962 protein-coding genes, 24 tRNA genes, 3 rRNA genes, 1 other RNA gene, 4 pseudogenes, 8 riboswitches and 11 other annotated features (2 of these 1013 cut by a window edge) are annotated in these 922746 nt (G+C 41.6%); of the genes and pseudogenes, 216 read left to right on the top strand and 778 right to left on the bottom strand.

Going from position 1 to position 922746, the window contains the following annotated elements; genetic code table 11:
• From MHI60_RS15985 to MHI60_RS15930, 12 genes are all read right to left on the bottom strand, one after another.
• A protein-coding gene (locus tag MHI60_RS15985; protein WP_095408888.1) for a heptaprenyl diphosphate synthase component 1 crosses the window boundary here: on the bottom strand, nt 1-185 show its 5' portion. It extends 583 nt beyond the left edge of the window; only the first 185 of its 768 coding nucleotides appear in the window; its start codon is at nt 183-185; its stop codon lies beyond the left edge, outside the window.
• Nucleotides 186-300: 115 nt separating this feature from the next.
• Complete coding sequence (gene mtrB / locus MHI60_RS15980) at nt 301-531, bottom strand: trp RNA-binding attenuation protein MtrB (protein ID WP_008344541.1); 231 nt, start codon at nt 529-531, stop codon at nt 301-303.
• A 24-nt stretch (nt 532-555) separates the two neighbouring features.
• Complete coding sequence (gene folE, locus MHI60_RS15975) at nt 556-1125, bottom strand: GTP cyclohydrolase I FolE (protein WP_003215789.1); 570 nt, start codon at nt 1123-1125, stop codon at nt 556-558.
• Nucleotides 1126-1315: 190 nt separating this feature from the next.
• Nucleotides 1316-1594, bottom strand: a complete 279-nt coding sequence (hbs, locus tag MHI60_RS15970) for a non-specific DNA-binding protein Hbs (protein WP_003215863.1) — start codon at nt 1592-1594, stop codon at nt 1316-1318.
• Nucleotides 1595-1968: 374 nt separating this feature from the next.
• Nucleotides 1969-3447, bottom strand: coding sequence for a stage IV sporulation protein A (spoIVA, locus tag MHI60_RS15965; protein WP_008344534.1), 1479 nt, complete (start codon nt 3445-3447; stop codon nt 1969-1971).
• Nucleotides 3448-3651: 204 nt separating this feature from the next.
• Complete coding sequence (locus MHI60_RS15960; RefSeq protein WP_144484503.1) at nt 3652-4377, bottom strand: hypothetical protein; 726 nt, start codon at nt 4375-4377, stop codon at nt 3652-3654.
• An 18-nt stretch (nt 4378-4395) separates the two neighbouring features.
• Complete coding sequence (locus tag MHI60_RS15955) at nt 4396-4599, bottom strand: DUF2768 domain-containing protein (protein ID WP_034280421.1); 204 nt, start codon at nt 4597-4599, stop codon at nt 4396-4398.
• Nucleotides 4600-4865: 266 nt separating this feature from the next.
• Complete coding sequence (locus MHI60_RS15950; protein WP_095408892.1) at nt 4866-5903, bottom strand: NAD(P)H-dependent glycerol-3-phosphate dehydrogenase; 1038 nt, start codon at nt 5901-5903, stop codon at nt 4866-4868.
• A gap of 14 nt (nt 5904-5917) precedes the next feature.
• Entirely contained in the window at nt 5918-7228 is a 1311-nt protein-coding gene (gene der, locus MHI60_RS15945; protein ID WP_060697190.1) for a ribosome biogenesis GTPase Der, read from the bottom strand.
• A 159-nt stretch (nt 7229-7387) separates the two neighbouring features.
• A complete protein-coding gene (locus tag MHI60_RS15940; protein WP_008344527.1) occupies nt 7388-7582 on the bottom strand; it encodes a hypothetical protein in 195 nt (64 codons plus the stop codon).
• A gap of 6 nt (nt 7583-7588) precedes the next feature.
• Complete coding sequence (locus MHI60_RS15935) at nt 7589-8473, bottom strand: YIEGIA family protein (RefSeq protein WP_095408893.1); 885 nt, start codon at nt 8471-8473, stop codon at nt 7589-7591.
• Nucleotides 8470-9072 carry a hypothetical protein gene (locus tag MHI60_RS15930; protein WP_263639726.1) on the bottom strand — a complete coding sequence of 201 codons (603 nt, stop codon included), beginning with the start codon at nt 9070-9072 and terminating at the stop codon, nt 8470-8472. Before MHI60_RS15930 ends, MHI60_RS15935 begins: the two co-directional genes overlap by 4 nt.
• Before the next feature lie 119 nt (nt 9073-9191).
• On the opposite strand from MHI60_RS15930, the gene MHI60_RS15925 reads away from it, so the two are divergent.
• A complete protein-coding gene (locus MHI60_RS15925) occupies nt 9192-9323 on the top strand; it encodes a YpzI family protein (protein ID WP_075611569.1) in 132 nt (43 codons plus the stop codon).
• A 214-nt stretch (nt 9324-9537) separates the two neighbouring features.
• On the opposite strand, the gene fni is transcribed toward MHI60_RS15925, so the two are convergent.
• The 17 genes from fni to MHI60_RS15840 form a co-directional block, all read right to left on the bottom strand.
• Complete coding sequence (fni, locus tag MHI60_RS15920) at nt 9538-10593, bottom strand: type 2 isopentenyl-diphosphate Delta-isomerase (protein ID WP_111290431.1); 1056 nt, start codon at nt 10591-10593, stop codon at nt 9538-9540.
• A gap of 14 nt (nt 10594-10607) precedes the next feature.
• A complete protein-coding gene (gene rpsA, locus MHI60_RS15915; protein WP_041085926.1) occupies nt 10608-11759 on the bottom strand; it encodes a 30S ribosomal protein S1 in 1152 nt (383 codons plus the stop codon).
• A 223-nt stretch (nt 11760-11982) separates the two neighbouring features.
• Nucleotides 11983-12660, bottom strand: coding sequence for a (d)CMP kinase (gene cmk, locus MHI60_RS15910; RefSeq protein ID WP_095408896.1), 678 nt, complete (start codon nt 12658-12660; stop codon nt 11983-11985).
• A 71-nt stretch (nt 12661-12731) separates the two neighbouring features.
• Entirely contained in the window at nt 12732-12914 is a 183-nt protein-coding gene (locus tag MHI60_RS15905) for a DUF5359 family protein (protein ID WP_024422820.1), read from the bottom strand.
• A gap of 63 nt (nt 12915-12977) precedes the next feature.
• Nucleotides 12978-13625: a flagellar brake domain-containing protein gene (locus tag MHI60_RS15900; protein ID WP_144484506.1), complete on the bottom strand. Its 648-nt coding sequence runs from the start codon at nt 13623-13625 to the stop codon at nt 12978-12980.
• A 102-nt stretch (nt 13626-13727) separates the two neighbouring features.
• A complete protein-coding gene (ypeB, locus tag MHI60_RS15895; protein ID WP_144470985.1) occupies nt 13728-15077 on the bottom strand; it encodes a germination protein YpeB in 1350 nt (449 codons plus the stop codon).
• 16 nt (nt 15078-15093) lie between these two features.
• Nucleotides 15094-16005, bottom strand: coding sequence for a spore cortex-lytic enzyme (gene sleB, locus MHI60_RS15890; protein WP_144484509.1), 912 nt, complete (start codon nt 16003-16005; stop codon nt 15094-15096).
• Between the two features lie 133 nt (nt 16006-16138).
• The gene (gene prsW, locus MHI60_RS15885) at nt 16139-16795 is read right to left on the bottom strand and encodes a glutamic-type intramembrane protease PrsW (RefSeq protein WP_144484512.1); all 657 of its coding nucleotides are present in this window, start codon (nt 16793-16795) and stop codon (nt 16139-16141) included.
• 155 nt (nt 16796-16950) lie between these two features.
• Nucleotides 16951-17922, bottom strand: coding sequence for a YpdA family putative bacillithiol disulfide reductase (locus MHI60_RS15880; protein ID WP_342502623.1), 972 nt, complete (start codon nt 17920-17922; stop codon nt 16951-16953).
• 124 nt (nt 17923-18046) lie between these two features.
• The gene (locus MHI60_RS15875; RefSeq protein WP_007500982.1) at nt 18047-19321 is read right to left on the bottom strand and encodes a Glu/Leu/Phe/Val dehydrogenase; all 1275 of its coding nucleotides are present in this window, start codon (nt 19319-19321) and stop codon (nt 18047-18049) included.
• A gap of 196 nt (nt 19322-19517) precedes the next feature.
• Nucleotides 19518-20096 (bottom strand): genetic competence negative regulator, encoded by a 579-nt coding sequence (locus MHI60_RS15870; RefSeq protein ID WP_024428080.1) that lies wholly within the window; start codon nt 20094-20096, stop codon nt 19518-19520.
• 165 nt (nt 20097-20261) lie between these two features.
• Nucleotides 20262-21050, bottom strand: a complete 789-nt coding sequence (locus MHI60_RS15865) for a metallophosphoesterase (RefSeq protein WP_095408903.1) — start codon at nt 21048-21050, stop codon at nt 20262-20264.
• Nucleotides 21051-21137: 87 nt separating this feature from the next.
• Entirely contained in the window at nt 21138-21593 is a 456-nt protein-coding gene (locus MHI60_RS15860; RefSeq protein WP_144484518.1) for a DUF2663 family protein, read from the bottom strand.
• 64 nt (nt 21594-21657) lie between these two features.
• Nucleotides 21658-22449 carry a LysM peptidoglycan-binding domain-containing protein gene (locus MHI60_RS15855; protein WP_144484521.1) on the bottom strand — a complete coding sequence of 264 codons (792 nt, stop codon included), beginning with the start codon at nt 22447-22449 and terminating at the stop codon, nt 21658-21660.
• Entirely contained in the window at nt 22394-23035 is a 642-nt protein-coding gene (locus MHI60_RS15850) for a CPBP family intramembrane glutamic endopeptidase (RefSeq protein ID WP_144470995.1), read from the bottom strand. Before MHI60_RS15850 ends, MHI60_RS15855 begins: the two co-directional genes overlap by 56 nt.
• Nucleotides 23032-24540, bottom strand: coding sequence for an ATP-dependent DNA helicase RecQ (locus MHI60_RS15845; protein ID WP_144484524.1), 1509 nt, complete (start codon nt 24538-24540; stop codon nt 23032-23034). Before MHI60_RS15845 ends, MHI60_RS15850 begins: the two co-directional genes overlap by 4 nt.
• Nucleotides 24533-25585, bottom strand: a complete 1053-nt coding sequence (locus tag MHI60_RS15840; RefSeq protein WP_144485028.1) for a helix-turn-helix domain-containing protein — start codon at nt 25583-25585, stop codon at nt 24533-24535. Before MHI60_RS15840 ends, MHI60_RS15845 begins: the two co-directional genes overlap by 8 nt.
• A 267-nt stretch (nt 25586-25852) precedes the next feature.
• Here MHI60_RS15840 and MHI60_RS15835 point away from each other — a divergent pair, with 267 nt between their 5' ends.
• Nucleotides 25853-26101 (top strand): ferredoxin, encoded by a 249-nt coding sequence (locus tag MHI60_RS15835; RefSeq protein ID WP_003215700.1) that lies wholly within the window; start codon nt 25853-25855, stop codon nt 26099-26101.
• Nucleotides 26102-26134: 33 nt separating this feature from the next.
• On the opposite strand, the gene MHI60_RS15830 is transcribed toward MHI60_RS15835, so the two are convergent.
• Nucleotides 26135-26677 (bottom strand): ECF transporter S component, encoded by a 543-nt coding sequence (locus MHI60_RS15830; RefSeq protein WP_029708052.1) that lies wholly within the window; start codon nt 26675-26677, stop codon nt 26135-26137.
• Nucleotides 26678-26860: 183 nt separating this feature from the next.
• Nucleotides 26861-26991, bottom strand: a riboswitch (FMN riboswitch).
• Nucleotides 26992-27278: 287 nt separating this feature from the next.
• On the opposite strand from MHI60_RS15830, the gene serA reads away from it, so the two are divergent.
• The gene (serA, locus tag MHI60_RS15825; RefSeq protein WP_144470997.1) at nt 27279-28853 is read left to right on the top strand and encodes a phosphoglycerate dehydrogenase; all 1575 of its coding nucleotides are present in this window, start codon (nt 27279-27281) and stop codon (nt 28851-28853) included.
• Between the two features lie 34 nt (nt 28854-28887).
• Here the strand turns inward: serA and MHI60_RS15820 are convergent, their stop codons facing one another.
• The 15 genes from MHI60_RS15820 to MHI60_RS15750 all read right to left on the bottom strand — a co-directional run bounded on the left by MHI60_RS15820 (nt 28888) and on the right by MHI60_RS15750 (nt 42706).
• Nucleotides 28888-29535, bottom strand: coding sequence for a M23 family metallopeptidase (locus MHI60_RS15820; RefSeq protein WP_144470999.1), 648 nt, complete (start codon nt 29533-29535; stop codon nt 28888-28890).
• A gap of 103 nt (nt 29536-29638) precedes the next feature.
• Nucleotides 29639-30748 carry a sigma X negative regulator gene (locus tag MHI60_RS15815; RefSeq protein WP_144484527.1) on the bottom strand — a complete coding sequence of 370 codons (1110 nt, stop codon included), beginning with the start codon at nt 30746-30748 and terminating at the stop codon, nt 29639-29641.
• Nucleotides 30660-31268 (bottom strand): RNA polymerase sigma factor SigX, encoded by a 609-nt coding sequence (gene sigX, locus MHI60_RS15810; protein ID WP_024422837.1) that lies wholly within the window; start codon nt 31266-31268, stop codon nt 30660-30662. Before sigX ends, MHI60_RS15815 begins: the two co-directional genes overlap by 89 nt.
• Nucleotides 31269-31470: 202 nt before the next feature.
• Nucleotides 31471-33252: an ATP-binding protein gene (locus MHI60_RS15805; RefSeq protein WP_095408910.1), complete on the bottom strand. Its 1782-nt coding sequence runs from the start codon at nt 33250-33252 to the stop codon at nt 31471-31473.
• Nucleotides 33249-33971, bottom strand: coding sequence for a response regulator transcription factor (locus MHI60_RS15800; protein ID WP_003215596.1), 723 nt, complete (start codon nt 33969-33971; stop codon nt 33249-33251). Before MHI60_RS15800 ends, MHI60_RS15805 begins: the two co-directional genes overlap by 4 nt.
• 85 nt (nt 33972-34056) lie before the next feature.
• Nucleotides 34057-35235, bottom strand: coding sequence for a c-type cytochrome biogenesis protein CcsB (ccsB, locus tag MHI60_RS15795; RefSeq protein ID WP_095408912.1), 1179 nt, complete (start codon nt 35233-35235; stop codon nt 34057-34059).
• Complete coding sequence (locus tag MHI60_RS15790; RefSeq protein WP_144484530.1) at nt 35219-36898, bottom strand: cytochrome c biogenesis protein ResB; 1680 nt, start codon at nt 36896-36898, stop codon at nt 35219-35221. Before MHI60_RS15790 ends, ccsB begins: the two co-directional genes overlap by 17 nt.
• Nucleotide 36899: 1 nt before the next feature.
• On the bottom strand, nt 36900-37430 hold the full coding sequence (locus MHI60_RS15785) for a thiol-disulfide oxidoreductase ResA (protein ID WP_047204114.1): 531 nt from the start codon (nt 37428-37430) through the stop codon (nt 36900-36902).
• Nucleotides 37431-37520: 90 nt separating this feature from the next.
• Nucleotides 37521-38255, bottom strand: a complete 735-nt coding sequence (gene rluB, locus MHI60_RS15780) for a 23S rRNA pseudouridine(2605) synthase RluB (protein ID WP_024422842.1) — start codon at nt 38253-38255, stop codon at nt 37521-37523.
• A 135-nt stretch (nt 38256-38390) separates the two neighbouring features.
• Nucleotides 38391-38927 (bottom strand): spore maturation protein, encoded by a 537-nt coding sequence (locus MHI60_RS15775; protein WP_041085969.1) that lies wholly within the window; start codon nt 38925-38927, stop codon nt 38391-38393.
• A gap of 4 nt (nt 38928-38931) precedes the next feature.
• Complete coding sequence (locus tag MHI60_RS15770) at nt 38932-39519, bottom strand: nucleoside recognition domain-containing protein (protein WP_041085971.1); 588 nt, start codon at nt 39517-39519, stop codon at nt 38932-38934.
• Complete coding sequence (locus MHI60_RS15765; protein ID WP_095408916.1) at nt 39507-40658, bottom strand: D-alanyl-D-alanine carboxypeptidase family protein; 1152 nt, start codon at nt 40656-40658, stop codon at nt 39507-39509. The genes MHI60_RS15770 and MHI60_RS15765 overlap by 13 nt, the downstream gene beginning before the upstream one ends.
• Before the next feature lie 113 nt (nt 40659-40771).
• Nucleotides 40772-41251, bottom strand: coding sequence for a DUF3907 family protein (locus MHI60_RS15760; RefSeq protein WP_144484532.1), 480 nt, complete (start codon nt 41249-41251; stop codon nt 40772-40774).
• Between the two features lie 113 nt (nt 41252-41364).
• The gene (gene scpB / locus MHI60_RS15755) at nt 41365-41958 is read right to left on the bottom strand and encodes an SMC-Scp complex subunit ScpB (RefSeq protein WP_060697219.1); all 594 of its coding nucleotides are present in this window, start codon (nt 41956-41958) and stop codon (nt 41365-41367) included.
• A complete protein-coding gene (locus MHI60_RS15750) occupies nt 41948-42706 on the bottom strand; it encodes a segregation/condensation protein A (protein WP_024422848.1) in 759 nt (252 codons plus the stop codon). Before MHI60_RS15750 ends, scpB begins: the two co-directional genes overlap by 11 nt.
• 209 nt (nt 42707-42915) lie before the next feature.
• Here MHI60_RS15750 and MHI60_RS15745 point away from each other — a divergent pair, with 209 nt between their 5' ends.
• Both MHI60_RS15745 and MHI60_RS15740 read left to right on the top strand, forming a co-directional pair.
• The gene (locus MHI60_RS15745) at nt 42916-43008 is read left to right on the top strand and encodes a YjcZ family sporulation protein (RefSeq protein ID WP_012010430.1); all 93 of its coding nucleotides are present in this window, start codon (nt 42916-42918) and stop codon (nt 43006-43008) included.
• A 90-nt stretch (nt 43009-43098) separates the two neighbouring features.
• Entirely contained in the window at nt 43099-43623 is a 525-nt protein-coding gene (locus MHI60_RS15740; RefSeq protein ID WP_144484535.1) for a DUF309 domain-containing protein, read from the top strand.
• A 24-nt stretch (nt 43624-43647) separates the two neighbouring features.
• On the opposite strand, the gene MHI60_RS15735 is transcribed toward MHI60_RS15740, so the two are convergent.
• From MHI60_RS15735 to MHI60_RS15705, 7 genes and pseudogenes are all read right to left on the bottom strand, one after another.
• Nucleotides 43648-44001, bottom strand: a complete 354-nt coding sequence (locus MHI60_RS15735) for a GNAT family N-acetyltransferase (RefSeq protein ID WP_095408919.1) — start codon at nt 43999-44001, stop codon at nt 43648-43650.
• Nucleotides 44002-44114: 113 nt separating this feature from the next.
• Nucleotides 44115-44579, bottom strand: a complete 465-nt coding sequence (ribE, locus tag MHI60_RS15730) for a 6,7-dimethyl-8-ribityllumazine synthase (RefSeq protein ID WP_029706184.1) — start codon at nt 44577-44579, stop codon at nt 44115-44117.
• Nucleotides 44580-44653: 74 nt separating this feature from the next.
• Nucleotides 44654-45232: pseudogene (ribB, locus tag MHI60_RS15725) on the bottom strand (3,4-dihydroxy-2-butanone-4-phosphate synthase); the annotation flags it as partial.
• A gap of 11 nt (nt 45233-45243) precedes the next feature.
• Nucleotides 45244-45894 carry a riboflavin synthase gene (ribE, locus tag MHI60_RS15720; protein ID WP_095408921.1) on the bottom strand — a complete coding sequence of 217 codons (651 nt, stop codon included), beginning with the start codon at nt 45892-45894 and terminating at the stop codon, nt 45244-45246.
• Between the two features lie 253 nt (nt 45895-46147).
• Nucleotides 46148-46289, bottom strand: a riboswitch (FMN riboswitch).
• Between the two features lie 107 nt (nt 46290-46396).
• Entirely contained in the window at nt 46397-46741 is a 345-nt protein-coding gene (locus MHI60_RS15715; protein WP_008344451.1) for a hypothetical protein, read from the bottom strand.
• Nucleotides 46742-46970: 229 nt separating this feature from the next.
• Nucleotides 46971-47207: a DUF2164 domain-containing protein gene (locus tag MHI60_RS15710; RefSeq protein ID WP_095409372.1), complete on the bottom strand. Its 237-nt coding sequence runs from the start codon at nt 47205-47207 to the stop codon at nt 46971-46973.
• Between the two features lie 213 nt (nt 47208-47420).
• Nucleotides 47421-48002: a TetR/AcrR family transcriptional regulator gene (locus tag MHI60_RS15705; protein ID WP_144484538.1), complete on the bottom strand. Its 582-nt coding sequence runs from the start codon at nt 48000-48002 to the stop codon at nt 47421-47423.
• A gap of 292 nt (nt 48003-48294) precedes the next feature.
• Here MHI60_RS15705 and MHI60_RS15700 point away from each other — a divergent pair, with 292 nt between their 5' ends.
• Nucleotides 48295-49530, top strand: coding sequence for an MFS transporter (locus tag MHI60_RS15700; RefSeq protein WP_240193823.1), 1236 nt, complete (start codon nt 48295-48297; stop codon nt 49528-49530).
• Nucleotides 49531-49560: 30 nt separating this feature from the next.
• Here the strand turns inward: MHI60_RS15700 and MHI60_RS15695 are convergent, their stop codons facing one another.
• Nucleotides 49561-49998, bottom strand: a complete 438-nt coding sequence (locus tag MHI60_RS15695; protein ID WP_008359679.1) for a peptidylprolyl isomerase — start codon at nt 49996-49998, stop codon at nt 49561-49563.
• A 321-nt stretch (nt 49999-50319) separates the two neighbouring features.
• Between MHI60_RS15695 and MHI60_RS15690 the strand changes: the two genes are divergently transcribed.
• Entirely contained in the window at nt 50320-51204 is an 885-nt protein-coding gene (locus tag MHI60_RS15690; protein ID WP_024422856.1) for a DUF1002 domain-containing protein, read from the top strand.
• 38 nt (nt 51205-51242) lie between these two features.
• Here the strand turns inward: MHI60_RS15690 and lysA are convergent, their stop codons facing one another.
• The 23 genes from lysA to MHI60_RS15575 form a co-directional block, all read right to left on the bottom strand.
• Nucleotides 51243-52568 carry a diaminopimelate decarboxylase gene (lysA, locus tag MHI60_RS15685; RefSeq protein WP_034280367.1) on the bottom strand — a complete coding sequence of 442 codons (1326 nt, stop codon included), beginning with the start codon at nt 52566-52568 and terminating at the stop codon, nt 51243-51245.
• A 115-nt stretch (nt 52569-52683) separates the two neighbouring features.
• Nucleotides 52684-54165, bottom strand: a complete 1482-nt coding sequence (locus MHI60_RS15680; protein WP_095408924.1) for a spore germination protein — start codon at nt 54163-54165, stop codon at nt 52684-52686.
• Nucleotides 54110-54718 (bottom strand): stage V sporulation protein AE, encoded by a 609-nt coding sequence (locus tag MHI60_RS15675; protein ID WP_111290525.1) that lies wholly within the window; start codon nt 54716-54718, stop codon nt 54110-54112. Before MHI60_RS15675 ends, MHI60_RS15680 begins: the two co-directional genes overlap by 56 nt.
• A 6-nt stretch (nt 54719-54724) precedes the next feature.
• Nucleotides 54725-55075 carry a stage V sporulation protein AE gene (gene spoVAE / locus MHI60_RS15670; RefSeq protein WP_024422860.1) on the bottom strand — a complete coding sequence of 117 codons (351 nt, stop codon included), beginning with the start codon at nt 55073-55075 and terminating at the stop codon, nt 54725-54727.
• Nucleotides 55075-56091, bottom strand: a complete 1017-nt coding sequence (gene spoVAD, locus MHI60_RS15665; protein ID WP_144484544.1) for a stage V sporulation protein AD — start codon at nt 56089-56091, stop codon at nt 55075-55077. The genes spoVAE and spoVAD overlap by 1 nt, the downstream gene beginning before the upstream one ends.
• Before the next feature lie 12 nt (nt 56092-56103).
• A complete protein-coding gene (gene spoVAC, locus MHI60_RS15660; RefSeq protein ID WP_048239296.1) occupies nt 56104-56556 on the bottom strand; it encodes a stage V sporulation protein AC in 453 nt (150 codons plus the stop codon).
• Nucleotides 56557-56576: 20 nt separating this feature from the next.
• A complete protein-coding gene (locus MHI60_RS15655; RefSeq protein WP_048239295.1) occupies nt 56577-56993 on the bottom strand; it encodes a stage V sporulation protein AB in 417 nt (138 codons plus the stop codon).
• On the bottom strand, nt 56983-57603 hold the full coding sequence (locus tag MHI60_RS15650) for a stage V sporulation protein AA (protein WP_034280357.1): 621 nt from the start codon (nt 57601-57603) through the stop codon (nt 56983-56985). Before MHI60_RS15650 ends, MHI60_RS15655 begins: the two co-directional genes overlap by 11 nt.
• Before the next feature lie 114 nt (nt 57604-57717).
• Nucleotides 57718-58485, bottom strand: a complete 768-nt coding sequence (gene sigF, locus MHI60_RS15645) for an RNA polymerase sporulation sigma factor SigF (protein WP_024422864.1) — start codon at nt 58483-58485, stop codon at nt 57718-57720.
• 13 nt (nt 58486-58498) lie between these two features.
• Nucleotides 58499-58939 (bottom strand): anti-sigma F factor, encoded by a 441-nt coding sequence (gene spoIIAB, locus MHI60_RS15640; RefSeq protein ID WP_024422865.1) that lies wholly within the window; start codon nt 58937-58939, stop codon nt 58499-58501.
• Complete coding sequence (spoIIAA, locus tag MHI60_RS15635) at nt 58936-59289, bottom strand: anti-sigma F factor antagonist (protein WP_024422866.1); 354 nt, start codon at nt 59287-59289, stop codon at nt 58936-58938. The genes spoIIAB and spoIIAA overlap by 4 nt, the downstream gene beginning before the upstream one ends.
• Before the next feature lie 160 nt (nt 59290-59449).
• The gene (locus MHI60_RS15630; RefSeq protein WP_111290529.1) at nt 59450-60637 is read right to left on the bottom strand and encodes a D-alanyl-D-alanine carboxypeptidase family protein; all 1188 of its coding nucleotides are present in this window, start codon (nt 60635-60637) and stop codon (nt 59450-59452) included.
• A 125-nt stretch (nt 60638-60762) separates the two neighbouring features.
• Nucleotides 60763-61575: a purine-nucleoside phosphorylase gene (locus MHI60_RS15625; protein WP_034622381.1), complete on the bottom strand. Its 813-nt coding sequence runs from the start codon at nt 61573-61575 to the stop codon at nt 60763-60765.
• 11 nt (nt 61576-61586) lie between these two features.
• Nucleotides 61587-62771, bottom strand: coding sequence for a phosphopentomutase (gene deoB / locus MHI60_RS15620; RefSeq protein ID WP_144471021.1), 1185 nt, complete (start codon nt 62769-62771; stop codon nt 61587-61589).
• A 153-nt stretch (nt 62772-62924) separates the two neighbouring features.
• Nucleotides 62925-63815 carry a site-specific tyrosine recombinase XerD gene (gene xerD / locus MHI60_RS15615; protein WP_111290533.1) on the bottom strand — a complete coding sequence of 297 codons (891 nt, stop codon included), beginning with the start codon at nt 63813-63815 and terminating at the stop codon, nt 62925-62927.
• Nucleotides 63816-63821: 6 nt separating this feature from the next.
• Nucleotides 63822-64049, bottom strand: coding sequence for a YqzK family protein (locus MHI60_RS15610; RefSeq protein WP_003215798.1), 228 nt, complete (start codon nt 64047-64049; stop codon nt 63822-63824).
• Nucleotides 64050-64166: 117 nt separating this feature from the next.
• Complete coding sequence (gene fur / locus MHI60_RS15605) at nt 64167-64619, bottom strand: ferric iron uptake transcriptional regulator (RefSeq protein ID WP_003215577.1); 453 nt, start codon at nt 64617-64619, stop codon at nt 64167-64169.
• A 110-nt stretch (nt 64620-64729) separates the two neighbouring features.
• A complete protein-coding gene (gene spoIIM, locus MHI60_RS15600; RefSeq protein ID WP_144484547.1) occupies nt 64730-65374 on the bottom strand; it encodes a stage II sporulation protein M in 645 nt (214 codons plus the stop codon).
• Nucleotides 65375-65490: 116 nt separating this feature from the next.
• The gene (locus MHI60_RS15595) at nt 65491-66621 is read right to left on the bottom strand and encodes a S8 family peptidase (protein WP_095408932.1); all 1131 of its coding nucleotides are present in this window, start codon (nt 66619-66621) and stop codon (nt 65491-65493) included.
• Nucleotides 66622-66732: 111 nt separating this feature from the next.
• A complete protein-coding gene (locus MHI60_RS15590) occupies nt 66733-66954 on the bottom strand; it encodes a hypothetical protein (protein WP_048239288.1) in 222 nt (73 codons plus the stop codon).
• 68 nt (nt 66955-67022) lie between these two features.
• Nucleotides 67023-67475 carry a GNAT family N-acetyltransferase gene (locus MHI60_RS15585; protein ID WP_144484550.1) on the bottom strand — a complete coding sequence of 151 codons (453 nt, stop codon included), beginning with the start codon at nt 67473-67475 and terminating at the stop codon, nt 67023-67025.
• On the bottom strand, nt 67462-68643 hold the full coding sequence (locus MHI60_RS15580; RefSeq protein WP_048239286.1) for a TIGR00375 family protein: 1182 nt from the start codon (nt 68641-68643) through the stop codon (nt 67462-67464). Before MHI60_RS15580 ends, MHI60_RS15585 begins: the two co-directional genes overlap by 14 nt.
• The gene (locus MHI60_RS15575) at nt 68640-69197 is read right to left on the bottom strand and encodes an NUDIX hydrolase (RefSeq protein ID WP_095408935.1); all 558 of its coding nucleotides are present in this window, start codon (nt 69195-69197) and stop codon (nt 68640-68642) included. Before MHI60_RS15575 ends, MHI60_RS15580 begins: the two co-directional genes overlap by 4 nt.
• Before the next feature lie 168 nt (nt 69198-69365).
• Here MHI60_RS15575 and MHI60_RS15570 point away from each other — a divergent pair, with 168 nt between their 5' ends.
• Nucleotides 69366-70289 (top strand): aldo/keto reductase, encoded by a 924-nt coding sequence (locus MHI60_RS15570; protein WP_095408936.1) that lies wholly within the window; start codon nt 69366-69368, stop codon nt 70287-70289.
• A gap of 305 nt (nt 70290-70594) precedes the next feature.
• Here the strand turns inward: MHI60_RS15570 and MHI60_RS15565 are convergent, their stop codons facing one another.
• Entirely contained in the window at nt 70595-70819 is a 225-nt protein-coding gene (locus tag MHI60_RS15565) for a YqkE family protein (protein ID WP_024422881.1), read from the bottom strand.
• A gap of 123 nt (nt 70820-70942) precedes the next feature.
• Here MHI60_RS15565 and MHI60_RS15560 point away from each other — a divergent pair, with 123 nt between their 5' ends.
• Nucleotides 70943-71869 (top strand): alpha/beta hydrolase, encoded by a 927-nt coding sequence (locus MHI60_RS15560; protein WP_144484553.1) that lies wholly within the window; start codon nt 70943-70945, stop codon nt 71867-71869.
• A 26-nt stretch (nt 71870-71895) separates the two neighbouring features.
• Here the strand turns inward: MHI60_RS15560 and MHI60_RS15555 are convergent, their stop codons facing one another.
• The 5 genes from MHI60_RS15555 to MHI60_RS15535 all read right to left on the bottom strand — a co-directional run bounded on the left by MHI60_RS15555 (nt 71896) and on the right by MHI60_RS15535 (nt 75568).
• Complete coding sequence (locus MHI60_RS15555; RefSeq protein WP_024428051.1) at nt 71896-73158, bottom strand: tetratricopeptide repeat protein; 1263 nt, start codon at nt 73156-73158, stop codon at nt 71896-71898.
• Nucleotides 73159-73460: 302 nt separating this feature from the next.
• The gene (locus MHI60_RS15550) at nt 73461-73700 is read right to left on the bottom strand and encodes a YqkC family protein (protein WP_095408938.1); all 240 of its coding nucleotides are present in this window, start codon (nt 73698-73700) and stop codon (nt 73461-73463) included.
• 12 nt (nt 73701-73712) lie between these two features.
• A complete protein-coding gene (locus MHI60_RS15545) occupies nt 73713-74039 on the bottom strand; it encodes an iron-sulfur cluster biosynthesis family protein (RefSeq protein WP_024428050.1) in 327 nt (108 codons plus the stop codon).
• Between the two features lie 72 nt (nt 74040-74111).
• Nucleotides 74112-75092, bottom strand: coding sequence for a GNAT family N-acetyltransferase (locus MHI60_RS15540; RefSeq protein ID WP_144484556.1), 981 nt, complete (start codon nt 75090-75092; stop codon nt 74112-74114).
• Nucleotides 75089-75568: a GNAT family N-acetyltransferase gene (locus MHI60_RS15535; RefSeq protein ID WP_144484559.1), complete on the bottom strand. Its 480-nt coding sequence runs from the start codon at nt 75566-75568 to the stop codon at nt 75089-75091. Before MHI60_RS15535 ends, MHI60_RS15540 begins: the two co-directional genes overlap by 4 nt.
• Before the next feature lie 280 nt (nt 75569-75848).
• On the opposite strand from MHI60_RS15535, the gene MHI60_RS15530 reads away from it, so the two are divergent.
• From MHI60_RS15530 to MHI60_RS15515, 4 genes are all read left to right on the top strand, one after another.
• Nucleotides 75849-76298, top strand: a complete 450-nt coding sequence (locus MHI60_RS15530; protein WP_024422888.1) for a YfmQ family protein — start codon at nt 75849-75851, stop codon at nt 76296-76298.
• Between the two features lie 151 nt (nt 76299-76449).
• Nucleotides 76450-77682: a DNA polymerase IV gene (locus MHI60_RS15525; protein ID WP_144484562.1), complete on the top strand. Its 1233-nt coding sequence runs from the start codon at nt 76450-76452 to the stop codon at nt 77680-77682.
• A 15-nt stretch (nt 77683-77697) separates the two neighbouring features.
• A complete protein-coding gene (locus MHI60_RS15520) occupies nt 77698-78042 on the top strand; it encodes a YolD-like family protein (RefSeq protein WP_144484565.1) in 345 nt (114 codons plus the stop codon).
• A gap of 200 nt (nt 78043-78242) precedes the next feature.
• A complete protein-coding gene (locus MHI60_RS15515) occupies nt 78243-79478 on the top strand; it encodes an MFS transporter (protein ID WP_111290553.1) in 1236 nt (411 codons plus the stop codon).
• Between the two features lie 34 nt (nt 79479-79512).
• Here MHI60_RS15515 and coaA read toward each other — a convergent pair whose 3' ends face one another.
• Entirely contained in the window at nt 79513-80472 is a 960-nt protein-coding gene (gene coaA, locus MHI60_RS15510; RefSeq protein ID WP_024428044.1) for a type I pantothenate kinase, read from the bottom strand.
• 188 nt (nt 80473-80660) lie between these two features.
• Between coaA and MHI60_RS15505 the strand changes: the two genes are divergently transcribed.
• Nucleotides 80661-81989 carry a CoA-disulfide reductase gene (locus MHI60_RS15505; protein ID WP_144484568.1) on the top strand — a complete coding sequence of 443 codons (1329 nt, stop codon included), beginning with the start codon at nt 80661-80663 and terminating at the stop codon, nt 81987-81989.
• Between the two features lie 61 nt (nt 81990-82050).
• Here MHI60_RS15505 and MHI60_RS15500 read toward each other — a convergent pair whose 3' ends face one another.
• Nucleotides 82051-82827, bottom strand: a complete 777-nt coding sequence (locus tag MHI60_RS15500; RefSeq protein ID WP_144484571.1) for an SDR family oxidoreductase — start codon at nt 82825-82827, stop codon at nt 82051-82053.
• Between the two features lie 12 nt (nt 82828-82839).
• A complete protein-coding gene (locus tag MHI60_RS15495) occupies nt 82840-83790 on the bottom strand; it encodes an MBL fold metallo-hydrolase (protein ID WP_144484573.1) in 951 nt (316 codons plus the stop codon).
• A 166-nt stretch (nt 83791-83956) separates the two neighbouring features.
• Nucleotides 83957-84168, top strand: a binding site (T-box leader).
• Between the two features lie 41 nt (nt 84169-84209).
• Between MHI60_RS15495 and proC the strand changes: the two genes are divergently transcribed.
• Nucleotides 84210-85037 carry a pyrroline-5-carboxylate reductase gene (gene proC / locus MHI60_RS15490; protein ID WP_144484575.1) on the top strand — a complete coding sequence of 276 codons (828 nt, stop codon included), beginning with the start codon at nt 84210-84212 and terminating at the stop codon, nt 85035-85037.
• Between the two features lie 38 nt (nt 85038-85075).
• Here the strand turns inward: proC and MHI60_RS15485 are convergent, their stop codons facing one another.
• Nucleotides 85076-85552 (bottom strand): DinB family protein, encoded by a 477-nt coding sequence (locus MHI60_RS15485; RefSeq protein WP_144484577.1) that lies wholly within the window; start codon nt 85550-85552, stop codon nt 85076-85078.
• 130 nt (nt 85553-85682) lie between these two features.
• Nucleotides 85683-87296 carry a M20/M25/M40 family metallo-hydrolase gene (locus MHI60_RS15480; RefSeq protein WP_095408946.1) on the bottom strand — a complete coding sequence of 538 codons (1614 nt, stop codon included), beginning with the start codon at nt 87294-87296 and terminating at the stop codon, nt 85683-85685.
• 140 nt (nt 87297-87436) lie between these two features.
• Between MHI60_RS15480 and namA the strand changes: the two genes are divergently transcribed.
• On the top strand, nt 87437-88453 hold the full coding sequence (gene namA / locus MHI60_RS15475; protein WP_095408947.1) for an NADPH dehydrogenase NamA: 1017 nt from the start codon (nt 87437-87439) through the stop codon (nt 88451-88453).
• 120 nt (nt 88454-88573) lie between these two features.
• The gene (locus MHI60_RS15470) at nt 88574-89338 is read left to right on the top strand and encodes an alpha/beta hydrolase (RefSeq protein ID WP_024422899.1); all 765 of its coding nucleotides are present in this window, start codon (nt 88574-88576) and stop codon (nt 89336-89338) included.
• A gap of 46 nt (nt 89339-89384) precedes the next feature.
• Here the strand turns inward: MHI60_RS15470 and MHI60_RS15465 are convergent, their stop codons facing one another.
• Complete coding sequence (locus MHI60_RS15465; RefSeq protein ID WP_111292919.1) at nt 89385-90692, bottom strand: aminotransferase class I/II-fold pyridoxal phosphate-dependent enzyme; 1308 nt, start codon at nt 90690-90692, stop codon at nt 89385-89387.
• A 138-nt stretch (nt 90693-90830) separates the two neighbouring features.
• Nucleotides 90831-91760 carry a ribonuclease Z gene (rnz, locus tag MHI60_RS15460; RefSeq protein WP_111292920.1) on the bottom strand — a complete coding sequence of 310 codons (930 nt, stop codon included), beginning with the start codon at nt 91758-91760 and terminating at the stop codon, nt 90831-90833.
• Nucleotides 91761-91982: 222 nt separating this feature from the next.
• Between rnz and zwf the strand changes: the two genes are divergently transcribed.
• The gene (zwf, locus tag MHI60_RS15455; RefSeq protein ID WP_095408951.1) at nt 91983-93458 is read left to right on the top strand and encodes a glucose-6-phosphate dehydrogenase; all 1476 of its coding nucleotides are present in this window, start codon (nt 91983-91985) and stop codon (nt 93456-93458) included.
• A gap of 47 nt (nt 93459-93505) precedes the next feature.
• On the opposite strand, the gene MHI60_RS15450 is transcribed toward zwf, so the two are convergent.
• The 10 genes from MHI60_RS15450 to MHI60_RS15405 all read right to left on the bottom strand — a co-directional run bounded on the left by MHI60_RS15450 (nt 93506) and on the right by MHI60_RS15405 (nt 103626).
• Nucleotides 93506-94228 carry a GntR family transcriptional regulator gene (locus MHI60_RS15450; RefSeq protein WP_095408952.1) on the bottom strand — a complete coding sequence of 241 codons (723 nt, stop codon included), beginning with the start codon at nt 94226-94228 and terminating at the stop codon, nt 93506-93508.
• Nucleotides 94229-94417: 189 nt separating this feature from the next.
• Nucleotides 94418-95824, bottom strand: coding sequence for a glycoside hydrolase family 1 protein (locus tag MHI60_RS15445; RefSeq protein WP_095408953.1), 1407 nt, complete (start codon nt 95822-95824; stop codon nt 94418-94420).
• Nucleotides 95808-97154, bottom strand: coding sequence for a PTS cellobiose transporter subunit IIC (celB, locus tag MHI60_RS15440; protein WP_095408954.1), 1347 nt, complete (start codon nt 97152-97154; stop codon nt 95808-95810). The genes MHI60_RS15445 and celB overlap by 17 nt, the downstream gene beginning before the upstream one ends.
• 25 nt (nt 97155-97179) lie before the next feature.
• On the bottom strand, nt 97180-97512 hold the full coding sequence (locus MHI60_RS15435) for a PTS lactose/cellobiose transporter subunit IIA (protein WP_048239261.1): 333 nt from the start codon (nt 97510-97512) through the stop codon (nt 97180-97182).
• 3 nt (nt 97513-97515) lie between these two features.
• Nucleotides 97516-97827 carry a PTS sugar transporter subunit IIB gene (locus tag MHI60_RS15430; RefSeq protein ID WP_095408955.1) on the bottom strand — a complete coding sequence of 104 codons (312 nt, stop codon included), beginning with the start codon at nt 97825-97827 and terminating at the stop codon, nt 97516-97518.
• 141 nt (nt 97828-97968) lie between these two features.
• Nucleotides 97969-98754 carry an SDR family oxidoreductase gene (locus MHI60_RS15425; protein ID WP_095408956.1) on the bottom strand — a complete coding sequence of 262 codons (786 nt, stop codon included), beginning with the start codon at nt 98752-98754 and terminating at the stop codon, nt 97969-97971.
• A 12-nt stretch (nt 98755-98766) separates the two neighbouring features.
• Nucleotides 98767-99612: a GRP family sugar transporter gene (locus MHI60_RS15420; protein WP_162842532.1), complete on the bottom strand. Its 846-nt coding sequence runs from the start codon at nt 99610-99612 to the stop codon at nt 98767-98769.
• Nucleotides 99613-99728: 116 nt separating this feature from the next.
• Complete coding sequence (gndA, locus tag MHI60_RS15415) at nt 99729-101138, bottom strand: NADP-dependent phosphogluconate dehydrogenase (RefSeq protein ID WP_034622350.1); 1410 nt, start codon at nt 101136-101138, stop codon at nt 99729-99731.
• 98 nt (nt 101139-101236) lie between these two features.
• Entirely contained in the window at nt 101237-102481 is a 1245-nt protein-coding gene (locus MHI60_RS15410; RefSeq protein ID WP_144484579.1) for a DNA polymerase IV, read from the bottom strand.
• Between the two features lie 152 nt (nt 102482-102633).
• A complete protein-coding gene (locus MHI60_RS15405; RefSeq protein ID WP_111292288.1) occupies nt 102634-103626 on the bottom strand; it encodes a carbon-nitrogen hydrolase family protein in 993 nt (330 codons plus the stop codon).
• A 179-nt stretch (nt 103627-103805) separates the two neighbouring features.
• Between MHI60_RS15405 and MHI60_RS15400 the strand changes: the two genes are divergently transcribed.
• Together MHI60_RS15400 and MHI60_RS15395 are read left to right on the top strand one after the other, a co-directional pair.
• Complete coding sequence (locus tag MHI60_RS15400) at nt 103806-104087, top strand: hypothetical protein (RefSeq protein WP_024422910.1); 282 nt, start codon at nt 103806-103808, stop codon at nt 104085-104087.
• Between the two features lie 67 nt (nt 104088-104154).
• Entirely contained in the window at nt 104155-104934 is a 780-nt protein-coding gene (locus tag MHI60_RS15395) for a membrane protein insertase YidC (protein ID WP_048239503.1), read from the top strand.
• 36 nt (nt 104935-104970) lie between these two features.
• On the opposite strand, the gene MHI60_RS15390 is transcribed toward MHI60_RS15395, so the two are convergent.
• The 4 genes from MHI60_RS15390 to mce are packed head-to-tail and all read right to left on the bottom strand — an operon-like array spanning nt 104971 to nt 108466.
• Entirely contained in the window at nt 104971-105435 is a 465-nt protein-coding gene (locus tag MHI60_RS15390; RefSeq protein WP_034280289.1) for a chemotaxis protein CheW, read from the bottom strand.
• Between the two features lie 14 nt (nt 105436-105449).
• Nucleotides 105450-106571, bottom strand: a complete 1122-nt coding sequence (locus MHI60_RS15385; protein ID WP_111292258.1) for a tripeptidase T — start codon at nt 106569-106571, stop codon at nt 105450-105452.
• Nucleotides 106572-106587: 16 nt separating this feature from the next.
• Nucleotides 106588-108051: an acyl-CoA carboxylase subunit beta gene (locus tag MHI60_RS15380; protein WP_144484581.1), complete on the bottom strand. Its 1464-nt coding sequence runs from the start codon at nt 108049-108051 to the stop codon at nt 106588-106590.
• Nucleotides 108044-108466: a methylmalonyl-CoA epimerase gene (mce, locus tag MHI60_RS15375; protein WP_144484583.1), complete on the bottom strand. Its 423-nt coding sequence runs from the start codon at nt 108464-108466 to the stop codon at nt 108044-108046. The genes MHI60_RS15380 and mce overlap by 8 nt, the downstream gene beginning before the upstream one ends.
• A gap of 101 nt (nt 108467-108567) precedes the next feature.
• Between mce and prli42 the strand changes: the two genes are divergently transcribed.
• Nucleotides 108568-108660 (top strand): stressosome-associated protein Prli42, encoded by a 93-nt coding sequence (gene prli42 / locus MHI60_RS15370; RefSeq protein WP_149126490.1) that lies wholly within the window; start codon nt 108568-108570, stop codon nt 108658-108660.
• A 39-nt stretch (nt 108661-108699) separates the two neighbouring features.
• Here the strand turns inward: prli42 and MHI60_RS15365 are convergent, their stop codons facing one another.
• The 6 genes from MHI60_RS15365 to MHI60_RS15340 form a co-directional block, all read right to left on the bottom strand.
• Nucleotides 108700-109209: a L,D-transpeptidase gene (locus MHI60_RS15365; RefSeq protein ID WP_111292260.1), complete on the bottom strand. Its 510-nt coding sequence runs from the start codon at nt 109207-109209 to the stop codon at nt 108700-108702.
• A gap of 52 nt (nt 109210-109261) precedes the next feature.
• Nucleotides 109262-110215, bottom strand: coding sequence for an aromatic acid exporter family protein (locus MHI60_RS15360; protein WP_024422917.1), 954 nt, complete (start codon nt 110213-110215; stop codon nt 109262-109264).
• 120 nt (nt 110216-110335) lie between these two features.
• Nucleotides 110336-111058, bottom strand: coding sequence for an amino acid ABC transporter ATP-binding protein (locus MHI60_RS15355; RefSeq protein ID WP_034280282.1), 723 nt, complete (start codon nt 111056-111058; stop codon nt 110336-110338).
• Complete coding sequence (locus MHI60_RS15350) at nt 111051-111707, bottom strand: amino acid ABC transporter permease (RefSeq protein WP_003215691.1); 657 nt, start codon at nt 111705-111707, stop codon at nt 111051-111053. Before MHI60_RS15350 ends, MHI60_RS15355 begins: the two co-directional genes overlap by 8 nt.
• Nucleotides 111708-111828: 121 nt before the next feature.
• Nucleotides 111829-112593, bottom strand: a complete 765-nt coding sequence (locus MHI60_RS15345) for a transporter substrate-binding domain-containing protein (protein ID WP_144484587.1) — start codon at nt 112591-112593, stop codon at nt 111829-111831.
• Between the two features lie 195 nt (nt 112594-112788).
• The gene (locus MHI60_RS15340) at nt 112789-113226 is read right to left on the bottom strand and encodes a BrxA/BrxB family bacilliredoxin (protein ID WP_024428021.1); all 438 of its coding nucleotides are present in this window, start codon (nt 113224-113226) and stop codon (nt 112789-112791) included.
• Between the two features lie 169 nt (nt 113227-113395).
• On the opposite strand from MHI60_RS15340, the gene MHI60_RS15335 reads away from it, so the two are divergent.
• Complete coding sequence (locus MHI60_RS15335) at nt 113396-114289, top strand: YegS/Rv2252/BmrU family lipid kinase (protein ID WP_144471061.1); 894 nt, start codon at nt 113396-113398, stop codon at nt 114287-114289.
• 14 nt (nt 114290-114303) lie between these two features.
• Here the strand turns inward: MHI60_RS15335 and MHI60_RS15330 are convergent, their stop codons facing one another.
• The 9 genes from MHI60_RS15330 to MHI60_RS15290 all read right to left on the bottom strand — a co-directional run bounded on the left by MHI60_RS15330 (nt 114304) and on the right by MHI60_RS15290 (nt 124721).
• Entirely contained in the window at nt 114304-114597 is a 294-nt protein-coding gene (locus MHI60_RS15330) for a YesK-like family protein (protein WP_024428019.1), read from the bottom strand.
• 65 nt (nt 114598-114662) lie between these two features.
• Nucleotides 114663-115916: a dihydrolipoamide acetyltransferase family protein gene (locus MHI60_RS15325; RefSeq protein ID WP_144484589.1), complete on the bottom strand. Its 1254-nt coding sequence runs from the start codon at nt 115914-115916 to the stop codon at nt 114663-114665.
• Between the two features lie 19 nt (nt 115917-115935).
• Nucleotides 115936-116919: an alpha-ketoacid dehydrogenase subunit beta gene (locus MHI60_RS15320; protein ID WP_024422925.1), complete on the bottom strand. Its 984-nt coding sequence runs from the start codon at nt 116917-116919 to the stop codon at nt 115936-115938.
• Nucleotides 116920-116931: 12 nt separating this feature from the next.
• A complete protein-coding gene (locus MHI60_RS15315) occupies nt 116932-117924 on the bottom strand; it encodes a thiamine pyrophosphate-dependent dehydrogenase E1 component subunit alpha (protein ID WP_111292264.1) in 993 nt (330 codons plus the stop codon).
• Nucleotides 117925-117941: 17 nt separating this feature from the next.
• Nucleotides 117942-119366: a dihydrolipoyl dehydrogenase gene (lpdA, locus tag MHI60_RS15310; protein WP_144484591.1), complete on the bottom strand. Its 1425-nt coding sequence runs from the start codon at nt 119364-119366 to the stop codon at nt 117942-117944.
• Nucleotides 119356-120483, bottom strand: coding sequence for a butyrate kinase (gene buk, locus MHI60_RS15305; RefSeq protein ID WP_144484593.1), 1128 nt, complete (start codon nt 120481-120483; stop codon nt 119356-119358). The genes lpdA and buk overlap by 11 nt, the downstream gene beginning before the upstream one ends.
• A gap of 27 nt (nt 120484-120510) precedes the next feature.
• Nucleotides 120511-121605 carry a branched-chain amino acid dehydrogenase gene (bcd, locus tag MHI60_RS15300; RefSeq protein WP_003215658.1) on the bottom strand — a complete coding sequence of 365 codons (1095 nt, stop codon included), beginning with the start codon at nt 121603-121605 and terminating at the stop codon, nt 120511-120513.
• 26 nt (nt 121606-121631) lie between these two features.
• Nucleotides 121632-122525, bottom strand: a complete 894-nt coding sequence (gene yqiS, locus MHI60_RS15295) for a phosphate butyryltransferase (RefSeq protein WP_144484595.1) — start codon at nt 122523-122525, stop codon at nt 121632-121634.
• A 123-nt stretch (nt 122526-122648) separates the two neighbouring features.
• Nucleotides 122649-124721: a sigma-54-dependent Fis family transcriptional regulator gene (locus MHI60_RS15290; protein WP_144484597.1), complete on the bottom strand. Its 2073-nt coding sequence runs from the start codon at nt 124719-124721 to the stop codon at nt 122649-122651.
• A gap of 149 nt (nt 124722-124870) precedes the next feature.
• On the opposite strand from MHI60_RS15290, the gene MHI60_RS15285 reads away from it, so the two are divergent.
• The gene (locus MHI60_RS15285) at nt 124871-125107 is read left to right on the top strand and encodes a DUF2627 domain-containing protein (RefSeq protein WP_144484599.1); all 237 of its coding nucleotides are present in this window, start codon (nt 124871-124873) and stop codon (nt 125105-125107) included.
• Between the two features lie 36 nt (nt 125108-125143).
• On the opposite strand, the gene MHI60_RS15280 is transcribed toward MHI60_RS15285, so the two are convergent.
• The 29 genes from MHI60_RS15280 to MHI60_RS15140 all read right to left on the bottom strand — a co-directional run bounded on the left by MHI60_RS15280 (nt 125144) and on the right by MHI60_RS15140 (nt 150468).
• On the bottom strand, nt 125144-125881 hold the full coding sequence (locus MHI60_RS15280; RefSeq protein WP_048239245.1) for a glycerophosphodiester phosphodiesterase: 738 nt from the start codon (nt 125879-125881) through the stop codon (nt 125144-125146).
• 226 nt (nt 125882-126107) lie between these two features.
• Complete coding sequence (locus MHI60_RS15275) at nt 126108-127208, bottom strand: Rap family tetratricopeptide repeat protein (protein WP_144484601.1); 1101 nt, start codon at nt 127206-127208, stop codon at nt 126108-126110.
• A gap of 456 nt (nt 127209-127664) precedes the next feature.
• Entirely contained in the window at nt 127665-128468 is an 804-nt protein-coding gene (gene spo0A, locus MHI60_RS15270) for a sporulation transcription factor Spo0A (protein ID WP_024422935.1), read from the bottom strand.
• Between the two features lie 286 nt (nt 128469-128754).
• Nucleotides 128755-130032 (bottom strand): SpoIVB peptidase, encoded by a 1278-nt coding sequence (gene spoIVB / locus MHI60_RS15265; protein WP_048239243.1) that lies wholly within the window; start codon nt 130030-130032, stop codon nt 128755-128757.
• A 198-nt stretch (nt 130033-130230) separates the two neighbouring features.
• Complete coding sequence (gene recN / locus MHI60_RS15260; RefSeq protein WP_111292270.1) at nt 130231-131964, bottom strand: DNA repair protein RecN; 1734 nt, start codon at nt 131962-131964, stop codon at nt 130231-130233.
• Between the two features lie 33 nt (nt 131965-131997).
• Nucleotides 131998-132447: a transcriptional regulator ArgR gene (gene argR / locus MHI60_RS15255; protein ID WP_024422938.1), complete on the bottom strand. Its 450-nt coding sequence runs from the start codon at nt 132445-132447 to the stop codon at nt 131998-132000.
• Nucleotides 132448-132612: 165 nt separating this feature from the next.
• Entirely contained in the window at nt 132613-133467 is an 855-nt protein-coding gene (locus MHI60_RS15250; RefSeq protein WP_095408976.1) for a TlyA family RNA methyltransferase, read from the bottom strand.
• Complete coding sequence (gene dxs / locus MHI60_RS15245) at nt 133464-135365, bottom strand: 1-deoxy-D-xylulose-5-phosphate synthase (protein WP_095408977.1); 1902 nt, start codon at nt 135363-135365, stop codon at nt 133464-133466. The genes MHI60_RS15250 and dxs overlap by 4 nt, the downstream gene beginning before the upstream one ends.
• A 150-nt stretch (nt 135366-135515) precedes the next feature.
• Nucleotides 135516-136406, bottom strand: a complete 891-nt coding sequence (locus MHI60_RS15240; protein ID WP_095408978.1) for a polyprenyl synthetase family protein — start codon at nt 136404-136406, stop codon at nt 135516-135518.
• Nucleotides 136396-136656, bottom strand: a complete 261-nt coding sequence (locus MHI60_RS15235; protein WP_144484603.1) for an exodeoxyribonuclease VII small subunit — start codon at nt 136654-136656, stop codon at nt 136396-136398. The genes MHI60_RS15240 and MHI60_RS15235 overlap by 11 nt, the downstream gene beginning before the upstream one ends.
• Nucleotides 136653-137999 (bottom strand): exodeoxyribonuclease VII large subunit, encoded by a 1347-nt coding sequence (gene xseA, locus MHI60_RS15230; RefSeq protein ID WP_048239238.1) that lies wholly within the window; start codon nt 137997-137999, stop codon nt 136653-136655. The genes MHI60_RS15235 and xseA overlap by 4 nt, the downstream gene beginning before the upstream one ends.
• Before the next feature lie 70 nt (nt 138000-138069).
• Nucleotides 138070-138921 (bottom strand): bifunctional methylenetetrahydrofolate dehydrogenase/methenyltetrahydrofolate cyclohydrolase FolD, encoded by an 852-nt coding sequence (gene folD / locus MHI60_RS15225; RefSeq protein ID WP_024422943.1) that lies wholly within the window; start codon nt 138919-138921, stop codon nt 138070-138072.
• Between the two features lie 11 nt (nt 138922-138932).
• Nucleotides 138933-139328 carry a transcription antitermination factor NusB gene (gene nusB / locus MHI60_RS15220; protein WP_034661255.1) on the bottom strand — a complete coding sequence of 132 codons (396 nt, stop codon included), beginning with the start codon at nt 139326-139328 and terminating at the stop codon, nt 138933-138935.
• A 210-nt stretch (nt 139329-139538) separates the two neighbouring features.
• Entirely contained in the window at nt 139539-139946 is a 408-nt protein-coding gene (locus MHI60_RS15215) for an Asp23/Gls24 family envelope stress response protein (RefSeq protein WP_034280262.1), read from the bottom strand.
• 25 nt (nt 139947-139971) lie between these two features.
• The gene (gene accC, locus MHI60_RS15210; protein WP_144484605.1) at nt 139972-141321 is read right to left on the bottom strand and encodes an acetyl-CoA carboxylase biotin carboxylase subunit; all 1350 of its coding nucleotides are present in this window, start codon (nt 141319-141321) and stop codon (nt 139972-139974) included.
• Between the two features lie 11 nt (nt 141322-141332).
• Entirely contained in the window at nt 141333-141815 is a 483-nt protein-coding gene (gene accB, locus MHI60_RS15205) for an acetyl-CoA carboxylase biotin carboxyl carrier protein (RefSeq protein ID WP_095408980.1), read from the bottom strand.
• A gap of 195 nt (nt 141816-142010) precedes the next feature.
• The gene (locus MHI60_RS15200; protein WP_186318657.1) at nt 142011-142643 is read right to left on the bottom strand and encodes a SpoIIIAH-like family protein; all 633 of its coding nucleotides are present in this window, start codon (nt 142641-142643) and stop codon (nt 142011-142013) included.
• Nucleotides 142643-143314 (bottom strand): stage III sporulation protein AG, encoded by a 672-nt coding sequence (gene spoIIIAG, locus MHI60_RS15195; RefSeq protein ID WP_024428005.1) that lies wholly within the window; start codon nt 143312-143314, stop codon nt 142643-142645. Before spoIIIAG ends, MHI60_RS15200 begins: the two co-directional genes overlap by 1 nt.
• Nucleotides 143307-143939, bottom strand: coding sequence for a stage III sporulation protein AF (gene spoIIIAF / locus MHI60_RS15190; protein WP_144484607.1), 633 nt, complete (start codon nt 143937-143939; stop codon nt 143307-143309). Before spoIIIAF ends, spoIIIAG begins: the two co-directional genes overlap by 8 nt.
• 14 nt (nt 143940-143953) lie before the next feature.
• On the bottom strand, nt 143954-145147 hold the full coding sequence (gene spoIIIAE / locus MHI60_RS15185; protein ID WP_111292274.1) for a stage III sporulation protein AE: 1194 nt from the start codon (nt 145145-145147) through the stop codon (nt 143954-143956).
• 19 nt (nt 145148-145166) lie between these two features.
• The gene (gene spoIIIAD, locus MHI60_RS15180; protein WP_087978339.1) at nt 145167-145580 is read right to left on the bottom strand and encodes a stage III sporulation protein AD; all 414 of its coding nucleotides are present in this window, start codon (nt 145578-145580) and stop codon (nt 145167-145169) included.
• A complete protein-coding gene (gene spoIIIAC, locus MHI60_RS15175; protein WP_003153142.1) occupies nt 145577-145783 on the bottom strand; it encodes a stage III sporulation protein AC in 207 nt (68 codons plus the stop codon). Before spoIIIAC ends, spoIIIAD begins: the two co-directional genes overlap by 4 nt.
• 19 nt (nt 145784-145802) lie before the next feature.
• Complete coding sequence (gene spoIIIAB / locus MHI60_RS15170) at nt 145803-146318, bottom strand: stage III sporulation protein SpoIIIAB (protein ID WP_024428003.1); 516 nt, start codon at nt 146316-146318, stop codon at nt 145803-145805.
• Nucleotides 146312-147229, bottom strand: coding sequence for a stage III sporulation protein AA (spoIIIAA, locus tag MHI60_RS15165; RefSeq protein ID WP_095408985.1), 918 nt, complete (start codon nt 147227-147229; stop codon nt 146312-146314). The genes spoIIIAB and spoIIIAA overlap by 7 nt, the downstream gene beginning before the upstream one ends.
• A gap of 66 nt (nt 147230-147295) precedes the next feature.
• On the bottom strand, nt 147296-147577 hold the full coding sequence (locus MHI60_RS15160; RefSeq protein ID WP_024422953.1) for a YqhV family protein: 282 nt from the start codon (nt 147575-147577) through the stop codon (nt 147296-147298).
• A 170-nt stretch (nt 147578-147747) separates the two neighbouring features.
• On the bottom strand, nt 147748-148305 hold the full coding sequence (gene efp / locus MHI60_RS15155) for an elongation factor P (protein WP_024422954.1): 558 nt from the start codon (nt 148303-148305) through the stop codon (nt 147748-147750).
• A 25-nt stretch (nt 148306-148330) separates the two neighbouring features.
• Complete coding sequence (locus MHI60_RS15150; RefSeq protein WP_186318658.1) at nt 148331-149395, bottom strand: Xaa-Pro peptidase family protein; 1065 nt, start codon at nt 149393-149395, stop codon at nt 148331-148333.
• A complete protein-coding gene (gene aroQ, locus MHI60_RS15145) occupies nt 149389-149832 on the bottom strand; it encodes a type II 3-dehydroquinate dehydratase (protein ID WP_041086149.1) in 444 nt (147 codons plus the stop codon). The genes MHI60_RS15150 and aroQ overlap by 7 nt, the downstream gene beginning before the upstream one ends.
• A gap of 108 nt (nt 149833-149940) precedes the next feature.
• Entirely contained in the window at nt 149941-150468 is a 528-nt protein-coding gene (locus tag MHI60_RS15140) for a YqhR family membrane protein (RefSeq protein WP_095408987.1), read from the bottom strand.
• Between the two features lie 223 nt (nt 150469-150691).
• Here MHI60_RS15140 and MHI60_RS15135 point away from each other — a divergent pair, with 223 nt between their 5' ends.
• Together MHI60_RS15135 and MHI60_RS15130 are read left to right on the top strand one after the other, a co-directional pair.
• Nucleotides 150692-151648, top strand: a complete 957-nt coding sequence (locus MHI60_RS15135) for a DUF1385 domain-containing protein (protein WP_039179902.1) — start codon at nt 150692-150694, stop codon at nt 151646-151648.
• Nucleotides 151649-151686: 38 nt separating this feature from the next.
• Nucleotides 151687-152082, top strand: a complete 396-nt coding sequence (locus tag MHI60_RS15130) for an SA1362 family protein (RefSeq protein ID WP_048239229.1) — start codon at nt 151687-151689, stop codon at nt 152080-152082.
• Here the strand turns inward: MHI60_RS15130 and MHI60_RS15125 are convergent.
• From MHI60_RS15125 to MHI60_RS15115, 3 genes are all read right to left on the bottom strand, one after another.
• Complete coding sequence (locus MHI60_RS15125; RefSeq protein WP_095408989.1) at nt 152079-152954, bottom strand: patatin-like phospholipase family protein; 876 nt, start codon at nt 152952-152954, stop codon at nt 152079-152081. The genes MHI60_RS15130 and MHI60_RS15125 overlap by 4 nt on opposite strands.
• Before the next feature lie 104 nt (nt 152955-153058).
• A complete protein-coding gene (gene mntR / locus MHI60_RS15120; RefSeq protein WP_003215946.1) occupies nt 153059-153493 on the bottom strand; it encodes a transcriptional regulator MntR in 435 nt (144 codons plus the stop codon).
• Nucleotides 153494-153578: 85 nt separating this feature from the next.
• Nucleotides 153579-154415 carry a biotin/lipoate A/B protein ligase family protein gene (locus MHI60_RS15115; RefSeq protein WP_048239227.1) on the bottom strand — a complete coding sequence of 279 codons (837 nt, stop codon included), beginning with the start codon at nt 154413-154415 and terminating at the stop codon, nt 153579-153581.
• Nucleotides 154416-154634: 219 nt separating this feature from the next.
• Here MHI60_RS15115 and MHI60_RS15110 point away from each other — a divergent pair, with 219 nt between their 5' ends.
• A complete protein-coding gene (locus MHI60_RS15110) occupies nt 154635-155015 on the top strand; it encodes a rhodanese-like domain-containing protein (RefSeq protein WP_024422963.1) in 381 nt (126 codons plus the stop codon).
• Between the two features lie 45 nt (nt 155016-155060).
• On the opposite strand, the gene gcvPB is transcribed toward MHI60_RS15110, so the two are convergent.
• Genes gcvPB through gcvT form a run of 3 tightly spaced genes read right to left on the bottom strand, consistent with a single transcriptional unit; the run spans nt 155061 to nt 158974 of the window.
• A complete protein-coding gene (gene gcvPB, locus MHI60_RS15105; protein ID WP_144484609.1) occupies nt 155061-156521 on the bottom strand; it encodes an aminomethyl-transferring glycine dehydrogenase subunit GcvPB in 1461 nt (486 codons plus the stop codon).
• Nucleotides 156514-157860, bottom strand: coding sequence for an aminomethyl-transferring glycine dehydrogenase subunit GcvPA (gcvPA, locus tag MHI60_RS15100; RefSeq protein WP_144484610.1), 1347 nt, complete (start codon nt 157858-157860; stop codon nt 156514-156516). The genes gcvPB and gcvPA overlap by 8 nt, the downstream gene beginning before the upstream one ends.
• 16 nt (nt 157861-157876) lie before the next feature.
• Entirely contained in the window at nt 157877-158974 is a 1098-nt protein-coding gene (gcvT, locus tag MHI60_RS15095; protein ID WP_144484612.1) for a glycine cleavage system aminomethyltransferase GcvT, read from the bottom strand.
• Nucleotides 158975-159175: 201 nt separating this feature from the next.
• Nucleotides 159176-159282: riboswitch (glycine riboswitch) on the bottom strand.
• A 253-nt stretch (nt 159283-159535) separates the two neighbouring features.
• On the opposite strand from gcvT, the gene MHI60_RS15090 reads away from it, so the two are divergent.
• The 4 genes from MHI60_RS15090 (at nt 159536) to sinR (ending at nt 162734) form a co-directional block, all read left to right on the top strand.
• Nucleotides 159536-161206, top strand: coding sequence for an SNF2-related protein (locus tag MHI60_RS15090; RefSeq protein WP_144484614.1), 1671 nt, complete (start codon nt 159536-159538; stop codon nt 161204-161206).
• A gap of 14 nt (nt 161207-161220) precedes the next feature.
• The gene (locus tag MHI60_RS15085; protein WP_144484616.1) at nt 161221-162018 is read left to right on the top strand and encodes a YqhG family protein; all 798 of its coding nucleotides are present in this window, start codon (nt 161221-161223) and stop codon (nt 162016-162018) included.
• Nucleotides 162019-162200: 182 nt separating this feature from the next.
• On the top strand, nt 162201-162365 hold the full coding sequence (locus MHI60_RS15080; protein WP_095408995.1) for an anti-repressor SinI family protein: 165 nt from the start codon (nt 162201-162203) through the stop codon (nt 162363-162365).
• Between the two features lie 33 nt (nt 162366-162398).
• The gene (gene sinR / locus MHI60_RS15075) at nt 162399-162734 is read left to right on the top strand and encodes a transcriptional regulator SinR (protein WP_024422969.1); all 336 of its coding nucleotides are present in this window, start codon (nt 162399-162401) and stop codon (nt 162732-162734) included.
• A gap of 67 nt (nt 162735-162801) precedes the next feature.
• On the opposite strand, the gene MHI60_RS15070 is transcribed toward sinR, so the two are convergent.
• Genes MHI60_RS15070 through tapA form a run of 3 tightly spaced genes read right to left on the bottom strand, consistent with a single transcriptional unit; the run spans nt 162802 to nt 164809 of the window.
• Entirely contained in the window at nt 162802-163602 is an 801-nt protein-coding gene (locus MHI60_RS15070) for a TasA family protein (protein ID WP_111292280.1), read from the bottom strand.
• A gap of 54 nt (nt 163603-163656) precedes the next feature.
• Nucleotides 163657-164229 (bottom strand): signal peptidase I, encoded by a 573-nt coding sequence (locus MHI60_RS15065; RefSeq protein ID WP_144484618.1) that lies wholly within the window; start codon nt 164227-164229, stop codon nt 163657-163659.
• A gap of 52 nt (nt 164230-164281) precedes the next feature.
• Complete coding sequence (gene tapA, locus MHI60_RS15060; RefSeq protein ID WP_095408998.1) at nt 164282-164809, bottom strand: amyloid fiber anchoring/assembly protein TapA; 528 nt, start codon at nt 164807-164809, stop codon at nt 164282-164284.
• Nucleotides 164810-165108: 299 nt separating this feature from the next.
• Between tapA and MHI60_RS15055 the strand changes: the two genes are divergently transcribed.
• Nucleotides 165109-165387, top strand: coding sequence for a DUF3889 domain-containing protein (locus MHI60_RS15055; protein WP_223251017.1), 279 nt, complete (start codon nt 165109-165111; stop codon nt 165385-165387).
• A 33-nt stretch (nt 165388-165420) separates the two neighbouring features.
• On the opposite strand, the gene MHI60_RS15050 is transcribed toward MHI60_RS15055, so the two are convergent.
• The 9 genes from MHI60_RS15050 to MHI60_RS15010 form a co-directional block, all read right to left on the bottom strand.
• Complete coding sequence (locus MHI60_RS15050) at nt 165421-165615, bottom strand: YqzE family protein (RefSeq protein ID WP_024718846.1); 195 nt, start codon at nt 165613-165615, stop codon at nt 165421-165423.
• Nucleotides 165616-165674: 59 nt separating this feature from the next.
• Nucleotides 165675-166058: a competence type IV pilus minor pilin ComGG gene (gene comGG, locus MHI60_RS15045; protein WP_144484620.1), complete on the bottom strand. Its 384-nt coding sequence runs from the start codon at nt 166056-166058 to the stop codon at nt 165675-165677.
• A complete protein-coding gene (comGF, locus tag MHI60_RS15040) occupies nt 166055-166582 on the bottom strand; it encodes a competence type IV pilus minor pilin ComGF (RefSeq protein WP_186437312.1) in 528 nt (175 codons plus the stop codon). Before comGF ends, comGG begins: the two co-directional genes overlap by 4 nt.
• Nucleotides 166494-166808, bottom strand: a complete 315-nt coding sequence (gene comGE, locus MHI60_RS15035; RefSeq protein ID WP_144484624.1) for a competence type IV pilus minor pilin ComGE — start codon at nt 166806-166808, stop codon at nt 166494-166496. The genes comGF and comGE overlap by 89 nt, the downstream gene beginning before the upstream one ends.
• Nucleotides 166792-167238: a competence type IV pilus minor pilin ComGD gene (gene comGD / locus MHI60_RS15030; RefSeq protein WP_144484626.1), complete on the bottom strand. Its 447-nt coding sequence runs from the start codon at nt 167236-167238 to the stop codon at nt 166792-166794. The genes comGE and comGD overlap by 17 nt, the downstream gene beginning before the upstream one ends.
• Nucleotides 167231-167524 (bottom strand): competence type IV pilus major pilin ComGC, encoded by a 294-nt coding sequence (comGC, locus tag MHI60_RS15025; protein ID WP_144484628.1) that lies wholly within the window; start codon nt 167522-167524, stop codon nt 167231-167233. Before comGC ends, comGD begins: the two co-directional genes overlap by 8 nt.
• Before the next feature lie 16 nt (nt 167525-167540).
• The gene (gene comGB, locus MHI60_RS15020) at nt 167541-168581 is read right to left on the bottom strand and encodes a competence type IV pilus assembly protein ComGB (RefSeq protein WP_144484630.1); all 1041 of its coding nucleotides are present in this window, start codon (nt 168579-168581) and stop codon (nt 167541-167543) included.
• Nucleotides 168562-169632, bottom strand: a complete 1071-nt coding sequence (gene comGA / locus MHI60_RS15015; protein WP_111292287.1) for a competence type IV pilus ATPase ComGA — start codon at nt 169630-169632, stop codon at nt 168562-168564. The genes comGB and comGA overlap by 20 nt, the downstream gene beginning before the upstream one ends.
• Before the next feature lie 177 nt (nt 169633-169809).
• Nucleotides 169810-170685 (bottom strand): STAS domain-containing protein, encoded by an 876-nt coding sequence (locus MHI60_RS15010; RefSeq protein ID WP_144484632.1) that lies wholly within the window; start codon nt 170683-170685, stop codon nt 169810-169812.
• 97 nt (nt 170686-170782) lie between these two features.
• Between MHI60_RS15010 and MHI60_RS15005 the strand changes: the two genes are divergently transcribed.
• Nucleotides 170783-170853 (top strand) — tRNA-Gln (locus tag MHI60_RS15005).
• A 55-nt stretch (nt 170854-170908) separates the two neighbouring features.
• On the opposite strand, the gene MHI60_RS15000 is transcribed toward MHI60_RS15005, so the two are convergent.
• A complete protein-coding gene (locus MHI60_RS15000; protein WP_007501232.1) occupies nt 170909-171289 on the bottom strand; it encodes a Spx/MgsR family RNA polymerase-binding regulatory protein in 381 nt (126 codons plus the stop codon).
• Nucleotides 171290-171501: 212 nt separating this feature from the next.
• Between MHI60_RS15000 and MHI60_RS14995 the strand changes: the two genes are divergently transcribed.
• Complete coding sequence (locus MHI60_RS14995; RefSeq protein WP_003217440.1) at nt 171502-171744, top strand: DUF2626 domain-containing protein; 243 nt, start codon at nt 171502-171504, stop codon at nt 171742-171744.
• A 47-nt stretch (nt 171745-171791) separates the two neighbouring features.
• On the opposite strand, the gene MHI60_RS14990 is transcribed toward MHI60_RS14995, so the two are convergent.
• Nucleotides 171792-172430, bottom strand: a complete 639-nt coding sequence (locus MHI60_RS14990; RefSeq protein ID WP_144484634.1) for an MBL fold metallo-hydrolase — start codon at nt 172428-172430, stop codon at nt 171792-171794.
• A gap of 157 nt (nt 172431-172587) precedes the next feature.
• Here MHI60_RS14990 and MHI60_RS14985 point away from each other — a divergent pair, with 157 nt between their 5' ends.
• The gene (locus tag MHI60_RS14985; RefSeq protein ID WP_003217333.1) at nt 172588-172761 is read left to right on the top strand and encodes a DUF2759 domain-containing protein; all 174 of its coding nucleotides are present in this window, start codon (nt 172588-172590) and stop codon (nt 172759-172761) included.
• Nucleotides 172762-172984: 223 nt separating this feature from the next.
• Here the strand turns inward: MHI60_RS14985 and MHI60_RS14980 are convergent, their stop codons facing one another.
• The 11 genes from MHI60_RS14980 to rpmG form a co-directional block, all read right to left on the bottom strand.
• The gene (locus MHI60_RS14980) at nt 172985-173299 is read right to left on the bottom strand and encodes an MTH1187 family thiamine-binding protein (RefSeq protein ID WP_048238883.1); all 315 of its coding nucleotides are present in this window, start codon (nt 173297-173299) and stop codon (nt 172985-172987) included.
• A 76-nt stretch (nt 173300-173375) separates the two neighbouring features.
• Entirely contained in the window at nt 173376-174629 is a 1254-nt protein-coding gene (locus MHI60_RS14975) for an MFS transporter (RefSeq protein WP_144484636.1), read from the bottom strand.
• A gap of 155 nt (nt 174630-174784) precedes the next feature.
• Complete coding sequence (locus MHI60_RS14970; RefSeq protein ID WP_144484638.1) at nt 174785-175909, bottom strand: M14 family zinc carboxypeptidase; 1125 nt, start codon at nt 175907-175909, stop codon at nt 174785-174787.
• 85 nt (nt 175910-175994) lie between these two features.
• A complete protein-coding gene (locus MHI60_RS14965) occupies nt 175995-177914 on the bottom strand; it encodes an LTA synthase family protein (protein WP_144484640.1) in 1920 nt (639 codons plus the stop codon).
• A gap of 212 nt (nt 177915-178126) precedes the next feature.
• Complete coding sequence (locus MHI60_RS14960; protein ID WP_095409012.1) at nt 178127-179080, bottom strand: ROK family glucokinase; 954 nt, start codon at nt 179078-179080, stop codon at nt 178127-178129.
• Nucleotides 179081-179093: 13 nt separating this feature from the next.
• Entirely contained in the window at nt 179094-179297 is a 204-nt protein-coding gene (locus MHI60_RS14955) for a YqgQ family protein (RefSeq protein ID WP_144471102.1), read from the bottom strand.
• Nucleotides 179298-179367: 70 nt separating this feature from the next.
• Nucleotides 179368-180906, bottom strand: a complete 1539-nt coding sequence (locus tag MHI60_RS14950) for a rhomboid family intramembrane serine protease (protein WP_144484642.1) — start codon at nt 180904-180906, stop codon at nt 179368-179370.
• Between the two features lie 86 nt (nt 180907-180992).
• The gene (locus MHI60_RS14945; RefSeq protein ID WP_162473402.1) at nt 180993-181166 is read right to left on the bottom strand and encodes a hypothetical protein; all 174 of its coding nucleotides are present in this window, start codon (nt 181164-181166) and stop codon (nt 180993-180995) included.
• 217 nt (nt 181167-181383) lie between these two features.
• Nucleotides 181384-181659, bottom strand: a complete 276-nt coding sequence (locus MHI60_RS14940; RefSeq protein ID WP_342502622.1) for a hypothetical protein — start codon at nt 181657-181659, stop codon at nt 181384-181386.
• Between the two features lie 197 nt (nt 181660-181856).
• Nucleotides 181857-182417, bottom strand: coding sequence for a 5-formyltetrahydrofolate cyclo-ligase (locus MHI60_RS14935; protein ID WP_144484644.1), 561 nt, complete (start codon nt 182415-182417; stop codon nt 181857-181859).
• 48 nt (nt 182418-182465) lie between these two features.
• Nucleotides 182466-182615 carry a 50S ribosomal protein L33 gene (gene rpmG, locus MHI60_RS14930; RefSeq protein WP_008360061.1) on the bottom strand — a complete coding sequence of 50 codons (150 nt, stop codon included), beginning with the start codon at nt 182613-182615 and terminating at the stop codon, nt 182466-182468.
• A gap of 412 nt (nt 182616-183027) precedes the next feature.
• Between rpmG and MHI60_RS14925 the strand changes: the two genes are divergently transcribed.
• Together MHI60_RS14925 and MHI60_RS14920 are read left to right on the top strand one after the other, a co-directional pair.
• Nucleotides 183028-183375, top strand: a complete 348-nt coding sequence (locus tag MHI60_RS14925; RefSeq protein ID WP_060697348.1) for a hypothetical protein — start codon at nt 183028-183030, stop codon at nt 183373-183375.
• Nucleotides 183372-183872, top strand: a complete 501-nt coding sequence (locus MHI60_RS14920; protein ID WP_111292698.1) for an endolytic transglycosylase MltG — start codon at nt 183372-183374, stop codon at nt 183870-183872. Before MHI60_RS14925 ends, MHI60_RS14920 begins: the two co-directional genes overlap by 4 nt.
• A gap of 42 nt (nt 183873-183914) precedes the next feature.
• Here MHI60_RS14920 and pstB (MHI60_RS14915) read toward each other — a convergent pair whose 3' ends face one another.
• From pstB (MHI60_RS14915) to MHI60_RS14875, 9 genes are all read right to left on the bottom strand, one after another.
• Nucleotides 183915-184697 (bottom strand): phosphate ABC transporter ATP-binding protein PstB, encoded by a 783-nt coding sequence (gene pstB, locus MHI60_RS14915; protein WP_144484646.1) that lies wholly within the window; start codon nt 184695-184697, stop codon nt 183915-183917.
• Nucleotides 184698-184712: 15 nt separating this feature from the next.
• On the bottom strand, nt 184713-185516 hold the full coding sequence (pstB, locus tag MHI60_RS14910) for a phosphate ABC transporter ATP-binding protein PstB (RefSeq protein ID WP_170825867.1): 804 nt from the start codon (nt 185514-185516) through the stop codon (nt 184713-184715).
• A gap of 32 nt (nt 185517-185548) precedes the next feature.
• Nucleotides 185549-186433, bottom strand: a complete 885-nt coding sequence (gene pstA, locus MHI60_RS14905) for a phosphate ABC transporter permease PstA (RefSeq protein WP_025092964.1) — start codon at nt 186431-186433, stop codon at nt 185549-185551.
• Nucleotides 186433-187359, bottom strand: a complete 927-nt coding sequence (gene pstC, locus MHI60_RS14900; protein WP_144484648.1) for a phosphate ABC transporter permease subunit PstC — start codon at nt 187357-187359, stop codon at nt 186433-186435. The genes pstA and pstC overlap by 1 nt, the downstream gene beginning before the upstream one ends.
• Nucleotides 187360-187438: 79 nt before the next feature.
• The gene (locus MHI60_RS14895; protein WP_039179996.1) at nt 187439-188356 is read right to left on the bottom strand and encodes a phosphate ABC transporter substrate-binding protein; all 918 of its coding nucleotides are present in this window, start codon (nt 188354-188356) and stop codon (nt 187439-187441) included.
• A 214-nt stretch (nt 188357-188570) separates the two neighbouring features.
• Nucleotides 188571-190706: a penicillin-binding protein 2 gene (locus MHI60_RS14890; RefSeq protein ID WP_144484650.1), complete on the bottom strand. Its 2136-nt coding sequence runs from the start codon at nt 190704-190706 to the stop codon at nt 188571-188573.
• A 123-nt stretch (nt 190707-190829) separates the two neighbouring features.
• The gene (locus tag MHI60_RS14885) at nt 190830-192116 is read right to left on the bottom strand and encodes an MFS transporter (protein WP_095409022.1); all 1287 of its coding nucleotides are present in this window, start codon (nt 192114-192116) and stop codon (nt 190830-190832) included.
• Nucleotides 192117-192237: 121 nt separating this feature from the next.
• The gene (gene sodA / locus MHI60_RS14880; protein ID WP_007501264.1) at nt 192238-192846 is read right to left on the bottom strand and encodes a superoxide dismutase SodA; all 609 of its coding nucleotides are present in this window, start codon (nt 192844-192846) and stop codon (nt 192238-192240) included.
• 182 nt (nt 192847-193028) lie between these two features.
• Nucleotides 193029-193514 (bottom strand): DUF456 domain-containing protein, encoded by a 486-nt coding sequence (locus tag MHI60_RS14875; RefSeq protein WP_039180001.1) that lies wholly within the window; start codon nt 193512-193514, stop codon nt 193029-193031.
• A 145-nt stretch (nt 193515-193659) separates the two neighbouring features.
• Here MHI60_RS14875 and MHI60_RS14870 point away from each other — a divergent pair, with 145 nt between their 5' ends.
• Nucleotides 193660-194418 (top strand): DUF1189 domain-containing protein, encoded by a 759-nt coding sequence (locus tag MHI60_RS14870; protein WP_144471110.1) that lies wholly within the window; start codon nt 193660-193662, stop codon nt 194416-194418.
• 72 nt (nt 194419-194490) lie between these two features.
• Here MHI60_RS14870 and MHI60_RS14865 read toward each other — a convergent pair whose 3' ends face one another.
• Nucleotides 194491-195036, bottom strand: a complete 546-nt coding sequence (locus MHI60_RS14865) for a GNAT family protein (RefSeq protein ID WP_095409024.1) — start codon at nt 195034-195036, stop codon at nt 194491-194493.
• Nucleotides 195037-195237: 201 nt separating this feature from the next.
• Here MHI60_RS14865 and MHI60_RS14860 point away from each other — a divergent pair, with 201 nt between their 5' ends.
• Complete coding sequence (locus MHI60_RS14860) at nt 195238-195540, top strand: hypothetical protein (RefSeq protein WP_039180007.1); 303 nt, start codon at nt 195238-195240, stop codon at nt 195538-195540.
• Nucleotides 195541-195645: 105 nt separating this feature from the next.
• Nucleotides 195646-196761, top strand: coding sequence for a flavodoxin-dependent (E)-4-hydroxy-3-methylbut-2-enyl-diphosphate synthase (gene ispG / locus MHI60_RS14855; protein WP_095409025.1), 1116 nt, complete (start codon nt 195646-195648; stop codon nt 196759-196761).
• A 43-nt stretch (nt 196762-196804) separates the two neighbouring features.
• Here the strand turns inward: ispG and MHI60_RS14850 are convergent, their stop codons facing one another.
• Complete coding sequence (locus tag MHI60_RS14850) at nt 196805-197167, bottom strand: DUF308 domain-containing protein (protein ID WP_039180010.1); 363 nt, start codon at nt 197165-197167, stop codon at nt 196805-196807.
• Nucleotides 197168-197306: 139 nt separating this feature from the next.
• On the opposite strand from MHI60_RS14850, the gene MHI60_RS14845 reads away from it, so the two are divergent.
• The gene (locus MHI60_RS14845) at nt 197307-197885 is read left to right on the top strand and encodes a hypothetical protein (protein WP_144471114.1); all 579 of its coding nucleotides are present in this window, start codon (nt 197307-197309) and stop codon (nt 197883-197885) included.
• A 66-nt stretch (nt 197886-197951) separates the two neighbouring features.
• Here MHI60_RS14845 and MHI60_RS14840 read toward each other — a convergent pair whose 3' ends face one another.
• The 6 genes from MHI60_RS14840 to MHI60_RS14815 form a co-directional block, all read right to left on the bottom strand.
• Nucleotides 197952-198869, bottom strand: a complete 918-nt coding sequence (locus MHI60_RS14840) for an ROK family protein (RefSeq protein WP_144471116.1) — start codon at nt 198867-198869, stop codon at nt 197952-197954.
• A 225-nt stretch (nt 198870-199094) separates the two neighbouring features.
• Entirely contained in the window at nt 199095-199907 is an 813-nt protein-coding gene (locus MHI60_RS14835; protein ID WP_144484652.1) for a leucine-rich repeat domain-containing protein, read from the bottom strand.
• 238 nt (nt 199908-200145) lie between these two features.
• Entirely contained in the window at nt 200146-200574 is a 429-nt protein-coding gene (locus tag MHI60_RS14830; RefSeq protein WP_095409029.1) for a Fur family transcriptional regulator, read from the bottom strand.
• Entirely contained in the window at nt 200552-201412 is an 861-nt protein-coding gene (locus tag MHI60_RS14825) for a metal ABC transporter permease (protein WP_095409030.1), read from the bottom strand. Before MHI60_RS14825 ends, MHI60_RS14830 begins: the two co-directional genes overlap by 23 nt.
• On the bottom strand, nt 201412-202188 hold the full coding sequence (locus MHI60_RS14820) for a metal ABC transporter ATP-binding protein (protein WP_111292708.1): 777 nt from the start codon (nt 202186-202188) through the stop codon (nt 201412-201414). Before MHI60_RS14820 ends, MHI60_RS14825 begins: the two co-directional genes overlap by 1 nt.
• Nucleotides 202189-202323: 135 nt before the next feature.
• A complete protein-coding gene (locus tag MHI60_RS14815; RefSeq protein ID WP_095409032.1) occupies nt 202324-203205 on the bottom strand; it encodes a YitT family protein in 882 nt (293 codons plus the stop codon).
• Nucleotides 203206-203345: 140 nt separating this feature from the next.
• Between MHI60_RS14815 and MHI60_RS14810 the strand changes: the two genes are divergently transcribed.
• Nucleotides 203346-203600 carry a DUF2624 domain-containing protein gene (locus MHI60_RS14810; protein ID WP_095409033.1) on the top strand — a complete coding sequence of 85 codons (255 nt, stop codon included), beginning with the start codon at nt 203346-203348 and terminating at the stop codon, nt 203598-203600.
• Nucleotides 203601-203649: 49 nt separating this feature from the next.
• Here the strand turns inward: MHI60_RS14810 and MHI60_RS14805 are convergent, their stop codons facing one another.
• Both MHI60_RS14805 and MHI60_RS14800 read right to left on the bottom strand, forming a co-directional pair.
• Entirely contained in the window at nt 203650-204543 is an 894-nt protein-coding gene (locus tag MHI60_RS14805) for a deoxyribonuclease IV (RefSeq protein ID WP_144484654.1), read from the bottom strand.
• Nucleotides 204544-204552: 9 nt separating this feature from the next.
• On the bottom strand, nt 204553-205872 hold the full coding sequence (locus MHI60_RS14800) for a DEAD/DEAH box helicase (RefSeq protein ID WP_034280145.1): 1320 nt from the start codon (nt 205870-205872) through the stop codon (nt 204553-204555).
• Nucleotides 205873-206027: 155 nt separating this feature from the next.
• On the opposite strand from MHI60_RS14800, the gene vrrA reads away from it, so the two are divergent.
• Together vrrA and MHI60_RS14790 are read left to right on the top strand one after the other, a co-directional pair.
• Nucleotides 206028-206732, top strand: coding sequence for a VrrA/YqfQ family protein (gene vrrA, locus MHI60_RS14795; RefSeq protein ID WP_144484656.1), 705 nt, complete (start codon nt 206028-206030; stop codon nt 206730-206732).
• 157 nt (nt 206733-206889) lie between these two features.
• The gene (locus MHI60_RS14790) at nt 206890-207834 is read left to right on the top strand and encodes a 4-hydroxy-3-methylbut-2-enyl diphosphate reductase (RefSeq protein WP_342502621.1); all 945 of its coding nucleotides are present in this window, start codon (nt 206890-206892) and stop codon (nt 207832-207834) included.
• Between the two features lie 37 nt (nt 207835-207871).
• Here MHI60_RS14790 and MHI60_RS14785 read toward each other — a convergent pair whose 3' ends face one another.
• From MHI60_RS14785 to rpsU, 25 genes are all read right to left on the bottom strand, one after another.
• Nucleotides 207872-208993 carry a Nif3-like dinuclear metal center hexameric protein gene (locus MHI60_RS14785; protein ID WP_095409038.1) on the bottom strand — a complete coding sequence of 374 codons (1122 nt, stop codon included), beginning with the start codon at nt 208991-208993 and terminating at the stop codon, nt 207872-207874.
• Complete coding sequence (locus MHI60_RS14780; protein ID WP_144484658.1) at nt 208986-209702, bottom strand: tRNA (adenine(22)-N(1))-methyltransferase TrmK; 717 nt, start codon at nt 209700-209702, stop codon at nt 208986-208988. Before MHI60_RS14780 ends, MHI60_RS14785 begins: the two co-directional genes overlap by 8 nt.
• 120 nt (nt 209703-209822) lie before the next feature.
• Nucleotides 209823-210182 (bottom strand): cytochrome c550, encoded by a 360-nt coding sequence (cccA, locus tag MHI60_RS14775; protein WP_095409040.1) that lies wholly within the window; start codon nt 210180-210182, stop codon nt 209823-209825.
• Between the two features lie 301 nt (nt 210183-210483).
• Nucleotides 210484-211605: an RNA polymerase sigma factor RpoD gene (rpoD, locus tag MHI60_RS14770; RefSeq protein ID WP_008342392.1), complete on the bottom strand. Its 1122-nt coding sequence runs from the start codon at nt 211603-211605 to the stop codon at nt 210484-210486.
• A gap of 205 nt (nt 211606-211810) precedes the next feature.
• Entirely contained in the window at nt 211811-213640 is a 1830-nt protein-coding gene (gene dnaG / locus MHI60_RS14765; RefSeq protein WP_144484660.1) for a DNA primase, read from the bottom strand.
• A 33-nt stretch (nt 213641-213673) separates the two neighbouring features.
• A complete protein-coding gene (locus MHI60_RS14760; protein WP_024423016.1) occupies nt 213674-214174 on the bottom strand; it encodes a YaiI/YqxD family protein in 501 nt (166 codons plus the stop codon).
• A gap of 261 nt (nt 214175-214435) precedes the next feature.
• Nucleotides 214436-215257, bottom strand: coding sequence for a pyruvate, water dikinase regulatory protein (locus MHI60_RS14755; RefSeq protein WP_008342399.1), 822 nt, complete (start codon nt 215255-215257; stop codon nt 214436-214438).
• Nucleotides 215258-215282: 25 nt separating this feature from the next.
• Nucleotides 215283-215921 carry a helix-turn-helix transcriptional regulator gene (locus tag MHI60_RS14750; RefSeq protein ID WP_024423017.1) on the bottom strand — a complete coding sequence of 213 codons (639 nt, stop codon included), beginning with the start codon at nt 215919-215921 and terminating at the stop codon, nt 215283-215285.
• A gap of 167 nt (nt 215922-216088) precedes the next feature.
• Complete coding sequence (glyS, locus tag MHI60_RS14745; RefSeq protein WP_144484662.1) at nt 216089-218134, bottom strand: glycine--tRNA ligase subunit beta; 2046 nt, start codon at nt 218132-218134, stop codon at nt 216089-216091.
• Nucleotides 218127-219014 (bottom strand): glycine--tRNA ligase subunit alpha, encoded by an 888-nt coding sequence (glyQ, locus tag MHI60_RS14740; protein ID WP_012010611.1) that lies wholly within the window; start codon nt 219012-219014, stop codon nt 218127-218129. The genes glyS and glyQ overlap by 8 nt, the downstream gene beginning before the upstream one ends.
• A 328-nt stretch (nt 219015-219342) precedes the next feature.
• Complete coding sequence (gene recO, locus MHI60_RS14735; protein WP_095409043.1) at nt 219343-220113, bottom strand: DNA repair protein RecO; 771 nt, start codon at nt 220111-220113, stop codon at nt 219343-219345.
• Nucleotides 220114-220148: 35 nt separating this feature from the next.
• The gene (locus tag MHI60_RS14730) at nt 220149-220292 is read right to left on the bottom strand and encodes a YqzL family protein (RefSeq protein ID WP_003217288.1); all 144 of its coding nucleotides are present in this window, start codon (nt 220290-220292) and stop codon (nt 220149-220151) included.
• A gap of 148 nt (nt 220293-220440) precedes the next feature.
• On the bottom strand, nt 220441-221346 hold the full coding sequence (gene era, locus MHI60_RS14725; RefSeq protein WP_007501305.1) for a GTPase Era: 906 nt from the start codon (nt 221344-221346) through the stop codon (nt 220441-220443).
• The gene (locus MHI60_RS14720) at nt 221339-221737 is read right to left on the bottom strand and encodes a cytidine deaminase (RefSeq protein ID WP_008356263.1); all 399 of its coding nucleotides are present in this window, start codon (nt 221735-221737) and stop codon (nt 221339-221341) included. The genes era and MHI60_RS14720 overlap by 8 nt, the downstream gene beginning before the upstream one ends.
• A gap of 113 nt (nt 221738-221850) precedes the next feature.
• Entirely contained in the window at nt 221851-222237 is a 387-nt protein-coding gene (locus MHI60_RS14715; RefSeq protein WP_024423020.1) for a diacylglycerol kinase family protein, read from the bottom strand.
• Nucleotides 222215-222694, bottom strand: coding sequence for an rRNA maturation RNase YbeY (ybeY, locus tag MHI60_RS14710; protein ID WP_061408615.1), 480 nt, complete (start codon nt 222692-222694; stop codon nt 222215-222217). The genes MHI60_RS14715 and ybeY overlap by 23 nt, the downstream gene beginning before the upstream one ends.
• On the bottom strand, nt 222695-224782 hold the full coding sequence (locus MHI60_RS14705) for an HD family phosphohydrolase (protein ID WP_186318661.1): 2088 nt from the start codon (nt 224780-224782) through the stop codon (nt 222695-222697).
• Between the two features lie 138 nt (nt 224783-224920).
• Nucleotides 224921-225880 carry a PhoH family protein gene (locus MHI60_RS14700; protein WP_041118006.1) on the bottom strand — a complete coding sequence of 320 codons (960 nt, stop codon included), beginning with the start codon at nt 225878-225880 and terminating at the stop codon, nt 224921-224923.
• Nucleotides 225881-225883: 3 nt separating this feature from the next.
• The gene (yqfD, locus tag MHI60_RS14695) at nt 225884-227074 is read right to left on the bottom strand and encodes a sporulation protein YqfD (RefSeq protein WP_095409048.1); all 1191 of its coding nucleotides are present in this window, start codon (nt 227072-227074) and stop codon (nt 225884-225886) included.
• Between the two features lie 18 nt (nt 227075-227092).
• Nucleotides 227093-227374, bottom strand: a complete 282-nt coding sequence (gene yqfC / locus MHI60_RS14690; RefSeq protein WP_012010618.1) for a sporulation protein YqfC — start codon at nt 227372-227374, stop codon at nt 227093-227095.
• Nucleotides 227375-227577: 203 nt separating this feature from the next.
• Nucleotides 227578-228075 carry a hypothetical protein gene (locus MHI60_RS14685; RefSeq protein ID WP_144484664.1) on the bottom strand — a complete coding sequence of 166 codons (498 nt, stop codon included), beginning with the start codon at nt 228073-228075 and terminating at the stop codon, nt 227578-227580.
• A gap of 31 nt (nt 228076-228106) precedes the next feature.
• On the bottom strand, nt 228107-229099 hold the full coding sequence (floA, locus tag MHI60_RS14680) for a flotillin-like protein FloA (RefSeq protein ID WP_024423026.1): 993 nt from the start codon (nt 229097-229099) through the stop codon (nt 228107-228109).
• Nucleotides 229100-229126: 27 nt separating this feature from the next.
• Complete coding sequence (locus MHI60_RS14675; RefSeq protein ID WP_144484666.1) at nt 229127-230440, bottom strand: nodulation protein NfeD; 1314 nt, start codon at nt 230438-230440, stop codon at nt 229127-229129.
• Nucleotides 230441-230580: 140 nt separating this feature from the next.
• A complete protein-coding gene (locus MHI60_RS14670; protein ID WP_041086254.1) occupies nt 230581-231030 on the bottom strand; it encodes a GatB/YqeY domain-containing protein in 450 nt (149 codons plus the stop codon).
• A 14-nt stretch (nt 231031-231044) separates the two neighbouring features.
• Entirely contained in the window at nt 231045-231218 is a 174-nt protein-coding gene (rpsU, locus tag MHI60_RS14665) for a 30S ribosomal protein S21 (protein ID WP_003152957.1), read from the bottom strand.
• A gap of 182 nt (nt 231219-231400) precedes the next feature.
• On the opposite strand from rpsU, the gene MHI60_RS14660 reads away from it, so the two are divergent.
• Entirely contained in the window at nt 231401-232330 is a 930-nt protein-coding gene (locus tag MHI60_RS14660) for a Na/Pi symporter (protein ID WP_095409051.1), read from the top strand.
• 43 nt (nt 232331-232373) lie between these two features.
• Here the strand turns inward: MHI60_RS14660 and mtaB are convergent, their stop codons facing one another.
• The 12 genes from mtaB to gpr all read right to left on the bottom strand — a co-directional run bounded on the left by mtaB (nt 232374) and on the right by gpr (nt 246350).
• On the bottom strand, nt 232374-233732 hold the full coding sequence (mtaB, locus tag MHI60_RS14655) for a tRNA (N(6)-L-threonylcarbamoyladenosine(37)-C(2))-methylthiotransferase MtaB (RefSeq protein WP_073206350.1): 1359 nt from the start codon (nt 233730-233732) through the stop codon (nt 232374-232376).
• Nucleotides 233732-234502 carry a 16S rRNA (uracil(1498)-N(3))-methyltransferase gene (locus MHI60_RS14650; protein WP_126681572.1) on the bottom strand — a complete coding sequence of 257 codons (771 nt, stop codon included), beginning with the start codon at nt 234500-234502 and terminating at the stop codon, nt 233732-233734. Before MHI60_RS14650 ends, mtaB begins: the two co-directional genes overlap by 1 nt.
• 23 nt (nt 234503-234525) lie before the next feature.
• The gene (gene prmA / locus MHI60_RS14645) at nt 234526-235461 is read right to left on the bottom strand and encodes a 50S ribosomal protein L11 methyltransferase (RefSeq protein WP_048238922.1); all 936 of its coding nucleotides are present in this window, start codon (nt 235459-235461) and stop codon (nt 234526-234528) included.
• 22 nt (nt 235462-235483) lie between these two features.
• Nucleotides 235484-236617, bottom strand: coding sequence for a molecular chaperone DnaJ (gene dnaJ / locus MHI60_RS14640; RefSeq protein ID WP_024427952.1), 1134 nt, complete (start codon nt 236615-236617; stop codon nt 235484-235486).
• A 165-nt stretch (nt 236618-236782) separates the two neighbouring features.
• On the bottom strand, nt 236783-238621 hold the full coding sequence (gene dnaK, locus MHI60_RS14635; RefSeq protein ID WP_144484668.1) for a molecular chaperone DnaK: 1839 nt from the start codon (nt 238619-238621) through the stop codon (nt 236783-236785).
• 24 nt (nt 238622-238645) lie between these two features.
• On the bottom strand, nt 238646-239203 hold the full coding sequence (gene grpE / locus MHI60_RS14630) for a nucleotide exchange factor GrpE (protein WP_111291680.1): 558 nt from the start codon (nt 239201-239203) through the stop codon (nt 238646-238648).
• 63 nt (nt 239204-239266) lie between these two features.
• On the bottom strand, nt 239267-240298 hold the full coding sequence (hrcA, locus tag MHI60_RS14625; RefSeq protein ID WP_003217350.1) for a heat-inducible transcriptional repressor HrcA: 1032 nt from the start codon (nt 240296-240298) through the stop codon (nt 239267-239269).
• Nucleotides 240299-240379: 81 nt separating this feature from the next.
• Entirely contained in the window at nt 240380-241519 is a 1140-nt protein-coding gene (gene hemW / locus MHI60_RS14620) for a radical SAM family heme chaperone HemW (RefSeq protein WP_144484670.1), read from the bottom strand.
• Nucleotides 241520-241633: 114 nt separating this feature from the next.
• Complete coding sequence (lepA, locus tag MHI60_RS14615) at nt 241634-243472, bottom strand: translation elongation factor 4 (protein WP_111291682.1); 1839 nt, start codon at nt 243470-243472, stop codon at nt 241634-241636.
• A gap of 141 nt (nt 243473-243613) precedes the next feature.
• Entirely contained in the window at nt 243614-243946 is a 333-nt protein-coding gene (locus MHI60_RS14610; RefSeq protein WP_024427951.1) for a YqxA family protein, read from the bottom strand.
• Between the two features lie 13 nt (nt 243947-243959).
• Nucleotides 243960-245168, bottom strand: a complete 1209-nt coding sequence (locus MHI60_RS14605; RefSeq protein ID WP_144471137.1) for a stage II sporulation protein P — start codon at nt 245166-245168, stop codon at nt 243960-243962.
• Nucleotides 245169-245234: 66 nt separating this feature from the next.
• Nucleotides 245235-246350 (bottom strand): GPR endopeptidase, encoded by a 1116-nt coding sequence (gene gpr / locus MHI60_RS14600; protein ID WP_111291684.1) that lies wholly within the window; start codon nt 246348-246350, stop codon nt 245235-245237.
• A 198-nt stretch (nt 246351-246548) separates the two neighbouring features.
• On the opposite strand from gpr, the gene rpsT reads away from it, so the two are divergent.
• Entirely contained in the window at nt 246549-246815 is a 267-nt protein-coding gene (gene rpsT, locus MHI60_RS14595; protein ID WP_024423042.1) for a 30S ribosomal protein S20, read from the top strand.
• A 133-nt stretch (nt 246816-246948) separates the two neighbouring features.
• Here rpsT and holA read toward each other — a convergent pair whose 3' ends face one another.
• Nucleotides 246949-247968, bottom strand: a complete 1020-nt coding sequence (gene holA / locus MHI60_RS14590; RefSeq protein WP_144484672.1) for a DNA polymerase III subunit delta — start codon at nt 247966-247968, stop codon at nt 246949-246951.
• 237 nt (nt 247969-248205) lie between these two features.
• On the opposite strand from holA, the gene MHI60_RS14585 reads away from it, so the two are divergent.
• The gene (locus tag MHI60_RS14585) at nt 248206-248340 is read left to right on the top strand and encodes a YqzM family protein (protein ID WP_012010638.1); all 135 of its coding nucleotides are present in this window, start codon (nt 248206-248208) and stop codon (nt 248338-248340) included.
• A 39-nt stretch (nt 248341-248379) separates the two neighbouring features.
• Here the strand turns inward: MHI60_RS14585 and MHI60_RS14580 are convergent, their stop codons facing one another.
• The 3 genes from MHI60_RS14580 to MHI60_RS14570 all read right to left on the bottom strand — a co-directional run bounded on the left by MHI60_RS14580 (nt 248380) and on the right by MHI60_RS14570 (nt 251964).
• On the bottom strand, nt 248380-250707 hold the full coding sequence (locus MHI60_RS14580) for a DNA internalization-related competence protein ComEC/Rec2 (RefSeq protein ID WP_144485030.1): 2328 nt from the start codon (nt 250705-250707) through the stop codon (nt 248380-248382).
• Complete coding sequence (locus tag MHI60_RS14575; protein ID WP_039180075.1) at nt 250700-251269, bottom strand: ComE operon protein 2; 570 nt, start codon at nt 251267-251269, stop codon at nt 250700-250702. The genes MHI60_RS14580 and MHI60_RS14575 overlap by 8 nt, the downstream gene beginning before the upstream one ends.
• Nucleotides 251270-251334: 65 nt before the next feature.
• Nucleotides 251335-251964, bottom strand: a complete 630-nt coding sequence (locus MHI60_RS14570; RefSeq protein ID WP_144484674.1) for a helix-hairpin-helix domain-containing protein — start codon at nt 251962-251964, stop codon at nt 251335-251337.
• Nucleotides 251965-252054: 90 nt separating this feature from the next.
• Between MHI60_RS14570 and comER the strand changes: the two genes are divergently transcribed.
• Nucleotides 252055-252903, top strand: a complete 849-nt coding sequence (gene comER, locus MHI60_RS14565; RefSeq protein ID WP_024423047.1) for a late competence protein ComER — start codon at nt 252055-252057, stop codon at nt 252901-252903.
• 48 nt (nt 252904-252951) lie between these two features.
• Here the strand turns inward: comER and MHI60_RS14560 are convergent, their stop codons facing one another.
• The 8 genes from MHI60_RS14560 to MHI60_RS14525 are packed head-to-tail and all read right to left on the bottom strand — an operon-like array spanning nt 252952 to nt 257970.
• Nucleotides 252952-253695, bottom strand: a complete 744-nt coding sequence (locus MHI60_RS14560) for a class I SAM-dependent methyltransferase (protein ID WP_111291688.1) — start codon at nt 253693-253695, stop codon at nt 252952-252954.
• Nucleotides 253692-254048: a ribosome silencing factor gene (gene rsfS, locus MHI60_RS14555; protein ID WP_003217467.1), complete on the bottom strand. Its 357-nt coding sequence runs from the start codon at nt 254046-254048 to the stop codon at nt 253692-253694. Before rsfS ends, MHI60_RS14560 begins: the two co-directional genes overlap by 4 nt.
• Nucleotides 254049-254061: 13 nt before the next feature.
• Nucleotides 254062-254625 carry a bis(5'-nucleosyl)-tetraphosphatase (symmetrical) YqeK gene (gene yqeK / locus MHI60_RS14550; RefSeq protein WP_111291689.1) on the bottom strand — a complete coding sequence of 188 codons (564 nt, stop codon included), beginning with the start codon at nt 254623-254625 and terminating at the stop codon, nt 254062-254064.
• The gene (locus MHI60_RS14545) at nt 254615-255184 is read right to left on the bottom strand and encodes a nicotinate-nucleotide adenylyltransferase (protein WP_144484676.1); all 570 of its coding nucleotides are present in this window, start codon (nt 255182-255184) and stop codon (nt 254615-254617) included. The genes yqeK and MHI60_RS14545 overlap by 11 nt, the downstream gene beginning before the upstream one ends.
• 13 nt (nt 255185-255197) lie before the next feature.
• Nucleotides 255198-255488 (bottom strand): ribosome assembly RNA-binding protein YhbY, encoded by a 291-nt coding sequence (yhbY, locus tag MHI60_RS14540; RefSeq protein WP_008342507.1) that lies wholly within the window; start codon nt 255486-255488, stop codon nt 255198-255200.
• A complete protein-coding gene (gene aroE, locus MHI60_RS14535) occupies nt 255482-256324 on the bottom strand; it encodes a shikimate dehydrogenase (RefSeq protein WP_144484678.1) in 843 nt (280 codons plus the stop codon). Before aroE ends, yhbY begins: the two co-directional genes overlap by 7 nt.
• A gap of 21 nt (nt 256325-256345) precedes the next feature.
• Nucleotides 256346-257446: a ribosome biogenesis GTPase YqeH gene (yqeH, locus tag MHI60_RS14530; protein ID WP_095409067.1), complete on the bottom strand. Its 1101-nt coding sequence runs from the start codon at nt 257444-257446 to the stop codon at nt 256346-256348.
• A 2-nt stretch (nt 257447-257448) separates the two neighbouring features.
• Nucleotides 257449-257970 carry a YqeG family HAD IIIA-type phosphatase gene (locus MHI60_RS14525; protein ID WP_008356191.1) on the bottom strand — a complete coding sequence of 174 codons (522 nt, stop codon included), beginning with the start codon at nt 257968-257970 and terminating at the stop codon, nt 257449-257451.
• A 361-nt stretch (nt 257971-258331) separates the two neighbouring features.
• Between MHI60_RS14525 and MHI60_RS14520 the strand changes: the two genes are divergently transcribed.
• Nucleotides 258332-258472 (top strand): sporulation histidine kinase inhibitor Sda, encoded by a 141-nt coding sequence (locus MHI60_RS14520; RefSeq protein WP_003217327.1) that lies wholly within the window; start codon nt 258332-258334, stop codon nt 258470-258472.
• A 135-nt stretch (nt 258473-258607) separates the two neighbouring features.
• On the opposite strand, the gene MHI60_RS14515 is transcribed toward MHI60_RS14520, so the two are convergent.
• From MHI60_RS14515 to MHI60_RS14500, 4 genes are all read right to left on the bottom strand, one after another.
• Entirely contained in the window at nt 258608-258757 is a 150-nt protein-coding gene (locus MHI60_RS14515) for a hypothetical protein (protein WP_162842499.1), read from the bottom strand.
• A gap of 78 nt (nt 258758-258835) precedes the next feature.
• On the bottom strand, nt 258836-259564 hold the full coding sequence (locus MHI60_RS14510; protein WP_186437302.1) for a GDSL-type esterase/lipase family protein: 729 nt from the start codon (nt 259562-259564) through the stop codon (nt 258836-258838).
• An 84-nt stretch (nt 259565-259648) separates the two neighbouring features.
• A complete protein-coding gene (locus MHI60_RS14505) occupies nt 259649-260389 on the bottom strand; it encodes a polysaccharide deacetylase family protein (protein WP_095409069.1) in 741 nt (246 codons plus the stop codon).
• Nucleotides 260390-260557: 168 nt separating this feature from the next.
• The gene (locus MHI60_RS14500; RefSeq protein WP_144484682.1) at nt 260558-261679 is read right to left on the bottom strand and encodes a tetratricopeptide repeat protein; all 1122 of its coding nucleotides are present in this window, start codon (nt 261677-261679) and stop codon (nt 260558-260560) included.
• Between the two features lie 221 nt (nt 261680-261900).
• Here MHI60_RS14500 and sigK point away from each other — a divergent pair, with 221 nt between their 5' ends.
• Nucleotides 261901-262629 (top strand): RNA polymerase sporulation sigma factor SigK, encoded by a 729-nt coding sequence (gene sigK, locus MHI60_RS14495; protein WP_034738387.1) that lies wholly within the window; start codon nt 261901-261903, stop codon nt 262627-262629.
• Between the two features lie 66 nt (nt 262630-262695).
• On the opposite strand, the gene MHI60_RS14490 is transcribed toward sigK, so the two are convergent.
• Nucleotides 262696-263217, bottom strand: coding sequence for an Imm6 family immunity protein (locus tag MHI60_RS14490; RefSeq protein WP_144484684.1), 522 nt, complete (start codon nt 263215-263217; stop codon nt 262696-262698).
• 308 nt (nt 263218-263525) lie between these two features.
• Here MHI60_RS14490 and MHI60_RS14485 point away from each other — a divergent pair, with 308 nt between their 5' ends.
• From MHI60_RS14485 to MHI60_RS14475, 3 genes and pseudogenes are all read left to right on the top strand, one after another.
• Nucleotides 263526-264185: a hypothetical protein gene (locus MHI60_RS14485; protein ID WP_144484686.1), complete on the top strand. Its 660-nt coding sequence runs from the start codon at nt 263526-263528 to the stop codon at nt 264183-264185.
• Between the two features lie 21 nt (nt 264186-264206).
• Nucleotides 264207-264584 (top strand): annotated as a pseudogene (locus tag MHI60_RS14480) (sigma factor-like helix-turn-helix DNA-binding protein); the annotation flags it as partial.
• A gap of 609 nt (nt 264585-265193) precedes the next feature.
• Complete coding sequence (locus MHI60_RS14475) at nt 265194-265676, top strand: DinB family protein (protein ID WP_144484688.1); 483 nt, start codon at nt 265194-265196, stop codon at nt 265674-265676.
• 22 nt (nt 265677-265698) lie between these two features.
• Here the strand turns inward: MHI60_RS14475 and MHI60_RS14470 are convergent, their stop codons facing one another.
• The 8 genes from MHI60_RS14470 to MHI60_RS14435 form a co-directional block, all read right to left on the bottom strand.
• The gene (locus MHI60_RS14470) at nt 265699-265995 is read right to left on the bottom strand and encodes a DUF3986 family protein (RefSeq protein ID WP_269195369.1); all 297 of its coding nucleotides are present in this window, start codon (nt 265993-265995) and stop codon (nt 265699-265701) included.
• 9 nt (nt 265996-266004) lie between these two features.
• The gene (locus tag MHI60_RS14465; RefSeq protein WP_095409074.1) at nt 266005-266421 is read right to left on the bottom strand and encodes a hypothetical protein; all 417 of its coding nucleotides are present in this window, start codon (nt 266419-266421) and stop codon (nt 266005-266007) included.
• A 35-nt stretch (nt 266422-266456) separates the two neighbouring features.
• Nucleotides 266457-266882, bottom strand: coding sequence for an NUDIX hydrolase (locus tag MHI60_RS14460; RefSeq protein ID WP_144484690.1), 426 nt, complete (start codon nt 266880-266882; stop codon nt 266457-266459).
• A gap of 289 nt (nt 266883-267171) precedes the next feature.
• Nucleotides 267172-267363 (bottom strand): hypothetical protein, encoded by a 192-nt coding sequence (locus MHI60_RS14455; RefSeq protein ID WP_048238943.1) that lies wholly within the window; start codon nt 267361-267363, stop codon nt 267172-267174.
• A 107-nt stretch (nt 267364-267470) separates the two neighbouring features.
• Entirely contained in the window at nt 267471-268874 is a 1404-nt protein-coding gene (locus MHI60_RS14450) for a polysaccharide deacetylase family protein (RefSeq protein WP_144484694.1), read from the bottom strand.
• Nucleotides 268875-269032: 158 nt separating this feature from the next.
• Nucleotides 269033-269587 carry a delta-aminolevulinic acid dehydratase gene (locus MHI60_RS14445; protein WP_144484696.1) on the bottom strand — a complete coding sequence of 185 codons (555 nt, stop codon included), beginning with the start codon at nt 269585-269587 and terminating at the stop codon, nt 269033-269035.
• 17 nt (nt 269588-269604) lie between these two features.
• On the bottom strand, nt 269605-270171 hold the full coding sequence (locus tag MHI60_RS14440) for a GNAT family N-acetyltransferase (RefSeq protein ID WP_263639741.1): 567 nt from the start codon (nt 270169-270171) through the stop codon (nt 269605-269607).
• Between the two features lie 50 nt (nt 270172-270221).
• Nucleotides 270222-270500 carry a spore coat protein gene (locus MHI60_RS14435; protein WP_048238948.1) on the bottom strand — a complete coding sequence of 93 codons (279 nt, stop codon included), beginning with the start codon at nt 270498-270500 and terminating at the stop codon, nt 270222-270224.
• Between the two features lie 250 nt (nt 270501-270750).
• On the opposite strand from MHI60_RS14435, the gene MHI60_RS14430 reads away from it, so the two are divergent.
• Nucleotides 270751-270963, top strand: coding sequence for a hypothetical protein (locus MHI60_RS14430; protein ID WP_024427922.1), 213 nt, complete (start codon nt 270751-270753; stop codon nt 270961-270963).
• A gap of 40 nt (nt 270964-271003) precedes the next feature.
• Here MHI60_RS14430 and MHI60_RS14425 read toward each other — a convergent pair whose 3' ends face one another.
• From MHI60_RS14425 to MHI60_RS14410, 4 genes are all read right to left on the bottom strand, one after another.
• The gene (locus MHI60_RS14425; protein WP_048238949.1) at nt 271004-272344 is read right to left on the bottom strand and encodes a sugar porter family MFS transporter; all 1341 of its coding nucleotides are present in this window, start codon (nt 272342-272344) and stop codon (nt 271004-271006) included.
• Between the two features lie 81 nt (nt 272345-272425).
• On the bottom strand, nt 272426-273847 hold the full coding sequence (araA, locus tag MHI60_RS14420) for an L-arabinose isomerase (protein ID WP_144484700.1): 1422 nt from the start codon (nt 273845-273847) through the stop codon (nt 272426-272428).
• Nucleotides 273848-273864: 17 nt separating this feature from the next.
• Nucleotides 273865-274569 carry an L-ribulose-5-phosphate 4-epimerase gene (locus MHI60_RS14415; protein ID WP_111291704.1) on the bottom strand — a complete coding sequence of 235 codons (705 nt, stop codon included), beginning with the start codon at nt 274567-274569 and terminating at the stop codon, nt 273865-273867.
• The gene (locus MHI60_RS14410; protein WP_144484702.1) at nt 274563-276188 is read right to left on the bottom strand and encodes an FGGY-family carbohydrate kinase; all 1626 of its coding nucleotides are present in this window, start codon (nt 276186-276188) and stop codon (nt 274563-274565) included. The genes MHI60_RS14415 and MHI60_RS14410 overlap by 7 nt, the downstream gene beginning before the upstream one ends.
• Before the next feature lie 272 nt (nt 276189-276460).
• Here MHI60_RS14410 and MHI60_RS14405 point away from each other — a divergent pair, with 272 nt between their 5' ends.
• Complete coding sequence (locus MHI60_RS14405) at nt 276461-277561, top strand: GntR family transcriptional regulator (RefSeq protein WP_095409086.1); 1101 nt, start codon at nt 276461-276463, stop codon at nt 277559-277561.
• Between the two features lie 18 nt (nt 277562-277579).
• Here the strand turns inward: MHI60_RS14405 and MHI60_RS14400 are convergent, their stop codons facing one another.
• From MHI60_RS14400 to MHI60_RS14350, 11 genes are all read right to left on the bottom strand, one after another.
• Nucleotides 277580-278590, bottom strand: coding sequence for a serine hydrolase (locus tag MHI60_RS14400; protein ID WP_095409087.1), 1011 nt, complete (start codon nt 278588-278590; stop codon nt 277580-277582).
• A 6-nt stretch (nt 278591-278596) separates the two neighbouring features.
• Nucleotides 278597-279061, bottom strand: a complete 465-nt coding sequence (locus MHI60_RS14395) for a MarR family transcriptional regulator (protein ID WP_206762067.1) — start codon at nt 279059-279061, stop codon at nt 278597-278599.
• 85 nt (nt 279062-279146) lie between these two features.
• Nucleotides 279147-279872 carry a DsbA family oxidoreductase gene (locus tag MHI60_RS14390; protein WP_111291708.1) on the bottom strand — a complete coding sequence of 242 codons (726 nt, stop codon included), beginning with the start codon at nt 279870-279872 and terminating at the stop codon, nt 279147-279149.
• A gap of 140 nt (nt 279873-280012) precedes the next feature.
• A complete protein-coding gene (gene hxlB, locus MHI60_RS14385; protein WP_095409089.1) occupies nt 280013-280570 on the bottom strand; it encodes a 6-phospho-3-hexuloisomerase in 558 nt (185 codons plus the stop codon).
• Nucleotides 280567-281199 (bottom strand): 3-hexulose-6-phosphate synthase, encoded by a 633-nt coding sequence (gene hxlA / locus MHI60_RS14380; protein WP_024423080.1) that lies wholly within the window; start codon nt 281197-281199, stop codon nt 280567-280569. The genes hxlB and hxlA overlap by 4 nt, the downstream gene beginning before the upstream one ends.
• 247 nt (nt 281200-281446) lie before the next feature.
• A complete protein-coding gene (locus MHI60_RS14375) occupies nt 281447-281803 on the bottom strand; it encodes a winged helix-turn-helix transcriptional regulator (protein WP_012010675.1) in 357 nt (118 codons plus the stop codon).
• 75 nt (nt 281804-281878) lie between these two features.
• Complete coding sequence (locus MHI60_RS14370) at nt 281879-282748, bottom strand: alpha/beta hydrolase (RefSeq protein WP_095409090.1); 870 nt, start codon at nt 282746-282748, stop codon at nt 281879-281881.
• Between the two features lie 451 nt (nt 282749-283199).
• Nucleotides 283200-283808, bottom strand: coding sequence for a hypothetical protein (locus tag MHI60_RS14365; protein WP_061408695.1), 609 nt, complete (start codon nt 283806-283808; stop codon nt 283200-283202).
• Between the two features lie 11 nt (nt 283809-283819).
• Nucleotides 283820-290836 (bottom strand): DNRLRE domain-containing protein, encoded by a 7017-nt coding sequence (locus MHI60_RS14360; RefSeq protein ID WP_144484704.1) that lies wholly within the window; start codon nt 290834-290836, stop codon nt 283820-283822.
• Nucleotides 290837-291004: 168 nt separating this feature from the next.
• Nucleotides 291005-291748: a BPU family class D beta-lactamase gene (gene blaBPU, locus MHI60_RS14355; RefSeq protein ID WP_342502690.1), complete on the bottom strand. Its 744-nt coding sequence runs from the start codon at nt 291746-291748 to the stop codon at nt 291005-291007.
• Nucleotides 291749-291918: 170 nt separating this feature from the next.
• Entirely contained in the window at nt 291919-293082 is a 1164-nt protein-coding gene (locus tag MHI60_RS14350) for an acyl-CoA dehydrogenase family protein (protein WP_106025827.1), read from the bottom strand.
• 144 nt (nt 293083-293226) lie between these two features.
• Here MHI60_RS14350 and MHI60_RS14345 point away from each other — a divergent pair, with 144 nt between their 5' ends.
• The 4 genes from MHI60_RS14345 to MHI60_RS14330 are packed head-to-tail and all read left to right on the top strand — an operon-like array spanning nt 293227 to nt 296269.
• Nucleotides 293227-293991, top strand: a complete 765-nt coding sequence (locus MHI60_RS14345) for an amino acid ABC transporter ATP-binding protein (RefSeq protein ID WP_186437303.1) — start codon at nt 293227-293229, stop codon at nt 293989-293991.
• Nucleotides 293988-294848 (top strand): amino acid ABC transporter substrate-binding protein, encoded by an 861-nt coding sequence (locus MHI60_RS14340; RefSeq protein ID WP_144484710.1) that lies wholly within the window; start codon nt 293988-293990, stop codon nt 294846-294848. Before MHI60_RS14345 ends, MHI60_RS14340 begins: the two co-directional genes overlap by 4 nt.
• Nucleotides 294845-295543 (top strand): amino acid ABC transporter permease, encoded by a 699-nt coding sequence (locus MHI60_RS14335; protein WP_144484712.1) that lies wholly within the window; start codon nt 294845-294847, stop codon nt 295541-295543. Before MHI60_RS14340 ends, MHI60_RS14335 begins: the two co-directional genes overlap by 4 nt.
• Nucleotides 295544-295555: 12 nt before the next feature.
• Nucleotides 295556-296269 (top strand): amino acid ABC transporter permease, encoded by a 714-nt coding sequence (locus MHI60_RS14330; RefSeq protein WP_144484714.1) that lies wholly within the window; start codon nt 295556-295558, stop codon nt 296267-296269.
• A 35-nt stretch (nt 296270-296304) separates the two neighbouring features.
• Here MHI60_RS14330 and MHI60_RS14325 read toward each other — a convergent pair whose 3' ends face one another.
• The 6 genes from MHI60_RS14325 to MHI60_RS14300 all read right to left on the bottom strand — a co-directional run bounded on the left by MHI60_RS14325 (nt 296305) and on the right by MHI60_RS14300 (nt 303455).
• Nucleotides 296305-297135: a manganese catalase family protein gene (locus tag MHI60_RS14325; protein ID WP_041086351.1), complete on the bottom strand. Its 831-nt coding sequence runs from the start codon at nt 297133-297135 to the stop codon at nt 296305-296307.
• Nucleotides 297136-297261: 126 nt separating this feature from the next.
• Complete coding sequence (locus tag MHI60_RS14320; protein ID WP_017358082.1) at nt 297262-298302, bottom strand: 2,3-butanediol dehydrogenase; 1041 nt, start codon at nt 298300-298302, stop codon at nt 297262-297264.
• Nucleotides 298303-298372: 70 nt separating this feature from the next.
• Complete coding sequence (locus tag MHI60_RS14315; RefSeq protein WP_144484716.1) at nt 298373-299593, bottom strand: MFS transporter; 1221 nt, start codon at nt 299591-299593, stop codon at nt 298373-298375.
• A 53-nt stretch (nt 299594-299646) separates the two neighbouring features.
• Nucleotides 299647-299887: a binding site (T-box leader), on the bottom strand.
• 77 nt (nt 299888-299964) lie between these two features.
• A complete protein-coding gene (locus MHI60_RS14310) occupies nt 299965-300714 on the bottom strand; it encodes an SDR family oxidoreductase (RefSeq protein WP_144484718.1) in 750 nt (249 codons plus the stop codon).
• 129 nt (nt 300715-300843) lie between these two features.
• Nucleotides 300844-302007, bottom strand: coding sequence for an iron-containing alcohol dehydrogenase (locus tag MHI60_RS14305; protein WP_144471181.1), 1164 nt, complete (start codon nt 302005-302007; stop codon nt 300844-300846).
• A complete protein-coding gene (locus MHI60_RS14300; protein WP_186437314.1) occupies nt 302004-303455 on the bottom strand; it encodes an alanine/glycine:cation symporter family protein in 1452 nt (483 codons plus the stop codon). The genes MHI60_RS14305 and MHI60_RS14300 overlap by 4 nt, the downstream gene beginning before the upstream one ends.
• A gap of 139 nt (nt 303456-303594) precedes the next feature.
• Here MHI60_RS14300 and MHI60_RS14295 point away from each other — a divergent pair, with 139 nt between their 5' ends.
• Complete coding sequence (locus MHI60_RS14295; RefSeq protein WP_144484722.1) at nt 303595-304488, top strand: LysR family transcriptional regulator; 894 nt, start codon at nt 303595-303597, stop codon at nt 304486-304488.
• A gap of 135 nt (nt 304489-304623) precedes the next feature.
• On the opposite strand, the gene MHI60_RS14290 is transcribed toward MHI60_RS14295, so the two are convergent.
• From MHI60_RS14290 to MHI60_RS14265, 6 genes are all read right to left on the bottom strand, one after another.
• Complete coding sequence (locus MHI60_RS14290) at nt 304624-305742, bottom strand: ABC transporter permease (protein WP_144484724.1); 1119 nt, start codon at nt 305740-305742, stop codon at nt 304624-304626.
• Complete coding sequence (locus MHI60_RS14285; protein WP_144484726.1) at nt 305735-306901, bottom strand: ABC transporter permease; 1167 nt, start codon at nt 306899-306901, stop codon at nt 305735-305737. The genes MHI60_RS14290 and MHI60_RS14285 overlap by 8 nt, the downstream gene beginning before the upstream one ends.
• Nucleotides 306902-306920: 19 nt before the next feature.
• Nucleotides 306921-307865 (bottom strand): ABC transporter ATP-binding protein, encoded by a 945-nt coding sequence (locus tag MHI60_RS14280; protein ID WP_144484728.1) that lies wholly within the window; start codon nt 307863-307865, stop codon nt 306921-306923.
• Nucleotides 307866-308197: 332 nt separating this feature from the next.
• Complete coding sequence (locus tag MHI60_RS14275) at nt 308198-308971, bottom strand: class I SAM-dependent methyltransferase (protein WP_144484730.1); 774 nt, start codon at nt 308969-308971, stop codon at nt 308198-308200.
• 86 nt (nt 308972-309057) lie between these two features.
• The gene (gene fdhA, locus MHI60_RS14270) at nt 309058-310272 is read right to left on the bottom strand and encodes a formaldehyde dehydrogenase, glutathione-independent (RefSeq protein ID WP_342502620.1); all 1215 of its coding nucleotides are present in this window, start codon (nt 310270-310272) and stop codon (nt 309058-309060) included.
• A gap of 413 nt (nt 310273-310685) precedes the next feature.
• The gene (locus tag MHI60_RS14265) at nt 310686-311288 is read right to left on the bottom strand and encodes a class I SAM-dependent methyltransferase (RefSeq protein WP_144471537.1); all 603 of its coding nucleotides are present in this window, start codon (nt 311286-311288) and stop codon (nt 310686-310688) included.
• 317 nt (nt 311289-311605) lie between these two features.
• Between MHI60_RS14265 and MHI60_RS14260 the strand changes: the two are divergent.
• Nucleotides 311606-311680, top strand: a pseudogene (locus tag MHI60_RS14260) (YjcZ family sporulation protein); the annotation flags it as partial.
• A 43-nt stretch (nt 311681-311723) separates the two neighbouring features.
• Here the strand turns inward: MHI60_RS14260 and MHI60_RS14255 are convergent.
• The 7 genes from MHI60_RS14255 to MHI60_RS14225 all read right to left on the bottom strand — a co-directional run bounded on the left by MHI60_RS14255 (nt 311724) and on the right by MHI60_RS14225 (nt 316405).
• Nucleotides 311724-311879 carry a hypothetical protein gene (locus tag MHI60_RS14255; RefSeq protein ID WP_223251019.1) on the bottom strand — a complete coding sequence of 52 codons (156 nt, stop codon included), beginning with the start codon at nt 311877-311879 and terminating at the stop codon, nt 311724-311726.
• A gap of 166 nt (nt 311880-312045) precedes the next feature.
• Nucleotides 312046-312180 (bottom strand): YrzI family small protein, encoded by a 135-nt coding sequence (locus tag MHI60_RS14250; protein WP_065214597.1) that lies wholly within the window; start codon nt 312178-312180, stop codon nt 312046-312048.
• A gap of 451 nt (nt 312181-312631) precedes the next feature.
• A complete protein-coding gene (locus MHI60_RS14245) occupies nt 312632-312862 on the bottom strand; it encodes a YrhC family protein (RefSeq protein WP_144484734.1) in 231 nt (76 codons plus the stop codon).
• 71 nt (nt 312863-312933) lie between these two features.
• A complete protein-coding gene (locus MHI60_RS14240; protein WP_144484736.1) occupies nt 312934-314082 on the bottom strand; it encodes a bifunctional cystathionine gamma-lyase/homocysteine desulfhydrase in 1149 nt (382 codons plus the stop codon).
• Between the two features lies 1 nt (nt 314083).
• Nucleotides 314084-315007: a cysteine synthase family protein gene (locus tag MHI60_RS14235; RefSeq protein ID WP_144484738.1), complete on the bottom strand. Its 924-nt coding sequence runs from the start codon at nt 315005-315007 to the stop codon at nt 314084-314086.
• Between the two features lie 45 nt (nt 315008-315052).
• A complete protein-coding gene (gene mtnN, locus MHI60_RS14230) occupies nt 315053-315748 on the bottom strand; it encodes a 5'-methylthioadenosine/S-adenosylhomocysteine nucleosidase (RefSeq protein WP_046311886.1) in 696 nt (231 codons plus the stop codon).
• Between the two features lie 15 nt (nt 315749-315763).
• Nucleotides 315764-316405, bottom strand: a complete 642-nt coding sequence (locus MHI60_RS14225; RefSeq protein ID WP_095409108.1) for a class I SAM-dependent methyltransferase — start codon at nt 316403-316405, stop codon at nt 315764-315766.
• Nucleotides 316406-316591: 186 nt separating this feature from the next.
• Between MHI60_RS14225 and MHI60_RS14220 the strand changes: the two genes are divergently transcribed.
• Nucleotides 316592-316795, top strand: a complete 204-nt coding sequence (locus MHI60_RS14220; protein ID WP_048239190.1) for a YrzA family protein — start codon at nt 316592-316594, stop codon at nt 316793-316795.
• Nucleotides 316796-316834: 39 nt separating this feature from the next.
• Here the strand turns inward: MHI60_RS14220 and MHI60_RS14215 are convergent, their stop codons facing one another.
• The 3 genes from MHI60_RS14215 to greA all read right to left on the bottom strand — a co-directional run bounded on the left by MHI60_RS14215 (nt 316835) and on the right by greA (nt 319834).
• Nucleotides 316835-317500 (bottom strand): YrrS family protein, encoded by a 666-nt coding sequence (locus MHI60_RS14215; RefSeq protein ID WP_144484740.1) that lies wholly within the window; start codon nt 317498-317500, stop codon nt 316835-316837.
• 67 nt (nt 317501-317567) lie between these two features.
• Entirely contained in the window at nt 317568-319310 is a 1743-nt protein-coding gene (locus MHI60_RS14210) for a penicillin-binding protein 2 (RefSeq protein WP_144484742.1), read from the bottom strand.
• Nucleotides 319311-319360: 50 nt separating this feature from the next.
• Complete coding sequence (gene greA, locus MHI60_RS14205; RefSeq protein ID WP_008358505.1) at nt 319361-319834, bottom strand: transcription elongation factor GreA; 474 nt, start codon at nt 319832-319834, stop codon at nt 319361-319363.
• Between the two features lie 622 nt (nt 319835-320456).
• Between greA and MHI60_RS14200 the strand changes: the two genes are divergently transcribed.
• The gene (locus MHI60_RS14200; RefSeq protein WP_095409112.1) at nt 320457-320804 is read left to right on the top strand and encodes an Ig-like domain-containing protein; all 348 of its coding nucleotides are present in this window, start codon (nt 320457-320459) and stop codon (nt 320802-320804) included.
• 51 nt (nt 320805-320855) lie between these two features.
• On the opposite strand, the gene udk is transcribed toward MHI60_RS14200, so the two are convergent.
• The 13 genes from udk to MHI60_RS14135 form a co-directional block, all read right to left on the bottom strand.
• Nucleotides 320856-321488 (bottom strand): uridine kinase, encoded by a 633-nt coding sequence (gene udk, locus MHI60_RS14195; protein WP_024423106.1) that lies wholly within the window; start codon nt 321486-321488, stop codon nt 320856-320858.
• A gap of 7 nt (nt 321489-321495) precedes the next feature.
• Nucleotides 321496-322764: a U32 family peptidase gene (locus MHI60_RS14190; RefSeq protein ID WP_024423107.1), complete on the bottom strand. Its 1269-nt coding sequence runs from the start codon at nt 322762-322764 to the stop codon at nt 321496-321498.
• A gap of 20 nt (nt 322765-322784) precedes the next feature.
• The gene (locus tag MHI60_RS14185) at nt 322785-323714 is read right to left on the bottom strand and encodes a peptidase U32 family protein (protein ID WP_342502619.1); all 930 of its coding nucleotides are present in this window, start codon (nt 323712-323714) and stop codon (nt 322785-322787) included.
• Nucleotides 323711-324376, bottom strand: a complete 666-nt coding sequence (locus MHI60_RS14180) for an O-methyltransferase (RefSeq protein WP_039180249.1) — start codon at nt 324374-324376, stop codon at nt 323711-323713. The genes MHI60_RS14185 and MHI60_RS14180 overlap by 4 nt, the downstream gene beginning before the upstream one ends.
• A 211-nt stretch (nt 324377-324587) precedes the next feature.
• Nucleotides 324588-325670 (bottom strand): endolytic transglycosylase MltG, encoded by a 1083-nt coding sequence (gene mltG / locus MHI60_RS14175; RefSeq protein ID WP_144484746.1) that lies wholly within the window; start codon nt 325668-325670, stop codon nt 324588-324590.
• 73 nt (nt 325671-325743) lie between these two features.
• Nucleotides 325744-326832 carry an acetyl-CoA C-acyltransferase gene (locus MHI60_RS14170; protein ID WP_144484748.1) on the bottom strand — a complete coding sequence of 363 codons (1089 nt, stop codon included), beginning with the start codon at nt 326830-326832 and terminating at the stop codon, nt 325744-325746.
• Nucleotides 326820-328280, bottom strand: a complete 1461-nt coding sequence (locus MHI60_RS14165) for an acyl-CoA synthetase (RefSeq protein WP_186437315.1) — start codon at nt 328278-328280, stop codon at nt 326820-326822. The genes MHI60_RS14170 and MHI60_RS14165 overlap by 13 nt, the downstream gene beginning before the upstream one ends.
• A complete protein-coding gene (locus tag MHI60_RS14160) occupies nt 328280-328846 on the bottom strand; it encodes a biotin transporter BioY (protein ID WP_144484752.1) in 567 nt (188 codons plus the stop codon). The genes MHI60_RS14165 and MHI60_RS14160 overlap by 1 nt, the downstream gene beginning before the upstream one ends.
• Before the next feature lie 154 nt (nt 328847-329000).
• Entirely contained in the window at nt 329001-329282 is a 282-nt protein-coding gene (locus tag MHI60_RS14155) for a DUF1292 domain-containing protein (protein WP_024423112.1), read from the bottom strand.
• Between the two features lie 15 nt (nt 329283-329297).
• Nucleotides 329298-329714, bottom strand: a complete 417-nt coding sequence (gene ruvX, locus MHI60_RS14150; RefSeq protein ID WP_024423113.1) for a Holliday junction resolvase RuvX — start codon at nt 329712-329714, stop codon at nt 329298-329300.
• 3 nt (nt 329715-329717) lie between these two features.
• The gene (locus MHI60_RS14145; protein ID WP_008358522.1) at nt 329718-329984 is read right to left on the bottom strand and encodes an IreB family regulatory phosphoprotein; all 267 of its coding nucleotides are present in this window, start codon (nt 329982-329984) and stop codon (nt 329718-329720) included.
• Between the two features lie 89 nt (nt 329985-330073).
• Entirely contained in the window at nt 330074-332710 is a 2637-nt protein-coding gene (gene alaS / locus MHI60_RS14140; protein ID WP_144484754.1) for an alanine--tRNA ligase, read from the bottom strand.
• 80 nt (nt 332711-332790) lie between these two features.
• Nucleotides 332791-332998, bottom strand: a binding site (T-box leader).
• Nucleotides 332999-333042: 44 nt separating this feature from the next.
• Complete coding sequence (locus MHI60_RS14135) at nt 333043-334107, bottom strand: AI-2E family transporter (RefSeq protein WP_111292113.1); 1065 nt, start codon at nt 334105-334107, stop codon at nt 333043-333045.
• 230 nt (nt 334108-334337) lie between these two features.
• On the opposite strand from MHI60_RS14135, the gene MHI60_RS14130 reads away from it, so the two are divergent.
• The 4 genes from MHI60_RS14130 (at nt 334338) to MHI60_RS14115 (ending at nt 337286) form a co-directional block, all read left to right on the top strand.
• Entirely contained in the window at nt 334338-335066 is a 729-nt protein-coding gene (locus MHI60_RS14130; protein ID WP_048238982.1) for an amino acid ABC transporter ATP-binding protein, read from the top strand.
• 13 nt (nt 335067-335079) lie between these two features.
• On the top strand, nt 335080-335889 hold the full coding sequence (locus MHI60_RS14125) for a transporter substrate-binding domain-containing protein (protein ID WP_144484756.1): 810 nt from the start codon (nt 335080-335082) through the stop codon (nt 335887-335889).
• Between the two features lie 77 nt (nt 335890-335966).
• Nucleotides 335967-336620 carry an amino acid ABC transporter permease gene (locus tag MHI60_RS14120; protein WP_144471224.1) on the top strand — a complete coding sequence of 218 codons (654 nt, stop codon included), beginning with the start codon at nt 335967-335969 and terminating at the stop codon, nt 336618-336620.
• A gap of 15 nt (nt 336621-336635) precedes the next feature.
• Nucleotides 336636-337286 (top strand): amino acid ABC transporter permease, encoded by a 651-nt coding sequence (locus MHI60_RS14115; RefSeq protein WP_024427867.1) that lies wholly within the window; start codon nt 336636-336638, stop codon nt 337284-337286.
• Nucleotides 337287-337365: 79 nt separating this feature from the next.
• On the opposite strand, the gene MHI60_RS14110 is transcribed toward MHI60_RS14115, so the two are convergent.
• The 8 genes from MHI60_RS14110 to MHI60_RS14075 all read right to left on the bottom strand — a co-directional run bounded on the left by MHI60_RS14110 (nt 337366) and on the right by MHI60_RS14075 (nt 344226).
• A complete protein-coding gene (locus tag MHI60_RS14110; RefSeq protein WP_003216198.1) occupies nt 337366-337497 on the bottom strand; it encodes a YrzQ family protein in 132 nt (43 codons plus the stop codon).
• 20 nt (nt 337498-337517) lie between these two features.
• Complete coding sequence (locus MHI60_RS14105; RefSeq protein ID WP_003216308.1) at nt 337518-337709, bottom strand: hypothetical protein; 192 nt, start codon at nt 337707-337709, stop codon at nt 337518-337520.
• A 13-nt stretch (nt 337710-337722) separates the two neighbouring features.
• Nucleotides 337723-338241 carry a PRC-barrel domain-containing protein gene (locus MHI60_RS14100; protein WP_144484758.1) on the bottom strand — a complete coding sequence of 173 codons (519 nt, stop codon included), beginning with the start codon at nt 338239-338241 and terminating at the stop codon, nt 337723-337725.
• 73 nt (nt 338242-338314) lie between these two features.
• On the bottom strand, nt 338315-340699 hold the full coding sequence (locus MHI60_RS14095; protein WP_144484760.1) for an ATP-dependent RecD-like DNA helicase: 2385 nt from the start codon (nt 340697-340699) through the stop codon (nt 338315-338317).
• Nucleotides 340700-340718: 19 nt separating this feature from the next.
• On the bottom strand, nt 340719-341372 hold the full coding sequence (locus MHI60_RS14090) for a tetratricopeptide repeat protein (RefSeq protein ID WP_144484762.1): 654 nt from the start codon (nt 341370-341372) through the stop codon (nt 340719-340721).
• A 60-nt stretch (nt 341373-341432) separates the two neighbouring features.
• Nucleotides 341433-342551: a tRNA 2-thiouridine(34) synthase MnmA gene (gene mnmA, locus MHI60_RS14085; RefSeq protein ID WP_144484764.1), complete on the bottom strand. Its 1119-nt coding sequence runs from the start codon at nt 342549-342551 to the stop codon at nt 341433-341435.
• 94 nt (nt 342552-342645) lie between these two features.
• Nucleotides 342646-343788: a cysteine desulfurase family protein gene (locus MHI60_RS14080; RefSeq protein ID WP_144484766.1), complete on the bottom strand. Its 1143-nt coding sequence runs from the start codon at nt 343786-343788 to the stop codon at nt 342646-342648.
• An 18-nt stretch (nt 343789-343806) separates the two neighbouring features.
• Nucleotides 343807-344226, bottom strand: coding sequence for an Rrf2 family transcriptional regulator (locus MHI60_RS14075; protein WP_024423125.1), 420 nt, complete (start codon nt 344224-344226; stop codon nt 343807-343809).
• 208 nt (nt 344227-344434) lie between these two features.
• Between MHI60_RS14075 and MHI60_RS14070 the strand changes: the two genes are divergently transcribed.
• Nucleotides 344435-345700 carry a replication-associated recombination protein A gene (locus MHI60_RS14070; protein ID WP_144484768.1) on the top strand — a complete coding sequence of 422 codons (1266 nt, stop codon included), beginning with the start codon at nt 344435-344437 and terminating at the stop codon, nt 345698-345700.
• Nucleotides 345701-345733: 33 nt separating this feature from the next.
• Here the strand turns inward: MHI60_RS14070 and MHI60_RS14065 are convergent, their stop codons facing one another.
• From MHI60_RS14065 to MHI60_RS14045, 5 genes are all read right to left on the bottom strand, one after another.
• A complete protein-coding gene (locus MHI60_RS14065) occupies nt 345734-346498 on the bottom strand; it encodes a tRNA threonylcarbamoyladenosine dehydratase (protein WP_024423127.1) in 765 nt (254 codons plus the stop codon).
• Nucleotides 346499-346590: 92 nt separating this feature from the next.
• Nucleotides 346591-346771, bottom strand: a non-coding RNA gene (ssrS, locus tag MHI60_RS14060) — 6S RNA.
• 77 nt (nt 346772-346848) lie between these two features.
• Nucleotides 346849-348627 carry an aspartate--tRNA ligase gene (gene aspS / locus MHI60_RS14055; RefSeq protein WP_144484770.1) on the bottom strand — a complete coding sequence of 593 codons (1779 nt, stop codon included), beginning with the start codon at nt 348625-348627 and terminating at the stop codon, nt 346849-346851.
• Between the two features lie 18 nt (nt 348628-348645).
• Nucleotides 348646-349920: a histidine--tRNA ligase gene (gene hisS, locus MHI60_RS14050; protein WP_144484772.1), complete on the bottom strand. Its 1275-nt coding sequence runs from the start codon at nt 349918-349920 to the stop codon at nt 348646-348648.
• Between the two features lie 73 nt (nt 349921-349993).
• Nucleotides 349994-350232, bottom strand: a binding site (T-box leader).
• A gap of 58 nt (nt 350233-350290) precedes the next feature.
• The gene (locus MHI60_RS14045) at nt 350291-350461 is read right to left on the bottom strand and encodes a YrzK family protein (protein WP_003216250.1); all 171 of its coding nucleotides are present in this window, start codon (nt 350459-350461) and stop codon (nt 350291-350293) included.
• Between the two features lie 137 nt (nt 350462-350598).
• Between MHI60_RS14045 and MHI60_RS14040 the strand changes: the two genes are divergently transcribed.
• Entirely contained in the window at nt 350599-352179 is a 1581-nt protein-coding gene (locus tag MHI60_RS14040) for an SH3 domain-containing protein (RefSeq protein ID WP_144484774.1), read from the top strand.
• Nucleotides 352180-352276: 97 nt separating this feature from the next.
• Here the strand turns inward: MHI60_RS14040 and dtd are convergent, their stop codons facing one another.
• The 8 genes from dtd to MHI60_RS14000 all read right to left on the bottom strand — a co-directional run bounded on the left by dtd (nt 352277) and on the right by MHI60_RS14000 (nt 361726).
• Entirely contained in the window at nt 352277-352720 is a 444-nt protein-coding gene (dtd, locus tag MHI60_RS14035; RefSeq protein ID WP_095409179.1) for a D-aminoacyl-tRNA deacylase, read from the bottom strand.
• 18 nt (nt 352721-352738) lie between these two features.
• The gene (locus MHI60_RS14030) at nt 352739-354949 is read right to left on the bottom strand and encodes a bifunctional (p)ppGpp synthetase/guanosine-3',5'-bis(diphosphate) 3'-pyrophosphohydrolase (protein WP_047203353.1); all 2211 of its coding nucleotides are present in this window, start codon (nt 354947-354949) and stop codon (nt 352739-352741) included.
• A gap of 142 nt (nt 354950-355091) precedes the next feature.
• Nucleotides 355092-355604: an adenine phosphoribosyltransferase gene (locus MHI60_RS14025; RefSeq protein ID WP_144484776.1), complete on the bottom strand. Its 513-nt coding sequence runs from the start codon at nt 355602-355604 to the stop codon at nt 355092-355094.
• 23 nt (nt 355605-355627) lie between these two features.
• Nucleotides 355628-357952, bottom strand: coding sequence for a single-stranded-DNA-specific exonuclease RecJ (recJ, locus tag MHI60_RS14020; protein WP_144484778.1), 2325 nt, complete (start codon nt 357950-357952; stop codon nt 355628-355630).
• 81 nt (nt 357953-358033) lie between these two features.
• The gene (locus MHI60_RS14015; protein WP_144484780.1) at nt 358034-358384 is read right to left on the bottom strand and encodes a lipopolysaccharide assembly protein LapA domain-containing protein; all 351 of its coding nucleotides are present in this window, start codon (nt 358382-358384) and stop codon (nt 358034-358036) included.
• A 101-nt stretch (nt 358385-358485) separates the two neighbouring features.
• Complete coding sequence (locus MHI60_RS14010) at nt 358486-358974, bottom strand: cation:proton antiporter regulatory subunit (protein WP_041115109.1); 489 nt, start codon at nt 358972-358974, stop codon at nt 358486-358488.
• Nucleotides 358975-359159: 185 nt separating this feature from the next.
• Nucleotides 359160-361388, bottom strand: coding sequence for a protein translocase subunit SecDF (gene secDF, locus MHI60_RS14005; RefSeq protein WP_144471246.1), 2229 nt, complete (start codon nt 361386-361388; stop codon nt 359160-359162).
• Nucleotides 361389-361429: 41 nt separating this feature from the next.
• A complete protein-coding gene (locus MHI60_RS14000; RefSeq protein ID WP_003216788.1) occupies nt 361430-361726 on the bottom strand; it encodes a post-transcriptional regulator in 297 nt (98 codons plus the stop codon).
• Nucleotides 361727-361842: 116 nt separating this feature from the next.
• On the opposite strand from MHI60_RS14000, the gene spoVB reads away from it, so the two are divergent.
• Nucleotides 361843-363393, top strand: a complete 1551-nt coding sequence (gene spoVB, locus MHI60_RS13995; RefSeq protein ID WP_111292122.1) for a stage V sporulation protein B — start codon at nt 361843-361845, stop codon at nt 363391-363393.
• 1 nt (nt 363394) lies between these two features.
• On the opposite strand, the gene MHI60_RS13990 is transcribed toward spoVB, so the two are convergent.
• Complete coding sequence (locus MHI60_RS13990; protein ID WP_048238997.1) at nt 363395-364057, bottom strand: DUF421 domain-containing protein; 663 nt, start codon at nt 364055-364057, stop codon at nt 363395-363397.
• 152 nt (nt 364058-364209) lie between these two features.
• On the opposite strand from MHI60_RS13990, the gene MHI60_RS13985 reads away from it, so the two are divergent.
• Nucleotides 364210-364587: a TIGR04086 family membrane protein gene (locus MHI60_RS13985; RefSeq protein WP_048238998.1), complete on the top strand. Its 378-nt coding sequence runs from the start codon at nt 364210-364212 to the stop codon at nt 364585-364587.
• 49 nt (nt 364588-364636) lie between these two features.
• On the opposite strand, the gene yajC is transcribed toward MHI60_RS13985, so the two are convergent.
• From yajC to MHI60_RS13950, 7 genes are all read right to left on the bottom strand, one after another.
• The gene (gene yajC, locus MHI60_RS13980) at nt 364637-364903 is read right to left on the bottom strand and encodes a preprotein translocase subunit YajC (RefSeq protein WP_003216659.1); all 267 of its coding nucleotides are present in this window, start codon (nt 364901-364903) and stop codon (nt 364637-364639) included.
• Between the two features lie 47 nt (nt 364904-364950).
• Nucleotides 364951-366096, bottom strand: coding sequence for a tRNA guanosine(34) transglycosylase Tgt (gene tgt / locus MHI60_RS13975; protein WP_024423141.1), 1146 nt, complete (start codon nt 366094-366096; stop codon nt 364951-364953).
• Between the two features lie 31 nt (nt 366097-366127).
• Nucleotides 366128-367156, bottom strand: a complete 1029-nt coding sequence (queA, locus tag MHI60_RS13970) for a tRNA preQ1(34) S-adenosylmethionine ribosyltransferase-isomerase QueA (protein ID WP_144484782.1) — start codon at nt 367154-367156, stop codon at nt 366128-366130.
• A 34-nt stretch (nt 367157-367190) separates the two neighbouring features.
• A complete protein-coding gene (locus MHI60_RS13965) occupies nt 367191-367391 on the bottom strand; it encodes a DUF2905 domain-containing protein (RefSeq protein WP_144484784.1) in 201 nt (66 codons plus the stop codon).
• On the bottom strand, nt 367384-368388 hold the full coding sequence (ruvB, locus tag MHI60_RS13960; RefSeq protein WP_095409187.1) for a Holliday junction branch migration DNA helicase RuvB: 1005 nt from the start codon (nt 368386-368388) through the stop codon (nt 367384-367386). Before ruvB ends, MHI60_RS13965 begins: the two co-directional genes overlap by 8 nt.
• Before the next feature lie 11 nt (nt 368389-368399).
• Nucleotides 368400-369005, bottom strand: coding sequence for a Holliday junction branch migration protein RuvA (ruvA, locus tag MHI60_RS13955; RefSeq protein ID WP_111292124.1), 606 nt, complete (start codon nt 369003-369005; stop codon nt 368400-368402).
• A gap of 148 nt (nt 369006-369153) precedes the next feature.
• A complete protein-coding gene (locus tag MHI60_RS13950; RefSeq protein WP_073979823.1) occupies nt 369154-369654 on the bottom strand; it encodes an intercompartmental signaling factor BofC in 501 nt (166 codons plus the stop codon).
• A gap of 239 nt (nt 369655-369893) precedes the next feature.
• On the opposite strand from MHI60_RS13950, the gene MHI60_RS13945 reads away from it, so the two are divergent.
• A complete protein-coding gene (locus tag MHI60_RS13945) occupies nt 369894-370538 on the top strand; it encodes a serine/threonine protein kinase (RefSeq protein WP_034279877.1) in 645 nt (214 codons plus the stop codon).
• Between the two features lie 231 nt (nt 370539-370769).
• Here the strand turns inward: MHI60_RS13945 and MHI60_RS13940 are convergent, their stop codons facing one another.
• Nucleotides 370770-370952, bottom strand: coding sequence for a hypothetical protein (locus MHI60_RS13940; RefSeq protein WP_008342761.1), 183 nt, complete (start codon nt 370950-370952; stop codon nt 370770-370772).
• Between the two features lie 191 nt (nt 370953-371143).
• On the opposite strand from MHI60_RS13940, the gene MHI60_RS13935 reads away from it, so the two are divergent.
• Nucleotides 371144-371290 carry a hypothetical protein gene (locus tag MHI60_RS13935; protein ID WP_162842506.1) on the top strand — a complete coding sequence of 49 codons (147 nt, stop codon included), beginning with the start codon at nt 371144-371146 and terminating at the stop codon, nt 371288-371290.
• 34 nt (nt 371291-371324) lie between these two features.
• Here the strand turns inward: MHI60_RS13935 and thiC are convergent, their stop codons facing one another.
• Nucleotides 371325-373085, bottom strand: a complete 1761-nt coding sequence (gene thiC, locus MHI60_RS13930; protein ID WP_144484786.1) for a phosphomethylpyrimidine synthase ThiC — start codon at nt 373083-373085, stop codon at nt 371325-371327.
• A 126-nt stretch (nt 373086-373211) separates the two neighbouring features.
• Nucleotides 373212-373320, bottom strand: a riboswitch (TPP riboswitch).
• 238 nt (nt 373321-373558) lie between these two features.
• Here thiC and MHI60_RS13925 point away from each other — a divergent pair.
• On the top strand, nt 373559-374191 hold the full coding sequence (locus MHI60_RS13925) for a LysE family transporter (protein ID WP_095409192.1): 633 nt from the start codon (nt 373559-373561) through the stop codon (nt 374189-374191).
• Between the two features lie 46 nt (nt 374192-374237).
• Here the strand turns inward: MHI60_RS13925 and MHI60_RS13920 are convergent, their stop codons facing one another.
• The 5 genes from MHI60_RS13920 to nadB form a co-directional block, all read right to left on the bottom strand.
• Nucleotides 374238-374855, bottom strand: a complete 618-nt coding sequence (locus MHI60_RS13920; protein ID WP_095409193.1) for a YhcN/YlaJ family sporulation lipoprotein — start codon at nt 374853-374855, stop codon at nt 374238-374240.
• Nucleotides 374856-375189: 334 nt separating this feature from the next.
• Nucleotides 375190-376440 carry a SafA/ExsA family spore coat assembly protein gene (gene safA / locus MHI60_RS13915; RefSeq protein WP_095409194.1) on the bottom strand — a complete coding sequence of 417 codons (1251 nt, stop codon included), beginning with the start codon at nt 376438-376440 and terminating at the stop codon, nt 375190-375192.
• A 131-nt stretch (nt 376441-376571) separates the two neighbouring features.
• Nucleotides 376572-377681 carry a quinolinate synthase NadA gene (gene nadA, locus MHI60_RS13910; protein WP_144484790.1) on the bottom strand — a complete coding sequence of 370 codons (1110 nt, stop codon included), beginning with the start codon at nt 377679-377681 and terminating at the stop codon, nt 376572-376574.
• Nucleotides 377668-378531 carry a carboxylating nicotinate-nucleotide diphosphorylase gene (nadC, locus tag MHI60_RS13905; RefSeq protein ID WP_095409196.1) on the bottom strand — a complete coding sequence of 288 codons (864 nt, stop codon included), beginning with the start codon at nt 378529-378531 and terminating at the stop codon, nt 377668-377670. Before nadC ends, nadA begins: the two co-directional genes overlap by 14 nt.
• Nucleotides 378513-380087, bottom strand: coding sequence for an L-aspartate oxidase (gene nadB, locus MHI60_RS13900; RefSeq protein WP_144484792.1), 1575 nt, complete (start codon nt 380085-380087; stop codon nt 378513-378515). Before nadB ends, nadC begins: the two co-directional genes overlap by 19 nt.
• Nucleotides 380088-380172: 85 nt before the next feature.
• Between nadB and MHI60_RS13895 the strand changes: the two genes are divergently transcribed.
• Nucleotides 380173-381324, top strand: coding sequence for an IscS subfamily cysteine desulfurase (locus MHI60_RS13895; RefSeq protein WP_144484794.1), 1152 nt, complete (start codon nt 380173-380175; stop codon nt 381322-381324).
• 3 nt (nt 381325-381327) lie between these two features.
• Nucleotides 381328-381870: a transcription repressor NadR gene (locus tag MHI60_RS13890; RefSeq protein WP_095409199.1), complete on the top strand. Its 543-nt coding sequence runs from the start codon at nt 381328-381330 to the stop codon at nt 381868-381870.
• Nucleotides 381871-381893: 23 nt separating this feature from the next.
• Here MHI60_RS13890 and pheA read toward each other — a convergent pair whose 3' ends face one another.
• The 20 genes from pheA to MHI60_RS13790 all read right to left on the bottom strand — a co-directional run bounded on the left by pheA (nt 381894) and on the right by MHI60_RS13790 (nt 400062).
• Nucleotides 381894-382772 carry a prephenate dehydratase gene (gene pheA / locus MHI60_RS13885; RefSeq protein WP_144484796.1) on the bottom strand — a complete coding sequence of 293 codons (879 nt, stop codon included), beginning with the start codon at nt 382770-382772 and terminating at the stop codon, nt 381894-381896.
• An 18-nt stretch (nt 382773-382790) separates the two neighbouring features.
• Nucleotides 382791-383234, bottom strand: coding sequence for an ACT domain-containing protein (locus MHI60_RS13880; protein WP_008342790.1), 444 nt, complete (start codon nt 383232-383234; stop codon nt 382791-382793).
• A gap of 55 nt (nt 383235-383289) precedes the next feature.
• A complete protein-coding gene (gene obgE / locus MHI60_RS13875) occupies nt 383290-384576 on the bottom strand; it encodes a GTPase ObgE (RefSeq protein WP_039180364.1) in 1287 nt (428 codons plus the stop codon).
• Nucleotides 384577-384597: 21 nt separating this feature from the next.
• Nucleotides 384598-385191, bottom strand: coding sequence for a sporulation initiation phosphotransferase B (locus MHI60_RS13870; RefSeq protein WP_111292133.1), 594 nt, complete (start codon nt 385189-385191; stop codon nt 384598-384600).
• Between the two features lie 258 nt (nt 385192-385449).
• Nucleotides 385450-385734 carry a 50S ribosomal protein L27 gene (gene rpmA, locus MHI60_RS13865; protein WP_003216586.1) on the bottom strand — a complete coding sequence of 95 codons (285 nt, stop codon included), beginning with the start codon at nt 385732-385734 and terminating at the stop codon, nt 385450-385452.
• Nucleotides 385735-385746: 12 nt separating this feature from the next.
• Nucleotides 385747-386085 carry a ribosomal-processing cysteine protease Prp gene (locus MHI60_RS13860; protein ID WP_111292134.1) on the bottom strand — a complete coding sequence of 113 codons (339 nt, stop codon included), beginning with the start codon at nt 386083-386085 and terminating at the stop codon, nt 385747-385749.
• 14 nt (nt 386086-386099) lie between these two features.
• Nucleotides 386100-386408, bottom strand: a complete 309-nt coding sequence (gene rplU, locus MHI60_RS13855) for a 50S ribosomal protein L21 (RefSeq protein ID WP_003216781.1) — start codon at nt 386406-386408, stop codon at nt 386100-386102.
• Between the two features lie 12 nt (nt 386409-386420).
• Nucleotides 386421-386493, bottom strand: a sequence feature (ribosomal protein L21 leader region).
• Nucleotides 386494-386559: 66 nt separating this feature from the next.
• Nucleotides 386560-387429, bottom strand: coding sequence for a M50 family metallopeptidase (locus MHI60_RS13850; RefSeq protein WP_144484799.1), 870 nt, complete (start codon nt 387427-387429; stop codon nt 386560-386562).
• Nucleotides 387422-388213: a M23 family metallopeptidase gene (locus MHI60_RS13845; protein WP_095409202.1), complete on the bottom strand. Its 792-nt coding sequence runs from the start codon at nt 388211-388213 to the stop codon at nt 387422-387424. The genes MHI60_RS13850 and MHI60_RS13845 overlap by 8 nt, the downstream gene beginning before the upstream one ends.
• A 219-nt stretch (nt 388214-388432) precedes the next feature.
• Nucleotides 388433-389236 (bottom strand): septum site-determining protein MinD, encoded by an 804-nt coding sequence (gene minD, locus MHI60_RS13840; RefSeq protein WP_017358134.1) that lies wholly within the window; start codon nt 389234-389236, stop codon nt 388433-388435.
• A 2-nt stretch (nt 389237-389238) separates the two neighbouring features.
• On the bottom strand, nt 389239-389922 hold the full coding sequence (gene minC, locus MHI60_RS13835; RefSeq protein ID WP_039180377.1) for a septum site-determining protein MinC: 684 nt from the start codon (nt 389920-389922) through the stop codon (nt 389239-389241).
• 54 nt (nt 389923-389976) lie between these two features.
• Complete coding sequence (gene mreD, locus MHI60_RS13830; protein ID WP_144484801.1) at nt 389977-390495, bottom strand: rod shape-determining protein MreD; 519 nt, start codon at nt 390493-390495, stop codon at nt 389977-389979.
• Complete coding sequence (gene mreC / locus MHI60_RS13825; RefSeq protein WP_095409203.1) at nt 390492-391391, bottom strand: rod shape-determining protein MreC; 900 nt, start codon at nt 391389-391391, stop codon at nt 390492-390494. Before mreC ends, mreD begins: the two co-directional genes overlap by 4 nt.
• Nucleotides 391392-391418: 27 nt before the next feature.
• Entirely contained in the window at nt 391419-392438 is a 1020-nt protein-coding gene (locus tag MHI60_RS13820) for a rod shape-determining protein (RefSeq protein WP_007501538.1), read from the bottom strand.
• Between the two features lie 89 nt (nt 392439-392527).
• Nucleotides 392528-393202, bottom strand: coding sequence for a DNA repair protein RadC (gene radC, locus MHI60_RS13815; RefSeq protein WP_165585029.1), 675 nt, complete (start codon nt 393200-393202; stop codon nt 392528-392530).
• A 47-nt stretch (nt 393203-393249) separates the two neighbouring features.
• Nucleotides 393250-393819, bottom strand: a complete 570-nt coding sequence (locus MHI60_RS13810) for a Maf family protein (protein ID WP_144471278.1) — start codon at nt 393817-393819, stop codon at nt 393250-393252.
• A 177-nt stretch (nt 393820-393996) separates the two neighbouring features.
• Entirely contained in the window at nt 393997-395013 is a 1017-nt protein-coding gene (locus MHI60_RS13805; RefSeq protein WP_342502618.1) for an SPOR domain-containing protein, read from the bottom strand.
• A gap of 157 nt (nt 395014-395170) precedes the next feature.
• Entirely contained in the window at nt 395171-395902 is a 732-nt protein-coding gene (locus tag MHI60_RS13800; protein WP_144484804.1) for an A24 family peptidase, read from the bottom strand.
• Between the two features lie 147 nt (nt 395903-396049).
• Nucleotides 396050-397354 carry a folylpolyglutamate synthase/dihydrofolate synthase family protein gene (locus tag MHI60_RS13795; protein ID WP_144484806.1) on the bottom strand — a complete coding sequence of 435 codons (1305 nt, stop codon included), beginning with the start codon at nt 397352-397354 and terminating at the stop codon, nt 396050-396052.
• Nucleotides 397355-397419: 65 nt separating this feature from the next.
• Nucleotides 397420-400062, bottom strand: a complete 2643-nt coding sequence (locus MHI60_RS13790; protein ID WP_144484808.1) for a valine--tRNA ligase — start codon at nt 400060-400062, stop codon at nt 397420-397422.
• Nucleotides 400063-400120: 58 nt separating this feature from the next.
• Nucleotides 400121-400350, bottom strand: a binding site (T-box leader).
• Between the two features lie 168 nt (nt 400351-400518).
• Here MHI60_RS13790 and MHI60_RS13785 point away from each other — a divergent pair.
• Nucleotides 400519-400707: a hypothetical protein gene (locus MHI60_RS13785; protein ID WP_003216497.1), complete on the top strand. Its 189-nt coding sequence runs from the start codon at nt 400519-400521 to the stop codon at nt 400705-400707.
• A gap of 51 nt (nt 400708-400758) precedes the next feature.
• Here MHI60_RS13785 and ysxE read toward each other — a convergent pair whose 3' ends face one another.
• The 8 genes from ysxE to hemA all read right to left on the bottom strand — a co-directional run bounded on the left by ysxE (nt 400759) and on the right by hemA (nt 409513).
• Nucleotides 400759-401790, bottom strand: coding sequence for a spore coat protein YsxE (gene ysxE, locus MHI60_RS13780; RefSeq protein WP_095409209.1), 1032 nt, complete (start codon nt 401788-401790; stop codon nt 400759-400761).
• 37 nt (nt 401791-401827) lie between these two features.
• On the bottom strand, nt 401828-403126 hold the full coding sequence (locus MHI60_RS13775; RefSeq protein WP_144471286.1) for a LysM peptidoglycan-binding domain-containing protein: 1299 nt from the start codon (nt 403124-403126) through the stop codon (nt 401828-401830).
• Between the two features lie 135 nt (nt 403127-403261).
• Entirely contained in the window at nt 403262-404554 is a 1293-nt protein-coding gene (gene hemL, locus MHI60_RS13770; RefSeq protein ID WP_048239021.1) for a glutamate-1-semialdehyde 2,1-aminomutase, read from the bottom strand.
• A gap of 27 nt (nt 404555-404581) precedes the next feature.
• Nucleotides 404582-405550, bottom strand: a complete 969-nt coding sequence (gene hemB / locus MHI60_RS13765) for a porphobilinogen synthase (RefSeq protein ID WP_029706177.1) — start codon at nt 405548-405550, stop codon at nt 404582-404584.
• Complete coding sequence (locus tag MHI60_RS13760; protein ID WP_144484810.1) at nt 405550-406341, bottom strand: uroporphyrinogen-III synthase; 792 nt, start codon at nt 406339-406341, stop codon at nt 405550-405552. The genes hemB and MHI60_RS13760 overlap by 1 nt, the downstream gene beginning before the upstream one ends.
• Nucleotides 406338-407270, bottom strand: coding sequence for a hydroxymethylbilane synthase (gene hemC / locus MHI60_RS13755; protein ID WP_024423173.1), 933 nt, complete (start codon nt 407268-407270; stop codon nt 406338-406340). Before hemC ends, MHI60_RS13760 begins: the two co-directional genes overlap by 4 nt.
• A 37-nt stretch (nt 407271-407307) precedes the next feature.
• Nucleotides 407308-408138: a cytochrome c biogenesis protein gene (locus tag MHI60_RS13750; protein ID WP_025092450.1), complete on the bottom strand. Its 831-nt coding sequence runs from the start codon at nt 408136-408138 to the stop codon at nt 407308-407310.
• A 7-nt stretch (nt 408139-408145) separates the two neighbouring features.
• Nucleotides 408146-409513, bottom strand: a complete 1368-nt coding sequence (gene hemA, locus MHI60_RS13745; protein ID WP_024427831.1) for a glutamyl-tRNA reductase — start codon at nt 409511-409513, stop codon at nt 408146-408148.
• A 242-nt stretch (nt 409514-409755) separates the two neighbouring features.
• Here hemA and MHI60_RS13740 point away from each other — a divergent pair, with 242 nt between their 5' ends.
• Nucleotides 409756-410241 carry a hypothetical protein gene (locus MHI60_RS13740; protein WP_034279808.1) on the top strand — a complete coding sequence of 162 codons (486 nt, stop codon included), beginning with the start codon at nt 409756-409758 and terminating at the stop codon, nt 410239-410241.
• 210 nt (nt 410242-410451) lie between these two features.
• On the opposite strand, the gene yihA is transcribed toward MHI60_RS13740, so the two are convergent.
• The 14 genes from yihA to ilvE form a co-directional block, all read right to left on the bottom strand.
• A complete protein-coding gene (gene yihA / locus MHI60_RS13735; protein WP_056768031.1) occupies nt 410452-411039 on the bottom strand; it encodes a ribosome biogenesis GTP-binding protein YihA/YsxC in 588 nt (195 codons plus the stop codon).
• Nucleotides 411036-413360 carry an endopeptidase La gene (gene lon / locus MHI60_RS13730; RefSeq protein WP_056768035.1) on the bottom strand — a complete coding sequence of 775 codons (2325 nt, stop codon included), beginning with the start codon at nt 413358-413360 and terminating at the stop codon, nt 411036-411038. Before lon ends, yihA begins: the two co-directional genes overlap by 4 nt.
• A 171-nt stretch (nt 413361-413531) precedes the next feature.
• Complete coding sequence (gene lonB, locus MHI60_RS13725) at nt 413532-415193, bottom strand: ATP-dependent protease LonB (protein ID WP_056768038.1); 1662 nt, start codon at nt 415191-415193, stop codon at nt 413532-413534.
• A 137-nt stretch (nt 415194-415330) separates the two neighbouring features.
• A complete protein-coding gene (gene clpX, locus MHI60_RS13720) occupies nt 415331-416596 on the bottom strand; it encodes an ATP-dependent protease ATP-binding subunit ClpX (protein WP_024423180.1) in 1266 nt (421 codons plus the stop codon).
• Nucleotides 416597-416847: 251 nt separating this feature from the next.
• On the bottom strand, nt 416848-418122 hold the full coding sequence (tig, locus tag MHI60_RS13715) for a trigger factor (RefSeq protein ID WP_025092483.1): 1275 nt from the start codon (nt 418120-418122) through the stop codon (nt 416848-416850).
• A 240-nt stretch (nt 418123-418362) separates the two neighbouring features.
• The gene (gene ddcA, locus MHI60_RS13710) at nt 418363-419370 is read right to left on the bottom strand and encodes a DNA damage checkpoint antagonist DdcA (RefSeq protein ID WP_111292155.1); all 1008 of its coding nucleotides are present in this window, start codon (nt 419368-419370) and stop codon (nt 418363-418365) included.
• Nucleotides 419371-419495: 125 nt separating this feature from the next.
• Nucleotides 419496-420095 carry a 3-isopropylmalate dehydratase small subunit gene (gene leuD, locus MHI60_RS13705; RefSeq protein WP_024423183.1) on the bottom strand — a complete coding sequence of 200 codons (600 nt, stop codon included), beginning with the start codon at nt 420093-420095 and terminating at the stop codon, nt 419496-419498.
• Nucleotides 420096-420108: 13 nt separating this feature from the next.
• Entirely contained in the window at nt 420109-421524 is a 1416-nt protein-coding gene (gene leuC, locus MHI60_RS13700; protein WP_144484812.1) for a 3-isopropylmalate dehydratase large subunit, read from the bottom strand.
• A 40-nt stretch (nt 421525-421564) separates the two neighbouring features.
• Complete coding sequence (leuB, locus tag MHI60_RS13695; protein WP_144484814.1) at nt 421565-422662, bottom strand: 3-isopropylmalate dehydrogenase; 1098 nt, start codon at nt 422660-422662, stop codon at nt 421565-421567.
• 18 nt (nt 422663-422680) lie between these two features.
• A complete protein-coding gene (locus MHI60_RS13690) occupies nt 422681-424234 on the bottom strand; it encodes a 2-isopropylmalate synthase (protein ID WP_024423186.1) in 1554 nt (517 codons plus the stop codon).
• Nucleotides 424221-425249 (bottom strand): ketol-acid reductoisomerase, encoded by a 1029-nt coding sequence (gene ilvC, locus MHI60_RS13685; protein ID WP_024423187.1) that lies wholly within the window; start codon nt 425247-425249, stop codon nt 424221-424223. Before ilvC ends, MHI60_RS13690 begins: the two co-directional genes overlap by 14 nt.
• A 19-nt stretch (nt 425250-425268) precedes the next feature.
• Nucleotides 425269-425787, bottom strand: a complete 519-nt coding sequence (gene ilvN / locus MHI60_RS13680; protein ID WP_007501584.1) for an acetolactate synthase small subunit — start codon at nt 425785-425787, stop codon at nt 425269-425271.
• On the bottom strand, nt 425784-427508 hold the full coding sequence (gene ilvB / locus MHI60_RS13675; protein ID WP_024427826.1) for an acetolactate synthase large subunit: 1725 nt from the start codon (nt 427506-427508) through the stop codon (nt 425784-425786). The genes ilvN and ilvB overlap by 4 nt, the downstream gene beginning before the upstream one ends.
• Before the next feature lie 122 nt (nt 427509-427630).
• Nucleotides 427631-427878 (bottom strand) — a binding site (T-box leader).
• An 8-nt stretch (nt 427879-427886) separates the two neighbouring features.
• A complete protein-coding gene (gene ilvE, locus MHI60_RS13670) occupies nt 427887-428801 on the bottom strand; it encodes a branched-chain-amino-acid transaminase (protein ID WP_024427825.1) in 915 nt (304 codons plus the stop codon).
• A 433-nt stretch (nt 428802-429234) separates the two neighbouring features.
• Between ilvE and MHI60_RS13665 the strand changes: the two genes are divergently transcribed.
• Nucleotides 429235-430278, top strand: coding sequence for a lactonase family protein (locus MHI60_RS13665; protein WP_144484816.1), 1044 nt, complete (start codon nt 429235-429237; stop codon nt 430276-430278).
• A gap of 229 nt (nt 430279-430507) precedes the next feature.
• Here the strand turns inward: MHI60_RS13665 and MHI60_RS13660 are convergent, their stop codons facing one another.
• From MHI60_RS13660 to MHI60_RS13635, 6 genes are all read right to left on the bottom strand, one after another.
• Nucleotides 430508-430927, bottom strand: coding sequence for a YkvA family protein (locus tag MHI60_RS13660; RefSeq protein WP_034279788.1), 420 nt, complete (start codon nt 430925-430927; stop codon nt 430508-430510).
• 95 nt (nt 430928-431022) lie between these two features.
• Complete coding sequence (dltD, locus tag MHI60_RS13655) at nt 431023-432189, bottom strand: D-alanyl-lipoteichoic acid biosynthesis protein DltD (RefSeq protein WP_144484818.1); 1167 nt, start codon at nt 432187-432189, stop codon at nt 431023-431025.
• Nucleotides 432189-432425, bottom strand: coding sequence for a D-alanine--poly(phosphoribitol) ligase subunit 2 (gene dltC, locus MHI60_RS13650; protein ID WP_024423191.1), 237 nt, complete (start codon nt 432423-432425; stop codon nt 432189-432191). The genes dltD and dltC overlap by 1 nt, the downstream gene beginning before the upstream one ends.
• A gap of 21 nt (nt 432426-432446) precedes the next feature.
• Nucleotides 432447-433631 carry a D-alanyl-lipoteichoic acid biosynthesis protein DltB gene (gene dltB, locus MHI60_RS13645; protein ID WP_095409222.1) on the bottom strand — a complete coding sequence of 395 codons (1185 nt, stop codon included), beginning with the start codon at nt 433629-433631 and terminating at the stop codon, nt 432447-432449.
• The gene (dltA, locus tag MHI60_RS13640) at nt 433628-435133 is read right to left on the bottom strand and encodes a D-alanine--poly(phosphoribitol) ligase subunit DltA (protein WP_144484820.1); all 1506 of its coding nucleotides are present in this window, start codon (nt 435131-435133) and stop codon (nt 433628-433630) included. Before dltA ends, dltB begins: the two co-directional genes overlap by 4 nt.
• Nucleotides 435134-435147: 14 nt before the next feature.
• A complete protein-coding gene (locus MHI60_RS13635; protein WP_024427820.1) occupies nt 435148-435297 on the bottom strand; it encodes a teichoic acid D-Ala incorporation-associated protein DltX in 150 nt (49 codons plus the stop codon).
• 333 nt (nt 435298-435630) lie between these two features.
• Here MHI60_RS13635 and MHI60_RS13630 point away from each other — a divergent pair, with 333 nt between their 5' ends.
• On the top strand, nt 435631-436026 hold the full coding sequence (locus tag MHI60_RS13630; protein WP_144471305.1) for a VOC family protein: 396 nt from the start codon (nt 435631-435633) through the stop codon (nt 436024-436026).
• Nucleotides 436027-436261: 235 nt separating this feature from the next.
• Here MHI60_RS13630 and MHI60_RS13625 read toward each other — a convergent pair whose 3' ends face one another.
• The gene (locus MHI60_RS13625; protein ID WP_144484822.1) at nt 436262-436441 is read right to left on the bottom strand and encodes a hypothetical protein; all 180 of its coding nucleotides are present in this window, start codon (nt 436439-436441) and stop codon (nt 436262-436264) included.
• Nucleotides 436442-436639: 198 nt separating this feature from the next.
• Here MHI60_RS13625 and MHI60_RS13620 point away from each other — a divergent pair, with 198 nt between their 5' ends.
• From MHI60_RS13620 to MHI60_RS13610, 3 genes are all read left to right on the top strand, one after another.
• Nucleotides 436640-436828, top strand: a complete 189-nt coding sequence (locus MHI60_RS13620) for a hypothetical protein (RefSeq protein ID WP_144484824.1) — start codon at nt 436640-436642, stop codon at nt 436826-436828.
• A gap of 95 nt (nt 436829-436923) precedes the next feature.
• A complete protein-coding gene (locus MHI60_RS13615) occupies nt 436924-438486 on the top strand; it encodes a T7SS effector LXG polymorphic toxin (protein ID WP_144484826.1) in 1563 nt (520 codons plus the stop codon).
• A 16-nt stretch (nt 438487-438502) separates the two neighbouring features.
• Nucleotides 438503-438841 carry a hypothetical protein gene (locus MHI60_RS13610; protein ID WP_034621171.1) on the top strand — a complete coding sequence of 113 codons (339 nt, stop codon included), beginning with the start codon at nt 438503-438505 and terminating at the stop codon, nt 438839-438841.
• 261 nt (nt 438842-439102) lie between these two features.
• Here the strand turns inward: MHI60_RS13610 and MHI60_RS13605 are convergent, their stop codons facing one another.
• Both MHI60_RS13605 and MHI60_RS13600 read right to left on the bottom strand, forming a co-directional pair.
• Nucleotides 439103-439774 (bottom strand): hypothetical protein, encoded by a 672-nt coding sequence (locus tag MHI60_RS13605; RefSeq protein WP_144484828.1) that lies wholly within the window; start codon nt 439772-439774, stop codon nt 439103-439105.
• A 1090-nt stretch (nt 439775-440864) separates the two neighbouring features.
• Nucleotides 440865-441008 (bottom strand): hypothetical protein, encoded by a 144-nt coding sequence (locus MHI60_RS13600; RefSeq protein WP_186437318.1) that lies wholly within the window; start codon nt 441006-441008, stop codon nt 440865-440867.
• 219 nt (nt 441009-441227) lie between these two features.
• Here MHI60_RS13600 and MHI60_RS13595 point away from each other — a divergent pair, with 219 nt between their 5' ends.
• Entirely contained in the window at nt 441228-442208 is a 981-nt protein-coding gene (locus MHI60_RS13595) for an SDR family oxidoreductase (protein ID WP_144484830.1), read from the top strand.
• Between the two features lie 448 nt (nt 442209-442656).
• Here the strand turns inward: MHI60_RS13595 and MHI60_RS13590 are convergent.
• The 10 genes from MHI60_RS13590 to MHI60_RS13545 form a co-directional block, all read right to left on the bottom strand.
• Nucleotides 442657-442730, bottom strand: a tRNA-Arg gene (locus MHI60_RS13590).
• Nucleotides 442731-442850: 120 nt separating this feature from the next.
• Nucleotides 442851-443375 carry a metallophosphoesterase gene (locus MHI60_RS13585; protein WP_041086507.1) on the bottom strand — a complete coding sequence of 175 codons (525 nt, stop codon included), beginning with the start codon at nt 443373-443375 and terminating at the stop codon, nt 442851-442853.
• Nucleotides 443376-443389: 14 nt separating this feature from the next.
• A complete protein-coding gene (locus tag MHI60_RS13580) occupies nt 443390-443992 on the bottom strand; it encodes an XTP/dITP diphosphatase (RefSeq protein WP_095409231.1) in 603 nt (200 codons plus the stop codon).
• Nucleotides 443993-444002: 10 nt separating this feature from the next.
• A complete protein-coding gene (gene rph, locus MHI60_RS13575) occupies nt 444003-444731 on the bottom strand; it encodes a ribonuclease PH (RefSeq protein ID WP_065214560.1) in 729 nt (242 codons plus the stop codon).
• Nucleotides 444732-444882: 151 nt separating this feature from the next.
• The gene (locus tag MHI60_RS13570) at nt 444883-445944 is read right to left on the bottom strand and encodes a GerMN domain-containing protein (RefSeq protein ID WP_048239038.1); all 1062 of its coding nucleotides are present in this window, start codon (nt 445942-445944) and stop codon (nt 444883-444885) included.
• A gap of 101 nt (nt 445945-446045) precedes the next feature.
• Nucleotides 446046-446861, bottom strand: coding sequence for a glutamate racemase (gene racE / locus MHI60_RS13565; RefSeq protein ID WP_144484832.1), 816 nt, complete (start codon nt 446859-446861; stop codon nt 446046-446048).
• 10 nt (nt 446862-446871) lie between these two features.
• Entirely contained in the window at nt 446872-447312 is a 441-nt protein-coding gene (locus tag MHI60_RS13560; RefSeq protein ID WP_024423206.1) for a MarR family transcriptional regulator, read from the bottom strand.
• A gap of 149 nt (nt 447313-447461) precedes the next feature.
• Nucleotides 447462-447686, bottom strand: coding sequence for a spore germination transcription factor GerE (gene gerE / locus MHI60_RS13555; RefSeq protein WP_003184172.1), 225 nt, complete (start codon nt 447684-447686; stop codon nt 447462-447464).
• Nucleotides 447687-447889: 203 nt separating this feature from the next.
• Entirely contained in the window at nt 447890-449206 is a 1317-nt protein-coding gene (locus MHI60_RS13550; RefSeq protein WP_144484899.1) for a citrate:proton symporter, read from the bottom strand.
• A 153-nt stretch (nt 449207-449359) separates the two neighbouring features.
• Complete coding sequence (locus tag MHI60_RS13545) at nt 449360-450220, bottom strand: LysR family transcriptional regulator (protein WP_024423208.1); 861 nt, start codon at nt 450218-450220, stop codon at nt 449360-449362.
• 135 nt (nt 450221-450355) lie between these two features.
• Here MHI60_RS13545 and MHI60_RS13540 point away from each other — a divergent pair, with 135 nt between their 5' ends.
• The gene (locus tag MHI60_RS13540; RefSeq protein ID WP_111292407.1) at nt 450356-451486 is read left to right on the top strand and encodes a PrpF domain-containing protein; all 1131 of its coding nucleotides are present in this window, start codon (nt 450356-450358) and stop codon (nt 451484-451486) included.
• 27 nt (nt 451487-451513) lie between these two features.
• Here MHI60_RS13540 and MHI60_RS13535 read toward each other — a convergent pair whose 3' ends face one another.
• From MHI60_RS13535 to MHI60_RS13515, 5 genes are all read right to left on the bottom strand, one after another.
• Nucleotides 451514-452233 carry a biotin--[acetyl-CoA-carboxylase] ligase gene (locus MHI60_RS13535; RefSeq protein WP_048239040.1) on the bottom strand — a complete coding sequence of 240 codons (720 nt, stop codon included), beginning with the start codon at nt 452231-452233 and terminating at the stop codon, nt 451514-451516.
• A 79-nt stretch (nt 452234-452312) separates the two neighbouring features.
• Nucleotides 452313-452774: a thioesterase family protein gene (locus tag MHI60_RS13530; protein ID WP_144484900.1), complete on the bottom strand. Its 462-nt coding sequence runs from the start codon at nt 452772-452774 to the stop codon at nt 452313-452315.
• A 121-nt stretch (nt 452775-452895) separates the two neighbouring features.
• Entirely contained in the window at nt 452896-453660 is a 765-nt protein-coding gene (gene sdhB, locus MHI60_RS13525) for a succinate dehydrogenase iron-sulfur subunit (protein ID WP_047202633.1), read from the bottom strand.
• A gap of 1 nt (nt 453661) precedes the next feature.
• On the bottom strand, nt 453662-455422 hold the full coding sequence (sdhA, locus tag MHI60_RS13520; protein ID WP_039180483.1) for a succinate dehydrogenase flavoprotein subunit: 1761 nt from the start codon (nt 455420-455422) through the stop codon (nt 453662-453664).
• A gap of 37 nt (nt 455423-455459) precedes the next feature.
• The gene (locus MHI60_RS13515) at nt 455460-456068 is read right to left on the bottom strand and encodes a succinate dehydrogenase cytochrome b558 subunit (RefSeq protein WP_048239042.1); all 609 of its coding nucleotides are present in this window, start codon (nt 456066-456068) and stop codon (nt 455460-455462) included.
• Between the two features lie 283 nt (nt 456069-456351).
• Here MHI60_RS13515 and MHI60_RS13510 point away from each other — a divergent pair, with 283 nt between their 5' ends.
• Nucleotides 456352-456795, top strand: a complete 444-nt coding sequence (locus tag MHI60_RS13510) for a YslB family protein (protein WP_024423214.1) — start codon at nt 456352-456354, stop codon at nt 456793-456795.
• Between the two features lie 154 nt (nt 456796-456949).
• Here the strand turns inward: MHI60_RS13510 and MHI60_RS13505 are convergent, their stop codons facing one another.
• From MHI60_RS13505 to zapA, 15 genes are all read right to left on the bottom strand, one after another.
• Complete coding sequence (locus MHI60_RS13505; RefSeq protein WP_144471320.1) at nt 456950-458185, bottom strand: aspartate kinase; 1236 nt, start codon at nt 458183-458185, stop codon at nt 456950-456952.
• Between the two features lie 133 nt (nt 458186-458318).
• A riboswitch (Lysine riboswitch) is annotated at nt 458319-458496 on the bottom strand.
• A 61-nt stretch (nt 458497-458557) separates the two neighbouring features.
• On the bottom strand, nt 458558-460330 hold the full coding sequence (gene uvrC / locus MHI60_RS13500; protein WP_024423216.1) for an excinuclease ABC subunit UvrC: 1773 nt from the start codon (nt 460328-460330) through the stop codon (nt 458558-458560).
• Nucleotides 460331-460469: 139 nt separating this feature from the next.
• Complete coding sequence (trxA, locus tag MHI60_RS13495) at nt 460470-460784, bottom strand: thioredoxin (protein WP_007501629.1); 315 nt, start codon at nt 460782-460784, stop codon at nt 460470-460472.
• 246 nt (nt 460785-461030) lie between these two features.
• The gene (locus tag MHI60_RS13490; RefSeq protein WP_144484901.1) at nt 461031-462509 is read right to left on the bottom strand and encodes an alpha-N-arabinofuranosidase; all 1479 of its coding nucleotides are present in this window, start codon (nt 462507-462509) and stop codon (nt 461031-461033) included.
• Nucleotides 462510-462584: 75 nt separating this feature from the next.
• Nucleotides 462585-463562, bottom strand: a complete 978-nt coding sequence (locus tag MHI60_RS13485) for an electron transfer flavoprotein subunit alpha/FixB family protein (protein WP_144484902.1) — start codon at nt 463560-463562, stop codon at nt 462585-462587.
• A gap of 43 nt (nt 463563-463605) precedes the next feature.
• A complete protein-coding gene (locus tag MHI60_RS13480; protein ID WP_144484903.1) occupies nt 463606-464379 on the bottom strand; it encodes an electron transfer flavoprotein subunit beta/FixA family protein in 774 nt (257 codons plus the stop codon).
• Nucleotides 464380-464410: 31 nt separating this feature from the next.
• Nucleotides 464411-465190 carry an enoyl-CoA hydratase gene (locus MHI60_RS13475; protein WP_095409239.1) on the bottom strand — a complete coding sequence of 260 codons (780 nt, stop codon included), beginning with the start codon at nt 465188-465190 and terminating at the stop codon, nt 464411-464413.
• Between the two features lie 26 nt (nt 465191-465216).
• Complete coding sequence (locus MHI60_RS13470) at nt 465217-465801, bottom strand: TetR/AcrR family transcriptional regulator (protein WP_024423221.1); 585 nt, start codon at nt 465799-465801, stop codon at nt 465217-465219.
• A 168-nt stretch (nt 465802-465969) separates the two neighbouring features.
• Nucleotides 465970-467688, bottom strand: coding sequence for an AMP-binding protein (locus MHI60_RS13465; protein WP_095409240.1), 1719 nt, complete (start codon nt 467686-467688; stop codon nt 465970-465972).
• A gap of 99 nt (nt 467689-467787) precedes the next feature.
• On the bottom strand, nt 467788-468243 hold the full coding sequence (locus MHI60_RS13460; RefSeq protein ID WP_095409241.1) for an immunity 63 family protein: 456 nt from the start codon (nt 468241-468243) through the stop codon (nt 467788-467790).
• 161 nt (nt 468244-468404) lie between these two features.
• Entirely contained in the window at nt 468405-468809 is a 405-nt protein-coding gene (locus MHI60_RS13455; protein ID WP_008345990.1) for a DUF350 domain-containing protein, read from the bottom strand.
• Between the two features lie 14 nt (nt 468810-468823).
• Complete coding sequence (locus MHI60_RS13450; RefSeq protein ID WP_095409386.1) at nt 468824-471181, bottom strand: endonuclease MutS2; 2358 nt, start codon at nt 471179-471181, stop codon at nt 468824-468826.
• Nucleotides 471182-471202: 21 nt separating this feature from the next.
• Complete coding sequence (polX, locus tag MHI60_RS13445; RefSeq protein ID WP_144484904.1) at nt 471203-472915, bottom strand: DNA polymerase/3'-5' exonuclease PolX; 1713 nt, start codon at nt 472913-472915, stop codon at nt 471203-471205.
• Between the two features lie 114 nt (nt 472916-473029).
• Nucleotides 473030-473563 carry a CvpA family protein gene (locus tag MHI60_RS13440; RefSeq protein WP_024423226.1) on the bottom strand — a complete coding sequence of 178 codons (534 nt, stop codon included), beginning with the start codon at nt 473561-473563 and terminating at the stop codon, nt 473030-473032.
• A 7-nt stretch (nt 473564-473570) separates the two neighbouring features.
• Complete coding sequence (gene zapA / locus MHI60_RS13435) at nt 473571-473828, bottom strand: cell division protein ZapA (RefSeq protein ID WP_012010831.1); 258 nt, start codon at nt 473826-473828, stop codon at nt 473571-473573.
• Nucleotides 473829-473962: 134 nt separating this feature from the next.
• On the opposite strand from zapA, the gene rnhC reads away from it, so the two are divergent.
• Nucleotides 473963-474886: a ribonuclease HIII gene (gene rnhC / locus MHI60_RS13430; protein ID WP_144484906.1), complete on the top strand. Its 924-nt coding sequence runs from the start codon at nt 473963-473965 to the stop codon at nt 474884-474886.
• Nucleotides 474887-474922: 36 nt separating this feature from the next.
• Here the strand turns inward: rnhC and pheT are convergent, their stop codons facing one another.
• The 3 genes from pheT to MHI60_RS13415 form a co-directional block, all read right to left on the bottom strand.
• Nucleotides 474923-477337, bottom strand: coding sequence for a phenylalanine--tRNA ligase subunit beta (gene pheT / locus MHI60_RS13425; RefSeq protein WP_144484908.1), 2415 nt, complete (start codon nt 477335-477337; stop codon nt 474923-474925).
• Between the two features lie 15 nt (nt 477338-477352).
• On the bottom strand, nt 477353-478387 hold the full coding sequence (gene pheS, locus MHI60_RS13420; RefSeq protein ID WP_039180518.1) for a phenylalanine--tRNA ligase subunit alpha: 1035 nt from the start codon (nt 478385-478387) through the stop codon (nt 477353-477355).
• A gap of 376 nt (nt 478388-478763) precedes the next feature.
• On the bottom strand, nt 478764-479507 hold the full coding sequence (locus tag MHI60_RS13415) for an RNA methyltransferase (RefSeq protein ID WP_144484910.1): 744 nt from the start codon (nt 479505-479507) through the stop codon (nt 478764-478766).
• Between the two features lie 113 nt (nt 479508-479620).
• Here MHI60_RS13415 and sspI point away from each other — a divergent pair, with 113 nt between their 5' ends.
• Nucleotides 479621-479842: a small acid-soluble spore protein SspI gene (gene sspI, locus MHI60_RS13410; RefSeq protein WP_024425725.1), complete on the top strand. Its 222-nt coding sequence runs from the start codon at nt 479621-479623 to the stop codon at nt 479840-479842.
• 42 nt (nt 479843-479884) lie between these two features.
• On the opposite strand, the gene cstA is transcribed toward sspI, so the two are convergent.
• The gene (gene cstA / locus MHI60_RS13405; RefSeq protein WP_144484912.1) at nt 479885-481681 is read right to left on the bottom strand and encodes a carbon starvation protein CstA; all 1797 of its coding nucleotides are present in this window, start codon (nt 481679-481681) and stop codon (nt 479885-479887) included.
• A 347-nt stretch (nt 481682-482028) separates the two neighbouring features.
• Complete coding sequence (locus MHI60_RS13400; protein WP_024425723.1) at nt 482029-483117, bottom strand: M42 family metallopeptidase; 1089 nt, start codon at nt 483115-483117, stop codon at nt 482029-482031.
• A 179-nt stretch (nt 483118-483296) separates the two neighbouring features.
• Here MHI60_RS13400 and MHI60_RS13395 point away from each other — a divergent pair, with 179 nt between their 5' ends.
• Nucleotides 483297-483701: a hypothetical protein gene (locus tag MHI60_RS13395; protein WP_024426127.1), complete on the top strand. Its 405-nt coding sequence runs from the start codon at nt 483297-483299 to the stop codon at nt 483699-483701.
• Between the two features lie 17 nt (nt 483702-483718).
• Here MHI60_RS13395 and MHI60_RS13390 read toward each other — a convergent pair whose 3' ends face one another.
• The 8 genes from MHI60_RS13390 to MHI60_RS13355 form a co-directional block, all read right to left on the bottom strand.
• The gene (locus MHI60_RS13390) at nt 483719-483985 is read right to left on the bottom strand and encodes a DUF1294 domain-containing protein (RefSeq protein ID WP_024426128.1); all 267 of its coding nucleotides are present in this window, start codon (nt 483983-483985) and stop codon (nt 483719-483721) included.
• Between the two features lie 63 nt (nt 483986-484048).
• Entirely contained in the window at nt 484049-484408 is a 360-nt protein-coding gene (gene rplT, locus MHI60_RS13385) for a 50S ribosomal protein L20 (protein WP_003216409.1), read from the bottom strand.
• A 31-nt stretch (nt 484409-484439) separates the two neighbouring features.
• On the bottom strand, nt 484440-484640 hold the full coding sequence (gene rpmI, locus MHI60_RS13380; RefSeq protein WP_003216324.1) for a 50S ribosomal protein L35: 201 nt from the start codon (nt 484638-484640) through the stop codon (nt 484440-484442).
• 24 nt (nt 484641-484664) lie between these two features.
• Complete coding sequence (infC, locus tag MHI60_RS13375) at nt 484665-485180, bottom strand: translation initiation factor IF-3 (protein ID WP_024718649.1); 516 nt, start codon at nt 485178-485180, stop codon at nt 484665-484667.
• A 71-nt stretch (nt 485181-485251) separates the two neighbouring features.
• Nucleotides 485252-485383, bottom strand: a sequence feature (ribosomal protein L20 leader region).
• Between the two features lie 128 nt (nt 485384-485511).
• On the bottom strand, nt 485512-486207 hold the full coding sequence (gene lrgB, locus MHI60_RS13370; RefSeq protein WP_024425719.1) for an antiholin-like protein LrgB: 696 nt from the start codon (nt 486205-486207) through the stop codon (nt 485512-485514).
• Between the two features lie 14 nt (nt 486208-486221).
• Nucleotides 486222-486665, bottom strand: a complete 444-nt coding sequence (lrgA, locus tag MHI60_RS13365) for an antiholin-like murein hydrolase modulator LrgA (RefSeq protein ID WP_095409249.1) — start codon at nt 486663-486665, stop codon at nt 486222-486224.
• A 136-nt stretch (nt 486666-486801) separates the two neighbouring features.
• On the bottom strand, nt 486802-487539 hold the full coding sequence (locus MHI60_RS13360) for a LytTR family transcriptional regulator DNA-binding domain-containing protein (RefSeq protein ID WP_144484914.1): 738 nt from the start codon (nt 487537-487539) through the stop codon (nt 486802-486804).
• Nucleotides 487536-489293 (bottom strand): sensor histidine kinase, encoded by a 1758-nt coding sequence (locus MHI60_RS13355; protein ID WP_144484916.1) that lies wholly within the window; start codon nt 489291-489293, stop codon nt 487536-487538. Before MHI60_RS13355 ends, MHI60_RS13360 begins: the two co-directional genes overlap by 4 nt.
• A 176-nt stretch (nt 489294-489469) precedes the next feature.
• Here MHI60_RS13355 and MHI60_RS13350 point away from each other — a divergent pair, with 176 nt between their 5' ends.
• Nucleotides 489470-490249 (top strand): HAD family hydrolase, encoded by a 780-nt coding sequence (locus MHI60_RS13350; RefSeq protein ID WP_144484918.1) that lies wholly within the window; start codon nt 489470-489472, stop codon nt 490247-490249.
• A gap of 53 nt (nt 490250-490302) precedes the next feature.
• On the opposite strand, the gene MHI60_RS13345 is transcribed toward MHI60_RS13350, so the two are convergent.
• From MHI60_RS13345 to MHI60_RS13250, 20 genes are all read right to left on the bottom strand, one after another.
• Nucleotides 490303-491223, bottom strand: a complete 921-nt coding sequence (locus MHI60_RS13345) for a methyl-accepting chemotaxis protein (protein ID WP_144484920.1) — start codon at nt 491221-491223, stop codon at nt 490303-490305.
• 156 nt (nt 491224-491379) lie between these two features.
• Entirely contained in the window at nt 491380-493320 is a 1941-nt protein-coding gene (gene thrS, locus MHI60_RS13340) for a threonine--tRNA ligase (RefSeq protein ID WP_111292676.1), read from the bottom strand.
• A gap of 45 nt (nt 493321-493365) precedes the next feature.
• Nucleotides 493366-493613: a binding site (T-box leader), on the bottom strand.
• A gap of 43 nt (nt 493614-493656) precedes the next feature.
• Nucleotides 493657-494526 carry a putative sporulation protein YtxC gene (gene ytxC / locus MHI60_RS13335; RefSeq protein ID WP_111292677.1) on the bottom strand — a complete coding sequence of 290 codons (870 nt, stop codon included), beginning with the start codon at nt 494524-494526 and terminating at the stop codon, nt 493657-493659.
• Nucleotides 494527-494586: 60 nt separating this feature from the next.
• Nucleotides 494587-495225, bottom strand: coding sequence for a TVP38/TMEM64 family protein (locus MHI60_RS13330; protein WP_144484921.1), 639 nt, complete (start codon nt 495223-495225; stop codon nt 494587-494589).
• Nucleotides 495226-495258: 33 nt separating this feature from the next.
• Nucleotides 495259-496188: a primosomal protein DnaI gene (dnaI, locus tag MHI60_RS13325; protein WP_095409255.1), complete on the bottom strand. Its 930-nt coding sequence runs from the start codon at nt 496186-496188 to the stop codon at nt 495259-495261.
• A 16-nt stretch (nt 496189-496204) separates the two neighbouring features.
• The gene (locus MHI60_RS13320; protein WP_144485038.1) at nt 496205-497629 is read right to left on the bottom strand and encodes a replication initiation and membrane attachment family protein; all 1425 of its coding nucleotides are present in this window, start codon (nt 497627-497629) and stop codon (nt 496205-496207) included.
• Nucleotides 497630-497729: 100 nt separating this feature from the next.
• Complete coding sequence (gene nrdR / locus MHI60_RS13315) at nt 497730-498188, bottom strand: transcriptional regulator NrdR (RefSeq protein ID WP_003216720.1); 459 nt, start codon at nt 498186-498188, stop codon at nt 497730-497732.
• A 4-nt stretch (nt 498189-498192) separates the two neighbouring features.
• Nucleotides 498193-498579 carry a cytosolic protein gene (locus tag MHI60_RS13310; protein ID WP_144484923.1) on the bottom strand — a complete coding sequence of 129 codons (387 nt, stop codon included), beginning with the start codon at nt 498577-498579 and terminating at the stop codon, nt 498193-498195.
• A gap of 183 nt (nt 498580-498762) precedes the next feature.
• A complete protein-coding gene (gene speD / locus MHI60_RS13305) occupies nt 498763-499143 on the bottom strand; it encodes an adenosylmethionine decarboxylase (RefSeq protein WP_003216492.1) in 381 nt (126 codons plus the stop codon).
• A gap of 236 nt (nt 499144-499379) precedes the next feature.
• Nucleotides 499380-500402 carry a glyceraldehyde-3-phosphate dehydrogenase gene (locus tag MHI60_RS13300; protein ID WP_024425707.1) on the bottom strand — a complete coding sequence of 341 codons (1023 nt, stop codon included), beginning with the start codon at nt 500400-500402 and terminating at the stop codon, nt 499380-499382.
• 172 nt (nt 500403-500574) lie between these two features.
• The gene (coaE, locus tag MHI60_RS13295; RefSeq protein WP_144484925.1) at nt 500575-501180 is read right to left on the bottom strand and encodes a dephospho-CoA kinase; all 606 of its coding nucleotides are present in this window, start codon (nt 501178-501180) and stop codon (nt 500575-500577) included.
• 13 nt (nt 501181-501193) lie between these two features.
• The gene (gene ytaF / locus MHI60_RS13290) at nt 501194-501826 is read right to left on the bottom strand and encodes a sporulation membrane protein YtaF (protein ID WP_024425705.1); all 633 of its coding nucleotides are present in this window, start codon (nt 501824-501826) and stop codon (nt 501194-501196) included.
• A gap of 174 nt (nt 501827-502000) precedes the next feature.
• A complete protein-coding gene (gene mutM / locus MHI60_RS13285) occupies nt 502001-502834 on the bottom strand; it encodes a DNA-formamidopyrimidine glycosylase (protein WP_024426140.1) in 834 nt (277 codons plus the stop codon).
• A gap of 26 nt (nt 502835-502860) precedes the next feature.
• Nucleotides 502861-505500, bottom strand: a complete 2640-nt coding sequence (gene polA / locus MHI60_RS13280) for a DNA polymerase I (RefSeq protein WP_144484927.1) — start codon at nt 505498-505500, stop codon at nt 502861-502863.
• Between the two features lie 254 nt (nt 505501-505754).
• Nucleotides 505755-507497: an ATP-binding protein gene (locus MHI60_RS13275; RefSeq protein WP_144484929.1), complete on the bottom strand. Its 1743-nt coding sequence runs from the start codon at nt 507495-507497 to the stop codon at nt 505755-505757.
• Complete coding sequence (locus tag MHI60_RS13270) at nt 507490-508218, bottom strand: response regulator transcription factor (RefSeq protein ID WP_048239065.1); 729 nt, start codon at nt 508216-508218, stop codon at nt 507490-507492. The genes MHI60_RS13275 and MHI60_RS13270 overlap by 8 nt, the downstream gene beginning before the upstream one ends.
• 185 nt (nt 508219-508403) lie before the next feature.
• Nucleotides 508404-509342 carry a malate dehydrogenase gene (mdh, locus tag MHI60_RS13265; protein WP_008356047.1) on the bottom strand — a complete coding sequence of 313 codons (939 nt, stop codon included), beginning with the start codon at nt 509340-509342 and terminating at the stop codon, nt 508404-508406.
• 34 nt (nt 509343-509376) lie between these two features.
• Nucleotides 509377-510648 carry an NADP-dependent isocitrate dehydrogenase gene (gene icd / locus MHI60_RS13260; RefSeq protein ID WP_024424789.1) on the bottom strand — a complete coding sequence of 424 codons (1272 nt, stop codon included), beginning with the start codon at nt 510646-510648 and terminating at the stop codon, nt 509377-509379.
• Nucleotides 510649-510796: 148 nt separating this feature from the next.
• Nucleotides 510797-511915 carry a citrate synthase gene (gene citZ, locus MHI60_RS13255; protein WP_024424790.1) on the bottom strand — a complete coding sequence of 373 codons (1119 nt, stop codon included), beginning with the start codon at nt 511913-511915 and terminating at the stop codon, nt 510797-510799.
• 376 nt (nt 511916-512291) lie between these two features.
• The gene (locus MHI60_RS13250; RefSeq protein WP_007501699.1) at nt 512292-512756 is read right to left on the bottom strand and encodes a DUF441 domain-containing protein; all 465 of its coding nucleotides are present in this window, start codon (nt 512754-512756) and stop codon (nt 512292-512294) included.
• 100 nt (nt 512757-512856) lie between these two features.
• Here MHI60_RS13250 and ytvI point away from each other — a divergent pair, with 100 nt between their 5' ends.
• Nucleotides 512857-513975, top strand: coding sequence for a sporulation integral membrane protein YtvI (gene ytvI, locus MHI60_RS13245; protein WP_144471349.1), 1119 nt, complete (start codon nt 512857-512859; stop codon nt 513973-513975).
• Nucleotides 513976-514000: 25 nt separating this feature from the next.
• Here the strand turns inward: ytvI and MHI60_RS13240 are convergent, their stop codons facing one another.
• The 7 genes from MHI60_RS13240 to dnaE all read right to left on the bottom strand — a co-directional run bounded on the left by MHI60_RS13240 (nt 514001) and on the right by dnaE (nt 524428).
• Complete coding sequence (locus MHI60_RS13240) at nt 514001-514390, bottom strand: FxsA family protein (protein WP_025092259.1); 390 nt, start codon at nt 514388-514390, stop codon at nt 514001-514003.
• Between the two features lie 99 nt (nt 514391-514489).
• The gene (pyk, locus tag MHI60_RS13235; protein WP_095409262.1) at nt 514490-516250 is read right to left on the bottom strand and encodes a pyruvate kinase; all 1761 of its coding nucleotides are present in this window, start codon (nt 516248-516250) and stop codon (nt 514490-514492) included.
• Between the two features lie 27 nt (nt 516251-516277).
• Nucleotides 516278-517237 carry a 6-phosphofructokinase gene (gene pfkA, locus MHI60_RS13230; protein ID WP_041086887.1) on the bottom strand — a complete coding sequence of 320 codons (960 nt, stop codon included), beginning with the start codon at nt 517235-517237 and terminating at the stop codon, nt 516278-516280.
• Nucleotides 517238-517577: 340 nt separating this feature from the next.
• Nucleotides 517578-518555, bottom strand: coding sequence for an acetyl-CoA carboxylase carboxyl transferase subunit alpha (accA, locus tag MHI60_RS13225; RefSeq protein WP_024424795.1), 978 nt, complete (start codon nt 518553-518555; stop codon nt 517578-517580).
• Entirely contained in the window at nt 518540-519415 is an 876-nt protein-coding gene (gene accD, locus MHI60_RS13220; protein ID WP_034279640.1) for an acetyl-CoA carboxylase, carboxyltransferase subunit beta, read from the bottom strand. Before accD ends, accA begins: the two co-directional genes overlap by 16 nt.
• 303 nt (nt 519416-519718) lie before the next feature.
• Nucleotides 519719-520951: a malic enzyme-like NAD(P)-binding protein gene (locus MHI60_RS13215; RefSeq protein ID WP_095409263.1), complete on the bottom strand. Its 1233-nt coding sequence runs from the start codon at nt 520949-520951 to the stop codon at nt 519719-519721.
• A gap of 141 nt (nt 520952-521092) precedes the next feature.
• Complete coding sequence (gene dnaE, locus MHI60_RS13210; RefSeq protein WP_144484931.1) at nt 521093-524428, bottom strand: DNA polymerase III subunit alpha; 3336 nt, start codon at nt 524426-524428, stop codon at nt 521093-521095.
• Nucleotides 524429-524565: 137 nt separating this feature from the next.
• Here dnaE and MHI60_RS13205 point away from each other — a divergent pair, with 137 nt between their 5' ends.
• From MHI60_RS13205 to MHI60_RS13195, 3 genes are all read left to right on the top strand, one after another.
• A complete protein-coding gene (locus tag MHI60_RS13205; protein ID WP_024424798.1) occupies nt 524566-524907 on the top strand; it encodes a YtrH family sporulation protein in 342 nt (113 codons plus the stop codon).
• On the top strand, nt 524904-525407 hold the full coding sequence (ytrI, locus tag MHI60_RS13200) for a sporulation membrane protein YtrI (RefSeq protein WP_003216226.1): 504 nt from the start codon (nt 524904-524906) through the stop codon (nt 525405-525407). The genes MHI60_RS13205 and ytrI overlap by 4 nt, the downstream gene beginning before the upstream one ends.
• Nucleotides 525408-525515: 108 nt before the next feature.
• On the top strand, nt 525516-525701 hold the full coding sequence (locus MHI60_RS13195) for a hypothetical protein (protein WP_003216400.1): 186 nt from the start codon (nt 525516-525518) through the stop codon (nt 525699-525701).
• A gap of 51 nt (nt 525702-525752) precedes the next feature.
• On the opposite strand, the gene MHI60_RS13190 is transcribed toward MHI60_RS13195, so the two are convergent.
• Nucleotides 525753-526694 (bottom strand): bifunctional oligoribonuclease/PAP phosphatase NrnA, encoded by a 942-nt coding sequence (locus MHI60_RS13190; protein ID WP_024424800.1) that lies wholly within the window; start codon nt 526692-526694, stop codon nt 525753-525755.
• Between the two features lie 147 nt (nt 526695-526841).
• Between MHI60_RS13190 and MHI60_RS13185 the strand changes: the two genes are divergently transcribed.
• Nucleotides 526842-527144 carry a YtpI family protein gene (locus tag MHI60_RS13185; RefSeq protein ID WP_003216665.1) on the top strand — a complete coding sequence of 101 codons (303 nt, stop codon included), beginning with the start codon at nt 526842-526844 and terminating at the stop codon, nt 527142-527144.
• A gap of 36 nt (nt 527145-527180) precedes the next feature.
• Here MHI60_RS13185 and MHI60_RS13180 read toward each other — a convergent pair whose 3' ends face one another.
• The 14 genes from MHI60_RS13180 to sppA form a co-directional block, all read right to left on the bottom strand.
• Nucleotides 527181-528503 carry a CBS domain-containing protein gene (locus MHI60_RS13180; protein ID WP_034279630.1) on the bottom strand — a complete coding sequence of 441 codons (1323 nt, stop codon included), beginning with the start codon at nt 528501-528503 and terminating at the stop codon, nt 527181-527183.
• A gap of 147 nt (nt 528504-528650) precedes the next feature.
• On the bottom strand, nt 528651-529334 hold the full coding sequence (locus tag MHI60_RS13175; protein ID WP_048239072.1) for a metal-dependent hydrolase: 684 nt from the start codon (nt 529332-529334) through the stop codon (nt 528651-528653).
• A gap of 67 nt (nt 529335-529401) precedes the next feature.
• The gene (locus MHI60_RS13170; protein WP_034279624.1) at nt 529402-530157 is read right to left on the bottom strand and encodes an SDR family oxidoreductase; all 756 of its coding nucleotides are present in this window, start codon (nt 530155-530157) and stop codon (nt 529402-529404) included.
• Between the two features lie 95 nt (nt 530158-530252).
• Nucleotides 530253-531128, bottom strand: a complete 876-nt coding sequence (locus MHI60_RS13165) for a phosphotransferase (protein ID WP_144484933.1) — start codon at nt 531126-531128, stop codon at nt 530253-530255.
• 123 nt (nt 531129-531251) lie between these two features.
• Nucleotides 531252-532625 carry an argininosuccinate lyase gene (gene argH, locus MHI60_RS13160; protein ID WP_144484935.1) on the bottom strand — a complete coding sequence of 458 codons (1374 nt, stop codon included), beginning with the start codon at nt 532623-532625 and terminating at the stop codon, nt 531252-531254.
• Nucleotides 532622-533833 carry an argininosuccinate synthase gene (locus MHI60_RS13155; RefSeq protein WP_048239076.1) on the bottom strand — a complete coding sequence of 404 codons (1212 nt, stop codon included), beginning with the start codon at nt 533831-533833 and terminating at the stop codon, nt 532622-532624. Before MHI60_RS13155 ends, argH begins: the two co-directional genes overlap by 4 nt.
• Before the next feature lie 173 nt (nt 533834-534006).
• Nucleotides 534007-534522 (bottom strand): molybdenum cofactor biosynthesis protein B, encoded by a 516-nt coding sequence (locus MHI60_RS13150; protein ID WP_095409390.1) that lies wholly within the window; start codon nt 534520-534522, stop codon nt 534007-534009.
• Between the two features lie 105 nt (nt 534523-534627).
• The gene (locus tag MHI60_RS13145; RefSeq protein WP_007501728.1) at nt 534628-535812 is read right to left on the bottom strand and encodes an acetate kinase; all 1185 of its coding nucleotides are present in this window, start codon (nt 535810-535812) and stop codon (nt 534628-534630) included.
• A gap of 412 nt (nt 535813-536224) precedes the next feature.
• Entirely contained in the window at nt 536225-537199 is a 975-nt protein-coding gene (locus MHI60_RS13140; RefSeq protein WP_095409269.1) for a class I SAM-dependent methyltransferase, read from the bottom strand.
• An 88-nt stretch (nt 537200-537287) separates the two neighbouring features.
• Nucleotides 537288-537788: a thiol peroxidase gene (tpx, locus tag MHI60_RS13135; RefSeq protein ID WP_048239080.1), complete on the bottom strand. Its 501-nt coding sequence runs from the start codon at nt 537786-537788 to the stop codon at nt 537288-537290.
• Between the two features lie 112 nt (nt 537789-537900).
• On the bottom strand, nt 537901-538353 hold the full coding sequence (gene ytfJ, locus MHI60_RS13130) for a GerW family sporulation protein (protein WP_007501733.1): 453 nt from the start codon (nt 538351-538353) through the stop codon (nt 537901-537903).
• A 14-nt stretch (nt 538354-538367) separates the two neighbouring features.
• Nucleotides 538368-539075, bottom strand: coding sequence for a DUF2953 domain-containing protein (locus MHI60_RS13125; protein WP_144471357.1), 708 nt, complete (start codon nt 539073-539075; stop codon nt 538368-538370).
• Between the two features lie 98 nt (nt 539076-539173).
• The gene (locus MHI60_RS13120; protein WP_048239082.1) at nt 539174-539698 is read right to left on the bottom strand and encodes an RDD family protein; all 525 of its coding nucleotides are present in this window, start codon (nt 539696-539698) and stop codon (nt 539174-539176) included.
• A gap of 14 nt (nt 539699-539712) precedes the next feature.
• A complete protein-coding gene (gene sppA, locus MHI60_RS13115) occupies nt 539713-540714 on the bottom strand; it encodes a signal peptide peptidase SppA (RefSeq protein WP_144484937.1) in 1002 nt (333 codons plus the stop codon).
• 446 nt (nt 540715-541160) lie between these two features.
• Here sppA and MHI60_RS13110 point away from each other — a divergent pair, with 446 nt between their 5' ends.
• The 8 genes from MHI60_RS13110 (at nt 541161) to MHI60_RS13075 (ending at nt 549549) form a co-directional block, all read left to right on the top strand.
• Entirely contained in the window at nt 541161-541964 is an 804-nt protein-coding gene (locus MHI60_RS13110) for an NAD kinase (RefSeq protein ID WP_024424814.1), read from the top strand.
• A 125-nt stretch (nt 541965-542089) separates the two neighbouring features.
• On the top strand, nt 542090-543532 hold the full coding sequence (locus MHI60_RS13105; RefSeq protein WP_144484939.1) for a DEAD/DEAH box helicase: 1443 nt from the start codon (nt 542090-542092) through the stop codon (nt 543530-543532).
• Nucleotides 543533-543721: 189 nt separating this feature from the next.
• On the top strand, nt 543722-544777 hold the full coding sequence (locus MHI60_RS13100) for a fatty acid desaturase (protein ID WP_144484941.1): 1056 nt from the start codon (nt 543722-543724) through the stop codon (nt 544775-544777).
• 117 nt (nt 544778-544894) lie between these two features.
• Complete coding sequence (locus MHI60_RS13095) at nt 544895-546031, top strand: sensor histidine kinase (protein WP_095409274.1); 1137 nt, start codon at nt 544895-544897, stop codon at nt 546029-546031.
• Nucleotides 546028-546627, top strand: coding sequence for a response regulator transcription factor (locus MHI60_RS13090; RefSeq protein ID WP_095409275.1), 600 nt, complete (start codon nt 546028-546030; stop codon nt 546625-546627). Before MHI60_RS13095 ends, MHI60_RS13090 begins: the two co-directional genes overlap by 4 nt.
• 198 nt (nt 546628-546825) lie before the next feature.
• On the top strand, nt 546826-547746 hold the full coding sequence (locus MHI60_RS13085) for an iron-hydroxamate ABC transporter substrate-binding protein (RefSeq protein WP_144484943.1): 921 nt from the start codon (nt 546826-546828) through the stop codon (nt 547744-547746).
• Between the two features lie 109 nt (nt 547747-547855).
• On the top strand, nt 547856-548545 hold the full coding sequence (locus MHI60_RS13080) for a response regulator transcription factor (protein WP_144471361.1): 690 nt from the start codon (nt 547856-547858) through the stop codon (nt 548543-548545).
• The gene (locus MHI60_RS13075; RefSeq protein WP_144484945.1) at nt 548545-549549 is read left to right on the top strand and encodes a sensor histidine kinase; all 1005 of its coding nucleotides are present in this window, start codon (nt 548545-548547) and stop codon (nt 549547-549549) included. Before MHI60_RS13080 ends, MHI60_RS13075 begins: the two co-directional genes overlap by 1 nt.
• Nucleotides 549550-549610: 61 nt before the next feature.
• Here the strand turns inward: MHI60_RS13075 and MHI60_RS13070 are convergent, their stop codons facing one another.
• Nucleotides 549611-550864 carry an FtsW/RodA/SpoVE family cell cycle protein gene (locus MHI60_RS13070; protein WP_144484947.1) on the bottom strand — a complete coding sequence of 418 codons (1254 nt, stop codon included), beginning with the start codon at nt 550862-550864 and terminating at the stop codon, nt 549611-549613.
• Nucleotides 550855-551199: a PadR family transcriptional regulator gene (locus MHI60_RS13065; protein WP_144484949.1), complete on the bottom strand. Its 345-nt coding sequence runs from the start codon at nt 551197-551199 to the stop codon at nt 550855-550857. Before MHI60_RS13065 ends, MHI60_RS13070 begins: the two co-directional genes overlap by 10 nt.
• Nucleotides 551200-551527: 328 nt before the next feature.
• Here MHI60_RS13065 and MHI60_RS13060 point away from each other — a divergent pair, with 328 nt between their 5' ends.
• Nucleotides 551528-552289 (top strand): ABC transporter ATP-binding protein, encoded by a 762-nt coding sequence (locus MHI60_RS13060; protein ID WP_012010889.1) that lies wholly within the window; start codon nt 551528-551530, stop codon nt 552287-552289.
• Entirely contained in the window at nt 552279-554216 is a 1938-nt protein-coding gene (locus tag MHI60_RS13055; protein WP_144484951.1) for an ABC transporter permease, read from the top strand. The genes MHI60_RS13060 and MHI60_RS13055 overlap by 11 nt, the downstream gene beginning before the upstream one ends.
• A 38-nt stretch (nt 554217-554254) precedes the next feature.
• Here MHI60_RS13055 and MHI60_RS13050 read toward each other — a convergent pair whose 3' ends face one another.
• Both MHI60_RS13050 and MHI60_RS13045 read right to left on the bottom strand, forming a co-directional pair.
• Entirely contained in the window at nt 554255-555607 is a 1353-nt protein-coding gene (locus MHI60_RS13050; RefSeq protein ID WP_144471368.1) for an amidohydrolase family protein, read from the bottom strand.
• Nucleotides 555608-555709: 102 nt separating this feature from the next.
• Nucleotides 555710-556297 carry an NAD(P)H-dependent oxidoreductase gene (locus tag MHI60_RS13045; protein ID WP_095409283.1) on the bottom strand — a complete coding sequence of 196 codons (588 nt, stop codon included), beginning with the start codon at nt 556295-556297 and terminating at the stop codon, nt 555710-555712.
• A 116-nt stretch (nt 556298-556413) separates the two neighbouring features.
• Here MHI60_RS13045 and MHI60_RS13040 point away from each other — a divergent pair, with 116 nt between their 5' ends.
• Nucleotides 556414-556845 carry a MarR family transcriptional regulator gene (locus MHI60_RS13040; RefSeq protein ID WP_095409284.1) on the top strand — a complete coding sequence of 144 codons (432 nt, stop codon included), beginning with the start codon at nt 556414-556416 and terminating at the stop codon, nt 556843-556845.
• Between the two features lie 123 nt (nt 556846-556968).
• Here the strand turns inward: MHI60_RS13040 and MHI60_RS13035 are convergent, their stop codons facing one another.
• The 5 genes from MHI60_RS13035 to MHI60_RS13015 all read right to left on the bottom strand — a co-directional run bounded on the left by MHI60_RS13035 (nt 556969) and on the right by MHI60_RS13015 (nt 562177).
• Nucleotides 556969-557583 (bottom strand): LysE/ArgO family amino acid transporter, encoded by a 615-nt coding sequence (locus tag MHI60_RS13035; RefSeq protein WP_144484953.1) that lies wholly within the window; start codon nt 557581-557583, stop codon nt 556969-556971.
• A gap of 129 nt (nt 557584-557712) precedes the next feature.
• Nucleotides 557713-559296 carry an acyl--CoA ligase gene (locus MHI60_RS13030; protein WP_144484955.1) on the bottom strand — a complete coding sequence of 528 codons (1584 nt, stop codon included), beginning with the start codon at nt 559294-559296 and terminating at the stop codon, nt 557713-557715.
• Nucleotides 559297-559522: 226 nt separating this feature from the next.
• A complete protein-coding gene (locus MHI60_RS13025) occupies nt 559523-559735 on the bottom strand; it encodes an alpha/beta-type small acid-soluble spore protein (protein ID WP_024424829.1) in 213 nt (70 codons plus the stop codon).
• Nucleotides 559736-559824: 89 nt separating this feature from the next.
• On the bottom strand, nt 559825-561030 hold the full coding sequence (thiI, locus tag MHI60_RS13020) for a tRNA uracil 4-sulfurtransferase ThiI (protein WP_144471376.1): 1206 nt from the start codon (nt 561028-561030) through the stop codon (nt 559825-559827).
• A 4-nt stretch (nt 561031-561034) separates the two neighbouring features.
• Entirely contained in the window at nt 561035-562177 is a 1143-nt protein-coding gene (locus MHI60_RS13015) for a cysteine desulfurase family protein (protein ID WP_144484957.1), read from the bottom strand.
• 207 nt (nt 562178-562384) lie between these two features.
• Here MHI60_RS13015 and brnQ (MHI60_RS13010) point away from each other — a divergent pair, with 207 nt between their 5' ends.
• Both brnQ (MHI60_RS13010) and brnQ (MHI60_RS13005) read left to right on the top strand, forming a co-directional pair.
• Nucleotides 562385-563728 carry a branched-chain amino acid transport system II carrier protein gene (gene brnQ, locus MHI60_RS13010; RefSeq protein ID WP_144471380.1) on the top strand — a complete coding sequence of 448 codons (1344 nt, stop codon included), beginning with the start codon at nt 562385-562387 and terminating at the stop codon, nt 563726-563728.
• 211 nt (nt 563729-563939) lie between these two features.
• The gene (brnQ, locus tag MHI60_RS13005) at nt 563940-565283 is read left to right on the top strand and encodes a branched-chain amino acid transport system II carrier protein (RefSeq protein ID WP_095409290.1); all 1344 of its coding nucleotides are present in this window, start codon (nt 563940-563942) and stop codon (nt 565281-565283) included.
• 41 nt (nt 565284-565324) lie between these two features.
• Here the strand turns inward: brnQ (MHI60_RS13005) and ezrA are convergent, their stop codons facing one another.
• Complete coding sequence (gene ezrA, locus MHI60_RS13000) at nt 565325-567028, bottom strand: septation ring formation regulator EzrA (RefSeq protein ID WP_095409291.1); 1704 nt, start codon at nt 567026-567028, stop codon at nt 565325-565327.
• Between the two features lie 340 nt (nt 567029-567368).
• On the opposite strand from ezrA, the gene hisJ reads away from it, so the two are divergent.
• The gene (gene hisJ, locus MHI60_RS12995) at nt 567369-568184 is read left to right on the top strand and encodes a histidinol-phosphatase HisJ (protein WP_144484959.1); all 816 of its coding nucleotides are present in this window, start codon (nt 567369-567371) and stop codon (nt 568182-568184) included.
• Here hisJ and refZ read toward each other — a convergent pair.
• Nucleotides 568154-568819 (bottom strand): forespore capture DNA-binding protein RefZ, encoded by a 666-nt coding sequence (gene refZ / locus MHI60_RS12990; RefSeq protein WP_144484961.1) that lies wholly within the window; start codon nt 568817-568819, stop codon nt 568154-568156. The two genes, hisJ and refZ, sit on opposite strands and share 31 nt — an antisense overlap.
• A gap of 126 nt (nt 568820-568945) precedes the next feature.
• Here refZ and MHI60_RS12985 point away from each other — a divergent pair, with 126 nt between their 5' ends.
• Nucleotides 568946-569443 (top strand): GAF domain-containing protein, encoded by a 498-nt coding sequence (locus tag MHI60_RS12985; RefSeq protein WP_095409294.1) that lies wholly within the window; start codon nt 568946-568948, stop codon nt 569441-569443.
• Between the two features lie 301 nt (nt 569444-569744).
• A complete protein-coding gene (rpsD, locus tag MHI60_RS12980; RefSeq protein WP_039180654.1) occupies nt 569745-570347 on the top strand; it encodes a 30S ribosomal protein S4 in 603 nt (200 codons plus the stop codon).
• A 288-nt stretch (nt 570348-570635) separates the two neighbouring features.
• Here the strand turns inward: rpsD and MHI60_RS12975 are convergent, their stop codons facing one another.
• A complete protein-coding gene (locus MHI60_RS12975; RefSeq protein ID WP_231493310.1) occupies nt 570636-570695 on the bottom strand; it encodes a putative holin-like toxin in 60 nt (19 codons plus the stop codon).
• A gap of 311 nt (nt 570696-571006) precedes the next feature.
• Here MHI60_RS12975 and MHI60_RS12970 point away from each other — a divergent pair, with 311 nt between their 5' ends.
• On the top strand, nt 571007-571555 hold the full coding sequence (locus MHI60_RS12970; RefSeq protein ID WP_144471387.1) for a hypothetical protein: 549 nt from the start codon (nt 571007-571009) through the stop codon (nt 571553-571555).
• 50 nt (nt 571556-571605) lie between these two features.
• Here the strand turns inward: MHI60_RS12970 and MHI60_RS12965 are convergent, their stop codons facing one another.
• The 3 genes from MHI60_RS12965 to MHI60_RS12955 all read right to left on the bottom strand — a co-directional run bounded on the left by MHI60_RS12965 (nt 571606) and on the right by MHI60_RS12955 (nt 573209).
• Nucleotides 571606-572172, bottom strand: coding sequence for a cysteine hydrolase family protein (locus MHI60_RS12965; RefSeq protein WP_144484963.1), 567 nt, complete (start codon nt 572170-572172; stop codon nt 571606-571608).
• Nucleotides 572173-572251: 79 nt separating this feature from the next.
• Entirely contained in the window at nt 572252-572464 is a 213-nt protein-coding gene (locus tag MHI60_RS12960) for a hypothetical protein (RefSeq protein ID WP_144484965.1), read from the bottom strand.
• 97 nt (nt 572465-572561) lie between these two features.
• The gene (locus tag MHI60_RS12955) at nt 572562-573209 is read right to left on the bottom strand and encodes a triacylglycerol lipase (RefSeq protein ID WP_144471393.1); all 648 of its coding nucleotides are present in this window, start codon (nt 573207-573209) and stop codon (nt 572562-572564) included.
• Between the two features lie 201 nt (nt 573210-573410).
• On the opposite strand from MHI60_RS12955, the gene MHI60_RS12950 reads away from it, so the two are divergent.
• Entirely contained in the window at nt 573411-573776 is a 366-nt protein-coding gene (locus MHI60_RS12950; RefSeq protein WP_095409298.1) for an antibiotic biosynthesis monooxygenase, read from the top strand.
• Between the two features lie 89 nt (nt 573777-573865).
• On the opposite strand, the gene tyrS is transcribed toward MHI60_RS12950, so the two are convergent.
• Together tyrS and acsA are read right to left on the bottom strand one after the other, a co-directional pair.
• Nucleotides 573866-575134, bottom strand: a complete 1269-nt coding sequence (gene tyrS / locus MHI60_RS12945) for a tyrosine--tRNA ligase (RefSeq protein WP_144484967.1) — start codon at nt 575132-575134, stop codon at nt 573866-573868.
• A gap of 53 nt (nt 575135-575187) precedes the next feature.
• Nucleotides 575188-575419: a binding site (T-box leader), on the bottom strand.
• Between the two features lie 58 nt (nt 575420-575477).
• Nucleotides 575478-577202 carry an acetate--CoA ligase gene (gene acsA, locus MHI60_RS12940; RefSeq protein ID WP_144484969.1) on the bottom strand — a complete coding sequence of 575 codons (1725 nt, stop codon included), beginning with the start codon at nt 577200-577202 and terminating at the stop codon, nt 575478-575480.
• A 155-nt stretch (nt 577203-577357) separates the two neighbouring features.
• Here acsA and MHI60_RS12935 point away from each other — a divergent pair, with 155 nt between their 5' ends.
• Genes MHI60_RS12935 through MHI60_RS12925 form a run of 3 tightly spaced genes read left to right on the top strand, consistent with a single transcriptional unit; the run spans nt 577358 to nt 579827 of the window.
• A complete protein-coding gene (locus MHI60_RS12935) occupies nt 577358-577990 on the top strand; it encodes a GNAT family N-acetyltransferase (RefSeq protein WP_095409301.1) in 633 nt (210 codons plus the stop codon).
• 38 nt (nt 577991-578028) lie between these two features.
• Nucleotides 578029-578670, top strand: a complete 642-nt coding sequence (locus MHI60_RS12930; RefSeq protein WP_095409302.1) for a CBS and ACT domain-containing protein — start codon at nt 578029-578031, stop codon at nt 578668-578670.
• Nucleotides 578667-579827 (top strand): acetoin utilization protein AcuC, encoded by a 1161-nt coding sequence (locus MHI60_RS12925; RefSeq protein WP_144484971.1) that lies wholly within the window; start codon nt 578667-578669, stop codon nt 579825-579827. Before MHI60_RS12930 ends, MHI60_RS12925 begins: the two co-directional genes overlap by 4 nt.
• Nucleotides 579828-579871: 44 nt before the next feature.
• On the opposite strand, the gene ccpA is transcribed toward MHI60_RS12925, so the two are convergent.
• The 11 genes from ccpA to MHI60_RS12870 all read right to left on the bottom strand — a co-directional run bounded on the left by ccpA (nt 579872) and on the right by MHI60_RS12870 (nt 591640).
• Nucleotides 579872-580873, bottom strand: a complete 1002-nt coding sequence (gene ccpA / locus MHI60_RS12920; protein WP_048239113.1) for a catabolite control protein A — start codon at nt 580871-580873, stop codon at nt 579872-579874.
• A gap of 452 nt (nt 580874-581325) precedes the next feature.
• The gene (locus tag MHI60_RS12915; protein ID WP_024424852.1) at nt 581326-582402 is read right to left on the bottom strand and encodes a bifunctional 3-deoxy-7-phosphoheptulonate synthase/chorismate mutase; all 1077 of its coding nucleotides are present in this window, start codon (nt 582400-582402) and stop codon (nt 581326-581328) included.
• Between the two features lie 218 nt (nt 582403-582620).
• Nucleotides 582621-582944, bottom strand: coding sequence for a bacillithiol system redox-active protein YtxJ (gene ytxJ / locus MHI60_RS12910; protein WP_144484973.1), 324 nt, complete (start codon nt 582942-582944; stop codon nt 582621-582623).
• A gap of 33 nt (nt 582945-582977) precedes the next feature.
• On the bottom strand, nt 582978-583448 hold the full coding sequence (locus MHI60_RS12905; protein ID WP_048239114.1) for a YtxH domain-containing protein: 471 nt from the start codon (nt 583446-583448) through the stop codon (nt 582978-582980).
• Between the two features lie 26 nt (nt 583449-583474).
• On the bottom strand, nt 583475-583894 hold the full coding sequence (locus tag MHI60_RS12900; RefSeq protein WP_024424855.1) for a DUF948 domain-containing protein: 420 nt from the start codon (nt 583892-583894) through the stop codon (nt 583475-583477).
• A 422-nt stretch (nt 583895-584316) separates the two neighbouring features.
• On the bottom strand, nt 584317-585615 hold the full coding sequence (gene murC, locus MHI60_RS12895) for a UDP-N-acetylmuramate--L-alanine ligase (protein ID WP_095409305.1): 1299 nt from the start codon (nt 585613-585615) through the stop codon (nt 584317-584319).
• 303 nt (nt 585616-585918) lie between these two features.
• Nucleotides 585919-588654, bottom strand: a complete 2736-nt coding sequence (locus MHI60_RS12890; RefSeq protein ID WP_144484975.1) for a DNA translocase FtsK — start codon at nt 588652-588654, stop codon at nt 585919-585921.
• A 195-nt stretch (nt 588655-588849) separates the two neighbouring features.
• Nucleotides 588850-589455, bottom strand: coding sequence for a YtpR family tRNA-binding protein (gene ytpR, locus MHI60_RS12885; RefSeq protein ID WP_095409307.1), 606 nt, complete (start codon nt 589453-589455; stop codon nt 588850-588852).
• A 16-nt stretch (nt 589456-589471) separates the two neighbouring features.
• Nucleotides 589472-590284 carry a DUF1444 domain-containing protein gene (locus MHI60_RS12880; protein ID WP_076840277.1) on the bottom strand — a complete coding sequence of 271 codons (813 nt, stop codon included), beginning with the start codon at nt 590282-590284 and terminating at the stop codon, nt 589472-589474.
• 20 nt (nt 590285-590304) lie between these two features.
• On the bottom strand, nt 590305-590625 hold the full coding sequence (locus MHI60_RS12875) for a thioredoxin family protein (protein WP_024424860.1): 321 nt from the start codon (nt 590623-590625) through the stop codon (nt 590305-590307).
• Nucleotides 590612-591640 (bottom strand): PTS sugar transporter subunit IIC, encoded by a 1029-nt coding sequence (locus MHI60_RS12870; protein WP_041107289.1) that lies wholly within the window; start codon nt 591638-591640, stop codon nt 590612-590614. Before MHI60_RS12870 ends, MHI60_RS12875 begins: the two co-directional genes overlap by 14 nt.
• Nucleotides 591641-591840: 200 nt before the next feature.
• Between MHI60_RS12870 and MHI60_RS12865 the strand changes: the two genes are divergently transcribed.
• Nucleotides 591841-592287 (top strand): YtoQ family protein, encoded by a 447-nt coding sequence (locus MHI60_RS12865; protein ID WP_111291836.1) that lies wholly within the window; start codon nt 591841-591843, stop codon nt 592285-592287.
• Nucleotides 592288-592539: 252 nt separating this feature from the next.
• On the opposite strand, the gene MHI60_RS12860 is transcribed toward MHI60_RS12865, so the two are convergent.
• Nucleotides 592540-593613 carry a M42 family metallopeptidase gene (locus tag MHI60_RS12860; protein ID WP_144484979.1) on the bottom strand — a complete coding sequence of 358 codons (1074 nt, stop codon included), beginning with the start codon at nt 593611-593613 and terminating at the stop codon, nt 592540-592542.
• A 199-nt stretch (nt 593614-593812) separates the two neighbouring features.
• Here MHI60_RS12860 and MHI60_RS12855 point away from each other — a divergent pair, with 199 nt between their 5' ends.
• Nucleotides 593813-594127 carry a PepSY domain-containing protein gene (locus tag MHI60_RS12855; protein ID WP_003217759.1) on the top strand — a complete coding sequence of 105 codons (315 nt, stop codon included), beginning with the start codon at nt 593813-593815 and terminating at the stop codon, nt 594125-594127.
• 41 nt (nt 594128-594168) lie between these two features.
• Here the strand turns inward: MHI60_RS12855 and MHI60_RS12850 are convergent, their stop codons facing one another.
• The 3 genes from MHI60_RS12850 to trmB all read right to left on the bottom strand — a co-directional run bounded on the left by MHI60_RS12850 (nt 594169) and on the right by trmB (nt 597547).
• Nucleotides 594169-595812 carry an NAD-dependent malic enzyme gene (locus MHI60_RS12850; RefSeq protein ID WP_342502689.1) on the bottom strand — a complete coding sequence of 548 codons (1644 nt, stop codon included), beginning with the start codon at nt 595810-595812 and terminating at the stop codon, nt 594169-594171.
• A gap of 128 nt (nt 595813-595940) precedes the next feature.
• Complete coding sequence (locus MHI60_RS12845; RefSeq protein WP_144484983.1) at nt 595941-596789, bottom strand: MBL fold metallo-hydrolase; 849 nt, start codon at nt 596787-596789, stop codon at nt 595941-595943.
• A 116-nt stretch (nt 596790-596905) separates the two neighbouring features.
• Entirely contained in the window at nt 596906-597547 is a 642-nt protein-coding gene (trmB, locus tag MHI60_RS12840) for a tRNA (guanosine(46)-N7)-methyltransferase TrmB (RefSeq protein WP_024424866.1), read from the bottom strand.
• 188 nt (nt 597548-597735) lie between these two features.
• Between trmB and MHI60_RS12835 the strand changes: the two genes are divergently transcribed.
• A complete protein-coding gene (locus tag MHI60_RS12835; RefSeq protein WP_024424867.1) occupies nt 597736-598011 on the top strand; it encodes a YtzH-like family protein in 276 nt (91 codons plus the stop codon).
• On the opposite strand, the gene MHI60_RS12830 is transcribed toward MHI60_RS12835, so the two are convergent.
• The 4 genes from MHI60_RS12830 to thpR all read right to left on the bottom strand — a co-directional run bounded on the left by MHI60_RS12830 (nt 598008) and on the right by thpR (nt 601583).
• On the bottom strand, nt 598008-598808 hold the full coding sequence (locus tag MHI60_RS12830; protein WP_076840453.1) for a phosphotransferase family protein: 801 nt from the start codon (nt 598806-598808) through the stop codon (nt 598008-598010). The genes MHI60_RS12835 and MHI60_RS12830 overlap by 4 nt on opposite strands.
• Before the next feature lie 284 nt (nt 598809-599092).
• Nucleotides 599093-600022 (bottom strand): YegS/Rv2252/BmrU family lipid kinase, encoded by a 930-nt coding sequence (locus tag MHI60_RS12825; RefSeq protein WP_144484985.1) that lies wholly within the window; start codon nt 600020-600022, stop codon nt 599093-599095.
• Nucleotides 600023-600070: 48 nt separating this feature from the next.
• Nucleotides 600071-601006, bottom strand: a complete 936-nt coding sequence (locus MHI60_RS12820) for a hypothetical protein (protein ID WP_048239123.1) — start codon at nt 601004-601006, stop codon at nt 600071-600073.
• Nucleotides 601007-601031: 25 nt separating this feature from the next.
• The gene (thpR, locus tag MHI60_RS12815; protein WP_144484987.1) at nt 601032-601583 is read right to left on the bottom strand and encodes an RNA 2',3'-cyclic phosphodiesterase; all 552 of its coding nucleotides are present in this window, start codon (nt 601581-601583) and stop codon (nt 601032-601034) included.
• A gap of 91 nt (nt 601584-601674) precedes the next feature.
• Here thpR and cysK point away from each other — a divergent pair, with 91 nt between their 5' ends.
• Nucleotides 601675-602607, top strand: a complete 933-nt coding sequence (gene cysK / locus MHI60_RS12810) for a cysteine synthase A (protein ID WP_162842503.1) — start codon at nt 601675-601677, stop codon at nt 602605-602607.
• A 48-nt stretch (nt 602608-602655) separates the two neighbouring features.
• On the opposite strand, the gene MHI60_RS12805 is transcribed toward cysK, so the two are convergent.
• Together MHI60_RS12805 and pepV are read right to left on the bottom strand one after the other, a co-directional pair.
• Nucleotides 602656-603282, bottom strand: a complete 627-nt coding sequence (locus tag MHI60_RS12805; protein WP_111291845.1) for a Type 1 glutamine amidotransferase-like domain-containing protein — start codon at nt 603280-603282, stop codon at nt 602656-602658.
• Nucleotides 603283-603305: 23 nt separating this feature from the next.
• Complete coding sequence (gene pepV, locus MHI60_RS12800; protein ID WP_144484989.1) at nt 603306-604706, bottom strand: dipeptidase PepV; 1401 nt, start codon at nt 604704-604706, stop codon at nt 603306-603308.
• Between the two features lie 95 nt (nt 604707-604801).
• Between pepV and MHI60_RS12795 the strand changes: the two genes are divergently transcribed.
• A complete protein-coding gene (locus MHI60_RS12795) occupies nt 604802-606100 on the top strand; it encodes an NCS2 family permease (RefSeq protein ID WP_095409320.1) in 1299 nt (432 codons plus the stop codon).
• A gap of 370 nt (nt 606101-606470) precedes the next feature.
• Nucleotides 606471-606692: a DeoR family transcriptional regulator gene (locus tag MHI60_RS12790; protein ID WP_008356419.1), complete on the top strand. Its 222-nt coding sequence runs from the start codon at nt 606471-606473 to the stop codon at nt 606690-606692.
• 69 nt (nt 606693-606761) lie between these two features.
• On the opposite strand, the gene MHI60_RS12785 is transcribed toward MHI60_RS12790, so the two are convergent.
• Together MHI60_RS12785 and MHI60_RS12780 are read right to left on the bottom strand one after the other, a co-directional pair.
• Entirely contained in the window at nt 606762-607478 is a 717-nt protein-coding gene (locus MHI60_RS12785) for a pseudouridine synthase (RefSeq protein WP_144484991.1), read from the bottom strand.
• A gap of 16 nt (nt 607479-607494) precedes the next feature.
• Nucleotides 607495-609117 carry a polysaccharide biosynthesis protein gene (locus MHI60_RS12780; RefSeq protein WP_144484993.1) on the bottom strand — a complete coding sequence of 541 codons (1623 nt, stop codon included), beginning with the start codon at nt 609115-609117 and terminating at the stop codon, nt 607495-607497.
• Between the two features lie 175 nt (nt 609118-609292).
• Here MHI60_RS12780 and MHI60_RS12775 point away from each other — a divergent pair, with 175 nt between their 5' ends.
• The 4 genes from MHI60_RS12775 to MHI60_RS12760 all read left to right on the top strand — a co-directional run bounded on the left by MHI60_RS12775 (nt 609293) and on the right by MHI60_RS12760 (nt 613085).
• Complete coding sequence (locus tag MHI60_RS12775; protein ID WP_144484995.1) at nt 609293-610564, top strand: NAD(P)/FAD-dependent oxidoreductase; 1272 nt, start codon at nt 609293-609295, stop codon at nt 610562-610564.
• Nucleotides 610561-610758, top strand: coding sequence for a hypothetical protein (locus MHI60_RS12770; protein ID WP_095409324.1), 198 nt, complete (start codon nt 610561-610563; stop codon nt 610756-610758). The genes MHI60_RS12775 and MHI60_RS12770 overlap by 4 nt, the downstream gene beginning before the upstream one ends.
• Before the next feature lie 197 nt (nt 610759-610955).
• Entirely contained in the window at nt 610956-612431 is a 1476-nt protein-coding gene (locus tag MHI60_RS12765; RefSeq protein ID WP_241503561.1) for a BCCT family transporter, read from the top strand.
• Nucleotides 612432-612560: 129 nt separating this feature from the next.
• Nucleotides 612561-613085, top strand: a complete 525-nt coding sequence (locus MHI60_RS12760; RefSeq protein WP_144484997.1) for a CbrC family protein — start codon at nt 612561-612563, stop codon at nt 613083-613085.
• Between the two features lie 44 nt (nt 613086-613129).
• Here MHI60_RS12760 and MHI60_RS12755 read toward each other — a convergent pair whose 3' ends face one another.
• The 7 genes from MHI60_RS12755 to MHI60_RS12725 form a co-directional block, all read right to left on the bottom strand.
• Nucleotides 613130-613312, bottom strand: a complete 183-nt coding sequence (locus MHI60_RS12755) for a sporulation protein Cse60 (protein ID WP_024424881.1) — start codon at nt 613310-613312, stop codon at nt 613130-613132.
• A 98-nt stretch (nt 613313-613410) separates the two neighbouring features.
• Nucleotides 613411-613722: a rhodanese-like domain-containing protein gene (locus tag MHI60_RS12750; protein ID WP_024424882.1), complete on the bottom strand. Its 312-nt coding sequence runs from the start codon at nt 613720-613722 to the stop codon at nt 613411-613413.
• Between the two features lie 54 nt (nt 613723-613776).
• The gene (locus tag MHI60_RS12745) at nt 613777-614460 is read right to left on the bottom strand and encodes a YesL family protein (protein WP_144471436.1); all 684 of its coding nucleotides are present in this window, start codon (nt 614458-614460) and stop codon (nt 613777-613779) included.
• Nucleotides 614461-614484: 24 nt separating this feature from the next.
• Nucleotides 614485-615774 carry a Gfo/Idh/MocA family oxidoreductase gene (locus MHI60_RS12740; RefSeq protein ID WP_095409328.1) on the bottom strand — a complete coding sequence of 430 codons (1290 nt, stop codon included), beginning with the start codon at nt 615772-615774 and terminating at the stop codon, nt 614485-614487.
• Between the two features lie 17 nt (nt 615775-615791).
• Nucleotides 615792-616316, bottom strand: coding sequence for a lipoprotein YteS (locus tag MHI60_RS12735; protein ID WP_095409329.1), 525 nt, complete (start codon nt 616314-616316; stop codon nt 615792-615794).
• Nucleotides 616313-617425, bottom strand: coding sequence for a glycoside hydrolase family 105 protein (locus tag MHI60_RS12730; protein ID WP_144484999.1), 1113 nt, complete (start codon nt 617423-617425; stop codon nt 616313-616315). The genes MHI60_RS12735 and MHI60_RS12730 overlap by 4 nt, the downstream gene beginning before the upstream one ends.
• A gap of 18 nt (nt 617426-617443) precedes the next feature.
• On the bottom strand, nt 617444-618409 hold the full coding sequence (locus MHI60_RS12725) for a sugar ABC transporter permease (RefSeq protein WP_095409331.1): 966 nt from the start codon (nt 618407-618409) through the stop codon (nt 617444-617446).
• Between the two features lie 231 nt (nt 618410-618640).
• Between MHI60_RS12725 and MHI60_RS12720 the strand changes: the two genes are divergently transcribed.
• A complete protein-coding gene (locus MHI60_RS12720; protein WP_144485001.1) occupies nt 618641-620941 on the top strand; it encodes a helix-turn-helix domain-containing protein in 2301 nt (766 codons plus the stop codon).
• Nucleotides 620942-620979: 38 nt separating this feature from the next.
• Here MHI60_RS12720 and MHI60_RS12715 read toward each other — a convergent pair whose 3' ends face one another.
• Nucleotides 620980-621351, bottom strand: a complete 372-nt coding sequence (locus MHI60_RS12715) for a winged helix-turn-helix transcriptional regulator (protein ID WP_003217763.1) — start codon at nt 621349-621351, stop codon at nt 620980-620982.
• A 155-nt stretch (nt 621352-621506) separates the two neighbouring features.
• On the opposite strand from MHI60_RS12715, the gene MHI60_RS12710 reads away from it, so the two are divergent.
• Complete coding sequence (locus tag MHI60_RS12710; protein WP_205184217.1) at nt 621507-622694, top strand: MFS transporter; 1188 nt, start codon at nt 621507-621509, stop codon at nt 622692-622694.
• A gap of 10 nt (nt 622695-622704) precedes the next feature.
• The gene (locus MHI60_RS12705; RefSeq protein WP_186437310.1) at nt 622705-623547 is read left to right on the top strand and encodes an aldo/keto reductase; all 843 of its coding nucleotides are present in this window, start codon (nt 622705-622707) and stop codon (nt 623545-623547) included.
• Between the two features lie 45 nt (nt 623548-623592).
• Here MHI60_RS12705 and MHI60_RS12700 read toward each other — a convergent pair whose 3' ends face one another.
• The 6 genes from MHI60_RS12700 to MHI60_RS12675 all read right to left on the bottom strand — a co-directional run bounded on the left by MHI60_RS12700 (nt 623593) and on the right by MHI60_RS12675 (nt 631195).
• Nucleotides 623593-625092, bottom strand: a complete 1500-nt coding sequence (locus MHI60_RS12700; RefSeq protein ID WP_095409335.1) for an extracellular solute-binding protein — start codon at nt 625090-625092, stop codon at nt 623593-623595.
• 25 nt (nt 625093-625117) lie between these two features.
• Nucleotides 625118-625978 carry a carbohydrate ABC transporter permease gene (locus MHI60_RS12695; RefSeq protein ID WP_087976618.1) on the bottom strand — a complete coding sequence of 287 codons (861 nt, stop codon included), beginning with the start codon at nt 625976-625978 and terminating at the stop codon, nt 625118-625120.
• A gap of 219 nt (nt 625979-626197) precedes the next feature.
• Nucleotides 626198-626950, bottom strand: coding sequence for an NAD(P)-dependent oxidoreductase (locus tag MHI60_RS12690; RefSeq protein WP_144485005.1), 753 nt, complete (start codon nt 626948-626950; stop codon nt 626198-626200).
• Between the two features lie 46 nt (nt 626951-626996).
• Entirely contained in the window at nt 626997-627899 is a 903-nt protein-coding gene (locus MHI60_RS12685) for a dienelactone hydrolase family protein (protein WP_144485007.1), read from the bottom strand.
• A gap of 130 nt (nt 627900-628029) precedes the next feature.
• Nucleotides 628030-630444: a leucine--tRNA ligase gene (gene leuS / locus MHI60_RS12680; RefSeq protein WP_142945692.1), complete on the bottom strand. Its 2415-nt coding sequence runs from the start codon at nt 630442-630444 to the stop codon at nt 628030-628032.
• A gap of 97 nt (nt 630445-630541) precedes the next feature.
• Nucleotides 630542-630763: a binding site (T-box leader), on the bottom strand.
• A gap of 102 nt (nt 630764-630865) precedes the next feature.
• Nucleotides 630866-631195 carry a DUF4257 domain-containing protein gene (locus MHI60_RS12675; protein ID WP_008343006.1) on the bottom strand — a complete coding sequence of 110 codons (330 nt, stop codon included), beginning with the start codon at nt 631193-631195 and terminating at the stop codon, nt 630866-630868.
• 425 nt (nt 631196-631620) lie between these two features.
• Between MHI60_RS12675 and MHI60_RS12670 the strand changes: the two genes are divergently transcribed.
• Entirely contained in the window at nt 631621-632424 is an 804-nt protein-coding gene (locus MHI60_RS12670) for an STAS domain-containing protein (protein ID WP_048239145.1), read from the top strand.
• 87 nt (nt 632425-632511) lie between these two features.
• On the top strand, nt 632512-633210 hold the full coding sequence (locus MHI60_RS12665; RefSeq protein WP_144485008.1) for a hypothetical protein: 699 nt from the start codon (nt 632512-632514) through the stop codon (nt 633208-633210).
• Between the two features lie 66 nt (nt 633211-633276).
• On the opposite strand, the gene MHI60_RS12660 is transcribed toward MHI60_RS12665, so the two are convergent.
• The 7 genes from MHI60_RS12660 to MHI60_RS12630 all read right to left on the bottom strand — a co-directional run bounded on the left by MHI60_RS12660 (nt 633277) and on the right by MHI60_RS12630 (nt 638156).
• Nucleotides 633277-634587: an ABC transporter permease gene (locus tag MHI60_RS12660; RefSeq protein ID WP_144485010.1), complete on the bottom strand. Its 1311-nt coding sequence runs from the start codon at nt 634585-634587 to the stop codon at nt 633277-633279.
• Nucleotides 634577-635275, bottom strand: a complete 699-nt coding sequence (locus MHI60_RS12655) for an ABC transporter ATP-binding protein (RefSeq protein ID WP_095409340.1) — start codon at nt 635273-635275, stop codon at nt 634577-634579. Before MHI60_RS12655 ends, MHI60_RS12660 begins: the two co-directional genes overlap by 11 nt.
• Nucleotides 635276-635296: 21 nt before the next feature.
• Nucleotides 635297-636283 carry an ABC transporter permease subunit gene (locus MHI60_RS12650; RefSeq protein ID WP_095409341.1) on the bottom strand — a complete coding sequence of 329 codons (987 nt, stop codon included), beginning with the start codon at nt 636281-636283 and terminating at the stop codon, nt 635297-635299.
• Nucleotides 636277-637155, bottom strand: a complete 879-nt coding sequence (locus MHI60_RS12645) for an ABC transporter ATP-binding protein (RefSeq protein ID WP_048239150.1) — start codon at nt 637153-637155, stop codon at nt 636277-636279. The genes MHI60_RS12650 and MHI60_RS12645 overlap by 7 nt, the downstream gene beginning before the upstream one ends.
• Complete coding sequence (locus tag MHI60_RS12640; RefSeq protein WP_144471456.1) at nt 637148-637540, bottom strand: GntR family transcriptional regulator; 393 nt, start codon at nt 637538-637540, stop codon at nt 637148-637150. Before MHI60_RS12640 ends, MHI60_RS12645 begins: the two co-directional genes overlap by 8 nt.
• Nucleotides 637541-637557: 17 nt before the next feature.
• Nucleotides 637558-637737 carry a hypothetical protein gene (locus MHI60_RS12635; RefSeq protein ID WP_039180825.1) on the bottom strand — a complete coding sequence of 60 codons (180 nt, stop codon included), beginning with the start codon at nt 637735-637737 and terminating at the stop codon, nt 637558-637560.
• 143 nt (nt 637738-637880) lie between these two features.
• Nucleotides 637881-638156, bottom strand: a complete 276-nt coding sequence (locus tag MHI60_RS12630; protein ID WP_024424902.1) for a YtzC family protein — start codon at nt 638154-638156, stop codon at nt 637881-637883.
• 152 nt (nt 638157-638308) lie between these two features.
• Here MHI60_RS12630 and MHI60_RS12625 point away from each other — a divergent pair, with 152 nt between their 5' ends.
• Both MHI60_RS12625 and MHI60_RS12620 read left to right on the top strand, forming a co-directional pair.
• Nucleotides 638309-639274, top strand: coding sequence for a TIGR01212 family radical SAM protein (locus tag MHI60_RS12625; protein ID WP_017358356.1), 966 nt, complete (start codon nt 638309-638311; stop codon nt 639272-639274).
• Nucleotides 639271-639843, top strand: a complete 573-nt coding sequence (locus MHI60_RS12620) for a class I SAM-dependent methyltransferase (protein WP_111291867.1) — start codon at nt 639271-639273, stop codon at nt 639841-639843. The genes MHI60_RS12625 and MHI60_RS12620 overlap by 4 nt, the downstream gene beginning before the upstream one ends.
• 180 nt (nt 639844-640023) lie before the next feature.
• Here MHI60_RS12620 and MHI60_RS12615 read toward each other — a convergent pair whose 3' ends face one another.
• Nucleotides 640024-641103 (bottom strand): tetraprenyl-beta-curcumene synthase family protein, encoded by a 1080-nt coding sequence (locus MHI60_RS12615; protein ID WP_144471458.1) that lies wholly within the window; start codon nt 641101-641103, stop codon nt 640024-640026.
• A gap of 30 nt (nt 641104-641133) precedes the next feature.
• A complete protein-coding gene (locus tag MHI60_RS12610) occupies nt 641134-641913 on the bottom strand; it encodes an alpha/beta hydrolase (protein WP_024424906.1) in 780 nt (259 codons plus the stop codon).
• A gap of 45 nt (nt 641914-641958) precedes the next feature.
• Between MHI60_RS12610 and MHI60_RS12605 the strand changes: the two genes are divergently transcribed.
• A complete protein-coding gene (locus tag MHI60_RS12605; RefSeq protein ID WP_024426216.1) occupies nt 641959-642474 on the top strand; it encodes a gamma carbonic anhydrase family protein in 516 nt (171 codons plus the stop codon).
• A 142-nt stretch (nt 642475-642616) separates the two neighbouring features.
• Here MHI60_RS12605 and asnB read toward each other — a convergent pair whose 3' ends face one another.
• Nucleotides 642617-644515 carry an asparagine synthase (glutamine-hydrolyzing) gene (gene asnB / locus MHI60_RS12600; RefSeq protein WP_144471460.1) on the bottom strand — a complete coding sequence of 633 codons (1899 nt, stop codon included), beginning with the start codon at nt 644513-644515 and terminating at the stop codon, nt 642617-642619.
• A 148-nt stretch (nt 644516-644663) separates the two neighbouring features.
• The gene (gene metK, locus MHI60_RS12595) at nt 644664-645866 is read right to left on the bottom strand and encodes a methionine adenosyltransferase (protein ID WP_095409345.1); all 1203 of its coding nucleotides are present in this window, start codon (nt 645864-645866) and stop codon (nt 644664-644666) included.
• 195 nt (nt 645867-646061) lie between these two features.
• Nucleotides 646062-646196: riboswitch (SAM riboswitch) on the bottom strand.
• A 226-nt stretch (nt 646197-646422) separates the two neighbouring features.
• Here metK and pckA point away from each other — a divergent pair.
• Nucleotides 646423-648009 (top strand): phosphoenolpyruvate carboxykinase (ATP), encoded by a 1587-nt coding sequence (gene pckA / locus MHI60_RS12590; RefSeq protein ID WP_144471462.1) that lies wholly within the window; start codon nt 646423-646425, stop codon nt 648007-648009.
• Between the two features lie 43 nt (nt 648010-648052).
• On the opposite strand, the gene MHI60_RS12585 is transcribed toward pckA, so the two are convergent.
• From MHI60_RS12585 to MHI60_RS12560, 6 genes are read right to left on the bottom strand one after another with little or no spacing between them, the layout of a single operon-like run.
• The gene (locus MHI60_RS12585) at nt 648053-648295 is read right to left on the bottom strand and encodes a DUF2584 domain-containing protein (RefSeq protein ID WP_025092385.1); all 243 of its coding nucleotides are present in this window, start codon (nt 648293-648295) and stop codon (nt 648053-648055) included.
• Nucleotides 648296-648334: 39 nt separating this feature from the next.
• A complete protein-coding gene (locus tag MHI60_RS12580) occupies nt 648335-649129 on the bottom strand; it encodes a prolyl oligopeptidase family serine peptidase (RefSeq protein ID WP_095409346.1) in 795 nt (264 codons plus the stop codon).
• A gap of 26 nt (nt 649130-649155) precedes the next feature.
• Nucleotides 649156-650637 (bottom strand): phytoene desaturase family protein, encoded by a 1482-nt coding sequence (crtI, locus tag MHI60_RS12575; RefSeq protein WP_144471464.1) that lies wholly within the window; start codon nt 650635-650637, stop codon nt 649156-649158.
• Nucleotides 650634-651761 carry a glycosyltransferase gene (locus MHI60_RS12570; RefSeq protein ID WP_144471466.1) on the bottom strand — a complete coding sequence of 376 codons (1128 nt, stop codon included), beginning with the start codon at nt 651759-651761 and terminating at the stop codon, nt 650634-650636. The genes crtI and MHI60_RS12570 overlap by 4 nt, the downstream gene beginning before the upstream one ends.
• Complete coding sequence (locus MHI60_RS12565; RefSeq protein ID WP_095409349.1) at nt 651746-652495, bottom strand: lysophospholipid acyltransferase family protein; 750 nt, start codon at nt 652493-652495, stop codon at nt 651746-651748. Before MHI60_RS12565 ends, MHI60_RS12570 begins: the two co-directional genes overlap by 16 nt.
• Nucleotides 652464-653192: a carotenoid biosynthesis protein gene (locus MHI60_RS12560; protein WP_144485012.1), complete on the bottom strand. Its 729-nt coding sequence runs from the start codon at nt 653190-653192 to the stop codon at nt 652464-652466. The genes MHI60_RS12565 and MHI60_RS12560 overlap by 32 nt, the downstream gene beginning before the upstream one ends.
• A 174-nt stretch (nt 653193-653366) precedes the next feature.
• Between MHI60_RS12560 and MHI60_RS12555 the strand changes: the two genes are divergently transcribed.
• From MHI60_RS12555 to MHI60_RS12545, 3 genes are read left to right on the top strand one after another with little or no spacing between them, the layout of a single operon-like run.
• Nucleotides 653367-654368: an ABC transporter substrate-binding protein gene (locus MHI60_RS12555; protein WP_144485014.1), complete on the top strand. Its 1002-nt coding sequence runs from the start codon at nt 653367-653369 to the stop codon at nt 654366-654368.
• A gap of 15 nt (nt 654369-654383) precedes the next feature.
• Entirely contained in the window at nt 654384-655154 is a 771-nt protein-coding gene (locus tag MHI60_RS12550; protein ID WP_034279407.1) for an ABC transporter ATP-binding protein, read from the top strand.
• Nucleotides 655141-655935, top strand: coding sequence for an ABC transporter permease (locus MHI60_RS12545; RefSeq protein WP_048239164.1), 795 nt, complete (start codon nt 655141-655143; stop codon nt 655933-655935). The genes MHI60_RS12550 and MHI60_RS12545 overlap by 14 nt, the downstream gene beginning before the upstream one ends.
• Nucleotides 655936-655967: 32 nt before the next feature.
• On the opposite strand, the gene ytkD is transcribed toward MHI60_RS12545, so the two are convergent.
• Complete coding sequence (ytkD, locus tag MHI60_RS12540; protein WP_144485016.1) at nt 655968-656444, bottom strand: RNA deprotection pyrophosphohydrolase; 477 nt, start codon at nt 656442-656444, stop codon at nt 655968-655970.
• Between the two features lie 248 nt (nt 656445-656692).
• Here ytkD and MHI60_RS12535 point away from each other — a divergent pair, with 248 nt between their 5' ends.
• Nucleotides 656693-657304, top strand: coding sequence for a TerD family protein (locus MHI60_RS12535; RefSeq protein ID WP_144485018.1), 612 nt, complete (start codon nt 656693-656695; stop codon nt 657302-657304).
• A 22-nt stretch (nt 657305-657326) separates the two neighbouring features.
• Complete coding sequence (locus MHI60_RS12530; protein ID WP_144485020.1) at nt 657327-658112, top strand: AIM24 family protein; 786 nt, start codon at nt 657327-657329, stop codon at nt 658110-658112.
• Between the two features lie 28 nt (nt 658113-658140).
• On the opposite strand, the gene MHI60_RS12525 is transcribed toward MHI60_RS12530, so the two are convergent.
• The 4 genes from MHI60_RS12525 to MHI60_RS12510 all read right to left on the bottom strand — a co-directional run bounded on the left by MHI60_RS12525 (nt 658141) and on the right by MHI60_RS12510 (nt 659808).
• Nucleotides 658141-658449, bottom strand: a complete 309-nt coding sequence (locus tag MHI60_RS12525) for a hypothetical protein (protein WP_024425787.1) — start codon at nt 658447-658449, stop codon at nt 658141-658143.
• A 43-nt stretch (nt 658450-658492) separates the two neighbouring features.
• On the bottom strand, nt 658493-658897 hold the full coding sequence (locus MHI60_RS12520; RefSeq protein ID WP_075611804.1) for a phage holin family protein: 405 nt from the start codon (nt 658895-658897) through the stop codon (nt 658493-658495).
• Nucleotides 658898-659052: 155 nt separating this feature from the next.
• Nucleotides 659053-659244: a hypothetical protein gene (locus tag MHI60_RS12515; protein ID WP_024424925.1), complete on the bottom strand. Its 192-nt coding sequence runs from the start codon at nt 659242-659244 to the stop codon at nt 659053-659055.
• A 126-nt stretch (nt 659245-659370) separates the two neighbouring features.
• Nucleotides 659371-659808 carry a Dps family protein gene (locus MHI60_RS12510; protein ID WP_095409356.1) on the bottom strand — a complete coding sequence of 146 codons (438 nt, stop codon included), beginning with the start codon at nt 659806-659808 and terminating at the stop codon, nt 659371-659373.
• A 131-nt stretch (nt 659809-659939) separates the two neighbouring features.
• On the opposite strand from MHI60_RS12510, the gene ytzI reads away from it, so the two are divergent.
• Nucleotides 659940-660086 (top strand): YtzI protein, encoded by a 147-nt coding sequence (gene ytzI, locus MHI60_RS12505; protein WP_003217544.1) that lies wholly within the window; start codon nt 659940-659942, stop codon nt 660084-660086.
• Nucleotides 660087-660094: 8 nt separating this feature from the next.
• On the opposite strand, the gene MHI60_RS12500 is transcribed toward ytzI, so the two are convergent.
• Complete coding sequence (locus MHI60_RS12500; protein ID WP_144471468.1) at nt 660095-660529, bottom strand: FixH family protein; 435 nt, start codon at nt 660527-660529, stop codon at nt 660095-660097.
• Between the two features lie 117 nt (nt 660530-660646).
• On the bottom strand, nt 660647-661120 hold the full coding sequence (locus tag MHI60_RS12495; RefSeq protein WP_003217624.1) for an S-ribosylhomocysteine lyase: 474 nt from the start codon (nt 661118-661120) through the stop codon (nt 660647-660649).
• Nucleotides 661121-661246: 126 nt separating this feature from the next.
• Here MHI60_RS12495 and yidD point away from each other — a divergent pair, with 126 nt between their 5' ends.
• Nucleotides 661247-661471 carry a membrane protein insertion efficiency factor YidD gene (gene yidD, locus MHI60_RS12490; RefSeq protein WP_041107381.1) on the top strand — a complete coding sequence of 75 codons (225 nt, stop codon included), beginning with the start codon at nt 661247-661249 and terminating at the stop codon, nt 661469-661471.
• Between the two features lies 1 nt (nt 661472).
• Here the strand turns inward: yidD and MHI60_RS12485 are convergent, their stop codons facing one another.
• Nucleotides 661473-662039, bottom strand: coding sequence for a carbonic anhydrase (locus tag MHI60_RS12485; RefSeq protein WP_024424929.1), 567 nt, complete (start codon nt 662037-662039; stop codon nt 661473-661475).
• 215 nt (nt 662040-662254) lie between these two features.
• Here MHI60_RS12485 and MHI60_RS12480 point away from each other — a divergent pair, with 215 nt between their 5' ends.
• Entirely contained in the window at nt 662255-663238 is a 984-nt protein-coding gene (locus MHI60_RS12480) for a zinc ABC transporter substrate-binding protein (protein ID WP_144471470.1), read from the top strand.
• A gap of 76 nt (nt 663239-663314) precedes the next feature.
• On the opposite strand, the gene MHI60_RS12475 is transcribed toward MHI60_RS12480, so the two are convergent.
• Complete coding sequence (locus tag MHI60_RS12475) at nt 663315-663557, bottom strand: type B 50S ribosomal protein L31 (RefSeq protein WP_041086807.1); 243 nt, start codon at nt 663555-663557, stop codon at nt 663315-663317.
• A gap of 176 nt (nt 663558-663733) precedes the next feature.
• Here MHI60_RS12475 and MHI60_RS12470 point away from each other — a divergent pair, with 176 nt between their 5' ends.
• The 4 genes from MHI60_RS12470 (at nt 663734) to MHI60_RS12455 (ending at nt 666576) form a co-directional block, all read left to right on the top strand.
• A complete protein-coding gene (locus MHI60_RS12470; RefSeq protein WP_047203537.1) occupies nt 663734-665065 on the top strand; it encodes a cytochrome ubiquinol oxidase subunit I in 1332 nt (443 codons plus the stop codon).
• 22 nt (nt 665066-665087) lie between these two features.
• The gene (locus MHI60_RS12465; RefSeq protein WP_186318667.1) at nt 665088-666134 is read left to right on the top strand and encodes a cytochrome d ubiquinol oxidase subunit II; all 1047 of its coding nucleotides are present in this window, start codon (nt 665088-665090) and stop codon (nt 666132-666134) included.
• Between the two features lie 68 nt (nt 666135-666202).
• Nucleotides 666203-666361 (top strand): DUF1540 domain-containing protein, encoded by a 159-nt coding sequence (locus MHI60_RS12460; protein WP_008360682.1) that lies wholly within the window; start codon nt 666203-666205, stop codon nt 666359-666361.
• Between the two features lie 23 nt (nt 666362-666384).
• Nucleotides 666385-666576, top strand: coding sequence for a hypothetical protein (locus tag MHI60_RS12455; RefSeq protein WP_095409360.1), 192 nt, complete (start codon nt 666385-666387; stop codon nt 666574-666576).
• 114 nt (nt 666577-666690) lie between these two features.
• Here MHI60_RS12455 and menC read toward each other — a convergent pair whose 3' ends face one another.
• The 6 genes from menC to MHI60_RS12425 form a co-directional block, all read right to left on the bottom strand.
• A complete protein-coding gene (menC, locus tag MHI60_RS12450; RefSeq protein WP_095409361.1) occupies nt 666691-667815 on the bottom strand; it encodes an o-succinylbenzoate synthase in 1125 nt (374 codons plus the stop codon).
• Nucleotides 667802-669262, bottom strand: a complete 1461-nt coding sequence (locus MHI60_RS12445) for an o-succinylbenzoate--CoA ligase (protein WP_144471474.1) — start codon at nt 669260-669262, stop codon at nt 667802-667804. The genes menC and MHI60_RS12445 overlap by 14 nt, the downstream gene beginning before the upstream one ends.
• A gap of 70 nt (nt 669263-669332) precedes the next feature.
• Nucleotides 669333-670151: a 1,4-dihydroxy-2-naphthoyl-CoA synthase gene (gene menB, locus MHI60_RS12440; RefSeq protein ID WP_144471476.1), complete on the bottom strand. Its 819-nt coding sequence runs from the start codon at nt 670149-670151 to the stop codon at nt 669333-669335.
• Nucleotides 670152-670165: 14 nt separating this feature from the next.
• Complete coding sequence (menH, locus tag MHI60_RS12435; RefSeq protein ID WP_095409363.1) at nt 670166-670993, bottom strand: 2-succinyl-6-hydroxy-2,4-cyclohexadiene-1-carboxylate synthase; 828 nt, start codon at nt 670991-670993, stop codon at nt 670166-670168.
• On the bottom strand, nt 670975-672720 hold the full coding sequence (gene menD / locus MHI60_RS12430) for a 2-succinyl-5-enolpyruvyl-6-hydroxy-3-cyclohexene-1-carboxylic-acid synthase (RefSeq protein ID WP_144471478.1): 1746 nt from the start codon (nt 672718-672720) through the stop codon (nt 670975-670977). Before menD ends, menH begins: the two co-directional genes overlap by 19 nt.
• Nucleotides 672713-674131 (bottom strand): isochorismate synthase, encoded by a 1419-nt coding sequence (locus MHI60_RS12425; RefSeq protein WP_144485022.1) that lies wholly within the window; start codon nt 674129-674131, stop codon nt 672713-672715. The genes menD and MHI60_RS12425 overlap by 8 nt, the downstream gene beginning before the upstream one ends.
• 381 nt (nt 674132-674512) lie before the next feature.
• Here MHI60_RS12425 and MHI60_RS12420 point away from each other — a divergent pair, with 381 nt between their 5' ends.
• The 3 genes from MHI60_RS12420 (at nt 674513) to MHI60_RS12410 (ending at nt 676867) form a co-directional block, all read left to right on the top strand.
• The gene (locus tag MHI60_RS12420; RefSeq protein WP_144471484.1) at nt 674513-675451 is read left to right on the top strand and encodes a 1,4-dihydroxy-2-naphthoate polyprenyltransferase; all 939 of its coding nucleotides are present in this window, start codon (nt 674513-674515) and stop codon (nt 675449-675451) included.
• A 118-nt stretch (nt 675452-675569) separates the two neighbouring features.
• The gene (locus MHI60_RS12415) at nt 675570-676304 is read left to right on the top strand and encodes a TraR/DksA C4-type zinc finger protein (protein ID WP_048239181.1); all 735 of its coding nucleotides are present in this window, start codon (nt 675570-675572) and stop codon (nt 676302-676304) included.
• Nucleotides 676305-676390: 86 nt separating this feature from the next.
• Nucleotides 676391-676867 (top strand): tryptophan-rich sensory protein, encoded by a 477-nt coding sequence (locus tag MHI60_RS12410; RefSeq protein ID WP_144485024.1) that lies wholly within the window; start codon nt 676391-676393, stop codon nt 676865-676867.
• 77 nt (nt 676868-676944) lie between these two features.
• On the opposite strand, the gene MHI60_RS12405 is transcribed toward MHI60_RS12410, so the two are convergent.
• From MHI60_RS12405 to MHI60_RS12290, 24 genes are all read right to left on the bottom strand, one after another.
• A tRNA-Glu gene (locus MHI60_RS12405) sits at nt 676945-677016 on the bottom strand.
• A gap of 7 nt (nt 677017-677023) precedes the next feature.
• Nucleotides 677024-677114, bottom strand: a tRNA-Ser gene (locus MHI60_RS12400).
• Nucleotides 677115-677117: 3 nt separating this feature from the next.
• Nucleotides 677118-677192: transfer RNA gene (locus MHI60_RS12395), tRNA-Asn, on the bottom strand.
• 6 nt (nt 677193-677198) lie between these two features.
• A tRNA-Ile gene (locus MHI60_RS12390) sits at nt 677199-677275 on the bottom strand.
• A 17-nt stretch (nt 677276-677292) separates the two neighbouring features.
• Nucleotides 677293-677366 (bottom strand) — tRNA-Gly (locus MHI60_RS12385).
• Nucleotides 677367-677377: 11 nt separating this feature from the next.
• A tRNA-His gene (locus tag MHI60_RS12380) sits at nt 677378-677453 on the bottom strand.
• A gap of 27 nt (nt 677454-677480) precedes the next feature.
• Nucleotides 677481-677553 (bottom strand) — tRNA-Phe (locus MHI60_RS12375).
• Between the two features lie 18 nt (nt 677554-677571).
• Nucleotides 677572-677648 (bottom strand) — tRNA-Asp (locus MHI60_RS12370).
• Between the two features lie 4 nt (nt 677649-677652).
• Nucleotides 677653-677729, bottom strand: a tRNA-Met gene (locus MHI60_RS12365).
• 22 nt (nt 677730-677751) lie between these two features.
• A tRNA-Ser gene (locus MHI60_RS12360) sits at nt 677752-677844 on the bottom strand.
• A 7-nt stretch (nt 677845-677851) separates the two neighbouring features.
• Nucleotides 677852-677928, bottom strand: a tRNA-Ile gene (locus MHI60_RS12355).
• A 4-nt stretch (nt 677929-677932) separates the two neighbouring features.
• Nucleotides 677933-678006 (bottom strand) — tRNA-Met (locus MHI60_RS12350).
• A 25-nt stretch (nt 678007-678031) separates the two neighbouring features.
• A tRNA-Ala gene (locus MHI60_RS12345) sits at nt 678032-678104 on the bottom strand.
• Between the two features lie 8 nt (nt 678105-678112).
• Nucleotides 678113-678189, bottom strand: a tRNA-Pro gene (locus MHI60_RS12340).
• A 7-nt stretch (nt 678190-678196) separates the two neighbouring features.
• Nucleotides 678197-678273, bottom strand: a tRNA-Arg gene (locus MHI60_RS12335).
• Nucleotides 678274-678283: 10 nt separating this feature from the next.
• Nucleotides 678284-678369, bottom strand: a tRNA-Leu gene (locus MHI60_RS12330).
• Between the two features lie 12 nt (nt 678370-678381).
• A tRNA-Gly gene (locus MHI60_RS12325) sits at nt 678382-678453 on the bottom strand.
• A 30-nt stretch (nt 678454-678483) separates the two neighbouring features.
• Nucleotides 678484-678566: transfer RNA gene (locus MHI60_RS12320), tRNA-Leu, on the bottom strand.
• 8 nt (nt 678567-678574) lie between these two features.
• Nucleotides 678575-678650 (bottom strand) — tRNA-Lys (locus MHI60_RS12315).
• Nucleotides 678651-678687: 37 nt separating this feature from the next.
• Nucleotides 678688-678763, bottom strand: a tRNA-Thr gene (locus tag MHI60_RS12310).
• Nucleotides 678764-678796: 33 nt separating this feature from the next.
• Nucleotides 678797-678872: transfer RNA gene (locus MHI60_RS12305), tRNA-Val, on the bottom strand.
• A 606-nt stretch (nt 678873-679478) separates the two neighbouring features.
• Nucleotides 679479-679594 (bottom strand): 5S ribosomal RNA (gene rrf / locus MHI60_RS12300).
• A 61-nt stretch (nt 679595-679655) separates the two neighbouring features.
• A 23S ribosomal RNA gene (locus tag MHI60_RS12295) occupies nt 679656-682586 on the bottom strand.
• Between the two features lie 182 nt (nt 682587-682768).
• Nucleotides 682769-684317, bottom strand: a 16S ribosomal RNA gene (locus MHI60_RS12290).
• Together the 16S, 23S and 5S rRNA genes form the textbook arrangement of a ribosomal RNA operon.
• 436 nt (nt 684318-684753) lie before the next feature.
• A riboswitch (TPP riboswitch) is annotated at nt 684754-684856 on the top strand.
• Between the two features lie 97 nt (nt 684857-684953).
• Here MHI60_RS12290 and thiT point away from each other — a divergent pair.
• Entirely contained in the window at nt 684954-685529 is a 576-nt protein-coding gene (gene thiT, locus MHI60_RS12285; RefSeq protein ID WP_095409393.1) for an energy-coupled thiamine transporter ThiT, read from the top strand.
• A gap of 240 nt (nt 685530-685769) precedes the next feature.
• On the opposite strand, the gene MHI60_RS12280 is transcribed toward thiT, so the two are convergent.
• Nucleotides 685770-686324: a GNAT family N-acetyltransferase gene (locus MHI60_RS12280; protein WP_095409394.1), complete on the bottom strand. Its 555-nt coding sequence runs from the start codon at nt 686322-686324 to the stop codon at nt 685770-685772.
• Nucleotides 686325-686494: 170 nt separating this feature from the next.
• Here MHI60_RS12280 and MHI60_RS12275 point away from each other — a divergent pair, with 170 nt between their 5' ends.
• Genes MHI60_RS12275 through ftsW form a run of 3 tightly spaced genes read left to right on the top strand, consistent with a single transcriptional unit; the run spans nt 686495 to nt 689441 of the window.
• A complete protein-coding gene (locus tag MHI60_RS12275; RefSeq protein ID WP_111292998.1) occupies nt 686495-687133 on the top strand; it encodes a DUF1232 domain-containing protein in 639 nt (212 codons plus the stop codon).
• A gap of 14 nt (nt 687134-687147) precedes the next feature.
• Nucleotides 687148-688302, top strand: coding sequence for a rod shape-determining protein RodA (rodA, locus tag MHI60_RS12270; protein ID WP_111292999.1), 1155 nt, complete (start codon nt 687148-687150; stop codon nt 688300-688302).
• Nucleotides 688299-689441, top strand: coding sequence for a putative lipid II flippase FtsW (ftsW, locus tag MHI60_RS12265; protein ID WP_186318694.1), 1143 nt, complete (start codon nt 688299-688301; stop codon nt 689439-689441). The genes rodA and ftsW overlap by 4 nt, the downstream gene beginning before the upstream one ends.
• Nucleotides 689442-689471: 30 nt before the next feature.
• Here the strand turns inward: ftsW and MHI60_RS12260 are convergent, their stop codons facing one another.
• Both MHI60_RS12260 and MHI60_RS12255 read right to left on the bottom strand, forming a co-directional pair.
• Nucleotides 689472-691019, bottom strand: coding sequence for a flotillin family protein (locus MHI60_RS12260; RefSeq protein ID WP_144483307.1), 1548 nt, complete (start codon nt 691017-691019; stop codon nt 689472-689474).
• An 11-nt stretch (nt 691020-691030) separates the two neighbouring features.
• The gene (locus tag MHI60_RS12255; RefSeq protein ID WP_144483310.1) at nt 691031-691561 is read right to left on the bottom strand and encodes a hypothetical protein; all 531 of its coding nucleotides are present in this window, start codon (nt 691559-691561) and stop codon (nt 691031-691033) included.
• A 207-nt stretch (nt 691562-691768) separates the two neighbouring features.
• Here MHI60_RS12255 and MHI60_RS12250 point away from each other — a divergent pair, with 207 nt between their 5' ends.
• The gene (locus tag MHI60_RS12250; RefSeq protein WP_186318693.1) at nt 691769-692248 is read left to right on the top strand and encodes a DinB family protein; all 480 of its coding nucleotides are present in this window, start codon (nt 691769-691771) and stop codon (nt 692246-692248) included.
• A gap of 39 nt (nt 692249-692287) precedes the next feature.
• Here the strand turns inward: MHI60_RS12250 and MHI60_RS12245 are convergent, their stop codons facing one another.
• Nucleotides 692288-693496 carry an iron-containing alcohol dehydrogenase gene (locus MHI60_RS12245; RefSeq protein ID WP_144472330.1) on the bottom strand — a complete coding sequence of 403 codons (1209 nt, stop codon included), beginning with the start codon at nt 693494-693496 and terminating at the stop codon, nt 692288-692290.
• A 27-nt stretch (nt 693497-693523) separates the two neighbouring features.
• Nucleotides 693524-694993, bottom strand: a complete 1470-nt coding sequence (gene betB, locus MHI60_RS12240; protein WP_095409401.1) for a betaine-aldehyde dehydrogenase — start codon at nt 694991-694993, stop codon at nt 693524-693526.
• A gap of 206 nt (nt 694994-695199) precedes the next feature.
• Between betB and MHI60_RS12235 the strand changes: the two genes are divergently transcribed.
• Nucleotides 695200-695757: a GbsR/MarR family transcriptional regulator gene (locus MHI60_RS12235; protein WP_048237231.1), complete on the top strand. Its 558-nt coding sequence runs from the start codon at nt 695200-695202 to the stop codon at nt 695755-695757.
• A 72-nt stretch (nt 695758-695829) separates the two neighbouring features.
• Nucleotides 695830-695902: transfer RNA gene (locus MHI60_RS12230), tRNA-Ala, on the top strand.
• A gap of 53 nt (nt 695903-695955) precedes the next feature.
• On the opposite strand, the gene MHI60_RS12225 is transcribed toward MHI60_RS12230, so the two are convergent.
• From MHI60_RS12225 to MHI60_RS12045, 37 genes are all read right to left on the bottom strand, one after another.
• Nucleotides 695956-696138 carry a hypothetical protein gene (locus MHI60_RS12225; RefSeq protein WP_095409403.1) on the bottom strand — a complete coding sequence of 61 codons (183 nt, stop codon included), beginning with the start codon at nt 696136-696138 and terminating at the stop codon, nt 695956-695958.
• A gap of 116 nt (nt 696139-696254) precedes the next feature.
• Nucleotides 696255-697058, bottom strand: a complete 804-nt coding sequence (locus MHI60_RS12220) for an N-acetylmuramoyl-L-alanine amidase (protein ID WP_144472327.1) — start codon at nt 697056-697058, stop codon at nt 696255-696257.
• A 19-nt stretch (nt 697059-697077) separates the two neighbouring features.
• Nucleotides 697078-697341 carry a phage holin gene (locus MHI60_RS12215; protein ID WP_019743388.1) on the bottom strand — a complete coding sequence of 88 codons (264 nt, stop codon included), beginning with the start codon at nt 697339-697341 and terminating at the stop codon, nt 697078-697080.
• 12 nt (nt 697342-697353) lie between these two features.
• Complete coding sequence (locus MHI60_RS12210) at nt 697354-697566, bottom strand: BhlA/UviB family holin-like peptide (protein ID WP_039180953.1); 213 nt, start codon at nt 697564-697566, stop codon at nt 697354-697356.
• 134 nt (nt 697567-697700) lie between these two features.
• A complete protein-coding gene (locus MHI60_RS12205; RefSeq protein WP_144483313.1) occupies nt 697701-698786 on the bottom strand; it encodes a pyocin knob domain-containing protein in 1086 nt (361 codons plus the stop codon).
• Nucleotides 698787-698873: 87 nt separating this feature from the next.
• Complete coding sequence (locus MHI60_RS12200) at nt 698874-700079, bottom strand: hypothetical protein (RefSeq protein ID WP_095409407.1); 1206 nt, start codon at nt 700077-700079, stop codon at nt 698874-698876.
• 2 nt (nt 700080-700081) lie between these two features.
• Nucleotides 700082-700258, bottom strand: a complete 177-nt coding sequence (locus tag MHI60_RS12195; protein ID WP_095409408.1) for an XkdX family protein — start codon at nt 700256-700258, stop codon at nt 700082-700084.
• A complete protein-coding gene (locus MHI60_RS12190; RefSeq protein WP_144472325.1) occupies nt 700255-700584 on the bottom strand; it encodes an XkdW family protein in 330 nt (109 codons plus the stop codon). The genes MHI60_RS12195 and MHI60_RS12190 overlap by 4 nt, the downstream gene beginning before the upstream one ends.
• Nucleotides 700585-700594: 10 nt before the next feature.
• Entirely contained in the window at nt 700595-701473 is an 879-nt protein-coding gene (locus tag MHI60_RS12185) for a hypothetical protein (RefSeq protein ID WP_144472323.1), read from the bottom strand.
• Nucleotides 701474-701487: 14 nt separating this feature from the next.
• Nucleotides 701488-701871 (bottom strand): phage tail protein, encoded by a 384-nt coding sequence (locus MHI60_RS12180; RefSeq protein WP_024423249.1) that lies wholly within the window; start codon nt 701869-701871, stop codon nt 701488-701490.
• A gap of 11 nt (nt 701872-701882) precedes the next feature.
• Nucleotides 701883-702806, bottom strand: coding sequence for a YmfQ family protein (locus tag MHI60_RS12175; RefSeq protein ID WP_144483316.1), 924 nt, complete (start codon nt 702804-702806; stop codon nt 701883-701885).
• Nucleotides 702790-703839: a baseplate J/gp47 family protein gene (locus tag MHI60_RS12170; protein ID WP_144483318.1), complete on the bottom strand. Its 1050-nt coding sequence runs from the start codon at nt 703837-703839 to the stop codon at nt 702790-702792. The genes MHI60_RS12175 and MHI60_RS12170 overlap by 17 nt, the downstream gene beginning before the upstream one ends.
• Nucleotides 703832-704254, bottom strand: coding sequence for a DUF2634 domain-containing protein (locus tag MHI60_RS12165; protein ID WP_144483321.1), 423 nt, complete (start codon nt 704252-704254; stop codon nt 703832-703834). Before MHI60_RS12165 ends, MHI60_RS12170 begins: the two co-directional genes overlap by 8 nt.
• A gap of 14 nt (nt 704255-704268) precedes the next feature.
• A complete protein-coding gene (locus MHI60_RS12160) occupies nt 704269-704535 on the bottom strand; it encodes a DUF2577 family protein (protein WP_075621936.1) in 267 nt (88 codons plus the stop codon).
• The gene (locus MHI60_RS12155; protein WP_144483324.1) at nt 704532-705542 is read right to left on the bottom strand and encodes a phage portal protein; all 1011 of its coding nucleotides are present in this window, start codon (nt 705540-705542) and stop codon (nt 704532-704534) included. Before MHI60_RS12155 ends, MHI60_RS12160 begins: the two co-directional genes overlap by 4 nt.
• A gap of 12 nt (nt 705543-705554) precedes the next feature.
• Nucleotides 705555-706223 (bottom strand): LysM peptidoglycan-binding domain-containing protein, encoded by a 669-nt coding sequence (locus tag MHI60_RS12150; protein WP_144483327.1) that lies wholly within the window; start codon nt 706221-706223, stop codon nt 705555-705557.
• A complete protein-coding gene (locus MHI60_RS12145) occupies nt 706216-710298 on the bottom strand; it encodes a transglycosylase SLT domain-containing protein (RefSeq protein ID WP_144483330.1) in 4083 nt (1360 codons plus the stop codon). The genes MHI60_RS12150 and MHI60_RS12145 overlap by 8 nt, the downstream gene beginning before the upstream one ends.
• A complete protein-coding gene (locus tag MHI60_RS12140; protein ID WP_095410046.1) occupies nt 710299-710436 on the bottom strand; it encodes a hypothetical protein in 138 nt (45 codons plus the stop codon). It abuts the gene before it with no gap.
• A gap of 41 nt (nt 710437-710477) precedes the next feature.
• Nucleotides 710478-710918: a phage portal protein gene (locus MHI60_RS12135; protein WP_039180982.1), complete on the bottom strand. Its 441-nt coding sequence runs from the start codon at nt 710916-710918 to the stop codon at nt 710478-710480.
• A 526-nt stretch (nt 710919-711444) separates the two neighbouring features.
• Complete coding sequence (locus MHI60_RS12130) at nt 711445-711888, bottom strand: phage tail tube protein (RefSeq protein ID WP_024423257.1); 444 nt, start codon at nt 711886-711888, stop codon at nt 711445-711447.
• Between the two features lies 1 nt (nt 711889).
• A complete protein-coding gene (locus MHI60_RS12125; RefSeq protein ID WP_144472311.1) occupies nt 711890-713236 on the bottom strand; it encodes a phage tail sheath family protein in 1347 nt (448 codons plus the stop codon).
• Between the two features lie 3 nt (nt 713237-713239).
• Nucleotides 713240-713452: a hypothetical protein gene (locus MHI60_RS12120; RefSeq protein WP_003212736.1), complete on the bottom strand. Its 213-nt coding sequence runs from the start codon at nt 713450-713452 to the stop codon at nt 713240-713242.
• Nucleotides 713439-713894: a phage portal protein gene (locus MHI60_RS12115; RefSeq protein WP_095409417.1), complete on the bottom strand. Its 456-nt coding sequence runs from the start codon at nt 713892-713894 to the stop codon at nt 713439-713441. Before MHI60_RS12115 ends, MHI60_RS12120 begins: the two co-directional genes overlap by 14 nt.
• Before the next feature lie 4 nt (nt 713895-713898).
• Complete coding sequence (locus tag MHI60_RS12110) at nt 713899-714396, bottom strand: HK97 gp10 family phage protein (RefSeq protein ID WP_144472309.1); 498 nt, start codon at nt 714394-714396, stop codon at nt 713899-713901.
• Nucleotides 714393-714749 (bottom strand): YqbH/XkdH family protein, encoded by a 357-nt coding sequence (locus MHI60_RS12105; RefSeq protein WP_144472307.1) that lies wholly within the window; start codon nt 714747-714749, stop codon nt 714393-714395. Before MHI60_RS12105 ends, MHI60_RS12110 begins: the two co-directional genes overlap by 4 nt.
• Nucleotides 714746-715129: a DUF3199 family protein gene (locus MHI60_RS12100; protein ID WP_024423261.1), complete on the bottom strand. Its 384-nt coding sequence runs from the start codon at nt 715127-715129 to the stop codon at nt 714746-714748. The genes MHI60_RS12105 and MHI60_RS12100 overlap by 4 nt, the downstream gene beginning before the upstream one ends.
• A gap of 13 nt (nt 715130-715142) precedes the next feature.
• Nucleotides 715143-716066: a phage major capsid protein gene (locus MHI60_RS12095; protein WP_144472306.1), complete on the bottom strand. Its 924-nt coding sequence runs from the start codon at nt 716064-716066 to the stop codon at nt 715143-715145.
• Between the two features lie 23 nt (nt 716067-716089).
• Entirely contained in the window at nt 716090-717178 is a 1089-nt protein-coding gene (locus MHI60_RS12090) for an XkdF-like putative serine protease domain-containing protein (protein WP_144483333.1), read from the bottom strand.
• 38 nt (nt 717179-717216) lie between these two features.
• Nucleotides 717217-718674 carry a phage portal protein gene (locus MHI60_RS12085; RefSeq protein WP_095409422.1) on the bottom strand — a complete coding sequence of 486 codons (1458 nt, stop codon included), beginning with the start codon at nt 718672-718674 and terminating at the stop codon, nt 717217-717219.
• Nucleotides 718671-719972 (bottom strand): PBSX family phage terminase large subunit, encoded by a 1302-nt coding sequence (locus MHI60_RS12080; RefSeq protein WP_186437293.1) that lies wholly within the window; start codon nt 719970-719972, stop codon nt 718671-718673. Before MHI60_RS12080 ends, MHI60_RS12085 begins: the two co-directional genes overlap by 4 nt.
• Nucleotides 719973-719980: 8 nt before the next feature.
• On the bottom strand, nt 719981-720625 hold the full coding sequence (gene terS, locus MHI60_RS12075; RefSeq protein WP_024425907.1) for a phage terminase small subunit: 645 nt from the start codon (nt 720623-720625) through the stop codon (nt 719981-719983).
• A gap of 152 nt (nt 720626-720777) precedes the next feature.
• Nucleotides 720778-721296 carry a sigma-70 family RNA polymerase sigma factor gene (locus MHI60_RS12070; RefSeq protein ID WP_039181011.1) on the bottom strand — a complete coding sequence of 173 codons (519 nt, stop codon included), beginning with the start codon at nt 721294-721296 and terminating at the stop codon, nt 720778-720780.
• Between the two features lie 131 nt (nt 721297-721427).
• Nucleotides 721428-721634, bottom strand: a complete 207-nt coding sequence (locus MHI60_RS12065) for an XtrA/YqaO family protein (RefSeq protein ID WP_025094214.1) — start codon at nt 721632-721634, stop codon at nt 721428-721430.
• Nucleotides 721631-722032 (bottom strand): holliday junction resolvase, encoded by a 402-nt coding sequence (locus tag MHI60_RS12060; RefSeq protein WP_144472297.1) that lies wholly within the window; start codon nt 722030-722032, stop codon nt 721631-721633. The genes MHI60_RS12065 and MHI60_RS12060 overlap by 4 nt, the downstream gene beginning before the upstream one ends.
• Before the next feature lie 102 nt (nt 722033-722134).
• Nucleotides 722135-722326, bottom strand: a complete 192-nt coding sequence (locus MHI60_RS12055; RefSeq protein ID WP_223251022.1) for a hypothetical protein — start codon at nt 722324-722326, stop codon at nt 722135-722137.
• A complete protein-coding gene (locus tag MHI60_RS12050) occupies nt 722304-722456 on the bottom strand; it encodes a hypothetical protein (RefSeq protein WP_186437278.1) in 153 nt (50 codons plus the stop codon). The genes MHI60_RS12055 and MHI60_RS12050 overlap by 23 nt, the downstream gene beginning before the upstream one ends.
• Nucleotides 722453-722716, bottom strand: coding sequence for a helix-turn-helix transcriptional regulator (locus MHI60_RS12045; RefSeq protein ID WP_095409427.1), 264 nt, complete (start codon nt 722714-722716; stop codon nt 722453-722455). Before MHI60_RS12045 ends, MHI60_RS12050 begins: the two co-directional genes overlap by 4 nt.
• 159 nt (nt 722717-722875) lie before the next feature.
• Between MHI60_RS12045 and MHI60_RS12040 the strand changes: the two genes are divergently transcribed.
• The 3 genes from MHI60_RS12040 (at nt 722876) to bioB (ending at nt 724977) form a co-directional block, all read left to right on the top strand.
• A complete protein-coding gene (locus MHI60_RS12040; RefSeq protein ID WP_095409428.1) occupies nt 722876-723253 on the top strand; it encodes a helix-turn-helix transcriptional regulator in 378 nt (125 codons plus the stop codon).
• A gap of 221 nt (nt 723254-723474) precedes the next feature.
• Nucleotides 723475-723825 carry a hypothetical protein gene (locus tag MHI60_RS12035; protein WP_144483339.1) on the top strand — a complete coding sequence of 117 codons (351 nt, stop codon included), beginning with the start codon at nt 723475-723477 and terminating at the stop codon, nt 723823-723825.
• Between the two features lie 156 nt (nt 723826-723981).
• The gene (bioB, locus tag MHI60_RS12030) at nt 723982-724977 is read left to right on the top strand and encodes a biotin synthase BioB (protein ID WP_144472293.1); all 996 of its coding nucleotides are present in this window, start codon (nt 723982-723984) and stop codon (nt 724975-724977) included.
• 34 nt (nt 724978-725011) lie between these two features.
• Here bioB and MHI60_RS12025 read toward each other — a convergent pair whose 3' ends face one another.
• The 4 genes from MHI60_RS12025 to MHI60_RS12010 all read right to left on the bottom strand — a co-directional run bounded on the left by MHI60_RS12025 (nt 725012) and on the right by MHI60_RS12010 (nt 728217).
• Complete coding sequence (locus MHI60_RS12025) at nt 725012-725485, bottom strand: hypothetical protein (RefSeq protein ID WP_024423274.1); 474 nt, start codon at nt 725483-725485, stop codon at nt 725012-725014.
• A gap of 171 nt (nt 725486-725656) precedes the next feature.
• Nucleotides 725657-726490 (bottom strand): undecaprenyl-diphosphate phosphatase, encoded by an 834-nt coding sequence (locus MHI60_RS12020; RefSeq protein ID WP_039183288.1) that lies wholly within the window; start codon nt 726488-726490, stop codon nt 725657-725659.
• A 127-nt stretch (nt 726491-726617) separates the two neighbouring features.
• Nucleotides 726618-727760, bottom strand: a complete 1143-nt coding sequence (locus tag MHI60_RS12015) for an AI-2E family transporter (protein ID WP_144483342.1) — start codon at nt 727758-727760, stop codon at nt 726618-726620.
• A 73-nt stretch (nt 727761-727833) separates the two neighbouring features.
• Nucleotides 727834-728217, bottom strand: coding sequence for a DoxX family protein (locus MHI60_RS12010; protein ID WP_144483345.1), 384 nt, complete (start codon nt 728215-728217; stop codon nt 727834-727836).
• A 197-nt stretch (nt 728218-728414) separates the two neighbouring features.
• Here MHI60_RS12010 and MHI60_RS12005 point away from each other — a divergent pair, with 197 nt between their 5' ends.
• The gene (locus MHI60_RS12005; RefSeq protein WP_144483348.1) at nt 728415-729407 is read left to right on the top strand and encodes a Gfo/Idh/MocA family oxidoreductase; all 993 of its coding nucleotides are present in this window, start codon (nt 728415-728417) and stop codon (nt 729405-729407) included.
• Nucleotides 729408-729480: 73 nt separating this feature from the next.
• Here the strand turns inward: MHI60_RS12005 and MHI60_RS12000 are convergent, their stop codons facing one another.
• From MHI60_RS12000 to MHI60_RS11980, 5 genes are all read right to left on the bottom strand, one after another.
• The gene (locus MHI60_RS12000; RefSeq protein WP_144483351.1) at nt 729481-730005 is read right to left on the bottom strand and encodes a type 1 glutamine amidotransferase domain-containing protein; all 525 of its coding nucleotides are present in this window, start codon (nt 730003-730005) and stop codon (nt 729481-729483) included.
• A 90-nt stretch (nt 730006-730095) separates the two neighbouring features.
• Nucleotides 730096-732087 carry a methyl-accepting chemotaxis protein gene (locus MHI60_RS11995; protein WP_144483356.1) on the bottom strand — a complete coding sequence of 664 codons (1992 nt, stop codon included), beginning with the start codon at nt 732085-732087 and terminating at the stop codon, nt 730096-730098.
• A 164-nt stretch (nt 732088-732251) separates the two neighbouring features.
• Nucleotides 732252-734228, bottom strand: coding sequence for a methyl-accepting chemotaxis protein (locus MHI60_RS11990; RefSeq protein WP_144483359.1), 1977 nt, complete (start codon nt 734226-734228; stop codon nt 732252-732254).
• Between the two features lie 175 nt (nt 734229-734403).
• Nucleotides 734404-736395 carry a methyl-accepting chemotaxis protein gene (locus tag MHI60_RS11985; protein WP_144483362.1) on the bottom strand — a complete coding sequence of 664 codons (1992 nt, stop codon included), beginning with the start codon at nt 736393-736395 and terminating at the stop codon, nt 734404-734406.
• Nucleotides 736396-736520: 125 nt separating this feature from the next.
• Entirely contained in the window at nt 736521-738512 is a 1992-nt protein-coding gene (locus tag MHI60_RS11980; RefSeq protein ID WP_144483365.1) for a methyl-accepting chemotaxis protein, read from the bottom strand.
• A gap of 156 nt (nt 738513-738668) precedes the next feature.
• On the opposite strand from MHI60_RS11980, the gene MHI60_RS11975 reads away from it, so the two are divergent.
• Nucleotides 738669-739409, top strand: coding sequence for a protein-glutamine gamma-glutamyltransferase (locus MHI60_RS11975; RefSeq protein ID WP_095409437.1), 741 nt, complete (start codon nt 738669-738671; stop codon nt 739407-739409).
• A gap of 21 nt (nt 739410-739430) precedes the next feature.
• Here MHI60_RS11975 and MHI60_RS11970 read toward each other — a convergent pair whose 3' ends face one another.
• The 6 genes from MHI60_RS11970 to MHI60_RS11945 form a co-directional block, all read right to left on the bottom strand.
• A complete protein-coding gene (locus MHI60_RS11970; RefSeq protein ID WP_048237293.1) occupies nt 739431-739679 on the bottom strand; it encodes a hypothetical protein in 249 nt (82 codons plus the stop codon).
• A gap of 24 nt (nt 739680-739703) precedes the next feature.
• Nucleotides 739704-740735: a nitronate monooxygenase gene (locus MHI60_RS11965; protein WP_144472281.1), complete on the bottom strand. Its 1032-nt coding sequence runs from the start codon at nt 740733-740735 to the stop codon at nt 739704-739706.
• Between the two features lie 16 nt (nt 740736-740751).
• Nucleotides 740752-741153 carry a secondary thiamine-phosphate synthase enzyme YjbQ gene (locus tag MHI60_RS11960; protein WP_144483368.1) on the bottom strand — a complete coding sequence of 134 codons (402 nt, stop codon included), beginning with the start codon at nt 741151-741153 and terminating at the stop codon, nt 740752-740754.
• Between the two features lie 127 nt (nt 741154-741280).
• Nucleotides 741281-742573, bottom strand: a complete 1293-nt coding sequence (locus MHI60_RS11955) for a hemolysin family protein (protein ID WP_044332481.1) — start codon at nt 742571-742573, stop codon at nt 741281-741283.
• A gap of 48 nt (nt 742574-742621) precedes the next feature.
• Nucleotides 742622-743296 carry a zinc metallopeptidase gene (locus tag MHI60_RS11950; RefSeq protein WP_024423288.1) on the bottom strand — a complete coding sequence of 225 codons (675 nt, stop codon included), beginning with the start codon at nt 743294-743296 and terminating at the stop codon, nt 742622-742624.
• An 80-nt stretch (nt 743297-743376) separates the two neighbouring features.
• On the bottom strand, nt 743377-743601 hold the full coding sequence (locus MHI60_RS11945) for a hypothetical protein (protein ID WP_048237296.1): 225 nt from the start codon (nt 743599-743601) through the stop codon (nt 743377-743379).
• Nucleotides 743602-743727: 126 nt separating this feature from the next.
• Between MHI60_RS11945 and MHI60_RS11940 the strand changes: the two genes are divergently transcribed.
• Nucleotides 743728-744714: a potassium channel family protein gene (locus MHI60_RS11940; RefSeq protein WP_095409440.1), complete on the top strand. Its 987-nt coding sequence runs from the start codon at nt 743728-743730 to the stop codon at nt 744712-744714.
• Here MHI60_RS11940 and MHI60_RS11935 read toward each other — a convergent pair.
• The 5 genes from MHI60_RS11935 to MHI60_RS11915 form a co-directional block, all read right to left on the bottom strand.
• Nucleotides 744711-745112 carry a YugN-like family protein gene (locus MHI60_RS11935; protein ID WP_024423291.1) on the bottom strand — a complete coding sequence of 134 codons (402 nt, stop codon included), beginning with the start codon at nt 745110-745112 and terminating at the stop codon, nt 744711-744713. The two genes, MHI60_RS11940 and MHI60_RS11935, sit on opposite strands and share 4 nt — an antisense overlap.
• Before the next feature lie 29 nt (nt 745113-745141).
• Entirely contained in the window at nt 745142-745360 is a 219-nt protein-coding gene (locus tag MHI60_RS11930; protein WP_024423292.1) for a spore germination protein, read from the bottom strand.
• 112 nt (nt 745361-745472) lie between these two features.
• Entirely contained in the window at nt 745473-746828 is a 1356-nt protein-coding gene (locus tag MHI60_RS11925) for a glucose-6-phosphate isomerase (protein ID WP_144483371.1), read from the bottom strand.
• Nucleotides 746829-746954: 126 nt separating this feature from the next.
• The gene (locus MHI60_RS11920) at nt 746955-748127 is read right to left on the bottom strand and encodes an iron-containing alcohol dehydrogenase (RefSeq protein WP_144472275.1); all 1173 of its coding nucleotides are present in this window, start codon (nt 748125-748127) and stop codon (nt 746955-746957) included.
• Between the two features lie 122 nt (nt 748128-748249).
• Nucleotides 748250-749413 (bottom strand): iron-containing alcohol dehydrogenase, encoded by a 1164-nt coding sequence (locus tag MHI60_RS11915; protein WP_034282535.1) that lies wholly within the window; start codon nt 749411-749413, stop codon nt 748250-748252.
• Between the two features lie 144 nt (nt 749414-749557).
• On the opposite strand from MHI60_RS11915, the gene MHI60_RS11910 reads away from it, so the two are divergent.
• Nucleotides 749558-749794 (top strand): DUF378 domain-containing protein, encoded by a 237-nt coding sequence (locus MHI60_RS11910; RefSeq protein ID WP_003212952.1) that lies wholly within the window; start codon nt 749558-749560, stop codon nt 749792-749794.
• Nucleotides 749795-749863: 69 nt separating this feature from the next.
• On the opposite strand, the gene yugI is transcribed toward MHI60_RS11910, so the two are convergent.
• The 3 genes from yugI to MHI60_RS11895 form a co-directional block, all read right to left on the bottom strand.
• The gene (gene yugI / locus MHI60_RS11905; protein WP_095409444.1) at nt 749864-750256 is read right to left on the bottom strand and encodes a S1 domain-containing post-transcriptional regulator GSP13; all 393 of its coding nucleotides are present in this window, start codon (nt 750254-750256) and stop codon (nt 749864-749866) included.
• Nucleotides 750257-750454: 198 nt separating this feature from the next.
• Nucleotides 750455-751648 (bottom strand): aminotransferase, encoded by a 1194-nt coding sequence (locus MHI60_RS11900; protein WP_039181074.1) that lies wholly within the window; start codon nt 751646-751648, stop codon nt 750455-750457.
• On the bottom strand, nt 751649-752149 hold the full coding sequence (locus MHI60_RS11895) for an Lrp/AsnC family transcriptional regulator (RefSeq protein WP_003213765.1): 501 nt from the start codon (nt 752147-752149) through the stop codon (nt 751649-751651).
• A gap of 175 nt (nt 752150-752324) precedes the next feature.
• Between MHI60_RS11895 and MHI60_RS11890 the strand changes: the two genes are divergently transcribed.
• Nucleotides 752325-753149 carry an alpha/beta hydrolase gene (locus MHI60_RS11890; RefSeq protein ID WP_144483374.1) on the top strand — a complete coding sequence of 275 codons (825 nt, stop codon included), beginning with the start codon at nt 752325-752327 and terminating at the stop codon, nt 753147-753149.
• On the opposite strand, the gene MHI60_RS11885 is transcribed toward MHI60_RS11890, so the two are convergent.
• The gene (locus tag MHI60_RS11885) at nt 753146-753406 is read right to left on the bottom strand and encodes a DUF1871 family protein (protein ID WP_048237308.1); all 261 of its coding nucleotides are present in this window, start codon (nt 753404-753406) and stop codon (nt 753146-753148) included. The two genes, MHI60_RS11890 and MHI60_RS11885, sit on opposite strands and share 4 nt — an antisense overlap.
• 83 nt (nt 753407-753489) lie before the next feature.
• Between MHI60_RS11885 and MHI60_RS11880 the strand changes: the two genes are divergently transcribed.
• On the top strand, nt 753490-754665 hold the full coding sequence (locus tag MHI60_RS11880) for a MalY/PatB family protein (protein WP_342502617.1): 1176 nt from the start codon (nt 753490-753492) through the stop codon (nt 754663-754665).
• Nucleotides 754666-754995: 330 nt separating this feature from the next.
• Nucleotides 754996-756288 (top strand): HAMP domain-containing sensor histidine kinase, encoded by a 1293-nt coding sequence (locus MHI60_RS11875; RefSeq protein ID WP_144472271.1) that lies wholly within the window; start codon nt 754996-754998, stop codon nt 756286-756288.
• Here the strand turns inward: MHI60_RS11875 and MHI60_RS11870 are convergent, their stop codons facing one another.
• A complete protein-coding gene (locus MHI60_RS11870; RefSeq protein WP_186318691.1) occupies nt 756289-756465 on the bottom strand; it encodes a hypothetical protein in 177 nt (58 codons plus the stop codon).
• Nucleotides 756466-756556: 91 nt separating this feature from the next.
• On the opposite strand from MHI60_RS11870, the gene MHI60_RS11865 reads away from it, so the two are divergent.
• On the top strand, nt 756557-756949 hold the full coding sequence (locus tag MHI60_RS11865) for a kinase-associated lipoprotein B (protein ID WP_095409449.1): 393 nt from the start codon (nt 756557-756559) through the stop codon (nt 756947-756949).
• Here the strand turns inward: MHI60_RS11865 and kapD are convergent.
• Entirely contained in the window at nt 756946-757563 is a 618-nt protein-coding gene (kapD, locus tag MHI60_RS11860; RefSeq protein WP_095409450.1) for a 3'-5' exonuclease KapD, read from the bottom strand. The two genes, MHI60_RS11865 and kapD, sit on opposite strands and share 4 nt — an antisense overlap.
• 218 nt (nt 757564-757781) lie before the next feature.
• Here kapD and MHI60_RS11855 point away from each other — a divergent pair, with 218 nt between their 5' ends.
• From MHI60_RS11855 to MHI60_RS11845, 3 genes are all read left to right on the top strand, one after another.
• Complete coding sequence (locus MHI60_RS11855) at nt 757782-758960, top strand: MFS transporter (protein WP_242058306.1); 1179 nt, start codon at nt 757782-757784, stop codon at nt 758958-758960.
• 107 nt (nt 758961-759067) lie between these two features.
• Entirely contained in the window at nt 759068-760969 is a 1902-nt protein-coding gene (locus MHI60_RS11850) for a transglycosylase domain-containing protein (RefSeq protein WP_095409452.1), read from the top strand.
• Between the two features lie 18 nt (nt 760970-760987).
• Entirely contained in the window at nt 760988-761398 is a 411-nt protein-coding gene (locus MHI60_RS11845; RefSeq protein WP_095409453.1) for a thiol-disulfide oxidoreductase DCC family protein, read from the top strand.
• Between the two features lie 247 nt (nt 761399-761645).
• Here MHI60_RS11845 and MHI60_RS11840 read toward each other — a convergent pair whose 3' ends face one another.
• Nucleotides 761646-762203 carry a YufK family protein gene (locus tag MHI60_RS11840; protein ID WP_024423305.1) on the bottom strand — a complete coding sequence of 186 codons (558 nt, stop codon included), beginning with the start codon at nt 762201-762203 and terminating at the stop codon, nt 761646-761648.
• Between the two features lie 185 nt (nt 762204-762388).
• Between MHI60_RS11840 and malK the strand changes: the two genes are divergently transcribed.
• From malK to MHI60_RS11805, 7 genes are all read left to right on the top strand, one after another.
• Nucleotides 762389-763987 (top strand): malate sensor histidine kinase MalK, encoded by a 1599-nt coding sequence (malK, locus tag MHI60_RS11835; RefSeq protein ID WP_034622126.1) that lies wholly within the window; start codon nt 762389-762391, stop codon nt 763985-763987.
• A complete protein-coding gene (locus MHI60_RS11830) occupies nt 763980-764687 on the top strand; it encodes a response regulator (protein ID WP_095409456.1) in 708 nt (235 codons plus the stop codon). The genes malK and MHI60_RS11830 overlap by 8 nt, the downstream gene beginning before the upstream one ends.
• Nucleotides 764688-765081: 394 nt before the next feature.
• A complete protein-coding gene (locus MHI60_RS11825) occupies nt 765082-766164 on the top strand; it encodes a BMP family protein (protein ID WP_095409457.1) in 1083 nt (360 codons plus the stop codon).
• Between the two features lie 159 nt (nt 766165-766323).
• A complete protein-coding gene (locus MHI60_RS11820; protein ID WP_039181099.1) occupies nt 766324-767859 on the top strand; it encodes an ABC transporter ATP-binding protein in 1536 nt (511 codons plus the stop codon).
• Nucleotides 767852-768898 (top strand): ABC transporter permease, encoded by a 1047-nt coding sequence (locus MHI60_RS11815; RefSeq protein ID WP_095409459.1) that lies wholly within the window; start codon nt 767852-767854, stop codon nt 768896-768898. Before MHI60_RS11820 ends, MHI60_RS11815 begins: the two co-directional genes overlap by 8 nt.
• A complete protein-coding gene (locus MHI60_RS11810) occupies nt 768899-769858 on the top strand; it encodes an ABC transporter permease (protein ID WP_048237319.1) in 960 nt (319 codons plus the stop codon).
• Between the two features lie 176 nt (nt 769859-770034).
• Nucleotides 770035-771372, top strand: a complete 1338-nt coding sequence (locus MHI60_RS11805) for a 2-hydroxycarboxylate transporter family protein (protein ID WP_024425937.1) — start codon at nt 770035-770037, stop codon at nt 771370-771372.
• A gap of 74 nt (nt 771373-771446) precedes the next feature.
• Here the strand turns inward: MHI60_RS11805 and MHI60_RS11800 are convergent, their stop codons facing one another.
• Complete coding sequence (locus MHI60_RS11800; RefSeq protein WP_048237320.1) at nt 771447-771662, bottom strand: hypothetical protein; 216 nt, start codon at nt 771660-771662, stop codon at nt 771447-771449.
• A gap of 219 nt (nt 771663-771881) precedes the next feature.
• Here MHI60_RS11800 and MHI60_RS11795 point away from each other — a divergent pair, with 219 nt between their 5' ends.
• Genes MHI60_RS11795 through mnhG form a run of 7 tightly spaced genes read left to right on the top strand, consistent with a single transcriptional unit; the run spans nt 771882 to nt 777652 of the window.
• Nucleotides 771882-774287 carry a Na+/H+ antiporter subunit A gene (locus MHI60_RS11795; RefSeq protein ID WP_144483377.1) on the top strand — a complete coding sequence of 802 codons (2406 nt, stop codon included), beginning with the start codon at nt 771882-771884 and terminating at the stop codon, nt 774285-774287.
• Entirely contained in the window at nt 774284-774715 is a 432-nt protein-coding gene (locus MHI60_RS11790; protein ID WP_024423315.1) for a Na(+)/H(+) antiporter subunit B, read from the top strand. The genes MHI60_RS11795 and MHI60_RS11790 overlap by 4 nt, the downstream gene beginning before the upstream one ends.
• Nucleotides 774715-775056, top strand: coding sequence for a Na(+)/H(+) antiporter subunit C (locus MHI60_RS11785; protein ID WP_048237322.1), 342 nt, complete (start codon nt 774715-774717; stop codon nt 775054-775056). The genes MHI60_RS11790 and MHI60_RS11785 overlap by 1 nt, the downstream gene beginning before the upstream one ends.
• A complete protein-coding gene (locus MHI60_RS11780) occupies nt 775049-776527 on the top strand; it encodes a Na+/H+ antiporter subunit D (RefSeq protein ID WP_144483380.1) in 1479 nt (492 codons plus the stop codon). The genes MHI60_RS11785 and MHI60_RS11780 overlap by 8 nt, the downstream gene beginning before the upstream one ends.
• Nucleotides 776528-776533: 6 nt before the next feature.
• Nucleotides 776534-777013, top strand: coding sequence for a Na+/H+ antiporter subunit E (locus MHI60_RS11775; RefSeq protein ID WP_024425941.1), 480 nt, complete (start codon nt 776534-776536; stop codon nt 777011-777013).
• Complete coding sequence (locus MHI60_RS11770) at nt 777013-777294, top strand: Na(+)/H(+) antiporter subunit F1 (RefSeq protein WP_039181117.1); 282 nt, start codon at nt 777013-777015, stop codon at nt 777292-777294. Before MHI60_RS11775 ends, MHI60_RS11770 begins: the two co-directional genes overlap by 1 nt.
• A complete protein-coding gene (gene mnhG, locus MHI60_RS11765; RefSeq protein WP_024423320.1) occupies nt 777278-777652 on the top strand; it encodes a monovalent cation/H(+) antiporter subunit G in 375 nt (124 codons plus the stop codon). Before MHI60_RS11770 ends, mnhG begins: the two co-directional genes overlap by 17 nt.
• Nucleotides 777653-777756: 104 nt before the next feature.
• On the opposite strand, the gene MHI60_RS11760 is transcribed toward mnhG, so the two are convergent.
• The 6 genes from MHI60_RS11760 to degQ all read right to left on the bottom strand — a co-directional run bounded on the left by MHI60_RS11760 (nt 777757) and on the right by degQ (nt 782632).
• Nucleotides 777757-778146: a hotdog fold thioesterase gene (locus MHI60_RS11760; protein WP_095409463.1), complete on the bottom strand. Its 390-nt coding sequence runs from the start codon at nt 778144-778146 to the stop codon at nt 777757-777759.
• A 23-nt stretch (nt 778147-778169) separates the two neighbouring features.
• Entirely contained in the window at nt 778170-778811 is a 642-nt protein-coding gene (locus MHI60_RS11755) for a response regulator transcription factor (RefSeq protein WP_144472265.1), read from the bottom strand.
• 80 nt (nt 778812-778891) lie between these two features.
• Nucleotides 778892-781204, bottom strand: coding sequence for an ATP-binding protein (locus MHI60_RS11750; RefSeq protein WP_144483383.1), 2313 nt, complete (start codon nt 781202-781204; stop codon nt 778892-778894).
• Nucleotides 781205-781261: 57 nt separating this feature from the next.
• Nucleotides 781262-781429: a competence pheromone ComX gene (comX, locus tag MHI60_RS11745; RefSeq protein ID WP_186318690.1), complete on the bottom strand. Its 168-nt coding sequence runs from the start codon at nt 781427-781429 to the stop codon at nt 781262-781264.
• Entirely contained in the window at nt 781426-782340 is a 915-nt protein-coding gene (locus MHI60_RS11740) for a polyprenyl synthetase family protein (RefSeq protein WP_144483387.1), read from the bottom strand. The genes comX and MHI60_RS11740 overlap by 4 nt, the downstream gene beginning before the upstream one ends.
• 151 nt (nt 782341-782491) lie before the next feature.
• Nucleotides 782492-782632: a degradation enzyme regulation protein DegQ gene (gene degQ / locus MHI60_RS11735; RefSeq protein WP_003213123.1), complete on the bottom strand. Its 141-nt coding sequence runs from the start codon at nt 782630-782632 to the stop codon at nt 782492-782494.
• A gap of 505 nt (nt 782633-783137) precedes the next feature.
• Here degQ and MHI60_RS11730 point away from each other — a divergent pair.
• Nucleotides 783138-783494, top strand: a complete 357-nt coding sequence (locus MHI60_RS11730; protein WP_144483390.1) for an inner spore coat protein — start codon at nt 783138-783140, stop codon at nt 783492-783494.
• 33 nt (nt 783495-783527) lie between these two features.
• On the opposite strand, the gene MHI60_RS11725 is transcribed toward MHI60_RS11730, so the two are convergent.
• The 9 genes from MHI60_RS11725 to MHI60_RS11685 form a co-directional block, all read right to left on the bottom strand.
• Nucleotides 783528-784754: an HDOD domain-containing protein gene (locus MHI60_RS11725; protein WP_144484294.1), complete on the bottom strand. Its 1227-nt coding sequence runs from the start codon at nt 784752-784754 to the stop codon at nt 783528-783530.
• A gap of 137 nt (nt 784755-784891) precedes the next feature.
• Nucleotides 784892-786304, bottom strand: a complete 1413-nt coding sequence (locus tag MHI60_RS11720) for a nicotinate phosphoribosyltransferase (RefSeq protein WP_342502688.1) — start codon at nt 786302-786304, stop codon at nt 784892-784894.
• Between the two features lie 77 nt (nt 786305-786381).
• On the bottom strand, nt 786382-786933 hold the full coding sequence (locus tag MHI60_RS11715) for an isochorismatase family cysteine hydrolase (protein ID WP_095409470.1): 552 nt from the start codon (nt 786931-786933) through the stop codon (nt 786382-786384).
• A gap of 60 nt (nt 786934-786993) precedes the next feature.
• Nucleotides 786994-787401 carry a YueI family protein gene (locus tag MHI60_RS11710; RefSeq protein WP_144483396.1) on the bottom strand — a complete coding sequence of 136 codons (408 nt, stop codon included), beginning with the start codon at nt 787399-787401 and terminating at the stop codon, nt 786994-786996.
• Between the two features lie 27 nt (nt 787402-787428).
• A complete protein-coding gene (locus tag MHI60_RS11705) occupies nt 787429-787677 on the bottom strand; it encodes a YueH family protein (RefSeq protein ID WP_024423330.1) in 249 nt (82 codons plus the stop codon).
• Nucleotides 787678-787773: 96 nt separating this feature from the next.
• Nucleotides 787774-787995, bottom strand: a complete 222-nt coding sequence (locus tag MHI60_RS11700; protein WP_095410048.1) for a spore germination protein — start codon at nt 787993-787995, stop codon at nt 787774-787776.
• Nucleotides 787996-788093: 98 nt separating this feature from the next.
• Nucleotides 788094-788315, bottom strand: a complete 222-nt coding sequence (locus tag MHI60_RS11695) for a spore germination protein (protein WP_003213446.1) — start codon at nt 788313-788315, stop codon at nt 788094-788096.
• Between the two features lie 66 nt (nt 788316-788381).
• Nucleotides 788382-789485, bottom strand: coding sequence for an AI-2E family transporter (locus MHI60_RS11690; protein WP_095409472.1), 1104 nt, complete (start codon nt 789483-789485; stop codon nt 788382-788384).
• Between the two features lie 183 nt (nt 789486-789668).
• Nucleotides 789669-789905, bottom strand: a complete 237-nt coding sequence (locus MHI60_RS11685) for a YuzF family protein (protein ID WP_034282580.1) — start codon at nt 789903-789905, stop codon at nt 789669-789671.
• Between the two features lie 176 nt (nt 789906-790081).
• On the opposite strand from MHI60_RS11685, the gene MHI60_RS11680 reads away from it, so the two are divergent.
• Complete coding sequence (locus MHI60_RS11680) at nt 790082-791569, top strand: alpha/beta hydrolase (protein WP_263639779.1); 1488 nt, start codon at nt 790082-790084, stop codon at nt 791567-791569.
• On the opposite strand, the gene MHI60_RS11675 is transcribed toward MHI60_RS11680, so the two are convergent.
• From MHI60_RS11675 to MHI60_RS11640, 8 genes are all read right to left on the bottom strand, one after another.
• Complete coding sequence (locus MHI60_RS11675; RefSeq protein WP_024425954.1) at nt 791566-792099, bottom strand: HD domain-containing protein; 534 nt, start codon at nt 792097-792099, stop codon at nt 791566-791568. The two genes, MHI60_RS11680 and MHI60_RS11675, sit on opposite strands and share 4 nt — an antisense overlap.
• 266 nt (nt 792100-792365) lie before the next feature.
• Nucleotides 792366-793109: a (S)-benzoin forming benzil reductase gene (locus MHI60_RS11670; protein ID WP_238409565.1), complete on the bottom strand. Its 744-nt coding sequence runs from the start codon at nt 793107-793109 to the stop codon at nt 792366-792368.
• Nucleotides 793110-793208: 99 nt separating this feature from the next.
• Nucleotides 793209-793694 carry a type VII secretion protein EssA gene (gene essA, locus MHI60_RS11665; RefSeq protein WP_144472247.1) on the bottom strand — a complete coding sequence of 162 codons (486 nt, stop codon included), beginning with the start codon at nt 793692-793694 and terminating at the stop codon, nt 793209-793211.
• Nucleotides 793684-796584, bottom strand: coding sequence for a type VII secretion protein EsaA (gene esaA, locus MHI60_RS11660; protein WP_111292722.1), 2901 nt, complete (start codon nt 796582-796584; stop codon nt 793684-793686). The genes essA and esaA overlap by 11 nt, the downstream gene beginning before the upstream one ends.
• Nucleotides 796581-801056, bottom strand: a complete 4476-nt coding sequence (essC, locus tag MHI60_RS11655; RefSeq protein ID WP_144483404.1) for a type VII secretion protein EssC — start codon at nt 801054-801056, stop codon at nt 796581-796583. Before essC ends, esaA begins: the two co-directional genes overlap by 4 nt.
• A gap of 51 nt (nt 801057-801107) precedes the next feature.
• Nucleotides 801108-802421 carry a type VII secretion protein EssB gene (gene essB, locus MHI60_RS11650; protein WP_144472245.1) on the bottom strand — a complete coding sequence of 438 codons (1314 nt, stop codon included), beginning with the start codon at nt 802419-802421 and terminating at the stop codon, nt 801108-801110.
• Between the two features lie 14 nt (nt 802422-802435).
• Nucleotides 802436-802675, bottom strand: coding sequence for an EsaB/YukD family protein (locus tag MHI60_RS11645; RefSeq protein ID WP_003213579.1), 240 nt, complete (start codon nt 802673-802675; stop codon nt 802436-802438).
• Nucleotides 802676-802770: 95 nt separating this feature from the next.
• Entirely contained in the window at nt 802771-803064 is a 294-nt protein-coding gene (locus MHI60_RS11640; RefSeq protein ID WP_003213769.1) for a WXG100 family type VII secretion target, read from the bottom strand.
• Between the two features lie 406 nt (nt 803065-803470).
• Here MHI60_RS11640 and MHI60_RS11635 point away from each other — a divergent pair, with 406 nt between their 5' ends.
• The 3 genes from MHI60_RS11635 to MHI60_RS11625 all read left to right on the top strand — a co-directional run bounded on the left by MHI60_RS11635 (nt 803471) and on the right by MHI60_RS11625 (nt 806660).
• Nucleotides 803471-804700, top strand: a complete 1230-nt coding sequence (locus MHI60_RS11635) for a PucR family transcriptional regulator (RefSeq protein ID WP_048237340.1) — start codon at nt 803471-803473, stop codon at nt 804698-804700.
• Between the two features lie 110 nt (nt 804701-804810).
• Entirely contained in the window at nt 804811-805947 is a 1137-nt protein-coding gene (gene ald, locus MHI60_RS11630; protein WP_144472242.1) for an alanine dehydrogenase, read from the top strand.
• Nucleotides 805948-806063: 116 nt separating this feature from the next.
• Nucleotides 806064-806660 carry a biotin transporter BioY gene (locus MHI60_RS11625; RefSeq protein WP_095409480.1) on the top strand — a complete coding sequence of 199 codons (597 nt, stop codon included), beginning with the start codon at nt 806064-806066 and terminating at the stop codon, nt 806658-806660.
• Between the two features lie 49 nt (nt 806661-806709).
• On the opposite strand, the gene MHI60_RS11620 is transcribed toward MHI60_RS11625, so the two are convergent.
• The 3 genes from MHI60_RS11620 to MHI60_RS11610 form a co-directional block, all read right to left on the bottom strand.
• Nucleotides 806710-807486: a sporulation protein gene (locus MHI60_RS11620; RefSeq protein WP_095409481.1), complete on the bottom strand. Its 777-nt coding sequence runs from the start codon at nt 807484-807486 to the stop codon at nt 806710-806712.
• 159 nt (nt 807487-807645) lie between these two features.
• Complete coding sequence (locus tag MHI60_RS11615) at nt 807646-808974, bottom strand: Na+/H+ antiporter family protein (RefSeq protein WP_111292717.1); 1329 nt, start codon at nt 808972-808974, stop codon at nt 807646-807648.
• 141 nt (nt 808975-809115) lie between these two features.
• Entirely contained in the window at nt 809116-810606 is a 1491-nt protein-coding gene (locus MHI60_RS11610) for a leucyl aminopeptidase (RefSeq protein ID WP_142945106.1), read from the bottom strand.
• Nucleotides 810607-810930: 324 nt separating this feature from the next.
• Between MHI60_RS11610 and MHI60_RS11605 the strand changes: the two genes are divergently transcribed.
• The gene (locus MHI60_RS11605; protein WP_024423347.1) at nt 810931-811407 is read left to right on the top strand and encodes a divergent PAP2 family protein; all 477 of its coding nucleotides are present in this window, start codon (nt 810931-810933) and stop codon (nt 811405-811407) included.
• Nucleotides 811408-811447: 40 nt separating this feature from the next.
• Here MHI60_RS11605 and MHI60_RS11600 read toward each other — a convergent pair whose 3' ends face one another.
• From MHI60_RS11600 to MHI60_RS11585, 4 genes are all read right to left on the bottom strand, one after another.
• On the bottom strand, nt 811448-812092 hold the full coding sequence (locus MHI60_RS11600; protein WP_144472240.1) for a 3D domain-containing protein: 645 nt from the start codon (nt 812090-812092) through the stop codon (nt 811448-811450).
• Nucleotides 812093-812191: 99 nt separating this feature from the next.
• Nucleotides 812192-812512, bottom strand: coding sequence for a YuiB family protein (locus MHI60_RS11595; protein ID WP_024423349.1), 321 nt, complete (start codon nt 812510-812512; stop codon nt 812192-812194).
• Nucleotides 812513-812593: 81 nt separating this feature from the next.
• Nucleotides 812594-812719, bottom strand: coding sequence for a YuiA family protein (locus MHI60_RS11590; RefSeq protein ID WP_186318689.1), 126 nt, complete (start codon nt 812717-812719; stop codon nt 812594-812596).
• A 136-nt stretch (nt 812720-812855) separates the two neighbouring features.
• On the bottom strand, nt 812856-814073 hold the full coding sequence (locus MHI60_RS11585) for an NAD(P)/FAD-dependent oxidoreductase (protein ID WP_162473404.1): 1218 nt from the start codon (nt 814071-814073) through the stop codon (nt 812856-812858).
• 391 nt (nt 814074-814464) lie between these two features.
• On the opposite strand from MHI60_RS11585, the gene yumC reads away from it, so the two are divergent.
• Nucleotides 814465-815463: a ferredoxin--NADP reductase 2 gene (gene yumC / locus MHI60_RS11580; RefSeq protein WP_144472238.1), complete on the top strand. Its 999-nt coding sequence runs from the start codon at nt 814465-814467 to the stop codon at nt 815461-815463.
• A gap of 46 nt (nt 815464-815509) precedes the next feature.
• Here the strand turns inward: yumC and MHI60_RS11575 are convergent, their stop codons facing one another.
• Nucleotides 815510-815716: a hypothetical protein gene (locus tag MHI60_RS11575; RefSeq protein ID WP_024423352.1), complete on the bottom strand. Its 207-nt coding sequence runs from the start codon at nt 815714-815716 to the stop codon at nt 815510-815512.
• 244 nt (nt 815717-815960) lie between these two features.
• On the opposite strand from MHI60_RS11575, the gene MHI60_RS11570 reads away from it, so the two are divergent.
• Nucleotides 815961-816728: a MerR family transcriptional regulator gene (locus tag MHI60_RS11570; protein WP_186437279.1), complete on the top strand. Its 768-nt coding sequence runs from the start codon at nt 815961-815963 to the stop codon at nt 816726-816728.
• Nucleotides 816712-817608: a DUF2268 domain-containing protein gene (locus MHI60_RS11565; RefSeq protein WP_144483409.1), complete on the top strand. Its 897-nt coding sequence runs from the start codon at nt 816712-816714 to the stop codon at nt 817606-817608. Before MHI60_RS11570 ends, MHI60_RS11565 begins: the two co-directional genes overlap by 17 nt.
• A 144-nt stretch (nt 817609-817752) precedes the next feature.
• Here MHI60_RS11565 and MHI60_RS11560 read toward each other — a convergent pair whose 3' ends face one another.
• The 3 genes from MHI60_RS11560 to MHI60_RS11550 form a co-directional block, all read right to left on the bottom strand.
• Nucleotides 817753-818115 (bottom strand): iron-sulfur cluster assembly accessory protein, encoded by a 363-nt coding sequence (locus tag MHI60_RS11560; RefSeq protein WP_024423354.1) that lies wholly within the window; start codon nt 818113-818115, stop codon nt 817753-817755.
• Nucleotides 818116-818188: 73 nt separating this feature from the next.
• A complete protein-coding gene (gene dapF / locus MHI60_RS11555; protein ID WP_144472232.1) occupies nt 818189-819043 on the bottom strand; it encodes a diaminopimelate epimerase in 855 nt (284 codons plus the stop codon).
• 270 nt (nt 819044-819313) lie between these two features.
• Nucleotides 819314-819550: a YuzB family protein gene (locus MHI60_RS11550; protein ID WP_008346813.1), complete on the bottom strand. Its 237-nt coding sequence runs from the start codon at nt 819548-819550 to the stop codon at nt 819314-819316.
• Nucleotides 819551-819805: 255 nt separating this feature from the next.
• On the opposite strand from MHI60_RS11550, the gene MHI60_RS11545 reads away from it, so the two are divergent.
• Nucleotides 819806-820873 (top strand): NAD(P)/FAD-dependent oxidoreductase, encoded by a 1068-nt coding sequence (locus MHI60_RS11545; RefSeq protein WP_144483411.1) that lies wholly within the window; start codon nt 819806-819808, stop codon nt 820871-820873.
• 49 nt (nt 820874-820922) lie between these two features.
• Here MHI60_RS11545 and MHI60_RS11540 read toward each other — a convergent pair whose 3' ends face one another.
• Both MHI60_RS11540 and MHI60_RS11535 read right to left on the bottom strand, forming a co-directional pair.
• Nucleotides 820923-821153 carry a hypothetical protein gene (locus MHI60_RS11540; RefSeq protein ID WP_095409490.1) on the bottom strand — a complete coding sequence of 77 codons (231 nt, stop codon included), beginning with the start codon at nt 821151-821153 and terminating at the stop codon, nt 820923-820925.
• A gap of 100 nt (nt 821154-821253) precedes the next feature.
• On the bottom strand, nt 821254-821583 hold the full coding sequence (locus MHI60_RS11535) for a YuzD family protein (protein WP_048237352.1): 330 nt from the start codon (nt 821581-821583) through the stop codon (nt 821254-821256).
• A 121-nt stretch (nt 821584-821704) separates the two neighbouring features.
• Between MHI60_RS11535 and MHI60_RS11530 the strand changes: the two are divergent.
• A pseudogene (locus MHI60_RS11530) lies at nt 821705-822004 on the top strand (NifU family protein).
• Nucleotides 822005-822214: 210 nt separating this feature from the next.
• On the opposite strand, the gene MHI60_RS11525 reads toward MHI60_RS11530, so the two are convergent.
• The 6 genes from MHI60_RS11525 to yutH form a co-directional block, all read right to left on the bottom strand.
• Nucleotides 822215-824188, bottom strand: coding sequence for a S9 family peptidase (locus tag MHI60_RS11525; RefSeq protein WP_144483413.1), 1974 nt, complete (start codon nt 824186-824188; stop codon nt 822215-822217).
• A gap of 101 nt (nt 824189-824289) precedes the next feature.
• A complete protein-coding gene (thrB, locus tag MHI60_RS11520; RefSeq protein WP_039181185.1) occupies nt 824290-825222 on the bottom strand; it encodes a homoserine kinase in 933 nt (310 codons plus the stop codon).
• A complete protein-coding gene (gene thrC, locus MHI60_RS11515) occupies nt 825219-826280 on the bottom strand; it encodes a threonine synthase (RefSeq protein WP_144483416.1) in 1062 nt (353 codons plus the stop codon). Before thrC ends, thrB begins: the two co-directional genes overlap by 4 nt.
• Nucleotides 826280-827581 carry a homoserine dehydrogenase gene (locus tag MHI60_RS11510; RefSeq protein WP_095409492.1) on the bottom strand — a complete coding sequence of 434 codons (1302 nt, stop codon included), beginning with the start codon at nt 827579-827581 and terminating at the stop codon, nt 826280-826282. Before MHI60_RS11510 ends, thrC begins: the two co-directional genes overlap by 1 nt.
• A 223-nt stretch (nt 827582-827804) precedes the next feature.
• Nucleotides 827805-828773 carry a D-glycerate dehydrogenase gene (locus MHI60_RS11505; protein ID WP_095409493.1) on the bottom strand — a complete coding sequence of 323 codons (969 nt, stop codon included), beginning with the start codon at nt 828771-828773 and terminating at the stop codon, nt 827805-827807.
• Nucleotides 828774-828847: 74 nt separating this feature from the next.
• Nucleotides 828848-829870 (bottom strand): spore coat putative kinase YutH, encoded by a 1023-nt coding sequence (yutH, locus tag MHI60_RS11500; RefSeq protein WP_111292840.1) that lies wholly within the window; start codon nt 829868-829870, stop codon nt 828848-828850.
• Between the two features lie 132 nt (nt 829871-830002).
• On the opposite strand from yutH, the gene MHI60_RS11495 reads away from it, so the two are divergent.
• Nucleotides 830003-830503, top strand: a complete 501-nt coding sequence (locus MHI60_RS11495) for a phosphatidylglycerophosphatase A (RefSeq protein ID WP_025094161.1) — start codon at nt 830003-830005, stop codon at nt 830501-830503.
• Nucleotides 830504-830542: 39 nt separating this feature from the next.
• Here the strand turns inward: MHI60_RS11495 and MHI60_RS11490 are convergent, their stop codons facing one another.
• The 3 genes from MHI60_RS11490 to MHI60_RS11480 are packed head-to-tail and all read right to left on the bottom strand — an operon-like array spanning nt 830543 to nt 832064.
• Complete coding sequence (locus tag MHI60_RS11490) at nt 830543-831316, bottom strand: TIGR01457 family HAD-type hydrolase (protein WP_095410049.1); 774 nt, start codon at nt 831314-831316, stop codon at nt 830543-830545.
• A gap of 18 nt (nt 831317-831334) precedes the next feature.
• Complete coding sequence (locus MHI60_RS11485) at nt 831335-831769, bottom strand: DUF86 domain-containing protein (RefSeq protein WP_095409495.1); 435 nt, start codon at nt 831767-831769, stop codon at nt 831335-831337.
• A gap of 19 nt (nt 831770-831788) precedes the next feature.
• Nucleotides 831789-832064, bottom strand: coding sequence for a YutD family protein (locus tag MHI60_RS11480; RefSeq protein WP_024423368.1), 276 nt, complete (start codon nt 832062-832064; stop codon nt 831789-831791).
• A 120-nt stretch (nt 832065-832184) separates the two neighbouring features.
• On the opposite strand from MHI60_RS11480, the gene MHI60_RS11475 reads away from it, so the two are divergent.
• Nucleotides 832185-832820 carry a YhcN/YlaJ family sporulation lipoprotein gene (locus tag MHI60_RS11475; protein WP_111292841.1) on the top strand — a complete coding sequence of 212 codons (636 nt, stop codon included), beginning with the start codon at nt 832185-832187 and terminating at the stop codon, nt 832818-832820.
• Between the two features lie 39 nt (nt 832821-832859).
• On the opposite strand, the gene lipA is transcribed toward MHI60_RS11475, so the two are convergent.
• Nucleotides 832860-833756 (bottom strand): lipoyl synthase, encoded by an 897-nt coding sequence (gene lipA, locus MHI60_RS11470; RefSeq protein WP_008360456.1) that lies wholly within the window; start codon nt 833754-833756, stop codon nt 832860-832862.
• A 326-nt stretch (nt 833757-834082) separates the two neighbouring features.
• Between lipA and MHI60_RS11465 the strand changes: the two genes are divergently transcribed.
• On the top strand, nt 834083-835027 hold the full coding sequence (locus MHI60_RS11465; protein WP_223251044.1) for a M23 family metallopeptidase: 945 nt from the start codon (nt 834083-834085) through the stop codon (nt 835025-835027).
• A gap of 26 nt (nt 835028-835053) precedes the next feature.
• Here MHI60_RS11465 and yunB read toward each other — a convergent pair whose 3' ends face one another.
• From yunB to MHI60_RS11445, 4 genes are all read right to left on the bottom strand, one after another.
• Nucleotides 835054-835824: a sporulation protein YunB gene (yunB, locus tag MHI60_RS11460; RefSeq protein ID WP_095409498.1), complete on the bottom strand. Its 771-nt coding sequence runs from the start codon at nt 835822-835824 to the stop codon at nt 835054-835056.
• Between the two features lie 69 nt (nt 835825-835893).
• Entirely contained in the window at nt 835894-836199 is a 306-nt protein-coding gene (locus tag MHI60_RS11455) for a DUF1805 domain-containing protein (protein ID WP_144472214.1), read from the bottom strand.
• A 67-nt stretch (nt 836200-836266) separates the two neighbouring features.
• A complete protein-coding gene (locus MHI60_RS11450; protein WP_144483419.1) occupies nt 836267-837640 on the bottom strand; it encodes a bifunctional UDP-sugar hydrolase/5'-nucleotidase in 1374 nt (457 codons plus the stop codon).
• A 63-nt stretch (nt 837641-837703) separates the two neighbouring features.
• On the bottom strand, nt 837704-838555 hold the full coding sequence (locus MHI60_RS11445) for a DUF72 domain-containing protein (protein ID WP_111292844.1): 852 nt from the start codon (nt 838553-838555) through the stop codon (nt 837704-837706).
• A gap of 304 nt (nt 838556-838859) precedes the next feature.
• On the opposite strand from MHI60_RS11445, the gene MHI60_RS11440 reads away from it, so the two are divergent.
• A complete protein-coding gene (locus MHI60_RS11440; RefSeq protein WP_144483422.1) occupies nt 838860-840026 on the top strand; it encodes a helix-turn-helix domain-containing protein in 1167 nt (388 codons plus the stop codon).
• A 64-nt stretch (nt 840027-840090) separates the two neighbouring features.
• Nucleotides 840091-841248, top strand: coding sequence for an oxalate decarboxylase family bicupin (locus tag MHI60_RS11435; RefSeq protein WP_144483425.1), 1158 nt, complete (start codon nt 840091-840093; stop codon nt 841246-841248).
• 62 nt (nt 841249-841310) lie between these two features.
• Here MHI60_RS11435 and MHI60_RS11430 read toward each other — a convergent pair whose 3' ends face one another.
• From MHI60_RS11430 to MHI60_RS11420, 3 genes are all read right to left on the bottom strand, one after another.
• On the bottom strand, nt 841311-842039 hold the full coding sequence (locus MHI60_RS11430) for an NPP1 family protein (RefSeq protein WP_111292847.1): 729 nt from the start codon (nt 842037-842039) through the stop codon (nt 841311-841313).
• Between the two features lie 273 nt (nt 842040-842312).
• A complete protein-coding gene (locus tag MHI60_RS11425; protein ID WP_111292849.1) occupies nt 842313-843512 on the bottom strand; it encodes an MFS transporter in 1200 nt (399 codons plus the stop codon).
• 155 nt (nt 843513-843667) lie between these two features.
• The gene (locus MHI60_RS11420) at nt 843668-844909 is read right to left on the bottom strand and encodes an alanine--glyoxylate aminotransferase family protein (RefSeq protein ID WP_111292853.1); all 1242 of its coding nucleotides are present in this window, start codon (nt 844907-844909) and stop codon (nt 843668-843670) included.
• A gap of 169 nt (nt 844910-845078) precedes the next feature.
• Here MHI60_RS11420 and MHI60_RS11415 point away from each other — a divergent pair, with 169 nt between their 5' ends.
• Nucleotides 845079-845957, top strand: coding sequence for an endonuclease (locus MHI60_RS11415; protein ID WP_144483428.1), 879 nt, complete (start codon nt 845079-845081; stop codon nt 845955-845957).
• 14 nt (nt 845958-845971) lie between these two features.
• Here the strand turns inward: MHI60_RS11415 and MHI60_RS11410 are convergent, their stop codons facing one another.
• The 9 genes from MHI60_RS11410 to MHI60_RS11370 form a co-directional block, all read right to left on the bottom strand.
• On the bottom strand, nt 845972-846715 hold the full coding sequence (locus MHI60_RS11410; protein WP_144472202.1) for an IucA/IucC family C-terminal-domain containing protein: 744 nt from the start codon (nt 846713-846715) through the stop codon (nt 845972-845974).
• A 21-nt stretch (nt 846716-846736) separates the two neighbouring features.
• On the bottom strand, nt 846737-847774 hold the full coding sequence (locus MHI60_RS11405; RefSeq protein WP_041115765.1) for an iron ABC transporter permease: 1038 nt from the start codon (nt 847772-847774) through the stop codon (nt 846737-846739).
• Complete coding sequence (locus tag MHI60_RS11400; protein WP_048237375.1) at nt 847767-848783, bottom strand: iron ABC transporter permease; 1017 nt, start codon at nt 848781-848783, stop codon at nt 847767-847769. Before MHI60_RS11400 ends, MHI60_RS11405 begins: the two co-directional genes overlap by 8 nt.
• 73 nt (nt 848784-848856) lie before the next feature.
• Nucleotides 848857-849813 carry an iron-siderophore ABC transporter substrate-binding protein gene (locus tag MHI60_RS11395; RefSeq protein ID WP_095409506.1) on the bottom strand — a complete coding sequence of 319 codons (957 nt, stop codon included), beginning with the start codon at nt 849811-849813 and terminating at the stop codon, nt 848857-848859.
• 136 nt (nt 849814-849949) lie between these two features.
• Nucleotides 849950-850861: an alpha/beta fold hydrolase gene (locus MHI60_RS11390; RefSeq protein ID WP_240193787.1), complete on the bottom strand. Its 912-nt coding sequence runs from the start codon at nt 850859-850861 to the stop codon at nt 849950-849952.
• 64 nt (nt 850862-850925) lie between these two features.
• Nucleotides 850926-851837: an alpha/beta hydrolase gene (locus tag MHI60_RS11385; RefSeq protein ID WP_144472200.1), complete on the bottom strand. Its 912-nt coding sequence runs from the start codon at nt 851835-851837 to the stop codon at nt 850926-850928.
• A 312-nt stretch (nt 851838-852149) separates the two neighbouring features.
• A complete protein-coding gene (gene psiE / locus MHI60_RS11380; protein ID WP_024423385.1) occupies nt 852150-852578 on the bottom strand; it encodes a phosphate-starvation-inducible protein PsiE in 429 nt (142 codons plus the stop codon).
• Between the two features lie 37 nt (nt 852579-852615).
• A complete protein-coding gene (locus tag MHI60_RS11375; protein WP_144472198.1) occupies nt 852616-853923 on the bottom strand; it encodes a HAMP domain-containing sensor histidine kinase in 1308 nt (435 codons plus the stop codon).
• Nucleotides 853910-854605, bottom strand: coding sequence for a response regulator transcription factor (locus MHI60_RS11370; protein ID WP_095409509.1), 696 nt, complete (start codon nt 854603-854605; stop codon nt 853910-853912). Before MHI60_RS11370 ends, MHI60_RS11375 begins: the two co-directional genes overlap by 14 nt.
• A 250-nt stretch (nt 854606-854855) precedes the next feature.
• On the opposite strand from MHI60_RS11370, the gene MHI60_RS11365 reads away from it, so the two are divergent.
• On the top strand, nt 854856-856055 hold the full coding sequence (locus MHI60_RS11365; RefSeq protein WP_144483431.1) for a DUF418 domain-containing protein: 1200 nt from the start codon (nt 854856-854858) through the stop codon (nt 856053-856055).
• Nucleotides 856056-856129: 74 nt separating this feature from the next.
• Here MHI60_RS11365 and MHI60_RS11360 read toward each other — a convergent pair whose 3' ends face one another.
• The gene (locus MHI60_RS11360) at nt 856130-857059 is read right to left on the bottom strand and encodes a WYL domain-containing protein (protein WP_144483434.1); all 930 of its coding nucleotides are present in this window, start codon (nt 857057-857059) and stop codon (nt 856130-856132) included.
• An 82-nt stretch (nt 857060-857141) separates the two neighbouring features.
• On the opposite strand from MHI60_RS11360, the gene MHI60_RS11355 reads away from it, so the two are divergent.
• Nucleotides 857142-857786 carry an NAD(P)H-dependent oxidoreductase gene (locus MHI60_RS11355; protein ID WP_144483436.1) on the top strand — a complete coding sequence of 215 codons (645 nt, stop codon included), beginning with the start codon at nt 857142-857144 and terminating at the stop codon, nt 857784-857786.
• Nucleotides 857787-857959: 173 nt separating this feature from the next.
• Here the strand turns inward: MHI60_RS11355 and MHI60_RS11350 are convergent, their stop codons facing one another.
• The 21 genes from MHI60_RS11350 to MHI60_RS11250 form a co-directional block, all read right to left on the bottom strand.
• On the bottom strand, nt 857960-859816 hold the full coding sequence (locus MHI60_RS11350) for an alpha/beta fold hydrolase (protein ID WP_144472192.1): 1857 nt from the start codon (nt 859814-859816) through the stop codon (nt 857960-857962).
• A 57-nt stretch (nt 859817-859873) separates the two neighbouring features.
• Nucleotides 859874-860440: a TetR/AcrR family transcriptional regulator gene (locus tag MHI60_RS11345; protein ID WP_144472190.1), complete on the bottom strand. Its 567-nt coding sequence runs from the start codon at nt 860438-860440 to the stop codon at nt 859874-859876.
• A 351-nt stretch (nt 860441-860791) separates the two neighbouring features.
• The gene (gene sufB, locus MHI60_RS11340) at nt 860792-862189 is read right to left on the bottom strand and encodes a Fe-S cluster assembly protein SufB (RefSeq protein ID WP_007500362.1); all 1398 of its coding nucleotides are present in this window, start codon (nt 862187-862189) and stop codon (nt 860792-860794) included.
• 17 nt (nt 862190-862206) lie between these two features.
• The gene (gene sufU / locus MHI60_RS11335; RefSeq protein ID WP_012011181.1) at nt 862207-862653 is read right to left on the bottom strand and encodes a Fe-S cluster assembly sulfur transfer protein SufU; all 447 of its coding nucleotides are present in this window, start codon (nt 862651-862653) and stop codon (nt 862207-862209) included.
• The gene (locus tag MHI60_RS11330) at nt 862643-863863 is read right to left on the bottom strand and encodes a cysteine desulfurase (protein ID WP_144483439.1); all 1221 of its coding nucleotides are present in this window, start codon (nt 863861-863863) and stop codon (nt 862643-862645) included. The genes sufU and MHI60_RS11330 overlap by 11 nt, the downstream gene beginning before the upstream one ends.
• The gene (gene sufD / locus MHI60_RS11325) at nt 863863-865176 is read right to left on the bottom strand and encodes a Fe-S cluster assembly protein SufD (RefSeq protein ID WP_034280840.1); all 1314 of its coding nucleotides are present in this window, start codon (nt 865174-865176) and stop codon (nt 863863-863865) included. The genes MHI60_RS11330 and sufD overlap by 1 nt, the downstream gene beginning before the upstream one ends.
• Nucleotides 865177-865194: 18 nt before the next feature.
• Entirely contained in the window at nt 865195-865980 is a 786-nt protein-coding gene (sufC, locus tag MHI60_RS11320; protein ID WP_034280842.1) for a Fe-S cluster assembly ATPase SufC, read from the bottom strand.
• 210 nt (nt 865981-866190) lie between these two features.
• Nucleotides 866191-866328, bottom strand: coding sequence for a hypothetical protein (locus tag MHI60_RS11315; protein ID WP_162838476.1), 138 nt, complete (start codon nt 866326-866328; stop codon nt 866191-866193).
• A 215-nt stretch (nt 866329-866543) separates the two neighbouring features.
• On the bottom strand, nt 866544-866912 hold the full coding sequence (locus MHI60_RS11310; RefSeq protein ID WP_144483442.1) for a carboxymuconolactone decarboxylase family protein: 369 nt from the start codon (nt 866910-866912) through the stop codon (nt 866544-866546).
• A gap of 103 nt (nt 866913-867015) precedes the next feature.
• The gene (gene metQ, locus MHI60_RS11305) at nt 867016-867837 is read right to left on the bottom strand and encodes a methionine ABC transporter substrate-binding lipoprotein MetQ (RefSeq protein ID WP_048237387.1); all 822 of its coding nucleotides are present in this window, start codon (nt 867835-867837) and stop codon (nt 867016-867018) included.
• A 14-nt stretch (nt 867838-867851) separates the two neighbouring features.
• Nucleotides 867852-868520: a methionine ABC transporter permease gene (locus MHI60_RS11300; RefSeq protein ID WP_024423401.1), complete on the bottom strand. Its 669-nt coding sequence runs from the start codon at nt 868518-868520 to the stop codon at nt 867852-867854.
• Nucleotides 868513-869538: a methionine ABC transporter ATP-binding protein gene (locus MHI60_RS11295; protein ID WP_144483445.1), complete on the bottom strand. Its 1026-nt coding sequence runs from the start codon at nt 869536-869538 to the stop codon at nt 868513-868515. Before MHI60_RS11295 ends, MHI60_RS11300 begins: the two co-directional genes overlap by 8 nt.
• 154 nt (nt 869539-869692) lie before the next feature.
• Nucleotides 869693-869801, bottom strand: a riboswitch (SAM riboswitch).
• Between the two features lie 102 nt (nt 869802-869903).
• The gene (locus tag MHI60_RS11290) at nt 869904-870245 is read right to left on the bottom strand and encodes an SCP2 sterol-binding domain-containing protein (protein ID WP_024423403.1); all 342 of its coding nucleotides are present in this window, start codon (nt 870243-870245) and stop codon (nt 869904-869906) included.
• Between the two features lie 120 nt (nt 870246-870365).
• Nucleotides 870366-870668 carry a thioredoxin family protein gene (locus tag MHI60_RS11285; RefSeq protein WP_144472185.1) on the bottom strand — a complete coding sequence of 101 codons (303 nt, stop codon included), beginning with the start codon at nt 870666-870668 and terminating at the stop codon, nt 870366-870368.
• 12 nt (nt 870669-870680) lie between these two features.
• Entirely contained in the window at nt 870681-871025 is a 345-nt protein-coding gene (locus tag MHI60_RS11280) for a toprim domain-containing protein (RefSeq protein WP_034281437.1), read from the bottom strand.
• Between the two features lie 131 nt (nt 871026-871156).
• Complete coding sequence (locus MHI60_RS11275) at nt 871157-871393, bottom strand: YusG family protein (RefSeq protein ID WP_144483448.1); 237 nt, start codon at nt 871391-871393, stop codon at nt 871157-871159.
• A gap of 44 nt (nt 871394-871437) precedes the next feature.
• Nucleotides 871438-871821 carry a glycine cleavage system protein GcvH gene (gcvH, locus tag MHI60_RS11270; RefSeq protein ID WP_008347039.1) on the bottom strand — a complete coding sequence of 128 codons (384 nt, stop codon included), beginning with the start codon at nt 871819-871821 and terminating at the stop codon, nt 871438-871440.
• Nucleotides 871822-871887: 66 nt separating this feature from the next.
• Nucleotides 871888-872244, bottom strand: coding sequence for an arsenate reductase family protein (locus MHI60_RS11265; RefSeq protein ID WP_024423406.1), 357 nt, complete (start codon nt 872242-872244; stop codon nt 871888-871890).
• Between the two features lie 111 nt (nt 872245-872355).
• Nucleotides 872356-874137 carry an acyl-CoA dehydrogenase family protein gene (locus MHI60_RS11260; RefSeq protein ID WP_144483451.1) on the bottom strand — a complete coding sequence of 594 codons (1782 nt, stop codon included), beginning with the start codon at nt 874135-874137 and terminating at the stop codon, nt 872356-872358.
• A gap of 14 nt (nt 874138-874151) precedes the next feature.
• Nucleotides 874152-875327, bottom strand: coding sequence for an acetyl-CoA C-acetyltransferase (locus MHI60_RS11255; protein WP_024426007.1), 1176 nt, complete (start codon nt 875325-875327; stop codon nt 874152-874154).
• A 12-nt stretch (nt 875328-875339) separates the two neighbouring features.
• Nucleotides 875340-877727 carry a 3-hydroxyacyl-CoA dehydrogenase/enoyl-CoA hydratase family protein gene (locus tag MHI60_RS11250; protein WP_144483454.1) on the bottom strand — a complete coding sequence of 796 codons (2388 nt, stop codon included), beginning with the start codon at nt 877725-877727 and terminating at the stop codon, nt 875340-875342.
• Nucleotides 877728-877926: 199 nt separating this feature from the next.
• Between MHI60_RS11250 and MHI60_RS11245 the strand changes: the two genes are divergently transcribed.
• From MHI60_RS11245 to MHI60_RS11235, 3 genes are read left to right on the top strand one after another with little or no spacing between them, the layout of a single operon-like run.
• Nucleotides 877927-878064 carry a YuzL family protein gene (locus MHI60_RS11245; protein WP_111292652.1) on the top strand — a complete coding sequence of 46 codons (138 nt, stop codon included), beginning with the start codon at nt 877927-877929 and terminating at the stop codon, nt 878062-878064.
• 26 nt (nt 878065-878090) lie between these two features.
• The gene (locus MHI60_RS11240; protein ID WP_048237393.1) at nt 878091-878342 is read left to right on the top strand and encodes a hypothetical protein; all 252 of its coding nucleotides are present in this window, start codon (nt 878091-878093) and stop codon (nt 878340-878342) included.
• 11 nt (nt 878343-878353) lie between these two features.
• Complete coding sequence (locus MHI60_RS11235; RefSeq protein ID WP_024423410.1) at nt 878354-878701, top strand: spore coat protein; 348 nt, start codon at nt 878354-878356, stop codon at nt 878699-878701.
• 213 nt (nt 878702-878914) lie between these two features.
• On the opposite strand, the gene MHI60_RS11230 is transcribed toward MHI60_RS11235, so the two are convergent.
• From MHI60_RS11230 to MHI60_RS11220, 3 genes are all read right to left on the bottom strand, one after another.
• Nucleotides 878915-879166, bottom strand: a complete 252-nt coding sequence (locus MHI60_RS11230; protein WP_024423411.1) for a YusU family protein — start codon at nt 879164-879166, stop codon at nt 878915-878917.
• 71 nt (nt 879167-879237) lie between these two features.
• The gene (locus tag MHI60_RS11225) at nt 879238-880068 is read right to left on the bottom strand and encodes an ABC transporter ATP-binding protein (RefSeq protein ID WP_144483457.1); all 831 of its coding nucleotides are present in this window, start codon (nt 880066-880068) and stop codon (nt 879238-879240) included.
• Between the two features lie 146 nt (nt 880069-880214).
• A complete protein-coding gene (locus MHI60_RS11220) occupies nt 880215-880661 on the bottom strand; it encodes a YusW family protein (protein WP_186437280.1) in 447 nt (148 codons plus the stop codon).
• 113 nt (nt 880662-880774) lie between these two features.
• On the opposite strand from MHI60_RS11220, the gene MHI60_RS11215 reads away from it, so the two are divergent.
• Complete coding sequence (locus tag MHI60_RS11215) at nt 880775-881617, top strand: oxidoreductase (RefSeq protein ID WP_222430375.1); 843 nt, start codon at nt 880775-880777, stop codon at nt 881615-881617.
• Between the two features lie 47 nt (nt 881618-881664).
• On the opposite strand, the gene MHI60_RS11210 is transcribed toward MHI60_RS11215, so the two are convergent.
• Nucleotides 881665-883071 carry a trypsin-like peptidase domain-containing protein gene (locus MHI60_RS11210; protein ID WP_144483466.1) on the bottom strand — a complete coding sequence of 469 codons (1407 nt, stop codon included), beginning with the start codon at nt 883069-883071 and terminating at the stop codon, nt 881665-881667.
• A gap of 327 nt (nt 883072-883398) precedes the next feature.
• Here MHI60_RS11210 and MHI60_RS11205 point away from each other — a divergent pair, with 327 nt between their 5' ends.
• Both MHI60_RS11205 and MHI60_RS11200 read left to right on the top strand, forming a co-directional pair.
• Nucleotides 883399-884076, top strand: a complete 678-nt coding sequence (locus tag MHI60_RS11205) for a response regulator transcription factor (protein WP_095409528.1) — start codon at nt 883399-883401, stop codon at nt 884074-884076.
• On the top strand, nt 884073-885404 hold the full coding sequence (locus tag MHI60_RS11200; RefSeq protein ID WP_144483469.1) for a HAMP domain-containing sensor histidine kinase: 1332 nt from the start codon (nt 884073-884075) through the stop codon (nt 885402-885404). Before MHI60_RS11205 ends, MHI60_RS11200 begins: the two co-directional genes overlap by 4 nt.
• Before the next feature lie 20 nt (nt 885405-885424).
• Here the strand turns inward: MHI60_RS11200 and spxO are convergent, their stop codons facing one another.
• Nucleotides 885425-885589, bottom strand: a complete 165-nt coding sequence (gene spxO / locus MHI60_RS11195) for an anti-adapter protein SpxO (protein WP_003212782.1) — start codon at nt 885587-885589, stop codon at nt 885425-885427.
• A 192-nt stretch (nt 885590-885781) separates the two neighbouring features.
• Between spxO and MHI60_RS11190 the strand changes: the two genes are divergently transcribed.
• The gene (locus MHI60_RS11190; RefSeq protein WP_144472173.1) at nt 885782-886660 is read left to right on the top strand and encodes a TetR/AcrR family transcriptional regulator; all 879 of its coding nucleotides are present in this window, start codon (nt 885782-885784) and stop codon (nt 886658-886660) included.
• Nucleotides 886661-886681: 21 nt separating this feature from the next.
• On the opposite strand, the gene MHI60_RS11185 is transcribed toward MHI60_RS11190, so the two are convergent.
• The 3 genes from MHI60_RS11185 to MHI60_RS11175 form a co-directional block, all read right to left on the bottom strand.
• A complete protein-coding gene (locus MHI60_RS11185; protein ID WP_225315506.1) occupies nt 886682-886987 on the bottom strand; it encodes a hypothetical protein in 306 nt (101 codons plus the stop codon).
• 154 nt (nt 886988-887141) lie between these two features.
• Nucleotides 887142-888536: a class II fumarate hydratase gene (gene fumC / locus MHI60_RS11180; protein ID WP_024423418.1), complete on the bottom strand. Its 1395-nt coding sequence runs from the start codon at nt 888534-888536 to the stop codon at nt 887142-887144.
• A gap of 89 nt (nt 888537-888625) precedes the next feature.
• Nucleotides 888626-888793 (bottom strand): YvzF family protein, encoded by a 168-nt coding sequence (locus MHI60_RS11175; protein ID WP_003213147.1) that lies wholly within the window; start codon nt 888791-888793, stop codon nt 888626-888628.
• Nucleotides 888794-888905: 112 nt separating this feature from the next.
• Between MHI60_RS11175 and MHI60_RS11170 the strand changes: the two genes are divergently transcribed.
• The 4 genes from MHI60_RS11170 to MHI60_RS11155 are packed head-to-tail and all read left to right on the top strand — an operon-like array spanning nt 888906 to nt 892935.
• The gene (locus MHI60_RS11170) at nt 888906-890330 is read left to right on the top strand and encodes a spore germination protein (protein WP_095409531.1); all 1425 of its coding nucleotides are present in this window, start codon (nt 888906-888908) and stop codon (nt 890328-890330) included.
• Complete coding sequence (locus MHI60_RS11165; RefSeq protein WP_095409532.1) at nt 890317-891411, top strand: endospore germination permease; 1095 nt, start codon at nt 890317-890319, stop codon at nt 891409-891411. Before MHI60_RS11170 ends, MHI60_RS11165 begins: the two co-directional genes overlap by 14 nt.
• On the top strand, nt 891408-892529 hold the full coding sequence (locus MHI60_RS11160; RefSeq protein WP_144483472.1) for a Ger(x)C family spore germination protein: 1122 nt from the start codon (nt 891408-891410) through the stop codon (nt 892527-892529). The genes MHI60_RS11165 and MHI60_RS11160 overlap by 4 nt, the downstream gene beginning before the upstream one ends.
• Nucleotides 892530-892566: 37 nt before the next feature.
• On the top strand, nt 892567-892935 hold the full coding sequence (locus tag MHI60_RS11155; RefSeq protein ID WP_041115724.1) for a hypothetical protein: 369 nt from the start codon (nt 892567-892569) through the stop codon (nt 892933-892935).
• Between the two features lie 42 nt (nt 892936-892977).
• On the opposite strand, the gene MHI60_RS11150 is transcribed toward MHI60_RS11155, so the two are convergent.
• The 7 genes from MHI60_RS11150 to MHI60_RS11120 form a co-directional block, all read right to left on the bottom strand.
• On the bottom strand, nt 892978-893613 hold the full coding sequence (locus MHI60_RS11150) for a response regulator transcription factor (protein WP_041115722.1): 636 nt from the start codon (nt 893611-893613) through the stop codon (nt 892978-892980).
• Nucleotides 893610-894674: a two-component system sensor histidine kinase LiaS gene (liaS, locus tag MHI60_RS11145; RefSeq protein ID WP_144483475.1), complete on the bottom strand. Its 1065-nt coding sequence runs from the start codon at nt 894672-894674 to the stop codon at nt 893610-893612. Before liaS ends, MHI60_RS11150 begins: the two co-directional genes overlap by 4 nt.
• Entirely contained in the window at nt 894671-895462 is a 792-nt protein-coding gene (liaF, locus tag MHI60_RS11140) for a cell wall-active antibiotics response protein LiaF (RefSeq protein ID WP_186437281.1), read from the bottom strand. Before liaF ends, liaS begins: the two co-directional genes overlap by 4 nt.
• Nucleotides 895463-895465: 3 nt before the next feature.
• A complete protein-coding gene (locus MHI60_RS11135) occupies nt 895466-896335 on the bottom strand; it encodes a DUF4097 domain-containing protein (RefSeq protein ID WP_144483478.1) in 870 nt (289 codons plus the stop codon).
• 103 nt (nt 896336-896438) lie between these two features.
• Entirely contained in the window at nt 896439-897107 is a 669-nt protein-coding gene (locus MHI60_RS11130; RefSeq protein ID WP_095409535.1) for a PspA/IM30 family protein, read from the bottom strand.
• 15 nt (nt 897108-897122) lie between these two features.
• Nucleotides 897123-897515 carry a hypothetical protein gene (locus MHI60_RS11125; RefSeq protein ID WP_111292639.1) on the bottom strand — a complete coding sequence of 131 codons (393 nt, stop codon included), beginning with the start codon at nt 897513-897515 and terminating at the stop codon, nt 897123-897125.
• Nucleotides 897516-897681: 166 nt separating this feature from the next.
• Nucleotides 897682-898251 carry a cob(I)yrinic acid a,c-diamide adenosyltransferase gene (locus MHI60_RS11120; RefSeq protein ID WP_144483481.1) on the bottom strand — a complete coding sequence of 190 codons (570 nt, stop codon included), beginning with the start codon at nt 898249-898251 and terminating at the stop codon, nt 897682-897684.
• A 187-nt stretch (nt 898252-898438) separates the two neighbouring features.
• On the opposite strand from MHI60_RS11120, the gene MHI60_RS11115 reads away from it, so the two are divergent.
• Nucleotides 898439-899185 (top strand): SDR family NAD(P)-dependent oxidoreductase, encoded by a 747-nt coding sequence (locus tag MHI60_RS11115; protein WP_144472163.1) that lies wholly within the window; start codon nt 898439-898441, stop codon nt 899183-899185.
• Nucleotides 899186-899201: 16 nt separating this feature from the next.
• Here MHI60_RS11115 and pdxA read toward each other — a convergent pair whose 3' ends face one another.
• The 7 genes from pdxA to dapA all read right to left on the bottom strand — a co-directional run bounded on the left by pdxA (nt 899202) and on the right by dapA (nt 908222).
• The gene (gene pdxA / locus MHI60_RS11110; RefSeq protein WP_144483484.1) at nt 899202-900227 is read right to left on the bottom strand and encodes a 4-hydroxythreonine-4-phosphate dehydrogenase PdxA; all 1026 of its coding nucleotides are present in this window, start codon (nt 900225-900227) and stop codon (nt 899202-899204) included.
• On the bottom strand, nt 900203-901546 hold the full coding sequence (locus MHI60_RS11105; protein ID WP_144483487.1) for a four-carbon acid sugar kinase family protein: 1344 nt from the start codon (nt 901544-901546) through the stop codon (nt 900203-900205). Before MHI60_RS11105 ends, pdxA begins: the two co-directional genes overlap by 25 nt.
• A gap of 25 nt (nt 901547-901571) precedes the next feature.
• Nucleotides 901572-903353 carry a sigma-54-dependent transcriptional regulator gene (locus MHI60_RS11100; RefSeq protein WP_186318685.1) on the bottom strand — a complete coding sequence of 594 codons (1782 nt, stop codon included), beginning with the start codon at nt 903351-903353 and terminating at the stop codon, nt 901572-901574.
• A 146-nt stretch (nt 903354-903499) separates the two neighbouring features.
• The gene (locus MHI60_RS11095) at nt 903500-904675 is read right to left on the bottom strand and encodes an exo-alpha-sialidase (RefSeq protein WP_144472155.1); all 1176 of its coding nucleotides are present in this window, start codon (nt 904673-904675) and stop codon (nt 903500-903502) included.
• On the bottom strand, nt 904672-906078 hold the full coding sequence (locus tag MHI60_RS11090) for a sodium:solute symporter family protein (RefSeq protein WP_144472153.1): 1407 nt from the start codon (nt 906076-906078) through the stop codon (nt 904672-904674). Before MHI60_RS11090 ends, MHI60_RS11095 begins: the two co-directional genes overlap by 4 nt.
• Before the next feature lie 64 nt (nt 906079-906142).
• Nucleotides 906143-907315, bottom strand: a complete 1173-nt coding sequence (locus tag MHI60_RS11085; RefSeq protein ID WP_144472151.1) for an iron-containing alcohol dehydrogenase — start codon at nt 907313-907315, stop codon at nt 906143-906145.
• Nucleotides 907316-907322: 7 nt separating this feature from the next.
• Nucleotides 907323-908222, bottom strand: coding sequence for a 4-hydroxy-tetrahydrodipicolinate synthase (gene dapA / locus MHI60_RS11080; RefSeq protein ID WP_144483490.1), 900 nt, complete (start codon nt 908220-908222; stop codon nt 907323-907325).
• A gap of 296 nt (nt 908223-908518) precedes the next feature.
• On the opposite strand from dapA, the gene MHI60_RS11075 reads away from it, so the two are divergent.
• Nucleotides 908519-908833 (top strand): putative quinol monooxygenase, encoded by a 315-nt coding sequence (locus MHI60_RS11075; protein ID WP_144472147.1) that lies wholly within the window; start codon nt 908519-908521, stop codon nt 908831-908833.
• 166 nt (nt 908834-908999) lie between these two features.
• On the opposite strand, the gene MHI60_RS11070 is transcribed toward MHI60_RS11075, so the two are convergent.
• The 11 genes from MHI60_RS11070 to MHI60_RS11020 form a co-directional block, all read right to left on the bottom strand.
• Nucleotides 909000-910286 (bottom strand): heme ABC transporter ATP-binding protein, encoded by a 1287-nt coding sequence (locus tag MHI60_RS11070; RefSeq protein ID WP_144472145.1) that lies wholly within the window; start codon nt 910284-910286, stop codon nt 909000-909002.
• Nucleotides 910283-911341, bottom strand: coding sequence for an iron ABC transporter permease (locus MHI60_RS11065; RefSeq protein ID WP_144472143.1), 1059 nt, complete (start codon nt 911339-911341; stop codon nt 910283-910285). The genes MHI60_RS11070 and MHI60_RS11065 overlap by 4 nt, the downstream gene beginning before the upstream one ends.
• Nucleotides 911307-912257: an ABC transporter substrate-binding protein gene (locus MHI60_RS11060; RefSeq protein ID WP_144472141.1), complete on the bottom strand. Its 951-nt coding sequence runs from the start codon at nt 912255-912257 to the stop codon at nt 911307-911309. Before MHI60_RS11060 ends, MHI60_RS11065 begins: the two co-directional genes overlap by 35 nt.
• A gap of 175 nt (nt 912258-912432) precedes the next feature.
• On the bottom strand, nt 912433-913821 hold the full coding sequence (locus MHI60_RS11055) for a glycoside hydrolase family 28 protein (protein WP_144472139.1): 1389 nt from the start codon (nt 913819-913821) through the stop codon (nt 912433-912435).
• 20 nt (nt 913822-913841) lie between these two features.
• Nucleotides 913842-915335 (bottom strand): altronate dehydratase family protein, encoded by a 1494-nt coding sequence (locus MHI60_RS11050; RefSeq protein WP_144472137.1) that lies wholly within the window; start codon nt 915333-915335, stop codon nt 913842-913844.
• A complete protein-coding gene (locus MHI60_RS11045; RefSeq protein WP_144483493.1) occupies nt 915332-916789 on the bottom strand; it encodes a tagaturonate reductase in 1458 nt (485 codons plus the stop codon). Before MHI60_RS11045 ends, MHI60_RS11050 begins: the two co-directional genes overlap by 4 nt.
• 59 nt (nt 916790-916848) lie before the next feature.
• The gene (locus MHI60_RS11040; protein WP_095409547.1) at nt 916849-917859 is read right to left on the bottom strand and encodes a LacI family DNA-binding transcriptional regulator; all 1011 of its coding nucleotides are present in this window, start codon (nt 917857-917859) and stop codon (nt 916849-916851) included.
• Nucleotides 917860-917917: 58 nt separating this feature from the next.
• Nucleotides 917918-919354: a glucuronate isomerase gene (uxaC, locus tag MHI60_RS11035; protein WP_144472133.1), complete on the bottom strand. Its 1437-nt coding sequence runs from the start codon at nt 919352-919354 to the stop codon at nt 917918-917920.
• Between the two features lie 135 nt (nt 919355-919489).
• The gene (locus MHI60_RS11030) at nt 919490-921244 is read right to left on the bottom strand and encodes a HAMP domain-containing sensor histidine kinase (protein ID WP_095409549.1); all 1755 of its coding nucleotides are present in this window, start codon (nt 921242-921244) and stop codon (nt 919490-919492) included.
• Nucleotides 921245-921247: 3 nt separating this feature from the next.
• Nucleotides 921248-921970 carry a response regulator transcription factor gene (locus MHI60_RS11025; RefSeq protein WP_095409550.1) on the bottom strand — a complete coding sequence of 241 codons (723 nt, stop codon included), beginning with the start codon at nt 921968-921970 and terminating at the stop codon, nt 921248-921250.
• Nucleotides 921971-922145: 175 nt separating this feature from the next.
• Nucleotides 922146-922746, bottom strand: partial view of an ABC transporter ATP-binding protein gene (locus MHI60_RS11020; RefSeq protein ID WP_048237424.1) — the 3' portion only. The gene runs 215 nt beyond the window's last position; only the last 601 of its 816 coding nucleotides appear in the window; its start codon lies off the right edge, out of view; its stop codon occupies nt 922146-922148.

The raw sequence follows: 922746 nt of genomic DNA, 5'->3' as shown, positions 1-922746 counted from the left end.
GCCGTTAAAATATAATTTTCTTTTTTCTCTGCATCAATTTGAGCTTCATCAAACATTGCATGAAAAAGAAGGAGCTTGTCTTCATCGATGAGTGGAGCGCGTAAATGCTTCGCCAAATAAGGATGAGAAAGCTTTTTATTTAATTTTATATTTAGATTAGATAAAATTCCGTAGATGTCTTGCAAAGATATCACCCTTGTCCCAAAAATTACAGTTTCATATGTAGCCCTGCACATTGTATAGAGATTTATTATACCATATCAGCTCTCACTTTTATGCTATCAAGTGCATACAAGTTCTTTATTTCTTTGCTTCGCTTTGAATTTCGCCGAAGCTTGTTTGAATGACAGCATCGCCTCTTACTTTGATCGCTGACGTATGCTCAGTAAATTGTGCAATGATTACTTCACCTTTATCGAGCTTCTCGGAATGGTGAAATCTTGTATCAGAGCCTCTTGTTAGGCCGATGACATTTACACCATTATCAATGGCTTTAATCACCACAAAATCAGATGCTTTATTTTCACTCATTTTGTTCACCTTCCATCTATTGAATTAGTCGTTTTTAATAAAGGAAAGCACTTCTGCTCTTGCGGCTGCATCATTTGCAAATGTGCCGCGGACTGCTGAGGTTACTGTTTTAGCGCCTGGCTTTTTCACTCCGCGCATCGTCATGCACATATGCTCTGCTTCAACGACAATCATCACACCATGCGGATTAAGTGTTTCCACCATACTATCTGCAATGGTTGATGTAATGCGTTCCTGAAGCTGCGGGCGCTTTGCCACGGCTTCGACAGCTCTTGCCAGCTTACTAAGTCCTGTTACTTTTCCGCCACGCGGAATATAAGCGACATGGGCTTTCCCGTAGAAAGGTACGAGGTGGTGTTCACACATTGAATGGAAAGCAATATCTTTTACAAGAACGAGTTCTTCGTGGTCTTCACCAAAAATGGTTTTAAAATGTTCTTTTGGATCTTCATTTAATCCCGAGAACACTTCTTCATACATTTTTGCTACTCGTTTTGGGGTATCAAGAAGTCCTTCACGATCCGGATCTTCTCCGATTGCTTTTAATATATCGCGTACCGCGTGTTCGATTAATTCTTTATTTATTTCACTCATGTATTATATCCTCCAAAGGCGATTACATTTCATTCAGATTCTAGCACACTTCAGATCCTAAAAGCAAAGGAGAGCGTTCTAAACGAACCTTTTGATTCAAAAGGAAAAGCCCCTTATGAAAGGGGCTTTTCTAGACCAGTGTGAAACTGTATATGTATAACTCCTTCAACAGGATCATTACACATAACGATTATTTACCTGCCACCGCGTCTTTAAGTGCTTTACCTGGTTTGAAAGCAGGTACTTTGCTTGCAGGGATTTCGATCTCTGCACCAGTTTGTGGGTTACGTCCTTTACGAGCTGAACGCTCACGTACTTCAAAGTTACCAAAACCAATAAGTTGGATTTTGTCACCATTTTTAAGTGCATCTAAAATTGTATCAAAAACAGAATCAACTGCTTTTGTCGCGTCTTTTTTAGATAACTCGCTTGCTTCAGCAACCGCGTTAATAAGTTCTGTCTTGTTCATGCCTTTCACCTCCTCCCAAAAATATGCATTCAGTAGATTGTTATCATTTCTTCACAATTCATCTTCTTTCTATACCCTTTTTCAGAAAAAAAGAGCGTCTAGAAAGCGTTATACATGGCTTTTCATTAGAAAACAACTCTTTGAAGGAATGTTTGTCCAACAAAGTGAAGATTTTCTGTAAGTAGATTAACACATATGAAATACCATATCAAGCATTTTAAAGGGAAGAATCCTTATTCGTCAAGGATTAAGGGCACTTTTGCGAACGAATATTCCTAATTTCAACCTGAATCTGACTAATCTTTATACAATTGTCTTTTTATGACTCATTCTATACACAAAAAAAAGACCCCATCAATGAGAGGTCTCACTTGCTATAAAATAATCGCGATCAAACCGCCTGATCCTTCGTTGATGATTCTTTCAAGTGTTTCCTTCAGCTTATATCTTGCGTTTTCCGGCATGAGAGACAGCTTTGCTTGAATGCCTTCTCTAACAAGGGAGCTGAGGGAGCGGCCAAATATATCTGAATTCCAGATGGAAAGCGGATCATCTTCAAAGTCTTGCATTAAGTAGCGGACGAGCTCTTCACTTTGTTTTTCTGTTCCGATAATCGGTGCAAATTCGCTCTCTACATCTACTTTGATCATGTGAATAGATGGAGCTACCGCTTTTAATCTGACGCCGAATCTTGATCCCTGCCTAATGATTTCTGGCTCATCTAAACTCATATCTGACAATGCTGGTGCTGCAATCCCGTAACCAGTCTGCTTCACCATTTTTAATGCGTCTGATACTTGATCATACTCTGTCTTAGCATGAGCAAAATCTTGCATGAGCTCTAGTAGATGGTCTTTTCCCCTAATTTCTACACCAACGACTTCTTTTAAAATATGGTCATATAGATCATCTGGCGCATACAGGTCAATTTCTGCAATCCCCTGACCCATTTCAATTCCTGCTAAACCCGCTCTTTCGATAAAATCAAATTCACTGAATTGACCAACGACACGGTCGACATCTCTTAATCTTTTAATATCCTTTACGGTTTCCTTCACTGAATCCTGATAGCTTTCTCTCAGCCAGTGATCTTCTTTCAGCACCATCACCCAGCTTGGCAGGTTCACATTCACCTCTAGAACTGGGAATTCATATAATGCTTCACGAAGAACACTGAGTACATCTTGTTCTCTCATACTTTCTACGCTCATGGCCAGTACTGGAATATCATACTTTTGGCTAAGTTCCTGCCGCAGCGCTTCTGTTTCAGGATGATATGGCCTCACAGAGTTGATGACCATAATAAACGGCTTTCCAACCTCTTTGAGTTCATCAATCACACGTTCTTCAGATTCAATATAATCATGTCTTGGGATTTCTCCAATAGATCCATCTGTTGTAATCACAACACCTATTGTTGAATGCTCTTGAATGACCTTGCGTGTACCAATTTCCGCTGCTTCATGGAACGGAATTGGCTCTTCATACCACGGCGTATTGATCATTCTAGGGCCATTTTCATCTTCATACCCGCGCGCACCAGGGACAGTGTATCCCACACAATCGACAAGCCTGATGTTGACATCAAGACCGTCACTCACGTGAATAGATGCTGCTTGATTCGGTACAAATTTTGGCTCTGTGGTCATAATGGTTTTTCCTGCTGCGCTTTGCGGCAATTCATCCTGTGCTCTTGCACGATCTGCCTCATTATTGATATTCGGGAGCACCACGAGCTCCATAAACTTTTTAATAAACGTAGATTTCCCTGTACGAACAGCGCCAACGACTCCTAAATATATATCGCCTCCTGTTCGTTCAGCGATATCCTTGAAAATATCGACTTTTTCCAAGTGATCCCCTCCCGGACTTGCTATCCTCGTTTTCAAATTAAATACTCTATACTTCAATCAAACTGTGCTTGAAAGGTGTCTGGACAATATATGTGTATGACGTTGTCCTATTTGAATATGACACCTTTTTGTTTTGAGAGTAAGTTTAGCCATAAAAAAACCTTTCTCCTCATTTATATGCAGAGGAAAAAGGTTCATTCTTGTTTATGACGTCTTTTTTTCTAAAAAGGCAGGCTCACCTTTTTTGTTGATGGTATATGGGACAGAAAACGCGGGTACAAACGGGGTTTCCTGCCAATATACATCTTGAATGTTTTCACCTGGTTTCAGCTTTTGCTTCGTATTCTTCAAAATATGAGCAAAATCACTGCGGTAGTCTACATAGATTTCGCCGTTTGATGAAATCAGTAATGGGAGGGAATTCCCTGTCACAGGACTCATGACCGCAGGCGGCGATTTTAATCCTAGTTTTTTTTCATTTAACGTATATAAATTGGCTGATACTACTTTGCCGTATGGCGGATATGTATGTTCATCTTGATACACCTTAATCCTAAGCCGTAATTCATTGATGGTCTGCGTCATTTTGACATCAAGCAGTTTCACAGTTGGTTTTTTTTCGACGTCTGTGAGGACATAAATATATTCGCCCCCACCTTCATAAGAAGTAGACGGTACATCGTGTAAATATCTTGGTGACAAGCGCTTAAAGTCGATGACATATTTCTGATACACCGGCGTGTCTGCTTCTTTCGTTTCTATAGGCAGAAGACCATTTGTTGCTTTTTGAAATTCCTCAATCGCTGTCTGTACACTTTGCAGCTGCTCTTCGTATGGCACCCGGTTTTCAGCTTTGCGATTCTCTGGATACAGACATCCTGTTAATAAAATAAGTGCTAACAGCGTGACACTGACTTTTGCTTTGATCATCACATTCTTCCTTTTTCTTTATTCATTGACCGGTCCGCTAAAGACAACTAAAAACACAATGATACCTGATATAAGCATCAAGCTGTATGCGACGGTTGAGGCTGTTATTTTAAGAAATTTACTTTTCAGCTTAAACCTGCTGAAATAAATGGTTACTACGGCTAAAAACATGAGCCCCATTGAACCAAGCGCAAACCACATCTTGATTAAAGCAAAACTCATCGTGCCTGTCCCCCTTCAAAACGAACGAATTGTAAGCGTTTATATTTCATTCTAAACCAAAAATAAGGTAAATATCAATCATTTTTCCAATCATTCAGAAAAAAGCGCATAAAAAAACTGAAGCAAAGAGGGGGACTCTGCTTCAGTCATTGGATCGACTATTTTCCTCATTCTGTAGAGGCAAAGCTCTATTCAAACTTCATTGCTATGTTATGCAAGTCTTCCCCTTCTTGCATCCTCTACATGCCTAAGTTCAGTCTTTCCTTTTATTTTGTTTGGTTTTCAAACATGTTCACAAGGTCTTCCATCTCATGCGTTTTCACACGTGCCATCAATGATTCTACAGCATCGTCCACCTTTTTCCCTTCAAACAGGACGCCGTAAAGAGCCTCTGTAATCGGCATGCTGACCTTGTATTCTTTGGAGAGCTGATAAGCGCCTTTTGTTGTGCGGACGCCTTCGACAACCATCCCCATTTTTTCAAGCACTTCTTCGAGCTTATATCCTTTACCAAGTAAATTCCCGCAGCGCCAGTTACGTGAATGAACACTTGTACATGTCACGATCAAATCGCCAACGCCTGTTAATCCGGCAAATGTAAGGGGGTTCCCTCCCATTTTTGTGCCAAGACGTGCAATTTCAGCGAGTCCTCTAGTGATAAGCGCCGCTTTTGCATTGTCACCATATCCAAGTCCGTCTGTGATACCAGCTGCAAGAGCAATGATATTTTTCAATGCGCCGCCAATTTCCACCCCAATCACATCAGGGTTTGTGTATACTCTAAAATGATTGTTCATGAACAAATCTTGAACAAATTGAGCTGCTTCAATATTTTCTGATGAGACAGTGACAGTTGTCGGATGACGCAGACCTACTTCTTCTGCATGACTCGGCCCTGAAAGGACAACGACAGCCTCTCTTTTCTCAGATGGAACTTCTTGTTCAATCATTTGAGAAATTCGAAGAAGTGTATCTGGTTCAATTCCCTTACTGACATGAACAAACGGCACCTTCGATGAGATCAGCTCATTTGCCTGCTTTAATACCTCACGAATGGCCTTTGTTGGCACAGCAACAATAATCGCCTCTGCCCCTTCTAAAGCCTGCTTCATATCAGTTGTCGCCTGAATAGACGCTGGCAGTTCGACATTTGGCAAGTAATCATGATTTTCATGTTTCTCATTGATTTGATCAATGAGCTCTTGTCTATGTCCCCACATGTGTACATCATGATGATTATCAGCTAATACAAGCGCAAGAGCTGTTCCCCAGCTGCCTGCTCCAAGTACTGAAATTTTCTTCATCCTGCTCACCCTTTTTATTTTCTCGCTCTCGCAAATATTTTAATCGGTGTTCCTTCAAAACCAAATGCATCTCGAATACGGTTTTCTAGGAAACGCTCATAAGAAAAGTGCATAAGCTCTGGATCGTTTACAAACACAACGAAGGACGGAGGCTTAATGGCCACCTGTGTTGCATAGTAAATTTTCAAGCGCTGTCCGTTATGAGTCGGCGTTGGATTCATCGCCACCGCATCCATGATAATATCATTTAAAATATTGGTTTGAACGCGCATTGCATGGTTTTCACTCGCTGTGATAATGGACGGCATTAATGTATGAATTCTCTTCTTCGTAAGAGCTGACATAAACAAGACAGGTGCATAATCAAGAAATTGAAAATGCTCGCGGATGTTTTGTTCAAATTCCTTCATCGTACGCTCATCTTTTTCAACAGCATCCCATTTGTTCACAATGATGACAACAGCTTTACCAGCTTCGTGTGCATAGCCAGCAATTCGTTTATCCTGCTCAATAATGCCTTCCTCGCCGTCAAGTACAACAGCGACAACATCAGAACGATCAATGGCTTTTAATGCACGAAGCACACTGTATTTCTCTGTTGTTTCATATACTTTTCCTTTTTTCCTCATACCTGCTGTATCAACAATAACAAAGTCACGCTGATTGTACGTAAACATCGTATCGACAGCATCTCTTGTTGTACCAGCGATATTGCTGACAATGACGCGGTCTTCTCCGAGCATAGCATTCACTAAAGAGGATTTCCCAACGTTCGGGCGGCCAATTAAGCAGAACTGGACAACTTCTTCAGCATATTGCGTATCCGGTAAATTCTTAAAATGTTCTGCCACTGCATCAAGCAGATCACCAAGACCTAATCCGTGTGTTCCAGAAATCGGATACGGCTCGCCAAATCCGAGTGCATAAAAGTCATACACGTCGCTTCTCATTTCAGGGTTGTCCAGTTTATTGACAGCAAGTACAACTGGCTTTTTCGTGCGATATAAAATTTTTGCGACTTCTTCATCCGCAGATGTCACGCCATCTCGGCCATTCACCATAAAGATAATGACATCCGCTTCGTCCATTGCGATTTCTGCCTGATGGCGAATTTGCGCCAAGAATGGCTCATCTCCAATATCAATTCCACCAGTATCTATTAAATTAAAGTCATAATTTAACCATTCAGCAGAGCTATAGATTCGATCTCTTGTTACACCAGGTGTGTCTTCTACAATCGATATTCTTTCGCCTGCGATTCGATTAAAAATTGTAGATTTTCCAACGTTGGGCCTTCCAACAATGGCTACGACAGGTTTACCCATAGTACCCTTCCTTTCAATCCAGCCGCGATTCAATATGTTCATCATCATGTTTCAACCGGGATTTAAAATTTTCATTCAGTTTTATGAAATAAACCCTTCAAACATGAAGGGTTCAACTTATATATTATATCAATTTTTAATCAGACCACAATGAATAACTTAAAAATGTTTGACAATCAAGTAAAGATCTTCTCCAATGCCGTGTGCAATTCCGTCTAAAATGGCCTCTAAATTCATGGCATACATGTCGAGCTCTTCTTTATTTTCACAGAAAAAAACCGCTGTTCCGCCAATAACCCGCTCTTTATTTGTTGTTGCCACAGCCAATATAAATTGTTCAATGGTGTTCGCCATGTCTTATTACCTCACTTTCTTTTTAATGAAATCTGTCGGCATTCTAATGGCATTTTCTAAAATAGGCACCTCTTCTAATACACGGACAGCTAAATCTTCACGCTGCCATTGCGGTAAAATGAACACGCCAAGTGTGCCGTTATTCAGATCACGTTTTGCGAGCGGACAGAGCGATGGTTCACCAGAATCACGGTACACGCCAAGCACGTTTGATAAATCAAATAAAATCGCTTGCCGCTGTCCAAGGTTGGCAATCGTTGTAGCAGAGTTGAAATTTTTCGGCGTCAAAATAAAGCCCATCCCATGTTCTAAAATGAGTTTTTGCTTTTCAGGCAGCCCGATATTCATAATATATATATCATTCACATAAAGCCCTGCCCCATCAAAGCGAAGCTCGCCTTTTTGAATACTGACGATATCCTTTAATTGACTGCCTGACATTAATAGCTTTGCCATGAAAAAACAAAGAATACCGACCACTGTTCCAACAACAAGTGAGAAGAAAATACAGGCTGTCGTTGTAATAAGTGCAGTGAGAATCGCAATATAATTTCGACTTTCAAAGGCAATGGCAATGCCTTCTATATATGTACTGCCTCGTGAGACAAGCTCATACGAATCCATTTGGGTTAACGTATTTCTTTCCATATTTCGGACATCTCGAAATTGCGTGGCTGCCAAAGTGAGAAAAGTAATCGCCGTAAATTCCTCCTGAATCAGTGCAGGCATAATGATCGCACCTAAGCCTGACGCAATAAAACCAAGCGCAATGTGAATCACTTGTCCATGAATATACGTAGGATATTGCCGGTAATCCGTTCTTAACATGTATAGTCTGGCTGCCATCCCAAAGATGACACCAATAATCACAGGAAACGTATAGTCTGTCATGTTGATTTTGCAGCCCCTTTTACTGATTTTCTTGATGAACGGGCGTTCAAGAGCTTTTCAAGCTGATCGACACCTAATAGGAAGACCGCTCCTTGAACAACGAAGGAAAGAAAAGAGAGGTCCCCTATAACAATTGATGATGTGAGGCGGTGAATCGTCAGCGCATAAAGGGCTTCGCCGAGACATACTGACATCATCCATAGGGTGATTCGTTCCGCTAACGGCTGTCCATATGTCATACACATTAAGATCAGCAGGGAAAATACAACCCAATCCACCTTTATTATCGTGAACCAAACGGGGTCATATAATGCAAACATCATAAAAAAGGCATACGCACTCACCATTGAGCCCAATTGCATGATTCTCATGATTCGATAACTAAACTTGAATATGACGAAAGAAACACATGCATATAAAAAAGTCATCAAAAATCCCGCATTGATGCTTATATCTAAAACGGATATCATGACATGACTGAATATAATATGGACAAGTACACAGATGCCCAGCACGCTGCGCCACAAACCTTTTTCCATGATAAATGTCACCATAATCCAAATGAACCATATAGACCAATAATAGTACAATGCCTCCAACGCCTCATCACCTCAATTACATTATGGGAGAATCTCCAATTTTTAAACATGCAGATCGTTACCCGCTTTGCATGAAATAAACAAGAGGTGACACCCTAATGATTGAGGAGGGATGCATGATGGGAAAAGATAGACAGGAAAAACGTTTAAAAGCGTCAAAAAGAGTGGAATCTGACCGTGATCAATCCATTCATCATAAGGGTGCAACAACATTAGAAGGTCCAGAAAGCGCTCGAAAAAGAAATCAATAAAAAAAGGCATGTGATGATCACATGCCTTAGGTTTGTTGACAAAGGGCTAAAATGTTCTTTATTTTGGACCTTTGTCTTCTTTTCAGCGTGATAGAAAACCTTTGCAGCCCTAGGAAGGACAGTACCGGAGCGGAGCGAATTGACATTCGTGAGCACCAGCACGCAGGACTGACACCGAATGCGAGGGTTTGTCTACGCGCTGAGGCATGTGATATCACATGCCTCTCTTACTATAGTACGTTGTGTCGACGCCTCTTTCTTTGAGCCAATGACTTGTTTCCCCTGAAATCACAACCTGAGCTTGTCTCAGTTCTTCAATCGTCTTCACGCCAAGCACTGTCATCATCATCTTGATATCTTCTTGAAGATCCATGATATCAGCGATGAGGCCGCTTTCGCCTCCACTTGTCAGTGATTTTAAGAAAAATCCAGCAAGACCAGCAGCAGATGCGCCAAGAGCGATTGATTTGGTTACATCAAGAGCATCTTGAATACCTCCGGAGGCTAAAATCGTTTGATTCTGAAAGGCTGTATGTACTTCAGCAAGACTCGCTGCAGTTGGAATCCCCCATTGATCAAAATAACGAAGTGCTTTTTGGCGGCGGAGATTTTCAATTTTAGAAAAGTTCGTTCCACCAAATCCGCCTACATCAACTGCTGCAACCCCAGCATGAAATAACTTTCTTGCCGTTTCCTTGCTCATGCCAAATCCGACTTCTTTCACGACAACAGGCACACCAACTGATTCAGCGATAGCTGCAATCCGCTCAAGTGCTCCCCTAAAATCGCGATCCCCTTCAGGCATGACAATCTCTTGGATGACATTCAGGTGAATCTGGAGCATATTTGCCTCGAGCATGTCGACTGCTTCCTGAGCTTGCTTCATTGTCGCTTCACTGCCTAAATTTGCAAATACAATTCCATCCGGATTAACTTTACGAACGACTTCATATGTTCGTCTTTCTTCTTTATCTTTCAGTGCAGCCATTTGTGATCCAACTGCTACTGGGATATTGGTCTCCTTCGCTGCGATCGATAAAGAGCGGTTGATCTCATAGGTGGATTCTCCGCCCCCGCCAGTCATTGCATTGATAAAAATTGGCGAACCGAAAGTCAGTCCGCCAATTGTCGTATGTGTATCAATTTGTGATGTCGCAAGATCTGGTAAACTGGCGTGAACGAAGGAAACATCATCTAAACCTGTTGCTGCATGCTGGCCAGTGGACAACGCATGCTCAATATGCTGCTTCTTTCTTTCTGCTCGCGTCAATTTTGATCACCAAATTATTTTAGTTTATTGAGTTTATCGCCGATCAGGTCACCAAGCTGGAATCCGCTTGTGTTTTCTTCTTTCGCCTGATATTGACGATAATCCTCTTCGATTTGTTTTTCAGGATTTTCTTCTAAATCACGAATGCTTAATGAAATGCGCTCTTCGTCTTCATTCACATCAAGCACTTTCACTTTCACAGTCTGCCCTTCTTCAAGGACTTCTTGCGGCGTGCCGATATGTTTATGAGAGATTTGGGAAATATGCACAAGCCCTTCTACACCTGGCAGAATTTCAACAAATGCACCAAAGCTCACAAGACGCTGAACAGTTCCTTCAAGCACATCACCTTGTTTTACCTTTTCACCAATTTGGCTCCAAGGTCCTGGTAATGTTTCTTTAATAGATAGTGAGATACGTTCGTTATCACGATCAACAGCAAGTACTTTAACTTGGACTTCCTGTCCTTCTTCTACTACGTCAGATGGCTTTTCAACATGCGCATGGGATAGTTGAGAAATGTGAACTAATCCATCAATGCCGCCAATGTCAACAAATGCACCAAAATCAGTAAGCCGCTGCACTTTACCATCAATCACACTGCCTACTTCAAGCTTTTGCAGGAAGTCTTGCTTTTTGTCTAATTGCTCTTGCTCAACGACTGCACGGTGCGAGAGAATCACGCGATTTTTTTCGCGGTCAAGTTCTACCACGACAAGTGAGAGTGTTTTCCCTTTGTAATCTGTGAAGTCTTCTACATAGTGTGCTTCTACAAGAGATGCAGGAATAAACCCACGCACACCAATGTCAACGACAAGACCACCTTTTACAACGTCTTTTACTTCAGCTTCAAATACTTCTTTTGTTTCAAACTTTTTCTCTAGGTCTTCCCAAGCGCGGTCTGCATCAACAGCACGTTTCGATAAAATCAAAGCATCGTCTTCGACCTTTGTTACTTTAAGCTCTAACTCGTCGCCATCTTTCACGACATCTGATGCTTTTTCAACGTGAAGACTTGATAATTCACTGATTGGGATGATACCAGGTTGTTTCACATTGACGATATCTACATTGACATGCTTGTCCTCAACTTTAGAAACAATCCCTTTCACTACATCTCCAACCTCTGGTACCTGAACATCGATTTGATTCATTTCCTCTGTCATTTCGATAACCTCCTTGGTCCAAACCTACACAGCTTAGTTAAAACGACTGGGCGAATATGTGTCTTAAGCATGATGATTGCCAGCCGAATATGTATTATAGAAACATTCAAATCAATATAATTGCTTGAATGATCAATAAAAATAGTATTAGTATAAACTTCTAATAAAAGACCTTGTTTGTCAAGAGATAAACCTCTAACTTATAAAAGTTTTCTAAAATTTCTTACTGTTTCTCCACGCGGTCTGCTGCATCTAAAATTTTCCCTGCCACCTCTTCAATAGAAAGAGAAGTTGTGTCAATTTCAATGGCGTCATCCGCTTTCTTCAAAGGTGAAACTTCGCGCTCAGAATCAAGCTTATCGCGTCTTGCAATCTCTTCGATCAGCTGATCGTAATTGACATCGTAGCCTTTTTTCTGATTTTCTTCAAAGCGGCGTTTTGCTCTTTCTTCTACTGATGCAAGCAAGAAAATTTTCACTTCGGCATCTGGAAGTACGTGAGTGCCTATGTCTCTTCCATCCATAACGACGCCGCCTCGTTTGCCAAGCTCTTGCTGCCTGCGGACCATTTCTTCCCGAACAGCTCTATGCTTTGCAACAACCGATACTTGGTTGCTTACGCGGTCTGTGCGAATATCCTCTGTGACATCCGTATTGTCTAGATGGACTTTTTGACCCTCGCCTGTTGTTACGAGTTCAATGACCGTTTTTTTCAGTAATGAATCAAGTGCCTGTTCGTCTTCAAGATCTACACCTTGATTGAGTGCCGCAAGTGTAATCGCGCGGTACATAGCGCCTGTATCAATATAAATATATGATTTTTTTGCTGCGACAATTTTTGCCACAGTGCTTTTTCCTGCTGCTGCAGGACCATCAATTGCAATAGATAATTTCTTTTTCATAATACCTCTCCTTGATTGAATCTCCCTTATGAATTGTAACACGATCACCGCTCAAACGGGGGAATTTTCTATCAATCCTTCTGCTTAAACGTCTCAATCCATTCTTCAATACTCATGTTATTTACACCCTCATACTGCACGACTTTTGACAAAAAGAGTTCTCCTTTCGTCAAATGAAGTGTAATCTGAACGGTTAGCAATAAAACAAGCTGAATGAGTACCACTTTCAATAACCATCTTTCCATTGTCTTCATACAAAAAGCCTCCACGCTAGATTCTTTCCTCTCTAGTATGGAAGCTTTTTACACCCTTTATTCTTATGCTTTTTTTACACGTGTTAAAAGCTGCTGCTGGAAGCAGTATTTCATGATGTGCTGCTGGTGGTCATTTGTGATCTCAGAAAACTCCATGATCGCTCTTGTTTTCCCAGACTGTTCATCTTGATATACTCGACTCATCTCTGCAACCGCTTTTATTTTCACGGGCTCTTTCAAAGGAAGTTCAAATTCTGTGACCACTTCTCCATATTCTTTCAATGACACGCCTTCAGGAACAGCAATCGCCACGCCGCCAGCACTCATATTCACAATAAACGTTTCAAAGGCCACTTCATCCGTTTGCATGATGGTGGCTTTGACCATCGTATCCACTCTCAAGTATTCTCTTCGCTGAAGCCGGATCATTTCTTCTTTTGGCGGAATGGAAATAACAATCATCGGGATATCTTCTTTTCTTTTTCCAATGACTTCGCTTGTACATTTGTATGGAATTTGACTTTCGTCAAAAAAGAACACGGTGATTTCTGTTTGCTGGTTTAAGTAGATGGTGCGTCCCGTTTCTTTATCAGCTGGATAATTAATGCAAATATCATCGTTATTATTTTCCAAAACCTTCGATTTTGCTGTTTTCACTTCTTTGTTCTCATTGACATATTCAATTGTGATTGCATCCCCTATTTGTAACATTCCTCATCACTCTTTTCATCTGTGAAATCGTATCCTCTCCTATATTAAACCATGTCTAAAACAAAAGGAAAAGACTTATTAGCCTTTTCCTCGCTTCCTTTTTTATAGGTCTTTATATATAGGTTCTGCGTTCTTTAGTTTATCTACCCGTTCTTCTTTTCCAGTATCTGCATTAATGAACATGCGGTACGTATCGTTTTTTATCGTTCCAAGGAACTCATAGCATAGAACTTCCTCTGACATATCATTTTGCACAATCGCTAAATGAGTATCTTCGATCTTTACATGCTGATTCAATGTTTTCTTCGCTTCTTTTTGTGAGATTTTAGGCGCTTTGATGTCTCGTGTTTTATGATTCATCAAGTAGTCTTTCGCTGAAAACCCAACAACCTCGCCATCATCCAATGCGACTTTCATGCGTATACTATCTGGATAAAGCAGGACATTTTTTTGAAGAGGCACATAGGTAAATACGCCGATATTATCAAATTGTGCACTTTCATCTAAATGGAACGATTCTGTGTTAAACCCTTGCTTTTTTAAGAAGCTGAGTGCTTTTTCTGATGCATCATTTAAACTGATTTTCTGTTTTTTCACGTCACGATTCTGAAGGAGGTAGACTGGGTGTCCTCCTTTTTCAGTCAAGTCTAAGTAAAAGTTTGCATGACTGTCTGGATCAGACATCGATAAGCTGTAAACGTCACGATTGGTTTTGCTGCCGCTTTTTCTCACTTTAAAATGCTGGTTGTGGTCGGGTGTGAATTGCTGTGCAATGCGGATCGCTTCTTTTTTTGAAATCTTATCGCCTTTTAAATGATTGTAGCCTTGTGTTTCTTTTTCTGTCGACACATTTGTAGGCCCAAGATCAACATCTGCAAATGCATCTGCATTTCTCTCGACTGTTTTCAACCCGTCAATGATGGTGTTGTCGTTCTTCCGATCGCCGTCAGCGAGCGCCATCTCAACATCCATCCATTTTAAGTTTTTATTAAGTACGAGGTGCTGCACTTGTCTAAGTTCGTTTTGGATATCTGACGCTTGATCATATAGTGCTGTAATGGTTTTGTGTGTATCTTTATTTAATGGTTCATCTGATAAAGATTTGACTGATGATTTGTAGCTGAAGTCTCCGACATTCGCCAGGAATTCTTCCGTTTTATTAAACGGCATCAATGTAAGCGGGAGCTGACTGACATTGTTATGCGCTTCCGATGACATTCTCCATACATCTGCAAGTGCTGGTGAGATCGATGTTTGACTGTTCATCGCAAGTGTTGCACCCAGTTTGTCATGCAGCTGATCCACCTGATACGTTAAATCGTGGAAAGCTCTTTGGTAGTTGTTCTCAGCATGAAGCAGCACGGCGTCTTTTTCTTGATGTTCTTTATAGCCCCAGTAACCTGTTGAGATGACAGCAATTCCTAAAATAGCAATCAATATTCCTCTGATCATTTATTTACACCTCTTTTTATTCGCAGAATATATGTTTCCCGATTCGTTTAATTTGTGGTCTTCCCCAAATCCATGGACTTGTTGCTGTATCAGGATTAAAGTAATAGATCGCACTCTCAGACGGGTCCCAGCCATTGATTGCATCAAACACAGCCTTTTTGGCCGTTTCATCTGGCGACATATAAAATTGACCATCTGCTACAGCAGTAAACGCAAGCGGTTCAAAAATGACCCCTGCAATCGTATTTGGAAAGGTCGGATTGTTCAAACGGTTTAAGATGACGGCAGCGATGGCCACCTGTCCTTCATACGGCTCACCTCTTGCTTCACTGTAAACAGCTTGCGACAAGAGCTGAATGTCATTACTAGAAAAACCACCAGGCATGTTGGCTGCTGTTTGTTTCGGTGTTTGATTCCCCTGCTGGTTGCCTGACTGATTGCCAGACTTCCCAGATGATCCACTTTGACTTTTTTGATCTTCTTTTGTACCTTGAGCTGTCTTTTTTTGCGAGCTTCTTTGCGCAGGAGCCTTTGTTTGCTGATCAAGAGGCTTTCCGCCATAATGGGTAAACTGGTTCCCTTGCTGCAGCTGCTTTTGCACAAACTCTTTGTAGTATTTCGTCTTTTGAACTAATAAGTTTTTTGTTTTCTGACCTACAAGTCCATCGACCTTCTTCATGCCAAATTGGTTTTGAAAGTTGCGAACGGCCCAATACGTCCCCCAGCCATAGACGCCATCGATTTTGCCATTGTAAAAACCATTGTATTGGAGCCGCGCTTGCAGCTCGACTACATCTTCTCCTGTTGCCCCGCGCTGGATGACTTGGCTGGTGAAAGCTTCACTTTTACTCGCTGTCAAAAGTGAAGACGCAAGAAGAACGATTGAGAAGATAAGAACGATTTGTTTCATGAAACGAGCTTTATCCATATTTGATCCTCCTGTACTTTTGATGTTTGAATATATGTTTCTTCCGATCCCTATTTTTATACATTCAACACAGGAGAGAATTGGATGGAAAAGACAAAAAAACGCCCTATAAACAAAAAGGACGTTTTCCAAATTAAATTTGCACCATTTTTACCGCACGGGCTTTTTTTGCTTTCCTTAAACCAAACCACCATAAAAAAATCATAAACGGCACCATGATATATCCCCAATTTTTCATCCCTAATAGAATGAAATCATACAGGCCGTGAAACAGCACAGGGAGCGTTAAAGAAAGGAACAGCCATTTGCGCTGCTCTTTTTTATCAGAGAAGCGGGCTTTTCCGATATAAAAACCCATCACAACACCAAATAATGCGTGACTTGATACAGGTAGTAAAGCACGGGTAAATGCATATTCGACCCCATGACCGACTAAATAAAGAATATTTTCAAGTGTTGCAAAACCAAGTGAGACACTCGTTCCATACACAATCCCGTCATAGTGTTCGTCAAACTGGGCATGCGCATAAACGCTGACAATTAAAATAAACCATTTTAATGATTCTTCTAAGAAGCCCGACGTCACAAATGAAATTAAGATAGGGTTTGTTGCGATATTTTCCTCTTGAAGGACATATTGAATAAACATGGTTGGAAACACAAGTATGACACCTAGCATAAAAGATCTGATGACCATGTGAACCGGCTCATTGTCGTACTGATCTTTTAAATAAAAATAACTTAAAAGTGCGATGCCGGGAGCTAAACCTGCTGAGATGATTGCGATCATAACCAGACCTCTTTCCCTACATTATCCTTCATTATCGTACCATGATTTACCCTTTTTTTATATGACTCGAGCCCATTTTTCTAAAAATATCTTTCTATATAATCCCAATTTATATAAAAAAGAACCGAACCCCTTTGAAGGATTCAGTTCATTTTTTATCCGTTGATTCTTTTGTTGATTTCTTCTGCAATGAGTCCACCATGAAATCTTCCATTTTCGATAAAAATTTCATTGGCATTATTTCCAGCTGCAATGACTCCTGCAATGAAAATGCCTTCAACATTCGTTTCCATCGTCTGTTCATCAAATGCTGGGCGGCCTGATTCTTGGTCAATCGTGACACCCATTTTTTCTAAGAAAGAATGATCTGGATGATAGCCAGTCATGGCAAATACATAGTCACTTTTCACTCGATCCGTTTGATCTTGCTGATTTATAAAAATCACATCTTCTTCTGTGATTTCTTTCACCTGTGCGCCAAACTCCATGCGAATTGTTCCATTACGGACAAGCGCTTCAAACTCTGGTAAAATCCAAGGTTTGATGCTGGATGAATATTCAGTTCCTCTATACAGCACAGTGACTCTGCTTCCACATTTCACAAGTTCTAGCGCAGCATCCACACTGGAGTTTTTCCCGCCGATCACCGTCACATCTTTATCAAAATATGGATGTCCTTCTTTAAAATAGTGATACACGTGAGGAAGGTCTTCTCCTTTGACGTTCATATAGTTTGGATGATCATAGTAGCCAGTCGCAATGACGACGTAATCACATGAATAGTTGTCTTTTGATGTACTCACCGTAAAACGGCCATCTTGTTTTGTCACGGCGTTTACTTTTTCAAAAGCATGCACACGCAGGTTTTTTCGTCTGACGACCTCTCGGTAATAGGAAAGTGCCTGAATACGAACAGGCTTACGGTTTTCAGTAATAAAAGCGACATCACCGATTTCAAGCTTTTCACTTGTACTAAAAAAGGTTTGATGTGTTGGGTAATGATAAATACTGTTCACGACATTCCCCTTTTCAATCACAAGTGCATCAATCCCAATTTGCTTGAATGCGATGGCAGCTGATAACCCGCATGGGCCGCCTCCTATTATGATCGCTTTTTCTTGTTTCATTTGTTCCACTCCTGTCAATTCACTGCAATAACAATTGCTGGGCTGTTTGATTCTTTGTTCCATTCCATAAAAAAATCTCCTATTTAAGGATAGGAGATTTTAAGGCGCGATGCAAATAAGCCGCTTAAATCCAGCCTCTGAATCGAGAAGCTTCAGCCATTTTACGTACACCGACCATATATGCAGCAAGACGCATATCGATTCGGCGGTTTTGCGCCATTTCATAAATATTATTAAATGATTTCACCATCATATCTTCTAAACGAGTTTCAACTTCTTCTTCAGTCCAGTAGAACCCTTGGTTATTCTGAACCCATTCAAAGTAAGAAACAGTTACACCACCCGCACTCGCAAGTACGTCTGGAACAAGCAGTACACCACGATCTGAAAGAATTTTGGTTCCTTCCAGTGTCGTTGGACCATTTGCTGCTTCTACGACAATTTTGGCTTTAATGTTTGCCGCATTATCTTCTGTGATTTGGTTTTCAATGGCTGCAGGTACTAAGATATCACAATCCAGCTCAAGCAGCTCTTGGTTTGTAATTGTATCGTTAAATAGTTTAGTGACGGTTCCAAAGCTGTCACGTCGGTCAAGCAAGTAGTCAATGTCTAGACCATCTTCATCATATAATCCGCCGTATGCATCTGAAATCCCTACGATTTTTGCTCCAGCATCATACATGAATTTAGCTAAGTAGCTTCCTGCATTTCCGAATCCCTGTACGACAACACGAGCTCCGTTAATGTCAATTCCTTTTTTCTTCGCCGCTTCTTTGATGCAGATCGTCACACCTTTTGCTGTTGCAGTATCACGTCCGTGTGATCCCCCAAGAACAATTGGTTTTCCTGTAATAAATCCTGGCGAGTTAAATTCATCAATTCTAGAATATTCATCCATCATCCATGCCATAATTTGAGAGTTCGTAAACACGTCTGGTGCTGGAACATCTTTTGTTGGTCCAACGATTTGACTGATGGCGCGAACATAGCCGCGGCTTAGTTTTTCAAGCTCTCTGAATGACATTTCTCTTGGATCACAGATAATACCGCCTTTTCCTCCGCCATAAGGAAGATCCACAATTCCACATTTTAAACTCATCCAAATTGAAAGCGCTTTTACTTCTTTTTCCGTAACGTTCGGGTGGAAACGAATTCCTCCTTTTGTTGGACCGACAGCATCATTGTGCTGTGCGCGGTAACCAGTGAAAATTTTCACCGATCCATCATCCATACGTACTGGAATTTTGACCGTTAATAGACGAATTGGCTCCTTCAGCAATTCATACACTTCCTGCGGATACCCTAATTTGTCTAGCGCTTTATGTATGACGGTTTGAGTTGACTTTAAAACATCTAGCTTATCTTCTGCGTTATGAGCGGCGTTTTGATCGGCTGCCATTAAAATAAACCCCCTAGAAATCTTTCATGATCTACTGCTCCCTTTCAAGCAATAGTATACACCTTCGTACTGGTAAAGCAAAGGTAAAAAGCGTTTTTTATCAAAATAAAATATCAGCGTTTATAAATATAAAAAAGGATATAAAAAAATACTGTTGTTTCATCACAACAGTATTAAATATAATAGATAAAAGTGATTAAAAATACATTTGAATCGTTTTCACAGCATCTTCTTGCATGATCACTTTTCCATATTCTTTTAGCCGGTGAATGGTGAGTGTCGTAGGTGAACCAAACTCTGCTAAAATCGAAATGACTGTATCAGCAGATAATTCTCCAACATCATCCAGGCTGAGATAATATTGACCTTCATAATGGTAAACTGTACCCCCTAAAAGTCCAATACGACTTAAACTATGGGACAGTTGAATCACATCTTCAAACGAAGCAAATTGATAGAGCACGTGCTTGCTCTCGTCGAGCTTGACTTGCATCTCAATGTAATCTTCATCAAACTCATCATCAGCATCTTCCTGCTGACTCTTTGTGACAATGACGACCATCCCCTGCGCCTGAAGAGAAAATACTTCAACAGCAATCGGTCCATTCGCTTCAAAACCGAGCTCCTGATTCGCCTCGTTCATCATGTCTTTAAACAGCTGATGGACTTTGAACGAATCTTTCCAAAGGTCTTCTTTCGTAAGACCTCGGTCTGTCAGGTCATCTAGTGTGAGAAAAATTTTGATTTTATTATAATTCAGACGCTCCAGTCGCATAACGTTCCCTCCTGCCTCTTCTAAACACACATCATACTGTAGTATATGAGATGATGAGTCATAGGTTCTTAATTTTGTATTCAGTTTACACTGTGTCAAGACGGAAGACAAGCATGAAGCTATGCTTACGGTGACTTTTATGGAAAATATTGAGGGTGCCGCAAGTTAACGCGTTTTTAGAGGCATTAAATAGATCAGATGCGTTTCTGGTTCTGCTCCTAGACGCATTGGAATCTTTGTGGTCCCGTAGCCATTACTAATGAGAAAGAACGCACCTTTGACCTGGCCTGTTCTTCCTTTTTCATACGGACCAAATTTCCCAATTCGGATCTGTCCCCCATGCGTATGACCGCTCAGGACAAGATCGATTCCCTCTTCTTCACTCATCAAATGATGCACATCTGGATTGTGTGATAAGAGAATATTGACATCATCTTTCACAAACTCAGGCCGTATCGCTTCATAATCTGCTTTTTCAAGCCGAATATCATCAATTCCTCCGATTTTAATTCGCTGGCCTTCGAAATTCCATACAGCCGTTTCATTTTGCAAAGTCGTGACATCATATGCATGAAGAATCTCTTTAAACTTTTGCTGGTGCAGCTCATGATCATTATTTCCCCAAACAAAATAAACCGGCGCAATTCTTGATAAACGTTTCACATTTTCTTCAATCCTTGCATAGGGTACACCTTTTTCTGCTAAATCTCCGCCAATCATAATCACATCTGGCTCTTCCTGTCTGATTTCTGCTAATAAAGTGTCACTGATGAGACGTCTGTGTGTATCAGAAATAAAGAAAATGACAGCAGGCCGGTCTGATTGAAGTGCTTCTATTGTAAAGTAATGCTTTTTGATGTTGTTTTGTTTTGCCGTTTTCACCATTTTTGCCGTTACACACACACCTGTTGTAACAGCCGCAATGGCGGCAGTAAATCCGATGGCATATTTCATCACAAATGGCTCCCTTACATATCTTTCTTTCATAAGACGCTTGAATGAAAAAAGACGTTTCAACTGTTAAACGTCTTTTTTTCTCATTTATTTACTTTCATAATAGAGATTAATGTCATATTGCTTCTGCATATAGTGAAAAACCGTCTCGCGCTCTTTCCACTGATTTGACTGCGGCCATAAATCTGTGCTTTTTTGTATAATTTCACATCGAAGCCGATGATATTCATCCTCAGCCTTTTCTTCTTTTTTCTTATAGTAATAAGATGCGTAAAAAGCAAAGACCTCAGCCATGATCCAAAACAGAAAAACTTCATGACCAAGCAGTGTTGCAATCATGGATTCCGGCTGAAGCGAGCCGCCTCCTGCATTTGCCGTAATCACAAAATAAAACAAAAGAATGGCCAGCGATAGAAGGGCTGTCCATTGCCATCTTTTGCACTGCTTGGCAAAACCCTCATATTTATGCTTTCTTTTGATCAATGTTTCCATCATTTTCTGTGTCGGCTGATCCATATATCGGCTGATTGCGTGCAATGTCATCACATACACCCTGTCCCTTTTTTCTACATATGTATGTGCGTACTTCTTCAATCATGTCAGGTGATTAGTTTTCTAGTGGAATATTCAGCACTTGACCACTGTACACGCTGTTACCTTTCAAATGATTATAGGCTCTAATTTTCTCTTCACCCGAACGGTTTTTGTAATACTTCATTGAAATTCGATACAGGTTTTCCTCTGGACCAACAGTGTGCTGCACGACACGAACTGGCTTTTCTTCCTGCTGCTTTTTCTCTTCGGCTTCTTTTCGTTTTTTCTCCTCCTGCTGCTTTTGCAGGGCTAGCTGCTGCTGTTCACGCTTTTTGGCAGCTTCGGCTCTCGCGCGTTCTTTTTCTTTCGCTGCTTGTTCACGCTCTTCTTTCTCTTTAGAATCTTTTTCTTTTTTCTGCTGTTCAGCTTTTTCTTTCAATCGCTGTTTTTCTTTTTCTTCATCTTTCTTTTGCTTCTCATCATCAGACGCATCCGCTTTATCAGCATTAGAATCATTTTTCGTTTCGACAAGTGCTGACGGGACTGGGTCTGTGTCAGCACTTGATGTAGAATCAATATTATATACATCTTGATTATTATTATGGTTGATTTCCTTTGACGTGTAGTAGATCAAAAGGAAGAACACCGTGACGACGATAATAGGAAAGATAATAGCCAGTGTTGTAAACAATGGATTGCGTACCTTTTTCGTGCGCTGCTTTTTATATTCATGAAAATCTTCTCGTGTAGGAAAGTGAGAGTCATCTGAAGGCTGTACTTCTTCTTCAAAAATTTTCTCTGCATCATCGTCATGGATGTTTGTCAGCTGCTCCTTCTTTCTCTTCATTCTCGACATTTCTTCCATGTTCATCCCTCCCCCTATATTTCAAACGAATTTGACAAGCAAAGACTAAGTCAATGACAAAATGGGTCATGACAGGAACAAATAAATTCCCCGTCCACTCGTATAAAAGTCCTAAAAAAATACTAATAGAAACCACAAGGATAAACAAGAGTATTTTTGATAAGTAGCGAAAGTGAAGGAGCGCAAACACAATACTGGCAATCTCCAATCCAAATTGCTGCTGAACGATCCCTCGGAATAGAATTTCCTCTGAAAAGGCGATGAGCAGTGTTAACCAAACAATATGCGGGATGCTGCGGTTTTTGAACATTTTTTCATTTAATCCGCCATCATCATACATATGAGCAGGAAACACCTTCATGACAATCGCATCCACAATGATCACAAGCACAGCGCCGCCAATTCCATAGGTCAGTATCCGCGCATCTTGGATCTCCCAAAGGGATGTGAAATCTGTCCAATGACCGAACATAAATATGCCTAGTAAAAAAGAAATGACCAGCATCAGCAGCTGCGTGAAATACAGCTGTTCTACCACTTGTCGATCGGTTAATTTTTCGATGATCCGGCGATGTTGTTCAATCAATGCTGCGCCTCTTTTGTCAGATGAAACATACGATCCAGCACGGTCTTCCAGTGTTTCATTTCATTCAGCTCCAATGGTTGATCTTTTTTTTCATAATCAGACAGGTCAAGTCCGCAAGAAGAGCAGCAGATGCCAGAGGATGCGCTCTCCGTTTGATCAAGCTGTTCGTAAAAGTATGATAACAGAGATTGTCTAAAGCAGCTATGATCTGTGATCCGCTCCTTAAATTGCCACACTTTTCTCAGTTTTTCAGTTTGTCTGTCCTGCAATTTTTCTTTCAGTTTCATCAGGAGCACACGAGGCTCGTCAGACTGATACATCCTGTAATAATGGATCAGCATTCTTGCACGTGTCTCCTGAAGCCCTGATTCCATCAATTGTTCACGTAATTTCTTTTCATCATTTGTCTGCATTTGTGTCAGCCTGGCTAAGAAGTAATCAATTTCTGGATCATCAAAGCCTTCTGCTTGTATTAAATGCTGTTGAATATCTGCATCCTCTTCTGTATATAAAAGAATGCTCACACTATTTTCCCCGTCCCGTCCTGCTCTTCCAATTTCCTGCATAAATGCTTCAATTGACTGCGGCGGGCTCATATGAATAACAAATCGTATATCTGCTTTATCAATTCCCATTCCAAAAGCACTTGTACAACAAATGAGATCAAGCTGTCCGCTGATAAATTGCTGCTGAATAAGCATGCGGTCTCCTGCATCCATTCCGCCATGGTAATACTCTACACGCTGATGGGTTTTTTGTTTCATAAAAAGCGCCATATCTTCTGTCATTTGCCGGGTTGGGCAATAAATCAGGCCGGGGCCTTGCAGGTATTCCACAAGCTCAATGGCCCGTTTCTCTTTTGCTTCTTTCGTTTCGTGCGCTTCTTTAACTAAAGCGATGTTTGGCCGGTTGACAGAATGAATATGAAAGTCTGGATGCTGCAATCTTAACGTTTGCACGGTATCTTTAAGTGTTTGTTTCGTTGCAGTTGCCGTCAGTGCTAAGGCGACAGGTTGACCTAACGCTTCTCTCCATTCTCCCAGCTTGGAATATTCCGGACGGAAATCATGCCCCCACTCAGATATACAATGGGCTTCATCGACGACGAACAGACCAATATGCATTGATTTGAGCTGTTCTAGCAGCACCTCTGACATTAATGCCTCAGGGGCGACGAATAAAAATTTATATGATGGCAAATGCCGAATGATATGCCGTCTCTCCTGAAAAGACAATGTGCTGTTCAGCGCCGCCACTCGTTTTTCTCCACGCATTTTCATTCGTTCGACTTGGTCCTCCATAAGCGATAACAGCGGCGAAATAATGAGAACTAATCCATCTGTCATATAGCCGGGAATTTGATAGCAGATGGATTTCCCGCCGCCAGTGGGCAGCATGGCAACCGTATCTTTTTGATTCAGTACACTTTGAATAATGTCCTCTTGACCTGCTTTAAATGAGTCGTAACCAAAATATCGCATGAGCGTCTGATGAAGCTTATCCATTTGCTTTCACCATCCTTGTCAGAGCCAATCTTATTTGAAAATAAGTAAATGGATGTTCGAGTTTTTCTTTAATCAGCTTCATTTTATTTGTTTGAAGCTCCCTGGCTACTGCATGAATGGCCTGCTGCTCTTCTTCGCTCACATACGCCTCTATTGAGAAGCTTGGTTCATGTATGGACAACTCGACAATATGGTCTTCGATCGTTGCCTTTTTTAATGAACGAATGTGAGCAATCTGATCAATGTCAAAGCCTTTTTGCACAAGCTCGAGCGTTTTATGGGTAGAGGTTGTTAGCACACGTTTGAATTCAAGGTCACCTACGAGCTGCTGCATGACCTGCGCCTCACCTTTTTGGGCAGCATGAATAAAATAATGGAGGACATTCCAAAAAAGCAGGTACACATACCACACATCTTCTTTTAGCCACTCTGCCATTTGCTGATACGTACGCCCAATTCTTTCATTTGACGTCAATGAATAAACAAAAACCAGCGCCTCTTGATCACTTATATGGGTAAGGAGCTTGTCTAGTTCATGATGCAGCTCTTCTGAAAGCTTATTCTTCTCGTGATGTTGTTTTAAGAAGGACTTCGTCCAACTTTGTACGGATACATCTCTTTGTATTGGGACATATTGATGTGATCCAGCCATATGGTGAGAAAGCACTTGTACAAGTAACGAGAGCCTCATCCATAGCACCTTTGCTTTATCATGATATTTGGCACCATGAAAATAAGCAGGCATTGGTTTTTCTGAAAAATACTGGTTTAGCATATGCTGTCCTGCATCTGTAACAGTGAATGTCTCCCCTGTTTTTTTGATGTAGTGCTTTTCGTCAAGCTTTATAACAGAGCGATTCAGCTGATCCCTCGTAAACCCCGGGTAACAGCCGAAGTACTTTGAAAGCTGAAACAAACTGGCATCTTGTATAGTTTGTGATGATTTTTTTCCTTTAAAAAGATGGTAGACAGCACTTATGGAGCGTTCGCCGTTCAATTTATGTACGCTGTCCATTAACATGACATCCAAGTAATGAAGAGTCATTCGCCAAAGCACCTGTCTTCCTGACAAAATTCGAATATTTTCTCCCTTTATTTTAACAGATTTCATAGAAGAAGAAATGTTTAAACTCAATTTGTGGGGGAAAGTTATGAACAAACCCTTATGTGATAAGCATTCTCAATCACTTTACAGTTGAAATGTGAAATTAAAATCATTACAATAAGGTTTGAGGAAATTGTTTTTTATCGGTGAAACTAAAAAGGTTAGACCATTTGTTCCATCGAACAATCTGGGAGGTATTTTTTTAACATGGCAAAATATACAATTGTAGACAAAGACACATGTATTGCTTGCGGCGCATGCGGTGCAGCTGCTCCAGACATTTATGATTATGATGATGAAGGCATTGCATTTGTTACGCTTGATGACAACCAAGGGACTGTAGAAGTTCCAGAAGTACTTGAAGAAGATATGCTTGATGCATTTGAAGGATGTCCAACGGATTCAATTAAAGTTGCGGACGAATCTTTCGAGGGTGACCCGCTTAAGCATGAATAGTATAAAAGCCCCTTATGCAGGGGCTTTTTTATATTAACTATTTTGAAGTCGGCGTTTATTTTCAAACCATGGACGCATTTTTACAAAAATGAGGCTAAACACGATGGTAATGATGATGCCTTTAATAAGATTAAAAGGCAATATCCCTGCTGTTATCGTCGCCTTGAGCATATTATCCGAAAGTTGAGGCGCATTTAAAAACCATGTGTAAGCCGGCAAAAACAGGAAGTAATTTAAAATACTCATCATCACAGTCATAAGCACTGTGCCCAAGAACATAGACCATACAATTCCCTTTGCCGATTTGATTTTTTTAAAAATGAAGGCCACTGGTAAAATGAACAATACACCTGCTGTAAAGTTCGCTACTTGATCAACAGGAACACCAGACATACTGCCATGAATTAGATAATGCAGTACATTTTTTAATGCCTCAACAGCAATTCCTGCACCCGGCCCATAAATTAAAATCGCAATAATCGCTGGAATATCGCTGAAATCAATTTTCAAATATCCTGGAAGCCCAGGGAACGGGAAGTTTAATAACATTAAAACAAATGAAATACTGCTAAGCATACTGATTACAACTAAACGCTTTACTTTACTTTGATTCAATATTCTCTCTCCTTTTCGATCAAATCTTTCGAAAAGAGGATTGTTCCATTTTAGCCACAAAAAAACCGCCCTTAAAAATAGGAGCGGGGAAATTGGGCTAGACAAATAAACGTGTGAACATGAATGTTTTCAACGTTTACGAACCTCCATCTTCTCCCATCCAGACTATACTGTCGGCTTCGGAATCACACCGAATCCTGCCAAAAAGGCTCGCGGGCTTAGAGACTATGCTCATCACCGCCGGTAGGGAATTACACCCTGCCCCGAAGATTGATCATTATTCAATTCGACATCATTATATATGATATATGAGCATTTGTACAGATAAAAATCCTGAGCAAATTCATCAGTTTTAATAAATCGTAAAAAACACAAAAATTCTAATGACAAATGCGCAAAAATTGGTTATCTTTTGTTTAAAGGTGTTCATTCTTTATAAAGACACAAAGAAATGTTCGTGTTTCCTTTTTCACTTTACTGCTTTAATTTGATTGACACAGTGAAAAGGAATATGGTAAATTATCAGATATTTATGACGTTTATTTTAGGAGGAAATCTAACGATGTTTCGAGTATTAGTCTCAGATAAGATGAGCAATGATGGTCTTCTACCACTTTTAGAAGCAGATTTTGTTGAAATTGTCCAAAAAAATGTAGCAGAAGCAGAAGATGAATTACACACGTTTGATGCCTTACTTGTTAGAAGTGCCACAAAAGTAACGAAAGAGCTTTATGAAAAAATGACTTCATTAAAAATTGTCGGCCGTGCCGGTGTGGGAGTAGACAATATTGACATTGATGAAGCGACAAAACACGGCGTCATTGTGATCAATGCACCAAACGGTAATACGATCTCAACAGCTGAGCATACGTTCGCCATGATTTCATCACTTATGCGTCATATTCCGCAAGCCAATATTTCTGTCAAATCAAAAGAATGGAACAGAGGAGCATATGTTGGTGCTGAGCTTTACGGAAAATCTCTAGGGATTGTCGGCTTAGGAAGAATCGGAAGTGAAATCGCCCAGCGTGCAAGAGCATTTGGCATGACAGTCAACGTATTTGACCCATTTCTCACAAAGGAACGTGCAGAAAAAATTGGTGTCAATGCGAAATCACTGGATGAAGTACTCGAAGTATCAGATATCATTACTGTACATACGCCATTAACAAAAGAAACACGAGGACTTCTTAATAAAGAAACGATTGCAAAAACGAAAAAAGGTGTTCGCCTTGTAAACTGCGCACGCGGCGGTATTATTGACGAAGCTGACCTTCTTGAAGCTCTTGAAAGCGGTCATGTTGCAGGAGCTGCACTTGATGTATTCGAGGTAGAACCTCCAACTGATAATCCGCTAGTGGATCATCCACACGTCATTGCAACTCCGCATCTTGGTGCCTCTACAAAAGAAGCACAATTAAATGTGGCAGCGCAAGTATCTGAAGAAGTCCTTCAATTTGCAAAAGGTCTTCCTGTCATGTCATCTATTAATCTACCAGCGATGACAAAAGACGAGTTCAAAAAGATCCAGCCTTATCATCAGTTTGCAGGAAAACTTGGACGTCTTGTTTCTCAATCAATGAGAGAACCTGTAAAAGAAGTAGGCATTTCTTATGAAGGCTCTATTTCAAAACTCGAAACATCCTTTATCACAAAAAGTCTCCTGTCAGGCTTTTTAAAAGAGCGTGTTGATTCGACTGTGAATGAAGTAAATGCTGGAATGGTGGCAAAAGAACGCGGCATTAGCTTTAGTGAGAAAATTTCTTCCAGCGAATCTGGTTACGAAAACAGTATTTCTATTGAAGTCAAAGGTGATCTTTCAACCTTTACACTTAAAGCGACTTACATTCCTCATCTAGGGGAACGCGTTGTTTCTATTAATGGATTTAATATTGATTTTTATCCAGATGGACACCTAGTCTATATCCAGCATACAGATGCACCTGGTGTGATTGGAAAGGTTGGACAGATTTTAGGCGACCATGATGTCAACATCGCAACAATGCAGGTAGGACGTAAAGAAAAAGGCGGCGAAGCCATCATGATGCTTTCTTTCGACAAGCATCTTGAGGACGAAATTGTGAAAAAATTAACTGAAGTGCAGGATATTCTTTCTGTCCGCCTGATTGACCTATAAAAAACAGTGATAAACCTCATGCTTTGCATGAGGTTTATTTAGTTGAAACCATTAAACGGTCTCCTGTTCGAATGAGATGAGTCGTCAGCTCATTGATCTTTTTCAATTGTTCCACAGTCATTTCGTGCGCCTTTGCTATCGACCACAGGGTATCCCCTTTTTGAATGACATATGTATTTTTTTCATGTCCATTTACATGAAGAGCTGGCTCTTTGAAACGTTCCACTGCAATCATTTTGAGCGGATCTATCGCATCCTCTTTGCTGACTGACCAATTTCCACGATGTACCTCAAAATGTAAATGAGTGCCTCTAGAAGCTCCTGTGTTGCCAATGATGCCAATCGGCTCTCCCGCTTGTACTTGGTCACCCTTTTTCACAAAACGCTCGTGTAAATGAGCATAGACGGTTTCGTATCCATTTGGATGCTGAATAAATACAACTTCTCCATATGTAGCCGATACATACGAACGCGCGACCACACCTTTACTTGCAGCAAAAATGGATTCTCCTTCTGGCGCAGCTATATCTAATCCCTTATGCGAGCCGCCTCTTGTCCCAAACAAGTCAGTGACTTCTCCTTTCACTGGTTCCACCCATTCGTTTGTCTTCTGCGCATGGGCAAATGGCGCTAAGATCAAGAACAAAAAACAGCTGGCACCTATGAAACAATACCTTTTCATCAGTGACTCCCCTTCTTTGAGGTTCTTTTCATGACAGCTTAGTATACAGCAAGAAGGCCGTTTTCTATACATAAAAAAGAACGCAATGACTTGCTTGCGTCCTTTAACGATCTTTGATGACAACAGGATTCGGCAGAGCCGGCACCTCTATTGGTTCGTTCATTTCATATGGTCCTACTTGATCTGTTCCTGCATATTGAATGGTGACATCTGTAAAACCAAAATCTTTCGCTGTAAGCAGCAGACCTTCAATGAGTAGAGTATGATCAATTGAGTCCGTTAATTGTGCTGATGCTCCAAACGTGATGGTCACATGCTTACCTTTTGATGTCACTTCTTTAATTGGTTCTTCTTCTTTAATTAATGGTTCAAGCCCAGAATCACTCGTGCGTTTCATGGCCTCTACCGCATCTTCATAAGAAGAATAATGCGTTTTTGAGGGCACCAAAAAAGTCCCGCTCTTATTTTCTAACACGTAATAAGCTTTCTTCGTTTGTTTATCAATTGATATCGTGCCAATACTGCTTGCCCCTAATTGAAGATGAGAACCTTTGTCTGATTTGACTTCCACTTGTTTATACCTGCTCCATTTGAGCGTTTCTTTTACCATATCTTTAAATCGATTGGCTTCCTTTATCGTATCAAGGGACAAATCATTTTTTAACTGAAAAACAAGTGTATTCCCCTTTTCACGAAGGTCCACCATCTCAAGATAAGATCGAAGAGGCTTTGTCATTTCAGGCAGCTGCACCTGTTCATATGTGCTCATCATTTCCTGCAAATGGTCCTGTTCATTTTCTTTTTCAATACTAATGGGAACCACTTGAGATGTAGATTCATCTATGTATGCAACCGTCATATACTTTTGCTTATCTTCATGAGAAACAACATGCGCGGTACCATTTGTCTGTTTCACAGGCTCTAATGTAGCATTCACCTGTCCTTTGTCAGCACTTGAGTCCATTTTCATCTGTTGATGATGTTCTTGAGCAGCCGGCTGAAATAAATGAGGAGAAATTAAAAACGCCATAAATAAAACCACAACGGTTGCCACCGCTGGACCGATCCATTTGACACTTTTCTTTTTCTTCCCGCTTGCCATCAGCATCTGCTGGTATATCTGCTTAGATGAACGGTTGTCCTCCACCTTTGGAAGCTGACTTAGTAACACCTTGATTCGTTCTTCGCTCCAATCGGACCTGTTCGTTTTCATTCACTAGCTCCTCCTTCAAAAGCTCCATATGTTTTCGGAGCACTTTCAGGCCTCGGTGCTGCGTTGTTTTGACTTTGCTTTCCGAGAACTTTAGCGCCTTTGCCGTCTCCATGATTGAGTAGCCCTGGATAAACCTTAAAATGATGACAGCTCTTTGATCAATCGTACAGTGATCAAGTGCGGCATAAATTTCTTTTGTATTTTCATCCTGTACAGCCAGTTCGTCTGGGAGCAAGTCTGGGTCTTTTACATCCTGCTTATCCCAATCAAACGTGCCAAGCACCCGTTGTCTAATGGTTTGCTGTTTGCGAAACCAGTCAATCGCTACATGCCTTGCAATTGAAAACAGCCATGTTTTCTCGCTGCTTCTTCCTTCAAAAGTTTTATATGAGTGAAGTACCCGAATGTAAACCTCCTGCACGAGATCCTCTGCCTGATTTTTATCTTTAACCATATAAAATAAAAACTGGTACAAATCTTGATGGTACGAATCATATATTTTTTGAAAGGTTTCATGCATAGGAAACCCCTCCGTTCACTTATTTTTGTCGAGTGACACTTACAAAACGTTACATTACAACTTTATGACAAATATATTACAAGTTCGACAGTTTGGAAAGGGCTTTTTGTTTAACTTATCCTTAAAAATTTGAAAATAGAAAAAACACTTCATTTTCTTTCGAAAAGAAGTGTTTCTCATGTAACAAGATTCTTCGTCAAGATTAGACGAGTTCCTGCTTTTTTCTCGGAATATAGAAGGTAAAGTGAGTACCTGCCCCCGCTTTGCTGTGAGCATGTATGGAGCCTTGATGCGCCTCTACGATGTTCTTCACAATCGCAAGGCCAAGTCCAGTACCAGATCGTCCTCTTGTCCTTGCTTTATCGGCTTTATAGAAACGTTCGAAAATAAAGGGCAGATCCTCTTCGGGAATTCCGCTCCCCGAATCTTTCACATCCATTTTCAGCCCGTTCTCCACCGATTGAACCGAAAAGTGAACCTCTCCGCCCTCTGGTGTATGACGAATGGCATTATCAATGAGATTCGTAAACACTTGCTCAATCTTATCCGGGTCGAATACAAAGTACGGTTCATCCACTTGAATATCATACGTAAGGTCGATTTGTTTTTCTTTCGCAATCCCGAGAAACTTGCGGTAGATCTTCTCAGTCAACTCTTCTGTATCTGTTGATTCAAGATTAAGTGTAATATGACCTGCTTCCATTCTCGCTAGATCTAGAAGATCATTCACAAGTCGTCCCATTCGCAGTGATTCATCATAGATAATTTGCGCAATCTCTTTCTTTTCCTCTTCTGAGCCTGCGATATCATCTACAATCGCCTCGCTATACCCTTGCAGCATAGCAATTGGCGTACGAAGTTCATGACTGACATTGGCAATAAAGTCTTTTCTCAGCTTATCCAGTCTTCGTTCCTCTGTCATATCACGAAGGACCGCAACTGCTCCTCTAACGTCCTGCTGATTATAAAGCGGAGACATGAGAAGAACCCAAGTACGCCCTTGCAGTGTGACTTCGATCATTTGCTCTTTTTCTGTGCTGACAGCTGTATGAAATAGCTCGCGCGCTTCCGGCGGCAGTTCATCTCCATCTTTGATCTTCATATTTTGCTCGTAATACCATGCCTGCAAAAATCGTTCAGCAGGAGGATTCGTCATTAAGATCGTTCCATCAATATTGATGGTGATAACGCCATCTGCCATACTGCTTAAAATATTAGACAAATGTTCTTTTTCTTGATTTAAGGCTGTGATATGGAATTTAAGCTGCTTCCCCATTTGATTAAAGGCGATAGCCAGTTCTCCAATTTCATCTTGCGTTAAAATAGGAATCTTTGTATCAAATTTCCCTTTCGCCAAATCTTGAGCACCCTCTCTCATCTTTCTGAGAGGATAGGTGACACGTGTTGACAAGAAGAAAGCGAATATAGTGGTCAGTACAATGGCAATTCCGGCTGCTAAGAAGATGTAGCGCGTTGTGTGTTTCGTTGTTTGTTCTACAGCGAGGAGTGACTGAGAAAGAAAGACCATGCCTTTTTTTCCGTTCGCCTCAAATGGAACACCGACTACAATCCGTTCATCTTTTTGATTGCCTGCATCAGGTTCTGCACGTTTACTGATTTTTTTACGATCTTTCAGTGCTTGATTTAAATCGCTGTCCGCTTCAATTTGTTTCTTTGTAATTGCAGGAAGCTTCCCGTCTTTTTCAGACGAATACCACTCTAGCCCGTCCTCTTGGATGATCGCAATACTCGTCAATTTGTCAGCAAGTTCTGATGTAATTGACCTTGCAAGCGATTGATCCTCATGGCTTTCCAAAATGACCGCTACTTTGTTTGCCATTTGTGTTAAATCAGACTTTGCTTCTTCTACATGATAATTCTCAATGAACTCTAAAAGAAGCACAGTTAAAATAGATAAAACGATCAGGACGAGGAAAAGAATGGTTAACCATAGCTTTCCTACAACACTTTTCCACAGTTTCATTCAGCGCCGACCTCAAATTTGTACCCGACGCCCCATACAGTTACGATTTTTTTCGCTGCTTCTGGTGACACTTTATTCAGTTTTTCACGAAGTCGTTTGACGTGGGTATCGACTGTTCGTAAGTCTCCAAAGAACTCATATTGCCATACTTCTTTTAACAGCTTTTCTCTGTCATAAACCTTATCTGGTGTTTTTGCAAGGAAATATAAAAGCTCATATTCCTTCGGCGTGAGGCTGACTTCTTTGCCATCAGCCGTCACCCTATGGGCATCATGGTCAATAGAAAGATGAGAAAACACAAGAACATCCTTCGTGGTTGTCCCAGTATTAAGATAAGACGTTTGAGACGATCTTCTGAGCAATGCCTTTACACGTAAAACAACTTCACGCGGGCTGAAAGGTTTGACGATGTAGTCATCCGTTCCTGCCTCAAATCCTTGAACGCGGTTGGCTTCTTCTCCTTTTGCCGTCAGCATAATGATTGGAGTCGCTTTTTTGTCTCGAATTTGATTACACACCTCGATTCCATCTGTACCAGGCATCATTAAATCGAGCAAAATGAGGTCGTAATCGGTTTGAAGCCCTTTTTGAATCGCCTCATCTCCATTTTCCGCTTCATCGATTTCATAATTTTCACGTTCTAAATACATTTTTAAAAGGCGGCGAATTCTTGCCTCATCATCTACGACTAATATTTTCGTTTGAGTTGTGTGTTCCATTAGACAGTCCTCCTGCTTTCTCCGTTGTTACATTCATTTTAACAAAAAGCCGAATTGAATCATAAAAGTTGGCTTTTCCTTGTGTTTATGCGTAAGAATGAAGCCCTGCAATAACAAGGTTGACAAAGATGAGATTAAACATAATAATGGCGAAGCCGATCACAGCAAGCCAAGCCGACTTTTCGCCATGCCAGCCTCGCGACAAGCGAAGATGAAGATAGGCTGCATAAAAAAGAAACGTAATCAATGCCCATACTTCCTTCGGGTCCCAGCCCCAAAACCTAGTCCATGCAATTTGCGCCCAGATCATGGCAAAGATCAGCCCGCCTAGCGCAAATACAGGGAAACCAATCGAAACAGCTCTATACCCAATTTCATCGACTAAATCTAGGTTTACCTGTTTTACTAGCGGTTGAAGCAGTGCGCTCAGTCGTTTGCGAATGATCAATCGAATGAGTCCGTATATAATCAGACCCACGCCAAATGACCATAACACTGTATTGACCTTTCTACCTGAAAAAACAGGCGGCAGCTCAACAAACGGCTCCAAACGATCTTCCGTCACAAGCTCCCCTTTATGAGGTCCGACAAGAGCTGGCAGCTCATAGACCATCTCACTTTTTTCTTTGTTTTTATCGATCCAATTAAATGTTGCTTCATATCCTGTCATTCTAAAGATAGACGTGACAGCGATAAATGCAAGTGTGACGACAATCATAAACATGACAAGTTCTAAACCAAACGTCTTCTTCCCTGGCTTTGTTTGATCCACATGCTTTAATAAAAAGATGACACCTGCCACAAAGCTGATGGCTAAAATGGCTTGGCCAAGTGCTGCTGTTGTCACGTGAATATAAAGCCAATTACTTTGAAGTGAAGGAATCAGCGGTGAAATGTCTGATGGAAACATACTTGCATAGGCAATAATCAATAAAGCGATTGGAAGTGTGAATAAACCAAGTACAGACACTTGATACACAAAATATAAAATGATGAATGCAAGCACCAGCATCATGCCAAAAGCGGTTGTGAACTCAAATAAATTACTGACTGGTGCATGACCAGACGCGATCCATCTTGAAATAAAATAGCCCAACTGGCTCAAAAAACCGATGATGGTAAGCGTAATGCCAATGAGTGCCGCCTTATTCCTGCGCGGTCCATCTTCTTTCTTTTTTCCTTTAATGGCACCACCAAAAAAAGGAACTGCCGCTAAATAAAATAGAAAAGCTGCAAATAACAGATTTTCACTGACTGCCGCCATCTAATCCTTCCCCCTTGCTTTTGCTGATACTTGTTGTATCAGGCAGTTCTTTTTGATCTACTGGCTGTTTGATGCCACTTCCGCTCAGTAACACGTTAAGATCGGACTTTAAGCCGAACCAGTTTTTGTTTGTATGTCCTGCCACAAATACTTTTCCATCCTTTGCCGACAGCCAGATTCTTCTATGCTGCCAATACATCCCCTGCACGACACCAATCATGAAGATGATTCCGCCTACAATGAGCACCCCAAGTGTTAAATCCTTTCTAACAGTTAACCCTGTGACGTTTTTCGTTTCAACCCGATCAAACTTCATTTTATATAGATTGTTATCTGAACCCTCTACTGTCTCTTGAATGGCCACAAAGCTTTTTTCACCTTTAGGTTTTTCAGGAGAAATCATTTCAAAGACGAAAGCAGGATTATTCGGATTCCTTGTTTTTGTACTCGGCGTTCCATCATCGTCAAAATAAAAATCAGGCAGATAGCTCATCACTTTGACTTTGTAACCGCTACCAAGATCATATTCTGACTTAGGCTCCAGCAGATTAATCTTCACTGTACCGAAAGATTTTTCTGTATCTTTACGAATCAGCTGAAAGACCATTTGATCGAGTTCATTTTGTTTAAAATCCACTTGATATAATGAGAAATTGTCAAACTTGAGCGGTTCATTCACTTTGATATCGTGTTCTGTGACCTGCTTCAGCTTGGGCTTTTCACCCAATACAACTTCTCCTTCACGTTTGTATAAGACGGCATCCGTTTTATAGCTTTTCACCACTTGACCGTCACCAGCTTTTTCAATAGCATTCTCAAACACTTCTTTTTCATTCCCAGATTGATAGCGATCAATTGAAAACGCATTATTTTTCAAGAAGTATTGACCATCCGTGCCTGGAATCGGTGCGGTTTCACCTTCTCTGACCCACAGCGTTTCATCCACGTACATGCCCGGGACAAACCGGAGCATCGATCCAATGAGAAAGATGATTAATCCAATGTGATTGACGTAAGGTCCCCAGCGTGAAAAACGTCCTTTTTCGGCTAAAATATGCCCATTTTCTTCTCGCACGCGGTAACGCTTTTGTTTCATTGCTCTTATGATGCCTTCATATGTATGCTGATCTAATGTTTTGTCTGTCTCGCTGAACAGACGCTGTCTTCTCATAAAGCCTTCTTTTTTAATAACCCCTTGGTTTTTGAGTGCTCGATAAAGAGGAATAACGCGGTCGAGACTACAAATGACAAGGGAGATTCCAATTGATGCGACAAGAGTTAAAAACCACCAAGAATTATAAAGATCATGGAATCCAAGTGTGTAATACAGCTTGCCAAACGATCCATATTGCTCTTCATAATACGTGGAAGCAGATGCACCCGGCGGAATAAATCGCTCCTGCGGAAAAATCGTTCCAAGCGAAGAAGCGAGCAGTGTAATGACAATCAGCCACACACCCACTTTAACGGAAGAAAAAAAGTTCCATACTTTATCAACAATCGTTTTGTTGTATGTTTGCGAGCGCCTTGCACTGCCGTCATATCTCATATCAAGCAGCTTTGAAGAGTTTTTCTCTTTAGCCGCAATGGGATTCCCGCATGATTCACATAGAACAGTACCGATTGGATTAATATGTCCACACTCGCACTTTACCTCTTTCATTCTATGACCCCTTTGGTTTAATCAAATTCATATACTCATAGATTTGACGTTCTGTCATTGTTCCCTTTATGACTTTGATTACCTTGCCTTCAGGATTAAGCAAAAGCGTAGTTGGCAGCTGCCCAATATCATATGCCTCTGTCACTTGACGATCTTTGTCCATGGCAACAGGAAAATTCACGCCATAGGATTCCATAAAATTTTTCACGGCAATCTTGGATTCCGCAACATTGACTGCGACAATTTCCACACCGCGATCCTTGAACACTTCATATTGATTCGCCATATAAGGAAATTCTTGTTTACACGGACCACACCATGTACCCCAAAAATTAAGAAAGACACCTTTGCCTTTTAAGTCCTTTAACTCAATCCGATCCCCATCCACAGATTGAAGGACAAAGTTTGGCGCAATAGACCCTTCTTTGACTCGATCCTGTTTGGCAAATACTGAGTTATACATTGTATAACATAGTGCAGCAAGCATCACGAGGAGAATGCCCGTCCGTATGAAAAACCGTCTTTTTTTCATCTGAAGTACCCCTTCCCCATAGACATTCAGGTAAATTATAGCATTCTCCTTCTTTTGATGCTTCTTCATTTTTTGAAGTTTATGTGAAAATTAAAAAGCACTTTTCCCATGATCCGCAATTGCTCGCAGGCGCTTTACTTCATGCGGAGACAATTCTCTGCGGTCTCCTGGTCTCATACCTTCAATATGAAGGAACGAATATTGCTCTCTTTTTAGCTTTAACACATCATGTCCAATTGCTTCAAACATGCGGCGCACCTGTCTGTTTCTGCCTTCATGAATGGTTAATTGAACAATACAAGTTTGCTTTCGTTTATCAATAGAAAGCATTTTCGCACGAGCAGGTGCTGTTTTTTTATGATCTAACATGATCCCTTTTTCTAGCTTTCTAAGCAGTTCCTTTGATGGAATGCCTTTTAGCTTCGCTGCATACGTCTTATCAATTTCGTATTTCGGGTGCATGAGCTTATGGGCAAATTCCCCGTCATTTGTAATCAAAATCAAACCGCTCGTATCATAATCTAACCGGCCGATTGGATAAAGGCGCTGCGGGACATCATCAAAGAAATCTGTGACGACCTTACGTCCTTTATCATCCTCGGCAGCAGAAATGACGCCGCGCGGTTTATAAAGCATAAAGTAAACCGGTTCTTCCCTTTCAAGCTTTAATCCATTGACTTCAATTTTATCTGAAGAGCCCACCTTCACTCCGAGCTCTGTCACTGTTTGACCATTAACGGTAACTCGTCCTTCTTTAATTAATTCTTCAGCCTTTCGTCTTGAAGCGACGCCGGCATGTGCAATTACTTTCTGTAAACGTTCCATTTGTCTTTCACCTCATGTACTATCTTACTTGCTTGACTTAAAACAAACAAGCATTCGTGGAAAAATAAGCGTTTCGTCTGTCTAATTTCAGCTAAAAAACGATTTTCCATCCATGAAATACAAAAAAGCGCCTGATTAGGCGCCGCTAAATAACAAACTGACGATAATCACAGATGCAATGACACCAATGAGATCTGCTAGCAAACCTACTTTCAGCGCATCTCCCATTTTTTTAATACCGACTGCTCCAAAATAGACCGTTAAAATGTAAAGGGTGGTGTCTGTTGACCCTTGCATGACAGCTGCGAGCTGGCCAATAAAAGAATCTGGGCCATAGGTCGCTATCAAGTCAGACGTCATTCCGAGTGCAGCCGTTCCTGATATCGGGCGAATAAATGCAAGCGGCACGACTTCTGCCGGGAAACCAATCGCTGTAAAGACTGGTTTTAACAGTCCCATGACAAAATCAAGCGCACCTGACGCACGGAATATCGTAATGGCCACAAGCATACCGACTAAATAAGGAATGATTGAAAAGGCAATTTGAATGCCCTCTTTTCCTCCCTCTACAAATGTTTCATAGGTTGGTACCTTTTTAATGGTTCCCGCAATCAAAATCCCTGCGATGATCAGTGGAATCAAAGCAAGTGACAGCCAGTTAATAAATGCCACAAGATCACCCCCGCCTGCTTCTGCGATAGTGGAAATATCGATCGATGAGAATTGCACCGATTCCTGAAATGAGTGTTGCTAAAATGGTTGGTCCTACAATGTCTGTTGGCTGATCTGCCCCATACGTCATTCTTATGGCAATGACGGTGGTTGGCACTAGTGTGATAGAGGATGTGTTGACCGCTAAAAATGTAATCATAGACCGGCTTGCCTCGTTTTTTCCGCCGTTTAATGCTTTCATCTGCTCCATCGCCTTAATCCCAAGCGGTGTAGCAGCATTCCCGAGACCAAAGAAATTCGCCATGAGATTGGACAAAATATACCCCATTGCAGGATGATGAGGCGGAATATCCGGGAATAGCTTTGAAATAAAGGGCCGGCACAATTTACTAAAGAAATTTAACAGCCCTGCCTCTTCGGCAATCTTCATGAGCCCGAGCCAAAAAACGAGAACACTAATCAAACCAATCGAAATGGTGACCGCTTCTTTTGAGCCCTTAAATACAGCCTCGTTCACTTCCTGCATCGTTCCATTAAACATCGCATAGACAAGACCGATGACAGTGAGAAATACCCAAATTAGATTGACCATGAAGATCCGCCTATAGATGTCTGAAAGACAGACTTAAACATTTCTTGGAAGCTTTTTTGAGGCATGCGGTTTCGTTTATTTTCATAAAAAATCGGTAATTGCTCGATCACCTGTCCATCTAATAAAATCGTCATTTTTCCAACAACATCTGGGATGGCTTCAGCGTTTTTTTTCCATTTCTTTTTAGGGGTGAGCATTTCCGTTTCAATTTTGACAAGTTTTTTCTCATCTTCATTTAAAAAATAGTCCACATCACGCTTGATAAACGCTTTTTTTTCGTAAAAGGTCCCTTTTAATGAAGCGAGCCTTCCTTTTTCAGCAAGTACATACGTTTTGTAGTGATCAAATGCATATTCAAACATAGAGATATGATCCTTCCAGTCGTCCGGCGCATTAATGGTCACAGCGATCAGCTCAGCATCCCCTTTTGCAGCGGTTGAGACGAGTGTGCGTTTTGCAAGCTTTGTATATCCCGTTTTCCCTCCAGTTGAATATTGGTATAAGCCGGTGAGCAGCTTGTTTTTATTTTTCCAATAGCCTTCCATTGTCTTCGCTTTATAGAAAGTCGTACCGGCAATTTTTTGATATTGTTTATGCTTCATCGCGTATTTTGTTAGGATTGCCATGTCATAGGCTGATGAATAATGATTTTTATGATCATCGAGTCCGTGCGGATTTTGAAAATTCGTATTCTCCATTCCTAATTCAGCCGCCTTTTGATTCATCATAAAAATAAATCCTTCTAAGCTGCCGCCAACATGCTCTGCAATGGCAACAGCTGCATCATTTCCAGAACGCAGCATGAGCCCGTACGTCAAATCTTCTAAGCTCACCTTCTGCCCTTCCTTTAAATAAATGGATGAGCCCTCCGCTTGAATCGCACGTTTTGATACTTTAACGGTATCTTTCATTTTTCCTGATTCAATGGCTAATACAGCCGTCATAATTTTTGTAATACTGGCGATTCTTCTTTTTTCGTGCTCGTCCTTTCCAAATAGGACTCTGCCTGACTGTCCATCTATTAAAATGGCGCTTCTTGCACTCACTGATAATGAAATGTCTGCTTTGGCATGTGAGGAAAAAGGCAGTAAGAGTGTAAATAGAAGAAGGACTGCTGTTCCAATTTTTAAATAGGGCATGTTCATTCACGTCCTTGTCCGTTTTGTACAAGTGTATGCTCAGCTGAAAAAGTTATGATGCCTCGTCCATAAAAAAAAGCGCCTCTACATATAGAGGCGCTTCTTCCAGTTGCTTATACCATTTTCACTTGCTGATGAGAAGTCGTATATTCCAGCTCTTCTCTCATCGCTAAAAAGTCTTTTTCTAATAAAGAAAATAATTTTTTCATATCAGCGGATACTTCATGGTGAAAAACAATGCTGCTTTTTCCTGTATAAGCCGAACGGCTGTCTTCATACCATGTATCCTTTTTTGGCGTAAAAAATTCTTCAATACATTGATGATAAATACGGTGGAGCATCTGCTGTGCGGCTTGCTGCGGGAATGTCTGCTGCTGGCCAATTTTCCTGCAAACTGCTGCTGCATCCTCACTATACACTGCAAGCTTCCGTAATGTACTCAATATGTCACAATAATAGGCTTCCGCTTCGGGGTTAAATCGTTTCAAGCTTGATACGGTGGTTTCGTTCAGAAAACCATTCATTTCAATTGCAACCTTTGATAAAAAGACGCCTGCTTGATCAACTTGAGCCTTTACATTCATATGTGCCATTTGTTTCGTGTTTACCTTCCCCTCATGGCTTTGTCACCATTTTATCTGTCATCAAAAGATTTTAGACCTAAAATCTTTTTTATATTTTATCATACATTTTTCCTTCTTTTGAACTATTTTATGTCTTCAAATGTTTGATTGAAGTTTTCAAAAAATAGATCGGCCTCTTCTTGTACTCCGTCTGCTTCCACATTCTCTGGAAGCGGTGGTAATTCGTCTAAGGCTTTTAAACCAAATTGCTCTAAAAAAGTAGGGGTTGTCCCATAAAGAATCGCTCGCCCCGGACCATCGGCACGTCCTACTTCACAGAGCAGCGCTTTGGCTACTAAGCTATGAAGTACCCGCTCTGATTTGACTCCTCTGATCTCCTCTACCTCACTGCGTGTAATGGGCTGTTTATAAGAAACAATTGCAAGCACCTCAAGCGCTGCCTGCGACAAACCTTTGGATGGGGTTTCGACCAATTTTTTTAAATAAATACTGTATTCCTTTTTCGTCAGCAGCATATATGAATCTGCATATTCAATGAGCTCGATCCCTCGTTCTTGTTTTTGGTATTCTTCTTTTACAGCAGACATAATGTCGAGTAATACCGACTCATCTACTTCAAGAACAGACATGAGCTGTTTTCTTGTTAAGCCTTCGTCACCTGCTGCATACAGCAGCGCTTCTAAGATGGCTTTCCAATTCACGATATCAAGCGTCATGAATCGTTTCACTCCCTATGATATAAATGTCTTCAAAGTTCCCTTCCTGCTCTAGCATGATTTGATGACTTTTCATCAATTCGAGAACAGCAAGAAACGTCACGACAAGGTGTTCCTTTTGATCATGTTGAAATAGAGTCATGAAATTGGTCCGCTTTTTTGTTTTTCTTAAATGGTTCATAATCTCATTCATTTTGTCTTCAATCGGGATTTCTTGTCTTGTAATCTTTGATGGTGCTGGTTTCGTTATTTTCTTTCGATTTAATACCTTTTGGAACGCACCTAACATATCATACACCGTTACGTGTAAATTTGTGTCCTTCGCTTCTGATTCTTTTGCAAATTCGCTTAAATCACTCGGTGGTTTTGTAAAGGCATTTTGCCTTTCTTCTTCGCGTTCCTTTAGTTCTTGTGCTGCATTTTTATACTTGCGGTATTCAATTAATTTGCCAATCAGCTCTTCTCGAGGGTCTTCTTCCTCTTCGAGCAGGTCTTCATCAAACAGCTCTTCCTCTTGTTTCGGAAGAAGCATTCTGCTTTTAATACTCAGGAGGGTTGCAGCCATGACCAAATATTCGCTCGCAACATCGAGCTCAAGCTCCCTCATCGTGTGGACATATAATAAATACTGCTCCGTAATTTTAGCGACGGGAATATCATAAATATCAATTTCCAACCGGTTGATTAAATGTAAAAGCAAGTCCAAAGGACCTTCGAACGAATCTATTTTCACCTGATATTCCAGCATCTTTTTCTCACCATTTCTACTGTCTTCTAAGTACCGTTTCACCGGCTAACCTTTAGTATAAGACAGGATAAAGCTCTCGTCCAATATAATTTCGGCTATGATGCCTTAGGCAAATCGAGAAAAACTGTGGATCCGCCCATACCAATAAGGGCATTTATACATAGAATACCATTGTAATCAGAACTGATGAAAAAGGAGGCCGTATCATTATGGGAGATGGCTATAACTTCGGCGGAGGATTCGCGCTAATTGTCGTGCTTTTCATCTTGCTGATCATCGTTGGCGCGGCTTGGGTTTATTAAAGAAACAGAGCGTCCTTTTCACTAAAGGGACGCTCTTTCTTCTTTTCTTTTCGATATGTTAGACTGAGAGTGGAAAAGGAGATGACCGCTGTGTATCCTGAAGCGTACGTGGCTTTTTTACACGAATTTCATACGACAAGAGATTATTTTGAGTGTCATGAAATTTTAGAGGAATATTGGAAAGAAGATCCCCCTGAGCAGCGCAAAGAATATTGGGTCGGGCTCATTCAGCTCGCAGTTGCCTTGTATCATCAAAGACGGGGAAATGGAAAAGGAGCAAAACGGCTCATTTCTAACAGTCTTCACTCGTTAGAAGCAAATCGTTCAGTTTTATCGAATCTCGGTCTGGATGATGAGGCATTTCTGCTGCTTCTGCGAACGCTGAAAAAGAAGATGGATGAAGACATGCCCTATGAGAGTGTGATGCTGCCGATCAAAGATGAAGCACTTCTGTCTTTATGCCAAGAAATGGCCCAAAAAGAAGGACTGCTCTTTGGACAGGAAAGCAACTTATCCCATACATTTTTAATCGAAAAACATAGACTCCGTGACCGGACAGATGTATTGCTGGAACGACAAAAACAGATCGAACGTAAAAAAAGCAGAGGACTGTAGCCTCTGCTTTTACATGTGTGATATTTAATTTGTTTCACTGTGACACTTTTGAAAGAAGCCTTGCGTTAATTCATTTGGAATGAGAGTTTTGGTTTTAAATATCTCTTCCACGGCTAAAACCATTTCCTTGCCGATTCCTTGATCACGATGGGATGGATTCACACTAATATGCTCGATTTGTACTTGGTCGTCTGTTTTCAGCACACCAATAGCACCTACGATATCCTCGCCATCTTTCCATAGGAACAGCTGCCGATCTTCATCCATTTCATATGACTTCATCGTCTGCTGAAGCTGTTTGACGTCTTTCTCACCCGGCATAAAGGACAGGAGTCCCATGGCAATTTTTTCAAAAGACCTCTTGTAACGAATTAACATATATACCCCTCAATATTCAAATTATCCTAATTTCCAGCAAATGGATTATGAATCATTTGCTCATCACACATTATAAACATTTTTATACCGTTTTTAAACTCTTTTTCACTAAATTAAGAAAACGTTCGATTTAGATTCGCCATTTCAATAGCAGCTGCAGCCGATTCGCTGCCTTTATTTCCAGCTTTTGTACCAGCTCTTTCAATGGCTTGTTCAATCGATTCTGTTGTCAGTACACCAAAGATAATCGGAACCCCTGTTGACATAGCACTTTGGGCAATTCCTTTAGCCGCTTCATTACAAACGTAATCATAGTGAGTCGTTGCGCCTCGGATCACGGTTCCAAGTGTAATGACTGCATCATATTTTTTGGTTTCAGCTAATTTTTTTGCCATGTACGGAATTTCAAAAGCGCCTGGTACCCACACAACATCGATATCATCACCGTTTGCGCCGTGTCTGAGTAATGTATCTTCTGCTCCATCTAGCAGTTTACTTGTAATAAAATCATTGAATCTTGCTACGACAATTGCAAATTTTAGTCCTTCTGCTACTACATGACCTTGTATTGTATTCATATGTTGATCATCCTTTTTTGTGATTTTTATTTTGTTTCAATAGTGGCTGTTCGATGATTGTTTAAATATGTCTGTAATGCTTCTATTGTCAGCATCTTTAAATCATGCTGTTTTTGGATCTCCTTTAGTTCAGGGACGCGCGCCATTGATCCATCTGCATTCATAATTTCACATATGACACCCGCTGGCTCTGAACCTGCCAGTTTAGCAAGATCAACCGCTGCCTCTGTATGACCTGGTCTTTCTAGTACACCGCCCTCTTTTGCAATGAGCGGAAAAACATGACCTGGTCGGGCAAACTCTTCTGGTTTTGCGTCTTTATTTAACATGGAAAGCATGGTCGTGGAGCGCTCAAAAGCACTAATACCAGTCGTCGTTGTCACATGGTCGATGCTTACTGTGAATGCTGTATGGTGTGCATCCGTATTATGTTCAACCATCGGATGCAGATTCAGGTGTTTGGCGATCGACGCATCGACTGGCGTACAAATGAGGCCTCTTCCATGTAATGCCATGAAGTTAATCACTTCAGGCGTGGCATACTCAGCAAGTGCCACAAAGTCTCCTTCATTTTCTCTGTCTTCATCATCCACTACGATAATGATTTCTCCTTGTTTAAGGGCATTTACTGCCTCATCAACTGAATGATACATACAATCGCCTCCTAGAATCCGTGCTCTTTTAGAAATGATGGGGTCAATCGAGATGGCTGTTTTTCGCCTTGCTCTTTTGTTAAAAAGCGATAAATGTATTTACCGATCATGTCACACTCTATATTCACGATATCCCCCATAGATTTAGTCGGGAAAATAGTTCCTTCAAGCGTGTGAGGAATAATAGAGACTGTGACGTATGAATCTCGCAAATCGAAAATGGTCAAGCTGACACCATCTATTGCGATCGAACCCTTTTGGGTGAGCATATCTGTGAGGGTCTTGTTCATCTTCAAATCATAGTAAATGGCATTACTCTTCTTTTCTATCCGGGTAATGACAGCCGTTCCATCAACATGGCCTGAGACAAAGTGGCCGCCAAATCGTCCATTTGAGGACATGGCTCGCTCTAAATTCACTGGACTGCCTTTTGTCAGCTGATCCAGCGATGTCGCTTTGACCGTCTCTGGCATCACATCTGCCGCGAACTGTTCTTTTGTGAAGCTTGTGACTGTGAGACATACTCCATTAATGGCGATACTGTCTCCGAGATGAACATCTTCCAGCACACGGCTGCATGTAATGACAATTTCCATGGCATCTGCTGATTTTTTACTTAATGACTGGACGGTTCCGACTTCTTCAATTATCCCCGTAAACATGTGATCCTCCCTTTCTTTTCATTTGTATTTCTCACTTTTTAAAAAAGCGATGTTAGGGACATGTGATCGATTGAGCACCTTCGTCGCTTTTTATGGTCCATACAAGGTAGATGAGGGATCACCTAATAAACACTGCATGCAGTCTACTAACGAAAAAAACATACAGAAAGCCCCGGAAAAAATTCCGGGGCTTTGGCTTTTTTGCATCAGAAATAAAACTATGATCAACAAATATTTTTCGTTCATAGCTTTCTTTATCCTTCTCCCATCCAGACTTTCACTGTCGGCTTCAGCTTTTCACTGAATCAACCGTTAATAAATTAACGGGTCACGGGCTGTAAAGCATTTGCTTTATTACCGTCGGTCGGGATTTTCACCCTGCCCCGAAGGATACAATCGATATTTAGCTGTCCTTATGGGCTATTATAGCGATCCTTGTTGTTAAATGCAACAATCAAGATTTCTTCACAAAAAAAAGCCTCCTTATAGGAAAGGAGACATGTTAATTAACGACTTTTACTACTTTTATCAGTCCATCTATTCTTTTTTCATTACTAAAGTAGGCTTTAATACGATCGCCTTTTTTCAGATCGGCCACATCATCTTCAAATTTCTTTCCATTAAAAATGATTTTTGTGCCATTCTTTGCTTGACCGTAATATTCATCTCCATCAATTTTCGTAATGGTATATTCATAGATGGTGTAATCTTTATCATTATTTGTTAAGCTCTCGCCAATAGCTGTTGGCACATCTTCAATTTTCATGCCATTCATGTATAAATAACCTGCGCCTAAACAAAGCAGTAAAACAAATAAGATCGCAATTTTTAATTTAATTTTCCCCATATTTAGAACCTCCATCATCTGCACTTCGCCTATTTGTATGTTTTATTCCTTCTTTTTTTGAAATAAAACCAAAAAAGCTGATTTTCATTAATGGTTACTTATATAACGATTCAGATGGCCCTTTGGTTCCACCTCTTAATCATTACATATGATACGAATATGCGTTCTTTATTAAGGGGGTCTTTTTCCTATTTATCAGTTCGTAACACACCATACTGCAGCTTTTCGACTAGATTCTTTTTTCGAGTGCGAATAAGTCTTCCTCTAACAATTGGGACCGCTGGACAGCGATGCTGCGGCTGTCACGAACCCCTTGATTATAATAGTAGCTTCCAAGGTTTTTTGTGATAAATTCTAGTATATTGATGGCTGCTAATTCACCAATCTCTTCTTCTCGTTCTTCGGCAAAGTAACGCTGAATGGTCATCATCATTTGATTTTTTTCTTCTTTTGTGAGTGGTTTCAAAGTCTCCCCTTCTTTCTTTTCGTTTTCTTCATTTGCATCTGGATGTGCTGGCATCCCACAAATACGAATGTTTGTTCTCTTATCATATCATAAAAACAGCTTCTGTGCATGACTGCCCTATAAGAAAAAGCGTAATTTGATGTATTGGATCAAATACGCTTTCACTATGCTGTATGATTTTTTCACGGAAGCTGTCATAGCGTGTTGTCCATTTTATTTTAAAATGGATAAGATCGTCGCTACAGAATGATCTACAAATGAACGCTCTGGGCGTGACTTCATGAGGACGGTAAGCCCGATGAAAGAAACGACCAGTGTCTGTGCTAAGGCTTTCGCATTCAAGCTGCTTTCGAGCTCACCCGAGCGAATACCTTGCACAATCTTTTCTTCAAATATGACCGAAAGATACATCTGATGCTCTCTTGTCAGAATTTCAAATTTCTCTTCGTGTGGAGCAAGCTCCACTATTGTATTAATGCAAAAACAGCCTTTACTCGGACCATCTCTATATTCCTCTTCCACTACATCTGTAAATAATGTATGAAATGCTTCCTTTACAGATGGATTGTTTTGAAGTTTTGTTCGAATACGGGCTGCATGCTGCTTTGTATATTTGCGTAATGCAGCCTCAAATAATTCCTCTTTATCTCCAAAGGCTGAGTATAAGCTTGGCCGCTGTATACCCATTTTTGCAGTCAAATCGCTTAACGTTGTAGCTCTATACCCCTTTTCCCAAAAAAGCACCATTGCATCATCCAACGCTTTTTCCTCATCAAACTCACGCTGTCGAACCATCATCAATTCCTCTTTTCAATAATAAAATCATTTCACCAAAACAATTATTCATTTATTTGTAAGGATATCATTTTCTTTTTCATTACCAATCAGTACATTATAATTTTATTTTATTCATGTAAACATGTCAAACTGCCTTTCTTCTTTCAAGAAGAACACAAAATAACCGGATTAAACTCTTGACTTTAAAACATTTTGTTGGTTATCCTTAACAGGAATCATTTTATACCGATCAGTATATTATACTTTTGAGTATAAAAAGGAGAGGATGCAATGAATGGTTAAAGATAAAATGACTCCAAGAGATCATCCTGATATGAGAACTGCTCATTTACGATCAAAGATGACTCACTATATGGCACTACTTTTTGCAGCAGCGTGCGGGATGGCTGTTGCAAACATATACTTCGCACAACCGTTACTAGATTCACTGGCAGACGAGTTCGGTATCACGTATTCATCCATCGGTATTGTCATTACGATTACTCAGCTTTGTTATGCGGCGGGGCTGCTACTGATAGTACCACTTGGTGATCTGCTGAATCGACGCCGGCTCATCATAGGTCAGATGCTTTTATCTGTGCTTGCCCTCATTCTAGTCGGCATCGCTCCTATCGTCACCGTCCTATTTCTAGGATTAGCAGTGGTTGGACTGCTCGCTGTAGTCACTCAGGTACTCGTTGCGTTTGCAGCAAGTTGGGCTGCTCCAGAAGAGCGCGGCCGTATAGTCGGCTTGGTGCAAAGTGGAATCGTAATCGGCATTCTTCTCGCCCGAACCTTTGCTGGTGTATTAACCGATTTTGCTGGCTGGAGGTCTGTTTATCTTGTTTCTGCCGTCATCATGCTTATCCTGACTGGCGTATTGTTTCGAGTGCTCCCGGGTGATGACAGCAAAAGAGAGTCATTATCCTATGTTCATCTGCTTCGTTCAATGTTTATATTGTTTATACAAGAACGAATCCTGCGCATCCGCGGGATTTTGGCTCTTCTGATTTTTACCGTCTTTGGTACGTTATGGACTTCACTCGTGCTGCCTCTCAGTACCGCACCATACTCTCTTTCACATACTGCCATTGGCGCATTTGGTCTTGCTGGAGCAGCCGGAGCGTTAGGGGCTACTCGGGCTGGCATCCTTGCTGATCGAGGTTTTGGACAGTACACAACCGGTATAGCCCTTTTCCTATTATTCATTTCATGGTTTTTCATCGGTTTGACTGAACATTCACTTATTGCATTAGTTATTGGCATTATCATTCTTGACCTATCTGTGCAGGCAGTACACGTGACCAATCAGAGTATGATTTTCACAGTACGGCCTGAGGCGAGAAGCCGGCTTACTGCCGCTTACATGATTTTTTACTCCATCGGCAGTGCGACCGGTTCAATTGTTTCAACCAGTATATACGCGACCTATGGCTGGAGCGGAGTATGTCTTTTTGGTGCCTCTATCAGCGCTTTAGCCATTTTGTATTGGATCATCACCTACCGCCTAACGGAAGAACTCACAGTAGTCTCAGAAACAAAATAAAAAAACACCGCGATTAAGCGGTGTTTTAGATTAAGCATCTACAACTTCGACTTTTTCCATGCCTTGACCTTGCTCCATATCAAGTACAGCCTCGATACCAGATGTTACCTTGCCAAAAACAGTGTGAACACCGTTTAAGTGCGGCTGCGGGTCATGTACGATAAAGAATTGGCTGCCGCCTGTGTCTTTACCAGCATGCGCCATTGATAATGAACCTCTTTCGTGCTGATGTGGATTTCCTTCTGTTTCACATTTAATTGTGTAACCAGGACCACCCGTTCCATTACCGTTTGGGTCGCCGCCTTGGCTGACGAAACCCGGGATCACGCGGTGGAATTTCAATCCATCGTAGAAGCCTTCATTCGCTAATTTTTCAAAGTTTGCTACTGTACCTGGAGCAGCCTCTGGGTAAAGTTCAAACTCAATTTTCTTTCCATTCGTTAATTGTATGTATCCTTTTTTCGCCATTTTTCACATTCTCCTTTCAGGTTAAACAACGCTCATTATAGCACATTTTTGGTGATGTTAAACATCCCCTGCTCTTCGATTGTCATTTACCTCTTAACTGATGATTGATAAAATAGGGTTGCTTCATTCTTTTTTCCTAATAAAATGATATCTGACTAAATGATATGTTTTCATTTATTGGAAAAGGGACACATCTTAAAAAGAAAATTGAAACGTCGAGCCAATTTGTTACGTCTATATGATGGAGTGCACTTCATCACGTGTACTCAAAAGATGAGTTTCTCTTGAAAGAGGAACGCTTTCGACTTGAAGGAGGTCAACATGTTTAAAAAAATGATGCTTGGTATGATGGCAGCGCTCCTTTTCCTTATTGGTGCGCCAAAAGTCAGCTTAGCGGATGCAGCTGTCGGCGATGTCATCGTCACACTCGGGCAAGACTTAACTCCGGCTGATCGCCAGAAGGTGCTTGACGAGTTGAATCCACCTGAAAATGCGACAAAAATTGAAGTAACCAATAAAGAAGAGCACGAATATTTAGGAAAATACATCCCTCGTTCTTCTATCGGGACGAGAGCATTATCATCTTCATCGATCACCATTGAAAAATCAGGTACTGGTCTGACTGTGGACACACACAATATCAAGACTATTACAGATGAGATGTATTTAAATGCTTTAATGACAGCAGGTGTCAAGGATGCCAAGGTTGTCGTGACTGCGCCATTTGAAGTATCTGGTACAGCCGCACTGACAGGCTTACTAAAAGCGTATGAGGTGTCAAGTGACAAAGCCATTCCAGAAGATGTGAAGCAGGTAGCAAACGAAGAGCTTGTGACAACTTCTAAATTGGGTGACTCTATCGGGAAAGACAACGCTTCTGCCCTTATTGCAAAAATCAAAGATGACATTGCAAAAAACGGTGTCCCTAAAACCACGAAAGAAGTAGAAGAAAAAGTGGATCAGGCTGCTTCTGATTTAAACTTAAATCTGACGCAGGATCAAAAAGATCAGCTTGTCTCGCTCTTCGATAAAATGAAAAACATCAATATCGATTGGAACCAAGTAGGATCTCAAATTGATAAAGCAAAAGACAAGATTACTAAATTCATAGAATCAGATGAAGGGAAAAACCTCCTTCAAAAGATTTGGGATTTCTTTGTCTCCATTTGGAACGCGATCGTCTCTGTATTCACTGGAGGAAAATAATTCATGAAAAAAAGCTGCCTGTACACCAGGCGGCTTTTTTAAGTAGATGATTTCACTTTTGATTGATACGGTAAATCAAGTTTGACAATGTCCTCATATGTTTCACGCTCAACCACAAGCTGCGCTTCCCCGTCCTCTACAAACACAACAGCTGGGCGCGGGATGCGGTTATAGTTGTTTGACATACTATAGCCGTAAGCTCCGGTACAAAAGACAGCTAATAAATCCCCTTGTGATAACTCTGGCAGATCGATATCCCAAATAAGCATATCTCCGCTTTCACAGCATTTACCGGCAATTGAAACCGTTTGATCATGCGTTTGGCTCATTTTGTTGGCACTTGCCGCTTCATATTTCGCTTGATATAATGCCGGACGAATGTTATCACTCATTCCGCCATCTATCGCAACATAATCGCGGATTCCAGGTACATGTTTTGATGATCCGATCGTATAAAGAGTCGTCCCTGCATCTCCAACAAGAGAACGGCCTGGTTCTATCCAAATCTCCGGCATATCAAACTCATAGCGGGCCACGTTCTCTTTCACAGCTTGGATAATTTTCTCGACATATTCTGTCGCAGGAAGTGGTTCATCCTCTTCTGTATAACGAATCCCAAAGCCGCCGCCTAAGTTTAACACTGTAGAAATAAAACCAAATGATTCTCTCCATTCATCCAGCTTCAAAAAGATTTTATCTGCTGCAAGGACAAAACCAGCCGTATCAAAAATTTGTGAACCGATATGACAATGGACTCCTAAAAGCTCGATGACTTCTGATCCAAGCACTTGTTTCACCGCTTCATCTGCTTGTCCATTGTGAAGATCAAAGCCAAATTTTGAATCCTCTTGACCTGTCGTAATGTAATCATGCGTATGCGCCTCGACACCAGGCGTGATGCGGAGCAATACTTTCACTTTTTTTGACAGCTCTTGACCAAGCTGTTCAATGAGCTTCATTTCATAGAAATTATCCACAACAATACAGCCGATCCCATGCTCTAGGGCCATTTTTAATTCTTCTCTGCTTTTATTATTGCCATGGAAATGAATTTTTTCTACTGGAAATCCAGCGCAAATGGCTGTGTGAAGCTCACCTCCTGATACGACATCAAGAGATAATCCTTCTTCTTTGGCAAGCTGAAACATAGCGATGGAGGAAAATGCTTTACTCGCATATGCTACCTGCGCCGTTAGTTCTTCTTCTATAAATGCTTTTTGAAAGCTTTTTGCGCGCTCCCGTATTAAAGCCACATCATATACATAAAGTGGTGTCCCATACGTTTCAGCTAAAGAAACGGCATCAACACCACCAATTTCTAAATGACCGAGTTCATTTTGTCTGCAAGTGCCGTGTAAATACAATGTCATTCCCTCTTTCTCCGCTTCGGCTGAAAAAAGGCAGCTGCGTGAGCTGCCTTTTGCCGTGTCTCAAAGTTAAAAATACAATATCACAATCTTCAGCCACTTTCAATGAGCGTTAAGAATTTGGCGGAATTTTTGATCTGTTTTGAGGGTGAACGATGCTCGGCCTTACTTTTGAGCCAGGAACAGACGTCCGAATCAGCACTTGCCACAAAGCCTTCCCATTGAAAGGAAGGAACGGCCACATATAAGGCGTCTGCAATGAACGAATGGATGTTAAATAAATGATTAACAACGTAAAACCAATGATAAGTCCATTCAGCTTAAAGATTGCCACTAGTGCTAGGATGATGAGCCTTACAATCTTATTGGCGACACTCAGCTCATAGCTTGGCGTTGTAAAGGTACCGATCGCAGCCAGCGAGACGTATAAAATGACCTCTGGTGTAAACAAACCGACATCAATGGCGATTTGTCCAATTAAAACAGCCGCGATCAGCCCCATGGCGGTCGACAATGCGGTTGGCGTATGAATCGCTGCCATCCTTAAAAATTCCACCCCGAAATCAGCAAGGAATACTTGAAGAATGACAGGGATATGAGAAGGTTTATTAAACCCGATATAGCTTAAATTGTCAGGCAGGAGATTTGGTTCGAGGATAAAAAGAAACCAAATCGGCAAAAGAAAGGTAGAACATAAAATACCTAAAAAGCGTACCCATCTTAGGAATGTACCAACGGCCGGTGCCTGGCGGTATTCTTCTGCATGCTGAACGTGGTGAAAAATAGTGGTTGGTGTAATGATGACACTAGGGGATGTATCTGTAATGATGATGACATGCCCTTCTAATATGTGGTTAGCAGCGACATCCGGACGCTCGGTGTAACGCACTAGCGGAAAGGGATTATATCCTTGCTTAATAATAAATTCTTCAATCGTTTTATCAGACATCGTCAGCCCATCGACTTTGATTCCTGATACTTCTTTTTCTATAATATCGACAAGATCTGGGTCTGCAATATCTTCAATATAGCAAACACAGACATCCGCTTTTGAACGTTCGCCTACTTTGAGCATTTTGTATCGCAGCTTTTCATCCCGTACTCTTCTTCGAATAAGCGCTGTATTCACAATAATGTTTTCAACAAAGCCGTCCCGTGCTCCCCGGACAACCTTTTCTGTATCCGGCTCCTCAGGCATTCTGCCAGGATAGCTTCTAACATCAATGATAAATGCGTAGTTTTCACCTTCTACAACGACTGCTACAAGCCCAGACAGCACTTGATCTACTGCTTCATCCAGCGTTTCTACCTTGGAAACCTGCTGATTGACAAGGCGGTTCTCGACTACATGTGCAAGATCATCTGATTCAGGTTCGTTATCATTGATTTCGATTAGTTCTTTTAATAAGTAGATGATATACTGCGTATCACACAATCCGTTTACATAGTAAAGCTGGACTTCCTGATCGTGTATATAAATTTTCCGAACACCAAGGTCAAAGCTGAGACCCATTCCGACATTTTCCTTGAAGTAATCTTCATTTTTCTTCGGATCTCGGTACACGTTTACCTTGTCTTTCTTCATAGTAACCACTCCTTTCTAATATTAATTCCACTGCTTTCATCGTGATTGGAGATCCCTTGCTCAGATCATCTTTCCGTCCCATCTTGCCAATATCTCCAATCCCGACAACGAACGGAAGGTTGAGGGAGTCAAGGCAATACACTGTATCCCCGCTCATTTTATGGGGCTCCATTTCGGGAAGACCGTGTTTGTCGACACCATATTCTGTCAGTTCACCTTCCCGGTCAATGGAGACATGGACCTTTGTCCATTCTGCTTGATGTGTCTTGGATGCAACTGCGATCGCACCAATGACTTCAATTTCAGGATGGCGCGCCACATGTTTCATCGCCGTCTCCCCTGTTCCTTCACCTGTCAGGCCAGAATCATCAAACATCACAAAGACTGGATCATACGGCGTTTTTAAAATCATCTGGACAAGTTCAGGTCCTGTCCGCTTGCTTGGATTTCCTTTTGAGCTGGAAATACATCGCCCGCCGACGTTTTTAGCAGCAAGCTCAATGGTTTTGGCAGCATATATATCTCCGTCTGTCACTAAAATGACTTTCCGTCTTTGCCCCATATTTGGTTATCCTTTCGGTTTAAAGATAAGTGCGACAATAAATGAGAATAAAATCGCAGCTGATATTCCAGCAGAGGTTAATTCAAAAATACCGATACCGATGCCGATGAATCCATGTACATCTGCCTGATGCATTGCCCCATGAAGCAAGCTATGACCAAAGCTGACGATTGGTACGGTGGCGCCTGCACCTGCAAATTCAATAAATTTATCATAAATACCGAATCCATCTAAAATGGTACCCGCTACAACAAAAGTAGTCATGACATGTGCAGGCGTGAGTTTGAGTACATCTAGCAAAAGCTGGCCAATGACGCAAATAAGTCCGCCTGCCACAAAAGCGATAAGGTAATCCATTAGCTCTCTCCTCCTGCACGCTCAAATACGACACCGTGCGCAATGGTTGGGATGGTCTCTTTTTGCTGAACCATCATCGGGCTGAGTAACGCCCCGGTTGCCACAACGAGTACTCTTTGCAATTTCCCTGCTTTCATTTCTTGAAAGATATGACTAAATGTCACAATAGCTGAACAAGCACAGCCGCTGCCTCCAGCGAATACGTTTTGATCGGGCGTATAGATGATTAAACCGCAATCATCGTGCTTTCGCCCAAGCTGAATACCGTCTTCTTTCAGAAGATCCTTTAAGATCGGCGAACCAATGCCTGATAAATCTCCAGTCAAAATCAGATCGTAATCATCTACTGTTCTTCCTAAGTCTTCTAAATGCTGCTTGATGGTGTCTGCCGCTGCTGGTGCCATGGCCGATCCCATATCAAATGGATCTGTAATGCCAAGATCCATGACCCTGCCTACCGTTGCGCTCGTAATTTGAATGTCAGAGGCTTCTTGGCTGATAATAACGGCTCCGCTTCCTGTCACTGTACTTGTTGCTGTATCGGGCTTTTGTCCGCCGTATTCTGTCGGATTACGAAATTGGCGTTCTGCGGTCGCATTATGGCTGCTTGTCGCAGCGATGGCTCTATTTGCAAAGCCGCCATCAATGAGTGCTGACGCAATGGCAACCGATTCCATTGAGGTGGAGCATGCCCCAAACAAACAAAGGAAAGGGATCTTCAGTTCTCTTGCCACATAGTTTGCAGTGACGTTCTGATTGAGTAAATCCCCAGCCAGCAAAAGGTCAATATCGCTTTTTTGCAAATTTGCTTTTGATAAAGCACTTGATATCGCATCATCCATGAGCTTTCTTTCAGCCATTTCCCAGTTCTTTTGATCACAGTGCATTTCATCGTACGTTTTATCAATTAAATGACCAATCGGGCCTTCTTTTTCTTTCGGTCCTGCAGCGGTTCCTTCTGCATTGACATAAAGCTTGTTCTCAAATACCCAAGATTGTTTACCTGTTAGTTTCACCTTTCATTCCTCCTACGAAAACATCTTTTCCAAGACGTATCGAATGATCCCTACGACATATGCCGAAACGACACCAAATACAATGACGTTCCCAGCGAGCTTAAACATATTTGTGGCAACACCTAAAACAAGCCCTTCACTTCTATGCTCAAGGGCAGCACTTGTCATGCTGTTTGCAAAACCTGTCACTGGTACAGCCGATCCTGCTCCAGCAAACTGTCCAATTTTATCGTAAATACCGATTCCAGTTAATATAGAAGAAATTAAAATGAGGGTTGCCACCGTCGGGTTCCCTGCTGTCTTTTCGTTAAAATCAAAAAAGTGGATATAGAAATTTTGCAGCCCCTCACCTATCAGACAGATTAAGCCGCCAACTAAAAACGCCTTGATGCAGTTGAGGACATAAGGAGGTTTGGGCTGATATGTTTTCACCTTAGATGGATAGTTTTCTTTTAAACTCGACACGTGTTGTTCCCTCCAATTTCTTAAATATAAATAAGCCAATGAAATAGTGAACCAAATACCTTTCCTAAGACGATGGCCATGAGCAGCAAAACAATTTTCCCGTCCATTCCAATTCTTTTCGTTAATATAGGAAGTACATTTAATACTTCAGTAAGTGCAGCTGCAAGCATACCGACGAAGATGCCTGATAAAAGACCAACCGGCAGCGCCAGCCATTTGGTTAAATGCAGATGCATTTGACTTAAGGTGGCCCATCCGCCAACGACCGCCCCGCTAATGACAGCCGCCTCGTATCCTTGAATAAAGCGCTGCGTTTTGGTTAATTGCATTAAGCGGGGAATGATGCCAAGCACTGTAAGAAATGCCACAAATCCTGCTCCGACCGTTAAACCGCCGCCAAGTCCAACGAGGACGACAAAAAGCCATTTACCGATCATGGATATCTTTCAATGTTTCTTTATTTTCGTTGAGTGCGACATAATGATCGAGATCGAGCTGATATTTAAACATTTCCACTTCGAGCGGACTTGGTTCTTCATTTAAACGCTTTTTAAATACATGATTGAAAAACAAAATCATGCCAAAACCGAGTCCAAAACTATATGGAATTTGTAATAAATACGGATGCTCAACCGTTTTTCCAGTGATCATTTCATATAGACGGATATGAACGAGCCGCATGCTGACATCCTCGTGGAAATTCATAATGGCAAGCGCCGCTCCGACAAATAATAGGAGCCATACAAACACAAATAAAACGGGAGAAAGCTGGCGTTTGCCTGTATCAATTTCAACAATGGCTTCAGAGCCGCCAACGGTTTGAATGTCGATATCTGGCCACGTTTTTTTGATCGTTTTGACGACATGCATGATATCAAGAACGACGATGTGACGATCCTTTTTGCTGACATGATACACCGGCATTTTGCTAAGCTTTTGCACAGCAAACTCATCACCAGTGATTTGGGCGATATCTTCTAAATAAATGAGCTGATCAATACCAGTCTTGATTCGATGGCGCAGCCGAATAAAGATTTGTCCGTCCATCCAAGTCACTTCCTATACGATGGGTTAAAAATAGTATGTGGTGAAAAATGGTTCTCATACCGACAGAATTTCATTTACCGGTAATTACCACACAAAAAAAGCCAGCCGAATTGGCTAGCTGTCTTTTTGATCCATTTGCATTTGAATTTGTTTTAGAATTTTCTTTTCAAGCCGTGAGACTTGAACTTGTGAAATGCCTAGTCTTTCTGCAACCTCAGATTGTGTCTGGTCTTTATAATACCTTAAATACACAATGAGTTTTTCCCGTTCTTCTAATTCCTTGATCGCTTCTTTCAGTGCGATTTTGTCAAACCATCTTTCTTCAGAATGATCGGCAATTTGATCAAGCAATGTAATCGGATCCCCATCATTTTCATACACCGTTTCATGAATGGATGATGGGGAGCGCACCGCTTCTTGGGCAAGGACAACATCCTCAGGTGTGATATCAAGGTATTCGGCAATTTCCTGAACGGTCGGCATTCTTCCATGAGACTTAGACAATTCATCCCTTGCCCGCCGAATTTTATTTCCGAGTTCCTTTAGTGACCGGCTGACTTTGACCGTTCCATCATCTCGAATGAATCGCTGAATCTCACCAATGATCATTGGAACAGCGTACGTTGAAAACTTTACATCATATGACAAATCAAATTTATCAACAGATTTCAGCAGTCCTATACAGCCAATCTGAAACAGATCATCTGGTTCATATCCCCTATTTAAAAAGCGCTGAACAACGGACCAAACAAGACGCATGTTTTTTTCTACGAGGAGGTCTCTTGCTTGCTGATCACCGTCTTGGCTTTTTTTGATGAGCTCTTTGACTTCATCATTTGACAGCTGGGCTTTTTTTGCTTGCTTTTTTACCTCCACATCCATATGAGCAGCTCCTTTAATTACAAAGCGCTTTGCTTTTTGATAGATGCTTTGTTAAACGGATGGTCGTGCCCATTTCTGGAGATGAGTCCACCATGACATCATCCATAAAATTCTCCATGATGGTAAAGCCCATTCCAGAGCGCTCTAAGTCTGGTTTTGTGGTGAAAAGCGGCTGTCTTGCTTCCTCAAGATCTGTAATACCCATCCCTTCGTCACGGATGGTGAGGTAAACGACATGATCATCTAATGTGACATGGATATGCACCTTGCCATCTGGATTCCCATCATAGCCGTGGATGATGGAGTTTGTCACTGCCTCAGATACAACGGTCTTGATTTCTGTTAATTCATCTAAAGTCGGATCAAGCTGGGCGATAAATGCCGCGACTGTCACCCTCGCAAACGATTCATTTTGGCTTAAGGCCGAAAAAGTCAGGTTCATTTCATTTCTCATGATGCCACCCCCAATGTTTGCAAAGCCGTTTGCTCTGAAGGCTCCATACGAATGATTTTAAACAAGCCAGACATATCAAATAACCGGTTCACCGCTGGCGAGATGGCACAGACGACCATTTCCCCGCCAAGCTGCTTAATTTCTTTATATCTTCCTAAAATCACTCCGAGTCCAGAGCTGTCCATAAACGATAAATCAGCCAGATTCAGCACAATGTGGCGAATATCCTCTGTTTCCAAATAATTCGTCACCTTTTGTCTCAATGTTTCTGCGGAGTGATGATCGAGCTCTCCTGTTAACCGAATGCAAAGTACGCTCTCTTTTACTTGAAAATCAATACCAAGGCTCATTTTTTATTCCTCCTTGCTCTAATTTCGGATAAAGAGTGTTTCTCTTTTATATGAAGTAAATCCTTCACCATGACAAAACTAGTGACCATTCGTCACATTTAGATGTTCTTTTCTTTTCCTCATAGCAAAAAGACTGCCAATTACAGCAGCCTTTCGCCTTTTATTTCCATTTCACAAAATCAGCCATTGCTCGTTTGAAGAAAGTCCAAACGCCCGCTTTTTCCATTCCTTCTTTTGCTTCTACAGGGCTTTCATGCAGCACTTTTCCGTCTTTTTTCAAGACGATCGTACCAAGTTCCGTTCCTTTTGAAAATGGAGCCTTGACATCATGAGACAATTTGATTTCTTTTTTGATCTGATCCACATTTTCGCCTTTTTTCGTTAAAAGGGAGATCGGTTCAGAAGTAACGAGCTGAATGTTTTTCTTTTTCCCTTTGCTCACTTTGACCTCCGCTACATCTTGCCCTCGTTTGTAAAGCGGATGAGTCGTATATTGACTAAATGCGTAGTCCAGCATTTTGACTACCTGAGCGTTTCTGTCTTTCGGAGTGCTTGCGCCGAAGACAACCGCAATGACGCGCATGTTGCCTTTTTTAGCAGATGCAGTTAAACAGTATTTCGCTTCACCTGTAAAACCGGTTTTCACCCCATCGACTCCTGGATAAAATTTAATCAGACGGTTTGTGTTGACAAGCCAGAATTTTTTATCTGTGTTTTGCCGGAGATAGTCTTCGTAGACACCTGTGAATTTGGTGATTTGTTCATATTTCAACAGCTCTTTTGCCATTATTGCCATATCGCGAGCTGTGCTGTAATGGTCTTTTTCAGGAAGTCCTGTTGGGTTTTGAAAGACTGTTGAGTTGAGGCCAAGCTCTTTCGCCCTTTTGTTCATCTGCTCTACGAACTGTTCTTCAGATCCTGCAATATGCTCTGCCATGGCAACTGAAGCATCATTTCCTGACGCAATCGCAATGCCTTTCAGCATTTCTTTCACAGTCATTTCTTCTCCTGGTTCAAGGAAGATTTGTGAGCCTCCCATGGACGCTGCATAGTCGCTCGTTCTGACCTTGTCTGTCATTTTCAGTTTTCCCTGATCAATGGCTTCCATGATGAGAAGCATCGTCATGATTTTGGTCATACTTGCGGGTGCAAGCTTTTCATCGCTGTTTTTGTTGTAAAGTATCTTTCCCGTGTCACGTTCTATTAAGATCGCTGATTTGGCTTCGTGTGCCAATTCTGATGTTTGTTTTTCTCCTGGTTTTTCAATTTTTTCTTTTGCTGTCGCTGATGGTGAAACCATTGAGATAAGGATCATTAAAATAAACAATGCACATATATGACGTTTCAAGTGGCAGACCTCCATTATCGTAATCCTTTCTATTTTTTCCTCATACAGGCTGTTTTATTCAGAGATCGTATGATTGCAAATAAAAAAGCCTTCTGCTTGGGTAGCAGAAGGCTTCTGGACACATGCTATGAAAGTTGTTTGACGATGTCTTTTACTAAATCAAGAAAACTTGCTTTCACTTTTTCCGTTACTTCGATCACTTCATCATGAGACAGCGGCTGATCCAAAATACCAGATGCCGCATTGGAAATGCATGAAATGCCAAGCACTTTGATTCCTGCATGACGCGCAACAATGACTTCTGGAACAGTCGACATTCCTACCGCATCTGCTCCAAGTGTTCTTAGGAAACGAACTTCAGCAGGTGTTTCATATGAAGGGCCTGTCATCCCTGCATAAACCCCTTGCTGTACAGATATACCTAAACGCTGGGCTGTTTCTTCTGCAAGTGCCAGCAATTCTTTATCGTACGGTGCAGACATATCAGGGAAACGAACGCCTTGACTGTCATTTGGGCCAATTAATGGATTGGTTCCCATCATATTGATATGATCTGTGATCAGCATGAGATCTCCTGGACGGAATGACGTATTCACACCGCCAGCTGCATTTGTGACAATGCATGTTTCAATGCCAATTTCTTTCATCACACGGACAGGAAACGTCACTTGCTTCATATCATATCCTTCATAGAAATGAAAACGTCCTTGCATCGCGCAAACGACAGTGCCTTTAAGCGTTCCGATCACGAGCTGCCCTGCATGTCCCTCTACTGTTGAAACAGGAAATCCAGGAATATCTTCATATTTTATTTTGATTGGATTTTCAATCTCATCTGCTAAAATGCCAAGCCCTGATCCTAAAATCAATCCAACTGTTGGTACATATGTCGATGCTTGTTTAATGTATGCCGCCGCTTCTGAAAACTGTGCTCCCACGAGATTTCCCCCTATTTGAGTTTAGATAAAAAGCTTGTTCCGTATTTTGGCATCGCTATCTTGAAATTATCTGCAACGGTTGCCCCAAGATCAGCAAACGTTTTTGCTGTTGGCAGTTCATTTGCTTCCTGATGCTTTTTACTGTAAGCAATGAGCGGAACGTATTCTCTTGTATGGTCTGTTCCGTGATGAACCGGGTCATTTCCATGATCTGCTGTGATCACAAGAAGATCATCCTCTTTCATCAGGTCAAACACTTCAGGAAGACGTGCGTCAAATTCCTCTAGTGCTTTTCCATAACCCTCTGGATCTCTTCTATGTCCGTAAAGAGCGTCAAAATCAACAAGGTTTAAAAAGCTGAGTCCTGTAAAGTCTGTTTTAAGTGTATCGACCAGCTTGTCCATTCCATCCATGTTCGATTTTGTTCTGAGAGATGATGTGATTCCTTCGCCGTCATAAATATCAGAGATTTTTCCGATCGCAATGACATCGAGCCCATCATCTTTCAATTCATTCATGACTGTACGGTCAAATGGTTTTAACGCATAGTCATGACGGTTTGGCGTTCTAACAAATGCGCCAGGCTCTCCGACAAACGGACGAGCGATAATCCGTCCAACCATATATTTTTCATCTAATGTAAGTTCACGGGCAATTTCACAAATACGGTAAAGCTCATCTAATGGCACAACTTCTTCGTGCGCAGCAATTTGCAGCACAGAATCCGCAGATGTATAAACGATTAAATCGCCTGTTTTCATGTGCTCTTCGCCAAGCTCATCTAAAATTTCCGTACCGGACGCAGGTTTATTTCCAATAATACCTCGGCCAGTTTTTTCTTTTAATTCATTTAATAGTTCATCTGGGAATCCGTCTGGAAAGACTTTGAACGGTGTGTCTATGTAAAGACCCATGATTTCCCAGTGTCCCGTCATTGTGTCTTTACCGTTTGATGCTTCTTGCATTTTTCCATAATACGCAAGCGGTTTTTCATCCGCTGGAATTCCTTTGATTTCTTTAATATGACTCAGCCCAAGCTTCGCCATATTCGGCATATGAAGCCCGTTCATTTTTTCAGCAATATGTCCAAGTGTATCTGCACCTACATCATTAAAATCAGCAGCATCTGGTGCTTCCCCAATCCCTACTGAATCCATTACGACGAGGAAAATGCGTTTATACTGATAATCAGGCATTAAAAAGCGCCTCCTTCAATATTCTTGTCTTTTGACCTTTCAAACAGAGAGAGGTCAGACATCTCAAGTATAAACCGTTTACAAGCCAGTTGACAACCATAAACGGTGTAAACAAAAAAAAGCATGACACCCGTTCACCGTGTCATGCTTTACTTATGCCCTTGGATGGAATTTGTGATACACATCTTTCAGTCTTGTTTTCGTCACATGTGTATAAATTTGTGTTGTTGAGATATCGGCATGTCCGAGCATCTCCTGTACGGCTCTTAAGTCCGCACCGTTTTCAAGCAGGTGTGTAGCAAATGAATGTCTGAGCGTATGAGGCGTCAGTTCCTTTTGAATCCCTGCTTCGATGGCTCGTTTTTTTAAGTTCTTCCAGAAACCTTGCCGTGACATTTTTTTTCCGTGATGATTGAGAAATAGGGCATCTGACGGCTGTTTTTTTAACAGCTTGCTTCTTCCCTTTTCGATATATTCTTCAATCGCGCTTGCAGCAGCTTCACCAATTGGCACAATTCGCTCTTTTCTTCCTTTTCCAAAACAGCGGATAAAGCCCATTGTGAGGTGAACATCCGCAAGGGTCAGATCCAGCATTTCACTGACGCGAATGCCCGTTGCATATAAGAGCTCAAGCATTGCTTTGTCTCGGTAGTCAAAGGGCGTGTGCTGATTTGGTGTATCAAGCAGCTTTTCGACCTCTCCTAATGATAGAACTTTCGGTAAAGTCCGCTCTGTTTTTTGCGTTTCAATGTTCCATGACGGGTCATCCGTTGTCACTTTTTCCCGAAGCAGAAATTGATGAAAGGAACGGATCGATGATAGATGCCGTACAGACGTTTTACTCGATTTCCCTTCCTCTTTTAGCTTCTTTAAATAATGAATAATATGCAGGCGCGTGACATCGCCAATATCCGTCAGCTGTTCATGTGTCATTAAAAAAGACAAGTAGTTCTGTAAATCTCTTTTATAAGAAACAATGGTATTTTCAGAGAGTCCTCTCTCTACTGTCATAAAATGAATAAAGTCGGATAATTGATCGTTCAATGATTTCTACTCCCCGTTTTGATAAAAATAAATCAATCGGTCTTGCCAGTTGTCTTGATTCGGCTGATCCATTTCCATCACTTTAATTGCTGCACCCTCTGGTTTATCATAACGATGGTAGCTTTCATATTCTGAATTTATCCATATCATAGCATAATAGAACAGGACGGTAAAACCAGTGAACAAGATAAATACTTTCATCACTTCACCTGTTGTTTTGAGCCATTTTCGCATGATCTTCATGTCCTTTCTCACCTTCTCATTACTTCAGCATATGCCAGGTAGGACAAGGAATATACAGCGAAAATGCAAAAAACCTCTTCATCTTAAATGAAAAGGTTCCAATTCGGATTATTTGCCGGATTCATCATCATGACACCGGTGGCAGATACCATGGAATGTCAATCTATGATCCTTAATTTTAAATTTCCAGTCACGTTCAATAATCTCTTCGACATCTTCTAATAAATCATCTTCTATCTCATCGACTGTTCCGCATTCCATGCAGACAAGATGATGATGGAAGTGAGCGGCTCCTTCTTTGCGAAGATCATATCGCGAAACGCCGTCTCCAAAGTTAATTTTATCAACAACTTTCAGTTCAGTGAGCAATTCTAACGTCCGATAAACAGTAGCAAGACCAATTTCAGGAGACTTCTCTTTTACGAGGAGGTATACATCTTCTGCACTTAAATGGTCTTCTTCATTCTCAAGCAGTACTCTTACTGTTGCTTCACGCTGTGGCGTGAGCTTGTAGCTGGAAGAATGAAGCTGTTTCTTAATTCGATCAATCCTATTTTCCATTGACTTTCCCTCCTACGCCACATTACTTGATCATTATATCAAATGATGTGCTGAGAGCCAACTATAATCATTTTAAATTGATAAATAAATTGATTATTAATTAATAACGATTATAAAATAACGCCTGCCAGCTTTTTCATCAGCATGAATGATACGTACGATTCAAAAAAGGACGAAAGTGCAGCAAGCGCTAAAATCATCAGCAGAACAGATGCATATCGGCCAAACCACTGGATGGGTGCTTGACTGATGGTTTTTTTCATGAAAAGCTGTCCAATGAGACGGATGGAAAATGCAATCGCACAGGTGCCAATCACTAAATAAGCTGGAATGAGCAAAATGTTTTGCGGAAGCACCGATACGAACGAGAGAAAAAATCCACTCAGCCCCATTTGATTCACGAGAAAACCAACAGTAAACCCAACAACAATTCCTTTTAAAAAGATCATGAGAAAGATGAGCGGCAGACCAACGATGGATATTCCCAGTATCCACATAAGACCTAAATATTTCATATGATGCAGAAAGCTTTGTATAAACATTTCTTTTGATTCTGCTGCTTTCTCATTTGTCAGCTGCCCAAAAAATTGATTTAAATAATAGAATAAATCCTCTTTCTGACTGAATGTCATGCTATTGACAATGATGGCCCCGAAGATCACACCCATTAAAAAGAGTACAGAGACAAATAAATAAATCGAGAGATGATCTTTTACGTGCTGAAGAAGATGTTCCTTCCAAGACTTTTTCCGCATGTGTCTTCCTCCCAAATAGTAAGGTTACTAGATTCTATGAGAGAGATTACGAAACATGACAGTTTTATCGAAAGAAAAAAGAGAAAGCAGTCTGCTCACTGCTTTCTCTTTTTCAGTTATCGCGCGGCTTTTTGTACGTTCACAAGCCCTGCACCATAATAAAAAGGTTCTCCAAGTTTTGTTGCCGTTTTTGACAGTCTCTCACGCACTTCATCGTTTGTCAGATTCGGATGTTTTGATAGAATGACAGCCGCAGCCCCCGCTACATGCGGTGACGCCATTGACGTTCCGCTCATGTAGCCATATTCGTTATGAGGAATGGTGCTCAGCGTTGAAACGCCTGGTGCTGAGACTTCCACTTCCTCGCCAACAGATGAATCAAAGGCTCTTTGCTTTCTTTGGTCTACTGAAGCAACAGCCATCACTGAGCTGTATTTAGCCGGATAGTCAATCGTATTGAGAGATCCATAACTTCCTTCATTCCCTGCAGAAGCCACAATGAGAATCCCTTTATCATACGCTCTATCTACCGCTTCTTTCAGCGCCTCAGATTCACTTGCGCCCCCCATACTAATATTGATGACATCCATGTCATTCTCAATGGCCCATTCAATCCCTTTAATGATCCAGCTATAGTAGCCGTCACCATTTTCATCTGCCACCTTGACAGCATAGATAGAAGCCTTTGGCGCAACACCCACGACACCTACCTTATTATCTAATGCGGCAATTGTGCCTGCCACATGCGTTCCATGTTTATGCGGGTCAACAAGCGGATCAGACTCTGCCGGAACAAAGCTCACCCCGCCGGTGACATGTAAATCCTCATGTTTGCCGTCGATGCCGCTGTCAAGGACTGCTACTTTGACATTCTGTCCAGCGTATCCTTGTTTATGTACCTTTTTTGCTTTGATGCTTTTAATGCCATATGGAATAGTTTGACTGCTTGTTTTTGCTTTTTGGTCTTCCTCAATGAAGGTTACTTCTTTTGCTTCATTCAGTTTCTTTTTCGATGCCTCATTCAACGACACTTTCATCATATCTATTTTCTCTATTGATTCTTTCACATGCCCGCCAGCTTCTTCTACAAGCTGTTTTTGTGTTTTGTCTTGAACGGAAGAAGAAAAGCCGATCATGTACTCTTTTTTTGCTTGCTCCTTTGCTGAAATATCTGACGCGCCAAACATGACCGATGCCACAAGCACACTTGCCATACAAAGCCCTGCTCCAAATGACTTGACGTTCACGATACTCACTCTCCCTTTCGTTTCTTTTTGTCATTTAACTACATTTTTAGACAAAAAGAAACGACCGTTTGTCCTATTTTTTAAAATTTTTCCATTTATTTGATCTAGTTGTCATAAAAAAGCAAAATAAAAATGCTTATGATCCTCTTGATAGTGATCATAAGCATTTCGTCCTTTATGTTTCTTCATCATGTGCTGTAAGGTTTCTTGTTTTGTTTTTGTCTTTCTTTCGTGTGTGCTAAAATGCGGAATGTCTCCTCTCGACAGTTCTGGATTTCGGCTCTGCTGCCTTTGGATATGCTCTCGTTTTTTCTTTGCTTTGCTTTTTCCCATTTGGCAAAACTCCTTTCGTTGACGTTATGATACACGATGTTACATAAAAAAGATAGACGTATACACGCCTATCTTTCTGTTTTCACCATATCAAGATGCGGAATCCCATCTTCATCATAAACATGTGAGACGGCCTTGAAACCAAATGATTCGTAAAATGACTTCAGGTAGGCTTGCGCCTGTATTTTGACACTTGTTTCACCTAGTTCACTAAGCTTTTCCAAAGCCTTGATGAGCAGCATCTTTCCATACCCTTTTTTCCGGCCGGCCTGCGTCACAAGAATGCGGCCGATGGACGCCTCCTTGTACATGATCCCGTTTTGGAAAATTCGGCAATAAGCCACAATCGTGCCGCTCTCTTTTGCGATGAGATGAAGCGCTTCTTGGTCCCGGTGATCAATTTCAGGATAAGGGCATGTTTGTTCTACAACAAACACGTTGACTCTTTCCATGAGAATCAAGTAAAGATCCTCTTTTGACAATTGTTCAAACGTTTGACATGTCCATTTAATGTGACTCATGATTGATATCCACCTTACCGTATACTCCGCCTCCACCAGCGATCAGTCCCACTTCACCCTTCCTTGCTTTGATGATGTAGCCCGCTGTCTTTTCTGGCAGAACGGCTTTTAGTTCTTGTTCTGTTGCTTGATGTAGAATATTCATCTCTGTGTGAAACACGGCTTTTAGCTTCTCCAGCGTTTTGGGTCCAACACCCGGAATAAACTGAAGCGGGAGCTGATGAACATAAGGAGGTCTCGTTCCTTTTTCACTTTCTTGGTCAGCAAGCTCCTTTAAACGCTCACTCACTCCTTTTGTCATCCGGGTATGTCCGCATACGTGGCACTCTTCTTGATCTGGTGCGTGAGGTCTTACCCCGCATTTCTCGCAGGTCGTATGATAGTACTTCCCAAGCCGCGGAGCAAGTCCATAATTTCCAGTAACGGCTCTGCCATCTTTTTCTTCTAGGGCTAGCTTGAATTCTTCAAAAGAGGCATGATCCATTTTGATTTTTGTATATTCACGCGCGATTTTTCCTAAAGAATGAGCATCTGAATTCGTTAAAAAGGGATAACGGTTCAGCTCACTCAGCTGGGACGCCATTGACGTATCGCAGCTAAGTCCAAGCTCAACAGCATCAATAAGATCAGGATCAAATACTTCCGTTAAAGAAGTGTTGACGCCTTTGCCGTATAGACTTTTATGCGGCGTGAAAATATGAGCAGGAATAAACAATCCTCCCAGCTCCTTAACCTTGCGTTGAAGTGTTTTCCCATCAACATAGAGGCGCTGTGAACTCAAATGCACATTTTTCATATGAAGCGAAAGCCATGCGGAAAACTCAGACATTTTGTGTAGTGTGGGCATAAATGCAAGCACATGAATTGGACCCTTTGAATGGTCATCATTGATTTCTAATTCACTGCCTAAAAGCAGCACTGTCTGTCCAAATGATAAACCGCCGTCATTTAGTTCAGTGTACCTGCCTTCCTCTACACCTTCTATTAATTCTTCTAGGACTTCTGGAGATTGTGCATCAATCACACCAATCATCCCCATCCCTTTACTTTCTGCAGCTTCAATAAGAATTTGATCAATTGTCAGTGACCTTGCACCTGTAATTTTGACAGCTCTGCCTGTTCTTGTTCTGCCAATATGGATATGGATGTCTGCAAAAAATTCCTTCATTTTGTTGACTCAAGTACCTCTTGCAGTTGTAAGTACTGAATGGCATAGGCTGTTTTTGCATCATAAATATGCTGCTCTTCAATGAGGTGCAAGGCTTCTTCTAATGAAACTTCCATTACTTCGACAAATTCATCTTCATCCAGCTCTCTTTTTTCTTCAAGCGGAACTAGCTGATCCGCTAGATAGATGTGGACAATTTCATCTGCAAAACCAGGTGATGTATAAAAGGCCGTCAGCTTTTGAAGCTGCTGAGTTGTATATCCTGTTTCTTCTTCCAATTCTCTTAATGCTGTATGTTCCGGCTCTTCCCCTTTTTCTAGTTTTCCGGCCGGGATTTCAACGATGGATCTCTCTAGTGCTTTACGGTATTGTTTGACCAAGATGATTTTATTTTCGTCTGTACGTGCAATGACGGCTACTGCACCAGGATGTTTAATGATTTCGCGTTTGCCCTGTTTTCCATTAGGCAATTCTACATCTTCAAGAACCAAATCAATAATTTTTCCGTTGTATAATTCTTTAGACGATAATGTTTTTTCTTCAAAGTCCTTCAATTTTGTCAGCTCCTCGTTCTACTTTCACTTTTTACTTCATTTATTTTAACATAGATGATTTAAGAGAAGCGAAAAGCAAAACGCTTGCTTCAATGCGCCATTTGAAATCACCTAGCTTGAATTCCTTATTTTTTTCACTTAATGTGAAAGGATAGGAGTGTGATGGAATTGAAAAAAAGACGAATAGGCACCTCAGATCTCTTAGTGAGCGAAGCGGCATTAGGATGCATGTCTCTTGGGACTGAAAAAGAAAAAGCGCTCTCTTTATTAGATGAGGCCATTGATCTCGGAATTAACTATTTGGATACAGCCGATTTATATGATTTTGGGACAAATGAGGAAATTGTCGGAGAAGCCATTAAAAACAGACGGCAGGATTTGATTTTGGCGACAAAAGGCGGCAACCGCTTTGAAAAAGGCAAATCAGGCTGGGACTGGGATCCTTCAAAGGCGTACATAAAGGAAGCAGTAAAACAAAGCCTCAAGCGGCTTCAAACAGATTATATTGATTTATATCAATTACACGGAGGCACGATTGATGACCCCATTGATGAAACGATTGAAGCTTTTGAAGAATTAGTAGAAGAAGGGGTTATTCGTTATTATGGCATTTCATCTATCCGTCCAAATGTCATAAAAGAATATGCCAAAAAGTCGAATATCGTAAGCGTGATGATGCAATATAGTTTACTCGACCGCCGCCCAGAAGAATGGTTCTCTCTTCTTGAAGAACAAAGCATTAGTGTCGTCGCAAGAGGTCCTTTAGCGAAAGGATTATTAACTGAAAAGCCACTTTCTCAAGCAAGTGCAGCGATTCAAAAAAATGGCTATCTTCAATATTCATTTGAAGAGCTCCAGCAGATCATTCCTTCTTTAAAGAAAGTCGCTTATGACCTATCACTCACTGAACTGTCCATTCAGTACATACTGAAACATTCTGCGGTCAGTTCCGTTGTATTTGGCGCAAGCTCGGTGGATCAATTAAAAGAAAATATAACAGCAGCAAATGCACGTTCTTTAAGTGATCAAGAAATCAAAGCATTGACATATTATACAAAACCATCTGTGTATGAGGCGCACCGGTTCAAATAAGAAAAAAGATCACATCTGTGATCTCTGAGATTGTAGAAAAACTTATGTTTTTCTACAATTTTTTATTTTAGCGTATGTATGAGGCTCAACCGGCTGTGGAGAAGCCTCTATTGCACAGCTCCGTTTATGCTTTTTTTTTCTGGAGCTGATTGTAGCTTATTTGATCAGTTCATCCGAAAAATGGATTTTCTCTATTAAAAAAGAGAAGGGGGCAGAAGTGTTTTTCTTTAAGCACTTATGTTTCTGCTGTGGATCTATCTCAAAATGATGGCATGAAAAAAAGGAGTCTCATTACTCCCTTTTTTTTAGCTTTTATACTTTCTCCAGTCTAAATGGCTTTCATCTAGCAGCTCTGAAAAGCTTTTGTTTTTTTCTTTTTCTTTCTGCTGCCGAAGGAGGTCTTGTCGTTTTTGTTCTTCTCTTTTTTCTGTCTCGACGGCAAGGTTCTGCTTCATTTGAAGAAGCTGCTGTTTGACATCATCGTTTATGCCGTCCTTTAATTTCGCTTGATCTTGTTTGGTCTTTTTCATTGTGCCTCTCTCCTTTTGACTTAGTGTATCATCCGTTTTATTTTCTGAGCAAGAGGCACGCCAATCTACCAACATGTGGTATGATCATCATAGGAAAAACTTCGGAAAGGAAGAATCGGCTAGATGAAGAAATGGATCGCTATATGTGCCTTCATATTATGTCCACTCGCTGCAATCGGCATTTTTTTCACCAATAAAATGATGTATATTCGAAAATTAACGGATGAAGAGCTCATCAAACGAGAATCAGATGGAGGCCATTATCATCACGAGGAATTTCAACAGCTTAAAAAAGAGAAAGTGTGTATTCCTTCAGCATTTGGTTATGATCTCCATGGTTATTTTGTGCCGTCTTCTCAAACAACACGCACAATCGTCCTTTGCCACGGTGTTACCGTCAGTTTGATTAACTCCGTTAAGTATATGAAATTATTCCAAAAGGTCGGTTGGAATGTGATGCTTTATGATCATAGAAGACATGGGATGAGCGGCGGAAAAACCACGAGTTATGGATATTACGAAAAAGAAGATCTAGCGAAGATCGTAAAGTGGCTCAGACAAAAGCTCGGAGAAAGTGCCATTATTGGGATACACGGAGAATCAATGGGTGCAGTCACGACCTTGTTATATGCCGCAAAGCCGGAAGCAAACGCCAATTTTTACATAGCAGACTGCCCTTTTGCTTCTTTTGAGGACCAGCTTCTGTATCGATTAAAAACAGATTTTCGCCTTTCTGGGCAATGGATTCTTCCACTAAGTGATCAAGTGTTGAAATGGCGGGATGGATACCGCATCCGGCAAGTTTCCCCTCTTGATGTGATTGATCAGGTGAAAGAACCGGTACTTTTTATTCATAGCCGCCATGACGACTATATCCCCTGTGAGCAAAGTCAGCAGTTATATGCACGAAAAAAGGGTGGCAAACAGTTATTTATTGCGCCACACGGTGCGCATGCAATGTCTTTTACCGAAAATAAGGAAGCTTATGAGCAAGAAGTTCAAGCATTTCTTCAAAGGTTTGAATTGAATGAAAATAAAAGAGGAGAATGAACAGCAGTTCGTCCCCTCTTTTTGAGCTAACTTATGCGATAGTCACCACTGTTGTATGGTGTCTGCCCGCAAGCTCCATATGGCTCTCTTCCGATTGCTGCTGACTCATGACCGATAATCCTGCAGTTGCTGCCAATAAAAGAACTATCAAACTCGTTTTCATATAAATGACCCCCATTTTGAATTTTTGATATAGCTTGAATTTTCCTTTCGTAAAACCGGGTAGATACTTCAAAGAGTCCAAGCTCATTGTAATAATGAGCCGCATCAAGTGCCAATTCCTCAATATCTGGGTATAAGCGCTTGTCCTCGAGCAGGTCTAATGTATCGTCTATGATTGTTATGTCTGCATCAACGTATAATGCTTTTAAGAACTGAAATTTGCAGATGTAAATTTCATCTTCTAATTCACAGGCCTTCATAATACCTTGTTGATAGAGGGTTAACGACTCTTCTATTTGTTTTTGTTTAAACAGGATTTGTGTCAGCATAAATAGTGGGTCTAGAGAGCGATTAAGATGGGTTAAATTCTCCTTTTCAAACACTTCAATAGAGTCTTTCAGATAACGGCTTGCTTCCGCAAGGTCATTCATTTGATAATAACAGTTACCTAAGTTGAAAAGGGCCGAACCTATGACTCGAGGGTTTCCAATTGAGCGTGCTCGCTTTAGAGCATTTTTAAAGTAGGGCAATGCATGTTCATAGCATTTCAAATCATCATAGTTTGCACCAATGACAAATTCACAGTGGATGATTCTCAGCGTGTACGTTCTGTAGGCAGAATACGTATCTAACGCTTGCAAGGCATAGTGCATCGAAAAGTGGGTTTGTTTCATGTGGTAGTAAATTTCTGCTAATTTAAAGTAAAATTCTGCTCTTTCTATATCATCTGATATGAGATTGAGCTTTTTTTCTGCTGAGCGGTAATAAGCAATGGCACTTAAATAGTTTCTCTGTTCAAATTCAAACATTCCTGTGAAAAAATGAACATAATATTCAAGCATATCCGTTAATTTCGTTTGTGAATGTTCAATCGTTTCTAGCAAATTCTTAATCTCTTCATCATTCGAGGCTTTCTTTGCCGGTTCAAAATATTCAAGCATCACCTTATGGCGAAAATCCATCAGCTGGTAAAACAATAACAAGTTTTGATCCTGCTCCATCTCGAGGATTTCCTGCTCGATCTCCGCCTTCAGCTTCTCTGCTTTCATCACATGAAATCCGCAAATCTGCCTATACCATTCGTTTATTTTGATTCCAACCTGAGGCGATGACAGCTTGAGCTTCAATTCACTTTAGCACCTCCCTTCTCATATACGATACATGTTGTATTCTATCACATTTCCTCGAATGGAAGAAATATGAAAAGTCATTTTTCGCAAAGTTTTCGGTATCCCGCAATAAACGCTGCAAATGCCTATTTTTCGGCATTTATAGCTACTATTTTTTTATTTCCAGCTTGCTCATTTTGTCGAATTGTTTGTTGAAAAACGGTTTTTTTTCGCTTCAAAAGATCATTTTTCAGATTAGACAACCGTGCTGTTTGATGAGATGATGAACGCACGAAAAAAACCCTTTCGAAAAAGGGCTTTTATAATACATCTGTTACTTGTTCCATATTTTCTTTGATCCAGTTGACAGCTAATTCGAGCGTTGGAAATTCTTCTGTTTCAAATGTGACTTCATCTTGAAGAAGCCAAACGTCCTTTTTCACCGAATCCATCCCACCTATTGACCAGTGCAAAAGGCTATAGGGATGATTGTTATTTAAAAACGACACCCATGTTTTATTCTGTGCCGTATTTTGTATCACTTTTAGCTTTTGATCCACTACATTTCCACCTTACTTTACAAGTATACCCATTCTCGGGCTGAGTATTTGTTGAGGACTTTTCAACATGAGTGTGTTGGCTTTTTCATTAAAATCAATCGTCATTTCCTCGTCAAAAAAGACCTTTTGTGCTGTGTGTATGTACAGCTTAAAGAGCTGATTATGCTTGAGCTCTTCCCATTCACCTGTCCTTTCACCTGTGAGCCAAATCATTGGGACACCGCTTACCGCACAGCCGCACCCATCTGAATCATAGCGAAGAAGCAGTTCTTTTGTTTCATGCCCTGCTTGTTGTTTTGTAAGGAACGCTGCTGCTGGTTCTGTTATATGAATATACATGCCGAACATCCTTTTTTCGTTGATTGTTATATTGTAACATATCAGTCATCAATTAAACATGTTCACGCCCTGTCAGCTCTTATGTCTGATCTTTTTCTTTAACTGATCTGACCAATTGTACGCTTCTTGTTCAATTTCTTTAATGAGCCCATCTTTTCCTTTCATATAACTTGCCATATCTTCAGGATAGGCTTTTGCCAATTGACGCTTTTTATCTGCATAGGCTTTGGCACGATCAGGTGAAGCTTTTAAATAATCTCGGAACACCAAATGCCTTTTTACATCATCATGTCCAGCTTCATAGGCGTGAACGTGATGTGTTCGGTTCAAGCCGCCTTTTCTAAAAAAACGTCTTCCCTTGAGTCCATTTTCTCCGAGCGGTTCATATCCAAGCTGGCGAAACTGATGGTTACACTCATCTAAGCCGCTGATATGTTTTACCTCTAGCAAGATATCAATAATTGGCTTAGCGGCCATTCCTATGACTGACGTACTGCCAATATGGTGGCCATATATCCAGTTGTCTCCAACTATCTTTTTCAGCTTGTCATGCTCCTCTTGAAATTGTTCTGGCCAGCTCGATTGGTATTCAATCACTTCCACCTTTCGAAGCATCAAACGTTCCATTTTTGTTAACATCAGATTGTTTTCCACCTGCAAACGGTCCTTCTGTTTAAATCCTAGTTTTTCATAAAGCTTGATTGCTGGTATATTTGCTTCCGCTGTTGTGAGCTCGATTGTTTTTTGATGCTGGATAATGGATTGCATGAGCGCTGTCCCGATTCCTTGATTGACATGATGAGGGTGCACAGCTAACCGGCTGAGGATGATCCGATCGTCGTGCAATTCATATGAAGCGATCCCTATCAAATGCCCCTCTTTTTCAAATCCTATGAAAATCTCTTCTGTTTCCATTATGTCTTTAACCGTTTCTTTTAAGGGCGGTAAATCTTGATAGCCAATTTGTTCTGCCTCCCGCTGATATGCGGACAATTGGATATGTAAAATCTCTTTTGCTTGTTCTTTATTTTTTTGATTCAGTCTGATGATCATGCGTTCGCCTCCAGCTTTTTCACAAATAGCACCCGATCTTCATGAATGCCGTCGTATTCTGAAAAAACTGAAATGCCATCCACTGTTTTATCTCCCTTTTCTATCTGAAAACCGAGCTTTGTATGGTAAGCAATCGAGACTTTATTTACAGGAGCTGTAATGGCCTTAATCGTTGTTCTTCCTTCCTTTTCAGCCGCTTCATAAAACGCTTGATAGAGAATTTTGCCAATCTTTAATTTCCGGTGGTCTGGATGTACCCCAACAAAGTGAATATACGCTTCATCTGAATGCGATTGCGATAAAAAACCGACTAAGAAGCCGATCAGTTCACCTTTTTCAACAACGACAAAACTTGTTTGCTGAAAATGTTCGAAAAATAGCTTTGGCAATTTCGCGCGCAAATCTCTGCCTCCCCACCAGTTTTGAATGACGGATGTGACCGCGTAAAAATCTGACGGCTTCACTTGACGTATCATGATGGCCTCGCCCCTTTTCATTTTTAGCTGCATCTCTCTTTTTTCACAAAAAATCAACTGTTTCAATAGTCTACCTGTCTGATCAATTGTTTGTAAAGGTGATGTATCAGCCTTTTTTCCTTTCAGCTTTGTTGGTTCTTCGTCCTTTCGCCGTCATCTCCTTTTAAATCTTCACACTTATTTCAAAAAGTTCACTTTTTGTGCGAAAGATTCACTCTTTTGTTATGTTAAAATTGGTTCATATAAGAAATGTAACAAATGTTTATTGGAGATGATGATATTGGTTTGGATTGTTACTTCACTTGTTGTGTTTAGTCTTTTAAAGCTACTTGTCACTTCACTGCCTTCCGGTGTTGTTGAACGCCTTTTTAGTCGTTATGCAGTGCATGCAAAAGTAACAAGTGATCAAACAACGATGACGTTTCAAGGACGTCCACTCGATGATCAGCAAACATCTGAAATTATTCAACATTTTAATGATGCGATCTTTATTGAACGCTATTATATTTATCCTGGTGACGAAGAGCGTTTTCTTCATCCTCAGGAAGGGCCGGCGCCGCTTACTATGCAAACAAAGCTTGGCAAGCATGATGTGACCCTTTATCTGTATCATTACGATGACCACGTGGATGTGGTGCGGCAGTTTACCCATAAGCCTAAGAAAAAGCTAACGGCCTATCGTTTGCGTTCTGAGCCGCTCCAAACATCAAATAACTTAGCACATGCTTAAAATAGCTCATTTTACACAGATGAGACGAAGTGGAGACACTTCGTCTTTTTTGTATGGATTTATACTCTTCCCTTTGAATGATTTACCAGTATCAATTTCACCTTCTGACGGTTACAATAATACAGAACATACGTTCTAAGAGGTGAAAATCATGAATGAACGAGCCATTCTGCTTGTGGATATGCAGTCGTTTTATGCGTCAGTCGAAAAAGTGGAGGCTCCCCATTTGAAGGATGTGCCGCTCATCGTCTCAGGAGATCCCGAGCGGCGGAGCGGGGTTGTACTTGCGGCCTGCCCGCTCGCTAAAAAACGGGGCGTACAAAATGCATCAAGATTATGGGAAGCACAGGAGAAATGCCCTGAAGCCGTCGTCGTACGTCCACGTATGCAGCGCTACCTTGATGTCTCTGTCATGATGACAGAACTGCTTGAACAATATACAGATCTTGTCGAACCTTATTCAATTGATGAACAGTTTCTCGATATTACGGGAAGTGTGACACTACTCGGTTCGCCCCGCGAGATCGCTCAAAATATACAAACGACCATTATGAACCAGACAGGCATTTACGCACGTGTTGGCATTGGTCCTAATAAAGTGCTCGCTAAAATGGCCTGTGACCATTTTGCTAAAAAAAACAAATCTGGCATCTATGAACTTCGTGCAGACCGGGTTGCGGCTGATTTATGGCCGCTTCCGATTGGAAAATTATTTGGTGTCGGCAAACGGATGGAGCACCATTTAAAACGAATGGGCATCAGTACCATCGGGACGCTTGCTACTTATCCGTTAGACCGGCTAAAAAAACGCTGGGGAATCAACGGGGAGCTTCTGCAGCGAACAGCTTTAGGACACGATCCCTCCCCGGTCACTCTTCACACACATGATCAGCAAAAAGCGGTTGGGCATCATATGACCCTTCCCCATGATTATTCGTCTTTTGAGGACATCAAAGTCGCCATTCTTGAATTGAGTGAAGAAGTGGCAAGACGTGCGCGCTTTAAGCATTATGTTGGGCAAACGGTGTCTGTTGGCGTAAGAGGCGCTGATTTTTCTCATCCGACTGGATTTCATAGACAAATCAAGCTCCATTCACCCACACAGTACGGGACAGATATTGCAGATGCAGCCATTCAGCTATGCCAGCAGCACTGGGACGGCCAGCCCATTCGCAGTGTAGGCATTACTCTTTCACAACTGCAGCCTGACAGCCAATATCAGCTGAGTTTATTTGATCACCATTTAAAAAAAGACAGACTCAGCAAAGTATTTGATGCGATCCATATGAAGTATGGACCTGCTGCACTCTTGCACGCTTCGTCCCTAACAAGTGCAGGGCAGGCGTATCACCGCGCCGAAAAAATTGGTGGACATTACAAATAACGGAGGCGAACAGCCATGAATCCCAATAAATTAACACCCGGATACAACATCATGTGGGAATCAAGCCGAATGATGCTCCCAGAGCACCGTGAACAGCTGCTTGCTCAAAAACGGAAGAAAAAAGAATACACGTCTCCTCCACTGAGCACTGATCAGTTAGAGGAAATGAATTTTTTGATCACACAGTCGATTACAGAGGACCAAGCGATTTGCGTGACATATGCTGCAGCAGGTATGAAACAGCAGTTTTGGGGCTGGGTGAAAGCCATTCATTATGAAACGCAGCGCATAAAAATCGTCAATGATGAAGATGTTCTCCACCTGTCCTTGGAGCAAATTGTCGCGATTGATCTTGATTAAATTGTCTTTAAGTGATCGTACGAATCAGCATATCTAAAAGACATAGAAGCACCGAGAGAAAAAAACAAGATTTCGAATTTGCGTAGCCATTAAAAGCTCCTCTGCCATATGGCGGATGTCTCCTCCATCAAATTGTGTATTTAATTTGCACAATTTTTCATGTATGATTGGAACATCTTAACACTCAGGGGAGAAACAGCATGAAAAATAACTTACGTACTTTACATCCACTTAGTTGGACAATCATCATCGGTACCATATTCGGCAGAATGGCGACGTCTATGAGCATTCCTTTTTTAGCCGTTTATTTGACACAAGTCAAAGGGGCCTCAGCTTCTTCAGCTGGGTTAATCATTGCCGTCAGCTCTCTTATTGGGATCGTTGCGAGTTTTTACGGCGGCTATGTTTCTGACCGAATCGGCAGAAAAAAAGTCATGCTTCTATCCATCTTCGGTTGGTCATTTGTCTTTGTTGGCTTTGCGTTTGCAGATGCCATTTGGGTCTTCTTTCTCATGAACGCTTTAAATGGACTGTGCCGGGCACTGTTTGAACCAACGTCTAAGGCGCTCTTATCTGATGTCACCCCATCAAGTATTCGGTTGTTTGTTTTTAATTTACGGTATACGGCCATTAACATTGGTGTAATCTTCGGCCCGCTGCTTGGCTTATATCTTGGGTCATCGAAAACAACGTTTCCTTTTCTCGTCGCTGCCTTCATTTATTTGTTATACGGATTAACGCTGGCTTGGCAATTTCAGAAGCATCCAGTTGCTGCTCCAGAAAACACGAAACAAATCAGCGTCAAAAAAGCCCTTTCCATTATCCAAAAAGATACGGTCTTTAGCATCATTCTCATCGGCGTTACCTTATGTTCGTTCGGGTATTCACATTTAAGCTCAACACTGCCGCAATACTTATCAGCGTCACCTATGATTGAGGATGGTCCTAAACTGTTTGGATATCTTTTATCTTTAAATGCAGTTGTTGTGATTGTCATACAATACCCGCTCATCATGATTGCAAAGCGCTACTCCACCATTTTGTCGCTGACTACCGGGAATATTCTTCTTGCTGGCAGTTTGTTTGCCATTGCTTTTTCACAAAGTCTCGGCATGCTTGCTTTCATCATTGTCGTGTTTACAATTGGGGAAGTTCTGCTGTTTGCGATGATGGATCTTTTTGTAGACAATATTGCAAAGCCTGAAGTAAAGGGATCGTACTTTGGGGCGATGGGATTTTCTCAGCTCGGCAGCGTGGTCGGACCATTTGTCGGCGGACTGTGCATTGACTATTTTGGCGCGGCCCATCCCCTCTCCATTTTTACGGTCTTGTCGATCATCACCATCGCAGGCGTTCCGTTCTTACTCATTGGGTACTATCGTCTGAAAAAACGATCGGCAGCTGCCGTAGCTGTTAAAGTAAGTGGAGGTCATTAAAAAAAACCGCTCTCTCGTTTGAGCGGTTTTTTCTTTATACGCGGCGGATGGCGATCTCTTCCACCTTGTGCTGATCACCTTTTTTCAAAATGAGATCAGCTCGATATTTTGTCGGTAAAATATTTTGATATAAATTAGGGCGATTTACGGTATTCCAAATCGTGCTTGCCATCTGATCTGCCTCTTCATCCGTCAAATCTTTATATTGATGAAAAAAGGATTCAGGATCTTGGAAGGCTGTTTCTCTGAGCAAACGAAACCGTTCTTTATACCATGATTGAATTTGCGTTTCAGCGGCGTCTACATAAATCGAAAAATCAAAGAAATCTGATACAAACACACGCGGTTCATCCTTCAGATCATCCAGCGCTGGTGATTGGAGCACATTGATTCCTTCAATAATGACAATATCAGCATCCTCTACTGTTTCATACACCCCTTCCAGCCGGTCATAGGTCAAATGCGAATATACCGGGGCATGCACAGTTTGTTTACCTGATTTTAATTCATTTAAAAAAGACAGAAGAGCTTTGACATCATAGCTTTCCGGGAAGCCTTTCTTTTCCATCAGTCCTCGATCCTTTAATTCTTTTTGAGGATATAAAAAGCCATCTGTTGTCACAAGACTCACCTTCAGCCCATCTCCAAGCCTCGATAAAAGCGTTTCAATGATACGAGCCGTTGTGCTTTTCCCGACAGCTACACTTCCAGCAATTCCAATTAAAAAGGGGATTTTGGCATGATGCGGGTAGTTTAAAAAGGCATTCACATGCTGGTTTTTTTGTTTTTCTGCAAAGACATGTAATGTCAGAAAACGAATAAGCGGTATGTAAATATCTCGAACTTCTTCAAGCGATAAATAGTCATTTAACCCTTGCAGCGCTCTTGCTTCTTCTTCAGAAACAGATACCGGCATATATTCTCCAAGAGCTGCCCAAGCCTCTCTCGTATGGCGTGTATATAGCGTATTAAAATCTAGTCGCGTGTCACTCAAAGTCTTTCCCACCAATCTTCACTAAACTCGTAACCCAAAAAGACGATAATCCGATTGTAGCCTAAAATGAAGGCGCTGTCTTTATTTTTCAACTAAAGTTTGCTTGTTTTCCGAAAAAAAGCATTAAAATAAGGAATATGAGGGTAAATAAGAGTATTCAGTACGATAGATAGAAGGGAGCACACCAAATGAAATATGTGATGATTGGCGGAGATGCAGCAGGAATGAGCTGCGCTATGCAAATATATAGAGAGGATCCAGATGCACACATTGTTGCTTTTGAAAAAGGAGAGATTTTCTCATATGGACAGTGCGGACTCCCCTACTTGATCGGCGGTCTCATTGATCATCACAGAAAGCTGATCGCACGCAGTGCTGAAACCTTTCGTGACAAATATGGAATTGACGCCAGATGCTTGCACGAAGTGACCTCCATTGACCCAGAGCAAAAAACAGTGTCGGGTCATCATACGAAAACAAAAGAACCCTTTACAGAAAGCTATGACCGCCTCTTAATTGCGACAGGAGCAAGCCCTGTCACACTGGATTTAGACAGCCAGCCATTAGAAGGCGTACATGTATTAAAAACCATTCCACATGCGCTGTCCATTTTAGACCATTTAAAAAAGAACATCACACATGTCACGATCATTGGCGGTGGATATATTGGCCTTGAAATGGCTGAAAATTTAAAAGCGCTGGGAAAAAACGTACATATCATTCAGCGGGGAGCAACCCTCGGCCCGGGCTTTGACTCCGATATGGCAAAATACCTGAAAGAAGAGGCTGACGCCAAGGGCATTCACGTATCACTTGGAGAAACGGTACAGCAATTAGAAGGCAAGTCACATGTCACAGCTGTTATCACAGACAAACAAACCATTCAAACAGATATGGTCATCATGGCCATCGGCGTCACTCCTCAAACCTCCTTTTTACATAATACCGGAATTAAGCGGCTTCAAAATGGCGCTATTGCAGTGAATCAATACATGCAAACCAATATAAAAGACATTTATGCTGCCGGTGATTGCGCGGCGACTTATCACCGCATCAAAAAATCACTGGATTATATTCCACTCGGCACAACTGCGAATAAACAAGGGAGAATCGCAGGCTTTCATATGACAGGGACAAACCGAGCGTTTCAAGGCGTGACTGGAACAGCTGTCATGAAATTTATGGACATGACAGCGGGACGAACAGGCTTATCAGAAAAAGAAGCCGAAGAAGCGGACATTCCTTTCTCCGTCATCACTATTGATAGTACAGATCGCGCAGGGTATTACCCAGAAGCGGAGAAAATGAAAGTGAAATTGATCTACCGAAGCGATGACCATACTTTGCTTGGTGCCCAAATCATCGGGAGAAGCGGTGTAGATAAACGGATCGATGTAGTAGCGGCTGCCCTTTACCAAGAGCTGACCATAACAGATCTTGAAGATTTAGATATTAGCTATGCACCGCCTTTTAACAGTGTATGGGACCCGCTTCAGCAAGCGGCAAGACGGATATAGAAAGTGTCACAATGAAGCTTTACCTCAAAAAAGAAACCAGTTAAAACCGGTTTCTTTTTTGTTACTTTTTCATCATCGCTTTGCGTGCTGCTTTTTCAAATAAAAATGGAAACAGCTGATACAATTTGCTGCCAGCATTCATCCAGCCAGGCAGATTAATCTCTCTCTTTTTCGTCATCATGGCTGATACGACCTTCCCTGCCACCTTATCCGCACTCAGCATCATAAAATCAACGTTCTTCACATATTCACCGCTGCGGTCAGCGATGGTAAAGAAGTCTGTGGCAATTGGTCCTGGGTTGACCGTCGTCACGTGAATGCCTGAGTCTGCCAGCTCCATTCTGAGGCTGTTTGAAAATCCAAGAACGGCATGCTTTGATGCGGAATAAACAGCTGATTTGGGTGTCGCAATCTTTCCTGCTTGGGATGCGATATTGATAATATGTCCCTGCCCTCTTTGCTTCATCTCAGGGATAACCTTTTTCGTGCAGGCGATTAAGCCAAACACATTCACCTCAAACATCGACACCATTTCCTCTATGGAGGCATCTTCTACTAGATCGAATACGCCAAAGCCGGCATTGTTGACCAAAATATCGACCGGCCCCACTTCTTCATACGCGCGATCAATGTCCTCAAGCTGGCTGACATCAAGCTGAGCAATGTGACACACCCCGCCAGCACTCATAATTTTCTCTTTCACACCAGTAAGCTTGTCCACTCGTCTTGCTGAAATAATGATTTCTGCGCCTTCTTCTGCTGCCAAGTACGCCATTTTTTCACCAATGCCCCCAGATGCGCCTGTAATCCAAATTCTTTTTCCTGTCAATCGTCCCATGCGTTTCACTCCTTAGTTTGCTCTGTAATAGACGATTCCGTCTTTTTGCATTTCTTCAATTCGCCCAGCCTCTAAGAGCACATCCAGCTGCCCGACTGTCTCTGACATCGTTAAAAACAAGGCCTCTTCATACATCACAGGAAATAACTTACGGCAAAGATGAAAGGCCGTCATTTCTTTTTGTTTAAGCAGCTGATACATCGTATTTGCTCGTTTCTCTTGTTTCTTAAATCTTTCTTCAATCAATTCATGGTGGGATGTGATGAGCTGACCGTGTCCTGGATAAATCGTCTTGATTGGCAGACGCAATAACCGATTGAGTGATGCTTTATATTGAAGCAGTGATTTTTGACGTTCCTCGCCTTCATACGGTGCTTCCATTAACGGATTTGAAGAAATGGTCGTCAAAAGCAGGTCGCCTCCAATAAAATTCCCCGTTGTTTCATCTAGAAAGGAAAGATGAGACTGTGCGTGTCCGGGTGTTTCCATCACAAAGAAGTGTTCATGCCCGCTTAAACGATCACCTTCTTTTATGATCTCATCTACATGTGAAGTACAAGAATATGTATAAGATTGCTTCACCATTTTTTCACACTCATTTTGTCGAAGCGGGACACCTAACTGCTGAAAAAAAGGAATCATAAAATCCACTTGGCGCTGCTTAAACAGTGGATCCTGACTAATATATGGCTCATTTAGCTGGTGTCCGATCACACGGACAAGAGGTTTCATCAAATTTAATAGACCGACATGATCTGCATGATGATGGGTCAGCACCACCTGATCAATATCGTCTATCGATAAACGATGTTCCTTTAATTGCGTGACAAAGGCATGCTCTGCCTCTTCTGTCATCGGCCCGCAATCTACTAAGGTTACGGCCTCTCCTTTTAATACATATGCATGCACATCCCCAACGGCAAACGGCGTCGGGATGGATAATTGAATGATCTCTTCTTTCACTTTTATACGTCATCTCCTGCTTTTTGACTCATGATTGTGGGACTCAGTCTTCTTACTTCATTGTATCTTGCAAAAGGCAGACTGTCATGCGGTTTAGATGGGCAATTTTTTAACTGCCCCTATTGACATAAACTTGTCCATCGTTGCATAATGAACAACAAATATATGATGCGCGATGACAAGGATTAGTAAGCAAAATAATGATGCAAGAGAGTGAGGTCCGCCGGCTGAAAGACTTCACCATCCTCTTATTTGCTGAACCTGCCCTTTGAGCTGTTAGGCAAACCTAAACGTTTCCCGCGTTAAGGGACTAGAGCTGAGTATGCATGTTTGCATACTAATTGAGGGTGGTACCGCGAAAAACCTTTCGTCCTTTTCAGGCGAGAGGTTTTTTTATTTTCTACAAGGAGGAGCAGCTTATGAGTAAAATTGGATTTATCGGTGCAGGCTCAATGGCAGAGTCTATGATCAAAGGTTTATTAAAAAGCGGCATGATGTCGAATGAAGATATCATTGTCACAAACAAAACGAATGAAAAACGATTAGAAGAATTACAGGTACGTTATGGGATCAAAACGGATTTCGCTCGGTCCTTTATTTATGAAGAAGCGGATATTCTCGTTTTTGCCTTAAAACCGAAGGATGCAGAAAGCGGAATTTCTGAAGTCCAGCCTCATTTACATGGACAGTTAATCATTTCTATTTTAGCGGGTATTTCCATTGAAACGATTCAACACTATGCGGGCGGAAAGACTGCAGTCGTTCGTGCGATGCCAAATACATCAGCGGCGATTCAGCAGTCAGCAACAGGTATTGCCGTAAGTCATGAAGTCACAGAGGAACAAAAGAAAAAGGCCGTCGAGCTGTTTGAAACAATCGGGCATGTCACAGTATTAGATGAATCGCAGCTAAATGCTGTGACAGCCATCGCAGGCAGCGGCCCTGCCTTCATTTATCATTTGATTGAAGGAATGGAGCGAGGTGCTTCGGAACTTGGAATGGATCAAGCAACTGCGAAATTACTCATTTGCCAAATGATTGCGGGTGCCGCTAATATGCTTCAAGACAGCGGAAAAGGACCTGCCGAACTGCGCAAAGAAATTACAAGTGAAGGCGGAACAACAGAAGCCGGCCTGAACACACTGGCTGCCTATCAATTCGAAGAAGCCGTTGTCGATTGTGTTAAAACAGCGACTAAACGGGCAGCAGAATTAAACGAAATGTTTTCAACAAGTACGTATAAATGAATTTGAAAGCACCTGTTTTGATGACAGGTGCTTGTTCATTACCTCTTTGAAATGATGACTTTGATTTGGTCCAGATGATGTTGTTCATGTAAAGCGATGGTTTCAGCTAATCTTTGGACGGTCATCAATCCTTCTTCCGGATGCAGACCGAATTGTTCCCATATATCTTTTTCTAATAGCCGAAGCGTGTTGTTTCTTCTCTCTTTCATCCGTTTGATCAATGCTTTGATCTCCTCTGCGTTATACCATTCATACGCTCTTTCTCTCACATATATTTCAGGATCATACGATTGAAAAGGCGTGTGATCATCTGATATCGCCTGCTCTATCCGCTCTGTCCAGACTTCTTCTGTGTCATACAAATGCCCGGCGAGCTGCTTGATTGACCATTTCCCCTCCCCTAAAGATTGATCCAGTGTGTTATCATCACAAGCCTCCACTAGCTTCTCTAGTTCACTCATACTTTCCTGAAGCGATGTGATGATGTCTGTTTTTGTTAATTTCCCAGTTTCCATTTAATTTTCTTATCCCCCTTCAAATAAATGTAAATCTTCTTAATATCATACTCTATTCAACCAAGTGGAAGAATCGTTTATTTATAAATAGAAGCCCTATCATCAAGATAGGGCTTTTCATCACATCTACTTACTTTTTCTCTAATAAAGCATGAATCGTTGATTCTAGTAGTTCTGGCAAAATGCCAAAAGAGAACGGGACGTGCAGCCGCTCTGTCCATTTGTGCGGGTCCTTTCCTAGTGGACCTACGTTGATGACTGGAACGTAAAGGGCTTCCTTTTCTCCTTGTGGTAAAGAATAGCCTTTTTGGTAAAGCGGCATATTGGTCGTGTAATGACCTACCTCCTGCTTTTCGAGCTGCAAGTAACTTAAATCAGACAATCCCGGGAAATATTTCACTTCCTCTACTTCAAGTCCATACACCTCTTTTGCCTCTTTTTGAATCTTCTTTAATGTCGTCTGAATATGCGGATCTTCTGTTGAGGACACAGAAGGGTAAAATGGCGGACTATAAAATAGCACAATCAGCGGCCCTTCTTCCTTACAGAGTGTCGTCAGCTCCGAGACAATTTTCGTTGAAAAATCACGATCTCCAAGCTCACCTCGGTTGGCGAATGCATAGTTGACAATGCGCTCGACTTCCTGTTCACCAGAGCGTTCTGCGGCTTTTTGATACAGCTCGTGATACGTGAGAACCGTAACCCTAGTGTCTATTGGTGTAAAGTGTTTAAAGCGCTGAAAGTCAGCTGTTTTCTGCTGAAGATTGGCCTCGATTTGGTCTGCTGCTTGCTTCGCAGTTTCATAGAGAAGACCGTGCAGTTCTTCACTTGAACGTTTCATCATGAGCACATTAAATAAAGATACAGCTGTGTGAGGTGTTTGAACAGAATAGGCTTCTTTTAAGTCTTTTTGCATTAAGTTCGTTGGGGGCGGTGTTACTTCACCATCTACTTCCTCACAATAATCACTATTGAGCTCTAACAGCCTGTTTAATTCAGATACCATAAAATTCGCATTTAAGCCTGAGAAAGGCTCTCCTACATGCGTTTCGATCCCTTTACAGAAAAATCCAGCTAATACCTTTCCTATACTGCCTGTATACATATAATGATGTTCATCCCCTGGATACTTTTCAAACATGGGCTCACTGTTTAAACACGCGGTATAGTCAAGATCATGCTTTTCTTTGAGCTCCTTTAGTTTCGGCACAGCCTCAAGCATTCCTTGTGAATTCACTTCTTCATCAGGAACTGTGACGAGCAGGACATTTCCATCAAATGTTTCTGTCATCGCTCTTTCCAGCATAGAAAGCTGCACGGTGAGACCTGCTTTCATATCCATGGCCCCTCTTCCAAACAACCAGTCTCCTGAAGCAAGGTCTTCTCTTACCCTCTTTGGAAGTAGCGCACTTTTTTGCGAAAAGGAGGCCATTAACTCTTCAGGCTTGCATGCCATGTTTTGAAATTCGCCGTAATCTTCTGTATCGACTACATCAAAGTGGCTAAGAAGCAGCACGGTACGCTGGAGCGTACTGCGCTTCACAAGTGCCGTTAAATAATACCGGCCATCTTTCATCGGATGCAAAGCCAAATGATCAGGGTTCTGCTCAAAATAAGGCCGCTCCCTTAGCAAGTAATATAAATATTCCGCTAACGCGACTTCTCCTGTTGTACCTGATATGCTTTCATACTGCATAAGAGCTGTCAGGAGCTCCTTTAGTTCACTCTCTGTTTGCCATTTCATCCGTTCTCCCCCTTTGATGTCTCTATCTCTCCATTATACAAAAACGTGTATAAAAGCTATATTCTTTGAGCACCTTTTATGACGAAAGTTTGAATGGCTGTTATAATCGGCTATACAATTCCATGAGGAGGCGAAGATATTTGGAAACAAAACTCTTTTCACCTTGGACATTAAAAGGTGTTACACTGAAAAACCGCATCGTGATGTCCCCGATGTGTATGTATTCATCCTATGACCGTGATGGGAAATTACAGCCTTTCCACTTCACACATTATATTTCCCGTGCACAAGGTCAGGCTGGCCTCATCATGGTGGAAGCAAGTGCTGTTTCTCCCGAGGGAAGAATTAGTGATCAAGACCTCGGTATATGGAGCGATGAGCACATTGAAGGTTTCGCTTCATTAAACGAACAAATTAAAGCATATGGAACGAAGACAGCTATCCAGCTAGCCCATGCAGGACGTAAGGCTGAACTTGATGGAGACATTCTTGCACCGTCAAGCATCCCATTTGATGAAACATCTAAAACCCCTGTCGAGATGTCTATTGATCAAATCAAAGATACTGTTCAGGCGTTTCAGGATGCAGCTGTACGGGCAAAAAAAGCGGGCTTTGACATCATTGAAATTCATGGTGCACATGGCTATTTAATCAATGAATTTCTTTCACCGCTGGCGAACCATCGAACAGACGACTATGGCGGCTCACCAGAGAACCGTTATCGTTTCTTAAGAGAAGTCGTAGATGCAGTCAATGCCGTATGGGACGGACCTTTATTTGTCCGTGTGTCGGCTTCTGATTACACGACAAAAGGACTTGATATTGCAGATTATATTGGGATTGCCACTTGGCTCAAAGAGCAAGGTGTCGACTTAATTGATGTCAGCTCAGGTGCTGTCGTACAGGCAAAAATCAATACATTCCCCGGCTACCAAGTAACATTCGCAGAGAAAATAAAAGAAGGTGCCGGCATTCAAACAGCTGCTGTTGGTCTAATCACATCTGGTGTACAAGCAGAGGAGATTTTACGAAATCAGCGTGCGGATTTGATCTTTATTGGCAGAGAATTTTTACGGGATCCATACTTTCCAAAAACAGCTGCTCAAGAGCTCCGTACCTCCATCGAAAGCCCGCGTCAATATGATCGTGCTTGGTAAAAGCTCTTAGGAAAAAAGGTGTCTATTTTTCGAAATAGGCATCTTTTTTGTTTTTAAGAGAAACATATCTGCCTTTTGTGCCGTCTTTTAGCTAAAGAACCACTTAGAGGAGATGGAAGAATGAATTCGGCAATGATTGAAAAAATGTATCATATAGATGGACACCACTTTTATACAAAACATCGTCAAGGCAAAAGGCAAGCCACGATTATCTTTGAAGCAGGCTACGGGATTTCTAGTGATACGTGGTCGAATATGGCACGTGATATTGACCCAGAGCTTGGGGTTTTCTTATACGACCGTTTAGGAAATGGAAAGAGCAGTGAGAGCGGTGAAGGAAGAACCTTGCATGACCTCGCTGATGATTTAGATGCGCTGCTGAAAGAAGCCAATATTCAGCCGCCATTTCTTATTGTCGCTCACTCATTTGGCTCACTTGTCAGCCGGCTATGGGCAAGCCGCAGAGGAGATGATGTCATTGGCATGGTGCTGTTAGACCCAGCAAGTGAGGAGCAAGAGCAGGTGATCCTGCCGCTTTTATCAAAGGAAGAACGCACTTCATATATGGCGCAATTCACAGCAGAATGTACGCATGAGGATTTTCAGCAAATGCTAAGCACAATCAAAGAGGAGCAAACTCATTATGGGATGATGCCGCTTCTTGTCATTTCATCAGGTAAGAGCCGGTTGTTTCATCCCGCGCATGAAGCTTGGCTCAGACTTCATAAACGCATGCTGTCTTTGTCATCTCAAAGCGGATGGATTCAGGCGCAGAACAGCTCGCACTATATTCATCATGATGAACCGCATATTGTACAGCTGGCCATCTATGATGTATGGTGCGCAGCCAAACAACCTGTCTCCTATTATCAAACTGCCAATTAAAACGAAAAACTCCTTGACCTGTTATGAGTCAAGGAGTTTTTTTAATTTATACCGTTGGAGCAGATTGACTTTTTTTAGAAAGCAGCTTTTCAATGCTGACAAGCTGAACACATAATGTAAAGATGTCGATCGCTTGCTCTAGTTCTTCAAGTGCCGGGAATGTTGGTGCAATGCGAATGTTACGATCAAGCGGATCTTTTCCATATGGATATGTTGCACCTGCACCTGTCATTGTGACACCTGCTTCTTTTGCTTTTTGCACAACAGCTTTTGCACAATGATCAAGTGTATTTAAACTAATGAAATATCCACCATTTGGCTTGTGCCACTCAGCGATGTCTTTCCCGCCAAGTTTTTCGTCAAGAATGGAAAGAACGAGGTCAAATTTCGGCTTAATGATCGCTGCATGCTTTTTCATATGTTCCTTCAAGCCTTCTGGATTCTTAAAGAAACGAAGATGTCTTAGTTGATTGATTTTGTCTGGTCCGATCGTTTGAATCGAAAGCTGCTTTTGAGTGAAGCTCACATTGTCCGGGCTAGACGCCATCAGTGCAACACCTGAGCCTGGGAATGTAATTTTAGACGTAGACGCAAACATAAACACACGGTTCGGGTATCCTGCCTCTTCTACTGCCTGAAAAATATCTTTTAACGTATCAGGTGTATCCGTTAGATGGTGGACTGCATATGCATCATCCCAAAAAATACGGAAGTCGTCTGCTTTTGTTTTCATTGAAGCTAAGCGGTCAACGACCTCATCTGAATACGTAATGCCGTCTGGGTTGCTATATTTCGGTACACACCAAATGCCTTTAATCGCTTCATCTTCTGCGACCAATTTTTCTACCTGATCCATATCAGGTCCATCAGCCTTCATATCAACCGTGATCATCTCTATGTTAAATAGCTCACAAATAGCAAAGTGACGGTCATACCCTGGGCTTGGTGCAAGGAACTTTACCTTTGGCAGCTCTCCCCAAGGTGTTTTGCTGTCGCATACGCCGTGAGTCATCGCACGTGCAATGGTATCATGCATCATATTCAGGCTTGAGTTACCGCCGATGATGATTTGTTCTGGCTTTAAATTGAGTACTTCTGCAAAAAATTTCTTCGTTTCAGGAAGGCCTGTCAAGCCGCCATAGTTTCGGACATCTGTGCCATCTTCAGCTGTCATTGCATCCTTTGATGTCACAACATCGAGCATGCCCATAGACAAATCGAGCTGTTTTGGTGAAGGCTTCCCTCTAGACATGTCTAAGTGCAAGTTTTTACTTTTGTAAGTTTCATACTCATTTTGTAGTGCCACATATAAGTCATTCAATTCTGCTTCACTTAATGCTGTAAAACCGCTCATCTTTGATTGTGCCTCCCGTATTCTTCATAGTTTGATTCGTCATTTGTTTTTCTTCACCATTTTACCACTACCTGAAAAAGAGCGTCATCATAAATATCAAAAAAATCACACAACTTTTTTTGACGATTTATCCAATTTTTACAGGCTGCGTTCAATGGGGAAAGAAGAGAAATCATGTGCAGCTTCTGTCAGCGGGAATATATCGCGGGCTTCTTTCAACAGTTGTTTCAGTGCTTCTTCTCCTTGGTAACGTGCACTTATATGGGTCAAAATGAGCCTTTTTGCGCCTGCTTCCAGTGCTGTTTTCGCTGCCTGTTCTGTTGTGCTGTGATAATAATTGTAGGCTAAATCTGCATCTTCTTTACCGAATGTTGCTTCATGGACTAACACATCCGCATTTTTGGCAAGCCTTGTTATATTCTCGCACAAACGGGTATCTCCTGAAAATGCAACGATTCTCCCTTTTTTAGGGGGTTCCAAATAATCGGTTCCATCGATGATTCTTCCATCTTCGAGTGTCACGGTTTCCCCATTTTTCAACTTCTGATACAAAGGTCCAGGTTTTACACCGATTTCTTTTAGGTCTTCGGCTTTTAGTGAACCAGGCATATCTTTTTCCACAATCCGATATCCGTAAGCTGGTATTCCGTGAGAGACTCTTCTTGCTTCTACTTGAAAGGTATCATCTTCAAACACGATCCCTTCATCTATTTCTATGATATGCAGTGGATATGTCAAATGCGTTTGCGAGGCTGAAAGTGCTGCGTTCACAAAGGCCTTGATGCCCTTTGGTCCATAGATTGTCAATTCATCCTCCCCGCCTTGAAAGGATCTGCTGCCAAGAAGTCCTGGTAGGCCATATACATGATCACCGTGCATATGTGTGATAAATATTTTCTCGATCTTTCTCGGTTTAATCGTTGTATGTAAGATTTGATGCTGCGTCGCTTCTCCGCAATCAAAAAGCCACACTGCATTTCTTTCTTCTAAAAGCTTTAGCGCTGTGCAAGTGACATTTCTTGTTTTTGCAGGTATGCCTGCACCTGTTCCTAAAAAGAGCAGTTCCATTTACTTTTCCTCCTAAAGCCGGTATACAATATCTTCATTCATATAGAATACATGAAGACAAGGTAAATGTGAATTCAGCGGAATTTTTGAAAAAAGTGAAATGAGAGCAGAAAAAGTCGAATCAAATGTTTGCTTTACGAACAATGAAGCTTTAAAATAAAGAAAATGTACATACATTCTCGGTTTTTACAACAATGCTACGAATAAAGTGAGGTACTTCTCGTGAATACAGAAACTAACAACCCTAAAGCAGTCATTGTCATTTTTGGCGCAACAGGAGACCTTGCCAAACGCAAGCTCTACCCTTCTATACATAGACTTTATCATAGCGGTAAGCTAGGTGATCAATTCGCTGTTGTCGGAGTTGGACGCCGTCCGTGGTCTCATGAGGACCTCAGAGCTGTGGTAAAGGAATCTGTTTCTTCTGATGATGCAGAAGCGAAAACAGAGGAATTCATTTCACATTTCTATTATCACGATTTTGACGTATCAAGCCCTGCTTCCTATCAAGCGCTTAACACGCTTTTAACAGGCCTTGAAGATACGTACAGTATCCCAAATAACCGCATGTTCTATTTAGCCATGGCACCGGAATTCTTCGGAACGATTGCGAAGTTCCTAAAGAGTGAGGGCGTATCAGAAACAACCGGTTGGTCACGACTTGTCATTGAAAAGCCATTTGGGCATGATCTGCCAAGTGCCAAAACATTAAATGAAGAAATTCGTGATGCATTCACAGAAGATCAAATTTATCGTATTGACCACTATCTTGGTAAACAAATGGTTCAAAACATTGAGGTCATCCGCTTTGCGAATGCTATCTTTGAACCACTTTGGACAAACCGCTATATCTCAAACATTCAAATTACATCCAGTGAATCCTTAGGGGTTGAAGACCGGGCTCGATATTATGAAAATTCTGGTGCATTAAGAGATATGGTCCAAAACCATATGCTTCAAATGGTTGCCCTTTTAGCAATGGAGCCGCCAATTAAACTCAATACAGAGGAAATCCGCAGCGAAAAACGGAAAGCATTGCGCGCTCTTCGTCCTTTCTCTAAAGATGAGGTTGATCAATTCTTTGTCCGCGGACAGTATGATGCTGGTACGATGGATGGCAATGTCGTTCCTTCTTATCTGGAAGAGCAAAATGTTGATCCGAACTCAAACACAGAAACGTTTGTGGCAGGGAAACTGCTGATTGATAACTTTAGATGGGCCGGGGTGCCATTTTACATTCGTACAGGAAAACGGTTAGAAAAGAAATCTACTCAAATCGTGGTTCAATTTAAAGACATTCCAATGAACCTGTACTATGGAAACGGGAATGCCATGCATCCAAACTTACTTGTCATTCACATTCAGCCAGATGAAGGCATCACCCTTCACCTGAATGCTCGAAAGCTCGATGGCGGCACGTATGCGAAACCGATTAAGCTCGATTACCAAACAAACTATAACGACATCATGAATACACCAGAAGCCTATGAAAAGCTGATTCATGACTGCTTGCTAGGCGATGCGACAAACTTTGCTCACTGGGACGAAGTGGCACTTTCTTGGAACTTCGTTGATCCGATTTCTGAGAAATGGGCAGAAAGCAAAACATTAAAACCAAACTATCCTGCTGGTTCTATGGGACCGAAAGAAGCTGATGAGCTTCTAGAAAAAGATGGATACCATTGGTGGAACATATAAAATCAAATGAAAAAAGAGCAGTCTCCCTTGGGGGTTCTGCTCTTTTTTTAACGTCCTGTTTTCGTGATTTCAACCGTTGAAAAGTCAAATTTATCATAGCGATGATGGCTAAATGAATATTCAAATGGCTGCCCTGCGTTTAAATAAGCAACCTGTTCGACTTCAAGCACAGGATCTGTTGGGTCACACCCTAAATACTGCTGATCCAGCTGATCTGATTTAGCCGCTCTAATTTTCTTGTGCGCTCCTGCTATTTTTAAATGAAGCTGATTTGAAATGTAGCCATAGATAGAACCCAGCAGAACTTCTTCATCTATGCCCTTAATGAGATTGACAGGCATAAACGTTTTTTCTAATACATAAGGCTCTTCATCCACAAGACGGAGCCGGATGATATCATAAACAGGTGTGGTTGAGTCAATAGATAGATGGGCTGCCACCTCTTCGCTTGGAAAATGGACATCAAAATGAATGATTTGAGTCGTGACGTTTTTATCCGCCATGACTTTTGTGAACCCTTTATTTTCATGGCCTGATACATTGATTGCCCCTTGATTAAGCGCTGCCTTTACTATAAATGTACCGTGGCCTCTTTTTCTAAAGAGCAGACCTTCTGCAACGAGAAGATCGAGCGCACGTTTCATTGTCATTCTGCTGCATTGAAATTCGGCGGCAAGCGAGTTTTCATCTGGAATGGGTTGATCTTCTGGATAATATGCTGTTGCTATTCGTTTTCTGATTTCTTCTGAAATGAGTTCGTACTTCTTCATCTCACACCACCAACTGACTTGTTTTTTCATAGCGCTTTATTCTAGAAGGAAATATGGCGTTTTTTAGCCTTCCTCTCATTTTACACTAAGGGATGTGAGCTTAAAAGGTGCCAGCCATTTTTGTTTCATCCACTTACCGTCACATAAGAAAAATACTTGCTCTTTTCAAGGAAAGAGCAAGTATTTTGATTAAAAACCGTTATTCTCTGAAACTGATTGAAACCAGTATCCACTTTTCTTAATCGTTCGTTTCCCGTCTTCTTGAAGATCAACTGAGACAAATCCATAACGATTTTTATATGCATTCGACCAGGACCAGTTGTCCATAAAGGTCCATAGATGATAGCCTTTCACATTGCTTCCTTCTTGAATGGCTTGATGCACCCATTTGAGATGCTCAGAAATAAAGTCAATGCGGTAATCGTCATGAATCATTCCTTCTTCATCCTTAAACCGCTCTTCTCCTTCGACGCCCATTCCATTTTCAGAAATAAAGCATTCAATATTATCATAGTCTGTTTGGACTTTTTTCAATATATCGTAAATGCCCTTTTCATAGATTTCCCAGCCTCGATACACATTCATTTTTCTCCCCGGCATCTCAAAAGAATCAAAATAATGATTCGGCATAAATGGTGCTTGAGGATGCGGCATATGCTCTTTCGCTTTCACTCTTCTTGGCTGATAATAGTTGATGCCAAGAAGATCAATCGTATTCTCTCGAATGAGCTCAAGGTCTCCTTCTTCCATACTTGGCATAAAGCCTTCTTTCTTTAAGACTTCTACTAGTTTTTCCGGGAAATGCCCCTTCACCGCAGGATCTAAGAAGGAACGGTTAAAGAAAGCATCAGCCATCTCTGCTGCTTCTACATCGCGCGGATTCTGGCTTCGCGGGTACGAAGGGGTCAGGTTTAGGATGATGCCAATCTTACCGCCTTGCTGCAACTCTTTATAAGCCGCAATCGCCTTAGCATTTGATAAAAGTTCATGAAAACCGACCTGTACAGCTTTTTGGAAATCGACTTCGTTTGGATAATGAAAGCTATACATATATCCGCCTTCTACAGGAACAATCGGTTCGTTATGAGTAAACCATTTTTTCACCCGGTCGCCAAATAATTGGAAGCATAATGTCGCATAGCTGACATAATCGTCGACCACCTGTCTGTTTACCCAGCCGCCTTTCTCCTGCAGCGCCATTGGCATATCGAAATGGTACAGGTTTACAAACGGCTCGATATCATGTGCAATCAATTCATTGATTACATCATTGTAAAAAGATACTGCTTCTTCATTGACCGCACCTGTTCCTTCAGGTAAAAGGCGTGACCATGATATCGACAGCCGAAATGAATTGTGGCCAATTTCTTTCATGAGACGGATATCCTCTTTATATTTTCGATAAAATTGAGATGTCACGTTCGGCCCTACGCCATCAAAAAAACGAGTCGGCTCTTGTTCAAACCAATGATCCCAAATGTTCGGTCCCTTTCCATCTCCAGGGACGCTCCCTTCTGTTTGCGTTGCAGAAGCAGAAGATCCCCACCAGAAACCTTCTGGAAATGTATATGATTGTTTGTTAGTTTCCATCGACATGTATTGAGTCTCCTTCGCCTTTGATGTTTGTTTCCTTCGTTTTTTCTGTTGTCGTTATTTTTTCATTTTTCACATTCATACGGTCAATAAATTTCAGGAACGGGAACCAAATGACAAACACAATCATCAGGTTAAACAACTGAAGCAGACCGCCCGCTAGTGAATTTGTTGCCATCATTCCGCTAATAAAGATCGGCACTGTCCATGGGATATTCACACCTGTCGGGGGCGGTACAATGCCTGATGCCATCGCAAAATAAGTAATACATGTAATGACCATTGGCGCCAAAATCCACGGAATGAGAATAAGCGGGTTCATGACAATCGGTAAACCGAAGATAATCGGTTCATTGACGTTAAATAATCCTGGTCCTAAGCCAAGCTTGGCTACTTGTTTTAATTGCTTACTTTTCAGGAAAATTAAAATCGTAAACACAACAGCAAGCGTCATACCGGTTCCACCCATTCCAACCGTATAGATTTCAATAAACTGCTTGCTGATAATATTAGGAACCTCACCTGTTTTTGTGTAGCTCTCTAGGTTTTGAATGGACAATGTATTCCAAATCGGATCCATGACAGAGTTGATAATAATTTGGCCATGGAGCCCAAAGAACCACAGAATTTGTATAAAGAAAACAGCGATCAACGTCGGAATGATACCGCTTCCAAGACCGACAAGCGGCGCCTGAATGGCATGATAAATCAAATCATGCATATTTGTTTTAAAACCTTGTGTAATGATGATATTAATGAGCAAAAACGTTGTAAGTGTCAAGGTAGCCGGGATCAGTGCAGCAAAAGACTTTGCAACAGCCGGCGGAACCCCTTGCGGCATATTGATCACAAATTTCTTTTGGACAAAATAACGATAAATTTCAGCAGACAAAAAGCCTGTGATCATTCCAAGGAACATGCCCTTTGCGCCTAAACGATCGACTGGAATAACGCCTGCAATCGTTGCACCACCTTCTTGTTCTAGTAAAAACGGAGTCAGAAGCAAGAAAGAGGCTAAAGCAATCACACCGCCAAAGACAGCTTCCACATCATAGCTTTTTGATAAATAATAGCCAATCCCAAATACAACAAACACACTCATAATGCTGATGGTCGCACTCGGTGCGATATTCAGTGCAGACTGGACTCCTTCCAGTGCTGTTTGACTCATGATTTTATCTAAAAATGGCAAATTCATCAGCACAACCATAATGGAACCAAAGATGGTGAGCGGGAACGCAAGCATAAAGGCATCCCGTAATACGCCTAAATAGCGGTTGTTGTTTAATCTCCCAGCAATCGGAACCAAAATGGCACTTATTTTATCAAACATTGGTTTCCCCCCTTGTTTACACCCTTTATTGTTTAAGCGATTGGAATATCGGCAGGAGCTCTCCCACAAGCTCCTTGATGGTAATGGTCGACATTAAGTGATCTTCAGCGTGCATGAGCAGTAAGGAAAAGGATGTTGTTTCTCCTCCTGCCTCTTTCTGTACGAGTTGAAAATGGATGTCATGTGCATGCCGTAAATCTTCTTCCGCTTCCTTCATAAGAGAAAATGCCTCTTCTTCTAGACCTTCTCGATATTGTTTAAGAGCCTGAAGCAATTTGCTGCGTGCATTCCCGCTGTGTAAGATCAATTGAAAGCTCACTTGTTCCTCCGTGAGCCCTTCGAGTGTTTTCTTTTCCATCCTTTAAGATTCCCCCATCAATGTAAGTGCCTGTTCATACGCTTTTTGTCCATCGGCAAGTCCGTACGCCTGCATATCAATGACCTCTACCTCAATCCCGTATTTTGCTGCTTCTTTTTGAAGGTCTCCTTTTAAAAAGCTCATTTGCGGTCCGATTAACACAACATCCGCATTCGCCATTTCTTTTTTCGCTTGATCTTGCCCCACTGCCCAAATTTCTGCTTCGTCCCCAATTGAATCAGCGTGTGCTTTCATCTTTGTCACTAGTAAACTCGTAGACATTCCCGAACTGCATGCTAATAAAATACGTTTCATTTCTCTCACCCCATTGTTGTAATAAAAGCGCTTCCAATTAATATTATATATTTTTATTTTTAAATGTCTAGACATTTAATTTTATTTGTCTGTATTTAATATAAAAAAAGAGCGTATTTTACGCTCTTTGTCTTAATTGTCTTATCCTTTTCCTGCCTGGAACCCAGGATACTTTGTCATGCCGCCGTCTACATATAACGTCAAGCCTGTGACATAGCTGGCTTCTTTTGATGCCAGCCAGACAGCGCATGCTGCCACTTCTTCTGGCTTTCCAATATAACCGATTGGAATCAGCTCAATCACGCCTTTTTTCAAAGCTGGATCATCGAATTTCTCCGCATTAATCGGGGTATCAATGGCGCCTGGTGCAATACTGTTTACACGGATTTTTTTAGGGGCATATTCAAGCGCCAATGTTTCTGTCAAAAGCTTGGCGCCTCCTTTACTGGCTGCATAATGCACGAAATGAGGCCAAGGAATTTGCTGATGAACCGACGACATATTAATGATCGAGCCTTCTATCCCATGATCCGTCATATACTTCAGTGCATCACGGCATCCTAGAAACATACCTGTTAAATTGGTAGACATCACTTTGTTCCAATTATCCAGCGTCATTTCGGTAGAAGGCACTTCATTTTCAATGCCTGCGTTATTGATCATGACATCAAGACTGCCAAATGTATCAACGGCTTTATCAATCATTGCCCGCATATCCTCTTCTTTTGATACATCTCCCTTGATTTTCACAGCCTGTCCACCATTTTTTTGAATATCTGCAATGGTTTCATCCGGATTTTCTTTATCGGAGAAGTAATTGATCACCACATTAGCTTTTTCTTGTCCAAATCGGCGGGCCATCGCTTGACCAATCCCTGTACCTGCGCCTGTAATCAGAACTGTTTTTCCTTCTAAATCTGGATACATTCGTGTAACCTCCTATTTTGTAAAGCCTAGCAGCACACCGCCTGCAATGATCATCAAGCAGCCTGCAATGACAAAACTTTTTCTAGATGCTTTCTCTTTTAATAAGTAAATGCCGCCTAGTGTTGAGATGACAATCCCAGTTTGTGACATCGAAAAGCTGACGGCTACGCCAATTAATGGAATAGCCAAAAGCAGCCCAAGATTTCCTGTTGACCAAACAAGACCGGCAATGATATTTCTAAACGTATATTTACTAAAGGGATCCTGCTTTAAACTAATCGCTAAGGATGAAAGCAACATGCCGACGGATTGCGGGACAAGTGCAGACCAGCCATCAATATCAAACCATCTTAAAATGACGACATATCCGACGTAGCCAACGGTTGAGATAAGCAGAATGATGATTCCTTTTTTAAAATTCCCTCCATTCTCGCCGCCATTCTTTTTTTGACCGAGTGATGTCATGACAACACCTGCAATGATCAGTAAAATGGCGCAAGAACCAATGAGTATAACCGTCATCGTCTGCCATTCTTTGAAGACCATGACGCCAAATAGTGTTGTGCTCACAAGCTGCATGCCCGTTGATAAAGGAACCGCTTTAGACACACCGAGAAAAGCAACACTTGAAAGCTGATTCATTTGTCCAATACTCCAGAAGATGCCTGAAATGATGGAAACCGCGAAAATAAGCGGTGTCAGCTCTGGCATTTTGATGAAAAACGCTGCAATCGAAAATAAAAACGCACCGAGCGTAATGCCGAGGGTTTGCTGATACGCATTCCCGCCTAGTTTGACACTGATGAGAACAATACTTCCCCAAAATATCGCTGGGAGAAGTGCATATAAGATGCCCACTTCTATCCCTACTTTCTTGTCTTTTTTACATAGCATCCCTCTTTTTCGCATTTTTAGCCGAAAATATGCAAACAAAAAAACCTTACCAAAGGTAAGGTTTTTCAGTCGTTCTCTATTTATTTCATCCATTCAGTATGGAATACGCCTTCTTTATCTGTGCGCTCGTACGTATGTGCACCGAAATAGTCACGCTGTGCTTGAATTAAATTCGCTGGAAGGACAGCTGTGCGATAGCTATCAAAGTATGCAAGTGCACTTGAGAATGAAGGAACAGGAACTCCTTGTTCCACTGCAAGTGAAATGACTTTACGAAGTGATGATTGATAGTTTTGAGCAATATCCTTAAAGTATGGATCAAGCAATAGGTTTTTCAGTTCAGGATTACGGTCATATGCTTCTTTAATTTGTTGTAAGAAGGCTGCACGAATGATACATCCGCCGCGGAAGATCATCGCAATTTCACCGTATTTCAAATCCCAGTTATATTCATCAGACGCTGCTTTCATTTGCGCAAAGCCTTGTGCGTAAGAGCAGATTTTACTCATGAATAGGGCTTTTCTAACCGCTTCGATCAGCTCTTGTTTATTCTCAGCTGATTTTGCCGGCTCAGGACCTTCAATCAATTGACTTGCTTCCACACGCTCATCTTTCATTGCTGAAATGTAGCGCGCAAAAACAGACTCAGTAATGATTGGAAGCGGGACACCTAGATCAAGTGAGCTTTTGCTTGTCCATTTTCCAGTTCCTTTTTGACCAGCTTTATCTAAGATCACATCCACAAGCGGTTGGTTTGTTTCTTCATCCACTTTTGTGAAAATGTCAGCTGTAATTTCGATTAAATAGCTGTCAAGCTCGCCTTTATTCCACTCTGAGAATACTTCATGAAGCTCCCCTGCTGACAATCCAGCTACATGCTTCAAGATAAAGTATGATTCAGAGATCAATTGCATATCTCCGTACTCGATACCGTTATGAACCATTTTAACATAATGTCCTGCTCCATCTGGGCCGATATAAGTAGTACAAGGCTCGCCATCTACTTTCGCAGAGATCGCTTCTAAAATTGGTTTCACTAGCTCATGCGCTTCTTTTTGACCGCCTGGCATGATAGAAGGACCTTTTAGCGCGCCTTCTTCACCGCCGGAAACACCTGTGCCAATGAAGTGAATTCCACTTTCTGCAAGCTCTTGATTACGTCTTTGTGTATCCTTGTAATATGTATTTCCACCATCAATTAAAATGTCACCTTTCTCTAGGTGAGGAAGTAATGATTGAATGGTTGCATCTGTTGCTGCACCAGCTTTTACCATTAAAAGAATTTTACGCGGTGTTTCAAGCGACTGAACAAATTCTTCGATGCTGTATGTGCCAACAACGTTTTTTCCTTCTGCTTCTTGAAGAAACTCTTCTGTTTTGCTGCTAGATCTGTTATAAACGGATACGGAGAAACCGCGGCTTTCAATATTGAGGGCAAGGTTTTTCCCCATAACGGCTAGTCCAACCACACCGATTTGTTGTTTTGACATAATTCTGACGTCCCTTCTAACACACTATATTGATTACTGCTGAAATGATGTACCCTTTGAAATTACCACAACATCACCTCTTTTATCAAGTTTTCAGGCTAGTCATTTCCTCTTTCGTCCTGAAAAAAATCTTTATTAAAACTTGTCCCGCTTGTTTTGCTCTCTTTTTCCTTAATGGTGATCCCTCTTTGCACCAATGGTTTTCCATATTTTTCTTCCAGTCCATCTAAAATGGTTTGGAGAGGCTCTTCTTTTGCATCTTCTGTATATGAAAATAAATCAAGCTGTTTAACAGCTGCTTTTCGTTCGACAAGGTCTGTCCCTGTCACACCTAAGAGCCTCACTGGCTGGTCATTCCAATGTTTAAGGAATAACTGCTTTGCCGCTTCAAATATGTCTTCCTTTCGATCCGTTGGATTCGTAAGCATGACACTTCGCGTGATATTTTTCCAGCTTGCATACCGAATCATGATGAGCAGCCGATTCGCCATCACTTCTTTTCTCCTTAACCTTGCACTCACAGAGTGTGACAGCTTATCAATTAACGTGACAAGTTCATCTGAATCATCAGAATCATGAGGAAGAGTGGATGAATTGCCGACGGATTTAAATTCGTATATTCTTTCTGGATCCACGATGCCGTCATGTTCACCATTCGCCTTTTGCTTTAATCTCGGTCCATTAATGCCAAGCAATTCTTTTAGCGTATACTCATTCGCTTTCGCTAAGTCTTCAATGGTATGAATTCCGATTTTTTTTAATTTATCTGCCGTTTTTTGTCCAACCCCGTGCATGTCACCAGCCGGAAGCGGCCAGAGCATGTTCGGAACATCTCGTTTACGCAATATGGTGATGCCCATTGGCTTTTTCCAATTAGACGCCATTTTCGCTAAAAATTTATTCGGTGCAATGCCGATACTTGAAGGTAGCATCAGTTCCTCTACAAGCCTTGTTTGAATATCATGAGCCGTTTTTACCGCATGCTCGGCATATGGCGTATGCGTTAAATCAATATAGCCCTCGTCAATAGAGACAGGTTCGACTAAATCACTGTATTCTCTTAGTATTGTAAACATCTCTTGTGAGGAGCTGCGGTACCGGTCAAAGTTCGGGGTGCGGACAATGAGTCCCGGACATAGCCGCTTCGCCTCCCACAAGGGCATCGGGGGCCTCACACCTAGTGCTCTTGCCTCGTAGCTGCACGTCACAACAATCCCTTTACGCTCTTTTGCATTTCCGCTGATGGCTAAAGGTTTCCCTCGCAAAGAAGGATCATACGCCATTTCTACATTGGCATAAAAAGCATTCATGTCTATATGAAAAATAATATTTGACATTGGCATAACCCCATTTTCTTGACTACCTGTATTTTGATGATCAGCTGTTTTTTAATATATCAAACATGATGGATCCCTTTTACGCTCAATTATACATTGATTGATTTCATCTTTCCTCAAAAAAACCTTCTCTAAAAAAGAGAAGGTTCCACGTCCGTTTAAACTTTTTCTTCAAGTATACCATGTTGATATTGAATGTCCTCATATGTGAATACTTCATTTTTTTGATGATTTAAATGTTTCACAACAGGAGTGGGCTGCTGATTAAAATTCATACTCAAACTTTGATTAGAGTAGTGTCCAGCCGGATCAATATAATACTTGTAATCAATGACTCTTTCTACATCAATTTCAGCGTAAGCAATTCCCTCTGTTTCAGCTGGAACCATATCACTGATCGGTTCCCCGTCCGGCCCGTAAATGCACGTATGCCCGCTCTTAAATGTTTCAAAGTAATCTCTTTGCTCCTGCGTTAAACAAATCATCTCTTTCATTTCTTCCGTATATATAGATGATGTCATCAGCACAAATGTCTGTGTCGCGATAGCATAATATCTACTTGATATTTCATCATCAAAATAACCTGGCCAAGAGGCTACATGTACCTGCTCATTTTGGGCATTCATCGCCATAAGATCAAGTGGGACTTGATGCTCCCAGCACATCAATCCGCCAAGGTTTCCAATTTCAGTTTGAAACACCGGCATCATACTTCCACTTCCATCCCCCCAAATGAGTCTTTCTGCTACAGAAGCTCTCATTTTCCGATGTTTTCCTATTAAATCCCCATTAGGATTAAACCAAAGCTGAGCTAAATAGAGAGAACCGCCATCTTTTTCACTGCATGATATACAAACGTACGTTTCATTTCTCTTTGCTGCCTCACTTATTTTTTGAATGGCTAAGCTAGGGATTTCAACGGCATTTTTATATAATTCATGATAGAACTTTCTCGTATATTCTGGATGACCAATAAAAGCAAACCAAGGATAACCAGGTAAAAATGCTTCTGGGAATGCCACAAGCTTTGCACCATTTGAAGCTGCCTCGTCGATCAGTTCACATGATTTCTCAACGCTTGCTTCCAAATTTAAGTAGACAGGTGCTGCCTGCACGGCAGCTGCTCGAAACTTTGGGTAAATACTTGTCATATTCAAAACCTCCATTTCTTTTATCCCCCTCATTATAGGATAGGAAATATGAAGTTTGGATGACATTTACTATTTTATGAAAAATAAGGAATTTTATTCAATAGAGAAAACACGTGGTTCTGTTAGACATTTAACCATGTGTATAGTACACTGTGAGTAATGAAATGGATGTGATAATCATGATTATTGATACATTCAATGAAGTCTTTTTCCTTGTTGAATTCTTTACGATTATTCTTCCAGCGCTGACGGCCATCGGCATTGCGTTTTTACTAAAAGACTGCCGTATGAACGAACATCTTGGTGGACATCGTTTGGAAGAGTTGGACGCATCTTGCTTGAATCGAACAGACTTTCTGTTTATCATATATGATCGCATTACAACTTGGATTAGTAAAGTCATTCGAATGAAAAGATCATCTAATGATGATGAAGACCATTCGCTTCCTCTCACTAATTAAATTTTTTTAATCATGAGGAGGAAACGAATTGAAACGTTTATTGACTGTTTTTACGACTTTATGTTTGATGATGATTGCGTCACCTGCATTTGCAGCGAGTGCGCAAACGAATACGAGCTCTGATGGGTTTTTCCATCATTATTTTGTTCAGCCTTTTTCTGAGCTGATCATTTGGCTTGCGAACTTTTTCCATGATGATTATGGTTTATCTATTATGTTCGTCACCTTGATTGTCCGCCTGCTGATTTTCCCGCTTTTTGCGAACCAATTTAAGAAGCAAAGAGTCATGCAGGAAAAAATGGCACTGGTGAAACCACAGATTGACCAAATACAAAGCAAATTGAAGAAAACGAAAGAACCTGAAAAACAAAAAGAACTGCAAATGGAAATGATGAAAGTATATAAAGAGAACAATGTGAACCCGCTGGCAATGGGCTGTCTGCCTATGCTGATTCAAATTCCAATTGTTCTTGGCTTTTACTCAGCGATCCGCTCAACACCTGAGATCGCAACTCATACGTTCTTATGGTTTAACTTAGGACAAACCGATTTATTGGTGGCGGTCTTTGCAGGAGCTATGTATTTCTTGCAATTTTATGTCACTCAAAAATATGCGAAGCAATCAGGCACCCAGACAGAGGCTGCGCTGAAACAGGCGAAAGTGATGGGCATGATTTTCCCAATCATGATGCTATTTCTTTCAATCAATGCACCCGCTGCTCTTCCTTTATACTGGATGACAAGCGGACTATTACTCACGATTCAAACGATTATTTTAAATGTCATGTACCAAAAATCAAAAACGAAAGCTGCGGCTAACGAACAAGCCAAACCAGCTGCTGAATAAAAATAAACCCCTTATCTCTAGATAAGGGGCTTTTCATTATGCCAATTCTTCTTTCAACCGGTCTGGCAATTGATCGAGATCCTCAATTTTCCCAAGGAACTTATTTGGGTCCACTTGTAAAATCATTTTGTTTTCTCTCTCCACAACGCCGAAGAAATATTCAGAGGCCTTCGTGTTCATATGAAATGGCTTGATCTCGCTTTGCTCGATATCGATGATATCTTTTGCATCTGAGACAAGACAGCCAATCATTTGATCGTTTACTTCAAATAGCAGCACCTTGGACTGCTCGTTCACATCAAGAGGTTTTCCGTGAAGCATTACACCTGTGTCACTGACAGGAATGACCTCTCCTCTTAATGACATCAGCCCTTTAATTTCTTTTGGAAGGTTCGATACTTCTTGTAAGTAAGGGACCTTTTCAATCGAACGAATATGCTCTACACTGATGCCAAAATCCTCTTGTCCCACCTGAAAAATAATAATCTTTTGCGTGCTCACAGAGTCTCCTGCCTTTACGATGGATTTGTCGTTTCTTCGATAATGGCGAGAACCATTTCAGCTGTTTTGACTAATTCTTCAATCGGCATTTTCTCATTTTTCGTATGAATATCTTCATATCCAACAGCTAGGTTGACAGTTGGGACGCCGTTGCCTGCAATGACGTTTGCATCACTGCCTCCGCCGCTCGTCTGCAGTTCTGAAGGACGGCCAATTTTTGCTGCCGCTTTTTTCGCCACTTCTACGACTTGATCGCCGTGTGAGAATTTGAAGCCTGGATACATGATGTCAATTTGTACATCGGCACTTCCGCCCATTTCTTTAGCGGTTTTTTCAAAAGCTTCTTTCATCTTCGCTACTTGAGCTTCCATTTTTGCTGGCTCTAAAGAGCGTGCTTCCGCCAAAATATCGACTTGATCGCACACAATATTCGTTTGTGTTCCGCCTTCAAAACGGCCGATATTCGCCGTAGTTTCTTCATCAATCCGGCCAAGCGGCATGCTGGCAATTGCTTTAGATGCAATGGTAATCGCAGACACACCTTTTTCAGGCGCGACACCTGCGTGAGCTGTTTTTCCGTAAATCGTTGCGCGAACTTTCGCCTGTGTTGGTGCAGCTACGATAATCGTACCGACCTTGCCATCTGAATCAAGGGCATAGCCGTATTTCGCTGTCATCAAATTCGGATCTAACGCTTTTGCTCCAACAAGACCTGATTCCTCGCCTGCTGTGATCACAAATTCAATTGTCCCATGCGGTAAATTTTTCTCTTTCAACACACGGACCGCTTCAAACATAGCAGCAAGTCCTGTTTTATCGTCAGCGCCAAGAATCGTTGTTCCATCTGTTTTCACATAGCCGTCCTCAATGACTGGTTTTACGCCATTCCCTGGTACAACTGTATCCATATGGGAAGTAAAATAAATCGTATCTGCCTCTTGATTTCCTTCTAATGTGCAGACAAGGTTGCCTGCCCCGTGGCCTGTTACCGCTTTTGAATCGTCTTCAACTACTTTTAGACCAAGCTGCGAGAATTTTTCTTTTAGGACTTCAACAATTTTCTCTTCGTGTTTTGTTTCTGAATCAATCTGAACTAATTCTAAAAATTCGTCTAGTAAGCGTTTTTCATTGATCATGATGATGCTCCTCCTCTTATAGCGGCATGTTGCCATGCTTTTTTAACGGTCTATCTTCTTCCTTACTGCGAAGCACATCAAATGAGCGGATCAATCGCTCTCTCGTTTCAGCTGGCATGAAAATATCGTCTATCAGACCTGCCTGAGCCGCTTTCCATACACTTGGTTTGTTCATAGACTCGCGCGAAGCAGGATGAACGATTTCGTCTGCGAACGTTTTCCCCATGACATCAATTTCGGCCTCTGGCCATGCATAAACAAAGTCAGCGCCTAAGCCCTTACTATTCATCGCGACATATGCACCGCCAAACGCTTTTCTTAAAATCACAGTGATTTTTGGAACAGTTGCTTCAGCGTACGCATATAAAAGCTTTGCACCGTGGCGGATAATTCCCGCATGCTCGGCTTTCTCCCCTGGTAAAAAACCAGGAACGTCCACAAGGGTTAAGATCGGAATATGAAACGCATCGCAAAATCGAATAAACCTGGCCGCTTTATCGGCAGCGTCGAGATCAAGGCTTCCTGCCAATACCTTTGGCTGATTGGCAACAATACCAATGGAGGCTCCTTGTAATCTGGCAAAACCTGTGACAATATTTTTTGAGAAACAAGGCTGCGTTTCAAAGAATGAGTCTGGATCGGTTATCGCTGTCACCACTTGTTTGACATCATAGGTGCGTGATGGATCCTTTGGCAGGATGCTGCCTGGATCGGCGGTATCATGCTTTCGTGCTTCAGTGTGCATGACAGCCTGCTGTTTCGTTTGTATGTACGTTAAAAGAGTTCGAACTGCTTTTAACACGTCCTTCTCATCTTTCCCAGTATAGTGCACATTCCCGCTTGTCTGATGCTGAACACTTGCACCGCCAAGACGGTCAGGACAGACCGTTTCTCCTGTTGCCTTTTCTATTACTTTCGGACCAGTTAAAAACATATGAGCTGTTTGCTCTGTCATGAAGACAAAATCAGTCAATGCAGGAGAATAGACTGCACCTCCAGCACATGAGCCTAAAATAACAGATATTTGCGGGATTCGACCAGAGTACAGCACATTCCGTTTAAAAATCTGTCCGTATCCTTCTAATGATACCACACCCTCTTGAATTCTCGCACCACCTGAGTCTTTTAGACCGATGACCGGCATCTGATTTTTAGCTGCCATGTCCATTAAAGAAGCAATTTTTTTCGCATGCATTTCGCCTAAAGAGCCCCCATATACTGTTGCATCTTGAGCATATACACATACTGGCTTTCCATGAATGAGTCCCGTTCCAATGACGACACCGTCACCAACATGCTCTGACAGATCACCTGTTGCAAATGACTGAATTTCCATTAAGCTGCCCTCGTCAAGAAGTGTATGCAGCCGCTCTCGCACCGTCAGCTTTCCTTTACTTCTGTGAGCTGCTGCTCGTTTTTCGCCGCCGCCCATTAACGCTTTCTTCCGCCATTCAGACAAGTCATTGAACGATTCATTCATCGCTATATTTCTCTCCTTTCAAGGACTCGCACAATTCAAATAACACACCTGACGTTTCTTTAGGTGAAATAAATGCAATCTGCTTACCGCTGGCGCCCACCTGTGCTTTTTTTTGGAGAAGCTGCACGCCAAGGTGATCGAGACGGCTAAGATCACCCTGAATGTCACCTGATTTTAGCGCAATATGATGGAGCCCCTCTCCTCTTTTTGCTAAAAAGGTATGTAGTTTGCTGCGTGCTGATATCGGCTCAATTAATTCAATGTGCAGATCATGAAGTGAAGCGAAGGACGCTTTAATCTCCTGCTCAGGAATCTCTTGTATGTCTGAAAAATGCCAGTTAAATAGCTGATGAAGCGTTTGAGATGTTTCTTTAATAGAAAAGACGGCAATGGCAATATGATCGATTTGGTTCATCCGTTCACTTCCTTTGCTGATCACTTGTCGCATATGAAAAAACCAGATAAAATAAAGACAAGTGCGCTTGTCGCAAAAATCTTCGGTTATAGGGGTGCGATATGTCTCAAAAATTCATGAAATTTATGGTATTGCTTATGATTAGCCTGCTGTTAGTTTCTTCACTTTTAGCAGGAGCAGCAGCCTTTTTATAAGGTTTGAATAAAAAGCAGACAAGCAGGTGATTCGTGATATCAACGAATGGCCTGTTTGTCTTTGGCAAGCGTTTCAAAGGAAGCACTTGATTTTGTAATCCATACCTTGGTGCCAATTGGCAGCTGATCAAACAAAAGCTCTACATCTTGATTATGAAGTCTCACACAGCCTGCCGTGATAAATTTCCCAATCGATGTTTCGTCACTCGTTCCATGAATTCCGTAGGTTCTGCCATCTGTTCCTCGTGCATCAAATCCAATCCATCTTCGCCCTAGAGGATTATTCTTCGCACCGCCTTCAATATTTTTTCTTCTGTAATAGGGATCTTTCGCTTTGATCATAATGGTAAATTCACCTTCTGGCGTTAAATCCTCTGTTTTTCCTGTTGAAGCGGGATATACTTTTTGAATTTTCCCTTGATCAATAAAGGCCAGTTCATTCGTTTGTTTATTAATAATGACAAACGGGTCACCTGGAAGCGGGTTTTGTCCAAGCGGCCAGATAGGTGAAAGGGACATGGTCAGTACAGTATAAAATAAAAGACGCATAGGCTCCTCCTTTTTCATTAGATTGACCAATGAAGGAAGAACTCATGCGTCTCTATTCTTTCATCCCTTTAAAATAGCTTTTCAGTACTAAATATTGTTCCATTTCACCGAGGAAATGAAAGAGTGCAGCTCTTGCCTCAAATTCTTCTCGTGTTTGCGGTAGCGGAAGTGCATCGAACTCTTCTTTCATATCAATGAGACGTCTTAAAAACTTATGCGCTGTGTTCCCTGGGTGAATATGTTCGCGTAAGTCTCTAATGTATTCTGCAATGATTTGTCCATGCTCCGTTGTGACGGAAATCGACGTAATTTTGGGCAGCACACGCTCAATGATTTCAAATTGCTTTTGTCTCATATTGAAATAATGATAATACAGGTTTTCATGTCTTAATACATGGTTTTCAACATCACGGTATGCAAGAGCTTTCGCTTCTTTGATCAATTGATGTGTCTCTGGTATTTCTTTTCCTGTCCAGTCTTGTTTCCCTGTCATTAAATATTGCTCGATTTCCTCAAAGATTTTAGCAAAGTTGGCTTCAATCTGTTCGCTGTAGCGTTTGAGTTTTTTATCAACACTTGGCATATAGAGGTTCATAATGAGCGCTACCCCAACACCAATGGTAATCAGCAGCAGTTCATTCCAGATGAGATGCAGGGTAATCCCGCCAGACATGTATAAATGGAGGATGATGACTGAACTTGTGACAATCCCTTCTTTAATTCGAAGCAGAACCGTTGTCGGAATAAAGACAAGCAGCATCAAACCGATCACAAAAGGATGATACCCAATCAGATCGAAAAATAAATAAGAAAATAAAATAGCAAGACTGCATGCTGCAAAGCGGGCTCCCGATGCTAAGAGGGATCTTTTCTTTGTTACCTGAATACACAGGATCGTAATAATCCCGGCAGCTGAATAATTTTGCAAGCCAAGCAATTGTGCAATATAAATAGCGATCGCTGTTCCTAATGCTGTTTTCAGCGTTCGGTAGCCGATTTTAAACATGGTGTGATTCACTCTTTTCTGTCTTGTTTCCATTCACTTTTGTGAAATGATGAACTTTTTTTACTTTCCCCATTATAATCAAAAAAAGAAGGAGATGTTAAGTCTCCTTCTCTTATTTCTTTATAATATTTTTTGTAAGAAGTCTTGCGCACGCTGTGAAGACGGTGATTCAAAAAATTGTACAGGGTTTGCATCCTCTACTATTTTCCCATCATCCATAAAGATCACGCGGTCAGCCACTTCTTTTGCAAAGCCCATTTCATGTGTGACGATGACGAGTGTCATTCCAGATTGAGCCAGCTCTTTCATGACCTCTAATACTTCCTTGACCATTTCTGGATCTAGGGCAGACGTTGGTTCGTCAAACAGCATAATGTCTGGTGTCATCGCAAGCGCACGCGCAATCGCCACACGCTGCTTTTGACCGCCGGACAAACGGTTCGGGAAATCATCTTTTTTCTCTAAAAGCCCTACCTTTTTGAGCAGGTCTTCAGCTTGTTTGATGCTGTCTTCCTTCGATTGATTCTTTACATTCATTGGCGCATACGTGATATTTTCCAGCACAGTTTTATGCGGGAACAGATGGAAATGTTGAAACACCATTCCGATGTTCTCACGCACTTTTAGTGCATTCGTTTTTGGGTTGGTGATCTCGGTGTCCTTAATCGTAATGACACCAGAAGTCGGCTTTTCAAGTAAATTTATGCAGCGAAGGAACGTCGATTTTCCTGAACCAGATGGTCCAATGACCGCAACAACTTCCCCTTCTTTAATGGTGGTGTCGATCCCCTTTAAAACTTCGTTTTTACCAAAAGATTTTGTGAGTTTCTCTATTTTAATCATTTGATTTTAACTTCCTTTCCACCGATTTGCCGACAAAGGTGAGAACAAGCACGATGACATAATAGATAAGACCCGCAAAAATAAGCGGTTCAAGATAATTATACGTGACGGCCCCTGCTTGATAGGCTCGTCTCATGACATCGCCCAGTCCAATGACTGTTACAATCGCTGATTCTTTTGTCAGTGTAATCGTTTCATTCACAAGTGCAGGTGAAATATTTTTAAACGCCTGCGGAAGCAATAAGTCCTTCATCATTTTAGCATAAGGGATGCCTAAAGCAACGGCTGCTTCTTTTTGACCTTTATCAATGGCATTAATCCCCGCACGAATAATTTCAGATACGTATGCCGCCGAGTTGAGTGAAAATGCAGCTACAGCAGCCCAGTATTGGTCGATTTGAAACCCAAGAAGCTGAGGCAGACCAAAATAAATAATGAGCAATTGAAGCACAAGCGGTGTGCCTCGGAAAATTGACGTATAAAAATCAGCAAGCCAAATGAGCGGTTTAAACACACTAATTTTACAAAGCGTTAATAAAATTCCTAAGATAAATCCAAGAAAAAGGGATACCACTACTATAGAAAGCGTGACCTTAAGTCCTTCTAGAATAAAGGGCATCTGAGGTATTACATCTTTAAAATCCAACATGACATTCTCCTTTTATTTGCCTTCAGACGAAATCAAAAAATAAAACAGGAAAAAAGTTCAACACGAGTTGAACTTTTCAGCGCTTTCTATTTTCATGAATGACGCTGATCCTTTTCCTGACTTACTTTTCATCAGCAAACCATTTTTTAATTAACTTATCAAGTTCGCCATTATCTTTCATTTCTTTTAATGATTTATTAAATTTCGCTGTTAAGTCGCTGTTTTTCTTGAATGCAATGGCTGAACCTTCGTTTGAGCTGTTCAGTCCAAACGCTTGGAAATCTTTTTCCTTTTTCAAGTAACCAGCAGCTACTTTATCTTCAATAATTGCTGCATCAAAACGGCCTGCTTTGATCTCTTGAATGATATCAGAAATTTTATTGCGGTCTTCAACGGTTAGGTTATATTTCTTTTGCAGTCCATTTGCTTCATCCTGTTGAATAGAACCTAATTGAACGCCGACTGTTTTGTCTTTTAAATCTTTCTCTGCTTTTATACCGCTAGATTTCTTTGATACAACCAAATTTTCAGCATTATAATAAACATCAGAGAAATCAACTTGCTTTTTACGTTTTTCTGTAGGTGTCATTCCTGCAAGGACAATATCAGCTTTGTTTGTTTTAAGTGCTGATACAAGACTTGCAAAGTCCATATCTTGAATTTCTAGCTTGTAGCCATTTTTTTTCGCTAGTGCAGTTGCAAGATCTACATCAAAACCGACAATTTTATCTCCGTCTTTTGATTCAAATGGCGGATAATCTGCTGATGTCGCCATAACGAGTGTCTTGTCATCTCCTGATGCGTTTGAATTATTAGAAGAAGTTCCACAAGCTGCGAGTGCAGCTGCAAGACCAGCTGTCATAAGTATTAATAACCACTTTTTCATATGATGATGCCTCCCAGTATTTAAAATCATGTGTTGATTTGAATATTTATTCACTATAATGTATTTTAAACACTTTCTTTTTAAGATGCAATAGTATTTTGCTAAAATTATTTTGATTCTATTGTCTTATAAAACAAAAAGCAGACCGATCTAAAGACCGGACTGCTTTATATTTATTCATTCAAAAGTCACATGTTAGATTTCTTCGCAATGCTCATCGAAAGCGGCTTGTAGTTTTGACACGACTTCCATTGGCTCATGCCCTTCAATTTCATGACGTTCAACCATTTTAATGATTTTTCCATCTTTTAATAAGGCAAAAGATGGTGAAGATGGCGGGAAGCCTTCAAAGTATTCACGGGCTCTTGCCGTTGCCTCTTTGTCCTGTCCAGCAAACACTGTCAGCAATTGATCTGGACGCTTATCGTAATGAACAGAATAGCCGGCAGCTGGTCTTGCAATACCGCCTGCACAGCCGCATACTGAATTCACCATGACAAGTGCCGTTCCTTTTTTAGTCAGTGCTTCGTCTACTTCTTCAGCTGACGTGAGCTCAGTGTAGCCTGCCTGCTTAATTTCTTCTCTCGCTTGTTTCACAATATCATTCATAAATAAATTAAAATCAATATTCATGTCCGTCCACTCCTTTTGCGTACCAAAACCATTTTAACTCCATCATATCAAGGAAAACGCCTGCGGGCAAATGTGTTGTCTTTTCCTTCGCCTCTTTTTCCGAACATCGTTTATGAGCTGTCAAATTGGGGAAAAGTGATGTTAAAGAGATGAAAGGGAGAACTGCGTGATGGCACAATTCAAAAAAGCGATGCTCATTTATAATGGAAATGCTGGACAAAAAAACATGGAAAAAACACTCGGTCAAACAGTGCCTCTTCTTTCTCTACATATTGATGAACTCATTCTGAAACCAACAAAGCAGCCAAATGATGCTTATGATTTCTGCCGTCATATCGATGAGACGGTGGAATTGCTCATTATATTAGGCGGAGATGGAACCGTGCATGAATGCATGAACGGTATTGGCGGTTTAGAAAAAAGGCCCGCTGTAGCGATATTGCCAGGCGGGACATGCAATGATTTTTCTAGAACACTTGGTATTCCTCAACAAATGCAAAAAGCCGCTCAAATGATTGTAGACGGCAAAGAGAAAAAGGTCGACTTAATCAAAGCAGAAGATCGATACGTGTTAAACTTTTGGGGAATTGGGCTGATCGCAGACACGTCCAACAATATTAACGACAAGGAAAAAGCCGTACTCGGCAAAATCAGCTACTTCACTAGTGCCCTGCGCACCTTGCAGCAAACAGATCCTTTTCACGTACGTATTGAGACAGAAGAGGAAAGCTGGGAAGAGGAAGCCGTCATCGTTCTTGTCATGAATGGACATTTTATCGGTACAAATAAAATTGATTTGCCTCATGCAGCCATTGATGATGGAAAAGCAGAAATCTTAATTTGCAGAAATACGAGTTTCTCTGCTTTAAAAGAAATCTTCTCAATGAACCGGGAAGAGCTGGAGGATTTCACCGGCGATCTGTCTCTCATTCAAGCGTCCAGTATTCGTATCCACACAAAAGAGGAAATGGATGCTGATACGGATGGTGAGGTTTATATGAAGGCCCCCTCTTCTTTAGAAGTGTTAAAACAGCATTTGACCTTTATTGTTCCAGCAGAATAAAAAAATGCCCGACATCATTTTGATTCGGGCGTTTTTTTGATATAGCGTCTGTATAAATATTCAAGTGCATATCCGAGAAGTGTCCCAGCGAGAAGTGATATTCCTAAAAAGCTATTGGCTGCTCCTTTAAACCCGCCGACAATCAGCAGACAGTACACGATTTGAATGATTGAAACGATCGATATGATAAGCAGTAATCGTTCAGGATGATTGCGTGATTTAGAAATGTACCGCAGAAAAGCGAAGGCAATCGCTGTGATAAACATGAGACCAATCGTTAGAAAAGCAAAAAAATCTAGTCCAGACATATCATCGCTCCTTTCTCCTAGATGTGGAAATCCCCCTCTCATGCCGGGAGGGGGAAAATATTGTTTTAATAAACAGATGTCTGCTCGTCGATGCCTTCAAGGATTTGTTTAATTCGCTGAAGGAATCTGCCGCATACAAGACCATCTAGTACTCTGTGATCTAATGAAAGACAAAGATTGACCATGTCTCTTGCCGCAATCATTCCGTTTACTATCATTGGACGCTTCACGATCGATTCTACTTGTAAAATCGCCGCTTGCGGATAATTAATGATTCCCATTGATTGTATCGAACCAAAAGATCCCGTGTTGTTGACAGTGAAGGTACCGCCTTCCATATCACTTTGCTTGAGCGTCCCTTGTCTCACCTTAGACGCCAGCTCATGAATTTCTTTGGCGATGCCCTTAATGGTCTTTTCATCCGCATCCTTAATGACTGGAACAAAAAGCGCGTCATCTGTAGCGACAGCAATCGAAACATTGATCGCTTTCTTCTGCACAATTTTATCTCCTGCCCACATGCTGTTCATTTCAGGGAATTCCTTTAAGGCTTGAGCCACTGCTTTGACAAAGAACGCAAAGAACGTCAAGTTAAAGCCTTCTTTTGCTTTAAACTGATCCTTCAGCTGATTTCTTCTTGTCACTAGATTTGTCACATCGACTTCCATCATCGTCCATGCATGCGGAATTTCATGTTTGCTTCTCAGCATATTGGCCGCAATTGCCTGACGGATCGGCGTGACTGGCAGCTCAACATCACCAGGCATGGAAGGGACGGCAGGCGCCGCTTTTGCTTGAGATGACTGCGCAGGCTCCGGTTGAACGGCACGTTCATTGACAGGTGCTGTCTTCTCTTTGACGCCGCCGTTTTCAATGAGCTGGAGCAAATCTTTTCTAGTAATTCGGCCGCCTGCTCCCGTACCTTGAACAGCCGCTAAATCAATGCCATGCTCATCTGCTAAACGAAGAACGGCTGGAGAGTAACGTTTCTTTTGACTTTGATTCTCATTTGTTTGATCTGCTTCAGGCGCTTCGCTTTGCTTAGGTGCTTCTTCTTTTGCACTCTGCTGCTCGCTTCCTTCTACTTCAATTTCACAGAACACTTCTCCTACTTGCAGCGTCTCGCCTTCCTCAGCCGATAGCTTTGTAATCGTTCCTGTAAAAGATGACGGGACTTCTGCGTTCACTTTATCCGTCATGACTTCCGCAATCGGATCGTATTTATTCACATGATCGCCAGGTGAAACGAGCCATTTGCTAATAGTTCCTTCTGTTACACTTTCACCTAGCTGAGGCATTTTCATTTGTTCAATTGCCACTTTGAAACCCTCCTCTTTCTTAAAACGCCGCCAGCTCTCTCATTTCAGCTTCTACCTTATCCGGGTTGACCATGAAGAATTTCTCCATTGTCGGCGCATAAGGCATTGCCGGAATATCTGGTCCAGCAAGACGTTTGATTGGTGCGTCTAAATCAAATAAGCAATGCTCCGAAATGATCGCCGCAACCTCACTCATGATGCTGCCTTCTTTTGTATCTTCAGTTAACAGAAGCACTTTACCTGTTTTAGAAGCCGCTTCTATAATCGCTTCCTGATCAAGCGGGTACACTGTTCTCAAATCGAGAATATGAGCGGAAATGCCGTCTTTAGCAAGGCGGTCTGCTGCTTGCAGCGCAAAATGGACACAAAGGCCATATGTAATGACCGTGATATCATCGCCTTCACGTTTCACATCTGCTTTTCCAATCGGAAGAGTGTAATCCTCTTCAGGTACTTCTCCTTTAATCAGACGGTATGCACGTTTATGTTCAAAGAACAATACAGGATCTGGATCACGCACTGCAGCCTTTAAAAGACCTTTGACATCATAAGGTGTAGAAGGCATCACAATCTTCAAACCAGGCTGGTTAGCAAAAATGGCTTCGACCGATTGTGAATGATAAAGTGCCCCGTGTACTCCGCCCCCGTAAGGTGCGCGGATGACCATTGGACAGCTCCAATCATTATTTGAGCGGTATCTAATTTTTGCAGCCTCTGAAATGATTTGGTTGATTGCAGGCATAATGAAATCCGCAAATTGCATTTCTGCAATTGGGCGCATTCCATACATTGCTGCCCCAATACCTACACCAGCAATGGCTGATTCTGCAAGAGGTGTATCCATGACGCGCGCTTCTCCAAATTGCTCGTAAAGACCCGCTGTCGCTTTAAATACGCCGCCTTTTTTCCCGACATCCTCTCCGAGCACAAACACTTTCGGATCTCGCTCCATTTCTTCTTTCATCGCCAGTGTAATGGCGTCTATATATGACATAACAGGCATTTTTCTTCCCCCTTACTCCGCATACACGTAACGAAGTGCGCTTTCTGCATCAGCATAAGCTGCGTTTTCCGCTTCATCAGTAGCTTCGTTTACGATTTGCATGATTTCTTTTGTCATCTCTTCTTTCATTTCTGAAGTCATGACGTTTCCTTCGATTAAATACGTTTCATATTGGATGAGCGGATCTTTCTTTCTTGCTTCGAGCACTTCTTCTTTTTCTCGATAGCTTGAATCATCGTCATCACTTGAGTGCGCAGTTAAACGGTAAGAGATCGTTTCAATCAATGTCGGGCCTTCGCCTCTAGCCGCACGGTCTCTCGCTTCTTTGACAGCCGCATATACTTCAAGCGGATCATTTCCATCTACAGTGACGCCAGGCATACCATACCCAATCGCACGATCTGAAATGCGTTCACAGGCTACTTGTTTGTCATATGGCACGGAAATCGCATACTTATTGTTTTCACACATGAAAATAACAGGCAGTTTATGCACAGCAGCAAAGTTTGCGCCTTCGTGAAAATCTCCTTGGTTTGATGAGCCTTCACCGAACGTGACAAAGCTGACAAAGTTTTTCTGCTCTAATCGTCCAGCAAGGGCAATCCCCACCGCGTGAGGAACCTGCGTTGTTACAGGTGAAGAGCCGGTCACAATTCGATTTGCTTTTTGCCCAAAATGCCCTGGCATTTGTCTTCCGCCTGAGTTTGGATCGTCTTGTTTTGCGAAACCAGACATCATTAAATCTTTTGCTGTCATTCCAAAAGCAAGGACAACTCCCATATCACGATAGTAAGGTAAGACGTAATCTTCTTCTCTATTAAGAGCAAATGCAGCGCCTACTTGCTGCGCTTCCTGTCCTTGACAAGAAATGACGAATGGAATTTTCCCCGAACGGTTTAAAAGCCACATCCGTTCATCGATTTTTCTCGCTAAGAGCATTGTTCTATATATATCAATTGCTTGTTCATCTGATAATCCTAATTCCTGATGACGCATGTTACTCATCATGTTTCCCTCCTTGATTAAAAATGGATCGCCTTCCCGTCAACAGCAAGCGCTGCCTCACCAATCGCCTCTGATAAGGTCGGATGCGGGTGTATCGTCTGCCCCACTTCCCACGGGGTTGCATCAAGTACTTTGGCTAATCCAGCTTCAGATATCATATCTGTTACATGAGGACCAATCATATGAATTCCTAAAATATCATCTGTCTTTTGATCGGCAATGATTTTGACGAATCCATCAGACTCCCCGTACACAAGCGCTTTTCCAATCGCCATAAATGGAAATTTCCCTATTTTGACTTCAAAGCCCTGCTCTTTTGCCGCCTGTTCAGTGAGTCCAACACTTGCAGTTTCTGGGTGAGAGTAAACACATTTAGATACGAGCGTTTCATCGAGCGGCTTCGGATCTTTCCCAGCCATATGTTCTACAGCAATCATACCTTCGTGTGAAGCGACATGTGCCAGCTGAAGCCCGCCAATGACATCTCCTATTGCGTAAATATGCGATTCTTTCGTTTGATAATGTTCATTCACGACAATGCCTTGTTTTTCGGTTTGAATGTCCGTGTTTTCAAGACCTATGCCTTCGATATTAGGTACTCTGCCGACTGAAAGAAGAAGTTTTTCCGCTTCAAACGTCTGAATGTCTCCATCCTTTTCCGCTTGAATTGTCACGAGATTCTCCTGCTTTCCTACACTATCTGGCAGTACCTTCGCATTTGTCACAAAAGTGATGCCTTTTTTAGATAATAGTTTTTCCATTTCTTTAGAAATGTCATGATCCTCTGTTGGCAAAATGCGGTCTGCAAACTCAATCACAGTGACGTTCACACCAAAATCATTGAGCATAGACGCCCACTCGATTCCGATCACTCCGCCTCCGACAATCAGCATCGACTGTGGAAGCTCTGGCAGTTCAAGTGCATCATCTGATGTGAGGATGTGTGTTCCATCTGCTTCAAGCCCTGGCAGCACACGCGGTCTTGATCCTGTCGCGATGATGACCTGCTTTGGAATGAGCATTTCATTTTCCTCTCCATTTGCCATTTCTACGGAGATCGTTCCTGGCATTGGAGAAAAGATAGATGGGCCAAGAATACGGCCGATCCCTTCATATACATCAATTTTTCCTTGTTTCATTAAATGTTTGACGCCGCCTGCTAGTTTTTCGACGATCTCTGTTTTTCTTTTCTGCACATTGACAAATTGCAAGGCAACGCCGCCTGCCTCAACACCAAAATCAGCTGCGCGTTTGACGGTTTGATAAACTTCTGCACTTCTGAGCAGCGCTTTAGACGGAATGCAGCCTTTATGAAGACATGTTCCGCCAAGCTTTGATTTTTCTACAACTGCTGTTTTCAATCCAAGCTGTGAGGCACGGATGGCTGCCACATAGCCGCCTGTGCCTCCACCAAGAATGACGAGGTCATATTCAGTTGCCATGACTTGTCACACCTTTCTCGATCCGTTGATCATTTGGGTATTCTTTCGGTGATTCTTCTTCTTTTAAAATACGAAGCGCACCTTCTGCTAACGATTGCAGCTCATTTTCACCTGGATACACGACAACATCTGAAATCCAGTCAATATAGCCGCGAATACTTGATGTAATCTGTTTGCTATATGCAAGGCCGCCTGTTAACACAATCACGTCAACTGCTCCTTTTAAGACAGCACTCGCTGCACCGATTTCCTTGGCAATTTGATAGCTCATTGCTTCATAAATAAGCGCAGCCCGCTGATCACCTGCTTCAATCATGCGTTCCACTTTCACAGCGTCTGTCGTGCCAAGATAGCCCGCAAGTCCACCTTCACCAATAATGCGTTTGAGCATTTCCTCTTGGGTATACTCACCCGAAAAACAAAGATTTACAAGATCACCTGTCGGCAAGGTTCCCGCACGCTCGGGGCTGAAAGGACCTTCGCCATGCAGACCGTTATTGACATCGATGACTTTTCCTTTTTCATGAACACCAATGGTGATACCGCCGCCCATATGAGTAATAATCATGTTTAAATCTTCGTAACTTTTTCCAAAAGAAGCAGCTGTTTTTCTTGCGACCGCTTTTTGATTTAATGCATGAAAAATGCTTTTTCTTTCAATCGTTGGCAGCCCTGAAATACGAGCAATTGGTTTTAGTTCATCCACTACAACTGGATCGACAATAAAAGCTGGGATATTCAGGCCAAGTGCAATTTCTCTCGCGATGATTCCGCCGAGATTGGATGCGTGCTGGCCGGCATATCCTTCTTTTAGGTCTTCCACCATTTGCTCATTGACTTCATATGTGCCTCCTTCAATCGGACGAAGAAGACCGCCGCGCGCACAAACTGCATCAAACTTTGAGATGTTCATCCCCTGTTCATGCAGTGTTTTCAAAATGGTTTCTTTACGGAATGAAAATTGATCAATGATATGAGGAAACTGCTTTAATTCCTCATCTGTATGTCTAAGTGTCGTTTCAAAAATAGAACGTTCATTATGAAACACACCAATTTTTGTTGAAGTAGAGCCAGGATTAATCGTGAGAATACGCCATTCTTTTGTCAGCAAAAACAAAACCTCCGTTTCAACTCATTCTTCAAATTAGCGACGGCTTAAAATATGTTGACCATTTTGCAAGAATTGACTTCTTGATTTGCGCATTCTTTCAATTCTCTCTTCAGCCAATCGGTCTGCCGCTTTATATGTTGGAATGGCATCACGGTTTGAAATTTCAATCACACGTTCAATATTTTGATAAATGCCTTCGACTTTTTTCATCGCACGATCTGCATTATAGCCATAAAGCTCATCAGCAACGTTAATCACACCGCCTGCATTGATCACATAATCAGGAGCATATACAATCCCCATCTCATGGATAAGGTCTCCGTGATGCGTTTCTCTCAGCTGGTTATTTGCAGCACCTGCAATCACCTTTGCTTTTAACTTAGGAATGGTCACATCGTTAATGGTTGCACCAAGTGCGCACGGTGCATAAATATCACATGCTTGATCGTAAATATCGTCAGGGTCGACTGCTTTTGCGCCGAAGTCTTCAACAGCTCGCTTGACAGAGTCTTTGTTGATATCTGTGACAATGAGCTGCGCGCCTTCTTCGTGCAGATGTTTACACAGGTTGTAAGCGACATTTCCAACACCTTGGACGGCAATTGTTTTTCCTTCTAATGAATCGGTCCCAAATGCTGCTTTGGCAGCGGCTTTCATCCCTTTGTATACACCGTAAGCAGTGACTGGAGACGGATTTCCGGATGAACCAAATGCAGGAGAGATCCCTGTGACAAAATCGGTTTCTTCATGAATGAGATCCATATCTTCTACCGTTGTACCAACATCTTCCGCTGTAATATAGCGGCCATTCAGCCCTTGAATGTAACGTCCAAATGCACGGAACATTTCTTCATTTTTGTCTTTTCTCGGGTCGCCGATGATGACCGTTTTTCCGCCGCCAAGATTAAGTCCTGCTGCCGCGTTTTTATAAGTCATTCCTCTTGCTAGACGCAGTGCATCTTCAATGGCTGCTTCTTCGTTTTCATACGTCCACATTCTCGTTCCGCCTAGTGCCGGCCCAAGTGTTGTATCATGAATCGCAATAATGGCTTTTAAGCCAGACTGCTCATCCTGACAAAATACAAGCTGTTCATAATCGTATCGTTCCATATATTTAAAAAGTTCCATCGTGTTATTCCTCCTATTACTTCCGCTTAATTTGATGTACAGATGGCAAGCGCAATTGAATAAAGCTTACTTTCGGCTGAATCAGACCGGCTTGTTAAAGCAATCGGCGCCTTCGCTCCTGCCACCACAGCTCCTACCTTTGCATGTGCAAAGTAGATGAGAGATTTATAAAGAATGTTTCCTGCCTCAATTGTTGGCACAAGCAATATATCTGCATGGCCGGCTACATCACTCGTAATATTTTTATGAGAAGCTGCCGTTTGAGAAATGGCATTATCTAAAGCAAGAGGCCCATCAATCAGGCATCCAGAAATCTGCCCCCGCCGGTTCATTTGCGCAAGACTTGCCGCAGTCAAAGTTGAATCCATTGCCGGATTCACGACCTCCACCGCAGAGAGCACTGCAACCTTTGGCATGTCGTTACCGACAGATTGTGCTACTTGAACAGAATTGATCGTTATCTCCTTCAGCATATTTAAATCGGGCGCGATGTTCATCGCAGAATCCGTGACATAAATAAAGCGGTCAAAGCCCGGCACTTCGAATGCCGCAACATGTGATAGGACACTTGCCGTCCTGAGCCCATATTCTTTATTCAGTACCGCTTTTAAAAGAACGGCTGTCGGGACATGCCCCTTCATCAAAATATCTGCATGCTTCTCGCTCACTGCCTGCACGGCAATTTTGGCCGATTCTTCGGGAGAATCTGAATGAATAATATCTATCCAGTCCTCATTGATTTCATGCTGCTTCACTAGCTCCTTCAGGTTGCGTTTGTTCCCAACCAGGAGAAAGCGAGCGACCTTTCGTTCAATTGCCATCTTGATGGCATGAAGCACTTCTTCGTCTTCTGCATGAGCCACAGCCGCTGTTTTATTCTGCAGCCGGGCGGCTTTCATAATCAGATCGTCAAGCTTCATATATGCCCACCTTTCCTTGTGCTCGGTTCATGTTTTATATGCAAGTTCCGTGCCAGTTTGAAATGCAGTGAAATGAGGCAGTTCGCATGACATTCATGCAATCTTTTGCAGTTTACATGCATTTTATTGCATGCTATCTTTTGCAAGTTGATATTTATCCATTTTATAGTAAAGGTTCCGAATACTGATCCCTAACGTTTTCGCTGTTTTCGTGCGATTGAATTGATGCTTTTCAAGGGTTTGTTTAATGAGCTGCGCTTCAAATGCCTCAACAGCATCCGATAGCGTCTCTCCCTCAAATTGACTGACAGCCAGTTCCTGCTGCTCTTTTTCTTCCTGATCTTCTGACTCCATGAACGAAATATGCCCCTCATCAATCCATTCTTCTTGCGGGTTCAAAAAGATCATGGCTCGTCCAAGTACATTTTCAAGCTCTCTTACGTTCCCAGGCCACTTATATGATCGCAGTCTTTTAAGAGCCTGTTCCGTTAAGCCCCTCACGTTCCGTCCATAGTCTAAATTGATCTTTTGGATGAGGCGTTTGCTTAACGACTCAATATCTTCAAGTCGCTGTCTTAGCGGCGGGATGGAGATCGGATATCTGTTCATCCGATAATATAAGTCCTCTCTGAACTTCCCTTCCGCCATCGCTTTTTCGATATTGACATTCGTTGCCGTGATGACACGAACATCGACCGGTATAGCCTTTGTTCCGCCTACTCTTACAATTTCTTTCTCCTGCATGACGCGCAGCAGCTTCGCCTGTGTACTTGGCGTCATTTCACCAATTTCATCTAAAAAAATGCTGCCTTGGTTCGCCTCTTCAAACAGCCCTTTTTTCCCGCCGCGCCTTGCACCAGAAAACGCTCCTTCTTCATAGCCAAAAAGCTCTGACTCTAAAAGGGTCTCTGATAAGGCCGCACAGTTGACCCGTACAAAGCGATTATATTTTCGGTCACTTTCATTGTGAATGGCGTGCGCAAACAGCTCTTTTCCAGTACCTGATTCTCCTCGGAGTAAAATGGTGGCTGGCGTTTTCGCGCCTAGCTTTGCCTGCTCAAGTGCCACAAGCATTTGCTCACTTTCTCCAATGATGTCTTCAAAAGTGTACTTTGCTTCAAGTGTTCGGATGAGCTGTCTTGCTTTATTTAATTCATTCGTGAGTGATTGAATTTCTGATACGTCATGAATGACGCCGACACTGCCTTTTAAGATGCCATCAACGATGACTGGCGCTACGTTGACGATCACATCCTTTTTATTCGGCCCAACTTTCATTCTGACGCCTCGAACTGGTCTTCTTGTTTCAAGTACCTTCAAATGCATGCTTTCTCCTTCAGAAATATCTGCACCTGCTGGTTTCCCCACAACTTCTTTATCTGTTAATCCAGTCATTTTCGTATAAGCTCGGTTGATTAAGATCCCTTTTCCCTGTTCATCAACAACTGATATGGCTTCATCCGACGATTGAATGATCGCCTCCAGCATCGTTCGCACTTCTTTAAGGTTCGTTACTTCCTCCGCAAGCTCAACGGCATCTGTAATATCTTTAAAGATGGATAAAGCGCCTAGCATTCTCCCCGCGTCATCAATAATCGGCAAACGCGTTGTGACAATTTGTATTTGCTGATTCAGAAATTGTTTTTGATTAAATTCCGGCTCTCTCGATCTTAAAATGTCGGGAAGCTTTGTGTTTGGGATTACTTCTCGTATGTGGCGGCCAATCGCATCTTTTTGCGAACATCCAACCATTTTGGCCGCTGATCGATTAAATAGGACGACTTCTTCATCCATGTTTATAAAAATCATCCCGTCGTTTGTTGCATTAAAAATGCGGTCATGCTTATAGGTTTGTTCCTTTAAAATTTGAATCAGCTGCTGTTTTTCTGACATTAATTCTGATATCACGTAAGCCATCGAACTTGGAACAATGACAGCGTGCTCTGGCTTTTCTTCCATCAGTTCTTTCAGCACTGCTGAACTGCCTGTTGTTTCAATGATGATATCAATCTCATCTTTTATGTATTCTTTCCAATCCGTTGTCGTATCAATTCCATTCTTTTTCGCTTCTGCCATCCCCGGTGCCTCAAGATCAAGGTCGGCGATCGCAATGATTTGAATCGTATTTGTTTTCAGCAATGTTTCAAGCAATGCTGATCCACCCTGTCCTGCACCGACAATCAAGACTCTCTGCATCCCGTTACCCCTTTATATGAAAAAATTTGCACACCATATTTTTCCGTTGCAAAAAATTGCACAACTCTTATATTACCACGTTTTCCTTTCTTGACAAAATATTTTTTGAATTAGACAATGGAAGTAAATGACGTTTAAGGGGACATTTGATGGGGAGAATACTTGCACTAGTGATTATTTTAATACCTGGCGCGCTTGCAGCACTTGGGATTAAGCTGCTGCGTGATACTGTTTTCGGCATCATCATTGAGCCATTTCCATTTTTATGGCTGCAAGGAATTGCAGGGTTGCTATTTTTAGGGGTGGGACTTTATGTAGTGGCTGGTTTTATTTTATATAGAGACCGTAAACGAAATAAAGTAACTGCTCGCTTTAAGCAGAGATAAAACGTGAAAAAAAGACCCGCTGATAATAGCAGGTCTTTATTTCATCTCTTCTCGTATTTTCACGGCTCGATCAGGAAAATCAGTGAAAATGCCATCGACACCTAAGGAAAACATGTTTTTCATTTGCTTTTCACTATTTACTGTAAACGGCCTGATCACTTGCTGAGATGCATGGAGAGCTGACACAACCTCTTTGGTCACACCTGCACCCTTGATATTCGGATGGTAGCCTCTTGCTGGTACTGTTTTTATATACATCTCCGGCTGATGAATCACATCCATTGTGAGAACAGCTAGTTCAACATGCGGCATCAGTTTGTGAAAAAGAGCTAAACTGCCGTGATGAAACGATGAAACAAGTACACGGTCTTCTATTTGAAAATGCTCGATTTGCTTTTTTACTTTCTCCTCGATACCTGGATATCGATAAATGGAGTTTTTCAGTTCAATATTAATGATCAATGATGATTGCTGCGTCACTAGCTCTAATACTTCCTCTAAAAGCGGAATGGATACAGCACCGGTTTCTTCATAGAAAGAATGACTCGCATCTCCTGCTTTTAATTCTTCATATGTATGGTCTTTTACTAAACCTTTCATATTCGTTGTTCTGTTTAGTTTCTCATCGTGAATGACAGCAAGTCTGCCGTCTTTTGTCAGCTGAACATCCAGCTCAATTCCGTCAGCTCCCGAATGGAGTGCATGCTCGAAGGCTATCATGGTGTTTTCAGGATAGATGCCTTTAAAGCCTCTGTGTGCAAAAATTTTCGTCATAGGTCACCTCTAAATATGATGCTTCCTTTCATTATGACGTGTCTTTTTTCGTTTTTCCAGTTTGAGCACATAAAAAAACCTCTTCTGATTCGTACGAAGAGGTTGACAGATAAATTCGATCACGTAATCGCTCTGATGGCTTGCTCTGTCGTCTCTGCGTCAAGAGCAAAAAGGGAAGAAACAACTGCGACTGCTGTAACAACGGTTACACCTAACAACAACTTTTTCATAAGATAACCTCCACTTTCTTTTGAAGTATTTGTGCATCGAATTTCTTTTCAAGAAAACGAATGGCGTTTTGATAGTCATTTCGTTCCTTGAAGTATTTCGATATTTGTTCAGACAAATCCTCAAGCTCCACATATAATCTATTTTTTTCTATGTAGTCTAATTTTTCAGAGAATACGTCTGCTGCCCCACTATTCTCGCACATCAAATCCAAAATTTCAAATTTTACTATATATTCATTATTTTGGATATCACAACTATACAGAATTCCCTCTTTAATATATTCCCTCGCCTCTTGATCTCCTAGATGAACCAAGGCATTTGCCAGAACATATAAAGACTGGATGTAATAATGGCTATTATCACGGTGAATTTGAATGCCCATCCCTTTTTTGGCATAATGTGCGCTTTTTTCATAATCATGTTTTGCATAATAAAGAACCGCTAAATTGTGATAGCATTTCCCAATCAGCACTTCATTGTTAATGCGCTTACTTTTCTCAAGTGCTTCTTGATACTTTTCCTCTGCTTCATTGAATTGGAACAAATCAATACAATTACTTGCATGTAAAATCAAGCTGTCAATCGCCTGCGCTGTGTACTCTTCATGCGCTTTGAATGTATCAATGGCTTTTTTAATATGATTAATGGATATGAAATTTTGTTTCAGTTCGTAATAGACCGAAGCAACCTTATGGTGAAAAGTTCCTACTTCCAGATCTTCATTCACACGTTTTAGCCGCTGTTCTGCAATTTTGTAAAAACTGATGGCTTCATCATACTTTTTCACATATGCAGCATATTGGCCTTTGTAAAAATAAAAATAAAAATTAATAATGTCATCTGCCTTATCATCGAGCGTTCCGACACTTTTCATAATTTGATTGGCTTTTTCAATATTTCCAAGTAACATTTCATGTCTGCCGTCAACAAGCTGATAATAAAGGAGAACTTCACGGTCTTCATCTGTATTTTTTAGCAAATTCTGAATTTTCTCTTTATAGACAGCAGATTTTTCTAGGTCATTCTGAGAAATGACCCTCGTCCACTTGCTAATTTCGTTCGCTACCTCAGCAGAGTGGATTTTCAGCTTCCCCATAACCTCACCCTCTTCTTTTCATTATTATAGCATAGTAAAAGAATGTGAAAATTATTAAATTCGACAATGGGAATATTCAGTTCAAATGGCACAATCTCTAAGAAGCCAGTGACTTTAAAACGCCAATCAATCAGGTAAATAGAAATAGAACTTTCGATCTCGTTTGCTTTAATTACCAAATACATAAGACCTTTTCCTCTCATCCTTTTTCTTACGAATGAGCGTTTTCTTCTTCTATTTTGAAGACTTTACGATCAATTGGCGCAGCTGATTACCACTACTTTATGTCATTTTTATTTTATTCATGCTTTATTTTTCATTTTATTCTGAAAATAAAGATGCCCGTTTGTCCAATTTAAACATTAAAATGATTTTATCAATCTATCCAATTTTTGACAACATATTTCAAAATAAAAAAACGTCTCAATAAAGAAACGTTTTTTTATGAAAAATATACTAGCTTGCTCTATGCTCTAAACGCAGACGATCGGCTACCATGGCAATAAATTCTGAATTGGTTGGTTTCGCTTTTGACATGCTGACAGTATAACCAAAGAGTGAGGAAATGGAATCAATGTTTCCTCTGCTCCAAGCCACTTCAATGGCATGACGAATCGCTCGTTCTACCCTGCTGGCAGTCGTGTTAAATTTCTTCGCAATGTCTGGGTACAACACTTTAGTGATGCTTCCGAGAAGCTCAATGTCATTGTACACCATAGAAATCGCTTCTCTTAAGTATAAATAGCCTTTAATATGAGCGGGCACGCCAATCTCATGAATGATGGTCGTAATGCTCGCATCTAAGTTTTTACGTTTCGGTTCAGGTTTGTTACGAAGAACACTGTTTTGGATAGATGAAGAGCGATGGGTAACTTGTGTGCCGTTTCCACTGACTTGACGAATATGACCTACTAGGTTTTCCATATCAAATGGCTTTAAAATGAAATAGGATGCGCCCAAATCAACTGCTTTTTTCGTGACATCTTCTTGTCCAAATGCCGTTAGCATAATCACACTTGGCTGTTTCGTCATTTCATTGTTTTCACGGAGGCGTTCCAGTACAGCAAGACCGTCTAAATGAGGCATGATAATATCTAAGAGGAGAACGTCGGGCTCTTTATCTTTAAATAATGTCAGGCATTCCTGACCATTATACGCCACGCCAAGTACTTCCATATCTTCCTGTCCCTCAATGTACTCTGTCAACAGGCCAACAAGCTCTCGATTGTCATCAGCTACACACACTTTAATTTTCTCCACGTTCTTTCCTCCCCAATGTCGATTCCTTTAGTCTTTTGCATTTCTCTTCTGAGTGTTCAATTCGACAAAACCATGCTATCCCCTTTAAAAAACTTTAATTTTCCGAATAATAGAGCATTATCTAGCTTTTTCTACGTTTTTCTTAACGAATCGACGATTATTGCAATTTGACAACATGCTTTTTTCCATTTTGTCGAAAAATCTCTTTTTCCTTATTTTATAACATGATGGAAGAGAAAGAAAGGGTAGAAAAGAACTGCCGGAAGATTCGCGGCAGTTTGATGTTTCAGCTTGCTTTTTTGTTTTTTTGATAAAGATCGATTCCTGCTTCTGACAGCATCCATTCAATGTGTACGCCGTACCCGCTAGTCGGATCATTGACGAATACGTGTGTGACTGCTCCAATGACTTTGCCATTTTGGATGATGGGGCTTCCGCTCATTCCTTGGACGATTCCGCCCGTTTTGCTTAAAAGACGCTCATCTGTTACCTTTAATACCATTCCTTTAGTTGCTGGGAATTTCTGCGGTGTTGTGCTGACGATTTTAATATCAAACTTCTCCACTTTATCATGATCCACAACAGTTAAAATTTCTGCTGGACCTTCTTTTACTTCATTTGATAAAGCGACTGGAAGTGGTTTATCTGCTATATGATTTTCAAGCTTTTCGGTTAACGTACCAAAGATACCAAAAGGGCTGTTGCGGGAGATATCTCCTATTGTTTTTCTTTCGGAAGAGAATCTCGCCAATTTTTCTCCAGGATTACCTCCTGTGCCTTTTTCAATCGATGTCACGGTTGATCTGACAATTTCACCATTGTCGACAACAATTGGTTTTTTTGTATCCATGTCAGAAATCACATGCCCAAGGGCACCATATTTTTTAGATGAAGGTTCAAAAAAGGTCATCGTGCCGATTCCTGCTGCAGAATCACGAATGTAAAGACCAATTCGATAGATGCCTTCACTCGCATCTTTTGCGGGTGTTAATGTTGTTTGAAAGGTTTTATGATCTCTCTTTACGAGCAAACGAAGCGTTTCACCCGTTTTCCCTGCTTTCTGGATAAATGGGGTGAGGTCATTCATTTTCTCCATTTTTTGACCATTGATTTCAATGATCATATCCCCTGATTGAATGCCTGCGGCTTCACCTGGTGATTTTTTGCCGTCTGCTGTTGTGATTTGATGAAAACCTACAACGAGAACTCCTACAGAGTGGAGCTTGACGCCAATGGATTGCCCTCCAGGAATGACTTTTAATTCAGGGAGAACGTCAACTTTTGTTTTCTTAATAGGAAATCCTTTAAAATCATAAACAATTTCAGCTTTTCCCGCCTTTTGTCCTGTAATATCCAGCTGATTCTTTTTCTCTGAAAGGCTAAAGGCTGGCGAAGAAGCATTGGCTGACGCTTCAATCGATGTGTCAATCGAGTGCTTCTGTTTTTCAAATACAGCAACATTTGTTGGAATGCTGATGTACTCCTTCACTATGCTCATAAACCCTGTACTTATTAAAGAAACAAGGAGAATCACACCAATGGCTTTTCTCATCTTTTCGGGCATTCATTTTTCACTCTCCTCGCTCCTTACCCACACCAGAACACTCATGTTTTGGCTACATCTTTACTTTTGCCTTCTTCGAGAGGATTTATAACCGGCAGCTTTAGAAAATGATTGGATAAATTGATAAAAAAAAAGACGATTTTTTGGGTATATACGCGGGTTTTTAGACAACATAAAAAAAGGCAGCCGATGATTCAGCTACCCTGTTGTTTTGACATCATTTGCTTGGTGCAATAGTTCTTTTGCGTGCTGTTTTGTCAGCTCTGTCACTTCCACACCGGCAATCATCCGGCCAATTTCACTCACTTTTTCTTCATGACTTAATGGTTTGACACTTGTCAGTGTTCTGCCCGCTTTCGAGCGTTTCGAAATGAAAAGATGTGTGTCGGCCATTGCTGCTACTTGAGGCAGATGTGTAATGCAGAGCACTTGTGACCCAGCCGCTACTTTGTGAATTTTTTCGGCAATGGCCTGTGCGACTCTGCCGCTGACGCCTGTATCAACCTCATCAAAAATAATGGATGTGACGTCTTGTTTGGCTGAGAAAATACTCTTCACAGCGAGCATGACACGTGAGATTTCTCCTCCGGAGGCTACTTTCGATAAAGATTTCATCGGTTCGCCTGTATTTGTAGAAATGACAAATTGTGCTTGGTCGATTCCATTTTTTCCGAGCTGGACAGGTTTTCCGTCTAAAAGCGGACAATCTGTGCTGCCAAAAGGCGCATATCGAACAGAAAAAGCTGTGTCAAATGCTGACTTCTCCATATACAAATCCTTGAGCTCCGTTTGAATTTGCTTGGCTAGCTTTTTGGCCCATTTTTTACGCAGCTCCGAAACATTAAGTGCTTCAAGCAGAGCATCACGGCTCATCGCATCCAGTTTATTTTTGAGCGTTTGGAGGTGGCTGTCTCGATTTTGAATTTGATCTATTTCTTCTTCAATCTTCGCCGCATACTCCAAAATTTCCTCAACGGTTGTGCCGTATTTTCGTTTTAACTGCTTCATTTCATTCAGCCTGGATTCAATAAAATCAAGACGAGCCGGATCGAATTCTAATTGATCCAGCATGCTTCGCATTTGGAAGGTTGAATCCTCTAATAAGTAGTAGGAGTTCGACACTTGTTCGGATAGCTTCTTCAAATCATCGTTGATCTCAGACACCTGCTCAAGCTCGCTTGAGGACATGCCAACCCAATCAAGTCCTCCTTGTTCATTACGCAAGGCGTTATACGCGTTTTGAAGTGAGGAATAGATTTTTTCGTAGTTGCTGATTTGATGACGCTCTTCCTGAAGCCTCTCATCTTCTCCTGGCTCTAATTGCGCCGCCTCAATCTCCTCTAGCTGAAATTGCAGTAAATCTAACCGGTGCACCATTTCCTGCTCGTTCTCAGACAGCTGCCTTAGCTTTTGAGCCGTCTTCATATATTGATCATATGCTTCTTGATACTGCAAGAGAGCCGGTGCAATTTCTTCTGCCCCAAATTGATCAAGCAAATGCAGATGATTTTCATCTTCCATGAGCAGCTGGTTATCGTGCTGACCATGTATATCAAGCAAAAGCCGTCCTACTTCACGTAAAATTGAGATGGTGACAAGCTTTCCATTAATACGGCAAATGCTTTTCCCGCTGTTGTTAATATCACGGCGGAGGATCATCATTTCATCTGACGCATCAATTCCTTGCTCTTCGCAAAGAGCAAATACAGGATGATCGGCTGGTACAAGAAAAAGCCCTTCCAGCTCTGCCTTTTTTTCACCGTAGCGGACAAATTCAGAAGAACCTCTTCCTCCCACGAGAAGCGAGACAGCGTCAATCATGATGGATTTTCCAGCACCTGTTTCCCCTGTTAGGACCGTGAGTCCTTTTTCAAATGAAACCGTTAACTCTTCAATGATTGCAAAGTTTTTAATGGTTAGTTCTGCTAACACTCATTTGACACCTCTTTTAGTAAACCTGATTCTTTATAGAAGCTCTAAAATTTTGCTCGAAACTGTCTCTGTATCATCTGGGGTGCGGCAAATGATTAAAATGGTATCATCCCCGCAAATCGTTCCCATAATTTCTTCCCAATCTAAATTATCCATTAAAGCACCAATCGCCTGAGCATTACCCGGCATTGTTTTGAGAACAATCAAATGACTGGCAGCATCCATTTTAATAAATGCATCCATTAGGGATCGCTTCAGCTTTGACAGCGGGTTAAACCGCTGATCCGCAGGAAGACTGTATTTATATGTCCCATTGTTCGTCGGAACTTTCACTAAATGTAATTCTTTAATATCTCTAGAAACGGTCGCTTGTGTGATGTTATATCCATCGGCTTTCAAAATATCGACCAATTCATCTTGTGTTTCGATTTCTTGGCTTGCAATGATTTCTCTAATTTTAATATGCCTTTGACCTTTATTCATATATTAGACCCCCCTAGGCGTTTCATTCTCAGTTTGTCTTTACGTTCTATGTTATATGATGCACACTTCAAAAAACAAGCATTACGTGAGATACAGCCGATTCTCGTCTTTTGACCATGTAAAAAGGAATAATAGCGAGCTATTATTCCTTTTGTTTCAATGAGTTCATGTGTCAGCCGGCTCAGGGCTGTTTTTCTTCTCTTTCAATACGGAGTGGGCTTCCTTGACGATCTTTTCAAGTTCTGAAACCGGAAGTGCCGCATTTTCTTCTTGATCAGGATGAAGCACTAAATGAAGCAGAAATTCAATATTTCCGTCTCCTCCAGTGATAGGCGAAAATGATACAGCTTTTACATCATAGCCTTCTTTAGCAGCAAATTGATTCATCTCTTCTAGTACACCCAGGTGGACAGACGGCTCACGCACGATGCCTTTTTTCCCAACAAGCTCTCTGCCTGCTTCAAATTGAGGCTTAACGAGTGCAATACAGTCACCACCGGGAACAAGAATATGCTTTAAAGCCGGCAGAATGAGTTTAAGTGAAATAAAAGATACATCAATTGATGCCACTTCTGGCAATCCTTCAGTAAAATCAGCTGGAACTGAATGGCGGAAATTGGTGCGCTCCATGACGATGACCCTGTCATCCTGCCTTAATTTCCACGCAAGCTGATTGTAGCCAACGTCTACAGCATATGATTTGACCGCTCCATTTTGAAGAGCACAATCTGTAAATCCGCCTGTTGATGAGCCAATATCAATCAGCAATTTCCCTTCAACTGTCAGGTCAAATTCTTTGAGCGCTTTTTCGAGCTTCAACCCGCCGCGGCTTACGTATTTGAGAGGATTCCCTTTCACTGTGAGCGGTGTATCACGAGCAATTTTCTCTCCTGGTTTATCCAAACGGTTTTCATTTGAGTAAACGATCCCTGCCATGATGGCACGCTTTGCTTTCTCTCTTGTTTCCATTAGTCCTTGTTCGACTAATAAAACGTCAAGTCGTTCTTTCTTTGATGTCATGATCCAATTCCTTTTCTTGGTGCTGCAGGAAGCAGGTCACGTAAAGTCTCAGCAACCTGTGCTTTCGTCAGACCAATTTCTTCGAGCAGAGCATCAACACTTCCATGCTCAATAAATTCATCTGGGATACCCATGCGTTCTACTTTGATATGTGATGCTTTCTTGTCGTGTAGATATTCTAATACGCTGCTGCCAAACCCGCCTTGGAGCACAGCTTCTTCAATCGTTAAAATCGGAATACCTTCAGAAAGAATATCATTTAGCATTGCTTCATCAAGCGGCTTAATAAACCGGGCGTTGACGACACGAATTGATTTCCCTTCTTTTTGAAGCTCCTCAGCTGCTTGCAGCGCCATTTTAATCGTCGTACCGAATGTTAAGATCACAGCATCCTTCCCTGGACGAAGAACCTCCCAAGACCCAATCGGAATGGTTTTCAGCTGTTCATCCATTTTCACGCCCAGCCCATTTCCGCGCGGGAAACGCATGGCAATAGGACCGTCATCGTACTGAATGGCTGTATTGACCATGTGCTGACCTTCATTTTCATCCTTCGGCATCATAAGTACCATATTCGGCATATGACGCATGAAGGCAATATCAAACACGCCTTGATGCGTTTCTCCATCTGCACCGACAAGACCCGCACGGTCAATCCCGATAAATACATTGAGGTTCTGGCGGCAAATATCATGCAGCACTTGATCATAAGCTCTTTGCAGGAATGTTGAATAAATCGCTAAAAATGGCTTCATATCCTGCGTTGCAAGCCCAGCTGCCATTGTGGCTGCATGCTGCTCAGCAATCCCTACATCAAACATTCGCTCTGGAAATTCCTTTGCGAAGCCTTCAAGTTTTGAGCCAACAGGCATCGCAGGCGTGATGGCCACAATTCGATCGTCTTTCCGCGCAAGCTTTCTGACTGTTTCACTGACAAGACCACTCCATGACGGTGCAGCAGCTGCTGGTTTTACAAAATCACCTGTATCAATTTTGTATGGACCTGTGCCGTGCCAAGTCCCAATTTTATCGGATTCTGCCGGCTGATAGCCTTTTCCTTTTTTCGTGATGACATGCAGCAGGACAGGACCTTTTGTTTTCTTTGCATATTCAAGGTTTTCAAAAAGATCTTCATAAGAATGTCCATCGACAGGACCTAAGTAAGTGAATCCCATTTCCTCAAAGAACATGCCAGACACAAGTAAATATTTGAGGCTGTCTTTAATACGCTCTGCTGTGGCAGCAAGCTTTCCGCCTACAGCTGGAATCCGCTTGAATAAATATTCGAGCTCGTCTTTTACCCATTGGTATTTGCCTGCTGTGCGCAGTCTGCCAAGCATTGTGTGAATCGCACCGACGTTTGGTGCAATACTCATTTCATTATCGTTTAAGATGACGATCATATCTTTCTTTTCATCACCGATATGATTCAGAGCTTCCAGCGCCATACCTCCGGTTAATGCACCATCTCCAATAATCGGAAGGATATATTCATCTGTCCCTTTAATATCCCGCGCAGCCGCCATCCCCATTGCGCCAGATAATGAGGTTGAGCTATGGCCTGTTTCCCAAACATCATGCTCACTTTCGTTTCGTTTAGGAAAACCGCAAAGTCCTTTATATTGACGAAGTGTATCAAACTCCGCTCCTCTTCCAGTTAACAGCTTGTGAACGTAAGACTGATGTCCAACATCCCAAAGGAATTTGTCTTTCGGGCTGTCAAATACTTTATGAAGGGCAACTGTGAGTTCAACGACACCCAGGTTCGGACCGATATGCCCGCCAGAGTTAGCTAAGGACTCAATTAAAAACATGCGAATGTCAGCACTAAGCTCCTCTAATTCTGCATTTGACATTCCTTTTAGAAACGTTGGATTTTTTATTGATAAAAGATCCAATCAGGATCAACTCGCTTTCAACAAAATTTCTATCTACATATATAATGCCTTATTCCTAGGAAAACCAAGCAGGAATAAGAGTTGTCTCATCATGATAAACTGTTTACAGTTTACCACAATTGCTCGAAGACCCTCAAATCTAGGCTGTTTTTAATGATCTCTTGAGGCGATCAGATCACATAACTCATGCAGCAATTGCTGCTCTAATTCAAGATTTGAGACGATTTCTTTTGCACGTGTGATGTGCTCGTGCAGCTTTTCTTTTGCTCCTGAAAGCGTTAATAAAGAAGGATATGTCGACTTTTCATTCGCTGTATCAGAGCCGACCCGTTTTCCTATTTTTTCTTCGCTTCCTTCGAGATCTAAAATGTCATCACGGATTTGAAAAGCAATGCCGATATGATAGCTGAATTCTCTTAGTTTTTCGATATCGTCATCTGATGCTCCTGCCAGCATTGCACCTGCTGTGACGCTGAATGTGAGTAGCTTTCCTGTTTTCCGGGCGTGAATGGATTCTAGTTCAGCAAGCGGCACTTGTTTTTGCTCTGCTTCCATGTCATCAAATTGACCGCCAACCATTCCTAGTGCACCTGCTGACTTCACAAGCTCATCGATGATTCTGAGCTTTTGGTCAGCAGAGACGCTGCTAGATAGCTGCGATGTAATCAGGTGGAAGCTTTCCGTTAAAAGAGCATCTCCAGCGAGGACCGCGGTTGCTTCCCCGTATACTTTATGGTTGGTCGGCTTTCCTCTGCGAAGGTCATCATCGTCCATGCAAGGAAGGTCGTCATGTATCAATGAATACGTATGAATCATTTCTACAGCACAGCCAACCGGTATGCCATCTTCTTCGTTTTTTCCGTAGGCATGTAATAAAGCAAGAACGAGAACTGGACGAAGTCTTTTCCCTCCAGCTTCAAGAGAGTAAAGCATCGAAGATTTTAGGTCTTCTGGAATCTTCAATTCCTGGACATATGTAAATAAATAATCTTCAATGGCCTGTTTTCGTGTTGTTAAAAAATCCTGCAAATTACTTGTCACCAGCATCTGCCTCCTTCACTGAGAAAGGAGCCAGCTCACCGTCCTCTTTTAAAATGAAATCCATTTGCTTTTCAACGTGCTGTAATTTTTCATGACAAAGCTTTGAAAGTGTCATGCCTTCTTGGAAATAATGAATGGCTTGCTCAAGTGGTACATCTCCTTCTTCGAGCTTCTCAACGATCTCCTCAAGACCTTTCATCGCTTCTTCAAATGTCATTTGTTCTTCTTTTTGTTTATTTGATTCTGTCATGATGATTGCCCCTCCTTCTCAATAACCTCACAAATCAGACGTCCATCCTTCATGGTGATAGCCAGCTGATCCTTCGTATCGACTTGATTCACACTTTTAATCAGTTCATCATCTTTATAGGCTAAACTATAGCCTCTTTCCATCACTTGAAGTGGATTTAATGCATTTAGTTTACCAAGAACAGATTGGAACTGCGAATGTATTGTTTTCATTTGCACATTCATGCTGCGAACGAGCTGTTCTGTTTCATTGGCGTGGCGTTTCTTCGCCTGAAGCAGCTGCTCTTTTGGATGGAGCGGCTTCAGCCTGTATGTTTGGCGGTCTAGTTGACTGCGTTTTTGTTCAATTTGTCTCGTCAGCTGTTTTTGAAAACGGTCAAATACCAAATCGAATTGCTGCTCTTTTTGCTCCTGCAATCGTTTTGGAAAACGGAAGGCATAAGAGGATTGCAGTGCCACAAGACGGTCTTTCGCTTGTGAAGTTCGATTTTTCACAGCCCTTGTGAGCCGAATGTCAATGGATTTGATTCGTTCTATTAAATCGGCTGTGCTTGGAACAGCGAGCTCGGCTGCTCCTGTTGGTGTGGGTGCTCTCATGTCTGCAGTGAAATCACTGATCGTAAAGTCCGTTTCATGCCCCACTGCAGAAATGATTGGAATGTCTGATGCGAAGATCGCTCTTGCGACAGCTTCTTCATTAAAGGCCCAAAGTTCTTCAATCGAACCGCCTCCTCTTCCGACAATCAAGACATCACAGAGCTGTTTGTCATTTGCTTCCTTGATCCGCTCTACGATTGAACGGGTGGCATTCTCACCTTGGACTAGCGCCGGAAGCACAATGATTTTCGCCTGCTGATAGCGCCGGTTAATCGTTGTAATGACATCTCGAACAGCCGCTCCTGTTGGGGATGTAATGACACCAACAACCTCTGGATATTCAGGAATTGGTTTTTTATAGCGCGCATCAAATAAGCCTTCACTTGCCAGCTTTTTCTTCAGCTCTTCATAAGCAAGATGAAGAGCACCAACACCATCAGGCTGCATTTCTTTTGCATATAATTGATAGTTGCCGCTTGGTTCATATACTTGAATCCCGCCGCGTACAAACACTTTCATTCCGCTCTTTGGTGAAAAAGGCAGCTTTGATGCGGAACGCTGGAACATGACAGCTTGCATGCGTGCGTTTTCGTCTTTTAAGGTGAAGTACACGTGACCTCTTGAATGTATCTTCACATTGGATAACTCACCTTTGATCCAAATATCTTCTAAATGCGGATCAACATCAAATTTTCTTTTTATGTATTTTGTAAGGGCTGTGACCGTCACAAAGGCTTTTTCACTCATGACGTATTCCTCCTCTTCAAAAACGCACATTCATCCACCGGCAGCATGCAGGTGGATGAATGGATAAAGCTTATGCTAATGTACGTTTTGCTGATTTAACCGTATTGTGTGCAAGCATCGTAATCGTCATTGGACCGACTCCGCCAGGGACTGGTGTGATGTAAGAAGCTTTTTCTTTTGCTTCTTCAAAATCAACATCCCCAACAAGTTTCCCAGTGTCCAAACGATTGACTCCTACATCGATGACAATTGCGCCTTCTTTGATTTGGTCAGCTTTAATAAAGTTTGCTCGACCGACGGCAACAACTAAAATGTCCGCTTTTAACGTATGTTCTGAAATATTCGCCGTTCTTGAATGGCAGTAAGTAACCGTTGCGTTTTCATTTAACAGCAATTGTCCAACTGGTTTGCCGACAATATTGCTGCGTCCAACAACGACTACTTCTTTTCCAGAAAGACTGACACCCGTTTTGTTCAGTAATTCAACAATGCCTGCTGGTGTACAAGGAAGGAATGTATCTTCCCCAAGCAGCATTTTCCCGATATTTAATGGATGGAAACCATCCACATCTTTCTCAGGTGAAATACGTTCAATGACGGCTTTTTCAGAAATGTGTTTAGGCAGTGGAAGTTGAACAAGAATCCCGTGGAATTGATCGTTCGCATTGTACTGATCAATCAGCTGAAGCAATTCTTCTTCTGTTAAAGAAGCATCTAAATGATCAAGCTGGAAATGCATGCCCATTGCTTCTGCTGCTTTTTTCTTCCCGCGTACGTAAGAAAGTGAAGCCGGATCATCACCGATTAGAATAACGGCAAGACCAGGTGTGACTCCTTTTTGTTTTAGCTCTTCTACTTCTTTTGCTAATTGTTCACGCTTTTCTTTTGCTGTTTCTTTCCCATCGATGATTGTTGCTGTCATGTCGAATCCTCCTATTGCTGCTTTAGGTCGTTTTTAATGTTTGAAAGTACACCATTTACAAATTTCGGTGCTTTATCATCGCCGAATAATTTGGCGAGTTCAATCGCTTCATTCATTGAGACACTAAGTGGGATGTCTTCTTGATACACCATCTCGTACACAGACAGCCTTAAAATGGCTCTGTCTACGTTTGCAATACGATCGAGTTTCCAATTCACTAGATGCTGAGAGATCATGTCATCAAGCTTGTCCTTTTGTTCAAGCACACCGAAAACCAGTTCCTCGAAGAAAGGATCTGATTCTTGTTCATCCAGCGCATGTGTAATGGCCTCTTTCGGATCAATATTGCTCACATCAATTTGAAATAATGTTTGTAGCGCCTTTTCTCTTGCAGTTCTTCTTTTCATTATTTACTCCTTTAACCACTTTATCCGCTTGTCGTTAAGCCATACAGAGATCATAACATATTTTGACCGTGGTCGCACCAAGATCCATGCGAGCTGTGACGAAAAACGAATCAATCAACGCGTGACGTTATCAATATTCGGAAATTACTCAAAAATGGGCTTTAAAAAACCAAAGAGGCAATGCCTCCTTGGTTTCACTTGAACCCTTCTTTACATTTCTTGATCTACTTCAGCCTCAGGTGCTTTTGTATCAAATTGAATGCCAACGACATGAATGTTAATTTCATTAATCGTTAAGGCAGTCATGTTCAAAAGGGTTTGACGGATATTTTCTTGTACAGCAGTGGATACCTTTGGAATGGATAGGCCAAATTCAACCACACAATACACATCGATTGTGATGCCTTCATCAGAGACATCTACTTTTACACCTTTACGGTGATTTTTCTTACCAAAGCGTTCTGCTACATCAGCAGCGAAATTGCCGCGCATTTCGGCAATGCCTTCGACTTCTGAAGCGGCGATCCCAGCAATGACTTCAATCACTTCTGGTGCAATTTGCACTTTTCCCAATTGATCTTCATCAAGGTTCATTTCAAGCAAATTGTTTTCTGACACGATCATTCACCTCCGAAAGCTGTGATTATTTCATGATTTGGTATGTTTCTAAAAACTTCGTATTAAAATTACCGCTCACAAATGTTTCATGCTCGAGCAATCTAAGGTGGAATGGAATCGTTGTATAGACTCCTTCAATGACGAATTCTTGAAGCGCACGTTTCATTTTTGCAATCGCTTCTTCTCTTGTCTTACCATATGTGATCACTTTTGCAATCATGCTGTCATAATATGGCGGAATCACATAGCCCGGATAAGCGGCAGAATCAACACGTACTCCTAAACCGCCTGGCGGAAGATACATTTTAATTTCACCAGCTGAAGGCATGAAGTTTTTCTCTGGGTTCTCTGCATTGATGCGGCATTCGATCGCCCAGCCTTCATATACGACATCCTCTTGTGTAAGAGAAAGCTTCTCACCTGATGCAACCTTGATCTGTTCTTTGATCAAGTCTACACCTGTGACCATTTCTGTCACAGGATGTTCTACTTGAATACGAGTATTCATTTCCATGAAGTAGAACTTCTCTTCATTATAATCATAAATGAATTCCACTGTTCCAGCACCTGTGTATTCAACAGCTTCTGCTGCTTTTACGGCTGCTTCACCCATTTGCTCACGGATGTCTGCATTCAGTGCTGGTGATGGCGTTTCTTCAAGAAGCTTTTGCATTCTTCTTTGGATTGAGCAATCACGCTCTCCTAAATGAATCGTATTGCCATGCTGATCTGCAAGCACTTGGATTTCCACATGTCTAAAGTCTTCAATGAACTTTTCTAAATAGACACCAGGGTTCCCAAAGTTTTGCGCCGCTTCCTGCTGCGTGATGGTCACTCCGTTAATAAGCTCTTCTTCTGTACGAGCCACACGGATTCCTTTACCGCCTCCGCCTGCAGTTGCTTTAATAATCACAGGATACCCAATACTAGCTGCTGTTGAAACAGCATCATCAAGATCTTTTACAATTCCTTGAGAACCAGGAATGATCGGGACGCCTGCACTCTTCATTGTTTCTCGCGCGACATCTTTCGTTCCCATTTTGGAAATCGCTGACGCAGTTGGGCCAACAAAGATCACATTACATTCCTCGCAAAGCTCTGCGAAGTCTGCATTTTCTGCTAAAAAGCCGTATCCTGGATGGATGGCATCTGTCCCTGTTAATTTTGCTACGCTGACAATATTCGTGACATTTAAATAACTATCTTTAGAAGCAGTCGGTCCGATGCAATATGCTTCATCAGCCATTTGTACATGCAGCGCATCGCGATCCGCTTCAGAAAATACCGCAACAGTTTCAATTCCAAGCTCTTTACAAGCGCGGATAATTCTAACTGCGATTTCTCCTCTGTTTGCAATTAATAGCTTTTTAATCATGATCGTACTCCTTACTCTGCTTTCACTAGAAAGAGGGGTTGTCCGAATTCTACAAGCTGACCGTTTTCAGCTAATACTTCGACGATTTCACCTTTTACTTCTGCTTCGATTTCATTAAACAGTTTCATCGCTTCCACGATACATACAACTGAATTTTCCTTCACCTTAGAGCCTGTTGTCACGTATGGATCTGCTTCTGGTGAAGATGAAGCATAAAATGTGCCAACCATTGGGGATGTGATTTTATGCAGATTTTCAGACGCAGCTGCCTCTTGTGCAGGGGCTTCGGTCTGAGCTGGAGCTTGTGCTGTAGGAGCTTGTTGAGCTGGAGCTGCTTGGACTGGAGCCACTGGTGCTGGTGCCGCAACTTGCTGAACGACTTCTTTATTTTTTTTCAGTTTGATTTTTGCACCTTCGTTTTCGTACGTAAACTCATCGATTGTAGAGTCGTCAATTAATTTAATCAGTTCATGAATTTCTTCGATTTTTAACATGGATTTGCACCCCTATGTATGGATTTATCTTTTTATTATAGGCTAGTACTAAAAGTACATACTATAACCATCTTACAGGAGGATTTCAATGAATTCAACTACTATTGTGGTGAAGCGCCTCGCGTAAGCACCTTGGAGAGGGCGTCAAGCCGCATCAAAAAACGCCCTTTTCGGTAAAAGGGCGCCAGTTCTTTTTTATTGATTAGTCGGCTCAAAAGTGACAGCTACATTATCAAGACCTCTCATTTCTTTTGTGACCATATCAATAATATCCGCTGCTTGAGACTTTGATTTTTTATCAGAACGAACCGTGATGCTCACTTTGTCTCCTTCAGCACTTACGAGCGCATCTTTATAGCCTTTTGTTTTGATCAAGGTTTCGAGCTGACGCTCAGTTCCTTCTGCCTCACTAAGTGCGGTCATTTGATCGTATGCTTCACTTTTTTCTTGTGCCGTTGCATCGTCACTGGACACGATTTCGTTGAATTCTTCGCGCTGCTTGCTTCGTTTATCTTCAAGCTCTAGTCTGTATGTTGTAAAAAGCTCATCATCTGTTTGCTCTGACACAGCCTTTCCTTCTTCACCGCTTGTTTCGATATCCTCTTGTTTGCCGTTTGTTTCTTTGTCAGTGGATTTCTTATCTGCACCTTTTTCCGTCCCTTTATCCGTCCCTTTTTCTGTTTCAACCTTTTTCTCTTCAGTGCCTTTTGATTTCGTATCTTCTACTGTCACTGCATTTTCACCTTGTGGAGACATGATATAGTACACACTTAATACGACAACTAAACTTAGCATCGTTAATAGCCACACCGTTTGTTTTTTTAACATCATTCCGAATCCTCCTTGATTTTTTTAGGGGCAACAGCCACTCTATGGCTCGGTACATCAAGCACTCGTGTAACCGCTTCAATGATGGTTTTCTTTATTTGAACGTTGTCTACTCCTTGAGCAACAACGAGGACACCTCGAATTTCTGGCTTTTTCGTTTGAACAACAACTGGTGTTTCTTCATTACCATTTTTGATGATGACCACTTCTTCTTCTTTTGTTTGATCGGTGACACTTCGCACGCCGCCTTCTTTATCTGTTTCCTCGGTCGTTGTACTTTTATTGGATTTGTTTTTTTCAAACACTTTTAAAGAAGTTGCATCTACATTGACCACAATTGATACATCCTCAACGCCAATGATGGTCTCTAAAATTTCTTTCAGCTGATTTTCGTATTCCTGCTCTACGTCCTCAATTGAATTCTTTGGTTTACCTGAGGATGCCGGTTTGAATACCTCCTGCTCTTCTGAGGATGTTTTTTTAGATGCAGGAACCGCAGCTTGTTGTTTGCTTGATGGCGGTGACAAGATCTGACTGACTAACATGAAAGATACGCCGATAATGAATACAAGCAGCAAGTAATGGTGCTTCGTTAATTTGGGTTTTCCTTCACCTTTTTCAGGCGGCTGGAAGAATGATTTCAGCTTTTGTTTCCAGTCCTTGTTATTCATGATCTGCTGCGTCACCTCCCTCAATGTTCAGCGCGATATGCTCAGGACTCGTATTCCAAACATCAGCAAGTGCCTCTTTCACCCTCGTGATCTCTTTGCTAGAAGATCCAGCGCTTTCCTCCTTTTGCCTGGAGAGATCAATGTCCACCTTTGCCACCGTTTCTACAGCATCACCTGTGAGCGGGGAAAGAACTGCTTTGATGCGAAATTGATCCGCCTCCATATTCTGATCCAGATGCTCCTCATCAGCCAGCACTTCTACGTGTTTCATTTCATAGCTCTCCTTCTCCAGTGGCTCCTTTGCGCTTTTTTCTAGTTGGACAGCCATTTGCTTTAAAATATATGCACGCTGAGAGGCTTGTATTTCTTTTTTTTCTAAATTCATCTGATTTTTTATTTCTTCTGACTGCGCTTCTTCCTTCCCTTTCATCAATTCTGAAAAAATTTGGTCAGGATCTGCTCGAAATAAAGCAAAAATCGGATTGAGCATCACCACGATTAGCAGCAGGCTAACGACCATTTTTGCATACTTTTGCATGCTCGAATTGGGAAGCAGAAGATCAATAACAATCGCAAATAAGATAAAGAGAATAATGCTTGTGATCCATTCCGTGAGAAAGCTCAAAAGGTGTCCCCTCCTTACTTCATCATCATGGTCAGGTTACCCGCAGTAATGATGACGGTAATGCTTAAAAAGAACATGAGCGACACAACTGCAAGTGCGGCAAATATATACAGCACACTTTTTGAAATGACATCAAGACAGCTGATGATGGGTCCGCCCCCTAACGGCTGAAGGATGGCAGCCGCAAGCTTATAGATAAGGGCTAACGAAAGTACTTTAATTGCCGGGAAAGCGGCAATTGAAATCAAAATGGCGACCCCAACTAGTCCGACTGTATTTTTGAGTAAAACTGAGGCGCTGATCACGGTATCCGTCGCATCTGTAAACATTCTGCCTAGGACAGGGATGAAGTTTCCGGTAATGAATTTGGCTGTACGAAGGGCGATTCCATCAGTAACCGCCGCAGATGCACCCTGAACGGAAATGACGCCGAGAAAAACGGTTAAAAAAACGGCAAGCCCGCCAATTGCCACATTTCTTAACAGCTGAGCAAGCTGGGTGACCTTGTATTGTTCGGTTAGCGTACTAATAATGCTCAATATCGCTGATAAAAAGATGAGCGGGAGAACAACATACTGAATGAAAACACCGCTCGTGTTCATTAAAAATAAAATAACGGGATGAAAGAATCCGGCTGAGACAAGCCCGCCTGATGAAGCAATAAGCGCTAGTAAAAGAGGAATAAGAGCAAGAATAAAACTGGTCATCGTTTGAATGGCTTCTGTGGCATAGGAAATCGCCACATGAAAGCTGTTGAGTGCAATAATGATCAGCACCATATAAACAAGAGCATATGCGACTTTACTGACGGTGCTTTGTTCAAAGGCATTTTGCAAAAGCTGCAAAAGTGAACAAAAGATGGTGAGTAAAATGAGAGTACCTAGGAGCTTTCCGTTTGCAATGACCTCATGAAATAGATAATGTACAAAGGCTTTCAGCCATGTTTGGGGAGACAGCTCTTTATCGCCGTCAATCATTTCCTTCACTGTGCCCTTTTGGCTTTCTGGCAAAAAGCCGCCATACTCGTCCAATATGGTTTCCCAAAAGTCACTGATGGAATGAAGCTCAAGTGCATCAGCCTGTCCATTCGCCACTTCTTCTGCTGCTGGCTGTTCATTAGATAAAGGTTCTTTTTCTTCTGCACCTGCATGAGGAGCAATCAGCCAAAAGAAAAGCATCAATCCTATAACAGCAGTCACCCGTTTCATTGTCATCACCTCTTTTCATTTACGTCATGGACGGGATCATTCCTAAGATCGTTTCAATAATGACTGTTAAAATCGGGACTGCCATAACCAAGATGAGGATCTTGCCGCCTAGTTCTATTTTTGATGCAATGGCGCCTTGTCCAGCATCCTTTGTCAGCTGAGCGCCAAATTCCGCAATATAAGCAATACCAATGATCTTCAATATGGTTTCAACATACTTCATATTGACGCCGGCACTTGCCGCAATTTTTTCAATCATCGAGATAATGGCATAGATTTGATCAATTAAATAAAGAAAAATCACACATCCGGTAAAAACCACAAGCATAAAGGCGAAGGTTGGCTTTTGTTCTTTGACGATTAATGCTAAAAAAGTAGCGATTAAACCAAGTCCAACAATTTGTATGATTTCGATTTGTAAGCCCTCCCCTATCCTTGAAATAGAAATACGGCTTTAATCTTTTTAAACAAATCGTCTACAATGGTTGCCACCATAAACAAAATGTAGATAAACCCAAGCAGCGTCACCCACTGAGCGTACTCTTTCTTCCCCATTTGGTCTAAAATCGTATGGAGAAAGGCCACGACGATGCCTACTCCGGCAATTTGAAAAATGACGTTTACATCAACGCCCATGCTCTCGACTCCCTTCCTCTCACATCAATAAAAGAATCAGTAGTAATCCGCTTAAAAACCCAAGGCTTCTGACCATTTTTTCATTTTTTGCTTGGGCGATTTCAGCTTCTTTCTCCTCTGATTCCAAATGGCCTAAAGCAAGCTTGATATACTTTTGCTGAGAAGTGACATCATGCTGGCCAAGTGTTTCTCCAAAGTGTTTCAATGCCTCATATTCGCCTTTTTTTAATACGGTTTTTTTCCAAACATCCTCAAGACTTTCGTTCCATGCATGACGTGCAGAAAAAGTCCCCACTTTCAGCTTTTCTGCAAATTGTTCAAACAGCTGATTCACAGGAGGACCTACCTGCGCTGCAATTTGCTCTGCCGCCCGCGCTAAAGGGGTTTGGCCATACATAATTTCAGCTTCAAGAGACTGGAGAGCAAACCGCAGCTGCCGAATTTGTTTAGGTCTGTCACTATATCGTTTGGCAAACTCGAATCCTCCCCAAGTCGTAGCCGCGACAATGAAAATAGCGCCAATGAGCTTTAACACACTCCCCGCCTCCATTTCATCTCTTGGCCGTCCCCGCCGTACATCCGCCCAATCGTGCCTGGTCCATTGTTTCGATTTAATTCAACATATCGTTCAAACACACGAAGCTCCCATAACGGCTTAAATGAGGGACGTTTATATACATCTTCAAGTGAATAGCCATGAGCTGAGACGATGATGTTGACTCCGGCATGAATCGCTTCTAAAAGTGCCTCGACATCCTCACTTTTTCCGATTTCATCGACAATCATGACCTCTGGGCTCATAGACCGAATCATCATCATCAACCCTTCAGCCTTTGGACACGCATCGAGTACATCAATCCGGTGGCCAAAATGGTGCTGCGGCACCCCTCTTATACATCCGGCGATTTCAGAACGCTCATCAATAATGCCTGTTTTTCTAGGAGGAATTGTCTTTGTACCTGTACTAGCAAGACGGGCTATATCCCGGAGTAATGTTGTTTTCCCCGTTTGCGGTGGACCGATGATGAGTGTATTGTGCCAGTGTTCTTCATATAAATAAGGAAGAAAAGGAAGCGCAATCCCGATTTTTTCTTTGGCAATGCGGATGTTAAATGAAGAGATATCTCGTAACCCTTTGACGAATCCGTTTTCAACGATCACCTTTCCTGCAAGTCCCACCCGGTGTCCGCCAGATATGGTGATATAGCCCTGTTTTAGCTCTTCCTCAAGTGTGTACATGCTGTAATTGCTCAGCCTGCCTAAAAGCTGAGACGCATCTTCCCCTGTTGTGTGATAAGAAAGAAAACGTGGTTTTCCTCCTTGCATCAGTTCTATAGGACGATCCGTGCGAATGCGGATTTCTTCTATTTGCGCCCATTCTGCCTCTTTCAGCAGTCTGAGTTCTTGTCCAATCGAGTGCGGGAGAATATCCAACAAACTCCGCAACGAATTCCCCTCCTTTTTTTCTTCTCTAAAATGTATGATGTGAGCCGTTAATTATTCCAAGCCGTTTCACTTATAGATCCCAACGAGAATAAACACGACACCAATGAAAATAAACACGAGCTTGGCATAGGATAGCTGCCCGGCAATTTGATAGATTCCAATCGTCATCGTGATAATAAAAATGAGCGGCCCGATAATCGCCAATATACTATTAATGACTACCGCTTTCCGTACATCATTTGTGATTAAAATGAGGATGGCTGCCGTCAGTTCAATAGCGGCAGATAAGAACCTCATACCTGCCATTGCAGCGACTGACGGGTGTAGACCTGGGAGAAATTGTTTCATATAGAACCTCCAGCTTTTTTTACACTATATGCTTGACTAGCTGGAAGTAGTCTTGTTTTTCAGGAAGAAAGAGAGATGAATGAGAGAATTGGGAGAAGGCTTTTCTTAAGGAGTCATTTTTCCAATAAAAAAAGACTGTAAACACGAGGTTTACAGTCTTTCTTCGTTCATTACGCTCTTGAGACGTATGAGCCGTCTGATGTATTAATCACTAGTTTATCTCCTTGGTTCACAAAGAATGGAACGTTGACGATTAAACCAGTTTCAGTTTTAGCAGGTTTCGAGCCGCCTGATGTTGTGTCACCTTTAATACCAGGCTCTGTTTCTACTACTTCTAGTTCTACTGTGTTTGGAAGTTCTACTCCAAGTGTTTCAGCACCGTACATCACGATTTGAACAGACATATTTTCAAGCAAATATTTCAGTTCATCTTTAATTTGTGCTTCACTTAGTTCAAGCTGCTCATAAGAACTTGTATCCATGAAAACATGCTGATCGCCATTTGCATACAAGTATTGCATTGTTTTTGTTTCGATTTGAGCTTTTGCTACTTTTTCGCCTGCGCGGAATGTTTTTTCTTGAATGGCACCAGTACGCAGGTTACGCAGTTTCGAACGAACAAACGCTGCGCCTTTCCCTGGTTTTACGTGTTGGAAATCCACTACTCGCCAAATACCGCCGTCCACTTCAATTGTCAGGCCAGTACGAAAATCGTTTACTGAAATCATTTTGTCATCCTCCTACATTTCACCATCATAATATGATAAGTTCTTTCGGTGAGTGGGTCAATCGTTTATTGCCGTCAGCTGTCAGGACAATATCATCCTCAATTCTCACGCCGCCGACATCTGGCAAGTAAATTCCCGGCTCAACTGTGACGACCATTCCCTCTTCTAAGACGACCTCTGATCGTGAGGAAAGGCCTGGTGCTTCATGTACTTCCATACCCAGCCCGTGCCCAGTTGAATGCCCGAAGTATTGACCATAGCCATACTTTTCAATGATGTCTCGTGTGATGCGATCAGCTTCTTTTCCTGTTAAGCCTGGCTTGATTCTATCCACACCAGCGTTTTCTGCTTCTAATACGATATGATAAATTTCCTTTAGCTTGTCGCTTGGTGTTCCAACAGCAATCGTTCTTGTCATATCAGAACAATAGCCTTTATAGTAAGCACCGAAATCGAGTGTCACTAAATCACCAGATTCTATGACCTTTTCACTCGCTCTTCCGTGCGGGAGGCTTGAACGAACACCTGAGGCAACAATCATATCGAATGAAGATCCTTCAGCACCTTCTTTTCTCATGAAAAATTCAAGCTCGTTCATGACAGCAATTTCCGTCAGGCCCGGCTTGATGTAAGTGAGAATATGATCAAAGGCGTGATCTGCAATCTTCGCAGCTTCCTCTAATATCTTAATCTCTTCACTAGACTTAATCAAGCGCAACTTTTCAACTGATTCAGAGACTGGAACAAGCTCTATATCACCTGCTTTGGCTGCGTACTGCTGATATGTGGCAAATGTCATATGGTTTTGTTCAAACCCAAGGCGTTTCACTCCAAATTCCTTTGCCGTTTGGGCAGCCGTTTCCACAATGTTTCCTTTATGTTCAATGATGTCATAGCCTTTGACTTGATCCTTCGCTTGCTCTGTATAGCGGAAGTCTGTGATAAAAGCTGCCCGGTCCTTTGAAACAACTGCAAGACCGGCTGATCCGGTAAAGCTGGTCATATACTGTAAATTAAAACTGCTTGTAATGACAAGGCCATCGATCTCTAATTCACTTAAAAGTGCTCTTAGTTTTTCAAGTTTCATGATGCTGCTCCCCCTTCACTGACTAAATAGCGAATCGCCAATTTATACCCTTCTAAGCCAAGTCCAACGATTTGCCCTTGGCATACTGGAGCAAGTACAGAATGATGGCGGAATTCCTCTCTCTTATGAACATTTGAGATATGTACTTCAATGACAGATAAAGAAATACTTGCAATGGCATCTCTCAGCGCATAGCTGTAGTGGGTAAATGCACCCGGGTTAAACACGACACCATCGTACTGATCTTCTGCTTCGTGGAGCGCATCAATCAAATCCCCTTCATGATTCGATTGAAAGAACGTTAATTGAATGTTTGCTCGTTCTGCAAACTGGAACAAATCTGTCTCTAAATCGGTCAGCGTCTTACTTCCATAAACAGCAGGCTCTCTTTTGCCAAGCCTATTTAAATTGGGTCCATTCAGCACAAGAAAATGAGGCATATGAACACTCCTTCACCCTAATTTAATCTATAATGATATCTATTTCTTTTTCCTTAGAAACCTTTCGTTTCCAAAAATATTTTATCATATGAATAGGTGATTTACACTTTATTCTGTCTTTTTCCCGAGTGCCCTCGCAAGTTTCTGACTCGTCAATTCATTATATTCAAACGAAATGCTGTACCCGACAAACATGCCATATAAAATATATAGGCAAAATGTCGTGACAATGGTGCTTTGCTGCAACTCTTGTACTTGCTTTACATCTGGGAAAATGGGATTAAACACGTAAAAAACGAGCAGCCATAAAAGCCCGCCATATATCAAACCCATCCAAAAACCTTTGATCCTTTTTAAAAGCCCATAATAAATAAAGGCCGCTCCAATCGATAAAATTCCTAACAGCACAATACTGATAAAAGTGCCAAGTCCTCCCTTTTTCCAATCTCCAAGTACAAATGGCTGAAGCAGCATATTCGGACTCACCTCTGAAAAATGAAACACATGGGTCAGAAACCCGATAAAGCCCCAAAAAACACCACCGACAAAACCTGTAGCAGCTGCTCTTGCCACAAGTGATGTCGTTTGCACGGACTGATTTTTTTCTTCTTGGTTTTTCTTTTCATCACGTTTCAATTGTGAACACCTCCAGCAAGTAGTATGTCCAAAATGTCATGAAAAAAAAGGATTTCCATGCGTGAGTGTAAAATTTTTATAACAGGGTATACTGGCTAAAAAGAGGTAGATAGAATTCTAGTAGATAATCGACCTGTGCGCTAGTGATTTCCCCTCATTTCCTGTACAATAAAGGTATAAGGAAATGCATGTAAATTACAGGAAACAGGCAGGTTGATGAAATATGTCCAATCAAACAAAACCTCCAGCATATGGAGGGCAGGCAGTTGTCGAAGGTGTCATGTTCGGAGGTAAAAAGAACTATGTGACAGCGATTCGGCGAAAGGACCAGTCCATTGAGTTTTTGAAGCTTCCCCGGACCTCCAATAAACGAACCGCCTTTCTCAAGAAAATCCCCTTTGTCAGGGGTGTTGCTGCACTTGTTGAAGCAAGCGCAAACGGCAGTAAGCACTTAAACTTCTCCAGTGAGCGATATGACTTAGATCCTTCTGAAGATCACACTCTTGAAAAAGAACAAAAAGGCTCGAAATTATCCATGATCTTCGGCATTGCTGTGATCGGAGTTCTCTCTCTACTCTTTAGTAAATTTGTCTTTACACTGGTACCTGTCTTTTTAGCAGAGCTTGTGCGCCCCATCTTTTCAGGGAATTTCGCACAAATCGCAGTTGAAACATTCTTCAAATTGGTCCTTTTATTAGGCTATATTTACTTTATTTCCATGACCCCTTTAATTAAAAGAGTATTTCAATATCATGGGGCAGAACATAAAGTCATAAACTGCTATGAACAGAACCTTGACATCACAGTGGAAAATGTCCAAAAGCAATCCCGTCTGCATTATCGATGCGGCAGCAGCTTTATTTTATTCACTGTCATTGTCGGGATGTTCGTCTATTTACTCGTACCGACAGATCCTTTATGGGTGAGAGTTCTGAACCGCTTGGCGCTCATTCCGGTTGTTCTGGGCATTTCATTTGAAGTGCTTCAGCTTACGAACAAACTCCGAGAAGTGCCTGTGCTTAAAGTGCTTGGCTATCCTGGCCTTTGGCTGCAATTGCTCACAACAAAAGAACCCTCTGACGATCAAGTCGAGGTAGCCATTGCAAGTTTTAATGAACTTCTTCGTTTAGAGGAAGCGTCTCTGAAACAAGCGTCAGATTCTGCTCATCAAGTGATCTAGCTTATAAATCCGGTAAATTCCTTCGGAGGTGGACAGTTATGAATCGCCGAGTACATCCTGCTTTTACCATTATTTTCGCTTTAGGTGTTTTGGGATTTGTGTACTTACTCACAACGAACCCAGGCAGACTTGTTACCATGCTGCTATCTGTTGTGATCATTGGAGCGGCCCTATTTTTCCTATTTAGATGGCTGATGAATCGAAGAACTGGAACAGAAGGCAATCTTTATCGTAAAGCAGTCAAACAATCAAAACGTCGCTACCAGCAGCCTAAACCAAAAACGAAAAGCCAGATGAAAAATCGGGTCACTCATTTGCGAAGCGTGCCGACTGACCACAAGTCTAAGCCCGTCCTTCTCAAAAAGAAAAGCCAAACACATTTGACTGTGATTGAAGGCAAGAAAAACAAAAAGAAGAATCGCGCCTTATTTTAAAATGTCCAGCTTTTTAAAAATTGCTCGGCCTTCTGTCTGCCTAGATCGACGAGCGCCTTTTTCTTTTCTGTCATGAGTTGAAAATCAGTGGCAATGACGTGTTCTACAGGAATAAAAATAACATGACGTTCGTGTTTTGTGGCGATATGTCTTTCGTCATGAGCACCACGCATCGTTTCAAAAAGAGCGCCAAACAGTTCAAACGCATTGCGGATGGAGTGTTGAGGGCGTTCTTTTTCGTTTGGGGTTAATGTGACACCGACGAACGGTCTTTTTTTCTCTTCAGCAAACAGCCAAATTGGAAAATTGCTAAGCACTCCTCCATCTACAATGGTACAAATGCCTTTTGAAGACTTCAGTTTGACAGGTTCGAAAAAATACGGCAGGCTGCAGCTCATTCGAATGGCCCTCGCCACGGAAAACCGCTCTGGATTTAAGCCATATGAAGGAAGGTCGTCTGGCAGTACGAGGATTTTTCCATTCGTTAAATCGGACGCAACAATTTTCAGCGAATCTTTTTTGAGGTCTCCAAACACGGTGACCCCTTTTCGTTTTAGCACATCGGTCAGCCATTTTTCCAGCCGGTCTCCTTTATAAAGACCTAGACGCCAGTAAATGGATACCCACCTGAGCATTTTAAACGGGATGAATTGACATCGCCTATCAAGCAATTTGTGTTCATCCATTTCATCTAAAAGCGACCGAATTTCCTGGCTTGTAAAACCCGCTGCGATGAGTGAAGCAATGATTGCTCCTGCACTTGTACCAGCAAGGCGGACAAATTGAAATCCTCTCGCTTCAAGCGCTTCATAGGCACCTGCAAGCGCTGCCCCCTTAATGCCTCCACCTGAGAACACACCATCTATCTTCATCAAGGAGCCCCCTTTGATTTCACGCTAATAATAGTGTAGGAGCATTTGCTTTCAATTAGAACTTTAATCAAAAAGGACACCCTTAGCACAGGTGTCCTTTTTGATTAAGATTCTTGATTTGTTTGTTCGTTTTTCTTTTGAATCGCTTTCAGCTGAACAGATCGCTCATCGTTTTCTTCAAAGAATTGAACAAGATCGCCGATGCGGTCAATGCTGTTCCAGCTGAGATGATGTTCAATGCCTTCTACATCATCATAAATTTTCTCTTCATCTACACCAATGATTCTTAAAAATTGCTCTAGCAGTTCATGTCTGTATACGAGACGTTTTCCAATTTTTTTGCCTTTCGGGGTTAAAATTAGACCACGATACTTCTCATAAATGAGGTATTCATCTTTATCTAGCTTCTGAACCATTTTTGTTACAGAGGAGGGATGGACAGCGAGTGCTTCTGCAATATCAGAGACTCTGGCATATCCTTTTTCTTCTATCAGCATATAAATTTGTTCAATGTAATCTTCCATACTAGGCGTAGTCATAAAACCCCTCCATAATGCACCTTTACTTAATAATCAACCCAATTCTACACCAACGTTCATTAAAAAACAAGGAGTGTCCATCGTCTTAACGCTTGTAATTCCAATCATCTGAGGCATATTTCGTTTTGGCGAGATGATGGACAAACGCTAATTCTTCATCTGTCAGCTCATAAGGCTCAAGCTCAATATTTAATCCTTTTTCAAACCCTTTTTTAAACGCAGCACGCGCATCGTCTATCGTACATGTTCGGTCTGAGATTTCATTGATGGCAACCGCTTTGTTTTTAAAGCTTCGCTGCATCCGCTCTCTCACCCGGTCGTTTGGATATAGGAACAAATCGAACAATTTGTCCTCATCAAGGTCAATTAAAATAGATCCATGCTGGAGGATGACACCTTTTTGTCTCGTCTGAGCACTGCCCGCTACCTTTCTGCCTTCTACAACAAGCTCGTACCATGAAGGGGCATCAAAGCATACAGATGATCTTGGGTTTTTTAAGCTTTCCTTTTCTTTATCTGTACGAGGAATGGCAAAATACGCATCGAGTCCCAGCTCTTTAAAGCCCTCTAAAATGCCTTCTGAAATAACGCGGTACGCCTCTGTCACCGTCGCTGGCATTTCTGGATGTTCCTCTGACACAATCACGCTGTAGGTCAGCTCCTGATCATGAAGTACTCCCCGTCCTCCGGTTGGTCTGCGGACAAATCCAAGACCATATCGCTTGACGGCTTCTAGGTTGATTTCTTTTTCAACGTTCTGAAAATACCCAACAGATAATGTCGCCGGATCCCATCCATAAAAGCGGATAACAGGCGGGATGAGCTTCTCACTATGCCAATAAAGCAAAGCTTCGTCCATTGCCATGTTAAAGGCAGGGTCTTGGTTTCCTGAATCAATGAAACACCATTTCTCTTTTTGCATATAAAATCCCTTCTCTTTTACGTAGTCAATGTTAGATGATGGTGGTGACCACCGGTTTTCTCTCTTCATCAGTCTATCAAATAGGGACGGAATTGAAAATAATTCTTACCATTTATGATGACAAGTTTCTTATGCTTTACTATAATAGTATTTGTCTAAAACGTACCATCAGACAGGCTACTGTGCTGATGCTCAAGAAGGAGTCGAGTTGTATTGTCAATATTCAACTATATCGTCCTCTCACTTTGTGGACTTTTCGTTCTTTATTCCATCGGCAGCTACATTTATCAGCAGCGCATTATGAAAACGCTGACGGAAGAAGAATTTATTAAAGGTTACCGCAAAGCCCAGCTCATTGATGTGAGAGAGCCAAATGAGTTTGAAGGCGGACATATTTTAGGGGCAAGAAATATCCCCCTTTCCCAACTAAAGCAGCGCAAAAATGAAATACGTCCTGACAAGCCTGTTTATCTCTATTGTCAAAATAATTTCAGAAGCGGAAAAGCAGCCCAAACTTTACGTAAAAACGGCTGCCGTGAGATTTATAATTTAAAAGGCGGCTTTAAAAAATGGGGCGGCCGCATCAAAACGAAGAACTAACAAAAAAGACTCTGGGAGCATGATTTCCCCCTGAGTCTTTTTTCTTTATTTTCTTTCAAAAACGAGAACTGGATTCCGCGCGGCCTTTGTTTCGTCCATACGTTTGACAACCGTTGTATGCGGCGCTTCCTGCACCACTTCGGGATTCTCTTCTGCCTCTTTTGCAATTTGAATCATTGCTTCGATGAATGCATCAAGTGTTTCTTTTGATTCTGTTTCAGTCGGTTCAATCATGATACATTCCTCTACATTAAGCGGGAAGTATATCGTTGGCGGATGATAGCCAAAATCAAGTAATCGTTTGGCAATATCCAGTGTCCGCACACCTAATTTTTTCTGACGTTTACCTGAAAGGACAAATTCATGCTTACAGTGACGATCAAACGGCAAATCGTAATGAGCACTTAAGCGTCGCATCATATAGTTCGCATTTAACACCGCATTATCGGTTACAGCCTTTAAGCCGTCTGGACCCATAGAGCGGATGTATGCATAAGCTCTGACGTTAATGCCAAAGTTGCCATAGAACGGCTTCACGCGCCCAATTGATTCTGGACGGTCATGATCAAAATAAAAACGACCTTCCTTCTTCACAAGCACCGGCTTTGGCAAATACGGAATCAAATCCTTTTTGACGCCAACAGGACCTGAGCCAGGACCTCCGCCTCCGTGCGGGCCTGTAAAGGTTTTATGAAGATTTAAGTGGACAACGTCAAATCCCATATCTCCTGGTCTTGCTCTGCTTAAAACAGCGTTCAAGTTGGCTCCGTCATAATAAAGCTTACCGCCAGCTTCATGAACGATTTCAGCCATTTCTAAAATATTTTCTTCAAAAAGGCCGAGTGTATTCGGGTTTGTAAGCATTAAAGCTGCAGTTTCTTCATTGACAACGCGGCGTAAATCTTCTAAATCAACAAGTCCGTTTTCATCAGATGCGACGGTAATAGTTTCAAATCCAGCCACTGTCGCAGATGCCGGATTCGTTCCATGAGCAGAATCAGGCACAATGACTTTTGTACGATGATGATCTCCTCTTGCTTCATGATACGCACGGATCATCATAAGTCCCGTCCATTCGCCATGTGCTCCTGCCGCAGGCTGTAATGTCACAGCGTCCATCCCCGTAATTTCTTCAAGATGGTCACCTAGATCGTATAGTAATTCTAATGCACCTTGCACAGTGTCTGCCTCTTGCAGTGGATGGACTTGTGAGAATCCTGCAAGGCGTGCAACCTTTTCATTAATTTTTGGATTATATTTCATCGTACAAGAGCCAAGAGGATAAAATCCGGAATCGACCCCATGATTGCGTCTTGATAATGCTGTATAATGACGCATAATATCAAGCTCAGATACTTCAGGAAGCTCAGCATCCTCATTACGGATATACGTCTCATCAAATAAAGACGGGATCTCCTGTTCAGGTACATCTAAATCAGGCAGGCTGTACCCTATTCTTCCTTCTTTAGATAATTCAAAAATAAGCGGCTGATCTTGTTTATTCATGGCGATCCCCCAATTCCTTGATAAACGTATCAATTTCTTCTTTTGTTCTTAGCTCTGTCACGGCTACAAGCATGTGCTGCTGAAGCTCTGGGTAGTCTAGCCCTAAGTCGTAGCCGCCGATGATTCCTTTTTCCAGCAATCGTTTATTGGCTTCTTTCACAGGCTCCTGTAACTTGATCACAAATTCATTAAAATGAGCTCCTTCTACATCCGCCTGCAGTCCATATTTTTCTGCCTGCGTCTTGGCATAATGGGCTTTTTGCACGTTTTGATAAGCGATGTCTTTTATGCCTGTTTTCCCTAGTGCCGTCATGGCAACAGAAGCAGCTAATGCATTTAATGCTTGGTTTGAGCAAATATTTGACGTCGCTTTATCTCTTCGAATGTGCTGCTCACGCGCTTGAAGGGTCAGGACAAATCCACGAACACCATTTTCATCTTCTGTCTGCCCGACTAAACGACCTGGCACTTTTCGCATCAACTTTTTCGTCACAGCAAAATATCCGCAATGAGGTCCGCCAAATGCAGCTGGGATGCCGAACGGCTGCGCATCACCAACGACAATATCAGCCCCGAGTTTTCCAGGCGGCGTCAATAGCCCGAGTGCGAGGGGATTACCAGAGACAATGAACAGGCTTTTTCCTTTATGTGCAATAGGTTCAATGTCTTTTAACGGCTCGACTACACCAAAAAAGTTTGGATATTGCACGAGAACTGCTGCTGTATCATCGCAAACGGCCTTTTCCAATGCAGCTAGATCTGTCTGCCCTTTTTTCGCAGGTACTTCAACGACTTCAATATGCTGTCCTTTGGCGTATGTTTTCAGCACCGCTCTTGATTCAGGGTGAACCGTTTCAGAAACAACCACTTTTTTCTTCTTTGTGTGTCCCGCAGCGAGCATCGCCGCTTCAGCTAGTGCCGTCCCGCCATCGTACATCGAGGAGTTGGCCAGATCCATACCAGTCAGCTCAGCAATCATTGTTTGAAATTCAAAGATGGCTTGCAATTCACCTTGCGAAATCTCCGGCTGATAAGGTGTATACGCTGTATAAAATTCAGAGCGTGAGATAACATGATCGACAATGACAGGCTGGTAATGATCATATACACCTGCACCAAGAAACGATGCATAGGAAACTGTATCCTTATTCTTTGCAGCTAGCCGGGATAATTCCCTTACAAGCGCTGTTTCAGATGCGGCTTCTTTGATGTTGTATGCTCCTTTGAATCGAACTTTCTCTGGGATATCTGAAAAAAGCTCATCAATCGACTGAACGCCGATGACATCCAGCATTTCTTTTTGATCTTGCTCTGTTTGCGGCAAATACCTGTGCTTCATCCTCTATTCCCCCTCGTTATTTGGCTCTTTTATAAAATGGTGTTGCGACGATTTTGGCTTTTAGACGTTTTTTGCGAACTTGTACTTCAACCTCTGTTCCAAGCTCCGCCTCTGAGGTTTCAATCAAAGCAAGCCCGACATTTTTCTTTAATGTTGGGGATTGGGTACCCGTTGTGACAATCCCAACCTGCTTTTCTCCTGAAAAGACTGGATAATCTGTACGCGGAATCCCTTTATCAATCATTTCAATGCCGACAAGCTTTCGCTTCAGTCCCTCTTCTTTTTGTTTTTTGAGTGCTGCTTTTCCGATAAAATCAGCTTCTTTATCCGTTTTGATAGCAAAACCAATGCCGCCTTCTAATGGAGAGATATCCTTTGTCAGCTCCTGGCCATAAAGCGGGAGCCTTGCTTCAAATCTCAAGGTGTCACGTGCACCGAGTCCGCATGGTATTAATCCTTTTGGCTGACCTGCTTCTAATAAAGCAGTCCAAATATGGACCGCATCTTCTGACTGGCAGTAGATTTCAAAGCCGTCCTCCCCTGTGTAGCCTGTTCTGGAAACAAGCACTTCTTTACTTGCGACCTCAGCTTTTGATAAAAACGTAAATGGTTTAAGCGATGTCACCTCTTCATCCGCCACCTCTTTGATGATGTCAGCGGCAAGAGGTCCTTGAAGCGCTAGCAAGGCGGTTTGATCAGAAATATTTTTGATCAATACGTCATCCTCCCCTTGGTGCTTCAAGAGCCAATCTACATCTTTTTCGATATTTGATGCATTGATGACAAGCAAATAGTGATTCTTTTCTTTTTGGTAGACGAGCAGGTCATCTACCGTTCCGCCATCTTCATAACACATGGCTGTATATAGTGCCTTACCGTCTGTCAGCTTAGACACATCATTGGTTAATAACCTTTGTAAAAAAGGAAGGGCATCTTGACCTTTGACGTCCACCTCACCCATGTGAGACACATCAAAAAGCCCTGCTTTTGTTCGAACAGCTTCATGTTCTTCTTTAATGGAAGAAAATTGGACAGGTAATTCCCAGCCCCCGAAGTCAATGGTTTTTGCGCCAAACGTTTCATACGCATGAAAAAGCGGTGTTCGTTTCAACATCAATCGTTTCCCCCTTTTTTCTTACAGTGCAAATGCAAGCTGAATTTTCAGAAAAAAATCACAGCAAAAAAGGACAGAGCGCTCCCTTTTATCAAAAAGAAGTCTCTGTCCTTGCACCTGAAAGTTTACAGCACAACATCATTGTGCGTTTTCCCCTTTGGTGGTTTGCTAAAACCCTTAAGCAAACACTCTCCAGAGTTGCGTCCGGTAAGAGTACTTTTGCCTGAGAGATTCACTGAATCATTCAGCTTGCTCCTTCGGCGCCTGCCAGTGCAAAATAACCGCCAAGTCTCTCCCCATACCATCATCCGCTCATATTTTTCACATCTATTGGACATACTATCAAAATGGGTGACTTATTTTCTAGATCACTTACCAACATCCTACCATTAGAAATGGATGAAGAGCAACAGAAAAATCATTAACATTTTTAAAATAACCATTCGATATCGTTCGCTTTTATTCATATATCTAGTCTTTTAAAGACCTCTTAAAAAATGAAGCGTTTAAAAACAGAACAATTTTATCAGACCCTACTAGAAAGAAAGGCAGGCGACCACAATGAATATTCAAACGATTTTTGATCAGGAATGGACAAATGAATTTCAACAGCGGCTTTCAACAGACGGCCCCTGGGCGAACTGGGATATGTATCGTTTAGCGACGCAGGTTCAAAAAGTCACAGCCATTGATTCATTCGAGGGGCTGCAAGCTCCTGCGCACCTGCCTGCATTCACACCTTTAAAGCACCAGCTCGAAGTAGCCAGAAGAGTCGTAGAAGAAATGAATGGGAAAGCCATTCTAGCAGATGAAGTGGGACTTGGAAAAACCGTAGAAGCAGGACTCATTATCAAAGAATACATGATTCGTGGACTTGCCAAAAAGATTCTCATTCTCGTCCCCGCCTCTCTTGTATCTCAGTGGGTACAGGAGCTGCGGACGAAATTTTATATTGATGCTGTTGAACAAAAAAAGAGCTATGTGTGGGAGCAGTGTGACGTTGTGGTTTCTTCCATTGACACAGCCAAAAGACAGCCGCATCGAGACACGATTTTATCAATTGCCTACGATATGGTCATTATCGATGAAGCACACAAACTGAAAAACAATAAAACGAAAAACTATGAATTTGTGAGAAACCTGAATAAGAAGTTCTGCCTGCTGCTGACAGCGACACCTATTCAAAATCGGATCGGAGAAATATTTAATCTCGTTTCCCTTCTGAAGCCAGGCCACCTAGGAAATGAACATCAATTTAAAGATGTCTTTGCCAAAAAGGACTTGCAGCTTGAAGACCATGACCGATTAAAACAGCTCGTCAATAAAGTGATGATTCGAAACCGAAGACAAGACACAGGCATCGAGTGGACAAAACGGCATGTCAAAACGATTTCTATTGATTTCTCTCCGACAGAACAAGCCCTGTATGATGAAATCTGCAAGCTGAAAGAGAATCCGTCTTATACAAAGCATATGTTTTCCATTATGACCTTGGAACGAGAATGCTGTTCAAGCCGTGAGGCAGTTTATATGACGATTAAAAAAATGCAGGAAGAAGAAAAGCATATTCTCGGATCTTCTGCTATAGCGCAAATCATGGAGAAAATCAATCAAGTTGAGCAAAACTCAAAAGCGCTTGAAGTCGTCAAACTCATTCAGCAGTTAAATGAAAAGGTGATTATTTTCACCGAATACCGTGCGACACAAATTTATTTACAATGGTTTCTACAGCAAAATGGCATCAGCTCCGTTCCATTTCGGGGCGGCTTTAAGCGGGGCAAAAAAGATTGGATGAAAGATTTATTTAGAGAACGGGCGCAAGTGTTAATTGCTACAGAAGCTGGCGGCGAAGGGATCAACCTGCAGTTTTGTAACCAAATCATCAACTACGACCTCCCGTGGAACCCGATGCGTTTAGAACAGAGAATTGGACGTATTCACCGCCTTGGCCAAGAGCGAGATGTCCACATTTACAATATGTCAACGAACGGAACAGTTGAGGAGCACATTTTAAAGCTTTTATATGAAAAAATTCAGCTGTTTGAAAACGTCATAGGCGATTTAGATGATATTTTAACGAGAATTGATATTGAAGAAGTCGAAACAGAATTGCATCAAATTCTCTTCCAGCATGAACCAGGCGGAGACATGAAAAAGAAATTAAACCAGTTTGCTTCTTATTTATCTGAAGCACAAACACCACTTTTAGAAAAAAGACAGCAAGGCTCATAAAGGAGAGTTGATCAATGGAGCAGCGTGACATTCACACCTTTCTTCTCCGTTTTTTCAAGGCGAATCAATGCGACATATTAGAAGAAAGTGCAGGACATATGACCGTCCAGCTGACAATCGAAATGGATAAACTGATTATGAACCGCCCTTTTTATTGGCACTGGCTTGAAAAAACTGGCGGTGTACCTGAACCGCGGCAATTGACTTTCATCACAGATCAAAAAAAAGCAGGTGATAAGATCGAGGGTGAATTTATCCATTTCGGCTCCCCTCGGTTATTTCAAATATTTGAGGCGGTCAAAGAGCAGGGCCGTTTTATCCGGCTTTATGAACGAGTTACCCCGCTTTCAAACAACCAGATCCCACTTGAGCCATGGCTTGGTCTCAATGTAAAAATTTCTTACCTTGCAGACCGGAAGAAAGATAAGCTTTTATCATTAGGCCTTCATCTCATACGCGGAGAAGTCATTGAACAATTTCAAGAAAAGCTGGAAGCCCGCGAGCTTTCGTCTCAAATTCCCGATTATTGCTTTACGATGAGCACAATGATTAAGCCAGAGAGCGGAGTCAAACGGCTCTACAGCCTTATGGAGCATTATGCCCATGAGGAGCCGGACGACTGGGCAGTGCGAGCCGTTCAAAAATGGAAGGAAGACTCCGAACTTTTAAACCAATTTTATGAAGGGACTTCAGACACATCTGTAGAATATGAAATAGAAAGACAAGCACTCAAAACTTTATACGAACCAAAAATCAGTCTTACGATTGAAAATGGCGGACTTTTTTACTTACAGCAAAAAAGAGGAGGTTGACTGATAGTCCCCCTCCCTTTTATGTGACATACAATTTTCGATCAGTCTAAAGCTAAGTTTGTCTGTTTGTATTGGGCGGAAACATGACGCAAGCAAACTATGAGGTCTTACCACCTAAGTCTTTCCATTTCATGCGTTAAGTGCCTGAAATACATGATTCAGTATTTTAGGAGGGTATTTGTATGGAAAAGAAAACGAACAAATTAGACAGTGAATGGGTTCAATTATTACGCGAAGCTCGTAATGCAGGACTAACAGTTGAAGACGTCCGTCATTTCCTCAAATCAAATGAAAAGTCCTCTAAGTCTCCCCCTCTGGTAAGAAGTCATTCTATCAAACCTTTCTGAATGTGCTATAATATCGAAAGGAAGGTGATGACATTGATTGGCCAGCGTATTAAACAATACCGCAATGAAAAAGGCTACTCACTATCAGAACTGGCCGAAAAGGCTGGGGTAGCGAAGTCTTATTTAAGCTCAATAGAAAGAAACTTGCAAACAAACCCCTCCATTCAATTTCTTGAAAAAGTCTCCGCTGTTCTGGACGTCTCGGTTCATACACTTTTAAACGAAAAAGATGAAACCGAATACGATGGTCAATTAGATAGTGAATGGGAAAAACTAGTTCGAGATGCAATGACATCAGGGGTTTCGAAAAAGCAATTTCGTGAATTTTTAGATTATCAAATCTGGAGAAAAAAGCAAGAAGAGGAGTAAAGCGCACGTTTTAGCGCATACTCCTCCAATTGCTATGCAGACCTTGATATCAGCCTAAAGACTGGCTTTATTTTTTATCTTCGCTGTGTGCTTTTTCGTTTTCTTTCACGTAGCCTTTTTCATCCGTATGCTTTTTTGGATTGATCGTTAAACCATTCCACTGAGTCGCTTCGAAGGAAAGATCAATTTGAATCGCATCGCCTTGGTATTTATTTTGGATATAGTGACCAGCTTTATCCTTCGTCTGGTCATTGATAAATTCAATGATCATTTCCATTTTATCGTAATCAAACGGATTCTTTGGAATGCCGTCATACTCTGGAGCCACTGTTCCATCAACAGTTGCTACATTAATTTTCCCACTTTCATGTAAAAACTTCTCATCGACGGCATGACGAAGCTTTTCAAATGCGGTCTGATCCTGTTTTGACGTTAATTGATGCAAGTCAAGCAGGTTTGCATGGTCTAAAATAATGTTTTTCGGATAACCATTTCCACCTTCGGCTCCAACCGTAAGAACACTCACCTGAAACTGGCTGAGAAACTCTTCAGCTGTATTTTTACCGCCATTCTTCGCGGAAGATCCATCTATAAACTGGCTGTAATCAAGACTCATCAGCACTTGGTTTATCGCTAGTGATCCCTTATTATCAAAATGAAATTCTTTCTTGATCCGATCACCAGGTTTTAAGTTCGAAAGGTTGATGGCGCCGGAGTTCTCTTTAGCAGATAAATCCAGCTCTCCTGTCGAGTAGACCGCGTTTGCCTTTTCAATATCATTAAACGCCGCCCATGTTCCCCCGCCAATTAATGCAAGACCTAAAGCCCCTGATAATACACCTAAACGAATTGATTTCTTCATTGCCATGAATAAACCCCCTAATATATTGTTTTATTGAAACCTGATTAGGTTACAAACGATTTAAGCTTGTTCCTCTGAGATATGTACATCAGCCGTGTGTCTACGATGTTTCGCTGCGCCCACAAAATGAAAGGTTGAATAAACGAGCAGCATGACACCTGGTATAATAAGGAGCAAAGCAGTTCCAGCTGATGTCCCTGCATACGAAAGAAGCTTTCCTGCATATGGGATGTTTACTCCCATATACTGCGCAGTCACCTGATCCGCTTTTACCAGCGTGCCGTCCTGATACATATTTTTGTCACCCTTCGTCTCAAACGCTTTATTTGCTCCCTTTCCCTTCTCCCCAACAATTCGATGGGTTACATAGGACTGATCCTGTTTCGTTTGATACGTGATAATATCTCCTTTTTTGAGCTTCTCAGGTGAGGCAACCTGTTTTACGACAATCAGTGACCCAGCTGAAAATTCTGGTTCCATCGAACCTGATAATACTTGCTTCAATTGATAACCGAAGATCTGAGGTTCTCCTCCTGTTGTTCTTGATGACAACACGACAATAATAGAGGCTATCATCACCGTGAACACCATCACATAAAGAATACTCCCAGACATCTTCATCCATTTTTTCATAACCCCTTCTCCCCTTCGCCTATCTTTTTTTCACTTTAAAAGACATCTCCATTTAGGACGTCTTTTCTTGACACTTTGAGAGCACCATCGGTTTAGACCAAAAGTACGCCTGATCTGATGCGCCAAACCCTTTAGGATAATAGATTTTAAATGCATAGATTCCATTTGTTTTTGCTTTATCTGTCGTGACAGTCGCTGTTTCTTGCGACAATAGGGACTTTATGGAGCCCTTTTCAAGAATATGACCATCTTGCAATGGCTTCTGATCACTTCCCATTTTATGTAACTCCCACTTCCATTCAGAATACGCAATAGGCTGTCCACTATTTTTTAGTGTCATGCTCAGCTTTTGAGGTGCGCAGACTGTTCCTTCGATCATCGTTTGATCGATAAGCTCCAATTGACTTTGATCCCATTTTTTCGGCTGACAATGCTGATCTGTCTGTTCAAAATTTTCACATGTTTTCATGACAAAGTTTTTGTGCTCGACATCGTTAAAAGAAGCATTTGTTGGTGTCATGATGGAAGACGTCAAAATCAGACAAATGGCACAAAAGAGTACAAAGAGCGACTGTTTCATTAATCCCTTCAACTCCTTGAACAATTGTTCTTTAAAAAGAACGATTATATACAGTATAAGGAAATACCTATAAAAACCAAAACGTCAAATTAGTTCATTTTGTTCTTAAACAAGAACCATTACGAGAAAATTCTTCCATTTTCTCATTCTTTCGCCATATTCAATATTTTTTTGTGTGACATTTGTACTTCTTAAAACTTACATAAAAATGTAGGATTTGGTCAGGATAATAAGAGGTGAGGTGATGTTAAGTGAAATATGGAAAAATCATAATCATGCTCAGTTTGCTGCTGAGTCCTATGATCCTAGACGTCAAACCTGTGAATGCGAGAGGTTTGACTGCGGCAGCAGATCAATGGGAAATGCGGGCAGTCAAAGAAGCAAAAAAAAGATACCCGCTAACGCAAGTCTTATTTAAACAAAAAGTATGGGACCGCCACCGCGATAAGGAATCTGTGAAACAGTATCATATTACGTTAAAAGACCATACAAAAGAATTTGGGGTGTTTGTCACCATTTCCTATAACCCTTACTCAAACAAGGTGAATAAAGTGATTGTTGTGGAGGAATACAGCTAAAACGGCATAAAAAAACCGCCTGCTGGCGGCTTTTTACTTTCGGCGGTGTCGCTGACGTTTTTTAAGCATCATGGAGAAACCAAACGGCAGAACCCCAAATAAACGCTGTGAGAACGGTGGTTTCGTTTCCATCTTTTCTTGTTTGTGTTCCTTCCGTTCGTCACGTGGTGTATTCATATATTTAATGATTTCCTGCGTCATATATTTTACATAGTCATTTGTTTTCAAGCACAATCACCTCTTCTTTCTTCAAGTGTTACCAGAAAGAGGATGATTTTATACACTGGCTAATCAGGGTTTGCCCATCTCATGATTTCACCGGTCTGCCCATCCAGCATTAGTTCCCGCTCATCGGATAAACCATCTTTTGTTTTCACCTTCACCAAAACAAGGACAAGTTTTTTCTTTCGATCGCATTTCATCTGCTTCAGTGTCACACGGCCTTCTTCAGTATCAATATGGGTTTTCTTTTTCTCACAAATACGTTCTACTGTGCTTGCAGCTTCACTCGTCCCCACCCTAAAAAGCTGCTGTTTTTTATAAAAAGAAATCGTCAGCTCTGCACTTCTCAGCTCTTTTTGAAACCCTATCGTTATCGCTCCTAGGATCAAGAGAAAAAATAGAATCGCCGAAAGTACATGCGGATAGATAAACCCTTCCTCTCTTTTCACGATTTAGGAACCACCCCTTTATATGTGAAAAAAACGGCTTCATACACCTTACCAGATTCATCTGTGACTTTCAGGGCAGCTCTATGCTGACTCGTTCTTACGTGAAATTGTTTCACCTTATGCAATAAAGGTAGGTGTCCAGCTTGATCCGTTCGTTTTCGAAGCATCTCTTGATATGGCTCAATCGTTACCACTCGCCCTTGATCGGAAATATACTCTAACACTTTTCCTCCTTTCACCGATTTCACAGCAGCTGCGCGACTTAACTCCTCATCTAATTGCAGGACAGTCTGTTTCCACTCCATTTGAGAAAATCGATTGATATCTTCAAAAGGACGAGCTTTCTCCGCTGCTGAAAAGATCAGCACACAGCCAAAAGAAAGAAACAGAAATAGCTGCAATTGCCACAAAGCTTGTAGAAGGGTAAAAGCTTGTTCATCGGCCCACTTGCCGAAAGCATATGGTCTGCTTTTTTTGTACTTTGTATGAAACACATCCTTTCTGTTTACGCCAATTGAAAACATATGTGATCTCGCCTCTCTTCTTTTTGATGGAAGATGTTGTCCCATTTATGAACGCTTCATTCATCTGTTCATGCAAAATCTGATAAGCTTCAAGTTTGGCTCTTACTTCCTTTTTCCCCATCATGAGTTTTTCGTAGACAGGCATGAGCACAAGTGCAGCAAATAGAAAGAGATGACAAGCAAACAGCGTCTCAAACGTACTAAATCCTCTATTGTTTTTGAACATGGATTCGCCCGCTTCCTAAATAGATCGTGAGTTTATACGATTGACTGCCAAATTCGACAATGAGAGATCCACCGCTGCTTGGATGTCCGTTTGCATTAAAATAGATATCTTGCGAGAATGTAGAAGTTTTGATGCTGCCTTTTTTATGCTGATAAGAAGCAATGACTTCGTTACTCTTTTGGTCTATTACCTGATAAGATACATGCGGCGGATGGATTTCAACATGTACACGTGTTTTTTTGATAAATGCAGTATATGATGCCAATTGAAGATCTTGTTTCATGATGTTTACTTGTCTTTTGGCTTCAGCGCTCTCTATTATATTTGGGATTTTCCCTCCCATGATCGACAATAAAATCGATAAAACAAGTAAAATCAACAGCTGTTCAATCAGGGTAAAACCCTTCTCATGTAAAATTAATTTATTCATGCTTCACGTGGCCGTTTTGAATGACAATCGCTTTTCCATTAGGACAAGTTAACCCCTTTTTGACATAACCTTCTTTTTCTAATTCAGCTAAAGATGGCGTCTTCCCGTCATGCTCCAATTCATATGCCATCACTTGTGTACTGACCATTGATTTGAGCCCTTCACAGCCCTTTGCCTGAATAGCTTGGTGATGACGTGTGATATTCGGTATGGTAATGAGTAAAAGAATGGATATTACGAGCATGACAATTAACATTTCTATCAGGGTAAATCCTTTATCATTCATGTTTCTGTCCTCCTTCTTACACTTGCTCCATTAATTGATACATTGGTAAAAGAATAGATAAATACACGATGAGTATCAGAAGTGCTGTCACCCCATAAATAACCGGCTGCAGCCAAGAAATCCATTTTTCAATTTTCAGTTCTGCATTTTCTAATAGAAATTGGCTGTACGTGTACATTTCTCTTGCAAGCTTTCCGCTGGCTTCACCATGCTTGATGATGGCTGCAAAATGTTTTTCGAAAAAAGGACTCACGCTTACTTGATGTGCCATACTTTCTCCTTTTCTTAACTCATCCATCATTTGTTCACCTATTTCTTGAAGAAAAGGCAAGTAGCTTTGCTGTTTAAAAGCTTGCAAACCTTCGTACATCGATAATCCAGCCTGAAGCAGTCCGCTGAGCTGAAGAGAAAAAAGGTACGTATGCATCAGCTGCATCCCTTTATATAAAAAAGGCAGTTTACTCATCACCCTCAGTTTCTCAAGGGTCGACTTTTTCCTAAAAAACACAGCATAATATCCGGTAAGACAGATACACATACAACTAGTGATGAGCAGAAAAGCATGAAGGAATTGAAACATTCCAAACATTCCTTGAATCAGCCAAGACATGCGGGTATCCATTGATGAGTACAAAACAGAAAATTGAGGAATGATCATATTCTGAACGAGTATCAGCACGACCAGAACCGTGAAGATGAGGAAGAGCGGGTAACGTAACATGCGCTTGAATGTGTCTACTTGCCTGATTTTTTTCTCTAAAAAACGGGCGCTTTGTTCAAGAGCTCGTGCCAGGCTGCCGTGCTTCTCTGAAAAACAAAGAATAGCGATGGCTTCCCGCTGAAAATGAAGTCGCTCAAGCACAACGTAAAAAGGCTCCCCTTCAAGCAACCACTGAATACCTGGCGTTAATCGCTGCTGCTGTTTTTTTGATAACTGAATATTCACCATCGTTAATGCCTCAACCAATGTATATCCAGCTTGAATCAATTGAGCAAGTTTCGATAAGAATTCAGCTTGTTCTTTTTTAGACCAGGCTTTAGAGGCTCGCTTCTTCATAAACCCAGCGATGATATGTGCTTTTTGATAAATAACCGAGTGCCACTCCTTTCCGAATTAATCTTTGTAGTGTTTCGTATGACGAATGAGCGTATTCTCCTTTGGCCTCTTTGATACACTCACCAAGCTCCTTTCCATAAAGCAATTCAAATACATTTGTTCGTCTGTAAGGACGATTTAATTTACAGTAAAGCTGACATGTTTCCCCGCAAAAAGGGCATATAAGCTCAATTAATCGCTGGGCAGCAATCGCAACCATGGTTTGTTCGAGTTCATTCATCGTCACACCAAATTCAAGCATGCGGTAAAGGGCTCCTTTTGCATTTTTTGCATGAAGCGTACTCAATACTAAATGGCCTGTCAGTGCTGCCCTAATCGCCGTTCTAGCCGTTTCCGCATCTCTTATTTCTCCCAGCACAATCATATCTGGATCATGTCTTAAAATAGCGCGTAATCCAGCGGCATACGTGATGCCGGCTTTTTCATTCACTTGAACCTGTAACACTTCTTCATTCCTCGTTTCGACAGGGTCTTCAAGGGTAATAATATTTCGATTAAAATTCTTTTTTGCAAACTGGATTAATGAATATAGTGTTGTTGTTTTCCCTGAATTTGTTGGCCCAGTAAATAAAATGAGTCCATGCGAATGCTTCAAAAATGATAATAATCTAGTTGAGGCTTTCGGAAATAATGATAGATGTTTTATTTTCGGAACATGATCCTGCGGTAAAATTCTAATCACTAAGCTCTCATCATTCACTGTCGGCAAGGTAGACATCCGAATAAACACTTGTCCTTTTCTTAGCATCACAGCTAGTGAGCCATTTTGCGGTCTCCTTTTTTCCCCGATATCCATAGAAGATAAAAATTTAAAATGTGCAATAAGCCTCTCTCCGCTTTTTTTATCAATCGTTCGCTGCTGGATTAAATCTGAGTCAACACGGAAAGACACCGAAGCTTCCTTTTCTTTTGGCACAATATGCACATCAGAAGCCCTCATGCGGCATGCTTCTTCTAGCAGCTCTTGCCTTAAATATTCAATCCCATACAAGTGGATCACTCCTTTCTCTGACCACATTGTAGGATGGAGAAACCTGAATGACAAAAGAACATTTTATGATTTTCATAACTAATCAAGCATGAAAACCCTCAACTCGTGATGCATCACATCATTTTTTAGAAAAGAGCATATAAAAAAACCTGACTTTTACAAGTACAGGTTTTTTGGTCATGATGTGGCTTCTTGCGGCTGCTCTTCAAAGATGCGAAATCCTCTTTTTTCTAACGCTTTTGCAAGGCTATGCTCAGTATTTACTTTTGAGAAATCAATGCCGAGTTTCACTACAGTTTGAGCGATCTCTGGGCGAATGCCTGAAATAATCGTCTCAATTCCTAGCAGCTTCGCACTATCGACCACTTTAAACAACTGATAAGCGACCATCGTATCAACAACGGGAACGCCAGATATATCAATAAATAAGTGCGTTAGACGAAGTCTAGATGCCTGTTCTAGTACGGATTCCAAAATGATTTTGGCCCGATACGTATCGATTTCTCCGATCAGTGGCAAAATCCCGATTTCCTTTGATACTGGAATAACAGGGGCACTCAGTTCTTGAATCATCTCTCTTTGTGCATTCAGCTGACTGAGTGTCACGCGGTCATATTCTTCTGATAAACGCTCAATCATATCATCAAATGTAGCATGAAAGTGCTGATTCCACTGACACACATCTTGTAGCGTCACTTCAAGCTCTGTTTCTTGGGTGAATGTCTCAATTCTCGAACAGAAAATGTGGCGGAAGATCTTAAATTGTCCAATGATTTCATATAGCGGCACCTCGTGCACTGCTCGATCACGTGCAATATCAACAGACCACTTTTTCAAATGGTTTTCTACTTTGTCTGAAAGTGTCACAAGTGTTGCTGCAATGGTTTGAATAAAAGCTGTGTTCTGTTCCTTCAGCTTCATTTCCGTTTCCTCTGAAGCATGTTTAGAATATAATGAGCCTTCTTCTGTTCTTGTCTTTAGCCATTCTTCGGTCATGACAGGGGCTTCTTTTAGGATAAATTCGTATAATTGCTTAGATTTTTCACTTTTCATTTACTTCTTTCGCTCCTTTTTCACTAAAACTCGTGACATACAACTTTTATGTATAAATGACCGCAGATGGTGAACAATATCATTACACGTTTGATATTGGGCTATAGCCAAGTGGTAAGGCAATGGACTTTGACTCCGTGATCGTTGGTTCGAACCCAGCTAGCCCAGTTCAGCACAAAAACGAAGACGGCTGAAGCTTGTTTCAGCTGATCTTCGTTTTTTATTAGGAAACCGATTGATGAATCGCTTTCTTCTTTGATATTTTCATGAGTTCTCCTGGATTATAACCTACTACCAATTTATTTCCATCAATAATGATTGGTCTCCGTAGCAGTTTTGGTTTTTCAATGAGAAGCTGTAAGACCTCGTTTACTTTTAAGTCATTAATATTTAAATTTAAGCTTTTAAAAGCTTGACTTCGTGTGGCTAAAATTTCATCCATTCCTTCTGTTGTTAAAGAAAGAATCTTTTTTAATTCATCTAGAGTTGGCGTTTCTCTGAAAAGGTGACGCTCTTTAAAATCAATTTGATTCGCCTTTAACCAATGTTTTGTTTTGCGGCAAGACGTGCAGCTCGGGTATGAATAAAAAGTAATGTCACTCATTAGTCTTCCTCCTTAGGTCGTTAACCTTTTCTCTTATGGAGTAAGTACCCTCATGTATTTCGCCATAAACACTTTTTCTTCACTTTTTCAAAAAAATTTTTTCTACATTCAAATTAAATTGTTCACACGTTGTCAAAAATGTAAATGTTTACATAACAAGTGGTGATCAGCTATAATATGAATCAAAGGGGTTTTTAAGGGGAGGGAAAGAAATGAATCGCATGTTCCGCGTGCTCGGCTTTTGGACGGGTATTTTTGCTGTCATGTTCTATTTAGGACATATGAAAGATGCATCGCTGCTGTTCTTCGGTCAAACCGTTCTTTTTGTATTTTTATCCTACTTGAATTTATCCGAAAGAATGTATATTTACATTTTCGGAGCGTACTTGACGATTTTCTTTGCCGGATTTACATATTATTCGATTTTCATCATGGTTCCCGGTACCGGACATTAATTGAAAAAAGCATCTCTTTAAAAGAGATGCTTTTTTCATGCCTGCGATTAAAGAGAAAATCCATTAATAAATGGATTTTGCTCCTGCTCCGTCTGAACAGTGGTTTCCCCGCCATGTCCGCTTAAAACAAGAGTTGATTCTGGCAATGACAATAATTTATGATGGATTGATTGTAGCAGCACTTCCTGACTGCCGCCTACTAAATCTGTTCTCCCGATGCCGCCTTCAAATAGCGTGTCACCAGAAATAACAAAGCCCTCTTCCGCCGAATAGTAAGACACACTGCCAGGTGAATGCCCTGGTGTATGGAACATTTCTAATGTAAACGACCCAATTTGAAGGGTTCCTTCTGACGTAATCAATTCTTCAGCTTCTTTGACCGTAATTCCATTCCCAATCAAACGAGCTGAACCGTTTAATTCAGCGTTCGTGAGCCATTCTTTTTCATTTTCATGTACATATAGCGGCACTCCCCACTCTTCGCGTACCTCATCTGCCGCACCAATATGATCAAAATGAGCATGTGTCAATAAGACAGCAAGTGGTGTGAGCTGTTTTTCTTTTACATAGGAAATCAGCTTTTGCGCTTCACCGCCTGGATCAAAAATTAAGCATTCTCCCTGCTCGTTTTTCCAAATATATGCGTTCGCTTGTACATAGCCTAATGGAATTCTTCTCCAATTCATTTTCATCACCTACTTTATTCTTTCTTTTTTATTATGAAGGCTATTCAATAAAAATTCAAACAATCGTCAACTGGAATCTACTCGACAAGCTTTATGAAAACGGTTAAAATGAAAAGAAAGGAAATCAAGGGGATTGATGACAAAGGGGGACTTTCACATGATGCTCGTCATTATTTTTGGTCTAGTCACGATTTTAGCTGCGCTCGGCATCTATCGCTCACTAAAAAAAGTGAACGTACTTGCCATCGCTTTTGCTGGCGCTACATTTTTGGTTTTTGGATGGTTCACTGTCATGACCATCATCTATAGCGGTTATCCAACTGCACATTAAAAAGCCTGCATTTAGCAGGCTTCGGATTGTTGACAAAGGGCTAAAATGATCTTGATTTTAGCCCTTTGTCTTCTTTTCAGCGTGATAGAAAACCTTTGCAGTCTAGGAAGGACGAGCACCCGAGCGGAGCGAATTGAAACATTCGTGAGCACCGGAGCGCAGACCTGACAAAGAATGCGAGGGTTTGTCTACACGCTGAAAGCCTGCATTTAGCAGGCTTTTTTTATTGATGTAAGTGCTTATTCACGCTTTCTAATTTGCTTGTAAGCGTTGTGGTTTGATCCCGTCTGTCATCGATGCGAATATTGGTCGCTACTCGGTGCAATCCCTTTTCAAAAGGGGCTTCATGAATGCGCTGAATGACCTCAAATAAAACGGATAATTCGCCTTCAATTAACGTATTCATCGGTGTTAATTGATATTTGATTTTCCCTTCTTGTTGAAAGCCTTCTAAAATTCTTTGTACATCTGCTACATAAGCACTGACACTTGGTGTTTCAGTGCCTATCGGAATGATGGTGACGTCTGCTATAGCCATCGTTTTTCCCCTTTCAATTAAATTCTTATGTTTTCTCGTCCTCATTGTAACCTATCCTTATTCAATCATGCCATGCTCACGTTGCATTTAAGGCAGGTTTGTCTCGTTCTATTGTCAAATCCGCTCGCTCTACCTTCCCGATCTTTGTAAACAGAAGCAGGCATATACCAGAAACAGCTTCAATGATGCCGCCAGCCGCAATGACATACCCAGACCCAAATATTGTTGCCATATAGCCGCCAAGGAGGGCGCCTAACGGAATCATTAAGTAGGAAATCATGTTGATGATCGCATACACTTGCGGCTGATCCTCAGCCTTTACTGACAATTGAATCATCGTATGTTCGGGTACGTTAACTGCACTAATGGCTGCTCCTAAAGCAAAAGCTGATATAAACACAAGAGGCAACAATGCATTCATGCCTGTGATGAAAAAGGCGATTCCATCAACGATCCCAGCGCCTATAAACAGCAATCCATACCGATTCACTTTTATCTTTGTCAAAACAAATCCCATCAAAAATGCGCCTAGTGCGGTTGTGACTTTGATGAATGAATAGACGACTGGTCCACTATGTAAGTCTTCAGTTAAATAAATAACAGACAATGCTTCCCATGGTGCCGCAGCAAAGTTTGAACAAACACAAAAAATCGCTAAGGGAAACAAAATATGATGACTTCTAACAAGTGAAAAACCTCGAATTAATCTTTTGCCGTAAGATAATCCTTTTTTGGCTTTATCGATGATGACTTCTGTTTGATATGAAATCATTAGCACCAATAAAGCGGACAAGAGGTAAAGTGGAATGATCACAAGCATTGTATAACCTACTCCTACAAATGCAATCATGACACCACAAATCGTGACTGTCACAAGTCTTACTACATGACTTGCTGATTGGATCGTTGCATTTGCTTTTTGTATGAGGTCCTCATGGACAAGCTTTGGAATAATCGATACAGATGCCGGTTCATAGGAGCCTCCTGTCGCTGAATGCAGCAGCATACAGCTAATGATGAGGACTAATGGTGTGAAACCATAAAAATAACTGACCACGATCACAAGGATAATCGCTCCTCGTGTTAAATCAGCAAAACACATCCAAAATTTCAACTGATGCGGCTTCATCATAGGCGTAATAAATGGCCCAACAATTGCTTGAGGCACAAAGCTGACTGCAATAAAAAAAGCTGTTCCTATGGCCCCTTTTCCTCCTAGTACCAATAGCCACAAGATGGTGTTGAAAGATAAACTATCAGCGGTAATTTTGCACATTTTAGAAACAAATAAATAAGTAAAATTTCTTTTCCACAGGCTTTGAGCACTCAATAGTCGACATCTCCCTAAATCATATCCTTTTTTTTACATCCATATCTTTCACAATAGCTTACAAGAAGACCTTCGTCAATTACTTCAACATTGTTTTTATTGACCATAAGCAATTGATTGTTGCTCCAATATGAAAAAGCACCAGACAGGTGCTTTTAACACTTACACGCTTCCCATAAAAGCCGCTTTGTTTTTTCATAAATCGAATCAAATTGATCCATGGAAAGAGGATTTTTCCCTAGACCAAGCTCGACTGTATAGCCTTCACTATGAAATTGATAAATAAACCAATCGCGATAGCCTGCATAGCTGTCGAGATATTGGATCGGTTTGTAGCCGCTCACTTGTTCGAATCGTTTGACCGTTTCTTTTGAGATGGCTGGCTCATGGCCAAGAAAACCCCAATAGATCTCTTCTCCTTGTGTATGAAGGGCGATCAGCCGGTCAAATCGTTTTCGCAACGCAAGATTTGCCATCGCTTTCGCTTCTGGTTCTGTTAATGGCTCTCGCCCAGGATAATCACGGTATGACGGTGCCTTCGACTGATGACGATAGTACTCGATCTCCCAATAAGCAGGGAATTGATTGTTTAAATCCACCCCTCGAATATTTGCTTTCCATTCCCGGTAATCGGAATATCCACCGTTTAGCAGTGTGAATTCTTCACGATGAAGACCTAGTGACTCCGGTCCATTACGAACCAAATCCACTCCATCTGGATTGACCATTGGCACGATGGATAAAGCGGTGGTCTGCAGGATATGAACCGCTTCATAATGTCTTGCCTGCACCGGGTCAGACGCTGCTAAGCAAAGCGACTTCAGCCATTTTAATAAAACAGATGTCGTGATCCATTCATTTGCATGAAATGAGGCATTGAGATGAATAGAATGTAAATGTTGAACAGGCTCAGTTCGGATTTCATAAATAGGTGTATCAAGCACTGATTGGCCAATGACGCTGATATGAAGAAAAGGAAATACAGCTTTCAAGCGGCTCAGCTCTTCTTCTAATTGAGCGCTATCATATTCAAATGTTCCATTGATCCAATCATCGGATTGCTGCAGTCTATAAGGTGCGATAAATCTCTGTACATCACCTATCGAATCAAATACATGGACTCCTTCTGGAAGTCTATATCCCGGTAAAAGAAGCTCATCAGTGCTTGATTGATTAGATAAATGAAAAGCAGCTTTGCCAATGCCAAGCTGCTTTGCCACATCATCCTTCCCTGTTTCATGCAGCTGCCATTCAATTTTTCCAAACGACGTTGTCTTCATTTACATCCCTCCTCTCATACTATATGAGCCGTCAGGCAAAAAAAGAAAACCTCTGCTTCTAAAATAGCAAAGGTTTTCTCATCTGTTAGGACGCCTTTTTCAGCTCCGTTTCACCTTCTTTTTTGGATGGTGAATGGTCCGGGCTGTTTCGATCATAAAATCTAAGAAGATCCCCGTAAATGATTTGATCAGAGAATTGAAGCTCCTGCTTCGCTTTCTCTTCATAAGACTGACACACGTTTTTATCATCTGCTGGCTCGCCTGTTTCTTTATTGTAGCAAACACCATCTGTAAAAATGCTGTCCTTCGTAATAAAGCTTCCATCACGGAGTACTGTAAAGTCATTCGTATCTTTCGATAAAAGGTCATGACCAAATTGAATTTGTTTACTTGTATCAATTCCTAGAAGATTGAGTACAGTTGGGCGGATATCGACCTGACCGCCTACCGTATCAATTTCTTTTGGATGTTGATCTGTCACCCCTGGAATGTGTACAACAAACGGGACTTTTTGAAGCTGCACTTCTTCAAATGGCGTAATCTCTTTATTTAAGAATTGCCCCATAGCTTCGTTATGGTTTTCAGAAATTCCGTAGTGATCCCCATACAAAACAAAAATGGAATTATCGTATAAGCCAGCTTCCTTCATCTTTTTAAAGAAAAGCTTAAGGGCTTCATCTTGATAACGCACTGTAGGGAAATACTTGTTCAGCGTTTTACTCTTTGAATCATATTCATCAATGAGCTTATCTTCTTCATCTAAATCAAAAGGGAAATGGTTCGTTAATGTAATCAATCTCGTATAGAAAGGCTGCGGGATCGATTTCATTAATTCAGCGGACTGTTCAAAGAACGGACCATCTTTCAGTCCCCAGCCAACCGAATTTTCTTCATTCACATCAAATGATTTAATATCAAAGAACTTGTCGTAGCCAAAGCTATCGTAGATAAGGTCGCGGTTCCAGAAGCTTTTGTTATTCGCATGAATAACAGAAGAATGGTAGCCCTCATCCTTTAACAGCTCAGGTGTCGCTGTATACTCATTACTTGGATTTGTGAAGAACACAGCCCCTCTACCTAGTGGATAAAGAGAATTATCTACAATAAACTCTGAGTCAGATGTTTTCCCTTGACCTGTTTGGTGGTAAAAATTAGTGAAGTTATAGCTCTTCTTGATCAATTTGTTTAAAAACGGAGTAATTTCTTTCCCGTTTAATTTTTCATTGATTACGAAACTCTGTGTAGACTCAAGTGATACAAGAATGACATTTCGTCCTTTTGCTTGACCAAATGTCTTGTCATTACGGTCCGTTTGATTTGCGCTTACATAGTTTTCAATTTCAGTTAAGCTATTACTATCAGCAAGAGCTCGTTGGGCGGATTGCTTCGATTGCAATACCCCATCATAAATATGGAAGTTATATAAGCTGATATTTTTCACCAGCATCTCACGGTCAAATGAGCGAGTAAGCAGTTCTGGTCTTTCTGTTTCAGCTAAACCAAGGTTAAAGAAAAATGTAGCTGCCACAAATAAGTAATATGCCGCTCGTTCTTTTCGTGAAATTGTGACATCTGTTCTAAAGGAAGGCTGTTTTTTATAGAGCCAAATTAAAATGATGATATCAACGAACATCAGTAAATCGACTGGTTCAATTAAAGAGGTAATACTTGACCCGAGGTCACCCATATTGTTTGTTTGAAATAGGACGGGGATGGTTAGAAAATCACTATAGAATCGATAAAACACAATGTTGGCTAACAAAATGAATGTCAGGATAAAGCTTGTCACAATGATATATCGATTGCGATTTTTTTCTTTGAAAAATAAACCGATACCGAAGATAAACAAAAGAAAGCTAAGTGGATTAATAAACAGGATAAACTCCTGCATGAAATTTTCAATTTTAATATTGAAGCTAGATTTATAGATAACATAGGTTTTGACCCACATGAGCAATGTCGCAATCAGTAAAAATGAAATCGCCTTTAATCTTTTCTTTCGCATTGTAACCTCCTTATGCTAAGCACGCACCTAGGCTCTGGATATACCCTAATTATTGGTGCTTCTTGAAAAATAACTAAAGTATATCTTATCCTGTATATGATGGAAAATCAATGTCTTTTTCCTTATGACAAACTTATGAATATGCTAAACATTCAATTTCATGCCTATCTATCGCTTTTTTTAATAAAAATGACATCATTATGACTTTTTGTTCAAGACAGCCATTTGTTTTTTGCCATCCATGCACCGCCGATGACCCCTGCATCGTTTCCGAGTGATGCAATCACCACTTCGACATCGTCTGCGCAAGGCGGGAAAGCATGTTGTTTCACAATGCGCTCTACTTTACTGCGAAGAAGTTCACCTGCTTTTGAAACACCGCCGCCAATCACAATTTTTGTTGGGTTTAAAGCACTAGCAAGATTCGCTAGGACAAGTCCAAGATGTGTCGTTACTTCTTCTACGACACGCATTGCAAGATCATCTCCGTTTTCTGCCGCTTCAAATACGTTCTTTGCTGATAGCGAAGCGAGAGTGCCAAGTGAAGATGTGTGCTGCTCGGTTTCTAATTTATGCTTTGCAATCCGGACGATGCCAGTTGCGGATGCGATCGTTTCAATACAGCCTGTTCTTCCGCAGTTACACGGTGCTCCTTGGAATGGAACGGCACAAATATGGCCTATTTCTCCTCCAGCACCTGTCTCCCCTTGAACAACTTCACCGTTTACGATGATGCCGCCGCCAACCCCTGTTCCAAGTGTGACCATCAGGATATTTTTTGCGCCATCTCCTGCACCCTTCCACATTTCACCGAGTGCAGCAATATTCGCATCATTTTCAATGACAGATGGAAGCCCCGTCTCTGCCTCTAGATGATCTTTCAACGGATAGTTTGTCCAGCCCAGATTCGTTGTTTTATAGACGATTCCAGATACTTTATCAACAGGTCCAGGTGCACCCATTCCGATCCCAATAAGTGCTGATTTCGGCATACTGATCTCAACCAGTTTATGGTCAATTGATTTGGCAATATCGACTGTGATCGTCTGCCCAGATTTATCCGTAGGAATCTCCCACTTATGCTGTATTTCACCATATAGATTAATGAACGCAAGCTTAATTGTCGTACCGCCAAGATCAATACCTACAAACCAATCCCCTGTCATATGCCCTCCACCTTCACATTGTTTTTCGATTTAATTTGGCTAGTTCCATTTGAAGAATGGTCATTGCATTTGACCATTCGGCCCGGTCAATAACGCCCGATGTATACATTTCCTTCAATTCGTCTGCCATAAATTCTAATTCTACTTCACGATCTCCGAAATACACATAATTTCCAAATCTCATGAGCAGCTGCTGTACATCATATAACGTTTTCATTGTTTCCACCATTTCTTCTCATCAACAGATAGGATAAGCGTATTCATAAATGCGCTTTCAGTCAAGTCATTCAACGTGTTTGACTATTTTCGATATATTGTTTCAACTTTAAAAATTGATCATTTTGAGGATCTTGTTTTAACGCTTTCGCTAATAGATCCTCTGCTTTCGCTGTCTCTCCTTTTTCTACGTATAAAAGCGATAAATGATACAGTTTATTTGGATCATCTGGATCTTTTTCAAGCGACTTTTGTAAAAATTGAATAGCCTTATCAAGTTGGCCCTGCTGCGCTTCCGATAGTGCATAGATATGAAGTGCCTCAGCTGATGCATCTTTATCGTGCACATATTCCTCTAGTCGTTCACTTGCTTCGCTATACTTTTTCTCATCAAATAAACTTGCTGCCTCACTTGTTGCCGCTGCTTCCTTTTGATCGTCAGAATGAAACCCTGTATACAATCCAAAACCGCCAATAAAGAGCAAAGCAGCACTCGCAAGAAGCATTTTAACAGGCTGGATCTGTTTAGGCAGACGGACAGCTAATGCGGTGAAAAAACCGCCAACCAGACCGCCAAGATGCCCTGCATTATCAATACCTGATACAGTGAAGCCTATTCCAAGGTTGATGAGGATAATGACAATAATATTTGTCCCCATCGTCCGAAAGAAAAGCTTCCGGTTGGAGATGGCTAAATATAACAGTGCACCTAAACAGCCAAAGATCGCCCCTGATGCGCCGGCTGCAATTGCCGTATTAAACACAAAGCTCGCTATAGAGCCAAAAATGCCGGAAATCAAATAGATGAGCAAAAATCTTCCCGACCCATAAATTCTCTCAACAGCCGCTCCAACGGACCAAAGAGCAAAAGTATTAAAGAGTAAATGCGTCAAGCCAATATGTAAAAACATTGGTGTAATCAGGCGCCACCATTCTCCATCTAAGATCAGCACATTATTTTTAGCACCAAATGCTGTTAAAGTTGCCGTATTGGTACTACCGCCAGACAGCTCAAGTAAAAGAAACATTACTGCTTGAACAGCAATCAGCAAGTAGGTGAAAATGGGTCTGCCATTTTGAAAAACGGCCAATTCTCGTTCACGCTGCTTTTCCTGATCATCAAATGCCTGAAGTACGTTCATTTTAAGCCGCATTACATCCTCATCTGTGTCTCGCTTCGCTTCTTCTACATCAACTGCAAGAGATGTATTCAGCCATTTTTGCAGTTCGTTTACATCGTTTTGAAGCTTCTCTGCATTGAGCAGCACAGGAGTAACTGTCACCTTATTCTCTTTTTGCGGCTGACCGTTTAGGTCTTCCCAATCATCTACTGGAACATCGGTTGTAAATTGCAGCTGTAAAAGATGAAGAGATCGTTTACGCATAGCTTCTCTAAGTTGATTGATCCGATATGTTTGCTCCTCGATATCTCGAACGATCTCTTGCCTAAAATTCACATCTTTTCTATATAGACGGATGAGATCATAACCTGAGTTTCGTGGTGCTTCAAAAAATATTTCATCTTCTGGGTACGGACTTTGAATCATCTCGTATCCTTTTTGTCTTAGTTCATCAACAACTCGCCAAAATAGACTATCTATGACATTCATACATTCGCGCTCCATTTTTTACATTATTATAGCAAGAATCGTTCTTATCCGCATTTCTAAACAAAAAAATCCCGGCTTTTGCGGGATTAGAATGCTTGGCGAATAAATTTCGTCCGAAAATATGGAATTTTCATCAGCCATTTAATTAAAAAGTGACGTACTTGATTTTGGCCTAAAATTAAATTCATGAGCCGATAACGATTTTGCACGAGAACGAATGCAAACAGTGTGAACACAATGCTCCAAATCATTTTATTCATCATATTCCCTCCTATGTTCGTATCGTGGCTTAAATAGGATTTGTTTATGCATGAACCATCGTTTTTATCGCTTAAAAGGTCCCTTTCATAAGCAGGCCTTCACAATCTAATCCCTTGTTCTTTTGATTGAATATAATAGACCTCTCCGCACTTTGATTGATCATAAGAAACTTCAAATCGATGAAGGTCGATTAAGTCCTTAAACGTATGAGGCATCTTACAATTCGGCTCTAACTCCTCCACCTTGTGCGGGAAGTAACTGTCGTATGGATTTGCTTGTATGTACATATACAGCGTCTAAACCAGGGTCATGTTCGTGAATACAAATCCAAGTTTGGTATGGCTTTTCAAAGCCTTCAAGCTGTTTTAGCAGCCTATGATATAAAGCGATATAAGCTTTGATATGCTCTTTTCTTATTTTTAAGCTATTTTCCCCGACTCCAAAAAAATCAAGGTGCTTATGCCAAAAAAAAAAACCATGAATCATGATCAAGTTTTAAGTATTCACTTCCTCCCACATATTACGGAAGTATCTTTTCTTTCCACGAAATTTTTTCAAAACATATCCCCCGTCAGCTAAAATGCCTTTTAATGAAGAATGTTGATCGCTATCGTTCATATGACTTTTGATCATAAGCAAGCACTTTCACTCAACACAAAAAGCCCGTTCATACGTATAAGCAGCGGACTTTATTTTGGATATAAGGTACCTTTCTCACTGACCATGATTGAGACCGGGATGTCATGCGTTTCAGCCGGAATATGTTCAGTTTGCTGTACTGACAAACAAAGGGCAAGCGTTTCACCGTGATAGTCAACTAAGTAGCGGTCATAATAGCCGCCTCCATATCCGATACGGTAGCCTTGTCGATCGAAGCACACACCAGGCACAATGATCAAATCGATTGATTCTTTAGATGCAGCGGCCGACGCCAGAGGGTCTGGCTCTGATAGCCCAAAGTAGCGGGATATCATTTTCGTTTCCGGTGTATATTCATAAAACGTCATCTCTTTTGTTTCCGGAAAACAGGTGGGTACACATACTGTTTTTCCCTCCTGCCATGCTTTTTCAATTAGAGGCATTGTCGGTACCTCTTTTCCTCTAGACATGGTAAGTGCAATCGTATTCGCTTGTTTCCATGCTGGCAGTTGAAACAAATGCTCATGAAGTAAAGCGGTGCTTCGCTTGAATTCCTCGGCACTCATCTCGTCCAGCTTGGCTAATGTTTGAAGGCGAAGCTCTTTTTTCACACAGATCATCTCCCATCATAAAAAAACAGCAGGAAAATTCCCTGCTGCTTACTTTGTTTCACGATGTAAAGTTTGTTTTTTATCACGTGAGCAATACTTTTTGAATTCAACGCGATCTGGATTGTTTCGCTTATTCTTTTTAGTAATATAGTTACGCTCACCGCATTCAGTGCAAGCTAGAGTAATATTTACGCGCATGTTTTTCCCTCCAAACTAAAATCAATTCACATTCAGACCTAACTATAATACCACTTCTAGCTTAGGAATGCTAGAATGTTTTTTCACCAATTTCAATTTCAGTGCAATCCGTTTGCGTTCTGATCCATATCGCACGGTCATTTCATGAAAAATGGCATGCTCCCCTATAAAACGTCAATCTTTGTCGTACTGTATACATGAGAAACCCTCTTTTATTTTGACAGCGAGCAAGGTTTTCATACTCGTTTTTCATATAAAAAGAAAAAAGATGAAAAAAAGGTGATTTTTTCAGCAATTCCTTTTGAAACTAGCTTTTTTATGGTATAAAAAAGAAGGGTCGAAAACTGTCTGAAACAATCATGAAAGCTTTTATGGCTTTCAGCATTAAAATATGAATAAAAGGTGATGAAACATGGAAATTGCAATTATCGGATTGCTTGTTGTCAGTATCGTACTGATCGCATTCTCATATTTTCAAAGAGAGCCGATTAAAGAAGTCGAGCAGGAACTTGAAACACTTCAACTATCTGCAATGCAAGAAATCTATAAACTGAAAAAGAAAATGAAGGTTCTTGAAGAAGAATTGCTTGAAACAAACATCGTCGTCCGCAAACATTCAGAAATTGATCCATCTATCGCAAGACAAATCATTTCAAAGCATCAAAATGGCATGTCTCCTGAAGCCATTGCGCGCGCTGAGCATGTATCTGTAGAAGAGGTCAACATGATCATTAAAGACAACGAGAAGGTGCTTGTATGACGAAAAAAAGCATCCAAACGTTTGCGGCAGGTATGATTCTTGCAACTGGTGTTCTGGCGATCGTTTTTTTCCTCACTGGAAAAGATGAAGCGGCTGCTGATACAACAACAAAAGAAACGCTCGCAGCGAAAGTAACAGACACTGACGTGAAAAACTATTTAGACTCTAAAAAAGAAGTCTCCGTCAGCCGTGAAACATATCAGCAGCTTCTTGATTATAAAGAAAAAGCACTGAAGGCAAATGAAGACGGCGATTCTAAGAATGATAAAGAAACATCTAACAAGCCTAAAGGCAAATCGATCAAATTCGTCATTAAAAATGGGATGAGCACAAGTGATGTTTCAGACATGCTTGAAAAGGACGGAATCATCAACTCGTCTAAAGATTTTAATGATTACGTGATTGACGCCGGCTACCATAAAGAAATTCGTGCAGGCAAGTTCAATTTAAAAACAGGGATGACGTTCAAACAAATCGTCAAAGCCTTAACAAAATAACAACAAAACCCCCTGGCGGCGATGACCTCCAGGGGGTTTTTATTATCCAAATCGACCAGATATATAATCATTGGTTCTTTGATCATTTGGCTCAGAGAACATCACATTCGTATCATTGACCTCAACAAGCTCCCCCATTAAGAAGAAGGCTGTTCGGTCTGATACCCTAGCCGCTTGCTGCATGTTATGCGTCACAATGGCAATCGTGTATTTCTCTTTTAATTTCATAATCAATTCTTCAATCTTTAATGTTGAGACAGGATCAAGCGCTGATGTTGGTTCATCCATTAATAAGATGTCTGGACTTGTAGCAATGGCTCTTGCGATACAAAGACGCTGCTGCTGACCGCCAGAAAGACCTAATGCAGGCACACTTAAACGATCTTTCACTTCATCCCAAAGGGCAACATCACGAAGCGCTTTTTCAGCGATTTCTTTCAATTGCTGTTTGCTCTTCACTCCGTGAATTCTTGGCCCGTAGACGACATTATCAAAGATAGACTGAGGGAATGGGTTCCCTTTTTGAAAGACCATCCCGACGTTTTTACGCAGTTCCACTAAATCGACACGGCCTTTTAAAATATTGTCACCGTTATACATCATATCCCCGTTAATTTTCACACCTGGCACTGTTTTGACCATGAGATTTAAGGTCTTTATAAATGTTGACTTTCCGCAGCCGGACGGACCGATAATCGCCGTGACTTCATGCTCTCTAATGTCTAAATTAATATGCTTCAGTGCGTGATGCTGCCCGTACCAAAGGTTCATATCATTCACACGAAACACTTCTTTTTTGGCTGTTTCAGTTGCTACTGCATTCATCAAAATCCACCCGCCTTATCCAAATCGACCATTGATATAGTCTTCTGTTTTTTGCTGCGCAGGACGTGTAAAAATACGTTCAGTGGCATCATATTCTACTAGATCACCGTTCAGGAAAAAGGCCGTATGATCAGATACACGTAACGCTTGCTGCATGTTGTGTGTCACAATGACGATCGAATAATCATTTTTCAACTCTGATAGTAACTCTTCAATTTTTGCATTTGAGATCGGATCTAGGGCAGATGCTGGTTCATCTAATAAAAGAACGCTGGGCTTCATCGCAAGTGTACGTGCAATACAAAGGCGCTGCTGCTGGCCGCCGGATAATGACAACGCCGAGCGGTGCAGACGATCTTTGACTTCATCCCAAAGCGCCGCTTTTGTTAAGCTTTCCTCTACCGCATCATCAAGCACTGATTTTCTTTTTTCACCTGCATACTTTAACGCGTGGGTAATGTTATTGTAGATTGATTTAGGAAATGGGTTTGGTTTTTGGAAAACCATACCGATCTCTCTTCTCAAATTCACCACATTAATACGGTCATCCAAAATATTGAGCCCTTCGTACATGATCGCCCCTTCACTTCTCGCACCTGGGATCAAGTCGTTCATGCGGTTAATGCTGCGTAAAAAGGTTGATTTCCCGCAGCCGGATGGGCCAATTAATGCGGTAATTGCGTTTTTCTCTATTTCAAATGAAATGTGATTGACCGCTCTTTTTTCACCATAATAAATGCTTAAATCCTGCACCTGTAAAATCTGTTCCGCTTGAAGTGGAGCCTTTTTTGCTGCAATCTCTTTTTTTTCTGCTAGCATTTGAACCATATCCCCTTCACACCTCTCTCATATTATTTTGACGTAAGCTTCTTATGAATAAATGAACCAAGCCATCTAGCTGCTAAGTTGAATACTAAAACTGAAAGCACAAGTACGGCTGATGCACCATTTGCAATGGCCTCTGCATCTGGAATGATTCCTTGTGTATTGACGTTCCATATATGAACGGCTAATGTTTCTGCCGGTCTAAAAATATTCAGCGGTGACGTATCAGAAAATGGACTCCAGTTTGTAAAATCAAGACGCGGTGTGGTGAGCCCTGCTGTGAAAAGAAGCGCTGCTGCCTCCCCGAAGACTCTTCCAGATGCTAAAATCGCACCGGTAATAATAGAAGGAATCGCACCTGGAATCAGGACCGTCTTCACTGTATGCCATTTCGTCACACCAAGCGCTAATGATGCTTCCTTTTGATCCTTCGGTACAGAGCGAAGCGCGTCTTCTGTCACCCTAACCATCACTGGCAGGTTAAACACAGTGAGCGCAAGAGCTCCTCCGATGATCGTATAGCCCCAGCCTGTTAAATTGACAAACATGAGTAAACCAAACATACCAATGACAATGGAAGGAAGTGAAGACAGCACTTCAATACATGTGCGAATAAAATCAGTGACTTTGTTTTGAGGCGCATATTCAGCCATGTACACTCCGCCCCCGACACCAAGTGGTACTGTGATCAGCATTGTAATAAACAAAATGTAAAACGAGTTAAACAGCTGATCCCTAATGCCGCCGCCAGAGCCAATTGCACTTGAGCGAGTTGTCAAAAAGTCAAAATTTAATTCTTTTGCACCGTTGAAAATGATATAAGAAAACAAACCAACTAGGATCGCCGTGATAATGGCGGCACATAATCCAAAAACAAACGTGGCAAAACGATCGGTCATTTTGCTATTCATTAAATCTTCCTCCTAGACGACAAGTATCTGATAATGAGTATGAACATAAACGATACAACTAGAAGGACAAGCCCCATTGACCAAAGTGTATTGTTTTCAACACTTCCATACGTTGTGTGACCCATGTTTAACGTAATAATGGTTGTTAATGTACCAGCTGTATCCATAATGCTCTCTGGTAAATTACGCGTGTTTCCAATGACCATCTGAACGGCAAGGGCTTCTCCAAATGCTCTTGCCATTCCAAGAACGACTGCTGTCATTAATGTTGGAAGAGCTGCTGGTACAAGCACACGTCTAATCGTTTGCCACCTTGTAGCACCAAGTGCATACGATCCCTCACGCAAGCTTTTTGGAAGGGAAGCCATTGCATCAGTTGCAATGGATGTAACGGTTGGCAGAATCATAATAGACAGGACAATTGTTCCTGCTAATACGCTATGCCCTGAGCCGCTTGATTTGAAATGTCCGATAAACGGCACCAATACTGTAAGACCTATGAATCCGTAAACAACGGATGGAATCCCTACAAGCAATTCAATGACTGGCTGGAGAATTTTACGTCCCCATGCAGGTGCAATTTCTGTCATAAAGATCGCTCCTGCGATGCCTAGCGGCGCTGCAATAAGTGCCGATAGAAGCGTGACGGCGATCGATCCAAAGATAAAAGGAAATGCGCCGTACTCCGGGTTTTCTGCTGTTGGGTTCCAATTGATACTGGTTAAGAACTCAATTGGGCTTACACCATTTACGATGAAAGATTGTAAACCCTTAATGCCAAGGAAGATGGTGATGGCGATAGATACTGCAATCATTAAGAATGCGCAGAATTTCACCAAAACACTTCCTCTTACTTCATCCATTTGCCTATTTTTCTTCGAGCTGATCAGCCGATCGCTCGCTTCTGTATGTTCTATCTGCTTCATCTTTTTCTACACTCCTATGAATGTCATAAAAGGAAAAGTGAAATGCTCCACTTTTCCTTCATCAGCAATTCAAGACCTCTTACTTATCTGATTGTTTGCCTGCTGCGTCTCTTTCTACTTTCATATTAGAAACTGAGATGTAGCCTTGATCTTTGACGATTTCTTTTTGTACTTCGTCACTCATAAGGTAATCTAAGAATTGTTTTGCTAGACCTTCCGGCTCACCTTTTGTATAAGAGTGCTCGTATGCCCAAATTGTATATTTACCGCTTTCTACATTGCTTTCTTCTGGTTTCACACCATCAATGCTAAGCGGTGTAATTTTGTCATCTGTTAAATAAGAGAATGCTAGGTATCCAATCGCACCTGGTGTTTCTGCAATCAGCTTTTTCACTGTGTTTGAAGAATCTTCTGTGATTCCTTCTGCAGGTGTTGCACCATCAAGTGCATATTTCACAAATGTTGCACGTGTTCCTGAAGAATCAGGTCTGTTAACAAGCGTGATTTTTTGGTCTTTCCCGCCAAGCTCTTTCCAGTTTTTGATTTTACCAGTGAAGATTTTTTTCAATTCGTCCTTTGTGATGTCTTTGACACCCACTTCAGGGTTTACAGCTGCGGCCATTCCAACAACTGCTACTTTGTGGTCTTTTAAAGCTTTTGCGTCGACTCCGTCTTTCTCTTCAGCGAATACATCTGAGTTACCAATTTGTACAGATCCTTCTGAAACTTGAGAAAGTCCTGTTCCTGAACCGCCGGCTTGTACTTGAATATCGGCTTTTGGATGTTTATCCATGAATTTTTCTGCTGCCGCAAGAACTAAAGGCTGCATCGCAGATGATCCTGAGATGGTAATGGAACCTGATGCCTCATCTTTGTTTGAAGCATTTCCTTTACTGTCTTTTGAATCTCCGCTTGAGCTGCTGTTTCCGCATGCTGTGACGAATGCTAACAATGCGATAGTAAGGAAAGTAAGCAGCCATAATTTGTTCTTTTTCATTTCAAGAATACCCCCTGAATAATTTGTCCTACGAGTAATACATTAAAGGTTCTTTATTAATTTCGTTTAAATGGAATGTTAAGGTTTTGTAAATGTCGAAGTTTTGTAGAGAAATTGCGGCGTTTTTTATGAATTTTGTCAATTTATATCGGAGTTTTTGAAGAAAACGTAAAAAAACGCCCACAAAAAGTGAGCGTTTTTACCTATGAAAGGTCTAGTTATTTGTTTCTGCTTCATTTTCAATTTTGTTTTTGTTTTTCGCCTGTGTATCATTGCTTTCCTGTTTTGATTTCAGTTCAAAGTACTTGTCTAATACTTGTTCACCAATATCATTTGTAATTGGATATCGCTGGTTGTAGTCTTGATACACCCATGGCACGACAACAGAAATGGCCACTTCTGGATTATCAGCAGGCGCATACGCTACAAGAGTTGTGTTATACGTCGGTGTACCGCGCTTGCTTTTAATTGGACCGTCATAGAATGATTGAGCGGTTCCTGTTTTGCCTGCTGGATTATACTTTTTGTTGCCAAAGTTTGAATAGGCTGTCCCTCTTGGGTTCTGCATGACAAGCTTGAAGCCTTGCTGGACACGCTTGATTTCATCACTTGTCATGTCTAGCTTATTCAATACATCTGGTTTGACGGATTCCGTTACAGCTCCAATACCGCGCTGCGGATCTGGCTCTCTTACTTCTTTGACAAGCTGCGGACGTAAACGATACCCGCCATTTGCAATGGTTGAAACGTATTGCGCCATTTGCAGCGGTGTAAATGTATCATACTGTCCAATCGCATAGTCAAGTAAAAGGCCCGATTGTGTAGACGATCCTCTGTAGCCTGTTGCTTCGTTTGGCAGGTCAATACCTGTTTTAACTCCAAGGCCAAATTTACTAAAATTGTAGCGGAACGTATCAAATGCTTTCGGATCAATTGGGAGCGGCTGATTCTTACGATATTCGCTTTTCCCAATGGCGATTGCTGTTTTAAACATATACACGTTTGATGAACGCTCTAGTGCTGTTAAATCATTAATGAGTCCCATATTTTGATAGGATTTCTTTGGCGGTGACTGGGCGATATAGAGGGGTTCATCGTATTGGGTACTTCCAATATGAATAGCGCCTGTTTTATATCCAGTCAGTACCGTTGCCCCTTTTACTGCTGATCCCATCGCATATGAGGAAGTCATCGTTCCTAAAGAGTAGTCATCGAATTTGTATTTTCCGTTTTTGTTAGAAATCTGCTTACCCGCAACAGAAAGAACCTCTCCGTTTCTTGGGTCCATCATGACAACAAATGCGCGGTCAAGAAGCTCAGTTCCCCCTCTTTGTTTCGCACTTCTCAAGTTCTTTTCAATAATTTTTTCAACCGCTTTTTGCAGCTGAATATCAATTGTAAGCACAAGGTCTTTCCCGCTCTTACCTTCTGTTAACACTTTAGAGCTTGTGACATTGCCCTGTTTATCCGTTGTACTTTGTTCTTTTTCCTTTTGGCCCTGCAGGACATCTTCATATTGATATTCAAGATAGCTTTTTCCTACACGGTCATTTCGGCTGTAGCCGAGTGATAGATAATGCTCAAGAAGTGACTGCGGAAGACCTTCATCACTTGAAGACACACTACCGAGCATACTGCGGAGCAGTCCTTTATACGGATAGCTGCGTGACCAGTCTGTCGTCACATCAACACCTGGCAGCTCGTCCAAATGCTCAGAGACATAAGCAATTTCACTTGGCTTTACATCTTCATTTTTAATAAATTGAGGCGTCAGTGCATAACCTGCATCCATCTGCCTTTTAATGGCAAGCACTTGTAAATCTTTTTTCGTCAGTTGATTTAATTCCTTGTCTGTGATGCGTTTTAGCTGAAGCTCATATAGTTTATCATCAGAGACCTTATCGTCACCCTTTAATTCTGATTCCTTTTGAACAAGCTTTTTCGCTTCATTTGGATGCGTTAAGATCCAGTAATCTTTTTTGTCACGATCTGTGATTTTTTTCGTACTCACATGAATCATATCCGCTAATTTTGATGCCACTTTGAGCCGCTCTTCTTGTGAAGTCGTCGAGGTTCTCGTATATGTAATGGCATTTAGTGCTTTATTGCTGACAATCGTATTGTAGTTTCGGTCGTAAATTTTTCCGCGCGGAGCAGATGAGCTGACATTCACATCCTCTTGTTTTTCTGCCTGCTTTTTATAATCTTCTCCATTGACTATTTGCACAAACCCGAGTCTAACGACAACGCCGGTAAAAATAATAAACGCAGCTAAAAATAATAAATTCAGCCGGATCGGAAGTGTTTTGCGCCCTTCCTTCGCGTCTTTTTTGTTTTTCTTGTTTCTCATCACATCACCTTTTCTATCAAGAAAGAAATGGCACCCCTTTTTTGTGTATAAAAGGTGCCATCATCATTTTAGCGGTTTTTCTATCATTTATCTAGAAATTTGATGTTCCATTGGTAAGAAATTTTACCTTTCTCCCTTAATAAGGTTCGTGTGAGAAACTGGCTTTTGACCGTCAGCCTCTTTCATATCAGCTGTTTTTTCTTTCAAATGAATATCTTTTACAAAATAATAAATGAGGGTATGTCCCGCTCCGAGCACAACAAGAGATGCAGGGATTCCGAGCTCATCACCTAGTAAGGTGACAGACAGCAGGAACAAAACAATCGAACAAATTCGGCCAGCATTTAAAAATAGCTCTCTGACCACAATATATTCAATTCGGGCCTTTCTGGCATACCTTGCATGGCCGATGACATCATATGTTAAGGATACATAAGGAACAAGCAGGAGCGGATATCCTATTGCAATGGCTACCGCATACATCAGAAGTGAAACATAGGACAAGTGGAAGACGATTAAAAACAAGGCGCCGTATAAAATCAGCCCGCCAAGCATGATGGCCTTCTTCCGCCACTTTTTCTTAATCAAACGTGTAGCGAAGAAATATGCAAAAAACGCAACACCTGAATTCACTAAACCAAACGTCCCGAGAGCAAGCTCACTGTTTGTTGCAATAAACACGAAGACACTGATTAAGAAGACAAAGACCCCTTCACGAAGCCCTTGAAAAAAATGAGCTGTTGTAATCTTACGCCAATTCTCGTCTGCATGGCGTTCTTTCCAAATTTGTTTGATGATAAATTTGCCTTTTGACTGCCTTCTTTTAAGGAAAAAGCTCATCACAACCGCTAGTGAAAACAAAAAAAGCGATAACGTGAAAATGACTGTGTAGCCTGTATCATCCGTTAACTGAGAAATGACAATCCCCGCAATGAGAGGACCAATCATGCCGGCAGTTGAAGTAAGCACTCCGAGAAATCCATTAAAGAAGTCTCTTGTTTCAGGCTCGGTGATTTCAAAGGTGAGTACGTTAAATGCAAGCCAGTAAAAACCATAACCGATCCCAAGGACACTTCCCAATAAAACAAGCCGTGCGGCCGCTTGTTCTCCTGCCATTAAAACAATTAAATAAAAAGCGGCTAAAAAAATGACACCGAAACGAAGGACAAACGCCCGGTCTATTTTTTTAGCGAGCCGGCCAGCGAATAAAAACGTAATGGGCTGAAGCACCACAATGGCCAAGTTATAAATCGCAAGATCCGTGAATTTCCCGGACTGTTTCCATAAGTACACATTTACAAACGTATTCGAAAGCGCAATGGCAAGTGCATATAACCCGCCAATCGTGAGGAGGAGCAATAAATCTCTTGTAACATCCATGTCCCCGAACATTTTTTTTAATCTGCTCATACAATTCATTCTCCTTTTCTACACAATAGTCTGTCTCATCAAAAGGCAGATATGTAAAAAAAGGAGGGAAAATATAAAAAGACCTGCTTCTCTTGAAAGCAGGTCTTTTCGAATCAAATCATTATTTTGCTTCACTGTAAAGGCGAGCTACTTCATCCCAGTTCACAACATTCCAGAATGCTGAAATGTAATCAGGACGACGGTTTTGGTAGTTTAGGTAGTAAGCATGCTCCCAAACGTCTAGTCCTAGAATTGGCGTTTTTCCTTCAGTTAAAGGAGAATCTTGGTTTGGCGTGCTTGTGATTTCAAGTTTTCCGTTGTTCACAACAAGCCATGCCCAACCAGAACCAAAGCGTCCTGCAGCTGCTGCAGCGAAATCAGATTTGAATTTTTCAAATCCACCTAATTCTTTTTCGATTGCATCTGCAAGTTCACCAGTTGGTGCGCCGCCACCGTTTGGTGAAAGAAGCGTCCAGAATAATGAGTGGTTCGCATGTCCTCCGCCATTGTTACGTACAGCTGTACGAATGTTTTCAGGCACTGAGTTTAAGTTAGCCACTAGCTCTTCAATTGATTGATCTTCAAGAGCTGATACACCTTCGATTGCTTTGTTTAAGTTTGTTACGTATGTGTTATGGTGTTTTGTGTGGTGAATCGTCATTGTTTCCTTGTCGATATGTGGTTCTAATGCATCGTAAGCATATGGTAATTCTGGAAGTTTAAAAGCCATGGTTAAATTCCTCCTTAAAATGTATGTACTGAAATGCTTCCTTTTGTAAGTCAGCAATTCACCCTACTCAAAGAGTATCAAAAGAAACAGCTTGTTTCAACGTTATTGCTCATGTTCTGAAACATTTCAGTGTTTATTTTGTAATTAGCCCTTTTGAAAAAGTTTTAAACACCCTTTTTCAACTAGCGAAGGACATAAAATAAAAAGATGCCCAGCATCAGCGCTTGAATCAATCCTTTTGCAAAAACACCTGATACAAATCCAATTAATGAGCCTAATCCAACTTTCACACTCGTCTTCAGATCTTTTTGATGAACAAGGAGCTCAGCAATGACACTCCCGAGAAATGGACCAATAATAATTCCTGCAATGGGTATCACAAAAGGACCAGCTAATAACCCAATGGTGCTTCCCCAAATAGCTGCCTTGCTGCCGCCAAAGCGCTTTACCCCAATAAGATTTGAGACATAATCTGCCGCAAATAAGACGGCAGTAAACATGGCTTGAATAAGCCAGAACGTCAGTGTTAGCGGCTCGAAGCTAAAAAAGAAACCATATAGAATAAATCCGAGAACCATAAAGACCACACTCGGGATAATTGGATAAACAAGTCCAACAAACGCAATGATAAATGCACAGCCAATCAGTATCCAATACAGAACGTCCAAGACTGCCGCCTCCTTTTTATTTGCTGTATACATTATGCCTCATTCCCTCTATCTTAACCAGTGATGAGATGGCCATACTTGTACTTGATGGATAGACATTGATACAATATGAGAAATAGAAAAGAATGTAGGAAGTGAATGGGTATTGAACGTATTTAATCTATTGTTAAAAGGAATTTATTCACCAAAAGATATTGCTAAAGCACGGTTTACAGGGATCGGTAAAGCGATTTTATTCATTTTTATCCTCTCAATCATCGCAGCAGTTCCTCAGGGGTATCATATGAGCCAAGAAATCTCGAATGCGATGTCAGGATTTCAGCATGTGATCAAAAAAGATTTACCCGACTTTTCAATCGAAAAAGGAAAGCTTCAAGCAGATCAAAGTGAACCAATAGAAAAAGAAGAAAACGGCATCACGATCATCTTTGATCCTGCTGAAAAAATAAAAGCAAGTGAGCTTGAATCAAAGCAAACGGCTATCGCTTTATTAAAGGAAAAAGCAGTGATTGCCATTGATGGACAAACGACAGATATTCCATACCAGCTCCTTGGTGGAACACTGACAAAAGATGAACTCGCTCGGGTTACAAATCAGAACCAAGCGATTATCATCCCTGTCATCTGTGTACTGCTATATCTATCAACTGCAGCTCTCATGTTTATCAGCGCAACATTCCTTGCGATGCTTGGTACATTTATTAAACGAATGCAGCAAAAAGAGCTGTCCTTCCAAATGCTTTGGAAGCTCTCCGCTTATTCACTCACATTAACAACGGTCTTTTTCGCCATCATGAGTGCACTAAACACGCCTGTTGCAAACTCATTTTTATTAAATTGGGTCATTAACTTTATCTTTTTATATCTTGTTGTGAAAGAAATTCCTGCAAAAAAAAGCAAATGATCAATCCAACAAGGATATGTCTACACAATGAAAGCTCCCCCGACTCGGAGGAGCTTTTTATGTATGGTCATGCTAGGACTCATCAGGATGAATGATCGCAAACAAATAGTGATCCTCCCACACTCCATTAATCTTTACTTTTTTACGATTTAGTCCCTCATTTTCAAAACCTGTCTTTTCAAGTACACGAATGGAACCCTTATTACTCGGCTTTACTCCAGCCTCAATACGATGGAGATTCAACTCAAAAAAGGCATAGTCAATGATTAAACGAATGGCTTCTGTCATATATCCATTTCCGCCCTGCCTTTGATCGAGTACATACCCAAGCCATGCTCCTTCTATTGGACCTCTTACGACAGAACTTAATGAGATCGTCCCGATTAAAGCATCGGTTTCATTTAAGAAAATACCATGCATGTAAGATTCATCTTGTGCACTTCTTTGCACACCGCGCTGAATCCGTTCAATTTGACGAGGTAACGTGAAGAAATCATCTTTGACCAAAGGTGTAAATTCTTGAAAATATGAGCGATTCTCAAGCTCTAATGTTAACAGTGATTCGGCATCATTTTCTGTTAGTGTTCTCACATATATATGCTGACTAACCTTCTTCATAAAATCCCCCCCTTATTATTTTATCATAATGTCCATATGAGGTTGCTCTCCTATTTAACTACACCAGCGGGCCAAGAAGTTTTTATTACAAGGCTTACTAGAACTAACTAGATCCATCCTTTCCAGCTTTTCTCCTCTTTTTGGTTCTATCATTTCAGGACATGCATAGACTGAAGTAAACTCTTAAAAGCGGTGAGTAAAATGCGGCGAATTCTTTTTTTACTAATCAGTTTGTTTGTCCTCTTTATTATCTTTTTTGATTTAAAAAATGGAACCATTCCTGTTGAAGAAAATCCAGCCGTTCCAGCAAGTGCCCTTCAAACAGCTGAGAAAAAGACATATAAGAACGTCACTGTAAAACAAGGTGAAACAGTCCTCTCCATCGTACATACAAGCAAGCCGCTTGATGACGTCATTAAAGATTTCGAGGAGCTGAATCAAGGTGTGAAAGCGAACGAAATCAGGGCCGGCAGCACATATAAGTTTCCTGTCTATAAGAGATAAAACGTTAATTCCTTGTCATTCATACAAAGAGACTGTTACAATATGAACTGTAAAACACGACGTACACGGCAAAGGATTGCTTGTACACTAAGGAGCGATTGACAAGTGAGTGAAGTCACACATCGTACTAAAACGCGTCCCGTCAAAGTGGGACCTTTAACTATAGGTGGAAATAATGAGGTTGTCATTCAAAGTATGGCAACAACCAAAACACATGATGTCGAAGCGACAGTCGCTGAAATTAAACGTTTAGAAGAGGCAGGCTGTCAAATCGTGCGTGTCGCATGTCCAGATGAGCGTGCAGCAAATGCAATTGCGGACATTAAAAAACAAATTAACATCCCGCTTGTTGTGGATATTCATTTTGACTACAAGCTTGCACTGAAAGCGATTGAAGCAGGCGCAGACAAAATCCGAATCAATCCAGGAAACATCGGAAGAAGAGAAAAAGTAGAAGCGGTTGTCAAAGCAGCAAAAGAAAAAGGCATTCCAATTCGTATTGGCGTAAACGCTGGTTCATTAGAGAAAAAAATTCTTGATAAATACGGCTATCCAACAGCAGATGGTATGGTCGAAAGTGCACTGCATCACATTAAAATTCTAGAAGACCTAGACTTTCATGACATCATCGTCAGTATGAAAGCATCTGATGTAAACCTTGCAATTGAAGCATACGAAAAAGCGGCTAAAGCCTTTGATTATCCTCTTCACCTTGGGATTACAGAATCAGGTACGTTATTTGCAGGTACAGTCAAAAGTGCAGCTGGACTTGGCGCTATTTTGAATATGGGGATTGGTAACACACTCCGTATCTCATTAAGTGCTGACCCAGTTGAGGAAGTAAAAGTAGCACGTGAATTGTTGAAATCATTTGGTCTTGCATCAAATGCAGCAACACTGATCTCATGCCCAACCTGTGGACGAATTGAAATTGACCTCATCAGCATTGCCAATGAAGTCGAAGAATATATTTCTAAAATCAAAGCACCGATTAAAGTAGCAGTTCTCGGCTGCGCTGTTAACGGTCCTGGTGAAGCACGTGAAGCGGACATCGGAATCGCAGGCGCTAGAGGCGAAGGCTTATTGTTCCGTAAAGGTGAAATTGTTCGTAAAGTACCAGAAGAAACAATGGTCGAAGAACTGAAAAAAGAAATCGATAAAATCGCTGAAGAACATTATGCGAAAATGGAAGCTGAAAAAGAAAAACACGCGAATGCCTAACAAAAAACGCCTGACTGTGACGTCAGGCGTTTTTCTGTTCTTGTTAAAAGAACGGGGTGATAAATATGCCTAGGATGACGGAAACAATTCCGATCCCAATTGACCACGCGCCAAGCGCATGTGCTCCTTTTCTTCTTGCAATATAACCAACGACGATTGCCGCTACCCCTAATAGCACCGGCAAGACAAATAATGAGATAATCGCAATCGCGAGTGCTGTATAGCCTATCCCTTTACTGCCTGAATCGTCACCTGCATGGTCACGTCCTCGTCTATCTTCTCGATCTCTTGAAGCTTGATATGGCTCTGCAATTTCAGCAGCTGTTTCCTCTAAATAGCCATCATCATTACTAAAGTGTGTGTCGATTTCACGATCATTTCTTCTGAAATCCTCGTCTCTTTCCATGATCAATTCCCCCTTTTGGTTAATAGAAAGGAGCTTTTTTAGTATGAGCAAAAATGTCTGTTTCATGTTTGCTAAAACTTGCTGGAATTGTGAATTGATTATGTTACACTTTAAGAGTATAAAAATGAGGAGTGTGGGCATGTTACGTTTAGGAATTGATATTGATGGTACAGTGACGGCACAGGACACCTTTGTTCCCTACTTAAATGAGTCGTTCCAATGTGCCATGACACTAGATGATATGACAGAGTATGATTTGACGAAGCTTTTAAAGATTTCTCAAGAAGAATTTTGGGGCTGGATGGATCAGCACGAGCCTCTTATTTATAAACAGGCAAAGCCTGCTGAGGATGCAAAAGAGATCCTCGACCAATTGAAGCAGCAGCACAAACTGATTTATATTACAGCAAGAAGGCAGCAGCATTCGGATATTACCTACAAGTGGTTTCAAGAACATGATGTGCACTATGATGCTATTGAGCTGGTTGGCGGTCATCATAAGCTGGAAGCCGTTCAAAAGCACAAGATTGATGTATTTTTTGAAGACCATCATGGCAATGCCACAATGATTGCAAAAGAAGCTGACATCCCGGTTATTCTTTTTAACTCCCCTTATAATCAAATGCCAATTGACGACAGAATTATTCGCGTGAACAACTGGCAGGAAGCGTCTCAATGGATCAAACAATACGAACAGCGTCTGCAAACTGCTTATTAATATAACTGAGTGAGCACCGAAGCGGAACAAACCCGAGGAATAGTCTACACGCTGAAGCCGATACATTTAATGTATCGGCTTTTTTGATGGAGCAAGCTGCCCTTCTTTCATTAGAAAATGGTACAGTGCCCCCTTCATGCCTGCCTGATTCAAGTAGTAGCAAGTTTCCAGCTTCACCTGAATATTCTTCCACGCATGCAGTGTATGTAAATGTTTTTCAATGTTTTGTAATAAATCTGTTCTTGCACTTACGCCTCCGCCAATGAGGATTTTCTCTGGGTTAAGAACAGTCGCTACATTGTAAATGCCAATGGCTATTCGCTTGTACCATTGATCCACCAGCTTCTCAATGGCCGGATCATGCTTCGTCTTTTCAAAAATCTCTTGGCCGTCTATTTGAGTACTTTGCGGAATTCCTTGCTTTTCTTTATAGCTCCGAATTAATCCTGCTGTTGAAGCGCTGCTGTTGAGAGTTGTAAACTGGCCATTTTCCGTTTCTGTCAGCATCATGCCAAATTCACCACCGCGGAAGGAAGCCCCGCGCACAAGCTGACCATCAGCAAAAATACCACCGCCAACACCCGTGCCAATCGTCATACAAATAAAGCTGTCACAATCTTTCGCATTGCCGCTATATTTTTCTGCGAGAGCTGCACAGTTCGCATCATTCTCCACTTCTACACGAAGAGACGTTTTCTCTTCTAAAAGTGTTTTTACATTTTGACCATTTAAAGCGATGATGGCGCCTGCAAATTCTGTATAACCTGATTCACTGTCCACAAAGCCCGGAAGACTGATGGCGATACCGCTGACATCCTGCATCCTTTGATATTGCATGACCACATTCGCCATGGCTTCTAAAAACGGTTCAAGCTGCCGGCAGTTCGTTTCATAGTCACCGCTTGTGACCAGCTCCCCATCCTGATCCATTAATCCATGTTTTGTTCTCGTCCCGCCTACATCAAACACGACATAACACGCCACTTTTGACCCTCCCTTTACTCCAAAAGACACAAATTTCTTCAGTACCTTGTTCTCATTTTAATGAAACAGCCGCCCTTTGTAAAACGTTTTCAAAAAGACAAGAGAAATCGCAGCTCTGCGGCTAACTGATTCGGTTTTGAAGTATCAATAGAACACCATTTACCATGAAGTTCATTATCCATTACATTAGCAATAGAAAAAGCAATGGAATTGATTTTCCATTGCTTAATTTATATACTTTTCTTGGTACGCTTTAAATTGTTCTTCGTATTTTTGCAACTTTTCCCCATCAACTTTTGAATTTAATTTCGGTTTTCGTTTTCCAATCACCATCACATCTTTATCAACAATAGGACTTGATAAAAAGATGTATGGTGCAAAACGATCACACTTCGTATTTGGGAGGGTTACGGATAATCTAGCATATTCTTCTGTCGGGAATTGGTTCGAAATTTCAAGTTCCTTGAGCCCCTCTAATTCCGATATCGGCTCTAAAGACTCGTCCTTCACTTTTATATTTGATAAGCACAGATATTTTAAATTCTTGAGGTATCTTAAAGGTTGAAGAGTATTTATATTTAATGTATTCCAAATCCCGCCTGACAATTGTAACAATTCTAAACCAGTGTTTTTTTGCAAAGGGGCTATGTCATTTAACTTTGAAAAATCTGTTATGGATAAAGATTTTAAAAAAGTGTTTTTTGATAAATCCCATAAACTTTGTGCCTTTGTATTCCATTCAAGTGCCAATACCTCAACATCTTTAAGAGAACTGATGATTGATAAATCTTCTACTCTCATTTCATGCACAAAGAGCATTTTGGGATTAACTAAGCTCAAGATCGTATTGAAATCCTTTTGGTTCACTTTGTAAATCCACAATTTCGTCAGGTTAGAAAAAGATTTCAACCTTTCAATATTTTTTGTTTTTCCTGTGATTAACAACTCAGTGGAATTTTCATCTACATCGGCTAAATCATGAACAACTTCTGGTCGTGCATCATTACGAAAAATATATTCAGGGTGTTCTTTTAGCATTCTTTTACCTCCACATCTACTAATGACGGAATATCTAAATTAATTTTATCAGAATTTTGGAGTCAAAACATGATCATCGTTAGCTCCTGCCGATATTTCTAACAAGGGAAGTTAGTAAAATGCCTATATAAAAACAAATAAAAGAACTCCAATTCAAATACGAATTGGAGTTCTAATCAGCTGACTGATTTATTTTTTCCACTTTAAAACCGAACCTGTTACTCTGCGGCTGGCTGTTTTATGAATGAACTTCCTTCGGTTCGCAGGAAGGACACGTTCCGTATATTTCAAATTTATGTCCGCTAATATGATAATCCTCTAGATCGGCGTCCAGTTTGTCCATAGGGCAGGCATCGATCTCCTTTGTTTTCCCGCATTCAAGACAAATAAAGTGATGGTGATGATGGGAAAATGAACATTTAAAACGGAATAGTTTCTCTCCTGACAATTCCGTTGTTTCTAATATTCCAAGGTCTTCATATAGTGACAAGTTTCGATAAATTGTATCAAAGCTAAGACCAGGGTAGTCTTCACTTAGTGCCGTCAGCACATTTTTAGCGGTCAAGTATTTATCAGAATCAGAAAACAATTGAAGCATGTCTTCACGTTTGCTTGTATATTTGTAGCCTTTTTCCTTTAATAAATCAAGCGCTTCTTGTACGTTCATGTTGATTCCCCCTTTTGAATTTCCCAATAAAAATACATCCGATTAAAATCAAAATGGACAGCATCACAATGGTTCCGCCTGGCGCTAAATCTAGATAATAGCTTAAGATCAACCCTGCCAATACAGACAATTCACCGAACAAGATCGAAAGGAAGATCGCCTGTTTGAAGCCTTTGGCAATGCGGATACTTGCCGCAACAGGAAGTGTCATGAGCGCAGAGACAAGCAGTGTACCGACGATACGCATCGATGCCGCAATGACAAGTGCAACAACTAAGATAAAAATGAAATGAATCCATTTCGCTGAAATACCAGAAGCCTTTGCATGCTCTTCATCAAAAGAAAGTAAAAATAATTCTTTATATAAAAGCACCACAACTAACACCACAATGAGTGAGATCCCAACAACAATCCAAAGATCTAATCTTGACACCGCACTGACACTTCCGAATAAATAACTAAACAAATCTGTATTAAAACCATTTGCTAGTGAAATGAAGATAACGGAAATCCCAATACCGCCTGATAAAATAATGGGGATCGCCAGCTCCTGATAATGCTTATACACGGAACGCAGTCGCTCAATGAACAATGACCCTGCAACAGAAAAAGCCATTCCTAAGTAGAGCGGGCTTACCCCTGTCAAAAGCCCAAACTTTTTATCAAGGAATAGACTTGCGGCAATACCGGCAAGTGATACGTGACTAAGGGCATCTGCAATAAGCGAGAGCCTTCTTACGACAATAAATACACCAAGTAAGGGCGCAATAAAACCGATCAGTAACCCTGCGATAAACGCATTTTGTAAAAATTCATAATGAAAAAATGGAAATAGCATTATTCATGTCCCCCATGATGGTGATGATCGTGATGAATCACTTGAATGTCATGCCCGTAAAATTGGGATAGCGCCTGATCATCCATTGAATCAAACGCTTCCGCATCCCCATGGAAATGCAGTGTCTGATTTAAGCAAGCCACATGGGTGACTTTATCAGAAACGGTGCCAACGTCGTGTGTGACGAGAATTAAAGACATTCCTTTTTCTTTGTTCAATGTTTCGAGCAGCTGATAAAAGCCTTCTACTGTCCGCTGGTCGACCCCAACCGTGGGCTCATCCAAAATGAGCAGCTTCGGCTGACTGACAAGCGCACGGGCAATAAATGCACGCTGCTGCTGCCCGCCAGAAAGCTCACCGATGTTTTGATGCTTTAAATCCTGTATGCCAACTGAGCGAATGGCCTCTTCCACTTGCCATTTATCCTGTTTGCTCATTCGTTTAAACAAACCAATTTTCGCGGTCAGTCCGCTTGCGACGACCTCATATACAGAAGCAGGGAAACCCGTATTAAAGCTATTCGCCTTTTGAGAAACAAATCCAATTTGATCCCAGTCTCTAAATTTTGAAACAGGCGTGCCAAATAGCTTTAATTCACCTTGCTGCGGTTTTATGAGCCCAAGCAGGCATTTTAATAAGGTTGTTTTACCAGATCCATTCGGTCCAACAAGTGCTAGAAAGTTTCCTTCCTCTACTGTTAAATGAATGTGATCTATGACATTTCGCTGTCCATACGAGTACGAAATGTCCTTCATTTCAATAATTGGCTTTGCCATGAATCTTTCCACCTTCAATCAATATAAAAAGAATGATTACGATTTATACAACAAAAAGAAAATGGCTTTTGCCATTTTCTCTGTTCATACATACATTTCATTATATAAAAGAAAGATAAAAAAGTAAAATAAAAGCTAATGAATGGCTGTTTTGAACTTACCGCCTTTTGTTTCATGCGTATCCATAATCGTAATAAATGCTTGGCCATCAATTTCAAATACAATGGATTTCAGCTTTGTAATTTCAAGCCTTGTGACAACGGCGTAGATGACATCTTTTTCTTCATCTGTATAGCCGCCTTTTCCTTTCAGCTTTGTCGTTCCCCTGCCAAGTCGATGCAGAATCGCATCTGAAATTTCATCATAATAATCTGATACGATAATAACAGCTTTTGTTTCATCAAGCCCTTGAATAACAGCATCAATTGTTTTCATTGCCAAATAATATGTCATCACAGAATACATAGCCTGCTCTGGTCCGAAGACAAAGCCCGCCCAAATAAAAATGAACACATTGACGATCATGACAAACTCACCGACGGAGAAAGGAATTTTTTTCGTCAGAAGAATTCCTAAAATCTCTGTTCCATCCATTGAGCCTCCATTACGGATGACAAGTCCAACACCAAATCCAAGTAATAGCCCGCCAAATACAGTGGCTAAGATCGGCTGTGTTGTAAATGCCTCTACGTGATGAAGTGAAGATTCAATCACGGCTAAGCTGACAATCCCAATCACAGTGGAAATCAGAAAGGTTTTCCCAATATGTTTGTATCCTGATATCATAAATGGAATATTTAAAATGACAACAATCGTCGCAAAATTAATAAACGGGTTATCTGTAAAGAGATAATCCAAAATAAGCGAAATACCGATGATGCCTCCATCAATAATATTGTTTGGCACTAAAAATAATTCAATGCTGACTGCTGCACATGCAGCACCTACTAGAATCAGAAAAATTCTCAAAATAAAATGAGGCACTGATTCCTTTTTATGCTGTTTACTATTTGCCATACGTTCTCCCTTCTACACATGTTAAATTTTCAATGAACATTTTATTCACTTTACTATTTTATCATTTCACAGAATAAAATAAAATTTTTTGCACATTTTCCGTTTTCGCCCATACATTGTTACAGAGGGGAGGAATGGAATTGATTTTAATTCAAAAAATTGTCCTGCAGCGGCTCAATCAGATCACAGCAAATGATTTGTTAAGGTATGCGAAACAGTATGGCGTCAGTTTAACGTCTAATCAAGCTGCTGAGGTTGCCAAACTCATGAACGGGAAAAACATCAATATTTTTAATGATTCAGAGCGTAACCGGCTTCTTAAGCAAGTGGAAGCGATTACTTCTAAACAGACAGCACAGACTGTGAATGATCTGTTTAACCAATTTACAAGTTAGGCAAAAAAAGGGCCGCATTTAGCGGCACCTCATCATGTTGCATCCTTTTTTATTGACCCGTAATTTTATCTAGTAAGCCTTCATCAAATTGCTTTTCTTTCAGCATCGCAATTTCGAATTTGTAAGGTGGTTTTTTGTTCTTTTTATCTTCACCTACATAAGGCGTTTCTAGAATTTTCGGCACATCTTGAAGCTGGGGATGATGCACAATATAGCTCAGTGCATCGAAACCAATTTCACCAAAACCGATATTTTCATGTCGGTCTTTTCTTGCGCCTTGTACGTTTTTACTGTCATTAATATGAAGAACTTTGATTCGGTCAATGCCGACAATTCGGTCAAATTCTTCTAACACACCATCAAAGTCGCTCACAATCGGGTAACCAGCATCGTGCGTGTGACACGTATCAAAGCAGACAGAAAGAGCTTCGTTATGTGTCACTCCATCGATAATTTGAGCAAGCTCTTCAAAGCTTCTTCCGCACTCTGATCCTTTTCCTGCCATTGTTTCAAGTGCAATTTGAACCTCTTGACCTTTCACAATGACTTCGTTTAAACCTTCAATGATTTTTTGAATCCCTGCTTCTGCCCCTGCTCCGACATGCGCACCTGGGTGGAGAACAATTTGTCTTGCTCCCAGCGCTTCCGTACGCTCAATCTCAGAGCGAAGGAAGTCTACACCAAGCTCAAATGTCGCTGGATTCACCGTATTTCCAATATTGATAATATACGGAGCATGCACAACGATATCCGTCATGCCATGCTCTTTCATATGCGCTTGTCCAGCTTCAATATTCAGGTCTTCAATTTTTTTGCGGCGCGTATTTTGCGGTGCACCTGTATAAATCATAAACGTATTCGAACCATAAGAGGCAGCTTCTTGACTCGCTGCAAGAAGCATATGTTTTCCGCTCATGGATACATGTGAACCAATCTTCAACAATGTTTCCCCCTACTTTCCATTACGCTTTGACTTTCTACGTTCCTGTCTTTTGATTTTATCCATCTCACGTGTCATTTTCTTTTTATATCCAGGTTTGACGGCTTTCGGTTTTCTCACAAGACGTTTTGCTTTTTCTTCAATTTCATTTGGTGCTTTTTTACGTCTTTGACGCTTCAGACGGTCATCTGCATCTCGCCATTCGCCATGAACAATGGTTTTGTTTTCAAACACAACGCCCATTTTCTCAATTTGAATGAGTGCATCCTCATCAGCCAGTTCATAAATGGTCATAGCAATTCCAGATGAACCAGCACGAGCTGTTCTTCCAACGCGGTGCACATAAAAATCAAGATCAGATGGAAGTTCATAGTTAATCACGTGGCTGACGCCTTTAATGTCAATTCCGCGTGCTGCAAGATCAGATGCCACAATATAAGTGAACTCCAAATCTTCAATTTGTTTCATGACTTTTTTACGTTCACGCGGCGTTAATCCGCCATGGAGCACACCGATTTTCATTCCTTTTTCTTGTAAGAATGCGGCGATTTCATCAACAGTTGTTTTTGTATTGGCAAAAATGATTCCTAAATAAGGCTGTACATTCGTCACCATTTCATGAAGCAATTTTAATTTATCACGCTGTTTAGACGGAACTAAAATATGCTGAATATTTTCTGCTGTAATCCGTTTTGGTTCAACATGCGCATACTTTGGATTGTCCATATATTTTTTCAGGAAAGGCTTTAGTTTTTCCGGGATGGTTGCAGAGAACACAAGCATTTGCAGCTGTTCTGGCATTTGTGCACCAATACGGTCCACATCTTCTAAAAATCCCATATCCAGCATTAAATCCGCTTCATCAATGACAAGAGAGGTCGCTTTGTAAACATTGAGCGCCTGCTCATGAATGAGGTCAGCAATACGTCCAGGTGTGCCGACAACCAAATGCGGCTGGTTTTTTAGCTTTTGAATTGATTTCTGCTTGTCCGTTCCGCCAATATAAAGTTTTGCTTTGATCTCTTCTTCTGGAGAAGCATTCTTTAAAATCGTTTGAGCTTCTTTGAAAATTTGATTGGCTAATTCTCTTGTAGGTGCAGTAATCACCACTTGTACCTGCTCTTTGCTTGGATCAATTGAATGAATCAGCGGCAGTAAGTACGCATGAGTTTTTCCTGTTCCTGTTTGTGACTGGCCAATCACGCTTTCTCCTTTTAAAACAGCAGGGATGATTCTTTTTTGAATATCAGTCGGCTCATAAAAGCCTAGTTCATGAATAGCATCTATAATAAAAGGCTTTAATTCATATGTCGTAAATTTCGTTTCTTTCATGTTTTCACTCCTTAAGGCAATGCCTTTTTGCTCATCTCCTCATTATAGCTGATTTTCAGTAAAAAAACCATGTCCGCTTTTCCTACAGGAAACCAATTGATGCTTCCTTGCATAACCTATGAAGAGAAAGAGAATGCAGTAAGGGAGGTACAAGTATGTTAGGGCAAAGGCCTATGGGCGATTTTCAGCCGCGCCGTCCCTCACGCCGGCACCTTGGAAATGGCGGACAGCCCGGAATTTTTCAAAGAGGGCAGCAGCCTCCTATCCAACAGCCTTTTCAAGGGCAAGGCAATCCATTTCAGCAAATGATGCCTCGCTCCCCGTCTGTACAGGGAGGCGGTTTACGAGGGATGGGCGGAATTCCAGGAGGTGAGAGCCGTGCACTAGGCGGTGGTGCAGGAATTAAAGGCATGCTCGCTAAATTTCTTCCTGGCGCAGGAGGAGCTGGAGTTTCTGGAGGTGGTGCGGGATTACAAGGAATCCAGAGCTTCACAAATCCTGCGACCCTCTCAAGCATGTTAGGAAATGTTCAAAAAGTGCTCGGAATGGCGCAGCAATTTACGCCAATGATTCAGCAATACGGTCCTTTAGTGAGAAATTTGCCTGCGATGATTAAACTGTACAGCCAGCTTGGCAGTGCGGATGATGAAGAAGAAAGTGCAAATGATGCTGATGCAGAATCAACAGAGACCAGCACGGAAACAGAAGTGACCGATGAAGAAGCACAGACTGATGAAATAGAAGAAAATGAAGAGCCAGAAGACATCCTCGTCAAAAAAGCAGCACCGCACACATCATCTGCTCCTAAAGCAAAACCGAAAAAAAGATCTGGCAGCTCTGTTCCAAAACTATATGTCTAGTGATCTTTTAACGGCGAAGTGTTCACTGCGTATAACAATCTTTGATATATACGCTTACTTTGGCTATAATGGAAGCAAGAGAATGATAAAAAGCCGTTTTTTACGGCTTTTTATATTGTTCTTCTCTAGCAGCACTTCCCTACAGGAGGACGAATAAATGAATGTAATTAAAATATCGCCGCGTGGCTATTGCTATGGCGTTGTCGATGCAATGGTCATTGCTAAAAATGCCGCACTTGATAAAAACTTGCCACGCCCAATTTATATATTAGGTATGATTGTGCACAACAAACATGTCACTGATGCCTTCGAGGAAGATGGAATTTACACACTGGACGGACCAAACCGCTTAGACATTTTAAAGCAGGTTGAAAGCGGAACAGTCATTTTCACGGCTCACGGCGTTTCTCCTGAGGTTCGTCAAATCGCAGAAGAAAAAGGCCTTGTCGCCATTGATGCGACCTGTCCCGATGTAACGAAAACACACGAACTCATTTCAGAGAAAACAGCCGATGGCTATGAGATTATTTATATTGGGAAAAAGGGTCATCCTGAGCCAGAAGGAGCTGTCGGAGTAGCCCCTGATAAGGTACACCTTGTCGAAACTGAAGCCGACATTGAGGCGCTCGATTTAACATCAGAAAAACTGCTCATCACGAACCAAACGACGATGTCTCAATGGGATGTCCACGACCTGATGGAGCTGATTAAAGAGAAATACCCTCACGTTGAGTATCATCAAGAAATTTGCCTGGCGACACAGGTACGTCAAGAAGCTGTATCGCAGCAAGCTGGCCAAGCCGATTTAACCATTGTTGTCGGCGATCCAAAAAGTAATAACTCTAACCGTCTCGCACAAGTGTCAATGGAGATTGCTGGAACGCAGGCTTACCGTATTGGCGACTTAAGTGAACTCAAGCTGGAATGGCTGCAGGACGTCAAAACCGTTGCCGTTACTGCTGGTGCTTCAACACCAACACCTATTACAAAGGAAGTCATTCGTTTCTTAGAAAACTATGAACCAGATGATGAAACGACTTGGAAGATTGAACGAACAGTTCCTCTTTCTAAAATTTTACCTCGCGTCAAAACAAAGAAATAAGAAAACGTCAGAGCGGAAATGCTCTGACGTTTTTTGTTTACATAAATTGAAATGGGTTTGTGTTTGATTCAGAAACAAAGAGCTTTACGTCATATTTTTTATCCGCACATAGCGAGTGAAGCTTCGCCTTTACCCCCTCTTTCATAATCTTTTCAGCATAATGTCCTGGGTCCACAACGTTCAGCCCTAGCATCATAGCATCGTGCGCAACATGGAAATAAAGGTCTCCTGTCACATACACATCTGCACCCATTCTTTTCGCTTGATGGATGTATTTATTTCCGTCTCCGCCAAGCACCGCCACTTTTTTCACAACAGCGTCTTGGTCTCCTACAAAACGAGCACCATTCACATCTAGCTTCGTTTTCACAAATTGCGTGAAATCTCTAAGTGTCATTGGCTCATTTAGCTCTCCAATACGTCCAAGACCTTTTTGAATAGGAGGAAGGTCTGTCGTGTGTACACTATAGGCGACTTCTTCATAAGGATGTGCTTTGATCATTTCGCGAATCACTTGTTTTTCTATACTTGCTGGGAAAATGGTTTCAATCCGCACTTCTTTCACAAATTCTAATTGACCCGACTCACCAATAAACGGCTCAGCTTCTTCTGATGGCAGAAAGCTGCCTGTCCCTTCATTTGAAAACGCACAATGGCTGTAGTTGCCAATATGGCCGGCACCCGCATTTCCTAAAGCTGTCCGGATGGCCTCTTCAAATTCCTCTGGGACATACAGAGCAAGCTGTTTGATTGGATCTTCGTATGTCGGCACTAACACTCTTGTTTCTTCAAGCTCTAAGGCCTCAGCAAGCAGGTCATTGACTCCGCCATCAGCTACGTCTAAATTCGTATGTGCCACATATACCGCAATATCATGTTTGATGCATTTTTCAATGATACGTCCAGCCGGCTGATCCGTCGCTACATGTTTTAATGGACGAAAAATCGGCGGATGGTGAGCAATAATGAGATCCACTTTTCGCTCGATCGCCTCATCTACTACATTCTCTAATACATCCAAGGTGATCATCACATTGGTTACTTTTTTATTTAATGTCCCAATCTGAAGACCAATTTTATCCCCTTCCATGGCGTATGCCTTTGGCGAAAACTGTTCAAACAATTGGATGATTTCATGCCCGTTTACTGTTTTAGCCAACAGTCAAAACCTCCTTTAGCATCTTTATTTTCGCATTCAGCTCTTCAAGGCGCTCTTTGTTTTCTTCTGTCCGCGCTGCCTGCTGAATTTGACTTTCTATCTTCTCCATATGCTGAAGCTCTTGCATCCACTTGCGCCGGAAGACGTCATTTTGCTCTTTCGCAAGAAACGGGCCAACCAGCATACCTGCTTCAAGCGACATCCCTTCATAGGCTTTATTTTTGTCGCCTTTTTCTGCGATGATGATTTCGTATATTTTGCCGTCCTCTTCTAAGATGACTTCATCTAACAAATCATACCCCTCTTGATAAAGCCATAAACGAATATGATGGGCATGGATATTCGGCTGAAGAATGAGCCTCTCATGGCCTGCGAGCTTATGCCTTCCTTCATTTAGAATGCTTGCGATGAGTGCCCCGCCCATACCTGCAATCGTCACTGCATTCACTTCGCCTTTTTCAATGACTTCAAGGCCATTTCCTTTTCTGACAGATATCTGTTCATCTAATTTAAGTCTATGTACTTGCTGCTGCGCCGATTGAAGCGGTCCATCGGTAATTTCACCAGCAATGGCTTTCACTGCTTTTTGATGCAGGATCGCATAGCATGGCAAATAGGCATGGTCTGAGCCGATATCAGCGAAGACTGCCTCATCTGGTAAAAAGTCTGCGACTTTTTTTAATCGTTTCGATAAATTCATTTCATTCATACGTATCACTACTTTTCTTTAATGTTCATACTTGTCTATCTTATATAAATTATGGACTTTTTAAAAGTCGTTTTCAAATGAAAAAAGCTCTTCTTTTGAAAAAGAGCTTTTTGTGTAAGATTATTTAATTTTAGACACCCATTCCGCCATTTCATCGAGCTTTTCATTTGGAATCAGCCCGCCTGGCATCCCGTTGCCGCCTTCTTGAATTTTCTTCTTGATGTCAGCTACTTCAAGCTTGTCTCCAACACCTTTTAATGCAGGACCTGCGCCGCCTTCATAGTTTTCCCCATGACAGCTTAGACAGTTCTGTTTATACAATTCTTCCGGCGTCGCATTTGCTGTCTCTTCTTGCTTTTCCTCTTTGCCCCCAGAGGCAATTTTTTCTTCATCTTTCAGCCCCTTCATTGATAAGAAAAAAGTGAGTCCAATACCTAAAATGGCAATCAATAAAAATGGTATAAGTGGATTCCGTTTCATTTCTTTCATCCTCCCCTTTGTGAAAACCCCTTTGAGACTATGCAAACAATTCTAATTCTACTTTAATTTTACAAAAAGTAAACGAATTATGATACAAAACTTTGGTCAAGTTCACAGATTAGACAAAAATGATTCAAGATGAGAAATGAAGCCTTCAGCACATTTAGATGTATTTTTTATACATCTTTTCTCTAAGAACGTTGCAAATTCATTTGTTATTCAGTAAAATATAATCAGATTGAAAAAAGCGTTTTCATTTTTGATAAGAAAGAACGGATCTCTTTCAAGATCCGTCCGGTTTCTACTCTAAGAAGTCTTTTAATCGTTTACTTCTGCTTGGGTGTCTTAATTTACGAAGAGCTTTCGCTTCAATTTGTCGGATACGCTCTCTTGTTACGCCGAACACCTTTCCAACCTCTTCTAACGTGCGTGTTCTTCCGTCGTCTAGTCCGAAACGCAGTCTCAGCACATTTTCTTCACGGTCAGTCAGCGTGTCTAATACATCTTCAAGCTGCTCTTTTAAGAGTTCATATGCAGCGTGGTCAGATGGAGATGTCGCCTCTTGGTCTTCGATAAAATCGCCAAGATGCGAGTCATCTTCTTCACCAATAGGTGTTTCTAAAGATACAGGCTCTTGTGCAATTTTAAGAATCTCTCTTACCTTTTCTGGAGTTAAATCCATGTCTTCAGCAATTTCCTCAGGCGTTGGTTCTCTGCCTAGGTCTTGCAGAAGCTGTCTTTGAACACGGATCAATTTATTAATGGTTTCCACCATATGAACCGGGATCCGAATTGTTCTCGCCTGATCGGCAATCGCACGTGTGATCGCCTGTCTAATCCACCAAGTCGCATATGTTGAGAATTTATAACCTTTGCGGTAATCAAACTTCTCAACCGCCTTCATCAGACCCATGTTTCCTTCTTGAATCAAGTCAAGGAACAGCATACCACGACCGACATAGCGTTTCGCAATGCTGACAACAAGACGAAGGTTCGCTTCCGCTAATCTTCTTTTTGATTCCTCATCGCCCTCTTCGATCTTTTGAGCATACGTAATTTCTTCTTTAGCAGATAACAAATTGACGCGTCCGATTTCTTTTAAATACATACGAACAGGATCATTGATTTTGACACCTGGTGGTACGCTTAAATCATTCAGGTCAAATTCTTCTTCTGCTTTAGCCAGCTGCTGAACATTTGGGTCTTCTGTCTCTTCGTTTTCACTAATGAGCTCTACACCCTGTTCGCCTAAGTATTCATAGTATTCATCCATTTGGTCTGATTCAATTTCAAAGCTAGACATACGCTCTGCAATTTCTTCGTATGTTAAAACGCCCCGTTTTTTACCCGTTTCAGTGAGCTTATCTCTCACCTGTTCAAAGGTTAATTCAGTTTCGGTTTCGTGGGCTTGTTTATCAGCCATTATGGATCCCTCCTTCCAAAGCTTGCAACGAATTCTAAAGTAACTTGCGATTTACTTCCGTCCTGCTTTTCTCTCTCTATCAAACAGATGACGAAGCAAATAGGAATAAAATAAATAATGATGAAGGCAAGATGCTTGCGGTCTTATGCTCCTCCCGTAAAGGATTCATTGCCAGCCGTAAGTCCTGTCATTAATAATAGACGTATTACTTCAGCGAACGGTTCAACTGAATAATTTCTTTTGCAAGTGTTGCCGCTTTGAAGAAATCTTTTTGCCTCTCCGCTTCTGCACGTTCTAGTTCTTTTTCCTTTATCATTGACAAATTCCGATGATTCAACACTTTTTTTACATAATCACTTAATTCAGCTTCACTTAGTTCGTCTCCGACTTGAATCATCAATATATCTGTCAACAGCTGGTTCATGACATCATCTTCTATCCGGTTCATCAGGTGCTGCGGTGTTGGTTCTTTGCCTTCTTCATACAAGGCATAAATGTACGTTGCCAGCGCCCTGTGCGAATCTATATTAAATTCAATCCCGACCCTGTCAAGTACTTTGCGGATCACGTCATCGCTTTTTAACATATGAGCAAGCAGCATTCGCTCCGCATTTTCATATGCCGGCCGCAGACGCTTTCTTCTCACTTGTGTTGACAGATGTGCACGCCGTTTTTCAAGCCCGTTTTCTTCCTGCGTGCTTTTGGCTTCTTGCCGCTGCTGTTTTTCAAACAGCTCCAGTTGTTCTTTTAATGAATCAAGTGAGATCGAAAACTCCCCAGCAAGCTGTTTCATGTAAATCTCTTGTTCCAAAGAGCCGTTTAACCGGCTGATTTCTCGGAGAACCTGCTTCATATAAGTAAGACGGTCTCCTTCGTCTGATAAGTTTTTTCCTCTTCGGAAAAAATTCATCTTAAACGTCATTAATGTCACACTTGCATCTATGATGTCATTCCTAAATTTCTCGCCGCCATATTTACGAATGTAATCATCTGGATCAAGTCCATCTGGTATCATGGCAACGCGAACTTTACATCCTCTTTTTCCAAGCAAATCTGATGCTTTCATGGTCGCTTCGTATCCGGCCGTATCAGAGTCATAGCAAAGGATGATCTCTTCTACGTTCCGCCTGAGAAGCTTTACGTGCTCTTCTGTAAGAGACGTACCCATTGTTGCAACACTTTCACCGACACCTGATGTAACAGCTGAGATGACGTCTGCAAATCCTTCAAAAAGAACTGCCCGTTCGCGTTTGCGAATATGCATACGTGCGTCATGAAAGTGATAAAGCAGCTTACTTTTATGGAAAAGCGGCGTTTCAGGACTATTCATATATTTAGGCTGCTGATCACCAAGCGATCTTCCGGAAAAAGCGATGACCGTTCCATGATGATCATGAATGGGAAACATGACACGATCTCTAAAGCGGTCAAAAAAGCCTGTGCCGTTTTCACGTTGAATCAAAAGACCAGCCTTCTCCATCATCACAGGATCAAATCCTCGTTTTTCTAAAAACTTGGTCACGAAATCCCAAGAATCAAGAGCATACCCGATCTCAAACTTGGCAATTGTTTCATCCGTAAAGCCTCTGGACCGTAAATAATCGAGTGCGTTTTGACCTTCCTTTGTATTTACCAGCAAATGGTGGTAAAATTTCTTAAGAAGCTCATGGGCCTCAATCATTTTATGATCTGCAGTGTCCTCTTGCTGAGAGGAGCTAATCTGAGCATTTGCCACCTGATCAGGCAGATCAATATGGTACTTATCAGCCACATGTGAAACGGCTTCAATAAATGAGTAGCCTTCCATTTGTCTGAGGAACGAGAACACATTACCTCCTGCACCACAGCCAAAACAATGGAAGATTTGCTTATCTGCTGAAACAGAGAATGAAGGAGTATTTTCACCATGGAATGGACAAAGACCGAAGTAATTTCGACCTTGCTTTCTAAGCTGTACGTATTCTCCAATCACTTCGACAATGTCTGCGTTTTTTTGGATCTGCTCCAAAAGTTCATCTGGTATACGTTTGCTCATCCTAATAACACTCCGTCGTACATTATTCGCCTTTTAATTTAAAAATCCTTCATGATTCGACAGGATTTTTTGTAGTTGCGCCATAAATCGCTTCTTATCCTCTTCTAAAAGCTTTTTGGGACCTTTTCCGTATACACCTTTTCTTCGCTGTTTGCTAGAAACATGCCTGCGCTCCAAATCAAAATCAATTGTTTCGTTTGTGTACATTCGTCCTCTTTCAGACAGAACAATGACCTGTCTCGGAAGCAGTAAGGAGGCAAGACCAATATCTTGGGTGACGACAATATCATGTGCGGCAGCTGAGTTTGCAATGACTAAGTCCGCTGCTTCCTTATGTGTATCTACAAACCGCCAATCTTCAAGTGGAGATCTTTTGGTTTGAAAATGCTCATATGAAGCAATGAACGTCACTGGTACTTGAAATTGAGATGCGACAGAAAGGATTTCGTCTTTTACAGGACAAGCATCTGCATCGACATAAATCGTCCTCTCTTTTTTACGTTCATTCAGGTGACTAATTCTCCATCCCTCCACCTTATTCCTGCTTTAGAGAAGCAAAAAGACCATACTTTTCCCCCATAAAGCAATCAACAGTAAAACTCATTTTGTCGAAAAGTTATGTTCAGAATCACTTGACTTCTGCCAATATTAGTTTATTCGTTCTTGACTTAACTTAAACCTAAAATCAATCATTTTATCACAATTTTTTATTATAATACAAATGCAGCAAATATGCTATTGTTTTTGTTTACCCGTTTCCCACCATAGGAAAAACCCAGGAGGAGCATCCTGAGTTTATTCGGAACCTCTTTTGGTCAGCATTTGATGAATGACATTTGCCGTTTCCTCAACTGCTTTATTCGATACATCAACGACTTGGCAGTTAATACGGTCAACCACTTTTTCAAAATACTCTAGTTCCTCTTTAATCCGCTCAATGTTCGCATAAATAGCGCGATCATTTAAACCAAGAGATTTTAAACGCTCTTTGCGAATATGATTTAGTTTGTCTGGACTAATTTTCAAACCGATACATTTCTTCGGATCAACTGAAAATAACTCTTCTGGCGGATCAACTTCAGGTACAATTGGGACGTTCGCTACCTTCAGCCGTTTATGCGCCAAGTATTGAGATAATGGTGTCTTGGACGTGCGTGATACACCAATGAGTACAATATCAGCCTTTAGAATGCCTCTTGGGTCTCTGCCGTCATCGTATTTCACAGCGAACTCGATGGCTTCAACCTTTTTAAAATAGTCTTCATCTAATTGACGTACACGACCCGGCTCATGTTTCGCTTCATTTCCATATGCCGTCTCCATTTTATCAATGAGTGGACCAATGATGTCATAATAAACGACACCGTTTGCTTCTGCTTCTTCGATTAAAAATTGGCGCATTTCTGGCACAACAAGAGTAAAGCAGACGATCCCATTATCTGCTTTCGCCAATGAAATGACTTCTTTAATCGTACCAACATCCTCTACATACGGGATTCTTCTAATATTTGAATGGTCTGATGAGCCGCCATCAAATTGGCTAAGTGCCGCTTTGACCACGAGCTCTGCCGTTTCACCTACTGAATCTGATACCACAAAAATTACGCGATTACTCATAACATCCCCTCGCAGTCTTCTGTCATTAGATTATTTCGTTCTCTGATAAGCTGACAAGTATTTTCGTCATGTTTGTTTTCGTAATTCTTCCGACCACTTCAAAGCCTTTATCCGTATCTTTTATCACAGGAAGTGCATCTATTTGCTTTTCAATCAAGTGCTTCGCCACATCCATAATGAAATCTTCCTTGCGGCAAACGGTAATGTTCGGCATTCTTGTCATAATAATATGGACAGGGATAGATGGGAGCTCCTGTTTCCCTATACTTGCGCGAAGGAGGTCTTTTCTTGATAACACGCCTGTTAAAATAGAGTGATCGTCCACAACGAATAATGTGCCCACATCCTCTAAAAACATCGTACAAATCGCATCATAAACCGAAACATTCTCATGTATCACCACTGGAATGGATTGAAAGTCTTTCACTTGAAGTTTTTTCAGCTTATCTGCGAGAAGCTGCGTGCCTGTTTTTCCTGTGAAAAAGTAGCCGACCCTTGGTCTTGCTTCTAAAAAGCCTGACATTGTTAAAATGGCTAAATCCGGTCTGAGGGTCGCCCTTGTTAAGTTCAGCCGATCGGCGATATGCTCTCCAGTGATCGGACCATTCTCTTTGACAATCTGTAAAATCTGCTCTTGCCGTTTATTTAACTCGATTGTACTCACCACCTTTAAATAGAGAGAGCGAAATCTTTACTTTATGTATATCATTTTCATAACTCATCATATTATAGCGCATCTTTGTCCGAATGAAACAAAAATCCACTCAAAAACCGTGAATTAAATGAGTAAAAAACGATTGCCCTTCGGAAAAGGCAACCGTTCTTAGGTATTTATTTTACAATTAAATTGTTCATATTCGCAAATGATTGAATCACTTTGGCTAGTTTGACCATTTGTGCCAAACGATTTCGCTTCAGTTTTTCATCATCCGCATGAACCATTGTGTGATCGAAATAATGAACGATCGGTGTTTTTAACGTATCCAGCGCCTCAAGTGCCAAGCTGTATTGCCCTGCTGCTACATGTTCCCTTACAGCTTTCTCTACTTGCTGATACGCCTCAAACAGCTTTTGCTCATGTTCATTTTCAAACAGTTCAGGGTGAATCTCTGCGTCTTCCCCTTTTTTACTAATTGAAATGACGCGTCCCAATGCTTCAGCCGTTTCTTTGAAGCTTTCTTGTTTCACACTCTCTTCAAGAACAGCTGCTTTTTTGACGACTGCATATGGCTCAATATTTTCAACATCCAGCACTGCATCAACAACATCATGGCGAATATGCTCTGCTTGAAGAACATATTTTAGACGTTGCGTTAAAAATTCAATTAGAGCAGCTTCATGATCTGTCTTTACTTGAGCAAGTGCTAACAGCTCTTTAAATGAAATATTCCAATGACGGTCGAGCAGGATTTGAACGATACCACTCGCTTGTCTTCTAAGTCCATAAGGGTCTTGAGAACCCGTTGGGATCACATCAATTGAGAAGAATGAACAAATAGAGTCGAGCTTATCTGCTACGGCCACAATCGCACCAATCAAAGTGGACGGCGCATCGTCACCAGCAAAGCGCGGCATATAGTGCTCGTTAATGCTTCTTGCCACTTCTTCATGTTCACCAAGAGCTCTTGCATATTTCTCACCCATAATTCCTTGTAATTCTGGGAATTCATAGACCATTTGAGTCACAAGGTCAAACTTCGAAATACTTGCTGCCCTAGCCACACGTTTTGTTGTTTCCTCATCTGCTCCGACCTGCGCGGCTAGACGGGTTGCAATGTCTGTCACTCTCTTCAGCTTGTCGCCGATTGTTCCAAGTTTCTCATGGAATACCACTTTATCAAGCTTTTTAATATTGTCTTCAATCACTAGTTTTTCGTCTTCTTTATAGAAGAATGCAGCATCTGATAAACGCGCACGAAGTACTTTTTCATTTCCTCTTGCGACATTTTCCAGCGCCTCACTGTTTCCATTTCTGACTGTAATAAAGTGCGGCAATAATTCTCCTTGCTCATTTTTCACAGGGAAGTAGCGCTGATGCTCTTTCATTGTCGTCACCAATACTTCTTCCGGCAATGCAAGAAACTCTTCTTCAAAGGAACCAGACAGCACAGTTGGATATTCTACAAGATCGTTCACTTCTTCTAGAAGTTCAGGATCAACAGGAATGACCCAGCCTTTTTCAGTAGATAGCGCATCCAGCTGTTCAGTAATTAATTGTTTTCTTTTATCTGAGTCTGCAATCACAAATTGATCGCGCAATGTTTGTTCATAGGAAGCAGGTGAGTCAATGCTGGCTGTTGTACCAAGGAAACGGTGTCCTCTTGTCTCACGGCCGCTTTTCACCCCAGCAATTTCAACAGGTACAATCTCTTCTCCAAATAAACAAACAATCCATTTAATCGGACGGATATAGCGTAAATCCTCGCTTCCCCATCTCATGTTCTTTGGAAAGCTTAATGAAGCGGCGATCTCACCTAACGCTGGCAGAAGGTCTTTCACTTGCTTTCCTTCTTGAAACTTTTGAACATGGACATAATCCACTCCTTTGATCTCTTTGAAATAGAGATCATCTGTTGAAGCACCTTGTCCTCTAGCAAAGCCTTCAGCTGCTTTTGTCCAATTGCCTTCAGCATCTTGGGCAATCTTTTTAGCTGGGCCTTTTGCTTCTTCTTTGATGTCTTCTTGTTTTTCTGCGACACCTTTCACAAGTACAGCAAGACGTCTTGGTGAGTTGAATAAAGCAGTCTCTTCGAATGAAATATTTTGCGTTTCAAACCATGCTTTTACTTTTTCACCTAGCTGCTTTGTGCTTTCTGGCATGAAACGAGCCGGCATCTCTTCTAAGCCGATTTCTAGTAATACATCTTGTTTATTCATGAGAAGCCGCCTCCTCTTTTAGCATAGGGAATCCCAGTTTTTCGCGTTCTTCATAATAGGTTTTGGCTACTTTTCTTGCTAACTGACGCACTCTTCCGATATAACCAGTTCGCTCAGTCACAGAAATAGCGCCCTTTGCATCAAGCAGATTAAACGTATGAGAGCATTTGAGGACATAATCGTATGCTGGGTGAACAAGCCCTTTGTCCATTTGGCTATGTGCTTCTTTCTCATAGGTTGTAAATAGCTCGAACAGCATGTCAGTATTAGATGTTTCAAATGTATAAACAGAGTGCTCATATTCAGCCATTAAGAATAAATCTCTGACCGTAAATCCGTCTGTCCATTCAAGGTCGAAAACATTTTCTTTGTCCTGGATGTAAGAAGCAAGACGTTCAATACCGTATGTGATTTCAACAGAAACGGGCTTACATTCTAAGCCGCCGACTTGTTGGAAATACGTGAACTGCGTAATTTCCATCCCATCAAGCCATACTTCCCAGCCAAGTCCAGCACAGCCAAGAGATGGATTTTCCCAGTTGTCTTCTACAAAACGAATGTCATGTTTCAGCGGGTCAATGCCAAGTGCCTTCAATGATTCAAGATATAGTTCTTGAATATTGTCAGGTGATGGCTTAATGATCACTTGAAATTGATGATGCTGATACAACCTATTTGGGTTTTCTCCATATCTGCCATCAGCCGGGCGTCTTGAAGGCTCTACATATGCTACCTTCCATGGCTCAGGGCCGATGCTTCTGAGGAACGTGTATGGACTCATCGTTCCCGCACCTTTTTCTGTGTCATACGCCTGCATTAATACGCAGCCTTCATTTGACCAATGCTTTTGCAGCGTCAAAATCATGTCTTGAATATTCAATGATCGCACCTCCGTCTTTTCTACACCAACCGCTATGTATGGCGGGTGGGATTAGAACCTTGTAAGAGAACACAAAAACTCCCGTCTCTATGCTCGCAAGGTTCTTGCAAACATAGGGACGAGAGTTTTTCCCGCGGTTCCACCCTATTTGCTGGTGTCGTAGCATCCAGCCGCTTTGTTTTACGTTGCTCAAGAATGCCTTTCGTTACGCCTCCATCCTTAGCTCACACCGCCCTAAGGTCGCTTTTATGGATTTTACGTAAGTACTTCTTTCTGTCAATGCAACATATTTTATCTTAGATGATCTTACAAAAAGTCATGGGAGATGTCAACTTTTGTTTTCGTCACCCATTAGCTTTTTCATGGATTCCATCTGATTCATGAATTTTTTTGATTTTAAATAGAGGCCGGAATATTCGTCATAGTAGTGATCAAGCACTTGACGAATTTCTTGTTTCGTCTGCGGCTTCACATCGACCTGACCAAGCCTTGATAAATCAAAATAATGAAACAAACGGAGCAGCCTTGCAGCTGCAGGGGATAAGGGCAGTTTATATGGATCTTTCGAAAAACAATTTTGGCAAATGAATCCGTTATCTCTTATCGAGAAATGGAACTGCCCTTCTTTTTGACCACAGTGGACACATTGATCCAGTTCAGGCTTCATCCCCATCACTGATAACATTTTGACCTCTACGATAAATAAAATAATATCAGCATCTGTGCCTTCATTGAGATGACGCAGAGATTGAAGCAGAAGCTCAAACAAATAAGGGTTTGGCTTTTTTTCTTCTGTCCCTTTATCAAGTAATTCCGTCATATATGCAGCATAAGCGGTCAGAAATAAGTCTTCCCGAATGGTCCGCATACTTTCAATCATTTCGCCTTGCTGGAGCGTTCCAAGTCCTGTTGATGATTGGATGAGAAATGTACCGTATAAAAACGGCTGGCTTATAGCTGACAGGCGGCTGTTTGATTTTTTAGCGCCTCTTGCCATCACGCCAATTTTTCCATGTTCTCTAGTGAGCAGCGTGACAATTTTGTTTGTTTCGCCATAATCTGTTGTTCTAAGGACGATTCCTTCACTTTTAATGAGCATTTGTCTACACTCCGAGCTCTGGAGGGGGTCAAGAATTATAAGATTGGAAAATCAAATCGTGCTATTTCTTCTTCAAGTACATCGGGTCTTTCCAGGTTCTCCTTTTCTAACTCTTTGAAAAGCAGATACGTGTCAACGCTTCCTGTTTGTGAAAATACGTTCCATGTAAAATTCAACATAAAAACCCCACCTTTCTTTATTAGAAGCAGCAACGCTACATCCAACATATTAATTTTATCTTGACCAGGCTACCTCCATTTCATGATAAACAATTTTTACTAATCGAACCGCACCATTGTCAGATTTGCTGACAAATGCAGCGATTTTTTAATATTCGTCTTCTCTAAATCCGAAATCACGCAGGTGAGTGGATTTATTACGCCAGTCCTTCTGAACTTTGACCCAAAGTTCTAAATACACTTTTGAGCCTAGAAGTGCTTCAATATCTCTGCGCGCTTTTTGTCCCACTTCTTTTAATAAGCTGCCTCGTTTACCAATGACGATCCCTTTTTGCGAATCACGTTCTACGACAATGGTTGCCGCAACATGGATCTTGCCATTTTCATCTGGCTTAATCGATTCAATCGCAACCGCAATACTGTGCGGAATCTCTTCTCTCGTTAAATGCAGCACTTTTTCACGAATTAATTCAGAAATAATGAACCGCTCTGGATGATCTGTTACTTGATCTGCCGGATAAAATTGAGGGCCCTCTGGAAGATAACCTTCAATCTGCTGAAGAAGCGTATCGATATTGTTTCCTTCAAGAGCTGAAATTGGCACAATTTCCTTGAATGGATAACGCGTGCGGTATTCATCAATTAAAAGGAACAGTTCATCTGGATGAATTTGGTCAATTTTATTCACGACAAGGAACACCGGTGTAGATGTTTGCTTTAGTCGTTCAATGATGAATTCATCACCTTTGCCATAGCCTTCCTGTGCGTTGATCATAAACAAGATCAGGTCGACTTCCTTCAGTGTATTTTGAGCCACCCTCATCATAAAATCACCAAGCTTATGCTTAGGTTTATGAATCCCCGGTGTATCGATAAAGATCGTTTGTGATGTGTTTGTTGTCAGTACACCTTGCACTTTGTTTCGCGTCGTTTGGGGCTTATCACTCATAATGGCGATTTTTTGTCCAATGACACGATTAAGAAAGGTTGATTTTCCTACATTTGGTCTTCCAATAATTGATACAAATCCTGATTTGAAGCTTTCGTTAGTCATTTAAATCCTCCGGTGAAAATGCGCCTGGCAATAGTTCGTTTACTGTTGTTTCGTATATATGTCCTTTTAAGTTCGTTAGAATCACTGGCATATCAGGTGCACATAGCTCTGAAATGACCTGTCTGCATGCGCCGCACGGCGAAACAGGCCGGTCTGTATCAGCCACCACTGCTAACATTTGAAAAGATGTAATGCCTTCTGAATAGGCTTTAAAAAGTGCTGTTCTTTCCGCACAATTACACATACCATATGCTGCATTTTCAATGTTGCAGCCGCCATACACTTTTCCATCATTCGACAGTAATGCTGCACCGACTTTGAATTTAGAATAGGGTACATATGCAAAATCTCTTGCTTTGATTGCTTCTGAAATCAACTCTTGTTTGTTCATTCCTAGTTCCCACTTTCAGAAGAAATGGTACCACTGTCACATTTATATTTTACATAATTCACGTGACATTTTCACGCCCATTTCTAAAAATGTTAATAAATAGTAATATTGTTCTATTGCATGATCTTCGGTAAGAAGATGATCAATCCAATCATAACCGAAATCGCGGCGTAAACGCAAACAGCGCCTGCCGCAGCGTCCTTCGCTCTCTCTGCAAGCGGGTGCCTTTCTTCTGTCATCAGATCCACTGTATGTTCAATGGCTGTATTGACAAGTTCAAGCGCAAACATCCCCCCGCATAGAAGAAGAACGATCAGCCATTCAAATGGGTCAATGCGGAACCAAAAGCCGCAGATCACCACGATGATGGCTGCGACTGTGTGAAATCGAAAATTCCGTTCATTTAAGAAAGTTCGCCATATTCCTCTAAATGCATAGTAAAAACTCCGAAAAAAACGGGCGAGCGGCCTTCTTTTCTTACGATGATCTCGAAAGGCCATAATCATCCAAGATTTTTGTCTGTTTGGCGAACATTTCTTTTTCATCTTCTTCTGTCATATGATCAAACCCAAGCAAATGAAGGAAGCCATGAATCGTTAAGAATCCAAGCTCTCTCATAAAGGAATGTCCATATTCCTCTGCCTGCTCTTTCGTTCGATCCACACTAATGATAATGTCACCAAGTACAGGCGGGATATCATCCGCTCCAATGATTTCAATCTCCCCTTCTCCTTCTTCCTCAAGTGCAAAGGAGATTACATCTGTTGGCGCGTCTTTTCCGCGGTATTCTTTATTGATTTGATGAATCTCTTCATTCGAAACAATCGTCACTGATACTTCCGCTTGATCCTTGACCTCAAGGGCGTCTGCAGCAAACTGAAGAAGCTTTTCCACTTCTTCAAGCTGCTCTTTTGTTACTTGTCCTGTTTCATCTATTAAATCGATTAACAATGTCATTTACTTCACCTTCTGCTTCGGGGCATCTGGATATTCAATCCGAGAATGGAAAATCCCCTTTAATGTTGTACAAATCGTTTGGCTGATAATATTTAATTCTTTAAATGTCAGGTCACATTCACTAAATTGCCCGTCCTGCATTTTATCTGAAATAATGCCTTTGACAAGCTTTTCAATCCGCTCTGGATTTGGATTATGCATCGAACGAACCGCCGCTTCAACGCTGTCAGCCACCGAAATAATCGCTGCTTCTTTTGATTGCGGCTTTGGACCAGGGTAACGGAACTCTTCTTCTGTCACCTGGTCATCACGCTCTTTTGCCTTATAGTAAAAGAACTTTAAAAGTGACTTCCCGTGATGCTGTTCTGCAATGTCGACAAGCTCTTCAGGAAACTTCTTTTCTCTCAGCATATCAGCGCCATCTGTCGTATGGGCAATAATAATATTTTTACTCAGCTGAGGAGAAAGCTTGTCATGCGGATTATCAATGTTCATTTGGTTTTCAATAAAGTATTGCGGCCTTTTCGTTTTCCCAATGTCATGATAATAAGCGCCGACCCTTGCTAAAAGACCATTTGCGCCGACTGCTTCACATGCGGCATCCGCTAAATTCGCCACCATGACACTATGATGATATGTACCTGGTGTCTCGGTTAAAATCTTTTTGAGCAGCGGATGATTTGGATTGGATAATTCAATCAGTTTCATTGTGGAAAGAATACCAAACATGCTCTCAAAAACAGGCATTAACCCAATGACCAAGATAGATGATGCAAACCCTGACACAATCGCCATCATGAGGTTCACACCGATTTCAAGCCCTGATGGTGAAGAGTTTTGGATCAGTGTAATGGATAAAACCACAAGTACATTCACCAAAGCCACCAAAAGTCCGGCTTGCAATATTTTTGATCTTGCATTATGTTTTCTTAAAAATAAAATACCAGCCATCCCGCTCACAAGATAATAAGCGCAGATCACATAGTTAAAGACGCCGGTTACTCCTTGATTAAACATCATACTGCCGCAAAGAGCAAATACAAGACCGGAGAAGATCGCTAACCGCTCATTAATAAGCAGCTTGATCAGCATCGTGCCAAGTGCCACTGGTACGACATAGCCTATCGTCGTATACTTCGTTTCCTGGAAGAGGCTGAACACTTCCATGATAATTAATATAATCGTGAAAATAAGCGAGTAGAGCAGTAAAGACTTATTCTTATGGACAAGCGATTTTTTCCTCGATTCAAGGGAATGAATAATCGCTGCTAAGAAAAGGCCAATTAATATGAGAAGACCACTGACAGGCTTGAATAAATTTGAGCTATTTAACAGACCCGTGAGTTCTAATTTGCGATAAACTTCCCGGTCGATGAGCTCTCCTTCTTCAACTAAGATTTGTCCTTGCTTAATTTGCACAGGCTGAATATTGTCAGCCGCTTCCTGTCTTTTCTTCTCTGTTGCCACTGGGTCAAATACATAGTTTGGAATGATCGCAAATTCACCGATTTCTTTCGCTGCATTTAAGTATTTTGATGGAATTGAATTGTTTTTAAGCTCTGTTTTGACTTGTTTTTTCTCATCTTGTAATTTCGCTGCTGTGATTTCTTTACTCATCAGTGAATTCACCACTGTGATGATGGAATCCTTAGTAAATGAGAGATTTTCATCACTTGCCTGGAGCAGTGCTTTGATGGATTGATCCGAAACAGCCTCCTGCATATCTGTTGTGAGCTTTTCTTTGACACGCTTGACCATTTCTTGATCTGATGGCGCGTTCTCTTTATCATCAGCTGCTTTCTTCTCTTCTTTAATGGCTTCAAAGAGGGATGAGATAAGGTCTACGCGATTATCAGAATACGCTTTTTTGAGCGTATATTGATCTTCTACTTGATCTGTTGCTTCTTGTTTTTTTTCTTCTGTCGCTTCTTGATCATCAACGGTTGACGGAGAATAGATGGTCTGTTCGCTCACTGAAAATAAATCTAGGTCGAGCGATTCAGGCTTTACATGGAAGAAGAGCACCACGAATAAAATGGCTGCTAAACCAGCGTACAGCAAAACATTTAAATAACGTGAGCGCTCCATTTTCTGAGGTTCTTTTTTAGACAGCAGTCTTTTGCGCTTACTGCCTTTTTGATTCTTTCTCAAGGAAAGTACCTCCTTTTTTACTTTAAACCACGATCGAAACAAAATGACCCGATGAAGACGATCGGGTCACTCAGTTCATTTTTGCTTTTCATATGCGCCAATGATCTTCGCCACAAGCGGGTGTCTGACCACATCTGTCTGGTCTAATTCAATAAATGAGATGCCCTTGATCTCTGCAAGCATGTCCTTTGCAGCCGCAAGACCTGACTGCATGCCCTTTGGCAGATCAATTTGTGTAATATCTCCTGTAATGACCATTTTAGAGCCAAACCCAAGTCTCGTCAAAAACATTTTCATTTGAGCAGGCGTTGTATTCTGCGCTTCATCTAAAATAACAAATGCATCATCAAGCGTCCGGCCTCTCATATAGGCAAGGGGCGCTATTTCAATCACGCCGCGCTCGATTAATCGTTCCGTATGATCACTGCCAAGCACATCATGCAAGGCATCATATAGTGGTCTTAAATAAGGATCTACTTTTTCCTTTAGATCGCCTGGCAAAAAGCCAAGACTCTCTCCTGCTTCAACAGCTGGTCTTGTCAGGATAATCCGTTTTACATGTCCATTTTTCAGTGAATGGACCGCATTGACGACTGCCAAATACGTCTTCCCTGTACCAGCAGGTCCAATTCCAAAGACCAAGTCATCTTTTTTCATCGCCGCAGCATATTCCCGCTGGCCGATTGTTTTCACCCTGATCGACTTTCCTTTGGCATTTTTCGTAATTTCATCTTCATACATATTTTCAAAATAATTCAGCTTGTTCTTTTGCGCCATTTTAATGGCATAGACGACATCCCGTTCAGATATCTCAATTCCTTTACGGATGAGATGTAAAAGAGATGTGATCAAACGGCTTACTGTTTCTCTAGATGCTTCCTCACCAGAAACATACACTTTTTCTCCACGCGTAATAATGGAGACGTTCAGCTCGTTTTCCATTAGTTTCAGATAAGCATCTTGATTGCCAAATAAAGCAATCGCTTCATTTGGGCTATCCAATTTTTGTTGAATCTCAAGTAAATGTTCTGTCATTCTCTAGTCTCCCTGAACAATAGGTGTTGGTTGAACAATATCTTCTATTACTTGGTAAAGGATGATTAACTTAACTTTACCATTCCCTGTTGTCTCGTGCAAAACTTTTTCACTTTTCACCTCTCCTGTTTGACCTAGCTTCTCTTCTAATTCTTTTTTACCCATTTTAATCCCTGCTTGAACCGCTTCTTTATTTGTGTATTCTCGATTTATTTTCTCACTTTCACGTGTGATTTCCTTTTCATAAGAGAATGGGAGCTGCATGTTTAAGAAATGAAGCGGATGAATTTCTGTTTCTGTTTTTGGCTGCTTAAAATCATCCTTTTTAAAAGAAAAGCCCCAAAATGGCAGTGAGCCTCCAAATGCGGAGAGCTTGTGCTTTGTCTTCATTTTACCCGTAAAGACGTCAAAAGATGTTCGAAGAGGGACAGAAACTTCAGATCGATACCACGTTTCACCATATATTTTCGCTTTGGCTCCTACCGTTTTTTGCTGATCTTCGCTGCCAATGAGTCCAGAGACAAGCATCTGCCCTTTTTTTACATGTTCATCCACCGCGGCGAGCGGCTCCCCTTTTTCTACATACATTCTCGTGATGACAGCCTTTTTCTTGGCGACAATATGCTGTGGACTCGTGTATTTTTCTTTTTCAGGTTCATTCTTTTCCACAACTTTCATTTGAAATGTTGTGCCGTTTAGTTCAACGCCGACCCATGTGATGCTTTGAATATTGGTTGTGAGGGATTTTTGAATTTTTTCAGGCGTTCCCATTAGAAACTGAAAACGGCCTTTTTGCACCCCAATGTCGTCTAAATGCTTTCTCATTTGATGTTCAGTTTCAGGGTTGGCTCCCTTAATATCAATTTTCCATACCATGTTTGAAAGCGCCAATATCGTTACTAGAAAGCATACAATCCCAAGCGTAAATCCGATATTCTTCCTTGACCAAAGGAGTAGAAACGGAAAGCCCTTCTTTTGATGAAATGAACATGTCACGTCATGATGTCTGCGTGCTTTTCTGAAGGCATGTACATCTGATAAGCGAATAAATAAGCGCACGCTGTCTTGACGGCGGCTCACTTGAAACATTGTGATCCCCTGCCTCGTGCACTCATTGATAAGCCGCTCAATGCCGTTTCCTTTGATCTCCACTTCCACTCTGCCAATAAAATAGGCGAACCATTTATTCTTCACGCTTCTCCCCTCCGTCAGTTAAGAATCAATATAACGGACCTCATCGATTTTCCCTTCTAATAAAATCTCTTCTGGCAAAATCGTTTTAATCACAAAATCTTTCCCTGAAATAATGCATTGTCCTTGCTTGAGCATCAGCCTTACCTCTTGATCACTGAAAAGCAAAAGCCCTTTATGGTTCTCTATGTAAATATGGAGTCTGCCAACCATCGTAATACGGGGAAGATCCATCATCACGTCTGGAGGGATTTCAAGTGTTCTTGTCAGCCATGCTTTAAGTCGATTTTTTCTTTTTCCCATTCAATAAGAACCCCTTCCCACCTCATGTGTATGAGATCAAACTGAAAGATGGTGAGACTGATGAGAAAGCCTCTATATCATCCTATTCCTCAGGGGGTCATATCATGCTAATGAATCCCGTAAAACAGCCGTTTCAGCATTTTCTTTATGAAAAATCGTCATCAAGCAAAAAAAGTCCCCTTTTTTGAAGGGGACTTTCTACTTTATCTTTTATATGGCCGTTTCATTGTTCTGTGCGGCTTTTTCGCGCGCGGCTCTCCAAATACTTCTCCAAGGATCATTCCTTGAACAATTGTATCTTGGTTGAGTTTCTCAATGATTTTTGGCCTCACTTCAGCAGATGCAGCCTTTGGCCTTGTCAGCTCTCTTTCAAGCGATTGGAACTCTTTATTCAGCTCGTTTTTTCTTTCTTCCATTTCGGCAAGTGTAGCCGTATAGCGATCTTGTAAGGACTGAGAAGTTTTTTTCTTCATCCCGCCATGATCATGTACATCGCCGAAATCGTCCAGCTGATCCGTCACGACTGGATCTGGCCTTTTTTGCTTTGTTTGCTTTTGGGGCACCGGCTTACGCTGAGGAGCGGGCTTCTTTTGCTGATTCTGCTCTTCGTTCTCCTCTTGTTTGCCGATTTTCCCAAAGACGGCAGAGATGATACCGATGATAATCGCAATTAGTAGCGGATTTTCAAATAGAATGTCCAATGGGCTCCCTCCTTAAAGCGTGAGAGGATGCTTATTTGTTTTCATTATCAGATGGACCTTTTGTCATTTTACCAAATGAATCTCTCATATCCGTATCAGCATCGATATTCTTAATGTTCATGTAGTCCATGACACCAATATTGCCTTCACGTAATGCTTCAGCCATTGCAAGTGGTACTTCAGCCTCTGCTTCAACGACTTTCGCGCGCATTTCTTCAACTTTCGCACGCATCTCTTGTTCTTGTGCAACAGCCATTGCGCGTCGTTCTTCCGCTTTCGCCTGTGCGATGTTTTTGTCTGCTTCTGCTTGGTCTGTTTGAAGAATTGCCCCGATGTTCTTACCGATATCAACATCTGCGATATCAATCGAGAGAATTTCAAATGCAGTACCTGAATCTAATCCTTTACCAAGAACCGTTTGAGAAATCATATCAGGATTCTCAAGAACCTTTTTATGATTATCGGATGAACCGATTGTAGAGACAATCCCTTCACCTACACGGGCAATAATCGTTTCTTCCCCTGCACCACCGACAAGTCGGTCGATGTTTGCACGAACTGTAATACGTGCTTTTGCTTTGACTTCAATCCCGTCCATCGCAACACCAGAGATAAATGGTGTTTCAATGACTTTAGGGTTTACACTCATTTGAACTGCTTCAAGTACGTCACGGCCTGCTAGGTCGATGGCTGCACAGCGGGCAAAGTTCAATTCGATATTCGCGCGTTGAGCTGCAATTAATGCGTTCACAACTCGGTCCACGTTACCACCTGCAAGATAGTGGCTCTCCAGCTGGTTAATCGTCACATCAAGACCTGCTTTATGTGCTTTGATGAGCGGGTTGACCACTCGGTTTGGAATTACTCGGCGCAGTCTCATTCCTACAAGTGTAAAAATGCTCACTTTTACGCCAGCCGCTAGGGCAGAAATCCACAGCATCACCGGTACAAAGGTGAAAAAGATCGATAGAACAATCAAACCTGCTGCGATAATCACAAATAATAGTAAAGTAGATGGATCCATTTTATTCCTCCTCTAAAATCAGTATATCTATACTTTCCTCACGACAATGCGTGAGCCTTCCGCTTTCACAATTTTTACTTGTTCATCCTTGTCGATAAATGCACCTTCTGACACAACATCAATGCGCTCATCTCCGAATACGATCGTACCAGATGGACGAAGTGCAGTGGCTGTTACTGCGATTTGTCCAACAAGATCCTCTCTTGTTTCATTTGAGACATAACCGCTTTCTTTATTGGTTGAATCGGTTAAAATGAACTTTTTAAAGAATTTCATACGTTTCCCCAACACCTTTGTCAATAAAATAACTGCTATGATTGAAACAGCAGTGGCAATCAAGATGGAAATCGCCATTTCTGTAAAGCTTCCAGCTGCTAAAAATAAGCTGACAACGACACAGATCAGTCCAATGACACCTACGATTCCCCCTGGCAAAAACAATTCCAGAATGATGAGTGCAATCCCTGCTAAAAACAGGAACAACGTCTCATATCCTGCAAAACCTGCCACGAGATGACCATAAAAGAATAGAAGAAGCGCTGTCACTCCCATGGTGCCCGGGACCCCAAAGCCAGGAGAATAAAGCTCAACAATTAACCCTAAGCTTGCAATGGATAAAAGGATTGGAATGACAATTGGGTGCGTAAGAAAACGCGCAACCTTTTCAGCAAAGCTCACTTCATCGTATTGAACAGAAGCGTCTTGTAATTTCAGCTTCTGAAGCAAGTCATCCATATTTTTTGCTTCCCCTTCTGCATACCCGAATTGAAGCGCCCGGTCTGTATTGAAGGTGAGCAATTCTCCTTTTGGTGCACCAGCTTCTTTTGCGTCTATATCTACATCCGCCATGGCAAGAGCATACTTTGGATCACGCCCTTGCTTTTCGGCAGCATCACTCATTTCAGCAAGCCATAGAGATTCTGATTTTTGATCGGCAGCATTGCCTTCTCCATCAATGATCGCAGCAGCCCCCATTTTTCCATTCGGGGTCATATAAATTTGATCGGCATTTAATGCAAGGAATGCCCCCGCTGAGAGCGCTCTATGATTGACAAACGCTGTCACTGGGATATCGGAAGCACGAATCGTATCTGCGATTTCAAGCGCTGCATCGACAGCACCACCCGGTGTATTGATGTCGAGAATAATATGCTTCGCCCGCTCCGACTTTGCCTGCTCAAACGATCGTTCAATGAATTTAGAAAGCCCTTTTTCTACTGTATCTTCAATTGGGATAACATGAACTTTCTGATCTGCTGATTTCGCGGTCAATTGAACCCCTAATAACAAGCATATTATAAAACAACTGAAGAGAGCAATAGAAATTTTTATTTTTTTCATCTATTTGGTGATCCCTCCTCTCTTTCTTCATTTTACTGTTCCTTTACATACGTTACAAATGTATCATAGGTTTCATTTTTATATGACAGAATCATGAGGGCATAAAAAAAGTACCCTTCTAACAATAGAAGGATACTTTTTTATTGAGACAGCTGCTCGCTGACAAGTCTGTTAATGACAGCTCCATCAGCTTTACCTTTTACTTTTGGCATAATAGCGCTCATGACTTTACCCATGTCAGCCTTCGAGGAAGCACCTGTTTCAGCGATCGTTTCTTTCACGATCGTTTGCAGCTCTTCTTCAGAAAGCTGTTCAGGTAAATAAACGTCTAATATGTCAATCTCTTTTTGAACTTTATCTACTAAATCTAAGCGATTAGCTTTCGAAAATTCATGGAGGGAGTCTTTACGTTGCTTAATCTCGCGGGAAAGGACGGTTAGTTCCTCATCGCCGGTCAAACTGTCTTTCTTAAGCTTAATTGCTTCATTTTGCAGCGAAGCCTTTACCATACGAATGACAACAAGCTTGTCTTTCTCACGGTTTTTCATCATAAGCTTCATATCAGAATTTAATTGCTCAAGAAGACTCATAAAATCCACCCTCTTTAGAATTTACGTTTTCTAGCAGCTTCAGACTTTTTCTTGCGCTTTACGCTAGGCTTTTCATAAAATTCACGCTTTCTTGCTTCTTGCAATGTTCCAGTTTTGGATACACTGCGTTTAAAGCGACGAAGAGCATCTTCAAGCGATTCGTTTTTTCTAACGACCGTTTTTGACATTCTCTTTCCCTCCCTCCGAATACACCAATCGACTGCATTAAAAAAAGATATACATGCAAAACATGTACCTAGACATTATAATATAAGCCTAGTGTGAGGTCAACTAAGTGATTTGGAAATATATTTTCGTCATGAGCAGGTAGACAAGTCCATATATTCATTGGTAAGAGGAGGACTTTTCTATGATGGCGATCATTTATTTTTGTGCACTTATTTTCATTTTTTTATGGTCAATGGGTTTGCTGAGAAAAGGATTAATGGCGCTTGCATCGTCTCGTATTGAGAAATCACTTCTTCTCTTTACAGATCACCCGGTAAAAGCATTCTTGGTCAGCATTGTGTTTACAGGGGTTCTACAAAGCAGTTCTGCTTTTATGGTTATCGTCATTGGCTTTGTCAGTACTGGCATTCTCTCTTTTAAAAAATCGATCCCAATGATTCTTGGAACCAATATCGGCTCAACGTTTACGACAGAATTTATCGCCATTAAAATGGACGTGTTTATGTGGGTTTTGATCATAGCTGGTCTTGTATTTATCCTTTTTGGCAGGACATCTATTAGATATGCAGGTAAAAGTTTATTTGGACTCGGGATGATCTTTTTTTGCATACAAGGCTTCTCAAAAATTGCAGGGATGATGACAAGCCAGCCTGAGACATTGCGTTTTCTTGAAATGATGCAGCATTCAGACTGGACAGCGCTGCTTTCGGGTACCATTTTCACAGCAATAGTTCATTCGAGCTCAGTCTGTATCGGTATTTTAATGGGATTTATGAATGAGGGAACTGTGGCACTTCAGGAAGGCATCAGCTTTGTGTTAGGGTCCAATATTGGGACATGTATTACGGCGGTGATGGCTGCAATATCCGGCGGCTACGCAGCACGTCAAACGGCTTATGCACACGTCGTATTTAATGTACTCGGGGTTCTTTTATGCCTCCCGTTTCTCGCCCTAATCACAGAGGTTGTCGCCCTTCTCGCAAGCTCTCCTGCCCAGCAGATAGCGCATTTCAGCCTGCTGTTTAATGTGGCAAGCTCTCTCCTCTTCTTCCCATTCATACGCCCTTTTCACGCATTGATCTTGTGTCTCATGCCGAATCAGACAAAATAAAAGAAACCGGCTTGCCCTGTTGGCTGCCGGTTTCTTTTATCTATTATGAGGTCATTCTCACTTTGTCTGGCTGCACATCATCGCTGATGCGAACGAATTGTCCTTCGTTATAAGGATAGCCCGCTTTCGTAATTTTCACTTTGACCAGACGTCCGATCATGTCCTCTGTTCCTTCGAAAACAACCTTCATATAGTTATCGGTATAACCAACATAAAGATTGTGGTTTCCTTCTTGTTCTTTGAAGGATTCTTCCGGAATAATCTCTAGCACATCACCCTCATATGCTGATGCATACTCTTTCGCAAGCTGGTCAGATAGAGCGATCAAACGGTGGACACGTTCGTTTTTCACATTTTCATCCACTTGATCTTCCATTCTTGCAGCTGGGGTACCTGTACGTTTGCTGTAAGGGAATACGTGAAGCTCAGAGAATTGATGGTCTTTGACAAAATTGTACGTTTCCAAGAACTCTTCTTCTGTTTCCCCGGGGAATCCAACGATCACATCAGAGGTGACAGCAAGTCCTGGCAATGCTTTTTTCAGCTTTGTTAAACGCTCTGCAAAGAATTCCATCGTATATTTACGGCGCATTCTTTTTAGCACAGTATTTGAACCAGATTGAAGCGGAATGTGTAAGTGTCTGACAATTTTATCTGACTGATCAAGCACTTCAATCACTTCATCTGTAATTTGACTTGCTTCAATAGATGAAATACGGATTCGTTTTAAGCCAATGACACGTTTGTCTAATTCTTTTAGAAGCTTTGCAAAGTTATAATCCTTTAAGTCTTCTCCGTATCCGCCTGTGTGAATACCTGTAAGCACAATTTCTTTATAGCCCGCATCAACAAGCTGCTGCGCTTGATTGATGACCTCTTCTGGATCACGAGAACGAAGAAGTCCGCGCGCCCAAGGAATAATGCAGAATGTACAGAAATTGTTACAGCCTTCTTGGATTTTTAATGAAGCGCGCGTTCTGTCTGTGAAGGCAGGAACATCAAGTTCTTCAAATACACGTGCTTTCATGATATTGCCAACCCCGTTGATCGGCTGTCTTTCTCTGCGGTATTCTTCAATATACCCTAGTAATTTATGTCTGTCCTGTGTTCCAACCACAATATCAACACCAGGAATCGCCATGATTTCTGCTGGAGACGTTTGCGCATAGCAGCCTGTTACACAAATGACACCATCCGGGTTATGACGAATGGCTCTTCTAATGACTTGGCGGCTTTTCTTATCGCCTGTATTCGTGACCGTACATGTATTAATGACATATACGTCTGCTTTTGATTCATACTCTTTTCTTTCATAGCCAGCTTCTTTAAACAGCTGCCAGATCGCCTCAGTTTCATAGTGATTGACCTTACAGCCAAGTGTATGGAACGCTACTGTTCCCATCATGATTCACCTCTTAATAACTCTGTTTGATAAGATATAGCAGAAAGCGCATATAAAGGAGCAGTTTCCGTTCTTAAAATGCGTGGTCCAAGCCCGCAAATGACTGCACCAAGCGTTTCAAGCTCTTCAATCTCCTTTTCTGCCAAACCGCCTTCAGGCCCAAAAACCACTAGCAAGGTTTGTCCGCCTTTCATCTGTTGAAGCACAGTTTGAAAACGGCTTTGCTCTCCTTCTTTCGATGATTCCTCGTATGCAACGACACATTTATCGAATTCACCAGCTAATTGCGTCAGCTCTTTAAACGTTGATACTGAATAAACACGCGGAATGATATTCCGGTAGGACTGCTCGGCTGCTTCTTTCGCGATTTTCTCCCAGCGCTCTCGTTTTTTATGTGACTTTTTTTGGTCAAGCTTTGTAATAGAACGAGCCGCTTGAAACGGAATAAAAGCACTTGCACCAAGCTCTGTGCCTTTTTGGATAATGAGCTCAAGCTTATCTCCTTTTGGAAGACCGCTTGCAATCGTCACCCTAATCGGAAGTTCTCTGTCCTGATTTGTCCAGCTTTCAAGGTGACAAATCACTTCTTCCTTTGTTATTGTATCAATTTTACTGAGCGCTTCAAAGCCGTCTGTCGTTAAACAAAGGATTTCCTGCCCTGCTTTCATCCGCATGACATTGGAAAGATGATGTACATCTTCACCTTTTATAACGATGGCTCCCTTTGCGGTCACTTCTTCTTTCGTGAGGTCGATAAAATATCGTTGCATACGTGTCCTGACACCTACTCGCTTTATTTTTTCGCTATAATGCTGACCCAATCTTCCATTGACAGCACTTCAACAATATCAAAACCTGCTTCTTCTAATGCTGTTTTGACTTGTAATTTCTTTTGTCCAATGATGCCTGATGTAATGAAATAGCCATCTTTCTTCAATAGGTCATAGGCTTGATCTGTAAAGCGCAAAATCACTTCTGCCAAAATGTTGGCGACAATCACATCACGCTCACCTGAAATCCCATCAAGCAAGTTGTTTTGTTTGACCGTCACTTGTTCACTTACACCATTTAATTCGATGTTTTGCTTCGCACTTTCTACCGCAACGGTGTCGAGATCAAAGGCTTGAATGTCCTTTGCACCAAGCATCGCTGCTGCCACACTTAAAATTCCAGAGCCTGTTCCAACATCAATCACCGTATCGTTTTCCTTCACATAGCGCTCAAGCGCCTGAATGCAAAGGACGGTTGTTGGATGCGTACCTGTTCCAAACGCCATTCCAGGGTCCATTTCAATAATCAGTTCATCAGAATGAACCGGTGTATATTCTTCCCACGTTGGAACGATGGTAAATTTTTCAGAGATTTTCACAGGATGATAGTATTTCTTCCATGCGGTGGCCCATTCTTCTTCATTTACTTCACAAATTGACAGCGTATTGCGTCCAAGGTCAATATCGTATAGAAGAAGGTTGTTGATGGCTTCTTTGATCTCATCTACCGTTTCCATCAAAAAGCTGTTCATTGGAAGATAGGCTTTGACAATGACACCTTCCTCCGGATAGTCATTCGGATCGAGCTGGTAGATCTCACCGTATACATTTTCACGTTCCTTGACTAAATCAAGCGGGTCCTCAATCACGACACCACTTGCACCTGCTTCATGCAAAATATTGGTGATTGGTTCCACCGCTTCATTTGTTGTATGGACGCTAATTTCTGACCACTTCAATACTACCAACTCCTTATCCGTCTTACTCGCCTTTAAATGCGCGTTTTACCTTATCGAAGAAGCTCATTTCTTGTTCGTCCGGTTTATTTCCGCTCACTTCAGCAAATTTTCTAATGATATCTTTTTGATTGTCTGTTAAATTTGTCGGTGTGACAACACGTACAACGATATGCTGATCGCCTTGGCCGTAGCCGCGTACATTTTTCACGCCTTTACCTTTGAGTCTAAACTTCGTGCCAGTTTGAGTGCCAGCAGGAACTTTTAATTTTACTTTTCCGTGTAATGTCGGCACTTCAATTTCGTCACCTAATGCAGCTTGGGCAAAGGTGAGCGGCATCTCGCAGTAAATGTCATCTCCATCACGTTCGAAGAATTCATGTGCACGCACATGGAACACAACGAATAGATCGCCTGGAGGGCCTCCATTTACACCTGGTTCTCCTTGACCAGACACTCTGAGCTGCTGGCCATCATCAACACCTGCAGGGATCGTCACGTTAATTTTCTTACGCTTACGCACTTTGCCAGATCCGCCGCATGTTGAACATTTATGATCAATTTGTTTCCCTGTTCCGCTGCAGTAGTTACATACTCTGCGGTTGACCACTTTACCAAATGGGGTTGACTGCTCAACATTTAATTGACCAGAACCGCCGCAATGTGAGCAGGTTTTCGCCTGCGTCCCAGGCTTCGCACCTGATCCATGACATGTTTCACACGATTCTTCACGAGGGATTTCAATCGTTGCTTCTTTTCCAAATGCCGCTTCTTCAAATGAAAGCGTCATTGTATATTGCAGGTCCGCTCCTTGGCGCGGGGCATTTGGATCTCTTCTTCTCGCTCCGCCGCCAAAAATACTAGAGAAGATGTCATCAAAGCCGCCGAAGCCGCCAAAGTCTCCGCCGCCGCCAAAACCGCCGCCGCCAAAGCCTTGGTTTGGATCGGTATGACCGAACTGGTCATAATGCGAACGTTTTTGATCATCAGAAAGGGTTTCATAGGCTTCTTTTACTTCTTTGAATTTCTCATCTGAGCCAGCTTCTTTATTAATATCAGGGTGATACTTTTTTGAAAGCTTGCGGTATGCCTTTTTGATTTCGTCCTTTGAGGCGCTCTTACTTACGCCAAGCACTTCATAGTAATCACGCTTACTCATCTCTTCACACTCCCGATTTTCTCACATAAATACGATTGTATCATTTTGATTTAACCTTTTTCAATTCCTTTCATCGTTGAAAAGAAAAAAAGTCAAAGCCAAGAGATCCTGACTTTGACTTTCTGACGAGTACGTTTCAGCAGTCTTTTTCAAAAGTAAAGGTGATTATTTTTTCTCTTGATCGTCGTTTACTTCTTCGTATTCTGCATCCACTACATTGTCATCTGCTTTTTGAGCACCTTCAGCGCCTTCTTGCTGAGCTTGTGCTTGTTTTGCAGCTTCTTCATAGAGCTTTGTCGTTAATTCTTGAACGATTGTTTGCAGCTCATCTTTTTTCGCTTTGATGTCTTCAAACTCGCCTTTTTCGATCGCAGCTTTTAGCGCATCTTTTGCCTCGTTTGCTTTTTTCACTTGCTCTTCATCGATTTTGCCTTCTAGATCTTTTAATGTTTTTTCAGTTGTAAACACTAATTGATCTGCTTCGTTGCGCACTTCGATTTCTTCTTTTTTCTTCGCATCTGCTTCAGCATTTTCTTCAGCTTCTTTTACCATTTTTTCGATCTCATCATCAGAAAGACCTGAAGAAGATTTGATTGTGATGTTTTGCTCTTTGCCTGTACCCATATCTTTCGCACGTACGTTGACAATACCGTTTTTATCGATATCAAAAGATACTTCAATTTGCGGTACGCCGCGTGGTGCTGGCGGGATATCAGTCAATTGGAAGCGGCCTAATGTTTTGTTATCTGCAGCCATTGGGCGCTCACCTTGTAAGACATGGATGTCTACAGCTGTTTGGTTGTCAGCAGCCGTTGAGAATACTTGAGATTTACTTGTTGGAATTGTTGTATTGCGTTCAATCAGCTTCGTGAATACGCCGCCCATTGTTTCAATTCCTAAAGAAAGTGGTGTTACGTCAAGAAGAACAACGTCTTTGACATCCCCTGTGATGACTCCACCTTGGATCGCTGCACCAAGTGCAACTACTTCATCCGGGTTTACACCTTTATGAGGCTCTTTGCCTGTTTCTTTTTTGATTGCTTCTTGTACTGCAGGAATACGAGTTGATCCACCTACAAGGATGACTTTATCAATCTCGCTAGCAGATAAACCAGCATCTTTTAGTGATTGACGTACAGGTGTCATTGTGCGCTCTACAAGATCTGCAGAAAGCTCTTCGAATTTAGCACGCGTTAACGTTAATTCAAGGTGAAGAGGTCCTGCTTCTCCAGCTGTGATAAATGGCAGTGAGATTTGTGTAGAAGATACACCTGAAAGATCTTTTTTCGCTTTTTCAGCAGCATCTTTTAAACGCTGAAGCGCCATTTTATCTTTAGAAAGATCAATGCCATTTTCTTTTTTGAATTCAGCCACTAGGTGATCAATGATGACTTGGTCAAAATCGTCTCCACCTAGACGGTTGTCCCCAGCAGTTGAGCGCACTTCAAAGACGCCGTCTCCAAGTTCAAGAACTGATACGTCAAATGTACCGCCGCCAAGGTCGTATACAAGAATTGTTTGATCTTCATCTGTTTTATCTAAACCATATGCAAGTGCAGCTGCTGTTGGTTCGTTGATGATACGTTCTACTTCAAGACCAGCAATTTTACCAGCATCTTTCGTAGCTTGACGTTCTGCATCGTTGAAGTAAGCAGGAACTGTGATAACAGCTTTTGTTACTTCTTCGCCAAGATAGCCTTCAGCGTAAGATTTAAGGTGCTGAAGAATAATCGCAGAGATTTCCTGCGGGGTATAGTTCTTGCCTTCAACTTCTACTTTATAATCTGTACCCATATGTCTTTTAACAGACATGATCGTGTTCGGGTTTGTAATTGATTGACGTTTTGCTACTTCACCCACTTGGCGCTCTCCGTTTTTAAAAGCGACAACAGATGGTGTTGTACGTGCTCCTTCAGCGTTTGCAATGACTTTTGGCTCGCCGCCTTCAAGTACTGCAACACATGAGTTTGTTGTTCCTAAGTCAATCCCAATGATTTTACTCATATTCGATGACCTCCCATTATGTAGTTATTGATTTACTTTTACCATTGATGGACGAATAACTCGGTCTTTGAGTTTATAGCCCTTTTGCAATTCTTCTACAACGATATTTGAATCGTAGTTTTCATCTTCAACTTGCATGACGGCTTGATGAAGGTTTGGATCGAACTCTTTGCCGACAGCTTCAATTGGTTCTACGCCTTCATTTTTCAACGCATCTACCAGCTGGCGGTAAACCATTTGCATTCCTTCTAACAAACTTTTCGTCTGCTCATTGTCTGGATCAATTCCAAGCGCTCTTTCAAAGTTATCAAGAGCTGGGAGAAGATCACTGACAACATGTTGAGAACGATATTTTTGCACGGTCTCCACTTCAGTTCGAGCACGGCGTTTATAGTTTTCAAAATCTGCTTGAACACGCAGAATTTTGTTTTCTTTTTCATCTAGAAGCTGCTGCAATTCATCGATTTTTTCTTGGAAGGCAGACTGTTCATCATGTGTTACTTCCTCAGTATCTGCTTGAACTGCTTCTTCTTGTGCTTCAACCTCTGCTTCATGCTCAGGTGTTTGTTTTTCTTCTGACATTGTGTTCACCTCCCTCAAAAGATTCAAAAATACGAAGGGGCTGTGCCCCTATCTTTTATCACCCTACTCATCATACAAATTGGAAAGTGCGTTTGACAAGTCTTTTGATACATGATGCAAGAGACTGACAACCCTGCCATAATCCATACGGGTTGGACCGATGACGGCAATGGAGCCGAGTGATTTTTGATCAATCGAATAAGTAGCTGTGATTAAGCTGCAGTTCTCCATCGCTTCCAAATTGTTTTCTGAACCGATTTTAATGGTGATTCCTTGCTGATTTGGATGAAACAGCTGCATGACATCATTCTTTTGCTCAATAAGCATCATAAGTGAACGGATGCGGTCAATGTCATGAAACTCCGGCTGATTCAACATATTAATCTTCCCGCCAAAGAAAAGTTTTGATTCATTTTGAGTCGATGTAAATGTATTGCCGAGCGCATCTAAAATATGATCATAATCTTTTAAATGCGTACGAAGAAGCATGACAACTTCTTTATACATTCTGTCCTTCAGCTGATCCATCGGAACTCCGGCTAGGCGGCTGTTTAAAATATTCATCAGCTTCTCAATATCGGAGACATCGAGGTGCTCAGAGAAGGTAATGGTTTTGTTTTCAACATGTCCGCTGTCTGTAATCATGATCGCCACTGCTTTGTTTGGCTGAACAGGGACAAGCTGAATTTGCTTTAATCGATTTTCACTTAGCTTTGGACCAAGCACAATCGATGTATAATTTGTGAGATCTGATAAAATTTCCGCCGATTTTTGAACTGTCTTTTCCAGCTCAAAAATTTTCTCCTGAAAGGCCGACTGGATGAGCACAAGCTCTTTAGACGACAGTTTTCGCGGAGAGAGCAAATGATCTACATAATAACGATATCCTTTTTCTGAAGGAATTCTTCCTGATGAAGAATGGGTCTTTTCGATAAAACCAAGTTCCTCCAAATCAGCCATTTCGTTTCTAATCGTCGCAGAGCTGAATGTGATGTCCTCTTTTTTAGAAAGAGTCCTTGATCCAACTGGCTGCGCCGAACGAATAAAGTCATTAATGATGACTTGCAGAATCAAAAGCTGACGATTTGTTAACATCATCATCACCCCTGTTAGCACTCTCTTTCAACGAGTGCTAATTGTATAAACAAAATTACCAAACTCAAATTAAAATGTCAATTATAACTCACCGAGAAACGCTTGAAATACTTCATTTCCTAACAATTTTCCTTTTCTTGTTAAACGAATCCCATTGTCAACTTTTACAATGAGGCCTTTTTCTTCTAAATCTTCAAGAACAGTGGAAAAAAGTGCTTCTGGCGCAGCACCATATTTCGCTTGGAAATCGGCACTTTTCACCCCTTCAATCTTTCGAAGGCCTAAAAACATTTCTTCTTCTATCTGCTCTTCTTTTGTGACCTGGTGTGTTTCCTTATACGGGAACCCTGTTTGGTCAATCAGCTCCAAATAATGTTTCACCGGCCCTGCGTTCACATTTCGGATGCCATCTACATACCCGTGTGCACCTGCACCAAAACCGAAGTAATCTTCATTGCTCCAATAGGTTAGGTTATGCTGGCTCTCAAAGCCAGGTTTGGCGTAATTACTAATCTCGTACTGCTTTAATCCATGGCTCTCCATTTCATCCATCACAAGCTCATACATTTCAGCCTCACGTTCTTGCGGCGGTAAATGAAGTTTTCCTTTTTGCATTAAGTTGTAAAAAACGGTTTTCGGCTCGACGATGAGTGAGTAAACCGAATAATGCTCTGCCCCCAGCGAGAATGCCGTCTCAAGTGAATTCATCACATGATGCTTTTCTTGATGCGGCAAGCCAAACATGAGATCGAGGCTGATATTGTCAAATCCAACCGCTCTAGCTCGCTCAAACGACGTAAGGACATCCTTCTTTTGATGAACTCGTCCGATTTTTTTGAGTAAATCGTCTTCAAAGGTTTGAACGCCAAAGCTCAGCCTATTCACACCGGCTGCCTTTAGCACTTGCAGTTTCTCAAGAGATAATTCGTCTGGATTTGCTTCTACTGCAAATTCAATCAGGTTTTTTGTCGGCTTTAATACGCGGTGAATGCTGTTCATGAGCTTGTCTAACTGGCTGACAGTCAGTGATGTCGGGGTTCCCCCGCCAATAAAAATCGTCTTTAGTTCCTGCTCGCCTTTTTGCTCGATCGTGTGCTGCATCTCTTTTTCAAGAGCCGCTAAGTATTCATCGACTGGCTGCGTTTTAATGAAAAATTTATTGAAATCACAATAGTGGCAAATGTGCTCACAAAATGGAATGTGAATGTATGCTGCTTTCATTTGATGACACCTTCTTTACAGGTAAAGAGCCGCAGTTTATCGCTGCGGCGCCTTTGTTTGTTTTCGACTATAAACGTCAAGGCGGACATTGTAAAGCAGGTTGCCTTGAGGATGTTATTTTTTCGGTGTGCTGTCGTCCATCTTCAGCACGGCCATAAATGCTTCTTGCGGGACTTCAACAGAGCCCACTTGCTTCATGCGCTTTTTCCCTTCTTTTTGCTTCTCAAGAAGCTTTCTTTTCCGGGAAATATCTCCGCCATAACATTTAGCAAGTACATTTTTACGCATCGCTTTAATGGTGGAACGAGCAACGATTTTTTGACCGATTGCTGCTTGAATCGGTACTTCAAAGTGCTGGCGAGGAATCAGTTCTTTTAGCTTTTCTACGATGATCTTGCCTCGTTCATATGCGTAATCGCGGTGAACGATAAAGGAAAGGGCATCGATTTTTTCGCCATTCAGCATGATATCCATCTTCACCAGCGTAGATGGACGGTAGCCAATCAGCTCATAATCAAAGGACGCATAGCCTTTTGTGCTGGACTTTAGCTGATCAAAGAATTCGTATACGATCTCTGCCAAAGGAATTTCGTACACAATGCTCACGCGGTTCGCATCAAGATACTGCATATCAATGAAATGTCCGCGCTTTCCTTGGCAAAGCTCCATCACAGAGCCTACATAATCATTCGGCACCATCATTGTTGCTTTTACGTAAGGTTCTTCAATTCGCTCAATCTTTTGCGGATCAGGCAGATTGGACGGGTTATCTACGACGATTTTTTCTCCATCTGTCATATACACATCGTAAATAACACTTGGTGCTGTCGTAATCAGATCAATTTTAAATTCACGTTCAATCCGTTCTTGGATGATTTCCATATGAAGCATTCCAAGGAACCCGCAACGGAAACCGAAGCCAAGTGCTTGGGATGTCTCTGCCTCATATTGAAGTGAAGAATCATTAAGTTCAAGCTTTTCTAATGCTTCACGTAAATCGTTGTATTTCGCTGTATCAATTGGATAAAGTCCGCAGTACACCATTGGGTTTAGCTTTCTGTATCCTGGCAGTGCTTCTTTCGCAGGGTTCTCCGCACTAGTGATCGTATCCCCCACACGTGTATCACCGACATTTTTAATCGCAGCGGTTAGGTAGCCAACATCTCCAACGGTGAGTTCGTCTGTTGGCATGGCTTTTGGTGTGAAAACGCCGACTTCAAGCACTTCAAATTCTTTACCCGTCGCCATCATTTTAATTTTCTGACCAGGTTTGACGGTTCCTTCAACAATTCGTATGTACGCAATAACGCCGCGATACGCATCGTAGAGAGAATCAAAAATAAGGGCTTGAAGTGGTGCTTCTGGATCTCCAGCGGGAGCTGGCACCTTTTCAACGATTTGTTCTAAAATATCCTCGATTCCAATACCCGCCTTAGCAGAGGTGAGAACAGCTTCAGACGCATCCAACCCGATGACATCTTCAATTTCTTCTCTTACACGCTCAGGCTCTGCACTTGGCAGATCGATTTTATTGATAATCGGAAGAATTTCTAAGTTGTTATCAAGAGCTAAATAAACGTTCGCAAGTGTCTGTGCTTCAATTCCTTGTGCTGCATCTACTACGAGAATCGCACCCTCACAGGCAGCTAGGCTTCGAGATACCTCATAGGTGAAGTCGACATGCCCTGGTGTATCAATCAGGTGCATGATATATTCTTCTCCATCCTTCGCCTTATACTTCAGCTGGACAGAGTTTAATTTAATCGTTATGCCGCGTTCACGCTCTAAATCCATGGAATCAAGCAATTGTTCTTTCATTTCCCGTTGAGTAATCGCCGCTGTTTTTTCCAAAATACGGTCCGCCAATGTGGATTTCCCATGGTCAATATGGGCGATAATGGAGAAATTTCGAATTCTTGATTGCCGTTCTAATCGTTTTTCTTTATCTGTCACAATCTATCACTCCTACTATAAAACGCGGGTTGCGCTAGGTTAGATTATATCAATAGGGCTGTAAAGATTCAATCGAAATCAAGAAAAGCCGCTCATCGGTCAGCGGCTTTGATCAAAAGAGTGATATCTCATGAAATTCGTTTATTTCCCATTCACCCAATCATAAAGAGAACGGGCTGCATGTGTCATGCCATCAGACAGGGCTTTTCCTGCCTTGGAAAAGGCATTAAAGCCCTCTATTTCCTCGAGCTGCTTCTGTTTTTCGGCAAGATCCTTTTCTGTAACAGCCGTTCCTAAGATAGAAGCTTCCTTTTCTTCATCGTCGTTCATTTGAATGGAGAAAGCCCCTTTTAATTGCGGATCATGGTAACCCTTCATTTGCAGCATGCCATTATTCGCTTGCTGCATTCCTAAAAAGACACCAAACAGCAAGACCAATCCTAAAATAATGGTTTTTCCAATAAATGAGCCCATATCCGTCACCACCTTAAGAGCGTTTTTTTTCATCCTTTGCTTTGCCATCCACCTTTTCCGCGTCCCAGAAAATGTCGCTGAACACATCAGCTGCTGCATTGGATGCATTTCTTAATTCTTCCATATTATTGTCCACTCCGCCAAATTCTAAAAGAAGGGCTTTGTCGGATAAATCTTGATTATAGATTCCATTATCGCCAATTTCTCCTTTGGCAAACACACCGACACTAAGACCTTTATATTTTTTCTCCATCAAATGGTGGAACTCTGTCGCAAGCTTCAAGTTTTTCTCATAGCTTTGATTCTTCTTCCCAACAACAAACGCAATTCTCGCATATTTCTTCCCTTTGATTTCGACAGTCGTATCTTTCTTTCTTCTAGAGTCCCGGTGAATATCAATTAAATAATCGAGGTCATCATTTTTCGCTATGGCTTCTTTCACGACCAATCTTGATTCATTATAAGACTGCGGATACTTTAATCCTTTTTTCACCAGCCTTTTTTCAATTTCGGTTTTGTCGACTGTATTGCCGATTCCTTGCTGATCAAGTGCTTTTCCAAACATGTCGCCGACAAGGGTGACATTCACTTTTGAGTGCCGTGCATTATTTGGATTCGTTTCTCCTTTTAAAAAAGGTAAATATGATTCCGTGTTATGTGTGTGATAAATGTACACAGCTTTTCGTTTTCCTGTTGACCGGTCCGGTTCTTTGGCAGGCTTTTTCGGTGTATCATCATCGAGCTTGTCCAGCTCAGCCAAATTTGCTTCTTTTTCATCTTGGATCACTTCACTAGGCGGCGGCGATTCCATTGGCATATTGGTATAGTCTGTTCCTTCACCCGCTAAGATGATTTTTGTATCAAAATGTTCAAAGCCTGGGAGTTCTCTTCCTAGGAAACTGCGCGGGTCTTCTAAATTAATACTGGTTGCAAGCTTCAGTGACAGCCCAGAGAAATGAAATCCTTTTTGATCTTTTGGGACTGCTGAGGCGAAATATTGATTTTCCATGCCCATTAATGTGGCAAAAAATGCGCCAGAGAGCTCATCTGCTACACCATATAACGAGGCTTGCGGCCTCAGCTCGGGTTTTAAAGAGGTCAAAGCCCCTGACATCACAAACACCACAACAAGAGAGGCAATAAATAAGAAAATGCTTTTTACTACTTTCGTTCCATTAATCGCAACGACCAACTGTCGAGGACGGCGGGGTCTTTTTTTCATGATTTACTCCCTCCAGCACGCTTTCTAGTAATTACACTATGAGCGAGCTAGAGAAAGTAGAACCGATTAATGATTATATGAACCCATGTTATCTTGCGTGATTTTTTGATGAAGCGCTGTGTTTAATCCGTTGGCAAGTACGTTTGCCATATCATCAATGAATGTATCTACTTCCTTAGGCGTGACCATTAAATTTTGCCCCAGCGGCGCAAGCACTTCGTGGATCAGCTGCCTTTTCTCTTCTTCAGGAAGGGTTCCTACGATGCCTAAGAATGATTGACGCATTTCCTCATCTGGCAAGTCTTCTTCGTTAAGCACTTTTTTCTTCCCGAATGTCAAACCAGCCGGCACAAGAGAGCGGGATGGTCTATCATCTTTTAGTTCTCTACCAAAATGCTTTAAGACATAATCAATTGTGTCACTTGCAATGGTTACTGCATCCACCACTGTCGGAACACCAATCGCAATCACTGGAATTCCCAATGTTTCTTTGCTTAATTCTTTTCGCTTATTCCCTACACCAGAACCGGGATGGATACCTGTATCAGAAATTTGAATGGTTGTATTCACTCGTTCCACCGCTCGAGCAGCAAGGGCATCGACCGCAATGACAAAATCAGGCTTAGACCGCTCAATCACGCCTTGGATAATGTCACTTGTTTCTATACCGGTCAGTCCCATCACCCCTGGAGACAAAGAGGAAACCGGGCGATAGCCTTCCTGAACATTTTCCGGCTGCAATTCAAAGAGATGGCGGGTCACAAGCAGGTTTTCAACTGTGAGAGGACCTAGTGCATCTGGCGTGACATTCCAGTTTCCCAGTCCTACTACAAGACAGCTTGCATCAGCCTGAATGCCTCGGTCTTTTAAAAACTGAGCAAAATGATGGGCAAAGACTTCGACGACTTTTTCTTGCATCTCAGAATCTTTCTCCCGAATGCCTTGTGCCTCAAACGTCAAGTATGTCCCTGCCTTTTTGCCGGTCAGCTCCTCCCCTTCTTTCGTGATTTCCACAGTACGTATGCGGATGCCTTGCTCTTCTTTTTCCTTTTCGACAATCCCTTGGATCCCGTCCTTTTTGACGACATTCGGATCGTTCTCTTGTTCTAGTATCTCTTTTGTTTCAACAGCGAGGTCTGTCCGGATTTGATAAACGCTTAAATCGAGTTTCTGTTTCTCCATAAAAAGACTCCTTCCACCAAGTAATTAACAGTAGTCTTTCCATCTCTTTAAAGAAACATTCGAGCACGTCATCAATGAAAAATACTTTACATTTATATTGCATTCTAAAGGTGTGTTTGATAGAATACAATTTGTTCTATTGTGAAGATTTAACCTTAAGACAATTGTGTTTAGGTTGTATCTTAGGAGGTGAAACACATGCCAAATATTAAATCAGCGATCAAACGTACAAAAACGAATAACGAACGCCGTGCACATAACGTAACTATCAAGTCTGCGATGCGTACTGCGATTAAACAAGTTGAAGTTTCTGTAGCTAACAACGATGCTGAGCAAGCAAAAGCTGCTCTTGCTTCTGCTGCAAAACGCATTGACAAAGCCGTTAAAACTGGTCTTGTACACAAAAACGCAGCTGCGCGTTACAAATCAAGACTTGCTAAACAAGTAAACGGACTTTCTGCATAATGTTTGCAACGCCTCAGTGATGAGGCACCTGTTTAACTGTACGTCCGTCCTGACCGGCCCAGCCATAAGGACAGACTGGCAATTATACATCTAACAAAAACGACCCTCTTTTTAGAAGGTCGTTTTTTTATGTTCAAGCGCCTAATAATCGAAGCAGGAACAATTCTAACAGCAGCTGCTTGTCCTTTTTACCCGTTTTCATTTCATAATCAATCGTTGAAAGCTCTTTGACGATCTGCTTGAGCTCTTCTTCTGAAAACAGTCTTGCCTGATCCATCGCAAGTTTGACCCTGAATGGGTGGACTTTTAGATTTGAAGCAATTTGTTTTTGTCCATATCCTTGCTGAGCGAAGTACTTCGTCTGCAAAATCAACCGAAATTGAGTTGAAATGAGGGCTAATATTTTAATGGGTTCCTCATTTTGCTTTAGCAGGTCATAAAACATCTGCATGGCCTCAGAGCGGCGTCTGTTTACAATTTGATTAATCAGCTCGAAAATATTTTGCTCCAAGCTTCTTGCAACGAGCTGATTGACATCCGCTAACTCAATTTCCTCCCGCTCTCCAATATATGTACTTAGCTTACGAATCTCTTGGAATAGAGAGGATAGACTCCCGCCGCATAGCACCACAAGCTGCTCAGCCGCTTCAGATGTTATCATCTTTCCTTCTGTCTTCACCAGTGTGATGGTGAAATCAGTTGTTTCTTTTGAGTTTAACTCTTTCGCCTCAACGACAGCAGCTTTCTTTTTTAGCAATTTGGTGATTTTTTTACGCTCGTCCAGCTTTTCATATGGTGCTAATAACACGAGAATGGTATAGGGCGCTGGCTTTTCTAAATATGCTTCTAACACAGAAAGCTCATGCTCAATCTTTTCCTTTTTCTTTTCAGCTGTAAGAAAATAAGGATTTTTGATCACGACGAGACGTCGTTCTCCCATAAAAGGAAATGTTTCTGCATCCGTCACAGCCTGTTCAAGCGGCACCTCTTCCATATCGAAGATGGAGTAATTAAAGTCCTTCGTTTCTTCGTCTACAACAGCTTGTCTCAATTTAGCAGCGGTTTCTTGCAGTAAATATGTTTCTTTCCCATATAAGCAATAAACGGGATGGATATCCCCTCGTTTTAAATTGTTCCATACATCAAAGACCATCAATTGAATCCCTCTCTTTCACTTCCTCCTCTATCCTAAAGTGTGTGAAGACATTAGTAAAGAGGAAGCTGAAAGTGCCGCCTCCTCATTTATAGTAAACGTCCGGCGCAAGCTCCCGGGTCAGCCTGCAGTCAGACGATATTCATAAAATGATCATGAAAATGGAAAACGGTTACTTTACCTTCTAGCAATTCCAAATGAGTTCAAGTATACTAAAATTAGCCAGGAGGGATGAAAATGAATGAATTTGAAAAAAATGTTCAAAGCAAGCGGAATGATGTGACCGACTCAGCTGTTGGTTTTATCGTCACATTCGGATTTTTCGCCTCAATGTTTATTTTGGCAACCATTATACACCTCGTTGGATCTTAACTTCATGAAGGTTACATGACTGCCATTTTGGCAGTTTTTTTATTGATTTTGTAAGATATCATATGGAGGATGAGTGTAAAACGTTCCTTGCTTATCGAGAAATTCATACGTCACGCTCCCATCGATATCTGTACGATACACCTTCATTTGCTGGTCCTTTAATTTTTTCAAGACTTCCTGATGCGGATGCTGATAACGATTGCGTTCACCTGCTGAAATGAGTGCATGTGAGGGCTTGAGATGCTGAAGCCATTCTTCGCTTGTTGACCCTTTACTCCCGTGATGTCCAACCTTTAAGACATCTGCCCGCAGATCAGGATAGGCTTCTATAATGTCTCGCTCTCCTTCTTGTTCAAGATCTCCAGTGAGCATAAACCGCTTCCCGCCTAGGGTAAATGTCAAAACGAGTGAATCATTATTCTTACTTGTCACTCGATCACGCGACGGATGAAGAACTTCAAATATTTGCTCTCCAATCTGAAGCTGATCTCCTCTCTCTAATTCATCAATCATAATCCCTTGATCAGCTGCTTCTTTTAACAGCTCCGCATCCTCTGGACTACGGGCAAAGCCTTTTGGTATCGCCAGCCGCTTTACTTTATTTCGCTTGATTAAACGAACCGCTTCTCCCATATGGTCTTGATCCGCATGCGTAAGAATCAGGACATCAAGTTTTGCTATACCTTTAGAATGCAGAAACGGGATCAGCGTTTGATCACCGATCGAAGATACTTTACGCCTTTTTTTCCACGGTTCTTCTTCAAAAGAAAGTCTGCCTCCTGTATCTACAAGCAGGTGCCCCTTTCGATAAGGCAGCTGAATAAACAAACTATCCCCCTGCCCTACATCCAGCATCGTAACTTCCCCTTTTTCGAAAAAATTCGGGGTGAAATAGTGTGCACCCAAAACACCAATGAGAAAAAGGATCGGCACAGCATAGGATTTCACAGAAGTTTTGCACTCCATCACAAATAACAGAACAATTAAGGCGCTCACCTCAAGAAGAATATGCCACCAAGCAGACTTCATAAAAATCAAGTTGAATCCATCAAAAACAGCTATATAGGCTGACAATTGATGACTAAGCTGAATCACCGAATCAAGCAGCTGAAACAATGTTTGTCCAAGCGGAAGATAAACGATAGTGAAAAGAAAAAAGAGTAAGGATAGTGGCATGACGACCGTCGTATAAAAAGGAACAAATATCATGTTCAAAGGAACGCTCAGCAAAGAAAATTGATGAAAATGATATAAAAGAACAGGGAGCGAAGCAAGCTGTGCAATGAAGGAAATAAGGAATAATTGCATGACTGAACTTTTTGCTTTCGATAAAATCCTAGTCGATAACAAAATAAAAAACGTCACCACGAATGAAAGCTGAAATCCAATATCGAATAAATAAAGAGGATGAATTGCTAATAAGAATAAAAACGTAACGCTTAAAACCACAGCTGAAGGCTGTTTCATTTCTTTTGGCAGACTTGTCATCACTAAATAGATTCCTGCCATCAGGCAAGCTCTTAAAACAGATGGTGCAGCACCTGTCAAACAAGCATAAACAGGAAGAAAGCATAATAAGAGAATACGTGCAGTCTCTCTTGTCACGCCTGCACGAAGGAGACACCAAAATAAACACGCAAGAAGCGTTTGCACATGCAATCCTGAGATCGCTAGTAAATGAATAATGCCGAGCATTTGATAATCTCTTAATGTCTCAGGGTCTATCAAATCGCGTTCTCCAAAAATAAGAGCCTGTACAATGCCCACAGAGTGTTCTGGTACATGGTCCTCTAAAAATGTCAAACCTTTTTGCCGCATCACTTGAAGGTAATAGGAAGAACCGTCTATTTTTGTACAGTTTTTGATCGACTGTGGCAGGAAAATGGCGTCAATGCTTTTTGATTTTAAAAATTGATCGTATTGAAACCCGTTAGGAATGGTTGCTTGTTTTGCTGGACGAACATCACCTGTCATGTGACAGCTCATACCAGGTTCTACATCTTTTAATGCCTCCTTTTCACGCTCAGTTTGAATTGTATAAAAAGTGGCTAGTCGTTCATGATCTGTTGATACAGTCGCTGAAAAACGATTGCCATCTGTTTTCGGAATGCTTTCAATCACAACGGAACCGGATAGACGTTTTTCTTGTGCAGGTTGATTCGTTTCAAGAGACTCATGAACCATAAAAATGAGAGTATAGACAGCCCCGCATAGGCTGACCATTAAAAAGAGCTGAGGGACTTTTTTCAGTAGGCTGAGAAGTAATATGACGAGAAGAAAGAGAAGGAAATACATATGAAGATGATATGCAGCCAGAGCAATTCCAACAGCTGCTGAAATTGCCCCAAACGGCAAATATTTAAACATAGGAAGTAAATAGTTGATTCGCCTTCTCATGCATATCGCGAATTTCTGTTTCGCTAAGTCCTGATTCACTCAGCTTCCCAATTAAATCTGCAACAAAGGCCAATTTTTCTTGATTTTTCAAGTCGATGATCATCTCATCTAATTCAACTTGCTCTGTTTGAACACCCGCCTGCTCGAATAAATCAACGGCATATGGGTGATTTTTATAATCCTTTGCATAGTACACTGTTCGTATGCCCGCTTGAATGATGGCTTTACAGCACTGTAAACAAGGGAAATGCGTGACATATATTTCAGCATCAGCTGTAGGTGCACCAAATTTAGCACATTGTAAAATAGCGTTCATTTCTGCATGGATGGTGCGAACACAGTGATGATCAATGACATAGCATCCTACATCTGCACAATGAACGTCTCCGGCAATGGAGCCATTGTACCCCCCTGCAATAATGCGCTTGTCCCTTACGATGGTCGCCCCAACAGCTAACCGCTCACAGGTGCTTCGTAAAGCAAGCAAATGGCTTTGTGCCATAAAATATTGATTCCATGAAATTCTTTCCACGAGCTGATCCCTCCAGAATGATGGTTGATATTAAGTGTACATGCCTTTCTTCTATACCGTCAATTCTACTTCACGGTCAATTGACTTTTCAGCCGTTCAATCGTCTTTTCCCCAAAACCTGAAATGTTCCGCAAGTCTTCAATTTGTTGAAATTCTCCGTGTTCCTCTCTATACGAAATGATGGCTTCTGCTTTAGCTGGTCCTATGCCGTTAATGGTTTGCAATTCGGCTGCATCGGCCTGATTGACATTGACACCCTGACTCTTTTCAACGCCCGTTGATGCGTCAGCCGATACTGTTTGCGTCTCTCTTTCCGCTTCCCCCTGCTTCCGAACATAAATCATCATACTATCCTCTAATTTTGCTGCTTGATTGATTTCAATCGTGTCTGCTTTGCTGGTAAAGCCTCCTGCCCTTTGAATCGCTTCCTCTACCCGAGCATCAGATTGAAACGTATAGACACCTGGCTTCCTTACAGCTCCTTTGACCTCTACAAAAATCGTCGATGGCTCTTTTTCTGTCTTTTCTTGTTTGTCTTCTAATGTGACTTGTATGTCTTTATTTTCCTTCAATACACTTGCCTCTCTGCTGCCCTCTCCTTTTCCAGTGAAAAAGAAGAAACTGAAGATGATCACGACTATGAGTCCAGCGGCGATATAAAGACTGTATTTTTTTAATGAAATGAGTCGTTTCACTTACTCACGCTTCTTTCAATCATATTTTTCTACTGCTCAACATACTGTTTAGAAGATAAGAGATCCTACGCGTCTAAGGAGGGAGAACGTTTGAATATAGGGTTAATCGGTACAGGAAACATGGGTACCATACTTACTGAGGCATTTATTGAATCAAAGGCAGTTAATCCCTCATCGATCACCATTACAAACCGAACCATTGAAAAAGCGTTCAATATAAAAAAGAACCATCCAGAACTTGAAGTAACGAAACAGCTTTCAGGTGCTGTCACGAATAAAGATTTCATTTTTGTTTGTGTCAAACCACTTGATATTTATCCACTTTTAAAAGAGCTGAGCCCTCTTTTAACGGAGCAGCAAACCATTGTCATCATTACAAGTCCGGTGCATCCTGAACAGCTCCAGGATATCGTTCCTTGTCAAACAGCAAGGCTGATTCCAAGCATTACAAACCGCGCTTTATCAGGTGCATCTCTTTTAACATTTGGTTCATCATGCAATGCCGCGACAAAAACCGCTTTAAGACAGTTAGCTTCGTGCATTTCAACACCAATTGAGATCCATCATTCGATTACAAGAGCGGCTTCCGATATTGTCAGCTGCGGACCTGCTTTTATCAGTTTTCTCGTTCAGAAAATGATTGAAGCGGCCGTAGAAGAAACGGATATTTCTAAAGAAGAAGCCACCACCTTATCAGAAGATATGCTTGTTGGACTTGGCCGTTTGATTGAAAAAAGAGTCTATACCCTTCCAACACTGCAAGACAAAGTATGTGTGAAAGGCGGCGTCACTGGTGAAGGCATTAAAGCACTTGAAGCAGGTGTGCAAGATATGTTTCACCGGCTCTTTCAAAACACCCATGAAAAATTCGATGAAGATTTAGAAGCGGTTGCACATCAATATCCACCAAGTGTGTTCACTGATGATCGCAGAAATTAATCATCTTTGCAATAAGCGAAAAAAGGGTTTTAAAAAACCATCGTTCTATTAAACGATGGTTTTTGGTTTCTTAGCTGAGATGAAATATCTTTCGGCGAATTCACCGGGGGCTTCATTTGTAAAATCAGCGGTCACTTCTATCTGTTCAAAGCCAGCGGACTCAAGGAACGCTGCATATGTTTCAAATGAAAATGTGCGCTGTTCATGTGTCTCATCATAACGCTGATACATGTCTCCGTCCTTTACAAAAAAGCTTAAATCATGAATGACCGAATACATGTCATCCCCTTTATCACTCTGCCAAATATAGCTGATCTCTTCATCTTGATCTGCATAAGTTGAACCTGGGAATACCTCTTCCATTTTATAAGGCGTATGAACATCAAAAAGTAAAACCCCATCTGCCTCTAAAAGCTGAAACATGTTTTTAAAGGTTTTTTTGACGTCATTTTCGTTTTTTAAGTAATTCAAGGAATCACAGCAAATAACGGCTGCCTGGAAGGCTTGTTCAAAGCCTGTAACCTCTCTCATATCTTGATGCAAAAATTGAATCGACTGATTTTTCGTTTGCGCTTTTTGCTGCGCGAAGGCCAGCATTTCTTCACTAAGGTCAATTCCTGTAACCTTGTGGCCCTTTTCAGCTAACCGAAGAGAAATCTCTCCAGTCCCACAGCCTACATCGATGATGACAGCATTCGGTTTAATATACTGCTGGATCCACTGAACCCATTCATCATAAGGTGCATGTGTCATGAGCTCGTCATACACACCTGCAAACCCTTGATAAATCATGAGTTAATGCCAAGTGAAAGCGTTTCTCTCGGCGCATCTCCCCATAGCTTTTCTAGATTGTAGTATCCTCTTTCTTCTTTGTGGAACACATGGGCAATGACATCACCTAGGTCAATCAATACCCATCTTGCTTCATCAAAGCCTTCCATCTTTTTCACTTCGATTCCACTTTCCTCTGCAAGATGTTTTACTTCTCTTGCAATGGCTTGCACTTGTTTATCAGAATTCCCGTGACAAATGAGAAAATAATCTGCAACAAGTGAGATTCCTTGCATATTAAGGGCAATAATATCCTCAGCCCGTTTATCATCGCATGCACCTGCTGCGACGTTTAAAATTGATGATGAATCCATCCAAAATTCCTCCTTAGTTGTTCTTATGCACAAGCGAGTTGTAAGTAGCAAGCGTATCTGGAAAGACTGGCTGATTCTTTTTCATTAGAAAACTGATGGTGTTTTTTAATGATTGAATCAGTGCACGATCTAGATCATGCTCTGCTAACTCCCTTACTTCTTCGACACCAGGGAAATGACGTCCTGGTTCTATATAATCTGCGACATAAATGACTTTTTCAAGTAAAGTCATGTCTGGTCTGCCGGAAGTATGAAATTCAATGGCTGTTAACACATCGTGATCGTCAATTCCAGCTTCTTTTTTGACCAAATAGGCACCAACCGGGGCGTGCCAAAGCTCGGGCGAATATTCAAGCAATAAAGGGTTCATCTGCTCTTGCTCGATAATCCCCTTCATTTCTTCCTTTGGTCTAAATTTCGCATAATCATGAAAAATAGCGGCGATCTCTGCTTTTTTCACATCTGCACCGAACCGTTCCGCTAATGAAATGGCTGTCTCCATGACTCCAAGTGTATGTGTATATCTATGCTCTGTTAACTGTTCTTTGACACAGTTCAATGCTTCTTCACGATTCATATAAATGATGCTCCTTTATATAACGCTCAACAGCTTTCGGAATCAAATAATCAACAGGTATTCCCTGCTCTATTCGCTGCCTAATCAATGTCGATGATACATCAAAAGCTGGAACATCTGCAAATAAAAGCGGATATGCCGTATTTCCAACGTAACCCGGTCTTTTCATCCCAATAAAGGTGATCATTTGAAGCAAATCGTCGATCCGATGCCATTTTGGCAAATACTCGACCATGTCCGCTCCTATCATAAAAAAGAACTGATCTTCTGGATGTCGCTTCTTTAACAGATCCACTGTATCTACCGTATAAGACGGACCCTCCCGCTCCATTTCAATGAGCTCGAGCCGAAAATACGGATTTGACTGAATCGCTGCCTCCACCATTTTTATCCGGTGATGACTATCTGCTCGTTTCCGTCCTGTTTTATGAGGAGGCATATGGTTTGGGATAAACCAAATTTCATCCAGCCCCACTTTAGTCCGCACCTCGCTTGCCATCAGCAAATGCCCGTTATGGGGAGGATCAAACGTACCGCCGAACAACCCTATTTTTTTCATATCGTATCCACCTTTACGGCAGCTTAATTTGTTTATTTTCCTTAGATTCTTTGTAAAGGACAATCACATTTCCGATCGTTTGAACGAGTTCTGCCTTTGCACCTTTTACAAGTGCTTTCGCAACTTCTGTTTTGTCCTCGTCGCAATTTTGCAATACGCTGACTTTTAATAGTTCTCTTGCTTCAAGCGCCTCGGAAATTTGCTTGACCATATTGTCATTTACCCCGCCTTTTCCAACTTGAAAAATAGGTGATAAATGATGTGCTTGTGCACGTAAAAAACGTTTTTGCTTACCTTTTAACATGGTGTTCCTCCTAATTTCTCTATGACAATTGACTTCATTTTTCCGGCATCAGGCGTGATACCTGTCCACAGTTCAAAGGCTCTTACTGCTTGTCCAACAAACATGCCAACCCCATCTACTGTTTTCAAGCCTAACCTTGCTGCTTCACTGAGCAGTTTTGTTTCTATTGGATTATACACAATATCACAAACGACCGCTGTTTTTTTTGCGTTCGCTAAAGAAATCGGGGTTTCTTCAACATTCGGATACATGCCAATCGAGGTCGTATGGATGATGACATCATATTCCCCAAGCCGCTCTTCTGCTGTATTTAATGTGATTGCATGAGAGGTGATTTTCCCCTCTGCGCTTTCAATTAAAGCTTCAGCTTTTTCAATGGTGCGGTTCGTAATATCAAAGCTCTTCGGTGCATACTGAGCAATTGTCGTATAAATCGCTCTTGCCGCTCCGCCAGCACCAATCAGAAGAAATGACAGCTCTGATAACGGGTGATCCAAGGCTTCAAGCAATGAATGAAGAAAGCCTTCTCCATCTGTATTGTACCCAACGAGCTGATCCCCTTCGAGCCGCACCGTATTGACGGCACCGAGGCGTTCAGCTGTCACATCAATTTTGTCAAGGTACTGCATGATTTCTACCTTGTGCGGAACAGTGACGTTAATGCCGCTGATTCCTAACGCTTTCATGCCGCTAACAGCCTCTTTCAGGTCATCATTTTCTACTTGAAAGCCATGATAGTGTCCATCAATTCCAGCATCCTTTAGTGCTGCATTATGAATATCCGGAGACATTGAGTGGCCAACAGGGTTTCCGATTACTCCGTATAAAGGTTTCAAGGTCTCTCCCCCTTTGAACATTTAAATTAACGAACGTCTCATAAACACATGAACGCCTTTTGGCGCATAAACTTTGATTTGCTTACCCGCATCATTTGCAGTGACCCAGCCTAAACCTGAAAAGACGATGTCCATTTTTGGCTGATCAATGGTAAAGGTATGCGGAACGAGCGGCGGGAAATCTTCCATTCCCTCTTTTGATGGCGGTGACAGCAGTTCCCCTGCATGTTTTTCATATAAATCATCTGCGTTCTCCAGCTTTGTACGGTGAATGTTCAGCTCATTTGGCATATAGCAGACAAATGATGTTCTGCCGCCTTTTACGTAATCAAATCGAGCGAGTCCGCCAAAATAAAGCGTTTGTGCTTCATTTAATTGGAACGTTCTCGGTTTCAATTCTTTTTTCGGCGTTAAAATCTTCAGGTCATTTTTGCTGACATAGTGCGCCATTTGATGACGGTTGATGATGCCCGGCGTATCGAATAAAGCAGACCCGTCATCAAGCGGAATTTCAATGGCATCAAGTGTAGTACCTGGATATTGGGATGTAGTAATGACGTTCTCTTCGCCAGATACTTCTTTGATGATTCGATTGATAAATGTTGATTTTCCAACATTCGTACAGCCGACGACATAGACATTTCTTCCATCGCGGTAATGATCGATCGCTTCCATCACCTCAGGTACGCCCTGGCCTCTGCTTGCACTGATTAAGAAAACATCGATAGGATTTAATCCGTTTTCCTTTGCTTCCCGTTTCATCCAATGAATCAGACGATCTTTTTTCACGGATTTCGGTAAAATATCCACTTTGTTGCCGACAAGTAAAATCGGATTACCACCGACAATACGGCTCAGCCCGTTGATCCAGCTTCCGTTAAAGTCAAAAATATCAACGACCTTGACAATGAGAGAATCTGTCTCTCCAATGCTGTGCAATATATTTAAAAAGTCGTCTTCTGTTAAAGAAACATCTTGAATCTCATTGTAGTTCTTTAACCTAAAACAGCGCTGACAGATCACATCTTCTTTCAATAGAGATGCTGCCGGCGCATATCCTAATTGATCTTTATCTTCCGTCTGAATGGCTACACCGCAGCCAATACAAACAACCTTTTCCATTATTACTCTTCCTCCCACTGAATGTGGCCCTTACGCTTTAAGGCTCCTAAAATTCTGCGTTCAATCTGCCTGTTAAACTTTGTGAAAAATCCGTCCGAGGCAGCAACAGGAACGACCAAAATCGTATGGAAGCCATGACGATTCCCGCCAAGAACATCTGTCATGAGCTGATCCCCAATGACAACCACATCTTCTTTTTTCAACTGCATATCAGCGACTGCCTTATTAAAGGCTCTTCCCATAGGCTTTCTCGCTTTATAAATAAACGGGATATGAACCGGTTCAGAAAAAAGCTTGACCCTTTTTTCATTATTGTTCGATACAATCGTCACTTGTATCCCGTGATCTTTCATTTCTTGAAACCATTCAATTAAGCGCGGTGTCGCACTTGGACGGTCCCATTCTACTAGTGTGTTATCTAGATCGGTAATAATTCCTTTTACATTTCGTTCTTTTAATTTTTGCGGTGAAATGTGGAAAATACTTTTCACAAATTCATCCGGTAAGAAATACTTCTTTAGCACAATTTGCACCCTTTCTTCCATTGGTTTTCAGCGATTGTGTCGAATCAAATCACAATTTGTCTGTCTATCGAATACAATGAAAAAGTTTTCGACATATGATGAGGACCTTCAACAGGTGTGGATAATTTTACACACATTATCCACCTATATTTCATCACGCTTTCATTCAATTATAAACACTCTACCCACAAGTTATCCACTTAACCATGTGGATAACAGAACGATTGTTCTTGTTTCCCATTCATGGTAGATTAAAGGTACTTCAAAGACAGTCGATCAACCTATGATGATATGTCTTTTCCTCAAATTTTATGCCAACTTTTTCAGGGGAGGTGTTTTTCCCATCATATGGGTTTCTAGTATGAAAAAGCTGTCAGATGATTTACTTATAGAATCGTATTATAAAGCAAATGAAATGAACTTAAATCGCGACTTCATTGAATTAATTGAGACAGAAATGAAAAGACGTTCGCTCGGGCATATGCTCTCTGTTTCCTCTTAATTCCATATCACAGGAACCATGCCTCCCGAGCACTCTCCTTTTTTAAACTCAGGTGACTGATATTATATCACTTGCGCTATAGGCTTACTACTATTTTCCGTAAAAAACACCCCTTCTGATGAAAGAAGAGGTGTCTTAATTGCAAGGCTGTTCATTCCAAAACCATAACCCTCCGCCTACGACTAAAATGACCACAAGGAACACAACAAGAAAAGCGTAACCGATTCCTGCTCCTTGTGCTGGATAAGGCGAACACGCAGGGTAAGGATAAGGACATCCCCACATATCAGTTACCTCCTTCTAGGAAGATATACTGTTAGACTATGCTGGATGAATGGTCTTGTTTAGGCGGATGGCCATCATTTAAAAATGTTTGATGACTTCACGCTCTTTGATTTCGTTATAAATAATTCTCGCCCCTTTTGGTGTCATATGATTACCAGAAGGGTCGATCAAACCTGACTGAATCAGAGCTCGATCACTGTCTTCACCAGCTTCTCGGATGAAAGCTTTCCAATTGTCGACAAGCGGCACCTGCTCATCCTTCGCTACTTCTCTCGTGATATCATTATAAGAGTTTTGCCAAGCTCTTGCCCCGCCTCTCTCGGCAAAATAAGATGACTTATATCTAGAGTAATAATACAAGCCCTTTTTCCCGCCTTCTACAACAGGCACACAGGTCATGAGAATCGGGGTAATGCCTTCTTTTCTACTTTCAGAAATAAAGTAGGATAAATTTTCTTTAAACCGTTTTTTCGTCACTCGGGGATGTTTCCCGTCTAAAATCGCCGCATCATTCGTACCGAACATGATGAGGACGTAAGTTGGTTTCTGTTTTAAAATATCCTGCTCAAAGCGCAGTTTCGCGTCTTCAGTCGTCTGCCCGCCAATGCCTGCATTCTTCACTTGAATTTGGCCGCGCTCGACGTTTTTCATGAGATTCACCCATTTTTCAGATGTTGGATAATCTCGAAAGTCCCAGTTTGATCCTCTTGTATTGCTGTCACCAAATGCAATGACGCTTTCTTGAACTGGCTTAGAGCACCCAGCGGCAACACATAATAGGATGAAAAGGAAAACATATTTCTTCACAACATTCACCTCCAAAAGCCCTCTTCATATAGTAAACGACAAGACTTTTGGTTTCAATGAATGACTGTTTTTGACGAATGCTTCCTATTGCAGTTGAACGGGCATATATGCTTTGTCATGTTGCAGCAGCTCACTTACTTTTACGAATTCATAGCCTCTCTTCTTTAATTCAGGAATCACTTGTTTCAATGCTTCTACCGTTTGCTTTCGATTTCCCCCGCCATCATGTAAAAGGATGATATCCCCGCCCTGAATATGATCAATAATTCGGCTTGCAATTTTATGTGCGCCTGGTCTTGACCAGTCCTTCGGATCTTGCGTAAAAGACCACATGACCACATCATATCCTTGCTTTGACAGAATGCGGAATGATTTCATGGTTAAGCGTCCACCAGGAGGGCGAAATAATAAGGGACCGCCAGGCTGGAGTGAAGCGATATGAGCCGCTGATTCTTTTAATTCCCGCTTGATCTCCTTTGACGACAAAAGGTCAAAATACGTATGATTCATCGTATGATTGCCGAGTTCATTCCCTTCGTCCACAATCCGTTCTGCGATCATTGGATATGCATGGATTCGGTTCCCTATCACAAAAAAGCTCGCATTCACTTGATGCTCCTTCAGCACATCCAATATTTGATTTGTATACACTGGATGAGGTCCATCATCAAAGGTGATCGCAATCTTTTTCCGTTCCGCTCTCATGTCCCAAAAGGCACGCCCCGTTTTTTCAAGATCGACTCGTTTTAATGTGCGTGCCTCTACTTCATTAGGAACAAAAGCACATAGCAGCCATATACACATCAAGATATGCAGCCCTCTCATTCGACCGCCTCCTCCACCGAACATCATTACCGATAAATTGCCCGCTTTCTCATCAATTCATACAAGCTTCATGGTGATATCTGCTTCTTTTTCAAATAAAAAAAGCCGGCCATATTGGCCCGCTCTTTGTTTCACGTTTGGTTTCTCTCTTCAACTGTCGAACGTTGCTTAGAATTCATACAGACACTCTCCTTCTTGGATTTGATTTTGAGCCCATAATAATTTCTGATAATACTGGTTGGACTTTTTGTATTGTTGAGAGGCTTCTAAGGCTGTCGCAATTTCTAGTGAGATATCCTCTATATAAGAGTATAGGCTAAGTTTTTCCAAATAATCAATGGTTTTTTGCAGTTGGTCTTCATTGATTTCCTGAACATATAAAGCATCCAGATACTCAAACATATGACAGAACAGCTGGTCTTCATGCTTCTTTGCAGCTAATTTCCCATCTTCTAATATGCGCAGAGCATCCGCCTGTTCATTCTGTCTAAAAAGCAGCTTCGCCAGCGTATAGAGCGTATGCGGAAGCGTTGGGAGCAGCTCTTTGCGGGCAAGATCAGCAGATTCCGTTAAGTATCGTTCCGCTTCCTCTCTATAGCCCAGCTCGCCATAACATTTTCCTAAATTATAGAGTGCTGAACTGTATATGCGCGGGTGATCAATTTCAGATGCGAGCTGTTTTGCCTTTTTCAAATGAGGCAGTGCCCGGTCTTTTCGTTTTAAATCTTGATAGTTTCCCGAAATGACAAAGAGACATTGAATGATGCGAATCGTATACGCATCATGCTGATCGTATATTTCCAGCGCCTTTAAAATATGGTGCATGGAGACATGTGTTTGTTTCATTATATAGTAGGCTTCTGCCACTTTAAAATGAAACTCTGCCTGCTCAATATCATCGAATACCATGGACAGCTGCTTTTCTGCCACTCGATAATATTTGACGGCTTCTAAATATTCTTTTTGACTAAATTCATGCATGCCACGAAAAAATGCATGGTAATAATGCAGCATATCAGATAACTCATGATTGGAGTTTTCGATTTTATCGACTAGATTAGATACTGAGAAAGGTTTATATTTTGAAGGGTGTATATAGTCAAGCATGATTTGGTGCCGAAAACACATGAGCTGATAATAAATCAGTAAATGCTGGTCCTCTTCCATCTGTTCAATTTCCGCTTCAACTTCCGCTTTCAAGATTTCCGCATCTGGAACACTGAACTGCCGTATCATTCGATACCATTCATTAATTTTCATACCTACATGTGAAGATAGAACCTTCCCCATGTTCCGAAAAAACCCCTTCCTTTTCGGTCTAATATTACATATTTTAGCACGCTTCTTGACCGCCAAGCACCGCAAAGAAACCGCAAACATATGAGAGGGGCTGTAAAAAGAGACGAACATTTTTCGAAAAACATGATTTTTTCATCGTACAGACACAGACAATCCCTCCTTCACATACATTTGAGGATATAGGCAGCGGCCTAAACATGGTGGAGGTGAAAATCGTGGCAGGAGTATTTACAGCGATGGGATTGATGGTCAAAGAATTGGTGTTTTTAGTGTCCTATGTCAAAAACAATGCCTTTCCACAGCCCCTTTCGGGAGATGATGAAAAAAAATACTTAGCCCTCATGGCACAGGGCGATGAACATGCAAGAAACATGCTGATTGAACATAACCTTCGGCTCGTCGCCCATATCGTAAAGAAATTTGAAAATACCGGGGAAGACGCTGAAGACCTCATCTCCATCGGGACGATCGGACTCATTAAAGCCATCGAAAGCTATTCCTCTGGAAAAGGAACAAAGCTTGCAACGTATGCAGCGCGGTGTATTGAAAACGAAATTCTCATGCACTTACGCGCGCTCAAAAAAACAAAAAAAGACGTCTCCTTACATGACCCAATCGGTCAGGATAAAGAAGGCAACGAAATTTCATTAATTGATGTCTTAAAATCTGAAAATGAAGATGTAATTGATACCATTCAGCTCAACATGGAGCTTGAAAAAGTAAAGGAGTATATCGACATCCTCGACGGCCGAGAAAAAGAAGTGATCGTCGGCAGGTTCGGACTTGATTTAAAGAAAGAAAAAACGCAGCGGGAAATTGCCAAAGAGCTCGGGATATCGCGGAGCTATGTGTCACGGATTGAGAAGCGTGCGCTGATGAAAATGTTTCATGAGTTTTACCGGGCGGAGAAGGAAAAACGGAAACGGGAGAAGGGGAAGTAAAAATGAATTTCCTAACTTCTAACAAAAACAGACCTCATGAGGTCTGTTTTTTATTTTGGCACTAAGCTACTGTCTCTTGACTGCGATGTCCTCTTTGCTAATTAAATATAGTTTGTTATTATCTTGATCTTTGCTAGGATAATGATCAACTAAATATTTTCTCAAGATATTTAATTCAGCCATATCAATCATTTTTGACTCAATTGCATTTTCCCACATTACAATTAATGTTTCATCGTCTATTACCTCTAGCACTTGAGGAACAAATTTTTTATTTTCTCGTCTATACGCTTGATACGCTGTGTAAGAAACTGCATCTAGTACTGAATACCAGCCATATTGTTTTTGTTCATCTTTTTCTTTATTAGCGTACTCAGCTACATCCATATAATCTTCACTATCTATATAATTACATAAATCATCTGCCCTTAACTCTTTGCCAGAAAGCCATTTCCAACAATCATCTAAAGCTTTTTCTCCTATGTGGTAACCATCATCTTCTTTATCTATGAATGTATAGATTTTTTCAGCTATTGCTAAGCCTAGGGCAACTTTAGCTTCTTCACTAAGGTCATTTATAAAATCCATTCTATAGCCTCTTTCCTATTTTTTCATTTTAACTACATTTTTCTGTAACACCATTTTTAACATCAGCAGCCGACATTATAACGGAACTAAAATCATTGATAATCCTTCTTATAATAATTTCACAAATGAAATAGCAGCACTTTTTAATGTTACATATAAATTCACTATCGAACGATTCGTGACTTTAAACCCATGCTATAAGTCATGAATTATTTTGTCTAATTTTGTCGAAAATCACCATTTTAATATTTTCTATATTATAATGTTTCCTGTATTACTAAAATGTGTATTTAGAAGGGTGCAGACTAATGAAAAAAGCTAAACTAATTTTATTCTTATGCTTTATGGCAGTTCTAACTGCTTGTGGTAACACTAACAGCTCAACTGAGCCGGCAAAAAAAGAAGAAACCAATAAAGAGAGCTCAAAAGAATCAGCACAAAAAGAGAATAAACCAACATCAGGACTTCTAACCGAAATTGGCCAATGGAATAAAGATAAAAATGGTTCAACACTGACTTTGAAAAAGATAAACAACAAACAAAAAGAAATAGATTTAAGTCCTATTAAGATGAAAATACACGATGTTAAAGTATTTGAATACAGTAATTTAGGTGAAGAAGATAAAGAGCTTCTTTCTGATAGTCAATATGAAAAAGATAAATATCATAGAATACAAATTACTTATACGACTGAAAACACTTCCGATAAAGATGTTTTGTTTTCTGGTGTTGATGCTATTACCACTAATACAAAAAAACAAATCGAAGTCAATAAGTCTAATTTGACTACGGATACAGGTGTTGGTTCTTTTTATGGTAAAGTCGAAAATGAAGGTATGGTTGTAGTTCCTTTACTTGTGGATGATGTTTCGGATTTGAGTTCAATCACTCTTCACTTAAGTGAAGTTTTTCTAAATGACAGACCTGAATTATTGCATGATGTGGCAAAAGTGAAATTCGATTTTTAAATTCTGCACTCCCCTCTTGACATTGATAATGAAATTCTCATGCACTTACGCGCGCTCAAAAAAACAAAAAAAGACGTCTCCTTGCATGACCCAATAGGTCAGGATAAAGAAGGCAACGAAATTTCATTAATTGATGTCTTAAAATCTGAAAATGAAGATGTGATCGATACCATTCAACTCAACATGGAGCTTGAAAAAGTAAAGGAGTATATCGACATCCTCGACGGCCGAGAAAAAGAAGTGATCGTCGGCCGGTTCGGACTTGATTTAAAGAAAGAAAAAACGCAGCGGGAAATTGCCAAAGAGCCCGGGATATCACGGAGCTATGTGTCACGGATTGAGAAGCGGGCGCTGATGAAGATGTTTCATGAGTTTTACCGAGCGGAGAAGGGGAAGTGAAAATGAACTTCCCCTAACTTCTAACAAAAACAGACCTCACTAGGTCTGTTTTTTTCGGCACTAAGCTGCTGTCTCGCTGCATTTCTTTTCATAATAGCTGCCGCCTTAGCCCTCAAGAACAATGGCAAGATTTTGGTCATGGTCATGAAGTAAGACATGAAGGAAATCAATTCATCATGCCCCACTATTTAGAGAGCTGCAGGAAATGATGGCAAAGCGATTTGCATATCAGTATTGTATTCTGCATTTATGCTTAAAAAATGTAAATACGAAAAATAAAATATAATGCTTCGTGTATTCTTGCTAATCAATTTTAAATGTTGTTATTTGATACCTGTCAGAAAGCTTAGTATAATCAATACAAGAACAAACATTCGGGATATTAGAAGCAAGACGTTTAGTAATTGTAGATAAACTACCGCTTCCCCCAAAAGAACAACTTGCTGCAAACGTAACAGTTTCAAAGGGCCATGTTATGAAAACAAGGTTGATATTATGATTGGTTCTAAACTGACACCAGACCATGTACATTGTGTCGTTTAATTCAACAAGAATATCTTTCAGAGATAGCAGTAATTAAACAAACAATTTAACTTTGGAGTGATCATAATGAATAAGTTTTTTGAGTACAACTGGCAGGTTAGAGATGAATGGATTAACTGGTGTAATCAGCTAACAACAGAAGAGTTGTTACAAGACCGCATAGGTGGAGTAGGGAGTATTTTATACACTCTTTTTCACATTATCGATGTTGAATATAGTTGGATTCGAGGTATTCAGGGTAAAAAAGACGTGGTATTAAATTTTGATGATTACAAGACTCTGGCGAAAGTAAAAACACTCTCAATGACTTTACGACATGAAATAGTTGAATTTTTAAAATCTCATTTAGATGAAAAACAAGATCGAATAGTAACAGTTCCTTGGGATGAAGATGAATACACTAAAGATGAAATATTACATCATATAATTGCCCACGAAATTCACCATATCGGTCAACTTTCTGTTTGGGCAAGAGAAAAAGAATTAACACCTGTATCTGCTAATTTTATCGGTAGAAAGTTAAAATCAGTACATCCTTATGAAAAGTAAGGTCAGTTAAATATCCATTCATTTATCCCACTATGTTGTTTTCTTTTAAAAAATGCTCAAATAATTGCTGACCTTTCTCTTCGATTTGAGCATCTTCAATTGAATATTCCCCAATGAATAAGCCTAAATGATCGTATTCCTCATAACTCTTTAAGAGATTCAACTCGTAACTTTTCTGATCAAAAAACAATAACCATCTTCCTGTTTCTAAACTCTTAAAAAACACGCCTTCATAATCAAAACCTTGTTCATAATATCCTACATGTAAATGCATACTCTCATCTAAACTATGTATTCTTTCATTTGTACACACTTTCACCTTACTCCCCTAACTTTTCACATCATGCTGAAAATCAATATTCCTCAACTCGACCCATTCAACAAGATCAGATACCTTTTTTGTCGTCAAAAAATGTTGAACGATTTCATACGCCTGATTACGATCAACATAGCTGCATGATGGCACATACAATGGTGATCCTGCTATGAAATGCTCGATCGTTTCAATCTTTTCTACCTTTTGAAAAGGGACTAAAAAATCTGGATATCTGATGATAAAGAATCCATACGGTTCAGTATAAAAGAAAACTAGACTTTCAGATTCCCAATCCTCCTCTATCTCAATGGAAGATTCCCCGTTACCTTGTTTCCAATACTCTTCACCCTCCTGAAAGAAGATTCTTTTCATGAATTCTTGTCCGGGATTTTCTATCGGAGCTCCTGTAGGCCCGTAGTATAAAACCATTAATATCGCTCCTCCATGTCTCTATCAATTTGCATTTAACCAATTGTTCTATTTCCCTCAAAATCATAAAAAGCTTGTGTTTGTTGGTTTAATTTTAGCATGTGATATAACTTTGGATTTAGCTTTTGAAAGGTTTGAGTGCTGACCCATTTTACTTTTTCAATATCATGATCAGGATCTAGAATGTTCATCTCTCCCCCGATCATTTCCGCAAAGAACGTAATGATAAGCGCATGATGCTTTTTATCTTGAAAGAACGCTTCTCGAACCGAATGAAGTTCCTTTACTTTGATCACATACCCTGTCTCTTCTTTCACTTCGCGGATGACAGCCTGCTGCAGGTGTTCACCTTTTTCCACAGCACCGCCCGGAAGTTCCCAATATCCCTTTACATTCTTGACTGTTAATAGATTTTCTTCCTCGTCATAAATAATAGCTGAAACCACGTCTACTCGTTTCAAATGAATCCCCCTCAACATTCTCCATTCACATCAATTGCCGGATATATGACACGAACTGTTCATTTTAGACATTCTTATTATACTGTATCCTTGATATATGATAATGGAGGTCATAGCATGTGGATGATCATCATTTTACTAATTGTCCTCATAAGATTTACAGGAAATATCGTTTCTCTTTTGAGACAACTCAAAGCGTCAAACGAGAAAATCATCCAGCAGTTAAAACATCAAAAACCGAAAAAAACACCTCGCGCAACTAGCAGGAGGTTTTTCAATAGGAGAAATCTTATCGTTTTTCATCAAACAACATATATCTAATTCGCCGAATATAATGGAGTGCAATATGACCGAGACATAAAATGAGCCCAATCATCGCAAGAATATAGATGGGCAGCATCAAACCAGGTACATAGTTTATGACAAATGCCAAACTAAACGCTGTCAGCATATATATGCTGATCAACCTCATCAACACCATTCGAAGCCCTCCCTTTCTACAATCACTTTAACATATTTTCCCTCCATCTTCATAATTGGCTATAAAAAAGATGCGAATTCTTTAAGACTCGCATCTTTTTTACGTATTCAATTCACCTTTTTCGCCCGTGCTTCCTTCCACTGCTCAAGCTCCGATACTGTTAGTAATTGATATCCTTGTTTGGTCAATTCCTTGATGATCGTGACAGCCGCGTTTGCAGAGGTGTCATAGATGTCGTGCATTAAGACGGTTTCTCCGCTAGACGCATGTGTAAGAATATAGTTGGCGACGTATTGGCTGTTTCGATATTTCCAGTCTTCAGGATCAACGTCCCAGAGCGTAACTTTCATGTTGACAGCCGAGTTGATCTGCCCGTTTGTTCCACCATATGGCGGTCTAAAGTGAGTCGGTGTGAACCCACCTGCTTTTTCAATGATTTGCTGTGTATCTTCTACTTGTTTGATGGCTTGTTTTAACGGCAGTCTTGTGAGTAAAGGGTGGTTATAAGTATGATTTCCGATTTCATTTCCACCTTTTCTAATCTCACCTAGCATATCGGGATAATATTGAACCCTGCTTCCTAATACAAAAAATGTCGCATGTCCTTTGTTTTCTTTTAAAGCTGTTAAGATTTTTGAGGTCGTTGATGGATTTGGTCCATCATCAAATGTAAGGGCAATGGCTTTTTGTTTTGGGTTAAACACTCTCTGTTTTGGCAGTTTTACGATCTTTCTTTTTGCGATCGGTTCTTTTTTCTCGTTTTTGTTCTTTTCTTTATTGATGTATTCTGGCTTTAACATTCCTTTAAGCAGTGTTTTCTTAATCGCCAGCACTTGAGGGCCTTTATTGTCTGGTGCAATTTGCCCTGCTGGAAAGTAGAATTCAATAAAACGATCTTTGATGGCAAAATACTGATAATGCTCTGCCTTAGGAGACGTTCCTTGTTTGAGCAAATGCTCGTTTTCAGCAAGAGAGCGATCTTTTTTCAACTCCTCAAATGTCATTTGAGACAGTTTTTGCAGACTTTCTTTTTTTGATAAAAATAGATCATCTATCGATAAAAACTGCTGTTTCTTGAAATCAAAATTGAAAATCTTCGTTTCATGTGCGCCTTTTACTCCGCCTTTCAATTCATATGTATTGAATTTGATCGCAGCGGTTTGTTTCGCATAATGAGTAATCTCATAATCTATGTTTAATTCGTATCGATGATCTTCATCGACATCGCTTGCTTCACTAAACGATGTTTTGAATTTGTCCAGCGCTGTTTCTGCAAATCTTTTCATCTCTTGATCTAGCTTTTTTTGATGAAACACAGGATAGTTCACAGCATATCTCAAGTATCTCCCGTCATTCACGAGGGTCACAATTTCAACTTCTTTATAGCTCGCATCTGGTTCTACCTTCTTCTTCTCTGTCCCGCTTGCCTGCTGATTATGATAAAAAGCAGCGATTCCGATAATCATCGCAAGTCCGCATAGGACGAGACTGACTTTCCATTTAATTGACACAATGATTCTCCTCTCGTGATGCCGTCATGCCTGAATGACGTGTGTTTGTAGGATAGACTTTGCATGCCCCCTTTTTAGTTTGCAAATCACACAATCGTCACATTTTCGACACATTTTAGAGAGGAATAAAAAAAGGACTTGATTTCTCAGTCCTTTGATTACTTTTGCATATATAGTTGAAATAATTTCGTTTCTTCATCAATGGAACGCGCTCGATCAAATGCTGCTCTGACCGTCTTTGTATTGTTCATGAGCTCGTACAGCATGGTCAGCACAAAGATAAATGCTGCATTTCCATCGATGTAATCGTCCGGTGCCGTATAAGATGTAGCTCCTGCATTTAAGAAAGCATCTGCTAGATTTTTCTCTCCTAGTGTGCAGCCTGTAGAGATGACATGAACTCCTTCTAAAAAGGCATACTGCTTGACTTCATCCGCTCCAAAAGCAGTATCTCTAGGCTCCTCATCTTCGTATACATCTTCCCCTAATTCAGGCATGATAAATGCTCCTTCTTCACCGTGAAACGATAAAAGAAGGTAATCTATTTCTCCTCTATTTCTACCAGATAACACATGAATCAGGTCATTTGGTCTTCCAATCCAATGCATATCGACTTTCGCGCCGAAGTTTTCAAGTGCTGCACGCAGTGCAAAAGATTCCAGCTCACTATTAGGTCCTGCTGCTAATGTGATGCGCATGGCTTGTTGATCCACCTTCTATCTCCTCCAGACTATGATAAAAATAAAACCATTTTTTCCTCATCTGCATATGTATCAGTCCATTTTAGCGCTTTTTCTTCGACAGCGTATGACTCAAATCCAACAGAGCGATAGAGGCGTTTGGCTGAGTGGTTAGTTGTCACCACCGATAAATACATTTGCTCGATATCCTGCCGTTCTCGCGCAAAGGAAAGAACTTTTGTCATCAAGGCCTGGCCTGTTCCTTTTCCGCGTGCACGAGGTGTTACATACATCGCTGTCAGATTCGCTCGATGCTTTAACTTCTGCAAGGATTCTTGGATGAGCGTGACTGCCCCCACAAGCTGTTCTTGATGAAAGGCGCCAAATGTCCACATAGAATTCGCCGAAGCAAAACGCGCTTTATATTTATCCCCTATATTGATTGGCTCTTCCTCATAGCTCATCGCAAAGCCCTCTGGATTTAATCGCAGTGCTTCTAGTCTGAGTGCTGCATATGCTTCAGCATCATCTGGTGTTAACAATCGAATATTCAGAAAATCGCCTCCAAAAGAATGATGGATAATTCTAATTTTATCTTGAAAAGAACTTTGGATCAAAATTTTATTCCTGAAAATAAAAAGGCATCCCATAAAAGGATGCCCCTTCATTACCACTTACAGCGCTTCACCGGACGGCAGCAAGGGTTTTTGATATCACTGCCGCAATCGTATTCTTCTACAATATACTCGTTGTGAGTCGATTCAGTAACAGGATAGTAGTTTTCTATTCTTTTAATGTTTTTATTGACGTTTGTGATATGCGTTGGATGAATTTTTCTGATCGTTTGTTCATTCGTTCTTGTTTTGACAATTTGACGCGTGGGGAAAACAACCGTTTCTTCTCTGCGAGGTCCAAAGAAGAAATCATCTAATCGATTTCGGCTCATCTCAACACCCCTTCAAGTTGTCTTTCACTTACACTCTATCGTATGTCAGATGCATCTTTCGTGATTAGATGCTTGTCTATTTTTAAAAAAATCCACTATCGACCTCGTTTTCTCTTTCTTTACAAAAGGTCAATTTTAACATATTATACAAATGATATATTAAGAAGAAAGAACATCCATGAAAACAAAACATAAGCTCTTTTTATTCACTGCATTTTTTCTACTCATCATCAAATAAGAGGTGAACGATATGATCAACACGACACAGCCATTCGAACGAAACAAGCTAGACATTGCACTTGAACTAACTCAATTGCATCTGAATCAATATCAAACAAATCATCCTGATCAGCTGAGTGAAATTTACGCGAAATATTACGCACTGCTTGAAGTGCTGGATTTGTCTTCCTATGATCAATTGATTGATTTACTGCCAAATGAGCTCAAACAGACGCTTGAGTAAAAAAACCATCTACCCAATGGGATAGATGGTTTTCTTTGATTTATACACGTGCAGCCATATCGGTTTCGATTTGCTCTAAGCTTCTTCCCTTTGTCTCGACTAGCACAAATCGGGTGAATAACAGCCCGATTAAGCAGATGACTCCAAATGAGGAGAAAATGACCCCGAAGCTGAATTTGTCTGCCAGGATAGGGAACACGAGTCCAACGGCTAACGATCCCGTCCAGTTAAAGGCAGATGAAATACCTGCGCCGATACCTCTGACAGATAGCGGGAAAATTTCGCCGATGATGATCCACGTGATCGGTGCCCACGAGAAGGCGTAGCACAAAATAAAGCAGCAAAGTGAAATCAATGTCACCCAGTTTAAAATTCCTTCACTAACGCCAAGTGCACCTAATGCGGCGGGAGCAAAGAAAGAAAGGGCCATGCCCGATCCCCCTACGGTGAGAATCGTTCGGCGGTCGAAGCGGTCAACAAATTGTAAAAAGATCACGGTCGTGACGACAAAAATGACCCCGACGATGACTGTAAAACCTGCGGCGACCTGCGGCGCAAGACCAACATTCCGAGCGATACTTGTTGCATAATAGACAATGGAGTTTGCGCCTTGAATTTGCTGAAGGGTCGCCATCCCAACTCCGATGAAAAGTGCCATTCTGAATTTCTTTTGAAACAATTCACGAATACCCGAACGTTCTTCTTTGGCCACTTCTAAAATCTCCTGCATTTCTGATTCGATTTCTTCACGGGAAGAACGCAGTGATCCTAATACTTCCCGTGCTTTATGAGCCATGCCGTGTTTAATCAAATATCTCGGAGATTCAGGAAGCTTCAGCATGCCAATATAAAGCACGATCGCAAATAAAGCGGCACTTCCCAGCATCCAGCGCCAGCTGTCCGGAATGGGTTCAAACACAAATGCGACAATATAACTGAGCAATAGACCAGTTACAATCATGAGCTGATTGAGTCCAGATAATTTCCCACGGATTTTAGCAGGAGCGATTTCAGACATATAAGCCGGAACCAATGATGAGGCTGTTCCTACTGCTGTCCCTAAGAAGATACGTGCAATGGTTAATGAAATCTCTTCTGGTGCGATAGCAGATCCGATCGCTCCGACAAAAAAGATCACGGATGAGACCAAAATGAGCTTTCTACGACCAAATTTATCCCCTAACAGACCGCTTAAAATGGAGCCGATAATCGCCCCACCCATTAATGAAGAGACAACGATTCCAAGCCATAATGGGCTGAGCTGGAATTCTTCCTGAATATGTCCTTCTGCCCCTGCAATAATACCAATATCATATCCGAACAAGATGCCCGCAAAGGACCCGAAAAAGAAGATAAATTTACTTGACACTTTTTTCTCCAAGTGGATGACCCCCTCACTTAATAAACCGCTTTCATTTCACCCAGTGCTTCCACTGTAACCAGCAGAAGACCTTTCCCCCTTCTATAAAACCACAAATTCTGCATCGACAAGCTTTGCAAAATGAACAATTTGATCAACCGTTAAATTGAGAGACACGACTGTATGATGGCCCCCGCCTTCTTTAATCCATGCTTTGACGCCATCCTGAAAATTCGGTTTGATTTTCCACAATACACGCGCAACTGGTAAATGAGGTGCTGCTTCCTCTGGCTCAAAGGCTTCAACTTCTTGTATAAGCCATTTGAAATGTGTTCCAAAATCAGCAATGGAAACAACGACACCCTCGCCTGCTTTGCCATCAAACACAAGACGAGCTGGATCTTCCCGGTTTCCGATTCCAAGTGGAGACACGACAATGACAGGTTTTGTATGGGCGAGCGCTGGATCTACTTCTAGCATATGAGATTGCAGCACTGCTTCCTGCCCAGACGTCATTTCATACGTGTAGTCCTCCATAAAACCAGTGGATTGATGATGGCTCATCACTTTTAATAAGCGGTCCAGTGCGGCCGTTTTCCAATCACCTTCCCCGGCAAAACCGTATCCCTTTGCCATCAGCCGCTGTACCGCAAGTCCAGGCAGCTGCTTCATCCCATGTAAATCTTCAAAGTTTGTTGTAAAGGCATTATAGCCGCCTTCATCTAAGAAACGTTTGATGGCGATCTCATATCGCGCCTGCACCTTGACACTTTTTTCCCACTCTTCAACTGAATACGTTCCATAATTCACATCATATTGCGTTAAATACTCAGCAAATAATGCATCTACCTCTTCTTGCTCTACTGCATTTACATATTCGACGAGATCGCCTATTCCAAAGTAATCAACGGTCCATCCTAATTGAATCTGCGCTTCGATTTTATCGCCTTCTGTCACGGCTACATGCCGCATGTTGTCGCCAAATCGGGCTACTTTGATGTGAAAGCTCTCATGATAGGCAGCCGCAACATCCATCCAATCAGCAATTTGCTGCTGCACTTCAGGCTTTGACCAATGACCGGTCACAATCTGGTTTTGTTTATTTAAACGTGCATTGATATAGCCATATTCTCTGTCTCCATGTGCGGATTGATGGAGATTCATATAGTCCATGTCGATCGTGTCCCACGGAATCTTTTCATAATATTGTGTGACAAGGTGCAAAAGAGGCTTTTGCAAAAGGCTGGTGCCGCGTATCCACATTTTTGCTGGAGAAAATGTATGCATCCACGTCATCACGCCAACAACTTCATCGCGATAATTGACCTCTTTCATAAGCTTTGTAATTTGATCGGCACTGACAGCCAGGTCCTGCAAGATCACTGGATAAGGAAGTAAACCACTCTCATTTAAAGCATCCGTCATCTTTTGTGCATCTGCTTTTACTTTTTGCAGTGCTTCATCACCATATAAATGCTGTGACCCAACGATAAACCAAAATTCTTTTTTCTGACTTGTTAACATAGATATCCCTCTTTTCTTTATCTTGAAGGTTTTTGTCCGTAATACGCATGCTTTCCATGTTTTCTTAAGTAATGTTTATCTAAAATTCGCTGCGGCAATGGCTCCGCAAATTCGTTCAATTGCTTGGCAAAAAGGTTCATTTTGGCGACTTCATCTAAAATTACACTGTTTGTGACCGCGCTTTTTGCATCTTTCCCCCACGTAAATGGACCATGCCCTTGAAGCAATACACCCGGCACCGCCATCACATCTAGGTTTCTTTTCTCAAATGTTTCGATGATCAGATTGCCCGTTTCTACCTCATAACCGCGATTGACTTCTTCTTCTGTTAGAAAACGAGCGCACGGAACGGCGCCGTAAAATGTATCGGCATGTGTTGTGCCCATTGCTGGTAAATCAAGTCCTGCCTGCGCCCAAACGGTAGCCCACATGGAATGGCTATGTGAAATACCGCCAATTTCCTCAAAGTGTTTATAAAGAACTGCATGTGTAGCTGTATCTGACGAAGGACTGAATTCCCCTTCCACCACTTCACCATCAAAGTTCACCACGACCATATCTTTTGCTGATAGTTGGTCATACGCTATGCCGCTCGGCTTAATCACAAACAAACCACTGTCACGATCACACGCACTGACATTGCCCCATGTAAATTTCACAAGTCCGTATTTTGGCAAATCTAAATTTGCTTGATACACTTCTTCTTTTAAGCGATCTAGCATACCGTCGTCACTCCTTTCTTTGGCATGAGATGCGATACCGCCGCTTCTTCAATTGCAAGCCCCTTTTGATAGCGCTTTAAAAATTCATCAAAGCCTTTGACATCGAGTGGATCAGGTTCCATGAGCTCTTCTGATGTATGGGCAAATACGCGATGGGTGAGAAATTCAGCCAATGTTTGCTGCTGATGATGGACCATATATGAAGCAAGGACAGCCATCCCAAACGCACCGCCTTCTCCGGCTGTGGAAACGACTGATACAGGTGTATTCAGCGCTGCGGCAACCATTTTTTGTCCAACGAGCGGTGTTTTAAATAATCCTCCATGTCCTAGTAAGCGGTCAATTACTACATGTTCCTGTTCCTTTAACCGGTCCATGCCTATTTTCATTGCACCAAAAGCGGAGAACAAATGGGTTCGCATGAAATTAGCGAGGTTAAAGCGGCTTTCAGGAGACCTGACAAAAAGAGGTCTTCCTTCTGACAGTCTCGTAATATTTTCACCAGAGTAATAGCCATAGCTTAAGAGTCCGCCGCCATCTCGATCTGCTTCTAAAGCTTGCTGCAATAACGATTCGTATAACCTTTCTGACTCCACTTGCATGCCTAGTGCTTCAAATGCCTCTCTGAATATATTCATCCAAGCGTTTAGGTCACTTGTACAGTTATTCGCATGAACCATTGCAACTGGCAGTCCATCCGGCGTCGTAACCATATCCACTTCTGGATACACACCTTTTAGATCCTGATCCAGCACAATCATGGTAAAAACCGACGTCCCAACAGAAATATTCCCCGTCCGTCTTTCTACACTGTTTGTCGCCACCATTCCCGTTCCAGCGTCACCTTCCGGCGGGCAAAATGGAATGCCTGGCTGCAAATGTTTTCCTTGATCCAAAATGGCTGCCCCTGCTGCCGTTAATACGCCAGCTTCTTCGCCTGCTAAATAGACACGCGGCAGGAGGTGGCGAAGCTTCCACGGATAGCCTTTTTCTGCAATCAATGCTTCAAATTGCTGGAGCATTTCTTCATTGTAGTCCTTCGTTTGTTCATCAATTGGAAACATCCCTGACGCATCGCCAATACCAATGGCCTGCTTTCCGGTTAACAACCAGTGAATATATCCTGACAAAGTGGTCATATATTCTAATCGGGATAGATGTTTTTCATCTTCTAATACCGCTTGATACAAATGGGCAATACTCCATCTTTCTGGAATATGAAATTGAAATACGTCAGTCAGCTTTTGACTCGCCTCGATGGTCGTTGCATTCCGCCATGTTCGGAACGGAACGAGAACCTCTCCTGTATGATCACATGCTACATAGCCATGCATCATCGCTGATACCCCGATTGAACTAATGGTTTGAATGGTCACACCATACTTTTGCTCGGCCTGCTCTTTCATCTCTCGATACGCCACTTGCAGACCTGTAATGATATCAATTAAATTGTACGTCCATATTCCATCCTCGAGAAAACTTTCCCATTCATATGCACCTTGTGCAATTGGCTGAAATTCCTCATCTATTAAAATTGCTTTAATTCGTGTTGAACCAAATTCAATGCCTAAAGATGTCCGTCCTTCTTTCAAGGCTTTGGCCGTCTCTTTGTGATTCACTCTGCGTTCACCCCCATTTTGATAGCGGTTTCAATTTTCATTTTCTAGATTCATTGATTCTCTGGTACAATCACAATATAATATTTGTACGTACATATGTCAATAATAAATATAGTTGTACATACACAATGTGACAAAAACCTGCATTTTTTCTGAAGGGGTCATGATAGAAAAGGAAAGCGCCTGTTTTTGATCCGACAACCGTGTTAAAATATGTCCATACAATTTCTTCTCAATCCGAGTAGATGATCAACTGAGAAAGAAGTGAAACAATGAAAAAGAAGTACCAGATCATTATTGATGATATAAAAAGCAAAATACTCACAGGGGATTACCGGATCGGGGAGCGTATTCCAACCGAATCAAGCCTGCAAGACATGTATCAAGTGAGCAGACATACAGTTCGAAAAGCCATCTTAGAATTGTCCAGCGAAGGATTTTTGCGCAGCGAAAAAGGTTCAGGCACATTTGTGACCAATCAATATCAAACAAAGCCTGCGGGACATGCACATATGAAAACGATTGGGGTCATTACAACATACATATCCGATTACATTTTCCCTTCTATCATTCGAGGCATTGAAAGCCGATTAAACGAAGAGAACTATTCCTTGTTACTGGCAAGCACGAATAACGATGTTGAGCAGGAGAAAAAAGCGCTGGAAATGATGCTGTCGTTTGGGGTGGACGGACTTATTGTCGAACCGACGAAAAGCAATTTATATAACCCAAACATCTCGTACTATTTATCCTTTAAAGAACAGGATGTACCGCTCATTATGATCAATGCCTATTATGAGCAGTTAGAGGTTCCTTTTCTCTGTTTGGATGATGTAAAATCCAGCTATTTAGCCACAAAAGAGCTGATCACCTCGGGCCATCAGCAAATTGGGCTTATTTCAAAAACAGATGATTTACAGGGAAAATATCGGATGAAGGGCTATATTCAAGCGCTAGGTGAAGCTAAGCTTAATTTCCTGCCTGAGCATGTGCTCTTTTTCGATACAGAATCGAAGCAGCATTTGGGGGAGCAAATTAGCACATTCCTGATGGCGCACAGACATGAGCTGACTGCCCTTGTTTGCTATAACGATGAGGTGGGATTAGAAGTCGCAAATGTATGCAGCGAAATCGGGCTGTCCATTCCAGATGATCTTTCGATTATTGGACAGGATAATTCGTATATTGCCCAGAAAAATGCCCATGTAAAGCTGACAACACTTACCCATCCTCAGGAGCAAATGGGCCGGGATGCAGCTGACTGGATGATTAAAAAAGTTCAAGGAAAAAAGAATCTCCCTGATCAAACGTTTTACGAGCCGGAATTGGTTCCAGGTGAAACGATTAAACAAATGAATGCAAGAAAAAAATGAGCCCTTCCCGCAGGAGGCTCATTTTATTTTAGATTCCAGCATATCCATCAGATCATACGCGATACGATCGGGAGAGTCTTGCGTGATTCGATTACGGTAGTTGGATAAAACAACCACGCCTGCTTTTGAATGCGGGCGGAAGCCCATGAAGCTTGAGAATCCCGACGTCGCCCCATTATGGCAAATGAGTCCTGTGTCATCGATGACCCAGCCGAGTCCCATTGACATGTTCCTGCCCATATCCCGTCTTGGTTCATGCGTGATTTTCCAAAAAGAATCCGCATCTGCGTGTAGATGAGCCGAGAGAAATGACAATAAATCTGTGATGGTCGAGCGAATAGCGCCAGCTCCTTGATAGTCAAGCATATGAAGCGGCGGAACCTCTTTCCCATTTTCCCGATGCCCTAAGATCATCTTTGCTTCTACATTATCCTTGATCGTAATAAAGGTACTTGATAGATGAAGCTCCTCCACGATATATTCCATCAATAGCTGTTCATATGTTTTGTGACGAGACCAGCCCATGATTAAACCAAGCAGCCCCATACCCACATTGGAATAACGAGATGGAAAGCTTTTTGGCTGATTCCACTTTTTCGAGTTTAACAGTTTCATTAATTCATCGAGTGAATATTGACAGAACATATCTCTTCTCACTTTAGGAAGGAAGCATAGCTGCAAATCTCTAAGAAGACGATGCGGAGGAAGACCAGACGTATGGGTTGCCAGCTGCTCTATTTGAATGGGGTGATTCTTTCGAATGTGAGGACAATACAGAGAAATCGAATCATCGAGTTTCATCTGCCCTTTTTGCATCATGCTTGCCAATATACTTGTCGTAAAGACTTTTGAAATCGAGCCAATCTCAAAAATGACATCCTCTGGCTGCACGCGCTTTTTTATAGGGTGATCCCCGAAATGAAAGACATGCGTTTCCCCTTGATGAATCAGTCCGATGACAAGCAGTGCGTCCTTCTTTTTCTCTGTATAAGAGGAAGCGATTCTCTGTACTTCTTGTTTGAGCGTCATTCATTCTCATCCTTTCTCTTCGTTTTGATGTGGGATCAATTGATCAAGCTTTTCATAAATCGATGTCAATGTGTTGATCTCATCAAAGGTTAATGCTGAATAATATTTTTCAATAATCGCAAGCTCTACCTTTCGCATATTCTCAAGGTACGTTTTTGCTTTCTCAGAAAGTTCAACATGCAATTCCCTCCGGTTATTCGGGTTAATGCTGCGGCGAATCCATTCTTTTTTTTCAAGCGTGTTTAACAATTGACTCACTGCACTTTGAGTGATCCCTAATTGCTGGGCAATTTGAATAGGGGAACTTCCCCCTTTCTGCTCAATAAAATTCAGTACAATATGCTGCTTATCGGTTAACTCATCTACAAATAATTCTTCAAACTCTAATCGGAGCTTTTGATGGATGCGCGCTTCGATATTGTTTAACTCTTGGATCATAGCTGTTTTGGATATCACTTTTATCACCTTCATAATTAAGATACCTTAAGTATAAAGTAACCTTTATATTAAAACAAGAAAAAATCCCCATCTTTTAGAAAGATAGGGAACTTGCCTATTACGCTTCTTCTTTAGGGGTAGGTACTGCGCATACGCCATCTGCACATGCTGCTTCAAATGAGTTGGCAGCCGCTTTTTCAGCCTGTGCTGCTTCCTCTGTCCAAGCCGTTTCAAGTGCACGCAGGAACGTATCGGCTGGCTGTGCACCTGCAACTGAATACTTGTCATTGATCAAGAAAAACGGAACAGCATTGATACCAAGCTGTCTCGCTTCTTGTTCGTCTTTTCGGACATGATCGGCAAATGCTTCGCCGCCCAAAACTTGCTGCACTTCCTTCACATCAAGACCTGCTTTTTCTGCAATGTCTAAAAGGGTTTGACGGTCCCCAACATGCTTTCCATCTGTAAAATATGCTTGAAACAGCTCTCCCATAACGAAATCGCCTTTCCCCATTTGACCAGCATATTGCGCCAATCGATGAGCATCAAAGGTGTTTGTCAACACGAGCGGATCAAATTGAAAATCGATTCCTTTCTCTTTGCCGGCCTGCTTCACCTGCTCATTCATCGCCATTGCCTGGCTGCGGCTCATGCCATATTTTTTGACAAGCATATCATGGACATCATAATCGACCTGAGTAGGTGCATGTGGATCAAGCTCGAAACTTTTAAACTCGATTTCTACCTGTTCCTTCTCTGGGAATTGTTCAAGTGCTGTTTCCAACTGTTTTTTTCCTATATAACAAAAAGGACAGGCAATATCTGACCAGATTTGTACTTTCATCTTCATCTTCCTTCCGTGTTTACGCTTTTTCTTCAACGATGTAACAATTATAGTTACATCAAATAGAAGATGTCAAGATTCTGATCTTGATTGAAATGAAAAAGCCTCTCCTTTTAAGAAAGGAAAGGCTTTGAAAATGACTATTCTAAATTTGCATGGTGACCGTACATTGTATGTGTATCGAGCTCTTTCATTTCCATTAACCGCAAGATGACCGCATCGTATGTCAGAAGAAGCGACTGCTCAAATAGTGAGCCCATTGGCTGAATGGTATGATGGTTTCCATCCTGTTGATCCTTCGGGGCACCTGACAGTAAGATGATCTCATCTGCTAGATCAGCTATAGGTGACTCAGTTGAAAGCGTGAAAGCTGCCACTTTTCCACCAATTGCTTTTGCCTTTTTTGCAAGAACAAGCAAAGACTCTGTACGGCCAGATCCGCTCCCCACAATCAAAAGATCCTCTTCTGTAAAGGAAGGCGTATTCGTTTCACCAATGACATAAGCCTTGACGCCAATATGCGTAAGTCTCATCGCAAACGATTTTCCCATCAAGCCAGACCTGCCTGCACCTGCCACAAAGACTTTTTGCGCGGATAAAATACTTGTAACCAGGTGCTCTGCTTGTTCGTCTTGAATGGCTGACGAATGCTCAGAAAGCTCATTTAAAATGACTTTCACATAGTCGCTGGTCTTCATGATTGTGCGATCAGCTGTTTCATTTGTGCAGCCACTTCTGCTTTATTGTCCTGGCTTGCGATACCGCCGCCGACAATGATTAAATCAGGGTTTAATTTCACGACTTCAGGTAACGTATCAAGCTTAATTCCGCCTGCAATCGCTGTTTTCGCCTGCTTGACAACTTGTTTAATCGTCATAAGATCAGCAAATGAGTTTTGACCGACCGCTTGCAGGTCATAGCCTGTATGCACACAAATATAATCGACTCCAAGCGCATCCAGCTCTTTTGCACGGCCTGCGATATCTTTGATGCCAATCATATCAACTAAAATTTGTTTCCCTCTTGCTTTCGCTTCTTTCACCGCTCCTTGAATGGACATATCTTCTGCCGCTGCAAGAATGGTGACGATATCTGCTCCAGCTTCGGATGCCTGCTGCACTTCATAGCCGGCAGCATCCATAATTTTCAGATCAGCGAGTACACGTAAATTCGGAAAAGCCTGCTTGACTTCTTTTACAGCACGAAGCCCTTCGTTAATCACAACAGGTGTCCCAATTTCGACCACATCAATGGATGCTTCTACTTCTTTAATTAGCTCAATCGCTTCTGGTATATTCACTAAATCTAATGCTAATTGTAATTTCATCAACTTTCACTCCCGTTTTTCATCTCATCTTCAAGAGCTCCGCGGATGATGCATCTTGAACGATGAAATGAGTATAACAACAGGAATGACGCAATGTAAGTACGCACTTTTTTTTTACATACTATACTTTTCCGCATATGGTTACAAAAAAGATACTGTCTTTTGGGCAGTATCTCAACGTGATTGAAAAGAAGAAAAGGGCTAAAATAAAGTAATTTTAGCCCTTTGTCTACAATCGGTAATATGACTATTTATCGTCCTTTAAGAAATTGCTGTCGAGATATTGTTTTCCCCAATCATACATCGCCTCTAAAATCGGCATTAAGCTTTCTCCTAATTCTGTGAGAGAATACTCAACCTTTGGCGGAACGACAGGATAAACCTCCCGGTGCACAATGTGATCTTCCTCTAATTCTCTTAGCTGATTGACAAGCATTCTTTGCGTAATCCCAGGCATTAACGACTTTAACTCACCAAAACGTTTTGTCCCTTCTCTGCCAAGGTGCCATAAAATCAGCATTTTCCACTTACCGCCGATAATATTCAGCGTCAGCTCTTTTTCGCAATTGAACACTTTATTTTCCATTCGTGATGACAACGACATACACTCCTTTAATAACAAACCACTTAGATTTCATCATAACTGCAACAAAATGGATTGTCGAACATATGGTCTTCGTTATTGATTTTGTTTTTTAACAAAAGCCATCACAGCCTCTGTCATTTTTTGTGCTTCTTTTGGCGCTCTGTCTGATCCAAACCATTTGTTCAGATCACTATGGCTTAACGTATGAACCCGAAAAACAAACCGAGAGCCTTTATCATGATTTAGTTTTTCTGCAAATCGGTACACCTCAGGATTATCCCAGCCTGTAACCAAATAGACAGGCGGTACATTCTTTTCATTCATATAAGTGACAGGTGATGCCTTTGTCCAATTCTCCTTTTGTTTGCCAAAGACTTTTTTATACGATGGGATGGCTTGTATAAATTGATTGAGGTTTAACGGCCCGTCTAGAACAACAATGGAATTGATCGTTTTTGGCGACAGCCCCACACGTTTTAAGTAGGTCGAATCTGTGGCAACCAGCGCCGTCAAATGACCGCCTGCTGAGTGACCCATGACATTGATTTTTGATGAATCGATTTGATATTCATCCGCATGATCCTTCACCCATTTAATGGCGTTTGCCGTATCATCTGCCATCTGCTCGTAGTTGGCATCAGGGTGAAGCCTGTAATTCATTGAAACAAACACATACCCTTTACCTGTAAAATAATCAGCCTTTGAAGCGACTCTATTCTTATCGCCGCCTGTCCAGCCGCCGCCATGGAGATAGATCATCACTGGATGCTTCTTCTTTTTGTCTTCATCTTTGCCCTTCGGCATGTACATATCGAGTGTTTGCTGTTTATTTTGTGTGTCTGCATAATGGATATTGGTTGTCGGCTTAGGCTGGTTGAAACGGAACACAAAGAATGCGCATACCAATAATCCAGCGATGACAACCGCAAATAAGAGCCATTTCATGATTCGATTCAATGTCATTGCACCTTTCTGTGTTGGGATGGGGGAGCACGATTAGCAGATATGTAGATAAACTAGCACGATTCATTCGATACTAGATTCATATAGGAAGTGTAAAGCAATACAATTGATCAAGTCGTAATATTCATTATACCCCTTAAAGTGGTGAAATTCATTGATTTGATTTAGTTGGTTGACACTGAAATCAGGAATTTGATACTGGATTTTATATTTAATAACCTTTTACCACCCATTATAAGACTCACCACTTTCTTAAATCGTACTTTATGCTGAGAAACTTTTTTTATCTTAAGTATTAACTCTTTTCAGAACAAGTTAAATGTGAAATCGTAGCCAGAGTGAATTATTTATAAAATAAGAAATCCTCTTCTCATTAATAAAGAAGAGGATTTATGTTAGAAACAAGGGAAGAAAGGTCTAAATGAAACTAACAACTTAATTAACATTTTAATTAATCATTATTGGAGTAATTCTGAATTAGTTCATTTTTAAAATTAGAAGGAAGCTTTTGGTTTGGAAATACAACTGAAATCCAATCTAATACGACCTCATCCAAAGTTCTCCATGTTTTAAAAATTTGATTATTCTTGAGCTCTATTTCACTCGTTCCTAATACTCCTATTTCATAACCCCTTTCCCCATAAATCATCCATTTCGCAGATGGGGAAACCCATATCACTCGTGAAGCAATATTCATAATACTATCATTAACATTATTTTTTGGGAAATCCGTTAAAATATCAAGATAATTATTTGATGAGATGTTTAAGGGTAATTTCACCCAATAATAATAACCAAAATCACGATAAAAATTATCTATACTTTTCTGGTTATCTAATACAGCCATTAATATATATTCATCTTTATGATATATAGCTAGGTTTTTTAACATCTCCCAACTGTCATCCGATAATAACCAATGAAATTCTTCGAACAGAAAGTACTGTGGTAATGTTTTAAAAATTTGATCAGGAAATGTTTTGGAATCATTATAGATTCCATTAATAAAAGACTGATAATGCTTAAATTCCTTTGGATCTGTAATAAACAAATTTTCCACTATATCCTCCTCTAATGTTTTAATCTAATTTTATGGGTGAATTTCTTTTTCCCTCTAGGTGTGTATTCTGCGGTAGGGAAGGGCGTTGATTTAGCATGACTCCTCAACGAATATTTCCGTCCATCTTTGGTCATTGTAATGACATTTCCATTATGAACAGATTTTTTCCATCCTTGTCTTCTAAGATTTTTTTCAAAATCCCTCTTACTTACATTTGTAGAATAATTCTTAGTTCTTGAACCTTTTTTAGTAACATCTCTATAACTAGAATACGTTCTTTTTGCTTTAACTTTCTTCCTTGAAAGTTTATAGGACTTCTTCCCAGTACTAAATACTTTTTTCGCTCCCTTTAACTTTCCACCACCCAAAAATCCTGATGCGGCTGCTACCGCCACACCCTTCCAACCTTTTCCTGATTTATGTGCTTTGTATCCATCATATACCGCAAATCCTGCATTGACAACAAACCATACCCAATGGCCGTCTGGGTCTACATTCATGACTGGGTTGTTGTTTCCATAGGTATATCCGTTTTGATCTAGTGCATCTCCATCGCTTCCTGGGTCTGGGTCAAGTGATAGGAATACACCGTTTCTCGGTTCATAGTAGCGTGCAATTAAATAGTACAGTCCTGTTTCTTCGTCGAAGCGGTAACCAGCATAGCGATATGGGTTTCCTTTTACTTCTTCATCTTCTTTTACTTTAGTTGGAACGCCCCATGTATCATATTCGTACTCGGCGACGATTTTTCCTGCACTATTTGTGATGGCTATGACATCACCGTGTGCATTGTAGTGATAGAAATATTTGTTTCCATTTTGTGTGAATGCAAGGAGTTGTCCACTCTCACCGTATGTGTATGCTTTTGTGACTTCGTTGTCTCCATCTGTTTCGTATAAAACATTCAGGCTGTCGCCGTCATAAAAGTAATTGGTGACTTTTCCATTCACTGTTTTTTGAATTCTGTATCCACGCTCATCATATTTGTAAGTGACAAATGGCTTGTCTTCGCCTTTTTTCTTGATGGCCGTTATGTTATCTTCTGCATCCCATTCATAAAGGAATTGTCCGTCAGACGTTCGGTTGCCATTTTTGTCATAAGTTAAAGTCTCATCATTTACCTTTGTCAGTTGGTTCATGATGTTGAATGATGCGTTGATTGTTTTTTTAGTGCCATTTTTTTCAGTCGTAACTGTTTTTCTGTTTCCAAACCCATCATATGTGTACTCAATGACCGTGCCATCTGGATGAGTTTCTTTGATCAATTGATCTAATTTTCCATATTCATAACGAATCTTCCCGTTGGTGCCTTTTTCAATCGTTATTCTGTTTCCACTTTGATCATATTCGTAAGCTTCGTTTAAGATCGTTGCCCCTTGGCTTGTTCCAATGTGCAAATCGTTGATTAAATTGCGCTCATCATAAGCAAAGCTAGCACCACTGCCGTTACCTGTAATAAAGGACTGAACATTTCCATTTTCATCATAATCAAACGAATACGTAGAACTCGAATCCTTCATCTGCGTCATTTGATCAAGCTTATTGTAACTGAATTGGTTCGTTCCTTTTTGATTTCCGTGTGTCCACTCAAAGGATTTTAGTTTATCTGAATCGGCTGGATACGTCCAAGTTTGGCTGCTGCCACGCTCTGTTAACTTTGTGATGCGGTTTTGTTGGTCGAACGTTCTGTTTTTGGTTGTGTTTTGTTCTTTGTTAACAACCGTTGTTTCGTTTCCGTTTTTATCATAGTTAAAGTTATATTTTTCTGTCCCATTGTATGACTTGGATTTCACTCGGTCTGTTCCATCATACGTGAGAGACACTTCATGTCCATTTGCAGAAATGGTTTTGATTAAGTTGCTATTCGCATCATATTCACTTTTCAACACATTTCCTAATGGATCAATGGTTTTTGTCAATTTGCCCATTAGATCGTATTCGAATTGATACGTCTGATCTGACTCTGCACGAATGGTTTTCGACTGTTCATTGCCCTCTTTATCATACGTTCTCACAATGGATGTCCCGTTAGATAAAGTGATTTTCTTCAGCTGATCAGCCTGGTCATATTCGAATGTTGTTTTTTCGCCTTTCGCATCTGTGTCAGAAAGTTTTTTGCCTGTTTCATCGTAGGTAGATTGAGATGAGTAACCAAGCTCATCCTCTTCTTTAACTGCATAGTTCCCTTTTTCGTCGTAAGTGGTTTTCGTTAAAAGACTTCCTTCTACTAGACGAATATCGTCAAACCAAACCGTTCCAGTCGCGCTTTTTTGGAAAACAATCTGAACGTCGACTTTTTTCAATGGTTTTGTTTTTGGTATGACAACCGCCGCTCGGTTCCACTCCTGTGTACCGGTTGGGAATTTCGCATTAAACGTTCCTGTTGTGCCATCTGTATACGTAACGGACGCTTGAAGTGAGTAGTCATTTTCACTTGAGGCTTTGACATTTTCAGCCTTAGACATCCCAGTCAATGTGACATACACAGATTGATCATTTTCACTTTGTTCAATTGGTACAGATTGTTTATAGATGACATTCGCTTGAGATGAAGTGGTTCTGGTCATTTTTAACGAAACGTCATCGTTAAAGCCTTCTTCATTATCTAATGAACCACCTGTTCCGCTCCAGCTTGTTGTTTTATCCGTAAAGGAATTATTTTTGACTGGATTATAGCTTGATGAAACTTCGCCTTTTTCTAGCTGAATCTCATCGAACCAGGCTTTTCCTTTTCCAGCCTTATCACGATGATCCACTTCCATATAGATCACAGCTTTGCCTGCATGAGATGGCGTCGTAAACGAAACTTGGCGTTTTGTCCAATCGTTTTTGCCTGATAATGTGCTGTAGCCGTTGCTGATCCATTGAATTCGTTTATTGTTTGTATCTCTTAAATCAATGTTAAAAAATGCTCTTGCTTTCGTTAGCTCTGTCTTTATTTTCCCACTCAGTGTATACGTCGTATTTGGCTCTAGTGTTACTTCTTGTGTAGCCGAAGAATAGCCAAGTTCTGTTCCTTCAGTTGTCGACTGTGAACTGACCTCTAATACTCTGCCGCCAGATAACGGACCACTTTTTCCAGCTGTCTGCGCTAATTTCCCGTCATCCTTAGATGCTGTAAGCTTCCAGCCTGTTAGCGTATCTTCAAAACTGCCATTTTTTAATATACTCGCACCTGCAGCAAGTTCTTTACTCGTTTGTACCAAATTCCCGTACGAATCATAAATACTTGCTGAAGACATATTTCCACTTTGATCCGTTTCAGATACAGCATCTAATCCATCGTAGGCGATATCTGTAATATCTCCTTCTGTATCTTTCACTTTAGTGACATCATTATTTTTGTTATACTCGTAGGTTTCTGTCCCGTAAGCATCTTTCGCCTGAATGACGTTGCCATTTTTGTCATACGAATAGCTTTCTGTAGCTTTTCCTTTCTCTACATCATTTGGGTCAGTTTCTTCTACGATTTGGTTGCCTTCATATTTGGTTTTAGTGGTGATCTTAAGCCCTTCCGCATCATCTACAACTTGAATTGGATTGGCTGCTTCGTTATACGTATACTGTATTTTTCGCCCGTTTGGCTGCGTTAGCATGAGTGTCTTTTTAGATAAATCATATGCATACTCAAAGGTTTCTTTTTTTGCATTGATTGCCTTGACTAAACGATGATTTTCATATTGATATTCTGTAAAAACAGGCTGATCTTTTGTACTGTTTTGAGAGAATTGTTTAATCAATCTGCCTTCTTTATCGTATTCATATGAGATACTTGTTCCATCTGAATCTATGACTTTCGTTAGTAAACCTGCATCATACTCATATGAAAGCTTTTTCCCTTTTGGTCCTTGAACCGAAATGATATGACCATCTTCATCATAATCCATTATTATTTTTCGGCCAGATGCATCTTCCATTGAAGTGAGCTGATTGTTTTCGTTATATTTGTATGTCGTTGTATTTTTATGTCCATCTACAACCTTGGTGATTTTCCCACCATTTTTACTAAAGTGTGCAAAGGTTTGATCCTTCGTTTTTAACATGTATTCATCTTTTGATTCCGTTAGTTCAAGGAAAATACCTGTTGGTGGTTGATACGTTCCATCTGCTTTTTTTGTAAAAACATGAGTTGTGGCATCTTCATCAAGATAGATGACACCTTCTTTTGTTGGCGTGATACTCGTTTCTACATCTGCGTACCACCCTTGACCAAACAGGTGGTCAGCTGCATCTAAACTATTGTACGTTCGACCCATTCCAAGTCCTGGTCCTCTTCCATCAATCGACATTTCTTCTTCACTGACAATCACATTCCCAGTTGCACCATTAAGCTGGCCGTCTGGTATATCAATAATCGACCAGTAATCCTCTGATCCAAGGAATTCGGCCCCTTCATGGAATGTCGGGTTAAAGGCTGGTGTCGGAATGGTTTCTCCATTTGCATCGTAGGCGGAAAGGGTAAAGGAGTAGTTCTTGCGTCCTTTATAATTTCCATTTGCATTTTCATATACTGGTGATGGGTCTAGCGCTAATTCTCCGCCCTTTCCATCTGTATGAAGCACATATTTCCCACTTTTAATTTCAGCAGGAGTTGGCCAAATATTCTTGTTTTGTGTTGTCCAATGATCGACATCACCAACATCAAATGATTGATATGCCTTACCATTATAGATGTTAATTTTATATCCTTTTGCATTTTTCACTTTGTCCCAATGTAAATTGAAATAACCTGTTTGGCTCTCTTTAGTATTTGTATAAGCATATCCAGATAAAGCTTTCGGTCTAGATAAATCAGGTAAAGTTGGTCCAGCTGGCGGTGAAGCAATGGCTTCTCCATCTTTATTATAGGCAATCACTCTGAAGGAATAATGTTTTTGAGCCGCATCTCCTCCAGCATTCTTGTAAGTCGCACCAGGATGAATTGGAAGCTCCGCCCCTTTTCCATCTTGCAGGTGCAATGCATATTTACCCGCTTTAATCTCAGCAGCTGTCGGCCATACTTTTTTCCCTTTTGTTGACCATGAAGTTTGATTCCCAAGATCCAATGTCTCATAGCTTTTCCCATTAAACATTTGTATTTTATAACCGGTCGCACCGGAAACTGAATTCCAAGAAAGATCAAAGTAACCAGTTGCATTATTATTATTGAATCCTTTTGTACTAGGTGCTTTCGCTCTAGCCACATTCGGCACGACAGGTTTTACTTTTGCTGACATTGCGCCTTCACCTTGGTCAAAAATCGCACTTACAGCTACCCAATAATTTTTACTTGTCGCATAATTGCCACCTGAGTTTTTGTAAACTGGGGAAGGATCAACTGCTAATTCAGTTCCACCTTTTCCGTCTAAATGAAGTTTATATTTTTTAGCAGCAATCTCGCTTGCTGTTGGCCATATATTCTTTCCTTTTGTACTCCATGATGCCACATTTCCAACTGAAATGGCTTCATACTCTTTTCCGTTGTATAACCACACTTTGTAGCCTTTTGCACCAGCTACCTTTTTCCAACTTAAATTGAAGTAGCCTGTACCATTTCCATTACTAAAACCTTTTACAGTTGGTGCATTTGCTTGTGGAATGGTATACGTTACTTCAATGACTGGTTTATTGGTAGAGTTTGTTGATGAGATTATTTTTTTCCAATGGTCTTGCCCATTTCCATTTGCATGTAATTTAAAACCATAGTTAGCTGTTCCGGTATTCCAAGCTTTGATGGTTGATGTCACATCATAGCTCGCCCATTGTCCTTTATATACATTGGCTTTGCCGATGTTTTTAGAGCTTGGTTTATTGTTCCACGTTAGTTTTGTATGATCATAGTTGGCATTCACTGTATCCAGCCAAAGGCCAGTAGCCTTCGTCCCGTAATATGAATGAGCAACATATGTTTTGAGCGTCGCTTTCGTTACATTCATATTTTGAATCGGTTTGAATGAGTTAAACTTCATGAACGCATAGTTTGTACCAGTTGTTTTATCGTAATAACCTGTTTTGAGTACATAACTTTTAAGTTTAGCGTCCCATTTTTGCGTAGAGGATGAATAATTTGTTGTTGGGTACTTACTCATGATAAATGTGTCTGCTGATACAGATAAAGAAGTCGAAGGATCGATAGACACAGGATAAACTCGTTCAGGATCTTTGAGCCATTTTTCATCTGCTGTCACATGAAGTAAATAGCCATCGTCTTCTTTTTCTAATTTAAAGCTCACATCTTCTGAGCGAGCCACTTCTCCTGACTTTTCATCTAAATTAGAATCAGTCATAAACGGTTTCGGGACTTGAAAAATGGTCCGTTTTTTCTGATCGTAAAATGTAATAGAACCGTCTTCCTCAATTTCCCCAGTTAGATCTGTCCTTATTTTAAATGTAAATGAATTGTAGCCATCATATTGATTGAGTACAATATCTTCCTTGATGTTTTCATTAAAGGTGAATGATCGTAAATCTATATTTGGAAATACCTCTTCATATGTAAGCTCGTTGGTGTTCTCTTTAAATTGTGCAGAGGTATCTTTGGAATTGATTTCTGATTTATTTTTCCCTGAAGCTTTTAAAATTGAAAATTCAATTTGATGCTTCTTGTGTTCAAATGTCGCATAAAGTCCTTGTTTCATTTGCTTTTGAAAAGTAGTTTCTAATTTCGCATTTTCTGTTTCTATTTCTTTTTTCGAGATCGTCTTTAATTCTGGAGAGATGTCCTCCCATTCAGCATCTGGAGCCTCTTTAATATGAATAGGATCAGGATAAACCTCTTGTGTAAATACACCCTCTCCTTCATAAAAAAGTTTGCTGTTTTCTGTTCTTTCTGAAAGAACTTCTCCGTCTTTTCCAATTTCATCTTCGTCAACGCCTGCCATTTCCAGGGCTTTTGAATCATCAAACTCTTCTAAGCTGTTATGACTTGATTTTGTATTTTTGTCATGTTCTTCTGCAAAAATATCAGAAGGTAACATTGATAAAAGCATCACAAAGGCTAGTAGTGCCGCGATATTCCTTTTCCATTTTACTTTTCTTTTTAAGTTCATATTAATCTCCTTATCATATATTTGTAACATTTGTAACATTACGCCATATATAATAATACATTTGAAATGATACTTCAATATATTTCTATAAATATATCGTTCTTTCAAACTAATCCATATATCATCAACTTATCTATATATCCCCTTTTTCACACATAAAAAAGCACCCTAAACGGATGCTTCAATCAAATGATATTTTTTCAAAATACGATAGGTAATTTCTTTTGCTTCTAGTCCGGTGCCTTCGATATTTGTGGCGAAGATGTAGGTTTTGTTTTCATGTTTGATGAAGCCTGCGTACCAGCCGATGCCTGAGCCGGAGCCTGTTTTTCCGTATAGGGTGGCATGTTTCTCTTCTTCTTGGATCATCATTCGTTTGACGGTTCTCATGACAGACAGGTCAAATGGGAGACTTTCTTCATATAGCTGTTTAAGAAAATGGACTTGTTCTACTGGAGATATTCGTAACGTACTGCTTAACCAAAATTGATCGATTCCGCCAGATATGTCTTCATTTCCATAATGAATGGCTTTCACCCAATGGCTCATGCGTTCTTCCCCGATGTCACGTGCCATGGCTTGATAGTACCAGACGACTGAATCTCTCATGCCAGAGCCCAGTGTATGATCCTTATTCCAGTTTTCAATCTCTCTTTTTACTCCGTCCCAATATTTGATGTCATATTCATCTCTCACTGCGCCTGTTTGGAGCCCGATGAGGGCATTGGCCACTTTAAATGTCGATTGTGGTGCAAAGCGCTCGTTCGCTCTTTTTTTGTTATACACCCATGGCGATTTTTCTTTTACTTCTTGGATGACAAATGTGCCTTCCCGGTCTTTCATGAATTCATCTACTGACCACGCTGGAGATGTTCCCTCACTTGATGAAGGCTGGCCGATACAAAGTGCCATCAGCATGAAGCCTGAAAACAGCCATTTCATATGCTTTTTCTTCAAAAAAATCTCTCCTTTTCCTATGATTTCTATTGATTGTAGCATGCCTGGGCGATGAGACATAAGGTACGCTTGTCCTCTTTTCTGCCAAATAAAAAAAGCCGGTTTCATCCGGCTTTCTGATCAGATTAGCTTTCTTTTTTCTCTTCAATGGCCTGCTTCGCGATTTTTGAAATCGTCATATCATCCATTGGCGGGTTATGGAGTCCAGCCCGGATATCTCGATAGTAACGCTGAAGCGGACAGCCAAGGCTCAAGCTTTTTGCACCGACTAAACGCATGGCTTTATCAACCACTTGCAGACTATGATTGACGACTGTATGCTTCACAGCACCGAATTCATTGATTAACAGCTCTCTTTTCTCTGGCTGTTCATATAATGTTGTCGTTGAATAGATGACGTGGCGTGCTTGCTTTAGTAGTAAATCAATTTCGCCAATCAGTGTTTGGACATTCGGCAGGTCACTTATCGTTCCGCTGATACTGTTCGGTGAATGGGTGATGGCATACTGAACAGCATAGTCTCTTGCCGCTTGTGCAATTCCTAAATAGCAGGAAGGAATATGTGCGATCCAAGGGTTTAACGTACCGCCCCGAGGTCCTTTTTGCACTTCAACAAGCATATCATCTGAGACCACAACCTGATCTAAGATTAAATCATGGCTTTCTGTTCCTCTCATGCCGACAACATCCCAAGTTTCTTCTATAGAAACACCTTTTGTATCACGGTGAATTAAGAAGAATCCCATGGCTTCTTTTTCTTCGATCCATACGCCAACTAAAAAGTATGTGAGAGCTGGTGACATCGTTGTGAAAATTTTACGTCCATTGATCACCCAGCGATCACCTGATTTAATCGCTGTTGTTCCAGGCTTACCGCCTCTTGTTGGGCTGCCTGTCTGCGCCTCACTCACAGCGCGGTTGACAAGGGCGCCCTTCTTCACTTCTTCCGCAAAGAATTGCAGCTGCTTCTCATTCCATAGTTTCTTTTCATAAATTTCACCTACAACCCCTTGGTGCCAGCCGATCGATAAGGCAGTCGCTCCGTCCATGCTGCCAAGCGTTTCTTGAAATAGAACCATATCCGTTACAGATTGACCCCCGCCTCCATATTCAGCGGGAAGAGACAAGGTTGTATATCCCATGTTTACTAATGATTCGATATTTTTTTTAGGAAAATAAGCGCCTTCATCATGTTTTTTTGCGTTTTGTTCGATCGTTTCACGAAGAGATTCCAGCTGATTAAGCCATGTTTTTTGAAAATCGGTATCGACAAATAATGCTTTAGACAAAACGTATCCAACTCCTCTGTTTCTCACAATCTATGATATCTCATTTTTCCAATCGGAATGAATAAAACACACTTTACTTATAGGATTTAATGTGTTAAATTTTATCAATATTAAGTACATCTGTCAAAGGAACGTGATGCTTTTATGATCTCAGCTACTAATCTACATAAATCTTATGGGCAGACCCATGTGTTAAAAGGCATTGATTTCACTGTACAAGAAGGTGAAGTGGTCGCAATTATTGGACCGAGCGGATCAGGAAAAACAACACTTCTCCGCAGTTTAAACAGCCTCGACATTCCAGACAAAGGAGAGCTGACTGTTGGAGAAGCCACGATTCAATTTGAACGATATCATAAAAAAGATCTATTAAAACTAAGACAGCAATCTTCCATGGTATTTCAGCATTATCACTTGTTTCAAAATAAACGCGCACTTGAAAATATTACAGAGGGATTGATTGTGTCCCAAAACATGTCTAAAAAAGAAGCAGAAAAGGTTGGAGAGCAATTTTTAGCGCGGATTGGACTGCTTCATAAAAAGGATGCATTTCCGAGTGAATTATCTGGCGGCCAGCAGCAGCGGATTGGAATTGCCCGCGCTCTTGCGATGAATCCTGCGGTGCTTTTGTTTGATGAACCAACGTCCGCACTGGACCCCGAGATGGTCGGAGAAATCCTTGAAATGATCAAAGATATTGCGAGCCAAGGGATGACGATGGTCATTGTGACGCATGAAATTTCGTTTGCAAAGGACGTAGCGGATACGGTGATCTTTATGGCAGATGGAGAAATCGTTGAAAAAGGCTCACCAGAAGCCGTCCTCATGAAGCCTCAGCATGAACGAACAAAACAATTTTTATCCAGGATTCATCGCGGAATGTGGCAAGGATTGGAGGAAGACATATGAAGCAAAAGACAGCATTCATGACAGCTGGTGTCCTTCTGATTCTCCTCTCTCTGATTGGCTGCAGCAGTGTGAAAACAACAACAGATGATGGAAAACAAATTGTGAAAGTCGCACTGAGTGCAGAGGTCAATCCACCCTTTTTAGCCACAAATGAACGAAACGAACCGATTGGCTATAACATTGATTATTTAAATGAAGTGGAAAAAAGACTTCCGCACATACATTTTGATTACATATTTGGCGAGGAAGAATCCAATTTAATTGGTGTTGGCGCGGGGAAGTTTGAAATGGCAGCTAATTGGTTTTTCAGTAACCCTGAACGCGAAAAACGGTTTCTTTACCCTAAAGTTCCGTACGGCTATTCGATGACAGGTTTAATTGTGAATGAATCAAACCGGGATATTCAATCGCTTGACGATATGACATCAAAAAAGCTCGCTCCTGTCAGTCCCAGCGGCGGATTGCGTTCCATATTAAATCAATATAATGAAGAACATGATCCAGATATTCCGCTGACAACCATTGAAAGCCCTTCAAATGAACTCAACTTAAAGCGTGTTGAAAGCGGACGATCCGATGCGGCCTTTATGAATATTTCGACCTTCGATACCATTCAAAAGCATCTGAACCTAAAGGTCAAAGTGGGCGGCATTGTGTCAAAGGAGCCGATCTATCTTGTCTTACAGCCAAGTGAGAAGCAGCTTGCAGCAGATTTGGACCGAGTTACACAAGAGATGATCGATGATGGAACACTGCCTAAGCTTGCGAAAAAGTGGTTTGGGGTTGATTTCTTTCAAGATATTGACTACATCTCAGAGCAAGGCTATCAATATGAAGAAAGGAAGGAAGCGTCATGACGTTTACAGCTGGAGATTGGCTGCGCATTTTTTTACAAGTGCTTGAACGCCTGCCACTCACTTTTCTCATTATTGCGGTGTCATTGTTTTTCGCCATCATAATAGGGCTCTTATTTGCATGCATTCGTATAAAACAAATCCCAGTGCTGAAGCAAGTGGCTGTTATTTATTTATCTTTTACACGAAGTACGCCATTAATTGTTCAGTTGTTCTTGATTTATTTTGGACTGCCCCAGCTTTTACTTGTGGCAGGGATTCAAATCAATCATTGGGATCGTGTGCTATTTGTGATGATGACATTCTCTTTACATACTGGCGCTTATTTATCTGAAGTCTTTCGCAGTGCGTATTCATCAGTTGGGAAAGATCAGCTGGAAGCCGCCTACATTGTTGGGATGACAGATACGCAGGCTTTGATCAGGATCATTATCCCGCAGGCCTTTCTCATTGCCCTGCCAAACCTCGGAAATTACACCATTGATCTCGTGAAAGACACGGCGATTGCCTTTACGATCGGGCTCATCGATATGATGGGACAGGTGAAGATTATCTTAGGGAACAACTACGGAATCGGCATGTTTGAAGTGTATGTAATCATTGCGATTGTGTACTGGCTCATTTGTATGAGCATTGAATTAGTCACCATGCTGCTTGAAAAGAAATTTGTAAAAGGCCGCACCAGTCTGTCACGTTAAGGAGGCGATTAGATGCAAACCATTGATATTCCATTTGCGATTGACCAAGTACCACATATTCTAAAAGGTGTTCCTTTCACCTTATTAATTGCACTTGTTTCCATGGCTGTGAGTCTTGTGATTGGATCTATTTTTGCTTTCATTCGTCTCTTTCGCGTCCCTGTACTTAGGCAGCTCGTCACGCTCTACGTCTCCTTTTTTAGAGGAACGCCGCTTATTGTTCAATTGTTCGCTTTCTTTTATGGGCTTCCTTTTGTTCTAACTAGTATGAGCGGCATATTCGGACTGACCTTTCATCCGGATATGGTCTCCCCATTAGCTGTTGCCCTCATTACCTTTAGCCTGCATTCAGCCGCTCATTTAACAGAGGTGGTCCGGAGTGCACTTCTCGCAGTAGACAAAGGGCAGCTTGAAGCGGCAAAAATTGTAGGTATGACAACTAGGCAAGCGATGCGGCGCATTATTTTGCCGCAGGCATTTGTTGTGGCCTTACCGAACCTAGGCAATCAGCTCGTTCAGTTATTAAAAGCGACATCTCTTTCGTTTACAATTGGGGTACTCGAAATCATGGGTATTTCCCGGATCATTGCAAATGACGGCTATCAGTTTTTAGAAACTTATCTCGTCTCTGCTTTGATCTATTGGATGCTGAGCATTTTCTTTGAATTAACTTTTGCATTATTAGAGAAACGTGTCAGCGTATACGGCAGAACTCTCGGACGTTAAAAAGTCGATCAGGCACAAAAACCTGATCGACTTTTTTATTCACCCTTTTTTGGTGTGTTAAACAGTTCTTTTGGTGCGGGTTTGAGCTTTGGTGCTGAGCCGAATACGACAGGTGCAGAAATATATCTGAACTCTCCTTTTCCATCCATGCTGCGCCCATGTGCCCATCTGCCTTCCTTGCTTTCTTCCCCTCTTGAGAAGTTAAACAAGTCATAGGATACTTGCTGTTTTTCTAATGAACGAGGGAAGGTGGTTGGTACGACGACATCCCCTTCTCGCTCTTCTAATTCCTTAATTGCGGCAAGCCACATATTTTGATGATAAGTATCACGAGCAATGAGAAAGGAGAGCATATCCTTGACCCCACGGTCATCTGTCATTTCGTAAAGCCTTGTAACCTGAAGTCTCCCTTGTGATTCTGCATTTAAATTGGCCCTGAAATCCGCCATTAAATTTCCGCTTGCAATGATATACTTAGCATTCCACGGATACCCTTGACTATCCGCTGCCATTGCCCCTAAACCGGCAACAATTGCATGCTGCGGGTTCATTCCACCCATGACAGCTGCAAGTGCTGGATCGCTTTGATACGCCTGTTCCTGTTCTTTTACCGGTGCTTTATCAAGCAGACGTGCGATCATCGTCGCCAGCATTTCGACATGGCCAATTTCCTCTGTACCAATATCAAATAATAAATCCCTATATTTTTGGTCTGCCCGGCAATTAAAGCCTTGAAATAAATATTGCATCATCACGCTGATTTCACCATATTGACCGCCTAATACTTCTTGCAGCTTTTTCGCGTAAAGCGGATCAGGCTTTGAGGGCTTTGCTTCATATTGCAATTCTTTGATGTGATAAAACATGATGTCATCTCCCTTATCATGAAACATCTTTTCAATTATCACTATTCAACCGCAGCTCTCATTATGAAAATGACCTGATCACATAAAAAAAGAGAATGGCTTATGCCATTCCCTTTGTTATCTTACTTATTCAGCACTGACTAAAATTTTCACTTGATCTTTTTCATTGATTAAAGCATGGAAGCCATCCTCGATCACATCGTCCAGCTTGATTTTTTTCGTGACGAGTGTGTCTGCAGAGAAATAGCCTTTTCTCATTAAGTTTAATACAGATGGGAATACGTCTCTGTAGCCGATAATTCCTTTCACTGTACGTTCTTTAATGACAATATCGTTCGGCATAATTTCTGCGCCTTTTTCCCAAATGCTTACAATGACAGTTTCACCTGAAATTCTAGTTGATTGGATTGCTTGCTTCAATACAACAGGTACACCTGTCACTTCAAAAGAAACATCGACGCCACCGTTTGTACGGCGTGCGATTTCTTGAACAACATCTTCATATTGAGAAGGATCTACAATGATCGCTCCAAGCTCTTTTGCTTTCTCTTGGCGCTCTTTTGATAGTTCAACTGCATAAATATCAGTAGCACCAGCTGCTTTTAATGCTTCAATGACAAGTAAACCAATTGGTCCGCAGCCAAACACAGCCGCTGTATCCCCAGCTTGTACTTTACTAGAACGTACCGCATATAAAGCAACTGCAGAAGGCTCAACAAGCGCGCCTTGCTCATAGGAGATTTCGTCTGGTAATAAATGAAGTAATTCTTCATCAACTGATACATATTCAGAGAATCCACCGCCGCCTCCGGCAAGTCCTAAAAAGCCCATGTTTTCATCTAAATTATAAGCACCTTGATGCCCGTGAGTTGCAAAAATAGGTTCAACAACCACTCGATCGCCTACTTTATAATTGCTCACGCCTTCTCCTACTTCAACAACTTCACCAGAGAACTCGTGTCCGAGCGTAATGGGTGCTTTTTCCTTTGTAAGTGGATGAGGTTCATTCACAGGAATGAAGATCGGTCCGCCCAAATATTCATGTAAATCACTACCACAAATGCCGCACCATTTTACTTTAAGTTTCACTTTTCCTGGAGCAACTGTTGGTTCATCAATTTCCTCTAGTCGAATGTCTTTTTGATCGTGCCAGCGTAGTGCTTTCATTTGTAAGACTCCTTTTCTCATCAATTTAATTAACTTACTTAAATAATGATAACATAATTTTTTTAATTTTCTAAGTAGGATGCACTATTTTTTTGACAGTCAATGGACGAAAGATGACAAAACATAGCAATAGACAGATCAGAAGCATACATATACACCCAATAATGACGGAAATTCTGATCGATAAAATATGAGCGAGTCCGCCGAATATTCCTGTCATGATCATCGTCAGAATGGCTTCAACCAACGCATAAAAGCTGGCTACCCTCCCCATCACCTCTACCGGAATATTCGTTTGATAGAACGTCATAAAGCCTGTGTTCGCAAATGCTAAAAAGAAGGCTAATATAAAAAATCCACCGGCGGCTGCAACTAGACTGCTGGAAAATGCATAAATAAGATAGCCAAACGCCACAAACAAACTGCCGATTCCAAGCATCAGCGAAACTGACAGCCTTTCGACAATGACCGAATTAAGACTTGCCCCTGCGATGATACCCGCTCCAGCTATACTGACAAGAAGGCCGTATTCTGTATCAGTCAGCAATAATACTTCTTTTGCAAAGGCTGTTTCAAGTGAGTCAATGGCCGTAGGAAGGACCGATATCGCCGCACTAAATAATAAATATACCGCCATGATCTGGCGTGACGTCAGACTAAATTGCAGAACAAGCTTTGCATCCTCTTTTAACATTGAAAGGGAAAACCCCTTTTGTCCAGAATCTGTTTTGAGCAAATTCGGTAAACACATCGTTAACAAAGCAGATATCAACAGGCAGATGGCATTTACATAAATTGAAAGAACAGGAGTCCCGATTAGAAAGAGCAGACCAGCGGCGGCGGGCCCAAGTAAAAATCCACCGGATTGTAATAAAGAGCGAATGGCATTAAACCGTTTTCGGTTATCGGCTGGGATTAGTCCTGTCATATACACCATCGACGCTGGATGAAACATCGCTTGTGCCATCTGTATGAAAAACACCATGACATACAGAATGAGCAGATGTCCTGAGAATAAGGCAAAAGGGATGCATGCAATGAGCAGAGCGCGGGTAATATCTAAACTAATCATCACATTCCGCTGATTCAGCCTGTCTATCAAACTGCCAGACCAGCTATTGGTCAAAAGAGCAGCAGCCGGTCTTAGTAAATAAACTGCTGTTACAGCAAGTACAGAGCCCGTTTCTTGAAAAATAAGCAGATGGAGGGCAATCATATAAATCCACTCTCCTATGTTTGCAATCCCGATGGCTCCAAGCAAAATACTCATATCCCGCCAATGTTTTTTCATCATGGTCCCCCCTATTTGTCATAAAAAAAATCCCGCCCCCAAGACATTTCTGTCTTGAGGACGGGATTTACTCCGCGTTGCCACCTCAGTTCATTCATCTGTTGCCAGATGAACCTTAGCGGGTGATCATTCACCCTTCTCTGTAACGGGAGAAGTTCGCTGCACCACCATCCGAGGGAATTCGGTGCAGAGCTAAGAGGCTTGGTTCCATCATGCTTCCCAGCTCCTTCTCAGCTTCACGGAGTTCTCTGTGTGGGGCAGCTATGATGTACTCTTCTCTATTCGCGCTGTGTTACTTATTTTCACGACCTTCAGCTGAATTGTTACATATTGTACTGCGCCTCGATCAAAGCGTCAATGTTTTTTTTATGTTAATCCGCATAAATCATTTTTCTAGTCATGCCGCCATCTACGACTAAATCTGTGCCGGTCACAAATTGATTGTCTTCATCAGTTAAATAAAAACAGGCTTTCACAATATCCTTTGGCGTGCCGACTCGATTGGAAAGATGCTGCTGATGGTCAATTTCTCGAAGACTTTTCTCATCTTTCGTTTCAATCCATCCAGGGGAAATGCTATTCACCGTAATGTGATCCTGACTAAAAGAAACCGCCAAAGCATGAGTAAGCGCGGAAATGCCGCCTTTTGATGCAGCGTATGCTTCTGTATGAGGCTCTGACATGGTCGCGCGGGTAGATGAAATGTTCACAATAGACCCGCCTTTTGGATTTTCTTTTATATAACGTGCTGCTTCTCTTGCACATAAAAAAGTCCCTCTTAGGTTCGTTTGTAACACACGATCCCACTCATCGACCGTTACTTCATAAGGCGATACAGTACACATGACACCAGCATTATTAATGAGAATATCAATCGTTTTAAAGCGCTCTGCCGCAAACGACATTAAGTGTTGAATATCCTTTTCTTGTGTCACATCTGTTTTCTTAAAATAAACTTCTAACGATTCTTTTTTTAGCTCTTCCTCCAATCGCTTCCCCTTCTCTTCATCTATATCTGCAAGCACCACTCGCGCTCCTTCTTTTGCATAGCCCCAAGCGATCATTTCACCAATTCCATTGGCTGCACCTGTGATGACGACCGTTATATTGCGAAAGTTCATCGTTTATCCAATCCTTTCTCCATCAGATGTTGTCATCATACCACTCTTATATAGACGATACATAGTCACATGAAACATAAAAGAACACCCTCCAAGTGATCGTGTCATAGGAGGATGTTTCTTTGGAATTCATTGATCAAAAGCAGCTTTTAAAATGTCTAAGTAGTCGGCTTTCGTAACGGTACGAACATTGCTTGATGTAGAGCCGTTTTGTTCTGCTAATTCAGCCACTTTTTCAAAATCTTCTTCTTTTACATAAGATAAATCTTTTAGTGCTGGAATACCTAAATTTTTTGTAAAAGTATACATGCCATCAATTAATTTTTGAATCGCCACATCATCTGAATCCGTTTTATCTGCAAAGCTCATTATTTTGGCAAGCTCTGCGTGTAACACCTTGTTTTCAGCTGCATTGAATTGCATGACATAAGGCAAAAATACCGCGTTTGCGATACCATGAGGTGTATCATAAAGACTGCCAAGAGCTTCTGCTAAGCAATGAACGGCCGCGACATCAGCTGAACCGAAGCATAAGCCGGCTAGTAAACTACCTTCTTGCATTTTGTATCTTGCTTCTAGATCAGAGCCATCTTCATATGCTGCTGGTAAGTATTTTACAATGGTCTCCATTGCACTTGCACCCATTGCTTTTGAAATAGGATTTGTTACTTTACAAGAATAGCCTTCAATAGCATGTACCAATGCATCAACGCCTGTTGCGGCTGTTATGCTTTTTGGCACCGTTAATGTAAGAGCTGGGTCTAAAATCGAAATGGTTGGCCGAAGCAAGGCATGTTTTAATGTGATTTTTTTATGTGAAGCAGCTAACGTGATGACAGATGAACGTGTTACCTCAGAGCCAGTACCAGCCGTTGTTGGAATACAAATTAGTGGAGATAGATTAGCATATGCCTTCTTCCCTGATATATAATCTTCAGGAATGCCGCCATTTGGACCTAATAAAGCAATTGCTTTCGCCGTATCCATTGGACTTCCGCCACCAATCGCAATAACCGCTGATGCTTGTTCTTTTCTAAAGAGCTCTGCACCAGCTAGACATTCATTATCTCTAGGGTTTGGAGATACTTGATCAAATACAAATACAGAATAACCTGCTTCCTGCAAATACGCTTCAATAGGCTGAACGAGCCCTGCGTTTCTCACACCAGAATCTGTCACAATCATCACTTTGGCACCTGGCAATAAAAGATCCTCCACTATAGATCCAATTTCTTTTGACTGATCAGTCCCCATCATTATGTTTGTTTGGCAATGATATTCAAAATTCCTCATGATTTTTCTACTCCTTCATTTAAGTTTGTTGAGTGAGCCGTTTGTTTTTCTGCTCCCCACCACTCTATTTCTTTTAAACCTGGTATGCTAGATGCATAAAAGACTGGATTTTTGCCTAACAGCCTTTGTTGAATATAATCATCTAAAGCGGCAAAAGCATATTTTCCTAGGATAGCAATTGCAATCAAATTGACGATTGCCATAATGGCCATCGACAAGTCGGCCAACGTCCAAACGATTTGTAAGTTGGCCACAGCTCCAAACATGATCATCAATAATACCATGATTCGATACGTCAATAACGCTGTTACACTATTATGGATAAAACCGATATTGGCTTCACCATAATAGTAGCCTCCTACAATAGAACTAAAAGCAAAAGTAAATATAGCAAATGCTAAGAAAATACTAGCCCAAGATCCAAAATGCTGTGCCATTGCGGCTTGTGTAATTTCGATACCAGATAATTCACCTGCTGTTTCTACTGTCGATAGCATAATAATAAAGGCTGTACAGCTACAAACCACTAATGTGTCAAAAAATACACCTAACAATTGAACAAATCCTTGTTTTACTGGATGCGTAACATTGGCGGCAGCAGCAGCGTTTGGTGCACTACCCATTCCTGCTTCATTTGAAAAGAGCCCCCGTTTTACACCGTTCATTATCGCAGCACCAATGCCGCCTCCAACGATTTGTTCTAATCCAAATGCACTTTTCATAATACTTGCTAATGCTGCGGGTACAGCACCGATATTAGTGACAATCACATAAAGTGCTAAAATGATATAAAATGCCGACATAATTGGCACAATGATTTGTGTAAAATTAGCGATTCGCTTCACACCACCAAAAATAATGCAAGCTGTAAAAATTGTGACAAATAGCCCCATGGCAATCGGACTGATCCCAAATGAATACTGAAAGGCATTTGTAATTGTATTCGTTTGTACAGCGTTAAAAATTAAGCCGAAACTAAGAATAACAGAAAAGGCAAAAATCCTACTTGGCCATTTCAATCCGAATTGCTTTTGAATATAGTAACCAGGGCCTCCTTTAAATCCGTCATTTGTTCTCACCTTATAAATTTGTGCCAGTGTACTTTCGACAAATGCAGAGGCTCCTCCTAAAACGGCTGCAAACCACATCCAGAAAATAGCTCCAGGACCACCAACAGTGATAGCAATCGCAACGCCTGCCATATTTCCAGTACCAATTCTTGTAGCAGCTCCAATAAAAAAAGCTTGCATAGATGAAATTTCATGACTTCCCTTTTTGGTTTTGGGTGCTTTTTCAAAAATAGAACGGAAAATCTCTTTTAGTAAGACAATTTGCATAAATTTCATTCTCACTGTAAAGTAGATTCCTATGCCTATTAACATGAATACTAAAATATATGTCCATAAAAAATCATTCACTGAATTAACAATCACTTCAAACAAAGCCATCTCCCCTTTGTAAATCTGAATATTTGAAATAACAAAAGATTGCAAGCGCTTACTTTTATGATAGTGAAAATGTTATGATCTATCTATAGAAGTTTTCTGATTGTATCAATCGGCTCATCCGATTTAGGGAGGTTTGAAGTTGGAAATCAAACAACTGATGATGTTCCAAACAGCATCAAAAGTATTAAACTTTACAAAAACTGCACAAATGCTTGGTTATGCTCAATCTAGCATCACAGCAAATATTGTGGCATTGGAAGAAGAGCTAGGAACGCCTCTATTTGAAAGGCTTGGAAAAAGGGTGATCTTAACAGAAGCTGGCAGACAATTTCAACATTATACAGATGAAATTTTAGGCTTAACAGGGGAAGCATTAGAGGCTGTTGGTGGGATGAATGAGCCAAGCGGCATTTTGAGAATATGTGCATCTGAAACACAATGTACCTACCGGCTTCCTCATATTTTAACGGACTTTCAAACCAAGTATCCAAAAGTGGAACTGATCTTCCGCCCAGGAATAGCGGAAAAGGATGTCTTAACTCTATTACTTGAAGGACAAATTGATGTCGCCTTATTATCCATGAATCCTGTAGTATCCTCACATTTACTTGTAAAAGAATTAAAAGATGAACCGATGGCCATTGTATGCTGCCCAACAAATCCTTTGAGCAAAAAACAAAAAGTATATCCCATTGATTTAAACGAGCAACGATTGTTGTTAACTGAAGAATGTGATTATCGCTACGCCTTCGAACACTCATTAACACAGGCAGATGCAAAACCAAGAAGTAAACTAGAATTAGCAGATGTAGAAGCCATAAAAAAATGTGTAATGGCAGGCTTAGGAATCGCTGTACTTCCTGAAATTTCTGTAAAAAAAGAAATAACAGAAGGCAATATCATCAAAATCAACTGGATGGAACCCTGTTTCTCAACGAAGATTCAACTATTTTGGCATAAAAACAAATGGATGTCCCCTGCTTTAAAGGCATTTGTGGATTTAACAGAGGATTATATCCTTTTAAACGGGTAATATGAGCATTTTTCTATTCCTTTCATTGCCGCGCCTCCAGAAAATACTGAAGAGTGATTGTATACAAAATCCCTCTATAGCTATATAGAGGGATTTAGGCTTTTTAAAAGGTAAAAGTAATTTCTTACAAAGAGATTAATAGGATCGGATATTTTTCAAACCAATCACCATAAAAACAATCGTAAAAGCAGCTAAAACTGTTATGTCTAATAATAAGATAGTGTGATTGACAGTACCGCTCATAATCTCACCAAAACCAGACATCATCCATGTTTGCGGTATAGCCAACGAGATCTTCTTCATCATGTCTGGAACGATATCTAATGGCCAATAAATACCGCCTAGCATGCAAGTTCCTACTATGATAATCGCACTAAATACTTCAGCTTGCTTTTTTGTATGAGATAAAGTGGCAATCATAAAACCTAAACTCACGACTAGCCCTATAACAAATGATCCAAACACAAGAATATGAATCAAGTCGCCTAAGTACATTTGAAAGAACACAGATAAGACGGTCAAAAGAACACCCAGTTGTAGCCATCCAAGGAGGAAATAAGCCATTAAATAACCAAGCAGCACATATATTTTATGAATTGGACTCGAAAGCAATCTTTGCCAAGTATAATCTTTATACTCTAAATGAATGGATGATACAGAGCTTGAAATCGCAAACATCATAAACATAATAGTAAAGCCAAGCGGTATTAAATTCGGTTGCTGGCTTGCCTCACCATCTTGATTTTTTTCAACCAATGAAATGGAGCCAGATTCATTTAACTTGTTTAAAGCATTGGTGAGAGAAACACTTTTCTGCTCTTTCACACCCTGAATGATTTGATAAATGATGGCCGCTGTCTCTTTTAAATAGGGAGATAAGACAGCATATTCCTCAGTTTTCTTATAAACTGTCACATCAAAAATCTCTTTATCTTTCAGATGGGACTTTAACGGGTTTGCGACTTTCACAGACGCAATGACCTTTTCTTCAGATACTAAATCTTTCGCATCGCTTTCAGTCGCCTTTACCCAGAGAAATTTGGTGTTTTTTTCGAGAATTTGAAAAATTTCTTGATCCAGTTTACCTTGACTGGGCTCTAGAATAAAAGCAACTGTCGGTTTCTTTGTATCAGATGCGGTACTACCAAAGATAAAACTAAATACGATTGGCATCACAAATAAAAAAATGAGGGTCAATGGGGACTTTAATGTTTCTTTTAACTTTAACGTTATAATGGCTAATATTTTATGCATAACGATGCTTCCTTTCAAAAGACATTCTTAATAAAGCAATGATGAAGAAGGCTAGTCCCATCCCACAGCTAAGTAATAATCCGTTTTGAATTTCACTAAAATCAGCACCTGCCATACTTTTCAAAAACATTTGAAGTGCAAGAGAATTAGGTAAAAAATAGCTGATATCAATCACCCATTGTGGGAATAAGTATAAGGGCACCATACTCCCGCCTAAAGCAGCTAACACTTGAGTGCCTAAAATCCCCACACTGTTAAACGTTTTTTCTCTTTTGATAAAAGAACCAATCAGCACCCCGAACCCCGCAGCATTTAATATAAAACTACATCCGATCATCCCAACAGTAAAAGGCTCTCCCCAGTTCACCTTAAAGACTAAACTAGTAAATAAAATAATGACCGCAAGTTGAATCATACTCATCAAAACAATACCCAATAACTTCCCAACGATGTAATTCGTATTGCTTAATTTTGATACAATCAGCCTTTTATAAACATCTTCCTCTTTTTCCTCTATCATACTTCCTACTAGAAAAACAACAGTCATTAATAAAAAAAGCACCCCCATCCCGCCTGCGTAGTATTGGAAGGATGTAATCGGCTGGCTGTTGATATGAATATTCCTCTCGTTCACAAGTTCTTTTTTCAGTTGATCAGACGCGATTTCCACTTCTTTACCTTGATTCAAGGGCACCAGAATACGATTCATATGATAATTTTGAAAGAATTGCAAAACTACATTCTCCAGAACCATTTCCTGTAAATTTGAATTAGGCCCTTTCAAAATATTCAATTGCACATGATCATGATTCAATAGGCTTTTTTCAAAATTCGGCTTGATGATTATCCCCATTGTAATGTCTCTACTATTTAAATCTTTCTCCAGCTGATTTTTCGAGGTGACCTTCACATCAAATATGTCACTTAGTTCACTCTTAGACAATGTTGAAAGAAACATTTTACTTGTAGCGGACTTATCTTGATCTGTTATTCCTACTCGAAATGAATTGATCCTGATTTCACTATCTTTCTTCATGTTATCTCCAAATGCTGCACCTAAAATAGCAATTAATATGATAGGCATAAAAAAAAGTGTAAAAAAGCTTTTCTTATCCCTAAAAAACAATAATAGATCTTTCAGTACAACCCAAATGCTCATATGCTCACCTCCAAACAGCCTAATCCCTCAATTTTTTACTAGTTAAATATAAAAATACATTTTCTAAGTTTGGTTCTACGATTTCTGCTGAAATAATTTGAACATTTAATGCAGTCACACCTTGAATGAGACGACTTAATAGCTGCTGAGGATGTTGATCAAATATTTTAATTTGATTTCCATGAATCACAACTTCCTTTAACGGATCTTCATCATTTATGTATTGGCACACACGATCTATTTCGCTCTGTCCATGTTCACGTTTAATAGTAAAAATAATTTCTCTTTGATTGCCAACAAGCTTACTTAATTCATGTTGATTCCCAATGGCAAGGATCGATCCGTGATCCAAAATGGCCATTCTTTCACATAAATATTCGACTTCTTCCATGTAATGACTAGTATATATAATTGTCATCCCTTCACTATTTAACTTTTTTACTGTTTCTAATATGTGATTTCTTGATTGTGGATCTATGCCTACAGTCGGTTCATCCATAATTAATAGTTTCGGTTGATGCAAAATCGAGCATCCGATATTCACTCTTCTTTTCATTCCCCCAGAGAATACTTTCACTTGGTCATTTGCTCTATCTTCAAGACCAATTAACTGAAGTGTTTCTTGTACTCTTTTTTTTAGCTCCTTTCCTTTGAGTCCGTACATTCTCCCCCAAAACATTAAATTTTCTTTTGCTGTCAAATGTAAATATAAAGCGATCTCTTGCGGGACAATACCAATCATTTGCTGTGCTTTTTTTGTTTCTTTGTTTAAATCTAAACCTTCAACCGTTACAGCGCCGCTTGTTGCGCGGATAAGCCCTGTCAAGATGCCAATTAATGTGGATTTCCCAGCACCATTTGGTCCCAATAGACCAAATGATTCTCCTTTTTTTAAGTGAAAGGTTACCCCTTTTAATACCTGTTGATCCTCATAATTTTTCTTAATGTCTTGTACTTTTAGCAACCTATCTCTCTCCTCTATTCTGCCTTTCGTTCTCTCACATAAAATCCCTAAAAATATTTACCATCCAATCAAACCATAATATATGGTATAAAATTCTACTAAATATTAATATTTCCAATCTGTTCATTTTAACATGTTACGTAATGCAGGAGAATAGTACACGCTTTTATAAATGTTGAAAAAACGCAAAAAAAACTTACAAGGGGTTCTTGTAAGTTTTTTAATCAAAATGTGTGGATCAAATACTAATTTCAGTCATATTACAGCACAGGAGGGGGTCACCACTCACAAATGTTTGATCCTGCTTTTTCCAGCAAGTTTAATCGACATTTTTATTCTTTCCTGAAAAGTGCGATCCAGTCATCCACCTCTATTGATTCTATTTGATCCTCTGTCATGTTCAATCTATAATATTGCTTTATTTTCTCGTTAGCATCTAACATGTATTTCGTAACGTTCTCTTCTTCCTTTAAAGTTTTCGTTGTTCGCTTGACCCATTCTTGAAAAGGGTAACGTTTTTTTCGCTTCATTGATCTTACTTCTTTTATCCCTTCTTGTAAAAACAATTCCCTCCATTGTTCTGTAGATAGACAGGACACATGACTTGGGTCTCTCAATCGTTCCAGCTGATTGATAAATAGGGCAAGCTCTTCATCATTTGGCGAAACATTATCAATAAAGCAAAACAGACCATTTGACTTTAATACACGAGATACCTCTTTAGCAAACTGTTCAGGGTGCGGGAAATGGTGTGCTGCAATTCGGCATGTGACCATATCAAATGTGCCATCTAAAAAAGGAAGGCTTTCTGCATCCGCTACTACATAAAAAATTTGTGGATACGCTTTTAAATGAAGTGATGTATTCAAAAGCATCGCTTTCGTTAAATCTGTCGCAAACACTTGATTCACATATGGAGCCAGTGCTTTTGCGGTATGCCCGCCACCAGTTGCTATATCGAGTACGACCCAGCTTTCTTCTGGGGCTGCCCATTCAACAATTAGATCCAGGTCTGCTCCCTTTGCGTGAGTTTGACTCGTCACATACTTTTCGGCATTTCTCCCAAATTGTTCTACTACTCTTCTTTTGGCCTGATCTGAATTCAACTGATTCCTCCCCTTTCAAATACATTGGATTTTCCACAATAAAGAGCCGTCCCATTTTATTGAGCGGCTCCTTTCATGTTAAAAATTTATCGAGAAAGCATCCCGTGCGGGTCAATGACAAATTTCTTCGCCACACCCGAATCAAAGTCACTATATCCTTTAGGGGCTTGATCAAGGTCAATGAGGGTCGCATTGACGGCTTTGGCGATCTGTGCTCTTCCGCTTAAAATGGATTTCATTAGACTGCGATGATATTGCATAACAGGGGTTTGGCCTGTCACAAAGGTATGAGCCTTCGCCCAGCCAAGTCCAATTCGTACTTTCAGAGAACCGACTTTTGCATCAGCATCCACTGCTCCTGGATCTTCTGTGACGTAAAGCCCTGGAATTCCAAGTTTGCCGCCAACTTTGGTAATATCCATAATCGTATTTAAAACGGTCGCAGGTGCTTCTCCCTGATCTCCATGACCCGAAGCTTCAAAGCCGACACAATCGACGGCACAATCGACTTCTGGCTCCCCTAAAATCTGCGTGATTTGTTCGCCGATTCGATCGTGTTTTCGTAAATTGATCGTCTCGCAGCCAAAGCTTCTTGCCTGCTCCAGTCTTTGCTCATTCAGATCTCCAACAATCACAGCAGATGCGCCAAGCAGCTGAGCCGAATGTGCTGCTGCAAGACCTACTGGCCCAGCACCTGCAATATAAACGGTTGAACCAGGCTTTCCTCCAGCCGTATAAGCACCATGAAAACCTGTCGGGAAAATATCGGAAAGCATTGTGAGATCAAGTATTTTTTCCAACGCTTGATCTTTGTCTGGAAATTTAAGCAGCTGAAAATCTGCATATGGAACCATGACGTACTCGGATTGGCCTCCAACCCATCCGCCCATATCTACATATCCATAGGCAGAGCCTGGACGGTCCGGGTTTACATTTAAGCACACATGGGTTTTTTGTTCTTTACACATGACGCAGCGTCCGCATGCAATATTAAACGGAACGGACACGAGATCCCCTTTTTGAATAAACTCTACATCTCGTCCAACTTCAACGACTTCACCTGTAATTTCATGACCAAGGACAAGCCCCTCAGGTGCAGTCGTACGCCCTCTCACCATGTGCTGATCACTTCCGCAAATATTCGTCGTCACTACTTTTAAAATGACGCCATGCTCACATTTGCGTCCCACATTGGCTTTAGGTACACCTGGGCCGTCTTTTAAGACCAAATCAGGGTATCCAATATCCTCCACTGCTACTTTTCCTGCTCCTTTATAAACAACACCTTTGTTTCCCGACATGATTTCATTCCTCCCTTTTGTTTAAAAATGAAGTCTCTACAATTTTCTCTATTTCTAAGGCAATTCCCTTCTTCAAACAGCACATTATGTGAAAAATAAGGAGGTACATGTCTATGGGAGAAAGAAAAATGTGTCTTCCAGTGAAATAAAAAAGAAAATATTGAAAAAAAAGCTAAACTTTTGCAGAACGGTGTCGATATAAGAAATAAGCCAGACAGGTATCCTTAATCGACAAACAAATTCCTTATATATACTATCATTCCTTACACACCTGGCTGGCGCCTACATCACATACAAAAGGCTCTTCATCTGAAGAGTCTTTTTTATTTTTATATTCGATTGCAGGTAAAGAGGCTCCTCTGACGAAGAGCCTCTTTTTTGAGTGCTTGTTCATTACCTGGGAAATATTTTCATCATTTTAAGGCTTTGATACAGATGTATGTATCATAGTGATAAACCGAGACTTCTCTAAAGTGATACGCTGAAAACAGGCGGCTGATCTCTTGTTCACTGTACGATGAAAAAGAGGTTGACCGTTTTTGTTCCTTTATCAGCTCCTGCTTTTGAAAGGATAAAAATACTTCTCCATCCACTTGAAGAACGCGGTACACTTCCTTCATGACTTGCTCAATATCCTTCAAGTAATAGATCGTCTGCACCGTAAATAATTTATTGAATGATCTGTCTTCAAAAGGTAATTGCTCAGCCTTACCAAGCGTAATAACGGCTTTGTCCTGTTCTGCAAGTTTCTTATGTTTTCTTTTTGCATATTTAATCATTTGACGAGAGGCATCTACCCCATATACTTTTCCGCGGTCAAGTTTTTCTGCTACCTTTGATAAGGTGATGCCTCTTCCAGTCCCAATTTCTAAAATTCGGTCATTTTCTTGTATATTTAAGAGTTGAAGCGTCCATTCATTGATATTATGATGATTTTTTTCCATATAGCGGGCAACCCATTTTGAGAACAAGCCTTTTGGTTCCCTCATCTGTTTTCCAATCCAGCTTTGAATCAATGTTAACACCTGCTTTTCACCAGTAAATAAACTATTTACAAATTTTCTTACTTTTCATATCGGCTCTCACCTAACAAAAATTAAGACCTAGTCCTAATTTATTTGTCCTTTATAAGACGCTCCTTTTCAGAAAATGTTTCGCAGAAAGTGAAAATTTTTTAACCAGAATAGGCGTTTTCATTATTTGTGCTCAGATTGATTTCGTTTTCTGCATGAGCTGCATAATTTATAAATGTATCTTGATTAGATAAAGGTGGTGCTAGATTATGGGCTTTGGCGGTTATTCTGGAGGCTACTGCGGTGGCTACGGTGGCGGTTTTGCAGGCGGATTCGCATTGCTTGTTGTACTGTTCATTTTGTTGATCATCATTGGTGCAAGCTGGATTTGCTAACGTAAAAGGAGCAGGAAACCATGACGTTTCCTGCTCCTTTTCTTTAATACCAATAAGTCCGGTACTGATACATATAACGTCTGAGCATTTCCTCTTGCTCTCTTTGCATGCGGTATGGATTACCGTACCCGTGCTTTAAGGAATGCGGAATAGATGCATATCCGTGCCCGACAGACGGAAACCTCATATATGGTGACATCGACATTCATTGATCACCTCACAATCTCCTTTTACGGTTATCATATGTGCAGGTGATCAATGTGGAGCGTGTCTAAACCTGGTCCTTCTCCATCGTATAACAATCAAGCATGGCAAGCATCATAAACATGTCAATCTCCCCCTTTTCACATTTTTCATTTCTTGTTTTAGTTCATATACTTTAGTTGTTTCTGTTTCATTTCTTCATAAATTGTTTCGACTTCTTGTTCGTAAAGAACGGTCTCAATATCCTTGTATTTACGCTTGATCGTCAAAGTAATAAAAAATAAATGGATTGTCATATACGCTCACCTCCCTTCAGTTCGCAGCATGCGAAATAGCCCGCAGATCTTCTTTATCAGTTGACCTGCGGGCACACAAAAATGCAGATCAAAAGACAGTGTCTTCCAACCTGCAATGGATGATACGTGTGAAATCCTCGTTTACTTAAACAGTTTTGAAGCGTGCACCGTATAAGGCAAAGGAAGGACACGAACTCTTCCACAGGCTGATGACATGATGAAATTGTTGGTTGAATTGATTACAAGTAGATACGAATAACATATTCTTCAGCCTCCTTTACGTTTTTTTTAATTACTTTGTAAGTATATCCAGCAAGCACCATTTTGTAAACCTGTTTTTAGTAATATAGATGATTTTTGTGTTTTTGACTAAATTTCTACAGTTATTCTTGTCCGATTGTCCAATACAATGAAAAAAAGCCTCCTCATGGCACATGAGGAGACTTTCGAATTATTCTTCATCTAATTCTTGCAGTTTCTTTTGAAAGAAAATCGCGCGTTTAACACAAACAAACGCTGCTAATAAGAAAACACAATCAATTCCCATCATCAGCATTTTTGGAGATGCTTCGATGTGCTGATTCGGTAAAATTGTACCAATATATAAAAAGGTGCTGACTGCAAGCAAAATAAAAGCGTACTGCTTGTAATCTGTCACTAAACCACTCCACTTTTTCTTCACTTGTTTCACCTTCCGTCATCAATGTCTATTCATAGCTTAACATAGTGAGAGAAAGCGAGGGGCATGTAAATCTATCCATTCGCCAGCGCGCTTAGTCCTTGCTTCAGATCATCCAGTAAATCATCGATATCTTCAATTCCGGCCGAAATACGAATTAAACCATCTGTAATGCCAAGCTCCTCCCGGCGGTCTTTTGGAATGGACGCATGGGTCATCCGGGCAGGGACAGAAATTAAGCTTTCAACCGCTCCAAGGCTTTCTGCGATCGTAAACAGCTTCAGCTGGCTTAAAAATACATCGACATGTTCTTCTTTTCCAATATCAAAAGAGATCATGCCGCCGAAGCCTGATGCTTGTGTTTTCGCAAGTTCATGGCCAGGATGAGTACCGAGACCTGGATAATAAACACGTGTGACGGCTGAATGTTGTTCTAAAAACTCAGCGATTTTCTGTGCATTTTGTTGATGTGCTTCCATTCTTAGTCCAAGCGTTTTGATCCCTCTCATGAGAAGCCATGAATCCTGAGGTCCAAGAATCCCGCCTGTCGAGTTTTGAACAAAGTGCAGTTCTTCTCCAAGCTCTTTCGTCGCTGTGACGACAAGCCCGCCTACAACATCACTATGGCCGCCTAAATATTTAGTCGCACTGTGCAGAACAATGTCCGCGCCATATTCAATCGGTTTTTGGAAATACGGTGTGAAAAATGTATTATCGACAATCATCAAGATGTTGGCATCCTTCGTCAATTCGCCGATGGCTTTTAAATCCGTCATTTTGAGTAAAGGATTGGTTGGTGATTCAATGTAAACGGCTTTTGTTTCAGGTAAAATGGCTTTTTTCACTGCTTCAGGATCACTTGTGTCAACAAAGGTTGCATGAATGCCAATGCGGTTTAGCACCTTTGTGATGACGCGGTAGGTTCCGCCGTACACGTCATCTGTCAGGACAATATGATCTCCGCTGTTAAACAGCATCATCACAGCCGTAATGGCTGCCATCCCTGAACCAAATGCGTAGCCGCTTGCTCCTCCTTCAAGATCACGAATGACTGTTTCCAGTGCTGTTCTTGTTGGATTCGCTGTTCTAGAGTATTCATACCCCGTATGTTCGCCTGCTTTTGGCTGCTTATAAGTGCTCACTTGATAAATAGGAACAGACACGGCGCCTGTTCTTTCATCACCCGTTGTTCCGCTGTGAATCATCATTGTTTTTGGTTTCATGCTATTTTCCTCCCTCATAAATTCCTTTACTTAAATATCGCTCACTGCTGTCAGGAAAAATGGTGACAATGACTGTCCCAGGTGCTGCTTTCTTTGCTTCCTCTAAAGCGGCAAATAAAGCGGCACCAGAAGAGCTGCCGATGAGAACACCTTCTTTTTCAGCTGCTTCTTTCACCATTCGAAACGCATCATCATCACTGACAGTGTAAATCTCATCGAATAAAGCCTGCTCCATATAATCTGGGATAAATTCAAGGCCAATCCCTTCCGTTTTATGCGGGCCCGGATTCCCACCATTTAAAATGGACCCTTCAGGCTCCACAACCACTGTTTTTATCGCCTGATGCTGCTCTTTTAAATAGGCGGCACAACCTTGAAAAGTTCCTCCAGATCCTGCTCCGGCCACGAATACATCGATATTCCCTTTTAAGTCGGACCATAATTCGGGACCGAGCGTTCTGTAGTAAGTCAATGGATTTACTTGGTTTTTAAATTGTAAAACACAATAGGCATTGTCAAGGCTTGCCTCTAGTTCAAGGGCTCGATCAATCGCACCCTTCATGCCTTCTTTTCTCGGCGTATGAATAATCTCTGCACCGAGCGCCTTCATCACCTGTTGTTTTTCTTGACTAAAATGTTCTGGTACAAAAAAAATGGTCTGCAATTGATGCTTCCTAGCACTTAGGGCAAGCCCAATGCCTGTGTTTCCAGCGGTCGCTTCAATAATGGTTCCGCCTGGTCGCAGTTTGCCAGATGCTAATGCTTCTCTAATGAGCATGTCGCCTAAACGATCCTTAATACTTCCACCTGGATTCATCATCTCAAGCTTTGCATACACCTCAACACCTTCTGGGACGCCCATCCCTGACAGTTTTAAAAGCGGTGTGCGGCCAATTAATTCTGTAATATCCTTTATGACAGCCATATGATTCCCTTCCTTTGCATGGAAAAGAAGGGGGAAACCCCTTCTTTATTGTGTTTGCTTTATCATACGCAAGACAAGGTCGGTTGAGTGAATCGCTGCTTGCTCAAGGAATTGATCAAAGGAGATATTAGATTCTTTCCCTGCAATATCCGATAGCGCACGAACGACAACAAATGGCGTACCAAAGAGCTGGCAGACTTGTGCAACGGCTGCGGCTTCCATTTCCACCGCATATAGCTCTGGAAACTTCTCTCTTACAAACGCTACACGATCCGGATCATTCATAAACGAATCGCCTGTTGCAATCGTTCCTTTTGCCACTTGAATATGATCAATTTCTAAAGCAGATTCCTCTGCCAGCTTCACAAGCTTGTCATCCGCAATGAAAGCAGCTGGAAGTCCCGGCACTTGTCCATATTCGTAATCAAAGATGGTCACATCTACATCATGATGTCTCACATCAGTAGAGATGACAATATCACCTACATTTAATGAGTGATGGAAACCGCCAGCAGATCCTGTATTAATCACATAATCTGGCTGAAAGCGGTCAAGCAGTAATGTTGTGCTGACCGCTGCATTTACTTTTCCAATCCCTGATTTTAATAAAATCACTTCTTTATCTTCATAAACACCTGTTGTAAATTCACACCCAGCGATGTTTTCTTGTGTAGCATTTTTTAGTTGATCCCTTAAAATCGTCACTTCTTCTTCCATTGCACCTATGACTGCGATTTTCAAATCAAAAACATCCTTTCATTCCCTTTTCTTCGCTTCTACGATCCAAACAAAATCATTCATTTGATGAAAGGACGTGCTAAAACCTTCTTCTTCAAAGATTTGCTTTAGCACATCAATGGATGGATAATATTCCGTTTCTAAATCCTCTGCAAGCTGATCGAATCCTGCGGCTCTCGCTTTGTCAATCTCAGCTTGATGTGCTGCTTGATTTTGAAACATTGTATCAGCAAAGACTATTTTACCATCTGAGTGAAGGATGTTGCTATAGGTGTGAATGGCTTGTTTTTTTTCTTCGTCCGTTAAATGGTGGAAAGCATATGAGCTGACGATCGTATCTGGCTCAAAAGGCGGCACTGGAAATGATAAAAAATCCCCATCATGAAATACATCTGGTACTCCTTTTTGAAGCGCCGCTTTCTTCATGGCATCTGATGGTTCAACACCAAACACGTTTTTTTCAGCTGCAAGGAGCAGCGCTGTTAGATTCCCCGTACCGCTTCCAAACTCAAGAACATTTTGGCCTGAGCGGCGGGCAATCTCTTTTAAAATAGCCGGATACCGGCGAAACACTTCTTTATACTGCTCGTCATGACCACTTACCGTGTCGTCATAAGAGTCAGCCCAATGATCAAATAAAGAAAGAAACTCACGTCCCATTTTCTTTCCCTCCACTTTATCTATTTATTCCTATGCGTATAGTATGTTTTGTTCCGTCGAACAGTTCCTATCCTACCACAACTTCTGTTTCTTTCCTACTAAAAAATACTGGGAGAGACCGAAAAATATTTGCCCTTCTGAGGGAGAGAGATTAAGATGAATGAAGAGTATAGAGAGGTGAATCAAATGGATTTTCAGCTGGATTTTTTAAAGGACAAAATTGAATTTTTTGAAGCATCGTCTTTAAAAGAACTTGAACAAAAGATCCAGAAACAAATTGAGCATAATCAGGCGATCCTGCTGACCGTTCATTCTGTCAGTCATCAAACGACTGTGATCGATGAGCGGATTTTGTATACAGCAGTTGTTCATTTTAAAGCGAATGTCTAAACAAAAAAAGATAGCAGATCTGCTATCTTTTTTTCATGTTTATCTTAATTTTTCAACCTTCACAGGTTTCCAGCCTTTTTCATCTACCCACGTAATTTCCACGCGGTAGCGTTCACCTGTTGATTTATCACGGATGGTTCCTTTTGCATCTTGAGGGCCTCCGTTATTTCCTAACCAAAGAACGGTCATTTGATCTTCTGAAATTCCTGTCGCATAAGACATGGCTTTGATCATTTCTTTCCAGTCTTTTGAGCTCGAATCATAGGTTGCTGTATGTGAACCGGATTGCTCTGTTCCTACAGGCTCCCAGTCATCGTTTTCGTATGTTTTGTCTACGTCACTCGTTTTGCCGCCATCTGTTTCTTTGGCGTCTTTTAACGCATCTTTATTAGTTTTTTCTTCATCATCTGTCTTCTTCGTATCGTCGTCTTGATCAGATGAATCAGCTTTTTTTGCATCTGAATCATCGGATGTGTCTTTCTTTGGATCTTTCACATCTTCTTCTGAGTTTTGTTTATTTTCACTTGTTGCAGGTGCCGTTTTTGATGGTTCTTTCGCTACATCTGGATCTTTCGGCTTATTAAAAATTAACAAACTCGATGCGACAACCAAAATAAGCACCACAACGATACCAATTAATATGTTAAGCACCATATTTGCCTTTCTGCGCTTATCACGATGTTCAAATCGAGAATTTCTACTCAAAATCTCTGCACTCCTTTGCCTCTGTTCCCTAAGTCGTTACTATTCTAACATGTCATGAAGGGATGTTCTATGTCTGTTTCTTTTCAATTTCATTGACCTTTTTTACAATATCATAAAACGCATCATTTGTCTTAGCCCGGCCACTTGTCTCATCAAGGTGAACAACGACAAGGGCGTATTTTGGTTTTTCTACCGGAAAGTATCCAGCAAACCACTTATGATAAAGCGGATTCCCCTTTTTGTCTTGACTGCCGGTTTGGGCAGTACCTGATTTTCCCGCCACATCGTATGGCAAATCTTGAAACCTTCTTCCGGTTCCCTTGTCAGAGGTCACCACCTGTCTTAAGTATTTTTGCAGCTTTTGAGCTGTATAGCGGTTGATGCTGCCCGCTTCAGGTCGTTTGTTTTGAAAGGACAGCATCGTTGTTCCGTTTTGATACAGCACTTTTTCTGCGATTTTCACTTCTTTTCGTTCTCCTCCTCTTGCGATCGCAGCCATCATATTCGCGATTTGCAGAGGAGTCGTTTTGACATTTTTTTGTCCTATTGCGGTTTGTGCAATGGCTTTTTTGACATGCTTGTCTCTTTTATCTCCCCACACACTGCCTGTTTCTTCACGATCAAACTGTTTGAAGTGCTGCTTATGATAGACATCCCCTTCCCAGCCAGCTCGATCTATGAGTCCAAGCTTAGAAGCCGTCTTTTCGATGATTTGATCATCTGTTTGAATGAGCCTTTCAGCAAGTGTCGCAAAGGTATAATTGCAGCTCTGCGAGAAACTATCAGTCAGATTCAGCACTTCCTGTTTTCCTTCAGGCTCTCCATATAAATTCTTTCGACAGTCATACATGGTTTGTGGCTGGTCAAGGTTTTTTTCGATTGCTGCGGCAAGTACAGCCGTTTTAAAGACAGAGCCTGGTGCAATCGCTGTCAGCATGTAATTTCTTGCCTCATGCCGGTTTTTACTTGTGACATTTGGGGTACTCGCCATTGCCAGCACACTGCTTTTTTCAATGTCGAGCAGAACGGCACCGCCTTTTTCAATGCCTTGTTGTTTGAGCACCTTCTCCATTTCAGCCTGCATGTCTTCATCTATTGTTGTCTGAACCTGAAGGGGATAAAAGGAATGAGCTTCTGCTGTATATTTGACGTCCATACCGAACAAAGGGTTTCCCCTTCCGTCCACATGATATAACAATTTTGTGTCTTGCTCGGGTAATAGAAATTCGTCAAAGGTGCTTTCCAGCCCAAATGTGCCGATTTCAGTACGAATGGAAAGTTCTTTTTTGTCAGGATACCGCTTTCTCAATAGTTCTGGATTCTCGCTTGTGAAACCTAATGTGTGGAGGGCAAGTCTTTTTTTGTCCTTCTCTTTCATATATACGCCGTACACACCTGAATATTTCATATCATTGATGTCTTTCAGCTTTTTTTTCGTGATGTCATCTTTTAAAATGAGAGGTTTTTTCGTTTCTGTCAGCTGTTTTTTGAGTTCGTCTTCTTCCATCTCAAGAATGGAGGCGGTTTGCTGAAGGTGTGGAAGATCATATTGCAGGAAAGGAAATAAGATAACCGCGGGCTGTTCTTTTGTAAGAAGCGCTTGGCCGTTTCGATCTAAAAACTCACCGCGCCCGTCTGAAATGACGACTTCTTCTGTTCGCTGTTTGACACTTTCTTGTATTAAATTGATATCAAGCTTTGAAAAAGATTCTGTGAAAAACAGCTGAATTTCTGCCAGTCTAAACAGAAGACCGAGCAATAGTATAAAAATAATCGCACCTGTCCATTGAATTCTTCTTTTTTTGCGCATAAAAACACCTCGTCCCTATTGTGGACGAGGTGTTTACCTGATAAACGTGATTATGAAATTTTTACAATTTGGACGAACATTTCCCCGCCAGGTGTTTGAACGGTTACTTTGTCGTCTACTTGTTTACCTAAAAGGCTTTTTGCAATAGGTGAATCGTTTGAAATCTTGCCTTCGAACGGATCAGCTTCTGCGCTTCCCACAATTGTGTAAGATTCTTCTTCGCCGTCTGGTAATTCAACGAATGTCACCGTTTTACCAAGTGAAACAACATTTGAATTTCCTTCATCTTCAATAATTTTGGCATTACGAATCATATTATCAAGCGTTGTAATACGGCCTTCTACAAACGCCTGCTCTTCTTTGGCAGAATCATATTCCGAGTTTTCAGAGAGGTCTCCAAAGCTTCTAGCGATTTTAATACGCTCTACAACCTCTTTACGTTTAACCGTTTTCAAATATTCAAGCTCTTCTTCTAATTTACGTTTTCCTTCTTCTGTCATTGGAAATACTTTTTCTTGTGCCATGAATCATTCACTCCTTCTATTAATCCTCATCATACAAATTTCTGCACGTGAGTGACGACTGAAATATACAAGAATGAGGACATGTTCAGGCCCTCATTCCTTCTGTCCCATATTCGTAAAAGTCCATCTTACATGGCGTCCCTTTTAGATGCAACTATTATGCCTTTTATTAGACAGGACCACTTGCAGCGGTCTAAAATCGCACAAACTGTGGAAAGGCACAGGAAGCTCCTGTACCTCGTTCGGCCATTTCGATCATATGTAGAAGAATAGCTTTCCCATTCTCCATCTTCCAATACATAATATGGTCAGTGTACGATATGTCTATGCTATATTATTACAAAATTGCTTTTTGATCAAGAATTGTTTGAAAATTTGTGATGATTTGTTTGTCGTTTTTTTAATATACTTTTTTAACTTCATTCTTTCGCTATGTGGTAGTGATTTCTCCATCTCTTCTTTTCTTCATTGTTTTATTATCATATCAAACCCTCAAGATTCTTTCTGAGAATGATGCTTTCATAAATGTTCACATATTATTAACAAATATTAACAAGGAAATATTTGGTTTTTGTTGAATTCTATCAATGCAAGACCAAATACATGCTAGGGAGTGTTTTAAATGAACATGAAGAAAACAATTGTTTCTGTTCTATCCATCTCTACCTTATCTTTTTCACTAATGGGCATGGCTTCGGCCAAAGAAACAGCAGATTTCACAGTCAATAGCAGCTCGTCTGGATTTCAAACTTTAGATGTGATTTCGATTCAAGATTACAGTGTATCTTTAAGAGTTGGTGAGCAATACTCGGTCTATAATTCTGCAGCTACACGTTATTGGACAGATAAACAGAGTGTAGCTTCTGTTAGCTCTAATGGAATAGTGACCGCAAATTCACCTGGCAAAGCCACGATCACTCTTTATAAAGGGACGTCTGTCTTAGGACAAGTTTTCGTGACTGTTTATTAATATGATGCTGAAAAGACCTTTACACTGTAAAGGTCTTTTTCTTCTCCACCATTACTCTGCTCGGTTTTGAAGAATCGTTTGAATTTTTGTGACCATTAAGTCGATGGCCACATGGTTTTGGCCGCCTTCTGGGATGATGATATCGGCGTATCGTTTTGTCGGTTCAATGAATTGATTATGCATCGGTCTGACAACAGATACATATTGTTCGATCACAGAGTCGATCGAACGGCCTCTTTCCTTCGTATCGCGTAAAATGCGGCGGATGATGCGAAGGTCTGCATCTGTATCAACATACAGTTTAATATCCATTAAGTCTCTCAAACGTTCGTCTTCGAGCGCAAAGATACCTTCAACGATAATGACATCCTTCGGCTCAACATGAACCGTCTCTTCTGAACGTGTGTTCAGCTTAAAATCATATATTGGTTTTTCAATGGATTCGTACCTTAAGAGCTGTTCCAAATGCTCAAACATCAGGTCATTGTCGAATGCAAGCGGATGATCATAGTTCGTGAGCAGGCGCTCTTCAAATGGCATATGACTTTGATTTTTGTAATATAAATCTTGCTGAAGCATGAGGATGGAATGTCCTTTAAATTTTTCATAAATCGAATTGGTGACGCTCGTTTTACCTGAACCCGAGCCGCCAGCAATACCAATGACAACTGGTTTACTCCTCATGTGGCTGTTATTTCCCCTTTCTCATCATGTTGCTAGGGTATACTTTTTGATCAAGCTTGAATTTGACGATTTGCAGCGGATGACGAGCGGCATCTAGTTCATTTCCTTTTTCATCCCAAATCGTCTCAATTTTGCATGTGAAATTCTCAATTTCTGGTCCGAAGAATTCGACTTCGTCGCCTTGCTTAAAGAAGTTACGCTGCTGCAATGTCACGATTTGTTCTTTTTCATCATAATGAAGAACAAGACCTGCGAAATCAAATGTCGTTTTCTTTCCATGAATGCCAAACATTTGTTCATCTGTTCCTGGTACGCCTTCGAAAAAGGCTGGCGCTGTGTCACGGTTTGCGCATTTATCTAATTCATCTAACCATTCCTGCTGAATGACAAAATTGTCTGGATCAGCACAATACGCATCGATGACTTTACGATACACACTTACAACAGTGGCAACATAATGAATGGATTTCATCCGTCCTTCGATTTTTAAGCTGTCAATTCCCATTTCGATCATTTGAGGAATGGATTCAACAAGCTTCAAATCTTTTGGACTCATCGCAAATGGTGCATCTTCTTCACCAAATAAGGGCGCTTCCTCAGAACCTTCTAGTTTATAAAGATCATAATCCCAGCGGCAGGACTGGCAGCAGCCTCCACGGTTAGAATCTCTTGCCGTCATATGGTTACTGAGCACGCAGCGGCCAGAGTATGCAATACACATTGCACCGTGAATGAATGTTTCGATTTCAATATCGACCTTTTCTTTCATTTCTCTAATTTCTAGCGCACTTGTTTCACGTGCGAGCACCACACGCTCAAGCCCTTCTTCCTTCCAAAACTGAACAGCTTTCCAATTTGAAAGAGATTGCTGTGTGCTTAAATGGACTTCAAGCTTCGGTGCAACCCGTTTACATGTTTCAATGATCAGTGGATCAGCTACGATAATGCCTGCTACTCCAGCGCCTTCGATCCCTTGAAGGTATTCCTCCAGCCCGTCCATGTTTTCATTGTGGGCAAAGATATTCGTTGTCACATAAATGCGTGCGCCATATTTGTTTGCAAATGCGACGCCTTCTGCCATTTCTTCAATTGAAAAGTTATCTGCATTTGAGCGAAGTCCAAATTCTTTCCCGCCAATAAAGACAGCGTCAGCTCCGTAATGTACAGCAATTTTCAGCTTTTCCAAGTTTCCTGCGGGTGCAAGCAGTTCTGGTTTTTTTGTAATGACACGTTTCCCATCAATCATTTCAGAAATACCATCTTTCAATAATGCCATTTCCTCTGCCTCCTCTTATATTAATAAACCGTTTCTTTAAAGAAGAATCCTGTATCAATCGAACGATTCACTGGCTGAATCTCTTCAATCCGGTTCACCCAGTCTTCTTTCTGATCTTCATACGCGTCTTTGTCAGTCGTCAGTAAATCAATTGCTTTTCTATAGAGTGATGTCACCTCTGTCATATAAGAAAGTGACTTTAAAATTCCGTCAATTTTAAATGAGTCAATGCCTGCGTCAACAAACTCTTCTAATTCGTCAATCATACACACATCATTTGGACTCATAATATGTGTCCCGTTTGCATCCTCGAAAATAGGGTATTTGTTTTGACGCTCTTGGTCATGCAGGAATAGCCCTTCCTCCATATTTCTGCCTTCGACGTCCATTTGTTTGCCCTGATATTCAAAGTAGTTGCCGATGAGCGTACGTTTCGATTGAAACATACATGTCATGCCATGAACTTGAATTTCAATCTCCACCTCAGCATTTTCTTTGATGTCGATCACACTGTCCATGTTCAGCTCTTTAGCAATAACAGCACGCGATGCGCCTTTTCTGCCCCAGTAGTTACAAGTGTAATAGTTGGTTCCAGTCGTTTCTGTACTCCAGTGAAGATTCAGGTTCACCCCTGTTTCCTTTGCGGCCATGATCACGGCTGGGTCTCCAAAGACGACGCCGTCCACGTTTAATGAATCGAGAAAGGTTAAATAATCTCCAAGCAGCTGCACGCGGTCATTATGAAAAATCGCATTCATTGCCACATACACTTTTTTGTGATGGGCATGTGCAAGCTGAACCGTTTGTTTCACATCTTCTCTTGAAAACTCACCTGCAAGACGAATACCGTATGTTTGTTCGCCTATTAAGAATGCATCAGCTCCTGCCTCAATTAATGGCAGTACGTCTGACACGCTGCTTGGCGTCACAAGCAATTCTGGTTTCTTCATGATTGGTCACCTCTTTTTGTACTAATGGCGATCCCGTCCCCAACTGGAATAATGCACGTTTGGAAATCAGGGTTTGACATAAGCCATTGATTATATCGATCAATTTTTCCAATTAATTGTTTTTTTCGTTTATCTTCAATTTCTTCTTCATAATTTGTCGCCACTAAGCCTTTGAATAATACATTGTCTGTAATAATCATTCCGTCATGAGCGAGCATCGGTTCAAACAGTTCAAAAAAACGCTTGTACTGCCCTTTTGCAGCATCAATAAAAATCACGTCATAGGGCGCCATCGTTTGGACCGTTTTAGCCGATTCCATTGCATCACCAAAAAACACGTGTATTCTTTCTTTTAACTTTAATTCCTCAATGTTCCGTGTCGCTTCTTCATAGCGCTTTGCATTGCGCTCAATTGTATAAATCTCAGCATCTGGCAGAGCTGTTGCCATTCGAATGGCGGAATAGCCAATCGCTGTCCCGACCTCAAGAATTTTCTTCGGCTTTTTCATCGAAAGCAGCTGCAATAAAAGCTCGATGCTCACCTTTTCCATAATTGGCACATGATGCTCTTTTGCATATATCTCTAATTGAGCGATTGCATCAGGACTTGGGTGAATTAAATGTTCAATATAATCATTTATTCGATCATCTTCGATAGTCATTATCTGTCTAGCTCCTTCATGACCTGAAAAAGAAGAGTCCTGCCTATTGCAGCTCTCTTTCTCGTCAATCTTTCGTTCATCTAAGTAAAAACAACCCGATATATTTTACCACAAAGAAGTGGTAATTGCGAACCTATAAAATGGATATTTCAACGAAAAAAACTGCAGGCAATCTCATATTGTCTACAGTCTTTTTCGATTCACTTGTACGTTAATTGCTGCCTGTGATGTATTTCGCTTTTGCTTTATTATGCTCATTTAACGTTTTCGTAAATACGACTTCTCCATTTTTCTTCGCAAGGAAGTAAACGTAATCCGTTTTCTCTGGATGCAGAGCGGCTTTCCAAGAGGATTCACCAGCATTTGCAATAGGTCCAGGCGGCAGCCCTTTGTTGTTATACGTGTTATAAGGAGATTTCACTTTTAGGTCTTTGTAATAAACGCGGGATTTATGCTCACCTAGCGCATAAAGAACGGTTGGGTCAGTTTGAAGCGGCATGTCCTTTTTCAACCGGTTATAAAATACACTTGAGATTTTTGCCCGATCTGTCTTTTCTGTTGCTTCCATTTCAATCAGTGATGCCATCGTTAACACATCATGTATGGACATGTTTCTCTTTTTCATGTCTTTTTCATACGTTTTCACGTATTGATCTGTTTGTTTAATCATCGCTTCAATGATCGTTTCGAGTGACTCATCCTCACGATAAAATGGATACGTAGCAGGGAATAAATAACCTTCTAACGGATGTTTCACCTGTTTTCCATCCACCTGTGATGTCACGGTTTTCGGATACTTTTTCATTAATGTTTGAATAAAAGCAGGATCATCCAGCTTCGCTTCAACTTCCTTCGCTGAAAAATTCGTCTGGTTTGCAATAATGGCTGCAATATCAGACAGCTGTTTTCCCTCTGGAATCACTAGCTGAAAGGCGTAATCTGTCCCGCCAGATGTCAGCTTTTTAATCAGTGTGTCTGCGTCCATTGTTTGTTTTAAATGAAAATAGCCTGCTTTAAAGCCGGACGCTTTTTTGTATTTTGCATAATAAGTGAAAATCGTGTCATTCGAAATGAGCCCATTATCTTTTAAAATGCCTGCAATTTCGCGGACAGATGTCCCATTTGGAATATGAATATTGATGGTTTGTTTACTTTTTTGATCGACCGGTCCGAGTGCTGATTTAACATATAAAAAGCCTGATAATGCTGCAATGATGATGACAGCAAGGACAGATAACAGGACGATCCCCATTTTTCTTTTGAAGAATGGTCGTTTCTTTTGTTCTGAAAACATGCATGGCCCTCCTCACATCTAGCTTTTATAGTACATGATTCGACGGAGTTCGGCAATTACTTGCTTATGCATCTCATGACAGAACTTGACATAACACGGCTAAACCAATGCCGCCACCGCTTCCAATAGCAGCCATGACATAGCTTCTATTCGGTAAGGCGTGCGCTTCATAAAATAATCTCACCATCATAGCAGCTCCTGACGCGCTGTAAGGGTGCCCAAGGCAAAGTGCACCGCCTCTTTTATTGATCCGGTCATATGGTATACCCAGCGTCCGGGCGATAAGTGCTGGTTTCAGCGCAAACGCTTCATTGATTCCAAATAACGCCACTTCTTCTGCCTTTATGTTCTCTTGATGCAAAAGTTTCTTGATCGCATCAATTGGTGAAGCAGCTGGAAAATGAGGATGTATCGCTGTCACAGCGCTTCCGACATACCGTAACATCGCCTTATATCCACTCGCTTCCGCTAGCGATTTTTCCATCACAGCGACAGCAGCTGCTCCGTCTGCTTCCTTACAGCTATTGGCGGCGGTCACAGTTCCTTTTCCCGGTAAAAATACAGGCTTTGCCCGTTTGATCAGCTTTGCCATCGGTCTTATTTTAGCAGCCGCTTCATCTATGCTCAGCCCGCCTACCGAAACGATTTCTTCTGAATATGTACCATGTTTGAATGCTGCTAAACTTCTTTCCCAGCTTAAAAGGGCATAGTCATCTTGTTCTTTTCTTGTGACAGAAAATGTCGACGCAGTCAGCTCTGCCGCTTCTCCCATATGCGGATCTCCTATCTCCTCCGGTGAAAAGCGGGCCCTCTCTTTCATTGGTGATCTGGAAATGCTCTCTGTCCCGCCAGCGATATACATTGAGCCCTCCCCCGATTGAACCATGACGCAAGCTGTTCTGATGGCTTCAAGACCCGAGGCACATTGCCTGTCAATTGTCATACCTGGAACATGTAAAGGAAGACCTGCTTCTAATGAGGACAGACGGGCCATATTTCCTCCGCCTCCGACGACATTGCCTAATATGACGTCATCTGGTGTCATGATCTGAGACAAATGCCGAATAAGGGGCGCGGCTAATTGCTCTGGGCGATAATCCTTCAGCATCCCATTTTTGTCACCGAAGGGTGTTCGTTTTGCTTGTACGATTACTGCTTGCATGACAATTGCTCCTCCGCCCACTTTTTCATGTTTGCTCGAGCTATTTTTCCGCCGGATGTTTCCATCATTTGATCAATCACAAGCCATTTTTTTGGTACCTTGTAGGCCGCAAGCTTTTCTTTGACAGCTTGTCGAACCGCCTTTATTTGCGGCACTTGCTCCAGTATGGCAACAGGGATTTCACCCCAATATGGGTCAGGAACACCAACTACAATCGACCGTTTTACCTCTGGCTGTTCATTGAGCACGCGCTCGATTTCCTCAGGAAAAATATTCAGTCCCCCATAAACAATCATGCCATTTTCGCGGCCGCTCATATACAGATAACCGTCTTCATCCAGCCATCCCATGTCGTAAACTGTCAGCCACTCCTGCGGCGGTTTCTCCTCATGTAAGTAGCCTGAAAAAGTCATTGGGCTTTTCACATAAATCCTCCCTGTTTCATTTGGCTGACAGACAGAATGATCGGGGTGCCTTACTTCTACTTGAATGGAGGAGAAAGGCCGTCCAACAGAAGAAGGTTTTTGCAGAAAATCATTTGAAGACAAATAAGAGACAAAACTTAACTCTGATGTGCCATAAAAATCAAAAAAAGTGACATGTGGATAGTTGGTGACGAGCTGTTCTTTTGAAGAGATGCTCCAATCTGCTCCCGATGACATGACAAGAAGCGGATGGTCCCCTCTAAAAGCATCGGTTTGCAGTAACGTTTCTGTCATTGTTGGGACAGTATACATAACGGTGATATCACCTGTCTCTAAGGCTTTCTTTGCTTTTCCTGGCACAAATTTTTCTAAAAGCGTCACTGTGCCGCCAAAGTATAATGTACTGATGGCACCATATAAAAAGTGTGAGGATAAAAGTGTACCTAATATGAGAACATGATCTTGATGAGTGATTCCAAATGAAGCGGTGGTCATTCGAAAGCTCTCGATCCATGACTGCTGACGCCTAATAAAGGCTTTCGGTGAGCCCGTTGATCCTGACGTAAAACCCATATAAAAGACTGGGTTCTTCTCGGTATCACTTTTGCTGAATGGACTGTCTGTGAGAAGGCTCATTCTTTCCTTCCATTCAGATAAAGAAATAATCGGTATGTTTACGCTGCTTTGTTCAAATCTTTTCATCAATCGATCCTCTATAATGGCGAGGCCTGCCTCACTTAACAAGAGCTTTTCTACACACTCCTCATGACTCCATCTCGGATCAAGCGGAACGGCTGTCCACCCAGCACAAGCAGCGCCCGCAAATATTTGCAAGAAAGAAGCACCATTTGATAATAAAAAAGCGATTCTTTTTTGCTGATATGCCGTTCCTTGTAACCACTGCGCTGATCTCTGTACTCGTTCGTACCAATCTTGATATGTAATGCTTTCTTGCTCATCGATGATGGCAATCTGATCTGGTTTCATTTCTGCATGTACTGCATAGCTTTCCGTTATTCTGATCAAACCGCACGCCTCCCTTTATGCAGATCCCTTTTTCGATATGACATGGCCTGAATGATTTTGATTGTAAAGACAGCACACATGCCCGCTTTGATGAAATCACCTGGAAGATAAATTAAACTAAGAAAAGCGGCCTGCGTGACCTTAATATGCATCATCATGGCTTGAAAAGGAATGCCGCATAAATATAAAATCCCAATACTGCAAACCGCATAGATCGCAAAAAGACGCAGTGCGGTTACTTTTTTCAGCCGATTCACCCATAGGCTGATCATGAAGGCAGCAACTGGATAAGCAAGTAGAAAGCCACCGCTTGGCCCAAAAAAGACCCCAATTCCGCCTCTCCCTCCTGATAAAAGAGGTGCGCCTGCTGCCACAACCAAAAGAAAAAGACATAAACTGATCAGTGCTTGCTTTGGCTTTAACAGCCCCCCAGCAAGCAAAAGACCTGCGGTTTGCAATGTAATCGGTACAGGTGTAAATGTAAGTAAAATCGGCGGAATCAAGCCTAACATCCCAATGACTGCTGTCATTAATGCTATTTGCATCATATCTTGTATTTTCAATATCCATGCACCTCACTCAATTTATTGTTAAAAACAGAGTAAAAGGTGCAGTTCATTATGTCAACATAAAATGAAATTAAGTTAACATAATAGCCGTAAAAAAAGACCTGTGAAGAAAGATCATGAAGATCTGTTCACAGGCCTTTTATTCGTTCTATTCTTCGTCTTCTTGATCTAAGAACGTATTTAACGTTTCTTCAATCATGTCCCACTCTTCATCCGTTTCAATCGGCTCTAGCTCGCCATCTTCACCGTCTTCATTCGGTGTGAAGCTTGATGCATGAATTTCAATTTCCTCATTGTCTTGCTCAGAAATTGGGTAGTAAAGAACATATGATTTGTTAAAATGGTCGCTTTCAAAAGTAAATAGTACTTCGCAAAGCTGTTCATTTCCATTATCATCAACGATTGTAATTTGCTTTTCTCCGTGTTCCATTTGATTCACCTCATTTTAATTTAAGCTGTCTAAATATCCTTGCAGGATCATGACAGCCGCCATTTTATCAATGACTTTTTTACGCTTTTGTCTGCTCACATCTGCAGAGATGAGCATTTTTTCCGCTGCCATTGTTGACAGACGCTCGTCCCAAAGCACAACAGGAACATTGTACGTGTTTTCTAGCACTTTCGCAAATGATTGGCTGGCTTCGCCTCTTGGACCGACCGTACCGTTCATATTCTTTGGAAAGCCAAGTACAATTTTATCTGCTCCGTATTCCGCTATGATCTCAGACAGGCGGCTGAGACCAAAGTCTCCGCCTGCTTCATCAATTTTAATTGTTTCAATCCCTTGCGCTGTCCATCCCATTTCATCACTGATCGCAACACCAAGGGTTTTCGTGCCTAAATCCAAGCCTAAAATTCTCATGTTTTACGCCTCTTTATGTGTCTCTAAGTACGATTTAACCAATTCCTCAATTAATTCGTCTCGTTCTAGTTTACGAATTAGGTTGCGTGCATCCTGATGTCTTGGAATATAAGCAGGGTCGCCTGACAGCAAGTATCCGACAATTTGATTGATCGGGTTGTATCCTTTTTCTTGGAGTGCGTCATGAACTGTAATGAGCACTTCATTCACATTGGTTTCAGCTGAATCATCAGAGAAGTTAAACTTCATTGTCTTATCAAATGAACTCACTGCTTCTTGCACCTCTCTTCCAACATTCTACTAGCAAGCTTTTTTCTAACCGCTCATCTAATACCATTATTCTACACTACATCGCCTGATTATAAAACGGATTTGACAGATTCTTCGACAGTTGCCAGTGCTTCTTCAAGCTTTTCTGGTTGTTTTCCGCCTGCTTGAGCCATATCTGGACGTCCGCCTCCGCCTCCGCCGCAGATTTCAGCTGCCTGCTTCACAAGCTTTCCTGCATGCAGACCTTTTTCAATCACGTCTTTAGTCACTCCTGCTGAAATGTTTACTTTTCCGTTTTGAACGGCTCCCAGCACGATGACAGCTGATCCTAATTTAGCTTTCAAGTCATCAACCATTGTTCTTAAATGGTTCATGTCTTTAGCGTTTACTTTTTCAGTTAATACTTTCACTCCGCCAACTTCTGTCACTTTCTCTAAAATAGAGCCTGCTTCTGCTTGGCTTAATTTCGCAAGGAGAGATTCGTTTTCTCTTTGAACCTCTTTTAAATCTGCCTGTAATGAAGCAATCCGTTTTGGTACATCCTTCGTATTTGACTTCAGCTCACTTGCTGCCTGCTCTAAAATCGCCAGCTGGTCATTTAATTCTTCATAAGCACCTTTACCAGTCACAGCTTCAATACGACGTGTTCCAGCACCAATACCCGACTCAGACGCAATTTTAAACAAACCGATTTCCGCAGTGTTTTGCACGTGACAGCCGCCGCATAGCTCAATGCTGTAATCGCCCACTTGGACAACACGCACGATATCGCCATACTTCTCGCCAAAGAGCGCCATTGCACCCATTTCTTTTGCTTCAGCAATTGGTTTCAGATCAATAGCAACAGAGATACCTTCCCATATCTTTTCGTTCACGATTTTTTCAATTTGAGACAATTCTTCTTTCGTCACTTGTCCAAAATGAGAGAAATCAAAGCGAAGTCTGTTTTCATTCACCAATGACCCTGCTTGGTTTACGTGGCTGCCTAATACATCTTTCAGCGCCTGATGCAGAAGGTGTGTCGCTGTATGGTTTTTCACAATGCCTTTTCGAAGAGCTGATTCCACTTCAGCAGTGACCTCGAGACCTTTTTGAGCCGTACCGCTTACAACGACTCCTTCATGGACATGCTGACCGTTTGGCGCTTTTTTCACATCTTTGATCTCAATGATGGCTTCTGCACTTTTTAGTGTTCCTTTATCCGCTACTTGTCCGCCGCTTTCCGCATAGAAAGGTGTTTCATCTAACAAGATTTGCACCGTGTCTCCTTCATGTGCTTCCGAGACAATTTCACCATTTTGAAGCAATTCGATAATGCGAGTATCCGCAGTTAAATTTTCGTAGCCAACAAATGTGCTTTCCACTTTAATATCGCCTAATGCGCCGCCTTGAACCTGCATACTGCCGACATCTTGTCTCGCATTTCTTGCCCGTTCACGCTGCTTCTCCATTTCCGCTTGGAAGCCTTCTCGATCAACTGTCATGTTCTCATCTTCTGCATATTCTTCTGTCAGCTCGACAGGGAATCCATACGTGTCATACAGTTTAAATACATCCTCACCTGAAATCTGTGTGCTGCCTTTGTCTCTTTCTTTTTTAATTACTTCTGACAAAATGGCTAACCCTTCGTTCAGTGTTTCATGGAAACGTTCTTCTTCGTTTTTGATGACTTTCGCAATAAATTCTTCTTTTGCTTGTACATCTGGGTAGAAATCCTTCATGATCTCAGCAACAACTGGCACTAGATCATACATAAACGGACGGTGGATATGGATCGTTTTTGCATAACGCACAGCACGGCGCAGCAAACGTCTTAATACATATCCGCGGCCTTCATTGGAAGGAAGTGCTCCGTCACTTACAGCAAAGGCAACTGTCCGGATGTGGTCAGCAATGACTTTGAATGCTGTATCCTTTTCCTTTGTTTCGCCATAGCTTTCTCCAGAAATGGTCTCAACTGCACGAATAATTGGCATAAATAGGTCTGTATCGAAGTTCGTCGGCACATTTTGAATGACAGATACCATTCGTTCAAGACCCATCCCTGTATCAATGTTTTTCTTCGGAAGTGGTGTGTATGACCCATCTGGATTATGGTTGAATTCAGAGAACACAAGATTCCATACTTCTAGATAACGTTCGTTTTCCCCGCCAGGGTATAATTCTGGATCGTTCAAGTCGTGACCGTATGATTCGCCTCGGTCATAGAAAATTTCTGTATTCGGTCCGCTTGGGCCCTCGCCAATATCCCAGAAGTTTCCTTCAAGACGAATAATACGTTCTTCAGGCACACCAATTTTATCTCTCCAAAGGATATATGCTTCTTCGTCCTCTGGGTGGACTGTCACAGATAACAAATTCGGATCAAAGCCGATCCATTCGTCACTTGTGAGGAATTCCCACGCCCATTCAATGGCCTCTTCTTTAAAATAGTCACCAATAGAGAAGTTGCCAAGCATTTCAAAGAACGTGTGATGGCGTGCTGTCTTCCCTACATTTTCAATATCATTCGTACGAATCGATTTTTGCGCGTTGCAAATACGCGGATTGTCAGGTACGACGCGGCCATCAAAGTATTTTTTTAATGTTGCCACACCACTGTTGATCCATAAAAGTGTCGGATCATCATGCGGTACAAGTGACGCACTCGGTTCTACAGCATGTCCTTTTTCTTTAAAAAAGTCTAAAAACATTTGACGTACTTGAGCTGAAGTTAAAGTTTTCATTCAAAAATCCTCCCTTTTCATTCATCAATCTCCACACAAACACAAAAACATCCCGCCCTATGCAAGCACAAAACGACTTACACAGGGACGAGATGTTCTCGCGGTACCACCCTGATTATAGACAAATTCGTCTATCACCTTCACATCCGATAACGCCGGAAGAGAGCGGCAGTGTTTATCTGCACTCGGGACTAGCTTCCGTTAAAGGTCTGATAAGGCTTTTCTCAGCAAATAAAGCCTCTCTCTGCAACAGCTTTTTAACGTACTCGGGTCCGTCATTGAATTTCAATATGTATGAATCGAAATTATTATAGACAACTCGGCTCGTCTTGTCAATGAACGCTTCGCCTCATCAGGATATATTGCACAATGACCACCCTGATAATCGCAGCTGTTGGTACTGCTAAAATCATCCCAATCAAGCCAAACAGCTCCCCTCCTGCTAGCAAGACAAGCATAATCACAACAGGATGCATATGAAGACTTCGCCCTACAATGATTGGACTGAGGACATTACTCTCTAAAAATTGGAGCACTGCTACTGTAATCAGTACAATGATGACCGATTTCACCGAAATGGTAAACGCAATAAAGACGGCAGGAACTGCGCCAATAATCGGTCCAAAATACGGTATCACATTCGTTGCTCCTATCATCATACCAAGGACGAGCGGGTACGGGATATGAAAAAGCCAAAGCACAATCGCTGCTGCACCCCCGATTAAAGAACAGACAAGCAGCTGCCCTCGAATATAATCACCAAGCGATTCATCCACTGCTTTGACAAAAGCGTGCCCCCTCTTCCTAAATGATGGCGGCGTTAAATACCATGCCGCCCGCTTCATCATGTTCATGTCTTTTACCATATAAAAAACAAGAAAAGGAATGAGTGCTGCGACTAATGCGTAATCAAGTAAAACTTTACAGCTAAGAATCATCCGCTCAGCGCCGTTGGCTGCATATGTCTCCGATTGAACAATAAAGCGATCCAAGCGGTCGTGAAGTCCGTCAGGCCAGTGACTCGTATGACGATGAATATGTGATAATGCGCCATTATACGTTTCAGCAAGGACAGGAATCTGTTCTGACAGCTCATTTAACTGCGCGATCATAACAGGCGCTCCTTTATAAACCGCAAACCCAATCCCGCCAAAAAACAGGACATAGATCAATAGGAGGCTGACTGTTCTTGGCAGTCCTCTTGCATGCAGTCTTTCAACAATAGGATAAAGCAGATAAGAAATAAAAATGGCAATGAGAAGCGGAATCAGAACCGCCTTCAGCAATAAAAAAATAGGCATCCATAACTCGTCAAGCTGCAGTAAAATGAGCAAGGATGCAAGGACAAGCAGAACCCCTGCAGCATATATCAGAAATTGGATCGGACGTTTCTTCACCTTTTTCACCTCTCTTCTTATTGTTTAACCATCTTCTGCAATTATCCACGTAAATAAAATTTGTCCTAACTTTGTTAAAAATGAATACACATGAAACATACAGCTCCATCCAAAGTCACTGTTTGCTGTAAAATCTCGTCAGAAAATATTCCATCATTTACTTCTTTTTACACAAGTTGTGCTAGAATCCACTTTAGCTTTAGCCAATGATACACAAGAGGAGGTTCTTCATGATCACATTCGAAGAAGTCAACAAGCATTATGGCCAGTTCCATGTACTTAAGGACATTAACCTACATATTCAAAAAGGGGAGGTTGTTGTGATCATCGGTCCTTCAGGATCTGGAAAAAGCACGATGCTCAGATGTATCAATCGTCTTGAAAGCATTGATGAGGGAAAAGTTCTCGTCAACCAAGTGTCTGTTCAGCATCCGAAGACCAACATCAATCTTGTCAGGCAAAATATCGGCATGGTCTTTCAGCATTTTCACCTTTATCCGCATAAGACGGTACTTGAAAACATTATGCTTGCGCCGATGAAGGTCAAAAAAGTGAGCAAGGAAGAAGCAAAGGAAACAGCTGAATTTTATTTAAATAAAGTCGGCATTCCTGAAAAAGCAGACACCTATCCTTCAAGACTCTCTGGCGGACAGCAGCAGCGCGTTGCCATTGCAAGAGGGCTTGCGATGAAGCCAGAGGTCATGCTTTTCGACGAACCGACATCTGCACTTGATCCAGAGATGATCGGCGAGGTATTAGATGTGATGAAGCAGCTGGCCCGTGAAGGCATGACCATGGTTGTCGTCACGCATGAGATGGGCTTTGCCCGCGAAGTGGCCGACCGCATTGTTTTTATTGATGAAGGCAGAATTCTTGAAGAATCAACACCGGCTGCATTTTATGAAAAACCGCAAGAGAAACGTGCCCAATTATTTTTAAGCCGTATTTTAAATCACTAGGGGGAATGGTTTAATGAAAAAAATGAAACGCTTTGGCCTGCTGCTCTTTATGACTTGCTGCATCGCCGCTTTGACTGCTTGTGGATCTACTGAAAAAGGCTCAACTGATGCAAAACAAGGAAGCTCATTAGAAGCCATTAAGAAAGACAAAAAAATCATTTTCGGTGTAAAAAATGACACACGTTTATTCGGTCTAAAAAATCCGAGCAGCGGCGATATTGAAGGATTTGATATTGACATTGCAAAAGCCATCGCAAAGGAAATACTCGGCGATAAAGGAAAAGCAGAATTCAAAGAAGTCACATCTAAAACGAGAATTCCTTTGCTTCAAAAAGGAGATATTCATGCAATTGTTGCGACCATGACAATTACAGAAGAGCGTAAAAAAGAAGTCAATTTCTCAGATGTATACTTTGAAGCAGGACAATCACTGCTTGTGAAAAAAGGAAGCGACATTCAATCCATTGATGATCTTAAAAAAGGAACAAAGGTGCTGGCCGTGAAAGGCTCTACTTCTTCTCAAAATATCCGTGAGAAAGCACCTGAAGCATCCGTATTAGAATTTGAGAACTATCAGGAGGCTTTTACAGCCTTAAAATCAAATCAAGGGCAAGTGCTGACAACTGATAATGCGATCTTATTTGGTATGGCAGATGAGGATTCAAATTATGAAGTGGTCGGCGGCACCTTTACAGATGAGCCTTATGGTATTGCTGTGAAAAAAGGGGATCAAGAATTAACAGATGCGATCAATAAAGCATTAAAAACGTTAAAAGACAATGGAGAGTATGACAAGATTTTTAAAAAATGGATCAAAGAATAACGTTTGATTCGTCAAGATCGATGCCTCAGGTGAGCCGCTTATTGGCTCCCCTGTTGATCAGGAAGGAAGTGAACTGATTGCTGCGGTTTTCCATTCTCACTGAAAACTTTCATCTTTATTTAGAAGGCTTTAAATATACCATTGGTGCAAGTGTGATTGCTCTGATTGGAAGCTTTTTGATCGGTACACTCATTGCCGTTATGAGAATTGCGCCACTCAAGCCGCTCAACTGGTTAGGGACGGCTTACGTGGAATTTATTCGGAATATTCCGTTATTATTGATCACCTTTGTTTTCTTCTTTGGTTTACCTGTGCTGGGTATTGTAGCAGATGGCTTTACTGCTGGTACGATTGCTCTTGCCATTTATACCTCTGCCTTTATTGCTGAAGCCATTCGTGCAGGGATACAAGCTGTGCCGCTTGGACAAATGGAAGCAGCACGCGCTTCAGGCCTGTCATATGGCGGGACGATGCGGTATATCATTTTGCCGCAGGCGATTAAAATCGTCATTCCTCCTCTTGGGAATCAATTTATAAACCTTGTTAAAAACTCCTCGATTTTAGGTGTCATTGCAGGGTTTGATCTCATGTATCAAGGAGACCTTATTGCATCTAGAACATTTGTGACGTTTGATGTCTACATCTTTGTTGCGATGTTCTATTTGCTATTAACCATTCCGCTTAGTCTAGGTGTTGGTTATTTAGAAAGAAGATTAGCAAGAAGCCACTAGAAAGGAGGAAACATCATGGATTTTATAGGTGCCTACCAGCCTGATCATCTCGCCTTTTTACTTGAAGGATTTGCTGTCACCTTAAAAGTGGCTTTTATCTCCATCATTTTGAGCTTTATCATTGGATTAGTCGTTGGCACATTACGGTTCGCTCAAATACCGGTTTTATCGAAGGTGCTTGCGGTAGTTGTAGAGACCATTCGAAACCTGCCGCTTTTGCTGATCATCTTTTTCACGTATTTTGCATTGCCTGAGATCGGCATCAAGCTGAGTATCACAGCCTCTGCTATTGCGGCTTTAACCGTGTTTGAATCCGCGATGCTGTCAGAAATTATTCGGAGCGGCCTTAAATCAATTGATAAGGGTCAGATCGAAGCAGCCAGGTCTTCTGGTTTAACCTATATTCAAACATTAAAAATGATTATTATGCCGCAGGCACTGCGCCGAATGGTACCGCCAATTGTCAGTCAATTCATATCCCTTTTAAAAGATACGTCGCTTGCCGTAGTCATTGCGCTTCCAGAATTATTACATCACGCACAAATATTAAATGGTCAGAGCCAATCCTATTTACTGCCTATTTTCCTATTGGCGGCTATGATGTATTTTGTCGTCAATTTCAGCTTATCCATTCTTGCAAGACGATTAGAATACAGGCAGGCATAAAAAAGGACATCCGCTCATAGCGGATGCCTCAGTGAAAAAAACAAAGGGCTAAAATGAAAATCATTTTAGCCCATTTTGTTTACATCATTCTCATAACACGTTTTCTTAGCTTTTTCATATCCCGCTTTGATGGCATATCATATCGGCTTGCAAAGTGATATGCGAGTGCACCTGCACCAAGCGTTAATAGTGAAGAAGTCATTTTGCCCATTCGAAATTCCCCCTTAACACTTATAGTTGAATTGAACGTTCATCGTCACTAAACAGATCATCTAAGCTGCTTAGTGTCCCGTCTTCCTCCACTTGGTGTGTAGATATTTTGCCTTTTGACAGTGTCAATTCAATAAAACAGCCCCAGCAATAATATTGATTGACCCCAATTTTTCCGATGTCTTTACATTTGCAATTTGGGCAAATGAGCATAATCAGCACCTCTTTACGTTCGGTTTAGAACCAGTGCTTCCTTTTGAACGTTCATCAAGGTTCCGGCAGCCTGCAGCTGTTTCCGAATCCCTGATAGCTCTGTAAAGAAGCCGTCCGAGAGTTCATATGCTACGATTGTGCCCGAATTTGAGCAAAAGTATACATCTTCCAAAATGCCTAAATTTTCACCATCAGGCGACTGCATCATTTTCTTTTTTAATTTCGAAAATAACAAGGATGGAGCAGAGGAATCCATGCCTATTCCCTCCTGGCAGCTCACATATAAACCTTTTTCCGTCAGCTGATCAAAAGCAGAGAATGGAATGAAGGCACTGTCTTTCTTTTTCCCCTCTAACACATATCCTCCGCAGCTGCCTCCGGCTAAAAAGCAAATATCTTTTATGGAACCAAGTGATTGGGACAGCTCATCTGTATAGATCGTCATTCCTTCAAGTTCTCGGCATGTTCTCAAAATGTGCTCAACCACCTTTTGCGGAACAGTCTTATCGTGTGCGTTTGCTTCATGACTCATACGAAGAAATGGCTTCCATGAACGGAATGGGTGAAACTCTTTTCACGCTAAAAGGCTTCCATATGGAAGCCTTCTACTCATGCATAAAATCAAACGGAGTGATTCCCTCCATGCCAATATTTGCGTCATTTACGCTAAACGGAAGCTCTTTTTGGAGCGCTTCAAGTTCAGCATCCATGATTTGTTCGGTTTGCACGAGCCGCATCGTTAAGGACGTTTGTCTGAGGGAATCCTCATTGTTTTTCACGCCCCACTCCAGCGCTGATTCCTCGCCGCACAAAATTAAAAACTTTTTACTTCGTGTAATGGCTGTGTACAGCAGATTTCGCCGGAGCATTCGGTAATAGCTTCTCACGACTGGCAGCACAACAATTGGGAATTCACTGCCTTGTGATTTGTGAATGGAGCAGCAATAAGCGTGTGTAAATTGATGAAAATCCTTTTTTGTAAAGGTGATTTCATTTCCATCAAAGGAGATCACGGCCATGTCTTCTTTTTCTGTATTTTCTTTTGCATAAAAAATCGAGACAATTTCGCCGATATCGCCGTTAAAAATGTTGTTCTCCGGCTGATTCACAAGCTGAAGCACCTTATCACCTGTCCGGTACACCACATCACCAAACGGGATTTCTCTGCCTTTTGGTTTTTTAGGATTCAAAATGTGCTGCAGCATTTTGTTGAGCTCATTGATGCCTGCTTTTCCTTTATACATCGGTGCCAGCACTTGAATGTCCTTTGCTGAAAACCCTTTTTGAGCAGCATTGCTGACGACTTTCTCAATGACTTCTTTCATTTGATCAGCTGAACACTGAATGAAGGACCGATCCTTTGAGCGTGCAGTAATATCTTTTGGCAGCACACCATTTTTCATATCATGTGCAAGTTCAACAATGGTTGAGCCGTCTGCCTGCCGGTAAATATCTGTCAAGGTAACAGCCGGCACGGCTTTTGAGGCAAGCAAATCCCGTAAAACTTGGCCTGGTCCGACAGATGGCAGCTGATGTTCATCCCCTACCATAATCACTTGGATATGATCAGGAATCGCTTTAAACAAATGATTCGCCAGCCAAATATCCAGCATACTTGATTCATCAATGATGACAAGCTTTCCTTCAATCGGCTGTTCCTCATCATGCGAGAAGCCCTCCGAACCGTTCCAGCCTAGCAGCCGGTGAATGGTGACAGCTGGAAGCCCTGTTGATTCTGTCATCCGTTTAGCCGCCCGTCCAGTTGGTGCCGCAAGTACAAATGGGAACGATTCATCTTTTTTATAATCACTCGGATCAAGAGATACACCGTGAAGATCACTGTAAAGCTCGACAATCCCTTTAATGACTGTTGTCTTCCCTGTTCCAGGCCCACCTGTTAAAAGCAGCATCGGGGACATGAGTGCCTTTTGAATCGCTTCCTTTTGTGTCGGTGCATACTGAACGCCTAACCGCTCCTCCAGCTCCCCAAGTGCAAGCAGAAATTCTGATTCAGGAAATTGATCTGCATATTCTGTTTGGGAGACGATTTTTTGAATGCGTTTGGCGACACTTTGCTCCGCATAAAATAAAGATGGATGATAGCAGCGCTCATCTTCAATGATCATTTCTTTTCCTTCGCCAAGTGCAATAATCTGATTGGCGACATCCATTTCAGTCACTTTGTAATCATTGCCTGTTTGGTTGAGCAGTTTGCGGGTTTCGACGATCAAATCTTTTGTTTGTATGTACGTATGACCGTCCTGAAGACTAGCTGTCTCCACTGTATATAGCAAGGCGGCACGAATCCTCTCTGGGTCATTTCCTGAGATGCCTGTTCTAGCGCCAAGCTCGTCCGCCTTAATAAATCCGATCCCCTCGACATCCTTAACGAGCTGATAGGGATTTTCCTCGATTTTCTGCAGCGTTTCACTTTCATACACTTGGTAAATCTTCATACTGAGCTGTGGACCAAAGCCATATTGATTCAGGCTGATCATAATTTGTTCCAGCCCTTGATGCTCCTGAAGCGCTGCGGCCAGCTTATCCGCCTTCTTTTTTGATAAGCGCGGAACATCATACAAAACAGCTGGGTCACGCATAATTTTATGGAGCGTCTGACTGCCAAGCTGCCCCACGATTTCTTCAGCCGTCTTTTTCCCTATCCCCTCAAATAAATCACTTGAGAGATAATGAATGATTCCTTGCTTCGTTGTCGGCACTTCCTTTTGAAAATGAGTGGCCTGAAACTGTTCACCAAATTTCGGGTGGCTTGTGACTTTGCCATAGAAGGTGTAGGTTTCCTCCTCATGAAGTGCTGGGAAGTAGCCTGTGACAGATGCTGTTTTTTCCTCTAAGTTTTCCGATGTTTCAATGACTTTCACCTTTAACACCGAGTATAAATTACTTTCATTATGGAAAATAACGGCTTGAATGGTCCCCTTTAAAAACGGTTCGTCCTCAAGCTTCATTTGATCTGGATGTTCCTGCACAGGTCTTCCCTCCTTCCATTTATTCTGCCTCTTGAATCAGCTTTTGCGCATGTAGTGCCAGCATATGGTCAGGCTGCACGTCAATGGCTTTACCCAGCATCTCAAGTGCTTCGTCTTTTTTCTCTAAGTACGCATACGCAACCCCTAAATTATAAAAGGCATCTGCATGCTGAGGATCACGCGTGATGACTTCGGTAAAAGTTGTCACCGCTTCTTCCAGCATGTGTTCATTGGCTAAGCACATACCAAATTGAAATCTTGCTTCGTTATCTTCTTCGTTTAGTTCAACGGCACGCTGAAGATACGGCATCGCAAGCTTAGGCTGCTCTAATTTGATAAGCGTCTGCCCGAGCATATAAAACAAATCACTATTTTCCATGCCCGCTTTTAGTGCTTGTTCAAAGTAGTCTTTCGCTTTCATAAAGTCTTCTTTTAATGTATACACATTTCCTGCCCCGTAATAGGCTGCGGCTGCAGTGTGATCAAGTTCAATTGCCTTTTGAAAGAAGTTTAAAGCACGTTCAAATTCATTGATACTTGAAAGTAAGTTCGCAAAGTTAATATATGGAACCGGATTCTTCGGGCTTTCTTCGATCGCTTTTGTAAAAGCTTCAGCTGCTTTTTCGATATTCCCTTGATTCAAGGCTTCTATGCCGATTTCGTTATGATTCATTCGCTCTCTCATCCTTTCATTAAAAAACCTCAACAGCGACGTTGAGGTTTTGAAAACATGTTACACATACGACAGCTTTTGACCACCCTTGAAGACATCATCAATTGTACCGCCGCCAAGACATTCCTCGCCATCATAAAAAACAACCGCTTGTCCCGGAGTAACAGCACGAACAGGTTCATCAAAGATAACCATTGCTTCTTGCTCACCTGTCATTTTGACCTTCACATGGTGATCTTCTTGACGGTATCTGAATTTTGCTGTGCAAGTTAATTCACCGTTTTCCCCGACAATATGAGGACGAGTCCAGCTGATATTAACGGCTGAAATACTTTCAGAGTATAAAAGTGGATTGTGGAAGCCTTGTTCAACAAACAAGATGTTTTTCTCCAAGTCTTTCCCAACAACAAACCAAGGATCACCGCTGCCGCCAATGCCAAGTCCTTGGCGCTGACCGATCGTGTAATACATCAGTCCATCGTGCTCCCCTTTTACTTCTCCGTCCATTGTCTGCATCACACCAGGCTGTGCAGGCAAATATTGACTAAGGAACGTTTTAAAGTTTCTTTCCCCAATAAAGCAGATACCAGTTGAATCTTTTTTCGCTGCTGTTGCGAGCTCTGCTTCTTTTGCCAATTCACGAACCCTTTTTTTCTCTAGATCACCGATTGGGAACATGACTTTATCAAGTTGTTCCTGAGTCAGCTGATTTAAGAAATACGTTTGGTCTTTGTTTGCATCAAGACCTCGCAGCATTTTGACTTCATCGCCTGTTCTATCAACACGGGCATAGTGGCCTGTTGCCAAATAATCTGCACCAAGTGACAGTGCATGTTCAAGGAATGCCTTGAACTTAATTTCTTTGTTACACATGACATCTGGGTTTGGCGTTCTGCCTGCTTTATATTCATCAAGGAAATATTGAAACACTTTGTCCCAATATTGCTTCTCGAAATTCACTGCATAATAAGGGATTCCAATTTGGTTACATACGCGGATGACATCCTCATAGTCTTCCGTTGCTGTGCAAACACCATTTTCATCAGTGTCATCCCAGTTTTTCATAAATATGCCGATGACATCATAGCCTTGCTCCTTTAGCATAAGAGCGGCAACTGATGAATCGACTCCTCCGGACATACCGACCACAACTCGTGTATCTTCTGGTCTTTTTGTCATCTTCATCAACTCCAATTTCAATGAAACAACATGCGCGTTTCGTTCTTTAGGTGCTTCGCTGTTTCATTTTTCACACACGAACAAAAGGAAGCATTTATTTGGCTAGGCGTTTGACAACAGCCGCTATCTTACGTGCCGCCTGCTTCACATGATCCTCTTCATTCCCAAGACCGAAGCTTATTCTGACTGAGGACGTCAGCTCTTTTGCTTCTTCGCCATACATGGCGCTTAACACGTGCGAAGGAAGGACAGATCCAGCCGTACATGCCGATCCGCTTGAAACAGCAATCCCTTCCATATCTAAATTCACAAGCAGCGATTCAATAGAGACACCTGGGAAATGAACATTTAAAATGTGCGGCAATGTCTCTTTCGGATGTCCATTGATAGAGAAATTAAGTGATTCCTCTTCGAATACTTGCAGCATAGTTTCTTTGAGCTTACCATAATGCATCGCTTTTTCTCTTCTATTTTGCTTCGTTAATTGAACAGCTTCTGCAAGCCCAACAATTCCTGCCACATTTTCAGTGCCAGCACGGCGCTTTCTTTCTTGTTCGCCACCGAATATTTGCGGAGAAAGTTTCACGCCTTCGTTTACATATAAAAAGCCAGTTCCCATCGGACCATTCAGCTTATGGCCAGAAGCAGATAAAAGATCAATATGAAGGTCTGCTGAATCGATTGGCATTGTTCCAAACGCCTGCACGGCGTCTGTATGAAAATGAGCAGTGTGATCACGTAGAAGTTCGCCAATGGCTTTGATTGGCTGAATCACACCTGTTTCATTATTGCCGTACATGATGGTTACAAGAATCGTATCATCTCTCAATGCTTGTTTTAATTGCTCGAGATGAATCAATCCAGTTTCATCCACATCTAAATATGTCACTTCAAATCCTAGCTTCTCTAGGCGTTCACATGTATGCAGCACCGCATGATGCTCTGTTTTTACTGTGATGATATGTTTTCCTTCATGCTGTCTTGCCATGGCAACACCTGTGATTGCCAGGTTGTCCGCCTCGGTTCCACCGCTTGTGAGGATGATCTCCTGCGGTTTACAGTGTAATTCTCCTGCAATGACTTCTCTTGCTTCATCGAGCCACTTTCTTGCCTCGCGCCCATATGAATGAATACTAGAGGGATTGCCAAATATCTCTGTAAAGTACGGCATCATCTTGTCCACAATACGCTGATCCATCGGCGTTGTGGCCGCATGATCTAAATAGATTCGTTCCATTTCCGGTACACCTCTGATCTAAATATAGAACATATACGAGTCTTGATCCCCGTCATCTGTGTAGCTTGCCAAGTCTTCAAGAGTTGTATTGTCTAGTACGTCTTTTACTGCATCACGAATACGAATCCATAGTTCACGCTTTGCTGGTTCTTCGTTTTCGATGACTTCAACAGGACTAATTGGTCCTTCTAATACACGAATAATATCACCTGCTGTGATCTCGTTTGGTTCATGTGCAAGAACATAGCCGCCATACGCACCGCGGATACTTTTTACAAGACGGGCATTGCGGAGTGGTGATACAAGCTGCTCTAAATAATGCTCAGACAAATCATTGTTTTGAGCGATTGATTTTAATGATGTAGGGCCTTCGCCATGTTTTTTGGCTAATTCGATCATGATCGTCAGACCATATCTGCCTTTAGTTGATATTTTCAAGTTAAACACCTCTGCGTTTTCTATTCTATGTCATCAATTATTTTTCTGATTTCATATACGCTGATATATAGACCAAAAGCAATTATATCATACTTTCAGCCAACTTTCATTTACGGGTACTGAGCATAATAGGAGGACGCATCCCTTTTCTATTTGAAGAAATTTCGGTACTCTATACAAACAAGACATTGCTATAGGAGAGATAATTATGAAACCTTTAGCGTACCGGATGCGCCCGAGTCATATTGAAGACATTATTGGGCAGGAGCATCTTGTTGGAGAAGGTCAAATTATTAGACGAATGGTCGAGGCAAAACATTTATCCTCGATGATTTTATACGGACCGCCGGGTATCGGTAAAACTTCGATTGCAACCGCAATTGCTGGCAGTACAAGCATTGCTTTTCGTACGTTGAATGCGGTCATTCATAACAAAAAAGATATGGAAGCTGTCGCCGCTGAAGCAAAAATGAGCGGCCAGGTGATCCTTATTTTAGACGAAGTCCACCGGCTTGATAAAGGAAAGCAGGATTTTCTTCTTCCTTATTTAGAAAATGGCATGATCATTTTAATTGGCGCAACGACGGCGAATCCCTATCATGCGATCAATCCTGCCATCCGAAGCCGGACACAAATATTCGAGCTGAAGCCGCTTGAAACAGAGCAAATCAAAGCTGCGTTAACAAGGGCCTTGCAGGATGAGCATCGCGGGCTTGGCGGTTATGAGGTGACAGTTGACGATGAAGCGATGAATCATTTTGCCAATGGATGCGGAGGAGACGTGCGTTCTGCTTTAAATGCACTAGAACTCGCTGTCTTATCGACAAAAGCTGATGAGTCTGGGCATATCAAAATCACTCTTGCCGCAGCAGAAGAATGTTTACAAAAAAAGAGTTTCTCACATGACAAGAATGGTGATGCTCATTATGATGTCCTCTCGGCTTTTCAAAAATCCATTAGAGGGTCTGATACAGATGCGGCGCTGCATTACCTTGCCAGACTAATCGAAGCTGGAGACCTTGAAAGCATTTCAAGAAGATTACTCGTGATGGCTTACGAGGACATTGGCTTAGCCAGTCCGCAGGCAGGCCCCCGCGTGTTAAGCGCCGTACAAACAGCAGAAAGAGTCGGCTTCCCAGAAGCACGAATTCCACTGGCGAACGCAGTGATTGAGCTGTGTCTTTCTCCTAAGTCCAATTCGGCATATAAGGCGATTGATGCCGCACTTGGTGACATTCGGACAGGGAAAATCGGTGAAGTTCCAGTTCATTTAAAGGATGCTCACTACAAAGGCGCCACAGCACTCGGAAGAGGCGTCGATTACTTGTACCCACATGATTACGAAAACGGCTGGGTGAAGCAGCAATATTTACCTGATCCGCTGAAAAACAAGCAATACTATGTACCGAAGCAAACCGGGAAATTTGAAGGTGCATTGAAACAGGTCTATGAGAATTTAAAACGCCAAAAATAAAAAAAGCCCCCTGCATATTCGCAGGCGGGCTGTTTATTTATCCTTCACACGTGTAATCGGAATATCTTTTAAAAGCTTCATAATGACATGGCCACCCATGATCAGTCCGGCAACAGACGGAACGAATGCATTGGATGATGGCGGCATTTGCGCCTTGCGAATCTTCGCTTCATCATTTCCAACTTCTTTTCTGACATCTTCACGAATGACAATCGGACTTTCGTCAGAGAAAATGACTTCAATTCCTTTACGAATCCCTTCCTTACGCAGACGTGTTCTCACAACTTTTGCAATAGGATCGGTATGTGTTTTTGAAATATCATCAATTTTGAAGCGTGTCGGATCTGTTTTGTTCGCAGCTCCCATACTTGAAATGATATTCACACCTCGTTTCAGACACTCTTTCATTAAATGAATTTTATAGTGAATGGTATCTGAGGCGTCAATGACATAATCAAGCGGATACTCAAAAAATTGCTCGTATGTTTCCTCTGTATAAAACATCTTCAGCGCAACAACTTCACATTCTGGATTAATATCAGCGATTCTCGCCTGCATTAAGTCAACCTTTGGCTGGCCAACTGTCGATAGCAATGCTGGAAGCTGACGGTTCACATTTGTAATATCAATATCATCTTTATCAACAAGTACAATACGGCCAACGCCTGAACGAGCGAGTGCCTCTACTGCGAATGAACCAACGCCGCCCACACCAAGCACTGCAACTGTACTGTTTTTTAGTATATTTAAGCCTTCCTTGCCAATGGCAAGCTCGTTTCTTGAAAACTGATGTAACAAGTGCCTCACTCCACCTTTATTTAAAATGAATCGAAAGAATCATATCACATTCAGACTTCTCCGTCATCCTTCTCTAAAAGAAAAAAACACAAAAAAGTCCCGATGACGCCGCCAGCATTTCCTTCGTTTTGAACCCCGCACCATGCAGGTGGGTGCTTTCTTCCTGACTTTATAAGTCCTCTAAAGAGGCATTTATGCAGAAAGGAAAGGCAAGCTCCCGTATAAAAAAATGTTCGGTCAAAACTAGGTAACCACCGTACGTATCAGGACTTTATTTATTGATTGATGAAAGCATATCATAGGCATGTTGCTTTTTCAAGCGTTTACATCCCTATAAACATGCGCCTATTTTACTGTTTTACTTTTGCTTTAATCGCTAAACTCAGCTCATCAAGCTGCGCCTCGCTCACATGGCCAGGGGCATCTGTAAGAACGCAGCTCGCACTTGCCGTTTTCGGGAATGCAATCGTATCTCTTAAGTTAGAGCGGCCTGCAAGCAGCATCACTAAACGGTCAAGCCCAAGCGCGATTCCGCCATGCGGAGGAACACCATGCTCAAAAGCATCCAGCAGGAAGCCAAATTGTTCGTAAGCCTCTTCTTTTGAAAAACCAAGTAAGCCAAACATCTTTTCTTGAATGTCCTTTTCGAAAATACGAATAGAACCTCCGCCAAGCTCGTAGCCATTCAGCACAAGATCGTAAGCCTGTGCCTTCATGTCTTCTGGGCTTGTTTCAATTAATTCAAGATCATCGCGAACTGGCATTGTGAATGGATGGTGAGCAGCATAGAAGCGGCCTTCTTCTTCATCCTTTTCAAGCAGAGGCCAATCGACAACCCATAAGAAATTGAATACAGACTCATCGATCAATTCAAGCTCTTTACCAAGTTTTAAGCGAAGTGCACCTAGCGCATCATGGACAACAGACGTCTTATCTGCAACAAAGAGTAAAAGGTCGCCTTCTTCAACTTGAAGCTGTTCTTTTAATTCAGCTTGCTTTGCTTCATCAAAGAATTTAGCGATCGGACCTTTTAATTCAGTCCCTTCTGCTTTTAGCCAAGCTAGACCTTTTGCACCGTAGTTCGCTGCAAATGCACCAAGGGCATCAATGTCTTTTCTTGAGTAGTTCGCTGCAGCCCCTTTTACATTGATGGCTTTCACAGCTCCACCATTTTTCACAGCTCCGCTGAACACTTTGAAATCTGAGTCTTTTACCGTGTCTGAAATGTTCACTAGCTTCATCTCAAAGCGTGTATCCGGCTTATCAGATCCATAAGAATTCATTGCTTCATCGTATGTCATACGAGGTAATGGCAATGCAAGGTCTACACCTTTGACATCTTTCATCACCTTCGCCATCATCTCTTCAGCAAGCGTCATGATGTCCTCTTGACTCATAAAGGACATTTCAATATCGACTTGTGTAAATTCCGGCTGACGGTCAGCACGCAAGTCTTCATCTCTAAAACAGCGGGCAATTTGATAATAACGGTCCATCCCAGAAACCATCAGCAATTGTTTAAATAATTGCGGAGACTGAGGCAGTGCATAAAATTCTCCCTCGTGTACACGGCTTGGAACAAGATAGTCACGCGCACCTTCTGGGGTACTTTTCGTTAAAATTGGTGTTTCAATGTCTAAAAAGCCGTTGTCGTCTAAGAAATGGCGGAATGCTTTTGTGACTTCATGTCGCATTTTCATTGTTTCAAACATTGCAGGGCGGCGAAGATCCAGGTAACGATATTTTAAACGCACATCTTCTGATACCTCATCTGCTTGGTCTGAAATCACAAATGGAGGAGTCTTTGCTTCATTTAAAACGGTGACCGTTTCGACTTGAATTTCAATTTTGCCCGTTTTTAAATTTGGGTTGATCGTTGCTTCTTCTCTTGCGACAACCGTTCCTTTAATATCAAGAACGTATTCATTACGAATTGATTCTGCTGTCTCAAGCGCCTCTTTTGATAAGTCTGGATTGAAGACAACTTGTACAATCCCTGTACGGTCGCGCAAATCAATAAAGATTAATCCGCCTAGGTCACGCCTTTTTTGAACCCATCCTTTTAATACAACTGACTGACCGATTTGGTCTTCTGTTACTTCTCCACAATAAAAAGTTCTACCAAACACAAACATTCCACTCCTTCTTTACGCTTTCTGGTGAGCCTTCAACATTTGAATCAGCTCATCAAGCTTCACTTCAATTTGTTCACCCGTTGTCGTATCTTTCACATTCACAATTTGCTGTGCAAGCTCATCTTCACCAAGAACTGCAATAAATTTGGCTTTTAATCGATCAGCCGCTTTAAATTGTCCTTTTAGTTTCTTCCCTGTGTAGTCCATTTCACTTGAGATACCTTCTTTTCTCAGACGGTTTAATAATGTAACAGAATAATCCTTCGCTTCATCTCCGAGAGCAGCAATGTATAGATCAATACCATCTTGCAGAGGAAGCTCAATTCCTTCAGCATCGATCGCAGATAAGAAACGCTCAATACTCATCGCAAATCCGATCCCTGGTGATTCAGGACCGCCAATTCCTTCGACGAGCCCATCATAACGGCCGCCGCCGGCTAATGTTGTAATCGCACCAAAGCCTTCTGCATTACTCATGATCTCAAAGGCTGTATGATTGTAGTAATCAAGACCGCGTACTAAATTTGGATCAACGACATACTCAATGCCTATATCCGATAAGTATTGTTTGACCTTTTCAAAATACGTCCGCGATTCTTCATTTAAGAAATCTTGAATGGATGGAGCTGTTGCCATCAGTTCGTGATCACGATCCTTTTTACAATCAAGAATACGCAGCGGATTTTGATGTAAACGCGTTTGACAGTCATGACAGAATTCATCAATTCTTGGCTCAAAGTGTTCGACCAGTGCTTTGCGGTAGTCTGCACGGCTCTCTTTGTCACCAAGACTGTTAATGACGAGTTTTAAGTTAGAAAGACCTGCTTTCTCATACACACTCATCGCAAGCGAAATGACCTCTGCATCAATAGCAGGATCCTTGGAACCAATCGCTTCTATCCCAAATTGATAAAACTGACGATATCTTCCTGTTTGCGGACGTTCATAGCGGAACATTGGTCCAATGTAGTACAGCTTTGTTGGCTGAGCCGGCTGTGCAAACAATTTATTTTCAACATAAGAGCGTACAGTTGAAGCTGTTCCCTCTGGACGAAGTGTGATGCTGCGTCCTTTTTTATCTTCAAATGTGTACATCTCTTTTTGAACGATATCAGTTGATTCGCCTACTCCCCGTGCAAACAGCTCTGTATGCTCAAAAATCGGTGTGCGGATTTCTTTGTATTGAAAGGCTGCACATGTATCTCTCGCAATTTGTTCAACATACTGCCAGCGTTCTGACTCTCCAGGTAAAATATCCTGTGTGCCTCTTGGAATATTAAAACTCATTTTTCGTCCTCCTACGACCATCATTCATTTTTTATGTGGACATATAAAAAACCCCCGCCTCTACTATGTGTATAGTAGGGACGAGAGTTATACCCGTGGTGCCACCCTAGTTGGAACATAATCCAGCATGTTCCCGCTCAAATCCTTAACGCAGATTCACGTTCTCCGCCTATTGACTCATTTTTAGAGCGTTCAGCAGGAAACCTACAGAGTGTTCTTTCGTGATAAATGCCATGCGGATTCGCTTTCAGCCTAAGGCGATTCCTCTCTGCTCACGCAATTTACCCTACTATTCTCTATCATCAGTTCCACATTTTAAATTTTCAAGTGTGTTGATTTATATTATAATAAGGTCGGTGCTGCCACTCTGTCAACCCTTGCCGTGCCTCTTTTTCTTTTCCAGCTCTTCTTTTGACGTACATCCGTATTCAGATGCGGTTTCTTCAAGGAAGCCTGGCTGATCCATTTCGTCGTGCTGCCAGCGGTCAATATCACGATGTCCATTATATTGCACTCGTCCTAATTTTCTGCTTAATCTCATGTTTGTACATCCTTTTATCACATTTTTATTTAGTATAAACAGATTGATTCATTTTTATTAGGGAAACTGCAAGGAATTCATCCACTACATAACGAATTAACATTCATCGGTTTTACAAGGGAGGGGAAAACACCGTTTTGAATCTGAAAAAACACAATCAAATGATGATGATGCTTACTTGTTTTGTTCTCATCGCCAGTTCTTTGCCTATGACGCATGCCACAGCACAAACAGATCAAGCTGTGGTCGCAACTGATGAAATCAATGTGAGAACGGGCCCTGGTTTAAGCTATGGAATCGCAGCTGTTGTGAAACGCGGCGAAAGTTATCCCATCCTCACTGAACAAGGAGAATGGGTGCAGATCCAATTATCAAACGGACAAAAAGGCTGGGTTGTCTCATGGCTGATCACCACATCATCCAGCGCTCAAAAATCCGCGAAGCCAAAGACGCAAGGTCAAAGCACAGCTGGAGGCAGTACAATTACATCGACAGCTTCCGACCTTCGGATCCGGACAGGCCCTGGGACTTCCTATCAAGTGATTGGTACTTTCCCGCAAGGCGCTTCCGCTAAAAAGCTCGAGACAAGCGGCGAATGGACGAAAATTTCGTATAAACAAGCAGAAGGCTGGGTTCACTCTGATTATGTTTCAGGGGGGCAGAAAACATCTCAATCAAGCTCCGGCGAGTCCTCTCGCTCTAACCAGACAGGCACAGTTGGCGTATCGAGCTTGAATGTGAGGCAATCGGCCGCACCAAATGCACAAGTCGTCGCTTCACTTGCCCGCAACACACAGATCACCATTTTGCGAGAGCAGAATGGCTGGTATGAAATTGAGGGGAAAGGCGTAAAAGGCTGGGTTGCAAGCTATTACATTGTCACAGGCAAAGGAGCAGGCTCTGCACCTGAAAAGAGTTCATCCTCTTCGGCTTCTGAGCAAAAAGCGTACATTGTCTATGACGGCACCAACATTCGAAAAAGCGCTTCTACCTCTGCTGGAATTGCAGAAAGAGCAACCAAAGGAGCTGCCTATCAAATTGTTCGGACGCAAGGTGACTGGTTCGAGGTGACACTATCAAATGGCGGGACTGGCTATGTGGCGAGCTGGGTCGTTCAAACGAAGAAAAATAGCAGCGAAGCGCCAAGACCTCAGCAGGATTCATCGTCTGGAACTGGTTCTTTAAAAGGAAAAACGATTGTTCTTGATCCTGGTCATGGCGGAAAAGACAGCGGCACAATTGGCGCAGACGGTGCTTTTGAAAAGAACATCACCATCAAAACAGCCAATTTACTGGCAGGCAAATTAAGGGCTTCTGGTGCAAATGTTTATTTAACTAGAAGTGATGATACCTTTATCAGCCTTCAATCAAGGGTGGCAACATCTCATTACCGAAATGCAGATGCATTTATTAGTCTTCATTATGATAGTTTTATGGACCAAAGTGTTAGAGGAAGTACAGCGTATTATTATCAAGCAGCAAAAGATCAGCAATTAGCGTCAAGCGTTCATTCCGAAGTCGCAAAACGCTCGCAAATCCCTGATAAGGGTGTCAAATTCGGAGATTACTTTGTTTTAAGAGAAAACAAACGCCCTTCCCTTTTATATGAACTCGGGTACTTAAGCAATCCTCAGGAGGAAGCGATCATTTATAGCGCCTCTTACCAAGAACGAGTCACAGAAGGAATGACCGAGGGATTAAAACAATATTTCCGTTAAAAAGAAAGAGGCCACTGCGCCTCTTTTTTGTTTATCCGCAAAAGAAAAAGACTCTAAACAAACTCCCGCATGAGTTCATCTACAGTCTAAAGAGAATCTATTCTTTGCTGTCCATCAAGATCGTGACTGGTCCTGAATTGGTCAATGACACGTCCATCATCGCGCCAAAACGGCCAGTTTCTACATGAATGCCTTTATCTCTAAGGGTTTTATTGAAACATTCATAAAGCGAGTTGGCTGCATCCGGCTTGGCGGCTTTCATAAAATTCGGCCGTCTGCCCTTTCTCGTATCACCATATAGGGTAAATTGTGATACAGACAGAACGCTTCCTTTTATGTCCAATAATGAACGATTCATTTTCCCATTTTCATCTTCAAAAATACGTAAATGTGCAAGCTTCTCAGCTAAGTAAAGCACATCTTCTTCTGTATCTTCGTGTGTGACACCAACAAGCACCATATATCCTTCGCTTATGGCACCTGTGATCTCTTCTTCTACCTTCACAGATGCATTTGTCACACGCTGCACTACAAGCCTCATAGACGATATACTTCCTTTCTAATTCATGAATCGGCGAACAGAGTAAATGTCTTTGATTTGTTTAATGCGTTCGACTACTTTGTGCAAATGGTTAATATTTTGGATAAAGATCGCCATATGGATCGTCGCCACTTTGTTACGATCAGACTTCCCAGAAACAGAGGAGATGTTCGTTTTGGTTTCGTTGACTGCTTGAAGCACCTCATTGAGTAAGCCGCGTCGATCATATCCTAATATTTCAATTTCCACATTGTATTCTTTACGGTTTTTAGCAGGCTGCTCATGCTCCCACTCAACCGGAATTAACCGCTCCTGTGCTTCTCCTGTCTTGACGTTCGGACAGTCCTCGCGGTGAACAGATACACCTCGGCCCTTCGTAATAAAACCGACAATGCTATCACCAGGAACAGGATTACAGCACTTAGATAAGCGGACAAGCAGGTTATCAATTCCTTTGACCCTTACGCCAGCTTCCCGTTTTTTCCCGTGATACGTCTTTGGTTCCACCGTTACTTCTTGAACAGTTTTCTCTTGCTCTTCTTGATCTCTTTGTTTTCTTTCTTTTTCCGTTAAACGATTGGCGACCTGTAGTGCAGTAATGCCGTTATATCCAACAGCTGCATACATGTCCTCTTCGTTTGAAAAATTAAATTTGTCAGCCACTTTTTGCAGGTTTTCAGCTGTCAGAATGTCTTTGACGTCAAACTCAAGGTTTTTAATTTCTTTTTCCACAAGCTCTCGGCCTTTTTCGACATTTTCTTCACGGCGCTGTTTTTTGAAAAACTGTCTGATCTTGTGCTTCGCTTGGGAGGTTTGGGCAAGTTTGACCCAATCCTGACTTGGCCCGTAGCTATGCTTTGATGTCAGAATTTCAATAATGTCACCTGTTTTTAGTTTGTGATCGAGTGTGACCATTTTGCCATTGACCTTGGCACCGATCGTTTTATTCCCAATTTCCGAGTGAATCCGGTAAGAGAAATCAATCGGAACTGAGCCCGACGGCAGTTCAATGACGTCTCCTTTTGGTGTAAACACAAACACCATATCAGAGAAAAGATCAATCTTTAACGACTCCATAAATTCTTCTGCATCTGTGGACTCATTTTGGAACTCAAGAATTTCTCTAAACCAAGAGAGCTTCTTCTGGAAGACCGCTTCTTCCGTTGATTCTGCTGACTCTTTGCCTTCTTTATATGCCCAGTGTGCCGCAATTCCGTATTCTGCAATTTCATGCATTTCCACTGTACGGATCTGAACTTCAAGCGGATCGCCTTTTGGCCCAATCACCGTTGTATGAAGAGACTGGTACATGTTCGGCTTTGGCATCGCAATATAATCCTTAAACCTGCCTGGCATCGGCTTCCAGCACGTATGGATAATCCCGAGCACAGCATAACAATCTTTAATGCTGTCTACCAAAATACGAACGGCAAGCAGATCATAAATTTCATTAAACTGCTTATTTTGCAAGACCATTTTGCGATAAATGCTGTAAATATGTTTTGGTCTGCCGGAAAATTCAGCCTTGATGTTCACCTCAGACACGCGGTCTTTCACTTCATTGACGACCTCGTCCAAGTATTCCTCACGTTCCGCTCGTTTGCGCTTCATCAGATTCACAATCCGGTAATATTGCTGCGGATTTAAATAGCGGAGTGCTGTATCTTCAAGTTCCCACTTAATCTTTGAAATCCCTAATCTGTGTGCAAGCGGTGCAAAGATTTCAAGTGTTTCATTTGAAATTCTCCGCTGCTTTTCCTGCGGAAGATGTTTGAGCGTTCTCATATTATGAAGGCGGTCTGCCAGCTTAATCAAGATCACTCGGATATCCTGCGCCATTGCAACAAACATTTTTCGATGGTTTTCGGCCTGCTGTTCTTCTTGTGATTTATATTTAATCTTCCCGAGCTTTGTGACACCATCAACAAGCATTGCAACTTCCTCGTTAAAATGCTCTTTTAAATCCTGTAATGTCACATCTGTATCCTCAACTACATCGTGCAGGAAACCGCCTGCAATGGTTGATGGGTCCATTTCAAGATCAACAAGAATGCCCGCCACTTGAATTGGATGGATAATATAGGGCTCACCAGATTTCCGGTATTGCTCCTTGTGTGCATTTTCAGCATATTCATATGCTCGCTCTATAAATTGAATATGTTCAGCGGACAGGTATTCTCTTGCCTTGTCAATGACCTGCTGCGCCGTTAAAACTTGTTCGTTCGCCATGGAATCACCTTTTTAAATGAAAACTGTATTGTAGTTTATTATCAAGAAAAATTCGATAGATGTAAAGAGAAGAAGTCCGCTAAAAGATTTTTGATAGGAAAAAAGCACCCTTCTTACTGAGTGCTTTTTACGAAAAACTCCATTAGTATTGCATTAACGTCATGATGTCGTAGCCGTCAAGCTTATTTCTGCCGTCCAGATACGTCAGCTCAATCAAAAATGCAATCCCTGCCACAATGCCGCCTAATTCCTCTACAAGCTTGATGGACGCTTCAATTGTTCCACCAGTTGCCAGTAAGTCATCAGTAATCAGAACACGCTGACCAGGACGAATCGCATCTTTATGAATCGTTAATACATCTTTACCATATTCCAAGCCATAATCGACTTTAATGACTTCACGAGGAAGCTTTCCTTCTTTACGAACCGGTGCAAAACCTACACCAAGTGCGTATGCTACAGGGCAGCCAATAATGAATCCACGCGCTTCAGGTCCAACAATAAGATCAATGTCTCTTTCCTTCGCGTATTCAACAATTTGATCCGTTGCATAACGGTACACTTCGCCTTTATCCATCAACGTTGTAATATCTTTAAATTGTACACCTTCCTTTGGGTAGTCAGGTACAACTGTCACATATTGTTTTAAATCCATCTTTTCCTTTTCCTCCTCGTACGTCAAAGCACAGGTGAGACTTCGCTCATCATGCTATTCAGCCATTCCTTCAGCTCTTTAGCTGAGGAATATGTTAGTGTTTGATCGAGTTCCATCAATCGTTGTTTTGCTGTATAGGACGCTGATGCCGTTAAATCTTTTTTAGGGGCATCAAGTACTATTGACAGCACACCATTCTCTATTTTAACAAAACCGAGTTCAAAAAACACCTTTGTCATAAAAATGATTGTATCTTTTGTCCAGCCTCTATGTTTGGCAAGCTCCATTCCTTGTTCTTTGATAGGAAAACTTCCCCGTTTAAACAAGAACCCATAAAACCATTTGAATTGGTCACGGCTTGGGAAAGAGGACATAAAATGATCTTCTTTTCTTTGAAAAACCGTATATATTCTGGCAGGCTTTTGGTTTTCTAAAAGCTGCTTCAGCAATTGCTCATCTGCGGGAACATCCGCAAAGACCACATATTTTCCGTGTACATTAAACGATGATACATTTTCTGCATGAACATGATGAATAGGGATATCGACGTCCTGTTTTGTTGCTTCATCAAAACAGACAATCAAAGATTTTTCTGAATCAAGCGTCGAAACTTTTTTCTCCCAATCCTTTTTCCCACGCAGATCAAACAGCTGCCATTCATCAACTCGTGCATCTTTTAGCATCAGCTGGGGCTTCTTCCGGTTATTCCATTCATTGACGGACATTTCACCAATCACGGAAATGCGGCTTCCTGGAACAATTTCTTCTTTTAATTTCCCTTGGTGAAAACCGACACAATCAAGCAGCTTGTCATCGTCTTTCAGAGACATTTTAATATGGTTGTGATTTGCCCCAATCGTTCGGATATCTTCAAGCTTCGCATCTTCAATCATAATGAACGGTTTTGGGTTTGACATACCGAATGGCGACAGCATCCCCGCTTCTTCAATCGCTTCAACCGTCAATTCGTCTACCTTACACACTGCATCGACTCGCTGGATTGGAATAAAATCTTCTTTCGTCAATGTTTCATTTGCATATTGATTTAATCTTTCCCTTAGTAAATCGACATCATCCGCTCGAAGTGTCATCCCTGCTGCCATCGGATGCCCGCCGAAATGCGGCAGGATGTCGCGGCATTTGCTTAGATGGAAAAATAGATCGAAGCCAGGAATACTCCGGGCTGATCCTTTTGCCATTTGCGTCTCTTCATCTATTCCAAGTACAATCGCTGGACGAGAGAAAGTATCCGTCAATTTAGAGGCAACAATTCCGACAACGCCCGGATTCCATCCAGCTTTCGCTACAACGATCGCAGACTGGTCATCATCTGCCTCTTCCACCAATTGAATCGCTTCTTCTGTGATCGTACTGACAATCTTTTGTCGTTCTTTATTCAGTTCCTGTACAAAACGAGCGAGCTCTTCTGCTTCATCCTTATCCTCAGTCATAAGAAGATGAACGGCTGGATCTGCCTGTTCAATTCGCCCAACAGCATTCAGCCTTGGCGCAATTTGAAAGCCGACCGTTTCCTCATTGGCTTCTTCTAGAGTGGCTCCCGCTTCTTTCAATAACGCTTTCAGCCCCGGTCTATTCGTCTGTCGAAGCTGCACAAGACCTTTTTTGGCGAGCCACCTATTCTCATCATGAAGCGGTACAAGATCCGCGATTGTCCCGATTGCTGCAAGATCTAACAGCTGAACTGGCAGCTTCCCAAGAAGTGCATGCGCCACTTTAAACGCGACACCTACACCAGCAAGTTCTTTAAAGGGATACTCACAGCCCGGCTGCTTAGGATGGACAATGGCAAGTGCCTCAGGCAGCTCCTCACTTGGTTCATGGTGATCTGTAATGATTAGGTCTAACCCTATTTCTTTTGCAATACGTGCTTCATTGACAGCAGCAATGCCTGTATCGACCGTGATGACAAGCGATGCTCCTTGCTCCTTGATATATCGAAATGCCTGTTCATTAGGCCCATAGCCTTCTTTAAATCGATCTGGAATATAAAAGTCTACTATCGCAGACCGCTCTTTTAATGTATGTAAAAGTACAGACGTACTTGTCACACCATCTGCATCATAGTCTCCGAAGATCACAATCGATTCCTGTTCTTCGATCGCTTTGTTGATGCGCTCTACTGCTTCTTTCATTCCTTTTAATAGGAATGGATCATGAAATTCGGCTTTTTGATCAAATAAAAAAGACCTCGCCTCTTCTACTTCTTCAAGTCCTCTTTTTACGAGAAGCGATGCAGTCAGCGCTGAAATATTCAGATTTTCAGAGAGTGATTTCACTTTTTCTTCGCTTGGATGTTCATATTCCCAGCGCATTTTGGATAATAACATAAATTCACCCCTCAACCACACTATTATACTAGAGTGGCCTGAGGGGTTTCAATTTTTATTTTATGAAATTGTGCTGGAAGATTATTTTTCCTTCCGGTCAAATGTTGCTGGCTGTTCTTTTAAAGGTGTGACATGCGTTTTCTTTTGAAGATCTTTGTCTGCCTTTTTCGTCGAAGCAGCAGGTGCAGCGGCTGCACGCTCAGCTCTTAATGCTTTAAGTTCGCGTTTCAGTTTCACAATTTGGAAGATCCCTGCAAAAGCCACAATCAGTCCGCCCATTAAAACTGAACCGATAATGACAAGGATCAGCGGCCATTCAGCCGTTCCAAATAAGTAGTGTACCTCGACAGGCCGTACATTAATCACGGCAAATACTGAGACAATTAATACGAAAATAAATGCGAGTATGATGGTCCATTGTTGTTTGTTCATCTACAAATCCCCCAAGCTTTTTCTTTTATTCTTCCCTTTTCACTGCCTTTTTTAAACACAGAAAGAAAGCAGTGGAAGAAAACCTATCAGCATGGGTATCATCAGCTGCTGAGTTTTTCTTTAATCAGGTTCTTTAATTCTTTTCTTTCTCCAGAAATGACAAGGGTATCCCCTTCTTCGATGATGGTATCTGGTCCTGGATTTAAAATCTTCTCATGTGATTTTCTCACAATGGCGATGACTGTTACTTGATAGTTTTGGCGAACATTGAGGTCACCGATGCTTCTTTGAACAGCTGGTGCATTCTTTTCAATTTTAAACCATTCAATCACCAGTTCATCAATGGCTACCTCTACGGTTTCAAGCGCTTTCGGCTTATAGACCATGCCGCCTAAAATAGCTGCGATTTGTCTTGCTTCTTCATCGTTTAGCAGGATGCCAGAAATCGTTTCTTCGTGGTCGTCCTCCTGAAAATGATACATTTCTCTTCTGCCGTCATCATGCGTAATAATGGCAAGTTTCTCATTATTTCTTGTGATCATTTCGGCTTTATGACCGATACCTGGCAGTTCAGTTTCCCGAACCTTCATAACAGCCCCTCCAATGAATAAAGCCAAATGCCTAAACAGACACTTGCTTTCTATACTGGTCTAAACGTAAGTCATTATAGCAAAAGACCATTTCAAGATCAATGAAACCCAAAATGTTTTTTCAAATCTTCTTATTTTCAGAAAAACCGATAGAAAAAGACTGCCGAAAAGGCAGCCTTTCTAGATTAAATATCTTGATCTGTATCTATCTTAGCTGGTTTTTTCAGCTCACGGCCTTTCCACATCAGCCAAATTTGTGCCGCGATGTAAAGGGATGAATACACCCCTGTTAATAAGCCGACAAGTAAGGCGATGGAGAAGTTTGTAATCGACGCTGATCCGAAGATAAGCAGTGCGACAACAACGACAACTACAGTCAGTACCGTGTTGACAGATCGCGTAAAGGTTTGCTGTAAGCTTAAGTTCACAATGTACGATAGATCTTCAATGGTTTTCGGTTTACGTTTCTTCATTTGCTCACGAACCCTGTCGAAGGTAACGATCGTGTCGTTGATCGAGTACCCAATGACTGTGAGGATCGCGGCAATGAAGGTGACATCTACCTCTAAGCGCGTAATACTAAAGAAGGCGACAATAAAGAATGCGTCGTATAGCAATGAGGCAATCGCCGCAATCGCCATTTTATATTCAAAGCGGATGGATACATATATAATGATCCCAATTGAAGCAATAATAATGGCATATAATGCATTACGGGCAAGCTCTTTTCCGACAGTCGGAGACACTGTACTTACGTTTGGTTCAGTGCCGTATTTATCTTTGAAGTAATCTTTTACTTCAGCAATCTTTTCTTTGTTTGGCACGCCGACAAACCGTGCGGCTGCCTGGTTTTCTTTTTGACCCGATAACACGACACTGTCCGTCTCAAGACCAAGCTTTTTAAAGTCTTGCTCTACTTGTGCAGTTGTCAGCTTGTGATCGCTTTGAACATCAATTCTTGTTCCACTAGCAAAGTCAATACCAGCATTGAGCTTGAAGAGCGAAAGGACGATGATTCCCGCAATAGTAACAGCTATGGAGAAAATCATAAAGCCTTTACGTTTGCTGACGAAATCCCATTTATCAAATGGCGTTTTCGGTTCGGTATTTTCTGTTGTTTCATGAATATTCATGATGTCTTTTTTGCGGACACCAAACCAGCCCTTTTTGCGGTCGAGCGCGCGGCTCTCTACAAGCAGTCCAAGAAGGAATCTTGATAGGAAAACAGCTGTGATAAAGCTTGTTAAAATTGAGAGGATGAGCATTGTTGCAAATCCTTTTACAGAGCTTGTCCCGAAGAAAAACAGCACTCCGCCGGCAATAATACTTGTTAAGTTTGCATCAAAGATGGTCGCAAATGATCTGCGGTTCCCTGACCTGAAAGCAGAACGGACAGATTTGCCGAGCTTCAGCTCTTCTTTGATCCGCTCATAAGTAATAATGTTGGCATCGACAGCCATCCCTACCCCTAGAATAAGTGCGGCAATTCCAGGTAGTGTCATGACCGCGCCCATCCAGTCAAACACTTGCAGCGTAATGTAGATATAAGCTGAAAGTGTGATGACAGCTATAAGACCAGGTAATCGGTAATAAAGCAGCATGAATAAGAAGATAAATGCGATTCCTACAATTCCTGCGAACACTGTTTCGTTCAGTGCTTGTTCACCAAACTGGGCACTCACAGATGTGGAATATTTTTCTGTTAATTTTACTGGCAATGCCCCGGCATTTAAAATACTTGCAAGGTCTTTTGCCTCTTGGACAGTAAACTTTCCTTCAATTTGTACGTCACTGCTGTTAATCTCTTGATTCACATTTGGTGCAGAGACATACTTGTGGTTCGATTTTGAGACTTCTTTTTTGAAGGAATCTCCTTTATGGTAATCAAGCCAAATGACAAGCTGATTATTTGGTGCCATCGCTGCTACTTTTCTTGTGACGTCACCAAATTTTTTCGCATCTTTTAGTTTAACCGTGACAATTGGCTCATTCGTTTGACTGAATGTTTGTTTTGCACTGTTTTCGACTAGGTCAGCCCCGTTAAGAAGTTCTTTATCATTCGTATCTCTGAAGGATAGCTGTGCTTCAGTGGAAAGAATCTCCCTAGCTCTGTTTTGATCTTTTACCCCTGCAAGCTGCACACGGATACGATTATTGCCTTCAATCGAGATGTTCGGCTCACTTACACCAAGAACGTTTGCTCTTCGGTTAAGTGCTTCCACTGTACTAACGAGAACACTATTTGTGATCTTGTCCTCTTTTTTCACTGGATGTACATCATACAGGACTTCAAATCCACCCTGTAAATCCAGCCCTAGCGTCATATCTTTCGCAACAGGCTTTGTTAGTAAGCCTACGCCAGTTCCGATTAACAGAACCACTAAGAAAAACGCAAGAATGCGCCCTTTTTTCATTATGTATTTCCTCCTTAAACACCTGAATCCATTAAGATGGCTTATTTCAACAGTTCATCAAGCATATTCTTGCCATCTTCACTGTCCAAAAAAGCAGACGTTTTAAACGACTGAACGGTTGCATAGTTCATAAATTCGCCTATTTTCACAGATAAAATATCTGCAACCATTTCATGAATCGGATACTCTTGTTTTTTCTTCCACTTCTTATTCTCTAAGTATGACCATAATTCCTCTAAATCTACATCTTTATAGCCCAAAACGATGAATTCTTCAAGCTTACTGAACAGAAAAGGCTTTAAATGGTCTTTGTATATAGCTGCTGGGTGTTGTGTCATTGCGTAGCTCCCCCTTTTCAGTTTTTTATCGAGAGACTTGTCATGCTTGGACGATATACACGCATATCTTATTGTATATGATTCTATGTCGTTTGAGAAGGCAGGTGATCTGTGATTTGACGAAGCAAACGTTTTTAAAGGGGACCATTATTTTAATTTTAGCAGGTTTTATTACGAGAATATTGGGTTTTGTCAATCGAATTGTCATTGCGAGGTTCATTGGCGAAGAAGGGGTCGGGCTTTATATGATGGCTGCACCCACCTTTTTTCTCGCCGTGACGCTCACGCAATTCGGACTGCCTGTCGCTATTAGTAAGCTCGTTGCAGAAGCAGAAGCCCGGGGTGACAAACAGAAAACAAAACGTATTCTGGTCATGTCCCTTGCGATAACGGGAACACTCAGCCTGATATTCACGCCGCTTTTTTTATGGTTTGCGCCCATCATGGCAGAAAATATGCTGACTGATCCTAGAACGGTCTATCCACTGCTTGCTATTACCCCCGTCGTACCAGTCATCGCCATTTCCAGTGTGTTAAGAGGCTATTTCCAAGGCAGACAGCAGATGAGCCCGCTTGCGATGTCTCAAGTTCTGGAACAGGTCGCAAGAATTTCACTAGTGGCGGTATGTACAACGGCTTTCCTTCCTTACGGGATTGAATTTGCGGCAGCAGGTGCGATGATTTCATCTGTGATTGGAGAGATGATTTCACTTGCTTACTTACTGATTGCCTTTCGCTATAAAAAGACCATTCGTATTCGAAAACGATTTTTTAAGGCGATTCATGACGGGAAGGACACGTTTAAGCAGCTGATGAGCATTGCCCTGCCAACAACAGGCAGCCGTTTTATCGGGAATATTTCGTGGTTTTTAGAGCCGATTGTTGTCGCGCAAAGTCTTGCCATTGCTGGTTATGCGGCTGTAGAGGCGACAAGACAGTACGGGGAGTTGACCGGTCTTGCCCTGACCCTTTTGACACTGCCTAGTTTTATTACGTATTCACTCTCCACTGCACTAGTCCCGGCGATCAGTGAAGGAATGGAACAGAACAAACGTAAAACGGTCGAATACCGGCTGAAGCAGGCGATGCGCCTTTGTTTACTCAGCGGAGGCATTTCATGTATTATTCTTTTCGTTTACGCAGAAGATTTAACGCTCTTTATGTATGGTTCATCGCACGCGGCCATTTATGTGAAATTCATGGCACCATTTTTTCTTCTATATTATTTTCAAGGGCCCCTTCAAGCCGTGCTTCAAGCACTCAATTTAGCTGGTGCGGCGATGACCAACAGCCTGATTGGAGCTATTGTAAAAACAGGGATGATTTTTGTCCTTGCTTCACAGCCTGGCTTTGGCATTATGGGCGCAGCACTTGCGATATTAATCGGCATCATCCTTGTCACACTGCTCCATGCGGCAACTGTAGGAAAGGTGCTGCCTATTCATTTACCATTAAAGGAATATGGGCTCTGCGTCCTTGTGATTATCGGTACGGGGGCTGTCAGCCTTTGGCTGAAGTCTCAAGTAAATGGACTCTTTTCTGCTCCACTTGAACTTGTGACACTCATCTTTGTTACGGGCACGTTGTATGTCATTCTATTAATCTGCCTTGGCCTAGTGAAACGAGAAGAGCTGCGCCGCATCCCGTTCATCGGGAAACTGTTTTAGCTCATCTCTTTTTAATCACTTCATCTTTCAAATCAATATAAAACGTTTTTTGATTAAAGCTGCAGTAAGAGATTTGATCGATATCATGATAACCTCTTTTAGCAAGCTCATCTTTCAGCCACTGTTCATTTTGATTGATTTGCTTCAGGTGGTCATGCTGCACTACACCGTCCGCAATAAGTGGAAGCTCAAGCGCTGCATGTTTGCGCTTGTTTTCTTTTTCGACAACAGCGAGCTTGCCAGACGGCTCTAAAATGGCATAAGAGACATCCTGAATGCTGTCGATGTTATTTTCTCTTAATTGAATGAGCAGGTCATCAAAATTGTATCGCTGTTTTCTCATCGCACCCTCGTCTATTTTCCCATTGATGATGAGCAAGGCCGGTTTGCCGTCAAGAAAGCGCCGGACACCTTGGAATTTCAATGAGAGGTAGGCAAGTGTGATTTGAATGAAGGTTAACAGCAGGATTGGCCATACCGTATGTAACATGTGATCCTCTACTTCTTCTATGGCGAGAACTGCAATTTCAGCGATCATCATAAAAATGACTAGATCTAAAATACTGAGCTCGCCAATTTCCCTTTTGCCCATTAAGCGAAAAATAAACCAGATAAGAAAATATAAAATGATGGTTCTCATGGAAATGATCAAGATGTCCTGCATGTGATGTAAACCCTCCTTCTCCAACATAGCTTGTGTCAAAACACTTTATTTATGTAGAAAAGAAACGTCTGAAACATGTCTATTTTTTCTTCACTGTGAATACATTTTAGTAAAAGACAAGCTTCGTTCAAATGGAGAGGAGACGAATCTACATGCAGGAAACGAAACAAATTGGAAAAGGCATTTTATCCGGCTTAATTGCCATTTTTGTCGTGATGGTTGTCACAAGTTTACTTGTGTCACTCATGCTTACATTCACAAGTATGCAGGAATCATCATTTAAATGGATGATTATGATTTTGTCCTTTGCTGCCCTTCTATTAGGAGGCATCATTTCTGGCGGGAAAGCAAAGGAGCGTGGCTGGTTAATTGGTGCGATCACGGCGATGATCTTTTCCCTCACTGTATTTTTATTTCAATATTTGGGGTTTGGAAAAACGTTTTCACCAGAGCAATTCATCTATCATGGGGCATTTTTAGGCATTTGTATGCTTGGGGGAATGATTGGCGTCAATCTTCGAGGCAAATAAAAAAAGAGCGAATCATATCGCTCTTTTTTTATGGCTATGTATCGGAGGATTAGCCTTTGTCAGCTAATTCTCTAATAGCACGACGATCGAAAGTTAAACGGTTGTTTTCGCTTGTTTTGATGACCACTTTTGATTCATCAATGTAGTCGATTTCACCGTGTAATCCACCGATTGTGACGATTTTATCGCCTTTTGATAAAGATTGCTGCATCTGACGCACAGCTTTCTGTTGCTTTTGCTGTGGACGGATTAACAAGAAGTAAAGCACAGCAAACATGACAACAATCATAATGATTGAACCCATACCACCATCCATTCTATTTCACCCCTTTCTAAAGCATTGTAAAGCCTTTCGTTTATGCGTTAAAAGTTTTTCGCATTCGGTTTGTTAAAGCCATAACGCTCAAAAAACTCTTCTTTAAAATCACCTAAACGATCCTCACGGATAGCTTCTCTCACTTGCTCCATTAATTTTAACAGAAAATGAAGATTATGATAAGTTGTTAATCGAATTCCGAACGTTTCATTTGTTCGGATGAGATGTCTAATATAGGCGCGTGTGTAGTTTTTACATGTATAGCAGTCACAGTTTTCATCGATTGGTCTAAAGTCACGCTCATATTTTGCATTTTTCACAACAAGACGGCCTTCACTTGTCATCAAGGTACCGTTTCTTGCAATTCGTGTTGGCAGTACGCAATCAAACATATCTACTCCGCGAATGGCGCCATCAATTAAGGAATCTGGCGAGCCGACACCCATTAGGTACCTCGGCTTGTCTGCCGGTAAAAATGGCGTTGTGAACTCTAGTACACGATTCATCACATCTTTTGGTTCCCCAACAGATAAGCCTCCGATGGCGTAGCCTGGGAAATCAAGTGAAACAAGGTCTTTTGCACTTTGTTTTCGAAGCTCTTCGTATTCTCCGCCTTGGACAATCCCAAACAATCCTTGATCTTCTGGACGCTGGTGCGCTGTTAGACAGCGCTCTGCCCATCTGCTTGTCCGCTCCACAGAACGTTTCATGTAATCGTACTCTGCAGGATACGGCGGGCATTCATCAAATGCCATCATAATATCAGAGCCAAGTGCATTTTGGATATCCATGGCTTTTTCAGGAGATAGGAACAGCTTGTCTCCGTTTAAATGATTACGGAAGTGAACGCCTTCTTCTTCAATTTTTCTAAATTCACTCAATGAAAAAACTTGGAATCCGCCTGAATCTGTTAGAATGGCTCGATCCCAGTTCATAAATTTGTGCAGACCGCCTGCTTCTTTTACGATATCGTGACCTGGACGGAGCCATAGGTGGTACGTATTGCTTAAGATGATGCCTGCATCCATTGCCTTTAATTCTTCAGGCGCCATTGTTTTGACTGTAGCCAGTGTCCCTACTGGCATAAATACAGGTGTTTCAAAGGAGCCGTGCGGTGTATGAACGCGGCCAAGACGTGCACCTGTCTGTTTGCATGATTTAATGAACTCATAACGTATCGGTAATTGCGACAAAAATGAGCCCTCCTGTCTTTGTTGTATGATGTTATTGAATCAGCATGGCATCGCCAAAGCTGAAGAATCGGTATTCCTCTTTCACAGCCTCATTGTACGCTTTTAGTACGTGCTCTCGTCCAGCTAATGCGCTGACAAGCATAATTAACGAGGATTTTGGCAGATGGAAATTCGTGATCATGCCATCAATTGCCTTGAATGTGTAGCCAGGGTAAATAAAGATCGACGTCCAGCCGCTTGAGGCTTTGAACTCACCATCATGTGCACTTGCAATGGTTTCAAGCGTTCTTGTTGACGTTGTGCCGACTGAAATAATCCGTCCGCCTTCCTTGCGAACGCGATTAAGCTCATCAGCTGTTTCTTCATTCATTTCATAAAACTCTGCGTGCATTTCGTGTTCTTCAATACGTTCTGCACTTACCGGACGAAACGTGCCAAGCCCTACGTGCAGCGTAATGAAAGCAATGTGTACACCTTTCGCTTTCAGCGCATCCAGCAGCTCGGTTGTAAAGTGGAGACCGGCAGTTGGCGCAGCAGCGGAGCCGACCTCTTTTGAATAAACGGTTTGATAGCGTTCGCGGTCGTCAAGCTGCTCTTTAATATATGGAGGCAGCGGCATTTCACCAAGGGATTCAAGCACTTCATAAAAAATGCCTGTATATTGAAACTCGACTTTTCTTCCGCCATGTTCCATTTCCTCTGTACATACCGCTTTGAGCCGTCCATCACCAAATGTGATAACCGTCCCTTTTTTCACCCGTTTCGCTGGTTTGACAAGTGTTTCCCAGTTGTCTCCTTCTTCTTGTTTCAATAGAAGCAGCTCAACTTTGGCACCTGTATCCTCTTTCATCCCAAACAGACGTGCAGGCAGAACGCGTGTGTTGTTTAGAACGAGACAATCACCCTTTTGAAAATAATCGATGATTTGTGAGAATGTATCATGTGTAATCGCACCCGTTTGTTTGTTTAAGACCATCAGTCTTGATGCATCTCGTTGTTCAAGCGGCACTTGTGCAATTAATCTTTCTGGTAAATCAAAATCAAATAGTTCTAGCTTCATTTCCTTCACCTATTCTGTAGTTAACTAGTTAACGTTATTTCATCCGTCCAAAGATATTCAGTAATATGGTTAGTACGAGGCTAATGACAATGCATGTAATGACAGGAAAAAAGAAAGTCACATTTCCTTTTTTTACAAAAATATCACCTGGAAGCTTACCAACCAATTGAAACACTAATCCTGCGGCAAAAAGGACACCACCTAAAATCATTAACATTTTAGGGAATTCAGTCACGAATCGGAACCTCCATTTGAAAATGTTCATACGCTTCTCTTGTGACGACCCGCCCTCTTGGTGTTCTTTGCAGAAAACCAATTTGCAGTAAGTACGGTTCGTACACATCTTCAATCGTATGTGATTCTTCTCCAATTGTCGCTGAGATCGTATCAAGCCCAACAGGACCGCCTCTAAATTTTTCGATCATGCTTAAAAGCAGCTTATGGTCGATATGGTCGAGGCCCAGTCTGTCGACTTGAAGACGCTCAAGGGCATCTTCCGCAATGTCCTGCGTAATGGCATGATTCCCAAGCACCTGCGCAAAATCTCTTACTCTTCTGAGCAAACGATTGGCTACCCTCGGTGTTCCCCGGGAACGTCTCGCAATCTCTTCGGCTGAGCGAAGATCAATCCCAATCTCAAACAGTTCGGCTGTTCTTGCCACAATGTGAGCCAAATCTCTTTGCTCATAGTATTCCAATCTTGCATGTACCCCAAACCTATCACGAAGCGGCGCTGTTAACAGCCCGACACGGGTCGTTGCACCTACAAGCGTAAATGGCGGTAAATCAAGCCGTACAGAGCGTGCTGTATCTCCTTTTCCAATGACAATATCTAAACAAAAATCCTCCATTGCTGGGTACAGCACTTCTTCAATTGAGCGCTGCAAGCGGTGAATTTCATCAATAAACAATACATCACCTGGCTCAAGAGATGTTAAGATGGCCGCCAAATCACCAGGACGCTCAATCGCTGGTCCTGACGTTGTACGCAGCTGAACATTCATTTCATTGGCAATGATCGACGCAAGCGTTGTTTTCCCAAGTCCAGGAGGTCCATATAAAAGGACGTGATCAAGCGTTTCCTGCCTCATGCGGGCAGCTTCAATAAATACGCTGAGGTTATCCTTTACTTTTTGCTGACCGATATATTGGCTAAGTGTCTGTGGCCGCAGACTTTGCTCAATGGCTGATTCATGGTTGTCTGCTTCAGTTGAGACGAGCCGTTCATCCATGAGACATCACCCTATTTCAACATTTTTTGTAAAGCTTTTTTCACATATTGATCGGTTGTGAGATTCTTTTCTTCTTTTAATAATGGAAGAACCTTTTTGATTTCACGATCACCGTATCCAAGAACACTTAAGGCTTCAATCGCTTCATCTAATGCAGTTTGCTGCGTTTCAACCTGAATGTGATCCTCGTGATTAAATAAGTTGCCAATCATTTCTGGCACTACATCTGCAAGTTTTCCTTTTAGATCCAGAATGATTTGACGTGCTGTTTTTTTGCCCACTCCAGGGAATTTAATCAGGAACGCTTCATCTTCACGTTCTATTGCTGAAATGACAGCGCCAGGATCACCGGAAGCAAGGATGGCGAGTGCACCCTTTGGCCCAATTCCTGTGACATTTAACAGTTTTGTGAACAGCGCTTTTTCTTCTCGTGTTTGAAAACCGTATAACGAGAATGCGTCTTCCTTTATGTAATGATACGTATAAATCGTTTCTTGTTTATTTACTCGATAGATAAACGGGTTTGGGGTATAGACTTGATATCCCACTCCGCCGTTTTCAATGACAACATATTGCGGGCACACATAATCAATGGTCCCTTTTACAAACTCTATCACCGTTTTCACCTCTTTGACTGTTCTTCATTGTAACATAAATCGAAGAGAAAACCGCAATAAAAGTTAACATACGTTCGCTCAGTACATTTTTATGATGAAACCACGAAAAACAGCTTGCGGCCTTCACACCAGCAAGCTGTTACACGCTTTAAAACGATATTTCATTTCGGTAAGGCTTCATGACTTCAAGCACATGCTCAAATTCATCCTTCGTTCGAAAAGGAATACCTTGCTCAAGCTGCTTCTCCACATGACTTTCTAAACGGGACGTATCAATTTGAAAAAAGAGATGAATAGGCTCCGCCCAGCCGTCAGGCCTTCCATGAAACGTAGAAATCACACCGTCCTCTGATAATCCGATATATCCATTTGCTTTACTTAATGGAGAGATATCATCAATTTGCTTTCTAAAAAGGGCAAAATCCTCTTTTTGCTCTACCAGCGTCCAGCCTTTATACTGCGCCCAGAATGTGTCTTTGTCTTCTAATGATGCCCGGTGTCTTTCAATACTCACATCGCCATCTAGATAGACTTTTTCAAGCTGGACGGTGATAGAGTTTGACTGCTTTTGCAAGTGTTCTTTTCCTTCCATATCCGCAGCGAAAAAAAGCACACTTGTCATGATAAGTCCTGTAACGAAACATTTCATCTTCACTTTCACTATTTACACCTCTTTAGAACATGAGATCGATGCATGACATATGTAGTTTGACCCATTTTTCTAAACATTAACCAAATCGATCATTCAAATGTATGGTAAGAGTCTTTCGTTGTATCCTTCATTCGTAAATGTTATGTTTTATACAATCCATTGCTTTATCGAATGACACGGTTTTTTCATCATTCGTTTTTCAGCCGCATAAACTGAAACCAAAGAAGGTGAAGTCAATGTCAGATGTCAAAAGATTAGCCGAATCGATTCAGTATCATGAAGAGAAACGTTTTCATAAGCTTGCCTATAAACCGGCAGAGCTTGAACTGTGCGGCAAAGGAAGAAGTGCCTATGTCTTTTTATACAAAAAAGACGGCAAGAAAATGGCACTAAAAGTCTTTTTCCCTTCTTATCAGCATATTGCCCGCAAAGAGGCTGCCATTTACGAAAAACTTTCCGGTTCGTCTTACTACCCTGAGATTTATGAGTCTGGGGATCAGTATATTTTAATGGAATATATTAAAGGCTACACATTCTATGAATGCCTTACAAAAGGAATTCCTATTAAAAAACAAATGATTGAACAAGTCGATGATGCGCTGGAGGAAGCGCGTGAGAAAGGATTGAATCCTTCTGACATCCATCTGCGCAATCTGATCTTAACAAAAGAAGGACGGATCAGAGTCATTGACGTTGCCAGATTCACGCAAACGAAAGCATGTCATCAATGGGATGATTTAAAAGCCGCTTATGCCTATTACCAAAAACCTTTTTTCCCTAAAAAAGCACCGCGCCTGTGGCTTGAAGTGATTGCTTATTTGTATAAAAAGAACTGGCTGTCCCGCGGGCAGCTTAATAATCGAAATGATTTTTCTGCATAATGAAAGCCGCTCAAAGAGAGCGGCTTTCTGCGCGTAGACAAACCCTCGCATTCGGTGTCAGTCCTGCGTGCCGGTGCTCACGAATGTCATATTCGCTCCGCTCCGGTACTCGTCCTTCCTAGACTGCAAAGGTTTTCTATCACGCTGAAAAGAAGACAAAGGGCTAAAATAGAGATCATTTAGCCCTTTGTCAAAAATCTGAATCCGCTCTCTCCGAGCGGCTTTCTGTTGTTATTCTGTTTCTACATGGATACTATTGACGTTTAATAGGTTAATGATTTCATTATTCAGCTTAAACCAATGATTGGCTTCTTCAATTTTTTTATACACATCATAGGTAGCTGGGCGTTTTAGCTCGAAATCAAGCACTTCCCCATTGTTCATATGAAATGTTACCTTAAATACTTTCATCATAAGATCACCTTCCACTCTTCTTGTTCGCTGGTCAAAAAGATCAGCTCTTTTCATTCATTCTCTATTCAACTCGTTTCCCCTCCTTGTTTCCATTCAAACCCAAGAAGTTTAAATTTTGTTTAAATTCACACAACATATCTTTCTCTCAGATCTGCAAAGAAGTATATTGGTTAAAAAGGAGGCTGCCCTTGATGAAGCAGAAAAAGAAACGAACATCTCCAGAAAAACAAACAGTCTTTTTTCATTTAACAGATGCTCTCATTCCGAGTGTGGACATGATGGCATATGCAGCAAAGGCATTTTTTCACCTTTTAAGAAAAGCCTTTTCAGCCGTTTGATAAAACCCCGCACAGCATCGTGCGAGGTTCTTTTTTAGGGCTGATAAATTTGACTTCCCTGGCTGACAAACTCCTTCGCCTTCTTTTCCATCTCTCTTTTCACTTCTTCAGATTGATTGCGGATATCATGGGAAATTTTCATACTGCAAAACTTCGGTCCGCACATCGAGCAAAAGTGAGCGGTCTTAGCGCCTTCAGCAGGCAATGTTTCATCATGGAACGCCAAGGCTCTTTCTGGATCCAGAGACAAGTGGAATTGGTCCCGCCATCTAAATTCAAATCTCGCTTTTGATAATGCATCATCACGCTTTTGAGCAGCAGGATGTCCTTTTGCTAGATCAGCGGCATGTGCGGCAATTTTATAGGCGATCACGCCTTCTCTCACATCTTCTTTGTTCGGCAGACCTAAATGCTCTTTTGGCGTTACATAGCACAGCATGGCTGTTCCGTACCAGCCGATCATGGCAGCGCCGATGGCGGATGTAATGTGATCATACCCCGGCGCGATATCTGTTGTAAGTGGCCCTAACGTATAAAATGGTGCTTCCTTGCAAATGTCCATTTGCTTGTCCACATTCTCTTTGATTTTATCCATTGGGACATGTCCGGGCCCTTCAATCATTACTTGCACATCATGTTTCCAAGCGATCTCTGTTAATTCACCTAACGTTTCCAGCTCTGCAAACTGCGCCTCATCATTGGCATCAGCAATCGAGCCTGGTCTAAGTCCATCTCCAAGAGAAAAGGCGATATCATACGTTTTCATAATTTCACAAATGTCTTCGAAGTGGGTGTAGAGGAAATTCTCTTGATGATGAGCAAGACACCATCTTGCCATAATCGCACCGCCTCTTGAAACAATTCCGGTCACCCGATCGACTGTCAGCGGAATATATCTTAATAGCACGCCCGCATGAATCGTGAAATAGTCTACACCTTGCTCTGCTTGTTCAATTAATGTGTCTCTATACACTTCCCACGTCAAATCTTCTGCGACTCCATTCACTTTTTCAAGGGCCTGATAGATAGGAACGGTTCCTACTGGGACTGGGCAATTCCGAATGATCCATTCTCTCGTTGTATGAATATCCTTTCCAGTAGACAGATCCATCATTGTGTCTGCCCCCCATCTGATCGCCCACGTCATCTTTTCTACCTCTTCATAAATGGATGATGTGACAGCTGAATTGCCAATATTCGCATTGATTTTGACATGAAAATTCCTTCCGATAATCATTGGTTCACTTTCAGGATGGTTAATGTTCGAAGGAATGACGGCTCTTCCGCTCGCTACTTCCTCTCTAACGAACTCAGGGCTTAGCTCTTCTCTTATTGCGATAAACTCCATTTCAGGCGTAATGATGCCTTTTTTGGCATAATGCATTTGCGTCACGCGCGCTCCTTGTTTCGCGCGGAGCGGTATATGATGAAAATCAGTCTGGATAGAATGGAAGGACTCCTTCTCCCTTGAACGATATCCGTTATCTTCCGGTTTTACATGACGCCCTTCATAGCTTTCTGTATCTCCTCTTTCTTCAATCCATGCTGCCCTAAGGCGCTTTAATCCCTTTGTGACGTCAATATGAACGTTCTCATCGGTGTACGGTCCACTTGTATCATATACGCGGACTGGTTCATTTTGAATGTCGCCCGCTTCTGTCACAGTATGTGAGAGCGTAATCTCTCTTTTTGGCACTAAGATATCGGGTCTTGACCCTTTCTCATACACCTTTTGGCTGCCGTCAAAGCTGGATAATAATGATTGGTTGGATGGGACACTTTTCTTTTCTTTCATTTGCTGTTCTCTCCTTTTCTTCTTGTCACCGGACAGGATGGAATCAGCACCAGCAAAAAACCAGGCTCTATTTAAAGAACCTGGTTTCGTCGTCAGAAATAAACATGCATATCATTGATATGATCCATGCATCATCTTCAACTTCCCCACGCTGGTACGAGCCAGATCAGGTCCAAAGGGTTAAGAAGCTTATGCTACTCTCTCAGCCCATTTACGGGCACCCCTAGTCACTTTTATTGATTTCCACATCAGTGTAGCATAGAGACATCGTGAAAAAAAGAGAATTCAGGAAAATAGTTCCTTTCCCCTACAAGCTTTATAGACCATGTTGATATACAGACTTCTATACATAATCTGTTCCTCTTATTTCAATTAAATTTGAAATAATCGTTGATCCTTTTCTCCTATTATGTATAATTAATCTAAACGGAGAATTTTTATACAATTCATTAATCAAAGGAAGTTCTAGTCGATTGCAAACATTTCTCACATTTATCGTCGTAGGATTCTCAATTGCTCTGCCTGTTGGAGCAATCACGGTTGAAATGACAAAACAGGGACTGAAAAACGGATTCTTTCATGGTTTAACTGTCGGAGCAGGCGGTATGACCATAGACTTATTACTCATCTTGGCTTTATATGCTGGATTTGCTCAGTTTTTATCTTTGCCGTTTGTTCAAATCCCGCTCTGGCTGATCGGAGCTGTATTCTTAATGATTCTCGCATACGATTCCATTAAAAATGCGGATCAAGATATCTATTTAGCAGGAGAAAAGGTTAATAAGTCTTATGCAAAAACATATCGGAACGGCTTGCTCGTGGCGGTATCTCCTGGAAATCTTGTGTTCTGGGTTTCTGTTTTTGGTGCTGTACTTGCGGATGCTTATACAAAAACAGATTCATCTGAATTTATGCTGGCTGCCGGCGGTATTTTGGCAGGGATTCTCCTTCATGACATCGGTCTTCTCACACTTGTATCCTTAACAAGAAAAGTGATGAATCGAACGATGATCAAGTGGACATCCATTATTGCTGGTATTTTATTACTAGGGTTTGGCTGTTATTTCTTTTACGAATTTTATATAGGCATCAAAGTTTATTTTTAAGAAAAGGCTAAAGTTCGTGATGAACTTTAGCCTTTTTGATGTCAAACTACCGGGTCATGCCTGTTTGACCTGTTTCAAATTGCGTTCTTCTCATATCTCTAAAGCGTGTGAATGCACCTTCATCTTTTATGACTTGGACTGCTCTTCCATCCGCATAACGAGTCGCTGCTTCTTCTACTTGTGATACGCCTTCTGACGTGAGGCGGCCATCTGATTTAATGGCTATATACACATTCTCATCCGTCACCATGACTTGAGAGTCTGTTACGTGATTCATTTTATTGACGCGGTTGGCAATTTTTCTTGAACGCTGAATGTTCTCTTGTTTATCGTAGCCTGAGAACGACATTTGGTTATGATAGTTCATATCTCCATGACTGTAGCGTCCATCTCCACCTGTGAGAGGCATTCGATCATCAGCTTGAGGACGTGTACGGTAATCAACATTCGTTGTATTTCTACCGTTCATTCCCTCCATGAGTTCAGAAACTGGTCCTTGATGATCCTGGTTGTTGTCGTCCGCTCGTTGATTTGAATGATAACCAACCGGCTGGCCTGATTGATTATGACGTGTATCGACACCTGCGTTATTATTTGCACCACATGCCGTTAAACCAATAGGAAGAAGCACTAATGCGATTGTTTTTTGCCATTTTTGTCTCAAACGAAAAACCCCCTGTACAAATTCAATCTCATGAGCGCGAAACAGGCTCTGTTTTAGCATGTACAGTTAGGAGAAAAATCAAGCTGTCAGTTATAAACAAAAAAAGGAACGATTGAGATCGTTCCTTCTGATTGGTGACAAAGGGCTAAAATGTTCTTGATTTTAGCCCTTTGTCTTCTTTTCAGCGTAATAGAAAACCTTTGCAGCCCTAGGAAGGGCGAGTACCGGAGCGGAGCGAATTTGACATTCGAGAGCACCGGCGCACAGACCTGACACCGAATGCGAGGGTTTGTCTACACGCCGAAAGGAACGATTGACATCGTTCCTTCTGTCATTAATCTTCTTCTTCTTCCTCCGGCCTTGCAAAAACGGATTGACCTGGATATGGCTGCATATAAGGCTGAGCTGGATAAGCCCCCATTTGGCCATAAGGAACAGGATTCGGATAATGTCCCGGCCAAGGCTGATGATGCTTCATGCCATCATCGCATCCGCAGTCTTCCTTGCCATATGCTGCATTTGAAACGTTTGGATAGAAGCCTTGATTTGCGTTGGCATTTGCGTTGGCGTTGGCGTTTGAATGCATATGGTGATGCCAGTGATGTCCGTCGTTTGCATGATGCTCAAGATTTTCTCCATAGTAAGCTGGCGCTTGATACGCAGGATAATACGAATGAGCCGGATATGGATATGGCATCATGTGATGGTGATAATATGGCTGGATAGGATAACATAGGCCTGATCCCGGTAAGATTGGCGATGCCGGCACCATTTGCTGCGGATATGGATACATTGCTGGCATGTAATGACCATAACCATAATAAGGATCATATGGTTCATGATGATGGTGCTGGTGATGATGCTCCTTATTTTCAGCTATTCCTCCTACCGCTGCCCCTCCCACATTTGGCATTTGCGGGAAGTTAGGAAGATTTGGGTAATTGCTGTGCTCCATATCTTTTCCCTCCTCCTTTTGATGCGGAATATGAATAAACGGATCATACCCCTTTGCCACTTCATCTTTTAGATGACCTTTATTTTCATGATGAAAATGGTCCTTGTGATCTTTATGTTCCTTATTTTCATGATGGACATGACCCTTGTTATCTTTATGGTCTTTATTTTCATGATGAAAATGATCTTTGTGATCCTTTTTGTCATGAACGTGATCTTTTTTCTCGTGATGATCTTTTTTGGGAGGAGGCGTGAATGGCTGGTAGAGATTGGTCTGATAATAGTTCACATCGACTTGCGGAAAAACTGGCTGTTCGATCTTTGGCACTGGCGGTACATAAGGTACCGGTTCATTTGGCTTTTCCTTCGGTTTCGTATCTTGCACTTGCACGACATCTTTTGGCTTTTCTTTCACATACGGATGTTCTTTCGTTTTTGGCATTTCTTTTACTTTGTGATGATCTGTTTTCACAGGAACACCACTAGATGGAATCTTAATCTTCATACCTGGCATGATCAAATCAGGATTACTGAGCTGTGAATTTAGTTTTTTCAATTCTTGAAAGTCGACTCCATATTTCTTTGAAATTTTCCAAAGGGAGTCTCCTTTTTGCACAATATGAATTTTCAACGTTTTCCCCTCCTATGCAAAACGTGAACGTAACGGTTATGTCAGAAGTACAATATGTTTCAACATAAATTTATGCCTATTTACAAGCCGATATGATAAAAACTTGTTTTCTGATAGGAGGGGCTGATTCATTATTTAATGGCGAGCATTTTCTCGAGTGCAAGCAAAGCGTCTTTCGTGATGTCTTCATTGACCTGTATCAACCCGGCCGGCTGACCCTTCTCAATGCTTTCAAGTGACCATAGCAAATGAGGCAGATCAATCCGGTTCATAGTCAAGCATGGACACATATCTGGGTTGAGGGATTCAATTTGTTTATCTGGGTGCTGCGCTATGATCCGTTTGACTAAATTCATCTCTGTTCCAATTGCCCATTTGCTTCCTGCTGGTGCCTGTTTAATCGTATCAATAATAAATTTCGTTGAACCTGCTAGGTCAGAAGCCCTTACGACCTCATGCGTGCATTCAGGGTGAACAAGAATTTGAATGTCACGGTCTTTTTTTCTCATTTCTTCTATATTTCGAACAGTAAATTTCTCATGTACGGAGCAATGGCCTTTCCATAAAATCATCTTAATACGGGAAAGCGGCTGATCGGTGATGAGCTTTTCTTCTATCTGATCCCACACAGCCATTTCCTCTAGCGGAATACCTAAATCAAATGCTGTATTACGCCCTAGGTGCTGATCAGGGAGAAACAGAATTCGTTCTTTTTGTGTCAGCGCCCACTCGAGTACTTTTTTAGCGTTTGACGAAGTAACAGTTGCCCCGCCATGCTTGCCGACAAATGCTTTAATATCTGCTGTTGAATTGACATACGTAAGTGGAAGTATTGTATCCCCAAACAGTTCAGTGAGCTGCTCCCATGCTCTGTCTGTTTGTTTCATATTTGCCATATCTGCCATTGAACAGCCTGCCCTCATATCTGGCAATACGACGCTTTGATTCTTGTTTGACAGCATATCTGCCGTTTCTGCCATAAAGTGAACACCGCAGAACACAATGTATTCAGCCTCGTGATTGTCAGCAGCGATTTGTGCCAGCTGCAATGAATCTCCTGTTGCATCTGCAAATTCGATGACCTCATCCTTTTGATAATGATGGCCCGGTATAAAAAGCTTTGAGCCAAAAGCCCGCTTAATGTCTAACACTCGCTGCTTCATCTCATCTTCAGAGCGGTGTTTATATTCATCTGGCATCATGACTGCATGTTGATTGGCTAATACATTAAGCATGGACATGAGTCGTTCCCCCTTTATGACTGAATTCCATATTCATACTGAAATCAAATGCTGGAGCAGAATGAGTCAGAAAACCAAGCGAAATAAGATCGACTCCTGTCCCCCTGTAGCTTGGCAATGTCTCTAGCGTAATGCCCCCTGATGCTTCTGTCAGAATGGACTTTGGCGTCATTTGTTTAAAACGTTTTACCTCATCCGGAGAGCAGTTATCAAACATAATGACATCCGCTTTTGCATCAATGGCTTCCATTAGCTGCGTTTCTGATTCAATTTCCACTTCAATTTTCACCATATGACCGGCATATGCTCTTGCTTTCTCTACAGCTTCACGGATAGAACCGCATGCGGCAATATGATTATCTTTAATCATTACCCCATCCGATAAACCAAAGCGATGATTCTTTCCACCGCCTGTCTTTACTGCGTATTTTTCTAACATACGCAAACCTGGTGTTGTTTTTCTCGTATCACAAATCGTAATAGACGGGTCACCTAATCGCTGCACCGCCTCATGTGTTAAGGTGGCGATACCTGTCATTCGCTGCAATAAATTTAAAATGACCCTCTCTCCCTTTAATAAGTCGTTGACTGGACCCTTTATTTTTGCCAGTACAGCACCAGAATGAATCAAATCACCTTCTTGAAAAAACAATTCAGTTTGAATCTGTTCATTCAACAGGCGGTACCCTATATCAATCAGTTGTGATCCTGCCAATACACCAGATTGTTTCGCAATGATAAGAGCTGTTCCTTTCTTGTCTCCAAAGATGGCATCAGCTGATACATCTCCAAAACCAATATCTTCTGTGAAAAAATGAGTGAGCATTTGTTTTAACTGTAAACGTTCCATTTGGCACCGATCCTTTCATTTTTCATGATATGAACGTGACCTTTTTCATGAACAATCTGCCTGCCCTGCCATAACGCATCGCTTCGCTCTGGATAATCCATTCGATAATGGCCCCCTCTGCTTTCTGTACGGAGTAATGCAGATTTAGCAAGACAAACCGCTAATGCCCATTGATTGCTTAATTCGATCTGTTCATTTGTGATATCCTTCACATTAATTTGCTGAAAATTGACATGCTGCAACGAATGAAGCAAAGTTTGTAAACCTTTTTCATCTCTCACAATGGCCGCATATGTAGTCATCCATTGTCTAAGCTGAGCTTTTGAAATCATTGGGACCTGCCATATTTCTCGGATAGAAAAAGATGAGCTGGTTTCTTTCTGTTTAGGCAGCTGCTTCATTCTCTGTGCCGCTTTGCTGCCTAACACGAGACCTTCCAGAAGAGAATTACTCGCCAATCGATTCGCACCGTGTAAGCCGGTGCAGGCCGCTTCTCCAATGGCAAATAGCGCTGGAACAGTGGTTTCTCCATATTCATTGACGCTGATTCCGCCCATTAAAAAGTGCATACCGGGGGAAATTGGCAGCCTGCCGCTTGCCATATCGACGCCTGCACACTGACACATCGCATCTATTGCTGGAAAACGAGCTGAAAAATGCGGAATTTCATGGATGTTAAGATACAATTGATGACCTAATTGCTGCTCATGAAAAATAGCTCTAGCGACCACATCTCTAGGTGCTAAATCAGCTTGTGGATGAATACCTTTCATGATCCGCCTGCCTGTTTCATCTTCTAAATAAGCTCCCTCTCCCCGTACTGCCTCTGAAATGAGACCAACTGCTTTTCCAGCGATTGTTAAAAGAGTTGGATGGAATTGAACAAATTCGAGATCCACTAATTGCGCCCCGGCTCGATAGGCCATCATCAGTCCGTCTCCTGTTATAGAAGGATCATTTGTATTTGTCTCATATAGGGAGCCGCAGCCGCCAGTTGATAAAACAACGGCATCTGCGGCCATCGTATGTACGTGTCCTGTCTCGTCTTTCCATACAACACCCGTACATGTCCCTTCATGAACTAATAGATCAATGACATGATGATACTCGTATAAATGAATATGTGAGCCGAGCTGACTTTTTAGATACTGCACAAGGGTTTTACCTGTTTGATCTCCTCCCGCATGCAAGATGCGATGAGTGCTGTGAGCTCCCTCTTTGCCTAATTGCGGCTCTCCCATCTCATCTTGATCAAATGGACAGCCTTCTGCTACGAGCTGGTCCACAAGGTGTTTTCCAAGTCTCACGATTTCTTGTACGGTTCTTTCATCATTGTGGTCACAGCCGGCAGCTAGTGTATCTTGCACATGCTGCTGAACAGAATCATGTGCTGAAAAGGCAGCAGCGATTCCTCCTTGTGCCAGCATGGAATTACTAGATGAAAATTGTTTTTTTGTCATCATGATGACCTGGCAACTTTTCGAAATGTTTTTTGCAAAGGAAAGCGCTGCAATGCCTGATCCCACCACAATGACTTTTTTGATTGATGACACCATCGCCCCTCCTGTCATTTACACCTGTCTTGACACATATCATTACACAACACTAAAATAAATACAAGAAAAAAATTTTACACGGGAGATGGATAGGTTGGTTTATTTAGATTACGCAGCTTCTACACCTGTTTCAGAGGAAGCACTGCATGTTTTTGAGCAGCTGAGTAAAAATTTCTATGGAAATGCAAGCAGTCTTCATGATGCTGGGGGAAAAGCAAATGATATATTGACTTACAGCAGACAATCACTCGCTGCCATAATCGAGGGTGAACCAGATGGGGTCTACTTTACAAGCGGTGGAACTGAATCTAATCTCCTTGCGATTCAATCGATCATCAATGGACTGCCAGCACATCAACAGCATGTCATTACAACTTCAGTTGAGCACCCTTCTGTTCATCATGCAATTAGCAGCTTAGAACGTCTTGGCGTAAAAGTCACGATCATTGAACCGAATCAGGATGGAATCATTACACAAGACATTCTCAAAGAAGCATTATTGCCTGAAACAGGACTAGTATCTATTCAGCACGCCAATTCAGAAACAGGGATTATCCAGCCGCTTGCTGAATTAGCGCCTCTTTTAAAAGAAAGAAACATTCTTTTTCATACAGATGCTGTGCAAACATTTGGAAAGATTCGTGTGTCCATCAAAAAACTTGGAGTCGATGCCGTGTCCATCTCAAGTCATAAAGTGTATGCTCCTAAAGGCGCTGGTGCCGTTTATATGGGCGCACATGTTCCTTGGAAACCTTTATATAGAGGTGCAGTTCAGGAAAATGGCTTACGTCCAGGGACAGTGAACGTTCCGTGTATCGGTGCTTTTGCTGCCGCAAGTGAACAAACGATGCTTAGGCTGGATGAACAGCATAAATTAGATGAGCAGCTGCGTGATTATTTTCTTCAGCAGTTAAAAATAAGACAGCTGCCTGTTCGTACACTTCAAGACAATGTCAATCGCCGCACGCTGCCTCATATTATTGGTTGTTTTTTTGAAGGGTTTGAAGGACAATATGTAATGTTAGCATGTAACCGGCATGGGATTTGTCTATCAACTGGAAGCGCGTGTGCTTCTGGTTATCATCATCCTTCCCCTGCTGTGAAGGCATTGCGTGTATCAGATCGTGATGCACTACAATTTATTCGACTATCATTTGGATGGCAGTCATCAAAAGATGACATCGATCAGCTTTTGCATACTTTTGAGCATTTGCAAAAGGAGAAGAAGGGAGCTTAGGACGTGGAGCAAGAGAGGAAACTCATTGGCGAAGAAAGAAGAACCGCCATTTTAGAGTGGCTAAAAGAAACAGACACACCGCTTACCGGGAGCTTTTTAGCTAAAAAGGCGGCTGTCTCTCGACAAGTCATTGTACAAGATATTTCATTATTAAAAGCAAAAAACGAACCCATTATTGCCACAAGCCAAGGCTATGTGTATATGGCAGCGCAGCATGCGCCAGAAAGAGAAATTGAACAAATCATCGCCTGCAAGCATGATCCTGCTCGTACAGAAGAGGAACTGACCTTGATTGTAGACTTTGGCGTGACGGTGAAAGATGTGATCATTGAGCACCCTGTTTATGGTGAACTGACGGCCTCTATTCGCGTCAGCACACGGAAACAAGTCGCTGATTTTGTCCATCATATTTCTAACACTGGCGCGTCCTACTTGTCAGAACTAACAGACGGCGTGCACCTGCATACTCTCACTTCTTACAGCCAAAAGCAGCTTGACCAAGCCATTCAAGCGCTGGATAATGCTGGGTTTTTAATAAAAGACTAAAAAAATAGTGTCCTCACGGGACACTATTTTTCATTCGTTAATTCATATGTTTGATAGCTGCCGAGCAGCTTGACCTCACAGCCAATCGCTTCTAATTCTTGAATCGCACCAGGGACTAAAACATCATCCATTTCTTTTTCAATATCAATAATAAATAAATAATGTCCAAGACCTGTTTTTGTCGGACGAGATTCAATTTTTGACAAGTTAAGATTCCGCCAAGAAAAAGCAGATAGCACGCGGTGCAATGCGCCTGATTGGTCATCCTTAGGCAGACTGACCACAATGGTCGTTTTTGGCTTTGATGAAAAACCAGAATTCATTGGGAACGATGCGTTAGGATCTTTATGTAAAATCACAAAGCGTGTATGGTTGTGCGGATAATCATGAATGTCTTTTTTCGCAATCATCAAACCATACGTTTTTGCGGCAATTTCATTAGCAATAGCCCCAACAGCTTCATCTGGATGCTCACTGATGTATTTTGCTGCATATCCTGTTGATTCCACTGGCCGATGAGGAATATGAGGGTACTGCTTTTTTAGAAATTGATGACACTGGGCAATCGCGTGAGGATGCGACTGAATGACATCTAACGTCTCCCAGCTCTCCGCTCTTGATGGGTGGACAAGCAAATGCTGGCGAATTGGTGCTGTCATCTCCCCCACAATGGACAACGCTTCTTCATGAATTAAATAATCAATCGTTAAGTTCACAGATCCTTCGAGTGCATTTTCAAGTGGAACGACCGCCAAATCGACTTCGCCCTTTGACACAGCATCCATACATTGCGGAATCGTTGCATAGGCACGCTGCACCGCATCTTTTGGAAAACAAGAGCATACGGCCAAATGAGTAAATGTTGCCTCTGGTCCAAAATAACCTACAGTTAATTGCTTCATCTGCTATGATCTCTCCTTTTACGCCCCAGAACCTAGAATTTCGACTTTTTCGACAAATTCAAGCTTTCTTAATTGATTCATGACGGTGTTGATATCATCTGCCATACCAGCTGTACTAATTGATAAGGTGACATTCGCTCTTCCTTGCAGTGGAATCGTTTGGTGAATGGATAACACATTACAGCCAGAGTCAGCCACAATTTGAAGCAGTCTTGACAAAGCCCCAGACCGATCCTCAAGGTGGAAAAACAATGTGATGATCTGCTCTTTCACCATTGTATAAAATGGAAAAACAGCATCTCGGTATTTATAAAAAGCACTGCGGCTTAAATCCGCTTTTTGAACAGCATCGGCAACTGAATCCGCTTTTTTGCGATCGAGAAGCTTTTTGACTTCAAGCGTTTTTCGCATCGCATCTGGAAGTACATCCTCTCTTACTAAATAGAACGTTTCTTCTTTCACCTGTTTTCTCCCCTTTTAAAAACGGGAGAGCCCATGGTCTGGACCCTCCTGTTGATCAATCAATAAATTCGAATTCAAATTCAAGCAGACGAATGATGTCGCCATCTTTTGCACCGCGCTCACGCAACGCATCATCGACACCCATTCCGCGCAGCTGTCTAGAGAATCGTTTAACGGATTCATCTCTTGAGAAGTCTGTCATCTTAAACAGCCGCTCAAGTGCTTTACCCGTTAACACAAACGTGCCATCAGGATCTCTTGAGATCTCAAATGGTGCATCGCCCTCATCAAACCTGTACATCACGCGGTTATCCGACAGCTCCTCTTCATTATAGAGCGGGAATTCCGGTGTTGTTTCAAGCTGATTGGCGATTTCAAATAAGAGCTCACGAAGCCCTTCTCTTGTGATCGCGCTAATCGGGAACACTTTATAGTCATCCGTTAATTTTTCTTTAAATGCCGCTAGATTGTCAGCTGCATCTGGCATGTCCATTTTGTTCGCAACAATGATTTGCGGACGCTCTGTCAATCTCATATTGTATTGCTCAAGCTCTTCATTAATCGTCACATAGTCTTCGTATGGGTCACGCCCTTCAAGTCCAGACATATCAATGACATGGACAATGACACGTGTACGCTCAATATGACGTAAAAATTGATGACCTAAGCCAACGCCTTCGTGCGCTCCTTCGATCAGTCCTGGCAGATCCGCCATAACAAAGCTTCGATTATCGTCTGTTTCAACAACTCCGAGGTTCGGCACAAGCGTTGTAAAATGATAATCCGCAATTTTTGGTTTCGCAGAAGAGACAATCGAAAGCAGCGTTGACTTCCCGACACTTGGGAAACCAACAAGTCCAACATCTGCAAGTACTTTTAATTCTAAGATGACGTCACGTTCTTTACCTGGCTCACCGTTTTCAGACAGCTGTGGTGCAGGGTTTGCTGGTGTTGCGAAGCGTGAATTTCCACGTCCGCCACGTCCGCCTTTGGCAATCACAGCGCGCTGCCCATGCTCTGTCAAGTCAGCTAGTACTTGTTCCGTCTCTGCATCTGTTACAACCGTACCCGGCGGAACTTTGACAATCATTTCTTCCGCATTTCGGCCATGCTGGTTTTTACTCATTCCGTGCTCGCCGCGGTCAGCCTTGAAATGACGCTTATAACGAAAGTCCATTAACGTTCTGAGTCCTTCGTCTACTTCGAATACAACATCTGCACCATTTCCGCCGTCGCCGCCTGCTGGGCCGCCTTTTGGTACATATTTTTCACGACGGAACGCCACCATACCGTTTCCGCCGTCACCGCCTTTAACATACACTTTAACCTGATCTACAAACATAACTTCCTCCGTTTCTCTGCATCACATATCTCGTTCTTGCCTCAAACAAAGCTCAATCATGGACTCATGAGGCGTCACATGAAATTGCGTTATACTCATACATGGATAGTTTGCGTCATGAAACGCATTTAACGCATCCAAACTTGTTAATTTTCCTTGGAAATCAAAATATAAGATCACATCATTTTCTTCATGATCTGTTTGGAAAGTGACCGTTAAATGATTTTCAGTTTTTTGACAAACTGATTGATCGAATATCGAAAACAACTCCTGTGATACCGTTAGCAGCTGCGATTCATATGCTGATAAGTCTCGGGTTTCACCAAGCACTTCATATTCTAAGGTGATAAAATGCGACTCCCAATTAAATGTTAGAAAGTAATAGGCCAATTGGGGAATTTTTAAATTTGAGAGTTTGGATTCATGCTGTGCTTCAATGACCATTTCTTCTATAATTTCAAACACGCGGTCATATTTTTCTAATGTCAAGTTGCCTTTGATCAGCTGTAATTTATTCATCCAGTCGTGTCTTGAACGACTGAGCAGATAGATCAATTCATTTGTTAATGCAACGTGAGTTAATTTTTCATTTTCTTTACTTGGTATCTCTTCCATTATCGCACTCCCAATCGTTTGGTCTCTCTTTTAGGAGTCTTATCATCAATATGTCTCCCTGAATTATAACAGAGAAGACAGCATAGAAAAACACTAGTTATGTGAGGAAAGGTTGTTTTTTCTGATCGTATAGGAGAAAATGAGGCAAAGTCAGCAAACGTTCTTTGATATTTATGGAGTGCATTTTCTTTTATCATCTTCAGGTACTGCTTGTAAAAAGTGAAAAAAACTCCAGTCAATGACCGGAGTTTTTAGCAATTATTGTGCCGCAGGATATACGCTCACTTTTTTACGGTCACGACCGAAACGTTCGAATTTAACCGTTCCGTCGATTTTAGCGAAAAGAGTGTCGTCGCCTCCGCGTCCAACGTTTTCACCTGGATAGATTTTCGTTCCACGTTGACGATAAAGGATAGAACCACCAGTTACGAATTGACCATCAGCACGTTTAGCGCCTAAACGTTTAGACTCAGAGTCACGTCCGTTCTTTGTAGAACCTACCCCTTTTTTAGATGCGAAAAATTGAAGATCTAATCTAAGCATGAAGTTCACCTCCTATTTTTTTGTTGATATTCTCACATAATCGTGATAATCTCGTTCAATTGTCTCTAAGGAAACGACCATGCCTTCTAAAAGCAGCTGGGCTTTTTCAAAGGATACTGGATCTGTATCAGCTGGCATTTCAAAAGAGAAATAGCCGCCTTCTTCACCAATATCGAGCAGTGGGTCCAATCCTGTCAGTGCAATAATTGAATTGACTGAGCCGAAAACAACAGCAGATACACCTGCACAAACGAGATCCTGACCTTTTTCAGCAAACTCGGCATGTCCAGTCATCTGAAAAGACGTAATGCTCTCATCTGCTGAAGACCGAGTAATGGTTGCTTTGATCATATCACTCACACGCCTTAAGCGTTGATTTTTTCGATAACAACTTTAGTGTAAGGTTGACGATGACCTTGTTTCTTGTGGTTGTTTTTCTTCGGTTTGTACTTGAACACAGTAATTTTCTTACCGCGACCTTGTTTTTCAACTTTAGCCGTTACTGTTGCTCCAGCAACTGAAGGGTTACCCACTTTGACAGTGTCTCCGCCGACAAACAATACGTTTTCGAAAGTTACTGTTTCACCTGCTTCAGCAGCTAGTTTTTCAACATAAACAGTTTGACCTTCTTCAACTTTTACTTGTTTACCACCAGTTTCGATAATTGCGTACATCTCTGCACCTCCTAATAAACTCAGACTCGCCGAATACAGGGGGCCATAGGCTCTTTGCACCTGCTCCGCGCGGTTGTAGCACGGGTGCTACATATCCATAACATTAAAAAATATATCAAACTAGACGCAGAATGTCAATGTATTTTCACTATTAGTACGGTAAAAGAAGCTCTTCCATTGAGGAGGTAGTTCTGCGATCTGAAAAATACGCATGGAGCAGTTCATTTTCATCAAGCTGGCTCATCTTCACGCCATCTCTTTCAATAATAATCGGATGCTTGCAGCCCCTTTGAAATCGTGCCATTACTTCGTATACTTTTTCCTCTGCACTTGCTCTCAGCGGAATCAGTTTTTCTACCTTTTGCTCTTTTTTACCGTAATACCGTTCTAGTAAAAAGCGAACCCTGACGTAATGCCGCTGCCTGTGCTCCATTACGAGTGAATAAGCTAAAAAAGTGAGCAGCACCCAGCCATTGAATTGCAGCGGTGCAAACAAAAGTAACCCTCCTGTCAATAGACCGAAAAAGACAAGTGAGCCTTTTATTGCTAGGGAATGTGCACGTTGGAAAGGGTAAAAAACAGATAAGAGCAAAAAGAATAATTTTCCGCCATCAAGCGGCCAAACGGGCAAAAGATTCACAAGGAAAATCGCCATATTATAAAAGGTAAACATCGTATAGACGTCGTGCGAGATAAGAGAAGCCTCCATGAAAAGCCATGCCATGAGTTGGAGCGGTACATGCTGAAGCGGCCCGCACAAAATGACCGCCAGCTCTTCTTTTAACGGACGGTTCCCATGTTCCTCTACTTCCACCGTTCCGCCAAATGGCAGTAAAAAAATCCGCCGAATACGCCAATGATAATAGCAGGCAGCCGCTGCATGTCCAAGTTCATGGACACAGACGATCACGAGCAGACAAAGCAGCGGCTTGATTTGACCTGACAGAATCGCAAACGCCATCACAATCCACAGCAGCGGATGGATGTGAATTTTCGTCAGCATGAGCAGCCATCTATTCAAAGGTCATCACCTGAATAGGATCGATAAATTGTTCATTTTGCTTAATGGCAAAGTAATACGTGCCCTTCCCTTGATCATCAAGCGAAATCTGGCCAATTTTTTCACCCTTATCGACAAAATCGTATAAGGCCACATCGGCTTTCTTTAATTGACCGTACCAGCTATAGCTGTTATCTGCATGCTGCACCACCACGGTAAGCCCTGTATCGCTTTGCTTTTTCACCTCGACCACGTAGCCTTCCTTCATGCTATCAATCGCTTCAGCTGATGTCTCGACTTTGACCCCTGCTCCATTTTGCGTAAAGGATTCCTGCACTTTACCAGAGGCAGGAACAGCGAGTTCTTGATTCGCTTGGACATCCTTTTGACCATCTTTTTTCTCAGTTAAAAAGGCCAGAGGATGTCCAACTGTTTTTTCAAACCAGCGGTTGGCAGCAGCAAATTGAAAATCTTGCTCAAAGGTTTGAGTAATCATTGGCTTCAGCTGCTGAAACGGACCTGCCTGACCTTTAAATGAAATGGCTGTAATCAACACAAGGGACGCTGATAATAAGCATTTAAGCACAAAGGTATTAGGGTTAAATAAGGGATGACGGTATTTCTTTGTTTGATGAGTCGCCGGTTCATAGGAGGTCGAGCCAGAATGCTTTTCTTCCTCTGTCAGCATAACCCATGGCGGGATATCTTCTTTTTTCTTGAAAGCCGTCTTCTTAGGGGGAGCAGCTGGCTGCTTTGTTTTGCGGCGCTGCGCGATTTTCTTTCGGTACTCGTCCACTCTTTTCATGAGATCACCCTTTACATACAAACAGTTTGTACATTTTATGTGACAACCTCATTTGATATGCAACAAAAAGACCGATTCTCATCGAATCGGTCTCAGCGTGTAGACAAACGCTCGCATTCGGTGTTAGGTCTGCGCTCCGGTGCTCACGAATGTCAAATTCGCTCCGCAGAGGTAGCCGCCTTTCCTAGACTGCAAAGGTTTTCTATCACGCTTAAGTGATTATGCTCTTACACCAAAAAATGCTTTCAGCTTTGCAAACATTCCCTTGTTTTCTTCTTCAAATGATTGAAGCGGTACTGATTCGCCTAGTACCCGGCGGGCAATATTGCGATATGCAATCGATACTTTATTTTTGGCATCCATGACAATTGGTTCACCATTGTTTGAAGCCTTAATCACATCATCATCATCTGCTACGATGCCAAGTAGATCAATCGATAAGTGATGTACAACTTCATCCACATCCATTGAATCGCCATTTTTCGCCATGTGTGTACGAATACGGTTGACAATCAAACGAGGCGGTTCGATATCTTCTTGTTCTAACAAACCGATGATTCGGTCTGCATCTCTCACAGCTGAGATTTCAGGCGTCGTCACGACAATGGCCTTGTCTGCACCGGATACAGCATTTTTAAAGCCTTGCTCAATTCCAGCAGGGCAGTCAATGACAACATAATCAAAGTCTTGTTTCAATGATTGAATTAATTCTTTGATCTGTTCCGGCTCTACAGCCGTTTTATCGCTTGTTTGAGCAGCAGGTAAAAGATACAAAAGATCCTCGAAACGCTTATCTTTTACAAGCGCTTGGTGAATTTTGCATCTTCCTTCTACTACATCGACTAGATCATAAATAATGCGGTTTTCAAGCCCCATCACGACATCCAGATTCCGAAGACCGATGTCGGTATCAACTAGACACACTTTTTTTCCTTGAATTGCTAGTGCTGTGCCTAAGTTTGCAGATGTTGTTGTTTTGCCAACGCCGCCTTTTCCTGAGGTAATCACAATAGCCTCGCCCAATTTCACATTCCTCCCTCAAGCCTTGTCAGATTAGGTCTTATATGAGCCAATTGCTGCAGGCGTTCAATGATCATATTGCCATCTATATCTAAATAAGCACATTCCATTTCATTTCCATCTTCTTTTTGGTCTGGTGCACGGTTAAAAACTTGTGCGATGCGAAGCTGTGTTGGAATCATATGTGATGCCGCAATAACAGCCTGTTTGTTGCCATTACATCCAGCATGCGCCACACCTTTTAATGCACCAAGCACAAAAATATTTCCCCCTGCGCGAATCGTTCCGCCAGGATTGACATCTCCTATTAATAAAAGATCTCCTTCGACATATAGCACCTGTCCAGAGCGCACAATTTTTGCTACAGAAGTAATTTCAGCCTCTGCTTTTAATCGTCTCGCCTCTTCAGTTGACATGACGTCACTTTCAATTGAGTGGATAACGAGATGTTCATTTTCAGAAACCGCTTCAGTCAAACGTGTCTCCTGATCCTCTGTTAAATAACGAAAACCAAGCTTAATATGCACATTGACCTTATGTCCTTCTCTTCCATCTGTATATTGCTCAAGTAATAGAACCTCTCGCAAGCCAGAAAGAAGGTCATCAAACGAACAGTCATCATTTAACTGTAATGTTAATCCGTTTTTTGTACCTTTTATCGTCACATATTGCTGTTTTTGAGTTTTCAAGATGCTCACCTCAACAACATACTCATTTCGCCGTAATTGGACAAACTCCTGCTTTTATTCGTCGATCAATCCTTGTTTCACATGGGTGAAAAAGAGCCTAAACGGCACAACAAGTATGAGAGACGCAGCAGTATTTAAAAGAATCGTTGGAATAAAGCGTTCGATGACATACGTATTAAACGGCATAATCCCTGGTTGAATTGTCGCTTGAACGCCGTATACATAAAACTCCATCACGGAAACAGCAATAATCGACAGAAAGACGACGACTAACATATTCGTTTGCAGAACTTTAAAGGCTTTTGCTAGCAAATAGCAAAGCGCCCCAAAGCCAAACATATGAACACCAAGTATGCCTGTATATGAAATATCATATAAAAGTCCAAAGATAAATCCGTAAATCACACCATATTTTTGATTCACAAAAGCAGTCATAAATACAAGTGCGAGTAAAATGAAATGAGGAGCTAAAATTTGATTCTCTGAAACAAATGGGAGCTTCACTAAATCAACAAAAATGCTGTCAAATACGAAGATAAACAACATGACGAAAGCAAAAAGGACACGTTTCACGAGCCTTCCTCCTTCGTCAATTCAGATGCATCTGCCGTACTTGTGCTGCGATTCACCACAATCACGCGGTCTAAATTGTTGAGTTGAGCCGCTGGTTCTACGTAAATGATCTTTGTCAGGCCGTAATGGTCTGGCTCAATTTCACTCACCTTACCAATCGTCAAGCCTTGCGGGAATACGCCCCCTGCTCCAGATGTTTCAACAAGATCTCCTTTTTTGACATCCCCATCTGCATCGGATTTCAGAATATTCATAGTCAGCATTTTTTTCTTGCTGTCATAACCGTTAATGATTCCATTGAGTTCTTCTTTGCCCTTTTTCGCAAAAATTTTCGTTGAAATTCTATTATTTTGGTCAGTAGAGCTTAGCAACCTTACAGTCGAAGTAAAATTGTTGAGCTTATCACTTTCAATTTTCCCAATTAACGCACCACTCTCATTTGTGACCGCCATATCTTTGTCAACGCCTTGTTTTTTTCCTTTATCAATCATTACAAAGCTATCCCAAAGAGATGGATTTCTTGCGATAACAGTTGAGAGAATTGGCGTGTAGTCACGAATAGAGTTCACATAGCCGAGCTGCTTGCGAAGCTTTTTGTTCTCATCTTCTAGTTCTTGAAGTTTCGCCTCATATTGGGTTTGTCCATCAAGTTTTTTTCGAAGACGCTCGTTTTCATCGTATGTGTTCTTTAAATCTTGTACGTTCCCATAAATACCGGCAATAAATTGTGATGGTTTATGAAAGACACCTTGAAAAAAGCCTGTCGTATCCCCCACTAATTTTTCCGGCCATGAAGCACCTCTGCCGCTTTTCACTGAAAAACCAATCATGGCCACCAGTACGATGACACAGACAAGGAGCAACATTAATCTTTTATTCATAAAAAACTGCGGCATGTCTTACACCTCTTTAATTACGCCCGATTATCGATTATCTTTTGATTTTCCTTTGAACAAATGAATATGTTCTAGTGCTTTCCCTGTTCCGATTGCCACACAGTCAAGCGGGTCTTCTGCAATAATGACTGGCATTTTCGTTTCATCACTAATGACTTTGTCAAGATTACGCAGTAATGCACCGCCTCCTGTTAAAACAATTCCGCGGTCCATAATATCTGCTGCCAGCTCAGGCGGGGTTTTTTCAAGAGTCATTTTCACTGCATCGACAATTGTTTCCACCGTATCGCGAAGCGCTTTTGCAATCTCTTCTGCTGTAATAGAGATTGTTTTTGGCAGACCTGTTAAAAGGTCACGGCCGCGAATGTCCATCTCATCATGTACATCAGGCTGCGCAGAACCGATTTCCATTTTAATCGCTTCTGACGTACGATCACCGATCATCAAGTTATACGTTTTACGGATGTAGCTGCTGATCGCATCATCCATTTCATCTCCTGCCACGCGGATTGATTGTGATGTCACGATGCCGCCAAGAGAAATAATCGCTACTTCTGTTGTACCGCCGCCAATATCCACGACCATACTTCCTGTTGGCTCCCATACAGGCAGGTTAGCACCGATTGCCGCAGCAAATGGCTCTTCAATCGGGTATGCGTCACGTGCACCAGCTTGTCTTGTTGCATCAATGACTGCACGCTCTTCTACAGCTGTAATACCAGATGGTACACATACCATAACGTAAGGTTTACGAGCAAAAAGCCCTTTGCCTTTTAATGCTTGATTAATGTAATATTTCATCATTGTTGCTGTCGTCTCGTAATCTGCAATGACTCCGTCTTTCATTGGGCGTAATGCCACAACATTACCAGGTGTACGGCCAATCATGTTTCTAGCATCATTTCCGACTGCCACTATAGACTTCGTATCAGTTTCCAAGGCTACGACCGAAGGTTCTCTCACAACAATGCCTTTTCCTTTAATAAAAACAAGCGTATTCGCTGTTCCAAGATCTATTCCAAGGTCTTTTGTACCAATTCCAAACATATGTATGTATCTTCCTTTCTTAAACCAAAATTCCCTTAGGGAAAAACTCATAAACTCTATTATATCGTAAAACATTGAAAAAAAAAGTGTTACAAATACCCTTTTTCCTTCAAACTCACAAATTTTTGATCACCTATGACAAGATGATCAAGCAGCTGTATTCCAATCAGCTTTCCACATTCAAAAAGTCGCTGTGTGACTTCAATATCTTCCCTGCTCGGCGTCGGATCTCCAGATGGATGGTTGTGCACACATATAAATGAAGCAGCGGACCGTTTAAAGGCCTCTTTGAAAATTTCTCGCGGATGAACGATGGATGAGTTCAAACTGCCAATAAACACAGTATGTTTATGAAGAACCTGATTCTTTGTATTGAGGTATAGACATACGAAATTCTCTTGTTGTAAAAACCTCATATCTTCCATCACATAGTTTGCCCCATCCTCTGGTGTGCGGATCACATAGCGGTTGTCCGTTGTTTGATGGTGTAATCTAGTGCCGAGTTCTAAAGCAGCTAATAGAGAGACCGCCTTCGCCTTTCCAACTCCTCGAATCTTCGACATTTCTTCTATTGAGGCTTCTCTTACAGAGCGAAGACCGCCAAATGTTTGCAGAAGTCTTGCGGAAATTTGAAGAACTGATTCCTTTTTTGTGCCTGTCCTTAAAAGAATCGCAACAAGTTCATGGTTTGACATACTGCCGGGACCATATTTCATAAATCGTTCTCTCGGCTTTTCATCTTGGGGAAAATGCTTTAGCAACATAGGGAAATCGTTCATGATGCCCACTCCTTTTAGATTCCTTCCTGTCATCAAAAAGGGGTGATTCCAAATGTTTCGAGCACTCTAACTGTTTTAGCAATAGGGAGACCTACAACGGAAAAATAATCACCATCTATTTTTTGAACAAACAGTGCGCCTTTTCCTTGAATGCCATAGCTCCCCGCTTTATCAAGCGGTTCTCCCGTTTCGATATAGCGGTCTATTTCATTTTGCGTAAGTGTCCAAAACGTCACTTCTGTCTGTTCATAAAATGTTTCTTTTCTATTCTCTGACTGAATCGTGACACCCGTCAAGACTTGATGTGTCTTTCCTGACAATAATTGAAGCATTGAGGCTGCTTCTTCCTTGTCTTTTGGTTTCCCAAGACATTTGCCGTCAATTGCAACAATTGTATCTGCACCAATGATCACAGCTTCGGGATATAATGTTTGAATATCACTTGCTTTTTGTTCTGCCAACCATTGGACGTTCTCTGCAGGAGAAAAGTTTCGATTTATTTCTTCTTTTAATTGACTTGCTTGAATGTCATAAGAAAACCCTGCTAGATCAAGCAATTCTTTTCTTCTAGGTGATTGAGATGCGAGAATCAATTGGTTCATGTTTGTTCATCCTTTCAGGGTTTAGCCTAAGAAGTAAGATACCCATTCATCCTATCAAATGTACATCTTACCGACAATTTACGAAAATTCATTTTTCATGTTCCTTCATCATTATGTTGGATGCAAAAGAAAAAAACTAGTCATTTTTTGACTAGTTTGGTTTCTTAAAATATGATTTTACGTATTTAATTGATCAAGCAGTGCCTGCTGAGATTTCCATCCGTTTTCAGCAGTAGGTTCATTTAACAGCTGCACCGCTTTCAGCAAACTGCTTTTAGCTGGTGCGTCCATTGTTTTGGCACTTTCAAGCTCAGAGATCAGCTGCGTAACATCCTTTTGATCCACATCATCCCCTGCAATGACCTTAGAGGATAAAACAGATGCCTTTTCTATTAAACTAGTCAGCTCCTCGGGTACTTGAAATGAGAGCTCCTTGCCTCCCCATGCCTCAAAGTGCTGATCAATCAGCTTTTTCCCTACAGCACTTGTCATGCCCTGTTCTGTCGCAAGCCCAGCAATGACATAATAGCCATCATCCATTGAGACCTTTTTCCCTGCATATCCAGCTTCTTTTAAACTGCCAACTAATTCATCTGCTCCTTTTTCAGAGGAAAACTTTCCAGCCTGTACGACATATGTTGAAAAACTGCCAGAAGCGCTTTTTTCATCTTTATTCTCTTTTGATTCATCAGCAGTATCTGCTGGCGGCGCATCCCCGCCCGCTTTCATTGGTGATTGATTTCCGGACCCTGAAACGCTGATATCTCCCCCTGATGGATTCTGAGTACCATCTTGGCTTAAGCTAAGTGCAAACACACCAAGGCCTGTCCCAAGAACCACTGCAAACACAATCGTTGTCATCACTCTCTTAAACGGACCGCGGTTTTTACCGAACTTCTGATCAAAGGAGCCTTTTTTCTTTTGATAAGGTGTGACGACCTTTGGGTCAGAATGATAAATATGATCAGCTGCATCATCCCAATGGAAATCTTCTTCTTTTGGTTTAGCCGGTTCTTCTTCGGAAGCAGCTGTCTCCTGTTCTGACTGCCTTTTTTCCTCCCAATTCGAAAACGTCACTTGATCACCCTCTTGCTGTTTTGGCGGCTGGTGGTCATCTTCATGAAGCATTTCTTCTTTGCCATTAATATTGACTTTTAACCCTTGTTTTTTTGCCTGCCTTTTTTTCACTGTCATTCCCCGCTTTCTGACATTGTTTGTAAGAAAGACCTTTTTGTCCAATGAATCAGCGCGAATGTAACCCGTCCTTCTTTCTGTTTCACACTTTAACATAGCGGATAAAAAAAAGAACAAGACTTTTGTCGGCAAGCAAAAAAAGTGTTCGCCAATTTTTTCAACCGATCGACCCGGTGAACGGGAGCATGACATGAGCTCCATAGAGATACAGCCAAAAAGAAAAAGAGATCGCAGGAACAAAAGGAAAAGGCTCATCTAATCGAAAAGAAAAAACCTTCGCATAGACGATTCCAGCGATACACGAGAGGAAAAGAATGAGAAGGAATGGCTTGAAGCCAAAGCAAAATGCAAGCACACCGAACAGTTTCATATCAGCTCCGCCCATGCTGTTTGGCTTGAAACGATCTAAACTATAAAACAAGAGAAAGCTAAAAAGAAGCGAAGCCGCTCCTTCCCACCAAATAAGAAGAGGTTCAAGTGTGCGGTATATGACGAAAAGAGGGAAAAAGAAGAGAAACAGCTCGTTTGGCACCCTCATATAAAGGAGATCGCTCACGACAGCAATCACAAATAAACTACAAAGAATCACAAGAAAAAGACCTTCAAACGAAACACCAGCAATTCTATACATGAGCAAAAAAAGACTGCCTGACAGCAGCTCAACTATTGGATATAGCATAGACAGCCGAGTGCCGCAATGTTTACAAGTCCCCCTCAATAATGCATACGAAACTAGCGGGATCATCTCGCGCAAGGAAAGCGGCTGTTTACAGGCTGTGCAGTGAGAACGAGGAAAAAGAATCGACCGCTTCAGTGGCAGCCTTTCACCAACTAGATGAAAGAACGATCCCATGGTGATACCTATAAGAAACACAAAAATGCCAATCATATATCGTGGCTCCTTCCGAGAATAAGATAGACCGGATTTTACCATGACCGTATTCATTGAGCACATAGCAAAAATATGATTTTACTTCCCTTCTGCACATGAAAAGAAAAAAACGCAAAAGGCATTGAAGCCATTTGCGTTTTTTTGTTACCCGATCATACGATTTCGTATATCTGAAATAAAATAAAGAGAGCCTGTCACAAGAATCACCGCTGAAGGATCATCACTTTTTTTCTGAATGAACTCAAGCACTGTACGAGGGTCATCATCATACGACTTTGCGTCTAATTGACTGCATACATAAAGATTTTCAGCTGATTCGGCTCTTGGAAAATCAAATGAAACAAAATGGATAGAAGAACTTACAGCTTCAAGCTTTTGAATCATTTGCTTGTACGGCTTATCTTTTAAAGCACTAAAACATATATGCACCTGTTTACTAGAAAAATGAGCTTGTACAGTTTCAATTAAACGGTCGATCCCTTCTTCATTATGAGCGCCGTCTAAATACACTGGGGGCTGATCTTTAATCTTTTCAAATCTCCCAGCCCAAACTGCCTGCCGAATGCCATCATAAATTTGCTCTTTTGTCACAATAATATAGCCTTCTTCCTCCAGCCATTCAATGAGTAAAACAGCAAGAGAAGCATTTTGCCTTTGATGCGTTCCAATTAATCCAGTTTCAAGCTGCGGATACTGCCCTCTTGATGTGCGTAACGTGAAACGTTCCCCTGTTTCTGTCGGCTGCTGCTCATCAAAGATACAAGTATCATGTAATGAAATACATTCAGCATTCTTTTCTTTGGCTGTGTTTTGAATGACCGCAAGAGCTTCAGGCTGGTGAACTGCCGTGATCATCGGAATACCCTCTTTGATAATGCCCGCTTTTTCAGCTGCAATCTGTTCAATTGTGTCACCTAAAATGGCCATATGATCATGACCAATTGACGTAATCGCTGTTAAGATAGGCACAGCAATATTTGTAGAATCAAGCCTTCCGCCAAGCCCTGTTTCCAAGAGGACAAAGTCTACTTGGTGCACTTGAGCAAAATAAGCAAATGCACATGCTGTAATGATTTCAAATTCTGTTGCTGCGCCAAGCTCTGTTTGATCTAATTCATCAACAAGAGGCTTGATTTCATTCACCAAACTCAGCCATTCTTCATCCTCTATAGGCGCTCCGTTCACGCTGATTCTTTCATTGAACGTTAGTATAAATGGGGAGGTGAAAGTTCCGACTGAATAGCCGGCTGCCTGTAAAACAGAACGCGTAAACGCAATGGTTGATCCTTTACCATTTGTACCTGCAACATGTACTGCTTTTATGCTTTGTTCTGGATTTCCTAGTCTGTTCATCAGCCATTTCATTCGTTCAAGACCCGGTTTTACGCCAAAGGCCAGTCTGCTGTGAATCCACTCAATCGCTTCATGATAGGTTGTAAACAATGTCATCTCTCATTTCATACGAAATTTTCAAAAAAGACGGCTCCATTTCATTAGGAGCCGTCTTTTTAACCTTATGCTTTCAGCTCTTCAATACGCTTTTGAACAGCTTCGCGTTTTGCGACATAATCACGTTCTTTCGCACGCTCTTCTTCTACGACACTTTCAGGCGCTTTTTTCATAAAGCCTTCATTGCCAAGCTTTTTCTGTACTCGTTCCACTTCTTTTGTCAGCTTATCAAGCTCTTTTTGCAGACGAGCAATTTCTTCGTCTAAGTTGATTAAGCCTTCAAGCGGCAGAATGAGTTCTGCTCCAGAAATGACAGCCGTCATCGCTTTATCACTAGCTGGGACATCTGTGCCAATTTCAAGAACACTTGGGTTCGTGAAGCGCTCTATATATGAACGATTTTTCTCTAAACGTTCCTGAACATCAGATGTAGATGCTTTAATGTAAAGCTCAACTTGTTTGCTCATTGGCGTGTTCACTTCACTGCGAATGTTACGAACAGAACGAATGAGTTCAACAAGCAGCTTCATATCAGCAGAAGCTTGTTCGTTGGAAAGCTCCGGCTTCACTTGAGGCCATGCCGCTACAGTAATAGACTCACCTTCATGCGGTAGATGCTGCCAGATTTCTTCTGTTAAGAACGGCATAAACGGATGTAAAAGTCTCATCGTTTGATCTAATACATACGCAAGGATCGAACGAGTCGTTTTCTTTGCTGCTTCATCTTCACCATAAAGCGGAAGTTTCGCCATTTCAATGTACCAATCACAGAAATCATCCCAAATGAAGTTGTATAAATGTCTGCCCACTTCACCGAATTCATACTTGTCAGCAAGCTGTGTGACACTTTCAATTGTTTCATTTAAGCGTGTTAAAATCCATTGATCAGCAACTGATTTTTCTCCTGATAAATCAAGCTCATCATACGTTAAACCATCCATATTCATTAAAGCAAAACGGGATGCGTTCCAAATTTTGTTCGCAAAGTTCCAAGTGGATTCTACCTTTTCAAAGCTAAAACGAAGATCCTGACCTGGTGAGCTTCCAGTAGCTAAGAAATATCTTAATGAATCCGCACCGTACTTGTCGATGACCTCCATTGGATCAATTCCGTTGCCGAGCGACTTACTCATTTTACGTCCTTGTTCGTCGCGGATGAGCCCATGAATGAGGACATCTTTGAACGGTTTTTCTCCTGTGAATTCAAGACCTTGGAAGATCATGCGGGAGACCCAGAAGAAAATGATGTCATAGCCTGTTACAAGCAGATTGGTTGGATAGTAGCGCTTGAAGTCTTCACTGTCTGCATCCGGCCAGCCCATTGTAGAAAACGGCCAAAGCGCTGAACTAAACCATGTATCAAGCACATCGTTATCCTGTTCCCAGTTCTCAATATCTTCTGGTGCTTCAAGTCCAACGTATACTTCTTTCGTTTCTTTATGATACCAAGCCGGAATGCGGTGGCCCCACCATAGCTGACGAGAAATACACCAGTCACGGATATTTTCCATCCAATGTAAATATGTCTTCTCAAATCGATCTGGAACAAATTGAACTTGGTCGTCTCCTTTTTGCAGATGAATGGCTTCGTCTGCCAGCGGCTGCATTTTCACAAACCATTGTGTCGATAAATACGGTTCAACGACAGCTCCACTGCGCTCACTATGACCAACTGAATGCATGTGGTCCTCAATTTTGAACAAAATGCCTTCCTCTTGTAAATCCTTCACAAGCTGTTTGCGGCATTCGAAGCGGTCCATTCCTTTGTATTGCAGGGCATTCGCATTCATTGTGCCATCTTCATTCATGACAAGAATACGCTCTAACCCATGGCGGTTTCCAAGCTCAAAGTCATTCGGGTCATGAGCTGGTGTAATTTTCACAGCACCTGAACCAAACTCCATATCGACATAGTCATCACCGACGATTGGGATTTCACGGCCTGTAATTGGTAAAATCACTGTTTTTCCAATCAAATGCTGATAGCGTTCGTCATCAGGGTGTACGGCTACAGCTGTATCCCCCAGCATAGTTTCAGGTCTTGTTGTCGCAATTTCAATTGAACCTGTTCCATCTGAAAGTGGATATCTCAAGTGATAAAACGCACCTTGAACATCCTTATAAATCACTTCAATATCAGAAAGTGCCGTTTTCGTTGCAGGATCCCAGTTAATGATGTACTCTCCGCGATAAATAAGCCCTTTTTCATATAATTGAACAAACACTTGGCGAACGGCTTTATTCAGACCTTCATCTAAAGTAAAACGTTCACGGGAGTAATCGAGACCAAGGCCCATTTTCGCCCACTGGCTGCGAATAAAATCTGCATATTCTTCTTTCCACTTCCACGTTTCTTCTACAAATTTCTCCCGGCCAAGGTCATACCGGCTGACGCCTTCTTCGCGAAGCTTTGCCTCGACTTTTGCTTGAGTCGCAATACCGGCATGGTCCATACCTGGAAGCCAAAGAACGTCATAGCCCTGCATCCGTTTCATACGTGTCACGATGTCTTGGAGTGTAGAATCCCATGCATGCCCAAGGTGCAGTTTACCTGTCACGTTTGGTGGAGGAATGACGACTGTATATGGATCTTTCGTTTTATCATTTTGTGCTTCGAAGAATTTCCCTTCAAGCCAGTACGTATAGCGGTCTTTTTCAATCGCATTTGGATCGTACTTTGTTGGCATTTCTTGATTATTTGTTCCCATTTGTGTAACCTCCACATTTTTTCGGCTGATGAAACATAAAAAAGCCTTTCCATCCTTATAAAAGGACGAAAAAGCTTTTTCGCGGTACCACCTTTTTTCACGAGACACATACACGTGTCCCATACACTCTAAAGGATAACGGGGTTCTCCCGAATTTCTCTACTTGTTCATTCAAGAAATTAAGCTCACAGGCGACCTTCCAAACAAGTACATCCTAGGAAACCTTTCAGCTCTTGGCTTCCCTCTCTTTAGGGTCTTGCTCGTACTCTTCCTGATCCACGCTTACGATATATCACGTTCATCAGCACATACTCATCTTTTATTAATATTACTAAATGCCTTTTGTTTTCGTCAATCATCTTTTCCGCTTTTCTTCTTCTTTATACAAATTGGGCAGGCACCCTTCGCCCTTTTGCCCATATGATAATAACAAAATGAAGAAGGAGGGCGTTTGATTTGAAGAAGATCAATCCTTACACACTTCCCCCCTGGCTAAGACAAATTCGGGCAGTTGCTTCCCAAGTCGTTCTCCCGATTGCTATATTTCAAGGATTTCGTACGATCATTTTCCCTACGACATTTGACGTCCTCATTCTAGGTATTCTTATTTTTCTCGCCTGTGCCTTTCATCTTGATTGGTTTTAAAAACTCATCATTATGTACCTGCCCATATAAAGCCAACGCAGTATAACCTCGTCATTCCGCCGATGACGAGGCACTTTGTTCTTCTTCAAGCCGTCTAGCCTGCTCAATCTCGTGAATCTTCATGACGGTCGGCTCTGAATTTTTCATCTGCCAATATGCTCTTAACAGCTGCTGACAGCTTTCCATTTCATCCTGCCCGCCAGCTTCATAGGCTTTTATCGTATCAAACAGACCTTGCGGATAAGCAAGGTAGCTCAGAAATAAATGCAATTCTTCCTCCCGAAGAGGGTTTCCTTTTTGGTACGTATAAAACAAGGAAGTACATTCAGGACAAGACGTGGGGTAGGTTTTGAAAGTCCGAAAGTAAAAGGTTAGAAGATCATAAATGGGGGCAGCTTTTTTAGACCGCTCAAAATTGGTGAAATGTCCTGTCCCTACATCATTATACAAAAAGTGATGGATCGATAGCTGCCCATGATTGAGCACAACACGTGTTGTCTCTTTGTCTTTCATTTCTTCATGCCAATCTTCTAAACGTTCAAGCGCAAATTCACTGGCAGACATCGCCTCTGAAAAATACATAGCAGCGGCCAGCTCAAATGGCGACATATACCACGTTTGTTCTGCCCGCTCTATGAATCGTTCATACATGTCTTTCTCTGTTTCCCATTTGGTCTTGATTTGGGTGTAATGCGCTTCGATCTCTTGCTCTGTGATATCCATCATGACTTCAGTCCGCTTATGAAGTCTCGCAATCTCTTGAAATAAATATTCATGCTTATCGTCTTGCTCTTCTCTCTTTTCATTCGTCAGCCACGGCATCAGATAGTATGCATACTGGCTTTCCCGATGACTTGAGAAAAAGGAACCGCTCTTCGTCCGATAAATCGGTACAAAGGAGCGATAGCCCTTTGATTCCAGTTCAAGCATTTGTTCTGTAAATTGTATATGCCGGCTGGCTTTTACTCGCTTTAGAGCAAATACACCCTGCTTTGTATAGACCTTGATGACAGCAGGACTGACAGGTTCAATATATTCAGCCTCAAGCCCGTATTCGTATAAGACAGATTGGATTTCATCCACGTTCACTCACCACATTTTCTCGGTCAGTCATCGTTTGCTATGCATTGCTTTTTTGATATTCAGGAATATAAAGAATCTGCCCTTCCTCAAGCTCCGCATCAATCGATAATGAGTTCGTGCGAAGAAGCTGCTGCACATTCAACTGATATCTCTCACAAATACGATCGACCGTATCTTCTTGCTGTACTATACATATTTTCATGCGAGAAAAATCTTCCTCCTCCTGCTTAGCGAACAGCTTTGTTAAATAAAGAGAGTTCTCACTGCCAGACGTTTCTCTCACGTCTTCTTCAAGCTCCTCTTCTTCTTGAGCTGACTCATATATTTTAGGTGCTTCCCGTTCATATAATCGCCCGAGCTGATATTCGTCATCGTGCGCTTCTTGCTCAGGTTCCACTTGATAAGCAGGTGATTCAAATGCCGGATACGACTGTACCGTTTCTTCCTGCTCTTCGGCAGCATCCGAATCCTTTCTCACTTCCACTTCAAAGAACGTATCTTCCCGCTCTTCTTCTTCTAAAAGCTTAGGCGGTTCAAAAAATGGCGGTTCCTGCACCTGAGCTTCAGGGATGGATCGATAGCCAGACGCCACGGCTTCTTCTTGGTTAATCGGCTGATCCGGCTCTTCATGTTCTTCTAATTCTTCCAGTTCTTCGGGTGCTTCCTCTACTTCCCTCACCAGCTCTATCTCAATTTCTTCTTCCTCTTCTTGTACTGCCTGTTCCTCTTGCTCGGCGCGCGTGTCATGTTGGAATACAGGCTCCGACTCTTCATTCTCACGTTCTTCGCCTTGCAGCTCTTCATATTCTTCTTGTTCCGGCTGCAACTGATAATCGTAGACCATATCGCCATAATCCACTTCAGAACGATGGACAAATTCATACGGCTCCTCTACAGGCGCTGGAGGCGTTTCCTCGTCTAATAAGCCCTCAATGGCTAAATCAGCCTGAATGGTAAGCAAACGATTCTCTGTCAGCTGGTAATCAAACGCATCAATAAACACAAACACATCATTTAAATGACTAATTTTGTTCTTCGGAATGGTGATATCGACTGGAAATTGATGCAGAAGCTCCGCCGTTCCGTCTTCTCTGACCTTTACCTCATCTGCTTCCCTGTATGTTGGAAAGGAACTCAATTCACCCAATAGCTCCTCTTGATTTATGTTGTATTCTCCTGTTAGCTCGAGTGAACCTCTAATAGAAACATAATCATTCACTTCTTGAACGAGAATGTCAGGGTCGAGAGAAATTGACAGCAGCTCACTGACTTCCTGTCCGCTTTTGAAATAAATGGATTCTTCTACCGAAAACTGTAATCGATTGTTTTGAGACAAGTCGGTGTCCTCCTTTCATCTAATCCTTAAAAAATAAAATTAGATGTCAATACAGTTGTATGAGGGAGGAAGTGAAAATATGATTGGTTTTCTCCAATGCAAAAAAGCCGATATGTCTCCATATCGGCTTTTGTTTTATCGACGTAGTTTTTGAAAAACCTTTTCCACTGTCTCAATCGTATATTCGATGTCTTCATCTGTATGAGCTGTTGACAGGAATAGTCCTTCAAATTGAGAAGGCGGGAGGAAGATGCCGTGATCGGCCATTTCTTTGTAAAATTCAGCGAATAAAGCAAGATCAGCTGTTTTCGCTTTGTCATAATTGATCACTTCTTCATTTGTAAAGAAGAATCCGATCATGGAACCCGCACGGTTAAACGTTAATGGAATTCCGTATGCTTTCGCCGCTTTCGAAATGCCTTCTTCTAAACGGTCACCTTTTCGTTTAAACTCTTCATAAGACTCAGGTGTCAGCTGTTTTAGGGTTTCTAAGCCTGCTGTCATCGCAAGAGGGTTACCAGATAACGTTCCCGCTTGATAAATTGGACCACTTGGCGCGATTTGTCTCATAATATCCGCTCTTCCGCCATAAGCACCGACTGGAAGACCGCCTCCAATCACTTTACCAAGGCACGTCAGATCAGGTGTGATGCCAAAATAGCCTTGCGCGCAGTGATAATCCACACGGAAGCCTGTCATGACCTCATCAAAAATGAGTAATGATCCGTATTGCTCCGTGATGTCTCTTAGTCCTTGCAAGAAACCTTCTTGCGGAGGGACAACCCCCATATTTCCTGCAACCGGCTCTACAATGACACCCGCGATATCGTCTCCAAATTCTTGAAAAGCAACTTGAATACTTTCTAAATCATTGTACGGCACTGTGATTGTGTTGCTTGCAGTCCCTTCAGGAACACCAGGACTATCTGGCAGTCCAAGCGTTGCTACTCCAGAACCCGCTTTAATGAGCAAAGAATCGCCGTGGCCATGATAGCAGCCTTCAAATTTCACAATTTTATTTCTGCCTGTAAAACCGCGAGCTAGACGAAGTGCACTCATCGTCGCCTCTGTACCAGAGCTGACCATACGAATGACTTCGATGGAAGGAACCCGTTCTGATACAAGTTTAGCTAATTCATTTTCAACTAACGTAGAAGCACCGAAGCTTGTCCCATGTTCCGCTACTCGCTGAATGCTTTCAACGACACGGTCATTCGTATGTCCTAAAATAAGCGGTCCCCATGATAAGACATAATCGATGTATTCATTTCCATCAATATCATAGATCTTGGAGCCTTTGCCTCGTTCCATAAAAATCGGGTCTGTGTTGACTGATTTAAATGCACGCACAGGGCTGTTGACACCACCAGGCATTAAATGCTGTGCTTCTTCAAATGCTTGCTTTGATTTTTCATAGCTACGTCCCATTTCAACGTCCTCCTGTCTATCCGTTCTTTATTCTGAGAGCCATTTTGCTGCATCTTTTGCATGATACGTGATAATGAGTTCTGCTCCTGCACGTTTCATGCTTGTCAGCATTTCAAGAACAAGCTCTTTTTCAGAAATCCAGCCATTTTGAGCAGCGGCTTTCACCATTGCATACTCTCCGCTCACATTGTAAGCAACAACAGGGAGTGTAAATTCATTTTTCACATCACGCATAATGTCTAAGTAAGAAAGGGATGGTTTGACAATTAAGAAGTCAGCTCCCTCTTCTACATCAGATTGCGCTTCTCTTAGTGCTTCTAAACGGTTTGCAGGGTCCATTTGATATGTTTTACGATCTCCAAACTGCGGTGTACTATGTGCCGCATCACGGAACGGACCGTAAAAAGCACTTGCATATTTCACCGCATATGACATGACAGGTACATGAATAAAGCCTGCTTCATCAAGTGCCTCACGAATGGCAACAACAAATCCGTCCATCATATTTGAAGGCGCGATGATATCTGCACCTGCACGCGCTTGGCTGACAGCAGTTTTCGCTAATAGCTGAAGAGATTCATCATTTAAAATTTCTCCATCTTCAACGATTCCGCAATGTCCGTGATCTGTATATTGGCATAAGCAAGTGTCTGCAATAACCACGAGCTCTGGGAAATGCTTTTTGATTTCTAGCGTTGCTCTTTGAACAATGCCATGATCGTGATACGCCTCACTGCCTACATGATCTTTATGATCTGGCACACCAAATACAATGATTGATTTAATGCCAAGGTCCACAAGCTCTTGGACTTCTTCTTTCACAAGATCTACAGAAATGTGATATACACCCGGCATTGAAGAGACTTCTTTTCGGACATTTTCTCCCTCTACAAAAAAGATCGGGTAAATGAAATCAGATGGTCTTAAAAAGGTTTCTCTGACTAATTCTCTCATTCCTGCGCTTGTCCGCAATCTGCGGTGTCTGTTAAATTTCATCAATGGTTCAACTTCCTTTCAGATAAACGGCACATTAAATCAAGCATTCCGTCTATCGTATAAGTATCTGGGGTTTCAGATGAAATCCCGTATTGAAGCAGTGCCTCTTTTGTCAGAGGACCGATCGTCACAAAACAGGTGTCAGATGCAGCAAGCATCGCTGCGTCTGGTTCCATCACATGCATAAAAGAATGAACAGTGGATGAGCTCGTAAATGTAATAAAATCAAATGATTGCATCGTCATTGCCGATTTAAGAGCAGCAATTCCTTCCTCATCCTTAACTGTTTCATATAAAATCCATTCTTTTACCTCTATGCCGAGCGGAATGAGGGTCTCTTTCACCACATCTCGTGACAGATGCCCTTTTGCTACAAACACACGCTCTCCCGGGCGTACATGGTCAAGTAATGCATCTGCCAGTTCTTCCGCTATAAATCGTTCTGGAACCACATCCACCTTCAAGCCGTGCTGCTCAAGATAGGCAGAGGTTTTCTCTCCTACAGCAGCCACTTTCAAATGGGTTAAGCTCTTATGTAAATGATGGTCTTTTATGTAATTCAGAAAAAAAGACGCACCATTCACACTCGTGAAAACAAGCCAGTGGCTATTTTCTAAGTCCTTTAAAAAGGCCTGCGCTTTTTCTTTTGTGAGCGTAGGCTCAAACCGAATAAGAGAGGTTAAAACCGCATGACCGTTCAGCGCTTCGATCTTTTGCTGAAACACGCCCGCTTGACGTTCATTTCGAGTGACAAGCACCGTCTGTCCGTGAAGCGATTTGCCTATGCTCATTGAGACAGATCCTTTTTCACCTTGTCGATCAAATCCTTTGCTCCCTTATCAGCCATCTGCTTCGCACACGCTGTTCCAATTGCCTCAGGGTCAGTGCCTGTGACGGTTTCTCGAATAATCGTGTGCCCATCAGCAGATGCAACAAGACCTGTTAGTTCAATTTCATTATGCTCATTCATCGTTGCATAGCCAGCGATCGGCACCTGACAACTTCCATCCATTTGTTTGAGGAAAGCTCTTTCTGCAAGAACCGTTTTCTTCGTATATTCATTCGTAAATTGGGCGAGAAGCTTAAGCAGCTCTTCATCATCCCCGCGGCACTCAATCGACAGTGCGCCTTGTCCAACAGCAGGCAGACAAGTCTCAGGAGATAAAAATTCCGACACGACCTCTTTGCTCCAACCCATTCTAGACAGACCGGCAGCCGCTAGAATAATGGCATCATACTCTTCATTTTTCAGCTTTTCCAATCTCGTATCAATGTTTCCTCGAATCCATTTAATCTCAAGATCTGGTCTCTCCTGAAGAAGCTGGGCGCTGCGCCGTAAGCTGCTCGTTCCCACAATTGCGCCCTTAGGCAGTTCGCTGAGACTCAGATGATCCTTCGAAATAAGTGCATCCCGCACATCCTCACGCTCAGGAATACAGCCAATGACTAAACCTTCTGGAAGAGCAGCCGGCATATCCTTCATGCTGTGCACTGCCATATCGATGTCATGATTCAGCATCGCCTGCTCGATCTCTTTAACAAACAGTCCTTTTCCGCCAACCTTAGATAAGGTCACATCTAAAATTTGATCACCCTTTGTCACAATTTCTTTTATTTCAAAAGAATAAGAAGGGTTTAGTTCAGACAGCTTTTGAATGACCCATTTTGTTTGTGTAATTGCCAGCTTACTTCGTCTAGAACCTACTTTAATTGTACGCAATACGTCTTCCTCCCGACAATGCCTTTAAGACTCATCATTATTGAAACCAATGAAAGGTTGATAAGCTACCAAGCAGAAAATAATTAATCATCAGCACAAGAAATGAAGCGACATTCCAAAATGCCACGATTTTGCCCTGCATATTTCTCACCAATCTGATATATAAGTAAAAGCCATATAAAAACAGCATAATAAACGAACCAAGCACCTTTGCATCTGTCCAGTACAACGTATCATACGAAATATATGCCCAAATGATGCCAAGAATTAAACTAAGCAAGAGCATTGGCACACCAATAATGTTTAATACGTACGCCATATGATCGAGCTTTGATAAGTCTTCGATTCTCAGAAGCCATTTTCCCCATTTTTTCTTTTTCAGTAAACGATATTGAAAGAGATAAAGCAGTGAAAACGCAAATGAAAGTGAAAAGGCACCGTAGGATAAAATCGCCATCGTAATATGAATCACGAGCAGTTCACTCGTCAGCTTCCCCGTTAGTTCTGCTGAATGGAGGTCAGATGGTGTAAAGGTATGAATCGCCATCATGGAAAAACCAATCACATTTGTAAAAAAGACAATAAATTCAACACGCAATACCTTTGTGAGCACAAGAGAAAGTGTCACAAGCACCCACGTATAAAAATATAACCCCTCTGCTACATTCAACACAGGGAATCGGTCTGTTTCCATCATAATATAGAACATGTAGACTGTTTGCAGCAGCCAGACAATAGAAAGCAACCAGAAAGCCATTTTTCCAGCCTTCCGGTTGTGTTGAAGAAAATCTATGAAATAGAACAAGACACTTAGTGCATAGATTAAGATCGTCGCTTCATTGAGTCTCGCTACAATGGATTCCATCATCGCTTAATCACTCACTGGCAACTGTAGCAAAGCCTTGTGCCATATTTGGTTTGAACAGCTGAAATGATCCTTGCTCCACCTGCATCGGCTCGACCTTTTGCTCTTCATCTTCAACCTGTAAATCAAAGATTTCTTTAAAGAGTAAAAGCTTTTCCTCTGCATTCGGCTCCGCGGCAATTTCTTTTGCCTTTAAGATAGGATCTTTCAGCATTTGGTTGATGATGCTTTTCGTATGTTTATTTAACAGCTTCATTTCACGGTTTGTGAGGTTTGGAAGCTTCCGCTCAATACTCTGCATCGTATCGGCTTGAATTGTGAGTGCCTTTTCTCTAAGTGCAGAAATGACCGGAACAACACCTAACGTATTCAGCCATTGCTTAAATTCCACAATTTCTGCTTCAATCAGAAGCTCAACCTGCTCAGCCACTGCACGGCGCTCTTTTAAGTTGGCAGCCACGATGCCTTCAAGGTCATCAATGTCATACAAAAAAGCACCTTCTACTTCAGAAATGGCTGGATCTAAATCACGGGGTACAGCAATATCTACCATAAATAGAGGTCTGCCTTTCCGCTTTTTATTCGCACTTTCGACCATTTCTTTTGTAATGACAAATTGTTTCGCACCCGTTGAGCTGATTAAAATGTCCGCTTCAGATAATGTTTTTTCTAATTGGTTTAAGCTCTTAGGCTCTCCTGAAAATCGACCGGCCAATTCCTTTGCCTTCTCAAACGTTCGATTGATAACCGTTACTTGGCCAATTCCTTGACCTTGAAGGTTTTGAGCCGCCAATTCGCCCATTTTGCCCGCACCAAGAATCAGGACATGCTTATCAGAAAGACGTCCAAAGATTTTTTTGGCTAGCTCAACAGCTGCATAGCTGACAGACACGGCATTAGACGCAATATCTGTTTCCGCATGAGAGCGTTTTGCAACGGTGACCGCCTGTTTAAATAAATAATTGAAAACGGTACCAATGGTCTTCTCCTCTTGAGCTACTTTAAAGCTGGAACGTACTTGACCGAGTATTTGCGTTTCACCAATGACCATGGAATCAAGTCCACAAGCCACACGGAATAAATGCTCAACCGCTCCATCGTTTTCATAGAACTTCAAATATGGAGAGACATCTTCCTTTTCTAAACCGAACCAATCGGCTAAAAATCTTTTTATATAAAACCGTCCAGTATGAAGCTGATCTACTACTGCGTAGATCTCTGTTCGATTACATGTTGAGATGACGATATTCTCTAGAATGCTTTTTTCTTCTTTAAGCTTGGACATCGCTGTTCCGAGCTCACTCGGTTCAAAGCTCAGCTGTTCCCGTATCTCAACAGGGGCTGTTTTATAATCTAAACCCACAACAAGAATATGCATAACTTCAGCTTGCACCCCCAACGCCCTGTCTAATTTATAATAATTACAATATAGAATTTATTATTTATAATGATTATAACATATATTCATTTTTAACTGGATAAAAATTGTGAACAGATTTCAAAAATGTTGTGATATAGTAGAAAAATGTTCGACATCAATTATGCCATATCATCACTTCAAGCAATTTACCAGATTTGGCGCGTGCGGACAAATGATCTGCTTAAAAGAAGGTGACATCTTTGAAGAAGAAATCCATTTTGCTGCCGCTCACTTTACTGGCTGTAGCGCTATATGCCATTCTCTCAGGAGGTCAATTTGACATTTGGAAGGATCAAGAGAAATGGTATACACTTGTACTGCTTTTTGGTCTCGCGTTCTTATATCAAGGAAAAAAGGAGCAAGAAAGCGCTCATGTGTTTATCGGTATGCTCATGACAGGCCTTTCGCTACACTTTATTCTTCAGCCAAAATTGGACCACTGGCCAGACACATTTACAATGATTGTGTTCATCGTAGGACTTGCACTCTTTGTGAAATCATCTCAGAAAAAAGAATATCGTATTGAAAGTGTTGTGCTGATCGCACTCGGTCTGTTCCTTTATTTCTTTCAGCAAATTACAAAACAGCTAAGTTCCCTTTCGATCCCTACTTCCGGCTTTGAATTGTACTGGCCTTATGTACTGATTGCTGTCAGTCTCCTCTTATTATTTTTAAAAAGGAAATAACTTATACAATAAAAAAAGCATCTGCTCATCGCAGATGCCTTCAGCGTAAAGACAAACCCTCGCATTCGTTGTCAGTCCTGTGTGCTGGTGCTCACGAATAGCAAATTCGCTCCGCGCCAGTACTCGTCCTTTCTAGACTTCAAGGGTTTTCTTATCACGCTGAAAAGAAGATAAAGATAAAAAAGCATCTGCTCATCGCAGATGCTTTTTTTAGCTGTTTACCTTCGCAAGGATCGCATTCCAGGCTTCATCTTTCCCCTTTTTTGTTTCAGAAGAGAATAAGATGAGTTCATCTGATGGGTCAATGTCGAGCGTCTGTTTGACGACTTTCGCATGTTTTTCCCATTTGCCTTTTGGAATTTTATCCGCTTTTGTTGCGATGACAATCACCGGAACTCCGTAATATTTAAGGAATTCATACATGTTCACATCATCTACTGATGGCTTATGGCGCAGATCCACAATTTGGACGACTGCTTTTAATTCTTCACGCATTGTAATATACGTTTCGATCATTCTACCCCAGGCTTCGCGCTCTGTTTTTGATACTTTGGCAAAGCCGTAGCCCGGAACGTCCACAAAATGGAGCATATCATTAATAATGTAGAAATTAAGCGTCTGGGTCTTACCTGGTTTAGAAGACGTACGCGCTAAATTTTTACGATTAATCAATGAGTTGATGAACGAGGACTTTCCAACATTTGATCGTCCAGCAAGCGCGATTTCAGGCAGTCCGCCGCTCGGGTACTGCTCTGGTTTCACCGCACTAATGACGATATCTGATTTTGTTACTTTCATCTTCCCTCTCCTACCAACGCTTTCTCAAGCACCTCATCTAAATGTGAGACCGGAATAAAGGTTAGTCCTTCTCTCACACTTTCAGGAATATCATCAATATCCTTCTCATTGTCCTTTGGAAGAATAATGGTTTTCAATCCTGCACGATGTGCGCCTAATGCTTTTTCTTTTAGTCCGCCAATCGGAAGCACTCTTCCTCTTAACGTTATCTCTCCTGTCATACCAACCTCTTTTGACACAGGACGTCCTGTGAGTGCTGAAACAAGAGCCGTCGCAATGGTGATACCAGCTGATGGCCCGTCCTTTGGAACCGCACCCTCTGGAACATGGATATGAATATCGTGCTTTTCATTAAAATTAGGATCAATGTTCAGTTCATCTGCTTTGGAACGAATATAACTGAATGCCGCCTGTGCAGATTCTCTCATAACATCACCAAGCTTACCTGTTAACAAGAGCTTGCCTTTACCAGGAGAAAGTGATACCTCAATTGATAAGGTGTCTCCGCCAACGGTCGTATACGCAAGTCCTGTGACAACCCCGACTTGGTCTGTCGTTTCAGCCTGACCATAACGGTAAAGTCTTTTTCCGAGAAATTCAGATAAGTTCTTTTCCGTCACCGTGATGCGTTTGCGGTCTTCAGCCACAATCGCTCTTGCCGCTTTTCGGCAAATGGCCGCAAGCTGACGCTCTAATCCACGAACTCCTGCTTCTCTTGTGTAATAGCGAATCGTATCATAAATCGCTGCTTCACGAAGCTGCAAGTTCCCTTTCTTTAATCCGTGCTCCTTTAGCTGCTTCGGCAGTAGATGATCTTTCACAATCTCTGCTTTTTCAACCTCTGTATACCCTGCAATCGTGATAATCTCCATTCTATCACGAAGTGGACCTGGAATGGTTGCTAAATTGTTGGCAGTGGCAATAAATAACACCTGAGATAAATCAAATGTCTCTTCAATATAGTGATCGCTAAAGTTGTGATTTTGCTCAGGGTCCAGCACTTCAAGCATCGCAGAAGACGGATCACCTCTAAAATCAGAGGACATCTTATCGATTTCATCTAAAAGAAACACCGGATTCATAGTACCTGCCTTACTCATTCCGCGAATGATACGGCCTGGCATCGCCCCTACATACGTTCTTCTATGTCCGCGAATCTCAGATTCATCACGCACCCCGCCAAGTGAGACACGGATAAACTTTCGGTCAAGTGATTTAGCAATCGATTTGGCAAGTGACGTTTTCCCTACCCCAGGAGGTCCTGCTAAGCAAAGAATCGGTCCTTTTAATGAATTGGTCAGCTTCTGTACAGCAAGGTATTCAAGCACACGTTCTTTGACTTTTTCCAGCCCATGATGCTCATCATCTAAAATTTCACTTGCAAGCTTTAAATCTAGACGATCTTCTGTATAGATGCCCCATGGAAGATTGATCAGCCAATCAATATAATTTCGAATGACAGAGCTCTCCGCAGAGCTTGAAGGAATTTTTTCATAACGATTCAATTCTTTTAACGCCGTTTCACGAACAGACTCAGGCATGCTGGACTCTTCGATTTTAGACATTAATGAACTGACTTCGCCTGTTTTTCCTTCCTTGTCTCCAAGCTCTTTTTGAATGGCTTTCATTTGTTCACGCAAATAATATTCTTTTTGCGTTCGTTCCATTGAACGTTTGACGCGCTGGCCAATTTTCTTTTCAATTTCCAGCACTTCTTTTTCATTGTGAATTAAGCTGATGACACGATTCAGACGTTTTTTGACATCCACTGTTTCCAGCACTTCTTGTTTGTCCTTTAATTTGAGCGGCAGGTGAGAAGCGACGATATCTGCCATTCTCCCTGGTTCCTCAATATCCGTCACCGTTGCATATGTTTCAGCTGATATTTTTTTTGAAATTTTTATGTACTGATCAAAGTGATCTAACAAAGTGCGCATGAGTGCTTCTGCTTCTGCGTCCTTTAATTCTTCTTCTGTCAATTCTTTAATATCGACGGACGTATAGTCCTCAAGCTCCACGTATGATTCGATCTGCGCTCGATTTAAACCTTCAACGAGTACACGAATCGTTCCATTCGGCAGCTTCAGCATTTGTTTAATTTTTGTGTAGGTGCCGACTTTGAAAATTTCCTCTTCACCTGGTTCATCTATTGAAATTTCCCGCTGTGTTGCTAGAAAAATCATATGATCGTTCATCATCGCCTGTTCTAATGCTTGAACAGACTTCTCGCGTCCAACGTCCAAATGCAAGACCATTGTTGGATAAACAAGCAAGCCTCGCAATGGAAGGAGCGGAACATTCTTTTTGATTTCATCTGCCATGTTGATTGACACCTCCGTCACTAGTATGAATCATTATAATATACCTGTTTCAGTCTTGTACAATGTAAAAGACTTAAGAAATGATGATCTTACCGTAGTATACCCTTTCTTTTTATCTTGAAAAAGAAAAAAAGATCTATTTCACTAAAAAATCCCCATATGTGATGGGGATTAAACAGATTTTCTTTTCATTTCGTCTTCTAGTCCATCTTTCTTCTCGTCTGGCGGATTGACCAGACACTGATCCAGCACCTCTTGGAAGTGCTTCACAGGCACAATGGTGACCCCTTCAATCTCCTTTAAGATCGACTGCTGATTGTCATAAGGAATAATGACGGTTGTGGCACCAGCCTGCTTCGCTGCCTTAATCTTCGGTATCACACCACCGATTGGCTTCACCTGGCCCTGCAATCCGATTTCACCCGTCATGGCTGTCAGATGATCAATCGGAATTTGATGTATGGCTGAGAAGATTGCGGTCGCCATGGCAATCCCAGCAGACGGTCCATCAATTGGGGCACCGCCTGGAAAATTAATATGGATGTCATATTCATTTGTCCGAATACCTAAATTTCGAAGCACCGTTAATACATTTTCAACTGACCCTTTGGCCATACTTTTTCGTCGAATAGATTTCGACTGATTGCCAATGCTTTCTTCTTCTGCAATGCCTGTAATGTTGATACTTCCCTTTTCAAGCGCCTTACAGATATTCACTTCAATCTCAAGCAGGGCACCGCTGTTTGGTCCATAAACAGCCAGTCCATTGACGACCCCCACTTTTGGCTTTTCTGGTACTTTTTGTTCATATCTTGGTGTCAGCTGGCTTGAATGAATAACCCATTCTACATCTTCAATCGTGATGTCTTTTCGGTTTTCCGTCACCGCCATACCAGCGGCAATCTGCACCATGTTGACCGCTTCACGTCCATTTTTCACATAGGAGGTTAACAAGTTCAGCCCTTCATCACTTAATTCCTTTTGAATTTTTTGGACAGCCTTAGCAGCGACGATTTTCAGTTCATGCTGGTCAAGGTCTTTAAAGAAAATTTCTAAACATCTGGATCGAATCGCTGGCGGAATTTCTTCAGGTGTTCTTGTCGTCGCACCAATCAATCGAAAATCAGCCGGAAGCCCATTTTGAAAAATATCATGAATGTGATTCGGAATTTGAGTGTTTTCCTCACTGTAGTAAGCACTGTCTAAAAATACTTTCCGATCTTCCAGCACTTTGAGCATTTTGTTCATTTGGATCGGATGCAGTTCACCAATTTCATCGATAAACAGAACCCCGCCATGAGCATGCGTAACGGCTCCTTGTTTTGGCTGCGGAATGCCTGCCTGTCCCATCGCTCCCGCCCCTTGGTAAATCGGGTCATGCACGGAGCCAATGAGTGGGTCTGCAATGCCACGTTCATCGAATCTTGCGGTTGTGGCATCGAGCTCCACAAATACCGCATCTTTCTTAAACGGTGAATCAGCATGACGTTTCGCTTCTTCCATAACAAGACGGGCTGCGGCTGTTTTTCCCACCCCCGGTGGTCCGTAGACAATGACATGCTGAGGATTCGGTCCGCACAGCGCTGCTTTTAGAGCACGAATGCCATCTTCCTGCCCTACAATATCTTGAAATCCCTTTGGCCGGACTCTCTCTGATAAAGGCTCACTCAGCTTGATTGACCGCATCTTTCTGAGTGCTTCCATTTCTTTCTTTGATTCTTTGTCTATCGTCACCTTTTGTGTGCGCTGATTTCGCAGTAAGTTCCAAAAGTACAGCCCGATGACGATACCAAAGAACAGCTGTATGAATAATACGATTCCTGTCCAGCTCAATCGGTGCTCCCTCCTTCATCTATCTTATGTATTGGTTTCTGTCTGCTAGTATTTCCTAGAGCTGGACGGAATAAACACGTCTTCCACGATAAATAAAAAACTCCTGAATCTAAATGATTCAGGAGTGATAACTTCTCTTATGCAGATGTTTTTGTATCTTTATTAACGACTGTGCCATCTTTTAACACAAGACGCGGCGGCTCACCATCAGCAACCGTTGCACCAGTGATGACACATTTTTCAATATCATCACGAGATGGAAGGTCAAACATGACATCAAGCATGATGCCTTCAATGATTGAGCGAAGACCACGAGCTCCTGTTTTACGCTCAATTGCCTTTTTCGCAATTTCGCTAAGAGCATCTTCTTCAAATTCAAGCTCTACATCGTCAAGCTCAAGCATTTTTGTATATTGCTTAACAAGCGCATTTTTAGGCTTCGTCAAGATTTCTACAAGTGCTTTTTCATCTAACGGCTCTAGGCTTGCAATAACCGGTAGACGACCGATGAATTCTGGAATTAAACCGAAGCGAAGCAAGTCTTCTGGCAGTACCTTTGATAGAAGGACTTCTTTTTCAAGATCTTCGACTTTATTTTCCGCACCGAATCCAATGACTTTTTGACCTAAGCGGCGTTTGATGATTTGCTCAATCCCGTCAAAGGCTCCTCCACAAATGAAGAGGATGTTCGTCGTATCAATTTGAATGAATTCTTGATGTGGGTGCTTACGTCCACCTTGAGGCGGTACACTAGCGACTGTTCCTTCAAGAATTTTCAAAAGGGCTTGCTGGACGCCTTCCCCAGATACATCGCGAGTGATAGAAGGGTTTTCTGATTTTCTTGCTACTTTATCGATCTCATCGATGTAGATAATGCCTTTTTCCGCTTTTTCTACATCATAATCCGCTGCCTGGATCAGCTTTAGTAAAATATTCTCTACGTCTTCACCAACATAACCTGCTTCAGTTAATGATGTTGCATCTGCGATCGCAAATGGAACATTTAAAATACGAGCAAGTGTTTGAGCAAGTAATGTTTTACCGCTTCCTGTTGGTCCAATCATAGAAATATTACTTTTCGAAAGCTCAACATCATCAATCTTGCTGTTGGAATTAATCCGTTTGTAATGGTTATACACCGCTACAGCTAAGGATTTTTTCGCATTGTCTTGTCCGATGACATATTCATCAAGAATCTCCCGAATTTCATGAGGCTTCGGAACATCCTTGAATTCAACTTCTTCCTCAGTGCCGAGCTCTTCTTCAACTATTTCCGTGCAAAGCTCGATACATTCATCACATATATATACGCCAGGTCCTGCGACCAGTTTACGCACTTGATCTTGCGTTTTTCCGCAAAACGAGCATTTTAATTGACCTTTTTCCTCGTTGAATTTAAACATTCTTTCACCCCTTATTCTTCTTCACTTGCCTGTAGCTAACAGTCAGCTACCTTTCTGGGTCCAGTATGTATGCATTTTACCATACTTTCCTAAAAGACGGTAACGATGTGTTTCTAACACTGCACATTGAGATATGTATGACAGAAAGATGCGACTTACACTATCGTTTCCAAAAGAAGCGATGATAAGTCAAAAATTGTACAAAACAAGGCACGAGTCACTCGCGCCCTGTTTTATTATTATGCACCATATTAACGGTTTTCTACAAGAAAATCAATTGCTTTACGAACTTTTAGATCTTCTTTCATTGCTTCAGTAGATCCGATCGCTTGTTTGATGTTTTCAATTGGCATGTTGTATGCTTCAGCCATTTTTGAAAGTTCTTCTTCCACTTCTTCGTCAGACACTTGTAAGTTTTCTGCAGCAGCAATTGCTTCAAGTGTTAGGTTAGATTTAACGCGTTTAGCAGCATCTTCTTTCATTTGCTCTTTCAGCGCATTTTCATCTTGTCCAGAGAATTGGAAGTAAAGCTCAAGGTTCATTCCTTGCATTTGAAGACGTTGTTCGAATTCTTTCATCATGCGGTCTAGCTCTGTGTCAACCATCGCTTGTGGGATGTCAACTTCCGCATTTTCAGAAGCTTTCGCAACTAACTCTTCACGAAGTTTTCCTTCTGCTTCGTTTTCTTTTGCTTCTTCAAGACGTTTCTTCGTTTTTTCAGTTAATTCAGCAAGCGTTTCTACTTCTTCATCAACATCTTTAGCGAACTCATCGTCAAGTGCTGGAAGTTCTTTTGCTTTGATTTCATGAATTTTCACTTTGAATACAGCTGGTTTACCTGCAAGGTCTTCAGCATGATATTCTTCTGGGAATGTAACTTCTACGTCTTTTTCAGCGCCAGCTTCAAGACCAACTAATTGCTCTTCGAAACCAGGGATGAATGAACCAGAACCAACTTCAAGAGAGTAGTTCTCAGCTTTTCCGCCTTCGAATGCTTCTCCATCAACGAATCCTTCGAAATCAAGAACAACTGTATCGCCGTTTTCGATTGCGCCTTCTTCTTTGACAACAAGCTCAGCTTGACGGTTTTGCATGCCTTTTAGCTCTTCTTGTACATCTTCATCAGTGACAGCTGTGTCGTCTTTTTCTACGTTAAGACCTTTGTAGTCACCAAGTTTTACTTCAGGCTTCACTGTTACTTTTGCAGTGAAGATTAAGTTTTCGCCTTTTTCGATTTTCTCAACATCGATTTCAGGGCGGTCAACTGGCTCGATACCAGCTTCATCGATTGCTTTTGGATATTCAACTGGAAGAAGAATATCTAGTGCATCTTGATAAAGAGATTCTACACCAAAACGCTGCTCGAAAAGACCACGTGGCACTTTCCCTTTACGGAATCCAGGGATTGATACTTGCTTAACCACTTTCTTAAATGCATCATCAAGTGCTTTGTTAAATGTTTCAGCGTCAACTTCTACAGTTAGAACGCCTTCGTTACCTTCTTGTTTTTCCCATTTTACTGACATGTGTGTTTCCCTCCAAAAATCTATTCAGATTGTGCGTTGCTCCATTCTAAAGCATCATAAAGACTTCGTCCAATCAAAAACCACGCACTCCGCTAAGAAGCTTGCATTATGTATACAACATTTGACTTGATTATACATATCGTCTTTCAACCGTTGGAATCTGACAACTGCACTATATATGCACAAATACAACCATTATATTATAACATAACAAGTGCGTCTTTCAACTAAATCGACAAATTACAAATAAGAAATTTCTTCAATATCTTTCAGCATTGTGCAAGCTTCTCTCAGCTCTCGTTCGTTAAATTCATACAATAGATGCAATTCTTCGAGTTCGATCTCGATTCCATGCATTTCATAGCCGACTTTATGAAGTGCCGCTGCCCAAAGACTTGGATCTGTGTACTTAGGAAGAAATGGATACAGCACAAATAAGTGCCGGCGCCATAACTCTTCCACGCCTTGGTAAAGGGTTGGGTTCTCATTGCCGAGCGTATCATCGAGCATACGAAGCACTTGCTGAAGAAGCGGCATCTGCTCTGGCTTTACAGCTTCAGAAGGAATAAGGGTTAAAGAATCACCGAATTTTGTCACATGAACCGGCTTTGCCACATCATGATCTGCCAGAAGCTGCAGGATCATTGATTTAACCAAAGGGTTCCCATCAGGATTTTGTAAGATTGTATTTAATAGACCCATGTGCGGTGTAATATTCCGGTCTTTCAATGAATGGATGAACTGTACCTGTTCTTCCGGCCGCTTTAGCATGTCATCTATGTTGACCTCACTTCCGGCGTCCTCATCATCATCTAAAATCTCTTCAGGTGAGTCGATCATTTTTCTACTAAATTCGAGCAGTTTGTAAAAATGCTCCGCGCTTTCTGCCGGAAGATGGTTTTCCTCGAGCACAGCCTCAATCGTCTGTTTGACTTCTTCATATTCTTTCAGCTGAATTAAGATCGTCATATACACTTGGAGCACAGTGAAATAGTGACCATATCCTTCATGCAGCATTTTTTCACAAACACGCTTTGCATCCTGCAGCTCACCCAGCTCCAGAAAACAAATGGCCATTCCGAGGTGAATATCGGATTCTTCATCGTCATCATACGATTTTGCTTCTGAAAACAAGTGAAGCGCCTCTTGATACTGTTTATCTTTTAATGCTGCCATTCCTTTTTCAATCAGTCTTTCTTTCAGACCAGGAAACAAAATGACATTGTCTTTCTTCTTGTCATGCTTCATGCTTACGTTCCTTTCGGGCGCATATTTTTTATCAGTTTACCAACGAAGATTAGTAAACACAAGTAACGAGAGGTTTTCATGCAAAAAAGAAGCCGTCACACCTCGGGCGGACAGCTTCTCGTTGCTTAGGCGCGCAGCCAGCTGCTGCGCTTTTCTTCAAATGCTTGAATGTCATCTTCTAGTAGTAATGTTAATGAAATCTCATCATAACCATTTAGGAGCATTTCTCTCCAGTGAGGGTCGACTTGAAAAGGGGTGATATTCCCTTCGTGATCTTCTATTTGCTGTTTTTCAAGATCAACCGTCATCTCATATCCTTTGTTCTCATATGACGCAGCGAAGGTTTTCCACACATCATAATCAAGGCGAATCGGAAGCATCCCATTTTTAAAGCAGTTTTGATGAAATATATCTGCAAATGATGGTGCGATGACAATTTTAAAGCCATAATCATCAAGCGCCCAAGGAGCATGTTCCCTAGATGATCCGCAGCCAAAGTTCTCCCCTGCGATCAAAATGGATGCTCCTTCATAAATCGGCTGATTTAGTTCGAAATCGGGATTTGGGCTGCCATCGGCTAAATAACGCCAGTCGAAAAAGGCAAAGCGGCCATATCCTGTTCGTTCGATTCTTTTTAAAAATTGCTTCGGAATAATTTGATCTGTATCTACATTGATTCGGTTAAGCACAGCGGCTTTTCCTTTATGAGTGACTAAAGGCTCCATCTATGACAACTCCTTACACGACTGTTTTCTCTTGATTAAACTTCCTGACATCGACAAATCGGCCATGTATCGCAGCCATTGCAGCCATTGCCGGGCTGACAAGATGCGTTCTCGCACCCTTCCCTTGACGCCCCTCAAAGTTACGGTTTGATGTGGACGCGCAGCGCTCGCCCTCCGGTACCACATCGTTATTCATACTCAGACACATACTGCAGCCAGATTCTCTCCATTCAAATCCTGCTTCAAGGAAGATTTCATGAAGACCTTCTTCTTCTGCTTGCAATTTAACACTTTGAGAGCCAGGCACCACTATCGCTCTGACATGATCTGCTACTTTTTGTCCTTCAATCATAGAAGCAGCTTGGCGTAAATCAGTCATTCTTGAGTTCGTACATGAGCCGATAAAGACATGCTCAATCGTAATATCTTCTATACGCTGATGCGGGTGGACACCCATGTATTCGTAAGCACGAATCGCTTCTTTTTGATCATCTTCTTGTGCAAAGTCCTCAGGTCCTGGGATTGATGCATCCACAGGGAGTACCATTCCTGGGTTAATTCCCCACGTAACCATTGGTGAAATCTTATTTCCATCTAACACAATGGTTTTATCATAGGTTGCACCTGGATCTGTTCTAAGTTCTTCCCATTCTTTCATAGCTGCTTCGAAGTCTTCGCCCTGCGGTGCATATTTGCGGCCGCGGCAATATTCGAAGGTGATTTCATCAGGTGCAATCAACCCTGCTCTTGCGCCTGCTTCAATTGACATGTTACAAACGGTCATCCGCTCATCCATCGTCATGTTTCTGAATACTTCCCCAGTGTATTCAATGACATAACCTGAACCGAACTTCACGCCGTGTGCACCAATGACAGCTAAAATGACATCTTTGGCAGTTACCCCTTTTTGAAGCTTTCCGTCTACTCTAATTTCTAACGTTTTCGGACGCTGCTGCCAAAGTGTTTGTGTAGAAAGTACATGTTCAACCTCACTTGTACCGATTCCAAAGGCAAGTGCGCCAAACGCGCCGTGAGTTGATGTATGACTATCTCCACAAACGATTGTTTTCCCCGGAAGTGTCAATCCAAGCTCCGGTCCAACGACATGGACGATTCCTTGGTCAACACTATGAAGGTCAGCAAGACGAACGCCAAATTCCGCACAGTTGCGCTCTAAGGCACTCACTTGCTTTTTAGCAATCTCATCTTTGATCACAAATCGATTCACAGTTGGGATGTTGTGATCCATCGTCGCAAACGTGTTTTGAGGTCTTCTCACCTTGCGCCCTTTTTGTCTTAATCCTTCAAATGCTTGAGGTGATGTCACTTCATGCACCAAGTGCAGATCAATATATAAAAGGTCTGGTTTCCCCTCGCCGCTTTTGACTACATGCTGATCCCATATTTTTTCGATGATTGTTCGAGGCATAACCCTTTTCCTCCCTCTATCTAATTCCACAAGATTCTATTTATACAATGGTTTGTACGCGCTGCTTGAGTGCGTCTACAACCGCATTAGTAATTTCTTCAGTCGTTTGATATGTTCCCTCTTTTGCTGCTAAATCTTTTGTTCGTTTGCCAGAGGCAAGAACAGTTTCCACAGCTTCTTCTATTGCAGCCGCTTCTTCTTCTAATGCAAAGGATGTTCTAAGCAAGCTTGCTGCTGATAAAATGGTTGCCAGAGGGTTTGCAACGTTTTGCCCCGCAATATCGGGTGCTGAACCATGAATTGGCTCATATAAATGAAGGCCAGTGCTTGATAAACTAGCAGATGGCAGCATGCCGAGTGATCCAGTAATCATCGAAGCTTCATCGCTTAAAATGTCACCGAACATATTCTCTGTTACAATGACATCAAATTGAGCGGGCTTGTAAATCAGCTGCATGGCAGCATTATCGACGAGCATATGCTCAAATTCAACTTCTGGATATTGGGCAGCAACTTCTTCTACCGCATCCCGCCATAGTTTACTAGAAGCAAGGACATTCGCTTTATCCACAGACGTCACTTTTTTCCGTCTCGTTAAAGCCATGTCGAACGCTTCTTTTAATACGCGGACAATTTCTTCCTTTGTATAAAAGAGCGTATCAACGGCAGCTTCTTTTCCTTCATCATCCGTATAGCGTTCGCTTGGTTCACCAAAATAGAGACCGCCTGTTAATTCACGAACGATGACGAAATCGACTCCGTTAATGTGATCCTGTTTTAACGGAGATGCCTCGCTTAAACTATCGAACACCTTTACAGGGCGGATGTTTGCAAATAAGTCCAGCTGTTTACGAATGGCGAGTAAGCCTTTTTCTGGACGAAGCTCTGGCGGGTTTTGATCCCACTTTGGTCCGCCGACTGCTCCTAATAAAATCGCATCAGCGCTTTTGCATACATCTACTGTTTCCTTTGGAAGCGGGTTGTTTTTTTCATCTATTGCGATACCGCCAATGAGCGCAGTTTCGAATTCGAATTCGTGCCTAAATTTCGCCGCTGTCTCTTGAAGGACAGCGACTGCAGAGGTCACGACTTCCGGTCCGATTCCATCGCCGGGCAAAAGTGCAATTTTCTTTTTCATGAGAACCTTCCTCCTTTCCTATGAGATCGCGTGATGTTTCTCAATTTCAATCAGATTTGATTTGAAGATTAAATGCCTGTTCACTGCATTGACGTAAGCTTTCGCCGATGCTTCAAGCACATCTTGCGCTACTCCGCGTCCTGCTGTTTCTTTTCCTTCTATTGAAACAGTGACATATACTTCAGCTAGTGCATCTCTGCCTTTTCCATTTGATTGAATGCGGTAGTCCAGCAAATGAATTCTTTCCTCCATACAGCGCTCAAGCGTGTTGTACACAGCTTCTACACTGCCTGCACCTGTAGCTGCTTCTTGGATGACTTCCTGCGTTTCTTGGTTTTTCAGCGAAACCGTTGCTGTTGGCATTTGTTCTGTTCCATAGTGCACTTGCAGACTTTCAAATTCGTAGCCAATTTTTCGATCTGCTACTTTTTCTTCTAATATGATAGAGATCAAATCATCATCTGTAATTTCTTTCTTCTTCTCTGTCAAGTTCTTGAAAGTCTCAAAGAATTTATTGATTTCGTCTTCCGTTAGTTTAAAGCCTAGTGTTTTCATGCGGTCTTTAAACGCGTGTCTTCCGGAGTGTTTTCCAAGGACAAGCACATCTGTTGTCACACCGACAAGCTCTGGAGAAATAATTTCATAGGTTGTTTTTTCTTTGAGGAAGCCATCTTGGTGAATACCTGATTCATGTGCAAAAGCGTTGTTTCCAACGACTGCTTTATTACGTGGCACAATCATTCCTGAGTATTTGCTCACTACATCACTTGTACGCTTAATTTCATTCAATTGAATCGTTGATTCGACTTGGTAAAAGTCTTTTCGAATATGAAGAGCTACTGCAATTTCTTCTAACGCGGCATTTCCAGCGCGCTCGCCAATTCCGTTGACAGCCGTTTCAATTTGATCTGCGCCATTTTCAATAGCAGCAAGTGAGTTTGCCACAGCCATTCCTAGATCATCGTGACAGTGAGCGGACAAGTTGACACGGTCGATATTTGGAACGTGTTCCTTCATATATTTAAAGATATTTCCGTACTCTTTTGGCGCTAGGTATCCAACTGTATCTGGCAAGTTAATGACACTCGCCCCCGCGTCAATGACCTTTTCTACAATTTCTGCTAAGAAAGCAAGATCTGTACGGCACGCATCTTCTGCTGACCATTGGACAACTGGAAAACGTTCTTTCGCATATTTCACCATTGCGACAGCCTGTTCTACGACTTCTTCACGTGTTTTCTTTAGTTTATGCTTCAGGTGAATGTCAGAAGTGGCAATAAAGACATGAAGCCTTGGCTCCACTCCATCTTTTAATGCTTCCCATGCAGCATCAATGTCACCTTTCACACATCGTGCAAGACCAGCAACAGAACAGTTTTTAATCGTTCTTGCTATTTCTTGTACGCCTAAGAAATCCCCTCGGGATGAAGCGGGAAAACCCGCTTCAATGATATTAACCCCAAGGCGCTCAAGCTGCTTTGCAATGATAAGCTTTTCTTGTGCATTTAAGTTCACTCCTGGTGATTGCTCTCCATCCCGAAGTGTTGTGTCAAAAAAATTAATTTTCCGCACCGACGCTCACCGCTTCCTTTTTCTTTCCTTGTTTAACGAAAGGCATCATTTCACGAAGCTTTCTACCAACGATTTCAATTTGGTGCTCATTTTCATTTGCATTGATCGCATTGAAACGTGGGCGATTCACTTGGTTTTCAACAATCCATTCTTTTGCAAATGTTCCGTTTTGGATATCAGTCAAAACAGCTTTCATCGATTCTTTTACTTTTGCATCCACAACACGTGGTCCTGATACGAAGTCCCCCCATTGTGCTGTATCAGAGATTGAATATCTCATACCTTCTAATCCTTCTTCATACATAAGGTCAACGATCAATTTCAGTTCATGCAGACACTCGAAGTATGCAAGCTCTGGCTGGTAACCAGCTTCTGTTAACGTTTCGAATCCTGCTTTTACTAGTGAAGTAAGACCTCCACAAAGAACTGCCTGCTCACCGAATAGATCCGTTTCTGTTTCTTCTTTAAATGTTGTTTCAAGAACGCCCGCTCTTGCTCCGCCGATCGCTTTTGCATAAGCAAGTGCTTTGTCTTTCGCTTGGCCAGATACATCTTGATAGATAGCAAATAGGGCAGGTACACCAGCGCCTTGCTCATATGTTCTTCTCACAAGATGTCCTGGACCTTTTGGAGCTACTAGATACACGTCTACGTCACTTGGAGGAACAATTTGATGGAAGTGAACGTTGAATCCGTGAGCGAATACAAGTGAGTTGCCAGCTTCTAATTGATCTTTGATTTCTTCATCATATACTTTCTTTTGCTGCTCATCTGGAAGTAGTACCATGACTACGTCTGCTTGTGCTGCTGCTTCTTTTACTGTGAATACTTGATGGCCGTCTTCTTGTGCTTTTGTATAAGATCCGCCTTTTCTCACGCCGACGATCACATCTACGCCGCTTTCTTTTAAGTTCAATGCATGTGCATGACCTTGTGATCCATAACCAATGATCGCTACCTTTTGACCATTTAATACGTTTTCTTGAATATCACCGTTATAATATACTTTTACCATTTGACTCTCTCCTTTTTGTTTAGACAATTGAAATTGTTTTATTTGTTTGCGGCTTTTGCTGATTATCTCTCGCAAAGGCCGTGGTGCCAGTTCTGGCGACTTCTTTAATGCCGTATGGCTTAAGTAATTCAATGAGTGCTTCAATTTTTGAAGACTCACCTGTCACCTGAATGACGACACTCTCTCTGCTCACATCTACAATAGAAGCTCTAAAAGGTTCAATGACCCCCGTGATCTCCATTCGAGATGCTGGTGCAGATACGACTTTTATCAAAGCCAGCTCTCGCTGAACGATTGATTGGTTTGTAATGTCTGTTACTTTCAGAACATCGATTTGTTTGTTCAGCTGTTTTGTCAGCTGTTCGATGTCTTTCTCCTGGTCTACATGGACGACGAACGTGATGCGTGATACATCTTGAATCTCAGAATGGCCGACCGTAATGCTTTCAATGTTGTAGTGTCTTTTGGTAAAGAGGCCTGTGATTCTGTTCAGTACGCCTGATCGATTTAATACAGTCAACACAATAATTCTTTTCAAGGTTTCACCCCCACCATCTCATGAAGTCCTTTCCCTGGTGCTACCATTGGGAATACTTTTTCATCTCTAGCTACATTGACATCGATGAAAACAGGCTCTCTAGAGGTTAAGGCTTCTTCAAGCTTTTCTTTCGCCTCTTCATCTGATGAGATTCGGATTCCTTTAATGCCATAAGCTTCAGATAATTTGACGAAGTCTGGCTGCTCTGAAAATTTAGAATGTGAGTAGCGCTCTTCGTAGAAAATTTCTTGCCATTGTCTTACCATTCCAAGGCAGTGATTATTGAGTACAATCACTTTGACTGGAAGGTTCAGCTCACGGATAACGGCAAGTTCTTGCAGGGTCATTTGGAAACCTCCGTCTCCTAAAATCGCTACAACGGTTGCCTCTTGATCAGCCAGCTGAGCGCCGATGGCTGCTGGTAATCCGAAGCCCATTGTGCCAAGGCCTCCAGATGTTACCCACTTATCTGCATTTTCAAATGGATAGAATTGTGCTGCCCACATTTGATGCTGTCCGACATCAGTTGCGACAATGGCTTCACCTTTAGTGAATTGATGAATGTATTCAATCAGCTTTTGAGGCTTAAAGCCTTCAGCTTCGTTTTCAACGTACCAGAGTGGATATTCTTCCTTCCACTGATCTAATTGGTTTTTCCATTCGTCAGCATCTGCTTGTTTCCCGTCTTGCTTGATCAGTTCTTCAAGGACTAGCTTACTGTCGCCAACAACTGGGATATGGGTATGAATGTTCTTGCCGATTTCCGCTGGGTCGATGTCAATATGAGCCACCTTCGCATGTTTCGCAAAATGATTGAGGTTTCCTGTTACCCTGTCATCAAATCTCGCTCCGATTGAAATGAGCAGGTCACATTGATGAAGAGCCATGTTCGCTGCATACGTGCCATGCATACCAGCCATCCCTAGGAAAAGAGGATGCTTTGCCGGGAATCCACCAAGTCCAAGCAGTGTATGAGCGACTGGGATTTGCTGCTGCTCTACATACTGTCTTAATTCTTCAGATGCTTTGCCATGAAGAACGCCAGCTCCTGCTAGAATAACTGGTTTCTTCGCTCTGCTGACAGCTTCTACTAATTTGCGAATTTGCAAATAGTTCGGCTCTACTTTTGGCTGATAACCAGGTAAATCAATTGGCTGATCATATTCAAACGTTCCTTCAATGCCTGCGACATCTTTTGGAATATCAATCAAAACTGGACCAGGTCTGCCTGTTGTTGCGATATGGAATGCCTCTTTAATGACACCCGGTAATTCCTCTGGATTTCTTACCTGGTAGCTGTGCTTAGTAATTGGCATTGTGATGCCGAGTACATCTGCTTCTTGGAAAGCATCCGATCCAATGACTGAGGTTGCCACCTGCCCTGTGAATACAACAAGGGGAAGTGAATCAATCATCGCATCTGCAATTCCTGTGACAAGGTTTGTCGCTCCAGGTCCTGATGTTGCAATGACAACTCCCGGTTTACCAGATACCCTTGCGTATCCTTCTGCTGCGTGAATTGCTCCCTGCTCATGTCTTGGAAGGACATGAAACAAACCAGAATTGTAAATTTTATCGTAGATCGGCAAAACCGCTCCACCTGGATATCCAAAAATGACTTCTACTTTTTCTCTTTTGAGTGCTTCAATTAACATGAGTGCACCGTTCATCGTTTGTGGTGCTTTTGATTTTTCCGTCTCCATTTGTACATTTGTCCCCATTTGATTTCCTCCTCTTTGTCTTGCTTCAGTCAAGTCCTTTCACCCTTTTCTATTCAAGATAGAGATATGAGACCATATAAAAAAGCCTTCTCACCCCACAATGACACTACTTTTCACTAGGTCAAAGGGGCGAAAAAGCTTTGTTTTTTCGCGGTACCACCCTTGTTCACGGCAAATCCTGCTGCCGTCTCATGGACATCTTTCGTCCATTTTGGTAACGAGTGAGCAATGTCACTCGGTCTGCCCTACTATCATTTCAAGCAGACACTCAGAGGTGAGTTCACTTTAGAAAGTAACACCGGTTTCCAGCTAGCACCGGCTCTCTGTAGATACTGACTCTAAAGCTACTAGTCCTCTTCAACGTTTATCGATATCTATTTAGCTTGCATGAATGTTTTCATCTGCAAAAACGACTTTTTCTCCTTCTTCAACTACTCGCTTGCGGAATTGTTCAAGAAGTTTGTTTGTGTGGAACCCAGGTTTCCCTTCACCGATTGTACGGCCGTCAACTTTTACAACGGCGATGACTTCGGCTGCAGTACCTGTTAGAAATACTTCTTCAGCTGTATACACATCGTGTCTTGTGAATGGTTCTTCTTTCACTTCGTAGCCTAAGTCTTCTGCAATCTCCATGATGGCATTTCTTGTGATGCCTTCAAGTGCGCCGATATAACCTGGCGGTGTATAAAGCTTGCCTTTTTTATAAATAAACACGTTGTCTGCAGAACCTTCCGCCACGTACCCTTGATCGTTCAGCATCAATGCTTCACTCACACCGGCCATATGGGCTTCGATTCGGACAAGAATGTTATTCAAATAGTTTAATGATTTCACTTTTGGGCTAAGGACATCTGGACGATTTCGTCTTGTTGGAACCGTTACAATATCAATACCCGTTTCATATAGGTGCTTTGGAAAAATGGCCAGCGGCTCTACAATGATCACTGTGTTGGCTCTCCCGCAGTTGTTAGGATCTAAACCAAGATCACCCGCTCCTCTTGAGACGACAAGGCGGATATAGGCATCCTTTAGGCCGTTCCTTTCAACTGTATGAATCATTTTCTCCGTGAGTTCCTCAAGTGAATATGGAATGTTCAGCATAATGGATCTGGCGGAATCATACAGGCGGTCTAAATGTTCTTTCATTCGAAAGATATTTCCGTTATACACGCGAATCCCTTCGAAAACACCGTCGCCATATAAGAAGCCATGATCGTAAACTGAAATTTTCGCATCCTCTTTTTTCACGAGTTCATCGTTTAAAAAGATCCATTGTTCCTTTTGGTCTTCCATTTTCAGTGAGCACCCTCTCTTTCAAACAAAAAGTAGTTGAATTTTCAGACACTTTATATTGAAGCGTCTCTCGCTTGCACTGCGTGTTTGTTTAGCTTTTGTTGAACCCATCTTACGCCGCTTTCCATACAGTGTCAACAGCATTTTTAAAATTATTAGACAATTTAGACTAATCAAAATTAAATGTATACGCTTACACCTTTGCTAGACAAGGAATGAAAAAACTTAAAATTTTTTGTATTTTTTCTTCAATTTATTTACTTTACATGAACGCTTTTCTTTTGAGAAAACTTTTGTGATATTTTTTCACATGATTTTTGATGAATATTGTGAGATTTCAATAACTTGGTTTTTTCTTTTGGCATGCCTTTCTAAAGCGTTTTCCTATGAATTTATGATAGAATGAGAGCATCTAATAGAAGGAGGGCAATACATGGCTAACATCAGAGGTTATATCGGTACGTATACAAAGGGAGACAGTAAAGGTGTTTATACATTTACATTAAATACGGACAAGCAGCAGATTGAGCAAGTAGAAGTTGCTGCTGAACTTGAAAATCCTACATATTTAACCGTGTCAGAGGATCAAAAGTTTGTTTATGCTGTTGTGAAAAAAGGATCACAGGGCGGCCTTGCTGCGTATCAAATTGATTCAACAACAGGCAGACTTCACTCCATCAACCAAGAGCTTGCCGATGGAGCTTCTCCTTGCCACGTCAGCGTGGACAGTCAAACGAAAACGGCGTATACAGCGAATTATCATAAAGGGTCAGCAGAGATGTATGAAATCGATGCTGAAAATGGCTCAGTGATCCGCACACTCTCACAGGCGCAGCATGAAGGAACTGGCCCTAACGAAGATCGTCAGGAAAAACCGCACACTCACTTTATGGGTCTCACGCCAGATGAACAATTTGCAGTGGCTGTTGACCTTGGAACAGATGGAATTTATACGTATAAGAAAGAAGACGGCAAACTTGAGCTTTCTCATACATTTGAAACAAAGCCAGGCAGCGGACCTCGTCATATCACATTCCACCCAACGAAACCTGTGGCATATGTAATGACAGAGCTAAGCTCCGAGGTCATTGTGCTTCGTTACTTTGAAGATGGTCATTTTGAAGAAATCCAAACAATCGCGACCATTCCAAGCGATTTTACAGAGAACAATCAAGGCAGTGCCATTCATGTCTCTTCAGACGGCCAATTTGTTTATGCAGGAAATCGCGGTCATAACAGCATTGCGATTTTTAAAGCAGACGCTGACGGCCAATTAAGTCTTGTCGAGATTGCTTCTTCTGAAGGAAACTGGCCTAGAGATTTTGTACTTGATCCAACAGAAGAATTCCTCGTCGGTTCAAACCAAGAATCTAGCAATCTTGTGTTATACAAACGCGACAAAGAAACAGGACGACTCACTGTCTTACAATCAGACATTACCGTCCCTCATCCAGTTTGCGTGAAATTTTTAGGGTAAAGAAAAAAGCCTCCAATAACGGAGGCTTCAGATTGTTGACAAAGGGCTAAAATGATTTTGATTTTAGCCCTTTGTCTTCTTTTCAGCGTGATAGAAAACCTTTGCAGTCTAGGAAGGACGAGCACCAGAGCGGAGCGAATTGAAACATTCGTGAGCACTGGAGCGCAGACCTGACAACGAATGCGAGGGTTTGTCTACACGCTAAAGCCTCCAATAACGGAGGCTTTTTTTATGCAGACGGCATACCGCCATCCTCAAGCTTTTGATCAATCAAAGACGTATCGGTTTTTTCGCCGAACCATTTTGATAGCCTGTCTTTTGCTTTCCCTTTCACATCATCATCAATGTACATTGCTACTTGAAGCAGAGCAAATGTAATGGCTCCTAAATCATCTGTATAGCCGACACCAATCAATGTATCAGGAATGAGATCAAGTGGAAGGATAAAATATCCGAGTGCTCCAATAATCAAAGTCTTTGCTTTGACCGGCACTTCGGGTTTTTGCAATGTATAGTAAAGTAATAGCACAGCATAGACAAGAGAGACACCAGCTTTTTGTGCCGTCTTTTTTAACTTTTCCCAAAAGGCATGATCATTAAAATGCTTCTTCGAACGCTTTAATAGTTCTTTTTTCTCAGAACGATTCATCATATCGCCTCCATCTACAGCATAGCCCTTTTCCCTTAGTTATACAAGATATCCGCCGATTCGACAAACAAAAAGCAGCAGAAAGCTGCTGCATTCTACTGCTCTTTGTAAAACTTTTCAATTGCCTTATCGATGTACACCCATCCTTTATAAGACACATGAATCGTATCTTTAAAGAAATATGGATCGTACTCATGCTTAGTCAAATCTGCGACTTCATACCCATTATCTCGAATTTGACGATTGATTTTTTCATAATAACCTGTACGGCCTTCTTTCGGAAAACCGGTGTAATCATACCACTTTCCGTTGACAGGAATCGTCACAAACAAAGGCTTTGCCCCTGCCTGTTTTAAAATATCCAGCATGATCTGAAAATCTTTGTATTCTGGTGATTCCGCATAAGAATGACCTTCACGGGAATCCTTCATCTTTTTCATGATCGGTTTCAGCTTGCGGTCAAACAGTTTTTGGTTAATATAAAACGGGTTGTCCCCTGCTCTTTTCGCACCAAAAATGCTCGCCTCTTTTTCAAGCTCAGCCCATGTTTTTCCTTTGACTGAAGGAGACGGTTGAAGCTTGCGCTCAGGGCCCGATCCAATTGTATAGTACATGTCTTTCTTTTGAAGCATGCCATAATACATTTTCGCAATAGGAGAAATCGCGCCATAAGCGAACTTGTTCCCAGATAGCTCTGCTTTAAAAAGCTCTGTAATCACCATGTCGTTTTTGACTGCTTTAAACTTCATGATTCTTTTGATAAGCTCTTTTTTTATAGTTGGATCAATTTCTTTATTATAGGCGAGATTCAGCGCTTGAAGAGCTGAATAGTTCGGTGCAAAGTGATTCTCGTCAGATCCCCATTTCACAAACCATTGCGGGGACACGATAAAGACAAGCTTCTTCCCTTTTAATTCATCCATATGCGCTGCAAAGTTCATCGCATGAATTAATGATTGCGATCCACCTTTTCCAATAAGATAAGGTGTAAACCCTTGAGGATTCTCATGAAAGAAATTCGAAGGGTGATATGGATCAAAACGTGATAGTTCAGAAGATCCATAGATCGGCAAATAAGTTGGATCTTTTAGCATTTCATCTTGTAAATAAAGCCCTTGAAACATCCCTGGATCTAATTCTGTGGCTGACTTTTGTAATTTGTCTTTTGGGATCAGGTGTGAGAGCCATGCATTTGGTACAAGAAGAACACCAATGAATAGAACAGCCGCTAAAATAAGCGGCCCAAAAAAACGCTTTTTCATTACTTCATCTCTGCCAGCTGCTCAGCAATATGATTCGGCGTATCCCACACATCACGATCGAATTCTGTAATCGGAACAGTGATTCCGAGTTGACTTTCAATTGCCATAAGCAGTTCTACTGTACCAAATGAATCAAGAAGACCTTCTTCAAAAATCGCAATCTCTGGATTTTCTTTCACAACGTCATCCTGACAAACCTCTGCAATAATACCGTATACTTGATTTTTAAATTCCATAATTTTCTACTCCCTTAATCATTAATGATGAAATGGTTTTCCTGAAAAAATATAAAATCCGAAACAAATCACATGGAATGTAATAATGATGGACACAACCATTGTGACCTTATTATCTGGCCACCACTTGTGCTTTTTATTCCATTTCTCAAATAAATTGTAACCGGACATGACAACTGCATGATATAGTCCGTAAATAATATATTGAAGGGCAAGACCATGCCAAGCACCCATCAATAGAAAGAGGATAAAGTACCCAATATTTGAAACAGCCATACGGTTCTTGATCCACTTCTTTTTGGTCATAAAGAACACAAATCTCATAAACACGTAGTCTCTGAACCAAAAGGACAGGGACATGTGCCAGCGATTCCAGAAGTCTTTAATGTTTCGGCTGATAAATGGTTTATTAAAGTTCTCTGGTGATTTAATGCCCATAATATAACTCACACCTACAGCAAATGCTGTATATCCAGCAAAGTCAAAGAACAAGTACATGCTGTAAGCATACATATACGTTAACTGCTGAACAAAGTGACTGCTGCTAATGTGATGAATATTCATCAGAATATATGTGTGAATCAGGTAGCCTATAATGAACTTATATAAGAAGCCAATAAAAATTTTATGAATACCGGCATATAGAAGATCACTGTATGCTTCCTTTTCAGGCGGTGTATCCATATCCTTTTCAAATCGGCGGTAACGATCAATCGGACCTGATGAAATCGTCGGGAAAAAGACAATGAAATAGACCAAACGGTGAATCGGAATTTTCTTCTTAATCAAGCCGTCTCTTGTCTCAATAATTAACTGAACACCTTTAAATGTTAAGTACGAGATCCCCAAAAAGCTCAGCCAGTTCATTGGCGGCGGTTGATGCGGCTGATGAGTTAAAAAGAACGGTAAAATCTTTGACAGCACAAGCGGTAAAATAGATGCCACCACTGCTGTATAGAAAACGGATGCCTGATTCGCCTTTAACCGGTATGCAAGGTACAGGCGGATGATTAGGACTTGCCATACCGTGAACAAGAAGAGCAGCAGCGCGCCATGCGCATCCTTTGAGAAAATAAGCGCCAGCGCCACAACCGTTGCAAACATGTTGTAGCCCTGCATTCTTTTGCCGCGCAGACCAAGAATGATCGTCGGCAAAAGAAGAATACCAATTAGAATGAAGAAAAAGAATGAACTAAACGGAATCATAGAAGAACCTCTTTCGCGATTCTCTTACGGTCAACCTTCCCGTTTGGCGTCATGTACAGCTGCTCAAGATAGACAAACTTTCTTGGAATCATGTACGCTGGCAGTGAATCCGCCATTTCTTTCTTAATCGCACTTGTCAGCTGATATTCTTTTTCAAATGAATGAGCTGCTGGGACAATCGCTGCAATCAAGTACTCCACATGACCGTTTGGCTGGAATGGTACAATCACACAAGCATTGACATAGGTTGTCTCGCTTACATGATATTCAATTTCTTCAAGCTCCATCCGGTATCCATGAAGCTTAATTTGATAGTCGAGACGGCCATGGCACGTAATTAATCCATCATGCGCCACACCTGCGTCACCTGTACGGTAAGCAGGACGTCCTTCGTATTCAAAGAACACTTTATCTGTCAAGGCTTGTTCACCTAAGTAGCCTCTCGTGACGCTTGGCCCCACGATGACAATTTCCCCTTTTTCACCATCAGGAAGTGTCTTGCCTTCTTCATCTAAAATGACGATGTCTGTATCAGGTTTGGCATAGCCGACTGGTAAAGAATCGTGCTGATCAAGAATCTCCTGCGTCACTTCAATTGATGTGATCGCGACAGTTGCTTCAGTTGGACCATACGTATTAAAGACCTGCGCCTTTGGAAAACGCTCCAGAAGTGCACTTGCTACAGCTACAGGAAGCGCCTCACCGCAGAACAAGAAAACTTTCAGCTCTGGTAAAAGCTCCCCTGTAAAGGAAGGGTCCATTAAGCACATTTGCACAAAAGAAGGTGTTGATGTCCACACTTCAACGTCAGATTGACCAAGTGCTGCAAACATATCCTTTGGCTTATTGACGAGATCTTTTACTAAACAGTAAAGCGTGCCGCCTGATTGAAGCGCTGGATAGAGATCCATCACTGATAAGTCAAAAGAAAATGGTGCTTGATTTAAGAATGTACGTCCCTCACCAATTGGGAAGTCACGGCACATCCACTCTGTAAAGCTTTCTAAATTATTGGCTGTTACCTGAACGCCCTTCGGTTTTCCGGTACTGCCAGACGTATAAATAATGTAAAAAACATCATCTTGCTGGACCCACTGCGTGGATGGCGGTGCTTCTTTTTCAAGTGCTAAAAGCGATGCCGCACTCTTCACTTCAATGTGCTCTTCTACATCTAATACATTCTGCTCATTTGCACAAATCAATAGACTGGCTTTTGAGCTTTCAATAATTGAGACGATGCGCTCGACAGGTATTGAGATATCGACCGGAATATACGGTCTGCCTGATTTCACACTGCCTAAGAAAGAAATCAGCATCTCTGGCTCCATATGACCGTATACAATGACAGGTTCACTGCCAGCTGCGACTGCATCGATCGCACCAGCCATTTGGTCTGATAAATGCCAAAGCTCATCATATGTGATCGACGCATGTTGAGAAACAAATGCTGGCTGTGTTGGTTTCGTTTGCTGGTATTCATGAATCGTTTGTAATAGTTTCATAATCTAATCTCCAATTAAAAATCGTTGTAAATGAATGATCCCGTATTTGCTGTGTGGAATCCGTAAATAAAGAACAATAATAGCAAAATAAGTAAGTAAAAGCTTGTATATCCTATCCATTTTACAGACTTATTTTCTGATAGCTTTTTGAATAGCATATTGATAACCTCTTTTCTTTTGACACTTATAGAGACGCATGGATCATCAAAAGAGTTTCATATCAAACCATAAATTTTTTAAAAGATGCTAAAAAAATGTCGAACCTTGGAACGTCTCTTTTGAGCAAAGCTGTCTTATTGTAACAAAGATTTAATACATTTGAAATAAAATCCGAGCTTAAATTTGCCTTAAAATTGCTGAAAGCTGTCGATAAGCAGCATATTCTTCTTTAGATTTATTCATTAACAGCTAAACAATGAAATAGAGTTCCATATTCATCTGAATTAAGTTACATTAAATCATATAATAATTAATCTTCTAAATGGAGGGCTCATCTATTGTCAAAAGGACTTATTCATCATATTGAACTAAATGTTTCGAATTTAAAGAATTCGATTATTTTTTGGGGGTGGTTTTTAGAGGAGTTAGGCTACGAGCCGTATCAAACCTGGGAAAGCGGTCGAAGTTGGAAATTTGGAGAAACTTATATCGTTTTCGTACAAACGGAGGAACGATTTATGGACATACCCTATCATAGACGCAGGGCAGGTCTAAACCACCTGGCTTTTCATGCCAGTTCCCGGCAGCAAGTAGATGATATGACTGAAAAGTTAAAAAGCATGGGGGTTAAAATTCTTTATACCGATACACACCCCTTCGCAGGCGGCGATAAACATTACGCAGTTTATTTCGAAGATCCTGATAGAATGAAAGTTGAATTGGTGGCACCTTAAATTAGTTTGACTAGAGAAATAAAAAGAACCCATGATTTCATGGGTTTCTCGTCATTCCATGATAAGAAAATCCGTCACAAGGCAAGCGGGTTCTCCGTTTTGATCTTATACACCTTACTTTTTTTAGTTGGAGAAAGAATATTCTCTCTTTTGCATATTTACCGCTTTACAATTTACAATGCCTTTTTCATTAGGGAGGTTAATTTAAAAATGCTTCCAATGGAGGGCGGTGCTATTAACTATTTTCTTTTGAGTATTTCTTAATCAATGCTTCGCTAATTCTGCTTACGATATAGATCGCAACCGCTAAAATCAGCATCAACGGAAACATGCTTAAACGATTATCTGCAACATATACAATGATCCCCACAATGATAGCCACTACGATTCCCGTTAAAAAATGCTTCACCGCCATCTCACCCCTTTGTATAAATCATATACATTTTATTACACAAAAGGTTTAATTGAAATGATTTCCATAAAATCAAAATCAGCAAGTTTCGTTTGTCCGCTCTTAAAGTAGATTGCTATCCCCCTTATGTTGTTCGCACAATCTCCATATGTTAAAATCAACTAAAATATCTATTTAATGGATCAATCAGGAGGTCATTAAGTGTCACAGCAAAGCACGCCATCCAAAATGTTATTAATTACTTTACCCGCCTCTATTATTACCCTTGTGATGATCTTAGGGAAAATTGATACACCTGTAACAAATGTTTTATTTTATCTTGTGGCCTTTAGTGTGATGGGTTTAGTTGTTTCAAGCTTAGTAAAAGACTACAGGAAAAAGAAAAATTAACTCCTCATCTTGGGAGCTGTCGTTTATGCAGCTCTCTTTCTTTATGTGGACGCTTAATTGCTTCGGAGTACTAACAGAAAGTAAAGGAGAACGGAATGAAAACCCTTGATGTCTTTGAGTTGAAGAATGGAATTGACCAAACGCTGAACAAGTTGAAGCAGCAATCACATAATGTTAAGTCCTTAGAAAAACAAATCAATCAAATCATCTCTTTAGATGGCGCATTAAAGGGAGAAGCTGGACAAGCGATAAAAGATTTTTATACGGAGTGTCACATTCCCTTTTTGCAATTCTTTCAGATCGTCATTGAAGAATACAGCGGTGCGCTAAAAAAGACAAAACAGGCACTTCATGCTTTTGAATCAAACCCGAATGGTTTTATCTCTCAATCATTCATTGAACACGAGCTTGACCAAGGGTTAAAAAAAGCCGAACGGACCATTTCTGATATCGTATCCGATGTGAATCAAGCCCTCAGCAGGGTCAGCCATATTGTGCATTTGCCTCATGTAGACGAATCTACTTTTCAACAAAGCTATCAAAAAGCATGGCTTGAGACGTCCAAAACCATCGGACTACTTCATGCATTTGACAGAGAACAAACAAGTGCTATAAATGAAACAAAAAGTTCCCTTCACACAATGAAGCAATACATAGATACTTTAAGCAAGATGTTCACTGGCCCGAAAATTGAAATTACCAGTTATCAAAAGGGCTCTATTTTCAAAGGTGTAAAAGAAGAAAAAATCAGCAGCAACATCAGCGGATTGAATGAAAAAATAGACAACCCTAAAGAAAACCCAATGATGATCATGCTGAACAAGGTGAATGATAAAGAGCAATCGAATGTGGATACTCTTGTGAAGAAGAAACCGTCTAATAAAATCAATCAAAACGCCGTGTTCGTAAATGGAAAAGTATATAATACAAATGAAAAGATTGACTTCGCAAATGCCAAAACAGTTGAAGTTATTCGAGACGGAATGCTATATCGGTTACGAATATCGGATCAAAACAAAGTGAATATTGAAAGCATCACAAAGATTTCCGACTTGAAAACGAGTGAACATACCTCAAACATCTTAAATACAGCGGTTGAATTTTCAGGAATAAATGATGCCATTCGAGTCATCACAGGAAGAGACCCTGTAACAGGTGACAAAGTCGCTGACATGGACCGTCTAGTATCAAGCTTGTACATGATACCCGGAGCTAAAATCGCTAAAGTTGGAAGATACGTATTTAAAATAATGAAAAGAGAGAAAGTAGCCAAGAAGATTGTCAAAACACCTTCCTTCGGCAAACATTCCGTACCAAAAGGTCCGTATCGTGAAGTAAATGGTTTCCCTGCAAAAGTAAAACCAGGCGCTCAAGAAAAACATATTCCTGATGCACCTAACTATAAGCAAGAAGTTGCGAATGGCCGTCCAAATAAAAGCATTTTTTATGGAGATAATAAAAAAGCACAAGAATTGCTGGATAAGTTCGCTGGGAAAGGTACAAAAATAGGAGAGCACAAAGAAAGAGTAGACTTTGGACAGATGATTGGAAAATACTACGATAAAGATACTGGTAAGTATGTGGAGACTACTAGAGGCTTAATACACTACAGCAAAAACGGCGCTCATATAGTACCATCAGAGCCTTTAAAACCATAAACTAAGGGGGATTCAAATGGGATATGACCCATTAATTTCAGCATTACGAAAATATAAAAATAACGATTTGATAATAGAATGGAAAAGTGGTTTAAAAGTTATTGGAGAACCTGACACACTTTATGAAACTGATAACGGATTGGAAGATGATGATGTCAATTATACAGAGTATGACGCAGTCGCATTTCAAGTAAATAACATCTTATCCCACCCCACTAATTACGACTGTGATATATATGATTGGTTAAAGCAAGAAAAAAGTTCCTTAATTGAAATTTCACTTTATAAAGATACACCAAGTGCAGTTTATTTAGCAGACGGTCAAAAATTATGGGAATTGGACAGCGATGAATAACAAAGAAAAGCCCCTCCAAATTGGAGGGGCTTTTCATTTACTTCTGCTTTACTTCACCATATTTTGAAGCATCTGTAATATAATGGCCTGATTTCCGCTTTTGTATAGTAGGATGTGTACTCAGCTTTACATCTTGGACACACTAGCAGATTTAATGACTTTTTCATTTGGTTTCGCCTCTTTATTTCATTTATATTGGGATAATTTAAAAACACCAAGACACTTGTCCAAACTGGATAAGCATCCTGGTGCTTTTATAATTTAACTATTTTTATAAAAATCTTTTAAGAATTTATTTCTAAATTCTTCTACGTTCTCCGAAAAATATTTTTGATTTACATAACAGGGGAAAAGGATAAGTGAGATTATAAATATATTTATAAATACTAACGAATTATAACTTAACATATTCACAAGCATTAAAATATAATGGATTATATTTATTATTAACGATAATAATAACGAGAAACATAATGCACCTAAACTATGAGTAGTAGATAATAAATGTGCATAGCGCTTTGCAATATAATCGCGCCTACTGTCCTCTTTAACTTTTGATAGTCTATTTTGCCATTCAAATTCTAGATTGAAATATTCCTTAGCCCTCTTTTTTGATAATATATTACGTTCTCTGAATTTATACCATTTTGCCTTTTCAACTGGTTGGGGAGCATCAATTAACTCTGCTATTTCAGATGTAAGTATACTCCTTCTCCCAAAACCTAATATCCAGCTCCAAGCAAAATACATTTGATGTATGAGATACCCAATTACAATGCCTATAGCTGCTGTACTAAATATAAAACTAATACTTTCCACTGGATTATCAGTCGGTAGATTAGCATGAAAAACCGCTACAGGCCATAAACTCATAAGCAAGAAAACCCAACCTGGTATTCCCCACCTAATAAGATATTTAGTCTCAAAGTTCATATCATTCCCTCCCACTTTTATATCGGAAAGAATTTAGCTTATTCAATCATTTAAAAACTTTGTCGAATAAAAAAGCGACCTCCGCAATGGAAGCCGCTCTCAATTTATCACCTAATACCATCATAACCACTCTCAGACAAAACACTTTGCCAAGATCGTGCCAAAAGTGTGCCATTATCATCCCAATTTCAAGCGATCGTATATTCTCTCTATGTATTTCCCTATTAATTGACAACTTCTTGTGCGTAAATAATGCTCATCCTTATTAGCAGTATCATCAGCCGTATATTCTGAATCTACATCCACGTCAAGATCGACTGAAATATATCTATAAAATAATTGATTAGCTATTGCCTTCTCAAGTGTCATAAATAAGCTAGTTATATTTATATCTCCCTTATCTTTATTTGCAACTGATTGTGAACAATCTTGTTCCCAAATGAATTCTTGACATTTGAATGCAAAAATCTGTAATTATCATGTCATAAAAATGCACTAATGCATGTATAGAATTTAGCTGTTCATATGACAATTCCGTATTACTTTCAACATAAATCCCCCTTTACCAATTATTATGCACTTTTAGTTATCCACATTATCCCGCAATTCTCCATATCTAGTAATGTGCTTTTAAAAAAAGCGACCTCCTCAACGGAAGCCGCTCCTAAATTAATTACCTTTTGTAATAGCTTTAATCATTTCCCATACCCTCTTTCATCTTTTATATAATCTATATCGGTATTTCAATTGACACTTTTAGTAAAACTTCTGATCCTTCATTATAAGTTGGATCACAATTCTATTATATCACTTTATATACATTATCCACCAATTCATCATATCTATATTGTGTCTAACTCAAGGAATCGCTGAATCCTTGGTTCCTCTTGCTCTTTTCTGCCATTTCCTCAAGACGAGTTGGACATTTTCTCACCTCAAAATCTGGCGTATAAATGGATCCCTTAACGCCTGTCCAATTTCTGTTTTTGTATATAGTCATCTTGATCCGATGTGTACCAGCAGTGTGATTGACGATATAAAATTATTTTGTTGGCTTGGCGGTCTTGAAAGATCCCCCTAGACTAAACTGCTAATCGATCATAGCATTTTCTTCGGTTTTCGCTTCGCTCAATGCGTAATATGGATCATGCACCTCATAAAATTTCATTTCCTCTTCTTTACCTTGTTCTTGATGATTTTGGACCAAAGTTTCTATCACATAGTCTTTGTCCATTTCGACTTCCGATAAATTGGTCAGCAACTTTTATTACTTTCCAGCCTTGATTGCTGATGCGTATTCAAACACCTGGAAATTCCAATCTACTCATAAAAGCTTACTGAAACTCTTCAACCTTCAAATAACTCCTTCACAAGTTTATTCATTATTAATACTTGGATTAGCAGTAAACAACATAGATATTAAAAGGGAATAAGTACGTTTGGAGGGAATTAAATGACACAAGAATCTGATGAGCGTAAGTTGCAACAAATAAAACAAATGCAACAGATGTTTTTAGAGAAAATGAAAACTCAACCTTATCCCATGTACCCTAATTACGGAAAAATCACACGCTATGAAGAAATCCCAATTAATTTACCTGAACAACGTCAACTTCGTCATCCTGGTGTAGAAGGTTTAATGGTACCACTTCCAATTATTGAAAATACAAATTACAAAGGGAGTGGTAAGTTAGCGGGGAAAGTTGCTCTTATTACAGGAGGGGATAGCGGTATTGGTGCAGCCGTAGCCATTGCCTTCGCAAAGGAAAGTGCTGACGTTGCGATTGCATACTTAGATGAACATGAAGATGCTAATAGAACAAAAGCAAGAATCGAAGAACTTGGGCAACGTTGTTTATTGATGCCAGGAGACTTGCGAGATAAAAGGCAATGTATCACCATTGTAGAGAAAACAGTAAAAACCTTCGGACGTCTAGATGTTCTATGTAACCACGTTGGTATCCAATTTCAACAACCAAGCCTTCTTGACATTACAGACGAACAATTCGATGACACCTTTAAAGTCAACATATATTCACATTTTTACACAACCAGAGCAGCGCTTCCTTACTTAAAACCAGGCAGTTCTATTATCGGCACTTCTTCAGTCGTAACGTATGTAGGTGAGCAACAAATGATTGATTATACAGCCACAAAAAGTGCAATTGTTGGTTGGACACGTGCTTTGGCTAAAAATGTTGTAAAACAAGGAATTCGTGTAAACGCCGTTGCTCCAGGTCGAATCTGGACGCCACTCATTGCAGCAAGCTTCTCGTCAGACCAAGTGGCTGTATATGGAGCATTTAATCCAATGGAACGAGTTGCCCATCCATTTGAACTTGCACCAACATTTGTTTATCTAGCTTCTGATGATTCACGTTTTGTTACAGGTCAAGTGCTGCATGTTGACGGTGGGGAATCCACACATTCCTAATATAAGGAGGTCATTGGATTGAGATATGAATTTAATCCAGAAGTAGAGTTATTACTTGTGAATCATTCAATGAAAAAAGTTACTATGGTTTATATGGAGCATTCATGGCTAATGTCTGAAATTGGACGTAGACCGCCTTATTATTGCTACCCTAATTATGAATTGAATTATCCAATCATTTAAATAAATCGCAGTTATGCAGGCATACAAAAATGGATACAACTATGTCAATTTAAGCTCACGTCATTGAAGAAGCTGATCAGAAATCAGTGCTACCATTTTGATAGCTTCTTTGATACAAAAACAGGGAACGGAAATACTTAAAAATAAATCCGCTCCCAACCCGCTCCCAAAACCCTGTTTTGAAGCGAGTTACGAACTTATGTTCCAAAGAACAAAAAAGCCTGAAACCCTTGATAATAAAGGGTTTCAGGCTTTTAAATTAGTACGTCCCAGGAGAGATTCGAACTCCCGACCGACGGCTTAGAAGGCCGTTGCTCTATCCTGCTGAGCTACTGGGACATGTTGTTATGTAGTGTGCTTTTGTGTATTACCTCAGCGACAAGATTTATTATATTACTATTGTTCTTTAAAGTCAACGGTTTTTCGAAAGTTTTTTCATAAGGGGCAAATGCTGCACCCTTATGAAATACCTTCCAATGTGACAGTGTTTTCGAGGTCTGATATGACCTGACCTTCGTCCGTGAAAAACTGTACGTTTGCTTCGCTTCCATCTAGTGTCAGTATAGCATAGCTGCGCTCTTTTCGCACTCTTGGCAGGTGCACGCTGCCTGGGTTAATGAGCAGTTTTCCTCTGAGCAGCTCACTACCTGGGATGTGCGAGTGGCCAAAGCAGATAATGTCTGCGCCTAGCTCTTCTGCACGGTAGTAGACTTGAAGTAAGGATTGTTTGATGCCATGCAGATGTCCGTGAGTGAGAAATAGTTTTCCGCCTCCATCAAGTGGGAGCAGGAGCTCTTCTTCAAAATCGCCCATAAAGTCACAATTTCCTTTGACGACTTTGTATCCTTCGAGTGCTGGGTGGTTCGTTTCGAGTTCTGAATCTCCGCAGTGAATCATCATGTCAACTTCAGCTGCATGCCGTTTGGCAATGGTTTGAAGTTCGTCTGTGAGTCCATGACTGTCACTAATGATGAGTATCTTCATGGCTTCATTCCCCCTTATTCATTTGCGTCTAGCAGTGATGAAAGCTTTTGAAGCGCGACCGCTCGATGGCTGATCTTGTTTTTCTCCTCTGGTGATAACTCGGCCATCGTCTGGTCTTTGTCTTTGACGATGAAAATTGGGTCGTATCCGAAGCCATTTTCGCCGATCGGCTCTTCTGCGATGAAGCCTTCTACTGATCCTTCTACCGTCTTTGTTTCTTTTCCCGGTATGCTGACAGCAAGGGCACATCTGAATCTGGCTGTACGGTCTTCTTTTTCAATGCCTTGAAGTTCGCTCAGCACTTTTTCCACATTCTCCGCATCGTCTTTATGCTCACCAGCGTATCTCGCTGAATACACGCCAGGTTTTCCGCCCAGATAATCAATGGACAGACCGGAATCGTCTGCAATGACCATTTCACCTGCTTTGGCTTGGATGGCCTCGGCTTTGATGATGGCATTTTCTTCGAAGGTTTGCCCTGTTTCTTCAATTTCTTCAGTAAAGCCAATGTCTGCTAGTGTTTTGACCGTGAATCCTTTTGGCTCAAGAATGGCTTTGAATTCTTTCGCTTTGCCCGCATTGTGCGTTGCAATGATGGCTGTTTTCATCCTGATCAAACCCTTCTCTTTATTCGATGACTTCTCCTGTTACTGCTTTTTGCTTTTCGATTAATTCTTTGATGCCCTTTTCGGCTAAATCAAGCAGTCCGTTTAGCTGTTCTCTTGAGAATGTCGCTTCTTCGCCTGTTCCTTGAAGTTCAACAAAGCGTCCAGCGCCTGTCATGATGACATTCATATCTACTTCAGCAGAAGAATCTTCTTCATAGTTTAAATCTAACAGAAGTCCTTGCTGAGAATCAATTCCGACGGATATCGCCGCTAAATAATCAGTAATCGGGTTTTCTTTGATAACTCTTTCAGCTCGTAGCTTTTGAATCGCAAGTGTCATAGCAACAAAAGCACCTGTGATGGACGCTGTGCGTGTGCCGCCGTCTGCTTGAATGACGTCACAATCAATCCAAATGGTGCGTTCGCCAAGCTTTTCTAAGTCAACGACTGCGCGGAGTGCTCGTCCAATTAAACGCTGAATCTCCATAGTACGTCCTGTGACTTTTCCTTTAGATGATTCTCTTATCGTTCTTTGTGCAGTTGCTCTTGGAAGCATGCTATATTCTGCTGTGATCCAGCCTTTTCCTTCTCCTCTTAAAAAAGGAGGTACGCGGTCTTCGATCGATGCGTTACAAATCACCTTCGTATTTCCCGCTGAGATTAAGACAGAGCCTTCTGGATGCGTGATGTAGCCTGCCTCTATTTCAATTTTTCTCAATTCGTCATATTGTCTTTCATCTAATCTCATGTTTTACCTCCGTTACGATATACATTCCTCGCGGGTGACAGCGGGGTTCTCCTACTAACTTTGACAACCTCAGCTCGTTCTAATCGCTTGGAATAAAAAAGAGGCAGCGAATATGCATGCCTCTTTTTCTCCATTATATCAATGTGTGACGTTAAAAACTACCTGTATTCACTTGTTCTGGTCGTGAAACCGGCTTTGTGAGCTCTGCTCCCTTTTCGTTCACAAGCTCAGCCTTGCCGTTCACCTTGACAGATACGCTTTTGACGTCCGGCAGCTCGGTTAATGTGAGCACAATGCTATCAAGAACTTTTTGTGAAATGACCTTTTTCTTTTCATCTGCACTGCCAAAAATCGATTCATTGAAATCAAGTGTCACATGTCCATCTTTTACTTTTGGTACATCATTCAGCTTCACATCTTGATCGAAGTCTGTAAGCAGATGGCTTTTTTTGCTTGGTCCAGAGACGAGCTCATCAATCGCTGCTGTAATCGGATCATCCTCGTCTTTTGGTGCTCTTGTGGTGACCGGAACGTAGTAGGTCTGTTCATCAGATTCAGCTAAATAGTATACCGTCACTGGCTTTGTCGATGTCATATCAGCGGCAGCCTCGTGCTGGATATTTATACCGTCCTCTCTGCTTAAATCATCTGAGATTGGCGTACCGTTCACAGGCATTTCTTTTAGTTCATGTCCATTCATCTTCAATTTGACTTTGGCTATGGAATCAAACTGGGTTAACGTCCAAGTGACAGATTGCAGGATGCGCTGTTCGTCTTCTTTTTTATAGTTTTTAAATTCATTTGAAAAATCCACAACCGCCGTTCCGTCTTTAATATCGACAGATACGCTCGTGTCCGCTGGCAAAACTGCTCTGAATCCATTCGGCATTAAGTTAGAAATAGGTCCCCCGTCCACGAGATATTCAAGGGTTTGTTTGGCACTTCCTTCATTTTTCGGCAGCGGAATGGATTGAGATACGACATACCCGTTTTTATCAATTAAATATAATTCTCTCATCACTGTATCAGCCTGCTTCTCTTCTTTTCCTTCTTTGGCTGTTTGTTTGTCTTCTTTATTTTCTTTCACATATGTGACGTTTTGCGGTGGATCAATCTCTGTTTTCGCTTGGTCTGTTTGAAACAATCCGCATCCTGACAAAAGCATGGCTGACGCGATACACGTAACAGCTGCTGTAGATCCTTTTTTCAGCATACTTCACCCTCCTCTAGTAGTTTGTACTACTATGTATACGAGCTCCCTCGGAGGATTAGACCCTTTTCATAAAAAAATAACCCACTTCAAATAGAAGCAGGTTATTGCTGGTAGATGTGTTCAAGTGACACGGTTTCGACCTTCCCTGGCAGGTAGCCAAACCAGTCACGAGCGATGTTTTGAAAATTTTGCTGCTGTCCTGTTGTGTAAAATGTATGGACAGGCGCTTCTTTAGAGGTATTTAACAGCCCTTTATATGAAAGAATCGTACTTGCTTCTCTCGCTGTCTCATCTCCTGATGAAATGATGCTGACATCACTGCCCATAAAGCGCTGAATCGGTTCTTTTAAAATTGGATAGTGTGTGCAGCCAAGAATAAGTGTATCAATTCCTGTTTCTTTCATCGGTTCAAGGGAATCTTTCACCACTGCCTCTGCTGTCTGATCTAAAAACGTACCGCTTTCCACAAATGGGACAAGGAGCGGACACGCCAGACTTTGAACTGTTAGGCCTGTTTTTAGTGACAGCAGTGCTTCTTTGTATGCCTCGCTTTTGATCGTATTGATTGTGCCAATAACGCCAATATGCTGGTTGTTTGTCACCTTGATCGCTGTGCGGGCACCGGGCTGAATGACGCCAATGACCGGAATATCAAGCGTTGCTTTAATTTCATCCAGTGCGATCGCCGTTGCTGTGTTGCATGCAATGACGAGCATTTTAATATGGTGGTGTTTTAATAAGTAGTGTGCCATTTCCCACGTATATTGAAGAACTTCTTCTTCTTTCCGCGGGCCATATGGACATCGTTTTGTATCGCCTACGTAAATGATTTTTTCTTTTGGCAGTTGTCTCATGATTTCCTTTGCAACGGTTAAACCGCCGACGCCGGAATCAATGACGCCGATTGGTTGATCCAACAAAATCGCCTCATTTTCTTTTCATTTGCTGCTGTAGTTTCGTTAAGGATTGGTTGAAAACGATGGCTTCTTCTTCTGAGAAAGCCCCTAGAAGTTCACTGACGTATTCTTGGCGTTTAGCAATCACTTCTTGAATGATTCTCTCGCCTTCAGGCAATAAATGAATGCGAACCACGCGGCGGTCAGATGGATCTTTCACCCGTTCGACAAGTTCACTTTTTTCCATTCTATCAATTAAATCAGTGGTTGTGCTGCAAGCCAAGTACATCTTTTGTGACAGCTCGCCTATTGTCATATCTCCGAATTCATAAAGCCACTGAAGCCCGATGAATTGTGGAGGCGTAATCGTATATTGATTCAGGATTTCTCTGCCTTTTTGCTTAATAATTGCGGCAATGTGGCGCAATGATTTTTCAATCTCTGCAACATGGCCAGACTCATTCGTTTCCATTTTATTGATACCTCACTATAGCATCTCACTTTGATTAAAACGTACATGTCTATTTTCCTCGTTTTTCAAAGAAAATGCAAGAAGAGACTCATGGAAACCATATAGAAATAACCGGTTCCTTCCCGATATGGAAGGAAAACCGGCTGACTTTAGAGCTCTAGCTCACCCATACGCAGAAGCTCGACTACAGCCTGTGAACGGCCTTTGACTCCTAGCTTTTGCATGGCATTCGAAATATGATTTCGAACAGTCTTTTCGCTAATAAAAAGCTCGCTTGCAATTTCTTTTGTTGTTTTATCTTGGACGAGCAATTCGAATACTTCTCTTTCTCTTTTGGTTAATAGCGGCTTGGATTGAAACTCTTTCTCCTTCAAGTATTGTAACCCTCCTTGCTAAGGTGAGAGCTCTAGTCTCTATAGAATGGGATTCTTTATAGTCGAGATATCATATGCCGAGTGCCTGAGGTAGGTGACGTTAAAATCAAGAAATCCCGCATATCAGCGTCCAATTTCTGCGCTTTCATCCACGCAAAAAAGGACGAGTCTCCTCCCGAGACATCGTCCTTTTTGTGTGGTATTTAAAAGATTGAAATGGCGCCTGTTAACAAGGCAATAAGTGTTGTAAAAAGGGCAGTTAACACGGTCCAAAGTAGTGCGTATTTTTGTAAATCGCCGATATCTTTATTCAGCATACCGACAAGCAGCATCGTTGAAGCCACAAGCGGGCTCAGTAAGTGGACAGGCTGTCCTATGATAGAAGCACGTGCAATCTCCACCGGATCAATCCCGTAAGCTGCGCCGGCTTCAGCCAAGATTGGCAGCACCCCGAAGTAGTAAGCATCATTTGAAAGAACAAATGTAAATGGCATACTCGTCAAAGCAACAATCAGCGGGAAAAATGAGCTGTAGGAATCTGGAATCATGTAAATGACCAAATTGGCAATGGCCTCAACCATTTTTGTTCCTGAAAAGATCCCTGTGAAAATCCCTGCTGCAAATACAAGTGTAATGACCGTTAATGCGTTTCCTGCATGCGATAAAATTCGCTCGCGCTGATCTTCAACCTTTGGATAGTTGATCATAAGAGCGATGACAAATCCAATTAAGAAGAGTACAGGAATTGGGATGATATCTAGAACTAGTGTGACCATGACAGCAATTGTTAAGAAGAAGTTAATCCAAATCAGATTCGGTCTCTTGATATCGGCTACTCCATCTTCAATTGACGCAGCCAATTCAGGAGAAATGGACACCTCTTCTTTGTACTGAATTTCTGCAATCCCAATCCGTTTTCTTTCTTTTTTCCCAAGTACGTAAGCAGTAAAAAGTATAAAAAGACCGCCTCCAACCATCGTTGGGAGTAATGGAATGAAAAATTCGCCTGCATCTAATCCAAGCGCCGCGATTGCACGAGTAGCTGGACCGCCCCATGGCGTCATTCCGCTCATAATACCTAATGATAATAATGAAATTGTTCCTAAAATTAATGGGTTCATCCCGATTCTTAAGAAAAGTGGCAGCATAGCTGATACGGTAATCATGTACGTTGTGGTTCCATCACCATCTAATGCAACGAGCATAGACAAAATTGCTACCCCAAAAGCAATTTTGACAGGATCACCTTTCACAATACGTAGAATGAGTTTAATCAGAGGATCAAACAATCCAGCATCCAGCATGACTCCGAAGAATAAAATCGCAAATAACAATAAAGCAGCTGATGGTGCAACAGTTTTCAGTCCATCAAGCATCATGTCCCCTAATCCTTTGTTAAAGCCACCGATCAATGCAAATATGATAGGTACAACGGTTAGAGCCACCACCGGATGCATACGTTTTGTCATAATGAGAAATGTAAATGTCAAGACCATCAAGATCCCTAAAATAGCTAGCACTTTATATCCCTCCATCCTCTTCTTTACATGATCTGCAAGCGCCCCCTTGCACTTGCGATCTATATGTTAGCGCTTTCTATTTCAAGGATATAATAGCTTTTTTTATAATGAAAATATCGATTTTTTCGTCTATTCAATAAATTTCTTTTATAATCAACCTTGCTGATTTCTTAAAAACTCAATGAACGCTTTCACAACAGACAAATGAAGTGAATCTGGCTGGTACATGAGCCATGTATCTCTTAAAACAGGCTGTCCATCTTTATACGAAAGACCTTTTACAAATAACTCATCACTTGGTCTGAGGCAAATTTCTGGGACAATGGCATAGCCTAAACCATGCTTCACCATCTCTTTTGATGTATCCTGACGATCTGTCTCCATCGTGACAAGCGGAGGCATTGTGAATGTTTCCTGCCACCATCTGTTAATCAGCCGTTTCAATGAACTGTCTGTATGATAGTCAATGAGCGGCAGATTCGGGAGATCCTTTAGCTGGATTTCTGATTTTGAAATGATGCAAAGACGCTCTTTATCGAGCAAAAAACGCTCTCCATTCCAGTCATAATCGCCTCTTAAAATCCCTAAATGCACACTTGATGTTCCTAATAAATCCATTACCTTTGTACTCCAGCCTGTGTTGACCATGAATTGAACATGTGGATACTGCTTAGAAAATTCTTTTAATATTTCTGGTAGTTTATACTGGGCAAAGTTACTTGAGACCCCCAACCGGATCGTTCCTTTGACCTTTTTTTGCATATTGAGCATGCCATCTTTTGTTTGCTGCAGCTGTTTGAGCATGTCATTTGCATATTTAGCTAAGTATTCGCCCTCTGATGTAAATTCAATTCCTCGTTTTCTTTTAAAGAAAAGCTTCATATCAAACTCCTCTTCAAGCTGTTTCAATCGATAGCTTAAGGCAGGCTGAGAGACAAATAATTTTTCTGCCGCTTTTGTAATGTTCTTTTCTTCATAAAGTACCTTTAAAAACCGCCAATCTTTTTCATCCATTGTATGCCCTCCTTTTTTACTAATTATAAAATATTTTTATTGATTTCTCTTAAAATAATGTATTTAACTTATTTCTTATTATACTTTACCATTTTGGTTAGATAAACAGTTAATTAAAAATTGAGGGTGAGAGTCATGAGAAAAGTTCCAATCACAATCATGCGAGGCGGTACAAGCAAAGGAGTATTCATTCACGCAAACAATGCACCATATGAACACGATGAGCTCGAAGCATTTCTATTAGACATTATGGGCAGCCCTGACCGGCTGCAGGTCGATGGAATCGGCGGCGGTAATTCTTTAACAAGTAAAGTGGCCATTATCGATAAAGCCACACGCCCAGATGTGGATGTGAACTATACATTTGCACAAGTCAGTATTAATGAGAGATATGTCGACTTTAAAGGAAACTGCGGGAACATCTCATCAGCCGTTGGGCCGTATGCGATCATTAAAGGACTTGTTCAAGCGGTTGAGCCCATTACAACTGTACGTATCCTCAATACAAATACAAATAAAGTCATTACGGCAGAGGTCGAAGTTGAAAATGGAGAAGTGAAATTTGAAGGACAGGCAGAAATTCCAGGAGTAAAAGGAACTGGTTCTCCTATTTATTTATCCTTTGAGAAACCTGAAGGCGCTGTTACAGGTAAAACCTTTCCGACTGGAAACAAAGTTGATACGATTCAAACGAAGTTTGGGGAGATTCCAATCTCGATCGTTGACATTGCAAATCCAATTGCCTTTATTCGTGCCAAAGATATTCAATTAAAAGGAACTGAATTGCCTGAAGAGTTTACAGACGAATTACTGGATGATTTAGAAGAAATTCGTTCTCTCGCTGCTGAAATGTGTCATTTTGCACCAAAAGAAATGGCCACATTACAGTCTCCAGCTGTTCCAAAGCTTGCGCTCATTAGCGAGCCTGCTGATTATGTAGATACAAATGGAATCTTGAGACGAGCAGAAGATATGGACATCATCGTTCGTATGCTATCGATGCAAAGACCGCACCAAGCACTTGCCATTACCGGTTCTGTCTGCGTGACGGCCAGCTGTTTCTTGGATGAAACGCTTCCTTCTCAGCTGTTTCAAGGACAAGGTGACACACTTCGTATTGGGCATCCTGCTGGTATTATGCAAACGGAAATTGACACCTCTCAAAACAGAGTCAAAGTCATTCGAACTGCAAGAGAAATTCTAGATGGAGTTGTCTTCACAAAACAAGACTATGTGATTCAGCCTCATATTAAAAGAGAAGCTTAAAGCAGACGATGTTCTCGTCTGCTTTTTTTAATGCTGGAGCGGTGCATCGATATCTCCGGCAGAATGAGCTTTTATCTGCCCTTTCTCATCTTTTAGCTGGAGATGACCGTAGCGGTTGACTCCGCAGCAAATGCCCTCTTCCCATGTTTGTTTTTCACGATCTAACGAAATCCGCAGCGGTTTATGAAGACGATATAACCGTTTGTTGTAGAGGGCAGTGAGTGCTTCAAATCCTTCATTCTTCCAGCGTGTATGATATTTTTCAAAAGCCGTGGCAAGTTCCTTGACAAGCTGATCGGCTTTTACCTCTGTAAGCTCTGATAGGCAAATGGTTTTGTACGGAACATGCTCCGGCTTTGTCTTCACATTGATGCCAACCCCGATATAAATAGCGTTACGGTCCGCTTCAATCAATGTGCCTGATATCTTTGCTTCATTAATAAGAATATCATTTGGCCATTTGATCGCCAGCTGATCCTCAGCCCTTATGAGAGGTTTGAGTACATCGTAGATCGCTAGTGCCGTCAGCGGAGCAATCGTTGACTGGGTGGAGAGTTCTTCTGGCGGCAAAACCGTCATAGTCAAAGCGACATTCCCTGCAGGCGTTTCCCACGGTCTGCCCAGCCTGCCTCTTCCTGCTGTCTGCTGATGTGCATATACAGCAAATGAGGGTTTTTCTCCTTTTTGCATAAGCCTTTTTGCTTCATTATTTGTACTATCAATGGTGTCATATTGAAAAATCTTCATGTGTTCTCCTTTTGTTTCTTCTTGATATGATCCTTTTATTATAACAAAATGAAGCTTACACGATGATGAGAGCTCTATGTTACTTATTTCGTTGAGCTTGAAATGTCTCTTTTTCTTCCTCTGTAAATGGAACAGAAGCACCTGTTTCTTTATTAATTTGCACCATGGTGACTGAACCTGTAAAGCATGGTTCCTGATGTTCGTTTTCTCCTAAATAATGAAGGATAAGTGAGCTTGAACCGACTTTTTCCGGCTTTACATACACACGAAGCCTCTCCCCAATCTCCACCTGTTTGATGTAATCACATTGCAGATTTGCCACGACTGTAATCGTCTCTCTCACTCGTTTCATTCGTTTATCAACAATTCCCGTTTTTTGAAAAAAGGCGATCCGTGCTTCTTCAAAATACACAAATGGAGTGACATTGTTCATATGGCCAAACATATCCGTTTCTGAAAAACGGACAGTCGTTTCGACATAAAATCGAAAGGATGCTCTCCATTCTTCAAATGGTTCTTCAATATATGAAGGAAGTCTCACTTCATCATCTCCTTATTCATCAATAAACGCCTCTCCCATATTGGAAGAGGCGTTTATTTTGTGTTCCATCCAGCCTCTTGTAAACACTCATCATGATTGGCAAAGAGGACTGAATGTGATGTTATTCTGCGTGATCGCTTCCGAAGAAGTTACGGAAAGCTTGTAATGTTGTATCTCTGTTAAGTGCTGCAATTGACGTTGTCAGCGGGATTCCTTTCGGACAAGCCTGCACACAGTTTTGAGAGTTCCCGCAGTTCGCAAGACCGCCGTCACCCATAATTTCTTCTAGACGGTCAGACTTATTCATCGCACCTGTCGGATGTGCGTTAAATAGACGTACTTGCGAAAGCGGAGCAGGGCCCATAAAGGAAGACTTATCATTCACGTTTGGACAAGCTTCAAGGCAGACACCACATGTCATACATTTAGAAAGCTCATACGCCCATTGTCGTTTTTTCTCAGGCATTCTTGGTCCAGGCCCAAGATCATATGTGCCATCGATCGGCACCCATGCTTTTACTTTTTTCAAGGAGTTAAACATACGGCTTCTATCAACCTGCAAGTCTCTCACGACCGGGAATGTCTTCATCGGCTGGAGACGAATCGGCTGATCTAACTTGTCAATCAAGGCTGTACATGACTGGCGCGGTTTTCCATTAATGACCATAGAACAAGCTCCGCACACCTCTTCAAGACAGTTCATATCCCAGTTGATCGCTGTTGTTTTTTCACCTTGTTTATTGACCGGGTTACGTCTAATTTCCATGAGTGCAGAAATGACGTTCATATTCGGACGGTAAGGGATTTCGAATTCCTCATCATAAGACTTTCCATCTGCTGTATCTTGACGTGTGATTATGAAATGAATTGTGTTTTTTTCACTCATCTTATTTCTCCACCTTTTTTTTCGAGTAATCTCGTTTACGAGGTGCAATTAACGATACATCGACGTCCTCATAGTGGAATGCAGGCTTTTGATTTTTCCCTTTGAACGTAGCCATCGTTGTTTTAAGGAATTCTTCATCGTTTCTCTCTGGGAATTCCGGTTTATAGTGTGCGCCTCGGCTTTCATTCCGGTTATATGCCCCGATCGTAATGACTCTTGCCAGCTGAAGCATGTTGTCAAGCTGACGTGTGAAGGCAGCGCCTTGGTTGCTCCATGATGCGGTATCGTTGATGTTGATCTTCTTGTAGCGCTCCATTAGTTCTTCGATCTTCTGATCTGTTTTTAAGAGCTTGTCATTGTAACGAACCACTGTAACGTTATCCGTCATCCATTCTCCAAGCTCTTTATGAAGCACATACGCATTTTCTGTTCCGTCCATGCTGAGGATGTTGTCCCATTTCTCCTGCTCTTTCTTCACAGCGCTGTCAAATGTTGCAGAAGAAAGGTCTTCCGCAGATTTCTCAAGACCGCTAATGTACTTCACCGCATTTGGTCCAGCGACCATTCCGCCGTAAATCGCAGAAAGAAGTGAGTTTGCACCAAGTCTGTTTCCGCCGTGCATTGAGTAATCACATTCTCCGGCAGCGAATAGACCTTTGATATTTGTCATTTGATCATAATCGACCCATAATCCGCCCATTGAGTAATGAACAGCTGGGAAGATTTTCATCGGCAGCTTGCGCGGGTCGTCACCCATGAATTTTTCATAGATTTCAATGATTCCGCCAAGCTTAATATCAAGCTCTTTTGGATCTTTGTGAGAAAGATCAAGATATACCATGTTCTCTCCGTTGATGCCAAGCTTTTGCTCGACACATACGTCAAAGATTTCACGTGTTGCGATGTCACGTGGTACAAGGTTCCCGTATGCTGGGTATTTTTCTTCAAGGAAGTACCAAGGCTTCCCGTCTTTATATGTCCAAACACGTCCGCCTTCACCACGAGCCGATTCACTCATAAGACGAAGCTTGTCATCTCCTGGGATCGCTGTCGGGTGAATTTGAATGAATTCTCCATTTGCATAATGCGCACCTTGCTGATATACGATGGATGCAGCAGATCCAGTGTTAATCATGGAGTTCGTTGATTTACCGAACACGATTCCAGGACCGCCTGTTGCCATGATGACTGCATCTGAACGGAAGGATTGAATTTCCATTGTCGTCAAGTTCTGCGCGACAATCCCGCGGCATACTTCCTCGTCATCTAAAACAGCGCCAAGAAATTCCCAGCCTTCATATTTCGTGACAAGCCCTGCTACTTCATAGCGGCGAACCTGCTCATCCAGTGCGTATAATAGCTGCTGGCCTGTTGTAGCTCCAGCAAACGCTGTACGGTGGTGCTGTGTTCCCCCGAAGCGGCGGAAGTCCAATAATCCCTCTGGTGTTCTATTAAACATAACACCCATACGGTCAAGTAAGTGGATAATGGACGGCGCTGCTTCACACATTGCCTTTACTGGCGGCTGGTTGGCTAAGAAATCTCCGCCGTATACCGTGTCATCAAAATGCTCATAAGGTGAATCCCCTTCACCTTTTGTATTGACCGCTCCGTTGATTCCGCCCTGTGCACATACAGAATGCGAACGTTTCACAGGTACGATTGAAAATAGTTGAACAGCTGTTCCCGCTTCTGCTGCTTTAATAGTTGCCATGAGACCAGCTAAGCCGCCTCCGACAACGATGATGCTAGAATTACTCATTGTAGCCCCTCTCCCTCTTCTACTAATCTATTTCCTCTTAAACAAAAGCGAAAATTGCTCTTAGCCCTACATATGAAAGCGCTATAAATATACCTAATGTCACATATGTTGAGATTCGTTGTGAGCGTGGTGAAACGGTAATTCCCCAGCTGACAGCAAATGACCACAAGCCATTAGCAAAGTGGAAAATAGTAGATAAAACGCCGACAATATAGAAGCCTAGCATAAATGGAGAGCTTAAAATATTCGCCATCATGTCATAGTTGACTTCAGCTCCAAGCTGAGCTTGAATTCGAGTTTCCCATACGTGCCAAGTGACAAAAATCAAAGTGATAATACCTGAAATCCTTTGCAGTCTGAACAGCCAGTTTCTTAAGTAACTGAAGCGAGACGTGTTGTTTTGTGCCGTAAAGGCTATGTACACCCCATAAACAGCATGATAGATCAGTGGTAAGAAAATCACGAACAGCTCAAGCGCATATCTGAAAGGAAGCTGTTCCATAAAGTGTGCAGCTTTGTTAAACGCCTCTGGTCCATCCGTCGCAAAGTGGTTAATCACTAAGTGCTGTATTAAAAATAGACCGACCGGAATGACGCCAAGCAAAGAATGCAATCTCCGATAAAAAAATTCTTTGTTCCCCGACATTACTTTACCCCCTAGTAAAAAAAGTGCAATTGCTTGAAAATTGTCTTACCCCCGCTTCTTTCAATTGTAAGCACTTTATTCAAATTTATTGACAATTTCATTTTACTCCTATGTCAAAAAAGCGTCAAGAAACCGCGTACATAAATTAAAATTTTCCGAAATTTAAAAGTTTTAAATCAAAATTCGTTTTACTACAATAAGAATTTCTTAGACTTCAGGGAAAACTCTGTCATCATATGCCCACATAAGCTATAATAAATTGTTGAAAGAGGGGAGCCGTAAAATGAATAAATTCGAATCTAACTTAGAACAGCTAAAAGAAATTGAAGTCAATGGATTTGCCTACGAGCTGATACGCGAAGTTCTGCTGCCAGATATTCTTGGTCAGGACCATTCATCTATGATGTATTTTGCGGGTAAACTGCTTGCTCGTAAATTTCCTCAAGAGTCATGGGAGAAGATCCCCGAATTTTTCCATGATGCCGGATGGGGGACTCTCACAATGGTCCATTCGAAAAAACAGGAAATTGAGTTTGAGCTCGAAGGTCCACTAGTATCCAATCGACTCACCTATCAAAAGGAGCCATGCTTTCAGATGGAAGCCGGTTTTATTGCTGAACAAATTCAGCTTCTTAATGAGCACGTGGCTGAATCCTATGAACAAGTGAAAAAGCGTGCTGAGAAAGTCATTTTAACCGTTAAATGGGATTTAAGAGACCCTAGCTAATCCTCTTGGTAAAAGGCGCGGACTTCAGGTCACGCCTTTTTTATATGTCTACATCTATCATAGCATACTTAATGAATGGGTTTACGCATGTTTCAGCCGATTCCATATAGAAAAAAGAGGCGATCCTCTTTCATGAGATCACCTCTTTACCTTTTTAAGAGTGAGCAGCTGCGCTCACCTTTGATAAATCAAACGCATCATGCAGCGCTTCAACCGCTTTGACCATATCATCACGGCCGACCACTGTTGAGACTTTGATTTCAGACGTACTGACCATTTTCACTTGAATGTCTTTTTGTGCTAACACAGCGAACATTTCAGCTGCTACGCCAGGGTTTGAGACCATTCCAGATCCCACGATGGATACTTTCGCTAATTTGCTTTCTGTCTCAATCTGCTCGTAGCCAAGCGCCCCTTTATATTCTTCTAATACTTCAACTGTTTTGGACAAATCATCCGTTTTCACAGAGAAAGAGATCGACGTTTGATTGGTGCTTGTGACAGACTGAATGATGATATCAACATTGATATTCTGTTTCGCAAGCGTCGTAAAGATGGTCGATAATGTTGTTAAACCGCTTGAAAGCCCGCACACCGTCACACGTGTAATCTGATCTTCAAATGCGATGCCTCTGACGACTAAATTTTGTTCCATGGATGATTCCTCCTCAATTAACGTACCCGATTCATTTTCAATACTAGAACGGACTTCTAGCGGGACTTGATAATTTTTCGCAAATTCAACAGCTCTTGGATGCAGGACCCCAGCTCCTAAATTAGCCAGCTCAAGCATCTCATCGTATGAAATACCTGCAAGTTTCCGTGCAGATGATACATAACGCGGATCTGTCGTAAATACTCCTGGTACATCTGTGTAAATATCACATTTATCAGCTTTTAGTGCGGCAGCCAGTGCCACAGCAGTCGTATCTGATCCGCCGCGTCCAAGTGTTGTGATATGTAAGTCATCTGCAATTCCTTGGAAGCCTGCCACAACAACGACTTTCCCCGCACTTAATTCCTCTTTTATTCTTGATTCATCAATGTCCACAATTCTTGCGTTTCCGTGTACGTGCTCTGTTTTCATACCAGCCTGCCAGCCTGTAAAGGAAATGGCATCATAGCCTCTTCTTTGGAGCGCCATCGATAATAATGAAATGGTCACTTGCTCACCAGTTGCGAGCAGCATATCCATTTCTCTTTTGCTTGGATCGTCTGTGAGTTCTTTCGCTAGGTCTACTAGAACATCCGTTGATTTGCCCATCGCTGAGACAACCACAACCACATCATGTCCTGCCTCGCGTTCAGCGATCACTCTCTCTGCGGCATTGCGAATTTTTTCTGTCGACCCAACGGAAGTTCCGCCAAATTTTTGTACAATTAGTCCCATGTCTACCACCCTTTTTCAAAAGTTCACGTGTGAGAGAAGAGGCTGCTTTGGAGACTGCTCGCTCACTGCAAATAAAAAAGCAATGAGAGAACAAATCTCCCATTGCTTTAAAATCATCATTAAACGATGCAAACAATGAGATAGCCCTCCAAGAAATCAATTCTTGACAGCCCTACATTTCTTCAATGTACAGCCAGCGAATAAAATGAGTGGATTTTATTCACTTCGGCGACGCTCCCCTTTCAGCCCTCTTCTTAGATCCCATCGATCTCCGAAGGCTTACTCTTGAAGTTCGCACCTCTATCTTCAACAAACAACACGTTCATTTATTAAATTAGTCACATCTTAACAGACTTTTGGAAAAAGTACAATCTATTTTTTTAATGCTTCCATTAAAAGTTCAGCCGTCTGTTTCGGAATGCCAGCCTCCTGAAAATCTTGGATAGAGGCTTCTTTCATCTTTTTCACAGAGCCAAAATGTTTGAGGAGCTGCTTTTTACGCTTTTCTCCGATACCTGGTACATCGTCTAAAATAGACTGAAATGCATTTTTTCCGCGCAGCTGCCGGTGAAAGCTAATGGCGAACCGGTGCACTTCATCTTGAATGCGCTGCAATAAGTAAAAAGCCTGACTATTCCGCTCCAACGCAACAATTTCGAGTGTATCTCCCATCATGAGATTTGAAGTCCGGTGTTTTTCATCTTTTACAAGACCTGCGACCGGGACAGACAAATTCAATTCATTTTCAAGCACATCGATGGCTGCGTTGATCTGTCCTTTTCCTCCGTCAATTAAAATTAAATCTGGCAGCGGCAGTTCATCCTTTAACACGCGGGTATATCGTCTTCTAATGACTTCACGCATGGATGCATAATCATCTGGTCCTGAGACGGTTTTAATTTTGTATTTTCGGTATTCCTTTTTATAGGGCTTCCCGTCCTGAAAGACGACCATGGCAGAAACCGGGTCTGCTCCTTGAATATTTGAGTTATCAAATGCCTCGATTCTGTATGGCATATAAATATTAAGCGCATCCCCGAGCTGCTTCACCGCACCAATTGTCCGCTCTTCATCACGCTCAATGAGCGAAAATTTTTCTTTTAAGGCGATCTTGGCATTTTGATGGGCAAGTAAAAGTAAATCCTTTTTCTTTCCTTTTTTCGGCTGGTGAACGTTCGTCTCAAGCAATTGCTCAATCATCTCTTGATCGACACTGTCCGGCACCAAAATTTCCTTCGGCAGAAAATGGTTGTTCTTTTCATAAAATTGCCCCATAAACGTGAGGAACTCTTCCTCAGGGTCCTGATACATAGGGAACAGGCTGACATCACGTTCAATCAATTTCCCCTGTCTGATAAAGAAAACTTGGACACACATCCAGCCTTTATCATAGGCATAGGCAAAGACATCTCGATCTGATAAATCACTCATCGTCATTTTCTGTTTTTCCATCGTTGAGTCGATATAAGCGATTTGGTCTCTTAGTTCTTTTGCACGTTCAAACTCTAAATTCTCAGCAGCTTCCTGCATCTTTTCGGTAAGTTCTTTTTTAATTTGCTGATGTCCTCCGTTTAGAAACCTTGTGATTTCGTCCACGAGCTGCTTATTCGTTTCCTCGGAAATGTCATATACACATGGCGCAAGACATTGTCCAAGATGATAATAAAGACAGACGCGGTCAGGAAGGGTGGCGCATTTTCTCAGTGGATATAAGCGGTCGAGCAGCTTTTTCGTTTCTCGAGCTGCTTGTACGTTTGGATATGGACCGAAATATTTTCCTTTGTCCTTCTTTACATTGCGGGTGACGATCAGCTTAGGATGGCGTTCATTCGTAATTTTTATAAAAGGATACGTCTTGTCATCCTTGAGCATGACATTGTATTTTGGATCATATTTTTTGATTAAATTCAGCTCTAAAATGAGCGCTTCGATATTAGAAGAGGTGACAATGTATTCAAAGTCTTCAATTTCACTGACAAGCCGCTGCGTTTTGGCGTCATGTGATCCAGTGAAATAAGAGCGCACCCTGTTTTTTAATACCTTTGCTTTTCCCACATAAATGATCGTATTTTGTCTATCTTTCATTAAGTAACAGCCTGGTTGATCCGGCAGGACTGACAGCTTTTCTTTGATTAGTTTGTTCATATTTTCATCCGTCCTTGTTTTCCTCTTTCACTCCTTCTAGTGTATCACGAACATTTGTTTTATACCATGTTGAAAGAAAAGCGGCTCTCGTCTTTACGAGAACCGCTTCAATGATTATGCCGCTTGGGCATGGATCGCTTTATAGATGTTTGTTGACAAGCTCAGCAAGTGCTTCTTTTGGTTTGAAACCAACAGAAGTTTCTACAACTTCACCGTCTTTTAAAACAAGAAGTGTTGGGATACTCATAACGCCGTATTTACCAGCAGTTTCTTGGTTATCGTCTACATCAATTTTTACAATTTTCATTTTGTCGCCCATTTCTTGATCAAGTTCTTCAAGAACTGGAGCAATCATTTTACAAGGTCCACACCATGGTGCCCAAAAGTCTGCAAGAACAACACCCTCTGCAGTTTCTTGTGAAAATGTTGCGTCAGTCGCTTTTACGATTGCCATTATTCATTCCTCCAATGTAAATTATGCTTTTTAGTATAGCATCTACCAATGTGACTTGCGAATGAAATGCTTACGAATCATTTTTTAGGAAATGAATTAAAAAACAAACCGTATAATCGCACCAATAACAACAATCGCACCGATGATCATTAGAATGGTTCTAAGCATATGACATGACACCCTTTCCGCTTCATTTACAATGTATGATGCCCCAACATTCTTCTCATCAAACATCGAAATATGCAATCAAGCGAGGTCGACAGTTATCATGACCACTGACATTGGCGGCAGCTCTACCGTTAATTCGCCGGACTTTACAGTCATTTGCTGAAAGTCTTTTGGCTGAACAGAATGAGGATCATCGAATGTATTATGCGCATTCATGCGATCTGCCGTCAGCACACGTCCAGTGACTTTCGTTTGTTCATCAATCCCTTCAATGGCAAGGGATATCTCTGTTTGTTTATGCGGATTCAGATGACAGCAGCTAATATGCATCTTACCTGATGAACGCGAGGCTGACACACTGACCTGAGGAATTTTTTCACCTCTTCGTTCATACGGCGGTGAAACGAACTCCACTTCAAGCGCTTCTTCCTCTTGATGCACTTGAAACATATGAAATACATGATACGTAGGCGTCAGAAGCATCTTTTCGTCCTTTGTTAATACCATCGCTTGCAGCACATTGACTGTCTGAGCGATATTTGCCATGTGAATCCGCTCGCAATGGCGATGAAAAATATGAAAATGGAGGGCGGACACAAGGGCATCTCTTAATGTGTTTTGCTGGTACAAAAACCCAGGATTTGTACCAGGCTCTGGATCATACCATGTCCCCCATTCATCAATAATCATCCCGATTCGCTTGTCTGGGTCATATCGATCCATGATTTCTCCATGGTCTTTGACAAGCCGTTCCATTTCATAGGCTTTTTTCAGCGTGATAAACCATTCATCCTCATCGAATTCAGTCGCTGATCCTTTCTTTTCCCATGTACCAGGTACGGTGTAATAATGTAAACTGAGCCCATCCATCCACGGTGCAGCCCGCTCCATCAATACTTTCGTCCAATTCACGTCATTAGAGTTCGCGCCGCAGGCGATTTTATATATACGCTGCCCTGCAAATTCTCTTACGTACGTTTGATAGCGTTTATATAAATCTGCATAGTATTCTGGCGTCATATTCCCGCCGCAGCCCCAGCTTTCATTGCCTACACCAACATAGGTCAGCTTCCAAGGTTCTTGTTTTCCGTTTTTAATGCGCCAGTCTGACATAGGTGTCCCTTTTGGAAATGTCATGTATTCGACCCAATCGGCTAATTCTTGAACAGAACCGCTCCCCACATTGCCGCAAATGTATGGCTCACATTCAAGCAGCTCACACAATGCCATAAATTCATGCGTTCCAAATGCATTGGATTCAACCGTACCACCCCAATGGGTATTGACCATCGGCTTTCGTTCACTCAAATCACCTACACCATTTGCCCAGTGATACTCGTCTGCGAAGCAGCCCCCCGGCCACCTCAGCACCGGAATATGTAATGCTTGAAGGGCCTTTAGCACATCGGTACGAATCCCTTCAATATGATCAATCTCTGAGTCTTTCCCTACCCAAATCCCGTCATAAATCCCTCTCCCTAAATGCTCCTGAAAGTGCCCATAAATGTGTTTAGAAATGCGTCCGATCACGTCATTGACTTTTACTGTCCCCTTCACTTGTCAACCGCTCCTTTTCTGCTTGATCACATACAAAAAAACCCAGAATACCTAGGCATTCTGAGTGTATGAGCGTTACGAGTGGATATTCATCTTTTTTAACTCTTCATTCAAAAGCGGTACCACTTCAAACAAGTCACCGACGATTCCGTAATCGGCGATTTTGAAAATTTCCGCTTCTGGGTCTTTGTTAATTGCTACAATGACTTTACTGTTAGACATTCCCGCTAAATGCTGAATCGCTCCTGATATCCCGCATGCAATATAAAGATCAGGTGTGACGACTTTTCCCGTTTGACCAATTTGCAAGGCATAATCGCAATAGTCAGCGTCACAGGCGCCGCGGGAGGCTCCGACTGCTGCCCCCAGCGTCTCAGCGAGTTCATTCAGCGGTTCAAAGCCTTCCTTGCTCTTAACCCCGCGCCCTCCAGCAACAATGACCTTTGCTTCAGATAAATCTACACCTTCTGACGTTTTTTTAATGACTTCCTTCACGATCGTCCGAAGGTTCTGAATATCGACAGAAACTGGTGTGACTTCTCCGCCTCGTGACGCATCCCGTTCAAGTGGTGCCACGTTGTTTGGCCGGATGGTTGCTAGAAGCAGACGGTCTGTCGAAATAACTTTTTCAAAGGCTTTTCCAGAGTAAATCGGTCTAGTGAAAACAAGATGTTCTCCGGTAACGCTTACATCGATCGCATCTGAAATCAAGCCAGTCTGCAGACGTGCGGCTATTTTCGGCGACAAGTCTTTTCCGATCGACGTATGGCCAAAGAGCACAGCATCCGGATCAACCTGATCTAATATGGCTTGAAGCGCCTGCGCAAAACCATCTGACGTATAATATGAAAGGTGCGGATGCTCCACAATCATCACGTGATCCGCTCCATAGTAAAGCAGTTCATCTGCTTGGTCTTTGACGTCATCCCCTATTAACACGCCAATGACCTCACCGCCATCTGCCACTTTGTGAGCGGCAGCAATGGCTTCAAATGTCACATTTCTTAACTTACCGTCACGACTTTCTCCAAGTACAACAACTTTTTTACTCATCTTCAAGCTCCCCCTTGTTCTCGTGATATCGTAAAGTGGATGTTTAGATGACTTTTGCTTCATTTCTGAGTAGATCTGTCAGTTCTTTGACTTGATCCTGAAGCTCGCCGCTCAGCACCTTGCCTCCCTCTTTTTTCTCCGGTAAGAAACGTTCAATTGTTTTGATTTTATATGGTACATCATCTTCATCTAGATCTAAATCATCAAGTTCCAATTCTTCTAAAGGCTTTTTCTTTGCCTTCATAATACCTGGTAATGATGGATAGCGAGGCTCATTGAGTCCTTGCTGCGCTGTGACGACAAGCGGGAGTTCGGCAGAAATGACTTCCACATCACCCTCTGCATCTCGTTCAATCGACGCAGAGCTGCCGTCAATTTGAATACTTGTTATCGTTGTTACATATGAAAAGCCAAGTAATTCAGCAAGACGCGGGGCTACCTGTCCAGAGCCGCCGTCAATTGCTACATTCCCTGCTAAGATCAAGGAAGCCTCTTTGTCTTTTAAATAGTGATAAAGAATGACAGAAGCTGAATATTGGTCCCACTCTTCTAAGTCATCTTCGACGTTTAATAAGACGGCCCTGTCACAGCCCATAGCAAGTGCTGTTCTCAGCTGTTTCTCCGCATCCTCACCGCCAACTGTCACAACGGTCACTTCTCCCCCGTGCTCATCGCGAAGCTGAATGGCTTCTTCAATGGCATACTCGTCATAAGGATTAATAATGAACTCTGCTCCATCTTCTTGAATTGCACCAGACTGAATAGAAATTTTCTCTTCCGTGTCAAACGTACGCTTCATCAAAACAAATATATTCATTTATTTCTCCCCCTTGTGTCGTACTTATCCCTTATTCCCCTTTAAAGTTCGGTTTGCGCTTTTCGATAAAGGCCTGGATGCCTTCTTTGGCGTCATTTGATTGGAAAACCTCACCAAATTTTTTGGCTTCCAGCTTCATTCCTCCGTCATATGAATACAATTTTGTTGCGTTCAATAAATCAAGCACATATTCAAGTGATTTTGGGCTTTTCGCTGCAAATTTCCCTGCAAGTGTTTTAGCCGCTGCGAGCGCTTCTTCCTCTGTTTCTGCCAGCTTTGTAACAAGGCCGCACGTAAATGCTTCTTCACCTGTAATCGGTTCAGCTGTTCCCATCATTTCAAGCGCTTTAGCAGAACCAACGTAGCGCGGTAGGCGCTGCGTGCCGCCGAATCCTGGAATAATGCCAAGGTTTAGTTCTGGCAGTCCAAGCTTCGCATCTTTTGTTGCGATTCGGATATCACAAGACATGGCAAGCTCAAGGCCTCCACCTAATGCTGCTCCGTGAATCGAGGCAATGACTGGTTTTGGACATTGTTCAATCCGCTCAAAGACTTGCTGTCCTCTATCAGCGAGGCTTGCATAATCAGACTCTTCCTGTAAAGTCGTAAATTCTTTAATATCAGCACCTGCTGAGAAGAATCTGCCTTCTCCGTGGATCACAATCGCTCTTACTTCTTCATTCTGTTCGAGCTCATCGAACATGTCATTAAGCTCTGTGAGCAGCTGAGAGGATAAGGCATTTGCAGGTGGGTTCTGAATCGTGATGAGCGCTGTCTGTCCTTCATGATGTAGGCTGAGTATTTTTTCCATGTCAATCATCCTTTTTCACATTGTCTTTAGGATTGATGTATTCCGTTTAACAGTAGATCATGTACATTTTCTGCGAGTGCAGGCAGATCATACTTTTGATCATTCATGACCCATGTGGTTGCGGTTTCATCAATCGTTCCAAATACCATTTGTCTCGCTAAGCGGACATCTAAATTTTGTCTAAATTCTCCTGTTTTCTTACCTTCTGTTAAAATCGACTCGAGCATATTTAAATACCCTTTTAGCACCTCATTGATTTTTTGCCGCAGCTCGAGGTTTGACTGCCTGAGTTCAAGCTGTGTCACAAGAGCCAAATGATGATTTTGTGCCAGCATGCGAAAATGCTCCTCAATCAACAGTAGAAGCTTTTCTTTTGCAGACGGCTTCTTTTGAATATCTGTCTCCATCCGTTCGATGAATTGTCCCATTTTTTCTTTGAACAATGAGATAAGAATATCCTCTTTGTTTTTGAAATAGAGATAAATGGTTCCGTCTGCAACTCCTGCTTGTTTTGCAATCTTTGAAACTTGTGATTGATGATAGCCATTCTCTGCAATCACCACAACTGCTGCATCAATAATTTGCATGTACTTCGGTCTTTTCTGCTTCAATGTGCTTCGTCCCTTTCTAAATTGAATGAGCATTCATTCATAACTTAATGTTAAAAAGAAACGGGTGATTTGTCAAGAGCTCTTCTTCTTTCTTTTCAACCTTTATCATACCAGAGCAGACAGTCATCATTCAAATCATCCGGCCGCTTGACCGGATGATGAAGGTCGTTAGTTCTTCGATTGATCGACAGGTGTCTCAGATGATGCAGCGTGCTTTCTTTTTTCTTCTTCAATTAATACTCGGCGCAAAATTTTTCCGACGGCCGTTTTAGGCAGTGATTCTTTAAATTCATACACGCGCGGTACTTTAAATGAAGCAATTCTCGTTCTGACAAAGCGATCGAGTTCATCCTCTGTTATATAAGCATCCTTTTTCGGCACAACAAACGCTTTTACTGTCTCTCCTCTATAAGGATCTGGTATGCCTGCGACAACGACTTCTTGTACAAGCTCATGCTCGTAAAGGGCTTCTTCGACCTCTCTTGGGTAAATATTATAACCGCTCGCAATAATGACATCTTTTTTCCGGTCAACGATATAGAAAAAACCGTCCTCATCCATATACCCAATATCTCCGGTGAAAAACCATCCATCTCTTAATACAGCTGCTGTCTCCTCTGGCTGATTCCAGTAGCCTTTCATGATCTGCGGCCCTTTGACGATAATCTCTCCGTGCTCATATGGTTCTTTGAGGCCACCGGTTTCCTCGCAATAAATGCCTGCATCTGTCCCAGGCCATGGACAGCCAATGCTGCCTGTTTTGTTCGCCCCCCATAAAAAGTTAGAATGAGTCACTGGTGAGGTTTCTGAAAGACCATACCCCTCCACTAAACGTCCTCCTGTTAATTTTTCAAAGCTCTGTTTGACTTCAACAGGAAGAGCCGCCGAGCCGCTTAAACATGCAGTGATGGACGACAGGTCATATTTTTCAATGTTCGGATGATGCAGCAGAGCAATATACATGGTTGGTGCACCTGGAAAGAGTGTCGGTTTCTGTTTTTCAATTGTTTTAAGGGTATCAGCTACGTCAAAGCGTGGAAGTAGAATCATTTGATGCCCTTCTTTGACAGCAAGATTTAATACGGTCGTCATTCCGTATACATGAAAAAACGGAATGATGCCAAGGATTCGTTCTTTTCCTCTTGTCGTTTTATACATCCAAGAAGCGCACATTTCAGTATTCGCTAAAATATTTGTATGCGTGAGCATGACCCCTTTTGGTAAACCGGTCGTTCCGCCTGTATATTGCAAAACAGCGACATCCTCTTTCGGTTCAAAGGCAATCGCCGGGATCTGTTCCCCTGATGATTCTCTCATAATTTGTGAGAAGTGATGAATGGTATCACTTTTCTCTACTTGGATGACCATTTTATTTTTTCTTTTTTGGACGATAGGAAATAGAATGTTTTTCGGAAATGGTAAATAATCCTGTAGTTTGGTGATGATCAAGTGCTCCATACTTGTCAGCGCTTTCATTTTATAGGCCTTTGGATACAATAAATCCAATGTAATCAACACTTTTGAGCCGCTGTCTTCCATTTGATATGCCAATTCTTTCTCCGTATAAAGCGGGTTCGTTTGAACAACGATGCCGCCTGCAATTAAAACAGCATAATAAGAAATGATCGATTGAGGACAGTTTGGTAGCATGATCGCTACTCTGTCACCTTTTTTCACGCCAACTTTCATCAGATGACCAGCTAGTTTCAATGCGTCTTCCTTGAGCTGTTCATAGGTGATGTTTTTTCCTAGAAAATGAATGGCTGTATGCTCAGGTGCAGCCTCTGCGGAGCTGAATAAGTAAGATTGTAACGTCTCATTTGGGATGGTGAGTTCGTGGGGAATTTGATTCGGGTAATGCAGAAGCCAACGTTTATCTGACTGCATAAAAACCCTCCTTCCTGAACTTTCGTACTATTTTATTATAGCAAACTTTTCCTTAAGGCAGTTTGCTTTTTTCAAATAGAGCTTGGTTCCAAGACATCTTTACTTCTTTACCGGTGTTTCGATTGATGCTCTTTTTCCTTCATGATGCCACTGTTCATATAATCCACCAATTGCACGAAATGACTCATTTACTCTCTCCACGATCTGTTGATGGATACTCGGATCATTAGGTAAATGCGTCTGAATGTTGTCGACTTGATACTGCCTCATCATGTCTATGTAGACTGTGAGAAAGATCGTGTCTTCTAAAATCCAGTAAATGACTTCATCCGCTGCTTTTGTTCTTTTATGCAGCATTTGAATTCCTCGTTCATATTGAATGAGGATATAGCCACTCGAATCGATTTGAACATAAGGGCTCAAATCATCAAAAAATCCAGTCGTTTGAAATGGACGTGCAATATACGGTTCATATATGTCTCTTGGCAGGGAAGTCATTTGGAGACAAGTATCAATGCGCTTTATGAGTTCGTCTTTTTGCAGAATTTGCTTCATGTGATTCGCCGCCTTTGATGAGATAAAAGCTGCCAAGGGACCCCTGACAGCTTTCTAACTTTGTCTTCTTCATTTCACAGGAACATGTAAACGGCACCAATGACCGCAAAAGTGCAGGCAACTACGATTAATACTTTTGCTAGCTTTTCCATGTCGTCTCCTTAAATGCCGGCTGCTACTACATAAGACAGCCCAACTGAAATAATGAGTGAAATAAACCCGACCGCTCTATTATCATTCTCAATCTCTTTGTCTACTTTAAATCGTGGTGTTAAAAATTCAAAAATGAAATAGCTGACAAGCAGCATCACAAAGCCGTATACGCCCCATCCAATCATTTGCAGAAGGGAATTGTGCTGTGCAATAGAATGCTGAAACACATTCGCAATCCCAAAGATCTTTCCGCCTGTTGCCATGGCAACAGCTAAGTTCCCCCGCTGGATCTCTTCCCAGTTTTTATAGGAGGTAACGAGTTCAAAAATGGTTAGAAATAAGACAAGACATAGGACGGCCACGCTGTAATAGGCGGCAATTTCCACAAGTTCATTTTCCCAAAAGGCTTTCATGCGTTTTCTCCTTTTTACTTTAATTCGACGATGGTGACGCCTGATCCTCCCTCGCCTTGTTCCCCAAAACGAGCATTTTTCACACTTCGGTGCTGTTTCAGTAATTCCTGAACCCCTTTTCTAAGAGCGCCAGTTCCCTTTCCATGAATGATCGACACACGCGGATAACCAGCTAAGACAGCATCATCTAAATATTTCTCGACTCTGCTTAAGGCATTTTCATAACGCTCTCCCCTTAAGTCGAGCTCAAGAGATACATGATAGTCTTTTCCTTTGACTGCCGTAATGGCTTTCTCCTGCTTAAATTCAGGTGCTGATTTGATAAATTCCATGTCTTTTTCTTTTACTTTCATTTTTAGAATGCCCATTTGGACACTCCATTCTTTGTCACCTGTTTGTTCAAGCAGCGTTCCTTTTTGCCCGAAGGTGAGCACTTTCACTTCGTCGCCTGATTTTAGCTGTCTTGCTGCTTTTTTCACAGGCTCTGGCTTTTTCTTCCGGTCAAACTCAGGGACTGCTTCTTCAAGACGCTTTCTCGCATCGATGAGTTCATGCTCTTTGAATGAGCGATGCTCATTTTTTATCGACCGAAGCTCTTGAATGATGCCTTCTGCTTCTTTTGAGGCTTGTTCAACTTTTTCTGCCGCTTTTTGTTCAGCTTCTTCAAGCAGTTTATCCTTTTGCTCATTCCATTCAAGAATTTGTCTCTGTAATTCTTTATGAAGTTTTTCTGCTTCTTTTCTATAGACTTCTGTCTCATGCAGCTCTTCTTCTGCTTGTTTCTTGCTGTCTTCTAATGAAGCAATCATTTGGTCTACTTCATTATGTTCAGCATGCATATCCGCTTTTGCCCGGTCAATGAGGTGATCCGGTAAACCAAGACGTTTAGAAATTTCAAATGCATTACTTCGTCCGGGCACACCGATGAGCAAGCGGTACGTTGGTGATAAGGTTTCAATGTCAAACTCCACGCTCGCATTTGTGACACCTTCTCGGTTATATCCGTATGCCTTCAGCTCAGGATAATGAGTCGTTGCGATGACGCGTGCATTTGTTTGATGCACCTCATCTAAGATACTCATGGCCAGCGCGGCACCTTCAGCAGGGTCTGTTCCTGCCCCTAATTCATCAAATAACACGAGTGAGTTAGATGTCAAATTCTTCAAGATATCCACTATATTGACCATATGAGATGAGAACGTACTCAAGCTTTGCTCAATGGACTGCTCGTCTCCAATATCAGCAAAGACTTGATCAAAAACAGCCACTTCCGAGCCTTCTTCAACTGGGATATGAAGCCCCGCCTGCGTCATCAGCGTCAGAAGACCAAGCGTTTTTAAGGTAACTGTCTTCCCCCCTGTATTTGGTCCAGTAATGACGATGGTTGAAAAATCTTTGCCGAGCTCAATGTCATTTGCCACCACTTGATCCCTAGGCAATAGAGGATGTCTTGCCCGCTTTAAATAAATCTCCCCTTGATCGTTCACAGCAGGCTTTGTGGCTTTTTCTGCCTTTGCATATTTGGCTTTAGCAAAAATAAAATCTAACGTCTGGAGCTCCTTTACATTGTGAAGCAGTTCCTCAATATGTTCTGACACGCTCGCTGTCAGCATTTGAAGGATCTTTTCGACCTCTTGTTTTTCTTTTAAACGGGTTTGCTGCAAGGTGTTATTTAAATCCACGACCACTTGCGGCTCGATAAAAAGAGTTGCCCCAGATGATGACTGATCGTGAACAATTCCGCCGTAATTCGAGCGGTACTCCTGCTTTACTGGAATCACGAACCGATCATTACGAATAGTGACAATCGTGTCTGACAGCATTTTTGAAGCAGATTGTGAGCGAATCATGGATTCTAATTTATCTCGAACTTTTGATTCTAAAGAACGTAATTGCGTACGTATTGTTCGTAGCGCCGGAGTTGCATGATCAAGCACTTCTCCATTATCACCGATACAGCTTTCGATTTCTTTTCTGACTTCAGGCAGTAATATCAGCGTCTCTGCATATGTATGAAGGCGCGGTATGTCTACACCATCTTCATACAGGGACGTGAGAAAGTGCTTCATATTTTTCGCAGTGTATAACAGCGCTGCAATTTCCATGAGTTCAGACGGGCTTAATGTACTGCCGATTTCTGCCCGTTTGACCCCGCGTCTAATATCCGTCAGCCCGCCAAATGGCGCCGATCCCTTTAAGCGGATGACATCCTGGGCTTCTGCTACCTCTTCCAGCAAATGCTGAATGGTTTCTATATCCGTCAGTGGCGTTAAATCCTGCGCTCTTTCTTTTCCTAATGAGGATGCGGTATAGGACATGACTTTTTCTTTTACTTTATGAAATTCTAATGATGCTAACACTTTTTGTTGCAGCATGGTCCAGCCTCCTAACGACTACCTGTCACGCGTTAAAAACTTTTTGATCTCGTTTAGAGAAAAAGTATTCACGACATTTGCTTTTGGTGTCCAGCCTTTTCTTGCAGCTGTTACACCAACTTCCATATGATCCAGCATGGTGATATTGTGCGCATCTGTATTGATCATGATGTTCACACCTGCTTCGTTTGCTTTCATTAAATGCTCTGTTTTCAAATCAAGTCTTGACGGGTTGCTGTTCAGCTCTAGTGCAGTTCCCGTTTTCTTCGCAAGCTCTATAAGCTGATCTATATTTAAGGCATAGCCGTCTCGTCTGCCGATCAAACGGCCTGTTGGGTGTGCAATTAAATCCACATGCTGATTCCGCAGAGCATTTTCAAGGCGCTCCATTATGACTTCCTCTGGCTGAGAAAAGCTCGAATGGATAGACGCAATCACAAAATCCATGTCTGCTAAAAAGTCATCATCATAATCTAATGATCCATCCGGGAGAATATCCATTTCGACCCCTTTGAAAATGTGAAAATGCTCGAATTCTTGATTCAGCTTGTCAATTTCTTTTGCTTGCAGACGTAAACGTTCTTTTGTTAAACCGTTTGCTACTTTTAAATATTGCGAGTGGTCTGTAATCGCCATGTATTCATAGCCTTTTGCGATACATGCCTCTGCCATTTCGCGAATAGAAAATGCGCCGTCACTCCAAGTCGAGTGCATATGAAGGTCGCCTTTAATATCTTTTAACTCTACAAATTGCATACTTTCTTTATACGTATCAATTTCCGCTCCGGTTTCACGAATTTCTGGCGGAATGAGCGGAAGTTGAAAATGCGCATAAAAAGCAGCCTCGTCTTCAAACGTTTTTACTTCTCCAGTTTCAATTGTTTCCACACCATATTCACTAATACGCTCTCCGCGTTCCTTTGCCAGCTGGCGCATGCGAATATTGTGATCTTTTGAGCCAGTAAAATGGTGCAGCGTTGTTGCAAATTGGTCTGTTGTCACAAGCCGGAAGTCTACACTGATCTCAAAATCAAGGGCAAGAATGACAGATACCTTCGTATCACCGCTTGCGATGACGTCTTTGACATCATCAAGTGCAACGAGCTGCTCTCTGACTTGTTCAGGATTGTCAGTCGCGATGATATAATCTAAATCTTTGACAGTTTCCCGTGCACGTCTTAGGCTTCCAGCTCTTGAAAAACGAATTATACCCTTCATCTGTTCAAGCGCATGATCAATCCGCTCTGCCACATCTAATGCAAAGCCAATTGGCAGTCGTTCTGGCTGTTTTCCAGCCTCCTCAAGAGCAGCGAGAATCTTTTCTTCTGTTTTTTTACCGAAGCCTGCAAGCGCTTGTACTTTTTCCGCTTCGCATGCTTCCTTTAACGACTGTGCATCATGGACACCAAGCTCTTGGTAAAGCTTAGCAATCTTCTTCCCGCCAAGCCCTTGCAATTTTAAGAGCGGGACAAGTCCTTCAGGCACTTCTTTTTTTAATTGTTCGAGTGTTTCTGATTGTCCTTTTTCGATATACTCTGTGATCACTGCAAAGGTTCCTTTTCCAATGCCGGGTAATGCTAATAGATCATCTATTTGAGAAAGGCTGCGGTCGTCTTGTTCCAGTGCCGCTGCTGCTTTACGAAAGGCAGAAATTTTAAAAGGATTATCTCCTTTTAGTTCCATATATACTGCAATTGTTTCAAGAAGTTTGATAATATCTTTTTTATTCATCTCTCATCCTCCAGCCGCTTTGGCATCTTCCTATATAAATATACAAACTTTCCCTTCATCCTACAACTTTCTGTCATGGAATGAGAAAAAACTTCTCCAGGAAAGGAGAAGTTTTTAAACTCCATACGTCGACCATAGGTCTTTGACAAGACCAGACAGGTAAGGGGTGTTGTTTACGATCACATCTGCTAACATTGATTTGCTCATCATTGTTTGCAGCGCATCTACTGGAAGTAATGCAGCGACAAACAATAGAATAAACACAAATAAATAAGTTTCAAGAAATCCTAAAACACCGCCAAGCAATTTGTTCACCTGTTTAATCACAGGTATACTTGCAATGGTTGTGAGCAATCCGCCAATGATGGCGAGCAGGATTTTGGTCAAGATAAACAGAATGATAAACGCAATGGTATTATAATAAGCTGTTTCTAGATTCCCACTAAAGAAAGCGAGCTGCGGTTGACCGCCGCTAAAATTAGGTGCCGGAATCCACGTAAGCTGTGGTGCCAGTGACTGATAAAACATGGAAGCCACTAAGATAGAAACAACAAAGCTGATCAATTTAATAAATTGAAGAATAAACCCGCGTTTTAGACCGACAAGCGTTCCCATAAGAAGCAAAAACAAAATGATGATATCGATCACGGTAATTTCATTCCTTTTCTTTTAGCTGAATCTCTAATTTTTCGTATTGCTCTTTTAATTTCAAGTAGTCGTGGACGACATTGACTGCTGTCAGTACAGCTAATTTGTTTATATCAAGGTATGGATTTTTTTCATTTATTTCTCTCATTTTATCATCAACAATTGACGCAACATGTCGCATATGCATCTTCGTTTCTTGTCCGATGATCGTATAGGACTGTCCGTAAATCTCAACTGTTGTTTTCGTTTTACCGCCGTCAGACAACGTTTCTCCTCCATTCCACGAGAATCCTAGTCTCTATCATAACATGTTTAGACATTGAATGGAAAGACGAGCCCTTACCTGTTATGGTACACTTTAGAAATCAATGATATCAAGGTAAAAAGGAGTTATCCACTGTGCCCCAATCCGTTTTAAAAGCAACATCAGAAGACCTCAAAAAGATGAAGAGCGCGTATGCGCACCATTTAACAGACACTTTGCCGCCAGGCGCCCTCTTTCAAGCAAAAGTCCCTGGCTGTACGATTACAGCCTATCGATCTGGGAAAGTGCTCTTTCAAGGACAAAAGGCAGAAGCTGAAGCCAGTCAATTCAGCCATTTACAAGCAGCTGATACGAAAAGTCAAAAAGCACCTGCTGTCACAAAATACAGTCCCCCGCCCGGCATTGCTTCCATGTCGGTCATCGGTTCAGATGAAGTAGGTACAGGTGATTATTTCGGACCGATCACAGTCTGTGCGGCCTATGTTGATGCCAGCCAGCTTGCTTTAATGAAAGAGCTTGGCGTAAAAGACTCAAAAGGATTAAAGGACCCGCAAATTATCAACATTGCCAAGGATCTCATCAAAACCATTCCGTTCAGCCTTCTCGTTCTCCGAAATGAAAAGTACAATACGATGCAGGAAAAGGGCATGAGTCAAGGAAAAATGAAGGCACTGCTTCATAATCAAGTCATCACCTCTGTGCTAGAAAAACTTGGCGGACAGCAGCCTGAGGCCATTTTGATTGACCAATTTGCAGAACCAGGCATTTATTTCAAGCATCTTGCTGGAAAAAAAATCATTCGGGAGCGGACGTACTTTAGTACAAAAGCAGAGGGCATCCATTTGTCCGTCGCTGCGGCTTCCATTATCGCAAGGTACGCCTTTTTAATTGAAATGGACAAATTATCACAGGCTGCAGGCTTTGACATTCCAAAAGGAGCCGGTCCTCATGTAGACAAGGCAGCCGCCAAGCTCATCAAGCTGCATGGTGAAGATGCTTTACGTCAATTTACAAAGCTGCATTTTGCCAACACACAAAAAGCGAAAAAAATGTTATAAAAAAAGCTAGGGCCCATAAGGCCTTAGCTTTTTTCTTTAACCGCGTAAGACGGCTTGATACGTATCTTCTAGTGCTTTCAATACTTTTGTATGAACAGCTGTGACTTCTTCCTCGGTCAACGTTTGTTCAGGGTTTAAATATTGAAGAGAGAATGCAACAGATTTTTTGCCTTCTTCCATATGTTCCCCTTCGTACACATCAAATACAGATAGGTCTGTGAGCAGCTGGCCGCCTGCTTCATAGATCACACGCTCCAGCTGTCCGCTTGAGATATGCTGATCGACAACAAGTGCGATATCTCTTGTCACAGCAGGGAATCTCGGAATCGCTGTATATTTCATATCCTTCGTTTCAGATGTCATCACATCTGTTAAATCAAACTCGAAGACATACGTTTCTTTTAAATCCAATTCTTTTTCAACGACTGGATGCAGTGCGGCAACAAAGCCAATGACTTGACCATTTAAATGAACATCTGCTGTTCGCCCTGGGTGTAGACCCTCACGTTCTGCGTGAACATAAGTGATTTGGTCTGACACACCAAGCTTTTCGAACAATCCTTCAGCAATTCCTTTCGCTACATAAAAATCAACGGCTTTTTTCTCGCCCTGCCAAAGATTTTTATGCCATAAGCCTGTCAGCGCACCAGCGACATGTTCTTTTTCCACTGGTTTTGCTCCTTCAGCTTCTGCTAAGAACACAGAGCCCGTTTCATAAAATCCAAATGAATCAGCTTGTCTTGCCAAATTATATGCTACAGAATCAAGTAAGTTTGGCAGAAGACTTTGTCTTAGCACACTGCGTTCCTCACTCATTGGCAGAGAAAGTCTCGTTTCATAAGCTGGATGCAGGGCAAAAGCTGTGGACTTATGCTGATTCGTCAATGAATACGTAATCGCTTGAGAAAGTCCTGCGCCCTCTAAGAAACGTCTTACCTTTCTGCGCTTCACTTGGTATGGCGTGAGACCGCCAACAGTGCCAGCTGTCGCAGGCAGTGTAGATGGAATATTATCGTAGCCGTATAATCTTGCGACTTCTTCAATGAGGTCTTCTTCAATCGTAATATCCATTCTGCGGGAAGGAACCGTTACGACAAGAACATCATTTGATTCGCCCACTGTGAAGCCTAGTTTGTTGAAAATCTGAATCATATCTTCTTTTGAAATGCTCATTCCAAGCACCTTGTTCACACGCTCAGTTGATACGTGAATGACATTCATACTTGCTTCAAGGTGATTTTCCTCAACTGTACCGCTTAGTACTTCACCGCCTGCATACAAGCTGATCAATTGAGCTGCTCTTTCTGCTGCCGGCTTCGTACGCTGTGGATCGAGTCCTTTTTCAAATCGTGTGCTTGATTCACTGCGAAGTCCAAGGTCTCTAGATGCTTGACGGACTGTTTGACCGTTGAAATATGCCGCTTCTAAAAGAATCGTTGTCGTCTCATCTCGTACCTCTGATTCAAAGCCGCCCATGACGCCTGCTACCGCGTGCGCTTTCGTTCCATTCGTGATGACAAGATGCTTTGATGACAATGTACGCTCTTGCTCATCGAGTGTTTGAATGATTTCGCTGTCAGACGCTTTACGAACGACCACCTGCTTTGAACCAAAGCGGTCATAATCAAAGGCATGAAGCGGCTGGCCATATTCAAGCAGTACAAAGTTTGTAATATCCACGACGTTGTTAATTGGACGGATGCCTGCATTCATCAATCTTGTTTGTATCCAAAGCGGTGCTGGTCCAACCTTTACATTTTTAATGATCTTCGCTGCATAAAGTGGATTCGCTTCTTGATCCTCAATTTTAACAGAAATATAGTCTGCTGCTTTTTCAGAAGAAGTGTCATGCGCCGTATCAGGAAGCTTGATGTCTCTTCCTAAAATGGCGGCAACCTCATAAGCGACACCCAGCATATTCAGGGCATCGGCACGGTTTGGTGTTAATCCAAGCTCAAGTACCGCATCATCTAATTGAAGTGCTTGAAGTGCATCATCCCCTGGTTTCACGTCATTCGGGAAAACAAAGATGCCTTCTGCATATTCCTTTGGTACGAGCTTGCTCTCAACGCCTAATTCTTGCAGAGAACAAATCATGCCATGAGACTCTTCACCGCGCAGTTTTGCTTTTTTAATTTTAAAGTTGTCAGGAAGGACCGCGCCAACCGTTGCGACGGCCACATACTGTCCTTTATCCACATTCGGAGCCCCGCAAATAATTTGCACCGGTGCGTCTTCGCCGATATCAACAAGACATTTGTTTAATTTATCCGCATTCGGATGCTGTTCACGTTCAATGACGTGTCCAACGACAACTCCTTTGATGCCTTCACCTTTATATTCAACGGCTTCCACTTCAATTCCGCTTCTTGTGATTTTTTCTGCTAATTCATCCGGCTTGATGCCTTGTAAATCGACATAGTCTTCTAACCATTTATATGAAACAAACATGTTGATTTCCTCCTCTTAGTCCTGCTTGAATTGCTTTGTGAATCTAATGTCATTTGTGTAGAAATGGCGAATATCATCAATGCCGTATTTCAGCATCGCGATCCGTTCCACACCCATTCCAAAAGCAAAGCCTTGGTAAGTTTCTGGATCAAACCCGCTCATTTTCAGGACATTCGGATGAACCATTCCTGCACCTAAAATCTCAATCCAGCCTGTTCCTTTACATACAGAGCAGCCCTTCCCGCCGCATTTAAAGCAAGACACATCGACTTCGACAGATGGTTCTGTGAATGGGAAAAAGCTTGGACGCAGTCTAATTTCACGATCTTCACCAAACATTTTTCTTGCGACTGTCTCCAGCGTTCCTTTTAGATCACTCATGCTAATATTGTGATCGACGACAAGCCCTTCAATTTGCATAAATTGATGTGAATGAGTCGCGTCATCACTGTCACGTCTATATACTTTCCCAGGGCAGATGATCTTCACAGGACCTTGTCCTTTATATTTCTCAAGTGTACGTGCTTGCACTGGTGATGTTTGTGTTCTCATTAATGTATCTTCAGTAATATAGAAGCTGTCCTGCATATCACGTGCCGGATGCTCCTTTGGAAGATTCAATGCTTCAAAGTTATAATAATCCGTTTCCACTTCAGGACCTTCCTCAACGGTATAGCCCATTCCGATAAATAAATCTTCAATATCTTCAACAACTATCGTTAATGGATGTCTTGCTCCCATTTTAATTGGACTTGCCGGCAATGTAACATCAATCGTTTGAGAAGCAAGTTTTTTCTTCACTTCTTCTGCTTCCAGCTGTTCATTTTTTTCAGCAATGGCACCAGCAATCTGCTCTCTTACTTCGTTTGCGAGTGCACCCATTTTCGGTCTTTCTTCTGCGGAGAGCTTGCCCATTCCGCGAAGTACTTCTGTAATCGGCCCTTTTTTCCCTAAATATTGAACACGAATGTCATTGACCTCTTTGAGCGAGCTAGCTGCTTCAACCTTCGCTATCGCCTCTGTTTCAAGCTGTTTTAACGTTTCTTGCATGAGTGTAATCCTCCTTTTGATATACAAAACCGCTCGGATAAACGGCTGTTTGATCGTTTGAAGACAATAAAAAAACCCGTTCCTCCATAAAAGAAGGGACGAGTTGTGGTCGCGGTACCACCCTTGTTAAGCACAAATGCATGTGCGAATAAGCTTCATTGACATAACGGAATCAAACGAATCCGGTTCACCTTTACGCAAAGCCTGCGGTCCCGGTGACAACTCCAGAGGTGAATTCCTGTTTCAGCATTCCTTAAATGCACTTTCAGTCTACGATGCATTCTCCCTATAAGGCCGCTTTTTGAAACAATCTTCCTCTATCATGGTTTTTAAAATATTAGTTTTATTATAGTGAAAATAAACGCATGTTGCAACATTATCCACGCAAATGATAAACAAGAACAGCGGCTGCAACAGCGACATTTAATGATTCTGCCTGCCCATACATTGGCACATATAAATTTTGGTCTGTCATTTGCAGAATCTCTGGATCAATACCTGCTCCTTCATTTCCAACAATTAATGCAAAAGGACCTTCTGCCGTTACGCTTCTATACTCTTTCGCATCTTTTAAAGCACTTCCGTATACAGGTATGCCTCGTTCTTTCAGTTCGGTAATCGCCTGTTGAAGGGTTTGCTTTAAGATAGGCAGATGGAAATGAGACCCTTGTGCCGAACGAAGCGTTTTTCCGTTAAACGCATCAACTGTTCCTTCTCCTAAGATCACAGCATCAAGACCAGCGGCATCTGCTGTCCGAATGAGTGTGCCTAAATTCCCCGGGTCCTGTACTGCGTCTAATAGAAGAAGCCGTTCAACCTTCTTTTCTTCAAAAACTGGAACTGCACAGACCGCGGCAATGTGCTGAGGCGTTTCCGTTTCTGTCATGGCAGAAAAGGCCTCTTCGCTCAGTTCATATAACTCAATGTCAGGTTGGATATGAGAAGGAAGCATATCGGGAGAGGTGACCATTAATTCCTTCACGATCCCGCTCTTTAGTGCTTCTTCGACTAAGTGTATTCCCTCAACGAGGAACAGCCCCGTTTTTGTTCTTTCTTTTTTCGTATGGAGCTTTTTCCACTGTTTAATGTTTGTGTTTTTAGCTGATTCTATATATTTCAAGCGACGTTAACTCCTTTAATTATCATGAATTTATTATATCTCATGCACACTACATAATAAACCTGTCTTTGAGACAGAATAGGGCTATTACCATCAAAAAAGGAGTGTGGGCAATGGATTTTAATTTAAGAGGCGCAGTCATTCAAAACATTACTGGCCATAATCAAGAGCAGCTTGAACATACGATTTTAGATGCCATTCAAAGCGGCGAGGAAAAAATGCTGCCAGGCCTTGGCGTATTGTTCGAGGTGCTATGGCAAGAAGCATCAGAAAACGAAAAAAATGAGATCCTTGAAACATTAGAGCAAGGCTTAAAGCCTCAGCAGCAGCAATAAAAGAAGCCGGTTTGCTTATAAAAGCAAGCCGGCCTTTTTCATTTAGCCAGTGATAGGCGTTTCCATTCGAAGCGCTGGATCACGCCAGATTTCGACCCATTTTTTAATTGCAAACACAATAATGACAAATCCTAAGATCAGCATGATGATCGAAAGCACCGCATTCAGCACGCTGTAGCCGGATGCTTCAGGATTGAGATATACATTCGCTACCATCCAATAGCCTGCATAATTCACCGTCACATATAAGTAAGCAAGCGGAATTAAACAAGTGAGCATATATCGCCTTTTATCTGCAATTTTTAATACAACGGTTGCCCCAATAATTAACCCAACCGAAGCCATTAACTGGTTTGAAACCCCAAACAGCGCCCAAATAGAGCCAATGTCCCCTGAATAAAGTAAGTATCCCCACATAAAACAAGCAAGCGCACTTGCAAACACCGAACCAGGTACCCAGTCAGTTCGTTTAAGCGGTTTATATGCTTCACCTAAGAAGTCTTGAATCAAATAGCGAGCCACACGTGTCCCCGCATCAATAGCAGTTAAAATAAAGACAGCCTCAAACATAATGACGAACTGGAAGAAGTAAGAAGCCAAATGACTAAAGAACGGAATCCCCGTAAAGATATATGCCATCCCTACCGCTAATGTTACGGCACCACCCGTTCTTCCTTCTAAATCAAGGCCGATTTCTTTACTCAGCTGCGGAAGGTTTTCAACACTCATACCGAGTGTACGGAACACTTCTGGCGTACTGTTTATCGCAAAATAATCCCCTGGATGCAGAGCCGTAGCCGCAATTAAAGCCATAATACCAACTAAGCATTCTACCAGCATTGCGCCAAACGCAACAGGCTTCATATCACTCCAGCGGTCCAGCATCTTAGGCGTTGTCCCTGAACCAACAAATGCGTGAAAACCAGAAATGGCTCCGCAAGCAATCGTAATCGAAATAAATGGCCAGACAGGACCAGCTAATACAGGTCCTCCTCCATTCACAAACTCTGTAAACGCCGGGAATTGAATGGACGGATTCACGACAAAGATTCCGGCAATCAGCGCAATGAATACACCAATTTTCATAAAACTACTTAAATAGTCCCTCGGTGCGAGCAGCAGCCAAACTGGCAGAGCCGCAGCAAAGAAGGCATAGATCGGCAGAGCAAGAGCAAGCGTTTTTGTATCAAGTGTTAAAAAATCACCAAGTACCGTTCCTTGAATATTTGGCCCAAGGAATACACCAAACATCAGCAAAATAAATCCGGCAGATGTCGCCAGCTTTAAATTGCCTGTTTTTTTATAATACAGACCAACCCCCATCGCAATCGGAATTGTGATTCCAACTGCAAATGTCCCCCAAGGGTTACGTTCTAAAGCATGAAGCACAACCATAGACAAACCTGCCATTGTGATCGTAATAATAAACAGCATCGCAAGCCCTGTACAAAACCCGGCAACAGGTCCCAGCTCTTCCTTCGCTACCTCTGATAATGATTTCCCCTTTTTTCGCATCGACGCAAATAAGACGACTAGATCATGTACAGCTCCGCCTATGACTGCACCAATTAAAAGCCAAAGGAGACCAGGTAAATATCCAAATTGAGCGGCTAAAATCGGACCCACTAACGGACCAGCAGCTGCAATCGCAGCAAAGTGATGCCCAAATGTGACCCATTTATTTGTCGGCACATAATCTTTCCCGTCCTCTAGCGTGTGAGCCGGTGTAGGATGATCATCTGTGACCTTTAATACCTTGACCATCATAAATGTGCCATAAAGACGATAGGCAATCGCTAAAATACACATAGATCCTATTACAATTGTAACCGCATTCATTTAACCATCCCCTTTGTATAAACAATTTGTTACAAATATAACATAAATTAATTGATTTTTCTTTCTTTTAAAACCAAGTTGACAAATAAGAATAATGTGTTTATTCTTAAGGTAGCTTCACCTACTTCCATAAACTCTCTTTTGACAGGGCATTCTATGGCTCTGTCCTTTTTATTGCTTTCATCTTACAAAAATAAACGCTCGATCACATGTGCCTTATTCACTAGGAAATGTTCTCTTCTTTTACCACAAACAGTTCTTTTGACGCATCTTAAAAAACAACGTTCATTTCCTGGGAAATTCAATAAAAAAAGCCTTTCCCCTGTACTGAGGAAAGGCTTTCTTACTTAAGAACCGTACGTAATCTGTTCAACAGTTTTTTGATCAAGTCTTTTGATCACTTCTGTTAAAAGCTTCACTGCATTTTCATAATCATCTCGGTGAATCATTGCGGCATGTGTATGAATATATCTACTCGGAATCCCGATAGATAGTGATGGAACACCATGACCTGTCAAATGAATACCGCCAGCATCTGTCCCACCGCCAGGCATTGAATCATATTGATAAGGAATGTTCAGTTCATCCGCTGTTTGGACAACAAAATCACGAAGTCCTTTATGAGAAACCATTGAAGCATCAAATACAACAATCGTTGGTCCTTTGCCAAGCTTGCTTGTTGCTTCTTTCTCAGTGATGCCTGGTGTATCTCCTGCAACACCTACATCAATGGCAAATCCAATATCAGGCTGAATCGTAGCCGCTGCTGTTTTAGCTCCACGCAGGCCTACTTCCTCTTGGACAGTTGCGACGCTGTAAGCAATATTCTCATGCTGAGCATTGTGTAAGTTTTTCATGACATCAATTGCCACTGCACAGCCAATGCGGTTGTCCCATGCTTTTGCAAGGAGCATTTTTTCATCATTCATGACTGTAAACTCAAAGTAAGGAACGATTTGATCTCCAGGCAGCACGCCCCACTCCATTGCCTGTTCTTTGCTTGACGCCCCAATATCAATAAACATATCCGTAATCTCAATTGACTTTTTGCGAGCTTCAGGTGACAAGACGTGTGGTGGTTTTGAACCAATCACACCTGTGATCTCTCCCTTTTTCGTCACAATGGTGACACGCTGGGCGAGCATGACCTGTGACCACCAGCCGCCGACTGTTTGAAAACGAATGTAGCCTTTGTCATCAATTTTTGTCACCATGAATCCTACTTCATCTAAGTGACCTGCGAGCATAATTTTAGGTCCGTTTGCGTTTCCTTCCTTTTTAGCGATCAAGCTGCCAAGGCGGTCTGTAGAGACTTCATCTGCATATGATTCTATGTATGTCTGCATGACTTTTTTGACATCACGTTCATTTCCTGGAATCCCTTTTGCATCCGTTAGGTCTTTCAGCATAGTTAATGTTTGATCTAGCTTTGTCATTCCATTTATCCTCCTTTATCTTCATGGTGCATTCTTATTATACAAAACCTCTTTCGTTCAATACGATCTTTTTATGAATATTTTTTCGTTTAACGAAATATTTTTTTTTAAAAAGTTGAAACCTTTTGGTGTTTTCATTCGTAGTACATCAGATAACGGTATTGGAGGTGCATCCTGTCATGTTTGTAATCCTCATGAGACTAGCTCTTGTTGCATTGCTTGTCTACATCTTCTACATGGCGGTAAAATTCTTCTCAAATCCGAGAAGAAAGCTGAAACAAGCACAATTAAAAGAAGGCTTTTATTTTATGGACGAACAGCAAAATGCGCGCAAAAATTTTAATTTCGTCTATAAAGGTGTCTTGTTTGAAGGGGAGAAGCATGTTCCTTCTAAGGATCATCCTCTGTTTGTCCACTCCATTTACGTTTGGACGGAGTCACCTGAGAAGCTAAGTGAATTTACATTAGAAGACTTTGAAAAACTAGAGGAAAACATTATCGAGCGTTATCCTCAAACAAAAATTGATTGGGATCAGCCCATTAAAAAAATCAAACAAAAAAAAGGAGCAGACACGCCATCCTGATGGCGTCTGCTCCTTTTTCAAATAACTTGGATATATCCTAATAGGATCAGCTGTAAAATAATTAATACAGGCATGCCGATTTGAAAGGCAGGATGCTTTGTTTTATGCCGGAAATACTGCATTCCTAGATACGATCCAGCAGCGCCAAAAAGCACCGCAGCACTCCATAAATGCGCCTCTGAAATTCTCCATTTATGTGCTTTTGCCCGGCGTTTATCCTCACCCATGAGAAAAAAGCCGTAGCCATTCACCAAAATAAGCAGCAGAATCAAAGCCATATTCATTCATTTCACCTCACATGATGAGAAAAAAAGATCACCCCTCGAAGGAATGATCTTTTATAAAACTTACTTGTCTAGTTGTGCTTTTGCAGCATCAGCAAGCTGATTGAATGCACTTAGGTCATTCACAGCAAGGTCAGCAAGCATTTTGCGGTTTACTTCGATACCAGAAAGCTTTAAGCCATGCATTAAACGGCTGTAAGAAAGACCGTTCATACGAGCTGCAGCATTGATACGAGTGATCCATAGTTTACGGAAGTCACGTTTTTTCTGACGACGGTCACGGAAAGCGTAGTTTCCAGATTTCATCACCTGTTGGTTTGCTACTTTGTATAATCTATGTTTTGAACCGAAATAACCTTTTGCTAATTTAAGAACCTTTTTACGACGCTGACGCGACACAGTTCCGCCTTTTACTCTTGGCATTGTAATTCCCTCCTATGATTCCTATTCCAAATTACTTGATGTTTGCAAGTTGTTGTTTGATACGTTTGAAATCTCCAGCACTTACGATTGCGCTCTTACGCAATTTACGTTTTTGTTTTGTAGATTTGTTAGCGAACAAGTGACTTGTGTACGCATGAGAACGTTTAAGTTTACCAGAACCTGTTTTTTTGAAACGTTTAGCAGATCCACGGTGAGTTTTCATTTTTGGCATTGGATGTTTCCTCCCTCTGTTACTTTACTTTTCGACTTTTGGTGCAAGCATGAGGAACATGCTGCGTCCGTCCATCTTAGGTTTTGTTTCTACTGTTGCTACTTCAGCGCAAGCTTCAGAGAAACGGTCTAACACGCGCTGTCCGATTTCTTTATGCGTAATCGCACGGCCTTTAAAGCGGATAGAAGCTTTCACTTTATCTCCCTTTTCAAGGAATTTGATTGCATTACGGAGCTTCGTGTTAAAATCATGTTCATCGATTGTCGGGCTCAACCGAACTTCTTTTAAGCTAATGATTTTTTGATTCTTACGTGCCTCTTTTTCCTTCTTCTGCTGTTCGAATCGGAACTTACCGTAGTCCATGATTCGGCAAACAGGTGGTTTTGCATTTGCAGCAACTAACACAAGGTCAAGATTGGCTTTCGTAGCAATTTCCAGAGCTTCCTGGCGGGTTTTAATTCCCAGCTGATCGCCATTTTGTCCGATCAAACGAACTTCACGCGCACGAATACCTTCATTAACTAATTGATCTTTGCTAATAGTGAGCCACCTCCATGAGATTTTGAATTGAGTTCACAATTCATTTTGACCATTTCGTTGTATGTTTTACAGGCAAACAAAAAGTGTGGGCATATAAAACACCCACACTGCGAACATTTGCATGAAAAAATAAATGTACGGTCAACCTGTCAACTACAAACATGTGTCAATCAGGTGAGAAGCGGGTGCTTCTGCTTGTGATATCTATTCAATTCGTTAATTATTTTACACAATTTTCATTAGTCCGTCAAGTACCCGAACTCTTGAAACAACTTTTTCAGTTTAACATGATGAGACGAATTGGGCAAGACTTTTTCACACAATGACGCCATCAAAGAATCAACTGCATAAAGATTGGGATAACGATAACGGTCACAACTCCTACGACCACAACGGCGATACTCGCCATAGCTGCTTCTACTTCTCCCATCTCAATTCCAACCGAAACCCCAAGCGCATGTCCTGATGTACCAAGTGCAAGACCTTTTGCCACTGGGTTTTTAATGCGGAACAATTTTAAGAAGAAAGCACCTAGTGCATAGACAATGACTGCGTTAAATATGACCGCAAAGGCTGTAATATCCGCGATTCCGCCAATATCCTTTGCAATCGGAAGGGCAATCGCTGTTGTCGCTGCTTGTGGAAGCATGCTTTTCATCACAGCCGCATCTAAATGAATCCCTTTTGCTACGAGATATACGATCGTAATGGAACAAAGTGAACCTACAAAAATAGCGGATAAAATTTGCCACCAATATTTTTTAAGCAAGGCTCGCTGCTTATAAAGCGGGATAGCGAAAGCAATCGTGGCAGGCTCTAAGAAAAATTTGATAATCTTGCCGCCCTCATTATAATCTGCGTAGGAAAAACCGCCAACTTTCAAAAATAAAATGCCCAGTACCATCGCCACAAACAGCGGGGTGAACAAGAAGAAACCTTTTGATTTTTTAAATAAGAATGTCCCTATCCCAAAGGCGACTAATGAGACGACAATGCCAAAATAAGGACTCATTGTACTTGTACCCATTTTACATCTCTCCTTTAATGCGTACTTGAAGCTGGTTTATTTGAATGAGAAGGAGCAGATTTACTCTCCTTTGTCTCTTTACGTTTCTGCGGTTTTTCTGATAATTGCATGAGAAGCTGCGAAAACAGCCCTGTCGCTGCAAGTAGCATAATAGTTGCAATGATAATGACACCGACTACTTGCACACCTACTTCTTGCATGACACCTAGTGATTGAATAACTGAGATCCCAGAGGGAACAAATAGAAAGCTAATGAGTCCTGTCAATGATGTACCTAATTGCTCGACCTGCTCCAGTTTGACGATTTTCGTTGTTAACAAAACAAATAATAGAACCAAACCAATGACGGATGCGGGCATCGGTATCGGTAAATACATTGAAATGAGATTAGAAACGAACATTACGGTTGCAAAAATAAATGCTTGAGATAGAAATCCATATACTTTCGTGGCACTCATGCCCCTTCACCTCTTTCTTCGACTGCCCTCAGTATAAGGCATGAAATAAATGAATGAAGCGTTTACAATAAAACTCGCTGGATTCAATGACTGAAATGCAAAAAACGAGTATTGAAATACAAACAAAAAAGCCCTCCTACTCTAGCAGGAGTGACTTCTTTAATTCTTTGGCATATGTGCGGCTGACAGGAATAATAGACCCGTCTGTCATATGCAGATTATACGTCGAATTAAACCACGGCTGTACTTCTTTCATATGAGAGGTATTCACGATATAGCTGCGATGGACTCTCATAAAGTAAGCCTCAGGAAGTTTCTTTTCAATGACCACAAGCGGTTCTGTGACCACATACATGTGATCTTTTGTTTTCACGACCTTTTTCCCCTCGCTGAGTCCTACATACATGATCTCTTCAACTTGCAGGATCACAATTGAGTCATCGACTGAGATCGCTAATTTTTGCTGGTGAGGCGCTTTCTCATCTGACAGCTGATGCTCTTGCGTCTCAATGGATTTCCATTTTTTAAACTTCTGGATGGTCTGCAAAAGCCGCTCTTCATCAAATGGTTTTGTTAAGTAATCAAGGGCACTTACCTCAAACGCCTTCAGCGCATATTGATCAAAGGCTGTCGCAAATACAATTGCTGGTGGATCAGACATCCGGTTGAGCCTTTTGGCAATATCAAATCCGTTCTCACCAGATAAATCAATGTCTAAAAAGAGCAGATCCGGCTTATGATCGACCATCCGGTCAAACGCAGATTCTATATTTTCTGCTTCCTCTATTTGAACATCCTCTTTCGTTCTTCGTAATAAGTATTTTAATTCATCTCTTGCTAACACTTCATCATCTACGATTAATACCTTCATCAACGAGAATCATCCTTTTTTACATAGTCCATCGGAATGTGAAATGAGATGTCAGTGCCTTGGTCACTATGAATGGATAAAGCGGCTTGTCTGCCAAAAATCCCTCTTAACCGCTGATCTAAATTAAAAAGGGCTGTCCCTGTTCCTTCAAGTGATTCGACAGGCGCTTTTAATAGCTGAGCCATCTTATCATCTTCAATCCCCTGTCCATTATCTGTCACTTTCATATAAACATGCCCATCTTTCATCAAAGCGGATACGATGACTTCACAATTCGTTTGATGTTTAGGAAAAGCATGCCTCACTGCGTTTTCAACGAGCACCTGAAGCACAAAGGGCGGAATCAGCACCTGCTCCAGCTCCTTTTCAATTTGAAAGGTCACATGATATTTATTTGGAAACCTTGCTTGTTCAAGTGACAAATATGCCTCCACATGCTGAATCTCCTTCTGCATTGGAATCAGCAGCTGGCGGGCGCCTTGCATATTTGAACGGAAATAAATACTTAGCTGCAGCAGCAGCTTCCTGGCCATCTCCACATTGGTTCTGCATAAAACAGAGATGGTATTAATGGCGTTAAATAAAAAGTGCGGGTTCACTTGTGCTTGAAGTGCTTTGATCTCTGCATCTTTTAAGAGGCGGCTTTGGGTTTCCGCCTCCCCAAGCTCAAGCTGTGTGGAAAACAGCATCGCCAAACCTTCTGCAAGCTCCTCTTCCACCCTGCTTAATCCGACCGGAGAATTGAAATACATTTTTAACGTTCCGATCGTTTGACCGTTAGAAGTGAGCGGCAGCACGATTGCCGCTTCAAGAGGGCAATGGGCGACAGAACAATTGATTTCGCCCTTCGAATGTGCCTTCATAATCTTGCCGCTCATCAAGACTTGTTTCGACAGCCCCGTAATCAGGCTTTTAGATGGAATATGATGATCTGTTCCATCTCCGACATGCGCTAAAATCTTTTCTGTGTCTGTTAAGGAGACCGCATCTGTTTCAGTCAACCGATGAATGATCTCCGCCACACTTTTACAGGACTGTTCATTTAACCCTTGGCGGAAAAAAGGCAGTGTTTGATCGGCGATCGAAAATACACGATGTGTCTGCATCGCTTTTGCCTGCTCTTCTTGCCGAATGACTGACTGTAAAATAGATAAAAAGATAAAGCTGCCGATTCCATTTACAAAGATCATCGGCAGGGCAATGATACTGACAAGCCCCCATGCATCAGCAAAAGGCCTTGCAAACAGAAGGATAATGATCATCTGTAATGATTCCATCGCCACACCAAAAAGGGCTGCTTGGCGAGGTGTCACCATTCGATTCCTCCGCTTAAACCTACTGCCGACATAGCCTGCAATGACACCCGCTAAAATGGAAGAAATCGCACAGCTGAGCGCAGTGCTTCCTCCTAGAGAATAGCGATGAATTCCAGCTAAAAGCCCTGCGCCAATCCCTACAAACGGCCCCCCGATCAAACCACCCATTTCGATCCCCATAATTCTCGTATTGGCGATAGAGCTGGACGAGCCAAGATGATAAGAAAACTCATGATTCATGACAATTTGCTGCTGGATTTCAATACCTGTGTAATTGCTGATAATACTAAAAGAAGCAAAAATGAAGACTAGGATTGCCTTTTTCCTAAATCCTTGATTATGTAGCAATAGATTGCGAAAGCCCTTCACATGGGCAAGCACAAATCCTAAAATAACGATGATCCCCACACGCTCGATCATCATGATAATTAAATGAAGCAAACCGGCCACCTCAAATGATGTATGTCATATCTATTGTCTTTCTATTCTATCATGTGCGGTCAATGATCAAATATCTCTCAAATCTTTTCTTTATTGCCCTCTTCTTCTATTGTAAAATGAACATGAGCCTGTCACTTGCAATTGAAGGTAACACATACATAACAAGGGAGAAGATCATGAAAGCCGTATTTTTCGATTTAGATGATACTTTGCTTTGGGATGAAAAAAGCATTCATACAACTTTTCAGGAAACTTGCCGCGAAGCGGAAAAGAAATATGGACTTGATCCAGAATCGTTTGAACAGATTGTACGTGAAGAAGCAAGAAAGCTGTACTCTTCCTATGAAACATATGATTATACTGTCATGATCGGCATTAATCCTTTCGAAGGACTGTGGTCGAATTTTAGTGAACCGATTAGCGAAGGCTTTCAAAAGCTGAACGCCATTGCACCAGAGTATCGCAAAAACGCTTGGACCAACGGCTTAAAGACAGCGGGAATTGACGATGAGGCATTTGGTCAATATTTGGCTGATTTCTTTGCAGCTGAACGCAGAAAACGCCCATATGTCTATGAAGAAACATACCCTGTTTTAAACCGCCTGAAAGGCAGTTACGAATTGCTCCTTTTAACAAACGGAGATCCTAGCCTTCAAAAGGAGAAACTGGCAGGTGTTCCTGAGCTAGCACCTTATTTTAACGAAATTGTGATTTCAGGAGATTACGGAAAAGGCAAACCCGATCCAGGTATCTTTGAGCACTGCCTTCAGCTGTTAAACTTAACAAAAGACGAAGTGATCATGGTTGGAGATAATCCGAAAACAGATATTCTCGGTGCATCTCGGGCTGGCATCCAAACCGTTTGGATCAATCGCCATGGCAAGAAAAATGAAACAGATGTGACGCCTGATTATGAAATCAAAGACTTACATGAATTGTTTGATATATTAAAATAGAACAAAAAAACACCCTTCTCCTGACGAGATTGGGTGTTTTTTTATTTTTAGAGCTATATGATTGCCGCTAGATTTTGCGCTTGCCGGTCTAAGCCGCGTGCTGCTTCTCCTACAACAATGAATTCCTCGCTTGCCTGCTTTACAAGATTCCGGTTTGTAAACACGGTTGTCTTTGCCCGGCTTGTTCCGCTGCTGACCTTCTCTACTTCTGTATGGATCGCCTTCACATATTGATCTACCTTGACGATCGCTTCTTTTGAATTTGTTGCAAGCTTTCGAATTTCTGCTGCTACAACACTAAAGCCATTTCCATAGGAACCCGCATGTGCCGCTTCTATTGCCGCATTTAAGGCGAGCAGCTGGGTTTGTGAAGAAATACTGTTAATGGTTGCAGCAATGGAGCTGATGGACTCTACCTGCTCCGTTAATCCTTTTAGCAAGCTCATATTTTGATCGGTTTCGTTTGCTATATGATCAAAGGAGGCATTGACACTTTGACTATGCTGAATGCCAACTTCTGCTCGTTCCATTAATTTCGCAGACATCTCCTTTAAGCCTTCTACAACCTGTTTCATTGTGTGTTCTCTCTCCGTAATATCTGTTGCCACTTTCACAACACCCACTACAGTTCCTTCTTCATCTTGAACAGGTGAATAGGTCGCTTCAAGCCATAAGGTGCTGCCGTTTTTTGTGATCCGCTGCACCTTTTCCTGAAAGACTTGACCTTCTCTCAAACGCTTCCAAAACATGTGATAGCTTGTGTGTTCTGTAATATGCGGAGGACAAAACTGTCTATGTTTAAGACCGATCATCTCTTCTTTAGAATATCCCATGGCTTTTGCAAATATATCGTTCACCCATAGAACTTCACCTGTCACATTAAATTCAATCATTGCCAGCGAGTGCTCTAATGCACGAAGAACAGCTGATTGCTCCAATACATGTAACGATAAATTGTTTGTTGTTTGCATCATCGCTTTCATTCCCCCAATTTGTCTCAAACCAATAGTACATACTTACCCTTACTTTTGTACTATCTAAACGTCTCTTTTTAGAAATTGGATCACTAGTGGAGGATGTTTTCCAAAAAGAAAAAAGCCAGTGATCTCAAGAGAATCACTGGCTGCTTATTATTTTTTTGCTTCTGCTACTGCATGTTTCACAAAGGCTTCAAGATCCATTGTTTCTGAATCTTGTTCCCCGTATTTTCTTACATTGACAGCGCCATTTTCTGCTTCTTGATCTCCGACGACAAGCATGTACGGAATCTTTTGCATTTGCGCTTCTCTAATTTTGTACCCAATTTTTTCATCGCGGCTGTCAAGCTCTACACGAAGACCTTCAAGCTGCAAACGTTCTTGCACTTTTTTCGCATAGTCTAAATGAACAGACGGTGAAACTGGAATGACTTGGAATTGTACAGGTGCCAGCCATGTTGGAAGGGCTCCTTTGTACTCTTCAATTAAGAAGGCAACAAAGCGTTCCATTGTAGAAACAACGCCTCTATGAATGACAACTGGGCGATGGTGCTTTCCATCTTCTCCGATGTATGTGAGATCGAAGCGTTCTGGAAGTAAGAAATCAAGCTGTACAGTGGATAATGTCTCTTCTTTTCCAAGAGCTGTCTTCACTTGTACATCAAGCTTCGGACCATAAAATGCCGCTTCGCCTTCTGCTTCATAGTAGTCGTGACCAAGCTCGTCCATTGCATCCTTCAGCATCGATTGTGCTTTATTCCACATCGCATCGTCATCGAAATACTTCTCAGTATCTTCTGGATCACGGTAAGATAAGCGGAATGTGTAGTCATTCAAGCCAAAGTCTTGATACACTTCTTCAATTAGGCGAACTGTACGGATGAACTCGTCTTTGATCTGATCTGGACGAACAAAGATGTGTGCATCGTTTAATGTCATACCGCGAACACGCTGAAGGCCGGATAAGGCACCTGACATTTCATAGCGGTGCATTGTACCAAGCTCCGCAATACGAATTGGCAATTCGCGATAGCTGTGCGGCTCGTTTTTGTAAATCATCATATGGTGCGGACAGTTCATCGGACGAAGAACAAGATCTTCGTTGTCCATTTCCATCACTGGGAACATGTCTTCTTGATAATGCGCCCAGTGTCCTGATGTTTTATACAATTCAACATTCGCAAGAACTGGTGTGTACACATGCTCATAGCCAAGACGCACTTCTTTATCGACAATGTAACGCTCGATGACGCGGCGGATCGTTGCGCCTTTTGGCAGCCAAAGTGGAAGTCCTTGACCAACCTTTTGAGAATTCGCAAACAGTTTCAGCTCTTTTCCAAGCTTACGGTGATCGCGTTCTTTCGCTTCTTCCAGCAGACGTAAGTGCTCATTTAAATCTTCTTTGCTGAAGAAAGCTGTTCCGTAAATACGCTGAAGCATTTGGTTGTTACTGTCACCTCTCCAGTATGCACCTGCAAGGCTTAACAGTTTAAACTCTTTGATTTTCCCTGTAGACGGCAAGTGAATCCCGCGGCAGAGGTCAAAGAATTCACCCTGCTCATAAATCGTTACAGCTTCACCTTCTGGAATCGCCTCTAACAGTTCAAGCTTCAATTCATCACCAATCGCTTCAAAGCGCTGTTTCGCTTCTTCTCTTGATACTTCAATTCGCTCAATTGGCAGATTGCTGTTAATGATTTTCTTCATTTCTTTTTCAATCTTTGGTAAGTCTTCAGGTGTGATGGCAACATCGATGTCCACATCGTAGTAGAAACCATTTTCGATGACAGGACCTACGCCAAACTGAACGTGATGCTCTTTTCCATACAGGCGTTTGATTGCCTGTGCTAGCAAATGTGCTGTGCTGTGGCGCATAATGTCGAGTGCTTCTTCACTTTTATCTGTGATAATCTCGATTGTTCCACTTTCTAATAGCGGCGTACGCAGATCTATTTCTTTACCGTTCAATTTACCGGCAAGTGCTTTTTTCTTTAGGCCCGGGCTAATTGATGCCGCGATGTCTTCTGTTGTAGCTGTTTTGTCAAACTCCTTGACTGCTCCATCTGGAAATGTAAGTTGAATTTGTTCTGACATCTCTGGTCACTCCTTTTTTTGGCAATATAAAAACCCCGCCCCCTGGAAAGGGACGAGGTTGAATAAACGGAATCGTGGTTCCACCCTTTTTCCCGTATTTGCAGCTTACTTTTTCATAAGCAAATACGGCTTGTGTTTCGATAACGGGAATTCCCGTCAGCCATTACTAAAAAGTTCACAGCTGATGTTCAAAGGTGGTAAAGCAAATGGTCCTCTGCTAGGAAGCTTTCAGCCGCGGCTTCCCTCTCTTTAAGCGGGTGTTCATTTGTTCATGTCCTTATCAATACGGTCTCTGTATGAAGTTACACCGTATTATAAAACGTTTTTTCGTGAAAATCAAGAAAGCTTTTCACTTTTCTTGTTGAAATGAGCATGTACAAATTGAACATTCTGCTCTTGGAATGAATGAGACGGGAACACCTCGACCCTTTCTTGAAAAATATTTTGAATGGTTTGCACCATCGAGTGACCTGTATCATTTGTAAATAGGTCAATTTTTTGCGGTGCAATAGAGACGAGCGGTGCAATCAGCTGCGAATCAATATACATTGGATGCTCTCTTACAAACTGTCTGTCTATGTATTGTTTTTGATCACGCTCAGAAGCGTAGCGAAATTCCCAAATCACCAGGCGGTCCTGATGCACAACATGTACTTTTTCGAGCCTAGGCTCTCTTGCCATCACATAGTCTCGAAGTGATTGAATGAAATTTTGATACTCTTGTTCCATTTTGTATTCTTCAATGGACACTTCAACATAGTTCTTCAGCCTTCGGTCATACTCTGACAGCCTAAATGTCATAAATGAACCAATTGAAAAAACACCTTGCTGTAAAGAAATCGCCTCAAGCTCCTTTTTTAAAAGGGCTTCTCTAGGCGGGTCTTGATGAATGCCGGGAATATCATCTAAGTCCCCATTCATGATACTGTGAGCGATGGAAAGAATTTGGTGCTGCTCTTCAGGATCTTTAAATAAATAGGTGTTTTCAAGGATGCTGCGCATGCGCTCATTTTCTTTGCATTCCAAAAAAAAGTGAACCAATAATGGCCGCACAATGTGCTCAAGTGCTTCTTCTGATCCCTTCGCCTCTATGAGAAGCCGGTCTTTCCCTTGTTGAATTGACATGTGATGCCGACTGTCCAAGTGTTCAGCAAGATGTAAAAAAGCGGCGGTATCATATTCATCTTCAAAGATTATTTCAAGCATGTTTGTCCCCCCTAACGACATCTGTTACATATATATGGGGAGAACATAAAAAATAGACGCCTAAAATAAATCAGGCATCTTTCTTTTTAAAATGAGTGGTACGGAGATAAAGATCAAATAAATCAAACAAACAACCACTAAGGCCGCATAATTGCCGCTGACAAAGCTTGAGCCGAGAACATTTAACGCAATTGTCCCCGGTATTAAGCCTAAAAAGGTGGCTGCCACAAATGCACGATAATTTGCACGCGAAGCGGCTGCCGCATAGCTGACAAAATCAAAATGAATCGGTGCAATACGCAATAACAAAATATAAAGAAATCCATGCTCCTGAATACGGGACGTCACCGCTTTCAGCTTCCGGCTGTTTGAATCCGTTTCCTTCTTTTTTGCTCGAAAGGTTGAAGCAATCATGAAGGAGCCTGTTGCCCCGGCTGTAGCTCCAATGAGGGCATAAACCGTCCCAAGGACACTGCCGAATGCCAAACCTGCTGCCAAGGAAAAGACCGTAATCGGGACAAGAACAAACGGGCGGAAAAGAGATAAAAAAAGAAAAACAAAGGGAGCCAGCATCCCAAATTGAAGCACCCAATTCTTCACATCTTTTGGCGCAAGCTGAAGATGCTGTTTGTTCAGCCACCACAGTGCAGCAGCAAAAATGCCAATCACAAGAAAAAGCAGCCATTTTCTTTTGTTCATTTCATTTGCTCCTCCTTCAGGTGACATACGCTTTTATAAATGACGGCGGTTTTCTCCCTCGAGCAACACTGGCTCTGCTAAATAGAGAATCCGTTCCATTAAACGAGCGGCTTTGACCTCTTCTTTTTCCCCACGCTGTGAGTACGTAAAGTGATGCTTCAGCTCGTTTGGTGAGAAATTAGAAGAGAAAAATGTCGGCAGCTGCTCTGCCATACGGTATTGTAAAATCGTTCCGAGCAGCTCATCCCGCACCCAGCTTGTCATCGATTCTGCACCAATATCATCAAGCATTAAAATTGGGGTGGACTTGACCATATTCAGCTTTTCTTCTAGCGTATGATCAGCTAATGAATTTTTTAACTCTCTCACAAATTCAGGCACGTAAACAAGGAGAGATGGGTATTCTTTCTCCGCTAGCTGCTGTGCAATAGCTGCCAGTATATACGTTTTTCCTACTCCAAACTTTCCGTGTAAATACAAGCCTTTTCCTTTTCCAGTCTCATCATAGCTTTGGAGGAATTGACCTACTTTTTGGATGACCTCTTGTCTTCCCACAACGTTCAGATCAGCGAACGTCGCTTGAAGGACATTTTGCGGAATATACATGCTTTTCATCAGTTCTTGCTGTTTTTTCTGTCTATCGAGCCGGAGCTTGACTGGGCAAGGGGAATATTCAATATCAATACTCTGACCTTTGATCACAAGCTTCGGGTGATACCCATCTAAAATGGCATTGACGTTTTCGTCATCTAAGCAATAAGAGCAGCCCTTCGACTGCTGCACATATTCAAAGAGCCGGTTCAAGCTGCGATTGATCATGTCTTCATGTATCTCTTCTTGATGCTTCTGTAAAAAGGCCTTCACATCTTTATCAGATAACACACTTTCTTTAATCTGATTGTATCTCACGCGAAAATCTACACGTCCTTTTAGCTGTTCAAATGAACGACCGATCGGTTTCATCCCATCTCACCTCACCTTAATGTGCATTGTACTTTTTCATATTTTTAAACTGATCTAACAGTTTTTCTTTTTCTCGTTCGAGGTCTTCTGTAGACAGACTGTCCGTTTGCTCTTTTGCCGGCTGTTCTTTTGTTTCGGTTTCTTTCATCCAGTCAGGCAGTTTCTCTTCCCTGACGACTTTTCCTGAACCATATGTGCTGCGCTGCTTTTTCTGCTGCGCCCACTCTGTCATTTGTCTGTTTTCTTCTTTGGCAATTTTCATGGCCGCTGCTACGGTTTTGATTTTCTTTCTCACCCAATGAGCGGCGATTTTTTGCATATATGTTTTTGACAGCTTCATATCTGTTTTGAGTAATGTATAGTAGATGAGAACATTCATGACACCTGGCTCTAGCTGCTGCTCGAGCATGATATCTTCGACAATTCTTAAGTCGGCATACGTTGGCTCAATGCCATCTGCCATGTCTTTTAGCAGCTCCCTAGGCGAAATATGATCCAGCTTTTCAATCAATTTTGCATCTGGAGTATCTGCCGCCGGCGTCTTTGAAGCATCTTGGCGCAAGTGTCTTGGCTGTTTTTGATCAATTAGTTTTGGCTGTTCGCCTCTGTATTCAATTTGGTACCAGTCTCTTGCTGCTTTTCTCAGCTCTTCTGTTGAGATCATTTGATCCGAACCGCATGCACCTGCTACAATATTTTGCATTTGAAGCGGGGTGATGCCGTATACAACAGCTAACTTCTTAATTGTTTCTTTTACCTGCTTTGTCAAAGCCTTTCTTGGAATCATCATGTCAGACATTCCCGCTAACAATAGATCAAAATCAAAGGATTCGTCTGAGAGCGGTGCCGGCTGACTCGATCCAACGGTCACATATTCATAGCCTTGATCAAGCGATGACGCCTGATGAATTTCTTCTGTCATCTTGCGTTCGCCTGGCTGCAATACGTGAAACACTTCTTCAAACGAACGTGAAATGTTCTTTGCTTCTGCAGGAACACCTGGATAAGAGAAATAATCACGCAGCTGCATATATTTTGCTTTTTCTACACGATGGTACAGCAGGACATTCAGCATACCATCTTGGAAAAACTCATCCGGTCTTAACGGCGGTACAAGCTCATATGTAAACAGTCTGCCTTCTTCCGTTTCCTGTTCATATGTGCGGAGTAAGCCGATCGCTTCAAGCTTTAAACGTTCCTCAAAAATATCATTTAAATTCGTCTGCAGCATGACCATGAGCTGCCGATGAGGTGCAGGTTTCCCCCATATACGATTTTGTTCCAGCTCACCCCAAAGCGTCATGTATAAGCTAAAAGCGGACATGCCAATAAGCGGCTGATATAAAAGAGTGATGAGCTGTCTATCGATGTCACCGAGCAATGAAGCGCTTTTGACGACATACGGATCGACGGCTAGCACTTCCTTCCAATGCTCTGTCATATGCTGATCCTCCCCATGAATTGCGATTGTTTCCATTGTACACTCTTTTTACGTTTTACGCTTTACGCAGGAAAAAGAGCATGAAGAATCTCCAGCTCTTTTAGCGTTCTTTCTTTAATAGATCTTTTAATTCATCAATAAAGACATTGATATCTTTAAACTGCCGGTAAACTGAGGCAAACCTGACGTAAGACACTTCATCAATTTTCGCCAGCTCGTCCATGACCATTTCACCTACAAGCTCGCTTTTCACTTCTGACATGCCTTGATTGCGCAGTTCTTTTTCGATATTAAAGCAGACATCCTCCAGCTGCTTTAAAGCGACAGGACGCTTTTCACACGCTTTGATGAGTCCTCTCAGCATTTTTTCCCGGCTGAATTCTTCTCGAATCCCTTCTTTTTTCACCACAATCAGCGGTAATTCTTCTAATTTCTCAAACGTCGTAAAGCGATATTGGCAGCTTTCGCACTCTCTTCTACGACGGATGGATTTCCCTTCATCTACTGGTCTTGAATCAAGCACCCTTGTGCCAAGGTGCTGACATGTGGGACATTTCATTTCATCAGCTCCGATCTATTCTTGGAAGTTGTTTGTCTATTTCATCATAAAGGGACAGAACGGTTTTTTGACTATAGCCGAAATCTGTGGGCAGAGCCGTTTCTGTTGTCACATTAAAATCGACAGCTGTTTCAAAAGGACGAATTGAAATGACAGTCGCCACGAGAAAGGCTTTTTTCGGCAATCGTATGTTTGCGCTGATTTCACCTCGTTCTGCTGAAACAGATGTCACTTGATAGGAATCGCTTCGGGAAAGCATAGCTTCCACCGCTTGAAAAACTTGTGCATTCGTCGATTTGTAGTAATGGCTTCTCAGTTCTGACACTGGATGTTCGTCAGCTGTTTCTGTATGGTTTGACATGAACCGTTTTAACTTTTGTCCTAAAGTCATATACGTATCCCCTTTGCCATAATGCCTCTTTCTTTATTTTATAAAAAAAACCTTTGTTTTCCTAGAACAAAAGTATAGACAAGCTGGGGAATGTTGGATTTTTTATCAAATAAATATAAAAAGGAGCATAACACAAAGGCATTCAATGCTTTTGGCCAGCTCCCATTGCAATCTTTTTTATGTTTACAGTGCTTTGGCTTGTGCCTGTTTCACTTGTACAGGTCCCATGCCTCGAGGAATTTCGATGTTTTCTCTTGTTTCAGCACCTAATTCATCTCCGATATGATCTGCTGCAATATTCGGATCTAGGTCGCCGCAAGTATAAACATCTATGCTCGCATAACCATGTTCAGGAAAGCTGTGAATTGTCAGATGAGATTCAGAAATAATGACAACTCCACTTACTCCTTGAGGTGCAAATTTGTGAAAAGCAACCTCTCTTACCTCAGCTCCTGATTTCAAAGCTGCATTTACAAACGTTTTTTCAATAAAATCCATGTCGTTCAGTTTATCACAGTCGCATCCCCATAGCTCGGAGATAACGTGACGTCCGATTGTTTCCATCATGGACCCCCCTTTAAACAAGAATGAAAGAGTGAAGTTCTAAGCAGCCGGACCGGACATATACCACGGGGGAAAGTTAGTCCTAAGAGGTCCTAACCCTTTAAGTATACCCGAATGAGTCTGCGAACAAGAAGTTCACGAAAAATAGTATACTTTGTTTAGACCCATTTTGCAAGCTGTGTTTTTAGTGGGATTTTCTCTCATTTCTTGAAAAAGGGACGTTCATCTTCTTCATTTCAAACAGCAGACAGCTCTTTCATCTGTGCCCCGACAAACTTCACAAGGTCAACCACTCGGCATGAATAACCCCATTCATTGTCATACCATGCAAGAACTTTCACTTTTCTCCCTTCCATTACCATCGTTGTCAGTCCATCAACGACTGCTGAATAAGGATTCGTGTTAAAGTCCGTAGAGACAAGCGGCTCATCTGTGTAATCTAAAATACCGGCAAGAGATGTTTTAGATGCATTCGAGAAGGCTGCATTGACTTCTTCTGCTGTGACATCTTTTTTCAAGTCAACAACAAGATCAACCATCGACACATTGGAAACTGGTACGCGAAGTGCAAGTCCATGCAATTTCCCTTTCATGTGCGGAAGTACTAAAGAAAGCGCTTTAGCGGCACCCGTCGTAGTTGGAATAATGGACTGAGCACATGCTCTCGCCCGGCGCAGATCCTTATGCGGGTTATCGATATTTTTTTGATCATTTGTATAAGCATGAACCGTTGTCATTAAACCATTGTCGATGCCAAATTCATCATCTAACAGTTTCACAACTGGTGCTAAACAGTTTGTTGTACAAGATGCGTTTGAAATAATGACGTGTTTTTCAGGATCAAGATCATCCTCATTGACGCCCATCACAATCGTAATGTCTTCATTTTTACCTGGAGCTGTTAGAACGACTTTTTTCGCTCCGGCATCTATATGGCCCATCGCTTGATCTTTTGAATTAAATTTACCTGTTGCTTCGATCACGATATCAATCCCAAGCTCTCCCCATGGAAGCTGCTTTGGGTCTCTATTATTGAGCAAAAGCACTCTTTTGCCATTCACAATCAAGGCGTCATCTTCTGCTGTCACATCGCATTCGTAACGTCCATGATTTGTATCATATTTAATTAAATGTGCTAGCGTTTCGGCAGGATAGCTTGCGTTCACCGCTACAATTTGAATTTGATCATCAAGCATTGCTTTTCTGAAGACCATGCGTCCAATTCTGCCAAACCCATTGATCGCTGCTTTTACCTTCATGAACAGGTCACTCCTCTATTATGTGTTATACTCAATAAATTTATTTATGAAATTAGTATATCACATTAGAATGTAATTGCCAGTATATAAACGTATATTTTCTAAAAAGGGCTGTTCTTTTCAAAGGAAATCAGAATAAAGCATAAAAAAAGAAGAGTACGTGTATGTACTCTTACTTATCTGTATGTTCCCATTCATTTAATATGTTCTGCAATTGCCTTCTGATAAAAGCAAGGTCTTGTGTGTTCTCTATCACGCGGTCTGCTTTTTTACATTTCTCCTCAAGAGGCTGCTGAGAGTGAATACGATTCAGCGCTTCTTCCTCGCTGAGGTCATTTCGATTCATGAGCCGCGATAGCTGCAATTCAGGCGTTGTATACACCACAATGATGCGGTCGACGAGACTTTCCAGCTGACTTTCAAATAAAAGCGGGATATCGAGGACAACGAAGGTTTCGTTCTGACTAACCCCTTCATCTCTCTGTTTGAGCATTTCTTTTCTCACTTCAGGATGAACAATCGCATTCAGCTGCTTTCTTTTCTCTTCATCAGAAAAAATGATGGCTCCAAGCTGCTGCCGGTTCAGCTCCCCATTTGGCAGGAGAACATCCTCACCAAAGGTTTGAACGATTTGTTGAAGAGCTGGTGTTCCTTTGGCAACCGCTTCTTTTGCAATGACATCTGCGTCCACGACCCGGATGCCCTGCTCTTTTATCATCTGTGAGACGGTGCTTTTTCCACTAGCAATCCCGCCTGTTAATCCAATGACAAGCGTCAATTGATTTCCTCCTTTACAGCTTCCACACCCCAATTAAAATGAGCAGAAGCCCTGGTAAGCATGCAAGTTTATCGATCCAGCGCCAATTTGCCAAGTAATGACCGGCACGGAGCCCGATACACACAAAGAGTGAGCTCATCACGGCCACAGTGATACTCATGACAATTGGAGAAAAGCCTAGAATCGCTGCGCCAATCCCTGCGCCAAATGCATCAATGGATAAAGCAATCCCAAGAAGCACCGCTTCTATTCCATTGATCGTCCCAGAACGGTCAATATCTGCACTTGTCGGCTTTCGCAAAATTTGAATAACAAGACCAAGCGATTGCACTTCCACATTGAGCAATGTCTTTTCATGAAGAAGCAAATCACGCTCTTTCGCTGGTTTGTAAAATTGATAAAGGACCCAAAGTCCAATGGCGATTAAAATGCCTCCACCAAGTTTATCTGTCACTGAGACAGGGAGGAATGTCGTCAGCAGGCTGCCAATCAGCATGGAAATGAGCAGCACAATCCCTGAACAGCATGCAATAATGACAATCGCTTTAAATGGAATCTTCATTTTACGAAGGCCATACGTAAAGCCTACAGAAAAGCTGTCAATGCTGACTGCAATAGCTAAAAACAGGAGCGAAATCGAAATCATACCTGAACTCTTCCTTTCTGTTCATGCAACGATGATCAAGAGTCTCTAGGCGTCCTTAGACTCTTCTTCACTATATGAAGAGCAGGTGGGCTGTGTGTCAGTCTACACCTTGCTGAAAAATGAATGTTTTTTATCGTATGCACAGCAAAAAGGAAGCATGCTGATGGCTGATTTTTATTGAGGACGTTTTTGGCAGGTCACACAAAAATGAGTGCCGCGCCCTCCGACTACTGTTTTCTCAATGATGCTTCCGCATGTTTGACAAGGCTCTCCCCGCCGATCATACACAAGAAGCTGCAGCTGAAATGTGCCAATATCACCTTGTGAATTGATATATGAGCGAATCGTGCTTCCTCCTGCATCTACCGCCACTTGAAGTGTATCGATAATATGCCTGTGAAGCACTTTACACGATTCAAGGCTGAGCTGATTCGCTTTTGTTTCTGGATGAATGCCTGCTTTAAACAAAACCTCATCTACATAAATATTACCTAGTCCCACGACAATCTTTTGATCAAGCAGCGCTGTTTTGACCACACGGGATGTTTTTTTCAATTGCTCCCATAAATATTCCGGAGTGAATTGATCATCAAAAGGCTCATATCCCAGCTGTGAGAGCGGGAGTTCCTTTTCTTCTTCACCCGGCTGAAATAAATGCATCGTGCCAAATTTACGTACATCATGGTACCGAAGCTCAGTACCGTCTGTAAACGTAAAGACGACGTGTACATGTTTATCGTATGGCTCATGCGCTTCATGTACACGGTATTTCCCTTCCATCCTTAAATGGGAGACCATCACGTAATGGTCTAAATGAAAGAGCAGGAACTTTCCTCTTCTTTCAATGGTTTGTATCGTTTCTCCTACCATCCTTCTTGCGAACTCTTCCGGCTCCCCAGGACGTTTGATGATATTTGGCCATTTGATATCGACCGTTTCAATCGTTTTTCCTTCGACTAACCGCTTGAGTGTGCGCCGGACGGTTTCAACTTCTGGTAATTCCGGCATGCTCCTCGCTCCTTTTTCTCTCTCTATTATTTTGCGTCGTACCAAGATGGCCCTGAAGCAAAATCAACTTTTAGCGGCACATCTAGCTGAAGTGCATTTTCCATGACTTCAGGGACAATTTTTTCAAGTATGGCAATTTCTTCTTTCGGTGCTTCGAAGATCAGTTCATCGTGCACCTGTAATAAAAGATTTGCCTGCAAGTTTTCTTCTTTTAACTTTCGCGCCATATCAATCATGGCTTTTTTAATAATATCAGCCGCACTACCTTGGATCGGTGTGTTCATGGCTGTTCGTTCGGCAAAGCTTTTGATATTAAAATTACGGCTTGTGATATCCGGGATATACCGTCTGCGTTTGAGAAGCGTCGTGACATATCCTTTTTGTTTCGCTTCCTGCACGATCTCTTCCATATAGGTTTTCACGCCTTTAAAGCTTGTTAAATAGCGTTCGATAAAAGCAGCTGCTTCTTTTCTTGTGATCCCAAGATTTTGAGATAATCCATAGTCACTGATTCCATATACAATTCCGAAGTTGACAGCCTTGGCTTGTCTTCTCATAGAGGAAGTCACTTCTTCTTCTGAGACATGGAACACGTCCATCGCTGTTTTCGTGTGAATATCCATATCTTGCGTAAACGCTTCGATCAAATTCTCATCCTGAGAAATATGAGCGAGTACACGCAGCTCAATTTGTGAATAGTCAGCAGCAAACATGAGCCAGCCTTCTTTTGAAGGAACGAAGGCTTGACGAATCTTCCGTCCTTCTTCTAAACGAATCGGGATGTTTTGCAGGTTTGGATCTGTTGAGCTTAATCTTCCTGTTTGTGTGAGTGCTTGATTAAATCTTGTATGCACTTTATGGGTATCCTTGCGCGTTACTTTCATTAAGCCTTCCACATAGGTCGATTGCAGCTTTCCAATTTGGCGGTAATGCAGAATGGACCGAATGATTTCGTGCTTATCTTCAAGCTTTTCGAGAACATCCGCAGATGTCGAGTAGCCCGTCTTTGTCTTTTTAATAATCGGCAGACCTAATTTTTCAAAAAGAATCACGCCAAGCTGTTTAGGAGAATTGATGTTAAACGTTTCTCCTGCTAAGCGGTGAATAGTTTCTTCATATTCTTTCAGCTTTTTCGTTAATTCTTCACCCATCTTTTCTAGGCGCTCAAAATCTACCTTTACGCCAAGGGATTCCATTTCACCTAAGATGAGGGCAAGCGGGAGCTCTAAGTCTTCATACAGTTCAAGCTGATCATTTTTTTCTAACGCTTCAAGTGTTAAATCATGCAGAGCAGAGATCGCCGCTGCTTTTCGTCCAAGATGTTCCTTCAGTTCATCTTCAGGTGGAATCGCCTGCTTTGCTCCTTTTCCGTACACTTTTTCATCAGAAAGAGCGATGTTGAGACCGTATTCCTTCGCCACACTTGCAACGTCCTCATACGATTTCTGAGGGTTGACGACATAGGAAGCGAGCAGGACATCGTTATCGACACCTTTTAGATCGACATCATGCCATCTGAGGGCGACAACTGCTCTTTTTGAATCAAAGACCCATTTCTTCTTCGTTTCATCCTGTACCCATTGTTTAAATGCGTCTGATTGAAGCGCATCTTCTTTCGTGATAAAAAACGCACCGTATTCATTATGAATCGCAAAACCGATCAAATCCGCTTCATGATAATTATCTCCTAGCTGTTCTACCACAAGGGCGGCATGATCTGTCAGCATCTCATCCGTTACATCCGTCATTTTTTTCACTTCTAATGCTTCTACTTCGACCTGTTCTCCTGTTTCTGGTGCTTCTCCTAGACGCTCTAGGAGCGTTTGAAAGCCTAGTTCTTTATAAAGAGAGATCACTTGATCCATATGAGGGCCTTCATATGCGAGATCCTTGCTTGATACATCAATTGGCGCTTCTACAAGAATCGTTGCGAGTTTTTTACTCATCACCGCTTGATCTTTATATTCTTCAAGCTTTTCTTTTAGCTTTTTCCCGCTCACTTCGTCAATATGTTCAAGCAGATTTTCAACCGTTTCAAACTGCTTTAACAATTTAATCGCTGTTTTTTCACCTACACCTGGCACCCCTGGAATATTATCTGAGGAATCTCCCATCAAGCCTTTCATATCGATGATTTGATCTGGGCGCAGTCCATATTTCTCTTCAATATGAGCCGGTGTGTAATATTCTACTTCTGTAATGCCTTTTTTCGTAATCGCCACCGTCGTATGGTCTGTTGAGAGCTGCGTTAAGTCCTTATCTCCTGAGAAAATTTTGACTTCAAAGCCGTCTTTTTCTGCCTCCACAGCCAATGTCCCGATAATATCGTCAGCCTCGTATTGAGGAAGCTCGTACCTTTTTACCTGATAGGCATCTAATAGTTCACGGATGAACGGCATTTGTTCTGATAGCTCTGGCGGCGTTTTTTGTCTTCCGCCTTTATATTCTTTAAATGTCTCGTGGCGGAACGTTGTTTTTCCCGCATCAAATGCAACGAGCATATGGGTTGGCTTCTCGTCCTCGAGCATCTTCATTAAAATCATTGCAAAGCCGTAAATGGCGTTTGTATGAACGCCTTTATCATTTGATAATAGCGGCAAAGCAAAAAAGGCTCGGTAAGCGAGACTGTTTCCATCCACTAGTACTAATTTCTTTTTGTCTGTCATGTTTTAATCCTCCATCGGCTGAGCCATTTCAGCCGTCTCTTTCACACATTGTATCATCATTTTATCAAAGTTTATTTTGAAAAGAAAATAGTCGAACCTGCATAAAAAAGGGACGAAAACAACAAGTGTTTTCGTCCTTACAAAATTGGCTCCTTGGATGAAGGGGTTCCTATTCATCCTACCAATGATTGTTTAACTAAACATGAATTCATTGTAAAGATCATGTAAATTTTAACGCAACTTTCCTTTTTTCACTATTTTGATTTCAGACTCACTGTAAAAGTCGTTCCTTTGCCTTGTTTGCTATGGACCGAAATCGTCCCTTCATGCGCCTCCACAAGGTGTTTGACAATCGCAAGACCAAGACCTGTACCGCCTGAATTTCTACTTCTATCTTTATCAATTCGATAAAATCTCTCAAATATTCTTGGAATCTCGCTTTTCTTCATGCCGATTCCTGTATCTGCTACATCAAATTCATAGGCGCCTTTCCGAGGTCTTGCCGAAATGGTGACACTCCCTCCCTCTGGTGTATAGGTAAGGGCATTGTTCACGAGATTGAGGAAGATTTGCTTTAATCTCAGCGGATCTGCCATCACATAGACAGGCTCTTTCGGGATACGCACTTGTAATTGAATGCCTTTTTCTGCGGCCTTTTGTTTTAAAAGGACTTCAATCTCTTGAATGATTTCTGTCGCATTGGCGTCTTGAATATTCAATTTGAAATGCTGCTGCTCGATTTTGGAAAGATCGAGTAAATCTTGAATGAGAGTTTCGAGACGGACACTCTCTTTTAGAATGATGGAAAGGAATTGTGTCAGCGCTTCTTTGTCATCAATCGCTCCATCAAGAAGAGTTTCGGAGAATCCTTTAATCGACGTAATCGGTGTCTTTAATTCGTGAGACACATTGGCGACAAAATCTTTTCGCATCTGCTCCAGCTGCTTTGTTTCTGTCACGTCATGAAACACAAGGACAATTCCTTTCCATTCATCGTCTGTACTTAAAATGGGAACACCATCCACCTGGAAGTAGCGCCGTTCGATGTCAACGGCCAGGCGTAAAAACTTTCGTACCTTCGTTTCTGTCATGAAAATTTCGTCAATCAGCTCAATAATTTCTTCATGTGTAAATGCTTCATGGTACAGCTTGTGCATGTAAATGTGCTTTTGCACTTTAAACTGCTTGCGGAAGGTTCGATTGACTAGGTTGATATACCCCATCTTATCAATCAAAATAATCCCTGCTCCGATGTTTTCAATGACTGTTTGCAGACGGTCTCGCTGCATCTCCCCCGTGCTTGTCATTTCTTGAAGACTTTCTGCCAGGCGCTTCATTGATGTATTAAGCTCACTTGTTTCAATGATCAGCTCTTCATAATGATTGGTATCATAGTTCCCGCGTTCCAGCTGTTTGGCTACCTTTGTGGCATAATCTATCGGTTTTACATATTTCATCGACATGCGGTATCCAAAGAAAACGATGATAATAATCGCCGAGCTAAGACAAACGGCTAATGCGAGCCAAAGCTGGCCGTCAATTTCATTTAAAGGCTGGAATGACGCATGGAGAAATAAATAGCCTGCCGGTTCGTTTTGTTTCAGGATAGGGACTGCGTAATGAAACAGTGCATCCTTCTCATCCTCAATGACGACTCCTTTTGTTTGAAGTCGTTCATTGTTCAATGTGTTTTGAATGATGCCCCTTTGCTCCGCTTGACCTGTTGTATGTATGATATTCCCCTTCAGATCCACAATTGACGCATTCATATCGAGATGCTGCTTTGCCTGATTAAGGATTTCTTTGTTTTGCTTCGCCTGCAGATCATCACCATCCATGGAAGAAAGAAGAAAGCTCGATTCATTTTCCATTCGTTCCGTTAATTTTGTTTCATAAAAAACATGGAACATGTGATCCAAAAAAAGGCCAAGTGCAACAAACACAATAAAAAGGAGAAAAATAAGTCCCGAAAACAGGCGGGTTCTAATTTTACTCATTTGGCTTTGGCTCCTCCAATTTGTAGCCTAAGCCGCGAATGGTTTTAATATATGTTGGTTTTTTCGTGTTCTTTTCAATTTTGTCCCGCAAGTGGCTGATATGCACATCCACAATACGAGTGTCACCTGCAAAGTCATAATTCCAAACGGCACTGAGCAGCAGATCACGTGTGAGGACACGTCCTTTATGCTTGGCCAAATAAAGCAGCAGTTCAAATTCCTTCGGCGTAAGCTCTAGGCGTTCTTCTTGGAAGTAGACTTCGTAGTGTTCTGGTAAAATGCGCAGTTCACCAATTTTGATTTGGTCTGCAATGACCTCTTCCTTCTCCTCTTGCGTGGGAACAGGCTGAGATTGCTGCGCTCTTCTCAAGATGGCTTTTACCCGCGCACCAACTTCTCTAGGACTGAATGGCTTTGTCATGTAATCATCGGCTCCAAGTTCAAGACCGAGCACCTTATCAAATTCATCGTCCTTTGCTGTCAGCATTAAAATAGGGAACATCATTTTTTGAATTCTCAGTTGTTTGCACACTTCAATGCCGTCCATCTTCGGAAGCATTAAATCTAATACAATGAGATCAGGCTGTTCACTTGCTGCTTTTTCAAGCGCTTCTTCGCCATCTCTTGCTGTGACGACATCATAGCCCGCCCTTTCAAGGTTATAGCTTAGAAGTGTTACAATCGATTCTTCATCATCCACAACTAATATTTTTTTATTCATGTTGTGCCTCCAATTAGTGATTTCCCCTGCATCCGTTTTTTTGTATCTTATGTGAAAAGCGAGAAGTCATGCTTTCTCTTTCATTTTAACGAAAGCTTAACAAGAGGACAATTTAAAATTTCGACAAGATTTGTTTTGTAAACAAAAAGAAGGCCCCTCATAAGAGAAGCCTTCTTTTTTTCATATTAAGACAATACTTTCATGACGTTCTTAACAGATTCAACCGAACGGTCAAGCTGACTTCTTTCTTCTTCTGTCAGCTCAAGCTCAATGATCTGCTCAAGGCCGTTTCCACCTACGATTGTTGGTACTCCAAGGTAAATGCCTTCGTAGCCATATTCACCTTCAAGGTATGCAATCGTTGGGATGACGCGGCGCTGATCTTTTAGAATCGCCTCAACCATTTCTACTAGTGAAGCAGCAGGTGCATAATAGGCACTACCGTTACCTAATAGGTTTACGATTTCGCCGCCGCCTTTTCTTGTTCTTTCAACAATCGCATCAATTCGATCTTTTGGAATCAATGTTTCAAGCGGGATACCGCCTGCATAAGAGTAACGAACAAGCGGGACCATGTCGTCGCCATGTCCACCAAGGACAAAGCCCGTCACATCTTTGACAGATAGGTTTAATTCTTGAGCAACAAACGTACGGAAACGTGCTGTATCAAGAATGCCCGACTGTCCAATGACTTTTTCTTTTGGTAATCCTGATTCTTTATAAACTGCATATGTCATTGCATCAACAGGGTTTGTTAACACAACAATAATGGCTTCTGGAGAATATTTAACGATTTCGCGTGTCACGCTGCGCATGATTTTTTCATTTGTTGACACGAGATCGTCACGGCTCATTCCCGGCTTTCTTGCAATTCCTGCCGTAATGACCACGACATCAGAACCGGCTGTATCTTCGTAGTTAGAAGTGCCTGTAATGTTCGCATCGAAGCCTTGAACAGGGCTTGCTTCCAGCATATCAAGTGCTTTCCCTTTTGTTGGGTTCTCAAGCTGCGGGATATCAACTAATACGACATCCGCTAATTCTTTTTGAGCTGTTAGAAATGCTGTAGTTGCTCCAGTAAAACCTGCTCCGATGACAGATACTTTTTTACGCTTGTTTGCCATTTCCTTTTTCCCCTTTAACTTTAAAGTTTAAGAATCAAGACAAGTTTTTGATGAGCTCGTCAGCAAACTCAGAACATTTTACTTCTGTTGCGCCATCCATTAATCTAGCAAAATCGTACGTGACGACTTTAGATGCAATTGTTTTTTCAACAGATTGAATCACTAGATCAGCTGCTTCCTGCCAGCCAAGGTGCTCAAGTAAAAGCACGCCTGATAGAAGAACAGAAGATGGATTCACTTTATCAAGACCAGCATATTTTGGTGCTGTTCCGTGAGTCGCTTCAAAAATAGCGTGTCCTGTTTCGTAGTTGATGTTCGCACCTGGTGCGATACCAATTCCACCAACTTGTGCTGCAAGTGCATCAGAGATGTAATCTCCATTTAAGTTCATTGTAGCCACAACATCGAACTCAGCTGGACGAGTTAGGATTTGTTGAAGGAAAATATCTGCAATGCTGTCTTTGACAATGATTTTGCCAGCAGCTTCTGCTTCACTTTGCGCTTTGTTTGCCGCATCTTTTCCATCTTGTTCTACAATACGATCATATTGTGCCCATGTAAAGACCTTGTCGCCAAACTCTTTTTCAGCCACTTCGTAGCCCCAGTTTTTGAAGGCACCTTCTGTAAATTTCATGATGTTTCCTTTGTGAACAAGCGTCACAGATTTACGGCCTTGGTCAATTGCATATTGGATAGCCGCTCTGACAAGACGGGATGTTCCCTCTTCAGAAACTGGCTTGATTCCGATACCTGACGTTTCTGGGAAACGGATTTTGTTCACACCTAATTCGTTTTTCAAGAAGTCAATTAACTTCTTCACTTCGTCTGAACCTTTTGCATACTCGATACCTGCATAGATATCTTCTGTGTTCTCACGGAAGATCACCATATCTGTGTCTTCTGGACGTTTCACAGGAGAAGGTACGCCTTTGAACCAGCGAACTGGACGTAAGCATGTGAATAAATCAAGCTCTTGTCTAAGTGCCACGTTTAATGAACGGATTCCTCCGCCAATTGGTGTTGTTAGTGGTCCTTTAATTGCAATTAAATATTCACGAATGTCTTCAAGCGTTTGCTCAGGAAGCCACTCTCCAGTTTTATTGTAAGCTTTCTCACCTGCATATACTTCTTTCCAAGTGATTTGCTTTTCACCTTTATAAGCTTTTTCTACAGCTGCTTCAAGTACTCTTGATGCTGCTTTCCAAATGTCAGGACCGATTCCGTCCCCTTCGATAAACGGGATAATTGGATTATTTGGTACATTCAATACGCCGCCAGTAACTGTAATTTTTTCGCCTTGTGACAATGATATTACCTCCCAGGTTATGTAGTGAATATTTGAAACTTCTTGGCTTGATGTCTGCAAGCAAAAAAGTTTTTCACGTGATTCGTTTTTTTGTTGATATAGAGGCTGATTGGCCTTTTGAAATCAGCCCCCGCTTATTCTATAAACATTAGTCTCTTTCACTGATCGGAACAAAGGTTTGAAGATCAGGTCCAATGTAGTCAGCTCTTGGACGGATGAGACGGTTGTTGTCATATTGCTCTAGAATGTGAGCAATCCATCCAGAGAATCGGCTGATCACGAAAATTGGTGTAAACAAGTCATGATCAATACCAAGACTGTGATATACAGATGCAGAATAAAAATCAACATTTGGCGGAAGATTTTTCTCTGATGTCACGATTTCCTCTGCGCGAACAGACATTTCATACCATTTCGGCTCGCCAGTGAGATTTGTTAAACGCTGGCTCATTTCTTTTAGATGCTTTGCACGCGGGTCACCTTGACGGTATACACGGTGGCCAAAGCCCATAATTTTTTCTTTCTTTTCTAGCTTACCATGAATATAGGAATCTACGTTTTCAACTTCGCCAATTTCTGAAAGCATCTTCATCACGCCTTCATTAGCGCCGCCATGAAGCGGTCCTTTCAGCGCACCGATAGCCGCTGTCACACCAGAGTAGATATCTGATAGTGTAGCAACACATACACGTGCTGTAAATGTCGATGCGTTTAATTCATGATCCGCATGTAGAATAAGTGCCTTATCAATGGCTTCAATTTCTACTGGTGACGGCTCTTCGCCATTTAGCATATACAAGAAGTTTGCAGCATAGCTGTATTCTTCTTTTGGCTGTACAGGCTCAAGTCCCTTGCGAATACGTGAAAACGCAGCGACTAGTCCAGAAATTTTCGCCTGTAAGCGAATCGCCTTTCTGTAATTCGCTTCTTTGTCCATAATCTCTGATTCGTCATCGAGTAAACCTAGTAAGGATACCGCTGTACGAATCGCAGACATTGGATGAACCCCATCGAGCGAATAAGATTTAAAATGCTCAATGATTTCTTGCGGAATCTGAGCATTTTCATTGAGCTGCTGTTTTAATTCACTCAGCTCCTGCTCATTCGGCAGCTTTAAGTGCCATAACAGGTAGACAATTTCTTCGAATGTAGCTTTTTCAGTTAAATCATCGATATTGTACCCTACATAAGTAAGAGTATCATCAATAATTGAGCTTACGGATGAAGTTGTTGCCACGATACCTTCAAGACCTCTTGTTGCTGTCATGTTCAATCTCCCCTTTTTAAAAAGATTCCCCTTCGTTGCAGAATTCTCATTTTTTGAAAGCGCTATCCAATCCGAATAAAATGGCAGATTCATAAAAGAAAATGCTTACATTTACCTATACGGTTAGAGCGCTTTTAGCCTCATATCTCTTGTGTGATCAATGAGTTCAAAATTAAGCCTATTCCCATTATAAACAATAATCAGACATTTGTTAAATGTTTAACTATAATTTTTTTTGATATTTTTTTTTCCAGTCTTCCATATCAGGCATGGAATAAAGGGATTTTGCTTCTTTTAATATATTTAATTATGTTTTTTTGCAAAAGCTCACGCAAGAAAAAATTTAAAAAAGAAAGTGGCGTGAACCACTCTCTTTTCACCCGCTGAAAAATTTCACAGCCTGCATCGCCAAATAAGCAATTCCTGCCCCGATAAGCGGTCCAACAGCCACACCTTTAAATAAGCTGACTGCCAAAATGGTACCAAACACAAGCGCTGCCGTAATATGCGGATCATTTTCGAGTAGCACAATGCCGTTTTTTGCAATTAATGCTACTAATATACCCGCTCCAAGAGCTATCCAAGCATAGGAAGATTTCATCGCTTCTCCAAGCTGCTTAAATCCAATGTCACCTGTTGCAATCGGGACCAGCACAGCAATAGTAATGACGGTGACTCCCCAATTAATGCCTTTAGATTGGAGAACCGGGAATATTTTTTGATCCAGGCCAATCAGCTTAATCGCAATCAGCACAGAGACCGCTAAAATTAACGAATTGTTTTTTGCAATAAGTGCAATAACGAGTAAAAGAACCAAAAACAAATTTGCTTGAGTAAACATACGCCGCTCCTTTCTTTCTTTTTATTGCGACCTTTTCATATTACTAATATTTTTGAATAAAATGAAGTATCGGACATGCTTGTTTTTTGGAGGGGATTGTGTGAATCACGCCTATGTAGCCATTTTTCTGCGAAGTTTGATGATGATCAGCATTGCTGTTTTTGCGGTTGTCTTTTTATATCAGTCTTTTCCGTTTTTATATCCTTTTTGGATCGCCCTTATCGTGTCTTGTTTAATTCATCCTGCCGTATGCAAAATCGAAGAGATCACCGGGATGCCGAGAGGACTTGTTGTGGTCATTGTGCTCTTGCTCTTTTTAGTCGCAGCCGCCGGCTTAATGACGCTTTTAGTTGCGGAAATCATTTCAGGAAGTGCTTATTTGGCAAAAGTGCTGCCTGGCCATCTTGATCAAATGATTGGTATTGTAGAGCAATTTTTCACAGACAAGATTCTGCCTTTATATCATGATATGACGGCCCAATTTAATACACTTCAAGCAGGTCAAAAGGAATCGATTTTGGGACAAATTCAAGCACTCGGTGATGAAGCTGCCGCAAAAATCGGGACTTTTCTTTCAAAAACACTCGAGCTTATTCCAGCGTTTTTAGGTCTTTTGCCTGATGCAGCAGCCACTCTGTTATTTTCTGCTCTCGCAACTTTTTTTATCACGAAAGATTGGTTTACGTTAAAATCATATGGCTCACGTATCTTTCCCGCAAAATGGATGCAGCATACACGCGCCATTTTATCTGAAATCAAAAAAGCCATTACCGGCTTTATGAAGGCACAGCTTCTTCTTGTCGCCATGACGATTGGTATTGTGTTGATTGGACTCATCATTTTAAAAGTCGAACATGCCCTTGTGATTGCATTATGTATTGGGCTCGTCGATTTACTTCCATACATCGGAAGCGGCACTGTATTTCTACCATGGATCATTTATTCTGCCATGACAGGAAATCTTTCACTCGCCATTGGCCTAGGCATTTTGTATATTGTCGTCCTCATTCAAAGACAAATATCAGAGCCAAAAGTCTTAAGCAAATCCATCGGACTTAATCCTTTAGCAACGCTTGTGGCGCTATTTGTCGGGTTAAAATGGTTTGGTTTTCTAGGACTTGTGATTGGCCCTGCCTCCCTTGTCGTGTGGCAGGCATTCCGTAATGCAGGAGTTTTCAGAGATATTTATGAGTACATTCGGTATGGCATGCAAAAATAAAAGAGACCTTCAGCTGAAGGTCTCTTTAGCGAATGATCGTATAGCGGTTACGATTAGACATGTTTCTAAGCCAGCGTTCAAAGAGCGGCTTGATTCCCTTTCTCGTCACCGGAATGAGCAGCAAAGCCCCAATGATATCCGATAAGAAGCCTGGAATGAGCAGCAGCAGACCACCGATTAGAATACAAAAACCATCGACAATCGCTCCCCCTGGCATCTTGCCATATTGCAAATCTCGCTGCACTTTTTGGAAGGCTTCTATTCCTTGTTTTCTTGCGAAATAAGCACCTAATGCACTTGTCAGCACGATGAGCAGCATCGTTGGCAAAATGCCAATGATTTTACTTGAGATTAAAAATAAACTAATTTCCACCGCAGGGAACAGAATTAATAATAGTAGAAAATATTTCTTCAACCATATCACCTCATGGGGTATCTTTCATCAAAAGCTGTTTACTTTTTTTAGTGTAACATAAAAAAAGAGAGGAGTCAGACAACTCCCCTCTAGTATGATTTAAAGGACGCTTGCACGGCCTTTGTAGATCGCTCCGCGTGCTGGATCTACTGTAATCTCTTCGCCTTCTTTTAATAGTGTTGTTGCGCTGTCAAGACCAACAATCACTGGAATGCCGAGGCTTAGTCCAACAACTGCTGCATGACTTGTTAAGCCGCCTTCTTCTGTGATAAGGGCAGATGCTTTTTCTAAAGCTCCCATCATATCACGATCTGTGCAGTTTGCGACTAGGATCGCACCATCGTACATTTTTTCTTCTGCTTCTTTTCCGCTTTGTGCAATGACAACCGGTCCAAATGCAGATTTACGGCCAATCCCTTGACCTTTCGCAATAATGTCACCAACAACATATACTTTCATTAAGTTCGTCGTACCTGTTTCACCAACCGGCACACCTGCTGTAATGACGATTAAATCACCGTGTCTTACATAGCCTGTTTCAATAGACTTCTCTACTGCATTCTCAAGCATTTCATCAGTAGACGTCGTTTTTGATCCGCTCTTTGCAAATACACCGAATACAAGAGATAGCTTTCTCGCAACTGATTCGTTTGCAGTAACTGCTACGATTGGTGCTTTTGGTCTATATTTTGAAATCATTCTTGCTGTATGTCCGCTTTCCGTAGGTGTCACAATGGCTGCTACATCAAGCTTCATTGCTGTATGTGCAACAGATTGACCGATCGCATCTGTAATGCTGACTTCTACTTCTTCGCTTCTGCGAGAAAGAATGGCTTTATAGTTTAGTGCTTCTTCTGAACGTGATGCAATGTTATGCATTGTTTGTACGGCTTCTACTGGATATGTTCCTGCTGCTGTTTCACCAGAAAGCATAATCGCATCTGTGCCGTCAAAAATAGCATTTGCCACGTCACTTGCTTCCGCGCGTGTTGGACGAGGGTTACGCTGCATGCTGTCCAGCATTTGAGTCGCTGTGATGACAGGCTTGCCTAAACGATTGCATTTTTTGATCAGCATTTTTTGAACAAGCGGTACTTCTTCTGCCGGGATCTCTACACCAAGATCTCCACGCGCAACCATTAAACCGTCAGATACCTCAAGGATCTCGTCGATGTTATCAACACCCTCTTGGTTTTCAATCTTAGGAATGATTTGAATATCAGCCGCATTGTTCTTTTCAAGAAGCTCACGAATTTCAAGAACATCAGAAGCTCGTCTCACAAAAGAAGCTGCGATGAAATCGACGCCTTGTTCAATTCCAAACAGAATATCATTGGCATCCTTTTCTGTAATACCAGGCAAGTTTACACTGACGCCAGGAATGTTGACACCTTTTTTGTTTTTGAGTGTGCCTGTATTCATGACTTTTGTGACGATTTCTTTGCGGTCCATGTTAATTTCTTTTACTTCTAAACCAATCAGACCATCATCTAATAGAATCGTTGAGCCTACTTCTATATCATGAATTAAATCTTCGTACGTCACACTAATTTTTTCCGTATTTCCAACAATGTCTTCCATACTCACGATAAGATCAGCACCAGCGACTAGCTCAATTGAGCCGTTTTCAACTGTACGTGTACGGATCTCTGGACCTTTTGTATCTAGAAGGATCGCAATGTCCTTGCCTAATGTTTTACCTGCTTTACGTATGTTTTCAATGCGTGCACCATGCTCTTCAAAATCTCCATGGGAGAAGTTTAGTCTGGCTACATTCATTCCTGCTTCAATCAATTCAGTCAGCTTTTCAATGCTTTCACTTGCTGGACCGATTGTACAAACGATTTTTGTCTTTCTCATTACTGTTCCTCCTAAGGTCTTCTCGTTTTATATAGAGAGCTCTTGTGAAAGTCGGTACATATTTTTATCGACTGTATGTTTTTTATCTAAGATTTCTAAAATATCGTGATGGACAAGTTCATTGCTTTGAATGCCTACACAGCGTCCGCCTTTTCCTTCAAGAAGAAGCTCGACTGCATAAGCTCCTAAACGGCTTGCCAGTACACGGTCAAACGCACTCGGAGAACCACCGCGCTGAATATGTCCTAAGACAGATACACGTGTTTCAAGGCTTGTCTCCTCTTCAATCCGCTTACCAAATTCCACACCGCTGCCTACGCCTTCTGCAACGATGATGATACTATGCTTCTTGCCGCGCTCGTGCCCTCTTCTTAACCTAGCAATAATTTCGTCCATGTCATAGTCTGCTTCAGGAATCAAAATAGATTCTGCTCCGCCCGCAAGACCTGACCAAAGAGCAATATCACCAGCATGTCTTCCCATTACTTCCACTACGTATGTACGTTCATGAGATGTGGCTGTATCACGAATTTTATCAATGGCATCAATGACAGTATTCAGTGCTGTATCAAAACCAATAGTGAAATCAGTACCTGGAATATCGTTGTCAATCGTGCCAGGGACACCTACACATGGAAAACCGAGCTCAGTTAATTTCTTTGCTCCCATAAATGACCCGTCTCCACCAATGACAACAAGTCCTTCAATACCGAATTTTTTTAAGTTTTCAATTCCTTTTTCACGACCTTCAACTGTCTTGAATTCAGGACATCTTGCCGTGTAAAGTTTTGTTCCTCCACGATGAATGATATCGCCTACTGAACCTATTTCGAGTTTCTCAATTTTACCGTTAATTAGACCTGAGTATCCATTATAAATACCGTAAACTTCAACATTATGGTAAATTGCTTTCCTTACAACTGCGCGCACAGCTGCATTCATTCCTGGGGAATCCCCACCGCTTGTTAAAACTCCTATACGCTTCATCTTTTTCACCTCAGAGACAATATGAATTAAACATACCATTTCCACTGCTTGAAAACAATCATGAGCAAATTTGGATGTTTTCAATACGAATTTCTAAAACCGTACTTATTATACAATTAAATAAACCGTTTTTAAACAAAAGTTAAGAACGTCATGAAAGCAAATCTCTCTGAAATCCGCAGAGACAAGTGCGATAAACCTTATCATATCAAGGTTTTCAGACGTTTCAAATTTTATGAAAACAAAAGAAAATTATTTTCAAATAGCGCTTACACGAGGTCGATTTTCATGAAAAAAGATGAAAAAAAATAAACGCCAGCCAAAAAGGCTGTACGTTTATTTAGTTTACCCCAATATATTGATTTTCAATCGATACTTTCCCGATTGCTTTGTATTTTTCATATCTTTGTTCGACTAGTTCTTCAGGCGTTAGTTTGAGCAAAGATGTAAGTGATTGTTTTAATGTTTTTTCCATGTAAGCTGCTTGTTGTTTCACGTCTCGATGTGCTCCACCTTGCACTTCTTTAATAACATCATCAATAATATCTAATTCTTTTAGGTCAGGAGCGGTAATTTTCATTGATTCTGCAGCTTTTTTCGCAAGTGATGAGTCCTTCCAGAGCAGTGCTGCTGCACCTTCAGGTGAAATCACTGAATACGTTGAGTTTTCTAGCATAAATAGGTGGTTTCCTACGCCTAAGCCTAGTGCGCCGCCACTTCCGCCTTCTCCAATGACAATACAGACAACTGGTACACGAAGTCCTGCCATTTCGAATAGGTTTTTCGCAATTGCTTCACTTTGTCCGCGCTCTTCAGCTGCTTTACCAGGATAAGCTCCTTTTGTATCAATAAAGCAAATGATCGGGCGATTAAATTTATCTGCTTGTTTCATCAAGCGCAGCGCTTTACGGTAGCCTTCTGGATGAGGCATTCCGAAATTACGGCGCAAATTTTCTTTTGTATCTTTACCGCGCTGATGGCCAATAACAGTGACAGGAAGCCCTTTAAACGTGGCAATTCCTCCAACGATCGCTTCATCATCACCATAAAAACGGTCACCGTGACATTCGAAAAAGTTGTCAAACAGCTCTTGAATGTAATCGAGAGTTGTTGGGCGCATCGCATGCCGAGCAATCTGCACTCTGTCCCACGGCTTTAAATTTGTATAAATGTCTGCTTCAAGCTTGCTCAGACGTGTTTCAAGGCGCTCAATTTCTGCACTTAAATCCATTTCTGAGTTTTGTGTGAACTTTTTCAGTTCATCAATTTTCGCTCGAAGTTCAATGACAGGTTTTTCAAATTCTAGTTCTCCAGCCACTCTCGTTCACCTCCTGTGCTGTGTAGCGCTAAGATTCGGCCTAGTGTTTCTTTCATTTCTGCACGATGGATCACAGCATCAAGCTGTCCATGCTTCATTAAAAATTCAGCCGTTTGGAAGTCCTCTGGCAGGTCTTCACGAATCGTTTGTTCAATGATTCTGCGGCCTGCAAAACCAATTAAAGCACCAGGTTCTGCAAAATTGTAATCACCGAGAGACGCAAAACTAGCTGATACACCGCCAGTTGTTGGGTTCGTCATCACAGAGATAATCAAACCTTGATCCTCGCTGAACAGTTTTAACGCTGAACTTGTTTTTGCCATCTGCATCAGACTGAGAATTCCCTCTTGCATTCTCGCTCCGCCAGATGCAGTAAAGATAATAAAAGGCACCTTGTCCGCTTTTGCTTTCTCGATTGCCAGTGTGATCTTTTCACCAACAACGGATCCCATGCTGCCCATACGGAACGTGGCATCCATGACAGCAATCACAGCACTTTGACCTTCAATTTCACCTTTACCTGTGACAATGGCTTCATTCAAAGATGTTTTTTCTCTGTCTTTCTCAAGCTTTTCTTCGTAGCCTGGGAAACCGAGCGGGTTTGCTGAAATGAGGTGCCCGTTAAATTCTTCAAATGTGCCTTCATCGACAAGGCTTTCAATACGCTGTTTTGCATTCATTTGCAAATGTCTGCCGCAATTCATACAAACACGTAAATTTTTATCTAGTTCTTTGGTGAGCATTATTTTTTTACATTGCGGACATTTGGTCATGATGCCTTCAGGCACATCTTGACTTGCCTGTTCAGAGGGTACAGATGCATATTTTTTCTTTTTACTGAAAATATTCTTGATTGACAAATGACTACCTCCCTTTTTGAAGGGTTTTTTCTTTACACGCACATCCACTATTATAGGACATGTCATAACTGTACCGAAACTATTGTACTTTTTTTGTCAAACGCTGTCATCCTTCATTCAATTTTTTCGTGGGGAATTGATGAGAAATGAGTATGTGTTTGGGGCGCTGAGCGGTTGATATGTTTGAATTGTGAACGTCTACAAAAAAATCTCATTCCGGATGAAAAAATTTTCGCGTTAGAGAGGAAATGGTGCACGTTTTTCCTCCAATTTCAGAAAGAACGTGCACACTTTTCCAGTTGATTATTCGCCGATAATCGTTAATTTTCTTGTTTTTTCAGCGACAGCTTCTGGGTCGACTTTGATTCTTGCAACGCCAGTTTCCATTGCTGCTTTTGCTACCGCTTTTGCCACCGCTGGTGCAACGCGTGCATCAAATGGTGCAGGGATGACATATTCAGCTGACAATTCTTCCTCTGAAACAAGAGAAGCAATCGCTTCAACAGCTGCGATTTTCATTTCTTCGTTAATGTGAGTTGCACGTACATCTAATGCTCCGCGGAAAATTCCTGGGAATGCCAGTACGTTGTTCACTTGGTTCGGGAAGTCAGAACGGCCAGTTCCTACAACACTTGCACCTGCTGCATGTGCATCTTCTGGCATGATCTCTGGATTTGGATTAGCCATAGCAAAGATGACAGGGTCTTTTGCCATTTTTCCAACCATTTCTTTTGTTAAAGCGCCTGCTACTGAAACCCCGATAAAGACGTCTGCACCTTCAATGACTTCTTCTAATGAACCTTCTTTGCGGTCTTGGTTCGTGAATTTAGCCACTTCGTTTTTCACTGCATTCATACCGTTCGGACGGCCTTCATAAATTGCGCCTTTCGTATCACACATAATGATATCACGTACACCGAAATGATAAAGAAGCTTGATAATCGCAATTCCTGCTGCTCCGGCGCCGTTTGCCACTACTTTGATTGAAGACATAGATTTTCCAGAAAGCTTCAGTGCATTCACAAGTCCTGCTACTGTCACAATCGCTGTTCCGTGCTGATCATCGTGGAAAACTGGAATGTTTGTCTCTTTTTTCAAGCGCTCTTCGATGATAAAGCAGTTAGGAGCTGCAATATCTTCAAGGTTTACACCGCCAAAAGTCGGCTCAAGAAGCTTCACTGTTTCAACGATTTTGTCTACATCGTTCGTTGCAAGCGCGATTGGGAAGGCATCTACGCCTGCAAAGCTTTTGAATAATACAGCTTTCCCTTCCATTACTGGAAGAGATGCTTCTGCGCCAATATTTCCAAGCCCTAAAACAGCGCTTCCGTCTGTGACAACAGCGACCATATTGCCTTTCATTGTATAATCATACACTTTGCTTGTGTCGTCATAAATTTCTTTACATGGTTCTGCAACACCAGGTGAATAAGCCAAGCTCAAGTCTTTCGCATTTTTCACTTGTACTTTTGATTTTGATTCGAGTTTGCCTTGATTCTCTTTGTGCATATGTAATGCTTCTTCTCTTAATGACATGTGATGAACACTCCTTCAAGTGGAAAATGATTTAATGATTTGCTAAGTTGATAAGCACATACTGGCAGTTTTAAATACACAGAATCTTTAAAATGATAACACAATAGGTGAATTTGTAAAACATATTCAGGCGATTTGTCATCATTTAATCACAACGTTTTGTTCACCGAGCAACTCTTTTAACTGGAAAATCACAGCATGATCTGCATGAACTTTGTATGCATCTGGAAGTCTCATCGTCTTTTTTTGCTTCTCATAATACAAATAGACATCTGCTTCTCCGCTGTGCATCGAGAGGACTCGTTTTACTTGCTCTAACAGCTCCTGCGAATGATTCTCTTCTTTCACCCGAATATAGACAGACTCTTTTCTCTTTGTGTCCATCTCTTCAAGCAAAGCAGCTTCTTGCACGATGATTTGGCTGCTGTCATTTCTGACATCTACTCTGCCTTCAACATAAAGCATGGTGCCCTCCTCAAGTAAAGGGGACAGCTTTCTAAATTGCTCTGGAAAGACGACGCCTTCCATTTCTCCCGTTTCATCCCCAAATGTAACAAATGCCATCGATTGTCCATTTTTTGTCCGAATCGATTTCACTTTTGTCAAAAGACCACCCATTGAGATTTTTCGCTTTATATAGGAAGAAAGTCTGATGATTTCCACTGCACCATTCTCTCTTAAGCGGTCTCGGTACGCTTGTACTGGGTGATTTGATAAATATAACCCGAGTGCCTCTTTTTCAAATTGCAGGAGGTCAACAAGCGGCATTTCTTCTATCTCCGCATATTTTGGCTTAATGGAGAAGGTTGTATCCCCAAGAAAGTCCAGCTGATCCTCTGGATTTAAAAATGACACGTGATCTAACGCAATATCTATCGATGCTAATAACGAAGCACGATTGGGATAAAATTCATCCATCGCCCCTGAAAAAATGAGCGCTTCAATCGTTTTTCGGTTGACACTCTTTGGTGATACTCTTGCGCAAAAATCAAATAAATCTTCAAACGGCTTTTCCTGTCTTGCTCTGTATATATCCTTTACAGCTGACACTCCGACATTTTTAATCGCTCTTAAGCTGTAGCGGATCTCCCCTTTTTCAACCGTAAATGGAAATTCACTCTTATTAATAGAAGGCTTCAACACAGATATCCCTTTTTCCTTCGCCTCATAGAAATATTGAGCAATTTTGTCTTCATTTCCAATTACACTCGTTAAAAGACCGCACATAAAATATAACGGATAATGCGCTTTTAAATAAGCAAGCTGAAAGCCAATCATGCTATATGCAACAGCATGGCTTCTATTAAAACCATAGTTTGCAAATTTGACGATTAAGTCATAAACGTCATTTGCAATGTTAACAGGATACTCCTTTTTTAGGCATCCTTCAACAAAATGGCTTCGCTCTTCATCAAGGACCTTTTTATCCTTCTTCGAAACAGCTCTTCTTAATAAATCTGCCTCGCCCAGCTGAAATCCAGCCATCTTCGCTGCAATCAGCATGATCTGCTCCTGATAGACGATGACGCCATATGTATCCTTTAATATGTCATACAAATCAGGATGAGGATAAGAGACCTTGACTCTGCCATGCTTTCGGTCGATAAAAAGCGGGATATTTTCCATTGGACCTGGACGATAGAGGGCATTGACCGCCACGATATCTTCTAAACTAGACGGCTTCAGCCGTCTCAGCACCTGACGCATCCCCTGTGATTCAAGCTGGAATATCCCAGTTGTATCTCCCGCAGATAACAATTCAAACGTTTTCTGATCTTCATATGAAATGTCACTAAAGTTAATGTGGACGTTTTCCTGTCTTTCAATCTGGTTTTTAATGGATTCAATTAATGTTAAGTTTCTGAGCCCTAAGAAATCCATCTTTAAAAGTCCGAGATCTTCTAAATAATTCATGGCATACTGCGTTAAATACACACCTTCATGGCCGTCTTGAATTGGAACGACCTCTGTCAGCGGCTCCTCGCTCAGCACAACGCCAGCTGCATGTGTCGAGGTGTGTCTTGGCAAGCCTTCTACCTTTAAAGCAGTTTGGAAGACCTTTCGAAGCTCTTCGGATTGCTGAAGCATCGTTTTTAATTCAGAAGATGCAGTCACCGCTTCTTTCAGCGTCGTTCCTGGCTTTGATGGAATCAGCTTGGCAAGACGGTCCGCTGCCTTTGAATCAATTCCCATCACACGTCCAACATCCCTTAAAGCAGCCTTTGCTGCAAGTGTTCCAAACGTGACAATTTGCGCTACATGCATGTCTCCGTATTTGTCTTTTACATAAGAAATGATTTCATCTCTTCTCGTGTCGGGGAAATCAATATCAATATCTGGCATGCTGATTCGCTCTGGATTTAAGAAGCGCTCAAATAAAAGACCGTGACGGATCGGATCGACATCGGTAATAAACAGAACATATGCAACAAGTGAACCCGCTGCTGATCCCCGTCCAGGGCCTGTGACAATTCCTTTGTCATGCGCATACTTCATAAAATCCCACACAATGAGAAAATAATCACTGAAATTCATTTTTTGGATAATGCTTAGCTCATATTCAAGCCTTTTGACATACATGTCATTTGAAGCAATCTTTCTTTGCTTCATCCCTTCTGCACACACTCTGCGTAAAAACTGATCTGCTGTTGATTGATCAGGAGTTGGATAGGATGGGAGTTTTGTCTGACCAAGATTTAAATCGACTTCACAGCGGTCTGCAATCTCCACCGTTCTTGTCAGCAGCTCTCGATCATCTCTATACCATTCCAACATTTCTTCAAAGGATCTGAAATGCTTTTCTCCTCGGTCTTCCTCTATCTCTGAAAGCTGTTCTCCCGCTTTAATGGCCTTTAAACACGTATAAGCCATTTTGTCTTCTCGATTGATATAGTGAACATCACCCGTCGCAACAAGAGGAATGTCTGCACTTTGTGAGACGTCCCGCAGTTTGCCAGTGAGCGATTCGTCCTGCTGAAATGGCTGAAGTGCGATATACACATGTCCCTCGCCGAATATATGCTTCAATTGTTTGGCGGCTTCACGTGCTTCTTCTACCTGATCATGCCGCAAAAGCGTTTCAATATACCCAGATGCGCCTGGTGTAATGGCAATGAGCCCGCGATGATAGCTTTTGAGCCATTTTTCTTTCAGTCCGGCTTTTGATTTTGATTTCAGCACACTGCTGATTTTGATCAGGTTTTGATAGCCTTCATTGTTTTTTGCAAGGAGTACCAAGGGATAAGCCTCTGTCTCTTGTTCATCTACGAAGACAGAAGCAGTTAAACCGATAACCGGCTTGATGCCATGTTTTTTACATTCCTTATAAAATTCAACCGTTCCATACATCACATGGTCATCGGTAAGAGCGAGCGCCTTGCAGCCAAGTTCTTTTGCTTTCAGCACAAGCTCCTTTACTTTAGCTGCACTGCTTAACAAACTGTATCCACTGTGGACCTGAAGATGAACATAAGACATGCTTAATCCACTCCTTTCGTCTAAAGTCATTCTTTCATTATAAAACGCGATGCGGTGAGAAACAAATGTTCTTTCTTTTCTCTCCGTTCATACTTGTCCAGCACACACCATATATTGAATAGAGTGAGGTGGACAAAATGGATGTGAAGGAAGCTTTTATTCCGAATTTTATCAGCTGTTATTTTATCGCCCTTGGGGTCATTTTGGGTGGTGCTATCATAGGCGGTGTTGGTGCGTATTTATCTGGTCAGCCGCCTTTATCCATTATTACTAGTCTTGCCAACCGTTTGAAAATTTGGGCGCTTGTCGCCGCTATCGGCGGAACATTTGATGCTGTTTATAGCTTTGAACGAGGCATTTTCGAAGGAAACACACGTGATATTTTCAAGCAGATTTTATTAATTATCTCTGCCATGGGCGGTGCACAAACGGGGTATCTCATTATTACGTGGCTCACCCAGGAGCATGTGTCATCATGAGGGTGCCGGAGCTGTATAAACGCCCAGGCTGGCAGCGTTTTTTTGCGGGAATGATGTTTGGTGCGATTGTAAGCTGGCTTATTTTTCTCTTTACATACGGAACCTTTCAGGAAAAGCAAGTCACACTGCTGAGAAGCCAGCAGCATCATATGGACAGTCTGAAAGAACAAATCACACTCTATCGGGAAGATTTGCATAAGTTAAATGAGGATAATAAGAAGCGGCTGCTGATCCAAAGCGTAGATGTTCATCTCGTGAATCGTGAGCAATATAAAATCCCAGAGCCAGATACGCTAAAGTTTGAAGATCAGGTCAAGGAGGATATCTCAGAAGTCATTACAAAGGATATTGAAAGTGTTTATAAAACAAAGGAATTACTAAAACGGACAGTAGAAAATAAAGAATATACCATTCGGGAAAAGGCATATCGCGCGAAAGTGACAGAGCTGACAATTTATACGAAGCTTTCGCTTGAAGTACGTATTTCATTTGCTGAATAAAGAGGTTGTGGAATTTTTATGAATTTCTGCCTTCAATGATCGCTTTTCACGCTTCATTTTTATACACTAAAAGTAGAACGAGATCTTAAATAGAAAGAGGTGAGGACAATGGAGGTTTACAGCTATCGTCAAATGGCACGAGACAAAGCAAGCCGAATCAAAGACGGCATGTGTGCTTATGCTGAGACAGAAATGATGGCTCATTTAATTAAAAAAGAATTAAAGCATCAAAATCTCCAAGCCTATGAAGATTCAACAGACATCGGCTGCTGGTTTATCCCTGTATGCAAGTAACCCTTTTCTCCATGACAAAAAAGAGAGAAGGGACTTACTATCCCTCCTCTCTTATGATGATGATTTACATACTTCTTCTAAATCACGCAAAATCTCATCTGCTACTGCCCAATCATAAATGGACGCACCGGCTGCAAGCGGGTGGCCGCCGCCATGATATTTTTTCGCAATCGTGTTAATGACGACACCTTTAGAGCGGAATCTCACACGAATCTGATCATTTTCTTCCACAAAAAAGACCCATGCCTTAATTCCTGCAATATTTCCTAATGTCCCAACAAGCTGTGAGGCCTGCTGCGCTGTTGTTTGGAACGATTCCAAAATTTCACGCTTAATGAAAACAGATGCAACTCCGTTCTCTGACAAAGAAATATGTTGAAAAATATAGCCATTTAATTTCACGACATTCAAATCTGTCTCATACAATTGATTGAAAAGATCTGAAGATGAAAATGGATATTCGATGAGTTCCCCTGCATATTTGAGTGTCTTTTTCGTTGTGTTTGGGAAAAGGAAGCGGCCTGTATCTCCTACAATGCCGGCATAGATCAATTCAGCCGCCTTTGTATTCAGCTGATATCCTTCTTCTTTCCCCTCTAAGTACAATTCATAAATCATCTCGCTCACAGAGCTTGCCTCTGTATCCACCCAAAGCAAATCACCATAAGGATCTTCATTCGGGTGATGATCGATTTTCATCAGCTTATCGCCCATTAAATAGCGCTGATCATCGATTCTTGCTTGATTGGCCGTATCACAGACAATGACAAGGGCTCCTTTATACACGTCGTCTGGTACCTCATCAAGTTCATATAAAAATGAAAGGGATGGCTCAGGCGTTCCTGTCGCATAAATATTTTTTTCTGGATAGGTGGCACGCAAGATTTCCGTAAGGCCGCACTGCGATCCATACGCGTCAGGATCTGGTCTTACATGTCTATGGATGATGATGGTGTCATATAATGATATGGTTCTAATCAGTTCTTTTTTCATAAAAACTCCTTCTCATGCGATACTCTTTTTATTATTAAATCATAATCTATCGTGACGGAAAAGTGAGGAATAGACAATTTATTCTAGTAAGCAAGCCTATTTACGTTTAAAATAGGGTTGTAACCACTTACAATGGAGGCTTGGCACATGCTTGTTTTGATTGTGTTTATTATTTGTTCTGCCATGTTTTATTTATACTACAAAGCAAAAAATGTCCGTACGAACCGGCCAGTCGAGAAAAAATTCTGGTCGGCGAAATCCAGTATGGCCCTTGGCTGCTTTGTCCTGCTCTTCGGTGTGAATCAATTATTTTTAAACCGCTCGTCACTCGCATTTGTCATCGGATTTATTTTTGTTGCTGTCGGTATCGGCAGTACGTGGGCTGGGTATAAAGCCTACAAGCATTATCTTCCGCTCTTTTTAAAGGAAGGCGAAAAAGATCACGCGTAATAAGGAAAGGGGCGACATGAGTTCGCCCTTTTATCATTATCCCCTCTCCATCAGCTGCACCATCAGCATCGCTTTACCTACGATATTCGATTGATGGTACACCTCGACTTCCAGCTTTCCAAACTTGCGTCCTACTTCTAAAATATTTGGCTTGATCTGGATTGTGGATTCCATTTGGACCGGTTTTAAAAAGTAGACAGAGAGACTCTCAACGATCAGTTCGCCCTTTTTATGAGATTTTAAGAAGCGGTTGGCTGATTCGATTAAAATTTGTGTGAACACCCCATATGAAATGTTTCCAAGCTGGTTCGTCATTTGCGGGGTGACCTCGTATTGATAAACCGCATCTGCTTTTGGTTTCTCTGTATCGGTTTCTTTAAACCCTCTTGAGACAACATCATCCAGCTTTTCTCCGACCTGTGGCTGCTTTTGAATCATTTGGAGTGCCTTGAGGACATCCTGACGGCTGATCATACCAATCAGCTTCGCATGATCATCCACAACTGGCAGCACCTCAATGCCTTCCCATACCATCATTTGTGCAGCTGAGGCGACAGATGTCTTGCCAATAACTGTCAGCGGATTTTTCGTCATCACTTTTTCAATCGGTGTGGAGCGGTCATGCCCCGCAATATCCTTTGAGGTGAGAATTCCGTGAATCTTCATTTGATCATCTGCGACCGGGAAACGGCCGTGGCCCGTTTCATAATTCTTTTCATACCATTTTTCAAGCTTATCCTCTGGTGATAAATACACCGTCCGTTCTATCGGTGTTAAAATATCTTCCACCAGCACAATCTCTTTTTTAATTAATTGGTCATAAATGGCTCTGTTTATGAGGGCCGCTACGGTGAATGTATCATAGCTTGTCGATAAAATTGGCAGCTCTAGCTCATCTGCGAGCTGAATGATTTCATCATCTGTGGAGAATCCGCCTGTGACCAGCACAGCCGCCCCTGCCTCTAATGCCTGCCTGTGGGCATTGATCCGGTTTCCGACGATGAGCAGGTTGCCAGCAGCCGTATAGCGCATCATTGCGTCCAGCTCCATCGCTCCGATGACAAATTTGTTTAAAGTTTTATGTAAGCCGGCGCGTCCTCCAAGAACCTGTCCATCAATGACATTGACCACTTCAGCATATGTCAGTTTTTCAATATTTTCTTTTTTCTTTTGTTCAATTCGAATGGTGCCGACTCGTTCAATGGTACTGACGAATCCTTTATTTTCAGCATCTTTGATGGCCCGGTAAGCGGTGCCTTCACTCACTTTCATTTCTTTCGCTATGCGCCGGACAGAGATTTTCTCTCCGACATCTAATGAATCAATATACGATAAAATTTGCTCATGCTTTGTCGCCAATCCCGTTCACCCTTTTTGTTTTCAGCGTTTTCATCTATGTTTCATTATAAGGGCAGGAGGCTTTTAATAGCAATTTGTCTTTTCTTTCGACAGATGAAGGCAAACAAAAAAGCCGGCATTTGTGTGCCAGCTTTTTTCATATGAGGATTAAATCTCGATTGATTCCCCGCTGTTTAACACATGACCGACGCCGCCATGCAGGCTGTCTGCAAATGCATGCGGATCCTGTTCAATTGGCGGGAATGTGCTGTAGTGAATCGGAACGACCTGTTTTGCCCGCAGCCATTCTGCTGCGATTCTTGCATCCTCTGGTCCCATCGTGAAGTTATCCCCAATCGGAAGGAATGCGAGCTCAATATGATTCAGCTCACCAATCAGTTTCATATCTGAAAAGAGTGCAGTGTCTCCAGCATGATAAATGGTTTTGCCCTCTGCGGTAAATAAAATACCTGATGGCATCCCTGTATACGTAATCGTCTGTGCCTCTTCATCAATGACAGCTGAACCGTGGAACGCTTGCGTGAGCTTCACTTTACCAAATTCAAACTCACGTCCGCCTCCAATAGAAAGCGGGTGCGTTTTCACCCCTTGCCAGCCTAAATACGTGGCAAGTTCGAAAGGCGCGACAACAAGTGCATCATTGTTTTTAGCGATTTCAATGGTGTCGCCGATGTGATCTCCATGCCCATGTGTCAGTAAAATGACATCCGCTTTCACATCTTGCGGTTTGATATCCGTGTGCTTATTTCCATTTAGAAATGGATCAATCCAAATATGGTATCCGTTTGTTTCAATGTGTACTACTGAATGTCCATGATATGTAGCTTTCATGTAAGTATATCCACCTTTCAAATTTTGATCTCATATCATTTATTCCCTCTATAAAAAGCTGAAAAACTTAATGCCTGTGAATCACGTTAAGACCACCTGTTGCTTCAATGACGGTTCCTGTAATGAGATCTGAACGGTCATCGCATAGAAATGAGATGATACGTCCTATATCCTCTCCAGTGCCAGACCTGCCTATCGGCGTTTCATCGTCTTTGATTTGACGGGCTTCCTCTATGGTCGATTCTTTCATGTCTCCAACGATTTTTCCTGGACACACCATATTGGCTGTGATGCCGTTTTCGGCTTCTTCAATCGCAATGGTTTTCGTCAATGATGCAAGACCCACTTTTGCCGCTCCAAAGGCTGATCTGTGCATCCAGCCTGGCGCATGGTCTGCACCTTGGAAGCCATAAGTGATAATGCGGCCAAAGCCTTGTTTTCTCATCATTGGGATGACCATTCGGAACAAATGGAATACTGCTGATAGGTTGCCTTCCATCATTTGATACCATTCATCTTCAGAGTAATCCGCTAGTTTTTTTCGTTCAAAAATATAAGGACCAGCATTGTTAATTAAGGCATCAATCCGCCCAAATCGCTCTGCTGCCAGCTCTACCATGTTTTTTAAATCTTCTTTTTTTGTCACATCACCTTGGACAAATTGAAGCTTATCTTCGTACTGCTGTAATTCTTCTTTCATCTGCCGGACAGCTTCATCATCACTTCGATAATTCACTGTCACAGAATACCCCATATTCAGTAAAGACTCGGTGACTTTTCGGCCAAGCCCTTTAGAACCCGCTGTTATTAATGCGTGTCGCACACAATCTCCTCCTAAAGCAAAGGTTGCAAGTTCACGTGTTTCTTTTGTTATCTTTACTTTACTATAAACCGGCATCTAGCGCACTTATGAACCCTTTATCGATATGAGTCAAACAGTATAGGATGATTCATCCACTTTTTCAAATCCCATGAGCCATGGATATCGAGCAGCAGAGAAACAAAACGATAGCACTCTCTCACCTCATGAAGATCACGAGGAAGCGGGCAAATCTCTTCATAGCCCAATTGAACATTGCGGGCAGCTTCTTTTGTCAAAAGGTATTCCAATGCAATAAAATCAAACGCTGCTGGTCCAAATACGACATATTCCGTATCAACTAAGCTCGCTACTTGATCATCTTTTTCAATATATTGAGACGGATCTAAATCAATTAAAATGAGACTAGCTGAATCAGGAGTCCTTAGCTTTTCAATCTTTTGCTGCACAATTTCTGCATAACAGTGAAATTCAGGCTGATCCGCGTAATATCGGTCTATGAGTTTGGATACAGCCTTTTTTAACACAGCATGGAATTCTCTCAAATGCTTCTTTTCAGCTCCGTAGACTGCACCAAAAAAGTCAGTACGATATGAATGAAGATGTGCTGATGAACGTCCCTCAAAAGATGTACAAGGTGTTCCTTCTACTTTTTCCATTACATAAAAATATCTCCCTGCCTTCTTCACTTTACGAACAACTTCTGGAATATGAAAGGAATTCGTATGAGACAGCTTTTGATTGATTTGATCGATATTCTCTTGTACAGTACGGTCATCTACTCCATAGATCATCTTGATCCCAGACACAAATTCACTTTCTTCTCTTGCAGTTTTAGGAGATTTGACTACATATTCCGTTTTATCTTGTAAGGAGATCAGCCACACGTCATTAGCCCGTCCATCATATTGTTCTCCTAACGTTTTCACTGATACGATCGGTTGATGAAACAAAGCCTCAAGCGTTTTCTTCATGGTCTGCTGTCACTCCCTCTTCTGCTTGACGACGGTATGCTTTCATTTTCTCCAATGATCATCAATCTCCTTTTTCCATGACAAAAAAACCATCCGTATAAACGAATGGTTTTTGAAATGTTATTACGCTAGGCAGGCTTTTGCTTTTTCTAAAGCGAGCAGGATTTGTTTGAATCCAGTTCCGCCTGCACTTGTTCTTTTTTCAACAGCAACATATGGATCAAGAACAGTGTAAATGTCTTGTTCAAAAAGATCGCTTGCTTCTTTGAATGTTTCAAAAGGAAGATCACTTAGATAGATACCTTTTTGAATACATGTATACACAAGCTTGCCAACGATTTCGTGTGCTTCACGGAATGGCATGCCTTTTTTCGCAAGGTAGTCTGCCACTTCTGTCGCATTTGAGAAATCTTCTTTTGTTGCCTTTTTCATGACATCTTCGTTCACTGTCATCGTTTGGATCATACCTGTGAAGATTTGCAGGCTCCCAGCGATGGTTTTCACTGTATCAAACATGCCTTCTTTATCTTCTTGCAGGTCTTTGTTATACGTAAGCGGCAAGCCTTTCATAATCGTGAGAAGCCCCATCAGGTTGCCATACACACGGCCTGTTTTCCCGCGGATTAATTCAGCCATATCCGGGTTTTTCTTCTGCGGCATCATGCTGCTGCCTGTTGCATACGTATCATCGAGTTCAATGAATTTGAATTCTTGCGAGCACCATAAAATGATTTCCTCACAAAAACGTGAGAGGTGCATCATCACAAGGCTGCTATTAGACAAAAACTCTAAAATGAAATCCCGGTCACTCACACCATCGAGGCTGTTTTCGTAAACATGGTCAAAGCCAAGCTGCTCTGCTGTATATTCACGATCAATCGGGAATGTCGTTCCTGCTAACGCTCCGCATCCAAGTGGAGACACGTTAATTCGCTTCAATGAATCTTGAAAGCGCGCTTTGTCACGCTCAAGCATCCAGAAATAGGCGAGCATATGATGGGCAAACGAAATAGGCTGTGCACGCTGCAGGTGTGTATATCCTGGAAAAATGGTTTCAACGTGCTGTTCTGCCTTTTCTACAAGCACGGTTTGAAAGGAAGAGATCAGTTCAATAATATGCTCTACTTGGTTATTCAAATATAAGTGCATATCGGTTGCGACTTGATCATTCCGGCTTCTCGCTGTGTGCAATTTGCCGCCAAGCGGACCAATCTCATCAATGAGCATTTTTTCAAGGTTTAAATGAATGTCCTCATAATCCACTGAGAATTCCAGTTCATCCGTCTCTGCCTTTTTCATGAGCGTATTCAGTCCGTCTTTGATGGCAGCGGCTTCCTCATCATCGAGGATACCGCATTTATTCAGCATACTTGCATGAGCAAGGGAGCCGGTCAGATCTTCTTTGACTAATTGTTTGTCGAAATGAATGGACGCGCCAAACTCATCGACCCATTTTTCAGGTGTTTTTTGAAATCGGCCTCCCCAAAGCTTTTTCATGCTTTAACCTGCTCCTTTTTATTCACGATGCTGTTTACTTTTGTCGGTAAGCCCCAAAGGTTAATAAATCCTACAGCTGCATCATGATCGAATTCATCTGCTTTTGTATAAGTTGCTAGATTTTCATCGTAAAGTGAATACGGTGATTTACGTCCTTCTACAATGGCATGGCCTTTAAATAGTTTCACACGTACAACACCTGTTACGTTCTGCTGTGTTTCTTGTAAGAAAGCATCTAGTGCTTCTTTAAGTGGTGAGAACCATAAACCGTTGTATATTAATTCAGCCATTTTTTGTTCAACGATTGGTTTAAAGTGTGCGACTTCTTTGACAAGCGTTAAGTCTTCAAGCTCTTTATGTGCTTTAAGAAGTGTGACAGCACCTGGGCACTCGTACACTTCACGAGATTTGATACCGACAAGACGGTTTTCAACGTGATCGATTCTGCCAACACCATGCTGACCAGCAACTTCATTTAAATGAAGGATGAGGTCAGATAATGAATACTGGATACCGTCAATCGCTGTCGGTTTTCCTTTTTCAAACGTGATTTCAATGATTTCTGGTGTGTCAGGTGTTTTTTCAAGCGGATTTGTCAGATCGTATGCACCTTCTGGCGGCGCAGCCCAAGGATCTTCTAAAATGCCACATTCGTTACTTCTGCCCCAAAGATTTTGGTCGATTGAATATGGGCTGTCTAAGTTAATCGGAATTGGAATACCGTGTTTTTGTGCATATTCGATTTCTTCATCACGAGACCATTTCCATTCACGCACTGGTGCAAGAACTTCTAGGTCTGGATTTAATGCTTTAATGGATACTTCAAAGCGAACTTGGTCGTTCCCTTTTCCAGTACATCCATGAGCGACGGCTACTGCATTTTCTTTTTCTGCCACTTCCACTAATTTTTTTGCAATAAGCGGACGGGATAGTGCAGATACTAGTGGATATTTCCCTTCATACATTGTGTGTGCTTGTAATGCAGTGAGTGCGAACTCTTCAGCAAATTCTTCTTTTGCGTCAATCATGTATGATTGAACCGCCCCAACTTGAAGTGCTTTCTGTTGAACGAATGCAAGGTCTTTTCCTTCACCTACGTCAAGGCAGCAAGCAACGACTTCGTATCCTTGCTCTTGTAACCATTTAACTGCAACAGAGGTATCAAGACCTCCGGAATATGCTAATACAACTTTTTTATTTTGTGACATGATTGAAAAGCTCCTCTCGCTTGTTTTGATTCTGTGAATGTTTTTTGCATAAAAATAAGTTTTAATTTATAAACATGCATTTAGTATGTATACACTGTAACAAGGAAAAATTGTTTTTTCAACCCCTTTATGAAAAAAACTCTGCCAAATTTTCTTGGCAGAGTCATTTTGGGCTATGTTTGATCCTTTTCAAGCTCTCGTAAGACGTGAGGAAGCTCTGGAATCACAAGTTTTGTCATGGCTAAACGAACGGCTCCGGTAGATCCCGGCGTGGCAAAGACAGCTTTTTGATTGACGACTCCTGCCGTTGCCCGGGACAAAATAGCGGCTGAACCTATGTCTTCTGTATAACTGAGCATGCGGAAGATTTCGCCAAAGCCAGGGAGCTCTTTGGAGAAAAGAGGGGTGATGGCTTCAATGGTCACATCCCTTGCGGCAATTCCTGTCCCGCCATTTAACAAGACCGCATCTATTTTCGGTTCGCTTGTTCCTTCCAGCACAGCGTCTTGAATGGCTCCAATATCATCTTTTACGATATCGTATGCAAGAACAAGATGTCCTTGTTCTTTGAGCAAATCGATCATCAGACGGCCGCTTTTGTCTGTTTCTTTCGTTCTTGTATCACTGACCGTAATGACTTTTACATAAAGCCTCTCTTTCGCCTCACGTTTATGTTCTGTCACGCTCATCTTTTGCACCGCTCCCTTTTGCTTCGTATTGGACAACATTATAGCATGCTGCTTTTAACAGAAAAAAGCTCTTTTCCAATAAGGAAAAGAGCTTTTCTAACTTGATTACGCTAAACGCATAACGTCTCTTGCAATCATTACTTCTTCGTTTGTTGGGATGACGATCACTTTTACAGGAGAGTGCGGGTAGCTGATGAATGCTTCTTCGCCTCTCATGTTGTTAAGGGAAGGATCCCAGTAAACGCCCATGAATTCTAGTCCACGAAGTACACGTGCTCTTACTTCTGAACTGTTTTCACCGATTCCAGCTGTGAAGATGATCGCATCTACGCCATTCATTCTTGCTGCATAAGAACCGATGTATTTGTGAATACGGCTCGCAAAAATATCAAGAGCGACTTCTGCACGGTCGTTTCCTTCTTCTGTTGCTTCTTCGATATCACGAAGGTCACTTGACAGACCAGACACACCTAAAAGACCACTCTTCTTATTCAAAGTAGAAAGCACTTCTTCAGCAGTATGTCCTGTTTTTTCCATAATGAATGGAATAAGGGCAGGGTCAATGTTACCTGAACGTGTACCCATTGCAACACCAGCAAGTGGTGTGAAGCCCATAGATGTATCGATTGATTTTCCGCCTTCAACTGCTGCGATACTCGCACCATTTCCAAGGTGGCAAGAAATCAAACGAAGCTCTTCTAGAGGACGGCCTAATAACTCTGCTGCACGCTCTGTTACGAACTTGTGGCTTGTCCCGTGGAATCCGTATTTACGAATACCAAAGTTTTTGTAGTAGTCGTACGGAAGGCTGTATAGGTAAGACTGCTCTGGCATTGTTTGGTGGAATGCTGTATCGAACACAGCAATCGCTGGTACGTCAGGCAGAATTTGTTTGAATGCTTTGATTCCTACAACGTTTGCAGGGTTGTGAAGTGGTGCAAGCTCTGAAAGCTGATCAATGTCATTGATGACCTCATCTGTTAAAACAACAGAATCGCTGAATTTCTCTCCGCCGTGAACGACGCGGTGTCCTACGCCATCAATTTCATTAAAGTCTTTGATGATGTTAAATTCAATTAGTTTTTCAAGCAGCATTTTAACCGCTACTGCGTGATCTGGAATATCTGTCACTTCTGTTTTCTTTTCTCCATCTACAGAAATCGTGAAGATACTGTTGTCCATTCCGATTCTTTCAACAAGCCCTTTTGTTAAAACGGTTTCTTCTGGCATGTCGAACAATTGGAATTTAAGAGATGAGCTTCCTGCGTTGATTGCAATAATTTTGGACATTACTGTCGCTCCTTTTACTCAGTTGTTATATAAGGTTTCACGTTTTTTCCGGTGCTATATTCAACCTGTTTGACGGGTCTTTTATAGTTTAACGATAAGTCCGAAAAATATCTGACTTTTTCATTTAAACATTGAAAACTTTGCATTTCAAGTGCACCTTCAAACTGTTATCGCTTACATGAATAAGTCGTTATTTTCTGAATAGTAAAATATCCAGATTATTGACAAAGAGCTAAAATGATTTTTATTTTAGCTCTTTGTTTTCTTTTCAGTGTGATAGGAAACCTTTGCAGCTCTAGGAAGGGCGAGCACCGGAGCAGAGCGAATTTGGGATTCGTGAGCACCGGAGCGCAGAACTGCGGGCGAATGCGAGGGTTTGTCTACACACTGAAATAGCCAGAAATAACTCTGGCTATTCTTTCGTTTCTTTTTCTTCTATAAACCATTGGTCTAATTTTCTCATCACACCGACCATTGCTTCCTTCTGAGAGAAAGACGGCAGATTGGCAAACAGCATCCGTTTTGGTGCTTCCAGCCCTTCTTTTTTCTTCTGCATCACAAATAAGCTTTTGGCGTGTTTTTTGTCCTTAAACATGGACACTGGCAGCTGAATTAAAGCATTCATATACGCATGATCTTTGATGAAATCCTTTAATTGTACGCTCTCTTTCCCTTCAAACAAGTCGTTTGGAATGATGAAGAATAAGAAGCCGCCTTCTTTTGTGTATTGCAGACTTTGTTCAATGAATAAATAATGGGCAAAGGCATGTCCTTCTTTTGCCTTTAATTCAAAGTCCGCTGCACGCTCATCATTTGGATAATAGCCGACTGGGAGGCTGCATACAGTGACATCCACTGGTGAGATCAGAAGCGGCTCAAGACTGTCCTGGTGGAAAAGCTCGACTTCTTTCTCTTCTAAATTCGCCTGAGCCCAAGCAATTTTAATGAGCACATCATCAATTTCAGACGCAAAACCGCGCTTTGTTTCTGCGGTGAGATTGTTTAAGACAGCAAGCAGTAAGTTTCCTGTTCCCGCTGCTGGATCAAAGACAACAAGTTCTTTTTGACCTTCTAAAAATTTATTCACCAAATAGCTGACAAACAGTCCAATCGTATCTGGTGTCATCTGGCGATTTGGATGAGAAATATCCTTTTGACCTTTCAATACGGCGAGCTGAAACGCTTTACGAATCTGCTCATGATCATAAGAAGCAAAATCTGCTTTCTCTATTAAATCCTTTAATAAACCGTTTCGATCATTTGCTTGGAAAAAGGCTTCTCCTGCTTCAGCCAATGCTTCAATATAGGAAATGCTCTGTTCCTTTTTCAATCGAATAGAAGCTGTATCGAGCAGTTCAAAAATAGTACTTACTTGATCTTTCTGCAATGCTTTTCTCTCCTCGCTTTGTTAAAAGCTATATGTTCTCATTGAAAAGAGCCCCAGGTTGAAGCCGGAGCTCTTGTCGATGCTGCTTTTATAACAGTGATTTTGCAGCTTCAATGGCTTTTTCATAATTTGGGTGATTCGTTGCTTCACTTACGTATTCAGTGTAAACCACTTTTCCGTTAGGGTCTAATACGAAGACTGCGCGCGCCAATAAACGCAATTCTTTCATATACACTCCGAATGCTTCACCAAATGACATATCTCTGTGATCAGATAATGTTTCAACATTTTCAATTCCGTTTGCTCCGCACCAGCGTGCTTGTGCAAATGGAAGGTCTGCACTAATCGTATAAATATTGACCGGACCTAAACCGGCTGCCTCTTCATTGAAACGTCTTGTTTGTGCGTCACACACACCTGTATCAATAGAAGGAATCACTGAGATGATCGTCACTTTTCCTGCTAAATCAGAAAGTGAAACTTCTCCAAGTGAGTTCGTTAAAACCGTAAAATCAGGAGCCTGCTCGCCTACTTTTACTTCATTTCCTACAAGCGTGACAGAACTTCCTTTAAATGTGATCGATGCCAAAACAATTCCTCCCTTTTCAAATGTATGGTTCTATCATAGTAGAGAAAGCAAAAAACTGCAAAGCCTAATCGTCCATTTTGCAAAAAAAGTTAACTGCAGCGCAGCTAACTTTTTAAAGGTCTATGTCATCTAGTTTTCGTTCTTTGTGACGGTGCTCCCGCTCATCCTTCTTAAACATGTGCTGAAGACGTTCAATTGCTTGAGGAGCAGAATCCAATATTTTATCGAGCAGATGTGTGTGTTCATCCAAATGAAGCATTCGAACTCCGTTTGTTCCTACAATTAAGAAGGCGATTGGTGTAATCGACACCCCGCCCCCGCTACCGCCGCCAAATGGGAGTCTCGGTTCTTTTCGTTCCTGTTCATCAGAACGTTTTTCTTTCTTTTGGTTCCCGTTAAATTCACTGCCGCCGGCTGCAAATCCAAAACCAACCTTTGACACAGTGAGGATGACACTGCCGTCAGGGGTTTCGACTGGATCGCCGATGATTGTATTCACATCTATCATTTCTTTTAAGTTTTCCATCGCTGTCTTCATGAGACCTTGGATTGGATGATCTGCCATTTTCGGGTTCCTCCTTAAACAGATGATTCATTCTTCGTTGCTTGAAGAGAGGCACTTTTTCTCGCCTTTCTCCCTTTTAACCAATGGACAAGTAAACGAATGGCTGCAAGCATAGCATGTCCAATACGAAAATAAGCTATACATGTAAACTGAGTCTGTGACACGTTGTGCTGAAAGGCTGGAATGACTTCATATACCGGTTTATGCTTAAAGGTGAGATGCTCCTGCATAAAGGCAAGCAGTGCTCCTTTAACTGACCACACACCGCCGGCTGCTACACCTGTTAAAGCGGCGTCATGAAAGCCGATCCATGTCGACCAGTGAAACGAGACAACTCTTATGTGAATGAAAAACTTGCGCATGATCCGGTTTAAATCGACAACCTCTTTTGTGATGCGCTCCATTTGATGAATAATTTGCTTCATATCACGTTTTCCCACTTTTTTATGCATCGATTCTTTTTCGTGATCAGGCGTTTTAGCGCTCTCCATTTTCTTTTCACGAATATCAATCGTTTGATCTTCTGGATTGACCCTCACCATCGGAATCTCTTTTTTGAGCCTGACCAATCCATATAAGGTGATGACCTTCAGTGCAATGTGGTCATTGTCGTTTGTATGCGAATAGTCCAGCGAAATGGTTACTTTCATGAAAATCAACAAGATCACAAGAAACAAAAACACTGCGATCCAAACGTAAAGCACTGTGCTCACTTCCTCCATAACAAATGATGCTTCCCCTACGATTATGGCTCTCATTCTGGATTTTATACCCAATCAACAAAAAAGAGTTTGACCGGTACCCGGCCAAACTCCTCTGATTATACATTTGATTCTGTTTTTTCATATAAATGTTCATGGACGACCGCCGTATCGGCAAAGTAGTCATGAACCCCTTGCTTTTTCGGTGAGAACCCAACGATAGCATAGAGAACAAAGATCGTATTAATGTAGCGTCCCACAATCTCTCTAAAGAAAATAACATCCCATGCCAGCTTCTTCTCAGGCTGTAGCGAGACCACTTTAATCCCAAACACCATCTTGCCAAGTGTTTGTTGAAAGATTTTCGTCATGATGGCGAAATAAAGGAGGAATACAATCGTCGTTGTGACGGAAAATGGAGAAAACCATCCCCCTCCTTTGGACCAGCCGAACAGACTAAAGATGGGAGAAACCGTCAAATGGTTTACACCCCAAACGACGAGCCAATCAAGAATAAACGCCCAAAATCTAATCCAAAAACCTGCAAACGCCTGTGCTTCAATTGAAGCGCGCTTCACAAAGGCCGGCTTCGATTCTTCCTCTTGGCTGCGGCTTTCGCTTACTTCATCGAATGTAGAATCCATCTATGATCCCTCCTTTATTTTGAATAGAGATACATCGGTTTAGACCCATTTGAGCCAGCCAGTGTTTCTTTTAAATTCAGAAAATCAATTTCGCTTTTAAAGAGCTTGTTTGCACTCATGTTGAAGAGAGAATTCCAGCCAAAGCTTTGAGAATAGCTGACCACTGTTGCTCCTTTTAAGCCTTTTTCATTTTTCTTCATCGCTTTTAGTGCATCTTCATAATACCCAAGTTCATCGACTAATCCGTTCGATTTTGCCTGTGTTCCGTCATATACCCGGCCGTCAGCAATTTTCTTGACGTTCTGTTTTGACATGCCTCGTCCTTCAGAGATCACTTTGACAAATCCTTCATAAGAGTTATCGACCATGCTTTGCATGATGTTGCGCTCATCTTTTGTCATATCACGATTTGGAGACATGATGTCTTTGAATTTCCCGCTCTTAATTGTTTCATATTTAATGCCCAAATTATCTGCCAGCTTTGAATAATTCAAACTTTGCATGATGACACCTAACGATCCTGTTAATGTTTCAGGTGAAGCAAAGATTTTCTTCGCTGGAGTTGACACGTAGTAGCCGCCAGAAGCTGCCATTGAGCCCATAGATACGTAAATCGGCTTTTTCGCTTTTTTCACTTCTTCTAATTTTTTATGTATTTCAGCACTTTCATAGACACCGCCGCCAGGAGAGTTTACGCGCAGCAGTACACCTTTTACAGAAGCATCCTCTTTTGCTTTATCTAGTTCCTTGAGGAAGGCACGATGATCATAACCTTCTCCGCCTAATAGGCTCGATGCGCCGCCATTATCTTGAATGGTTCCATTAATCTCAAGAACAGCAATCTTGCCTGCACCGCTGCCATTCTCTAATACCTTTTCTTCTATTTCATCCCCGAATTGATAGCTCATTTTATTGTCATTGAAGCTATCGAACAAGGCCATCGTGACACTAATCACAATTGAAAATCCGAAAACACCAAGTGCAATAATTAACGCTACCCATCTTTTCGCATTCATCTTTTTCTCCTCCTTTTTGTCTCACTTCATTCATACGAATGCCCACATGAAATGTTTCACAGGAATTGTGGTTTTTTTACATTTCATGTAGGCATATGATAGCACCTCTCTTAAATAACGATCAACTTTACATCGTCTACTTAGACATACGCATGACGAAAAATTGGCTTTTTTATCCTCTCCCTGCACCTAATAGGCTAGATCTTCACCGCAACGAAACACCTAAACCATTCTTTCACGAGAAAACGGCTATTCAATTATGCTCAGGATCCAGCCATTTCAAATCACTCACATCGACTCATTTCTCAAAAAGCAAATTCGATCATGAGGCGTGTCTCTCTAATGTTTTTACTTTCATATGAAAAAAGTGTAAAATGTGAGCAAGGGTTTTCATGTAAGCCCTTTATTATTGGAAATTATTTTTGACAGCAAAGGGGAGAACGTCAATGACAGACAATCGTCGCAATGTATTTTTCTTTTACAAAAAAGATCATGAATTGGATGGACACATTTCTTCTCTCGAGAAGCTCGCTACCGACCAAGGCTTTCACGTCGTCAAGCGTGCAGAGGATGCCCACATTATTGCTTCAATTGGCGGGGATGGCACATTTCTTCAAGCAGTCCGCAAAACGAACTTCCGGGATGACTGCTTGTATGTAGGGGTATCAAAATCAGAGAATACGCACCTATACTGCGATTTCTCGTTAGAGCATTTTGATAAAATGATTGATGCCATGAACACTGAACAGCTTGAAGTGAGAAAATATCCGATCATCGATGTAAGCGTTGACAGCACAAACCAGTTCCATTGTTTAAATGAACTGTCGATCCGCTCCAGCATTATTAAAACATTTGTGATCGATGTGTATATAGATGATTTCCACTTTGAAACTTTTAGAGGCGACGGCATGATTATTTCCACTCCGACTGGCTCAACGGCCTACAATAAATCGGTGAGCGGCGCCGTGGTTGATCCAATGCTTCCTTGTATGCAAGTCACTGAGCTTGCATCGCTGAATAATAACTCGTACCGTACATTAGGCGCTCCTTTCATCTTAAGCAGTGACCGCAAGCTGACGCTTAAGGTAGTGCAGGATGGAAACGATCATCCAATTATCGGGCTTGATAACGAAGCGCTCGGCACAAAACACGTCAAACAAATTGACATTGGCCTTTCAGGAAAAGTGATTAAGACGGTCAAATTAAAAGACAACTCTTATTGGGAAAAAGTAAAACGCAGATTCCTTTAATCTGTCAGATTGTTGAGAATTTATCGCGCGCTGAAAGCTCCTTTATGGGGCTTTTTTTTATGTCTTTTCATTCACGGTCATGGTTATGGTATGATGTCACATGAATGTACGAAAAGGAGAACACGATGACATTACAACATTTTAATCAATATCCATTAAGTGATGAATTGAAACAAGCGCTTGAAGCGCTTCACTTCCATACACCAACACCTGTTCAGCACGAGACATTATCCGTTGCTTTTTCAAAGCAGGATTTAATCGTCAAATCTCAAACTGGGAGCGGCAAGACTGCAGCCTATGGTCTGCCGATTTGTGAAATGGTTGATTGGGCTGAAAATAAACCTCAAGCCCTCATCCTCGTTCCAACACGAGAGCTCGCCATGCAGGTCAAACAAGACCTCACAAGCCTCGGGCGATTCAAACGAATCAAAGCCGCAGCCATTTATGGAAAAGCCTCTTTTCAAGCCCAGAAAGTAGAGCTTTCACAGAAAAACCATATTGTGTGCGGGACACCAGGCCGCATTTTGGATCACCTTGAGAAAGGCACCCTTTCTTTAGAAAATCTCAAATTTTTCGTGTTAGATGAAGCAGATGAAATGCTGAACATGGGATTTATCGATCAAGTCTCTTCTATTATTCAGTATCTGCCGCCAAAGCGCATGTCGATGCTGTTTTCAGCGACAATGTCTGATGACATGAAGAAATTGAGCGAACAGTTTTTACAATCACCCAAAGTCATTGAGATCGCACGTGAAGAAACGTCTGTACAGCAAATCACCCACACCGTGATTGAAACAGAAGAAGAATCGAAATTCACCCTTCTTCAGCGTACGATCGTCATTGAAAATCCAGATAGCTGCATTATTTTCTGTAATACACAGGACCGGGTGAATGAACTCACGATGAAGCTGGACGAATGGGATGTGCCCTGTGACAAAATTCATGGAGGCATGAGACAGGAAGACCGTTTTGATGTAATGGATGAATTTAAAAAAGGTGAATTCCGTTATCTGATCGCAACAGATATAGCAGCCCGCGGAATTGATGTCAGTGATATGACACATGTGATTCATTATGATCTTCCTTATGAAAAAGAGCGCTATATTCACCGAACTGGTAGAACAGGCAGAGCCGGAAAAAGCGGAAAAACAATTGCGTTTATGACAAAGAATGCAAAGCCGCTTATTGATGAATTAAAGCAGGATGCCGGCATAGATTTTCAAACTCAGCCTTATCCAACGAAGGAAGAAGCAGAGAAGCATGTAGAAAGCTTTGAAGAAAAGATTGAAACGCCGATTCAAAAGGAAAATAAACAGGCAGGCGTTGAAAAGGATATTATGAAGCTTTATTTTAACGGCGGGAAGAAAAAGAAGCTGAGGGCTGTTGATTTCGTTGGGACCATTGCCAAAATAGAAGGCGTTGCCTTCGATGACATTGGGATTATTACGATTCAAGACACGAAAACATATGTAGATATTTTAAACGGCAAAGGCCCTCTTGTGCTGAATGCCATGCGTCACACAACCATTAAAGGCAAGCAGCTAAAAGTACATGAAGCACGTTCTTAAAAAGTGAAGGCCCAGCGCCTTTACTTTTTTATTTATGATGTAATAAGCGCACAAACCTTGATCCCATCAGCCTTTCCTGCGTCCAACATGACAAATGTCATATTGAATACATGATGGGTGCTACTATGAGCATGACACCTTTCCTTCTATACTTTGAAGTAGAAAGAAACGGAAAGGACTTGAACGTTCATGACGACTTCAACAAACACACAGCAGCAAGCCACTTTAAGAAAACAAGTAGGTCAATTCTCTGGTGCTGATTCGAAAAAAAGTATCATTCAACTCTTTAATACATTCATTCCATTTTTAGGGCTTTGGTTTCTTGCCTATTATAGCCTGAATATCTCCTACCTTTTAACCCTCTTCTTTGCGGTTATTGCAGCTGGGTTTTTAGTACGTGTCTTTATTATTTTTCACGACTGCTGCCATCAATCCTTTTTTAAACAGAAGCCGCTAAATCACCTGTTCGGTTTTTTAACGGGCGTACTCACCCTTTTCCCTTATCTTCAATGGCAACGAGATCATTCAATTCACCATGCCACAAGCAGTAATTTAGACAAACGAGGTACTGGCGACATTTGGCTCCTAACAGTCAAAGAATATCAAGAAGCATCAGCATGGACGAAATTTCGCTACAGATTTTATCGTAACCCTTTTGTGATGTTTATTTTGGGACCGATCTTTGTCTTTCTCTTAAAAAACCGTTTCAACGTCAAAAATGCTCGTAAAAAAGAGCGTTGGAACACGTATTTCACAAACGTGAGCATCATTGCGTTAGCAGCCGCAACATGTCTTCTTTTTGGCTGGCAGGAATTCCTGCTTGTTCAAGGTCCGATCTTCCTGATCTCAGGATCTATCGGCGTATGGTTGTTTTATGTACAGCATACGTTTGAGGACTCTTACTTTGAAGCAGATGAACATTGGAACTATGTGCAGGCAGCTGTAGAAGGCAGTTCTTTTTACAAATTGCCAAAACTACTTCAGTGGTTAACAGGCAATATCGGTTATCACCATGTCCATCATTTAAGTCCGAGGGTACCGAATTATCATTTGGAGCATGCACATGATCATAGTGAGCCGCTTCAAAATGTTCCAACCATCACTTTAAAAACAAGTATCGAGTCAATGAAATTTAGACTTTGGGATGAAGAAACGAAAGCATTCGTTACCTTTAAAGAAGCACGGCAATCTAAGAAGCTACCCGCACCTGTCATTAAAGGAGACATTCTAAAGAAAAATGCATAATTGGTGCAAGCTCTTTCTTACACTAGAAGGAGCTTGTTGTCATTTACAGGATGCAACCATAAGTTGAATTTGATAAAGTAAAGAAAAAGAACGAAAAAGAAAAAAGGTGGCACACGGATGAAAAAACAGTTTAAAATTCAAAAATTGCATGGGATTTCTCCCTATATATGGGCCATTTTTTTCATCCTGCCCTTCTATTTTATCCTTAAGACACCTTCGACTTTAGGTATTGTGATCGGCATTATTTTGAACGTCGTTTTTTTCGCTGTGTATCGTTTTGCCTTTGTCGCAAAAGGCTGGTCATTATATGTCTTTGGCCTTTTATTGATCGGTATTTCAACTGGTTATGTGATGCTCTACAGCTATATTTATTTCGCTTTTTGCATCGCCTATTTTAACGGACATATTAAACGAAAAGTCCCCTTTTATATCTTGTACTATATCCATCTGGCGAGTGCCGCCGTGGCAGTGAACTTTAGTTTGATCTTAAAAAAGGGCTGGTTTCTCACACAAATTCCTTTTGTGGTGATCACCCTGATTAGTGCCATTCTTCTTCCTCTCAGCGTTCGGAGCAGGAAGGAACGTGAACGGCTTGAGGAGAAATTAGAATATGCCAATGAACGGATTGCTGATCTTGTGAAGCTTGAAGAAAGACAGCGCATTGCACGCGACCTGCATGACACCCTTGGACAAAAGCTTTCTTTGATCGGTTTAAAAAGTGATCTTGCACGTAAACTCGTGTATAAAGACCCTGAACAGGCTCGTGCCGAACTCAAAAGCGTCCAGCAGACCGCCAGAACGTCTCTCAATGAAGTGCGGAAGATTGTTTCCTCCATGAAAGGCATCCGAATTAAAGATGAAATGTCGAACATCGAGCAAATTCTCGAAGCAGCCGGAATTGAGTTGATCTATGATGAAAAGGAAGCACCGAAACACATCTCACTTCTGAACGAAAACATAGTGAGCATGTGCATCAAAGAGGCAGTGACGAATGTCGTCAAACATAGTGATGCGACTGTTTGTAAAATCACCATTCACCAAAAATCAAAGGAAGCCATCGTCACCGTTGAGGATGACGGAACATTTAAAGGCGACTATCCATCCTCTCAAACGAAGGGTCACGGCCTTTTAGGAATAAGAGAAAGATTAGAATTTGCAAATGGCCGCCTGCGCATTGAAACAAAAGACGGGACAAAGCTCATTATGAGCATTCCAAATGATTCAGCAGCAAAAGAAAAGGAGGGGATGAAATGATCAACATCTTTATCGCAGAAGATCAGCAAATGCTGCTTGGTGCACTCGGTTCACTTCTCGATTTAGAAGACGATATGACGGTTGTTGGGAAAGGTACGAACGGCCAAGATGCCATCGATTTTGCCAAAACACACCCTGTTGATATTTGCTTAATGGATATTGAAATGCCGGGGAAAACCGGACTTGATGCAGCGGAAGAGCTTAAAGGATCAGATGTAAAAATCATCATTTTAACGACCTTTGCCCGCTCTGGTTATTTCCAAAGGGCGCTCAAAGCGGGCGTCAGCGGCTACATGCTGAAAGACAGCCCAAGCGAGGATCTGGCAAGTGCGATTCGCAGTGTGATGAAAGGGAAAAAGGTGTACGCACCTGAATTGATGGAAGACTTATATAGTGACGAAAACCCTTTAACGGAGCGAGAGAAATCAGTTCTTGAACTTGTCGCTGACGGTAAAAACACAAAAGAAATTGCAAAAGAACTCAGCATTAAAAGCGGCACTGTCCGGAACTACATTTCCATTATTTTAGATAAGCTAGAAGTGAAAAACCGCATCGAAGCCATTACACGATCAAAAGAAAAAGGCTGGTTTAAATAAGAAAAAAGATCAGGACACATGCTGCCTTGATCTTTTTTTTATCGAAAATCCCCCCTTTATTTTTTATCACCAGCTATCAAAATGTCATTGACAACAGCCCACAGTTCTATGATATGATATCCAAGTGATAATAATTATCATTATCACTAATACAACCAAATATACGGCTATGTGCCGATTTCAAAGGAGTCTACATTCATGAAGAAAATATTGTTCCCTCTGATGCTCATCTTTGTACTTGCATTGAGCGCATGTGGCAATAGCAGCAGCTCTTCCTCAAATAAAGGAAATCAATCAACATCATCAGACAAAATTACATATCAATCTGAAAATGGTCCTGTGAAGCTTCCAGCACATCCAAAACGTGTTGTTGTTCTTGGTTCTTACACAGGTAATGTCATGTCACTTGGTGTGAACCTCGTCGGCGTTGACTCTTGGTCCAAAAAGAACCCTCGCTTCCAAAAGGAATTAAAAAATGTGGAAGAAGTATCGGATGCCAATGTAGAGAAAATCATGAAGCTAAAGCCTGATGTCATCATTGGCTTAAGTAATACTAAAAATGTAGAAAAGCTCAAAAAAATTGCACCAACCGTTTTGTTTACGTATAACAAAGTGGATTACCTTCAGCAGCACATTGAAATTGGAAAAGTATTAAACAAAGAAAAAGAAGCAAAAGCTTGGGTTAAAGATTTCAAAAAACGCGCAGCTGAAGCAGGAAAAGAAATCAAAGCAAAAATCGGTGAAGATGCAACAGTTTCTGTCTTTGAAAGTGGCACAAAAGACCTTTACGTCTTTGGAGATGCATGGGGCCGCGGAACAGAAATTCTCTATCAAGCAATGAAACTGAAAATGCCTGAGAAAGTGAAAGAAAAAGCATTAAAAGCCGGCTACTACGCAGTTTCTCAAGAAGTCATCCCTGAATTTGCAGGAGACTATATGATCATTAGTAAAAACAGCGAAATGGACAATTCCTATCAAAACAGTGAAATTTACAAGTCCATCCCAGCTGTCAAAAAACATCGTGTGTATGAAGCCAATGCAGAGGAATTCTATTTTAATGACCCACTCACACTTGAATTCCAACTATCATTCTTTAAAAAGCACTTTTTAGGTAAATAAGCTGAAGCAAGGGACCTCTTCCCTTGCTTTTTTCTTGTCTGCTTCTAGCGGCAGAGCTTTTTTTCCGCTACAATGACAACAAGTGAATACAAAAAGTGTGGTGCTGATTTTGTTTAAGATTCTACTGATTGAAGATGATACAACCCTCTTCCAAGAAATCAAAGAACGTCTAGTTAACTGGTCCTATGATGTCTATGGGATTCAAGACTTTCATCAGGTGTTGCAGGAATTCACGTCTGTCCAGCCTGATCTCGTCATTATTGATATACAGCTGCCAAAATACGATGGCTTTCATTGGTGCCGGATGATTCGGCACCATTCAAATGTTCCGATCATCTTCCTCTCATCAAGAGACCACCCTGCTGATATGGTCATGTCGATGCAGCTCGGTGCAGATGATTTTGTACAAAAACCTTTTCACTTTGACGTGCTCATTGCCAAAGTTAGTGCTGTTCTTCGCCGTGTACATGATTATAATGCAGAACCGGCCAGCCTAAAGATGTGGTGCGGCGCTGCCATTGACCTAGAAAAAAACACCGTAACAAATGATCACGGTGAGGTTGAATTAACGAAAAATGAGTTATTTATTCTCAAGGAATTGATTCAGCATAAAAATCATATCGTCAGCCGGGAATCACTCATTCAAGCATTGTGGGAAGATGAACGGTTTGTTAGTGACAATACACTGACTGTAAACGTCAACCGCCTCAGAAAAAAACTAGACGAGATCTCCCTTGGCGCCTACATTGAGACAAAAGTGGGTCAAGGCTATCTTGCAAAGGAAAAGGATGATCAATGATGCTGCAAGCATTTTTAAAAGAACGAAGAAGCTGGATTCTTTTCTTTCTTAGTTTGCAGCTCCTCATTCTGTTTGTTGCTTATTTGGATACGACCATTCCAATCGCTTCTCTTTTTTATATTGTGCTATTGTCTACGTTTCTCATGATCGTCTTTCTCTTTTTTCGATATCGAAAAGAAACGGCTTATTATGAAAGGCTGAAAGAATGGGATGATGACATTGAACATCAAATACGGCTAACCCCCTCTTCCCCATTTGAGCACCTTATCCATGATGCGACGTCAGAGCAAATTGCACGCTACCGGCAGATGGCAGCAGATCAGAAAATCGCTCTTGAAGAAGAAAAAGATGAATTACTTTCTTGGATACATGAGGTCAAAACACCGCTGACAGCGATGCGCTTAATGATTGACCGCTTAACAGATCAGCCGCTAAAATCAAATATGACGTATGAGTGGCTCAGAATCCATTTATTACTCGATGCCCAGCTGCACCAAAGCAGAGTACGTCATATCGAAAATGATTTATTCATTGAAAAGCTGGACCTGCAAAGCATCATAACAAAAGAAATCAAAGCGCTCCAATCATGGTGTATGCAAAAAGGAATCGGCTTTGAGCTGACGCTGGAGGAACGCACCGTATTAAGTGATATAAAATGGTTATCCTTTATGATCAGACAGGTACTCACAAATGCAGTCAAATACAGCCGTTCTTCCGATATTGTCATTGAAAGCAAGCAAATAAATGACCAAGTCATGCTGACGATCACAGATCAAGGCAGAGGAATTGATCCAAGAGACATCTCTCGTATTTTTGAAAAAGGCTTTACCTCAACTAAACATCACAATGACACCGCCTCAACAGGAATGGGGCTCTATTTAACGAAAAAAGGAGCAGATGCTCTTCATATGACGATCGAGGTCAACTCCACGATAGATCAAGGTACAACCTTCACCTTCATCTTTCCGAAAAAGAATGATTTTGTTCATATTGCGAGCATGTGAAAAGCAATCACAATCTCTTCGCGGCTGTCAAAACTTGCGCGAAGAGATTGAGGTGGCTTACTTAGGAAATACTCCCCGCTTCTCTGCGAAAAACATCTCCCATCTTTCTCCGTCTATAAATACTTAAGATCAGCCCAACAGCCATCATTTCTAGAAGAATATGTGAACCTCCATAGCTCATGAAAGGCATAGACACTCCAGGTAAAGGCAGAAAGCCAAAGTTTGTGAAGATGCTTAAGAGACATTTTGCTGCAAAAACAGCGGCTAAACCTGTCATGACCATTTTGCCATAAGCCATTTTCACTCGTTTTGCTGTATGAAATACTCTGTGAATAAAAATGACAAACAACAGAATCGCAATGAGCCCTGCCAACCAGCCAAATGAATAAATGATATATGTAAACATCCAATCCGTGTGAACTTCAGACATAGCATAAGGTGTGATCTGAAGCCCGTTTGAGCTGAATTCATGAATTCTATAAAAGAAAGGGTGCCCATCTGCTTGAAAAAGAGAAAATAATGCAACCATCAGATATAAAATGCCTGCTGCTGTCAGCATAATGATTTGCCATAAACTTGCGCTAGACACATACATCACGGTTAAGCACATGACCAGACAGATAACGGTCGCAGGAAGAAAACCAATCGTACTGATTAAAATAATCGGTAAAGCCATAACCCCTACTCCAAACCAAGCTCTGTACGCATTCTCCCAATTCCAATTGTGGAAGATCCCTGCTAAAGAAATAGCTAGAAGAAAAGGCATAATCTCAGTCAAATTAATAGATACATCATTTACTCTTAAAAAAAGAACACCGTTCACTCTTGCCCCGAACATCATCGAAAAAATCAGCGTTCCGAGTGTCCCAATGTATAAATGCCAAGAGTATTTCAATACGCGCCGATAATCGAATGAAAACAAACCAAACATAAGCACTAGACCAATTAGATAAAAGGCAAGACTTTTATAAAAAATGTTCATGTTTTGAAAATTTGTAAAATCTGAATGAAACTGCAAAAAGTACATCACAAACAGCCCGCAAAAACAAGTAGCTAACACCAGAAGAATCATTTTAAAATCGATTTGGGTTTTATGTGTTTCATGAAGCTGCATTCCGAGAATTTCCGCATCACCAATTTGGTTCAACGCTTGATCTACCGCCTCTTCTTCAGACACCCCAGCATTCATTGCTTCCTCTTTTAGCGTGTATAGATGATCCAGCAGCTCAAGCTTTACACTCGAATGAACATCTTTATTTTTAATTCGTTTACATACACTTTTGACATACTTCTCAAACTTTTTATCTAATCCCATGCGATTTTCTCTCCGTTCAATACGCCATCGATTGCATGTTTGAAAACGTACCATTCTTCTTTCTTTTCCTGTATCAATGCTTTCCCTTGCTCATTGATTTTGTAATACTTTCTTTTCCGGTTGCCATTTCCTTCGCCCCAATAAGAAATAATAAATTCTTTCCCCTCTAAATTGTGCAAAATAGGATAGATTGTTCCTTCTTTAAAGCTGAAAATCCCTTCCGACTTCGCCTCCAATTCTTTAATCATTTCATATCCATACATCGGTCTTTCATTTAATAAGCTTAATATAAGGGTAGCTGTACTTCCCTTTAGCAGCTCTTTACTCACTTTCATTCTTAGTTACCTCCAATACATAGATTTACTATGCATATATTTAATATGCATATCATACATGAATAAAATAACCATGTAAAGCTTCAAAACGCCACCATGACATGAAAAAGCATAGAAGATTGATACATAAGAGTGAAAAACAGATAAAATAAATAGGTAAAGAAAACTCACCTTGCATAAGAAATGGGTTTACATAAAATTTGTTTAAAAAACAAGCATGTGACAACAATGTCACATGCTCGTCTGTTTTGTTCGCCAAATCGAAGGAAGTCGAGCAGGCTTCTTTTTATACTAGAGATATCAATTAAAAGAAAAAGGGGTTCAGCAAATGAACATTTTAGAAGCTCGCAAAATTTATAAAAGCTATGGAAATAAATTCAATAAACAAGAGGTGCTGAGCGGCATTGATTTGACCATTGAAGCCGGGGAATTTGTCAGTATCATGGGGCCATCAGGCTCGGGGAAAACAACCCTTCTGAACGTATTGTCGTCTATCGATCATGTGTCCAGCGGATCCATTCGTATTGCAGATGCTGAGATGACGCAAATGAAGGATCAGCAGCTTGCTGAATTTAGAAAAAAGCAGCTTGGCTTTGTTTTTCAGGATTATAACTTACTTGATACACTCACGGTCAAAGAGAACATCCTCTTACCATTATCTATCTCCAAAACGCCGAAGAAAGAAGCTTTCGAACGTTTTCAACAGCTTGCGGAGGACATGGGCATTTATGAACTAAGAGACAAATATCCGAATGAGCTCTCTGGTGGACAAAAACAGCGGACATCTGCGGTTCGTGCCTTCATTCATGAACCGAGTCTTATTTTCGCGGATGAACCTACAGGAGCGCTTGATTCCAAATCTGCCTCTGATTTACTCAATAAACTGCAAGATTTCAATCGCAAACGAAAAGCGACCATTGTCATGGTGACACATGATCCTGTCGCAGCAAGCTATTCAAGACGCGTCATTTTTATCAAGGATGGACAGATTTATACACAGTTGAATAAAGGTGCTTTAGAGAGAAAGATGTTTTTCGAGGATATTATGAAAACGCAAGGTGTTTTAGGTGGTGTGAAGCATGAACATTAATCAGCTCATCTTCCGTAACTTGAAGAAAAATTTGAAGAATTACTATTTATATGTGTTTGCTCTCGTGTTTAGTGTGGCGCTCTATTTTTCTTTTGTCACCTTGCAGTACTCACCTGCACTTGATGATGTAAAAGGCTCCATTAAAGGCGGCGCTTCAATTAAAGCCGCTTCAGTTCTGCTCATTGCTATCGTCGGTATTTTCCTGCTATATGCGAATAGCATTTTTATTAAGCGCAGAGGAAAAGAAATAGGTCTCTTACAGCTCATTGGTATGACGAAACAAAAAATTGCCAGACTGCTCAATGCAGAAAACTTTATCCTATACGTGACCGCCATGGTTATCGGCATCATTGCCGGCTTTATCGGTTCAAAGCTGATGCTGATGGTGTTATTTAAAGTGACCGGTGTTAACGCCATCGCCAATCTGCATTTTTCAGGCATGGCTCTTTTGCAGACACTCATCGTCTTTTTCATCATCTATGGATTGATTATGTTAAGAAATAGATGGTTTATTAATAGACAGACGATTTTATCTTTGTTTAGAACCACATCTTCGACAGAACAGCGTGTGAAAAAAATCTCTGTGTTTGAAATCATCATTGGGGTTTTCGGTATTGTCTTGATCAGCTCAGGCTATTATATTTCTTCTAAGCTTTTTACCGGCTCATATACGTCTATGCTTGAGTTACTTTTAGCCATGATTTATATTCTAGCCTCTGTCATCATCGGTACATTTCTTTTTTACAAAGGCTCTGTTTCTTTCATTGCCAATATCGTACGTAAAAGAAAAAATGGCTATCTCGCCATTCATGAAGTGTTATCTTTGTCATCCATTATGTTCCGGCTAAAATCAAATGCACTGCTTTTAACGATTATTACAACCGTATCTGCACTTGCCATCGGTTTGCTGGCTCTTAGCTACATTTCCTATTACTCAGCAGAAAAAACCGCTGAGCAGCAAATTCCAGCTCATTTCGCCATGGGCTCAGAAAAAGAAGCAGCAACCTTCACTCGTGCACTTTCTGACAAACATATTGCTTATGATCAAAAGCAGTTCAAAGTGATTCAAGCAAAATTTGATGCGAAAAAAATCATGGATACAGAGTTAAAAAATATGAAGAATGAACCAGGCGTATTGACACTGCCCGTGATCAGCGAAAAAAATGCACCAAATATTCATGTGGAGAAAAGCGAAGTTATCTTAAGCGGCTACAGTGATCTATTAAAGAAATTCATGCCGATTCAAAGCTCAGGCGATGTGAAACTTCTCATCAAGAAACCGCTTGATTTGAAGGTCATAGATATGAAGAAAGATTATCTCATTTCTTACAACTTCACTTTTGGCGGTCTGCCTGTTGCTGTCGTGAGTCAAGATGTTTTTGAGCAGCTCGACAAAAAGAAAGATCCTAAATTGCAGCTTAAGAATAGCCAATATATCGCAGTCAATATAAAAGATGATAAAAATCTTGAACAAGCAAATAGCGTGTTTACATCTTTAAAACTAGGTGACAACAGCATGTCTCAATTAGCTTCAGCTCAGCAGCAAAAACAAACAATAGGACTGATGATGTTTGTGGTCGGGTTTTTAGGTCTTAGCTTCCTTGTCACATCAGGCTGTATTTTATACTTTAAACAAATGAATGAAAGCGAAGAGGAACAAAGCTCCTACACGATCTTGCGTAAGCTTGGTTTTACTGAGAAAGATCTATTAAAAGGCATCCGGCTCAAACAGCTGTTTAACTTTGGGATTCCGCTCATCGTCGGATTGCTGCACAGCTACTTTGCTGTACAATCAGGCTGGTTTTTATTCGGCGGAGAATTGTGGACTCCAATGCTCATCGTCATGTCGATTTACACTGCCTTATATTCTGTCTTCGGATTCCTGTCTGTCCAATATTATAAAAAGGTCATTAAAGAATCCTTGTAATCAATTCCCCATAGGCATCGCCTATGGGGTTATTTTATTTACGAAGGTGTCGATTCAAACTTGTGTGATAAAATATGGTCTCTTGCTGCATAAGCTTTTCGTTTGACCTCTTCTAGGTTCACACCGACAAGCTTTCCGTTTTGTTTCACTGCTTTTCCAGCAACGTAAACAGAATCAACATTTGAAGGATGTGACGTTTGGACAACCGCTCCAGCTGGATCTGACATCGGAAGAAGATTCATGCTTGTCCGATCGATCAGAATGAAATCAGCTTCTTTCCCAGGTGTAAGTGACCCAATTTTATGATCGAGCTGTAATGCATGAGCACCATTGATCGTCGCAGCCTCAAGCATTTGATAAGCAGACAGCCCAAGAGCAGGCCCCGGCATGATCCCATCCATTAACAGCGATTGATTTTGGATCGCACGCTCTGCTTGAAGCCCGAATTTCATTTGGGCAAACAAATCTCCTCCTGTCGCTGTCACTACGTCTACACCGAGCGTTGGAAGAACACCTTGTTCAATCGCCAGTCCTGTGACAGGATAACCGTGACCCATCATCATTTCAATTTCAGGGGTAATGGATATGGAGCTTCCGCTGTCTGCCAGCATCTTCATTTGATCCGCATCGATTGCATTGATATGCACCATGTTCAAATCCGGTCCGAGTAACCCTGCTTTGTGAAGCCGCTCAATCGATCGATCCTCTGCTCCCCAATTCCCAAAGCCGATGTGCATACTGCATAGAGCATCTAAAGACCGGGCTGTTTCAATTTCAAATACCGACGTCTCCCATGAAGAAAACTCTGGACCACGAATCGCTAGTCCCATTGTTAAAAGCTGATCTGATGATTGAAAATGCGCTTTTTTCACACGTGCTGCGTCCTCCATATTGGTGAGCGTACTCTCCCTATCCCAATATTCAGCATCTCCAGAGGAACCAAAAGCAAAAACAGCTCGTATGCCCGCATCTTTTAATCCTCCAATGAGCTCTTCTGTATGATCCATTGAATTGATCATCGTCCAGTCTAAAAATGTAGTCACACCTGCATCTAAAGCCTCTAATGCCCCTAAATAATTGGCGATTCGATCGTCGGATGGGCGTCTCATCGCTCCATAGTTGCCATAATAGATTTTGCTCAAATATGTCTGCAAAGACCAATCTGTCCCTATGCCCCGGATGACAGACTGCCACACATGCCGATGTGTATCTACAAGACCTGGCATGATGACCATATCAGATGCATCAACGATGTCAGCATCACTTACTTCAATTGAAGGCCCTATTTCTAAAATGTATTTCCCTTCAATTAATAAATCTCCCCTTTCAAGAAAACCTACAGATGGATCCAGTGTTAAGAGAGCTGCATCTTTAAACAATGTTTTCTTCATCCATATCCCCCTTTTCAAATGACGAGGATGAGTCCCTCGCCTCAATGTCATTTTAAAACAGAACAGGATCAAATTAGAAGAAAAGTGACTTATCAAAATATATTAAGAGCTGAAGTTTCTGAAATAGTTGTATGTGCGCTTTAATTTGATGTCATGCTTCCCTTTTGGACTTTCCATCATCCCAAACTCAAAGAACTTCACAGGCTTGATACCGACATATTGTAAGAGAGCTCGTTTCATTAACATCTTGTGCGCATTTTGTAAAAAGAACAAAGGGTAGTTTGTTGGTCCTTGCATTGTTGATACACAAACGGCGCTTTTCCCTTTTAATAATCCTTCTGGCAGCAGACCGCCTGTTTGGCGATAGGCGAAATTCGCAGCAAACATACGGTCAATAAAGCCAAGGAGCATAGCTGGCGGCCGCCCCCACCAAATCGGATAAACGAACACGATTTTGTCCGCCCACTTGATCTTATCCTGATACACCTGAATATCAGGGTCCTTATGCATATCACGTCTTTTTTTCTCTTCATTAAAAACAAGCACAGGATTAAATTTTTCTTGATATAAATCGATGATTTTCACTTCTTGAACGATTGGATTTTCTTCACTGCCTCTAACAATTTCTTTTAAAAAAGCACCATTTAAACTATTGTGATGAGGGTGAGTATAGATAATGAGTACATTCATATTTTTCTCCTTTGGTTATCATTTGATAATTAAATATTACACCTCACTCAACTAGTTGTCAAATGATAATTGTTTTTTGATAATAAATTTGGTATGTTACGGAGGAGGTGATCATCATGCAACATCCACATTTCTTCAAGGAATTCGTCGCATTTGCGTCTACTTTTTCAGAGTTAAAACATGACTTGATGAGCAAAGTCAAACCACCAGAATTAACACCCTTACAATATTTGATTTTAGAGCAGCTAGCGGTCAGCGAACCGCTTACCCCTAGTGAAATCGCAGACTGCCAGCATATGTCTCTTCCAAATGTCAGCAGAGAACTGAAAAAACTGCACGAAAAACAATTCATTGATAGAGAAGAAGACTGTAATGACAAACGAAAGCATGTCATTATGCTATCTGGCAAAGGCCGTGCCTGTATGAACGAAGCCTTCCAGCATATCGAAAGGATGCTAATAGACAGCCTATCTCCCTCAGACATAGAACAAATCGATGATATCGTACAAGCTCTCCGTCTATTAAATCAAACGATCTTCAAAAAATGACCCAATGAAAAAAGCATGAGCGCTGCGCTCATGCAGGATTGGGTTGCTGCACTTCCAACATGTACAAAAAAAGCGCTGGATCATTACGTCCAAACGCTTCTTTGTTTCATTCTCTATGTACCTTTACACAATCAATTGATACGCAATGTATAATGCAACCAGCCAGATCATGACCGCCGAAGCTTTATTGATACGGTTCATCCACTTGCCGTTTGTATCTAACTTTCCTAACATCTTCCCTAAAAGGGCGAGCCCAATAAACCATAACCAGGACACGATGATACAGGCAAGTGTAAACGCCAGCTTTTCTGTCCCGCTATATTGCAGCGAATTCGTACCAATGACACCTATCGTATCGAGAATCGCGTGGGGATTTAAGAGAGAAACTGAACAAGCAAATAAAATTTGTTTTCTTGCAGGCATTAATTTCTGCTTCTCTTGATCACCTGATGATGAGCTTGTATTCCATACAGACCATCCCATATACACTAAAAAACAGAAACCAATGATATAAAGACCGATTTGCAGCACTGGAATGGTAAACACCACAACAGAAACACCTATGACAGCTAAAGCAATTAAAAGTGTGTCACAAAGAGCAGCCGTAATGACGACAGGCAATGCTCGATATAATCGAGGCTGCAGCGCTCCTTGTTGAAATACAAATACATTTTGTGCGCCCAAAGGTAAAATGAGACCAAAGGCAAGTACAATTCCATGAATGATCGCAATGGACATCTACTAACATTCTCCTTTTTCAGAAATTCCTACATATTTTAACATAAATCACTCTGCCTGCTTTCAATGAATTTCATTTTCCATACAAAAAAAGCGCTGGATGCTTCCATCCAAACGCTTCTCACTTCTTTATTCTTTACCTTTTCGTGCAAGCTCTCTTTCTCTCAGCTCTACACGGCGGATTTTCGCTGACGGAGTTTTTGGCAGCTCGTCAATGAATTCGATTTCTCTTGGGTATTTGTACGGTGCTGTTGTGTTTTTCACATGTGTTTGCAGCTCTTTGATCAATTCATCACTTTGCGCAGTTCCATCACGAAGGACGACGTATGCTTTGACGATTGATCCTCTGATTTCATCTGGGCTCGCCACAACTGCACATTCCTTCACTGCTGGATGCTTGATCAGTGCATCTTCTACTTCAAACGGTCCAATCGTATAGCCCGAGCTGACAATGATGTCATCTCTGCGGCTTTCAAACCAGAAATACCCATCTTCGTCTTTTTTCGCGCGGTCACCGGTAATAAAGTAATTCCCGCGTCGCTGCGCCTTTGTACGCTCTTCGTCTTTGTAGTATTCCTTAAATAGAGCCGGTGTTTCTAGATGGACCGCAATGTCACCAATTTCTCCAGGTGCACAGACGTTTCCGTCCTCATCGATGATGTCTACTTCGTTGCCAGGGGTTGGTTTCCCCATACTGCCTGGCTTGATGTCCATTCCTTTTAGCACCCCTACAAGCAGTGTGCTTTCAGTTTGGCCATAGCCGTCTCGTACTTCTATATCGAAATGTTTTTTGAATGTATCAATGACTTCACGGTTCAACGGCTCTCCCGCAGAAACAGCACTATGCAGCTTTGGCAGCTCGTACTGACTCAAATCATCTACTTTTGCCATAAAGCGATATTCTGTCGGTGTACAGCATAGGACATTGATTTCATTTTTTTGAAGCAGCTCTAAGTATGTATTTGGATTGAATTTTCCTCCATACACAAAGCCTTCAGCTCCACTTCCTAACACAGATAAGAGAGGACTCCACACCCATTTTTGCCAGCCTGGTCCTGCTGTTGCCCATACTTTATCTCCTTCATTAATGGAGAGCCATGCTTTGGCAGCTGTGCGTAAATGTGCATACGCCCATCCGTGTGTATGAACAACCCCTTTTGGGTTCCCTGTTGTACCTGATGTATAGGATAAAAACGCCATGTCTGTGCGCTTTGTATCTGCCAACTCAAGTTCGTTTGATTGCTCTTCCTTTTGCGCTAGAATGTTTGTCCAGCCATGATCGTTCTCACCGATTGAGAATGTTTTAAAATCGTTTGGCTTTTTGGTTCCGTCGAACGATTGAATGAATGAAGAGTAAACGATCGCTCCCTTTGCTTCTGCATGTTCAATACGGTAATCTAAATCTTTCGCACGCAGCATTTCAGAACAAGGAATCACGACCATTCCTGTTTTCAAAATCGCTAAATAAATGCTGTATGCCTCGAGCATGCGCGGCACCATCACAATGATTTTATCGCCTTTTTTGAAGCCTGCATTTAATAAAACATGTCCAATTTTATTTGCTTCTTCCACTAATGCTGCATATGTCACATGCGCTTCGTGGCCATTGCCGTCCTGCCAGTGCAGGGCCATTTTCTCCTTGTCATGACTGAACGCTTCAATCTCACTGACTAAGTTATATTGTTCTGGTGCAATTAAGTCTTCTCTTTTCATGGTACAGCTCCTTTTAGCCTCTTTCTTATGAAACGAAACATGTTTCAATTTACCTATTCTAACATTCCTAACTGAAAAATGCTTGAATTAGGACCTACTCCTAGTATTATGCCATAATTTTTTAAATTCGTCTTCTTTTTTAAAAATATTCTAACTATTTATATGTACAAAAAGAAAAGAGCGGGAATGAACCCGCTCATAAGCCATAGCTTTTTAATTGTGTGTCTTAGAAAGATCCGCCACCCATATGTTGTTGAGCGTAAGATACAAGACGCTTAGTGATTTCTCCACCAACTGATCCGTTAGCGCGAGATGTTGTTTCTGCACCAAGGTTTACACCAAATTCAGAAGCGATTTCGTACTTCATTTGGTCGATAGCTTGTGCAGCGCCTGGTACTAGTAATTGGTTAGAACTGCTTTGTCTGTTTTGTTGAGCCATGTGTTCTCACCTCCTTGTGAATATAGAATGTGTAGAAACACATGACTTCATGCGATTGATTTTATGGTAATTATTATGAAATTTTCGTTTTAGAATAAATCAGCGAATTCGTCTGCCGCTTTCTTTTCATTTGTCACAATAATCGTTTCAATTTGCTCTACTGCCTCGTCCAGCATCGGCTCAAAATCAGCAAAACTTTCGTAGCGTTCTACCTTCTCAAGCTTTGGTTTTGTTTTAGGGGACGGCGGCGTAAAGATCGTACAGCAATCCTCAAAAGGCTGAATGCTTGTATCGTATGTGCCGATTCGTCTTGCTTCTTCAATAATGTCATTTTTATCGACAGCAATGAGCGGGCGGATGATTGGTGTATTGGTCACATGGTTAATGGCATACATGCTTTCAAGTGTCTGACTTGCCACTTGACCAAGGCTTTCACCGGTAATAATTGCAAGAGCATCACGCTTTTCTCTTATTTTGTCAGCTATTTTCAGCATCATTCTTCTTGTTGATGTCATCGTATAGTTTTCAGGTACTTGTTTGTGGATCAGTTCTTGAATTTTTGTAAATGGTACAATATGAAGCTTTACTTCGCCTCCATATGCTGCCAGGCATTCTGCAAGATCAATGACCTTTTGCTTGGCACGTTCACTTGTATACGGCGGACTAAAGAAATGCACAGCTTCAATTTGAATTCCGCGTTTCATCGCTTGATAGCCGGCAACAGGGCTGTCAAAGCCGCCTGAAAGCATGAGCATCGCTCTTCCACTAGAACCAACCGGCAGGCCGCCTGCACCTTTGACATCCTTAAATGTAATGTACGTCGCATGCTCTCTTATTTCAATGCGTAAATGCACATCCGGTTGTTTCACATTGACCGTTAAGTTTTCCGTATTCCTTAGAACATGTCCGCCAATTTCGCGGTTCATTTCATTTGAATCAAGTTCAAATTGTTTATAAGAGCGTTTTGTTGAGACTTTAAATGTATTTCCTTGTTCATATACTTCCTGTACAGCTGTTAGTGCCGCTTCTTTGATCGCAGCTAGATTCGTCTCACATTTAACCGCAAGACTAAAACTCTGAATGCCAAATACACTTTTGAGCTGTTCTGAAATCAGTTCAGGGTCTTCTCCGTTCAGCATAATCGTGATGCGGTCTCTATCAGATGCATACTTTAATGCTTCAAAATCCTTTAAGACGAATCGAATGTGCTGTCTTAGTTTTTCAATGAATTTCTTTCTATTCTTCCCTTTTGTTGAGATCTCACCAAAACGGACTAAAATATGATCATATTTCATGCTGTTATCTCATTCCTTTTAATTTTTTCACACTTTGTGCGATCGATGTGATGATTTGCGGCGTTAGCTCTGGTCCTTGTCCATACGTCAAGCTGATTCTCATACTGCTTTTGGCTACTTCTTCTGGTTTTCCCATTGCCAGCAGTACACGGCTCGGCTCTTTTTTCTTGGCTGAGCAGGCAGAGGTTGTAGAAACATATATGCCTTCTTTTTCAAGCATATGGAGGAGGACTTCGATTTGAATACCCGGCACTGAAAAATTCACAATGTGCGGCGCACTTTGCGCCTGCGGTGTGTTCATCACAATACCTTCTATGTCTCCAAGCTGTTTTTGCAGCTGCGTTTTTAAGTTCAGCATCTTATCATGATGCTTGTTCAGCTGTTCAAACGATTGTTTCATGGCTTTTGCTAGGCTGACAGCTCCAGCAGGATTTTCAGTGCCCGAACGAAGACCTAATTCCTGCTCTCCTCCAGTAATGAAAGGGGCGAGAACGGTATCTTTCTTTAAAAAGAGCGCTCCTGTGCCTTTTAAGCCATGAATTTTGTGGCCTGACATCGTCAAAAGATCTACATCCAGCTGTTTATTGAGTGCTACTTTGCACATTCCCTGCACCCCGTCGACATGAAAAAGAGCGTTTTTGGCATGCTCACGAATGATGCCAGCAGCTTCTTCAATCGGCTGGATGGCACCCGTTTCGTTATTGACGTGCATCATGCTGACAAGCACTGTATCAGGACGAAGCACTTTTTTTAAATGCGTCATATCTGCATGGCCTTGCTCATTTACTTGAATATAGGAGATATCAAAACCAAATAAAGCCTTCAGCTGTTCAAACGATTCAATGACAGAAGGATGCTCAATTGCTGTCGTCACAATGTGCTTGCCACGATTCATTTTGGCGAGAGCTGCTCCCTTAATGGCGATGTTATTCGCTTCTGTTGCACCAGAAGTAAAAATAATCTCATATTGTTTCAAGCCTGTATAGTGAAGCATTTGTTTTCTCGTTTCATTTAACAGCCGGCTTGCATCTATTCCGAGCTGATGAAGCGAAGATGGATTTCCAAAATAACGCTCACTCACTTGCTGATATACTTGTAAAACCTCTGGATAAGGCTTCGTTGTTGCACTATTATCAAGATAGATCATAAATGTAACTCCTTACAAAAAGCTTAAAAAATAAATGCAATTATATGTTACCATAATGAAGTCAGACAGAGAATTTTCTGAAAATGGCAGTTGACAACTTTTCATTTTCACTATATCATCCTTAGTGCAATTGTCACATAAACATTTAAATTGTCAGAATATTTTAACATGACACACTACACTGATTGAGATTGAGGAGGGACTATTTTGAAAAATAGTTTAAGTATAAAAGAGACGATAGCTATTGGTCTAATGCTTTTTGCATTATTCTTTGGCGCAGGAAATATGATTTTCCCACCTGTTCTTGGACAATATGCAGGTGAGAATGTATGGCTCGCCATCGGTGGATTTTTACTCACAGGAGTAGGTCTTCCGCTTCTAGGGGTAATTGCAGTCGCACTGACAGGTACCGGTGCAAAAGGCCTTGCTGATAAAGCTCATCCTAAATTTGGAACCATTTTCACCGTCATTCTGTATTTGTCCATTGGACCATTTTTCGCTATTCCGAGAACAGGTACGGTTTCGTATGAGATAGGATTAGCTCCTTTCCTGTCAAGTGCCCAATCTACTTCATGGGTACCGCTATTCATTTTTACCGTTGTGTTTTTCGCCATTTCATATCTGCTCGCGTTAAATCCTTCAAAGCTGGTTGATCGAATTGGTAAAATTTTAACACCGATCTTATTAACGGTTATTGCCATTATTGTCATTAAAGCCATTGCTACGCCAATGGGAATGATCGGTGCTCCTGATGCAACATATAAAGCAAACCCGCTCTTCACTGGCTTTTTAGAAGGCTATAAAACAATGGATGCTCTTGCTTCTATCGTTTTTGGGATCGTCGTGGTAACAGCTGTTAAAGACAGAGGCATTACGGAGCGTAAATCTCTTGCAGCAGCTTGTATTAAAGCAGGAGTCGTGGCTGCTATTGGACTGGCACTCGTGTACATTTCACTTGCCTATGTGGGTGCTTCAAGTACCGATGCAACGGGAATGGTTGGAGCAAATGACGGCGGCAAACTTCTTTCACTTTCTGCCAACTTTTTATTCGGTTCTGCTGGTAACATTGTACTTGGCGCAGCCATTTTATTTGCTTGTTTAACGACGAGTGTTGGACTTATTTCATCTTGTGGGGAATATTTTTCAAAGCTTTTCCCTAGCTTTTCTTATCGGTCAGTCGTTCTAATTGTTTCTTTATTTAGTACACTGGTTGCAAACCTTGGATTGGCACAAATTATTTCTCTATCTGTTCCAGTACTTGTGACCATCTATCCATTGGCCATTGTCATTATTTTATTGTCATTCCTTGACCGCTGGATTAACGGTAGAAGACTCATTTATATCGTATCTCTCATCTTTACTGGTTTCTTTGCCATCATTGATGGATTATTAGCAGCCGAAGTCAATCTAGGGGGCTTGCCTAAGATCTTAGGTTCAATCGTTCCGTTTTACGATTTAGGGATTGGCTGGATCGTACCAGCTATTCTCGGAGCTGTGATTGGTTTACTTATTTCGATGTTTACCAATCCGCCGAAACAGCTCGCCTCCTAGTTATCGTGAACCAAAACATCCTCTTCTTCTGTGGAAGGGGATGTTTTTTATTGTTCTTCATATACTAAAATAGAAAAATTCATGACTTTTGTACGAAAACACATGTTGACATCAGGCGTACATCCTTTATAATTAGTGAATGTTAATGAAGAACCGTTTTAGCAGCTAATTAACAGAATATTTCAACATAATATTGGAGGCTTTATATTCAATGAAGGCAACATTGTCGACAAAAGATACGATTATTATAGGTTTTATGTTATTTGCTTTATTCTTCGGCGCCGGAAATATGATTTATCCACCAGAGCTTGGGCAATATGCCGGAACAAATGTATGGAAAGCAATGGGCGGATTTTTATTAACAGGTGTCGGTTTACCTCTACTCGGTATTATTGCGATTGCTTTGACAGGGCGTGATGCAAAAGGACTTGCAGATAAGGCTCACCCAGTGTTTGGAACAGCATTCACCGTCATTTTATATTTATCCATTGGGCCGCTTTTCGCTATTCCGCGTACAGGAACAGTTTCGTATGAGATTGGGGCATTACCATTTTTATCAAGTGTGCCAGCTTGGCTGTCCCTTCTTTTATTTACACTCGTCTTTTTCGGTATTACGTATTACCTTGCATTAAATCCAACAAAAATCGTGGATCGTGTAGGGAAAATATTAACACCGATTAAATTTACGATTATTTTTATTATCATTGTCAAAGCCATTTTGACACCGATGGGCGTCATTGGTACACCAGATATATCTTATAGCAACGGATCGTTTTTCAAAGGGTTTTTAGAGGGCTATAAAACGATGGATGCTCTTGCTTCGATTGTATTTGGAATTGTTGTCATCAACGCGATTAAAGGACGCGGTGTGACAAGCAAAAAGGCACTGGCTTCTGCTTGTATCAAAGCGGGTTTGATTGCAGCTGCTGGATTAACCTTCGTTTACCTATCACTTGCGTATCTAGGTGCTTCTAGTACACATGCCATTGGATTCATTGGAGATGGAAGCAAAATCTTAGCTCAGTCTTCTCAGTTCCTTTTCGGCAGTCTAGGAAATATTGTGTTAGGTGCCGCCATCACAGTCGCTTGTTTAACAACAAGTATTGGTCTTGTCACATCATGTGGAGAGTATTTCTCGAATTTACTTCCTAAGCTTTCATATAAAATGGTCGTGACACTTGTTACATTATTTAGTTTCATCATTTCTAACTTTGGACTTGCTCATATTGTTGCTTTCTCTGTTCCAGTCTTAACAGCGATTTATCCGCTGGCGATTGTGATCATCGTTCTATCACTTGCTGATAAATGGCTTGGACATAGAAGACCAGTATATGTCCTCTCGTTAATTTTAACAGGGTGCATCAGCTTATTTGACGGCTTAGCAGCAGCAAAACTTCCAATCGGTCCAGTAAAAGACTTCTTCCAAACAGTGCTCCCTTTTTATGACCATGGCATTGGCTGGCTTGTCCCTGCGATACTTGGAGTCGCAATTGGGTTCGTGATCTCCCTTTTCACTTCTTCTGCTTCAGAAGAACGCCAGAAACAGGCGTCATAATACAAAAAAAGCTGAAGTCCTATCAATGGACTTCAGCTTTTTTATTGATGCTGATATTCTTTTTCTTGCTGAGCTAATAGCTTCTGAACGGCTCCAGGTGATGCTTTTTCCACAGCAGCTGCTGCTACATCAAATGAACCGCTATAATCGTACGCATAAAATCTTCTCTCTGCCTCTTTTAATTGTTCTGAAAGAATATGATTTTGGCTTCTAAAACGATTGCCGTATTGAATGATTCGTTCAATTTGATCCACTTTTGTGAGCATTTCTTCCGTCTCATCTACAACATGTCTCACTGTGTCAGAGGCTTCTTTTAATTGCCCATTCACGGCTGGCATGTTAAGCGGCAGGTTCTCCAGCTGCTGCTGCACTTGCTGAATCATCTCCTGCGCCTTTTCAGCCTGCTCTTTCATGTCAGCAGGTACACCAGGAATATTGCTTTTTTGCAGCTGACGCACTGTGTCTGTCAGCATCGTTTTAAGCTCAGCCAGTGTTTCTCTCGCTTGCAGCTCTTCTTTTCTTAATGATTGAAGATGATCTTTAAACGTGTCATGCAATGCTTTTGCTTCATCGATAAAGGTCTCAAGCTGATTGATTTCATCCATTAATAATGAATATGCTACGTGGTCACGATCAAGCTTCTCGCGAATTTGTTTCATGAGCTTTTCAATTTCTTCCAAGCGTTTTTCGAACGCCTTCTGTTGATCAAGCTCTCCGGCTGTCAGTTTATAGCTTTCTTTTACAAGAGCTGTTTCTGCCTTTGTTTGGGTGTGATCCTGCTCGAGCTTTTCAAATGCTTCCGTCAGCTCAGGCATTTTGCTTTTGATTTCCTGACCTGCTTCTACTTCCGCTTCCAGCTGATCATACAGCGTCTGAATGGCATCATCAATCATTTGCAGAATGCTTGATGCCTCATCCAAATTGAGTTCATCAATAAGCAGTTTTTCCGCACGGGTCAGTTGTTTGTTTAAGTTCTCAAGCTCTTTAGTGATCTGGATGTGCTCGAGCTTGTAGCCTTTGTCTGTCATTTCTTTATATCCGTCTTTCAGCTTCGTCAGCTGGCCTGGTACGGTTTGTTTGCAGTCTGCAATGAGCTTCGGTACATCATTGATATACAGTTGAAGCTGATCGAGTCTGCGGTCTTGCTCAAGCAAAATCTTTCTTGCTTTCATATAGTTGCCGTTTTCTGTCTCTTCCTCGTACTGCTTGATCCCTTCCCAGGCCTCGTCTAAGTCCTGCTCCATTTTGTCATAAAGGGTACCATATAAATGGCTGTACGCAAGCAGATTTTTTCGAACTGTTTGATATTGTTCTTTGACCTTTTCAATGTCCTTGCGATTTTGCTCCTCGCTTGTGACAAGGTCTGCAATCTCTTTTAAAATGTCTTCAATGTTCGAATCAGCAGCACTCAGCAAGTCCTCAATGTGCGTTAGAACCTGCTTGGCTTTGGAGAATCGATATTTATCAGAATACTCTTCTGCATCATATAATAGCTCCTCTACCTTTGGAAGATGGGCTGTGACGATATCGTCCCACTCTGCACGCCATCTTTCAAAAAATTGCTCTGTTTCTCCGGTCATTTTTAAATGTTTGATTTTTGAAATTTCTTCTACAATTGATCTGTTTAAAATTTCAATTTTCCATGCTTCCAATCGGTCAATTTCTTTATATATATTTTTTCGCAGAAAATAACCGACTGAAAACAAAGCAAGCAAAATGACAATTAAACCGATGATTAACTCCATAATGAGCCCCCTTGTTGTGATCTAAGTGATGTCAGGGTAAAAGTGTCCCGAGTAGACCTGAGAACCCTTTCGTGTCCGCTTTGCATTTGTTTTTTATAAGCAGGATCGTATGTTTTCCAATACCATCCATTCACGGTTTTATGTATGTTTTTTCAAGAAAGTATTTGTGCGCTTTCTATCATTTGATCACACGTATCAATGTGACCTGCTTTTATGTATGCGGAAGCTGTCGTTTTCATTGTTATTATGATACCATGTAACCAGCATTTTTGGTCATGATTTTTCATTATTTTCGCTGATAAACATCACGTTTTTCAAAATATCGACAAGAGGTGACGACATGCTGAAACAAGATGCACATCTACATACACCGTTTTGCCCGCACGGCTCGCTTGATCCTTTTCATTCTTATATTGAAAAAGCCATCAAAAAGGGATTTGATTCCATAACCTTTACCGAGCATGCCCCGCTGCCTCCATCGTTTCAAGATCCAACACCTGAGCAGGATAGTGCCATGAAGCTCCAAGACCTTGAAGCGTATATAACGAAACTGGCTCAGCTGAAACAAGAATACAAAGGGCAATTAATAGTAAAAACTGGACTTGAGGTTGACTATATCAAAGAGTATGAAGAGGAAACAAGAACCTTTTTAGACTGCTACGGTCCAGAACTAGACGACGCCATTTTATCTGTTCACTTTCTTCCTGCTGGCGATGATTATATTTGCCTTGATTTTGACGAGCATGCCTTCCAGCAGCTAATAAGCATCTATGGCAGCATCGAACAGGTCTACCAAAGCTACTATGACCAAATTCATTCTTCTATTCTATCATCTTTAGGCCAATATAAGCCAAAGAGAATCGGTCATATCACCCTTGTCCAGAAATTCAAACAGCTTTTTCCATATGAAATGTCACCTGAACTTTGTCAAAAGGTCACCCTTTGCCTTGAAGAAACGGCAAAAAAAGGCATGTCCTTAGATTTTAATACATCAGGTCTTCGTAAAACATATGCCAGAAGTATCTATTTAGATCCATGGATGATTGACCTTGCCAAAAAGAAAAAAATTCCGCTCATATTCGGCTCTGATGCCCATCAAGCGGAAGATCTCGGATATGCTTATGATCAATTCGAGGACATCATGAGGTTCAGATGAGAATCTAGTGACGGCTCTTTTGGTTCTAACAGATGATGAAGCGAGCGGCTCAGCTCCTTAAAGTACATTTGATAGAAATACGGCTCACTTGGGTTCAAATAAAGCACCTCTGTTAAATATTGCGGCTGTAAATATGGCATCATAAGAAGTGATTTTAGCTGAATCATAAAGGATGCAAGTGAAAGCTGCTCACAAATAACATGGGTGCTTTTTCCTTTTTCAATGATAAGCTGAAACAAATACTTTTCTTTTGTTAAATATGTCGACATGATTTCTCTGATGAGTGTCGAATCAATCGTCACCTCCCGATAAACGAAACGGGTTAATTGACGGTGCTTGTGCTGATAAGATAAAATATCAAAAACCACATGTAGTAAACATTCTTTTGCGTGACGGGTTTCCATGTGATGGAGATGTGATTCAATCATCTGAATATAACCTTCATAAAAATCGGATACGAGCTGCTCAAGCAGCCCTCCTTTTCCTTGAAAGTAATAAGAAATGTGGGCAACGTTGACATTCGCTTCCTTCGCAATCTCACGGACAGAGGTTCCAGAAAATCCTTTTTGGTTAAAAAGTCTGATGGCAGCATCCATAATACGGTCTTTTGTTTGCACGGTTGTTGATGTTTTCATCCGCTCACCCCTCTTCATGTGTACATACTTCAAGATGAAGGCGGAAGTTCCTTTTACAATTGCTCGACAAATCCCACATGCGAGACGCAAGTTATGTATTTTTAAGATAGAAAGTAGGAGATTTTCATGTTTCATGTCGAAAAACAGTCTGGCGATCCTTCAAAAGACTACCAATTGCTTGTCAAACAGGTAGAAGCCATTACAGATGGTGAACCTGATCTGATTGCCAACTTGGCAAATGCAGCTGCGCTACTCTATCACACACTTCCAGAAGTCAATTGGGCAGGATTTTATTTAGCAAAGGACGGCGAGCTTGTGCTTGGACCGTTTAACGGACTGCCTGCATGTGTGCGCATCCCTTCTGGAAAGGGTGTTTGCGGTACAGCATTTGCGACTGGTGAAGTACAGCGTATCGCTGATGTCCATGCATTCCCTGGACATATTGCCTGTGATGCAGCATCGCAATCTGAAATAGTCATTCCGCTCAAGGTCAATGGACAGATCATTGGGGTGCTCGATATTGACAGCCCTGTGAAAGACCGCTTCAGTGAAGTAGATGAGACCTACCTTATTCAATTTACAGACATTCTCCAGCAGGCGTTATCCGTCTCAACAGATGCGTAATCATGCAGAAAAAAGCAGGCACATTGTCTGCTTTTTTATTTTTCTTTATATAATGGGGAACGTCACCTTTATCTCTAAATAGGTTGACTTCTCCTATCCAGCGTCATATAATAGAGTTTGTGTGAAATATGGCAGCCTTTTTGTTCGGCTTTTTTGTATCATTTTGTTCCTTCTATATGAAGGTGCATCTTGTAACTCCCTGCTGCTGGAGCGAGGATGCATGAAAACATAATGACGAAAAAGAGGAAGAACAGACGGTTTTTATTTTTCACAAATAAAAACAATAAGGAGGAGTCACATTATGGCTCGCTATACAGGTCCAAGTTGGAAGATTTCCCGCCGTTTAGGCATTTCATTAAGCGGAACAGGTAAGGAACTTGAAAAACGCCCTTACGCTCCAGGCCCACATGGTCCAGGACAACGCAAAAAACTATCTGAATACGGTTTACAATTACAAGAGAAGCAAAAACTTCGTCACATGTACGGTGTCAACGAACGTCAATTCCGTACACTATATGACAGAGCTGCTAAACTTCCTGGTAAACAAGGTGAAAACTTCATGATCCTTCTTGAAACTCGCCTTGACAACCTAGTATACCGTCTTGGCCTTGCTCGTACTCGCCGCCAAGCTCGTCAGCTAGTAAACCATGGTCACATCCTTGTTGATGGAAGCCGTGTAGACATCCCATCTTTCTCTGTGAAACCAGGTCAAACGATTGCTCTTCGTGAGAAATCTCAAAACCTTGCAGTAGTGAAAGAATCAGTTGAAGTAAACAACTTCGTTCCTGAGTACCTTTCTTTCGATGCTGAAAAGCTTGAAGGAACTTTCACTCGTCTTCCAGAGCGTTCTGAATTAGCGCCTGAAATCAGCGAACAACTAATCGTTGAGTTCTACTCTCGTTAATTTCATTACTTCTCTAAGAGAGAGCAAAAAAACCCTAGATCCCTTGATTGTTCAAGGATTTCTAGGGTTTTTTGTTTCGGGTCAAACATATAAAGTAAAAGCTAGTGTATGACAGTGTTTAACAGCATCCTTTTTATGTTATAATACAAATAGAATTAGCGTAAAATAAAAGAAGCCAGGATGCTGTCACATCCCGGCAATGCACAAATGCTTGGCTCAAAGTGAGCTGGCTAGAAGGTACGCAATAAATGGACCTACCCTACAAGTTGTCTAGGCTCAAAGGGTGGTCTATTTCTTTTTGTCTATATACGTCAACAAAGCAAGTATAAACATCCCAAATAAAAACATAAGGGACAATGCTTGAAAAGTTGACATAGGCGTCACCCCCTTTCAAGGGGATTTAGCCAAGACCACCTTTGAGTAAGCCGTACATTTGTACATTCTCTATTATACATGAGATCATTGGAAGAAACCTCCCATTTTCAAAAACCTCTTTTCCTCGACCGTCCCCTCCATTCTTACTTCAATCAAACCTGCCTCGATTTCCAAATACAAATATAGGAAACAATTCATTGAATTGCCTTTTTTCTATTGGTACAATAATGATGGATGACATATCAGTCGTATGGTCTTCTATAGTACTTAGATGGAGGAGTTCCATGTTTAGTATCATAATCATTCTATTCTTACTTTTAATCTTATCAGTGATCACCTATTCTCTTTTAAGAAAAAAACAGGTTATCGATGAGCCGCCCAATAGACTTGCTGTATGTCTATTTATCTTTCTGCTCTTTTTTTCTCTCTGCTTCGCGATCGCGGTCCAATGTATATTACTATATATCGTCGTTTCAGGTGTGAATTTTCTTTTTGAGGATTACATCACGTATGAGTCGTTTTTTTCTTTGATCTCATTCTCTTTATTCGCAAGTGTCATCGCCGTTTTTTGGTCACCTTTTCTGTTATTTATAGGAAAAGGACTGGCTTATCTCCTTAAACTTCCTGTATGGCTCACTTATGCTTTGGAATGGGTGAGTTCTTGGATCGTTTTATATCTCTCTATCAACTATATCCTTCACATCAATCTAGTGAATGTATCAATAGGAGATTACGGTATATTGATCTTATCATTCTTTGTCAGTTTTATATTTATTGAGATTGATCTCGTTTACTCACGTATGAAACAACGTAAACAATCACTGAACACATAGACTTAGCATGAAAAAAGCCCCTAGATATCTTTCTAGGAGCTTTCAATCGTTCATTCTTGACCTGTCCATTTTGTGATGAGCTGCTCTGTTGTCATAACAGTCGCAAATTCATCATGCAGGGTTGCAAGTGAGAGCCGGTGGATCGTTTCTGGGTCAAAATATGTACCGTTTTGATCTGTTAGTCCAAAGGCGGCTGTTGCATCTGATATCAAGTACGTATCAAAGCCAAGATTTCCGCTCATTCTTGTGGTCGTTGATACGCAGTGAGGGGTTGTTAATCCTGCGATCACGACCGTGTCAATCTGGTTTGATCTTAGATGTTCCTCTAAGTTAGTGCCAATAAAGCTGCTGTTGACTTTCTTTTGTATCACTGTTTCTTCCTCTAGCGGGTTAGCAATATCTTTGAAAAGGTGCCCTTCATTTGCCGGATGAAATACAGAGTCCGGATTGTCGGATGTATGCTGAATATGAATCACTTTCCAGCCTTTCTCTCTCCAAAACGTCAATAGCCTGCTGATATTTTCCTCTGCCTCTAGGTTATTGCGTTCTCCCCATTTTTCATGCTCGAACGCTTTTTGTACATCTACAATGATAAAAGCCTTTTGATTCGTTTTCAAAAACGCCCACCTCCGAATATTTACATTCACTACATGTAGTGTAAGGAATGAGGATCGTTTTGTACATGTTTTTATTTGGCTATGTACGATGTTTTGTCTGTTTTTGCATCAAAAAGACAAACCACACACTGGCCATGATGTAATAGATACCAATGATCGATGTACAGTTCGACACTACCTCACCTATTTGAACCGATTTGATCATCTTCATCCAGATGAAATAGATGATAAGAAATGAGCACGGAAAGTAGAGAAAGTATCCTAAAAAATATTGCTTGAGTTTCTGCATCATCGTCTTGCCTCCTTTATCAATATCTCTTTCATCTAACAGCTGCCATATGCCAATTGACATTAAAAAAGACAGCATATGCCGCTGTCTTTTTCGTTTCTTAATTCGTATTCTGTCCTCCGCCGTTCAGTCCTTCTTTAATATACCCTTTCACTTGGCTTGAAGTTAATAGACCGATATGGCCAACGCCATGGATCAGGACGTTTTTTGCGCCAATTAAACGAGAGAGGCTGTTGACGACGATGAGATCAGCTGAGCTATAGACGGATGTGTAAAGAATTTTTTGATTTGGATCTGTGCCTGGTAATGCTCTGCTTGAAACGAGTCCGTTTGCTCCACCAATTGTGACAACGTTTTCAATTTTATCGCCGCCATCTAGATTCTTAATATAGTATAATGTGTTCGCCCCGCCCATACTATGAGCCACAATATCTACTTTTTTAGCACCCGTTTTGTCTAACACATCTTTGACGAATCTAGATAGACGCGGTCCATTGTTGCGGTTATTTCCTGTTTTGTCTATGAAATCGATAGCATATAATTGGTTTCGATCCCAGCCTTGTCCAACCAAGTAACTTTTAATAGAATAAAAGTTATAAGAGGCACCGCCAATGCCATGTACCATTACAACTGGATTATGCTCAGCCGCCTTCACCTCTTTCGGCTGGATAAAAGCCATTGAACCAATCACCAATGCAAGCGCAATGAGAATTTGCAAACTCCTTTTCTTAAATAGAATCACTTTCATTCCCCCTTATTCATCTTATACGACTCTATTTTATACAAGAAAAATATGTCAGAAAAGTGAACAAGGTAATGTTTATGAGATGATTTTACAAAAATATAAATAATCAAAAAGCACCTTGGACTTTTTTAAATTAAAACAAAAAGACTACGAGACCTTCTTTCTTTCATATATAATATCAATAGACAAAGGAGGTTCTACTAGATGCTATTTACTCAAACACCTGCACCACCCTATTATGCCGTGATTTTCACATCAAAACGAACAAATGTCGAACAGAAACAATACAATGCGGCTGCTCAAAAAATGGAAGAATTAGCGAAGGATTTAGATGGATTTCTTGGAATAGAAAGTGTACGAGATGAACATGGTGTTGGAATCACTGTCTCTTACTGGGATTCATTAGCAGCCATTAAAGAATGGAAAGCACATACAGCACATCAGCGTGTTCAAAAAAAGGGGAAAAAAGATTGGTATGAATCCTATACAACCCGAATTTGTAAGGTAGAACATGCTTATACAAACAAAGATTCACTCCTTGAACAAGAAGAAAACGACCCTGTAAAATAAACAGCTAAATTCATCCTTCTAAAAAGAAAAGCACCTCAATGTATACGAACATTGGAGGTGCTTTTCAATGATGCTTACTGTTTCATACTTTATTTATACGTCACAAGGAAGTATTTCTTCTTCCCTCTTCTTAAAACGGTAAATTGGTTTTCAATTCGGTCTTCAGCTGAAAGAACATAGTCTTTATCTGTTTGTCTCTCTCCATTGATGGAGACAGCACCATTTGTGATATCTTCACGTGCTTGACGCTTTGATGGAGACAGCTTTGATTCCACAAGGATATCGACAAGTGTTAATTCTTCTGTGCCGCTTTTCTCCATTGATGGAACATCCTTAAAGCCTACTTTCACTTCTTCAGCTGTAAGAGATTTGATCTCACCTTTGAATAGCGCATTTGAGATGTTGACAGCCTGTTCTAGTGATTCACGGCCATGTACAAGTGTTGTCACTTCCTCAGCTAGACGGCGCTGTGCTTCACGCTTTTCAGGTGCTGTTTGCACTTTTTCTTCGTACGATGCGATCTCTTCTTTTGATAAGAACGTAAAGTATTTTAAGTATTTCACGACATCACGGTCATCTGTGTTGATCCAGAATTGGTAGAACTCATAAGGAGACGTTTTTTCTTTATCTAACCAGATGGCACCGCCTTCTGTTTTACCAAACTTTGTGCCGTCTGCTTTTGTGACAAGCGGCATTGTCAGACCGAATGCTTTTGCCCCTTCTGCTTCAGATTTACGGATCAGCTCAAGTCCAGATGTGATATTTCCCCACTGATCACTTCCGCCGATTTGCAGCTTACAATTTTCATTTCTGTAAAGGTTTAAGAAGTCTAAAGACTGCAGGATGACATAGCTGAACTCTGTGTAAGAAATCCCTGTTTCGATACGTGAGCTCACGATATCTTTTGCCAGCATGAAGTTTACACCGAAATTCTTTCCAATATCACGAAGGAACGTGATGACATTCATTTGGCTGATCCAGTCGTAGTTATTCACGATGACGGCTGGGTTCTCGCCTGCTTCAAAATCAAGAAATTGAGACAGCTGTCCTTTGATTTTTTCTGACCACTGTTCGACGATTTCTGCTGGGTTGAGTGAACGTTCTGCTTTTTTGAAGCTAGGATCACCAATGAGTCCAGTCGCGCCGCCAACAAGAGCAATCGGATGATGACCTGCCTCTTGGAATCTGCGTAATGTTAAAATTGGCAATAGATGACCAATGTGCAAGCTGTCAGCTGTCGGATCAAAGCCGGAGTATAGCTTGATTTTCTCTTCTGTTAATAATTTTGTTAAACCTTCTTCATCTGTTTGCTGCTGAATTAATCCTCTGAACGATAGCTCTTCCATCAATTGACTCATATCCAAATCTCCTTTTTTTAAAATGAAACATAAAAAACGCCCCTTCGAATGAACGAAGGGACGATATATATCGCGGTACCACCCTGCTTAAAAGACAAAAAATCTTGTCTTTTCACTTACACTGATAACGGATAGTTCCGTTCTTTCACTAATCAGGGTATGCTCCTTTTCGTAAAAGCGGTTCGTGAGGGTAATTCGAATATCTCTTTGTACTGACTCGCACCAGCCGTCAGCTCTCTTTAACAGGGAAAGATTATTCTACTGAATCTCAGTCAAAACCTTTTCATATTCAACTAATGTCATTTTTAACACACTTTTGATATCAAGTCAACTGATGAAAAAATCAATCTTCCATTGTCGAAAGGTCGCCAGCAGGTAAATTCAGCTCCCATGCCTTTAGCACACGTCTCATAATTTTTCCGCTTCTCGTTTTTGGCAGTTTGTCTTTAAACTCAATTTCTCGCGGTGCCGCATGTGCTGCGAGTCCTTTTTTCACAAACGTACGAATCTCTTCTTTCAGCTCATCTGTCGGCTCATATCCGCTTCTGAGCGCTATAAACGCTTTAATAATTTCACCGCGGACCGGATCTGGCTTTCCAATGACACCAGCTTCTGCAATAGCTGGATGTTCAACCAGTTTACTTTCCACCTCAAATGGACCGACCCGCTCTCCTGACGTCATGATGACATCATCGACACGTCCCTGGAACCAAAAGTATCCGTCTTCGTCCATATAAGCTGAATCTCCTGAAACATACCAATCTCCCGGCATAAAGTAAGATTCATATTTTTCAGGATTGTTCCAGATCGTATGCATCATAGAAGGCCAGCCTTTTTTAATGGCAAGGTTGCCCATCCGGTATGGCGGAAGTTCATTTCCTGCATTATCCACAATCGCCGCTTCTACGCCTGGAATCGGTTTTCCCATCGAGCCTGGCTTGATGTCCATGCATGGATAATTACAAATCAGCTGTGCACCGGTTTCTGTCATCCACCAAGTGTCGTGAATTCGTTTGCCAAAAACAGCATCTCCCCAGCGGATGACTTCTGGATTAAGAGGCTCTCCCACACTTAAGACATGGCGGAGTGAGCTTAGGTCATATTTTTGAATGAGGTCATCCCCTGCCCCCATGAGCATTCTAAAGGCGGTCGGGGCACTGTACCAAACGGTTACACCAAGTGATTCAATGGTTTCATACCACGTATCAGGATTAAACCGGCCGCCTAAAATCACATTCGTTGCCCCATTTAACCACGGTGAAAAAATACCGTACACTGTGCCTGTAACCCAGCCTGGATCAGCTGTACACCAGTAAACGTCATCTTCTTTCAAGTCAAGCACCCATTTACCAGTTTGACCTTGCTGCACCATTGCACCATGGACATGAAGCACACCTTTTGGCGTACCGGTAGATCCTGATGTGTAATGAAGCAGGAAGCCGTCTTTTTCATCCATCCATTCAATTTCAAGCTCCTTTGCTGCCTCCTCAAACGCCTTTTCATAGTGAATTGTCCGGACGCCATCGACGTCTTCGTTTTCACCGCCGACAATGATGACAGATTCAAGCTTCGGAAGCTCTGCAAATGGAATTCGCTCAAGCAACTCCGGTGTTGTCACGATCACCTTAGCCTCACTATTTTCTAAACGGTCTTTGACGGCACCTTCCATAAATGCCTCAAATAATGGGCCAACGATCGCACCAATTTTAACTGCACCGAGCAGAAGAAAATAGAGCTCGGGTGATCTTGGCATAAAGATAAACACGCGATCCCCTTTTTCCACATGCGCATTTTCTCTGAATAGATTTCCCGCTTTGTTTGTGTGGATTTTCATATCCCTGAACGTATACTTTTCATCCCGCTGTGAATCTTTGTAGTGCAGCGCCACCTTATTCTGACGAAACGAGTCCGCATGTCTGTCAATCGCTTCATAGGCTGCATTTATTTTTCCTGTTTCATACCATGAGAAGTTTTTTCTTGCTTCCTCCCATGAAAAATCTTTGTATGCCTGCTCATAATCATTTAAATAATAATCCCCTTTTACTGATGGCAGCGTTTCCAATTTCATCAAACAGTCCCCCTTTGCATACGTTTACAATGACCATTATAGTATAGATGACTTTTTTTCTCAATTTTTAAAAAACTTCTGATGAAACCGTTTTAAATCTTGCAAGATTTAAGATAGAATAGAGACGACTCACTAGAATTAGGGGCGGTGGATACGTGGAGCATCCTAAAACTTATTATTCAAAAACCATTGAGCGAGAAACAGGTTCCATCCTAATTGAAGGACCGGTGCCTGCATCAGAGCTTGCGAACTATACGTTTCATGAAGGATTAACGGCATTTCGCACGCCTGAGGAACAGAAACAAGCACTTGTTGAAATAGCAGATCTTCCAGAAGGTCGTATTATTATTGCAAGAGTGGATGAGCTTGTCGTAGGCTACGTCACGTATTTGTATCCTGATCCACTGGAGCGCTGGTCAGAGGGCAAAATGGACAATTTAATTGAGCTTGGCGCGATTGAGGTCGCTCCTCCATTTAGAGGGTGCTCACTTGGCAAGCATTTACTTGATGTGAGCATGATGGATGAGCAAATGGAGAATTACATCATCATTACAACTGAATATTACTGGCATTGGGATTTAAAGGGGACAAAGAAAAACGTTTGGGAGTACCGCAAAATGATGGAGAAAATGATGAACGCAGGCGGTCTTGTCTGGTTTGCAACAGACGAGCCAGAGATTAGCTCACATCCAGCCAATTGTTTAATGGCCAGAATTGGGAAACATGTGAGTCCTGATTCGATCGAGCGTTTCGATCGTCTTCGCTTCCATCAGCGTTTTATGTATTAACGTTCAATTCGTTTTTTGGCAAAGGGGATTGGTAAACAATGATGATTGAACAAATTATGGAGCGTGATGTGATCACGCTGCGAAAAACCGATACGATTGAAGAAGCCATTCAAAAAATGAGTGCACACCACATCCGGCATATCCCGATCGTATCTGATCAAGGATCTGTCATTGGGATGGTGACAGACAGGGATATTAAAAATGCCAGTCCAAGTATTTTTGAAACAGAGAAAAGGAAGCTCTTTATTCAGCGGCCAGTAGAAGAGATCATGGTATTAGAGACGATCACTGCTCACCCGCTTGATTTCGTTGAGGAGATATCAAGTGTCTTTTTTGAGCACGGAATTGGCTGTCTTCCTGTGGTGAGACGCGGAAAACTTGTAGGCATTATCACAAAGACAGATCTGCTTCGTACGTTTGTAAGACTGACAGGTGCAGATCAGCCTGGATCGCACTTAGAGGTTGAAGTGGAGCAAATGACAGAAGGTCTCGCAGATATTACAGCCATTTTAAAGGAGCAGCATATTCAAATGCTGAGTGTGCTTGTATACCCGCATGCCAATGAGGCATCAAAAGTGCTCGTATTCCGCCTTCAAACCATTCATGCAGATCATGTGACGAAGCTGATTCGCGCAAAAGGCTATAAGGTGCTCTGGCCTATGGAGCAGACGATCAAATGAAGGAAGCGACCTTTGTTTTTTCACCATCTTTTCAAACGTACCAATTTAACCAAGATCATCCCTTCAATCAGCTTCGTGTCTACTTAACTTATGATCTTCTTCAAAAAATGAAGGCGTTAACAGAGGATGAGATCGTCGCACCGCGTATGGCTACTCTGGAGGAATTAAAGCTCGTCCATACAGCAGATTATATCCAGGCTGTGCAGCGGGCAAGTGAAGGAAAGCTGTCTACAGCAGAGGGTGAACGCTACGGTCTTGGCACTGAGGATACACCAATGTTCGCAGGCATGCATGAGGCGGCTTCTCTCCTTGTTGGCGGAACATTAACAGCGGTTGATCAAGTGATGCTCGGTCATTCGCAGCATGCACTCAATCTTGGCGGCGGGCTTCACCATGGATTCAAAGGGCGTGCATCTGGCTTTTGTATTTATAATGACAGCTCTGTAGCGATCCAATATATTCAAAAGACATATGGCGCTAGAATTTTATATATTGATACGGATGCTCATCACGGCGATGGTGTCCAGTTCAGCTTTTATGACGACCCAGAAGTATGTACGGTGTCCATTCATGAAACGGGACGCTACTTGTTCCCTGGAACCGGACAAGTACAGGAAAGAGGTCACGATAAAGGCTATGGCTACGCTTATAATATTCCGCTAGATGCATTTACGGAAGATGAATCGTTTCTCGAAGCATACCGAACAGCAGTGACTGAAATTGCTGCTTTTTTTAAACCAGATGTGATTTTGACGCAAAACGGGGCAGATGCACATTACTATGATCCGTTAACTCATTTATCTGCCACCATGAAAATATATGAGGAAATTCCTAGACTTGCCCATGAGCTTGCGCATCAATATTGTGACGGTAAATGGATCGCTGTTGGCGGAGGGGGATATGATATTTGGCGCGTCGTTCCAAGAGCGTGGAGCCGCATTTGGCTTGAAATGAAAGGCATTACACCGCCAGCTGAGCTGCCTCAGGACTGGATTCAGGCATGGAATAAGCAATCGCCTGTTACCCTTCCACACACGTGGAGAGACCCTGACGATTTATATCCACCGATCCCAAGAAAAGCAGAAATCACAGAAAAGAATGCTCAAACAGTAGAAAAAGCACTTATGCCTGTTAGAAGAGAAAAGAAAAAGGCATGAAAAAAGCAGGCTTTCCCTCATAAGGTAAGCCTGCTTTTTTTGTTTTATTTCGTTGATTGTCTTTCTTCAATTCTGTGCGGAAGCTCAACAATTTGATCGTCCACTTGTTCTTTGTTCATCAGCTTTGTGAGCAGTCTCATCGCAACAGCACCAATATCATACGTCGGCTGAACCACTGTTGTCAGCTGAGGACGCACCATGAGAGAAAGCCTTGTGTTATCAAAGCCAATCACTTCTAGATCTTCAGGAATGGATACCCCTCTGTCTTGTGCTCCATGAATGACACCTAGAGCCATTTCATCTGTAGCTGCGATAACAGCAGTCGGCTTGTCAGACTGCTCAAGCAGATGAGCAAGTGCTTCAATTCCAGAATCATAAGAGTAATCACCTTCAGCGACGAGTACGTCGTCAAACGCTATGCCCGCTTCTTCAAGCGCACGCTTATAACCTGCAAGCTTTCTCACGGAATTAATTGGTTCTGACATTGGACCAGAAACAAACGCAATTCGTTTATGTCCTTTTTCGACTAGCAGCTGAACTGAATCATAAATGGCCTGCTCATAGTTGATGTTGACGGATGGTGTTTGAGCCTGCTCTTCAACAGATGCTGCAAGCACAATCGGTACAGGAGAGCGCTTAAATTCTTCCACATGCACATCTGTGATGTTTCCGCCCATAAAGACAATTCCGTCTACTTGTTTGCCGAGCATCGTATTTAACAAATGAAGCTCTTTATCAGTATTTTGATCTGAGTTGCTCAAAATGATGTTGTATTTATACATCGTAGCGATGTCTTCAATACCGCGTGCTAATTCTGAATAGAAGATACTAGAAATATCAGGGATGATGACCCCAACTGTCGTTGTTTTTTTACTTGCTAGGCCTCGAGCCACTGCATTCGGACGATAGCCAAGGCGATCAATCGCTTCAAGCACCTTTTTTCTTGTTGTTGGTTTTACGTTTGGATTACCATTTACTACACGTGATACCGTTGCCATACTTACATTTGCTTCTCTTGCTACATCATATATTGTAACATTATTCACATAAATCACTCCTTCAAATACACTTCATATCTATAGCATTCACCAATTGGATAGAGACATGTCAGATACGAGGAAAATAATATCCTATTTGTCATTAAAACGATGAAAAGAGACACATAATTTTTCAATCTACATCAAAATGACATTCTTTTATGAAATTATACACGTTTTTTTGTCATATGAAAACGTTCCCTTTCTTTTTATAACTAAATTAAACAAACTTTAATCAGCTTGTTACCTGTAATTTGAATCATATTTCATAAAAAAACATCGAGAACGCCAGCTATGACAATGATCTTAGCAGATTCTATCGAATTTTAAAAATGAAAACATTGTGAACAAGCACTTTTTGGGCTTGCAATGTGCTTTCTTCCTTTCATTCCCAAACTTCATGGTATTTTCTCCATAAAAAAACCGCCGGGCAGTCATCCGGCGGCTATTTCTATCTATGATTATGCGTGAATGTTGACAAGTGGTCTTAACGCATCTAACCATTTTTCGAATTGTGGAATGTCCATTTGCTGTGCTGAATCAGATAGAGCAACAGATGGATCTGGATGTACTTCTGCCATGACACCGTCTGCTCCAATCGCAAGAGCTGCTTTCGCTGTTGGAAGGAGAAGATCCCTGCGTCCAGTTGAGTGCGTCACATCAACGAAGACTGGTAAATGTGTCTCTTGTTTCAAGATTGGCACTGCCGAGATATCTAGTGTATTTCTTGTTGCTGTTTCGTATGTGCGGATACCGCGCTCGCAAAGGATGATTTGATCGTTTCCTTGGGCGATGATGTATTCAGCTGCATTGATGAATTCTGAAATGGTCGCTGCAAGACCTCGTTTTAAAAGAACTGGTTTATTCACTGAACCGGCTTCTTTTAATAGTTCGAAGTTTTGCATGTTACGTGCCCCAATTTGGATGACATCGATATGCTCAATCGCTTCTTCAATATGAGCAGGATTAACAATTTCACTAATGACAGCAAGACCGTATTCATCCGCTACACGCTTTAGAATCTTTAGACCGTCTACACCAAGTCCTTGGAAGTCATATGGACTTGTGCGCGGTTTAAATGCGCCACCGCGAAGTAGTTTTAATCCTTGCTGTTTCGCTGCTGCCGCTACTTCTGCGACTTGCTCGTAGCTTTCAACCGCACATGGTCCAACGATGAAACGCTGCTTTCCATCACCAATCGCTTCCCCATTGATGTTCACGATTGTGTTTTCTGGTTTTTTCTTACGAGAAACAAGAAGTGCTTTGCTATGGTCATCTTCTTGAAGCTCTAGACCTGCTTTGAAAATCTCTTTGAAAATATGCTGAATCGTTGAGTTTTCAAATGGTCCATCATTTTCTTCAAGAATTTGGTTCAGCATTGTGCGCTCTCTGACAGGATCATAACGGTTGACACCTTGCGCTTCTTTCGCTTTTCCAATTTCTTTTACAATGTTTCCTCTTTCATTGATCAGTTTTAAGATTTGAAGATTTAGTTCATCTGCCTGCTGCCTCAATTTTTCTAGTTCATTGTTGCTCATTTTTGTCATCCTTTCCTCTGCCTGCTCTCGCTTTTTATTTTTTCATTCTTTCATGATAGGGTTTATTATAAACAAAGATTTCGGAATTGTCACGAAAATTTTCTTTATTACCCAAACGCTTTTAAGCGGTAAAGTATTGTATGTAAGATTATAGCATACTTTTCGTTCAAGTAAACCTTTTTTTATAAAAAAAACGTCAGCCGATGCTGACGTTTCTTTTACAGATTATGTTCAAGCGCTTCTTTTGTAATGCTTGAGTGAGAAGCATGCCATTTTACTTTTCCACCGCTAAAGATGAGTGCCTGCGGGCTTTCATGCTTTACTCCAGACTTTTCCGTCACATAGGATGAAAGCTCTCTCGTGTTTTGAATCTGCAAGAAATACGTTGGCACGTCTTCATGTGCAGACGCAAATGCTTCAAACTCTTGTAAAGCTGCTTGGCTGATCGGACATGTCAAACTGTGCTTAAAAAAGACAAAGGTCCCATCTTGATTCGTTAGTTGATCAAACTGTTCTTCTGTTTCAATGAGTTGTTTTGACATGATGTTCTCCTTCTTCACTTCGAGCAGTGAGCGTTAGCCTTTAGTAGATTGTTCTACTTTTTCTTTGACATCTTTGATGCCGTCTTCAATTTCTGACTTTGCTTCTTCTGCTCGTACTTTTGCTTCATCTGCTACATCAGATGCATCGCTTGCCAAATCCGCTACCGCATCTTCTGCTTCATTTTTCACGTGATTAGCTTTTCCAGCCGCACGCTCTTTTATGTCTTTCACTTTGTCTAAAATCTGGTTTGACTGCTCTGCTACAAGCTGAGACAATTCAGACGTTTTATCTTTCGCAATCGTCACATATTCAGTGCCTTTTTCTTTTGCATCTGTTGTGAGCCGGTCTGTTTTTTCTTTTAACGCATTCGCTTGGGTGTTCAAATCATCGCGAAGCTCTTTCCCTGACTTCGGTGCTAAAAATAATGCTGTTGTTGCACCCACAATTCCACCAATAAGTGTTCCGATCAAAAAGTCTTTGCTATTGATTCCGTCTTTGCTCATGATTATTCCTCCTATGCGAATATGGTTTATTTTTGGTGTTTACGCTGTTTCCATTTTTTATAAATTTCAAGTGCTGCGTTACTCCAGCTTACCACATCCGTCACTTTTTCTTGATTTCTTTCAACGGATGAAGAAACTGCACCAGCTGCCTGCTTTATGCTTGTATTAAATTGGTTGATCGAGCCGCCAATTCCCTGCACCGCATCCACAACTGTATTGAGTTTTGCTGATTTGTCTTGAATATCTTCAGCAAGCTGATTCGTCTTATGTAGCAACTGCGCTGTCTCTGTGGTGATGCCTTGCATCTGACCTTCAAGACCCTCTAAAGTTGATGCAACATTCTTTAATGTCAGCTGTAAGGATTTTAATGTTTTGGACAAATAGATGACAAGAATGAGGAAAGCAATTGCGATCAGTGCAACGCTTAGATATAGAATAATAATCATCTGATACCTCCTTTGCTGCGGGCATATTCAATTCATTACCCTCTCGTTGTATCATTCAAACATCGCCTAGAATGACCGATTGAATAATAATTCTACACTTATTCGCTAATTCCTGTCCACAGCGAACGAAAAAAAGCGGCACATGTTGACACAATTAGCCCATTTGTCACATTTTATTCAAAATAAAAAAAGTGCCGTTTCACACGGCACTTTAGATTATGGACAAAAGGCTAAAATGATCTTTATTTTAGCCCTTTGTCTTCTTTCAGCGTGATAGAAAACCTTTGCAGTCTAGGAAGGACGAGCACCGGAACGGAGCGAATTTGACATTCGTGAGTACCGGCGCAGAGGCCTGACAACGAATGCGAGGGTTTGTCTACACGCTGAAGTGCCGTTCTACACGGCACTTTTCGTTTAAGCATTTATACAGCGACTTTTTCATAAGCACGCAAATATTTTTGAATGTCTCCTGCTCCCATAAAGATCAGAATCGCATCTTCATGCGCTTTCAGCACAGATGTGTCTTCTTCTTCAATCAATTGGGCCTGCGGGATTTTTTCTCGTAAATCTTCAATGCTCAGCTTCCCAATGTTTTCACGGGCTGAACCGAAAATATCACAAAGGTAGACATAGTCGGCTTTCTTTAGACTGTCAGCAAATTCACTTAAGAATTGCTGTGTACGTGTGAACGTATGCGGCTGGAAGACAGCCACAATATCACGGTCCGGATATTTTTGGCGAGCTGCTTCAATCGTGACTTCAATTTCAGTTGGATGATGTGCATAATCGTCAATTAAGACCTGCTCACCGACCACTTTTTCATTAAATCGTCGTTTCACACCGCCAAATGTCGTTAATGCGCCTTTGATAAGCTCTACATCAATGGACTCATAGTGACATAATGCAATGACAGCTAACGAGTTGAGGACATTATGATTTCCGTAGGCAGGAATGTAGAAGGTATCATAAAACGTATTGCGTACAAATACATCAAATGTGGTACCTTCCGTATTTTTCACAACATTGCGTGCTTGGAAATCATTTTCTTCGTTGAAACCGTAGTACACAACAGGTACCTTCGCTTGAATCTTTGGCAGATGCTCATCATCACCGCAGGCAATAATCGCTTTTTTCACTTGAAGCGCCATGTTTTGAAACGCATCAAACACGTCATTAATATCTGAGAAATAATCAGGGTGATCAAAATCAATATTGGTCATGATCGCATAATCTGGATGATAGCTGAGGAAGTGTCTGCGGTATTCGCATGCTTCAAAGACAAAATACTCGCTGTTTTCTTTCCCCATTCCAGATCCATCACCGATTAAGTACGAAGTAGGTTTTGCTGCCTGCATGACGTGAGCAAGCAGTCCTGTTGTTGATGTTTTGCCATGAGCACCAGTAATCGCAACGTTTGTGAATGAATCCATGTATTCTCCAAGGAATTTATGGTAACGAATGACAGGAATCCCTTCAGAAAGGGCACGTTCAATCTCAGGGTGTGTATCAGGGAATGCATTTCCTGCGATGACCGTCATCCCTGGCTGAATATTATCTGGGTCAAATGGTAGAATTTTAATATTTCGTTCTTCTAATGCTTTTTGTGTAAAGATATGTTTTTCGATATCCGATCCTTGGACAGTATACCCAGTATCATGAAGAATTTGGGCCAGTGGACTCATACCTGTCCCTTTTATTCCAACAAAATGATAAACAGTCATAATTGTACCTCCAACAAACGTCTATCTGACTTACAGTATATGACGCTCATTTCAATTTGCAACTTGTGATTTTTGCCTCTAGCTGATCACAGATCGCAGCTCCAAATAAAGATTTTTTTCCGATCTTCCTATTCTAATCAATATTAACTATGATTAGTATCCGACAACTTTCCCATTTCTAACACCTGTTTCCGCTTATTTTACATAAAAAAGCGTTCTGGCAGACATGCGAAAAGCGTCCAATTACAAAATTGCACCTATGTGCTATCATACCATGTTTATAAAAAAAATGAAGTGGTTTGTTTAGATCAACTGTTCTAAGTCACTCAGCGTCATGAGCACTTCTCTCGGCTTACTGCCTTTCGCACCAGAGATCATCCCCTCGCGCTCCATCATGTCAATCAGTCTGGCTGCACGATTGTAGCCAATTCTAAATCTTCGCTGCAAACTTGATGTACTAGCGCTATTCTGCTCGATGGCAAAACGGCAGGCATCCATAAACAATTCATCTTCGTCTGTAATCGCAGAGCCTTGGAGCATTAGTTCCTCCTGTTCAAAAAGGAACACTGGCTTGCGCTGCTTTCTCACATGTGCCACGACTTGATCAATCTCACGGTCTGATACAAAGTTCCCTTGCAGCCTTGTCGGCTTGCCGGAGCCATTTTCTAAGAAGAGCATGTCTCCTTTTCCGAGAAGCTTTTCTGCACCTGCCATGTCAATAATGGTTCTTGAATCAACCTGACTTGAAACAGAAAACGCAATTCTTGTTGGGATATTGGCTTTAATGAGACCTGTAATGACATCAACAGATGGTCTTTGTGTCGCAATCAATAAGTGAATGCCGCATGCTCTTGCTTTTTGTGCAATTCGGCAGATGCTTTCTTCGACTTCATTTGGGGCGACCATCATTAAATCAGCCAGCTCATCAATCACCACGACGAGATAAGGCAGTTTTTCACCCATTTGTTTTTCTTTCACAAGCTCATTAAATCGTTTAATTTCTCTCACGCCAGAGTGTGCAAATAGTTCATAGCGTCTTTCCATTTCATCCACTACCCATTTTAAAGCAGCAGTTGCTGTCTTGGCATCCGTAATTACAGGACTCACAAGATGCGGAATGTGATTATACGGCGCTAATTCAACCATTTTAGGGTCAATTAAGAGCATTTTCACTTCATCTGGTGATGCCTTAAACATTAAGCTCACTAAAATCGTATTAATGCAGACGCTTTTTCCTGAACCAGTTGCTCCGGCAATTAAGCCATGCGGCATTTTTTGCAGATCAACCACGACAGGCTGGCCTGAGATATCTAATCCAAGTGCCGCTGTTAAAGGAGATGGATTGTCTCTAAACGCACTGCTTCTGATCATTTCTCTTAAGAACACCATTTTACTGTGCAGGTTTGGCACTTCGATCCCGATCGTGTTCTTTCCTGGAATCGGTGCTTCAATTCGAATATCCTTTGCGGACAAACTAAGTTTAATATCATCTGACAGGTTCGTGATTTTGTTCACTTTGACACCTGGTTCTGGATGTACTTCAAACCTTGTCACAGAAGGGCCCTGTGTGACATGAACGACACTTGCTCTTACGTTAAAATTTTTAAGCGTCGCATTGAGCAGCTCTGCCCGCTCTTTCACCCATGTGCCGTCCTCTTCTTTTTGAGCTGGCGGTACGTCTAAAAGGGCGAGACTTGGAAAAACATACCCTTGTGTATCGGCTGCTTTCTTTTGCCCTTGCACGCGCTGATCGCTTTTCAACATCATGACATTAAAAGGAACCGTGGAGGTTTGCCCGCTTGTGCGTTGTGGCTGCGGAGATGTCTGTTTTGGTTCTTCTTTCTTGGCTTCCTGCGTTTGTTCTTGCTGCTCTGTCTGCTCTATAACCGTTTCTGCCGGTTCAGATGCAGTTTGTTCCTCTATTACTTGTTCTACTGGCATCAACACTTGATCTTCTACAATTTCAGCTTCTTGAACCAGCTGATCTTCCTGCAGGTCATGTTTGACTGGCTCAGCTTCTTCAAATGCTGCCGCTGGCGCTTCTTCTTGTTTGTCTTCTATTGGATCAGCTTCTAGTTCTTCCACCGTTTCTTCTGAAATGTTTTCTGTTAACGCCGCTTCTTCTGATGGAATGTCTACTTCCATTTCAATAGCCGGCTGCGAAGGTTCCGGTGTTTCGAAGGTCAACATCTCTATTTCCTCAGTATGATCTTCAAACTGATTGACAGGCTCGTCTTTTATTTCTTCGTCATTGCTTGAGGCAGCCTGTGCCGGCTCAGACTCAACTGGCTGCTTCTGATAGACTTCTGCTTGCTGCTTATGTAAATCAGCTTCATGATGATCTTCTGGCTCATTTTCTTCTGGCTGGATGAACGACTCGTCAGTTAAACGTTCCATTGTCGATTGAACATGATCTTGATAAGCGAGTTCCTCTTGCAATACATGCGGGGTTACTGCTGGCTCTTTGTCCGTTCTCTCTTCTGCTGACGCTGAAGCCATTTCCTCGATACGTTTTTCTTTCTGTATAGACGGGATGTTCATTTGCTGTCTGACATTTCGTTCACGCTCTGCCTCTTCTGATAACAGTGTGACACGCTGCGCCGTTTCTTCTGCTGCTTTCCTTTGAACTGAAGCTGCTTCTTCTTTTGCATCTGCTCGTTTTGGACGCATATCCTGATGATAGCCATAGATCGGTGATGGAATTTGCTCTGGTTTGAATGGCTTTTTATTCATATCAGGCTGAAGCGTTTGTTTAGGCTGATAGGTTGTCTGCTTTGCCTTTGGCTGGCTTGGTTTCACGCGTCTTCTCTCCTGCTTCACTCCATCACGCTGAGGTTCATCTGGAACGAGAGGAAAGCGAAAGTTGCCTTTTGGATATTCATAATACACTTTCGTATCTTCGATTTTTTTATATTCTTTATGCTGTTCAAAAGCTGGCTGCTTTGGTGCAGCTAGATCTTCTTCAGGTCTTGCAGCTTTTTCTTCTTTCTTTTCTTCTCCTAAAAATACACTAAAAAATTTATCTAACCAACTCATCATTTATCACTCACTTTAACTCCCCTTACGTTTTCTTGGGCGATTTTTAGTATACCATTGCTTTTTCATGCAGAAAAGCGAGAAAAGTGCCGCTTTATGCTGTTCATGCTGTTATAGATGAAAAAAAGTCACTAAGTACGTACTTAGTGACTTTTGGTATAACACATTCTTCGCTCCTATGTGCCCGTTTATGGGAGGTTAAGCTTTAAAGGGTTCGCCAGCTTGATGGCTTCCTTCTAAAACAAGAATCCCTTTTTCAGCAGGTGCGTCTGGAAGATCTAACTCTTTCGCTGAACAGATCATGCCGCTTGATGGAACGCCTCTAAGCTCAGCATCTTTGATGACCATACCGCTTGGCATCACTGCACCGACCTTCGCAACCACGACATATTGGCCTTGGTCAACGTTTGGTGCACCGCACACGATTTGTAAGGTTTCATCGCCCACATCAACTTGGCAAATGTTTAATTTATCTGCATTCGGATGCTTTTCCTTTTCCTTCACATAGCCGACAACAAATTTTGGTGATAGATCCACAGTTAACGTTTCACTGACACCGTTTCGGTTTAAAATTTCATTGATATCTTGAACAATGGTTTCAGAAAGCGGGACAGATCCGTTTTCTTCAATTTTCATGTAAGTGGATGCATTGAAGATATTAAAGCCTGTTGTTTCTTTTGTTTCTTGATTGAAGATTCGTACAACATCTCCAAATGTCTCATGACCTACTTCTTCTCTCGTCACATCTTTCAATGAAATAAGGAGTGTGTCGCCTACACCTTCTGCATTATAAAAAACGTTCATTCTTCAAAATTCCCTTCTACTGCTGTTTTGGTCTGCTTTTTGCAAGTATAAAGATCGGTTCAAGCTTACCCTCATCATATAAAAATGACAATGCGGTAATTGGAACCGTGCCGCTGGCGAAGAAGCTCATCGACATCTGTCCTAAAATATCATAGCCTGAATCATTGCGAACGTCTGCAATGATGAATACATCTTGATGAGGAACAGAAATCGCCATCTGCCCTTCTATTTTTTGCGCGTATTCTTGTAATAACGATTCATTTAAAAGTCTGCTGGCGTCATACCCGTCATTTGCACGGAAGAAATAAAACCGGTTGCCTGCCACTTCATCCATTTTCACTACAGTTTTAAGCGAACGGACGTTGAAGCTTGCAGTTTCTCTGATTCGCTCTTTTGTCCAGTTTTCCTTTTGAAGCATCTTTTCATCAATTAATCGGTAGGTGCTTCCAAGGTCAAGTGCATAGTAGATTCTCGTTTCTGCTGTATGCTCATCAAACACGAGCGGAATTCCATCACTTGATGCCTCAGGAAAGGAAGTAGAACGAATGACCGGATAGATCTGCTTTTCTTTTCCTGAGATGTGCTGCGCTTCGCCTTTCATAGCACTCAACGCTTCTTTCACATAATAAACGATCTCATCGATTGTTTCATCAGGCTTTACTTCCCACTTTGCAATAATTGGCGGGAGCTCTAGTGTGATGCCTTTGCCTGTTTGTTTATCTTCAATACGAAGCGTATCTTTTTCCCGGTCAAACTCGTGTGACCAGCTGTCGTTCGTCAGACGGCTTTTGAGTTCATTCGCAAGCTGTCTTGATGTCATTTTTGCCATCGTTTTAGACTCTCCTTTCGTTATTTAGAAAGAGAATCTGTTAAAAATGCTTCTATCTCTTCCTTTGTCTTACGATCTTTGCTGACAAAGCGGTTAATCTCTTGTCCGTTTTTAAAGACTAAAAAGCTTGGAATGCCGTAAATTTCCCACTCTGCACAAGTGTCAATGAACTTATCTCTATCGACATAGAAGTACTCAAATTCTGGGTAGTTTGCTTCAAGCTCTGGCAAGAATGGCTCAATAAATGTGCAGTCCGGGCACCAGTCAGCTGAAAATAGCAATACCGTTAAGTCTTCTTGAATCACTTTTTGTAATTCTTCGTTTGATTCAATTTTTTTCATGTTTCATTCCTCCAGTTTGTATGGTTAAATCTCCGAATTGTATATAGCCTTTCTTTCTCATCCATTCTGATACTACCAAACTAATCACTGCCGGGCCAACGATATGCAAGAGAGCTATCGCCAGAAATACAGATGGATGAAACCCCATGACGGTCAGGGTCATGAGCTGTCCAACAAGCCCGCTCGTTCCCATTCCCGCTCCTGCCGCATTATTAACCATCCCAAAGCCAATAATACCAATTGGCGCGAGAATCAAACCAGCAACCGTCGGCGGAATCAGGATGAGTGGGTTTTTCACAATGTTCGAAAGCTGCAACTTTGACGTTCCAATGCCGACAGCCGCAAGACCGCCAAAGCGATTTTCTCTAAAGCCCGCAGCCGCAAAGCCGACCATTTGAGCACAGCAGCCAATCGTTGCAGCACCAGCAGCTGTTCCGCTTAAGTCAAGCATAAGCGCAAGTGCAGCACTTGAGATCGGAGAACTGAGGGCAAGTCCAACAATGGTCGCTACTAGCATGCCCATGATCAGCGGGCTTTGGTCTGTTCCCCACATGATGAGCCTGCCGAGCCCTGTCATCATAGCTTCAATCCCAGGTCCGATTAAAGCAGCGGTGAAAAAGCCAGTGATAATGGTGACAAGCGGCGTTAAAATAATATCAATTCTTGTCTCACCACTGACCAGCTTGCCGAGTTCCACCCCAATTAGAGCAGCCGCGAAGCTTCCGGCTGGTCCCCCAAGCTCTGCTCCAGCGGCACCTGAGACAACACTTGCAAAAATGATCAAAGGAGATGCATGTAAACGGTATGCAACCGCTACGCCGATCGCCGGTCCCATGAGCCCCATGGCGAGGGTTCCCATTTTAATGATGAGCGGAAGTGATAACAGACCGCCTGCTGTTTTTAAAATCAGACCTACCACTAATGTAGCAAATAGACCTAAAGCCATATAAGAAAGTGCATCAATGAAATACACCTTTGGCGAAAGGGAGATCCCCTTTCTTTTCAAATAAGTCATCAACGTCGTCTTCCTGCTTTCTCATAGGAAAGACGAAGAGGCCTGTCCTTCCCATTATATGTAGTATTCTTACGATGAAAAATAGTCTCTACCATGAATATCATAATCATATTTTTTTTGCTTTATCAAGCACTTCTTGTGTAACATGAAAAGAAACAGGACAAACCTTTACTAAGTTTGTACAAAAGGAGGAGATCGTTATGCAATTAACTGTCTATTTAGCTGGAGAAATTCATAGCCAGTGGCGTGATGAAATCAAGGAGAAAAGCCAATCTTTGAAGCTGCCAGTGACATTTGTCGGTCCAATGGAAAATCATGACCGCTCCGATAACATCGGTGAGGATATTTTAGGTGAGCAGCCAAATGCCATTTTTAAAGATGATGCTGCGTCTGATTTGAACAATTTTCGTACTGAAATTTTATTAAACAAAGCAGATGTCGTCATTGCGCGCTTTGGTGAGAAATATAAACAGTGGAACACAGCCATGGATGCATCTGCTGCGATTGCAAAAGGGAAACCTCTTATTTTGATCCGTCCAGAAGAGCTGCACCATCCGTTAAAGGAACTATCAAACAAAGCAAACATCACTGTTGAAACCGTCAACCAAGCGATCAAGGCGTTATCTTATGTGTTTGAACAGCAATAATAAAGAAGGCTGCTCTCATTAAAGAGGCAGCCTTTCAGATTGTTGACAAAGGGCTAAAATGATCTTGATTTTAGCCCTTTGTCTTCTATTCAGCGTGATAGAAAACCTTTGCAGTCTAGGAAGGACGAGAACCGGAGCGGAGCGAATGTGAGATTCGTGAGCACCGGCGCGCAGACCTGACACCGAATGCGAGGGTTTGTCTACACGCTGGAAGGCTGCTCTCATTGAAGAGGCAGCCTTTTTCTATCACATTTATACTTGTTGATAAATAGAATCCACTGTACTTTGATCACAATTTTTGACAAGGCGGACAATTAACTCTTTTGCCGCTGCGTAATCATCCACATGCAAAACAGAATGACTTGTATGAATGTAACGTGCGCAAACTCCGATCACAGCAGAAGGCACACCTTGGTTTGAAATATGAACACGTCCAGCGTCCGTACCACCCGGTGATACGAAATATTGATATGGAATGTTGTTTGTCTCAGCAGTATCAAGCACAAAGTCTCTCATTCCGCGGTGCGTAATCATTGTCCGATCAAAAATACGCAGAAGTGCACCTTTTCCAAGCTGGCCGAACTGTGTTTTATCTCCTGTCACATCGTTTGCAGGACTCGCATCTAAAGCGAAGAAAAGATCTGGCTGAATCATATTCGCAGCTGCCTGAGCTCCTCTAAGCCCTACTTCCTCTTGAACAGTTGCTCCTGAATACAGCTGACATGAAAGTGATTCGTCTTTTAATTCCTTTAATAATTCAATCGCAAGGCCGCAGCCATAGCGGTTATCCCAAGCCTTCGCTAAAATCTTTTTTGGATTCGCCATTGGGGTAAAAACCGTTGCAGGAACGATTTGCTGTCCTGGACGAACGCCAAGCTCTTTTGCCTCTTCTTCACTGTCTGCACCAATATCAATAAGCATATCTGACGGCTTCACAGGTTTGCTTTTTTGTTCTGGCGTCAGAAGGTGAGGAGGTGTACTAGAGACGACACCAGGAATTGGCCCGTGATCTGTATGGACGTCCACACGCTGTGCCAGCATGACTTGACTCCACCAGCCGCCAAGTGTTTGAAAACGAATCATCCCGTTTTTTGTAATCGATGAGACCATGAATCCGACTTCATCCATATGACCCGCTACCATAATTTTCGGTGCGTTTTCCGGCCCCTTGCGTACGCCAAACACTCCGCCAAGACGGTCTTGAATGAGTTCATCAGAATATTTCTCAAGTTCCTTTTTCATAAAAGCACGCACATGGTGCTCATTTCCTGGAGTTCCCTGTAATTCTGTTAAATTTCGGAAAAGTGATAATGTTTCTTCGTTCATTCTACAGTTTACCTCGTTTCTATGTAATGACCATATATATTCCTATAAAAATAACACTCACTTTATACTATAAGAATTCTTTCGGTTTTCCAAGTATCTCTCCAGAAATTTTGAATATGCTTTCAAGTATTCGGATTCCTTAACATCAATGGACAAGTTTTGTATAATGGAAAAAACAGCAATACGGAGGTGCAGCACGTTGAAGTTAAAACATGTTCTGATTGGTGCGAGTATTGGCGTAGCCGCTGCAATTGTTGCAAAGAAAGTATTTTTCCCTACGTATATTTCATCTGAAAAAGCATTAAAAATTGTGAAATCTGCTTTTAAACAGCGCGGCCCGATTGATGGCTCTTGGATTTATACTGTACCAGAACCGTATACCGTAAATGGTGAAACGATTGATGTGTACAAATCTGGCATTACCCGCTCTGCCTTTGGCGAGCTTGAACAGTATGAAGTGATGATTGATGCCAAAACTGGCATGATCGTTGATGTCATTGATTCTGTTGCTTGATCAAGAAAGCTTCGCAAAGACGTGTCCTTGCGAAGCTTTTTTTATATGGCTTTGATTTTTTTGTACACAGGATGCCACATAGCGTCCTGTACAGCCTGAATAAGATCATCAGGCGTTTCTTCTGCAATTCCTTCATCAATTGCTGCCTGCGCCACACGGACGGCCACTGTCGCTGAAACGGTTCGAAGCTGATCGACACTTGGCAGCATCGCTGCACCCGGCTTCCCAACATTGACCATGCTTGCAATGGCTTCAGCACTCGCAACAAACATACTGTCTGTCATCAACCTTGCTTTTGACACAATTGTGCCTAGACCAAGACCTGGGAAGACAAGAGCATTATTCGCTTGTCCAATTTCATATGTGACGCCGCCATATTCGACAGGATCGAATGGGCTTCCCGTTGTCACAAGAGCGCGTCCCTCAGTCCACTCGATCAGATCTTGCGGCTTTGCTTCTGATAGAGGTGTCGGATTCGACATCGGTAAAATCGCAGGGCGTTCCACATGTGACGCCATTTCTTTCACAATTTCCTCTGTAAATGCTCCTCCGACAGTCGAGGTGCCAATTAAGATCGTTGGTTTCGCCTGCTTGACGACCTCTAATAGATCAATCGAATGCTTTGGACCATTACGGGCATAATCCTTTACTTCGTCAGCACGCCTTGCATACGGCTTTTGAAATGGCTGAATGTCAGGTGAATCATCTGTGAGCAGCCCCGTTTTATCAATACACCAGAAATGATCGTAGGACTCCTCTTCTTTGACCCCGTCTCTGACGATTGCATCACGGATTTGCTCGGCTATGCCAATACCTGCCGTACCCGCTCCAAAAATGACGATACGGTGATCTTTCAGCGGAACTTTCGAAGCTTTTGCACATGCAAGAACTGCTGCAAGTGAAACGGCGCCAGTCCCTTGAATGTCATCGTTAAATGTACAAATACGGTCCTTATATTTTTCCAATATCGCACGGGCATTCTTTGTGCCAAAGTCTTCCCAGTGAAGGAGTGCATTTGGGAAAGTAGCACGGGCAAGCTCGACATATTGATCAATGAACTGATCATAGCGCTCTCCTCGAACGCGGGAGTGCTGATTTCCAACATAAAGCGGATCATTCAAGAGACTTTCCTGGTTCGTGCCGACATCAAGCACTACTGCCAGCACGCGGCTAGGATCAATGCCTGCTGCAGCTGTATAAACAGCAAGTTTCCCAACTGAAATGGCAATCCCGCCAACACCCCAGTCTCCAATACCTAAAATACCTTCTGCATCAGTTGCAACGATTAAATCAATTGATTCATCGACACCATAAGAAGCAAAAATCTCTTCCATGCCTTCCAGATCATCAATCGATAAATAAAGCCCTCTCGGCTTTCGATACTCATGGCTATAACGCTGAATAGCCGTTCCTACAGTCGGCGTGTAGACAATCGGAAGCATTTCCGCCAAGTGCTCATTAAGTAATTTGTAAAAAAGCACTTCGTTTCTATCATGAAGTGATGTTAAATACACATTCTTCCCTAGCTCATCCGGCTGTGCCTTGAACTGCTCATATGCACGCTTTGCTTGATCCTCTAAGGTTAAGACCTTAGGCGGAAGAAATCCCTTTAACCCGAGCTCCTCCCGCTCTTCCTTTGTAAATGCAACCCCTTTGTTTAAATAAGGGACTGACATGACTTCCATCCCTCTTAATGGTGTTTCGATCACATCACCATGTACACGATAAAATTGGTTCACCTGCACTCTTCCTTTCACAAGTTCATTTTGTCGTTATTTTGTGTGAAAGGATAAAAAAACATACAGATGATCTTTTATCTTCCTGTTTCTCTTTTGATTTCGTGTGTAATCTGCCCATCTTCGTCCCATTTTACAGCACGATAAATGGCATCATGATAAAACAAGTACCATGCATTTTTTTCTTCAGCATAGGCCTGCCACTTTTGCTTGGCTGGAATCGAAGTCATTGGGTAATCATCATATGCCAAAACCCAGAGTGGATTTTTATGAGCGTGTGTTGGCATGATATCAGCTAAATGAATCGCTGTTTCGCCCTCACTTGTGAGCGTTAAAATACTATGACCGTTGCTGTGGCCGCCTGTATGATGCAGCTCGATTCCTTCTGTCACTTCGATGCTTTCTTCAAATGTGACGACTTGATCTGCCACAGGCTCCCAGTTTTCTTTCCAATATGTATTTCTTGAGCGAATATTTGGCGCTCTCATTTCATCCCATTCGATTTTCGATGTGATGATTGTTGCCTGCTGAAAAACAGACATGAGCTTATCGCCCTCACGTTTTGTTAATCCGCTGGCATGATCGAAGTGTAAATGTGTCATTAATACGTAATCAATATCTGATGGGCGCAGGCCAAGGGCTGCCAGAGATTCTTCCAATTTGGTTTCCTCTGTCACGCCGTAATTGCGTTTTTGTTTATCTGTCAGCTTCCCTGATCCGATGCCGGAATCCACTAACAGATGAAGTCCGTTCCACCGAATGAGAATTGGATCACATCGTAATTCAATTTGATTGCGGTCATTTACCGGGTATTTTTTTGACCATAATGGCTTTGGCACGACACCGAACATCGCACCGCCGTCCATGTGCGTATCTCCCCCATTTAACCAGAACAGTTCCATTTCACCTATTTTCATTGTCTCCATTGCTGTCATCCCTCCTTTTTCTATCGTAGCAAATACAGCCAAAAATCGCATGCACCAATCTTTTCATAAAAAAAGCTGACTGCAATTTTTCTTTGCAGCCAGCTTGATATCACTTGTTATTCTGGGAATTTGACTTCTGAACGATAGATAGGTTGTCCCATAGACGAGAATTTCTCTTCATATTCAGTCATCACGTTTCCTTCTAAGCCGTCCTCATGTAAATCTAGGCTGACATACGTTAAAAGAAGACCATAAGCAGAAAAACTTTTTAAGGAATATTCAAATAACCCGCGGTTATCTGTTTTGAAATGTAATTCACCGCCTGGACGAAGAATATGTTCATATCGCTCTAAAAAGGTTTTAAACGTCAATCTGCGCTTTTCGTGTCTTGCTTTTGGCCACGGATCAGAGAAATTCAAATACACCCGGTCAATCTCATTTTCCGCAAACACATCTGTCAGCGTCTCAGCATTGATATTCAAAAGCTTTACATTTTCAACATCTGTCTCTTTGATTTTATCTACTGCTGTCACAATGACACTTTTAAATAATTCAATGCCAATATAGTTGATATCAGGATGAAGCTTGCCCATTCCAGCAATAAAGCTCCCTTTCCCTGTCCCAACTTCGATATGGATTGGATGATCATTTCCAAACAGCTCATGCCATTTCCCTTTATATTGCTCGGGACTTGCTAAAGCAATATGAGCATTCTCAGCTAAGTAATCATCAGCCCATGGTTTATGTCGCATTCTCAATTTGATACACCTCTATTTTCTTTACATTTTATCAAGATACCATGAAACATAAAGACCCGCAAGACTGCATCTTCTATGTCCATATAAAAAGACCAGCCCTTCACTTGAGCTGGTCTGCCGCATGTATAAATTGGGCGCTGAATGCACAGTTTAACCTCATAAATGACACGCAGGAAAGGAGCATTCGTATGGGTTTAAACCGTCAACATCAGCTTCAATTAATCAAAGATATTTTAACCGATCACCAGCTGGATTGCTGCGGGACTGTTGCAGAATATGAACAGGTGGGACGCGTGATTCAATTAATGCTGGCAAAAGAAGATCTGGATGCTGACATTCGTCAGCTGTTAACAGATATTTATGATTACAGCCAAAAGGGCACCTCTGTCAGTTCAATTGATGCACATATCGAAGAGCATCAATCACATCTGTCTGAGTGGGTCGAAAACATTCCACTGTCTTAATGGATGTTTAACCGTTTTAAAAGTGCATTTAGCTCCGCTTGCACTTCTTTTTGTGCCTTTTCATTTCCTTTTCTTTTATGCCAAACGACAAATGATACGGTTTCAGCGAGCACGTACCACGCCATGCGCTTTCGCAAATTGTCCGTCAGCGGGGCGCCGTACATAGAGAGCCAGCTTTCCCAGTTCTCTTCCTCCACATAATGGTATAAAAGCGGTCCAAGATCAATCGCTGGGTCTGCAATCATCGCCCCATCCCAATCGATCAAATAGAGCTGGTTTTCATCTGTCAGCAGCCAATTATTATGATTGAGATCACAATGACAGACGACCTTGTCCTCAAAATGGACAGCCTCCACATGCTTCTCTAAGTACTGGATGGCACGCGTAATGTCTTGTGAATCAATTTGCTCGTTTAATATGGACTGTTTCAGATGCATCAGAATGGATTCTGGGTCTAGAGAGTGCTTCTCTAATCGTTTCAGCATATCGAGCAATTCTTTTGATGTATGAATTTTTCTTAGCTGCTCTGCTACAGGACGATCATTCATGTCCTTTGGCTTCAGCTCTCTGCCGCTCAGCCAGTGCTGTGCAGTAATCACATCTCCATTTTCCATCCGTTTTGTCCAGACAAGCTTCGGCACAATGCCTTCAGCTGACAAAACCGCAAGAAACGGTGACGTATTGCGTTTTAAAAATAGCTTTTGGTCATTGTGTGTTGCGAAGTACGCATCTCCCGTAGCGCCTCCAGCAGGAGAGATGTGCCATTCGCTACCTAATATTTGTCCCAACCAGTTCATATCAATTTTCAACCCATCATTTCTTAAAATATTTTAAATCTTGCTTTTTTAGTCGACAAAATTCAGCCGATTGAGGATCAATTGGCTGTTTCTTTTTTTATTTATATGATCATAAAAACAAAAAGGACAGCTATTGAGAATGAGATGCTAAACAATAGCCGTCCTATAGATTTTATCGTTACCTTCTTATACTCGTCAAGCAAAACTAAAAAATCAGGACAAGAACCTTACGAAAAAGAAGGCTTTTTTCATGGTTCTTTGCCTGCGGATATACCGCAAGTTATTTAAGCACGTAATTTTAAGGATCGTTCACTTGCCTTTACAAAGACAGGCGTTGCGCCGATCACTTCTCCATCTGCGTGAAATAAGATTTTTTCATCTGCTTCTAAGTACGCTTCCTCATGCTGAAACAGGGTAACTCCATTCATTCCAAGGTGCTTTCGAAACACCATTGCACTTAGAAACAAGAGGACTTTGAATGGATTCAAATCTGTGACAACAATCGTTTGAAAACCTGGCTGCCTCGCACTCACTTCCGGCGCTGCTTCCAGCCCTCCCCCATAATACGGGTGATTGCATACGATCACAAACCACACTTGGCGAAAGACTTTCTTCTCATTTTCAATAAATAGCGCAAGATCAAACGGCTTAAACGACCATAAAGAATGGAGAAATGACAGAGGATAGATGATAAAGCCAAGCCCCAGCCGTTTCAGCCACTTCTTCCCTCTAAAATGCACCGTTTTCCTCAGCACATGTGCGTCAAACCCCACATCGATATGATTGAGAAAGAGAACTGATTGCGGACTTTCAGCATGATCTTGAAAGGAGCCAAGAGAAAATGTTTTGGTGAGCATTCTCTTTTGCTTTTTCACTTCTTTTAGGACATCGTGACGTTGGATACCTAGACCCTTCGCAGCATCATTCCAATGACCAGCAGGGACAAAACTAAGCTGCACATGATCGATTTCCTTTAAGCCATTCAGTACTTCATGAATAGTGCCGTCACCGCCAATGACAATTAAGCGCTTCAGCCTGTCATCCTGCATGGCACTGATTTGTCTTGCCAAAACTTCTGCATGGCCTTCATGCTGGGTGAGAAACGATCGATAAGAGACCTCCACCTTTTGTAATTCTTTCTCTATGCTCCTCCACGTGCGGAGTCCTTTTCCATGTCCTGCTTCTGGATTAACGATAAAGTACCATTCATTCATATATTAGCTCCACTCAGGTGTCATTTTTCGTGACCTTCCATCATTTCTTTAATCGAGCCATTCCTGCCTTCTTTTACTGTCTGATTCACCATAAGCAAGCAATGCTTTTGTCGCCTTAAACTGCTGATGCTTTGTCGGTGCCGTATTTTTCCGCTGCTTTTCAAACCACTCTTCCGCCTTCTTTTTATCAACAACCTCCATCCCGTATGGAACTTCAGGTAAATCAATATAAGAGGTTCGGCTGATGAGGATTTTTTTCACAGGAAGATCTACACCACTTTGCTGTAATATCTTTGACACGACGGTGCCAGAACGCAGAAGGCTTGCACAAGGATTCAAGACAGACTGTACAGCTTTCCCAGTCGCCCGTTTTTCCCAAAAACGTTCCTTCGTTCCGATATAGACGCTGTCTGGCTCGGCCTCTAAGAAGGATAAACAGATCACTTCGAGCGGCGTTATGAGGATCGGACATAGTTCCATCTCAGCTTTTTGAATGAGCAGCACCGGCTTGTACATCACAAAATAAGAATCCGGAAGCTGTCTTGCAAGCATCCGCAGCTTTTCATCATACCGAATATGATGGGAAACGGTTGAAATATGTGAAATCGTCGAACTCGCCCATTTTAATTGCACCTCGAAGAGATGATCCTTAAAAAAGTGAATCAGCTTCGTTTCATCGGTAGGGACGTTTCTGAAAACCCCTTGCTCTATATCTGTCGGCTCGTTAAAAAGACGCAGGTCCCGTTCCTTTTTCATATCGGCTTCTTTTTGCTTTCTCTTTAAGGAGAATTTCTTTCTCTTTTCTTCCTCTTGTTCAGGCGCTTGTTGAGGAATTTGGTCAGCCGGTTGCTGCGCCTCCTCTTTCGAAGCCTTTTTTAACTCGTCCCATCTTTGTTTTTTCAACCGATTGAATTGATTGATGTAGTGATGCGGGTCTTGTTCATATCGTGATATATAATCTTGGATTTTGATAATTTGCGCCATCTGCTGCTCACTCCAACTTCTAGAATCATTTATGTAGTGTAAATTGTTTAATTGCGTGATAACGAGGGGCTTCTTTTGGACGTATTTCAAATAAAGTGATACGAGAAACCTCCATCACATATGGCTCTTTGCGTAAAGGCGCTTGCTTTTCATAAGGGTCATCCGCATTCCATTTGCGCGCGATCGTCATATGCGGATGAAACGGTCTCTTTTCAACAGGGTGTCCTGCTGCCAAGACGGCTTCTTTCACCTTTTCTCTTAAGTGCATGAGCGGCTCACTTTCATGAGGCTTTGCAAAAAAGACTCTCGGGCGTTCCTTCGCACCAAACTGCCCTACCTCATTCAGCTCTAGTGGAAATGCAGACGCTTCATTTGAAAGGATGTCAAGCAGCTGAATGACCTTTTTTAAACGCTCTTCTGGAATGGCGCCTAAAAAGACAAGGGTCACATGATAATCATGTGGTGCTGTCCATTTTTGAAAGAACAGCCCGCTCCTTTGATCAATATCTTGTTTGATTTGATGCGCAAGTTGTTCAGGGATGTGAATCCCTATAAAATAATGACGGCTTTCTGACACAATATCACCTGTCCTTTTTTAACAAACTTTACGAATCCCCATTGATGATAGTATAACTAAAGAAATGCGGAATGAGAAGAAAGGGTGTCATCTGATGAAAGTTGCACAAAATATAGCGGAGCTGATTGGCGATACACCGCTTGTTAAATTACAGCGGCTTCAGCCAGAAAATGCGGCGGCTGTTTACTTAAAGCTAGAATCATTTAATCCGAGCGGAAGTGTAAAAGACCGCGCGGCTTACAATATGCTCATCGAAGCAGAAAAACAAGGGAAGCTCACAAAAGGAGCAACCATTATTGAGCCTACGAGCGGGAATACAGGGATTGGTTTAGCCATGAATGCTGCCGCAAGAGGCTACAAAGCCATCCTTGTCATGCCTGATACGATGACAAAGGAAAGAATCAATATTTTGAAGGCATACGGGGCGCAGGTCGTCTTAACCCCAGGAGAAGAAAAAATGCCAGGCTGCATCCGAAAGGCTGAGGAACTGGCTGCTCAAATTCCTCATAGCTTTATTCCTATGCAATTTGACAACAGGGCGAACCCAGATGCACATAGAGGAACAACAGCAGTCGAAATCATGGAAGCTGTGAAACAACTTGGACAGCCTCTTGGAGCCTTTGTCGCAACAGCTGGGACTGGAGGTACTATTACTGGAACTGGAGAGGAATTAAAGAAGGCCTTTCCTCATTTGACCATCCGTGTGGCAGAGCCGAAGGGATCTCCTGTCTTATCTGGCGGGAAACCCGGGAAACATAAGCTCGTTGGCACAAGCCCAGGATTTATCCCCCATATTTTAAACGAGCACGTCTATGATGACATCGTGCAGGTAAGTGACGAAGACGCTTATCACATCACACGGCAGCTCGCTAAGCTTGAAGGAATTTTAGTAGGCCCATCCTCTGGGGCGGCTTGCTATGCAGCCATTGAAACAGCCAAGCAATTGCCGGCAGATCAAATCGTGATCTGTATGACAGCAGATACGGGCGAACGTTACTTATCAAGTGATGTTTTTCAAGATTAAAAAAGGAACAGGGCGATGAATCCCTGTTCCTTTTTCTTCGTTTCATGGTTAAGGTGCTTTGACAGATTGCACCTCAGCCTGCTCCCCTGTGACGAGTAAAGCCTGTTCATCAGTAAGCGGGCATAAATCAAGCGTCTGCTGATACTTCTCCATAATTAGCTGCGCAGCCTCGCCTAAATAGGTATTGTGCATATGCGGTACTGGATAGCAGCTTATTTCATTGAAACCTTGAAATGATGAAAGCTCCGGTGCCTTCTTTTGATCATCCATCAGAGAGATAAATTCAATGCTTGGCGCCATAATGATACTCCCCGCAGATTCTCCGATGTACAGCTTGCCGTTGTTGATTTCTTCTTTCAACACGTTATCGAGACGATGCTTTCTTAATTCCTGCAATAAATAAAAAGTGTTGCCTCCTGAAACGTAGATCACATCATTTTGTTTGATCATCTGCGCGATCTCTTCAGCGGACTGTTCATCTATCTGCACAGTCTCAAGCTGCATCCCTAATTGCTGAAAGGCTTCCTTCGCTGCCTCCACATAGTGCGTGACTTCTTCTACAGCACTTGCCGTTGGAAAGAAAGTCACGCACTTCCCTTTTAAAGATTCACCGGCAAAGTCAGATAAGAGAGAATAACTGTCTTTGAATGAAGAGCTTAAGAACATTTTTTTCACTGTGAATCCCCTCTTCTCTTTTACTATTTTGCTAATTCATACATAGCTTGTGCATATAGAGCGGCTGCTCTTAGTAAGTCATCGATTTCGATATATTCATCCTTCTGATGGGCGCAGTCAGGTCTGCCAGGAAATAGAGGTCCAAAGGCAACGCCAGCTTCTAAAGATCTCGCATACGTTCCTCCCCCAATGGCAATCAGATTAGCAGGGTCTCCCGTTTGTTCCTCATATACCCGCTGCAAGGTTTTCACAAGCGGATGATCTTTTGAGACGTGATGCGGAGGGCTGTCTTCGAATTTTAGAAGAGACGCCCCTTTGATGCTTTCAATTCCTTTTTTGACGTCCTTGCCGTCTGCTGTTACTGGATAGCGGACATTTAACCCTAGCTTTGCTTCCTCATTTTGTTTATAGCGGATTGTCCCAACATTCAACGTCAAATCTCCACTAATATCATCTTTGCAAGCAATTCCCAGCTTTTGTCCTCTTGTATCTTGATCAAATAAAGCGTTGATTTGGGAAGTAAAGGCAAGTCCCTGCTCATCTAATTCGTGTCCGCATAAGAAATTTGCCATATGAATGCCCGCATTTGTCCCATGCGCCGGCTCCATGGCATGAACGGATACCCCTTTTAATGTAAAATGCAGTCCATCCGCTGTGTTCTTTACGTCGCCAGATAATTGATGATCAGCTAGATAGGCTTCGAAGGCTGTTTTTAATGGTTCAGCATCGTGCTCCTGTGCAGCAGTCACAGTAGCAGCTGCCTCATCTGGTACCATATTGAGCCTCATACCCGATGTAAATTGCTTCAGCGTATAGCGCGGATGATTCGCTGTTTGTTGATATGTAAATGACAGGGTGGCATCAATGATCCCTTTTTCCGCATGAATAATCGGAAAATCAGCATCTGGTGCAAATCCAATTTGCGGCATCGCCTCATGCTTGAAATAATGGTCCACACAACGCCAATCACTTTCTTCATCTGTTCCAATGATCATTCGGATTTTTTTCGACAGCTGCAGACCAGAATCTTTTAAGATTTTCAGCGCATAGAATGCCGCCATGGTTGGGCCTTTATCATCAATAGCCCCGCGTGCAAAGATTTTATTTTCTCTGATGTCAGCTGAAAATGGCGGGGTTGTCCAGCCATCACCAGCAGGCACCACGTCCACATGGCACAGCACACCTACAATGTCTTCGCCTTCCCCATATTCAATATGACCCGCATAGCCATCGACATTCTTGACTGTGAAGCCCTCGTCTTCCCCTTTTTTCAGCACATACTGAAGGGCATCGTCGACTTTTTCACCAAATGGCTTTCCTTCTTTGCCGCCTTCTTCATCAAGGACACTTTCAATTTGTAAAAAAGATTGTGTGTCCTTAATCAAGTCGTCTTTTTTTCGTATCACTTCAGCTTCCCAATTCATTTTTTCCATTCCTCCTTGAAAAAAGGTTGCAATCCACCCTTAAAACGAATATTATATTAATTGTTTTGTAATAATGTTCGTAAATGGAGGATTTTATGTTTCAGTTAAAAGAAAATCAAACCAACATAAAGAAAGAAATCATCGCAGGTATGACGACATTTTTTACCATGGTCTATATTGTTGCCGTCAACCCGGGAATTCTTTCAAAAGCAGGCATTCCTTTTGACCAAGTCTTTACTGCAACAATCATCGCTGCTGTCGTCGGTACGCTCTGGATGGCACTTTTTGCAAACTATCCGATTGCCATTGCACCAGGCATGGGGCTGAATGTCTATTTCACATTTACCGTTGTCGGCGGTGGCGGCATCAGCTATCAAACAGCGTTTAGTGCGGTATTTGTTGCTGGTATACTCTTTATTATTTTATCGTTAACATCCCTTAGAAAACAACTGATTCAAGCCATTCCAGATAATTTAAAGTACGGTATTACAGCAGGAATCGGGCTTTTCATTGCGTTCATCGGCCTCCGTCAGTCTGGAATCATCGCTGCTGATCCAGAAAACCTTGTGAAGCTTGGCAATTTAAACTCGCCTGTTGTCATTTTAACTCTTGTCGGCTTAATGATTTCGGTTATTTTAATGGTTCTTCAAATAAATGGTGCACTGTTTATCGGCATGTTAGCGACCACATTGATTGCACTCGCAACAGGCCAGCTTCATTTCCCTAAAATGCTGATGGACATTCCTGCACTGCCTGAAGGCATGCTGATTACAAATCCAATTGCTGCATTTGGTGACGTGTTCTCTCATCATTTGTATGCTGTCGTCTTCTCCTTCTTACTGGTGACGATTTTTGATACAACAGGCACTATGATTGGCGTTGCCGAACAAGCCGGATTAATGAAAAATGGCCAGCTGCCAAAAGTGCGCAGAGCCCTGCTCGCTGACTCTGCTGCAACAACGGTTGGTTCTATGTTTGGTACAAGCCCAACCACTGCTTATATTGAGTCATCATCAGGAGTTGCTGCTGGTGGAAGAACGGGGCTGACTTCTTTAACGGTCGCTGCACTGTTTATTGTGGCATTATTTTTTGGCCCGCTCGTTCAAGCGATTTCTTCTTTACCATCCATCACATCACCTGTTTTAATCATTGTTGGCTGCTTGATGATGAACTCAGTGTCACGCATTCGCTGGAACGAATTAGACGAAGCATTCCCTGCTTTTCTTGTCATTCTTTCGATGCCGCTGACTTCTAGTATCTCTACAGGGATTTCACTTGGATTTATTTCATATCCGCTTGTGAAATTGGCGAAAGGGAAATGGAGAGAAGTACATGTGCTTGTTCTCATCTTTGCGGTCTTATTTTTCATTCAGCTCTTTTTCTTAGAAGGATAACAGAAACAAAAAAGGCACATCCTAACATGGAATGTGTCTTTTTGCCTTTACTGAATTTTTTATTTTGTAAATTTTCTGTGTTTATTTTTGGACGTTTGGAATTGTTAGCTTCTTTCGTATCCCCTATGATAATTGGGTTGTAACCGGATTCAAATCATGATATATACCATATTTTATTTCATGAAGACAAGTTTAAAAACACGTAAAGTTGACTTTTTGGTGGAACTAGATGCATAATAACGTGTATAATAGAATAAAACATTAACAAACACGAACATTTACCATTGTTGCATGTCCTTATTTCGCAGTTTTAGTGTAGTAAGTTGTGGTTAGTCAAGTCCATCCGATCTTATTGATAGGGAGTGGTTTTTTGAAACCTTCAACAAACCGTATGATGACTCGAATCAAATCAGTCTATATGTTCATTCAAGAGAAAGGTCTTGTGACGACACAAGAACTGGTTGATGAATTCGGGATCACACCTAGAACCATTCAAAGAGACTTAAACGTGCTTGCCTATAACGATCTTGTTCATAGTCCAAGCAGAGGCAAATGGGAAACAACAAGAAAAAAAGTAAAAATATCATCTTAAGCGTATAATGAATTGTCCATATAACAAAAAGAACCGGCGATATGCCGGTTCTTTTCTTTTGTTCTTATGTTATTCACGATTCATTAAGCTGTCTAATTCTTCATCCGTCAATTCACGGTACTCTCCAGGTGCTAGATCTTCATCTAATGAGACAGCCCCCATCGAGAGCCTTTTTAAAAAGATCACTTCATTTCCCACTGCTTGCGCCATCAGCTTCACTTGATGGTACTTCCCTTCAGTAATCGTCAAACGGATGCGTGTATCTTCATCTTCATTCGCATCTACTTCAACCTTCGCCGGCTTCGTGTGATAATCATCTAAGATGACAACGCCCTCTTCAAGACGCTTGATGTCTTGATCGCCTAAAGGATACTTCAAATGAACTTCGTACGTTTTCGGCACATGCTTTTTTGGAGAAAGTAATTGATGAGCAAGCTGTCCATCATTTGTGAGGAGAAGGAGACCGACCGTATCCTTATCCAGTCTCCCCACAGGGAATGGCTCCCTTGCAATATCCTCCGGCTCAAGTAAATCGACAACCGTTTCATCACGTAGATCTTCAGTTGCTGAGATCACCCCGTCAGGCTTATTCATCATTAAGTAAATGAATTCTTTATACTCTACACGCTCTCCATGTACGAGCACTTCATCTTTTGATGGGTCAACATGATCTTTCACCTGCTTCGCCACTTCTCCATTCACTGTGACAGCCCGGGCCTTGACAAGCTTTTTTACATCTTTTCTTGAACCAAAGCCGCTGTTAGCAAGCAATTTATCAAGCCTCATGAATATCTACCTCTTTTTAACTCTTTTTTCTTAAAAAATTCGGCATACGGCTGCCAAGTACACGCTCTAGTAATCCCACCTTATAAGATAAGAACATATACACACCGCCGCCAGTGATCATGGAAATCAAAATGACGATACCCGCTTGTACAATTCCACCTTCATAAGAAATCACTTGGCTCACAAGCTGACATGTCACATAAGCCACCACAGCCATGATCGTTGTTAAAATGCCAATCAGAATAAAACGTTTGAAAATTCTGCGGAACGAATAGCCGGCATGGCGTTTAATCATGATAAACATATACAAGATGGACGCACTGTAGCCTAATGCTGTTGCCAGTACAGAACCATTTCCTTGCAGCCAGCTGATCAGCGGGATGTTTAGAACCGTTTTAATAATGATCCCTAACAAAAGACTGACGATAGCAAATTTTTGTTTGTTGATCCCTTGCAGAATCGCTGCATTAATGGTGAATAATGAAAACAATAATGCAACAGGTGCATACCAGAACAAAATGGAGATCCCAATCTCAGGGTGAACTGATGGATAGAAAAACCAATAAACCGGTCCAGCTAGTGCCGAGATACCAAATGAAGCAGGCAGCACGAAAAATAAAATGATCTGCATCGTCTGATCAATTTGTCTATTGAGCAGCTTGTAATTACGTGCTGTAAATGATTCCGTTATTGTCGGAATCAAGGTTAAGCCAAACGCTGTTGCAAGTGACACAGGAATCATCACGAGCTTCGGTAAATATAACGTCACAATGGACAATACCGCTGTACTAATATCCTGATGTCCTGATGCAATCATGGCTCTATTAATTGTGTTTGTATCAATATAAGAATAAATTGGAATCGCAAGTCCAACAAATACATACGGCGCCGCATAGCTAAACAGCTCTGTAAACATTTGCTTATAAGATAAATCAGAGTGAGTGCCTGTATTCGGCTGCATGGATAAGAGCCGGTCCTTCCGCTTCAGCCAATATAAATAAAGCGTGAATAAACCGCCAAATGCACCGATCAGTGCGGCAAATGTTGCATACCCGACAGCAATAACAAGCCCGCCGTCAAGCACTTTTAAAATAATAAACGTCGCCGTTAATAGGAAGATGATTCTGACAAGTTGTTCAATCACTTGGGAAACAGCTGTTGGTCCCATCATGGAGTGTCCTTGGAAGAACCCGCGTACAAGACTCATGATCGGCACAACTAAAAGGCCTAAGCTGACCATTCGAATCACATATACTACTTGATCGACAGTCAAACCACCTGTTTCATTTGATCCGCCAAGCTGAATCTTGGCAAAAATCGGTGCGGACAAATATAAAATAGAAAAGGCGATAATCCCGGTGACAAGCATGACCGACATACCCGCCCTGAACATTTTTCTTGTTGTCTCATAATCGCCGATTGCATTATATTTGGAAACAAATTTTGATACCGCTGTTGGAAAACCAAGCGTAGCAATACTTAAAAAGATCGTATACTGATTGTATCCATATTGGAATAGCGCTCCACCAGTTGCTCCAACCATAGCGCTAAATGGAATTAAATAAATCATACCTAGAATACGAGAGAGATACGTCCCTATCGTTAAAACCAACGTACCACGAAGCAGTTTATTAGACATGCGCTTAACCACCATTTTTCTAATGAATATTCAACTTAACTATTTTACCACATCATTTCAACACACAGGTAACAAATCCAATACTGAAGTCACAAAACCAATCAATTCATATTTCAGCCTTCCCTAATCTTCGTTATAATAGAAAAATGACTGAAAGTAGAAAGAGGAATGTAACATGAAACATTATGATGTCATTGTCATTGGCGGCGGACCTTCTGGACTGATGGCCGCGATTGCATCAGCAGAGCACGGCGCGACTGTTCTGTTAATTGACAAAGGAAACAAACTTGGCAGAAAGCTGGCCATTTCTGGCGGCGGACGCTGTAACGTCACCAATCGCCTTCCAGTAGAAGAAATCATCAAACATATTCCCGGAAACGGACGTTTTCTATATAGTGCATTTTCTGAGTTCAACAACGAGGATATTATTTCGTTTTTTGAAAACCTTGGCATTGAACTAAAAGAAGAAGACCATGGACGTATGTTCCCTGTCTCAAACAAAGCACAATCTGTTGTGGATGCCCTTCTAGACAGGCTTCGCGCCCTCAATGTCACCATTCGAACGAACGAAAAGATTAAAACGGTTCTGTATCAAGACGGACAAGCAGCTGGAATTGTTACAAATAATGATGAAAAAATTTCAAGTAAGGCTGTCGTCATCGCTGTAGGCGGGAAAAGTGTACCGCATACCGGCTCTACTGGTGACGGCTATGCATGGGCAGAAGCAGCCGGTCATACAATTACAGAGCTCTTCCCAACAGAAGTACCGGTCACATCAGATGAACGATTTATTAAAGAAAAAGTGCTTCAAGGTCTTTCTTTAAGAAGTGTGGCTGTCAGTGTTTTAAATAAAAAAGGGAAACCCGTCGTCACGCATGTCATGGATATGATCTTTACTCACTTTGGTTTATCAGGTCCAGCTGTTCTTAGATGCAGCGGATTTGTTGTAAAAGAATTAAAAAAGCAGCCGGCAGTCCGCCTGCAAATAGACTTATACCCGAAGCTGAATGACGAGGAGCTGTTCCAAAAGCTTCATCGAGACCTAAAAGATGAACCGAAAAAAGCCATTAAAAACGTCCTCAAGTCTTGGATGCAAGAACGCTATTTATTGTTTCTGTTAGAACGGAACGGTATTGATCCTCAAGACACATTTTCTGGTCTAGCCAAAGATAAACTGCGTGCATTTGCCCATGATTGCAAACATTTTATTGTTCATGCAAATGGGACGCTATCCTTGGACAAAGCGTTTGTGACAGGGGGCGGAGTTTCTGTGAAGGAAATTGAACCGAAGAAAATGGCGTCTAAAAAAATGCGCGGTCTTTATTTCTGCGGAGAAATTCTAGACATTCACGGCTACACAGGCGGATACAATATCACGTCAGCACTTGTGACAGGCAGACTTGCCGGCATGAATGCTGCACTAGAAGCAAAGGAGAGAGATCAATGATCAGACGCGCACTACCAATTGTTCTTGCGGTCGTTATCAGTTTAACAGCCGCTGTTTTCTTGAATCTGTCCATTACCCCGTTAAAAGTTGCCATTGTTTTGGCGTTTACCATTTTCGCAGTATGTTTAAAAGAATATGTCTACCGTCTTCGCAAACGAATTGAGGAAAAATCGTCTTCACATATCGATAGTTGATAAATGGAAGCAAAACATGTTACGGTAAAGTGGAGGTCGAGTGAGAAGCTCGCCTCTTTTTGTTTGAAATAAGTTGAGTTAGGGGATATTAAGCAAAGTCCTCAACTTAAACGTGTAGAACAACAGGAGAGTGAGATGGTGTGAAAAAAGTATCAAGTGTATTTTGGATTGTGATTGCGATCACATTTGTTGCCGTGATGTGGGGAGCATTTTCTCCAGACACATTGCAAAATGTCACAGATCAAATTCAAACATACATTACAAATGACTTTGGCTGGTATTACTTGTTAGTGGTATCACTGCTTGTCGGCTTTTGTCTATTCTTTATCTTTAGCCCAATCGGTAAGATTACGCTAGGAAAACCGGGGGAAGAGCCTGAATTTGGTCTATTTTCTTGGTTTGCTATGCTATTTAGTGCCGGTATGGGAATTGGTCTTGTTTTTTACGGAGCAGCTGAACCGATCAGCCATTATGCTATTCAGTCACCAACAGGGGAGACTGAAACTGCGCAGGCCTTCCGCGATTCCCTTCGCTATACATTTTTCCACTGGGGGCTTCATGCATGGGCTATTTATGCCATTGTTGCACTTTGCATTGCTTACTTTAAATTTAGAAAAGATGCCCCTGGCTTAATCAGTGCAACGCTGCAGCCCGTTTTAGGAAATAAAATTCACGGATGGATCGGTAAAACCATCGATTGTATTGCGGTATTTGCAACTGTGGTTGGTGTTGCAACAAGCCTAGGATTAGGCGCGGCACAAATAAATGGCGGATTGAATTATCTTTTTCATATTCCAATTGCCTTTAGCACACAATTGATCATTATCATCATTGTGACGGTGCTTTTCCTTGCATCTGCTTTAAGCGGGATTGGAAAAGGCATTAAATACTTAAGTAATATCAACATGGTATTAGCAGCTGTTCTGATGTTTTTCTTACTTTTGGCAGGTCCAACTGTTTTTATCTTAAATTCATTTACTGACTCGATTGGGCAATACTTATCCAATGTCGTTCAAATGAGCTTCCGTCTATCTCCAAATGATCCTGAAAAGAGAGAATGGATCAATGGATGGACGATCTTTTATTGGGCATGGTGGATTTCTTGGGCACCATTTGTCGGGATCTTTATCGCTAGAGTGTCACGTGGACGAACGATTCGGGAATTTTTAGTGGGTGTCTTAGTTGCTCCTTCTATCCTAGTCTTCCTATGGTTCTCGATTTTCGGTGTATCTGCGATGGATTTACAGCAAAAGAATATTGTCGATGTTGCAGGTCTTTCAACTGAAACGATGCTCTTCGGTGTACTGAATGAATATCCGCTGGCGATGATTACATCGATACTGGCGCTCATTTTAATCGCCGTATTCTTTATTACATCGGCTGATTCAGCTACATTTGTGCTTGGAATGCAGACAACCTACGGATCATTGAACCCTTCTGGCAGTGTCAAAGTCAGCTGGGGCATTATCCAATCGGCTGTTGCTGCTGTGCTTTTATTTTCAGGGGGACTTGAAGCCTTGCAAAATACAGCCAAGCTCGCAGCCTTGCCGTTCTCCGTTGTCATCATATTGATGATTGTCTCGCTGTATAAATCACTAAATGATGAACGAAGAGCTATTAAACAAGCCAATCAAGTCACTAAACCACGAAGTCCAAGAGTAAAAAAAGCATAATCGCAAGCGAGAAAAAAGCCGTTCCATCCGAACGGCTTTTTTCTATATATACAATTTAAGATTGTCGCAAGCTTAAGGATTCCTTTAAAATAGTGATGAATGATCACTTTCTACATAATGGAGGTTTATATGACGTTACCTACGTTCAAGTACAACCCAGACCCAGTTTCGTTAAACGTGATTAAAAAAGAGCATACAACATGTCCTGTTTGTGAGAAAGAAAGAGATTATGTGTACCATGGTCCTTTTTATACTGTGGAAAATGTGGAGGGAATTTGCCCTTGGTGCATTAAAGATGGATCAGCTGCTAAAAAATACGATGGAACTTTTCAAGACGATGCGAGCTGTGATGACGTCGATCAAGAGGATTATATCGATGAGCTGATCTTCAGAACGCCAGGCTATCGCGGATGGCAGCAGGAATATTGGTTAAGTCATTGCGGAGATTTTTGCGCAATCGTCCAGTATGTCGGCTGGAAAGAGATTGAACATCTAGAGGAAGAACTCGCCGAGGATATCGAAGACATTTGCAGCGGAGAAGGATTAACAAAAGAGAACCTAAAGAAATGGCTCGTCAACGGAAGAGACTTACAAGGCTACCTCTTTCAATGTGTTCACTGCAACAAGCATCGTTTATATATTGACGCCAGCTAACCAAAGAAATAGGACCCTTCAAGCAGGTCCTTTTTTGATGCCGTCTATTTTTTATATAAAATGAGTGCAGAAAAACAGTAGAGCTGTTCCCCTCCTTGCTCACAGATCACCGCTACATTGTACTTGATGTCAATGATTTGGTCGTCATCCATTCCTTTTAAAAAATGATTGATTTCGCTCTGCAAATCCTTCTCATGTTCTTCATCAAATACAGCTACCTTTAGCACCTATGCCACTCTCCCTTCTCTCGCTACTCTATCTTTATGCACAGAGAGAGAGGCATATGAACAAAAAACCTTTCATCGTTAAGATGAAAGGCCTTCTTTTACAGCTTCGGTTTTGTTTCTCCTGTCCAAGCAAGCATCCCGCCAACGACATTGGTCGCTTGGTAGCCTTGATCTTCTAGGTAATAGCAGACATTTTCACTACGTTTACCAGAGCGGCAAATAATATAATATTCCTGCGTTTGATCGAATGCATCCAGCTTCTCAGGGATATCACCCATTCGAATGTGGATTGCTTCCGGGATCATGCCTTCTGCTACCTCTTCATCCTCACGTACATCGACAAGCTGAATGGCGTCTTCCTGCTCTAGTTTTTGTTTTAATTCTTCTATTGAAATTTCTTTCACTGACACGACTCTCATCTCTCCTTTTCATCACGGTGACACCATTATAGCAAATGATTCACTTCACTGCGTATTCACCCGCTTCGATTGAAGGAAAGACGGCAGCCGCTTCTTCACTTCGACTGTCTCGTGCTCACTTTCAAACTCTACCTTTTTAAAGACTTGATAGGCAAGCCACATATGACCGTAGGCGAGTATGCTCACGCTGAAAAACGGCACGATTCCTGGTAAATAAGCAAACAGAACAAACAGCACAGCCGAGAAAACAAGCATAGAGAGTGTATACTGCAAGTATGAGATACCGAGTAGAAGAGAGAATTTCAAATAGAGACGTTTTTTCCAATCGTAATGAGCAAGCAGCGGAAAAATATAAAATAAGCTCACAATAAACAGAAAACCGAAAATATATATAGCAAAGCGAAGCACATGTAAGAGCCAGCTCGTCGGATAGATATAAGCAAGGTCGACATAAATAATCGTTCCAATGATGAATAGTACCACTCCAATGATGTTAGAGCGTACAAACTCCTCTCGGTATATCTTCCAAAAAGTGCGGAATACATTGACTTGCTCATGCCCTTGAATCCACTTTCTCATCACAGAAAATAACGCAGTGGTCGCAGGCATCAAGCCAAATACGCCAAGCCCCAGGATGGTGAACAAAAGCCATAACAAATTCGTATAGGCGAGTCTCATCACCCACTCACACATCCTCAGCATTCTGCTCATTGAACCATCATGATCCATCTCTTTCCCCTCCTCTCTTTCTCTTTACACCGTCTCTTTATGAAACAATTCATCGATTTCAATTGGGCGCTTTTCTGTAACAGAGCGCCACATGCCTTCCCCAAGAGCAATCGAATAAGCTCCAGCCTCTGCTCCTGCTAAGATGTCATAGTGAATCAAGGGATCTTTTCCTATAAATAAATCAGCCAATAGCAAAGGATCTCCGCCGCCATGTCCGCCTGGCTGCTTCACGACTTCAATCGTCTCCTTTGATCCAAACATCGGGTAATAAGAAATTGTTTGTTCTGGGAATTGAAAAGGAATTCTTGATGGTACATGAAACTCATTTGTTTCAATACGCCCCTTCGTCCCATTAATAGCCAGACGATAGCCTTCATATGGGGCTGAGAATTGAATCGAATAGCTGAGCAAAGCCCCTTGGTCATAAGCAACTGACGCCACATATGTATCCTCAATATCAATTTCCTGATCAAAAATGCAGGCATCCGGGCGATAATTTGAGTACTGCTGCGTTTGCTCCTGACCGGATTCAATATGGTCGTCCTCCACCTTCGAGCGCTCAACCCGCGGGTTCCACCTTGCTTCATAATGACATATATCCTTCACATGACATGTTCCACAAAATCTATTTTCCTCCCCCTGCAAGGGATTCCAAGGGCTTTCACTGCCGTAATAGTTCAGTGCCCCGTAGGCAAATACTTGCTTCGGTTTTTGATCAATCCACCAGTTGACCAGATCAAAATGATGCGTCGACTTATGAATGGACAGTCCGCCAGAAAATTGACGTGTGCGGTTCCACCTTTTGAAATAACTAGCACCATGATACGTATCAATGAGCCAGCTCAGTTCAACAGAAGTGACCCTTCCAATTTTCCCGTCTAAAATAAGTTCTTTTACCTTTCGATGGAAAGGGTTGTAGCGATAATTAAAAGTGACCGTGACCTTCCCTTTACTTTCCGCCTCTTTTTCCATCACTTTTTTGGCGTCTTTTGCTGTTGTCACCATCGGCTTTTCAGTGATGACATCAAGATCATGGTCAAGTGCCTGCATGATATATGTGACATGTGTGTCATCCCTGCCTGCCACAATGACGATATCTGGTTTTGCTTCTTTGACCATCTGATCAAATGCATCTTCATGAAAAAACGAAACGCCCCGGAGTGATGGAAAACGCTCCTGACAAAGTGTATACCGCTGATGATCTATATCTAGGAGCCCAGTAATCCGATAATGTTCATTGAAATCCTCTGTGAGCGGTTTAATAAACATATTAAATGCACGATGACTCAGCCCGCATACCACGACCCGTTTCACATTCCCCACCCCATTTTTTATTGGTTTTCACGAAGCTGTTTCATGAGAGACAGTGCCTCTTTCGACTTGTCAGCATACACGGGAATGAAAGCAACCATATCTCGGTGTAATTGAAAGGTATAGCCGTTGAGCTTTTTCGTTCCTTTATTGATTTGAACCGCATAATCGACCGTTTTCCCTGTCTTTTTGTCCTCGACCGTATATGGTCCTGCTGCTTGATCACTTATTTTCATCTCTTCCAGCAGCTGAAAGCTTTCAGGATCATCATACGTTCTAAACATTTCTTCTGGGACAAGCATCACGTCCCCCTCTTTTGAGGTAATTTCAACAAGAAGCTTTTCAGGAATCGCCGGAAAGATGTGGACGCTATAAGTCTCTTGTTTCGGCTGAAAAGCCTTTTCTACTAATTGATCCTTCATTCCCTTTGACATATCAGAAAAAATCAGAACATCGATCCCGTTTGTTTTCTCCTGACAGGCAGATAAACAAAGAGCAGCGATGAAACTGATGAGCCATAAGGCGGCTCTTTTTTGCCTCCTCATGCCTTTTGAAAAACAGACAGCTTTTCTAGCTCAGTTAACGCCATAATAAAAGCGCCTGCCCCGTGCAAGTCATTTGTGCTCCGCTCTCTTCCAACGTAATAATCATAAAATCCCGCAGATGTTCCAATACAAATATCATTGATGGTAAAATCACCATTCTCTTTCTCAGCCGTCTTATGCTGAATCAAGCCTTGATATGCTTTGACCACATGATCAACATAACGGAGGCTCACATACCCTTCATTCATGGCCTTTGCCATGGCATACATGAATAAACACGATCCCGAGCTTTCGAGCCAATTGTCACTGTGATTTCCTTTATCAATGATTTGATGCCAGAGACCTGTCTTTTGATCCTGATACTTTGCCACACTTTCCAGCATGTCTGTCAGCGTTTTCTTCCACACCTTCCGCCTTTCATGCTGCTCTGGCAGATCCTCGATCATATCTGCTAATGCAAGGACATACCAGCCAAACGATCTTGCCCAAAACTCGGGAGAACAGCCGGTCTTTTGATCAGCCCATGGCATCGTTTTTCGTTCATCCCACGCGTGATAATACAGACCTGTATGTTCATCTTTCGTATGCTTTCTCATGAGATGCTCTTGATGGATGACCATATCCACTAGTGACTCTTCACCTTTAAGCTGAGCATACTTTAAGGCAAAAGGACCGCCCATGTAGAGACCATCGAGCCACATTTGATAAGCATAATTGTCTTTATGCCAAAATCCGCCCTCAGATGTGCGATTTAGCGTACGATAAAGTCCGCGCAGCTTCTCGGCTGCCAGCACATACCGCTTCTCTCTCGTTCGTTCGTAAAGAGGGAATAAAATGAGTCCTGCTTGAATGGCATCAAGCTCATCCCTGCGAAATAACAGATTTCCGTACTCATCAATGAGGGAGTCCGCATAGTTTTTCACATAATCGAAATACGCCTCGTTCCCCGTTGCCTCATATAGCTTCATGACACCGCAAAGGAAAACGCCTTGATGATAATGCCACCTTCCAGCTGGCGGCAGCTCAATCGGTATATACGCTTTCATAATGGTTTGTGCTAATTTCTCTGCATGCTCAAGCGGTGATCCCTTTTCAATCGATAATGTCATTTTTCCTCATCTCCCTTTTTAATAAATACCTTCTTCCCCGAATTTCTTCGCTAAACGGTTTGCCATCATGACCAAAATAAGCCCAACGGCTGCTTTAAATAAACCAACAGCGGTACTATAGCTGAATTGTCCCTGCTTAAGACCTGCTGTATAGACGTACGTATCAAAAATCTCCGCTACTTCCCGATTCGTTGCGTTCAGTAATAGATAGACATGCTCAAAGCCAAGCTCAAGCGTATCACCGATTTTTAAAATAAGCAGAACCACAATGACACTTTTAATGGCAGGAAGTGTGATGTGCCACATTTGTCTCAGTCTCCCGGCCCCATCCATTTTTGCTGCTTCATATAGCTGCGGATCTACCGCTGTAATCGCCGCAAGGTAAATGATCGTCGACCACCCTGCTTCCCGCCAAATCACTTGTAAAATGTACATCGGTCTAAACCATTCCTGACTTAGAAGGAAGTTAATCTTTTCTCCTCCAAAGAAAGCAATCAATTCATTAATTAAACCGCCATCTACTGTTAACAAAACAAAAGATAAGGACACGACAATCACCCATGACATGAAGTGAGGGATATAAATCATCGTCTGTACAAATTTCTTAAACAAGGCCAATCTCACTTCGTTTAAAAGAAGGGCTAATAAGATCGGAATTGGAAAGAAAATCACGACATTCATGGCAAATAAAATCAGCGTATTTTTTAATAAGATGAAAAATGTTGGTTCTGTAAACAATCGAATAAAGTGTTTGAAGCCAACCCACTCACTGCCAAGAATGCCGAGAAACGGCTGGTAATCTTGAAAGGCAATGATGAGCCCCCACATTGGCACATATTTAAAAACAATAAAATAAATGAGCCCCGGCAAAATCATTAAATACAAAAACTTTTGACTTAGCAATTGATTAAGTAAGCGCTTTCTTTTTTCACTTTTCAAATCTGCCGCAGGCACACCCTTGGCAGTCACATCCTCTGTTTTCATTGATAAAGCCTCCCCTCGTGCTAATGCATGAGTTAACTGTATCTTAAGGATGAAAAATCCGTCTACAATCATATCAACAGATCATATTTTCATAGGTGGTGCTACTCAAAACGTTACATAAAACATAAGAAAATGATCCTAATCTCAGAAAATGATTATTGACAAACCTACCAGATTTTTGGATTAATAAATTAAGGGGAAAAGATTGTTTCGTTTGAAATGGGGGGTTTTATGAAAAGAAGGCAGTATAAATTTTATTACAAGCTAGTGACGTTTTTTTTCATACTTAGTACGATTCCTGTTATCATTGTTGGCATTTTTTCTTATCAGCATTCGCAAAAAACAGCGCTTGAAAATATCTCAAATGAAAAACTCGACAGCGTCAAACAAACGCAATCCAATATTGAGCATATTTTAAAAACTGTTGATCATTCTCTCACTCACTATGTCAGTTCGCCGCCTCTCCTTCAAACACTGGCAGAACCTTTAAATCCAGACCAATTCCAGCTTTATAATCAAGTACAGCAGGAACTGAATTACCTGCAAACCTTTGACACCGATCTTTCCAATATTACACTCGTCAGTAAAATGGAAGACTGGTACATGAACAATTTGGGGCTTTATCATGTCACAAGCGAAGACCAAGAAAAAGCGCTGACCTCTTACCTCAATATACCAAGTCACTCCAGCTGGGCACTTGAAGAGAATAATCCACTTGTTGCGACAAAAGAAGGAAAAGCATCCTTTTGTAAGTACAATGTGAATTTAATCAAACAACTGCCTATGAACAGCGTTCAAAAAAAGGGAATCGCTGTCGCCAGCATTCCAAGCTGCGTGATAGCTGATAACATGCCTGACTTCTCTCAATCGGATAGCATGTTTGTCATCGATACAAACGGAAAAGTGCTGCTACATAATCGCAAAGAACAAATTGGGGAATCGATGAAACATCAAGATTTCGTCAAGCATGTGCTCTCACTTGAAAAACGATCAGGGCAATTTGATATGAAGATCGACGAACTCAACTATCAAATCACATTTCAAAAATCAGATTATAATGAATGGACGTACCTATCCTTTGTTTCTATTCCAGAGCTTAAACAGCAAACGAAATCAATTGGGTGGATTACCTTTATCATCTGCACTATTTTGTTAGCGCTTTCATTACTATTTTCATGGTTTGGTTCCAGACACTTTTATAAACCAATCCGCTTATTATACGAGTCATTTGCACGCAATGAATCATTTTTGCAAAAACAGCCTTTTCAAAATGAATTTGAGTTGATTGAATCAAGTATTAAACAAATGAAAGATCAAAACAATGATTTAGAGGAACGGATTGAGCAGCAAGTGACACACTTGCAGCAATACTTTATGGTACGGCTGCTGCTTGGAAAGCTGACAGATGAAGAAGTAAACAACCGGTTCCAAAGCTTAGGCTTTCCGCAAGGCTGGTCTCATTTGTCCATGCTTGTGACCCAAATCGATACATTAAAAGGAACACCTTATGAAAAAAAAGATGCTGACTTGCTTTTATTTGCGATCAATGGACTGATCGAGCAGATTATTCCGCAAGAGGAGCACCTTCAGCCAACCGTTGTCAATCAGCATCAAACAACGATTATCCTCAACCACTCAAAGTCAGATGAAGAGTTTACTGAATATTTAAACCAATTAGCAGAAACCATTCAGCAGCGTATCGAGGAAGAGCTCGGTTTATCGATCAGCATCGGAATCAGCCGTCAGTTTAAGGAGCTTACAATGGCAAAACACGCTTACATTGAAGGGAAAGAAGCCTTAAAATACAGACTCAAAGCAGAGAAAAAGTCTATTATCTTATATGAGCATATTCAGCAAGGAAAGACGTTCAAAACCCATTTTCCAAAGCAGCTGCAGCATGATTTATTTGATGCGATGAAAGCTGGCGATCAAGGCAAAGCGGATCACTATTTGCATGTACTCCTGCAATCCATTTTCTCTAAAAATGCAGGACCGCACGAATACCATATCGCCCTCGCTCGTTTTTTAAACAATTTAATCGAGCTGATGCATTTGCTGGGCATTGAATTATTTGAGGTCGAAGATAACAAAATGCTCTATGATACGATTTTTGAATTTAAAACCTTTGAAGATACGGAAGCATGGCTGAAACATGAAATCATTCGGCCAATTATTGACAAGCTTGCTGCACGTGAAGACTCACAATACAAAAACATCTCAGAAAAAATCATCCATATCATTCATCAAGAATTCGACTCAGATCTCACATTGGATGAAATCGCCACACGCCTGCATTACAATCCAAATTATTTAAGCAGTATTTTCAGAAAGGAAATGGATATCTCCTTTAGTGAATATCTCTCTTCCTACAGACACCATGTCGCTAAAAATTGGCTTGTAGAAACCGATATGTCCGTCAAGGAAATTTCGGAAAAACTGAAATATAAAAACCCGCAAAATTTCATCCGATCCTTTAAAAAGCTGGAAGGTACAACTCCTGGGAAATACCGCGACCAGAAAAAAGGCTCGTAAGACAAAGAGTCCCGCTCTCACAAGAAAGCGGGACTCTTTTATTTAAACTGTTCATTTAAGATGCTGTCTTCCAGCACAGAAAGCGGCTCTCCATACACACGTTCAATATGAGCTGCTCCCCAATCGCATAGCGCATTGAGAATTCTTTCGAGCGACTGTCCGTATTCACTTAATTCATATTCCACTTTAGGCGGCACCTGTTCATACACAATCCGGTTAATGACCCCGTCACTTTCAAGCTCTCTCAGCTGCTGCGTGAGCATTTTTTGTGTGATGTTTGGCATGAGCCGCTTCAATTCACTCGTACGTTTTTTCCCATGTGTCAAATGACATAAAATCACACACTTCCACTTCCCGCCAATGACCTCAAGTGTTGCTTCCACAGAGATATTATATTTTTTCTTTTCCATCGAATGTTCACTCCTCTTTGTACGAACAGGCACTTTTTAGTACCTATATTACAAAAAAGTACGTACTTTTTTTTTCGTCATCTATGTTAGATAATAACTCTTGCCGATCGGCTTCGTCTATCAAAATGTCATCACAGAAGGATGTGAACTTACTTATGAAGAAAAAGCAAAACCATTTTGCTCTTCTCGCACTAGCGATTAGTGCTTTTGCTATAGGAACAACTGAGTTCATTAGTGTCGGTCTTTTGCCAATGATCTCAGAGGACTTTGGAGTGAGCGTCAGTCAGGCGGGCTGGACTGTCTCTTTATATGCACTTGGTGTGACATTTGGTGCGCCTATTTTGACTTCCCTTACTTCCACGATGAAAAGAAAGACATTGCTTTTGCTCATTATGCTCGTCTTTTTGATTGGTAATACACTTGCCACCATTGCCCCGACTTTTTCAGTACTGTTAATCGGTCGGGTGATTTCAGCTTTATCCCATGGAATCTTCATGTCCATCGGTTCTACGATTGCTGCAAGCCTTGTCGTGAAAGAAAAACGGGCAAGCGCGATTGCCTTTATGTTCACTGGTTTAACAGTAGCGACTGTGACAGGTGTGCCATTCGGGACATTTCTTGGTCACGAGCTCGGCTGGCGGACATCATTTGGTGTGATTGTGATCATTGGCCTGATCGCACTGATATCCAACTATTTTCTTGTTCCGTCTCAATTAAAGCAAGGTGTGAAAACATCTTTTAAAGATCAAGCTGTCCTATTAAAAACAAAAAGAATCTTGCTTTTATTTGTCATTACAGCCACAGGGTATGGAGGAACCTTTGTCGTCTTCACGTATTTATCTCCTCTCTTGCAGCATGTGACAGGTCTTGCGCCTGGGGCTGTGGCCTTGATTCTTCTTTTATACGGAATCACGATCGCAGCCGGAAATGTCATTGGCGGAAAAGCTGCTAATGAACAGCCCATAAAAGCACTGATCTATATGTTTATCATCCAAAGCATCATCTTGTTTATCCTTAGCTTCACTGCAGGATTCACAGTGTTAGGCATTGGAACCGTCATGCTGATGGGGCTGTTTGCTTTCATGAATGTGCCTGGGCTGCAAGTAGCCGTCGTTGATTTTGCAGAAAGATACACACCTGGAGCGGTCGACGTCGCATCTGCTATGAATATCGCTGCCTTTAATGCCGGTATTGCCATTGGCTCATTTTTAGGCGGCATCGTGACAGATACACTTGGTCTTGTGCATACAGGCTGGGTCGGCGGCATCATGGTCCTAATCGCAGCCATTCTTACGATGATCAGTTATCAAATGGAACAAAAAGAACAAATACAAACCATTTAAAGGAGTTTTTATGATGGAACATTTACAAAGTACAAAAACATTAAACAATGGGGTCCGCATGCCAGGCTTTGGCCTTGGTGTATTCAAGGTGGAAGATGGAGCTGAATTAGTTGATGCTGTCAAAACAGCCATTCAATTAGGCTATCGCAGTATTGATACAGCAGCTATTTATGGAAATGAAGAAGGTGTTGGACGAGGCATACAGCTTGGTTTAGCAGAAACAGGACTGCGCCGCGAGGATATCTTTGTCACATCAAAAGTGTGGAATGCTGATTTAGGATATGAATCTACTCTAAATGCATACGAAGAAAGCTTAAAAAAGCTTCAGCTTGACTACCTTGATCTGTATTTAATCCATTGGCCGGTTGAAGGAAAATACAAAGAAGCTTGGCGTGCACTGGAAACCTTGTATCGTGAAGGAAAGGTCAGAGCCATCGGAGTGAGCAACTTCCAGCCGCATCACCTAGACGAGCTATTAAAAGATGCAGACATCAAACCAGCGATCAATCAAGTGGAGTTTCACCCAAAGCTTACGCAGGAAACACTCTCTACGTATTTAAACTCTCACGGCATTCAAATGGAAGCTTGGTCACCGCTGATGCAGGGTGAACTGCTGCATCACCCGCTGATCACAGAGCTTGCAGACACATATGATAAAACACCTGCTCAAATTATTTTGCGCTGGGATGTACAAAAAGGTGTCATCACCATCCCAAAATCAACGAAAGCACATCGTTTAAAGGAAAACGCTGATATATTTGATTTTGTCTTATCTGATGAAGATATGAAACGTCTTTCTGACTTAAATGAAAACAAACGTATCGGTCCAGATCCAGACAACTTCGACTTTTAATGAAAACACCCCCGCTTTTTTGCTTTGCGGGGGTGTTCCTATTGATCATTTTGATTTTTTAAAGGAAGCTTCATATTCTTCTATGATTTTATTCCCACCATTTGATTTCCACTTCTCTACATCTTTCTTAAATTGATCTTCACTGATGTCTCCAAGAATGAACTTATACGTCGCATCATCGATGATTTTCTTCAGTTCGTTTCCACGCTCTGATGCTGTTTCTGAATACAGGCTTTCAGCAGGATTGGCAACGATGATGTTTTGATTGTCTTCTTCCAGCTCTTCATATTTAGAACGAACTGCATCCCCTTTATTTTTCAAGTAACGTTTATCAATGCCCACAAGACTGACAAGTGGCTGTACATCTGTCTGCCAGCCTTTCACTTGGCTTTCTTCTCTGACAAATGTATTCCCTTCTTCTTTCTTATAATGCTGGCCATCTATACCGTACGTCATGAGACCATATACATCTTCTTCGGCAATGCGATCAAAGAAGGCCAAAATTCGCTTTAATTCCGCCTCTGATTTCACACTTGTTTTAGGGAATGCGAAGATGCCATTATGACCACCAGATGCCCACACACGTTCTTTGCCATCTGGGCCTTTGATTCGGTTGATAATATCTACTTTCATGTTTTTATCTGTCGCATCATCTCTCAGGTTCACGGCATCTACCATATTTCCAACATAGATGCCTGCTTTTCCTTGTGAGAATAATTCCTGCTGCTGTGTTTTGCTTGTCACTGGGAAGTCTTTATTGATATAGCCATTGTCACGCAGCTTTTTCATGTATTTCATTGTATTCATGTACTCATTTGTCATAAAGTCCGGCGTGAATTTCCCGTTTTCTTCTTTCCAGTCTGTTGGCATTCCTTCATATGAACCAAGTGTCTTAAATGCACCATAAATTAAATCGTTACGATCCGTAAAACCAATTGTATCGGCTTTTCCGTTTTGATTCGGGTCTTTTTCAGTAAAGGCTTTGGCTACTTCATACAAATCATCCAATGTTTTTGGTGTATCCAAATTTAAATTTTCAAGCCAATCCTTTCGAATGACAATCCCTTGTCTTGAAAGTGGTCTTTCTCTATAGATCCCATAAAGCTTACCGTCTATAGAAGCGTTTTTATTAATCAGTTCGTTCATCTTACTTAAATTTGGATAATCCTTTAAATACGGACCGACTTCCCAGAACATACCTGATCTGAACGCATTAATCGCAGACGAATTTTTAATGTCTTGAATCGTCACAATTTGCGGCAAATTCCCTGCTGCAAGTGCGGAATTTAAACGGTCTTCCTTCACAGCATCAGGCACCCATGTAATATCAAGCTCTGTATTTGTGAGCTTCTCAATCTCTTTTAAAACGGAATCCTTCGGCGGCTGCTGATGATATAAAATCGCCATCCATGTCAGCTTTACCTTTTTGTCTAGATCAACCTTCTCATCTGATGAGTTTGCCCCTTTACTTGAACATGCTGACAGAATACCGCTTGCTGCAAATAACAGGACAAACGCAATCAGCCATAATTTCTTTCTCCCCATAAGATCCCTCCGTTGTTCCATCTTTTTAACCCTTTACAGAACCTAGTAATGCCCCTTTATTGAAATGCTTTTGAATAAATGGATAGACAAGCAGAACCGGAATGGTTGCCACAACAATGACAGCCATTTTAATCGTCTGGTCTGGCGGTGGTGTCGATGAGCCCATATCCGACATATCTCCCTGCATTCCGCTTGAGACAATGACAATCTGTCTCAGCAGCACCTGAATCGGCCACTTCACTGAATCATTTAAATACAGAATGGCAGTCATATACGTATTCCAATACGTCACGGCATAAAAGAGTGAAATGGTTGCAATGGCTGGCAAAGAAAGTGGGAGCACAATTTTAAAGAAAATCCCTAAATCGTTACAGCCGTCCATCTTCGCTGATTCCTCAAGGCTTGCCGGTATGTTTTGAAAGAAGTTCTTCAAAATGATTAAGTTGAACGCATTGATTGCAACCGGTAGAATAAGTGACCAATACGTATCAAGCAGACCAAGTGTTTTCACCACAATAAACGTCGGAATCATACCTCCGCTAAACAGCATCGTGAAAACAACGAGAAACATTAGTGTTCTCCGGCCTTTTAGCTCCTGACGAGACAGCCCGTATGCCATAAGCGAGGACAAAAACATGCTGACAGCTGTTCCAACGAGCGTCACAAGAATGGACACAATGAGGCTGCGATACACAATATCTGTAGAGAAAATGTATCGATATGCCTCTAGAGAAAACGTCGTCGGGAACAAGATAAATTTCTTCGTGATGACCTCTTCTACTGTTGCAAAAGAGGCGGCAATGACATGGATGAACGGAAGCACACATATTAATGCGAACATGAGTAGAAAAGAGTAATTAAATAAATTGAACAATCGGCCTTTAATAGAACGATCTATGTTCATCACACCCTTCCTTTGTAAGCGTTATCATTTCGTCTGTAACTAAGCTGCAGCCTGTGACGATATCGTGATTAAAATGTAACAAACAGGGGAAGAAAGCGTCTATAATCATCTTGACAGACCAACTGGATAGATCATGTCAGCCGTGCTTTTATGCTCATGAAACAAAAGAATAAGATCATTAGCTCATGACATGATTATGCCCTATGCCTGATCATTTTCTCCGAGGATTTCCGTCGTATTGACATCTGGTTTGTAGCCTAACTCCTGTTTCGTTTTCTCAGTAGACCACGGCTTTTCTTCATTCTCTGATACAGCATAATAGGTCCCAAAGGGAATATCCGATTCAATCGCTGCCTTTATCATACCTGTAAGATCCTCATGTGACAGTAGTGTTCTTTTTGTTCTTTGTTTTTTGTGTAATGTTTTCATCTCATCTGTTACAACTGTTCCAATCCTTAAATTGATAACAGACATACCCGTTTGATCGTGGAACAAATGCCCTAGCTGTTCGGAAGCAAATTTTAAAATGCCATAGACATTTTTAGTCGCAGGCACATCGTCAATTGTAATCTGCCGTCCAAGTAAGGAACGTCCATCCTCTTCATAACGATCCGTCACATGGTTGCTGCTTGCAAAAATGACTTTTCGTATGCCAAGCCGCGCGGCTGAACGAAACATATAATAGGTACTCCTCCAAAAAATATCAGTCATTTTTGCAAATTCTTCATGATCCATCACATCATGCGTCATGTCCATGTTTAGAAGATGCAAGATGACATCTGTATCCCGCGGAATCGCCTCATATACATTCTGTTCATTCGCTGCATCGGCTAAAATGACTTCTTCTACACAGCTCGTTTGATCAATGATCGTGACGCTGTACTCAGCAGAGAGTGCTTTTGTTAAAAGACGGCCAATCACACCGCATCCGCCAATGATGGTGATTTTTTTCATCTGTCTCCTCCTTTCTTCTGACGTAGTATGTCCAAGCGTTTCTTGATTACAGCCACTTTTTCAAAAATCGTGTCGCCTCGTGACGCATAGCGGCTGTTTCAAAATGACCTGCATGAAGACGGGCAAGCTGATATCGTTCTTTCAATGAAGCAGCGTCATAGGTTTGACTCAATACCTTTTGAATCCTTCCAACGCCTTCAGCAGGCGTGAGCTGATCAAGTTTTCCAACTAAGCTTAAATGCGGTCTTGGAAAAATCATTTCTTGAATGTCCGCTGCTGTAAAATGCTTCGCTAAGCTCGGTACATAGTAATAAAAGCCATGTCTGTCCAAATTGTTCGTTTCAATTAATGTATGATGATCCACCTGTGCGCAAAGATCAATACACACACTGACCCTCTCATCAAGCGCAGCCGTCCACCAGGAAAGGAGACCGCCCATCGACATTCCAAAGACAGCTAACCGGTCCGCCAGCACATCAGATCGAGACAGCAAATAATCGATTGCACACATGCTTTCATACAGCATCATGCCCCACATCACTTTTCCTGTTAAAAGCATTTCCTTAAAAATTTCACTTTCTGTTCTTCCTCTTCTCTCACCAAACCCTGCATGATCAATGGCGAGTACACTATATCCTTTAGACGTAAACTCTTTTGCATATGAAGGCGTTTGCAAATAATGAGCACCTTTTAACAGCTCTTCCTTCCCATTCACATAATTCCCGCCATGAGAGTGCTGGAACAGTACTACGGGTCTTTTTTTCACTGTATCCTTCGGTTTCACAAAATAAGCAGGGACTTCCTCTACACCATTCATGGAGAGAATCAGTGTTTCCACTACATATGATTCACGTTCCTCCATTTTTAACGTATAAGCCTCCACGCGATGACGTTCTGGCATTTCTCCTAACAGACTGAGCAGTTGTTCACGTTTGCTTTTCTTTTCCATTGACGTCACTCCTCATTTTCTTGATCACCTGTTAAAATACGAGACCGATGCAGGAATCACCTTGTTTTCGACAAAATTATGTCCCGGGAAATAAAGAACACCCACCGGTTCATACCGATGGGTGTGATCATTAGTTCGCAACAATATTGACAAGCTTCCCAGGAACCGCAATTACTTTACGAATGGTCTTCCCTTCAAGCTGTTCTTTTACGCGTGCATCATTTTTCGCGAGCTCTTCTAACTGCTCCCTTGTTGCATCAGCAGGAACGGTTAATTTTGCTTTCACTTTACCGTTAAGCTGTACGACAATTTCTACTTCATCGTCGACAAGCTTTGACTCATCATATTGTGGCCATGCTTCATAAGAAATGGACCCTTCATGACCGAGTTTATTCCAAAGCTCTTCTGCTAAATGCGGTGCAATTGGAGAAAGAAGCTTCACAAAGCCTTCTGCATATTCTTTCGGCAGTGTATCAGCCTTATAGGCGTCGTTGATAAACACCATTAATTGTGAAATGCCTGTATTGAAACGCAAGCCTTCATAATGATCCGTTACCTTCATGACTGTTTCATGATAGCTGCGTTCTAATGCGCCGCCAGATTGCTCTGTCACTTTATCGCTGAGTGAGCCATCTTCATTTGTAAATAGTCGCCATACACGATCAAGGAAACGACGAGCGCCATCAAGTCCTGTTTCAGACCAAGCAATTGACGCATCTAAAGGTCCCATGAACATTTCATAAAGTCGTAATGTATCCGCACCATGAGATTCTACGATATCATCTGGGTTGACAACATTTCCTTTTGACTTACTCATTTTTTCATTATTTTCCCCAAGAATCATGCCTTGGTTGAACAATTTCATGAAAGGTTCTTTTGTTGGAACAACACCGATATCATAAAGGAACTTATGCCAGAAGCGTGCATATAAAAGATGCAGTACAGCATGTTCTGCTCCGCCGATATACACATCAACTGGAAGCCATTTCTTTAGCTTCTCAGGAGATGCAAGCTCTTCTGAGTTATGAGGATCAATATAACGTAAGAAATACCAGCAGCTGCCTGCCCATTGCGGCATTGTATTCGTTTCGCGGCGGCCTTTCTTACCTGTTACAGGATCTACAACCTCAACCCAGTCTTTAATATTGGCTAATGGTGATTCACCTGTTCCACTTGGCTTAATCTCAGTCGTCTTAGGCAAGATCAGTGGAAGCTCTTCTTCTGAAACAGCTGAAGATGTTCCGTCCTCCCAATGAATGATTGGAATCGGCTCACCCCAGTAGCGCTGACGGCTGAACAGCCAGTCTCTTAAACGATATGTGACTTTCTTTTCACCTTTTTGATGTTCTTCAAGCCATGCAATCGCTTTTTCAATCGCTTCTTCTTTTCCTAAGCCATTTAGGAAATCAGAGTTAATGTGCTTTCCATCACCTGTGTAGGCTTCTTTTTCGATGTCTCCGCCTTCTACAACTTCTTTGATTGGAAGGTCAAAAGTTTTAGCGAATTCATAATCGCGTTCATCATGAGCAGGAACCGCCATAATAGCTCCAGTTCCATAAGTCGCCAGCACGTAATCGGCAATCCAGATCGGCATCTTTTCACCATTTAAAGGATTGATGGCATACGCTCCTGTGAAAATACCCGTCTTCGTTTTAGCAAGATCTGTCCGCTCTAGATCGCTCTTTGATTGAATCTCTTTGATATACGCTTCAACAGCTTCTTTTTGAGCATCTGATGTAATTTTTTCAACAAGTGCATGTTCTGGTGCAAGCACCGCATATGTTGCGCCAAATAGTGTATCAGGACGCGTTGTAAAAACCGTAAACTGCTCGTCATGACCTTCTACTTCAAAATGAACGTGCGCACCTTCAGAGCGTCCGATCCAGTTGCGCTGCATATCTTTGATGCTTTCAGGCCAATCAATGTCCTCTAAATCTTCTAACAGCCTGTCCGCATATGCCGTAATCTTTAGCATCCATTGCTTCATAGGACGTCTTTCAACAGGATGCCCTCCGCGTTCACTTTTTCCATCAATGACTTCTTCATTTGCAAGCACTGTGCCAAGCGCTGGGCACCAGTTCACTGGTACTTCATCGATATAGGCCAATCCTTTTTCATACAATTTTAAGAAAATCCATTGTGTCCATTTGTAGTAATTCGGATCTGTCGTGTTAATTTCTCGATCCCAATCATACGAGAACCCTAGTGATTGAATTTGGCGGCGGAAGTTATTGATGTTCTCTTCTGTAAAGGCCGCCGGATCATTTCCTGTATCAAGTGCATACTGTTCTGCTGGGAGACCAAATGCGTCCCATCCCATTGGATGAAGAACATCATATCCCTGCATGCGTTTCATGCGTGATAAAATATCCGTTGCTGTATAGCCCTCAGGGTGCCCGACATGAAGCCCTGCTCCTGATGGATATGGAAACATATCAAGTGCATAAAACTTCGGTTTATCTTCCGAGTCAGATGTGGCGAATGTTTTATGTGTCAGCCAATAATCCTGCCACTTCTTTTCAATTTCCCGATGCTGAAAACTCAATGTGAAAACCTCCTTTAATATGTACGGCTTTATCTGCTTAGATGACCACTGCAAGAATTCAGATTTTTCTAAAATCAACAAAAAACCCTCATCCCTGGAAAGGGACGAGAGATTTTTTGGTTCCCGCGGTACCACCCTTGTTAGCGTAACATGCTGTTCGTACGCTCACTTAATATCTTTAACGCAGACATGCGACAGAAGCTTTAACGCAACTGCAACTCTGAGGCGAGTTCAGAAGCAGATTTGATTGACTTTCACCAGCCGTCAATTCTCTAAAGACAAATACTGCTTTCCTACTACTCCTCTTCACTGTTCTTATCGTAACCGTCATCTAAGTAGTATTTTATAGAATTATGATCATAAGTGCAAGCAGGTTTGTATACAATGGGAATGTACCCTAGACTAGGGTAAAGTGAGGATATTATTCGTGTGGAGATCGGTTATGACGGTTGGAGCCTGCATCCTGTGAACGTTCTTCTCTCACAAAATCGAAGCTTCGCAGAACTGCTTCTCCTCCGTAACCTGAAATAATGGATAAGATGATCAAGTGCAGACTAGATTCGGGATTTGAGGATAAGACAAGCAGTGTAGCGGCAATCATCCCAACGAGCCAATCTTCAATAAACCCTAGATAAATAAACTTTTTTGTCATTCTGGGCTTCTCTAGCCTGCCTTTTTTCTTTACGTGACCGAGAATGCCCATGACCCCTCCAATGGCGCAAGCAATAATGACTTGTTGCAGCATTTTCATCACCTTCCTAAAGCCCTTAGAATAGTAAAGCGACTTCAGGCTGTCCAGCCCCCTGTAATGCCATTCTGCTGTTCCGTCATAATCCATGTAAAAGGTCTATTCTCTCTAACGAAGAAAAAAAGCTTGTTTCTTCCATTATATGTGAATGACCCAAGAACAATCTTGATGCATTGGAATCATTTTTACCTAATCCATATTAACTATTTTTGTCATTTTATGAATTATGAGCAATTGATTCCTTCTTTTTCTAATGAAAAGTCTCCTTACTTACTCTATTCTAATGGAGGACAAACTATGATGACAAATTTAACAAAGCGTTTGCAATCGTTGAAACAGAACATATGTTATGTTACGTTTATAAGGATTCATTTGGTTGAAAAGATAACCATTTGATATGTCTTATCGTAGCAGTAAAGGAGGGTAATATGGTCAGCTCGAACATCTTCGGCTTGCAAAAACAGCTTGAACTCATCAAAAAAGCGCTGGATCATGCGCGGATCGGTGTTGTCATTACAGACCCTTCCTTAGAGGATAACCCTATCGTTTATGTGAATCATGGTTTTACACAAATGACTGGATACAAACCAGATGAGATTCTTGGGCGTAATTGTCGATTCCTTCAAGGAAAAGACACAGATCAAAAGCAGCTTGCTTTAATTCGTCATGGAATTCAGAACAAAACACCTATTACCACACAGCTAAAAAATTATAAAAAAGACGGCACTTTTTTTTGGAATGAACTCAATATAGATCCTCTATACATTGAACAAGATGACAAAACGTTTTTCATTGGTTTTCAAAAGGATATTACGAAACAGAAAGAATATGAACAGCTCCTAGAAGATTCCTTACAGGAAGTCACCTCTCTTTCGACGCCAATCGTCCCAATCAAAAATGGTGTATCTGCCCTTCCGCTTATCGGAAAATTATCTGAAGAACGCTTTGATGCCATTGTCGCTAAGTTAACTTGTATATTAGATGATTCAAAGGATGATTATTTAATTGTCGACCTTTCTGGTTTAATCGATGTCGATGATTCCGTTGCAGCACGTATTTTCAAACTGCATCATCTCCTCAATTTAACTGGAACCGAACTGATCATCACTGGGATTAAGCCGCAGCTTGCGATGAAAATGAAAGACCTGGATACAGATTTCCAGAATACGATCACTTATTTGACAGTAAAAGAAGCCATAAAAGGATTACCATTAGCTGAAAACCCTGTGTAAACAGGGTTTTTTTATTTGAACCGGTCCCCAAAATGGAAAAATGAGGTATGATAGGGTTAAATAGCGATTTAGGGGGGGCTGCTAGATATGATGTTACTCATCATAGGGCTTTTATGTGTTTGTTTTGCCATCGGATATGCCGTCAATTTCTTCTTACTCAAACGCAAGAACGAGCTGATTTTTTCAAAGAAACTATTTTATCCTTTTTTGATCATTGGCCTTGTCTTTTCCATTATGTCATTACCGTTTGCTAGTGCAAATGCGCCAAAGGCACAAGCCGATCCATCTTCCGAACAGCTTTTAAAGGATCAAAAGGAGCTCTCAGCTGACATTTCGAGCTTAAAAGCTGATAAAGAGTCGCTTACCTCCTCTTTAGAAGACGCGGAGAAGGAAAAAGAAAAGCTGGAAAAAAAGCTAGAAACCATCACCTCAGAAAAAGATACGGTCAAACAGCAAGAAAAGACCATTCAATCGCTTGAAGAGAAAATAGACAAGCTCACCTCCAGCAATGAAACACTCAAACAAGAAAACAAGAATAATAGCAGTGATACGAAGTCTTCCACCGTCCAGCGCTCTGCTCCTAAAGATGAAGGAAAAAGCACAGGCGGTCATGAATCTCAAAAGGAAACAAAAAAAGAATCAGCTGCCTGTAACATTAAAGGGAGTGTCAACGGCATTTATCACACACCGAGCAGCAGATACTACTCTAGAACAAAACATGTAACCAAAATGTTCTGCTCTGTAGAAGAGGCAGAGCGTGCCGGATACAGGGCACCTAAGCAATAGCGATGTTTATTTAAGATAAAAAAGAACCTCCTGTGCGCCCGATCGGGTTTCCAGGAGGTTCTTTTTTTAGATTTCTCTTCTTAAAGCTGCTAATACATTCGTTTTTGTTGCCTTACGTGCCGGGTTAAGCCCTGAGATGATCGCTACCCCTGCGCTGATCACTGTCGCTGTAATGACAAGGCTGAGTGGAATATAGGAAAAAGTAATCGAGAATTGATCGCTTGATCCTCCCTCAGACATGGACGACAAAATGGCTGGGATGATCAAATTAACGGCGAAACTAATCAAATATGAGATGATAATACCGATGATTGATCCGATTACTCCAATATAAGCACTTTCCATTAGGAACATTCGCTTGATAATGGATGGATTCGCGCCAATGGCTTTCATAATCCCAATCTCTTGTGTTCGCTCTGTTACCGCCATGGTCATCGTATTGAAAATTCCGATGGCAGAAATAATGACTGCAATACATCCGACAAAAATGAGTCCAATTTTGAAGACCGTAAAGAACATATCCATTCCTTCAAGCTGGTTCGTCACAGAGATGACTTGATAGCCCTCATCTGTTAGTTTATCCGTGAGCGTACCGACATTGTCGAATTTATCTGCATAAACAGAAGTCATTTTCTCGACATTTCCTGCTTCAGGAGACAGGTCGAGTATTTGACCAAATTCTTTTTCATAAGCATTCGGAATCAGAATTTTATGATCCTCCTGCCACTCCAAATTCGGCTTTTTCAAAACACCTACTACACGGAAATCAAATGTTTTTTCTTTAACGACTTCACCTTCTTCATTTAGTTTTGGCACTTTGATTTGAATTACTTTATTTAAAATATCCTTCGTGTAGCCTTTAGGCTCCTTCGGTGTTTCTTCCCCATTTGACGTCTGGTTTAATTCTTTTTCATAGGCTTCGCGTTCTTTTTTTGTCCACAGTTGCTGCGCCATATGATACCCGACCACAATTTCGTTCGCTGATGTTGGAACTTTTCCTCGGTCTAGTTCAAGCCCTGCTTCTTTTTCCTCTTTCATATCAGTCAAAGCAGCCTGCGTTTCACTTGAACGGTCATCGAGCTCGACGTTAACCGATGGATTGATCGCCGTTCTTGAGACGACAGATTTCACATGATCATATTTCTTTAAATCATCAATCTTAACGTCTCCTTTTTCTTTTCCTAACACTTTAATTTCTGTGATGATTTGCTGCTTCATGATTTCATCTTGAGCTGATTTTTGCAGGCCAAAACCGACAGACGCTAGAACGATTAAGAAAGAGCATGCCATTGTCGTCGCAAGAATGGTCATAAACACACGCAATCTATTTTTCTTCATATTTCTTCTAATGAATTTGACCTGATCTCTAAATTTCAATGGATTGTTCCCCTTTCTTTAATACACCATCGTGAAGCTGGAACGTTGTGTCTGCGATTGAAGCCACTTCATCGTCATGTGTAATGATGACAAATGTAATTCCTTTTTCACGATTGAGCTGCTGGATAAAGGCTAGAATTTCTCCTTCAGTTTCTGAATCCAGACTACCTGTTGGTTCATCCGCTAAAATAATAGATGGATTTAAAATCAAGGCTCTTGCAATACTCACACGCTGCTGCTGTCCGCCTGACAGCTCATTTGGGTAATGTCCTGCGTGATGTTCAAGTCCGACTCGTTTCAGCATTTCTTTTACTTTTGCCTTTCGTTCAGACGGCTTCACACCTTTTAAAGTGAGCGGAAGTTCAACATTCTCATACGTTGTTAAGCTCCCGATCAATTGAAAGCTTTGAAAGATAAAGCCAAAGTGGTCTAAGCGAAAGTCTGCCCATTCTTTTTCATTAAAGCCGGTCACATCGGTGCCATCAATGACAATTTGTCCGCTCGTTGGCGTAATATAGCCCGATATTAAGTTCAATAAGGTGGATTTCCCCGAACCACTTCGTCCCACAATACAAGCAATATCGCCTCTTTTGATGGACAGGTCAATCCCTTTCAGCACAGGAATTTCATTTTCCCTGCCTTTTTTACCAATTTTAAATACATGATCTAATGCTTGAATCTGAATCATCTCTACTCCCCTGCTCTCTGTTTATCTTTTTCTATAGATTAAGAAATAACTCGTTAAGGCGCCTACGACTCCACCGATGAGCATGCCAGCGATATAACCAAATATGGAATTATCTGAAGCAAATCCAAACCACCCAAACCCTAGAACACCGAAGACAATGACCATAATCTGAATCGGTCTATCCATATTTGAGTAAAGGAAGAAGCGGCCATTTCTTTCAATTGGATGTTTTATAAAACTAATTAAGCCAATTAGATAGAACAGAACCATCATGACAATAGGTATAATGAATTCTTCACCCGTGAACCAATAAGGATAATCGGGTTGGAAAGGGTGCATTGTAATATAAGTAATTGGAGACATAGGCACTAACAAATACGTGAAGCTCTTATCTACCCAACTACCACTTGTCTTGATGATAATATCTAAATGAAGAAGCGGTAATCCGATCACTAAAAAGGGTAAAAAAGCTGTGCTGAACCCAACAATTGCTTGTGAAATGGAACTTCCAGTTAAAGTACCCGCTGCAAAAAATAAACTATAAAACATCAAGGAGGTTACAAGCGAAATGACATAACCGTTATGAAAACCAGATGTTTCCATTGGATTAAGTCCTAAAATAAGTAAATAAGTAAGAACAAAAGAAATGGCATGAACGACTGCAATGATTCCAGCACCTAAGAAAAACTTTGTGTGATAAATTGCACTTCTACTAAATGGTAAAGATAAGGTAAAGTCCATATGCCCTTTATTTCTCTCAAATCCAAGCTGAATGACAGCAAAGAAGAACCCCATTAACCAAGAAAGGGAGAGAAAAGCATCTGTATTAAAGAAATATGAAAAACGCGGTGAATTGACAATACACCCAGTATCGTTTAGACACGATTGAAAAGAAGAATAATCCATTAAAAATGCGAAGGGCGTCGCAAGCGCAGCAACAAGCATCACTAAAATGAATGTCAGCTCTGATTGCTTCCACTCCTTATATAATAATTGCCGCTTTACCATCTGCGTTTCCCTCCAAACTTCGCAATGAACACTTCTTCTAAATTCACAGGCAGTTCATGCCATACTTTTGGTTTCAGTGACTTCAAATACTCTTTAGCCTCTACGTCGGTTTTTAGAACAAGCGCTGTATAGAAAACGCCCGCTTGATCCAAAATCGCCACGCCATTTTTTCGAATACTTAAGTTCATATCTTCTTCAAAGGCCATTTGGATTTTGACATAGTCATTCTTTAATTCATCTAAATCCATGACACTTGTGAGCTGATTTCCTTCTAAAAATCCAATTCGATTACACATGCGCTCAATATCCTCTAAGCGGTGAGATGTAATTAAAATCGTTGTTTGTCGTTCTGCCACCTCGTCAATCATCAGCTGAAGAACGTCATTTCTTGTGACGGCATCAATTCCATCAGTCGGCTCATCTAATAAAATGACCGCTGGTTTGATGGCAAAGCTTAAAATTAATGACAGCTGTTTCTTTAACCCTGTCGACAATTCACGATACTTCACTTTTTCCGGAATTTCATAGCGGTTCACAAGCTCATTGGCATAGGTCACGTCAAACTTTGGATAAATATGCTTTAACAGCTGGACAAGCTGTCCGTAATTGTATCTGTCAAAGTAAGGATTCACGACCGGCATGTATACAATATTTTGCTTTACTAAAGGGTGGTCTCTCACCAGTACGTCTTTAAAATAAATCTCTCCTTCATCTGGAAGAAGAATTTGCTGAATCAATCTGAGAAGTGTCGTTTTCCCAGAGCCATTACGGCCAAGCAGACCGAAGATCTCACCTTCGCCTATTTTGAAGGAAACGTCGCTGAGTACTTCGCGTCCATTTAATTTCTTCGATACATTTCTGACCTCAATCAACTTGTTTTCCTCCTTTTAGACTTGAGCCGATCTCTTCTAGCCATTCCTTGAGCTGATGAATATCAATACCAGCATGATGGGCTTCTATGATGAGTTGTCTTAACTGTTCTTTCACCTGGAGCACCTTCCCTTCATTCAGCTTTAACTGAGCACCTTCTGTTACATACGTACCGCGGCCCCGCAGAGTTTCAATAATCCCTTCCCGCTCAAGCTCTTTATACGCTTTACTGACGGTGTTTGGGTTGGCAATGATAATGGTGGCGAGCTCTCTAACAGAGGGCAGTTTGTCACCAGGCTTCATCACGCCTTTTAAACATAAAATTTTGAGCTGCTCAATGATTTGTTCATATATTGGCGCAGCGCTTCTTGGATCTATTTGAATCATGATGACTCCCTCTTTCCTCATTCATGCTTTTGCAGTCCTATCGCTTGTTCATGTCCTTGCATTAAAGGAACTGAATTGGGTATCAAATCTTTTTGAACTTCAAAACCAATGAAAACGAGAACGAAAAAAAATGTACATGCTAACGCAACAGCCAGCACCATCCACTTCAAATTAATTGGCTTTTTTTCTTTTTTCATGGTTGAACACCTTTCTTCACTTTTTAAGTGTCTATAGTGTATTAATTGATGTAGTACACTTAATACAATATAGACACCCAACATAAAAGTCAATAACTTATTAAAAAAATAAAAAACAGACCCTTAAAAGAAGGATCTGTTCATCATTCATTATCGTAAGAAATCCCTAAAATCATTTGATTTTGCAAGCTCTGAATTTGAACACGCGCCCTGTCTAATCGTTCTCTTTGCTGGTCATTGGCGACATCTTTTAATTTTTCTAATTCGTTGACCGTATTCTCAAGCATGAGCTGTGCTTTAGAAAACTCTTCCTCATTATAATGTTCCTGACGTGAGCTTAAATCAAATTGTTCATTTGCAAACTCAAGGGTTTCAGTACTTTTTTGGATAAATTCATCGATCGACTGCCTTGTTGCCATCTTACATTCCCTCCATTTCATCATTGCTCCCGCCTATTTTGCCCATGTAAAGCTTTTTCACTAAAGAAAATGTTGGACAGATTCAATTGTCCTCCTTCGTGATTTTTGTTAAACTTTAAGGATGCCTATTATTATGCAAGGAGGTTACTGACTTGGATCAGCATAACCCTTTTTTATATTCAAACAGCGAAAAACGTTATCACACATGGAATTATCATTTGCGTGAACACTTTGGTCATAAAGTATTTAAAGTAGCCTTAGACGGCGGCTTTGACTGTCCAAACCGTGATGGTACTGTAGCCCACGGCGGCTGTACATTTTGCAGTGCCGCTGGATCTGGTGATTTTGCAGGAAACCGGGCTGATGATCTTATCACTCAATTTAACGAAATCAAAGACCGGATGCATACAAAATGGAAAGACGGAAAATACATGGCGTATTTTCAGGCGTATACAAACACACACGCGCCGCTTCCTGTCCTAAAAGAAAAATATGAAACCGTCATGAATTTGGATGGCGTCGTAGGTCTATCCATTGCAACAAGACCTGACTGTCTACCGGATGACGTAGTGGAGTACTTAGCCGAATTAAACGAGCGCACTTACCTGTGGGTAGAGCTTGGTCTTCAAACGGTACACGAACGGACAGCTATGCTCATTAACCGTGCTCATGATTATGAATGCTACGTTGAAGGTGTAGAAAAACTGCGAAAACACGGAATTCGTGTCTGCTCGCATATCATCAACGGATTGCCTCTTGAAAATCGGGACATGATGATGGAAACAGCAAAAGCTGTTGCGGATTTAGATGTGCAAGGAATTAAAATTCATTTGCTTCACCTTTTAAAAGGAACCCCAATGGTCAAGCAATATGAAAAAGGAAAGCTTGAGTTTTTAAGCCAAGAGGAATATGTTCAGCTTGTTTGTGATCAGCTGGAGATCCTGCCGCCAGAAATGATAATTCACCGTATTACAGGCGACGGCCCAATTGAATTAATGGTTGGTCCGATGTGGAGTGTAAACAAGTGGGAAGTGCTAAATGCCATTAATGCTGAGCTCGAAAGACGGAACAGCTACCAAGGGAAACGTTTCGTCAGATTGGAAGAAGCAGCCAAATGATTTTGAAACGCATGCTTCCTTTTAGTAAAGAGCTGTTAGAACGCGCGTGTCAAAAAGGTGACATCGTCATAGATGCAACAATGGGAAACGGCCACGATACACTCTATTTAGCTGACCTTGTAGGAACTGATGGACAAGTGTTTGCATTCGACGTGCAAGAGGAAGCCTTGCAGCAGACAAGCAAAAGGCTTGGCGATCAATATCCTTACGTTCACCTGATCCATGATGGACATGAAAAACTGGCGGATCATCTGCCGAAGGATGTTTATGGACATATATCTGGTGCAGTGTTTAACCTTGGGTATCTGCCTGGAGGCGACAAAGCCGTCACCACTCAGGCTCATACAACCATTGAAGCGATCAATCAACTCCTCGAATGGCTCAAAGCCGGAGGTCTGATCGTCCTTGTGATCTACCACGGACATCCCGAAGGTAAAAGAGAAAAAGAAGTGCTTCTCGACTATTGCAGATCACTGCCTCATGAAGAGGTACAAGTTTTATCATATCAATACATGAATATTCAAAACGACCCGCCTTTTGTGGTCGCTATTGAAAAAAAGCTAAAATGATGTGCATTTTAGCTTTTTTTCTTCTTTTCAGCGTGATAGAAAACCTTTGCAGCCCTAGGAACGGGCAAGCACCGGAACGGAGCGAATGTGACATTCGTGAGTACCGGCGCGCAGACCTGACACCGAATGCGAGGGTTTGTCTACACGCTGAAGCTCAAATCCTAATGGATTTGAGCTTTTTTATGATGATTTCATCCAAGGCATTTTCTGATAGGTCCGATAAGCTCTTCCGTTAATATAGAAAAAGAACGATGTTTTCCCGCTTGATTTGATGAGCCGTTTTGCCAGCTTGTTCATCTCTTTTTGGGCTGTCACTTTTTCATCGGACAAATAGACCGCCAGTAATCCTCTGTTAATCAATTTGTGAAAGTTTTCGTGCGGAATACCTTTCAGCTGCTCATCCGCTTTTTCGATAAAATGCTGAAGTCTATCCATCATCTCATGATGAGAATCATAGTATGAGCAAAAATTCAGATCTCCCCCAAGCCGGTCCTCTTCTTGGTCAATTAAATAATCGAGTAAAATGTGCAGACCTTGAATATAAGGGAAATAGCTTTCATAAATTTGCTTCGCCTGCTTTTCTGTAAAATCAGGCTGCAGCGCATACGCCACAAGACAGAATATCCCTAACGTTGATCCTGCACAAGCTGAAAACTCATACCATTCCATCTTCGGCAAATCCTTTTCATATTGGCGGAACCACGACTCTAGCCTTGGCACACGCTCATGAGGAACAACGTGCTTATGTACTTGCAGATCACTATAGTAATCACACAGCGTATGTAAATATGGCTGAATGATTGGATAATGCTCAAGGCGCGTAAGCACGTCTTGACATGTGCGGACAAGCGCATGTAAATATCCATGATCCTCTTGATCCTCACGGAATTGATAGTATGGCTTGAGCTCAGCATGAATATCAAGCGAATCTCTCATCGCTTGATGCAGCATATGAAAATCCTTTGGATCAAGCGACGTGCTGCGGTCACATAGATTATCTAAGTAATCACTGATGGTTTGGTACGCCACAATAAATTCAATACACGTTTCTTTCTCTTCACCTGCTAGAAGAGATAAAATGCCTCCGCCTTCACAGTGAAAAGTTTTACTAGATATGCTCGCTAGTGCCTGCGTTCTCAGTTCTTCATTTTCAATCAATTCTGCATGAGCCCGCCACTTTTTCAGCTCCTGATGAACAAGCGGAAAAATATCTTTATACACTTTTGTCATCAGTGCAAAAGGACGCTCTGGTACTGACAAATCACTCCACCCCCAACTTAAAGCTCACAATCAAATATATTGATCTGTAAAGGCTCTTGCCGCCTTAAACACATCTTCTCTTTCTGGTTCATTAAAAATTTCGTGATACAGCTCTTCCCATTCACGGTATGATTTATTGGTTGATTCTATGCCATTGAACCATTTGATCACCCTCGTTTTATCGACGATCTTATCATCACCCGCCTGCATTAAAAGGAGCGGGATCGATTTAAAGACATTCGTCGGCTGCATCGCCGCATCGATATTTTTGATCAGCTCTCGATACCAGCGAACCGACACCTTTGTCACGTAAAGAGAATCATTTGAGTCTGCCTCAATGACCGCCTGATTTCGTGTGGCTAGTTCAATCGACAGCCCTGATTCCACTTTAAAAGACGGTGCTAGCACATTTAGACCTTTTGACGCAAAATCCATCAGCTTCTTCGGTTTAAATTGCAGACCTAAACAAGGTGATGATAAAATAAGGCCATTCAACTTTGTATGGGTATACTGCTTCATCCACTCAATTGAAATGAGTCCACCCATACTGTGTCCAAGTAAAAAAGTAGGAAGCCTGAATGATTTCGCGTGTTCGATCCATTCATCGACTGTATCAATGTATTCTTGAAACGAACGAATGTGGCCTCGCGCACGTGTCGATGTTCCTTGCCCAGGCAAGTCACCCATGACGACGTGATAGCCTGCATTCCGCCACATTTCAATCAGCCATTTATATCGGCCGTGATATTCACTCGCACCATGTACAATCACAATTGTACCAACTGGTCTTTCAGCATGCCAAGTCCACAAAGTAAACACCTCACAAATGTTGTATTAAGAAAGGAAGTCGAAAAAGTGATTTATCCATATCATCAGTTTACACCTGAGATTCATGAATCGGTCTTTGTCGCAGATAACGCCACCATTACCGGTGATGTCACAATTGGAGAATATTCGAGCGTGTGGTTCCAAACCGTCATTAGAGGCGATGTTGCACCTGTGAGAATTGGAAAGAACGTCAACATTCAAGATTTATCGTGCCTGCATCAAAGTCCTGGAAAAACACTTCTTATTGAAGATGGTGCTACCATTGGACACCAAGTCACATTACATAGCTCAATCATTCGAAAAAATGCCCTCATTGGCATGGGGTCTATCATTCTCGATGGTGCGGAGATTGGCGAAGGCGCCTTTATCGGTGCAGGAAGTCTTGTCCCTCAAGGAAAGGTCATCCCAAAAGGATCACTCGCTTTTGGCCGTCCAGCCAAGGTCGTTCGGCTGTTAACAGATGAAGATATCCAAGACATGGACCGAATCCGCAGAGAATATGTAGAAAAAGGACAATACTATCGTTCCCTTTTATCTCGTTAACATCATACGTGTATCTTCACTTTATCATGTTTTTTTCAGGATATTAAGCAATAACTATGAACCGCTTGTTATTTTACCCTTTTCCGCCACTTTCTATCATGACAAAAAAGGTTTTCAGCACAAAGCTGAAAACCTTTTTTCATTAACTAAAGATGACTTCTTTCGGTTGATGATTCAATTGCTCTGGATCAATACTGCGCTCTACGTAAATACTGTGCCAAATCATAAAGATGAGGACAGTCCAAATCTTACGGCTATGATCTGCTTTACCAGCACAATGTTCATTTAACAAATCAAGCACATACTCTTTGTTAATATATTCGTCTGTTTGACTGTTTTTAATGATGTCTTTCGCCCAAGCGTTCATCTCATTTTTCAGCCAATGACGAATTGGAACAGGGAAGCCAAGCTTCTTGCGGTTTAACACATGGTCAGGCACAATGCCTTCTGCTGCTTTACGCAATAAATATTTCGTTGTGCCATCTTTTGTTTTCAGCTCTTCTGGAATTTTAGAAGCCGCTTCAAATACGACCTTATCAAGGAATGGAACACGAAGCTCAAGAGAATTCGCCATTGTCATCTTATCTGCTTTCAGTAAGATGTCTCCGCGCATCCACGTATGGATATCAACATATTGCATTTTGTTAATATCACTGTAGCCTGCACTTTCCTCGAAGTATGTCTTCGTCACATCACGATACGTAATGTTCGGATCATACTGCTTTAAGAGGTTTTTCTTTACTGGCTCTTCAAAGATTTTCGCATTACCGATATAACGTTCCTCTAATGGTGTACAGCCGCGGACGATAAAGCTTTTTCCTTTCATTCCTTCTGGCATTAAGCGCGCCAGACGAAGAAGAAGCTTTTTCAGCATAGATGGAACAGATTCAAATGGTTTAAGAGAAAGCGGCTCACGGTAAATATTATATCCACCGAACAGCTCGTCTGCTCCCTCACCAGAAAGAACCACCGTCACTTGTTTCTTCGCTTCCTTTGCCACGAAATACAAAGGAATCGCCGCCGGATCAGCTAAAGGATCATCTAAATGCCAGACAATCTTCGGAAGCTCATTCATATATTCCTCAGGAGAAATCACAGCGCTGAAGTTTTGTAAGCCAAGCTTATCAGCCGTTTCCTTCGCCACATCTACTTCACTAAAACCGTCCTGCTGGAAGCCAACAGAGAACGTCTTCAGCTCAGGATGAAATTCCTTTGCAACAGATACGATGAAAGAAGAATCGATACCACCTGATAGGAATGAACCAACAGGAACATCACTTCTCATGTGAACTTTCACAGAATCATAGATTGCATCGCGTACTTCTTCAATCAGCTTCTGTTCTTGTGTTTGCTCAGGCTTAAATTGAACTTTCCAGTAAGTCTTAAATTCAATCTCCTGTCCTGGGCGTAAAGTAAACTGATGACCAGGCTCTACTTTGTGCACCTTTTGATCAAGTGTATTTGGCTCAGGTACGAACTGGAATGACATGTATTGCTGCAAGGATGTCTCATCAAATAAAATGTTCTCGCTTACTGCCATCAAGCTTTTGCGTTCAGACGCAAAGTACACTTGCTCATCCATTTGTGTAAAATAAAGCGGTTTGATGCCAAAAGGATCTCTTGCGCCATATAATAATTGCGCTTCTTTATCCCAAATTAAAAATGCAAACATGCCGCGAAGCTTAGAAGCCGCTTCTTCTTTATAATGACGGTATGTGGCAAGAAGTACTTCTGTATCAGAGTCTGTGCTGAACGTATAGCCCTTTTTCACAAGCTCTTCCTTCAGCTCCACATAGTTATAAATTTCACCGTTGAAAATAATCCAATACTTTTCATCTTCATAAGAAAGCGGCTGCTTTCCGTGCTCAACATCTATAATACTTAAACGTCTAAATCCAAATCCTACATGCTCATCATGAAAGTAACCCTCATCATCCGGACCGCGATGAACGATGAGACGATTCATTTGTTTAATTAGCTCTTCCTGTTCAGTAGTTTCGGACAATGGACGGTGATTAAATACACCAACAAACCCACACATATTATTGCCTCCACGTTATGTTATTTCTTAAAAGTAGACCTATAATTAGACAGTATTTTGTCCGATTTTGTTTCACATTTTTTCGCTTTTTGCAGATTTTTTTTTAATCAAAAGGAAAACCGCTTAAAATAAGCGGTTTTCTATGTTGTTATTGTCCCAATGCTTCTTTGCGAAGTGTATCGGCTTTATCCGTTTTTTCCCACGGAAGATCTAAGTCGTGACGGCCGAAATGTCCGTATGCAGCTGTTTGCTTGTAGATCGGACGACGCAGGTCAAGCATTTTAATAATGCCAGCTGGACGAAGATCAAAGTTTGCACGAACCACTTCAATTAATTTTTCTTCAGAAGCTTTTCCTGTTCCGAATGTATCAATTGAAATCGATACAGGCTGTGCAACACCAATTGCATAAGCAAGCTGTACTTCACAAGAATCTGCAAGGCCGGCAGCTACGATGTTTTTCGCTACGTAACGAGCAGCGTATGCCGCAGAACGGTCAACCTTCGTTGCGTCCTTACCTGAGAAAGCTCCACCGCCATGACGAGCGTATCCGCCATACGTATCAACGATGATTTTACGTCCAGTTAAACCAGCATCCCCTTGAGGTCCACCGATGACGAAACGGCCAGTTGGGTTAATAAAGTATTTTGTCTGTTCATCAATCAGTTCACTTGGAACGACAGGGCTGATGACATGCTCTTTTAAGTCACTTTGAATTTGTTCAAGCGTCACTTCTGGTGCATGTTGCGTAGAAATAACCACTGTGTCAATACGAACTGGTTTGTTTTGCTCATCATATTCAACTGTGACTTGTGTTTTTCCGTCTGGACGAAGGTATGCAAGTGTTTGATCCTTGCGTACTTCTGTTAAACGGCGAGATAATTTATGCGCTAATGAAATCGGCAGCGGCATGAGTTCTTCGGTTTCGTTGTTAGCAAAACCAAACATCAAACCTTGGTCACCTGCACCAATCGCATCAATTTCTTCTTCAGTCATTGTTCCTTCACGTGCTTCAAGCGCTTTGTCTACGCCTTGCGCAATATCAGCAGACTGTTCATCAATTGATGTAAGTACCGCACATGTTTCCGCATCAAAACCATATTTCGCACGCGTGTAGCCAATTTCCTTAATTGTGTCACGCACCGTCTTTGGAATATCGACATAAGTAGACGTTGTAATTTCACCGCTTACTAATACGAGACCGGTTGTAACAGAAGTTTCACAGGCAACACGTGCATTTGGATCTTTCTTTAAAATTTCATCCAAAATGCTGTCTGAAATTTGATCACAGATTTTATCCGGATGTCCTTCCGTCACTGATTCTGAAGTAAATAAACGACGATTTTGACTCATAATGGCTATTTCCTCCTGTACAAGACCACATCATCCCAAGATGAGGCCTCCAATATGATACGGAACTCGTTCCCTCTTATATTTAAAAACGTTTATATTAGAGATGTTATTGGCAATTTGTTCATATGATATCCCAAAAATAAAAAAACCATTTCCTTCATTGCGAGGAAAGGGTCTGAGATCGCATGCCTTTCACTCTTATCGCTCAAGGTGTTCTTGTACCTTGCATCAGGTTAGCACCTTGGTTTCTCAGCATTTTCATGCCTTTTTCATAAGAAACCGGTTGCTGGGCTTCATCGGGCCTGTCCCTCCACCAACTCGGGATAAGAGTATCCGTTCAATAAGATATCTTATCTTAAACCCTTGCGTCATGTCAATGCTTCATAAGAATTATCTCCCTCTTTTTTCTCCTCACCATTAGCATCACCAAAAAGCATATTTTCATAGCAGAAATGAAAAAACACACACAAAAATTTTTAAATAGTATAGACTATTATTATTAATGTGTTATACTAATCGAAACAAACAAATTCAACGGTAAAGGAAGGGTTTTTTTATGAACTCAGTGGATTTAAAAGAAGATTTGCAGTCATTGCTCTCATTAGAAAATACGCACCAAAATTTATCTGTTCCGAAACTTGTTGAAAAGATTTTGGCACGTAATGAAGGCGTTTTAACATCAACAGGAGCTGTCCGCGCCACAACCGGAGCCTACACAGGACGTTCGCCTAAAGATAAATTTATCGTCAAAGAAGAAAGCTCTGAACATAAAATCGATTGGGGTCAAGTCAACCAGCCGATCTCCAAAGAAGCATTTGACCGTTTATATACAAAGGTTGTGTCATACTTAAAAGAACGTGATGAACTATTCGTTTTTGAAGGATTTGCCGGAGCTGATGAAAGATACCGTATGCCGATTACAGTTGTAAACGAATTCGCATGGCACAATCTTTTTGCCAAGCAGCTATTCATCCGACCTGATGGATCAACACCTTCTTCAAACGAAAAACCTTTCACCATCTTATCTGCACCGCACTTTAAAGCGGATCCTGCAACAGATGGCACAAACTCTGAAACGTTTATCATCGTTTCTTTTGAAAAACGTACGATTCTTATCGGTGGAACCGAATATGCAGGAGAGATGAAAAAGTCCATTTTCTCTGTGATGAACTACCTGCTTCCTGAGCAAGATATTTTATCTATGCACTGTTCAGCAAACGTAGGTCAAGAAGGCGATGTAGCCTTATTCTTCGGACTTTCAGGCACTGGGAAAACGACGCTTTCTGCAAGCGCAAGCCGCAAGCTGATCGGAGACGACGAACACGGCTGGTCTGGCACAGGTGTCTTCAATATCGAGGGCGGATGCTATGCGAAATGTGTGAACTTAAGTGAAGAAAAAGAACCACAGATCTACAAAGCGATCAGCTTCGGATCAGTTCTTGAAAACGTTGTGCTTGATGAAGAAACACGTGAAGCGGATTACGATGATACATTCTTTACTGAAAATACACGCGCTGCTTACCCAATCGAAATGATTGATAACATCGTGAAACCAAGTATCGCAGGACATCCATCTGCCATTGTCTTCTTAACAGCTGATGCGTTTGGCGTATTACCTCCAATCAGCCGTTTAACAAAAGAACAGGCAATGTACCATTTCTTGAGCGGGTACACAAGTAAATTAGCTGGAACTGAGCGCGGCGTCACATCACCAGAAACGACATTCTCTACTTGCTTCGGTTCACCATTCCTCCCGCTTCCAGCTCACGTCTATGCTGAAATGCTTGGCAAAAAGATTGATGAGCACGGCGCTAAAGTATTCCTTGTGAATACAGGCTGGACTGGCGGAGGCTATGGTACAGGCAAACGAATGAATCTCGCTCATACAAGAGCAATGGTCCAGGCAGCAATCGAAGGTGACCTTGACAATGCCGAGATGATCACTGATGACATCTTTGGATTACACATCCCGCTTCATATTCCTGGTGTACCAGATGAAGTGCTTCAACCTGCTAAAACATGGGGTGATCAAGAGGCTTATCAAGAAAAAGCACACTTCCTTGCCAATGAATTTAAAAAGAACTTCCAAAAATTCAGCCACGCGGCAAGTGATATTGAAGCCAAAGGCGGACCACTCGTCTAACCAAATGAAAAAAGCTGAGGAGATTCAATCCCTCAGCTTTTTTTTAGTTTGTTGAATGTAATGATACAAGACGGTACGTCACCTTCGTGACATTGTCTGTCAGCTCCAGCTTTTCAACATGTGCTGTCCCTGTTTTTTCTCCGTCTTTCGTTTTGCGCACCTCAAGTGGAATATTTAATGGATAAATGCGGTATCCATCCTTCATGAGTTCAAATACATTTTCTTCAATTCTTGTCTCTTTTCCCTTTGTGACAATCATTGTATTAAATTCAACAGGCATTCCCATAATGAAAATCCCCCTACTTTCTATATTTCGTTATACTGCTTATTTTACCACATTTCCGCTTTTTCGGCTGTGCATCCATGTGGTCAGCCTTCTCACAATTTCTCGATTATGCTGCGGCGGGAAGTAGTGGTTGTATCCGTGGAAATACCATGTCTCCACGGACTTCCCGTGCTGGCGCAGCGCATCTTCTAACAAATACGCATGCTCAATCGATACATTTTGATCTTCTTCTCCGTGGATGATGAGGACAGGTGCTTCAATTTGATCCACAACATTTAAAGGGGTTCTGTTCTCATATGCCTCTGGCACCTTATGCGGCGGGCCGCCAATCACACGCTTCATCATCCGTCTCATATCTACACGCTCTTCATAAGTCAGTTTCATGTCACTGACGCCTCCCCATGTGACAAAGGAAGCTGCCTCCTCTTTCATTTCAACAGCGGTCCAAATACCCATAATACCGCCTCGCGAAAAACCAAAGATATGAATGCGATCCTTCTTCACTTTTTTGTGCTGCTTTAACAGCTGAAAGGCAGCGAACGCATCTTTTCGGTCTTCTCCGGCAAAATCTTCGTTCCCTTCGCCTCCCTGATTTCCTCGGTAAAAGGGAGCAAAGACGACAAAGCCCTGCGCGGCAAATTGCACAATCCGGCCAGGTCTGACCATCCCTACATTTTTAATGCCGCCTCGTAAATACAAAAAGCCGTCGTAGAAACCTTCTCCTGCCGGTTCAGCGAGCAGCCCTTTCATCCGAAGTCCATCTGCCTCATAGGTCACAGTATATAAGTGAATATGCGGATGGGGCGACGGAAACCTTCTTTTTTCCACAATCACTCTATTTCTCTCCTTTTCATCTCTGATTATGTCCATTGCTTCAGCATCGCTTCTGCGACAAGCTGACCTGATTTTGTCACCATTGGCGTGCCCCCGCCAGGATGACTTGTCCCCCCAACAAACCACAGTCCTTCAATGTCCTTTGACTGATTATTGATGCGAAAGAACGCCTGTTTGAAAGAGTTTGAAGACATGCCATAAATGGCTCCACGATATGCACCCGTTTTCTGCTGCAGATCAAGCGGGGTTTGAACCGCTTCATATTCAATAAGGTCATCCAAATCAAAAAGACCTTTTTCTTTTAATTTGGTTTTCATATGCTGACGATATGTCTCCTTTAGCATGTCCCAATCTTGCTCTTTTGTCACATAAGGTGCATTAGCCAGTACAAACAGGTTGCTTCTTCCCGGTCCTCCGCTTAAAGCTGGTTCTGAATGACCTGAATAACATATGTAAAGCGTCGGGTCTTGAGGCAGTTGTTTTTTCTGAAAAATATCCTTGAATTCTTGCTCGTAATCCTCAGGGAAAAACACATTGTGATGGGTCAGCTGTTCATAGACTTTAGGTACACCTAATAAGAGAACAAAGCCCGATAACGACGGTTCAATGCCAGACAGTTTTTGATTTAAAAAATGAGGACGGTCTTTTTCATCTATGAGATGACGGTATACAGTCAGCGCATCTGCTCCTGCAACGACTTGATCTGCCTCATACATCTGCTGATCCGTCTCCACTCCTTTGATCCGCCGATCCTTCACATGAATCTTGTTCACTTGTTCATTGAGGTGAATCTGAACGCCTAATTCTTTTGCCAGTGTCTCAAATGCCTCAACTAAACGATATGTACCGCCCTGTATTCCATAAATCCCTTTCTCCCCTTCTAAATACGCCATCATGTTAAAAATAGCCGGCGCCTCGTAGGGAGAAGAGCCGATATAAGTGGCATATCGTCCAAACATCGCCAATGTATGAGGATGACGGAAATATTGACGCAGCAGGCGCTGAACGGATGTGAACGGTTTGACAGCGAGAAGTGCTTTCATCAGCTTTACATCCGCCTTATCCTTCCAGCTCAATAACAAACGATTTAAAAACTGCTCCTCTGCCTTTTGAAAAAGCATCTTTGATTCCTGCAAAAATGCACGGTATTGTTTTGCATCTTCAGGGCTGAATACAGCAATTTGTGATTCCATTTGCTCAATATTCGGCGTAAACTCGACCGTATGTCCATCTGAAAAAATATTTTTAGTAAGCGGAGAAATCGGATAAAAGGTCACATAATCCTCCATCCGTCTATGACAACCTGTAAACACTTCTTCAAAATATGCCTTCATTGTAATGGTACTCGGTCCTAAATCAAAAGAGTAGCCTGCTCCATGATGGCGCTGCAATTTCCCGCCTAAAGCCGCTTCTTTTTCTAAAATGGTGACCTGAACCCCGCGTAACTGTAGACGGATCGCTGCTGATAATCCGCCAAGTCCGCCGCCGATGATGATCACTTTTTTCATTCGTACCTTCTCCCTTTCCATTCATACCCTTCTTTTTTCAGACCGATTTTCATAGAAGCAAAGCCAATGGCGATCAGGCTTAAAATACTGACCGGCAATAAAAAAGCCATCGCAGATGTCCGCCCGTTTTCAATATCAATTGCCGCTTTAATCGACACACCCAGCCCATAGCAAAGAATGGCTAAGCATATGCTCAAAACATCCAGCTGAAACAATGCGATCATGAAACAAATGACAGGAACCAAATAAAGGAGGGTGTATAAACAAAAGACACTGCTTAATAAAGCAATGCTTCGATTCACGCCCGGGAACAAATTTTTGCGGTAACCTTCCCAAACCTCTTGTCCACTCTCATACATTCTCATATACACAAATGGATGAATGCTTGCAAGGGTGAACGGAAAGCCTTTTTCCTTCACCCGTCTAGCCAAAGCCATATCATCAACTAGTGAATCCTTGATCGCTTCATGCCCGCCAATGTCGTAATAACAATTCTTTTCAATGGCAATAAAACCTCCATGTGCTGCGGCAAAAGCGGGATTCTTAGATTTTTTTACCCATTTTACTGGCAGATGACAGCCAATGGTAAACATCATCATAGGAACCACAAGATGCTCAAACAATGTGCCTGTTTTTTGTTCTGGAAAACCTGACAGCATGCCCGTTTTTTGCATGCATAACTGCTTGTACACTGATTCAACTGCCCCTCTTTTTAACCGGACATCCGCATCTAAAAATAACAGCCAGTCAGAAGCTGCTGCCTCAGCGAGCTGAGAGCAGGCATATGATTTACCAAGCCAGCCCCGCTTTAATGGCTGTCCTGACTGGACACGGATCCACGGATATGTTTCTGCGAAGCGCTCCACTATCGCTCTTGTCTGGTCTGTAGAATGGTCATCAAGGACGATAAGCTCTTTCGGGTAAAGATGTTGATCAACGATCGACTGAAGACAGGCTTCTATTCGTTTTTCCTCATTTCTCGCTGGAATCAGAATTGATAATGAAATAAGTTCATCAGGCGAAATGGATGCTGGCTTTAAAACAGGAAGCTGCTTCATATTCCATATGGTGAAAATAAACTGACAGAGCAAGAGTACACTGATTACGGTTAAGAAGACCGCCATGTTTTCACCCACTTTTTAAAGGAATCAAACGCATCACTTGTTGACTGACTTGTCCTCGTCATCTGTCTAAATTCTTGATTAGTTGTAAAATCAGGATCTGCGATGACCTGTGCTTGATGTGCGTTTAACTGCGTTTCAAGCAGATCCCTAAGCAGATGCGTCACTTCCTTGCTTCGAAGCTCTCCGCCGCCACATACTAAGGTATCTTCACCAAACAAAGCAGATACTGTCGGCTTTTGAAATTGATTAAATGTATAATGCAAGGTCACAGGCTTCACCACGACTTGCTCAAATTGTCTCACTAAAAATGAAGCCCCGCCCTCCAATTCAAGCGGCCTCATATCCTGATGGATGATTTTCCCCTGTGGAAAAAGCCATACAGCCCCGCCAGCCTGCATGTTCTCTTTTGCCGTCATTAATGCTTGCTTCACACTTTTCAGATTCTCTTTATGAACCGGAAACGCACCAAGCTTTCGGAAAAAGGCATATTGCTTCAGCTGCTTCTCTTCCATCATCATATAGTGATCGAGCCCAGACGCTTTTTCTGTTAAAAGAAAGATGATCAGTCCATCCCACCACGAGCTATGATTGGCGAGATAAAGAACAGGCAGCTTCTCGTTTGGATCCACAGCGCCTTTCATCATCACGCAGCGGAAATGTTTATGAAGTAAATACCGCTCAAGATAAAGAGAAAATATACGTCTAAACGATCGGCTTTTGTCGCTTTCTTTCAAATTGAACCCTTCCTTCACACAAAATAACAATGATCAGTGCTAAATAAAAAATGACTTCAAGCCCGCCCTTTAATGCCAGCACACCAAAAAAGAACACCATTGCCTGATAAATACGACTCGTCCAGCTGAGGGCCTTTTGACCAACCTGAACACGCGGGAAGAGAAAGGAAAGTCCTGCTCCAATCATACCCCAGCTCACAAAATTCTCAAAAGGAATACCATAAAATCCACCGCCGTCATACCACACCCAAAATTTCCGTTCAGCCGCTACTGGATCTAATATGAGGTCAAGCAAGACAATCCATATCCCCGTTTCGACAGCTCGTTTCCATTTCGACTGCTGAGTGGATAAAAAAAGGCTGTTTAAAAACACACCAACCCATGCAAAAGCAATGGTTAAAGGCACCCCTGCCACTAGAAAACCTAACGTCGGATAATAGTCATAGGCCCCGAAAGGAAACCCGGTTGTAATCCCTACCCATTCAACCGTAAATGTCAGCACCCCGACAATGGCTGCCCTTTTGATCACACCCCCCCATGATCCATAAATATTTCGCCCAATCTCTATCACACAGCAGGCATACAGCACAAGAAAAATGCCATTTGCAAACTGAAGCCATGCTGGTACTTCAAAAAAGACCATTAATATGAGCCCTACTAAATACCATCCAAGAAATACCCAACTCACTCTATACACGAAACCGCTCCTTTATTTCTTCCAAATTCAAGAAAGTATTCATGCTTCTAGTATAGAAAAAAAGACACGTTCTATAAATAAACAATGCGCTTCTTATTTTCATCTAGGCACTCACCAAAAATCCCTTTTGACATACTTTAATTAGTGATCTAGAACAAAGGAGGCGAATTACTCTTGAATCGTTCCATCAAAGTCAGACTGGCATTCATCGTCGTTGTCCTGCTCTTTATTCCATTTGTCGCCTGTAAAAAAGAACAAGAGCAGACCGTACAAGTAGCCGAGGTGACCCATTCGGTTTTTTATGCTCCGCTATATGTTGCCTTAGCTGAGGATTTCTTCAAAGAAGAAGGGCTAGAGGTAGAATTAAAAACGACTTGGGGCGGCGATAAAACGATGACAGCTCTCTTATCCGGCGGCGCAGATATCGCCCTGACCGGATCTGAATCCTCTATCTATGTAGAGGCTCAAGACACAAAAGACTCTATCATCAACTTTGCACAGCTGACACAAACAGACGGTACATTTCTTGTTTCAAGGGAGAAAGTGAGCGAATTCTCTTGGGATCAATTAAAAGGAAAAGACTTTCTTGGGCAGCGGAAAGGCGGCATGCCGCAAATGGTCGGTGAATATGTCCTGAAAAAGGAAGGCATTGATGTAAAAAAGGATCTCCGCATGATTCAAAATATTGATTTTGCCAACATTTCAGGTGCTTTCTCCTCTGGAACTGGCGATTTTGTGCAGTTATTCGAACCGACAGCTTCCTTAATTGAAAAAGAAGGCAAAGGGTACATTACCGCCTCCTTTGGAGAAGCTTCCGGGAAAGTGCCATATACCACCTTCATGGCAAAGAAGAGTTACTTAGAGGAAAACAAAGAGACAGCAGAAGCCTTCACTCGTGCCATTTACAAAGCGCAGAAATGGGTAAAAGCCAAACAGCCGGAGGAGATCGCCAAAACCATTCAATCTCATTTTCCTGACACAGAACTTGATGTCTTATCAACTGCCATCAAACGTTACAAACAGCAGGATTCCTATGCAACAGATCCCCTTCTGAATGAAGAGGAATGGAACAAATTGCAGGAAATCATGAAGGAGAGCGATGAATTGCCGAAATTTATCCCGTACAAACAACTTGTCGATTCATCCATTGCAAAGAAGGTCACAGATCACAAATAGAATAGGAGGTAGCACATGTCTTTCCTTCAAATTGACCATGTGACCCACACGTACTTCTCTTTAAAAGAAAAAACAACGGCCATACAGCACATCAATATGGAGATAGACCAAGGAGAATTTATCTCATTTATTGGTCCCAGCGGCTGCGGAAAAACCACCCTTTTGTCTATCATTGCAGGAATAACACCGCCCTCTGAAGGCCGCATTTTAATCGAAGGAAAAGAACCGAATCAAAAGGAGCATCAAATCGGCTACATGCTCCAACAAGATTATTTGTTCCCTTGGAAAACCATCAAGGAAAATATCATTCTAGGGTTAAAAATTACCAAGCAAGATTCACATGAAGCCACCTCCGCTGCTCTTGGTTTACTGCCTAAGCTTGGCCTTCATGATGTGGAGGAAAAATACCCAAAGGAGCTGTCAGGCGGCATGAGGCAGCGTGCGGCTCTCGCCCGAACGCTTGCAGTGAATCCCGGTCTTCTATTACTAGATGAACCCTTTTCAGCTCTAGACTACCAAACCAAACTCACTTTAGAGGATCTCGTCTTTCATACACTCAAAAACTATCAAAAAACAGCGGTCCTTGTGACACATGACATCGGCGAAGCCATTGCGATGAGTGACCGCATTTTCTTATTCTCAAAGCATCCTGGCTCGATCCAGCGAATCTTTACCGTTCCAGATGATCTGAGGACTCTTTCTCCTTTTAAAGCAAGACAGACCCAGAGTTTCCAAGAGCTCTTTCAAACAATTTGGAAGGAGCTGAAAACAGTTGAAACACAGTGACCTTTTACATGAAGCCTATCGCAAAAAATACCGAATGGAAAAACGCATGACCCGAATCTATCAGTTCATTATTTTCGCCAGCTTCTTTTCGCTTTGGGAGCTTGCCAGTCATTTTCGTCTCATCGATCCACTGATATTTAGTTCACCATCTGCGGTCTGCCAATTGTTTGTACAAAAAATATCCGATGGGTCTTTAGTGAATCATATGAGTATTACATTATTTGAAACAGTGCTCGGATTTCTACTTGGTACCTTTTGCGGCATTTTGCTCGCTGCCGCCTTATGGTGGTCCACCCGCCTGGCAAACGTTCTCGATCCTTATTTAGTCATTTTAAATGCCATGCCAAAAGTTGCCCTCGCCCCTATTTTAATCGTAGCCCTTGGGCCTGGCATGATCAGCATCGTTGCCATGGGCGCAATCATTAGTGTGATCATTACGACGATCGTCATATATACAGCCTTTCAAGAGGTCGATGAGAATTATTTAAAGGTGATGAAAACCTTTGGTGCGAAAAAAAGCGTCGTCTTTCGCGAGGTCATTTTACCAGCTAGTATTCCAACGATGATTTCTGCTATCAAGGTCAATGTCGGCCTTTCTTGGGTTGGGGTCATTGTAGGAGAATTTCTTGTTTCTTCAAAAGGGCTCGGCTACATGATCATTTACGGCTTTCAAGTCTTCAACTTTACACTCGTGTTCTTAAGTCTTTTCATTATTGCCGTGTTTGCGACCATCATGTACCAGCTAGTGGAATGGCTCGAACGCCATTTTCTTCAAAAATAAAAAAGCACAGGGATTGTCTCCCTGCGCTTTTTTTAACGAATCAAACCGTTCTTTTCTAAATAAGCAAGACTTTGTCTTAACACATCATCTTTCATAATAAAACTGAAATTCTTATTTTTTGCGATGGATTTTGGCAAGTCTGCGAAAAGAACGGGTCCTTTCGTTTCAAAATACGTGTCTTGCTTCACTAGCCTTTCAATATCAGCGAAATAAATATTCTTGACAATGACCTTTTCTCTGCCCAGCACCTGATATTGACCAATATACGTTAATTCACGAACAACAGCACCCGTCTCTTCTTGAATCTCCCGTATAGCGGCTTGGTCTGCTTCTTCATTCGGCTCAACTTTCCCTCCTGGAAACTCATAGCCCCGATCCTCATGTTCAGTGAGCAGCCATTTCCCTTGGTAGCGGCAGATAGCCCAAACATGCTTAGGATAACTTGAAAAAGGCTTCTCCTCAAAAGAGAGCTTGACCGTATTATGATAATAGTCTTTAAATACATGCATGTGAAATCCCTCATATCCTGTCCTTGCTTCTTGTAAAACATCATACCACAGATCACATTTCTCTGAAGAATTTTTATCAAAAGTGAAACAAACGAGTGGTTCCAATTCGTCTGTATCTAAAATGAGGTATTGTTGCTAAAACCTTTTTATCATTTCCAACTTCACCCAATGTTAATCATGAAACCTTTTATCCCTATATGACGTAAATGAATCAGTGTTGATCCTATGACAACGAGGAGGAAATCAGCATGAGTATAAACAATGGGTCAAAACAAGACGTACCCCATGAGGTGCTCAAGAAACACCTTATGAAAGGGCAAAAGTTAGATTTAACAAAAGACAATCCAGCGATCGACCAAATTCATATCGGGCTTGGCTGGGACCTGGCTGGTCAGCCAATTGATTTAGATACGCAAGCGTTTCTTTTAAATGAAGAGGACAAGCTGTTGTCCCCTAAGCATTTGATCTATTATCACCAGCAGCAAAGCTTAGACGGAGCTGTTCGTCATCTTGGTGATCATCAATTTGGCGGAGGGTATCGAGACAATGAAATGATCATTATGCAATTAAGCAGAGTCTCACCTGACATTCAAAAAATTGTCGTCACAGCCACGATACATGATGCTCACGAACGCCAGCATCATTTTGGACAAGTCACCAATGCCTACGTGCGCCTTACTGACCAAATCTCGCAGCAAGAGATTTGTACCTTTCAGTTAACAGAGGATTATTCGTATTGTACATCCATTATATGCGCTGAACTCACGAGAGATCAGGAGGAATGGAAAATCACCGCGACCGGGCAAGGGACTACTCTAGATTTAAATGATTTATGCCGCATCTATGGATTCACTTCTTGATGCAGGAAAGGAGCCGGCACCTATGGGATTTCATTTCATCACAATAGAAGAACTTACCTTACAAGCAGAAGGCAGCGGAATCTTTTTTGCCAAAAAAGGCGCCATGATTGCCGATCAAGGAAGTTTCCAATACCGCAAGCGATTACTCGGAACGAATAAAGGAAATATGGTCAGTCAAGTATTTAACCACATCAGCAGAAAATTCACAGGTGAAAACCTTGAGATGATGGAAGTGAGTGGACAAGGTACTTGCTACTTGGCGGATGCAAGCGAGCACGTAACAGTGATTAATCTTGAGCCAAGTGGTCCTTGGCAGCATGTAAGTGTAGAAAGTGAAGATTTACTTGCCTTTACTGAGGAATGCCATTACGGTGTCACACCAGTAGGCGTTGGTATTTTATCGCAAAAAGGACTGTTTACATCAAAACTTTCCTATCAAGGTCACGGAGCGCAGGTCGCCATTAAAACGAATGGAAATCCGCTCATCTTAAAAGCCCCCTGCCGTGTAGACCCTGACGCGATTGTCGCTTGGACGGGCAAAGCACCGAAGGTCAAACTAGATGTAAACTGGAAAACTTTCATTGGACAAACATCTGGCGAATCCTACTTATTTGAGTTCCAGGAACAAGATCAAATCGTCATTATCCAGCCATCTGAGCGCACATCTGGCTTACGGGTTGGCTTAGACGATAATCGCTATAAGCCTCAGAGCCAGAGCTCCTCTCATGAATTCACCAATTCACAGCAAGAAAATAGAGGCGGCGGGATCAGTGATCTGATCGGAGGCATTTTACAACCGCGAAAATAAAGCATGTAGAGATTCTCTACATGCTTTTTCAATTCATCAAACCATTTGTCTCAATAAAGCTCCTTGTCTCTTCATTGCCGAGCTCATAAATCATTGTGTAAATCTCTTTTCTTTTTCTATCCATTTCATCATTTGGACTATCATAATGATATTCAAGAAACGGAACATGCGCCCTAAAGAAGCCTTTCCAATCTGTCATATATTGTTCATCGAAATAGTCTCTCAGCTGCAAGATTTGATCATCATCTGCTTCTATTTGAAATTGCCAAGCCGCCGCATCTCTATGCTGCGATATCGATCCATCTTGTACGGATACATAGTATGTGTGTCTCGCCATCTGAATCATCCTTTTTCCTTTAGTATGACCAGATATGAGGAAATTACGGCTTTTTGCGCAATTTATTTTTCAACATGTCCAACACATCAATAAACAACTGCGGAATGGGAATTCCAAGGGCTCTGGCTGTCAAGACGATTTGGTAAGATTCATAAATTATATAAAAGATGATCGCTAAATCCTTAATCGTCCCATTTGTCTTCAGCATGACATCGAAGAAATGTGCCATAGATATTAAGGAGACTGTCACAATCTTTCGAACAAGCCGCGTAAAAAACCGCTTCATTGTGAGCTGTCCAGTCAAAGATTCTCTTAGGCTTGAACAAATTAATTCAATAGCCATCAACGTCACTAAAATCATCAGTAAATATCCTGCTCCACCAAACAGAAAGCCCATCGCCGACAAACTCACTGTAACCAACGAAAAGATGCCTAAATCCTTGCTCACTTGGCATCAACATCCTTTCAAAGTGGAACTCCTTACCTCAATAGTATATGCCGGATGCTCGCAATAGCTTGGACGACAAAAAATAAAGGCGCTGTTATGTACTCAGGGAAACGAATGAAACCAAAAAAGCCGCCCCTTGAGGCGGCTTCTCTTTTTTAGACTCTGACATCAATAAATGAAGCATCTGAATCCTTTGGCTGAACAGCTTGAGGCTGCTGCTGCACTTGATCCAGCATCACCATGGCTTGTGCTGTATTTGTAGCAAGCTGTGAATTCAACAAACTGATATTGAGTGTCTTTTGAATGCTCGCTACTTGCTGACTCATCATTCCTGCAATAGAAGACATCTTCTTCCCTCCCTTCTCTTTTCTCTTCGGCTGAAAGCCCTATGATTTCAATGGGCTGTCTGTCCCGATTCCAATAAAAAAGAATGTCGATCTATTGATGACCGACATTCTTTTCACATACGTGTATTATCCTAAATATGCTTTAAGCATCCAGTTGTGTTTTTCAATGGATTGATGAATCGCAAGCAGCATATCACCTGTTGTTTCATCGCCAACCTCTGCAGCCAGCTCCATTCCTTTCTTTAATTCCTCAGCGATATTGGAGAAATCATTATATAGATTTTTCACCATTTGCTCCGCTGATTCTTTGCCTTCTGCTTCTTGAATGCTGGAAATTTCTAAGCACTCTTTCATTGTCGCAACAGGCTGTCCATTTAAAGCAAGCATACGCTCAGCCAAATCATCAATATATGTAGCTGTTTCTGTATATAGTTCCTCAAATTTCTCATGGAGTGTAAAGAAATCTTTCCCCTTTACATACCAATGATAGTTATGTAATTTCACGTAAAGCACAGTCCAATCAGCTACTTGTTTATTCACAACGTTTAATAAATTTTCAGACATGTTTATTCCTCCTTATGTAATTGCGTTTAGTATGAGAATACCCTTTTCTTATTATACTGAAACCTTCCATCAATTTCTTCTATTTTGACTGCATGAAATATATGTTAATATGGAAATAAGGAGGGAGTTAGATGCTGTTACTTGGGATTATCAGCTTTATCATTATCTCAATCGTTGTCTTTTTATCATTATGGACGACATCGAAGGCTTATGAATATAAGCATAAAGTCGATTCACCACAAGATGCTGAACCAAACCAACGTCCTAATCCAAAATAAAACTGTTTTTAATGATGTGAGGTTTCTTCTTCAGTAGATGAACTCTCTTTTTTCATCTCGCCTACGTGGATGTTCGTTTTCGGCATATTATGCTGCTGTTTAGCTGTCACATGGACTTGTATGATATAAAGGCCATCTTTTTTGAAGGCTGTGTGTAATTCGTATACACCTTTGTTTTCTTTCTTTGGCTGAATCATCTTGCTGTTATCCTTGTCGCCATCTTTCCACACTTCAAATTGAACATCATCTGCATCATCAACAGGCGTATCACCGTATGTGACAGCTGCTTTTACTATAACGCTTTCATTTTTCTCCACTTGCTCAGGTCCTGTGAGTTTTACTTCTAATAGCTCAGGCACTTCCCCTTTGCCGCTATTTGCTGCAGAGTTTCCACATGCACTCAATAACGTGAGCATCAGAATCATTCCCAACATTTTTCGCATCCTGCGCTTCCCCCTTCTTTTACTGACATGTCCATTTTAACAAATATCCCCTATTTTGACATCTCTGATTGAATTCAAATAAAAAACCGGACATCTAATGTCCGGTTCGTCCTTCTATTAACCAAATACTTTTAAAAGCTCTTCTTGATCCTGAGAAAGCCAGAAACGCATTAAACGTTTTGCTCCTTCAAGATCATGAAGCTTCGCTTGGCCGCATTGCTCTTCGTTTGCAGCAGGAATTTCTGTTACTTCAACCGCATCCTTGAATGTTGCATCAAGAAGTTCAACGATCTCTTTTGGAGTTGGTGCACCACTGACAACTAAATAATATCCTGTCTGGCAGCCCATTGGAGAAATATCAATGATATCAAAATGGTCATATTTCTCTGAGTGTGTTCTAATATTAAATGCAAGCAAATGCTCTAATGTATGAATCGTATCAGGTTTCATCGCCTGCTTGTTTGGCTGACAAAAACGAATATCAAATTTATTTACTTCCCCATCTGATCCCACTTTATGAACGCCGCAATGACGAACATATGGCGCTTTTACAGCATTATGATCAAGTTCAAAGCTTTCAACTGAAGGCATAATCACCACTCCTATAATTGCAATTTCCTATATTATAACATATTTCTCCGACCAGTTTAGTTTATAAAACTTTCCTTCCTTGTCCTTTTTTCTTATACTGTGAAAGACAGACAAGGAGGAACCTCTATGAAACAAATTTTTATCGGCATGATACGCTTTTATCAAAAATGTATTTCCCCTCTTACACCGCCAAGCTGCCGGTTTTATCCAACATGCTCAAACTATGGACTAGAAGCGATCAAAACGCATGGCGCGATCAAGGGCGGCTGGCTCACCATAAAACGGATTTTAAAATGTCATCCGCTTCACCCTGGCGGCATCGATCCTGTTCCGCCTAAAAAGGAAAAATAACTTACTTTTCTTCATATCCGTTGACAACTAAGTCAAGCTTCCCTGTTCCAGGGTCAATGACAAGCCCATGTACAGGTACATCTGATGGAAGAAGCGGGTGATTTTTCACTACGGACACACTGTCCTTCACGCTCTCTTCAACTGAACTAAAGCTTTTGAGCCACTGTTTAAAATCAATTCCTGAGTATTCCAGTACTTCAATACGTTTTTCTGGAATACCGCGCTCAACGGCTTTATTTAAAAGTGTCTGGCTGTCTATTTTGCTCATCCCGCAATCATGGTGCCCAATGACATATACCTCGTCAGCATTTAATTCATAAACAGCAACTAAAATGCTTCGCATAATACTTCCAAATGGATGAGAAACAAGCGCTCCAGCACTTTTGACAATCTTAATATCGCCATTTTTCATGTTCATGGCACGCGGAAGCAATTCAACAAGTCTTGTATCCATACACGATAGAATGACAGCTTTTTTCTGTGGAAACTTTGTTGTTGTAAATTCTTCGTATTTCTTTTCTTCAATAAATTGTTGATTATATTCAATGATTTCATCTAAAAGTTTCATACGTTTGTCCATTCCTTTATCTTTTTTTAAAAATAAATATAGCACAATGTAAGAAATTTCGTCACGTTTTGCTGCTTATTTTTTTTAGAGGAAACATCTGCTGATGAAAATTTTTTAATTTCCTCTTTTCAAATCGTAATTATTACGATACAATAACTCAGGACATTAAATCGTAATCATTTCTATCTATTAGATTGAGAGGAGACATTTTCTACATGAAAAAAATCTTTTTTATTTTAACAGCTGCTTTATTCGCGATCGGTCTTGCCGCTTGCTCAAGCAGTGCGGGCACTAATGCTTCAAAAGGAAAGGCAGACGGGAAACTAACCATTTACACCACGATCTTCCCAATTCAAGATTTCACTGAAAAAATTGGCGGCTCCCACGTTCATGCTCAAAGCGTGTATCCTGCCAATGCAGATGCACACAGCTTTGAACCAAGTTCTAAAACGATGGTTGAAATGGCTGAAGGTGATGCCTTTATCTACAGCGGTACAGGGGCTGAAGCATTCGCAGACAAAACTGCTGCCACATTAAAAAATCAAGGTGTGAAAACAGTCAAAGCAGCCGAAGGCATCAAATTGTTATCGACAAAAGAAGAACATGCACATGAAGAAGGCGAAGATCATGATCACGAAGGTGAAGATCACGACCATGATGGGCACGATCACGGAGATAAAGACCCTCATGCATGGTTAGATCCCGTTTATGCGCAGCAAATGGCGAAAAACATTAAAGACACACTCGTCTCATTAGATCCAGATCATAAAGACGAATACACTAAAAACTATGAAAATCTAAAAAAAGATTTGCAATCATTAGACCAAGAATTCAAAACAACGTTATCTAAAGCGAAACATAAAGAAATCCTTGTTTCTCACGCAGCTTATGGTTATTGGGAAAAGCGTTATGGCATTGAGCAAATCAGTGTTTTAGGATTATCCGCTTCTGAAGAGCCATCACAAAAACAGCTCGAAAACATTGTACAAAAAGCGGAACAGCATCACATTCAATACGTTATTTTTGAAAACAACGTCAGCAGCAAAGTATCAGATACAATCCGCAGTGAAATTGGGGCAAAAAGCTTAACCCTTAAAAATCTAGAATCCATTACTGAAGATGATGCCAAAAATGGAGAAAGTTACGTCAGCTTAATGAAACAAAACTTAAAGACCTTAAAAACTGCATTAAATGATTAATGCTTTGAACCCCGGTTGATCAGCCGGGGCTTTTTGCTGTAAAAAAGCACACCTTATAAAGTGTGCTTCTTTTTGATTACATTTGATATTTTTTCTTAAACAGCTCGGCTCTTCCGCCTTTTTCTCCGAATTTTTGGCGTCCTGTATAAAAAGGATGCGTATCAGAGCTTGTTTCTACTTTAATGACAGGATACGTTTTCCCATCTTCCCACTCTACTGTCTCATTTGATGTCTTTGTCGATCTACTCAAGAAGCGGTAACCGCTGTTTACGTCCATAAATACAACTTCATGTGAGGTTGGATGAATATCTCTTTTCAATGTCAAAACTCCTTTCATTATCAAAACGTAATGGTTACGTTTTATACTTATATTCTACTCCCTCTTATACAACTTGTCAAAAAACAAGCTTTCTTAGTCAGGAAGAATAATCTAAAAATGGTGGAGAATAATAAGCATTATGAAAAAGAGAAGCGATAAGAAAGGCGGAGAAAAAATTGACTGATCTCGTTTTAGCTAGAAGCCTGTTCGGCACAACTATGGGCTTTCATATTATTTATGCCTCGCTTGGCGTCGGCATCCCGCTAATGATTTTGTTAGCTGAACTCATCTTTCAAAAAACGAAGGACCCGCATTATGCCATCATGGCCAAGCGATGGACAAAAGCGCAGGCTGTTCTGTTAGGGGTCGCCATTCCAACAGGCACGATTGCTGGTACTCAGCTTGCCCTTTTGTGGCCAGGTTTTATGGAGGTCATTGGAAAGGTCATGTCACTGCCATTCCAGATTGAAATTTATGCCTTCTTTATAGAAGCATTATTTATGTCTATTTATGTGTATGCAGCGGATCGCCTATCAAATGCAATGCGCATCATTACCGTTATTTTTATCGTCATTGGTGCAGCTGCATCAGCGATTCTGATTACAAACGTACATGCTTTTGAAGGAACACCTGCTGGCTTTCAGATGGTGAATGGAGAAATCACAAATATCGAGCCTTGGAAGGCCTTTTTCAATCCAAGCTTTGCTGTGACTGCCACACATGTCGTGCTTTCTGCTTTTACAACAGGTGCTTTTGTGATTGCTTCAGTAGCAGCTTTTAAAATGCTCAAAACTAAAAAGAATGAAAAACTCTATACATTTCATCGAAAAGCCCTTTTTCTAGGACTCATTGTAGGAGGCCTTTTCTCCTTTCTAACAGCCTTAAATGGCCACGAGTCCGCTCAGCTTCTATATGAATATCAGCCTGAAAAGCTGGCTGGAGCTGAAGGTTTGTTTGAAACGCAATCACATGCGCCTCTTGCAATAGGTGGTTTTACGGATGCTGATTCGCAGGAAATTAAAGGTGCGATCGAAATTCCTTGGGCGCTTAGTTTTCTGGCAGGAAATAGCTTCGATACGGTGGTCAAAGGCTTAAATGATTTTCCCCGTGACGAGTGGCCGCCATTATTTATACACACATTATTTAACGGCATGGTCATTATTGGATCGGTGCTCATTCTATTTGCGGTATTAGCACTGCTTTATCGTAAAATTTTAAAACGTGAAAAATTTCCGAAGTGGCTTCTTTTTCTTTACTTATTCGGCGGGCCTCTTAGTCTTTTGGCTATTGAATTTGGCTGGATCTTTGCTTGTACAGGCCGTCAGCCATGGGTCATTTATCGAATGCTCAAAACCTCTGAGGTTGTCACATCATCTGGCTCGATCGGGACACTTTTTATCCTTTTTGCCATTGTCTATCTCATCTTAGGCATTGCAACCGTTATTGTGCTGACGTACTACTTTAGGAAACATACGATTGAAGAAGACTTACGGTTAACAGAATCTTAAAAAGGGAGCGATCTTGATGCAAATGGATGTTACAACTGATGCGCTCATTGCAATCACCATCTTATGGGGATTCGTTTTTATCTATGCAGTGATGGCATCAATGGATTTCGGCGCAGGATTTTGGTCGATGATTTATATGAATAGAGAACAAACAAAAGCCGCTAATATCGCAAATAAGTACCTTTCTCCAACATGGGAAGTGACAAACGTCTTTATTGTGGCCATCGTTGTCGCATTGTTCAGCCTGTTTCCAGGTGCGACCTTTGTACTTGGTACCGTTTTATTAATACCCGGCAGCATCATATTATTACTTCTTGCACTGCGAAGCGGGTTTCTCGTGTTTTCTCATTCACTGCCTAAGAAATACCGAAAAGCGGTGACTTACATTTCAGGGATCAGCGGCTTTATCATTCCGTCCATCCTGATCATGGTTCTCCCAATTACCCATGGTGGATTTATCTTTCAGGAGAACAACGTCTACTCACTAGATCTTGGACTGGTCTTTACAAGTGCAAATGTTTATTCTTTTGTCGGCTTTGCCATCTTCAGCACCCTTTTTCTTTCGTCCTTACTTTTAGCCGATTTCTCTAATGTAGCTAATGAAAATGAAGCTTACAGCATATATAGAAGAGGTGCGCTCATTACGGGTCCTCTTTCACTCATGATGGCCTTTTTTATCATGCTGACTTTACGAAGCGAGGCCAATTGGCTTTTCACAAAAATGATGCAGAACATCCCTATTCTTCTTGTATCTCTCCTAATGTTTCTGCTCGCAGGCCTGGCTCTATTTTTACCAAACAGCCGGTTTAAGAACCGGAAAGGAAGACCACGCCTTGCCGTCATTGCGATTACCATTCAATATTTCTTAGCAAGCTATGTGTACGGGCGTGCCCATTTGCCTTATATGGCCTATCCAGATATTACAATCATGTCTGGATTTACAGACCCTGTCACATTTAGGGCATTATTTATCACCTATATTGTAGGTTTTATCATCTTATTTCCTGGCTTCTATTTCTTCTGGAAATTATTTATGAAGGATAAGCGTTATATTCGCCAGGAAGATTAACATGAATGGGCGAGCTTCATTTCGGTTACATTATAGATGAAAGACATACTCAAAAGGAGGTCATCTGTATGAGTCAAAAAATCCTTTGTGAAGTCAATAACTGTTCCTATTGGAATGCTGGAAACCGCTGTGGTGCAGATGCAATCTATGTCGTCAGCCACACAGGAAATACGGCTGAGAAAAGTGAAGAAACGGATTGTAAAACGTTTAAACCACAAGATCTTTAAGTCATTAAAGGAGGCGCTTCAATTTGAAACACGATCGGCTGCTTCAAACGTTTTTTGACGAAATTCATGACGCGGATGAAGCCGCATTCCACCAAGCCGCTCACTCCTTTTTAAATCTTTGGGATTATGAATATGGACATGCATCAAACATGCCAAGTGAAATGCATCAGTATATCGGACAGCTTGCTTATGACAGCGAGCTGGTAGAAGAGTAAGAAAAAAGAAAGAGTGGACCACCGCTCTTTCTTTTTTTGTTTAGACAGGAAGGAAAAACTTTCTCTCACTATACCTAGATTCTATTGGGTATGCAAAAGGTCATTCCTTCGTTTTTATCTCACAAAATCATGTTTTGTAAACACGTCGATTTTATCTGAAAATGAACGGAGCGCTTGGTAATCAACTTCCACGCCCATTCCTGGGGAGCGGGGCACCTCAATAAACCCATTTTCAACTTTAATTTCAGGAAAAATGATATCCTGCTCCCAATATTTTGACGAAGCTGAAATATCACCGGGAATTGTAAATTGAGGAAGCGAAGCAAGTGCCACGTTCTGCGCTCGGGAAATACCTGTTTCAATCATTCCCCCGCACCATAACGGAATTTGATGCTCCTTACTGAACGTATGAATTTTAAGAGCCTCTGTCAGTCCACCAACTCGTGAAGGCTTTACATTAATGATTTGACAACTGCCAAGCTCTACAGCTTTTCTGGCATCATCTAAAGAACAAATACTTTCATCTAAACAAATCGGCGTTTTTAAATGCTTTTGCAAATGGCGGTGGTCCACAATATCATCTGCAGCTAAAGGCTGTTCAATCATTAATAAACGAATATCGTCGAGCTGCTTGAGTTTGCTAATATCTTTTAATTCATAAGCAGAATTTGCATCTGCCATTAATGGCAGCTCAGGAAAAGACTCTCTTATCTTTTGCAGCAGTCCAATATCTTGTCCCGGTTTAATTTTCACCTTCACCCGCTGATAGCCTTGGTCAACAAATTGCTGAATTTGCTGAAGCATATCGTCAATAGGGCCTAACCCCGCCACAACACCAGATGGTATTCTATCTTTTGTGCCGCCTAATACATCGCGTAAAGACTTATTCTCACGCTTCGCATAAATATCCCAAACAGCTGCTTCAATGCCTGCTTTCGCCATCCTATTGCCTTTAAATTGATACAGACTGTCAGGTATTTCTGAAGGATGTGTAAAGGTGCGCGTCAGCACGTTCGGAATAAAGAAAGCCCTCAGCATATGATAGCAAGTCTCAATTGTTTCTTCTGTATACCACGGAGAAGAAAAGGCAGATACCTCTCCCCATCCAGTCAATCCGGTTTGATCTTTTACTTCAACAATAATAAACTCACGCTCTGAAATGGTTCCAAGACTTGTTGTAAATGGCTGTTTAAGCTTCATCGTGACATGATATAAAATCACTCGTTCAATTTGAATCATCTAAAAACCCCTTTGATTTGAGTCTGTGCCTTTGCAATTTATTCGACGCATTTCTAGGCAGCTCGTCCACAAAGTGAAAAGCGGCGGGCCATTTATATTTGGCTAAATGCGACTCACATAAAGCATAGAGCTCATTCTCCGGTATTTTATCATCTGTTACAAGAAAAGCAGCAGGCACCTCTCCCCATCTATCATCATACATACCCGTTACTCCGGCTTCCTTTACATGCGGATGTGTTAAAAGAACCGCTTCAATTTCCGCAGGATAAATATTTTCTCCGCCAGAAATAATTAAATCTGAACGACGGTCAAGCACAAATAAGAACCCTTCCTCATCCACATAGCCAATATCACCCGTTCTCAGCCAGCCCTCATCAAAGGCAGCCGCGGTCGCTTCTTCACGGTAAAGGTATCCTTTCATCACATTTGCACCCTTCACCATAATTTCGCCATGCTCAAAAGGACGGCAAATGCGATCACCATCTTGAATTTTCAGCTCACACCCAAAAAGAGGTTTTCCCGATGAACCAAGTTTCTCTACACTAAATTCGGGGGCAAGGGTCACAATTTGTGAACAGGTTTCCGTCATACCGTACGATTGAAAGACAGGAAAGCCCTTCTCTTTGCTTTCTTGGAGCATCACATAAGGCGCAGGCCCTCCGCCTAATAAAAGACAGCGCAAAGAAGATGGACATTCTTCCAGTCTGCTTAATAAACGAGATAACATCGTCTGAACAACAGAAATCATCGTCACGCGATGCCGTTCAATAGAATCCTTTACTTCGTCAACATCAAACTTCTGATGAAGCACGACTGTCATCCCATATATCACAGACTTAAATAACGCGGATAAGCCGCTAATATGAAAAAGAGGCAGGGAAATGAGCCAGCGGTCATCCTCTCTGAGACCCAGATTCAGTGCAGAGGAAATTGCACTATGAAAATGATTGCCAAACGTTTGCTCTACCCCTTTTGGACGTCCTGTTGTCCCAGATGTATACATGATGGTCGCTGTTTCATTCAAATCAAATTCACTCTCGATCTTCTTGTCATGGCCTTGCCCTGGTTCAGGTAAAGTTTCCATTGTATAAACGGGTAAATCACCCTCATGGTCGCTTGCATAACTAGATTCTGTTAATAAAGCCGCTGCTTTTGCATCTTCTAGCTGATAGCGTCTTTCAGCCTTTGTCAGCTTGTTGTTCAATAGCACGATTTTTAACCCTAATAAAAAACAGGCATGAACAATCATCACCATGTGAGGATGATTGTTCATCAAAAGCGCAACCGTTTCCCCTTTTTTCAATGATGCCTGTGCAAGTCTATTTGAAAGCTCGTCCACTTCTTGAGCCAATTCGTGAAATGTCCACTCTTTCTCTTGGTATATGAGTGCGACTCGATCTGGCGTTAAATAGGCACGGTGCAGCAGCCAATTAGGTTGCTTCATCATGACACCTCCTTTTCGTAAAAGAAAACAGCTTAGTCTGATGCACTAAGCTGTTTTCATTGATATCATTGAATCAAGGGAAACGCGGGAACTGACCGAAGTCCGGCTTGCGTTTTTCCTTAAAGGAATCGCGTCCTTCTTTTGCTTCATCTGTTGTGTAATAAAGAAGAGTCGCATCTCCTGCAAATTGCTGAATTCCAGCTAATCCATCTGTATCTGCGTTAAATGCAGCCTTCAAGAATCGTAAAGCAGTCGGGCTCTTTTCTAGCATCTCCTCACACCACTTCACCGTTTCCTCTTCAAGCTGATCTAATGGTACTACTGTGTTAACAAGTCCCATATCAAGCGCTTCTTGTGCATTATATTGACGGCATAAGTACCAAATTTCTCTTGCTTTCTTATGACCAACTATACGTGCAAGATAGCCTGAACCATAACCAGCATCAAAGCTGCCTACTTTTGGACCTGTTTGTCCAAAAATCGCATTATCTGCTGCAATCGTCAGATCACACACAACGTGAAGAACGTGTCCTCCGCCAATCGCATAACCTGCCACCATTGCGATAACTGGTTTTGGTATGACACGAATCAAACGCTGTAAGTCTAATACATTTAGACGTGGAATTTGATCGTCACCTACATAACCGCCATGGCCGCGAACTTTTTGGTCTCCACCAGAACAGAATGCTTTTCCGCCAGCACCTGCAAGTACGATCACACCAACTTCTGAATTATCACGAGCTCGTGAAAATGCATCAATCAATTCACTAACAGTCTTTGGCGTAAACGCGTTATGTACGTGTGGACGATTAATCGTAATCTTTGCGATTCCATTGTACGTTTCATATAAAATTTCGTCATACAGACGCTCAGTTTGCCATTCAATAGCCATCAATATTTCCTCCTCTAATCTTGCGCTAAAATAAACTCACTTACTATTTTACCAAAAAAATGTGGTTGTTCCACATGAACTGTATGCCCAGCATGCTCAGCCAATATAAATTGACTTCCTTTCAGCTCTTGCTGCATACGTTTCCCGATATGGCAGAACTTTTCATCAAGCGTTCCGCAAATGAACAATACAGGCAAATGAATATGCTTTAATGCCTTCCAAACAGACGGCTGTGAACCTGTACCAATTCCTTCTAAGCTGCGAGCCAGCCCAAGAGGATTGGCCTTCAGTCTTCCCTCTCTCAGCTCAGTCTGCCTTTCGGCTGATAAAGTTTTCTGCGAAGCAAACAAAGGAATGCTTTCCCAAAAATCCACAAACTTCACTAAGCCCTCATATCTGATTTTTTGAGCGAGCTGATGATCATGCTTCAGTCTTGCCATCCGCTCTTTAAAAGTGCGTAGCCCTGGAGACGTACTCTCAAGGATCAATTTATTGACACGATCTGGGTAACGAGCAGCAAATGATAAAGCAATACGTCCTCCCATAGAATATCCGAGAATATTCACTTTGTGAAGCTTTAATTGGTTTAAAATCTCTGCAAGATCTGCCAGCTGCTGAGACATTGCATATCTTCTCACACTTTCTGGCGAGTCCGTACGCCCATGTCCAAGCAAGCTGACCTGAATCAGTCTTGTATTCTCCAAATAAGCATTCAAGAACGTCCAAGACGCTGCACTTCCAGTGAAGCCGTGTAAGCATAGTGTGGCATTTGCTGCCGAAGGGTTCTGGTCAACCACTTCGTACGCTACCCCATCACGCATTCTTATAATGAGAGAAGGCATTCTTTTTTCACTTCTTCCAATATGTCATCCATCATTTGACGATGCTTGTCTACACGGGAATGACGATCAGTTTCAATTTCAATTAAATGAAGCCCAGGTTCATCGATATGTGCCATATACACATCATGTAACTCTTGTTTCGTTGCCGGTTTCGAATAGGTTCCCCCATATAACTTCGATGCATACTCAAAATTCAGTCCTGTCGGCGTACCGAAGAGCTTCTCATAATACGGTTCATCAGATGCCTGCGGAAGGAAAGAAAAGATACCTCCCCCATCATTGTTTATCAAAACAACTGTCAGCGGAATGTCCATCAGTTTAGCTGCAAGCAGACCGTTCATATCATGGTAAAATGATAAATCTCCAATGACTAAAGTAACTGGCTGCTTTACAGCTGCATATGTGCCAAGTGCTGTGGATACAACGCCGTCAATGCCATTTGCTCCGCGATTCGCCATCATTCGAAAAGGTTTGGACTGAGTTTCAAAAAATGTATCAACATCACGAATTGGCATACTATTTCCGATAAAAAGGACACTCTCCTTTGGCAAGAGGTGCTGAAGCTGACGGTACACATTCCCCTCGAAGGACAAATCCTCATCTGAATAGCGGGCTGCATGCGTTCTAAATGAAGAATTAGCATTCTGCCAGCGGTTTAAGAAACTTGTCTCCTCACATTTTTCTGCTTGATTTAATGCCGCTTCTACAAAAGCAGAGACAGTACTTTCAATGACGTATGAAGCACTTAACCCAGGATCACGTAAGCCTCCGGCAGCATCTACAACAATCTGCTGCACTTCCGCATGTTTTTCCAGCCACTTGAATAAGGGCTTAGACACAGGCATCGGGCCAAAACGAATGATCATATCCGGCAATAGATGCTGCTGCAATGCTTCATCTTTCAATAAAGAATCATAAGCGTCGATAATTAGCTCTTTATTCTCATGCCCGTTGCGCAAAAGAGAAAGCGGGTCAGCTAAAATAGGTAAATGCAGGGCTTTTGAAAGGCGTAAAACTGCCTCTTTTTCTTCCTGTGTATGAAGTTCACCAGCCACAATCATTCCCTTTTTGGATTGGTTCAAGGCGGTCACGATTTCAGACATCACTCGATCATTTGGGAAAGCCTGACCTGATGCTAATACCTTTTTCGTGTCTGATTCTTCTCGCGCGAAAGGATCAATAGACAGATCAGGAAGCAATGGTTCTCTCAGAGGCACATTGACCTGAACAGGCCCCTTTGGCTCCTGCATCGACATGTGATTTGCTCTCGCAGCTGCCGTCTGAACATAACGAAGCATCATTTGACTTTCCTCTGGCAACGCTAAGTCTGTGAACCATTTAACAAACTTACCGAATAAGAATTGCTGATCAATCGCTTGAGGTGCCCCAACTTCTCTCAATTCGTGCGGCCGATCAGCAGTTAAAACAATAAGAGGTACACGAGAATAATGCGCCTCTACAATGGCTGGGTAAAAGTTAGCAGCTGCTGTACCTGATGTACAAATAAGCAGCACTGGCGATTGACTTGCTTTTGCAAGACCAAGCGCATAAAAAGCAGCAGACCGTTCGTCCACTAAAACATGGACATGGATGTCTTGATGAGCAAGGGCCAGCATCGCAAGCGGAGTTGAACGAGAACCAGGACAGACAACTGCCTCTTTCACACCACCTTGGACGAATTCATCCATCAATCTGCCTATATATGTTGTCATGATGTGATTATTCAATAGGATGACCTCCAAGAGCAGACAGCATTGGTCTTAACTTCACTTGTGTTTCCTCATACTCCTGCTTTGCAAGGGAATCCTCTACAATTCCGCAGCCAGCAAACAAACGAACACGGTCTTCCTCAATGAGACCTGACCGAATGGCTACAGCAAATTCTCCATTATCCTGAGAATCAATCCAGCCTACCGGCGCTGCATACCAGCCGCGCTTAAGCGGTTCGAGTTCACGAATCACTTCTACCGCCTTTTCCTTCGGATATCCGCCTAATGCCGGCGTCGGATGAAGCTGCTCAATTAATGAAAAGAGGGAACAGCTGCTTTTGATTTCTCCCACAATTGGTGTAAACAAATGCTGAATGTTTTTTGTTTTATAAAGACTTGGTTGATTTGGTTTATGCACATGAAGGCAATTCGCTTCAAATGCTTGCTCAATCATATTGACGACAATTTGATGTTCAATCAAATTCTTCTCATCATGCAGCAGTTCCTCGCCTAATGCGTGATCCTCCGCTTCATCTTTTCCGCGAACAATGGAACCTGCTAAACAGGATGAAAAGACCTCTCCGCCGCTTTTTTTCACTAAGCGTTCCGGCGTTGCTCCGACAAATGCTTGTCTTCCCTGTTCAACCGCAAATACATAACTCGTTGTTTGATGCTTTAATAATTCTGCTAATAGTGGAGCAAGTTCAATTTGATTTTTATAGTGAAGCAAGACTTCTCTTGCTAAAACAACCTTTTCATATTCGTTTGCACGAATGTGGTCTGTCGCTTCTTGGATCGCCTTCATCCATTCCTTCACATCGAGCTCTTCCATATGAACAAGTTCAGCTTGTCCACCAGTCCGTACTGGCAATGTCTCGAAACGAGAGGCCTTTTGTTCTAATTCTTGAATAAGCTGATGAACATTCCCGTCCACCTGTTTCCACTCATTGATCGTAAGAAAACTGCCTTCTTTTGAGACAGTCAGCATGATCGATGGCACAAAAAAATGAGCCTCGCCAAATGCTTCCCAATGACGCGCCTTCTCTTCATACGGATCAAACGAGAATCCTCCAAATAAAAGCGGACCAACAGCCGCTTGCTTTAACTCCTTCTCATCATGAAAATGGAACATGTGCTGCTTTAGCTGTTCCCATTCTTGATGGACTATATCGAATCGTTCCTTGCCTTGCTCAGATGATTTAATGACGGCCGCTCTGCCAAGTCCAGAAAATATCATTTGGCTTTCTGGATCAGACCAAAAAAACCGCTCGCCTAAAAAATCCGCTTCACCGCTTTGGAAAAAGGCAAGAGGATCCAGATCGTCAACTCTTCTGGAGTAGCTTATCAAAACAGCATGGTTGACGTTATTCGCTTCTTCTAATGTCGCAAGCGCTTCCTGCCGGAAAGTACTTTGCACTGTTGTCACCATGATACATTCCTCCAAAATCCATGAAATAACATAAAAAAATAAAACCATAATGAAAAAATACATGAACATTCGAATATGTCGAATGACCTGCTTTTCTATTATAAACCTTAACAGATGAACTTAGTAAAGAAAACAGCTTTTAAAACCTCGAATCCTTATTATATCACGCTTTCAAGATTTTTTCGCTCCTGCTTATTGAAACGAGAACATCTAAGGTAAAATGGCAGGACCTGTTCTAAAATCAAGCTTTCCTTCGATATGGCAACGATTAGCAAACATCTTTTTCCCGTTTCATCGCATCAATATATTGACACCTTTTTGAACTTTGCTAAACTGGAATTTGGACGTGTACGTATTTTTTTATTTAAAGGAGTATATTTTATGCAGCATCAATCGATATCAGATCAGCTTTCACCAATTAAGCCTGATAAAAACTGGCGAATTTGGTGGAATTTACTACGACCGCATACACTAACAGCGGCATTTATTCCCGTTACTTTAGGAACTGTTTTAGCACTTCCAAGTGGTCAAATACATGTTGGGCTATTTTTAGCCATGCTGTTTGCATCTATGTTTATCCAAATCGCAACAAACATGTTTAATGAGTACTTTGATTATGTTCGCGGGTTGGACAACGAGAAATCTGTCGGCATCGGCGGAGCCATTGTAAGAAACGGTGTGAAGCCAAAGACAGTCCTCAGCCTCGCTTATGCTCTATTTGCGCTTTCTTTATTACTTGGGGTATATATTTGCATGATGTCTAGCTGGTGGATTGCACTAATAGGACTTATTTGTATGGCAGCAGGTTATTTCTATACTGGCGGCCCTGTACCAATTGCATATACACCGTTTGGAGAACTTGTTTCAGGTGCTTTTATGGGATTAGGAATCATCCTGATTAGTTTCTATATCCAAACAGGCACACTGACGTCTAAAGCTGTTCTCGTCTCACTACCAATTTCTATTTTAGTTGGTGCCATCTTACTGTCGAACAATATCCGTGATTTAGACGGGGATAAGGAAAATGGACGAAGAACACTTGCCATTCTTGCTGGACGTAAAGCTGCAGTGAACATTTTACTTTCCATGTTTTTGGTATCATATGTGCTCATTTTTGTTTATATCTTCACAGATATCGTCGGTGCTTGGAGTCTTCTTGTTTTACTCAGTGTGCCAAAAGCCTATACAGCCATTAAAGAGTTTAAACAAAAAGAAAAACCGATTGAATTAATGAATGCCATGAAATCTACAGCTCAAACCAATACATTTTTTGGTTTTCTGCTGACGATCGCTTTAATCTTACAATACTATACCGCTTAACTAAGAACGCCTGCAGCCGCAGGCGTTTTTTTAATAAGGAATTGCTTCAAATTGGAACTAGTCTTACATATAAAATTGCTCATACTAACAATATGTTTGATATGAAAGGATGATCGCTTTGTTGTCTAAAGACGAATTACATCATTTGAAACAGCGCCTTCTCGACGAAAAGAAAGAACTTGAAGCCAAAAGCCATGACGATGAACAGAAAGTATCCTTTCCTTACGATTCGGTCGGTGAATTGTCTGCCTATGATAACCACCCGGGTGATCAAGGGACAGAGCTATTCGAGCGTGGGAAAGATATTGCTTTAAACAGTTTGGAACATGAACATATGTTAGACATCAATGAAGCACTTCAAGCCATTGCAGACGGCTCTTACGGTCTGTGCAAGGTCTGTAAAGCCCCTATTCCAAAGGAACGCTTAGAAGCCTTGCCCACTGCCGTCACATGCACAGAGCATTCAAAAGAACAGACCGTTTCACAAAACCGTCCAATTGAAGAGGATTTATTAAGTCCGCCAGCGGGACAATTTGAAAATGAAGAAAGTGCTGCGTACGATGGAGAGGATGCCTACCAAGACGTAGAACGCTATGGAAACTCTGATACCCCGTCTGATATGGAATTCCCTCCTCTGACATACGATGATGTGTATACACAATCAGAAGATGAAGATTATGTGGAGGACTACGAAGGATTCGCAGCTGCTGATATTGAAGGAAAAGCCAGCAAGGTGTATCCGAACAAAGCACACGAGGCCTATGAAGATGCATTAGACGAAGAAGGTGTCATGACGGTATTTGGTGACTTGAAACCGTACGAGGAAGAACCTTATACAGAAGAAAATCATTAGTCCCCTCATATTGGGGGCTTTATGTTTATATCATGTAATTATTGGGAAATCACTTTAAGAGTGAATTTGATTGGAGGAGATTCTTGATGGCTAGAAAAAGTATCATTTGGGCGATTGTCGTCTTCTTTATTACATACGCACTATTCTCTATTGCCGGATTCTTGTTCCCCATTGACAGAGAATGGTATGACGCATTGAATAAACCAGAATGGACGCCTGGTGGCGGTGTGATTGGTGCTGTATGGGCTGTCTTATTTGCGCTCATCTCATTGTCCGCAGCGATCATTTATGGAAGGTATGGATTTCAAAAAATTACTTTACCATTTTGGATTCTTTTCCTTTTAAATTATGTATTCAATCAAGCCTTTAGCTTTTTTCAATTTACACAAAAGGATTTGTTTGTGGCTACGATCGACTGCCTGCTCGTCGCACTGACAGCACTCGCACTTGTCATCGTATCGCGTAAACTAAGCAAAGTCGTTCCAATTTTACTGATTCCTTATGTCTTATGGGGCTTCTTTGCGACATACTTGTCTTATACGATCTATTCCATGAATATGTAAAAAAAGACCGCCATGATAGCGGTCTTTTGTTTTGAAGAAAATAAAAAAGAGATCTTTGACAAGATCTCTTTTAAAAATGACCCGTACGGGATTCGAACCCGTGTTACCGCCGTGAAAGGGCGGTGTCTTAACCGCTTGACCAACGGGCCAGAACAATGGCGGAGAAGGAGGGATTTGAACCCTCGCGCCGCTTGCGCGACCTACACCCTTAGCAGGGGCGCCTCTTCAGCCACTTGAGTACTTCTCCATTTGGCTCCGCAGGTAGGACTCGAACCTACGACCGATCGGTTAACAGCCGATAGCTCTACCACTGAGCTACTGCGGAAGATCATGGTGGGCCTGAGTGGACTCGAACCACCGACCTCACGCTTATCAGGCGTGCGCTCTAACCAGCTGAGCTACAGGCCCATGAACAGATATACAAATGGAGCGGGTGATGGGAATCGAACCCACGACATCAGCTTGGAAGGCTGAGGTTTTACCACTAAACTACACCCGCAAAAATATGTATGGGGCGATTGATGGGAATCGAACCCACGAGTGCCAGAGCCACAATCTGGTGCGTTAACCACTTCGCCACAACCGCCATACTATGAATATTTTTTTATAAAAGTGGCTCGGGACGGAATCGAACCGCCGACACACGGATTTTCAGTCCGTTGCTCTACCAACTGAGCTACCGAGCCAAGTATTCTTTTGAAAAATGGCGGTCCGGACGGGACTCGAACCCGCGACCTCCTGCGTGACAGGCAGGCATTCTAACCAACTGAACTACCGGACCATTTTGGTTGCGGGGGCAGGATTTGAACCTGCGACCTTCGGGTTATGAGCCCGACGAGCTACCGAACTGCTCCACCCCGCGATGATATGGGTTTTAAAAAATATGGCGGAGGAAGAGGGATTCGAACCCCCGCGGGCTTTGACACCCCTGTCGGTTTTCAAGACCGATCCCTTCAGCCGGACTTGGGTATTCCTCCGTATAGATGGTGGACCTTGTAGGACTCGAACCTACGACCGGACGGTTATGAGCCGTCTGCTCTAACCAACTGAGCTAAAGGTCCTTTATAGCGGCGGAGGGGATCGAACCCCCGACCTCACGGGTATGAACCGTACGCTCTAGCCAGCTGAGCTACACCGCCATGATCAAAATAAACTTTTATAAAGTGGAGCCTAGCGGGATCGAACCGCTGACCTCCTGCGTGCAAGGCAGGCGCTCTCCCAGCTGAGCTAAGGCCCCATAAAAGATGGTCGGGAAGACAGGATTCGAACCTGCGACCCCTTGGTCCCAAACCAAGTGCTCTACCAAGCTGAGCTACTTCCCGATCTTAATGGCGCGCCCGAGAGGAGTCGAACCCCTAACCTTTTGATCCGTAGTCAAACGCTCTATCCAATTGAGCTACGGGCGCTTATTTATAATGCCGAGGGCCGGACTTGAACCGGCACGGTAGTCACCTACCGCAGGATTTTAAGTCCTGTGTGTCTGCCAATTCCACCACCCCGGCGTGGATGGTATAAGCGGAAGACGGGATTCGAACCCGCGACCCCCACCTTGGCAAGGTGGTGTTCTACCACTGAACTACTTCCGCATTACAGGATTTCTTTATTTTATTTGGCAATGCGGGTGAAGGGACTTGAACCCCCACGTCATAAAGACACTAGATCCTAAGTCTAGCGCGTCTGCCAATTCCGCCACACCCGCATGAAACATGGTGAGCCATGAAGGACTCGAACCTTCGACCCTCTGATTAAAAGTCAGATGCTCTACCAACTGAGCTAATGGCTCGCTTTTAAAGCGACTTGTCTATCTTACCATATGAAAGTGGTGCCGGCAAGAGGACTTGAACCCCCAACCTACTGATTACAAGTCAGTTGCTCTACCAGTTGAGCTACACCGGCTTTATCTATCCTAACATTATGTAAGAATAAATATGGTGGAGGATGACGGGCTCGAACCGCCGACCCTCTGCTTGTAAGGCAGATGCTCTCCCAGCTGAGCTAATCCTCCACTATGTAGGAATCTCTCGATCCGACAAAGATTATTATATACAGGTTTTAATCATTTGTAAAGGCTATATTAAAAAAATTTTATTTCAATTTTCATTGCCTATTTCTTTTAACAAATGATCGCCATATCACCTATTCATACAGCTGCTGTTCAACGTTCAGCAGCTGAACTCTCTTCTCTATATTCTCTTTAAAAACGTTCAATTCCTTCAGAAATATTAGCAGTCTCTCATTTTTATACTTTAATGATATAGGTATCTCTTTAGACGTAAAGCATTTATAGAAATCGAATAGGCTTACACCTCTTCGATTTAAATTAAAGATATATGGAGTGCCCCTATATAAGCTCATACTCTGTCTCTCTATTATTTTTTATTGATAAGGTTTTATGCGATTGGCGCTTTTTCTCTTTATGCCCAGTGTTTCACACGCTGCTTTTAGACATGAGATGATGTGACGAACTGCTGTCTCAATACATTAGCGATAATTACGTCATGATTAAACGCTACTTGGAGATTGCAGAAGAGAAGTTCCCAGCTTACATCATAATGCTGTTAGAAGAAAAAACAAAAAAGACCAGTTCCAAATGGAACTGATCCTTATAGAAGCTTGGCGGCGTCCTACTCTCACAGGGGGAAACCCCCAACTACCATCGGCGCTGAAGAGCTTAACTTCCGTGTTCGGTATGGGAACGGGTGTGACCTCTTCGCTATCGCCACCAAACCTGATGGAGAGAATGTTCTCTCAAAACTAGATAACAATGTTCATGCTTCACATTAGAATATAGGTTAAGTCCTCGATCTATTAGTATCTGTCAGCTCCACGTGTCACCACGCTTCCACCTCAGACCTATCAACCTGATCATCTTTCAGGGATCTTACTTCCTTGCGGAATGGGAAATCTCATCTTGAGGGGGGCTTCATGCTTAGATGCTTTCAGCACTTATCCCGTCCGCACATAGCTACCCAGCGATGCCCTTGGCAGAACAACTGGTACACCAGCGGTGCGTCCATCCCGGTCCTCTCGTACTAAGGACAGCTCCTCTCAAATTTCCTGCGCCCGCGACGGATAGGGACCGAACTGTCTCACGACGTTCTGAACCCAGCTCGCGTACCGCTTTAATGGGCGAACAGCCCAACCCTTGGGACCGACTACAGCCCCAGGATGCGATGAGCCGACATCGAGGTGCCAAACCTCCCCGTCGATGTGGACTCTTGGGGGAGATAAGCCTGTTATCCCCGGGGTAGCTTTTATCCGTTGAGCGATGGCCCTTCCATGCGGAACCACCGGATCACTAAGCCCGACTTTCGTCCCTGCTCGACTTGTAGGTCTCGCAGTCAAGCTCCCTTGTGCCTTTACACTCTGCGAATGATTTCCAACCATTCTGAGGGAACCTTTGGGCGCCTCCGTTACATTTTAGGAGGCGACCGCCCCAGTCAAACTGCCCACCTGACACTGTCTCCCTGCCCGATAAGGGCAGCGGGTTAGAAGGTCAATACAGCCAGGGTAGTATCCCACCGATGCCTCCACCGAAGCTAGCGCTCCGGTTTCCAAGGCTCCTACCTATCCTGTACAAGCTGTACCAACATTCAATATCAGGCTGCAGTAAAGCTCCACGGGGTCTTTCCGTCCTGTCGCGGGTAACCTGCATCTTCACAGGTACTATAATTTCACCGAGTCTCTCGTTGAGACAGTGCCCAGATCGTTGCGCCTTTCGTGCGGGTCGGAACTTACCCGACAAGGAATTTCGCTACCTTAGGACCGTTATAGTTACGGCCGCCGTTTACTGGGGCTTCAATTCGCACCTTCGCTTACGCTAAGCGCTCCTCTTAACCTTCCAGCACCGGGCAGGCGTCAGCCCCTATACTTCGCCTTACGGCTTCGCAGAGACCTGTGTTTTTGCTAAACAGTCGCCTGGGCCTATTCACTGCGGCTTCTCGGGGCTTTAACACCCTAAGAAGCACCCCTTCTCCCGAAGTTACGGGGTCATTTTGCCGAGTTCCTTAACGAGAGTTCTCTCGATCACCTTAGGATTCTCTCCTCGCCTACCTGTGTCGGTTTGCGGTACGGGCACCTCTCACCTCGCTAGAGGCTTTTCTTGGCAGTGTGGAATCAGGAACTTCGCTACTAAATTTCGCTCGCCATCACAGCTCAGCCTTTACGGGAAACGGATTTGCCTATTTCCCAGCCTAACTGCTTGGACGCGGATATCCAATACCGCGCTTACCCTATCCTCCTGCGTCCCCCCATTGCTCAAATGGTGAGGAGGTGGTACAGGAATATCAACCTGTTGTCCATCGCCTACGCCTTTCGGCCTCGGCTTAGGTCCCGACTAACCCTGAGCGGACGAGCCTTCCTCAGGAAACCTTAGGCATTCGGTGGACGGGATTCTCACCCGTCTTTCGCTACTCATACCGGCATTCTCACTTCTAAGCGCTCCACCAGTCCTTCCGGTCTGGCTTCACAGCCCTTAGAACGCTCTCCTACCACTGTTCGTAAGAACAGTCCGCAGCTTCGGTGATACGTTTAGCCCCGGTACATTTTCGGCGCAGAGTCACTCGACCAGTGAGCTATTACGCACTCTTTAAATGGTGGCTGCTTCTAAGCCAACATCCTGGTTGTCTAAGCAACTCCACATCCTTTTCCACTTAACGTATACTTTGGGACCTTAGCTGGCGGTCTGGGCTGTTTCCCTTTCGACTACGGATCTTATCACTCGCAGTCTGACTCCCAAGGATAAGTCATCGGCATTCGGAGTTTGACTGAATTCGGTAACCCGGTAGGGGCCCCTAGTCCAATCAGTGCTCTACCTCCGAGACTCTTACCTTGAGGCTAGCCCTAAAGCTATTTCGGAGAGAACCAGCTATCTCCAGGTTCGATTGGCATTTCACCCCTACCCACACCTCATCCCCGCACTTTTCAACGTGCGTGGGTTCGGGCCTCCATTCAGTGTTACCTGAACTTCACCCTGGACATGGGTAGATCACCTGGTTTCGGGTCTACGACCACGTACTCATGCGCCCTATTCAGACTCGCTTTCGCTGCGGCTCCGCATCTTCTGCTTAACCTTGCACGGGATCGTAACTCGCCGGTTCATTCTACAAAAGGCACGCCATCACCCGTTAACGGGCTCTGACTACTTGTAGGCACACGGTTTCAGGATCTATTTCACTCCCCTTCCGGGGTGCTTTTCACCTTTCCCTCACGGTACTGGTTCACTATCGGTCACTAGGGAGTATTTAGCCTTGGGAGATGGTCCTCCCGGATTCCGACGGAATTTCACGTGTTCCGCCGTACTCAGGATCCACTCTGGAGAGAATGACATTTCAGTTACAGGGCTGTTACCTTCTTTGGCGGGCCTTTCCAGACCTCTTCGCTTATATCATTCCTTTGTAACTCCGTATAGAGTGTCCTACAACCCCAAGAGGCAAGCCTCTTGGTTTGGGCTGTTCCCGTTTCGCTCGCCGCTACTCAGGGAATCGCATTTGCTTTCTCTTCCTCCGGGTACTTAGATGTTTCAGTTCCCCGGGTATGCCTTCTCATACTCTATGTATTCAAGTATGGATACTACTCCATTACGAGCAGTGGGTTTCCCCATTCGGAAATCTCCGGATCAAAGCTTGCTTACAGCTCCCCGAAGCATATCGGTGTTCGTCCCGTCCTTCATCGGCTCCTAGTGCCAAGGCATCCACCGTGCGCCCTTTCTAACTTAACCATTTCTTACTTTAGAAAGAATCACTATGTGTGATGAACTTTGCATTGCATTCAATGTGAATGTATTACTTATTGTTATCTAGTTTTCAAAGAACAATCCTGTCTCGCTAGAGACATGTTTTGAAGGAATGATCCTTCAAAACTAAACAAGACGAAAACGTACGCTGCTCCATATATCCTTAGAAAGGAGGTGATCCAGCCGCACCTTCCGATACGGCTACCTTGTTACGACTTCACCCCAATCATCTGCCCCACCTTCGGCGGCTGGCTCCATAAAGGTTACCTCACCGACTTCGGGTGTTGCAAACTCTCGTGGTGTGACGGGCGGTGTGTACAAGGCCCGGGAACGTATTCACCGCGGCATGCTGATCCGCGATTACTAGCGATTCCAGCTTCACGCAGTCGAGTTGCAGACTGCGATCCGAACTGAGAACAGATTTATGGGATTGGCTAAACCTTGCGGTCTTGCAGCCCTTTGTTCTGTCCATTGTAGCACGTGTGTAGCCCAGGTCATAAGGGGCATGATGATTTGACGTCATCCCCACCTTCCTCCGGTTTGTCACCGGCAGTCACCTTAGAGTGCCCAACTGAATGCTGGCAACTAAGATCAAGGGTTGCGCTCGTTGCGGGACTTAACCCAACATCTCACGACACGAGCTGACGACAACCATGCACCACCTGTCACTCTGTCCCCGAAGGGAAAGCCCTATCTCTAGGGTTGTCAGAGGATGTCAAGACCTGGTAAGGTTCTTCGCGTTGCTTCGAATTAAACCACATGCTCCACCGCTTGTGCGGGCCCCCGTCAATTCCTTTGAGTTTCAGTCTTGCGACCGTACTCCCCAGGCGGAGTGCTTAATGCGTTAGCTGCAGCACTAAGGGGCGGAAACCCCCTAACACTTAGCACTCATCGTTTACGGCGTGGACTACCAGGGTATCTAATCCTGTTCGCTCCCCACGCTTTCGCTCCTCAGCGTCAGTTACAGACCAGAGAGTCGCCTTCGCCACTGGTGTTCCTCCACATCTCTACGCATTTCACCGCTACACGTGGAATTCCACTCTCCTCTTCTGCACTCAAGTTTCCCAGTTTCCAATGACCCTCCCCGGTTGAGCCGGGGGCTTTCACATCAGACTTAAGAAACCGCCTGCGAGCCCTTTACGCCCAATAATTCCGGACAACGCTTGCCACCTACGTATTACCGCGGCTGCTGGCACGTAGTTAGCCGTGGCTTTCTGGTTAGGTACCGTCAAGGTGCGAGCAGTTACTCTCGCACTTGTTCTTCCCTAACAACAGAGCTTTACGATCCGAAAACCTTCATCACTCACGCGGCGTTGCTCCGTCAGACTTTCGTCCATTGCGGAAGATTCCCTACTGCTGCCTCCCGTAGGAGTCTGGGCCGTGTCTCAGTCCCAGTGTGGCCGATCACCCTCTCAGGTCGGCTACGCATCGTCGCCTTGGTGAGCCATTACCCCACCAACTAGCTAATGCGCCGCGGGTCCATCTGTAAGTGACAGCCGAAACCGTCTTTCATCCTTGAACCATGCGGTTCAAGGAACTATCCGGTATTAGCTCCGGTTTCCCGGAGTTATCCCAGTCTTACAGGCAGGTTACCCACGTGTTACTCACCCGTCCGCCGCTAACATCCGGGAGCAAGCTCCCTTCTGTCCGCTCGACTTGCATGTATTAGGCACGCCGCCAGCGTTCGTCCTGAGCCAGGATCAAACTCTCCGAGGTATGCAGGATGCATATCACACATGCGTTGCTACACGATGTAGCGAACTTAGCATGTGATCATTTCCTGCCTCGCCAGTTTGACTGACTACCTATGAAGTATCATAGGATTTTTTTATAAAAACTCGAATTAACAGGTACGTTTTGTCTTGTTTAGTTTTCAAAGATCATCTTCGCCGTCTCTCAGAGGCGACTTTATTAATATAACATTCTATCAAGATGAAGTCAACAACTTTTTTCTTGAATGTTATTTCTCAACCGCGCTGTTTCAGCGGCGAATACAAATATAACACCTTTTAAAAGAAGAAACAAGTATTTTTTCTAAATAATTTATTTTTCCTGATCTCTTCCTATATATTCGTACAAAAAGGGCTTAACTCCGTAATTCACTATTGTTGATCCTGTAGGTCTTTAGTATATTTATAATAGATTGAAACTAAATAACCGCAGGGGGAGCTTTGTGCTGAGAGTGAACAATTCGTTGTTCTGACCCTTTGAACCTGTCAGTTAATACTGAAGTAGGAATGTGGAATCACTTGCATACATGCATTGTATTCAAGCCGATATGTTTTTCTATGAATCACATACTCATCCTGACATGGTCTCTCCTTGCACAATTCGTGAAAAGGGGATTTTTTTATGCAGCAATCAAATCAATTAGTACGACTGATGGAGATCGCCATCATGACTTCTCTTGCACTTGTTTTAGATTATTTATCGGGTCTCTTTTTAAGAATGCCGAACGGCGGGTCAATTGCACTGATCATGATTCCTGTCATTCTCATGTCCATTAGATGGGGCGTGTCTGCTGGATTTATCATCGGTGTGTTAATCGCAGGACTGCAGCTGATGAACAATCCTATTATCGCAACACCTGTACAAGGATTTCTCGATTACTTTGTCGCATCTGTTGTGATTTGTTTAAGCGGGCTATTCTCAGTATCAATCAAAAAAGCCATTCAGGATAAAAAGCGAAAGAAACAATTCTTCTATATTATCCTAGCTGTATTTGTCGCCAGTTTCTTCAGACTGCTGACGTTCTTTATTTCAGGCGTTGTTTTCTTTTCTCATTATGCACCAAAAGGAACGCCGGGATGGGTGTATTCATTAGTTTATAACAGCACATATATGGTTCCTTCATTCATCATTTGTAGTATTGTTCTTTGTTTACTCATCCCTAGTGCGTCTCGTTTGGTTTTTCCTCGACAAAAATAACCCGGCTGCTTCAGCGGGTTATTTTTATATGCATAATTTGAAGCTCTATTGAATCTATTAATAGTAGAAGATTTCATGCTGGAGGTACGACAATGAATCCTTACTCCATTATGCTGTGCTGTTACATTCTCAGTCTCGCCTACTTTTTGGCAAGTTTCTATGAGGCACTAAAAATAGCAGGTGTGAAAGGAAAAGTAGAGGCTTCTCCTTTTATATCTTATATTTTGCTCGCCACACTTTTTACTTTTTTCTCTCATTATTACTGGAAGCTGACGATATAATCTGTTGAACATGAGCACTTAGTACAGACAGCTCCCATCCATACCCTATTTCCTCATGTTTCTCACCAGCCAGCTCGAACTGGCTGGTGACGGCAAAACTAGGTTGAAGCTTTTGATAAAATTGCTTCGCTGAATTTTGCTCAAATACCCAGAGCAGCATATTCTGAAAGCCTTTCTCTATTAAATAATCCACGCCTTTTGCAATCAAAGCCATACCCGCTCCTGATTTCTGCTTTTTCTGCAACAAATAGATGGCATAAAGCTCACCATCATATATTGGATATCTCTCATCACGCTGTTTTCCGAAGGAAGCAAAACCAAATACTCCGTCAGTATCCTCTGCGACAAATGTGCCTTCAAGTGATCTGCTTCTCCAGCTCTCTTCCCGCTCCTCTACATTTAAAGCCTCTAAATACTCTTGTGAAATGATGCCGTGATAAGTCGTTTGCCAGCTCTCCACATGAATTTGCGCGATTTTAGGAATATCGTTATGTACTGCATGTCTAACCTTCATCTGCACACCCCTTCTAACCATTTTCTACTCTATGTTTCATATAATAAGTTTCTATTTTATAAAATTCAATCTTTAATGGATATCCGTTGACATTTTGTCAACACCCCTATATATTGGGTACGACTTCTTCTATTGAAGAGTTGAACTTTATAAAAAGGGTGAAGAAAGAGATGGAATTTAAAACAACTGAGCTTCGGCAGTTCTTAAAAGAACAACTGCAAATACGTTCTCTTTCATTAAGAGAACTTAGTACGCAAACAGAAATTGATAAAGCCACACTTTCTAGAATCATGAATGGAAAAAGAAAACCAACTTTGAACCATTTACAACGGCTTTCAGATGCTCTACACATTTCTTTAGATCATCTATTGGTCACGGCTGGGTTTTCAATTAAAAACGAGAAAGTTCACGGTGATACGTTCATTCAAGCAGTAGAAGAGATTGAGCGAACGCTGAAAGATCATAATGTCTATGACGGGACGTTCAGCGAGAATGAATTGAAACAGAAGTTAAATGAATATGAGACCTATAGTCAATCAGACGATGGAAAAGAAACAATCTCAGCAAAGTTTGAAAAAAAGATGGACACGATAAACGGCGTTGGGCCATTTCTTGATCAATTGAAAAGCATGTACAGCTCATTCATGAGCGGACGGGGTACTTCTCGCGAATTGATGTTGATGGGAGGCGCATTACTTTACTTCATTATGCCCGTTGATTTAATACCAGATTATATTTTTCCGATCGGCTATATTGATGACGCTGCTGCGGTGCAGGTCGTATTAAACCAGCTGACAAATAGGTCATAGCAGGTGGCAGAGACATGAAAAAACAGAACAGCATTGACTTAGTCCTATTATTCACTGTCATTTGCTTCTTTGTGATCAGCCTGCTGGCTGTGTATAGCGGATCGGGACAGTATGAAACGCAAGATATGTTTTATTTCGTCAAAAGACAAGTTTTCTGGTATATCGTCGGTTTTGGCCTCATGGCGGCAGTTGCTTACTTTGATTATGAACTGCTTGAGCGTTTATCTTTTCGATTATTTGCAGGTGGTCTCTTCCTCATCATTCTCGTACATTTTTTTGGAACGAATCAAAATGGCTCCCAGAGATGGATCAGTTTGGGGCCCATGAAAGTACAGCCATCAGAATTTATGAAAATTTTTGTCATTCTTCTGTTAGCGGCTATTTTAAATCGATACAAACATCAGCGTTTTACATTTAAAGAAAGCATGGTTCCCACAATAAAAATCGTATGCTGGACCGCTGTTCCTTTTTTCCTGATTTTAATTCAACCAGATTTAGGAACGGCACTTGTGATCTTGTCTATTGCTTTTACACTGATGCTTGTGTCAGGAATTTCAAGTAAGATGATTGCTGCATTCATCGCTTCTTTTCTCGCGCTTCTTGCATTTTTGACTTACTTGCACAACGAACATTTTGAGCACTTTACAAAAGTGATTAAACCTCATCAGCTTGATCGCATTTATGGATGGCTCTCTCCTGATGAATTTGATTCGACATATGGATATCAACTGAAACAAGCGATGCTTGGCATTGGGTCAGGACAATTATCAGGCAGCGGGTATACAAAAGGAAATCAAGTACAAGGGGGAAATATCCCTGAAGCCCATACAGATTTTATATTTGCAGTTATTGGTGAAGAGTTTGGTTTTATCGGTGCCTCGCTATTGATCTGTTTATATCTTATGATGGTCTATCGAATAATTCATGTGGCTATGCATGCGAATACCCTTTATGGGCTTTATATATGTGCTGGCGTGGTTGGGCTGATCGTCTTTCAAGTCTTCCAAAACGTCGGGATGACAGTAGGCCTAATGCCCGTGACTGGTCTTGCCCTTCCATTTATCAGCTATGGGGGCAGTGCGCTTTTAACCAATATGATGGCCGTTGGCCTTGTGTTTAGTGTCAATCTGAGGTCCTCATCCTACATGTTTGGACGAAGCTGGGATTGAAGGTGATGTCATTGATTCTTTCTCACCTAAAAAAAATCGACCTCATGCTTGCTGGGACGATTGTTTGTCTTTGTTTATTTGGATTACTTATGGTGTACAGTGCGAGTTATCCGTTGGGCGAAATAAAATATGGACAGGGCAGCTACTTCTTCATGAAACAATGGCAATGGCTTTTGATTGGGTTCTTCTTTTTCATCGCTGCGGCTCTGGTTCCATATCAAGCTTACCGTAAATGGATTCGGTGGCTTGTTATGCTGTCATTGTTATGTCTCTTCCTTGTCCTGCTTCCAGGAATCGGAGTTGTCAAAAACAATTCACAGCGGTGGATTCAATTTGGTTCTCTGATCATCCAGCCCTCTGAGGCTGTGAAATTAGTGATGATCATCTACTTCGCCTATATATATGCAAGGAAACAAGCTTACATCACATCATTTAAAAAAGGAGTACTGCCTCCACTTATTCTTTTAAGTCTAGCTTTTTTATTGATTTTAAAACAGCCTGATTTAGGCACGGCAGTTTCTATTTTATTGAGCTGCGGTATCGTGTTATTGTGCGCTGGGCTTAAAACACGCCATCTCGTTCTATTAGGTTCGACGGCTGCGGCAGGAATCACTTTTTTTGCTGTGACAGCTCCTTATCGTTTAAAGCGGCTCACTTCTTTTCGTGATCCTTTCCTGTATGAGGATGGAGATGGTTATCAGCTGATCCATTCCTATCTCGCCATGGATTCAGGAGGACTGACCGGGAATGGTTTAGGCGGAAGCATTCAAAAACTAGGGTTTCTTCCTGAAGCCCATACAGATTTTATTATGGCCATCATCAGTGAAGAGCTAGGAATCATGGGGCTGTTGTTTGTGATGGGTGCCTACATTCTCATCATGTATCGCGCTGTTCGAATCGTACAAGCTTTACAAGATCCATTTGGAAAGCTATTAACGATCGGGCTTACTTTTCAAATCATGATCCAAGCAGTCTTTAATCTAGGAGCTGTCTTCGGGCTTCTCCCCATTACAGGCATACCTCTTCCCTTTATTAGCTACGGCGGGTCTTCATTGGTGTTCATGATGATATCAGCAGGCATTCTTGTGAATCTTTCTTCATCTATCAAAAGACACCGGCATATGCCCCAAATAAAATAGACACCTTCTATCAGAAGGTGTCTTTTGATTTTATTCTTCTATTTGATGATCAGCGATTTCTTTTTTTCTTGGCTGTTTGATTTCATTGGTCAGTTCTTGGATGCTCTGTTTCACATTGCCTTTGCCAGAGAAATTCTCAATAATTTCTTTGACATCAATCCCGGAGGAAGCTTTCAGACTTTCTTGAAGACTGGACATAAGGTTTGTCGCATAGCCGGTCACTTTATTGGCACCGCTGCCTTCGCCGTTACCTCCCGTATCCACAACAGTAATTTTATCAATGTTAGAAAGTGGTGCAGATACTTGCTTCGCATATTCAGGTAACATTTTCACAATCATATCAAGAATCGCTGCCTGACCATACTGTTCGAATGCTTCCGCAATTTTCTCTTTTGCTTCCGCTTCCGCAAGTCCTTTAAGTCTAATGACTTCTGCTTCTGTTTCCCCTTTTGCACGATCAGCTTCCGCTTTGGCAAGTCCATCAATACGGACTTTCTCAGCTTCTGCTTTTGCCATTGCTTCAATGCTGTATTTCTTCGCATCTGCTTCAGCGAGGCGTTTCGCTTTTTCCGCCGCAGCCGACTGCTCAACAGCATAACGGTCCGCATCCGCTTTCTTTTTCACTTCAGAATCGTATTGACGTTCACGACGCTGAATCTCTTTTTCTTCTAATTCAATTTGTTTCTGACGCTCAATGATTTTGACTTGCATTTCTTGTTCAGTTACGTGCTGGCGGTTACGAGCTGTTTCTAGATCGTACGCTTGGTCAGCACTTGCTTTCGCTGTATCCTGTTCACGTCTGAATTCTGCTCTTTTCAGCTCATTAATCTTTTCTGCTTCAGCGATTTCAGTAGCACGCTCAAGCTCAGATTTCTTCGCATCTTTGTCTGCTTCGGCACGTTTGATACGTGTTTCTTTATCTGCTTCAGCTGTTGCAATATCTGCATCACGTTTTACTTGGGCAATTCTTGGTTTACCTAGCGATTCTAAATAGCCATTTTTATCACGAACATCTTTAATCGTAAATGATACAATGACAAGACCCATTTTCGCTAAATCTTGAGAAGCGACACGTTGTACTTCTTGAGAAAATTTCTCTCTGTTTTTATAAATCTCTTCAACTGTCATTGATCCTAAGATTGAACGAAGGTGGCCTTCTAATACTTCTCTCGCTTCGTTTTCGCGGTCTTCTTTTGTTTTCCCTAAAAATTGCTCTGCAGCAGTCGCGATTTCTTCAATCGATCCGCCAATTTTAATGATGGCCGTTCCATCCGCCATGACTGGTACACCTTGTTCGGTATAAACTTCAGGCGTTGAAACATCTAGCTTGCTAGATAGTAAGCTGAGCGGCTCTGCTTGTTGAAAGACTGGAAGTACAAAGGTACCGCCGCCTCTCACAATCTTAATCTTGTTTCCACCTTCATCCACGTGGACATTTTTACTTCCTAGGTAACTTCCTGTGACGATTAACGCTTCATCTGGACCTGCTGTCCGGTATTTAGAAACAAATACACCAATAAGTGCAATAAGAATCACAAGCACAATTCCAATGATCACTAAAATCGTTGTTCCTGGCATAGCATTCCCTCCTAGATTTCTTCATTTGGTATAACAGATAAGACGCCTTTATTCACTTCGACAACTAGCACACGGGTTCCATATGGAATCTCCTCTTGGTCGAAACTGACAGCTGGCTTTGAGATTTTCCCGCTATTACTGATTAACAGCACTTCTCCAAACCCGTCTTTTGGAACAGATACAATGATCTCCCCAGTTCTTCCTTTTAAATCGGCCTCCGTATAAGAGAGAGATTCTTCAGCAGAGGAAAGCGGGACTAGTACAAATACATTCAAACAAGTCACAAGGATCACTGCGAGGATGGCAGATAATACTGCGCCAAGTCCACTTCCTACAATTGCTATTTTTTCAGAGATAAACCCTCCAGCCGAGAAAAAGGTAAGAAATGCGAGGATCAATGTTGGTTGAAGGAATGGAACAGGGATCGCTTCAAACAATCCATCAAATACATCGCCGAAAAAGACGAAAACAAGTGTCAGGATTCCTGATATCATTAATATGTATAAATACAGCGTCTGAAGAGGCAGCCCGAACACATCCATCTTCCTCACCCTTTCTTCATGAAATGAACAGCTTTTGTTTCATTTAGACCACACTCACCTCCAATGTATTCCTTCTAACAGGTAATACGAACCACTTTTGTAAAGGTTTCATATTTCATCACAATTCTTCAAAGGGATTTTCGGATAGTTCAAGAATGATTGTCATGTACCATTATGTTAAAATTTGATCTTGAGGTGATGAAGAAAATGAGTTTATTACATGATGCAAGACAAGAATTGTGGCACGAGCTGCAAGGTTTGAGTGAAGAACAATTGAATCAAAAATTATCTGATGATACTTGGAGTATTCAAGAAGTAACAGATCATTTAAAGAAAATGGACCTAGTTGCAGCCAAACATCTAGCTGCTGAGGGAAAAAAAGCGCCGATCAAAGAATATGAACCAAAGCCAGTGGAAATGGCAGAGGATCGTTCAAAAAAAGCCACTGCGCCTAGTATTGTTGCGCCTGAGCGCAAGCATGTGACACCTACACATTTAAAGGATGAGCTTGATACAGCACGTGAGAAGCTCAATCAAATTTTATCAACATTTACTGAGGAAGATTTCAAACGCGTCATTGCACACCCTGTGTTTGAAGAGCTTTCCCTCAAGCAATATCTTGATTTTATTGGCGCACACGAAAAACGCCATATTCATCAAATCAAAGAAATTAAAGAGCAACTATAGACATAAAAAAGACTCCCTTATGGGAGCCTTTTTTCATTATTATACCGTTTTAGGTGTTAACTCAAAGCAGCGAGCATAAATCCAGTTGTACGCTTTTTCGTTTAAATCTCTTGGGTTTCCAACTGTTTGCGGATCTTTCATCGCTTCTTTAGATAAACGATCAATCATATCTTTTGATACACCTTGTTCTTCTAATGAAGGAACTTCTAAATCTTCTACTAAATCATACATCCAATTCACAGCTGCTTTGGCTGCTTCCTCTGTTGACATTCTGCTTGTATCAATACCAAACGCTTGCGCAATTCGAGCGAATTTTTCCGGATACCCTTTCCAGTTATACTCCATCACTGGTCCCATCATCGCTGCAACACACTGACCGTGCGCTACAGGAATAATGCCTCCGAGTGTTTGACTCATCGCATGTGCAGCTCCTGCTGATTCGCTTCCATAAGAAAGCCCGGCAAGCATCGCAGCTTGTGCCATTCCATATCTGGCTTCTAAGTCCTCGCCATCGGCAAAGGCACGGCGAATATAATGAGCAGCATATTCAATCGCCATGAGCGCTACCGCATCTGTAATAGGCTGAGCAAATTTCATCGTATAGCATTCAATAGCGTGAGCAAGTGCGTCGATTCCAGTCATTGCTGTCACATGAGGCGGCATGGATACATGAAGCTCTGGGTCAATCACTGTAAGATGAGCTGCAATGAGAGGTCCACCAGTATTGAATTTGAATTCTCTTTCTTCATCAGTAATGACCGCCCACTGCGTTACCTCAGAACCCGTACCAGCTGTTGTCGGAATAGTAGTTAAAGGCGGGATTCTATTTTCAAGCGGTTTTTTCCCCTCTGCCGCTTCGTAATCAAGGACTGAGCCTTCATGAGTTGCCTCTACTCCGATTGCCTTTGCTGTATCCATTGAACTACCGCCGCCTACTGCGACTAATCCATTACAACCTTCTTTTTCATATAAAGCAGATCCTTCGTTCACTAGACGGACTGGCGGATTTGGCTCTACTTTATTAAATAGAACGACATCGATTTGCGCTTCTTTTAATGAAGCAATTACTGGGTCCACCACGCCGGCTTGATAAATACCAGGATCTGTTACAAGCAATACCTTTGAAACGCCGTATGCTTTCACTTCTTCCCCAACATGTTTCACTGCACCAATGCCGTGTTTGATGACAGTTGGAATTTCAAATGTATGGAATTTCTGCATGCTTTCAATTTTCATATTTAGTGTCATATAGAATCTCCTCCAAATGCGTAATTTTTATTTAAACCAATGAACTGCTTCAGGTTTTGTATTTCGATATAAATGCTTCAGCTCGGTATATTCTTCAAGTCCCGTGCGTCCTAATTCGCGCCCAATGCCTGATTGCTTGTAGCCACCCCAAGGCGCTTGAGCGAAATAAGGATGGAAGTCATTGATCCAAACCGTGCCCAATCTTAATTGTCGAGCCACTCTTTCGGCCTTGCTGATATCAGAAGACCACACAGCTCCTGCTAAACCATAAATCGTATCATTTGCGAGCTTGATGACTTCTTCCTCTGTACGGAAGGATTCGACTGTCAGGACGGGTCCAAAGACTTCTTCCTGTACAATCCGCATATCTGACGTGCAGCCTGAGAAAATGGTCGGCAAGTAGAAGAACCCATTTTGCAGCTCCTCTGCGTCAGGTCTTTTTCCGCCTGTCTCTAACTTAGCGCCTTCTTCTAAACCGATGCTGACGTATTTTTCTACTTTTTCTCGATGCTCAGCTGAGATAAGCGGCCCGCTCTGGGTGTCTTCATCAAAGCCGTTGCCTAGCTTGATTTTTTTCGTACGCTTCACCAGTTCTTCTAAAAATTCATCATGAATAGATTCTTCCACCAGCAAACGTGAACCTGCTGAACACACTTGCCCTGCATGGAAAAACACAGCATTCATCGCCTGGTCAACCGCTACGTCTAAATCAGCATCTTGAAACACAATATTCGGATTCTTTCCGCCAAGCTCAAGGGCTATTTTTTTCACATTCCCGCTGGCTCCCTGCATAATTTTCTTACCTGTTTCAATACCGCCTGTAAATGAAATCAGATCTACTTGATCATTCACAGCAAGCTCATCTCCAACCGTTGCCCCAGGTCCAAGCACTAGGTTTGCAACACCTGCTGGAACGCCCGCTTCTTCCATGAGTTTAAATACTTTTATTGTGGTGAGTGGTGTGATTTCACTTGGCTTTAGAACGATTGTATTTCCCGCCGCAAGAGCAGGAGCGATTTTCCAGCTTGCTTGAAGCAATGGATAGTTCCAAGGAGTGATTTGTCCGCATACACCGACAGGCTCTCTGACTAATTCACTTTTCGAGTTTGGAATTGGTGATGCAATGATTTCCCCGCCATCTTTATCAGCCAGACCTGCGTAATATTGGAACACGTTCGCAATATCGTCCATATCTGCTTTGCTTTCCTCTAATGTTTTGCCTGTATCAAGCGATTCCAATTTGGCTAGTTCATCAAGATCACGTCTAATCAATTCAGCTATCTTAAACACAATATTTCCTCTTTCAAGTCCAGGCATGTTTGCCCAGTCCCCTTGATCAAAGGCTTTTCTTGCTGCTTTAATGGCTAGCTGCGCGTCATTTCTAGATCCTTCGCTGACTGTCGCGATCACTTCTTGATTGAACGGATTGATGATATCCCGTGTGTCGGTACTTTTAGCGCCAACCCATTGTCCGTCTATAAATAGTGTTTGACTCATAGAAGGAACCTCCTCTGATTCTTTTCGGTAAGTTTGTTAAATAAAAATTTAACGTTTTGAACATAATTAACTTAACATGTTCAAATTTTTCTGTCAAAGGGAGATATGCTTCATTTATTTTGACATTTTGTATTCTTCCGTTAACATATAGTCCATAAAGATTTTTTTGAACGGATTGAATTCTCTTAATAGAAAGCAGGGACAAGATGAAAAAGCAGGAACAGCCGCAAGCAGAAGATCGTATTTTAGCTGCTAAAGATCTAGTCATTGATTCCATAGCTGAAACGATGGATCTCTATGGCATTACACGAAGTGCAGGTATTCTATATGGGACGATGTATTTAAATGAGGAAATGACACTGGATGAAATGCGTGAAGAGCTGCAAATGAGTAAGCCGAGTATGAGTACGGGTGTGAAAAAGCTGCAAGACATGAATATTGTCAAAAAGACGTTTCACCGGGGCCGAAGAAAACACAGCTTTGTTGCGGAAAAAGACTTTTTTAAGTTTTTCACGAACTTCTTTCCGCAAAAATGGGAACGTGAGGTCGAGGTCAATTTAGCGGCAATTGAAGAAGCACAAGAGCGGCTTCAAGAGGTAGCGCATGATGATCAGCTGGAGGAGCATGTAAGAGAGGAAGCGCAGCAGCTAATTGAGCAGCTTGAAAGCTCAAAAGCCTATTATGACTGGCTGAGACGACTAGCCCATTCTGTTCATTCTGGTGAAATTTTTGACTATATTCCGATTGAACAGAAAGAAAAATAGACGATGTGTTTACGTTTTACAGCTTGAATTTCACAGGAGGATTGATTATAATAAATTATGTCGTCATACCTCGGGGCATTAGCTCAGCTGGGAGAGCGCTACGCTGGCAGCGTAGAGGTCAGCGGTTCGATCCCGCTATGCTCCATACGAAAAACCATTCTTGAGAAATCAAGGATGGTTTTTTTATGTACATATCTCTTACAATTCTGTTTGTTCTTTGTTTTTTCTTAATAACTTTATGATGTGGTATGTAATCACAGAAAGATAAGTTAGGATGAGAATGATTGTGTAGGACACAGGGAAATCGCTCGTCATTCCGTGATAAATGAAATAGATGAGCAGCACTGAAAGCATGATGATCTGGAACAGTTCTTTTTTCATTTTTCTCTCCTCTCATGATAGTGATTTGGTTGATTATATCACACATGATGTCATTTTTTGTTAGCTATCAGCAAGGAAGCATTTCCTCACTTGCTGATAGCTCTTTTTATAGATCATTATTTCTTCTGTAATTGTTCGATTTTGTTTTTTGTCTTCGGTCCGTAAATTCCGTCTGCTGTTAATCCATTCATGAGCTGGAACCGCTTGACCGCATTTGCCGTTTTCGGTCCATAATAGCCGTCAATCCCGTTGTTTTTTGCCCCTTTGTCTGGGTAAAAATAGAGGGAAGATAAGGCTTTTTGCACGGCTGTGACTTGAGGGCCTTTTGTTAAGGGCTTGGTGACTTTTAAAATGCCAGATGGCAGATTTGACGATTTCTGTTTGGAAACGGGTGTTTTGTGGCTCAAGCTTTCTGCTTGAACTGGTTTTCTTGTACTTTTGCTGCCGGTATGCGCTGTGGCTATGCCAGCTTTAAACTGATCCCACCGTCCGAGAAGTTTCCTTGGGCACTCTTTCCCGCTCCAATGTTTATGAGGCACTACATTTGATAAAGGAATTCCGAAATCTCCTATCAGCTTGCGAATGAGCCATTGGGCATTTTCGACTGCTTGTTCAAAGTTACCGTCTGCATTTTCACAAATTTCAATACCAATTGATTTCATATTGCCAGTGCCTCTGCCATCCCCTGCGTGCCAGCCGTTTTCGTTTAACGGTAAATGCTGATAAATCACCTGATCATCAACGGTGTAATGCCAGCTGACCCCGGTACTCGAACGTGCAACAAACGCTGCATGACTGGCCGCATTGGCACCTTTTGCACTGTTTGACGTATTATGCACCGTAATATAGAGCGGCTTCATCGTGTTTCCTGGTCTGTTGCGATGTTGTTTTGGGATGAATGCTTGAATGATTTTCACCATGTTGTTTCTCCTTCAAGTATTATTTTGTTAGCCCTCTTTGTTTCAGAGCATCTTTTTGTAATTGACCTTTGTAGGTGACATAATTGTTTTTAAACCAAGCTATTACCGCTGTAACCATAGTGAAAATTGTAGAACCTGCCACATATAGCGCCTCACCTGCGGTTTGTACTTGCTCCTCACTAATCGGCAGCACCGTCTGTCCAAACATGACAAGCGTTTGATTGATCAAAGCAATAAAAAGAAGCACTGTGCGAATCACAGTGCCTTTGTCGAATGTTTTCATGATATTTACCTCCTATTTTAAATTCCGTTCAATTTTGTCGAGCTTGTCGATCACGACGTCATACTTTTCACTAAACTTTGCTAACACATCATTTTGCGCCTCGATTTGTGCATTGAGTTTGTTTTCTCGTTCTTTTGTTGTGTTGAGAACATAAAACAGAATCCAGCAAAAGAGAACAGCAAATGGGCCTTGTGTCATTAAGTTTTGAATGACATCTACTTCCATTGGAATCACCTTCTTTCCGGCAAAAAAATAAAGCCATTAGGCTTCGTATATTTCTCCAGTTATATCTTGATAGTCGTCTGCCGAGATCCATATTAACAACACAAAAAAACTTTAGTAGTTTCATCATATGATGACTACCATAGTGGAATTTCCTCGTTAATTTCAATACGGGTTACCTTTGAAGGATCGTTTGCAATTAATCCATCAAATTTTAGACTACCCTCTTTAGATAAAGACATCCTTGCAAATCCGTATGAACCAACCGTCGCACAAGTGAAAACGCTTAAAGAGGAAGGTTTATACGTTAAACGTGCAATTTCTGTTTCACTAGCCGAAACTATTTCAAATGATCCTCTCAAATATAAAATATTTTGTCTGACAGAATATTCCAATGGGTTGACTGAATATTGGTTTATATTACTATTGAGATTTACATTATACCAAGCAGCATTTAAATCTGAAGACGTGAGCTGCCTTTCCCATTCAGTCCATGTATAGTCAGTCTTCCTAATTCTATAAAAAGAGTTCAGACCATTGACTGCATCATATATAGTTTGTAATAGGGTATTCCCATAACTTATCACGATCATAAATGCCCTTTTGATCTCTTTTGGACCATTTAAACCAGCATTATAAATGAGATACATTCCTGTTTCTGTCATCTCGTTATAATCGGTGGTTTCACTTACCCCTTTATAAATAGGCCTACCATTGTTTTGAGTCAATTTATACAGCTGCCCATTGTTCCATTTATCTTTTTCAGCTGCTGTCGGAATCTGAGTCCAAGTGATAGATAGATGGCTAGAATTATAGTAGAAGTAATATGCATTGCCTGATGTATCTATCGCAAAACCTGTTCCAATGTTATTCTGCCCCACTGTCTGTATCCCTCTAATGGCAAATTGTGAAGGGCTATCCTCTATTCCACTGGGCGCATAAAATGTACATGTCCCTTTGTCTTTAATTGAGTCAAAGATTTTTGAGCCGACAGGAATATTTAATAGTTGTACTCCATTATCTCCTGTAATTTTATACAGCTGCGACTCATTCCATTTCTTTTTTTCTAGTTCTGAAGAGTGCTGTCTCGAATCATTGATATGATTAGTTAATTGTTCTGATATACCAGTGTCGTTATGAATTAGTATTTTCAACATATCGTTGAATAGATCAGCATGAGCTTTGTCACTCGTTTCAAAAGAACGAGGAGTTTTTATATCCAATGTGTTCTCTCCTTTCTACAATTTTTATATCAAGTTTTGAACGACTTCTACTTCCAATTTGCTCACCCACTTTCTTTTCAAATATCCTTATCTTAGCTGTGACAAGGTAACATAAGCTCTATTTACCGTAATGGTTCTCCCAGTGTTTTTGGGTGTAATATAAAATGTTAATTTATCTCCTGCTTTAAACTTTTGTTGAAGGTACAATACACATATACTTGATGAGATAACAGGATTCCAATTACCTAATCGTTGAAATTCTGTACCATTCACATAACATGATAAAATGCTATCTGATCCAACAGGAATGTTATTGCTATTAAGATAAAGCCTAATTAAATACAGACCATTGTTTTTCAGTGTAATTTCAGCGCGCGAACGATTATACTCTCCTAGGTCGTCTGATCTTGTATCACCAAAATTCAGTTTTGTTGGAACGTTTTCAACGGCTGATACAGAAGAATTATCGAGATCATACGTATCAACAAAAGAAGTATTATCCATATCCTCATTTGTTAAAACACGTTTCCAGCCTTGCCACCCCAAATTTAAATCAAGATAGTTTGTATACATGTAATTGTTATAATCTATTGCTATGACCCATCCAAATGTCCCTTTTCCATTACTATCTTGAGAAGTAAAATGATACATTCCACGACACGATCTTGTTGTTGGGCTGTTTAATACTTTACCTGTGGCATAAAATGTACCATGCTTCGGGCCTAAAGAAACAACCTTTTCAAGTAAATCTTCACCATCAGAAACAGATAGAATCACCCCTCCATTATCTGAGGTAATCTTAGATAATTGTCCATCATTCCATTTGTTTCTTTCAGCATTTGATGGGAGCTTTGTCCAGTTAATAGCAGTATGTGCAGCATTATAGTAAAAACTATAAGCATTACCAGCAATATCTACAGCAAAGCCAGTACCAATGTTATCTTCACCTACTGTCTGTAATCCTCTCAATGATATATTTACTGGGGAATCTTCGACTCCAGAAGCTGCATAAAAAGTACACGTTCCTTTCCCTTTTATCGCATCAAAAATCCTAGCATCTGCTGGCACATTAATTAACTGACTTCCATTATCTGCTGTAATTTTATAGCTCTGAGAATCGTTCCATTTTTTCTTTTCCGCTTCAGATGCATGTGGTTTTATATCTTTCATATGTTGATTGATTGCCTCTAATAGACCCACATCATTGTCAAGAAAGGCCTCAACCATGTCATTAAATAGATCAGCATGGGCTTTATCAGTTGTTTTAAAAGTGCGTGGTGTCTTAATCTCCATGATCATTCTCCTTTCAAATCTATGCTTGGTTCTATTTCTTTCAGCTGCTCTAAAGTGAGCATCCTTTGCTCGTATCCTGCATTTAGATCTTCCATCGAGCAATCACCTAGTTCAACTGCTTGTTTGACCAATTCAGGTGTTACCCATTGGAAATATAATGCCATTACCCAATAATTCATGTTTCACTCTCTCCTTTAATGAAAAGGATGTCATTTTTTAGCGCTTTTAGTTCGTTTGATAGAAGATCACATTGATGTTCAAGCTGTTTTCTCATCAGCTTTTCTTTTGCTACTTCTTGCGCTAGATAATCTAGCGGGAGCGGTGGTTGATACCTTGGATTGGTTTGTGATTCCTCCCACCATTTTTTCAATTCTTCTTCTGTTGGTTTGGGCACATCAAGATACCATTCATCTATATACGAACCAGCACCGTCATTTCTTAGTTCAAAATCCTTTTGCGGGTCCGCATTGGGATATTTATATTTAATGGCTTCATATAAAATCATCAAAACCCTCCTATACTCGCGGGAAATTTCGGCCGCCTACTTCTGTAATGTCAAAATAGTTGTACCAGCCTGAGTTATCTGATATATAACGACTAACGTCTCCGTCATATCCTACATACATGTAAATTTCTAAATAATCCCCTTTATTTGCCGGTACATTGGCAGAACCATAAAGTCCCATACTAAAACTCAACGTATCAGATGGACTTGTCGGACTTTGTCTTTGATGTGAAATATTTTTATATCTTTTTCCATTTAAATAGATCGATAATTCAAAGTTTGCATATCGTTGAAAGCTTTCAATATACACACCTGCATTCACTGAATACATTCCGTTTTCAGGGCAGATGAAGCGATTATTTTTGATATCAAAATTGTTATGACTGTCTTTTATCTTTCGATTAAAAAGGACTTTTTGATACTCTCCCTTGGTTAATAACTGCTTCCCAGTTGTACCTATATTGGCATGACAGAACCCAGAGAGTTTATGCCAGTCGGTCCAACCCGAACCAGTCCACCAATGACGGCACCACGTACCTGTGCTATCAAAATAGCTGCCTGCTTCGTTTCCAGTCCCATAATAATATTGAACAAATCGATAGTTACTATATTTTTCATTTTTCACAAAGCCGTATCTTGTAGGGTATCCTGTATCATTGGCTTGACCAATATCCATGAATGTAATACCTATTGGATATTCCTCGCCGCTGACTGTTGCATCTTGAATGGCTTGATCCCCTGTTAGTTTGAAGAAGCTTTCATTTGTGATTCCTGCAATTTGTTTACTCAGCGCTTTGTCATTTTCCACAAGTGTGTCGACCATCCGATTAAACAAGTTGGCATGGGCTTTGTCAGTGGTTTCAAACGGTAAAGGTGATTTTATCTCCACTTCATTTCCCTCCATTAATAAATATCATCAATCTCAAAAACAAATTCGATGTCGCCGTCTTTTTGTTTGTCTGTCATGGTGCGGATGGCGGTGAATTTGCCGTCTTCGTCGACAAGTGCTAGTTCGTTGATCACTTCTCCTGCCAGTTCTCCTTCGGCGATCGTGCAGGTGTAGCGGATTTTTGCTGGTTCCATGAAGGTAAACGAATCAATATTTTTTTGGACTAGTTCTTTTTTGAGTTTTTGTTCAGTGCCGTCCAGTGAGATCGGTTTTCCATCCTTCGTTCCCCCATTTCCAAATGCCATTTTGACGACTTTTGTGAGTTTTGTTCCTTCTGCTCTTGCTTTTGCCATTTGTTGACGCGCATAAAGTGTTGTTACGGTTAATTGATCAGCCATTGTGATCCTCCTTATAACTCTATTTTTTTAGAAGTTGCTGCTAGCATTTTTGATCCGTCCAGCGGAACAGATCCATCGAGAATCCAGTAATGATCTTTGATCAGTAGGCTTCCATCCTGCTCAGTTTGGACATGTACTGGCATACGGAACGTCATCTTCTTCTTGGTTTGATGCTGGAGCTGATTTTTTGTGCGTAAAGTTAATGCCGCTCCTTGCTTCGTTTCATGTACCGCTCCAGTCATGACATAGTTCATGCGATATGCTGTGTCTGACTGATGTTGAAGCCGCATTCTCATATTTAATGAATGCCGAAAACGAGCAGGCACATCCGTTGTACCTCGTGTTCCGCTGAGATAGAACGTACCATTTAAGACAAATTCACCATTGAGTAAAATCGGGATATGATCGAAAAAACCCACCCTGCTTCGCAGTGTGAGCCTCCCGTGATGTTCATTTTTTTCATGTACATCAGTATGATGAAAAGCCGTGAACGTATAAGCCAAATGTGCAGGTTTTAGCGTTTCAAGAATTTCTACAATATATCTCGTGTTTTGCAGATCATCTAGGTTCACACGTAAGGCGAAATGATAGCGATTGGTTGTAAGACGGATGACAGCACTTGGATTCTTGAGAAAGCGATTGACTGATTTCTCTAATGAAAGATACGTGATTGGCGGAATATTTGACATCATATTGAGTAAGCGTGCCCTGCGCAGTTCAATTGAATCATCTGATTCCCGCTGCACCTTCAGCATTCTTTCCCATCTGTTTAATCCCCATGTCGCAGTTACAGGAAACAACTGATCCGTTAAGTCGAAAATGGATTCGTCCAATTCCTCAAATTCCGGTGCCTCTGTCTTGAGTAGATGATCCACTTCATAAATCTCTGTAAAATATGGCGGCAAGTAGTTTTTCATTTCATCCTGTTTGCTCAATAACCTTCACCTGCCTAAGACGCGGAATCTCAATATCCTGCAATACTAAGTTTTTCGACTCTCCATTCAATAGCACATCTGCATAATCTGACACACTTTCTGAATGGTACAGAATATCATTTAAGGCGGACATTCGAATGGTACTCTTTTCAAATGCGATTGATTTCAATAGCGTCTTGACCTTTTCTTCTATTTCTTTCTGAGCTCCTTCAAGGGTCCAGTCCATTTGAAGTTCGACAGCTACTTCTATGTCGATATCCAGCCATTTGGCGCTTTCAACGGTTGCTTTTGAGCCTATAGGCGCTTGTCCTTCTCCTTCACCTGGCACTGGGTCGATATATTCCTGTACCCTTTTGACAAGAAGGTCTGATGCAACATCTAGATTGCCATCTGTAATGACAATTTTGACTGTCCCTTCTCCGTTCCAAAGCGGGAACACTTTCGCTCTGCCAACACCGGTCACTTCCTCAGCCCATTTTTTATAATGCGCCCTGTTGGCACTGACAGCCTCTCGCCTCGCACGTATTAAATATCGATCGTATAATGAAGCATCATCTTCCTCTTCTTGACCTGGTATGACCAGTTCTTTCATCGTAATCGATTCAAGTCCTGGAATTGTATCAAGTGACAGCAGCGGCTGATCTGTTAATTGAACATTGCCGGCTTTACCAGGTGTCTCGCATTCTAGCATGGCATCCTTTGAATATTGGAAATAAACGTCTTCAATAAAAAAACGTGAGCCAGCTGGAATATTGATATTTTCTGGCTGAATGGCCGCTGACCATACCGCTTTAGTTGCTGGTTTTCTTTCAATTCCTACTTCAGCAGCCCGCCGATCTAGAAACTCTCCTTGTGCTGTATCTGCAAAGACCAGCTCAAACACTTGATCAAGCCAAATATAGGACTGGGCCAGTTCAGCGGCAGCAGGTGCCAAGGCATTCCAAATCACACTGTTTTCTCTTTTATCTATATCATCTGGCAGTCTGTCCAACATTCTTTCCATTAATGCTTCGTACGTCTGTTCCTCAAACATCGCCCTCCATCACCTCCTCTATTTCTAATGTGCCCTCATCTGTGACAATCGCTAGTTTGACATGAAACGAGTCATTTTGCTTTGTGACCTCTAACTCTTCAATATGATCAATCCGCTCGTCAACGAGCAGTGCTTCCTCTAGCAGCCTTGGAATCTCCATTTCTTTGTATTCATCCGTGGCTTCAGTATCCGTCAACAGCTCCTGAATTTCAGTGCCAATGTCGTGGCTGTAGATAGGATGTGCATAACGCTCTGTCCTAAGTGTCATATAAATGAATTGCCGGATTGCCTCAATACCTGAAATGGTTTCGCCAGTCAGTCTGCCGGTTTCAAAATCTATTCGATACGTCGTGGAGGTTTCGACCTCTTCCTCTTCTTCTGTTTCCTCGATTTCTTCCTCTGGTGAAAGTGCCACGTTCATCACCTCCCTTACAATTTGTCGATGATGTAAAAGGACTGCCCTCCTGCCATCGCAAGCACCATAATACTGTCTCCTCTTTTTAGCTCATCATCCTCACCCTTATTTAAACGCTTCGGCCAAATCAGTAATTCTTCTGGAATAATCAGTTTATGATTTTCATTTAATCGGATGCTCAGAGGGGAAACCGCCGTGACTTCTCCAATGACAAGATCAATTGGAGAGGCTGCGTCTACTGCATTCACTGCCAATCGTTTAATCGCTTCACTTAATCTCACGCTTGATCACCCTTTGGCATAGAATTTTTCTCAACAACATCAATGGTCATGGTGTGTTTCACCCCACTGAATTCATGTTTGTCTTGATCGATCCAGTAAGTTTTTTTTACGTTGATTTCAGGAATTTTCAAATAGATTGGGAGACCGCTTTGCAGCTCAGGAATTCCTAGCGCTTGGATGCTTTTGACTTCTTGTTTGACGCCTTTTTTCTCTGCCAGCCGTACTTTGGCTCTTTTTTGCAGCTGCGGCTGATTGATTTGCCCCGTGACTGTTTCAACATGCTGTAAAATACCGTATTTATTCTGACCAGCTTTATCCTGTTCGATCACCACAATCTCGGATTTACTGCCTTTTTTCTTATTCTTCCCCTGTTCATCAGCAGACGTACGCATTTTGACACGAGTGGCTGTCTCTTCAATCGAGGTGCTGTATTGATAGCTGATGAGATTAACGCCTGATTCAATGACCCATACGTCCTCTGGATCAGGCCAGGCTCTCAGCCCCATCTTGCCTTTAGTAGAATAGATTTGATAGTTTCTCCCCGTTTGCCGCTTCGTTTCTTTCAATGCTTTCAATATCATGTCATACAAGCTCGTGTCATTTTTAAAGACTAGTGATTTTATGACATGTCCTGTATTGGCGATGGAGGTCATTGGAATCTGAAAGTCAGTCCCAATCCGCCTTAAGATTTGATCTGCTCTTTGATTTGAAAAAACATAAACATCTTGGTTTTTCACCAAATATTGAAGCATATCATATGCAGTAAAGGTCAGCTTTCCTTCAACCGGCGTCCGGGAAAAAACGATGCCCCTGAACAGCTCTTTTCCTTTCCATTTAAAAAGAACCGTGTCCCCTTCTGAGACACGGTAATATGTTTGACTGCCTTGCTTTGTGATTATATTGGCCTGAATAGAGCGAGGGGCTTGATACCTTTGCCCCTGAAGTGTCACACTCTCTGTGACAAGCTCATACATGGTGCCGCTTCTGATGGCAAAAAGCTCAATCAATGCCAGCCCCCCCTATTGTGGTATTTTTAACCTTTGTCCAGGGAAAATCCAATGCCCCGGCTGCTTAATATTGCGCCTGCTACGTTTAATCATCGCTAATTTATTGGCATTCCAAATACGCCGCCATTTTGTACTGTCGCCATAAAACCTGCCAGAAATGGCCCATAGCGTATCCCCTTTTTTGACGGTGTACATTTTTGGTGGTGTTTTTGAAGGCCTTTTCTTTTTCGTTTGTTTTGCTTTTTTCTTTCGTTTGATTTTCCTAGGCGATGCGGTTTTATATTCCTTTAACTGGATCGTAAATTCACGATCGCCAATATCATATGAACCTTCTTTATGGGTAAAACTTTCAATGCTGCACGTCATATTGATTTTTGTTCCCGTTACAATCAGTCGTACAGACTTCTTTGAACGCATCATTCGTTCAATTTTCGCGATCGCATTCTCTGGTGATGGAATGCTTTTATATTCAGCAATCGGCGAATATTTCTTAGGAAATAATGAGGTGAATGATACTTGTTTCGCCGATGGTACGTCAATAAACGTCAGTTCTCCAAAAGAGGCGACCTTCACTGTTTCATTTTGTACGTTATTTGTGATTTCGAGTTCGGATGGAAGGACAGGGAATCGCAACTTGTCCTTTCCTTGGGAAATCCACAATTGATACACTGATTTACCCATCGATCACGACCCCCTTCGTTCCTGTATGAAGCTCTACTTCTAGTTCATCTACAAGCATTTGTCTAATTTTTTCGACAAGCGATTGCTGATCTTGTCCATTATGGAAATGCTGATCTCCATTGAACTGAATCGTAATCTGTTTATTACCTGACGATGTTGTACTGCCAGTAGTCTGAGCTGAGGTGACTTGCTGCATCTGTGCTTCTGGTAAAGGAGCAGATGCATTTGATGGATCATATACTTGCATCCCAAGTGCCTTGGCTGCCTGCGTCAATAAATACCTTCCGCGAATGCCTCTTTCTTCAGGAATAATCCATTCGCGTTTATTTCCTTCACCGACTCTTGCAACCTGCTCTTGAGTAATCAAACCGCCATTTGCATAGCCTTTATAAGGGCCGCCTCTTCTCATACTTCGTAATCCCGGCGTGTTGAAGACTGTTCCATATCTGCCCTTAATGTAGTTAATGGCTGCTACGGCATTATGAATTGGGTTCCAAATGTCATTCATACCCTTGCCTTTATTGGCGTTAAACGTCGTTCCAATGGTTTGCATTAAGCCTTTAGAAGGTGTTCCCTTTTTGGCGTTGGAATCCCATAAGTTGATTGCTCTTGGATTTCCATTTGATTCATGCTGCGCGATGGTCATCAGACCTGGAAGCCAGTTCATAGATGTGCCAGTTGCCATGAGAGCTGCCATGAGCCATTGCTGAACACTAAGACCTGAAGCTCCCATACCGCTGAAGGCACCGATTAATGAACCAGCCTGATTTTCAGCAAATTTTTTCACATCAACTGAGTCAAGCCCTTTGACGACACCGATCGATGCAAATTTCCCAAGACTCATCATGACGCGTGAAGGGGAATGAATGTCTAATTCCTCTCTAAACGCCTGCTCTACTTTCTTCGCCATTTCTTTGGCTGCTTGCGTGACTTCGCTTCCTTTGGAACGCATACCGCTGTTAAAGGCGTCAATCATTCCAGAACCCCAGCCTGGTGATTCTTGTTTTGCTTGCAGGAATGGTTGTTTGATGTGCTGATCTACGTATTGGCTAGTACCAACTGATGTGGCATTTTGCCCTGTCGCAAAACCACTAACCGTCCCAGAACCCCAAGTTAGTGATGCCGTCATCACTTGTTGGTATGGTGCTTTTACACGACTTTGTAAGAAGCTATCTGTTCCTGTTGGTGTCATCTGCTGACCATTTGCAAAGGCAGAAACCGTTTGTTGACCATACTTTCCTGAGTCTGATGTCAATTGACTAAAAGGCTGCTGAATATTCTTTTGTTTCCATTGATCAAGAGAGATCACTTTACGGTTTAACCCTTGTTCAAAATCTTTATTAAATTGCTCGCCAATGCCGGAGGCTTGAATGTCCCCAGTCATCGAGACCGATCCGTCTATTGAACCGACAGAAGTTGATGCAGCTACAGCTGTAGGAGCTGGAGAGCTTGATACTTGATTTCCAGCTGCTCCGCTTGGCATAACAGACATTCCAAGATGAGAAGCAGCCTGAGCAAGCAGCATTTTTCCGCGCCCTCGGTTATTTTGAGTTGGAATAACAAATTCGTTCCCAGCTTCACCGACCCATGATAAGGTTGGCTGGGTGATATAACCGCCTGTGGCTTTTTTACCAGGTTTAAAATCTTTTTTCCCGTTTTCTCGACCTTTTTCAAATTTCACAATATGCCTGCCAACGAGTTTTGCGCCTTCACTTTTGAGTAAATCCCATGAATCTCCTAAAATATTTTTACCCCAAGATTGAACATCACTCCACTTACTTGACCACCAGTCTTTATTAAATAGAGTTGAAGAAATAGTTGCTTTTGCAGTTGACCAAATTGTTTTTGATTGTTCCCATTTATTTTTTGACCAACTTTTTACGTTATCCCACTTCTCCCCCCACCAATCTTTGTTAAAGACCGTTTCACGAATTTTCCCTTTAATTGAATTCCATATGTCGACTGCGCCATCCCATTTTTCTCTGGTCCATTTTTTTACATTATCCCACTTCTCTCCCCACCAATCTCCGTTAAAAACAGTCTCACTAAGTTTATTCTTAATAGAATCCCATATTTCGACTGCACCATCCCATTTTTCTTTGGTCCATTCCTTTACATTATCCCACTTCTCTCCCCACCAATCTCCGTTAAAAACGGTCTCACTAAGTTTCCCCTTAATAGAATCCCATATTTCGACGGCACTATCCCACTTTTCTTGAGTCCAGTCCTTGACAGCATCCCATTTTTCACTCCACCATTCGCCATTAAAGACAGTAGATTCTAAAACTCCTGTAACGTATCCAGCTTGTTCTGCCCACCATTCTGAATTGAACAGTGTATTCGATGCTGTAGTTTTTATATCTTCCCATTTTTCACTTAAGTTCCCTAAAGACGTTTCTGCAGAAGTTTTAACACTCCCCCACTTTTCATTCCACCAATCGCCATTAAATAAAGTGTTTGAAATGTTCTCTTTAAGTTTTGAAGTATCAAATATCTCCCCTAATTTTGATCCACCATAAGTGCCAGCCATGCCTCCAGCAACGCCACCAATTGCAGCTCCTACAAATGGTATTGGAATTAGAGCTTGGCCAATTGCAGCCCCACTAACTCCTCCTGCAAGACCTCCAGTGAAACCACCTACTTTTTCCCCAACGTTTTCTTTCGTTGTTCCAATTAAATCTGTTGCACTTAATAAGTTCCCCAATACAGGCACTCTTTTTAAAAACTTACTACTTCCTCGACCTATATTTTTTAATGAATCGCCTAAACCACTTAAACCTCCGCTACCTTTCATCAGTCCAGCAAGTCCCGCAACAGAGGCTACTATACCTGTAGTTTTCTTCAATCCACTAGGGATTTTTTCAAAAATCTTACCTACATTTGTTTTCAGTTTTCCTAGTCTACCTGGAGGTCTTCTGTTTCTTTCAGCTCTCGCAGTGGCGGTAGGGTTTGCGGGCTGTCTTTGTGCACGACCATTTCTATTTCTAGTTCTATTAGAACCACGCCTGCTTAAACCTCGAGCACAACAAGGGCAACAGCTATTACGAAACAAACCTTTTCCTTTTTGTTTATTTGGCTGCGTATTAGGAGTTGGATTTGTTGGTGCTTCGGTAGTTTGACTTTGAGCTGAAGAGTTACTGGTGTTTTCACTTGATTGATTTTTCGGACCAAGGATTAAATCTAAACCTTTGTTAAACCATTTATCTAGAAACTCCTCAGGATTGATTTTAATCTTCTCACTAATTCGTCCGATCACTTCTTGCTTGTATGCGTCAATTTTCGTTTCAATCCAAGGGAGTGCATTATTATCCCAAAAGTTTCTAGGACTCAATTTTTCCTTCAATTTATCTGAAACGTCACCTGCATATTTTTCAATTTCTTTAAGCGCCTTATTCCCAAAATCACCCAACCAACTCTGTTTGTTTTCATTCGTTTTTGTAGCAGCTGTTGCATTAGGTTGCTTTTTTACTTTCTTTTCTTTCACAACAGACTCTGCCTGATCTCGTTTTTTCAGCTTACTTTTTGCATTGTCTTGAACTGACACTCTGATTTCGTGTTTGGACATCGTCAAGCTTTTGAGTGTCTTTTTGATTCGTTGAATTGCGGCGGTGGCTTGGTCAACCATGTTTAATCTCATATAGTATGTTCTGTTGATGAGCTGAAGGATTGATTTTTTGATTGATGATATTTTACCCGACAATTGATCGTTCAGTTTAAACGTCATCATAATGGGGGTTGTTCCCATTTGTTTTAAACGATTTATGCTGGATTTGATGACATCCAGCCCCTTCGCTTGAATGGATATAACCAGATGATTTGGAATCATATTTAACTGATTGTTCAATGCTTTTAGATCACGATAGATTCCCTGATCCAGCCTCATGGAAAATACTGAAATTTTCCGAAGCGATAAAGTGAGATTTCTTAACTTCTTTTCATCCATTTCTAGGCTTATTTTCACCGGTTTTCTAAATGGTTTGAGCTGCTTCTCAAACGTTTGAAACCGTTTTTGAATGCGTAATAGCTTTTTCGATACCCGGTCTTCTAATTCAAATCGCGCTGTAAGTTTCGCCATTTATTTACCTCCTTTCTTTGCTTCTTTTTCTAACATGTCTAGTTTGTAGCTGATAAGTCCGAAAAGGAATGCTTTGAATGGCCTTGGTGCTTCATATAAATCTAGGAGTTCAGATGGGGAGTAGTGAAGCTCGTGCATCGCGTAATATAAAAACACGGCTTCTTTATCCCCATCTTTTATTAGTTTTTTGCTGCTTCTTCTAAATCTTCAATTTCATCTTCGAATCCGTTGATTTCGATCGCTTTGTTTAACCAGTTCGCATATTCACCCCCGACTGACAGGACCCGTTTTGCTACTTCAACTGGATCTTGTGTGCTGTAGGCTTCTCTTAATTCCTTTGAACGGAAATCTGGGTAAATCGTCGATTCAATCGCAATACGTGCGTAGAAGCGCTGGCTGTCTAAGTCTTTCACACGTCCTCTGCCTTTGATATTTTTGAAGGTTGTGTTTTCTTTTTCCAATTCATCAATACGTTCAGTTGTAATGGCTTTAAAGACAAAAGGAATGACATTCCCTTTTTTATCAACAAAACGCTTAGAAATCGGTACTTTGACTTCTTCCGCTTCTACTGTTTGTCCTGGCATAAAAAATGAAAGATCAAATGTTTGTTTTTCACTCATGTTTAAAAACTCCCTTTGTTATGTTTTTTTGAATGCAAAAAAGCACATCCATTTTTTGAATGTGCTTTCCAATCTTTTCATGTATAATTTAAATTGTACAATTGAACGGCTTGCTCAAGGGCGTCTGGCTCATCCCCGATAGGAAGGGGGTGATGCGTATGTCAACATTTGAAGCGATTTCCCTTATGCTTTTATTCGGGATGTTTATCTTTACTTTGTTGACGTATATAGACAAAAAATAGACTCCCCTTGAGCTGTGGAAGGTTAAAGGGAAGTCTACCTAAAGAACCTATTCGATAAGCCAGCCCCTTGAAGGGCCTCATTGTACATTGCCGGGATGTTAGAGCATCCTGGCTTCTTTTTATTTTATGCAAATTGCTTTGCATGTAAACATATTTTAATGAATTGAATACAAGACGTTACCAGACGAAATTAAGACGGCTTTCAAGACAGTTGTATTACAACTGCATTATAGCATATTCAGCTGTTATTTAGCTAATTAATTAGCTAATTTCCTCCACTTTTCTTAGAATGTATTCTTCAGCTTTTCAGGCAGATCAAAGTCCTCGAATGTGAAAGGAACTTCTTCTTCAAGTGCCTCTGAATCAACATCCAATCCAGCGATTTTAGCAGAATCAAAGTTGACATCAAATAATGTCACACGCTCAGTGCCACGGCCTGATGATTTATCGTCAATGACAGCTTGAAGAGTGAAATATGGATCTTCTCCTTTTTTCACATAATTGAGCATTAATTGAACGAAACGAGACGTAACTTTATAGAATGTTGCCGTTCCTGTTCCGTTTGCTCCCGTTGTTTTATGGCCAGTCATTCGGCGGCCCATGACGTTGACTTCTGATTTGTTTTTTTCCACGTTTGCTTCGAAGGTTTTGATAAATGCAAGTTCCTCACCTTCTAAGAAAAGACGACCTTCTTTACCTGAAATTGTATTTTGCGCTTTAAAAGCCATCTTACTTCACCTCCACATTGAAATAGAATTTTTCTGCTGCATCTACTGGTTGAACCGCTAAATCGATGATAAATCCATCACGATCTTCATTGAGACCGATCACGATATCTGTTTCTGAATTAAAGCCTGTAATGCCGCTGCCATCTTGAAGCTGTGTGAGATACTGGGTAATCAGTGTTTTCACAAGCTGCACACCATCATCTGATGCTGGAATGTCATTGCCATTGGCTTTACGTAATTTAATCAGATTTTTTAATTCGAATGTTAAATCATTGTTGATCGCATCAAGCACACGAATGATTTTATTTTTCGCCAATTGCTGGCTCTTTTCAGCTGTAAAGCTTGTCAAGGAGTTAATATCTTTTTCAACACTCACAGTACGATCTCTCGCATCAAAGGTGAAAAGGAACTCCCCTTGTGATAATCGGTATTCTACTTGATCATTGTCAAGGCGTTCTAATGTATCGACTGCTCCTTCGTATTCAACAAAGGTCAATGACTGATTGAAATTTGCTCCAGCACTTGCACCTGCGACCCATGCTGTTGCTTGAGCAGGTGTTAGTTCTGTTCCATCTTCGAGTACAACGCCGCTTGTCACATTGATGATTCCTTCTTGGTCCGCTGCATAATTCGCCACAACCCCTTGCACCTTACGTCCTTGCTTATCACGTAAACGCTCGATAAATGAAGCGAAGGTTGCTTTTAATTGTTCACTATTATCGACTGGAAGGGCAATGACATCAAAGTATTCTGTTTCTGCTGCTTCTAGGAAAGCTGTATAATCTGCGACACTTGCCACGCCATTTTTCCCGCCGCTTAGTGCCACACCAGCTGTGATGACGGCTTCACCTTCACCAGAAAATTGAACGTATTTGTTTTTCACAAGGTCTTTGACATCAGTGACGACCTGTTTATCCACAATATCTGTGCCAAGATAAGTGATCACATCGCGTTTTTTACTATCAAGTACATTTTCTGCCACTTGTACTGTGAGCTCATTTCCTTTTTGGCCGCCATAATTTGCTGTGACTACAAAATTTTCAGCAATTTCGGCTTTGGCCGGCTCACCTTCATTTAGGCGGTAAAGCAAGACTGTTTGCGCTTTTTTCTTTGCTTCACGGAAAAGAAGAAGCGACTTGTCATCAATGTTGAGTCCAACCTTTTTATTTAAATCTTCCATATTTGAAACGGAAATAAAGGTTTTTGGTTCTCCCCAGCTCATCACAAGAGGAAGTGCCACCGTACCTCGATCGCCTAAAGTAATTCGCTGCTCTGCTGTTGTTTTAAAATTAAAGTAAATGCCAGGACGCTTTTTCTCTGTACCTGGTGTAAAAGTGCCTCCGTTCATCCTTTAAACCTCCTTGGACAAAAAAGCATCAATGTGCTTTTTCGCTTCTGTTTTTGTAATTGGTTGATGTTTGATATAAAAAAGAGCCCCTTCAAGGATTTCTGGTTTGACCCCAAAAAGATCCTTACTGTGCTCCTTTAAGGCTTCAAATGAAAAGCCAAATTCTTTTTCTTCGCCGGCTGTTTGAGCAGGCTCTGCTTTTTTAGTCTTGCTCACGTTTGATCACCCCATCTGAAAAGTTGATATCTTCAAGGCTTGCCTCTTTGTCACGGTTATACCAATAGCTGCTATCCCACGTCAGGACAATCGCTGCTACTCCTTGATCTATCATTCTTGTTTCCACTCTTTTTATGCGGACATAATCATCAAGCACCTCTCCGTCTTCACTCATCATCTGAATGATTTGACGATCAGCAAGCAATGCATCAACGATTGTTTCTGCCGCATCATGTGCTTTTTCTGTATCAATATGAAAGATTTTCACTTGCAGCGAATAAGATTTCATAAAGGTAGAGACCGTATCTGGACCACTGATCACTGTCACAGGCGGCACATAAACGGATGGCACTTGAAAGCGTTCTGGCAAAAGACGATCATACATTGTCACAGGAAAGTGTGTGTAGATATAATGCATGATTGCCCCGACTTCTTGATTCATTCCATCACCTCCCAAAATGTCGATCGAACCAGCTTTGCAGCTTTCGATCCAGCGACTGTTCAAACATTTGCTCATAGAGCATGACAGCATGATCCCAGTAGCCATTTCCGTCAATCCATTGAGAGGCAAGCATCATTCCTGTACTTGCATTTGGATCATATTCAAAGCGGCTGCCAGTCCATCTGCCAGGCACCCATCTTCGCTCTCCACTTGAAGAAGTGGCATGTCCGTCATTGACGTAGGAGGCATATTCAAGCTGCGTTCCCACTTCAAGTGTGAGACCGCCTTTTGAAATGAGAAAATGATTCTCCTTGCCGCCTTGCTTAAAGGAGCTTAGAAGCCGGCCTGTATCGACAGCGTTCTCCTTGATTAATTCATCCTGAATGATGTCTAAAAACTGTAGGCCCATGTCCTCCAACCAATCTTGATATTCTGCCTTTAAGCCGCCATCACATGCTGACTGCAGCTGTGAAAGCAGCCGGTCAAGTCCATCAATTTTCATAGATTTTCCTTCCTGACTGCCATCACTTCGATGTGATGATTTTTCACTTTTTTAGGCTGCTGTAATTTGAGTGACACGCCATTCCACACCATTTTGTCATGCAAGCGAATATCACTTGCTAAAGGAAAATGAACAAGATAGGATTGATAAATGACTGTATTCGGCTCTTCTTGCACAAGTGACTGGTTCTTTTCTATGACATAACATGCTAGATCGGCTAGGCTAGGAGCATCGGGATAGGAAAGTGTCATTTGTAAATCATCAGCTGGAATTCCAAATTTCCCGCGGGCAGACTCCTTATGCTCAAGGTGAAAAAGATCACAGCGATCTGTTAATAGAGATTGATAGCTCATAATGATCTCACCTTTAGTTTGGCACTGCCGCCGGTCAATGTTGGTTCAATGTAATCTACAAGCAGGGCATATACATAGGGTCTGCCTTTCACTTGATCAGCTGCCTTCGCATATGAATAATCGCCCATTTTTTCTGACGTAAAGCCTTTCATCATAGATTCGTCATCATTCAGCATGGCAAAATATTGGGCCATTTTTAATAATGCGATTCTTGCTTTTTCAGGGAGGGGCTGATATTTTTCACTTGAGAAATCGTGACCTACGATCTGAAATACCGCAGCTTCTGCTTCGATAATATCTGCTGTCAGTCTTTCCACAGATCGATTTTTCACACGATCAAATACAGAATAGGCTTGCAGTTCTTCAGCAGAAATGATCATGGCCTGCCGTCACCTACTCTTTCACTTTCATCACTTTTGCTACAGCATCCTCTTCCTCAAATTTGCTGTCTAGCTTCGCTGTGAGGACAATAATAAATTTACGGCTGCGAATATCTTTTTCTACTTCAATTCGAATATTACGAGAGAAACCTACGATAATATTTTTAGGGTGTGTCAGCAAAATATCTGATACGTCTGTTCCCGCTTCGTCATATGGCTGCATATTGGCAAGACCTTTGACCGGCACACCGAATGCAGAAGAAAGTCCGCCTTGAATGGCCGCATCTCCGAGGCCTGTCTGACGGTTTGCTACTTGATCCTTCCACTCAACTTCTAAACTTGGGGATGTGTAGAAACGGAAATCCTGAGGTACACGTAAATATTTTGACGGCATCGCTTTATAGGCTTGCTTAAACATTTGGCGGCTGATTTCCGCTCCATTAGCATCTACGATATGAGATACCGCTTGTTTTCTTACGCCATCCATTTGAGCTAAAAATGGATCTGCTGATTTTGTATCGCCATTGACGATGAGCTCTTCAATGTCAACTGCTGCTCGTTCAGCTAGCATTTGCATAATCGTCTGCTGAATTCCGTCTTTCTCAATATTGTTTTCAATGCTGTCGTAGGTCATATGAATCTCTGCAATAACCTCTTTCGCGTTTAGCTGGACAGTGCTTGTCGCTGGGACAACACGGTCTTTCGCATCAAGTGCTTTGCCTTCTTCTGCTGGGCGCAAAATACGCTGGCCAAAGCCGATTTTTTCGATTTTTTGTGAATCACTTTCCATTGGAATGATACGTGCATCATTTAAGACGGTTGGTGTATTTTGCATCATTCTAATGAATGTGTTGGATTGGGTTGCGTTCATGAGACCGCCGGTTTTTAAGCTGGCAAGTGTCATTTCGGCCTTGCGAATCAACTCTTGATTTCTCACACTGTTTTCCTCCTTATTTAGGCTTATAGTAAGCCATCCCATACGGGCTTTGTACTGTCGTTTTGTGTATCGTGGATTGTTTGTTTTGACATGCCTCGTGCTTTTTCAAGCATGTGAATCCGCTCTGAAATAGGCAAAAGCTGCTGCTGAAGCACTTGTTCAAGCGCTGCTTTTTCTCTGCTGGCTGATTTCTCTAAGGAAGAAAGTTGATGACGAATCGGTGCAACGACTTGCTCAAGCACCTTTTGGACAGGTTCTTCCCCTGTTGGATCTGTTTCCTGCTGTTCAGCCTGCTGTAAGACATTTTCGATAGCCATTTTTGCTTTTTCAAGCTCTCGTACTTGCTCTGTCGTCAAAGCGGCATCTTGTTTTTGTACGAAGGCTGGCTTTTCACCAATCGTTTGAAGCACATCTTCTGTCTTCAAAATGTCCTGCACGATTGGCAGCAATTGCTCAAGCGCTGCTCTTACATCCGCTTCATCACCATCACTTGACTGTAAGGTTTCCAGCAGATGGTCTAAAACGCTCCAAAATTGTTGTGACATGTTTGCACCTTCCTCTTTCAAAAAGAAATTTTTCAGCAAAGAAAAAAGCCCTTTCTCATTCGTGCTTTGAGATAGGAGCTGATCTTGTTCTTCTATTGCTACGATGTCCGCCGTTCCAGCCATTGAATATCCTGTAATGTGGCCTTTCTGAATTTGATCCCAAATCTCTTGCGAAGCCTTTGTCACGAGCACCCAAGATCCTTTTCGAATCAGCTCATCGCCTACTTCAAAATCAGCTGGTGCGATGTATGATTCAACAACTTCGCCAACACCATGTTGAAAATCATGCTGCTTGTCAATGTGGCGGGCATCTTTCATAAAACCATGTGCCGCTCTTTCAATTTCTTTGGCAGACATAAAGTCTTGGTGTGCATCAGGTGTATTCGGTTCATACACGACACCATACACAAGGCGATGAGCATCTTCTGCCTTTGTCAGCACACTGACCTCCTTTTGAAAGTCAGGCCGCTTTTTCTTTGCCTTCATCAAAAAGAATTTCTTTTTGTTTGCTGCTCTGTCTACGTAGGAAACATGCGTAATTTTTGCGTTTTTTAATTCTCTTGGCATATGTTCACCCCCTTTCAAAAAAGCGCATGCGCTTCGGTTTATTCCTTCAACTGATTCGTCTCTCGTTGAGACTGTTCTTCAGCTGATGTCATGCGGCTTTCTAAAGGTCTGTGATAAAGATCCTCCGGCCATTCCTCTAACGTTTTCCCAAGAATACGTCCTGCCAGATCTCGCAAATCGTTTGGTGACACTGCCCCAGCCTGAATAAACGGTGTCAGAACTTTGGCAATCTCTAATGGGTCTCTAAAGTCAGGACCATTTAATAGGAAACGAACATGCCAAATATCAAGATCCGGCAGGAAAAGTGTATTAAGTTTTCCTGTGATAAGATGCCGTTCAGGCTGAAATACTTGTTCTTCTGTTGTTTTCCGCGCCGTATCGGCTGTCGCTTTGTTATAGTCTTGAGACTCACCTGTGTAAATAGGCGGCAGGCGAAAAGCAGAGCGGATTTTGTTTCTTGTTTTTTCATCGTATTCTAAAAAGAGTGCATCTTCTTGCAAGATCTCTGCTAGGGATTTAAAATTCACTTTGACATTTGAGACATCTTCTTCTCCAGTTAACCCTTTTTCTGTCGGGAGTCCTTCAACTTCAAGCAAGAGAAACTTATGTGCATGATCAGAGCCTTCAATATCGTCCATATAATCCTGAAGCTGCTGATAGGAAGACTCAGACAGCATTCCATTTTCGACAATGATGGCACCAGGTACATGCCGCCCTTGTTTAAAATAAAGGTAGTTCAGCTCTTCTGCCTTGCGTGCTCCATACATATTGACGATGTTGCCAATCCAGCGGGGAATTCCATACGTTCCACTGCCGATTTTAAAATGAATTACTTCTGTTGCGCGCAGCGGCTCTGGGGTGGTGTCATCGTATTTACCTGTTTCACAATGTAAAATGCGCGGATCACCATACTCCTTGAAGAAGACTTTCTTTTCATTGATCACCTGCACATATTTACGGAATCGTTTCTTTCGATTCATTGTTTTCAATTCACCGTTTTCTGTGTACTGGAATTCGACGTCGACTGGCTCACTCAGCTTGCAAATACGGATATGGAGCGCATCTAAATACTCGATTCCTGCCGGCTTTCCCTGACCATCTCGGAGCACCTCTAAAAAACCATTGCCCGTTTTCTCCCGGTCTTCGATGACATAGCCAAGCACTACATCGGCTGATTCATCATAGTTCATGTATTTCGTAAACTCTTCAAGTCTTGTCCATTCCTTCTCTGCGGCCTTTTTTTTTGCTGGTTTCACACCTTCTGCATTAAAGTCAAAGGCATATTCTACACCAAAACCAAAGCCTAAAATATTGGTCTTATACGCATCAATACATTGCTGAAGAATGGTTGAATATTCTGCCATGCTTTTTAATTCATTGATATTGTAAGGCGGGGGAACAATGTCATCCTTTTCGTAGGAAAATTCATCTGCATACATTTGTTTTGTATGATCAGACATGTTTGCCTTCATAATAGTTGCTTTCAATTGTTTCATTGTATGGACCTCCTCTCTCTGTTTGGACGGACTCGCTCCGAGGCGGTCTGCTTCAAATCTGTCACTTCATAATCATCCAGCGCATACCAGATGGCTGATAATGTGTGCGGATCGATTTGAAATTCATCTTCCTCTAGGCGTCCATCCTTATCTGCCTTATAGGTTAGTGATTGAAGTTCATAGATGGTATATGGACAAGCATCAGAACAAATAATTTTCTTAAAACGTTTGATCTTTTTTGTATACTGCAAACGTGAGCCTTGAAACTTATGTGCGGCCACCATTTGAAAGCCGCGCTGCCGAAAATAGTGAATGGTTTTAGGTTCGGCTGCATCGGCTTTAATCAGTTCCTTTGATTCAATAAACTCTTTCAAGTCAATGGCTGTTTCATCATCTGTTTTCCCGCGGTCGTAATATTCCCAATAAATGTATAAGTACTTTTTTTCATGATCGACAGCTAAACGAATGAGCGCATTGTATGACTCAACAAATCCAAAATCCATACCTGCTCGTTTCAGCGGTCTGTCAATCTGCTGAATGGCTTCTAATACGTCAGAATGGCTTCTCACTTCAAATTGCGGAAAAACCTTTGTGCCATTGATCCCGAAATACCCCTTCCTCGCAATACGATAGAGATCCGGATCATACTCTTTCAGCTCATCCAGCTGCTTCACGTAGCTTTTAGGAAGGAATAGGTTATCTTCCGCCGTGGAGTGATGATAGTACGTATCCTTGATGACAACAGTCCGTTTTTTATATAAGGTCTCGTCATCTAAAACAAAACGCTTCAGCTGTTCATCTCGAAAAAAATGTCGGTACGTCCAATTATCCTGACCAACGGGATTGGTCGATAACATCATATAAAGCGGTAAGGATGGATGTCTCAGCCTTCCAAGCAGCTCTTTAAAGCCTTCATAAGAAACCTCTGAACATTCCTCAATCCAAATGATCGAGATGTTGTTGATCGATTTCAATTTTTCAGGCTTGTCCAGCCCTTTAAATAAGATGCTGCTGCCGTTTCGAAACGTCAGTGCAAGCGGCGAACTTCGGCACTTTACCACATGGTCGATGCCGAGGTCGCTGACGATCTCTTGTAATAGGGAAAAGGTTGATTCGCGGTGCGTATCATACACGTCTCGAATGACAAGTGCTGTCCGTTTTTCTTCCAGCAGCTTTAAGACGAGCTTTAAAGCAATGTGATAGCTTTTAGAGGAGCCGTAGCCCCCTACTAAAAATTGAAACTTTTGATTCCAATCGAATAGAAAGTGTTCAAAGTGAGGATTGACTTCTTTTTCAATCAATGGCGTCATGAATCGTCCTCTTTTCGCTTGATCATAATTTGAAGATCTTCCTCTTTTTCTTCACGCACTGCCTTTTTTGTTTTTTCGATCGTCAGTTCAATTTGCTTCAGCCTCAATCTTCGTTCATCCTTTGCATGTGCGAGCTCTTCAAACTGTTTTATTAGACGCCTGAGTTCACCCATTGCACGGGATTGTGCATTTAAAAACGTGGCATGCCGATCCCATGAAAATTGAAACGAGTATTCTTCTGAGGTGATGTCTAGTTCTGTCTGAATGCCTTCTCCTGTTTCTTCTAATGAAGAAGGCATGTATGCCGCCTTTTTCAGCTCTTTGATCATGTCCTCTTGATCTGCTACATACATAATTCGCTGCGCCCGAATTATGGCTGCATATTGAATTTGAATTTGGTCCCAGATTAAATCAAGTGATGTGCGTCCATCCATTTTCTCCATGATTTCAATCGTTTCATCTGAAAGAAATTGATTGAAAATCGAGTGTGCTTGCTTTGACGATGTTTTTTGTCTTTGCCATCCGTATCGCCTTTTCCACGATTTGACGGTATGGATCGAGACATTGTAATGATCAGCAATTTGCTGGTACGTCATCCCCTTCATATAATCCTGCTTGGCCTCTATCCGTTTATCTTTCATTTACATTCACCTGCCGCCTCCTTTTAATTCGAACGATTCCCTCTGAAGGAATCATTTGTGTAGGGCTAGCAAACATTCGTTTGGTCTTTCTAACTATAGGTGGCAACTGTAAGACAAGCTTTCACTGATTTATTTTCGGAAAGAAAAAACGCCTATTCAGCAGCTCTGAATAGGCGTTCTTGTACTTTTTTGGACATCTTCGTCCGCGCTCTTTCCATATGTTTTTGGACAGTTCCTTTTTTGACATCCAGCATGACCGCAATCTCGCTAAACGATAACCCTTGTGTTGTGTGCATAAAGAATACGTCCTTTTCTCGATCTGTTAAAACAGACAAAGCTTCATCAATTCGTTTTTTGTCTCTCTCACTGACTTCTCTCTCTTTCTCTTGAATAAGGGTATATTCATGTGATAAAGCCTCTAACACTTCTGGATTTGCGAGGATGGTACGCTGATAGACTGAACGTCTGTCTAATCCTCTGCGTGCACCTGGCTCTCTTCCGATTTGAAGCCATTCTACTACGTATTCTAGATCGCTCACCATGCTGGCGATCATTTTTTTATCATGCTTGTCTTGAACGGACAGCTGATGTTCTTCTTTTTCTTTAAATGGTTCATATTGTTTTCTAGCATTCTTTAATGCTCTTTTATATTCAATGAGTAAATCTTGCATATTGGCTCTCTCCCTTTTTTAAGAAAATAAAAAAACGGACACCAATCAGGTCCCCTTTTAGCAGGGTCTTGATCAGTGTCCGCAGGCTTTCCGTCTTGGACATATTATTGTGCTTTGATGTGTTCAGTCAGTTAGCTGATTTTAAAACCAATCTCGTGATCTACTCTTGCAAAATGACCTTTTGCCGTTTGAATAATGGTTTTTCCATGTTCAGGTACATCCATTTTATAAGCCGTTCCTACATTCCCATCTAACACGATGACTTGAATTTTTCCTTTTTCCATCTCACCGACAAATGTTTGGTTTTCTTGAATGAGTAATTGTTTTGGCTCGTTCATATGCTTGTCTCCTTTTTTGGTAATGGCCTCGTGCCACCACCTACCGTATTGATAATGATTTCAACTCTTGGACACATACTATAAAACTGGGAAACTCTTAAATCGACAATCTGCAGAGGGACTTCATTCGCTATAGAATGAAGTGCTTCTTGAATATGCTGCAGACTTGGCTGAAAGATGCTGACGTGTACAGGGCGTATCAACCCTTTTTCTGCGTATGTACGCTTTTTTTGGCAGTCAGCCATGTCAAGCGGCATGTGATCAAATAAACGAATCTCAAGTGATAATGCACCTTCTAATTTTTTCGGGCATTGTACTTTTGCAGCTGATCGTATTCTTTTCATCAATGTCTCTTTTGTTAACAAATGCTCGTGTTCAATGATTAAATGGATGACCATGTTATGATCTCCCGTCATCCTCTGCCCATTGGCGGATGTCTTGTTCGTTTTTACTCGCTTTGAGCAAGCATTTCAAGAATGTCATGATTTGCTTCCATCGTTTCACGTCGGCCTGATTCCTCCTTTTTTTGCCTCATCGACCTTAGCTTCCAGGAGGGTCATATATGTCTCTTTCTCTTCTGCTGTGGCAAAAACAAACATCGGTTTCTGATGATGAAAGGCGATCCAGCCGCCAGCTTGCTCTAAGCAAACCTGCGCTTCTTTTCTTGCATCAAACGTCAGCTGATGTCTCATCTTCTTCAGAGGCCTCCAAACTGTCCTCAATTTCTGTTTGGTATCCAGATCGTTTCATGTCATATAACCAACAGCTTTTTGGATAGCCAAAGTCATTCATCTGTGTCACTATTGGATGCTCAATATTCATTCTGCTCGTCTCCCCTTTTTTAAGAACCGATCTTCTTTCAAGAAATTACTCTTTTCGTGTAACTTTTGGCCAAAAAAAAGCTCTTGAACACCGGTATTCAGCAGATCTGCAATATGCTTTGCTATTTCTAAGCTAGGCTTCGTTCTGCCCATTTCGATATTCGCATAGCCGCTTGTGTACTTATATCCCAGTTTTTTCGCCATATAGGTTTGTGTTTTTCCTTGCAATATGCGCTCTTCTCGTAAATTTTCAAGTTTCATCTTTCCACCTCTTACTCAATATGTGTAAGTTATATTCCTTATGATAATATACACGAAACGAGTAAGTCAATCATATTTTTATTCTTTTTGTGTATTTATTTATCTTTTCCGTGTAATTCATGATAAAATTTACTCATAACATGAAAAAAGGTGTTTCCGATGGATAATTTAACTGGGAAGATTTTAACTGAATTAAGAGAGAAGCATGGATGGAGCAAGTCAACAGTTGCTAAAAAACTCGGATTAAAGGCGATGTCCACCTATGCAAACTGGGAATATGGCTTGAGAAAGCCCGACGGTGAAATGATTGTGAAAATTGCCGAGTTATATGGAGTCTCAACCGATTATCTTCTCACAGGTAAGGACAAAGACAGGCCCGCCGACGATCTTGCAGACGATCCTGATTTGCAAATTGCGTTTAAAGCAGCCTCAGATTTTTCCGAAGAAGCACGAAGACAAACCATCGATTTTATTAACTACATTAGAGAGAAAGAGAAGCAAAAAGGCCGTCAGCCAAAACAGCGAGACGACCATTGATCATCTCTTTCCATCATGATTTATGTTGCTGGGATGAACCCAGCTTTTTTTATACCTCTTTTTTCCCCTAAAAAAGAAAGAGCATATGAATAAAAAATCATGTCTTTCCAACATAATATGTGACAATTTTCACCAAAATCACTCTTTTTTTACATATTATAATTGACATATAATTCTATTAATATTAATATATGTATATACCAAAAAAAGGAGTGTTACCGATGAAAAAATTCATGAAAGTCTGTACATTGTCTTTAGTTGCTTTAGGTGCTCTTACGTTCTCCCAAACTGAAGGTGCTCATGCAGCTGCACAGCCAAAAGAACCAGTCATAGCAAAAGCTCCTATTATGAATAAAGTAATTACGGTGAACCGTACACTTTCTGTAGGTTCTTCAATCGCCGTCTCTCTTCCAGCAAGCCAAATTTCTGTGTCGGGTGCAACGTATGCGATTCAATTAGATCAAACAGCTCCAAACTTCACTTGGATTCGCGCTGTACAACGCGGTTCTGTGACAGTTTCCTACTATAATTCACTAGGCGAGCTTGTGATTAACTATATTACTGTTCGATAAACGACTTAGCTTTACATATGAAAAGGCGATGACTTCATGTCATCACCTTTTTGTGTTTTTTATGTAAATTCACTGTCCCCTTATCCAATGCTTGCCAACCCACACCCTTTATGTTAACTTTTAATAAAAATAAGTTAACATAAAGGGGTGCTAATGATGAGAGAGCAAATATCTTTGTCTTGGGAAGCGATAGTAGAGAAAGCGCTGAAAAATGAACCGATCACGGCGCAAGAGGGTCTAGACATTCTTGAAGCTGACGATAGAGAATTGTTACCTATTATGCATGCAGCCTATCAGGTACGATTTCATTTTTTTCAAAAAAAGGTGAAATTAAATATGATTTTTAACGCAAAAAGTGGATATTGCCCTGAGAACTGCGGATATTGTTCACAGTCAATGATTTCAAAAGCACCAGTTGAAAGATATACAATGCTTGATCAAAAAACCATTGTGGCTGGCGCGCGTGAGGCACTCAATAGAAAAGCCGGGACTTATTGTATTGTGGCAAGCGGGAGAGCGCCTTCTCATAGGGAATTAGATGAAGTCACTGCAGCAGTCAAGGAGATCACTGAAACGATGCCTTTGAAAGTGTGTGCCTGTCTTGGGTTATTAAATGAAGACAAAGCGAAGCGGCTGAAGGAAGCGGGTGTTCATCGGTATAACCACAATATCAATACACATCATGATCATCATGCTCAAATTACGACAACTCATACATACGATGACCGCGTGTCGACCATTGAGCAGGTCAAACAGTCTGGCATGTCACCTTGCTCAGGGGTCATTATTGGAATGGGTGAAACCAATCAGCAAATCGTTGAAATGGCTTTTGCGCTTAGAGCACTTGATGCGGATTCAATTCCAGTCAATTTTCTTCATGCCATCGAGGGAACACCGCTCGAGCATCAAAAAAGAACACACCCGATCAAAGCATTGAAAGTGCTGGCAATGATGAGATTTGTCAATCCAACAAAGGAAATTCGGGTATCCGGAGGAAGAGAGTTTAATTTACGGACACTCCAGCCGCTCGCACTTTATGCGGCAAATTCCATTTTCGTTGGTGATTATTTAACAACAAAAGGCCAGCAAGTCCAAATGGATCATCACATCATTGAAGATTTAGGGTTTGAAATAGAAGAATGTGCGTTATAAAAAAGTCTGCCGATTCACCGGCAGACTTTTAAGATTAGAATCTTTTATGAAAATCGACAGTTCCACTTCCATCTTCTCGATCAAAGCTGCCAACAAACGTCCAGTTAATATATCCACCATCACCATTGTTGACAAACGTACCATCTTCAAATACCCAAATACCAAATGTAATACCGTCATATTCAACACTATCATAGTAGACAACATTGTTCAGACCGCTAAAGTCGTGATCTTGGCTTAAGTTTTGGACAACAACGTTGTAGTTTTGACCTGCTTCATAGAATGCACTGTACGCCGCATTTTTTACGAATCCATCACGATTTTGAGATGATTTTACTGCTTGTTCAATTTTATCGGCAATGGCTACTGGATCAATAGAGACACTTCCATCAACCCCTGTTGTTGTAGCAGCTTCAGCCGTTTGACCAAAAGTCGTAAGAGATAGAGGGGCAGCAATCATTGACGTAGCGATGACAGAACCAACAAACATTTTGCTTGTTTTTCTCATTATTTCTAACTCCTCCTTTAATTGGTATGTTTATGTACTACCCCTTCCTCTGTCTCTTAAACACTAATTTATGAAAAAAATTCTTATTCTACCAATTAAGAGGGTGTTTTTACTGTTTAATTAAGCGAAATAACAAAAAAACTACTCTTTATAAAAGAGTAGTTTACAGTATTACATGAACAGGATAAATAAAATCACACCTAGGATAATTCTGTATATCGCAAAAGGCACCAGTTTGATTTTATTGATTAGTTTTAGGAAGAATCGAACAACAAAGAGAGCCACAACAAACGCACTCACAAAGCCGACGATAAAGAATGGCAGCATGTCTGTTGTTAAATATTCGGCATTTTTCACAAGGGTTAACAAGCTTGCTCCCGCCATAATCGGCATCGCCATGATAAATGTAAAGTCTGCCGCAGCACGGTGATTCAAACCAAGAATAACCCCACCTGCGATTGTCGAACCTGAGCGCGAGAAGCCTGGCCATAATGCCAAACATTGAAACAGTCCGATATAAAGCGCCTGTCTGTAAGTCATGTTATCGACAGAGCTTGTTTCTGTTTTCCGTTTATTGATCCAGTCAGCGACAAGCATCAGCACTGCCCCTAAAATCAAACCGACAGCGACCGTTCTGACGTCAAACAAGTATTTATCAATATAATCTTCAAATAAGAAGCCTAAAATGACGGCAGGAACAAGTCCAACAGCAATTTGGGCAATGGTCAGTTTATGCCCGCTGCGCTTTTGTTCTTCGGTGATATTTTTCTTTAAGCCCAATAAGTTTAAAATACGATCTTTAAACACGATCATGACAGCTAAAATTGAGCCTAACTGAATCACGACTTTAAATGTGTTGGCCGCTTCTGGCGTAATAATTTCCTTTGATTTTAACCAAAGATCATCGACAATGATCATGTGACCTGTAGATGAAACAGGTGCGTACTCTGTTAATCCTTCGACAATTCCTAAAACCAGTGCCACGAATAAATCCCATAGATTCATGATTTTCTTTCCTTTCAATTCTGATCTTTTGAACACGCCAAACATCTATGTCCACATAAAGACAAGCTTCCTTCATCGAAAGCTCGTCTTTATGATACTATATTTTTTTCAAAAAAAGATTATGACATCAAACCTTTTCTTCTTTATACAAATTGGACCGCATTTTGAACCAATCAAACAAGTGGGTCGTGATGACCTTCAGAACGGCATACGTCGGAATAGCGACAATGATGCCGACCACGTTGAACAATTTACCAGCTGTTAATATAACAAAAATAATCGTAATGGGATGAATATGCAGGTTTTTCCCCATCACCTGAGGAGAAATGAATTTCCCTTCAACTAGCTGAACCACTGTCCAGACTATAATAAGTTTTAACAGCATTACCGGTGACGTCACAAGTGCAATCACAATCGCTGGTGTAATCGCAATTGTTGGACCAAGGTAAGGCACTATGCTTGTACATGCAGCAATGATAGCGAGCAGCAGCGCATAGTCAAGTCCAATGATCATATAACCGATTAACAGAAGAACACCGATACAGAAGCTGACAATGATCTGTCCGCGAATATACGAGCTCAGACGGTGGTTCATTTCGTGAAGCATGATATGTGTATGTTCCCTCATTTTACTTGGGAAAAATTTCAATAGATAGTCAGGCAGCTTTTTGCCGTCTTTTAATAGATAAAACAGAATGAACGGCACAGTCACGATCGAGATGATAACTTCTGTGAGCGCCCCTAAGAATGTTCCTACACCGGTAAAGGTGCTTTCCAAAATCTTCGTCGCTTGACTGGATGCTTTACTTACCAATTCAGACACGTTAAAGTTCATCGAGTTTTGCACTTGACTAATAAAGTTACTTCCTGTTAATTGTCTAATTTGATCTTCTACCGTATCGACGTATTTCGGAAGATTATGAAATAGACTCATGGTTTGAGCTTGTAAAAAAGGAATAATGGACACGATGGTCACTGTAATAATCCCAATAATGACAATATATAAAAGCAAAATGGAATAGATCCGCTTGATTCTTGCTTTCTCTAACAAGTTGACAATTGGATTTAATAAATAATACACGACCCCCGTTAAAATAATCGGTAAGGCAATGGTTTTGACGAGTACAATGAGCGGTGTGAAAATAAATGATGTTTTCATGAAAACAAGGATATTCAATCCAATTAATAACAGAACGAGTAAAAAGAGAACAAACTTGTTATCAAGAAAAATTTTTTTAAATCGACTGCTCCACATTTGCATAGAGTTCATATCGTTCCTCCAAACACGGGCTATTTTATGAGTAAATTGTACACTACTTGATCATGATATGGTCGTCATTGTTTCAGCTTTTTTTCCATTTTGCAATAGACATCGCCCATACAATGAGAATCGGCTGTCCAATAAGCCTTATCCATAGCAAGGCTTGTTCTGTATTTTCTTGACCTGGAAATGGTATTCCCTCACGTGCAGCAAATAAGTTTGCGGGGAAAACGAGTACAAGATAGACAGCAATGAATTTTGCCGCTGCGACCCTGACATTCGGCAAAAGCAACAGCACGGCCAGCAGCCATTCAAGACATGCAGTCGCATAGACCATTACATATGGAAATGGCCAACCTGGCATCATGCGGGCAAAGCCGCTCGGCTCTATCACATGAAAAATACCAGCCGCTATGAATAAAAGCGCAAAGGTGTATGTACTTCCTATATGCAGGACGCGCTTCATGTTTCCTCCTCTCCCTTCTATCCTGAGTATTACCCGAAGAAGGAAGAAACTACCCACTTTTCGTACATTTATATCCTTTATGTAAGACGCATCAGCCTATATAAAGGTTTCATCGGCTTTTCAATAAAAAGAATATTCTTTCATACAAACGCTTTCAAAGCATGTATAATCAGAGAAAAGCAGAAGGAGGGAATGACATGATTCGATTTGCTGTCATCGGAACGAACTGGATTACAGATCGATTCTTACAGGCTGGTGAAGGAGTTGCTGATTTTACATGTACAGCCGTCTATTCACGGTCCGCTGAAAAAGGACAGGCCTTTGCCGAAAAATATGGGATTGATACGGTTTTTACGAACTTACAACAAATGGCGGAAAGTGATACGTTTGATGCCGTGTATATTGCGAGCCCAAATGCCCTTCATAAAGAGCAAGCCATGTTGATGATGGAGCATCAAAAGCATGTTTTATGCGAAAAACCATTCGCCTCTCATCGAAAAGAAGTGGAAGAAATGATTGCCGCAGCGAAAAAACATCAAGTGTGTTTGATGGAAGCGATGAAAACGACATTTCTGCCAAACTTTCTTCAAATCAAACAGCATCTTGATCAGCTTGGACCTATCAGGCAAGTGGTCGCGCATTACTGTAAATATTCCTCAAGATATGATGCCTATCGAAACGGCGAGCTTCCAAATGCCTTTAAGCCTGAGCTATCCAATGGTTCTTTAATGGATATCGGTGTGTATCTCGTCTACCCAGCCATATACTTATTTGGTCTGCCGAATCAAATTACCGCGAGGGGCTATAAGCTTTCTTCTGGTGTGGATGGGAACGGCTCAGTCCTTTTACAGTATGACGGGCATCAAGCACTTCTTTTTCATTCTAAAATTTCAACGTCTCATTTATCGGCTGAAATTCAGGGCGAAGATGCCACGATGGTGATTGATCAATTCCACCGTCCTTCACAAATCACGATACATGACCGTGACGGACATCAAACTGACGTCTCTCTCAAAGATGATCAGCCAGCTATGTCTTATGAAATTAATCATTTTATTGAGTGTATTCAGCAAGGAATGGGGCAGTCTCCGGTCAACACTTTTGCCCTATCTGTTCAAACCATGTCCGTCATGGATGAAGCGAGAAGACAAATGGGCGTGATGTATCCTGCCGACAGACAAAATGTATAGGGCATGAAATGATGAACAAAGGGCGAAATTATTTTTTGTTCGCCCTTTGTTTTTTACGTTTCGCGTCAGTCGTTTATTTTGACGCTAACACATCCGCAAATGCTTTCACATACGGCGGAAGATCTGGCGGACGTCTGCTGGAGATGAGGTGGCCATCTGTGACCACTGCCTCATCGAACCAGTCCGCACCAGCATTTGTCATATCATCTTTAATACCAGGTGTACTTGTCACTTGTCTGCCTTTCAAGATTCCTGCTGAAATCAGCACCCAGCCGGCATGGCAAATCTGCCCGATTGGTTTTTCCTTCGCATCAAATGTACGGACGATCTCTAATACTTCTGGATAGCGTCGCAGTTTATCAGGCGCCCATCCACCAGGGACTAGCACAGCATCATAATCATCAGCTTGGATGGAATAAAAATCTGCATCTGATACCGCCGGCACACCATACTTCCCGATATACTCATGATTTGCTTTTTCACCTACAAGATGGACAGTCGCCCCTTCTTCTCTTAAACGCAGAACCGGATACCATAGCTCTAAATCTTCAAAATCATCACTGACAAACGCAATGACCTTCTTATTTGATAAACGCATACTATCTCTCCTCTTCTTTTAATTACTTCTATTGTACGAGATGACCTCTTAAAAAGAAAAGCGGTTCCCCTTGAGGAGAACCACTTGACCTTATTCGCTGATCTTGAATTTTTTAATTAAATCACGTAATTCTTCCGCCATTTGGGAAAGAGTCGTGGATGAAGAACTAATCTCTTCCATAGAAGCAAGCTGCTCTTCAGCAGATGCTGCGATATCTTGGATACTTGCTGAACTCTCTCTTGATACATCTGCAATTTCATTCACTGCTTTAGAAATTTGCTCAGATCCTTTTGAAAGCTCGCGCACCGTTGTATTCATTTCATTAATTCTTGCTGCGATTTCCGCTGTTTGCTCATTTATTTGTGAGAAGCTTTCTTTCGTTTGATCTGTAATAGTAAGACCATTTTTCACTTCTTCATTCACTGCTTTGAACATATTTTGAGATGTTTCAATTTCAGAGACGATTTCATTCACAAGCTTTTCAATCTCTTTTGCTGAATCCGATGATTGAACCGCTAGTTTACGGACTTCTTCCGCAACAACAGAGAAGCCTCTGCCTGACTCGCCTGCGCGTGCTGCTTCAATGGCAGCATTTAGTGCAAGTAAGTTCGTTTGATCCGCAATGCCGTTAATCACGCCTAGGATGTTTGTGATATCTTTTGATTTATGTTCTAGTCCGTTGATCACACCTTCAGCTTCTTTTACTGAATGGTCAATCGTCTTCATTTGGCCAACTGTTTGCTCCACAAGCTGTCCACCTGTTTCCGCGACTGTTTTTGATTGAACAGATGACGCTGTGATGACATCAGACGTTTCGGCAACTTCGTTCAGTCCTTCATTCATTTGTTTTAAATGAGCCGCGCTTTGCTCCACCATTTCGTTTTGATTTTCGTTGCCGTTTGAGAATGTTTCAATAGATGATGTAATATGTTCGGTTGCTTTTGTTGTTTGACCTGCGCTCGCCGTCAGTTCTTCAGATGATGAAGCGACATTCTCAACAGATGTTTGTACAGCTTGAATGACATCTCTTAGGGACTCACTCATTTCATTAAAGCTTGTGCCAAGCTGTCCAATTTCATCTTTTGAGCGGACATCAATTTTTTCTGTTAAATCTCCCTGACTGATCTTCTTCGAAGAAGAGACAAGAGTGGAAAGCGGTTTTGTAATGGAACGGATGATAAAGAAGATCAAAATTCCGCCAATGATAAGCGCACCGGCTAAAATGATGGTGGCCATGTTAAAGACTGGCTGTGCAGCTTCTTCTACTTCACTGACAAACATCGTCCCGGCAATCTTCCAGCCAGTCGCCTTGTTTGTGGTAAACTCCATTTGCTTTTCTTTTCCTTCAAACATATAGCTCATCGATCCGTTATCTTGTGAATACAGTTTTTCTAACCATTCACCACCAGATATTTTTGTTCCCGCTTTTTTATTTGGATGAGCCACATATGTGCGATCTGGACTTCCAATAAAGGCAAAGCCTTGTTTCCCAATATTAATGCTATTGGACTCTTTAACTAGATTTGCAATATTTAGGTTCATCGCGATGACGCCTGATCCATCCTCTAGTTTTTTAGAAATCGTTACCACAAGTGTACCGGTTGAAGCCGTTGCATATGGTGCTGAAACAGACAGCTCACCGTTTTTCGCCCAGCCGTCTTTATACCAATCACGCTCAGTTGCGACATAACCTGCAGGCATTTTTTGATTAGGATATCTTGAAAACACTTTGCCATCACTTGAAGCGACAAAAATGCCTTCTGTGTCATCATTCATACTCATGAACTGCTCAAAGCGTCCTTGAATATCGGTCGTTCCTTTTTGCTTGAGCTTTTTCTCCGTGATCCATTTGCTAAAGAAATCGGCTGCGTCTGTTTTCACTTTTACAACCTTCGTAATATTTTTATCTAGCTGCTCTACGTTTTCCTTAGCACTTTGCATAATTTGATCATTTAAGGAAGTGCTTGCCGTATGGTATGAAGATAATGCCAATACGATGATTGGACATAAAAGAATAAATAAGAAAGAGAATACGAGCTTTTTTGAGATAGATGGCTTTCTGAAATACTGTATGAATTTCATAAAAAAGAAAACTCCTTTTAGTAAGATAGTATATATATCGGAAGTACTACTATGTTCTTTACTTTTTTAACTTATTAAAGTCTAAATAAGTCCAATTTACCCAATTTATATGCATCGAATGGAAAAACACCTGACGATTTGGCGTCAGGTGTTTCGCTACTCTCTTACATTTTAAATTGTTTAATGAGCTCTCTAAGTTCTTCTGCCATCTGAGATAAAGTGGCAGACGATGAGCTGATTTCTTCCATAGATGCCAGCTGCTCTTCTGCTGAAGCCGCGATATCTTGGAAGCCTGCTGAGCTTTCTCTTGAGAGCTCTTTAATTTGATTCACTGCATGGGAAATATCATTTGAACCATGCGATAGTTCTTTGGCTGATCCGTTCATTTGTTTCATTTGTTCTGTCATTTCTGATGTTTTATCAGTGATTTTCTCAAAACTCACTTTCGTTTCATCTGTAATGTTTAATCCAGATTGTACTTCTCCTGCTACTTGTTTAAACATTTTCTGCGATTTTTCTATTTCCTCCACAATTTCGTTCGTCAGGCTTTCAATTTCTTTTGAAGAGCTTCCTGACTGCTCTGCCAGCTTGCGGACTTCTTCTGCGACAACAGAGAAGCCTCTGCCTGCTTCACCTGCTCGTGCAGCTTCTATCGCAGCGTTTAAAGCAAGAAGATTCGTTTGTTCCGCAATACCGTTGATGACCCCAAGGATGTTTGTAATATCTTTTGATTTCTGCTCTAAGCCTGCAATGACAAGCTCTGCTTCTTTTACTGCCTGCTCTATAGTTTGCATTTGACCTGCTGTTTTTTGAACGAGTTCTCCTCCAGCCTGAGCGGTTTTGCTCGATTCGATCGACGATTCCATCATATGAGAGGTTGTGTCGACCATATGCGATAGGCTGCGATCCATTTCGTTTAACTGGACCGAGCTTTTTTCGATCATATCATTTTGATGTTCAGTGCTGTTTGAGAACTGTTCAATAGATGATGTGATATGCTCGGTCGCTTGAGCTGTCTGTCCCGCACTTGCCGTTAACTCTTCAGACGAAGCAGCCACATTTTCAATGGAATTTTGGACAGCTTGAATGACTTGTTTCAGCTTTGCTGACATGTCGTTAAAGCTTTGTGCAAGCTTTCCGATTTCATCGTGCGTACGCACTTGAATATGCTGGGTCAAATCACCTTGGCTGATTTTCTCAGCCGATTCAGAGAGCTCTATCAGTGGCTTTCGAATCGATTTAATAATAAAATAAATCGCGATTCCGCCAATGACAATCGCAGCCGCAAGGATGATCATTGTTAAGTCGAGCACTGGCTGTGCGGCTTCTTTTACTTCATTCACATACATCGTTCCAGCAAGCTTCCAGCCTGTTGCTTCATTTGTGTCAAAAAACATTTGTTTCGGCTGGCCATTGTATTCATATTCAAAACTGCCTTCTTTTTTATCATACAGTTTCGAGATGAAGTCACCAGTCAGCTTTGTCCCAGCCTTATCGGTTTTATGGGCAACATAACGCTGATCTGAGGTGGCGACAAACGCATAGCCTTCTTGGCCAATTTTGATGCTGTTTGTATCTTTCACAACCGTATTTAATCGCACATTCACCCCAATCACACCAGATCCATCTGCTAATTGTTCTGATATTGTGATGAGCAGGTCATCTGATGACTTACTTGTAAAAGGATCTGAAATAATGAGTTTCTTCTCTCCCATCGATTGCTGAAACCATGGTTCATTTTTTGCGCTCTTTGCATTATCTTTGTGTATCTCGGAATATTCAGTTAGTTTACCATTTTGATCTGCAACAAATACTTCTACTACATCGTCATCTGTTTCCGATAATTGCTCTAATTTCACTTTGAGTAAATCTTTGTTTTTAGCAGCCAATTCACTCTTTTTGACCGATTTGGATAAGTATGAAACAATGTCAATTTTAGGCTGTATATCTTTATTAATGAGTTCGTTTAATTGTTGAACACCATTTGCAGCGCTAGACATAATCTCATCACTGAGAGACTTTGATGCCACTTCATAAGAAAATGCGGCCAATACGAGAATTGGCACTAGAAGAATCGCTAAGAATGCAGTAATTAATTTCTTCGACATCGTAAAGTGCTTAAAAAAGTTGATTTTTTTCATTTCTCTACTCCTTTTGATTTATGATTTGTGGTCTTTCTCTTCTATTCTTAGGTAATATGAATTATTTTTCAAGGAATAATGTTCAAAAAACCCAAAAAATAAGTATAATTACCCGCTTCTTTTGATTTACTCAAACAAAAAAAGAGCCTCTAGCTGGAGGCTCTTTTCTTCATGTCTATTCAACCTTAAATTTACTTATTAAATCGCGTAATTCTTCTGCCATCGAAGAGAGTGTGGCAGAGGACGAGCTGATTTCTTCCATCGATGCCAGCTGTTCTTCTGCTGAAGCAGCAATGTCTTGAATATTTGCCGAGCTTTCACGTGATACGTCTGCAATCTCACGAACAGCCTCTGACACATGTGCAGAGCCTTTTGAAAGCTGGACAACGGTTTGATTCATTGTTTGGAGCTGGTTAGAAATTTCTTTTGTCATGTCGAAAATATTGTGGAAGCTTACTTTCGTTTGTTCAGTGAAGCTTAAGCCTGATTGAACTTCTCGATTCACCGCAGTAAATACTTCCTGTGATACATCGATGTCTTGCACGATTTCTTTGATCAAATTCTCAATTTCTTTTGCTGAGTTGGCAGATTGAACCGCCAGTTTTCTTACTTCTTCTGCTACAACGGAGAAACCTCTGCCAGATTCACCAGCTCTTGCTGCCTCAATTGCTGCATTTAGCGCAAGTAAATTCGTTTGATCGGCAATTCCATTGATGACACCGAGAATTTGGGTAATATCTTTCGACTTACTTTCAAGTGCACTGATGACATTCTCTGCTTTTTTCACGGACTGATCAATGACATTCATTTGAGAAGCGGTTTTTTCAACAAGCTGTCCGCCTTCCCCTGCGATATCTGTTGATTTGATCGATGAAGCAGTAATAGATTCAGCCGATTCATTCATATTCTGAAGGCCTCGGTTCATTTCCTCTAACTCTTCTGAGCTCAATTCCACTTTATCATTTTGGCTTTCATTTCCGCTGGAGAATTGTTCAATGGCTAGTGTAATATGCTCTGTTGCTTTACTTGTTTGTCCTGCACTGGCAGTCAGTTCTTCTGATGAAGATGCGACATTCTCGACTGAAGTTTGAACGGCTCCAATGAGGGATCGCAATGAGTCAATCATCGTATTAAAGCCTTTACCAACTTGTCCAATTTCGTCATCTGACTGGATCTGAAGCTTATCGCGTAAATCACCTTCGCTGACTTTTTTCGAGAAGCGGGCAAGATTGGATAATCTTTTTGAAATAGAGCGGACGATAAAGAAAATGAGGGTTCCTGCTACAATGAGTGTGACACTGAATACGATAATGGCTGTATTGAAAACGGGCTTTGCCGCTTCTTCTACTTCAGATACGAGCATCGTTCCACCAATTTTCCAGCCGGTTAATTCATTGGTTACATATGCAACCTTTTTATCTGTTCCTTTGAGGGTATAGCTGCCGCTACCTTCTTTGTTTTTAAAAATAATACTGGCCAGATTCTCATTGACCTGACTTCCTGACTTTTGGGTTGGATCTGCTAAAACCGTTTTATCTTTCTCCATGATGAAAGCATAGCCTTTTTGCCCAATTTTGATTTCTTTTAGTTTTTGGAGCAGGCTGTCAATTTCCATATCAAGACCAATGACACCTGAACCATCTTTCATTTTTTGGGCAATTGTGATAACCATTTTACCTGTGGATGCTGCTACATATGGTTTTGTGATGACTTGTTTGCCGTTTTCTGCTTTCAATGCCTCTTGATACCATGGACGTTCTCTTGGATCGTAGCCATCTGGCATCTTTTGAACTGGGTATTGCATAAACAATCCCTTTTCAGAGCCTGCATAGATCGCGGATACATCTTTTTCATTAATTTTTCCAAATTGCTGTAATTCTTTAATGGTCGCATTTCTATTTTTTTCTTGAAGGTTAGACGCTTTGAGCAAGTCTGAAAACAGTGTCACAGCATCTGATTTGTTGCCAATATTCTCATTGATTAAGGTATCAAATGCATTGACCTGACTCATCGCACTGCCCATAATCTGTTTGTCTAGTTCTGTCTTTGATGTAAAAAATGCACTAATTGTCAGTGCCATAGTTGGCAGGATAAGGACTACCAAAAAGGCAATGATTAATTTTTTTGAAATGGATGGTTTTTTGAACCATTGGATCATTTTTCCCATTTTAACTTTCCCCCTTTACTTCTCTAAAGTTATTATCGGATGAAAGGTTTATTTTTAGAGGCTGGAAGTGACCTTTAAAAATAAAAAAAATATCCAGACAATTCTGGATATCTTTTCATCATCATTTAATTAATTTTAAATTGACTTGTGAGCTCTTTTAGTTCCTCTGCCATGTTGGCAAGTGTCACAGAAGAAGAGGTGATTTCTTCCATAGATGCTAGCTGCTCTTCTGCAGAAGCCGCAATGTCCTGAATGTTTGCTGCGCTTTCTCTAGAGACTTGGCGCATCTCCTGCATCGCTTGTGAAACAAGCTTTGAACCGCTCGAAAGGTCAATGGCTGTATCGTTTAATTGCGTCAGTTTTTTCGACATTCCTTCTGCCGCCTCATAAATGTGCTGGAAGCTTTCTTTTGCTTCTTCTGTCATACCGAGTCCTGCGTTTACTTCTCGATTGACTGCTTTGAACATATCTTGAGATTTAGCAATTTCTAACACAATTTCTTGGATAAGCTTCTCAATTTCTTTCGCTGAATCTGCGGATTGGACGGCGAGTTTTCTCACTTCTTCTGCAACGACGGAGAAGCCGCGTCCTGATTCACCTGCTCTTGCTGCTTCGATTGCTGCATTAAGCGCAAGTAAATTCGTTTGATCCGCGATGCCGTTAATGACATTTAAAATACTCGTAATATCTTTAGACTTGTATTCTAATTCTTTCATGACCTGTTCTGCTTCTTGTACAGATGTATCAATATGTTTCATTTGGCTCGCTGTGCTTTCAACAATTCGGCCGCCTTGACCAGCCGCCTCTGTTGATTGAAGTGAGACAGCAGCCACTTCAGATGAGGTTTGTGACATATCTTGTAATCCTTCGTTCATTGCCACAAGCTGATTCGTACTAGATTCGACTTTCTCGTTTTGTGCTTCATTTCCATTTGAAAATTGTTCAATCGACATCGTGATATGCTCTGTTGCTTGACTCGTTTGGCTCGCGCTTGCCGTCAGCTCCTCTGAAGCCGAAGCCACGTTGTCGACAGATTGCTGTACAGCGCGAATGACGTCACGAAGAGATTCACTCATCTTGCTGAAGCTTCTTGTGAGATCTCCTATTTCATCCTTCGATTTGGTTTCGAGGGTTTCTGTTAAATCACCTTCACTCACCTTTTCTGAGAAATCAACAAGCCTTCTCAGTCCAATTGTGATCGAGCGAACGATGAAGAAGATAGCGACACCACCAAGGATAAATGAAGAAATTAAAAGAATAATGGCAGAATTCCAAACTGGCTGTGCTGCTTCTTTTGTTTCTGATACAAACATCGTTCCAGCAATTTTCCAACCTGTTAAATCATTTGTAACAAAAACGATACGTTTTTGTTCTCCTTTATTCTCATAAGTTGATGTTCCTTCTTTTCCGCTGTAAAGGATAGATGAAATATTTCCTGTGACCTTAGATCCTGATTTTTCTTCTGGATGGGCTACAATTTGTTTGTCTTTATTTGCAATAATTGGATATCCTTCTCGTCCAATTTTAATTTTTTTTATTTTATCAACAATGTCTTGCACATCAATGTCGATTCCGATCGCTCCCGATCCGTCCTTCAGGCGCTGGGCAATTGTGACTACCATGCCGTTTGTTGTAGCAGAGATGTATGGGTTGGTGACAACTGGCTCACCTTTTTCATCCTGCATCGCTAGCTGATACCAATCGCGTGTCGTTGGATCATAACCTTTTGGCATGTCTACTTTAGGAAACTGAATGAAATCACGATTTTTACTTGCTGCATAAAATCCAACGACATCTTCTTCGTTGATTTTGCTGTATATCTCCAAATGCTCATACAGTTCGTCCTGGTTTTTCTTTTTAAAGTCTGCACCAGTAGATGTTTCAGTAAAGAGTTTTACTGCGTTTTCCTTATTCACAAGCTTTTGCTGGATCATGTCATTCAGTTCATTTACTCTTGTGTTTGCTCCGTACATGATCTCATGATCTAATTCTTCTTTGGCAATCTGATATGAAATCGTACTGAGTATAATGATTGGCAAGACGAGAACAAGTGTGAATGAAATAATCAGCCTTTTGGAAATCGATGGTTTTTTCAACCATTTTATTGCATTTTTCATGTTTTTCCTCCTTTTAAACGATATGTTTTATATCGGACGGCTTCATATTATTTTCATGTTTTTCAAATAAAAAGGATGCCTTTTTGTTTATTTTCACAAATTGATTCCTTGCCCAAGCACCTTGCATACGATAATACAAAAGGGGGCGCTTTTCATATGATTATCCTTTCAGGACAGCCAGTGACAAATGAACAGCTGGCATCGTTTCAGCTAGAGGGACAAAAGCGGATCATTTTGATGCAGTTACAGGCCTCGAATGATACGTTCCGTTATAGGCAAGCATCTGATTTGTTATTTGAGGTCACTTTAAGATCGAACATTATGAATGCTGCAAGAGATTTGAATAAGAGTGGTGCCTCATTTGCCATCTTTCAAAGGTCTCGTGCAGATGAGGCGTTTTGGCGTGTATCGGAAGCAGGAGCACTAGAGCTGCGCTATCAAGTGGAGCCAGCTAGAGGCATTAAAGACATTTTTGAAAATGGTTCAAAATATGCATTTGAATGTGCAACGGCGATTGTCATTGTGTTTTATATGGGGGTCTTGCAAACAGTAGGAGAGGAGAAGTTTAATCGAAGACTCCGCAGTTTAACACTGTATGACTGGCACTATGATACATTGTCGATTTATACAGAGCGCGGGAATGATTTTATCTATGGGGATTGCTTATATTTCGAAAATCCAGAGTTTAGTTACCAGCAGTCGCAATGGCGCGGGGAAAATGTGATTTACTTAGGAGAAGATCAATATTACGGACATGGGCTTGGGATTTTAACAGCGGCAGAAATTATCGACAAACTGAATAAGAGAAGACGGCCAGGTGCAGTTCAATCCGCTTATTTATTACCACAGACTACCCGGATGGATGTGATTTATCTCAGGCAAATGTTTGGCAGTTAAAAAAAGCCTCTTGTCTATTGGTTATGACAAGGGGCTTTTGTATGCCTTGCGTTTACGATAATTTTGGAGTGTGCCAAGCATCGTGTTTGCAAGGACCTCCATCTCTTCTAAATCTTTTCTTGTGACTGGTGGATCGTGCCGGCTCCATTTCACGTATCGAACAAAATAGTAATGGCGAATGGGCGTAAGGACGGCAGGAGATTGTGGAAAGTCATCAAACCAAAATTCAATCTGCCCTTTTTTTCGGTAGGAATGTTTTAAGATGTCCATCCTGTCACACCACCCATCATGATTTTATGTCTGTGTCAGTTCGTGCATGATGTCTTCAACGCTTAAAATCGAGTGAATACGTCCAACGCCCTGTCCTGCCCACAGAGCCATTTGATCAGGGTTACCGCCGGCAGCAGCTGCTTTTCGCATCGGTGTTGTGCATACATGCTGAACTGGATAAGGAAGAACCCTATCTTCATGCAGGCTTTCATCCTCCATCCACTGATTCACAATACCTCTCGCTCTTTTCCCAGAAAAAAGCTTTGTCACCCTTGTTTCACTGCCTTCTGCTTGTAAAATAGCCTTCTTGTATACCTCTGCCGCAGCACTTTCCTGGCTGGCTAAAAACCGTGTGCCGATTTGAACCGCATCCGCTCCAAGCGCTAACGCTGCTTTCACACCTGATCGGTCCGTGATGCCTCCGGCGGCAATCAAAGGCACACGGCAGAGCGCTTTGACATCAGAGAATAAACTGATTAGTCCCAGCAGGGCGTCTCCTTTTGCATGTAAAAATGTGCCGCGATGCCCCCCTGCTTCACTTCCTTGCAGAACAATGGCATCCATTCCTTTTTCCTCTAAAAGCAGTGCTTCCTCTTTTGTTGTGGCCGTTCCGATTAAAAAGATTCCCTTTTGTTTTAAGCGGTGAATCGTTTGTTCATTTGGGCAGGCGAATGTAAAGGACACGATAGGAACGTCTTCTTCCAGAAGAATGCTGATTTTCTGTTCAAAATCATCCCGCAATTCTTCTTCACTTGTAATCCTATCAGCTGCGGGCCATACAGGCAGTCTCTTCTCCCAAAACGCCATATCCTCTTTTTTCACATCTGGAATTGGCTCTGGTACAAACACATTGACCTGAAACAGGCGAGATGTCAGCTGTTTGACCTGTCTAATCTGCTGTCTCAAATCGTCAGGCTGCACATATCCACTTGCCAGGCTGCCAAGCCCCCCGTATTCTGAAACAGCGGCTGCCAGCTGCGGTGTCACAGACCCTCCTGCCATAGGCGCTTGAATGATTCCATGTTCGTTTTTCGGTAACCTTTTGATATCCCCCATTTATTTCCCCCATCTCTTACTCGTTTGATGACACTTGTACATAAAAATGCCGATATCTTGGCCCGTCAAACTCACAGAAATAGATTCCCTGCCACGTGCCAAGCACAAGATCCCCATCATGAATGAGAACATGCTGAGACGCCCCCATATAACTCGCTTTCATATGTGCTGCCGTATTTCCTTCCATATGGCGGTCCTTTGGATGTTCCCACGGAAAGACTTCATCTAGCCGGCGAAGCATATCCCGTTTCACATCTGGATCCGCATTTTCATTAATGGTCATCCCTGCTGTCGTATGTGGACAATAGACGATGACAGTTCCGTTTTGTATGCCTGTTTCCCTGACATAATGACGAACCTCGTGTGTGACGTCGATCATGTCATCGCGTCTGTCTGTTTGTATATTGATTATTTTCATTTGAACTGCTCCTTTTTGACGTTTCTATAAAACCATACCCTTTTTATGCGCGATCAATCAGCAGAAAACAAATCCTCTTACCTAAAGTTTACCAAGCAAAAAAACCTCGTCAAGCAATGCGAGGTTTTTAAGAAAAGTGAACCTTTTTGACTTCAATGGTTCGAATATGGTGGTCTTCAGCATCCATGATGGTAAATTCACAGCCTTCTGCTTCAATCGTATCTCCAATGTCAAAATCAAATTTATGGGTCATCATCCAGCCAGCAATTGTATCAACATCATCATTCTCAATGGCTAAATCCAATAAATCATTTACTTCATCAATCAATGCTTTCCCATCCATCACATAATGGAAATCACCTTTTTTAACGATGTGAGGTGTTTCATCCTGATCATATTCGTCTCGAATCTCTCCGACGATTTCCTCTAATATGTCCTCTACTGTGACAAGTCCCGCTGTTCCTCCGTATTCGTCTACGAGCACTGACATATGAATTCGTTCCTTTTGCATCAAAATGAGCAATTCTTGAACAGGCGTACTTTCAATCACTCGTATCACCGGACGCATTAAGTCTTCAATAGATACATCTTGATTTAGGAAGCTAGCCTTAAATACATCTTTGCTATTGATAACACCAATCACATGATCTTTGTCTTCTTTAATAACAGGGTAGCGTGTGTACCTTTCGTTCAGCATATAATGGGTCACGTCTTCCAGGGTCTGTTCAATCTCTATGGCTGAAATTTCTGTACGCGGGATCATAATCTCTCTCGCCACTCGGTTATCAAATTCAAAGATTTTATTCACATATTTGTACTCAGATTGGTTAATCTCACCCTTCTCATAGCTTTCAGATAAAATGAGTCGCAATTCTTCCTCACTGATCGCCACTTCATGTTCTTTGACAGAATGATAACCAAATAATTTCACGATGCTTCGTGCAGCCCCATTTAATGCTTTAATAAACGGGTACATGACTTTATAGAAAAAGATGAGTGGTTTTGCTGTCACAAGGCTGACGGCCTCTGCCTTTTGAATGGCAATTGTTTTAGGCGCGAGTTCCCCCACCACGACATGTAAAAACGTAATGATCACAAATGCGATGATAAACGAAAGGATGTCAGTCAATGCGGAATGAAGCCCGATTTTTTCAAAAAGCGGATGAAGAAAATGCTCCACCGTTGGCTCACCCAGCCACCCTAAGCCTAAAGCCGTGATGGTAATTCCAAGTTGGCAGGCGGATAAATATTCGTCAAGATTTGATATCAGCTTTTGAACATGGATGGCTCTCTTATCACCGCTTTCAATCAGTTGATTGATTTTAGAGCCTCTAATTTTCACAATCGCAAATTCAGTGACAACAAAAAATGCTGTCGCAGCAATGAGTAATATAACTAAAAATACGTTTAAAATATACAAAAAAACCCTTACCTAACAATGGTAAGGGCTCACCTCCTCTGGCATCAATTAATCATTACGGCCATTTAGGAAGATCATTACAAAACGGAGCAATTCAAACAGGGAGACAAGGGCCGCTGCTACGTACGTCAGAGCTGCAGCATTTAACACCTTGTTCACGCCTCTTTCTTCACTGCTTCTAATGATTCCTTCTGAAACAATGATATCTTTTGCACGAGAACTTGCATTAAACTCGACAGGCAATGTCACAAGCTGAAAGAATACAGCTGCTGAGAACAAAATGATCCCAAGCCCGATTAAGTTAAGGCTGCTGAGCAAAATTCCACCAAGGAAAAGAAGCGGAGCAACACCAGATGCAAAGTTCACGACAGGAAAGATCTTATGTCTCAAAACAAGCGCACCATAGGATTCCTGATGCTGCAAGGCATGTCCAACCTCGTGTGATGCGACTGAAATGGCCGAAATGGAGTGGCCGTAGTACACAGGTTCAGATAAACGAACCACACGCTGTGTCGGGTCGTAATGATCAGTCAAAGTTCCTCTTACCGGTTCAACAGGCACGTCGTATAACCCGTTGCGATCTAAAATATATCGAGCGGTTTCAGCACCTGTTTTCATACTGGATGCTTCAACCTTTGAATACTTTTCAAAATTATTCTTTACTTTAAATTGTGCCCAAAATGATAATCCCAATGCGGCAAATGTTAAAAAATAAAAAAACAGCATGCTCATCAGCTTCCTTTTATTTTATATATTTATTTACAATTTTAATGACTTTTATGTACCATGTACAGCAAAAAGCACTAGGTCTTTTTCAGGGGAATAACCGCACCAATGAAAAAGAAGAACACACCTAAGCAAGCTGTATAAAAAGTCACTGTACCATAAAGGTCTTGAAAAAAGTGCAGCCATGAAAAATCATTCATAAAATGATTCACAGCATTTAAATCAAATACGAGTAAGATGACAGCTGATGATAAAAAGTGCACGCCAATAAAAAGAAGTACGGTCTTTTGAACGAACGTCATTCGAATTCCCTCCTTCTTCTCCTTTATTTTAAGATATGGGTTCTATTTCAATACATGACGAAGATGAAAAAATGTTTCCTCAATCGGGCATACTGACATTAGCAGTCTCCTGAAAGGAAGAGTCCGATGAAATCAAACCGTATCTTTATTGCTTGGCTAAGGTGGCCACTTTATCTTCGAATTGCTATTATCATCTGTTTCTTGCTTCTCTTTTTTGGACAATTAATCGTTTTACTTGAACCGAAGCAGTATCATACGATCTTTGATGGGATCTGGTGGGCGCTCATTACAGTCTCTACGGTTGGCTACGGTGATTTTGTACCGCAAACCATGCCAGGGCAGGTGGCGGGTATGGCGCTCATTTTTATCGGTGCCAGCTTTGTCACCGCTTATTTCGCCACTCTTGCAGCCGCTGTGTTCAGCAAGCAGCACCATTATGTTGAGGGCAAGGTAGCCTTTAAGGGGAAAGGACACCTGATTATCGTCGGCTGGAATGAGAAAACGAACAAACTGCTTCAGTCGTTTCAAACGATTGATCCAGCCATGCCGATTGTGCTGATTGATGACTCCTTGAAAGAGGGGCCTCTTTTGGAAAATGTTCATTTTATTAAAGGACATGGGACCGAAGATGGCACACTGCGCAAAGCCAACATTACCAGTGCAGATGCACTCATGATTACCGCGGATCAGCATGAAAATGAAGTGACAGCCGATATGCAGAGTGTTTTAACCTTACTTGCAGCAAAAGGATTAAATCCTTCGCTATATTGTTTAATTGAAATCTTAACAGATCGTTACGTGAAAAATGCCGAGCGTGCTGGTGCCAACCAAGTCATTCATACCTCTGATGCAGTGAATCATTTAATGGTTGAACATTTTCTTATAAAAGAACAACTCACGGCGTTAACAAAAAAACGACAAATGACCTTGCATAAAAACGTCGCTATCATACCTGTACCGGCTTCATTGGCTGGAGAAACATTCTTAACAGCGCTCCATCACTTTTTAGAGCATCATGTGATTATCGTCGGCGTACAAAAAAAAGAAGGACCCATGATGAATCCTCCCTTTGGCTATGAGCTTCATCCAGAGGATGAACTGATCAGCCTTTAAAGCAGTGCGTCTTCTAATTCCTTGACGAGCGAAAAACCAATCTCAGCATAAGCCTTTGATACATCTCCATCTTTCTCTTTTGGTTCTTGGAATTGGTTAAAGGATGCGCCCACATTTCCAACCATCGCATGATCATCTAATTTGTCTTGATATACATGCTTTAAAAGAAATGGATGTCCCATTTTCACCACAACACCTGGCTGATCGAGCTGGCCTTTCTCGGCTGTAAAAGGAACTCTGAGAAAGGTATAGCCATCACGGTTATCAATTTTATAATCAAAATACCCGTGATCATAATCCCAGTTGCCATTAATGACATAACCGAGCGGCTTCATCGTTTCTTCTAAATGGTAAAGTGAAAAGCTTTCACCAGGAAGCCTGGATGGTACATGAATCATACGAAACCCTCCTTTTTGTATAGGTTTCGTTAAAGAGAGGAATTCATACATTTCCCCCTTGTGATTTGTACATTGTTTGTAAACGCGGCATCAAATAGGCTTTGATTGGTTGATTGATTCGTCTCGTTATCACTGCCAGAACCTGCTGTTTCCTTCGTAGCACTTTTAGAACAAATGCGTCCGACATTGCCAAAGTTAACGATCGCCTGGCCAGAAATATCATGAATATAAATATGATTCGTCCTCATTTTTCACCCTCCTCCATTCATTATTCTATGTACAGAACACAGGAAAGCTTGCACAGGAACCTGAAGAAAACAAAAAAGGCACACCTTTATGAAAAGGTGTGCTTTTTCATTCTTATGATTGTTTCAGGCGGCTTTCAAGTTCTGCTTTTTTCTCTTCAAAGCCTGGTTTTCCTAGTAAAGCAAACATATTCACTTTATAAGCTTCTACTCCAGGCTGATCAAATGGATTGACGCCTAGTAAATATCCAGACATCGCACATGCTTTCTCAAAGAAGTAAACAAGGTATCCGAATGTATAAGCATCCATCTCAGGAATTGTCACGATGAGATTCGGTACTTTTCCATCTGTATGGGCAAGCATCGTTCCTTCAAATGCTTTTTTATTGACGAAATCAACCGTTTTTCCTGCTAGGTAGTTCAAACCATCAAGGTCTTGTTCTTCTGCTTCAATCACAAGCTCATGTCGAGGCTTGTCTACATTCACGATTGTTTCAAACAAGTCTCTTCTTCCTTCTTGAACATATTGACCAAGTGAATGAAGATCTGTTGAGAAGTTAGCAGATGAAGGATAGATTCCTTTTTCATCTTTCCCTTCACTTTCACCGAATAATTGCTTCCACCATTCTGCGAAATATTGAAGGCCTGGCTCATAGTTAATCAGCATTTCAATCGTTCTGCCTTTATTGTAAAGGACATTGCGAACGACAGCATATTGGTAAGCCGCATTTTCAGAAAGCTCAGATGAAGCGAAGTCTTCGCTTGCTTTTGCCGCACCTTCCATCATCTGATCAATGTCTGCTCCGCTCACAGCGATTGGCAAAAGGCCGACTGCTGTTAATACAGAATAGCGTCCACCAACATCATCAGGGATGATAAATGATTCATAGCCTTCTTCAGTTGCTAATGTTTTAAGTGCACCGCGTGCCTTGTCGGTTGTGGCATAAATACGTTTTTTCGCTTCTTCAGCACCGTATTTTTCAATGAGGAGCTTTTTAAAGATACGGAACGCAATGGCTGGCTCTGTTGTTGTACCAGATTTTGAAATCACGTTAATGGAGAAATCCGCATCTTCTAATAGATCCATTACATCTGTTAAATAAGAAGAACTGATGTTGTTTCCAATAAAAATAATTTGCGGAGTCTTGCGCTTGCCTTTTGGCAGAATGTTATAGAAAGAATGGTTCAAAAACTCAATCGCCGCACGTGCGCCTAGATAAGAGCCTCCGATTCCAACAACAAGCAGGACGTCAGAGTCAGACTTAATTTTATCTGCACTTTTTTTAATGCGGGCAAATTCTTCACGGTCATATTGCTTCGGCAAGTCAACCCAGCCTAAATAATCGCTGCCTGCACCCGTTTGTTCATGAATATTATGATGGGCTACCTTCACAAAATCTTTTAAATATGTAAGCTCATGTTCTTGAAAGAAAGGTAACGCTTTCGAGTAGTCAAATTGAATATGTGTCATCGCTTGTAAGCCCTCCATTACGTTAGTTCTGTCCCTTTCACTTTAGCGGAACTAGCTTTTGAAATCAAGTGATCGTCACTGGCATGGCAAAAAGCCGCTTCTCTGGATGAGAAGCGGCAATCTGAATTATAAAGAAGCTTTCAAAATAGAAAGAATGTCATCACGATTAAGTTTCATAAAGTTACCAAAACCACCGTATTCCATTTCTTTTGCTGCAATGTCGGCAATTTTGTCCAGCTGATCTTCACCAATGTCATAATCCGCTAAACGACTTGGTGCACCGAGGCTTGTCCAGAATGCTGACAGTTTGTCGATTCCTTCTAATGCGATGTCACGATCTGACTTTCCTTCTGTTTCGATGTCAAACATGTTCAGCATAAGGTTTTTAAAACGTTCTACATTATGATCGAGGGTGTGGCGCATCCAGTTTGGGAAGAGGATGGCAAGTCCGCCTGCATGCGGAATGTCATAGACAGCCGATACAGCATGCTCAATCGTATGCGATGCCCAGTCGCCAAAGTAACCCATTTGCAGCGTGCCATTTAAAGCAATCGTTCCTGCATAAAGGATGGTTTCACGGTGCTCATAGTTTTGTAAGTCTTCAAGAAGCTTTGGTGCTGTCTCGATGACTGTTTGAAGAACAGCAAAACACATTCGATCTTGTAGAGGCGTGTTTTTGACATTATGGAAGTATTGTTCAAATACATGGCTCATCATATCAACCATGCCATACACCGTCTGATTCTCTGGGACAGAATATGTGTGCTCAGGGTCTAGAATTGAAAATGCAGGATGAGTAACTGAACTTCCCCATACATATTTTTCATTCGTTTCCCAGTTTGTGATGACAGAGTCTGGATTCATTTCTGAACCAGTTGCTGCAAGTGTCAGCACTGTGCCAAACGGCAATGCTTTTTGAGCGGTTGTTTTCTTTGAAATAATATCCCACACATCACCGTCATACTCTGCTCCGGCTGCAATCGCTTTTGTACAGTCGATCACACTTCCGCCGCCGACGGCTAATAAGAAATCAATTTTCTCATTTTGGCAAATATCAATTCCCTTTTTCACTGTTGTGAGGCGCGGGTTTGGTTCAACGCCAGAGAGCTCAAACACTTCAGCATCTGCTTCATTTAGCGCACTGATGACATTGTCATAAAGACCATTTTTCTTAATGCTGCCTCCGCCATATACAAGTAACACTCGTTTACCATAACGAGCGAGTTCGCTTTTGAGTCCTTCTAGCTGTCCTTTTCCAAACATCAATTTTGTTGGATTATAGTAAATAAAATTCTCCATCTGTTGAAACATCTCCTTACAACGAATATATCCAAAAACATGAAAGACTACTGTAACATATGTACACGATGAACTCAAAAAAAGATAACTGCCCGCAAGAGCAGCTATCTTTTTTTGTTTAATTATAAAGAAGCGTTCAAAATGGCTAAAACATCTTCTTTGTTTAGCTTTTTAAATTGACCAAATTCACCGCGTGCCATTGCACGGTCTGCAATTAAATCAATTTTCTCATCGTTAATGTCATAATCCGCTAAACGGCTTGGTGCACCAAGACTTGTCCAGAAAGCTGACAGTTTGTCGATTCCTTCTAAGCCAACTTCTTCGTCTGTTTTGCCCGCAGGGTCTACATCGAATACACGCACCGCTAATTGTTTAAAACGGCCTGGGTTTTCTTGAATCACATGCTTCATCCAGTTCGGGAACAAGATCGCAAGTCCGCCTGCATGAGGGATATCATAAACAGCAGATACTGCATGTTCAATGTTGTGAGACGCCCAGTCACCACGTGCCCCCATTGAAAGCATTCCATTAAGCGCAATTGTGCCAGTGAATAAAATCGTTTCACGCAGCTCATAGTTCTCTAGATCGTTGATCAACTTCGGTGCTGTTTCAATGACAGTGCGGAGAAGTCCTTCACACATACGATCTTGGTAAGGTGTATTTTCTGTGTGATGGAAATATTGTTCGAACACATGTGACATCATGTCAACCATGCCATAAATCGTATGGTTTTTAGGCACAGTGAATGTGTTGACTGGATCAAGAATAGAGAATTTCGGGAAAACTGCTGGACTACCCCAGCCATACTTCTCATTTGTTTCCCAGTTTGTGATAACTGATCCAGAGTTCATTTCAGAGCCTGTTGCGGCAAGTGTTAGCACAGTACCGAACGGAATAGCTTCCATAGGGACGTGCTTACGTGTCACGATATCCCAAGCATCTCCATCGTACTTCGCACCAGCTGCGATTGCTTTTGTCGCATCAATGACACTGCCGCCGCCTACTGCCAAAATAAAATCAATGTCGTTCTCTTTGCAAAGCTCGACTCCTTTTCTTACTGTTGTTAAGCGCGGGTTAGGCTCCACACCAGCAAGTTCAGTGATTGCAGCTCCTGATTCTTTTAGGATGCTCACAACTTGGTCATAAAGGCCGTTTCGTTTAATACTGCCTCCACCATATACAAGTAATACGTTTTTTCCGTAGTGTTTGAGTTCATCTGAAAGGGCTGATACTTCTCCCTTTCCAAAAATTAATTTCGTTGGGTTCCAATAAGTAAATCGATCCATGTGATCTCCTCCTCGCGCTACATTATGCGCCTGATTCATTCCAAAAGTAAAGTAATTTGCTTTCATCCATTTTCTTACGCATAGTTTGGCTGAAAATCTGCAAAATATAAATGTATTGATGCTGTAGCGAAAGGAGGAATCACGATGAGTGCTATTCAGCGTATTGCCCTCGTGCTCACGATTATCGGTGCTATTAACTGGGGACTAATCGGCTTTTTTCAATTTGACTTAGTAGCAGCGATCTTTGGCGGACAAGGTTCTGCATTATCACGTATTATTTATGGTCTTGTTGGAATTGCAGGTCTTGTCAACCTTGGTCTGTTGTTCAAACCAAGCGAAGAAGCTGTTCGCCGTGACGAGCCGAACCCAGAAGTTCGTTAAATAAAAGGACATAAAAAAGGCTGCCTACATGAGGCAGCCTAAGGCACCGTTTGAAGCGGTGCTTTTTTATTATTTCTTGATAAGGTCTTTACGGTTTGATTGCTCAATCCACTCTTCAAGTTTATCTTTAAGCGTATTGAAACCTTGTGGTGTAGCAGCTTCTTCTTTCACTTGCTGTGGTCTTTGTTTCTTTGGTTTGCTTTCTTTTCTTTCAGGTGCATCTTGTGTCGCACGAATAGAAAGGCTGATTTTACCTGCATTTTCATCAACAGAAAGAACTTTTACTTGTACTTCGTCACCAATTGAAAGGTGCTCGTTGATGTCTTTTACAAAGCCATGTGTTACTTCAGAAATATGCACAAGTCCTTGAGTTTCTTCATCTAATGCAACAAACGCACCATACGCTTGTAATCCTGTTACTTTACCAGTGTAAACACTGCCTACTTCAAACTTTGTCGCCATGATAACAACTCCTAAATAAATGTTTTAATATTCGTTTATACGCAATTAAAAACTATATCATAGAACGGCCAGTTACGCAAAATATTTTTTAAATGGGTTTAGATTAGATCAAAAGGGGGAATACCTGAAAACAAGAATGCTTTCTAGTATTCCCCCCTAATTTGTGAGGCATGAGTCCATTTGGATTGATGCCTTTTTTTATTTTAAGATGGCTGATGCTTCTTCCTTCACTTGTCGAGCCTGCAAAAAGCGCTGAATTCTTGAAAGTGATTCCTGAAGATGATCAAGTGACGAAGCATATGAACAGCGAATATGACCTTCACCGCTCGGTCCGAATACATTCCCAGGAACAACGGCTACTTTTTCACTTAGGAGCAGCTCCTCAGCAAATTGTTCTGACGTCATGCCTGTGCTTTTAATCGATGGGAACGCGTAAAACGCTCCGTTTGGCTGGTGGCATGTGAGTCCTAGTTCATTAAGGGAGCCGACAAACAAATTACGGCGCCTTCTGTAGCTTTTCTTCATTTTCTCGACATCTTCAAGTCCATTTTTTAATGCTTCTTCTGCTGCATATTGTGCCATCGCCGGCGCACACATCATAGAATATTGATGTATTTTCAGCATGGCATCGCGCAGCACAGGTGGTGCTGCCACATATCCTAAGCGCCAGCCCGTCATGGCAAACCCTTTAGAAAAGCCCGAAATCAAGATCGTTCTTTCCTTCATATCTTGAATGGCCGCGACGCTTGTAAAAGCTTCATCGTACGTCAGCTCTGCATAAATCTCATCCGTAATAATGAGCAGGTCATGCTCTTTCGCAAATTGAGCAATATCTTCAAGCTCTTCTTTTGAATAAACAGACCCAGTTGGATTTGATGGCGAGCAAAGCAAAATGGCTTTTGTCTTCGGCGTCAGCTTCGTGCGAAGATCCGCAGAATCTGCTTTGAAATCTTTTTCAGCGGATGTACTTAAATAGACAGGCACTCCGCCTGCAAGTGTCGTAAGTGCCCCGTATGCTACAAAACAAGGCTCTGGAATGATTACTTCATCTCCGCTATTTAAAATCGCACGAAAGGCCAGATCAAGTGCCTGGCTTCCGCCAACTGTGATAATGAGTTCTTCTTCTGGACTGTAGTCAATGTGAAACCGCTTATATAAGTAGTGGCTCAGTTCTTTTCGCAAAGAGATTAAACCGGCATTCGCCGTATAAGAGGTCAGTCCTTGTTCTAATGACATAATACTTGCTTCTCTGACATTCCAAGCTGTCACGAAATCCGGCTCGCCGACACCAAGGGAGATAACCCCTTCCATTGTGGCAGCCAAATCAAAAAATTTCCGAATACCTGACGGCTGAATGCTTTGTACCGTTTCAGATAAATAAGACTTTTTCATTTACGGAGACACCACGATTCTTTTGTCATCGTCTCCTGTTTCAAACACTTTCCCATCATGTTTATATCTTTTTAAAATAAAGTGGGTAGTTGTTGAAACAACGGAATCAAGTGTCGATAATTTTTCAGATACGAAGCGGGCAATATCAGACATAGATCTTCCGCGAATCACAACGGATAAATCGTAAACACCTGACATGAGATAGACAGATTCCACTTCCTGAAATCGATAAATCCGTTCAGCAATTTCATCAAATCCGACGCCTCTTTTTGGTGTCACTTTTACATCAATCATTGCTGTAACGCCTTCATGGCCATCCACTTTTCGCCAGTCAATCATAGTTGAATAATCAATAATGACTTTTTGATCTTCAAGTTTTTGAATGATGGCTTCGGCTTCTTCTGTTGTCACGCCTGCCATTTTTGCAATTGTATTTAAATCGGCGCGGCTGTTTTCATCTAAAATCTCTAATATTTCAGTTTCTTTTTCTGTTAGTTTCATTTGATTTCACACCTCAGATTATAAAAGCTAGTTTTAAAAAATCTTCTGAACATTATAGCACGTTTTTCCCATTATGCTAAGCAGGGAAAAGATTCTAATAATAGCTTAAAATCCACTTTTTAGGGTACAATACAGTCACCTAACAGAGAGAGTATCAAGTATCGGAGTGAAGAATGTGGACATTGCTCAGCCAGCTTATATGAAAAGTACATTCGGTTTAGATATCTATTACGAGCACTATCCAAATGAGGGCAAGAAGACATTGATCTTAATTCACGGTCTCTTCTCTTCTACCTTCAGCTATCGAAAGCTCATCCCTCTTCTGAAACAGGACTTCAATTTAATTGCGATCGATCTGCCGCCATTTGGACAGTCCGAGAAGTCGAATACGTTTATTTACAGCTATCGCAACATGGGAAAAATTATTATTGAACTTGCTGGTTATTTACAGATTCGGCATGCGATCCTAGTCGGCCATTCAATGGGCGGACAAATCGCCTTATACGCTGCTGCTGAACGGCCGGACCTATTTGAAAAGGCAGTTCTTTTGTGCAGCTCAGGATATTTGAATAAGTCAAAAAGATCACTTGTTTACAGCACATATATTCCTTATTTTTATCTGTATCTAAAAAGAAAGCTTTTAAAGCAGGGCATTATGAAAAATTTAACGGCTGTTGTGCATGATCATTCCATCATTGATCAAGAGATGGTCGATGGATATTTAAAGCCATTTTCAGATGATCAAATCTTTCGGGGGATATTTCGTTTGATTCGGCACCGGGAAGGAGATTTGACCTCGGACGTTTTAAAGAAAATGGAAACACCCGTGCTGCTCATTTGGGGCGAGGAAGATCGAATCGTTCCCATTCAAATAGGCGAAAGACTGCACAAAGATCTGCCAAATTCGACTTTACATGCATTAAAAAAAACCGGGCATCTCATTCCTGAGGAAAATCCGGTCTTTGTGTCTGATCAAATCGGACATTTCAGCCTGTCTTAGCGTGAACAGGAGCTGCTGTCTCGTATGATAAATAGCTGATTCGCTGTATGCTGACAGCTCTCTATCGGAAGAAGCTGTTCAAATGAGTGATGGTAGATGGCTTGAATCTCTTTTGCTAAAGATAACGGGTCTTCTGCGTCGTATAATGCACTAATGACGTCAGCAGGCTCCGTTTCATAAAAATCCTCTCCATAATGAAAAGGGTCCCATGCCTTAATAAATTGAATCATCTCTTCTACAGCTTGACTATCTTTCATCGGTATCACCGCTTATAATAAATTTTGTGATGTTTATTTTAGCACAACCAAGAATGGTTGAAAAACAGCTAGAGGTGGGTTTCATGAATTTCGACGAACAGATCATACGTAAAGGTTCAAAATCAGTGAAATGGGATCAGGCAGAGTCTTTGTTCCTGACAACAGATGCCCTCCCAATGTGGGTGGCCGATATGGATTTTAAAGCACCTCAGGTCGTCCTTGATGCATTGAAAGAGCGATTAGATCATGGCGTTTTTGGCTATGCATTTCAAGATCAGGATACGCAGCAGGCAGTCGCTGGCTGGCTCAAAAGAAGACATGGATGGACAATCCAGACAGATGCCGTCACCTTCACACCAGGAATCGTAACGGCACTTAGTTTTGCTGTTCAAGCCTTTACAGCACCGCATGACGAAGTAGTTATACAGTCACCAGTGTATACACCTTTTTATCAAATGATTGAGCGAAATGGACGTACAGTCTCAGCCAATCCCCTAAAAATAGAAAACAACCGCTATATGATGGATTTTGATGATTTAGAGAAAAAACTGAGCAGACCACAAGCAAAGCTCATGTTTCTATGCCATCCGCATAATCCGTCCGGAAGAGCATGGTCAAAAGAGGAATTAAAGCGAGTTGGGGACTTATGTGTGAAGCATGGAGTCACAGTCGTTTCAGATGAGATTCACTCGGATTTGATGCTTTACGGGAAGCAGCATGTGCCCTTCGCCAGCCTTTCTGACGACATTGCACATATCACGGTAACATGTATTGCGCCGAGTAAAACCTTTAATCTAGCAGGGCTTCAAGCATCTGCTATTATCATTTCAGATGAAGAAAAAAGAACTCTTTTCAACAATGAAGTGCAAAGAAACGGACTGTCCAAACTGAATGTATTTGCGATTCCTGCGATGGAAGCAGCGTACCGCCACGGGGATGAGTGGCTTGATGCCCTTGTTCTTTATCTCGAAGGCAACATGAAGATGGCGATGGATTATATTGACGAATATCTTCCAAATATGCGTTATATGAAACCAGATGCTTCTTATTTATTGTGGCTGGACATTCGGGATTATCAATTCAGTCAAGCGGAATTGAAACGGAATCTGCTGAAAAAAGGGAAAGTGATCCTAGAGCTTGGCCACGTGTACGGACATGAAGGAGACGGCTTTATTCGGATAAATCTCGGCTGTCCTGCTTCAACAGTCAAAGAAGGACTGAAACGTCTTCACCAAGCGTTCACACTATCAGCTGAATAAGACCTATACGATAGAAAGAACATCCTAACGGGTGTTCTCAGCGTGTAGACAAACCCTCGCATTCTTTGTCAGTCCTGCGTGCTGGTGCTCACGAATGTCTAATTCGCTCCGCGCCAGTACTCGTCCTTCCTAGACTTCAAAGGTTTTCTATCACGCTGAAAAGAAGACAAAGGGCTAAAATCAAGATCATTTTAGCCCTTTGTCAACAATCTGAGAACATCCTAATGGGTGTTCTTTTTAAAGAAAAAAACCCTCCTTTTATCATATCTACTTTGTACATGAAATGATATAATGAGAGGAATTACAATTATTTACGAGGAGAGCATTTAAATGGAAATGTTCAAGGATTTTCTGCTCCATGTATCTTTTATTCTATTTCCAATCTTTTTATATCATGCGCTATGGCTAAGCCGGACCCCTGCTCATTTCCCAAAAACGAATAAACTGCTCATCACAGTATTCGCATCCATCTCTTCAGCACTATGTATTATGTATCCAGTTGGTTCGATTTTAGATTTGCAGACTGGGCTTCAATCCATTCCCCTTGTGCTTGCTATTTTATACGGAGGATACATGGCGGGGATCGTTGCCATCTTGATAAGCATCATTGTCAAATTCCTGATGTACGGCTCTTTCTTATGGATTGGACTCATCGTTGTCCCAATTTACTTTTTTATCCCATTCCTGTTCTACCGAAAATGGCATCAATATTCAAAGCTGAATAAGCTTTTTTACGGAGTGCTTATCGGTTTATCCAAAGGATTCTTTATTTACATTGGTCTGCTTGCAGTCAGCTTAATGGCATACAGCCCAGCTTTTATTATGCAGCAAAAGCTCCTTGAGTTATTTTTCTCAACTCTTTACTACATATTCTTTCTTTTGCTCAGTATCTATTCCATTGAATTCGTTAAAGAAAATGCGGAAATGAGATCACAGCTTGTCCAGTCAGAAAAACTGACCATTGTAAGTGAACTTGCTGCAAGTGTCGCCCATGAGGTACGCAATCCGCTGACAGTTGTGAGAGGCTTTATTCAATTGCTCTTTTCGAGTGATAATACGAAAGACCCACCTGCCAATAAAGATTATAAAAATCTCGTTCTGTCCGAATTAGACCGGGCGCAGGACATTATCACGAGTTATCTTGACATTGCAAAACAAAACTATTATCAAATTGAATCTCTCAATCTATCTAAATTACTTGAGGAATGTGCATCACTGATGACATCCTATGCGAATTTTAAATCGGTCACGATTCATCAATCCATTGAACCTGACTTATACATTCAAGGTGACGTAACGAAGATCAAGCAAGTCATGATTAATTTAATCAAAAATGCAATTGAAGCAGCTCCTGAACATGAAGGGAAAATTGAACTTTTTGCTTCAAAAGAAAATCATAAGATCTGCCTTTATTTCGTTGATAACGGTGTAGGTATGACAGAAAGCCAGATGAAAAAGCTTGGCGAACCCTATTACACCTTGAAAAATAAAGGGACTGGGCTTGGGCTGACAGTGACTTTTTCTATTATTGAGAATCACCATGGAACGATTCGTTTCAAAAGCTCGCTGCAGTCTGGAACAACCGTCACCGTGAAATTTCCTGAAGATACAAGAAGAAAATGATTAATCCATTTTTTTTGTTCTTTTTTCATCTATGTGCTCCTGCTTCTTAGACGCACGAACGATGAGACGAAAACAAATAAACGCAGCAATAAAGAAAATCACCGTGGTGATAGCCGCTGGGATGTACTCCCTTTTATCTTCAGGAAAATATAGTAGAAAAAGTACGATGAATGACATCTCGCCATTCCCCCTTTTGCTCGTTTACTTCACTATATTGGCTAAAAGAAATGAAATACCTTCCTATGAGAAGGAAATGGAGGAATTTCACATGACAGACATTCAAATTGGACAAGTTGTGAAAGGTTTTTATAAAACAGGTGTATACGTTGGGGAAGTGACAGCAGTGAAACCATCGACCTATCTCGTTCAAGTAAAAGCAGTTCTGACACATCCCACTCAAGGCGACTTGCATCATCCGAAAGAAGCAGACGTGCCTTTTTTCCAGGAGAGGCGGGCTTTGGCCTATAGAGAACAGACAAATATCCCTCATCATATGGTGAAGCCTTATGATGGTGATATACCTGATTATGAAGTATCACTGAAAGAAGCTGTAGATAAATTGAAACAAGCACTCCGTGCGGATGATTCCAAATGGGCTGAAAAATCAAGAGCGTGCCTATCTTCTCTTGAGAAAGATTATTTTCCAGAAGACGTCCGCTAATCAGCCGAATCAAAAAAATGCGAGAAATCGATAAGCTCACCAATTTTGGTTGTTTGCGGATTTTCCACATAGGCTCTGTCTTTTTCAAAGAGGGTTAACAGCTGATAAGTCGTCATGGCATCATCGAGTGCTTTATGATGCTTACCAGCTCCTTCACTGCCGTATTCCTTTGCCGCTTTTCGAAGCCCTGTCAGTGTGCGGTCACCAAAAAAGGTCTTATATTCAAAGGCAAGATCCCTCAGTTTCCCCTTAAAAGGAAAGGTAATGTGATTGAGCATACAATTTTGCTTCAATACCTTCATGTCCATGTTGCCCCACGTAATAATCTCACAATTCTCTCCCCCATCAAGTGTGACGAGCTTCTCGATAAACGCCTCAAATGAAATTCCGCTCTCTACATCTTCCTGCGTAATTCCGAGGAAAGATTTACAGCGTTTCGTCAGCTTCGGGAACTTTTTCGGTTTGACGTAGCTAGAGAATGTGTCTATGATCGTTTCATCTGCTGCTTTCACTACCCCAGCTTCAATAATTTCAGGAAAAAAGTTTTGTGGATGATATTTTCCATCAGGCATCGTAAATTCAAAATCGACCACAAGCACCGTCTTCTGTTCCACCAGTTTCACCTCACTTTTTCGTCAGTTTTTCATTCTCATACCATTATATTAAGACGGACCTTGAAATCACTTCATTTTCGTGAAAATAATGCAGATTCACTATGCCCAACCTATTCATCGGATGAAAGATCGTTTATTTTCCTTTATAATTATTAAGGAACACGAAATAAATAAAGAAGGTGGTCTCTATCACAAACAGGAAGAAAAACTTGTACATCATGTGGTTTGTGAACTTTTTTGTATCTGCGAGCATTACAATGATCGTCCCTTTTTTATCACTTTACATAGAATCTCTTGATAGCAGCTATTCAAATGAATTTGTTCAAAGATGGAGCGGCTATGTCTTTGGGGTCACGTTTTTAACGGCCTTCCTGATCTCTCCGATTTGGGGGCGGATTGGCGACCGGCATGGCTATAAAAAGATTTTATTGATTAACGGTATTGGCATCGCCACAAGTATTCTATTAATGGGGCTTGTAAACACCGTGTATCAGCTATTCGCATTAAGGCTTTTCATGGGGCTTGTCACAGGCTTTATCTCGACTTCAATGGCACTGATTTCTGCACAGACTGAAAAGGCAACTGCCGGTAAAACCCTTGGAACAATGCAGATGAGTAATGTCGCCGGAGGATTGTTTGGTCCGTTAATGGGCGGATTCATGGCAGACAGCGTCGGATTTATTTATACGTTTTTCCTCACAGCGGCTGTCATTTATGTGTCAGCTATTGTGATTATCTTCGGAGTGAAGGAACAGCCGATCCGTTCAAAAGAAGCAAAGCGTGTTTCTTACTCACGGAAGGATGTAATCATTCATATTTTCAAACAGCCTTTGCTTGTGGTCACGATGCTTTTAACGTTTATTACACAAGTAGGGAACTTTAGCATTCAGCCGCTTTTGGCTTTATACATTCATGATTTACATGGTCCTGTCAATCTCGCTTTTTATGCGGGGCTAGCATTTTCTGCAACTGGACTTGGCAATTTGCTGTTTACGCGAAAATGGGGAGATCTCGGAGATCGAATTGGTCACGACAAGGTGCTGCTTGCCCTTCTCATTCTCTCCTCTATTTTATTCATCCCGCAAGCCATGGCGGATTCCTACGTGATGTTAGTCATTTTCCGTTTTCTATACGGGATGGCACTTGGCGGGATTATTCCGTGTACGACAGCGTATATCCGGATCAAAGCACCTGCTTCTATGCAAGGAGAAGTGCTCGGATACAATGTCAGCTTCCGCTTTCTTGGGAATGTCGTCGGTCCGGTAATCGGCGGCATTGTGGCGAGTCATTACGGGATTCCAGCTGTCTTTTATGTCACTGCCGGCATTTTTCTGTTTGGCGCATTATTTTTATGGGCGGTTCGCTCACATTCAAAGACAAAGGAAAGGAGTGTCTGATCATCTTCAGATACTCTTTTTTCTTGCGTAAAAGCCTGATTCACTAGACTTCACGCCCATTCTTTTCTAAAAATAACCTTCTCGTATTCGCAAAAGAATGGTACGATATGGCTAGAAAATTGAAGAAAGTGAGTGACCTCATGTTTCGTGCAATCATTGGTTGGTTATTACTTGCTGCCCTCATCCCACTATTTGTTCTGACTTTTTATCTATCAAAGGAAGAAGCTGCAAGTGTAAAGCCTGTTAACGAAGTGCTTGATCAAAAAATCAAGCTGGAAAAGATAGATTTTTCCCAAAACAGTTATATGTATGACCGGGATGGTTCTCTTATCTCCGAGATTGTCTCAAACGATGAGAACCGAGTGTTCGTGAAATACGATAAAATTCCTGAACCTGTGAAGGAGCTGTTCCTCCGTTCAGAGGACCGCAACTTTTATGACCATAAAGGCATTGACTTTATGGGAGTTGTTCGTGCCCTTGCTGCAAACGTCAAAAACCATGGCATCAGCCAAGGAGCGAGTACGATCACACAGCAGCTGTCCCGCAACTTATATTTAAGCCATGAACGTTCGTTCAGCCGAAAGTTTACGGAGCTGCTCTATTCCTATGAACTTGAACGGAAATTCTCAAAGGATGAAATTCTCGAAAGCTATTTAAATACGATTTATTTCAGTAATGGTGTTTACGGTGTCGGTTCAGCGGCTAATTACTATTTTGATAAGCCGCTTAGTTCTTTAACACTTGCACAAATGGCATTCATCTCTGCTATTCCAAACAACCCAACACTGTATGACCCATTAAAACAGTTCAAGCACACAAAGAAACGCCAAGAACGACTGCTTGGTATTTTGAAGAAAGATGGTGTCATCACCAAAAAACAATACAAAAAAGCCGTCAAAGAAAAAATCAGCCTGTCCTTAAGTGAAAAGAAAAACCTTTACCCTGACTATGTGACATATGCCAATGAAGAGTTTACCGATCTTGTGTCTGATCAGGAGGGCTTTACAAAACGATTGAAGAAGGCCAAAACGGCTGAAGCAAAAAAGGCTATTCAAAAAGAATTATCTGAAAAAGTGAGTGCCCTGCTCCAGGATGGCGTAAAAATTTATACGGCGCTTGATCCATCCTTACAGCAAAGAGCCGTCTATCAGCTCAATGCTCAATTGCCTTACCAAGGTGTGGAAGGCGGATCAGCCGTCATTAATCATGAAACGCATCAAATTGTTGCACTTGCTGGCGGGAAAAACTATAAGAAATTTGATTTCAACTACGCTTATCAAGCGCAAAGACAGCCTGGTTCTGCGATTAAACCGCTTTTAGACTATGCGCCTTATATTGATCAAACCGGCGCAACGGCTTCAAGCACCATCAGTGCCGGCAAGTTTTGCAGCAGCGGATACTGTCCGCAGAACTATAACCATAAAACGTATGGAACGGTCACACTTGAAACAGCCTTTAAAAATTCTTATAATACCCCTGCGATCCGAATGCTGGATACAGTAGGTGTCAAAAAAGGCTTCAGCTATTTAGAAAAGTTCTCATTTGAGCATATCGTAGCGGATGATTACCGCCTTCCTTCTGCACTTGGCGGATTTACGAAAGGCTTCTCACCGCTAGAAATAACAGATGCGTATACCGTCTTTGGCAACCAAGGAGCCTACACACAAAGTCATTCAATCACAAAAGTGACAGACTTAAACGGTAAGACCCTTTACAAGTGGAAAGAGTCGCCAAAGCAAGTATATTCTCAGCGTACAAATGAAACGATGCGTAAGCTGCTTACCTCCGTTGTGAAAAGTGGTACAGGGAAAAAAGCGAATTTCAATGCCCCTTACATCGGTGGTAAAACAGGGACATCCAATGACTACAAAGATATTTGGTTTGTGGGACTGACAGATCAGTACACAATGGGTGTCTGGGTCGGAAGAGATAGAGGAACGGTTGAATCGATTTATAATTCAAGCCCGCACTTACGTATTTGGAAAAATACGATGCAATACGCCAGATAAACAGGAGGTTTGATTGCGATGCATTCAACACATCCACCCCATTTAATTTTATTTGACGGTGTCTGCAACGTGTGCAGCGGCGCTGTTCAGTTTGTGATTAAGCGCGATCCGAAAGAACGGATGATGTTCGCTTCATTACAATCAGATACAGGGCAGCGTATTTTAAAGGAAAACGGTTTGCCTTTAGATGAGTTCAATTCATTCATTTATATTGAAAAAGGGACCCTTTATACGAAGTCGACAGGCATCTTAAAAGCCGCGCGGCATTTAAAAGGGATATACAGATGGAGCTTTTTACTCCTTGCCATACCTCGCCCAATCCGTGATTGGTTTTATCAGCTGATTGCAAAAAATCGCTACAAATGGTTTGGTCAAAAAACATCTTGTATGATGCCAACACCCGATATTCAAAAACGGTTTCTTTCATAAAAAAAAGCATCCTCCATTATTGGAGGATGCTCAGATTGTTGAAAAAGAGCTAAAATGATCTTTATTTTAGCTCTTTTTCTTCTTTTCAGCGTGACCTGAAAACCTTTGCAGTCTAGGAAGGACGAGCACCGAAGCGGAGCGAATTTAACATTCGTGAGCATCGGCGCGCAGAACTGACAACGAATGCAAGGGTTTGTCTAAACGCTGAAAGCATCCTCCGTTATTGGAGGATGCTTTCTTTGTCTGCTTATGAAGGCAGACTTGCCATCACACTGTTATAAAGCTTAATAAATAAGTACAAAATACCGATCAAAAACGTCGCCCAAAACAGCAGAATAAACATCATAAATCCAATCAAATTCAGCATAGAAAGCGATTGATAAATGCGAACCACAACCCAGATAAAATAGACAAGACTTGCTAATGCAAAAAGTCCGACTAGCAGGATGAGCTGCTGCGTCAACAGAAATGCAAGCAAGCTGGCAAATAAATAAACAACGGATGCAATCCGAATTTTCTTTAAGTTCTCCCCTTCAGGGTCCTTAGCGAAAAAGAGCAACGCCAGCTCTAATACCGTATCTGCAATCAGCTTTAAGGCAGATAAGATCATAAAATAAACAAGGGCAAAAGCGGCAAAGAGAGCAAGACGGATGCCCTGTTCTGAGAAAAATTCCAGCATTCCTTTTAAAATACCTGCTTGAGTCAAAAAATCAGTTGTGATACCTACTGTAAAAATCGAAAAAGCAGAGCTGAATAGTAAAATTGAAATCAGCGGAAAATATCCAGTCAAATATGTATTTTTCATAAATAGTTCCTTTCTCATAAGCTCACATTTATTATGGCTCACTTAAAACGGATTGACAAGATGCTTTCAAAGTAAACTGACAGCAAAATCAAATTTATGATTTTGCACGTACATTCCTTCACAAACTTACATTTTCCCGTTAAAGTATTACTGTTACGAAAAAATCGTGCGTTAGGGGTATACTCGTGAAAAAAACTTTAAGACTGCAAACACGGCTGACGATTTTTGTGTGTATCGTTGTCCTGATCTCCCTTTGTATCACATTCTTTACGATCTGGTCGGAAACAGCCAAGAACATTCATCAGCAGGAGCGTGACATTGCTCTCTCTACTGCCAAAATGGTCGCAGAGGCACCGATCACCGCACAATCATTAGAAGATCATTCATATTCAGCATTACGAAAATATACAACAAGTGTTCAGCAAATCACCAAAACCGAATTCGTTGTCGTCATGGATATGAACGGTATCCGCAAAACACACCCGAATCCGCAGAAGATTGGAAAGCGGTTTGCCGGCGGTGATGAAAAAGCAGCATTACAGGGGAAAGAACATATTAGTACAGCTTCTGGAACACTCGGCAGATCCATGCGTGCTTTTGTTCCTGTTTATGATCAAAATGGTAAGCAGCTCGGGGCTGTGGCTGTAGGGATTACGTTAAAGGAAATTGACTTGATTATTCATCAAAGCTTACTTCCGCTCTACTTCGTCACATCACTCAGCCTTCTATCTGGCATCATCGGAGCACTCATTGTGGCAAGAAAAGTGAAGAAGATTATGTTTGGACTGGAGCCAGATGAGATCGCCACATTATTAAAAGAGAGAAGCGCCATGCTAGAATCAACAAAAGAAGGGATTCTTGCCGTTGATCAGCACGGTAAAATCAAGCTGGCCAATGCAGAGGCCAAACGGCTCTTTCATAATATGGGCATTATGGTTGACCCTAGAGAACAAGATGTTCAAACTCTCCTCCCTTCAAGCGGCTTAAAGCAAGTCATTGAAACACGCAAGCCGCTGCTTGATCGTGACGTGAGAATGAATGGACTGGAGCTCGTCTTTAATGAAGTGCCGATTACAGTAAAAGGTGAAATTGTCGGAGCCATCGCTACCTTCCGTGACAAAACAGAAGTGAAACACCTGGCGGAGCAGCTTAGCGGGGTCAAAATGTATGCGAATGCGCTACGGGCCCAGTCACATGAATTTATGAACAAGCTTCATGTCATTTTAGGATTGGTTCAGCTCAAAAACTATGATGACCTTGGCACTTATATCAAAGATATTGCGATCTATCAGCAAACGGAAACAAATGAAATCATCAACCATGTGAAAAACTCTGTTTTAGCAGGATTTTTACTAGGAAAACAAAGCTATATCAGGGAACAAGGCGCTGCCTTAGAGGTTATTTGCAGCACACAAGTGCCAAATACGGAGGACCCTGCAGTGACGCATGATCTCATTACCGTGATTGGCAACCTGTTAAATAATGCACTTGATGCTGTTTCTCATACTGAGACGAAAAACATCTCGATTTCCTTCAGATATGTTCAAGAACAGCTTCACATTGAAATCACGGACACAGGTGTTGGTCTCACAAAAGAAGAACAAGACATCATGTTTGATCAAGGCTTTTCAACTAAAGGAGAAGACAGAGGGTTCGGACTCTACTTCGTTGACCAAAGCATCAAGAAATTGAACGGACATATGATTGTCACGAGTGAAAAAGGAGAAGGAACGACCTTTAGTCTCCGCATTCCGTATAAACAAAAGGAGGATTCACATGATTAATGTGTTAATAGTAGAAGATGATCCAATGGTTGGGGAGCTGAACAAACGCTACCTGACCCAAATCGATGGCTTTGAGTTAAAGGGAATTGCCACCTCTTTTCAGCAGGCACTTGAAGTGTTAAAAACAGAAGTCATTCACCTCGTACTGCTCGATATTTATATGCCTGGTCAAAATGGACTGGCATTATTAACAGAAATTCGCCAGCAAAATCATTCCGTTGATGTCATTGTCATTTCGGCTGCCAATGAAGTGGATGTTGTCCAGCAAACGATGCGAAACGGAGCGGTTGATTATTTAATCAAGCCTTTTGAGTTCGAACGATTCCAATCAGCACTGGCAGAGTACAAACGGAAACACGCCCTGTATCAATCCATGAACAGCATTTCGCAAAATGATTTAGATGCGAAGCTTTTTCATAAAAAAGCAGAGGCGGAAAAAGTCCTTCTGCCAAAAGGTTTGACCAAAAGCACACTCAAACTCATCTGGACAAGCATTCAATCATTTGGTCAGCAGGCTTTCACGACTGAAGACCTAGCCAATCATACAGAAATCTCTCAAGTCTCCATTAGAAAATACTTGAAATTCCTTGAGGATATCGAAGTGGTGGATGTTGAAATGGCATATGGGACAATAGGACGTCCTGTTTTCCAATATAAACTGAACACAAGCAATATGAATTTGATTCAGCAATATCTTTAAAATACTACATCTGACCTTTCACAAAGGCCAGATGTTTTTTTATGGCATACGATGTAACAAACCCCTTGATATCAGTGGTTATGCTGTAGCGGAGCACACCACAAAAGCGGCATTATATCATATTTCAGCAGATAAAAAGACATCAAATAAAGCCATTTAACATTTTTTTAAAAATAAAACAAATTTCTATTTATTTATTCGATCGGAAATGATAAATTATGATTGATTAGTTCAACGAGATATAAGTCTGATGTCTTACATCTTCTCTCCTGCCCTCCATAAGTTTCATGAGAAAGCAGGATAAAATACCCTCTTCAGAAGGGTGAGAAGAGATAGATCGGTCTTTTTTCGCGAGACTTTTCTGAAACTTTTAAATTTTATAGGGGGTTATGTTTTGAAGAAGCGCAAAATTGGACTAGCATTGTCCTTAGTCGTAGCAGCAGGAACCATCCTTGGAGCATGCGGCAACTCTGGCTCAAACAGCGGTGAAAGCAAAAAAGATAAAGATCAATTCACTGTTGCAATGGTAACTGATGTCGGTGGTGTCGATGACAAATCGTTTAACCAATCAGCTTGGGAAGGTTTACAAGCATTTGGGAAAGACAACAATCTAAAAAAAGGTAAAAACGGCTTTGATTACTTACAATCTAAATCAGATGCTGACTATACAACAAACTTAAACACACTTGCTCGTGAGAAATTCGACCTGATTTACGGAATTGGTTTCTTAATGGAAGATGCTATATCTGAAATTGCGGATCAACGTAAGAAAAACCACTTTGCTATCGTTGATGCAGTCGTGAAAAAAGACAACGTGGCCAGCATTGTATTTAACGAAAACGAAGGATCATTCCTTGTAGGTGTTGCGGCTGCTCTTTCTACAAAATCAAACAAAATTGGTTTTGTCGGCGGAGTTGACTCTGAATTAGTCAGAAAATTCGAAGTTGGTTTCCGCGCAGGCGTTGAAGCAGCTAACCCGAAAGCAAAAGTTGAAGTGAAATATGCTGGTGCATTCGATAAGGCTGACATCGGAAAAGCAACAGCTGAAAGCATGTACAAATCTGGCGTCGACATTATCTATCATGCTGCTGGCGGCACTGGAACTGGTGTGTTCACAGAAGCGAAAAACCTGAAAAAAGCGGATCCTAACCGTAAAGTTTGGGTTATCGGTGTAGATAAAGACCAGTATGACGAAGGAAAAGTACCTGGAACAAAACAAAGTGTCACCCTTACTTCTATGGTTAAGAAAGTAGACACAGCGGTACAAGACTTAACAACGAAAGCAAAAGAAGGTAAGTTCCCTGGCGGCGAAGTGATCACATACGGTCTGAAAGAAGGCGCTCTTGACATTTCTCCATCTCAGGAAAACCTTGATAAAGATGTATTAAAGAAAGTTGAAGAATGGAAACAAAAAATCATCAAGGGTGAAATTAAAATCCCTGCAACACGTGATGAACTAAAAGATTTTAAAGCTTAATTTGAGCATCGGGATAAGCACACCTTATCCCCTTGCCTCTCCTTTACCTCCTCTTTATTCGTAAAAGGTGGTAAAAGAAAAGCTGCAGCCTCGTTTTGCAGCTTTTCTTTTGCTAGTTTTTATCTTCATCAGCACCCTAAAAAAGGAGCGGTTAAACCTGTGGATTATGTCATTGAAATGTTGAATATACGCAAAGAATTCCCTGGCATTGTAGCAAACGACAACATTACGCTGCAGCTAAAAAAGGGCGAAATTCATGCGCTGCTTGGTGAAAACGGCGCTGGAAAATCAACGCTCATGAACGTGCTTTTCGGACTGTACCAGCCTGAAAAAGGTGAAATCAAGGTACACGGAAAACCTGTGACCATCTCTAGTCCAAATGATGCTAGTGATTTAGGCATCGGAATGGTGCATCAGCACTTTATGCTTGTCGATACCTTCACTGTCGCTGAAAACATCATTTTAGGTAAAGAGCCCAAGAAGTTTGGAAAGATTGACAAAGAACAAGCCATACAGCAAGTACAAGAACTTTCTGACCGCTATGGTTTGAAAATAGATCCTGCCGCAAAAGTATCTGACATCTCTGTCGGCATGCAGCAGCGTGCAGAAATCTTAAAAACACTTTACCGCGGCGCTGACATTTTGATCTTCGACGAACCAACGGCCGTTTTAACACCTCAAGAAATCAAAGAACTCATACAAATTATGAAAAACTTAATCAATGAAGGCAAATCCATTATTTTAATCACCCATAAGCTGAAAGAAATTATGGATGCCTGTCATCGCGTGACCATTATCCGAAAAGGCCAAGGCATTCGTACACTTGATGTGGAAAGCACAAATAAAGACGAACTTGCAAGCCTCATGGTTGGCCGTGAAGTGTCATTTAAAACAGATAAAAAAGCTGCTTCTCCTGCTGAGGAGGTTCTTCAAATTCAAGACCTCACAGTAAAAGACGCCAGAGGAATTGAAGCCGTCAAACAGCTAAACCTCTCAGTGAAGGCTGGCGAAATTGTGGGAATTGCTGGGGTAGACGGCAATGGCCAGTCTGAATTAATTGAAGCCATTACCGGTCTAAAAAAATCAGAATCTGGCACGATCATGCTAAACGGGAAAGCCATTCAAAATCTCCCGCCTCGTAAAGTGACCGAATCTGGGATTGGACATATTCCTCAGGACCGTCATAAACATGGACTTGTGCTCGATTTTTCAATTGGAGAAAACATTTCCTTACAAACATATTATCAGCGTCCTTATTCAAAATTCGGCTTATTGAATATGAAAAATATTTATCAAAAAGCAAAACGAATCATTGCGGAATATGACGTCAGAACACCAAGTGAATATACAGAAGCGCGCGCTCTGTCAGGCGGTAACCAGCAAAAAGCCATTATCGGTCGAGAAGTTGACCGCAACCCTGATTTATTAATTGCCGCTCAGCCGACACGTGGACTTGATGTTGGTGCGATTGAATTTGTTCATAAACGTCTAATTGAGCAAAGAGACTCAGGCAAAGCCGTTTTGCTCATCTCCTTTGAACTTGATGAAATTATTAATGTCAGTGATAAGATCGCTGTCATTTTCGAAGGCAGCATTGTGGCCATTGTTGATCCAAAAGAAACAACAGAGCAAGAGCTTGGTTTATTAATGGCTGGAAGTACGCAACAGGAAGTGGGGAAAGAAGCAAATGTCTAATCGCTTAACAAATCTGCTGATTCCGCTTATAGCCATTGTACTTGGCCTTTTCGTTGGGGCCATTATTATGCTGGCAAGCGGTTATAGTGTCATCGAAGGCTATAGTGCCCTTTGGAATGGCGTTTTCGGTGAAACCTATTATATGGGAGAAACCATCAGGCAAGTGACACCTTATATTTTATCCGGTCTTGCTGTTGCCTTTGCATTTCGGACAGGCCTATTTAATATCGGTGTAGAAGGCCAAATGCTCATTGGCTGGGTAGCTGCTGTATGGATCGGAACAACTGTCCATGCACCAATGTATATCCATCTCCCGCTTGCACTCATCACAGCTGCTGCTGCTGGTGCATTATGGGGCTTTATTCCTGGGTTTTTAAAAGCTCGTTTTTATGTGCATGAGGTCATCGTCACCATCATGATGAACTACATTGCCCTTCATGTCACAAACTATTTAATCTCAAATGTCTTAACAGATAATAAAGATAAAACAGATAAAATCGATGCCACTGCCTCGCTCCGCTCTGGATTTTTTGAGCAGATCACTGATTTTTCCCGGATGCATAACGGTATTTTTGTTGCCATTATTGCTGCTGTCGTGATGTGGGTCATTATTCAAAAAACCTCTAAAGGGTTTGAATTACGAGCTGTTGGAATGAACCAGCAAGCATCACATTATGCTGGTATGAACGTTCGCCGCAATATCATTTATGCGATGCTTATTTCAGGTGCTTTTGCAGGTCTTGCAGGCGCTATGGAAGGCCTTGGTACATTTGAATATGCCTCTATTAAAGGCTCGTTTACAGGCGTAGGTTTTGATGGAATCGCCGTCGCTTTATTAGGTGGAAATACGGCTGTAGGTGTTGTTCTTGCCGCATTATTGCTTGGTGGATTGAAGGTCGGTGCTTTAAATATGCCGCTTGAATCTGGCGTACCGACTGAGGTTGTTGATATTGTCATTGCGATCATCATTCTTTTCGTCGCCTCAAGCTATATTATCCGTCTTGTGATTCAACAAATGAAGAAAAAGGGGGGAAAATAAGTGGGATTTCTGCAAATACTTGAAATCATCGTCCCAGCTACACTTGTTTATGCTGCACCACTTATTTTAACCGCTCTTGGAGGCGTCTTTTCAGAAAGATCAGGTGTTGTCAATATCGGTCTTGAAGGTTTGATGGTCGTCGGAGCATTTTCCAGTATTATCTTTAACTTATTTTTTGCTGATACGTTTGGAGCCTTGACCCCGTGGCTTGGGCTTCTCATCGGAATGGCCGTTGGCGGATTGTTCTCACTGATTCATGCAGTGGCGACCATTACCTTCCGAGCTGATCAAACGGTCAGTGGTGTGGCCATTAACATGCTGGCACTTGGCGCTACATTGTTTGTCGTTAAACTGATTTACGGAAAAGCACAAACTGATAAAATTACAGAGCCTTTCTATAAAGGAGATATTCCCCTTTTAAGTGACATTCCGATCATTGGTGATATTTTCTTTAAAGATGTTTATTATACGTCCATACTCGCCTTAGCGCTTGCAGTTGTTGCTTGGTTTGTTTTATTTAAAATGCCGTTTGGACTTCGTCTTCGTGCAGTCGGAGAGCATCCAATGGCAGCTGATACAATGGGAATCAAAGTGTACCGGATGCGTTATATCGGCGTCTTCATTAGTGGACTGTTTGGCGGTCTTGGCGGAGCTGTATATGCGTCAACGATCGCGCTTGATTTCTCCCATGCCACCATTACTGGACAAGGCTTCATCGCACTAGCTGCGCTTGTATTCGGTAAATGGCATCCGTTTGGCGCAATGGGCGCTGCGTTATTCTTTGGATTTGCTCAAAGTTTAAGCATTATTGGCTCTCTCCTGCCGCTGTTCCAAGATATACCGAACGTGTATATGCTCATAGCACCATATGTGCTCACCATCTTAGCACTTACTGGCTTCATCGGACGTGCTGATGCACCGAAAGCACTTGGTACGCCTTATCTAAAAGGAAAACGATAAATCCGATGTATGATCAATCCCCTGAAGGACAAACTACCTTCAGGGGATTTTTGTATGATAAAAAACTCAAAAATTCCTGTTTATTTTACTTTTATTACACTTATTTTAGTTTAATAAATAGATGAGTGTCACAGAATCTTCTACAATTGAGACAAATAGCATTTGGGGGTGTTTATGTGGCTAATGCACAACAATTGAAATCGATTACAGACGATTCTGACAATAATAAAAGCGTTTTCCGTAAGATCATGTCTTGGAAAATTGGTGTTATTGATCTACCTGTGTATTTAGTACTTGCAGCGATTATTTTAACTGCCGCTTATTTTAATAAAATTCCAGCAAATATGCTTGGTGGTTTCGCTGTTATTATGATTTTGGGGATTTTCCTTGGAGATGTAGGACAACGTATTCCAATCTTAAAAGATATTGGAGGACCGGCGATTCTTTCTTTATTCGTACCATCGTTCCTGGTCTTTTTTAATGTTCTGAATCCGAACTCATTGGAAGCGGTTACGTCTCTTATGAAAACGTCGAACTTCCTTTACTTCTATATTTCTGCTCTTGTAGTAGGTAGTATTCTTGGGATGCAGCGAACTGTTTTAGTACAAGGCCTTATTCGTATGTTTGTTCCTCTAGTTGCAGGTACAATTGCAGCTGTGAGTGCTGGAATCCTGGTTGGCCTTTTAGTTGGTTTCACACCGCATCATTCATTCTTCTTTATTATTGTACCGATTATTGCCGGTGGTGTTGGAGAAGGGATTTTGCCATTATCTATCGCTTATTCACAAATTCTTGATGTATCAGCAGAGTCATTAATTTCTCAATTAATTCCTGCGGCTGTCATCGGGAACGTCATTGCCATTATCTGTGCTGGCGCATTGAAGAAGCTTGGTGAGAAACGTCCTGAACTAAACGGGAATGGCCGTCTTGTGAAATCTAAAGAAGCAAACGAAATTTTCGAGCAGCCAGATTTGGATGCAAAAGTTGATTTCGGGTTAATGGGTGCTGGTGTACTTGTTGCTTGTACAACCTTCATCTTTGGTGGTTTGTTAGAAAGCTTTGTTCATATTCCAGGTCCAATCTTAATGATTGTTCTTGCCGCTTTAATCAAATACTTAAACGTGATGCCTCAACATCTTCAAAACGGCTCACAACAGTTCTACAAGTTTGTATCAAAAAGCTTTACATGGCCGCTAATGGTTGGTCTTGGTATTCTATACATTCCACTTGATGATGTAGCAACTGTCATCTCGATTCCATTCGTATGCGTATGTATCGCTGTTGTACTCGCAATGGTTGGTTCTGGCTACTTCGTTGGAAAACTAATGAACATGTATCCAGTAGAATCTGCTATTGTCACTGGCTGTCACAGCGGACTTGGCGGTACTGGTGACGTTGCAATTCTTTCAGCTTCTGGAAGAATGGGTCTTATGCCTTTCGCACAAGTATCTACACGACTTGGCGGAGCAGCAACTGTTATCTGTGCAACGATCTTACTCAGAGTGTTTAGTTAAACTACCACACATAAAAAGCATGAGCTCTCACATGGGCCCATGCTTTTTTTATATTTCTTTTCTCCTATAGGATCTTATTCATCAGCATCAGCTAATACAATTCTTAAATATTCTCTGGGCTGAAAAGGATACAGCTTCGTTTCTTGATAGCTCATGTGAAGAAGATGCTCAGAAAACAGCGGCCATTCACTCCCGGCTTGCCACCTTTTTTGATCATTTCGGTCAATCAAGAATGCTCCTCCTAAAATCGTGCAGAATAGGCTTAAGCTGATGGCGATCTTTCGTTTCATTTGATCAGCTCCTTTAAGAAAAGCATGTACGAAAAACAAAACAATATACAATGAGTATCATTTTTGATAAAATTATTTTTGTGGTCAAAAGAACCTAAAACAAATACAGTTTGCTTGAAATCGTTTCAAACCAATGCACTATGGCTGTATTTACGCTATAATTTTAATTACCAGTTCTTTAGAACGTGAATTTATATTGATCAAAGGAGGTTCATTTTCTTGCAGCTTATTCACTTCGCCATCCTATCACCTTTTTTACTCGCTTTTGTTGTACCTTTCCTTTACAAATATGTGAGGCATATACATACAGGATGGTTTGTTCTCATCTTGCCGATTCTTTTATTTACCTATTTCATCCAAATGTTACACATCACTTCGAATGGACGAACGCTTTTCTCACAGGCTGAATGGATTCCATCTTTAGGGATGAATTTCACTGTGTTTGTCGATGGTCTCAGCTTGTTATTTGCTTTATTAATAACAGGTATCGGCTCACTAGTGGTGCTGTACAGTATTTTCTACTTATCAAAGGAAAAAGAACAGCTTGGCTCTTTCTACACGTATTTGCTCATGTTTATGACCGCGATGCTGGGTGTCGTTCTTTCTGACAACATGGTGGTTCTATACTTGTTTTGGGAGTTAACGAGTATCTCTTCCTTCCTCTTAATTGGGTATTGGTATAAGCGGGAACGCTCTAGGTACGGAGCAACGAAATCACTGCTTATTACTGTTTTTGGCGGATTAGCTATGCTTGGCGGCTTCATCCTCATTTACCTGATTACTGATTCATTCAGTATTCGTGAAGCAGTGAATCAGCTTCAGCTCATTATGGCATCACCTTACTTTATCCCTGCCATGATCCTAATCTTACTAGGTGCCTTTACGAAATCAGCTCAGTTCCCATTTTATATCTGGCTGCCTGATGCAATGGAAGCACCGACCCCTGTGAGCAGTTATCTGCATTCTGCTACGATGGTGAAAGCCGGTATTTATCTTGTTGCCCGCTTCAGTCCAATCTTTGCAATATCAGAGGTATGGTTCTGGACCATTTCCATCGTTGGACTTGTCACATTATTCTGGGGATCATTCCACGCCGTCCGGCAAAACGATTTGAAAGCCATTCTGGCCTATTCAACAGTGAGTCAGCTCGGCATGATTATGCTCATGCTTGGCGTCGGCGCAGCTGCAATTCATGAAAACAATCCTGCCTTTTTTGGTGCAGCCGTTCTTGCTGCTATTTTTCACCTCATTAACCATGCTACTTTTAAAGGCAGTCTCTTTATGGCAGCTGGTATTATTGATCATGAAACAGGAACTCGTGACATTCGGAAATTAGGCGGATTAATGACGATCATGCCGATTACCTTCACGATTACGTTAATCGGTACATTTTCAATGGCCGGACTACCGCCATTTAATGGCTTCTTAAGTAAAGAACTATTTTTCACAAGTATGATACGAATTTCTGACATCAGCTTTACGGACGTTTCAACATGGGGTGCAATCTTTCCAGCACTCGCTTGGCTCGCTAGTGTCTTTACGTTCATTTACAGTATGATGCTCCTCTTTAAAACATTTAGAGGCCGTCTGAATGTAGACCAATTGGAGAAAAAACCGCACGAAGCACCGATCGGCATGCTTATTCCGCCAATCATTCTAGCTGCACTTGTGGTCACTTTCTTCTTTTTCCCTAATATTCTTGCCTATTCTGTCATCGAACCTGCAATGGCGGCGATCATTCCTGAAGCGATTGAAACAGGAAGCCGTTTTTCTGTGAAAATTGAAGCATGGCATGGCTTCCAGCCAGAGCTCTATATGACAATAGGTGTTGTTGTACTCGGCACAATCGGCTACTTGACGCTTTCAAAATGGCGTCCAATGTACAACATCTTTAAGGAGAAATGGTCATTTAACGCTTTATACGACCGCTCTCTTATCGGTTTAGAAAAAGGTTCATACCGCCTGACAAACAGTTATATGACTGGTTTTCTTCGTGATTATCTTGTTTATGTGTTTGGGTTCATGATCATCGTCATTGGCGGTGTGATGTTTTATCAGCAGGCCTTTTCATTTAAAACAGATCAGGCTGCCTCAATTGGCACGTATGAGATGATTCTTTCACTTGTGATGGTGGCGGCGACGATTGCAACTGTATTCGCAAGTTCACGATTAACAGCTATTATTGCTCTAGGTGTCATGGGCTACACGCTGTCATTATTCTTCGTGATTTTCAGAGCACCTGACCTTGCGCTGACGCAGCTGATTATTGAAACGATTTCTGTCGCACTGTTTTTGCTTTGCTTCTATCATTTACCGAAGCTGAGCTTAAAGCAAAAAACGAGAAGATTCAAAATGACCAATTTCATCATTTCATTAGGTGTTGGGGTAGTTGTCACTTGTCTAGCTTTTGCTTCCACAAGTCAGCAGTCACTTGACACCATCTCAACTTACTTTATTGAAAACAGCTACAAACTTGCTGGCGGTGACAATATTGTCAATGTCATTCTTGTAGATTTCAGGGGCTTTGATACCCTCTTTGAAATTACCGTGCTCGCCATTGCGGCACTTGGTATTTATGGTTTATTAAAAACGCAAACAAAACGGAAGAGAGGTGTGCGGCGATGAGAAAGATTGATACGAATGATATGCTTTTGCAAGTTACAACAAAAATCACAGCATTCATCATCTTGCTTTTCTCCCTTCACCTATTTCTTGCGGGACATAACAATCCTGGCGGCGGATTCATAGGCGGTCTGATGAGTGCTGCGGCTGTCGTTCTTCTGCTTTTAGCCTATGATCTGAAGACAGTAAGACGCATTTTGCCATTTGACTTTATTTATGTAACTGGAGCTGGTTTGCTCGTTGCGATCCTGACAGGTATGGGATCCTTTCTATTCGGTGCACCTTTTCTATCCCATGCATTTGATTATTTCCAATTACCGTTTTTAGGGAAAACAGAACTGGCGACAGCTGTCCTGTTTGATATCGGTGTGTATTTGGTTGTTGTCGGTGTCACCATGACCATTATTCAAATGATTGGAGAGAAGGAATAATGGAATTTCTAATGTCTATTATCGTCGGAATTATTTTTATGGCGGCGACCTATTTGATGCTGTCAAAAAGCCTTCTGCGGGTCATCGTCGGTACTGCTGTTTTGAGTCACGGCGTCCACTTGCTGCTTTTAACAATGGGCGGCTTAAAAAAGGGAGCGCCTCCCGTTCTAAAAGAGGGGATCACATCCTATGTAGATCCATTGCCACAAGCATTAATTTTAACAGCCATTGTCATTGCTTTTGGTGTGACATCCTTATTACTTGTCATGGCCTTCCGTGCCTTCCAAGAGCTGCGAACAGATGACATGGATCAAATGAGAGGAAATGATCAGCATGAATAATCTCGTGATCCTGCCTATTTTAATTCCATTACTAGCTGCTACACTATTGATCTTTATGAATAAAAACATCATACTGTCAAGAGTCTTTAGTGTCTTTGCATCTCTTTCAGCTATTATTTGTAATGTATATTTGGTTCAAACGATTTTCACAAACGGGATACAAACCCTTTATTTGGGCGGCTGGAAAGCGCCATTTGGAATTGCCCTTGTCGCCGATCAATTTGCTGCACTCCTTGTGCTGACCGCATCCGTTGTCGGGCTTGTAACAGTCCTCTTCTCCTTTCAAACAATTGGGAAAGAAAGAGAGCAGCTCTTCTATTATTCTGGCGTTCAGTTTTTGTTAGCTGGCGTGAGCGGAGCCTTTTTAACGGGAGATATTTTCAACCTGTTTGTATTCTTTGAATTACTGCTGATGGCGTCTTATATGCTCATTGTGTTAGGCGGATCAAAGCCTCAGCTTCGTGAATCACTCAAATATATTGTGTTTAATATCATCTCGTCGGCATTATTTATTGTCGGAGTTGCCTGCTTATATGCAGTGACGGGCACGCTCAATATGGCTGATTTAAGTGTGAAAATAGCTGAATCAGGGCAAACAGGGTTAATCACTGTTATTTCCATCCTGTTCCTCATTGTGTTCGGCTTAAAAGCTGGGATCTTCCCGCTTTATTTCTGGCTTCCAGGATCGTATCACGCACCGCCGGCCGCGATTTCAGCTCTATTTGGGGCTTTGCTGACAAAGGTTGGCTTATATGCGATTGCCAGAGTCTTTACATTAATTTTTATACATGATACAGGCTTCACCCATACACTCATGGCGTGGCTTGCCGCACTGACGGTGATATTCGGTGTGATTGGCTCGATCGCCTATTCTGATGTGCAGAAGATTGTGATTTATAACATTGTCACAGCTGTTGGGGTCATTTTGTTTGGATTTGCAGCCAACACACCTGCATCACTCCAAGGAGCTATTTATTATCTCATTCACGACATGGTGATCAAAGGGGCTTTATTTATGCTGGCAGGTGCCCTCTTTGTGTACGCTGGTACAAACCAACTGAAAAAAATGGGCGGACTGATTCAATCTCAGCCTCTATTAGGATGGATGTTTTTCATATCGGCTTTATCACTGGCAGGAATTCCACCGCTGAGTGGCTTTGTTGGAAAACTAAAAATTGTGGAAGGTGGATTTTCTGCTGGATACATGACGTTTTCTATCTTGGTCTTACTGTCCAGCCTCCTTGTCCTCTACTCTATTATGAAGATTTTCATGTCCGCATTTTGGGGCGAGGAACAGGATATGCGAAGAAGAAAGCCGTCAATTAAAGGAATGGTGTATCCTGGCGTACTGCTTGTCGTCTTATCTCTTGCTATTGGGTTAGGAACTGAGTTCATTGCCCCTTATATCAATCAAGCAGCGGAAATGCTCTCCACACCAGAAAAATATATTCAAGCTGTGCTGAAGGAGTAGATGAACATGGCCTTTCAAATATTACTAAACGCTCTCCTCGCCTTTACATGGATGTTTATGAATGATACATACAGAGCCGCAGACTTTGTATCAGGCTTTGCCTTAGGGATGATCGCCATTTTTATGCTGCGGCGATTTTTCCCGCAGCGTTTTTACGGCTATGCTCTTTATGCGATTTTCAAGCTCATTATCATTTTTATTCGGGAGCTGCTTCTTGCCAATTTAAGTGTATTAAAGACGGTATTATCTCCAAAGCTCACGATTAAGCCCGGTATTTTCGCCTTTCGTACGGACTTGAAAACAGATTGGGAAATCACCATACTAGCAAATATGATTACTTTGACACCAGGTACACTAGTGATTGATATTTCCGATGATCGTTCCATTTTATACATTCATGCGATGGATATTGAAGATGCTGAAAAAGCCATTCACGATATCCGGGTTTCATTTGAGAAAGCGATTCAGGAGGTGAGCGGTAAGTAATGGAACTCATTTTGCAAATTTCACTTGGCATTCTTGCTCTGTCTACTTTGCTTTTTGTGATACGAGTGATCAAAGGTCCCTCAATTCCTGATCGTGTGAGTGCACTTGATGCGATAGGAATCAATTTAATTGGGATGACAGCCATCGTTTCAATTTTACTGAAAACCACTGCATTCTTTGAGATTATTTTACTGCTCGGCATCCTTGCCTTTATCGGTACTGTCGCTTTTTCCAAATTCCTTGAGAAAGGGGAAGTGATTGAAAATGATCGTCATCGCTAAAGCCATCGTGATTTTCTTTATCCTGCTAGGCGCTATCCTCTGTTTGATTTCAGCCATTGGTGTCCTTCGCCTGCCGGATGTTTACACACGTATGCATGCTGCATCAAAAGCATCGACCCTTGGCGTTGTTCTGATTTTAGTAGGCGTGTTTTTTCACGAATGGTTTCTTGCAGGCGTTATTTCTGCAAAAATCCTTCTCGGGATCGTATTCATCTTCCTGACAGCACCAGTCGGCGCACACTTGATCGGAAGAGCAGCCTACAATACTGGTGTTAAGCTTGACAAGCGCAGTGTCCAAGATGATTATGGCGGCTTCCGCAACTTTGTGATTAAGCGAAAAGAAGACTCTTATTTATAAAAAAAGCGAAAAGAATGGCCTGATATGTTGGGCCATTCTTTTATTTCTCTCAATTTATCGCTCAACAGCATATAAAAAAAGCTTCCGCTGCACCGGGAGCTTTTTTATATGCGATCAATGACAGCAAGTGTGCACCTTGACGTACAGATGTGCCGGTCTCGATCATCTTTTATATCGATTTGAAATACCATTGTACGCCGTCCTACATGTACAGGAACAGCTGTCGCTGTCACCACTCCATCACGTACAGATTTTAAATGATTGGCATTGATTTCAATACCTGAGCAAACTTGCTGCGTTAAGTCTAAATGAGCCGCAGCCCCCATGCTCGCCACTGTTTCTGCTAGAGCAGCAGACGCTCCTCCATGCAGCAGCCCAAATGGCTGTTTTGTTCTGTGATCGACTGGCATTGTTGCAACGCATCGTGACTCATTGCACTCTACAATCTCAATGCCTAGTGCCTCAAGCAGTGTATTTGATCCGCTCACATCCATTAAGGCCCTCTCCCTTCACACGTTTACAGCACACTTTCAGACTTGGCAATTAACACCGCTTCTGTACGAGATCCAACATTCAGCTTATTAAAGATGGATGTCAAACTGTACTCAATTGACCGTTTGCTCAAATGAAGCACATCGGCAATCTCCTGGTTCGTGTATCCTTTTTCTACTTCTCTAAGGATCAAACACTCCCGTTCGGTTAAGAGGTCGTGATCAGTCTGCTGCGCCTGTTCTGGCTTTTCTTGCTGCTGTGAAATTAATTTCTTTAAATAGGACAGCTGAATGACAACTTCTCCTTGTAATGTGCGGTGTATGTATTCAATAATTTTGTCTTTCGTCTCTGTTTTACTAATTGCACCGTGTAATCCAGCCCGAATAGCCTCTTCAAAATAATCATCTACTTCATACCCTGTATAAATGATAATTTTTACTTGCTGGTTGTTTTCTAAGATTTGCTTCGCAATGTCCATTCCATTGATATCCCCGAGATTTAAATCCATCAAAATCACGTCATAGATGGAAAAGTCATGCGTCTTTAAAAAGGCGGCTTCTGCATCAGGACTTAAACAATCGACTGATAGCTGCTGGTCTGATTCTAAAATGCTTTTTGTCCCTTCCATGACAGCCGGATGATCATCAATGACCAATATCTTCTTCATGTCTTCCTCCCTTTAAATCACTCACTTCCATTTTATATAAAAAACTTGGCTAATGCCAAGTCTTAATCCTTAATAAATCGTTACAATTCCATTTCAATTTTCACCTTAAGCCCTTTTTCCGGTGCTGTGTGAATTTGAAGCTTTCCATTTAACGCTTTGACTCGTTCCCTAATTCCCGATAGCCCCATGCTCATTGTGTGCTGATCAAGATGACTTGCATCAAAACCGACTCCATCATCCTCATAGTGAAGAACAACCTGATCTTTAATACAAATCAGCATCACTAACACTTGAGTAGCTTGGGAGTGCTTCAGGGCATTGGATAACAGTTCCTGGACAATTCGGTAAATATTCAGCTGTGAATCAATATCAATGTCCAGCTCTTTATCAAAGCGTGTCGTATTCAGCCTTATATGAAACGGTGCTTCCTCTTGAATTTGAGAAGTCAGCTTCGATATCGCCTTTACTAAACCTAAATCATACAGCAGCTGCGGCCGAAGCTCATGACACGTTTCTCTCGTCGTCTGAATCACTTTAGACATTTGATCGTTCCATGAGACAAGCGAATTTTCAATAGATGTCGGGCATTGGTTGTTTTGGAAATTCGTTAAAAACATCTCTGACTGCCTTTTTAGTGATATCAAGTCCTGCAGCACGGAATCATGAAGATCCCTCGCTAAATCTGAGCGCTGCTTTTCTTCCATGGCAAACATGATTTTCTTCAGCCAGGCAGGATTGGCTTCACGCTGTTTTAAATCGTCAAGATGCTCCATCAATTCTTCGATCTTGACGACATTTTCTAAACTGACACTTGTGTAAAAGGCCAATGTTTTCAGCCAAGAAATCTCATCACGCGACAATTTCGGTGTCCGTAAATTAGATAAACAGCAAATCACAAAAGAGTGACCGCCCCGCTCACCAATTTTCATCATAAACCCTTTATCAAGCGCGATGATTTTCCCGACTTCATCTAATATATCTTGAAATTGATCCACATACTCTTTCCATAGCTCACTATCCCCTGTTGACTCATCAATTTCAACAATTTGCCCATCAGCCTTCACCTCAAGTACAAAAGCTTTATTAACAACAAGCACTTCTAAAATGGTGTATTTCAAATGGTATAACACTTGGTGAAGTGATGACGCCTCACGAATGAGCTGCGTGAATTTAAACACACTGTCCTGGTAATTATGCTTCTCTGAAAAACGCTTCAGACGAAAACGGAAATCTAGAATTTCTTTAAAATAAAAAACAGCCAGCATGAGAGTATAAGTGATTAATGCGAGCTTCAGTGTGTACTTCAAATCTTCTGGTTTTTGCAGAATGTAAAACGTGACTACAACGAAAATGGTTGGTGTGATGGCTAGAAAGCCATAGTATCTCAGTCTACTAATTAGAAAATCCATATTGTAAAGTTTGTTCGTCATAAATTGGTACACGAGTGAAAAAGGAATTAACAAAACGATAGATGTCAGGATAAAAGGATTAATCAAATACTTATCAAAAAATACATAGGGAATAACGAAAAATAAAATAAATGGACTGAACGACAAAACATTTATAATAGCAAAAAACTTTAAAACTGAACCATGTGCTGTTTTTTTATATCTCTTCATGCCTCTGACTATTAAATAAAGTGCTACTAAAACTGTTCCGAAAAAAAACAGCAAACTGATGCTTGGAACATATTTTCTCAATTCAGATGACACCGAAACTCCACTATGTACTGCAAGATTAAAAATAGGTATCAAGTATAAGCACCTGATTAGTTTTGGGTTCGTTAAGTGCACATCAAATTCTTTGAAGTATTGATAGATAAAATGAATATATAAGATGGATACACTCGATAAACACAATAAGAGAACATAATGGCTAAATCTATCACCAATTCCTGAAGTACCTGCACTCAGATATCCAACACAAATTGACAATAAGAATAAAATTAATAAAAATGCAGATTTTCGTTGCGGCTCTTTGTTAATTTTAATAATAAAAAAGATACAGAATAAGCATATTGAATATAGAAGAAGAGGGATTAAATAGACAAATAAGCTTTCTCGACCAATCAATGTTTTATTTTTAAGTGATATAATTTGGTTTCCTCTTTGAATATCAATTCTTTGTACATTTCTAAGCTTACCATTAATCATATGATCTTGAATTAAATTAGATTGTCCGTTTATTTTTAAAATAATATCTCCTTCTTTTAACCCTGACGAATAAGCTAAAGAAAGATATTCAACGTCAACAACTTCCGTTTGACCATTTTCATTCTTTTCTACACGTGCACCATTAAAAATATCAAATACATAGATATATGAAATATAGATCACAAATAAAAAAGACAAAAAAACAAGAAATGTGGACAATTTTGTATAGGTAAGCTTCATGTTTAAAACATCCTTAAGAAAAGATCATTAAATAATCATACAGGTTGGATCTTAAAATTAATACTCCCAGATGTATTTCGTACTCATGTATCCTTTTTCTACACCTTTTATAATGGCTGCTGTTGTTTGTGCATCTGCATGAATTAAACTTGCATTTCCAGATTTCAATTCATCGATCACAACTGGGTTCTTCATTAGATGTGCAATGATATTTTGAATATTCAACCATTGCCCTCCTTTGTCATAAATGCACATAATTGTTCCTTCTTCTTCCTAGGTAAATCAAGTTGTTCAATTCCTTGCTTCATTTTTAACAGCATAATCTCTCTCATCGATACCATGTACTGAGTCAAACCAGCTTCAAGTAACTTCTGCTTCAGTTGAACCGGCTTTTGCTCTGACTCATCCAGCCGGTTAGAAAAGAAGGAAAGAAGCTCTTGACTGGCATCGTTAAAACGTCTTTTTAAATAACTGAATGCCAGCGTTTGTTTTTTTTGAAAATCTCCGTTTGATTTTGAAAATAACGCAAAAAAATCGTTACTGATCTGTTCAGCAACACCATAATATATTGAATAAGATTCCACAGTGGCGTTTATTTTTCCTGTCGCTAAATAAACACCCAATACGCTAGAAATAGCTGTTAAAGATCCTGACTTTTTCTTTAAAACCTCTACACACTCTTCTTCTGTTCCATGCAAATGACGCAAATCCTCGTGCTGCCCTTCCATTGACATTTTAATGAAATGGAACAGTTTCTCTAATAGTTGAGAATTATTTTCACATATTGATGCGATGAATTGGATACTCACCGTATATAAATACGTAGAAGCATTGATGGCCACTCCTTGGTCGACGTTCATCCAAGGATACGAATCATTGTCCTGATCTTCAATATCATCTAATATATCGGCAGATAAGATAAGAAGTTCAATCCCTGCTGCCAGTTTTGTAATCGCTTGCTTGTCTTGTCCGCCAAATGCCTCATAATGCTGGTAAGCTAATTGACCAAGAGGAAATTCTTTTTTTCTATCTGTAAATTTCAGAAGCAGCTTTTGTAAATCATTCTGCCTGACTGCATATTGAATAAAATCAGACATATTCTGCTTGATTTTTGTATTCTCTAGATAGTTTAGCATACTCGATCTTGTACCTCACCCTTTCGTCTTTTATTTTACTAAAAAGACATGAGCAAATGTCCACTGACATCGCTATTTAACAATTATATAATAATATATCCTTTTTTTGTATGTATTTGGATAAAAAAAAGACTTGATGATTATCAAGTCTTTAAGAAATTTTCACATATTCATATTTGTCGTATTGATCAATGCTTTTGTTAATGTTATGAAGAGAAGCCGTTGTTTCTCTAATTTCGTTTTCAAGTTTCCATAATAATTGTTTAAGTTCTTCGATTTCATACTTTTCCATCGATTCCACTCTCCTTTTTTGGAAGATCAATGTATTTGTGTATGGTGATTGGGTCATAAGTATTTGATCTGTTACTAACAGTGTAAATGTAATTGAGTATTTTTTCACCGAAAAGTATGCACAAAACATGTGCGTGATACCGCAAAATTCAATAGGTCTTTTTTCATCATTTTCTGACTTTTCAAATCATACTTTTATCTCAATTTCAAAGGAAATGCGTCATTTTTGCGACAGGAATAGGCATCGTTCGTCACACTTCTCTCTCGAAAGAACATACGATCCCCTCTATATCTTTGGTTTTGCGTGTTATAGGTCAGACGACAGACGCTATTGTGGACACCGCAATTTTTTGGCGACATCCACCGAAATTGACCGCAAAAGTACCTATTTTTATGTTGGATTTACAAAGATAGAAAGATCATTTTGATTCTTTATTCTGATTTTCTACATACATTTAGAACAGATATCCGTCCAATTTCACGTCAATGAGAGAAGAGGTGACCATGTGTTTTACTATGTTCCTTACTCTGCTTTGCAGGTTCCCGCAATGAGCCACGCATACCCGCCGCGCACGCCAATGACTTTTCCTCCAGTAGATGCCCACTCATTTCAACGAGCCGCAAAGGAATCGACCCGTCTCGTTGCTGATGCTTCACTCATCACGGAGCAAATTTCCAGCTCCCTTCCGTTTGCCAAGCGCATCATGGAGGCTGCTGAGCGCTCTGATTCAACAAGTGTCATCCGAATGCTGAAGCAAATCGGTGTGAAAAGCGGCATCGATATCCGCTTTAGTCCAGAAGGCATTCGGATCTACTTGTCTCTTGCCTCCAGCAGACTTTTTCTTCTTTTACAGTGGTCATGACAAAGAAAAGCCGCTCATTCAGAGCGGCTTTTCTTAAGATTCAAACATTTTATGGCACCATTCAATGGCTTCTATATAACAGCCATAAGCTTCCTGTTTCGGGAGATTTCCACCTAACATCTCATCATCCCATTCATTTCGTTCAATACGTTTGGCCACATCCAGCACAGAAGAATAATCATTTTCATAGCCAAGAAGTGCCTCGCCAACTTCATCAGAAAGCGGCAGCTCCTTCACTAGTTCTGTGATATCTGCTCTGACAAGTGTATCAATAAGAGAAAACATACCTGTCAGCATATAAGAGGCTGGGTGCTCTCGTTCAGTACGATAGGCAATCAGTTCACACGTTTTGGCGCGAATGAACGACATTTTGATAATTTCTTTTTGACTTGAGTTAGCTTGGACATTCAGTTCTTTAAATGAAAGGATAAAGATCCAGCGCCGAATCTCATTAAACCCAAGCAGGATAATCGCCTGCCGGATACTTTTAATTTGATAAAGACGTCTCATGCCGCCTGAATTCAGCATTTTTAATAATTGATATGATAGCGAAAGGTCACTTTCAATAAAATGGGTCACGGTCTGGATATTCGGCTGGTCCTTGCTTAACTCATTTAAAAGCTGATGGTACGCATGGAAGCTGGTCGATAAGGCTCGTCCCGATATCACATGCGGCTCACTAAAGAAATACCCTTGAAACAAGTGGAAGCCCGCTTCTAGCGCTTCTTCATATTCTCTTCTCGTTTCTACTTTTTCAGCTAAGAATCGAAGGCGGTACTTTTTATAGGTATTCAGAATAGCTCTTCGTTCTTGCGTTGTCGTTTTCAGAAAATCAATTTTTAAAATATCAATGCAATAGAGGAGTTCCTCAAGCAGCTTGTCACTATAATGTGTTCCGTTTAGGAAGAAATCATCGAGTGCAATCGTATATCCCCATTTTTTTAACTGCTTACATCTCATAATAAGTGCCGGGGTAATCGGTACATTTTCTAATATCTCGATCACAAGCTGATGCGGATCAAAATAGGTGAGCAGATCAGATGAAAGCAAGCTTTCGGTGAAATTAATGTAGCATCGTTTTCCTTCTGTCAGTGTTTCGATGCCGATATTTAGAAAACTGTTGATAATGAGGTCCGTTGTCGCTTGATCACCGTCTTCAGCGCTATATGTATTGGTTTCACTATCTCTATAAAGCAGCTCATATGATACGACTTGTTCTTTTCTGTTAAAAATAGGCTGTCTCGCAACAAACACCCTCAACTGCTCCAATCCTCCTTTATGCCATGACAAACAAGATGTGCTTTCAGTATACCAAATGATTGCGCTTTTAGTTCATTTTCAATCGGTCAAAATAAAAAAAAGAGACCATCCGGCTTGATGATCTCCCTTTCTTCTAATCATTCGCTTTCATAAAGCTCTTTTTTGATTTTATTTTTCACATCATGGATAAACTGCATTTTATTATCCCAGCATTTTTGACTCAAATCGACTGGATATTCTTCTGGTTTGCTGATTCGTTTGTATTCCTCCCAGAAAAGTCCAAGACTGTCCTGCACATAGGCTTGAATCGTTTGAATATCCGGGTTGTCATAGACAAGTTTACCTTGTTCAAAAATCGGGACGTGAAGATCTTTCGCCACAAAGTTCGTAACAAATTTACTAATAAATGTATGCACAGGATGGAACATTTTTAGTTTATCCTCACTATGAACATCTTCCTCTTCAAGTGCAATGTAGTCACCCTCAGAATGATGATTCAATTGATTAATAATGCGGTACACACGTTTACGGCCTGGTGTTGTCACTTTCTCTGGGTTGGAAGAAATTTTAATGGTATCATTCATTTTGCCGTTTTCTTCAATGGATACCAGCTTATACACTGCACCGAGGGCTGGCTGATCGAATGCTGTGATCAGTTTTGTCCCAACACCCCACACATCAATTTTGGCACCCTGTGCCTTTAAATTCATAATGGTGTGTTCATCAAGATCGCTTGATGCAATGACTTTTGCATCATGGAATCCTGCTTCATCCAGCATCGTTCTAGCTTTTTTAGACAAGTATGCAAGGTCCCCGCTATCAAGTCTGATACCAATGAAGTTGATTTTGTCTCCAAATTCTTTCGCTACCTTAATCGCATTCGGAATACCTGATCTGACGGTATCATACGTATCGACTAAAAAGACACAGTCTGTATGAGTTTCAGCATATTTTTTAAATGCTGTATATTCATCGCGGTATGCTTGTACAAGTGCGTGGGCATGTGTTCCTGATACTGGAATGTTGAAGCGTTTCCCAGCACGAACATTACTTGTCGCCTGAAAACCGCCGATGAGTGCAGCTCTTGCTCCCCACATCGCTGCATCCATTTCATGCGCACGTCTTGTTCCGAATTCTAATGCTGTCTCATCTTCAATGATTCCTTTAATCCGGGCCGCTTTTGTTGCAATCAGCGTCTGGAAATTCACGATATTGAGCAATGCTGTTTCGATTAACTGAGCTTCAACAAGCGTTGCCTCGATGCGCATAATCGGTTCATTCGCAAAGACAATTTCCCCTTCTCGCATTGAATGAAGTGTACCTGTAAAGGACAATCCGCTTAAATAGTCAATGAAATCGCTTTTATAACCGAGTTCATCTTTTAAGTACGCTAGATCGCTTTCAGTGAAGGAAAAGTCCGATAAATATTCAATCGCTTTCTCTAAGCCAGCAAATACAGCGAAGCCATTGTCAAATGGAAGCTTTCTAAAGAAGAGTTCAAAGACTGCCTTCTTCTCATGTATGCCGTCTCTCCAATACGTTTCTGCCATGTTAATTTGATAAAGATCTGTATGTAGTGATAAACTGTCGTCAATAAACCGATGCTCCAACTTCCATTCTCCTTCCCTTACTTAACCACTTTCGCACCAAGCGACTGCTCAAAGTGAGAAAGTGCCCACTCGTGCCCCGCTTCATTAAAACTCGCCACAGCATTCTCGTGAATCACAAGTTCAAAGCCTTTATTGTACGCATCAACAGCTGTATGAAGTACACAAATATCGGTACATACGCCGGCTAAGTGAAGTTCCGTGATGCCGCGCTCGCGCAGTTTCATTTCTAATTGAGTGCCTGCAAAAGCAGAGTATCTTGTTTTTTCCATATAGTAGACATGTTTTAAATGTTTTGACGTGTGAAATAGTGAACTTAGTTGTCCATAAAGTTCAATGCCCTCGGTTCCGCGAATATTATGGGGCGGAAATAACTTTGTCTCTGGATGATAAGGGTCCTCTTCTTCATGATGATCGACAGCAAAGACGACAAAGTGGCCTTCATCAATAAATGAAGAAGTGATCTCTGTGATCTTAGATTCAATCGCCTGTCCAGGCTTTCCGCATGTCAGTTTTCCATCGTCTGCAACAAAATCAACTGTATAATCTATACAAATCAACGCTTTGCCCATCCGCATCTCTCCCATATGCTCTTTTGAATCATTATAGCTTATTCATTTCACTAGGGAAACCTATTCAACAGATTCATGAGAAAAAGCTTTTTGAAACAGCTCATCCTCTATATAGATGTGCTCCTGATTGACCGCACCTGGCATCTCTATGACAAGACCAAAAGGAGAGTGCGATTCGTGATGATTCACCACTTTAAAGGAACATCCAGCGGTATTGGCCATTTTGACATATTGAGAATAAGAAGCATAGGAAAGTTCACCATTTAAAAGAACTGTGGCCTGGCGATTGGCCCTCAATATTTGTTCGACCTCTTGATACGGTTTATTTCTTGATACCTGTCCCTTTGTCAGGGCGAGAAGCGCTCGTTCCCTTAATGAACCAAGAAACATTCTTCGTTCATCGGGTTTTGTTTCAGCATGTCCAAATATCCCTTGCTGCAAATAAAAGTCTACGGATTCTTCTTTCATCACTGTTTTCACTCCTGGTTTTAAAATTTACATTTCTGTGACCCAGTGCACAATCTTAAGTGCGAGGTCACGGGCTTCGTCTGTTTCTACTCTTTCCATTAAGGATTGTTCAAGCGTATGGATGAGCTGCTCCTTTTCGTCCTCATACGCAATGGAAATACTCCATTCAATGTCAGGTACGGCAACAAGCGTTTTATATTCTTTTTTATTTTCATGTAAATATACATTGTAGGTCTTTGGTTGTCCGCTTGTGATGTGTGCTTTTCTAATTTTCATTTGACTCTGTTCACACCTCTTTTTTCTTCTTACATCCATATCCATTGTACCATAAAAAAAGACAGCTTCTGAAAAGGAATTCCCTTTCAAAGCTGGCTACGCATTAAAGCTCTTTTGCTGGCCGATCAGGTCTATATCCCACACAAACGTAACGTTTGGACTGTTAACAAATTGGCCAAAGTCCCCTGCATTATACGTACCTGAACCGCCGGCGGAGTGATCGACACTTTTTGGCGAAATGGCAAAAACATCACCGAAATGTGCAGAACCATTTCCAATTACACGGTCTATATGAATAGGTCCAACAATCGCTGGCATCTTTCCACCACCTTTTCTCCCCACATCATATGCCCAGCTCAAAAATACGTGTATGAAAAATAAAAAAGACAGCTGATCTTTGATCATCAGCTGTCTTTTTATGCGTTAAATGATTGAGGCTGGCCAAACAATGTAAAGTCCCAAAGCATCGTGGCATTCGGATCACTTGTAAGTGACATATAATCACCTGAATTAAAGGCTCCCGCACCACCAGTAGAGTGGTCTACAGCCAAAGGGGCAATGGCCAGGACATCACCGAAAGTAGCTGCACCGTTTCCTCCTAACGACTCGATATGAATAGGTCCAACGATTGCAGGCATCAGAATCTCCCCCTATCTGCTTATCTCAATCATCTTATGCAAAAAGGGAAAAGGTGTGCATCTGTCCTAGACGTTTAAATGCTGTTCCTTACGAGACCGCTGACGAAGCTGAACCAATCTGACAATATTCAAGGTAATGGCTTTGAGCAGTGCATAGACAGGAACCGCAAAGATCATGCCAAGGATTCCGCCAAAGCTTCCTGCCCCAATTAATAGCAGAATAATGGTCAATGGATGTGTGTTGAGGCGTTTCCCAATAATCAATGGAGAAATGACATTTCCATCGATTTGCTGAACGATAAGAATGACAATAACTGTCACCACCGCTTTTCCAGGCGAATCAAGAAACGCAATAAGTACAGCTGGTGCCGCGCCAAGATAAGGCCCAAGGTATGGGATCACATTTGTGACCGCAATGATAATACCGAGAATGAGCGCATATTTCACACCAATTAATAAGTACCCGATAAAACAAGCCACTCCAACAAATAAACAGACAACAATCTGCCCTTGTATGTAAGCCGCAAGTGTATCGTTTAATTCTTTAAAGATTTTCAATCCTTCCTTACGGTAAGGCATTGGCAAAAATTGAACAAGCTTGTCCGGAAACTTATGTCCGTCTTTCAACATATAAAACAAAATGAACGGAACGGTGATCACGGCTAAAGCAATATTGGCAATCACGCCAAACACCGCAGACATGCTTGAAGCAATGTTTTCCGGCAAACCTTTTAATGTCGAAACAATTGTCTGTTCAAACTTCGAGACGGAGACATAATCTTGGTTCATCATCCAAGTAAATGTTTTAGAATGCGAGAAGTCGTTCATAAATTTCTGCATGTCCGTCACATAACCAGGGAAGCTTTTAACAAGTCCACCTACCTGCGTGACAATAATCGGTCCCGCAGCATTCACAATGAACGTGATGAGTCCGATGAACAAGAGATAAATGATCAGGATAGCAAGTGTCCTAGGTATTTTCTTGGACAAAAATCGAACAATTGGATTAAAGATGAAAAAGAGAATTCCAGCCAGCAAGATGGGAACAAACAAGGTTGAAGCAAATAAAATAATCGGCTGAAATAAAAACGAAACCTTTGTTGATACATAAACAATAAGTAAAACAAGTAATATTTGGAATGTCCAAAAATGAACTTTAGATTTTAACAAAGATGCTCCTCCTGTTACGTATTGATCTTATTAAAAAACTACTATTCAACCCACCTTCTGTCAACTGCTTCTTGTTTTAGAACCTTATTTTTTGAAAAAAAAAGAACAATTGGTATATCATGCACTTTTTCCAGATATACATTCTATAAGCATGAAAAAAGCAGACACCTATGCGTCTGCTTGTTACACTCTTTCACTGTGATCAGGCATCACCGATACAATTTGCTGGATCCGCACATAAAAAACTGATTTTGTCCCCGCCTCAATGACAATATGATCCGGCATGACTTCCTTCAATTTTCCACGCACCGTATCTTTCACTGTTTGAACAATTAATCTCATACCAATCACTTTCTGCAATGTTTGATAAACATATGGATCAACTAATGAAACAAGCTGCGGACTTCCTTGTTGTGCCATCCTACCTGCCCCTTTACTTGTGTATTTACCCACAGCGTATGCAATGACCCATGTGAATGTCACTCAGGGCAAACCCACAACTCAAATACCATATTTTTACATTTTATATATTTTTACATCTTTTGGAAGTATAATAGATTGGTGCTGCCAACAACTTAAATCATTTGAAGAGGTGAATGTTCTTGAAAAAACTCATCTGTCTCGCTGCTGTCATGCTCTTTTTTTCCTTTGCAAGTTATGCATATGCAGGAACAATTGGAGATGAACCTGGGACACCAGGGAAGTGGTTTAAAGGAGAAGATCCGGTTCAAAAAGACGAATCAAAACCGCCGCTTGTTTTTGTTCACGGCATTAACAGCTCCTCCTCCACATGGTTCGACCGAAACGACATGGCAAAGCAAGCTGTTCTGAACGGATACGAAAGCGCATTCATAGATTTGTATCCAGATCAGGATACGAAAAAGAATGGCAAACTATTAGCAGAAAAGTTAAAAGAAATCTATGATGTGTTCGGTCGAAAACTCATTGTGATTGGTCATAGTAAAGGCGGGGTGGATACACAGTCCGCACTCGTGTATCACAATGCCCATCCATATGTAGAGAAGATCATCACACTCGGCTCCCCTCATTACGGGACGCCGCTGGCAGATTTAGCGTATAGCAAGGGCGGAAGCTGGCTCGCGGAAATTCTTGGACAAAAAAGCGACGCGCTCTATTCTTTGCAAACGGGGCTCATGGCGGCTTTTCGAAGTGAAACCGACAAGCTGGAGAAGTTTCCTCATAAATACATCACGTATTCGGGATCGGAATGGGGAGCATTTGGCGGGGTGCTGTACTTAGGAGGCATGTATTTAAAGAGCTTTGGCGCAAACGATGGCGCCGTCACGGTAAGCAGCACAAGACTATCATATGCAAACAATATTTTAACAGGGAAATGGGATCACAATTCAATTAAAAACGGCACAAGCATGTTCCCTGTATTCCAGCATCAGCTGCTGGCAAATGTCGCAAGCGCTGAAAAAGAAAATATAGAGACCCCGAACTCTACTGAGCTGAATACAGATGTTTATGTGAAAGGCGGAGAAAGTGAAAAGGATAAAACAGAAGCGTTCTATGTAGAGGAAGGAACGAATGGCTTATCGATTCAGTGGTTAAATGAAAGACAGGAGACGCGGCCAGAAATCATCGCCCCAAATGGAGACGTCTTAACAAATCTGAAGACATCGAAAGCATCTTTCCCATATGAAGGCGCATATACGCACCATGTGCAAATCAATAAACCCGTTCCTGGAAAATGGACGATTCGATCAAATTCAGGAAAAAAGGCTCCTTATTTGCTGCTCGTATCCTTTGATTCACCATTAAATGAAGAAATCAAAGCAGAGGCAGCGAAATCAGGGGATGATGCATCGACCCATTCAAGCGGTGTGATTAAACGGTTAAGCAAGAAAGTAGAAACCTTTTACTTTAAGGATGCCCAAAAAGATCATCCACTCAAAACAACTGATTCATCCGCTGTTCAATTGAAAAAAGAAGGTGCTTATTCTGTCACGGTTCATTACACTGGACTCACTGCATCAGGTACATCAGCATTTAACCGTACCGTTATTCGCACATTGTATGTCGATCAGCATGGAAATATTCATGGAGACATTCCATACTAAACAGAGCGTTTCATGGGCTGAAGTGCCTGCTGCACTTTTTGATCCAATTCCGTGATTTTTTTCATTGCAAGTGATTCGTCTATTTGTCTGTAATGATGATGTCCGCCAGGCTCTTCATCCATTTCATCTGCTTTCTTGACGATTTGCTGGAGTGTGTCCTTATGAAGGTCGCCCTCTGGCAAATATGAATCCGTATGAAGCAGAATCGCAAGCGCAATATCTTTGGCTGCCTTTGGTTCCTCACCGAGCCGTATGAGCAGTTTATGAGCCCGTTCTGCGCCTTTAATCGCATGAATATCATTCCGTCTATATGTCTCGTAATCCCATTCTCCGCCATCTGTATACCATTCATAGTGGCCGATATCATGCAAGAGGGCTGCTTTCACAGCGAGATCTGGATTAATCCCAGCCTGCACCGCCAGTTTGAATGCGTGATAAGCACAAGCAATTGCATGGGCTTTTCCTGAACGATTTAAATATTTTTGAGCGACTGGATGGGTGTAAACATCCATTAATGTAACCTTTCTCATGGAAACCCCTCCTTATCTATATTTTTAGCATCCTAACATATTCTGAAAAGAAACTCAAATGTTCTGTTATATTTTCTATGAGTCTCAAGAATAGCTTATGTCAAATAAGCTGTGTTTGCTTGTACAATACGAAAAAAGCAGTCGTTATGACTGCTTTTTTTCTTCTTTAAAACCATTGAAGTCTAGGAGCACGGAGCGAATTTGAGATTCGTGAGCACCGGCACGCAGGCCTGATACCGCATGCGAGGGTTTGTCTTCATGCTTCGTTATGACTGCTTTTTCACATACTCACGTGCATCGTAGACACATCCGCCATCTGGATCATCCGCTAAAAGATCGAGCAAAATACGTGCGACTTCATCTGGGCTCTTCAACGTGCCTGTTTCATATAATTGCTGAAAACGGTCTATTTGTTCAAAGTCTTGTTTTGATGATTTCCGAATTTCCCCCTGCATATCTGTATCGATCGTGCCGGGTGAAAAGGAAAACGTGTTGATCGGATGCGCCTCGTCCTGCTGTTCCTCATGAAAAGTCCTCATAAACATATCGAGTCCTGCCTTTGAACTGCAATACGCACTCCAGCCTTTGTATGGGTTTTTCGCCGCTCCAGAAGAAAGATGAACGATCGTTTTCTTTCCGTTAAATGATTGAGTCTGCTTGGCAAACACATGGCTCAGCAAAACAGGAATGACTAGATTCAACTTATAATGCTGATGAAGTGTATCCTGTCCGCCTTGTCCAACGCGCTTGATAGGTGTGACCATTCCTGCATTATTGACGAATAAGATGTCATCAGCATTTGCCAGAGTTTGCGGCGTGAGACTATTTTGAAGCCATTTGGCTGCTGCCGTTTCATCGGTCAGGTCAACCTGAGTATGTGTGAGCTTCGGATGGGATATCGGCGATGCACTTCTTGCTGCTGTGTACACATGATCCCCGCGCGAAAGCATCCTATTCACAAGTGCTAGGCCAAAACCTTTTGATCCGCCTGTAACGATTGAAATTCGAATGACAATCTCCTCCCTTGATATCACTATTTTACGTAGTGAAACGGTGTGACATCAAGCAATCTGCATAAAGAAAAGCCTGCCTCTTTTAAAAGAGACAGACTATTTCTTTTCAGCCTTCACATTCACCTTTGGAATCAGGATGATCATCACGATGAGTCCAACGGCTATCAAGAAACCAAAGATAATCGGAAGCAGAGCCGATGTCTGCTTCTCATGATCATCGTCAGAAGGTGCTGATACAGCCGAATCACTAAAAGAGATATTCATCTCTTTCATCATGCGAGCCGGTGTTTTGGGCGGGTTCTCTTTGAGATCACCAAAAAGCTGCGGAGAAAGAGATCCACCCGAGGCTTTAGGCGGTTCAGCAAAATGAATGTCTGTTTTGATTTTTGACGTCGTTTTGCTTTGTTCGTATTTCGTTTGATCCCTCAATATACTTGAGTTAATATTGAGCTCCTTTTCCTGATATTCATTCGGCTTGACATTCGTATCCGTATCTTCACCAGCAGCGAAAGCAGCAGGGATGAGGAGAAAAAGGGAAACGGCAACGAGCACCGCCCCTTTCACGAATAGATTAAGCTTCATGAGTCACATCACGTTCCTCTGTTTTATCTTTCCATAGCTTTTTCACAAGCGGTACGACCATGAAAAGGACAGTTAATATCACTAACCCCGTGACGCCCATTCCAAACGTGTCTCCATTTCCATATTGGATCGACAGGTACACATCTGTCACTGGATTGGTAAAGTGGAAATTCGGCATCACCAAATCAATTAACGGTGCAACAAAGAAGAAAATAAGCGCCGTTGCTGCCATCCATCCCGCAATGGAACCAAATAGGAAGGCCGTGCGAATAAAGGCAGAGCACGCAACTAATAACAAAATGGTGAAGATCGACCATTGAATGGCTTGATCATCTGCAAGTTTGTAAATGTTCAGTCCAAACAAACTGATCATGAGTCCGACTAATAGATTTAAGATGCCAAACAGTGCACCTTTGACCAGCATCGGAGCTGACGCATAATACGAGCTGAAAAAGCCAATTAACAAACTGCTGATCATCACAATGACCAAAATGACGACCGGCGGTACAGTCTGCGTTTTTTCTTCCGGCACATCGCCGCTGATTTTCAGCGGATTGGCTAAATGGTTATACACATAGTTGCTGTTGCCTTGATCACTTAATGTATTTCCTAGAATCCCCTTTAAATCTTGCTGAACAAGCTTCGTAGAGCTAACATTCTTGCTCCAGTTTTCATTCAGTGTATCTGCTTTTTCTTGAACTGTTGTGACACTCTCTTCAATGTTATTCGTATAATCCGCCACCCCTTTTTGGCGGTCGGTTAACGAACTCATATTTTCAGAAAGACGAAGCACTTCCTGACCAATTGAATCCTGTGCACTGACAACAATTGAACTGCCTGCAAGATCTGCCGTATACACCGCATCTCCTTGATCAGCCATTTGCTCAGCTACATTGTCGGCACTTTCAGAGATTGTCTGTAACTCCTGTTCCATGCTTGCCTGCTGAGTCGTAATGTACTCCGCATAACCATCTGAAAACTTCTGCATCTCATCAATAAAAGTAGACACATCATCATTTGATGTCAGCATCTGGTTTTTGAGCTTATCCCAGTTTTCTGTTTCTTCTTTTTTGATGGAGAGGATGGACTGGATATTCTCTTCTTTTGCATCATATAGTGAAGAGTTATTAGATGGTTGATAGACATTTGCGATCATCAGCTCTAGCTGAGAGAGTTGATTTGAATAGTCCATTAATTTTTTAGTTCTTGTTGATTTTGTTTCGAACTTTTTCTCAAAAAGATGATCGCTAAAGGCATTACTAATCGGTGAGTTCCTGCGCTTCAGCTCTTTTACTTTGCTTACAATGGATGATTCTTGATTTTTGATTTCATTCGGAATGACGTTATATCGGTCTTGTAACCGTAGGATAGTCTTTTCAAGCTTTTCTACTTTTTTCGTAAGGGTCTCAAGCTCTTTACTCATCTGACTCACTTTGTCTTTTAATTCGTCGTTATGAGCGTCCGCTTTTTCTTGTATTTTCTTTTTCACTTCATCTAAGCGAGTTGAGAGTGCTTTTAGGTCATCCTGCGATGAATTCTTGCTGCTGGTATCTGGCTGAGCAGGATTTTCACCGCTTTCACCTTCTTGCCCATCTTCAGTCGAAGGCGGTGGTGTCTCCTGTTCTCCTAATTGATCGGCAAGGTCGTTCATTTCTATTGAAATTTGTGAGAGCTCATTTGTTTCTTCATCTAGGTTAATCCCAATCTCTTCTGGGTTTTCATTATCTTGATCTGATTGCCCGTCTTCATCAGAGTCAGCTGGCGGTTCCGGCTCGTCCATTAACTCTTGCCTTTTTGCCAATAGCTTTGTCTGCAAGTCTGATATTTTATTTCGATAATCTTCTAAGTAACGATCTTCATAGTTTTTAATCAGTTCCTTCTGAGACGCTATCACAAGTTCCGTTAATCCCGTGGATTGCTTAGGAATAGCGTCTTCTCTCGACTTTTGAACAGATTGGATGGCGCCGTCAGTTGTTTTCAGCTGACTTTGTACCCCGTTGATGTCTGTTTTTAGTCCGCCCATTTGGTCACTAAAGCTGCGGGCATTTTGGTTTTGAATGTCAGCGAGCTGTTTGAGCCCTTGCTGGATTTGCTTTTGGCTTGTTGATTGCGCTTTGATCAAGAGATCCTTTTGTTTGTCTTGATACTGCTGGTATTGATCGACTACTTTCACAAAGTCCTTTAATTGGTTCTTTGCTTCTTCTGTTGTACTCAAGCCGTCTTTATATTGTTTCTGTGAATCGGCCATCGCATTTTTTAATTCTTCTATTTGTTTCTTCTGCTGCTGTACGGCATCTGATAGTTTGTTTGAGTTCGGCTTATAGAAGTTGTACATCGTGTTTTGGAATTCGACTTCTTTACCGACAATATGCTCAAACTCTTCTCTTACATTGCCGATTTCCTGTGATACAAAACTCCAATATAGCGTCGACATCTGTTCATTCATTTTCTTTTGTGCATTTTCCAGCTCTCTTTGCACTTTCTCTTTATTGACTGCATTGAGCTGATCTTGAATTGAAAATTGAATGGACGCCTTTTCGGGATGGTCTTTATCATAGCTCAGCACATTTTTAGAGAAGTCAGACGGAATATAGAGGACAGCGTCATACTTTCTGTTTTTCAGTCCATTTTCCGCCGCACTGCGATTCACTACAGTCCATGTATAATCAGGACGCTCTGACAATGCTGCCACAACATCCTGTCCGAAGCGAGCCGTGTTTTCACTTTCGCTCGCTCCCATATCCTCATTGACCACCGCAATGTTACGTGTCGCATTCTTCTTCTGTTTTGCCGGGTCATCTCCAATCAGGTGGAAAAATAAAACCGGCAGCACAAGAATCAATATCATGGTGGAGATGATTTTGATGGAGCTTTTTTGCTGCTCTGTCATTGAACACTCTTCCTTTCTACCGCACATAAAGGAACCTGAATTTTCTTCTCTTTCCCGTTTTCAACCAAATAGCCGAAGCCTGGCTGAATCTCTGGTTCTTGTCTTGCATACGGAAGCGGTATGATGTTTTGCTCTGATTTTTTCATGAGTAACATAGCATGACGAACTTGTTTGATTTCGTTTGTGAGTGCATCATAGCCCTTACTGAACTCGGTATGATTCCCTGATGCAATCAAGCTGAAGCCCAGGTGTGCATATGACTTCATGAAATCAGCCAATTGATCTTGAAGACGCGGATCGATCGTCTGCTGAAAACGCGTAATGCCATCAATCACAAGCACAATTTGAGGAAATGACAGCTGATCGGTCTCCCCTCGGCGTACAGCTTCGACGTACATCTCTTCCCGCACCTTGAATAAGCGGTCTATTTCTTCTGCCCATTCGGTGATATCATCCTTTGTTTCAAGGTAATCAATGTTCTCTTCTTTTGCATAATGGGATAGACCCCGATCAATTGAATCAAAGACGGCCAGCTTTTCAGGCTTTGCCACTAAAAGCTGATCAAGCATCAGTTTTGTCACATTTGTTTTTCCGCGCTGCGTTTGACCGATGATGAGGCAATGTTTATTCTTTTTCAAGTCAAAATAAACAGGTGCCACAGATTCCTCATCTAATCCGACTGGAATATCATAAGGCGTTTTTTGTTCATCTAAACGGCTCTCAAGCTCCCAAACTGTCAGCTTATCAGGAAGCATTGGCACAGGCTTTGGTTTTTCAGCTGCTTCAAAGCGGTCATGAAGAAGCTGTATCTCTTGTTTCAGATGCTCAAACAATTCGAGATCGTTCTCTCCTTCCACTGGCAGGAACATTTGCGCAAAATAAAGCTCTTCTTTGTTAATAATGACTCGTCCTGGGATCGGCTCTAAGCTGAATTTCGGTCTACCAATAATCGAGTACGCCTCTCCTTGATCCATTAAGTAATGGACAATCTTTGTTTTCAGATTGTTCATCAGCGATTGACGCACTGCATTTACCCGTGTCGCTGTAATCAAGAAGTAAATACCTAGTGATTGTCCGTCACGGCTCAGCTGAATAAATTCAGATTCGAGCTCATGCATTTCATCTTTGACAATGTCAAAGTTGTCAATCACGATAAAAATGAACGGAAGCTTTTTCTCATTTAAGGCGTTGTACATTTTGATATGACTCATTTCTTGCTGTCTGAATAACCGCTTGCGATATTCAACCTCTTCCCGCAGACGCTTCATTGATTTTTGGATCTTTCTCATCTGATCCATTAAGAAATAATCCGCCGTATGCGGCAGTTTGGCTAACGGAAGCAATGTCCCGTTTCCGAAATCATAAATATATGCGTGCCATTCTTCAGGTGAATACCTCTCCGCAAAGCTCATCAACAGTGTTGTAGCAGCAAGTGATTTGCCGTATCCGGAGGAACCGAAAATGCCAATGTTCCCATCTTCCATCATTTGATAAGAAAGTGGATGCTGGCTTTGCTGATCTGGTTCATCGACAAGTGCAAAATGGAAGACATGCTCTTCACTCGACGCATAACGTGTTTTTGGAATCCGCTCTTCAAGCGGTGGAAGCCATGGACTTGGCAGCTTCTCAATTCCAAGCTCCTGCTGCATACGTTCAATTTCATCCACAACAGCGGAAATCTCCGTCACTGTCTCTTTTTTCACTGCCGGCTCTGTGCTTACCCCTGATAACGGAATAAGTCCAGTATCTGTCACAATGGCAATGTCATCTTCTGAGCCGTAGCCATCTTCCATATATGGTGCACCGCTCCAAGCCGATTGGAACAATTCATAAATTTCATTGTTGCCAACTTGTAAATAGCCGCGGCCTGTGACGGTAATGGACGCTGCATCACTATTTTTCAAAATTTCCTTACTGTCTGACGCATCTTGCACTTTTAGTGCGACCTTAAAGCGGGAGTTACTCCAAATCTGATCATCAATGACTCCGCCTGGCTTTTGGGTAGCCAAAATGAGATGGACCCCTAGGCTTCGGCCGATACGTGCAGCACTGACAAGCTCCCTAATAAAGTCTGGCTCTTCACTTTTTAATTCAGCAAACTCATCAGAGATTAAGAACAAGTGAGGCATTGCCTGCTCAGCCTTTTTCTCCTTGTAGAGCTTTGTATAATCATTGATGTGATTCACATGATACTGATCAAACAGCCGCTGCCTTTTCTTCAATTCACTTTTAATTGAGGCAAGCGCTCTTTCACTAAAGTTCTTGCTGCCTTCAATATTGGTGATCGTTCCAAGTAAATGAGGAATATTTCGAAACGGCTGCGCCATTCCGCCCCCTTTATAGTCAATCAATAGGAAAGCAACTTCGTGCGGGTGAAAGTTTACAGCGAGCGATAAAATATATGTCTGTAAAAATTCACTTTTCCCTGATCCCGTTGTTCCCGCCAACAATCCGTGCGGGCCGTGTGCTTTTTCATGCAGGTTCAGATCGACAATGTCGTTTTTCCCTTTATAACCGATTGGCACCGATAATGATTTGGCCGTTTCTGAAGTCAGCCATTTTTCACGAATGCCAATGTCGTCCACCTGTTTGGCATGAAAAAGATCAAGGAATGAGACCGTTTCAGGAATCGAATTGGTCATACCGACTTGATGGTCTAATGTTCTCAGTGTTCTGGCAAACAGTTCATTGTCTCCGCGCTGATGTGTATCAAGCTGAAACGGAATTCGTACTGCCTTCTTGTGCTGAATGAGAATATCTCCTTCTTCTTCGTTAATATAACGGACAAGCGTCGAGATATTTTCAGCCAAGCTTTCCTTTGTTTCTGCAGCAAAGATAATGGAGATACCAAGGTCTGTACGGCTGCCTTCTAAGTATTCTAAAATCACATGCTCAGCAATGAGCTCATGATTTGTCACGATGAACACAAAATGAGGCGTAAAGATTTTCTTCTCTTTTTCTTCTTCTAAATCACGCTCACGTAAAATTTCATAGATCGAAGACAACAGCTGATCACGTGTTTGTTCATTGTAAATAAACCCTTTGCCATATGTATGAGGCAGCTGGAAGTGCGGAAGCCATTTCATCCATTCCCAATTCTCATACTCCTGCTCATGAAAGATAAAGACAAATCTCAAATCGTGATAGCTGTGTGAGAAAGCAAGCTGTCCGACAAGCTGATGAAGCTCATTTTTCACAATCGCAGGCTTCCCAATTAACCCTGTTGGACCATCCGCAAGACCGAATGTAATCGGGACATTCTTCACTTCACGATATACTTTTTGCATGTGCTGCGTTTGTTCCATTAAGTCATCAATATCTCGATTGGCCATATCACCGCCGCTCATTGATAACTCATAGCTTGATGGGACTGCGCCCGTTCCAAGACGCAGGTGTAAGAAGTCGTCACTCACAAGCGTCTTTTCCCAAATGCGTCCGCTGATTTCTGAAGTTAAATACTTCATTTGTTCAAATGACGGATAATGATACGTCAAAATATATTGCTGGCGGTCATACAGCTCCTGCAGCTCTTTTCTCTTATTTTCCAAATAAAGAGAATAGACTCGCTGCCGCTTCTCTTCTCGTCTTTTGCGCTGTGATTTTTCTTTAAAGTATTGAACGGACGATGTAATTAACGTCATGATAAACATCGCCATCGACACGACAATAAAGATTCCGCGCGGCTGGATAAGGGCGACAATCCCCATCACAAGGAGCATGACAAGCGGCGGAAGGACGACAAGCCAAAGCCCTCTGCTGTTATTTTCACTCTCCTGCGAAGGAAAGCTAAAGGATACCCGGTCATCTGGTAAATCATAAATCAAACGCGGTGTGCGTCTGTATGAAGGGTATTTTTGTTTTGTTTCTGTACTTGGTGGTCTTGTTTTTTCCAAACGTGTTTGAAAGGGTTCGTATGCTGTCACCTGTAATAAATCATCATCTTTAAATGTCACCGTCAGAAAGTTCCAGAACAGCTCATCTCCGGCATAAATCTTCTCTGGACCGTGGATTTTTTTTCCGTTTACGTAAATCGTCTCGTCCTGAGGCATGATATACCATGTTCCTTCGATTTTCTCTAAAGTGAACTGGCTGGCATCTTGAAACATGGAATGAGCTTGTTCTTTCCACACATCAATTTCATCCTTCTCCTCACGTGAAAAAGACAACTCGACTCTATTTCCTAGGTAATAAATATGCTGATCATGATGCGCATCCATTAAAATAAGTGTGAGTGAACCAAGCTGATATGGTTCATGTGGATGTAATTTGCCTTTCTTCTCATCTCCCTGATAAACATAAAAACCTTCATTCGGTTCATCGGGTGATAAACGAATTGCCCCTTCATCAAATGAAAGTGAAGGGATTGTCACCGTATGCTCTATTTCAGGTCCAATCAGAGCTTCTCGATTGAACTGCTCATCTAAACGGACGGTTTGATAATCCTCCTCATAAAAAACCCAAAGAAGACTCAAACGCTCCACCTCCTCATGGGACAGCACCTACTGTCAGTTGTATCGAAAGAATTATTTCTTCTCATCTTTTTTTGTCTGAGAGGTTTTCTTTTTTGCTTCAGATTCTTTCTCTTTTTTCTCTTGATCGGCTTTTGACTGCTCTTTTTGTTCAGCTGTTTCATCTGTTTGGCTTGCGCCCGAGGAGTCACTCGTGCTTGTCTCCGTTGTTTCTTTTTCTTCATATTTCGCCATTTCCTTAATGATCGGATCTAGCTGTTTTTGTTTTTCTTCAGCAGAAAGGCTGTCATCGTTTTGAATTTCATTGCGGTAGGCGACGAGTGCCGTAAATATGTACCTGTCGTCTCCAAGCACCCTTGCAATATCAAGTGCTTCCTTGCTATTGCCTTGCCCAATATGAATCCAGAATAGGAAGTATTGCGGATCTGTCTGTAATGTGTACGTTTCTGTGATTTCTTTTTTATGCTGATCAAGTAAGAGGCTGCCTTGATTCGTTTGTACATACGAAATGGCCAGTTCATATTGAAGAGAGACTGGCATTTTATTGGCTGGATATTTTTCTAACGTATCCACCACTTGACTGTACTGCTTGTTGAGATAATATTTGTTTGCCTCGACGTATGCTTCTTGTTTTGGCATGGCAAAAAAGAAGGTGTAAATGGTGTACACCAATGCAGGGATTAACAGGACAAGTAGACCTAGTCCGATGTATCGCTCGATCTTCCATTTCTTTTTAGGAATGGTTAAGAGCGTTTTTTCTTTCGCATCAATTGCTTTGATCTTTTGTTCAATCAAATCTGACAATTCTTCCAGCGACTTCGTTTCACTGATTTCTTTTGCCAGCTCAGATAATTTCAACGTTTCATTGTAAGCCACATATTCTTGAAATTGATATTCATGGTCAACCACTCGAAGAACGACGGCCTTGACCTCTTTTAACAGGCGATGCTCATCGGTTTCATATGGCGGAATGCTTTCTTTAACCCCATAATGCAAAAATGCAGGAGCTAAGCCTTGATGAAAAACAATGTTTTCAGGAGAAACAATAGGATGCAGCCGCTTCACGTCGTGTTTAAGAACTGCATCGACAAGCTGGTATGAAAAAATCCATTTGCTTTTTTCATCCTTTGCATGGATGAAACGAAATTCCTGATAGGCAGGAGGCGGTTGAATAGAAATAATGACCTCATCTTCGGTTAATTGAATCTCTTTCTGAAATGAAGGATTGATGTCTTTGATCGGTGCCGCTTCTAAACCGTCTAAGAGTTTAATCGTCTCTTTTTGAAAAATAAAGGTATAGGTGTCTCCCTCTTTTTTCATGACTGCTTCTAATTGTTCTTCTAAATAGGAACTCTTTTTATCTGCCATTTACAAAAGTCCTTTCATAGTATTTCCAGCCTGTCTCCTGTGGTAATCCCACAGTCTGACAGCTTATATTCGCCTGAAAACACAGCTTTCTTATTGACTACTCGCACCCATCCGCCTTCCCGCTTTGGAAGTGAGATTTGTTTTGCCTGCCAGGCGATATGGATGACTTGTTTAATATGTAAATAATTTGATAGTCTCAAATCAAACACACTGCCATCATAATTTTTTAAGTCGATGGTAATATCGATATACACAAATTTCCACCTCACAAAATAGAAAGAGCGCCGGCATCCATTGACAGACTCGGCGCTTTTTCTGCATTTCACACTTAGAAAGGAAATCCCTTTGATTAGCCGCGGATTTGGCTTGCGATGTCTTGGTCAGTGCTTTCAAGTGTATTTGCCGTTTGATCAAGCTGATTGCTGACATCTGTTAATAGATCTGACATTTTGATAAATGAAGGCTTAAGCTGCTCGTATTGATCAGCAAATGCTTCACTAGAAGCACCTTCCCACATTCCTTTTAAATCAGAGATCATTCTATTTAGACGATCAACTTGGTTTAACACTTCTTGACTTTCAACACCATATTGCTTAGCGGTCGCTCTTAGTTCTTCTGGGGTTACGCGAATAATTCCTGACATATTCCTCATTACCTCCCGTGCATAGCCGCCATATAATGGGCTAATCCACTTATTTTTTGACGTTATTATTATAAAAACAGAAATGATACACAGTCAAACAAATCTGTTTTTATTTTACAAAATGAGTCTATAGAATTACTGTTTTTTCGCTTTTTATCTAGTATTTAACAGTTTTTTGGTCATATATTCTTAATAAGTGTCCACCCACTTCGATGAACCTTTCCGCCTATTGATTTTTTACTACGTTATTATTGTACTATTTCTTTTTCATCGTGCTTCAACATCCATGTGCTTGCTTCTCACACTTTTTGTTTTTTTTAATTTATGGCAGTTTTTTATTGATTTACACACCTTATTCTCTTCATAATGTAAGTACGTGAAATATTCGAAAAAGCAGGGGTTTTTTATGACAAAAAAGACAGATCCGTTTAAGTATAGTCTTGATCGTTTAGAGGATGTGGCAGACCAAATTAGTGATGTGCTCAATTGCCCTATTACTATAGAAGATACTCATCATCGATTATTGGCATATAGCACACACAATGATTTTACTGATCCCGCCAGAACTTCAACCATTATCTCCCGCCGGGTGCCGGAAAAAGTGATCAATCGGCTTTGGAAGGACGGCATCATTCCTACACTCCTTAAAACAGACGAACCGCTTCGTGTCCCTCAAATTGCAGAGGTGGGTTTATCTAGCAGGGTCGCCATTTCCATCTGGAAGGACAAAGAAGTGCTCGGATTTATTTGGGCGATTGAATCCGCACAGCCTTTTTCAGAAGAAGAAATGGACCTTCTCAAAATGGCAGCACATGCCGTGAAAAACAAATTACTCAACTTACAAATTCGAAAAACGAAAACAGAAGAACGCAATCAGGAGCTTTTCTGGAAGATGCTCACGGGTCATATTCATGAAAAGGATGAGATGCTTGATCTATTTTTAAGACTTGGCATTAGATGTCCAGACACATATGCCATCATCATCTTCCGTCTCCGTGACGAACTCACAGAGGAGACAGAAAAAAAGCTGTCCTATCTGCTTGAGACAACACAGCAAGTACAGGTACTGTTAACGACTGTTGATTTTCACGAATTCATTATTCTTGTCTCACCAAAAACAGAACATCCTCTTCAAGATATTAAACAATTCACAAGCGGCATGCTGCATCAGCTGGCGGACAGGTATCATATTCAGCATGTTCAGGCAGCGATTGGAGGAATTTACGATAACATCTCTCATATTCAGCCTTCCTATAAAGAAGCACTGGCTGTATTAAAGACGAAAGAACGCTTTCCAGTTGAAACAGAACGTTTAAACAGCTTTTCTGAACTAGGCATTTATCAATATCTTGATGTGCTTGCTGAGAAGCGAAAGGGCTCTTCTTACTCCAGTTACTCTTTATCGAAGCTGGAGGATTACGACCTGAGGCATCATTCCAACCTCGTCGAAACCCTCGAACGGTTTATTGACTGTGACAGCAATGCCAATATTGCCGCAAAGCAATTGAACATCCATATTAATACGTTGAATTATCGATTAAAACGGATTACAGACATCGCAGAAATTGATTTAAAAAACATGAATGAGAAAATGACCATCTACCTTGATATGAAGCTAAAAAACGTCCATTTGTGAAATTTCACAAAGAGGCGTTTTTTTATTTTTTATTTCAACCGAAGAATTTTCTAAACTTTCAGGATACACTAGACATACAATATCAATAGATAAGCATAGGGGGAATAAACATGATCATCGGCATTCCGAAAGAAATTAAGAACAATGAAAACCGAGTGGCATTAACACCAGGAGCAGCTTCTCAATTGCTTTCAGCTGGACATCAGATTTTAATTGAAACAAACGCTGGTTCTGGAAGCGGATTCACTGATGACGATTATGTATCTGTTGGTGCAGAAATTCTTGATCAGGCGAAAGATGTATGGGCATCTTCTGAAATGATCATGAAGGTAAAGGAACCATTACCTGAGGAATATCCTTATTTCAGAGAAGGACTCATCTTATTTACGTACCTGCATCTTGCCGCAGAGCCCTCCTTGGCTGAAGCTTTAAAACAAAAAGGTGTTACAGCCATTGCTTATGAAACAGTAACGGACGGAAAATCACTCCCTCTTCTCACACCTATGTCGGAAGTGGCAGGCAGAATGGCCGCTCAAATTGGGGCACAATTTTTAGAAAAGCCAAAAGGCGGAAAGGGTATTTTACTTGCAGGGGTACCAGGGGTATCAAGAGGGAAGGTCACCATTATTGGCGGTGGTGTTGTTGGAACAAACGCTGCGAAAATGGCGATCGGACTTGGCGCAGATGTCACCCTGATTGATGTAAATGCAGAACGCCTGCGTCAGCTGGACGACCAATTTGGACATCAAATGAAAACGTTAATGTCCAATCCTGTCAACATTGCCGATTCAGTCAGTGAGGCAGACCTTCTCATTTGTGCTGTGCTGATTCCTGGTGCCAAAGCACCAACGCTTGTGACAGAAGAAATGGTGAAACAAATGAAGCCTGGTTCTGTCATTGTGGATGTAGCGATTGATCAAGGCGGTATTGTCGAAACCATTGATCACATTACAACCCATGATCAGCCTACTTATGAAAAACACGGTATTTTGCATTACGCTGTCGCTAATATGCCAGGCGCGGTTCCGCGGACATCAACTGTTGCTTTAACGAATGTGACTGTCCCATATGCGCTGCAAATTGCGAATAAAGGCGCAGCAAAAGCCATTATAGAAAACAATGCCATCGCAGAAGGTGTCAATGTCATGAACGGACATATCACGTACGAAGCAGTCGCTCGTGATCTCGGCTATGATTACGTACCTGTCAGCAAAGCCATCGATGCCTCTTTTATGACCGAAGCTTAATCAACTACCCGCCCTATTGATGGGCGGGTTTTATTGTTAACCTGAAACAAAAACAAGTTGACAAAAATCCCTCTTCCCCTTAATCTATTTGTACAGATAAGACAGGGGGAAACATCATGCAAAAGAAGACAAGAACTGCTGACTTTGTGCTAGTCGGAATGTTTGCTGCACTCATGGCTATCGGAGCCAATATCACATCCATTGTGCCGTTTTTACAGGTCGGTGGAATTCCACTTACGATGCAGCCGTTTTTTTGTGTGCTTGCTGGTCTCTTACTCGGCAGACGGCTCGGGGCATTAGCTATGATTGTCTATGCATTGGTTGGAATTGCTGGTGCACCTGTATTCGCCCAGTTCTCTGCGGGCTTTGGGGTCATTTTAGGTAAAAGCGGCGGCTTTGTATTATCGTATATCCCTGCTGCCTGGCTTGCTGGATTCATTCTAGAAAAAAGAAAAAACCCTGGCTTTGGCCGCTTTTTGCTTGCAGCCATTGCTGGTACGACCGTGATGTATGTGATCGGAACGACCTATACATACCTCGCATTAAATGTATGGCTCAATGCACCGATTTCCTATCAAACCACGTGGTTCTTTATGATTTGGTTTATGGTAAAAGACTACGCATTGACCATATTACTTGCGATGCTGGCACCTAAAATTTATCGCTCTGTTTCCAAAGCCACATCCTTTCGAAAACAAGAAGCCGCCTCATAAATTGATCATAAAAAAAGAGCCTGTTTTCATTCAGGCTCTTTTTTCATCATTACTCAGCGTATTGATCTATGATTTCTTCCAGCATTCCTTCAAGCACTTCTACATTTTCAAGATCTGATGGACTGAAGCGGTAGCGCACAAGCTGTTCTCCATCATTATACATCTCCTCAAGCCATCCTCTCAGGCCTCTTGCTCTGCGGTCGACTTCGAACACAATGTCTAAGCCGCCTTCATCTATCAGAAAAATCATCTCTAATTCATCAAGCATATAGCGATAGTAGTCTGATGTCGGAATGAACTCGAATTCTTGGACAAATGGCAGGCGTCTCTGAAAGTAAGGTGCTTGCTCACAGTCTGCTTCGCTCAGGTGGAAACCTAGATTGCTAGTGGCTTCCAGTACATTTCTCACCCAAGGATGTGCTTCAACGAAAATGCGGTCATAATCAGATTTATCGATTCCTCCTTGGATATCAAGGTCTGTCATTACTGCAATTTCTACTTTTCCGATCGTCATCGGGGTATCAATAGGAAGAATAAATGAAAACGGAAATTCATGCTTTTCACCAGGCTGGATGGTAAAAGAATCCGTCACCCGTAAAGTAAAGATATTTGCATATTTTCTATGCTCTTCATCATCTTTCACAATCACATACTGTGTTTGAATCTTGACATTGATATAGCGGATGTCCTGAGCAATTTTCCCGCCCTTTACATGGACAGTTCCCGTTACTTCTTGTCCTGGATAATAAGCGTTTTTCTCTAAAATGGTATCTACCTTTGCCGCACCAATTCCTGCACTGGCCGCTAGTTTTTTAAAAAATGACATGTCCCATCTTCCCCTTTTCATTTTTATCAGCATATATACGTAAGTTAGAGGAAGAAAGATTCATTTAATTCATACTTTTGTCCTAATTATTTTTTCATCTACGAACAACAAAAAAGCTTATAGAAAAAACATCATCGTTTTCTCTACAAGCTTTTCATTTTACAAAATAATGGCCGCAAGCCAGCCGAACAGAACAAGTGGAATATTATAAAAGATAAAAGTCGGGACACAAGTTCCCCAAATGTGGTGATGCTGTCCATCCATATTCAATCCAGATGTTGGTCCAAGTGTACTGTCACTTGCAGGTGAACCTGCATCTCCAACAGCCGCAGCAGAGCCAATAATGGCAATGGTCGCCATTGGACTAAAACCTAAGTGTAAGCAAAGTGGAACAAAGATGGTTGTAATAATCGGAATCGTTGCAAATGATGATCCGATCCCCATTGTCACAAGCAGGCCAACGAGCAGCATTAAAATCGCTGCAAAGCTGTGGCTGTTGCCGATAAATTGGGAAGATGCTTTGACAAGAGATTCAATGTCTCCTGTTTTTGTTAAAACGTTGGCAAATCCAGCCGCAACAAGCATGACAAAACCGATAAATGCCATCATATTCATTCCAGATGTAATCAGTTCATCTGCTTCACCGCGTTTCATCATTCCAGTCACAAACAAGACAAGCAGTCCTGAGAGTGCACCGAAGATCATTCCTTCCACACCAAGGCTTTGCGATAGATAAAGCTGGACAATTAATGAAACGAGAATAGCAAGACCGGCAAAGAATAAGCTTTTTTTCGTATAAGCCGATTTCTCTACGTCTGTAATTTCACGATCCTCATATACCTTCGGTTTGCGATACACAAAAATGGAAACGATTAAACCAAGAACCATACCCGCAACAGGAATCAGCATTGCATATGGAATATCTGCTAAGTTTACAGTCAGACCCGCTTCCTTCATATTGTCACGAAGCATTCCGTGGAAAATCTGTCCAAAACCGACTGGGAGTAATATATATGGTGCAGTGAGTCCGAAGGTCATGACACACGCTAGCAGTCTACGGTCAATCTGAAGCTCGTTAAACACCTTTAATAACGGTGGAATTAAGACTGGGATAAAAGCAATATGAACAGGAACGACGTTCTGTGAAAAACAGGACACGATCAAAATGACAAGAACGATGAGCACTTTTGATAGTGTTTTCCGTCTTGAATCGCCTTCTTTTCCTAGAAGCTTCACTGCTCCTTCAACCATGGCATCTGGTAGACCTGTTTTCGTCAGCGCCGCAGCAAAAGCCCCTAATAGCGCATAACTAATCGCCACTGTTGCATTTCCTCCGAGTCCGTCCGTAAAGGCGTTTACTGTTCCTCCCAAGCCTAATCCACCTGCGAGTCCGCCAGCTAAAGCGCCTATGGCCAGCGCAATCACGACATTGACCCGCAGCAAGCTTAATATCAACATTAAAATAACCGCTAAAACAACTGCATTCATGGTGAAACCCCCGAAATCCTTTAGTTTACTAATGTAGTAGATAATTAAAGTACCAACGTATGTTACCATAGAAAAAAAACTTCGTCAAATGGCGTATGTCCTACATAAAAAAAGCCCTGCCACTTGGCAGAGCCTTATCCTTTATTTCTTTCCTTCAAATCGTTCCACAAATGTAGCAAGTGATCTCACCATCACACCTGTGGCCCCTGTTGGTCCAAAGCATGAAGGTTTTTCTGTTGTTGCAGTTCCTGCAATATCTAAGTGAACCCAAGGGGTATCCTCTGCGAATTCTCCAATGAAAGCACCTGCCATGATCGCATGACCATCACGGCCTGGTGAGTTATTGAGATCAGCCATTTTGCTGTTTCGTACTCGTTTTTTATCTTTTTCCGTGATTGGCAGCTGCCAGATCATTTCACCGCATTCTTCTGATGCTTCTTTAAACTGAGCGTACAGCTCATCGTTATTGGTCATCACGCCTGTTGTCTCATTTCCAAGCGCCACAATGACACCGCCTGTTAATGTGGCCACATCTACAAGGACAGAGGCACCGTGCTGCTTCGCATATGTCACCCCATCTGCTAAAACAAGACGGCCTTCTGCATCCGTATTAAGCACTTCGATCGTTTTACCGCTTAGTGACACGATGACGTCATCCGGCTTCATAGCGTCTGCCGAGATCATATTATCGGTTGAGGCAATGACCGCAATGACATTTTGCTCTGGGCGCAGTTCTCCGATGATTTCCATTGCACCTAAAACAGAGGCTGAGCCGCCCATATCTGTTTTCATGCCAACCATACTAGCTCTTGGCTTTAAAGAATAGCCGCCGGTATCATATGTGATGCCTTTACCGACAAGGCCGATGACGTCTGTCCATTCTTCCTTGCCTTGATATTTCAGTACGATAAGTTTTGGAGGTTCTGTTGAGCCTCTATTGACGGCTAAAATACCACCCATTCCGAGCTCTTCCATTTGTTCTTTATCTAAAATTTCAATCTCAAATTCGTATTTATATGCAAGCTCTGCCGCATACGAAGCCAGATCAGAGGATGTGAGCATATTCGGCGGCATATTCACAAGTGTACGGGCCGAATTGACTGACTGTCCGTACACTTCGCCGACTTTCAAACTCGCCTGAATTTCAGCTGTATCATGATCCGTCGTTGCATATACAAACTCGATGAAGCGATCAGGTTCATTTGTTTTATGTTTAAAATCCTGTAATTCATATGTAGCTAAAAGGCAGCTTTCAGAAAGGGCATGGGCTGCATCTTGAGCAGGCAGATCCTTTCCAATAAACGTATCCAGCAAGACAGAAACCGCTTGCTTTTTATCTTGATGAAGCTTTTTAAATAAATGGGCAAACACTTCTTTTGCCTCTTCAAACGTGTAATCTGATTCCTTCCCAAGCCCGACAAAATAAATGCGTTTGATGCCTGTTTCAGGGGATGGGAAAAACTTCGAAAGCTGATTTCGTTTGGATGAAATGTCGCCTTCTTTTAATAATTCAGTGATTCTTCCTTCAAGTAATTCATCCATTTCTTTTGCTTTTCCTGATAATTGACTCTTTTGAAAAAGTCCGATCGCCAGTGTATCTTTATGCTGCAATTCATTTGTCGAGAAAAACATATTTATCACACGCTCCTTAATGAACTCCATTTTTCACATTGGAACTTCTATTATATCAAAATTTGCGTGCCTATACGATCATTGCCAGTCTGTCTTTACTTGATGAACATTTATATTTTCACAAGTGGAAGGGCAACATGAAAAAGCGGCGAAAACCTGAGCAGCCTGTCCTTGTTCTCCTCGTTCCACATCTACTTTCTTTAATGTTATAATGAACATGGACTTGGCATCATTTTTTACTGCTATCATTTTTTCATCATACTAGGATCTTTAGTCCAACATTTCGCACGATATTTTTTCTTAAAGAGAGGATGTTTCTTGTTCATGAGCGTACTGACGAATTTTCCGCTGCTTGCCAGCCTTGCAGCCATCTTTTTTGCTCAATTTGTAAAAGTACCGATTCAATTTATCATTTCTAGACGACTAGATTGGTCGCTCATTACAAGCACAGGCGGAATGCCAAGTTCACACTCCGCAGCAGTAACAGCACTCTCAACAGCAGTTGCTTTAGAGCACGGGCTAGATACATCTATCTTTGCCATTTCCGCCATCTTTGCCATTATTACCATGTTTGATGCGACAGGCGTTCGCAGACAGGCAGGAGAACAGGCGACTGTTCTCAACAAGCTCGTAACAGATTTTAACCGATTTGTTTCCGAAGCAAAGAATTTCCCAAATGCGGAAGAAAAAGAAAAGCAAAAGAAATTAAAAGAGCTTCTTGGTCATAAGCCGATTGAAGTCTTCTTCGGCGGCTTAACAGGGATCTTGCTGACACTCATCTTAGATTATTACTTCATGTAGAAGCGAAAAAGCTTTGGACCTTAAATGGCCCAAAGCTTTTTCATTCTTTATTAGCTTGAAATTGCTGACGGAATACTTGCATCGATTCTGCTTCATTGAGCTGATTTAAGTCTTTTTCCGTTAACGTCCCTTCACCCTTTTTGATGATATACACATCGAGCACTTTTTTACCCCATTCTCTATACACATCATCAACGGTTTCATAGTATAGATCAAGCTTATGACCTTTAATGGCTTTCCCAGTATCTGCAACCACACCGTAGCCATAGTTTGGGATATACAATACCGTTCCAATCGGAAAAACAGATGGGTCCGCTGCCACTGTTGAATATAAATCACGTTTCACTTTGACGCCTGAATATGTAATGCCATATGCATGATGTTCCTTCGTTTTGCCTGTTGATTCCACACCTGCTGTATAGCCGGTTGCAACAACCTTCTGCTTCGGGTAATCGTTCCAATTAAACGCTTCTTCAAGAGAAACAGCCCGCATGTCTTCACTTTTGAGTGCCATCGTTTCCCTTTTTGGCTGTTGAAAAAAAGAAGATACTTGCTTGCCCGCATCGGTCTCTTTCATCCATGCAGCTAAATCACTTGGTTCGACTCCAGATATGCCCGTAAAGCTTGTCAAAAGTGCAAGCATGAATAGGGCGGTCATGAACAATCGTTTCATCCATGTTTTCATCTCTATTTGTCACTCCTCTACCCATCTATTTGTTTCCAAACAAAATGGAAACTATGCAAAGGAGAAACAAAAAAACCCACTTGCGTGTCCACAAGTGAGTTAAAACATTTGATACCCTCTTTTTCGAAGTGCATTAATGACAAAACCTGATGTGATCGCACCGATCAGGCCGCTTAATAAGATGATGATATCTGCCGCAGCGAGTGAGACGATCCGGTCTCCTATTCCTGAAAAAGCGGTGCCAGGTTCTCTTACATAAGCGATCATCTTTTGATTGTTAATAATGAAAAGGCATACAATTGGATATAAAATAGCCATAATCCATGACATTCTCAGCAGCATATTGAGCAAAAAGCCAATGCCGAAGAATAACACGAAAAATAAAATAACTGAAATGATAACGACTGGTAAACTGATCACTTCATCTCCACCCCCAAATATCCCATCATTAGTTTAACTTGGAAATAGAGATGAAGTCAATCAATGGAAAAAGCAGATCAATTAATGCTTCTTTCCTGTCCCTTTACATTCCTCACACGTTTCAGATCCGCCGAGCAATAGCTGAAAATACCCTTTTCCTGAACAATATTGACAGGTTGATGTTTTTTCCTTTGTTTGTGCATTCATATTGCCCACTCCTTAATCTAAATTTTCTGATAATTTATCATAACATATTTTGCTGTCCATAACCAAGTGAGAAAATATACCACAACACATAAAAAAAACGCGTATCACGAGGATACACGTTTTTGTCTATGATGGTTTAGAAGAACTTGAATTTTCCTTTTTTCAGAACAAGTCCTGGTCCGCCAACCATGAATAAAGAACGGTTGTCGATGATTTTCTTCATTGCAGAAGCTTTTGTTCCTTGAAGTTTTTTACCAAACGCAACACCTACAGCGTCGTGTTCACCAAGAGAAGCAACTGTTCCTTTGATGTCTGGCTTAAAGCTTTCAAGAGAACCGCCTTTTACTAGTGCTGCAAGGTTTTTCGCTACTGTTTCACCTTGCTGCATAGCAATTTGTGCAGTTGGTGGGTATGGACGGTTGATTTCTTCATTGATAATCAATGAACAGTCACCGATGATGAAGACATCATCATTTTCTGGTACACGAAGATCTGGAGAAACTTTTACGCGGCCGCGCATGTTTTCGAAACCAGCTTCTTCAACGATTGGGTTACCGCGTACACCTGCAGCCCAAACAACAGTTTCAGCTTTGATTTCTTCTGTATCATCGTCTTTTCCAACAATGATACCTTCAGGCGTACATTCTTTGATCGCTGTACCGATTTTGAACTCAACACCTTTACCTTGAAGGTAGTTCATCGCATAGTCGATCAATTCTGGATCGAATCCAGGAAGAGCTGTTGGCGCAGCTTCTACACAGATGATACGCACGTCTTTTTGATCAATGTCATACTCTTTGCAAAGCTCAGGCACACGGTTTCCAAGCTCACCAAGGAACTCAATACCTGTGAAGCCTGCACCGCCGACAACGATCGTCAAACGCTCTGGACGTTTTTCAGCATCTGTATTATACGTCGCAAATTGAAGCTCAATGTGCTCACGAAGCTGACGCGCAGAGTTGATGTTAGAGATTGAGAATGCATATTCTTTCAGTCCTGCAATACCAAATGTTTCAGGAACAGCACCAAGTGCAACAACAAGGTAGTCATAAGAAAGTTCGCCATCTGATGTCACAACTTTCTTCGCTTCCTTATCAATGCTTTCAACTGTTGCTTGTACAAAGTTGACACGGGAACTGTTAATCACATCTTTGATTTGATAACGACAGCGGTCATGATGAAGTGTACCTGCACTTGCTTCATGAAGCCAAGTTGTTTCGTAATGATAATTATGCTTGTTCACAAGAGTAATGTCCGCATCATTTGTGCCAAGCTGTTTTGTTAATCTTGTTACAGTCATTAATCCGCCATAACCTGCACCTAATACAACGATTTTCGGTTTATTCACTGGAATCACATCCACCTTTTTTAAATTTGCTGTAAAACGGATAAAGAATTACATATCGTTATTCTCAACCGCTTTGCGGCATTTTATGAAATTTAAACAAAAAAATAAGTATGTGAAAATCTGAACTTTCACCTACATAAAACGAAAGCATTTGACCGTATCCGACAAAAATTCATAAAAAATTAATATTTAGTTCCCTTAACAATAATAGCGAGTTCTGCTCCAATTTTCAAGGCTTTAAACTGAAAATCCTTATGATAAACGGTCTTTCTCACTTTTTCCTTCTTTTCAAAGCTTCAGCATCAAAAAACGACAAGTTTTTCAAAACAAGTCAAAGGGCGATATGTGGTATGATATGATATAGTGATAACAATTTTCATTTGGGAGGATTAAAGGAATGCAAGAAGATTCTAAGGTATATGACATTACCGTTATCGGGGGCGGCCCAGTTGGATTGTTTACTGCGTTTTACGGAGGCATGAGACAGGCAAGTGTAAAAATCATTGAAAGCCTTCCTCAGCTCGGCGGTCAACTATCCGCTCTTTACCCTGAAAAATATATTTATGATGTGGCTGGTTTTCCAAAAATCCGCGCACAAGAATTAATTGATAACTTAAAGGAACAAATGGATAAATTTGATCAAACCATTTGCTTAGAGCAGGCAGTTGAAACGGTTGAAAAGCAAGCAGATGGCATCTTTAAACTTGTGACAAATCAAGAGATTCATTATTCTAAAACAATCATCATCACAGCTGGTAACGGTGCATTCCAACCGAGAAAGCTTGAACTTGATTCAGCAGAATCATTTGAAGGAAGCAACCTGCATTACTTCATTAATGACTTGAACCAATTTGCCGGCAGACGTGTGGCCGTTCTCGGCGGCGGAGACTCTGCGGTGGACTGGGCACTTATGCTAGAACCAATCGCAAAAGAAGTATCCATTATTCACCGCCGCGATAAATTCCGCGCGCATGAGCACAGTGTAGAAAACCTGCACAACTCGAAAGTCAATGTACTGACACCATTTGTACCAACTGAGCTCATTGGTGAAGACCGCATTGAACAAATCGTGCTCGAAGAAGTCAAAGGCGACAAAAAACAAGTGCTTGATGTGGACGACGTGATCGTCAACTTTGGTTTTGTTTCCTCCCTTGGACCAATCAAACAATGGGGCCTTGAAATCGAAAAGAACTCCATCGTGGTGAAATCTACAATGGAAACAAATATTGAAGGCTTCTATGCGGCAGGAGACATCTGTACGTATGAAGGAAAAGTCAAATTGATTGCAAGCGGATTTGGTGAAGCACCAACTGCTGTCAACAATGCGAAAGCTTACATGGACCCGAAAGCCCGTGTACAGCCTCTCCATTCCACAAGCTTATTTGAAAACAAATAAGATCGGATCAAAAAAGGAGTTCCCATTTGCGGAACTCCTTTTTCGTTTATTTAAAAACCCCAATATAGGCATTTGCCATTCCAAGTACCATTGCAGCAAGTAGCACCACAACAATCCCTGCCACAACCAAAATCACCCGATCCTTCACACGTTCCTTTTTCGGAAGCGGCTTCTCAATCCCGCAAGATGGACACGTTTTGGAACGATACGGAATCAGTTCATGACAGTTCCTGCAATTGATTTGTTCACTCAAACCTCAGCAACCTCTTTTCTGACTACAGTTTATGTTTGGTTTTCATGATACTCTTTTCGAGTGGAAATAGCCAGTTGTTCGGGCAAGCTGTAACAAAATTGAGCGATTTACGAGAAAAAAACATAACTCCTTGAATCCGCTGCTTCAAACAAGATCAACAATCCATGATATAAACTTTTAAAAAGATGATTGACCCTAACGTAACGTCATATTTTATAGTGGATATCAAGAGAGGTGAATTGAAATGAAAGTAAAAGAAGTAGCTGAATTATTTAGTATTAGCATTCGTACACTTCATCATTACGACAAGATCGGTTTATTGACTCCAAGTGAAGTCACAGATAAACGTTATCGACTCTATTCAGTAGAAAACCTTGAAACATTGCAGCAAATATTATTTTTCAGGGAACTTGGATTTCCATTGAAGGAAATCCAAAAGATGATGCACAATCCTTCATTTAACAAGAAAGAAGCATTTATGCTACAAAGAAAAATGTTAATAGAGAAACGAAACAATCTTGATAAAATGATCGGAAATATTGATAAGACGCTAGAGCATTTGAAGGGAGAAACTCAATACACCTATAAAGAAAGGTTTGAGAATATGAATATGAAATTTAGTCAATATGAAAAAGAAGCTCGTCACCGTTGGGGAAATCAAGCTGTTGATGAAGTCAGCTCAAAACTAAATAATTTATCTAAAGAAGAACAAATTGAATTATCTGATAGCTGGGATAGCATCTTTAATAAACTAGCCTCACTTCGCAACCATTCCCCTAGATCCAAAGAGGTGCAAATCGTCATCAAACAATGGTACGTCTTTTTAAACGAAAACTTTCATTATTACTCTCTTGATGCTTTTTACGGTTTGAGCCAACTCTATATTCAAGATGAACGTTTCACAAAGAATATAGATCGATATGGTGAGGGATTGGCATCATTTATGAGCGAATCGATGAAAGTCTTTACTACTCTTCATAAAAGAGAGAACAGCTATGAAAATTATGATTGAGAATACAATTGATCAATACGAGAAGTTATTCTCAACGAAACACAATCAAGAGCATTTTTTCCGACACACCATGATGAAACCTTTTGAAAAGATGTGGAATATGATAAACGTTCCGCTAAAAGCTAAACAGCAAAATGGCTATGATGTAATCATGGCAACCAAGATGCTTGGCTATCTTGATGTAACAGATACACAAACTGGACAACAAGCATCAAAAAAACTACAAGAAATTCAGGCTCTTCAAACAGCAGATATGACCTTAAACCATTGTATGGATTTCATCAAAAAGCACAAACTTCAAATAAATGCTGATGAGTTGAGATTTGGTCTATATATAGCTGATCCGAAAAAGCTTGAACTGCAAAAAGGATATTGTGGCTTTGGAGGAATTCCTGGATTTATTCAGATATCACTATATCCAAATTCATATAATATCCCCAGAATTCCTGCTCTCATTGCACATGAATTCCATCATAATATCCGTTTTTCACATTTTGAATGGGATTACGGAAACGTCACGGTTGGAGATTATTTAATTATAGAGGGATTAGCTGAATCATTTGCAAAAGAGCTTTATGGTGAACAAGTTTTAGGGCCTTGGGTCACTTCTTTTGATAAAGAGGAATTAGACTATTCTAAAGAAGTGATGAAAGAGGCTTTACATATGAAAGGGTTTGGTGAGGTCAGTAGTTATATGTTTGGTGATACCATTGCCAAAGAACAAGGCTTTCAACCTGTAGGATTATCACCCTTTGCCGGTTATGCAGTAGGTTATCAAACTGTACAATCTTTCATGAGAATTAATAATGTAAGGATTGAAGAAGCGACCTTACTGGGTACAGAGGAAATACTAAAAAATTGTGGACTTTTTTATACTTAAAAACCTTTATAAAAGAGGACGTGCTGTGAAATTTAAGTCATATCCTTTTTTCGCATCTCTAACAACACAAAAGACCTCCTCAAATATCAATTTGAGGAGGTCTTCATTATACAAATGGGTTTACAGAATGTAATTGTTTTGCCCTTAACACTCTTCCGGCGTACCGGTATTCGTCGCTGTTCTGAAAGAAGAACCGCATCCGCATGACGCGATGGCGTTCGGATTGTCGATGGTGAAACCGCCGCCCATTAGTGATTGTTTGAAATCAATGATGGTTCCGTTCATGATATCAAGGCTTTCGGAATCGACAAGGACATTTATGCCGTGCTGTTCGAACTGCGTGTCTTTCTCTGAAACTTCATGGTCAAAGCCCATGCCGTACGAAAGACCGCTGCATCCGCCGCCTTTTACGCCCACTCGAAGGAACGCATTTTCTTCTTCATGCTCTTTCATCATATCTTTAATCTGCAGTGCAGCAGCTTCTGTAATGGTTACTGGTGTACTCATGATCATCCCTCCTTTTGACTGGATGTTTCTTTTCAATTATAAACGTGATGATGCCTTTTCTCAAATAAATGGTTTAGAGATAAAATGTGCCGTCACAAATCGTTTCAGCAGGTCCTGTCATAAGCACGTGGTCATTGTCTTTCCAACGAATGATGAGGTCTCCGCCTGCTAAATGAACGGTCATGTCTGTTTCTTTTTTCGCCTGACCATTCACAATTGTGGATACAGCCGCAGCACATGCCCCTGTTCCGCAAGCCTGTGTAATCCCTGAACCTCTTTCCCACACACGAAAATGAAGTTCTGTTTCACTGACAACTTCTACAAATTCTACATTGACGCCTTCTGGGAACATGTCGTGTTTTTCGATGATTGGTCCAAGTGTATGAAGAGGTGCTTTTTCAATGTCCTCTAAATAAAAAACGATGTGCGGGTTTCCCATCGAAACAGCTGTTCCATTTAATTTCGCAGTGCCAAAATCAAGCGGCTCATTAATTGTTGTGCTGGCCGGTTCACCAAGCATTGGCATCGCTTCTTTTTCAAAACGTGGTTTTCCCATATCTACAGTGACTAGCTGAACGTGACCATCTTGAGCGTGAACAGTCGCTTCAACAAGTCCTGACAATGTCTCAATCTGGAACGTTGTGTCTGTCACAATTTGATGCTCATACACATACTTTGCAACGCAGCGCAGCCCGTTACCACAGTTTTTGCCCTCTGAACCATCATTGTTGAAAATGCGCATCTTCACAGGTGCAACATCTGATGGGCAAATCAGGATCATCCCGTCAGAACCGATTCCTGTATAAACAGAAGAAACGCGAATCGCTATCTCTGATAGCTGCTCTTCTGGAAGCTGTTCCTTCATCTGATTGACGTATATATAATTATTTCCTAATCCGTGCATTTTCGTGAATTGAAATGATGTCATGAGCTTCCTCCAAAAATGTTGTTTCTTTATAGTATAAAAGGAGTCGATTCAGGAGACAATCTTATCATCCCCCGTTTTTCATACATAGAAGCTCTTTGCTGCCATGGCAAAGGGCTTTTATTATGCATATGCCTCTTTTTCTCTCGTGTGATTTTTCATATTGATGATATTTTATTAGCATAACATATTGGATACGCTTTCTATTGATTCTCCTTAAAAATGGAAGATGAAAATGTGAAAAAAATGCACCTCATGACCCATGTGGTGCATTTAAAACATGTCGTTTTCCTCTATAAAAGCATAAATACGCTCGACTAGCTGCTCTGCATTTTCTCCTGAAACAAATTCTCCATTCACAAGTGCAAATGGGGAGTCCATACATTTGCCGCAATAGCTTAAACAGCCGTATTCCATTACGTCTAGGTTTGGGTCTTTTTCAAGCTTCTCTTTTGCTTCTTGAGACCCTTGTGCAAGATTACTTACACAAAATTCGATCAGTGGAAACACTGTGCTTCACCTCACATTGCCTTACCATCCTACCGAAATTCCTTGTATTAGTCAAAATATGAGCTTCATCTGTATCGTTACGCCTATTCCTCGTAAAATGTTTTACTATTTAGGACTAACTGATGAATATGTAGGTTATTTTGAAACAATTATTGTGGTTTCACAGTAAATTCGATATAATTTTATTTGGTATTTTAACTTAAAGTTTTTTAGTATAAGTGTTTTTCAATGTCTACGGGGAAAAGGAGAATCGTCATGAAAAATTTAGTCTTGATCGGCGGAGGTTACGGGAATATGCGGGTTCTCCACCGCTTATTGCCAAATCAATTACCTGATGATGTCACTATCACATTAATTGATCGAAATCCTTACCACTGTTTAAAAACAGAATATTATGCACTTGCTGCTGGAACGATCTCTGATCATCACATTCGAGTATCTTTTCCAGAGCATCCGAAGCTGGATATTCAATACGGGGAAGTAGAAAAAATTGATATTGAAAACAAACAGATCTTATTCAGCGACCGTGAACCGATTCCGTATGATGATACGGTGATTGGACTCGGCTGTGAGGACAAGTATCATAATGTCCCTGGTGCGAAAGAACATACATACAGCATTCAAACCATTGATCAGTCAAGACATGCGTATAACAAATTAAATAATTTGAGCGCAGGTGCAACGGTTGGCATCGTCGGTGCTGGACTTAGCGGGGTAGAGCTGGCCAGTGAACTAAGAGAAAGCCGTTCTGATTTAAACATTATTCTTTTCGACCGCGGAGAGCTGATTCTATCGAGCTTCCCAAAAAGATTAAGTTTGTATGTTCAAAAGTGGTTTGAAGAAAATGACGTAAAGATCATTAACTGTGCCAATATTACAAAGGTTGAAGAAGGCGTCGTTTATAACCATGATGACGCGATTGAAGCAGATGTCATTGTGTGGACAGCAGGAATACAGCCAAGCAAAGTCGTACGTGAGATGGATGTTGAAAAAGACGCACAAGGACGCGTCGTATTAACTCCTCATCACAATCTTCCTGGGGATGAGCATGTATATGTCGTAGGTGACTGCGCAAGTCTGCCGCATGCCCCAAGTGCACAGCTTGCTGAGGCGCAGGCAGAACAAATTGTCCAATCTCTGCAAAAACGCTGGAAAAATGAGCCGCTTCCTGAGGCTTATCCACAGTTTAAGCTAAAAGGTATTTTAGGTTCTTTAGGGAAAAAAGCAGGCTTTGGCTTAGTGGCTGATCGTCCGCTTGTTGGCCGGGTGCCAAGACTCCTGAAATCTGGACTCCTTTGGATGTACAAGCATCACAACGGCTAAATCATGTGAATTTTTTCTCAAAGCTCCTTCGTGACGAGGGAGCTTTTTTCTATGAAACGGCATGTGCCGGTGAGTGGGTCCATTTGATCGGAGCAAGGGCAAGGATGCAGTCTTTACGAAAGGTTCTCATCGTCTTCTTCGATAAACAATACGCTTGGATGAGCTGATCGGTTTGACGATGGACAATGATTTTACGCTTCGTGCACTCTCCGTTTTTCTTCATATAAATCATCTCAATCGGTATTTGCTGATGAAGAGATTGTTTCAGTAAATAATTCATGATGCTCACGCTCCTTTCATTTCATTATAAACGAACAAACGTTCCTTTTCAATACAAAAAAAGAACGTTTGTTCGTTTTCTTTCTCAAAAAAAGAACAGCTTATTCACTGCTCTCCTTGTACCCGTATTTCTCCATTTCTTGATAAATGTCTTTTAATTTTGGATTGCCTTCTCCAACGATTTGATCCTCTACTAAGACAAGCGGATAAAAGAATTCATCATCAAGAATTCGTTCAGACAATTCCTTTTGTTGTTCGTTTTCTGGTGGGTGCTCAATATCAATATATGTGATGCGAAATGGCTGATTCGGATATTTTCGTTTTAATGCTGCATCTAACCATTCAAACGTATCTTTTGAAGAAGGCAGATTCACACAGCTAGCGCACAAGACATCTCTTCCATATACATAAAGATCGACGGTTTGATTCATTTGGCAAGCCCCCTATTCTAACTTCATTTTAGCTGAATTTTCTGTATGAAAAAAGCCAAAATCACTTTTTGTTTCAAGATGAGATTGTGCTATAATGAAAAGGAAACTTTGAAACCAATCAATAGATTTTTATCGTCCAGATGAATATAATGGTGATATGTTGTGAAAGGAGCGATTATATCTAATGACTGAAGTCGAAATGAAAGACCAAGTACAGGAAGTACTGGACAAACTTCGTCCATTTCTATTACGTGATGGTGGAGACTGTGAGCTTGTAGACATTGAAGATGGCATTGTGAAATTACGTCTTCTTGGTGCATGCGGCAGCTGTCCAAGTTCAACCATTACATTGAAAGCCGGTATTGAGCGCGCATTATTAGAAGAAGTGCCTGGCGTTGTAGAAGTTGAACAGGTTTTCTAATTCATATATGACATGAAAACGACCCAATCAGGGTCGTTTTTTTCATGATTGACAAAGGCTTTAGCCTTTTGTCTTCTTTTCAGCGTGATAAGAAAACCCTTGAAGTCTAGGAAGGCCGAGTACTGGCGCGGAGCGAATTTCCTATTCGTGAGCACCAGCACGCAGGACTGACACCGAATGCGAGGGTTTGTCAGCACGCTTCGTTTTTTATTAGGCTAGTTTTTCTCTAAACCATTCCTTTATAAAAGTCAGTCTTTGAATACGCTGTCCCGGATGGCCACTTCTGGATAAATCATGAGATGCCTTCGGGAATTTGACCAATCTTGTGTCTTTCCCAAGCTCCTTCAATGCCACAAAAAGCTGCTCTGCTTGATCAACTGGACAGCGATAATCTTCATCGCTGTGCAAGATGAGCAGCGGCGTGTTCATTCGCTTCACATATTTTAGCGGCGAACGATCCCATAGCTTATCGACAGAATCATAAATATCCCCCTCAATCTGCCACCTTGTAAAGAAATAACCGATATCACTGATGCCATAAAAGCTAATCCAGTTTGAAATGGAGCGCTGTGTGACAGCTGCCCGAAAGCGGTCGGTCTGTCCGACAATCCAGTTGGTCATAAAACCGCCATAGCTGCCGCCAGTCACGCCAAGTCTTGTTTCATCAAGAAAATATTCATAGGCTTTGAGCACATGATCAACAGCCTGCATGACATCGTCATAATCAACGTCACCATAGCTTCCTCTCACACGGTTGGTAAACATCTGTCCGTATCCATGACTGCCATGCGGGTTGATATATACGATGGCATAGCCTTCAGAAGCAAGCATTTGAAATTCATGAAAATACGTATGACCATACATCGCATGCGGTCCGCCATGAATTTCTAGAATGAGCGGATATTTCTTTCCCTCTTCCATCTTGGAAGGCTTCATAAACCAGCCATGCACCTCGTCGCCATCTTTTGACTGAAAAGAAAATGGTTCAGGTTCGGATACGACATGCTCCTTTAGAAAATCATGATGCTCAAACGTGATTTGCTTTAGTTCTGTCTCCCCTAATGTCATCTCATACAGCTCACTTGGTGAGACAGGTGAAAGCCTGCTGAGCAGCAGTTTAGATTCATTTGGATGAAGGCTGAAATTGGTGATATGTTCTGCCTCTAGTCGAACAGGATACGCTAAACCTTCAATAGAGAAATAATAAATCCCTGTACTGCCTTGATCAGAAACAAGCGCATAAAACCCTTGGCTGTCCTTTGTCCACTGCGGAAGCTGATAGGCCTCGCCCATCACGCTATCTCCTGCCATACAGTTCCCAACATACATATCGAGCATTTCTGACAACAGAACCGCCTTGTCTGCCTTCAGATCATACAGCCATAATGATGGGAAGGTGGCATTTTGAAATTCGCGCTCATGTCCAATATACAAAAGGCTCTTTCCATTAGGAGAAAAAGATACGGTGGAATAAGCGCCGTTTGCTTGTGTGATTTTCCTTGTCGTACCATCTTCTAATGACAGGAGACACACGTCACTTATGTAAGGTGTCTGTGCATTTAATTGAATAAAGGCAAGCCATTTGCCGCACGGAGAAACCGTATGATTCATATGATGAACCTGCTCACTCGTGACAGGCTCTATCTCTCCTGAACGGATATCCACTTTCACGATCTGCGTGAATCGCCCATCTAAAAAGCCTCTTCCATCTGCTTTATAGGTCAAATCATCATATACTGCTGGAGCAAAGTCATCTCGCTCTTCCTTTTTTTCATCATGAACAGATTCTGATTGTTTCAATGACACAGCCGCATAAAGAAAAGCGCCATCTGGGGAAAAGACAGGATGAGATACTCCGTAAGGAATCGTCGTTAAGGTTCGCACGCCGCCTCCTTCGCTCTTCATGAGCGCCAGCTGAGGGACTTCCTTTGGCTTTTGTAAAATAAAAGCAAGCTGCCTGCCATCTTTTGACCAAACTGGCTGATGATGCTTTCCATCCTCAAATGTCCATTGTGTCAGCTCCTCTGTCTCTTCATCTCGAACCCATAAGTGGATGTTGTAATCATCCTTTTTCTCATTCACAGTGACTTTTGTAAAGACTGCCTTTTTTCCATCTGGTGAATAAACCGGATGAGAAACAGAAACAATCTTTGTTAAATCTTCTGCCGTCATCAATTTCTTCATGAATGTATCTCCCCCTTATATGCATAAAAAATAGTTCGATCCTCTAAATAATAATCCCTGCTTCTTCCCATAAAAACAAGCATAAAAAAGAACGTGCAGATTCACAGCACGTTCTTTACTTGATTAACAGGATAATGCTGCACGACAACCCCTTCTACTGGCACCGTCAGCAAATCGACTTCGCAATGCGGGAAGTTTTGGGCAAGCTGTTCTTTCAGTGCTTCTCCCTTCCCTTTTTCCACTAAGGTGAGGATCGTCGGCCCAGCACCGCTCAAAGCTGTTCCATACGCTCCTTTGAGCGAAGCGACATGCTCTACCTTCGACAGCTCTGGCACGAGCATTGTGCGGTAAGGCTGATGAAATAAATCCTTATTCATCATTTCTCCAACAAGCGGCCAGTTTTGCGTCATTAAGGCGGCCACAAGGACGTTGCTCACAGCACTCGCACTGACGGCATGTTTATAGGAGAAATCCTCTGGCAGGACATCACGGGCATCCTTTGTCAGCACTTCATAAAAAGGAATCACCACGACGACATCTACATCCACATGCTGCACTTTAACGGCATGTGTTTTGTCTTCTTCATGGAGACCAATCAGTAAACCACCAAATAAAGAGGCACCCGCATTATCTGGATGACCTTCTACCTCACTTGCATAAAAGAGCTTCTGATCATCTGTCATATTTAATTCAAGAAGCTGATTGGCGAGTTCAATGGCGGCCACGATGGCAGCAGCACTGCTGCCAAGCCCCCGTGCCAATGGAATATCACTCCACACTTTGACATGAACAGGCGGGAGTGTTTTTCCAAAGTCATCTGCGACCTTTTTGGCTGTTTGATAAATCAGGTTGTCGGTGCCTGATGGAATCCCAGACACGACATCTGTTTCTGCTTCAAACAGCCAGCTATCATGGTCATAGACCGATAGCTTTAAATAGCGGCTGAGCGCCATTCCAACTGAATCAAAGCCTGGTCCTAAATTGGCAGTGCTTCCCGGTACTGTGATTGAAAAAAGCATGGAGGCTTCACTCATACGCGTGCGGCCTTTTCTAAGTGTTCAAGAATTTGATCTTCATCTGCATCGAGTGTGACTGGCTTGATTTGTGAAATATCGATAGACGTATTTGGATCTTTCAGTCCGTTGCCTGTTAGTACCGCAACAACTTTACTGCCTGGCTTGATTTCTCCAGATTTCACCTGCTTTAACACGCCCGCAATCGACGCACATGAGCCCGGCTCTGCAAACACGCCTTCTTCACGTGCAATCAATTGATACGCATGAAGAATTTCCTCATCTGTTACTTCATCAATCTTTCCGTTTGATTCATCTGCGGCTGCCACAGCTTGTTTCCAGCTCGCTGGATTTCCGATACGGATAGCCGTTGCCACTGTTTCTGGCTGCTCAATCACTTCATTTCGAACGATCGCCGCTGCACCTTCTGCTTCAAAACCACGCATGACAGGCAGTCCAGTTCCTTTTTTCTCGTGATATTCCTTGAAGCCTTTCCAGTAGGCCGTGATGTTCCCGGCATTACCAACAGGAATCGCCAGTACGTCCGGGGCAGAGCCTAGCTGCTCACAGATTTCAAATGCTGCTGTCTTTTGTCCTTCAATTCGATAAGGGTTGACTGAGTTAACAAGGGCAATCGGTGCTTTTTCACAGATGCTGCGGACGATTTTCAGTGCATCATCAAAGTTACCGTCAATGGCAATGATCTCTGCTCCGTACATGACAGCCTGTGCAAGCTTACCGAAGGCAATTTTCCCGTCTGGAATGATGACAATACATTTCATATCAGCACGGGCTGCATAAGCTGCTGCTGCTGCTGAGGTATTCCCTGTTGAAGCGCACATGATTGTATCGTTGCCTTCTTCTTTTGCCTTTGCAACAGCCATGACCATTCCTCGATCCTTGAAAGAACCTGTTGGATTGACGCCTTCTGTTTTCACATGAAGCTCGATCCCCAGCTTTTCTGACAGCTTGGCGAGATGGATCAGCGGTGTATTCCCTTCATTTAATGTTAGTTTAGGTGTAGATTCGTTTACTGGTAAGAATTCTTGAAATTCTTCAATGAGTCCATTCCATTTCATCAGCTTAAACCGTTCCCTTCTACTCGGTACGTGCTCTTCACTTGAACCACCACGTCGAGGTCGTTTAATTTTTGCAGGATATTTGAGAAATCTTCTTCTGAGGTCTGATGTGTAATAATGACAATTTCAGCCAGCTCATCATGTCCTTTCACAGGAAGCTGAAGGATCTTTTCAAAGCTGATACCTCTTTCAGAAAAAATAGATGTAATGCGGGAGAATGCCCCGACTTGATCTCTGACATGAATTCTTAAAAATTGCTGAGCAAATATTTCTGATGAGGATTTGATCTTCTTGTCAAACTGCGGTGCGATAAATCCACTTCCGTTCACGCCAAGGCGCATGTTTTTCATTACTGCGACTAAGTCTGATACAACAGCTGTTGCCGTTGGCAGACTTCCTGCTCCAGGTCCGTAAAACATCGTTTCTCCTACAGCACTTCCGTAGACATACACCGCATTGAATTCATTGTTGACGGATGATAATGGATGATGGTCAGGAAGTAAAGTTGGCTGGACGCTGACCTCCACCTTCTCTCCGTCTCGCTGAGCAATTCCGATCAGCTTCATTGTATAACCAAACCGCTTACTGAAATTAATATCCTCATCAGAGATATCAGAAATACCTTTCACCTTTACATCCTCTAAATCCACATTCATAGAAAAGCCGAGTCTTGCAAGAATCGCCATTTTCCTTGCTGCATCCAGTCCTTCTACATCAGCTGTCGGGTCTGCTTCTGCAAAGCCAAGATCCTGTGCTTCTTTTAAGACATCCTCATATGCGCTTTTATCGACATTCATTTTCGTTAAAATAAAATTCGTTGTACCGTTCACAATCCCCATCATCTTGGTGATTCGGTCAGAGGCCAATCCTTCCTCCAGCGTACGCAAAATCGGAATTCCTCCGGCGACACTTGCTTCATAATAAAGATCACAGCCATTTTCTTTCGCTACATGTAAAAGCTCCGTACCGTAAAGCGCCATTAAATCTTTATTGGCTGTAATAACATGCTTCTTCTCATTCAATGCATCTATTAAATATTGTTTTGTCTCTTCAATGCCGCCCATCACTTCAATGATGACATCGACCTCTGGATCTCTAATCACATCGTATACTTCAGTTGTGAAGACCTCTCTTGCGACATCCACATCTCTTTTTTTATCGGGATTGCTCACAAGCACTTTTTGTATTAATACCGGACAGCCGATTTGGTGCATTAATTTATCCTGATGGTCTTGGATAATTTTTACGACACCGCTCCCCACTGTTCCTAATCCTAATAGCCCAACTCGAATTGCCTTCACCTGAAATTCCACCTTTCTCCGTAAATGTCCTCTCTAAAAAGACATTTGTTAACCTTACACAGACATTCAATGTACACACATTATAAAGGGGTATCCTCATTTTGACAAGGTAATAAAATAAGAGATTGTCAGAATGAAACCGCTTAACAGCTATTTATATCAAGATTCTATATTTTCAAAATATTTTTGTCAGAAAAGCTCCCGAAAGCCGGGAAGCCTTATATTATAAACGAACCGGCGTTTTGGCTGGCTCGTCTTGTAAGACAAGCGCAATATTTTCAGCACATAAACGCATCATTGTTTTTCTCGTTTCGACACTGGCACTTCCAATATGAGGAAGGACTGTGACGTTAGGTAAAGTCGTTAACGGATGAGACGGACTGACAGGTTCCTCTCTAAATACATCCAGACCAGCGCCGGCAATTTTTCCTGTCGTGACAGCCTCATATAAAGCATCCTCATCCACAGTCTGTCCTCTTGATACGTTAATGAAATAAGCAGATTTCTTCATCAGATCAAATGCTTTTTCATTAAACATGTCTTTCGTTTCCGGGGTTAACGGCGTCAGACAGACGATGAAATCAGACTGCTTGAGCAGTTCCTCAAAAGCCGCATAGGTCACGCCAAGCTGCGCTTCTGCCTCGGGTTTTCTTGAACGATTATGATAAAGGACATTCATGTTAAAGCCTTTGGCCCGCTTGGCAAGTGCTGTTCCAATGCTGCCCATTCCGACAATCCCGAGTGTTTTGTGATGAACATCAGCACCGGCAAGAAGAAGCGGCCCCCAGCCTGTCCAGTTTCCATCCTTAATCCAATCACTCGCCTCGACAATGCGTCTAGCTGACGCCATCAGAAGAGCAAAGGCTAAATCAGCCGTCGATTCTGTTAAGACATCTGGTGTATGACATACGGTGATTCCGTGCTTTTTGGCTGCTTCAAGCTCAATATTGTCATAGCCAACAGCAAGGTTTGCAACCACCTTGATATTCGGTGCCTTTGATAAAAGGGTCTCATCTATTTGATCTGACAGCATGGTGAGAAGCGCATCCGCTTTAGCAGCCTGTGTTTCTAACTCTTCTCTTGGACACGGCTCATCTTCGCTCGGCCACATCTCAACATGAGCGACTTCTTTTAATGGTGTAAGTGATGCTTCATCCAGCTTTCTTGTGATATAGACATAAGGTTTCGGCAAGAAGAACACTCCTTTAATCGATTTCTTTAAGCATAACGAAAAACGCCTCAAGAGAAAAGAGACGTTTTGTGTGTTCACTGAAACTTCAAATCAGCTGCAGGCTGAATCCAGCCAACAGCCGGAATGGGGCTGCCGCCGCTTCGCATGGCACTCATTTCTTGAAAGACCTTCAGAAAGTATTCATAGCGGCTCGCATCATTTAAGACGTAATCTAACCGCTCTTCATAATATGACTTTTCATTTTCTCCCGACATGTAGTAGCCTTCTACAATTTCAAAGTAATGAAGCGGAAACAGCAGACGGCTGTATAACAAACGCTTTGAAAAGGAGGAAAGAGGTGTCACCTGTTCATATTGCTGAAGAAAGGAAAAGCCCTCTTCAATTAAATCTTCCTTATGCTGTACAAAGGTCTCTCTTAAGTATTCGGCAATATCACGGGTTGGATGATCAAAGACCCAATCCACAGGTAAACGCAGCGGCTGCTCATGCGGCCATGTCATACGTGAAAAGCGCTGATGACAGACAGTGCCTGAGTCACCTTCTTTCGGTTCATCATCAAGTTCAGTATCGACTAAATATTGAATGGCATTCTCCGTTAATCCAAGATAATACGGAAACGATTCAATGAATTTTTGTTCAAACCGTTCCAGTGGTTTTTGATGCATTTGCTGCATCCAAAAGCCTTCGAGCTGATCTAATCGTTTTGCCCATAATTCCTTCCAGGCACCGACACGTTTTGTTTCGGATACTTCATATGGAAATCCTCTTCCCCTGACATGAAAGGCTGCCAGCTCTGACGCTTGCTGAAACGAGCGGCTTGAGAGCGGAGGCGCTGCTTTTAATAAAGCATACTGCTCCTTCCCATGAGTGAAGGTGGGCTTCTCTTCATTTGTTAATTCAAACACAGCAACGTATGGGTCTCCAGCATTAAGTAAATACTGACTGATATGATACAACTCCGAGAGTTCTTCTTCTCGCAAATGAGACACAGGAACAATGAGGAAGAGAGCCTCCGCCGTTTGAAAGCTCTGATAACTGCCATATGGCGTAAATTGACGAACATCAATACCAAATGTGTGATAGATGGTTTCTTTCATGTTTTCACCTGCGTTCCTATGATCAATCTCTTATCATATCGTAGTCGCAGGTTGAGGGATTTATGAATACTATTTACTATCCGAAGCTTTTTACACGTTGTGGACAAATTACGAGGATTGGGTGAGGAATACATGCCGCATCATCATGAGATGAACGAAGTAGAAAAAACAGCAAGACGCCGTTTACAAGAACGAGGCGTAACCATTCAAGATATAGCAGACCTTGTCTACTTTTTACAGGAAAAATATCATCCTGGCTTAGACATGACAGAGTGCATCCACAATGTGGAGCGTGTCATCGCAAAACGTGAAGTCCAAAATGCGATTTTAACGGGCGTCGAATTAGACGTACTCGCCGAGCAAAAAAAGCTGACTGAGCCGCTTCAATCAATACTTGAAACTGACGAAAGCCTGTATGGCGTTGATGAAATTTTATCCTTTGCAATCGTCAATATTTATGGTTCGATCGGCTTTACGAATTACGGATATATCGATAAAGAAAAACCAGGAATACTCGGGAAACTCAACGATAAATCCACAGGCGAATGCCACACCTTTTTAGATGACATTGTTGGCGCTATTGCTGCTGCCGCATCAAGCAGGCTGGCACATAGTGCAAGAAATGCGGAATAAAGAAAAAGAGGACGCGCGCGTAACGCTTGTCCTCTTTTTTTATGATAATCGCTCAATCCACTCGGATAATGATTCAATCACATAGGTTGGCTGTTTTTCATACTGCTGAAGCAGCTCTTTTGTTGTCACACCTGTATGGACGAGTAATGTGTCCATTCCTGCATTCATTCCTGCCATAATATCCGTATCATAGTTATCACCCACCATGAGCGTTTCAGACACATCTGTCCCAAGTACACGCATCGCTTGTTCCATAATAATGGATTCTGGCTTTCCGATAAATGTCGGCTGAACCGTTGTCGTCACGGTTAGTACTGATGTTAACGAGCCGTTCCCTGGCAAAAGCCCTCTTTCTGTTGGAATGGCAATATCTCCATTTGTTGAGACAAATTGTGCGCCTTGACGAATGGCAATCGCACCTACTGCTAATTTTTCATATGTAATGCCACGATCAATTCCAACAACAACGAAATCAGCGTCTTCCTGACCAAATGTCAGCCCTTTTTCTTCAATGGCCTGCTTGATTCCTTCTTCACCAATCACGTAAACTGACGCATCTTTCTTTTGCTCAGCAATATAATTGGCCGTCGCCATACTTGTTGTAAAAACTTGTTCTTCTGTTGCTGGGATATCGAATGAAACGAGTTTTTCCGCTACTTGCTTCGGCGTGCGTGATGAGTTATTCGTGACAAACAAGTAAGGAATGCTCAACTCATTTAACTTTTGAACAAATTGACCTGCTTCCTCGATCTTTTCTGTTCCTTTATACATTGTCCCGTCTAAATCAATTAAATAGCCTTTGTATTTCATGATGCTCACAACTCCAATGGTTTATTTAAACGCTGATACTGGGCCAAGCTCCTGCTCCAAGTAGGTTCGGATGCGGCTTGGAAAGACCTCTAGTGCCTGCTCTACTTCGCTGATCACCTGCAATAAGTCATGATGAACCACTTCCTGATATTGCTGCACAAGTGTTTTGCGGGATGAGACAAGCTTTTTCAGCTGACTGCCTTCCACTTCTGGTACGACTTTTTCATCAACAAGTATATCCATGATGTCATCATAGCTTCCTGGGTCACGCATAATAAAGCCATCAATCATGTCATTTCCAGTATCAAGAATACATTCGACGAGCAAATGAACAATTCGTTCCAGCGCTTTTTTCTCTAGAGGACTTGTCCATGTTTGATGACTCTGCAACAACTCATATTGCTCCTCGAAAAAACGTAATGTCTCTTCAATCTTTTTTCTGTCTACGAAATACATCATGACGCTCCCCTTTGCGTTATTTTCTGATTCGTTTTAAGACAAAATAGGCACAGCCAAAATTACAGTATTCATAAATGTATTCATCGAGTGTGCTGATTTTAGTATCAAATGTGGCCTTTTGGTTTTGGTCATCAAAGAAACCCTTCAGCCTGAGCTGATTATAGCCCCAGTCCCCCACAATATAATCATACTTATTTAAAATATCTGAGTACCTTGCTTTAAACGCTTCTTCATTAAAGCCGTCTTTGATATCTCTTACAAGATCAAAGGTAGCATTCTGAACGACGATCATCTTCTCACCTCTTTTTAAACGATCCATCTTTAATGATAATTCATTGGAAGAACTCCATCAATTGCTAAAGCATGTTTTTTCCGATTTAGCCGAAGCTAAAGGAAAAAGGAGGTCACATTTATGAAGAAACAACTGACGGCCGCGGTTCTCCTCAGCATGCTTTTAGGCGGGTGCGGCTTTCAATCAGGTATGAACCGGCAAGTGGATGAAGATTCTTCAAGTAAAACCATCCGTCTGTCGGATCGTCATGAAGGAAATAATTCCAACATGCCAGAAGCAGACACAAACAGAGCAGGGTATGTTCGTTATCAGCGCCAGCAAGTAACGGATCAGAAAGAAAGAACCCCTGCTTTAAATCGTGAGCATCTTGCCCACGTGATTACAAGTTTAACGGTGCAGCTGCCAAACATCAAAGATGCTGCCACACTTGTGACAGATGAGGATGCACTCATTGTGTATCGAACAGGAAATAAAAACCGTGATGAATCTGCCGATCAAGTAAAGAAAACGGCGGTTTCTGTTCTCCCTCGTTATTATCATGTATACGTCTCTGATAATCCAGAGCACTTTCAATCCATTGCCAATTTTTCACGTCTTCAAACCAATTCACGTGATTTTGACCAAATTTTAACCAAAACGATTCAACAAATGAAGTATTCCCCTCAAGGTGGAGATATCTCAACGAAAGAAGATGCAAATGGCATGACGAATTCCGACCGTACGATGAGAAGAAACGCCCCTTACGGCCAAAATTAATACGAGAAAAAACGCCAGAGAGCTCTGGCGTTTTCTTTGTTATGCTTGCGCCTGACGCTTTTTAGACGCTTCGTTTACTTGTTCATCTGCATGGTAGGAAGAGCGCACAAGCGGCCCAGCTTCACAGTGGCTAAAGCCTTTTGACATCGCAATTTCCTTCAGCTCTGCAAACTCATCCGGATGGTAGTATTTTTGAACTTTCAAATGCTTTTTCGAAGGCTGTAAGTACTGCCCAATCGCCATGATATCGACATTATTGGCAAGAAGATCATCCATGACTTCAATGATTTCTTCCTTCGTTTCACCGAGTCCAATCATAATGCTTGATTTTGTTGGAATATCGGGCTGCATTTCTTTTGCACGACGCAAGAATTCTAATGAACGATCATATGTAGCACGCGCACGAACTCTTGGCGTTAATCTGCGAACTGTTTCAATGTTGTGATTTAAAATGTCAGGACGTGTGTCCATTAACGTCTTCAAGTTATCATAATTACCGCCCATGTCTGAAGGGAGAACTTCAATGGTCGTGAATGGGCTTTTTCTTCTAATGGCACGAACGGTTTCAGCAAACACACCTGCTCCGCCATCCTTTTGGTCATCCCTTGCAACCGCTGTTATGACAGCGTGCTTTAAGTTCATTAAGGCTACTGAATCTGCCACGCGTTCTGGCTCTTGCAGGTCAAGCTCAGTTGGAAGTCCAGTTTTCACCGCACAGAAACGGCATGCGCGCGTACAAACAGATCCAAGGATCATAAATGTAGCGGTTCTTCTCACTGCCCAGCATTCGTGAATATTCGGACATTTTGCTTCCTCACAAACAGTATGCAGGTTGTTTTCCCGCATCATTTTCTTCAAACCGGTATAGTTTTCATTCGTATTCAGCTTAATTTTAAGCCAGTCCGGTTTTCTTACGTGCTCTTCCTTCTTTGCCAATTCCATCATCTCCATATGAATTCGTTAAAGGTGCATCTACAAAAATCTTCCTGCTATATACGATGGATGCAGCCAAGAAGCTGCAAAAAATTGAATCTTCGGCCTAAAGCCTTTTCTTTAGACACTTTAACATAGTACAGATTGAACAACAAGGGAATGAGCTGCAAAAATACCCAAAAGCCTCCTAAAAAAACAGAAGAAAATTACTAACATTTTCTTCTTATGAAATAGAGTGATCTAACCACACTAAACGGTAGAAGACGATGCTCGATGAAAGGAGATGGACGTTTGTGAAAGTCGTTTTAGCCATCATGATTGCTCTTTCAATGCTCCCTTTACCTGTTCATGCAAAAGGGACTGGCAAGCAGCCAGATGAATTGAAGCAGAGAATGGCCCTATATGAAAAAGTCTCCATCACAACTCATGTTCCATGGTATGTACTTGCTGCAGTTGATCAGTATGAACACAATATTCGAAAAAGCAGAAGAGATTTACCGAAACAAAAAGGCGTCATTGGCATCTACATTCCCCGGGAAATGTGGATTGGACCAGAAAACCCGAATAAACAGGATACCTCTCCTTTAAGCATTAAAGTGTTTGACGGAATTGGTCTTGATGGGAATGGGGATGGCAAAGCAAGCAGCGATGACGATGAGGATGTATTATTCACTTTTGCACAATACTTGCTTCACTACGGCAGCAGCATTGATCAATTAAAAATTGGCTTATGGGACTATTATGGACGTGATCAAACCGTTGGAATCATTTCATCTTTTATGAAGCTATATAAGCACTACGGGCATCTTGATCTTGGAAAGCATGCTTTTCCTCTTCCGGTTGGAGCTGACTACAGCTACCGGAGTACATGGGGAGATGCGAGAGGATTTGGAGGCAGAAGGATTCATGAGGGAACCGATTTATTTGCCCATTATGGACTTCCTGTTCGTGCGACATCGTATGGCGTGATTGAAATGAAAGGCTGGAACCGTTTTGGCGGCTGGCGGATAGGCATTCGAGATATTCATAATCATTATCATTACTTCGCTCACTTAAATGGCTTTGCGAAAGGACTTAAGACAGGTCAAATAGTTGAACCTGGCCAAGTGATTGGATCTGTCGGAAGCTCCGGTTACGGTCCTCCAGGCACCGCAGGAAAGTTTCCGCCCCATCTTCACTATGGCATGTACAAAGACAACGGCAGAACCGAATGGTCATTTGACCCATACCCTCATTTAAGGGCGTGGGAAAGAGCTGAACGGAAACGAAAGTAAAAAACAGCCCAATCATTGTTGGGCTGTTATTCCTCTTTCTTCTTTTTCTCTGGGAGAACAATTGGTGGAGCGCCTGAGTTTGTTCCGCTGCCATTATAATAATCTGGTACGTCTCCTTGAACGGCTTGTATGGAGACAGGTACAGAGTTTTTGACTACGATTGTTTCAGAGGCAAATGGGATAATGACTCTTACCTTGACCTCGATCAGAACACTAATATCAATCAAGGCATTGTTGATGCCATAAGGCTTAATGTTTTTTTCAACGTCCGTATGCGGATCACCAATCACACTAAATCGTACAGGCACTTTTGGTCCGAGGTTGGCAATGAGTGCATTTCCGGACGCTTGCCCAAGCGGAATGTTATATATAATGCCGTCATGTCCATCTGTTTGATCCTTTAATGCTTCTTTTGCCTCTTTTTGAAAGTTCCCCTTTTCAATGTCCTCTAAATTTTTTTGAAGATGACGCGAGAGGTCAGCCATTGCTTTCGATGTTGCTTGCGCATTAAAATCAATGGTCGTCACTTTTCCATTCTCACTTGTATTCATGACCACCATATCCTTCATATTCTCCTGATCGTCTGCAAAGTCTTGTACTGAATATTGTATGAGGTGATTGGCGATGCGCTCTGTTTCTAGTTCAGCAATGTGAATAAGGGTTGGTTTAATGGATCGGTTGATAAAAAATAAACTAATTACGGTTGAGAGCACAAAGAATAAGATCGCAAGCAGCATGACGTAACGAAATGGCAAAGGGCCCTTTTTGTAGGGGCGATAACGGCGGTTCATTCTCAATAAAAAATCCCCCCTTCTCCATTACATGTGTATGCAGACAGGCGGGGGGATAGGAATCATCTCTCTATTTTATTTCACCATTTTTAATAATGCATCTCTTCCAATTGTTCCAGCTGAGATGCCCAGTGCTTCTGCGGCGTATGTCACAGATTCTAAAGGAGCATCGAGCAATTGCTCAATCGTTCTTACACCAACTGCTCTTCCTGCAATAATTCCTCTATCTGCAAGCTTTTCATTCAAGAGCCCGACATCCAGTGCACCGCACATGATATACCCATGTTCATTTGATACTGCCATAAAATTTGTCTTCGGCAGTTTGACGGTGACCGCTGTAAAGGAATGGCCATCAATTATAATAGGTGTTAAATTCACCAAATCCCTTCACTCCTCTCATCACAATCTATGTGAAAAGAGGGCGCGTGTTGTTAGGCTGAAGCGGATTTCATGTGGCTTCCTTCAAGCGCCATGTCAGAACATCACGTAAAAATTCAGGCATGAAATATTCAATATGTTCGTGATCACGGATATGCGGAAAAAGAGAGCCTAATGTATACATATCGACTGTGCCAACTGTATAGGAGGCGTCTTTTTTGATCAATTGACCATGTACAAAGACATCTTTCACCCGTTTGGCATCGCCTTCTTCTAATGTATAGCTGAGTCCACTATATAGCATTTTTCCCATCAGCTCACCTCTAAATCCGAAACCTTTGATGCGCAGCTGTTCCATTTTTTCTTCACAGCCCCGCCGAACCGTTTCGATGAGCTGTTGACCGGTAAGCGTCACCCGAATGGGGTTAATGGGATGCGGACATATCCGGTGGATTTCTTCTCTTGTGACGATCCCTGCCTCTAATGAATCAAGCACCATACCTGCATTCATCATACCAATATCTGCTCCGCACCAATCTTTAATGGCATCTGTTAAGAGCTGCGGAAGCGGAGATTCGTCGAACCACTTCGTTTCTAGCTTCGACTCAATCGTTGTCACTTTTTCCTGCATGAGTGCTTTCGCTCTTCTTTCTGCTTGCTGTAAGGTGGTGATGGCTTCATCTGATTCACTGATGAGCTGATCCACTGACTGTACTGTCGCTTTTTTCTCTATCAGCTCTTTGCGCACTGTATCGATCGTCAGCTCAACACAACCAATATAATGCCCATACTTTTCAGCACATGCAAGCAGCACACCATTGTCCATTTCACCTTGTTCTAACAGATGATGCGTGTGTGAGCCTAGGATGATGTCGATTTCAGGGAAATCACGTGCGACCTCTCGATCATGAATGATACCGAGATGGGATAAAAGCACAATGACATCTGCCTGTCCCTTCACTTCCTGCAGCATGTCCCTTATGCTGTCAAATGGATCAGTAATGTTCCAGCCGAGCTTTTCATATACAGGTGTATACGCAATGGTCACGCCTAAGAGACATATCTTCAGTCCGTTTTCCATCGTGATCATATGATAGGGCTTTGCCCACGAAGGCCGTTTGCCTTTCTCAAATAGATTAGACAGGACCACTGGAAATTGGGCATTTTCATACAAGTGATCCAGCTGATCATGAGGCAGCGTAATGCCTTCATTATTCCCGATCGTGACCCCATCATAGCCTAGCTGATTGAGGAGCTTGACGTTTACCTTTCCATAATCAGCTTCGGATACGAGATTCACTCGGTCCATATGGTCGCCAATATCAAACAAGAGCATCTGATCGTGAACTTGACGCTTTTCTTCAATATAAGCTGCAATTTTTGGCCAGTTCTCAAAGTGGCTGTGCAAGTCGTTTGTATGATATAACCATAGCTTCTGCAGCATGTTGATCTCTCCCTCAAGTTGTCACTGAACCGTCTCATTCAGGTTGAAAGCCTCAGCTCTCGGTTAACTAAATAAATCTAACTGCTTCGGAGACAGGCTTGAATACGTGATATCCAGCAAATCAATCATCTGCTGGCCATTCGTCGCTGCATCTCCGCCGGAGTTATTATTAAACACGACATAGACATCTTTCGATTGCTGATGCAGGATGTCGAGATTCTTTTTCCACTCTTTTAATTCAGCTTCATTATATAAATATAAGTATCTCACTTCACGCCAATTCTCATGGTCTGCCGGGTGAAGCCAGCCCTGTTTATTCCTCCCGTGAAATCGGACCAAAGTTTTATCACGGTGTGTAGCTTTTATGACTGGCGGAATGGAGCCTTCTCCGACTTGCGGTTCATCACAGACGGAATGAATCCATCCTTCCTTTTCCATAAAGGATAAAGTCTGCTCATAAAATTCTTCTGAAAACCATGTACGGTTTCGGAATTCGAGAGCACATGGAATATCGCCCATCTTCTCCTTACACCATCTTAAATAGTGGACGTGCTCTTTTTTGCAATCAAACCATGGGGGAAATTGAAATAGGACCATGGCTAGTTTCCCTTCACGAATAAGCGGAGTCAATGAAAGAATAAACGCGTCAAACATTTCTTCCTTCGAAGCAAACGGAATCTCGCCCCTTTGATGTCCAGTCATTCCTTGGTATGCTTTCACAACAAATTGAAAGTCATCCGGAGTATCCTTTATCCACTTTTCATGATTACGCTCAGGCTGAACCGCATAAAAGCTGGCATCCAATTCCACAATCGGAAACGTTGACGCGTAGTGAAACAGCTTTTGCGCGCTGCCGATTTTTGGCGGATAAAGACTGTCATGATCTCCCCAGCCAGTTAATCCGATATAAATCATGTTTCTCACCTCTTGCCACTCTCATGTATAGACGGCTTCCTCATTCGAAGCCTTTGTTTCTTGTGATACCCATATTTCTGAAAGAAATTCTTCTGTCTACAACATATCATATTTGCTCGTAATTCTGAATGAAGATGACTGGCAGCACGTGATTTTGTCCTGAGGCTCTGTTTTTTTGTTATATTAATTGACAACTTTCTATCTAAAATGATTTTAGCTGATAACATAAAATGCATATCAGAGATGTTGACAGTGATTGTCCATTTTTTTATTCATCTTCACCAATAAAGGAGATTGAGTGGATATGAACATAGACGATAACCAGTTTGAATTATTACAAAAAATGGCCAAAAAGATTCACAAGCCTGTCTATTTGTTTAATCAGCATGGACGTATTCTTTATACCTCGCACCCCATGATTACGAGCCCAGAATGGATGCACATTCTCCCCTTTTTTCAAAGCAGGACAACTCATTCTTTTTCAATGATACATGCAAAACAAACCTTTTCCGTCTTTCCAATTGATCTAAACGAACAAACATGTGATTATCTGGTCATCCTCTCTTTCATTAATCCGCAGAAAGCATTGCATGCGATGATTGCAAAAGCAGTGAACGAAATATCGATTGCGCGCATGAGACAATATGCCGCTCTGCAAACAGCCAAGCGTGCTAGAAATGAGGGCTTTCGCAAATGGATAGAGAGGGCATCGTCTTCCCAGCAAGATCCCTTACATTTCGCTCAGGCGTTTGGATTAAACGCCGAATGCCGCTACCTATGTATGATCTGTCAGCTTGACCAGCGTAGTGATACCATATGTTTTATGAAGCAGCAGATGATTTTAGATCAAGTGGTTGATTTGCTCGAAAGTGCACTTCCAAGCTGCCCATTCCCTGCCCTTCTGTTTGTCAAAGGTGATATGGGTGTTGTATTGATGGAGGAGACTGGCAGTTGGCCGGAGGTTGGCGACAGGCTCACCTCTTTTTTAAAACAGTTGCAGATGCTCGTTAAAATGCAAGTGAATCACACTATTTCCTTTGGGGTGAGCTTGACTGGCTGCCCATTCCCCCATCTGTCTGAGGGCTACAATGAAGCATTAGAGGCTCTTCATGCCGGACATCTCTCATCGCGGACTGAATATATTCAATTTTATCAGGCAAAGGATGTGCCAGATTTACTAAGGCTCATTCCAAGAAAAGATATGATCACGTTTCACCAGCTGCACCTTCACCCGTTATCTGAACCATCACGAGTCGATCAAAGTCTTCTTCACACCTTATCTGTCTATTTAGAAACCCATTGCCACATTTCAGAAACAGCCAAACGATTGTCTATTCATCGCAACACGGTCATTTATCGCCTCGAGAAGTGTGAAGAATTGCTTCGAATCAGCTTAAAAGATCCTGACGCAACATTGCGGCTGCGCTTAGCCTTCCGTATTCAAATGTTTCTCTCATCCCATCCTGATTGAATTTTTTCTTCCGGAGCTTCATATAGTTTGGAGGAGAAAATTGAGACTCGAGGAGGGATGACAAATGGATGATGAGCTCCGTCACATCCCGCAGCCCATTCGAAAGGATGGCGCGGGTGCCACCGACTTAGGCCCGCGCGATGTCCTTCGAGATATAGAAAACCCAGATATGTTCGTTCCCCCTAAAACCGATGCCGGAACGATCCCAAATTTAAAATTTTCATTTTCTGATACACACATGCATTTGAATCACGGCGGCTGGTCTAGGGAAATTACGAAGCGGGAGCTGCCTGTTTCAACAACAATTGCAGGTGTCAACATGCGGCTCACACGCGGAGGTGTTCGTGAGCTTCATTGGCATAAGCAGGCGGAATGGGCATATATGATTTTAGGCAAAGCCCGCATCACATCTGTAGATGCAGAAGGGCGAAATATGATCGCTGATATAGAAGAAGGCGATTTGTGGTATTTCCCGCCTGGTATTCCGCACTCTATTCAAGGACTTGAGGATGGTTGTGAGTTCCTTCTTGTATTTGATGATGGCGATTTTTCTGAATTTGATACATTCACGATCACAGACTGGTTTGCCCATACACCGAAAGATATTCTCTCCGACAATTTTGGTGTTCCTAGGAAATTGTTTGACCATATTCCGAATAAGCAGCGCTACATGTTTCAAGGTTCGCCGCCGGCATCCTTAGAAAGCCAAATGGTATCTGATCCATACGGCAGCATCAAGCCGGCATTTACGCACCAGCTTCTTCGTCAAAAACCGATAACGACCTCTGGCGGAACAGTCCGAATTGTCGATTCACGAAATTTCCCGATTTCAAAAACGATTGCGGCTGCACTTGTTGAAGTAAAACCTGGCGGCATGAGAGAAATGCACTGGCACCCTAATAATGATGAGTGGCAATACTATTTAACCGGTACAGCCAAAATGACAGTCTTTGGAGCAGGTGGTACTGCCCGCACCTTTAATTACAGAGCAGGTGATGTTGGATATGTTCCTTTTGGTATGGGGCATTACATCCAAAATATCGGCCAAACGAGCCTTTGGTTTTTAGAAATTTTTAAAAGTGACCGGTTTGCAGATATTTCGTTAAATCAGTGGATGGCCTTAACCCCGCATCAATTAGTGAAAGAGCATTTACACGTAGATGATGCGATGATTCGTGCGCTTCATAAAGAAAAATCACCTGTCGTGAAATATGAGAGATGATGCGATTTTGTTTATAAAAAAACCGATCATTTTTAGATGATCGGTTTTTTTCATGACTAACCTTATCGATACCACGCTTTTGCTAAATTGTTTTTAAAGTTACTGTCTTTGAAAGGTACGTTTGCACTACCAAAGTCTGTTGTATTCAACGCATGTCTTGCAGCCGGCGTTAAATCATCCCAGCCAATTAATGGCTGCATTCCTTTACCGCTCACATTGCCGCTTACATTCAACTCATGATTTAATGGCCAGTTGCTATCATAACCTACCAAAGGATTTGTCCCTAAAATACTTGCTGCACTCGGTGCTACTTTCTTATATTGCCCATGACCTGAGTAAGCAATCGATTGAACATGCGGATTGGCTACAGCTGGGTTGTCAATCCAAACGACAATGGATTCCCAATCATGACGATGACCAAGGCCCGGTGAAGGATTATCTTTTGGGAAATACCAAGCATACATAATCGCCCAGCTGCCGTTGTACCAATCTGAACGTGAATATACTTGACCGATATTACTGCTGCATCCACCATTATGTGAACCGCTCGTTTTTAACCCTCTGCTTGTGTTTCCAGCAGCATCTACAGCTGGAAATGGTACACATCCATGCCATACTTTCAAATAAGGCTGAAATTTTTTCGCAGCTTTTTGTGTAACAGTTGTAGGGTTGACTTCTCTAAAACCAACTACCTTGTCATGATCAATTTCTGCCGCATGAACTGCTGATGGCACGGCTGCACTAAACATGGTGACGATAAAAAATATAATGGAAAACATAAACTTCTTCATTTTCTATCCCCTTTTTTTGATGATCTCAGTTACCTCATGCTGTCGAGACTGATGTTACCATTGCGGAAAAAACCAATCAATCATTTTTTACACAAAATGTATAATTCAGTATTTTATTAACCCCAAAGACCTGAATATATGATTCTCTCTCAGAAAAAGGTTTAATTATTGATAAACTCTACTATTCATTTTGATAAAATATAAAACATATACTATTTCTATATGGAATTTTTCTAAATACATTTCATTCAATAAAAAAAGACTGTAGATCAACTACAATCTTCCTTGCGCTGCATGAGCATGCTGCACTTTTTTCCCCCACACGATAGATGCAGCGAAGCTTACGCAAAGCACCAGTGTTCCAAACATAAAAGGAAACTCAATATTCACATCAAATAATATACCCGCAAGACTCGGTCCGACGATATTGGCAAGGCTCATAAAGGATGTATTGAGACCGCCTGCTATCCCTTGCTGATTGCCTGCCATCTTGGACAGCAATGTATTGAGGGCTGGTCGGACAAATGACGTAGCCGATAAAAATAAAATCGAACCCGTAAAAATCAACCAAAAGGACGGCGCAAAACGGCAGGCGATCAACATGAAAGCCGCACCTAACAGCGCATAACGCACGACTCTCATCTCCCCAAATCGTTTCACACAAGCATTCACTAATGCACCTTGAACAAGCACCCCGGCAAGACCCGCAACCGTAATCACAAACGCAATATCCTTCGGAGAAAATCCGTGTTTTTGGTCTACATATAAGCCGAAAATCGATTCAAAATGAATGATTCCGAAATTGAGGACAAAGGCCAATATAAACAAAAAGCCGTACGATGTCCTTAGGGCCTCGATCATTTGCACAAAAGGATTGAAATGAATATGCTTGTTGAGCCGCGCCTCTTCCTGCTTTTCCTTTGTTAATGTTTCAGGTAAGAAGAGGATGGATAACAAGGTAGAAAGAGCAGCAAAGGAACCGGCAATAAGAAAAGGAAAAGCGATCCCGTACTCAACCAAATAACCGCCTACGCCCGGCCCAATGACAAAACCTAGTGTCATCGCTGCACTGAATAGACCCATTCCTTTCCCTCGGTCCTTTTCACTTGTGATATCAGCGATGTATGCAAACATGGCCGGCATGAGTAAAGCCCCGGCAGCACCGCCTAAAAACCGAGACACAAACAGCATCCAAAGCTGATCAGCAAAAGCAAAAATAAACTGAGCAATTGTAAAGCCGGCAATCCCGGCAATGATCAATTTTCTTCGTCCAAATCGATCGGTCAGTGCGCCGGCAATCGGCGATAACGCAAATTGTGTAAGACCTGTTGCAGCGACAAGAAAACCAAGTGTTTTTCCTGTTGCACCAAAGGCTTCGATATAACTCGGCATAACAGGTACAATGAGGCCAAAACCAAGCATGGCAATAAAAATATTGAGCATCAAAATGTATAATCTGCCCATCTTCTTCATATAAAAACCTCTTTCTGCAAAATAAATGAAAATGATGACAAAAAATGATGAGAACTTCTCCAGTATAGCGATAACCTCATCTATAAGTCTAGTTTTTCAAAAATTAGCGTTCTTTTCCAAATAAAAAAATACCCGCCAATGGCGAGTATGAGGTATCACGTTATTTCAGCTTGTTCATAGATAGAAAGAGCCGCCTGAAGCCCTGCTCCGCAATGGATAGACGCACCGTGTTTGATGAGGATCGCTTCAAGCCCTGCTAACACAAACAGTACATTTTCCTTTCGGCAGCTGTAGCCCATTGTCCCAATTCTCCATATACGGCCGGCAAGCGGTCCAAAGGAGCTTGCAATCTCAATCCCAAAATGATGAAGCAGGTCGGCACGGACCGCTTCTCCGTCAATATCACTTGGAATGACAATACAAGTCACAACCGGCATTTTACAATCTGGATCACCAAACAATTCAAGCCCCATTGCTTCAAGACCTTTCATCAAGGCTTTCTCATGATATGCGTGCCTTTGAAAACGTTCAGACAGCCCTTCTTCCAGCACAACACGAACCCCTTCTCGCAGTGCATAGAGCATCGTTGTCGCTTCTGTATGATGATTTAATCGTCTTGGGCTCCAATAATCCTGAAGCTGGCTTAAATCAAAATAATTGCTTTTGATTGGAGAAATATCGATTTGTTTTTGTAATTCATCCTGTGTCGCAATGCCTTTTTCTACTTTCTTTCTCGATTCAATGACAGCTGCGACTCGGTCATTATACGTAATAGGTGACATGCCTGATGGAACAGATAAACATTTCTGCGTGCCGCCAATCGCCGCATCAATTTTCCATTCATCCACTTTTACCTCGACACCGCCAATGGTCGCCACAGCGTCTACAATGAACAGCACATCAAGAGCCCGGCATGCTTCACCGATTTGCTTGAGCGGCTGCAATCGTCCAGTCGATGTTTCACCATGAACCATTGCAACGATTTTAGGCTTGACCTGCTTTATTTCTTGGATGATGTCGTCAGGATCAAAAACCGTCCCCCATTCACATTCCATTGTATGTACCTCAGCACCGTAGCGCTGCCCTATTTCAATGAGCAGGTGACCGAAGCGGCCAAAGACAGGTACAAGCATTGAATCTCCTGGCTCAATCACACTGGCGAGCACGGCTTCAAGCCCTGAACGGGACGTACCATCGATTGGATAAGCCCATTTGTTTTCTGTTTGAAAAAGTGACCGCAATAAGGTCATTGTTTCATTCATAATGTGTGTAAATGCTGGATCAAATTGACCGAGAATTGGCGTGCTCATCACACGGAGAACTCTCGGATCTACTTCAACGGGCCCCGGTGTCATAATCGTTCTTGAAGGTGTTTGCAGTTCTTTCACGTTATCCATCCTCTCCCTTGCTGTCATCCTATATGCCCACTTATACAGTAATGTGTATAAAATAGCAATCTCTTTTCCTACGAACTTATTACATAAAATTTACGATAAATCCATTTATTTCTTCATGGCAATATGATAGAAATAAAGAGAATACATTCCCTATCAAGGAGGAAATCGAATGAAAAGAACTTTATTTGGAACTGTGACCGCCGGATTGATGATATTCGGCACATTAGCCGCTCCGCTGCCTCCAGCTGCAAATGCTCAAGCTTTCACGCTGAATGAACCAAGTCAAACGATCACCTTTTCCCCGTTACAGCTTCAAAACGAAACATCTGCACAACAAACGCAAACTGCTGCCACAAGTCAAATCGATTCCTATTACCAATCTGCTGCTGGCAAATCAGGACCCGCTCTTAAGAAAGCCTTACACGATATCATTGATGATCATACGCAGCTATCCTACAGCCAGGTTTGGGATGCCTTAAAGACAACAGATGAAGACCCCAATAACCCAAACAATGTGCTGCTGCTTTATAGTGGTGCCTCCCGCTCAAAGCAGTCGAATGGCGGAAATGTGGGCCAGTGGAACCGGGAGCATGTCTGGGCCAAGTCTCACGGCAATTTCGGGACAAGCCAAGGGCCTGGGACAGATCTCCACCACCTTCGTGCGACAGATGTGCAAACGAACAGCACACGCGGAAATTTAGATTTTGACACGGGTGGTAATGAATACAAAGGAGCGCCGGGCAACTTCTACGACAGCGACTCATTCGAACCTCACAACCGGGTCAAAGGAGATGTCGCGAGAATGCTCTTTTATATGGCGGTTCGCTACGAAGGCGATGACCGCTTTCCAGATTTAGAATTGAACGACAAAGTGAATAATGGAAGCTCTCCTCTTCACGGCAAAATGTCTGTGCTTCTCAAATGGCACAAGCAGGATCCAGTCGATCAAATCGAACGGAACCGCAATGAGATCATATATCAAACGTATCAACACAACCGCAACCCTTTTATTGATCATCCTGAATGGGCAAGTGAGATTTGGGAATAAAAAGAAAGGCACTGCTAAGAACAAGCAGTGCCTTTCTTTTTTTCAAGAGGACAAACAAGACAATAATCGAGACTCTCCGATTTTTTCTCAAGCTTGTAATACATACAGCAGGTTTTCCGATTGGATGTTTCAAGTAAGCTGTCGTCTAGGTTTAGGCTGTGCTGAAATGGGTTTTGCTGAGCTCCAAATACATCACCAGCCGCCTGCTTCAGGTACAGATAATCCTCCCGCACGCGCTGCTTCACCGCAGGCTCTTCCGCTTCCCGCATCATGCTTCGATAAAGAGAGTTGATTCGAACCGCTACATTTTCCCATAAAATACGATAAGAGAGTTTTGATGTGCGGTTCAGCACGTCTAAAAGAGGCGTGACACACTCCGTAAACAACTCACGCACAACCTTTTCTCTCCATTCATGCCGATCTCCTTCTAGTGGAACGAACGAACACGCCGCCTCATCCATTTCAATTTTCCGATCATCTCTAAATGCACATGCTGCTGGTGGAAACTGATAGACACCGTCATACAGCGTCATCAAGTATAAAGAGGAACTGACGGCTAAGTAGGCATACCGCTTTGAAAACATAGATGCTGCTACCGCAAGATTCGGTGCATGCATCGCTTCCTTTTCAGCTTCTAATAAACGCATGACGGCTGCTTCTGAAAAAAGCGCAGCAAGTGTTCGATCAGATGTCATTGGTCCATTTGTGATGTGTACCCCAAAATCAAGTAATTCTCTCTCAACCCACTCTGGCCTCATATCAAAACCCCCATCTTCTGTTTATCGATTGCGCTGTTGATATAACAAATAAATAAAGAACGGTGCACCAATGGCCGCTGTAAAAACACCTGCTGGGACATCTAACGGTAGAAATGCGGTTCTAGCAACAAGATCAGCCAGCATCACGAGAATACTCCCAACAAGCGCAGATGCTGGAACAAGCGCTATGAATGAACGTCCAATGATCATCCGTGCAACGTGCGGCGCCATGAGTCCAACAAATTCAATGCCGCCTGCAAATGCGACTGCAACACCAGCCAATGTCACACTCATCAGGAGAAAGAATAATCGTTTCGCCTGCACTTTTACCCCGAGACCTGTTGCAAGATCATCGCCAAGTTCTTTTACATTCATCGTTCTTGCTAACACCATGACAATCGGTAAAATGATCATCACCCAAGGAAGCATCGCAGCAACGTCTTTCATCGTAGAACCATATAAGCTGCCTGTCAGCCAGATGTATGACTTTGTCGTTGTCATCGTGTCACTAAGAACAAGCGTAAACGTCACACATGCTTTCATAATGGCGGAAATCCCAATTCCCATCAGGACAAGTGTGATCGGTTTGACCCCTTTTTTCCATGAAAGCAAATAGATTAGGCACGATACCGCAAAAGCACCTGCAATCGCCCATAAGGATTGATAAGCAATGGGCACAGTGCCCATCCAAAAGACGATGAACATAATCGCACCAAACGAAGCACCACTCGTAATTCCAATGATGTCAGGTGATGCAAGCGGGTTGCGGATCAACCCTTGCAAAATAAGCCCTGATACCGCAAGCGCGGCTCCGACTAAAACAGCCAGCAGCGTTCGTGGAATTCTCAGCGTATTTAACACAAAGGAATTCCCCTCTCCCTGACCGATTAAATGAAGCAGCACATCCACCGGCTGAATGAACCGGCTTCCCATACTGAGACTAAGAATAAATAAACCAAAGGCAATGGCCGTCAATAAAAGTAAAATCAAAAATGTCCGCTTTGAAAATTGAAATGAAATGCGCCCGCCTTTAGAACGCACTGTATATGTTTTAGCCACCTGTCTTCAACCCCTTGCGCACGAGATAAACAAATAGAGGCGCTCCTGCTATCGCCGTCATGACACCAATCGGCACTTCCTGCGGCATGATCAGAAAACGAGCCGCCAGATCCGCGGCAAGTAAAAGCGACGCCCCCACAACGGCACAATACGGCAGTACCCAGCGGTGGTCAGGCCCGACAAGCTTTTTCACAATATGCGGCACAAGAAAACCAACAAAACCAATTGAACCAGCAACAGCGACGGAACCACCTGCTAAAAAGACAACGAGTACACCCATCGTTATTTTCAGCAGCAGTGTACGCTGGCCAAGTCCTTTGGCAATATCATCTCCCGACAAAAGAACATTAATAGAACGTCCTAGAAGCAGCGCCACAATAGTCGCACCTAAAATATATGGCAAAACAGGGATTAACATATCAATGCTTCTTCCAGACACTGAACCAGCCATCCAGAACAAAATACTTTGAATCGACTGTTCATTCACGATTAAAAGACCTTGTGTAAAAGAAGCAAACAGTGCAGATATCGCCGCACCTGCAAGGACAATTTTGACGGGCGTCAATCCATCTCTTCCAATGGAGCCCAATAGAAAAACGAGCATCCCTGCAATCGCTGCACCTAGAAAGGCTGTCCACATATAGCCTGTTAACGACTCTGTTGAAAAGAAAACAATCGAAATCACGATAAAAAATAGTCCACCTGCATTAATTCCTAATAAATCAGGCGCCGCAAGCGGATTTCTCGTCAATGCCTGCATAAGAGCACCTGAAATCGCCAAGCTTGATCCAACGACCGTTGCGATTAAAGCTCTTGATAATCTGGATGTCATGACAATGACACTGTTTGGATCCGATTCATCAAATTGAAGAAAAGCATGGATGGTGGCTTTGAGGGAAATTGAGGTTTGCCCAAGGGAAATACTGAGCATAAAAAAGACCAACATCAACACAATGAATCCAGCAAAAAGCAGTGCCTTGCTTGAATCCTTTTTTAATAAACTTCTCATCTGATTCCCGCTTTCAATCTGTTATGGAAAAAAGGAGAAAATGGTATGTTCACATTTTCTCCTTTGTTATAACTTATTTATCAATTCCTAGTCGATCGTAAATATCATCAAGCATCATGTTTGCAGCGATAATACCGCCGCCCATGTTCCAAGTGATTTCATCTACTTTATGCACTTGTTTCGCTTTCACTGCGTCAAGCTGCTTCCATAAAGGATGACTCGTCCACTCTTTATATGCTTTTTCAACCGCTTTATCCTTTTCATCCATAAAGTAATAGATCACATCTGCATCCATTTGCGGAATGCTCTCTTTGTCTGTCAGTGTAATGATATCTTGCTTTTTATCTTTGACATTCTTAGGTCCTTCAAAGCCTAGCTCTGTTAAAATCGACCCTGCGAAACCAGTTTGATAGATTCTAGCATGATCTGCACGGAAGTTCACCACAGACACACTCATTGGCCAGTTCTTGATGTCTTTTTTCGCTTTTTCTTTAAAATCAGCGACACGGTTATCCCACTTCGTCAGCAATTCTTTTGATTTGTCTTCCTGATTTAACGCTTCACCCATCAACTTCACTGTATCTTTAAATGTGAACACAGTTTCAGTTGCAACAGTTGGAGCGATTTCTTGCAGCTGATCAAAAATTTGCTCGTGGCGGATTTTTGATGCAATGATCAAGTCAGGCTTTAGCTTTTCAATTTCTTCTAAGTTTGGCTGTGTTTCCTGCCCAACAATTTTAACATCCTTTAAATCATCTCTTAAATATTTATACGTAGGTGCTTCAAGCCAAGATTCTACAACACCCACTGGTTTAATGCCCATAGCGACTGCTGCATCCGTTGCTCCTTGGTACAGCGTCACAATACGCTTTGGTTTATCCTTAATATTGTCAGTTGAACCGATAGCGCTTTCAACGGTCCTTGTTTTCTCTTTATTACCTGACTTGCCGTCACTGCTATTGCTGCCGCAAGCTGCAAGTAAAACGATGGAGAGCACAACTAATAGTGACCAAAAAGATTTCTTGAACATGTACCTCACCTATCCATTCTATATGTAGTCATATCGTTTGATAACGATTCTCATTATCACACTATGATTTTATCATAGAAAAGGATGGTGTCAATGTAAATTTTTAAGAAAATGGGAGAGTGTTGACTAGTTATTCTTATGAAATAGGATGATTCCACATTTGGATGGTCCTGCCAATCTCTTTTCCTGCTTCTAGTAATACCGACAAATGGGTATGTCCTTCCATCACTTGATAGACTGATTGTTTTTTAATTGGTTCCATCGGCAGCTCATGATAGGGGAGAAATGTCTCGACGTCATACAGCTCGTCCTTGCTGCCTACAAACATGCCATATGGCCGATCCATCTTCGCAAATTGGTTTTTAGGTGCAGATGGTGTTAAGGCAAGAGATAGATTGACAGTGATGGTCGTCAATAGAAGTGGATCCTGCTCGATCACCCATGCAGGATAGTGAAAACGTACGGCTTCAGAATGACTCATCAGCCCCCCTTTTGTCATCGCAGACAGAACGAACTTCCATACTTGAACAGTGGCAAAAGGGATTTGATCAGCCCTTGCAGTGCCTGACTTATAGCCAAATTCAGGTGCAATAAAAAAGTAACCGTCCACTTCTCTTTTTTTTGGCCAAGACAAGTAGTTAAGCAGCAGGCCCGCTCCAGATGAATGACCACAAAGGTAGATGGCTCCATTATGATCCTGTTTAATGGCATCCACAACCTGCGAGATATCCTGCCATACATCCGTGACCCGAGGTGTATCACCCTTTTTTCCTTGAGAATGGCCATGGCCTCTTAGATCAAGTAAAAATACATTTACGTGAAAATCATGTTGCAGTGTGTAAGCAATATGCTCATAACCAGCCAAACTATGAGCACCACCGCCATGAATCAAGATCATATTGGCCTGCGTCTTCTTTTCTGATAAAAATGGATAATACGCAAGGCTTGTACCATCATGTGATGAAATGAATTGTCTTTCTGGAATATGTACAGGGGCTGCCTGCTGCATACTTGCAAATGAGAATGGTTCGATCTTGGTGTCTGTCAATTTTTCGCTCCTTCAAACAGAAACAAGAATGGCCAGCTGCGCTAGTCATCCTCATTCCTATATCTTATTCATTGCTTTCTTTCAAAGGGAAGGTATTACTTTCAATAATCTCGACAATTTGGTTTAACGCTTTTTTTGCTTCTGGTATAGGGAAAACAGGAAACACATGATTCATTTTAGGATATTCTATATAGTTTATTGGAACCCCCTGCTTATCTGCTATCTCTTTGAATTTACGGGCATCTGGAAGGAAGAATTCGTGAGTGCCTATAAAAACAGAAATTCGTCCCAGTGCTTTGATCTCCCCGTAGATTGGACTGACTAAGTGGTGTGTTTCATCCATGTCACCCGCATATCTTTTTCCTGCTTCAATTAATAAGGCTAGATTGAGCATTGGTTCTTTTGGAACCATAGCAGCGATATCTGGGTTGCTTAATGTAACATCTAGCCATGGTGATAAAAGAATGATATTCCCTGGCTGCGGCAAGCCCTTTTTTGCCAAGTATTGAGCAAAAGCTAACGATAAACCGCCACCAGCAGAATCACCCATGATGACGATATTTTCAGGTGTTCCTTTCTCTAAAAGAGCTTGGTACACAGGAAGGACACTCTCGATCGCATCCATATACTGATAGTTCGGTGCTTTTGGATAAACCGGCACATACACCGTACTATTTAATTGCTTCGTCAATCGGTCTAAAAAACGCCAATGCCAAGTCAAAGGCTGTTCAATATAGCCGCCACCTGGTATAAACAACACCTGATGGTCATCCGGCTGGACATTTGATTTCAACATATACGTATCGACTGGAAACGAGTGATTTTTAGTAATTTTGTACTTATTCTTAATTTTTTCAGGCAATTCATAAGGTAATTCATTTGCCCTTCTTCTTTCTTCTAGATAATCATTTACATTGAGTTTCTTTTTCGTCAAACCAAGTAGCAGTTCTACTAAAAAACTTTGAATACTTCGCATATGATCGACCCCTGTTCATAGAATCATGATGACCAATGTCAATGGAAAGACAAGGCTTCTAAAGCATACCATATGAGGACGTACATCAGGAAAAAACCTTTTTATCCACCTGATCACTTACCACAACAAACAGTTGTTCATTAATGAACAACTGTTTATTTACTGTTACTCATATTCTACTTTTTAGATGCATGACAATCAATTGTCAATCTGACCCTAACCGTTCATTAATAGACAGATAACGACTAAGTGTTCATCTCGTCAATGTCCAGACATGAAAAAAGACGAACGGTCATCGTTCGTCTTCTTCGCTCACTTCACTTCTTCATGCTCCTGAACCGCATGTCGTTTACTAGCGATAAAGAGAGCAACGGTCATAGCTAAAATGGTCAGCGCCCACCAGAAGGTCGATACAGCCTCTTTATGATCGATGATAATCAAACGGATGACGGCTGTGATGCCAATATAAATAAAATAGCGAAGTGGAAAATGAAAGTTTGATTTAAAGTACTTAATAATTAAGGCAATAAACTCAAAGTACATAAAGAAGATCAGCAGCTCTCCAAGCATTTCATAATAACTGTCTTCTTTGCTGAGCAAATTCTTGTAGACGAATTGGACAATATACCAAGTTTCACTAATTAAGAGGACGCTTAAAGCAATGGCCAGAAAGAATAGACAAATATTCAGAAGACCTTGCAAGAGATCCGGTACCTTTTGGAAATTGTTGAATCGTTTCATTAGATTGTCTCTCCATTCCATGTTATTCATTTGCCACCTATATTTTGATGTGCCAGAAACGCAGCACGATGTAGTAAACGCCGTTCTTTTCCATCCTTTCAAACTGCCCGTGCATGCGGGACATCATTCGTTTTATGCTTCGTTCACCAAGTCCAGTGCTTTCCTGCGTGTCATTTGTATCGATTATCGCATTGCTGATATGGATCTCAAAGATTTCTTGGTCGGATAGAAACGTGAGATTGATATCTTTTTTCGGGTCAGCGTATTTCAGTATGTTCGACATCAGATTATCAAACACTCGGCCAAGCTCCTCGACATTCACATTGATATAGCTGTCTGGCAGCTCTCCTAAAAGATAAACCTTAAATGTCTCTTGCTGCAAGATCGCCACCTGATCTGATAAGAGATCGTAAATGACCTCTTTGACTGCAACTGTCTCAAGCTCAGGTTCATGTTCTTTATCAAGTAGAAAATAGGCAAACAGATTATCAGATAGATTTTTCAATTGCAGTGCTTTTTCATAAGCACTTGCTATATATTGATCCTTACGGGTATCCGCTCCATCCCCCTCTTTTTTCGCAAACTCCAAGTTCATCATCAGCGACGTTAGCGGTGTTCTCATATCGTGTGACATTTCAGTAACCAAGCTGCGGCTCTCTTCTTGCAGCTCATCAATGGCTTGAAGCTTGTCCAAAAAAGCTTTACGAAGGTCCTCAATACTTTTGGCAATCATCGCTAATTCGTCATGCCCTTTCACCGTCATCTCATAGTCCAGCTCGCCGCCTTCAAGAATATGAATGTCTTGGTGAATCGTTTGCAGGTAGCGTAAACTTTTGCGAATACCGAGAAGAACAATGAGGAGAAAAATAAGCGTTGCTCCGAGCAGCTCGAGTGTAAACGCAAGATCGTGGTAACGAGACGAATAGAAACCATCCACCATGACCCGGCCTTCACCGTCGCTAAACTGAACAGGAAACGAATGATGCTCGGCGTACTGGGTCACCTTTTCTTTTCCGTACGCCGATTCATCCGCAGCCGAATAGATGGAGTCATATTGTAGCACCTCATCCTTGAAGATAGTCAAATTAATGTAATTCTCTTTTTTCACCCACTCACCAAACGCTTGTCGATCCGTTGAAGACAGCTTATTCTCAGACACATAACGACTGAATTTTTGAATATATTTAGCTGACTCCTCCTCGTAATACTCGTCCGAACTCAAGTATCCATCAATGAGCTCATTGGTGATCTTTTGCAGCGTCATAAAAACAAGACCGCTCACAATGGCAGCTGCCAAAATCAACAATGCCAGCTTTTTAGCTAGCATATATTTACGATGTGCCAAATCGGTATCCTCTTCCCCATTCGGTTTTGATATATATAGGACGTGCCGGATCATCCTCAATTTTGGCACGCAGCTTTCGAATATGCACCATCACCGTATTGTTGGAACAATAGAAATAAGGCTGTCCCCACACGCTCTCATAAATATTTTGAGCTGAAAAGATTTTGTTCCGCCTGCTCATAAGCAGCTTCAACATACGATATTCTAAATCAGACAGCTTGAGTTGTTGATTTTCTTTCCACACTTCATTAAATTCTTCGCTCACCCTTAGCTTGCCTCCAACAAGATAAGTTTCTTCCTGTTCCTTCTTTTCCTGATAGACAGTATACCTGCGTAATTGTGCAATCACTCTAGCATGAAGCTCCTCTTGTGAAAAAGGTTTTGTCATATAATCATCTCCGCCGGCAAGTAAGCCTTCGGTTTTATCGAATGTACTTGATTTGGCTGTTAAAAATAGAATCGGGACATTAGAAGAGGCTCTTATCTGCTGGCACGTTTCGATGCCTGAGAGCCCAGGCATCATCACATCCAAAATCACCAAATCGAGCGAATCGTCCACAAACTTCAATGCTTGCTCACCATTCATCGCTCTCAGCACCTCATATCCAGCACGTGTAAGGGATTCCTGCAAAAGGTCTCCAATATCCTGATCATCTTCTACGACTAATATTCGATGTGTCATGTCTCTCTCACCTCATGATACGTGATGTACTTTCTTATGTCTTTACTATATATCATCTAGCTATGTGAAAAGATACAGCATAAATCTTAACACTTTATGAAATTGATCGTTCTCCATCAATTTGTCACATTTATTTTCAAAGAATTAGATCTTCATAAATTGTTAAGAATTGGGACGTATATTGATTCATTATAAGGATCGATGGAATGATCCGAATGACATTTATCATAACAAGAAAAGGGGCATGGATATGAATGCAAACAAAGTAGCACACGCGATGAGTTTGAAAGATCGGGTTCATTTCTTAGACATCGTAAGGGGTTTCGCTTTAATGGGAATTATTCTGGTTAATTACTTTTTGATTGTGGATTCGGCGAAGGGGTTTGATATGGGAGCAAATGATGTCTTTCACAACTTGGTGAATTGGTTTGCCTCAGGGAAATTCATTACGTTGTTCTCCTTCCTATTCGGCGTTGGGTTTATGATTTTTATGGATCGAGCTGCTCAGAAGGTGGACAGTCCGAACAAGCTGTTTGCCCGCAGATTAACCATTCTCTTAGGATTTGGCCTTCTGCATTTAACTTTTGTTTGGATTGGTGATATTTTGGCCTATTATGCAGTCGCTGGCTTTTTACTGCTTTTCTTTTACAAACGCACAGCCAAAACCATCCTATACTGGCTCATCACACTCTTTGTGATTCAATTGCTCACGCCTTTTTTCACGATGCTGCTCAATACCGTCAGTTCAGGATCATCAGGCAAGCCGGACTTTGCTGATTTTGAATTAATCAGCCACAACAGTCTGACTTATTTAGCATCTATTGGTGATCGGTGGACAGATATGGTGACAATGGCTTCCGGCTCTTTTTCTACTGTCTATTCCATGTTCTTCATGTTTTTACTTGGTGTGTATTTTGTAAAAATGGAGTTTTTCAAAAACATGGAGGCGAAAAAAGCGATTTGGAATCGCATTTGGATCATTTTTTCCATCGCTTTTCTCATCACCCAAGGCAGTACGATCATAGCAGCGGTCAATCCTTTTGAAAATACACTCTGGATGAACATTGCCACTGCTCTGGAACAAAACGGGGGATTAACTGGCAGTATGTTTTATATGAGTACACTTGCGATGCTATTTCTGCACGTTCCTCAGCTGCGAGGTGCTTTAATGGTCTTTACAAAAGTCGGACGAATGTCCCTGACCTGTTATTTGCTACACTCGATCATTGGAACTCTGCTATTTCTAAAGTATGGAGCGGGGCTTGCCGATCATCTTCAGCCGGCTGGTACGTTTTTCATGGCTATTGGCGTGTATGTCTTCCTTGTGCTTTTCAGTACGTTTTGGTTAAAGCGGTTTAAGTATGGACCGATGGAATTTATTTGGCGGCAGCTGACGTATGGAAAGGTCGATGATAAATCGAAAACAAACACAATGGATGTGGCGAAGTAACTGACATCATAGTAGTTAAATAGAGTGAGAAAAAGGCGAACTTTAGTGGTTCGCCTTTATTAATTTTTTTTGATTCAATACTTGTCAATCACTTCTCGTAATTGATTCAAATAACATTCTTTCAATTCCTCTGGGTATTCAATTTTCACATGTTTCCCAAATGACATCAAATAGTGAGTCATATACGATAATTCTTCTTGGTTGTATCCACCCACAATATAAGGAATCTGATCAACGATCTCCAATCTCATATTTGGATAATGATGCTTCAAAAACTTTTCTTTTCCTTGTTCCGTTAATCGACATTTAAATGAGATATCATGATAAGTTTTTTCGTGCTCGAGTTGCATTGCTTTTAATTCTTCCTTCGTATAGGTGCCTCTGCCTTCTTCAATGATCAAGTCCTTCATAAAGTCACATCTATAGATGCCCCACTTTTTATTTTGAACATCATATGCTTTGGTGAACCAAATCCCATTTCGATAAAATAACTCAAGAAATTGCAGCCTGATCCTTTTATTTTCATATTGAGTGTACGTCATCTTCACGATTTGATCTTCCATCATCGCCTGTAAAATCAATTCCAAATGATTTTGTTCACTAACTGGTGCGACATTATAGTAATGAATCACTTCCAAAGTCTCCGTAATCGTTTGTTTTCTCTCATCAGACATTGTGGCAAACAGTTTTTGCCGAATTTGTGAGTAGGACTTTTTAAATGGTGTAGCTGACACTAGATCTAGAGCTTTAAGAGCGAAAAAAATAGCTTGGACTTCTTCTATATTGAAATAAATAGGAACCAATGGAGATTGATTCACCAGTCGATATCCTCCATGTCTGCCATTTTCAACGTAAAAAGCTAAGCCCATTGACTCTAGCTCTTCTATATCTCTTAAAGCCGTCCTTTTAGAAATGCCAAATTCGGATTGTAAGTCCTTTAACTGAAAAGAGTGTTTATCGCTTAAAAAAATAAGTTCTTGGTTTAATCGTTCTGATTTTTTCATTTGTTTGCCCTCTTAAAAAGGTGACTTCTTTTGTCACCTTTATCATTTATACTCAGCTTATCAAAAGAAAAGGAGCATGTATATGCAAACATTAATCATTAACGCACACCCAGATTTTACTCAACAAGAAAGTTATTCAAACAAACTGCAAACACTATTTTTAAAACAGTTTAAAGAAAGATTCCCTCATGAAGAACCAACCATTTTACATTTACATGAAACTGAAATTCCCCGTATCGAAAAAGACCAGCTGCTACGTATTTGGGATAAGCAAGCATCCGAACAAACATTAACAGCTGCCGAAGAAAAAATCGCCGCTGCTTCATCTGCTTTATTGGCCCAATTCAAAGCACATCATCGAATTGTGATCGTGTCACCTGTTCATAATTTCAATGTGACTTCACGAATGAAAGATTATATAGATAATATCTTTATTGCAAGAGAAACATTCAAATATACAGAAAATGGTTCTGTTGGTCTGATGACTGACGATTATCGTGTACTTTTACTTCAAGCAAGCGGCTCAATTTTCACAAATAACGATCGATATACACCTCTGGAATTTTCACATCATTACCTAAAAGAAATATTTCAAAACTTGATGGGGTTTCATCAATTTCATATTGTCCGAGCACAAGGAACAGCGATTTTAGAGCAAGATGCTATTTTACAATCTGCATCTGATGATATGACGAAAACCTTAGAGGAGTTTTATGCACCGAATTAATCTCTATTTAATCAAAAAGACCCAAAACGAAAAATCGTGCTTTTTTTAATAAAAATCACCTTTTTCGTTTTAGGGTGCTATAAAATCTTTCAGTTGGTGTGCATCGGCGGGATCACAAGCACTGCGATTTCATTTCAATTACGACATTCTTTATTTATCCCACATTCTCAACTTCAACTGCTAGTAAGACTATTTTTTATAACCAATGCAGCCGTTTCACTCGGATGGCTAAGAGGAAAGTGATGGCCGTATGGAACAACATCAACATTTCCAAGATGCAACGGAGCAGAATAGCCTTTGTCATACTCCCCCCAGATAATATGAGGATTATCCTTTGTTAATTCATTGAATTCACCTTGATCGGTTTTCAGTAGTAAATGATTAAGCTGAACCGTCGTATTTAAAATTCTAGGAGACGTAAAACTATTTCTGATTTTTTCAATATAATGTACAGGGATGTTCTCCGTCCTTTCAAACAAACCATTACTTAGTAAATAACGCTCTATCATGTTAGGAGTTGCTAATTTTAATGACCATTTGTTCATCCATTGAGGAACATTTAGCGATTTAGCATTTTTTTTGGCAACCGGCGGCTGAAGTAAAGTGATTGAATACTTCTTATCTATGTACCCTTGTCCCAATGCTTTCAGTAGAATAAACGCACCGAATGAATGGCCGATTAGATGTGCACCATTAGCCGCTTTCTCCAATAACTTTTTGACTACATTCAAATAGATATCTAGAAGGTGTTTCCCTCGTTTAAATGGAGAACGTCCCAAACCTGGAAGGTCCAAGATCCATATAGGCTGACCCGTTTTTTCATGAAGCTCTTGTGCTAAAGGAAATAAATCCTCTCCATCACTCAATAAACCATGTAATAAAATAAACGGTTTCCCTTCTCCTTGTAATTGGTAAAGGGTGTTGTTATCGCATAATGTTCGCTCAAATACATGATAATGCTCACCATGTTGATCCATCATGCGATAATCCAGATCAGCTACTACAGCAGGGAAAAAGTTCATGACACTCGTCTTCTTAAACCAATCTCCCCCCATCATTTTTTTCACTGAAGCATTTGAAAATGTTCGTTTTGTCATAAAATTGAGTCCATCAGAAGGAATGTTTGTTATTTTACTTACTCCACTTTTCATCATTGCTTTCATAAACGGCATTGGGACAGAGATTTTTGGTGCTCTCATATTCATACTTTCTGACATCACACTTAATAATTCAGCAATGTTCGGATCGTGTTCTTTGTCTTCAACAAGTGTATATGTTTGAATAGCCGGCTGCTCCATCCTGAAAACCTGCACAATAAACTTCGCAAACTCATCGTTTGAAATAAGTGGCAGCCTATATCCTTTACCTCCAGGAATCACTGGCATGAGCCCTCTTCGCATACTTGTCACAAGCAAACCTAATCCTGCTATCTGCTCTGTACTCCCTGTTTTACTACTGCCGACCACAGTTGGCGGATTAATAACAGAAAGGGGATAACCTACTTCTGATGCTTGTTGACGGATATAAAGATCTGCTAAAAATTTTGTTCTCTCATAAGGATTCTTTATTTTCAGGTAATCATTTCCTTCTTTAAACACATCAATTGCAATCTTGCTATTTTGATCATCAAAGGGGCTCATATAACCGACAACATGAATAAATTGCTGCAAGCCCTTCAATTGATGAATACTTTTAGCTAATTCACCAATATGTTTGGCACCATTTAAAAAGACGGAAGCTGCCTCTTTACTGGTCGCTTGAATATCCATGGGCCCTCCTGCGTGAATGATCACATCCGTTTTCATTACCCTCTCTTTATCTTCAGGACTTAGACCTAAATCTATTTTCGTCAAATCACCTTCAACAAAGTGCATCACTGACTCTTTTAAAATACCTCTTTTTTGAAAAATGCGTGTCGCTTTACTTTTCGACCTCACTAAAAGAAGAATGTTCACATCCTCTTTGGCTAATTCTTCGACTAATTGCTTTCCGATAAAGCCTGTTCCACCTGTTAAAAATACTGTTTTCATATAAAATCTCCTTTTTAGTACCACTCAGTACTAATTTGATGTAAAAAAAATGCTTCTTTATCGAAGCAAGTTAAATAAATGATCTGCTGTTTTTGTGATGACAGTGGCATCCTTCAATGTTTCTGAAATAAATAATGCCCCTTCAAGATTTGTAATAAAAAGTGATGCCACCTCATCAATCTGAATCGTATCCCTGAATTCCCCGTTCTCTACCCCTTGTTTCAGTAATAGAGAAACTTTCTTTTGTAATCCTGTAAAAAAAAGACCTATTTTTTCTTTTATTTGTGTGGCCTGTGCAGGACTTTGAATATAAAGAGTAATAAATGGACAGCCTCCCTGATACTCTCTCGACTGAACTCCTTGTGATAATTGCTTTAAAAACATTTGGATACGATCTTCAACTGAAAATTGGGTCTGAGAAATTACGTCGTCTATTGAAGCTTGATACATGTCAATCCAATAATCAACGACCCCTTCTAATAATTCCTCCTTATTAGAAAAGTGATAATACACATTAGACTTTGACACTTTGCTTACACGTACCAATTCATCCATACTTGTATAAGCAAACCCTTTTTCCAAAAATAATGTTGCAGCTACTTCAAGTACACGTTTTTGATTCATTAATTTTACCTTTGTCATAATTAGAACTATACAGTACTAATTTAAATGTGGCAAGTATTTATGTTCATTTAGAAATAAGTTTGATTAAAGAATTTTCACTCGATACGATCAAACGCAAATGAGGGAACACAAAAATAATAGGAAGGTATGCTCTCAAATGAAAAATGAGTCCAAAAAATACTGAGGCTTTTAAGGTGAAAAAGAGCCATTTGTTGAGGATTAACACTGTACACTTCTCCACATTCACAAAAAAACACAACGCCATGAAGGTCTTTAATTTACAAGTGGTATCATAACAGTATCACTCGAAATTAAATGCCTTCAAAAAGCGTTGTGTATCAATGTTTTTTATTAACCAATAGAACCTTCCATTTCAAACTTAATCAAACGGTTCATTTCAACTGCGTATTCCATTGGAAGCTCTTTTGTGAATGGCTCGATGAAGCCCATGACGATCATTTCTGTTGCTTCTTCTTCAGAAATTCCGCGGCTCATCAAGTAGAATAGCTGCTCTTCTGATACTTTTGATACTTTTGCTTCGTGCTCTAATGAAATGTTGTCGTTTAAGATTTCATTGTAAGGGATCGTATCAGACGTTGATTTGTTATCCATGATGAGTGTATCACACTCGATGTTTGAGCGTGCACCTTCTGCTTTGCGTCCGAAGTGAACGATTCCTCGGTATGTTACTTTACCGCCTTGTTTGGAAATCGATTTCGATACGATCGTTGAAGATGTGTTTGGTGCAAGGTGAATCATCTTCGCACCTGCATCTTGGTGCTGACCTTTACCTGCTAGGGCAATACTTAATGTCATACCACGAGCGCCTTCACCTTTTAGGATGACCGCTGGGTATTTCATTGTCAGCTTAGAACCGATGTTTCCATCAATCCATTCCATAGTTGCATTCTCTTCACATACTGTACGTTTTGTCACAAGGTTGAAGACGTTGTTTGCCCAGTTTTGAATCGTTGTATAACGGCAGTAGCCGCCTTTTTTAACGATGATTTCAACTACCGCACTGTGAAGTGAGTTTGTTGTGTAAACTGGTGCTGTACAGCCTTCTACGTAATGCACATGTGCGCCTTCGTCAACGATGATCAGTGTACGTTCGAACTGACCCATGTTTTCAGAGTTGATACGGAAGTATGCTTGCAGTGGAGTATCTACTTTTACGCCTTTTGGTACGTAGATAAATGAACCACCAGACCATACAGCCGAGTTAAGCGCAGCAAATTTGTTGTCAGTCGGAGGAATGACTTTTGCCCAGTGCTCACGGAAGATGTCTTCGTTCTCTTTTAATGCGCTGTCTGTATCTTTAAACACAATTCCTAGATCTTCAAGGTCTTGCTTCATGTTGTGATACACAACTTCAGATTCATACTGAGCAGATACACCAGCTAAATATTTTTGCTCTGCTTCTGGGATCCCAAGCTTATCAAAGGTTTGTTTGATTTCTTCTGGTACTTCATCCCAAGAACGCTCAGAGCGCTCTGATGGCTTTACGTAGTACGTAATTTCATCAAAGTTTAATGCATTTAAATCTCCGCCCCATTGTGGCATCGGCATGTTGTAAAAGTGCTCAAGAGATTTCAAACGGAAGTCGAGCATCCACTGAGGCTCTTCTTTCATACGAGAAATTTCTTCAACGATCTCTTTTGTCAGTCCGCGCTCTGAACGGAAAATGGAAACGTCTTTATCAGAAAAGCCGTATTTATATTCACCAACATCTGGCATTTTTTTAGCCATCCATTTTCACTCCAATCTTATGATTTGCCGTTATCTTCGGCAGATGCGCCTTTTTCAAGCGCCTTCCAGGATAATGTTGCACATTTGATGCGGGCAGGGAACTTTGCCACTCCCTGCAGCGCCTCAATGTCACCAAGATCAATGGAATCGTCGTATTCTTTTCCTAGCATCATATCGGAGAAAATCTGAGACATTTTCAAAGCTGTTTCAATATCTTTCCCTTTAATCGCCTGCGTCATCATAGAGGCAGATGCCATCGAAATCGAGCATCCTTCTCCTTCAAATTTCGCATCGGTGACTTTTTCGTCTTCTATTTTCATCGTGAGACGAATGCGGTCACCACACGTTGGGTTGTTCATATCGACGACAATGCTGTCGTTTAACACACCTTTGTTTCTCGGATTTTTATAATGATCCATAATCACTTGTCTGTACAGTGTGTCTAAGTTTACATTAAAAGACATTCGTAAAATACTCCTTTGTCTTACGGAGCGCTGCCATGAGCTCGTCAATCTCCTCTTCTGTATTGTACAGATAGAAGCTTGCTCTTGCAGTCGCTGATACACCAAGCCATTTCATGAGCGGCTGTGCACAGTGATGTCCAGCACGAATGGCGACACCTTCCGTATCCAGAACAGTTGAGGCATCATGAGGATGGACGTCGTCTAAGTTAAACGTCACAAGTCCAGCTCGGTGCTGCGGTCCGTAAACCGTGGCACCTTCAAGCTCCTTAAAGCGCTCAAGTGCATAAGTCGCAAGCTGATGCTCGTAACGGCTGACTTCTTCCATTCCGATGTCATTTAAGAAATCAATCGCTTTTCCGAGCCCAATTGCTCCGGCAATAATCGGTGTCCCCGCTTCAAATTTCCACGGAAGCTCTTTCCAAGTAGAATCATACAGATCCACAAAGTCGATCATTTCACCGCCAAACTCAGCAGGCTCCATATTATTCAAAAGGTCCTTCTTCCCGTAAAGCACACCGATGCCAGTCGGTCCACACATTTTATGCCCAGAGAATGCGAAAAAGTCACAATCTAGATCCTGAACATCAATTTGCATGTGCGGGGTGCTTTGTGCACCGTCGACGACAATGATTGCCCCATGATCGTGGGCAATTTTGGCGATTTCTTTAATTGGGTTGATGGTTCCTAATACGTTTGAAACATGTGTGACAGCAACGATTTTCGTTTGATGTGTGATCGTTTGCTTCACATCTTCAAGCGACAGCGTGCCGTCTTCCTGTAACGGAATATATTTCAATGTGGCGCCAGTTGCTTTTGCTGCCTGCTGCCAAGGGATGATATTCGCATGATGCTCCATATGCGTAATGACAATCTCATCGCCTTCTTTGAGGTTGGCTCTAGCATAGCTGATCGCCACTGTATTTAGTGCAGTTGTTGTACCTCTAGTAAAAATAATCTCCTGGACAGATGAAGCACGGATGAATGCACGAACTTTCTCTCTCGCACCCTCGTATGCGTCCGTTGCTCTTGTGCCAAGGGTATGAACACCCCTGTGAACGTTCGAATTGTAAGACCGGTAATACTCATTCATTGCATCAATGACAACTCGTGGTTTTTGAGATGTCGCTGCACTGTCCAAATACACCAAATCATGTCCGTTCACTTGCTGATGAAGGATTGGAAACTGCTCACGAACGTCTTTGATATTCATTATTTTACTTTCCTTTCAATCACAGAAACGAGCTGCTTTTTAACTCCTTCAATCGGCAGTTCTTTGACGACTGGATTTAAGAAGCCATAAATGACAAGTCTTTCTGCATCTTCTTTGGAAATCCCACGGCTCATGAGGTAATAGAGTTGAATTGGATCAACACGCCCAACAGACGCAGCGTGCCCTGCTGTTACATCATCTTCATCGATTAAAAGAATTGGGTTAGCGTCACCGCGTGCTTTCTCACTAAGCATGAGGACACGTGATTCCTGCTCTGCATTTGACTTTGTTGCGCCATGCTCGATTTTGCCAATTCCGTTAAAGATAGAGGATGCTTGATCCTTCATCACACCATGCTTCAAGATATACCCTTCAGAGTTTTTACCGAAGTGAATGATGCTTGTTGTGAAGTTTTCCGTTTGATTCCCGCGGCCAACAACAACTGATTTTGTATCACCGAATGTACCGTCGCCCATAAGCTTCGTGATGTTTTCAGACACAACGTCTCCATCATTCATCAGGCCAAGCGCCCATTCGATTTTACTGTCACGGCCATTTGCCATACCGCGTCTGTTTACATATACTGTGACTCCTTCTGCAAGGTTATCTACAGCACCGTATGTGACGCGGGCGTTTGCACCTGTGAACACTTCAGAAACGATATTGAAGATCGCTTCTTCCGGTTTTGCTGTACTGATGTAGTTTTCTACATATGTCACAGCACTATGATCGTCTGCTACAACGATGACATGGTTGAACAATGTCGTTTCGTCATTTTCATGAAGATAAACAGCTTGAATTGGTGCTTCAAGCTCAACGTTTTTCGGAACATAGAGGAAAGCTCCGCCATTCACTAAAGCAGCGTGTAAAGCTGTTAGTTTATGCTCATCCACTTTCACTGCATCTGTCATGAAGTATTGTTTCACTAAATCTCCATGCTCACGAATCGCTGTATGAAGATCAGTGAAGATCACACCTTTGTCTTTCGCTTCAGCTGAAAGAGACAAATAGGCCGGCGTTTGATCACGCTGAATGTAAACTGTCTTATCTGTGTCCTCTAAATCAATAAGTGATTTCACTTCTTCTGGAAGCTCTTCTAATGATCCAAATGGTGCACTTTCGACTGTATGCTGTTTGAAATTCGTTAAATTCCATTTTGAAATATTCGTTTTGTCAGGCTTTGGCATTGGGAGGTCTTCTGCTTTTTCAAGAGCCTGTAAGCGAAGGGAGCTCATCCATGCCGGTTCCTGATGCTTCTCGGAGAAGCTTTTGACATAATCTTGATCTACTGATAATTTCGTTTCTAATGTCATCAATAATCCTCCTAACGCTTACGCTTCTTGACCAACAGTTTCGTCTTCAATTCCTAACTCTTTTTTAATCCAGTCATAGCCTTCTGCTTCTAGACGCTGCGCGAGTTCTGGTCCGCCAGATTTCACAATACGACCTTGCATCATGACATGAACGTGATCTGGTGTGATGTAGTTCAACAGGCGCTGATAGTGAGTGATCATTAAGCAGCCGAAGCTTTCGCCGCGCATTTTGTTAATTCCTTTAGAAACAACTTTCAAGGCATCGATATCAAGACCAGAATCGATTTCGTCAAGGATGGCGATCTTTGGCTCAATCATCATTAATTGAAGAATTTCGTTGCGTTTTTTCTCCCCGCCTGAGAAACCTTCGTTTAGGTAGCGCTGTGCCATATCTGGGTCCATTTCAAGGAACTCCATGTTTTCGTCCATTTTGCGGATGAATTTCATAAGAGAGATTTCATCGCCTTCTTCTCTGCGTGCGTTAATAGCAGAACGAAGGAAGTCAGCATTTGTGACACCGCTGATTTCAGATGGGTATTGCATCGCAAGGAAAAGACCAGCTTGAGCGCGCTCATCTACTTCCATTTCAAGGACATCTTCGCCATCAAGCAAGATGCTGCCTTGTGTTACTTCATATTTTGGGTGACCCATAATTGCAGCAGATAAAGTAGATTTACCTGTTCCGTTTGGTCCCATTACTGCGTGGAATTCTCCACCTTTTATCTCGAGGTTTACACCCTTTAAGATTTCTTTCCCTTCAATCTCAACGTGCAAGTCCTTAATTGTTAATGTCGAAGCAGTCATATATCGATACCTCCAAAATAATCATTATTCTCAATTTATTCTCATTCTAATTTTATAACAAATTAAAACTGAATACAACACATTCACGATAAGCGTGAGAGGATGCTCTCAAAATTCTAACAAAAAAAGCAGGTAGATAAAAGGATTTATGTCGAAAAGACTGTTTTCATAAAGAAAGGGCGGGAAACTGTTCTCCCCGCCCCTCAGCTATTAATAGCCTCGTATATTCATTTTTGCGAGCTGTCTTTTCTCATCTCGGTAGGACTGCTCTCGTTTATATTCCACTTTCATCCGTAAGTCATGGTCTCTTTCGTACTCTGCATAGCTCATGCCATGAGCTTGATGCATGGCCTTTTCCATCTCGGCGGTATAATCCAATCCCAGTGTACTATGGTCCGAACAAATAATAAACCATTCCCTTCCTTGAGTGTAGCTTTATTGTAGCAAACGTATGCGGCTTCACTCAAAAGGGATATGACACCTTATGCTGGCATATTTTCTCACACAATCGGATGAGAAGCACTCAACTCCCTGAGATGGAAAAATACCGTGTTTTGCTTCCCTTAATGCGTCTGTCCTCCAAATTCATCAATACATTGCTGAACGACAGTGATTCCTTGGCTTAGTGCTGCCCCGCCGCCAAAAGCTGCCGCCACGCTGACAACCTCCAGCAAATTCTCTTCTGTCGCCCCTTGATCTAGTGCTCCCTTTGTATGATAAATCATGCAGTATTCATCTTGTGCATGAATACTGATGCCGAGGGCAATCATTTGTTTTTCCTTTTGCGTTAATGAATCGCTTTGGAAGCACTGCTCCGTAAATTCATTAAATTTCTTTCCAAACACCGGCATTTTCTTCTGGAATTCACCCATTGCGGTTTTATAATCAGTCAGTGATTGCTGCATGGATTCGCTCATATGCTGTTCATTCATCTTCATTCCATCCCTTCAGGTCATTTGTACGTTTTTATTATGAGCGAGATTTGAAAAAATACACAAAAAACCTCGCTTTGGTAGAAGCGAGGTTGAAATGTTGTTATTCAGATACAGGCAATACTGCACCGTCATATTTTTTGTCGATGAATTCTTTGATTTTATCAGAATGAAGAACTTCCATTAATGTCTTGATCTTATCTGATTTTTCGTCACCTTTGCGAACCGCAACGATGTTTGCATATGGGTTGTTCTTTGTTTTTTCAAGTTCGATTGAATCTTTTTTCGGATTCAATTTGTTTTGGATCGCATAGTTTACGTTGATAAATACAGCATCGCCTTCACTATTTTCATAAGCTTTCGCAGTTAATTCAGGCGCGATTTTTTTGAATTTTAGGTTCTTTGGGTTTTCTTTAATGTTCTTGACTGTTGCGTTGATTGTATCAACCTTTGGATCAAGCTTGATGACACCAGCATTTTGCAGCAGGGCAAGCATACGGCCTTGTTCAGCTACGTTGTTTGTCATGATGATTGTGCCGCCGTTTGGAATATCTTTTACTGATTTGTATTTCTTAGAGTAGATACCGAAAGGCTCAAGGTGAACCGCACCAGCACTCACTAGGTTATAATCTTTGTTTGATTTATTTTCTTCGTTTAAGTAAGGGATATGTTGGAAAAAGTTCGCATCCACTTCTTTTTCAGCTAACGCTTTGTTGTACATTTTATAATCGCTAAGCACTTTCACTTTTAAATCGTAGCCTTTTTCTTTTAGAAGTGGTTTTGCTTCTTCAAGAATTTCGGCATGCGGCGTTTTTGAAGCGGCAACCGTAATGGTTTTGCTTTCACTTGCGTTATTAGATGAACCGCATGCAGCTAAAATACCTGCAAATGCTAGAAATAGTGCACTTAAAATCAATTTCTTCATGAATAAATCCTCCCTTAACGTTTATCAATTTTATTTGTAATCAAATCACCGATTATTTGAATAATAAAGACGATGATGAGAATAAACACAGTGGCTACAAGTGTGACATCTGTATTACCAGATTGGTACCCTTCCACATAGGCGAGGTCACCAAGTCCGCCTGCTCCAATTGCACCTGCAATCGCAGTAGAGCCAATCAGAGCAATCGCTGTTACGGTAATACCTGAAATAAGGGCCGGCAATGATTCTGGCAGCAATACTTTGAAAATGATTGTCGACGTTTTTGCTCCCATTGATCGTGCTGCTTCAATGACTCCTTTGTCTACCTCACGCAGTGCAATTTCGACTAGACGTGCGTAGAATGGAGCTGATCCTATGACAAGGGCAGGGAGTGCTGCATTTGGGCCTAGAATCGTATGCATTAAGAATTTCGTGAACCCTAATAAAAGAATAATTAAAATGATAAAAGGAATCGATCTGAAAATGTTGACGACAGCGCCGATGACAGCATTAATCGGTTTATTTTCCCAAAGACCGCCTTTTCCTGTAAGGAAGAGCAGGAGTCCTAGGATAATCCCGATTGCAAAGGCAAATGCCAATGAAATGAGTGTCATATACACTGTTTCACCTGTTGCACTCCAGATGACGTCTAAATCAACGTTCGGAAACCATTTCTCAAACATGTGTCATCACCTCGATTTCAACCTGTTTGCTTTGGATATAGGCGATGGCTTTTTCTACCTCGGTCTCTTCTCCATTAATGTGGATAAAGAGTGTTCCAAACGCGCCTTCCTGCGTTTGAGAAATCTTCCCTTGAAGGATGTTCACATCGACGTTGAAGGATCGAATGATTTCAGTGATCAGCGGCTGCTCGGCAGAATCTCCGATAAAGGACAACCTTACGACCTGACCTTCTTTTACTCGCTCAAGGACATGCTCAATTGTTTCTTTCGCTTCCTCAGGTTCAGCAAGCTGTTTCACAAATCGCTTCGTCATTTCTTCCTTCGGCTGTCTGAAGACGCGCAATACTTCGCCTTCTTCGACAATACGTCCATTTTCCATGACCGCGACGCGATGACAAATTTTGCGGATGACGTGCATTTCGTGTGTAATCAGCACAATCGTGAGCCCTAGTCGTTTATTGATATCCGCCAAAAGCTCAAGGATAGAATCGGTCGTTTGCGGATCTAACGCAGATGTCGCTTCATCACATAGAAGAACCTTTGGATCATTCGCTAATGCTCTCGCAATACCGACACGCTGTTTTTGCCCGCCGCTTAGCTGAGACGGATATGCATTTTCTTTTCCTTCTAAACCGACCAATTTAATCAGTTCATTCGCACGCTCTCTCCGTTTCGATGTCGGTACACCTGCGATCTCAAGCGGGAACATAATATTTTGTCTCACCGTTCTTGACCAAAGCAAGTTAAAGTGCTGGAAGATCATGCTGATTTCTTGTCTTGCTTTCCGAAGTTTCGTATTCGATACTTCATTGATTCGGTTGCCTGCCACTTCAACAATTCCTTCTGTTGGCAGCTCCAGACCGTTTAATAGGCGAATAAGTGAGCTTTTTCCTGCACCGCTATACCCGATAATTCCGAATATTTCACCTTTATCAATATCCAAGTTGACGTCTTTTACGGCATCAACATTTCCGCTTTTTGAATAGTACGTTTTTGATACATTCTGTAAATGAATCACAGTCTGATCACCTGCTTTCTTGCTGAATCTATAGGTTGCCATCACATACGTTATTTATTCTTCTTTCTGTCATGACTCTAGCCTGTCGCCAGGTCAGTAAAAAAGACCTAACTGCAACGCAAGCAGAAAGGCCTTTTATGTCAATTACGCCTTTCTCTCATCTTTCAAAGCGCTGCGGCTTTGAGTGAATTGGCACCAATTTCAGCTATGCTGACGGTTGCCGGGTTTCATAGGGCACGTCCCTCCACCTCTCTTAATAAGAGAAAATATGTTGTTTTATGTGATGTTCATGTTTTTACTAACGTAGAATATCATGCTACCCGAGATATGTCAACGCTGTAAATCGCTAATTTCCAAGTAAACAACTACGTTATCATTTTTCGAAAAAAACCGTTCGTCAGCCAAAGCACTGCCTCTAGTCTAAGGAGCGCCCGGAATGACCCTTTGACTTTGACTTGTCCCCTGCTGATTAACTGCTGTAAGGACATATCTCCATCTAATAATTGAAGAATTTCTTTCCTCTCACCATAAAAGATGAGATCCGATAACTCAATTGCAGGTAGTTTCTTCACTTCACCACGTTCATCCACAATCAATGTACAAGAGTCAGTTTCCGCCTCAAATGTAATCTTCAAGGATGATGATGAGAGCAGCGGCTTTAATAATAAACGCTGCCCTGTGTTACCATGGGCTTTCACATTTTCCACATGTATAACCTCCCTGTCATTTGGTTATACATAACATTTCTCTACAAACATCGGCTTGTCCTTTATAAATAACTCGACAAATTTTCAAATGAATTTCTTGAAATATGACAAAAAACCGCTTTATTTAGCGGTTTCAATCATTTCATGAAGATATGGAACTGAGTGAAATGCATAGCCTTTTTGCACCAATTCACCTTTTTTAAACAGTAGAAAGCAAGGAACACTCTCGATCTCAAACTCTTTCGCAAAGCTTGGCGAGTAGTTTAAATTATTTTCGTAAAATGGTACATCCGGCTGCATGGCGTCTACGACTGCCAGCATTTTCTTTGCCAGCTGGCATGTTCCGCAAAACGGTGTATATAAGTATAAAAGAAATAAATCGTCCTCTATCTCTTTGAATTCGTGTTCTTCAATCTCTTTCATATACGTCCACCCTCATAAATATTTCGAATGAACATCAATGTTTGCAGCTAATAGGATAGATGCAATGTGGGCTGACGGTGAAGCGGCCACTTCGCGGTACGTTCTGTCGACAAAAAGATGAAGTGCTTCAGGGAATTCTTTTCGAAATTGCTTCCGCAGTTTGTCGCCTGCATCGTCACTGTCTGCTAATATGTAAACGTCTTTCCCCAATAAATCGTCTACAAGCTGATCCAGCTTCGATGTACTGATCGTGCCATTGGTGCAAATGATGGTAACAGGTTCACTTATGACTTCTTTTAGCTTTTGTTTGTCTGTTTTACCTTCTACAATGATGACCTTTTCTATCTCGACATTCATCACGATCACCCGGCCCTTTTGACGTTGATTCACTTCTTCCTTAGATTACAATCTTTCATTCAGGTTGTAAAGATTGAGCGCCTCGTCATCAAAAAGACTGCAGCTTCTGTTCACTGCAGTCTCATCTGTGATTAGCACCAGCCATTTTCATCGTCACAGTCAACATATTTTTCTGTCCCGTGGGTCAATGTATCCGTTAGTAGATAAAAACGGTTTTGATCATAGGAATATCCCGATTTCAGCTCATATTGGTTTTCACTAATCATCGTGCCAATCTCTTCATTTTGATGATAAAGCACCATGCCGCTTTCTTTAAATCGTCCAGTGACATGCTCTGTTATATCCACGTGTTCTTTTTGAAAAGACAAATTGGACACCCCCCATAAAGGTAGAGTGTCCAATTCCACATGAATTAGTCTTCTTTTGTCATTTCTTCATATTGCTCAGCCGTCATTAAGTTCTCGATTTCAGATGCATCAGCTGGTTCTACAACGATCATCCATGCTTTTTCGTATGGAGAGTCGTTGACGAATTCTGGGCTGTCATCCAGCTCATCGTTCACTTCAACGATTGTGCCATTGATCGGTGCATAAAGTTCAGAAACAGTTTTCACTGATTCTACACTTCCGAAAGGCTCGTCCGCTGTGATTTTGTCTCCTACTTCAGGAAGCTCAACGAACACGATATCGCCCAGCTCAGATTGAGCAAAATGCGTAATACCGATACGCACCTTATCTCCTTCTACTTTGACCCATTCATGTTCTTCTGAATAACGTAAATCTTTTGGTGTGCTCATTCAATACCCCTCCAGTCTTTTCTTACAATCTATATTGAAGATACCACAATCTGAATGAAAGTTACATCATTTCCAGACGCTTTTAAATGTATCTTCATTAAATCCAACCGTCACTCGTTTTCCGTCTGTTGTAATCGGGCGCTTAATCAGCATTCCGTTAGACGCGAGTAATTCTAGCTGCTCGTCCTCTGACATTGCAGGAAGTTGATCTTTCAGCTGCAGCTCCCGGTATTTTTGTCCGCTTGTATTAAAGAATTTCTTCAGCTCTAAACCGCTTTTTTCGTAAAGGGCTTTTAATGTTTCTTTATCAGGCGTCTCTTCGACGATATGTATGCTGTTGATGTCTTTATTGTGTGCTTCCAGCCATTTTTTTGCTTTTCGGCATGTACCACAAGATGGGTATTCATAAAAATCTAAAGCCACCATTTTCACCTCCTGCAAATAGTGACAACATTTTATCACAAAATATTTTAAAAACCTAAATGTATGCTTACAAAAAGGTGCGGAGTGATATCCGCACCTTTTAAGCCGTCCTTATACGATATATTTCTCTGCTTCAAAGATTCGTTTCGCCACTTCGCGCTTTTTGGCGATGACATTGATCGGAGTAAATCGCGTCAACTTGCGAAGGGCTGACAGGCTCATGCGGAGTGAATCCCCTTCCTCCATCGCAATCAAAGATTCTTTTGCATGGGCTTCAATCTTTAAGAAAGCTTCCTGCGTGAAAATTTGAGTGTAAGCAAGCTTTTGAGCATTCTTTTCTTCCCCTGTTGCAGCGATTGCCTTTTCTGTGCGCAGAATCGCTGATTCAGCAGCAAAAATTTCATTGACGATATCGGCTATGTTCACAAGAATTTCTTGCTCTTTGTCTAAGGCTTTCCCGTATTTCATTGCTGCCATACCAGCCACCATTAAGGCGATCTTTTTCCCATGAGAGAGCAAATATTTTTCTTGATCGAGCGGCTGATCGCCTGGCTCTTCCGGCATCATCATCATCAGCTCTTCCTGTAAGGTTTGCGCCTTTTGAAGCAGCGGGAGCTCTCCTTTCATCGCTTTTTTCAAGAATGTACCTGGTACAAGTAAACGGTTGATTTCGTTTGTCCCTTCAAAAATCCGGTTAATTCGTGAGTCACGATAGGCTCTTTCGACCTCGTATTCTTGCATGAATCCATATCCGCCGTGAATCTGCACGCCTTCATCCACAACATAATCTAACGTTTCAGAGCCAAGCACTTTACAGAGAGAACATTCAATCGCATATTCCGCAATGGATTGAGCAATTTGTTTGCCGTCTTTTTGCTCTTCATCACTTAAGAGACCCATCCGCTGTTCAAATAATCCAACCGTGCGGTAAACTGCACTTTCCATTGCATAGAGCTTTGCTGACATATTGGCTGCTTTTTCACCAATTAAGCTGAATTGAGAAATTGGTGTTTTGAATTGCTTACGCTGGTTCGCATATTCTGCCGACAATTGAATGACGCGTTTTGATGCACCGATTGTGCCAACTGCCAGCTTATAGCGCCCAATATTCAAAATGTTAAAGGCAATCACATGTCCTCTGCCTGCTTCACCGAGCAAATTCTCCTTCGGTACTTGGGCATCTTCAAGAATCAATGTTCTTGTCGATGATCCTTTAATACCCATCTTTTTCTCTTCAGGTCCCGTTTTGACACCTGGAAAATCCTTTTCGACGATAAAAGCAGAGAAGTGTTCCCCATCAATCTTCGCATACACAACAAAGACATCGGCAAATGCAGAGTTTGTGATCCACTGCTTTTCTCCATTGAGGACATAATGGGTACCTGCTTCATTCAGAACTGCCATTGTTTTTGCTCCAAGAGCGTCAGAGCCTGATCCCGGCTCAGTGAGTGCGTACGCCGCAATGGTTTCCCCAGAGGCGAGTCCAGGCAGGTACGTTTCCTTTTGCGCTTGATTTCCGAAGAGTACGATCGGCAGAGAACCAATACCGACATGAGCGCCATAGGAAAGTGAGAAGCTTCCTGCTCTAGCGAATTTTTCAGTAATGATAGCTGAACTGATTTTATCTAATCCAAGCCCGCCGAATTCTTCAGGCACATCGGCTCCTAAAAGTCCAAGCTCACCAGCCTTTTTGAGTAGCCTCACCGAATGCTCGAACTCATGGTTTTCAATTTGATCTATATGTGGAACCACATCTTGTAAAATATAATCCTCTGTTGTCTTTCCAATCATTTGATGTTCATCAGAGAAATCCTCCGGTGTAAAGATATGCTCATAATTCGTCTCATCAATTAAAAAGCTTCCACCCTTTTTTACATCTTCCAATGCTTTCATCCTGATTTCCCCCTTTAAATCAATTCAAAAATTCCTGCTGCTCCCATGCCTCCGCCGATACACATTGTGACAATGCCAAATTGCTCGTTTCGTCGTTTCATTTCATGAATAAGTGACAGCGTGAGTTTCGTACCTGTACAGCCGAGCGGATGTCCGAGCGCAATCGCCCCGCCGTTGACATTCACCTTTTCTTCATCAATCCCTAAATGGCGAATGACTTGAATTGCCTGAGAAGCAAACGCTTCGTTTAATTCAAACAGTCCAATATCCTTTAGCTCTAGTCCAGCGATTTTCAGCGCACGCGGAATGGCTTCAACCGGCCCGATCCCCATTACCTCAGGCGGTACACCACCGACAGCAAATGCTCTGAACTTAGCGAGCGGCTGAAGAGAAAGTGAGGATGCTTTCTCGCGGTCCATCATCATCACACACGCAGCCCCGTCACTTGTTTGAGACGAGTTCCCTGCGGTCACCGTGCCTTTTGTCGAAAAGGCTGGACGCAAAGTAGACAGAATCTCCTCCGTTGTGCCTGCTCTCACACCTTCATCCTGTGAGAACGTGAATTGATGCTCTTCTAATTGATATTGCTCACCTACCCGTCGCTCTGTTACATCAACAGGCACAATTTCATCTGAAAATTTCCCTTCTTGAAGTGCCTTTGCTGCCTTTTGATGACTCCTCACCGCAAAGGCGTCCTGATCTTGACGTGTGACCTGATACTTTTGCGCCACTTGCTCTGCCGTGTGCCCCATGCTCATGTAGTATTCAGGTGCTTGCTCTGCCAAGAGAGCATTTGGACGAATGGAATGACCCATCATCGGCACCTGCGACATCGATTCGACTCCTCCGGCTAAAATCGTGTCTGCCTGCCCAAGCATAATTCGTTCACCCGCATAAGCGATAGACTGAAGACCAGATGAGCAGTAACGGTTTATGGTGATGGCAGGTACTGTATAAGGCAGTCCTGCTAATGCCCCAATATTTCGGGCCACATTTAACCCTTGCTCTGCTTCTGGTGTTGCACAGCCAATGATCAAGTCATCTATCTGACCGTCGTATTCACCGGCACGCTTTAACGTTTCTTTTACACATAATGCGCCCATATCATCAGGACGGACATGTTTTAACGATCCTTTTTTCGCCTTCCCTACTGGTGTTCTTGCGCCAGCGACAATGACTGCTTCTCTCATTTTGACTCCCCCTTAGTTACGTAAAGGTTTTCCTTTGACGAGCATGTGCTGCATACGTGCCTGTGATTTCACTTCTCCTACAAGACTTAAAAAGGCTTCTCTTTCAAGCTCTAATAAGTATTGCTCCTCTACCTCTGTTCCAAATGGCAGTTTCCCGCCGGAAATGACATGAGCTAATTTTTTTACAATGGTCATGTCATGCTCTGAAATGTATCCAGACAGTCTCATATTTTCAGCAGCCAAAATCATCGCTGCATAGCCTGTTTCTCCCATGACCGGCACCTTTTGCTTGAGCGGTGCACGGTAACCAGCTTCATCAAGAGAGAGCACCAGTTGTTTTGCATCATAGATCAAGTGATCTCCGTTCATACTGATCCGGTCACTCATGCGGAGCATGTTCATATCCCGCGCATCCTCAGCTGAAGTCGATACTTTTGCCATTGCAATTGTTTCAAATGTTTTCAGCGTGGCATCCTGTATAGCCGTCGGCGACGGCTTCGCTGACCCTTGCAGGTGACGAAGATATAACTCTTTGTTTCCGCCGCCTCCTGGAATCAGCCCAACTCCCGCTTCCACAAGTCCCATGTAAGTTTCGCTGGACGCCTGTATAGCTGCTGCCGGCAGACAAACTTCTGTTCCGCCTCCTAATGTCATCCCAAACGGTGCGGCTACGACTGGGCGCTCGCTATATTTCACCTTCATCATTGCCTGCTGGAAGCGCCTGATCACAAAGTCAATTTCAAAGAAATTATCGTCCTGTGCTTCCATTAAAATCAGGGCAAGGTTAGCGCCAACACAGAAGTTCTTCCCTTGGTTTCCGATGACAAGCCCTTTATAATTCTTTTCCGTCTCATCAACAGCGCGATTGATCATATCAATGACATCTAGTCCAATGGCATTGCTTTTAGAGTGAAATTCGAGCAAGGCGACATCATCACCAATATCGATCAGGCTCGCACCAGAATTTTTGAAGATAACGTCGTGTTTCTTTTTCAATCTAGCTAAAGATATATGTTTGTCGTTTCCTTTTTCCTGTTCATAAGCCCCGTTATGATAAAACGCTCGCTCTCCATCAGCATTCTCTTGATAGAATGTCTCGTGTCCTTTTGACAGCATGTCTTGCACCCACGCTGGGATGCTGTGACCTTCTGCTTCCATGCGCTCGGCGGCTTTTTTGACACCAATTGCATCCCACAGCTCAAATGGGCCATGCTGCCAGCCAAATCCCCATTTCATTGCGTTATCGATAGACTGAATATCATCCGCAATTTCACCTTTTAGATGAGCTGAATAAAGAAGCACGGGCGCTGTCATATTCCAGAGCAATTGTCCTGCACGGCCATCCTGATAAATAAGCGCTTTCAACTTTGCTTTTGCACCCTTTTGCTGTTTCGCCATTTCAATGCCTGGATCTTTTAGCTTTGTGCGTTCTCCATATGTGAGCGTCACTGGGTCAAGCTCTAAAATGACCTTCCCATTTTTTTGATAAAATCCTTGCCCTGCCTTGCTGCCAATCCATCCTTTTTCGAGCATTCTTTCAATAAACTCAGGCAGCTGGAAAATCTCTTTTTCCTTTCCTTCTACCTGTTCATAGACGTTTCGTGCCACATGAGAAAATGTGTCAAGCCCCACTACATCAAGTGTACGGAAGGTCGCACTTTTCGGTCTTCCAATGAGAGGTCCTGTGACAGAATCCACTTCCCCGATGGTGTATTTGTTCTCAAGCATTTCACGCACTGTGACAAGAAGCCCATACGTGCCAATGCGGTTTGCAATAAAGTTCGGTGTGTCCTTTGCTTCAACCACACCTTTGCCGAGTACATCCTCGCCAAATGTTTTCATAAATGAAAGTACTTCTGGATCGGTTTCTTGAATAGGAATGATTTCTAAGAGCTTTAAATAACGAGCTGGGTTAAAAAAATGTGTGCCTAAAAAGTGGCGTTTAAAATCATCTGATCGGCCTTCTGCCATTTTTTCAACCGAAATACCAGATGTATTGCTCGAAACGATGCTTCCTTCTTTGCGGTGTTCGTCGATGAGAGAGAATACGTGCTTTTTGATGCTGAGCTTTTCAGTGACGACTTCAATGATCCAGTCAGCTTCGTGTAATAAGGAAAGGTGGTCTGTGAGATTTCCCGGTGTGATGTATGATAGGTTTTTTGCTGAAGTAAGAGGTGCTGGCTTTTGCTTTAACAATTTTTTCATCGCTTCTTGACTTAATCGATTCCGAACACTAGGGTGATCAAGCGTCCGCTTTTTCGCCGTTTCTTCCTTTGTCAGTTCATTTGGCACAATATCTAGCAGTGTTACTGGTATCCCAATATTGGCTAGATGCGCAGCAATGCCTGAGCCCATGACACCTGAACCAATGACAGCCGCCTTGCGAATATGTTTGCCCATAAATATCCCCCTAAACATTTTGAATGAACAGTCATTCATTTTTTGTCCAAAAAAAAGCAATGCCTCTTTCTTTATCTTAAAAGATTTTCCGAAACAGTTCAATAGCAGATTTCAAAAATTTACACATTCTCAAGTGCCTCCGTTTGCGGCGTATGAATTAAAGATGAGAGGGAATTGTAAGAATGGAGGTGATGTCCACATGTCTCGTTTGAAGAAAAACCCATCGAAAGCAGGCGTAAGTGCTGCAAGTGTAAAAGGAAACGCAGGTCCATCACAGGAAGCAGACCTTGGCGGGAAAAAAACCAGTCAAAATCAGCAATATAAAAAGCATCAGTAAGGAAACAAAATCGTAAGGAGGAACACATGTTGAACAATCAGCAAATGAATATGCCCCCAGAAGTCATTTCAGTGAAGGATTCCTTGTACTTAGAGGATATGCTCAATTGGAACTTGATCGCCATGAAAAAGGCTCATTTTATGGCCGAGCATTGCCAAGACCAAACATTAAAACAAGAATTAAATCAAGTTGGCCAAATGCATCATCAGCATTACACACAAATTCTTCAGCATTTAGGCAGCTCAGGGCAAGGCCAGTCTACTGGCTTTATGCAATAGGAGGAAAAAACATGGAACAGCAAAATCAACAAAAAATCGGGAATCCACAAACTCCGGTTCCCACAACAACCAACATGAACGATCGTGATTTCGTCACAGATCTCTTGTCGACTGAAAAATATATGACAAGTGGATACAACACAGCGCTCAATGAATTCAGTCATGAATCTCTTTATCAGGATATTCAGCGAATTGCGCTCGAAACACAGAAAACACAAAGACATTTATATGATGTCATGTTCCGATATGGCTGGTATTCTGTTGAAGCCGCTGATCAGCAAAAGCTCCAGCAGGCACACCAGAAATTCCAGCAAACACTGACAGATCAATCCCCGTACGGATCATCACAAATGTCATAAGAAAAAACTGCCAGTTGGAGCTGGCAGTCAATTGTTGATAAAGGGCTAAAATGATTTTTATTTTAGCCTTTTGTCTTCTTTTCAGCGTGATAGAAAACCTTTGCAGTCTAGGAAGGACAGCTACTTTTGCGGAGCGAATTGAACATTCGTGAGCACCAGCGCACAGGACTGACAAAGAATGCGAGGGTTTGTCTACACGCTGCTGGCAGTTTTTTAACGGTCTTTATTGGCGCGATGAGCTTCATTCAACTGTTTGATCCGTTGAATCGTGTGTTTGATTTCTTCTTTTGCCTCTGGATATGTTTCATTGAAATGCTTTGCTAGCGGCGGCATGCTTTTTGCAATATGAGAGTAGATCACCCACTGTTTCACATCTTGTTTCAGCTCGTCTGTTGATTCACCGAGCAGCAGCTCTGTATATTTATCAAGCAAGCCTTCCAGCTTTTCATCTAATTCATTTCCCATTGATACTCCGCTCCTTTTTCAGAAAAAAGCCTGACTCTGTGAGACACAGATGTCAGGCTTTTGACATACGATTATCTTGCAGCAAGAAATGTTTCAGCTTGCGCTTGCTGCACAATACAGCGTCCTCTACCGTGCGGAATACATAATGGTGTTCCAAATAAAGGATCTGTTGTCACTTGGCAATTCATATCAAAGACATTTTTCACGAGATCACAATTAATCACTTTTTCTGGTCTGCCTTCTGCATAGATCGACTTGTCTTTAATCGCCACAAGATGATGAGCATATCTGCATGCGAGATTGAGATCATGAAGAACCATCACAATCGTGCGCTGCTCTTTCTCATTTAAATCAAACAGAAGGTCCAAAATTTCGATTTGATGCGTCATGTCTAAATATGTCGTCGGCTCATCTAACAAAATAATATCGGTCTCTTGTGCCAGCGTCATCGCAATCCATGCACGCTGCCTCTGCCCTCCTGATAATGAATCAACGGTCCGATCAGCAAGGTCTTCCATCTTTGTTGACTTCAATGCACGGTTCACTGCTTCTTCATCTTGCTTCGACCACTGCTTCAGCCAATTTTGATAAGGATATCTGCCTTGCTTCACTAACTGATGCACGGTCAATCCTTCTGGGGCTTCTGGTCCTTGTGGAAGAATGGCGAGCTGTTTCGCTACTTCCTTTGTAGGTAATTTTGCAATGGAATGACCTTCAAGCAGAACAGAACCACCCATTGGCTTCATGAGACGGGCCAAAGAGCGAAGTAGCGTGGATTTACCGCATCCATTACTGCCAATAAATACTGTGATTTCTCCCTTAGGGATTGATACATTTAGTTCGTCTATGATCATTGTTTCTCCGTAGCCTAAGCTTAAACCTTCAGTAGAAATGGCACTCATTCCGCTCAAACGCTCCTTTTCTCATCCAAATTTTTATATGAAATATCGTCTATGTACAGACGTAAAAGATCACTTATCTCAATTTAGTGTATCAGATTTAAGTGATCTTGAAAATCATTTTCAATTAAAAAATGAGAAAGTCTCGTTTATTTCTTCTTTTGGAATGTACGTTTGGTCCCATCTTCGAGCTTCAGATCGATCTGAATCCGCTGATAGTCATCATCTAAATTAAAAGCAGTTAATAGTTCGTTTACATACGATTCATTGATCTTTGCACTAGGAATCGACATATCATTCAGCTTCATCTTCATCTCGCGCAAGGCTTCTTCCCCTTCATAGCGGACACCATTCATATGATCACGAATGAGTGCTTCCTCTTTGCCTCTTGCCTGACGGTAAGTCGCTTCGTATAATTCGTTTTTCTGTCCATATTGTACATGCAGATGCATATGCTGAAATGGCAGTTCCTTCATTTGAACAGCTGACAGACTTTCTGCTTCTGCTTCATGTGTTTGTTGTAACGGTTCAATTGATTGACAGCCGGACAGCATAAAGAGCAGCACTCCTATTCGTCCCGCCTTCTTCCAACACATCATGTGTTTCCTCCTATTTCACAGCATCGCTTTTTATTCTTCTCCAAGCTCCTTTTCGTTATTCAATAAAACATCGCACTATGATAAATTTAAACAAAAAGGAGAACCGGATAATGAAAAAAACAGCCATTGTAACTGGTGCCAATAGCGGCTTTGGCAAGCTCATCACAATGCGTCTCGCCAAGCGGGGCTATACAGTGATTGCCGGCGTCAGACAGGAAACCAATGCAAAAAAGCTCGCTGAAGAAATCGAGCAAGCCTCTTTATCTGGCATGATACATATTGAAGCGTTAGATGTGACTGATACGCAGTCGATTCAAGCATTTCAGAAGAAACTGCATGACTACGCACCTATTACCCTGCTTGTGAACAATGCGGGAACAGCCTTTGCTGGTTTCGCGGAGGAGGTTCCTGTCGACACGTATCGCCAGCAATTTGAAGTGAATGTTTTCGGTGTGATGGAAATGACCCAAGCAGTGCTGCCGTTTATGACAAGTGGTGCAAAGATTTTCAATATGAGCAGCATCAGCGGATTAATGGGGATGCCTGCACTTTCTCCATATGTATCGTCTAAGTTTGCGTTGGAAGGCTATACAGAAAGCTTGCGGATTGAACTGGCTTCGTTCGGTATACAGGCGGCCTTGATCGAGCCGGGCTCTTTCCAAACGAATATTTGGAACACCTCCATGAACGAGCAAATGATTCAGCCAGCAGAAGGATCGAAATACACAAAACTCTATCAAAAGATGATGGCCCATATTGATGCCCAGAAATCCAACTATGGAGATCCTCGTGAAGTGGCAGAGCTTGTTGTTCGATTAGCAGAAAAGAAGCGGCTGAAACGGCTGAGATATCTTGTTGGAAAAGGTGTACGACTTTCATTCACAGCAAAGCAGCTTCTACCTTGGAACATGTGGGAACACATCATACTACGGACACTCTCTTCAAAAAAATAAGCACAAAAAAACAGGTGGATATGTTGACATCCACCTGTTTTTTTCATTTATTCGCTATCTGACTGTCCAAGGGTAATATCTAGATTTTTGTTCTTTCCTTCACGAATGACAGTCATTGTGGTTTTATCGCCGACTTTTGTTTCTTTATAAAGAATTTCTTTCAGCTGAGAGCTGTTCACTACGTCTTTCCCTTTGAACTTGATGATGACATCTCCAGATTTCAAGCCTGCTTTTTGTGCAGGTGAACCTTTTGAAACATCCTTTACATAAATGCCTTTGCCGATTTGTTTATCAAATAAGCCGAGCGTATTTTCCTGATACGTCTCAGGCACTTGCTCAAGATCAATCATTTGAACGCCAAGATATGGACGTTCAACTTTTCCATTTTTCAACAGCTCATCTACAATCGGTTTGACATCGTTACTTGGGATCGCGAATCCAAGTGATTCCACACCGCTTTCACTGATTTTCAAGCTGTTGATGCCAATGACTTGACCATCTGTATTGATCAGTGGCCCCCCGCTGTTTCCTGGGTTAATGGCTGCATCTGTTTGCAGTACATTCATCTCCACCGTACCAGATGACGTATTTGCTTCTACGGTACGATCAAGACCACTAATGATTCCTTCTGTCACAGTACCTGAGAACTGTGCACCGAGCGGATTCCCAATGGCAATGACTTTATCTCCAGCACGAAGCTTAGAAGAATCACCAAAGCTCGCCACTTTATCAATGCCGTCTGCGTTCATTTCAACAACGGCTAAATCTGTCATGACATCACTGCCGACAAGCTTTGCGTCTTTTGTTTTTCCATCATAAAGGGTAACCTTGATTTTATTGGCACCTTCGACAACATGGTTATTTGTAATAATGTACGCTTTTTTGCCATCTTTTTTGAAGATGACACCAGAGCCTGTTCCAGCTTCAGCTTCTGTTTGATCACCGCTCAAGCCAAACGAATTTTGTGTAGATTGATAGTTTGAGACCCCAACAATAGTGGGCTCTAAATCTTCTACCATATCAGCAACATTTGTGGCATTGGTGATTTGTTTTGTCGAGAAATTATCTGAGGCTGCCGGCTCGCTTGATGCTGTCTGCGTTTGCGTGTTAGCAGCTGTATCCTGTGACTGCGGCAAAAGCGGTGTAATGCCAAGTACAAGACCCCCGCCAATAATTCCTCCAAGAATTGGACTGAGCCATGCCGCTTTCCGCTTTTTCTCTTTTTTCGACGCACGGTCATCCACCATTTGAGGAGAATGCTTTGTCACACTCTCCTGCGAGGCAGATGCTTCGTTTTCATGCTGGTGAAAAACGAGTTCCTTCTCTTTTTCTGGTGCGTCTATTTGTTTCTCATTCTCTTGATGGGTATCTTTTTGCTGATTCATTTCATTGTCTTGATGCTCGTTTTCTGGATGATTCATCTTATTCTCTTCATCTTCTCTTCGGAAATCCATCGCTTGCACTCCTTTACATCATGTTTCATTCATATGTCTAGATCGGACTTCAGGTCCTCTTAATGGAAAGATCATTGAAAATCACTTTATGGCAATATGTCAAATTATATAATACTTATTCATAGAAAAAAAGCAAGGTGCGCACATTGATGAAAAGCACCTATTCATCCGCCTTTTGTCTATGCCCTTTTTTCCCTTGACCTTATCATAATCAAACATTATGGGATAATGATGAGAAGAATATGTGAAATTGTGAAAAAAGCGTGTGATTGTTGACATGCCGCCTTCGTATCCCGTTATAATGACGTTGAGAGGATGTGGAAGACTTTGTCGTACACCATTTATTTAGTTGAAGATGAACAAAACTTAAATGAACTGTTAACCAAATATTTAGAGAGTGAAGATTGGAATGTCTCCTCTTTTTTAACTGGAGAAGCGGCACGCGAGGCAATGAACAAGCCGCCGCATCTATGGATTTTAGATATCATGCTACCTGATACAGACGGCTACACCCTTATTAAAGAAATCAAGGCCGCATCACCTGACGTACCGGTCATTTTCATTTCAGCACGTGATGCAGATATCGACCGTGTCCTCGGCTTAGAGCTGGGAAGCAGTGATTATATTGCGAAGCCATTTCTTCCGCGTGAGCTAATCATTCGGGTTCAAAAGCTGCTGGAGCTTGTGTATAAAAACAGCGATACCCCGCAGCAGCAAAGCGTCACACCAGTGTCTTCTTATGTCATTCATGAGGATGTAAGAGAGGTCTATGAAGAGGGTCAGCTCATTAACTTAACGTCTAAGGAATTTGACTTGCTGCTTTTATTTACACATCACCAGGGACATGCTTTTTCTCGTGAAGATATCCTCGTCAAAATTTGGGGACACGATTACTTCGGGACAGATCGTGTGGTCGATGACCTTGTCAGACGGCTGCGCAAAAAAATGCCCGACTTAAAGGTCGAGACCATCTATGGATTTGGCTATAGGATGCTTAAAGGATGAAGAACAAACCGCTCGCTTTTCAAATTTGGGTTGTGATCTCTGGCATTTTGCTCACCATTTCAATTGTCCTGATTATTCTATTTTCCAATACATTACGTGACTTCTTCACAAATGAAATTTATAAAAATATCGAAAATGAACAGCAAGTGCTGACAGAATATCCATTAAACCGAGACGGCTCGCCAAAGTCGACACCGGAAAACCGCTCCGTGCAGCACATTTTGATCCCATCAGATGAATTAGATCAAATGGCGCAGTTTTTCCCGCATGCCTTTATTGAGAAAATCCAATCGTTTGTGAAAAAACAAAAAACCGCAACGAAACGGTATTCTGAAGAGGTGAACGGCCAGCATATCTTTTTTGTCATCAAAAAGGTATCAACAGGCAATACACAATATATTCTTCTGTCCTATGCACCGGATTCTTATCGAGACGACCTGTCCTTTACGCTGTTTAAACAGCTGATCTTTATCTTAGGCACCGTTATTTTACTAAGCTGGATTCCATCGATTTGGCTTGCCCGCTATTTATCCCGACCAATCGTTGCGTTTGAAAAGCACGTTAAACGAATTGCACAAGAGGACTGGGACGACCCTGTCATCGTTGACCGGCAAGATGAAATCGGCAAGCTTGGCCATACCATTGAAGAAATGAGACAAAAACTCATCCAAAAAGATGAAACTGAACGGACACTTTTGCAGAATATTTCACATGACTTAAAAACACCTGTCATGGTCATCCGCGGCTATACGCAGTCCATTAAAGATGGTATTTTTCCTAAGGGAGATCTTGAACAAACGGTGGAAGTCATTGAAGGTGAAGCGGAAAAGCTTGAGAAGAAAATCAAGGATCTGCTGTACTTAACAAAGCTTGATTATTTATCTAAACAACATCCCGCACATTCTTCCTTCCTACTCAGTAATACGTTGCTGGAAGTGGTCGACCGAATACGCTGGTCGAAAAATGAATTGCAGTGGAACGTGGACTTAGATGATGAGGCTGCTCTTGAAGGCGATCCAGAACAATGGAGCAAATTATTTGAGAATGTACTAGAAAATCAACTTCGCTACGCAAAAAGTAAGATTGATATTCAGATGGAACAGGAAGAGGATCAAATCCGCATTGTCATTCGTAATGACGGTCCTCCAATTGAAGAACATATGCTATCCAACCTATACGAACCTTTTAGTAAGGGAAAAAAGGGCGAATTCGGTATTGGGTTAAGCATTGTCAAAAGAATTCTTTCAATGCATCAAGCGTCCATATCTATTGAAAATGATGATCTAGGTGTACGTTATACAATCATGGTTCCAAAGAAGAGACTGTAGGTTTTTGACCGCAGTCTTTTTTAGATGAATGAATACCCATTGAAATCACGGTATGTGGCTTTGATCTTTTTGCCAGCTTGATACATCCATTTCTTTTCAATGGTTGTCTCTTTCGGCATTTTGACTTTTTCTACTTGAATCCCTTTTGTTCGCAAGCGTCTAATCATATCATCGATTTCTCTCATGGAACATCATCCTTTCACATATTTTGACCAGTTGGTCACCTTACTTTATAATATAAAGAATTACACTGTAAAAAACAAGTTACAATCTGATTAATTTTTGAAAACTTTCGTCGTTTATGACCGATAAGTCACATCTCTTTGCGCACGTTTCCTAAGACATTTGTCTCTCGGTAAGAAAGGATGACATTCATTTTGAAAAAGAAAGAAAAAATGATCATTGAGGCTGGCATGAAATTATTTGCCAGCAAAGGCTATAACACAACGTCTGTTCAGGAAATTGCAGATGAATGCCACATGTCAAAGGGTGCTTTTTATCTTTATTTTAAATCAAAGGAAGCACTGCTCATTTCGATCCTTCATTACTATTACGATAAGGTATTTACCCGGATTCATGAGGTTCAAACAGAGGGCGGCACACCAAAAGAAGCCTACCGCAAACAGCTCACTGTCTATTACGATAATATTTTGCAGCAAAAGGATTTTATAAAAATGCAGCTGAGTGATCGTGCGCTTCCATTGAATGAAGAGACGCAGCAACTCGCAAAACAAATTAGGCTTGCAACCATCCAGCTTCACATCGATAACATTAAACAAGTGTATGGAGACGCTGCCATTCCATATATGGCTGATTTATGTTTGACGATTGAGGGCATGAGCCACGTTTATTTCGAGCTGGCGATTTTATATGATTTTCAGCTGGAAGCAGAAGAGCTTGCCACAACCATGATTCATCGTATCGATGATTTGATGGGCGGTATGATGAAGCGAAATGACCTTCCTCTCATTTCTGTAGATCAAGCGAGCGATTGGTTTGGTCCAATTTATGAACGGTCATTCGATCCGCTCACAGAATCTCTTTTAAAGGAATTAAGAGAGCTGGCTGAAGCACACTATGAAGTGAAAGAAGAGCCCGATTTATTTGAAGCGCTTGGCATTCTAGAAAATGAATTAAACAAACAAAAACCAAGACAAGTCATCGTGAAAGGCATGCTGTACCAATTGAAATTATACGCACCGCTTCAAACCAACTCTGAGTCACTTTTGCGTATTTTGAAAGAGGATCATTTGTAAAACCCAGGGGATGCCTTGGGTTTATTGTTGTGATAAAAAATCAAAATCCTTATGTGTCAGTTCAGGAAGTTTGCTGGCTTGAACTCTATTTAGTAAGTCATCTACATATCTTTGAACAGCAAGCATGTCACAAGGAAAATCAAATTCAAATTCTTCCTCTATCGACAGAGTGTCCATACAATACGAACAGGTTGGTTTAAAGCCAAGCATATCGTTATTGAAACTTAGAACATCTTCATACGACTCTTCTGACAGCTCAAAATGAGAGATCAAAAATATATCAATATGATTCCCACCCTCGGGCCGTCTTTGATCAATGTATAACAAAAAAGCTGACTCCTCCGTATCTTGGGACATTACTTGAAAGAATTCAACATCACGTGTCCGCAACCATCTAATAAACCTTGTCTTTAATGTTCTCACAACTATTCACCCCAAATATCTTCCCACATAAAAACCAGGGGCAGCCGCCCCTGGTTTCTTATTTTGCTTTTGGTGTCACCATTTCCTCTGGTTTCACAAATTGCTCAAACTGCTCTTCTGTTAACAGCTCTAATTGAAGTGCTGCTTCTTTTAGTGTTAATCCTTCTTTGTGAGCAAGCTTCGCAATTTTTGCTGCATTTTCATATCCGATGTGCGGGTTAAGTGCCGTCACAAGCATCAATGAATTGTTCAAGTTTTTCTCAATCGTTTCAAGGTTTGGTTCGATTCCAACTGCACACTTGTCATGGAATGAGTTCATGCCGTCAGCAAGTAGTTCAACTGATTGCAAGAAGTTATAAATAATGACTGGCTTAAATACGTTCAGCTCAAAGTTTCCTTGGCTTGCCGCAAAACCGATTGTGGCATCATTCCCCATGATTTGCGCTGCAATCATTGTTAAAGCTTCACTTTGGGTTGGGTTGACTTTTCCTGGCATAATTGAGCTGCCCGGCTCATTTTCAGGAATGATCAATTCGCCAATTCCGCAGCGAGGGCCACTTGCAAGCCATCTCACATCATTGGCAATTTTCATTAAATCAGCTGCAAGTGCTTTTAAAGCACCGTGTGCATACGTAATTTCATCATGGCTTGTCAGCGCATGGAATTTGTTTGGTGAAGAATTGAATGTTTGACCTGTCAGCTGGCTGATTTCCTCAGCAACATATTGACCGAACTCAGGATGTGCGTTAATTCCTGTACCAACAGCCGTTCCGCCAATGGCTAATTCTCTCATTTTTTCAGTTGATTCTAAAATCATTTCTTTTGAACGATCCAGCATGTATACCCAGCCGCTAATCTCTTGACCAACTGTCAGCGGTGTTGCATCCTGCAAGTGCGTACGGCCGATTTTCACAATCTCTTGATACGCTTTTGCTTTCTCATCAAGAGTTGTTCTTAACTGGTCAATAGCAGGCAGCAATTTTTTGTACACAGCTAAAACAGCTGCCACGTGCATAGCAGTTGGGAATGTATCATTTGAGCTTTGGCTGCGGTTAACGTCATCATTCGGGTGAATGCTGAACTCGCTATTTTTATCTTTCAAGTAAGCAGTTGCTCTGTTTGCAACGACTTCGTTCATGTTCATGTTACTTTGTGTTCCACTGCCTGTCTGCCAAACAACAAGCGGGAAATGCTCGTCATACTTTCCGCTGATGATGTCATCACATACTGCAGCAATTGCTTCTGCTTTTTCGCTTTCAAGGTTGCCAAGACGTTCGTTGGCAATCGCTGTGCTACGTTTCAAAATTGCAAACGCATTCACAACTTCCTTTGGCATTTTCTCAGAACCGATTTTGAAATTTTCTTTGCTTCGTTGTGTTTGTGCACCCCAGAACTTGTCCTTCGGCACTTTGATTTCGCCCATTGTATCTTTTTCGATTCTAAATTCTGTCATTATGTATCCCTCCATAGCTTCTCATCACTCAACTCTATTCTATACAAAAAACGAAAATCCTTTAAGCGTTTTCAATTAAAATTTTATCTTTATTTTAATTTTAGTTCAATATAAACGCGAACATCCTTCGAATATTTGTATTTTGGGTTCGTTTTTCCGTAATCCTTTGATGTATATGTCACCTCATAATGCTTGTCAAACGACTGTAAAATACGGTCGATCTCCTCTTTTGTTCCTGCTAAACGAATCTGTGCCATCTTGTTTCCTCCAAAACCCTCATTCTTTCTTTTACCACAAAATAATGTAACACAGAATATTGTTTTTTCAAGCAGGTAATGCTAAGAAAAAGATTTGAGGCGGGTGATCCGAATGAAACATACTCCATTAAAAGAGCACTTATACGATAATCTCTCCGTCATTCTTCCGCAATTAAAAGAAATGGACGATTTGGTTCATGAGAAAAAAACACTGCCTCAAGGACAGGTTGTTTACTATTTATACATAAAAGAAATGAACGAAAAGATGGAGATTCAAACCTTTTTAAAGCTGCTTCTCCAAGATCATACGTCTCTCACAAAGGAGAAGCTGGAATCCAATTTATCAATGATGACCACACGTTCGGTGAAAACATCTGAGGAATTGGTTGAGGCGATTTTTGATGGGCATTGCGTGGTACTGATTAACGGATTTCAGCATGCGTATATTTTAGAAACGCATGGAACGAAGAAACGCAGTATAGGTGATGCTACCTCTGAAACAGTTGTGAGAGGACCGAAAATTGGCTTTATTGAAGATTTAGATACGAACTTAGCTCTTGTGAGGCAGCGCTTGAAAAACCCCAATCTTAAAACCGTTGACATGAAGATTGGTCAAAAAAAGTACACCCAAGTGACCATCATGTACATTGACGGTATGGCTCAATCATCTGTTTTAAAAGAAGTGAAAAAACGACTCAAGCAAGTCACCATTGATGATATACAAGATTCCGGTGTTCTTGAGGAACTGATTGAAGACAATGTGTACTCGCCTTTCCCGCAAGTCCAAAACACAGAACGGCCGGATAAAGTGGCATCTGCTTTAAATAATGGACGTGTCGCCATTTTTGTTGACCATTCACCTTTTGTGTTAATTGTACCTGCTTCTCTCGCGACGATTATGCAATCACCTGATGATTATTATGAAAGGTGGATCGCCGCCTCTCTCATTCGTATGCTGCGGTTTACCTCTATCTTTCTGACATTATTTTTATCAGCCATTTATATTGCACTTGTGTCCTTCCATCAAGGACTTTTACCAACAACACTGGCTATTTCGATCTCAAGCACAAGAGAAAATGTCCCCTTTCCGCCTATTGTGGAGGCACTCATCATGGAGATAACGATTGAGCTGCTGCGGGAAGCCGGTTTAAGACTGCCAAATCCGCTCGGTCAAACGATTGGGCTTGTAGGCGGAGTCGTCATTGGGCAGGCGGCCGTGCAAGCTCATATTGTGAGCTCGATCATGGTGATTATCGTCAGTGTGATTGCCCTTGCGTCCTTTACTGTGCCTCAATACGGGATGGGCATGTCGTTCCGCGTGCTCCGCTTTGTGTCCATGTTTACGGCAGCTACTTTAGGTTTATATGGGATTGTGCTGTTCATGCTCGTTCTCCTTACTCATTTAACACGGCAAAAAAGTTTTGGTACGCCTTATTTCTCACCAGATTTTGTGTTCAGCTATAAAAATGAAGACAATTCCATCATTCGATTGCCTTTGAAAAATCAAAAGAAAGGAGAACGATATGGTCAATCATAAAGAGTCGATTTCCAGCTATCAGGCAAGTGCCATTATTGCCAATACAACATTAGGTGCAAGTATGATGATTCTGCCAAGATCAATGGCTCAGGCTGCAACTACACCTGACGGCTGGATTGCGCTCTTACTTATGAGTGTCATTTACATTGTGTTCATTTTTGTGAATGTCCTTATGATGAAAAAAGTCCCCTTCTCCTCTTACTATGATTACACAAATGAGGGGCTTGGAAAGTGGATTGGTGCTCTTGCTAACCTGCTCATTATTATTTATTTTCTTGGCGTTGCCAGCTATGAAGTACGGGCTATGTCGGAAATGGTGAAGTTCTTTCTGCTTCAAAACACACCTGTAGCGGTGACAATGATCAGCTTTATTTTGGTTGGTCTTTATCTTGTAGCCGGCGGGATTGGTGATTTTGCCAGACTGTGCCCCTTTTTCCTCATTGTCACCTTGATTATCTTATTTGTTGCATACGGACTCAGTGTTCAAGAATTTAAGTTAGATAACCTCCGGCCTGTTTTAGGAGAGGGATTCTCCCCTGTCTTCAAATCCCTTAACGCATCAGCCATTTCGTTTGTTGGCATTGAAATGATGCTGTTTATGCCTGCCTATATGAACACGCAAAAACACACCTTTGCTTATGGCACAGTCGGCTTTTTGATTCCTGCGATCATCTATATTTTCACCTATATTCTTGTCGTTGGTGCGTTCACCGTGAAAGAAACTGCGACTTTGACTTGGCCGACGATTGCTTTATTTCAATCATTTGATATACAAGGGATTTTTATTGAGCGAATTGAATCCTTTTTGCTCATCGTTTGGCTTGTTCAGCTTTATACGAGCTTTGTAGGATATACGTTTTTTGCTGCAATGGGGGTATCCAAACTCACAAAATTCCCTAAAAAAATCGTGCTCGCATTGATGGGAATTGTCATCTACTTTGCCGCTGTTTTCCCAAAGGATGTTGATACAGTGCGTGATTATTTAACCTATGTGAATCATTTATTTTTTCTTTTATTCGGTATCCTCCCGTTTCTCTTATTTATCATCGTGTTTTTTAAAAGGAGGCGGAAAGCAGCATGAAAAAAAAGGCGGCCTTTGCATACCTGGCCCTTGTTCTATTAAGTGGATGCTGGGATAGTACCAATATTGAGGAGCTCAATATGGCGATTGGTTATGGCTTAGATAAAGGAGATGACGGTCATAAGCTTAAAATATCTATGCAAGTCCTTGTTCCTCAAAAAATTGAGCAAGAATCCAGCGTGAAAGACCCGACAAAGATTATTGAAACGAGTGGTGATTCCGTACATCAAATATTCCGAACAACGACGCTCAAAAGTCACCGTATTTTCGCCCAGCAGCTGAGGGTGTATTTATTTTCTGAGGAGCTCATCAATGAAAATAATTTCGACCTCGTCATTAATCAATTCATTCGCGACAATGAAACGAGGAGAGGAAGCCTCGTCTTTATGACCTCTGAGAAGCCTGGGGACTTGCTGAAAATCAATGACGATGGACAGCCAGCTTCTTCTACATTATATGATATTTCTGGGAATACTAAATCGACCATACGTATGCTCAAGCCCGTTTCATTAGGAGATATTTCTTCTGCCATGCAAAACAACGTATCTTTTGCTGTTCCGAAAGTCGGTGTGGATCAAGGGAAATTAATAGTAGATGGAGCCTCTATTATAAAGAACAGACGATTTCTCACCAACATCTCTCCTTTAGCAGTGCAGTCATACAACCTGTTGACCGGAGACAGAGAAGGCGGAGTCATTGAATTTGAATATGATCACAGCATCTATTCGTTTGAGGTTTTTAAACTGAAACACAACATTGAAACGAATAAAACAGCAAGCGAAAAATATCAATTTAATGTGTCAGTGGAGCTTGAAGGAAGGTTGTCTGAGGATTGGAATGAGCGGGAAAATGCATTTAATGAAAAGTATCTCCAAGAGATTGAAGGTGTCGTGGAGCGTCGATTAGAGAAAAACGTAAAAGATTTCATTGGGGAATTACAACATGAGATCAAAGCAGATATTTGCGGGTTTTCTCAAAAAGCGAGTATTGCGTATCCGAAGGACTTTCGAAAAGATGCAAAGCATTGGGATGAAATTTTTAGTGAATCGGACATTCGTTACAAGGCAAATGTGAAAATCCGTGACTTCGGGACTAAGGGCGCAACACAATCTTTATAGAGTATGTTAAAATGGTAAGAAAAAAAGGGTGTCAATCATGAAACGAGCTTTACTTTCGGCCGGCATTCTATTTTTGATTCTAGGGATACTTCTGTTAATCGTTGTATTCACGCAATCAAAAGAAGATTTCTTCATTGAAGCCGACAGCTTTTCAAGCACATTTTTGATCGTGGTTTATTATGGACAAACCCCTGCGCTCCTTCTGATGGGAGGCGGATTATTCGTCGGACTTTCACAGATCATTGATTTGCAGGAAAAAAAAGCGGCAGCAGCAAAGGAGAGCGTAAAGCTTTTATCCGAAATGAAGAAAACCCTGGAAGAAAAATCGGCCAAGGAGCAGGAGGCTTTTCCAGTTCCTGAGCTCCATCAACTATCCGAACGTCCGATCACAGGACAGAAGGACTAATTTTACGCATGTTCTAGCAGCTTTCACTTGAAAGCTGTTTTTTTATTGAATCAGCTTATGACGGTGCGCATACACAGCCGCCTGCGTTCGATCTTCCACATCAAGTTTGGAAAGAATGTTGGTAATATGGGTCTTCACCGTTTTAATTGTAATAAATAATTCCTCGGCAATCACCTTATTCGATTTTCCATCCGCAATCAGCTTCAATATCTCCATTTCTCTTGCTGTTAATGAATCATGAAGGATTGATCCATTTGATGAATGACGGAGTTTGTTCATGACCTTTCCAGCCACTTTTGATTCAAGTCTTGGTTCGCCGATACTTGCAGATCTGATGGCATCAGCAATTTCTCCTGCCTTGGATGTTTTTAATAAATAGCTTAAAGCACCCGCCTCAATCACCGGATAGACTTTATCATCGTCAATAAAGCTCGTCAGAACGATGATCCTAGCATCTTCAATTTCTTGACAAATTCTTTTCGTTGCTTCGATGCCATCCATCCCTTCCATGACAAGATCCATTAAAATCACATCTGGCCTTAATTCAACGGCTAGCTCTACACCCTTTTGTCCATCTGACGCTTCACCAATGACTTCAATATCAGCCTGCGCCTCTAAAAAGGCCGCAAGCCCCATTCTCACCATTTCGTGATCGTCGATTAAAAGCACTCGAATCATCGAACGTTCTCTCCTTTTCCTTCATCAAAAATGGGAACCTTCACATCAATTTGTGTGCCTTTTCCCTCAAATGACATAATCTCTGCGACACCGCCTACCTCACTTGTTCTCTCTCGAATCGATTCAAGTCCGTAGGAGGCTGTCTTCACATGGTCTGTTTGAAAGCCGATACCATTATCGATAATCTTTAGCTGCACTTGTCTGTTTCTTATGAGCAGGCGCACTGTCACCTTTGTCGCCTTTGCATGTCTAAATACATTCGACAGTGCTTCTTGCACAATTCGGAAGAGGTGATCCTCTACTCCTTTAGATAATGGAACATCATCTTCTATCTCCCAATCAATATCAATCGACTGCTTTGCTTGGAATTCATTTAGCAGCTCTATCAAGCCTTTTTTCAGGTCTTTTCCTTCTAGAGTAATCGGTCTTAAATGAAGCAGAAGAGCACGCATCTCATTTTGTGCATCGCCAGCCATTCGTTCGACAAGCTGCATTTGCTTTAAAATCTTTTCGTCCTTTTCCTTCATGCCTTCCAGAATAGCTGAGGTCATCATCGAAATCGCAAATAACTGCTGGCTAACCGCATCATGGAGCTCTCGTGCTAGCCGCTGGCGCTCTTCTGAGACGACCGACTTCTTCATTTGAACCTGCCATTCAGCCCGTTCATTCGAAAGCTTTTGCAAAGAGGCTACTTGCCCTTCCACCCGTTTTGCCATTTCATTTAATTGATCGGCAGCTAAGCCAATTTCATCGTCGCCAAGAGACGGCAGTCTGTATGCAAAGTTTCCATTTTCAAACTTCAAAATCGACTCTACAAGCTGATCGAGTCGCTTCTTATGCTGATAGCCAAATACACTCCCGGCAGAAATCCCAATCGCAAGACTAACGATGAGTAAAATACAAAAAAACGGTATGCCAAACCAGCGGGTAGAAAGAAGGATCATCGGATCAAGCTGATAATAAAAAAACATCGGCAGTGTCGTCATCGTTACAACACCGAGCGAAATACCGACGCCAAGACGAACAGATTGCCACTGGATACCTAAATGCAGTTTCCTCATAAGTATCTCACATCCACATCTCCGATCAGTAGCGAGATGGAGATTTTCACTTTTCGTTTACTCTCATCGTAATCGTTGGTCATCACATACACTTTACTGCCGAATCCGCTTCTTTTTTCATCTATGATTTTCATATCACCAATCGCGGCGGAAGCACTCACACATACTTCAATATCCTGCGGTACGTAAATATCCACATCTCCGATCAGCCCGCTAATCACGATCGTACTTTCTTCTTCTGCGATGATTGCTTTTGATAAATCGATTTTCACATCGCCAATAAAACCTGAAATCGTCAAATCACTTAATTGAAAAGGCTTTTTCATCAGCCTGACTTCACCGATAAAAAAGTCATGCTCTTTACGCGGCTTTGTCTGGCTTTTTGTTTTCTTCTGATCGCCCTTTTTTTCAAGATTGACTTTCAGTGAAGGTTTCCCGTCTTCTGATGTTTCCTTTTTATCGACATCAAAAACAGGTTTATTCTTCAATAGGCGATAGCCGGCATAAATCAAAAAGGCCGCAAATAAGTAACCTGTTAAACTAAATGTAATATTGAGCAGAAATTTTAAGAAGAGAAAGCCGGCAAAAATATAGGAAACCGAACCGAGCCAACGTTTGGATCGTGAGTGAAGCCAATAACCTGCCAGCGCAAAAAACACAGGCCAAAACAAATCTGCTCCGATCCCAATAATTTTGAGAAATAAATTAATACCAAAAATCACAACAATGATGCCTAAAATTTGATTCCTTGTAAAACGCAGTTGACTCGCCTCCTTCCTTTCATTCATTCATTACCTCAGCTTGAGGTTACCACTTGTCATTTCAATATCGACTAAATGTGTCCCTTTTCCCTGCGTGCCTGTAAAGCCTCGACCTTCACTATTCACCTGATCAAAGTCATACGAGTGGTCGACGCTTCCACTTGTTTTTTTCACCTGAACGTTGAAATCTCCTTCATCTGGTAAATTAAATTTCGCGCTCCCTGATGTCATATGAAAGGAGACAGGTGACTCAATTGTATCAAAACTTGCCGTCAATCGACCGCTTGTCATGCCCAGTTGCAGTTCTCCTTTGACATCTTTAATATCGGCACGACCCGAAGTTGCCCCAATATCACTATCCTTTGCATCGATGTGCGACACTGCTAGTCTGCCAGAGGTTGCTTTGATTTCTACATTTTTTGCTGAAAAATTCTCGGCTGTGAGGTTTCCACTCGTTGATTTGAGTATCACATCTTGAAGGGACAGCTTTCCTTCTCCTTTAATCTCGCTGACTCCGCTTCCACCCGTAATCTTCACATTTTTATGATAATCTGTTGGAATTTTAACTAAGAGCTCTCCTTTTTCAAATTGAGTGAAAAACAAGAAGCTTTTATTTTCAGCACGAACTTTGAATGTACCGCCTGTTTGCTCCGCATACATTTTCCCTTTTCCATTGACAGCAGTCACCGAAATATCGGAACGATTTTCAGGTTTTACCTTTACGCGAAACCCAGAAAGAGAAATATCTAATTGATCAATCTCCTCTGTTTTCGCTGAAGCTGTTGTCACTGGTTTTTCACGGGAAAAACTTAAATGAAAGAGATCTCCATTTTTGAAAAGCATCCCAATCATTAAAAAGACACCTGCAAGTATAAAAATTAGACCGATTAATCTCTTCATCATACCATCCCTTTATCTTCTGACCTTTTCATTATAAGGAAAAGCGAAACAGAAAGAAATCAAATATCGGAAGAAAAAGCATGCTTTTCTTCCGATTTGACCTCTATACGTTTGCTTGCTGCTGTTCAGGCTTTTTATCGAGCTTGAGTTTCTGCCATTCTTTTTCAACCTCATCGGCATAGTCTAAATGAGCATATGCCCCTTGATCCGCAAATTGTGCATAGCTGCCTGCTTTTGTTTCCATTTCTTCAATACGGTTCTCCATTCGAAGAAACTCTTTATATGCACTTTCACTGTCTACTTTATTGATGGAATCATTCATATGCTGCTTTGCCTGCGCGGCATTTGCTCTTGCAATCAGAGCCTGCTTCTTGTCCTTTATATCACGCAGCTTCGTTTCTAAGTGCTGTAATTGCTCTTTCAGCTCTTTCAATTGTTTCACAGATTGCTGGTACGCTTCCTGGTATTCGTTGTGCTTTTCTTCAAAATACTTCATTTCAGTAAGCGCTTTTCGTGCAAGCTCTTCTTCTCCCGCATGATATGCCAGCTCGGCCTGCTTCTTTCGCTTTTCAGCAAATGCTTCCGTCTCTTCTGCTTTGCGCAGGAAGCCTTGCTGAATTGTTTGCTGTTTGATGATGGCATGTTTCGCTTTCGCAACATCATCCTCCATATCACGAACGTATTGATTCAGCATGACACGCGGATTCTCCAATTTATCTAAACCTTCATTGACAGTTGCAACAAACATATCTCTTACTCTTCTTAATACCATTTGATATTCCTCCCTTTATTTTTTCTTTAAAAAGTCTTCCCATTCTTGATCAAAAGACGTATGAATCGGTTCTTCCGTATTAGGTGCCGTGTTTGGCTCCATATATGCTCTGCTTGATGATTTTTTGGTAGATTCACCATTGATCATCGACCAGCCAAAATAAAGAAGTACCCCTGCAAATGCGATGCCAAGTATAAACGGCAGAAATTGCACGACGATCAGTACACCAATGACTGCTAGAATGACACCTAAGGTTTTACTGCCTTTTTCGTATTTTTTAACACCTACATAGATGAGCCCTGCACCAATCAAAACCGGGATCAGCCCACCTAATGAACCACCAAAGAAGATGGATAAACCGACAAACAATAAAATTGAACCGATAATGGTTTTACTTGTTATTTTCATCTTCATGCCTCCTTTCTTGCTCCTTGCTTTAACTATAGTCAAAAAAGAAAGCCGGCAAAACGTGTCACAGATTGATCTTTGATTGCGACTAGAGTCGTAACAATGCTCAGACTAAGCGGCAGAACCTAATAAAAAAGCACTCTTCTCATTCGAAGAGTGCTTTTCCTTATTTAGATCGAAACACGTCGGCACTTCGTTCATATTCAACATCAGCTTCACCAAGCCGATGATTCACGATTCGGGCGGCAGCAAATAAATAATCGGATAGACGGTTTATGTATGTGAGCGCAACGGCTGGAATCTCCTCCTGTTTCGCAAGCGTCACAATATGCCGCTCGGCTCTTCTGACGACTGTCCGCGCTACATGTAAGAGAGCAGCACCTTCCTGACCGCCTGGTAAAATAAACTTTGTGAGCGGCGCGGCTTCTTCTACATAGACATCCATTCTTTCCTCAAGAACTGTCACAGAGGCTTCTGTTAATTTGCTTTCTTTACGTGGTGTCACTGCTGCCAAATCACCGCCGCAGTCAAACAGCTCATGCTGTATAACGATGAGCTCTGACAAAAGATCCTGAAACAATTCGCCATGCTGCCGTAAATTTGCATGTGCAAGTCCAATAAAGCTATTCGCCTCATCTAACGTACCATATGCCTCTACTCTCACATCATCTTTATCAGCTCTTCCTCCGATCAAGCTTGTTTGTCCCTGATCCCCGGTTTTCGTATAAAGTTTCAACGGTTTTCCCTCTTTTCTACTGCTTTGTCCTTTTAGTATAACCTGAAGTTGAAAGGATGTATTTGTTTTATTATGAAACACTTTAACTAAAAACTCTTCTCACCCTCTTATATATGTTGAATGATGAAACATCTCGTTTTATAATGAATGAAAGCGCTTTTTAAAATGAGAGATGGGTGGGATGTACGTGACTTTACAAAATAAAGTAGCGATCATTACAGGGGCAAGCAGAGGGATCGGCCGCGCCATTGCGGAGGCACTTGCCTGCGAAGGAGCGCGCGTCGTTCTCAATGGAACGAACGACATGTTGCTGCAAGATGTTTGTTCCTCACTGAATAAAGAGGAGCAACGTGCCGTTTATGTTGCTGGTGATGCTAGTTTACCAGAGACAGCATCTTCTCTTGTGGAGCACGCGAGAACACATTTTGGACAGATTGATCTGCTGGTCAACAATGCTGGTATCAATTTACGGAAATCTACTGTCGAGACATCCCTTGATGAGTGGAAACGATTGATTGATATCAATTTGACCGGCACGTTCCTCATGTGCCAAGCGGTCATTCCTGACATGATCAAACAACAAGGCGGAAAAATTATTAATATGAGTTCTACAACTGGTAAAACCCCTCATCACAATGCATCACCTGCATACGGTGCATCAAAGGCAGGCATCAATTATTTAACAATGCATCTTGCCAAAGAATTAGCAGAGCACCACATTCATGTAAATGCTGTCTGCCCTGGTCCAATTGAAACAGACATGAGCAAACAGTGGAGCGATGAATACCGGCGTTCGGTTTTAGATAGAATTCCTTTGAAAACGATTGGAACACCAGAACAAGTCGCAAATGTTGTGACATTTTTAGCTTCTGACCAGTCGGATTTTATCACAGGAGAAACCATCAATATGAATGGCGGAACATATATGAACTAGAAAAAAAGAGCCTCTCTTAAAGGCTCTTTTTCTTTTCATATTGATTTTCTCTCGTACCAGAAAGCATGATGGCCTGTCTAATAGCTTCTTCCATGCTCGCAGAATCAGCTTTTCCTGTTCCTGCGATATCAAATGCCGTCCCATGATCGACACTTGTACGAATAATCGGCAGCCCAACTGTAATGTTTACACCCGATTCTAAGCCAAGCACCTTAATCGGTCCGTGCCCTTGATCATGATACATCGCCACAACGATATCAAAGTCACCTCTTACTGCCCTAAAGAACAAGGTATCAGCAGGAAGCGGCCCAAATACTTGAATCCCTTCTTCCTGCGCTAGTTCAACCGCTGGGATGATCTTCTCCGCTTCTTCTCCGTTCCCAAACAACCCATTCTCCCCAGCATGCGGGTTAATCCCGCATACAGCGATTTTAGGGGCAGAGATTCCAGAACGGACAAGTGTATCATGTGCCAGCTTAATCGTCGTGTATACACGCTCAGGATTAATTTTTAAAATGGCATCCATTAATCCAATATGTGTGGTGACATGAACTACCTTTAAGTTAGGGGCCGCCAGCATCATCGCATAATCTTCTGTACCCGTCAGATCAGCTAAAATTTCTGTATGTCCTGGATACATATGACCTGCCTTATGAAGTGCTTCTTTGTTTAGCGGCGCTGTACAAATGCCGTCAATTCTGCGGTCATTCGCAAGACTAATGGCTTTTTCAAGATATCGGAAAGCAGCATTCCCTGCTTCTTTTGATATGTCCCCAATCGGAATATCGTTCGTTAAGAGCTTGAGGTCTAAGCACGGAACAGCTCCGGCTTTAACTTGCTCCGCTTCCTCTGGTTCTATGATACTTACAATCTCCACATCTGTATTCACAAAGTCTTTCGCCCTATTTAATATACTGGTGTCTCCGATCACAAATAGAATGGCTTCTTCATGTAAACGGGTTTGCTGAAAAGCTTTTAAAATAATTTCAGGACCAACACCAGCCGCATCTCCCATCGTTACAGCAATGATTGGTTTTGACATTCAACTTCCCCCTCTATCTTTTTCAGCACTTCTACCGCATGGAGTACTGAATTTTTTTGACCGTAAGCTCCTGCTTTCGTAACCACATATAAATTGGTATCAACGAGCTGACCGAGCGGGATGCCAGGTTCAATTTCTTTCAGCAGCCGAATACCTCCTGCTCCAAGCTCCTGACAAATCGCCCGCGCTGTATCTCCGCCAGTTAGGAAAAGTCGTCTAATTCCGGATAATGTGACAATTTCTTTTGTGATCATTCCAAGAAAGACGGACAAGGCACTTCCAACCTCTTGTCTTGACAGCCCTTTCGTTTCTCCGTAAACCAGCATCTTTTCAACCATCTCTGGCCGTGCATCCGTGTAAAGGAGAATGTCTTCGTTCTGACGCTTACGCATTTGATCAAGAACTGATTTTCGTTCCCATGCTTCACAGCCGTTTAATACATTCAGCGGGTTCACTTTTATCTCAAAACAATCGTGAGTTTCTCTTAAATAAGCAAACTGCTCATTTGTTTTTTGTGAGGCGCTTCCAGATACGATGAGGACGGGCTCCTGTTTTTTAGGACGAGAAGTATTTCTGTTTTTAGCGACATATGCCGATAAAGCACCAGCTAGTCCCGCTGAACCGACCCATAGTATTCTTTTATCCATCTTCATAAACACTTGCACAATCCGCCCTAAATCATCGCTTGTTTCTGCATCACACACAAACCATTGATGACCATGCTTCAATAAGGATGATACTTCATCACTCGTTACTTTTAGCTCTTCGCCGATTATCTGTTGAGAAAGGTTTTTTGGTCTGACATTCGTCTGCTCCTCAATTAAATCTGATATGCTGGATGTCAAAACTGGTGTTTTCGGATCCTTTGCGGCCTCTGACAGATGAACAGGCACTCCTTCCACATAATGTATGCCATCATTGGTTGTTCTTTGTGCATCTGGGTAGGCAGGTGCGATGACCGCCGCATCAAATCGGCTAAGATCCATTAGTGCTTGAAGTTCAATTCCTATATTGCCTCTTAACGTTGAATCTATTTTTTTAAAGAAAAGGTGCGATTCATCTTGGAGAAATGGCTGCACCATTTGACTGACCTCATGATAGGCGTTCTCTGAAGACATACTTCGTGAATCGGTATCCACAATGAGCACATCCTCCTTATACCTTTTAAGGTCTTCAAATGACGGCTGAAACAATACAGAGGCTGTTAAGCCCGCTTTCACAAATTGAACACCTGTATCGTTGGCACCTGTTAAATCATCCGCCACAATGATCACCTTTTGCTCTAAGTCCGCTCCTTTTTTTAATAGATCGTTTGTCATTTAGACACCTCGGCCTCATAACGTATTATTCCTTTAGTTTTCTCCATAGCGTCGTACGGTTAATATTCAACCGCTTTGCCGCCTTTGATTGATTCATATTTTCTTCTTCCAGCACTGTTTTGATAATCCGTCTTTCAATCTCATCAAGCGTTCCATTTAAATAGCTGGACAACTGCTTTTCTTCATTTTCAAATGCAAGCTGATCAATCGCTGCCTTTGCCTTATTCAAAGTGATATATCCACTTTTTGTCGTCAGTACAAGCTCCTCAATGATTCGCTTGAACTGCCTGACATTTTCTCTGAATTTCTGGTGTTGAAAGGCTTCAATCACATCTGCTGACAGCCCAACAACCTGCGTCCCGTAAAGAGAATTTAGTTCCGCAATAAATAACCTGCTCATATCCTCAATATCTTCTGGCCGTTCAGACAGCGGTGGGACATGAATCGTGAGCTCCTGCAATCTCGTATATAATTCCTCACTAAACGCTCCAGATTGCGTCAATTTGAACAAATCCACTTTAGACGCAGCCATCCAGCGGATATTCTGATGATGATGCAGCTGCTCGGCAATGAGCGGCTGTATATCCATTGGAACGCTCTCAATATCCTTCAGAAACATCGTCCCTTTTTGATGCAGAGGGATTGATTTTAAATCTTCCGGTTCTGTCAAACGTCTGCAATGTACCGTCGTAAAACTCTCATTTTTTCTTTCGCTCATTTGATGGATAGCAAATGCAAGGCTTGATTTACCAGTTCCTTGTTCACCATAAAGGCAAATCGAGCGCTCCGTTTGGCTAAACGCTTTTGCCCTTTTGATGACATCTTTCATTTTTGGGCTTTGTTCTGTAAAAAGAGCAAATGGATGTTCTGAATGAATAGGCGATGCAAGCGTCCATATACGATGACCTTCTTGATTCATCACAGCAAAAGGCCTTTCAATCGTGACAAGCAACTCGCCTTTCGATAGCATGCTTCCTTTGACATGCCACACTTGCTGTTGATGAGATATTTGAGAATAGCCATTTTGTTTCCCTTCTCGAATCGCCTTTAGTGCCGGTTCAAGTGCTGGACACCATGCAATCACATCGGCATGAGAAGTAGACGGTGCAAATAATCCTTTTTCTGTCCATTGTTTCATTTGTTGATTCATAAAATGAAGCTTGTTTTGTGGATCGATGATCAGCATGCCTTTTGGCTCTTGATCAATCATTTCGCGAAAGAGACGCTGTTCAGCTGTCGCCTCTTTATATAAACGATACATTTGTTTTGCTTGATGAAATGCTTCTTTGACCGATTCACGACCTGATGTAATGAGCATACTCTGCATTCCCAGCTCTTTAGCCGCTTTATCTGTAATAACATCTCCAAGCACAACCTGTGTCCCTTGATCTTGTAATTGTTTTAAGAGATCCCATACCTCTTCCTCTTGCTGCACTGTGTAAATATCAATTTTAATCCCGTATAATTCCCCAATGGTGCGTACACCTTGAGTGATATTTTCAAAACCCACGACCGCTTTTTTACCTTGATAATCTTTTATCAGCGTTAAGGCACGAAGCAAGTCGTATCCTGACACAGGGATATCAACTACTGGGATGTTCACATGTTTTTGAATGAGCGCAGCTGTTCCGCCCCGGCTCATAATGATATCCATCCCTTGAGCTTCTGCTTGTTCTGCGAGAGCAACACCAGAACGGAGATCTCCGACTACAAGCTCGAATGTGATATTTTTTTCTTCTTTGGCAAGGTCGATTAACACATCGCCCAACCCTTTATACGGCGCAACACCTAACACTTTGATATTCATGAAAAGGACCCCCATTTTTTATCTCTTCATATGAGACATACCTTGAGGGAGTCCAGCCGATAGAAAATGGGGACAACCCTCCAAACATCAATTATAAATGAAGCAAATGAGGGTTACAATTGACCGGAAGCAGGGCCCTCTTGCAGTTAAGAAGTGCGATTGACCCATTCTTCTGTCACACACACATATTTGATCGCCTGACGATAATACGTAAACGCAATATGCAGCTTCCCATCTTTTCCTTCCGTGATGGATGGATAAGAATACTCTCGATTTAGTTTATCCTTTGAATTGTTTGTCATCGCATATCCATCACCCACTTCAAGGTTACGTCTGATAGGCCATGTATCACCATGATCCTCAGAGACCGCCAAAGTCATTGGTGCACGCGGTGTTCCCCAAAAGGCTGGACGTGCTTCTGTATCAACCGCCGTGCGCGTATCGCCTTCATCCTCAATTTCATCATATAAAGATGCTCTTCTTTCTGTTTGCTCATCCGCATTGATATGATTATAGACGAGGGCAAGATGCCCATTTTGAAGCACGGTAAATTGAATGGATGAATTATTATTTGGCAGCTCCGTCGCCTTTGGCTCAGACCATGTCCGTCCATGGTTGATGGAACGGCTGATATAAATCGAATCAGCAAACCGGCTTCTAAAGAGGGCTATGAGGGAGCCATCTGCACACTTTCCAATATTCATATGAACACACCCCGTACTGTTTGATACAATGACCTCATCCCATGTCTTTCCTTGGTCGGATGAAATCTTCACAGCACTGACATCCCGGTTCCCTGTCCATTTGACTCCTGGAATGGTCTTACAATAGAAGACGGGCAGCAGCCAATCTTGATTATCCAGTACAACAATCGGCTGTCGTATAAACGTACCCGGCTGTTCAAACAAAGTATCAATCTCACCCCATGTCTCACCTCTATCCTCTGATATCCGGTATCTCACAATGGCCGTATCTTGATTCCCAGATAGCTGTGCGGTATACAGCAGCCATAGCTTCCCATTTTCCTCTTGAAACAAAACTGGATTTTGTTCAGAGCGTGCAGGATCATTAGATAACTTCACTGCCTCTGTCCACTTGTTACTTCCCCGTTTGAGTTTCGACATATAGATTGAGATATCAGGTATTCCCTCCTGCGTTCCGCCAAACCAAACACATAATACATCTCCATTATCCAGCTCAAGTAGATTGGCCGCATGATTTTGCACGCACTCTGTTGGCAGAAAGGCTTCTTTTCTCTCTGCATCTTGTTCATTCTGTCGCAAAATTCCATCTATTTTAATCGCAGTCTCTTCATTTGTCATGACAAATCTCCTTTCAATGATTGATCCTTTTTAGCAGGCGGACTGAAAAGTCGGTCGATCACCAGCACAAGGAAAGGAATGATAATGGCAATATACATATTATCGATTCCGAATGGATTATCGAGTAAATACCAAACCGTCGTGGTAACACCTGAAGCAGCAAGGCCAATGGTCGCTCCTCTATTTGAATTAAAGTATGGCAAGTAAAAGCCCATTGCTGCTACAACAGCGATAGATGTTCGAAGCGCCCTTGTAAAAAAGGAAAGGGACAGCAGCTCCGGCGCAAGTGCCACTCCGACAAGAGGCACAATTCCAACGAGTACAGCCACATACCTCGTGACTTTCATTCTCTGCTCCGGTGTTGGTTTCATTTTCGGTACATAAAAATCATCCATAATTAAGGTTGTCGTCGCAAGCGCAACCGTCGACACACCGACAAAGATGGATGCCACAAGCGATGTTGCCACAATAGCACTCAAAATCGGATTCATATGCTGTAAAAAGACAGGAAAAGCATAAATAGGATCAATGTCGGGATACAAATAACGTGCAGCTACGCCGATCACACCGATCGCAATGGCAAGCGGCAAACAAAGCAGAGCCGCATAAAGCGTAGATTTCTTTGCCTCACGCTCACTTTTCGACGAGGTGATCGCTTGAATGATAAACTGCGTAGCAAAGATGGCCCCCATGTTTCCTATAAACCAAGCTCCTATCGTCCCCCATCCAATTGTCCCGTCCCATGTAAAGAAATGATCAGGCATCGTTTGTTTCATTGGTTCAAAGCCTTTTGTTAAGTAAAGAGCTACCCCTAGTGTAATTAAAATCCCCGCATACTTCACGATCGAATGAAGGATCGTGACCCATGCAACCCCTTTCATTCCTCCGAATGTAAAATAAAATGTACTCACAACGGCCGTAATGATCGCACAGGTCATTAAAGGAAGCCCCAAAATGGATGCAATGGCAGCTGACCCACTTAAATAGTTTCCTAGATTCACAAGCAGTAATGCGGCAATCATAATAACAGAAACAACTAGCTTCGTTGATTTTCCAAACTTCTGATTGATAATACCCGAAATGGTGTACTGCCCTGTTCGATAAAACTTGCCTACTAAGAAAAAGGAAAAGATAAAAAAGGCGATAGCGACGGTCACAATAGACCATGAAGCAGAAAGCCCATGCGTAAAGGCAGATTCTGCTGTTCCAACAGTGGATTTCGTTCCAATGAATTCACTCATGAGCAAAATACCGACTACAATGGCTGGAAGTGACTTAGCGGCATTGTTAAATTCTGAATTAGATTTACTGCGGAAACGCATCGTCAGCCAAGTCGTAAATAGTATATAGAGAATAATGACGATCAAAATAAAGGTGATGACAGAACTGCTTAAGACATTCATTTAAAATCCCCCTTTGTGTGCAAGCCGTGTGAAGCAACTTCTCATGTCCCATCCCAATGAAGCGTTAAGCGTCAAGCAGTTTCATGTATACCTGTTCAATATCGGAAACAGACATTGGCTTTGGATTGTTGTCCATTAATCTCTTCACCTCTGAAGCTGCTTGAGCAAGTGCCGGTACATCCTCCTTGGACACGCCAAAAGCTTTGAGCTGCTGTGGAATGTGTAAATCCGCTGTCCATTCTTCAATTTGACGAATCACATGCTCTGCAAGCTCCTGCTTTGTGTGAGCCCCCGCTAGTCCTATTGCTCTTGCCACACGTTCAAGCCGATCAATGATATGATCTGCATTAAAAGCAGTGACGTGCGGAAGCAGCATGGAATTAGCAACACCGTGAGAAATCTTGTATTTCCCCCCTAATGGATAAGCCATGGCGTGAACAGCCGCAGTTCCAGCACTTGTGAGCGCCATTCCCCCATACATTGCACCAACAAGCATGTTTTCTCTCGCCTTCATATTATCCCCGTGATGATACGCTTCCTGAATACTTCCTGAAATCAGCCGCATCGATTCCAGTGCAAACATATCACTGAATGGATTGGCTTTATTTGAAATATACGATTCAAGCGCATGCGTAAAAGCATCCATACCTGTAGCTGCGGTAATAGATTTTGGCAAGTTGAGAGTAAGTGCTGGATCTAAGATCACAAGGTCTGGCAAAAGATGCGGACTAACCATTCCAATTTTCAGTTCCTTTTCTGGAAAAGTCACAATTGCATTTGGTGTCACCTCAGATCCCGTACCAGAGGTTGTCGGAATCAGAATCGTTGGCACGCCCCTTTTTTTCACAAGATTTGTACCAACGAGAGCAGAAATCGGCTGATCGTTTGTCTTAAGTACAGCTAAAATTTTAGCAGCATCAAGCACACTCCCGCCGCCAATTCCAATAATGGCGTCATGCTCTCCTCTTAAAAAGGTGTGGAATACGTCCTCGATATTTTCTTCTGTTGGTTCAGGTTTGATTTCTGTACTTACCTCACTTGCTATCCCCTTTTTCGCAAGTTCTCTTTTGATGTGATCTGCATAACCAAGTGATACGATAGATGGTTGCGTTAATATAAAAATGGATGTGAGTCCGCTAAGCCCTAAACCATCTAATTTCTCCCCAAGAAGGTCTAAAGAACCTGCACCAGATACAATGTGTGATGCCGTCTGAAAGTGATAATGCTTGATCGTCATCTCTTCACTACTCCTTTGCCGCTTTTCCTTGTTTGCGATAGTGCTCAACCGTTTGTGCCACAGCTTCTAATGCCTCACCTGACAGCTCTTTTACAGGGCTTTTGGGCGGGCCAACCGGAATTCCATAAAGCTCTGCTGCCTTTTTCAAAGGCGCTGGCAATGTCCCTAAACCGAATGTTGCTCTTAATGGCTGCAGCTGCTTCTGGAAATGCTCACTTTCGTCAAGCTTCCCTTTTTGAAAAGATTCATAGAGTCCAACGACAGTTTCAGGAAGTACATTTGCAGTTGCTGCCACCGCTCCTGCTCCGCCGAGTTTCAAGGTATCTAAAATGAGTGAGTCCGTACCTGCAAGGACAACAAAATCTTCATCTTTTGTGACATCCAGATATGCCTTGATATTTTCAATGTTTCCACTGCTATCTTTAATACCTAGCACATTCGGAAGTGCACTGAGCCGAGCAACCGTCTCTGGTGCTAGCGACACTCCTGTTCTAGATGGAATGTTATAAAGCAGAATCGGAATATTCACATTCTCAGATATGTGGCGAAAGTGCTCATACAGCTCTTCTTGGGTTGGTGCAACAAAGTAAGGTGTAATGATAGACAGAACATCTACCCCTAGATCTGCCAGTTTGTTTGACAGCCTGATGGTTGCCTCCGTACTATTCTCACCTGCTCCAATGAATACCGGCACTCGTCTGCCTACAGCATTCACGACAGTTTCAGCAATTTGAAGCTTTTCTTCCTCTGAAAACAAATGAAACTCTCCATTTGTACCTAAAGCAAAGATGCCGTGTACACCTGAGTCGATCAAACGATTCACTAATTGCGTTGCCACTTCGGGATGAAAATGTTCTTTCTCAGTAAGTGGTGTCAAAATAGCTGGTATAATCCCTTGAATGTTCAAATGATCCTCCCTTTCTAATTTGTTGCATTTTTAAACACATTATAACTTAAGCGCTTTCATGTTATTTATTATAAAAGGATTATGATTTAATTAGCAACACTTTTTTGATTTTTCCGTTATAATCCGTCCATTTCTTATACAGCTGTTGATGTTTTCAACAAAAAAAAGCGAACCATTTTGGTTCACTTTTGAATGACTTTCAACGTACTATCCTTTTTATTTCATTATATAATAGTGATTGAAGATATAGTTTTTAATGCCTAAAATATGATTAAGACAAAATGAAGGAGGATGGTATGAGTAAATTTAGTTTATTTAACAAGTTTTTGGTACAAGAAGGCGAAAAAGAAAAAATGGTTGATATTCTGTTAGAAGCAGCAGAATCAATGAAGAATTTGGATGAATGTGAAATATATCTTGTGAATATTTCCCAGAATGAACCAAATTCTGTTTATGTTTATGAAGTGTGGGCAAATGAAGATGCCCATCAAGCGTCTCTAGGTCTCGAAGCTACCCAAACATTAATAAGTCGTGCGAAACCAATTATTACTGGTATGGAAAGAATCAATACTTTAATAACAAAAGGCGGAAAGGGCATTTCATCTAATTAGAATTAAACCGCCTTAGATATAAAATTAGAGCTAGCTGTCATTGTTGCAGCTTTTTTTCTTATTTAAAGCAAAGATTAAGAACTATTGTAAGGACTACACATTTTAGATATGTGTAGTCCTTTTAATATCAACTGTTTTACTCAACTAACCAAATATAATTGTACATTCACTTTTGAATGACTTTCAACGTATGAAGAAGCCCTTGCACCTTTTGTTCTAATCTTTCGTGTAAAAGGTCAGCATCTTCCGTTTCTTGCGTATTGGGTGCAGCAATACAAAGGTGATGGATCGGATAACTTGTTTCTTGCTTCATGTTATGCATAAGCTGACCCATGAACTGAACAGCTGCGCCGTCTGATAAAGATCGTTTAAGGATAAGCCAAATGGTCAACTCTTCTTGTTGAAGCATGCCGTAAAGGATCATATCGTCTTCGGCGTCTCCTGCGGCATATTCCGCTAATCCGTTAGCTTGCTCGAAAAACAGCATATCTTCAGCTGGCTCTAGCTGTTCATGAAGCGTCTTCGTTCCCGTTCCAATAGACCTTTTCCAAAAAAATCCGCCGTTTTTCTTATGTGAGGAAAGGATGCGAAGAGGCTGATTCACGGAAAACGTCATTCCTTCTGAGCCATATGTCCTCCAGCCATCCGCTATGTTTATAATTGATGCTTTAGAAGAGGCCGCAGGCTCAATCATCAGCTGAGGGTTTGCCCTAAATGGATGCTGGAGCGGTGTTACACTTGTTTTATACACACGGTTGATTCGTTCAGTGGTCAAGACGTGATGCGGCAGTCCTAACTTATCAGTCTTTCCTTCATGAAGCAGAAGCAGCCGATCACAATACAAGCTGGCGATGTTCACATCATGAAATACACCAATGACCGTTAATCTAGAGGAAGTCGTTTCTTCTTTAATTAAATCAAGCAAATCTTTTTGATAGGCTAAATCAAGGAAGCTGGTTGGTTCATCCAGCAATAAATATTCAGGCTCCTGCGCTAATGCCTGTGCCAAATACACACGCTGCTGTTCTCCTCCACTTAACTCATGGATGGGTTGATTCTTAAACTGTGCAACACCCGTTTGTTCCATGACTTTGCTGACGACCTGCACATCTTCTTGCGTGACAGATTGCAGCCATCCTTTTTGATATGGATAACGACCGAATTGGACGGTTTCTTCCACCGTAAATGAAAAAGCTTGGTCCGTTTTCTGTGGCAGAACTGCCATTTTTTGCGCAAGCGTCTTGGGCTGATAGGATTGAACAAGTTGACCGCCAAGGCGTACTTCACCGCTCTTAGGTGCTAAAATTCCTGCCATCATTTTAAGCAGGGTCGTTTTACCGCTCCCGTTTGGGCCGAGTATACCGAGAAATTCTCCTTGCTTTACTTCAAGACTAATGCCACGAATGATCTCTTTATCTCCATATCCACCTCTGATTTCCTTCACTTGAATCATACGTGCGTTCCCCCTCTATATTTACGAATGAGGATGATACCAAATACAGGTGCACCAATTAACGCAGTAATGATGCCAATCGGTAATTCAGTCGGCTCAATGATGGTACGGGATAACACATCTGCTAATACAAGAAAGGAAGCACCGTTCAGCATAGACAAAGGCAGCAGATGCCGGTGATCCGTAATAGTTAAGAGGCGGATAAAATGTGGAATCACAAGGCCTACAAAACCGATCGTCCCCGATACCGCTACTGCACTTCCGGTCAGAATCGAGCCCGCCAGCAGCACAATATATTTGCTCCTTTTCACATGTACACCTAATAGCTTTGCCTTCTCCTCGCCATAAGTCATGACATTCAAATCTCGCCCCATTAGCATTAAAGCAATGGTCCCAATGAGAAAGAAAGGAAGAAATAGCGCAATATAACGCCAGCCCCTCATGGACACACTGCCAAGCAGCCAATGAATGATCTCTTTTAGATCATCACCTGTTAAAGCAATCATCAATGAAATGAGCGCACCCAAAAAAGAGCTGAAAATCACTCCTGTCAAAATTAAAGAAGAGATGCTCATCCCCCGATGAACAAGACGCGCAAAAAAGAGAACGAGACAGAGGGTCACAAGCGCTGTTGTCATACTGAATAATGGCAGTGTGAAACTGCCAAAAAGCGGGAGCTGCAAGCTAAAAAACAGGGTCGCTACGGCTCCAACTGATGCCCCTTGAGATACCCCCAGCGTATAAGGATCAGCGAGAGGATTTTTTAATAAACCTTGAAAAGCTGCGCCAGATAACGCCAGCGCTGCTCCGACTAATGCCGCTAATATGACTCTTGGCAGCCGAATGTTCATCATAATATTGCGATCGATGGAATCAATGGTTCCAAACTGCACTCCGAATAGTTCATGAACAAATATTCGAAGAATAGAAGGAATGGGAATCCCTAAGCTTCCAAAGGAGATTCCCATTCCAATACTCATTACAAGAAGTAAAGTACTTAATGTATATGCGATGATCAATTTATTTGAACGTGTCAGGATAGACGCTTTTCGCAAGAGACTCGACTCCTTCAACCAATCGCGGTCCCGGTCTAGATGCGAGATCCGTATTCAATTGAAAGACTTGTTTTTCTTTCACTGCTTTCATTGCATTCCAGCCGTCTCTTTTTTTCAGATCAGCTAAGCTGGAACCATCAATTGTCACGATGACATCAGGATTTCGTTTGATAATCGATTCTTCTGTCATTTGCACCCAGCCAGTTTGATCGCCAGCAGCATTTTTGGCATGGATAACAGAAAGCATTTCATCCATAAATGTATTTTTACCAGTTGTATAGATTTCAGGAGCACCTGACACTTCGACAAAGACTGTTTTTTGTTTGTCTTTCGAAATCGCCTCTGCTTGTTTATTGATGTCATTCAGTTTTGTTTTCATCTCGTCTACAAGCTTTGTTGATGCTTCTTTCACGCCAGCTGCTTCACCGATCATATTGATTGATTTGTACACATCCTTAAAGGAGGTCGCATCATTTACAGTCAGCACTTGGATTCCTGCATCTTCAAGCTGTTTAAATCCATCTTTTGATCCCATCTGAGATGCATGTGCTAATACAAGGTCTGGCTTTAAGGAAATGACCTTCTCGACATTGAATTCAAGCCCGCCAATCTTCTCTACCTTTTCGACTTCCTTTGGATAATTGTCAAAGTCTGATCGTCCAACCATTTTATCTCCAAGACCGAGTGCATAAGCAACCTCCGTATTACTTGGAATTAACGAAACAATTCGTTTAGGCTGTTCTTTGATTTCGACTGTTTTGCCAGCTGCATCTTTAATCGATACTGGAAATGCCGCAGTGGCCGTTTCTTTATTTTGTGACCCTTTTGCTTTGTGATCTGTCTCAGCGCCTGCACATCCTGCTAAAACACCCATCACAAGCAATAACGATAGCCAAATAGCTGTTAACTTTTTCATGAGTGGACCCCCTGGTTTATGTACTGCTTGACGAAATCTCTTTCGTCAATTCTTTTCTAATTTCGGGAATATTATACTACAGTGCAGATAGGTTGTATATGTGATTTCTAAAAGCGTTTTTTCTGTTCACAAAACAAAAAAACAGCCTCTGAAAAGACTGTTTTTCACTCTTCTATTAATTGATTTGTTCTCCATTGATGACGACTTTCTGAAAGGCAGGCGAAACAGCATGCTCTAAAGATAGGGGATACGCCACATCATCTATGACACAATCTTTCATTTTAAAATGAGTAACAGGAGAATGTGCGTATGCGGCTATTTTTACACCATATCGTCCGCCACTGCTTTTGAGTCCTTCTACTTCAATATGACGTACAACAGGACGATGCGGACCAGCATCTCCTTCCTCATACATCATGTCGATACAGACCACTTCATGCTTTAGACTTTTCACTGTATTGTTTTTAAAATAAATATGTTCAATGGTACCGCCTCTGACAGAGTTGGTTTTAATACGCAGTGCCCGGTCAAGGTTCGGACTGTCCATGACATTATTTTCTGCATAAACATACCTTACGCCTCCAGAGATTTCGCTCCCGATCGTCACACCGCCGTGTCCATCCCGCATCTCATTTCTACGAATGACGATGTTTTCAGATGGAATCCCTATTCTTCGCCCATCCTCGTTTCTGCCCGATTTGATGGCAATACAATCATCTCCGTTATCAAAATAACAATCTTCAATGAGTACATTCCGGCAAGACTCCGGATTGACACCATCTGTGTTTGGTCCATGCCCAATGATTTTAACGCCGCGGACGATGACGTTATCACTTAACACAGGATGAATTTGCCACATTGGTGAATCCTTCACTGTCACTCCTTCGATTAGAACATGCTGACATTGGTATGGCTGGATAAAGCTCGACCTTAAATAATGACCTTCTCCAAATACCCTTTCTTCTACCGGTATTCTCTTTTCCGCCATTTCAAACAAAAGCTGGCGATCCCGATCCTGAGAGGGCTGGCCATTCGTCCCATACTTCCAAGGCCACCAATGATGCTCATCCCCTCTGCCATCAAGCGTTCCTGCTCCTGTAATAGCGATATTTTCTGCATGGTGTGCATAAATGAGAGGTGAATAATTATAAAGCTCAACCCCTTCATATCTTGTCAGCACAAGAGGCAAGTAATCCTTTGAGTCTTGGCTGAATGTCACATAGGCTTTCTCATGCAGATGAAGTTCTACATTGCTTTTCAATTCTAAAGCACCTGTCATAAATGTTCCTGCTGGGATCAGCACCCGTCCCCCTTTCAACCGATGCGCATCATCAATGGCAGACTGAATGGCATTTGTAGAAAGCTCTTGCCCTTCCGCATCTGCTCCATAATGCACCACATTCAATTCACGATCTGGGAACTGCGGTGCTTTTATCTGCTTTAGCACTTGATCGATTCCGTTTGCTTTCTTATTTATCTTCCCTTGCTTTGCTAAACGAGCAATTCCGACTCCAGTTAGTACCGTTCCTGCTGTGATATACATCAAATTCCGTTTTTTAGACAATTTCTCATCCCCCAGTCGCCTTAAAGTGTGACACCTGTTTTGAAAATAGCCAGCTCTCTAAAATTGTTTTTTTCATGATTTAACAGCTTCCCGCTCGCCACATCAATGACAGTTGAAATGAATTTTTCTAATACAACATCTTCCGGTACATCTTCAAGCAGTTCTCCAGCATTAAAGTCAATCCAGTGCTTTTTTGTTTCATATAAGGCTGTGTTGGTTGAGATCTTCATTGTTGGCACAAACGTACCAAATGGTGTCCCCCGGCCTGTTGTAAACAGGACCATTTGACAACCGGAAGCAGCCAGTGCAGATGAAGCAACCAAATCATTACCAGGTGCACTTAATAGGTTCAATCCCTTTTGTTTCAGCAACTCTCCATATTTCAATACATCTTTAATATCAGAAGTACCTGCTTTTTGTGTACAGCCAAGAGATTTATCCTCTAATGTCGAAATTCCACCGGCTTTATTTCCCGGGGAAGGATTTTCATATACCGGCTGTCGATGATCCATGAAGTATTGTTTGAAGTCATTGATCATTTGTACAATATTGTCGAAAGTCGCTTCTGATGCTGCTCTCTCCATTAAAATCGTTTCAGCACCAAACATTTCGGGCACTTCTGTCAGCACAGTTGTTCCGCCTTGCGCGACAAGAAAATCCGACAGTCTGCCTAAAAGCGGGTTTGCGGTAATACCAGAGAATCCATCTGATCCTCCGCACTTCAAACCGATTTTCAGTTCAGATAACGGAATATCTTCACGATGATCTTCTTTCGCCGCATCATAAATTTCCTTGAGTAAAGCGACTCCCGTCTCAATCTCATCTCCTACTTCTTGGCTTCTTAAAAATTTCACTCTCGTACGGTCATATTCACCTAATGTGGACTGAAAATCCTCAATGTCATTGTTTTCACAGCCAAGCCCAAGAACGAGTACTCCTCCAGCGTTAGGGTGTTTCACCGCATTTTGTAGAATGGTTTTGGTATTTTCATGATCGTCTCCAAGCTGTGAGCAGCCATAATTGTGCTTTAATACGAGGGCTGTTTCAAAAGGATGGATGTTTCCACCCATTTCAGCGGTGAATATTTTGATCATTTGATCTGCGATGCCATTCACGCATCCAACGGTAGGAACAATCCAAAGCTCATTACGGATCCCGCTTTCGCCATTTTTTCGTTTATATCCTTTAAAAGTAAGATTCGTTTTTTCATAGGGATTTTCTGATAATGAAGGCAGGTATTCGTATTCGAGCTTGCCAGATAGATTGGTTTTGATATTATGCGTATGCACCCATTCTCCAGCAGAAATTATAGTCACTGCATGACCAATGGGATAGCCATATTTGATAATATTCTCTCTTTGCTTGATTTCAGCCAATGCAAACTTATGACCTTTGGCGACGGTCTCTTTTAAGATAATCGTATGTCCTTGATGCTGCAGCTCCTCCCCTTGTTCAAGCTCTTTTAAAGCAATACCGACATTATCTGAAGGGTGGATGACAATAAAGTCTTTCATGCTTTCTCCCCCTGACTTTCATATTGATGAAGCATCATTCGATGAACAGCTGCTCTCATCCCATGCGTCTGTATGAGGGTAAGCTGATCAGCTACAGCTTGACTCAATCCATTTATATCTGTTAAATCTCTGCCCCATAATGACTCGCATGAAAGAATTTTCGCTGCAATTCCTTCAGTAGAATGGTTTTCCTCTTCCCATGCTTCCTTCATGAGCGTTAGCACAGTTTCATCATCCTTTACCCTTCCTGCATGTGCTCTGTAGAAATAAATGAGACTGCTAAGTGAAAACACAAGTTTCATTGGCAGCTGTTTCTTTCGCTCAACATAATCAAGCAATGACGGGAGATTACGGGTTCGGAATTTGGAAACCCCATTCAGTGCAATATCCAGCAATTGATGCTTTACAAATGGATTGCAAAAACGATCCCAAACGGATTGTGTATAAAGAAGAAGCTCATCTTCCGGGAGTTCAAGCCCTGGAAGTACTTCTTCCTCCAGCATACGCCTGACGAACGGACCAACATGCTCATCATCCACAGCTTCTTTTACAGTTTCTAAACCGCATGAATAGGCAATCGGCACCATCGCTGTATGTGCACCATTTAAAATTCTTACCTTGCTCATACGATAAGGCGCAATATCCTCTACAAAAAGTACATTTAATCCTGCTTCTTGAAAGGGAAGCTCCTTTTGCACAAAGGCAGGCGCTTCAATGACAAAAAGATGATAATATTCTGCCGTGACAAGCAATTCGTCGATATACCCTGCCTCCTTTTCTACAATTTCAGCCGCTTCCTTAGAGAATCCAGGGACAATCCGGTCCACAAGTGTATTACAAAACGTGTTGGCTTCCTTTATCCATATAATAAACCCAGGCGGCAGTTCCCACTCAGCTGCCATACCGATCACATATTCCTTCAATCGATCACCATTTTGTTCCACCAATTCACAAGGCACAATGATCAGACCTTTCTGCTTATCTCCAGCAAATGCTTTAAACCGGTGATACAAGAACGCTGTCAGCTTTCCTGGAAAACTGGCTTGCGGCCGATCCTCCAAACGATCCTCCTTTCTGAACACAAGTCCTGCCTCCGTCGTGTTTGAGAAGACAAAGCGGAGATCCGGGTTTTCCGCTACGTGTAAAAACTCCTCGTAATCCGTATACGTACTAATTCCTCTGCTAATCGATTGGATGATCATACGTTCATTCATTTCTTGCTGGTCATGATATCCTTGAATACATAATGTGTACAAGCCGTCTTGTTCATTTAAGGATGCTACCGATCCTTTTCGAGGAGGAACAACAACCGCTCTTCCTTTAAAATCTGTGCAGTCGTTCAGCTTCTGGATGTGCCAATTGATAAATCCTCGCATAAAATTTCCTTCGCCAATCTGCAAAATCGTTTCCGGATACTCAGGTGCCGGGTATATGGCTTTTGATAATCGTTTCAAATGGATTCCCCTCTCCGCGCGATATGCACACGTGAACATTTTATCTAAACAGATGCTGATTACTGCACCTGTTTGACTGAATCTCTGATCATCAGCTCTGTGTGGACATACACTTTTTCCATATGATCTTCTTCTTGTTCTTCACCGTTTATCACTGAAAGGATAGCTTCTGCTCCAAGTGCACACATTTTTTCAATCGGCTTTTTCACCGTTGTCAATGCAGGTGTGGTATAGGATGAAAAGGCAATATCATCAAAACCAATTATAGAAATATCACCCGGACACGTTTTGCCTTTTGCAAATAAAGCATTCATTGCACCAATCGCCATGTCATCGTTTGAGCAAAAGAGCGCTGTTGGCGGATCATCAAGGGCCAGCAGTGATTCCATTGATTCATAGCCGCTTTTCATGTGATAGTCGCCTTTCATCATATATTCTTTCTTCATAGGTATTTGGTGATCAATTAACGCTTGCAGGAAACCAGCTTTTCTTTCTTGAGTTGATTTAAAGCCTTCTTTTCCTTCAATGATAGCGATTTGTTCATGACCTTGCTGAATGAAATGGTGTGCAGCCTGATAAGCTCCTTGACTATCATCTGCTAATATATTCATGACCTCATCACTTTCTACACGGCGATTCAGCACAATAATGGGAATGCCTTGTTTCTTCACATGATGGATAAATGCTTCATCGTGCTCGCTTTGGCTCATAAGCAAAATGCCATCGTAGCGTTGTTTATGAATGGTTGTGTAATCGTGAAAGTCGTCAATTCCTCTTACAAAGAGATTATAATGCTCTGTCATGACGCTATTGACACCTTTTAACGCATCCACAAAGAAGCTTGAAGATGTCCCTTCTGTTAAACTCGTAAAAAACAGACCGATTGTAAATGATTTTTGTGATACAAGGCCTCTCGCATGGACATTCGGTGAATAATTCAGCTGTTTTGCAATCGACAAAATCTTTTGTTTTGTCTTCTCCTTAATAAAAGGACTGTTATTCAAAGCCCTTGATACCGTGGTATGAGAGACATTTGCCAATTTTGCTATGTCTTTAATTGTGACTGTCATGCTATTTCCGCCTTTTATGATTTTTTACCATCTTATCATAAAACCGCTTTCATTTTCTTCATGTCATCTTGTTTGGATGCTTAAGCTGCTTTGCCCGGTCAAATTGGAAATACTGTCTGGCATTTTCATAGCTGATTCCTTTCACGATTCCCCCTAACAGCTCAAGATCATAAGGGACTTCTCCTTTTTCTACCCAATCTCCGATGATATCGCAAAACAGTCTTCGAAAATATTCATGCCTTGTATACGAAAGAAAGCTTCGTGAATCTGTCAGCATCCCAATGAAACGGCTGATCAGCCCAATACTTGATAGAGCCATCATCTGCTCTGTCATCCCTTGTTTCGTATCATTAAACCACCAAGCTGTACCATGCTGGATCTTCCCAGGTGTCGTCCCGTCTTGAAAGCTTCCAGCCAATGTTGAAATCACAACATTATCCCGAGGATTCAAGGAATAGAGAATGGTTTTTGGCAGTGCCTGTTTTTGTTCTAAACGATCCAATATTCGGCAAAGCGGCTTGGCAATGTCTTCATCATTCATCGCATCATACCCTGTATCTGGTCCAAGCCGTTCAAACATTTTCGTATTGTTGTTCCTAAGCGCATTGATATGGAGCTGCATCGTCCAGCCCCGCTCATAGTAAGCCTGACCTAGCTGAATAAATGTTTGTGTTTTAAATTTGATCTTCTCTTTTTCCGTCAATGAATGCCCAGACATTCTTTTATGGAAGATGGCTTCCACTTCTTCTTCCGTCGTTTCTTCAAACGTCATTTCGTTAATAGCATGATCTGAGATCAAGCAGCCCTGTTCATGGAAAAAATCAATTCTTGCGAGGAGTGCTGTCAAAAAGTCTTGATAGGATTGTATTGAAGTAGATGAGGCCTCTGCCAGTTCATAAACATACGCTGCAAATAGATGATTCGTTATATCGAGTGCCTTATCAGGCCGAAATCCGGGAAGCACTTGCACAGTGAATCCTTCTTCCCGCAGTTTTTGATGATAGTCAAGCGAATCGACTGGATCATCTGTTGTCACGACTGTTTCAACGTTCGATTTCACAATGAAGTCTCTTGCACCAAAACCCTCTCCTTGCAGCTTTTCATTTACTTTCTGCCAGATGATGTGTGCGGTTTTTTCGTTTAAAAGTTCTTCTACACCAAAATATCGTCTCAGCTCTAAATGAGTCCAGTGATAGAGCGGATTTCCAATGGTCATGGGAACGGTCTTCGCCCACGCCAGAAATTTCTCATAATCTGAGGCATCCCCTGTGACTTGCGATTCGGGTATGCCATTTGCTCTCATGGCACGCCATTTATAATGATCTCCGTAAAGCCATGCTTCGGTGATATTATGGAAGGTTTTATTTTCATAGATTTCTTTGGGGCTTAAATGACAATGGTAATCTATAATTGGAAGGTCCTTTGCAAACTCATGGTATAGCTTTTCCGCCGTTTGACTGTTGAGTAAAAAATGCTCATCTAAAAAGGCTTTCATCAAACTCCCCCATCTCTCTTATAGATAAAAATGATTTGTTCACGTTAACAATTTTATTGTAACCGTTTACAAATTCAATTTCAATCCTGAAACAGGAAAAAACGATCTCCTTTAGAAAAGAAAATCGTTTTTTGGCTATTTTACAGGTGATGATTTTTTTAGGATAATCGCAATAGTTGTTCCAGTGCCTAGTTCACTTTCAACTTGAATATCACCGTCATGCAGCAAGACAAGCTCTTTTGCTATCGCAAGCCCGAGTCCTGTTCCGTTCGTTGGATCATTTGTATTTGTCCCTCTGTAGTAGCGGTTAAATAGGTGCTCCACCGTTTCCTGTGCCATTCCGCGGCCATTGTCTTTCATTTCGATCCGAACTTCTTCATCTGTTTCAGATAAAACAGCTGTAATATGAGTGCCTTTTTCGTTATGCTTCACTGCATTCGCCAGCAGGTTCTCAATCACTCGTCTGAACCAGGCTCTATCGATCTCAAATATGACACCATCTGTTTGATCTTCAAAGGAGCATGGATAATCCTCAGATGAGGAGCTTCTTGAAAACTCGTCCATAATGGAAGCTAAAAATTCACTGAGTTCGACCGGTTTCCGATTAATAGGCAGGGCACCATTCTTCAATCGGTATGTGAGGTTTAAATCCTCGATTAGTGTCGACATGTATTCTGATTTCTCACGAATCACCTGTCCCATTTCCATGACTTCTTCCTTGGACCATTGATATTGATCGGATTCAAGCATGAGTCCATAGCCGTAAATCGTACTTAGAGGCGTTTTCAAATCATGAGACAATCCTGCAATCCATTCTTCCCTTGTGGTTTGAATTTTTCTTCGGTTTGCTTCGTTCTCTTTTAACGTATGTGTGAGCTGATCCATTGTTTTTAGAATATCCTCAAATAAACGGTATTCCCGCTTAATACGGCCTTTTTTATTTTTACTGACTGGAATTCCCTTTCTATTTGTTGGTTCCTGCAATTTATTTTTTGATAAGAAAATCAGCCAGCGAATAATGTGATAAATTGGCAGCCCATAGCGATACGAATACCATAATGTCATGACAATAATAATAGTGAGTGCAAGACCTGCAATTAAGATGGTTGTATATTGATTTAAAGCGTCTGTCTCTTTATCGTATAGCTCGTCTGGGCTGTATACTTTATTTGGTACTGAAACGATGATATACAGTTTTTTATTCACTTTTATATAAGTGAGGTCACTTCTAAACTCCCAAGGCTTCGATTGATACTTGAGCAATTCAACATCTGTTACATCATGTTTCAAACTGGTGTTGGCTCGAATGCCTTTTAAATATTTCCCTTCTTCATTGAACAGATGAACCGATCCGTTCATTCTCTTCAGGAATTCTTTCGTTTCAACCGAATACTGAGATAATGCAGCCAAATTTTTCTCGTGCTGTTTCAGATAATTGGCTACCTTTGTGCTGTTCGTTTTGAACCCATATAACACAATAAAGCTTTCTTGATCAATCTCAATTGGCCAGAAGTACATCTTGTAATCTTTGAATTCTTTTTTTTCAAAGATCTTGATCATTTCATCCTTTTGATAGGATGTTGGAATGGATTTAGGCCGGTGATAACTATAAACGTTATTCTTTTTCGAATCAATCACTTGCAGCCAGCCGTCTCGTTTTTTCACTGCTTGCTTGAGCTGATCGTCGGCTTCCATTTTTCCATCCTCGTTAAAATAAAGCCAGCTCATGAGTGTATCTCCATCAGCTTTTGTTAAACCGGTTTCAGCCATGTTCTCGTATTGTTTTGTTAAATATAAATTATCAGAGAACGTCTGCCCGATCGTCAGAATGGCAATCACAATAAACATTTGTCCGACAAAGTGAAAGAAAAGTTTTGATCGTAAATTCATAAATTATTGAAGGACCTTTGCAGGGTGTGGTATAAATTTATATCCCATACCACGGATCGTCACAATATATTCGGGCTGACTCGGATCTAATTCGATCTTTTCTCTCAGCTTTCGAATATGAACCATGACAGTGTTGTTATCACCATATGATGGGACGCCCCATACTTTCTCATAGATTTGATCTTTTGAAAGAACTACATTCGGATGGTCACAAAAGTACTTCAGCAAAGAAAGAAGCTGAGCAGAGCATGCCGTCACCTCTCCTCTTACTTTCAATTCGGCTGCATGAGGATGATAGGAGAAATGGGCATAATGATATTGGCTTTGAGTATCTTCTTGCTCCTCCTGTAAGGAGATATATGTTCGGTTTAGGTGAGCCTTAATTCTAGCCACTAACTCAAGCGGGTTAAATGGCTTCGTGATATAATCATCTGCCCCCTGCGCAAAGCCCGTTAGTTTATCGACATCAGACGTTCTTGCAGTTAAATAGAAAATAGGCGCTTTCGTTAATTTTCTGATTTCAGGCAGAACGTCAAAGCCAGACTTACCGGGCATCATCACATCTAGAAGTAAAAGGTGGATGTCCTCGTTTTTGACAACATCTAATGCTTCATCTGCATGGTAGGCTTTATAAATATGCTTGAATCCTTCTTTTTTTAATACGCGTTCAACCATTTTCACAATTGCTTCTTCGTCATCTGCAATCAATATTTTTGCTGTTTCCACGCATCTCTTTCCTTTCTAGCTATGATCTCTAACCGTATATTACCATTGTCTAAAGTAAAAAAGTACCTCTTTTCTGCATAAAAGCGAAAAAATATCAATTGGAGAAAATAGCAGCATCAGGAATTTTCAAACACGCAAAAAAACCCGGCAGCTGCACCGAGTTCCTTTACATCTATTATCCATTCACAGCTTCTAGCTTTCGTTCATGATTCATTAAGTCATATGTTAAACAGATCGGTTTATTCGTTCTAGGATCAAGCACAATTTCTGCATCAATATGGAATACCTGACTGAGTACCTCTTTGGTCATGACCTCATGTGGCGTACCGTCTTTTATCACTTTCCCTTGATTGAGGGCAATCATGTAATGTGAAAAACGCGCCGCATGATTCAAATCATGAATGACCATTAACACAGTTCGGCCCTGCTCTCTATTTAAACGTTCTAACAGTTGAAGAATCTCGAGCTGATGTGCAAGATCCAAATACGTCGTAGGTTCATCCAATAGGAGCAGCTCTGTTTCCTGAGCAAGTGCCATCGCTATCCATACACGCTGACGCTGTCCACCTGAAAGTGCTTCAATTGGCCGATCATGAAAAGCGATCATTCCCGTTTCTTCAAGTGCCCATCTAATGATTCGTTTATCTTCATTTGATAAGCGGCCAAACCCATTTTGATGCGGGAAACGTCCATATGACACGAGCTCATACACTGTCAATCCACTTGGTGCTTCGGGCGTTTGCGGTAAGATCGCCATTTGTTTTGAAATTTCTTTT

The sequence above is a fragment of the Bacillus sp. FSL K6-3200 genome (assembly GCF_038630485.1).
GTDB lineage: Bacteria > Bacillota > Bacilli > Bacillales > Bacillaceae > Bacillus > Bacillus safensis.
Note: the sequence above shows the minus strand (reverse complement) of the source record. Positions and strands in the feature narration are given on the sequence as shown.

Bases quoted from the DNA above. Each gene is read 5' to 3' on its own strand.
- MHI60_RS13545 (WP_024423208.1), bottom strand. From the start codon at position 450,220: ATGGATGAAAAAGATTGGCGGTTTTTAAAGGTACTTTATGAAGAAAAG.
- ribE (WP_095408921.1), bottom strand. From the start codon at position 45,894: ATGTTTACGGGGATAATTGAAGAAGTCGGAACCGTCCAGTCATTAAGT.
- MHI60_RS11160 (WP_144483472.1), top strand. From the start codon at position 891,408: ATGAAAAAAAAGGCGGCCTTTGCATACCTGGCCCTTGTTCTATTAAGT.
- MHI60_RS12720 (WP_144485001.1), top strand. From the start codon at position 618,641: ATGAAAAGAAGGCAGTATAAATTTTATTACAAGCTAGTGACGTTTTTT.
- MHI60_RS14990 (WP_144484634.1), bottom strand. From the start codon at position 172,430: ATGAATTGGAGAAGAATTCCATTAGGCTATGTACAAGCGAACGCATAT.
- spoIIAA (WP_024422866.1), bottom strand. From the start codon at position 59,289: ATGAGCCTTGGTATTGATTTTCAAGTAAAAGAGAGCGTACTTTGCATT.
- MHI60_RS14715 (WP_024423020.1), bottom strand. From the start codon at position 222,237: ATGGCCTTTCGAGATCATCGTAAGAAAAGAAGGCCGCTCGCCCGTTTT.
- MHI60_RS15855 (WP_144484521.1), bottom strand. From the start codon at position 22,449: ATGGAAGAAATGTCGAGAATGAAGAGAAAGAAGGAGCAGCTGACAAAC.
- hxlB (WP_095409089.1), bottom strand. From the start codon at position 280,570: ATGAAGACCAGCGACTATGTGAAAGTCATTTTAAATGAGCTTTCTGAG.
- MHI60_RS11545 (WP_144483411.1), top strand. From the start codon at position 819,806: ATGAAAAATTTAGTCTTGATCGGCGGAGGTTACGGGAATATGCGGGTT.
- ytaF (WP_024425705.1), bottom strand. From the start codon at position 501,826: ATGATTTCGATTTCGCTCCTGTTTTTAGCTATTGCAGTCAGCATTGAC.
- MHI60_RS12795 (WP_095409320.1), top strand. From the start codon at position 604,802: ATGTTTCAGTTAAAAGAAAATCAAACCAACATAAAGAAAGAAATCATC.
- proC (WP_144484575.1), top strand. From the start codon at position 84,210: ATGAGTAAAATTGGATTTATCGGTGCAGGCTCAATGGCAGAGTCTATG.
- MHI60_RS15380 (WP_144484581.1), bottom strand. From the start codon at position 108,051: ATGAATGAATCGTTCAATGACTTGTCTGAATGGCGGAAGAAAGCGTTA.
- MHI60_RS11925 (WP_144483371.1), bottom strand. From the start codon at position 746,828: ATGACACATATTCAATTTGACTACTCGAAAGCGTTACCTTTCTTTCAA.
- MHI60_RS14340 (WP_144484710.1), top strand. From the start codon at position 293,988: ATGAAGCAAAAGACAGCATTCATGACAGCTGGTGTCCTTCTGATTCTC.
- MHI60_RS14300 (WP_186437314.1), bottom strand. From the start codon at position 303,455: ATGGCTTTGTTTGAAGTGATTGTTAATTCAGTGAATGATTTTTTATGG.
- mltG (WP_144484746.1), bottom strand. From the start codon at position 325,670: ATGTTTTCAGAACAAAAGAAACGACCATTCTTCAAAAGAAAAATGGGG.
- MHI60_RS12125 (WP_144472311.1), bottom strand. From the start codon at position 713,236: ATGAACGGAGGCACTTTTACACCAGGTACAGAGAAAAAGCGTCCTGGC.
- MHI60_RS11775 (WP_024425941.1), top strand. From the start codon at position 776,534: ATGGCCTTTCAAATATTACTAAACGCTCTCCTCGCCTTTACATGGATG.
- sleB (WP_144484509.1), bottom strand. From the start codon at position 16,005: ATGGATAAAGCTCGTTTCATGAAACAAATCGTTCTTATCTTCTCAATC.
- MHI60_RS14955 (WP_144471102.1), bottom strand. From the start codon at position 179,297: ATGAAAACGTTATATGATGTACAGCAGCTGCTCATGAGATTTGGAAAT.
- MHI60_RS14395 (WP_206762067.1), bottom strand. From the start codon at position 279,061: ATGAAGGTGATAAAAGTGATATCCAAAACAGCTATGATCCAAGAGTTA.
- MHI60_RS15715 (WP_008344451.1), bottom strand. From the start codon at position 46,741: ATGGGGAAAATTAAATTAAAAATTGCGATCTTATTTGTTTTACTGCTT.
- MHI60_RS15765 (WP_095408916.1), bottom strand. From the start codon at position 40,658: ATGCCCTATTTAAAAATTGGAACAGCAGTCCTTCTTCTATTTACACTC.
- MHI60_RS12675 (WP_008343006.1), bottom strand. From the start codon at position 631,195: ATGAAAATGCTGCAACAAGTCATTATTGCTTGCGCCATTGGAGGGGTC.
- MHI60_RS12495 (WP_003217624.1), bottom strand. From the start codon at position 661,120: ATGCCTTCAGTTGAAAGCTTTGAACTTGATCATAATGCTGTAAAAGCG.
- MHI60_RS15760 (WP_144484532.1), bottom strand. From the start codon at position 41,251: ATGGCACATATGAATGTAAAGGCTCAAGTTGATCAAGCAGGCGTCTTT.
- lon (WP_056768035.1), bottom strand. From the start codon at position 413,360: ATGGCAGATGAAATCAAAAAGAATGTTCCGCTCCTTCCATTGCGAGGC.
- MHI60_RS13015 (WP_144484957.1), bottom strand. From the start codon at position 562,177: ATGATCTATCTTGATAATAGTGCAACAACGAAGCCTTATCCAGAGGTT.
- MHI60_RS13615 (WP_144484826.1), top strand. From the start codon at position 436,924: ATGAAAACCCTTGATGTCTTTGAGTTGAAGAATGGAATTGACCAAACG.
- MHI60_RS11750 (WP_144483383.1), bottom strand. From the start codon at position 781,204: ATGAAGCTTACCTATACAAAATTGTCCACATTTCTTGTTTTTTTGTCT.
- menH (WP_095409363.1), bottom strand. From the start codon at position 670,993: ATGCCTTCTCTCATTATAAGAATGCGTGATGGGGTAGCGTACGAAGTG.
- MHI60_RS12170 (WP_144483318.1), bottom strand. From the start codon at position 703,839: ATGTTTGAGGAACAGACGTACGAAGCATTAATGGAAAGAATGTTGGAC.
- MHI60_RS14330 (WP_144484714.1), top strand. From the start codon at position 295,556: ATGCAAACCATTGATATTCCATTTGCGATTGACCAAGTACCACATATT.
- sigF (WP_024422864.1), bottom strand. From the start codon at position 58,485: ATGGATGTGGAGGTAAAAAAGCAAGCAAAAAAAGCCCAGCTGTCAAAT.
- MHI60_RS13345 (WP_144484920.1), bottom strand. From the start codon at position 491,223: ATGATGCAAACAACAAACAATTTATCGTTACATGTATTGGAGCAATCA.
- comGF (WP_186437312.1), bottom strand. From the start codon at position 166,582: ATGTTTTCAATTGGCGTAAACAGAAAGGATGTGTTTCATACAAAGTAC.
- MHI60_RS12195 (WP_095409408.1), bottom strand. From the start codon at position 700,258: ATGAATTATTGGGTAATGGCATTATATTTCCAATGGGTAACACCTGAA.
- pheT (WP_144484908.1), bottom strand. From the start codon at position 477,337: ATGTTTGTTTCATATAAATGGTTAGAAGACTATGTCGATTTACAAGGC.
- ypeB (WP_144470985.1), bottom strand. From the start codon at position 15,077: ATGATCAGAGGAATATTGATTGCTATTTTAGGAATTGCTGTCATCTCA.
- MHI60_RS13605 (WP_144484828.1), bottom strand. From the start codon at position 439,774: ATGAACTTTGAGACTAAATATCTTATTAGGTGGGGAATACCAGGTTGG.
- MHI60_RS13540 (WP_111292407.1), top strand. From the start codon at position 450,356: ATGAGAAAAGTTCCAATCACAATCATGCGAGGCGGTACAAGCAAAGGA.
- thrB (WP_039181185.1), bottom strand. From the start codon at position 825,222: ATGAGTGAAGCCTCCATGCTTTTTTCAATCACAGTACCGGGAAGCACT.
- MHI60_RS14130 (WP_048238982.1), top strand. From the start codon at position 334,338: ATGATCACATTCGAAGAAGTCAACAAGCATTATGGCCAGTTCCATGTA.
- spoVAE (WP_024422860.1), bottom strand. From the start codon at position 55,075: ATGGATTACCTTATCGCTTTTGTGGCAGGCGGACTTATTTGCGTCATT.
- MHI60_RS11910 (WP_003212952.1), top strand. From the start codon at position 749,558: ATGAGTGCTATTCAGCGTATTGCCCTCGTGCTCACGATTATCGGTGCT.
- MHI60_RS15500 (WP_144484571.1), bottom strand. From the start codon at position 82,827: ATGGGACGATTGACAGGAAAAAGAATTTGGATTACAGGCGCATCTGGG.
- MHI60_RS12010 (WP_144483345.1), bottom strand. From the start codon at position 728,217: ATGAAGCGCGTCCTGCATATAGGAAGTACATACACCTTTGCGCTTTTA.
- MHI60_RS14465 (WP_095409074.1), bottom strand. From the start codon at position 266,421: ATGGTTTTATACTACGGGCCTACAGGAGCTCCGATAGAAAATCCCGGA.
- MHI60_RS11875 (WP_144472271.1), top strand. From the start codon at position 754,996: ATGGAAATGTTCAAGGATTTTCTGCTCCATGTATCTTTTATTCTATTT.
- pstB (WP_170825867.1), bottom strand. From the start codon at position 185,516: ATGCTAGCAGAAAAAAAAGAGATTGCAGCAAAAAAGGCTCCACTTCAA.
- MHI60_RS13320 (WP_144485038.1), bottom strand. From the start codon at position 497,629: ATGACAGAGCATTGGAAGGAAGTGCTAGCCGTCGATCCGTATGTCGTC.
- ilvB (WP_024427826.1), bottom strand. From the start codon at position 427,508: ATGGGGACAAATGTACAAATGGAGACGGAAAAATCAAAAGCACCACAA.
- MHI60_RS12485 (WP_024424929.1), bottom strand. From the start codon at position 662,039: ATGAAACTTTTAGATGAAATCATTGAATATAATCAACAATTTATTGAA.
- MHI60_RS12670 (WP_048239145.1), top strand. From the start codon at position 631,621: ATGGTCAGCTCGAACATCTTCGGCTTGCAAAAACAGCTTGAACTCATC.
- clpX (WP_024423180.1), bottom strand. From the start codon at position 416,596: ATGTTTAAATTCAACGAGGAAAAAGGTCAATTAAAATGCTCGTTTTGC.
- MHI60_RS11800 (WP_048237320.1), bottom strand. From the start codon at position 771,662: ATGAAACGAAAGATCGCCATCAGCTTAAGCCTATTCTGCACGATTTTA.
- MHI60_RS12865 (WP_111291836.1), top strand. From the start codon at position 591,841: ATGCAATTAACTGTCTATTTAGCTGGAGAAATTCATAGCCAGTGGCGT.
- secDF (WP_144471246.1), bottom strand. From the start codon at position 361,388: ATGAAAAAAGGGCGCATTCTTGCGTTTTTCTTAGTGGTTCTGTTAATC.
- yqeH (WP_095409067.1), bottom strand. From the start codon at position 257,446: ATGGAAAAGGTTGTTTGTATTGGCTGCGGTGTAGCCATTCAGACGGAA.
- MHI60_RS14305 (WP_144471181.1), bottom strand. From the start codon at position 302,007: ATGAGGAATTTTGAATATCATTGCCAAACAAACATAATGATGGGGACT.
- MHI60_RS15290 (WP_144484597.1), bottom strand. From the start codon at position 124,721: ATGCAGAGAGTCTTGATTGTCGGTGCAGGACAGGGTGGATCAGCATTG.
- MHI60_RS11330 (WP_144483439.1), bottom strand. From the start codon at position 863,863: ATGAATATCAAAGACGTTCGTGAGCAGTTTCCAATCCTTCATCAGCAA.
- yhbY (WP_008342507.1), bottom strand. From the start codon at position 255,488: ATGTTAAAAGGTAAGCAAAAACGTTTTTTACGTGCACAAGCACATCAT.
- MHI60_RS12460 (WP_008360682.1), top strand. From the start codon at position 666,203: ATGAGTCAAAAAATCCTTTGTGAAGTCAATAACTGTTCCTATTGGAAT.
- MHI60_RS15395 (WP_048239503.1), top strand. From the start codon at position 104,155: ATGATGATTGCGTCACCTGCATTTGCAGCGAGTGCGCAAACGAATACG.
- MHI60_RS12190 (WP_144472325.1), bottom strand. From the start codon at position 700,584: ATGATTTTATATGAAGCCATTAAATATAAATATCCCAATGCGGACCCG.
- MHI60_RS11085 (WP_144472151.1), bottom strand. From the start codon at position 907,315: ATGACGATCAAGCATTATCACTTTCAGACGGCATCACACATTGTATCT.
- MHI60_RS15085 (WP_144484616.1), top strand. From the start codon at position 161,221: ATGGAGCAGCGTGACATTCACACCTTTCTTCTCCGTTTTTTCAAGGCG.
- nadA (WP_144484790.1), bottom strand. From the start codon at position 377,681: ATGTCCATGCTTAATGTATTAGCCAATCAACATGCAGTCATGATGCCA.
- MHI60_RS13935 (WP_162842506.1), top strand. From the start codon at position 371,144: ATGAAGCAGAAAAAGAAACGAACATCTCCAGAAAAACAAACAGTCTTT.
- MHI60_RS14895 (WP_039179996.1), bottom strand. From the start codon at position 188,356: ATGAAAAAGAACAAATTATGGCTGCTTACTTTCCTTACTATCGCATTG.
- gpr (WP_111291684.1), bottom strand. From the start codon at position 246,350: ATGGAGAAACAGAAACTCGATTTAAGCGTTTATCAAATCCGGACAGAC.
- MHI60_RS11345 (WP_144472190.1), bottom strand. From the start codon at position 860,440: ATGAATCAAAAACGTGTACTTGAAGTAGCTGCAACATTATTTTTGGAA.
- MHI60_RS11790 (WP_024423315.1), top strand. From the start codon at position 774,284: ATGAGAAAGATTGATACGAATGATATGCTTTTGCAAGTTACAACAAAA.
- MHI60_RS12180 (WP_024423249.1), bottom strand. From the start codon at position 701,871: ATGGCTGATCAATTAACCGTAACAACACTTTATGCGCGTCAACAAATG.
- rpsU (WP_003152957.1), bottom strand. From the start codon at position 231,218: ATGTCAAAAACGGTCGTTAGAAAAAACGAATCGCTTGAAGATGCTCTT.
- nadC (WP_095409196.1), bottom strand. From the start codon at position 378,531: ATGGAACGTTTACAGTTAAAACAAATGCTCACTCATTTTTTCACAGAA.
- uvrC (WP_024423216.1), bottom strand. From the start codon at position 460,330: ATGAACAAACTAATCAAAGAAAAGCTGTCAGTCCTGCCGGATCAACCA.
- thiT (WP_095409393.1), top strand. From the start codon at position 684,954: ATGCAGCAATCAAATCAATTAGTACGACTGATGGAGATCGCCATCATG.
- MHI60_RS11980 (WP_144483365.1), bottom strand. From the start codon at position 738,512: ATGAAAAATGCAATAAAATGGTTGAAAAAACCATCGATTTCCAAAAGG.
- MHI60_RS11935 (WP_024423291.1), bottom strand. From the start codon at position 745,112: ATGATTCATGTACCATCCAGGCTTCCTGGTGAAAGCTTTTCACTTTAC.
- MHI60_RS15580 (WP_048239286.1), bottom strand. From the start codon at position 68,643: ATGAAGGAATTTTTTGCAGACATCCATATCCATATTGGCAGAACAAGA.
- MHI60_RS15880 (WP_342502623.1), bottom strand. From the start codon at position 17,922: ATGAAACAAGAAAAAGCGATCATAATAGGAGGCGGCCCATGCGGGTTA.
- MHI60_RS13475 (WP_095409239.1), bottom strand. From the start codon at position 465,190: ATGGAAAAAATACTCAGCCTACATCATGAAGGACAGACAGCGCTCATC.
- MHI60_RS12775 (WP_144484995.1), top strand. From the start codon at position 609,293: ATGAAACATTATGATGTCATTGTCATTGGCGGCGGACCTTCTGGACTG.
- MHI60_RS13155 (WP_048239076.1), bottom strand. From the start codon at position 533,833: ATGTCACAAAATAAAAAAGTTGTATTAGCATATTCCGGAGGTCTTGAT.
- MHI60_RS11715 (WP_095409470.1), bottom strand. From the start codon at position 786,933: ATGGGCAAAGCGTTGATTTGTATAGATTATACAGTTGATTTTGTTGCA.
- MHI60_RS11960 (WP_144483368.1), bottom strand. From the start codon at position 741,153: ATGAAAATAATCAATATACAAACAGACAGACGCGATGACATGATCGAC.
- metQ (WP_048237387.1), bottom strand. From the start codon at position 867,837: ATGAAGAAATTGATTTTAAGTGCACTATTTCTAGCATTTGCAGGTATT.
- hisJ (WP_144484959.1), top strand. From the start codon at position 567,369: ATGCTGAAACAAGATGCACATCTACATACACCGTTTTGCCCGCACGGC.
- MHI60_RS14210 (WP_144484742.1), bottom strand. From the start codon at position 319,310: ATGCGCAAAAAAAGAAGAATTCAATGGACAGGTGCGATTATTTTTATA.
- yqfC (WP_012010618.1), bottom strand. From the start codon at position 227,374: ATGGGAAAAAGAAAAAATCGACTTAAAGCATGGCTGACAAGAACACTT.
- MHI60_RS11535 (WP_048237352.1), bottom strand. From the start codon at position 821,583: ATGAATCAAACCGTCGATCTTTATGTATATGGAAGAGATGTCTTGTGC.
- MHI60_RS11370 (WP_095409509.1), bottom strand. From the start codon at position 854,605: ATGACACATCGAATATTAGTCGTAGAAGATGATCAGGATATTGGAGAC.
- MHI60_RS13110 (WP_024424814.1), top strand. From the start codon at position 541,161: ATGACAGACAATCGTCGCAATGTATTTTTCTTTTACAAAAAAGATCAT.
- mtaB (WP_073206350.1), bottom strand. From the start codon at position 233,732: ATGGGAACAGTAGCGTTCCATACACTTGGCTGTAAGGTCAATCACTAT.
- yugI (WP_095409444.1), bottom strand. From the start codon at position 750,256: ATGGCGACAAAGTTTGAAGTAGGCAGTGTTTACACTGGTAAAGTAACA.
- MHI60_RS15070 (WP_111292280.1), bottom strand. From the start codon at position 163,602: ATGGCAATGAAGAAATCAATTCGTTTAGGTGTATTATCAGGGGCTTTA.
- MHI60_RS11230 (WP_024423411.1), bottom strand. From the start codon at position 879,166: ATGGGAAATGAATTAGATGAAAAGCTGGAAGGCTTGCTTGATAAATAT.
- bioB (WP_144472293.1), top strand. From the start codon at position 723,982: ATGAGAGAGCAAATATCTTTGTCTTGGGAAGCGATAGTAGAGAAAGCG.
- MHI60_RS15480 (WP_095408946.1), bottom strand. From the start codon at position 87,296: ATGAAATGGCAAACAGAGAGTGAACTAAAGGAGCTCCTGACAGCTCTT.
- MHI60_RS11135 (WP_144483478.1), bottom strand. From the start codon at position 896,335: ATGAAGAGATTAATCGGTCTAATTTTTATACTTGCAGGTGTCTTTTTA.
- MHI60_RS11940 (WP_095409440.1), top strand. From the start codon at position 743,728: ATGAAATCAAACCGTATCTTTATTGCTTGGCTAAGGTGGCCACTTTAT.
- MHI60_RS12960 (WP_144484965.1), bottom strand. From the start codon at position 572,464: ATGATGCAGAAACTCAAGCAATATTTTTTAGGATACTTTCTCTACTTT.
- MHI60_RS12630 (WP_024424902.1), bottom strand. From the start codon at position 638,156: ATGGCAACAAGGCAGTCGATCGATGAATTTATCCAAAAAAGTACTGAA.
- MHI60_RS13600 (WP_186437318.1), bottom strand. From the start codon at position 441,008: ATGGACAAAGACTATGTGATAGAAACTTTGGTCCAAAATCATCAAGAA.
- rpsA (WP_041085926.1), bottom strand. From the start codon at position 11,759: ATGACAGAGGAAATGAATCAAATCGATGTTCAGGTACCAGAGGTTGGA.
- MHI60_RS12985 (WP_095409294.1), top strand. From the start codon at position 568,946: ATGTTTCATGTCGAAAAACAGTCTGGCGATCCTTCAAAAGACTACCAA.
- dltD (WP_144484818.1), bottom strand. From the start codon at position 432,189: ATGAAAAAGCGTTTTTTTGGGCCGCTTATTTTAGCGGCTGTTCTATTC.
- MHI60_RS15435 (WP_048239261.1), bottom strand. From the start codon at position 97,512: ATGGAAAAGAAAACACTCGAAGGGCTCACGGAGGAACAAGTGAGCTTT.
- MHI60_RS11040 (WP_095409547.1), bottom strand. From the start codon at position 917,859: ATGACAGTCACAATTAAAGACATAGCAAAATTGGCAAATGTCTCTCAT.
- MHI60_RS12480 (WP_144471470.1), top strand. From the start codon at position 662,255: ATGAAAAAAATCTTTTTTATTTTAACAGCTGCTTTATTCGCGATCGGT.
- mreC (WP_095409203.1), bottom strand. From the start codon at position 391,391: ATGCCGCAGTTTTTTATGAATAAAAGATTAATGTTGCTCCTTGTCTGT.
- hisS (WP_144484772.1), bottom strand. From the start codon at position 349,920: ATGAGTTTTAATATTCCAAGAGGCACACAGGATATTTTACCTGGAGAG.
- MHI60_RS12085 (WP_095409422.1), bottom strand. From the start codon at position 718,674: ATGAAACAATTGAAAGCAACTATTATGAAGGCAAACATGTCTGATCAT.
- MHI60_RS14405 (WP_095409086.1), top strand. From the start codon at position 276,461: ATGAAAAAGAAGTACCAGATCATTATTGATGATATAAAAAGCAAAATA.
- MHI60_RS13330 (WP_144484921.1), bottom strand. From the start codon at position 495,225: ATGAACAAAAGAAAATGGCTGCTTTTTCTTGTGATTGGCATTTTTGCT.
- degQ (WP_003213123.1), bottom strand. From the start codon at position 782,632: ATGGAAAAGTATGAAATCGAAGAACTTAAACAATTATTATGGAAACTT.
- MHI60_RS11225 (WP_144483457.1), bottom strand. From the start codon at position 880,068: ATGAGTGCCATTTCTACTGAAGGTTTAAGCTTAGGCTACGGAGAAACA.
- comGD (WP_144484626.1), bottom strand. From the start codon at position 167,238: ATGAATAAATTAATTTTACATGAGAAGGGTTTTACCCTGATTGAACAG.
- MHI60_RS15830 (WP_029708052.1), bottom strand. From the start codon at position 26,677: ATGCTTAGCAGTATTTCATTTGTTTTAATGTTATTAAACTTCCCGTTC.
- MHI60_RS11740 (WP_144483387.1), bottom strand. From the start codon at position 782,340: ATGCTAAACTATCTAGAGAATACAAAAATCAAGCAGAATATGTCTGAT.
- MHI60_RS15400 (WP_024422910.1), top strand. From the start codon at position 103,806: ATGATTATTGATACATTCAATGAAGTCTTTTTCCTTGTTGAATTCTTT.
- MHI60_RS14100 (WP_144484758.1), bottom strand. From the start codon at position 338,241: ATGAGTCATGAAGCAAACGCACACGATAAGACTGTTCCGCAAAAGGTG.
- MHI60_RS15925 (WP_075611569.1), top strand. From the start codon at position 9,192: ATGGGAAAAGATAGACAGGAAAAACGTTTAAAAGCGTCAAAAAGAGTG.
- argR (WP_024422938.1), bottom strand. From the start codon at position 132,447: ATGAATAAAGGTCAAAGGCATATTAAAATTAGAGAAATCATTGCAAGC.
- MHI60_RS14105 (WP_003216308.1), bottom strand. From the start codon at position 337,709: ATGCTCATTTGCCCAAATTGCAAATGTAAAGACATCGGAAAAATTGGG.
- MHI60_RS12105 (WP_144472307.1), bottom strand. From the start codon at position 714,749: ATGAGCTATCAATCTCTATTAACAGATCGCTGTGATCTTTTTCACCTT.
- MHI60_RS13195 (WP_003216400.1), top strand. From the start codon at position 525,516: ATGGAGGTTTACAGCTATCGTCAAATGGCACGAGACAAAGCAAGCCGA.
- rpsD (WP_039180654.1), top strand. From the start codon at position 569,745: ATGGCTCGCTATACAGGTCCAAGTTGGAAGATTTCCCGCCGTTTAGGC.
- spoIIAB (WP_024422865.1), bottom strand. From the start codon at position 58,939: ATGAGAAATGAAATGAACCTGACTTTTTCGGCCTTAAGCCAAAATGAA.
- MHI60_RS12535 (WP_144485018.1), top strand. From the start codon at position 656,693: ATGAGTATAAACAATGGGTCAAAACAAGACGTACCCCATGAGGTGCTC.
- leuC (WP_144484812.1), bottom strand. From the start codon at position 421,524: ATGCCTCGAACAATCATCGAAAAAATATGGGATCAGCATGTAGTCAAA.
- MHI60_RS15610 (WP_003215798.1), bottom strand. From the start codon at position 64,049: ATGCGAAAATGGCTCAAAACAACAGGTGAAGTGATGAAAGTATTTATC.
- mtrB (WP_008344541.1), bottom strand. From the start codon at position 531: ATGAGTGAAAATAAAGCATCTGATTTTGTGGTGATTAAAGCCATTGAT.
- mutM (WP_024426140.1), bottom strand. From the start codon at position 502,834: ATGCCGGAATTACCAGAAGTTGAAACCGTCCGGCGCACACTCAAGCGG.
- MHI60_RS11030 (WP_095409549.1), bottom strand. From the start codon at position 921,244: ATGAATTTACGATCAAAACTTTTCTTTCACTTTGTCGGACAAATGTTT.
- MHI60_RS15450 (WP_095408952.1), bottom strand. From the start codon at position 94,228: ATGAAGAAGTACGAACTCATTTCAGAAGAAATCAGAAAACGAATAGCA.
- MHI60_RS13570 (WP_048239038.1), bottom strand. From the start codon at position 445,944: ATGCTGAAAAAAGGATCTACAGCAGCTGTTACGTGTATCGCGTCAGCC.
- MHI60_RS14815 (WP_095409032.1), bottom strand. From the start codon at position 203,205: ATGGCAAATAGTAAACAGCATAAAAAGGAATCAGTGCCTCATTTTATT.
- MHI60_RS11130 (WP_095409535.1), bottom strand. From the start codon at position 897,107: ATGGTATTAAGAAGAGTAAGAGATATGTTTGTTGCAACTGTCAATGAA.
- MHI60_RS13990 (WP_048238997.1), bottom strand. From the start codon at position 364,057: ATGCAGGACATCTTGATCATTTCCATGAGAACCATCATTTTATATTTT.
- MHI60_RS12465 (WP_186318667.1), top strand. From the start codon at position 665,088: ATGGATGTTACAACTGATGCGCTCATTGCAATCACCATCTTATGGGGA.
- sufB (WP_007500362.1), bottom strand. From the start codon at position 862,189: ATGGCTAAAAAAATGCCAGATGTTGGTGAATATAAATACGGCTTTTCT.
- rplU (WP_003216781.1), bottom strand. From the start codon at position 386,408: ATGTACGCAATTATCGAAACTGGTGGTAAACAAGTAAAAGTTGAAGAA.
- MHI60_RS14025 (WP_144484776.1), bottom strand. From the start codon at position 355,604: ATGGATTTAAAACAATATGTGACAGTTGTACCTGACTACCCAAAGGAA.
- tig (WP_025092483.1), bottom strand. From the start codon at position 418,122: ATGTCAGTAAAATGGGAAAAACAAGAAGGTAACGAAGGCGTTCTAACT.
- MHI60_RS11610 (WP_142945106.1), bottom strand. From the start codon at position 810,606: ATGTTTTTCTCGACAAATGAATTGCAGCATAAAGATACACTGGCGATC.
- MHI60_RS11280 (WP_034281437.1), bottom strand. From the start codon at position 871,025: ATGAATGTCGAGATAGAAAAGGTCATCATTGTAGAAGGTAAAACAGAC.
- pheA (WP_144484796.1), bottom strand. From the start codon at position 382,772: ATGAAGCAATTAACTGTAGGTTATTTTGGACCAGAGGCAACATTTACT.
- MHI60_RS12025 (WP_024423274.1), bottom strand. From the start codon at position 725,485: ATGAGAAAAACAAGCAAAATGTTTGTTGGTTCTGTCATCGCTACGTCA.
- MHI60_RS14560 (WP_111291688.1), bottom strand. From the start codon at position 253,695: ATGATTTATCAAGGGTTTGCAGGTGTGTATGACGAGCTCATGACACAT.
- MHI60_RS11355 (WP_144483436.1), top strand. From the start codon at position 857,142: ATGCAAACATTAATCATTAACGCACACCCAGATTTTACTCAACAAGAA.
- MHI60_RS11435 (WP_144483425.1), top strand. From the start codon at position 840,091: ATGGATGATGAGCTCCGTCACATCCCGCAGCCCATTCGAAAGGATGGC.
- MHI60_RS15875 (WP_007500982.1), bottom strand. From the start codon at position 19,321: ATGGCAGCCGATCAAAACGCCGCTCATAACGCAGAAGATAAGCTAGAT.
- MHI60_RS11235 (WP_024423410.1), top strand. From the start codon at position 878,354: ATGGAACAGCAAAATCAACAAAAAATCGGGAATCCACAAACTCCGGTT.
- MHI60_RS15745 (WP_012010430.1), top strand. From the start codon at position 42,916: ATGGGAGATGGCTATAACTTCGGCGGAGGATTCGCGCTAATTGTCGTG.
- sufD (WP_034280840.1), bottom strand. From the start codon at position 865,176: ATGACATTAGAAACGAAATTATCAGTAGATCAAGATTATGTCAAAAGC.
- MHI60_RS14250 (WP_065214597.1), bottom strand. From the start codon at position 312,180: ATGACAATCCATTTATTTTTTATTACTTTGACGATCAAGCGTAAATAC.
- MHI60_RS15655 (WP_048239295.1), bottom strand. From the start codon at position 56,993: ATGATCGGTAAATGGCTTTTTGTCGTCCTCGTTGGACTTGGCGGCGGT.
- menB (WP_144471476.1), bottom strand. From the start codon at position 670,151: ATGGCTATTGAATGGCAAACTGAGCGTCTGTATGACGAAATTTTATAT.
- MHI60_RS13025 (WP_024424829.1), bottom strand. From the start codon at position 559,735: ATGGCTCAACAAAACAGACAAAGCAGTTCTAACCAATTACTAGTACCA.
- sufU (WP_012011181.1), bottom strand. From the start codon at position 862,653: ATGTCTTTTAATGTAAACTTAGACACACTGTACAGACAAGTGATTATG.
- MHI60_RS13455 (WP_008345990.1), bottom strand. From the start codon at position 468,809: ATGAAAGCCTTTTGGGAAAATGAACTTGTGGAAATTGCCGCCTATTAC.
- MHI60_RS11635 (WP_048237340.1), top strand. From the start codon at position 803,471: ATGACAAAAAAGACAGATCCGTTTAAGTATAGTCTTGATCGTTTAGAG.
- MHI60_RS15125 (WP_095408989.1), bottom strand. From the start codon at position 152,954: ATGAAGATAGATGGTGTGTTCTCAGGTGGAGGCATTAAGGGGGCAGCG.
- MHI60_RS11200 (WP_144483469.1), top strand. From the start codon at position 884,073: ATGAAGAACAAACCGCTCGCTTTTCAAATTTGGGTTGTGATCTCTGGC.
- MHI60_RS12640 (WP_144471456.1), bottom strand. From the start codon at position 637,540: ATGATTCAAATAGATCCAAGAAGCGCTGCGCCAATATATGAACAAATC.
- MHI60_RS12510 (WP_095409356.1), bottom strand. From the start codon at position 659,808: ATGTCTGAAAATTTATTAAACGTTGTGAATAAACAAGTAGCTGATTGG.
- rnz (WP_111292920.1), bottom strand. From the start codon at position 91,760: ATGGAACTGCTCTTTTTAGGAACAGGTGCAGGCATACCTGCAAAAACA.
- MHI60_RS13805 (WP_342502618.1), bottom strand. From the start codon at position 395,013: ATGACAGTGAAAAAAAGGCAGGCAAAAAAACAAGGGTTAAAAGTCAAT.
- MHI60_RS13820 (WP_007501538.1), bottom strand. From the start codon at position 392,438: ATGTTTGGAATTGGTACAAAAGACCTTGGAATAGATCTTGGAACAGCG.
- thrS (WP_111292676.1), bottom strand. From the start codon at position 493,320: ATGTCAGAACAAATTCAACTTACATTTCCAGATGGAGCAGTCAAGGAG.
- MHI60_RS13950 (WP_073979823.1), bottom strand. From the start codon at position 369,654: ATGAAATGTTTCGTTACAGGACTTATCATGACAAGTGTGCTTTTTTTC.
- MHI60_RS13895 (WP_144484794.1), top strand. From the start codon at position 380,173: ATGGATAGGTTGGTTTATTTAGATTACGCAGCTTCTACACCTGTTTCA.
- MHI60_RS14170 (WP_144484748.1), bottom strand. From the start codon at position 326,832: ATGCAAGCAGTAATCGTACAAGCAAAACGAACACCCTTCGGTGACAAA.
- queA (WP_144484782.1), bottom strand. From the start codon at position 367,156: ATGAAGCTAGAACTATTTGATTTTGATTTACCAGAAAGATTAATTGCA.
- MHI60_RS14390 (WP_111291708.1), bottom strand. From the start codon at position 279,872: ATGAAAGTACAAATCTGGTCAGATATTGCCTGTCCTTTTTGTTATATA.
- MHI60_RS12835 (WP_024424867.1), top strand. From the start codon at position 597,736: ATGGGTTTAAACCGTCAACATCAGCTTCAATTAATCAAAGATATTTTA.
- murC (WP_095409305.1), bottom strand. From the start codon at position 585,615: ATGACTGTTTATCATTTTGTTGGAATAAAAGGGACAGGTATGAGTCCA.
- gcvH (WP_008347039.1), bottom strand. From the start codon at position 871,821: ATGAGCACACCAAAAGATTTACGTTATTCAGAAGAACATGAATGGGTC.
- xseA (WP_048239238.1), bottom strand. From the start codon at position 137,999: ATGAGTGAAAAAGCCTTTGTGACGGTCACAGCCCTTACAAAATACATA.
- MHI60_RS14155 (WP_024423112.1), bottom strand. From the start codon at position 329,282: ATGGAACACGGAGAAAAGCAAATTACAATCGTTGATGATAATGGAAAT.
- MHI60_RS15540 (WP_144484556.1), bottom strand. From the start codon at position 75,092: ATGATCATCAGACTGAATCAAAAAAATAAAGAACAAGCAAAAGAGATT.
- blaBPU (WP_342502690.1), bottom strand. From the start codon at position 291,748: ATGGCACTTTGTATCGGCCAGCCTTCATCAAGTGAGGGAACATCTCCA.
- MHI60_RS14045 (WP_003216250.1), bottom strand. From the start codon at position 350,461: ATGAGATTAAGCAGAAAATTAGGACGAGTGCAATATAATGGACATCGT.
- leuD (WP_024423183.1), bottom strand. From the start codon at position 420,095: ATGGAGCCTTTAGTCACTCATAAAGGAAAAGCCGCTGTGCTTAACCGA.
- MHI60_RS13480 (WP_144484903.1), bottom strand. From the start codon at position 464,379: ATGAATATATTTGTTTTGATGAAGCGTACGTTTGACACGGAAGAGAAA.
- lpdA (WP_144484591.1), bottom strand. From the start codon at position 119,366: ATGGCAACTGAATATGACCTCGTCATTCTTGGTGGAGGCACAGGCGGC.
- MHI60_RS11100 (WP_186318685.1), bottom strand. From the start codon at position 903,353: ATGAATATCAAAGTGTTAGGTGTTGCGCCGTATAAAGGGTTGGGCGAT.
- MHI60_RS12100 (WP_024423261.1), bottom strand. From the start codon at position 715,129: ATGATCATTTCTGCTGAAGAACTGCAAGCCTATTCTGTATTTGATCGT.
- MHI60_RS13400 (WP_024425723.1), bottom strand. From the start codon at position 483,117: ATGACAAAGCTAGATCAAACATTAACTATGCTGAAAGACCTAACGGAT.
- MHI60_RS11155 (WP_041115724.1), top strand. From the start codon at position 892,567: ATGAAACGAGCTTTACTTTCGGCCGGCATTCTATTTTTGATTCTAGGG.
- MHI60_RS15800 (WP_003215596.1), bottom strand. From the start codon at position 33,971: ATGGAACACACAACTCAAACGAAAATATTAGTCGTAGATGATGAGGCA.
- MHI60_RS11705 (WP_024423330.1), bottom strand. From the start codon at position 787,677: ATGAAAATTAGAAAAGCACACATCACAAGCGGACAACCAAAGACCTAC.
- MHI60_RS13790 (WP_144484808.1), bottom strand. From the start codon at position 400,062: ATGGGAACAAATAATCAAGAAATGCCAACAAAGTACGATCCAAATGCG.
- MHI60_RS11785 (WP_048237322.1), top strand. From the start codon at position 774,715: ATGGAATTTCTAATGTCTATTATCGTCGGAATTATTTTTATGGCGGCG.
- MHI60_RS14200 (WP_095409112.1), top strand. From the start codon at position 320,457: ATGAACATGAAGAAAACAATTGTTTCTGTTCTATCCATCTCTACCTTA.
- MHI60_RS11125 (WP_111292639.1), bottom strand. From the start codon at position 897,515: ATGAAAATAACAAGTAAAACCATTATCGGTTCAATTTTATTGTTTGTC.
- mntR (WP_003215946.1), bottom strand. From the start codon at position 153,493: ATGACTACGCCTAGTATGGAAGATTACATTGAACAAATTTATATGCTG.
- MHI60_RS11945 (WP_048237296.1), bottom strand. From the start codon at position 743,601: ATGACGTTCGTTCAAAAGACCGTACTTCTTTTTATTGGCGTGCACTTT.
- MHI60_RS11855 (WP_242058306.1), top strand. From the start codon at position 757,782: ATGTGGTTTGTGAACTTTTTTGTATCTGCGAGCATTACAATGATCGTC.
- MHI60_RS13075 (WP_144484945.1), top strand. From the start codon at position 548,545: ATGCTGCAAGCATTTTTAAAAGAACGAAGAAGCTGGATTCTTTTCTTT.
- uxaC (WP_144472133.1), bottom strand. From the start codon at position 919,354: ATGAAAGCCTTTTTAGATGAGCATTTTTTACTCAACAGTCAAACGGCG.
- MHI60_RS13120 (WP_048239082.1), bottom strand. From the start codon at position 539,698: ATGGATTCTACATTCGATGAAGTAAGCGAAAGCCGCAGCCAAGAGGAA.
- citZ (WP_024424790.1), bottom strand. From the start codon at position 511,915: ATGACAGCAACAAGAGGTCTTGAAGGTATCGTGGCAACAACTTCATCC.
- ddcA (WP_111292155.1), bottom strand. From the start codon at position 419,370: ATGAAGCATGACAAGAAGAAAGACAATGTCATTTTGTTTCCTGGTCTG.
- MHI60_RS15430 (WP_095408955.1), bottom strand. From the start codon at position 97,827: ATGAAACGTATTTTATTAGCATGCAGTTCGGGAATGTCTACGAGTTTA.
- MHI60_RS14360 (WP_144484704.1), bottom strand. From the start codon at position 290,836: ATGAACTTAAAAAGAAAAGTAAAATGGAAAAGGAATATCGCGGCACTA.
- bcd (WP_003215658.1), bottom strand. From the start codon at position 121,605: ATGGAACTTTTTAAATATATGGAACGATACGATTATGAACAGCTTGTA.
- prsW (WP_144484512.1), bottom strand. From the start codon at position 16,795: ATGATCGCAATCATCTCAGCAGGTTTAGCTCCCGGCATCGCACTTTTA.
- MHI60_RS11975 (WP_095409437.1), top strand. From the start codon at position 738,669: ATGATTATCCTTTCAGGACAGCCAGTGACAAATGAACAGCTGGCATCG.
- MHI60_RS11755 (WP_144472265.1), bottom strand. From the start codon at position 778,811: ATGAAGAAGATATTGGTCATTGATGATCATCCGGCTGTCATGGAAGGG.
- MHI60_RS14925 (WP_060697348.1), top strand. From the start codon at position 183,028: ATGGAAATTGCAATTATCGGATTGCTTGTTGTCAGTATCGTACTGATC.
- MHI60_RS12585 (WP_025092385.1), bottom strand. From the start codon at position 648,295: ATGGGAATGCCTGTTGAATTTAATACAATGATTGTCACAAAGGGAAAA.
- MHI60_RS11350 (WP_144472192.1), bottom strand. From the start codon at position 859,816: ATGAAAACAGTATTTTTAACAGGTGGAACAGGCTTTATCGGAAAGCAA.
- MHI60_RS14485 (WP_144484686.1), top strand. From the start codon at position 263,526: ATGAAAAAAGCTAAACTAATTTTATTCTTATGCTTTATGGCAGTTCTA.
- MHI60_RS12210 (WP_039180953.1), bottom strand. From the start codon at position 697,566: ATGGAAGTAGATGTCATTCAAAACTTAATGACACAAGGCCCATTTGCT.
- rpsT (WP_024423042.1), top strand. From the start codon at position 246,549: ATGCCAAATATTAAATCAGCGATCAAACGTACAAAAACGAATAACGAA.
- MHI60_RS15280 (WP_048239245.1), bottom strand. From the start codon at position 125,881: ATGACGAAAATTTTTGCACACAGAGGCTTTAAAGGCATCTATCCTGAA.
- MHI60_RS14850 (WP_039180010.1), bottom strand. From the start codon at position 197,167: ATGGAAAGAGACGAGGATTTCAGAAGAAATGATCGTGAAATCGACACA.
- MHI60_RS12280 (WP_095409394.1), bottom strand. From the start codon at position 686,324: ATGAAGGTTAGACATGCAGTACATAACGATATTCCTAAAATCGCGCAA.
- MHI60_RS14315 (WP_144484716.1), bottom strand. From the start codon at position 299,593: ATGAAAAAACATTGGCGGGATATGAGTATTTTGCTTGGAGCCATCGGG.
- ruvX (WP_024423113.1), bottom strand. From the start codon at position 329,714: ATGAGAATTTTAGGCTTGGATTTAGGCACGAAAACCCTTGGTGTTGCG.
- MHI60_RS12900 (WP_024424855.1), bottom strand. From the start codon at position 583,894: ATGATTATTATTCTATATCTAAGCGTTGCACTGATCGCAATTGCTTTC.
- dltC (WP_024423191.1), bottom strand. From the start codon at position 432,425: ATGGAATTTAAAAATCAAGTATACGGTATTATTGCAGAGGTTTGTCAG.
- MHI60_RS13065 (WP_144484949.1), bottom strand. From the start codon at position 551,199: ATGAAAGTGAGTAAAGAGCTGCTAAAGGGAAGTACAGCTACCCTTATA.
- MHI60_RS12065 (WP_025094214.1), bottom strand. From the start codon at position 721,634: ATGAACGAGCCAAAACAATTACTCATTCAAGAAAACCAAACATTTGTC.
- argH (WP_144484935.1), bottom strand. From the start codon at position 532,625: ATGAAAAAGCTTTGGGGAGGCCGATTTCAAAAAACACCTGAAAAATGG.
- MHI60_RS11680 (WP_263639779.1), top strand. From the start codon at position 790,082: ATGTTCTTGAAAAAACTCATCTGTCTCGCTGCTGTCATGCTCTTTTTT.
- MHI60_RS15675 (WP_111290525.1), bottom strand. From the start codon at position 54,718: ATGGGGCAAAGACGGAAAGTCATTTTAGTGACAGACGGAGATATATAT.
- MHI60_RS15350 (WP_003215691.1), bottom strand. From the start codon at position 111,707: ATGTTGGATTTTAAAGATGTAATACCTCAGATGCCCTTTATTCTAGAA.
- gcvPB (WP_144484609.1), bottom strand. From the start codon at position 156,521: ATGAATAAACAAGATCAGCCGCTTATTTTTGAATTATCTAAAGAAGGA.
- ytxJ (WP_144484973.1), bottom strand. From the start codon at position 582,944: ATGTCAAAACAACTCATTGAAACAGAAGAACAGTTTGATCAACTAACG.
- MHI60_RS14235 (WP_144484738.1), bottom strand. From the start codon at position 315,007: ATGGCTGTCATAAAGGATATTACAGAATTAATTGGCCGCACACCGCTT.
- MHI60_RS15590 (WP_048239288.1), bottom strand. From the start codon at position 66,954: ATGGGAAAAAGCAAAGCAAAGAAAAAACGAGAGCATATCCAAAGGCAG.
- MHI60_RS13090 (WP_095409275.1), top strand. From the start codon at position 546,028: ATGATCAACATCTTTATCGCAGAAGATCAGCAAATGCTGCTTGGTGCA.
- MHI60_RS14515 (WP_162842499.1), bottom strand. From the start codon at position 258,757: ATGTGGGGATGTCCTTATCCTTACCCTGCGTGTTCGCCTTATCCAGCA.
- MHI60_RS15565 (WP_024422881.1), bottom strand. From the start codon at position 70,819: ATGAAAAAGACCAAACAAGATCAAGCGAAATTAAAGGACGGCATAAAC.
- cmk (WP_095408896.1), bottom strand. From the start codon at position 12,660: ATGAAAAAGAAATTATCTATTGCAATTGATGGTCCTGCAGCAGCAGGA.
- yqiS (WP_144484595.1), bottom strand. From the start codon at position 122,525: ATGAAGCTTGACGATCTGATTATGAAAGCCGCCCGGCTGCAGAATAAA.
- MHI60_RS14310 (WP_144484718.1), bottom strand. From the start codon at position 300,714: ATGAACTTTCGCAATATAACGGTCGTCATCACAGGTGCAGCCAATGGA.
- MHI60_RS12145 (WP_144483330.1), bottom strand. From the start codon at position 710,298: ATGGCGAAACTTACAGCGCGATTTGAATTAGAAGACCGGGTATCGAAA.
- rsfS (WP_003217467.1), bottom strand. From the start codon at position 254,048: ATGGATTCATCATCAATTTTAAACGTCGCAGCAGGTGCATGCGATGAT.
- MHI60_RS15335 (WP_144471061.1), top strand. From the start codon at position 113,396: ATGGCACAATTCAAAAAAGCGATGCTCATTTATAATGGAAATGCTGGA.
- MHI60_RS12060 (WP_144472297.1), bottom strand. From the start codon at position 722,032: ATGGTCATCCATTTAATCATTGAACACGAGCATTTGTTAACAAAAGAG.
- liaS (WP_144483475.1), bottom strand. From the start codon at position 894,674: ATGAGGAAACTGCATTTAGGTATCCAGTGGCAATCTGTTCGTCTTGGC.
- MHI60_RS15090 (WP_144484614.1), top strand. From the start codon at position 159,536: ATGAATATTCAAACGATTTTTGATCAGGAATGGACAAATGAATTTCAA.
- MHI60_RS14820 (WP_111292708.1), bottom strand. From the start codon at position 202,188: ATGGCAAAGCCAATTATTGAAATGAAGGACATTTCGTACTCGTATGGA.
- essA (WP_144472247.1), bottom strand. From the start codon at position 793,694: ATGAAGCTTAATCTATTCGTGAAAGGGGCGGTGCTCGTTGCCGTTTCC.
- MHI60_RS13860 (WP_111292134.1), bottom strand. From the start codon at position 386,085: ATGATCAAAGCAACCATTACTCGGTCTTCAGCAGATGAGAGCATTACG.
- MHI60_RS12760 (WP_144484997.1), top strand. From the start codon at position 612,561: ATGACGTTACCTACGTTCAAGTACAACCCAGACCCAGTTTCGTTAAAC.
- MHI60_RS13045 (WP_095409283.1), bottom strand. From the start codon at position 556,297: ATGAATGTACTCATTATCTATACTCACCCTCATCACAATAGTTTAAAT.
- MHI60_RS14115 (WP_024427867.1), top strand. From the start codon at position 336,636: ATGGATTTTATAGGTGCCTACCAGCCTGATCATCTCGCCTTTTTACTT.
- MHI60_RS12215 (WP_019743388.1), bottom strand. From the start codon at position 697,341: ATGAAAACATTCGACAAAGGCACTGTGATTCGCACAGTGCTTCTTTTT.
- scpB (WP_060697219.1), bottom strand. From the start codon at position 41,958: ATGACGCTTGATATCGTGAATTGGAAAGCCATCTTAGAAGCGCTGCTG.
- MHI60_RS11070 (WP_144472145.1), bottom strand. From the start codon at position 910,286: ATGATTCAAGTGAAGGAAATCAGAGGTGGATATGGAGATAAAGAGATC.
- MHI60_RS11385 (WP_144472200.1), bottom strand. From the start codon at position 851,837: ATGCGAAGTATTCAAAGTTTTTTAGTAGAACTGCTACTTGGTTTGACG.
- MHI60_RS14605 (WP_144471137.1), bottom strand. From the start codon at position 245,168: ATGAAAAAAAGACCCCGCCGTCCTCGACAGTTGGTCGTTGCGATTAAT.
- MHI60_RS15560 (WP_144484553.1), top strand. From the start codon at position 70,943: ATGAAGAAATGGATCGCTATATGTGCCTTCATATTATGTCCACTCGCT.
- accB (WP_095408980.1), bottom strand. From the start codon at position 141,815: ATGTTAAAAATCGAAGAAATTCATGAACTGATTAAATTAATTGACGAC.
- MHI60_RS15010 (WP_144484632.1), bottom strand. From the start codon at position 170,685: ATGAAAAGTGAAAAATCTAAGCAATTATACGAATTTATCCTAAAAGAA.
- MHI60_RS12950 (WP_095409298.1), top strand. From the start codon at position 573,411: ATGCTATTTACTCAAACACCTGCACCACCCTATTATGCCGTGATTTTC.
- dnaI (WP_095409255.1), bottom strand. From the start codon at position 496,188: ATGAAACCGATCGGTCGTTCATTTGAACAGCTAAAAGGACGTGTAGAT.
- mce (WP_144484583.1), bottom strand. From the start codon at position 108,466: ATGAACCAAATCGATCATATTGCCATTGCCGTCTTTTCTATTAAAGAA.
- MHI60_RS11885 (WP_048237308.1), bottom strand. From the start codon at position 753,406: ATGAAAGATAGTCAAGCTGTAGAAGAGATGATTCAATTTATTAAGGCA.
- comGC (WP_144484628.1), bottom strand. From the start codon at position 167,524: ATGAATGATAAAGGATTTACCCTGATAGAAATGTTAATTGTCATGCTC.
- MHI60_RS11695 (WP_003213446.1), bottom strand. From the start codon at position 788,315: ATGCCTGCAATCGTTGGACCTATTCATATCGAGTCGTTAGGAGGAAAC.
- MHI60_RS13030 (WP_144484955.1), bottom strand. From the start codon at position 559,296: ATGAAAAGAGAAGACTTAATTGCACCAGAACAATATAACTTAGTCAGT.
- MHI60_RS12530 (WP_144485020.1), top strand. From the start codon at position 657,327: ATGGGATTTCATTTCATCACAATAGAAGAACTTACCTTACAAGCAGAA.
- MHI60_RS14800 (WP_034280145.1), bottom strand. From the start codon at position 205,872: ATGAAAGAAACGAAATTTACGACATATGAATTAAAGCCTTTTATTATA.
- MHI60_RS11365 (WP_144483431.1), top strand. From the start codon at position 854,856: ATGAATGCAAACAAAGTAGCACACGCGATGAGTTTGAAAGATCGGGTT.
- hxlA (WP_024423080.1), bottom strand. From the start codon at position 281,199: ATGAAATTACAATTAGCATTAGATTTAGTGAATATACCAGAAGCGATT.
- thrC (WP_144483416.1), bottom strand. From the start codon at position 826,280: ATGAAATGGAATGGACTCATTGAAGAATTTCAAGAATTCTTACCAGTA.
- MHI60_RS12820 (WP_048239123.1), bottom strand. From the start codon at position 601,006: ATGGCGCAAATTATCAAAATCCAAGATTATATATCACGATATGAACAA.
- MHI60_RS12045 (WP_095409427.1), bottom strand. From the start codon at position 722,716: ATGAAACTTGAAAATTTACGAGAAGAGCGCATATTGCAAGGAAAAACA.
- MHI60_RS11865 (WP_095409449.1), top strand. From the start codon at position 756,557: ATGACAGACATTCAAATTGGACAAGTTGTGAAAGGTTTTTATAAAACA.
- hemW (WP_144484670.1), bottom strand. From the start codon at position 241,519: ATGAAAGCAGCATACATTCACATTCCATTTTGTGAGCACATTTGCCAC.
- deoB (WP_144471021.1), bottom strand. From the start codon at position 62,771: ATGCCTGATTATCAGTATAAACGCATTTTCCTCGTCGTAATGGATTCA.
- fur (WP_003215577.1), bottom strand. From the start codon at position 64,619: ATGGAAAATAGGATTGATCGAATTAAGAAACAGCTTCATTCTTCCAGC.
- MHI60_RS11845 (WP_095409453.1), top strand. From the start codon at position 760,988: ATGCATTCAACACATCCACCCCATTTAATTTTATTTGACGGTGTCTGC.
- MHI60_RS14545 (WP_144484676.1), bottom strand. From the start codon at position 255,184: ATGAAAAAAATAGGGTTGTTCGGCGGTACGTTTGATCCTCCCCATAAC.
- hrcA (WP_003217350.1), bottom strand. From the start codon at position 240,298: ATGTTAACAAATCGTCAGCTTTTGATTCTGCAAGTCATCATTAATGAC.
- folD (WP_024422943.1), bottom strand. From the start codon at position 138,921: ATGACAGCAACAATCATCGATGGGAAAGAAACAGCAAAAGAAAAGCGT.
- MHI60_RS13035 (WP_144484953.1), bottom strand. From the start codon at position 557,583: ATGTCCATTGCGATCATTCATGGAATTGTACTTGCCTTTGGTCTCATT.
- MHI60_RS15000 (WP_007501232.1), bottom strand. From the start codon at position 171,289: ATGAGTGACATTACTTTTTATTCATACCCGAGCTGCACGTCTTGCCGC.
- MHI60_RS11770 (WP_039181117.1), top strand. From the start codon at position 777,013: ATGGAACTCATTTTGCAAATTTCACTTGGCATTCTTGCTCTGTCTACT.
- psiE (WP_024423385.1), bottom strand. From the start codon at position 852,578: ATGAAACGATTCAACAATTTCCAAAAGGTACCGGATCTCTTGCAAGGT.
- MHI60_RS11780 (WP_144483380.1), top strand. From the start codon at position 775,049: ATGAATAATCTCGTGATCCTGCCTATTTTAATTCCATTACTAGCTGCT.
- MHI60_RS13585 (WP_041086507.1), bottom strand. From the start codon at position 443,375: ATGAAGATACTCATCATTAGTGACAGTCATGGACTCACAGACGAACTT.
- MHI60_RS11970 (WP_048237293.1), bottom strand. From the start codon at position 739,679: ATGGACATCTTAAAACATTCCTACCGAAAAAAAGGGCAGATTGAATTT.
- ytpR (WP_095409307.1), bottom strand. From the start codon at position 589,455: ATGAACGTTTTTTATAATGCAGAAGGTGTAGGCGACACACTCCTTATT.
- MHI60_RS13070 (WP_144484947.1), bottom strand. From the start codon at position 550,864: ATGGGATTAGATAAAAAGTTTGAGAAGTATGTCAAAAGTGTATGTAAA.
- MHI60_RS12055 (WP_223251022.1), bottom strand. From the start codon at position 722,326: ATGAGACATCAGCTGACGTTTGATGCAAGAAAAGAAGCGCAGGTTTGC.
- celB (WP_095408954.1), bottom strand. From the start codon at position 97,154: ATGTTTGATAAAATAAGTGCCATTTTGGTTCCGATTGCTGGGAGATTA.
- MHI60_RS14490 (WP_144484684.1), bottom strand. From the start codon at position 263,217: ATGGATTTTATAAATGACCTTAGTGAAGAAGCTAAAGTTGCCCTAGGC.
- dnaE (WP_144484931.1), bottom strand. From the start codon at position 524,428: ATGTCTTATGTTCATCTTCAGGTCCACAGTGGATACAGTTTGTTAAGC.
- MHI60_RS13055 (WP_144484951.1), top strand. From the start codon at position 552,279: ATGAACATTAATCAGCTCATCTTCCGTAACTTGAAGAAAAATTTGAAG.
- MHI60_RS14825 (WP_095409030.1), bottom strand. From the start codon at position 201,412: ATGCTATTTCCATTTTTTCATTATGAATTTTTACAAAATGCGTTTATC.
- MHI60_RS12710 (WP_205184217.1), top strand. From the start codon at position 621,507: ATGAAGAAAAAGCAAAACCATTTTGCTCTTCTCGCACTAGCGATTAGT.
- ytrI (WP_003216226.1), top strand. From the start codon at position 524,904: ATGAGGGTGCCGGAGCTGTATAAACGCCCAGGCTGGCAGCGTTTTTTT.
- MHI60_RS14865 (WP_095409024.1), bottom strand. From the start codon at position 195,036: ATGAAGAAGGTTAGTCAGCATATATATGTGAGAACACTAACAGAAAAT.
- MHI60_RS15135 (WP_039179902.1), top strand. From the start codon at position 150,692: ATGTCCAATCAAACAAAACCTCCAGCATATGGAGGGCAGGCAGTTGTC.
- lrgA (WP_095409249.1), bottom strand. From the start codon at position 486,665: ATGAGTGCCACGAAAGTATATGGATTTCTATCTCAAGCATTTATTTTT.
- MHI60_RS12780 (WP_144484993.1), bottom strand. From the start codon at position 609,117: ATGTCTAATAAACTGCTTCGTGGTACGTTGGTTTTAACGATAGGGACG.
- MHI60_RS13610 (WP_034621171.1), top strand. From the start codon at position 438,503: ATGGGATATGACCCATTAATTTCAGCATTACGAAAATATAAAAATAAC.
- floA (WP_024423026.1), bottom strand. From the start codon at position 229,099: ATGGATCCATCTACTTTACTATTATTTGTGATTATCGCAGCAGGTTTG.
- MHI60_RS15505 (WP_144484568.1), top strand. From the start codon at position 80,661: ATGAAATATGTGATGATTGGCGGAGATGCAGCAGGAATGAGCTGCGCT.
- MHI60_RS15955 (WP_034280421.1), bottom strand. From the start codon at position 4,599: ATGAGTTTTGCTTTAATCAAGATGTGGTTTGCGCTTGGTTCAATGGGG.
- rpmA (WP_003216586.1), bottom strand. From the start codon at position 385,734: ATGCTTAGATTAGATCTTCAATTTTTCGCATCTAAAAAAGGGGTAGGT.
- MHI60_RS11915 (WP_034282535.1), bottom strand. From the start codon at position 749,413: ATGGATCGATTTACTTATTGGAACCCAACGAAATTAATTTTTGGAAAG.
- yidD (WP_041107381.1), top strand. From the start codon at position 661,247: ATGAAACAAATTTTTATCGGCATGATACGCTTTTATCAAAAATGTATT.
- MHI60_RS11095 (WP_144472155.1), bottom strand. From the start codon at position 904,675: ATGACAAATGAAGAGACTGCGATTAAAATAGATGGAATTTTGCGACAG.
- MHI60_RS14430 (WP_024427922.1), top strand. From the start codon at position 270,751: ATGATCAACACGACACAGCCATTCGAACGAAACAAGCTAGACATTGCA.
- ald (WP_144472242.1), top strand. From the start codon at position 804,811: ATGATCATCGGCATTCCGAAAGAAATTAAGAACAATGAAAACCGAGTG.
- MHI60_RS13625 (WP_144484822.1), bottom strand. From the start codon at position 436,441: ATGGCGGTGAAGCATTTTTTAACGGGAATCGTAGTGGCTATCATTGTG.
- MHI60_RS11990 (WP_144483359.1), bottom strand. From the start codon at position 734,228: ATGAAAAAAATCAACTTTTTTAAGCACTTTACGATGTCGAAGAAATTA.
- MHI60_RS12225 (WP_095409403.1), bottom strand. From the start codon at position 696,138: ATGAAAAAAGAACTGTTCCAGATCATCATGCTTTCAGTGCTGCTCATC.
- esaA (WP_111292722.1), bottom strand. From the start codon at position 796,584: ATGACAGAGCAGCAAAAAAGCTCCATCAAAATCATCTCCACCATGATA.
- nusB (WP_034661255.1), bottom strand. From the start codon at position 139,328: ATGAAAAGAAGAACTGCAAGAGAAAAGGCGCTACAAACATTATTTCAA.
- spoIIM (WP_144484547.1), bottom strand. From the start codon at position 65,374: ATGCGGAAAAAGTCTTGGAAGGAACATCTTCTTCAGCACGTAAAAGAT.
- MHI60_RS14675 (WP_144484666.1), bottom strand. From the start codon at position 230,440: ATGAAAAAAATAAAAATTTCTATTGCTCTCTTCAGTTGTTTTATAATA.
- MHI60_RS12410 (WP_144485024.1), top strand. From the start codon at position 676,391: ATGGCTAGAAAAAGTATCATTTGGGCGATTGTCGTCTTCTTTATTACA.
- ytzI (WP_003217544.1), top strand. From the start codon at position 659,940: ATGCTGTTACTTGGGATTATCAGCTTTATCATTATCTCAATCGTTGTC.
- MHI60_RS15360 (WP_024422917.1), bottom strand. From the start codon at position 110,215: ATGTTTAAAATCGGCTACCGAACGCTGAAAACAGCATTAGGAACAGCG.
- ilvC (WP_024423187.1), bottom strand. From the start codon at position 425,249: ATGGTAAAAGTATATTATAACGGTGATATTCAAGAAAACGTATTAAAT.
- MHI60_RS15285 (WP_144484599.1), top strand. From the start codon at position 124,871: ATGGGGAGAATACTTGCACTAGTGATTATTTTAATACCTGGCGCGCTT.
- rpmG (WP_008360061.1), bottom strand. From the start codon at position 182,615: ATGCGCGTAAATATTACTCTAGCTTGCACTGAATGCGGTGAGCGTAAC.
- MHI60_RS11495 (WP_025094161.1), top strand. From the start codon at position 830,003: ATGCCGCATCATCATGAGATGAACGAAGTAGAAAAAACAGCAAGACGC.
- vrrA (WP_144484656.1), top strand. From the start codon at position 206,028: ATGTTAGGGCAAAGGCCTATGGGCGATTTTCAGCCGCGCCGTCCCTCA.
- MHI60_RS12130 (WP_024423257.1), bottom strand. From the start codon at position 711,888: ATGGCTTTTAAAGCGCAAAATACAATTTCAGGTAAAGAAGGTCGTCTT.
- MHI60_RS11450 (WP_144483419.1), bottom strand. From the start codon at position 837,640: ATGCTGCAGAAGCTATGGTTATATCATACAAACGACTTGCACAGCCAC.
- spoIVB (WP_048239243.1), bottom strand. From the start codon at position 130,032: ATGCCCGAAAAGATGAGAAAAGCCATTGGTGTGATTCTCCTTGTTTCT.
- MHI60_RS12850 (WP_342502689.1), bottom strand. From the start codon at position 595,812: ATGGAAGTCATGTCAGTCCCTTATTTAAACAAAGGGGTTGCATTTACA.
- MHI60_RS12880 (WP_076840277.1), bottom strand. From the start codon at position 590,284: ATGGCAAAAATGACATCAAGACAGCTTGCGAATGAACTCAAAAGCCGT.
- hemL (WP_048239021.1), bottom strand. From the start codon at position 404,554: ATGGGACGTAGCTATGAAAAATCAAAGCAAGCATTTGAAGAAGCACAG.
- MHI60_RS13870 (WP_111292133.1), bottom strand. From the start codon at position 385,191: ATGGAAGAGATACCAAGTAAAGAAAATGAAAAATTAACTCACGTTGCA.
- MHI60_RS14110 (WP_003216198.1), bottom strand. From the start codon at position 337,497: ATGGGCAAAATGACTTCTTCACTATTAACGCTTGGTGCAGGTGCACTC.
- MHI60_RS13100 (WP_144484941.1), top strand. From the start codon at position 543,722: ATGACGACTTCAACAAACACACAGCAGCAAGCCACTTTAAGAAAACAA.
- MHI60_RS15065 (WP_144484618.1), bottom strand. From the start codon at position 164,229: ATGAAAAAATGGATGAAGATGTCTGGGAGTATTCTTTATGTGATGGTG.
- MHI60_RS14835 (WP_144484652.1), bottom strand. From the start codon at position 199,907: ATGCTAAAAGAACACCCTGAATATATTTTTCGTAATGATGCACGACCA.
- dnaG (WP_144484660.1), bottom strand. From the start codon at position 213,640: ATGAGCAAACGTATACCAGATGAACTTTTGGAGCAGATCCAAAAAAAC.
- MHI60_RS11410 (WP_144472202.1), bottom strand. From the start codon at position 846,715: ATGAGGCCAGAGTGGGTTGAGAGAGAATTACTTGATTTTGGGGTACAC.
- hbs (WP_003215863.1), bottom strand. From the start codon at position 1,594: ATGAACAAGACAGAACTTATTAACGCGGTTGCTGAAGCAAGCGAGTTA.
- MHI60_RS12515 (WP_024424925.1), bottom strand. From the start codon at position 659,244: ATGTCTTCTATTGCAGGAATGATGAGTCAGCAAGTAGCGAGCATTCAA.
- MHI60_RS15365 (WP_111292260.1), bottom strand. From the start codon at position 109,209: ATGCGTCTTTTATTTTATACTGTACTGACCATGTCCCTTTCACCTATC.
- MHI60_RS12730 (WP_144484999.1), bottom strand. From the start codon at position 617,425: ATGACATTATCGATTGAAAAGGGATCACCGCTTGAGCATGCAGAGAAA.
- MHI60_RS14325 (WP_041086351.1), bottom strand. From the start codon at position 297,135: ATGTTTTATCACATCAAAGAATTGCAATATGAAGCAAAGCCCTCAAAG.
- MHI60_RS11215 (WP_222430375.1), top strand. From the start codon at position 880,775: ATGAAAAAAACAGCCATTGTAACTGGTGCCAATAGCGGCTTTGGCAAG.
- MHI60_RS11255 (WP_024426007.1), bottom strand. From the start codon at position 875,327: ATGAGAGAAGCAGTCATTGTCGCTGGCGCAAGAACACCAGTAGGGAAG.
- MHI60_RS14370 (WP_095409090.1), bottom strand. From the start codon at position 282,748: ATGACATTGAATCGAATCATGAAATGGCTCTTATTTGCGGTTGTCATC.
- MHI60_RS13205 (WP_024424798.1), top strand. From the start codon at position 524,566: ATGGATGTGAAGGAAGCTTTTATTCCGAATTTTATCAGCTGTTATTTT.
- MHI60_RS12925 (WP_144484971.1), top strand. From the start codon at position 578,667: ATGAAGGAAGCGACCTTTGTTTTTTCACCATCTTTTCAAACGTACCAA.
- MHI60_RS14400 (WP_095409087.1), bottom strand. From the start codon at position 278,590: ATGACGCTCAAACAAGAAGTACAGAGAATCGCTTCCTCTTATACAGAG.
- MHI60_RS14950 (WP_144484642.1), bottom strand. From the start codon at position 180,906: ATGAATGTCATAGATAGTCTATTTTGGCGAGTTGTTGATGAACTAAGA.
- MHI60_RS11465 (WP_223251044.1), top strand. From the start codon at position 834,083: ATGCTCCCTTTACCTGTTCATGCAAAAGGGACTGGCAAGCAGCCAGAT.
- MHI60_RS11420 (WP_111292853.1), bottom strand. From the start codon at position 844,909: ATGGATAACGTGAAAGAACTGCAAACACCTTCAAGAACGATTATGACA.
- MHI60_RS12570 (WP_144471466.1), bottom strand. From the start codon at position 651,761: ATGGCGGTCTTCTTAACCGTAATCAGTGTACTCTTGCTCTGTCAGTTT.
- prli42 (WP_149126490.1), top strand. From the start codon at position 108,568: ATGTCTCAAAAATTCATGAAATTTATGGTATTGCTTATGATTAGCCTG.
- MHI60_RS15545 (WP_024428050.1), bottom strand. From the start codon at position 74,039: ATGTATATTCATATAACAGAACCAGCAGCAGCGTTCCTTACAAAACAA.
- MHI60_RS12020 (WP_039183288.1), bottom strand. From the start codon at position 726,490: ATGAATCTATGGGATTTATTCGTGGCACTGGTTTTAGGAATTGTCGAA.
- MHI60_RS13510 (WP_024423214.1), top strand. From the start codon at position 456,352: ATGAATAAATTCGAATCTAACTTAGAACAGCTAAAAGAAATTGAAGTC.
- MHI60_RS11060 (WP_144472141.1), bottom strand. From the start codon at position 912,257: ATGAAAAAGTTAACAGCTATTTGGCTATCGTTATTGCTTGTGATGGGT.
- MHI60_RS15535 (WP_144484559.1), bottom strand. From the start codon at position 75,568: ATGATACGTCAAGTGAAGCCGTCAGATTTTTACGCGGTCACATCCGTC.
- MHI60_RS15055 (WP_223251017.1), top strand. From the start codon at position 165,109: ATGATCCTAGACGTCAAACCTGTGAATGCGAGAGGTTTGACTGCGGCA.
- MHI60_RS12705 (WP_186437310.1), top strand. From the start codon at position 622,705: ATGATGGAACATTTACAAAGTACAAAAACATTAAACAATGGGGTCCGC.
- MHI60_RS11360 (WP_144483434.1), bottom strand. From the start codon at position 857,059: ATGAAAAAATCAGAACGATTAAACCAAGAACTTATTTTTTTAAGCGAT.
- MHI60_RS14500 (WP_144484682.1), bottom strand. From the start codon at position 261,679: ATGGGGAAGGTTCTATCTTCACATGTAGGTATGAAAATTAATGAATGG.
- lrgB (WP_024425719.1), bottom strand. From the start codon at position 486,207: ATGGGTACAAGTACAATGAGTCCTTATTTTGGCATTGTCGTCTCATTA.
- MHI60_RS11395 (WP_095409506.1), bottom strand. From the start codon at position 849,813: ATGTTCAAGAAATCTTTTTGGTCACTATTAGTTGTGCTCTCCATCGTT.
- MHI60_RS12115 (WP_095409417.1), bottom strand. From the start codon at position 713,894: ATGAATCAAGAAGTCGGGGCAATCATGCATTATATCTACACACACTTT.
- MHI60_RS12275 (WP_111292998.1), top strand. From the start codon at position 686,495: ATGGAATTTAAAACAACTGAGCTTCGGCAGTTCTTAAAAGAACAACTG.
- dnaK (WP_144484668.1), bottom strand. From the start codon at position 238,621: ATGAGTAAAATCATTGGGATTGACTTAGGAACAACAAACTCATGTGTT.
- pdxA (WP_144483484.1), bottom strand. From the start codon at position 900,227: ATGTCAAAACCAATCATTGCTGTAACGATGGGAGATGCGGCTGGTGTT.
- MHI60_RS13595 (WP_144484830.1), top strand. From the start codon at position 441,228: ATGACACAAGAATCTGATGAGCGTAAGTTGCAACAAATAAAACAAATG.
- MHI60_RS14220 (WP_048239190.1), top strand. From the start codon at position 316,592: ATGGATTTTCAGCTGGATTTTTTAAAGGACAAAATTGAATTTTTTGAA.
- MHI60_RS14920 (WP_111292698.1), top strand. From the start codon at position 183,372: ATGACGAAAAAAAGCATCCAAACGTTTGCGGCAGGTATGATTCTTGCA.
- MHI60_RS14705 (WP_186318661.1), bottom strand. From the start codon at position 224,782: ATGGAGCGCTCACGTTATTTAAATGTTTTGCTGTACGCTGGTTTAGCA.
- MHI60_RS13050 (WP_144471368.1), bottom strand. From the start codon at position 555,607: ATGAAGAAAACATTGTTTAAAGATGCAGCTCTCTTAACACTGGATCCA.
- MHI60_RS14345 (WP_186437303.1), top strand. From the start codon at position 293,227: ATGATCTCAGCTACTAATCTACATAAATCTTATGGGCAGACCCATGTG.
- MHI60_RS11440 (WP_144483422.1), top strand. From the start codon at position 838,860: ATGAACATAGACGATAACCAGTTTGAATTATTACAAAAAATGGCCAAA.
- yajC (WP_003216659.1), bottom strand. From the start codon at position 364,903: ATGGATGGTGGTATGGGTTCAATCATTATGATTGTTGTCATGTTTGCT.
- MHI60_RS11210 (WP_144483466.1), bottom strand. From the start codon at position 883,071: ATGGATTTCCGAAGAGAAGATGAAGAGAATAAGATGAATCATCCAGAA.
- MHI60_RS12870 (WP_041107289.1), bottom strand. From the start codon at position 591,640: ATGACTTATTTGAAAAGAAAGGGGATCTCCCTTTCGCCAAAGGTGTAT.
- der (WP_060697190.1), bottom strand. From the start codon at position 7,228: ATGGGTAAACCTGTCGTAGCCATTGTTGGAAGGCCCAACGTTGGAAAA.
- nadB (WP_144484792.1), bottom strand. From the start codon at position 380,087: ATGGTGTCATCAATCAAAAAAGTCATTGTGGTGGGATCAGGCATTGCA.
- MHI60_RS15835 (WP_003215700.1), top strand. From the start codon at position 25,853: ATGGCAAAATATACAATTGTAGACAAAGACACATGTATTGCTTGCGGC.
- grpE (WP_111291680.1), bottom strand. From the start codon at position 239,203: ATGTCAGAAGAAAAACAAACACCTGAGCATGAAGCAGAGGTTGAAGCA.
- nrdR (WP_003216720.1), bottom strand. From the start codon at position 498,188: ATGAAATGTCCCACATGTCAGCACCTTGGCACAAGGGTGCTTGATTCA.
- MHI60_RS12955 (WP_144471393.1), bottom strand. From the start codon at position 573,209: ATGAAAGTGATTCTATTTAAGAAAAGGAGTTTGCAAATTCTCATTGCG.
- MHI60_RS12425 (WP_144485022.1), bottom strand. From the start codon at position 674,131: ATGGTGACAACAGTGCAAAGTACTTTCCGGCAGGAAGCGCTTGCGACA.
- MHI60_RS11920 (WP_144472275.1), bottom strand. From the start codon at position 748,127: ATGGAGAATTTTATTTACTATAATCCAACAAAATTGATGTTTGGAAAA.
- thiI (WP_144471376.1), bottom strand. From the start codon at position 561,030: ATGAAATATGATCATATTTTAGTCCGTTTTGGTGAGATCTCAACAAAA.
- rodA (WP_111292999.1), top strand. From the start codon at position 687,148: ATGAAAAAACAGAACAGCATTGACTTAGTCCTATTATTCACTGTCATT.
- MHI60_RS14010 (WP_041115109.1), bottom strand. From the start codon at position 358,974: ATGAAGGTTCGGGAAACTGAACTGCCAGGTATCGGTCATAAAGCCGAA.
- MHI60_RS11560 (WP_024423354.1), bottom strand. From the start codon at position 818,115: ATGAGTACACCAGTAACCATTACAGAAGCTGCTGCACTGCAGATTAAA.
- MHI60_RS11700 (WP_095410048.1), bottom strand. From the start codon at position 787,995: ATGCCAGCGATTGTTGGACCTATTCATATAGACCGTGTAATTGGAAAT.
- MHI60_RS13535 (WP_048239040.1), bottom strand. From the start codon at position 452,233: ATGAAGATTTTTCAATATGACACCATTGATAGTACAAATAATGAAGCA.
- MHI60_RS12655 (WP_095409340.1), bottom strand. From the start codon at position 635,275: ATGATTCAGATTCAAGCATTAGATCATGTATTTAAAATTGGTAAAAAA.
- yihA (WP_056768031.1), bottom strand. From the start codon at position 411,039: ATGAAAGTAACAAAATCAGATATCGTCATTAGTGCGGTGAAACCAGAG.
- MHI60_RS11760 (WP_095409463.1), bottom strand. From the start codon at position 778,146: ATGGATGTGAGCGGATCAAATACACTGCTTGAGGCACTAGGCATTGAG.
- MHI60_RS11220 (WP_186437280.1), bottom strand. From the start codon at position 880,661: ATGTGTTGGAAGAAGGCGGGACGAATAGGAGTGCTGCTCTTTATGCTG.
- radC (WP_165585029.1), bottom strand. From the start codon at position 393,202: ATGTTGCTAAAGCATTTTCCCCAAGATGAAAAGCCGAGAGAACGATTT.
- MHI60_RS14190 (WP_024423107.1), bottom strand. From the start codon at position 322,764: ATGGCATTATTGAAAGATGGTATTTCTGAAATGATTGATGGGAAACGT.
- MHI60_RS15235 (WP_144484603.1), bottom strand. From the start codon at position 136,656: ATGACAGAATCAAATAAACAAAAAGAAGAACAAATGACATTTGAAGAA.
- MHI60_RS15525 (WP_144484562.1), top strand. From the start codon at position 76,450: ATGAATGAACGAGCCATTCTGCTTGTGGATATGCAGTCGTTTTATGCG.
- MHI60_RS13040 (WP_095409284.1), top strand. From the start codon at position 556,414: ATGCAACATCCACATTTCTTCAAGGAATTCGTCGCATTTGCGTCTACT.
- dtd (WP_095409179.1), bottom strand. From the start codon at position 352,720: ATGAGGCTTGTAGTGCAGCGTGTGACAAATGCATCTGTGAAGGTAGAA.
- MHI60_RS14610 (WP_024427951.1), bottom strand. From the start codon at position 243,946: ATGGGCTCATTTATTGGAAAAACCATTATTTTAGGATTGGTCTTGCTG.
- MHI60_RS13300 (WP_024425707.1), bottom strand. From the start codon at position 500,402: ATGAAGGTAAAAGCAGCGATCAATGGGTTTGGCAGAATTGGACGCATG.
- MHI60_RS12050 (WP_186437278.1), bottom strand. From the start codon at position 722,456: ATGAATATTGAGCATCCAATAGTGACACAGATGAATGACTTTGGCTAT.
- liaF (WP_186437281.1), bottom strand. From the start codon at position 895,462: ATGAATGAAAGGAAGGAGGCGAGTCAACTGCGTTTTACAAGGAATCAA.
- alaS (WP_144484754.1), bottom strand. From the start codon at position 332,710: ATGAAAACTTTAACTTCAGCTCAAGTACGTCAAATGTTTTTAGACTTT.
- MHI60_RS12035 (WP_144483339.1), top strand. From the start codon at position 723,475: ATGAAAAAATTCATGAAAGTCTGTACATTGTCTTTAGTTGCTTTAGGT.
- MHI60_RS13085 (WP_144484943.1), top strand. From the start codon at position 546,826: ATGAAGAAAATATTGTTCCCTCTGATGCTCATCTTTGTACTTGCATTG.
- pckA (WP_144471462.1), top strand. From the start codon at position 646,423: ATGAACTCAGTGGATTTAAAAGAAGATTTGCAGTCATTGCTCTCATTA.
- MHI60_RS12765 (WP_241503561.1), top strand. From the start codon at position 610,956: ATGTGGGGAGCATTTTCTCCAGACACATTGCAAAATGTCACAGATCAA.
- MHI60_RS11540 (WP_095409490.1), bottom strand. From the start codon at position 821,153: ATGAATTATTTACTGAAACAATCTCTTCATCAGCAAATACCGATTGAG.
- efp (WP_024422954.1), bottom strand. From the start codon at position 148,305: ATGATTTCAGTAAACGATTTTCGTACTGGCCTGACAATTGAAGTGGAC.
- MHI60_RS13145 (WP_007501728.1), bottom strand. From the start codon at position 535,812: ATGTCCAAAATTATTGCAATCAACGCAGGAAGCTCATCTCTTAAATTC.
- MHI60_RS14780 (WP_144484658.1), bottom strand. From the start codon at position 209,702: ATGAATGAAATGAATTTATCGAAACGATTAAAAAAAGTCGCAGACTTT.
- MHI60_RS14185 (WP_342502619.1), bottom strand. From the start codon at position 323,714: ATGAAGAAACCAGAATTGCTTGTGACGCCAAGCAGCGTGTCAGACGTA.
- MHI60_RS15320 (WP_024422925.1), bottom strand. From the start codon at position 116,919: ATGCCTGTTATGTCATATATAGACGCCATTACACTGGCGATGAAAGAA.
- ilvE (WP_024427825.1), bottom strand. From the start codon at position 428,801: ATGGAAGACCAAAAGGAACAATGGATCTTTTTAAACGATGAACTCGTG.
- pfkA (WP_041086887.1), bottom strand. From the start codon at position 517,237: ATGAAGCGTATAGGAGTTTTAACAAGCGGTGGGGATTCCCCAGGAATG.
- MHI60_RS14000 (WP_003216788.1), bottom strand. From the start codon at position 361,726: ATGACACAACACCCAGCAGCTATATACAAAGACCATTTAAAGCCTTTT.
- MHI60_RS13185 (WP_003216665.1), top strand. From the start codon at position 526,842: ATGCTTGTTTTGATTGTGTTTATTATTTGTTCTGCCATGTTTTATTTA.
- polA (WP_144484927.1), bottom strand. From the start codon at position 505,500: ATGACAGACAAAAAGAAATTAGTACTAGTGGATGGAAACAGTCTCGCT.
- MHI60_RS13460 (WP_095409241.1), bottom strand. From the start codon at position 468,243: ATGAAGCAAATTCTGCAAAAAGACGAACTCATAAAGCGCATTGATACT.
- MHI60_RS15515 (WP_111290553.1), top strand. From the start codon at position 78,243: ATGAAAAATAACTTACGTACTTTACATCCACTTAGTTGGACAATCATC.
- MHI60_RS14415 (WP_111291704.1), bottom strand. From the start codon at position 274,569: ATGCTAGATCGCTTAAAAGAAGAAGTGTATCAAGCAAATTTAGATTTG.
- MHI60_RS12725 (WP_095409331.1), bottom strand. From the start codon at position 618,409: ATGAAAACAGAGGATGTGACTGCCAAGGGTGTGCCTGCGGCAGATTTG.
- MHI60_RS12200 (WP_095409407.1), bottom strand. From the start codon at position 700,079: ATGGAGATTAAGACACCACGCACTTTTAAAACAACTGATAAAGCCCAT.
- MHI60_RS14730 (WP_003217288.1), bottom strand. From the start codon at position 220,292: ATGTTGAATTTTACATGGAACGTATTTTCACAAACAGGAAGCGTTGAC.
- MHI60_RS15130 (WP_048239229.1), top strand. From the start codon at position 151,687: ATGAATCGCCGAGTACATCCTGCTTTTACCATTATTTTCGCTTTAGGT.
- sdhB (WP_047202633.1), bottom strand. From the start codon at position 453,660: ATGAGTGAAAAAAACACAATTCATTTCATAATCACACGTCAAGATACA.
- MHI60_RS12890 (WP_144484975.1), bottom strand. From the start codon at position 588,654: ATGATGAGTTGGTTAGATAAATTTTTTAGTGTATTTTTAGGAGAAGAA.
- MHI60_RS13350 (WP_144484918.1), top strand. From the start codon at position 489,470: ATGAAAGCCGTATTTTTCGATTTAGATGATACTTTGCTTTGGGATGAA.
- MHI60_RS14180 (WP_039180249.1), bottom strand. From the start codon at position 324,376: ATGACTATCGAAGATGATCGAATAAATGATTATATTGAACATTTAATT.
- yutH (WP_111292840.1), bottom strand. From the start codon at position 829,870: ATGAAAGAAACCATCTATCACACATTTGGTATTGATGTTCGTCAATTT.
- MHI60_RS14320 (WP_017358082.1), bottom strand. From the start codon at position 298,302: ATGAAAGCACTACGCTGGCACGATCAAAAAGACATTCGACTAGAGGAA.
- mnhG (WP_024423320.1), top strand. From the start codon at position 777,278: ATGATCGTCATCGCTAAAGCCATCGTGATTTTCTTTATCCTGCTAGGC.
- MHI60_RS13945 (WP_034279877.1), top strand. From the start codon at position 369,894: ATGTCAGATGTCAAAAGATTAGCCGAATCGATTCAGTATCATGAAGAG.
- MHI60_RS12860 (WP_144484979.1), bottom strand. From the start codon at position 593,613: ATGAACGAAGAAACATTATCACTTTTCCGAAATTTAACAGAATTACAG.
- rluB (WP_024422842.1), bottom strand. From the start codon at position 38,255: ATGGAACGTTTACAGAAAGTAATTGCACATGCCGGCGTCGCTTCAAGA.
- rpoD (WP_008342392.1), bottom strand. From the start codon at position 211,605: ATGGCTGATAAACAAGCCCACGAAACCGAAACTGAATTAACCTTTGAA.
- MHI60_RS11425 (WP_111292849.1), bottom strand. From the start codon at position 843,512: ATGAAGAAGATGGGCAGATTATACATTTTGATGCTCAATATTTTTATT.
- MHI60_RS12250 (WP_186318693.1), top strand. From the start codon at position 691,769: ATGAGTTTATTACATGATGCAAGACAAGAATTGTGGCACGAGCTGCAA.
- menC (WP_095409361.1), bottom strand. From the start codon at position 667,815: ATGATTCAAATTGAACGAGTGATTTTATATCATGTCACGATGAAGCTT.
- MHI60_RS13810 (WP_144471278.1), bottom strand. From the start codon at position 393,819: ATGAACCAATTGATTCTCGCATCTCAATCACCTAGAAGAAAAGAATTG.
- MHI60_RS11050 (WP_144472137.1), bottom strand. From the start codon at position 915,335: ATGAAAGACTTTATTGTCATCCACCCTTCAGATAATGTCGGTATTGCT.
- MHI60_RS11600 (WP_144472240.1), bottom strand. From the start codon at position 812,092: ATGAAAACATGGATGAAACGATTGTTCATGACCGCCCTATTCATGCTT.
- ytfJ (WP_007501733.1), bottom strand. From the start codon at position 538,353: ATGGCAGATCATCCAATCCAAGGTCTCATGAAGACAGCGATGGAAAAC.
- trxA (WP_007501629.1), bottom strand. From the start codon at position 460,784: ATGGCAATCGTAAAAGCGACTGACGCAACATTTTCACAAGAAACTGCA.
- rpmI (WP_003216324.1), bottom strand. From the start codon at position 484,640: ATGCCAAAAATGAAAACTCACCGTGGATCTGCTAAACGTTTCAAAAAA.
- aroQ (WP_041086149.1), bottom strand. From the start codon at position 149,832: ATGCCTCATTTTCTTGTGCTGAATGGACCCAATTTAAATAGGCTTGGC.
- asnB (WP_144471460.1), bottom strand. From the start codon at position 644,515: ATGTGTGGGTTTGTTGGTGTATTTAATCACCGTCCATTGTCCGAAACT.
- MHI60_RS11930 (WP_024423292.1), bottom strand. From the start codon at position 745,360: ATGAGGACGAATCATATTTATATTCATGATATTTCTGGCCAGGCGATC.
- MHI60_RS15750 (WP_024422848.1), bottom strand. From the start codon at position 42,706: ATGCTGGAATATCAGGTGAAAATAGATTCGTTCGAAGGTCCTTTGGAC.
- MHI60_RS14670 (WP_041086254.1), bottom strand. From the start codon at position 231,030: ATGAGTCTTCTTGAGCAATTAAATTCTGATATGAAGCTTATGATGAAA.
- MHI60_RS11445 (WP_111292844.1), bottom strand. From the start codon at position 838,555: ATGATTTATATCGGATTAACTGGCTGGGGAGATCATGACAGTCTTTAT.
- MHI60_RS13275 (WP_144484929.1), bottom strand. From the start codon at position 507,497: ATGAGTAAAATTAGAACCCGCCTGTTTTCGGGACTTATTTTTCTCCTT.
- MHI60_RS12550 (WP_034279407.1), top strand. From the start codon at position 654,384: ATGTCTTTCCTTCAAATTGACCATGTGACCCACACGTACTTCTCTTTA.
- MHI60_RS15695 (WP_008359679.1), bottom strand. From the start codon at position 49,998: ATGGCGAAAAAAGGATACATACAATTAACGAATGGAAAGAAAATTGAG.
- dltB (WP_095409222.1), bottom strand. From the start codon at position 433,631: ATGATTCCGTTTAGTTCATTCTTTTTCTTCATTCTAATTGGTATTCTT.
- leuB (WP_144484814.1), bottom strand. From the start codon at position 422,662: ATGAAAAAGAAAATTGCACTTTTGCCCGGCGATGGAATCGGACCGGAA.
- pstB (WP_144484646.1), bottom strand. From the start codon at position 184,697: ATGAATGCAGTAGCAACTGAAACAGCCAAAAAAGAAGTGTTTCGTGTG.
- araA (WP_144484700.1), bottom strand. From the start codon at position 273,847: ATGTTAACAAGTCAGAAAAAAGAATTTTGGTTTATCGTTGGGTCACAG.
- MHI60_RS15820 (WP_144470999.1), bottom strand. From the start codon at position 29,535: ATGAAAAGGTATTGTTTCATAGGTGCCAGCTGTTTTTTGTTCTTGATC.
- MHI60_RS12650 (WP_095409341.1), bottom strand. From the start codon at position 636,283: ATGGTAAAGCGGCAATTATTATATAAGGAGTGGAAGCAATCAGAGCTG.
- MHI60_RS12500 (WP_144471468.1), bottom strand. From the start codon at position 660,529: ATGCGAAAAATGTTGGGAATGATTCTGATGCTCACGTTATTGAGTGCA.
- obgE (WP_039180364.1), bottom strand. From the start codon at position 384,576: ATGTTTGTAGATCAGGTTAAAGTGTATGTTAAAGGCGGTGACGGCGGA.
- MHI60_RS15330 (WP_024428019.1), bottom strand. From the start codon at position 114,597: ATGTCTGGACTAGATTTTTTTGCTTTTCTAACGATTGGTCTCATGTTT.
- MHI60_RS11245 (WP_111292652.1), top strand. From the start codon at position 877,927: ATGTCTCGTTTGAAGAAAAACCCATCGAAAGCAGGCGTAAGTGCTGCA.
- MHI60_RS11840 (WP_024423305.1), bottom strand. From the start codon at position 762,203: ATGAAAAATACATATTTGACTGGATATTTTCCGCTGATTTCAATTTTA.
- MHI60_RS12665 (WP_144485008.1), top strand. From the start codon at position 632,512: ATGATGTTACTCATCATAGGGCTTTTATGTGTTTGTTTTGCCATCGGA.
- MHI60_RS15650 (WP_034280357.1), bottom strand. From the start codon at position 57,603: ATGGACGGACAAATCTTTATTCGGCTGCGCCATCGAATCAAGACTGGT.
- MHI60_RS14830 (WP_095409029.1), bottom strand. From the start codon at position 200,574: ATGAACGTACAAGAAGCGCTTGATTTATTAAAGGAAAAAGGCTACAAA.
- MHI60_RS15960 (WP_144484503.1), bottom strand. From the start codon at position 4,377: ATGATCAAAGCAAAAGTCAGTGTCACGCTGTTAGCACTTATTTTATTA.
- MHI60_RS11300 (WP_024423401.1), bottom strand. From the start codon at position 868,520: ATGTTTGAGAAATGGTTTCCGAACGTTGATTTAGACGTCATCTGGAGT.
- pheS (WP_039180518.1), bottom strand. From the start codon at position 478,387: ATGCAAGAAACGTTAAAACAGCTTGAAACAGAGGCGATAGCGAAGGTT.
- MHI60_RS12915 (WP_024424852.1), bottom strand. From the start codon at position 582,402: ATGAGCAACAATGAACTAGAAAAATTGAGGCAGCAGGCAGATGAACTA.
- MHI60_RS12255 (WP_144483310.1), bottom strand. From the start codon at position 691,561: ATGGATGTGTTCGGGCTGCCTCTTCAGACGCTGTATTTATACATATTA.
- MHI60_RS12000 (WP_144483351.1), bottom strand. From the start codon at position 730,005: ATGCGTTTATCAAATAAGAAGGTCATTGCGTTTGTCAGTGATGATTTT.
- MHI60_RS14885 (WP_095409022.1), bottom strand. From the start codon at position 192,116: ATGAGCAGATTAAAAAAAATGTTCGGGGACATGGATGTTACAAGAGAT.
- gcvT (WP_144484612.1), bottom strand. From the start codon at position 158,974: ATGTTGAAACGAACACCGCTTTTTCATGCGTATGAAACGTTTGGCGCA.
- MHI60_RS13760 (WP_144484810.1), bottom strand. From the start codon at position 406,341: ATGAGCATAGGCAAATCGCTTCACGGACAGACGGTGCTTGTCACTCGA.
- MHI60_RS14070 (WP_144484768.1), top strand. From the start codon at position 344,435: ATGAAACCTTTAGCGTACCGGATGCGCCCGAGTCATATTGAAGACATT.
- MHI60_RS13125 (WP_144471357.1), bottom strand. From the start codon at position 539,075: ATGGAGGAAGTGAGCACAGTGCTTTACGTTTGGATCGCAGTGTTTTTG.
- MHI60_RS15355 (WP_034280282.1), bottom strand. From the start codon at position 111,058: ATGATTAAAATAGAGAAACTCACAAAATCTTTTGGTAAAAACGAAGTT.
- MHI60_RS11850 (WP_095409452.1), top strand. From the start codon at position 759,068: ATGGCTAGAAAATTGAAGAAAGTGAGTGACCTCATGTTTCGTGCAATC.
- MHI60_RS14580 (WP_144485030.1), bottom strand. From the start codon at position 250,707: ATGTTTAAATATTTGCCGTTTGGGGCAATTTCAGCAGCTGTTGGAATT.
- glyS (WP_144484662.1), bottom strand. From the start codon at position 218,134: ATGAATAAACAAGATGTATTACTAGAAATCGGCTTAGAAGAGATGCCG.
- MHI60_RS11165 (WP_095409532.1), top strand. From the start codon at position 890,317: ATGGTCAATCATAAAGAGTCGATTTCCAGCTATCAGGCAAGTGCCATT.
- MHI60_RS12745 (WP_144471436.1), bottom strand. From the start codon at position 614,460: ATGGATCATGATGGTTCAATGAGCAGAATGCTGAGGATGTGTGAGTGG.
- MHI60_RS13150 (WP_095409390.1), bottom strand. From the start codon at position 534,522: ATGAGCGTGACAGAACATAAACGTGAGGCGAAAGAGAGGCTTTATGTA.
- MHI60_RS14225 (WP_095409108.1), bottom strand. From the start codon at position 316,405: ATGGGACGTGAGTTTCTTTCTTTATTTGATCATTGGGCTGACTCTTAT.
- yqeK (WP_111291689.1), bottom strand. From the start codon at position 254,625: ATGAATCGTGAAGAAGCATTGAACTGTGTCAAAGAACAGTTAACAGAG.
- MHI60_RS14995 (WP_003217440.1), top strand. From the start codon at position 171,502: ATGAATCGCATGTTCCGCGTGCTCGGCTTTTGGACGGGTATTTTTGCT.
- polX (WP_144484904.1), bottom strand. From the start codon at position 472,915: ATGAATAAAAAAGATATTATCAAACTTCTTGAAACAATTGCAGTATAT.
- MHI60_RS11090 (WP_144472153.1), bottom strand. From the start codon at position 906,078: ATGAATGTCTTAAGCAGTTCTGTCATCACCTTTATTTTGATCGTCATT.
- MHI60_RS13795 (WP_144484806.1), bottom strand. From the start codon at position 397,354: ATGACATTGTTTACAACCTATCATGAAGCGATTGAGTGGATTCACAGC.
- sppA (WP_144484937.1), bottom strand. From the start codon at position 540,714: ATGAATGCGAAAAGATGGGTAGCGTTAATTATTGCACTTGGTGTTTTC.
- MHI60_RS14650 (WP_126681572.1), bottom strand. From the start codon at position 234,502: ATGCAACGATATTTTATCGACCTCACGAAAGAAGAAGTGACCGCAAAG.
- MHI60_RS11605 (WP_024423347.1), top strand. From the start codon at position 810,931: ATGAGCGTACTGACGAATTTTCCGCTGCTTGCCAGCCTTGCAGCCATC.
- sdhA (WP_039180483.1), bottom strand. From the start codon at position 455,422: ATGAGTAATTCTAGCATCATCGTTGTCGGAGGCGGCTTAGCTGGTCTC.
- MHI60_RS13660 (WP_034279788.1), bottom strand. From the start codon at position 430,927: ATGAATCGTTCTGAGAAAAAAGAACTATTAAAGCGTTCGAAGAAGCAT.
- MHI60_RS12635 (WP_039180825.1), bottom strand. From the start codon at position 637,737: ATGAAAAAAGAAAAAAAGCCAATTAATTTGAAGTGGATGGTGCTGGCT.
- dltA (WP_144484820.1), bottom strand. From the start codon at position 435,133: ATGAAACTATTACAAACGATTCATGAATACCAGCAAACGAAACCAACA.
- MHI60_RS11175 (WP_003213147.1), bottom strand. From the start codon at position 888,793: ATGGCACAGATTCGTTTAGCAGGAACAAAAGAGGAGATCGACCGTATT.
- MHI60_RS14030 (WP_047203353.1), bottom strand. From the start codon at position 354,949: ATGGCGAACGAACAAGTTTTAACGGCGCAGCAGGTCATTGACAAGGCA.
- comGB (WP_144484630.1), bottom strand. From the start codon at position 168,581: ATGAAGAAGCGAGCCTCTAAAGCCTGGTCTAAAAAAGAACAAGCTGAA.
- MHI60_RS11475 (WP_111292841.1), top strand. From the start codon at position 832,185: ATGAAGAAACAACTGACGGCCGCGGTTCTCCTCAGCATGCTTTTAGGC.
- MHI60_RS14755 (WP_008342399.1), bottom strand. From the start codon at position 215,257: ATGAGTAATCGCGTAATTTTTGTGGTATCAGATTCAGTAGGTGAAACG.
- refZ (WP_144484961.1), bottom strand. From the start codon at position 568,819: ATGAAAACATCAACAACCGTGCAAACAAAAGACCGTATTATGGATGCT.
- MHI60_RS15905 (WP_024422820.1), bottom strand. From the start codon at position 12,914: ATGAAGACAATGGAAAGATGGTTATTGAAAGTGGTACTCATTCAGCTT.
- MHI60_RS13105 (WP_144484939.1), top strand. From the start codon at position 542,090: ATGACATTACAACATTTTAATCAATATCCATTAAGTGATGAATTGAAA.
- MHI60_RS14980 (WP_048238883.1), bottom strand. From the start codon at position 173,299: ATGGCTATAGCAGACGTCACCATCATTCCGATAGGCACTGAAACACCA.
- MHI60_RS14790 (WP_342502621.1), top strand. From the start codon at position 206,890: ATGAATGTAATTAAAATATCGCCGCGTGGCTATTGCTATGGCGTTGTC.
- tyrS (WP_144484967.1), bottom strand. From the start codon at position 575,134: ATGAGTCAATTGATGGAAGAGCTATCGTTCAGAGGATTAATTCAGCAG.
- MHI60_RS15950 (WP_095408892.1), bottom strand. From the start codon at position 5,903: ATGAAGAAAATTTCAGTACTTGGAGCAGGCAGCTGGGGAACAGCTCTT.
- MHI60_RS14890 (WP_144484650.1), bottom strand. From the start codon at position 190,706: ATGAGAAACAAGAAAAACAAAAAAGACGCGAAGGAAGGGCGCAAAACA.
- terS (WP_024425907.1), bottom strand. From the start codon at position 720,625: ATGAAAGATAAACGGATAGAGGCCAAGCAGGATTATATGAAGGGGATG.
- MHI60_RS14970 (WP_144484638.1), bottom strand. From the start codon at position 175,909: ATGAAGACAACGTCGTTTGGAAAAATTGAATGGCAGCTGCATGAAACA.
- MHI60_RS12715 (WP_003217763.1), bottom strand. From the start codon at position 621,351: ATGGAAAAGAAAAAATATAATATCTCTGTGGAAGCAACACTTGAGGTC.
- MHI60_RS15340 (WP_024428021.1), bottom strand. From the start codon at position 113,226: ATGAATATTGATTTTAATTTATTTATGAATGATATTGTGAAACAAGCG.
- MHI60_RS13800 (WP_144484804.1), bottom strand. From the start codon at position 395,902: ATGATTGGCATTTTTGTGTTTCTTATAGGTATCACCATGGGATCGTTC.
- MHI60_RS15465 (WP_111292919.1), bottom strand. From the start codon at position 90,692: ATGAGCGGTTTTACAGCATTAAGTGAAGCAGAATTGAATGACTTATAT.
- MHI60_RS11105 (WP_144483487.1), bottom strand. From the start codon at position 901,546: ATGACAAACGATCTATTAAAAAAAGGAGCGGACTTAGAGCAAAAGGTG.
- MHI60_RS11870 (WP_186318691.1), bottom strand. From the start codon at position 756,465: ATGTCATTCATCGTACTTTTTCTACTATATTTTCCTGAAGATAAAAGG.
- MHI60_RS11240 (WP_048237393.1), top strand. From the start codon at position 878,091: ATGTTGAACAATCAGCAAATGAATATGCCCCCAGAAGTCATTTCAGTG.
- MHI60_RS13940 (WP_008342761.1), bottom strand. From the start codon at position 370,952: ATGATGAAAGTATTTAAGGTAACATTTCATATGAACAATGGGGAAGTG.
- ezrA (WP_095409291.1), bottom strand. From the start codon at position 567,028: ATGGAGTTAATCATCGGTTTAATTGTCATTTTGCTTGCTTTGTTTTCA.
- MHI60_RS14435 (WP_048238948.1), bottom strand. From the start codon at position 270,500: ATGAGCCGAAATCGATTAGATGATTTCTTCTTTGGACCTCGCAGAGAA.
- MHI60_RS15735 (WP_095408919.1), bottom strand. From the start codon at position 44,001: ATGTTAATTCGTTACAAGAGGTCTTTTGAAAAAATTGCCATGGGACTC.
- MHI60_RS12005 (WP_144483348.1), top strand. From the start codon at position 728,415: ATGATTCGATTTGCTGTCATCGGAACGAACTGGATTACAGATCGATTC.
- mnmA (WP_144484764.1), bottom strand. From the start codon at position 342,551: ATGACAAAAAGACCAGAAGATACACGAGTTGTGGTCGGTATGTCCGGA.
- MHI60_RS13310 (WP_144484923.1), bottom strand. From the start codon at position 498,579: ATGACTTTAGGACAAAAGTTAAAACGGTTCATGTCAAACCATACAGAA.
- MHI60_RS11570 (WP_186437279.1), top strand. From the start codon at position 815,961: ATGAAAGTAAAAGAAGTAGCTGAATTATTTAGTATTAGCATTCGTACA.
- MHI60_RS11995 (WP_144483356.1), bottom strand. From the start codon at position 732,087: ATGAAATTCATACAGTATTTCAGAAAGCCATCTATCTCAAAAAAGCTC.
- MHI60_RS12525 (WP_024425787.1), bottom strand. From the start codon at position 658,449: ATGGCGAGACACACATACTATGTATCCGTACAAGATGGATCGATATCG.
- MHI60_RS15385 (WP_111292258.1), bottom strand. From the start codon at position 106,571: ATGATCAATGAAAAACGCTTACTAGACGAATTTTTAGAATTAGTTCAG.
- MHI60_RS15425 (WP_095408956.1), bottom strand. From the start codon at position 98,754: ATGTATCCAGATTTAGAAGGAAAAACAGTTCTGATTACAGGCGCAGGT.
- MHI60_RS14960 (WP_095409012.1), bottom strand. From the start codon at position 179,080: ATGACAGGGGATTGGTTTGTAGGTATTGATCTTGGCGGTACGACAATT.
- crtI (WP_144471464.1), bottom strand. From the start codon at position 650,637: ATGAAAAAAGTGATCATCATCGGCGGCGGACTTGGCGGATTATCAGCA.
- mdh (WP_008356047.1), bottom strand. From the start codon at position 509,342: ATGGCAAACAAGCGTAAAAAAGTATCTGTCATCGGAGCAGGTTTTACT.
- ribE (WP_029706184.1), bottom strand. From the start codon at position 44,579: ATGAATACAATACAAGGTCATGTAGTAGCAGAAGGACTAAAATTTGCA.
- MHI60_RS12875 (WP_024424860.1), bottom strand. From the start codon at position 590,625: ATGAAAAAAATTGAATCAAACGAAGAATTACAAAAAGTGATTCAAGAA.
- MHI60_RS15345 (WP_144484587.1), bottom strand. From the start codon at position 112,593: ATGAAAAAGTGGTTATTAATACTTATGACAGCTGGTCTTGCAGCTGCA.
- MHI60_RS14520 (WP_003217327.1), top strand. From the start codon at position 258,332: ATGAAAAAGCTGTCAGATGATTTACTTATAGAATCGTATTATAAAGCA.
- MHI60_RS11900 (WP_039181074.1), bottom strand. From the start codon at position 751,648: ATGAAAAAGTCTTATTTATCTGAAACGGTACAAAGCATTCAGCCGTCA.
- MHI60_RS14125 (WP_144484756.1), top strand. From the start codon at position 335,080: ATGAAAAAAATGAAACGCTTTGGCCTGCTGCTCTTTATGACTTGCTGC.
- MHI60_RS14505 (WP_095409069.1), bottom strand. From the start codon at position 260,389: ATGAGAGGGCTGCATATCTTGATGTGTATATGGCTGCTATGTGCTTTT.
- essB (WP_144472245.1), bottom strand. From the start codon at position 802,421: ATGGCAGATAAAAAGAGTTCCTATTTAGAAGAACAATTAGAAGCAGTC.
- MHI60_RS12785 (WP_144484991.1), bottom strand. From the start codon at position 607,478: ATGAGGCTTGATAAATTGCTTGCTAACAGCGGCTTTGGTTCAAGAAAA.
- folE (WP_003215789.1), bottom strand. From the start codon at position 1,125: ATGAGTGAAATAAATAAAGAATTAATCGAACACGCGGTACGCGATATA.
- ruvB (WP_095409187.1), bottom strand. From the start codon at position 368,388: ATGGATGAACGGCTCGTCTCAACTGAAGCAGACAACCATGAATCAGCC.
- MHI60_RS15860 (WP_144484518.1), bottom strand. From the start codon at position 21,593: ATGACATTGCACGCAATCAGCCGATATATGGATCAGCCGACACAGAAA.
- pstC (WP_144484648.1), bottom strand. From the start codon at position 187,359: ATGAAGCAGATAGAACATACAGAAGCGAGCGATCGGCTGATCAGCTCG.
- MHI60_RS12070 (WP_039181011.1), bottom strand. From the start codon at position 721,296: ATGCAAGATTTACTCATTGAATATAAAAGAGCATTAAAGAATGCTAGA.
- MHI60_RS11075 (WP_144472147.1), top strand. From the start codon at position 908,519: ATGAGTAAATTTAGTTTATTTAACAAGTTTTTGGTACAAGAAGGCGAA.
- MHI60_RS14240 (WP_144484736.1), bottom strand. From the start codon at position 314,082: ATGAAACCAAAAACAATGATGATTCACAGCGGAACAACGGGTGATGAA.
- MHI60_RS15485 (WP_144484577.1), bottom strand. From the start codon at position 85,552: ATGGAAACTGGGAAATTAACAAAAACAGACATCATCACATCGCTTCAG.
- MHI60_RS12040 (WP_095409428.1), top strand. From the start codon at position 722,876: ATGGATAATTTAACTGGGAAGATTTTAACTGAATTAAGAGAGAAGCAT.
- MHI60_RS13095 (WP_095409274.1), top strand. From the start codon at position 544,895: ATGAAAAAACAGTTTAAAATTCAAAAATTGCATGGGATTTCTCCCTAT.
- gcvPA (WP_144484610.1), bottom strand. From the start codon at position 157,860: ATGAAGCACAGGTATTTGCCGCAAACAGAGCAAGATCAAAAAGAAATG.
- MHI60_RS11625 (WP_095409480.1), top strand. From the start codon at position 806,064: ATGCAAAAGAAGACAAGAACTGCTGACTTTGTGCTAGTCGGAATGTTT.
- pstA (WP_025092964.1), bottom strand. From the start codon at position 186,433: ATGAATAGCAAAATGACCGATCGTTTTGCCACGTTTGTTTTTGGATTA.
- MHI60_RS13985 (WP_048238998.1), top strand. From the start codon at position 364,210: ATGCAGGAAACGAAACAAATTGGAAAAGGCATTTTATCCGGCTTAATT.
- acsA (WP_144484969.1), bottom strand. From the start codon at position 577,202: ATGAAATTGGAAACGCTGCCATCAGTAAAAGGGGATTATTATTTAAAT.
- hemA (WP_024427831.1), bottom strand. From the start codon at position 409,513: ATGCATATTCTTGTTGTGGGTTTAGATTATAAAACAGCCCCTGTTGAG.
- MHI60_RS12420 (WP_144471484.1), top strand. From the start codon at position 674,513: ATGCAGCATCAATCGATATCAGATCAGCTTTCACCAATTAAGCCTGAT.
- MHI60_RS12110 (WP_144472309.1), bottom strand. From the start codon at position 714,396: ATGAAAATTGATGGACTTGACCGGCTGCTTTCACAGCTGCAGTCAGCA.
- MHI60_RS12905 (WP_048239114.1), bottom strand. From the start codon at position 583,448: ATGAGCAAAGACGGAATCAATAGCAAAGACTTTTTGATCGGAACACTT.
- udk (WP_024423106.1), bottom strand. From the start codon at position 321,488: ATGAGGAGTAAACCAGTTGTCATTGGTATTGCTGGCGGCTCGGGTTCA.
- MHI60_RS12220 (WP_144472327.1), bottom strand. From the start codon at position 697,058: ATGGTGAAAATCATTCAAGCATTCATCCCAAAACAACATCGCAACAGA.
- pepV (WP_144484989.1), bottom strand. From the start codon at position 604,706: ATGAATTGGGAAGCTGAAGTGATACGAAAAAAAGACGACTTGATTAAG.
- sufC (WP_034280842.1), bottom strand. From the start codon at position 865,980: ATGACTGCTTCGACATTAACAATTAAGGACTTGCACGTTGAGATTGAA.
- MHI60_RS11710 (WP_144483396.1), bottom strand. From the start codon at position 787,401: ATGAAAGAAGAATCCGTAGACTTTTATTTGCAGCAAGGGATATTTGGA.
- recO (WP_095409043.1), bottom strand. From the start codon at position 220,113: ATGCTCATTAAAAGTGAAGGAATCGTCCTTAGAACAACAGATTATGGC.
- MHI60_RS14335 (WP_144484712.1), top strand. From the start codon at position 294,845: ATGACGTTTACAGCTGGAGATTGGCTGCGCATTTTTTTACAAGTGCTT.
- MHI60_RS11675 (WP_024425954.1), bottom strand. From the start codon at position 792,099: ATGAGAAAGGTTACATTAATGGATGTTTACACCCATCCAGTCGCTCAA.
- metK (WP_095409345.1), bottom strand. From the start codon at position 645,866: ATGAGTCAAAATCGTCGTTTATTTACTTCAGAATCAGTGACGGAAGGA.
- MHI60_RS11525 (WP_144483413.1), bottom strand. From the start codon at position 824,188: ATGAAGAAATTGATGACGGCAGAAGATTTAACAAAGATTGTTTCTGTT.
- spoIIIAG (WP_024428005.1), bottom strand. From the start codon at position 143,314: ATGAATAACAAGGACTGGAAACAAAAGCTGAAATCATTCTTCCAGCCG.
- gndA (WP_034622350.1), bottom strand. From the start codon at position 101,138: ATGTCAAAACAACAAATCGGTGTGGTTGGACTAGCCGTTATGGGGAAA.
- MHI60_RS15275 (WP_144484601.1), bottom strand. From the start codon at position 127,208: ATGGGGAAGCTGAAAATCCACTCTGCTGAGGTAGCGAACGAAATTAGC.
- MHI60_RS13250 (WP_007501699.1), bottom strand. From the start codon at position 512,756: ATGTTTACTCAAGCAAATTTGTTTTTGGTTCTTTTACTCGTTATTGCA.
- fdhA (WP_342502620.1), bottom strand. From the start codon at position 310,272: ATGTCGGGAAACAAAGGTGTTGTTTATAAAGGAGCAGGAAAAGTAGCA.
- MHI60_RS14375 (WP_012010675.1), bottom strand. From the start codon at position 281,803: ATGTCGTTGTCATCACGAATGGAAAATAAAGTGTTCAATTGCGAAAAA.
- MHI60_RS15845 (WP_144484524.1), bottom strand. From the start codon at position 24,540: ATGGATAAGCTTCATCAGACGCTCATGCGATATTTTGGTTACGACTCA.
- MHI60_RS14475 (WP_144484688.1), top strand. From the start codon at position 265,194: ATGAATAAGTTTTTTGAGTACAACTGGCAGGTTAGAGATGAATGGATT.
- MHI60_RS11615 (WP_111292717.1), bottom strand. From the start codon at position 808,974: ATGAATGCAGTTGTTTTAGCGGTTATTTTAATGTTGATATTAAGCTTG.
- pyk (WP_095409262.1), bottom strand. From the start codon at position 516,250: ATGAGAAAGACAAAAATCGTTTGTACAATCGGTCCAGCAAGTGAAAGC.
- MHI60_RS13215 (WP_095409263.1), bottom strand. From the start codon at position 520,951: ATGTCATTAAGAGAAGAAGCATTACATATGCACAAAGAGAATCAAGGC.
- MHI60_RS13560 (WP_024423206.1), bottom strand. From the start codon at position 447,312: ATGGAAACGAATGAGTCTGGCCATGTTGCAGAGATTGAAAAATCATTG.
- rph (WP_065214560.1), bottom strand. From the start codon at position 444,731: ATGAGATTAGATGAAAGACAATATGACGAATTGAGAAAAATTGAAATA.
- cstA (WP_144484912.1), bottom strand. From the start codon at position 481,681: ATGAATGCGGTTACAATTGTAATAGGATCTATGTGTATTTTAGCGATT.
- MHI60_RS13165 (WP_144484933.1), bottom strand. From the start codon at position 531,128: ATGAAGAAAACGCTTGAGGCTTTGTTTCATCAACCGATCGTATCAGTG.
- MHI60_RS14285 (WP_144484726.1), bottom strand. From the start codon at position 306,901: ATGAGCATTTGGGTTGTACTGAAAGATCTATTATTGTTTTTTAGGGAT.
- MHI60_RS11620 (WP_095409481.1), bottom strand. From the start codon at position 807,486: ATGTCATTTTTTAAAAAACTAGCGGCCAGTGCAGGAATTGGTGCGGCA.
- MHI60_RS11985 (WP_144483362.1), bottom strand. From the start codon at position 736,395: ATGGGAAAAATGATCCAATGGTTCAAAAAACCATCCATTTCAAAAAAA.
- MHI60_RS12445 (WP_144471474.1), bottom strand. From the start codon at position 669,262: ATGATGAAGCAACCTAATTGGCTGCTGCACCGTGCCTATTTAACGCCA.
- MHI60_RS12150 (WP_144483327.1), bottom strand. From the start codon at position 706,223: ATGGGTAAATCAGTGTATCAATTGTGGATTTCCCAAGGAAAGGACAAG.
- MHI60_RS14080 (WP_144484766.1), bottom strand. From the start codon at position 343,788: ATGGAACGAATCTATTTAGATCATGCGGCCACAACGCCGATGGATCAG.
- MHI60_RS15770 (WP_041085971.1), bottom strand. From the start codon at position 39,519: ATGGTCAATCTAATTTGGGTATTTCTCACTGTCATCGGTCTTGTCTAT.
- MHI60_RS15785 (WP_047204114.1), bottom strand. From the start codon at position 37,430: ATGAAAAAAAGACGGTTTTTCATACGGACGGGCATTCTCCTCGTGATG.
- era (WP_007501305.1), bottom strand. From the start codon at position 221,346: ATGACTAACGAAAGCTTCAAATCAGGATTTGTATCAATTATTGGAAGA.
- MHI60_RS15700 (WP_240193823.1), top strand. From the start codon at position 48,295: ATGACTCCAAGAGATCATCCTGATATGAGAACTGCTCATTTACGATCA.
- MHI60_RS11640 (WP_003213769.1), bottom strand. From the start codon at position 803,064: ATGTCAGGAATTATTCGCGTAACCCCAGAAGAACTAAGAGCGACCGCT.
- MHI60_RS12770 (WP_095409324.1), top strand. From the start codon at position 610,561: ATGATCAGACGCGCACTACCAATTGTTCTTGCGGTCGTTATCAGTTTA.
- MHI60_RS12685 (WP_144485007.1), bottom strand. From the start codon at position 627,899: ATGGAAAAGAAAAGCAAACGTGAACAACTGCTCAGTCTGTTAGGAGAA.
- MHI60_RS13390 (WP_024426128.1), bottom strand. From the start codon at position 483,985: ATGAATATGGCTTTGATTCTGCTGCTTATTTTGGTGAATGGCTACGGC.
- MHI60_RS14965 (WP_144484640.1), bottom strand. From the start codon at position 177,914: ATGCGAAAGAAAAGATTAAAGGCGATTTCATTTTTACTGATTGCGACA.
- MHI60_RS15940 (WP_008344527.1), bottom strand. From the start codon at position 7,582: ATGGCGAACACCATTGAACAATTTATATTGGCTGTGGCAACAACAAAT.
- betB (WP_095409401.1), bottom strand. From the start codon at position 694,993: ATGAGTCAAACACTATTTATAGACGGACAATGGGTTGGCGCTAAAAGT.
- MHI60_RS12830 (WP_076840453.1), bottom strand. From the start codon at position 598,808: ATGAACTGGTTGGGACAAATATTAGGTAGCGAATGGCACATCTCTCCT.
- MHI60_RS11485 (WP_095409495.1), bottom strand. From the start codon at position 831,769: ATGTATTTCGTAGACAGAAAAAAGATTGAAGAGACATTACGTTTTTTC.
- MHI60_RS15790 (WP_144484530.1), bottom strand. From the start codon at position 36,898: ATGAAAGAGGTAAAGTGCGAGTGTGGACATATTAATCCAATCGGTACT.
- comGE (WP_144484624.1), bottom strand. From the start codon at position 166,808: ATGTTCAAAAACAATAGAGGATTTAGTACGTTTGAGACGCTGTTTGCT.
- MHI60_RS13845 (WP_095409202.1), bottom strand. From the start codon at position 388,213: ATGAAAAGAGTGGACGAGTACCGAAAGAAAATCGCGCAGCGCCGCAAA.
- dnaJ (WP_024427952.1), bottom strand. From the start codon at position 236,617: ATGAGTAAGCGTGATTACTATGAAGTGCTTGGCGTAAGTAAGAGCGCC.
- fumC (WP_024423418.1), bottom strand. From the start codon at position 888,536: ATGACAGAATTTAGAATCGAAAAAGATACAATGGGCGAAATCAAAGTG.
- MHI60_RS13515 (WP_048239042.1), bottom strand. From the start codon at position 456,068: ATGTCGGGGAACAAAGAATTTTTTTATCGGAGATTGCATTCTTTGCTT.
- MHI60_RS15705 (WP_144484538.1), bottom strand. From the start codon at position 48,002: ATGGTTCGACAGCGTGAGTTTGATGAGGAAAAAGCGTTGGATGATGCA.
- MHI60_RS11415 (WP_144483428.1), top strand. From the start codon at position 845,079: ATGAAAAGAACTTTATTTGGAACTGTGACCGCCGGATTGATGATATTC.
- MHI60_RS11480 (WP_024423368.1), bottom strand. From the start codon at position 832,064: ATGATCGTCGTTCAGAATGCTACCTTTGATCTTGTAAGAGATATCAAA.
- sigX (WP_024422837.1), bottom strand. From the start codon at position 31,268: ATGCATGAAACCTTTCAAAAAATATATGATTCGTACCATCAAGATTTG.
- MHI60_RS13485 (WP_144484902.1), bottom strand. From the start codon at position 463,562: ATGAGTAAAAAAGTTGTTGTACTTGGAGAAAGTCGTGACGGTAAGTTA.
- serA (WP_144470997.1), top strand. From the start codon at position 27,279: ATGTTTCGAGTATTAGTCTCAGATAAGATGAGCAATGATGGTCTTCTA.
- MHI60_RS11400 (WP_048237375.1), bottom strand. From the start codon at position 848,783: ATGAGAAGTTTATTAAAAAAGGATTCAAGCAAGGCACTGCTTTTTGCT.
- ytkD (WP_144485016.1), bottom strand. From the start codon at position 656,444: ATGCATGTATTTAAAGACTATTATCATAATACGGTCAAGCTCTCTTTT.
- MHI60_RS14455 (WP_048238943.1), bottom strand. From the start codon at position 267,363: ATGGTGTTGATGAGGTTGATCAGCATATATATGCTGACAGCGTTTAGT.
- MHI60_RS12140 (WP_095410046.1), bottom strand. From the start codon at position 710,436: ATGCACGAGCTTCACTACTCCCCATCTGAACTCCTAGATTTATATGAA.
- MHI60_RS11315 (WP_162838476.1), bottom strand. From the start codon at position 866,328: ATGCATCAAGCTCATGGCATGAGCTATGCAGAGTACGAAAGAGACCAT.
- MHI60_RS11720 (WP_342502688.1), bottom strand. From the start codon at position 786,304: ATGGCAGAAACGTATTGGAGAGACGGCATACATGAGAAGAAGGCAGTC.
- rplT (WP_003216409.1), bottom strand. From the start codon at position 484,408: ATGCCAAGAGTAAAAGGCGGAACTGTGTCGCGTCAGCGTCGTAAAAAG.
- MHI60_RS14945 (WP_162473402.1), bottom strand. From the start codon at position 181,166: ATGAATAAAATGATTTGGAGCATTGTGTTCACACTGTTTGCATTCGTT.
- brnQ (WP_095409290.1), top strand. From the start codon at position 563,940: ATGAAGGCAACATTGTCGACAAAAGATACGATTATTATAGGTTTTATG.
- ybeY (WP_061408615.1), bottom strand. From the start codon at position 222,694: ATGACATTGTTAATCGATTTAATAGATGAAACAGGACAAGTAACAAAA.
- MHI60_RS12135 (WP_039180982.1), bottom strand. From the start codon at position 710,918: ATGAGTGAAAAACAAACATTTGATCTTTCATTTTTTATGCCAGGACAA.
- MHI60_RS11310 (WP_144483442.1), bottom strand. From the start codon at position 866,912: ATGAATGAACAGCATATGAGCGAATCCATGCAGCAATCACTGACTGAT.
- MHI60_RS12260 (WP_144483307.1), bottom strand. From the start codon at position 691,019: ATGCCAGGAACAACGATTTTAGTGATCATTGGAATTGTGCTTGTGATT.
- MHI60_RS12245 (WP_144472330.1), bottom strand. From the start codon at position 693,496: ATGACACTAAATATGAAAATTGAAAGCATGCAGAAATTCCATACATTT.
- MHI60_RS15805 (WP_095408910.1), bottom strand. From the start codon at position 33,252: ATGAAACTGTGGAAAAGTGTTGTAGGAAAGCTATGGTTAACCATTCTT.
- hemB (WP_029706177.1), bottom strand. From the start codon at position 405,550: ATGAAATTTAACAGACACCGCAGATTGCGGACAAGCGCAGGAATGAGA.
- MHI60_RS11895 (WP_003213765.1), bottom strand. From the start codon at position 752,149: ATGAAACTAACAGAAAAAGAAACTGAAATATTAGAGATTTTAGATGAA.
- MHI60_RS11685 (WP_034282580.1), bottom strand. From the start codon at position 789,905: ATGGCACAACAAGGAAGTCCGCAGCTTGTTTCATTAGTTGATCCATAT.
- MHI60_RS13190 (WP_024424800.1), bottom strand. From the start codon at position 526,694: ATGAAAAAAGAACTGATTAGAACCATATCATTATATGACACCATCATC.
- spoIIIAE (WP_111292274.1), bottom strand. From the start codon at position 145,147: ATGAAACGGGTGACTGCTGTTATAGGATTGATGCTTTTCTTTTGGCTG.
- tapA (WP_095408998.1), bottom strand. From the start codon at position 164,809: ATGAAACAGTCGCTCTTTGTACTCTTTTGTGCCATTTGTCTGATTTTG.
- MHI60_RS15900 (WP_144484506.1), bottom strand. From the start codon at position 13,625: ATGTTACAAATAGGGGATGCAATCACAATTGAATATGTCAATGAGAAC.
- MHI60_RS11430 (WP_111292847.1), bottom strand. From the start codon at position 842,039: ATGAAGAAGTTTATGTTTTCCATTATATTTTTTATCGTCACCATGTTT.
- MHI60_RS14290 (WP_144484724.1), bottom strand. From the start codon at position 305,742: ATGCATAAAATATTAGCCATTATAACGTTAAAGTTAAAAGAAACATTA.
- recJ (WP_144484778.1), bottom strand. From the start codon at position 357,952: ATGTTATTATCCAAAATGCGCTGGGAATATGAACATCCAAGCGAAGAA.
- MHI60_RS13395 (WP_024426127.1), top strand. From the start codon at position 483,297: ATGTTTGTAATCCTCATGAGACTAGCTCTTGTTGCATTGCTTGTCTAC.
- MHI60_RS15520 (WP_144484565.1), top strand. From the start codon at position 77,698: ATGAATCCCAATAAATTAACACCCGGATACAACATCATGTGGGAATCA.
- ccsB (WP_095408912.1), bottom strand. From the start codon at position 35,235: ATGGCGGCAGTCAGTGAAAATCTGTTATTTGCAGCTTTTCTATTTTAT.
- MHI60_RS11565 (WP_144483409.1), top strand. From the start codon at position 816,712: ATGAAAATTATGATTGAGAATACAATTGATCAATACGAGAAGTTATTC.
- ytxC (WP_111292677.1), bottom strand. From the start codon at position 494,526: ATGCTTGAAATAATCTTTGAAGATGAATATGATACCGCCGCTTTTTTA.
- MHI60_RS14845 (WP_144471114.1), top strand. From the start codon at position 197,307: ATGTTACGTTTAGGAATTGATATTGATGGTACAGTGACGGCACAGGAC.
- spoIIIAC (WP_003153142.1), bottom strand. From the start codon at position 145,783: ATGGGCGTTGATGTAAACGTCATTTTTCAAATTGCCGGAGTAGGCATC.
- MHI60_RS13060 (WP_012010889.1), top strand. From the start codon at position 551,528: ATGAACATTTTAGAAGCTCGCAAAATTTATAAAAGCTATGGAAATAAA.
- MHI60_RS15865 (WP_095408903.1), bottom strand. From the start codon at position 21,050: ATGAAATATGCCATCGGATTTACTGCCGCCATTGCGGCTGTTACAACA.
- MHI60_RS15080 (WP_095408995.1), top strand. From the start codon at position 162,201: ATGGAAAAGAAAACGAACAAATTAGACAGTGAATGGGTTCAATTATTA.
- cccA (WP_095409040.1), bottom strand. From the start codon at position 210,182: ATGAAACGGAATCCACTTATACCATTTTTATTGATTGCCATTTTAGGT.
- MHI60_RS11815 (WP_095409459.1), top strand. From the start codon at position 767,852: ATGTCTAATCGCTTAACAAATCTGCTGATTCCGCTTATAGCCATTGTA.
- MHI60_RS11830 (WP_095409456.1), top strand. From the start codon at position 763,980: ATGATTAATGTGTTAATAGTAGAAGATGATCCAATGGTTGGGGAGCTG.
- MHI60_RS15840 (WP_144485028.1), bottom strand. From the start codon at position 25,585: ATGACTCTTCATTACTTGGATGTCATGTTAATGGACAGCGTACATAAA.
- MHI60_RS11965 (WP_144472281.1), bottom strand. From the start codon at position 740,735: ATGGGGGATATCAAAAGGTTACCGAAAAACGAACATGGAATCATTCAA.
- MHI60_RS15315 (WP_111292264.1), bottom strand. From the start codon at position 117,924: ATGAGTAACATGCGTCATCAGGAATTAGGATTATCAGATGAACAAGCA.
- MHI60_RS12970 (WP_144471387.1), top strand. From the start codon at position 571,007: ATGTTTAGTATCATAATCATTCTATTCTTACTTTTAATCTTATCAGTG.
- MHI60_RS11250 (WP_144483454.1), bottom strand. From the start codon at position 877,727: ATGGGCAAACATATTCGCAAGGCGGCTGTCATTGGTTCAGGTGTCATG.
- sodA (WP_007501264.1), bottom strand. From the start codon at position 192,846: ATGGCTTTTAAACTTCCAGAATTACCATATGCTTACGATGCATTAGAA.
- MHI60_RS15250 (WP_095408976.1), bottom strand. From the start codon at position 133,467: ATGACATCAAAGAAAGAACGACTTGACGTTTTATTAGTCGAACAAGGA.
- MHI60_RS13505 (WP_144471320.1), bottom strand. From the start codon at position 458,185: ATGGGACTAATTGTACAAAAATTTGGCGGAACTTCCGTTGGGTCGACA.
- MHI60_RS15690 (WP_024422856.1), top strand. From the start codon at position 50,320: ATGTTTAAAAAAATGATGCTTGGTATGATGGCAGCGCTCCTTTTCCTT.
- yumC (WP_144472238.1), top strand. From the start codon at position 814,465: ATGCAAGAAGATTCTAAGGTATATGACATTACCGTTATCGGGGGCGGC.
- MHI60_RS14090 (WP_144484762.1), bottom strand. From the start codon at position 341,372: ATGAATCATAACGAAATCGGCATAGAAGCCTTGAATCAAGGGAATATC.
- MHI60_RS11285 (WP_144472185.1), bottom strand. From the start codon at position 870,668: ATGAAAGAGATTGAAGAACACGAATTCAAAGAGATAGAGGACGATTTA.
- MHI60_RS13465 (WP_095409240.1), bottom strand. From the start codon at position 467,688: ATGCAGTCAGATAAACGTTGGCTTCTGCATTACCCGAATCAAATTCCC.
- MHI60_RS12700 (WP_095409335.1), bottom strand. From the start codon at position 625,092: ATGGGGAGAAAGAAATTATGGCTGATTGCGTTTGTCCTGTTATTTGCA.
- MHI60_RS11170 (WP_095409531.1), top strand. From the start codon at position 888,906: ATGAAACATACTCCATTAAAAGAGCACTTATACGATAATCTCTCCGTC.
- MHI60_RS14255 (WP_223251019.1), bottom strand. From the start codon at position 311,879: ATGTCACCATATATGAGGTTTCCGTCTGTCGGGCACGGATATGCATCT.
- MHI60_RS15445 (WP_095408953.1), bottom strand. From the start codon at position 95,824: ATGTCGATGGAAACTAACAAACAATCATATACATTTCCAGAAGGTTTC.
- MHI60_RS12825 (WP_144484985.1), bottom strand. From the start codon at position 600,022: ATGAATGAATGGTACTTTATCGTTAATCCAGAAGCAGGACATGGAAAA.
- MHI60_RS14720 (WP_008356263.1), bottom strand. From the start codon at position 221,737: ATGAACAAACAAGAGTTGATTTCAGAAGCAATCAAAGCAAGAGATTTT.
- MHI60_RS14700 (WP_041118006.1), bottom strand. From the start codon at position 225,880: ATGACAGAACATTTACTTGAGATTCAACAAAAATTGGATAGCCCAAAT.
- holA (WP_144484672.1), bottom strand. From the start codon at position 247,968: ATGGTCTTTGATGTATGGAACAATTTAAAACGAGGGGATATCCATCCC.
- MHI60_RS11260 (WP_144483451.1), bottom strand. From the start codon at position 874,137: ATGAAAGCATTGGAAGATGTAAAAAAGGGTGGAAGCTTTTTAATTGAT.
- sspI (WP_024425725.1), top strand. From the start codon at position 479,621: ATGGATTTTAATTTAAGAGGCGCAGTCATTCAAAACATTACTGGCCAT.
- MHI60_RS11590 (WP_186318689.1), bottom strand. From the start codon at position 812,719: ATGAATGCACAAACAAAGGAAAAAACATCAACCTGTCAATATTGTTCA.
- MHI60_RS12090 (WP_144483333.1), bottom strand. From the start codon at position 717,178: ATGCCAAGAGAATTAAAAAACGCAAAAATTACGCATGTTTCCTACGTA.
- MHI60_RS12930 (WP_095409302.1), top strand. From the start codon at position 578,029: ATGATGATTGAACAAATTATGGAGCGTGATGTGATCACGCTGCGAAAA.
- MHI60_RS14860 (WP_039180007.1), top strand. From the start codon at position 195,238: ATGCGGCGAATTCTTTTTTTACTAATCAGTTTGTTTGTCCTCTTTATT.
- MHI60_RS11880 (WP_342502617.1), top strand. From the start codon at position 753,490: ATGAATTTCGACGAACAGATCATACGTAAAGGTTCAAAATCAGTGAAA.
- MHI60_RS14585 (WP_012010638.1), top strand. From the start codon at position 248,206: ATGAATGAATTTGAAAAAAATGTTCAAAGCAAGCGGAATGATGTGACC.
- speD (WP_003216492.1), bottom strand. From the start codon at position 499,143: ATGGAAACAATCGGACGTCACGTTATCTCCGAGCTATGGGGATGCGAC.
- MHI60_RS12735 (WP_095409329.1), bottom strand. From the start codon at position 616,316: ATGAGGAGGCAAAAAAGAGCCGCCTTATGGCTCATCAGTTTCATCGCT.
- greA (WP_008358505.1), bottom strand. From the start codon at position 319,834: ATGGCACAAGAAAAAGTATTTCCAATGACAGAAGAAGGAAAACGTAAA.
- MHI60_RS13270 (WP_048239065.1), bottom strand. From the start codon at position 508,218: ATGAATAAAAAAATATTAGTTGTGGATGATGAAGAATCGATTGTAACA.
- thiC (WP_144484786.1), bottom strand. From the start codon at position 373,085: ATGAAAGAAAAGAAAAGTGTCCCATCCAACCAATCATTATTATCCAGC.
- MHI60_RS12235 (WP_048237231.1), top strand. From the start codon at position 695,200: ATGAAAAAGCAGGAACAGCCGCAAGCAGAAGATCGTATTTTAGCTGCT.
- MHI60_RS14660 (WP_095409051.1), top strand. From the start codon at position 231,401: ATGATGGCGATCATTTATTTTTGTGCACTTATTTTCATTTTTTTATGG.
- MHI60_RS14985 (WP_003217333.1), top strand. From the start codon at position 172,588: ATGATGCTCGTCATTATTTTTGGTCTAGTCACGATTTTAGCTGCGCTC.
- spxO (WP_003212782.1), bottom strand. From the start codon at position 885,589: ATGAGAGAAATCGATGATATGATTAGACGCTTGCGAACAAAAGGGATT.
- MHI60_RS15585 (WP_144484550.1), bottom strand. From the start codon at position 67,475: ATGAGTCACATTAAATGGACATGTCAAACGTTTGAACAATTGTCAAAA.
- MHI60_RS15405 (WP_111292288.1), bottom strand. From the start codon at position 103,626: ATGACAAGTATTTACCCAAAGTTTCGAGCAGCTGCCGTGCAGGCAGCA.
- MHI60_RS15935 (WP_095408893.1), bottom strand. From the start codon at position 8,473: ATGACAGACTATACGTTTCCTGTGATTATTGGTGTCATCTTTGGGATG.
- MHI60_RS15115 (WP_048239227.1), bottom strand. From the start codon at position 154,415: ATGCAAAAAGAGAAATGGTGTTTCATTGATTCAGGAAACCAAGACCCT.
- MHI60_RS12845 (WP_144484983.1), bottom strand. From the start codon at position 596,789: ATGGAGACAATGAAAATAGGTGAAATGGAACTGTTCTGGTTAAATGGG.
- MHI60_RS15870 (WP_024428080.1), bottom strand. From the start codon at position 20,096: ATGCGACTGGAGCGTCTGAATTATAATAAAATCAAAATTTTTCTCACA.
- MHI60_RS12620 (WP_111291867.1), top strand. From the start codon at position 639,271: ATGATTTTGAAACGCATGCTTCCTTTTAGTAAAGAGCTGTTAGAACGC.
- MHI60_RS13665 (WP_144484816.1), top strand. From the start codon at position 429,235: ATGGCTAACATCAGAGGTTATATCGGTACGTATACAAAGGGAGACAGT.
- MHI60_RS13750 (WP_025092450.1), bottom strand. From the start codon at position 408,138: ATGATGGAATCCATTGTAGCGAGACTCAATGAAGCGACGATCTTAATC.
- MHI60_RS14015 (WP_144484780.1), bottom strand. From the start codon at position 358,384: ATGAACAAACAACAATGGACCATCATACTCGCATTTATTTTCGTATTA.
- MHI60_RS15410 (WP_144484579.1), bottom strand. From the start codon at position 102,481: ATGCCAATGTCAAATATTATTTTTCATATAGACATGAATGCTTTTTAT.
- MHI60_RS15200 (WP_186318657.1), bottom strand. From the start codon at position 142,643: ATGTTAAAAAAACAAACGGTGTGGCTATTAACGATGCTAAGTTTAGTT.
- MHI60_RS12015 (WP_144483342.1), bottom strand. From the start codon at position 727,760: ATGAACTCTATGCAAATGTGGAGCAGTCGATTTAAAAAAATTTTTCTT.
- MHI60_RS13175 (WP_048239072.1), bottom strand. From the start codon at position 529,334: ATGAAAGCTACATATCATGGACATTCAGTAGTACACATTGAAACAAAC.
- accC (WP_144484605.1), bottom strand. From the start codon at position 141,321: ATGATTAAAAAGCTATTAATTGCAAACAGAGGAGAAATCGCAGTTAGA.
- MHI60_RS15160 (WP_024422953.1), bottom strand. From the start codon at position 147,577: ATGAAACAATTTCTCCCAGGTCTACACCCGTCAGTCGCTGCAATGGCA.
- dapF (WP_144472232.1), bottom strand. From the start codon at position 819,043: ATGACATCATTTCAATTCACGAAAATGCACGGATTAGGAAATAATTAT.
- MHI60_RS15815 (WP_144484527.1), bottom strand. From the start codon at position 30,748: ATGAAAACGAACAGGTCCGATTGGAGCGAAGAACGAATCAAGGTGTTA.
- MHI60_RS15470 (WP_024422899.1), top strand. From the start codon at position 88,574: ATGAATTCGGCAATGATTGAAAAAATGTATCATATAGATGGACACCAC.
- MHI60_RS11150 (WP_041115722.1), bottom strand. From the start codon at position 893,613: ATGATTCGAGTGCTTTTAATCGACGATCACGAAATGGTGAGAATGGGG.
- MHI60_RS12690 (WP_144485005.1), bottom strand. From the start codon at position 626,950: ATGAAAAAAATCACCATCATTGGCGGATGCGGTGTGATTGGCCGTCTT.